The organism is Achromobacter sp. CSND-B12 (assembly GCF_052906545.1).
On sequence record NZ_JBREGJ010000001.1, the window covers coordinates 1,751,133 to 2,653,592 of the forward strand.

Consider the following 902,460-nt stretch of genomic DNA (forward strand, 5'->3'; position numbering starts at 1 on the left):
CGCGCCAGCGCGGCTACGCCAGCGTCAGCGGCCACCTGCTGCACGGCATCGACTCGGCCGCCCTGCCGGTGCTGGACGCGCAAGGCCAGCTGGCCGGCGCCATCACCGGGTTGGGACTGCACGGCGGCTTCGACCTGGCGCCGGACGGCGCGCCGCTGCGGGCGCTGATGGCGGCCGCGGCCGACTGCTCGCGCCGGCTCGGCTGGCGCGGCGGGCGCTAAGTCGCCGCGCCAGCCCCCGGCGCACCTTCCCCTGAAAATCGCTCGCTCCCGTCCTGCCGTCCTCGCTTGCGCGGGCGCCGCCGTCGCCGGCCGCCCCGCCCTTTTCGCCAGCCCCTTTACAATAGACAGTTGCCCAGAGCCGTGCCGACAGGTCCGGCTCGCTTTTTTGCCGCCGCCCCATCCGGCGGCCCGGCGGCCGGCCCAGGCCGCGCCCGCCCCTGATACCGATACCCGCGTGCAAGCCCTTACCGTTTCCGATTTCGACTACGAGCTGCCTCCCGAGCTCATCGCGCAGACACCCGCCGCCCAGCGCACGGGCAGCCGCCTGCTGCACCTGGACGGCGCCAGCCAGCTGCATGACCGCCAGTTCGCCGACCTGGAGGGGCTGTTGCGCCCCGGCGACCTGCTGGTGTTCAACGACACCCGCGTCATCAAGGCGCGCCTGGCCGGCCACAAGATCACCGGCGGCAAGGTCGAGGTGCTGGTCGAGCGCATCACCGACACCGACCGCGCGCTGGCGCACGTGCGCGCCAGCAAGTCGCCCGGCGCCGGCATGGTGCTGCGGCTGGCCGACGCCTTCGACGCCACGGTGCTGGGCCGCGAGGGCGAGCTGTTCGACATCCGCTTCCCCGGGCCGGTGCTGGAATTGCTGGACGCGCACGGCGCGACGCCGCTGCCGCCCTACATCACGCACGCCGCCGACGCCGGCGACGACGACCGCTACCAGACCGTCTACGCCCGCGAACCGGGCGCCGTGGCGGCGCCGACCGCCGGCCTGCACTTCGACCAGCCCACCCTGGACCGCCTGGCGGCGCAGGGCGTGGAGCGCGCCTTCGTCACGCTGCACGTGGGCGCCGGCACCTTCCAGCCGGTGCGCGTGGACAACCTGGCCGACCACGTCATGCACGCCGAATGGTTCACCGTGCCGCAGGCCACGGTGGACGCCATCGCCGCAACGCGCGCCCGCGGCGGCCGCGTGATCGCGGTCGGCACCACCAGCGTGCGCGCCCTGGAATCGGCCGCCGCCCAGACCGAGGGCCGCACCGCCCCCGGCCTGCCGCTGGCCGCCGCCCAAGGCGACACGCGCCTGTTCATCACCCCCGGCTACCAGTACCGCGTCATCGACGCCCTGGTCACCAACTTCCACCTGCCCCAGTCGACCCTGCTGATGCTGGTGTCGGCGCTGGCCGGCGTCGAGCCGATCCGCCGCGCCTACGCCCACGCCGTGGCCCAGCGCTACCGCTTCTTCAGCTACGGCGACGCCATGTTCATCGAATCCCCCGCCCCATGACCGGACTGAATTTCGAACTGCTTGCCACCGACGGCGGCGCCCGCCGCGGCCGCATCACGCTCAACCACGGCGTGGTGGAAACGCCCATCTTCATGCCCGTGGGCACCTATGGCAGCGTCAAGGCCATGATGCCGCACGAACTGAAGGACATCGGTTCGCAGATCGTGCTGGGCAACACCTTCCACCTTTGGCTGCGCCCGGGCACGGACATCATGGAAAAGCATGGCGGCCTGCACGGCTTCATGCAGTGGGACAAGCCGATCCTGACCGACTCGGGCGGCTTCCAGGTGTTCAGCCTGCAGGGCATGCGCAAGATCACCGAGGAAGGCGTGAAGTTCGCCTCGCCCATCGACGGCGCCCGCCTGTTCCTGACGCCCGAGGAATCGATGCGCATCCAGCGCTCGCTGAACTCGGACATCGTCATGGTGTTCGACGAGTGCACGCCCTACGAGATAGACGGCCGCCCCGCGACCATCGAGGAAGCGGCCCGCTCGATGCGCATGTCGCTGCGCTGGGCGCGCCGCTCGCGCGAGGAATTCGACCGGCTGCAGAACCCCAACGCGCTGTTCGGCATCGTGCAGGGCGGCATGTACGAATCGCTGCGCGACGAGTCCCTGGCCGGCCTGCAGGACATCGGTTTCCACGGCTACGCCATCGGCGGCCTGTCGGTGGGCGAGCCCAAGGAAGACATGATGCGCATCCTGGCGCACGTGACGCCCAAGCTGCCGGCCCAGGCGCCGCGCTACCTGATGGGCGTGGGCACGCCGGAAGACCTGGTCGAGGGCGTGAGCCGCGGCGTCGACATGTTCGACTGCGTCATGCCGACCCGCAACGCCCGCAACGGCTGGCTGTTCACCCGTTTCGGCGACGTCAAGATCCGCAACGCCAAGTACCGCGACGACACCCGCCCGCTGGACCCGAGCTGCGCCTGCCACACCTGCGCCAACTTCTCGCGCGCCTACCTGCATCACCTACAGCGCGCCAACGAGATCACCGGCGCGCGCCTGAACACGCTGCACAACCTGCATTTCTACCTGACCATCATGAAGGAAATGCGGGAGGCCATCGCCGAGGGCCGCTTCGACGCCTGGCGCGCGCAGTTCGCGGCCGACCGGGCGCGCGGGGTGGAGTAGCGGGGCGCTGTGCCGCTCGCGGTTCGCGCTCAGCGGCGCAACGAGAGAATCACTGCGGCGGCCATTGCTGCGCGGCATGCAAGATGCGCAGGATCCGCACGGCCAGCGCATCCGCCGCATACACGATGATGTAATTCGCGCGAACGACCATTTCGCGGGTACCGGCGATCCTTCCGGGGCGGTACAGCGCGGGACGGGCGGGCAGTTGCGCCGCCTTCGTTTCAATATCGTCTTTCAGACGCTGGGCAGCGTCTGGATTGTCATCTGATATGTAGTCGACTATGGCCAACAGGTCGGCCCGGGCGGCGGACGACCATTCAACTGCGGGCACGGCGCTTCCTGTCGATCAGCGCCTGGGCTTCATCCATGACCTGCTGGTGCGGCACCGCCGGCCCCGTATCGGCCAGGGCTTCCTGGACTTTGGCGCGGAACCACGCGTCGTGCGCCTGGGCATCGGTGGTCAACCCGGCGGGCAGGCCGCCCTCCTTGGCCACCCGCGTGAGCAGGATGCGCACGGCGTCGGAAATCGTCAGGCCGAATTCGGCCAGCTTTTCGGTGGCGTCGGCTTTGAGCTTGTCGTCCACGCGGACGTGGAGCATCGAGGTCTGGGGCATGGCGATTCCTGCAATAGTGTCGGGCCAGTGTATCTCAATTGAGATACTTTCCTGCCACCAACCGCGCATTTTGCGTCCACCCATACCGGGAGAACCCGAATAAGGACTTTTGTTTCGCGTTTCCGCCCTCATCACTGCGCACAGGACGACCCCCTACGCCAGAACGGCCGCCCCGCCGCCGGGCCGCCCCAAGGCGGGGCAGCCCCCTCGGGGGCAGCCAGCGCACCACGCGCGCGCGGCGTGGGGGCCCCTAAACCTCGCTACAATAGTCGGCTTGCCCTATCCATGGCTCGCGCGGGGATGGGCGCAGAACAAGATCGTCGACAGCACGATATAAACAAACCCAAACAGACCAAACGCAGGAGAATTACATGTCCGCTATCGATACCGCCAGCCTCGTCGTGGCCCAGGCCGCCGCCCCCGAAGGCAATGCGCTGATGGGCATGCTGCCCATCATCCTGATGTTCGTGATCCTCTATTTCCTGATGATCCGTCCCCAGATGAAGCGCCAGAAGGAACACCGCAACCTGATCGCCGCCCTGGCCAAGGGCGACGAAGTCGTCACCGCCGGCGGCATGCTGGGCAAGGTCACCAAGGTGAACGACAGCTACGTCACCGTCGAAGTCTCGGAACTGGCCGACAAGCCGGTCGAGATCATCATGCAGAAGTCGTCGGTGTCGACCGTTCTGCCCAAGGGAACCATCAAGGCCCTGTAAGCGTCCCATAGGAGCTCCGCCGCCGGGCCCCGGGGTCCGACGGCAGCCGCCCCGCCGCCCGTCGCGCCAGCCGCCCGGGCGGCCTTTTCTCCACTCTTACATGACGTAGCCGGCAATGAACCGCTATCCCCTCTGGAAGTACATTACGGTCCTGATTGCGGTCCTTATCGGCCTGCTGTATACGCTTCCCAATTTCTACGGCGAGTCGCCCGCCGTCCAGGTTTCCAGCGCCAAGGCCACCATCAAGGTGGATCCGGCCATGCTGAGCCGGGTCGAGCAGATCCTGACCGACGCCAAGATCCCCAATGAAGGGGTCTACTACGAACAGAACGGCACGCTCGGCACCGTGCGCGCCCGCTTCACCTCGACCGACCTGCAACTGCAGGCGCGCGACCTGATCGACAAATCCCTCAATACCGTCCAGGGCGACCCGCACTACACCGTGGCGCTGAACCTGCTGCCGGCCTCGCCCACCTGGATGCGCGCACTGGGCTGGTTCGCCCCCAAGCCCATGTACCTGGGCCTGGACCTGCGCGGCGGCGTGCACTTCCTGCTGCAAGTGGACATGCAGGGCGCCCTGACCGCCCGCTACGATTCGCTGGCCGCCGACGTGCGCTCGGTGCTGCGCGACCAGAAGGTCAACGTGGCCGGCGTCGAGCGCTCGGGCATGAGCGTGGCCGCCAGCTTCGCCAACGCGCAGGACCGCGACCGCGCCATCTCGACGCTGCGCAGCCGCCTGCCCGACCTGGAATTCACCGAAAGCGAAGAAAACGGCAAGCTGCTGCTGCTGGGCGCGCTGAACCCGGCCGCGGTCACCCGCGTGCAGGACTCGGCGCTCAAGCAGAACATCAACACGCTGCACAACCGGATCAACGAACTGGGCGTGGCCGAGCCGGTCATCCAGCAGCAGGGTTCGGACCGCATCGTGGTGCAGCTGCCCGGCGTGCAGGACGTGGCCAAGGCCAAGGAACTGCTGGGCCGCACCGCCACCCTCGAAATCCGCATGGTCGACGATTCGCCCGCCGCGCAGGCCGCGCTGCTGGGCGGCTCGGTGCCGTTCGGCCTGGAGCGCTACTCCGACCGCGACGGTCGCCCGATCCTGGTGCGCCGCCAGGTGGTCCTGACCGGTGAGAACCTGCAGGACGCCCAGCCCGGCCGCGATTCGCAGACCCAGCAGGCCGCCGTCCACCTGACGCTGGACTCCAAGGGCGCGCGCATCTTCCGCGACGTCACCCGCGACAACATCGGCAAGCGCATGGCCATCCTGCTGTTCGAGAACGGCAAGGGCGAAGTGGTCACGGCCCCGGTCATCCGCAGCGAAATCGCCGGCGGCCAGGTGCAGATCTCGGGCAGCATGAGCTCCGAGGAAGCCGCCGACACCGCCCTGCTGCTGCGCGCCGGCGCGCTGGCCGCGCCGATGTCGATCATCGAGGAACGCACCATCGGCCCGAGCCTGGGCGCCGACAACATCTCGAAGGGCTTCCATTCGACGCTGTACGGCTTCCTGGCCATCGCCGTCTTCATCATCATCTACTACCACCTGTTCGGCGTGTTCTCGACCGTCGGCCTGACCCTGAACGTGCTGCTGTTGCTGGCCCTGCTGTCGATGCTGCAGGCCACGCTGACGCTGCCGGGCATCGCGGCCATCGCGCTGACACTGGGCATGGCGATCGACTCGAACGTGCTGATCAACGAGCGGATACGCGAAGAACTGCGCAACGGGGCGTCGCCGCAACAGGCCATCCACCATGGCTTCGAGCGCGCCTGGGGCACGATTCTCGACTCCAACCTCACTACGCTGATTGTCGGCCTGGCCCTGCTGGCATTCGGTTCCGGCCCGATCCGCGGTTTCGCGGTGGTCCATTGCCTGGGCATCCTGACCTCGATGTTCTCGTCCGTCGTGGGCGTGCGCGCGCTGGCCAACCTCTGGTACGGCCGCAAGAAGAAGCTCACGTCGATCTCCATCGGCGAAGTCTGGAAGCCGAAGACCAACTGAACATGCTTGCGGGCGGCCATGCCGCCCGCCACCGAATAGCCAGGGCAAAACATGGAATTTTTCCGGATTCACCGCACCATCCCGTTCATGCGCCACGCGCTGGTGCTGAACATCATCAGCCTCGTCACCTTCGTGGCGGCGGTCTTCTTCATCCTCACGCGCGGCTTTCACCTGTCGATCGAATTCACCGGCGGCACGGTCATGGAAGTCAACTACGCCCAGACGGCGCAGCTTGAAAACGTGCGCGGCGTGGTCTCGAAGCTGGGCTACACCGACTTCCAGGTGCAGAACTTCGGCACCTCGCACGACGTCATGATCCGCCTGCCCCTGCAGGAAGGCCAGACGTCCGCCACCCAGAGCGAGACCGTCATGGCCGCGCTCAAGGCCGCCGACCAGGGCGTGGAACTGCGCCGCGTCGAATTCGTCGGTCCGCAGGTGGGCCAGGAACTGCTGCACAACGGCCTGATGGCGCTGCTGGTGGTGGTCATCGGCATCATGGTCTACCTGGGCTTCCGCTTCGAATGGAAGTTCGCCGTGGCCGGTGTGATCGCCAACCTGCACGACGTGGTCATCATCCTGGGCTTCTTCGCCTTCTTCCAGTGGGAATTCTCGCTGTCGGTGCTGGCCGGCGTGCTGGCGGTGCTGGGCTACTCGGTGAACGAATCCGTGGTCATCATGGACCGGATCCGCGAGAACTTCCGCAAGTACCGCAAGGCGGACGTGCAGGAAGTCATCAACAGCGCCATCACGCAGACCATCTCGCGCACCATCATCACCCACGGCTCGACCCAGATGATGGTGCTGGCGATGCTGTTCTTCGGCGGCCCCACCCTGCACTACTTCGCCATGGCCCTGACCATCGGCATCTGGTTCGGCATCTACTCGTCGGTGTTCGTCGCCGCCGCGCTGGCCATGTGGATGGGCGTCAAGCGCGAAGACCTGGTCAAGCCGGTCAAGAAGGAAGGCGAGGAAGGCGAAGTCGCCTGAGCCGCTTCCCGCCCCGCAAGACCCGCCCGATGTGGCGGGTTTTTTTATGGGCGGACGAGCCTGGCGCAGGGCCCTCGGTCACTACGAATAGCCGCCCGTCCTACATGCGGATACCTTTGCCAAAGCCGTCGCCACGGAGGTTGACAGTTATATCCGAACAGGTATATTCATGTTTATCGAACTCCCTCGCCCCCTGTATTGGGAAGGTTCCTCGAAAAAAGACTTCCAGACCTTCCCGCTGGCCGTTCAGAAACACTTGGGGATGAGTCTGTTCATCGTGCAGTCGGGCCGGCGACCGGCCGCGTCCAAACCATGGCACGGACTGGGGCCGGGCGTGTTTGAACTGGTCGACGATCATCGGGGCGATACGTTCCGCGCCGTCTACCTGATACGCATCGGCAACGGCGTGCATGTACTGCATGCATTCCAGAAGAAGTCCAAATCGGGCGTTTCCACGCCGCGGCCCGACATTGCCCTGATCACCCGGCGGCTCAAACAGGTTCAGGCCCGCTATGGGCCCCACAAGAGACAACCATGACGCGTACTACCGGCACCCTGAATGTTCTGCATGACCTCGGCTTTGACGACGCCGCCGATCTGACCACCCAGGCGCAGCTCGCCATCAAGCTCAACGATCTGATCGACCAGCGCCAGCTCACCCAGGCCCAGGTTGCCGCCCTGACCGGCATGACCCAGCCCAAGGTCTCCCAGATTCGCCGCTATCAATTACAGAACATCTCGCTGGAGCGGCTGATGCGAGCCCTGGTCGCGCTGGACCAGCACGTGGAGATACGGGTACGCAAGGCAAGGCAATCCGACACTGCCGGGATCAGCGTCGCGGCCTAGCACGAGCGGGAGGCAGCCCCGCACTGTACAGACGCTCCGCCCACTGGGTGTACGGGTACGGCTGCCGCCGTATTCGCTACCATAGGCCTCATGAAACTCGCTCTCGATCATCTCGTCGTCGCCGCCGCGGACCTGGACAGCGGCACTCGCCACGTGGCCGGCCTGCTGGGCATCGCCCCCACGGGCGGCGGCGCGCATCCGCGCATGGGCACCCACAACCGCGTGCTGGGCATGGCGGGCGGCGTGTACCTGGAAGTGATCGCCATCGACCCGGGCGCGCCCGCGCCGCAGCGGCCGCGCTGGTTTGGGCTGGATCAGGCGGCCATGCGGGCGCGCCTGGCCGAAGGGCCGTTCCTGGCGCATTGGGCGGCGCGAGTCGAGGCGCCCGCTGACCTGAGCGCATGGCAGGCGCGGCACCCCGATCGCATCGCGCCCGCCATCCCCATGACCCGCGGCGACCTGCGCTGGCGCCTTACCGTGCCCGACGACGGCAGCCTGCCGGCCTGGCGCGAAGCGGGCGCAACGGCCGGCGACGGCCTGCTGCCGACGCTGATCCAGTGGGATGTGGACGCCTATCCCGGCGTCAGCCTGCCGCCCCAACCGCTGGCCCTGGTGGCGCTGGCCGGCACCCACCCGCGCGCGGCGCTGCTGCGCCAGGGGCTGGCATGGCTGGGCGCCGAGCATCTCATCACGGTCGAACAGGCCGACGGCGCGCCGTGCCTGCGCGCCACCATCGAAACCCCGCAGGGCATCAAGACCCTGGTCTGATACGAACAACGGACACGGAGACATCCCCATGAGCGTCACCCTCAAGCGCTTCGACGACGCGCCCTATGAACGGCAGTGCGAGGCCACCGTCATCGCCGTCGGCGCCGACGGCGTCGAACTGGACCAGACCGTCTGCTACGCCCGCAGCGGCGGCCAGGCGGGCGACAGCGGCACGCTGACCCTGGCCGACGGCCGGGTGCTGGCGCTGACCGACACGGTCTACGCCGACGAGCGTCGCCGCATCGTGCACGTGCTGGCCGAAGGCGTGGCGCCGCCACCAGTGGGCGAACGCGTCACCGTGGCCATCGACTGGCCCCGGCGCCACCGGCTGATGCGGCTGCACACCTGCCTGCACCTGCTCGGCGCGCTGGTGCCCGCGCCGGTCACGGGATGCAGCATCTCGCCCGACTCGGCGCGCATCGACTTCGACCTGCCCGAGTCGACGCTGGACAAGGCCGACCTGACCGAGCGCCTGAACGCGCTGATCACGGCCGCCACCGACGTCACGGTCAACGCCATCACGCCCGAGGAGCTGGCGGCCCAGCCGGACCTGGTGCGCACCATCGGCGCGGCGCCTCCGGCCGGCACGGAACGCATCCGCATCATCGAGATTCCAGGCGTGGATCGCCAGCCCTGTGGCGGCACGCACGTGGCCAACACGGGCGAAATCGGCGCGGTGACCGTCACCAAGATCGAAAAGAAAAGCCGCACCAACCGCCGCGTGGTGGTGGCGTTCGCCTGAACCCTGCCGCCAATGAAAATGGCCGCCTGCATGGCGGCCATTTTCATTGAAGTCCGTCGGCGGCGCCTCGCGGCGCGCTCAGCCCTTCTTCCACCAGCGCCACGGCGCGCGCAGCGGCCACTGGTACTTGCTACAGAGCACCCGGGGCGCCAGCAAGTGCCCGACCGCGATGGCGATCGCGGCGGCGGTCAACACGTCGGACAGGTAGTGGTCCAGGTTGACCAGGCGGCTGGTCGCCACCAGCGCGGCCAGCGACAGGAAGGCCCAGCGCCAGCGCGGCGCCAGGATGCCCAGCACCACCGCCACGGCGAAGGCGGCATAGGTGTGGCTGGACGGAAAGGAATTGAACTGGTTGGCGCGCGAGAACGATTCGCCCAGCCCGTAGATGCCCTTCTCGAAGAACAGCTCGGGACGGGCCCGCGCCACCGAGCGCTTGAGCACCAGCACCACCAGCCCGCCGACCGCCATGGTCGACAGCATCAGCAGGCTGCCGCGCGCCATGCTGGCGTAGCTCATGCGCACCGGATTGCGCCAGCCGCGCGCCAGGCCGACCAGGCCGACGATGTAGAACGCCAGCGCCACGCCGATGTAGCGGCCGCTTTCGCCCATTTCACCGATCCACTCGAACGAGGTATTGACCCCGTCGCTGACCGATTGCCGGATCCAGATCGCCAGCGGCAGGTCGACCCACAGGGCGCAGACCGCGGCCACCAGCGCCACCCCGAGACCGGCCAGCAGCCAGGCGGAGGTCGACAGCGGATTGCGGAACTCGTCCGTCGCGGCGGCCGCGGCGCCGGGCGCGAGCGTGGCGGCCGGCGGAAGGGAGGGATTCGTCGTCATCGGACCGGTCGCGTAAAGATAATTGTTCTCGGAAAGGGAATCGGCGAGGGCCAGCTATCGTAACCCTGCATTGCGTCCGCATGAAGGAAATTTGCAGCAAGGGGTAAAATTCCGCTTTTCCCCTCTCCACTGCCCCCGGGATCTACACCCGTCACGGCGACCGACATGCAAGAAACTTCCCTCAAGCGCGTGCCCCACGCGCAAGACGGCGCCGCCGCCGTCCCGCCCGCCCCCGCCACCGGCGCCCCCCGCAAGCTGTACATCCGCACCTTTGGTTGCCAGATGAACGAGTACGACTCGGACAAGATGGCCGACGTGCTGCGCGGCGACCAGGGGCTGGAGCTGACCGACAACCCGGAAGACGCCGACGTCATCCTGTTCAACACCTGTTCGGTGCGCGAAAAGGCCCAGGAAAAGGTCTTTTCCGACCTGGGCCGCGTGCAGCACCTGAAAAAGACCAACCCGAACCTGGTGATCGGCGTGGGCGGCTGTGTCGCCAGCCAGGAAGGCGAGGCCATCGTCAAGCGCGCGCCCTACGTGGACGTGGTGTTCGGCCCGCAGACCCTGCACCGCCTGCCCGACCTGATCCAGCGCCGCCGCGCCGAGGGCCGCTCGCAGGTCGACATCAGCTTCCCGGAGATCGAGAAGTTCGACAACATGCCGCCGCCGCGGGTCGAGGGCGCCACCGCCTTCGTCTCGATCATGGAAGGCTGTAGCAAGTACTGCAGCTTCTGCGTCGTGCCGTACACGCGCGGCGAGGAAGTCTCGCGTCCGTTCGACGACGTGCTGGTCGAAGTGGCCGACCTGGCCGACCAGGGCGTCAAGGAAGTCACCCTGCTGGGCCAGAACGTCAACGCCTACCGCGGCCGCATGAGCGACAGCGGCGAAATCGCCGATTTCGCCATGCTGCTGGAATACGTGCACGAGATCCCCGGCATCGAACGCATCCGCTACACCACCTCGCACCCCAAGGAAATGACCCAGCGCATGGTGGACGCCTACGCCCGCCTGCCCAAGCTGGTGTCGTTCCTGCACCTGCCGGTGCAGGCCGGCAGCGACCGCGTGCTGGCGGCCATGAAGCGCGGCTACACCACGCTGGAGTTCAAGTCGGTGGTGCGCCGCCTGCGCGCCGCGCGTCCCGACCTGACGCTGTCGTCGGACTTCATCGTCGGCTTCCCCGGCGAAACCGAGGAAGACTTCGAAAAGACCATGAAGCTGATCGAGGACGTCGGTTTCGACACCTCGTTCTCGTTCGTCTACTCGCGCCGCCCCGGCACGCCGGCCGCCGACCTGCACGACGACACCCCGCAGGACGTCAAGCTACGCCGCCTGCAGCGCCTGCAGGCGCTGATCAACGAGCAGGCCGCCGCCATCGCCCGCAACATGATCGGCACCCGCCAGCGCCTGCTGGTCGAAGGCCCGTCGCGGCGCGATCCGAACGAGCTGATGGGCCGCACCGAGAACAACCGCATCGTCAATTTCGCCGCGCCCGCGCGGCTCATCGGACAGATGGTCGACGTCATCATCACCGAGGCGCACACCAACTCGTTGCGCGCCCGCGTGGCCGACGTCGACCGCGATCCCCAAGAGGCCGAATGACCACTTCCCGCCCCCGCGCCCGCCGCAGCATGCCCGTCGTCGTCACCCTGGACGGCGACAACACCCACCTGGCCAACCTGTGCGGCCCGCTGGACGAGAACCTGCGCCAGCTCGCCGACGGCATGGGCGTGAAGCTCTCGCGCCGCGGCAGCCGCGTCACCATCGAAGGCGACAAGGCCGAACTGGCCGGCCGCGTGCTGCGCCGTTTCCACGAGCAGGCGGTGCACCGCGCCCTGTCGGTCGACGACATCCAGCTGGGGCTGGTCGAGATCGGCGTCGGCCGCCAGGAAGAAAAGCTGCAGGACGCGCCGGCCCGCGAGGCCGATCCGCTGCCGTCGCTGGACGACGACAGCGACGCCATCGCCCTACGCACCAAGCGCAGCGACCTGCGGCCGCGCACGCCGCGCCAGCGCGACTACCTGAACAACATCCTCAAGCACGACATCACCTTCGGCGTGGGTCCGGCCGGCACCGGCAAGACCTGGCTGGCGGTGGCCTGCGCCATCGATGCGATGGAGCGCGACACGGTGCAGCGCCTGGTGCTGACGCGCCCGGCGGTCGAGGCCGGCGAGCGCCTGGGCTTCCTGCCCGGCGACCTGGCGCAGAAGGTCGACCCTTACCTGCGCCCGCTGTACGACGCCCTGTACGACCTGATGGGTTTCGAGAAGGTGCAGCGGCTGTTCGAGAAGCAGACCATCGAGATCGCCCCGCTGGCCTACATGCGCGGCCGCACGCTGAACCACGCCTTCGTCATCCTGGACGAGGCGCAGAACACCACGCCGGAGCAGATGAAGATGTTCCTGACGCGCATCGGCTTCGGCAGCAAGGCCGTCATCACCGGCGACCCGTCGCAGGTGGACCTGCCGCGCGGCCAGGAAAGCGGCCTGGCGCACGCGGTCAAGGTGCTGCACGACGTGCAGGGCATCGCCACCACCCGCTTCACCAGCCGCGACGTGGTGCGCCATCCGCTGGTGGCGCGCATCGTCGATGCCTATGACCGGGCCGCGGAAAATGACGCCTGAACTGTCCCTGTCCGTCCAGTACGGGGTCGAGGAACCCCGCCTGCCGCGCTGGCGCCTGCGCCGTTGGGCCGAGCGCGCGCTGGCCGCCGCGGCCGAGGATGGCCTGGTGGAATTCAGCGCCGCCGAGCTCAGCCTGCGCCTGGTGGGCGCGGCCGAGGGACGCCGCCTGAACCGCGACTTCCGCCAGCGCGACTACGCCACCAACGTGCTGACCTTCGAGTACGGCGTCGATCCGCTGGGCGTGGCGCGCGGCGACATCGTGATGTGCGTGCCGGTGCTGGTGCGCGAGGCCCGCGAGCAGCGCAAGGCGCTGCTGGACCACGCCGCCCACCTGACGCTGCACGGCGTGCTGCATTCGCTCGGCTACGACCACATCAAGGCGCGCGACGCCCGCCGCATGGAAGCGCTGGAAACCGCCACGCTGGCGCGCATGGGCATCGCCGATCCCTATCTTGCCGCCTGATTCACGGGCCTGGGGTCAACCCTGAGCAATCGACGCGAAATGGCGGCCAGCAAGGCGCAGATCGCGTCGGTTGGACCCATTTTCCGGGGTCGCGTTACAAATTGCGCGCCAGATTCGGTTATGCTGGCCCCTCCATAACTTGTCCTCCCGGACGATGTCTGACCCTTATCCTGCTCCCGAAGCGACTCCCTCTCGCTCATCCAAACCCGCCACCAAATCCCTTCTAGACCGCCTGCTTTCCCTCGTGCGCCGCGAGCCCGAGGACCGTGAAGGCATCAAGGCCATCCTGGAAGCCGCGCATGACCGCGACCTGCTGGACGCGGAGTCCTACAAGATGATCAAGGGCGCGCTGGCCGTGTCCGAAGGCACCGTCGGCGACATCATGGTGCCGCGCTCGCGCATGGACCTGCTCGACGTCACGCAGCCCATTCCCTACCTGGTGGCCACCGTGATCGAAACCGCCCATTCGCGGTTCCCGGTGTACGAGGGCGACCGCGACAACATCATCGGCATCCTGCTCGCCAAGGACCTGCTGCGCTGCATGCTGGAACCCGACATCGAGGTTCGCACGCTGGTGCGCCCGGCCGTGTTCATCCCCGAATCCAAGCGCCTGAACGTGCTGCTGCACGAGTTCCGCGCCAGCCGCAACCACCAGGCCATCGTCATCGACGAGCATGGCGGCATCTCCGGCCTGGTCACGATGGAAGACGTGCTGGAACAGATCGTCGGCGACATCGAAGACGAATTCGACGAAACCGAGGAAGACTCGATCTTCCCCGAAGGCGAGAACCAGTGGCGCGTCCTGGCCGCCACCGACATCTCGCACTTCAATGACGTGTTCGGCTGCCAGTTGCCCGACGACGAATACGACAGCGTCGGCGGCTGGATGGGCGGCCAGTTGGGCCGCATCCCGCGCCGCGGCGACAGCGCCGAATTCGACGGCCTGAAACTGGAAGTGGCGCGCGGCGACGCCCGCCGCGCCATCTGGCTGCGCGTCAAGCGCGTCGCGCCGTCCCGCGGCGTTCCGCCCGATACCGACGCATGAGCCGCGCCTCCCGCGGTCCGTTCCTGCTGGGCGCGGCCGGCCTGACGCTGGCCGGCGCCGTCCAGGCCCTCACCTTCGCCCCCGGTCCGCTGCCGGGCTGGGCGCTGGCCATCACCCAGGTGCTGGCGCTGGCGGTGGCCGCCCGCGTCACCCTGTACGCGCCCTCGGCCCGCCAGGCCTGGCTGCGCGGCTGGCTGTTCAGCTTCGCCACCTACGCGCTGGGGCTGTACTGGATCTTCATCAGCCTGCACCGCTACGGCGACCTGGCCGCGCCGCTGGCGGTGGCCGCGGTGCTGGCGCTGTCCGCCTTCCTGGCGCTGTTCCCGGCCACGGCCGGCGCGCTGGCGCGGCGCTACGTGCCGCTGACGGCCGACTCGGCGCCGGGCCGCGTGCTGTCCGGCACGCTGGCCTGGGGCGCGCTGTGGGCCGGCTTCGAATGGGTCCGCGCGGTGCTGCTGACCGGCTTTCCCTGGCTCAACATCGGCTACGCGCAGGTCGACAGCCCCATCGCCGGCTGGGCGCCGCTGCTGGGCGTGCATGGCATGGCGCTGGTGGCGGCCTTCGCCGCCGCCGCCATCGCCAGCCTGTGGCGCCCGGCGGGCGACCGGAAACAAGCGCGCGACGGCCGGCGGGCGCTGGCCGCCGGCGTGGCGCTGGCGCTGGCCGCCGCCGGCTGGCCGCTGTCGCGCATCGACTGGTCCACGCCCAGCGGCGATGCACTGAACGTGCGGCTGGTCCAGGGCAACATCGAACAATCGCAGAAGTTCGACCCGGCGCTGCTGGACCAGAGCCTGCGTCGCCACCTCGAACTGGCGGCCCTGCCGCCGGCCGCGGGCGTGCCGCCGCCACAGATGATCATCCTGCCGGAAACCGTGCTGCCGATCTTCCAGGACCAGCTCGATCCCCGCGTCTGGGACGTCTGGCGCCAGGTGGCGGCGCGGCAGAACGCCGTGATCGCCATGGGCGTGCCGATCCACGACGTGCGCAATGGCCGCGACCGCTACACCAACAGCGTCATGGGTTTCGACGGCCAGACGCCGCTGGAACAGCTGACCGGCGGCAGCACCGCCATGCGCTACGACAAGCGCCACCTGGTGCCTTGGGGCGAATACGTGCCGCCGGGCTTTCACTGGTTCGTCGACATGCTGAACATCCCGCTGGGCGATTTCGACCGCGGCCCCGAGCGCCAGACGCCGTTCGCGGTGGGCGGCCAGCACATCGCCTTCAACATCTGCTACGAAGACCTGTTCGGTCCCGACCTGCTGCCGGCGCTGCAACCGGGCGCCAATGGCGAACCGGGCGCGACCATCCTGGTCAACGTCAGCAACCTGGGCTGGTTCGGCGATACGTGGGCCCTGCGCCAGCATCTGCAGATCGGGCGCCTGCGCACGATCGAAACCGCGCGCCCCATGCTGACCTCCACCAACACCGGCATCACCGCGGCCATCGACGCCAAGGGCCGCGTGGCGGCGCAACTGGCGCCGCTGCAGCCGGGCGTGCTGCCGGTGTCGGTGCAGGGCATGACGGGCCTGACGCCCTACGCCCGCTTCGGCGACAAGTCGGCGCTGGCGCTGATCGGCCTGGCCCTCATCGCCGCCTTCGGCAGCCGCCGCGCGCGTCGTCCCTGAACCAGGAACGGGCCGGGTTCTGCCTGGCCCGGTTCCACTTCACAGGCCTTTGCAGGCCGCCCCCTTGCCGGCCACGCCTTTACCGGCCGTGCCTTTACCGGCCGTGCCTTTACCGGCCGCGCCTTTACTGCCAGCGCCTGTCCTGGCGCGCCCCTAGCGCAACAGATTGACCGGCAGCGCGCCGCTGTCGTCGAGCGGCCGCAATGGTCCCGCGCCCGCGCCCGTCAGCTCGATCGCGTCGGCGATGCGCGCCATGTCGTCGCTGTCCAGCTCCAGTTCGGCCGCGCCCAGCACGCCATCGACCTGGGCCGCGTTGCGCATGCCGACGATGGCGCCGGTGACGCCCGGCCACGCCAGCGTCCAGGCAATGGCCACCGCCGCCTGGGTGGTGCCGTGGCGTTCGGCGATGGGCTTGAGCGCTTCGGCCAGGGCCAGGTTGCGCGCCAGGTTGGGCGCCTGGAATTCGGCGTTGCGGGAACGCCAGTCATCCGCGCCCAGGGCCTGCGCCCGCGCGGCGGAAAAGGCGCCGCTGAGCAGGCCCGACTGCATCGGGCTGTAGACGATGACACCGGTGCCGTTCTGCGCGCACCACGGAATCAGGTCGTTGGCCGCCCCGCGCTGGATCGCCGAGAACGGCGGCTGCAGCGAGTCGACGTGGCCGAGCGTCTCGGCGTCCTGCAACTGCGCCAGGTTGTGGTTGGACAGGCCCACCGCGCGCACCTTGCCTTCCTGCTTCAGGTCGAGCAGTTCCTGCCAATAGGCTTCGAGCGGCGTGCCGTCGCCGGCCGGCCAGTGCATCTGGTAGAGGTCGATCCGTTCCACGCCCAGGCGTTGCAAGGAGCCTTCGATTTCACGGCGGATGCTGGCCGGCGCGCCATTGCGTCGCGGCGTGGCCCGCGGCTGGTCGGGGGACCAGGTCAGGCCGCACTTGGTGAAGACGTAGGGCCGGTCGCCGGGGCTCATCTGCGCCAGCGCCCGCCCGACCACTTCCTCGGCATGGCCCAGCCCGTAGACGGCGGCGGTGTCGATCCAGTTGATGCCGCGGTCCACCGCCAGGCGGATCGCGGCGATCGAATCGCCGTCGTCCTGCGGGCCCCAGCCGATGGCCCAGGCGTTGCCGCCCATGGCCCAGGCGCCCACGCCAATCCGCGTGATGAACATGTCGCTGCGCCCCAACTGGCGCGTCGGAAAGGAAGTCCGGGTGCTCATGCGAAAGAATTCTCCTGCCGGCAAGACATCATGGCGGGATACACATTGTGCGCGCCCGCGACCTTCCCCACGATAGCATTCGCGCAAACCCTTGATTTATCTCCGGCTTCCCGCGCATGCGTCCCCTTGAAAGCGACTTCCACGCAACTTTTTCATTTTTTGCATCGAACCGACTTGCACGCCGAATTTAGTTCGTGCATAATCTCGTTTCTTCGCCAACGGCACTAAACAAAACCGGCAACGAGATACGAAAAAACGAGCGTGAAAGCGTTCGGAAAAACGTAAAACGTGGCTGGAGTTGATTAGAAAAACGGGGGTATAGCTCAGCTGGGAGAGCGCTTGCATGGCATGCAAGAGGTCAGCGGTTCGATCCCGCTTACCTCCACCAGTCCAAAGCGAAGAGTAGTAAATAGTGCAGTAAAAATAGTGCAGTAGTAAAGCACGACGCAAGTCCAAGTCCCCTTCGTCTAGAGGCCTAGGACATCACCCTTTCACGGTGAGTACAGGGGTTCGAATCCCCTAGGGGACGCCAGTCTTACTGGCAGCAGTACAAGATGCAGTTGAAGTGACACAGTAGTTGAGTATGCCGCTGCGGAGCGGTAGTTCAGTTGGTTAGAATACCGGCCTGTCACGCCGGGGGTCGCGGGTTCGAGCCCCGTCCGCTCCGCCAAAAGCGCTCTACGCAGTGCCTTTCAAGAGCTCCGTCCTCGGGGCTTTTTGCATTTATAGGGTGTAAGCCTTGTTGTTTGCAGGTTGGAACGGCAGGGATTCTGGGGGGTATAGCTCAGCTGGGAGAGCGCTTGCATGGCATGCAAGAGGTCAGCGGTTCGATCCCGCTTACCTCCACCAGTAAAGCAGTAAGTAGTACAGTAGTTCGAGCAGTTGCAGTTTCCGGTCCCCTTCGTCTAGAGGCCTAGGACATCACCCTTTCACGGTGAGTACAGGGGTTCGAATCCCCTAGGGGACGCCAGTTCGCTGGCTCGCCGACCGGACCTGCAGGATCGTCCTGACAAGACGACATGCCAGAAGTGAAGTAAGCCGCTGCGGAGCGGTAGTTCAGTTGGTTAGAATACCGGCCTGTCACGCCGGGGGTCGCGGGTTCGAGCCCCGTCCGCTCCGCCAAGCACTTGCGTGCATCCCAGCAAGCCGCAAGATCCAGTTGTTCCGCAGGAGTCTTCCTGCACTGCGCCAGAAGGCGCCCGCCAAAAGCTCCGGATTCCGGGGCTTTTTTGCTTTGCGCGGCAGCAAGCGCCGTGCCGCCCCCTTCCCCCATCTCGTCCGTTTATCCTCTGGACATGGCGCGCCGCGCAACGCATCCTGTGCGCTTGTGCCAGCCAAGCCAAGAGGCCCACGTGACCCCCAGCAACGCCGCCCCGCACGCGCATCGCCAGCACCTGCAACGCATCATCGCAGGCTTGAACGAAGGCATCATCCTGCTCGAAGCCAATGGCGCCATCGCCTGGGCCAACGCCAGCGCGCTGGCGCTGCATGGCATCGATACATTGGAGGCGTTGGGCAACACCCCCGCCGGCTACCGCAAGCGCTATGCGCTGACCTACCGCAACCACCACCGCGTGCCGGCCCGGCAGTATCCGCTGGATCTGCTGGCCGCGGGCGCCGCCTTCGACGACCTGCTGCTGGACCTGACCCGCAAGGACGACCCCGACTTCCTGCGCAACATCCGCGCGCGCGGCCTGCTGCTCGAAGACGACGACGCCGACTACCGCGTGCTGATCCTGGACGACCAGACCGAGGCGTTCAACGCCGAACAGCGCTTCGAACGCACCTTCGCCGCCAATCCCGCGCCGGCACTGATCTGCCGGCTGTCCGACCTGCGCTACGTGAAAGTGAACCAGGGCTTCCTGGACATGACGGGGCTGCCGCGCGAGGCCGTGCTGGGCAAGTCGGCCTACGAACTCGACGTGCTGGACGGCGGCGAGGACAAGGACGACGCGGTGGCCAAGCTGAACGCCGGCCTGACCATCAGCCAGCGCGAAGGCGTGCTGCGGCTGGGCGACGGTGGCGCCAGGTTCGTCATCGTCGCCGGCCAGCCGATCGACATGCAGGGCGAGCCGTGCATGCTGTTCACCTTCATCGACCTGGAAAAGCGCAAGCGCGCGGAAGAGGCCCTGCAACACAGCGAGGAGCGCTTTTCCAAGGCCTTCCGGCTGGCGCCGGTGCCCATGGCGCTGTGCGAAGGCGAGTCGCTGCGCGCGCTGGACCTGAACGACGCCTTTGCCCAGGCCGTGGGCGTCTCGCCCGAGGATGCCGTCGGCCGCGAACTGACCGCGCTGGGCCTGCGTCCGTCCGAAGGCATGGCCGAGAGCCTGGCGCGCGGCGAGAGCGTGCGCAACCGCGAGGCCATGCTGGTCGCGGCCGATGGCGGCCAGCTCGACTGCCTGGCGTCCGCCGAACCGGTCATGATCGGCGGCGAGCGCCGCGTGCTGCTGGTGATGCAGGACATCAGCGAACGCAAGCGCAGCGAGACCGAACTGCTGGCCGCGATCGAGGCGGTGATGCAGGACACGTCATGGTTCAGCCGCGGCATCATCGAAAAGCTGGCGCAACTGCGCGCGCCGGCACCGGCGTCACGCGACGTGGCCGACCTGGCGCAACTGACGGCGCGCGAACGCGAGGTGTTGGGCCTGCTGTGCCAGGGGCACGACGACGACGGTATCGCGCGCCAACTGCGCCTGTCGCGCAATACCGTGCGCAACCACGTGGCCACCATCTACAGCAAGATCGGGGTACACCGCCGCAGCGCGGCGATCGTGTGGGCCCGCGACCGCGGCATCACCGGCCACGAAAAGCCGCGGACCCGGGGCAAAGCCGGCCAAGGCTGATGCCGGGCGCGTGGATTTACAAATTGAATCAAAATAATCCGGGGTTACGGCTGCGCGAAGATGGCGCCGCGTTAGATCCGCATCCCCTCTAAAAAACGCCATAACCACCGAAATCGCCTCCAACGTACCCGCAAAAACACGGACAGGCCCGAGATTGCGCAAACCCTGCGCAGCTTCTTACGATCCGCCGATCAAGCCGCCCCGCCAAGGCGCGCGGCGCGATCCCCGCAAGCCTTCCTGGAGTCCGTTGATGCAGACCGCCTACATTCCCGTTCCCAAGCTGTCCCGGCCGCAACCCGCGTCCGCCTGGAGCAGCGCCGCCGTGATGGAGCTCTACGACTTGCCGTTCATGGACTTGGTGTATCGCGCCCAGCAGACGCACCGCGCCCATTTCGATCCCAACGGCATCCAGCTGTCGAGCCTGCTGTCGATCAAGACCGGCGGCTGTCCCGAGGACTGCGGCTACTGCTCGCAGTCGTCGCGCTACGACACCGGCCTGGAAGCCGAAAAGCTGATGCCGCTGGACGAGGTGCTGGCGGCGGCGCGCGCCGCGCAGGCCGGCGGCGCGCAGCGCTTCTGCATGGGCGCGGCCTGGCGCAGCCCCAAGCCGCATCACCTGGAAGCCGTGGCCGAGATGGTCAGCGCGGTCAAGGCGCTGGGCTTGGAGACCTGCGTCACGCTGGGCATGCTGCGCGAGGGCCAGGCCGAACAGCTCAAGGACGCCGGCCTGGACTACTACAACCACAACCTGGACACTGCGCCCGAGTTCTACGGCAAGGTCGTCACCACCCGCACCTACCAGGACCGCCTGGACACCCTGGAACGGGTGCGCGGCGCCGGCATCAACGTCTGCTGCGGCGGCATCGTCGGCATGGGCGAATCGCGCCAGGAGCGCGCCGGCCTGATCGCGCAATTGGCCAACATGGAGCCCTACCCCGAATCGGTGCCGATCAACAACCTGATGCGGGTGGAGGGCACGCCACTGGCCGATGCCGAGCCGCTTGATCCGTTCGAGTTCGTGCGCACCATCGCGGTGGCCCGTATCACCATGCCGCGCGCCATGGTGCGCCTGTCGGCCGGGCGCGAAGCCATGGACGACGCCATGCAGGCGCTGTGCTTCATGGCGGGCGCCAATTCGATGTTCTACGGCGACGTGCTGCTGACCACCGGCAACCCGCGCATGGAGGCGGACCAGCGCCTGCTGCAACGCCTGGGCATGCGCATCGACGCCGGCCAGCACGCGCACCACCACGCGCGCCAGGATATCTCGGCGTGACGCTGGCGCCCGGCCTGTTCTACCTGCTGGCCAGCGTCGCCTGCAGCGTCGCCGTGGCGGCGATGCTGAAGCTGGCACGGCGCTGGCAGCTGGACGTGCGCCAGGCCATCATGGTGAACCACGCGGTCGCCGCCCTGCTCTGCTGGGTCGTGCTGCGGCCGGATCCGGCCGCGCTGCTGACGCCGCAGACGCCGTGGGCCGTGCTGCTGGCGCTGGGCCTGCTGCTGCCGAGCGGCTTCATGGCGATGGCGCTGGCGGTGCGCCATGCCGGCGTGGTGCGCAGCGACGCGGCCCAGCGGCTGTCCTTGTTCATTCCCCTGCTGGCGGCGTTCCTGCTGTTCGGCGAGCCGGTCAGCGGCCGCAAGCTGGGCGCCATCGCGCTGGCCTTCGCCGCGCTGTTCTGCCTGCTGCGCCGGCCCGCCGCCACGGACGCGGCGGCCCCGGGCGCAATGGACGCCGCGCACCGCCGCGCACTGTGGCTGTGGCCGCTGGCGGTGTGGGTCGCCTACGGCGTGGTGGATATCCTGTTCAAGCAGATGGCGCGCGCCGGCACCGCGTTCGCGGGCGGCCTGTTGCTGGCGTTCGCGCTGTCCAGCGCGCTGATGCTGGCCTACCTGCTGTGGCGCCGCGCACGCTGGGCGCCGCGCCACCTGGCGGCCGGCGTGGCGCTGGGCGCGGTGAATTTCGGCAACATCATCACCTACATCCGCGCGCACCAGGCGCTGCCGGAGCACCCCGCTCTGGTGTTCGCGTCCATGAACATGGGCGTGATCACGCTGGGCACGCTGGTCGGAACGCTGGTGTTCCGCGAGCCGCTGACGCGCCTGAATGGCGTCGGCCTGGCCCTGGCGCTGGCGGCCATCGTGCTGATGGCGCCCTGGTGAATCGCGGCGGCTGTCAGGTGCCGGTGCGGGCCTGGCGCTCAGGCTCGGCGGGTTCATCCCGCGGCGTCTCGGCCGCCCCGCGAGGCGGGTCCACGGCGCCCGCGCCTTCCACCGGCGGCGTGGCGGGCGCGGCGGCCGGATCGGGCTGCACCATTTCGATGCTGATATCGTTTTCGACGTCGACCCGCGGATCGAGCACGGCCGCGGCCGGCGAGCTCTGCAGGGTGTCCGGCATCGGCACGAAGTGGACCGGCGCCTCGTCGACCTGGTGCGCGCCGGTGACGCGCGTGGGCCGCACCTGCCAGACCAGGATCAGGGCGCAGGCCGAGATGAAGACGTAATACATGCTGTGGCCGGCCAGCGACATCAGCACGCCGGCGATCATCGGGCCGACACAGGCGCCCACGCCATAGGTCATGAGCAGCACGGCCGACAGGCTGACGCGGCGCTCGGATTCGACGTGGTCGTTGGCGAAGGCGGCGCCCAGGGGATACAGGGTGAACTGCAGGATGCCGAAGGCGCACGACAGCAGCACCAGCGCCCAGAACGGCAGCGTCAGCCAGCCCCACATGACGACCGGCAGCAATACCAGCAGCAATGCGTTGAAGCGGATCAGGCCGGCGCGGTTGATGCGATCGGACAGCCAGCCCATGGGCCATTGCGACAACAGCCCGGCGGTGACGGCGGCGGCCACGAAGAGGGCGGCCTGCGAGGTAGTCATGCCGTGCTTGGCGCCGTAGACGGCGGCCAAGCCGTAGAAGGCGCCCGACAGGTTGCCGGCGACGAACAGCACCGTCATGGACAGCGGCACGCGCCGCATGAAGAAGCGGATGTCGAGCGCGGCGGGCAGCGGCGTGGGCGGGTGCGAACGCGCCGTGACGGCGATCGGCACCAGGCACAGCACCAGGCACATGGCCACCAGGGTCAGCGGCCGCAGGTCGAGCGTGGCGTAGGCCGTCAGGGCCAGTTGCCCCAGCACGGTTCCCAGGCCGGACACCACCATGTAGACGGAGAACACGCGCCCGCGCTGATGGTTCTCGGTCTGTTCATTGAGCCAGCTTTCGATGACCATGAATTCGGTCACCATGACGATGCCGGAGATGACGCGGAACACGAGCCACAGCGGCATGGAATCGACCAGCGTCTGCGCCAGGATCATGCTGGTGGCGACGGCGGCACAGGCGACGAAGGCGCGGATGTGGCCAACGCGGATGATGAGTTTGTGGCCCAGCCGCGCGCCGCACACCAGGCCCAGGTAGTAACCGGCGATCAACGCGCCGATCCAGATCTCGCTGACGGACTGCGCGGTCAGCCTCAACCCCATGTAGGTGTTGAACAGGCCGGTGCCGATGAGCATCAGCAGGGTCGCGACATACAGCGACGAGAAAGAAGAGAGGGTTGCAAGCATGGCGTCTGGCTGCCCCTGCCGGGGGGAGCGACGCGGGCCGCCTGGGCGGCCCGCGCGTTGAGCGATGAAACAGTAACTACGCGGGGAATCAGACTTGCGACAGCAGGGTCGCGGCGTCGCTGACTTCGAACTTGCCGGGGCCTTCGACGTTCAGCTGCTTGACCACGCCGTCGACGATCAGGGCCGAGTAGCGCTGCGAGCGCACGCCCATGCCGCGCTGGATCAGGTCCAGCTCCAGGCCCAGGGCCTTGGTCCACAGGGCGGAACCGTCGGCCAGCATGCGGACCTTGCCGCCGGTCTTCTGTTCGCGGCCCCAGGCGCCCATGACGAAGGCGTCGTTGACGGACACGCACCAGATTTCATCCACGCCCTTGGCCTTGAGGGCCGCGGCCTGCTCGACGTAGCCCGGCAGGTGCTTGGCCGAGCAGGTCGGCGTGAAGGCGCCGGGCAGCGCGAACAGGGCGATGGTCTTGCCGCGGGTCAGGTCGGCGACCTGGAAGGCGTTGGGGCCGAGCGAGCAGCCTTCGCTTTCGGTTTCGATGAATTCGGTCAGGGTGCCATCGGGCACGCGGTCGCCGACTTTGATGCTCATGGGAGGATCTCCAGTGTTGGGGTGTTGCATTGGGGCGGACGTGCCCCACAGCCCTCATCATAGTTCGTGTCTGTTGCGCTTGCTGGCCCGGCGGACAGATCGGGAAAGAAACCCGCACAGTCTGAAACGACTCCACACGCGGGGCGGCGCGGGGATCATTGCCATAATGTGGGCGTGATCAATGCCCGGGCGCGATGGCCGCGCGCGGGCGCTTTGCGGAGATGAACCGATGCGCAAGATGTTGATCGGCCTGGCCTTTACGATGGCCGCGGCCGCCCCGGCCTGGGCCGCGCCCGACGCGGCAGAGCAGGCCCAGTTCGAATCGTTCGTGGTGGCGGCGGGCGCCTCCAACGGCGCGGCCCGTTCCTGCGGGGCGTCCGAACCCGACCTGGCGCAGCACCAGGCGACCTCGCGCAAGAACCTGGAGCGGTATGCCAAGGAATATGGGTTTTCGGCCGCGGGGTATGACGGGCTGTACCAGAAGGGGCTGGCGGATGGGACGCGGATGATGGAGGAGATGAAGCGGTCGGGCGTCGACGGGTGCCGGGGGGTGCTGGGGAGTTTTCAGAATGAGCGGGTGATTTCTTATGAGGATATGAAGGCGGCGTTGGCTGAGGTTAGTGATGGGTTGCCGGGGGAGAGTGCGGAGAAGTGAATTCTCTGCGGGTTTTTTTGCTGGCGGGGGATTGAGTTCTTGAGCCGCCCGGCGCGACGGCGGCAGGCGGGGGCGGGAGGAGTTTGCGGGGCCCGCCAAAAACCGGCCGCGCGGGCGGCCTTTTTTGGCTTACGCGGGGTCTTGCAGTCACGGATGACGCTGCGCGTGTGTGAGGGACATGAGCGTTTGGAAACGGAATCTGGAGTGTGGGGATTGACGTCCCACGGATAGCCGGAGGCCTCCCGTCAACGATCACACCGATCTTCCCGTCAACGACGTTGCAGCCACCTTCCCTCCTCTCCACCCGCGCGCAGCGCCAGCCCTTCGACGCACCGCCAAAGCGTATGCCGGGACCGGCTGCCCGCGCAGCCGGTCCCGGCGGGCAACGCAAGATCTCTCCCCTCACTCCGCCCGAGCGGCCTCACCTATGCAGATGTCGGTAGCCCCTGGCGTCGGCCGGGCAGGCGGGGCGCAACCTCGATGCGCCCGAGGGAATCCGAAGCCCAATAGTCGTCATTCACGACGCCCGTGACGAAGAAACTGTCTTCGTGGCTGCACCTGTGGCAAGGTGGAATGCCGCTCAGGTAAAGACCGACCTTCCAATGGTGCGTGTTTGCCCACGCCCGTACTGAAGCATGGCCCCGGGTGACGTCACCGACATTGGTGAGCACACGCTTAGCGCGTGCATCCCGTTTGAGAGAGTGAGTACAACGACGTACCCATGCCTGGCGGCATTCCGTTAGCGATGATGGAGCAAGCCATGTCACCTCGCAAGTCCGATGCAACCCTAAGCCTGGCCCATCCCGATGCCGCGGGCATCGACATCGGGTCGGCCAGCCACTTCGTCGCCGTGCCTCATGACCGCGACGACCAACCTGTCCGCGAGTTCAAGAGCTTTACGGCCGATTTGTATCGCCTAGCGCAATGGCTCAAGGACTGCGGCGTTACCGCCGTGGCCATGGAGTCCACCGGCGTTTACTGGATCCCGCTTTACGAGCTGCTCGATAGCCAGGGTTTCAACGTTTACCTGGTCAACGCCCGTCACGTGAAGAACGTCTCGGGCCGCAAGTCCGATGTCCTGGACTGCCAGTGGCTGCAACAGCTCATGAGCTATGGCCTGTTGGCCGGCGCCTTCCGTCCCTCTGACGAGATTTGCGTCTTGCGCGAGTTCTCGCGCCAGCGCGAGATGCTGCTTGCCTCGCAGGTGCGCCACGTGCAGCACATGCAGAAGGCACTTGCCCAGATGAACATTCAGCTCACGCAAGTGCTGTCCGACATCGTCGGGGTCACCGGTCAGGCCATCATCCGCGCCATCGTCGGCGGCGAGCGCGACCCGCATGCACTGGCCCGCCTGAAGAAGCGCCAGGTCAAAGCCAGCGAGGACGATATCGCTGCCGCGCTGCAAGGCAACTGGCGTCACGAGCACTTGTTCGCGCTGCGGCAAGCGCTGGCCCTGTACGACACCTATCAACAACTGCTCAACGATTGCGATCAGCACATCCAAGCCGAACTGCACAAACTGCACCGCCATGACGGCGATCCGGGCAAGTCGCAGCGCCGCTGGCCCAAAAAGGCCATGGCCTTCGATCTGCGCACGCATCTATTTGCCATGTGCGGCGTGGACCTGACCCGCATCAACGGCATCGACGAGATGACTGCCTTTACCGTCCTGGCCGAGGTCGGTCCGGACATGAACCGCTTCCCTTCGGCCAAGCACTTCGCTTCGTGGTTAGGCTTGTGCCCGGGCACACGCATCTCCGGAGGCAAGGTTCTGAACGGCGCCACCAAACGCTCACCCAACCGCGCCGCACAGGCCCTGCGTCTGGCGGCAATGGCGCTACGCCACAGCCAGTCCGCTTTGGGCGCCTACTACCGAAGGCTGTGCGCTCGCCTGGACAAGCGGCGCGCCATCACCGCAGCCGCGCACAAACTGGCTCGACTGATTTACACCCTACTGACCAAAGGGTCCGAATACGTGGACCAAGGTGAGCTGTACTACAAAGAACGCCACCGCCAACGCGTCCTGCATCACCTGACAAAACGTGCAGAGACCATGGGCTACAGCTTGGTTCCGTTAACCGCCTCAGGAGAAACCAACGAGGTATCAATGACTTAAGTGGAGTTTCTTGAGAGGCAGTCGCCGAAGGCGACAACGAAGATGACAACGGGGCAGTCCGGAGCGAAGGCTCCGGACCGCAATCGTGGGCGCGCTCCGCCTGCCCGGCCGACGCCAGGGGCGGCCTACGAAGAACGAGCTTCTCGCCTCAAGCCCCGAGCCCATTCTGCTTGAACCAGTCAAGCATCCTCTGCCAAGCCTGCTCCGCCTCGGCCTTGCGGTAACTCGGCCGGTAGTCGGCGTGGAAGGCGTGGGGGGCTTCGGGGTAAACGTCGATGCGGGAGGCCTTGGCGGCGGCGGGGCCTTTGGCGAGTTCGATGCGCATCTTGTCGACGTCGGTCTGGGGGATGCCGGCGTCCTTGCCGCCGTAGGCGCCGAGGACCGGGGCCTTGAGGTCGTTGACCAGGCTGAGGACGGATCGGGGCTTGAGTTCGGTGGGGTCGCCGGCCAGTTGGCCGTACCAGGCGGCGCCGGCCTTGAGCTTGGGGTTGTGGGCGGCATAGAGCCAGACCTGGCGGCCGCCCCAGCAGAAGCCCAGGATGCCGAGCTTATCGTCGCTGCCGCCGTTGGCGGCGGCCCAGGCGACGGTGGCGTCGAGATCGGCCTGCACCTGCTTGTCGGGCACTTTGCCGATGATCTCGGCCTGCAGCTTGGGAATCTCGGTGTACTTGGACGGGTCGCCCTGGCGCGCGAACAGTTCGGGCGCGATGGCCAGGTAGCCCAGGTGGGCCAGGCGGCGGCAGACGTCCTGGATGTATTCGTGCACGCCGAAGATCTCGGACACCACCAGCAGCGTGGGAAGATTCTTCTTGCCGGCCGGCGCGGCGCGGTAGGCGGGCATCTTGCCGTCGGCGACGGGAATGTCGACCTTGCCGGCGGTCAGGCCGTTGGCGTCGGTCTTGATGGCGGTCTGCGCGACGGCGGGGCCGGCGGCGAGCGAGAAGCCGGCGGCGACGGTGGTGGCGATGAAGCCGCGGCGGTCGAGCTTGAGGGGCGGCAGCAGGCTGTCGAAATGCGCGTCCTGGTCTTTCATCATGCATCTCCGGGCAAGGGACGGCCGCCGGACGCGGGCGCGTCCTGGCGAACCGCCGGGGTTCACTTCAGGGAGAAGTCCACGCGCGAGGGCAGGCCCTCGTCCTTGATGCCATCGGCGTCCAGTTGCGGGGCAACGATGAACACGCGATCCGCGAGTCCTTCCTGGGCTTGCAGCTTTTCGTATACCGCCTGCGCGCGCGCGTCGGCCAGTTGGCGCAACTGTTCCTCGCCGACCGGCGCCACGCTGCGCAGCATCTCCTCCATCTGCTCTGGCGGCACGGACTTGGCCATGCCGATGAAATTGCGCGGCTTGTCCTTGATGTCGGTATCGTCGTAGACCTCTTCCAGGTACTTGGCGCGTTCGGCGCCCGAGACCTCGACGCCCGCCGGGTTCGGCTTCTTGCCGCGCGGCGCGACGTCGCGGGCCTTGGCCAGGCGGATCTGGGCGTCGACCCAGGCCTGGCGCAGGCCGTCCAGGTCGGTCTTGGGATCGGCGCGGCCGCTCAGGTCCATCTTGAGCGCGGGGCGGTCGGCCAGGGCCTTGGTCAGCGTTTCGATACGCTGCAGCGTGTCTTCGGTGAGCGCGGCGCTGCCGGGCGCGAATTCCACGTACGACAGTTCCTCGCCGCCGCCGAAGGCGGACGCCAGCAGGCTGAACGGCGAGGTGACGGCCTTGACCACCAGGTTCAGCAGCACCCGCACGACGATGCCGCCGACCGAGAACTCGGGGTCGTCGAGCGAACCGGAGATCGGCAGGTTGATGTCGATGTTGCCGCGCGAGTCCTTCAGCAGGGCCACGGCCAGCAGCACCGGCAGCTTGGTGGCGTCGGGGCTGTTGGTCTTGTCGCCGAAGGTGAGCTGGTTCAGCACCACGTGGTTGGTGGCCAGCAACGCGCGGTCCTTGATCTTGTATTCCAGGTCGACCGATAGCTTGCCGCGCTTGATCGGGTAGCCGACGTACTTGGCCGAGTAGGTGTTGAAGCGCGGCAGGTCCACGCCCTTGGCCGACGCCTTCAGGTCGAGCGACAGGTACTTGGCGAACGGCTGCACCACGCCGCTGATCGACAGGGGCGCGGTGGTGTAGACGCGGCCGGTGACCTTGACCTTGGCGGGCTGCGGGTTGGTGGACGAGACCGCCGTGATGGAGCCGTCGATATTGGACAGCTCGGCCACATAGTTGGGCTTGACGAAGCGGTCGGTGAAGGTCATGCGGCCGCGCGTCAAGGTGACGCTGTTGAGCGAGATGTCGGGCATGCCGCCGCCCTTGGCCGCCGGCGCCGGCGGTTCGGCGCGCCGGCCGGGGGTCTGCGTATCCTGGGTGATGGAGCCGCCGGCCTGGCCGGGCGCCGCCACCAGGTCCATGACGTTCAGGCGGCCCTGGGCGTTCAGCAGGATGCGGCCGTAGAAGTCGTCGAGCGCGATGTCGCCCAGGCCGGCGGCGATCTTCTCGCCCGCCACGGCGACGTTCATGCCGGAGAACGCCAGGCGCTTCCAATTGAGGAAGTCGTCCTTGTTGACGCGGTCCTGCAGGTCGACGTCGGTGATCTCGACGCCGCCCTTCCAGCCAGCCTTCATCGGCGCGTTGCCGTTGGCCGCGGCGAAGTCGGCGTCGCCCTTGGCGCCCAGCGTGATGGCGCGCACGGTGGCGTTCAGGCTGGAGGCGAAATACGGCGCGAACGAGGCGACGTTCAGGCCGGACAGGTCGACCGACGTCTTGACGGTCAGCGGCTGCGGCGTGAAGGCGCCCTTCAGGTCGAGCTTGCCCCCGCCCTGGATGCCGGCCGCGGCCAGCGTGAAATTGCTGGCGCCCGGGCCCATGGCGAGGCGGTCGGCGGTAACGACCAGCTGCTGCAGCGCGATGTCGAGCGCCGGCTTCAGCGTTTCGTCGCGCGCCTTGAATTGGGCCAGCTCGGCGCGCACGCCGGTGGCGGATGCGTCGATGGCGCCGTTGTTGTCCAGCACGTGCACCTGCGCCGTCAGCCCGAGGCGGCCGTCCAGCAGCTGGATCGGCGACAGGCTGCGCACGGCCGGCGCGAACGGCGCCAGCGCGACGTTGCCCATGCGCAGCGCCAGTTCCAGCGACAGCGGCTGCAGCACCAGCGGGCCCTTGGCGCGGATCCAGCCGCCGTCGGTGCTGTTGTCCACGGTCAGCCAGAGATTGATGGGTTCGCCCTTGACCTGCGGCAGCGCCACGCCTTCGACGGTGACGCCCAGGCCGGTCAGGGTGTAGTCGAGCTTGCTGACGGCGTCGGTGACGTAGAGCTCGCCTTCGTGAATATTGAAGGCGTCCAGCGTGACCTTCCATTCGGCGGGCGCGGCGGGCTTGGGCGTGGATGCCGGGTTGCCGACGGCGGGCGCGGATGCCTGGCCGGCGGCCGGGGCGGTCGCGGGCTTGGCGGCTTGTGCGAGATTGGCCGTTGCCACGGCGGCGGGACTCGCGGCGGGCGCGCCCTTCTCCGCCGCTGGCTTGGCGGCGGAATCCGGGGCGGCCGGCTTGGCGGCGCCGGGCTTGGCGGGAGCACCGGCGTCCACGCTTGCCGTGGCGGCGGGCGCGCCGCCCGCGGGCGGCTTGGCGCCGGTGCCCGGCTTCGCGCCAGGCGTCGCGGCGGGCTTGGCCGCCGGCGCCGGGCCGCCCAGCTGCTTGAGCTTGTCGGCCACGTCCTGCCAGTTCAGGCGCTGGTTGCTGTAGCGCCGCGCGTAGACCTGCGGCGCCCACAGGCCGACGTCGCCCACATAGACCTGGCGCGCGATCGGTTCGATTTCAAGGCGGTTGATGGTCAGCGCGCTCCAGGCCGCCAGGCTTTCACCGGCGTTGTCGCGCAGGTCGAACTGGCGCAGGCCCAGGTCGCCGACCACGCGGATCTTGGGCGGCGCGTCCTTGGGTTGCTCGAACACGATCTGCAGGTTCGAGTCGAGCAGCGCGCGCTCGAGCTTGAACGGCAGCGGCATGGGCCAGACGTCGGCCCATTTTTCCAGTTGCAGCCCGGTGAAGGCGACCCGCAGCGTCGACGACGGCACCTTGTCGAAGGGCCGCGCCACGCCGGTCAGGTCGAACGGGCTGCCATTGATGCGCAGGTGCAGGCGCGGCTGCACGTCGATGTCGGTGGCGTAGCCGAAGGTGGAGATGAACGGCACGCCCACGGCCAGTTCGTCGATCACCTGCTTGCGGCCGGTGACCTTGTCGTCCAGGGTGACGACGCCGCCCTCGATCACCATGTTGTTCAGGGAAAAGCGCGGCAGGCCCTCATCGGGCTTGGGCGGCTCGTCGGGGTTGGCGGCCGTCATCTCGGCCACGCGCTGCTGCACGTCGGAGAAGTTGAAGCGGGTGACGTCCTCGCGCACGATCGACAGGGTGGGCGAACGCAAGGTGAAGCGGTCGACCACCGGCGCGAACCAGAACAGCGAGGTCCAGGCAGCGCTGACGTCGACCTCTGCGGCGGTGAGCAGCGGCGTCTGCGAGCCGGGCTGCGCCACCGCGAGATCGCGCGCGCGCACGGTCAGCGTGAAGGGATTGAAGGTGATCTTGCCGACGGCGACGTCGCGGCCCAGCATCTTTGCGACGTCCTGGGTCAGCACATTGTGCAGCACCTTGGGCACCTGCCAGGCGGCGATGCCACAGAGGATCAACGCCGTGGCCACGACGCCCAAGAGGATCTTGCCTAAGCGGCGGGTAAACCGGAACTTGGGCATCCGCAAGGGCATTGTGCGTCTCCTGGTACGAATCGAAGGCCATTATCGCGTCCTTCGAGCAAATTGGGGGGCTTTTTGCGCCGCGCCATCGCGGCCGCGCCGCCAAAAGCGCAAATGCCCCCGCAGGGGCACGAAAGCGCGCAAGCCGCGACCGGCGCGTACCCCGGGATGAAGCGGGCGGGCGCGGCGCCACGGCGACGGCGGCCGCGCTTATCTTTCCTCAAAGCGCGGCGGGCGGCGGCTCGTCTATCATAGGCGCATCAGCGGCCCGCCACGGCCTGCCGGGACCGCTCTTTTCAATCATTAACAATTCTCGATCCCGATTCCCATGTCCACCCCCGCCCCCACCTTGAGCCACCTGGATGAAGCCGGCCAGGTCCGCATGGTCGACGTCATCGGCAAGACCGACACCGAACGCGTCGCCATCGCCACCGCCAGCGTCCGCATGAACGCGGTGGCCTACGGCCTGCTGACGCAGCCCGGCCAGGGCAAGGGCGAAGTGCTCAACACCGCGCGCGTCGCAGCCATCCTGGCGGCCAAGCGCTGCGCCGAGCTCATCCCCCTGTGCCACAGCCTGCCGCTGTCGTTCGTCGGCATCGAATTCGCGCTGGACGACGCGGCGCACCGCATCGACATCCTGGCCACCTGCCGCACCAGCTACAAGACCGGCGTCGAAATGGAAGCCATGACCGCGTGCAGCGTCGCCGCGCTCACCATCTACGACATGTGCAAAGCGGCCGACAAAGGTATCGTGATCGAACAAGTTCGCCTGAAGTACAAGACGGGAGGTAAAAGCGGTGAATGGCGCAACGATTAATCTTCTGTACTTCGCCCGCGTGGCCGAACTGGTCGGCAAGCGCTCGGAGGTCTGGCCGGTCGACGGCGAGTCCACCGGCGCGCAGTTGCTGGCCGCGCTCGGCGAGCGCTATCCGCAGCTGGCCCCGGCCGGCCGCCTGAAGCTGGCCATCAACCAGACCCACGCCAAGCCGTCGGCGCCGATCCGCGCGGGCGACGAGGTGGCGGTGTTCGAACCCGTCACCGGAGGCTGAGCGTCATGGTCATCGTGCAGGAAGCCGACTTCGACGGCGCCGCGCTCACCGCCGCCCTGCGCGCCAGCGCCGGGCCGGGCGTGGGCGGCATCGTCACCTTCGTGGGCTACGTGCGCGACTACGCGCCGGACACGCCCACCGACACGCTTTACCTGGAACACTACCCCGGCATGTGCGAGCGCGAGCTCGAAGACATCGCCGCCACCGCCCGCGCGCGCTGGAACCTGGACGGCACCGTGATCGTGCACCGGGTTGGCGCCCTCGCCCGCAATGCCCAGATCGTGTTCGTGGCCGCGGCCAGCGCGCATCGCGGCGACGCCTTCCGCGGCTGCGAATTCATCATCGACGCGCTCAAGACCCGCGCGCCCTTCTGGAAGCGCGAGACCCTGGCGGGTGGCGACAGCTTCTGGGTGGAACAGCGCCAATCCGACCAGGACCGCACGCAGTCCTGGGACGCCGAACCCCCGCCCCCCAAGGAGACTCCATGAACGACGCCTCCCCCGTCTCGCTGGCCTGCGCCGTGCTGACGGTCAGCGACACCCGCAGCGCCGGTGACGACACCTCCGGCAACCTGCTGGCCAACAGCCTGGCCCAGGCCGGCCACCAATGCGTGCGGCGCGACATCGCCAAGGACAACATCTACCAGATCCGGCGCGTCATCAGCGACTGGATCGCCGATCCCGAAGTGCAGGTCATCCTGACCACCGGCGGCACCGGCTTCTCGCACGGCGACCAAGTGCCGCAGGCCATCCTGCCGCTGCTGGACCGCGAGATTCCCGGCTTCGGCGAACTGTTCCGCCAGATCTCCTACGAGGAAATCGGCAGCTCCACCATCCAGTCGCGCGCCTTTGCCGGCGAGGCCAACCAGACCCTGCTGTTCTGCCTGCCCGGTTCGAACAACGCCTGCGAGACCGCCTGGAACCGCATCATCCGCGAGCAGCTCGACAGCGGCCACCGCCCCTGCAATTTCGCCACGCACTTCCAACCCCGCGACCAAGAAGACCACTGATACCCATGCTGGATTTCGACCAAGCCCAGACCCTGCTGGCCAACGCGGCCGCCCCCCTCGCGCGCCGCGAACACGTCGGCCTGGACGAAGCGCCCGGACGCGTGCTGGCGGCCGACCTTGACGCCACGGTGGACATCCCGCCGGCCGACAACAGCGCCATGGACGGCTACGCGCTGCGCCTGGCCGACTGGCGGCCGGGCGCGCGCCTGCCGATCCAGCAGCGCTGCTATGCCGGCGACACGCCCGAGCCGCTCAAGCCCGGCCACGCCATCCGCCTGTTCACCGGCAGCCTGATCCCCGCAGGCGCCGACGTGGTGGTGATGCAGGAAGACACGCACGAGGCCGACGAGCAGGTCGAGATCACGCGCGAGCCGCGCCCCGGCCAGCACATTCGCCTGCGCGGCGAGGACACCCTGGCCGGCGCCCCGCTGCTGGCCGCCGGCACGCAGCTGCAGGCCGCCCACGTGGCGCTGCTGGCCTCTCAGGGCCTGGCCAGCGTGCCGGTGTTCGGCCGCCTGCGGGTCGGCATCCTGACCACCGGCGACGAACTGGTGGCCCCCGGCGGCGCGCGCGAACCGGCGCAGATCTACAACTCCAACGGCCCGATGCTGGCCGCGCTGGTGCGCGGGCTGGCGGCCGAACCGACCCACGTGCTGCATGCGCGCGACACCGAAGCCGACCTGCTGGCCGCGTTCAAGACGCTGCTGGCCGATTGCGACCTGGTGCTGAGCGTGGGCGGCGTGTCGGTCGGCGAGCGCGACCTTGTCAAGCCGGCGCTGGCCGCGCTGGGCGGCGAACTGTCGCTGTGGAAGGTGCGCATGAAGCCGGGCAAGCCGGTGGCGCTGGCCATGATCGGCGACAAGCCGGTGGTCAGCCTGCCGGGCAATCCGGTGTCGGCCTACGCGGTGTTCGCCATGCTGGTGACGCCGCTGGTGCGCCGCATGCAGGGCCGCGAAGAGTTGTTCCCGCCGGTCAGCCGGCTGCCGCTGCGCACCGAGCATCCGCGCCAGGACAGCCGCGAGGAATTCCTGCGGGTGCAGCGCCGCACGGCCGACGACGGCGGCGCCGAACTGGTGCCTTACGGCCACCAGGGTTCGGGGGTGATCAGTTCATTGCCGTGGTCGACCGGGCTGGCGCGCCTGCCCGCCGACGTGCGGGTGCAGGACCGCGACCGCGTGCCCTACTACGACCTGCGTCACTGGCTGGCGTAGCGCTCGGCCGCCGCCAGTTCCTCGGGCGTGTTCAGGTTCATGAACGCGCCGGGCGCGTCATCGAACGGCGCGCCCACCGCTCCCACGCGCGACTGCCACAGGCCGACCTTGCGTTCGCCGGCCGCGAGATAATCGCGCAGCGCTGGCAACAGCGAGGCGCGCAGCGCCATGCAGGCCGGATGGCGCTGGCCGCCGGCCACCGCATAGGCCAGCGGCGCCCCCGCCGTTTGCGCCGCCGCGATCAGGCGCTGGGCCAGGTCGGCCGGCAGGAACGGGGTGTCGCATGGCGTCACCACCAGCCACTCGCACGGTGAGGCGGCCACCAGGCCGGCGGCAAGGCCCGCCAGCGGCCCCTGCCAGGCGCCCAGCGCATCGGTATCGTCGGCCACCACCCGGCCATAGCGGGCGTAGCTGTCGGCATTGCGGTTGGCGCTGAGAATCAGCGGCCCGACCTGCGGGGCCAGGCGCCGCGCCACGTGCGCCACCAGCGGCTCGCCACCCAGCAGGACCAATCCCTTGTCGCTGCCCTGCATGCGCGAGCCCTGGCCGCCGGCCAGGATCAGGCCGGCCACCTGTTGCCGGTCGAAAACGGGCGCGGGGTCAACCACCGATGTAGCTCATCTCGACTTTGCGGGCCGGGTCGGCCATGTTGCGGCCGCGCTGTTCGGAGTAGTTATCGCCCCGGGCGGCCCAGATACCCGTGAGGATGGCGGCCAGTTCATCGTCGCTGGCGCCGTCGCGCAGGGGCGCGCGCAGGTCGTGGCCTTCGTGGCCGAACAGGCACAGGAACAGCTTGCCTTCCGGCGACAGGCGCGCGCGCGTACAGCCGCCGCAGAAGGCGTGGGTGACGCTGGAGATGACGCCGATCTCGCCACCGCCGTCGCGATAGCGCCAGCGTTCGGCGACGCGGCCCATGCCGTCGGTGGAGATCGGTTCCAGCGCATGGACCGCGCCGATGCGCGCCAGCACTTCCTCGCTGGACACCACTTCGGTCAGGTTCCAGCCGTTGGTGTTGCCCACGTCCATGTATTCGATGAAGCGCAGGATGTGGCCGCTGCCGCGAAAGCGCTCGGCCATCGGCAGGATCTGCGCGTCGTTCAGGCCGCGCCGCACCACCATGTTGACCTTGACGGGCGCCAGCCCGGCCGCGGCGGCGGCGTCGATGCCGCGCAGCACGTCGTCGGGGGTGAAGCCGCTGTCGCTCATGTCCTGGAACATGGACGCGTCCAGCGCGTCCAGGCTGACCGTGACGCGGTTAAGCCCCGCCTGCTTGAGCACGGCGGCCTTGCGTTCGAGCAGGCTGCCGTTGGTGGTGAGCGTCAGTTCCAGCGGCCGGCCGGCGGGCGTGCGCAGCCCGGACAGCAGGCCGACCAGGTTTTCCACATGCTTGCGCAGCAGCGGCTCGCCGCCGGTCAAGCGGATCTTCTCGACCCCCAGCCGGGTGAAGACGCCGGCCAGCCGCGCGATTTCCTCGAACGACAGCAGGTCGGAATGGCGCATGAAGACGTAGTTGGTATCGAATACCTCGCGCGGCATGCAGTAGGTGCAACGGAAATTGCAGCGGTCCGTGACCGAGATGCGCAGGTCGCGCAGCGGCCGCGCGCGCCGGTCGAGCGCGGGCTGGCCCGCGGGCGGCGGCGCCAGGGGCGCCGGACGCTCGGTGCGGTGGTCAGCCAGGAGGATCACTTTGCTCATGGGAACATCATAGCCCGGCGCACGCGGCGGCGCGCCTAGGAAAATGCCTCTTCAAGGGTCTGCAGGCGGCCGGTGTCGCGGGCGTCGTAGCCCACCAGCTGGCCGACGTACCCGACGTAGTCGGGGCTGCGCATGATGGACAGCAGGTCGCGCATGGCGGGCGTTTCCAGCGCGCTCTTGCGGATGGCGAAGAAATAACGCTCGCGCACCAGCGGAATGAAATCCAGGCCGAAGCGGCAGGCGGCGGTCTCCACGCCCACGCCGGTATCGGCCATGCCGCTGGCAATGTGGGCGGCGATCGCCATATGCGTGAATTCGTTGGTTTCGTAACCCTGCACTTCACTGATCGAGACGCCGGCGCGTTGCAGCATCAGGCCGATCAGGTAACGGGTGCTGGAGCCGATCTGGCGATTGACGAAGCGCACGTCCTGGCGCGCCAGGTCGGCGATGCCGTGGATCCGCTTGGGGTTGCCGCCCACGACGAACAGCCCGGTGTTGCGCACCGCCAGATGAATCAGCAGATACTCGTCGGCGTGCAGCCACTGTGCGTAGCGATCCATGATGGGCGCCTCGAAGTCGCCCAGCGGCACCTGGAAGCCCGCCAGGTCGCATTCGCCGCGCTCGAGCGAGGCCAGCGCCTCGATCGCGGTGCGGTAGCGCAGTTCCAGCCCCGGCTTGCGCCCGCCCATGTGTTCCATCAGCGATTCCACCGCGAAGCCGTGGCTGGCGTGCAGCCGCAGGTGCGGATCGTTTTCCGGCAAGAGCCGCGCCAGTTCCTCCTGCAGTTCCGAGGCCAGGCTGTCGAGCGTGGGCATCAACCGCGCCTCGATGCGGCGGTTGGCCCACAGCAGGCGCTGCGCGAACGGCGACAGCTGGGTGCCCTGGCGGCGGTTGGTGATCAGCAGCTGGGTGCCGAAGATGCCTTCGAAGCGGCGCAGCACGCCCCAGGCGTGCCGGTATGACAGATCACAGGCGCGACAGGCGCCGGCGATGTTGCCGGTGGCGTCGATGGCGGCCAGCAGCGCCAGCATGTCCTGCAGCGGCACGGGGGCGCCGTCGTCTCCACCCAAGGTCCATTGCGGCCGCAGGCCGATTCGGAACTTATATGTCATTTATTTCTTATTGAAGGCGATTAATTACCTGTTTAGAGTACATAAATAACGCGAGGCGCGGGAATTTTATATGTTTTTCTTTGCATATAAATCACCCTGACCTCCCATCACAACAGCCCCCCACCCTACGGGGCCCAGCACTACTGGAGGAGACCGCCATGCGCCAGCGCGAGGCAAAATCCGATCTGGCTTCCACCGGCGGCGCCCGTGGCGGCGCGTTGGCGCTGGACGCCGCCCAGGCGTCCGCCAGCCCGGCGGTGGCGGCCACCGCCCGCATCCTGGCTCGCCTGAAGGACCAGCCCGGCCCCCTGTTGCCGGTGCTGCACGCGGTGCAGCACGAACTGGGCTGTATTCCGGCCGAGGCGGTGCAGACCATCGCCGAGGCCCTGAACCTGTCGCGCGCCGAAGTCCATGGCGTCATCACCTTCTATCCCCACTTCCGCAGCGAACCCGCCGGGCGCCACACGCTGGAAGTGTGCCGCGCCGAGTCCTGCCAGGCGATGGGCGGCGAACAACTGGCCGCCCATGCGCGCCAGGCGTTGGGCTGTGATTTCCATGCCAGCACGCGCGACGGCGACTTCACGCTGGAGCCGGTGTACTGCCTGGGCCTGTGCGCCCAGTCGCCGGCGGTGATGCTGGACGGCCAGCCGCACGCCCGCGTCACGCCGGCCAAGCTCGACCGCCTGCTGCATCGCGCGCGGGAGGCCGGCCAATGAGCGCCCCCACCCTGATCTACGTGCCGCGCGACGCCGCGGCGCTGGCCATGGACGCCGACGCCGTGGCCGCCGCCATCGAACTGGCCGCCGACGAACGCGGCCTGGCCGTGCAGGTGGTGCGCAACGGCTCGCGCGGCCTGCTGTGGCTGGAACCGCTGGTGGAGATAAACACGCCCCAGGGCCGCCTGGCCTACGGGCCGGTGCAGCCCGAGGACGTGCCGGCACTGTTCGACGCCGGCTGGCTGACGGGCGGTGAACATCCGCTGGGCCTGGGCCTGACCGAGGAAATTCCTTATCTCAAGCAGCAGGAACGCCTGACCTTCGCCCGCGTCGGCGTGATCGATCCGCTGTCGCTGCAGGACTACGCCGCGCACGGCGGCCTGCAGGGCCTGAAGCGCGCGCTGGCCATGGAGCCCGCCGCCATCGTCGAAGAGATGGTCACGTCGGGCCTGCGCGGACGCGGCGGTGCGGCCTTTCCCACCGGCATCAAGTGGAAGACCGTGCTGGGGTCGCCGGCCGACCGCAAGTACATCGTCTGCAATGCCGACGAGGGCGATTCGGGCACCTTCGCCGACCGCCTGCTGATGGAAGGCGACCCCTACGTGCTGATCGAGGGCATGACCATCGCCGGCCTGGCGGTGGGCGCCACCTACGGCTACATCTACGTGCGTTCCGAATACCCGCACGCCATCGCCACGCTGGAGGCCGCCATCGAGCGGGCGCGCAGCGTCGGCTGGCTGGGCGACGACGTGCACGGCAGCGGCCGCCGCTTCGACCTGGAAGTGCGCAAGGGCGCCGGCGCCTATATCTGCGGCGAGGAAACCTCGCTGCTGGAGAGCATCGAGGGCAAGCGCGGCGTGGTGCGCGCCAAGCCGCCGCTGCCGGCGATCGCGGGCCTGTTCGGCAAGCCCACCGTGATCAACAACGTGATCTCGCTGGCCACCGTGCCGATCATCCTGGCCAAGGGCGCGGCCTATTACCGCGACTACGGCGTGGGCCGCTCGCACGGCACGCTGCCGTTCCAGCTGGCCGGCAACCTCAAGCAGGGCGGGCTGGTGGAAAAGGCCTTCGGCTTGAGCCTGCGCGACCTGCTCTACACCTTCGGCGGCGGCAGCGCCTCGGGCCGGCCGCTGCGCGCGGTGCAGGTCGGCGGCCCGCTGGGCGCCTACCTGCCGGAATCGCAGTGGGACGTGCCGCTGGACTACGAAGCCTATGTCCAGATCTCGGCCATGATCGGCCACGGCGGCCTGGTGGCGTTCGACGACAGCGTCGACATGGCGCGCATGGCGCGCTATGCGATGGAGTTCTGCGCCATCGAGTCCTGTGGCAAGTGCACGCCCTGTCGCATCGGCTCGACCCGTGGCGTGGAGACCATCGACAAGATCACCGCCGGCGGCCCGGGGCGCGAACAGCAGGTGCACCTGCTGCGCGACCTGTGCGACACCATGCTGGGCGGATCGCTGTGCGCCCTGGGGGGCATGGCGCCCTACCCGGTGCTGTCCGCGCTGAACCACTTCCCGCAGGACTTCGGCATCGAGTCCGCGCAGTCCGCCGCCCACCCCGCCTGAATCCGAGACCGCCATGCTAGAAACCGTCATCAAGCGCGACCGCGATCTGGGCACCCCGGCGCGGGTGTCCGAAAAGACCGTCACCCTGACCATCGACGGCCAGGAAATCACCGTGGCCGAAGGCACCTCGCTGATGCGCGCGGCCGCCGAGGCCGGCATCAACATCCCCAAGCTCTGCGCCACCGACAGCCTGGAGCCGTTCGGCTCGTGCCGCCTGTGCCTGGTGCAGATCGAGGGCCGCCGCGGCTATCCCGCCTCGTGCACCACGCCGGCCGAGAACGGCATGGTGGTGTTCACCGAAACGCCCAAGCTGCACGACCTGCGGCGCGGGGTGATGGAGCTGTACATCTCCGACCATCCGCTGGACTGCCTGACCTGTCCGGCCAACGGCGACTGCGAACTGCAGGACATGGCCGGCGTGGTGGGCCTGCGCAACGTGCGCTACGGCTATGACGGCGCCAACCACTTGAAGAGCGAGAAGGACGAGTCCAACCCGTACTTCACCTATGACGCCTCCAAGTGCATCGTCTGCAACCGCTGCGTGCGCGCCTGCGAGGAAACCCAGGGCACCTTCGCGCTGACCATCTCCGGCAAGGGCTTCGAGTCGCGCGTGTCGCCGGGGCAGGACCAGCCGTTCCTGGACAGCGAATGCGTGTCCTGCGGCGCCTGCGTGCAAGCCTGTCCGACCGCGACCCTGCAGGAAAAGACCGTCATCATGATGGGCCAGGCCGAGCACTCGGTGGTCACCACCTGCGCCTATTGCGGCGTGGGCTGCGGCTTCAAGGCCGAGATGAAGGGCCAGGAAGTGGTGCGCATGGTGCCGTGGAAGGACGGCCAGGCCAACCGCGGCCACTCGTGCGTCAAGGGCCGCTTCGCCTGGGGCTACGCCACCCACAAGGAACGCGTGCTCAAGCCGATGATCCGCAAGCGCATCACCGACTCCTGGCGCGAAGTGTCGTGGGAAGAGGCGATCGAGTACGCGGCTTCCGAATTCCGCCGCATCCAGGGCCAGTACGGCCGCGACGCGGTCGGCGGCATAACCTCGTCGCGCTGCACCAACGAGGAAACCTGGCTGGTGCAGAAGCTGGTGCGCGCCGCCTTCGGCACCAACAACGTCGACACCTGCGCCCGCGTGTGCCATTCGCCCACGGGCTACGGCCTGAAGCAGACGCTGGGCGAATCCGCCGGCACCCAGACCTTCGACTCGGTGATGCACACTGACGTGGTCATCGTCATGGGCGCCAACCCGTCCAGCGGCCATCCGGTGTTCGCCTCGCGCCTGAAGCGCCGCCTGCGCCAGGGCGCGCGGCTGATCGTGATCGACCCGCGCCGCATCGAGCTGGTGAGTTCGCCGCACATCAAGGCCGACTTCCACCTGCAGGTGCGGCCCGGCACCAACACCGCGCTGCTGTCATCGATGGCCCACGTCATCGCCACCGAAGGGTTGATCGACGAGGCCTACGTGGCCGAGCGCTGCGAGGCCAAGGCGTTCCAGGAATGGCGCGACTTCGTGTCGCTGCCCGAGAATTCGCCCGAAGCCATGGCCGAGATCACCGGCGTGCCGGCGCAGGCTGTGCGCGGCGCGGCGCGCCTGTTCGCCACCGGCGGCAACGGCTCGATCTACTACGGCCTGGGCGTGACCGAGCACAGCCAGGGATCGACCACCGTCATGGCCATCGCCAACCTGGCCATGGCCACCGGCAATGTCGGCCGCGAGGGCGTGGGCGTGAACCCGCTGCGCGGCCAGAACAACGTGCAGGGCTCCTGCGACATGGGTTCGTTCCCGCACGAGCTGCCGGGCTACCGCCATATTTCCGACAACGTGGCGCGGGCGCAGTTCGAGCAGGACTGGGGCGTGACGCTGCAACCCGAGCCGGGCCTGCGCATTCCCAACATGTTCGAGGCCGCGCTGGGCGGCACCTTCAAGGGCCTGTACTGCCAGGGCGAGGACATCGTGCAGTCCGACCCCAACACGCAGCACGTGGCGGCGTCGCTGGCGGCGATGGAGTGCATCGTGGTGCAGGACCTGTTCCTGAACGAGACCGCCAAGTACGCGCACGTGTTCCTGCCGGGTTCGTCGTTCCTGGAAAAGGACGGCACCTTCACCAACGCCGAGCGCCGCATCTCGCGCGTGCGCAAGGTGATGGAGCCGAAGAACGGCAAGGCCGACTGGGAAGTGACCGTGGCGCTGTCGAACGCGCTGGGCTATCCCATGAACTACCGCCACCCGCGCGAGATCATGGAAGAGATCGCCCGCCTGACGCCGACCTTCAGCGGCGTCAGCTACGAGAAGCTGGACAAGCTGGGCAGCCTGCAATGGCCGTGCAACGACGACGCGCCCGAGGGCACGCCGATCATGCACATCGACAGCTTCGTGCGCGGCAAGGGCAAGTTCATGATCACCAAGTACGTGCCGACCGACGAACGCAGCACGCGCCGCTTCCCGCTGCTGTTGACCACCGGCCGCATCCTGTCGCAATACAACGTGGGCGCGCAGACCCGCCGCACGCCCAACGTCATGTGGCACAGCGAGGACGTGCTGGAGATCCATCCGCAGGATGCCGAGGACCGTGGCGTCGCCGAAGGCGACTGGGTCGGCATCCAGAGCCGCTCGGGCGAGACGGTGCTGCGCGCGACCCTGACCGACCGGGTGCAGCCGGGCGTGGTATATACCACCTTCCACTTCCCCGAGTCCGGCGCCAACGTCGTCACCACCGACAGTTCCGACTGGGCCACCAACTGCCCCGAGTACAAGGTCACGGCCGTGCAGGTCACGCGCGTGTCCCAGCCATCGGAATGGCAGCGGCAATGGTCGCGCTTCGCGGACATCCAGCAGAAGCTGCTGCGCGAGCGCTCACGCGAAAGCGAAGCCACGCTGGCGGGGAAATAACCCCGACAGCCGGCCGGAGCCGCCATGGACCACAGCCCTTCCTCCCCCGCAGACCGCCCCGATTCCGTGGCGGCCCAGGTGACCCGCGTGCGGGCCGGCGCCATCGCGCCGCACGCCGAGGGCGACCGCCTGGCCGAGGAAACGCCAGTGGCGCTGGAGTTCAATGGCATCAGCCACGCCACCATGCTGGCCACGCCCGCCGACCTGGAGGACTTCGCCGTCGGTTTTTCGCTGTCGGAAGGCATCATCGACAGCGTGGCCGACGTGCGCGGCATCGACGTGCTGCCGCAATGCGACGGCATCGTGGTGCAGATCGAGATTTCCAGCGCCTGCGAGGCGCGCTTGAAATCGCGCCGCCGCGCCATGGCCGGACGCACCGGCTGCGGGCTGTGCGGCGTCGAGACGCTGCCCGAGGTGCTGCGGCCGGTGGCGCCGGTGCCCGCCGGCGCGCCGCTGCCGGTGGGCGCGGTGCTGCGGGCGATGCGCGACATGCGCGCGCGCCAGGCGCTGCATGACCTGACCGGGGCCACCCACGCCGCCGGCTGGGCCGACGCCAGCGGCGCCGTGGCCCTGGTGCGCGAGGACGTGGGCCGCCACAACGCGCTCGACAAGCTGGTCGGCGCGCTGGCGCGCCAGGCCCTGTCCGCCGCGCACGGCGTGGTGCTGGTGTCCAGCCGCGCCAGCTTCGAGATGGTGCAGAAGACCGCAGCGGCCGGCGTCGGCATCCTGGCGGCGGTATCGGCCCCGACCGCGTTGGCCGTGCGCCTGGCCGACAGCGCCGGCATCGCGCTGCTGGGCTTTTTGCGCGACGACGACGCGACCCTGTATTCCCACCCTGAACGCATCACTTCGCAGACCTGACACGCATGGAAATCGGCAACCTGATCCGCATGGCCAACCGCATCGGCCAATTCTTCGAAGCCATGCCGCTGCGGCCGGAAGCGGTGGAAGGCGTGGCCAACCACATCCACAAATTCTGGGAGCCCCGCATGCGCAACGAGCTGCTGGACTTCCTGGCGCGGCAGCCCGACGGCGATGCCGGCGAACACCAATTGCATCCGCTGGTGCTGGAGGCGGTGGCGCAGAACCGCGAACGCCTGACACCGCTGGCGCGCGTGTCCTGACCGACCGACGCGTCCGCACCGATCCGCGTGCCCACGACGGCGCGCGGGCGCAGCAAGCTTTACCGCAGCAAAGGGTTCAACAAGAGACGGCGGGACTGGATTTCTCCAGCCAACGCCGCTATAAAGCCGCACCCCGAGGAGACCTCATGGAAAGCACTGCAACACTCGACCTGCCCGGCGCCAAGCCGGGCTTCCTGGACAAAGAACGCACCATCGCCGGGCCGGGCTTCTCGCGCTGGCTGGTGCCCCCGGCCGCGCTGGCCATCCACCTTTGCATCGGCATGGCCTATGGCTTTTCGGTGTTCTGGCTGCCCCTGTCCAAGGCCATCGGCGGCGCCCAGCCGCTGCAATGCCCGGCCGACATGAGCCTGGTCGCCGAACTGTTCACCACCAGTTGCGACTGGCGCATCTCCACCATGGGGTGGATGTACACGCTGTTCTTCGTGCTGCTGGGCTGCTCGGCGGCCCTGTGGGGCGGCTGGCTGGAACGCGCCGGACCGCGCAAGGCCGGCGTGGTGTCGGCGCTGTGCTGGTGCGGCGGCCTGGTGATCTCGGCGGCCGGCGTCTACCTGCACCAGATGTGGATGCTGTGGCTGGGCTCGGGCGTCATCGGCGGCATCGGGCTTGGGCTGGGCTATATCTCGCCGGTCAGCACGCTGATCAAGTGGTTCCCGGACCGTCGCGGCATGGCGACGGGCATGGCCATCATGGGCTTCGGCGGCGGCGCCATGATCGGCGCGCCGCTGGCCGACGTGCTGATGCGCCACTTCGCCACGCCCGCCTCGCCGGGCGTGTGGCAGACCTTCCTGACCATGGCGCTGGTGTACTTCGTCTTCATGATGTCGGGCGCGCTCGGCTACCGCGTGCCGCCCACCGGCTGGAAGCCGCAAGGCTGGACCGCGCCCGCCAAGCACGCCAACAACGTCATGATCACCAAGGGCCACGTGCACGTGAAGCGGGTCTGGGGCGTGCCGCAGTTCTGGCTGGTGTGGCTGGTGCTGTGCCTGAACGTGACCGCCGGCATCGGCATCCTGGGCATGGCCTCGCCGCTGCTGCAGGAAGTGTTCGGCGGCGGTCTGATCAACAAGCCCGAGCTGGGCTACGGCCAGCTCGACAAGAGCCAGCTGGCCGCGATCGCCGCCATCGCCGCGGGCTTTACCGGCCTGCTCAGCCTGTTCAATATCGGCGGCCGCTTCTTCTGGGCCAGCCTGTCGGACAAGCTGGGCCGCAAGATGACCTACCTGATCTTCTTCGTACTGGGCTTCGCGCTGTACGCGGCGATTCCCTGGACCGCGCACATGGACGCGCTGGCGCTGTTCGTGGCGGCCTTCTGCGTCATCCTGTCGATGTATGGCGGCGGCTTCGCCACCGTGCCGGCCTACCTGGCGGACCTGTTCGGCACGCAGATGGTGGGCGCCATCCACGGCCGCCTGCTGACGGCGTGGTCGGCCGCGGGCATCTTCGGGCCGGTGCTGGTGAACTACATCCGCGAATACCAGCTGTCCATCGGCGTGCCGCGGGCGCAGGTGTATGACATCACCATGTACATCCTGGCCGGCATGCTGGTGCTGGGCTTCCTGTGCAACCTGGCGATCCGCCCGGTGAACCCCAAGTACTTCATGAGCGACGAGGAACTGGCGCGCGAAAAGGCCCTGGCGCATGAACGCGCGGCGGCGGCCGAGACCCACGGCGTGGGCGCCTCGACCTTCCGCACGCCGGCCGCGCTGGTGCTGTTCGCCTGGGCCTGCGTCGGCATCCCGCTGGCCTGGGGCATCTGGATCACGCTGCAGAAGGCCGTGGTGCTGTTCCACTGATACCGCCCCGAAGGGCGGCGCCAGGCGCCGTCCGCCGCCCCGAAGGCGCGAAGCTGCTACATTGGCAGCCCGCGCCTTGTTTTCTTTTCCCCCCTGGATTTCCCCGTTTCATGACCGTCCTGCCCCTGAAGCCCGCCTTGTCCGGAGCGTCCCGTTGACCCTGCCTGAACTGCATTGGACCGAGGGCGAAGCCCCGGACCAGACCCACCACACCGCCCGCTGGCGCTCGGAATCCGGCGCCACGCCGCCCAAGCGCGTGGTGCTGGCCGACGACCGCACCACTGCGGACGTGGCCTATCGCCTGGCGTGCGAAGGCGTGGGCCTGCTGTGGCGCGGCGACTTCCAGAATGCGCGCCAGTTGTTGCAGGCGATCACGCGCCGCGTCGACAAGCGCCCGCGCAAGCCGGTGGACACCATGCTGGAAGCCTTCAACCAGCATCGCCAGATCCAGTCGCAGCGCGCCCGCATCCTGGGCATGCTGCTGATTCCGTTCGACGCCGGCCACGGCATTTCGCTGCGCCGCGCGCCGGATGCGCGGCAGGCCTGCGAAGAAGCCCACGGCCCCGCCGACGAACCGTACGTGGCGTCGCTGCGCGAACTGCTGGGCCTGATCGGCGCCTTCGAATGGCGCAAGAAAGGCGTGGAGATTCCCGCGCTGGACAACCGCATCCACCCGCACTACGGCGTGTTTTCGCCGCTGCGCGGCGAGTACATCGACCTGGTGGCGCGCACCCCGATGCCGCGCGGCAGCGTGGCCTTCGATATCGGCACCGGCACCGGCGTGCTGGCGGCGGTGCTGGCGCGCCGCGGCGGCAAGCGCGTCATCGCCACCGACATGGACCCGCGGGCGCTGGCCTGCGCCCGCGAAAACGTCGAACGGCTGGGCCTGTCGAAACAGGTCGAGGTGGTGCAAGCCGACCTCTTTCCCGAAGGCCGGGTGTCGCTTGCCGTCTGCAACCCGCCGTGGCTGCCGGCCCGCCCCAGTTCGCCCGTCGAGCACGCCGTCTACGACCCCGACAGCCGCATGCTGCGGGGCTTCCTGAACGGACTGGCGGCGCACCTGACGCCCAGCGGCGAGGGCTGGCTGATCCTGTCGAACCTGGCCGAGCACCTGGGGCTGCGCACCCGCGAGCAATTGCTGGAGATGATCGAGCAGGCCGGCCTGCGCGTGCTGGAACGCATCGATACGCGGCCCACGCATGGCCGCGCCAGGGACCCCGGCGATCCGCTGTACGCGGCGCGTTCGAAGGAAGTGACGTCGCTGTGGCGTCTGGCCGCGGCCTGAGAGCGGTCAACCGGTCTCACGGTAAAAAAACGGCCTCACGGCCGTTTTTTCATGCCCGCCCCGCCGCGACGTTGACGCTAATGGCGATGATGAAGACGTTGAAGAAAAAGGCGATGACGCTGTGCACCAGCGCCGTGCGCCGCATCCGCCGGCTGACGATTTGCACGTCGGAAACCTGGAACGTCATGCCCAGCACCAGGGCGAAATAGGCGAAGTCCCAGTAGTCGGGATCTTCCTTGCCCGGAAAATCCAGGCCCTTGTGCATGGCATTGCGACGGCTGTAGTAGCCATGCGCGTAATGCAGCGCGAAGATCATGTTCAGGTAGAGCCACGACAGCACGATGCTGACGGCGGCCGCCACCAGGTCGGCCACGCCCTCGGCGCCGCCTGCCGCGCGCATTTCGGTCCACAGCGCCGCCATCACCAGGCAGGACAGCGCCACGCTGCTCCAGAGCACGGCGCTGCGGCCGACGTCGACCTGCTGCGCGCGTACCCGCATCATGTCCGGCGTGGCCCTGCCGAACGCGGCGCCGGTCAGCAGCAGGAACACCAGCGCTGCCACGTCGAACGCCAGCAGCCCGGCGCGGCTGGGCGTGAGGCCGACGCGCCACAGCGCGCCGGCCAGGATGGCGAACAGCGCGCCGCACAGCACCAGCCGCCGGTGCGCATGGAAGAACGGCAGCGGCGCGATCCCGGCGGGCGGCGATTCGATATCCGGATCCTTGACCGGCAGCGTCATGGCGGACTCCCAGCGTGGCAGGAGCCTAAACGCTAACCGATAGCGAGCAATCCGACCAGCGCCCCGCCGAACAGCAGCCATAGCGGGTGGATGCGCGAGGCGCTGCCCAGCAACGCGACCACGGCGGTGATGGCGCCCAGCAGCCAGGAATGCACCGAGGCCTCGGTGATCAGGGCGGCGCTGGCGGCCACCAGCCCCACCGTCATGGGGAAGATGCCGGCCTGGATCACGCCGCGCCAGGGCCGGTCCTTGAAGCGCTCCCACAGGCCCAGGGCGATGATGGTGATGAGGGACGACGGCCCGAACTTGGCCAGCGTGGTGACCAGCATGCCGGCCCAGCCGGCCACGTGCCAGCCGACCAGCGTGACCACCATCAGGTTGGGGCCGGGCGCCGCCTGGCCCAGGGCGAACAGCGCGGAGAAGTCGGCGGCCGTCATCCAGCCGTGCACCTCCACCACCTGGCGCTGCATTTCGGGCAGGATGGTGTTGCCGCCGCCGAAGGCCAGCACCGACAGCTGCGAAAAGATGATGGCCAGGGCGATCAGGGTCTGCATCATCGACGTTGCCTCCAGACCAGCAGGATGCTCAGCGGCGTCAGCACCGCCATGGTCGGCAGCAGCGGGATGCGCAGCACCGCGATGGCGATGAAACAGGCCGTGGCCACCAGGCCGGCCAGCCAATCGCGGCGCTTCAGGACCGGCATGCCGATCTTGACCGCCATCGAAATCAGCAGCCCCGCGGCGGCCGCGGCCAGCCCGGCGAACAGGTGCTGGATGTGCGGGTCGTTCTGGAAACGGTCGTAGACCATGCCCAGCAGCACCACGATGGCCGAAGGCGCCAGGATCAGGCCCATCAGCGCCGCGAAGGCGCCGCGCGGGCCGCGGAACTTCATGCCCAGCGCCACCGACAGGTTGATGATGTTGCCGCCCGGCAGGAACTGGCACAGCCCCAGCAGGTCGGTGAACTCGGCGCCGGACAGCCAGCGGTGCTTTTCGACCACCATGCGGCGCGCCAGGGGCAGCGCGCCGCCGAAGGCGGTCAGGCCGAGCATGAGGAATCCGTAGAACAGTTGCCCGCAAGTGGGCGGCGGCCGCGTGGCGGCGTCGGGGGAATCAGGTGCTGCTGCGTTCATTGTCGTGGAGGTCGCGGCGGGTCCGCAAGGCGCCGGGAGTGGAGAGACAGCACGCAGCCTACTCCCGCGCCAGGATAATGTCTAATATATGACTGGTTAAACACTCATATCCTATTCATATGGCATCCGTCGACCTGCGTCTGCTGCGCTATTTCCTGGCGGTGGCCGAGGAATCCCACCTGACCAAGGCCGCCGCCCGGCTCGGCATCCGCCAGCCCCCACTGAGCCAGCAGATCCGCGTGCTGGAACAGGAGCTGGGCGTCACGCTGTTCCACCGGCTGCCGCGCGGCATGGATCTGACCGAAAGCGGCCGCGCCCTGCTGGCCGACGCGCGCAGCATCCTGGCCCTGGTCGACCAGGCGGTCGATGGCGTGCGGCGCGTGTCGCTGGGAGAAAGCGGCAGGCTGACGGTGGGTTTCACCGGTTCGGCGGCCTTCCATCCCTTCGTGCCGTCGCTGATCCGCCGCTTTCGCGAGAACGCGCCGCAGGTGCGCCTGGTGCTGGAGGAAAGCAGCACCGGCGAACTGATGGAAGACGTGCGCGACGGCCGCGTCGACGTGGCCTTCATCCGCGGCGCCCATGGCGTCGACCGCGGCGTGGCGGTCGAGACCGTGCTGGAGGAAAGCATGCTGGCCGCCTTTCCGGCCGACCACCCCATGGTCAAGGGCCGCGCGCGCAAGCGCATCGCCCTGTCGGAACTGGCCGACGAATCGCTGATCCTGTATCGCCGCCACAACGGCCCGGGACTGTACGATGCCATCATTTCGGCGTGCCGCGCCGCGGGCTTCAGCCCCAGGGTGGCCCAGGAAGCGCCGCGCATGCTGTCCACCCTCAGCCTGGTGGCGGCCGGCCTGGGCGTGTCGCTGGTGCCGGCCTCGCTGCGCCGGGTCAATATCGAGGGCGTGGTGTACGTCAACGTCAGCGGCCCGGTGGCAATGCGCGCGCCGCTCACGCTGATCTGGCGCGACGCGCCGCTGACCGGCGCCATCCGCCGCCTGATCGAGGAAGTGCGGGCACACCGCGAAGCCGAGGACCCGGCGCGATAGCGCTACACTGGCCCCCCCCAGTCCCAGCCGCATCCCCATGCCCGCCCCCCATCCCATCGGCGTATACGACTCCGGCGTCGGCGGATTGAGCGTGCTGCGCGCCATCCGCGAGGCCCTGCCGCACGAGCACCTGCTGTACGTGGCCGACTCCGCCCACGTGCCCTACGGCGAGAAGACGCAGCAATACGTCCAGCAAAGGGCGCTGGCCATCGCCGACTACCTGGTGTCGCGCCGGGCCAAGGCCATGGTGGTGGCCTGCAACACCGCCACGGCCGCCGCCATCGCCGCCCTCCGCGCCCGCCATCCGGACCTGGCGATCATCGGCGTGGAACCAGCCATCAAGCCGGCCGCGCACCTGACGCGCAGCGGCGTGGTGGGCGTCTTCGCCACCACGGGCACGCTGGCCAGCCCCAAGTTCGCCGCTCTGGTGCAGCGCGAGGCGCCGGAGATCCGCATCCTGTTCCGCCCCTGCCCCGAATGGGTGCTGCAGGTGGAACGCGGTGAAATCCAAGGCGAGGCCGCCGCCCGCGTCGTGGCCGCCCCGGTGCATGAACTGCTGGCCCAGGGCGCCGATGCGCTGGTGCTGGGCTGCACCCATTTCCCGTTCCTGCATGACGCGATCCAGGCAGCGGCGGGCCCCGCCGTGCCATTGTTGGAAACCGGCGGGCCGGTGGCGCGGCGCCTGCGGCACCAGTTGCAGGAACGCGGACTGCTGGCGGGCGCGGACCCCGGCGCGGTGGAACTGGTAACCACCGGCGACGCCGCCGCGCTGGCCGGCCTGGCCGCGCAACTGCTCGGCCTGCCGGCGACCGCCACGCGGGTGCCGCCCGGGTGGTGCTGACGGGCCGATTCCGTTTCCTTTGATTGCGCGCATCCCGCCGGCCCCCGTCCGACGGAATAATTGCGTAAAGTGGAGTTGCCGCGGCGCCGCCATGACGGGGCGGCCGCGGGCTCGCGGACAACAAGGAGACGTCGATGAAACGCATTCTGATCCCGGTGGACGGCTCGCAGCATGCCGTCCACGCCGTGCGCGCCATGCTCGATGCGCGCAGCTATGACCCCGTCGAACGCGTGGAGCTGCTGACCGTGCAGATCCCGCTGCAGGCCGGCAAGATCGGCCGCGGCCTGTCGCAGGCCGATATCGACGCCTATCACCAGGAAGAAGGCGAGGCCGCGCTGCGCGACGCCAGCGCCTTGCTGGCGCAAGCCGGCGTGCCGTTCACCCCGCGCATCGAGACCGGCGCGGCGGCCGAGACCATCGCCCGCGTCGCCGCCGAGATCGACGCCGACGAAATCTACATGGGCACGCGCGGCATGGGCTCGGTGGCCGCGCTGTTCATGGGCTCGGTCGCCACCAAGGTCCTGCACCTGACGGAATTGCCCGTCACCCTGGTCAAGTAAGGAGCCGCCATGCTGAACATCCTCGTCCCCGTGGACGGTTCCGACAATGCCAACCGCGCCGTGCTGCACGCGCGCCAGCTGGCCCAGGGCGCGCCCGACGCGCGCATCCACCTGCTCAACATCCAGTCGCCGCCGCAGGGCCGCGCCGGCCTGTCGCGGCTGGTCACGCAGGACATGATCGACGAGTACTACGTGCGTGAGGGCCAGGAAGCCGCCGATGAAGCGCGCAAGCTGCTCGACGTCACCGGCACCGACTACACCAGCCATGTCGAATTCGGCAAACCGGCGATCGAGATCCACGCCTATGCGCAGGAACACCAGTGCGCGCGCATCGTCATGGGCACGCGCGGCCATGGCGCGCTGGCCGGCGTGCTGATCGGCTCGGTCGCCAACCAGGTGGTGCAACTGGCCGAGGTGCCGGTGACGCTGGTGCGCTGACCCCCGGCGCGGGCGCGAGGCGGCCGGCGCGGCAGGTCCGCTAGAGGCCGGTCGGCAACGCCGGCAAGGTCAGCGTCACGCGCAGCCCGCCCAGCGGCGATGGCCCCGCGCTGACCTCGCCACCATAGGTGCCGGCCAGGTCGCGCACGATGTCCAGGCCCAGGCCGGAACCAGGCCGTTGCTCGTCCATGCGCACGCCACGCTCGAAGATGCGTTCGCGCTCGTCTTCGGAGATGCCCGGGCCGTCGTCGTCGATCACGATGCTCAGGCGGTCTGGCGCGGTCGCCTGGGCGCCGATGCGGACGCGCCGCACGGCCCATTTGCAGGCGTTGTCGAGCAGGTTGCCGACCATTTCCTGCAGGTCCTGCTCCTCGCCGCGAAACTCGAGCCGGTCGGCGAATTCGTCCATCTCCAGTTGCAGTTCCCGTGCCGCATACAAGCGCTGCATGACGCGCAACAGCGCCTGTAGCGGCGCCCGCAGCGGCGTGCGTCCGCCCGCCGTGCCGGAGGCCGCCGCGGCGCGCGCGCGCGCCAGGTGGTGGTCGATCTGGCGCTGCGCCATCGCAACCTGTTCACGCACCAGGCGGGCGAAGGCGCCCTCTTCGCGCATCGCCGCGTTGCCCAGGATGGTCAACGGCGTCTTGACCGCATGCGCCAGGTTGCCGGCCTGGGTCCGCGCCCGTTGCACGATGTCGGCGTTGACCGCCAGGACGCGGTTGAAATCATCGACCAGCGGCTGGATCTCGCTGGGAAAACGGCCCTCGATGCGAACGCTGTTGCGGCCCTGCTGCGCGGCCAGCTGGCGCCGCAGCCGCCCCAGCGGCCGCAACCCAACCATCACCTGCACCACCGCTGCCGCCACCAATCCGGCGGCCAGCGCGCCCAGCGACAGCAACAGCATGTGGTCGAAGCGTTCGATGGGCTCGGCCAGCACCGCGCGATCGGCGGCCACCACCAGGCGCAGCGCGCCGGCGTCGCTGTCTTCGGGCTTGAGCAGGCGTGTCAGCGCGCTCAGGTCGTGGTTCTCGGGTCCGGCGATGTCATGGAAACCATCGGTGCGGTCAGTGGCGGGCAGGGCCAGTACCTGGTCCCATAACGAGCGCGAACGCGCCACGCCCGCGGCCACCACGCGGCCGGCGTCGTCGAGACGGTCGATCTGCCAGTACAGGCCGGACAGCGGCTGCTCCAGGCGCGGATCGCTCAAGGGAGAGGCCACGGTCGGTCGCCCGTCCGGCGCCACGCTGACCGCCGCCGTCAACTGATTCATGTGCAGCGCCAGTTCGGCCCGCAACTGTTCGGAAATGTGCTGGCGAAACAGGCTGCCCAGTCCCCATCCGGCCAGCACGATGATCGCCGCGATCCAGGCGAGCGTGCCGGCCAGCATGCGCCAACGCAGCGACCCCGGCGCGCGCGGCCCGGTCATGACGGACAGGCGAGCCGGTAACCCAGCCCGCGCACGGTCTCGATGGTGTCGGCCGGCAGCTTCTTGCGCAGGCGGCCGATGAACACGTCGATGGTGTTGGAGTCGCGGTCGTGGTCCTGGGCGTAGATGTGTTCGATCAGGTCACCGCGCGAGACCACCTCGCCGGCGTGCTGCATCAGCACCGCCAGCACCTTGAATTCGTGGCTGGTGAGGTTCAGCGGCTGGCCGTCGACAGTGGCGCGGGCCAGCCGCGTGTCGAGCATCAGCGGACCGCAGCGCCATTGCGCGCTGGCGTGGTTGCTGTGCCGCCGCAGCAAGGCGCGCACGCGCGCCAGCAGTTCTTCCATGTGGAAGGGCTTGGTGAGGTAGTCGTCGGCGCCGGCGTCGATGCCGGCGACCTTTTCGTGCCAGTTGGAACGCGCGGTCAGGATCAGGACCGGCATGCCGCGGCCGGCCGCGCGCCATTGCTTGAGCACCGTCAGGCCGTCCATCACCGGCAGGCCCAGGTCCAGCACCACCACGTCGTAGGTCTCGACCTCGCCCATGTAGTGCGCGTCGGCGCCGTCCGCGGCGGTGTCGACGGTATAACCCGCAAGCCGCAGGGCCTCGGCCAGCTGCGCGGCCAGGGTCGGTTCGTCTTCGACGACAAGTATGCGCATCAGTGTCGGTTCCGGAATTGGATGTCGCGCCCCTTCATGCCCAGCACGGTGCCGTCGCGCGCATCGATCTTCAGCTTGACCAGGCTGCCGCCGGGCTGCAGCAGGCGGATTTCGTAGAGAAAGATGCCGTCATCCTCCTCGAATTCCACCTTGACCACCTGGCCAGGGAAATCACGCTCGACGATATCCAGCACCGACCGCAACGGCAACACCTTGCCGGCCTGCAGGGCCTGGCGCGCCTGTTCATGGTCGCTTTCGTCGGCGCGGCCCGCGCCCGGCCCGAGGGCCAGCGCCAGGGCCAGCGCGGGGCCGGTCAGCCAGATTGCGATACGTAGGCGTGCGGTCATGGGAATTCCGTCGGGCGGTCGCGTTCCAGGGTAACCCGGCGCGCGGGGGAAAAACAGGGAGCACAAGCGCCTCATTTATAGCGGGCAGAACATGAACGGCGGGTGAACGAGGGCTTCAGAACGGGTTCATGCGCCCCGCCGAATAATGACGTCATGGCCGATCCACGGCCCTACCTCGACCTTCAGGAGAAAACCGCATGAACCCGATCCGCAAGACCCTGTCCGCCCTGGCCATCGGCGCCGCCGCCGTCGGCGGCACCGCCGCGCTGGCGCAGACCGCACCCCAGCCCGCTCCGGTGACCCCGGCGCCCGCCGCAACCGCGCCGGTCCAGGCCGCCCCCGCCGCGCAGATCCTGACCGTGCGCCAGGTCTATGACACGCTGACCGCCGCGGGCTATCGCAACATCACCGAGATCGAACTGGAGCATCACCGCGGCTACGACGTCAAGGCCGACAACCCGCAAGGCCAGCGCGTGAAGCTGCGGGTGGACGCGCAGACCGGCGCGGTGCTGCGCAGCCGTATCAAGGATTGAGGCCGACGCCATGAAAACCCGTACCGCCCTGGGACTGTTCCTGCTGGCGCTGACCGGCGCCTGGGCCATCGACGCCCTGGTGCTGCAACCGGCGGCCACGGCCGCCTGGCCCTGGGTGCTGCGCCAGCAGGCGCTGTACCTGACAGGTGTCTGGTCCATCGGCCTGATGTCGCTGATCATGCTGCTGGCCTTGCGCCCTGCCTGGCTGGAAGGTCCGCTGGGCGGCATGGACAAGATCTACCGGCTGCACAAATGGGCCGGCATCCTGGCCATCGGCGCCGGCGCCGCGCACTGGCTGGTCAAGCTGGCCAGCACGCCGCTGAAGGCGCTGGTCGGCGTCGAGGGCAGGCCGGCGCGCGACGCGGTGCTGGCCATGCTGGCGGATTCGCGCGGATTGGCCAAGGACCTGGGCGAATGGACGATCTACGCGCTGCTGGCCATGCTGGTCATCACGCTGTGGCGCCGCTTTCCGTACCACGCCTGGCGCATCGTCCACCGCGCCATGCCGCTGGCCTACCTGATACTGGTGTTCCATACCCTGGCGCTGGCGCCGGCCTATTACTGGACCGGGCCGACCGGCGCGCTGCTGCTGCCGTTGATGGCGGGCGGCGCCTGGGCCGCGCTACTGTCGCTGGCCGGCCGCATCGGCCGGGCCCGGCGCGTGGCGGGCCGGGTGACGGCGCTGACGCAACGGCCCGGCGACATCCTCGAAGTCACCTGTGAACTCGGTGCGCGCTGGCCCGGCCACGCCGCCGGCCAGTTCGCCTTCGTCACCTTCGACCGGCGCGAAGGCGCGCACCCGTTCACCATCGCCAGCGCGCCGCATCGCGGACGCCGCGACGTGACGTTCCAGATCAAGGCGCTGGGCGACTACACCCAGCGGCTGGCCGCCACGTTGCGCGAGGGCGCGCCCGTGATGGTGGAAGGCCCCTATGGCCGCTTCGAGCGTCCCGCCGCCGGCCCGCAGGTGTGGGTGGCGGGCGGCATCGGCGTCACGCCTTTCCTGGCCTGGCTGGAGGCCGCGCGCGACGCGTCCGGCCACACGCCGCCGGTCTGGCTGCACTATTGCGTGCGCGACGGCGCAACCGACCCGTTCGTGGACGTGCTGCGGCAACGCTGCGCCGCGCTGGACAACGTCACGCTCCAGGTACACAGCGCCGCCGCCGGCCAGCGCCTGGACGCCGCCGCGCTGGCGCAGGGCGAAGTGGCCGCCGGCCGCGTCGCCGATGTCTGGTACTGCGGCCCCGCCGGACTGGCGAACGCATTGCGCAAGGGCCTGCGGCGCCTGGGGCGCGGCAACGTCCACTGGCATCAGGAAGCCTTCGACATGCGCTAGCCCCCCACGCCGCCACCGGCCCCTCGCCCGGTGGCGGCGCGCAAGGCCGCGCCGCCCCGTCGTATGATGGAAGTTCGCCCATCCGCGCCTGGAGCCGCGCCATGCGAATTCGATACCTGTTGCCGGCGCTCGTCGCGGCCGCCAGCCTGGTGGCCGCTTGCGGCGAAGTCGCCCGCCTGCCGGTCGAGGCCGGCATGGGGCCGCGGCCCGAGTTGCCCGCCCCCAATACCACCCTCATTCCCACGGTCAACACGGCCAGGGCGGTGGGCTGGAGCGAGACCGGCCTGCCGACGCCGGCCAGCGGCCTGGCGGTCACCGCCTACGCCCGCGGCCTGGATCATCCGCGCTGGCTCTACGTGCTGCCCAATGGCGACGTGCTGGTGGCCGAGACCAACGCGCCGCCCAAGCCGCCCGAGATGTCCGGCGGCCTCAAGGACTGGGCCGCCGGCATCGTCATGAAGCGCGCCGGCGCGCGCACGCCCAGCGCCAACCGCGTCACCCTGCTGCGCGGCCTGACGCCCGATGGCGCGGCGCAGACGCGCAGCGTGTTCCTGGAAGGCCTGAATTCGCCCTTCGGCATGGCGCTGGTGGGCGACCAGCTGTATGTCGCCAACGCCGACGCGGTGCTGCGGTTTCCGTACCAGGCCGGCCAGACCCGCATCGACGCGCCCGGCGTCAAGGTGACCGACCTGCCCGCGGGGCGCAACCATCATTGGACCAAGAACCTCATCGCCAGCGCCGACGGCGCCAAACTGTATGCGACGGTCGGCTCGAACAGCAACGTCGCCGAGAACGGCATGGCGGAAGAGGAAGGCCGCGCCGCCATCTGGGAAATCGACGTCGCCAGCGGCGCCAAGCGCCTGTATGCCAGCGGCCTGCGCAACCCGGTGGGCATGGCCTGGGGCCCCGACGGCAAGACGCTGTGGACGGCGGTGAACGAACGCGACGAGCTGGGCAGCGACCTGGTGCCCGACTACATGACTTCGGTGCGCGACGGCGGTTTCTATGGCTGGCCATACAGCTACTTCGGCCAGCACGTCGACACCCGGGTGAAGCCGCCGCGCCCGGACCTGGTGGCGCAGGCGATCGTGCCGGATTACGCGCTGGGGCCGCACACCGCCTCGCTGGGGCTGGCCTGGTCCGGCGGCGCCACGCTGCCGGCGCCGTTCACCCACGGCATGTTCGTCGGCCAGCATGGTTCCTGGAACCGCGACCCGCGCAGCGGCTACAAGGTCATCTTCGTGCCATTCACCGGCAACCGCGCCGACGGCCAGGCGCGCGACGTGCTGACGGGATTCCTGGACGCGGACGGCCAGGCCCGCGGCCGGCCGGTGGGCGTGGCCGTGGATGGGCGCGGCGGCCTGCTGGTGGCCGACGACGTCGGCAACGTGATCTGGCGCGTAACCGCGCAGCCAGCGGCGCGTTGATGCGGCGCCCGCGCAATTCGCTGGCGTCCGATTGCGCTGCGTCAAACCGCCGGCGGGCAAGGCCGGCCCAAGAGGCGTAGACTGAGGTCGGATCACTTTGTCGCCCGCGGGATCCGGTGCAACGGCTCCGCGGCCCTTTTCCCCTCGACACCTGGAGGCATGAACATGCTGTTGAAGAATCTCTGCGCCGCGACCATCCTGGCCCTGGCCTCGGCGCCCGTGCTGGCGGCCGAATGCTCGGTCGACATCGCCGGCAATGACCAGATGCAGTTCGACAAGAAGGAAATCACGGTCAGCAAGAGCTGCAAGCAGTTCACCGTCAACCTCAAGCACCCCGGCAAGCTGGCCAAGAACGTCATGGGCCACAACTGGGTGCTGACCAAGCAGGCCGACATGCAGGGCGCCGTCAACGACGGCATGGCCGCCGGCCTGGACAACAACTACGTCAAGAAGGACGACGCCCGCGTCATCGCCCACACCAAGGTGATCGGCGGCGGCGAGACCGATTCGGTCACCTTCGACGTCAGCAAGCTGGCCGCCGGCCAGGACTATGCCTACTTCTGCTCGTTCCCCGGCCACTTCGCGCTGATGAAGGGCGTGCTCAAGCTGGTCGACTGATCGCCCCTGCCGGCCTCGCGGGATCTGCGCGGGGCCGCCGCGCCCGCCCCTACAATGGCCGTTTGCCAATACTCTTGGGGAACGACGCATGAGCACGGATAAAGTGGCAATCATCACCGCCGGCGGCAGCGGCATGGGCGCGGCCGCGGCGCGCAAACTGGCCGCCGACGGCTACCGCGTGGCGATCCTGTCCTCGTCCGGCAAGGGCGAGGCGCTGGCCGCCGAACTCGGCGGCCTGGGCGTGACCGGTTCGAACCGCTCGCCCGAGGACCTGGCGCGGCTGGTGGACGCGACCCTGCAGAAGTGGGGCCGCGTCGACGCCGTGGTCAACAGCGCCGGCCACGGTCCCAAGGGTCCGCTGCTGGAGATCAGCGACGACGACTGGCACCTGGGCATGGAGTTCTACCTGCTCAACGTGGTGCGCATCGCGCGCCTGGTGGCGCCGGTCATGAAGCGCCAGAAATCCGGCGCCATCGTCAACATCTCGACCTACGCCACCTTCGAACCGGAGGCGCTGTTCCCCACGTCCGGCGTGTTCCGCGCCGGCCTGGCCGCGTTCACCAAGGTGTTCGCGGACGAATACGCCGAACACAACGTGCGCATGAACAACGTGCTGCCCGGCTTCATCGACAGCCTGCCGGAAAAGGAAGACCGGCGCGCGCGCATCCCGATGGGCCGCTACGGCACCGCCGAGGAAGTGGCCGACCTGATCGCCTTCCTGGCCTCCGACGCTTCCTCGTACATCACCGGACAGAACATCCGCATCGACGGCGGCATCACCCGTTCGGTCTGATCCGCGGGGCCCGGCCGGCCCCCGCGCGGGCCGGCGCGCCGCGCGTGCGCGCCTCGTGCAAAAGGATTAGTCCCTCGTCCGAATGGCGGTCTTGAAGCCCCCCTGGCGCTTCGCTACCGTAGGCTTTCGCATTCGACCCCGGGGCTGCCTGCATGTCCGCGTCGCCGTTCGGAGCGGCGCCGCCCGCTTCCGCTGAAACCCGCCCGCCCACGCCTGGCCAGGCCTCGCGCTTCCTGGCCCAGGCCACCTTCGGCCCGACGCCGGCGCTGATCGACGCGGTGGTGCGCGACGGCTACGCCGCCTGGCTCGACGCGCAACTGGCGCTGCCGCCGTCGCAAAGCCATTTCGACTGGCTGCTGCAGCAAGGCAAGGACACCGAGGCCTACAAGGGCAACGGTATCAACGCGCCGCTCGAATCGACGCTGTGGCGCAAGTTCATCAGCGCCGAGGACCAGGTGCGCACCCGGGTGGCGTTCGCGCTGTCGGAGATCTTCGTGGTCGGGGTGGCGTCGATCACGGCCAACTGGCCGCTGTTCGGCGCCGCCGGCTTCATGGACCTGCTGGCCGAGCATGCCTTTGGCAGCTACCAGGACCTGCTCACCGCCGTCACCCGCAACCTGTCGATGGGCTGCATGCTGACCTATCGCGGCAACCGCAAGGAAGACCCGCGCACCGGCCGCCATCCCGACGAGAACTATGCGCGCGAAGTGATGCAGCTGTTCAGCATCGGCCTGGTCGAACTGAACCGCGACGGCACGCCCCGGCTGGTCAAGGGCGCCCCCGTGGAGACCTACGACAATGCCGACGTGCAGGGACTGGCCAAGGTCTTCACCGGCTGGGACCTGGATGGGCCGGAGACCGACGTGCAGTTCCACCGGCGGCCGATGGCGCTCAATCCGGCGCTGCATTCGCTGGCCGAAAAGCGCTTCCTGGGCGCGGTGATCCCGCCCGGCACCGACGGCCACCTGTCGCTCAAGCGCGCGATGGAAGTGATCAGCGCGCATCCGAACGTCGGGCCGTTCATCGGCACGCAACTGATCCAGCGGCTGGTCACCAGCAATCCCAGTCCGGCCTACGTCGAGCGGGTGGCGACGGTGTTCGACGACGACGGCCATGGCGCGCGCGGCAATCTCAAGGCCGTGGTGCGCGCCATCCTGCTGGACGACGAAGCGCGCCACCCCGACCTGTCGACGCCCGGCTGGGGCAAGGTGCGCGAGCCCATCCTGCGCTTTTCCGGCTGGGCGCGCGCCTTCGGCGCCACCTCCACCAACGGCGCCTGGGCCATGCCCGACACCACCGACAACACCATCCGGCTGGCGCAGAGCCCGATGCGCTCGGCCAGCGTGTTCAATTTCTTCCGGCCGCGCTACACGCCCCCCGTCACCGAGCTGGCGCGGCGCGGCCTGGTGGCGCCGGAACTGCAGATCACCGATGAAACCAGCATCGCCGGCTACCTGAACTTCGTGGCCATCTACGTTGATCGCGGCTGGGAAGACCTGCAGACGCCGTACACCGCCGAGATCGCCCTGGCCGCCGACGCCGACGCGCTGGTGGCGCGCATCGTGCTGCTGCTGGCGGGCGACGCCTTCAGCGCGGCGACGGCGCAGGCCATCGCGCAGGCGGTCGACACCTTGCCGCGCGCACGGCCGCGCGACCGCGTGCGCGCCGCCATCACGCTGGTGGCGGCCAGCCCCGAGTACCTGGTGCAGAAATGAAGGCCGACCGCCGCGAATTCCTGCTGCGCGCCTGCGCCCTGGGCGCCACGCACGCGGCCGCGCCGCTGGCGCTGAACCTGGCGGCGCTGGGCGCGGCGGCGGCGCAATCCGCGCCGCCCGGCGGCTACAAGGCGCTGGTGTGCGTGTTCCTGTACGGCGGCAACGATCCGTTCAACACGTTGGTGCCGTTCGACGCGGGCGCCCATCGCGCCTACGCCGCCGCGCGCACCGATATCGCGTTGCCGCGCCAGGCGCTGCAAGCCACCGCGCTACGCGGCGCCGCGCCCGCCGCCGACGGCGCGCAGTTCGCGCTCGCGCCATCGCTGGCGCCGCTGGCGCCGCTGTTCGAGCGCGGCGAGATGGCGGCGGTGCTGAACGTCGGCCCGCTGGTGGCGCCCACCAGCAAGGCGGACTACATCGGCGCGCGGGTGCCGCTGCCGCCCAAGCTGTTCTCGCACAACGACCAGCAGTCATACTGGCAGGCGCTGGCGCCGGAAGGCGCTTCCTCCGGCTGGGCCGGGCGGCTGACGGACCTGTACGCGGGCATCAACGCGCAGCGCAGCTTCACCGGCATCACCGCCGGCGGCAGCACCGTGTTGCTGGCCGGCCGCCATGTCGCGGGCTACCGGGTCGGCGTGAACGGCTCGACCCGCATCGAACTGCTGACACGCGACATGTACGGCTCCAGCGCCTGCACCGCCTTGCTGCGCCAGCTGATCACACAGCCGCGCGAGCACCTGATGGAACGGGAAATGTCGCGCATCGCGGCGCAGTCGATCGACGCCGACGCGCGGCTGCGGGCGGCCTTGTCTGGCGTGGCCGTGCCGGGCGATTTCGACTCGCCGCTGGCGCAGCAGTTGAAGATCGTGGCCCGCATCATCGCGGCGCGCCAGGCCCTTGGGGCGCGGCGCCAGGTATTCTTCGTGTCGCAGAACGGCTACGACAACCACACCGGCCTGAACGACACCCACCCGGCCCTGCTCAAGGAACTGGGCCAGGCGCTGGCCGCCTTCCAGACGGCGCTGGCAAACCTGGGCGTGGCGCGCCAGGTCACCACCTTCACCGCCTCGGAATTCGGCCGCACGTTGGGATCGAACGGCAACGGCTCGGACCATGGCTGGGGCGCGCATCATTTCGTGCTGGGCGGCGCCGTCAACGGCGGCCGCTACCACGGCACGCATCCGCAGATCGCGCCCGACGGCCCCGGGTTCGTGGACAACGGCCGGCTGCTGCCGACGCTGGCGGTGGAGCAGTTGGGCGCGGCGCTGGGTAGCTGGTTCGGCGCCAGCGCCGACGACCTGCGGCTGGTGTTTCCGAACCTGCGCCACTTCGACGCCTCGCCCTTGGCGCTATTTACAGCGCCGCGTGAATCGTCGACGCCAGCTTCTTCCACTTGACGGCTTCGTCGCGCACGAACGCGGCAAGCTCCGCCGGCGTGCTGGTGCGCACCTCGGCGCCCTGGTCGTCGATCTTGGCGGCCACGGCCGGATCGTTGAGCGCGCCATTGAGCGCGGTGTTCAACTTGGCGACCACCTGCGGATCGGCGTTGGCGGGCGCGAACACCGCGTACCACTGCGCCACGTCCACGCCCGGCACGCCAAGCTCGGCCAGCGTCGGCATGTCGGGCAGCACCTTGGCGCGGCGCGCGCCGGCCACGCCCAGCGCGCGGATCTTGCCCGACTTCAGGTGCGGATAGGCGCTGAACAGGCTGGGAAACATGACCTGGGTGACGCCGGCCAGCGTGTCCGTCATGGCGGGGGCCGAGCCCTTGTAGGGAATCTCCAGCATGGCCGCGCCGGTGGCGCGGTTGAACAGCTCGCCCGCCACCGCCGGCGCCGTGCCCGGGCCGGCGGAGGCGTAGCTCAGGCCGTCGGGATGGGCCTGGCCGTACTTGAGCAGGCCCGGCACGTCCTGCACGCCGATGCTGCTGGACACCACCATCAGCGTGGGCGAGTCGGCCACCATGCCGATGGCGGTGAAGTCGCGCACCGGATCGTAGTTGAGCTTCTGCAGCGCCGGGTTGATGCCGTGCGTGCCGATGTAGCCAAGCATCAGCGTGTAGCCGTCGGCCGGTTGGCGCGCCACGTAGTCGGCGGCGATGGCGCCCTGCGCGCCGGGCTTGTTGACCACGATGACGGTCTGGCCCAGCAGCTCGCCCATCTTCTGCCCGATCACGCGGGCCAGGGTGTCGTTGCCGCCGCCGGCGGCGGTGGGCACCACCATGGTGATGGCGCGCTCGGGGAATTCGGCCTGCGCGGCCGGGCTGCCCAGGACCAGGCAAAGCGCGGCGGCGCACAGGGTGCTGCGGGAGGGAAAAGCCATGTCATGTCTCCTGATGGTTCTATGGGCGGTCTCTGCGGACCGCTGTGTCTCGGGTCGGAGGCGGCTCGGGCCGCCACCTTCATGTTTCGGTGCCGGCGGCCGAGGGCGGCTTCCGGGTACGGCATTCTTGATCGCAGCCTATGCCGCCATGGCGGCAGGCGCCGACTCCGGTCGGCTGGCGCGTTCCTCGCGCGCCGGCACATAGCGCCCCGGCACGTACAGCAGGCCCTTCATGATCTTGCGCGCGGTGCGTACCAGGCCGGCGGCCCGCACCTCGCCGCTGGCGGCGTCCAGCCTGACGTCAATGTCCATGCCGCCCGACGGGTGCTCGATGCGCACGCCACGGTAGCCCGGGCGCGGCGCCGGCCCGCCGCAGTCGTGCGCCACGGTGCCCGCCATCAGGTAGGCGGCGGCCACGCCCACCGCGCCGGTGGCGGCATGGGCGCGATGGCAGGCGTGCGGCGTGAAGTAGCGCGAACGCAGCGACAGCGCGGCGGGATCGCTGCCGGGCGCCAGCAGCACCGGCTTGGGAATGACGCTGTTCGAGACGTCCCCCAGTCCCATGCGGCTGCCGGCCTCGCGGCGGATGCGCTCCAGGCGCGCCAGCAGGGCAGGGTTGGCGTCCAGTTCGGCCGGCGATTCGTCGCCACGCAGGCCGAAGTCGGCGGCGCGCAGCAGCACCATCGGCATGGCGGCGTCGATCAGCGTGGCGGCCACGCCGTCGACCACTTCCTGCCGCAGGCCGGTCGGGAACAGGCGGCCGGTGACCGCCCCCCAGGCGTCGAGGAAATTCAGGCGCACGGGCGCGGCGGCGCCCGGCACGCCGTCGATGCGCGCCTCGCCTTCATAGGTCAGGCGGCCGCCCGGCGTCTGCACCACGGCCTCGATCACGGCGCCCGTGTTGACGTTGTGCACCCGCACCGAGGTTTCGCCGTCGGCCGCGGCGATCAGGCCCTCGTCGATGGCGAAGGGCGCTGCGCCCGACAGCATGTTGCCGCAGTTGGGACGGGTGTCGACGCTGGCGCGGTCCACCGAGACCTGCGCGAACAGATAGTCGATATCGCAGTCGGGCCGGGTCGAGCGCGACACGATCGCGACCTTGCTGGTCAGCGAGTTGCCGCCGCCCAGGCCATCGACCTGCAGCGCGTGGGGCGACCCCATGGCCTGCAACAGCAGCCGGTCACGGTCGGCGGGATCGGCCGGCAGCCAGTCGCCAAGAAAAAAGGGGCCGCGGGAGGTGCCGCCGCGCATCAGTACGCAAGGGATGATCGTTTCCATGCGGTGCATTCTGCGACGGCGCGGCTATTATTTGAATTGCAACTTACGGATGGATTAATGCATGGCACGCATCAATTTCGATTTACAGGAATTGCAGGCCTTCGTGGCGGTGGCCGAGCGCGCCAGTTTCCGCGCCGCCGCCGAAGACCTGAACCTGTCGCAGCCCGCGCTGAGCCGCCGCATCGACAAGCTGGAGGACCTGCTGGGCGCGCGCCTGCTGGAACGCACCACGCGCCGCGTGGCGCTGACGCACGTCGGCCGCATCTTCCTGGAACGGGCGCGCGGCGCCATCGACGAACTGGAACGCGCGGTGCTCAGCATTGGCGACCTGGCGGCGCAGCGCGGCGGTCTGGTGACGGTGGCCTGCGTGCCGTCGGTGGCCTACTACTTCCTGCCCGCCATCATCCATGACTACGCCGAGCGCTTTCCGCGGATACGGGTCCGCATCATCGACGAGACCGCCCACACCGTGCTCAACAGCGTGGTGACGGGCCGCGCCGACTTCGGCATCAGCTTTTTCGGCACCCAGGAGCCGGACGTGGATTTCAAGGCGGTGCTGCGCGAGGACTTCGTGCTGGCGGTGCGGCGCGACCATCCGCTGGCCGCCCGCCGCAGCGTGTCGTGGGAGGAACTGTCGCAGGAACGCTTCATGACCGTGGCCAAGGAAAGCGGCAACCGCCTGCTGATCGACGACGCGCTGGCCAAGAGCGGCAAGCGCACCGTCAGCGCCTTCGAGGTCAGCCACGTCATGACGCTGCTGGGGCTGGTGGAAGCCGGGCTGGGCGTGGCGGCCGTGCCGCAGCTGGCGATGCCGCCGGCCGGCCACGCCACGCTGGCGGGCGTCAAGCTGGAGCATCCGCGCGTCACCCGCAGCCTGGGTTTGATCTCGCGCAGGGGCCGCCCCCTGGCGCCGGCGGCGCAACAGCTCTATAACCTTATCCACCAGGCCGGCAAAAGCGCCAAGCGTGGTCCCCCCAAGCAACCCTGAAGCCGCACCATGAGCCCCCATTCCCTGGCGTTGCAAGCCGCCACCGAAGACGACCTGCCTTTCCTGCTGGCGCTGCGCAAGGCAACCATGACCGAACACCTGGCGCGCGTTGATGCACCGCGGGACGATGCGCATCACCTGGCGCGCATCCGCTATCACTTCGACGACGCCCAGATCGTCTGGCTGCACGGCCGCCCGGCGGGCCTGTTCAAGACCTTCCGCGATCCGGCCGGCTGGCGCGTGGTGCAGATCCAGATCGACCCGGCCTTCCAGGGCCAGGGACTGGGCCGGCGCCTGCTGGCCGGCCTGCTGCGGCAGGCGGACGACGAAGGCGCCCCGGTCACCCTGTCCGTCCTGAAGGGCAACCCCGCCCGCCGGCTCTACGAGTCGCTGGGCTTCACCCCTGTCGAGGAGACCGCCCTGGAAATAGAAATGCGCTACGAACCCGCCCCGCCCGCCGGCGGCCACGCCTGACGGCGGCCGTCGCGAAGGGCCCGCGCGAGGCTCGGTTGGATCTTCATCCCCAGCCCTCCCGATTTTTTTGTCCGGTGGCGGAATATTCCCGTTCCGCCCCGCGTCTGTAGAGGGCAGTCCCCCAAACTCTTCCATCTACGAGGCACGACATGCGCACTCAACTCGCCGCAACCCTGGCCCTCTCCTGCGCCGCCCTGTTCTCGGCCGGCGCCCATGCCCAGGCCGTCAAGACCCAGGACGGCATCCTGGTCAACAGCGCCGGCATGACCCTCTACACCTTCGACAAGGATGCCGGCGGCAAGAGCGCCTGCAACGACCAGTGCGCCAAGATCTGGCCGCCCGTCACCGCCGCCGCCGACGCCAAGGCCTCGGGCGACCTGAGCATCATCACCCGCGACGACGGCTCCAAGCAGTGGGCCTACAAGGGCAAGCCGGTCTACCTGTATGCCAAGGACGCCAAGCCGGGCGACAAGACCGGCGACAACTTCAAGGACGTCTGGCACGTCATCAAGCCCTGATCCGGCCTGAGTCGTCCCTCCACGCCCGACCATGCGCGCCGACGACGAAGCCGCGATCCTGGCCTGCATCCCCAGCCTGCGGCGCTACGCCCGCGGGCTGACGGGCGACCCGCACCGGGCCGACGACCTGGTGCAGGACACGCTCGAACGGGCCTGGAGCCGCTACTCGCGCTGGCAGCGCCGCGGCGAGCTGCGGGCCTGGATGTTCGGCATCATGCATAACCATTTCATCGACGGCGTGCGCGCCAGCCACCGGCAGGCCGAACAGGCCGGCGCGGGCGACCTGCCCGACGTGCCGGTGCGCGCCACGCAGACCGACCACCTGGAGGTGCGCGACCTGGACCGCTGCCTGCAAGGCCTGCCGGCCGAGCAGCGCGAAGTATTGCTGCTGGTGTGCGTGGAAGACCTGTCGTACCAGGAAACCGCGCAGGTGCTGGGCGTGCCGATCGGCACGGTCATGTCGCGCCTGTCGCGCGCCCGCGAACGCCTGGGCGCCCTGATGCAGGGCCAGGAACCCGCCAGCCGGCTCCATCGCGTGAAATGACATGAACGACAAACGCCTCCACGCCATTCCCACCGCCGGCAACCCCATCACCGAAGCCGACCTGCACGCCTATGCCGACGGCCAGTTGCCGCCCGGCCGCCACGCCGAGGTCGACGCCTTCCTAGCGGCCCATCCGCAGGACCTGGCGCGCGTGCACGCCTGGCAGGCCCAGCGCCGCGCCCTGCACGCCCTGCTTGACCCGGTGCTGGACGAACCCCTGCCCCTGCGCCTGCCGCTCTCGCCCCCCGCGCGCCGCCTGCCCTGGCGCGCCGTCGCTGCCTGTGCCGCCATCGCCGTCATCAGCGCCAGCAGCGCCTGGATGGCGCGCGGCGCCATGGACGCCCGCCACCAGCAAACCGTATTGGCCACCGCCACACCCGACCGCGCCGCCGGCGGCTACGCCCAGCGCGCCGCCATCGCCCACGCCGTCTACGCCCCCGACATGGGCCGCCCCGTCGAAGTCAGCGGCGACAACGAAAAGGCCCTTGTCACCTGGCTCACCAAGCGCCTCGGCGCCCCCGTGCGCGCCCCGTCCCTTACCCATGCCGGCTACGACCTCGTCGGCGGCCGCCTCCTGCCCGGCGGCAGCGGCCCCGTCGCCCTCTTCATGTACGGCGCCCCCGACGGCCAACGCCTGACCCTCTACGTCACCCGCGAAGCCGCCGGCGGCCAGACCGCCTTCCAATTCACCCAGGAAGGCCCCGTCCGCGTCTTCTACTGGGTCGAAGGCCAATTCGGCTACGCCCTCTCCGGCGCCATCAGCCGCGACGAACTGCAACGCGTCTCCGAAGAAGTCTACAAACAGCTACAAGGCTGAGCCGGGCGCGGGCGCGCCCGGCGAGCGCCAATCCGCCCGCGGGCTTCAACAAAGCCCCTGCTCAGACACCCTCGTTCGAGAATCGGTTGCCCTCCCACAAGCGCGCCGCAAAGCGCGCCCCCCATCGCCGCCACTTCGCGCAGCGACCACCCCCCCGACGCCCCACCCGATGTATGCCAAACACGGCTGCCCGCGCAGCCGTTTTTGGCGGGCCCCGCAAACTCCTCCGCCCGACCCCGACGTTGAACAGAACGCCAAGAAAACCGCCCTCCCCCCAATCCGTCGCAGGAAGACAGACGAGCGGCGGGGCGAGGCTGGCGGGCGGGTGCGGGGCGTGTAGATGCGCCCGACGGAATCTGAAGGGAAGGCCGAAGGCCTGGACGAAGATGAGGAAGGGGCAGTCCGGAGCGAACGCTCCGGACCGCAATCGTAGCCCCGCACCTGCCCGCCAGCCTCGCCCCGCCGCGCCTTAAGAACCCTCCCGAGCCACATGCAACATATGCAACGTGATCTTCCTCACCTCAGCCTTGCTCATCTCAATATGCCCCCGCAACATCCTCCCCGCCGCCTCCCCCCGCCGCGCCAGCACCGCCCGCAAAATCGCCCCATGCTCCTCATACGTCGCATCCACCCGGAACTCCTTGGTGAAATCCAGCCGACGCACGATCCGGATCTTCTCCGTCACCTCCCGGTGAATCAGCGCCATCTCCGCATTCCCGGCAGCCGCCACCAGTGAGCAGTGAAACGCCTCGTCCAGCTGCGCCACCATCCGCCCATCCAGAATGCGTTGATCCGGCGGCACCAGCCACACATCCACCAGCGCCGCCAGCATCCCGCCATCGTCCATGCGCTCGCGCGCGCACAGCCGTTCGACCGCCGCCAGTTCCAGCACCACGCGCACGTCGTACAGCGCCTCGAAGCGCTCGAAATCGAACGGCCGCACCTGCCAGCCGCTGCGCGGACTGGGCAGCACGAACCCCTCGCGCTCCAGCCGCGCCAGCCCCAGCCGCACCGGCGTGCGGCTCACCCCCAGCCGCAACGCCAGCTCCGCCTCGGTGAAGCGGTCGCCCGGCAGCAGGCGGAAGTCGAACAGCTCGTCCTTGATGCGCTGGTAGACCTGCTCGGCCAACGACCCCGCCAGCGCCGGCGCCTGCCGCAACGCCGGTCCGACGCGCACCGAATCGCGCATGGTCAGGCCACCGGGCAAGTCGCGTCCTCGGCCAGCACGACCAGCGCATCGCCCGCGTTGACCGGCTTGCCCGGCACGCAGCGAATCGCGGCCACCGTGCCCGACACCGGCGCGATCACCGACAGCTCCATCTTCATCGCCTCGACCACCACCAGCGTGTCGCCAGCCGCCACGCTCTGGCCCACCTGCACGGGGATCTTCCAGACGTTGCCACACATATCGGCGCTGACCAGCCGTTCTCCGTCGCGCAGCGCGATCTCCAGTTCCGGCGCCGCCTCGGCCGGGGGCGTCGCCACGTCCTCGTGTTTCCACAGCGCGACTTCGGCATCGAACGCCGACCTCTGCCGCGCCTGGAAGGCGCCGATGCTGTCCGCCTGGTCGGCCAGGAAACGCTGGTGCGCGGCGAAATCGAATAGTTCCTCCTCGATGCGCACCGTGGCGCGGCCCTCGCGGAAATCCTCGCGCAGCACATCCAGCTCGGCCTCGCTCACCGGATAGAAGCGCACCTGGTCGAAAAAGCGCAGCAGCCAGGGCTTGCCGTCCTGGAACGCCGGGTTCTTCAGGAACTTGTTCCAGATCGGCAGCGTGCGGCCCACCAGTTGATAGCCGCCGGGCGAATCCATGCCGTAGATGCACATGTAGACGCCGCCGATGCCGACCGTGCCTTCGGCGGTGAAGGTGCGCGCCGGGTTGTACTTGGACGTCAGCAGGCGGTGGCGCGGATCGATCGGCACCGCGCACGGCGCGCCCAGGTAGACGTCGCCCAGGCCCATGATGAGATAACTCGCGTCGAACACGATGCGGCGCACGTCCTCGCGGCTGGCCAGGCCGTTGATGCGCTGGATGAAGTCGACATTGTTCGGCAGCCACGGCGCGCTGGCGCGCACCGTTTCCTGGTAGCGCTGCACCGCGCCCAGCGTGGCCGAATCCTCGAACGCCATCGGCAGATGGACCACGCGGGTCGGCACCTTCAGCGTCGCCACGTCGGCCAGCTGCGTTTCGATCTCCAGCAGCCGCGCGATCAGCGCCTGCTGCAGGATCACGCGGCTGTCGTAGCGGATCTGCAGCGAGCGCACGCCCGGCGACAGTTCTCGCACGCCCTCGATCGGCCGCGCCGCCAGCGCCTCCATCAGCAGGTGGATGCGCATGCGCAGCGCCAGTTCGAGCACGTTGTCGCCATACTCCAGCAGCAGGTAGCCATCGCCCGCCTGGCGGTACGACACCGACGGCCGGCTGCCCGTCGCCGGCAGCGCCGCGATGATGGTCTCCGAGGCCGTGGCGGGCGACGCCGACGGCGTGGTGGCCTGCGGCGCCACCGCCCGCAGCTGCTCGACGCTGCGGTCCTGCGCCGCTTCGCGCGCCACCGCCTCGGCGTAATCGATGCGCACGAAGCGGATGCGGTCGCCCGGCTTGACCTGCCCCACCTTCCACAACTCGGCGCGCGCGATCGTCACCGGGCAGACGAAACCGCCCAGGCTGGGACCGTCGCGCGTCAGGATCACCGGGCTGTCGCCGGTGAAGTTGATGCTGCCGATGGCGTACTCACAATCATGGATGTTGGATGGATGCAGGCCGGCCTCGCCGCCGTTCTCGCGCGCCCAGGTCGGCTTGGGGCCGGTCAGGCGCACGCCCAGGCGATTGGAGTTGTAGTGCACCTCCCAATCGGCGGCGAAGAAGGCCTCGATGGCTTCGGGGCGGAAGAAGTCCGGCGCGCCATGCGGGCCGTACAGCACGCCGATCTCCCAGGTGTTGCCATAGGCGGGGATCAGTTCTGCGGGCGCGGCCTGCGGCGCGCTCACGGGCGCCTGGGCGTTCGCGGCCGGCAGCTCGGGGCGCACCAGCGGCAGCATGTCGCCGACCCGCAGCGTGCGGCCGGCGTGTCCGCCGAACTGGCCCAGCGCGAAGGTCGAGCGGCTGCCCAGGTAGACCGGCACGTCCAGCCCGTTGCGCACCGCCAGGTACGTGCGGCAGCCGGACAGCGCGCGGCCCGTGGCCAGCACCTGGCCCGAGCGCACCGTGACGGGCTGCCACATCGGCACCGGCGCGCCATCGAGCGTGGCGGCGCATTCGGCGCCGGTGAGCGCGACGATGGCATCGCCATGAAAGCGCAGCGTCGGCCCGACCAGCGTGGCCTCGATGCCGGCTGCGTCGGGCGCGTTGCCGACGATGCGATTGGCCAGGCGGAAGGCGTAGTCGTCCATCGGCCCCGACGGCGGCACGCCGATATCCCAATAGCCGGTGCGGCCCGGGTAATCCTGCACGCTGGTGTAGGTGCCGGCTTCCAGCACCTCGATGGCCGCGGGCCGGTAAGTGAAGCCTTCGAGGAAGCGCGTCGACAACTGGCCGGCGCGGAAGCGCGCGTCGGCCACGATCTGGCGCAGGTAGTCCAGATTGGTGGCGATGCCGTGCAGGCGGGTGTGCGCCAGCGCATCGGCCAGCTTGTCGAGCGCGGCCTCGCGGGTGTCGGCGTGCACGATCAGCTTGGCCAGCATCGGATCGTAGAACGCCGGCACCTCGGTACCCGTCTCGACCCAGCCGTCCAGGCGCACGCCTTCGGGAAAATGCACTTCCGTCAGCACGCCGGGCGACGGCTGGAACTGGCGCAGCGGGTCTTCGGCGTACAGCCGCACCTCGATCGACGCGCCTTGCGGCGCGCGCGACATCGCGGCCAGGTCGAGCGGCTCGCCCGCCGCCACGCGCAGCATGCATTCGATCAGGTCCAGCCCGGTCACCGCCTCGGTCACCGGGTGCTCCACCTGCAGGCGGGTGTTGACCTCCAGGAAATAGAAGCTGTCGCGCGCCGGATCGTAGATGAATTCGACCGTGCCGGCCGAGCGGTAGGCCACCGACTCGCCCAGCTTGACCGCCGCGTCCAGCAGCGCCGCGCGGGTCGCGGCCGGCAGGTGCGGGGCGGGAGTTTCCTCGACCACCTTCTGGTTGCGCCGCTGCACCGAGCAATCGCGTTCGCCCAGCGCCAGCACGCGGCCGGCGCCGTCGCCGAAGATCTGCACCTCGACGTGGCGGGCGTTGTCCACGTAACGCTCGATGAAGGCGCCGCCGTCGCGGAAGAAATGCTCGCCCATGCGCTGCACGCTGTCGAACGCCACCGTCAGTTCGGCCTCGTTGTCGCAACGCGACAGGCCGATGCCGCCGCCGCCCGCGGTGCTCTTGAGCATCACCGGATAGCCGATGCGCTCGGCCTGCGTCAGCGCCTCGCCCAGGCTGGCCAGCAGGCCCGTGCCGGGGGTCATCGGCACGCCGGCTTCGGCCGCCAGTTCACGCGAGCGGTGCTTCAGGCCGAACTCGCGGATCTGCAGCGGCGTGGGACCGACGAAGGCGATGCCCGCGGCCTCGCAGGCTTCGGCGAACTCGGCGCTCTCCGACAGGAAGCCGTAGCCGGGGTAGATGGCCTGCGCGCCGTGCTCGCGCGCGGCCGCCAGCAGCAGGTCGGTGCGCAGATAGCTGTCGACGGCCTTCTCGCCGCCCAGCGCCACGGCCACGTCGGCCTCGCGCACATGGGCGGCATTGCGGTCGGGATCGGAATACACGGCAACGCTGCGGATGCCCAGGCGTTTGAGGGTACGGATGGCGCGGACGGCGATTTCGCCACGGTTGGCGATGAGGACGGTATCGAACACGGTTCGGCTCCCAGGGGCGATTGGATTTAGCGGGGGGTGGCGTTCAGGCTGGCGAGGTAGGCGCGCCAGCCGCCGAAGGCGGTGATGTCGCGCGCGCCCTCCAGGCCTCGCGGCTCGCAGATGAAGCCCTTGACCTGGCGGCCGTCATGCAGCGTCAAGGTGCCGATGCCCAGCGGCGCGGGGATCTCGGCCACGAAGGCGCCGAACGCCGCCAGCGGGATGTCCCACAGCTCCACCTCGATCGGCGCGCCGCTGTCGGACTTCACCAGCCCCGGCTTGGGCGGCGTGGTGTTGGCCAGCGCGTAGAGCCGGTAGTCGGCGGCGGTGCGGGTCTTTTCCACCAGCACCGCGCGGCGCGAGGTCAGCTGATGGTTCAGCGGCATACCGGTCAGGTGCGCGCCCACCACGGCCACGCGCAACAGCCCGGGGTCGGCGGCGGTCGGCCCCATGGGCGGCAGCGGCCGGCCCGTGGCGCCCAGCGGCAGTCCGCGCTGCGCCTGCCATTGGCGGCCGAAATGCGCCAACGCGCGGTCCTGCCAGGCCATGCCGATCAGCGTGATGCCGGCCGGCAGCCCGTCATCGCGCATGCCCGCGGGCAGCGCCAGCGCCGACAGGTCGGCGAGGTTGGCGAAGTTGGTATAGATGCCCAGTTGTGAATTGAGCCGCACCGGGTCGGCCTGCAACTGCGCGATGGTGTAGATCGACGGCGAGGTCGGCACCACCAGCGCGTCGAAGCCTTGCAGCGACTGGTGGATACTGCGCGTCAGCTCGGCGCGGCGGTACTCGGCCTTGAAGGCGTCGAGCGCGTCATAGTGGACCGCGCCTTCGACGATGCCGCGCACCACCGGATGGATGGCGTCGGGATTGTCGCGCCACAGCGGCTCGACCGCGGCGAAGCGCTCGGCCACCCACGGCCCCTGGTACAGCAGTGCCGCCAGTTCGGCATAAGGCGCGAAGTCGATGGCCTGGACCTCGGCGCCGCCGGCCTTGAGCGCCTGCACCGCGGCCTCGAACGCGGCGGCGGCCTGGGCGTCGCCGAAGAACTCCAGCCGGTCGGGCACCGCCAGCCGCGGCGCGGCGGGCCAGGGCGCGGCGGCGCCGGCCGGCTGCGCGCGCGAATAGGGATCGTGTTCGTCATAGCCGCCGGCGATGCCGGCCACGCGCTCGGCATCGTCCACCGTCAGCGCGAAGATCGACACGCAGTCCTGCGTGCGGCAGGCCGGCACCACGCCGGCGGTGCTGAGCCAGCCCTTGGTCGGCTTGAGGCCGACGATATTGTTGAACCCCGCCGGCACCCGGCCCGAGCCCGCGGTGTCGGTGCCCAGCGAAAACGCCGCCAGCCCGCGCGCCACCACCGAGGCGGACCCCGAGCTGGAGCCGCCGCTGATGTAGTCGGGATTGAAGCTGTTGGCCACCGCGCCGTGCGGCGAGCGGGTGCCGACCAGGCCCGTGGCGAACTGGTCGAGATTGGTCTTGCCGATCAGGATGGCGCCGGCCGCGCGCAGGCGCCGCACCACGGTGGCGTCCTCGTCCGGCGTGTAGGCGAACGCGGGGCAGGCGGCGGTGGTGGGCCAGCCCGCCGCGTCGATGTTGTCCTTGATGGCGAACGGCACGCCGTAGAGCGGCAGGCGGGAACGATCGCCGCCGGCCGCGGCCAGCAGCAGGCGCAGGTCGTCGAGCTGGCGCGCCAGCACCGGCGCGCTGGCGCGCGTGATCCAGGCGTTGTCGGCCGGGTCGTCCGGCGCGGCGGCCAGGGGCATCAACAGCGCTTCGGGCGTGGCCCCTTCCTGATAGGCCGACAGCCATTGCGCGATCGTCCAACCGAGCGGGCCCTGCTGCGTTGCTACGGCATTCATGCTGGAATCCTTTCTGGTATACAAGTACGGATTCCCAAGCAATACGCGTGCCATGTGCGCCGCGCCCGGCGTTTTCGCCCTGGACGCCGCGCGCCACGGCCTGGCCGCCTTCGCGGACAAGTCCGCGCGCGCACTCCCAGCGGGCAGCGGCCGCACCGGTTTTGTGCACGCGGCACCAGATTGAACCGCGGCGCGCCGCCCGTCCGCCGCCCCGCCTCCTCGCGCACACCCATTGCTCAATACAGCGCGCCGCCATCGCATCGCGGCTGGCACGGCTTTTGCTTTGACGTCCTGGTCACGTCCTTTCATCACCGGCGCCGCCGGCCTCTTCCCATCCAGGAGTCACCATGAAACGCAGACTAGCCCTCAAGCAATTGACCGCCGCGAGCCTATTGGCCATGTCCGGCTGGATGCCGCAGCTGTTCGCCGCCGAAGACACCATCAAGGTCGGCATCCTGCATTCGCTGTCGGGCACCATGGCCATCTCGGAAACGTCGCTCAAGGACGTGGCCCTGATGACCATCGACGAGATCAACGCCAACGGTGGCGTGATGGGCAAAAAGCTCGAAGCGGTGGTGGTCGACCCGGCCTCGAACTGGCCGCTGTTCGCCGAGAAATCGCGCCAGCTGCTGTCGCAGGACAAGGTGGCGGTGGTGTTCGGCTGCTGGACCTCGGTGTCGCGCAAGTCGGTGCTGCCGGTGTTCAAGGAACTGAACGGCCTGCTGTTCTACCCGGTGCAATACGAGGGCGAGGAACTGGAGAAGAACGTGTTCTACACCGGCGCCGCGCCCAACCAGCAGGCCATTCCCGCCGTGGAATACCTGATGAGCGAAGACGGCGGCGGCGCCAAGCGCTTCGTGCTGCTGGGCACCGACTATGTGTACCCGCGCACCACCAACAAGATCCTGCGCGCCTTCCTGCACTCCAAGGGCGTCAAGGACAGCGACATCGACGAGGTCTACACCCCGTTCGGCCATTCCGACTACCAGACTATCGTCGCCAACATCAAGAAGTTCGCCGCCGGCGGCAAGACCGCCGTCATCTCCACCATCAACGGCGACTCCAACGTGCCGTTCTACAAGGAACTGGGCAACGCCGGCCTGAAGGCCACCGACGTGCCGGTGGTGGCGTTCTCGGTGGGCGAGGAAGAACTGCGCGGCGTCGACACCAAGCCGCTGGTGGGCCACCTGGCCGCCTGGAACTACTTCGAGTCGATCAAGAACCCGGTCAACGAGGAGTTCATCAAGAAGTGGAAGGCCTACGCCAAGGCCAAGAACCTGCCCAACGCCAACACCGTGGTCACCAACGACCCGATGGAGGCCACCTACATCGGCATCCACATGTGGAAGCAGGCGGTCGAACAGGCCAAGACCACCGACGTCGACAAGGTGATCGCGGCCATGGGCGGCCAGAAGTTCAATTCGCCGAGCGGCTTCGCCATCGAAATGGACAAGACCAACCACCACCTGCACAAGCCGGTCTACATCGGCGAGATCAAGGCGGACGGCCAGTTCAACGTGGTCTGGAAAAGCAAGGGCCCGATCCGCGCGCAACCGTGGAGCCCGTACATCGCGGGCAACGAAAGCAAGCAAGGCCTCTAACCGGAACCGGAAGCGCAGCCATGCTGAATGCGGTCATCGCGAAATTCCTGCGTCATCTCCTGCTTGCATGGCTGCTGGCCACGCCGGCGCTGGCCGCCCACGCGGCCGCATCCGGCGTGGACCCGGCGCTGCTGGCGCCGCTGGCCGGCGACGACACCGACGCCCGCCTGCAGGCCATTGCCGCCCTGGGCCAGCAGCCCGGCCCGGGCGCGGCCGCCGTGTTGCAGGCGCTGGGCAATGACCAGCTGTATGCGCTGCCGGACGGCCGCGTGCTGATCGGCGACGGCAAGGGCCAGGCCACCGATCCGGCCACCGGCACGGCCCTGGCGCTGCCGCCCGAGGCCTCCTCCATCGGCATCAACAACCGCTTGCGGCGCGCGATCGAGGCGGCGCTGGCCGGTTCGCGGCTGTTCTCCGATAACCCGCAGGAACGGCTGGCCGCGGCCCGCCGCCTGCAACAGACCGGCGATCCGGCGCGCCTGCCGCTGCTGGAAAAGGCGCTGGCCGCCGAAAAAGACCCGGCCGTGCGCGCCGCGCTGGAGATCGCGCAGGCCAGCCTGGAACTCAAGAGCGCCGACCCCGCCGTGCGGCGCCACGCGGTCGATCTGCTCGGCCGCACCGACAACGCCGCCTTCCGGCCGACGCTGGCGGCGCTGACGCAACAGCAGGACGGCGTCTACGCCGAACCCGACGCCGGCGTGCGCGAGGCGGCCGCCAACGCGCTCAAGCGCATCGACCGCCACCTGGCCACCATCGAGTGGGCCGGCAACCTGTTCTACGGCCTCAGCCTGGGCAGCGTGCTGCTGCTGGCGGCGCTGGGGCTGGCCATCACTTTCGGCCTGATGGGCGTCATCAACATGGCGCACGGCGAGCTGCTGATGATCGGCGCCTACGTCACCTACCTGGTGCAGACGGCGTTCCGCGCCTGGCTGCCCGGCTGGCTCGACTGGTACGTGGCGGCGGCGCTGCCGCTGGCCTTCGTGGTCACCGCGCTGGTCGGCATGGCGCTGGAACGCACCGTGATCCGCTGGCTCTACGGCCGGCCGCTGGAAACCCTGCTGGCCACCTGGGGCATCAGCCTGATGCTGATGCAGGGCGTGCGCACCCTTTTCGGGGCGCAGAACGTGGAGGTGGGCAACCCCAGCTGGATGTCCGGCGGCGTCACCGTGCTGGGCGGCCTGGTGCTGACCTACAACCGGCTGGTCATCATCGGCTTCGCGCTGTTCGTGGTGTTCCTGGTGTGGGCGCTGCTGAACCACACCCGGCTCGGCCTGTTTGTGCGCGCCATCACGCAGAACCGGCGCATGGCCGATTGCGTCGGCGTGCCCACCGGCCGCGTCGACATGCTGGCGTTCGGGCTGGGCTCTGGCATTGCCGGGCTGGCCGGCGTGGCGCTGTCGCAGTTGGGCAACGTCGGCCCGGACCTGGGCCGCGGCTACATCGTCGATTCCTTCATGGTGGTGGTGCTGGGCGGCGTCGGCCAGTTGGCCGGCACCGTCATCGCCGCGCTCGGCCTGGGCGGCGTCAACAAATTCCTGGAGCCTTACGCGGGAGCGGTCATGGCCAAGATCACCATCCTGGTGCTCATCGTGCTTTTCGTGCAGAAGCGGCCGCAAGGCCTGTTCGCCCCGCGCGGCCGGAGCGTCGAATGAAGCAGACCGCGCTGACCGATTTCAACCTGCTGGCGCGCCGGCCCCTGTTCAATGGCCGCGCCTGGGCCGCGCTGGGCGCGGGCGTGCTGCTGCTGGCGCTGGTGCCGCTGCTGAACCTGGCGTTTCCCGCCGGCCATCCGCTGCACATCTCGGCCTACGCCGTGGCGCTGCTGGGCAAGTTCATGTGCTACGCCCTGGCGGCGCTGGCGCTGGACCTGGTGTGGGGCTACGCCGGCATCCTGTCGCTGGGCCATGGCCTGTTCTTCGCGCTGGGCGGCTACGCCCACGGCATGTACCTGATGCGCGCCATCGGCCAGGACGGGGTCTACCAGAGCCGGCTGCCGGACTTCATGGTGTTCCTGGACTGGAAGGATTACCCCTGGTACTGGGCCTTCACCGACCACTTCGCCTACGCCATGCTGCTGGTGGTGCTGGTTCCGGGCGTGCTGGCCTTCGTGTTCGGCTACTTCGCCTTCCGCTCGCGCATCAAGGGCGTGTATTTCTCCATCATCACGCAGGCGCTGACCTTCGCCGCCATGCTGCTGTTCTTCCGCAACGATACCGGCTTTGGCGGCAACAACGGCTTCACCGACTTCAAGCGCATCCTGGGCTTCGACATCACCGCGCCCGGTACCCGCGCCGCGCTGTACTGGATCACGCTGGCGGCGCTGGCCGGCGCGCTGGTGCTGGCGCGCGCCGTCACCCAGTCCAAGCTGGGCCGGGTGCTGACGGCGGTGCGCGACGCCGAGAGCCGGCTGCGCTTCATCGGCTACGACCCGCTCGGCTTCAAGCTGTTCGTGTGGACGCTGTCGGCGGTGCTGTGCGGCATCGCCGGGGCGCTGTACGTGCCGCAGGTCGGCATCATCAACCCCAGCGAGATGTCCACCGAGAACTCCATCGAGATGGTGATCTGGGTGGCCACCGGCGGCCGCGGCACGCTGATCGGCCCCATCATCGGCGCCGGCGCCGTGAACGGCCTGAAGACCTGGTTCACCAGCGTGCTGCCCGAATTCTGGCTGTATGCGCTGGGCCTGATCTTCGTGCTGGTGACCCTTTTCCTGCCCACCGGCATCGTCGGCCTGGCCCGGCGCCTGGCCGCCCGCTACCAGGAGCGACGCGCATGACCAGCACCCATACCGAAAGCGCCATGCTCGATGGCGGCCCCAGCGGCGACGCCGGCTACGGCCGCGTCAGCCCCAAGGGCCTGGACACCAGCCACGGCGCCATCCTGTACCTGGAGGGCATCACCGTCAGCTTCGACGGCTTCAAGGCGCTCAACGACCTGACTCTGGACATCGGCGTGGGCGAACTGCGCTGCATCATCGGCCCCAACGGCGCCGGCAAGACCACCATGATGGATGTCATCACCGGCAAGACGCGGCCCACCGCCGGCACCGCGTTCTTCGGCCAGAGCATCGATCTGACCACGCTGAGCGAGGCGCAGATCGCGCACGCCGGCATCGGCCGCAAGTTCCAGCGCCCCACCGTGTTCGAACAGCACACGGTGTTCGCGAACCTGGAATTGGCGATGAAGACCGACAAGCGCGTGCGGCCCACGCTGTTCGCGCGCCTGACCGGCGAGCAGGCCGACCGCATCGGCGAGACGCTCGACCTGATCCGGCTGCGGCCCGAGGCCTTCCGCCCCGCCGGCCTGCTGTCGCATGGCCAGAAGCAATGGCTGGAGATCGGCATGCTGCTGATGCAGGAACCGCAGTTGCTGCTGCTGGACGAGCCGGTGGCCGGCATGACCGATGCCGAGACCGAGCGCACCGGCGAACTGCTCAACGAGCTGCGCGGCCGCCATTCGCTGATGGTGGTCGAGCACGACATGGATTTCGTCAACCAGATCGCCGGCGACGGCAAGGTGACCGTGCTGCACGAGGGCTCGGTGCTGGCCGAGGGGCCGATGGCCAAGGTGCAGGCCGACCCGCGCGTGATCGAAGTCTACCTGGGGCGCTGACATGCTGAACGTGAACACCATCGACCAGTACTACGGCGGCAGCCATACCCTGCGCGGCGTGTCGCTGGCCGTGAACCAGGGCGAATGCCTGGCGCTGCTGGGCCGCAATGGCGTCGGCAAGACCACCCTGCTCAAGTGCGTGATGGGCGTGCTGCCGGTGGCGCGCGGCGCCATCGGTTTCGACGGCGCCGACGTCACCCGCCTGGCGCCGCACCAGCGCGCCGCGCGCGGCATGGCCTACGTGCCGCAGGGCCGCGACATCTTCGCCCGGCTCACGGTGGAAGAAAACATCCTGATGGGCATGGCGACCAAGCCGGCCGCGCGCGCGCGCCGCATCAAGGAGGAAGTGTTCGAGCTGTTCCCGGTGCTCAAGAGCATGCTGGCGCGGCGCGGCGGCGACCTGTCCGGCGGCCAGCAGCAACAGCTGGCGATCGCCCGCGCGCTGGTGGCCGAGCCCAAGCTGATCATCCTGGACGAACCCACCGAGGGCATCCAGCCGTCCATCATCAAGGACATCGGCCGCGTCATCCACATGCTGCGCCAGCGCGGCGACATCGCCATCCTGCTGTGCGAACAGTACTTCGACTTCGCCCGCGAGCTGGCCGACCGCTTCGTGGTGCTGTCGCGCGGCGAGGTGGTGGCCAGCGGCGACCGCGCCGCCATCGACGGAGAGGACGTGCGGCGCCATCTTTCCGTCTGAAAAGGCTTGGATATAATGCGCCGTCATGCACCTCGCCCACTTCCTGAACCGCGGCTACGCCTGGATCGCGCTGATCGCGATCCTGTGGGCGTCGCTGGTTCCGTCGCTGGCGCATGGCAATCACCTGCCCAATGCCAGCCGCCAGGTCAGCGTGGACTACTGCGCCCCCGAGGGCCGCTCATCCCTGACCATCGAGGTGCAAAGCGATGACGGGGCCGGCGACCACGCCGCCCACCACGGCGACAGCAACCACTGCCCGTTCTGCCGCAACCCCCAGGCCGACCTCGGCCTCCCTCCCGCTCCCCTGACCGTGCTGCCGGCGCCCGCCAGCGGCGGCGTCACCTACCCGGCGCTGTTCTACCGCGCCTCGCACCCCCTCCACGCCTGGCGCGCGGCCCAGCCGCGCGCCCCGCCCGCGGCCTGATCGGCCCGTCCGCCGTCCCCACCCGGGGCGGCGCACGCGCCGCTTCCGCCCGAGCATTCGTCGCCGCCGACCGGCGGCGATTCCCGCAGAACCCTCGTCCGCATCCCGGTGCCGCCTGCTAGCGCGGCGCCATCGCGGGCGCGCAGGCCGGCCCCGCCGGCGTGGACCATGAAAAGAACCTACGCAGTATCCCTGCTGGCCGGCGCCTGCGCCGCCAATCCGGCGCTCGCGCTGACGACCGAGCCCGCCATCGAGACGCTGGCGCCCACCGTGGTCGAAGGCGACAACGCCGAGGACCGCCCCAACGGCCCGATCAACCTGGAACGCATCGACGGCACCGGCAGCCGCCTTGGCCTGCGGATCAAGGACACGCCGGCCTCCGTCACCGTCATCTCGCGCCAGCAGATCGAGGCGCGCGGCGCCCTCAACACCCAGGACATCGCCCGCGGCATCCCGGGCGTGAACAACGCCTCGCCCCCCGGCATGGCCGGCGCCGTCAGCTATCGCGGCTTCAGCGGCGGGCAGGTGTCGCAGTTGTTCAACGGCATCTCGGTGCAGTACGACTCGGCGGCGGCGCGGCCGATCGACAGCTGGATCTACGACCGGGTCGAGGCCATCGGCGGCCCCTCGACCTTCCTGTTCGGCGCCGGCGCCGTCGGCGGCGCCATCAACTACGTCACCAAGCTGCCCGAACGCGACACCTTCTACGAAGGCCAGTTGCGCCTGGGTTCGTTCGACACGCGCCAGGCATCGGCCGGCATCAACCAGCAACTGGCCGGTTCGCCCGGCGGCCGCGGCCATTACCTGCGCATCGACGCCAACACCACCGCCAGCAACGGCTGGGTCGACGGTGAACGGTCGAACGCCACCCAGGTAGCGGCGTCGCTGCTGTCCGACCTGGGCGACGACGTCACCCAGACCTGGGCCTTCGAGTACCAGCGCGAGCGCGTCGACCGCCCCTACTGGGGCACGCCGCTGACGGTCGGCGCGAACGGCAAGGTGAGCGGCGAAGGCCACATCCGCGGCGGCACGCGTTTCAAGAACTACAACGTCGACGATGGCCTGTACGAGCAGTCGGTGCTGTGGGCCCGTTCGCTGACGGAATGGCGCGCCGCGCCGGGCGTGACGTTCAAGAACACGCTCTACTACTACCGCGCCGAGCGCGATTTCCGCAACCTGGAGACCTACCGCTACAACGCCGGCAACAGCCGCGTGCTGCGCTCAGCCGCGCTACTGCAGCGCCATGAGCAGAGCCTGGTCGGCAACCGCGTCGAGGGACTGATCGAATCGACGCTGGCCGGCCTGCCCACCAGTTGGTCATTCGGCGCCGACCTGAGCGTGAACAAGCAGACCCGCTATCCCACCAGCCTGCCGGCCACGGTGGACACGGTCGATCCGTATGATTTCCAGCCGGGCTATTTCTACGACATTCCCGGCATGACGCGCGGCCACAATCCGGATCGCGACAACCGCGTCCGCACCCTCGCGTTCACGCTGGAGAACCGCACCGAGGTGCTGCCCGGCGTGGCCATCGTGTCGGCGCTGCGCAAGGACTTCATCGACCTGGACCTGACCAACCGCCGCGCGGTCACGGCCGCCGCGCCGGCGTCGGCCTCGCGCAGCTATTCGCCCACCACCGGCCGGCTGGCGCTGAACTGGGCCATCACGCCGCAGGCGTCGCTGTACGCGCAATACGCCACGGCCGCCGATCCGCCGTCCGGCATCATGGCCACCTCCTCGTTCGCCGACGTGCTCAACAACGACAAGCTGACCACCGGAACGCAGAAGGAGGTCGGCGGCAAGTTCGAGTTCTGGGACGGCCGCGGCTCGGCCACCATCGCCGCCTACGAGATCAAGCGCAAGCACATCTCGGCGCCCGACGCCAACAACCCGGCGGTCAGCATCCCGGTGGGCCAGCAGTCGGCGCGCGGGCTGGAACTGGCCGGCGGCCTGCGGCTGACGCGCACCCTGTCGCTGCAGGCCAACGTGGCCTTCGTCGATCCCAAGTACGACGACTTCTCGGAAACCGTCGGCGGCGTGCGCGTCTCGCGCAACGGCAATGTGCCGACCAACACGCCGCGGCGCGTGGCCAACGCCTGGATCGACTACGCCTTCCTGCCGGACTGGAACGCCAGCCTGGCCGCGCGCTACGTCGGCCGCGCCTACGCCGATGCCGCCAATACCGTCTGGGCGCCGTCGTACACCGTGTTCGACGCGGCGCTGTCGCATCGCATCGACGGCCACTTCACCGTCACCGGCCGGGTCCGCAACCTGACCGACAAGGTGTACGCGGCCAACGTCACCGGCACGCCGATGTTCTACCTGGGCGCGCCGCGCTCGTTCGAACTGACGCTGCAGGCGCGATACTGAGAACGATCATGAGCGCAATCCCCTCTCCCCGCCGCCGGCCCGCGCCCGTGCCGTGGTCCACCCGCGCCAAGCGCTGGCTGTACCTCACGCACCGCTGGGCCGGCATCGTGCTGTGCCTGTTCTTCGCCATGTGGTTCATCTCGGGCGTGGTGATGATGTACGTGGGCTACCCCAAGCTCACCCCGCTCGAACGCATGACGCACGTCGCGCCGCTCGATCCGGCGCGCGTTGCCGCCACGCCGGCGCAGGCCTTGGCCGCCGCCGGCGCCAGCGACATGACGGGCCTGGGCCTGGCCGCGCTGCGCGGCGGCGCGCCGGTCTACCTGGTGCCGATGGGCCGCGGCCGCGCGCCCAAGGTGGTGGATGCCGCCAGCGGCGCGCTGCTGCCGCGCGCCGACGCCGCGGTCGCCAGCGCCAGCGCCATGGCCTGGTTCGACGGCAAGTACGCCGCGCACTACCAGGGCGAGGTGGACGAGGACGTCTACACCCATTCCGGCGCGCTCGACCCGCACCGGCCCCTGCACCGCATCGACATGGACGATCCGGCGCGCACGCGGCTGTACGTCTCGTCCGCCACCGGCGAGGTGGTGCTGGACGCCACCCGCCGCGAACGGCTGTGGAACTACGCGGGCGCCTGGATCCACTGGCTGTATCCGTTCCGCGGCAACGCCTTCGATCCGTGGTGGCACGACATCGTCGTCTGGCTGTCGGTGGCCGGCGTGGCCCTGGCGCTGACCGGCACGGTGGTCGGCATCCTGCGCTGGCGCTTCTCTCGCCCCTACGCCAGCGGCAGCCGTTCGCCCTACCGCGAGAACATGATGCGCTGGCATCACCTGGCGGGCCTGCTGTTCGCCGGCATCACCATCACCTGGATCTTCAGCGGATTGATGTCGATGAATCCGTGGAAGCTGTTCAGCAGCGGCGCGCCGCCCTTGGCGCAACAGGCCTACGCCGGCGGCCCCTATGCCGCCGACGCGCCGCAGGCGCCGCCCGCCGCGCTGATCCGCGCCCTGCCGGCGGCGCCGCGCGAACTGCGCTGGCAACGCGTGGACGGCCAGGACCTGGTGCTGGCCCGCAGCGGCCCGGGCGCGCCGCAGCTGCTGGCGGCCGCCGACGCCCGCCCCGTCACGCTCGACCCCGCCGCCCTGCGCGCCGCCGCCGCCCGCCTGGTGCCCGGCGCGGCCCTGGCCGACGTGCAGGTGCTGGACCGCTACGATTTTTATTACTACGGCCGCGACGAACACGCCATGCTCGGCCACATCGAGAAGCCGCTGCCGGCGTGGCGCCTGGTGTTTGACGACCCGCAGGCCAGCTGGGTCTACCTGGATCCGCGCACCGGCCAGGTGCTGGGCCGGCAGGACCGCGGCAACCGCGCCAGCCGCTGGTTGTTCGCCTTCCTGCACAGCTGGGACTGGACCGGCCTGCTGGCGCGCCGGCCGCTGTGGGACATCCTGCTGGTGTTCCTCAGCCTGGGCGGCGCGGCGCTGAGCCTGACCGGCGTGGTGATCGGCTGGCGCCGGCTGGGCCGCAAGCTGCGCGCCTGACGCCGCCATGGCCGCGGGGATGGGGCTGGAATGCACTATGCTCCCTCCTTGTCCCCGCAATACCGCAAGGAAAGCCCATGTCCGACGTCACCATCTACCACAACCCCAAGTGCGGCACTTCGCGCAACACGCTGGCCATGATCCGCAACGCCGGCATCGAACCGCAGGTCGTCCTGTACCTGGAGACGCCGCCTTCGCGTGCACAGCTCAAGGCGCTGTTCAAGCGCGCCGGCATCACCGTGCGCGACGCGCTGCGCGAGAAGGGCACGCCCTACGCCGAACTCGGCCTGGATGACACCACGCTGAGCGACGAGGCCCTGCTGGACGCCATCGAGGCCCACCCCATCCTGCTGAACCGCCCCTTCGTCAGCACGCCACTGGGCGCGCGCCTGTGCCGCCCGTCCGAACTGGTGCTGGACATCCTGCCCGCGCCGCAGCAAGGCGCCTTCACCAAGGAAGACGGCGAAGCGGTGATCGACGCGCAGGGCAAGCGCATCGCCAAGTGAGCGCGCCGCCGCAGGCCCCATCCCCAGTTTCAGGGATAGCCAAGCCGGCAGCCGGCCAGCAAAATGGCATGCGGGCGAATTTGCCCGCGGCTTCCCTGCCCGCCGCCATGACCGATCTGCCCCCCGCCCCCGCGCTTGTCCTGCCCGCCCCGGTCCTGGTGGTGGAAGACGAACCGCTGGTCTGCCGCCGGCTGGAACGGCTGCTGGGGCAATTGGGCTACCCGGCTGATGCGCTGCTGTTCGCGGCCTCGCTGGCCGAGGCGCGGCGCCGCGCCGCCGACGAATCGGTCGCGCTGGCGCTGGTCGACCTGGGCCTGCCCGACGGCAATGGCATCGACCTGATCGCCGAACTGCGCGCCGCCGATCCGGCGCTGGCGATCCTGGTCATCTCGGCCTGGAGCACCGAAGACGCCATCCTGGCCGCGCTGCGCGCCGGCGCCACCGGCTACGTGCTCAAGGAACGCGACGACCTGGAAGTGCTGCTGTCGCTGCGCAGCGTGCTGCGCGGCGGCGCGCCCATCGATCCGTTCGTCGCCCGCCGCATCATCGAGGAAATGCGTCCCGCGCCCTCCCTGCCCGCCACGGCCGACGCGGGCGAAACGCTCAGCCCGCGCGAAGGCCAGATCCTGCGCCTGGTGGCCGAGGGCCTGGGCAACCGCGAGATCGCCGAGCAACTGCACCTGTCGCGCTACACCGTCGAATGCCACATCAAGCACATCTACCGCAAGCTCGCCGTCTCCTCGCGCACCCGCGCGATCCACACGGCGCGCTCGCGCGGCTTGCTCGACTGACGTGGCTGGCGCTGCTGGCCTGGCTGGCGCTGCTGGCCGCGCCGGCCCTGGCCCAGAGTTTTCCCGCGGACTGCGTGGCGCAGGTGACCGGGGTGCGCGCGGCCCTGGCCGGCCCCGGCGGCGAACGCCCCGCGGACGGCGCCGCCTGGCGGTCGGTCGCGCTGCCGGACAACTGGGAAAGCCGCTGGCCCGGCCATACCGGTTTCGTCTGGTACCGCATCGACTGGCGCCATGGCTGCGGCGGCAAGCCGGCCAGCCAGGCCGCGCTGGCGGTCGAATCCATCGTCATGGCCGGCGAGATCTACCTGAACGACGACCTGCTGTGGCGCGACGCCAGCCAGGTCGAACCCCTGTCGCGCAGCTGGAACATGCCGCGCTACTGGCGCCTGCCCGAATCGTCGGTGCGCGACGGCGCCAACACCGTCTGGATACGCGTGGCCGGCGTGGCCGGCCAGACCCCTGGCCTCGGCCCGGTCCACCTGGGCGAGCCGCAAGCGCTGGCGCGCGAACACGACTTGCGCTGGTGGCGCAACCGCACGCTGTTCCTGGTCAACCTGGTGATCTCGGCCACCCTGGGCGCGCTGTTCTTCCTCCTGTGGGTCATGCAGCCGCGGCAGTCGAGCCACGGCTGGTACGCCCTGACCGCGCTGTTCTGGGTGCTGTTCTGCGCCAACGTGCTGGCGCTCAGCCCCTGGCCGTTCGGCACCACGCTGATGGCGGCGCGCGCCAATACGGTCGCGCTGACCCTGCACATCGCCTGCTTTTGCCTGTTCACCTGGCGCTTCGGCGGGCAATCCTGGCCGCGCCTGGAGAAAGCGCTATGGGTCGCCGTCGCCGCGATGCTGGCCGCCGCCATCGGCGTGCCCGATGCGGCCGTGGCGGCCATGCAGCGCACCATCGTGCTGACGGTGGCGGCGCTGTTCTTCCTGAACTGCCTGCAATGCACCGTCCACGCCGTGCGCAGCCGCGATCGCGAGCAGATGCTGCTTGCCGCCTGCCTGGTGATCTTCCTGGGCGCCGCCCTGCACGACCTGCTGCTGATCCTCAAGCTCATCGACGGCGGCCGTTCCTACATTCCCTACACCAGCATGGCGGTGCTGGTCGGCATGTCGGCCGTGCTGGGCCTGCGCCACGCGCGCGGCGTGCGGCGCATCGAGCGCTTCAACCAGGAACTGGAAATCTCGGTCGAACGCGCGCGCGCCGAACTGGCCACCACGCTGGCGCGCGAACATGAACTGGCGCTGGCCAACAGCCGGCTGCAGGACCGCCTGGAAATCGCCCGCGACCTGCACGACGGCCTGGGCGGCTCGCTGGTGCGCATGACGGCGGCGGTCGAACAGGCCGGCGAGCCGCTGCGGAACCGGCAGGTGCTGTCCATGCTGAACCTGCTGCGCAATGACCTGCGGCAGACCATCGACAACGGCGCCAGCGCCGACATGACGCCGCCCGCCACGCCGCGCGCCTGGATCGCGCCGCTGCGCCACCGCTACACCCAGCTGTTCGACGAACTGGACCTGGCGGTGCGCTGGGAGGTTCCGCAAGCCTGGAACGGCGCGCCCTCCGCGCTGCAGTGCCTGGCGCTGACGCGGCTGATCGAAGAGGCGCTGACCAATGTGGTCAAGCACAGCCGCGCCAAGCGCGTTGGCGTGGCGCTGCGCCAGCCCGCGCCCGGCGAACTGCTGCTGGAGATTGAGGACGACGGCGTCGGCTTCGACGTGGACGCCGTGCGCGCCGCCAATCTGAGCGTCGGCGTGCGCAGCATGGCCACCCGCATCGCCCGGGTCGGCGGCACGCTGGACATCACCTCGGCGCCAGGCCGCACGCGGCTGCTCGCCCGCCTGGCGCTGCCGCCAGCGACCGCGATTACCTGATTTCAGGGATACCCAAGGCCGCCCGGGGCCGATCTAATGCAGGGTTGCCCGGCGTGCCACGGAGCGCGCCGGCCCACTCCCCTGTAGATCGCCATGCCCACGCCTACGCCGCCGCGCCCACCGGATATCCCACCAGAGCGCCACCGCGCGCCAATGCTGCGGGACCTGGCCGGCCTCCACGCGGAACCCCTGGCGCGCGCCTTGCGGGAACATCTTGCCACGGGCGTGCCCGGCGGCGGCCACGCGTTCGACGCGGCGGCGGCCCTGTGGCGCGCGCGCGGTCGGCGCGCGTTCGCGGCCTGGCTCTGCGGCGTCGCGCTGGGCCTGCTGCGCGATACGGCCGGCGCCCTTGCCCCGGCCGGGTCCCTGCCCGCCCCCGCCCCTGCCGCGGCCACAGCCACAACCGGCATGGACACCCCCCGCGCGCCGCATCCCTGCCTGGCCGCCGCCCTGGCGCGCGCCGTGCCAGTGGAGTTGGCGCGACCGCTGCTGCGGCTGGCACGGTCCAGACTGGATGCGCCGGCCTGCATGCTCTTTCTGTGCAAGCCGGTGAATGCCACGGAAAACGACATTCGCATCCAGAAGTAAATCCGCGGATCCAGGCGCATTTTGCAAGGGAATTGACGGCAAACCCGACTACCATCGCGCCAGTCGAGAATATTTCATCAAAATGACGCGTCATGGATTTCGTGGAACCTATCAATCAGTCCCTGTTTCTCCTGATCAACGCCGATCCGGCCAGCCCGGCCTGGCACATCCAGGCGGCCCTGTTCGTCGCCAACCGGCTGATCCTGCTGGTGCCGGCCGCGCTCGCGGGGCTGTGGCTGTGGGGCGGCCAGGCCCAGCGTGACGTCGCGCTCAAGGCGCTGGCCGGCATCGGCGCCGCGCTCTGCATCAGCTACCTGTGCGGCGCGCTGTGGCCGCATGCGCGGCCGTTCGTGCTGGGGCTGGGCCACGCGTTCTTCGCGCACAAGGCCACCGCGTCCTTTCCCAGCAACCACACCATCATCATCGCCACGCTGGCGTTCACGCTGATCTTCGACCGCCGCTGGGCCGGCTGGGGTTATGCCTTACTGTTGCTGGCGGCCGTGGTCGGCCTGTCGCGCGTCTACCTGGGCGTGCACTTTCCGCTGGACATCGCCGGCGGCCTGCTGCTGGCGCCCGTGGCCGCCGGGCTGGCCGTGCCGGTCTGGCGCCGCGTCGGCGAGCCGCTGACGGCCGTGCTGCAGGCCATCTACCGCAAGCTGCTGGCGCTGCCCATCGCGCGCGGCTGGATCCGCGCCTGACCGCCACACCGCGCGCCGCGCGCGTCGACGCGACGCGGGCATTCCTTGCCGGTGCGGCCGCCTCAGGCGGCCCGCGCCACCGGCGCGCCCCGAGCGGCGCGCCAGCGGCCTTCGTGTTCCAGCAGCCAGCGCTTGCGATGCAGCCCGCCGCCGTAGCCGGTCAGCGACGCATTGGCGCCGATCACCCGGTGGCAGGGCACCACGATGCCGATGGGGTTGGCGCCGTTGGCCATGCCCACCGCGCGCACCGCCGAAGCCCGGCCGATGCGCGTGGCCAGGGCGCCATAGCTGACGGTCTCACCCGCCGCGATCTCGCGCAACGCCCGCCACACACTGCGCTGGAAATCGGTGCCGCCGGACGCCACCTTCACCCGGTCGATCGCATCCACCTCGCCCTCGAAATAGGCCTGCAGCTGGCGGCTCGCGGCCGAGGCGCGCGCGGCATCGCGCAACTGCACCGCGCCCTTGCCATACTGGCGCCGCAGCAAGGCATGCATGCGGGGTTCGTAGTCGTGCCAGTCGACCGCGCGCAGGCATTCCTGCGCGTCGGTCAGGACCAGCATCTGCCCGAGGGGCGTGGCGACGCGTTCGAATTGGAAAGTCTGGACAGGCATGGCGGGCTCCGGCTTCGGCGTTAACGCGTCCAATATAGGCCGGACGCGGCGTCGGCGCTGGCGGATTCCGGACCTCACAGCAAGCCGGACAACAGTGTCCGAAAACCGCTAGATCCAGGCCGCTTCCGGCGCTAGCATGGATCGCATGAACCTCGACCACGACGCCTGCTACAGCGCCATCCGCGTGCGCGACGCCCGTTACGACGGCCGCTTCTTCACCGCCGTCAAGACCACGCGCATCTATTGCCGCCCGGTCTGCCCGGCGCGCACGCCGCTGTCGCGCAATGTCATCTTCTACCCGACGGCGGCCGCCGCCCAGGAAGCGGGTTTCCATCCCTGCCTGCGCTGCCGGCCCGAAACCGCGCCCGCCGCCGGCCGCGGCCGCGACCTGCCCGACGGCGTCGCGCGCGCCCTCGGCCTGATCGAACTCGGCGCGCTCGACGACGCCGGCGTCGACGCCCTGGCCGCGCGCCTGGGCGTCGGTGAACGCCAGTTGCGGCGCCAGTTCCGCCAGCACCTGGGCGCTTCGCCCGTGGCCGTGGCGCAGACCCGGCGCGTGTTGCTGGCCAAGCAGCTGATCCACGAAACCCGCCTGCCCATGGCCGAGATCGCGTTTGCCGCCGGCTTCGGCAGCATCCGCCGCTTCAACGAGATCTTCCTGGCCCTGTTCGGCCGCGCCCCGGGCGAACTGCGGCGTTCCGGCAAGCCCGATGTCCCGGCCGGCCCGCAAGGCGAAATCAAGCTGCTGCTGCGCTACCGCCCGCCCTACGACTGGCCCGCCATGCTGGACTTCCTGCGCGTGCGCGCCATCCCCGGCATCGAACGGGTCACGGAGGACAGCTACACGCGCACCATCGGCCTGGACGGCGGCCAGGGCACCGTGCGGGTCGAACCCGGCCCGGGCAACGCGCTGCGAGCCACCGTCCGCTTCCCCCAGCTGCATGCCCTGCCCACCATCATCGCGCGCCTGCGCCGCGTCTTCGACCTGGCCAGCGACCCCGCCGCGCTCGCCGCGCAACTGGCCCACGACCCCGTCATGGCCGCCCTCACCGCCGCCCGTCCCGGCCTGCGCGTGCCCGGCGCCTGGGATGGCTTCGAACTCGCCCTGCGCGCCGTCCTCGGCCAGCAGATCACCGTCGGCGCCGCCATCAAGCTCGCCGGCAAACTCGTCGCCGCTTACGGCCAGCCCCTGGACCAGCCCGACGGCGACCTGACCCACCTGTTCCCGACGCCGGCCGCCGTCGCTCCCGCCGACCTCGCCCCGCTCGGCATGCCCCGCACGCGCGCCGCCACCCTCTCCGCCGTCGCCGCCGCGGCCCTGGCCGACCCCCGCCTGTTCGACACCGCCGACTGCCTCGACAACGCCGTCACCCGCCTGCGCGCCCTGCGCGGCGTCGGCGAATGGACCGCCCAATACATCGCCCTGCGCCAGCTACGCGAACCCGACGCCTTCCCCGCCTCCGACATCGGCCTGATCCGCGCCCTGGAAAGACTGGAAAACCGCGAATACACCCCCGCCCAGCTCCTGGCCCGCGCCGAAGCCTGGCGCCCCTGGCGCGCCTATGCGGCCCAGCACTTGTGGGCGGAATATTGAGGAAGTCGGATGGCGTTACGCAATTTGGGAAGACGCCAGCCCGTAATCAATGGCGTTCCACGGAGCCCGCAGAACGAGACCACGCCTATCCAGCAAAAAACACCTTCAGCGCGCCCCTCTCCACAAGCGCGCAGCGCACACCGTTCCGACGCAACAAATTGCGTATGCAAGAACCGGCCGCGCAGGGCGGCCGGTTCTTGCGGGCAACGCAAGCCTCTCCGCGCCCCCGTCCGACCTGACTGCGCCGCAAACCTAGACGCCGGTAGCCCGTTGCGCGGGGTGTCGGGGGGGTGGGCAACCTCGATGCGCCCGACGGAAACCGTAGGAAGCCGAAGGCGTACAAGGTTGAGGATGGGGCAGTCCGGAGCGAACGCTCCGGACCGCAATCGTGGGCGCCCGCCCCCCCGACACCCCGCGCGACGGGCGGCCTACGAACCCCACCCAGCCGCAAGCAAAACAGTCAGTCCCGAAAATTCTCGAACTGCAACGGCAAATCCACGTCAGTCTTCTTCAACAACGCAATCGCCGTCTGCAGATCATCCCGCTTCTTGCCGCTGATCCGCAGCTTGTCGCCGTTGATCTGGCTTTCGACCTTGAGCTTGGCGTTCTTGATCGCCGCGATCAGCTTCTTGGCCACCGGCTGCTCGATCCCCTGCTTCACCGTGATCTTCTGCCGCGCCCCGCCCAGGTTCTCCAGCGGATCCGCCACGTCCAGGCAGCGCACGTCGATCCCGCGCGCCGACAGCCGGCCGCGCAGGATGTCCAGCATCTGCTTGAGCTGGAACGCGCTCGACGCCACCTGCGTCACCACGAAGCCTTCCAGTTCGAACTTGGCATCCGTGCCCTTGAAATCGAAACGGGTGGCGAGCTCGCGGTTGGCCTGGTCGATGGCGTTGGTGAGTTCGTGTTTGTCGACTTCGGAGACGACGTCGAAAGTAGGCATGACACTGGGTCCTGTCGGTAGATGAAGAAAAGGCGGCCGCGGCCGCCGCGATTGCCCCATTTTACCGGGGCTCGCCCCCCTCAAGCCATCAGCACCAGCAACCGGTCCGGCTGCAACGGATGCGGCATCACCTGCGCCTGGATGCCGTACGCCAGATACAGGTTGGCTGGCGTCAGCACCTGCGCCGGCGTACCCTGCGCGATCGCCTGGCCGCCGCTCAGCAACAGCAGCCGGTCGCACCAGCGCGCCGCCAGGTTCATGTCGTGCAGGATCACCAGCACGCCGGTATTGCCTTCGTGCGCCAGTTGCGCCGCCCGTCGCATCAGGTCGGCCTGGTGCCTGGGATCGAGGCTGGCGGTCGGTTCGTCCAGCAGCAGGTAGCGGGCCTCGCCCGGGACGCGCGCCGCGCGGCATTGCACCAGCACCCGGGCGAATTGCACCCGCTGCTGCTCGCCGCCCGACAGCTGCGGATAGCGGCGGCCGTCCAGGTGGCTGACGTCGGCCCATTCCAGGGCCTGGCGCGCCAGGTCATCGACCTCGGCCGGCGACAGCTCCGGAAACGGATACGCGCCCATCGCCACCACCTCGCGCACGCCCAGGTCGAAGGTCAGCCCGGGCTTCTGCGGCAGCACCGCGCGCTTGCGCGCCTGCGCGCGCGGCGGCAGCGCGCGCAGCGGGCGGCCGTCCAGCGCCAGGCTGCCGCCATCGGCCTCCAGCTCGGCCGCCAATGCGCCCAGCAGAGTCGACTTGCCGGCGCCGTTGCTGCCCAGCAGGCCCACCACCTCGCCCGGACGGATCGCCAGCGAGACGCGGTCCAGGATGCGCTTGCCGTCGCGCGCCAGCGTCAGGTTCTCGGCGGCCAGCATCAACCGTGCCTCCGGCCGCGCGCCAGCAGCCACAGGAAGAAGGGACCGCCCACCAGCCCGGTCACCAGGCCGATCGGCAGTTCGGCCGGCACCACCACGATCCGCGCCAGCCAGTCCGCCAGCGTCATCACCAGCCCGCCGCCCAGCAGGCAGGCCGGCAGCAGCAGGCGGTGGTTGGCGCCCAGCGTCATGCGCGCCAGGTGCGGCACCACCAGGCCGACGAACACGATGGTGCCGCTGGCGGCCACCAGCGGCCCGACGATGAGGGTGCAGGCCAGCACCAGCCGGGCGCGCGCCTGCTTGAGCGAATAGCCCAGGTGCTGGGCCTCGCGCTCGCCCAGCAGCAGCGCGTTCATCACGCGCCATTGGCGCAGCAGCCAGCACGACAGCAGCAGCACCCATGGCCCCAGGAACGCCAGCAGCTTCCAGCTGGCGCCGGCCAGGCTGCCCATGTTCCAGAAGGTCAGGTCGCGCAGCTGCGCATCGGACGCCATGAACGTGAACAGCCCGATCAGGCTGAAGGCGATGGCCGTGATGGCCACCCCCGCCAGCAGCAGCCCGGCCACGCCCGGCACGCGCCGTCCCACCACATAGGCCGACAGCGTCGCGACCAGGCTGCCGATGAAGGCGCCCGGCGCGGTGTACCAGAAACCGCCGTGCGTCATGACGATGGCGATGACCGCGCCTAGCGAAGCGCCGGCGGAAATGCCGATCAGCCCCGGCTCGGCCAGCGGATTGCGGAACAGCGCCTGCAACGCCGCGCCGGAGATCGCCAGGCCCGCGCCCATCACCACCGCCAGCAATACCCGCGGCAGGCGGATGTCGATCAGCACATTGCGCCACAGCGCCTGTTCAGGCGTGGGCGCGCCCCACAACAGCGACGGCAGTTCACGCAGCGGGATCGGCACCGCGCCGCTGGCGCTGGCCGCCAGCACCGCCAGCACCAGCGCCGCGGCCAGCAGCGCCAGTGCCACCGGCGCCCTAGCGCGCCATGGCATGCGCCGCCTCCTGCTTGAGCTGGATCAGCGCCTGCGGCAGCCGTGGCCCCAGGCCGAGGATCAGCAGATCGTCCATGACGATGATGCGCTGTTTCGCCGCGGCTTGCGTCGCCGCGATGCCGGGCAGGCGCGCAAAGCCCTCCAGGCCGCCGCTGGCCTGCAGCGATTCACGCGTGACGATGATCAGGTCGGGCGCCAGCGCGCCGATGGCCTCGGGCGACAGCGGCTTGTAGCCCTGCTGTCCCGCCAGCACGTTGTCCAGGCCGGCCAGGCGCATGATTTCGGCCGCCGCGGTGCCGCGCCCCGCGCCCTGCGGCGCGCCGCTGCGGTTGATCAGCAGCAATGCCCGCGCGCGCGTTGCCGGCATGGCTTCGGCCTTGGCCAGTTCGCCTGTCACGTCCCGCACCATCTGTTCGCCGGCCGGCGCCACGTCGAGCGCGGCCGCCACGGCGCGGATGCGCGCCTTGAGCGAATCGACCGACGGCGCGTCCGGCACGCTCACCACCCGCACACCGACTTCGCCCAGGCGCTTGAGCGCGTCGGGCGGACCGGCCTGCTCCGACGCCAGCACCAGGTCTGGCTGGAGCGCCAGCACGCCTTCGACCGGCACGGCGCGGTAATAGCCGACCCGCCGCAGACGGGTCGCTGCCTCCGGATACAGGCTGGACTGGTCGTCGCCGACCAGCCGCTCGCCCTGCCCCAGGCCGTAAACGATTTCCGTCACGGTTCCGCCCAGGGTCACCACGCGCGCGGGCGGCGCCGCCTGCGCGGCCGCCACCAGCATCCATCCCGCCGCCACCGCCAGCCATTTCTTCATTGCATCATCCTCATGCGGCCAGCGGCACGCGGCACAGGCCCGACATCAATTCACGCCAACCCGTCAGTTCCGGCTTGCCCGGCTTGCGCTCGCCAAAGAACTGCGCGATCAGGTCGCCGCTGGACGAATACAGCTCCAGCGACGTCACCCAGCCATCGCTGGTGGGTTTGTTCACCACCCAGGCCGACGCGATGGCGCTGGTGTCCAGGTGCAGGTTGAAGGTCGGATCCAGCACGTTGAACCAGGGGCCGGTGCGGCGCAACTGGTGCACCGGGCCGGTGTGGATCTGGATCATGCCGCGGTTGCCCACGAAGCACATGATCGACAGGCCGCTGGCCGCCGCCGACTCCAGCATGCGTTCGACCGACTCCACCGGCACTGTCTGCGCCAGGTCCTCGCCGGCCGCGGCCAGCGCCGCCAGGCGCGACACCTTGAACTTGCGCAGCAGCGGGAAGAACTCGTGCGTGTCCTGCATGCCGAGCCAGGCCTGCCGCCACTGGGCGCTGTCCTCGACGCTCGGCGCGTCGGTGGCGGCGGCATAAGGCGCGGTGTCGGGCCAGCGCGAGGCGCCCGCGAACTTCGCCACCAGCGCGTCGTACGCGGCGGCATCGGTGGCCTCGGTGCGGTAGACCTTGTGCACCGCCACGCCCGCGCCGTCGAAGAACTGCAGGCTGTGGCGGCCGTCCTGCTCGACCGCCCAGGTGGAGGCCCAGCACGAGAAGAACACCCGCAGGTCGATGTCCGGCCCCAGCACCAGGCCGACCGGCCCGTCGGCCTGGATGTCGAGGTAGGCGCCATGGCGTTCGTGCACGCACCAGTCGTTGCGCGTCAGGGCCATCACCGGCCCCAGCGTGCCCAGTTCGCGGAAGATCTCCTGCGGCTGGCCATGCAGTTCGACTGCCTTGACACCGCCACAGCCGGCGGCGACCCATTCGGCCTCGGACACGCCGAGTTCCTGGGCCAGGTTGCGGGCGCGCAGGCCGGGCTGGGACGCCGCCAGCGCTTCGTTGCGGGCGCGCAGCTCGGCGGCGCGGGTGTCGAAATCGGGGTGCTTCACTTCGTTGCTCATTGCGGGCCCTCCGGCCGGAATGGAAAATCGGGACTGCCGCCGCTGACGCGCGGCGGCAGCGCGGGTCAGTATTGATACGTCAGTGAGACGCGCAGGCTGCGTCCCGGTTCGGTGTACCAGTCCACCGGCCGCGGCAGCGCCGTGGCGCCTGCGGTCGGCACGTTGATGGCTTCCCAGTACTTCTTGTCGAACAGGTTGAACACGCCGGCCTGCACCTGCAGGCCCTTCACCGAGGCCGGGCGCCAGTAGCCCATCAGGTCCACCACGCCATAGCCAGGCGCCTGGAAGTCACGGTTGGGCGCCTTGGCGGAAGCGTCCGGATACTCGACCTTGTTGCGACGCAGGGCCGTGGTCAGCATCGCGTCCACGCCCCATGCGTCGCGGCCATAGCCGACGCCCAGCACGGCCTTGAGCGGCGCCACCGAATTCAGGTACTGGCCGGTGCCCTCGTCCTTGCCCACGGCCCATGCCAGCGAGCCCCAGGTGCGCCAGCCCGGCGAGAATTTCCAGTGCGCGCTGGCCTCGGCGCCATAGATGCGCACCTTGGCGCGGTTGACGTTGCCGGTGATGCCCAGCGGATACTGCCCGGCCCAACCCGCCTGCCATTGCGGCGAACCGGCGTCCAGCGGCACGTTGCTGTCGATGAAGTTCCGGTAGCGGTTATCGAAGAACGATAACGCGCCCCCCAGCGAATCGGAACCCAGCTTGGCGCCCAGTTCCCAGCCCTTGCTGGTTTCCGGCTTCAGGTAGGGGTTGCCGACCCGCAGGTAGGTGCCCGGGCCGCCGTAGTTGGTGTAGAGCTGCGTCGCGCTGGGCGCCTTGAAGCCGTAGGCGTACTGCGCGTACAGGTTCAGTTCGTCCGCGGCCTTCCAGGTGGCCAGCAGCTTGGGCGAGAAGCGCCCGCCGCCATTGTCGGGCGGCAGCGCGCCGCCGTTGCGGTTGCTGGCGTAGCTTTCGGTGGACTTGGGCTTCTGCTCGTAATGGTCGTAGCGCAGCGCCGGCATGACCGTGTAGCGGCCGTCGGCGAAGCTGAATTCGTCGGAGGCCCACAAGGCCCACTGGCTGCCCTTGGACAGCGGCACGTCGGCCTGGTTGGTGTGCAGCATGTCGCAGGTGCGCGGACCCATCGGCGCGGGTGTGCCCGGTCGCACTACCGGGCAATTGTCGTAGCCGCTGGAATTCTGCTCGGTCTTGTTGCCGTACCATTCCCCGCCCACCGTCCAAAGCTGTGAAACGCTGTTGCCGGCCAGCCGCTTGGTCAGCTCGGCATTGGCGCCGAACATGGTCTGACGGATGGAGTTGTTGCGGCCATAGGCGCCACTGGGAAAACCGTAGCGGAATGGGTCGCCGGGAATGTTGCCCCGCGCGTCGCGGCTGCGCTGGCCATCCAGCGCGCTGTCGAGCTGCATGCGCTGCCAATACACCACCGCCGTGGCGCTGTCGATCCAGCCGCCCTCGCCCGGCGCCTTGTAGACATAGTCGAACGACACGCGCTCGCGCTCGGTTTCCTTTTTGGTGGTGTTCTCGCCGATCTGGTAGCTGGTGCCCGGGCCCTGCTCGAACATGCTGTCCTGGGTGGCGTTGCGCTTGAAGTACTCGCCGGTCAGGCCGAAACGATGTCCGCCATCCACGCGCTGTTGCAGCTTGAGCAGGAAACTGCGCTGGTCGTAGTCTTCGGGCGTCGGCTCGCTGCGGCGCGGGCCGTAGCCGCCGACGTCGCCACGGTTGTCGAGCGCGTGGCCGTTGCGCACGCCCGCCTGCACCAGCCAGAAGGTGTTGTCATGGATCTGCCCGGCCAGCGCGGCGTTGGCGCCCCAACTGCTGTCGGCGGTGTCGTAGTCGGTCTTGGCCAGCGCGCCGAAGGTCTTGCCGTCGGTCAGCAGGTCGGCCGGGCTGAGCGTGTACAGGTCGGCCAGTCCGGAAATGGCCCCCGAACCGCCCGAGCCGGCATCGGCGCCGCGCACGATATCCAGGCGCGACAGCGTATTGAAGTCCACCGCCTCCAGGCCGCCCTTGACGCCCCGGGCGCCGTCGTCGAGCCACGGCAGCCGGATGCCATCGACCCGCGTCAGCACGCGGTCCTGGTCGAGCCCGCGGATGTTGATGCTGTTGTTCTGGCGGTTGAAGGTCACGCCGGGTTCGGCGCGCTTGCCCAGGTCGCTCCAGTTCTTGATCTGCAGATCGTCCATGCGCTTGCGGTCGGTGCGCGTTTCCCATGCCGGCGCCGCCACCGCGCCTTCGCCCTGGACCGTGACCGGCGCGAGTTGCGCGACACCCGGCTGCGGCAAGGCCTGCAACACGAATACGCCGGGGCTGCGCTCGCGCGCGGCCAGGCCGCTGCCGGCCAGCAGGCGGGCAAAGCCGTCAGCCACGGTGTATTCCCCATTCAAGCCCGCGCCACGGCGCTGGCCCACCAGCGTCGCGTCGAACAGCACCGTGACGCCGGCATGGTCGGCAAAGCGCGCCAGGTTCTCGGCCAGCGGGCCGGCCGGGATGCGGTAGCTGCGCGCCTGCTGCGCCGGCGCGGCCTGCGCCTGCGCGGCGGCGGCCGGCCACAGCATGGCGGCCGGCGCGGCCAACGCGGTGGCAAGGCGCAACGCCAGGGTCAGGCGGGTCAGTCGGCATGGGGCCTCTCGGTTGATGGGATAGCCGCGCACGCGGCTGGCGGGGAAATGAGCCATGGTCGTCCTTTCGATCCAACGGGTATCGGCATTCGTGTGCCTCTACTGACCATGACCCTCGACATTCGCGGACCGGACAGCGTGTCCTCGGTTTTTTTGTAACAACGACGATTCACGCCTGTCCGGCGCGCGGCGCGATCGTCACCCAATACGCGCTGCGATAGCGCACCCGCACCGGCAGCGTCGACGGCAAGGCCGCCAGCACCGCGTCGGTGTCATGCAACTGGAACGCGCCCGAAAGCCGCAGGCCCGCCACTTCGGGGTCGCACCGCAGCAGGCCCGGCCGGTAGCGGCCCAGTTCAGCGGCGAACGCATCCAGGCGCCAGGCGTTGACGTGCAGCACGCCACGGGTCCAGTCGGCCGCATGCGGATCGGCCGGCTCGGGGCGCGCGGGCGCGTCATCGCGCAGCCATGCCTGCTCGCCGGCCGCCAACGGCACGACCACGCCGCCGCCCCGCAGGTTGACGCGCCCTTCCTGCACGCTCACGCGGCAGGCGGCGCCGTCCTGGCGCATGCAGAAGCGCGCCGCCCGCGCCTGCACCTCGCCCTGCCGGGCGCGCACCACGAACGGGCGCGGATGGGCGCCCGACTCTTCCACGGCGTGGACCGCGATCTCGCCGGCGCGCAGGCGCACCAACCGCAGGTCGGCGTCGTACAGCACGTCGACCGCGCTGGCGGTGTTCAGGCGCATGGAAGAGCCGTCGCTCAGCGCGACCCGGCGCTGCTCGCCCGTGGCGCTGCGGTAGTCGGCGCTCCACTCGAACGGGCTGGCGCGCCACGCGGCCCAGCCGGCGGGGCCGGCCACGATCAGCGCGGCCAGGGTCTTGAGGGCCGCGCGGCGGCCGGCCAGGTCGGGCCGGTTCAGCGCCGCCATGCCCAACGAGGACGGCACCAGGCCGAGACGCTGGTTGACGCGCTGCGCCCGTTGCCAGGCATGTTCGTGTTCGGCCTTGCTGGCGCGCCACTGCGCGCAGGCGCGCACGTCGGCCTCGGTGGCGCGCTCGGAACTCAGGCGCAACAGCCAGCGCGCCGCCTCGCGCGCCACCTTGCGGTCGACGGCGGGCAACTCGCCCGCGGCGCCCCACGGCGCGCTTACATCACCGCCATGATGCATTGTTCGTACCCCTTGGCGATGTAGCGGTGCACCGAGCGCAGCGACACGTTCAGCCGCGCGGCGATCTCGGCGTGGCCGAGGCCTTCTAGTTGCGCCATCAGGAAGGCCTGCCGCGCCGGAAGCGGCAGGCCCGCCAGCATCTCGTCGATTTCCTGCAGCGCCTCGAGGATCAGCAGACGCTGCTCGGGCGACGGCGCCAGCGCCTCGGGCAGCGTGGCCAGCGCGTCCAGGTAGGCCCGTTCGAGCGAGCGGCGCCGGTGCAGGTTCAACACCAGGCGCTTGGCGATGGTGGTCAGGTAGGCGCGGGGTTCGCGCAGCGCGTCCAGCTCGTGCCGGTGGCGCAGCACGCGCACGAAGGTGTCCTGCGCCAGGTCTGCGGCGTCGAACGAATCGCCCAGCTTGGCCCGCAGCCAGTTGTGCAGCCATCCGTGGTGCGCGCGGTAAAGCAGGTGGACGGCGTCGCCGCAGGCAAGCGCAAGGTTGGACACGGTGGGCTCCCGATCACACTTGATCACAAATAAAAATCAATCTCATTCTAAATGGAAAACCCTGACCCAGGTCAAGAACCCCGCCCGCGCAAGGGTGGCGATATGATGGGGACGGACTTGCCCGACCGGCCGCCCCGGCGCTGGCGCGACGTCCCTTCCCCCTCTTGCCCAAGGCCGACCCGATGCTCTACAGCGCGTTCAAACTGATCCACCTGCTGGCCGTCATTCTCTGGGTGGGCGGCATGCTGTTCGCCCACTGTTTCCTGCGGCCGGCGGCCGCGCAGCTGGAGCCGCCACAACGGCTGCGACTGATGCATGCGGTGCTCGGCCCGTTCCTGAATGCCGTGCTGGCCGCGATCGTGCTGATCCTGGCCACCGGCGCGGCGATGATCGGCCAGGAGGCGTCCCAGGCCGCGCAGACGGGCGGCGCCTTCTTCATGCCGCGCGGCTGGACGGTGATGACCGCCGGCGGATTGATCATGGCCGTGATCTACGCCTACATCCGCGCCGCGCTCTATCCCCGGCTGCGGGCGGCGGTGGCCGCCTCCGACTGGCCGCGCGGCGGCCAGGCGATGGCCGGCATCCGCCGCTGGGTCGGCGTCAACCTGGCGCTGGGACTGGCGATCATCGCGGCCGTTTTCCTGCTCTGACACCCCGCGGTCCGGTCCGGCCGCTTCGGTGGCGCGCAGCTATCGGCCAGACCACGGCGGCTATCGGATTTCTTTGGACTGGTGCAATACGCCGTACATCCGGCGTGGCCACACTGGCTCGGACTCTCGCGGGTCCCACATAAAAGGAAAATCCATGATCAAGCGCATCCTGCCCCTGGCCGCCCTCGGCCTGTCCTTCGCCACCCTCTCGGTCGCCCTGGCCGCCGCCCCCATCGACAACAGCGCGCTGGAACAGCCCGCGTTCCGCGATCACAAGGCCACCTATGGCGTGGTGTACCGCCTGCCCAAGGAAGTCAACGCCGTGCTCGACGCCAAGGTCAACGGCACGCTCAAGCAGGACCTGCTCGCGCTGGGCCTGAAGACCGAGGCGGAAACGCCCAACATCCCCCACGTCACGGTGGTCCACATCCACAGCGCCGACCCCGCCACGCCGCAGCGCATGCTGCGGGCGCTGCCCAAGCCGCCGGCGCCGCTGGCCGTCACGCTCAAGGGCTTCTACCCCACCGAGGCCGCCAAGGGCGCGGGCCATCCGTGGTGGCTGGACCTGGGCGTGGTCAAGAGCGGCGCGGGCTTCGAGGCCATGATGGCCTACAACACGGTGGCCACGGCCGCGCTGGCGCCGCTGCGCGATGGCCCGCTGCCGCGCGTGACCGGCCCGGTGTACGCCAAGATGGGCGAGGCCGGCCGCGACCAGGTCAAGACCATGGGCGTGAGCGGCGTCAACGTGATGAAGGACGGCAAGGAAGTGCGCGCCCACAATCCGCACACCACGCTGGTCTACAGCATGGCGCCGTACGACGCCCGCCTGGCCGACGCCATGAAGCAGGAATCCGACAAGTTCAACGCCGCGCTGCCCGACGGCATCGCCACCACCTTCAAGGACGTGTCCATCGTCGAGATCGGCTTTGCCGGCAACGTGCTGCGCGAGATCTACCGCGTCAGCCTGGAAGACGGCTCGGCCATCGACGTGGCCAGCGGCAAGCCGGTCAGCCGCTAGCTGGAAGCATCCGCGGCCAGGCGCTCGCGCAGCACGTCGCGCACCTGGCCGCGCAGCCACGCCTGCAACGGCGCGGCATGCTGACCGGTATGGCGGTGGCGCAAGGCCTGAGCAGGCGGTCGAAGGTGGTCTCGCGCCCGTGCATCGGCTCGAACGCAAACCACTTGATGATTGAGGGCCGCGGCTTCCGGCTGCTGCCATTCCGTGGCAGCATTACGGCGTCCCGCCCTTGCCCGCCTACATGTCCCGCACCGAACGCCTCCTGGACCTGCTGCAGACCCTGCGCTGCCACCGCCTGCCCGTCAGCGGCCACCGCCTGGCGGCCGACCTGGGCGTGAGCCTGCGCACCCTGTATCGCGACATCGCGACGTTGCAGGCGCAGGGCGCCGAGATCGAGGGCGAGCCGGGCATCGGCTACGTGCTGCGGCCCGGTTTCATGCTGCCGCCGCTGATGTTCAGCACCGAGGAGATCGAGGCCCTGGTGCTGGGCACCCGCTGGGTGGCCGGCCGTTCCGATCCGCGCCTGGGCCAGGCCGCCGCCAACGCGCTGGCCAAGATCAGCGCGGTGCTGCCGCGGGAACTGCGCGACGAACTCGACGCCATTCCGCTGCTGGTCGGTCCCAGCAGCTGGGCGGTGGTCGACCGGGTCGACCTGTCCCAGATCCGCCAGGCGATCCGCTGCGAACAGAAGATCGCCATCACCTACCGCGACGACAAGGGCGCCGACTCCGAGCGCGTCATCTGGCCGTTCGCCCTGGGTTTTTTCGACAGCGTGCGCATCGTGATGGCCTGGTGCGAACTGCGCCAGGACTTCCGCCATTTCCGCACCGATCGCATCGCCACGCTCGAACCCGGGCAGCGCTACCCGCGCCGCCGCCATGCCTTGCTCAAGGAGTGGCGCGCCATCAATGCGGCCGAGTGCGACCCCTGCTGATCCCTGGCATGCGCCGCGCGCCGGCGGGTGCGACATCGGCATGAAGACTGCTGACAAAATCTGACAGCATGGCTCTCTAAGATGGGCGCTCATTCAACCAGGAGCGCATCATGTCCGCCAAGAACTTCGTCATTTTCTACGTCGACAAGCCCGAGGCCAGCGCGGCGTTCTACAGCGCGCTGCTGAACCGCCCGCCCGTCGAAAGCTCGCCCACCTTCGCCCTGTTCGCGCTCGACTCCGGCCTGATGCTGGGCCTGTGGTCGCGCCACACCGTCGAGCCGGCCGCCGCCGGCCGCGGCGGCTGCACCGAACTGGCCTTCACCGTGCCCGACGCCGACGCGCTCAACCAGCGCCACCTCGACTGGAGCCTGCGCGGCCTGCCGATCCTGCAGGCCCCCACCAACATGGACTTCGGCCGCACCTTCGTCGCGCTCGACCCCGACGGCCACCGCCTGCGCGTGTTCGCCCCGGCGCCCGACACCACGCCCGCCCAGGAGGAACTGGTCACGATCCCAGCATTCCCAGGAGCCTGAACCACAGGTAGTCCACCGGCACCAGCGCCACGAACGACACCAGCGCGGTCAGCAGGCTCAGCGCCAGGCCGCTGCGCGCCGGCACCTGGCCCATGCCCATCGCCACCACGATGGGCGAAGCCTGGTACGGCATGATGACGGTGGCGTAGCCGGCCACCTGCGCCATCAGCACCGTCATCAACGAGAAGCCCGATGCCTGCGCCAGCGTCTCGGCCAGCGGCGTGTACAAGGCCGGCACGCCGTTGGCCGTAACCACGAAGTTCAGCGCGGCCGACAGCCCCACCAGCGAAAAGAAGCTTTGCATCGGCGCGTCGGGCGACAGCGGCAGCCAGGCCTGCAGGGCGCGGCCGATGATGCCGCCCAGGCCGCTGTCCGCCACCATCGCGGCCAGCCCCAGGATGCCCGCCACATAGATCGCGGTGCGAAAGTTCACTTCCTTGCCGAACTGCTCGCCGCTGACGAACCCCACCCCGGGCAACAGGCACAGGCAGGCCGCAGCCAGCCCGATCCAGGCCGGCGACACGCCATGCCATCCGTCGGTCACCCAGCCCAGCAGGGTCAACCCCAGCAACAGCACCAGGCGCTTTTCAGCCCTCGTCAGCGGCGGGGCCGGCGCGGCGGGCGGCGCCGCTTCCGGCGTGTCGCGGAACAGCCACGCAATACAGGCCACCAGCACCGCGCCTTTCAGGATTCCCAGCACCGGCGCATGCAGCCACAGGTATGGCAGGTAGCCCAGCTGCAAGCCGTAGCTGGATTCGATGCTGCCGGCCATCACCAGGTTGGGCACGTTGGCCGGCAGGATGGAGGTGGACAGCTGGAAGGTGCCAAAGCCCACCGCCAGCGCCAGCCCGATTCGCCCGCGCCGTCCCGCCGCCAGCCCGATCCGGTCGGCGTACGCCAGCACGATCGGCATCAGCAGCGCGATGCGGCCCATGTTCGACGGCATCACGAAAGCCAGCAGGTACGTCAGCGCGACCACGCCGGCCACCACCTTCGGATATGAACCCGACAGGCGCCGCGACAACGCGCCCGCCATGCGGTCGGCCAGGCCCGTGTACTTCAGCGCCAGCCCCAATACGTAGCCGCTCAGCACCAGCCAGAACGCCGCCGACGAGAACCCCGAAAACACCACATCGCGCGAGGCGGCCGCCAGGATCATCGCGGCGCTGAAGAACAGCAGCGCCGTCAGGTATTCGGGCAACCGTGAAAACGCCCACAACGCGATCGTGATCGCGGTGATCAGCGCGGGTAGAATCGGAAAACCGGAGGCGACCAGATGCATGAAAAAACCACCAAAAAAACACGAATCGGCGCAGTGTACGGACCCTGTCCGCCGCTGAAAATGCGCCATTCGCAGAGGCTGCCTGCGCGCCTCGCGTAGGCTCGCCGCCATGCGTTTCGACCTGACCGATCTGGCGCTTTTCCTGCACGTGGTGCAGGCCGGCAGCATCACCCACGGCGCCGCCCGCGCCAACCTGGCGCTGGCCGCCGCCAGCGCCCGCATCCGCAACCTTGAAGCCTCCCTCGGCACGCCGCTGCTGGAACGCCGCCGCCAGGGCGTCATCCCCACCCCGGCCGGCCTGAAGCTGGCCGCCCATGCCCGCATCATGCTTGCCCAGGCCGACCGCCTGCGCGACGACCTGGCCGATTTCTCCGGCGAATTCGGCGGCTCGGTGCGCCTGCTGTCCAACACCAACGCGCTGACCGCCTTCCTGCCCGAAGCGCTCGGCGGCTTCCTGGCGGCGCATCCGCGCATCAACGTCGAATTGCAGGAAATGCTGAGCGACGAGATCGTCGAATGCATCGCCGACGGCTCGGCCGATATCGGCATCGTCGCGGGCACGGTCGACACCGGCGCCCTGCAGACCCACGCCTACCACGCCGACCGCTTCGTGCTGATCGTGCCGGCCGGCCACGCGCTGGTGGACCGGGCCGAGGTCGCGTTCGGCGACGTGCTGGACGAAGACTTCGTCGGGCTCGACCGCAGCAGCGCGCTGCAACGCTTCCTGGCGCGGCAGGCACTGGTGGTCGGCAAGCCCATCAAGCTGCGGGTGCAGTTGCGCAGCTTCGACGCCATGTGCCGGCTGGTCGAGGCCGGCGTCGGCGTGGGCATCGTGCCCGAAACCACGGCCAACAGCATGCGCCAGTTGCTCAGGGTGACGCCGGTGGCGCTGTCCGACGCCTGGGCCGCGCGCGAGCTGCTGCTGTGCGTGCAGTCGCGCGATACCCTCAGCGCCCGCGCCCGCCGCCTGCTCGACCACCTGCTGGCGGACGCGGCGGCGGTCACGCCGCCGAATACAGATCCGTCATGAACTGCGTGGCCTTGATGCCGGTGCCGGTCAACAGCACCACGGTGCGCTCGGTCTCGCGAATCGCGCCACGCGCGCGCAGCATGTCCAGCGCCGCCGCCGCGGTGGCGCTGGTGGGCTCGGCGTAGAGCCCCATTGCCGCCAGCCTGCGCACGGCGGCAACGATGTCCGCCTCCGGCACCGCAACGGTCTGACCGCCGCTGGCGCGGATCGCCTGCAACACCTCGCGCAGCCGCACCGGCCGCTTGATCGCGGTGCCCTCGGCCACCGTCGGCAGCACCTCGCGCGGCACCGGCGTGTCGACCCCGGCATGGAAGCTGGCGTCCACCGGCGAGCAGTTCCGCGGCTGGGCCACGAACAGGCGCGGCAGGCGCTTGATCTGTCCGGCCGCCAGCAGCTCGGCAAAGCCAATGGCGCAGCCCAGCACGTTGCTGCCCGCGCCCGCCGGAATCACCACGTTGTCCGGCGCCTCGAAACCGAAGTCCTCCCACATCTCGTAGGCGATGGACTTGGTGCCCTGGAGGAAGAAAGGCTGCCAGTTGTGGCTGGCATAGAAGATCCGCTCGGCGGCCTCGATCGCGGCGGTCTCGGCGTTCTCGCGCGGCCCCTGCACCAGTTGCACGTCGGCGCCGAATGCGCGGATCTGCGCCACCTTGGCGGTCGAGGTATAGGCGGGCGCGAAGATGGTGACGTCCATGCCCGCCGCCGCGCCAAAGGCGGCGATGGCGGCGCCGCCGTTGCCCGAGCTGTCCTCGGCGATGGCGCGGATGCCGATCTGGTGCAGCCACGACAGCATCACCGCCGCGCCACGGTCCTTGAAGCTGCAGGTCGGGTTGAACCATTCCAGCTTGAAATGCGGCCGCAGGCCGCCCCAGGCGCGCTCGACCATCGGCGTGCCGCCCTCGCCCATCGACACCGGCCGCGCCACGGCGCCCGGCAGCGCGGCGCGGTAGCGCCACAGCGAACGCTCGCCCCGGTCGATGTCGTCACGCGAGATGCCCGGCAGCGGCGAGATCATCAAGGGGGTGCGCGCATCGGAACACCAGCGGGCCTCATCCAGCGCATGGCGCGCGCCGGTGACGGGATCGAAATAGTGGGGCTCAGACATGGCGATCAACCTGGAGAAAGTCGGGGATGGCCGCAGTCTAGGTCCGCCCGAGCGCTCCGCGTTGCAATATCATGTTGCGATAAATGCAATGGAGAACCGCCATGGAACGTGGCGCGCTATGGGAATACCAGGTGTTCTGCGCCGTCGCGGAACGCCAGAGCTTCGTGCTGGCGGCCCGCGCCCTGGGCGCGTCGCCCAGCGCGGTCACCCGCGCGGTGCAGGCGCTGGAACGCCAGGTCGGCGCGCAGCTCCTGCTGCGCAGCAAGAACAGCGTGGTGCTGACGCCGCAGGGCGAAAGCTACTTCCAGTCGGCGCGCGGCCTCCTGCGGCTGGAAAGCGAAGCGCGCGAGGCGCTGCGCGACACCCAGTCGGGCGATCAGGGCCGTCTGCGCTTCTCGGCGCCCGACCTGCTGGGCGTGACCCTGCTGCCGGCGGTGCTGCGGCGCTACGCGGCAGACTATCCCGGCGTCACGGTGGACATCAACTACACCGACAAGTGGGTCGACCCCATCGCGGAGGGCCTGGACTTCGCCATCCGCGGCGGCTTTCCGGCATCGAGCGAGCTGCTGGGCGCGCGCCTGTGGCCGTATGCGCGGCTGCTGTGCGCCAGCCCTGACTATGTGGCGTGCATGGGGCTGCCGCGCGAGCCCGAAGAACTGGCGCGGCACCGGCTCATCATGCACACCGGGCCGCGCGTGCTGAAGGACTGGCACCTGCGGCGCGACAAGCGCATCGTGCGCATGCATGCCGAGCCGGCGGTGCGGGTCAGCACCGGCAGCGGCCTGATGGCGCTGGCGCTGCAGGGTGTGGGCATCGCCAGATTGGCGGACTGGGCGGCGGCGCCGGAGATCGCCCGCGGCACGTTGGTGCGGGTATGCCCCGGCTACACCGCCACCTCGGCGCAGGGCGTGGCGCCGCAGATGCACGCCGTGTACGCCTCGCGCTCGCTGCCGGCGCGGGCCCGCGCCATGCTGGCGGCGATCCGCCAGTGCGCGGACGCGGGCGCCGTTTGAAACGCGCCGCCGGCAACACCGGGCGAGTCCGCCGGCGCAACCGCTAGGAGCGCTGCTGGCGCGCTTGCAGCACCACCGCCGCCGCGGTCTTGCGGAACAGCAGCAGGTACAGGGCCGCCAGCACCAACAGGAACGGCACGCCGAACACCAGCGTCATCTTGAACACGCCGGTGAAATAGGTCGTCACCAGGATCGCCAGCATCGCGCCCGCGCCCAGCAGCGTCAGCAGCGGGAAACCCGGCATGCGGAACGACAACGCCGCGCCGCCCTCGCGCGCCCAGCGGCGGCGGAAGAAGTAATGCGTGACGAAGATCATCATCCACGTGAACAGCGCGCCGAACATCGAGATCGCCATCATCAGCGTGAACGAGGTTTCCGGATACAACACGTTCAGCACGGTGGCGATGGCGATGCCGCTGGTCGACAGCAGCAGCGCATTCAGGGGCGTGCCGCTGCGCGTCAGCTTGCCCAGAGCCGCCGGCGCATGCCCCGCGCGCGACAGGCTGAACATCATGCGGGTGGTGATGTACAGCTGGCTGTTCATGGCCGACAGCGCCGCCACCAGCACGATGAAGTTGATGACGCCGGCCGCGTACGGCACCTTCACCGCTTCCATCACCGTCACGAACGGGCTGCCGCCCTTGCCGGCCTGGTCCCACGGCACGATGGCCAGGATCAGCGCCAGCGTCAGCAGGTAGAACACCACCAGCCGCACGATGGTGGCGCGGAACGCCTTCTTCACCGCGCGCTCGGGGTCCTCGGCCTCGCCCGCCGCCACCGCGATCATCTCCACGCTCAGGTAGCTGAAGATCGAGATGACCACCGCGATCCACATGCCCCACACGCCGTTGGGGAAGAAGCCGCCGTGCGCCGTGTACTGCGCCGTGCCGTACTGCGGATTGCCCCAGACCACATAGGCGCCCAGGATGATGAAGGCCACGATGGCGCTGATCTTGATGGTCGAGAACCAGTACTCGATGGTGCCGAAGGCCTTCACGCTCATGGCGTTGATGAAGATCAGCGCCGCCGAGAACAGGCAGACCCATTGCCAGCCGGGCACCGACGGGAACCAGAATTTCATGTACTCGGCCACCGCGGTGACCTCGGTGCCCACCGCCAGCACCACGCACGACCAGTACGCATAGCGCACCAGGAAGCCGGCCAGCGGGCCGATGTAGTGTTCGGCATAGGCGCCGAACGAACCCGACGTCGAATGCGCCACCGTCATCTCGGCCAGGCAGCCCATCAGCAGCAGCGTGATCAGCCCGCCGATGGCGTAGCTGATGATGACGCTGGGGCCGGCGAAGCCGATCGCGAACTTGCTGCCCAGGAACAGGCCGGTGCCGATGGCCCCGCCGATCGCGATCATGCTCATCTGGCCGGACGTCAGGCGGCGCTTGAGCCCCTGTTCGCGTTCGGCGATCCTGCCGAATCCTTGTTGTTGTGTCATTGTCTCCTCCGGTACTGCGCTCTCTTGCTGGATGTCGCTCGGGCCGGCAACCGGCCGCTCAGGTCACGGCCGAACGCTGCTTGAACTCGGGCTTGTCCCAGGCCTTGCTGTCGAGCACGTCTTTCAGGATCTCGACCGCGTCCCAGACGTCGGCGTAGCCGAAGTACAGCGGCGTCAGGCCGAAGCGCAGCACCTCGGGCTCGCGGTAGTCGCCGATCAGGCCGCGCGCGATCAGCGCCTGCATGACCTCGTAGCCGTTGGGATGGCGCAGGCTCACGTGGCTGCCGCGCTGGGCATGGTCGCGCGGCGTCACCAGCGTCAGCGGATGCCCGGCGCAGCGTTCCTCGACCAGGGCGATGAACAGGTCGCCCAGCGCCAGCGACTTCCTGCGCACCTCGGCCATGTCGGCCTCGCGCGCCACGTCCAGGCCGCATTCGACCATGGCCAGCGACACGATGGGCTGGGTGCCGCACAGGTAGCGGCGGATGCCGCCGGCCGGCTCGTAGGCGACCGTCATGTCGAACGGACGCTGGTGGCCCCACCAGCCCGACAGCGGCTGCCAGAAGTCGGGAATGTGGCGCGGCGCCACCCAGATGAAGGCCGGCGAGCCGGGGCCGCCGTTCAGGTACTTATAGGTGCAGCCCACGGCGTAGTCGGCGTCGGCGCCGTTCAGGTCCACCGGCACCGCGCCGGCGGCGTGCGCCAGGTCCCAGATGACCAGCGCGCCGCGCTCGTGCGCCTGGCGCGTGACCGCAGCCATGTCGTGCATCTGCCCGCTGCGGTAGTTGACGTGCGACAGCAGCACCACCGCCACGTCCTCGTCCAGCGCCCGCTCCAGCGGCAGCTCGTCGTCGATCAGGCGCATCTCGTAGCCCTGCTGCAGCAGGTCGATCATGCCCTGGATCATGTACAGGTCGGTGGGAAAGTTGTCGCGTTCGGACAGGATCACGCGGCGCTTGGGCTGGCGCTTCTGCTGGATGCGCAGGCTGGCCGCCAGGGCCTTGAAGATGTTCAGCGAGGTGGTGTCGGTGATGACCAGTTCGCCCGCCTTCGCGCCGAGCAGGCCGGCCAGCTTGTCCCCCAGCCGCGACGGCAGTTCGAACCAGCCGGCGGTGTTCCAGCTGCGGATCAGGCCAGTGCCCCATTCCTGGGTGATGACCTCGGCGGCGCGCGCGGCGGCGGCGCGCGGCATCACGCCCAGCGAGTTGCCATCCATATAGAGCACGCCGGGCGGCAGGTCGAAACGCGCCTTCAGCGGCGCAAGGGGGTCCTGCCGGTCGGCGGCGACGCAGGCTTCGCGGGTGTTCATTCACAGCTCCTTCGGGCAATATGCTGGCTACATACTATCAGCGCGACCAAGCCGAATACTTGCAAAACGAGGCGTGGCTTACCCTAGGATTTCGCATTAAATTGCGCTGTAGACCATTTTTTCGAATTGGATTGCACCATGCAATTGGACGCCATCGACCACCGCATTCTCTACCGCCTGCAGGAGAACAGCCAGCTCAGCAACCAGGATTTGGCCGAGCAGGTGGCCCTGTCGCCCTCGGCCTGCCTGCGGCGGGTGCGGGCGCTGGAGGAAGGCGGCTTCGTGCGCGGCTACCGCGCCGTGCTGGACGCCGAGCGGCTGGGGTTCGAGCTGGAAGCCATCGTGCACGTGTCCCTGGATCAGTCGCGGCCCGGCTGGCACGAGGAATTCCTGGCCGGCATCGCCCTGTATGACGAGATCACCGAGGCCAGCATCGTCACCGGCGCCTCCAACTACATCCTGACGGTGCGCACCCGCAACCTGGCGGCCTTCTCGCAGTTCGTGGAAGACAAGCTCAGCAAGATCGCGGGCGTGCGCGACCTGTGTTCGCATATCGTCATGCGGAAAGTGAAGAACCGCGGCGGCATGCTGCCGCTGGCGGCGTGGCGCTGACGGCCCCGCGTCAGGCGTGGCGCAGGAAGCCGAACACCGTGACGAAGTGGCAGGCCGATCCGCCCATGACGAACAGATGCCAGATGCCGTGGGCATGGCGCCAGCGCTTGTCGTTGGCGTAGAACACCGTGCCCACCGTGTAGAGCGCGGCCCCGGCCAGCAGCCAGGCCAGCCCGGCGCCCGACAGCGCGCCGGCGATGGGCGCCGCGCACATCACGCCCAGCCAGCCCATCGCCAGATAGAGCGGCAAGGCTGGCGCGGCCCCGCGCGCCCACCACAGTTCGCGGCCGATGCCGTACAGCGCCAGCAGCCAGATCGCCACCGCCATGGCGGCGCCCCAGCCCAGTTCCGGCGGCACGAACGCCAGCGGCGTGTAGGTGCCGGCGATCAGCAGGTAGATGGCGCAGTGGTCGGCCTTGGCCCACAGCGCCTTGCGGCGTCCGCGCGAGCAGTGATACAGCACCGATGACGCATAGACGGCGATCATGGATGCCGCGAACACCGCGCAGGCCACGATCTGGCGCCACTCCACTTTCAGTTCCGCGGCCCGCGCGATCAGGGCCCCGGATGCAGCCACCGCCAAGGCCAGGCCGGCCAGGTGCGTGGCTCCGTTCAAGCGCTCTCCTTCGTACATGCTGCCCCTCTCCCGCGCGCAGGCGTGACGCCGACGCTTTTCATCTTGCCCAAGCCATGTGACAGCTTGGGGTCAGCACGAATATGGGGTGGCAGCAAATGGCGTTCCTGCTTGCAAGCGCGCCATTTACCCGGAAGAAGGTGACGCTCAGGCGATGAAATCCACCGCCGCCGGATAGCCTTCCAGCGCGCGCGCCGCCAGGATGGCGCGCTGCACCGCGATCGCCATGGCCTCGGCCGCCATCACGCCGAGCAGCATCATGTTGGCGGGCTTGCCGGACGCGCCCGTGCCGAGGGCGAACACCGTATCGCCGTCGAGCATGGTGTGGATAGGATTGATGGTGCGGGCCAGGCCGTCGTGCGCGGTCTGCGCCATCTTCTGCGCCTGCGCCTTGGTCAACCTGGCATCGGTGGCCACCAGCCCGATGGTGGTGGCCGCGCCCTCGCGCATCGAGGTCGGCAGGTCGCCGGCCAGGATCGCCGCGCGCGTGTCCAGCAGCATCTTGCCGTCGGCGGTGCGGGCGCCGGCCAGCACGTGGCCGGTGGCCGGATCGACCACGTCGCCCACCGCATTGACCGCGACGATCGCGCCCACCGTGACGCCCGCCACGGTCAGCGAGGCGCTGCCCAGGCCGCCCTTCATGGCGCGCTTGGCGCCGTACAGCTTGCCGACCGTCGCCCCGGCGCCGGCGCCGACGTTGCCCTCCTGCGGCGGCTTGGCGCTGGCCGCCTTGCAGGCCTGGTAGCCGGCCGCGGCATCGGGCCGGATCGAGGCGTCGCCCACGCCCAGGTCGAACAGGATGGCGGCCGGCACGATCGGCACGTGCGCCACGCCCACGTCGAAACCGATCTTGCGTTCTTCCAGGTAGCGCATGACGCCGGTGGCCGCCTCCAGGCCGAAGGCGCTGCCGCCGGCCAGCATCACCGCATGCACTTTTTCCACCATGTTGACGGGGTTGAGCAGGTCGGTCTCGCGCGTGCCCGGCGCCGCGCCGCGCACGTCCACGCCGCCGGTGGCGCCCGCTTCGGCGATGATGACCGTGCAGCCGGTCGGCCGCCGCGTGTCGGTGTAGTGCCCGACCTTGATGCCGGCCACGTCGGTGATGCTGCCGCCGCCGGGCACCCGGCGCAGGCCGTTGGCGCCGTGCGCCGGCATGACACTTGCGGACGCAGCGACACCCGCCGCCGCCATCATGAAAGCCCGCCTGTTCCACTGTTGTTGCACGCCTGTCTCCATCTGGATACCGCCTGGATCAACCCCGGGCCGGGCGGCCCGTGGCGCGAATACCGCATATGACTTGCCGCTATATTTTTACTATTCCTTATGCTTTGTGGAAAAATAGGCGCGTTGTTAGAGTGCGGCTACACCGGAAGGCGGCGCGATCGGCGCGGGCCTTTCGCAGTGATCTCTCATCCGTGGAGCATTGCCATGAAACTCTTGCGCTCGTTGTTCATCGCCGGCCTGGTCCAGGTCGCCGCCCTGTCCGCCGCCCACGCCCAGTCGGGGCTGGACCAGATCAAGTCCGCCGGCGTGTTCAAGATCGGCACCGAAGGCACCTACGCTCCCTTCACCTTCCACGACGCCTCCGGCCAGCTTACCGGTTTTGACGTCGACATTGGGCGCGCCATCGCCCAGCGCCTGGGCGTCAAGGCCGAATTCGTCGAAGGCAAGTGGGACGGCCTGATCGCCGGGCTCGACGCCAAGCGCTACGACGCCGTCATCAACCAGGTCGGCATCACCGACGCGCGCCGCGCCAAGTACGACTTCTCCGATCCCTACATCTCGTCGGCCGCGGTGCTGATCGTGCGCGATGACAACACCACCATCAAGTCGTTCGCCGACCTGAAGGGCAGGAAGTCCGCCAACACGCTCACCAGCAACTTCGGCAAGCTGGCGCAGAGCCACGGCGCGGAAGTGGTTGCCGTGCAGGGCTTTAACGAAGCCATCGACCTGCTGACCTCGGGCCGCGTCGAGGCCACGGTCAACGACAACCTGTCGTTCCTGGACTTCAAGAAGCAGAAGCCCAACGCCAAGGTCAAGATCGCCGCCACCGACAAGGCCGCCGAGTTCAGCAACTCCGGCGTGCTGCTGCGCAAGAACAACCCCGAACTGGTGGCCGCCATCAACAAGGCGCTGGCCGACATCAAGGCCGACGGCACCTACAAGACCATCTCGGTCAAGTACTTCGGCACGGACCTGTCGGCGCAGCAATAAGCGGCCTCCTCGATGACGCTCCCCGCCTGGCTGCACAACGTCCTGCCCGACTGGATCCTGTCCCAGGTCGACACCCTCGCGGTGCCGGCCTGGGTGCAGTTGATGGCCGACTCGTTCTGGCCCTTGCTGCACGCCGGGCTGGTGTTCACCGTCCCGCTGACATTGATGTCGTTCGCGCTGGGGCTGGCGCTGGCCTTCGTGGTGGCGCTGATCCGGCTGTTCGGGCCGGCGCCGCTGGTGGCGCTGGTGCGCTTCTACGTCTGGCTGATCCGCGGCACGCCGCTGCTGGTGCAGCTGTTCGTGATCTTCTACGGCCTGCCCAGCATCGGCGTGGTGCTCGACCCGTTGCCGGCGGCGCTGATCGGCTTCACGCTGAACGTCGGCGCCTACAACTCCGAAGTGATCCGTGGCGCCATCGAGTCCATCTCCAAGGGCCAGTGGGAAGCCGCCTATTCATTGAGCATGACGCGCGGCCAGGCGCTGCGCCGCACCGTGCTGCCGCAGGCCGCGCGGGTGGCGGTGCCGCCGCTGTCCAATTCCTTCATCGCCCTGGTCAAGGACACCTCGCTGGCCGCCGTGCTGACCGTGCCCGAGATCTTCCAGGCGGCCCAGCGCATCGCCGCCGTCACGTACGAACCGCTGATCCTGTACACCGAGGCCGCGCTGATCTACCTGGTGTTCAGCTCGGTGCTGTCCGCCGCCCAGGTGCGCCTGGAACGGCGCTTCGGCCAGCACGCGGTGTTTTCCGAGAAGAACCGATGATCCGCCTGGAACAGATCGAGAAATCCTTCGGCGGCAACCTGGTGCTCAAGCAGGTCGACGTGGCCATCGCCGAAGGCAGCGTCACCGCGCTGATCGGCCCGTCCGGCAGCGGCAAGAGCACCCTGCTGCGCTGTGTCAACCTGCTGGAGGTGCCCGATCGCGGCACCCTCGAGATCGGCCCGGAACAGGTCCACTTCGAACCCGGCCTGAAGCTCTCGCGCGACCAGGTGCAGCGGGTGCGCATGCAGACCGGCATGGTGTTCCAGAACTTCCAGCTGTTCCCGCACCAGACCGTGATCGGCAACGTGATGGAAGGCCTGGTGACGGTGCAGAAATGGCCCGCCGACCGCGCCCGCGCGCGAGCCGAGGAACTGCTGCGCAAGGTCAACATGCTGGACAAGGCCGAGGCCTGGCCCGCCAATCTGTCGGGCGGCCAGCAGCAGCGCGTGGCGATCGCCCGCGCCCTGGCGCCCGCCCCCCGCGTATTGCTGTGCGACGAACCGACCTCGGCGCTCGACCCGGGCCTGGCGGCCGAAGTGGTGGACGTGCTGCGCCAGCTGGCCGCCGAGGGCATGACCATGCTGATGGCCACCCATGACCTGCGCCTGGCCGCCAGCGTTTCGCGCGAAGCAGTGTTCCTGCTCGACGGCAACGTGGTCGAAGCCGGCGCCTCGCGCGACCTGTTCACCCGACCGCGCGATCCGCGCACCGCGACGTTCATCTCGACCTTGACGCAGGACGCCGGCCAGATCGGTTGAGGCGGCGCCAGGCCGCCCGAAAACCGGGCAGCCCCTTGAGCGGCACCCCCGTCGAACGCGCGCGTCCGCTCCCCCACCAACACCGCCACAAAAAAATAGCCGCCCGGCCGCCCGGCCGCCCGAAGGCCGGGCAGCCCCCTCGGGGGGCAGCAAGCGCGCTACGCGCGCGCCGCGTGGGGGCCCTACTTCCCAGGCAGAGAACCGGCCGGGTCGACCGCCTGGCCGTCGTAGCGCAATTCGAAGTACAGTCCTACCTGCTTGCTGTCGCTATTGCCCATTTCGGCGATTTTCTGCCCCTGGCTCACCCGCTGGCCTTCCTTGACCAGCAGTTTGCTGTTGTGGGCGTAGATGCTGAGGAAGCTGGCGCTATGCTTGACGATCACCAGATGCCCGTAGCCACGCAGGCCGCTGCCGGAATAGGCGACGGTGCCGGCGGCCGCGGCCACCACCGGCGTGCCGGTGGTGTTGGAAATGACGATGCCGTTCGACCCCGAGCCATCGTAGCCGCGGGTCACCTTGCCCTGCGCCGGCCACACCAGCGAGATCGCCCCCGGCGGCGCGGTGCGCCGCTTGCCCATGCTGGAGGCGCCCGCGCGCGAGCCGCCCGAGGCCTTGGGCCGCGACTTGGACGGCGCGGAAGTGCTGGCCTGCCCCGCCGGCGGCACCACCCGAAGCATCTGCCCCACCTCGATTGCATTGGTGTTCGACAGGTTGTTCCAGCGTGCAAGGTTGGATACGCTGGTGCCCTGCTTGCGGGCGATCTGCGTCAGCGTGTCGCCCGACTGCACCCGGTAATAGCCGGGCTGGACCTTGGTCGTGGTGCCGCAGGCGGCCAGCAATGCCAGCAACGCGGCCAGCAGCGCCAGCCGGACGAAGCGGATGACATCGCGCAGGGGCGGACGCGCCCGGGCGAACCCGGAAACGGCAATGGAATCGGGGGCTGGCAGGGTCTGGGCGGGCAAGGAGAGCACTGAATCCTGGAACGGAGTGGGACACGACTGCGTCCAAGGGTACCAAGATTTTCGAACGGCGGTATGCCCCCGGCAACTTTCGCGGACGGTGCCGGGCCGTGTTGTATAACCCCGCTGATTGGCGCGAGCCCGCGCTCGCCATGGATCACCGCGTCTGCAAGGAACGATATGGCAACACCACGAGCGCCCCGAAGAAACCTGTACTGCCTGCTGTGGGCCATCCCCTACCTGCTGTGCGGGGTCTTCTCGCGCCTGCTGAACGATCCGGTCAGCCACGCGGTCTTCGTCTGGCTGCCGCCGGGCGTGGCGGTGGGCGCCTATCTGCTGACGCAGCGCCGCAATTGGCCGCTGCTCCTGGCCGCCTTCTTCTGCGCGCAACTGGTCTTGACCACCTTCACGCGTGGCCAGCCCGCCACCGCGCTGGTGTTCGCCATCGCCGCCAGCCTGTCCAGCCTGCTGGCGGCCTGGACGGTGCAGCGCCTGGCCCCGCGCGAGGGCGGACTCGGGCTGGTCGCCGCGCTGCTGGCCGGCGCGCTGGCGGGCGCGGGCCTGTCGGCGCTGCTGGGCGGCGGCTGGCTGTGGCTGACGCAGGAAGCGCATGGCTGGCTGCGGCTGCGCACCTGGGTCGCGGCCTACCTGGCCGGCATCCTGATCGTCGCGCCGGCCCTGACCGTGTGGGCCCATTTCCGCCCGCGCCGCTCGGGGGGGCCGCGCAAGCGCGACCTGGTGCTGGGCGCCATCGCCTACGTCGCGCTGATCGCCTCGACCTTCATGACCTTCGACGGCGACATGATCCAGAACCTGCCGTACGTGGTCACCTTCGAGCTGACCTACCTGCCGCTGGTATTCGCGGTGTTGACCGCGCTGGTGTGGGGTCCGCCGGGCGGCACCCTGGCTGTCATCACGCTGGCCCTGATGGCGCTGTACCAGAGCGCGCAGGGCGAAGGCCCGTTCGTGGAAGCCAACGACCATTGGCACGTGCTGCTGGCCACGCAGGTCTACCTGGTGGTCACCGCGCTGCTGATCCTGCTGGTCAACACCCTGCGCGCCGCCCGCGCGCAGGAACTCGAGAACGCCGAGCGCTGGCGCGGCCGCTTCGATCTGGCGCTGGCCGGCAGCCATCAGCTGATGTACCGCTACAACCCGTTCGACGGCTCGCTCGAACTGGCCGGCGACCTGCAGGGCGCCCTGGGCGTGCAGGCGGCCGCCATTTCCAACCTTGACGCGCTGCTGGCACTGGCCCACCCGGACGACCGCGCGCGCCTGACGCTGCACTGGGCCGCGCGCCGCGCCGGCGCCCACGACCGCACGCCGCTGCTGTTCCGCATGGCGCACGCCAGCGGCGGCTGGCGCGTGATCAGCGACCGCGGTTCGCCGCTGGAGGATTTCGACGGCAGCGTGGCCGTCGTCGCCGGCATGTGGCGCCTGGGCGAAATCGAGCAGGCAGATGTCCACTAGCACCGGAGCCCTGCTCATCCACGGCTTGGGCGGCACCCAGTACGACCTGGGGTCGCTGCACAAGATCCTCAAGCGCGCCGGCATCGAGACCCACTCGCTGACGCTGCCCGGGCACGGCACGGTTCCCGAGGACCTGCTGCCGGTGCGCGCCGAAGACTGGATCGACGCCGTCACCGCCAAGTACCGCGAGGTGGCCGAACGCCACGACACGCTGCACGTGGTCGGCATGTGCCTGGGCGCGCTGCTGGCGGTGGAGCTGTGCAAGCGCGTCGGGCACCGCAAGGGCAAGCTGGTCAGCCTGGCCGCGCCGGTCTTCATCGACGGCTGGAGCACGCCCTGGTATCGCGGCCTGCGCAAGCTGGTCTACCGCATCCCTGGCCTGGCCGCGCGCATGCGCGTCGAGGAAGAAGAACCCTACGGCATCAAGAACGAACTGGTGCGATCCATCGTCAAGGCCAAGTTCGAGCGCGGCGAGAATTTCCATTACCGCTGGGTGCCGCTGGCCTGTGTCCGCGAGGTGGACCGCCTGCGCCGCTTCGTGCAGCGCGGACTGAACGCCATCACCTGCCCCAGCCTGATCATCCATGCGCACGAGGACGAGCTGACCTCGGTGCGCTCGGCGCGATTCCTGAATGACGCCATTGCCGACAGCCGGATGGTGCTGCTGGACAACAGCTACCACATGATCTGCGTGGACAACGACCGCGACCGCGTCGCCGCCGACATCCTGCAATTCATGGACAAGCGCCCCGACACCGCGCGTCCGGGCCGCGCCGCCGCGATGACCGGCGACGAGGTCGAGCGCCTGCTCGCGCAGTACCGCGAGGCGTTGCTGTCGGGCGAATACGAAACGTTGTTCCCGCTGTTCGCCGACGACGTCGTGTGGCAGGAAGGCGGCGACAATCCCCTGAGCGGCGAATACCGTGGCCGTGGCGGCCTGATCGACCTGTTCTCGCGGGTGATGGACTATTCGCGCAACACCTTCACCGTCGACAGCGTGGGCCAGCCGGCCCTGGCCGGCCGCGCCATCGCGGTGCCGCTGACCTTCCAGGTGCGGGACGGCGCCACCACCGGCCGCGGCGCCGCCACCCATACCCTGCGCCTGCGCAACAACAGCATCGTCAAGGTAAGCGCGCAGGCCGCCGACCCGGCCGCCGACGACGCCCTGTGGCGACGGCTGGCCGTGGCCAGCGGACTGGAGCCCGAGGGCGACGCCATGGATCCGGCCACGCTGGCGATCGCGGCGCAGGACCTGGAAGACGCGTTCGAGGCCGCCGTGATCGAACTGCGCGCCCTGCCGCAAGCGCCCTCCACCAGCGTCGCCATCCGCCTGCACGCCTATGAACGGCAGGCCCGGCACGGCGACGCGCCCGCGCAGGATCCCGCCGACGCCACCGTGCGCGAGCAGATCGAGCTGGCCACCTGGCGCCTGCTTGCGGGCCTGCCCGCCGACCAGGCCCGGCGCCGCTACATCGCCCTGATCCGGCGCCTGGATCCCGATACCTGATCCTGGCCGGCAACAGGGCCTACAATCGGCGCATGCCCGCCTTGACCCGACCTCCACGAAGCCGTGGCGCCTTGCGCGTCCGCGGTGTGCTGTGGCTGGCGTTCCTGGCCTTGCTGCTGCGCGCGGTGGTGCCCGCGGGCTACATGCCCGACGCCCGCGCGCTGCACGACGGCCGGCTCGAGGTCACCTTCTGCTCGGCGGCAGGCGATATTTCCACGCTGCGGCTGGCGCTGTCCCCCGATGACAAGGGCGGCGCGGGTTCCGGCGCCCACTCCAACGCCGATACCGGGGCGCAATGCCCCTTCGGGCTGCTGGCGCACGTTGCGCCCGCTCCCGCCTCGCACACCTCGCCGCTGGCGTTGTCCAGCGGCCGGGCCGCGCCCCCCGCGCCGGCCCCGCTCGCGCTGCCCGCGCAGCCGGCCCAAGGGCCGCCCCTGGGCTCGCGCGCCCCGCCTCGCCTGGCCTGACTCCGCCTTTCCACGCGGCCCCGCCGCGCCTACGCGAACCGTCAAGCAACGAGGTTTTCATGCACTCCCCATCCCCGCGCGCCCTCCTGGGCGCGCCGCCCGCGCCCGACCGTCACCGGCGCCGGCTGCTGTCGGCCCTGGCCCTGCTGCCCCTGGCCGGCTGCGGCCCCGAAGCCCCCAAGATCAACGGCATGGACCTGTCCAGCATGCCCACCGGCGACTTCCAACTGAAGGACACCGAGGGTCGCCAACGCCAACTGGCCGACTATCGCGGCAAGACCGTGATGCTGTTCTTCGGCTTCACCCAGTGCCCGGACATCTGCCCGACCGCGCTGACCCGCGCGCTGGAAATAAAGAGCCTGCTCGGCGCCGACGCCGCCAAGCTGCAGGTGCTGTTCATCACCGTTGATCCGGAGCGCGACACGCCGGAAATCCTGCAGGCCTACATGCGGGCCTTCGACCCCGCGTTCGTCGGCCTGCGCGGCGACGCCGAACAGACCCGCGCCGCCGCGCAGTCGTTCAAGGTGTTCTACCAGAAGGTGCCGACCGGCTCGTCCTACACCATGGACCACACCGCGCTGACCTACATCATCGACGCCCAGGGCAAGTTGCGCCTGGCCCTGCGCCACCAGCAGAGCGCCGAGGAATGCGCGGCCGACCTGCGCACCGTGCTCTGACCCACCACACCAACCAAAGGAACTCCCGATGAAACCGACCGCTTTCAAGTCCCTGGCCGCCGCCTTCGCCCTGGGCGCCCTGGTGCTGGCCAGTCCTGGCGCCCTGGCGCAGGACGCCACGCTCAAGGTCGAGGACGCCTGGGTGCGCGCCACGGTGCCCAACCAGCACGCCACCGGCGTCTTCATGCGCCTGACCTCTCCGACCGCGGCCCGCCTGGTGGGCGTGGAATCCGCCGCCGCCAAGCACGCCGAAGTGCACGAAATGGCCATGCAGGACAACGTCATGAAGATGCGCCAGGTGCCCGCCATCGACCTGCCCGCCGGCAAGCCGGTGGAACTCAAGCCGGGCGGCTACCACGTCATGCTGATCGACCTGGCCAGGCAGATTTCCGTGGGCGACCCGGTGGCCCTGACGCTGCTGGTGCAGGACGCCGACGGCAAGCAACGGCGCGTGCCGGTGACGGCGCAGGCGCGCCCGCTGGCGGCGGCCGCCACGCCCGCCGCGGGCCACACGCACTGACGCCGCGGGCGGCCGCGCATCCGGGACGTGATAACAGGGACGTATCGCATCAAACGTCCGGTGCTGATTCCTCATACAATGCCAGCACACATCCGCCGCCGGCGGCCTCGCGGGGCCCGGCGGCAGCGCGGCGCCCCATGCCGCCCAGGATGCCAGCGTTCCGCGCAGCCGGGCGCCTGATCCGCCGGCGATGGACCGGCAACCCTGTGTCTGGATATGCCCGGTAGTTCCGCCTTTTCCTTCCTGCGTACCCTCTGCAGCCTGCGCTGGCTCGCCATCGCGGGCCAGGCGGCCACCATCCTGGTGGCCAGCGCCGTGCTCGGCCTGGCCCTGCCGCTGGAGCCGCTGTGGATCGGCGTGGGCGTGCTGATCGGCTTCAACGTCTACGCCAGCCTGCGCCTGCGCCACAGCCGCGACCTGTCCCACGCCACCGCCTTCGGCCATCTGCTGGTGGACATGGCGGTGCTGGCCTGGATGGTGGGCTGGAGCGGCGGCCTGAGCAATCCGTTCGGCATGATGTTCCTGATCCTCACGGCGCTGGCGGCGCTGGCGCTGCCGCGCAACTGGGCGCTGGCCGCCGCGCTGGCGGGCATCTCCGGCTATTTCGCCGCGGCCATCCTCGGCCAGCCCCTGCGCGGCGACGTCAACACCCACACCCTGCTGCTGTGGGGCCTGGGCGCCAACTTCCTGATTTCCGTGGTGGTGGTGCTGGTGTTCACCACCCGCCTGGCCGCCGACCTGCGGGCGCGTGAACGCGAACTGGCGCGCCTGCGCGAACGCTTCACGCGCAACGAGGGCATTGTCGCCCTGGCCACCCACGCGGCGGCCATGGCGCACGAACTGAACACCCCGCTGGCCACCATGACCCTGCTGGCCGACGAGATCGCCGCCGAGGTCAAGGAGCCCGAACTCAAGCAGGACGTCGCCACCCTCAGCCAGCTGCTGGCCCTGTGCCGGGAACGCATCCGCAATCTGGCTGTCCCAACCGCGGTGGACCTGGTTCGCGTGGTGGGGCAATGGCGCCTGATCCGGCCGACCATCGACCTGCAACGCTCGGGCACCCTGCCGGCCAGCCTGCGGGTCGATCCGGCCATCGCCCACCTGCTGCAGGCGCTGCTGAACAACGCGGCCGACGCCGGCGAAGCCGCCAGCGAGCCGCGCGTGGACCTGCACCTGGAATACGGCTACGGCGCCCTGCGTGGCGAAGTGCGCGACTACGGCCGTGGCTTCGACCCCGACCAGACGCTGCTGCCGGCCACCAGCCTGTTCAACAGCGGCAAACCGGGAGGGCTTGGCGTCGGCCTGGCCCTGTCGCACGCCACCGTCGAGCAGATGGGCGGCGAAATGACCATGACGGCCGCCGATGGCGGCGGCACCCGCATCCGTTTTTATTTACCCCTCGGTAGCCCCGGGACCTGATATGTTGAATCCCACCGACCTTGGCCTGCTGATCGACGACGACGAGCTCTACGTGCGCACTCTGCAGCGCAGCCTGTCGCGCCGCGGCCTCGAGACCCGAACCGCCACCGGCATCGCCGAAGCGCTGCGCGTGGCCGAAGAGATCCGCCCGGCCTTCGCGCTGGTCGACCTGCGCCTGGGCGAGGACTCGGGCCTGACCCTGATCCGTCCCCTTCGCGCCCTGCGCGCCGACATGCGCATCCTGCTGGTCACCGGCTACGCCAGCGTGGCCACCGCGGTCGAGGCCATCAAGCGCGGCGCCGACGACTACCTGCCCAAGCCCGCCACCGCCCCGATGATCCTGCGCACGCTGGGCCTGGTGAAACCGGAAACGGTTACGATCGAAAGCACCATGACGCCGTTGCACCGCCTAGAATGGGAACACATCCACCAGGCGCTGCACGAGACCGGCGGCAACGTGTCGGCCGCCGCCCGCCTGCTGGGGATGCACCGGCGCTCCCTGCAGCGCAAGTTGGCCAAAAAACCGGGGCCGGAACGCGAGGTGCTGGTCGACTGATTGGCGCGGATGCCACACATCGCAACAATCCCGTCTTGTGCAGGTGCGACATATCGTCGCACCCCCACCCTTCCAGCAAAGCCCGCCCCCGCCTGGGAAAACCCTTAACGGGAAGCCTTGAGGGCAAAAGCCCGCCAGGCAATGCGACCATTCGTCGCAGCCTTGACCCAAATCAAACCGATAGGATGGACGTTGCTGCCTAGCAGCACTCCAGTCTGCTGCTACGCAGCATTTCCCACCTTCCATCCAAGGCTGTACGTGAAACACCCCCTCCTTGCGACCCTTACGCGCATTTTTGGCGTCGGCGCGGTCATGCTGCTTGGCGGCTGCAACATGGAAATCCTCTCCCCCAAGGGAGACATTGGCGCTCAGGAAAAGACCCTGCTGTTCACGGCAACCGGTCTGATGCTCCTGGTGGTGATCCCGGTCATCATCATGATCCTGACGTTTGCCTGGAAATACCGCGCATCCAATACCAAGGCCGACTACCAGCCCAAGTGGGCCCACTCCACGGCGATCGAAGTCGTGGTCTGGACCGTGCCGTGTATCATCGTGGCGATCCTCGCCGTGATCACCTGGCGCTCCACGCACGCGCTCGATCCCTACAAGCCGCTCGTCTCCGAGCACAAGCCGGTCACCATCGAGGTGGTGTCGCTGGATTGGAAGTGGCTGTTCATCTACCCCGAGTACGACATCGCCACGGTCAACGAGATCGCCTTCCCGGTCGACGTCCCGGTCAATTTCCGGATCACCTCGGCCTCGGTCATGAACTCGTTCTTCATCCCCCAGCTGGGCAGCCAGATCTACTCGATGGCGGGCATGGAGACCAAGCTGCACCTGAACGCGCGCGAGCCCGGCACCTACGCCGGCATCTCGGCCAACTACAGCGGCGCCGGCTTCTCCGGCATGCGCTTCAAGGCCATCGCCACGTCGCAGGAAGGCTTCGACAACTGGGTCAAGGAAGCCAAGGCTTCCGGCACCGCGCTGACTCCGGCGGTGTACCAGGAACTGACCAAGCGCAGCGAACACAACCCGGTCGCCAAGTACGCCTCGGTGCCGCCGTCCATGTTCGACTACATCCTGGGCAGCACCATGTCCAAGATGGCCGGCGTCGATGACGCCACGTGCACCCCCACGTCGAATAATCTTGTCGCAGGATTGACTCAATAATGCTCGGGAAACTCACCCTCGAGGCCATTCCGTACCATGAACCCATCGTCATGGTCACGCTGGCCGCCGTGTGCCTGGGAGGCCTAGCGGTCTTCGGCGCCATCACCTACTTCCGCAAGTGGAAGTACCTCTGGACCGAATGGCTGACCTCGGTCGACCACAAGCGCATCGGCGTGATGTACATCATCGTCGCGCTGATCATGCTGCTGCGCGGCTTCGCCGACGCCATCATGATGCGTACCCAGTTGGCCGTCGCCTCGGCCGACTCCGCCGGCTTCCTGCCGCCCCACCACTACGACCAGATCTTCACCGCCCACGGCGTCATCATGATCTTCTTCATGGCGATGCCCTTCATCACCGGGCTGATGAACATCGTGGTGCCGCTGCAGATCGGCGCCCGCGACGTGGCCTACCCGTTCCTGAACTCGCTGAGCTTCTGGCTGTTCGGCGCCGGCGTCGCGCTCATGATGATCTCGCTGTTCGTCGGTGAATTCGCCGCGACCGGCTGGCTCGCCTATCCGCCGCTGTCCGGGCTCGACTACAGCCCAAGTGTCGGGGTGGACTACTACATCTGGGCGCTGCAGATCTCCGGGCTGGGAACAACACTCAGCGGCATCAACTTCATCGTGACCATCCTGCGCATGCGCGCGCCGGGCATGACCCTGATGAAGATGCCGATCTTCACCTGGACCTCGCTGGTCACCAACGTCCTGATCGTGGCCGCCTTCCCGGTGCTGGCCGCCACGCTGGCGCTGCTGACGATGGACCGCTACCTGGGCACGCACTTCTTCACGAACGACATGGGCGGCAACGTCATGATGTACGTGAACCTGATCTGGATCTGGGGCCACCCCGAGGTCTACATCCTGGTGCTGCCGGCCTTCGGCGTGTACTCCGAAGTGGTCGCCACGTTCGCCCGCAAGACCCTGTTCGGCTACAAGTCCATGGTCTACGCCACGGCCGCCATCGGCGTGCTGTCGTTCCTGGTCTGGCTGCACCACTTCTTCACCATGGGCGCGGGGGCCAACGTCAACGCGTTCTTCGGCATCGCCACGATGATCATCTCGATCCCGACGGGCGCGAAGATCTTCAACTGGCTGTTCACCATCTACCGCGGCCGCCTGCGCATCACCACGCCGGTGCTGTGGACGCTGGGCTTCATGCTGGTGTTCGTCATCGGCGGCATGACCGGCGTGATGCTGGCCATCCCCGGCGTGTCGTTCGTGCTGCACAACAGCCTGTTCCTGATCGCCCACTTCCACAACACCATCATCGGTGGCGTGGTGTTCGGGTGTATCGCCGGCATGACCTACTGGTTCCCCAAGGCCTTCGGCTTCAAGCTGAACGAACGCCTGGGCCGCTACTCGTTCTACTGCTGGTTCGTCGGCTTCTTCCTGGCCTTCATGCCCCTGTACATCCTGGGCTTCAAGGGCATGACGCGTCGCCTGAACCACTACGACAACCCCGAATGGCAGCCGTACCTGCTGGTCGCCCTGGCCGGCGCCGCGCTGATCATGCTGGGCATCTGGTTCCTGCTGCAGCAGGTGTTCGTGTCGGTGCGCCAGCGCAAGCAGAACCAGGACATTACCGGCGATCCCTGGGATGGCCGCACCCTGGAATGGTCGATCTCGTCGCCCGCGCCTTTCTACAACTTCGCCCATGTTCCTCACGTCGATGAACTGGACCAGTTCTGGGAAGACAAGCAGAACGGCAAGGCCTACAAGCGCCCGGCCAAGTACGAAGACATCCACATGCCGAAGAACACCGCCGCCGGCGTCTTCATCGGCGCGTTCGGCCTGGTCATGTGCTTTGCCCTGATCTGGCACATCTGGTGGCTGTCGATCGTCGGTTTCGTCGGCATGATCGGTTCGTTCATCGTCCGCGCCTATGACCGCGACGTCGACTACTGGGTCCCGGCCGCGGAAGTCGAACGCATCGAAAACGCCCACTTTGAAAAAATGCAGAAGGCCGCCTGAGCCATGATTCAAGCCGTAGCCACTCACCCCCACGCGGGTCACGACGATCACGCGCACCATGACGATGGATCCAAGACCGTTTTCGGTTTCTGGGTCTACCTCATGAGCGACTTGCTGATCTTTTCAGTGCTGTTCGCGACGTTCGCGGTGCTGGCCAACGCCACCGCGGGCGGCCCCACCGGCAAGGAACTGTTCGACCTGAAGTTCGTCCTGGTCGAAACCCTGTTGCTGCTGTTCTCGAGCTTCACCTTCGGCATGGCCAACCTGAACGTCCACGCCAACAACAAGAGCCGCGCGATCGGCTGGTTGATGGTCACGTTCCTGTTCGGCGCGGGCTTCATCGCGATGGAAGTCTATGAATTCCATCACCTGATCACCGAAGGCGCGGGCCCTGGCCGCAGCGCCTACCTGTCGGCGTTCTTCACGCTGATCGGCACGCACGGCCTGCACGTGACGTTCGGCCTGATCTGGATCGTCGTCATGATCGACATGATCCGCCGCCATGGCCTGGACTCGATCAACAAGCGTCGCCTGGCGTGCCTGAGCCTGTTCTGGCACTTCCTGGACATCGTCTGGATCTGCGTCTTCACCTTCGTCTATCTTCTGGGAGCCCTCTGATGTCGCACTCCGCTGCGGCCGCACACGGCCACGACGATCACGCCGCCGACCACGGCAGCCTGAAGTCCTACATCATCGGTTTCGTGCTCTCGCTCCTGCTCACCTTCGGCTCGTTCGGCCTGGTGATGAGCGGCGCGCTGTCCCACACCATCACCATCATCGGCGTGGTGGCGCTGTGCGTGCTCCAGCTGCTGGTGCAGCTGGTGTACTTCCTGCACATGGGCGCATCGAAATCGGCCCGCGACAACCTGGCCACGTTCGTCTTCACCGTGATGATCATCGCCATCATCGTCGGGGGTTCGGCCTGGGTGCTGTACAACATGAACGTCAACATGGGCCACGCCATGTAAGACCCGTCATTCGATGACGACAGACAGGCGCCGCGAGGCGCCTGTTTTTTTGGGCGGCCGTCGCGGCCCCGGACGGCCTGCGCGCGCCATGCCATTGCCACGGCTTTGCGGCCAGGACGCCCCCCGCTTTCTTTGGCATACTCGCGCCACCCGCAAACTCACCGGAGTTCCGCATGCCAGCCGTCGCCGCCCTCACGTCCCTCATCTTCGTCGTGCTGGGCCTGTGGCACGCCTACTGGGCCGCCGGCGGCCGCCTGGCGCACCGCGCGGCGCTGCCGATCCAGGACGGTGAACCGCTGTTCCGGCCATCATCGCAAGGGACGCTGGCCGTGGCCGCCGTGCTGATCGGCTGCGCCTGGCTCACGGCCGCCAACGCCGGCCTGGTGCCGGCGCCGGCGCTGCGCGCGCTGCCCTGGCTGGGCTTGCTGGTGGCGCTGGGCCTGCTGGCGCGCGCCATCGGCGACTTCCGCTACGTCGGTTTCTTCAAGCGCAAAGGCGAAGACCCCTTCGCCCGCCTCGACACCCGCGTCTATTCGCCGCTGTGCCTGCTGCTGGCGGCGGGCGTGGCCCTGGCAAGCTGGCCGGGCCTGGCCTGAGTCCGACGCCGCCCCACTCCCTTTTTGCCGCGCCGATCCCGCCCGTGGTCGATCCGCGGCGGGATTGACCCAGCGCAGGCAGGGTCATCCGGCATTCGTCATATATTCTGGCTTATAACGATTTCTTCGCCCCTTTCTCGCCAACCGCCATGGATGCCCTCCTCACCGCCCCTCCTGCCACCGGCGACATCGATGCCCTGGCCCGCGCCCTGCTGGACCACGCGTCGCCCGGCCATCCGGACGCCCGCTTCTTCGCCACCGTGATCGGCAAGAGCCTGGCGCACCATGACCTGGCCCGCACCGGCCTGTCGCCCGTCGAGCTGGCCGAGGTGCTGGCCAGCGTGTTTCCCGGCGCGCAGGACGGCACGGCCGCCGCGCTCGCCGACCTGCGGGCGCAATTGCTCGCCTACGCGGCGCGCGGCCTGGCCAGTCCGCAACCGGATTTCACGCGCCTGCTGCGCATGCTGCTCCAGGCTTGCGGCGGGCCGGCGCCCACCACCGCCTGGGTCACCAGCGTGCTGGCGCACGCCTGCCTGCGCCCGGACCATCTGTGGCGCGACCTCGGCCTGACCGGCCGCGAGGACGTCACCTCGCTGCTGACGCGCCACTACCCGGGCCTGGTGGCGCGCAACACCGCCAACCTGCGCTGGAAGAAGTTCCTGGCGTATTCCGCCTGTGAACACGCCGGCCTGCCTCTCGCCGCCGCGCCGGGCTGCGCCGCCTGCGAGGATCATGGCTTCTGCTACGGCTCGGCCAGGGCCGCCTGAGCCGGCCGGGCATGCAACCTCAATAACGGTACGTGACGCCCAACCCCATGCCCACGCTGCGCCCGGGCGCCGGCTCGTAGTAGCGGCCATTGCTTTCGTTGACGATGACGGACCCGGCATAACGCCGGTCGAACAGGTTGTCGACGCGGGCGTAGGCGCTCAGATCCCAGTCTCCCAGGCGCTTGACATAGCCCGCCGACAGCGCGGCCACCACATAGCCCGGCGCGGCCGCGTCGTTGGCGTCATCGGCATACAGGCGGCTCAGGTAGCGAGCCTCGATGCCCGCCTGCCAACCCTGTGGTGGCGCCCAGCCCAGCGCGGCGTAGGCCGATTGACGCGCGATGCCCGGAATTCGGTTGCCGGCGCGGATGCCGCCGGCGCCATCGTCGCGATAGCGCGCATCCAGCCAGGTGTAGGCCAGTTGCGCGCGCCCATGGCGGGCAAAGGCCGCCGACCAGCCCAACTCGACGCCATCGCGGCGCGTGCGCCCGGCGTTGCGGAAGGTGGCGCGACCGCCGGAGCTGCCCGCCGACACGATCTCGTCGTGCGTCGATACGCGAAACACCGCGGCGGTCAGTTGCCCGCCGGCAAGGTCGGTCTTCAGGCCCGCTTCGGCATTGTTGCCGAGCGCGGGCGCCAGCGCGAAGTTCAGGCCCGGCAGGCCGCCGGGCCGGTACGACAATTCATTGAACGTGGGGGTTTCGAAACCGCGGCCATAGGACACGTACAGACTGGTGCGCGCCTCGGGCTGGTAGCGTAGCGCGGCCACCGGCAATGCGCGGCGGTAGCGGGCATCGCCACTGTCGTCGCCGTTGCCCGGCGCGATGTAGTGGTCGCGCGAGCGGAACGCCACCGTGCTGTAGCGCAGGCCCGCATCCAGGGTCCAGCGCGGCGCCATGCGCCACGATGCCTGCAGGTAGGGATCGGCGTTATAGACGGTGTTGGTTTCGTCGCGCCGCAGCGCGCCTTGCACCCCGAGCTGGCGGTCGGCGCCGTCGCCGGTGTAGTTCTGGTAGCCCTTGCGTTGTTCGCGCAGTGTGTCGTACGAGAAGCCGCCGACCAGCGTCAAGGGCCGGTCCGCCGGCCCCAGTTCCGAGGTCCAGCGCAGGTCGGCGCCGCCATAGCGACGGCGCAGGTCGATCACGCCGCCCGCCTGGGTCGGCGCCGCCTGCGCCGCGGGCGGGATGGCCTGGAATTGCGTGGTGTCGCGCTGGCCGTAGTACAGCATCAGGCGCAGGGTGTTGGCGCCGTCGACGTGGCGCTCGTAGACCAGCCCGCCCTGGGTCTGGCGCACGGTCTTGCGGGTGTCGTATTGCGTGGCCAGCGCGGCGCTGCGCGGCGCGTCCTGGAATTGCGCGTAGGTCAGGCCGAGCGGATCCTGCGCCGTCAGGTCGACGCTGTTGGCCACGATCGTCAAGCGGCTCGCGTCGTCCAGCTGTACACCCAGCTTGGCGTTGCCCAGGTTCTTGCGCGCGGCGCTGTGGTCGCGGTAGCCGTCGGTGGTCATGCGCGACAGAGCGAGCACGTAGTCCATGTTGCCCGAGGCGCCGGAGGCCTTGGCGCCGTAGCGCCAGGTCCCGTCGCTGCCGGCCCAGCCCGACGCCCCGATCCCGGCGGGCACCGCGCCGTCTTCGGTATAGGCCAGGATCACGCCCCCCGAGGAATTGCCGTACAGCGCCGAGAACGGCCCGCGCAACACCTCCACCCGGTCGAGCGAGCCGATGTCGATGTTCGAGGTCTGGCCCTGTCCATCGGGCATGGTCGCCGGGATGCCATCCACGTACAGCCGCACCCCGCGCACGCCGAACGTGGAACGCGCGCCGAAGCCGCGGCTGGATAGCTGCAGGTCCTGCGCGTAGTTCTGGCGGTTCTGGACCTGCAGGCCCGGCACGCCGGCCAAGCCTTCGGACAGGTTGATCCCGGGCTGGCCGCGACGCATCGCCGCGCCTTCCACGATGTCGACCGAGGCCGGGGTTTCCCAGGGCGGCGCGCCAATCCGGGTGCCGGTCACCGCCACCGGGGCCAGCTGCTGCGGCGCCTGCGATTGGGCCAGCGCCGCCACCGCCGGCGCCATGCCCAGCAGGCCCTGCAGAAAGGGGCGGGCCAGGGCGCCGCGCCGGCGTCGTTGCTGCGCCAATCGAGTTCCCCGCTGAGTGACCATGCCCCCGAGCCTCGCACAGGATTGCGCGGATGTCGATACGGCCCGGACGCCGCGGCGAATGGGTTCTAATAGCGCCATGGAAAATCCGCAAGACATCGAACGCCGGCTGCTGGACCTGGAAGTCAAGGCCAGTTTCGCCGACGACCTGCTGGAACAGTTGAACCAGATCATCGTGCGCCAGCAACAACAGATCGACCGCCTGCAACGCGAGGTGGCCGAGCTGCGCCAACAGGCGCCCGAAGGCGCGGCGCCGTTCCGCAGCCTGCGCGACGAACTGCCGCCCCATTACTGAGCTGGGCGTCTCTCGCGCTGGCAATATGGCGACAGCTATCGTCGCCATAAATGGCGACTAACTACCAATAATCGCCATTTCTTTCCATTGGTGGAAAAATCTTTTACCGATACCAGGGTTTATCCGTAAGCCGTTTGCGCGCACTATGGAGCCATCGGGAAACAACAACGAACCACGACGGATAGGCCGCCGGATTCGCTCCCAGGCTTCTGAAATCGGAGATTCACCATGAAAAAGACCCTTGCTTCCGCCCTGCTGATGTCCCTGGCCGCCCTGAGCGCCGGTGCCTACGCCTCGCAGAACATCGAACCGAACAACGTGCCCTTCCAGGGCGTCTACGGCACCCCTTATGAAGGCCCGACCCGCGCCCAGGTGCAGGCCGAACTGGCCGCCGCCAAGGCCGCCGGCCAGGTTTCGAACGTCGAACCCAACGACGTGCCCTTCCAGGGCGTGTACGGCGCGCCCCAGTCTGGCGTGACACGCGCCCAGGTCGAAGCCGAACTGGCCAGCGCCAAGGCGGCCGGCCTGGTCTCGAACGTCGAACCGAATGACCTGCCGTTCTCGGGCGCCTACCATCGCGCCAACTGATCGGCCGACGATTTACCCCTCCCCTTGTTGTACCTTGGCCGCCCTTGCCGGGCGGCTTTTTTTGCGCCCGCACAACCCGGCGAGCATGCGACCGCGGCGGATCGAGACAAGAAACGGGCGCTTCGCGTACCATCGGACCTGACCATCAAAAGGCTGTCCGCGCAGCCGTGACAACAATGAGGGAGTCCGCAATGAAAACCATCCGTCTAATCGCTTTCGCGCTCGCCGCCGGCGTCACTGCCGGACCGGCCCTGGCGGCGCCCGCCGTCATGCTGAACAATGCCCTCATCACCCAGATTTCCAAGGCCGACAAGCCCGCCTTCCACCAGGCCGTCGCGGATGCGTTGAACAATGCCGCCGATGGCCAGAGCGTCAACTGGTCGAGCACGCCCAAGCGCAAGGCCGCGCCGATCACGGCCAAGATCACCCCGCTGCAGACCAGCAAGCTGTCCGGCGACCGCACCTGTCGCCTGCTGGAAGGAGATTTCGCCCGCACCAGCACCACCGAAACCTGGAAGTTCTGGTTTTGCAAGCAACCGGACGGCACCTGGAAGGCCAGCTCGAACTGAGCATCGCGGCCCTTGCATCGGCCAAAGAGAACGCCCGCTACATCCCAGGATGAAGCGGGCGTTTTGCCATCCGGCCGCGCCCCTGGGGCGGGCCGGCAGCCGCTTCAGCCTTCGACGCGGTTGGCGTCCAGCACCGTCATGGCCGTCATGTTGATGATGCGGCGCACGGTCGAACTGGAGGTCAGGATGTGCACCGGAGCATTCGCGCCCAGCAGGATCGGGCCGACCGCCACGTTGCCACCGGCCGCCGTCTTGAGCAGGTTGTAGGCGATGTTGCCGGCGTCCACGTTCGGGCACACCAGCAGGTTGGCCTCGCCCTTGAGCGTGGAGGACGGCAGGATGCGCAGGCGCAGCGCTTCATCGAGCGCGCAGTCGCCGTGCATTTCGCCGTCGATCTCCAGTTCCGGCTCGGCTTGGCGCACCAGTTCCAGCGCGCGGCGCATCTTGGCGCCCGAGGCCGAGCTGCCCGAACCGAAGTTCGAGCGCGACAGCAGCGCCACCTTCGGCGCCAGGAACATGCGCTGCATTTCCTTGGCCGCGGCGATGGTGAATTCGGCGATCTGCTCGGCCGTCGGTTCGTCGTTGACGTGCGTGTCCACCAGCACCACCGTGCGCTCGTTGAGCAGCAGGATGTTCATCGCGGCGTAGACGTTGGCGCCCGGCCGGCGGCCGATCACCTCGTCGACGAAGCGCAGGTGATCGTGATACGCGCCGACCGTGCCGCAGACCATGCCGTCGGCATCGCCCAGGTGCACCATCATCGCGCCGATCAGCGTCAGGCGGCGGCGCATTTCCACGCGCGCCATCTCCTTGGTGATGCCGCGGCGGCACATCAGTTCCCAATACGTGGTCCAGTACTGGTGGAAGCGTTCGTCGTATTCCGGGTTGGTGACTTCGACATCCTCGCCCAGGCGCAGGCGCAGGCCGAATTTCTCGATGCGCGACAGCAGCACGGCGGGACGGCCCACCAGGATCGGGCGCGCCAGCCCTTCGTCGACGATGACCTGCACGGCGCGCAGCACGCGTTCGTCCTCGCCTTCGGTGAAGACGATGCGCGATTTGCCGCCGCCCCGCACGATGCGCTTGGCCGCCGAGAACAGCGGCTTCATGAAGGCGCCGGAGTGGTACACGAACTGCTGCAATTGTTCTTCGTAGGCTTCCAGGTCGGCCAGCGGACGCGTGGCCACGCCGCCTTCCATGGCGGCCTTGGCCACCGCCGGCGCGATGCGCACGATCAGGCGCGGATCGAACGGCTTGGGAATCAGGTACTCGGGGCCGAACGAGATGTCGTAGGTGCCGTAGGCCGCGGCCACCACCTCGTTCTGCTCTTCCTCGGCCAGCTCGGCGATGGCATAGACCGCCGCCTTTTCCATTTCACGCGTGATCGTCGTGGCGCCCACATCCAGCGCGCCGCGGAAGATGTACGGGAAGCACAGCACGTTGTTGACCTGGTTCGGGTAGTCCGAACGGCCCGTTGCCATGACGACGTCGTCACGCACGCCGTGCGCCACTTCCGGCAGGATTTCCGGCGTCGGGTTGGCCAGCGCCAGAATCAGCGGGCGCGGGCCCATCTTGGCGACCATCTCGGGCTTGAGCACGCCGCCGGCCGACAGGCCCAGGAACACGTCCGCGCCCTCGATCACCTCGGCCAGCTTGCGGGCGTCGGTCTTCTGCGTGAAGCGCGCCTTGTCCGGGTCCATCAACACGGTGCGGCCTTCGTAGACCACGCCTTCGATGTCGGTGACCCAGATGTTTTCCAGCGGCAGGCCCAGGTCCACCATCAGGTCCAGGCAGGCCAGCGCGGCCGCGCCAGCGCCCGACGTCACCACCTTGACCTTGTCGATGTCCTTGCCCACGACCTTCAGGCCGTTGATGAAGGCGGCGGAAACGGTGATGGCGGTGCCATGCTGGTCGTCATGGAAGACGGGGATCTTCATGCGCTCGCGCAGCTTGCGCTCGACGGTGAAGCATTCCGGCGCCTTGATGTCTTCCAGGTTGATGCCGCCGAAGGTGGCTTCCAGGCCGGCGATGATCTCGACCAGCTTGTCCGGGTCGGTCTCGTTGATCTCGATGTCGAACACGTCCAGCCCGGCGAATTTCTTGAACAGCACCGCCTTGCCTTCCATCACCGGCTTGGAGGCCAGCGCACCGATATTGCCCAGGCCCAGCACCGCGGTGCCGTTGGAGATCACGCCCACCAGGTTGCCGCGGCCGGTGTAGCGGAACACATTGGCCGGGTCCGCCACGATTTCCTCACAGGCCGCCGCCACCCCGGGCGAGTACGCCAGGGCCAGGTCACGCTGGTTGACGAGCGGCTTGGAGGCCACGACGGAGATCTTTCCCGGGGTGGGAAACTCGTGGTAATCCAGAGCGGCCTGGCGGTCGGATTGCGAATTCATGGGGCGGCGCCTCCTAGTCTTGAACAGGGAAAATTCTAGGTCGGCGGGCATAAGGCGATCATTCAGATTTAATATTGTCACATCACCTTTTTCTTATGGCTTGTCTATGACGCCGTTTTCCCCGGACGAGGTTATCCGGAAACTGACCTCGCGGCTGAAGATGCGCCACCTCATGCTGCTGTTACAAATCGAGCAGCACGGCTCGCTCACCCGAGTGGCCGAGCACATGGCCACCAGCCAGCCGGCGGTGACCAATGCGCTGGCCGAACTGGAAAGCATGTTCGACGTGCCGCTGTTCGAACGCTCGGTGCGCGGCATGACGCCCACGCCGCTGGGCGCGGTGGTGCTGGCGCGCGCCCGCGCGCTGGTGCACGACCTGGGGCACCTGGTGCAGGAAATGGAAGCCGTGGCCGCCGGCCATGCCGCGCACCTGCACATCGGCGTGATCCCGTTCGTGTCGGGGCAATTGCTGTCGGCCGCCATCGCCCGCACCATGCCGCAAGGACGCGGCATCACCGCCACCATCCACGAGGGCCAAGGCCCGGCCTTGCTGCGCCAGTTGCGCGACCACACCCTGGACGTGGTGGTGGGCTGGGCGACTCCGTCGGTGGACCTGGGGCAGATCGACTTCGAAGTGCTCTACCACCAGCCGCCGCGCCTGATCGCCAGCCGGCGCCTGGCCGCGCGGCTGGGACGCACGCGGCTGGAGTGGAACATGCTGGCCGACCTGGACTGGATCCTGGGCACGCCGGACAGCCCGATCCGCGAACAGGTGGCCGACATCTTCCTGCGCGCCGGCCTGGCGCCGCCCACGCCGTCGGTGCAAAGCGATTCGTCCAAGCTGATCGGCGAAATGATCGTCGCCAGCGACCGCGCCGTGTCTATCCTGCCGGCCGACATCGCCGATGAACTGGTGCGTATCGCCGGCGCGGCGATCGTGCCGTATTCTTTCGACTGGACCCTGCCGCCGATTTCGCTGTTCACCCGCGCCGACGGCTTGCGCCGCAATGTCGACGCCCTGTTCGCGGCGGCCTTGCGCGAGGTCTTCAGCCGTAACGGACGGGCCTAACCGGCCCGCCAAGATACCGACACACAACGGAATCCGCCATGCACGCCAACCAATTCGTCATGCAGCGCAGCGCCCTGGCCGGCGTGCAGGCGGTGGCCGCGCGCAGCGCCCGGACGTTTGCGCGGCATACACACGAGCAGTTCGGCATCGGGGTGTTGCGGCTGGGAGGCCAGGCCTCGCACAGCGGCCGCGGCCAGGTCGAGGCCGGCCCGGGCCAGGTGATCACCGTGAACCCCGGCGAGGTGCACGACGGCGCGCCCATCGGCGGCGAACGCGCCTGGCAGATGCTGTACCTGGATCCGGCGGTGGTGGCCGAGGCGGTGGACGGCCTGCCGACCGGGGCCGGCTTCGAATTCGAGCATCCGGTGCTGGACGCGCCGGCGCTGGCGGCGGACCTGCTGGCGCTGTATGCGCAGGTCACCGCCGCCGCCGAGCCGCTGGCCTGCGACACGCTGCTGCTGCGAGTACTGGCGCGCGCCGGCCGCCAGGGCGCCCGCGAGCCCCAGCCCGGCGCTCCCGCCGCCATCCGCCACGCGCTAGGCCTGATCGATGACGCGCCCGCCGCCGCGCTGTCGCTGGCCGACTTGGCCCGGGCCTGCGGCCTGAGCCGCTTCCAGGTGCTGCGCGCCTTCCACCGCGCCACCGGCATGACGCCGCACGCCTACCAGGTGCAGCGCCGCCTGCTGCTGGCGCGCCACCTGCTGCGCCAGGGGATGGCGCTGGCCGACACCGCCGCGACCGCCGGCTTCTCCGACCAGAGCCACATGACGCGGCTGTTCTCGCGCGCCTATGGCCTGTCGCCCGGCCGCTACGCTTTGGCCGCTGCGCACTGAGGGCCTTGGCAAGCGCGACCGCGCTGCAATTTCGTTCAAGACCGCAAGCGCCGGCCGCGCCTACGCTGCGGCCTTGTCCCGACTCCGTCCCTCTCCATGAACCGAACCCAAGGGTATGCCTGCCTGGCCGCCGCCATGGCGCTGGTGGGCAGCACCGTCGTTGCCAGCAAGATCATTGCCGCCGGGCTGCCGCCCTTCACCGCCACTGCCATGCGCTTTGCGCTGGCGCTGCCCTGTTTCGCGCTGCTGGGCTGGCTGGCCGGCGCGCGCCTGCCGCGCCTGGACCGGCGCGACTGGCTGCTGCTGGCGGCGCAGGCCATCGCCGGCAGCGTCGGTTACACCACCCTGCTGATCGCCGGCCTGCGGCGCACGTCGGCGGTGGACGGCGGCGTCATCCTGGGCACCCTGCCGCTGGTGTCGGCCGCGGTCGCCATCGCGGTGCTGGGCGAGCGGCCGGGCAAAGCCACGCTGCTGGCCATCGCCACGGCGGCGGCCGGCGTCTGGTTGATGACGCACGGCGATGCGGCATCTGGCGCCGGCTCCTGGATCGGCAATGCGCTGGTGTTGGGCGCGGTGCTGTGCGAGGGCCTTTTCATCCTGCTGCAGAAGCGGTTGCGCGCGCCGGTGCCGCCACTGGCGCTGTCGACCTTGATGTGCGCCATCGGCCTGGCCGTGTGCCTGCCGGCCAGCCTGGCGGAAGCGCCCTGGACGCTGGCGCTTTCCGCCGAGGCGCTGCTGGCGGTAGCCTATTACGCGCTGGTGCCGACCGTGGCCGGCTTCGTGCTGTGGTACGCCGGCGCCGAGCGTGTCGCAGGGTCGGAAGCCGCCCTGTTCACCGCCATCGCGCCGGTATCGGCCGTCCTGCTGGCGGCGCTGCTGCTGGACGAATCCATGTCGGCGCGCCAGCTCGCGGGCATGGCCTGCGTGCTGGGCGCCGTACTCATCCTGGGCCGGACCCGCAAACCGGCCACCGTTGCGAGGTAATCCATGCTGTTCCGCCACGCGAGCGCCATCTGGCGCGATTATCCCCAACTGTCCGCCGGCGCCCTGCACGTGCGCGGCATTCATCGGCACGCCGGGGTCGGCGACCGGGCCGCACCGTTCCTGGAGCGCGCTCGCCTGCGGCTGGCAGGCGCCAGCGAATCCGACCTGCCGGAAATCCAGGCCTGGCGCCGCGCCTTTGCCAGCATGGGCATCAAGCCCACCCAGTACCGCTGCGCCTCGGAAGCGCTGCTGCGCCGCCTGCGCAAGGAAGGCTCGATGCCGCCGCTGCATCCGCTGATCGAACTGTGCAACGCGGTCTCCATGGCCTACGCCATCCCGGTCGCGGTGCTGGATGCGCAGCGCCTGGGATCGGCGCTGGAGGTGCGTTACGCCGACGGCACCGAGCGGTATCTCACGTTCGGCGGCGACACCGAGCATCCGGAACCAGGCGAAGTGACCTATGCCGACCCCGAAGGCCGCGCGCACGCCCGCCGCTGGACCAATCGCCAGAGCGGCCTGTCCGCGGTGCATGACGACACGCGCGAGGTGCTGATCGTGGCCGAGGCCCTGCATGACGGCGCGGCGCGCGACATCGCGCGGCTGACCGGGGAACTGCGCGCGGCGCTGGCCGAGGTGTGGCAGGCGCCGCTGCGCCATGCGGTGCTGGATGCGCGCGCGCCGGAATTCGAGGTGCGACGGGAATGAACCGGCCCGCGCCGGCGCCGCGTCAGCCGCGACTGAAGGCCAACGCGAAGTCGTCGGAAAAGATGTCGGCAAGGGATTGGCGCAAGGCGGCGGCGCGCTCCGCGCCATAGGCGGCTTCGAAGCGGCGCTGCGCGTCTTTCCACAGGCGCTTGGACTCGGCCAGTTTGTCGCGCCCGGCATCGGTCAATGCCACGCGCCGGCTGCGCCCGTCACGCTCGTCACGCGCCATGCGCACGTAGCCGTCGCGCTCCAGCGGCTTGAGATTGTGCGCCAACGCCGAGCGGTCCAGCACCATGGCGCGCGCCAGGTCGGTCATCGAGGGCGTGCCGGCGCGCGCGATATGAACCAGGATCGAATGCTGGGATACCTTCAGGCCGCAGGGCGCCAGCACCGTGTCGTACAGCTGCGAAACGCGCCGGGTGGCCTTGCGCAGGGCGGCACCGTTGCAGACCAGCGGGTCCTGGGGAATGGCGGAGGAATCGGCGTCGGACATAGCGGATACGGACGGCAAAAGGAAAGGCGCGCGGGAAAGGCGCACGCCAGCGGGCAGGTTCACCGGACGAACCGGGCGCGGCAAGTCCATAACGCTACTGCCGCGTGCCGTCCCAGTCCAGCCCGATGTTGACATATATTGGCATATGCACGTAAATTTTACGCACCCTTCCCTCCGGCCGCCAGATCATGTCCGCCACTTCCGCCGCCACGCCTCGCCCCGCCAACGCGCGCCTGCAGGCGATGCTGCACGCGCCGATCGCGCCCACGCTGGCCCGGCTGGCCTGGCCCAATATCCTGATGATGCTGGCGCAGTCCGCCACCGGCCTGATCGAAACCTGGTTCCTGGCGCGCCTGGGAACGCCGGTGCTGGCCGGCGTGGCGCTGGTGGTGCCGGTACTGATGCTGATGCAGAACATGTCCCAGGGCGCGATGGGCGGCGGCATTTCGGCGGCCGTCGCCCGTACCCTGGGCGCGGGACGGCAACGGGAGGCCGACCAGCTGGTGCTGCACGCGGTCGTCCTGAACGCCGCGCTCGGAATCGTATTCTGCGCGCTGCTACTGGCGTTCGGGCCGCAGTTGTACCGCGCCCTGGGCGCCGATGGCGCAACGCTGGACGCGGCGCTGGCCTACTCCAACGTCATCTTTGGCGGCATCGTGCTGATGTGGCTGATGAACGCCTTTGCCAGCGTCATCCGCGGCACCGGCAACATGCTGGTGCCGGGCGCGGTGATCTGCGGCGGCGCGGCGCTGCTGGTACCGCTGTCGCCCTGCCTGATCTTCGGCTGGGGACCGTTTCCGGCGCTGGGGGTGGCGGGAGGCGGCTGGGCATTGGTCACGTACTACGCGGCGGGCACCTTGGTGCTGGGCGGCTATTGCCTGAGCGGCCGCAATGCCGCGCGGCTGACGCGCAGCCGCCTGCACCTGAGCCTGATGCGCAGCATTCTGCGGGTGGGCGCGCTGGCCACGCTCAACCCCTTGCTCACCAACGGCTTGGTGGCATTGACGGTGGCGCTGGTCGGCGCCCACGCCGGCACCGCGGCGGTGGCCGGCTACGGCATCGCGGTACGGCTGGAATACCTGATGATTCCGCTGGCGTTCGGCCTGGGCGCGCCGATGGTGGCGATGGTCGGCGCCAACATCGGCGCCGGCCAGCCGGAACGGGCGCTGCGCATCGCGCTGACCGGCGGCGCCATGGCGTTCGCGCTGGCCGAGGTCATCGGCCTGGCGGCGGCGCTCTTTCCGGAAGCGTGGCTGCGCCTGTTCGGCGCGCAGGACCATATGCTGGCCGCGGGCGCCGCGTACCTGCGTATCGTGGGTCCGGTCTACGGCTTCTTCGCGCTGGGCTTTTCGATGTATTTCGCCTCGCAGGGCGCGGGACGCTTGAAGTGGCCGCTGTGGGCCGGCGTGCTGCGCCTGGCCATCGCAATCGGCCTGGGCGGCGCGGTGCTGCGCCTGACAGGGTCGCTCGCGGGGTTCTTCGCGGTCGCGGCGCTGGCCATGGCGGTGTACGGGCTGGTGATCCTGGCCGCCGTGGCATCGGGGTCGTGGTTCGAACGCGGCCATCTGCGCCGGCCTGGCGTGCTGTCCCAACGCTGAGCCGCGCAGGCTACGACCGCGGCGCGTCGCGCAGCGCGTAGGCGACCAGTTGCTGGGCGTAGGCCGGCAGTTCGCCGCGCACGCACAGCACCAGGTCGCGCCTGGCCCAGTCGTCCGCCAGCGCGAGGCGCCGCACGCCCGCCGCGCGGCCATGGCGCACGGCGGCGACGCGCGGCATGATGGCGATGCCCACGCCCTGGCCCACCAGGCGGCAGACCGCATCGAAACTGCGCAGGCGCACCCGGTACGACAGTACCTTGCCGCCGCGGCGCGCGTGGTGGGCGATGTGTTCCTGCAAGGCGCTGCCCTCGACCAGGCCGACGAATTCCTCGTCCGCGACGTCTGCCAGCAGCGCCGTCTCGCGGCCCGCCAGGCGATGGTCCGGCGGCACCACCAGCGCCAGCGGATCATGGCGAAAACGCGCCACCTGCAGGCCCTGCAGGTCGGTCGAATCGGCCAGCACGCCGATGTCGCAGGTGCCGGCGCGCAGGGCGTCGGCGATTTCGTAGCTGAGGCGCTCTTGCAGATCCACCGACACGCGCGGGTGATCCTTGAGGAAGTCGCCCAGCACGGCCGGCAGATATTCGCTGAGGGCGGTGGTGTTGCACAGCACCCGCACATGGCCCTTGAGCCCCTGCCCGTAATGATCCAGCTCGCCGCGCATCCGGTCCATCTGCGCCAGCACCAGGCGCGCGTGATGCGCCAGCGTGCGCCCCGCCGGCGTGGCCTGCACGCCGCGGTGCTCGCGCAGCAGCAGCGGCACGCCCAGCGTTTCCTCCATGCCGCGGATACGCTCGCTGGCCGACGCCAGCGTCATGTGCGAACGCCGCGCGCCGGCGGTGATGGAACCGGTTTCCTGCACATTGAGGAAGAGCCGCAGATCGGTAAGGTCGAAGCGCATGGCAAAAAGCGTAGCACGCCAGGCTCAGGCGCTTCCATAGGCTGCCTACGCCAGATCCCGATAGGGAGACGCCGCGCCACGGGCGCAGAATGGCGCCATCCATCATCGAAAACGGGGGTTTTCCAATGACACATGCCATCACCGGCCGCGCGGCCAGCGCCTGGTGCGCGGCGCTGCTCGCGGCGCTGGCGCTGCACTCCTCAGGCCGGGCCGAAGCCAACAATGCCCTGTCGGCCTATGCCACGCCGGTGCAGAAGTATGCGCTGGCGCTGGAGGCCCAGACCCAGGGCGACTACCCCGCCATGCTGGCCTGGTTGCGGGCGGCGGCGCGCGAAGGCCACGCACCGGCCCAGCGCATGCTCGGCATTGCATTGATCGGCGGTCCGGCCCTGTACGGCGCCGGGCAGCCCGCCGACCTCTGCGAAGGCCGCCAATGGCTGCTGCGCGCAGCCGGCCAGGGCGCGGGCGACGACGTCGCCTACGCCTTGTTCGGCCGGCCGCGCGACGCGCTGACCGCGCACTGCGAGGCCGCATGAGCGCCAACGACCTGCTGGGCGCGGGCACGCCCGCGTTGCTGGCCGCGACCGCCGCGGTATTCGTGCTGGCCGGCGTGGTCAAGGGCGTGGTCGGCCTGGGCCTGCCGACCATTTCCATGGCCATGCTGGCGCTGATCATGGCGCCCGCGCAGGCCGCCGCGCTGCTGATCGTGCCGTCGCTCATCACCAACCTGTGGCAGGCGCGGCCGTGGCCGACGTTGATGCGGCTATTTCGCCGCATCGCCACCCTGCAGGCGGGCGTCTGCGCCGGCACCCTGGCCGGCGCCGCATGGTTCGGCGCCCCCGCCGGCCATTGGGCCAGCGTGTGCCTGGGCGTCGCCCTGGTGGCGTATGCGGCCTGGGGGCTGTTCGGCACGCCGCCCGCGGTGCCTGCGCGGCACGAGGGCGCGCTGGGCGCCGTGGTGGGCACGATCACCGGCCTCATCACCGCGGCTACCGGCGTGTTCGTGATTCCCGCCGTGCCCTACCTGCAAGCGTTGAACCTGGACAAGGACGGCCTGATCCAGGCGATGGGCATCTCGTTCACAGTGTCCACCGTCGCCCTGGCGGCGGGCCTGTGGCTGAACGGCAGCTATACGCCAGGCGCCGCGGGCGCCTCGGTGTTGATGCTGTTGCCGGCCCTGGCCGGCATGGCCCTGGGCCAGTGGCTGCGCGGCCGGCTGTCGGCGCGCGCCTTCAAGCAGTGCTTCATGGTCAGCCTGGCGCTGCTGGGCGCCTACCAGGTGGCGCAGGGCCTGGCCGGGTAGGCGCCCTGGCCGGGCGTCAGGCGGCCAGGCGCCGTTCGTCGACGAAGCCGATCGACACGGACATCTCGCGCCAGCGCGCCAGCTCCTGCTGCACCGACTGGATCTTGCCGCGCGCCTGGTCGAAGGCGTCGCGCCCCAGGAACAGATGCAGCGGGGCGTACTGCGCCTGCGCCGCCTGGATCAAGGCGCGCGCCGCCTTGGACGGGTCGCCGGCGGCGGGATGCCCCAGGCCGGCGCCGGCCTCGGGATGCGCCCCCTCCGCCCGCGCCCGCATCGCGCCGGGGTAGACCAGCGACACGCGCACGCCGTGCGGCGCGGCTTCCAGGGCCAGCGTTTCGCTCAATCCGCTGACGGCGAACTTGGCGGCGCTGTAGGCGCCCCAGCCCGCGCTGCCGCCATCGAACCCCAGGATCGACGAGATGTTGAACACATGGCCGCCGCGCTGCGCCCGCAGCCGCGGCATCACCGCGCGCACCACGTTCAGCACGCCGAAGACATTGATGTCGAAGCTGTCGCGCAGCTCGGCGTCCGACAGGGTCTCCAGCGCGCCGGCCAGGCCATGGCCGGCGTTGTTGACCACCACGTCGATGCGGCCGAACGCTGCCACGGTGGTGTCCACCGCGCGGCGCACATTGCCCTCGTCGGCCAGGTTCACTTCCAGCGGCAGGAAGCGGCCTTCAAGCTTGGCGCCCACCGCGTCCATCAGCGCATCGACGTCGCGCGACGTGGCCGCGACCTTGTGGCCCTGGTCGAGCAGCATCCGGACCAGCGCCAGGCCCAGCCCGCCGGAGGCGCCCGTCACAAACCAGATTTTTTCGGTGCTCATGCGATCTCCCTCTGCTTGCGGCGGCCGGCAACACGCCGGCGGCCCGCTGGCGGCCACCGATTCACGCGGAATACATCGCCCCCAAGCGTGAGAGGAAGTGTAGGAATCGCGCATCGGGCCGAACAGGCTCGTTCTTGCGTGAAACCTGCCTATTTCTACGGGTTTGCCGGACGGGGCGGTCGCGGCGCCCCGTCCCCGGCGGCCGGGCCCGGATATCAGCCCAGCGCGCTGCGGTAGTGTTCGCTGTCAAAGCTCGGCGCGCTGTCGGCCGGCGCGGCATCGGCCGCCGGCACGACGGCGGGAGCGGCGGCATCGACGCCGAAAAGGGAGAGTTCAGCGGTGACCAATGCAAGCAGAAGATTCGCCATGATGATTCCTTTGAGTCAAATGCCCAGACCGGCGGCGGTTGCGCCGGTCTTATATAAGACATGGGGCTCATATTGCTGGGCGCGATGGCGCGCGTCCATTTGGTTTACTCAATCAGGGCGATTGAGGGAACGCAAGGCCGTGGCTCAGCCGGCGAAGCGGCGCCGCTGGCCGGTCTGCCGCACCGCCGCCACCAGCGCCCGCGCCACCGGCTCGGCCGAACGCGCGAAGGCATAGAAGCGCGCATTCGGCAGCGCCGGCATGCCTTCTTCGCGCGACAGCGCCCGCAGCCCGGGCCGCAGCTGGCTGCGCGCCACCGGGGCCACCGCGAAACCGGCCTGCGCGGCCGCCAGGCAACCGGCCATGCTGCCGCTTTCGAATGCCGGCGACCACGCCCGCCGCGCCTTGCCCAGCGCCGCGATCGCGGCTTCGCGGTAGACGCAGGGTTCGGGGAACACCGCCAGCGGCACGCGTTCGCCGGGAAGCCAGGCCTTGTCTTCGCCCCAGGCCCACACCAGTTCCTCTTCCCACAGCAGTTCGCCCTCGTCGCGCACGCGCGAGCACTGCTTGCCGAAGACCACGTCGAGCTTGCCGCGCGCCTGCTGGCGCAGCAGATCCGCCGTCACGCCCACCTTCAGCTCGATGGACGCCCCCGGATGCGCGCGATGGAATGCCTGCAATACCTCGGCGAGCCAGGCGCCGGCGAAGTCTTCCGAGGAACCGATGCGCAAGCGGCCCTTCAGGCCCGCGCCGCTCAGCCGGGCGCGGGCCTCGCGCTCGAGCTCGACGATGTTGCGCGCGTAGGCGTACAGCGTTTCACCGGCGGCGGTCAGTTCGAAACTGCGCGTGGTGCGTGCCAGCAGGACGGCCCCGGCGGCCGATTCAAGGCGCTTGATGTGGCCGCTGACCGCCGATGGCGTCAGCGCCAGCGCGTCCGCCGCCAGCGCGAAACCGCCGTGGTCCACGACCTCGAGAAAGGTGCGCAGCAGTGTCAGGTCCAGCACGGCGCCGGGGGAAGTCGGGAGGGTGTCCATGGAGCGGAATCAATACACGATTCTTTGATAATAAACCCGGATTATTCACCAATCATGATTACCCGTGCCGCTATCGTGGAACTCCCGACATCCCCGGACACGGCGCCATGCCCTCTTACTCCACGATCCACACTCCCCTGCTCGAAATCGCTTATCTCGAATGGAATCCCGCCGGCCGCCGCAGCGCGGTGCTGCTGCATGGTTGGCCCGACAGCCCGGCCGGCTGGGGCCCGGTAGCGCAACGCCTGGCCGCCGAAGGCTACCGGGTGCTGTGCCCGGCGCTGCGCGGGTTCGGCCCGACCCGCTTCCTGGACCCGGCCACGCCGCGCAGCGGCGAACTGGCGGCGCTGGGCCGCGACCTGCTGGACTTCATCGCCGCCCTGGGGTTGGAGCAACCGCTGCTGGTGGGCCACGACTGGGGCGCGCGTGCCGCCGCCAACGCCTGCGGCCTGGACGCGGGCGTCGCCGCGCGGCTGGTGCTGCTGTCGGTTGGCTACGGCACCAACGATCCCGCGCAGGCCCTGCCGCTGCCCCAGGCGCGCAGCTACTGGTACCACTGGTTCATGGCCACCCCGCGCGGCGCCGCCGCCGTGCGCGACGACGCGCGCGGCTTCACCCGCTACCTGTGGGACACCTGGTCGCCGCCTGGCTGGTACACCGAGCAGGAATTCGCCGAGGCCGCGCAGGCGTTCGACAACCCCGACTGGGCGGCGGTGGTGTTGCACTCCTATCGCCACCGCTGGGGCCTGGAAGCCGGCGACCCAGCCTATGCGCAGGATGGCGCGCGGCTCACGCCGGCGCCGCGGCTGGCCGTGCCGACCCTGGTGCTGCATGGCGGCGCCGACACCTGCAACCAACCCGCCACGTCCGAAGGCAAGGCGCATTACTTCAGCGGCCGCTACGAACGCCGGGTGCTCGATGGCGTGGGGCATTTCCCGCAGCGCGAGGCGCCGCAGGCGGTGGCCGCCGCCATCCTGAACTTCGTCGCCGCGCCGGCGTCGCCAGGCTGACGCGGCGAGCCGGCGCCGCGCAGGAAAACGGGGAATGGCGGATAATCCGCCTATTTCCCGCCCACGGGCGGCGGTTTCCCGCCGGCGCCCGCGCCTGGCAGCATTCGGAGTCAGCTATGTATCGCGGCATTGAAGCGATCGAACAATTCATGGTGTCCATCGGACTGACCTGGCAGCCCGGCCGCACCGAGAGCGCCGAACTGCGCGCCAGCTACCGCATCGGCAACACCCGGCCGCTGGGCATCGATCGCACGCTGGTGGAATTCCACTGCGATGCCAAGCGCCCCAAGGTCTGGGTGCCGGAATTCTCGCGCACCAGCTTCCACCAGTGGTTCGAAGTGCCGTTCCAGGAGTTCGAATTCACGCCGGGCGGCTCGATGCTGAAGATCAAGGCCGCCGCGCGCGGCAATGCCCCGCCCTACAGCGTGGGACTGAAGCCGCTTGCCTGAACGGCCTTGCCCGCCCGGCCGTCTCCGGGCCCTCCTAGAGCGCCTTGTACATGATGGTCGTGCCGTCCAGCCTGGACGGATCGCGCGCGTCGCGGGCGAATCCCGGAATCACCCCCACGGTGTGATAACCCAGCGAGGCGTAGAGCGGCTCGGCATTGTCGCCGGTCCGCGTATCCAGCGTGATCAGGCTGCGCCCGGCCGCCACGGCCGCGGCCTCCGCCGCCCGCATCAGCGCCCGCGCAATGCCCTGGCGCCGGAAATCGGGATGCACCATCAGCTTGCGGATCTCGGCGCGATGCGGCTGGTTCGGCGGCGTGTCGCAATCGAGCTGCACCGAACCGGCGATACGGCCGTCCTGCCACGCCACCAGCAAGGCCAGGCGGCCGGCCGCCAGCGGCGGCAGCACCTTGTCGCGCCAGAAGGCCTGCGCCTCGTCGATCGAATACGGCAGCACGAAACTGATGCTGGCGCCGTCCTGCACACAGGCATGCAAGAGCGCGCCCAGCTCGGGCAAGCGATCGCGCGCCTGGTCGGCGGACAGGGAGGTCAAGGCAGGCAGGCAGGGAGACATGGCGGACTCAGATGATGAACAGCAGGTAGCGGGCGCCGCTGTGCGGCGGGGTATCGAAGGCGCTGGCGCCGTAAAGCTGGTATCGCAGGCAATCGCCGCGCGCCAAAGTATGGGACTGGCCGTCGACGCGGACCGACAGTTCGCCTTCCAGCATGACCAGATGATGTTCAAGTCCGGCGCGCGGCGAATGCTCGTAGGCAATGTGGGTGGCCGCGGGGAGTTCGCAGGCCAGCACTTCGCCGGCCAGCTTCTGCGAGGGCGGCGAGACCGAGCGGCGCCGGAAGCCCGTGCCGCCATCGACCCACAGCGCCTGCGCCGCGCTCGGCACGAGCGGGGTGAAGTCGTCTTCGACCATGCGCATCAGGCGCGACATCGTCATGCCGTAGGCCCCGCACAGCTTGCCCAGCACGCTGGCGGTGGGACTGACCTCGGCATTTTCCAGGCGCGACAGCGTGGCGCGGCTGACGCCGGCGCGCCCGGCCAGTTCGTCCAGCGACCAGCCGCGTTCGACACGCAGCGTTTTCAGGCGATCGGCCAGGCGTTGGTCCAGGTCGGCTTCGGGAGCGAATGAATTTTCCATATTCGGGAATTTATCCCATATATGGAAATACATCAACGGTGCCCGCTGGCGGGCCACGCGAATGCGTTCCTGCCTGCGACGCAGCCGAGCCCTTCGACGGCCATGGCGACAATTCGGCACAATACGGCCCATGCCTACCCTCCGTTTCCTGTCCATGACCGCTCTGTGCCTTGGCATTCTCACCGGCTGCGGGCTGCCGCCCCGGGCGACGACCAACCCGACCCAGGCGCTGGCGCCGGACGTGGCGCGCGACACGCCGCTGGGCCGGGCCATTACGCCGCTGGCGGCCGAACACCCCGGCAAGTCCGGCATCCACGCGCTGGCCGACGCCCACGACGCGTTCGCCGCGCGCATGATGCTGGCGCGCACCGCGCAACGCAGCCTGGATGTGCAGTACTACATCTGGCACGACGACATGACCGGCACCATGCTGATGGAAGCCCTGCACGCGGCGGCCGACCGCGGCGTGCGGGTGCGCCTGCTGCTGGACGACAACGGCACCTCCGGACTGGACACGGTGCTGGCGGCCATGGACGCGCACCCGAACATCGAGGTGCGGCTGTACAACCCCTTCGCGGTACGCTGGCCCAAAGCCATCGGTTACCTGACCGACTTCCGCCGCCTGAACCGGCGCATGCACAACAAGTCCTTCACCGCCGACAACCAGGCCACCATCGTCGGCGGCCGCAACATCGGCGACGAGTATTTCGGCGCGGCCGAAGGCGTGCTGTTCTCCGACCTGGACGTGCTGGCCGTGGGCCCCGTGGTGCAGGACGTCTCAAGCGACTTCGACCGCTATTGGGCCAGCCAGTCGGCCTATCCCGTGGTCGGCCTGCTCAAGCCCGCCGGCCCTGACCAGCTCGCTGCGCTGGCCCGGCGGGCGGCCGCCGTCGAGCAGTCGCCCGCGGCGGCGGCCTACGCCGAAGCCATGCGCCAGCTGCCCTTCATCCAGCAGCTGTTGCGCGGCGAGCTGGCCCTGGAATGGGCCCCGACCCGCATGGTGAGCGACGATCCGCGCAAGACCCTCGGCACCGCGCCGGCCGACGCCATGCTGTCGCACCAGTTGCACGACATCATCGGCACGCCCGCCACCGACGTGGAATTGGTATCGCCCTACTTCGTGCCCACCGCCAGCGGCACCGCCGCCTTCGCGGCGATGGCGCGGCGCGGGGTCAAGGTGCGGGTCCTGACCAACGCGCTGGAGGCCACCGACGTGGCGGTGGTGCATTCCGGCTACGCCACGCGCCGCCGCGAGCTGCTGGCGGCCGGGGTCGAGCTGTTCGAGATGAAGCGGCAGGCGGGCGAGATCGGGCGCAACAAGAGCCTGGGACCGTTCGGCAGCTCCGGTTCCAGCCTGCACGCCAAGACCTTCGCGGTGGACGGGCGCGGCGTATTCGTCGGGTCGTTCAATTTCGATCCGCGCTCGGCCCGCCTGAACACCGAACTGGGCTTCGTCATCGACAGCCCGACCTTGGCGCGGCACATCGCCACGGCCTTCGACCAGGACATCCCGCGCAATGCCTATCGTGTCTGCCTGGACGACCAGGACCGGCTCTACTGGCTGGAGCAGCGCGAAGGCCGCACGATCCGGCACGACACCGAGCCCGGCACCACCGCCTGGCAGCGGTTCTCGGTCTGGTTCGTGTCGCTGCTGCCGATCGAGTCGCTGCTGTAGTCCGGCCGCAAGCGGCCGTCCAAGCCAACACGCAGGTTGCCGGACAGGCCACGACGCGGGCGGCGGAGCAAATTACGGAGTTCACGCCGGCCGCGCCGGCGGTAGACTGGATATCCACCGACTTCCCGCCCCGCTTTTCCCATGAGCAAGCTCGACACCCTGGACTGGACCCGCATCGCCGCCGACCTGGACGCGCGCGGCCACGCCGTGGTCGCCGGCCTGCTCACGCCCGCGCAATGCCAGGCGCTGGCGGCCGGCTACGACGACGAGCACCGCTACCGCAGCCGCATCGTCATGAGCCGCCACGGTTTCGGCCGCGGCGAGTACAAATACTTTGCCTATCCCTTGCCGCGCCTGCTGCACAATTTGCGCACCGCGCTGTATCCGCGGCTGGCGCCGATCGCCAACCGCTGGAACCGGCAGATGGGCATCGCGGTGCAATATCCGGCCGAGCATGCCGCCTTCCTGGCGCGTTGCCACCAGGCGGGCCAGCGCCGGCCCACGCCGCTGATTCTTCGGTACGGAGCCGGCGACTACAACTGCCTGCACCAGGACCTGTATGGCGAACATGTGTTCCCCTTGCAGGTCGCGGTGCTGCTGTCGCGGCCGGACGAAGACTTCACCGGCGGCGAATTCGTCATGACCGAAACCGACAGCGCCGGCCAACGCGCCGAGGTATTGCCGCTGCGCCAGGGCGATGCGCTGGTGTTCACCGTCAACCAGCGACCCGTGGCCGGCGCGCGCGGCTGGCGACGCGTGGCCATGCGCCACGGCGTCAGCGCCTTGCGCGGCGGCCGGCGCCACACGCTCGGCGTGATCTTCCACGACGCGACCTGACATGGGAACCAGCCTGAACCTGTTTGACGACGAAGAGATCGCGCAGACCGGCCTCGAGCGCATCGGCGCGCAGTCGATGGTGCTGCGCGGCTACGCGCTGCCGGCGGCGCGGGCGCTGCTGGCCGGCGTCGACACGGTGCGCCGCCAGGCGCCCTTTCGCCACATGGTCACCCCCGGCGGCCTGCCCATGTCGGTGGCGCTGACCAACTGCGGCCGCCATGGCTGGACCAGCGACGAACACGGTTACCGCTATACGCGCGAGGATCCGCTGTCGGGATTGCCCTGGCCCGCCATGCCCGAGGCCTTCGACACGCTGGCGCGCGCGGCCGCGCTGGCGGCGGGCTTTCCCGGCTTCGCGCCGGACGCCTGCCTGGTCAATCGCTATCAACCGGGATCGCGGCTGTCGCTGCACCAGGACAAGGACGAGCGCGACTACGGCGCCCCCATCGTCTCGGTGTCGCTCGGCATGCCGGCGGTGTTCCTGTTCGGCGGCCACGCGCGCGGCGATCGCGCCGTGCACGTGCCGCTGTTCCATGGCGACGTGGTGGTGTGGGGCGGCGTCGACCGGCTGCGCTATCACGGCGTGCTGCCGCTCAAGGACCGCCCCCATCCCACGCTGGGCAGCGTGCGGATCAACTTCACCATCCGCCAGGCTGGCTGAAGCGGCCCGCCTCAGGCGGCGCGCAGCGCCACCTTGGGAAAATCCACCGGCACGTCGAAGGCGACGTTGACGTAGTTGGTGAACAGGTTCAGCGCCACATGCGCCAGCAGTTCCACGATCTCGCCGTCGTCGAAGCCCGCCTGGCGCAAAGCGACGACGTCGGCATCATTGACCTGGCCGCGGCCGCGCACCAGCTTGAGCGCGAACGCCAGCGCCGCCGCGGTGCGCGGATCGTCGGCCTGTCCGGCCTGGGCGGCGGCCATCTGCTCGGCGCTGGCGCCGGCCTTGCGGCCGAGCGCGGTGTGCGCGGCCAGGCAATATTCGCAGCGGTTGCTGTCGGCTACCGCCACGGCGATCTTCTCGCCGAGCTGCGGCGACAGCGTGCCGCCGCCGAGCGCGCCGAAGGCGGCCCACATGCTGGCCAGGGCCGCGGGCGAATTGGCCACCGCGCGGAACATATTGGGGGTGGCGCCGAACGCCCCGTGGATCTGGCGCAGCAGATCCTGGCTGGCGGCCGGAGCGGTGGCGGTGTCGAGCAGGGGTACACGGGACATGATGGTTTCCTTTGAAAGTGGGAGGGCATCGCGGCGCTGACCGGAAGGGTCCGTCGCCTGGCATCCAGTATTCCCTTTGCGGCAGTATCATTGGATACCTTACGTCCATCAAACATACCCATTCGTCCAAGCACCATGCCGCAACCCGTCGACCGCCTGTCCGCCCTCCTGGAACAGTTCCGCGCCCGCGCGCGCCTGTTCCACAGCGGCCCGATGTGCGGGCTGACCCGCTTCCCGCCCGAGGACGGACGCGGATTCCTGCACGTGCTGCGGCGCGGCCGGATGGAGGTCCGCCATCCGGCGGGTCAGGACCTGCCGCGCCGCCTGGCGCTGGATGAACCGACCTTGCTGTTCTACCCCCGGCCCGTGCGGCACGACTTCCACAACCCGCCGCGCGACGGCAGCGACTTCACCTGCGCCACGCTGGATTTCGATGGCGGCGCGCGCAATCCGCTGGTGCGCGCGCTGCCGCCCCTGATCGCGCTGCCGCTGGCGCGGATCAACGGGCTGGAACAGTCATTGGCATTGCTGTTCGCCGAGACCGAATCGGTGCGTTGCGGCCAGCGCCTGCTGGCCGACAAGCTGTTTGAAGTCGTGCTGATCCAACTGTTGCGCTGGCTGGTCGACCACCCCGACGAGGCCGGCATCCAGGCCGGCCTGATGGCGGGCCTGGCCGATCCCCGGCTGGCGCGCGCGCTGGTCGCCATGCACCAGGCGCCGGGCGCGTCCTGGACCCTGGCCGCGCTGGCGCAGGAAGCCGGCATGTCGCGCAGCGCCTTCGCCGCCGCGTTCCGCGATGCGGTCGGCCAACCGCCCGCCGACTACCTGGCGGACTGGCGCCTGGCCCTGGCCCAGGCCCGGCTGCGCCAGGGCCGGCCAGTCAAGGTCATCGCCGCCGAGCTGGGCTACGCCAACGCCTCGGCGCTGTCGCGCGCCTTCAGCCGCAAGCTCGGCGCATCGCCGCGCGGCTGGCTCGACCAGCCCGCCGGCTAGCGCCGCCTGGCCCGCATGCGGGTTCCCCAGAACTGGCGGCTGGCGGCGAGCGGCCCTACTATCGAGCACCCTTTCCGCCCCTTGGGAATCCCATGCGCCCGCGCCTTGCCCTTGCCGTTCTGTGCCTGTCGGCCCTCCCGTCCGCCGGCGCCGCCGAACCGGCCGCCGGCGTCGAGAATTCGCTCGGCATGCCGTTCGTCACGGTGCCGGCGGGCCGCTTCCTGATGGGCAGCGACGAAGCGCCCGAGGCGCTGGCGCGCGACTATCCGCACTACCCTCGGGAGCGGTTCACGCAATTGTTCGACGAAGCGCCGGTGCATGCCGTGCGCATCACCCGGCCGTTCCAGCTGATGGCCACCGAGGTCACCGTGGGCCAGTTCCGCCGCTTCCTGGAAGCCTCCGGCTACGTGCCGGAATCCGAAGCGGACGGCACCGGCGGTTATGGCTACAACGCGGCCTATGATCCCGACGCGTCCGAGCGCGGCGATGCCTTCGAAGGCCGCGATCGCCGTTATTCGTGGCGCAATCCCGGCTTCCCCCAGACCGACGCCCATCCGGTGGTCAACGTCAGCTGGAACGACGCCGTCGCCATGGCGCGCTGGCTGAGCCAGCGCGAAGGCCGCGTCTACCGCCTGCCGACCGAGGCCGAATGGGAATACGCGGCGCGCGCCGGCGGCCGGGGCCGCTATCAGCATGGCGACGATCCGGCGGCCCTGCCGGAAGTGGCCAACACTTTCGACGCCGACGCCGCGCCGCTCTGGCCCAAGTGGCAGGCCTACGCGGTGGCGCGCAGCGACGGCCATCGCTACACCGCGCCAGTCGCCAGCTACGCGCCCAACGCCTTCGGGCTGTACGACATGCACGGCAACGCCTGGGAATGGGTGGCCGATTGGTACGGCGAGGACTACTACGCGCACTCGCCGCGCGACGACCCGCAAGGCCCCGCCAGCGGCAACGTGCGGGTGCGCCGCGGCGGCTCGTGGCACACCTGGCCGCTCTACACGCGCTCGGCCTACCGCAACTGGAATACTCCCGAAACGCGCTATCCGCTGGTCGGATTCCGGCTGCTGCGCGAAGTGGCGCCATGAAGACCGGTTAGCATAGCCGCAAGCCTAACTTTCAAAAGAGTCCGACATGCATTCGCTGGGCCGCCTCGTCCTGCTGGTCAACGATTACGACACCGCCATCGCCTTCTACCAGGACAAGCTGGGCATGGAGGTGTTCGTCGACATGGCGGTGGGGCCACAACGCTATGTGCACCTGCGCCTGCCCGAGCAACCCTCGGTGGGCGTCTGGCTGTTGCAGGCGCAGACCCAGGCCCAGCGCGACCGCGTCGGCGACCAGACCGGCGGCCAGCCGGTGGGGGTGTTCTACACCGACGACGTGGCGCGCGACCACGCCCGCTTCGCCGCGCGCGGCGTGCGCTTCACCCGAGAGCCCGTCGACGACACCGCGGCCGTCTATGCGCATTTCATCGACCTGTACGGCAACGAGTTCGTGCTGGTGCAGCTGAAGTAGTCCGCCCCCGCCATGGCCGCCCGCTCCGCTGCCGCCACCGCATCGCGCGACTGGATCGTGCGCCACGCGCCGGACGATCGGTTCGAGCGCATCGAAGCCTATTTCGGCGGCCGCGGCTATGGGCTGCACCGGCATGACACCTACGCCATCGGCTGTACGCTGGCGGGGGTGCAGAGCTTCCACTACCGCCGCGGCCTGCGGCACAGCCTGCCGGGCGGCGTGCTGGTGCTGCACCCCGACGAGGCCCACGACGGCCAGGCCGGCACCGAGGCCGGCTTCCACTACCGCATGGCGTATGTGCAGCCGGCGCTGATCCAGCGCATCCTGGGCGGCCGCCCGCTGCCCTTCGTGCGCGACGGCATTTCCAGCGATGCGCGGCTGCGCGCCGCCTGCGCCGCCCTGCTGGGCGACACCGACGCCATGGCGGACCCGTTGCGCGAGGACGACGCGATCTACGACCTGACGCAGGCGCTTTGCGCCGCGGCCGGCCAGGTTCCCGCCCGGCCCCGCCCCGACTACGCCGCCTGCGAACGCGCCCGCCAGTACATCCATGACGCGCGCGGCCAGGCGGTATCGCTGGACGACCTGGAACGCGCCGCCGGAATCGACCGCTGGAGCCTGTCGCGCGACTTCCGCGCGCTGTATGGCACCAGTCCGTATCGCTATGCCTTGCTGCGCCGCCTGGACCTGGCGCGCCGCCTGATCGCCGCGGGCCAGCCCCTGGCGCAGGCCGCGCTGGCCGCCGGCTTCACCGACCAGAGCCACATGACGCGCCGCCACGCCGAGGCCTTCGGCATGACGCCCGCGCACTGGCGCGGCACCCTGCGCCGCTGACGCGTTTCGCACAAACGTACAAGACCCCGGGCGCGCCGCTCCCTAAGCTGTGGTTTTCATTGCCGCACCGAGGACGTCGCCATGCCCGCCATCACCGCCATCAACCTGGCCCGCAAGTTGTCGCTGATCCAGGAACCCTGGATGCCCAAGGTCATCGCCGAGATGAACGACTACCAGTTCAAGCTGGTCAAGCTGCACGGCGAGTTCGTCTGGCATGCCCATGCCGACACCGACGAGACCTTCATCGTGCTGGCGGGCCAGCTGCGCATCGACCTGCGCGACGGCCACATCGACCTGGGCCCGGGCGAAATGGCCGTGGTCCCCCGGGGCGTGGAACACAAGCCCTGTGCGCCGCAAGAAGTGCATGCCATGCTGATCGAGCCGCGCGGGGTGCGCAACACCGGCGACCAGGGAGGCGAGCGCAGCGCGCCCAACGACGTCTGGATCTGAAGTCGATTCAGGGGCGCTCGGTCTCGATCACGCGCTTGTCGCCCTTGGCCGCGATGCGCGCCTCGACCCGCCGCAGCACCGCCAGCACGAACAGCGCCATCAGCGTGCTGGCCACCGCGGTGGCCTCGCGGCCCATGCCGGCGGCCACGCCGATGGCGGCCGTCATCCAGATGCTGGCCGACGTGGTCAGGCCACGGATCTCGCGTTCGTCGCTGAGCTTGATGATGGCGCCCGCGCCCAGGAAACCGATGCCCGCGATGACGCCCTGCAGCACGCGGCTCAGGTCGCCGACCTGCATGCCGTTCTGCAGCGGCACCAGCACGAAGATCGCCGCGCCCAGCGCCACCAGCATGTGGGTGCGCAGGCCGGCGGCCTTGCCGCTGCGCTCGCGCTCGTAGCCGAGCAGGCCGCCCAACAGCACCGCCATGCCCAGTCGCAGCACGATGCGGGTCGCCTCGCCGACGTCGGGGATGTCGGCGAATTCGCTGCGCAAGGTGCTCCAGATCTCCAGCCAGATATCCGCCATCGTCGTCTCCCCGTGGTGGTTGCGCCAGCATAGCAGGGCCGCGCTGGCGTGGCTGCGCCCATCTGGTTTACAACATCAGGCAGGTCCGCATCGAGACGGGCACGACGAGGAGCTTTGGATGGATCTACAACTGGTTGGCAAGCGCGTCCTGATCACGGGCGCGTCCAAGGGGATCGGCCTGGCCTGCGCCACCGCCTTCGCGCGCGAGGGCGCCGAGCCGATCCTGGCCGCGCGCGACGACGCCGCATTGCAGGCCGCCTCGCAGGCGATCCTGGCGCAGACCGGCCGCCAGCCGCGCACCGTGGCGGTGGACCTGGCGCAGCCGGGCGCCGCGGCCCGGGAGCTGGAGCGGACCGGCGCGATCGACATCCTGGTCAACAACGCCGGCGCGGTGCCCGGCGGGGCCCTGGACCAGGTGCAGGACGAACGCTGGCGCGCCGGCTGGGACCTGAAAGTGCACGGCTACATCGACCTGGCGCGGCACTACTATCCGCTGATGCGCGCCGCGGGCGCCGGCGTCATCGCCAACATCATCGGCATGGCAGGCTCGGCGCCGCGGGCCGACTACATCTGCGGCGCGGCCGCCAATGCCTCGCTGATCGCTTTCACCCGCGCCCTGGGCGGCGACGGGCCGCGCCACGGCGTGCGCGTGTTCGGCGTGAATCCGTCGCGCACCCGCACCGACCGGGTGCTGACCCTGGCCAGGCAACGCGCGCAGGCCCGCTGGGGCGATGAATCGCGCTGGCAGGAAACCCTGAACGACCTGCCCTTCGGCCACCTGATGGAGCCCGAGGAAGTCGCGGACATGGTGGTGTTCGGCGCGTCGCCGCGCGCCGGGTATCTCAGCGGCACGGTGATCGACCTGGACGGCGGCGAGCAGTACGCCGGCCGTTGACGGCGCGCGCGGCGCCTCAGCGCGCCGCGGCCCAGCCCGCCAGCAGGCCCGGCAGCTGCGCCATGTCGGTGAATACGTGCGTCACGCCGACGCCGCGCAGCGCTTCGGCGCTGCTGTGGCCGTTGGCATCGGGGCTGTAGCCGAACACCGTGGCGCCCGCCGCCACGCCGGCGGTGGCGCCGGTGACGGTGTCCTCGACCACGGCGCAACGCCGCGGATCGACGCCCAGCGCGCTGGCCGCGGCCAGGTAGACGTCGGGGTGCGGCTTGCTGCGCGGCATCTCGTGGCCGCTGAAGACCCGTTCGCCGAAACAGTCCGCGATGCCGACCTTGGCCAGCTGCAGCTCGACCTTGCGGCGGTCGGCGCCCGAGGCGACCGCGATGCGGCCCGCCAGCGTCCGGTGCAGGGCGCGCACCGCATCCGGCGCGCCCGGAATCTCGCGCAGTTCACGGTCGAGCGCGGCATTGCGCCGCTCGCGAAACTGTGCGAACCACTCCGGCGACAGCGCCACGCCGGTGCGGGCCTGGATCAAGGGCAGTTCGTCGCGCACCGCCTTGCCGGTGAAGATACGCGTGGCTTCTTCGAAGGTGATGGCCCAACCCAGCTCGTTGAGCATCTCGGTCAGGACGCGGGCGGTGATCGGTTCGGAATCGACCAGGACGCCGTCGCAATCGAACAACACGGCGTCAAAGGGAAAATCAGTCATTGCGGCTACGGGGAGGGTCGGGGAAGCCCTAGAGCATACTGCACCGCGCCAACCCGGCCGCCGCCGGGGCAGCAAGCAGCGGAGTGTGCCGCACCGCAGGCTTCGCTATGCTGTATCGCGGCCGGCCAAACCCGGGCCGCGCCCCCATTCAACCCGCAGCTTTCCCCTCATGACGCCACCGACCTCCCCTCCGAAGCGCGCGCGGCCGGCGCCCCGCCAGGCGACCGCCGCCGATGACGTCGCCGCCCTCTACGCGCGCGCGGCCCGGCACCTGGCCGCGCTGGATGCCGACTGGGCCGGCCATGTCGCCGCCATCGGCCCCTGTCGACACGCTTCGCGGCCGGCGCGCGATCCCTACGAGGCGCTGGTGCGCGCCATCGCCTACCAGCAGCTGCACGCCCGCGCCGGCGACGCGATTCTCGGCCGCCTGCTGGCGCTGTATCCCGGACAGGCCTTTCCCGCGCCGCGCGCATTGCTGGACACCGATCCGCAGGTCCAGCGCGCCTGCGGCTTCTCCGCGTCCAAGCTGGCCACCATCCGCGGCATCGCGCAGGCCGCGCTGGATGGCCTGATCCCGGCGCGCGACGAAGCGCTGGCGATGAGCGACGAAGCCCTGGTCGAACGCCTGGTGACGCTGCGCGGCGTGGGCCGCTGGACCGTCGAGATGCTGCTGATCTATACGCTGGAACGCATGGACATCCTGCCGGTGGACGACTTCGGCGTGCGCGAGGGCTACCGGCGCCTGAAGCGGCTGGACAAGGCGCCCTCGCCGGCGCAGATGCGGGCCATCGGCGAGGCCTTCAGCCCGTACCGCACGATCGCGGCCTGGTATCTGTGGCGCATGCCCGCCACTCCGTCGCCGGCGGCGCCATGAGCGCGCCCCTGTCGCTGCAGCGCTACGACTGGGGCCATATCCAGCGGCAGCTGGACGCGGAGGGCTGGGCGCTGCTGCCCGCGCTGTTCAGCGCCGCCCAGGCGGTTGCCATGGCGCGCGCCTTCGACGATGCGCAGGCCATGCCAAGCGGTGTGGACGGCGACACATGGCGCTCGCTGCGCCCGCCGCTGCCGTCGGGGTTGGACGCCCTGCAAGGCGCGCTGCGCGCCCGGCTGGCGCCGCTGGCGGATGCCTGGGCGCGGCGCTTGGGACGCGCCGCCCCCGCCGCCACGGCAATGGCACCGCCCTGCCTGAACAGATTGCGCCAGGACGGCTTTCTGCCCCTGCGCCACGCCGCGGATGACGCCGCGTTCCCGTTCGGCCTGATTGCGCTGCTGTCCGAGCCCGGCCAGGACTTCACCGGCGGTGAATTCGTCATGACGGAGCAACGCCCGCGCCAGCAGTCGCGTCCCATGGTCTTGCCGCTGCAACGGGGCGACGCCGCCGTGATCGCGGTGGCGCACCGCCCCGTCCATGGCGCCAACGGCGACTACCGCGCCACGCTGCGCCACGCCGTCAGTCGGGTGCGCAGCGGCGAACGGGTGGGCCTGTCGCTGCCGCTGGACGGCTTGTCAGCCCCGCCCTGACCGGCCCGGGTGATCCTGCCGCGCCGGGTTGCCGGCAGGGCTGGCTAGAAATCACATTGCATTTTTAAACGTCAATGTGCAAAACTAGCCGCCATGGAGACCCCCGACGACACCCCACCCCGCCGCACCGGCTTCACGCTGCACGGCGTCGCCTATACCCACATCGACATGGCGGGCCGGTACGGTCCGGATTTCCTGCGCCTGCCCGTGGTGCTGCGGCTGCTGCTGGAAAACGCCTTGCGTAACATGCGCGGCGCCGAGCGCGACGCGGCCGTGGCGGCCCTGTTCGCGTGGCTGGCGCGCGGCACCAGCGAGGCGGAGATCGCCTTCCAGCCCGGCCGCGTCCTGATGCACGACACCACCAGCACGCCCGCGCTGGTGGATATCGCCGCCATGCGCGACGCCCTAGACGAGGCCGGCATGGACCCGCGCGCGCTCAATCCGGTGCTGCCGGTGGACGTGTCGGTGGATCACTCGCTGGCGGTGCAGGCCTATGCGCAAGCGGATGCGGCCGCGCGCAACCTTGCGCTGGAACTGCGCCGCAACGCCGAGCGCTACCGCTTCCTGCGCTGGGCCTCGCAGGCGCTGTCCAACGTGCGCATCCATCCGCCCGGCACCGGCATCATGCACACCATCAACCTGGAGCAGTTGGCGACCGTGGTGTGCGAGCAGGACGGCATGCTGCACCCGGACATGATGATCGGCACCGACAGCCACACGCCGATGATCAACGGCATCGGCGTGCTGGGCTGGGGGGTGGGCGGGCTGGAGGCGCAGACGGTGATGTTCGGCATGCCGACCATGCTGCGCATTCCCGACGTGATCGGTGTGCGGCTGAGCGGCGCGCTGCCGGCCGGCATCACCGCCACCGACCTGGCGCTGACCGTGACCCAGCGCCTGCGCGCCATCGGCGTATCCGGCGAATTCGTGGAGTTCTTCGGTCCCGGCGTCGCCACCCTGTCGGCCGGCAGCCGCTGCGTGGTGGCCAACATGGCGCCGGAGTACGGCGCCACCACCGGCTATTTCCCCATCGACGGCAATACGCTCGACTACCTGCGCCAGACCGGCCGCGACGCGGCCCAGGTGGCGCGGGTCGGCGCCTACGCGGCCAGCGCGGGCCTGGCGCTGGATCCGGCGGCCACGCCGCGCTATACGCGCGTGGTCGAGATCGCGCTGGACCAGGTCGGCACCCGGGTGGCCGGCCCCACGCGGCCGCAGGACCTGCATCCCTACGAACATACCCGCGCCCTTCTCGCCGCCCAGGCATTCACGCCGGCGACGGCCTCGCCGCTGCCGCGCCACGCCATCGCCATCGCCGCCATCACCAGCTGTACCAACACCTCCGACCCGCGCCTGCTGGTCGCGGCCGGCCTGCTGGCGCGCAAGGCGCGCCGCGCCGGGCTCAAGGCGCCCGCCTGGGTCAAGACCTCGCTCGGCCCGGGCTCGCCCGCCGCCGCCGACTATCTGGCGCGCGCCGGCCTGCTCGATGACCTGGAGGCGGTCGGCTTCGGCATCGTCGGCTATGGCTGCACCACCTGCATCGGCAACTCTGGCCCCTTGCCGCCGCTGGTGCGCGAGGCCATGGCGGCCGGCGCCGTCCGGCCGGTGGCGGTGCTGTCCGGCAACCGCAATTTCACCGGCCGCATTCACCCGGACCTGGACCTGGGCTTCCTGATGTCGCCGCCCCTGGTCATTGCCTTCGCGCTGGCCGGCGACGCCGAGCGCGACCTGGCGCGCGAGCCGGTGCAGGTCGCACCCGATGGCCGCGCGGTGTTCCTGCGCGATCTCTGGCCCGACGACCACGAGATCGACGCGGCGCTGGCGCGCGGCGTGCGCGCCGACGATTTCCAGCGGGCGTTCCAGGCGGCCAGCGCCAATCCGGGCTGGCAGGCCCTGCGGTCGCCCGCCACGCCCTGTTTTCCCTGGGACCCGGCCTCGACCGCGCTGCGCCGGCCGCCCTTTGCCGCCGCCGGCCCGGCAAGCCAGCTGGGCCGCTACGCCGCGCACCCGTTGCTGGTGCTGGGCGACGACGTCACCACCGACCACCTCTCGCCCGCCAGCGCCATTCCACCCGACAGCCTGGTCGCCGACTTCCTGGTGGCCCAAGGCGATGACCGTGACGACCTGAACGTATTCGCCTCGCGCCGCGGCAATTGGCAGGTGATGATGCGCGCCGCGTTCTACAGCAAGAGCCTGGCCAACCTGCTATGTCCCGACGCCCCGGTCGGCCACACGGTGCATGCGCCCAGCGGCGCCATCGCACCGATCTGGGAGGCCGCCGAGCGCTATCGCCGCGACGGCGACGCGGTGGTGCTGGTGGCCGGGGAACGCTTCGGCACCGGCTCCTCGCGCGACTGGGCCGCCAAGGGCCAGCGGCTGCTCGGCATCCGCGCGGTGCTGGCGCTGAGCTTCGAACGCATCCATCGTTCCAACCTGATCGGCATGGGGATCCTGCCCCTGCGGCTGGCCGCGGACGCCGGGCCGCAAAGCCTGGCGTTGCGGCCCGGCGACCGCATCGAGATCGATTGCCCCGCGCACGAGCTGGCGCCGCGCCAGTCCATCACCGTGCGGCTGCTGCGCGCCAACGGCGCCACGCAATCGCTGCGCGCCACGGCAGCCGTGGAGACCCAGCTGGAACTGCGCTTGCTGCGGATGGGCGGCGTGATTCCGGCTATCCTGGCGGACACGCTCGGAGCCCGCGCTCGGACGCCGCAGCGCCGGGGCGAACCCCCTACGAATTCCCTCCATCCATGAGCGCGCAGACCCACACCGCCAACAAGATCCTGGCACTGATCCAGCAAGACCGCCTGAGCGCCGGCGCGCACCTGAGCGCGCAGAAACTGGCCGACCGCCTGCGCCTGTCGCGCTCGCCGGTGAACGACGCGCTCGTCCTGCTGGAACGGCATGGCATCGTGGCGCGCCAGCCCAACCGCGGCTATTTCCTGCAACTCGATCATGACGCGCTGGCGCACGCGCCGGCCGCGTTGGCCCCCGTCGCCGACGACATCGTCACGCAAAGCTATTTCCGCCTGGCCGACGAGCTGCTGCGCGGCGCGCTGCCGCTGCAATGCAGCGAGGCCCAGCTGCGGGCCCGCTATGGCCTGACGCAAGCCCAGGCCCAGGCCCTGCTGGCGCGCGTGGCGCAGGAAGGCTGGGCCGAGCGGCGCCCCGGCTACGGTTGGGAGTTCTCGTCGATGATGACCACGCCCGACAGCCTGTTGCAGTCGTACCGCCTGCGCCTGGCGCTGGAGCCGGCGGCGCTGCTCGAACCGACGTTCCGCCTGGACCCCGCCGTGCTGCAGCGCTGCCGCGCCGCCGAACGCCACCTGCTCGAAGGCGGCATCGACGGCGACAGCCCCGACCGCTTGCACGAGCGCGGCGTGCGCTTTCACGAGTCGCTGGTCGAAGCCTCCGGCAACCCGTTCTTCATCGAGACCATCAAGCGCGTCAACCGCGTGCGCCGGCTGCTGTCGTACCGCTCGATGCAGGATCGCAGCCGTTACCGCCAGCATTGCGACCAGCACCTGGAAATCCTCGACCTGCTCGAACGCGAACGCAACGAGGAAGCCTCCCGGGCGCTGGCGCATCACCTGCGCAGCACGCTCGACAACCTGGCCCGCATCCGCGGCATCCTGACGCCGTAGCGCGCGCCAGGCGCCGTCAGAAGTCCATCGAGGCCGATAGCATCAGCGTGCGCGGCACGCCTTGCGAGATGGTGCCGTAGGACGCCACGCCCGACCAATAGGCGCGGTTGAACACGTTGACGACATTGGCGCGCAAGGTCAGGTTGTTGCCGTGCATGCGCGTGACGTAGCGCGCCCCCAGGTCGAAGGTGGTCCAGGAGGGCACCGATTGGGTGTTGGCCTGGTTGACGTATTCCTTGCCCGTGTGGATCACGCCGCCGGTCAGGGTCAGCCCGGCGACCCAGGGCGTATCCCACTCCGCGCCCAGGTTGGCCGTCCAGCGCGGCACGCCCACCGGCCGGTTGCCGCGCGTGGCCGGGTTGCTGGTGCGCGTGAGCTCGGCATCCAGGAAGGTCACGCCGCCCAGCAGGCGCAGGCCGCGCAGCGGCTCGCCCGACAGGTTCAGTTCCAGGCCGCGGTTGCGCTGTTCGCTGTCCGCGGCATACACCGTGCCCGTCAACTGGCCGCTGGGCTTGGTGATCTCGAATGCGCTCAGGGTCAGCATGGCGCTGTCGAAGTCGACCTTGACGCCCACTTCCTTCTGCTTGGACTTGTACGGCTTGAACACCTGCCCGGCGTTGGACGCGGTGGCCGGCGCCACGTCGCCCTTGCTCAGGCCCTCGATGTAGTTGGCGTAGAACGAAACGTTGTGCCACGGCTTGAGCACCAGTCCGGCCAGCGGCGTGACGGCGCTTTCGTCGTAGCTGACCGTGCGCGCGCCGCTGACGGGATTGAAATTGCGCGACTCGACGCGCTGCTGGCGCGCTCCCAGCGTCAGCTGCACGCGTTCGTCCAGCACGCTCATGGTGTCGGCCAGCGCGAAGCCGGTCAGGTCCGAGGACGACACCTTGGGCACGCTGGCGGGCGCGGCGATGTCCTGCCGCGGCCGCGTCACTGGGTGATAGATGTTGGACGACAGCGGCGCGCCGTTCACGCTGGCCTGCGCGTTGCGGTCGCTGTACAGCGTGCCCATGAAAGTGACGGCATGGCTTACCGGGCCGGTATCCAGCCGGGCGCGCAGGCCGGCGTTGTAGGTGCTGCGGTCGACCTGGAACTTGAAATGGTTGGGCGTCACCACGGTGTCGCCAGCGGCGTTGACGATGGTGGGGGTCTGGTCGGACAGCCGGTCGATGGAGGTATCCGAACCGCCCGCGTCGGCGAACACGGTCAGGCGCTCGCTGACGTCATACTCCACCCGCAGCAGCGCGGACTGCCCGGAAGATTTCCACCAGCCCCAAGGCTGGGTCGCGTTGCGCCGGCCATCGGGCGCGTCCGGCGTGCGCAGTCCGGCGGCCACCAGGAATGGCCGCGTCGGCGCGTCCACCTTTTCCTCCTGCGTCAGCAGGTCCAGCGAGGCCCGCAGCTTTTCACCCTGGTAGTCCAGCGACAGCGCGCCGATGTCGGTGCGCGAATGCAGGTTGTCCAGCGGCGTGTCGCCCTGCCGGTGCAGGCCATTGACGCGCACGCCCCAGGCGCCATCATCGCCGAAGCGCCGGCTCATGTCGACGCGGCCGCCGAACTGCGAGGTGCCGGCGTAGTCGGCCGACACACGCGTCAGGTCTTGCGGCAAGGCACGCTTGGGCACCATGTTGATGACGCCGCCCACGCCGCTGTTGGGCGACATGCCATACAGCAGCGCGGCCGGGCCCTTGAGCACTTCGACGCGTTCGATGTAGTCGGTGAACACGTGGTAGTTGGGCGCCACGCCATAGACCCCGTCGAACGCGATCTCGCCCAGGTTGCCTTCGCCTATCGGGAAGCCGCGGATGTAGAACGAATCCGTCACCCCGCCGATCTGGCCGGTGAAGCGCACCGAGGAATCGACGTTGAGCGCATCGGCCAGCGTCACCGCCTGGCGATTGGCCAGCAGGTCGGCGGTATAGTTCGCGACGCTGAAAGGCGCGTCCATCACGTCGCGGTTGCCCAGCATGCCCAGCCGGCCGCCCCGCGCGACCTGGCCGCCGGCATAGCTGGCCGGCAGGGCCGAGGCGGGTGCGCCGACGCCGGCCACGACGATGTTCGGCAAGGTGGTGGTCTCGCCCGAGGACGGCAGCCTGCGCAGCGAGTAGGCGCCATCGCCCTGCTCGGCAAGGGCGAAGCCGGAACCGGCCAGCAGCCGCGCAAAGCCATCGCGCACGGTATAGACGCCGTTCAAGCCGTCGCTGTGGCGCCCGGCCAGCAAGGCCGGGTCGAACGACAGCGGCACGCCCGAAGCGGCGGCGAACTGCGCCAGCACGTCGCCCAGCGCCCCCGCGCCAATCGCATAGGAGTTGCCGCGCGCGGCGCTGGCGTCGTCGGCGGCGCGCGCGGCCGGCGCCGCGCTCGACAGCAGCAGGGCCAGGCCCAGCCCGAGCGCGCGCGCCGTGGCCAGCGCCGGGCGGGATTGGGGCCGCGCGCGGCGGGACGGAAGACGGGAATGGCGGACGGGCATGGAAGATCCTTCGTGGGCGGGCCTCGCGGCCTGGCCGCGACGATTCACCCGGTACACCGGACGAAGGCGGAAAAAGTGTCAGCGCGGCGGCGATTAATTTGTAACGACGGTCTCGCCGCCCGCCGGCCGCGCCGCCACGGTGACCCAATACGGCGTGACGCGCTGGATCCGCACCGGCAGCGTCTTCTCGAGCAGCCGCAGGCTGGCGTCGGTGTCAGCCAGGGGAAACGCGCCCGATACCCGCAACCCGGCCACCTCGGGATCGCAACGCAGAAAGCCGCGCCGGTAGCGCGCCAGTTCGTCCACCAGATCGGCCAGCCGCCAATTGCGCGCGGCCAGCATGCCGTGCTCCCACGAGACCTGCGCGGCGTCCGCGGCCTGGTCCGGCCCGATGGCGTCCGCGTCGAAGCGGGCCCGCTGCCCCGCGCGCAGCACCCGGCGCGCGCCGCCGGCAGCGCGGATTTCCACGGCGTCCTCGAACACCGCGACCTGGATGGCAGCGCCCTCGTCGCGCACCATGAAGCGCGTGCCCAGCGCTTGCACGCTGCCGAGCCCGGTCTGCACCAGGAACGGCCGCGGCGCCGGTGCCGGGTCCTTGCCGGTGGTCAGCAGGATCTCGCCCGCGCGCAGCCAGACCAGCCGTTGCCGCGCGCTGTACTGGATGTCCACCGCGGTGGCGGTGTTCAGCCACAGGCGCGTGCCGTCGGCGAGCAGCATCTGCCGCCGCTCGCCGATGGCCGTGCGGGCGTCGGCGCTCCATTCGCGCCAGGGCACCTCGCGCCAGGCCAGCCAGGCCGCCGGGCCCGCCAGCAGCAGGCCACCCGCGGTGCGCAGGACCTGCCGGCGCGCGGGCCGCTCGATCCGATCGAGCCGCCGCAGCGTATGCGCGCCCAACGCCGGCGGCACCTGGCCGAAACTGCGCAGCATGTCTTCGACCCGGCGCCAGGCGGCGGCATGCGCCGCGCTGCGATCACGCCAGCGCTCGAACGCCGCGCGATCCGCGACCGACAGGGTTTCGGACTGGAAGCGCACCAGCCAGCCGGCGGCCTCCTCGAGCAGGGCGGGGTCCGGCGTCGCGCTCATGCGGGACCCGCCTGGTAGGCGATGAGGCAGGCCGTCAGCGCCTTCTGCATGTGGCGCTTGACCGTGGCCAGCGATACGCGTTGCGCGCGCGCGATGTCGGCATACGCCATGCCGTCGAACTGCGACGACAGGAAGATCTCGCGGGTCTTGGCCGGCAGGGTGCGCAGGGTGGCATCGATCGCGTACAGGGTCTCCAGGATCAGCGCCCGCGCCTCGGGCGACGGCACCTCGCGCGCCGGCAGCTGCGCCGCAGCGGCTTGATAGGCGTCCTCCAGCGCGCGGCGGCGCCAGTGATCCACCACCAGCCCCTTGGCGATGTGCGTGAGGAGCGCGCGCGGCTCGTCGCCGCCGCCTGCCCTCACGCGCGCCGCCATCAGACGCAGGAACGTGTCGTGGGCGAGGTCGGCCGCATCGAAGGAATTGCCGAGCTTCTTGCGCAGCCAGGCCGACAGCCAGCCATGGTGCTCGCGGTAGATCTGCGTGACGGTGTCGGTGGGCAGGGTATCGGTCGAGGACACGGCGCAGCTCGCGAGCAATCTAAATGGGAATTGTTACTATTTTATCCCATTCGCGCTACGCTATGCCGCCGCGCGCTGCTCAATGCTAGAAAGTCGCCTTCAGGTTCAGGAACACGTTGCGCGGCTCGCCGTAGTACACCTGGTTGGCCACGCCGCCCAGGTAGTACTTCCTGTCGAACAGGTTGTTCACGTTCAACTGCGCCGACAGGTGCGCGCTGAAGTCGTAGCGCGCCATCAGGTTGAAGATCGCGTAGGCCTTCTGCTTGGCGATGACGCTGCCCTCGTCCAGCTCCACCTTGCTGTAGGTGCTGATCTGCCAGTTGGCGCCGCCGCCCAGCGTCAGCCTGTTCCAGGCCCCGGGCAGGCGATAGGTGGTGAACAGCGTGGCCGAGGCACGCGGCCGCTCGGTATTGACCGACACGCCGTGCGCGTCGCGGCTGGTGTAGTAGGTGCCACCCAGCGTGGTGTTCCAGCCCGGCGCCAGCTGGCCGGTCAGCTCCATTTCGATGCCGCGCGTGGTGACGCCGTCGGCGGTCCGGTAAGCGCCATCGGTCGATCCCGGCACCACATAGCCGGGATCCGGCACGGCGGTCTTGGTTTCCTTCACCTTGAACAAGGCCAGCGACGCGTTGAGCCGACCGTCCAGGTATTCTCCCTTGACGCCGATTTCGTAGTTCTGCCCTTCGACCGGATCGAGGTAGTTGCCGTTGCGGTCGCGGTAGTCCTGCGGCTGGAAGATGTCGGTGTAGCTGGCGTACGCGGAATAGGTACGGTCCAGGTCGACCACCACCCCGGCATACGGCAACAGGCGCGCATCACGCTGGTCGCGTGTGGGCGACCGCGACTTCCACGAGGCGTGGCGAGCGCCGGTGATGAGCGTCACGTCGTCGGTCAGCGACCAGCGCGCCGCGCCATACACGCCACGCTGGTGCGTGACGGTGTCGCGCAGCGTCGAGGCCCCCCAGGCCGGCTCGGGATAGGAACCGTCCCAATCGTAGAACGAGCCGGTGTCCGCCATCGATGCGGGCCGCGCGTAGCTGTAGAAGTCCTCGCTGTAGCGGCTGCGCGAAGCGCCCAGCACCAGTTCGTGACGCCGGCCCAGCAACTGGAACGGGCCCTTGACCTGCAGGTCCAGCGCGGTCTGCTGCGCATAGGAATTCCAGTACCCCGGGACACCGGTCCAGCCGGCGCCGCTGGCGCGATCGGGCTTGCCGCTGAACCACAGCAGCTTGGCGTCGTACTTGCTCTTGCGCTGCGACCAGGCGAGCCGCGCCTCCCAATCGTTGTCGAAACGGTGCGTCAGCGTCGCGAAGGCCGTGCGCTGCGTTGTGTGCCAATAGGTCCAGTCGGCCGCGCTGCTCTTGGAGCGGCGCCAATCGGTGGGCGTGCCATCGCTGAACACCACCGGCAGGCCGCCCCAGGTCGATCCGCGCGGCCGCTTGTCCTAGTAGTCCATGCCCACGCTCAGTTGCGTGGCGGACGTCAGATCGGCGTCGACCACACCGTAGAACACCTTCTTGTCGGCGCGATAGCGATCGATGTACGAATCGGACTTCTGGTACAGCGTCACCATGCGCGCGCGCACGGTGCCCGCCGCGTTCAGCGGCGTGGTCAGGTCCGCCGACCCGCGATACCGGTTCCAGGACCCCATGCCGGCGTTGACCTCGCCGGTGAATTCACGGCTGTTGGCGTGCTTGCGCACCAGGTTGATCGAAGCCGAGGGGTTGCCCGCGCCAGTCATCAGGCCGGTCGCGCCGCGCACCACCTCGATGCGGTCATAGATGATGGAATCGTTGTTGGACTCGCCATACATGGACAGGCCGATCGTGGTGGGCACGCCGTCGTACTGCAGGCTGTCGATGTAGAAACCGCGCGACCAGAAATCGGTGCGGTCGCTGTCTTCGGAAACCACCTGCACCCCGACCACGTTGCCCATCACCTCGTCCAGCGAACGCAGGTTCTGGTCCTCGATGCGCTGGCGCGTCACCACGGTGACCGACTGCGGCGTTTCGCGCAGCGACAACGACAATCCGGTTGCCGCCGCCGTGGCGGGCGTGGTGTACGAGCCGGTGCCTTCGGTCACGGCCGGGTCGCCCGCGCCCAACACCGTCACGGGCGCCAGGCTGGCCACTTCGCCTTCCCGGGTCAGGACGATGCTGTCGCCCTGCCAGCGATAGCCCACGCCCGAGCCCTGCAGCAGGCGCGCCAGCGATTGCTCCGGGCTGGCGGTCATGCGCAGGCCCGACGTGCGCAGGCCGGCCACCAGTTCAGGCGCATAGAACACGCGCTGGCGCGTCTGCGCGGCCCACTGCAACAGCGCCTCGTCCAGCGGCATGGCGGCAATGTCCACCGCCACCGCGGACGCCCGCGGCCCGGCGGCGCCGCAGACACCCGTCGCCAGGGCCAGCGACAGCATCAGGGAAGAAAGAACGATACGGGGCGTGGCGCGCGCGCGGCGCCTGGAGGAAGCATTCACGATCAGCGGCGGTTTCGGTTCAGGAACAGGAAGAAGGCCTTCTTGCGAAGGCAGGGCGCGGCGCGCCTTCATTCCTAGAACGATGCCGAGGCGAAAAAACCTGAATGCCGGGGACGATTATTTTGTAACGCCTAGCGCGCGCTCACGTCGATGGCCCCGGATGCCGAAGGCGTCAGCTTCACCGGCGCCACCGCCGGCAGCGCCTCGAGCAATGCTTCAGGCCGGTCCAGGCTGAACGAGGCCGATACCCGCAGGCGTCCCGCCCTGCTGTCGGCCAGCCGCAGCGGCGTGGCCAGGTAGCGATTCATCTCGCTCACCACTTCGGCCAGCGGCGCGTTCCTGAACACCACCCTGCCCGTCTGCCAGGCCAGCGCCGTCTCGACGTCGGCGGGCGCCGGAACACCGATGGCGCCGCTGCCCGGCACGCGGATGCCGTGGCCATCGCGCAATACCGCCAGCCCCAGGTTCCACCAATGGCCGCCGGTCACTTCCACCGTGCCGGAGCGCACCAGCACGGTGACCACGTCCTCGTCGCGCCGCACGTCGAACACCGTGCCGGTCACGCGCACGTCGCCGCTGCCGGCGCGCACGATGAAGGGCCGTTCCGCTTCCGGACTGACGCTGAAGAGGATTTCACCGCCTTGCAGTTCGACCTCGCGGCGACCGGCATAGAACTTGACCTCGGCCAGCGTGCTGCCGTTGATCTCGAGCACCGAGCCGTCGGGCAGGGTCACCTGCTTGCGTTCTCCGCGGTCGGCCCCCACCACGATGGTGTAGGTCGGCGCCTCGCCCGGCAGGCTCCACCAGGCGACCAGCGCCACCAGCGCCAGCACCGCGCAGGCTAAGGCGATGCGCAGCGGCGCGGCGATGCGCCGGCGGCCCGGGCGAGGCGGCACCGCGCCGCCCAGCAGGTCGCGCACGCGGTCGGGCGGCAGCTGCGCGGCGGCCTGTCCCAACTGCTGCATGCGGTCGAACTCGCGCGCCGCGTCCGGCTGCTCGCGCCGCCAGCGCGAGAATGCGCGCCGCTCGCGCCGCGTCATGTCGCCCGAATGCCAGCGCGCGAACCACCAGGCGGCGCTGGCGGGCTGGCGCGGGTCATCGGCATCGCGGGAAAAGGACTCGGTCATCGTCGGTGGCCGTCCACGCCGGAACGCGGACATGAAGTGAACAGGAACGGCGTCATGGATTGTGTTCGCGCAGGCGTTCCCGCACGTGTTGGATCGCTCGCATGACGTAGCGTTCAATCATATTCTTGGACAGCCCCATGCAGGTGGCCACCTCGGCCTGGGTCCAGCCTTCGATGCGGTTCAGGACGAAGGCCTGGCGGCACTTGGGCGGCAGTTCGGCCAGCACCCGCGCCAGGTCGTCGGCCAGCCGCGCGGCGCGAACCGGTGACTCGGGATCAGCTTGCACCGGCTGGTCGCGCTCGTCCAGTTCATCCAACGGCACGTGCTGCTCGCGATGCTGGCGGCGCCAGCGGTCGATCAGGCGGTGTCCGGCCACCTGGAACAGATAGCCGCGCGCCTTGGCCGCCACGCTGGCGTCGGCGTTGAGCAGGTGCTCGATCGCGTCGTGCGCGGCGTCCTCGGCGTCGTGCCGGTTGCCCGAGCGGCGGCTCCAGGCGCCGATCAGCTCGTCATAGCAGGCGAGCCATCCGGGACGGGACGAAGCGGGGCGGGACATGGATCGATCCGGTGGCGTAGTGTGGCAACGCTGCGGATTTTACAAATAATTCTCATTCCCGCAAGAATGCCTGGCGCTCCCGCTGTTGCCGGCGCCGAGCGATTGCCACTAGTAGTCCATCGGCACGTGGCTCTGCGCCGCGCGCAATTCCTGGATGTGGCGCTCGGCCTCCTGCCTTTCGGCGGCGGGTGGCAAGGCCCGCCAGCTCACCATATTGCCCGGCGTCTTGGCCGGCATCCAGCCCAGGACGCTGTACAGCGTGATCGCGGTGCCACCCGTGTCCAACCGCGTTTCGTAATAGCCCTGCCGTTCCGGCGTCTTGTCGCCGGGCACCCACTCCAACTGCGACATCGTGTCTCCCTCTGGGTCTAGCCTGTCATGAGGCCGCGGCGCCCGCCCAATCAGGGCTTGCGTCCGATCGTAGCGCGCCGCCGTCCTCCTGATATGCGCACGATGCGCCGGCTTTTCATTTCTTGACAGAGGGGAATCCCTAGGATTTTTTCCTCACACGATTGCTAAGCCGGGAACTCAGGCGCTAGGATGCGGCAAAGGATTCTTACAAACCCGGGACGGCCGCAGCGCCAGCTCCCGGGGCGGGCCCTCCTTCGGCAGCGGGCTTTTTTGGGCGATACCGGTATGTCGACATCAAGGTTCATGCGCTATCCGAAAGACCGGTTGGCGGCCCTGGCCAGCGCCAGCGCGCTACGCGCCATCCGCGAGGGACTGCTCTGGACGATGCCCTGCCTGCTGGTGTCCGCGCTGTTCCTGGTGCTGTCGGTGGTAGCCGGGCAGGCCGGCCTGCCCGCGGGCGTGGTCGAAAGCCTGGCCGCCGTGCACGCCAGGCTGAACGCGATCATGCCGTTGCTGGTGGGCACCTCGGTCGGCTACATGCTGTCGATCCGCCATCGCGTGCCCAACCTGCCGGCGGCGTTCCTGTGCCTTTCGTACGTGGTGATCGCCGAGGCACTGCTGGCGCCCCATCCCCACGCCGCCACCACCCTGATCCTGAGCCTCGCCATCCTGCTGCCGCTGGGCTGCGTGCCGCTGCTGGCGTGGCTGCACCGGCGCCACTGGACCCGCCTGGCGCCCGACGGCCTGATCGGCGAAAACGTGCGCGGCACTCTCAACATGGTGATACCGGGCGTGCTGACCGCCGCCGCCGTGGCGCTGGCGATCAGCGCCTTGCTGCGGACTCCCGGCGTCGCGCGGTTCGACATTCCGGTGGACCTGGCCTCGCTCGAAAGCCCCTTCACCATCGGGCCGGCGATCGCCGCGCTCAACTCGATCTTCTGGTTCTTCGGCATCCATGGCTACCATGCGATGTCGCCCGTCATCGACGTACTGGATCAGGCCACGGCGTTGAATGCCGCCAGCGCCGCGGCCGGCTACCAGGGCATGTACGCCTTGAACGGCAGCCTGCTCGGCGCCTTCACCTTCATCGGCGGCGCCGGCGCGACACTGTCGCTGGTGGCCGCCATCCTGCTGTTCTCGCGCAGCGAATCGCTGCGGCTGCTGGCGTTGGCGAGCATTCCCGTATCGCTGTTGAACGTCAACGAAATCCTGCTGTTCGGCCTGCCGCTGATCCTCAACCCGCGCCTGCTGCTGCCGTTCATCCTGGCGCCGGTGTGCAACGTCCTGATCGCGTTGACGGCGGTGCAGCTCGATTGGATGCCGCCAGCCACCGTCACGCTGCCGCTCACTTCGCCGGTGCTGCTCAACGCCTACCTCAGCGCCGGCGGGCACCTGGGCGGCGTGATCCTGCAGGTGGCGCTGATCGCGCTGGGCACCTGCATCTACGCGCCCTTCGTGGTGGCGCTGGAACGCCAGCGCAAGGCCGACGCCACCGTCTACTTCAAGTCGCTGGACACCACATTCCCGCGCCTGCAGGAGGAATCGCTGCTGTTCGCGCACGACCCGGTGGTCTCCACCTATGCCAACCGCGCGCGCCGCAGCGCCGAGATTTCCCGTATCCGCGCCATCAGCGAATACGACTTCTACCTCGAATACCAGCCGCAGGTGTCATTGCGTGATGGCCGCTGCACCGGTTGCGAGGCGCTGCTGCGCGCCACCGGCCCGGAAGGCATGCAGCAGGCGCCGCTCGAATTCCTGCGCTGGCTGGCGCAGGCGGACTTGATGCGCGAGGTGGATCTGTGGGTGGCCAAGCAGGCGGTGCTGCAATGCCACGCCTGGCGCAAGGCGGATTTCGCCCTGCCGCTGACCGTCAACGTCACGAGCGGCACGCTGACGTCGGAATCGTATCTGGACAAGCTCGTCAAAGTGCTGGAACAGGCCCGCGGGCAGGTGTCGGTGGAACTCACCGAGGACGCGCTGGTCGAGGACGCGCAGGCCCTGCACAAGGCGTTCGACCGGCTGCACGGCATCGGCTGCAGAATCTATATCGACGATTTCGGCACCGGCTATTCGGCGCTGAGCTACCTGCACCAGTTCGAAATCGACGCGGTCAAGATCGACCGCAGCTTCGTGCTGGCGCAGGGCAGCGAACGCGGCGCCCAAGTGATGAGCGGCCTGCTGCGCTTCTGCGAAGCGCTGGACCTGCAGATCATCGTCGAGGGCGTCGAAACGCCGGAACAGATCTCGGCGCTCGAATCGAGCGCCGAGATCATCGTGCAAGGCTGGTTCTACAGCAAGGCGCTGTCCGGCGACGACATGATGGAATTCGCGCGGCGGCGCCCTCCAGCCGCCGCGTCCCGCGGCAGCGCCGCCGTCACTTGATGCCGATGAACGGCAGCGCCGCGCCCGGCACCTGGGTCGCCGGCAGTACGCCGTCCCATTTCTCGACCGCGTTCAGGCTGACCAGGTTGGTATTGGCGGCCAGGGCCTCGGCCTTGGCGCGGATCGATGCGGCCTCGGCTTCGCCGCGCATGCGGATGCCGTCGGCCTCGGCGGTGAACTGCTGGCGGCGCGCGTCGGCCTCGGCCTTGGCCTTGACCACCTGGATCTCGGCGTTGATCATCGCCGTTTCCTTCTGCTGGCGCGTGGTCTCGATCTGCACCTGGGCCAGCATGCGCTGTTCGATCGAATGTTCGTAGGCCTGCGAGAAGCCGACTTCCTCGATCTGCACGCCCACCACCTGGACCGGCGCGCCTTCCATGGTCTTGAGCACGGCGTTGTTCACGTCCAGGCCCAGCTTCTGGCGTTCCTGGATGGCGCGCACGGCGGTGTACTGTCCGAACACGTTCTTGACCGCGTCCGGCGTCTTGCGTTCGAGCACGCGCATCTGCAGGTTGCTGATGGTGCCGTATTCGGAATACAGCTCGGCCACATGCTCGGGCGGCACGCGGTAGGTCACCGACACGCGCAGCGTGGCCGGTTGCTGGTCATAGCTGTAGGCTTCCAGCTTCTCGAACACGAAAGTGTGGTCGCGCACCGACACCGTCATCACGTTGTCGATGAAGGGCGTCTTGAAGTCCAGGCCCGGCTCGGACACGCGCACCAGTTTGCCGTTGCGCAGCACCACGCCGCGTTCGCCCTGGTCCACCTGGAACCAGGAACCGAACGCGAGGCACAGGATGAGCACGAACAACACGCCCGTGCCGATGGCCAGCTTCAGGCTGCGCGGCTTGACGGACTTGACGATCTGGAGGTCGGTCGGCTTCACTTGGAGTCCCTTTCTGATTTATTGCGTTTGCGGTCCGAGAGCACGGCGGCGATGCCGCGCGCGAGCAAATAGGCGACCACGGCCGCCCCCACCAAGATCAGGAAATATCGCACCTGGCATTCCCCCCGGAATAGAAGCGAGCGATTCTAGCCCGAGTCAGCGGCGTGAAAGGTTACGGTTGTTGCAATAAGAAAAACCACTTGCCAATGGAGATGGCGCGCGTTCCAGCGCTGCGGTACGCTGCATGGACCTCAACTTCGGGTCCCCATCATGCGCCGCTCGATCGCCATCTTCGTGACCGCCTTGGCCTGTACCACCATCCTGGCCCCCGCCTGGTCGGCGCCGCCTGAAAACCGCGGCAAGCCCGATCATGCCGGCAACGACAACGGCAAGGGCAATGGCAAGGGCAATGGCAACAGCGGCAAGAACAAGGGCAACGGCAAGGATGCCGACACCAACGTCAGCGTCACCTTGACCACCGCCGGCATCAGCATCTCGACCGCGCGCGGCTATGCGGTGCAGGCCGGCGCCACCGGCTATGGCTCCCTGCCGCCCGGCATCCGCAAGAACCTAGCGCGCGGCAAGCCGTTGCCCCCGGGGATCGCCAAAAAGATGGTGCCCGGCCCGATGCTGGCCCGGTTGCCGGTGCATCCCGGGTATGAATGGCGCGTGGCCGGCAACGACCTCATCCTGATCGCCATCGCCACCGGCATCGTCGCCGACGTGCTGGCGAACGTGTTCGACTGAAGCGCGCCGGCTGGCAGCCAGGCTAGTCGTAGCAGGCCAGGCCCAGCCGCGCCAGATCGTCCGGATAATCGAAGTAGGCTTCGTCCAGCTCATGCAGGCGAGCCTGCTCGGCCTCGGTCATGGCGCCGTAGATGTGGTTCAGCTGGATCATCTCGGGCGCGGCCTCGAAACGATCGACCAGGCCACGCATGTCCGCCAGGATGGCGCGCGTGCGCGCCGCGCCGATCTTGCCAAGCGCCAGCAGCGCCAGTTGGCAGGTCGGATCGCCCCAGTTGCACAGGAACTGCATGAAACCGCCATTGTTGATGTCGGCTTCCATGCGCCACAGCGCAACCAGTTCCTGCTCGCGCTGCGGCAGGCTGTCCAGCTTCCAGTCCACCGCCCGCAGCGCCGCCAGCGCACTCTCGTAATGCGCGTCCCACAACAGGTCGCGCACGTTCAGCATGCCCGCGGCCGAAGGCGCCAGCAGCGCGGGCCACACCACGCCATGGTCGTCGTCCACCAGTTGCCATTGCGCGCGCTCGGCCGGGCTGGCCTTCTCCAGCCGGATATGGCGCCGGATCGGCTCGCGCAACGTGCGGCCGTCGACCAGCGTCAGCAGGATGTGGGTCTCGGTCAGCGCCAGATGGCGGATGCGGTGGTCGGCGGACATGCGGTGTCTCGAAGCGTAAGCGAAAGGGATGGGGCGCGCTGAAAGATAGCGGATCGCGCCGCGGGCGTCGAGCCGAGGCGCGCTCGTTTATCGTTCCTAGCATCAGGCCGCACACTGTTACGCCCGCGCCAGGGCTATCTGCTACCGTAAAGCCTGCCCCGGGCCCGGCCCGCGCGCCGCGTCCGCCATGTCCTCACAGGGAGATCGACAATGCCGCGCCCCTCCGCGTCCACGCCCCTGATCGGCGTGATCCCGCCTTATGTCCTGGACCGCCTGGCGCAGCACGCCGATGCGCGCGTAAGCATGCCGGCCGTCAAGACGCTCATCATCGACCAGCAGCAGCGCGGGCTGCGTGAAATGGCCGTGCCACCGCCCCGCGCCCAGGTCGCGGCGCCGCGCCAGCCATCGGCCGCCGGCACACCGCGACGCGCGGTGCACGACGCGGCCAACACCACCACCCTGCCCGGCAAGCTGGTGCGCGCCGAAGGCGCGAAGGCCAGCGGCGACCCGGCGGTGGACGAAGCCTATGAGCACCTGGGCGCCACCTACAAGCTGTTCCACGACGTCTACCAGCGCGACTCGATCGATGGCGCCGGCCTGCCGCTGGTGGGCACCGTGCACTACGGCGAAGACTACGACAACGCCTTCTGGAACGGCACGCAGATGGTGTTCGGCGACGGCGACGGCGAGGTGTTCAACCGCTTCACCGTGGCGGTCGACATCATCGGCCACGAACTCACCCATGGCGTCATCGACAGCGAAGCGGCGCTGGCCTACCAGGGCCAGTCCGGCGCGCTCAACGAATCGCTGTGCGACGTGTTCGGCGCGCTGGTCAAGCAATACGCCCTGGGCCAGGACGCCAGCGACGCCGACTGGCTGGTGGGCCAGGGCCTGTTCCTGCCGAAAGTGCGGGCCCGCGCGCTGCGCTCGATGGCCGAGCCGGGCAGCGCCTATGACGATCCGGTGCTGGGCAAGGACCCGCAGCCGGCGCACATGAGCGGCTACGTCGATACGCCGCAGGACAATGGCGGTGTGCACATCAATTCGGGCATTCCGAACCGCGCCTTCTACCTGGCCGCGACCGCGCTGAAGGGACCGGCCTGGGAAGTGGCCGGCCGCATCTGGTACGACACCCTGCGCGACAAGCGGTTGCGCCACGACGCCGACTTCGTCACGTTCGCGCGCCTGACGCTGGACGTGGCGCGCGGCGCGCACGGCGACGCCGCGCACAAGGTCGTGGCCGGCGCCTGGGCGGCGGTGGGCATACAGCCATGATCGACCTGCCCCCGCTCGAATTCGCGCTGCGTGTCAGCCTGACGCGCGAAGGCGGCCTGGCCTACCTGCCCGGCCTGGCCCGCACCCGCAGCATCGACCTGACCGACTGCCCGCCCGGGCTGCGCCAGGAGGTCGGCGAAGCCTTGCGCCGCACCGCCCCGCTGGCCACGCCGGACTGCCCCGCGCAGGGCGGCGACCAGCGCTACTTCCATGTGGAACTGGTGTTCCGCGACCCGGCCAGCGGCGATACCGCCAGCCTCACGTTCGACGTGCCCGAGGCGCAGGCGCCCGACGTCTTGGTGCGCCTGTGGCGCACCAAGGCCGGCGGCTAGGACGACGCGCCAGCGCGCCCGGCATGCGCCGGCCTCACTCCGCCGCGCGTTGCGGCGCCTTGGCCGGGTGCGGCCTGAACTGGCCGATCTGGATCGCGCGGCCCGCCAGCAGGCCGCAGCCCGCCATCGCCAGGCACAATGCGGCGCACGGCCCGAGCGCCGCCGACCAACCACCCAGCCGGTCGTGCATGGCGCCGACCAGCGCGGGTCCGCTGGCGGCGAACAGGTAGCCCACGCACTGTGCCATGCCCGACAGCGCCGCCGCCTGCTGGGCATGGCTGGCGCGCAGGCCCACGAACATCAGGCCCAGAATGATGCCGCCGCCCGTGCCCAATCCGAGCAGCACGATCCAGAGCGTGGCCCAGCCCGGCGCCGCGATCAAACCAACGAACGCCGCCAGCGAGGACGCCGCCGAGCAGAACGCGGCGGCGCGCTGGTCCTTCATGCGTCGCACCACCGGCGCCAGGAACAGCGCCGGCCCGGCCGACATCAACTGCAGCAGGCCATGCAAAGAGCCGGCGCGCTCGGCTGAATAGCCCGCGTCGCGCAGGATCGCCGGCAGCCAGCTCACGCCGACGTAGAACACGAAGGAATTGATGCCCAGGTACAGCGTCACCTGCCAGGCCAGCGCCGAATGCCACAGCCGGCCGCCGTGCGGCGCGTGCGCGGTGGACGAAGCCGGCGGCGTATGGTTGGCCAGCTGCGGCAGCCACAGCAGCACGCCGGCCACGGGAATCACCAGGAGGCACAGCGCCGAGAAGCGCCAGCTGTCTCCCGCCAGGCTGGCCAGCGGCACAGCCAGGGCCGAGGCGGCGCCGGCCGCGATGCTCATGGTCAGGACATACGCCGAGGTCAGCCCCGCCACGCGCTGCGGAAAGTCGCGCTTGAGCAGGCTGGGCAGCAGCACGTTGCCGATGGCGATACCCGCGCCGATCACTGCCGTGCCCGTATACAGGGCCCAGGCCTGGCCCTGGCTGCGCAGCACGATGCCGCCGCCGATCAGCAGCAGCGCCGCGAACAGGGTGCGCTCCAGCCCGTAGCGGCGCGCCATGCCCGCCGACACCAGCGAGACGACGGCGAAGGCCAGCAGCGGCAGCGTGATCAGCATGCCGGCCCCGGTATTGGACAGGCCGAGCTGCTCGCGGATCAGGCCGACCAGCGGCGGCATGCCCGTGACCGGCGCGCGCAGCGCCATGGCAATGAAGAGGATGCCCACGATCAACAGGACGGGGCGCTGGGAAGCGGGGGAGGAAGCGGAAGGAGTCATGGCGCCAGCTTAGAGAAAGCCGGCCCTACTGAATTTCGAGATAATGACAAAATATCCTCAAATCCAGCCAAGCCCGCGCCGCGCCAATGTATCCGCCGCAAGCTCACAGCCCCTACTTCGATCCCGACACCCCCGCGCAATGGACGTACGCCATGCGCGTGGACGCGGCCCGCAACGAGCACGAATCGCCCACCCATCGCCATCGGATGGGGCAGCTGGTGCTGTCGCTGCAAGGCGGGGTGACGAGCTTCGTGCCGCAGGGCCTGTGGATGGTGCCGCCGCGCTGCGGCGTCTGGATCCCCGGCGGCGTGCCGCACAGCAACCGCGTCACCGACAACGGCCGGGTCTGCTTCCTGTTCGTGCCGGCGGACACGCCGGGCCTGCCGACGCAATGCTGCACGCTGGCGATCACACCGCTGGTGCGCGAAATGGTGGCACACCTGGCCGACCTGGCACCGGCCGACACCGCCCTGCCCGCCAACCGCCGTCTGGCTGGGGTGCTGGTCGAGCAGTTGGCGCTGATGCCCACGGAACAGCTGCACCTGCCCCTGTCCGACCACCCGCGCCTGCGCGAGATCGCCGCGGCGCTGCGCACCGATCCGGCCGACCGCAGCACGGTGGCCGAATGGGGCCGCCGCATGGCCATGAGCGAACGCACGCTGGCGCGCCTGGTGCAGCAGGAGGTCGGCATGAGCTTTGGCCGCTGGCGCCAGCAGATGCATATCGTGATGGCGCTGCAGCGGCTGTCGTCCGGCGTATCGGTGCAACGCACCGCCGAAGACCTGGGCTACGAATCGGTCAGCGCCTTCATCACCATGTTCCGCAAGACGCTCGGGCAGACGCCAGCGCGCTATTTCGCCGACAAAACGTAGGCTCCGTTTGCACGGGAACCCGCGGCACTCGCCTGGCGGCGCACCGCGTCAGTTGCGGGGGCCCGCCACCAGGAACAGGCGCGGAAAAGGCAGCAGCACGGTGCCATCGGCCAGCGCCGGATAGGCGCGCGCGATCTCATCGTGGTAACGCGCCAGGAAGGCCGCCTGCTCATCGGCATCCAGCTTGTTCAGGTAGGGCCGCAGCGCCGTGCCCTTGAACCATTCCACCACCGCCTGCGCATCCGCCAGCGGATGCATGTAGGTCGTGCGCCACACATCCAGGCGGCCGCAATGCGGCTTGAGCAGCTCGTAGTACCAGGCGGCGCTGTGGCGCGGCGGGTGCTTGACCCCGCCTATCTTGCCGGCCCAGGGGCCGTCGGCGGCGACCTGGCGCGCCAGCTTGTGGGCAGGCTCTTCCAGGTTGTCCGGCGTCTGCACCGCCAGGCTGCCGCCCGGCGCCAGCTTGCCCACCAGGCGCGGATAGAGGGTCGCGTGATCGGGCACCCACTGCAACGCGGCGTTGGCCAGGATCACGTCGTACCGGCGCGGCGGATTCCAGGTTTCGATGTCGGCCAGTTCGAACGCGATCGACGGCAGGCGCTTGCGCGCCGCCTGCACCATGTCGTCGGAACTGTCCATGCCGGTCACGTCGGCCTGCGGGTAGCGGGCGGCCAGCACCTCGGTGGAGTTGCCGGGGCCGCAGCCCAGATCCACCGCGTGGCCGACCTGTTCGTTCGGCAGGGCGGCAACCAGGTCGCGCACCGGGCGGGTGCGTTCGTTTTCAAAGGCGGAATACTGTTTGGCGGACCAGGTCATGGCGGCTCCTTGCGTGGGTCTGGGTACGTTCCGCACTCTACGCCGCGTCATTCCATATGACAAATATATATATGAATAATGATCCATATCTACAGAATATGCCGTAGCTCGGCGATGAAAAGAGCCCCCACGCCGCGCCTTCGGCTTCCCGCCCCCCCCGAGGGGGCTGTTTCACCTTGAGACGGCTCGGCGAAAAAAAAGGGCCCGCCATGGGCGGGCCCTCTGCTCTTGCCGGGCTTACTCGGTCTTCAGCTCAGGCTGCGATGCCCCCGAGCGGGTCTTCCACAGCGAGAACAACACCCCGCCGCCGATCAGGCCGAAGGTCACCGACAGCGACACCACGGCGGGAATCTTGCCGATGAAGCCGACCAGGAAGATCTTCGTGCCGATGAACACCAGTACCAGCGATAGCGCGTACTTCAGGTAGTGGAAGCGATGGATCATCGCCGCCAGCGCGAAGTACAGCGCGCGCAGGCCCAGGATCGCGAAGATGTTGCTGGTGTACACGATGAACGGGTCGGTGGTGATGGCGAAGATCGCCGGCACCGAGTCCACCGCGAACAACAGGTCCACGAACTCGATCAGCACCAGGGCCAGGAACAGCGGCGTGGCCCAGCGCACCGTCTTGCCCGTCGCGGTGTCCGGCTCGCGCACCCAGAAGGCGTTGCCGCGCAGTCCGTCCGTCACGCGCATGCGGCGCTTGAGGAACTTCAGGATCGGGTTGGTGGCGATGTCCGGCTCCTGGTCGGCGATCATCCACATCTTGATGCCGGTGAACACCAGGAACGCGCCGAACAGATACATCAACCAGCCGAAGTTGCTGACCAGCGCGGCGCCCAGGCCGATCATGATGGCGCGCAGCACGATCACCCCGAGGATGCCCCAGAACAGCACGCGGTGCTGGAACTGGCGCGGGATGGCGAAGAAACTGAAGATCAGCGCGATCACGAACACATTGTCCAGCGACAGCGATTTCTCGATCAGGAAGCCCGTGTAGTAGGCCATGCCGCTGGCCGGGCCCATCTGCCACCAGACCCAGCCGCCGAACAGCAGCGCGGCGGAAATGTAGCCGGCCGACAGCAGCAGGCTTTCGCGCACGCCGATCTCGCGGTCTTCCTTGTGCAGCACGCCCAGGTCGAAGACCAGCAGGGAGATGACGATGCCGATGAACAGCAGCCAGCTCCAGGCCGGCGTGCCGGCGAAGTCGGCTTGTAGAAATGAGAGCAAGGCTTCCATGATGTTCCCGCTTGTGTGTGAAGGCCCTCATGATCCGGATACCGGGCAAACGGAGAAATCAGCCTGAAAGTGAGTTATGGTTCGAAAAAACCGAAGTGAAACCATCATGCTCAATTACCGCCATCTGTACTACTTCTGGATGGTCGCCAAGGAAGGCGGCTTCTCGCGCGCCGCCGAGCGGCTCGACATGGCCATCCAGACCATCAGCGCCCAGGTGCGCGAGCTGGAAAAGAACCTGGGGCACCAGTTGCTGCGCCCGGCCGGGCGCGGCGTGGCCTTGACCGATGCCGGCCAAGCCGCCTTCGCCCGCGCCGAAGAGATCTTCCAGATCGGCCAGGAACTGCCCCAGGAGGTCCGCGCCGCCGCCACCAAGCCGGTGATACGGTTGTCGGTGGGCCTGTCGGACGGTATTTCCAAACTGGCCGCCCATGCCTTGCTGGGGCCGGTGCTCGACACCCCGGACCTGCGCCTGACCTGCCACGAGGGCGAGGTCGAGGAGCTGCTGGGCGAACTGGCGCGCCACCACCTGGACCTGGTGCTGGCCGGCCAGGGCGCGCCCGCCAACCCCAACCTGCGCCTGACCAGCGACCGCCTGGTGTCCTCGCCGGTGGACTGGTACGGCCCGGCGCGGCTGGTGCGCAAGGCCGATACGCTGGACTTTCCGCGCTGCCTGGAGCGCCTTCCCGTCCTGTTGCCCACCGGTCATTCGGTGTTGCGCCAGACGCTGGACCGCTGGTTCAATGAGCAGGGCGTGCGTCCCAACGTGGTCGGGGAATTCGAGGACAGCGCGCTCATGTCGGTATTCGCGGCGCGCGGGTTGGGCGTCTTTCCGCTCAGCCGCCTGGGCGGCGGCGACGTCGGCCTGCTGCGCGGCCTGCGGCCGCTGGCGCGCTGCGACAGCGTGCACGAGGAAATCCACGGCATCCGCAACCGCCGCGGGCAGCACCACCCCCTGGTGCAACGCATCCTGGCGCATGCCAAGACTTCGGTTTTTTCTTAATTATTGTCACAAAGACGCTGGTTTTTCAGAAGCTGTTTCCGCTCTATCGTGGCGTTTCTTTCCTGAATCACCGGAGTACCACCGCAATGAAGAAAATCATCTGGATCGCTTTCGCCGTGCTGGCGGCGCTATGGACCGGGCTGGTCGCCATCACGCTGCAACTGGCGGACTGGGTGCTGGCGACCATCGCCTCGACCCAGGTGCCGGGCGCCACGGCCATCGGCTCGGCGCAGTGGGAAGCGCCCGCCTGGGCCGCGCCCTGGGTCGACGCCGGCCTGATCCAGTCGCTGCAGTCCGGCCTGGTGTGGCTGGTGGACCTGCTGAACCAGATCCTGCCCGCCGCGGGCAGCCTTGGCACCTGGATCTCGGTGCTGGGCTGGCTGTTCTGGGGCTTCATCATGGCCGCGCTGCTCATCCTGGCGCTGATCCTGCACTGGCTGGCGGGCAAGCGCCCGCAGGGCGACGGCTCCGGCCGCCAAGTGGTGTAATAAGGCGGGCAACGCGGCATCCCGGCGCGCTGCCTCCTTACAGGAGCGTACCGTGCCGTCCCGATTCCTTCGCGCCGCCATCCTGCCCGCCGCCTTCGCGGCGCTGGCGCCCGCCCATGCGGGCACGGCGCCATATGGCATCGACGTCTGCACGTTGAGCGGCACCTCGGGCCAGTACAGCGTGCGGGTACGCAATACCGGCTCGGCGCCACTGGCGCGCGCCGACATCACCGGCGTGCGGCTGGACGCCGCGGGCCGGGCGCAGGGCGACATCGCGGTGAGCCTGACCGCCATCCCCCCCGGCAGATACGAAACCGCCATTCTGGCTCGCCACGGGGAATCGGCCGCGCTCGTCAGCATTGCCACCTACCGCGTCGTCGATGGCGTCGAAACCCGCCAACAGGAATTGTTCGCCGGCAAGGTCGCTCACGTATCGCCCGGCTCGGCGCTCCAGTACACGCTGGCGCCGCTCGCCGTGCGCGGCTGGACAGTGGCCTACGGTGGCGCCAACGCGCCCCGGCTGGAGCCGGGCAGCGCCGTGCTGCTGGCCTATCCCGCTCGCGGCGGCAAAACGGTCGACAGCCGGCCTGAGGCGGGCCGCAGCCCGACCGAAGTCACGCCGCTCAAGCCTTGCGTGGTGCCCCGCGGCCGATAGCGCCTCGGGCCAAGGCCGCGGCCCGTCGGCCGGGACGCGCCGGCGTCCAGGCGCGCGCCCCGCCCAGGGCCGAACCACACAGCAAGAAGCCTCGCCCCGGCATCAGGTGCCGTTCAGCAGATCGCGCTCGTTCAGCAGCGCATAGACGATCTCGGGTTTGTTGTCGAAGCCGCGGCGGATGGCGGCCGGAATCGACGAGCGCGTCTTGCGGCACAGGCCGGGCTGTTCATCGAGCTGGATGGCGATGCCGCGCGAGGTACGGACCTCGTTGTCGCTGGGAACGATGCGCACCACGATGCCCAGTTGCGCCCGCATGCGGCCCTGCATCGCGCGCAGGTCTTCCAGGCTGGTGATGTTCTCGAGCCGCGCCACCAGGCGCTTTTCCTCTTCCTTGGTGAGCCGCAGGATGCGCACGTCCGCCGCGGGGTCGGCCAACAGCCGATCGCGGTCGCACATACAGGCGCCCGGCGGGCATTCCTGGCGGATGGGGAACGGGAGATTCATGGGACGCGCATCGCAATGCTATCCGTCGATTCTACCCAGGAACGGGCCGCTGCCGCGATTGAATCGCCGGCGCGGTCGGGCATAATGCGCCGAGACGAAACCTCGGAGACGGTGCCTTGAAGACGATCCTGCTCGCGGCCTTGCTGATCGGCGTCAGCGCCAACGTGCACGCGCGCGATCATGCATACGCCATCAAATCCGGGCTGCGGGCGGTGGCGACCATCGAGGGCACGACCGAACAGCGCGTCAGCGTGCGCGTCGGCAAGGGCGCGGCGCAAGAGATCGCCCGCCTGGATGACGAAGCGGTCGACTATTTCGAAACCCCGGACATCGACCACGACGGCTATCGCGACCTGGCGATCGGCCAGAGCGGCGGTGGCGGCCAGGTCCATGCCCGCCTCTTCCTGTATCGTCCCCAGGAACGCCGTTTCCAGGAAATCCAGCATCCGGCGCCCGAGACCAGCCCCTGCCGCCGGTTCGTCAACCCGGTGTTCGACGCGCAGCGTGCCGCGTTCTCGGTCGGGTGCCGCTACGGCGCCGACAGCATGGGCACCGAGGAATACGTGTTGCGCGCCAAAGGAACGGCGCGGCCGGAACGCTGGACCACGCAGGCGCTGTTCGACCTGGAAGACAAGCCGTTCGAGCTGAGCTATGGCTTCAACGAAGACGGTACGGTTGCGCGCATCCAGATCGATGGCGAAGGCTCGCCGCTGGACGGTGACAGCCGGGTGCCCTTCGACCGGATCGACCTGTACGACGCGCCCGACGTGAAGGCGTTATCGACCCAAACCGCCAAGGCCGGTGATCGTCTCGACGTGGTCGCGCTGCGCCCGCAATGGCTGCAGGTGCGCTACCCGGCGGGCGGGGCGGACGCGCCCCTGAAGTGGGTGCGCTACGCGGACCTGAAAATCGACAAATATGCCTACGCGCCACAACAACGCATGCCCATGCGCGGACTGTCGTTGTCGGTGCGCGGCCACCTGGGCACGCAGCTCTACGAAGCCGGCGGCCGCTTCACGCTGCATGTGACGAACCTTGGCCCGGACGCCGCGACACTGGCGTCGCCGCGCATCTGGCTGCTGTTCACGGATGCGCAGGGGCGCCGCACCTTGCAGCCCTTGTACCCGCGCGCGCCGGTCACGCTGGCGCCGCCGTCCAATCCGGCCGACGCCACGCAGGCCTCCCCCGCCTATGCCGGCGACGCGCAGCGGCCCGTGCCATCCGCCGCCGCTGCGCGCCACGTTGCCGACTGGGCCGACGACCCGGTGGTCTGGCGTCCGGGCGAAGACGGCAAGCCGGCCTACCAGGTCAACGCCGGCAATGGCCGCTATGTGCCCTTCTTTCCGGACCTGGCGCCAGGCCGCTATCGCCTGGCCGTGGCGCTGACCGACCCGGGCTCGCTGGCGGAACCGGTCTATTCCAACCAGATCGAGGTCGACCTGCTGTTCCCCAAGCGGCCCTGAACGCCGATTCCGCATGAGCGCATTCCGCCCTTCCCGTTCACATCGCGGCGCGGCCGCGATCATCGCGCGCACGGCCATCGCGCTGGCCACCTGCGTGTTGGCGGCCGCGGCCGCGCTGGTAGCGGCCGGCCTGCTGGCCGACGATGCCGATGCCGACATCGCCGTGGTGCTGGGCAACACCGTCGCGGCCGACGGCAGCCCCTCGGCGCGCCTGGCGGCGCGGCTGGACCGGGCCTACGATTGCTATGCCGCCACCCGCTGCCGCGAGATCTTCGTCAGCGGCGGCATCGACCCGGCAGGCCGCGACGAGGCGGCGGCCATGCGCGCCTACCTGGAAGCACGCGGCGTTCCCGCCGACCGCATCGTCACCGACAGCGCCGGCGCAGACACCTGGGCCACCGCCCGCCACGCCAGCGCCTACATGCGGACCCGCGGCTACACCCGCGCCATGGCCGTCACGCAATACTTCCATGTGCCGCGCACCCGGCTGGCGCTGCATCGCCACGGCGTCGCCGAGGTCAGCGCGGGATACCCCCGCTACGCCGAAGCGCGCGACCTGTATTCGATCCTGCGCGAGCTGCCGGCCATCGCCTGGTACGCGGCGCGGCCGCTATAGTTCCCTTTCCCCTCATCCCCCGACGCTACCGTGCATATCTTCCACAACCCCGTCCACGGCAGACACGATGGCCGCCACGAAATGTTCCGCGGCAGGCTGGTGCCCTGTCACGAAACCCCGGCGCGTCTGGAGTACGTGCTGGACGCCCTGCGCCAGCGCGGCATCGGCACGCTGCAGACGCCGGCCGCGCCCGACCTGGACCTGATACGGCGCGTGCACAGCCCGCGCTACGTCGACTTCCTGCAAGGCGCCTGGGCCGACTGGGTCGCGCTGGACCCGGCCAACGCCGAGCTCGACATCCTGCCCTCGGTGTGGCCGGTGCGCGGTTTCCGCCACGACATCTCGCCCACCAACTTCGCCGCGCGCGTCGGCCTGTTCTCGTTCGACAGCGGCAGCCCGCTGACGGCGGGCACCTGGGAAGCCGCCGTCGCCGGCGCGGCCTGCGCCATCGACGCGGCGCGCGCGGTCTCCCGCGGCAACGGCTCCCGCGCCGCCATGGCGCTGACGCGCCCGCCCGGCCATCACGCCGGCGCCGACTTCTTCGGCGGCTATTGCTTCCTGAACAACGCGGCCCTGGCGGCGCAGGCGCTGCGCGATGCCGGCGCCGAGCGCGTCGCGGTGCTGGACATCGACTACCACCACGGCAACGGCACGCAGAGCATCTTCTACGAACGCGGCGACGTGCTGACCGTGTCGGTGCATGGCGATCCGACCACCGAATATCCCTTCTTCCTCGGCTATGCCGACGAATCCGGCCAGGGCGCGGGCCTGGGCGCCAACCTGAACCTGCCGCTGGCGGCGGGCACCGACTTCGCCGGCTGGACCGAAGCGCTCGAACGGGGCCTGGCCGCCATCGACCGCTTCAAGCCGGACGCGCTGGTGATCGCGCTGGGCGTGGACACCTACGAAGGCGACCCGATCTCGAAATTCAAGCTGCGCAGCGCCGACTATCTGCAAGTGGGCGCGCGGCTGGCCCGGCTGGGCCTGCCCGCGGTGTTCACCATGGAAGGCGGCTACGCGGTGGCCGAGGTCGGCGTCAACGTCGCCAACGTGCTGGAAGGCTACGCCGGCTGAGCGCCGGCCGCCATCCGCCGCCACACGGCCTCGACCGCGGCGCGCGCGTCGCTGCGGTCCTTGAACGCCAGGATCGATACCTCGATGTCCCAGGCGCGGTTGGCCAGCGGCGCGAGGTCGGCGGCCCCCAGGCGCCGCAGCGCGCTGTCCGCCAGCCAGGCCACGCCCAGGCCCTGCGCGGCCATATCGCCCAGCACGTCCGACATCTCGGCCTCGAACAGGCGCACCCCGTGCAGGGGCTCCGGCCCGCTCTCGATCGCCGCATCGATCAGGCGCGCGAAATAGACGCTGGGGGAATACATCAACAACGGCACCGGTCTGTCCATGGTGCCCGGCAGGTCCAGTCCCTCGCGCTCGACCAGGCCGCGCGCCGCGTACGGCCGGATCAGCTCGCGCCCCAGCGTCAGGCAGTCGTAGCGCGACAGGTCCAGCGGCAGCGGCTGCGCCACCTGGTGGAAACAGATCAGCAGGTCGGCCGCGCCCGAGGTGAAGGCCGATACCGTGTCGTGCACATTGCCGGTCTGCAGGCTGCAGCTGAGTTGCTGCCCCGCGCTCCAGTCGCGCCACCAGCGCGGCAGATGGGTCGTCGCCAGGGCATAGGACGTCGCCAGTCGCAACTGGTTGCGCGCCGGCACCGCGGCGATGCCCGCGCGCGCCTCGACCAGCTGGTTGACCAGTTCGATCGCCGCGACGCGGAAGCGCTCGCCCGCCTCGGTGAGCTGGGTCGGAAACGCCGAACGGTCGATCAGCCGCGCGCCCGCCCAGTTCTCCAGGCTCTGGATGCGGCGGCTGAACGCCGCCTGCGACAGATTGCGGGCCTCGGCCGCGCGCGTGAAATTGCGCAGCTCCGACAGGGTGATGAAGTCCTGCAGCCACCGGGTATCCATACCACTCCTTGCGCGATTCGCATGGGCCATGCACGCCATGCATGGCGGCGCATGCGTACTTCGCATTGGACGTCCGCGCCGCGCCCCCGGACACTGTGTCCGCCGGTTCCGCATTGGAACCTGCCCGCATTGAAACCTGCCTTTTGCCGGAGTGTAAACATGGATCAAACCCTGCGTGCGGCGGCCCGCGAATACCTCATCCGCTACGGCGGCGACACTTTCCCGAACCTGTTCAAGTCGGCCAAGGGCACGGTGGTGCGCGACGACACCGGCCGCGAGATCCTGGACTTCACCTCGGGCCAGATGTGCGCCACCATCGGCCACAACCACCCGGCCATCGTCGACGCGGTGCGCCGCGCCGGAGAAACCGCCTTCCACTTTTTCAGCGGCATGATCCCGGAAGCCGTCGCGCAACTGGCCGCGACGATGGCGCGCGACTGGATGCCGGCTGGCATGACCAAGTCGATCTTCGTGAACACCGGTTCCGAGAGCAACGAAATCGCGCTGCGCATGGCCAAGATGCACAAGAGCGGCTTCGAGATCCTGGCGGTGGGCGGCTCGTGGCATGGCGTCACCAGCGGCGCCGGCTCGGTCTCTTACGCCAGCGACCGCAAGGGCTACGGCGTGCCGCCGGCCGGCGTGTTCGTCATGCCCGAGCCGAACTCGTATCGCCCCTACATCGCCGGCCTGGACGCCGAGCAGTCGGCGCTGGCCTGCCTGGAGATCGGCCTGAAGATGTTCGACATGGCCTCGGCCGGCCGGCCCGCGGCCATCATCGTCGAACCGGTCATCAGCGCCGGCGGCGTGCTGGTGCCGCCCAAGTCCTACATGCAGGCGCTGCGCCGTGCCGCCGACGCGCGCGGCATGCTGCTGATCTTCGACGAGGCGCAGACCGCCTTCGGCCGCCTCGGCTGCCGCACCGGCTCGGAACACTTCGGCGTCACGCCCGACATCATCAGCGTCTCCAAGACCCTGGGCGGCGGCCTGCCGCTGGCAGCCACCATCACCACGCCCGCTATCGAACAGGACGTGCACGAGAAAGGCTTCACCTTCTACACCAGCCACGTCTCGGACCCGCTGCCCGCCACCGTCGGCCTGGCCGTGCTGGAAACCTTGCAACGCGAACAACTGCTCGAACGCGCCCGCCGCCAGGGCGACTACCTGCGCCGCGGCCTGCTGGAACTGCAGCAGCGCCACGAAGCCATCGGCGACGTGCGCGGCCTGGGCCTGCTGCTGGGCGTGGAACTGGTGCAGGACCGCGACACGCGCGAGCCCTATCACGCGCTCGGCGCCCTGACCACGCAGCGCTGCTTCGAACTGGGACTGTCGATGAACATCCGCCGCCGCCCCGAACGCGGCTCGGTCTGGCGCATCGCGCCGCCGCTGACCGTCAGCAACGACGAGATCGACCGCGCCATCGCCATCCTCGACCAGGCCCTGACCGAAAGCCTGGACCAGATCGCCAAGCCCCGCGCGCTGAGCGCCTGAGCCGTCCCACCCTGGCGCCGGGCCGGGCCCGGCCGGAGAATGCAATGCCGATATTCCGAACCGCGGCCGGCGCCCTGGCGCTGGCCACCGTCACCGGCCTGGCCCACGCCGGCCCCACCCTCGATACCGTGAAGAAGCGCGGCTACGTGCAGTGCGGCGTGTCCACCGGCATCCAGGGCTTCTCCTCGCCGGACAGCAAGGGCAACTGGCAGGGACTGGACGTTGACATGTGCCGCGCCATCGCCGCCACCGTCTTCAACGACGCCAGCAAGTTCCGCCTGACGCCATTGACGACGCAGGCGCGCTTCACCGCGCTGCAATCGGGCGAGGTCGACGTGCTGACGCGCAACGTCACGCCGACGATGGCGCGCGACACCACGCTGGGGCTGATCAGCACCGGCGTGAACTACTACGACAGCCAGGGCGTGATGGTGTCCGCCAGGCTCGGCGTCAAGAAGCTCAAGGAACTGGACGGCGCCACCATCTGCGTGCAGCCCGGCACCGTCACCGAGCTCGACCTGGCCGACTGGTTCCGCGCCAACGGCCTGAAATTCAAGCCGGTGGTGATCGACAAGTACGACGAGATCGTGCGCGCCTTCTCGGCCGGCCGCTGCGACGCCTTCACCTCCGACAAATCGCAGCTGGCCGCCTCGCGCACCACGCTGGAGCACCCTGACAACTACGTGATCCTGGACGAGAATATCGCCAAGAGTCCGCTCGGGCCGATGGTGCGCCAGGGCGACGACAACTGGTTCAACGTGGTGCGCTGGACGCTCAACGCCATGCTGGAGGCGGAAGAATTCGGCGTGACCTCGGCCAACGTCGACAGCCAGCTCAAGAGCACCAACCCCAACGTGCAGCGCATCCTGGGCGTGACGCCGGGCATGGGCAAGAACCTGGGGGTGGATGACAAGTGGGCCTACAACATCGTCAAGCAGGTCGGCAATTATGGCGAGAGCTATGAACGCAACCTGGGCATGGCCAGCGCCATGAAGCTGCCGCGCGGCCTGAACGCGCAATGGCGCGACGGCGGCCAGATGTATGGTTGGCCGGTGCGCTGACGCGCGCAAGCCGCGCCGCGGGCCGGGGTCCGAACCCCGACCCGCGGCGTTTTTTTTCAGTCGCGCGTTTCCAGCGCCTTGTTGATCCGCAACGCCAGCAGCGTGCAGGCCGTACCGGACAGCAGATAGATACTGACCGCCACCAGCCCGAAACGCGCCGACAGCCCCAGCGCCACCAGCGGCGCGAAGGCCGCGCCCACCAGCCACGCCATGTCGGTGGTCAGCGCCGCCCCGGTATAGCGGAAACGCTTGCTGAAGTTGGCCGTCACCGTGCCGGACGCCTGGCCGTACGACAGCCCCAGCAGCGCGAAGCCGATCAGGATGAACGCATCCTGCGCCTTGGGGCTGCCGCCCAGCAGCCACGGCGTGAACAACGCGAACACGCCGATCAGCGCGGCCAGCAGGCCGAGCGTGGTGCGCCGGCCGATGCGGTCGGCGATCCAGCCCGAAGCGATGGTGCCCAGAATGCCCAATCCCGCGCCGATGATCTGCACGATCAGCACGTCAGGAATCTGCTGCGTCGCGCTGACCGCGATCCACGATAGCGGAAACACCGTCACCAGATGGAACAGCGCATAGCTGGCCAGCGCCGCGAACGCGCCCAGGAACAGGTTGTAGCCCTGCTCGCGCACCATCTGCCCGGTGCTGATGGGCTCCAGCTCCCCTTCTTCCATCAACTGGGTGTATTCCTCCGTCACCACCAGCCGCAGCCGCGCGAACAGGGCCACCACGTTGATGGCGAAGGCCACGAAGAACGGATAGCGCCACCCCCACTCGATGAAGTCGGTCTCGGTCAGCGTCACGTGCAGGAACAGGAACAAGGCGCTGGCGATCATGAAGCCGATGGGCGCGCCCAGCTGTCCCAGCATCGCGTACCAGCCGCGCCGCTTGGGCGGGGCATTCAGCGCCAGCAGCGACGGCAGGCCGTCCCAGGAGCCGCCAAACGCCAGCCCCTGCAGGCAGCGGAACACCGCCAGCAGCACGATGGCGTGCGCGCCGATGGCTTCATAGCCCGGCAGGAACGCCATCCCCACCGTGGCGGTGCCGAGCAGGAACAGCGCAATGGTGAGCTTGGTGCCCCGCCCCCAGCGCCGCTGGATCGCCATCGATACCGCGGTGCCGATGGGACGCGCGATGAACGCGAACGAGAAGATCACGAAGGCCCACAGCGTGCCTTCCAGTTGCGGCTCGAAGGGAAAGAACACGCGCGGAAACACCAGCACGCAGGCAATGCCGAAGACGAAGAAGTCGAAGTACTCGGAAGCGCGGCCGATCACGACGCCCACCGCGATCTCGCCGGGCGCCACCTTGGCGTGACTGCCCGTTGCGCCTGCCGCGCCCGGGCTCGGCAAAGGAGACGCGTGCCCAGGGTACTGCGTGGTGGTCGCCATGTGAGTGCTCGCTGAAAGGAGGTTTGAAAAACGCCTTGTCTACGCTTTTTTGCAACACACTCGTACGCACATGCATCCGGGACCCGCGGGCCGCGGCGCCATGGCGGCAGGCCCTGCCCCGCACACCTTCGCGTGCGTACTTTTGCTCTTTTTACCCTAGATTTTTCGCGGCTTCCAGCGTAGTGTTGCGTTTAACTCCCACGGTTACGTTTCGGGGTATGGCCATGCCGTCTTTCCCAAGGCTCCGCGGATTGTTGCTGTTCGCCGCCCTGCCGTTGCTCTCCGGATGCAATGCGGTATTGCTCTCGCCATCCGGTGACATCGCGCTGCAGCAGCGCAACCTGATCATCATCTCCACCGGCCTGATGCTGCTGATCATCGTGCCGGTGATCTTCCTGACTTTCCTGTTCGCGTGGCGCTATCGCGCCAGCAACCGCGACGCGCACTACGACCCCGACTGGAACCACTCCACCATGCTGGAGCTGCTGATCTGGGCGGCGCCGCTGCTGATCATCATCGCGCTGGGCGCGCTCACCTGGGTCAGCACCCACCAGCTAGATCCCTACCGGCCGCTGGCGCGCCTGTCCGAAGGCCGCGAGGTTCCTCCCGGCACCAAGCCGCTGGTGGTCGAAGTGGTGGCGCTGGACTGGAAGTGGCTGTTCCTCTATCCCGAACAGGGGGTGGCGGCGGTCAACGAAATGGCCGCGCCGGTCGACCGCCCGATCCAGTTCAAGATCACCTCATCCACGGTGATGAACTCCTTCTTCATCCCGGCGCTGGCCGGCCAGATCTATGCCATGCCGGGCATGCAGACCACGCTGCACGCGGTCATCAACCACCCAGGCGAATACGAGGGCCTGTCGGCCAACTACAGCGGCGCGGGCTTTTCCGGCATGCGCTTTCGCTTCCACGGCCTGGACCAGCAGGGCTTTGACAAGTGGATCGCCGATGCCCGCGCCTCCGGCGCCACGCTCGGCCGCGACACCTACCTGAAACTGGAACAGCCCAGCGAACGCAACCCGGTGCAGCGCTACGCCAGCGTCGCGCCCGGCCTGTTCGACGCCATCGTCAACCGCTGCGTCGAGCCGAACCGCATGTGCATGAAGGACGCCATGGCGATCGACGCCGGCGGCGGCATGGGCATTCCCGGCGCACGCAACATCGCCAGCCTGGACGAGGCCACGCGCGAACGCCTGGGCCTGGCCGATGCGCCGCCGCGCAAGTATGTCGGCGCCATGTGCACGTCAGCGGCGGAACTGGCGCTGTAGCGGCCGCGCCGCCGCCACGGCGCATCGCGTGAAATCAAGGTATTCCCCCTGGAAACCGAGCCCTGGAAACCGAGATGACTGATCAACCAGACCTCACCAAGCTGATCTTCGGTCGCCTGACCTGGGACGCCATTCCCTTCCACGAGCCGATCCTGCTGGCCACCTTCGCCATGGTGGCGATCGGCGGCATCGCGCTGCTGGGCGCCATCACCTATTACCGCAAGTGGGGCTACCTGTGGCGCGAGTGGTTCACCAGCATCGACCACAAGAAGATCGGCATCATGTACATGATCCTGGGGCTGGTGATGCTGCTGCGCGGCTTCGCCGACGCCATCATGATGCGCCTGCAGCAGGCCGTGGCCTTCGGCGATTCCACCGGCTACCTGCCGCCGCACCACTACGACCAGATCTTCACCGCGCACGGCGTCATCATGATCTTCTTCGTGGCCATGCCGCTGGTCACGGGGCTGATGAACTACGTGGTGCCGCTGCAGATCGGCGCGCGCGACGTGGCCTTTCCGTTCCTGAACAACTTCAGCTTCTGGATGACCACCGGCGGCGTGGTGCTGGTGATGATGTCGCTGTTCGTGGGCGAATTCGCCCGCACGGGCTGGCTGGCGTATCCCCCGTTATCGGGCATCGCGCACAGTCCGGACGTGGGGGTCGACTACTACATATGGGCCTTGCAGATAGCGGGGGTCGGCACATTGCTGTCAGGCGTGAACCTGCTGGTCACCATCGTCAAGATGCGCGCGCCCGGCATGTCGCTGATGCGCATGCCGATCTTCACCTGGACCGCGCTGTGCACCAACGTGCTGATCGTGGCGGCGTTCCCGGTGCTGACCGCGGTGCTGGCGCTGCTGTCGATGGACCGCTACGTCGGCACCAACTTCTTCACGGCCGACTTCGGCGGCAACGCCATGATGTACGTAAACCTGATCTGGATCTGGGGTCACCCCGAGGTCTACATCCTGATCCTGCCGGCCTTCGGCATCTTCTCGGAGGTGGTCGCCACCTTCTGCCGCAAGCGCCTGTTCGGCTACGCATCGATGGTGTACGCCACGGTGGTGATCACGGTGCTGTCGTACCTGGTATGGCTGCACCACTTCTTCACCATGGGGTCCGGGGCCAGCGTGAACTCGTTCTTCGGGATCACCACGATGATCATCTCGATCCCGACCGGCGCCAAGATCTTCAACTGGCTGTTCACCATGTACCGCGGCCGCATCCGCTTCGAGGTGCCGATGCTGTGGACGCTGGGCTTCATGGTCACCTTCGTGATCGGCGGCATGACGGGCGTGCTGCTGGCGGTGCCGCCGGCCGACTTCGCGCTGCACAACAGCCTGTTCCTGATCGCCCACTTCCACAACGTCATCATCGGCGGCGTGCTGTTCGGGCTGATGGCCGGCATCACCTACTGGTTCCCCAAGGCCTTCGGCTACAAGCTCGATCCGTTCTGGGGCAAGTGCTCGTTCTGGTTCTGGCTGGTGGGCTTCTACTTCGCCTTCATGCCGCTGTACGTGCTGGGCCTGATGGGCGTGACGCGCCGCGTCAACCACTTCGAGGACATGTCGCTGCAGATCTGGTTCCAGGTGGCCGCGTTCGGCGCCTTCCTGATCGCCATCGGCATCGCCTGCTTCCTGATCCAGCTGGTGGTGAGCTACCGCCGCCGCGATTCGCTGCGCGACTTCAGCGGTGATCCATGGGACGGCCGCACGCTGGAATGGTCGACGTCATCGCCGCCGCCCAACTACAACTTCGCCTTCACGCCGCGCATCCATGACCAGGATGCCTGGTGGCAGATGAAGCAGCACGGCTACCAGCGCCCGCAGGCCGGCTTCATCCCCATCCACATGCCCAAGAACACCTGGGCCGGCATCGTGCTGGCGGCGATCAGCGTGGTGATGGGCTTCGCGCTGATCTGGCACATGTGGCCGCTGGCGGTGCTGTCGTTCGCCGCGCTGATCATCGTGTCCATCGTCCACACCTTCAACTACAAGCGCGAGTACTACGTGCCGGCCGACGAGGTCGTGCGCACGGAGGACGCCCGCACCCACCTGTTGGCGAAACATGTCTGATACCCTGGCCCCCACCCTGCCCGGCGGCAGCGCGCCGCCCGCCGAGCCCGTGTTCCACGTGGCCGGCGAACACCATCCGAAGAACGGCACGCTGCTGGGCTTCTGGGTGTACCTGATGAGCGACTGCCTCATCTTCGCCTGCCTGTTCGCCACCTACGGCGTGCTGGGGCGCAACTACGCCGCCGGCCCGTCCGGCGCCGACCTGTTCGACCTGCCGCTGGTGGCGGTCAACACCTCGCTGCTGCTGCTGTCGTCCATCACCTATGGCTTCGCCATGCTGGAGATGCGGCGCAACCGGGTCGGCGCCACGCAGGGCTGGCTGGCGGTCACCGGCGTGCTGGGGCTGGGCTTCCTGTCGCTGGAACTGTATGAGTTCGCGCACCTGATCCACATCGGCGCCGGGCCGCAGCGCAGCGCCTTCCTGTCGTCTTTCTTCACCCTGGTGGGCACGCACGGGCTGCACGTCACGTTCGGCATCGTCTGGCTGGTGACGATGATGGTGCAGGTGCGCATGCACGGCCTGATCCCCGAGAACCGCCGCCGGCTGATGTGCCTGTCGATGTTCTGGCACTTCCTGGACCTGATCTGGGTCGGCGTGTTCACCTTTGTCTACCTGATGGGAGTGCTGCCATGAACGCGCATGCCGACCATGCCGGCCACGGCCACGATCACGGCCATCACGACGATGACGACGGCGCCGCCCATGGCACCCTGAAAAGCTACGTCACCGGCTTCGTGCTGGCGGCCATCCTGACCGCGATCCCGTTCTGGCTGGTGATGGACCGGGTGTTCGCCAGCTCGCGCACCACGGCGCTGGTGATCCTGGCGTTCGCGGTGGTGCAGATCGTGGTGCACATCATCTACTTCCTGCACATGGATACCAAGTCCGAAAGCGGCTGGAACATGTTGGCGTTAATATTCACGCTGGTGCTGGTCGTGATCACGCTCAGCGGATCCATCTGGATCATGTACCACTTGAACTCCAACATGATGCCCATGTCGGTCCACGACATGCGGAATATGCCCTGACGTGATGGCGGCAACAAAAGACTCTACGCATTCCGGCGACACCCCCCGCAATCCCCGCAGCGCAACCACCCTGGTCATCCTGGGCATGGTTGCGGTCGTGCTGTTCGCGGGGCTCTGCGCCCTCGGTACCTGGCAGGTGCACCGCCTGGCCTGGAAGCAGAACCTGATCGCGCAGGTGGAACAGCGGGCCCACGCCCCGGCCACCCCCGCTCCCGCGCGCGCCGACTGGCCCGGGCTGACCGCGGACAATGCCGAATACCGCCGCGTGTCCGCCAGCGGCGCCTACCAATACGACAAGCAGACGCTGGTCCAGGCCGCCACCGAACTGGGCAGCGGCTACTGGGTCATGACGCCGCTGCAACTGGCCGATGGCGGCGGCACGGTGCTGATCAACCGCGGCTTCGTGCTGCCCGAATGGCGCAAGCGCCAGGCCGGCGGCCAGGCCGAGGCCGACGCCGGCCCGGTCAAGGTCGATGGCCTGCTGCGCATGGGCGAACCCGGCAACGGATTCCTGCGCAACAACGATCCGGCCGCCAACCTCTGGTATTCGCGCGACCTGCCGGCCATCGCCAGCGCGCGCGGCCTGGGCGAAGTGGCGCCCTACTTCATCGATGCCGACGCCGCGCCGGGCGCGGGCCGCGATCCGACCCAGGCGCCGGTGGGCGGCCTGACGACGCTGACCTTCCCCAACAACCACCTGGTCTACGCCATCACCTGGTACGCCCTGGCCGCCATGATCGTCCTCGGCGCCGGCATCGTGGCGCGCGAAGAACGGCGGCTGCGCGCGCGCCAGTGATCCATGCCCGATCCGGCGCGCATGCCGGATCGGACCAGGGCCTGGCGGTGAATACCCGACCGCCGCCACCCGCCTGAGCGGGCGTATCCCGGCCGTGGTCTCGCGGCCGCCAGCCCGTCAACGGCGCGCCTCCCGCCACGTTTCTAAAGCGCAGCGCCGCCCGGCCCACTTCTCGAGCGCGGCGCCTCTCGCTTCGGCAGCCCGCTACTTACCTCTCACGTCCGCGCGTCGGCTGTCGGCCAGTCGCCGCGCCGATTGCCCACGCATTGCCCCACGCTCGCCGCGCGCTTTCCCGGCTGGCAGGTCATCGCGCGTCCGGCACTAACCGTTGTGGCGAACTCGTCTCAGATCGGTCTTAGAACACCTCAGGATAGCCGGCACTTGGCCGAACTTACCCGAGAATGGGCCCATGCAATCAAGGCAGGCATTCCCGGGGAGTTCGCTCCCCTGCCCGTCGATGGTTCTTCCCCATTGCCTACCCGAGGAACTCTCACAATGAAAAAAAAGCTGCTCGCGGCCGCGGTGTTGACGGCCCTGGCCAGTGTCGCCCAGGCGGCGACGTCCGTAACGCTCTACGGCCTGATCGACACCGGCATTGGCTACAACAGGATCACGGGCGACGCAAACGGCGCTGACTACTCTGGCAGCCGCATCGGCATGATCAATGGCGTGCAGGCGGGCTCGCGGTGGGGCCTGCGCGGCACCGAGGATCTGGGCGACGGCCTGCGCGCCGTGTTCCGCCTGGAAAATGGCTTCAACTCGGCCGACGGCAGCCGCCTGCAACAAGGCCGGATGTTCGGTCGCCAGGCCACCATCGGCCTCGCCGACGACGCCTGGGGTTCCGTGGATTTCGGCCGCCAGACGTCCGTCGGCTCCCTCCTTCTCGCAGACATCAACCCGTTCCGCACCACTTTCACGCAGGCCAGCATCGGCACGACCTTCAGCGCCGCCAACACCATGCGCTGGGACAACATGGTCCTGTACCACAGCCCCTGGACGGACGGCTTCCAGTTCGCCGTGGGCTACTCCTTCAATGTCGACGGCACCGACAAGGAGCAGAGCGGTTTCCGCACCGCCGACAACGCCCGCGGCATCACCGCCGGCCTGCGCTATGCGAATGGCCCGCTGAACATCGTGCTCACCTTCGACCAACTCAATGGCTCCAATCTGGCCAGCGTAGACGCCTTTGGCGATCCGGTCGATCACAACGCCACGCCGCGCCAGTACGCCGTGGGCATGTCCTACGACCTGGAAGTGGTCAAGCTGGCTGCGGCCTATGGGCGCACCACCGATGGCTGGTTCGTCGGCCAGGATCTGCCGGCGGGCGTGCGCGGCAAGCAAGCCGCCGGCGCCACGCGGCGCAGTGAAAAGCTGTTCGGCACCAATCGCTACGAGGAAGGCTTCAGGGCCAACTCCTACATGCTGGGCGCCACCGTCCCGCTTGGCGGCGGCAGCGTGTTCGGCGCGTGGCAACACGCCTCGGCCTCCAGCGACGCCCTGACCGGCGATGACGCCAACATGGATATCTGGAGCCTGGGCTACACCTACGACCTGTCCAAGCGCACCAACCTGTATGTCTACGGCTCGTATGGCAAGAACTATGCGTTCATCGAAGGCCTCAAGAGCACGGCGGGCGGCGTCGGTATCCAACACCGGTTCTAGCAGGCTCGCCCCAGGAAATAGAAGTCCCGACCCCTTTCGGAGTCGACGCATCGCGGGGACCCGTGCCCACGGCGCGACTCCCTTTCTTCCCTCTTCCCTTCAGGAATCTTCCACATGAAAAAGACATTGCTCGCAGCCGCCATGCTGGCCACTTTCGCCGGCGTCGCCCAGGCGGAAACGTCAGTCACGCTCTACGGCATCATTGATACCGGTATCGGCTACAACAAGGTTTCCGGCACGGTACCTGTCATCGACCAGGCGACCGGCAAAACCCAGGCCGTCGATGTCAGCGGCAGCAGGATCGGCATGATCAACGGCGTGCAGGCCGGTTCGCGCTGGGGTCTGAAAGGCTCCGAAGACCTGGGCGATGGCCTGCGCGCCATGTTCACGGTCGAAAGCGGCTTCGATTCGGGCGACGGCACGCAGCAGCAGAACCGCCTGTTCAATCGCCAGGCCACCGTCGGCCTGGCCAACGACGCCTGGGGCTCGGTGGAGTTCGGCCGGCAGACCACCGTCGGCGGCACCTTCCTGGCTGAAATCGATCCGTTCTACACCAGCTTCACGCAGGCCAACATCGGCACGAGCTTCAGCGCGGCCAACACCATGCGCTGGGACAACATGATCATGTACCGCAGCCCCTGGACCGACGGCTTCCAGTTCGCGCTGGGGTATTCCTTCAATGTCGACACCACCGACAAGAACCAGAGCGGCTTCCGCACCGCCGACAACGCCCGCGGCATCACCGCCGGCCTGCGCTATGTGAATGGTCCGCTGAACGTGTCGCTGACCTACGACCAGATCAACAGTTCGAATCAGGCCCGCGTGCTCGACGCCGATGGCGAGCAGCTCGTCAGCGGCGGCAAGCCGGTCGAATTCGACCACGACGCCACGCCGCGCCAATACGCCGTAGCGGCCTCGTACGACCTGGAAGTCGTGAAGCTGGCTGCCGCCTACGGCCGCACCACCGACGGCTGGTTCGTCAGCCAGGACCTGCCAAACGTCAAGCTGGGCAGCTACCACTACGCCAACGGCTTCAAGGCCAATTCCTACATGCTGGGCGCCACCATTCCCCTGGGCGGCGCCAGTAACTTGTTCGGCTCGTGGCAGCACGTCTCGCCGTCCAACGCCCTGCTGACCGGCGACGATGCCAGGATGAACATCTGGAGCGTGGGCTACACCTACGACCTGTCCAAGCGCACCAGCCTGTACGCCTATGGCTCGTACGGCAAGAACTACGCATTCATCGACGGCCTCAAGAGCACCGCAGGCGGCGTCGGCGTGCGTCACCTGTTCTGATCCGTTCCCCGCGCCGGCCAGGCCGGCGCGGCAACTTGTCCGCGCCCAGGGCGCATCCGCGCAGTTTCATGCGGATGCGCCCTTTCTCCATCCGCACTCGGGGTTAACCCCGTTGCGCCGCCGAAAATAACCAGAAATTCGTGATTTTTGCCAGAAAATAGGACTTTTTGACCTACAATAGCGGCCGGGAACACCGCTGGGCGTCATGCTCAGCGTGCTGTTCCCTTTCTTTTTGTCTCTTCCTTTCCCTTCACTACAGGAGTCCCACGGATGAAAAAGACGCTGCTCGCAGCCGCAATGTTGACCACTTTTGCAGGCGTCGCTCAGGCAGAAACGTCAGTCACTCTCTATGGTGTCATCGACACCGGCATTGGCTACAACAAGATCAAGGGCAATGGCTATGACGGCAGCAAGCTCGGCATGATCAACGGCATCCAGGCCGGCTCCCGCTGGGGCCTGCGCGGATCCGAAGACCTGGGCGATGGCCTGCGCGCCGTGTTCACGCTGGAAAGCGGTTTCGATTCGGGCAACGGCACCCGCGGCCAGAGCGGCCGCCTGTTCGGCCGCCAGGCCACCATCGGACTGGCCAACGACGCCTGGGGCACGATCGAATTCGGCCGCCAGGCCACCGTCGGCTCGAACTACCTGGCCGACATCGATCCCTTCTACACCAGCTACACCCAATCGAACCTGGGCCTGGGTTTCAGCGCGGCCAACACCATGCGCTGGGACAACATGGTGATGTACCGCAGCCCCTCGATGAGCGGCTTCCAGTTCGCCGCGGGCTATTCGTTCAACGTCGACGATACCAACAACGACGAAACCCATTTCCGCACCAACGACAATTCGCGTGGCATCACCGCCGGCCTGCGCTACGTGGAAGGGCCGGTCAACGTCACGCTGACCTACGACCAGCTCAATGGCTCGAACCGCGCGTCGATCGACCATGACGCCACGCCGCGCCAGTACGCGGTGGGCCTGTCGTACGACCTGGAAGTGGTGAAGCTGGCGGCCGCCTATGGACGCACCACCGACGGCTGGTTCGTCGGCCAGGACCTGCCGGCCGGCACGCCGTTCAGCGACGAGTTCGGCACCAACCGCTACGTCGACGGCTTCAAGGCCAACGCCTACATGCTGGGCGCGACGATGCCGGTGGGCGGGGCCAGCAGCCTGTTCGCGTCGTGGCAGCACGTGTCGCCGTCCAACGATCGCCTGACCGGCGGCGACGCCAACATGAACGTCTGGAGCGTGGGCTACACCTACGACCTGTCCAAGCGCACCAACCTGTACGCCTATGGTTCGTACGGCAAGGACTACGCGTTCATCGATGGCCTCAAGAGCACCGCGGCCGGCGTCGGCATCCGCCACGTATTCTAAGGCGGGGGATCGCGCCGGCGCAGCCGGCGCCCCGGCGGCTCGCCGTAGGCGCGCCGGTACATGGCGATGAAGGCGCTGTCGCTGGCATAGCCCACGGCATGCGCCACCTCGGTCACCGAGGCGCCTTCGGCCAGCCGGGCCCGCGCCATCAACAGGCGGCATTGCGCGCGCCAGCGGGTGAACGACAGGCCGGTTTCGGCCAGGAACACCCGCGCCAGCGTGCGGCCGCTGGCCCCCACCCGCCGGCCCCATTCGTCGATCGACAGCGGGCAGGCCGGATTCTCCAGCAATTCACGCGCGATGGGCGCCAGCCGCCGGTCGCGCGGCATCGGCAGATGCAGCGGCGCCGTCGGCGCCGCCGCCAGCTCGTCCAGCAACGCGCCCACCAGGCGCTGGCGCGGCGCATCCAGGGCCGCGTCTGACGGCCATTGCGTCACGCGCACGATCAGCTCGCGCAAGAGCGGATTGACGTCCAGGATCGCCGGCTCTCGCGGCAGGTTCGGGTAGGCGCGCACATCGAAATACAGGCTGCGATAGGCGAAGCTGCCCTGCATGGCCGTGCGATGCACGCAACCGGCCGGCAGCCAGGCAGCCTGCAGCGGCGCCAGCTGCCCGACCCGGTCGGCCAGGTACAGCGTCACCCCGCCTTCGGCTTGATAGAGCAATTGGGTGCGCTGGTGCGCGTGCCAGTCCGAGGCGTGCTCGCGCGTATCGATCGCCATGCCCACGATGGGGCAGGCGACAAGATCGGGATCCTCGACGGCGGGAAGCGTATAGATGGGCATGTCCGATTGGCGATGTTTTATGGCGTGATGTCGTGATTTTGCGCGGCGTGGCGCGCCTACGCTAGCGTCTTTTTGCTTGACGGCGACACCATGTCTTCCCCCTCCTCCTCATCCGGCGCGCGCGCGTTGCCCCCGCCCTGGCTCGTCATCGCGCTGCTGGCGCTGCCGCAGGTCGCCGAGACCATACTCGCGCCCGCGCTGCCTGACCTGGCGCGCCACTGGCGCCTGGATGCCGCGGCCACGCAGCCGGTCATGGGCATCTTCTTTGTCGGCTTTGCCGCCGGGGTGCTGCTGTGGGGCCATCTGGCCGACACCCGCGGGCGCCGCCCGGCGATGCTGACCGGCCTTGCCCTGGGGCTGGCGGGCACCTTGTGCGCGCTGGCCGCGCCGGCCTATCCCTGGCTGCTGGCCGGCCGTTTCCTGCAGGCGCTGGGGCTGGCGGCGTGTTCGGTGGTGACGCAGACCGTGCTGCGCGATTGCCTGGACGGCCCACGGCTGACCCATTACTTCGTCACGCTGGGCACGGTGCTGGCGTGGTCGCCGGCAGTCGGGCCGCTGACGGGCCAGGCGCTGGCCGACGGACACGGCTACGGCGGCGTGCTGGCCGCGATCGCGGTGGTGGTGGCGCTGCTGCTGGGATCGGTCGCCTGGCGCTGGCGCGAAACCCGGCCGGCGCCGACCGGCGCCGTGCCGCTGGCCGCGCTGGCGCGCCGGATGCTGGCCGACGGCGCGTTGCGCCTGGCCGTGCAGCGGGTGGCGGGACTGAACCTGCTGGTGTTTTCGTTCTACGCGGCGGGACCGTTCATGACGGGGTCGCTGCCCGGCCTGGGCTTTGGCTGGGTGGGCCTGGGCGTGGCGCTGGCTGGCAGCCTGGGCGCGGCCTGCAACCGCCGCCTGCCCGCGGCGGCGGGCGCCGCGATCCGGGTGCGCTATGGCCTGCGCTGCGTCGCGCTGGGCGCGGCGGCGCAGGCGCTGGCCATGGCGTGGCGGCCGCAGCCCGGCTGGCTGTGGGCCGCCGCGGCCTTGCCGGTGTTCATCGGCTACGGCCTGGCGATACCCAATCTGCTCGGACCGGCGCTGCGTCGCTATGGCCATTGCCTGGGCCGCGCCGGCGCATTGTTCGGCCTGGCCTACTACAGCCTGCTGGGACTGGGATTGGCGGCCACGTCGTGGCTGCCGTTCGATACGCCGCTGCCGTTGAGCGCGGCCTGGCTGGCCGTCGCATTGTGGCTGTTGGCGGCGCGTGAACGTGATTAGCGCGGCCAGGCGGCCGGCCACCGCTTGCCGGCCAACCTTTACCGCGTCTGCGGGCGCCGGCGGCCCTTGCGCGCCGGCGGCGTCTCGATCGCCAGCCCCTCGGCGCGCCAGTCGGGAAAACCGGCATCCAGCCGCCGCGCGCGCAGGCCATGGGCGCGCAGCGCGGTGACGGCATCGGACGACAGCACGCAGAAGGGGCCGCGGCAATAGGCCACGATCTCATGGTCGGCCGGCAGCTCTTCGAGCCGCTTGAGCAGTTCGTCCGCGGGAATGTTGATGGCGCCGGGCAGGTGCCCCTGCGCGAATTCGTCGGCGGGCCGCACGTCGAGCAGCGTCATGCTGCCTTCGCCCAGGCGGTTCAGCAGTTCGTCGCGCGATATGGCTTCGAGTCCGTCGCGCCGGTCCTGGCTGTCGGCCACCAGGCGCCGCATCTCGCCGCGATTGTGCTGCGCCACCGCGTCCAAGGCGTTGAGCAGGCCGGCGATCGGCGCGGAGCCAAGCCGGTAGTACACGTGCTTGCCCTCGCGCCGCGTGACGACGAAGCCGGCGCGGCGCAACTGTTGCAGGTGCTGCGAGGCATTGGCCACCGACAGTCCCGACAATTCGGCCAGCCGCTCGACCGGCCGCTCGCCCTGCGCGATATGCTCCAGCAGGATCAGGCGATGGGCGTTGCCCAGGGTGCGGGCGAGTTCGGCCAATTCGGCGGCAAGGGGGGGCTGGACGGAAGGCGCGGTCATTGGCGGCGATCTTAGCATTGCGCCTGCACCCGTCTGCTCCTTGGACGCCTCCCCGGCATGTCCGCGGCGTGACGATGCAATGAACGCGAAACACGGCGCTGTCATCATTGGATACTTCTCGGACCAATCCTCCAAATCCATGTCCCGCATGCCTGCTTCCGACCTGCCCCGTCCGTTCACCGCTCGCTGGCGCCCCGCGCTGCGGATCCTGGCCCTGGCCACGCTGCCGCTGCTGCTGGCCGCCTGCAACGGCGGCGGCGACGACGATGACGACGACACCAGCCCCCCGGTGGCGCAGAATCCGGCGCCGCCGGCGGACACGCGCAACCAGGCCTACCTGGCGGCCAAGGCCGGCGACGTGATCCAGGTGCGCATCGAGGAACTGCGGCCGACGCAGGCCGCGATCGGCTACGACCAGATCTACTACAAGCTGGGCCGCTGGCAAGGCGACTTCAATCGCGCCACCTGGGCGGCCGACCCGGTCAAGCAACTGGACTACCTGAACCGCACGGTCGGCAAGAAGTTCAGCGACTATTGCGAGGACATGGGCGCCACCACCTCCCAGGCCTTCACATCGATTGCGCAATTGCGGGCGGCGCGCCTGGACCAGCCGGCCACCTTCAGCTGCACCGCCGCCATGGGCGCCGATCCCGCCAACCTGAAGACCGTGGTGGTCGGCTGGGACGGCAATCTGTACCTGACCGACGGCCACCACACCTTCTCGTCGCTGCGCGAGATCGCCGATGGCGGGCCCAAGCTGCCGGTGTGGGTCAAGGTCGATGCCAACTACAGCGGCGTCGGCAGCGCCGCGGCGTTCTGGCAACGCATGGTCGACGAACGCAAGGCCTGGCTGCGCGACGGCCAGAACCAGCCCATCACGGTGGACCAGTTGCCGACGCGGCTGGGCATCGCCAACGCGCAGGAAGCCGGCGGCATGCAGGAAGACCGCTACCGCTCGCTGGTGTACTTCACCCGCGACATCGCCTACAGCAACGGCAACCTGCCGGAGTTCGCGGAATTCCTGTGGGGCGACTGGCTGCGCCGGCAGGTGGCCGGCGGCCAGTTGCCGGGCCTGGACCAGTACGCCATGATGGCGCCGTCCACGCCCGCGCAGATCCTGACCGTGAGCACGCTGAATGCGTCGCTGGCCTCCACCGGCGCCAACGACGGCTACGCCGCCGCGGTGCGCAACGCCGCGCTGAAGATGAGCGCGCTGGCCGACAACGACATCGTGTTCCAGGACCGCACGGCCGCCAGCCTGGGCCGCATCCAGCTGGTGGCGGGCGCCCCCAGCGGCTCGCCCACCAAGAAGGCGCGCGATACGCTCGAAGAACTGCCGCGCAACGACGTCAAGGCCGACGCGTCGCCGGAAGGCTCGCCGCGCGGCGCCGGCAAGCTGTGGTTCGCGGTCAACTACCGCGCCTGCGGCAAGCCCGCCGCCGGCACCTGCTGGGGCTGGTAGGCGCGGGGCCGCCTCAGCGGTCGACCTGCATGGCCGGCCGCGCCTGCACCTTGCCCAGCCAGGCCTGCACCTTGGGGTGGGCCGCGATCGGCGCCCCCAGCATCGCGCTGTAGCCGATCACCGACCCCACCACCAGGTCGGCCAGCGAATACTCGGCGCCCAGCATCCACGGCTGGCGCGCCAGGTGGCCCTCCAGCACCGCCAGCAGCGAATCCAGGTCTGCCAGCGCCCGCTCCGCCTGGCGCGGATCGCGTTGGCCTTCATCGCCATGGCCGAGGTGGAACAGGCGCCACAGCACCGCGCCATACGACACATAGGACCACGCGCACCAGGACATGGCGGCCAGCCGTTGCGGCGTGCCCGCGGCGGGCCACAGGCCGCGCTCGACGCCCCAGTGCTCGCCCAGCCACAGCTGGATCGCCAGCGCCTCGAACAGCGGCGCGCCGTCCACGGTCAGCGTCGGCACCTTGCCGTTCGGATTGATCGCCAGGAACTCGGGCCGGCGCTGTTCGCCGGCGCGGATGTCGACCTTCACGCGTTCGTGCGGGACTTGCAGCTCGGCCAGGGCGGCGGCGATCGGGGAGGCGCTGGACTGGGGGTGCCAATAGAAGACGATGGACATGAAGAACTCCGGTTTTCAGGGATTCCCGCCGCGGCCCCATGGCCGCTGGCGATGGCGTGAACTGTAGAATCCATTGCGGACAGTTTCCGCCCTCGATTCGTTTTATCGTCACTGCCATGCTCGCTTCCAGCAATCGACTCCTGCGCCTGCTTTCCCTGCTGCAGACCCGCCGCCACTGGGCCGGCGGCGAACTGGCGCAGACGCTGGAGATCCACCCCCGCACATTGCGGCGCGACATCGACAGGCTGCGCGAGCTGGGCTACCCGATCCAGGCCAGCAGCGGCGTGGCGGGCGGCTATGCGTTTCGCGCGGGCAACGCCCTGCCGCCCTTGCTGCTGGATGACGACGAGGCGCTGACGGTGGCGATCACGCTGCGCACCGCGGCCACCGGTTCGGTGGGTGGCGCCGAGGAAGCGGCGCTGCGCGCGCTGGTGAAACTGGAACAGGTCATGCCTGCCAGGCTGCGCCACAAGGTGGATGCGCTGCGCACGGCGCTGGTGCCGGTGCCGCGCGCCGGTCCGCTGATCGATGCCAGCCAGCTGGCCGCCCTGGCTGCCGCCTGCCGCGACCAGCTGCGCGTGCATTTCGACTATACCGACGGCCGTGGACAGGCCACCAGCCGCCAGGTCGAGCCGCAGGGGCTGGCCCATACGGGCTATCGCTGGTATCTGGTGGCGTGGGATCCGGCGCGCGCGGACTGGCGCACCTTCCGGCTCGATCGTATCGCGGGCGCAGTGACGCCGGGCGCGCATTTTGCGCCACGCCCGCCGCCCGATGGCGGCGACCTGCGCGCCTACGTGGCGCGATCGGTGGGGCAGGCCGCCAACGGCGAAGAGGCGCGCATCGTCCTTCATGCCACGCGCGCGGCGATGACCGCGCGCATTCCGGCAGCCGTCGGCGAGATCGACGCCCTGGACGACGATCGCTGCCTGCTACGCTGCTCGGGCCAGTCGCTGGATGCGCTGGCGTACTGGCTGATGGCCTTGGAAGTGGAGTTCGATGTGCTGGCGCCCGCCGCGCTGGCGTTGCGCCTGCGCACCGCGGCAGAGCGCGTCGCGCGCATGCTGCAACGGCGGGAGACCGCGCCGGGCAGCCTGCCGGACGGCCCTGCCGGCGGCTGACGGCCCGGGCCGGGCGCGCTCAGCCGGCGTGCTCGACCTGCCTGGCCTGTTCGGCCTTGGCCAATTGCTGCAGGACCAACGATACCTTTTCCGCGACCTTGAGCTTGTCGGCCGCGGACATGGCGTCGTATTCCGCCTTGGAAATGCCGAGCGATGCCAGCGCGGCGTAGAACATCTTTTCCTGCAGCGACATGGAAGCGTAGTCCATGAACTCGCGCTCGGCGGCCGACGCGACCGGCGCCGCTCCCTTGACGCCACCGGCCAGGGCCGAAGCGCCGCGTTGCTGCGCGTCGGTGAACGCCGCGCGGAACGCATCGCCGCTGGCGGCATCAGACGTACGGAAGCCGGCCCGGTTGGCGGCGTTACTGGCATTCACGGCGATCATGGGGAAACCTTTATGCGGGTCATCTCGATGGTCCGCAAGTTACCCCGTCCAACGGCCGGCCGAAGCGCCGGACTGAGGGCCGATCCGGTTGCTTATCCGTAGATTGCGGCCCGTGCGCGCCGGCTGCCGTTCGAGTATCTTGTGACTCCCACGCACATACCGGAGCGCGCGCCGCCATGAGTCTCGACCCGAACCCCACTTCCCTCCCTTCCGCCTCCGTCGCCCCGCCCGCCGACGTGTTCCTGCAATTCCTGGTGAACCTGGTGAACAACGGCGGCCAGCTCAAGAGCATCGGCGTCACGTTGCAGATGGGCGGCATGCTGGTGTCGGGTTCGATCGTGTCGGGCGCGGAGTATTTCGACCGCTTCGCCGAAACCTTCTCCGACTCGCTCTCCGACATGGACACACAGGCGCGCCAATCGGTGCGCACGTCGCTGGCGGAACTGGGCGACGTGTTCCGCCTGCCGCAGCCGGCCGAGCCCCTGCCCAACTACATCCACCTGGTGGATGCGCTGTTCTTCACCGCCGACGGCACGCCGATCGCCGGCCAGCCCACGCTCTGGCGTGGCCGCAGCAGCGCGGTGGACGGTTTCATCCTGGGCCGCCTGCAGTCCGAATAAGCCGTGCCAACCGGGGCCGGCGTGGGCCGAAGACGCCGCCGCGCCCCGCCGGGCTGCCGGTCAGCGCTCGGTCCAGCTGGGCCGGGCGGTGCAGGCATGGAAGCTTCGCCAGGCATCGCCGTCGGCCTGCAACCAGACGTCCAGGCATTGCGCGCTGATCGGCGCCGACAGGACCGTGCCGCGGAACAGCAGGCCGGGCCGCGGCCGCAGCCAGACGAAATCGTGCATGTCTTCGATGTCGTCGATCGTCACCTGCAGCTTGGCGGCCGTCGCGCATTCCATGAGGGAGTCGAAGCGGCGCTGCTGCGCGCGGTCGGCGCCCAGGCCGCGAGGAATGCGCAGTGTCAGGCCGGTCACGCGCATGACACCGCTGGCCACCGGCTTGCCGCCGCAACTGGCCGGCAGCAGCCGCGCGCGCAGGCTGGCGCGGAATTCGGTGTGGCAGGCCAGCACGTGCGCCTGCGGCAGCAGACGCCGGAACAGCGGCACGCTGAAGGTCAGGCGCCGGGTGGCCAGTTGCAGCGGCGTGTTGCCGGCCGCCGGGCCAAGGCAGATATGATCGCGCGACACGCTGATATCGAGATCGGCGCACAGCCGCCGCGCCACGTCTGTGCCGTCCGGCACGGTCAACGCGTGTTCGAAGGACAGGTCGAGCGGGGCGGGAAGCCCGGCCGCGAAGGCCACGGCGGCCCGCAGCCGGGCCCGCTGCGCCATGAGGCCCGGGCTGCCGCTGCGCAACGGCGTGATGCTGTCCGCGACGGCGTACTCGTGCACCTGGCCCTGCGCCGTGAACACGGGCTGGAACCGCAGGAACAGGGATTCCTCGCGTGGCGGCCAACGGCGAGCGGCATCACGCATGGCGCGGCCTGGCCGCAGATGCCGGCCAGGAACGGCGCGCGGGGGGAAACATCATGGAACCTCGTGTGAGCGCGGTGGCGCCGGGATTCCGGCCGCGGCGCGGCGGGCGGAAGACAGAATCTGGTACGAGGACGATGTTGCCAAAGGCACAGCGGCGATTGAACAAGAAAATTCTCAATCGCGGCGCGCGCGCGCCGCGGGAGCGGCGGGGACGCGGTTGGCCCCGGCGATCGCCTCACGCCCGAGCGAACGGATCAAGCGACAATGGCTGTCCCCAATTTTTGAGATTCTTCTTATGGTCCGAATCCGCAAACGTCGATACGATTCCGTCTTACGCCCTGGCTTCGAAACATTTTGGTTCAAGTCCGGATCCTGGTGCAGAATAATCCGTATGCCGTCCCGGCCAACCTGACTGCGCCTCGCATGCAAAGACTCCGCATCGTCATCGCCGATGACCATCCGCTCGTGCTGATGGGCATGACCGACCTGCTGAACAAGGACCTGAGCTTCGACGTCGTGGCGACGCTGGCCAGCCCCACCGCGCTGGTGGAGCACATGAAGCGCGATCTGCCGCAAGTCGTCATCACCGATTACTCGATGCCGGGCGACGAGATCTACGGCGACGGCATCCGCCTGGTCAAGTACCTGATCCGCCACTTTCCCGGCGCCCGCATCGTCGTGCTGACCATGGTGTCCAATCCCATGATCATTTCGGCGCTGTATGACGCCGGCGTCGAGGCCGTGGTGTTCAAGCGCGACGACCTGAGCGAGATCGTTACCGCGCTGCACGCGCTGCAGCTGGGGCGCAAATACTATCCACCCGGCTTCCAGCGCGAGGGTTCCCTGGCCGCGCGCCACAAGTTCGTCGGCGAGCGCATCAACAGCCTGTCGCCCAAGGAATTCGAGGTGCTGCGGCATTTCATCCGCGGCGAATCGATGATGCAGGTGGCCGACAGCCTCAAGCGCAGCGTCAAGACCGTCAGCGGCCAGAAGATCTCCGCCATGCGCAAGCTGAACGTGCAGACCGACCAGGAACTGGTCGCCTTCTGTGTCGAAAGCGGCATGTTCCAATAAGGGTTCGACCAACCCGATTGAGTAGATGGGCATGATGCAGCAATCCATGGACGTCGTCAGCGGCCTGGCGGTGGACCGCCAGGCCATGCAGGCGATGATCGACCAGGCGCAGGATAGGCCGCTGGCCTTCGAGGATTGCGATTTCGAGCAAGCCGACTTTTCCCGGCTTGACCTGCGCGGCGCCCGTTTCACCGCCTGCGCCATCGCCGGCGCCTCATTCCAGGGCGCCACGCTGGCCGACACCGTCTGGCGGCGCTGCCGTGGCGGGCACGCCGTCTTCGCCTCGGCCGATGCCAGCGACGCGATCTTCGAGCATTGCGACCTGAACAACGCCAGCTGGCGCCGCGCGCGGCTGGCGGCGGCCCGCTACACCGGCTGCAAGCTCACGGGCGCCGACTTCGACGGCATCGCCTGCCTGGGCTGGACGCTGGAGGACTGCCTGCTGGTGGGCGCGCTGGTGCGCGGCATCTCGTTTCGCAAGAGCGAATTGCGGCAGCTGGACTTTTCCGATGCCGACCTGACCGGCAGCGACCTGCGCGATACGGTGTTCCACGGCGGCAGCCTGCGCCATGCCACCCTCAAGAACGTGCGCTTCGAAGGCGCCGACCTGCGCGAGGCCGACCTGGGCGGCATCGACCTGTCGGCGGCCGCCAGGCTGGCCGGAGCGGTGATCTCCAAGACCCAGGCGGCGGCACTGCTGGCGGAACTGCGCATCACCGTCATCTGACGCCGGCTCCCTGCGCATGCGCCAGGCGGGGGCTGGCCGCCGCGCCTGCCTCCCGCTACACTGCCGCCGACAGGCCGGGCCATCGGCGCCGGTCCGCGACCAGGGAACCGCCATGCTCGAGACAGACAGCATCCAAGCGCGCAGGTCAGCCGGGCAACAGGCCCGGGAGCACGTCAAGCGTTCGTCGCACGCGGCCATCGGCAACGTCGACCGCGATCCGGTCAGGTTGTTGCGCGGCAACAGCCATGGCCGCGTCAAGGCCCTGATCCCGCTGCGCTACGGGCGCATGGCGGCCTCCCCCTTCACCTTCTTTCGCGGCGCCGCCATCCTGCAGGCGCACGACCTGGCGGGCACGCCGCATACCGGCATCTCGATTCCGCTTTGCGGCGATGCGCACCTGCTCAATTTCGGCGGCTTCGCCACGCCCGAACGGCAACTGCTGTTCGACCTGAACGACTTCGACGAGACCGCCCCCGGCCCATGGGAATGGGACATCAAGCGCCTGGCGGCCAGCCTGGCGGTGGCGGCGACGCACATGGGCTATGGCCGCGGCGATAGCGCCGACATCGTCATGGCGGCTGCGGCCGAGTACCAGTCGCGGATGAACGAATACGCGCAGAACAGCACGCTGGACGTCTGGTACGACGGCCTCACCTTCGAACGCATGCTGCAGGACGCCACGACGCCCGCCGGCCGCCGGCTGATCGCCAAGGCAATGGAGAAGGCCGCCGGCCGCACCAACGAAAGCATGCTGCGCAAGATGGCGTACCAGGACAATGGCCTGTGGCGCATCCGCGACGCGCCGCCGGCGATGTTCCATCCGTCCGGCCCCGTCACCCTGCTGGGCAAGGACGAGCATTGGCCCGACACCGCCACCTGGAAGAAGAAGATGGCCAAGTGCTTCGGCGGCTATCTCGACAGCCTGACGCCGGACCGGCGCGAACTGCTCAAGCATTTCGCGCTGCAGGACGTGGTGTTCAAGGTGGTGGGCGTGGGCAGCGTCGGCACCGTGTGCCTGGTCGCCTTGATGGTCGACAGCTGGGGCAATCCGCTGTTCCTGCAGGCCAAGGAAGCGCGCGAGTCCGTGATCGCGCGTTATGCCCGCGACAAGGCGCCGGCACATGGCGGTTTCCGCGTGGTGGCGGGACAGCGCCTGTTGCAGGCGGCCAGCGACATCTTCCTGGGCTGGTCGACCGGCCCGCGCGGCAAGCATTATTACTTCCGCCAGCTGCGCGACATGAAGGTGTCGGCCGACGTCGAGAGCTTCAACCTGAAGATCCTGACCGGCTACGCCCGGCTGTGCGGCCGGGCGCTGGCGCGCGCCCATGCCAAGGCCAGCGGGCATGCGGTGGAACTGGCCGCGTACATGGGGCGCGCCAGCGCCTTTCCGCAAGCGCTGGTGACCTACGCGCAGGACTATGCGCGGCAGAACGAAAAGGACTACCGCCACTTCCGCGACGCCTGCCGCGCGGGCAGGCTGCCCATGCGCACCGACGAGGACATGGCGGCGGACTTCCGCGTCTGAGCGCGCCCCTGCGTCAGGCGCCGGACACGCCCATGGCCGGATCGCTTACCGTGTGCGCGCCGGTCTCGACGCGACCGGCGAAGCGACGATAGAACGCCGGGTCGCTGGAGCAGGTGACGGCAAAGTCGTACCACTGGCCGCTGGCCGCCAGCGTCCAGTGGCGGGAGGCCTTGCCGCCGCCCGCCACCTCCAGCGCCACCGGCGCGTCCTGGCGGTAGGCCTGCGGCGTGACGGTGAAGGTGCAGGCCTGGGCGCCGGTGTTGAGGAACTCGGCATAGACCTCGCCATTGGCGATGTCGTAACAGACCCTGATCTCGGGCAGCGAGCCGCTGTCGGCGATGCGGTTGGTGTCGCCCTTGAAGTGGCGGTGATAGCCGTTGGGGCCCAACACCCACAGGTCGTACATGCCCAGGTTGTCCTGCAGCGCGTTCCAGGTGTCGGACAGCGTCTTGCCGGCCTCGACCATGTAGCGGCGCGGCAGCCGGTCCAGGTGATAGCGGTCGTAGACGTGGAACACCGCGCCCTGCGTGCCGCCGTTGGCGAACAGCAGTTCCACCGTGCCGGCCGCGGCGCAGCGCGCGCTGGTGTGCAGTTCGTACGGCAGGGCCCGCGACGGGCGCGTGCCGCTGGCCTGCAACGGCAGCTGCATGTCGGTGGGCAGCGGCATCTGCGGCAGGGCTTCCTGCGCGGTGCGCAACTGATCGGCCGCGGCGCGCGTGGCGCGCCCGGCCAGCGTGGGCAGCGCCTCGGTGTTGGGCGTCTTGAAGTTGAAGGCGCTGGTCAGGTCGCCGCAGACCGCGCGGCGGAACGGGCTGATGTTGGGCTCGGCCACGCCGAAGCGCGCTTCCAGGAAACGCAGCACCGAGGTGTGGTCGAACACCTGCGAGTTGACCCAGCCGCCGCGGCTCCACGGCGAGATCACGTACATCGGCACGCGCGGGCCGGGCCCATAGACGCGGCCGTCCTTGGCCGCCGGCTGGGTGGTGCTGCCGGCGGGCGAGGCGTGCGTGAAGTACTCGAACGTCATGTCGGCGTCGGCCAGCGTGGTCTTGCCGGCCAGGCCGCCGCCGGCATCGCGCGACGGCGCGGACGGCGACGGCACGTGGTCGAAGTAGCCATCGTTCTCGTCGAAGTTCACCAGCAGCACCGTCTTGCTCCAGACCTCGGGCACGGCGGTCAGCGCGTCCAGCACTTCCTGCAGGAACCAGGCGCCCTGCACCGGACTCGACGGGCCGGGATGTTCGCAGTAGATCGAGGGCGCGTTCATCCAGCACACTTGCGGCAGCCTGCCTTCGCGGATATCGCGCTTGAAGGCGTCCAGGTAGTTTTCGGGCGCCGTGCCCGGCAGCGTGTTGGCGATGCCCTTGTAGAGCGGATTGGCGGCGTTGTCGGTGGCGGGGTCGTAGGCCTTGTACGGCAACGCCTGGCCGGTGTTGGCGTAGGGCACGCCGGGCTCGCCGCCGCTGGAGACCGGATAGCCGGAATTCACGTTGGCCTGGCGGAAGGCGCGGAACGCGCCCAGCATGTTGTCGCCCCATTCGTCGGGCATGTTCTGGTACGAGATCCAGCTGACGCCAGCCTGTTCCAGCCGCTCGGCATAGGTCATCCAGGTGTAGCCGGTGTTGACGTTGGCGGGCAGGCCGTCGATCCAGTCCCATTCGTTGTTGACGAAAGCGGTGTTGGTGGGCACCGCGCCGTTGGTGCCGGTCAGGTGGAACGCGCGGTTGGCGTCGGTGCCGGTGTGCATGGAACAGTGATGGGCGTCGCACAGGGTGAAGGCATTGGCGAGCGCGAACTGGAACGGGATCTCGCGTTCCTTGAAGTAGCCCATCGAGATGTCGTTCTTGTGCGTGGGCCATTGCGCCATGCGGCCGCCGTCCCAGGCGCGTTGGCTGTCGTCCCAGCTGTGCGGCGTGCCGGCGGCGCGCTGCGCGTTGTGGCTGGTGCCATCGATGTGGAACGGCGTCAGCACGGCGCCATTGGCGCGCTGCTGCTGCCAGACCTTGCGGCCATTGGCGAGCGGAATCGGAAAGCGGTCGCCGAAGCCGCGCACGCCCTTGAGCGTGCCGAAGTAATGGTCGAACGAGCGATTCTCCTGCATCAGGATGATCACATGCTCGACATCCTTGATGGTGCCGGTGGCGTTGTTGGCGGGGATGGCCAGGGCGCGGCGGATGCTGGGCGGAAAGGCGGCGAGCGCGGCGGCGGCAAAGCCCGCGCCGGCGGCGGTCTGGAGGAAATTGCGGCGGGAAGTCATCGTTGTACTCGGAATCGGTGGGGTCGGCGCAACCGCCGCTTACGGCGCGCAACGCAGTTGCGGCGCGGGCTTGGGTTGTTCGGTGGCCGGCGGCGGCGCGGGATCATCCGAGGAATCGTCGTCGCCGCCACAGGCGACGAGCGTGGCGGCGGCGAGCAGGACCGCGGCAAGGGTTCTTGCGAGACTCGTGGAGGGCATGGGGAGGTTCTTGGGAAAGAGGAGGACCGACCTTGCCGCGAAGCATCGGCAAGACCCCAGCGAGTCTAGAAATGCGAAGTGACAGCGCCGTGAAAGCTGGCGCGTCAATGCCGGCCGCGGCGCGTGCGCGCGGCCTCAGTATGTGTCCAGATGCGTCAGCGCGAGGTCAGCGCGCCGCGCGGCTGAAGCGCTGTTCGACCACCACGCCGCCCCATTGCGTGCCCTCGGCTTCCTGCGTCAGCACGAAGCCCGCCGACTCATAGAGATGGCGCGCGGCGTCCAGGCCCTTGAAGGTCCACAGATACGTTTCGTCAATATCGAGCTTGTCGACGAAGGCCATGGCGCGCGCCAGCAAGGCCCGCCCCACGCCCATGCCGCGCAGCGACTCGTCGACGATGAACCAGCGCAGGTGCGCGCTGCGCGCCGCGAGATCGCTGTCGATGGCGATGGAGGCCAGCGTGCGGTTGCCGTCGGTGTAGCGCCACAGGTTCTTGCCGGGCGCGGGCAGGCTTTCGGCGAAGGCCGCCAGCCCCGTGGCCACCAGGCGCTCGAACACCACGCCAAAGCCGGCGGCCTGGGCGTAGTAGCGCGCGTGCAGCGCGGCCACGTCGCCGATACAGCCCGACGCGTAGCCTTCCTGGATCTGCGACTCGATCGCGTCGCTGGCCTGGGCGGCGCGGGTGTTGGGGTTCTCGCGCGACAGGGCGTCGGCATATAAGGAAAGGTAGCGCACCAGGATTTCCTGGTCGGGCGGCGCCAGCTGGCGCAGCGCTCGCGAGACCTGCTCGGTGGCGAACTGGTCGATGCGGTTGCGCAGGTCCAGGCCGGCGGGCGTGAGCGACAGGCGCGAGGCGCGCGCGTCGCCGCTGTCGCTCTCGCGCGCCACCAGGCCGGCCGCTTCCAGCTTGGCCACCTGGCGGCTGGTGTTGGACTTGTCCAGCCGCAGCACCAGCGCCAGGTCGCGCGCCTGGATGCCGGGCTGCAGGCCGATTTCGATGATGGCGTGCACTGCCGAGGGCGCCAGGTCGCTGCCGGCCAGCGACGGCCGCATGAAACCCAGTTCGCGCACCAGCTTGCGCGAGAATTCCCGCAGGTCGCGGATGGTCTGTTCCCGGGATCGGGTGGGAAAATCGATAAGATCCATGATGACGCGTCCTGAAGTTGCGGGTCGCAACCAATTTACTTGCGAATCGCAACCAAAACAAGCCCCCGGCCCATGAAAATTCAATTGCTGTCCGACCTGCACCTGGAATCCGACCCCGGCTTCGTCGCCCACCCCATCCCGGGCGCGGACCTGCTGGTGCTGGCTGGCGACATCGGTTCGTACCAGCAGCGTTCGCGGCTGACCACGGACGACTTCGGCCTGGGCCGCTATGCGCCGCGCAATGGCTGGCCCACGCCCGTGGTCTACGTGCCCGGCAACCATGAATACGACAACCTCGATTTCGACGAGACCCATGAGCGCCTGCAGACGCTGTGCCAACAACTGGAAATCCAGTGGCTGGAACGCGAAACGCGGGTCATCGATGGCGTGCGCCTGGTGGGCACCACGCTGTGGACCGATTTCGACGCGCTGGCCGCGCCCGGCGACACCTTGACGCAGGTGCTGGCCAAGCGCGGCAAGGCCTTCCGGGCCGCCGATTTCTACCTGGAGAAGGCGCAGATGCGGCGCCATGGCGCGCCCTTCATGGCCGAGCAGATGCGCGAACAGGGCCTGGCCTGCCAGGCCTGGCTGGAACAGGCGCTGCGCACGCCCTTCGACGGCCCGACGCTGGCCATCACCCACTTCGCGCCCAGCCTGGCCAGCGCCGATCCGCGCTACGGCGTCACGCCGGGCACGGCCGGCTTCTGCAATGCGCTGGACGGCCTGCTGCCGCTGGCGGACGTCTGGATGCACGGCCACCTGCACTGTCCGCTGGACTACGTGAAGGACGGCTGCCGCGTGGTGGCCAATCCGCTGGGCTACGCCAGGAAGGGCGAACAGGACGGCTTCCTGCCCGACGCGCTGTGGGAGGTGCCGACGGCGTAGCCGCGCAGCGCGCCTTCCCGCCTTTCAACCCGGAGCCTCGTCCAGCTCGGCCAGCACCTGCCGCGCGACGTCGTCGAGCGAGCGCCGCCGGTCCATCGCCACGCGCTGCAATCGGTCGTGCGCGGCCTGCTCGCTCAGGCCGTGGCGGCTGACCAGCAACCACTTGGCGCGCTCGACCCGGCGCCGTTCCTCCAGCGCGCCGCGGGCCAGCGCCAGCGCATCGTCCGACTGCCGCAGCCGCTGCGCCTGTTCCCGCATCAGGTCGAGGATGGACCGTTCCATGGCCTCGCCCACGCCATCCTGCGGCGGCACGTCGAGAATGCGGCCCTGCAACTGGAACAGCATGGCGGGCGCCGCGTCGCTGGCGTGGTCGGCGAAACGGCTGAGCAGCAGCCGGTGGTTGTCGAGCTCGGCGCGAGTCTCGACGATGCGGCGATGGCATTGCAGGGTCAGGGCCTCGGCCAGCAGACTCTCGACCGCGCGCATGGCGTCGATGCGTTCGGTGCAAAGGCCGAACCACAGCTCGGCCAGGCCGGCGTCGACGCGCTCGGTCTCGGAGGTGCGCAGCGCCATGTCGCGCAAGCGCAGCACCGGGCCGCCGCCCTGCTCCAGCCGCTCCCACGCCGCCAGCGCATCCGCGCCGGCGTACTGCGCGAAACTGTCGAAGCAGCGCTTCTGCAGGTCCGCCAGTTCCAGCAGGCGGGCCTTTTGCGATTCGGTGAAGTAGCCGGCGGTGTAGCCCATGACGCCATAGGCGCGCTCCTGGCCGCACAGCTCCTTGCCCTGCATGAAATTGAGCAGCGCCACCAACAGGCGCGTGACGCCCGCGTCCAGCGACGAATCGGCGGCTTCGAACACCAGCGCGAACAGGCTGCCGATGAGCCGCGTGAAGACCGCGCCAGCGTCTTGCGCCGCCACGCGGCGGTCGCGGATGGCGCGGCGCGTGCGCGGCAGTTCGTCCAGGCGGTACAGCGCGTACGCGATGCAGTTGAGCAGGCGCGCCTTGCCGGCGCTGCGGGTGGCATCCGGCTCCAGCCGGTCGAGGAAGCGGCGCACTTCTTCCTCGACCGCGCAGGCGTCGGAACTGAGGCCCGCCAGCGTCTGGCGCAGCGCGTCCTGGCCGCCGCACAGATACAGGTTGGACGAACCCCGTTCCTTCTGCAGCACGTGCACCAGCTTGCTGACCAGGGTGGCCAGTTCGCAGGTGGCCGCCAGGGCCTCGAGCCCGTGCAGCTCGCTGCGGCGGGCCGCCAGCAGGAAGCGCAGGGTCGAGGGCATGGCGTGTTCGGACATGGCGGGCATCCTCACTGCGCGGCGGGCGGCCGGACTTCCACGACGTCGCCATTGAAACGCACAGGCCAGGCCCTCAGCGATTGTTCGGGGTATTCGACACAGGCGCCGTCGCGCAGCCGGAAGTGCTGCTTGTACAGCGGCGAGGCCACCACCAGTTCGCCGGCCAGGTGGCCGACGATGCCGCGGCCGATGACGTTGGCGCCCGATTTCGGGTCGCGGTTGTCGAGGGCGTAGAGCGTTTCGCCGGCAACGGCGGGCAGATAGAACAGGGCCACCTGGCGGCCGTCCACCAGCGCCACCACGCCGGAATCGGCGACCAGGTCGCGGCGGGTGCAGGCGGGGCGCCAAGACGCGGCGTCGGGCGTGGCGTCACGTGCGGTCTCCGGGCGCAGGGCAATCACGGCATTCGAACGCATCAGGCAAGCTCCTCGGCGATGGGAATCACGCGCGCGGCCGGCGCCGGGCGCGGCTGGCCGCGCTCCTGCACGAAGCGGATATCCGGATCCGCCGCGGCGTCGTTGACGAAGGTGCGGAAACGCTTGAGCTTTTCCGGGTCGGACAGGGCGTTGGCCCATTCGCATTCATAGCGGTCCACCACCAGCTGCATCTGCGCCTCCAGTTCGGCGCCCAGCCCCAGGCTGTCGTCGATGACCACGGCCTTCAGGTAATCCAGGCCGCCTTCCAGCGACTCGCGCCAGACCGAGGTGCGCTGCAGCTTGTCGGCGGTGCGGATGTAGAACATCAGCAGGCGGTCGATGTAGCGGATCAGGGTGGCGTCATCCAGGTCCTGGGCGAACAGTTCGGCGTGGCGCGGCCGCATGCCGCCGTTGCCGCACACGTACAGGTTCCAGCCGTTCTCGGTGGCGATGACGCCGATGTCCTTGCTTTGCGCCTCGGCGCATTCGCGGGTGCAGCCGGAGACCGCGAACTTGAGCTTGTGCGGGGCGCGCAGGCCCTTGTAGCGGTCTTCGATGCGCAGCGCCATGGCGACGCTGTCCTGCACGCCGTAGCGGCACCAGGTGCTGCCGACGCAGGACTTCACGGTGCGGGTGGACTTGCCGTAGGCGTGGCCGGTCTCGAAGCCGGCGGCGATCAGTTCGGCCCATATGTCCGGCAGCTCGTGCAGCTGCGCGCCGAACAGGTCGATGCGCTGGCCGCCGGTGATCTTGGTGTAGAGCTTGTACTTCTTGGCCACCGCGCCGATCGCGATCAGGCCGTCGGGCGTGACCTCGCCGCCCGGGATGCGCGGCACCACCGAATAGGTGCCGTTCTTCTGCATGTTGGCCATGAAGGTGTCGTTGGTGTCCTGCAGCGGCACCAGGTGAGGATCCTGGATCGGGCGATTCCAGCACGAGGCCAGGATCGACGCCACGGTCGGCTTGCACAGGTCGCAGCCGACGTGGCCGCGGCCGTGGCGCGCCAGCAGTTCCTCGAACGATTCGATGCCCTGCACCCGCACGATGGCGTAGAGCTCCTGGCGGGTGTAGGCGAAGTGCTCGCACAGGCTCTTGTCCACCGCGACGCCGCGGCTCGCCAGTTCGTGTTCCACCACCTGCTTGAGCAGGGCCGCGCAGCCGCCGCAGCCGGTGGCGGCCTTGGTGCAGGCCTTGACGCCGGCGACGTCGGCGCAGCCGCCGTCCAGCGCGTCACAGATGGCGGCCTTGCTGACGTTGTGGCACGAACAGATGGTGGCGCTGGCCGGCAGCGCGCCGGCGCCCAGTACGGGCGCGCCCTGGCCAACGGGCAGGATCAGGCTGGCCGGATCGGCTGGCGGCGCGATGCCGTTCTGCGCGTATTGCAGCAGGGTGTCGTAGTAGCTGTTGTCGCCCACCAGCACCGCGCCCAGCACGCGCTTGCCGTCGGCCGACACCACCAGGCGGCGGTACGAGGCGCCGGCCTCGTCGATGTAGCGGTAGCTGCGCGCGCCCGGCGTGGCGCCGTGGGCGTCGCCGATCGAGCCCACGTCCACGCCCAGCAGCTTGAGCTTGGTCGACATGTCGGCGCCGGCGAACGGCGCGCCGGCCTCGCCGCAGAGGTCGGCGGCGACCACGCGCGCCATCTGGTAACCGGGCGCGACCAGGCCGAAGATGGCGCCGTCGAACGCGGCGCATTCGCCGATGGCGTAGATCGACGCATCGCTGCTGCGGCAGTGGCCGTCGACCGCGACGCCGCCGCGCTCGGCCACCGTCAGGCCCGCCTGGCGCGCCAGGCCGTCGCGCGGGCGGATGCCGGCCGAGAACACGATCAGGTCGGTCTCCAGCGGCGCGCCTTCGGCGAAGCGCATGCGGTAGCGGTATTGCGTGCCTTGCTTGATTTCCTGCGTCGCACGCGACAGGTGCACACCCACGCCCAGCGCCTCGATGCGCGCCTTGAGCGCGGCGCCGCCGGCCTCGTCCAGCTGCACCGGCATCAGGCGCGGCGCGAACTCGACCACGTGCGCCTCCAGCCCGAGCGACTTGAGCGCGTTGGCGGCCTCCAGGCCCAGCAGGCCGCCGCCCACCACCACGCCCCGCCGGGCGCCATCGGCCGCCGCGCGGATCTGGTCCAGGTCATCGAGCGTGCGGTACACCAGGCGCGACGCGCCCTCGGCGCCGGCGATCGGCGGCACGAAGGGATAGGAGCCGGTGGCCAGCACCAGCTTGTCGTAGCCATGGCTGCCGTCGGCCGTCACCACCAGGCGCGCGTGGCGGTCAATGCGCAGCACCGGCGCGCCCAGCCACAGCGACAGGCCGGGCCGTTCATAGAACGCGGCATCGCTCATGGCCATCGACTCGGCGTCGCGCCCGCCCATGTACTCGGACAGGTGCACGCGATCGTAGGCGCGCCGGCTCTCTTCGCCGAACACCAGGATGCGGTAGCGCGCCAGCGCGCCGCGCTCGATCAGTTGCTCGACGCAGTGATGGCCGACCATGCCGTTGCCGATGACGATCAGGGTCTGCATGGAAGTCGTGGAGGTCGCTGTGCTCATGGGTCTATCCAGGCTGGGCCGTTCGGGTTTCAAAAGACAAACGGCGCCCGGGACTGTTGGGTCCGGGCGCCGTTGCCTGCAATGCTTGCGTTGTCTGGCCGGACACGGGCCCGGTATGGCGATCAAAGCAATAAGCGTGCCATCCCGTTGACGCCTGCGCGGCGCGGCGCCCCCGCACCCGCCGCGCACCCAAACGGTTCCGCGCCGCACCAATCCGGTGCGGCCGCGCACCACCGCGCACGCCGCCTGTCCCCGCGCCCCGCTGCCCGCCCGTGGCAAGCGATTGGCATGGAACTTGCATCGGCAGGACATCGACCCGGCCACGCCGGGAACCAGGGCAATGGCGCCCTGCCCGCCCGGCCCGCTGGCCGCGCAGGCAGGGCGCCTTCTTTTTTGGAGCCGAGCATGAGCGGCACGCCGCGCACCGTGGACACCGTCTGCCCCTACTGTGGCGTGGGCTGCGGCATGACCCTGCATGTGGAACGGGAGCAGGTGGTGAAGATCACCGGCAACCGCGACCATCCCAGCAACTTCGGCCGCCTCTGCACCAAGGGGTCCTCGGCCCACATCGCCCTGCGCCAGTCGGGACGGCTGGAACACGCCTACGTGCGCGCCCGCCGCGGGCAGGACCTGGCGCCGCGGCCGATGGCGGACACCCTGCGCGACACCGCCACGCGCTTGCGCGCCATCATCGATGCGCATGGCCCGGACGCGGTGTCGCTGTACGTGTCGGGGCAGATGTCGGTCGAGGCCCAATACCTGGCCAACAAACTGGCCAAGGGCTTCATCGGCACCAACAACATTGAATCGAATTCGAGGCTGTGCATGGCCAGCGCCGCCAGCGGCTACAAGCTGTCGCTGGGCGCCGACGGACCGCCCGGCTCGTACCAGGACATCGACCGCGCCGACCTGTTCCTGGTGATCGGGGCCAACATGGCCGATTGCCATCCGATCCTGTACCTGCGCATGATGGAGCGGGTCAAGGCCGGCGCGCGCCTGATCGTGGTCGACCCGCGCCGCACCACCACCGCCGAGAAGGCGCACCTGCACCTGGCGATCCGGCCGGGCACCGACCTGGCGCTGCTCAACGGCCTGCTGCACCTGCTGCACCAGGCCGGCAAGACCGACGCAGCCTTCATCGCCGCCCACACCGACGGCTGGGAGGCGATGCCGGACTTCCTGCGCGACTACGCGCCCGAGCGGGTCGAGGCGCTGACCGGCATTCCCGCCGCGCAACTGCGCCAGGCCGCCGAATGGATCGGCGCGGCGCCCGAATGGATGAGCTGCTGGACCATGGGGCTGAACCAGAGCACCCACGGCACCTGGAACACCAACGCGCTGTGCAACCTGCACCTGGCCACCGGCCGCATCTGCCGGCCCGGCAGCGGCCCGTTCTCGCTGACCGGCCAACCCAACGCCATGGGCGGGCGCGAGATGGGCTACATGGGTCCCGGCCTGCCGGGCCAGCGCAGCGTGCTGTCGGCCGCCGACCGCGCCTTTGTCGAGGCGCGCTGGGGCGTGCCGGCCGGCACGCTGCATACGCGGCTCGGGCAAGGCACCATCGACCTGTTCCAGCGCATGGCCGCGGGCGAGGTCAAGGCCTGCTGGATCATCTGCACCAACCCGGTGGCCAGCGTGGCCAACCGCGCCAATGTGGTGGCGGGGCTGCGGGCGGCGGAACTGGTGATCGCGCAGGACGCCTACCTGGACACCGAGACCAACCGCTACGCCGACATCCTGCTGCCGGGCGCGCTGTGGGCCGAGGCCGAGGGCGTGATGGTCAATTCCGAACGCACCCTGACGCTGATGCCACAGGCCGTGCCACCGCCCGGGGACGCGCTGCCCGACTGGCGCATCATCGTCGGCGTGGCCTGCGAGATGGGCTACGGCCACGCGTTCCAGTACGCCAGCGCGGCCGAGGTGTTCGACGAAATCGCCGCCTTCGCCAACCCCGCCACCGGCTACGACCTGCGCGGCGCCAGCCATGCGCGGCTGCGCGAGACGCCGCTGCAATGGCCCTGCGCGCGCGCCGACGGGCCGGACCGCAACCCGATCCGCTATCTCAATGACAGCGTCAGCCAGCCATCGCTCCTGGCGGACGACGGCGCCCGCCCGCGCCTGGTGTTCGCCACCGCCAACGGCCGCGCGCGGTTCCATGCGCGGCCGCACGTGGATCCGGCCGAGCTGCCCGACGCCGACTATCCCATGGTGCTCAACACGGGGCGGCTGCAGCATCAATGGCATACGCTGACCAAGACCGGCAAGGTGCCGATGCTGAACAAGCTCAATCCCGCGCCATTCGTGGAGATTCACCCGGACGACGCGGCAACGCTGGGCATCGGCGCTGGCGACGGCGTCGAGATCCGCTCGCGCCGCGGCCGCGCGGTGCTGCCCGCCGTGGTCACCGACCGGGTGCGGCCGGGCAACTGCTTCGCGTCCATGCACTGGAACGACGTGTATGGCGATGAACTCTGCATCAACGCCGTCACCAGCGATGCCGTCGACCCGGTGTCGCAGCAGCCGGAGCTGAAGTTCTGCGCGGTGGCGCTGTGCCGCGTACAGGCGCCTGTGGCCGTCGGCCCCCGGTCTGCCGATACGGCCTCGCTGCCCGTCGCCGCGTTGGCTGGCGCGGCCGCGCCGGCCGAGGCCATGGCCGCCGTGCTGGGCCTGGCTGGCGGCGAGCCACCCGCGCTGGATGCGCGCCAGCGCCATTACCTGTCGGGCTTTCTTGGCGGATTGCGGCAGGCCGGCGGCGCGTCCGGCATACCCGAGCTGCCCGTCCGTGCGCCTTTCGACGACGCCACCCGCCTATGGTTGAACGGCCTGCTGCATGGCTTGTACAGCCGCGCGCCATTGCCGTCGGCGCCGGCAATCACGGCGGCGGCCGGGACGGAAGAAAGCGCCGTCCGCATCATCGGCCCGCGCCCGCGCGTGACGCTGCTGTGGGCCTCGCAGACCGGCAATGCGGAATCGCTGGTTGAACGCAGCGCCAGCGCGCTGGCCGCGGCCGGCTTCGAGTTGCGCACCGCATGCATGGCCGACTATGCGATCGACGCCCTGGCTCGCACGCAGTACCTGCTGCTGATCACCAGCACCTTCGGCGACGGCGACGCGCCGGACAACGGCCAGGGCCTGTGGCGCGCCCTGTCGGCCGCCGATGCGCCGCGGCTGGCGCCGATGCGCTATGCGGTGCTGGCGCTGGGCGACAGCAACTATGACGCCTTCTGCGGCCACGGCCGCCGGCTCGACCAGCGGCTGGGGCAACTGGGCGCGCAGCCATTGCTTGCGCGGGTCGATTGCGATACGGACTACGAGGCGCCGGCCGACGCCTGGCTGGAAAATGCCATCGCCGCCATCCATGCGGCCGAGGCGGAACAACATGATCCGGCCACCGGCCTGATGCCGGACGACATCGCGGCGGCGCTGGCGGCGGACGCCCCGTCCACCGTGGCGGTCCGCGTCGCGCCGCCCGCGCCGCTCGCCCCGCCCGCCGGCACGCGCCCCGCGCCGCCCTCCCGGACGCGTCCGGCCCCCGCACGCCTGATCGGCAACCAGCGGCTGAACGCCTGCGGCGACAAGGACACGCGCGCGCTGGCGCTGGACATCGCCGGCACGGGACTGGACTACGAGGCCGGCGACGCCCTCGGCGTATGGCCGGTGAACTGTCCCGAACTGGTGGAAGAACTGCTGGCGCAGGCCGGGCTGTCAGGCGATACCGTGGCCAGCGTGCCGGGCGCGGGCGACATGCCGCTGGCCCGGGCGCTGTCCGCCCATTACGAAATCGCGCGACCGGCACCGGCCGCGCTGGCGTTGATCGCCGAGCACAGCCGCGATCCCGGCCTGCGGCAATTGCTGGCAGAGGAGCGCCGCACCGACCTGCGCCAATGGCTGTGGGGCAAGCAACTGGCCGACGTGCTGCACGCGTTTCCGGTGACGCTGCCGGCGCAGGCGTGGCTGGGCGCGCTCAAGCGCTTGCAGCCGCGCCTGTACTCCATCGCCTCCAGCGCCAAGGCGCATCCTGGCGAAGTCCACCTGACCGTGTCCGCCGTGCGCTACGACAACGGCAGACGGCAACGCAAGGGCGTCTCGTCGACCTTCCTGGCCGACCGCGCCGGCGAGGCCGACGTGCCGGTCTTCGTGCAGGAAGCCAGCCATTTCCGTCCGCCGCGCCAGGGCGACACGCCGATGATCATGGTGGGACCCGGCACCGGCGTGGCGCCGTTCCGCGCCTTCCTGCAGGAACGGCGGGCGCGCGGCGACCGCGGCCGCAACTGGCTGTTCTTCGGCGAGCGGCACGCGGCCAGCGATTTCTACTATCGCGACGAACTGCAGGCGCTGCGCGACGACGGCCTGCTGACGCGGCTGGACCTGGCGTTCTCACGCGACCAGACCGCCAAGGTCTACGTGCAGGACCGCATGCGCGAGCATGGCGCGCAGCTATGGGCGTGGCTGCAGGAGGGCGCGCATTTCTATGTCTGCGGCGATGCCGCGCAAATGGCCCGCGACGTGGACGCCACGCTCAGGCAGTTGGTGGCGCAACACGGCGGCATGGACGCCGACGCCGCCGCGGCCTACGTGGCGCGCATGACGGCGGACAAGCGTTATGTGCGCGACGTGTATTGAAAAGGGCACGGCCGTGCCCCCTGGGTGACCGGCTCGCGCCCCCTTTCGCGCCTGCCCGCGTTGGGCGGGATCAGGGCGCCGGGTTCGGGTGGCGCACGTGGATCTGGTCGACGGCCTGCAGCACGTCGGCCGGCAGTTCAACATCGACGCTGTCGATATTCTCCTTCAATTGCTGCAGATTGGTCGCGCCGATCAGGTTGCTGGTGACGAACGGACGCTGATTGATCCAGGCCAGCGCCAGGTGCGTCGGCGAAATGCCGTGCTGGCGCGCCAGCTCCACGTATTCGCGGGTGGCGGCCTCGGCCTGCGGGTTGCTGTAGCGGGTGAAGCGCGTGTACAGCGTCAGGCGGGCGTTGGCCGGACGCGCGCCGTCCAGGTACTTGCCGCAGAGCATGCCCATGGCCAGCGGCGAATAGGCCAGCAGGCCCACGCCTTCGTGGTGGGTGAATTCGGACAGGCCGATCTCGTAGACGCGGTTGAGCAGGCTGTAGGCGTTCTGGATCGAGGCGATGCGCGGCAGGCCGAGATTGTCGGAGGCCTTGAGGAATTGCGATACGCCCCACGGCGTTTCGTTGGAGACGCCCACGTGGCGCACCTTGCCGGCGCTGACGAAGTCCTGCAGCACCGACAGGGTTTCCTCGATCGGCACGGTGTGCTCGTCCTTGACCCACGGATACGAGAGCTGGCCGAAGGTGGCGGTGGTGCGGTCGGGCCAGTGCAGCTGGTACAGGTCCAGGTAGTCGGTCTGCAGGCGCTTGAGGCTGGCGTCCAGCGCCTCGGTCAGGTTCTTGCGGTCCAGGAAGGTCTTGCCGTCGCGGATGTGGCCGGGACGCTTGGGATCGCGCACCGGGCCGGCCACTTTGCTGGCCAGCACGATGTCCTGGCGGCGCTTGCTGCGCGCCAGCCAGGTGCCGATGTAGGTTTCGGTCAGGCCCTGGGTTTCGGGCTTGGGCGGCACCGGGTACATTTCGGCCACGTCGACCAGGTTGACGCCGCGCTCCAGCGCGTAGTCCAGCTGCTGGTGGGCCTCGGCCTCGGTGTTCTGCTCGCCCCAGGTCATGGTGCCCAGGCCGATCAGGCTGACGTCCAGGTCGGTACGGCCGAGTTTGCGGTATTTCAAGTTCTGCTCCGTGCGGAATCTCTGAAGGGAGCGATCACCTTACCGCAACTCGGTTGGCGTTTTGCTGACGGCGTTACGCCCTTGGCCCACCCTGTGGACGCCGCCCGCGCCGCCCCCGCGTCAGGCGATGGCCTGGCGCACCCAGGCGATCACGTCGTCATGGACCGGCGCCCAGCCCAGCTCGCGGCGCGCCTTGCCCGCCCGCACCCGGCTGTTGGAACCGAGCGCGTAGGCGCCCAGGTCCTTGCCCCAGTAGGCCACCGCCTGCGCCGGATCCCAGGCCTGGGCCGGCCCCAACCCCAGCGCCTGGCCGATGGCGCCGACCAGGTCGACGAAGGCCGCCTCGCCGTTCTCGACGAAATAGAAACTGCCGGCCGGCGCCTTGTCCAGAGCCAGCCGGTACAGCGCCGCTACGTCGGCGACGTGCACGTTGGACCAGCGGTTCAGGCCGCGGCCGACGTGCCGCGCGATGCCGCTTGCGCGGGCCTGCGCCACCAGCGGCGGAATCTGCACGCTTTCGGCGCGCGGCCCCTCGGTCGAACCGTAGATCAGGCTGTGGCACAGCACCACGCTGCGCACGCCGGGCGCGCTGGCCAGGATCAGGTCGTTGATGGCGATGCGCGCGGCCTTGCCCGGCACCGGCGCCACCGGCGTGGTTTCGTCGAACACCGCGTCGGACGGCTCGCCCAACGCGTCGTCGGCGACCAGGCTGCTGCCGCTGGTGTGGATGAACGCCTTGCCGCTGCCGGCCAGCGCGCCCAGCAGGGCCTCGACGGCGCCACGGTGGTCGCTGTCGGCCGCGTTGATGACGGCGTCGGCGGCGCGCGCCTCGGCCGCCAGCAGCGCCGCGTCGTCCAATGTGCCCAGCACCGGTTCGATGCCGAAACCGCGCAGCTCGGCGGCGCGCTCGGGGTTGCGGATCAGGCCGCGGACCTCATGGCCGGCCTTGACCATCGAGGTAGCGACCGCGCCGCCGATGAATCCGCTGGCGCCGGTGATGAATAGCTTCATGGTGCTTGCTCCTTGTGTTGATAGGCCGCGAGAGGCTCAGGCGGCCGTGGTTTCCGCTTGCGAGGCCGGCACGCCGCCATGGAACTGCGGCAGCACGTGCTCGGCGATCTCGTGCAGCGTGTCGGCCAGCGGCCGCTGGTTGCGCCGCAGGTGCAGGCCGATGTGCTGCACACCCGCGGCGCGCAGCGCATGAAGTTCCCGCGCCAGCGCGTGGCGGCCCGCCTGCGCGCCGAAGCGAAAGCGCCGCAGCGGCGCGTCCGGGTCCTCGGCCAGGTCCAGGTGGATGAAACTGGCATAGGGCTTGTCGCCGGCCACCTGGCGCCAGGCGGCGCTGCGCCGCGCATGGTCGTCGGGCGCGCCGGGATAGGCCAGGCAGGCATCCATGTGCGCACCGATCCAGGCCGGCGTCTGCTGCGCCAGGCCCGCCACCAGCAGCGGCGGCGCCGGCGCCCGCGGCAGCACGTCCAGGCCATCGGGCAGGCTGCCGCGCGCGCCTTGGCGCAGCAGCGCCACCTGTTCGCGGAAAGCGGCGCCGCGATTGGGAAAATCGCGGCCGAACAGCGGATACTCCACCGGCCGGTCGCCACTGGCCACGCCCAGCAGCAGGCGGTTGCCGCTCAGCCGCTGCACGCTGGCGGCGGACTTGAGCGTCAGCAGCGGCTCGCGCAGCGGCAGCACCACCGCGGCGGTGCCCAGCAGGATGTCGCGCGTGACGCCCGCCAGGTAACCCAGGTAGGTGAAGATCTCGAACACCTGGCCGGCGTCGCCGAAGGCCGGGTCGTACAGCGGCACGTCGCGCACCCAAAGGGCGCGAAAGCCGAGCCGGTCGGCCAGCACGGCCAGGTCGGCGTGGCGTTGCAGGTCGGGCTCGCCGGGCAGGCGGCCGGCCTGGCGCCGCGCCTGCTCGCCGGCGGCGGTCCAGTCGTTGTCCAGGGGCGCTTCCAGGCCGATGCTGAAGCCGCCCGCGGTCAGGCTCGAAAGCGCGTTGTCCATGGCGCGCCTCAGTCCCAGGCCGCGGCCAGGCCGTTGGGCCTGACTTCGCGGCCATTGCGTTCCAGCGCGGCGATCTGCGCCATGTCGGCGTCGGTCAGGCGCAGGTCGCGGGCCAGCAGGTTGCTCGCCAGGTTCTCGCGCTTGGTGGACGACGGGATCACGGCGAAGCCGCGCTGCAGCGCCCAGGCCAGCGCCACCTGCGCCGGCGTGGCGTTGTGGCGCCGCGCGATCTGGCCAATCACGGGGTCCTTGAGCACCTTGCCGTAGGCCAGCGTCATGTACGACGTGACGTGGATGCCCTGTTCGTTCAGGAAGTCCACCAGCTTGCGGTTCTGCAGATACGGGCTGAGCTCGATCTGGTTGGTGGCGATCGCTTCCTTGCCGACGGCGGCGATGGCTTCGCGGGTCTCGGCGATGGGGAAGTTGGAAATGCCGATCTGGCGCGTCAGGCCCTGCTCGCGGGCGTCCATCAGGCCGGCCATCATCTCGGCGATGGCCACGCCGTTGCCGGGCGCGGGCCAGTGGATCAGGGTCAGGTCGACGTAGTCGGTGCGCAGCTTGGCCAGGCTGTCCTTCAGGCTGGGCACCAGCTTGGCGCGGCCATAGTTCGGCACCCAGATCTTGGTGGTCACGAACAGGTCGGCGCGGGCGACGCCGCTGGCCTCGATGGCCTGGCCCACTTCGGCTTCGTTTTCATAGATCTGGGCGGTGTCGACGGCGCGGTAGCCGACGTCCAGCGCGTTGCGCACGGAATCGATGACGACCTGGCCCTGCAGGCGGAAAGTGCCGACGCCAAAAGACGGGATGCTCATGTAAAACTCCTGGGTAAGTGTTGGAATGCATCCAGTGTGCCCGCTCGATCCTTGCGGAATAAGCCCGGTATTGGCGAAATACTTTTGATATAACGTCAAATATGAAGACGACACTCGACGAAATGCAGGTCTTTATCGCCATCGTGGACTGCGGTTCGATCACCGCCGCCGCCGATGCGCTGCAGCAGACCATTTCCGCCACCAGCCGCACCATGACGCGGCTGGAGGAAAAGCTGCAGACCACGCTGATGCGCCGCACCACCCGGCGGCTGGAGCTGACCGAGGAAGGCAGCGCCTACCTGGAGCAGGCCCGCAAGATCATCGCCGCGGTCGAAGAGACCGAGGAACAGATGCGCGCGCGCCGCAACCAGCCGGCCGGCCGCCTGCGGGTCGACGCCGCCTCGCCCTTCATGCTGCACGTCATCGTTCCGCTAGTGCCGGGCTACCGCCAGCGCTATCCCAAGGTCGAGCTGGAGCTGAACAGCAACGAGGGCAACATCGACCTGCTGGAGCGCCGTACCGACCTGGCGCTGCGCATCGGCAGCCTGAAGGATTCGTCGCTGCACGCGGTGCCCATCGGCCGCAGCCGCGTGCGGGTGCTGGCCAGCCCCGGCTACCTGGCGGCGCATGGCACGCCCAAGCGGGTAGCCGATCTGCGCGAGCACACGCTGCTGGGGTTCTCGCAACTGGAATCGCTGAACGAATGGCCGCTGGAGGACGCCGACGGCCAGCCGCTGCACATCCAGCCGTCGATCCGCTCGTTCAGCGGCGAGACGCTGCGGCAACTGGCGCTGAACGACGCCGGCATCGTCTGCCTTTCCGACTTCATGACGCGCGCCGACCGCCAGTCCGGCGCGCTGCGCCAGCTGTTCCCGCGCCAGACGCTGGACGTGCGCCAGCCGGTCAATGCGGTCTATTACCGCAATACCGCGATCTCCTCGCGCATCAAGTCCTTCATCGACTACCTGGTCGAATCGCTGGGGCCTCGCGGCTTCGACGAATGAACGCGGCGCGCGCGGCTCCGGCGGCGCCTGGCGGCGGCCGCTCCGGCATAATGGCCGCCTGAACCGCAACATCACGCAATACCCATGAAAAGCAGCTCCAAGGGCGGACTCGTCTATTCCACCGACGGCGGCCGCATGTGCCCCCAATGCCGGCGCCCGCTCGCCGACTGCCAATGCCAGGCGGCGTCCCGCCCGGTTCCGGCGCCGGGCGGCGCGCGCGTGTCGCGCGAAACCAAGGGCCGCGGCGGCAAGGCCGTGACCGTCGTCAAGGGCCTGCCGCTGGACGACGACGCGCTGGCGGCGCTGGGCAAGCAGTTGCGCACCGCCTGCGGCTCCGGCGGCACCGTCAAGGACGGCGTCATCGAGGTGCAGGGCGATCACTGCGACCGCATCCTGGCCGCGCTCGAAAAACTCGGCCATCGCGCCAAGCGCGCCGGAGGTTGACCACCATGATCCTGGACCCCGCCATCGTCGACAGCTGGCACGCCCACGTCTACTTCAACGCCGATAGCCGCGACGCGGCCTGGGCGCTGCGCGCACAGGCGCTGGACGCATTCGGCGACAGCATCCAGATGGGCCGCTTCCACGAGCGCCCGGTCGGCCCGCATCCACAATGGAGCTACCAGCTCGCCTTCGCGCCGGCCGCGCTGCCGCGCGTGCTCACCTGGCTGGCGCTGAACCATGGCCTGCTGGACGTGTTCCTGCATCCGAACACCGGCGAATCGCTGCGCGATCACCGCGACTGCGCGCTGTGGATCGGCCACAGCCACACGCTGAACCTGGCGGCGCTCGGCGGTTGATCCCCGCCCCAGCCTTGCGCGGCGCGCCGGCCGCGCCCTCTTCCGATAGACGACACCCGACATGAACCTGCATTACCGCCCAGCCCATCCCGACGACGCCGCTGCCTGCATCGACCTGCGCGGCCGCACCCGCGAGAACGCCTTCTCGGCCGAGGACCTGCGCGCCCTGGGCATCACCGTCGAAAGCTGGCGCGACGGCATCCGCGACGGCGCGCTGCCGGGCGTGGTGGCGCTGGCCGACGGCGTGATGGCGGGTTATTGCTTCGGCGATCGCGACAGCGGCGAGATCCTGGTGCTGGCCCTGCTGCCGGCCTACGAGGGCCGCGGCATCGGCCGCGAACTGCTCGGGCAGGTCATGCGAACGCTGCGGGCGCTGGGCCATGAAAGGTTGTTCCTGAGCTGCGCGGCCGATCCGGGCGTGCGCTCGCATGGCTTCTACCGGCGGCTGGGCTGGGCGCCCACGGGCGAGATCGACGCGGCCGGCGACGAAGTGCTCGCCTACCGGTTCGCCTAGCGTCCGCCCCCGCGCATGCCGCCGACCGGCGCGCCTTCGCTCCCCGGCCTGGCCTACGCGAAACGCGCCATCAGGAAATCGATGAACGCCCGTGTGCGCGCCGACAGGTCGCGCTTGCTGGGGTAGTACACGAACAGGTCGGCCGAAGGCAGGATGAACTCGGGCAGCACCACGCGCAAGCGCCCGCTTTCCAGGTACTTGGCCAGGTCCCACTCCGAGCGCACCAGGATGCCATGGCCGTCCAGCGCCCAGTTCAGCACGATGTCGCCATCGTTGCTGGACAGCGCGCCGTGCACCTTCACGGTCTCGGCGCGGCCGTCGCGCGTGAAGCGCCAGACGCCGTAGGCGTCCTCGTTCTGCCGGTGGATGATGCATTGGTGGTCGGCCAGGTCGCGCAGGCTGGCCGGCGTGCCGTGGCGCGCCAGGTAGCGCGGCGCCGCGCACAGGAAGCGCCGGTTCGACAGGACGCGGCGCGCCACCAGGCGCTGGTCGGGCAAGGCACCGAAGCGGATGCCCAGGTCCACGCCGCTTTCCACCAGGTCGATCGGCCGGTCGGTCACGTCCAGCTGCACCTCGACCTGCGGATGATGCAGGGCGAACTCCGACACGATGGGCGCGATCGCCGTGCGGCCGAAGCCGAGCGTCGCATTGATGCGCAACAGGCCCTTGGGCACCGAGCCGCTGGACGACACCACCTCTTCCATTTCGCGCACGTCGGCCAGGATGCGCGTGGCGTAATGCAGGTAGGTTTCGCCTTCGGGCGTCAGGCTGATGCTGCGGGTGGTGCGGTTCACCAGCCGCACGCCCAGCCGCGCCTCCAGTTGCGCCAGGCGCTTGGTGGCCGCCGGCGGCGTCAGGTCGAGCTGGCGCGCCACCGTCGACAGGTTGCGGTGGCGCGCCAGCAGCACGAAGAACTCCAGGGAAGATGCCAGATCGTGGTTCACGGCGGGGAACGCCTCATCGGGACGAGGCCGGCGACGGGCAACGAGCGCCGGAATCTTTAACTTTCAGTTAATAAAGTAGTGCCTGATAGCGAATCATAATGCGCCTTCAAGCCAATAATCTACGGTTTTTCCCATCCGCCGCACGGCCAGGAGACACCATGAAAATCGTCGAAATCCGCGAGAAGACCGTCCCGATCAGTTCCCCGATCCGCAACGCCTACATCGACTTCAGCAAGATGACGCTGAGCCTGGTGGCGGTGGTGACCGACGTGGTGCGCGACGGCCGGCGCGTGATCGGCTACGGCTTCAATTCCAACGGCCGCTATGGCCAGGGCACGCTGATGCGCGAACGCTTCATCCCGCGCGTGCTGGAGGCCGACCCCGCCAGCCTGCTCGACGACAGCGGCGACAACCTCGATCCGCACCGCATCTGGAACGCGATGTACGTCAACGAGAAGCCCGGCGGCCATGGCGAACGCTCGGTCGCCATCGGCACCATCGACATGGCGGTGTGGGACGCGGTCGCCAAGATCGCCGGCAAGCCGCTGTTCCAGTTGCTGGCCGAGCGCTACGGCAACGGCCGCCCCGACCGCCGCGTGTTCGTCTATGCGGCGGGCGGCTACTACTACCCGGGCCAGGACCTGGGCAAGCTCAAGGACGAGATGCGCGGCTACGTCGACCGCGGCTATACCGTGGTCAAGAAGAAGATCGGCGGCGCCTCGCTGGACGAAGACCTGCGCCGCATCGACGCCATCCTGGGCGTGCTGGGCGACGGCAGGAAACTGGCGGTCGACGCCAACGGCCGCTTCGACCTGGACACCGCGATCCGCTACGCCAAGGCGCTGTCGCAGTACGACCTGTTCTGGTACGAGGAAGCCGGCGACCCGCTCGACTTCGAACTGCAGGCCACGCTGCGCAACTACTACGACAAGCCGATGGCCACCGGCGAGAACCTGTTTTCGATGCAGGACGCGCGCAACCTGATCCGCTACGGCGGCATGCGGCCGGACCGCGACTGGCTGCAATTCGACTGCGCCCTGAGTTATGGCCTGGTGGAATACCTGCGCACGCTGGACATGCTGCGCCAGCACGGCTGGTCGGCCAGCCGCTGCATTCCGCACGGCGGCCACCAGATGTCGCTGAACATCGCCGCCGGCCTGGGGCTGGGCGGCAATGAATCCTATCCGGACCTGTTCCAGCCCTACGGCGGCTTCCCCGACGGCGTGCGGGTCGACAACGGCCACGTCACCCTGCCCGAACTGCCCGGCATCGGCTTCGAGGGCAAGGCGGACCTGATCGCCGAGATGCGCAAGCTGGCGGAGTAAGGGGCCGGTAGCGAGCGAGACGCCACGCGCCCCGGCGCGGCTCAGGCGACGGCGGCGTCGCCCTCGTCCAGCGGCGCTCGCAGATAGCGCCCCGGCGTCGTGCCGAAGGCGCGCTTGAACATGGCGATGAAATTGCCGGGCGTGGCGTAGCCCAGCGCGTCGGCCACCTGCGCCACCGGCTGGCCCGCGCTCAGGCGTTCCAGCGCGTGGATCAGCCGCAGTTGCTGGCGCCACTGCGCGAAGCCTAATCCCGTTTCCTCGCGGAAAAGGCGCTGCGCGGTGCGCGGCGCCAGCCCAGCCCGCGCGGCCAGTGCTTCCAGCGGCCGGTTGTCGGCCGGGTCGTCCGCCAGGACTTGCGCAAGCCGAGCCAGCCGGCGGTCGCGCGGCCATGGCAGGTGCAGGCGCTCGCGCGGCGCCGCCTCGATCTCGTCCAGCAACACCGCCGCGAAGCGCGCGCGCGCCGGGTCCAGCGCCAGCTTGTCCGGCCAATCGGCCGCGCGCAGCACCATGGCGCGCAACACCCCATCCGCCCCCAGCACACAGGGCGACGTCGGCAGGGCCGCGGCGGCCCGCGGATGCACCAGCGCCACCCAGCCGCTGGCCGCGCCCACCACGCTGACCCGATGCCGCAGCCCCGGCGGGATCCAGCCCGCGCGCTGCGGCGGCAGCAACCATGAGCCGGCCTCGGTGCGCACCCGCATCGCGCCGCTATCCACCCCGAACAACTGTCCGCGGGCATGCGCGTGCCAATCGTATTCGCGCGAGCCCAGGCGGAATTCGCTGCCTGGCGCGTCGGCGCCATGGAACACGCACACGGCCGGGCCGTCGAGCAATTCGCTGTAGTCGGGCGCGGGGGCTGCGGTCTGGCGGGTTCGCATGATTTGTTGGCGCGCCGGCATTACCGGCGGGGACGCGCTTGCGCGCAAGCTGTATGGGTGCCGGCAACGCCGGCCTGCTTCGAGGACATTATGCAGAATCTCCACGTTTCCATCATCGGCGCCGGCCTGGGCGGCCTGTGCCTGGCGCAGGGGCTGGCGCGCGCCGGCATCGACTTCGACGTCTACGAGCGCGACGCGCGCACCGACAGCCGGGTGCAGGGCTACCGCCTGCGCATCGACGCCAGCGGCCAGGCGGCTCTGGCGCACTGCCTGCCGCCGGACCTTTACGCCCTGTTCCAGCACAGTTGCTCGACCCACGACCGCCCGGGCGCCATGCTCGACGCGCAACTGCGGCCGCTGCCGCAACGCGCCTCCGCCACCTGGCGCCTGGACGACGCCGACGCCCCGCCCGACCGCTCGGCGCACCGGCAGACGCTGCGCGAGATCCTGCTGGCCGGCCTGGACGGGCGCGTGCATTTCGGCCACGGCTGCGTGGGCATGGATGACGGCGGCCCGCGCCTGGAAGGCATCCGCGCGCGGCCCGGCACGCTGGTGGTGGCCGCCGACGGCGTGCATTCGGCGCTGCGGCGCCAGCATCTGCCGCAAGCGGCGCCCGAGGACAGCGGCACGGTGACGATCTTCGGCATGGCGCCGGCCGGCAGCCTCGTGCCCGATGGCCTGCCGCCGGACCTGCGCGACGGCGCCGGCGTGGTGTTCGGCGCCGGCTACGCGCTGGTGCTGGACGCCATGAAACTGGCGGCGCTGCCGGCGCTGGCGCAACGCCTCGCGCCGGCTTGCGCGCTGACGGCGGTGCCCGGCTACCAGTACTGGGCGATCATCGGCGAGCGCAGCGCGGTGCTGGGCGCGGACGACGCCGCGATCAGCGCGAACCGGCAGGACGACACGACGACGGGCGTCCTCTGGCAACAGGCCGCGCAGCGCCTGCTGGCGCCGGTGCATCCCGCGCTGGCCGCCATGGTGGCCGCCAGCGACCCGCGCGGCATCGCGCTCAAGACCGTCTACCAGGCGCCGCCCCTGCCGCAATGGACGCAAGCCGGGCTGACTTTCCTGGGCGACGCGGTGCATGCGATGAGCCCGGCGGGCGGCCTGGGCGCCAACACCGCCCTGGCCGATGCGCAATCGCTGGCGACGCGGCTGGCGCAGGTGTGCAAAGGCCTGCCGCTGGGGCAGGCCTTGCGGGACTATGAAGCGGATCTGCGGTGGCGCGGCGACCGGGCCGTCCAACAATCGGCCGAGGCCGCCGCCCGCATCACCGGCAGGGGCCGGCGCCAACCGCGATAGCGATCGCGGCGCGTGGCGACAGGCGTCGCCACATCGGGCAAAGCGGTCAGGCGGGCAGCGCGATCCGCTCGGGCGCGGCAACCCGCAAGTTTTCCCGCAACTTGAACAGGGCCACCGTGCCGGCCAGCGCGCCGGCCTGATCGCTCAACATGGCGGACGCCGCCGCCGACTGTTCCACCAGCGCGGCGTTCTGCTGGGTGGCCTGATCCATGTCGGAAACGCTGCGGTCGATCTGGCTGATGCCCACGCTCTGCTCGGCCATGGCCCCGTGGATTTCGCTGACCAGCTTCTGCACGCGCGACACGCCTTCGACGATCTCCTGCATCGTTGAGCCGGCCGCCTGCACCCGCTCGGTGCCGCTCTTGACGTTCTGTACCGAAGCCTGGATCAGCGCGCGGATCTCCTGCGCCGAGGCGGCGCTGCGCTGCGCCAACGTGCGGACTTCGCCGGCCACCACGGCAAAGCCGCGGCCCTGCTCACCGGCGCGCGCCGCTTCCACCGCCGCGTTCAGCGCCAGGATGTTGGTCTGGAACGCAATGCCGTCGATGACGCTGATGATCTCGGTGATGCGCTCGGACGACTGCGCGATGGCGCCCATGGTGGTGACGGCATCGGTCACCACCTGGCCGCCGCGCTCGGCCGCCAGGCTGGCCTCGGTCGCCAGGCGCGTGGCGTGCTCGGCGGCCTCCTCGGTCTGGCGCACGCTGGAAGTCAATTCGGTCAGCGCCGACGAGGTTTCCTGCAACGAGCCGGCCGATACCTCGGTGCGCTGCGAGAGGTCGCGGTTGCCCATCTCGATCTCGCGCGTGGCCGAGGTCATCGAATGCACGCCGTTGCGCACGTCGAGCATCACGTGGCTGATCTTGTCGACAAAGGCGTTGAATGAAGCGGAGATCTGCGCCACTTCGTCATGGCCCACCACGGCCAGCCGGTGCGTCATGTCGCCTTCGCCCGAGCCGATGGTGTCCATCGCATCGCGCACCGCGGACAGGCGCTTGAAGGCGCGCGACGTCACCACGCTGGCCAGCACGACGGCAACCAGCGTCAGCACCACCATCGAGATCAGGGTGGCGTTGAACACCTGCGCCAGGCCCGCGGTGGCCTCGGCCTCGTCCAGCGCGATCACCAGGAACCAATCGGTGCCGGGGATGCGGCGCGCCTTGAGCAGCTTGGGCGCGTCGTTCAGGCTCAACGCCAGCGGCGCGGCGCCGTCGCGCGCCATGTCGGCCAGCACGGCCGGCGTGAGGCCGGCCGCCACGTCGGTCGACGGCTTGAGCGCCAGCTTGTCATCGACGTGCGAAATCACCTGGCCATCGGTCGCCAGCACGAACGCGGTGCTGGACGGCGTCGGCCGGATGACCTTGATGACGTCCTTGATACCGTCCAGCGCCACCGCGCCGCTGATGGCGCCGGTGGTCTGGCCGTTGCGCACGATCGGCGCGGTGAAGGCCACGTAGGGCTTGCCGGTGCCCGAATCGCCGTATGGCTTGGTCACGGCCAGCTTGCCGGCGGCCACCGCGCTCTTGTACCAGGGACGCGCGGTCGGATCATAGTCGGGCGGCGTCTGCGCGGTGGAGAAGTAGGTCTTGTCGCTCCAGCCGATACTGGTGATGGGAAAGCCGTTGGTTTCGCCCATCAGTCTGGTCAGGCCGCGCGGATCGCCCTTTTCGACCACGGCGGCGGTGGCGGTCACGGCCTGGGCCTTGTCGGCGGACCAGCGTTCGATGGCGCTGGCGTTGCCGGCGGCGATGGCGTCCAGGTCCGCGGAGATGGTCGCCATCATGTTGTCGCGCACGATCTGATAGATCGCGATGCCCGAGAGCACCAGCGCGCCGATGACGGTGAAACAGGTGATCAACAGGATCCTGTTGCGCAACGAGGTGATTTTCATGCTTGTCTTCTTACTGCAACTGCCCGTGCCGGAGGGCACGGGTATCCAGGTACGCGATAAAAGGTCCGCGCCACCCAGGCTTACGGCAAGGCGGCAAGGGACTTTAGGCCCGGCGCGCGTCGAACCCTGCGCGTACGCAAACGACATGGCGAGACAATCCCGGCAGGGCATAATGGGCGGCAAGACCGCGATGCGCGGCGTGGGATGCGTCGACGGGCCGGGCCGCCTTGGAACCGGTTTGGTCACGCCAGTGATACGCAGGGAGCTTTCGTTGGACCCGATACTCGCCGAACTGTCGGCGTCGCTGCAGGCCGCCAAGTCGGTCGAACAGTTGACCCGCCCCCTCCTGGACGTGCTCGGCGCCGTGACCGGGCTGGAATCCACCTACCTCACGTCGATCGACCCGCAGGCCGACCGGCAGCAGGTACGCTACGCGCGCAATGCCGGCACGTTACAGATTCCGAAAGGCCTGTCGGTGCCGTGGTCGGACACGCTGTGCAAGCGCGCGCTGGACGAGGGCCGCATGGCCACCAGCGACGTCGGCGCCTGCTGGCCCGACTCCGAGGCGGCGCGCCAGCTCGGCATCCAGACCTACGTCAGCGCGCCCATCCGCACCGACGACGGCCTGCTGCTGGGCACCCTGTGCGGCGCCAGCGCCAGCCAGCGGCCGATCGCGCCACAGGCCGAATCGATCCTGCGGCTTTTCTCCAATGTGATCGCCAGCTTCCTGGAACGCGAGCAGCTCGTCGCCCAACTGCGCGATGCCAACGCCAGGCTGCTGGCATTTGCGCTGACCGATCCGCTCACCGGCCTGCCCAACCGCCGCGCCCTGTACGAAGAACTGGACCGGCTGCGCGGCCGCGCCCTGCGCGAAGGCGGCAGCGTGCTGGTGGGCGTGGTCGACCTGGACGGCTTCAAGGGCATCAACGACACCCACGGCCACCAGCAGGGCGACGTCTTCCTGCAGGAAATCGCGCGACGCCTGGCAATGACGCTGCGCGCCTCCGACATGGTGGGCCGGCTGGGCGGCGACGAATTCGTGCTGATCGGCCCCGGCCCGGCCCTGGCGCGCGGCGACGCGGCGCCGGGGCACGAGGCGCAACGCGGCGACGCCGAGGAAGCCGCCCGCTCGCTGGAAGATCGCGCCGCCGCCGCCACCGTCGGCCGCTACCAGCTCGGCGAGGTCACCCTTCCGTATGAGGGCGCCAGCGTCGGCGTGGTGGCGCTGGACCCGCGCGGCCTGTCGGCCGAGGAAGCCGTGCGCCTGGCCGATGCCCGCATGTACGACATCAAGCGCGCCCGCAAGGCCGCCCGCACCATCCACTGAGCCGGACGGCCCGGGCGCAAATTCATCGGGGGCTTGCACAACACATAAGTGTTTGCTAATGTGTTGCCATGATGGAAAACGACATCTTCAAGGCCCTGGCCGACCCCACCCGCCGCGCGATCTTCGACAAGCTCGCCGCGGGCGCCATGAACGCCAGCGCGCTGCGCGCGGGCCTGGACATCAGCCAGCCCGCGGTCTCGCAACACCTGGCGGTGCTGCGCCAGGCGCGCCTGGTGCGCGAGGAACGCCAGGGGCGCTTCGTCAACTACCAGGTCGATCCGGACGGCCTGGCGCTGCTCGCCGGCTGGATGTCCAAGTACCGCGCCTACTGGCCGGCGCGCGTCGACGCCCTGAAGACACTGCTCAAGGAAATGGACCAATGACCCCCGCGGATCCCACCCGGCAGGACACGGCGCTGGTGCTCGATTACGAGCTGGACGCGCCCCCCGAGAAAGTCTGGCGCGCCATCAGCATCCCGGCGCTGCGCGAGCAATGGCTGCCGGACGGCGCGCTGGCCGACACCGAGCCGCTGGCCGCCACCCCGGGCGTCGAGGTCCGCTACCGCATGCGCGAGACGCTGCCGCCCTGCCTGGCCAGCGTGGTGACGTTCCAGCTCAGTCCCACCGCCGATGGCGGCACCCGCCTCACCATCGTCCACACCCCTGATGACGCCCGCCTGACGCAACCGGCGCCGCAGGCGGCCAACGATTCCTGGTCCGGCTTCAAGCTCGCCGCCTGACGCCCCCTTCCCTTTTCACGCAAGACAGGAGTTCGCTCATGAGCGAAACGATGCAGCTCGTCCCGATGGTGGTGGAACAGTCCGGCCGCGGGGAACGTTCGTTCGATATCTACTCGCGCCTGCTGCGCGAACGCATCATCTTCCTGAGCGGCGAAGTCAACGACGCCGTCTCGGCCCTGGTGTGCGCGCAGCTGCTGTTCCTGGAAGCCGAGAACCCCGGCAAGCCGATACACATGTACATCAACTCGCCCGGCGGCGTGATCACCAGCGGCCTGGCCATGTACGACACCATGCAGTTCATCAAATCGCCGGTGCACACGCTGTGCATGGGCACGGCGCGATCGATGGGTTCGTTCCTGCTGATGGCGGGCGAGCCCGGCAAGCGCGCCGCGCTGGCCAACGCCAGCCTGCACGTGCACCAGCCGCTGGGCGGCTTCCAGGGACAGGCCTCGGACATGCTGATCCACGCCGAGGAAATGCAGCGCACCAAGCAGCGCATCATCCGCCTGTATGCCGAACATTGCGGCCGCAGCTATGAGGACGTCGAGCGCAGCCTCGACCGCGACCGCTACATGACCGCCGAGGAAGCGGTCGAATGGGGCCTGATCGACCACGTCATGGATGCGCGCTCGGCCGGCTTCTGACGCGCCGACGCGCAAGGACGCCGCCGCGCCCGGGCGGCATGTGCCCCCGGCGTCCGCGCCCCGCTACGCGCTGGCCGCGACGCGCTGGTGGTGCGCCCGCAGCACGGCATTGGCCAGCGCCCCCAGGGCTAGCAGCACGGCCGTGCCCAGGAACACGGCCGGCATGCCGAAATGCCCGCCGATGAATCCGCCGAGCAGGGGACCCGCTACCTGGCCCGCGTACTGCGCCGAGATCGACATGCCGAGCACGTTGCCGCCGACGCCGTCTGGCACATTGTGGCGGATCACGCTGGTCACGCACGGCAGCAGCCCGCCCAGCGCCAAACCCATCAGGAAGCGCAGCGCCACCAGCTGCCAGCCGGCGGTGACGAAGGCCTGCGGCACCAGCAGCAACGCCGCCACCGCCAGCGCGCCGATGATCACGGTCCAGTGGCCGACCCGGTCGGCCAACCGGCCCAACCGCGACGCCGACAGGATGGCGCCCAGCGCCGCCGCCGACATCACCACGCCCGACACCAGCGTGACGCGGGCCGGGTCGTCCACCAGCTGGCCCACGTACACCGTGATGATCGGTTCGATCGACATGGTGGCGAACATCAGCAGCATGCCCGTCGCCAGCATCGCGGCCACCGGCCGCTTGTCGGGAATCTGGGCCCAGCCGCCGCGCCGCTTGCCTTCCTGCCTGGCGGGCTTGGCCGGGCGCGGCATCTCCTTGATCAGGAACACCGTCGCCAGGAAGGCCAGGAAGATCACGCCGCCGGCCAGAAGGAAGGTGGCGCGGATGCCGATCAACGGCGGCAGCCCGCCGCCGATCAGCGGGCCCACCAGGTTGCCCGCCATGATGCCCGCCGACAGCACGCCCAGCGCCCAGCCCGAGCGCGCCTTGGGCGCCTGCATCGCCACCAGGATGGTCGAACCCGACGCGTAGCCGCCGGCCAGGCCCACCAGCAGCCGCAACAGCACCAGCTGCCACACGCTCTGCACCATGCCGGTCAGCGACATACAGATCGCCATGCCAAACGACGCGCGCACCAGCATCAGCTTGCGCCCGTAGCGGTCGCCCAGCCGGCCCCACAGGGGCGCGACCAGCGCCGCGGCGAAGAAGGTGGCGCCATAGGCCACGCCCGACCACTGCACGATGGCGGCGTGACCCTGCACGCCCAGTTCCTCCACGTACAGCGGCAGGAACGGCAGCAGCAGCGTCATCGCCACGATGGTGCTGAACGAACCGGCGAAACAGACGGCCAGGTTGCGCCGCCAATGGATGTTCCCGGCCGACGCGGCCGCATCGGCGTCGGCGCGTTCCGGGGAGGTGGACGATGTCATGGAAAAAAGCCTCGGGGTGTCGGGCGCGAAGTCGGTGAACGGGGATTGTTGCCAGCCTCGCTCCACGCAGCAAGGCCAGCCGCGATACCGGTATTGCCGCTACCCCCCAAGCCGGCGCGGCGCGACCGGGCCGCGCCTATTGCGCAGCGCCGCGCAGCCAGGCCTTGGGCGTGGCGCCGCGATGCGCCTTGAAGGCCTTGATGAAGTGGCTGAGGCTGGAAAACCCGATGCTGTATGCGGTTTCGGTAACCGAGCAGCCGCGCCGCAACAGGCCGGCGGCCGCGTCCATCCTGGCTTGCAGCAGGCAGCCATGCACCGATTGCCCGTAGAGCGACATGAAGCCCGCCTGCAACCGTTTTTCGCTCAGCCCCACGGCCTGCGCCAGCTGGCGCACGCTGCCGCAATCGGCGTATTCGTGCTGGATGCGGCGATGGGCCTCGGCCAGCCGCCTGCGGTCCGCGGGCGGCGGCTGGTCGGCCGCGCCGCGGCCGGCCAGGTGCGCCAGGGTCAGGGCCAGCGCCTCCTGGGCCTTGCCCTGCAGATACAGCGCGGCGACCTCGCCACGATCCTGGCTCCAGGCCAGGATCTCGCCGGCCACGCGCGCCAGGCCGGGCCACAGCGGCAGCGTCGCCAGTTGGGCGTCGCGCGCCGGCACGCTGCCATCGGCCGCGAACGCGGCGGACGGCACCTGGCGCAAGGTGCGCCACCACAGGGCGCGCATGGCTTCGCTAGAAAAACGGATATCGACCACGCGGATGTCGCGCCGGCCCTTGAATTCGTCCCAGCCCGGCACCGGTTCGACCGTGCCGTGCAGGATGACGCTGCCCGGCTGGATGCGCAGGGCCGTGCCGCCCTCGAAGCCCAGGCCGAACTGGCCTTGCAGCACGATCGCCACGCCCACGCTGGACTCGGCCGCGCCGCTGGCGGCCCAGTCCGATTCGGGCCGGCCGTCCAGGCAGCCGATCGAGATGCCGCCCGGCAGTTCGTGCTGGGAGCGGATCCTGAGCCAGTCCGGCGGCAGCAGGCGCAGCAGGTCCTGCACGCTGAGCGGCGCGCCGCGGTCCGGGGCAAGACGGGGCTGAGAGGCCATTTTGTTCCAATTCCGCAATTTCCGGCGCGGATTCGCTAGCGCGGCCGCCGCCAGGCCTGGATGATAACAATTTTCATCCTCATCCAGTCTTTCATGACACCTACGCCAGACCCCGTCCGCCGCCCGAACGAGACCGCCGCCCTGTTCGTCTTCAATACCCTGTGCCTGACCGCCATCATGGCCTTCATGCCCGTGATCGGCCCGGTGGTGCGCGGCCTGCGGCTGGCCGAATGGCATGGCGGGCTGGTGGTCACCGTGGCCGGCGTGCTGTGGATGCTGATGGCGCGCTACTGGGGCGGCCGCAGCGACCGCGTCGGCCGCCGCCGCGTGCTGCTGCGCGCCGCCGCCGGCTACATCGTCAGCTACCTGCTGCTGGCCATCGGCCTGGACCTGATGCTGCGCGAGCCGCCGCCGGCATGGCTGGCGCTGTTGGCGCTGATGGCGCTGCGCGCCCTGCTCGGCGCCTTCTACGCCGCCATGCCCACCGTCAGCGCCGCGCGCATCGCCGACATCACCGCGCCGGAGCAGCGCGGCGCCATGATGGCCAGGCTGGGCGCGGCCAACGGCCTGGGCATGGTGCTGGGGCCCGCCATCGGCGGCCTGCTGGTCAAGGACAGCCTGACGCTGCCGCTCTACATCGCCGCCGTGCTGCCCTTGCTGGGCACGCTGTGGCTGGCCGCGAAACTGCCGTCCGACGCCGCGCACGAACCGCGCGTCACGCCGCCGCTCAAGCTGAGCGACCGGCGCCTGCGCCTGCCGCTGGCCGCCATGCTGCTGGCCATGAGCGCGGTCATCACCGCGCAGATGATCGTCGGCTTCTATGCCATGGACGCGCTGCGCCAGGAGCCCGGCCCCGCGGCACGGACGGCCGGATGGGCCATGACCACCGTCGGCATCATGCTGATCCTGGTGCAGGTGGGACTGGCCAAGGCGCGGCGCATGAACGCGGCTCGCTGCCTGGCGGGCGGCGCCCTGCTGTCCGGCGTCGGCTTCCTGCTGGTGCCGGTGCTGGGCGGCGCCGGAGGGCTGGTGGCGTGCTATGCCATCATGGCCGCCGGCATGGGGCTGGTGTTCCCGTCGATCCAGACCCTGGCGGCCAACGCCGTCACGGCCGACGAACAAGGCATCGCCGCCGGCTCGGTGATCGCCGTGCAGGGCATGGCGATGGTGGTGGCGCCGCTGGTATGCACGTTGCTGTACGGCGTGCGCCCATGGATGCCCTACGTGGTCGCCGCCAGCCTGTTGCTGCTGGTGGCGCTGGCGGCGGCGGTCCAGCCGCGCCAACCGCTGTCGGCCCGGACGATGCCGTAGGCGGCGCATCGCGGTCCCTCCGGCGGCGCCCCCAATCAGGGTTCCCTCATGGGATATTCCAACTGCAGCGCCACGAAGCCGGCGGTGGCGCGTCCGTAGCGCGCGCTCATGCCACGCAGAATCCCGTCCAGCAACGGCGTGGGAGTCGGCGCCAGCGTGTTGTCCATGGGCAGCGACGGCATGTCCGCTGACGACACCTGGTCGGGCAGATAGGCCAGGCCGCTGGCCAGCCTTACGGGGCCCGGCTCGGAGGCCACCCCGACCACCGAGGTCCTGTAGCTGCGGGCATAGGCATCGGCAGTCAGGGCCAGCCGCAGATCGTCCGTACCCGCTGTCAGCCGCGCCTGCAGCGTCTCGTGCCGCCAGAAGGCCGTTGCATTGCGCGCCGCGGTGTAGATATGGCGCGGCCCGAGCTGAAAGTCCTGGCCCGGATGGGCATCGTCCCAGTGCGCCTGGCCCAGTTCGAGCGCCACCGTTTGCGCGCGCGGCCGGCCGGCCAGGGTCTCGACCAGCGCCAACGACACGGGAATCGAAGCACTGACGCCCGTGGTGGTCACCACCCCGCCGTCCGCGATGTAGCGGCGATCCTGGCGCCAGCGCACCGCCGGAAAGTCGCGCGCCAGCGTCGAGCGCGAATACCAATGCGAGACCGCCTGACGGCCGTCCAGCAAGCCGGCCCGCGCCAGTACCCACACCCCGTCGCAAATGCCGATGACAACGGCGCCCTTGCCGGCCTGCGCGCGCACCCAGGCCGACAGCCGCGGATCCGCGTCTTCGTGCACGGCCGGCACGATCACGTAGTCGGCGCCGTCCGGGTAATGCGCGTCGAACGCGGCGATGTCGGCATCCGGCTGTGCCCGCAGGGCGGGAAAGAACCGTATTGGTCCGGGATCCAGGGCCAGCGCCCAGACCTCCGCGGCGCCCGAGCGCTTGAGCACCGCGTAGGGCACCACGAAGTCGGTCAGCTCGGTGTTGGCGTTATGGCCGATCACCGCGACACGCGGCAGGCGGCCCGCCGCGGCAGGCCGCGCAGCGGTCAGTGGCCCGGCCTGCCCGCGCGGTGATGGCGGCGCGGGCACCCCGCCAGGATCGCGCCACACCGACCAGGCCGCGGCGACGGCCACGGTCGTTAACACGCATACCAGACCCGCTCGCCACCATCCGACCGCCATGAACCACCCTTTTCCGCAACGAGGCCACGCCCCAATTCCGACAGCCTAGCGATAGCGTACGCTCGGCAGCAATGACAGAATTCGGTCATTTTCTGCCATCCGGCCGCGTTAAGATGCCGGCATTGCCACTTTGCCTTCCCCATGCCGCGACACTCCGCCGCCGGCAGGCCCCGCCTGGTCGCCATCGTCGTCTATCCCACGGTGCAGCACCTGGACGTGGCCGGCCCCGCCGACGTCTTCTCCATGGCCAGCGCGCTGGGCCTGGACGCACGGTATCGCGTCGCCCTCCTGTCGGCCCGGGGCGGACCGGTCACGCTGTCCAATGGCCTGACGCTGCAGACCGAGGCAGTGGCTGGCATCGACCCGGCCACGGTCGATACATTGATCATCGCCGGCGGCGAGCGCGAAGGGCTGATGCAGGCCGCCGTTGACGAAACCCTGCGCGCGTGGGTCGGCCAGGCCGGCACGCGGACGCGGCGCCTGGCTTCGGTGTGCACCGGCGCCTTCCTGCTGGCCCATTGGGGCATGCTGGCCGGCCGGCGCGTGGCAACGCATTGGGCTTCGGCGCAATTGCTGGCGCGCCACTTCCATGGCTTGCAGGTGGAGCCGGAGGCGCTCTACGTTCAGGACGACCGATTCTGGACCTCGGGCGGCGTCACTGCCGGCATCGACATGTGCCTGGCCATGGTCGAACAGGACGCGGGCCGCTGGCTGGCGGCGCGAGTGGCAAGGCAGCTGAACCTGGCGCTGCGGCGCAGCGGCAACCAGGTGCAATACTCGACGATCCTCGAGGGGCAGGCCGGCGCCTACGGCGAACTGGTCGATTGGCTGCGCGACCATCTGGCCGAAGCCATCGATGTCGAACGCATGGCATCACTGGCCGGCCAGGCGCCACGCACCTTCCATCGCGGCTTCACGCGCGACACCGGCTATACGCCACGGGCTTTTCTCGAGGCGCTACGGCTCGAAGCGGTGCGCGCGGGGCTGGACGCGGGCCAGCCGCTCAAGCGCCTGGCGCGGGCTGCCGGGTTTCGGTCGGAAACGCAGCTGGCCAAGGCGTTCCAACGCCGCTACGGCCTCAGCCCGTCGCAGTATCGGGGCGGTGTGGCCCCCGTCATTCCGTGATGTGGATGTTGGCCTGGTCGATGATGACCTGGTAGCGCTTCATCTCGGCATCGATGAACCTGGCGAACGCCGCCGAGTTCTTCACCGACGGCTCGAAGCCCAGCCCGTTCAGTTGTTCGACGATCTTCGGGCTGGCCATCACCTTGGCCGACACCGCCTCCAGCTTGCGCAGCACCGGTTCAGGCAGGTTGGCCGGCCCCCACACGCCGTACCAGGAATAGAACTCGAAGTTCTTCTGGCCCTGCTCCTTCATGGTGGCAAGGTCCGGCAGCAGGGGGCTGCGGTCGGCGCCGGTCAGCGCCACCGCCTTGAGCTTGCCGGCGCGCACCATCGGCAGCGACGACAGCATCGGGTCGATCAGCCCCTGCACCTGGCCGCCGACCAGGTCCGACAGCGCCGGGCCGCCGCCGCGATACAGCACGATGGGAATCTGCTCCAGGCCGTTTTCATGCAGGAACGAGGCCGCGGCCAGGTGGCCGGCCGAGCCGAAACCGGTGGTGGCGAAGGAATACTTCTGCGGCTCGGCCTTGAGCAGCTTGACCAGGTCCTGCACGTTGTCGGCCGGCACCTTGGGGTTGACGCTGAAGATCAGCGCGCCCTGCGCCAGTTCGCTGATGGGCGTGAAATCCTTGACCGAATCGAACTTGATGGTCTTTTTGTACAGCAGCGGATTGATCGCGTGGATGGACGCATTCAGGTACAGCGTGTAGCCATCGGGCGCCGCGCGCGCCACATAGGCGGCGCCGATCATGCCCGAGGCACCGGCGCGGTTTTCCACCACCACCGACTGGCCCAGTTCCTTGCCCAGTTGCTCGGCGTACAGGCGCGCCACGCCGTCGACGGAACCGCCCGGCGGATGCGGCACCACCAGCGTGATGGGGCGCTGCGGATAGCTGTCGGCGGCCAGCGCGGCGGCGGTGGTAGTGAGGCCCAACGCCAGCAGGGCGGCGCTGAACAGCCGCTTGAGCGGCGCGGGGCGGGACGGGCAATGGAACATGGTGGGGTCTCTCTTGGCGATGACGCATCCGTTTCGGGCGCGCAGGGGCCGCCCACGCCACCGGCCGCGACGCTCGCGGCCGGTGGCGTGGGTCGTCAAAAATGAATCCGGCGGCTATCGCCGCCGGAACAGGGGAATCAGGCCGCCTTGAGCTGCGCGGAGCTGAAGCCGTACTTGGTGTCCAGCCCCAGCTCGCGCACGATGCGCAGGCCCTTGGCCAGGGCGTCGCCCTCCAGGCCGCGCAGCGGACGGCGCAGGTCGCCGACCGGCAGGCCCACCGCCTTCATCAGCGACTTGATCGCCACCGGGTTGATGGCGGAGTACGAGTAATGCAGCATCGGCAGCAGGCCCAGGTAGCCTTCGCGGAAGCTGACCGACACGTCCGGCGTGTCCCAGGGACGCGAAATCTCGGCCATCTCGGCCGGCGCGATGTTGCCGGTCATGTTGGCGGTGCCGTGGCCGCCCAGGCTCATGGTGGGCACCACCAGCCCCAGGTTGGGCGAGTCGCAGCACATCACCGACACGTCGGGACGGCCGCGCAGCACCTGCGCCACCTGGCCCACGCGCGTGGTCGATTCTTTGTGCACCACGTAGTTCGGGTGCTTGAAGATGCGCAGCAGCTGGTCCCAGTGCAGGTCGCTCTTGACCCGGGGCGGGTTGTTGTAGATGCCCAGCGGCAGGTCGGTGGCGTCGGCCACTTCGAGGAAATAGGCTTCGGTGTCGGCTTCGGAGGCGCAGATATAGGCCGGCGCGGCCAGGATCGCGCCGTCGGCGCCGTTGGCGCGCGCGAACTTCAGGTAGTCGATGGTGGTATCGGTGTTGTTGCCGGTGCAGCCGTAGAACAGCTTCATCCTGCCGGTCTTCATCTTGGCCGTCTCGACGATCACCTGGCGCCGCTCTTCGGGCGACAGCAGCGAGACTTCACCGGTGGAGCCCATGATCAGCACGGCGGCGGTGCCGTTGTCTTCCTGGAACTTCAACAGGCTGCGGAAGGCGCTGAAATCGACGCTGCCGTCGCGATTGAACGGCGTGACGATGGCGACGAAGGACCCCTGGATTTTCATTTTGCTCATGACCTGCTCCACATGCGGATGGACTGCTCAATCAAAAAAGCCAGGCTGGCGCGCGGTGGTTGGCGCCTGCACCTGACCATTCCCCTTGCTGCTTATGCAGTATAGGAAGAGCGGCCCCGAAAATTTTTCTATTTTCCACACTTTCAGGACGCCCGAAAGACAAAGATTTTCTAAGGCAATGCGGTTAAGTTATGAGGATTTCCATAACAATACGCTTTTCACGGCAGCGCCCGCATGACCGAAGCGATCTCCCGTTATCCGTCCCTCTCCCATTGGGGCGCCTATACTGCGCTGGTGCGCGACGGCCGCGTCGTGGGCTGCGAGCCGTTCGCGCACGACCAGGCCCCGTCCCCGCTTATCCACGCGATGCCCGACATGGTGCATTCGTCGCTGCGCATCGCCCGCCCCGCCGTGCGCGCCAGCTGGCTCAGGCACCGCGGCGCGCCCGAATTGCGCGGCGTGGATGGCTATGTGGAGGTCGATTGGGACACCGCCCTGGCGCTGGTGCACGACGAACTGCAACGGGTGCGCGCGCAGCATGGCCCCACCGCCATCTTCGGCGGCTCGTACGGCTGGTCGTCGGCCGGCCGCCTGCACCATGCGCGCACGCTGACGCACCGTTTCCTGTACGCCGGCGGCGGCTGCGTCGACCAGTCGGGCAACTACAGCTGGGGCGCGGCGCAGTTCCTGCTGCCGCACATCATCGGCACCTACGCGCCCGTGACCGGCCGCATCACCGACTGGAACAGCGTGGTCGGGCACACGCGGCTGCTGATCGCGTTCGGCGGCATCCCGCTGCGCAACACGCAGATCGCCTCGGGTGGCGCGGGCGACCACAGCGCGCCCGGCTGGCTGGCGCGGGCACGGCAAGCCGGCATGCGCGCGGTCGTGGTCAGCCCCACGCGCGCCGACGCGCCCGAGGCGCTGGCGGCCGAATGGATCCCGATACGGCCGAACACCGACGCGGCGATGATGCTGGGCATGGCCCACACCCTGCTGGCCGAGGGCCGCCACGACCGCGACTTCCTGGCCCGCTGCTGCAACGGCTTCGAGCAGTATGCGGACTACCTGCTGGGCCGCGCCGACGGCCAGCCCAAGAACGCGCAATGGGCCGAACGCATCTGCGGCGTGCCCGCCGCCACCATCCGCGCGCTGGCGCTGGAAGCGGCCGGCACCCGCACGCTGCTGTCCTGCTCATGGTCGCTGCAGCGCGGCCATCGCGGCGAACAACCCTATTGGGGCAGCGTGGCGCTGGCCGCCCTGCTGGGCCAGATCGGCCTGCCCGGCGGCGGTTTCGCCTTCGGCCACGGCTCGATGAACGGCGCCGGCAATCCGCGCCCCGACCTGCCCGCGCCGGAGATGCGCGCGGGGCGCAATCCGGCTGGCGTGTCGATCCCGGTGGCGCGCCTGACCGACATGCTGCTGCAGCCGGGCGAGCCGTACGAGTTCAACGGCAGGACCGGCATCTATCCGGACATCCGCCTGGTCTACTGGGCCGGCGGCAACCCGTTCCACCACCACCAGGACCTGAACCGCCTGGCGCGGGCCTGGACGCGGCCCGAGACCATCATCGTGCACGAACCCTGGTGGACGCCGACGGCGCGGCGCGCCGACATCGTGCTGCCGGCCACCACCACGCTCGAACGCAACGACATCGGCGGCTCGTCGCGCGACCGCTACCTGCTCGCGATGCGGCAGGCGCTGGCGCCGGTGGGCCACAGCCGCAACGACTTCGACATCTACCGCGAACTGGCCGCGCGCGGCGGTTTCGAGCGGGCCTTCACCGAAGGCCGCGACGAGATGGCCTGGATCCGCCACATCTACGAACAGATGCGGCCGGCCTGGGAAGCCGCGCAACTGACGCTGCCGGCCTTCGATGAATTCTGGGAGCGCGGCCACGTGGCGCTGCCGCCGCCCACGCGCGACTTCGTGCTGTTCGAGCAGTTCCGCGAGGATCCCGCCGCGCATCCGCTCAAGACCCGCTCCGGCCGTCTCGAACTGCACAGCGCGGCGATCGCCGAGTTCGGCTATGACGACTGCCCGCCGCATCCGGCCTGGCTGCCGCCGGTGGAATGGCTGGGCGCCGAACGCGCGGCGCGCTGGCCGCTGCACCTGGTCACTTGCCAGCCCGCCGACCGGCTGCACTCGCAACTGGACCCGGCGCAGGCCACCCGCGCCCACAAGGTCGCCGGCCGCGAGGCGGTGCTGCTGCATCCCGACGACGCCGCCGCACGCGGCATCGCGCAGGGCGATGTGGTGCGCATCTTCAATGACCGCGGCGCCTGCCTCGGCGGCGCGCAACTCAGCGCCGACCTGCTGCGCGGCGTGGTGGTGATGCCCACCGGCGCCTGGTTCGATCCACAGGACGATGCGCTGGAGCGTCATGGCAATCCCAACGTGCTGACGGTGGACGTGGGCACGTCGCGGCTCGCGCAGGGCCCGAGCGCGCTGTCGGCCTTGGTGCAGGTGGAACGCTGGCACGGTGAGGCGCCGGCGGTGCGGGCCTTCGAGCCGCCAGCGCTGCAACCCGAGACCTCGGGCGCGCCACGCTGACCGCGCAATAGCGCTCCCGGCAAAGTGCGGCGCGCCGGTTACCGCCACCGCCCCGCTAGCCCGCCCGCAGGAATGCCAGCACCGCGTCGTCCTGTCCCCGGATGAAATGCCGCTCACTCGGCAACAGCGTCACCTGCGCGCTCGGCGCCAGGCGGCGCAACCGTTCGCAGGTATCTTGCGAATCAAGCATCACATCGCGCCCGCCCACCGCCACGTACAGCGGCTGCGCCAACTGACGCAACGCCTCATCGTCAAAGACCGGAATGGCGCCGAAGCGCGAGCGGAAACCGCGATTGATGGCGTGCATCAACGCAAACTGAGCCCGATCGGCAGGCGCCGGATCAGCCGCCAGCGGCCCGATGATGCGGCGGCGCACCAGCGCGCGGCCCGCGGGTCCCAGCAGCAGCAATGGCAGGACCCACGGCAGGATGTGCTTCTGCCGGCCGATGCCGGACGGGCACAACAGCGCCAGCCGCTCGACCCGCGCCGGCCGCCGCACGGCGAAGTCCAGCGCCAGCCACGCGCCCAGCGAAATGCCGAAGCACGCCGCGCGCGCCACGCCCAGTCCGTCGAGCACGGCCTCCAGCCAGGCCGCGTGCGCATCGCTCGCCAGCGGCAGCCGCGCCGGCGCGCTCGGGCCTGCCTCGCCGATCAGGTCGATCGCATAAATGCGGAAATGCGGCGCCCAGGCCGCGGCCTGCCGCTGCCAACTGGCGGCCGTGCTCTGCGCGCCATGCAGCAGCACCAGGGGCGGGGCGTCCTCGCGGCCGCACACCAGCACATGGGTGTCGCCGGCCGGCGTCGGCACCGTCACTCGCCGCACATCGGCCGGCCAATGGGCCAGCGCGGCGGCATAGGCCTGGCGCACGGCTTCGGCGTGGCGCTCGGACTTGAAGACCAGGCTCATGCCGGCGCGTCGCCGCGATGACGCAGGTGGATCAGCGGATAGGCCCGTCCCTGGCCATCACGCTCCGAACGCCCGGTGCGCTCGAAGCCCAGCCGTTCATAGAAGCCGATCGCCTGCGCGTTCTGCTCGTTGACGTCGGTGCTCAGGCCGGGATGGCGCCGCAGCGCGTCCTCGACCAGGGCACGCCCGACGCCCGTGCCGCGCGCGTCGGGGTCGACGAACAGCGCTTCCATGTGGCTGCCGTCGAGCAGCATGAAGGCCAGCGCGCGGTCGTTCGCATCCACCGCCAGATCGAGCGTGGCGGCGGGCAGGAAGCCCAGCACCTCGGCCTCGATATCGTGGCGGTCCTGCGGCGAGAGGAAATCGTGGGTGACATCGACGGCGCGGCGCCAGATGTCGACGACGCGTTCGCCGTCGGCGGGGGTGGAGGTTCTCAGGGTGATCATGGTGCTACGGAAAAAAGAAGAAAGGCTGGCGGCCGTCAGCCGGCGTCCGTGCGCCGCTCGATGGCGCGGATCACCGCCACCATGTCGGACGCGCCCAGGCCCTGGGCCTCGGTCTCGCCGTACAGCGCATGGCTGGCGTCCAGCAGCGGCGAAGCGATGCCGGCGCCGCGCGCGGCCTCGGCCACCAGGCGGCTGTTCTTGAGCACGTCGGTGATCGCCGCCTGCACGGAGAAGTCCTGCGTCACCAGCTTGCCCAGCTTGACGCGCGACACGTCGCTGGCCATCGGTCCGGCGTTCAGCACCTCGGCAAACAGGGCCAGGTCGATGCCGTGACGCTCGGCGAAATGCACCGACTCGGTCAGGCCCGTGACCATGGTGATCAGGAACAGGTTGACCGACAGCTTCATGACCAGTGCGGACGGCACCGCGCCACAGACGAAGCTGTCGCGGCACAGCGGCCGCACCAGTTCGCGCACGGCGGCGACGTCGTCGTCATGGCCGGCCAGCATCACCACCAGTTGCCCGGCTTCGGCCGGCTTGCGCGAGCCCGACACCGGCGCCTCGACGTAGCGCCCGCCGGCCGCCTCGATGTCCGCGCCCAACTGACGCGAATAATCGGCCGAGGTGGTGCCCATGTTGACGATCACGTGGTCGCGCACACGCGCGGCGAAGTCGTCCGTGCCGCGCGCCAGCACCGTGTCGATGGCCGCGTCGTTGGCCAGCATCAGGATGACGGTGCGGCATTGCGCGTAGACCTGGCTGGCGCTGTCGGCCACGCGCGCGCCCGCGGCGCGCAGCGCGTCATAGCCGCCGGGGGAACGGCTCCAGACCACCAGCGGCGTGCCGGCCCGGGCCAGGTTGAGCGCCATCGGCGTGCCCATGACGCCCAGGCCGATGAATCCGATATCCATGCCTGTTTCCGCTTTGGTTGTGTTCATTGTCCCTATTATTCCACCGATTGTTGCCGCCGCTCGCGGACAACGGTCCCGGCGCGCGTCGGCCGAGCGGATGTCAAGCCAGCACAGCGGGATTGATCACATGGATCGGCTTGCCGGCGGCGTAGGCGACGATCTGATCGAAAACGTCCGAAAACTGGGTCTCGTATTCGTCCTCGGTGACGTAGCCGATATGCGGCGTGCAGATCGCGTTGGGCAGTTGCAGCAGCGGGTCCTTCGGATCGCGCAGCGGTTCGGTTTCGAACACGTCCACCGCCGCCATGCCGGGGCGGCCCGCGCGCAGCGCCTGCGCCAGCGCGCCCGGCTCGATCAGGCCGGCGCGGCTGGTATTCACCAACAGCGCCGATGGCTTCATGCGCGCCAGATCGGCCGCCGTGACGATGCCGCGCGTATCCGGCACCAGCCGCATGTGCAGCGAGAGCACGTCGCAGGCCTTGAAGAACGCCTGCTTGTCCGGCGCCACATCCCAGCCGTCGTCGTGCGCCCGTTGGCGTGACGCCTCGCGCGCCCACACCAGCACCCGCATGCCGAACGCCGCGCCATAGCGCGCCACTTCGGCGCCGATCCGGCCATAACCGTAGATACCGAGAGTGCGGCCGCGCAGGGTACGGCCCATGCCGGTCTGCCAGACGCCGTTCTTGAGCGCCTCAACTTGCTGCGGGATCCGCCGCATGCCGGCCAGCACCAGTCCCCAGGTCAGTTCGGCGGCGGCGTACGACGGCGTGCCGGCATGCTGGTTGGAAGACAGGATGACACCGTGCGCGGTGCAGGCGTCGACATCGATATGGGGGTAGACGCTGCGCTGGCTGATCAGCCGCAGCTTGGGCAGGCGCGCGATCAGCGGGGCGCGGATCTGGGTGCGTTCGCGGATCAGCACCAGCGCCTCGGTGTCGCGCAGGCGCTCGGCCAGCGCGTCCACGTCCTGCACATGGTCGTTCCAGACCGTGACGGCATGGCCGTCGAGTTTGCGGAAACAGGGCAAGCCCCGCAGCGTGTCGAAATAGTCGTCCAGAATCGTGATGTTCATGGTCTGTCTCCTGCCAGGATGCGGGCATTGTGAGCGCCGCCTTGCCGACCGTAAAATGATATTAATTAGTCAATTGATGCGTTTTTCTCATGAAAATCGACGTGCTCGGCGTGCAGGCCTTCGTGGCGATCGCGGATCACAAGAGCTTTCGCCGCGCCGCCGGCGAGCTCAGCATCACCCAGACCGCGTTGAGCCGCCGGCTGCAGAACCTGGAATCGTTCCTGGGCGTGCGGCTGGTGGAACGCACCACCCGCTCGGTGGCGCTGACGCCGCCGGGCGACAGCTTCCTGCCGCAGGCGCGGCGCCTGCTGGCCGACCTGGCCGCGGCGCTTACCGAGATCCGGGAAACCGGCAAGGCCCAGCGCGGCGACGTGACGCTGGCGTGTGTGCCGACCATCGGCGTGCACTACCTGCCGCACATCCTGCAGCGCTACAGCGCCGAGCATCCGCAGAACCGCGTCAAGGTGCTGGACCACTCTTCCGGCGCCGTGGCGCAGGCGGTGCTCACGCGCGAGGCCGAGTTCGGCATCAACATCGCCGAGACCCACGCCCCCACCCTGCGGAGCATCCCGCTGCTGCAGGACGACTTCGTTCTGATCTGCCGCGAGGACCATCCGCTGGCGCGCCGCCGCACGCTGCCCTGGGAAAAACTGGAGGGCCACCGGCTGATCTTTCCCGGCGCCAGCAGCAACAACCGGCCGCTGCTCGATCACGCGCTGGCCGAGCTGGCGCCGCGGCTGACGGCCTTCTATGAAGTGCAGCGCAGTTCGACCGCCGTCGGACTGGTGGCGGCCGGCGCCGGCATCGCCGTGGCGCCGCGGCTGGCCTGGCAGGCCGGTTCGTATCCGGGGCTGCGCGTGGTGTCGCTGCACACGCCGGTGGTGAGACGCACCTTTTCGCTCATCAGCCGCAAGGGCGCGCACCTGTCGCCGGCCGCCCAGGCCTTGCACGACCTGATCCTGCGGCACCGCGCGCAGGGGCCGCGCTGACGCGCTGCCCGACGCGGAACTTTCGCACCACCTTATACAATTGGTGACGCTTTGCCGGAGGAATCGGGCCACAATGCGCCGGCGCTTTTCCCGACCGCTTTTCCCGACCCATTAGGAACCACGATGAACAAAGCCCTTGCGGCGCTGCTCTGCGCCGTCCTGCCCGCCGCCGCGTCCGCGGTGCAGCCCGATGTCGAGCCCCTGACGCTCAACCCGCAGAACCAGCTTTACTGCAACAAGCAGGCCGACTGGTGCGTGGGGATCAAGGTCGACGGCGGCTTCGAGGATAACGGCCCGTTCGCCACCAGCCGCACCCTGCGCGCCGACTACCGCTTCTGGGACCTGCCCGACATCCCGAACTTCACGCGCTTCACGGTCTGGCCGCACCTCATCCGCCTGAGCGAGGAACGCGCGCTGGTCGGCGTGATCGGCCCCAACGAGCCGGACTACAAGGAAGAGATCCAGTTTCCCGGCGGCAGCTTCTCGCGCCGCGACCTGTACCTTTTCATGGTGGACCTGGGCGACAAGTCCTCGGCCCTGGCCCACCTGCTGCCCTACTCCGCCAAGGCCGGCATCCGCGCCTGCGCCAACGAGGCCGACGAGAAACGCCGCGAAGGCAACTGCATGGACTATTACCGCTATGACGCCACGGTGAAGGCCCTGCCCAGCCAGCAGCCGTACCCGGACCTGCAGGTCACCACCCAGGCCACGCGCAGCCCGGCCGACGCCAGCCGCTACGCCGATTCGAGCAAGCGGCCCGCGCCGACGGCCGCGCAACTGCAACCGCAGGCCGACAAGCAGTGCAGCTACACGGTGACCTACAAGTGGAAGGAAGACGGCTCGGTCTACCAGCCGGCCACGCCGGTGCCGGACTGCGCCGAGTTCCTGGAACCGCAGCCCGGGAAGAAATAACGCACGGGCCTTGGCCACCCTGGCCGCGCCCGCTCCGCCGCACCGGCGGGACGCGGCGGACCGCTGGGGTCGTCAGTCGGCGTAGCCCGGATTGCGCCGGTCCAGCCGGCGCAACAGGCCCGGCCAGGCCAGCGCGGCCTTGTGGGCGCGGTCGGCCGGGGATTCCACCGCGGCGCGCGCCAGCACCTCGGACGGGATGAAGGTCAGTTCGCCGCCCCCGGCCTGCGCCCGCACCTGCACCATGCAGGCCGCTTCCAGCCGGTGCATGGCCTGGAATGCCTCGGCCATGCTCTGTCCCACCGTCAACAGGCCATGGTTGCGCAGGATCAGGTACTGGCTGGCGCCCAGGTCGCGCACCAGGCGCGGCTGTTCCTCGGGGTTGAGCGCCAGGCCTTCGTAGTCGTGATATGCCAGCGAACGCAGCACGATGAACGCGAACTGCGACAGCGGCAGCAGGCCGTCCTTCTGCGCCGACACCGCCACTCCGTTGATGGAATGCGTGTGCAGGACGCACATGGCGTCCTTGCGGGCCGCGTGGATACAGCTGTGGATGGTGAAGCCCGCCGGATTGATGTCGTATGCCGAGTCCATCACCTTGCGCCCGTCCAGGTCGATCTTGACCAGGCTGGACGCGGTGATCTCGTCAAACATCATGCCGTAGGGGTTGATGAGGAAATGCTCGGTGCCGGGCACCTTGGCGGTGATGTGGGTGAAGATCAGGTCATCCCAACCGAACAGCGCCACCAGCCGGTAGAGCGCCGCCAGATCCTTGCGCACCTGCCATTCCGTTTCGCCGACCTGCTCGCGCACGCGGGCGGCCAGCGTTCCTGCCGTATCCATGTCTCGTCTCCCTTTTTTGATGTCTGCCCTCGCCGCGAGGCGCGGGCTCCGTCGCGCACTGTATTCGGTTTACACGCCCTCGGCGGCGCCCGCGCGGCAAGCGTCCGCTGCATGCAACACCGCGGCGCGACTGCGCAGCCGCCGGACCTTCCCGCTGAAAAACCCGATTACAATTCAGTGGAAATTCAGGAAAGCCGGCAGCGCGGACCGGCCCCTGCCGCCCGGGATGACGAGACAAAATGAATGACGCCATAAGGATTTTTGTCGGCTGCGACCCCAACGACTGCGACCTGGAGCAGATGATGGTGCTGGACTACAGCGCCCGCAAACATGCTTCGCGGCCGGTCGAGATCACCTGGATGCGCCTGTCGCGCGATCCTGCCAGCCCGTGGTACTGCGACCCGGCGCGCGGCCTGGGCTGGCGCACCGAAAAATGGGCCACGCCATTCTCCGCGCTGCGCTGGGCGGTACCGGCCGCGGCCGGTTTCCAGGGCCGCGCCTTCTATATGGATGCGGACATGCTGGTGCTGTGCGACCTGGCAGAGATCTGGGACATGCCGCTGGCCGAGGGAGCGATCGTCGCAGCCCGCCGCGAAGGCGATGGAGAGGGCTGGCGTTCATGCATGGCATTATGGGACTGCGAGCGCGCCCGCGCCCATCTGCCGCCACTCGACGCGCTGCGCGCGATGCGTCGCGCCAACCACGACATGACGCACTATTTCGCCAGCCGGCCGCACCTGGTCCAGTACCTCGACCCACGCTACAACAGCATCGACGGCGACGGCCTGGCGCGCGACGATATCCGCATCCTGCATTACTCCGACATGGGCACGCAGTTCTCGCACCGTTACGCCATGCCGCGCCTGCGCGCGGAAGGTCGCCGCCACTGGTTCGACGGCGAAGTGGTGGCGCATGCGCGCATCGACCTGACCGAGTTGTTCGACCGCTACTACCAGGAAGCGTTGGCCGCCGGCCATCGGCTCGACGACTACCGTAGCGCGTCCCCTTTTGGCGACGTGGTCAAGGCCTCGCAGAAGCACTACACCGGCAACCGGCCGCGGCCGCCGCGGCGCTCCTGGTGGCAGCGGCTCTGGGCAAACGTGCAGAGCGGATGAACCGGTCCCCGCGCATCATGCCGTTGTCCCCCGACCGCCTGGTCTCGTACTTCTGGAGCGGCGATGCCCTGCGCAGCCGCGGCGTCAGCGACGTGGTGCGCAGCGCCACGCTCACCCTGCCCGCGCCGCCCGACCGCCTGCTGGCGGACTGGGCGCGCGACATCGCATCGCGCCTGGAACTCGGCCCCGGCGACGTCGAACAGATGGCGCTGGCGCGCACCATCGCGCGCTGGCCCGGTTACACCGCCTGCGTGCAGGCCATGCGCGACTGGACCGGCGCGCTAGGCCTGGGCGACGCGCTGGCCGAAAGCGATATCGCCTTGATGGCCTGCCGCGGCGCGCGCTACCACCACGACGGCGACCAGTATGGCGGCGCGGCCTTCTGCAATCTGTTCCTGAGCGAGGACAAGGGACTGGACCTGCTGTTCGCCAACAGCGGCCAGCGCATCGCGTTGACGCGCGGCACCGCGGTGCTGTTCGACACCTGCCAGCCTCATGGCGTGGTGCCGCGGGGTTCCAGCATGTTCGACGAGGCCGACTTCCCGGAGAGCCGCGACTTGTCGCAGGTGTTCCTGACGTGGGAGTTGCCCATCGAGGGTCCCGGCGTGGCCGGCGCGCTGGGCATCGCTTTCGATATCGATTCCGCGGGCGCCGCGCGGCTGGACGATGAGCAGGTGCGGCGTGGCCGCGCGCGCCAGCAGGTGCGGCCAGACCTCGGCCGCTGGATCGACGCCGGCTGACGCCGCTGCCGCGCCGGGTCCGGCCGGCAGGTCCGCGCAAGCGGATATGCCGGCCGCCGGCCGCGGCAAGCGCCCCTTACCAGTAGACGTCCTGGTTGTAGTACTTGTGCACGTCGCGCGCCCAGGTCTCGTCGGCCATGCTCGGCCAGTTGTCCTTGTCGAAGCCCGGCGCGTCCTTGAGGGTTTCCTTGTCGACATTGAGTACGAAGCACTTGCGGTCGGTGTCCAGCGTCAGCGCCGCCCACGGAATGGCGAACAGTTTTTCCCCCATTCCCAGCACGCCGCCGCGCGCCAGCACCGCATAGGCCACGCGCCCGCGCGGCACATCGAGCATGATCGCCTTGATGTCGCCCAGGCTTTCGCCGGCGGCGTTGTAGACGTCATTTCCTTCCAGGGTACTGGCGGCCATCACTTCGGGGCCGGGACCCAGCGCCTTGGACTTCGGACCACCGACGATATTCGATTGCTGTTCCATCGCGTTTCTCCCGCGGGCGTACCCGCTGCATATCTTGGAATCGAGGATTGCGCCGCATCAGCGGCGGCGCGCTTCCGACATCAGGCAGGCGCCAGCCAGCGCGCCCACCAGCACGGCGCCGGCGATGCTCTTCCAGGCGTTCTCGTGCACATAGCCATCGGTCGCGGCCGAGACTTCCCGGGCGCGCCGCCATGCATGCTTCTCCCACCCGCGCGCCTCGGCGCGCGCGGCGTCGAGTTGCTGCTTGAGACGATCGCGCGCCGCTTCGATCTCCGTGCCGCCGTAGCTGGCAGTGCTGCGCAGCAGGCTTTCGGTTCCCGCAATCAGGTCGCGCAACGTCCCGTTGCCGTTGTGTGTAGCCATGACACCTCCTTGAAAAAAAGTCCGCGCCAACCTCACCGCGAGCCCGGACTCCGGTCCTACAGCAAGTGGCGTGCCGCCGGGCCAGCCGGCACGGCGGCACGGCGGCACGCCACCGGCCAGGTCAGCTCGCCCACCATTGCTTGATGGTGGCGCGCAGCGCGGCCGTGCCCGCCGCCCCGGTTTCCTTGCGCAAGGCCGTCATGTAGGCGCCGAATTGCTTCATCGACACATGCGGCGGCAACGGCGGCATTTCCGGATCGGTCACCACTTCCAGCACCGCCGGGCGCCCCGCCGCCAGGGCGCGATCCCACGCCGGCCCCACCTCGTCGGGCGACGTAACCCGGATGCCTTCCAGGCCCAGCATGCGGCCGTAGTCGGCGTAGGAAAATTCCGGCAGCCACTGCGACGCGGCAAAGCGCGGATCGCCACCCATGACGCGCTGCTCCCACGTCACCAGGTTCAGGTCGCCGTTGTTGAGCACCAGCACCACGAGCGTCGGGTCGCTCCAGTCCTTCCAGCGGTGGGCGATGGTGATGAGTTCGTTGATGCCGAGCATCTGCATCGCGCCATCGCCCACCAGCGCGATCACCGGACGCCCGGGATAGGCGAGCTTGGCGGCCACCGCGTAGGGCACGCCGCAGCCCATGCTTGCCAGGCCGCCCGAGACCGACGCCATCATGCCTTCGTCCAACTGGACGTCGCGCGCATACCAGTTGGCGGCCGAGCCCGAGTCGCAGGTGATGATGCTGTGCGGCGGCAGTCGACTGGACAGCTCCAGGAACGGGCGTTGCGGATTGACGGGCTTGGCTTCGACCATGGCACGCGCCGTGACGGTCTCGCGCCAGCGGCGCACGCTTTTCTCTATGCGCTCGCGCCAGGAATTCGACGATTTGGGCTCCAGCCGCGGCAACAAGGCTTCGAGCGTCAGCCGGGCATCGCCCACCAGCCCCACCTCGACGGGATAGCGCAAGCTCAGCTGGCGGCCGTCCACGTCGATCTGCACGGCGCGGGCCTGGCCTTCCTTGGGCAGGAATTCGGCATAGGGGAAGGAAGTGCCCACCATCAGCAAGGTGTCGCATTCGTTCATCATTTCCCAGCTCGGCTGGGTGCCCAGCAGACCGATGGCGCCCGTCACGTACGGCAGCGCGTCCGGCAACACCGCCTTGCCCAGCAGCGCCTTGGCCACGCCCGCCCCCAGGCGCTCGGCCACCGCGCGCACCTCGGCGCCGGCGGACAAGGCGCCGGCCCCCACCAGAATCGCCACCCGCTCGCCGCGGTTGAGCAGGTCGGCCGCATTGGCCAGGGCGGCCTCGGGCGGCACCGCCGCATGCGACGTGACGCCGATGCCGGTGTGCACGGTGCCATGCTCGCGCGGCGGCACGGGCACGGCCTCCAGGTCCTGCACATCGTTCGGGAAGATCAGGCAGACGACGCTGCGCCGCTCCAACGCGATACGCATGGCGCGGTCGACCATGTGCCGCGCCTGCAGGGGCGAGGTCACCATGTGCACAAACTCGTGCGCCACGTCCTTGAACAGGTTCACGAGGTCGACCTCCTGCTGGTAGTCGCCGCCCAGGGCGCTGCGCGCCTGCTGGCCGACGATGGCCACCACGGGTTGATGGTCCATCTTGGCGTCGTACAGGCCATTGAGCAGGTGGATGGCGCCCGGGCCGGACGTCGCCATGCAGACGCCGACCTGCCCGGTGAACTTGGCATGGGCGCAGGCCATGAAAGCGGCGCCCTCTTCGTGCCGGGCCTGCACGAATTCCAGTGTGTCGTTGCGGCCGAAGGCGCCGATCAGCCCGTTGATGCCGTCGCCGGGATAACCAAACACGCGTTGCACGCCCCACTGGCCGAGGCGGTCCAGCACGAAGTCGGATACGGTTTGCACGTCGTTGCTCCTTCTGTCTGCGTAGGCGGATCACTCCTCGCGCAATTGGCGTGCCCGGGACGAACACCCGGTGGCGCTGGCGCGCCGTGAGCGCCCTTTACAACGGCCGGCAACAACGACACGGGCGCCTTGCGGCGCCCGGAAAACGAGAACGATGGGAATTGCGCGGGTCGCGTCAGCGCGCCCGCACGGCGGCGGGCGCGCAAGCCGCCAGACCGACTCATTCAGCCGCGCAGCGCCGCCTCGATGCCGGCGACGTCGATCTTGCCCATCTGCATCATGGCCTCGAAGGCGCGCTTGGCGGCGGCGCGATCGGGCGACACCAGCGCCTCGGTCAGCACCCGCGGCGTGATCTGCCACGACAGGCCCCATTTATCCTGGCACCAGCCGCAGACGTTCTCCGCGCCGCCGTTGCCGACGATCGCGTTCCACAGGCGGTCGGTCTCGGCCTGGTCGTCGGTGGCGATCTGGAACGAGAAGGCGTGGTTGTGGGGGGTGCCGGGGCCGCCGTTCAGGCCGAGACAGGGAATGCCGGCGACGGTGAACTCCACCGTCAGGACATCGCCTTCCTTGCCCGACGGATAATCGCCGGGCGCGTGCATAACGCGGCCCACCGCGCTGTCGGGAAAGGTCTGCGCATAGAAACGCGCCGCCTCCAGCGCGTCGCGGTCGTACCAGAGGCAAACCGTATTCTTGCTGACCATCTTCGCTCTCCTGAGATGAAAAACGGAAACACGCGAACGCGCCGCAAGGCCCGGTGGACGCGCGCCAGGGATGCTGCCGGTCGAGCATAGCGCCGGCAACGGTCCGCGTGCGTTACCAAGCGTAGAAGCATGCCGGCCGATCGCCAGTCGGTGGTGGCGGGCGATGGCGGCCCCTACACCGACACGCCGCCGGGCAAGGCCCCGCTGACACTGCGCGCCTGGTAGCTGCATGTGGACGGCGGCGGCGAACTGGAACGTCTTTCAACGACCCAAAGGCCTACAACCGTACCGCCAGCCGGCCGACGGCACGCGGGAACGCGGCGTCTGTCTACCCCTTCCTGGTGTTCGAGGACGGCCCGCGCGTGCTACTCGGCCTGCATGGCGAACGGGTGCCGGCAGACACGGTCGAAGGCGACGGCCTGCCATCCTGGGACCCGAAGGTGCAGACGGTATTGCTCAAGGGACTCAGCAATGCGGGGCCAGGTAGTCCTGGACGCCGGGCAGATCACGCCGTTCCACCAGGCCTTGCGCGAGACCCCGGGGCGGGTATTCCTGTATGTGCACGAGATGACCCGCTTCCTGCCCGTGACGGCGCTGGATGTGCAGGCCTGGAAGCGCTGCATCGCTCCGGCCCGGCGCGACGCCGGCGCCTGCGATTGAGCCCGCGGGCCGCCGCGCTCACGGCACGGTCTGGGTCTCCACCGTCACATGCGACAAGCCCGCGATATGCGCCAGCTTGCCCTTGTAGAAAGCGCTGTCGCGCGGATGCGGCGTGACCAGAGACACGATCGCCGCGTAGTGGCCGGGCCCGACCTGCCATACGTGCAGGTCGGCGATCTGGCCATCGCCGGCGTCCAGCGCCCGCTCGATGTCGTGGCGCAGCCGGGCGCTTTGCGGCGTGGCGTCGAGCAGCACGGTGCCCGAGTCGCGGATCAGGCCCCATGACCAACGCGCGATGACCAGCGCGCCGACCACGCCCATCGCCGCGTCGGCCCATAGCCAGCCATAGCTGCGGCCCGCCAGCAGCGCCACGATGGCCAGCACCGAAGTCAGCGCATCGGCCAGCACGTGGATGTAGGCGGACCGCAGGTTGTTGTCGCGGACCTGCGGATGGCCATGGCCCGCGGCGGGCGCGTGGTCATGGTCATGGTCATGGTCATGGTCATGGTCGTGATCGTGATCGTGGCGGTGCGCGCGGCCGTGGTGGTGGTCGTGCCCCGCGTGACCGTGCGCATGCCCGCCATGGCCATGCGCGTGGCCATGGTCATCCTTCAGCAGCCAGGCCGACACCAGGTTGACCAGCAGGCCAACGACCGCGATGGCGATGGCCTGGTCGAAGCGGATGGGCACCGGGTCGATCAGGCGCATCAGGCTTTCCCAGCCGATGATCAGGGCGATCAGCGCCAGTACGACCGCGCTGGCGAATCCCGCCAGTTCGCCCAGCTTGCCGGTGCCGAAGGTGAAGCGCGGGTTGCGGGCCTGGCGGCGCGCGTAGCCGTAGGCGAGCGCGGTGATGAGCATGGCGCCGGCGTGCGTGGACATGTGCCAGCCGTCGGCCACCAGCGCCATTGACCCATAGACGTTGCCGGCAATGATCTCGACGGCCATCATGCTGGCGGTCAAGGCGATGACCCACCACACCCGGCGCTCGTTGCGCCGGTGGTCTTGGCCCAGGAAGACGTGGTCATGGGACGGGGAAGTATTCATGGGATTGTTCCTGCTGCTCGCGGGGCCTGTGACCGGCGGCCCGTGCCGGCGGACCGCTATTTCATGTAGGCCCGGATAACGTCCATCATTTCCCGCGCCGCCTCGACCCGCTCGGCCTGCGATGGCGCGTGCACCACATGCTCGTCCAGATGGCCCTGCATGACCTCGGCGGTCAGGCCACTGAGCGCGCCGCGCGCGGATGCCAGCTGGCGCAGCACCTCGCCGCAAGCCGCCTCGGCCTCCAGCGCCCGTTCCAGCCCTTCGAGCTGGCCGCGGATGCGCCGCACGCGGGCGATGAGTTTTTCCTTCTGGCGGATGGTGTGGGCCATGATCGGGGGGATGGAATATATAGTGTAGGGGACTATATTATAAAGACCGCGACAAAGGGAGGATATCCCTGCCGCCGTCCCAAAAAAGCGGACGAAGGCTAGCCGTCCGGGCATCAGCGCCGGCGCTAGCCTCAAGCGCGGCATGCGTGGCCGCCGGACATGGAATGGGCCGTCTATCCGATTCAGGCCGAGATGACCGGATTCGGGTAGAAACAACAATAAAAATCATTATCATCCATGTATCCACGGCATCCGATCCCGGATTGCGGCCCGCGCCGCCGCTCCAGGCACTTCCGAGATCCGCCTACTCATCCCTCCGGAGAAGCTTCCCCGTGCCATCGCGCCGTACCTGGGCCTTGCTGGCCAGTCTCTACAGTACCCAGTTCCTGGGGCTGATGTTCTTCGTCATCGCCATGGTGGCCATCCTGCGCGAAGGCGGGGCCAGCCTGGACACCATCGGCCTGGTCTACCTGATGGGCATGGCCTGGCCGCTGAAGGCGCTGTACGCGCCCTGGATCGACCGCCACGCGACTGGCCTGCGCGGCCATTACCGCGGCTGGCTGCTGGCGACCCAGGCCGGGTTGGTGCTGTGCCTGGCCCTGATCGGCCTGCTCGACCTGCGCGCCGACTTCACGACGATCTACCTGCTGTGCTGGGCGACCGCGCTGTTCTCGGGCGCGCAGGACGTGGCGCTCGACGGCCTGGCCTGCCGCGTGCTGACCCGCCCCGCTGATCGCGGTTTCGGCAACGGTCTGCAGATCGCCGGCGGCCTGATCGGCAACCTGGTGGGCGGCGGCATGATGCTGATGCTCTATCCACGGTTGGGCTGGCGCGGCTGCTGCCTGTTGCTGGCGGCGCTCACGGCAGTGTCATGGCTGCAGCTGCTGGGCTATCGTGAACCGCAATGGCCGCGCAACGCCGGCCCCGCCAGCCACGCGCGCCTGCTGGCCTTCTGGCGAGGGCCGCAACGCAAGCACTGGCTGTTGGTGCTGTTGCTCTATCCCGCCTCCGCATCGCTCGGCTACGCAGTCATCATGCCATCGCTGCTCGATACCGGATGGTCGCTCGCCGACATCGGCCTGGTGCTCAACGTCGTGGGCGCCACCGCCGGCCTGCTCGTGGCGCTGGCCTACGGCCGCCTGTTGAAGCGCTGGTCGCGGCGTGGCGCCACGCTCGCGGCGGCGCTGTTGCAGGCCGTGGGCATTGGCGGCCTGGCGCTGCCCGCCATGGCCTGGGGCTCGCACACCGCCGCGGGCGTGGCGGTAGTGCTGTACTACATGCTGTACACGCCGGCCGCCACGGTGCTGTGCACGCTCATCATGGATCAGTCGTCGCCGCACAGTCCCGCCACCGACTACACGCTGCAAATGAGCGTGAGTCACTTCTTCGCGATGCTGCTGACCTCGGCCGGCACCATGCTGGCCGGCCGCATCGGCTACGGCGGCGTGGTCGGCGCGGCGGTCGTGCTGGCGGTATGCGGCCTATTGGCCGCCGCGCGCTGGGTTCCCCGGGAGGCAACATGAACAAGTCCTGGGAAATCATGCGGCCGGTGCGCGGCCGGATCCGCGTGTCCATGGGGCTGGCCGTGGCCGGCGTGCTGTGCAGCCTGACGAGCCTGGCCTGCCTGGCGCTGGCCATGCGCGAGTTGCTGCTGTCCCCGGACACCTATCCCTGGCCCGCGTTCCTGGGCGCGCTGGCGTGCACCCTGCTGGCCTGCTTCCTGCGGCTGCAGGCCTTCAACCAGTCGCACTACGCCGCCTTCCGCCTGGAAGTGATCCTGCGCAACGACCTGGTGCGGCACCTGGCGCGGCTTTCCTTCGGCGAATTGCAGGCGCTGGGCAGCGGCCCGCTGGCCAAGGTGGTGCAGAACGACGTGCAGGCGCTGCACGTTTTCGTGGCCGACAGCACGCCGCTGTTCGCCCGCGCCTACGCCATGCCGCTGTTCAGCGCGGCGCTGCTGTTCGCGCTGGACTGGCGCATGACACTGGCCGCCGCGGGCGTGCTGGCGGTAGGCGTGGCGGTCCTGTCGCTGGCGATGCGCGGCCGCGGAGCCATGACGCGGCGCTACCACCAGGCGCGCGAACAGGTCAGCGCCGCGGTGATCGAATACGTGCAGGCCATGCCCGTGGTGCGCACCTTCGATACCGGCCAGAGCACCTTCGGACGCTACCACCGCGCCCTGGAGCGCTACCTGGCGATGCTGACCGACTGGTATCGCGGCGCCAGCTTCAGTTCCCGCTTCGCGATTGCCGCGCTCGGGCCGCTGCCGACCCTTGCGGTGCTGCTGTGGCTGGGCGCCTGGTGGACGGCGCAGGGCCAGCTCGGCTTTCCAATCTGGCTGGCCTTGCTGCTGTTCGGCATGGGCATGGCCGAAGCCATGTTCCCGATGATGTCGCTGGCGCACATGATCGACCAGGCCAAGCTGAGCGTGGCGCGCATCCAGCAGGTGCTGGCGATCGCGCCGCTGCCGCCGGCCCGCGCGCCGCAGCGGCGGCCGGCCGACGCCAGCGTGTGCTTCGAGGATGTGCGCTTCGGCTATGGTGGCCATACCGCGCTGGACAACCTGAGTTTCACCGCGCATGCCGGCCAGGTGACGGCGCTGGTCGGCCGTTCAGGCGCCGGCAAGAGCACCGTGGCGCGGTTGATCGCCCGCTTCTGGGACATCGATGCCGGGCGCCTGCTGGTGGGCGGCGTCGACGTGCGCGACCTGGAACGCGAGACCCTATTCGAGCATGTCGCCTTCGTGTTCCAGGACAACTTCCTGTTCTCCGGCAGCGTGGCCGAGAACATCGCCATGGGCCGCCCCGATGCCCGCCCCGCCGAGATCGAGGCCGCCGCCCGGGCGGCGCAGGCGCACGACTTCATCCTCGCGCTGCCCGACAGCTACGCCACCGTGCTGCGCGAAGGCGGCAAGGACCTGTCCGGCGGCCAGCGCCAGCGCCTGACGATCGCCCGCGCCGTGCTAATGGACCGCCCAATCCTGGTGCTGGACGAAGCCACCGCCGCCACCGATCCCGAAAACGAACGCGCGGTCGGCGCCGCGCTGGCCGCGCTGATGCGCGGCCGCACCGTCATCATGGTCGCGCACCGGCTCGCCAGCATCCGCCACGCCGACCAGATCCTGGTGCTGGACCGTGGCCGGCTCGCCGAATCCGGCACGCACGACACCCTGCTCGCGGCGGGCGGCCTCTATGCCCAGCTCTGGAACAACCATCAACGCGCCCGCCGCTGGACCTTGGGCGAGCAACCCTCATGACGACACCTCCCGCTCCCTGGCGCGACACCTATCGCCGCCTTCTCCGCAGCGCAGGCAGCCAGGCCGGCCGCCTGCGCGCCAGCCTGTGCCTGTTGCTGGCCGCCGCCGTGTGCCAGGGCCTGTCGCTGGCCTGCATCGTGCCCCTGTTCGTCCACCTGACCCGCGGCGATCCCTGGCGCGCCGCGCTGGGCTGGCTGGCGGGCTTCACCTTGCTGGCAGCCGCCGCCATCATCCTGCGCTGGCGCGCGCAGGGCTTCGACTATCGCGGCCACATGGCGCGCGCCACGCACGAGCTGCGCGTGCTGCTGGGCGAGCAACTGCGGCGCATGCCGCTGGAGGCGCTGCAGGCCCACCGCACCGGCGGCATCGCCGCCAAGCTGCTGGGCGGCGTCGACGAGCAGATGAACTACGCGCTGACGGTGATCAACCTGATCCTGGGCGCCGCGGTTACGCCGGCCACGACCGCGCTGGCGCTGCTGGCCTGGGACTGGCGACTGGGCATGGCGCTGATGCTGGTGTTTCCCGTGATCGTGCCGCTCTACCGCTGGCGCCGGCCGGCGCTGGATCGCGGGCATGCGGCCACGGGCCGCGCCAATGAAGCCTTGAACGCGGAACTGCTCGAGTACATGCAAGGGCTGCCCGTGTGCCTGGCGACGGGCCGAGCCGGCGCCGCCAATGAACGCCTGCGCGCCGGGTTCGAGCAGGTGGAACGATTGCAGCGCGAGCATCACCGGCGCGGCGCCAAGCCGTCGTTGATGGTGGCCGCCATCGTCGAATCCGGGATGCTGGCAATCCTGGGCTGCGGCATGCTGTGGGTCACCCAGGGGAGCCTGGCTCCCGCGGCTCTCGGCGCGGTACTGGTGCTGGTGGCGCGCTTTGCCGAGCCGCTGGCGACCTTCGTGAACTTCACCACGATCCTGGCGCTGATCGAGGCCGCCCTGGCCCGCATCGAAGACGTACGGGCGGTGGCGCCGCTGCCGCAATGGCCGTCAGAGGGCGGCCCTGGCGCACCGGCGCGCATCCGTATCAACGGTCTCGAATTCCGCTACGCCGGCGGCAGTGCGCCAGCCCTGCGCGATATCGATCTGGATCTGCCGGCGCGAGGCCTGACCGCGCTGGTGGGCCCTTCGGGCTCCGGCAAGACCACGCTGACGCGCCTGCTGATGCGGCACGCCGATCCGCAACGCGGCGCGGTCCGCATCGGCGGCGTGGACATCCGCAGCCTGCCAGCCGCCGACCTGAACCGCCTGATCTCGACCGTGTTCCAGGATGTGCACCTGTTCGACGACACCGTGCTCGGCAACATCGGCATGGCAAGGCCCGATGCCAGCGAGGCTGACATCCACGCCGCCGCCCGCGCCGCCCATTGCCTGGACTTCATCGAGCGCCTGCCGCAAGGCTGGCAGACCCGCCTGGGCGAGGCTGGCGGCAAGCTGTCGGGCGGCGAACGCCAGCGCCTGTCGATCGCGCGCGCCATCCTCAAGAACGCGCCGATCGTGATCCTGGACGAGCCCACCGCCGCGCTCGACACCGAGAGCGAACTGGCGGTGCAGGCGGCCATCGATAGCCTGGTCGCGGACCGCAGCGTCATCGTGATCGCCCACCGCCTGTCGACCATCGTCGCGGCGGATCGCATCCTGGTGTTCGAGGATGGTCGCATCACGCAGCGCGGCACGCACGCGCAACTGCTGGCCGTCCCTGGCCGCTATCGCCAGATGTGGCTGGCGCAACAGGGCTGAGGCACACCTCGCCCGCCGCGCGCGGCCACCTGTCCATGAAACCGCGGCGTTCGACACACAGCGCCGCTCAAGGTGGAAGCCCTCACCGCAGGCGCCCCGCCACGGGGATCGGCGTGCCAGCCACGCAGGCGACGATCAACCCGCCTTCACCGCCATCCACGATGTGACCGCCAGTGAAGTCCGAAAAGGCCGGCAGGACCGTGAGGCCCGTACGCAGCCAGAACGCCGGCCAACTGCGCGGCACTCCCGGCACCGACGTCTTCGGATGCATGTGCCCCGCGATGACGTGCTGGCCGTTCGCTCCCGCCCGCGGGATGTGACTGAACAGGAAGGGACCATCCACGCAGGCATCACCGAGCTGTCGCACTTCCAGGACTCCGCCGTCCAGCGCGCGGTCGTGATTGCCCGCCAGCACGGCGACGTCCAGCCCGGCATGCTGGCGCCGCCATTCCAGCCACGCGTCGCGCCAGGCCGCCTGCGCGGCGGGTCCGTGCAACAGGTCGCCCACGATCCACAGTTCGCGGGCGGCCGTGCGCGCAACCAGGGCGGCCAGCCGGTCCAGGTCGCCGCGCGTGGCGCCACTGGGCACCGCGATGCCCGCGCGCCGGAAGACATGGCTTTTCCCCAGGTGCAGGTCGGCAATGATCAAGCGCCCCCGGGCGGGCCAGAACATCGCCCGCGCCCCCGACAGCACCATGGCCTCGCCCGCCAGCACGATGTCCAGCTCGTCGTCAGGCGATGCGTTCATAGCGCTTCTCCAGTTGCGCCGCGGCGCGCCTGACGCGCGCTTGCCAGGTCTCGGTGCTCAATTGCCCGCGCATGCTCTCCGTCCAGAGCGGAAACGACAGCGGCGTCAGCGCCCGCGGTTCGCGCAACAGCAGCTCGCGCCGCTGGCAGTCGTGCAACGCCGCCAGCAGGCGCGGCGCTTCCAGCTGCAGCTCGAACACTTCGCGCTCCGCTTGGGCCAACAGCAGATGGTCCGGGTCGTAGCGGCGCAGGACGTCGTACAGCAGGCCGCTCGATGCCTGCACCTGGCGCAGCGAACGCGCCGCCTGGCCGGGGAGCGACGGGGTCAGCAGGCCCGCCACGCGCGCGATCTCGCGAAACTGCCGGCGCGCCATTTCGCCCAGGTTCACGCCGTCGCGCAGGTCATCGGCCATGTTGTCGGGGCTGAGCAGCTGGCGCAGCAAGGCGTCGTCCAGCGCGGCCGGCTCGGCCAGCGTCAGCATCAGCCCGTAGTCGTTGACCGTATAGGAAATCGTGTTGGCCTGCCGTCGGCCCCAGCGCAGCGCGATCATTGCCGCGATGCCTTCATGCACGGCGCGGCCGGCGAACGGGAACAGGAACAGATGCATGCCGCGGCGCGAACCGATCCGCTCGGCCACCAGCCGGCCGCGATCCGGCAGCGCGCTGGCCTGCGCCTGGATCCGCAGCAGCGGTTCGACCGCGCGCATCTCCGGATGCGGACCGGGATGCGAATACAGGCTTTCCACCTCGCTGGCCAGTTGCGTCGACAGGGGCATGCGCCCGCCCTGCCAGGTCGCGACCGGGCCATCGCCGCCCTTGGCGCGCCGCACGTAGGCGACCATGCCCTCCAGCCGCACCAGTTCCAGCGTGCGCCCGGCGAACTGGAACCGGTCGCCACGCCGCAGGCGGGCCAGGAAACCTTCTTCCACCGATCCCAGGCTGCCCCCGCGCAAATACTTCACGGCCACCGCGCCGTCGGCGGTGATGGTGCCGATGGACAGCCGATGGCGGAACGCGACGCGCCGGTCGCGCACACGGTAACGTCCATCGTCATCGCGCACGACGCGTTGGTAATCCGGATACTTCGCCAGCGCGCGGCCGCCCTGCACGATGAAGTCCAGCACGGCCCGCCACGTCGCGCCATCGAGCGCGGCGTAGGCGTGGGTGCCGCGGACTTCCCGGTACAGCTCGTCCGCCTCGAAGCCACCACCCAGCGCCAGCGTGACGGCATGCTGGGCCAGCACGTCCAGGCTGCCGACTGGTGGCGGCCTGGACTCGATCTCGCCGCGCGCGATCGCCTGGCGGGCGGCGGCATACTCGATCAGCTCGAGCGCCTGTGCCGGCACGCAGACCACGTTGCCCGATTCCCCCGGGCGGTGGCGGGCGCGTCCGGCGCGTTGCAGGAGGCGCGCCACACCCTTGGGGCTGCCGATCTGCAAGACCTGGTCCACGGCCGGAAAATCCACGCCCAGGTCCAGGCTGGATGTGGCCACCACGCAGCGCACCGTGCCGTCGCGCAAGCCCTGTTCCACGGCGGCGCGCAGCTTCGGGTCCAGCGATCCATGATGCAGCGCCAGTGTGGCGGGGGCCTCGGGCCAGATGGATTCCAGGGCGCGATGCCACAGCTCGGCCTGGGCGCGGGTATTGGTGAACAGGAGCGTCGCGCGCACGTCGAAGAGGCGCTTGAACACCCGCTCCAGCTGCGACAGGCCCAGGTGCCCGGCCCATGGCAGGGCGCGGCTGCGCTCGGGCAGCAGCGTCGATATCTGCATCCGCCGCGGCCGCGCGCCCGCCACCAGGGCGCTGCCCGGCGCGTGCGGCAGCAACACGGCGCGGGCCTCTTCCAGGTTGCCGAGCGTGGCGGACAGGCCCCAGGTCCGCACACCGGGCGACAGGCGCCGCAGGCGCGCCAGGCATAGCTGCAGCAGCACGCCACGCTTGTTGCCCAGCAATTCGTGCCATTCGTCCACCACGATGCAGCGCAGGGCGCGAAAGCGCGACGACGCGTCGGCGTAGGAAAGCAGCAGGGCCAGGGATTCGGGCGTGATCACCAGCGCCTGCGCCTTGCCCTGCCGCGCCAGGCGCTTGTCGCGGGCGCTGGCATCGCCCGTGCGCAGCGCCACCGTCCACGCCAGGCCCATGTCGGCCGCCGTCTGCGTCAGCGCGCGGGTGGTGTCGGCGGCGAGCGCCCGCAACGGCGTGACCCACAGCACCCGCGGCCCTTCACCCGGGGCCATGGGCGCGTCACCGGCCAGGGCCTCCAGCAGCGGGCCGCCGAATGCCGCCAGGGTCTTGCCGCTACCCGTGGGCGTGTGCAGCAGGCCCGATTCGCCATCCAGATAGCGCCGCCACGTCTCGCGCTGAAACGGGGCGGGCTTCCAGCCGCGGGCCGCGAACCATGCCGCCAGCGGCGCATCCCGGCCACGGCGCATGGCGCTCATCGCGCCAGCGCCTTGAGCGTGTCGAGCTGGTCGGCCTGGTCGGCGCGCTTGTCATGCCGCCAGCGCAGGATGCGCGGAAAACGCACCGCCACGCCCGACTTGTGGCGCTTGGACAGGTTGACGCCCTCGAAACCCAGCTCGAACACCTGTACCGGATCAACCGAGCGCACCGGGCCGAAACGCTCGCGCGTGTGGGCGCGCAGCCAACGGTCCAGTTCCAGGATCTCCTTGTCGTCCAGGCCCGAATAGGCCTTGGCGACGGGCACCAGCGCATCGCCATCCCAAAGGCCGAAGGTGTAGTCGGTGTAGAGCGTGCTGCGGCGGCCGTGGCCGGACTGCGCATACAGCAGCACCGCGTCGATGGTGAGCGGATCGATCTTCCACTTCCACCAGTCGCCGCGTCGCCTGCCGCTCTGGTACGGCGCGGCGCCGCGCTTGAGCATGAAGCCCTCGACGCCGCGTTCGCGCGATTGCGCGCGCAGCAGGCGGGCCTCGTCCCAGCTTTCGGGCGCGACGATCGGCGACAGCCGCAGGCGCGGGTCCGGATGCCGGCGCAGCAACGCTTCCAGCCGCGCGCGCCGTTCGGTCTGCGGCAGCTCGCGCAGATCGGCTCCGTCCAGCTCCAGCAAATCGTAGGCCAGCAGGCGCACCGGCGCCTCGGCCAGCCACTTGGGCCCGGGCCTGAGACGCTGGATGCGGGTCTGCAAGGCCGAAAACGGCATGGGACCGGCTGTGTCGTCCTGCCAGGCCAGCAGCTCCCCGTCCATGACGCAGTCCACATCCAGCGCCGCGGCGGCGGCCTCGACCTCCGGAAACCGGCCGTCCAGCCGCTCCTCGCCGCGCGACCACAATGCCACCTCGCCGCGCCGCCGTATCAATTGCGCGCGGATGCCGTCCCACTTCCATTCGAGCAGCCAGTCGCCAATCGGTCCCAGCAGCGCCGGATCGCCCTCCAGCGGCGAGGCCAGAAAGAAGGGGTAAGGCTGCTGGCGGTCGCCGGGCAATTCCTCGGCGCTCAGCAAGTCACGCAGGAAGGCGGGGCTGGGCGACCACGCGCCCAGCATGCGCTGCGCGATGCGCGCGATGGGCACGCCCGACATCTCCGCCAGCGCCTGCTGCACCATCCGCTGCGATACGCCGACGCGCAGGGCGCCGGTCAGCAGTTTGTTGAAGACCAGGCGTTCCGCATAGGGCAGGCCCATCCATGCGGCCACGATGACCTCGCGGCGCTCGCCCTCGTCGCGATTGGCCACGGGCAACAGGATCTCTTCGATCCAATCGGCCAGGCCGCGTTCGGGCGCGGCGGTGGCGGGGTCGGGAACCAGCAGCGCCAACGTCTCGGCCAGGTCTCCGACCTGGTCATAGCAGGCATCCACCAGCCAGGGCGCGGTGTCGGACGCGCTCGCGACCCAGGCGCGCAGTTCGCCAACCGCCGCGATCTTCCTGCGCGCGCTGGTGATCTTGCCGCCGGCCAGCAGATACAACGCCCATGCCGCGTCGCGGGGCGGCGCATCACGGAAGTACGCCACCAGCGCCGCGCGCTTGTCCAAGGTGGCGGTACTGCGGTCCAGCTCCTGATACAACGCCGCGAATCGCTTCATGCCTGCGTCCGTTCTCCTGCCGATCCAAAAAAGCGCCTGTCCCGCGGCCTGCCAGCATGACCGGCCAACACGGATGGGCACGGCTACTAGTCGTCTTCGCCGTACTGCGTGGCCAGCGTCTCGGCGGCGATGCCTGATTCGTTCAGGGTGCGCACCAGCGCGTCGGTGTCGCCGTGCGTGGCGATGACGCGCCGCGCACCGGTCTGACGGACGGTGCGCAGCAGATCGGGCCAGTCCGCATGGTCCGACACGACGAAGCCACGGTCCATGTTGCGCCGGCGCCGGTTGCCGCGCAGCCGCATCCAGCCCGATGCAAAGCCATGCTGGGCCTTGCGAAACCGCCGCAGCCACGCACTGCCGGCGGCCGAGGGCGGCGCCAGGACCAGCTCGCCAGCAAATCCCGTGCCCGCGGCCGCTGGCGCCCCTTCCGCGTCGATGACCAGGCGCGTATCGGCCATTGCCACGCCCGCGCCGCGATAGACGTCCACGCCCGCGGCGATCGCGCCATGCAGGTAGACGGGGCGGTCGATGAAAGGCATCAGCTCGGCCAGCACGCGCTGCGCCTTGCCCAGCGCATAGCAGTAGAGAATGGCGGCCTCGCCGCGCGCCGCGCAGTGGTCGCGCCACTGCACGATGTCGCGCGCCACGTCGGCGGCGCTGGGCCAGCGGTATATCGGCAGGCCGAAGGTCGCTTCCGTGATGAAGGTGTCGCAAGGCACCACCTCGAACGGCGTACAGGTGGGGTCCGGCTGGCGCTTGTAGTCGCCCGACACGACCCACACCTGGCCATCGACTTCGACGCGCACCTGCGCGGATCCCAGCACGTGGCCCGCGGGGTGCAGCGAGACGCGCGCGCGGCCCAGCGTGAAGGGCTCGCCGTACGCATGGACGCGATAGTCCTGGTCCCCCAGCCGCCACCGCAGGATCGGCAGGCCCTCGACGCTGGTGTGATAGCGGCCCATGCCTGCGCGGGCATGGTCGCCATGGCCGTGCGTGAGGACCGCGACATCCACGGGGCGCCAGGGATCGATGTAGAACCCGCCCGCGGCGCAATACAAGCCTTCCGGACGCAATTGGACGATGTCGGCCATGACTGTCTCCCGATCTGGCGGGCGCGGCTCGCGCGGGGTGCGCGAGCCGCGGCGCTGCATCTGTCGGTTATACCGCGAACGCGGCGCCGCCGACGCTACATCCTGTACTGCACCGTCAGCAGGTAATTGCGCGGCGCGCCGTAGTAATTGTGGTCGTAGCTGATGGAGCTGTAGTACTTCTTGTCGGTCAGGTTGCCCAGGTTCAACGCGAACGACAGACGTTCGTCCACGCGGTAGCCCAGGCGCGCGTCCAGCACGGTGTAGCCACCCTGCTCGCGGCCGTAATAGCCGAAGCCTGACGATTTGCTCTGGGTGGTCAGGCCGGCGCCCACCGAATAGCGGCTCCATTCCCCCGGCAGGCGATAGTTGGCCCACAGGCGCGCCAAATGGCGCGGGATCCCCGTGTTGGCCGAGATGTCGTAACCCACCGCCGGCACATCGGCGCTCCGGTGACGCGTCTGCGTATAGGTGTATGAGGCGGACAGCTGCAATCCAGGCAGCACCTCGCCATTGATCTCGGCCTCGAAACCCTGGCTGCGCACCTGCGCCGTGGGGCGGTAGCAGGTGCCGCCGCACTGGGCGTTGGCCACGGCCTGCGGGACGTCGGTATCCTCGAAGGCGACGTTCTTCTGCTCGGTGCGGAACAACGCAAGACCCACATCGACCCGGCCGTCCAGCAACTCACCCTTCAGGCCCAGCTCATAGTTGCGGCCTGTCACCGGCGCAAGGAATTCTCCGGAAACGCCGCGTTGGCTCTGCGGGCGGAAGATGTCGGCGTAGTTGGCATACGCCGACCATTGGTCGTCGAGCGTGACCACGGCCCCCACGAAGGGGGTGAACTCCGCGGACTCCTCGGCCGTGGTCTCGCTGTAGCCCCAGACCCCATTGGAAATGTAGGTCTGCTTGTACCAGGAGTAGCGGCCGCCCAGCACCAGCAGCAGCGGATCGGCCAGTTGGTAGCGCGCGCTGGCGTACAAGCCCTTTTTGTCGGAACGATAGCCATCGTCCATGCGGTTGGCCGCGATGATTTCGTCGCTGTTCAGGGCGGGCGCGGTGAATCGTTGATACGGGCTGCGGTTCAGGGTTTCGACGTTGCGCAGCCAACCCCAGGTGTCGTTGCTGCGCAGGTGCGAAAAGTTGGCCCCCACCGTCAGGCCGAGCTTGCGGCCGAACAGCGTGGTATCCCCCGTCAGATAGGTGTCGCCGCCCAGGTTCCTGGACTCCATGTCGAACGCATAGGCGTCGCCACGGTAGGTATTGGGCGGTCCCAACCGTCCCGTGCGCAGCAGGTACTTGATGTCGTTGGCCTCTTGCACGCGCACCAGGGCGGCCTTGAATTTCCAGCCATTGGCGAAACGGTGGGTCAGGTCGGCGAACCAGGTGTCCTGCGTTTTCGAGGCATGGTTCCACGGCGCGCTCAGGTTGGTGGAACGCGCATAGTCGGGCATGGACCCGTCGGCATAGTTGGGCAGGCCCGACCAGTCGATCACGCCATAGGGCTTCTCGCGGCTGTAGCCGATGCCGACGGTGGTGGCGGCGCCCAGGTCGATGTCCAGCGCGCCGTAGAAGGTGCGGTCATGGGAGTTGATATAGTCGCGGAACGAACCGGCGGTGTCGTAGTTCACCACCACGCGGCCGCGCACGCTCTTGCTGTCATTGAGCGCGCCGCCCAGGTCGGCCTGCGCGCCGTACTGGTCCCACGAGCCGGCCTTGCCGGTGAAGACGAACTGGCGCTGCGGCGTCGGCCGCTTGCGGACCATGTTCACCGAGCCCGACGGGTCGCCGGCTCCTTCGAAAAGCCCTTGCGGACCGCGCATGATTTCCACGCGGTCATAGAGAGCCGCATCGGAATTGAAGGCCGAACCGCGCGCGTAGAGCTGCCGTTCCAGCGGCACGCCGTCGAACTGGTAGCTCTGGATGAAGAATCCGCGCGAATAAAACTGCCCGCCCGGCTCGTTCGCCACCATCGACACGCCTGGCGCGTGATTGAGCGCGTCGCGGATATCGGTAATGTTCTGGTCGTCCATGCGCTGGCGGGTAATCACCGAGACCGCCTGCGGGATCTCGCGCAACGACTGGTCGCCCTTGGCGATCGTCACCACGTTCGAAGCGTACGAACCGGTGCCTTCGGTGGTGGCGATGCCCAGACCCGGCACGGTGACCGGCGCCAGGGTTGCAACCTCGGCGCTGGTAGCCGCGCGCAGCCGGTATTGGCCCTGGGTATCCCTGACCGCTTCCACGCCGGTTCCCGCCAACGCCGCCATGAGCGCGGCCTGTGAATCGTAGGTGCCTTGCACCCCGGGGCTGTGGCGCCCTTGCACCAGGCCGGGCGGGCTGGCAAGCAGCACGCCGGATTCGGCCGCATAGCGCGCCAGTACGGCATCGAGCGGGCCGGCCGGGATGTCGTAGCGGCGCGCCGCGCCGTCCGTCACCGCGCCGGCCTCCTGGGCGATGGCGACCGGCAATCCGCCCGCCATCGCCACCAGCGCCCCGGCGCAGGCCAGTTGTGCCAGGCTGCGCGCGAGCGGCGCGCGGCGGGCCGCATCGGGGCGGCGCGCCGGCTCGGTGAAGTGACGGGGCCGGAGGGTTCGGATGGACATGCGGGCTTCCTCAAATGGGCGATTGGGGGATGGTCCGAAGACCTTTCACCCGCTTCATCGAACGAGCCACCCAAAACAGGAACCGCTTTTGCAAAAAAAATGCGCCACCGCCGCCACGCCCTGCCGGCGCCCCGTCAACGGGGGGTGACGCGGGTCCACCACGGCAGGGGATGGCTGACGCGGATGGGCATGACCGAAGCCAGCATGGTCAGTACCCGTTCGGGTTCGGTCATCGGGTAGCTGCCGAACACCGGCAGGTCCGCCACTTCCGGCGACACGCTGAGCAGGCCGGCGCGATAGCGTCCGAGTTCGCGCAAGACCTCGCCCAGGGGCGCATTGCGGGCAATGTACAAGCCCCGCGTCGAGCCTTCGCTGGCCGGGTCCACCGGCTCGATCGGCGACAGTCCCGTCGCCGTCAGGCGCGCCTGCCAACCGGCGGGAATGACCACGCCGGCGCCATCGGCCCCATGCGCCTGGACGGCGCCGTCGTAGACCGCGATACGCGTGATGCCGGCGTCCAGCCTGACGGTGAAGCGCGTGCCGAGCGCGCGCAGCCGGCCTTGCGGCGTATCCACCACGAACGGCCGTTGCTGCCCGCCGGCCGTGCTGACCAGGATTTCGCCCGCGACCAGCCGCAGGCGCCTCAGCGCCGGGCCGAAGTCCGTGTCGAAGGCGCTTGCCGTTCCCAGCCAGACCCGTGTGCGATCGGCCAGCAAGACCTCCCGGACTTCGCCGGTGGCAGTGCGATGGTCGGCCATGCGGGCCAGGACCAGGCCGGCCAGCGGCGAGTAGCGCCAGGCCACCCCGCTCGTCAGGCCGGCGCCGGCCATCAGCGCCAGACCGAGGACAACACGGCGCCGGGTTGCATTGGCGGTGGCGGCACGATAGGCGCCGACCGCGCCATGGGGATCGGGCGCCGTCTGGATGGGCCGGAACAATTGGCCGATGCGCTCGACCTGGGCCCAGGCCGCGCGATGCGCCTCGGCGCTATCACACCAGCGCCGCCACGCCTCGCGGTCGGTGGCGGTGGCCTCTTCCGATTGCAGCAGCGCGAACCACTGCGCGGCCTGCTCCAGGACCGCGTGCTCCCCGTGCCCCCGTTGCGGCGGCATGCCCATCGTCGTCAAAGCGTCTTCAGGCAATGCAGCATGGCCTGCGCGATGTACTTGCGCACCATGCGGGTGCTGACGCCCAGCTCCGCCGCCACTTCCGTTTCGCTCATGCCGCAACCGGAGGCCATGACGAAGGCGTGAGCCGCCTTCACGGGCAGGCTGCGCAACAGGCGGTCGATCTCTTGCAGCGCCTCCAGCACGATCGCCTGATGTTCGGCCGACGGCGCCAGCGCCTCGGGCTGGGCGGTGAGCGTGTCGAGCCAGGCCTGTTCGATACGCCGGCGGCGCCACAGGTCGACACACAGGCCGCCGGCCATGGTGCGCAGGTAGACGCGCGCTTCAGGCAGGCTGCCGAAGCGGCGCGGCGTGGTCAGGAGCCGCACGAACGCGTCCTGCGCCAGGTCGGCCGCGTCGGCGGCATTGCCGAGCCGACGGCGCAGCCAGGCCTGGAGCCAGGAATGATGGTCGCCGTAAAGGGTTTCCACGCTGGGCGGGATCGCGTAGTCGGAGGTATCCAAGGCAGGAGGCCGCCAGCCTGGCAACGGCATGACGGCGGCAATAGAACTTAATGGTAACGATTATTATTATCTAATTTTCCCGACCTGGATAGCGGCCGCGCCGCCATCAAGCCCCGCCGGGCCCCGTCGCTGCCGCCGGCGCGCCAGCGAAACCAGCAGTTGTTCCAACGCCGCAAAATCCACCGGCTTGACCAGGTGATGGTCGAACCCGGCCTCGTGGGAATGGCGCCGATCCTCGTCCTGGCCCCACCCCGTCATGGCGATCAGCACGACGCCCTGGCCCGACGACGCCGAGCGTACCCGTCGCGCCACCTCGTGGCCGTCCATTCCCGGCATGCCGATGTCCACCAGCATCACGGCCGGCGCGAACTCGTCCAGCATGGCCAGCGCCTGCCGGCCGTCGCGCGCAACCCCAACCTGCGCGCCGAACGCCTGGAGCACCATGGCGGTCGTGTCCGCGGAATCGGTGTTGTCGTCCACCACCAGGATACGACCAAGTTTCTGCCTGGGCGCGGCCTGGCCGCCTTGCGGCGCCACTTGGCGCGGCGACGCGGCCTGCACCGGCAGGCGCACGACGATCTCGCAGCCCGTTCCGGGTCCCTGGCTCGCCGCCCTCACGCTGCCTCCGTGCAACGCCACCAGGCGCGCCACGAGCGTGAGCCCCACGCCCAGGCCGCCCGACCCGCGCCGGCCATCGACCTGCACGAAAGGCTCGAAGACGCGTGTCAGCATATCCACCGGAATGCCGCGTCCGTTGTCTCGCACCGAAAGGACGAATTCTCCCGCCCCATCCGGGGCGCCCTTCAGGACGATATGGCCGCCCCGGTCGGTATATTTGGCCGCGTTGTTGAGCAGGTTGGAGACCACTTGCGTCAGTCGCACCGCATCGGCCTGCATCATCACCGGTTGTTCCGGCAGGGTCGCGCACACGGTGTGTCCGGCCGCCTCGATCGGTCCGCGGCTTGCCTCCAGCGCGTTGCGCAGCAGCTCCACCAGGTCCACCGGCGCCTTGCGCAGCAGGATTTTGCCGCTGTTGATGCGGGCGATGTCCAGCAGGTCATCCACCAGCCGCGCGATGTGGCTGACCTGGCGCGCGAGCATCTCATGGACGCGCACCGTGCCGGCGGCGTCCACCTCCGAATGCCGCAACAGGTGCAGCCCATTGTGCAGCGGCGCCAGCGGGTTGCGCAGTTCATGCGCCAGCATGGCCAGGAACTCGTCCTTGCGTTCGTTGGCGTCGCGCAATGCCGCCTGGGTTTCTTGGCGCAACATCGCCAACCGCAAATGCGCGCCAACCCGCGCCTGCAATTCGGCGGGCGAGAATGGCTTGACCAGATAATCGTCGGCGCCCGCATCAAGGCCTTCGACGCGCGCTTCCTGCCCGGCGCGCGCCGACAGCAGGATCACCGGCACGGTCCGCGTCCGCGCATCGCCGCGCAGGGCCTGCAGCAAGGTCAGCCCGTCCATGCCCGGCATCATGATGTCGGTGATCACCAGGTCGGGCGGATCCTGCCGCGCGCTGCGCAGGGCTGTCGCGCCATCGGCGGCAATGCGCACATCGTAATCAGCGGCGAGCAGGCTGCGCAGGTACTCGCGCAGATCGGCATTGTCGTCAGCGCAGAGGATCCGCGGGCGATTGGCGATGCCCGCGGATGCAAGCACCGGCGATGCGTTGGCCAGCCAGCGCGACGCTTCCTGGCGGGCCTGCATCGTGGCATTGCTCGCGACGGGTTCGTGGGCGACCTTGCCATCGGCCGCGCTCGCCTGTTTCTTGGGCAGCGTGACCGTGAACACGCTGCCCACGCCCGGCTCGCTATCGACGCTGATGGCGCCGCCCAACAGCTTGACCAATTCACGCACCAGCGCCAGCCCGATACCCGAGCCTTCGTGGCTGCGGGCCGCCGGACTTTGGCCCCGGTGAAAGCGCTGGAAGATATTGGCCAGGTCCGAGCGGGCGATGCCGACACCGGTATCCCGCACGGACAGGACCACCTCATCGCCGCTGTCGCGCAAGGCCACGTCGATCGATCCCCGCAAGGTGTACTTGAACGCGTTGGACAACAGGTTCAGCACGATTCTTTCGTACCAGTCGCGATCGATGAGCACGGTGGGCACCGCGTCGCACTGTACCGACAAGGCCAGCCCCGCGCTCTCCATCGCCGATCGGAACGCGCTGGCGTGCTCCTGGGTGGCGCGGGCCAGGTCGGTGGGCTGCAGCCGCGCCACCATGCCGCCCCCTTCGATACGCGAAAAATCCAGCAGCGAGTTCACCAGCTTCTGCAGGCGCAGCGCATTGCGCAACAGCAGTTCCAGCGTCTCGCGTTCCAGGCCTGCCGACGGCTGCGCCAGCGCCTGTTGCAGCGGTCCGAGAATCAGCGTGAGCGGCGTCCGGAACTCGTGGCTGACGTTGGAAAAAAAAATGGTCTTGGCGCGATCCAGCTCCGCCAGAACTTCGGCGCGCCGAGCCTCCTGCTCATAGGCGACGGCGCTGGCGATGGCGCTGGCCGAATGCTGGGCGACCAGGTCGAGGAAGTCGCGGTAGGCGCTATCCAGCGGCCGCCGCGCACTGACGCCCAGCACCATGACGCCCGAGACCGAGCCGTCAGCGGTCCAGCGCAACGGCAGGATGCGCGCCCATGCGGCCAGATCGGGCCAGGGCCCGCCTGGCAATGCCAGCCCCAACGACGCCAGCGCCACGGTCTGCGGTTCGCCATTGCCGGCGACGGCAGCCAGGGGCCAGTGGGCTGCCGGGCGCGACTGCGCATTCACGCCAGTCGCGGCAAGCAGTTCGAAGTCCGGGTCGCCGCATCGATAGATCAGGCAGAACGGCACGTCGCGCGGGTTGCGCGCCAGCACATCGCAGATACGCCCCGCCGTGGCGGCCGGCCCGGCGGCCGGCACCGGCTGCGCGCCGAGCTCGCGCAAGGTTTCCAGACGCCGTGCGCTGACGATCTTCTCGGTGGTCTCGGTGCAGGGGCAGAAAACGCCCTGGACGGTGACGCCGTCCGCCGCCAGGATCGGGCCGTAGGTGAAGGTGACGTAGACTTCTTCGCGCGGCAGGTGGCGGTCGAAATAGTATTCCTCGTCGTAGGACCAGGTAGCCTGGCCGCTGCGATAGACACCCGCAAGCATCGGGCCGATTTCGGGCCAGATCTCGCTCCAGCATTCCTGCCCGGGCCGGCCAAGCGCCGCCGGATGCTTGTGGGCGCCCAGGAACGGAACATAGGCATCGTTGTACAGGACGCTGAAATCCTCGCCCCACCAGAGCAGGATGGGAAAGCGGGAACTCAGGCACAGGCTCAATGCCGTGCGCAGATTCTGCGGCCACAGGGCGGGCGGCCCGATCGAAGTCGAGTCCCAATCCAGTTGCCGCAGATGCCGCGCGACCTCGCCCTGATCTGGCAGGAATTTCAAACTCGGGTCGAGTTGCAAGGGTTCTCCTGTAGGAAAGAGCCGCCTGATCCGGCGACCGCCAGGCTTGGCCGGATGCTTCGATGGTATCGCAGGGCTATTCGCAAAAGACAGGAAGTGGTGAGTAGCGGTAACTGTCCTTGGCCGATGGCAAAGTAGAATGGCCTCGTCCTTCCACCGGCCGGCTCTCATGACCCATCCCCCCGAACCCTATCTGCCGCGGCGCTTCGAACCACTGGGCAATTGGAATCTGGCCGGCCACATCCTCAAGGCCTACGCCATTCATCACGATGCGCGCCATCCGGCGCCCTTGCTGGATGCCGCGCTCGCCGCCGCGGCGCGCGCGGCCGCGGGCGTGGCGCTGGCCGAACACGCGCAGGACGCCCGCAGCCATGGCCTGGGCTTCTGCATGGTGCATGTGGGCCAGGAAGCCGTATGGCTGCTGGTGGACTGGTGGATCACGGGCGGCATCGCCTGCCAGCGCATGCTGTCGGCGCCGCTCGCGCGTCCCGGCCACTACGCGCCGGTGCAGGCGCCAGCGCTGGCCTGCGTCTGGGAACTGGTGGTTACCGCGCACGAGCGCGACGCCTGGGTACGGCATATGCTGAATCCGGCGCCGGACCCCGGGGCGTATCTCGCGGACGTCCTGCCCGCCGGCGCGTACTGAACCAGGCGCGGCCGCGTCAGCGCGGCCCGAACACCTCGGCCAGCTTGCCGGCCTGCGGCATGCCGTTGTACTTCTTGAGCGCGCCGCTGTCGTCGCGCACGACGATGCCTGGCGTGCCGCGAAAGCCCAGCGACACCATCAGCGCCTGGTTGTCGTCGAGGATCTTGCCGATGTTGTCGGGCACGCTCTTGGCAGGCGTGATGCCGCCCTTGTCGAACTTGTGTTCGTTCTCGATCAACGCGGCAGACGGATCGGCGGCGCCCAGGATGGCGGCGGCCTTGGCGGGACTGTCCTGCCGGATCACGCCCACCAGCACATGCCGCAATTGCACCTTGCCGGAATCCACCCACGGACGCGCGGCTTCCCAGAACTTGTGGCAATAGGGGCAATTGGCATCGCTGAAGGTGTAGATGATGCGCGGCGCGTCCTTCCGGCCGTCGAGCACCCACGTCGATTTTTCCAGCTGCGCCCAGGCCTGGTCGCCCATCGGCTTGCTGACCAGGGCCTCGATCCTGGCATCGTCAAGCGGCTTGCCCTGGGCATCCAGGCGCGCGCCGACGATGGCGTTGCCATCGGGGGTGACATAGATCGCCACGGGCTGGTCGCCAGCCACGCCGGCGAAGGCGCGCAGGTTGCCGTCGACCTTGAATTCCTGCACCACGCGCAGGCCGCGCGTCTCCAGCGCCTTGAGCACGGCGGGCCGATCCTGGGCCTGGCTGCCGGCGGCGGCAAGCATGGCGGCCAGGGCGAAAAGGATGCGGCTGGGCGCATGCGGACGAATCATGGGGACTCCTGTTGCTGAAATCGGGGGATGGGCGGCCGCGCGAAAGGCTATCCGGGCCGCCGCGCGCCAGCGACGCTGGCCGCCAATGCGGCCAGCGCCAACGCCAAGGGAATCAATGATACCCACAGCACTGTCATCCAGTCATACAAGGCCGGCCTGCTGCAGCGTCTCCATGAATGCCGACTCGATCGGAGCGAACTCTAGCGGCACGCCAGACTCCCCAGTTCCTGTTCCGCGACAGATTCAACACCGTTATGCCAGGGGCCGGGCGGCAATCCATGACAATTGCAACAAAATCCCCCCAGGCCCGGGCCGGACCGCGATGCCGTCACCGCCCCCGGATATAGCCGTCGCGCGTCTGTGGCAGCTTCATCCCCAGGATCGATGACGCCACCTGGGTGCGCAGGATCTGCGCGGTGCCGCCCGCGATGGTGAACATGCGCGCGTCGCGCACGTGGCGTTCCAGCGGCAGGTCGCGCCCGTAGCCGGACGAGCCATGCAGCTGCAAGGCGTCGTTGGTGACGCGTTGCGCGGTCTCGGCCGCCACGATCTTGGCCTGCGCGGCCAGCGAGATGTCCGGAAAACCGAAAGTCTCCGGCGTGCCGCTGTTGGCCGCGGCGTGCAGCATGTGCCGCGCGCAGTTGAGCTGGATGGCCATGTCCGAGATCATCCACTGCAAGCCCTGGAATTCGGCAATGGGGCGGCCGAACTGGTGGCGTTGCTTCACGTATGCCACTGCCTCTTCGAAAGCGCCCTGCGCAATGCCCAGCGCCACGGTGCCGGCGCCGACGCGCTGCGCGTTGTATGCCTGCATCAACCCCGCGAACCCGCGCTTGAGTCCTTCGGGCGGCACGACCAGCATGGACCTGGGCACCTTCAGGTCGGTGAAGCGCAGATAGGTCTCCGGGATGCCCCTGACCCCCATGGCATACGACCGCTGCGTGACCGCCAGCCCGTCCTGGAGGGCGGGATCGTCCTTGATGTGGATGAACGCGCCGATGCCCTGATCGACCCCGTCTTCGATGACGCGGGCGAATATCAGGTGCAGGCGCGAAACGCCGCCGCCGGTGATCCAGTACTTCTCGCCGTTGATGAGATAGTCGTCGCCATGCCGCACGGCCCGCGTCGCCATCTCGCTGGCGGCGCTGCCCGCCTGCGGCTCCGAGATGCAGATGGCCGGCTTGTCGCCCGCCAGCACGCAGGCCGCGGCCCGCTGCTTCTGTTCATGCGTGCCGTACCGCATGATGGCGCCGATCGCGCCCATGTTGGCCTCGACCGTGATCCGGCCCATGGTCGCGCACGCCTTCGCCATTTCCTCGACCACGATGATCGTGTCCTGGTGGCCGAGCCCCTGGCCGCCGTATTCGCGGGGGATGGTCATCCCCATGAACCCCTGGTCGCACAGCTGGCGCACGTTGTCCCACGGATACTGCTCGCTCTGGTCGGTGTGCGCCGCGGTCGGCTTGAACGCCTGCTGGGCCAGCTCCCGGGCGCGCTGCCGCAGCGCCGCTTGTTCCTTCGAAAGTACCACCATAATTTCTCCTGATTGCCGCTGAAAAAAAGCGCAGCGCGCGCCGCTCAGCCCACTTTGATGTTGGCGTTGCGCGCGACTTGCGCCCAACGCGCGACCTCGGCCCGGGTCAACTGCGCCAGCTCGGCGGGCGTGCCGCCGCCGGCGTCCGCGCCCAGCTCCCGCCATCGCCGCGCGAACGGCACGTCGGCAAAGGCGCCGTTGATGGCCCGGTTCAGCGACGCGACCGTATCCGCGGGAGTGCCCGGCGGCGCATAGATGCCGTACCAGCTGGTCGCGTCGTAGTTCTCGGCGCCGCTCTCCGCGGCGGTGGGGACATCGGGAAGGCTGGCCGACCTGTCCTTGGACGTAACCGCGATGGCGCGGACGCTGCCGGCCCGGATGTGCTGGATGGCCGACGGCATGGTCTCGAACATCATGTGCACGTTGCCGGCGATGATGTCGACGATGGCCGGCGCCGAGCCGCGATACGGCACATGCATCATCCGGGTGCCGGTCACGCTCTTGAAGTACTCCGCCATCAGGTGCTGCATGGTGCCGGCGCCCGGGGTGGCGTAGCTGTACTTCTCCGGGTCCGCCTTCAGCAGCCTGACCAGTTCCGCCACATTGCCGGCCGGCAGGTCCTTGTTGACGATGAGCGCGTGATTGACCCGTCCCAGGAAACCGACCGGGGACATCTCGCGGATGTCGTAGCCCAGCTTCGGATAGACCGACTGCGCGATCGCATGGTGCACCGCCCCGAAGAGAATGGTGTAGCCGTCCGGCCTGGCCTTGGCGACCGCGTCCGCGCCCAGGGTCCCGCCCGCGCCGCCACGGTTCTCGACGATCACCGATTGGCCCAATCCGGCGCGCAGCGGCTCGGCCAGCTGCCGCGAAAGAATGTCCACGGTGCCGCCCGGCGCATACGGCGCGACCAGCCGTATCGTCTGCGAGGGGTATCCGCTGGCGGCCAGCGCCCTGCCGAACGGGGCGGCCGCGGCAAGCAACAACAACTGTCTCCTGTCCATGTCTGTCTCCTCTGGTGGATCGGCCCTCGGATCGGAGCCTGATTGCTTCTGCTTCGGATACCGGCCCGCGGCCGCGGGCGCTATGCCCGCGCGCCGCCGCCCCAATCGCGCAGGATCTCGTCGACGTGCTCGTTCAGGCGCGGCGGCGCACGCCGGTACGACACCGGCGTGCGCGACAGCTTCAAGGGATTGGCCAGCAGGCTCACCGCGCCATCGCGCGCCCAGTCGCAGGGCATGCGCAGATGGGCGCCGCGTTCCTGCACATGCGGATCCTCGAACACCTCGCGCAGATCGTTGACCGGTCCGCACGGCACGTTAACGGCCTCCAGCGATTGCAGCCAGTATTGGCGCGGGCGGGTGCGCAGCGCCGCCTGCACGGCTTCACAAACGGCCTCTCGGTGCCGGACCCGCGCGACGTTGGTGCCGTAGCGCTCGTCCCGCGCCACCGCTTCGATGCCGGCGACCTCGCAGAAGCGCCGGAATTGCCCATCGTTGCCGACCGCCAGGATCATCGGCCCGTCGGCCGTCTCGAACACCTGGTACGGCACGATGTTCGGATGGCCGTTGGCCAGCCGCTTCGGGACCTCTGCACTGGCGAGGTAATTGGTGCCCGCGTTCACCAGCCAGGCGATCTGGCTGTCCAGCAGCGAAATGTCGATCTGCTGCCCTTCTCCGGTCGCGTCGCGATGGCGCAACGCCGCCAGGATGCCGACCGCCGCGTACATGCCCGTCATGACGTCGGCGATGCCGACGCCCACCTTCATCGGCGTGCCGTCGGTCTCGCCGGTCAGGCTCATGATGCCGCCCATGCCCTGGATCAGGAAGTCATAGCCTGCGCGCCGGGCGTAGGGGCCGGTCTGGCCGAAGCCGGTGACCGAGCAATACACCAGGCCGGGATAGCGCTGGCGCAGGCTGGGATAGTCCAGTCCATGCCTGGCCAATCCGCCGACCTTGTAGTTTTCCACCAGCACATCGGCCCGGGCCAGCAGGCGGTGCAGCAGCGCGCGCCCGTCCTCGGTGGCCATGTCGATGGCGATCGAGCGCTTGTTGCGATTGGCGCTGAGGTAGTAGGCGCTCTCGTCCGTGTCGCGGCCATCCTTGCCGACAACGTAGGGCGGCCCCCATTTGCGCGTATCATCGCCCTCCCCGGGCTTCTCCACCTTGACCACGTCCGCGCCCAGATCGCCCAGCAGTTGGGTGGCGCTGGGACCGGCCAGAATGCGCGAAAGGTCAAGAATGCGCACGCCGTCGAGCGCGCCGGGGATCATCGACTGCATGCCTGTCTCCACGATTGATGTCGAGGCAGTCTAGAATTCGGCCCCTTCACCTTCAATTGAGATTTTTTTCAAGAACGCCCCGCGCGAATTGACGTTGCCAACGCCACCACGACGCACTACGCTTGCATCGTCCCGACTACGCTTGCATCGTCCCGATTCGCCGCCACCGCCTCCTCACCTTCGAAGCACAAATGAAAAATACGTTGATGGCCACGCACCTGCGCCTGGTCGGCATGGCGGCGCTCTGGGGCGCGTCGTGGTCCTGGGGCAAGGTCGTTGCGCAGGCGATGGCCCCGCTGGCCGCGGCCAGCCTGCGGTTCCTGTTCGCCAGCGTGGTGCTGGTGCTGTGGATGCATCGCGCGTCCACGCTGCGCGACCTGAAGAAACTGACGCGCAACCAGTGGCTCGGCCTGGCCGCCGCGGCCATGGCGGGCGTATTCGGCTACTCGACCTTCTTCATGCTGAGCCTGCAGCTGGTGCCGGCCGGCAAGGCCGCCATCGTGGTGACGCTCAATCCCGGCGCCACGCTGCTGCTGGCGGCCATCCTGTTCAGGGAGCACCTGAACCCGGCGATCCTGGCGGGCATGGTCCTGTCGGCCATCGGCGCCTACATCGCGATCAGCGGCAACGGACCGAGCGCCGCCCTGCCCGGCTCGGTCGGCATCGGCGAGCTGTTGCTGCTGGGCTGCGTGGCCTGCTGGGTCGCGTACACGCTGATCGGCCGGCTGGTGCTCAAGGGCGTGGACGCATTGACCACCACCACGGTCACCACCGTGATCGGCGCCTTGCTGCTCCTGCTGGCCAGCATCGGATTCGAAGGCACCGCGGCCTGGGGCGCGCTGCGCGGCGCGCCGGCGGATGCCTGGGTCAGCCTGCTGGCCCTGGCCTTCGGCGCCACGGCCGTCGCCTATGCCTGGTACTTCGAGGGCGTCAAAGCGCTGGGCGCCGGCGCGGCTTCGGGCTACATCACGCTGGTGCCCGTGTTCGGCGTGCTGTTCTCCAGCCTGTGGCTGGACGAACCCACCAGCAAGAGCCTGTTCCTCGGCGCCGCCCTGGCCATTTCCGGCATGGCGCTCATGCATGTCGGCCGGCGCCGGGCGGAACTGCGCGGCCAGCGCCTGGCCCGCGCAGCGCGGGAAGGCGCGCCGGGCGGCAAACCCTGAATTCCGTCCGCCGGTGTCATTGCGCCAGCAGGCGCGCCAGGACCCCTTCACACAACGCCAGCTGCTCCACCGCAATGAACTCGTCCGCGGTGTGGGCCTGGGCGATATCGCCCGGCCCGCACACCACCGTCGGGATGCCCGCGGCCTGATACAGGCCCGCTTCGGTGGTGAACGCCACGTGGCCGCCCTTGCCCGCCCCCGCCTGGAACAGGCGCGCGACGATGCCGTCCTCGTCGCGCCGGGATACCAGCGCCGGCACCGCGGTGCGGCGGAAGACGTCGACCCGCGAGGCCTCGACCTTGTCGCGCATGCATCGCTGTAGTTCGGCCGCGCGCGCGTGGATCGGCGCCAGCACGGCATCGGGATCGACGCCGGGAAGAAAACGCAGGTCGAAGTCGAATTCGGCGCTTTCCGGGATGACGTTGGCCGCCTGCCCCGCGTGCACGCGGCAGACCGCCATGGTGGAGAACGGCACGTAGAAATCCTCGTCCACCTCCCGCTGCGCCAGCTGCCCGGCCTGCTCCGTGATTTCCGCCACCAGGGCGCAGGCCACTTGCGCCGCGTTCACGCCCAGGCCGCTCAGGGACGAATGCGCCGCGCGGCCAAGCACCCGGCACCGCAGCGCGTGCCGCCCCTTGTGGGCGCGCACCACCGCCATTCCGGTCGGCTCGCCCACCACGCAGGCCTCGGGCCGGATGCCGAGTCCGCGCAGATCCTCCAGCAGACTGCGCACGCCGATGCAGCCGATCTCCTCATCGAAGGTGAAGGCCACATGCACGGGCCGCTTCAAGGCCTTCAGGTCGAGCCGCGCCAGCACCGACAGCACGCAGGCGAGAAATCCCTTCATGTCGCATACGCCACGGCCGTAGACCCGGTCGCCTTCGCGCGACAGCTCGAACGGCGCGCGCGACCATTCCTGGCCGGCCACCGGCACGACGTCGGTATGCCCGGACAGCAGGATGCCGCCGACATCGCCGCCGTGGCTGGCATACAAGTTGGCGCGCCGCCCATCCGGACTGTAGGTGTAGCGGATGCGGAACCCCAGCCCGCGCAAGGCCTCCTCGACCATCCCCAGCAACGGCAGGTTCGATGCCGTGCCCGACACCGTCTCGCATGCCACCAGCCGCTCCAGCCACGACAGGGCCGCGTGCAGGCCATCAGGAAGAGAGGATGCCATCACGCCTCCAGGGAAATGTTGGCGCGTTTCGCCACCGACCGCCATTTTTCAAGTTCGACGCCGATCTGCCTGGAGAATTCCTCCGGCGCATTGGCGCGCGGCACGGCGCCCAATTCCACGATCCGGGCGGCGACCTCCGGCCGTTTCAATGCCGCCATGACCGCTTCCTGCAAGGCCGCCACCAAAGCGGGGGGCATGCCCGCCGGACCGACCAGGCCGAACCACGCGGGATCGTTGAGCGCCGGGATGCCGGCCTCGGCAAATGTCGGCACGTCGGGCAGTTGCGCGACACGCCCCGGCCAGGCGACCGCCAGCGCGCGCAAGCGTCCGCCCTGCACGTGCGGCAGCGAGGCCGGCAGGTTATCGCACAGCACGTCGACGTGGCCGGCGATCGCGTCCTGCAAGGCCGGCCCCGCGCCGCGGTACGGCACGTGCCGCAGGCGCGCGCCGGTCGTCTGCGCCAGGAGTTCGCCCATCATGTGCCCAAGCGAGCCAACGCCCGGCGATCCGAACATCAGCTCGCCGTCCTTGCGCCTGGCCAGCGCGACGAACTCCACCAGATTGGCGGCAGGCAGTCGCGGATTGATCGACACGATGTTGGGGACGTCGGCCAGATTGGAGATGGGGGAAAAATCGCGCAGGGGCTGGTAGCCGGGCCTGGCCGAGACGGCGGGCTGGATCGCATGCGTACTGACCGTGGCCACTCCCAGCGTCAGCCCGTCCGGCGCCGCGCGCGATACATGCAGGGCGCCCACCGCGCCGCCGGCGCCCGGCCTGTTTTCGACAATGACGCTCTGCCCGAGGCGCTCCGCCAGCGCCCCCGCGATGAGGCGCGGGATCAGGTCCGCCGAGCCCCCCGGCGCGAAAGGCACGACGATACGGATGACGCGGTCCTGGGCCTGGACCCGCGACGCGGCGGCCAGCGACAACGCGCAAGCCTGGATGAAATGACGGCGCTTCATGTGTTTTCCCCTTCCGGTTATGAAAAAGCCCCTCTTGCAGGGGCTTGGTCGTCGAAACAGCGGTCAGATGCGGCCGTCGTAGGCCTTTCTCGGGATGCGGCACGAGATCAATGCAAAGCGATCCGACGCCAGCGACTCGCGGATCGCGGCGGCAAGTTCGGCGCGGCTGCCGACCTCGAATCCCAGGCCGCCCATGGCGCGCGCCACGCCGGCGAAATCGGTGCCCGCGAAATCCACGCCCAGGTTGGGCAGGCCGTTGGCGCGCTGCTTGATCTCGATCAGCGACAGGGATTCGTCGGCAAAGACGAAGACGATCACCGGCGCCCGCGCGTCGCGGGCCGTCGCCAGTTCGCCCAGCGTCATTTCCAGGCACGCGTCGCCGGTGAACACAGCCACCGGCCGTTCGGGCTCGGCCAGCTTGGCGCCGATGCCCAGCGGCAGCGAGCAGCCCATGGTGCACAGCGCCGAGGACTGCATCAGGGTCCGCGGTTCATGGCATTGCCACACTTGCGACAACAGGATGCGATGCGCGCCGCTGTCGACCGAGGCCACGGTGTTCGCGGGCAGCAACGCCCGCGCCACATCGACGATCGCGGCCGGCCCCCATTCCTCGTCGGCGCGGTAGATGGCGGCGATGGCGCGCTTGATATCGGCGACGGCGCCTTCGGTCCACTGCGACTGCCCCGCCAGCCCGGCGCCCAGCGCGGCCAGGCTGTGCCTGATATCGCCGACGAACGAGATCGCCGACTGGTGCATGTAATGGGTGTTGCGGGTCGCGGACACCTCGATCACCCGCGCGTCGTCGGCCCAGACATTGCGCCATCCCACGCGCATCTCGATCGGGTCGTAGCCCGCCAGCAGGACCACGTCGGCCTCGCGGACGAGCGGCAGCACGACCTGGTCTGCCAATGGCGACAGCCCCATGCCGCCGATCACCATGTCGCTGCGCTCGTCCACGATGCCCTTGCCCTTGTAGGTCGTGATCAGCGGAATCCTCAACTCCCGCACCAGCGCCTCGACCTGCGCCTGCGCGTGATGATGCAGGGCCTCGACCCCGGCGATGATCACGGGCCGCCTGGCCGCCGCCAGCCAGGCGCGGGCTTGCTGGAAGCGCTCCGTATCGGCCGGCGCCACCGGCGCCGGCGGCACGCGCCGCGCGCCCCTGGCGGGCACGACTTCCTGCAGGGCCACCGAAATCGGCACATCCACGTGCACCGGCCCCGGCGGGTCGTCCATGGCGATGGCGAGCGCCTTGTCGATGATGGCCTGCGCGGCGCCGGCGGACATGCGCAGCGATGCCTTGGTGATCGGCCGCATCAATGCCGCGTGGTCGAACACCTGATGCGTATAGGTAGCGGCCTCGTCCTCGTCGACGCAGCCGGTGATGAACAACATCGGCACCCGGTCCTGCAGCGCGTTGGCGACCACGTTGACGGCGTTGGCGACGCCCGGCCCCAGCGTCGCGATCAGCACGCCGGGCGCGCCGGACCGATGAAACGCGCCTTCGGCCATGAAGCCGCCGGAGTTCTCGTGCTTGACCAGCGTGAACTTCACGCCGGCTTCGTCCAGGCCGCGCATGACCGACAGCACCTCCCCTCCCGGGATGCCGAACGCGTGCCGGCACCCCGCCTCATAAAGACGCTGGCCGATGATCTGGGAAACGGTAGACATGGATGATCCAGAAAAAAGCGGGACGCGGTTCCGGGGCCGATGCGGTCGGCTCGTCGCGCCCCTTGTTGCAGGAATGCCGACCGGCCGCGCCGATCGGGCAAGGCGTTCAGGTCAGGTTGCCCAAGGCATACGCCATGCGTTCGGCGGCGATGCGCAGGTTCTCGTCCGAGGTCGCGTACGACAGCCGCAGGAAGCCCGGCATGCCGAAGCCGGAGCCGGGCACCACCGCGACGCCGGCTCGGAGCAGATAGGCAGCCAGGGCCACGTCGTCGGCGATGCGTTCGCCGCCAGGCGCCTGGCGGCCAAGACAGGCCCGCACGTCGGGAAACAGGTAGAACGCGCCTTCGGGCCGCGGCGTATGGAGCCCGGCGATCCCGGAAAGCGCGTCATGCAGGAAGTCGCGGCGGCGCTGAAAGGCCTGGCAACGCCGCCGCACTTCGTCCTGCGGCCCTTCCAGCGCGGCCACCGCCGCGGCCTGGGAGATGGATGAGGTGTGTGAATTGATCTGCATCTGCAGCTTGGTCATCGCCTCGATCAGGTGCCGCGGCCCGCAGGCGTAGCCCAGGCGCCATCCCGTCATGGCATAGGCTTTCGACACGCCGTTGACGGTCAGGATGCGATCCGCGAGATCCGGCGCCACCTGCGCCAGGGTGTGGAAGGCACGCCCGTCGTACAGGATGTGCTCGTAGATATCGTCGACCAGGATGAAGAAATCCCGGTGGGGACTTTGGCGGATGACCTGGGCGAATTCGGCCAGTTGGGCGCGGTCGTAGGCGGTGCCGCTGGGATTGCTGGGCGAATTCAGGACCAGCCATTTGGTCCGGGGGCCGATCGCCGCCGCCAGATCGGCCGCTGACAGCGCATAACCGCGCTGCGGCGACGTCATGATCGGGCGCAACACGCCGCCATTCATGGCGACGATATCGCTGTAGGAGGCCCAGTAAGGCGCCGGCATGATGACCTCATCGCCCGGGTTCAGGGTCGCCAGGAACGCCTGGTAGATGACCTGTTTTCCGCCACAGCCCACGCTGATCTCGGCGATGGAGCAGTCGATGCCGTTGTCGCGCCTGAACTTGGCGACGATGGCCTCGCGCAGCCGCGTGCTGCCGTTGATGGGGGTGTAGCGGGTTTCACCATCGCGGATGGCGCGGATCGCCGCCTCGCCGATGTGCTGCGGCGTGGGGAAATCCGGCTCGCCGAGCGTCATGTCGATGACGCTGTGGCCTTGCTGGATGGCCTGGCGGGTTCGTTCCGCCATGACCTGGATGGGGGAAAGGCGCAGAGCGGAGATGATGGGAGCGAACATGGGCGGAATCCCTGACGAGTTGGAATCAGTCTAGAATTCACATGATTCAATCTCAATTGAATTTGGATTCAATATGATTTCGCCCCTCGGGCCCGACGTCCCCACCCTGCGCCAGCTGGAACTGCTGTTGTCCCTGGCCAGCGCCGACGGCATCGCCAGTGCCGGCGCCAAGATCGGCATGACGCCCTCGGCCACCAGCCACGCCCTGCGCGCGCTGGAGTCGACCCTGGGCGTGCTGCTGATCGACCGCAATGCGCCGCAGCTCGAACTGACCCATGCGGGCGAGCAGATCCTGCCGCACGTGCGCGACGTGTTCGCGGCCCTGCAACTGATCCAGGCCACGGCCAACGCCAGCGTCGGCCTGAAAAGCGGGATGCTGAAGATCGGCTCGTTCGGCCTGAGCTCGTCGCTGCGGCTGTTGCCGCCGCTGTTGCAGCAGTTTCGCAAGCTGTATCCGGGCATCGACCTGAGGGTCTTCGAAAAGGCCGACGCGGACATCGTGCAGGACCTGATAGAGCGGCGCCTTGAAATCGGCGTCGTCACGCTGCCCAAGCCGCAGTTCGACACCGTGACGATCGCCAACGACGAACTGGTGGCCGTGGTGCCGGCGCGGCACGAGCTGGCCAGCCTGGATACGATCGAAGTCGGGCGGCTGGCGCAGTTCCCCTTCATCCTCACGCATGCGGGTTCACAGGGGCTGGTGGCCAGGATGTTCAGCCGGGCCGACGTTTCGCTCAAAGTGACCCACGAGCTGTCGCAGATGCTCTCCATCCTCGACTTCGTCGCGCGCGGCGAAGGCATTTCGGTGGTGGCGTCGCTGGCCCTGCCGGCCAGGTACGACGGCGTGGTCTACAAGGCGATCGCGCCCCTCACTTCCCGCAGGGTCGGGTTGGCCTGTCTCAACGAAAGCCGGCTGTCGCCCGCGGCCGCGGCGTTCTGGAAACTGGCCAAATCGCGCAGCCGGAAAAAACACGCGCCAACCGCGTGAGCCGCCGTCACATCACCGGAAACGTCATGCCGGGCGCGGCCTCGCGCACCATGGTCCAGAATGCGTGGGCGGCCGGGGAAAGCCGCCGTTCGTTCAGACAGGCCAGTCCGATCCGCCTTTTGACCGCGGGGCCGATCTTCCGATAAACCAGGCCGTCGTAGCGCTCGGGCAACACCAGCGACGCCAGCACGGAAATGCCCTGGCCTCTCCTGACGAACTCCAGGATCGACATGATCTGCGAGAGGTCGTGAGCGATGCGCGGCGTGATGCCGGCGCGCTCGAACATGCGCGTGATCACCGGCTGCGAGCCGGCGCGCGTCATGATGAGCGGATACGCGGCCAGGTCCTTGACGCCGATCACGCTCAGCCTGGCCAGCGGATGCCCCTGCGGCAGCACGACCATGAGTTCGTCGGACACCAGGGGCAGCGTATCGAAGTCGGGTTTGGGCAGCGCCACCACGCCGATCTCGATGCGGCGCTCGATCAGGGCGCGCTCCATTTCCGGATCGGGCTTTTCGGTGACGAAGACGTCGACGCCCGGATAGCGCGCCTTGAACATCTCCAGCAACTGCGGAAGGATATTCAACGACGAACTCGCGCCCAGCGATCCCAGCGTCAGCATCCCGGCGCGCAGCCCCGCGCTGGCGCTGACCGTGGCCCGCACCACCTGCAGGGACGCGAACACGTCGCGCACGTGCGGCAGGATCTGTTGCGCCGCGTAGGTCAGCTGGACGCCGGTGACATTGCGGTCGATCAACGGCGCGCCCAGCGTCAGTTCCAGCGTCTTGAGCGCATGGCTTGTCGCCGACGGCGTCATCCCCAGGCGCGCGCCGGCGCTGGCGATGTTGTCCGAGGACGCCAGCGCGATGAACAGTTCCAATTGCTTCAACGACAGGGATTTGGCGGCCTTGTCTGTCATTGTCGACGGTCCCCTTGCATCGAGAACGGCCGCCGGAAGACGAGCCGCTTGAAATGTCGAGTGAGTATATACATCGGCCCCCTGCCCGGCGCGGGCCTTCAATGCGCGATCCGGAAATGGCATCATGGCGGACCGCGCCGGCATTTCGCCATTCGCCGCGGCCCTGAACCGGAGCCGGCATGACGCAGTTGCACGAACGATTCCTGGAAGCGCCTGTCCGGCGCCGCGGCACGGTGAAACGCGCGGACGTCGCAGGCCTGTCCGGCGACATGACGCCGCCGCGCCGGGAATCATCGCGGCCGCAAGGCCAAGAGGCTGCCTGATGGCGACGGCGCAATCCGCGACGCTGCAACCCTGCGTGCATGATGGCATTCCCGCCCGGGAAACCTGGCTGGATTGCGCGTCGGCCGACGGCGGCCGGCTGCGCCTGGTGTTGCTGGCGGAAGAAACTCGGGCCACCGCCACGCTGCTGGCATCGGCCCGCGCCATCGCGCAAGCGCTGCCGGCGCGCCTGGACGCCGCGTTGCGCTTCCTGTGGCAGGCCGGCCGCGAAGCCGGCGATCCCGACGATGCGCCCGCCGCCTTCATGGCAGGCTTTGCGCCGTCCGACCTGGTGATGGCGGCCGATGGCGGCTACGTCCTGCATCTCGCGCCGCGCGACGCGGCCTGGTTCATGCCGGGCTACTGGCCGTCGCTGCGATTTTCGGCCGACCACGCCCCCGCGGGATGGACCTGCGAATCCTGACCTGTCCATCTCGAAGCGCGATCGCGCTTTGAGATGCCCGCCTCAGGCCCCGGCTTGTCGCGAACGGCGGGCGCGGACGCGGACCGCCGGGTCGCTCGCACCGGCGTCGTCCGTCGCGCTGCGCAACGTGGCGGCCCGGCCCACCGGTCCCACCGCGGCCGGCGCGGCGCCGGCCGCGGTCATCGGTGGTGGTGGCAGAAGCAACGGCAAGCCCGCCGCGACACGATGCGCCTGCAACGGCAGCAGGCCCTGGACGGTGCCAAGGTCATTGGCCGCGTCGGCGCGCGCGCGCAACACCGCCTGTTCCTCGCGCACAGCCTGGTCGTTCGCGATGCCCCGCGCCAGCAGGCGGGCCTGCGCGTCGTGGAACGCCTGGATCGCATCGCGCAGGCAATGGGCAGTGTATTGATCGCCCAGCCGGTCAAGGGACACGCCGACGGCCGGCCTGCCGGCGCCCGCGCCGCGTTGCGGCGATGCCGCCGTTGCCGCGGCCTGCGAACGCCCCGCCTGCGCGAGCGCCAACGCCGCGGCCTGCGTGCGCGCGAAGCCCGCCCGCTCGGTCCGAGCCTGTGCCCGCAGGCGTTCGGCACGGTAGGGATCGCGGACATCGTCGATCCGGACCGAGCCCATGGGATCAATGGCTTTGGCGCTCATGCCGATGCCCTTCGGATGGCGGGCTCGCGCCGGCGCTGCGCGCGGATCCAGAGCATCTGCGCCACCACGCCCACCACGAACAGCGCCAGCCACGTCGCCAACGCGCCACGCACCAAGGGCGATTGCGGCCCATCGGCAAGCGGATGCGAGAGCGGCAGCCGCGTCAACGTTTCGGCAATGCCGGGAATCCACATCAGGAAAAAACTGAACGAGAACCCAAGCTGGGACAGATAGGGCCGCGCCCGCACGCGCGGCGGCAGGCGCGATGCCAGCAAGGCGCCCGCGATCGACAGCAGCGCCAGGATGCCCAGCGCATGGCCGGCATTGAAGCCGCCGGTGCTGGACAATCCGAAGGCGGTGAACACGGCCACCAGCAATCCACCCAGGTAGACCTTGCCGACGACTGTCGCGCTGTCGATTCCGCGATAACGCGCGAAGCTGTACAGGCCCGCGATGGCGGGCACGAGACTGATGAGGGTATGGACAGCCCCCAGCGGGGAAATGGGATGAGGCATGGATGCAGTCTCCAGGAAAAACAACCAACTAGTTGGTAGGTTTAATGGTTCAAAAAAATGCACGCCGGCCGGCGCGCATCGTGGGAATCGTCAGGCAGGCGCGGTCAGTTGGCGGACGGCCGCGCGCGTAATCGAGGCGAACGCGTCGGGGTCGCCGACGGCCCGCGCGGTCAGCATGGCGCCGTGGACGGTGGACATGAACGCCTGCGCTTCGGCCTGGACGCCATCACGAAGACGGAAATGGCCCGTGGCCACGCCCTTTTCCAGCACCGACGCCAGCCAGCCGCTCAACTCGCCGAAATACGCGCGTACCTCGTCGGCGACTTCCGGGGGAATCATCGGCAATTCGGCAGCCAGCATCGCGCAGATGCACATGGGCAGCGAGCCCTCGCGGATGCACTGGGCCCAATACTCGGTATAGGCGGTAAGCCGCGCCAGCGGATCCTCGACGTGCCGATCGAGCCCGGCCAGGCCTTCACGCGCCTGCGCGCGGTGCCGCGCCACGACCGCCAGCACCAGCTCCGCCTTGGTCGGAAAATGGTGATGGATACTGGCCTTGCCGATATGCACCCGCTCGGATACGTCGGCATAGCTGAATCCGTGGTATCCACCGGCGGCAAGCAGCAGCTTGGTCTGCTCGACGATCTCGATGGCCCGGGGGGAAAGCTCCAGATTCATGGGAATTCACTGTGGTTACTGGCGGGGGCAAGATGCCCTGGCGCCCGAGCCGCATCGGACGGATCCGGACGGCTGCATACGGCAACCAATCTACTAGTTGGTTGGTTGACTGTCAAGCATGCCGCTTCAGCCCGCGACCAGCTCGGCCAGCGGCGCGTCCGCCGCCGGCCGCGCCAACGCCTGCAGGTGTTGCCACAACCGCTCGGCCTGCTCCGCCAGGATGGCCTCCCCGCGCAGCAATCGCAGGCGCAGCGGCACCTCGAACGCCGCGCCACCCGCGCGTACCAGCTTGCGGGCGTCCAGGTCGCCGCGCACCAGCGACAGCGGCAGCCATGCCACGCCCAGTCCCGACAACGCCATGAGCCGCAAGCCGTCGGTAAGGCTGGCGTTGTGGCTCTGTTGCAGGTCCAGGTCCAGCCCGTCCAGCAAGGGGCGCAATGACCAGCCCAGATGGCATTCGTCCGCATAGCCCAGGAACGAAATGGCCTGGCCGTCGGCCCGCGCCAGGTCGTAAAGCGGCCGGCCCGCCGCATTGGGCGCGCTGACCGGCACCAGGCGTTCGCCGCCCAGTCCCAGCCAGCGCAGTCCGCCGCCCTCGGCGGACAGGCCGACGCGTCGCGCCACCGCCCCGCCGGCGTCGAACAGGGCCACGGCATAGTCGGCAGCGCCTTCGTCGAGCAGGGCAAGGCACTCCGGCAGGTTGTCGGACTCGACACTGAATTTGGCGTCCCGAAAATCGCTGTGCAGGCGGGGAATCCAGTCGGGGAAGAACACCGCCGACATGATGTGGGGCGCGCAAAAGCGGATCCGCTGCTGGCGGTCACGCGCGTCGGTGCGGACCGACTTGCGCAAGCCTTCCAGCGCATAGACCACCTCGGTCGCCACCGCCTGCAAGCGCAGGCCCGCGTCGGTCGGTTCCAACGCCGCCTTGCGACGGTCGAACAGCGGCACGCCGAGCCACTGCTCCAGGCCCTGGATGCGGCGGCTCAAGCCGGACACCGAAACGTGGCAGCGTTCGGACGCCCGGCTGAAGCTCCTGAGCTGGCACAGGACCAGAAAATCCTTGAGCGCGACGAGGTCGATCATGTTTGCGCATTCCTCAAAGAGAATCACCTCGAAAGTGTACTTCCGTCCTTTATTTCCAGGGACGTCTTTTCCGGCGAGTGATTTGCGGATTTCGCAAACCAGCACGGCGATTCGGCAACCGTTGCGGGCCTCGGCGCCACTACGATGGGGCATCCGCCTTCTTTCCGGGATCCGTCCATGCCGCAAGCCTCCGTCCCCCGCCCGCCCGGCGTCCTCGCCCCCGTGTTGACGCCGTTCGACGCCGATCTGCTGCCGGATCCACGGCGCTTCGCGCGCCTCTGCCTGTGGCTGGCGCGGCAGGACTGCGGCCTGGCGATGTTCGGCACCAACTCGGAAGGCAATTCGCTGTCGGTGGACGAACGCCTCGACCTGCTGGACGCCGCGGTCAAGGCCGGCGTCCCCGCCGCGCGCATGTTGCCCGGCACCGGCAGCTGCGCGCTACCCGACGCGGTCAGGCTGAGCCGCGCCGCGGTGGCGCACGGCTGCGCCGGCGTGCTGGCCCTGCCGCCGTTCTACTACAAGACGATCACCGACGATGGCCTGTTCGCCTTCTTCAGCGAACTCATCGAGCGCGTCGGCGACGCGCGCCTGCGCGTCTACCTGTATCACATCCCGCCCGTGGCGCACGTCGGCTTCTCGCACGCGCTGGTGGAACGGCTGCTCACGCGTTATCCCGTCGTCGTCGCGGGCATGAAGGACACCGGCGGCGACTGGGCCTACACCACGCGGACCCTTGAACAATTCTCCGCCGAGGGCTTCGGCGTCTACGCCGGCACCGAAACCCTGTTGCTCGAAACACTGCGCCTGGGCGGCGCGGGCTGCATCTCCGCCACCGCCAACGTCAACCCCGGCCCCATCGTGCAACTGTGGCGGTCGTGGCGCGACGCCGACGCCCAGGCGCGCCAGGACGCGCTCAATGCGCTGCGCGGCGCGTTCTCGGCCTATCCGCTGATCGCCGCCATGAAAGCCGCCATCGCGCAGGCCACCGGCGACGCCGGCTGGAACCGCCTGCGCCCGCCGCTGACGCCCCTGGACGAGCGCCAACGGCAAGCATTGGGCGACGCCTTGCAGGGCCTGTCGTTCACCATCGACGCGCTCTGATCCCCGGGCGCCGCCACGACGGCGAGCCCACCACAACAGCGCATCCCACGCAGGATGCGCGACCCAAGGAGACATCATGACCCTCATCCCCACCCGCCTGCGGCAGGCGTTGCCGCGCTTGCTGGCCGCTGCGCTGCTGCTGGGCGCGGCGTCGGCGCGGCCGGCCCACGCCGACGCGTCCGCGTATCCGTCGCGGCCCATCACCATCGTGATCCAGTATCCGGCAGGCGGTCCATCCGACATCCTGGCGCGCATCCTCGCGCCGCGCCTGCAAGCGCGGCTGGGCCAGCCCGTCATCATCGAAGCCCGTGTCGGCGCCGGTGGCAACATCGGCACCGACGTGGTGGCCAAGGCGCAGCCCGACGGCCACACGCTGCTGCTGTCCTCCAGCGGCCCGCTGGCCATCAGTCCGTGGCTCTACCCCAGGCTGCCCTACGATCCGCTGCGCGACCTGGCTCCCGTCATTGAAGTCGCGGCGGTGCCGCTGGTCCTGCTGGTCAACCAGTCGAATCCGGCGCGCGACGCGCAGGCGCTGCTGGCCGAACTGAAGGCCAGCCCCGGCCGCTACACCTATGGTTCTTCCGGCAACGGCACGCCCCAACACCTGTCTTCCGCGCTGTTGGAATCAACCACGGGTGCGCGCGCCGTGCATGTTCCCTACAAGGGCCAGGCGCCGATGGCCATCGACCTGATGGGTGGCCAGATCGACTTCGCCATCGACAGCATGGTCTCGGCCATGCCCAACCTGACCAGCGGCCGCCTGCGCCCCCTGGCCGTCACCAGCAAGCAGCGCTCCGCGCTGCTGCCCGACGTTCCCACCCTGGACGAAGCCGGCGTGCCGGACTACGAGTCGCTGGCCTGGTACGGCCTGATGGCGCCCGCGGCGACGCCGGCGCCGGTCATCTCGCGGCTCAACCAGACCTTGCGCGACATCATGGACCAGCCCGAGGTGCGCGAGCAGATCGCACGGCTCGGCAGCCCGGCCGTGCAAGGAACGCCCGAACAGTTCGGCGCCTTCATCCGCGCCGAGCACCGGAAATGGGGCGACATCGTCCGGCGCACCGGCGCCTCCCTTGATTGACTCCCCTGCACCGCCAGCCCGTCACGCCATGAAAATCGTCCATGCCTGCGAAAAGACCATCCCGATCGAATGCGACCTGCGCAACGCGCGGGTGGACTTCAGCGAGATGACGGCCACCGTCGTCGCCGTCGCCACCGATCAGTTCCGCGACGGTCGGCGCGTGGTGGGCTACGCCTTCAACTCCTTTGGCCGCTATGCCTGCGGCGGTCCGCTGCGCGAGCGCTTCATCCCTCGCCTGCTGGCCGCGCCGCCGTCCGACCTGCTGGATCCGGATACGCAGCGGCTCGATCCGCCCCGCGTCGCGACCGCGCTGCTGCGCCGCGAAAAAGCCGGCGCGCACGCGGAACGCTCGATGGCGGTGGGCACGCTGGAACTGGCGCTCTGGGACGCCGCCGCCAAACTGGAAGGCCGGCCGCTGTACCAGGTCCTGGCCAGCCGCTACGGCGTTGCCGGCGCCGGGCGGCCGCGCGCCATTGCCTGCTACGCGGGCGGCGGTTTCTACAAACCGACCGACGACCGCGCCCGGCTGCGCGACGAGATCCAGGGGTATCTCGACGCCGGCTATCGCGATGTCAAGATCAAGGCCGGCGGCCTGCCGCTGGCGCAGGACCTGGCGCGCATCGAGTCCGCGCTGGCGCTGCTGCATGACGGCAGCCGCCTGGCGCTGGACGCCAGTTGCGCTTTCGACCGCGACAGCGCCCTGGCATATGCGCGGGCCGTGGCGCCGTACGGCTTGCGCTGGCTGGAAGAACCCTGCGACCCGGCCGATTTCGACACCTACCGCGCCGTCAGCGAACAGTATCCCGGCATGCTCGCCGGCGGCGAGAACCTGTATTCCAAGGAAGAGGCGGAGAACTTCCTGCGCTATGGCCCGGCGCCGCACCGGGTGGTGCTGCAACCCGATCCGCCGCTGGCCTACGGCATTGGCGAATTCCACCGCATGGTGCGGCTGGCCGGGCGCCACGGCGTGCCGGCGGCCCACATCATGCCGCATGGCGGCAACCTGATGTCGCTGCACGTCGCGGCCGGCTTGGGGTTGGGCGGCGCGGAATCCTATCCCGGCCTGTTCGGCGCGTTCGGCGGCTTCGGCCGCGAAGTCGCGATCGCGGACGGCCATGCCTCGTTGCCCGCCGCGCCCGGCATCGGCTTCGAGGAACAGCCCGAGCTCTATCGCATTTTCGCCGCCTTGCCGGCCAACCCTTGATGAGGTCGAGCGTCCATGCCCTCCCCCCACACCATTTTCATCGCCGCTGACTTCGTGCTCGATCCGGCCCTGGACTCGGCGGCCGAGCGGTTGCGCGAGCAGGGCCATACCGTGGTGCGCGGCCCGCGCGCCGTGCCCGGCCGCAAGACCGTGCTGCCGCCGGAACGCCTGGGCGAACTCGTAGGCGCCGCCGACGTCATCGTCGCGACTTCGCGCGTCGTGATCGACGACGCCGTGCTGGACGCGGCGCCGCGGCTGCGCGGCGTCGTGTTCCCCTCCATCGGCACCGAATCGCTGGACCTGGCCGACGCCGGCCGGCGCGGCCTGATGGTGGCCAACGGCGCCACGCCAGAGAATTTCCAGAGCATGGCGGAAGCCACCATCATGCTGATGCTGAACCTGAGCTACGACCTGCGCGGCACCGAGGACCTGCTGCGCCGCAATGCGCCCCGCCCGGCCGCGCCGCGGGCGCGGATGCTGCAAGGCAAGACCATCGGCCTGGTGGGCTTCGGCCGCATCGCGCGCGCCGTGGCCGACAGGCTGCGCGGCTGGAACGTCGAGATCCTGGCCTGCAGCCCGCGCCTGGATCCGGCGCAGGTCCCGGCCGGCGTGCGAGCGGTCGCGCTCGATACCTTGCTGCGGGCCAGCGACATCGTCAGCCTGCACACCACGCTCACCCCGGGCAGCCGCCACCTGATCGGGCCGGCCGAATTGCGGCGCATGAAGCCCGGCGCCTTCCTCCTGAACACCGCGCGCGGCGCCTGTGTCGACGAGGCCGCCGTCCACCAGGCCCTGCGCGACGGCCTCATCGCCGGCGCTGCGCTGGACGCGTTCGAGGTGGAGCCGCTGCCGCCGGACAGCCCGCTGCGGCAACTGGACAACGCCATCCTGACCCCGCACATGGCCGGGCACACCCAGGAGCTGTATGCCTCGTTCGCGCCGGCCTGCGTGCGCAATGTGGAGGCGATACTCGCCGGTGAACTGCCGCCCCATGCATGCAATCCCTCGGCGGCGCCGGCCTGGCGCGAGCGGCTGGCCGGGCTCGATGGCGCGCATGGCGGCGGCTTGGCGCACGCGCGGAATGCCGCGCCGCCTTTCAGAAAATGAAACGCATGCCCGCGCCGTAGGCGCGCACGTCAGCGCCCGCGCCGGCGGGCGGCACGCCGCCCAGCGTCAGCGCGGACGCTGCCGTGTTGTTCAACAGGCCATAGGACAGGTAAAACGAGATCTTGGGCGACACCGGATAGACGTAACTCGCGCCGATCACGGTGGCGCGGGCGCGGCCGTCCGGTTGCTGCAGCACTGCGCGCTGGACGTTGACCGCGAGAACACCGCGCGCAAACCGGATCACTCCGCCCGCCCAAACCGTGCCGCCATCGTGCCCCGGCTCGGGGTGCCAAGCCCGGAAATATCCGCCAGCCAGGGTCACGTTGCCCATGGGATACCGCCCTCCCACCAACAGATCGTGACGGGTGCCGGCCGCCCCGGTGAAGAACGGCGGCGTCCCTGCCACGCGCGGCAGGCGCAACTGCTGGTAGGCCGTGGTCAGCACGGCCCCGCCGCGGGCGTAGTAGGCGACCGAGGCTCCCCACATGCGATTGGCATCGGCCGGCCGTCGGTCCGGACCGCCCCAGCCTTGCGAGCCAAAGCTGCCCATCAGGCGCAGTTGCAGGCCGTCCGATGTGACAGGCGTAGCGTAGAACAGCGCATTGCTGGCGCGGCCGAAGCGCTCGGAGCCGGTGCCCGACAATTGCACGATCTGCTGCATGTTGCCGTAACCCGCCAGCTTCAGCGGGTCGACTTCCACCATCGACCAGTACAGCGGCGTGTAGTCACGCCCCAGGCTCAAGCTGCCATGACGGCTCTCAACGCCGACGTAGGCGCGCCGGTTGAAACCGCCCGCTATCGGTTGCCCACGCGGCTCGGCCGCCGTGGCGCTGGCGGGATCGCCGTAGTACGTGGCAGCCTGGCCATTGCCCAGGTTGAAATCGGTCTCCAGCTGGAACACCGCGCGCAGGCCTTCGCCAAGCTCCTCCGATCCTTGCAACCCGACCAGCGAGCCGCTGAGTATGCCGGACCGCATCGCCACCGAGCTGGCGCCGTGCCGCGCGCCATTGTCGATGTATGCCAGGCCAGCGTCCACGATGCCATACACCGTCACCGCCGCCTGCGCGCGGCACGCTCCCATGGCGCACAGCAGCGCGCAGGCGGCCAGCTTCCAGGCCGGAATGCCCATCGTCTTCCCCTCGATCCGCCCGCGGGCGGCGGCCGGCTCAGCCCATGGGCTGGCCTTGCTCGTTGAACCGCTCGCGCAGCACGTGCTTGAGCACCTTGCCCGTCACGCCCATCGGCAGCCGCTCGACGCAGACGACGTCATCGGGAATCCACCACTTGGCGATGCGCCCTTCGTACAAGGCCAACAAGGCATCGCGCGACAGGTTCATGCCGGCGCGCGGCACAACCACCAACAGCGGCCGCTCGCCCCATTTGGGATGCGGCACCGCGACGCATGCCGCCTCGGCCACCGCGGGGTGGGACATCGCGATATTTTCCAGTTCGATGGAGCTGATCCATTCGCCGCCCGATTTGATGACGTCCTTGCTGCGATCGCGTATCCGCAGCCGGCCGTCGACATCGATGGACGCGATGTCGCCGGTGGCGAACCAACCGGGATGAGCTTGCGATTCGCCGCCCCGGTAATAGCCGTCGGCAACCCATGGCCCGCGTGCCAGCAAATCGCCGCGCGCCTGGCCGTCCCACGGGAGCTCGACGCCTTGAGCATCGATGATCTTCAACTCGATGCCGAACACCGGATTGCCCTGGCTTTCCAGGATGGCGTCCCGGGCCGCTTGCGGCAGCGCCAGCTCAGCCGCCCGCAGCGTGCAACTGGTGCCCAATGGCGACAGTTCCGTCATGCCCCAGGCGTGCACCACGTCGATACCGTGCCGTTCGCGCAATGCCCGCATCAATGCCGGCGGGCATGCCGCGCCGCCGACCACCGTGCGGCGGAAGGCGCTGAACGCCAACCCGTTCTGCTCGACGTAGTCCAGCAGGCCCAGCCACACCGTCGGCACGCCAGCCGCCGAGGTCACGCCTTCGGCTTCGAACAAGGCGTGCAGCGAGGCGCCATCGAGCGCGGGGCCGGGCAGCACCAGCTTTGCCCCGGTCAACGGCGCCGCATATGGCAGCCCCCAGGCGTTGACATGAAACATCGGCACCACCGGCAGCACGGTTTCGCGCGCCGACAGATTCAGCGCGTCCGGCAGCGCCGCGGCGTAGGCGTGCAGGACGGTGGAGCGCTGCGTATAGAGCACGCCCTTGGGCGGGCCTGTGGTGCCGGAGGTGTAGCAAAGGCCGCTGGCCGTGTTCTCATCGAGCTCGGGCCAGTCGTAGGCCTCGCCGGCGGCCGCCAGCAAGTCCTCGTAGCACGACAGGCCGGCCAAGGGCGCGGCAGCGGGCATCTGCTCGCGCCCGCACAGCATCACATAGCCCCGCACGCCCGGACAGCGCGGCGCCACCCGGCTCACCAGGTCCAGCAGGTCCAGGTCGAAGAACACGTATTGATCTTCGGCATGGTTCAGCAGATAGGCGATCTGCTCCGGATGCAGGCGCGGATTGACGGTATGGATGACGGCGCCCGATCCGGACACGGCGTAGTAAAGCTCCAGATGGCGGTAGCCGTTCCAGGCCAGCGTGGCGACGCGCTGGCCCGGCTCGACTCCCAGTCCGGCCAACGCATTGGCCAATCGGCGGCATCGCCGGTGGCAGTCGCGATAGGTATAGCGGTGGATATCGCCTTCCACGCGGCGCGATACGATTTCAGTGCTGCCGAAGCATTGGTCGGCGTGCCGCAGGAGGCTGGAAATCAACAAGGGGCGGTTCATCATCTGGCCCGGCGGGGGATTCGGTTGCATCGACGACATGGCTCCATCCAGGATTTGAGGGAAAAACGAAACACGCGCCATCGGCCAGGCACGGCCAACCCCGCGCCGGCGCGCGGGGCGGCGGCGAAGGCGGCGGATATACGGAGATTGGGCGGCCTGCTGCGCGCGACGCCGCCGGGCGCTGGCTAGCGAGCGGCGGCAGGCTCGGGACGCAACTGCCCGAACGGCACGCGCGACAGGTCCAGCAACAGCTGCGTGGCGGCCACGGTTTCACGTTGCATGCGCGCGTAGTCGACCTTGTCGGCCGTGGTCACGCCGTAATTGAGCAGGTAGTTGGGGCCGGAGATGTAGTTGATGGTTGGTATCCGGCCGCGCCCCCAGAAGTACTGCCCTTCTCCTGGCCAGACAGCGTTGTTCGGGCCGCCATCTCCCTTGGGGTTGAGCGGTGGCATGATGAAGGCCGGCCCCGCGTCCGCCTGGCGCACCATCGCTTCGGCAGCGTCCACCAGCGCCGGGATTGGCGGCATGAATACGCCGACAGGTTCGAATTTTCCGGTTGGCGCCAGCTTGCCGGTTGCGTCCGGCAGCCACTCCTTCGCCCCCAGGTGCTCGATGGTCACGACGGCGGCAATGCGCGAGGCCAGCGCGTCGCCCTGATGGCGCGCCAGAAAATCCTGCACCCCGGCGCCACCCGCGAAATGTCCGCTGGACAGCATGATCATCACGCCGCGCGGCAGGGAGCTGCGCGGCAGGCGCGACAGGTAGCCTGCCATATCGACGATGGCATTGGGGCCATTGTCCTCGATGCCGTTGGTGCCGTCCGTGTGGCTGTTGATCACGATCCACTCATCCGTCGCCCCCGGAATGACGCCGATCAGGTTGCGCGTGCGCACTTGCTCCACCTGCGCGTCCAGCGTCAGCCGCAGCGCGGCGCCCTTGGCCGCCAGCGCTTTCAGGCGGCGTCCCGCGTCACGGTCCACGTACAAGGCCGGCACGGCGCGCAACTCCCGGTCGTAGGGCGCATACAGTCCCTCGGCGGTCTGCGCCGGCGCGTCGATGATGGCGATGGCGCCCACGGCGCCCGCCGCCTGCAGTTTTTCCTGCAGCGCGGTCAACACCTCCAGGACCTGGTAGGGCCGCGCATACGGCGCGCCTGGCGGCAACGAACCGGCCGGGTCGTAGGCGCGCAGCGCCAACCGATGGAAGAAATCGCCGGTAAGCGTGGCGCGCGGCAGGTCGAACAGCACGATCTTGCCAGCGACACGCTGGTCCGGCGCCGCGCCCGGCGGCAGGTACACCAGCCCCGCCTCCCGACCTTGCGCGCCGGTTCTGCCCGAATAAGGCACGTAGCCCGCGACGGCGATCCGCTCGCCGTCCGCGGCCTGCAAGGCCCAGTACCGGGCCGACCAGCGCGCCAGCGGTAGCGATTCGAAGCGCAGGTCACGCACGCCCGCCGCCAGCAGCCGCTCGTGCAACTGGTCGACGTAGCGCTCGTGCGCGGGCGAGCCGGTGTCGCGTAGCCCCATGGCGTCCAGTTCCTCCTGCCAGCGGCGCACCTGCTCGCGCGGCAGGAATTCGCGTCCGTCCACCTTCATAGCGGCTTGCGCCGGCAAGGCCTGCGGGCCGCGAGCCTGCGGCCCGGACGCGCAAGCCGCCAGCAAGACGCATCCCACCGCGCCACACACGCCGCGCAGGTTCCTCCACTTGCTCATGCTTGTCTCCTTCGGTGATCTTGTGCCAGTTCTACCGATACTGAATGCGATTGTGCGGCAGCGCCGCGCCTGGCGGCAGACCACCGACGGGGGGTATGGCTCCCCCAAAGCGGGGTATCTGGCCGCGATCGCCGGCCGGGCCTCACGGCCCCGGCGCGATCAGGCCCGCCTTGATGGCGCAGGCCACCGCCTCGGCGCGTCGCCTGGCGCCCAGCCTCGACATGATCTTCTTGACGCTGTCCTTGACCGTGTGGGGACTGCGGTGGACGATGCCGGCGATCTCCGCATTGGACCGCCCCTGCGCCAGCAGGCCCAGGATCTTCAGGTCCGAGGCGCTCAGCCCATGCTTTTCGGCGGCCAGACGGCTGAGCATGCATTGCGCCTCGCGCAGCTTGTCATCCCCCGCCTCGCCGGCCTCAGGCGCCCCGTGCACCAGTTCGGCGATGCGCGCGTACATGGCCATCGCAATGCGCGTGCGCTCCTCCAACAGGGTCACGCGCTGCGACTTCTCGGTTACCAGCGACTGCAGCGCCTTGAGCTCGTTGATGTCACGGGCGATGCCCTGGCGCCCGACCACTTGCCCGCCCCGCATCAGCGGGCCGGCGCGCACCTCGAGATGGACGATACGGCCGTCGCGATGGCGCGCCTCGACTTCGAAGAACGGCGTGCGGTCCTGTCCCAGGACGCCCTGGCGGTAGTGGCGCGAGGCGATCTGCGCCGAGTTCTCGGTCAGCACCTCGGTGAACGGCAGGCCCATCAACGCCCTGGCGCGAAATCCCAGCACGCGCTCGGCGGCCTGGTTCAGGTAGGTGAACCGGCCTTCCAGATCGAGCGTGTAGATCAGGTCGCCGGCGGCCTCGATCAAGGCCTCGAAATCCGGCGCTTGCGGTGCGCGAGCGGGCTGGCGGACAGGGTTCATGGGCGACGCCTCCTGGAAAGGGTTGCAGGCAAGCGGCCAGCCTAGGGGGTGTTCGCGTGAAAAGCAACTTCGCGCCGGCCGGCGGCCAGGCGCGGCCCGTCCGCGCGTAGCGGCGTCCTCAGCGCAGCGGCATCGCCACCGGGCGCAACGGCGCCGCATCGCCGCCACGGATCTTCAGCGGGCCGCCAATGAAAGCGAACTCATAGACCTTGTCGCGCGACAGTTCGTCCAGCGCCGCCAGTTCGATGATGGGCACGCCTTGCTGCGCCAGCAGGTAGGTATGCAGCGGCACGTAGTCATCGGCGACTTCCGACGGGAAGGTCTCGAAGCTGAGGTTGTCCGCGCCCAGGATCATGGCGCCGCCTTCTTCCACCAGATAGCGGGCCGCGTCCAGCCCCATGCCCGGCGGCTTGGCCATGTAGGCGGCCGGGTCGTCGTACAGCTTCATGCGGCCGGTGCGGATCAGCACGATGTCGCCCTGCTGCAGCTCGGTCTTCTGCCGCGCCAGCGCCGCCTTCAGGTCCTGGCGGGTGATGCGATACGAATCCGGCAGCATGTCCACGCCCTTCAGCGCGGCCACGTCGATCAGCACCCCGCGCGCCACCAGCGGCGGGAATTTCTCGATGCCGGTGCGCTTCCAGCCGCGGTCGCCCAGGTGTTCGTCGGCGCGAAATCCGTTCCAGATCCTGCCGTGGATGCCGAAGTGGTTCAGCGCGTCGATGTGCGTGCCGGTGTGGCTGTACATCGAGAACGCGGTGCCGGTGTAGCTGCGCAGCGCGTTCATGTCCTTGCCCACGCCCATCGGATCATCGACTTCGGTGCCGCGCGGCGTGTGCGTCATCCAGAACTGGTAATGGGGATCGCCAGCATCCTGCCAGCTCGGCATGCCCACGTAGTATTCCGTGGCCAGGTCATAGACCTTGTCGCCGGCCACACGCGACATGACGGCGGCGCGCGAGGCGGGCGTGATGAGGTTGAGGCGGCCGATCTCGTCGTCCGGCCCCCATGGGCTGATGCCGACCTCCTGCCCGGAGGCGGGCGCGCGCGCCGGCGCGCCATGCGCAAAAGCGTTGAAACCGATGGCAGCGCCCAGCGCCACGGCGAGCAGTCTGGAAGTATTGCGGATGTTCATGATGCACCTTATGGGTGAAATCCCGTCCGGCGGACAGGAAGAATGGAAAATGGGGGATGAGCCGGCCTGACGGCGAGGCGCGGGCCTAGGCGCGCGCCGGCATCAGCGCCAGCAGGCGATCGCGCAGATCGGCCAGCGGCAGGGTCTGCAAGCGGGCCTGGTGCGGTCCCGCGACCAGCGTCGGAATGGAGTCAATGCCCAGCCGCGCGGCGGCCGCGCGGTCTTCCCGCACGCGCCGCCGCGCTTCTTCGCCTTGCATCACGCGGGCAAATTCGGGGCGGTCGAATCCCAGCGCCGCCGCGATGTCCAGCAGGACCGCGGTATCGCCGACGTTGCGATGCTCGCTCAGGTGCGCGCGCTGGATGGCGTCGAACAGGTCCCAATGGCCCGCCTCGCCGGCCAGCAGGTGAGCGGCCTGGCAGGCCAGCGCGCCGGCCAGGCCGCTGGGATAGTCGAAGGTCTCGCCGCGCATGCCCTCGATGTCGATACGCGGCGTGTCATCATGGCGGGCGCAGGCCTCCCAATGGCCCAGGATCACGCGCTTGGCGCGTTCCATCGAGCCGAACACACGGCGCATCTGTTCAGGCGATTCCTGCAGCACGAAGCTGCGCTGGCGCACCGTGACGCCGAGTTCGGCCGCCACCTGGCGCAGGCGCGGCGACATCACGTAGCACCAGCCGCAGACCACGTCATGGAAGAAATCCACGGTCAGCGGCGTGGCGGGCGCGGCGGCTTCGGCGGATGCGGAGGCTGAAGTGGCGAAAGGCGAAGTCGAAAACATGTTGGCGTCCATCTCGTTTCAATGGACGCCAGCTTACGGACGGGCAGGCCCGGGAGTAAGGCGCTCGCCGGCAGGACTTTATTCGCTGGCCGTCAAGAATCGCCGCGCATGGCGGCGGGCAGGTGCTCGGCCAGGAAGTCGACGAACGCCTTGACCTTGGGTTGCAGGTGGCGGCTGGTCGGGTAGACGGCGTAGACTTGGCGCGGCGAGCCGGGCAGCTCGGGCAGCACCCGCGCCAGCCTGCCGGCCGCCAGGGCGGGCCCGGCCAGGAACGACGGCAAGGCGCCGATCCCCAGCCCCGCCTCGAGCAGGTCGCGCAGCATCAGGCTGTTGTTGACCTGGATCAGCGCGGGGCCGGCCAGCGGATCGGCCGGCTGGCCAGCGTCTTCCTCGGGAACCGGACCGGGGCTGTCGGCCAGGCTATAGCTGAGGATGTCATGCCCGCGCAACGCCTCGACGCTGTCCGGAAGGCCGCGGCGCTCCAGGTACGAGGGCGCCGCGCACAGCACCTGCGTCAGCGACGCCAGGCGACGCGCGATCAGGGAGGAATCATCCAGTTGCGCCCGCAGCCGGATCGACACGTCGAAGCCCTGCCCCACCGCATCGACCAGCCGGTCCTCCATGGCCAGATCGAGCCGCAGCTCGGGGTACTGGCGCAGGAAGCGCGCCAGCAACGGCGACAGCACGCTCAGCGCAAAGGACACCGGCGCGTTCACGCGCAGCCGTCCCGAAACGCGGCCGGACTGGCGCTTGACGGACTTCTCCAGCGCATCCAGCGCATCGAGCAGCCGGCAGCATTCGGCGTAATAGGCGGCGCCGGTGTCGGTCAGGCTCATCTTGCGGGTGGTGCGCTGGATCAGCACCGCTCCCAGGTGGGCTTCGAGGGCGCGCAGCTGCTTGCTCAGACCAGCTGACGACATGTCCAGGTCCTCGGCCGCCTTGGCGAGGCTGCCCAGTTCCACGATGCGCCGGAAGGCGCGCATATAGTTGAAGGTGTCCATGGCGGGAACGGATGCGGGGAAACCCCGCGATTCTGCAGCGATCCGCCGCATTCGCCAAACCATATCGCCCGCGAGGGGACAAGGGGAGCAAGGGCTATCGGCGCTGGGCGTGGCCGTCCGGGCGGGCCGACGACACGTCGCGACCGCGCCATGGCGGCATAATCGAGGCACGTTCCCTGCCACGACAAGGAGGCTCAGGCATGTCCATCATCCGTTCCTGGCGCAAGTTCCTGGCGGCCGCCCTGCTGGCGGTCGCGGAGAGTGGCGCGGCCAGCGCAGGCGAGACCGGCGCCGAGCTGCTGCGCGCCGCCGGCGCCGGCGACCTTGCGCGCGTCCAGGCGCTGCTGGCCCGGGGCGCGCCGCTTGAAGCGCGCGACGCCGACGGCAATACGCCCCTTCTGCGGGCAACGCTGGCCAACCAGGAAGCCGTCGCCACGGCGCTCATGGCTGCGGGCGCCGACGTCAACGCCAAGAACCGCATGCAGGACAGCCCCTACCTGTACGCCGGCGCGCGCGGCCACAACGGCATCCTGGCCGAGACGCTGCGCCATGGCGCCGACCTGCGCAGCACCAATCGGTATGGCGGTACCGCCCTGATCCCGGCGTGCGAGCGCGGCCTGGTCGACACGGTGCGCATGCTGCTGCGCGCCGGCGTCGATCCCAACCATGTCAACCGGCTCGGCTGGACCGGCCTGCTGGAAGCCATCATCCTGAGCGATGGCGGCCCCGCCCACCAGGCGGTCGTCAGGCTGCTGCTCGACAATGGCGCCGACGTGAACCTGCCGGACGGCGACGGCCGCAGCCCGTTGTGGCATGCGCGCCAGCGCGGCCAGGAAGCCATCGCGACGATGCTGCAGGCCGCCGGCGCGCGCTAGGGGCGGCGCCCGGCGTCGACGCGCGCCGGCGCAGCGGCGACCCGCCGGCGCCGCGCGTGCCGCGCAAGCGCCGCCATGACTTGCTAAGATGCCCGCAACCGGCAATTCCATATCCCAGCCTTCCGGAGCAAAGCCTCTTGACGCGGATACGCACGACCCTGCTCTCCCTTGCCGCGCAGGCGCTGTTTTTCGCCTGCCTGGTCTCGCCCACCCTGGCCGCGCCGCCCACGCTGGCGCAATGCAACGGCATCAAGGACCTGGCCTTCGTCGCCCACCTGGATGACGACCTGCTGTTCATGAACCCGGACATCGCGTCCAACATCGCGGCCGGCGGCTGCGTGCGCGTCGTCTACCTGACGGCCAGCGACGCCGGCGAAGGCGACACCTACATGCTGGGCCGCGAGCGCGGCGTGCGCGCCGCCTACGCCTACATGGCGCGCCAGCCCGACCTCTGGAAGGAAAGCGCCGGCCACGCGGGACAACGGCAGATAGCCCGCTTCACCCTGAGCGGCAACCCGCGTGTGCAACTGTGGCATCTGCGCCTGAAGGACCCATGGCTGGGCAAGGGCTGGGGCAGCCTCACCCCGCTGAGCCGCACCGAATCGGAACCCGGGCAGATGGTGGACACGCTCGGGCCCTACCCCGAGGTCTACTCGCGCGAGCAACTGGTCGACACCCTGGCCGAACTGATCCGCCAGTACCAGCCGACCACCGTGCGCCACCTGGACGACACCATCACGGTGCCCTACACGCAACTGTGCTGGCGCTGCGCCGGACACGGGCATCCCGACCATATCGCCAGCGCGCGGCTGGTGCGCGCGGCCATGCTGCGCGCACCCGGCAACTATGCCGAGACCGGCTATATCGACTACCCCAGCCAGGAACGCGCCAGCAACCTCGCCGAAAACGAGATCGCCAGCAAATCGGTGATCTTCCAGCACTACGCCTGGAACGACTACCACTATTGCGCCGGCCCCACCGGCTGCAAGGAACCCGCCGGCCCCGCCGCCGCCTGGGTGCAGCGCGCCTACTACGTCTCGCGCCAGGACATGCCGCCGCAGATCTACCCCGATGGCCGCGACGGCTTGGTGGTGTACGCCGCCGGCGAAACCAATGCCGCCGTCAATCGCTGGGATTCCGGCCAGCGCCGCTGGCAGAGCCTGGGCGGACGCACCGGCGGTCCGCTGGTCACCTTCGGCCACGCCGACGGCACCGCCGGGTTGATGGCGCGCGATCCGCTGGGCGGCGTGTGGGCCAACAAACAGCGCCACGACGGCACCTGGCAGGGCTGGCAGGCGCTGGCCGGGATCCGCGTCAGCCAGATCCCGGCGGTGGCGCCGCGCGGCGAAGCCGCCGCCGTGGCGCTCGGCTACGACGGCCTGCTGCACTGGATCGCGCCGTCCGGCATCGACGGCAGCTGGGGCCACTGGCAAAGCCTGCCGCCGCTGGACGGCGCCACCGGCGCCCCCGCGGTCGTGCGCGGCGACGACGGCCGCTACATCGTGTTTGCGTCGGCGGGCGGCGGCCAGTTGTTCTACACGCGCCAATTGCCGGCCGCCAAGGGCCAGCGCCCCGATTGGCAGCCCTGGCGCCGCGTGGCCGCGCCGGAGGCCGCCGGCGGGCTGGCCGCGATCCGCAACCACGAACACCGGGTCGAACTCTATTTCCGCCAACGCGCCAACAATCACCTGACGCGGCTGGAGGAAGCCGGCGACACCACCGACATGGAAATGGACTGGAGCGCGCCCGTCGACCTGGGCGTGCCCTACATCGGCCGCCCCGCCGTCGATGCCGACGCGCAGGGCAACGTGGTACTGGCGATCCTCGAACGCGCGGACGGGCCGCTCTGGCTGGTCGAGCACGGCAAGCCCGCCAGGCTGCAGGCCGAAGCCGCCTCGCCACCGGCGATCCATCTCATCAATGACACGCTATATGTAGTGGCTCGCATGGCAGGCGGCCCCCAGCGCTACCAGGTGCTGTCGCGCCGCGACGGCCTGTGGGCGGCCAACCTGACGCTGGACGGCATGCCGTCCAATGGCGGCGGGCCCTTCGCCACCCTGGCCGCGCGGCCCGCCGACCTGCCCAAGCTGGGCGCCAACGACAGCCACAACGCCGTCGTGATACGGCCCTCCTCCACCGAGCCAGGCACCTTGGCGCAGGAGCCCATGCCCAACCAGGCCTCGCGCACCGCCACGCCCACGCACGTGCAATGAGCGGCAGTGGATCCGTGCGCGACCGCGATGGCCGCGATGGCCGCGCGCAGGCGGCCGCGCCGATAAACTGGGCTATGCTTGCGACGCCGAAGGCGCAGGCCGAAGGCGCATCCAATCCGGAGAGCTTCACCCCATGATCCGTCATCTGGCCCTTGCCACGTCACTGGCCGCGTTGCTCGCCTCCGGCGCCGCCCAGGCGGCCCGCGACGCCTGCCCGCAGGCCGCGGACATCGTGCGCGCGGCCTACCCGCGGGCCCCGAGCGCCGACAACGAAGGCAACATCCGCCTGGGACAGGACAACATCGTCCTGCGGATCGCCGATGCCGACTACGGCGAACCCTTTGCCGTGACGTGCAAGACATGGCCCGCCAAACCCGACCTGCTGCTGGCGGCCATTCCCCTGATGCAGGACACGCCGAATCAGGACGATGGACACCAGGGCGACCTGCGCATCCTGGTGCTGGACCGCGCCACCCTGAAGATCCGCCACGACCTCCGGTTGGAAGGGGTGATGTCGGACGATGCCGTACGCCTGTCCGAGGTGTCCATCGACACCGCCCGCTACGACGTGACCGCCGGCCGCCGCGCCTTCGGCCTGCGGATTTCCCGCGTCGGCGCCTCGCGCGCCAACCCCTTCGGCGAAACCAGCCTGCGCCTGTTCGACATCGGCCCCAAGGGCCTGGCGATGGTGCTGGACGGCCTGATCGTGCACCGCTCCGGCGGCGAATGGGACACCAACTGCGCAGGCAAGTTCTCCAGCCGCGCCGTCACCCTGTCCATGGCCGACACGGTCACCCACGAATACCGCGACATCATCACGAGCGAATCGTACGAGTCGAGCCGCGCGGCCGTGGTGCGCGGCGATTGCGAGGAAAAGGTCGTCGACAAAGGCAAGACGCCCCGCACGCTGAAGTTCGACGGCCAGCGCTATCAGATTCCGGAACGATTGCGGTCGCTGGATCGGGACGGCGCGGGATAAGGCGCGACAACCGCGGCATGGGATTGGCCCAAGAGCGCAACGCCATGCTGGGCGCAACTGTCGAATGCCTTCATTGCGCTGCCTGGCGGAATCCCGCGCCAGGCTGATGCCAAGGGTTTTGCCATGATGTATGATTCGCTTCCATTCTTGCGAATGCGAATTAGAGTCGTTTGCAAAATCTAGACGGAGAGGCCCCAGCGCCGCGGGCTTGAACAGGAATGAAGGCTGACGGATACGGTGCGGCACCGTCCATGGACGTGATCTACGGCGATCACCACGAATGGCTCCAAGGGTGGCTGCGACGCCGCCTGGGCAACGCGGCCGACGCCGCCGACCTGGCCCATGACGCCTTCCTTCGCCTGCTCAGCAAGCCGGCCTCGCAAGGATTCAAGAGCTTTCCAGAGGCACGGGGCTATTTGCGCGCCATGGCCAATGGCCTGTGCGCGGACTTCTGGCGCCGCCGCGAGGTCGAACAAGCCTGGCTGGACACACTGGCCACGCGCCCTGAATCGTTCGAACCGTCGCCCGAGCAACGCGCGTTGGTCATCGAAACGCTGATGGAAATCGGCACGATGCTGAGCCGCTTGCCGCACAAGGCCGCCACCGCCTTCATCCTGGCGCAGGTGGACGGCGTGCCCTACCGCGACATCGCCCGGGACCTCGGCGTGTCGGAACGCATGGTCCAGAAATACATCGCCCAGGGCATGCTGCAATGCGCCTTGATCGATGCCGGGCTGGGCAGATAGGAGCATGGCGCCGCCCTTGCCAAATCCGCCTCCCGGCAATGGGGCCGCGCCCTCGCCGGGCCGCTTGCAGGCGGCCGATTTCGACAGCCTGCAACAGGCCGCCGACTGGTTTGCCCTGTTGCGCGCGGATCGCGTCACCGAGCAGGACAGGAAGGCGTGGCAGGCCTGGCTGCGCGAGCGAACCGAGCACGCCACGGCATGGCATCACGTCGAGGCCGTCAGCCGGCGGTTCGAGCCGCTGCGCGTGGGTGGAGGCGAAGCGGCGCTGGCGGGCGCCGCCGCGGCTCGCAAAGGCGTGCTCAAACGGCGTCGACTGCTGGGCGGCGGCGCCATCGTGCTGGGCACGAGCTTGTTGGGCTGGCAGGGGTGGCGGCATACGCCGCTGCGCGATCAGGCACTGGCGCTAGCCGCCGACCACGCCACCGGCACGGGAGAACGGCGCGACCTGCTGCTGACAGACGGATCCAGAATCTGGCTCAACGCCAGAAGCGCAATGGATGTGGATTACCGCGACGCCGCCCGCCGCTTGACGCTGCTGGCCGGGGAGATCCTGATCGATACGGCGCCCGACCCTGCGCGGCGGCCGTTCTATGTCGAATCCCGTTTTGGACGCATGCAGGCCTTGGGCACGCGTTTCAGCGTGCGCCTGGCGCAAGACCAGGTTCAACTGGACGTCTATGACGGCGAAGTGGCGGTGCGCAACCGTGCCGGCGCGACGGTGAACGTCATGGCAGGCGGCCAAGCCCGCTTCAATGCCGAACGGATCCTGTCCACCGAGCGCGCCGACCCCGCCCGCCAAGCGTGGAGCCGGGGCGTCGTGCTGGCCGACAACCTCCCCTTGAAAACGCTCGTCAATGAGCTGGGACGTTACCGCAAAGGCTATCTGGGCGTGGCGCCGGAAGTCGCCGACATGCTCGTCATGGGCGTATTCCCCGCCGACGACCCCGACCGCGCGCTGGACTTGCTGGAACGCAATCTGCCCGTGCGCGTGCAACGGCCACTGCCATGGTGGACATCGATCGTCGCGCGCTGACAAGAAATTTTTTCCGAGAACCAGTTCGGGTTTTTGAATCTCATCCGATTTACGGAATGAGAGAAGATCAGGCCTACCCGCCGACGGTTTCCCTCTCGCTGCTCACCACCACGCCTTGAGGGACTTTCATCTCATGTTTCGCCGTACCCGCCTGCGCGCCGACCGCGCGCCCGCCACCGCCCCGCGTTTTGCCATCCGGCCCTTCGCGCTTACCCTGCACCTGGCCGTTGCCGGCCTGACCGGCGGCGCGGCGGCGTGGGCGCCGACGGCGCAAGCCCAGGCCAACGACACACGCGACTATGCCATCCCGGCCGGCCCCTTGACCGCCGCCCTCAACCAGCTGGCCGCGGACGCCGGCGTGTTCCTGACCGCGCCGGGCACGCTCACGCAAGGCAAGGCCACGGCTGGCCTGCAGGGCCGCTACACGGTGCAGGCAGCCTTCCAGGCGCTGCTCATCGGGTCCGGGCTGCGGGCTGTCCGGCAAAGCGACAACGCGTACACCCTGCGCGCCGAGAGCGCTGATGCGAACGCAGCCGCAGTCCTGGAACCGGTCGCCGTGTTCGGCAGCTTCGACGCGCCCGTCAGCGAAGGCACGGGCAGCTACACGGTGCCCGTCAGCAAAACCGCGACGAAGATGAACCTGTCGATCAGGGAAACGCCGCAATCGATCAGCGTCATCACCCGGCAGCAGATCGAGGATCAGCAGCTCAACAGCATGACCGACGTGCTGCACCAGACCCCGGGCATCACCATGTCGCAGGATGGCGGCGAACGCTTCAACATCTATTCGCGCGGCAGCGCCATGGATACCTATCAACTGGACGGCGTGACCACCACGCAGGTGAACCAGTCACGCACCATGCCGAGCACCTTGCTCGACATGGCGTTGTATGACCGCGTGGAAGTGGTGCGCGGCGCCACCGGCCTGATGACGGGAGCCGGCAGCCCCAGCGGCACCGTCAACCTGATCCGCAAGCGCCCCACGCACGAGTTCCAGGCCTACGCGCAGGTGGGAGCAGGCTCTTGGGATCTTTATCGCGCTGAAGCCGATATCTCCGGCCCTCTGAGCAGCAACGGAACGCTGCGGGGCCGGATGGTGGTCGCCAAGCAGGACAACCACACGTTCATGGACGCCTACACGCAGGACAAGGACGTGTTGTACGGCGTGGTCGAAGCCGACCTGACGGACACCACGCTGCTGCGGTTCGGCATCGACCACCAACGCTACAAGGCGACGGGCGCGCCAGGTGTGCCCTTGCTCTACACCAACGGCCAGCGGACGGACTTCACGCGCTCGACCAGCTCGGGCGCGCGCTGGATGTACGACGAATTCAAGACCACCAACTACACGCTGAACTTCGAGCAGGCATTGGCGCATGACTGGCAATTCAAGGTCGCCGCCAACCACATGGACGTGGAACGCTCCAACCTGAACGGCTCGTATCGGGTGGGTTCGGGCCGCTCGTTCCTGGACCAGGCCACGGGCCGCGCGGGCATGTTGGCCTACCGGGCTGGCGCGACGCAAACCCAGACCGGCGTGGACGTGACGATCCAGGGCCCGTTCGATCTGGGCGGTCGGACGCATGATTTCATTGCGGGCTTCAATTTCCAGCACTACGAGAACAAGCACAAAGGCTGGGACGTAGGCGTGTCCACGGTCGATTTCAGCACCTGGGGCAACAACATGGCGCGGCCGGGCAACACCGGAACCGTGGGCGAGATCTTCAATGTGAAGTCACGCCAGAATGGCAGCTATGCGGCGCTGCGTCTGAACCCGGTCAATGACGTGCACCTGATCCTGGGCGCCCGACGGTCCGACTACCACTACGACTATTACTATGAAAGCCCGGCCGACAGCTTCCTGCAGACCTACACCATGCGCGCGCGCGGCGAAATCACCCCTTACGCGGGCATTGTCTACGACCTGACGCCCGAGCAATCGGTCTATGCCAGCTACACCGACATCTTCCAGCCGCAATCGTCCCAGGATCGCAATGGCAACGTGCTCGACCCCATCGTGGGCAAGAACTACGAGATGGGCTGGAAAGGGGAATTCCTGAACCGTCGCCTGAACACCAGCGTGGCGATCTACCGGTCCCAGAAAGACAACGTCGCCGAACTGGACGCGGGCTACACGGTGCCGGGCACGGACAACGCGGCTTACCGCGCGGCCAAAGGCGCGAGAACCACCGGCATCGACCTGGAGGTGGCCGGCGAAATCCTGCCGGGTTGGAACATGCATGCGGGATTCAGCCATGCCAAAACCCAAGACGCGCAAGGCGCGCAGTTGCTGACCCAGCAGCCGGTCGACACGCTGCGCCTGTGGACCACGTACCGGCTGGGCGGGGCGTGGAACAAGCTGACGGTGGGCGGCGGCGTCGACTGGACGTCGAAGACCTCGTTGTACTTCAGCCGTTATGACAGCACGGTCAAGCAGGACGCGTACACGGTGGTCAACCTGATGGCACGCTACCAGTTCAACAAGAAGCTGGCCGCGACGTTGAACATCAACAACCTGTTCGACAAGGCCTACTACCAGGGCATCGGTGGCAGTTATGGACATTACGGTTCGCCACGATTCGCCGGCGTGACGCTGCGCTACGATTTTTGAGAGGGCATGAGGCCGACAGGCATCCGTGTAGCTTGCGTCCAGATACCGCTACAGAACGATGCCTGTCAGCAAGCGAGTCGGAAATGCGTTGCAGAGGTACTCCACGAAGGCGGTGACCTTGGTGCTGACCAGCCGACGGGAATTGTGAAGCACCCAGAGTTCGATGGGTCGATCCAGCATGCGGCCCCAGACGACGAGGTCACGCCTGGCCATGGCGGCCTCGATCAACGACCTGGGGAGCAATGCCGCGCCCGCTCCCGCCACTACGGCATCACGCATCGCCAGCACTGACGACATTCGAATACGCACGTCCGGCATGACGCTGTTCAGCGTATCGCCATCCTGATAGCGCCACTCTCCCCCATCGTATCTGGTCGCGTACACGACCGCGGGCACGGACGCGGCCTCCCCTTCGGGCACGGCGGCGGGGCGCTTGAGCGCGGGTGAGGCGACGAGCAGCATTTCGTCCCGGGCAAAGCAACGTCCGACCAGCGTTGCGTCGGGACTCGGATTGATCCGGATGACGGCGTCGTAGCCGTCCTCCACCAAATCGATGTTGCGGTCTTCGGCGATGATCTCCAGCCTGACCTGCGGATAGGCCTTCGCGAAGCCGGCCGCCAGACGCCCCAGCAACGTGGACGAGAACAGCACGGGAGCGCTGACGCGCAACCGGCCTCGCGGTGTGGCCCGGCCGGCGACAGCGAGTTCCGTCGCCTCCACGATTTCGCCAAGCGGACCCTGGATACGTTCCAACAAGGCCTGCCCTTCGTCCGTCAAGCGAAGCGAGCGTGAACCTCGCTCAAGCAGCCGTATCCCCAGGCTTTGCTCCAGGTCCATGATGCGCCTGGACAAGGTGGCCTTGGGCCGGCCGCTCGCGCGGCTGGCTTTTCCGAAACCACCTTGCGACGCAACAAGATGGAAGTCGGCCAGTGTGGACAGGTCCATAATTTGATCCATATTTGAGACGATCCGTCTAAATAATATAGTCTTCATCTCGTTTTTGAAACGTTCTACTGTGTGTCCGCACGCTTCCGGCGCCATTTCCGGACCTACACAGGAGAACCGCATGACCACGCTTTGGGATCCGATCCGCATCGGACGCATGAATCTTCCGCATCGCCTGGCGATGTCCCCGCTCACCCGCAGCCGCGCGATGCCCGACGGCACGCCGAGCGAATTCGCCGCCGAGTACTACTCGCAACGCGCCTCGCTGGGGCTGCTGATCTCGGAAGGCACGCAGCCGTCCGAGGATGGCCAGGGATTTCTCAATTCGCCGGGCCTGCATTCCGACGCCCATGTTGCGGGTTGGCGTGAAATCGCTGACGCAGTGCATGCGCAAGGGGGCCACCTATTCATCCAGATCATGCATGCGGGACGCATGTCGCATCCGGACAATACGCCGCATCACCGCCCGGCGGTGGCCCCATCGGCGATCGCGCCCGACGCGCAAATCTACACCCCCACGGGCTTGAAACAGGTTCCCCGGCCGCGGGCGCTGTCCCAGGCGGAAATCCAAGACACGGTCGCCGACTTCCGCCTGGCCGCGGCCCGCGCGATTGAAGCAGGCGCGGATGGCGTGGAGATCCACGCCGCCAATGGATATCTGATCCAGCAATTCCTTTCCCCCAACGCGAATACCCGCGAGGACATCTACGGCGGCTCGATCGCCAATCGCATGCGCTTTGCGCTGGAAGTCGCCACGGCGGTCGCGCAAGAGATCGGGGCCGACCGCACGGGCATCCGCCTTTCGCCAGGATCCCGTCTGGGCGGCATCGACGAAGGATCGAACCATGACGAGCTGTATCGCGCGTTGGTGGCCGAGCTTGCGAAGCTGGGCCTGGCATACCTTCATATCGCCCATAACGGCGATGAGCCGCTCTTGCAGGCCATCCGGGCGTTGTGGCCAGGCGCCCTGCTGGTCAACCGCGTAAACCGGCCGCTGGAACTGATCGGGCAGGACATTGAGTCGGGCCTGGCCGACGTGTCGCCGGTGGGCCGTTGGGCTCTCGCGAATCCGGATCTGGTGCATCGCTTACGCGCCGGACACGCGTTGAACGAAGCCGATCCGCAGACCTTCTACGGCGGCGGCGCGCGCGGCTATACGGACTACCCGCGGTTGCAGGATCAAGCGCAGGTCCCGGGCTGATTTCCTCCCTCCACCAGACCGATCATCGGAAACTCCCATGGCTCGATTCTTCTTCATCGCACTCTCGGTCCTGACCGCCTGCGCCTGCGCGGGCGCCGCTCACGCTGAGCCTTCACCGACGTCGACGGCGCCGGCAGCGCAACGGCAGACGCCCGCAACCGGGAAATCGGGCGAACAGGTTCTTCAAGAACTTATCGCGGCGCGCAAGGCGGGCGAAATGTGGCGAGGCAACGCCGCGCCCTCGGCCATCGATCCCCTCACACCTCGACGCGCACCGACAGACGCACCGGCACCCGCTCAAATCGCGCCGGCGTCCACCCAAAACGCATCGGCACGCGCTCGATGATTTTCCATATTTCTCATTCAAATTGATTTCAAGGAAGGAACCGACATGCCTCAAACCATCAACCGCAGGACTTTCCTGCAGGGCGCCGCGGCCGCGGGAATCGCGTTGTCCACGCCCATCGCCGCTCGAGCGGGCGGGAAGGCCCAAGCCTCGCCTGCCGGGGATCTCGCCCCGACGCCGATCTGGCCTGGCGGTATCGAGAAGCCGCTGATGCCCTATACCCCGGCCCTCAAGGCGGCGGGCTGGCTCTTCATCGCAGGCCAGTTGGCCAGCGATTTCGAGACTGGCGTGGCGCCGCAGGCCATCAGCAATGGCCCCGATGCCGAGCAGCTGGCGTTGCAAACGCGCTTCGTCATGAGCAATGTGGCGAAGACGGTAGCCGCCGCCGGACTGGACTTTGGCCGGGACACGGCGCGCCTGTGGCAGTGGCTCACCTCGCCTTATCCGACGGCTGAAGAACTCGCCAAGGGCAACAACTGGCCTCGCATTCCGACCGCGGCGCTCTTTAGCGAACGGGCCGGCTTTCTACAGTCGCCCGGCCCCATCTCGACGTCCATGGGGGTCAAAGCGCTGATGGTCAAGGACACCCGGCTCGAAGTCGACCTTATCTGCATAGACGATGGCTCGAGCAACGAAGGTTTTGAGTCGCCCGCGCCGGCTCCCGCCCAGGCAGCCGTGATCCGCCGCGGGGACTGGGTCTTTCTGTCGAGCGAAACCTGGCAGCGCACCGCAGTCAGCGGCGGGACGGAACAGCAAGCCGATCAGATCCTGAGCCACTTCGCCAAGCTGGCGGAAAAGGCCGGCGCATCGCTGCGGCGCACCGTCAAGGCCGAGATCCATATCGGCCATCCGTCCGAATATGCAGGGATGGAAGCCGCATGGAAGCGTTGGTTTCCCAAGAATCCGCCCGCCCGCGTGGTCATGCCAAACATGGGCCTGACCGGCGGCAAGGGGCGCCGCATCGAAATCGCGTTGACCCTGCTTGCCGACAACAGCCGCAAGACGATCGACATTGTGCACACCGACAAAGCCCCCCAGCCCTTCAGCCACGAGCCCCAGGCGGTCAAGGCCGGCAACCTGTTGTTCCTGAGCCAACAGATGGCGTTCGATTCGACGGGCAAGCTGGCAGCCGGCATGAGCCGTCATCCCAACTTCCCATACTACGGCCAACCGTCGCGGCAGCAGATGGCCTACATGCTCAAGAACGTGGGCGAGATTTGCCTGGCCGCCGGTTCATCGCTGGAAAACGTAGTGAAGCGAGTCTGCTTCCACGACGACGGCCAGAACTTCGCGGAAGCGATGAGCGAATGGTCTGACCATTTCCCAGGTCTCAAGCCGGCATCAACCACGCTGGTGACGGGCGGGCCATTGGTGATCGCCGGCGCCCACACGCTCCTGGACATTACGGCATACGTGCCCTGACGCCCCCGTCATTTTCAGGAACCCTGCGATGCCCGGTCTTCCGCTACTGACGGCGCACGACTTCGCTACGAACCACCTTTCCTGGGACGACCTGAGGATAGTCAAGGCGCTCAGCGATTCGGGAAGCCGGACGAGCGCAGCCGATGCCCTGGGTTGGAATGTCTCCACCTTGTCGCGGCGGATCGCGCGTCTGGAACGAACCCTCGGGATCAAGATCTTTACGCACCGGCGCACGGGCTATACGTTGACGCAGGCAGGGCAAGCACTGCGAGCGCTGGGCGATCGCATCGAGCTGGACATCGTCAGCGTTGCCCGGCAGATTGGATCGTCCAGCCACGAACCCGTTGGTAGTCTGCGCATAACCACCAGTGATTCCCTGCTTCTGCACTTCCTGACGCCTATCGTTGCCGCATTCAGAACACGTCATGCCGCAATACAGATTGAAATTCTGGTCGGCAACGACTCCTTGAATCTGGCGCGCGGCGAATCGGATGTCGCCCTGCGGGCTACGAAGACGCCGCCCGATACACTCGTCGGGCGGCGTCTGGCGACGATTGCGTGGGCGCCGTATGGCCGCCGGGCAGACTTTCCTCACAAAACGCCGTCAAACGAGCGCCTCTACGATCAAGTCTGGGTATCCTACGCCGGCCGCCTATCCGGTCTGCGGGCGGTGGCGTACGTCGACATGCGCGTCGCGCCACAGAGCATCCTGTATCGCGCGGATTCCGTGGCGGCAGTGCACACCGCCATCTCGGCCGGCATGGGGATGGGATTCCTTCCCTGCATGCTGGGGGACGCAACGCCCGGGTTGGTTCGTATGGGTCCGACCGAGCCGGAGCTCGACGATGAACTTTGGCTGCTCACCCATCCGGACATCCGGATGTCGCCTCCCGTACAGCGCTTCATGCACTTTTGCTCGGAAGCCGTGCGCGGACAGAAGTCCCTCATCGAGGGCCACCGGCCCGCGTCCATTGCCTGAACACAACCACCCGCGGCGTTACGCTTCGGCGCCGCGGCCAAGAATGGCTTTGCAGGAAATCTCGATGAGCTGTGCGGACATGGCAAGCCGCGCCACGCCAATCAAATTACTCGCGCACTGTGGCCGTTGGGTTCCGTAGGCGTCTTTGCGCACCTTGCCGGCCGCGGCGAACGCGGCGTCAACGTCCAGTACGTACAGGGTTTCCTCGACCACGTTATCGAGCGTCGCGCCGAATTGCGCGAGCACCTTGGAAATGTTGTCGTATGTCCTGCGCATTTGCGCTTCCATGTCCGAGAAATCTCTCGGGCGGCCATGGCTGTCCAACTCGGCAGGCGCCACGAGATTACCCGTGTCGTCATGGCTGAGTTGGCCGGACACGTATATTTCACGGCCGACCCGGATCGCCTGCGCATAGCCGTAGGCGCTTTCCCAGGGCACGTTCAAATAAGCGGCCTGCTTGCCGATGGGATACGCGGTCGTGTTCATGTGTGATCCTTTGCCGGCGCCGCAGCGAGGGGCGCCGCTTGCACCTGTGTGGGAGAGAACCCACAGGCTAGCAAGCATCCCCGGCGCTCAGGGCGCAATTTTGCGCGTTGGATGACGCAGAATTGCACTGCCTGTGGAGCGAGCGGCCTTACGCCAGCAGCGCCGCCGCGGCGCGGCCCGCCATCATGTCTTCGAACAGGGCCGCCAGGCTCGGGGCGACCTCGCGGGTGTCCTCGAATTCCGGCTCGATGCCGTGCACGATGCGGCCCGAGTCGCCCTCTATCGCCAGGAATTCGTATTCACCGGCAACGCTCATGTAGATCAGCGTGTGCCGCTGCCAGAAGTCCAGGACCGCCTGCCGGCCGGCCTCGTCCAGCGCGGCCTCCAGGCTGATGTCGCGCAGCGCGTGCCAGGCAAAGGCGCTGTCCGCCGTGCCGTCATGGTCGGCCGCGCTCAGGAACCAGCGTGTCTGGTCCGCGTTGTGCAATTCGGTGAACGTCGCCAGGCCAGGTCGGGCGCGCGATGAGGCGGCGCTACGCGGCCAGGGCTGCGAGTTCGCGGGCCTCGCCAGCCGCGAAGACCGCCGCATCAACGCGCGGCCGCCGCGTGGGGACGGGCGCCAGGCGGCGCACGGCCGCCAGCACATCCTGCGGCTCGGCGGGCTTGCGCATCAGGGTGGCGCGCCCTTCACAGGCCGCGGCGATCTCGGATTCCGGGCGGCCGCTCAGCACCAGCACCGGCGTGTCGCACAGGTAGGCATTCTCGCGCATGGCGGTCAGCAGGGCCCCGCCGTCCATGCCGGGCATGGAGAAGTCCGTGATGACCAGATCCGGCTGCACTTCGAGCATTTGCCGCAGCGCGGTCAAGCCGTCCGTGTGCGTCGTGACGTCATAGCCTTCGCCACTCAGGAATTCACTCATCAGGGCGACCAGCACGGCCTGGTCGTCGACCAAAAGGATTTTCGTCATGGTTGTCGGTGCCACGCATTCAAGACGCCGGCGGGCAAAACAGAGGGGAGAGGTCGAATCCTAGGACATGCGGGCCCTTCATGTGCTAAGTATTTGTATCCGGGCGCAACGAGTGCCCCATACCCTGTATAGTCCACCGGTCTGTCCCCCGAACTTTAAACCGTTCTCATGCCGAATTCGCAACAATCCGCCAGCCGCCACACCCTTCCGCGCACCTTGATGGCCGGTTTCGTGACGGCGGCGCTGGCCACCCTGGTCATCGCCTTCGTCAACGTGCGCTCGGCCGAGACCCGGACGGAGGCGGTCAGGGCCATGGACCGCGCCACCGAGACCGTGCGCCAACTGAGCCTGTTCAACTCGGCGCTCAAGGATGCCGAGATCGGCCAGCGCGGCTACCTGCTGACGGGCGACCCGGCATACCTGCAGCCGTACCTGCGCTCGGTGCCGTTGATCGAACAGCGCCTGGCGCTGGTCAAGGAAGCGGCCACCGCGGACTCGGCGCAGCGCCGCATCGTCAACGACATCGCGGGCATCACCCAGCAGAAGCTGACGGAACTGCGCGAGACCATCGAAATGCGCAAGGCCGGCGACGTGGAAGGCGCAATGGCCGTGGTGCGCACCGATGCCGGCAAGGAAGCGATGGACCGGTTGCGCGACCTGGTCGCCGATCTGTACACGCGCCAGCTGGGCCAGGTCGAGGAGCAACGCGAAACCTGGGCCGCGGCCTCGACCACCTCGACCTATTACTCATGGGGCGGGTCGATGCTGCTTCTGGCGCTGATCCTGGCGTCGGCCGCGGTGACCATCCGTGAGTACCGCGCCAAGGCGCGCCAGGCCTGGGTCACGACCGGCCTCTCGGGCCTGAGCCTGCGCTTGCGGGGCGATCATCGCCTGGACGAAATCGGCAAGCGCGCGCTGGACTACCTGGCGGACTACCTGCACGCCAGCGTCGGCGCCGGCTACGTCGTCAACCACGGCGGCGACGAGCTGGAACTCTTCGGCGGCTACGCCCTGCCGGCCGAGCGCCTGGCGCAGAAGATCCCCGCCGCGCAAGGGCTGGTCGGGCAGGCGGCCAGTTCGCGCAAGCTGCTGCACCTGCGCGATGTACCGCCCGACCACCTCCCGGTCTCGTCGGCCACGGGCACGTCCAATCCGGCCGAACTGATCCTCGCGCCCGCCATACAGAACGATCGTGTCTATGCCGTGATCGAACTGGGCTTCACCCACGCCGTGGGCCAGAGCGAGCGCAGCCTGCTCGAGGGCGCCTCCGAGATGCTGGCCTCGGCGATCCGCGCCGGCCTGGACCGCACGCGGCTGGAGGCGCTGCTGGCGGAAACCCAGCGCCAGTCGGAAGAACTGCAGACCCAGCAGGAAGAATTGCGCGTCAGCAATGAAGAGCTGGAACAGCAGAGCCGCATCCTGCAGGAATCGCAGGCGCGCATGGAGGTGCAGCAGACCGAGCTCAAGCAGGCCAACGTCAGCCTGGAACTGCAGACCGAGCAATTGTTGCGGGTGCAGGGCGCGCTGACCGACAAGGCGCGGCTGCTGACGCAGGCCAGCCAGTACAAGAGCGAGTTCCTGGCCAACATGAGCCACGAACTGCGCACCCCGTTGAATTCGACGCTGATCCTGTCCAAGCTGCTGTCCGAAAACAAGCCGGGCAACCTGAGCGCCGACCAGGTCAAGTATGCACAGACCATCTACGAAGCGGGCAGCGACCTGCTGGCGCTGATCAACGACATTCTGGACCTGGCCAAGATCGAGGCCGGCCAGGCCACCGTGGAGGTCGAGGCCGTGGCCATCGCGCCGGCGCTCGAGCGGCTGCTGGATCCGCTGCGCCCGATCGCGCAGGACAAGCGCCTGACCCTGGAACTGGACATCGCCGCCGACGTGCCGGCGTCTTTGCATACCGACCCGCAGCGGCTGGGCCAGGTGCTGAAGAACCTGCTGTCGAACGCCCTCAAGTTCACCGAGCGAGGCAGCGTTGCGCTCACGGTGTCGCGCGCGCCGCGCAACATGCTGTCGTTCGCCGTGCAGGACACCGGCATCGGCGTGCCGGCCGACCAGCAGGAACTGATCTTCGAGGCCTTCCGCCAGGCCGATGGCAGCAGCCATCGCAAGCATGGCGGCACCGGTCTGGGGCTGTCGATCTCGCGCGACCTGGCCAAGCTGCTGGGTGGATCCCTGTCGCTGGTCAGCACGCCGGGGCAAGGCAGCGTGTTCACGCTGCTGCTGCCGATGCGCCTGGAGGCCACGCCTGCGGCGCCCGTCCCCAGCCTGCCCGCGCCGATCCCGACGCCGCCCGCCATTCCCGCCTGGGCGGTGCCCGCCGCCGCGCCTGCGGCCGAGCCGGTCCAGCCAGACCCGGAACCGGCCGGCGAGGCCGGCCGCACCATCCTGGTCATCGAGGACGATGAACGCTTCGCCGGCATTCTCGGCGACCTGGCGCACGAAATGGGCTTCGGCTGCCTGGCCGCGCACACCGCGACCGACGGCCTGGCGCTGGCGGCACAGCGCCGGCCCGACGCCATCGTGCTCGACATCAACCTGCCCGACTTCTCGGGCCTGGGCGTGCTGGACCAGCTCAAGCGCAACCCCCACACGCGCCACATCCCGGTGCACATCGTGTCGGTGGCCGACTACGCCCAGGAGGCCATGGGCCGCGGCGCGATCGGCTACGCGCTCAAGCCCGTCAAGCGCGAGGAACTGACCCAGGCGCTGCTGCGCCTGGAAGCCAAGTTCACCCAGAACGTGCGGCGCGTGCTGGTGGTGGAGGACGACGACCGCCAGCGCGAAAGCGTGCGGGAGCTTCTGGCGCGCGACGATGTGGAGATCGTGCCGGCCGCGACCGCCGGCGCCGCCCTGGAGCTGCTGCGCGAAACCACCTTCGATTGCGTGGTCATGGACCTGAACCTGCCAGACATCAGCGGCTACGAATTGCTGCGCGAGATGGCCGAGCAGGAGAGCGTGTCGTTCCCGCCCGTGATCGTGTACACGGGCCGGGCGCTGTCGCGCGACGAGGAGCAGCAACTGCGCCGCTTCTCCAAGTCCATCATCATCAAGGACGCGCGCTCGCCCGAACGCCTGCTCGACGAGGTGACGCTGTTCCTGCACCAGGTCGAGGCCGACCTGCCGCCGCAGCAGCGCCAGATGCTGGAGCTGGCCCGCAGCCGCGACAGCGCGCTCGAAGGCCGCACGGTGCTGGTGGTCGAGGACGATGTGCGCAACGTGTTCGCGCTGTCGAGCATCCTGGAGCCGACCGGCCTGCGGGTGGAGATCGCGCGCAACGGCCGCGAGGCCCTCGAGGCGCTGGACCGCGTCGGCGTGGACGGCCACCCGGTGATCGACCTGGTGCTGATGGACATCATGATGCCCGAGATGGACGGCTACACCGCCATGCGCGAGATCCGCGCGCGGCCGGAGTGGCGCCGCCTGCCGATCATCGCGCTGACCGCCAAGGCCATGAAGGACGACCAGGAGAAATGCCTGGCCGCCGGCGCCAACGACTACATCGCCAAGCCGCTGGACGTGGAACGGCTGTTGTCGCTGGTGCGCGTCTGGATGCGCAAGTAACGCGGCCCCGCGATCATGCCCCAGTCCCCACCGAACAAGGCGCAGACCGACGATATCGAGCAGCGGCTGCTGCTCGACGCGATCTATCACCAGTACCACTACGATTTCCGCGAGTATGCCCAGGCCTCGCTCAAGCGGCGCCTGCGCAGCGCCTTGTCGCACTTCGGCTGCAAGACCCTGTCGCAGTTGCAGGACCGCGTGCTGCACGAGCCGCCGGTGTTCACCAGCCTGCTGCAATTCCTGACCGTCCAGGTCAGCGACATGTTCCGCGACCCCAGCTATTTCCTGGCGCTGCGCCGCGAAGTGGTGCCCATCCTGCGCACCTACCCCTCGATCAAGGTGTGGGTGGCCGGCTGCAGCACCGGCGAGGAGGTCTATTCGCTCGCCATCCTGCTGCATGAGGAAGGCCTGCTGGACCGCGCCCTGATCTACGCGACCGACATCAATCCGCATGCGCTGCGCTCGGCCGAACAGGGCGTCTTCGACCTGGACCGGGTGGCCGCCTTCACCAGCAACCATGCCCAGTCCGGCGGCCGCAGCTCGCTGTCCGATTACTACACCGCGCGCTACGGGCGCGTGGTGTTCGATAAGCAGTTGCGCGAGCACATGGTGTTCTCGGACCACAGCCTGGCGACCGACAGCGTGTTCGCGGAGGTGCACCTGGTCTCGTGCCGCAACGTGCTTATCTATTTCGAGCGCGACCTGCAGAACCGCGCATTGCGCCTGTTCCATGACGCGCTGGTGCATCGCGGCTTCATGGGCCTGGGCTCGCGCGAATCGGTGCGCTTTTCCGCCCAGGCCGACGGCTTCGATGATTTCGTGCTCGAAGACCGCATCTACCGCAAGAAGGCCGGCCTGTGACCGCCCCAACACCGGATCGCGGCGACGCGGCGGGCGCCTGGGACGCCATCGTCATCGGCGGCTCGTCGGGCGCCATCGAGGTCCTGAACCTGCTGATGCCCGCCCTGCCGGCCGGCCTGCGCGCGGCGGTGATCGTGCTGCTGCACCTGCCGCGCGACCGCCGCAGCCTCTTGGTCGACATCTTCCGCGACCGCTGCGCGCTGCCGCTGTGCGAGGCAGAGGACCAGCAGCCCATCCAGCCGGGGCACGTCTATTTCGCGCCCCCCGACTACCACCTGCTGGTCGACCGTGGACCGCGCCTGGCGCTGTCGATCGGCCCGTTGGTGCATTTCTCGCGGCCTTCAATCGACGTGCTGTTCCAGTCCGCCGCCGACGGCTATGGCGAACGGTTGCTGGGGGTGCTGCTGTCGGGCGCCAACGAAGACGGCGCCGCCGGCCTGGCCGCCATCCACGCAGCAGGCGGCCGCGCCGTGGTCCAGGCGCCGGACACCGCCGCGATGCGCGCCATGCCCGACGCCGCCCTGGCGCGCATCGATGCCCCCGAGGTCCTGGCGCCCGCCGCCATCGCGGCGCTGCTGTCGCAGTTGCCCGCGCAGCCGCGGCCCTGCCCCCCCACTTCCACCACACCATGATATTGACATCTGCCAAACCCTCGGATGACCGCATCAAGTGCCTGCTGGTCGACGACGTGCCCGAAAACCTGGTCGCGCTGGAAGCGCTGCTGGCGAGCGACCGGGTCGAAGTGCTGAAAGCGCAATCCGGCCCGCAGGCGCTGGAACTGCTGCTGAATCATCCCGACGTGGCGCTGGCGCTGCTCGATGTGCAGATGCCCGACATGAACGGCTTCGAGCTGGCCGAGCTGATCCGCGGCAGCGAGCGCACCCGCCACATTCCGCTGATCTTCATCACCGCCGGCTCGCGCGAACAGAATTGGCAGTTCCGCGGCTACGAGAGCGGCGCGGTGGACTTTCTGTACAAGCCGGTCGACCCTTACATGCTGCGCAGCAAGGCGAACGTGTTCTTCGAGTTGCACGAGCGCCGGCGCGCGCTGGCGCAGCAACTGGAGGCGCGCACCGAGGCGTTGCGGGTCAACGACATGTTCATGGCCGTGCTCAGCCATGACCTGCGCACGCCATTGCAGGCGGTCATCATGGGCGCCTCGATGCTGGCGCGCCAGGGCGGCGACGCGCGCGTGGTCAGCGTGGCGCAACGGATGCTCCAGAGCAGCGAGCGCATGAAGCACCTGATCGAAGACCTGCTCGACGTGACGCGCATCCGCCAGGCCGGCGGACTGGCGCTGGCGCCGGCGCGCATCGGCATGGACACGCTGGTCCACCGCACCCTGGATGAATTGCGCGCCGGCTTCGCCGACCGCCAGATCGAAGCCGAATGCCACGGCGACCCGGTCGGCGAATGGGACGGCGAGCGCATCGCCCAGGTGCTGGCCAATCTGCTCGGCAACGCCTTGCACCACGGCGCCCGCGACGTGCCGGTGCGGGTCGAGGTGGATGGTTCCGTTGCCGACCGGGTCGTGGTCACGGTCAGCAACGGCGGCAGCATTCCCGCGGAACTGCTGCCGCAACTGTTCAACCCGTTCCGCAGCGGCGCGCGGCCGGCCGGGGGCCATCGCGGCCTGGGGCTGGGACTGTTCATCGCGCAACAGGTGGCGCAATCTCACGGCGGCCGCATCAGCGCCGAATCGCGCGACGGCATCACCCGCTTCCGCGTGGCGCTGCCACGGCAGGCGTCGACCGCCTCGACCTGACGATATCGATCCGCGTCAGAACGGCCCGCCAAGGGCCGGGCCGCGCAACGAGGCCGGAGTTTTCGGTAGTATGTCGGATGGTGCCGCGGCGCGTCCCGCCGTGGCGCCCATTCCGCGCATTCTGCGGCCGCACCCCATGTGACCCCGGATACCCGTCATGCCCGACCCAGTACGTCTGAAGGCCCTGATACAAGACTGCGCGCGCGGCCAGGAATCCGCGCTGGCCGAACTCTATCGTCAAACGTCCCCGCATCTGTTTGCCCTTGCCGTCCGTATATTGCGACGAAGCGACTGGGCCGAAGAAGTCCTCCAGGACAGCTTCATCAATATCTGGCGCAACGCCGCCCGCTATTCTTCGGAACAGAGCCAAGTCATCACCTGGATGACCCGCATCGTGCGCAACCGCTGTATCGACCTGCTGCGCCGGCCCGACCTGGAGCGCCCGGACGCCGACGGCGAGCTGACGCTGGCCTGGGCGGATGACGCGCCCGGCCCCTTCGAGCGCCTGCAGTCCGACCAGGATGCCCGGCGCCTGGCCGACTGCCTCAAGCAGCTGGAAGGCCAGCAGCGCACGGCCATCGCGCTGTCCTTTTTCGACGACCTGAGCCACGGCGAGATCGCCCGCCGCCTGCAGGCTCCGCTGGGCACGATCAAGAGCTGGGTGCGGCGCGGCATGGAACGGCTCAAGAGGTGCCTGTCATGAACTACCGCGATCCGCAATTGCGCGCCCGGCTGGCGGCCGACTATGTCTCGGGCGCCATGCGCGGCGGCGCCCGCCGCCGCTTCGAGGGCCTGATGGCCGCCGACGCCAATCTGCGCCGGCAGGTGCGGGGCTGGGAAGACGACATCTACCCCCTGCTCTGGTCGCTGCCCGGCAGGACGCCCCCGCGCCGCGTCTGGCGCGCGATCCAATCCCGCCTGCACCCGGGCGCGGCGCCCTGGTGGCGCGGCCTGGCGTTCTGGCGCATTGCCAGCGGCGCGCTGGCCGCCTTGCTGGTGGCCGGCGTCGTCATCTATCCCATGCAGGTGGACCGCGCCGCCCGGGCGCAACTGATGGCCGTGCTGCAAAGCCCAGAGGCGCAAGCCATGCTGGTGGTGCGCGCCGACGAAGCCGGCGGCCTGCACATCCACGCGCTGCAGAACCTGGCGACGCGCGCCGGCGGCAAGTCCCTGGAACTCTGGGCCATTCCGCCCGGGCAGGCGCCGCAGTCGATCGGGCTAGTGTCGCCCGAAGGCCTGACGGCGCTGCGCCGCGCCCAGGGCCTGGCCGGCGTCCAGCAACTGGCCATCACGCTGGAGCCGCCGGGCGGCTCGCCCACCGGCGCGCCCACCGGGCCGGTCATCATGAGCGGCGACGTGCTGAAGATCTGAGCCGCATCCAACGCGGGCCCGTGCCCGTATAGAGGGGTGTCCCCGTTGCGGAGCACCCCATGTCTTCCTGGATCGGCCCGGGCCAGCGCGGCCTGCTCGAGATACTGCTGCTGGCCAGCCTGGCGCTAGGCCTGCTGGCCGCCTGCTCGCCCCTGACCCTGCTCAACGGCGCCGTGCCCGACGGCGCCAGCCGCGCCACGTCCGGGCTGGCCTATGGCCCGCTGCCGCGCCAGCGCCTGGACATCCATGCGCCGCTGGACGCCGCCGGCGCGCCGGTGGTGGTGTTCTTCTACGGCGGCAGCTGGCGCAGCGGCGAACGCGCCGACTATCGCTTCGCGGGCGACGCGCTGGCCTCGCGCGGCATCATTGCCGTCATCGCCGACTACCGCCTCTATCCCGAGGCAACCTACCCGACGTTCCTGCAGGACGCGGCGCTGGCGGTGGCGTGGACGCAACGGCATATCGATGCCTATGGCGGCGACCCGGGCCGGGTGTTCGTGGCCGGCCACAGCGCCGGCGGCTACATCGCCGCCATGTTGGCCCTGGATCCGCGCTGGCTGCGCGATGCCGGCTCCGCGCCGGGCTCGCTGGCCGGCTGGATCGGCCTGGCGGGCCCCTACGACTTCCTGCCGATCGTCGCGCGTGACGTGCGGCCGGTGTTCCGGTTTCCCGATACGCCGGCCGACTCGCAACCGATCCGCCACGTCAGCGCCGCCGCCCCGCCGGGCCTGCTGCTGACCGGCAGCGCCGACACCGCGGTGGACCCGCGGCGCAACAGCGCCGGCCTGGCGCGCGCCCTGCGCGCCGCTGGCGCCTGCGCGCGCCTGGTCGAGTATCCCGACCTCGGCCACAAACTGCTGGTGGGCGCGCTGGCGCGGCCCTTGCGCTGGCGCGCGCCGGTGCTGGACGACATGGCCGCGTTCGTGACCCGTCCCTGCTCCGCCCCGGGAGAATGACATGCGCCCATCGCTGCTGCTCGCCCTGATCCTGCCGCTGACGCCGCTTGGCGCCCAGGCGGCCAACGAACACTACCTGGGCTACGCCTATGCTCAGCGCGGCGGCGCCGAGCGCTACCGCGAGGAGCACTGGGTCGTCAGGGACGGCGCGCGGCAGACCCGGCTGGTGCTGTATCGCTGTCCGGACGGCGCCGCCTTCGCCCGCAAATGGGTGCGCGGCGGCGTGGATGATCCCGCGCCCGATTTCGCCCTGCTGGACCAGCGCGACGGCTACCGCGAAGGCGTCAGCAGCCGCGGCGGCGTGCGCCACGCCTACGTGCAGGCGCGCGCCAGCGCGACCACGCGCAGCCAGGCGCTGCCGCAGGCCGAAGACCCGGTGATCGACGCCGGCTTCGACGCCTGGCTGCGCGCGCACTGGGACTCACCCGACCGCCCCTTGCAGTTCCTGGTGCCCAGCCGGTTGGCTCTGATGCCGCTGGAAGTCCAGGCGCGCGACGTGCCCGAACGGCGCGAGCGCGTATTCCGGCTGCGGCTGGATGCCTGGTACGGTTTCGCCGCGCCGCCGCTGCGCGTGACCTACGACCGCGACAGCCGGCGCCTGCGCCGCTTCGAAGGCCCCAGCAACCTGCGCGACGGCAACGGCGGCACGCAGACCGTGCGCATCGAATTCCCCGCCGACGCCGAACTGGCCCCGCCCACCCAGCAGGACATGGACGCCGCGGCGGCCACGCCGTTGACGGGACGGTGCGACTAAGGGTTTCCACCTACGCATCCGTCCGCCCGCCCCGCCCGTATATCCCCGCAAGCCTCGAACAGGACACGATGATGCGCCCTGAACCCTCTCACTGGACCACTTCGATACGCCGCTGGGTCGATACCCAGGCGGCGGGCGCGCCCGCCGGCCCGCCCGACCGCATCGACTGGACCCGCGCCCTGCCCTTCGCGCTGCTGCACGTTGGCTGCCTGGGCGTCGCATGGACCGGCGTCTCGCCGGCGGCGGTGGCCGTGGCGGTGGCGCTCTACGCCGTGCGCATGTTCGCCCTGACCGGCTTCTACCACCGCTATTTCTCGCACCGCACCTTCCGCACCTCGCGCGCCATGCAGCTGGTGTTCGCCATTCTCGGCGCTTCGTGCGCCCAGCGCGGCCCGTTATGGTGGGCGGCGCACCACCGCCACCATCACCGCCACGCCGACGACGAACAGGATCTGCACTCGCCGGCCCGCCACGGTTTCTGGTGGAGCCACATGGGCTGGTTCCTGACGCCGCGCGCCTTCGCCACCGACCTGGCGCGCGTGCCGGATCTGCGCCGCTACCGCGAACTACGCTGGCTGGACCGCTTCGACGCCGCCGTGCCCATCGCGCTGGCGCTGCTGTGCTATGCCCTGGGCGCCGCGCTCGAGCGCCTGGCGCCCGGCCTGGGCACCAGCGGGCCGCAGATGCTGGTGTGGGGCTTCTTCATCTCGACGGTGGCGCTGTTCCATGCGACCGTCACCATCAATTCACTGGCGCACCGCTACGGCAGGCGCCGCTACGACACCGCCGACGATAGCCGCAACAACGCCTGGCTGGCGCTTTTGACCTTCGGCGAAGGCTGGCACAACAACCACCACTTCTATCCCGGTTCGGCGCGCCAGGGCTTTCGCGCCCGGGAAATCGACCTCACCTGGTACGGCCTGCGCCTGCTGGCGACCACCGGCCTGATCTGGGACCTGAAACCCGTGCCGGCCTGGGTGCTGGCGCGCGCCAAGGAATGACCATGCGCATCGCCATCATCGGTTCGGGCATCGCGGGACTGGTCTGCGCCTGGAAGCTGGGCCAGGCCCATGACGTGACCCTGTACGAGGCCAACGACTACCTGGGCGGCCACACGCACACCCACGATGTCGAGCAGGACGGCCGCCGCTATGCGGTGGACAGCGGCTTCATCGTGCACAACCCTCTCAACTATCCGCACTTCACGGCGATGCTGGAGGAGCTGAGCGTGCGCTCGCAGCCCACCACCATGAGCTTCTCGGTGCACCAGGAGGCCGGCCGCCTGGAATACAACGCGACCTCGCTCGACACCCTGTTCTGCCAGCGCCGCAACCTGCTGTCGCCGCGCTTTCTGGGCATGGTGCGCGACCTGTTGCGCTTCTACCGCGAAGCCCCGGCCCTGCTGGCCGGCGACGAGCCCGGCCCGACGCTGGGCGAGTACCTGGCGCGGCACCGCTACGGCCAGGCATTCCAGGCCGACCACCTGATCCCGATGGCGTCGGCGCTGTGGTCATCGCCCGCCGCGCGCATCCTCGAATTCCCGGCGCGTTATCTGGTGCAGTTCATGGCCAACCACCAGATGCTGCAAGTCGATGCGCGCCCCCAATGGCGCGTGGTGCAGGGCGGGTCCAGCAGCTACATCCGCGCCCTGCGCGAACGCTGGAACGTGCGGGTGCGACTGAACTGCCCGGTGTACCAGGTCACGCGCCAGGCGGACGGCGTCACGCTGGCCTCGTGCGAGGGTCGGCCGCGCTACGACCAGGTGGTGTTCGCCTGCCACAGCGACCAGGCCCTGAAGCTGCTGGCCGCGCCCAGCGCGGCCGAGCGCGAGGTGCTGGGCGCGATCACGTATCAGCACAATGACGTCGTGCTGCACACGGACGCGCGCCTGCTGCCACGCCACCCCAAGGCCTGGGCGGCGTGGAATGCCTATGTGCCGGCCGACCCGTCGGCGCCGTGCTCGGTCAGCTACTGCATGAACCTCTTGCAAGGCCTGCAATCGCGCCGCCCCTTCATCGTCACGCTCAATCGCAGCGAAGCCATCGATCCGACGCAGGTGCTGGCCCGCATGCGCTACCACCATCCGGTTTACACCCTCGCGTCCGTGGCCGCCCAGGCGCGCCGCGACGAGATCTCGGGCCACCACCGCTGCTGGTACGCGGGCGCCTATTGGGGCTGGGGCTTTCACGAGGACGGCGTGGCCAGCGCGCTGGACGTGGTCCGGGGCATCCAGTCGCAGGCCGCGGCCTTATCCGCGGTGGCGGCATGAACGGCCACAGCGCCCTCTACGAAGGCCGCGTGACGCACAGGCGCCACGTGCCGCACGCGCATGGTTTCAGCTACCGCATGGCGCAGCTGTACCTGGACCTGGACGAAATCGACCAGGTGTTCCAGCGCCGCTGGCTGTGGTCGGTGGACCGGCCCAACCTGGCCGAATGGCGCCGCAGCGATTATCTGGATGGCGAGGCGGGGCAGCCGCTGGCGCAGGCGGTGCGGGCCAGGCTGCGAGCGCGCCTGGGCGAGGCGCCCGCCGGGCCGATCCGACTGCTGGCCCATCCGCGCTACGCCGGCTATGTCTTCAACCCGGTCAGCTTCTACTACTGCTACGAAGCCGACGGCGTGACCCTGGCCGCGATCCTGGCGGAGATCACGAACACCCCATGGAAACAACGGCATTGCGTCGTCCTGCCGGTCGCGCAGGCCGAGCGCCGTGGCGACGCCATGGCCTGGCGCTTCGACAAACGCTTTCACGTCTCCCCCTTCATGCCCATGGACTGCATCTATGACTGGCGCTTCAACGCCCCGGGCGAGGATCTGCGGGTGCACATGCGCGTCAACCGCCAGGGCCAGCCGCAATTCGATGCCAACCTGCGCCTGCAGCGCCGCGAACTCGACGGCGCTGCGCTGGCGCGCCTGCTGTGGCGCTTCCCTTTGATGACCCTGCAGGTCATCGGCGGCATCCACTGGCAGGCCCTGCGCCTCTGGCTCAAACGCAACCCGATCCACGACCATCCCCGCACGCCCAACGGAGAACCACAATGAAAGCCATGACGCCGTCCGAACATGCCGCCATCGCGGGGACCCGTCCGCCCGGGGCGCTGGAGCGCCTGTTGCGCAGACGCCTGTTCGCCCGTCTCTCAACGCTCACCAGCGGACGGCTGGCCATCGAGGACAGCCTGGGCAGCGTCACGCTGGGCGACGGCGAGCCGGTGGTGCGCCTGACCATCCGCGACATGGCCTTCTACCGCCTGGTGGCCACCCAGGGCAGCGTCGGCGCGGGCGAAGCGTACGGCGACGGCCTGTGGACCTGCGACGATCTGGTCGCCCTGGTGCGCCTGCTGGTGCGCAATCGCGACACGCTGGACGGCATGGAATCGGGGCTGGCGCGCGTGGCCGGCTGGGCCCTCAAGCGCTGGCATGCCGGCAACCGCAACACCCACGAAGGCAGCCGCCGCAACATCGCCGCCCACTACGACCTGGGCAACGATTTCTTCTCGCTGTTCCTGTCGCCGGACCTGATGTACTCGTCGGCGCTCTGGGCCGGCGCCGACGACACGCTGGAAGATGCCTCGCGGCGCAAGCTGGACACCATCTGCCGCAAGCTGGAACTCGGCCCGGGCGACCGTGTCGTCGAAATCGGCAGCGGCTGGGGCGGATTCGCCATCCACGCCGCGCGCCACTACGGCTGCCACGTCACCACCGCCACCATCTCGCGCGAACAGCACGCGCTGGCGCTGACGCGGGTGCGCGCGGCGGGCCTGGACGATCGCGTCAGTGTGGTGCTGCAGGACTACCGTGACCTGCAGGGCCGCTACGACAAGCTGGTGTCGATCGAGATGATCGAGGCCATCGGCGCCCAGTACCTCGAGACCTATTTCGCCAAGGTCGCCGACCTGCTCGCGCCGCACGGGCGTGCGTTGATCCAGGCCATCACCATCGAGGACCATCGCTACCAGCAGGCGCTGGGCGAAGTGGATTTCATCAAGCGCCATATCTTTCCAGGCAGCTTCATCCCGTCGGTCGAGGCGATGCTGCGGGCCAAGACCCGCGCCTGCGACCTCGCCCTCGTGCACCTGGAGGATTTCGGCCTGTCGTACGCCCGCACCCTGCAAGCCTGGCGCCACCGCTTCCTGGCGCGCCTGCCCGAGGCGCGGGAACAGGGCTTCGACAGCCGCTTCTGCCGCCTGTGGGAGTTCTACCTGGCCTACTGCGAAGGGGGCTTTCGCGAACGCTCGATCGGCGTCTCGCACCTGTTGCTGACCCCTCCCGGCGCCCGCGGCGACGGCGAGCGCTGGGTCCAGGCGGGCGTGTGATGCGCTTCTGGGCCAACCTGCTCGGCTACCAGCTTGTCTGGTTCAGCGCCGTCATCGGCGCGGGCCGCGGCCTGGCGTGGCCGGGCGTGGTCTCGGCCCTGGTCTTCATTGCCGCGCAACTGGCCTGCTCGGCCGAGTGGCGCGCCGACCTGAAGCTGGCCGCCGCCTCGTTGCTGTGCGGTTGCCTGCTCGACGGCGCGCTGTCCGCGCTGGGCTGGGCGGTCTACGCCGCCGATGCCTGGCCCGCGCCACGCTGGATCCTGGCGCTGTGGGCGGCCTTCGCGCTGACGCTGAACCATTCACTGGCCTACCTGCGGCCGCGCCGCTGGCTGGCCTTTGCTTTCGGCGCTATCGGCGGGCCGCTCGCCTACTGGGGCGCCGCGCGCGGCTGGCAGGCGGTGCAGTTCGATGCGCCCGCCTGGCGCGCGACCGCGGCGCTGGCGCTGGGATGGGGGCTGATCCTGCCGGCGCTGACGCGCCGGGCACACCGCTGGACGCGGGAGGCCGCATGAATCCCCTGTCGCAATGGCTGATCATCGCCGCCGTCATGGTCATCGCCATGACGTTGGCCTGGAGCTGGCAGCGCCGCCACGCCAACGCGGGCATCGTCGACGTGGTCTGGGCCGCGGGCCTGGGCGCCAGCGCCTTGCTGATCGCCGCCACCGGCCAAGGCGACTGGGCGCCCAGGGCCAGCCTGGCCGCGATGGCCGGCGTCTGGTCGCTGCGACTGGCCTGGCACCTGTGGCGCAGGGTCCGGCATGGCGAGGATGGACGCTACCGCGCGCTGCGCGAATACTGGGCGGGCCATCAAGGCAAGATCTTCGGCCTGTTCATGTTCCAGGCCGGCCTGGTGATGCTGTTCAGCCTGCCCTTCCTGGCCGTGGGTATGAGTCCCGCGCGCGGCCTGCCCGTCGCGCTGGGCCTGGCGATCTGGCTGGCGGCGCTGGCCGGTGAAGTCATCGCCGACCGCCAGCTCGACCGCTTTCGCGACGATCCGGCCCATCGCGGCCGGACCTGCCGCGACGGCCTGTGGCGCTATTCACGGCATCCCAACTATTTCTTCGAATGGTGCCATTGGTTCGGCTACGTCGCGCTGGCCTGGGGCTCGCCCCTGACCTGGCTGGCGTGGCTGGGCCCCGCGCTGATGTACGTCTTCCTGCGCTGGATCAGCGGCATTCCCTTCACCGAGCAGCAGGCCCTGCGCACTCGCGGCGACGACTACCGCGAGTATCAGCGCCGCACCTCGGCCTTCTTCCCGTGGTTCCCCAAATCCTGATGAGGCACGCCATGACGACCGCCAGCCTGAACGACCTTCCGCTCGCCACCGACCGCCCCGCGCCCGGCCTGCTCGGCCTGGCCGAACGCGGCCTGGTGCCCGACGCACTGCTGCGCCTGGGCATCCGGCGCCTGTGCGCCGAACGCCTGACGGCCGAGTACGCCGGCGGCATCGAGGCCTGGACCGCGCGCGACCAGGCCCTGATCGCGCGCCTGCGCACCAGCCCGGTGGCCATCCACACCGACGCCGCCAACGCGCAGCACTACGAGCTGCCCACCGCGTTCTTCCAGCTCTGCCTGGGCGCCCGCATGAAATATTCCGGCTGCCTGTACCCGACCGGCGCCGAAACGCTGGACCAGGCCGAAGCCGCCATGCTGCGCCTGTATGGCGAGCGCGCCGAGCTGGCCGACGGCCAGGACATCCTGGAGCTGGGGTGCGGCTGGGGTTCGCTGACCCTGTGGATGGCCGAACAGTTTCCCAACGCCCGCATCACCGCCGTATCCAACTCGGCTACCCAGCGCCAGCATATCGAGGCGCGCTGCCGCGAAAGCGGCTGGGAGCATGTGCGGGTCATCACCCGCGACGTCAACGCGCTGTCGTTGCCCGGCTCCGCCTACGACCGCTGCGTCTCGGTGGAAATGTTCGAGCACATGCGCAACTACCAGGACCTGCTGGCGCGCATCGGCCAATGGCTGCGGCCCGGCGGCAAGCTGTTCGTGCACATCTTCGCGCACCGCGAGCGCGCCTATCCGTTCGAGACCGAAGGCGCCGGCAACTGGATGGGACGCCACTTTTTCACCGGCGGCATCATGCCGGCGGCCGACACGCTGCTGCATTTCCAGCGCGACCTGCAACTGCAGGAAAAGTGGTTTCTCGATGGCACGCACTACGCGCGCACGGCCAACCACTGGCTGGCCAACCAGGACGCCCGCGCCGCGCAGGCCCGGGCGGTGCTGGAACAGGCCTATGGCCCGCAGCTGGCGCCGCTGTGGCATCAGCGCTGGCGCATGTTCTGGATGGCCTGCGCCGAATTGTTCGGCTACGACCACGGCCAGCAATGGGGCGTCGCCCACTACCGGTTCACGCGTCCCTGAGGAGACCGCCATGTTGCGCGCCCTGTGTGTTGCCGCGATGGGCCTGCTGGCGGGCTGCGCCGGGCCCGCGCCCATGCCGCCCGTGGCCCATGTCGATCTGCCGCGTTTCATGGGCGACTGGTATGTCATCGCGCACATCCCCAGTTGGCCCGAACGCAACGCCTACGATGCCGTCGAGAGCTACCGGCCGCTGCCGGACGGCCGGATCCAGACCGACTTCCGTTACCGCAAAGGCAGTTTCGACGCCGAGGTCAGCACCATGCACCCGGTGGCCACGGTGCGGCCGGACACCGGCAACGCGGTCTGGGGCATGCAGTTCATCTGGCCGATCCAGGCGGAATACGTCATCGCCTACCTGGACGACGCCTATCAGACCACCATCATCGGCCGCTCCAAGCGCGATTACGTGTGGATCATGGCACGCACGCCATGCCTGAGCGATGACGCCTACGCTCACCTGGCAGACCGCGTCGCCGCGCTGGGCTACACGGAGTCCCTGCGCAAGGTGCCACAGCGTTGCCAATGATTGTTGTCGGCTCCGCGAAGCCGCCGCGAGGCCGTGGCGGCTAGCCCACCCCTCGCTCCAGCTCGCCAGGATCGAGGAAGAACTGCCGGTTCCCTTCCAGCTGCCTGACCATGAAATCCACGAACGTCCGCACCCGCAGCGGCTGTTCGGGGCGGCGACCGTAGTACAGATAGATGCCTTCGAGATCGACCGCGTGCAGCAGCAGCAGCAGCAGCCGTGGCGCGCTGACCGCCACTCCCCTCAGGCGATCTGGCTGGGGGCAACCCGTTCAGGCCACCAGATTTCGGGCTGGCAATTCAGCGCGGGCCTGGCGAACAGGTAGCCTTGGAAGCGTTTCAAGCCGGCCGCCTCCAGCCAGCACCATTCCTCGATCCGTTCCACCCCCTCGGCCACGGGCATGATGCCCATGGCCGTGCACGCCTCGAGAATCGCGCGCACAATCGCCTGCCAAGGGCCGTCCGAATGGATATTCTGGATGAGCTTGCGGTCGATCTTGAGCTTGTCGGGCTGGAATTCCGCCAGCAGGGACAGGCCGGCAAAGCCCGCGCCAAAATCGTCGATCGCCACCCCGATCCCGGCTCTGCGCAAACGTTCGATGGCAGCGCCGAAATCGCCCTGGTTGGCGACGGCCTCCTGCTCGGTAACCTCGACGATCACCTGTTGGGGCGACAGGCCGCATGCGGCGATCTGGCCAAGCAGATGCTCCACCGCCGCGGGATCGGCAACCAACGACATGGGCAACAGGTTCACCGACAGCTTGACGTCTTCCAGGCGCAGGCGACGCGCCAATCGGAACGCGGATGCTTTGGACTCCAGGTCCATCCGGTAGCGCTGGATGGGAGGGACGGTGGAGAACAACTGTTCGGGCGACCCGCCGGTTCCGCTGCGGATCAGGAACTCGAAGGAAGTGACCGTTCGAAGCATGGGCTCCACAATCGGCTGCAAGGCAAACTGGTACGCCTGCTCCGCCAGCAAGCCCTGCCCGGGCGCGGCCTCGCCCTCTGTCACGAATCGCCAGTTCCGCGCCCATTCCCCTTCAACGATATGGCTTGTGCCACGCGCAAGCGCATACCACGAGAGAATCTTGATGACCCGGTCGTCGCTGGCCGCCAACCTGGCTTTCCGCTTCATTTTCTCGAGGATCAGCGCTGCCACGCGCTTGGAGTCGAGCTCACGCAGATCGACCATCGCCATCTGGTCGCCCTCGAAGCGACGAAATGGCCCCTGGTCGCGCAGGAGATGCACGACATTCGCGTGCCGCGCGTCCCGCTGGATGGCATCGAACAGCACCGCCAATTCCTGGGCGCCCCCTTCCAGCAGTTGAACAAAGTGGACCCCATCAAAAAGCAGTATCCCCGTCACGTTCAACGACGCATTGCGCGCTCTGGCTTTTCCGACGAGAACGCCGAGCGCATCGGCATCCAAGGGTTCACAGACTCGGCTGCGGTAGATCAATGTCGATAGCATGGCGTACTCTCCCGCCCCTGGGACCAGCCTGTTCAATATCAAGAGTGTACGTCGGGGACTCGTTTTGCCCTGCCGGATCGGACGCCGTACCCCATATATGGGCGTCAGCCCATATCTACCTCATTCAGCTTCGCACAGACTTCTTGTCGGCCAGGTCGCTCGTAGTTGTCCGTCAGATCCAACAGCACCATGCCGTTCAACGGGCGCAAATCCTGATGGGCAAGCGCATGCTGAACATCTGGCCCTCGTAGCAGTTCTTCAGGTCGTTCGGCCGGCGGTGGTCGATCAGCAGGTCCAGGAGCCGCGGGCGCTTATCATCAACCGCCATAGCATTGCGCGTAAGTAAAGTCGACCAGGCGCTTGTCCGAGGCATCCTGGGGCGTGGACGGCTCTACTTGGAAATGACCGAACATATCGTCGTTGCAGACCCTCACGTCCTTGCGCTGCGTACCCTCCTGCAATATGCAGGAACCGCCAAAACTGTGATTACCTCCGGCGACGCCAACCGGCAGATCAATCAGCCGGCTACAACCGATGATTCGGCCGTTTTGCTTCTGCTGCTCCAGCGATTGGTTGAACGATTCCACGCGGGAGTTGGGATCACGAATCGGCACAACATTGACGCATTCGCCACTAGAGGTTTGGTTGCCCGGCAGCTTGCAATCCGAGTACACCTTGCCATTGGCAATATGTTTCTCATTACGCGCCAGCAGGGCGATGCGGCTTGTGTATGCTTGCCGCAGGCAGACGCTGTCTTGACAAATGCCACGCGCGTATTTGATCCAGTTGCGCTGTTCTTCAGCCAACGCTTTCTTGCCATAGGCATCGGTTGCGGCTAGTGCTGCCTTATAGGCCCCCTGCAATTTGCCATCCAGCGCGGAGGTCTCGGCATCGCTACAGATCAACTTTTCCGTCGTGCTCGCGGCCTTGTTGCAATCAAAACTGGCGGCTTGGGCGTAGGTCCCCAGCATTGCGAGGCCCAACGTAAAGAGAAGCTTCATCGCAGGTGTATACCGTGTCTTCAGTACGTAAGCGGGTGCGCGTCTTGAATGCGGCTGGGTCATGATCCTATCTTCTCAAGTTGTATGTCGATGATGTATTGCGTACAGCACAACACATGCTAGCAAGTCTCTCTCTCGTCCACGTGCCGACTGTTAAAGTCCATTCAAGATAAAACCCTGGATCTATAAGAATCAATAACTTAGGCAGCATTTCACCACTCAAGTTGCCACAGCCGAACCATTAAGAATGGAGTTTTTCCCTTAGATGTCCACTTAAGATGAAAAACACCATTTCTACATCCAAACATGTAGGGATCGCAGAGAACCCGCGAGTGCTGGCTTCCCACCAGAACGCCTCGGCCAAGGCGCTGCGCCAAGCTGTGTCTTCCGGCCAGAGAATGACCAAGCGCAAAGCATCTTCAGGGCCAGTCGTAGCGTAACAGCAGACCACTCAAACGCCGGAGCGCGCTACACCCTGCCGCTCAAGGTCACTTCCATCGGGTCTCCTCTCTTATGGTAAAGGCTTGCAAACGATGATGTCCGGGCGGCCCGGCTGCGGTATAAACAAGGCCCTGTCGATTGCCCACAGAGGAACGACTTGTCGAACGCACGCGGAGCGCTTTCATTCTTCAACGCAACGGCTGGCACCATCCGGCGCCATGGCCGCGCGATGCTGGCGGCCGCGCCGTGGTCGCTGGCGGTGTTCCTATTATCGCTGCCGTTCGCCATTCTGGCCGCGTCGCTGTACTGGCTTAAGGGCGGCCTGTTCCTTCTGTTCGCACTGGTCAACCTGATTGCATTCTCGCGCATGACGTACGCCTGGCACCGGGTCATCGCGCGCGCGGACGATACGCGGATCGATGCCGGCGGCAGTACAGCGCAAGCCTGGCACCTGGTGATGCTGGGCCTGCTGGCGGTGGTCGTGACGACGCTGGCGCGCGCCACCGGCGACCTGCCCTACGTGTTGTTCGCGCTGATGAACGGCCCGGACTCGGGCCTGTTCTTCGCGGCGCTGGTGCCCGTGGTGCTGGTGCTCTGGCTGCCGATCCTGTACGGGTTGGCGCTGCTGGCGCCCGCCCTGCCGCGCGCCGCCGTGACCGGCGCAACCGGCTTGCGCGGCGTGCGTGCCGCCATGCCCTACCCGCGCTGGCCGCTGATGCTGGCCCTGGGCATCCTGGTGAGCGCGGGCGGCCTGGCCCACAGCGCGCTGTACGAGTACCTGGGCTACGCCCTGGACGGCGTACCGTATTGGATCGTGGCCTATCTGACGCTCTTCATCATGTTGACGTTCGTCGTCGGCGCCATGGTCTCGGTGGCCTACCGGGACGGCGCGCCGGCGCGTCCCGCGTCCGACAGCGACAACGACGGCGAGAGCGACAGCATCAAGGATGCAGCGACAGCGCCTTGACCGCCTTGTCCACCGCCTTTTTCGGACCGCGCAGGGCGATGCCGGCCGGGTCCAGGTCGTCGGCCGGCTGGGCGCGGAACACCGCGCTGTTGGCCTCGTCGTGGCCGGTTGCGAACATGGCATAGACGAACGGCGCCAGCTGTCGAAGTTCATTGAAGGTGGAAAGCCGACACTTTTTAAAACAAGGACTTAGTGAGGCTTGGTTCATTCACTCTGGTTGCTATGGTTCATTGAACATGGCGTTTTTGCCTGAAAGTTCATTGCAATTGTCTCCTCGCGCCATCGCACCGGGATCGAAAGTCGATCCTTCAGATCAGCGCCAGATCAACGGTCTCATCCCGGGCAAGGGGTGAAGCACTCTCAAGAAGATAGTCGAGCATCAGTGGAAGGAGTTGTTCAACAAAATCGGTGGAAAGAGGTCAGCCGGCTCGAGGTGCTCTCCGTCCAGACTACGACCAACTTCAGTGAACCAAATCTCAAGTTGAACGAAATTCGACAGCCGTGGCCACCATTCCCCGTAAACTGCGGAGCGGTGATCGTCGTGCGAATAGAAGAGTCAAACTACGAGCTGAAAGGACCCCATGACCCAGCTTACCCTCGAAGCCATTGCCGCGTTGGAGCGCGGCGACCTGGTCGAAGCCATCAAGATCACGCGTGACCACACCGGCATGGACCTGAAGTTGTCCAAGGAAGCGGTCGAACGGTACGCCAATAGCAGCGAGCAAGAGCGCGCTGCGGGCGCCGTCGGCAGCGCAAGCCGCAGCACGACCGAAGCCGGGACCATCCAAGGTAACCGGCCCGCCGTACCGGCCGCAGCCCTGGACGCCTTGGCACGCGGCCATAAGGTGGAAGCCGTACGTCTCACGCGCGACGCCACGGGCCTGGGGTTGGCCGACGCTCTCAAGCTCGTCGACGCACAGTTGAACCCTGCCGCCGCAAACGACGTCCCCCTGTCATCGAACAGACTGGGCGACCCGATGGCCGAACCCGGCCGGGTGCCGCGCGGCGGCTTCAAATGGCTGCCCATCGCCATCGTCCTGCTGCTGTTCGCGCTGGCGTGGATCGCGCTCGGCAAAGGCTTCTGACACATGATCGTTCCTGAGTACTGGGCCGAAGGTCGCATCCAGCAGCAGGTGGCCGGCAAGCAATACACCGTGCGCCGCTACGGCTGGTCCAACGACAGCGCGATGGCCGCACAGGCGCATGCCGACCAGCGCACGCGCGAGGCTTTCGACCGCATCGTCAAGGGCGAACCGCTGCAGCGTCGCGAACGCAAGGTGGCGTATAACGGCGCCGACGGCATGCCGATCCGCGAGGAAATCCTGGAACGCCATGGCGACAACATCATCACCCGCAACAGCTACGGGGCGCGCTGCCTGAACACGCCCAACGTGATGTTCGTCGATGTCGACTTCGAAGAACGGCGCGGCAACGCGCGCGGGCTGACGGTGATCGGCGCGGCGTTTCTGATGGCCTTCGCGGTTGGCTACACCACGTACTCGGCGATGGCGGGCCTGGCCACGCTCATGCTGGTGACGGCGTTCGGCTTCTGGCGCGCACGCGCCGAGGGGCTGCGCCTGACCGAGGACAAAAGCGATCCGCTGACGGGCCTGCGGGAGCGCCTGGATCAGTTCATCCAGCAACGACCCGACTGGCACCTGCGGCTGTACCGCACGCCCTCGGGCGCACGCATTCTGGTGATGCACGACGTGTTCGCCCCCACGGATGGCGGCGTGTCCGAAGCTTTCGAGGCGCTGGGCGCCGACCCGGTCTATGCGCGCATGTGCCGTAACCAGAATTGTTTTCGTGCGCGCTTGAGCGCCAAGCCATGGCGCGCGGACATCGACGAACACCTGCCGCGCCCGAGCGTCTGGCCGGTGCCGTTTGAGAAGCAGGCCGCACGCAACGCCTGGGTGGCGCGCTACGAAAAGGCCACGCAAGGTTTTGCCGCCTGCCAATACCTGGGCAGCGTGGGCAATACGCTGAACGTGCATCCAGCTGCGCTGGCCGTGCAGGACCTGCACGACGACCGCACCCGCGCGCACAGCGGGCTTGCGCTGGCCTGACCGTTAGATCGGCTTCACCGCCCCGCTGCCGGAAAAATGCCCGTCGATTTTCTAGACAAAGGTGGCGAACGAAGAGCGCGCCCGCGACGTGGTCGACGGTGTGGAAAGCGATGGAATGCTGCATTGCTGGATCTCCGGTGCCGGGCGGGATTGCCCGGCATAGCGCAAGAAACATCAAGTCGCCGCAGGATGCCTTCTACGGCGACTACGCCGCGTAGTTCACGGAGAATTCCAACTTCAACGACGCGAGCAGCAGCGTTTCCACTCGTTCTGAACTCGAGAACTCACTTGTGCTGGAAACCAAAGCTCTCGCTTGTGCAGTCCCACGGACATGACCTCAGCACCTGAACAAGGCAGCAGGCCGCAGCGCTCTTGGTTCCACACCATTGTTACTTTTCAAATTGAGCAACCAACTTTCCATGTTCGGCGAACTTCTGCAGCAGACTCTTGCTCCTCGGACCCTTCAGCTCAACCCGCCAAAAAAAGGGACGCACCATAAGGAGCATGGCCGCCCGCCCCATATGTAACAGCCACCGCTCTCCCCCTTGAACCCCGGAACATCATCCCTATAATTAGCACTCGACTCCGGTGAGTGCTAACAGTCCTCCCGGGCCCAACCGATCATTCACTTTCTTCTTTAGTAACAGGAGTTCCTCATGGCCTTGCGTCCCCTGGGCGATCGCGTGATCGTCAAACGCCTCGAAAACGAGCGCAAGACTGCGTCGGGCATCGTCATCCCCGACAGCGCCGCTGAAAAGCCCGACCAGGGTGAAGTCGTGGCCGTCGGCCCCGGCAAGAAGACCGAAGACGGCAAGATCCTGCCGGTCGACCTGAAGGCTGGCGACAAGGTTCTGTTCGGCAAGTACGCCGGCCAGGCCGTCAAGGTCGATGGCGAAGAGCTGCTCGTCATCCGCGAGGACGAAATCCTCGCCGTGGTCCAGTAAACCCTGCCTCAAACGAATTTTCGAAGGAAGCTAACAAATGGCTGCCAAGCAAGTACTGTTCGGTGACGACGCCCGCGTGCGCATCGTCCGTGGCGTGAATGTCCTCGCCAACGCCGTCAAGACCACCCTGGGCCCCAAGGGTCGCAACGTCGTGCTGGAGCGCTCGTTCGGCGCCCCGACCGTGACCAAGGACGGCGTCTCCGTCGCCAAGGAAATCGAACTGAAGGACAAGTTCGAGAACATCGGCGCCCAGCTGGTCAAGGACGTCGCCTCCAAGACCTCCGACAACGCCGGTGACGGCACCACCACCGCCACCGTGCTGGCCCAGGCCATCGTTCAGGAAGGCCTGAAGTACGTTGCCGCCGGTTTCAACCCGATCGACCTGAAGCGCGGCATCGACAAGGCCGTCGCCGCCGCCGTCGCCGAACTGAAGAAGCAATCCAAGCCGGTCACGACCAGCAAGGAAATCGCCCAGGTCGGCTCGATCTCGGCCAACAGCGATTCCTCGATCGGCCAGATCATCGCTGACGCGATGGACAAGGTCGGCAAGGAAGGCGTCATCACCGTCGAAGACGGCAAGTCGCTGGAAAACGAGCTGGACGTCGTCGAAGGCATGCAATTCGACCGCGGCTACCTGTCGCCCTACTTCATCAACAGCCCGGAAAAGCAAGTCGCCGCGCTGGAAGATCCGTTCGTCCTGATCTTCGACAAGAAGATCAGCAACATCCGTGACCTGCTGCCGGTGCTGGAACAAGTCGCCAAGTCGAGCCGTCCGCTGCTGATCATCGCCGAAGACGTCGAGGGCGAAGCCCTGGCGACCCTGGTGGTCAACAACATCCGTGGCATCCTGAAGACCACCGCCGTCAAGGCGCCTGGCTTCGGCGACCGCCGCAAGGCCATGCTGGAAGACATCGCCATCCTGACGGGCGGCACGGTGATCTCCGAAGAAACCGGCATGTCGCTGGAAAAGGCCACCCTGGCCGAGCTGGGTCAAGCCAAGCGCATCGAAGTGGGCAAGGAAAACACCACGATCATCGACGGCGCTGGCGACAGCAAGTCGATCGAAGCGCGCGTCAAGCAGATCCGCATCCAGATCGAAGAAGCCACTTCCGACTACGACCGTGAAAAGCTGCAAGAACGCGTGGCCAAGCTGGCCGGCGGCGTTGCCGTGATTCGCGTTGGCGCTGCCACCGAAGTCGAAATGAAGGAAAAGAAGGCTCGCGTCGAAGACGCCCTGCACGCCACGCGCGCTGCGGTGGAAGAAGGCGTTGTGGCCGGCGGCGGCGTGGCCCTGCTGCGTGCCAAGCAAGCCATCACCGACCTGAAGGGCGACACGCCTGATCAGAACGCCGGCATCAAGCTGATCCTGCGTGCCGTCGAAGAGCCGCTGCGCACCATCGTCACCAACGCCGGCGAAGAAGCCAGCGTCGTGGTCAACACCGTGCTGCAAGGCAAGGGCAACTACGGCTACAACGCCGCGACCGGCGAGTACACCGACCTGGTCGAGCAAGGCGTGCTGGATCCCACCAAGGTGACCCGCACCGCCCTGCAGAACGCCGCCTCCGTCGCCAGCCTGCTGCTGACCGCCGAAGCCGCCGTTGTGGAACTGGCCGAAGACAAGCCCGCTGCCCCGGCCATGCCCGGCGGCATGGGCGGCATGGGCGGCATGGACTTCTAAGTCCCGCTTCCCTTGCATGGCCTCCCCGGCTTCGGCCGGGGCACGCAGTACCCCGAAAGACCCCCGGACCTTCGCCCCGGGGGTTTTTCTTTTTGCGGACCTGGCCGTCGCGCCAAGCCCCGGAACGTTTGCCAACAAGTTCATGGTTTCGCGCCGGCGCATGCGTCCCTACAATGAAGGCTTCCCAGCCCGAGCCCAGACCCATGCGCCTACCCAACAGCCTGCGTGTCCTGCGTCCGTCGGAGATCGGCGGGCTGCTGATGGATTCCGCCAACCAGTGGTCGACCCACCGCGCCTCCAGCAAGGGCGCGGCGCTGGCGTTGTACATGGTGTTTTCGCTGGCGCCCATGCTGATCCTGGTCATCGCCGTGGCCGGCGCCTTCTTCGGCGAGGACGCGGTGCGCTCGGAGCTGTTCTCGTCGCTGCGCGACCTGACCGGCGAGCGCGGCGCCGAGGTGATCCAGACGGTGCTGGCCAGCGCCCATGAATCCGGCGGCGGCTGGATCGCGGCGCTGATCTCGATCTTCGTGCTGATCTTCAGCGCCACCACGGCCTTCGCCGAACTGAAGGCCAGCCTCGATGACCTGTGGGAAGTGTCCGGCAACCAGAAGGGCGGAATCCACGGCATGGTCCGCAGCCGGGTGCTGTCGTTCGGCCTGGTGCTGGTGCTGGCGTTGTTCCTGTTGATTTCGCTGACCGTGAACGCGGCGCTGGGGGCCGCGCGCAAGTACTACGGCGACCTGTGGGCCGCGTCGGCGGTGGCCACGGTGGCCGACTGGCTTTCCAGCCTGTTTTCGTTTTCGGTGGTGGTGGCGCTGTTCGCGGTGATCTTCAAGCTGCTGCCGAGCGCGCGGATTTCGTGGCGCGACGTGATTCCCGGCGCCATCGTCACGGCGGCGCTGTTCCTGGTGGGCAAGTGGGGGATCGGCGTGTACCTGAGCCGGGGCGCGGCGGTGTCGGCCTACGGCGCGGCCGGGTCGCTGATCGCGCTGCTGCTGTGGATCTATTATTCGGCGCAGATCTTCTTTTTCGGCGCGGTGTTCACGCGGCAGTTCGCGCTGCGCTTCGGGCGCGAGGCCAAGGGCAAGGACGCGACGGCGGCATCCGCCCCGACGTCTGCGGCAGGGCCTCCGCCTTCGGACGCGCCCTGAGACCGCATCCGGCCATTTCACGGCCTCACGGCCTGCCTTGCGCCGGCAAGCCTGGAAGCGGCGGCGCACGGTAGCCCACTACGCCGCGGGCGACTCCAACCCCGCCATCAGGCGCAGGCATCGCAGGAACACCGGCCGCAGTTCCTCCGGAATCGGCGCCAGCACCTGGGCCTCCACCTCGGCATCACGCGGCAACACCCGCGCCAGCAGCGCCATGCCCTCGTCGGAGATCTCCAGCGCGTAGGCGCGGCCATCCTCGGCCGAGCGCGTGCGCCGCACATAGCCCTTGGCGGTCATGCGGGCGATCATCTCGGCGAAGGAATTGCGGTCCAGCGCGATCAGTTCGGCGATGCGGTTCTGGGTCGCGCCCGGGTTCTGGTAGACCGTGATCAGCAGGGCCTTCTGGCGTGGCGTCAAGTCCTCGTCGGGAAAGGCCTGCGCGAACAGCGCCTCGGCGCGGAAGTGGGCGCGGCGCAGCAGGTGCGAGGCCACCTGGGTCAGGTCGAATTCCCGCAAGGCGCGGGGCGGGGCCGGACGAGAGGTCGAACGGGAAACGGTCATGGGGCATTCCATGGAAAGGGCCTGGCGATTGTAGGCCGCAGCGGTCATTACCCGGCGGGTCCGGCACGGCGGCTGGCCGGCTTCCGGGCGGCCCCTGGCGCCGACGCCGCCATCCTGGGCAAAACCCTGCATTGACTTCGCTCCAGGCGCTGCCTAATATCACCACAATAGTACGTATACGTATTTTATCGCCGACCCCAGGCGAGATCCTTCCCGGAATCCCGATCATGACGATCCGCCAGTTGCGCAACTATATCGACGGCCGCTTCGAAGACGGCGCGTCCACCTTCGACAAACACAGCCCGGTGGATCACGCGCTGATCGCCCAGGCCCATGAAGCCAGCCGCGAGCAGGTCGACCGCGCCGTCGCCGCCGCGCACCGCGCCCTGCCGGCGTGGGCCGCGCTGCCGGTGGGCCAGCGCACCGACCACCTGCTGGCGCTGGCCGACGGCATCGACCGCCGCTTCGACGATTTCCTGCAGGCCGAGATCGGCGATACCGGCAAGCCGGTCTCCTGGGCCAGCCAGATCGACATTCCGCGCGGCGCCGCCAATTTCCGCGCCTTCGCCGAACTGGCGCGCACGCTGGACATGGAAAGCTACATGACCGACACGCCCGACGGCCGGCAGGCGCTGAACTATGCCTACCGCAAGCCGCTGGGCGTGGTTGGCGTGATCTCGCCGTGGAACCTGCCGCTGCTGCTGCTGACCTGGAAAGTGGCGCCGGCGCTGGCCTTCGGCAACACCGTCATCATGAAGCCGTCGGAAGTCACGCCCTCCACCGCCACGCTGCTGGCCGAGGTCGCGCACGAGACCGGGCTGCCGCCCGGCGTGCTGAACCTGACCCACGGCTTCGGGCCCGGGTCCGCGGGCGAATTCATCACCACGCATCCGGACATCGACGGCATCACTTTCACCGGCGAGTCGGCCACCGGCGCGGCCATCATGCGCGCCGTGGCGCCGGGCGTGAAACCGGTGTCATTCGAGCTGGGCGGCAAGAACGCGGCGCTGGTGTTCGCCGATGCCGATTTCGAGGCGGCGGTCGACGGCACCGCGCGCTCGGTGTTCGCCAACTGCGGCCAGGTCTGCCTGTGCACCGAACGCGTGTACGTGCAGCGCCCGATCTACGAACGCTTCGTCGCCGCGCTGGCCGAGCGCGCGCGGGCGCTGCGCATCGGCTGGCCCAACGACGCGGACACCGGCATGGGGCCGCTGGTGTCGCGCGAGCACCGCGACAAGGTGCTGTCGTACTTTGCGCTGGCGCGCGAGGAAGGCGCCACGGTGGTCACCGGCGGCGGCGTGCCGGTGTTCGGCGATGCGCGCGACGCCGGCGCCTATGTGCAGCCGACCATCTGGACCGGCCTGCCCGAGAGCGCGCGCTGCATCAAGGAAGAAGTGTTCGGTCCGGTCTGCCACGTGGCGCCGTTCGACACCGAGGAGGAGGCCATCCGCCTGGCCAACGACACCCGCTACGGCCTGGCCGCCGCCGTCTGGACCCAGGACCTGACCCGCGGCCACCGCGTCGCGCAGGCCATGAAGGTCGGCCTGGCGTGGGTCAATTGCTGGTTCCTGCGCGACCTGCGCACGCCGTTCGGCGGCAGCGGCCTGTCGGGCATCGGCCGCGAAGGCGGCCGCCATTCGCTGCATTTCTATACCGAGCCCACCAACGTCTGCATCAAGCTGTGATGCACAACGCCTCCAAGGACACGCCATGACCCAATCTTCCACCCGCGCCAGCGTCGTCGCCGGCAAGGCCACCCCGCGCGGCAAGTATCCCCACATCAAGCGGGCCGGCGACTTCCTGTTCGTCTCCGGCACCAGCTCGCGCCTGCCGGACAACCGCATCGCCGGCGCCGAGGTCGACGCGATGGGCACCGCCACGCTCGACATCCGCGTGCAGACGCGCGCGGTGATCGAGAACATCCGCGACATCCTGGCCAGCGCCGGCGCCGGCCTGGCGGACGTGGTCGAGATCAGTACTTTCCTGGTCAACATGAACGACTTCGGTGGCTACAATCAGGTCTACGGCGAGTTCTTCGACGCCGATGGACCGGCACGCACCACCGTGGCGGTGCATCAGTTGCCGCACCCGCAATTGCTGATTGAGATCAAGGCGGTGGCGTACAAGCCGCAGGCGCGCTGAGCGGCGCGCGCGGCCATGGCGCCCGACCGCCTTGCGGCTTTTCCTTCGGAACAGGATCGCCGCCCCGGCCGCCGCGCCGGGACGGCCGCGCGCATGTCGAACTTCCGCATCACGCCCAACGCGCTCAGCCACAAACTCAAGCTGCACCAGCTGCAGATCTTCGAGCGCGTGCTGGCGCGCCGCTCGCTGTCGCGCGCCGCCAGCGAAATGCACCTGACCCAGCCCACCGTCACCAAGGCCATCCACGACCTGGAGGCCTTCTTCGGCGCGACGCTGTTCGAGCGCTCCAACCGCGGCGTCACGCCGACCGAGCTGGCGCTGGTGCTGGGCCGCCGCGTGCACGCCATGATGGCCGAGATCCGCTACATGGCCGACGACATCGACGCGGTGCTGGGCGGCGCCAGCGGCCACGTGGTGGTGGGCACGCTGATCGCGGCCTCGGCCAAGCTGCTGCCCGAGGCCATCGCGCGGCTGATGACGGAGCACCCCGGCATCCAGGTCACCGTGCGCGAGGGCCCATCGGCGCAGTTGCTGCCGGCGCTGGCCACGGGCGACGTCGACATCGTGGTGGGCCGGCTGCCGGGCGCCGACATGGCATCGATCTCGGGCGTGGCCGTCGATCACCACCAGCTGTACCGCGAAGACCTGTGCCTGGTGGCCGGCGCGCGCCATCCGCTCGCGGGCGCCGCGCGCGTGACGCTGGCCGAGCTGGCCGACCACATCTGGATCCTGCCCGCGCCGACCTCGCCGCTGCGCGCCTCGATCGAGCGCAGCTTCTTCGATGCCGGCGTGCGGCTGCCCACACGCCACGTCGAGTCGCTGTCGCTGCTGACCAATATCGGCATCCTGATGCACAGCGACGCGCTGGCGCTGATGCCCTACGACGCCGCGGCCCAGTTCCTGGCCATGGGCGTGCTGACACGCCTGCCCACCGACGCCTTCGGCGCGTTCGGCGACGTCGGCTATTCCATCCGCGCCGACCGGCCGCTGACGCCCGCCTGCCTGCGGCTGGTCGACTACCTGAAACAGATCACCGCGCAGCGCCCCGCCAGCGCCTGAGCGCCGGCCACCGCATCCGGGATATCCCGTTCAGGGAAACCCCGCGATAGATACCCCGCATATCCAACCGCGCAATTTCTATTGTGCCGCGCGCCCCTCCCCCGCCTAGACTTGCCTTCAGCGAAGTCCGCACGAGCCTTTCGGAGACCGTCATGCCCGCCTATGGCCCGCCCCTGAATTTCCAGCGCTGGATCCAGGACCACGCCCACCTGCTGCAACCGCCGGTGGGCAACCAGCAGATCTGGCAGGACGCCGATTTCATCGTCACCGTGGTCGGCGGCCCCAACCTGCGCACCGATTACCACGACGATCCGCTGGAAGAGTTCTTCTACCAGGTGCGCGGCAACGCCTGGCTGTCGCTGTGGATCGACGGCAAGCCCGAACGGGTCGACCTGAAGGAAGGCGACATCTTCCTGTTGCCGCCGCATGTGCGCCATTCGCCGCAACGCCCCGAGACCGGCAGCGCCTGTCTGGTGATCGAGCGCCAGCGCCCGCAGGGGCTGCTGGACGGCTTCGAATGGTATTGCCCGCATTGCGGCCACCTGGTGCACCGCGTCGAGGTGCAGCTCAAAAGCATCGTGACCGACCTGCCGCCGCTGTTCCAGGCCTTCTATGCCAGCGAGGAAAAGCGCACCTGCCCCGGCTGCGGCGCGCTCCACCCCGGCAAGGCGCAAGCCTCCGCCGCGCAGCCGTCGCCCGCCTGACGCCCCCCAACCCGCCGCAACTTTCTTTCCATGACCTTGAAAATCGATATGCACGCGCACTTCTTCCCGCCCATCACGCGGCAGGAAGCGGCGGCGCTGGACCCGGTGGACGCGCCCTGGCTGCGGCGCGACGGCGATGGCTCGACCGGCCAGATCATGGCCGGCGACCGCCCCTTCCGCCCGGTCGACGCCACGTTGTGGGACCCGGCCTTGCGCGTCGAACAGATGGACCGCCACGGCGTCGACCTGCAGATCCTGTGCGCCACGCCGGTGATGTTCGGCTACACCTATCCCGCGCAGGCCGCGGCCGACTGGGCCGCGCGCATGAACGACCTGGCGCTGGAGCACTGCGCCTTCGCGCCCGGCCGCCTCAAGGCGCTGGCGCAGGTGCCGCTGCAGGACCTGGAGCTGGCCTGCCGCGAGGCCTCGCGCGCCCGCGCCGCCGGCCACCTGGGCGTGCAGATCGGCAACCACGTCGGCCCGCGCGACCTGGATGACGACACACTGGTACGGTTCCTGGTGCATTGCGCCGACGACGGCATCCCGGTGCTGGTGCACCCCTGGGACATGATGACCGACGGCCGCATGAAGCGCTGGATGCTGCCGTGGCTGGTCGCCATGCCCGCCGAAACCCAGCTGGGCATCCTGTCGCTGATCCTGTCCGGCGCGTTCGAGCGCATCCCCCGCAGCCTGAAGCTGTGCTTCGCCCACGGCGGCGGCAGCTTCGCCTTCCTGCTGGGACGCGTGGACAACGCCTGGCGCCACCGCGACATCGTGCGCCAGGACTGTCCGCAACTGCCCTCGTCGTACACCGACCGCTTCTACGTCGACAGCGCCGTGTTCGATCCGCGCTCGCTGCGGCTGTTGATCGACGTGATGGGCGAGGACCGCGTGCTGCTGGGCTCCGATTATCCGTACCCGCTGGGCGAACAGGAGGTCGGCCGGCTGGTGTCGAATTCCGACCTGTTGCCCGCGGTGCAGCACAAGATCCTGGCGGCCAACACGCAGACGTTCTTCGGGCTGGATCGCTGAGCCGCCCGCCAACCATGACCGTGACACACGGCAACGCAAGGGGATTCACCATGAAACGCATCCATCTGCTGGCCGCCGCGGCGGCCGTGGCCCTGGCTCCCGGGGCCGCCGCCTGGGCCGACGTCAAGATCGGCCTGCTGACCACGTTGACCGGCCCCGGCTCGGTGCTGGGGCAGGACCAGCTCGACGGCTTCATGCTGGCCGTGGAACAGGGCGGCGGCAAGCTGGGCGGCGTGCCGGTGCAGGTCATCAAGGAAGACGACCAGTTCAAGCCCGAGATCGGCGTGCAGGCCGCGCGCAAGCTGGTGCAGAGCGACAAGGTGCCGATCATCACCGGCATCGTGTATTCGAACGTGATGCTGGCGGTGGCGCGGCCGGTGACGGGCGCCGGCGTGTTCCTGGTGGGCTCGAACGCCGGCCCCACCAACCTGGCGGGCAAGGACTGTTCGCCGTTCTTTTTCTCGACCTCGTGGAACAACACCCAGCGCCACGAAGGCAGCGGCGAGATGGCCAACCAGATGGGCTTCAGGAAGGTCTACCTGCTGGCGCCCAACTACCAGGCCGGCAAGGACGCCATGGCCGGCTTCAAGCGCTTCTTCAAGGGCGAGGTGGTCAACGAGGTCTTCACCCAGGTCAACCAGCCGGACTACTCGGTCGAACTGGCGGCGCTGGCCGATGCCAGGCCCGATGCCGCCTATGTGTTCTTTCCCGGCGGCATGGGCGTGAACTTCATCAAGCAGTACCGGCAGGCCGGCTTGTTCGACAAGATCCCGCTGCTGTCGGTCGACACCATCGACGGCGCCACCCTGCCCGCGCTGCAGAAGGATGCGCTGGGCGCGGTCACCAACGTGCCGTATTCGCCGGACCTGGACAACGCCGCCAACAAGGCCTTCGCCGCCGCCTTCCGCCAGAAGTACGGCCGCGAGCCGTCCAGCTACGCGGCCCAGTCGTGGGACGCGGCGCAACTGATCGGCTCGGCGCTCAAGCGCACCGGCGGCAAGACCGACGACAAGGAAGCCTTGCGCAAGGCGCTGGAAGCCGCCGACTTCGCATCGGTGCGCGGCGAGTTCCGCTACCAACCCAACCATTTCCCGGTGGCCGGCTTCTTCCGCGCCGACGTGGCGGCGGGCGCGGACGGCAAGGTCGGTTTCGTCAACAAGGGTCCGATCTTCGCCGACCTGTCCAAGGTCTCCGACCAGTACGCCGCGCAGTGCGCCATGAAATGACGCCGGCCTGCCGGGCAAGAACGAGGTAAGGCGCCATGTCCGCGACATTGCTGCTGGTGCAGGCCCTGAACGGCCTGCAACTGGGTATCCTGCTTTTCCTGCTGGCCGCCGGGCTGACGCTGGTGTTCGGCATCATGAACTTCATCAACCTGGCGCACGGCTCGCTGTACATGATGGGCGCCTTCATCGCGGCCACCGTGTTCCGCCACAGCGGCTCGTTCCTGCTGGCGGCCGCCGCGGTGGTGGCGGGCATGGCGCTGCTGGGCCTGCTGCTGGACCGCATCGCGCTGGCGCGGCTGTATCCGCGCGAGCACCTGGACCAGGTGCTCGCCACCTTCGGTTTCATCCTGTTCTTCAACGAGCTGACTCGCATCATCTGGGGCCCTGCGCCCATCAGCATGGGCCTGCCGTCGTGGCTGTCGGGCACCATCGACCTGCTGGGCGTCACCTACCCGCTGTACCGCTTTCTCATCATCGTGGCGGGGCTGGCGGTGGCGGCGGGCTGCTACGCGCTGATCCACCGCACGCGGCTGGGCATGCTGATACGCGCCGGCTCCACCGACCGCATGATGGTGGGCGCGCTGGGCGTGAACATCGCGCGCCTGAACACGCTGCTGTTCGTGCTGGGCGCGGTGCTGGCCGGCGTGGCCGGGTTGATGGCCGGGCCGATCCTGTCGGCGCAGACCGGCATGGGCGAACCGATCCTGATCCTGACGCTGGTGGTCATCGTCATCGGCGGCATCGGCTCGGTGCGCGGCGCCTTCCTGGCGGCGCTGATGGTGGGGCTGGTGGACACGCTGGGCCGGGCGCTGCTGCCCGCCCTGCTGCGCGCCGCGCTGCCGCCGGCCGCCGCCAACGCGGCCGGGCCGGCGATCGCCTCGATGCTGATCTACATCGTCATGGCGCTGGTGCTGGCGCTGCGGCCGCAGGGCCTGTTTCCCGTGCGGCACGGCTAGCGCCCAAGGAGGCCAACACATGCTTCGACTCTCTCCCCGCGCGTTCGCCGCCGGCGCGCTGTTGCTGCTCCTGGCGCTGGTGCCGCTGTATGCGCAATGGCAGGGCGAACCCTTCCTGCTGGCGCTATTCGGCCGCGTGCTGGTGTACGGCATCGCCGCGCTGGCGCTGAACCTGCTGCTGGGCTACGGCGGCATGGTCAGCTTCGGCCACGCGCTGTACCTGGGCCTGGGGGCCTATGCGGTCGGCGTGCTGAACCACTACGGCATCGAGAACGGCTGGCTGCACCTGCTGGCCGCATTGGGCGCCTGCGCGGCGGTCGGCCTGGTGAGCGGCTACGTGGTGATGCGCACGTCCGGCATCGCCTTCATCATGATCACGCTGGCGTTCGCGCAGATGTTCTATTTCCTGGCCACCGGGCTGGAAGGTTTCGGCGGCGACGACGGCATGTCCCTGTTCGCCGGCAGCGACTTCGGCCTGTTCCGGCTGGATACGCCGCTGGCGCTGTACTACACCGCGTTCGGCGTGCTGCTGCTGGCGCTGGCCGCGCTGCGCCGCCTGGTGCAGGCGCCGTTCGGCATGGTCCTGCGCGGCTGCCAGGCCAACGAGCGGCGCATGCGCGCGCTGGGGTTCGCCACGCTGCGCTATCGCCTGGCGGCCTACGTGCTGTCGGCGATGGTATGCGGCGTGGCGGGCGTGCTGCTGGCCAACCTGACGCTGTACGTATCGCCTTCGTACCTGGCCTGGACCACCTCCGGCGAACTGATCGTGATGGTGGCGCTGGGCGGACTGGGCACGGTGGTCGGCCCGGTCGCCGGGGCGCTGGCATTCCTGCTGCTGGAGGAAGGGCTGAAGCTGCTGACCGACCATTGGATGCTGGTAATGGGCCTGCTGATCGTAGGCGTGGTGCTGGTGTCGCGCCGCGGCCTGTATGGCGGCCTGTCGGACAAGCCGTTGCGCCTGGGCGCCGCGCGCGCCCTGCCCCATCCCACCGGAGAACCGCGATGAGCGCGCTGCGCGTCGAACACCTGGTCAAGCGCTACGGCGGCCTGACCGTCACCGACGACCTGTCGCTGGACGTACGGCCGGGCGAGCTGCATGCCGTGATCGGCCCCAACGGCGCCGGCAAGACCACGCTGATCGGCCAGTTGAGCGGCGAGCTGCGGCCCGACGGCGGCCGCGTGCTGCTCGACGGCGAGGACGTGACGCGCCTGCCGGTCGAGCGGCGCGTGCGCCGCGGGCTGGCGCGCTCTTACCAGATCACCTCGGTGTTCAAGCCGTTCACCGCCCTGGAGAACGTGGCCATGGCGGTGCAGGCGCGGCGCGGCCACAGCTTCCGCTTCTGGCGGCCGGTGCTGTCGACCCCGGCGCTGCGCGATCCGGCGCGCGAGGCGCTGGCGCAGGCCGGGCTCGACGGCCGCGCCGACACACCCGCCGCCGCCCTGGCGCATGGCGAGCTGCGGCAACTGGAGCTGGCCATGGTGCTGGCCTGCCAGCCCACCCTGCTGCTGCTGGACGAACCCATGGCCGGCATGAGCCAGCACGAATCCGAGGCCATGACGCGCCTGCTGCAACGGCTGCGCGGGCACTACACCATCCTGCTGGTGGAGCACGACATGCAGGCGGTGTTCGCACTGTCCGACCGCATCACGGTGCTGGTGTACGGCCGCGCCCTGGCCTGCGGCGATGCCGACCAGATCCGCAACGATCCGCAGGTGCGCGAATGCTATCTGGGCAGCGAACGCGGCCACGCCGGCCGCCGCGCGCAGGGAGCGCCGGCATGAGCGCGCTGCTGTCGCTGCGCGGCGTGACCGCGCACTACGGCGCCAGCCAGGCGCTCTTCGGCATCGACCTGGATATCGCCGCGGGCGAGTTCGTGACGCTGCTGGGCCGCAACGGCATGGGCAAGTCGACCACGGTCAAGGCCATCATGGGCCTGAACCGCGCCAGCCGCGGCGCCATCACGTTCGGCGGACGCGACGTCGCCGCCCTGCCGGCCTACAAGGTGGCGCAATGCGGCATCGGCCTGGTGCCCGAGGGCCGGCACGTGTTCCCCAACCTGTCGGTGCGCGAGAACCTGGTGGCCACCGCGCACAATCGCCAGGGTCTGGCGCAGCCCTGGACGCTGGAACGCGTCTACGCGCTGTTCCCGCGGCTGGCCGAACGCGCGCGCCACCTGGGCAGCCACCTGTCGGGCGGCGAGCAGCAGATGCTGGCCATCGGCCGCGCGCTGCTGACGAATCCGCGCCTGCTGATCCTGGACGAGGCCACCGAGGGGCTGGCGCCGGTGGTGCGCGAAGAGATCTGGCAGGCGCTGGAAAGCCTCAAGCGCACCGGGCTGGCGGTACTGTGCATCGACAAGAACCTGGAGCCGCTGCTGGCCACGGCCGATCGCCACGCCATCATCGAGAAAGGCCGGGTGGCCTGGAGCGGCACGTCCCAGGCCTTCATCGACGACGAAGCGCGCCTGCTGCAATACCTGGGCGTGTAGCGCGGCGGCCGGGGCCGTCGCGCCGCCGGCTCACATGCCGACGCCGGCCGCTTCCCGCGAGCGTGGCGCGGCCTCGGCGCCAGCGCCCGCGGCCATCTCCGCCGCTAGCGCGGCATCGGCCGGACCGGAAGGCGCGGGGTCGCGCGCCACCCCGCTTCCAGCGCATGCAGCGCCCCGTGTTCGCGCAGGATTTCCAGCTGCGCGGCTAGCGCGTTGACGAACACGGGCTTGTCGCCCAGGTCGCCGAACACCGGCCGATAGCCCGCCAGCACCAGGGCGCGGCGATACGCGGCCTGCTTGGGCGCAGCCGCCCGCGCCGCCACATCGGCGCGCGCCAGCAGCCTGGACAACGGCGCGGCCAGCGGATCTTCGATGGGATAGCGCGCGCCGTGCTCGTCTTCGCCGCGCAGGTAGTGCAGCCAGGCCGCCACGGCGAGCGCCAGCCTGCGGATGTCGTCACCGCCGCGCAGGCGGTCGCGGATCGTGGCCAGCAGGCGGGGCGGCAGCTTCTGCGATCCGTCCATCGCCACCTGCCGGGTCGGATGCGGCAGCGCCGCGTTGTCGACCCGAGCCAGGAATCGCTGCCGATAACCTTCCAGGCCGGCATCCGGGATGCCCTTGAGCGTCGGCGCGATCTCGTGGCGCATCAGGTCGTCGACGAAGCCACGCAGCGCCGGCACCGCCGCGGCCTCCCGCATCGTGGCCGCGCCCAGCAACGTGCCCAGGTAGGCCAGCACCGAGTGCGGGCCGTTGACCATGCGCAGCTTCAGGCGCTCGTAGGGCGCGGCGTTGGCCACGAAGGTCGCGCCCGCCGCCTCCCAGGCCGGACGCCCGGCCGCGAATCTATCCTCGACCACCCAGTTCATGTAGGGCTCGCCGATCACCGGCCAGGCGTCCTCCACGCCCAGCCGCTGCGCGATGCGCGCGCGGTCGTCGTCGCGCGTGGCCGGCACGATGCGGTCCACCATGGAATTGGGGAAGGTGCAGTGCGTGTCGATCCAGCTGGTCAGGGCCACGTCCAGCCGCAGCGCGAAGGCCAGCACCAGGCTGCGCAAAGTGTCGCCGTTGGCCTGCAGGTTGTCGCAGGACAGCAGCGTCACGGGGGGCAGGCCGCGCTCGCGGCGCAGCGCCAGGCCGTGCACCAGCAGGCCGATGGCGCTGCGCGGACGGATCGGATTGTCCAGATCGTGCAGGATGTCCGGATCGTCCCAGCGCAGGTGGCCGGTGGCCGGGTCGTGGCAATAGCCCTTCTCGGTGATGGTCAGGCTGACGATGCGCGTCTGCGGATAGGCGATGCGTTCGAGCACCGCGTGGGGGTCTTCCTCGGCGACCATCACGCGCTGCACCGCGCCGACCACGCGCAGTTGCTCGCGCGCCGCGCCATCCGGGCCGCTGTCACGCAGCGCCAGGGTGTAGAGGCCGTCCTGCGGCGCCAGCGCGTCGCGCGTGGCGGGGCTGCGCAGCGACACGCCGAGAATGCCCCAGGTCAGGTCCTGGCTGGCGGCCATGGCCAGGTCCGTGGCCAGCGCCTGGTGCGCGCGGTGAAAGGCGCCCAGCCCCAGATGCACGATGCCCGGCGTCAGTCGGCTGCGGTCATAGGCGGGTTTCTCCACGTCCGCAGGCAGGCGTGGCAAGGACTCCGTATTCAAGCGTTCGAGCATGGATCGCAATGTCTCATGGCGCCGTCATGCATCTGCCCCGAGACAGGCGGAAAGGCGCGTTGGTAGGGAATTGCACACGGCGGGCGGGCTCGAAGCCGACGCCGCGATGCCGCGCGTCGCCAGGGTATCGCATGGTCGTGACGAAGGCAAAAAGTAACGTAGTATTACCAGTAAAAACCCACGGATCCTTGACCCGCCTCATGCCGAATCACGCCGGCAACCCATATCTGTTAAAAAGCCGCCACACCCGGCCTTATTACGCTTCCCATGTCGACCAATCCGCACCACTCGCCCTACAAAAGCACCGGCGGCCTGCGCCGCATCCTGAATGCGCTGCGCTACTCGCTGCAGGGCCTGCAGGCCGCCATCAAGTACGAGGCCGCCTTCCGCCAGGAACTGGCGCTGGCCGTGCTGCTGATCCCGGCCGCGTTCTTTTTGGGACGCACCACCGTCGAGGTGTTCTTCCTGATCGGCACCGTGGTGCTGGTGCTGGCGGTGGAACTGCTGAATTCGGCGGTCGAAGCGCTGGCCGACGCCTTGTCTGTCGACACCCATCCCCTGCTGGGACGGGCCAAGGACCTGGGCAGCGCGGCCGTCATGCTGCTGTTGCTGTTCACCGTGGCCGTCTGGGTGGGCGTGGCGGTGAGCCGGTTCGTGATGCACTGAATTCCGGCGCCGGCTTGCCCGCCCCGGGGTCCGCGCCTCTATACTGGGAGCCATGATGCCCAACTCGACGCCAGCCCCTTCGGAACGCATCGTCATCGTCGGCGGGGGTGCCGGCGGCCTCGAACTGGCGGCCAAGCTCGGCCGCATCCACGGCCGCCAGCACATCACCCTGGTCGACAGCCGGCCGTTCCACATCTGGAAGCCGTCGCTGCACGAAGCGGCGGCCGGCACACTGGACATCCACCAGGAAGGCCTGTCCTACCTGATGCTGGCGTACCTGAACGGCTTTTCCTTCGCCCAGGGCCGGTTGATCGGTGTCGACCGCGAACGCCGGCTGATCAGCGTCGACGCCGTGGCCAACGCGCAAGGCCAGGAAGTGCTGCCGCGCCGCGAACTGGCCTACGACACGCTGGTGCTGGCGCTGGGCAGCACCTCCAATTTCTTCAATACCCCGGGCGCGGCCGAACACGCCGTCACGCTGGACACCACCGAGAACGCCGAGCAGTTCCGCCTGACCATGCTCAAGGCCATGGCGCTGGTCGACCAGGCCAAGGTGCGCGATCCGTCGGCGCGGCTGGACCTGGTGATCGTCGGCGGCGGCGCCACCGGCGTCGAGCTGGCGGTCGAACTGACCGAAGCCAGCCACGTCGTCAGCGCCTACGGCCTGCCGAATTTCCGCGCCGAGCGCGACCTGGCGATCACGCTGGTCGAGGGCGCGCCGCGCATCCTGTCGGCGCTGCCCGAGAAGATCTCCGCCGCCGCCACCGCGCGGCTCACCGAACTCGGCATCCGCGTCGAAACCGCGTGCCGGGTCTCGGAAGTCACCGCCGATTCCGTCAAGACCGCCGACGGCCGCGAATTCCCGGCGCGGCTGTGCATGTGGGCGGCCGGCATCAAGGGCCCGGCCCTGCTGGCCGAACTGGACCTGCCGCTGAACAAGCTGGGCCAGGTCGAGGTCAATGAACGGCTCGAAACCGCCGACCCGCACATCCTGGCGCTGGGCGACTGCTGCGCCGCGCCCTGGCGCGACGGCCGCACCGTGCCGGCGCGCGCCCAGGCCGCGCACCAACAGGCCGACTACCTGTGCAAGAAGCTCACCGCGCGCCTGCGCCGCGCGGCCGAACCCACCGCTCCCTACGTCTACGAAGACCACGGCTCGCTGGTCTCGCTGGGCCAGGACGCCGGCGTCGGCAGCCTGATGGGCAAGCTGGCCGGACGGGGACTGTTCGTAAGCGGTACACTGGCGCGCCTGATGTACATGAGCCTGCACCTGATGCACCACAAAGCGGTGCTGGGCATCTCACGCACCGCCTCCCTGGCCCTGGCGCGCCTGCTCATGCGGCGCACGCGCCCCCGGGTCAAACTGCACTGAACTCCCCATGAATTTCCTCCAAAGACTCGAACACGCCTGGACCACCAGCAACTCGCTCCTGCAAGTCGGGCTCGACCCCGACCCGCAACGCTTCCCGCGTGAACTGCAGGGCAAGCCGGACGCGATCTTCCAGTTCTGCCGCGACATCGTCGATGCCACCGCGCCCTACGCCTGCAGCTTCAAGCCGCAGATCGCCTACTTCGCCGCGCACCGCGCCGAAGACCAGCTCGAAGCGCTGTGCCAGCACATCCGCGACCAGCACCCCGACCTGCCCATCGTGCTGGACGCCAAGCGCGGCGACATCGGCTCCACCGCCGAGAACTACGCCCGCGAAGCCTACGAGCGCTACCAGGCGCACGCGCTGACGGTCAGCCCGTACATGGGCCTGGACTCGGTCGAGCCCTACCTGGCCTGGCGCGACCGCGGCGTGATCGTGCTGTGCCGCACCTCCAACCCCGGCGGGTCGGACCTGCAGTTCCTCAAGATGGACAACGGCGAGCCCCTGTACCTGCACGTGGCGGGGCTGGTGGCCGACAAGTGGAATGCCAACGGCCAATGCGGCCTGGTGGTGGGCGCGACCTTCCCGAACGAGCTGGCCGCGGTGCGCCAGCGCATCGGCGACGCGGTGCCGCTGCTGGTGCCCGGCATCGGCGCCCAGGGCGGCGACATCACCGCCACCGTCAATGCCGGCGCCAACGCCGCGCGCAGCGGCATGATGATCAACTCGTCGCGCGCCATCATCTACGCCAGCGGCGGCGATGACTGGCGCCAGGCCGCGGGCGAGGCCGCGCGCGGCCTGCGCGACGCGATCAACGCGGTGCGCTGAGCGCCGCTCGCGGGGCCAGGCGGCTCCCGCGGTATCCCTGGACCGCGCCATTGCGCGCGCGGTCCTCCTCAACGCCGGTTGACCGGCGCCCCCAGCAGTTCCAGCACCCCGCGCAGCGCGAATTCAACCGCCTGCTGGCGCACCTGCGCGCGATCGCCGCCGAAGACATGGGTGACGGCGCGGCTGCTGATGCCGTCGCCGACCCGCTGCGCGAAGCCGAAGCACACCATGCCCACCGGCTTGCCCGGCGTGGCGCCGCCCGGGCCGGCGATGCCGGTGGTGGACACCGCCACCTGCGCTGCCGGCGATGCCAGCAGCACACCGTTGGCCATTTCCAGCGCCACCGGCTCGCTGACCGCGCCGAAGTGATGCAGCGCATCCGGCGACACGTCCAGCTCGGCGACCTTGGCGTCGTTGCTGTAGGTGATGAAGCCGCGATCGAACCACTCGCTGGAACCGGCCACCGCCGTCACGGCGCCGGCCAGCAGGCCGCCGGTGCAGGACTCGGCGGTGCCCAGCACCAGGCCCTGGCGCCGCAGCGTGTCGCCCAGCCGCTCGGCCAGTCCATAAGCGGTGGCCTGCGCCAATTGTTCGGCCGACAGATTGGACCGGCCGCTTTCGTGTTGCTGGTTCATCCCAAGACTCCTGTGCGCACGACCAGCGCCATGATCAGCAAGGCGTATCCGGCCGCGACGATATCGTCCCACATTACCCCGAAACCGCCCTTCAGGCGGGCATCGAAGAACTTGATGGGCGGCGGCTTGACGATGTCGAACGTGCGGAACAGCACGAACGCCAGCGCCTGCGACAACCAGCCGGCCGGCGTCAGCCACAGCACCAGCCAGAACGCCACCATCTCGTCCCACACCATTCCGACATGATCGGGTTGCTGGAGTTCGCGGCCGACACGGTCGCAGGCCCAGCAGCCATACAGGAAGGCCAGCGCCAGGAAGATGCCGATGGCCAGATCGGACGCGGCCGGCGCGGCCGCGACCCAGATCAGCCAGGCCAGCAACGTGCCCCAGGTGCCCGAGGCGGGCCGGATCAGGCCGCTGCCCAGGCCGAAGGCGATCAGCCGGCCCGGATCGCGGCAGACCCAGGACAGCGAGGGATAGACGGCCCGCGAGCGTTCGCGCATGGAGGGAGAGCGGGGAGAGAAGGACGACATGGATGCGGGCCCGTCAATGGCAGGGAAAATGGCAACGGAAATGGCGGTCTTGTCGGGCGCTGCCCGTGGCAGCGATTGTGCCAGGGTTTGGCGGCGCGCCTGGCAAGGCAGGCGCCCCCTCAAGCCGCGGGGAAATGGTCGAAGCCGGCGGGCAGCCGGGCCAGCGCTTGCCCGCCGGCATCCAGCACCGCCAGCCCCGGCCGGGCCGAAACGCTGCCCACCCGGGTCACGCGCGCGCCCGCCGCCTGCGCGGCGGCCAGCACGGCGTCGCGGCGGGCGGCCGGCGCGGTAAAGCAAAGCTGGTAGACGTCGCCGCCGCCCAGCACGGCGCGGCGCGCCAGGTCGGCGGGCATGCCGGCCAGCGCGGCGGCCACGGGCATGCGGTCTTCGTGCAGCACCGCGCCCACCCGGCTGGCCGTAAGGATATGGCCCAGGTCCTGCAGCAAACCGTCGGAAATATCGATGGCGGCGTGCGCGATGCCCCGCAACGCCAGCCCCAGCGCCACCTGCGGTTCGGGCCATTCCAGCGCGCCGCGGGTCGCGGCCAGCCGCGCCGCGTCGGCCGGGTACTGCCCGTCGAGCAGGCGATAGGCCACATCGGCCGCGCCCAGTTCGCCGGACACCCAGATGTCGTCGTCCGCCCGCGCGCCATCGCGGCGCAACGCGGCGCCGGCCGGCACGGCGCCGAACACGGTCACGCTGATGGCCAGGTCATGGGCGCTGCGGGTGGTGTCGCCGCCGATCAACGGGCAGCCATGGGCCGCCGCCAGCGCATGGAACCCGTCGGCAAAGGCCGCCAGCCACGGCTCGTCCAGCCGCGGCAACGCCAGCCCCAGCACGCAACCGATGGGCCGCGCGCCCATGGCGGCCAGGTCCGACAGGTTCACCGCCAGGGCCTTGTGCCCCAGCGCCTTCGGATCGACATCGGGAAAGAAATGCCGGCCTTCCAGCAGCAGATCGGTGCTGGTGGCCACCTGTTCGCCGGGCGGCACCGGAAACAACGCGCAGTCATCCCCCACGCCCAGCAGGCCCGCCGGGGCGGAGCGCGTGAAATAGCGCGCGATCAGATCGAATTCGGACGCCACGACAACTCCGCAGTCCGGCACTTCAGCCGGTATTGACTCCCAGGCAGGAGCGACGCTCCAAGGGAAGAATCGCTCCAAAGGAGCGGAAAACTCCGCTCCAAAAGGAGAAAGCCCGCCGCAAAAAACGGCCCTCCCAAGACCCGGGCCGCGCGGATCCGGCTCCGCCGGTCCGCAGCGGCGCCCCCCTGGGGGGGAAGCGCGCAGCGCTTCGGGGGGGGTATCTACTTCTTCATTTCGTGCGAGCGCACGTCCGCCGCCAGCTTGTCGAGCACACCATTGACGAACTTGAAGCCATCCGTGCCGCCGAACGACTTGGCCAGTTCCACGGCCTCGTTGATGGCGACCTTGTACGGCACTTCGACATGATGGATCAGTTCGAAGCTGCCGATCAGCAGGATGCCGTGCTCGACCGGCGACAGCTCGGCCAGCGGGCGGTCGACGTAGGGCGTGAAACGCTCGCGCAGCGCGGGCGCTTCGCGCAGGACGCCATGCAGCAAGGTCTTGAACCACTGCGCGTCGGCCTCGGAGAATTCCTCGGTGTCGCGCAGGTGGGCATCGATCTCGCCGGCGTCCTGCGTGCCTTCGCCGCCGCGCAGCAGCCACGCGTACACGCCCTGCAGCGCGAATTCGCGCGCACGGCGGCGCGCGCTGCGGGCATTGGCGCGGGCTTGCGCCGCGCTATCAGCGCTGGTCGTCGTCTTCTTCGTCGTCAAAATCTTCGTCCTCGTCTTCGTCGTCTTCGTCTTCTTCCTCGGGCTCCAGGGCCGCCACCAGGTTGGCCATTTCGACGGCCACCTGGGCGCAGTCGCGGCCCTTGCCGGCGGCGCGGGCCTGTGCCTGCTCGTCGGTGTCCACGGTCAGCACGCCGTTGGCGACCGGGATGCCGGTCTCGAGGGAGATGCGGGTGATGGCAGTGGCCATTTCATTGCTGACCACTTCAAAGTGATAGGTCTCGCCGCGGATGACCGCGCCCAGCGCGATGAGGGCGTCGAACTCGAAGGTCTCGGCCATGTGCGACAGGGCCACGCCCAGTTCCAGGGCGCCCGGCACGGTGGCGACCATCACGTCGCGCTCGTCCACGCCGAGTTCGGCCAGTTCCTTCAGGCACGCTTCGAGTTCGGCCTGGCCGATCTCTTCATTGAAACGGGCGCGAACGATGCCGATGTGCAGCCCTTCGCCGTTCAGGTCGGGGGTGAGGATGTAAGGGTTCATGTGTCGGCCTTCAGTGTGTTGCGGGAGAGTTCGGAGGGTCGCAATCGTAACCCGTAATGGTGAGCGAGAAGCCCGCCATGCTGGGCATCTTGCGCGGCCGGGCCAGCAGCTTCATCTGGCCCACGTTCAGGTCACGCAGAATCTGGGCGCCGATGCCGTAGGTGCGCAGGCCGAAACGGTCGGCGTTGGCGGGGTTGGCATTGGCCTTGGGGTCGTTCCAGCCGGCGATCTGGGCGAACAGGTGTTCGGTGGAGGACTGACAGTTCATCAGCACCAGCACGCCGGCCGGCGCCTGCGAAATGGCCTGCAGCGCCTGCGCCACGCCCCAGCTGTGCGGGCTGGCGCCGGTATCCAGCACGTCCAGCACCGAGGCCGGCTCATGCACGCGCACCAGGGTCTCGACCTCTGGCGCCACGGTACCATGCACCAGCGCCAGGTGGGCCGAGCCGGTGGCGGCGTCTTCGTAGGCCACGGCCTCGAAGGTGCCCCAGGCGGTCTGCATGCTGCGCTTGCCGACGCGCTTGACGATGGATTCGTGCTCGCTGCGGTATTGGATCAGGTCGGCGATGGTGCCGATTTTCAGGTTGTGCTCGCGGGCGAACTCGACCAGGTCGGGCAGGCGCGCCATGGTGCCGTCCGGCTTGAGGATTTCGCAGATCACCGCGGCCGGGGTCAGGCCGGCCATGGCGGTCAGGTCACAGCCGGCCTCGGTGTGGCCGGCGCGCACCAGCACGCCGCCGGGCACGGCGCGCACCGGAAAGATATGGCCGGGCTGGACCAGGTCGGACGGCTTGGCGTCGCGCGCCACCGCCACCTGGATGGTGCGGGCGCGGTCGGCGGCCGAAATGCCGGTCTCGACGCCTTCGGCGGCCTCGATCGACTGGGTGAAATTGGTGCCGTATCGCGTGCCGTTGCGGGCCGCCATCAGCGGCAGGTCCAGCTGGCGGCAGCGTTCTTCGGTCAGGGTCAGGCACACCAGGCCGCGGCCGTGGGTCACCATGAAGTTGATGGCCTCGGGCGTGACGAATTCGGCGGCCATGACGAGGTCGCCTTCATTTTCGCGGTCTTCTTCGTCAACCAGGATGACGATGCGGCCGGCGCGCAGCTCGGCGATGATCTCGGCGACCGAGGCAATATCGAAGGATTCCGGCTCAGAGCCGGGCAATGGGGACAACTGGACGGACATGGCAGGCACGCAAACCAGGCGGGAAAGCCCGGATTTTACCGCCCCCGGCGCCATATCCCCTACCGGCCCGCGCCGCCCCCGCCCAAACAGGGCCATCCGGTTAAACTTTCGGCCGGAGAACACCCCATAAAACCAAGGAAAAACGCCATGCAAGCCCTTGCGGCCATGCCTTTGACCGTCGCGGCGGGGATCCGCGTCGTGCTCACCGACATCGACGACACCCTGACCACCGAAGGCCGGCTGCCCGCCGACGCCTACGCCGCCCTGGAACGCCTGGAACAGGCCGGCATCCAGGTGGTGCCAATCACCGGCCGCCCGGCCGGCTGGTGCGACCACATCGCCCGCATGTGGCCGGTGCGCGCGGTGGTCGGCGAGAACGGCGCGTTCTACTACGCTTACGACCGCCAGGCGCGCCGCATGGTCACGCACTACTGGACCGACGCGGCCACGCGCCAGGCCAGCCGCAAAAAGCTGGACGCGATCCGCGACCGGGTGCTGGCCGAGGTGCACGGCGCCGCCGTGGCCAGCGACCAGGACTACCGCGTGGCCGACCTGGCCATCGACTTCTGCGAAGACGTGCCGCCCCTGCCCGAGGCCGATATCGGTCGCATCGTGCGCATCTTCGAGGATGCCGGCGCCCAGGCCAAGGTCAGCTCGATCCACGTCAACGGCTGGTTCGGCGACTACGACAAGCTGACCATGACGCGCACCCTGTTCCAGCGCGAATTCGGCATCGACGTGGCCGGCGTGCTCGACAGCACGCTGTTCATCGGCGACTCGCCCAACGACGAGCCCATGTTCGCCTACTTCCCGGTCTCGGTCGGCGTGGCCAACATCCAGTCGCAGTTGCACCGCCTGACGCACCGCCCCGCCTACGTGGCCGCGTTCCATGGCGGCGCCGGCTTCACCGAGATGGCCGACCGACTGCTGGCCGCCCGCGCCGTCACCGCCTGAGGCACGCACCGTGGTCACCGCCAAACCCTCCGCCCCCGCCGCCAACGACGGCCGCCGCAGCATCCAGTCCATCGAAGTGGGCGTGCCGCTGCTGGCCGCCCTGGTCGACGCCGCCAAGCCGCTGACCCTGCGCGATCTGGCCGCCGGCGCCGGCATGACCTCGGCCAAGGCCCACCCCTACCTGGTCAGCTTCATCCGGGTCGGCCTGGTGCAGCAGGACAGCATCACCGGCCAGTACGAGCTGGGGCCGTTCGCGCTGCAGATGGGCCTGGTCAGCCTGCAGCGGCTGGATCCGGTGCGCATCGCCATGCCCGAGATCGCCAAACTGCAATCCGAGATCGGCCACACGCTGGGCATCGCGGTGCTGGGCTCGCACGGCCCCACCATGATCCACATGACCGAGGCCAGCTATCCGGTGCACGTGAACATGCGCAAGGGCACCGTGATGTCGATGCTGCACACCGCCACCGGCCTGGTGTTCGCGGCCTGGCTGCCGCCCAAGGTCAGCGAGCACTACATCGCCCGCGAGGAAGGCGATACGGCGGTGATCTCCAGCGTGTCGCCGCCGCGCAAGGTCAGCCGCGCCAACATCGAGGCGCAACTGGCGGACATCCGCGTGCACGGCATGGCGCGCGCCCTGGGCAACCCGCTGCCGGGCGTCGACGCCCTGTCGGTGCCCGTGTTCGACAACACCGGCAACATCGTGCTGGCGCTGACCAGCCTGGGCCCCACCGGCCTGTTCGACGTGTCCTGGGACGGCGCCATCGCCCGTCCGTTGCTAGCCTGCGCGCACGAGATCTCGCGCAAGCTGGGCTACCGCGCCTGACCTTCCCTCCTCCCGCCTGACCCGCAAGCCGCGCGACGGATCCGCCGATCCACTCGCGCGGCCGTCGCGCCGTTCGCGCATAAACGAACCCAAAGCGAACAAAACGAACAAAACTCGAAAAGAAACACAGGGACTTTCCCGAGTGTGCCCCTGGCGCTTGTATGTTTGAATTCAGTTACCAGTCATATTCAGACCTATAAGAGGAGACATACGATGCGCGCATTGCGTCACCTGCAAGCGGCCTCGCTGGCCGCGCTCGTGTTCGGAACGTTCGGAGCGTCCGCCGCCCACGCCGCCGACGCCTGCCCCAACCGGGGCGACCTGGACCAGAACTACTGCGACGCCAACAAGGACCTGGTGGCCGACACGCCCACCGATCCGGCCAAGCTCAAGACGCCGTCGACGCTGGTGTTCACCTACACCCCGGTAGAAGACCCCGCGGTGTATGAAGACATCTTCAAGCCGTTCACCAAGCACCTGTCCGAATGCACCGGCAAGCGCGTGGTGTTCTACCAGGTGCAGAGCAACGCCGCCGAAATCGAGGCCATGCGCTCGGGCCGCCTGCATGTGGGCGGCTTCTCCACCGGCCCCACCGCCTTCGCCGTGAACATCGCCGGCGCGGTGCCGTTCGCCGTCAAGGGCTACGCCGACGGCTTCCAGGGCTACAACCTGATCGTCATCGTCAAGAAAGACAGCCCGTACCAGAAGCTCACCGACCTCAAGGGCAAGAAGCTGGCGCACACCGCGCCGTCGTCGAACTCCGGCCACATGGCGCCCGTGGCGCTGTTCCCCAAGGAAGGCCTGACGCCCGACAAGGACTACAAGGTGGTGTTCTCGGGCAAGCACGACCAGTCCGTCATGGGCGTGAACTCGGGTGACTACGACGCCGCCGCCGTGGCCTCGGACGTGTTCAAGCGCATGATCGAGCGCGGCCAGGTCAAGGAAGCCGATTTCCGCGTCATCTACAAGAGCGAGAAATTCCCCACCTCGTCGTTCGCCTACGCGCACGACCTGGAGCCGAAGTTCCGCGACCAGATGCTCAAGTGCTTCTACGACTACCGCTTCCCGGCCGAGATGTCCAAGGCCTTCGACGGCGCCGACCGCTTCTACCCGGTGACCTACCAGAAGGACTGGGCCATCGTGCGCCAGGTCGCCGAATCCGGCGGCGAGAGCTTCAACCGCGCCGCCTACGACCGCGAATCCGCCAAGAGCAAGAAGTAATCAGCATGACGACGTCGCTACGCATTTCCGGCCTGGTCAAGGAATACCGGGCCGGCCGGCCGGTACTGAACGGCATCGACCTGCAGATCGCGGGACGCGGCCTGACGGCCATCATCGGCCCGTCGGGCACCGGCAAGAGCACGCTCCTGCGCTGCATCAACCGGCTGATCGAGCCGACCCGCGGCGAGATCGTGCTCGAAGCCGGCGACGGCGCGGTCGACCTGGCCCGGGTGCGTGGCGCGTCGCTGCGGCGCGCGCGCCGGCGCATCGGCATGGTGTTCCAGGAATACAACCTGGTCGAACGCCTGACCGTAATGGAAAACCTGCTGACCGGACGGCTGGGCTACACCGGCGCCTTCAAGGCCTGGACCCGCCGCTTCGAGGCCGACGACATCGAGCACGCCTACCAGCTGCTCGATACCGTCGGCCTGGCGGGCTTCGCCGACCAGCGCGCCGACGCCCTGTCGGGCGGCCAGCGCCAGCGCGTGGGCATCGCCCGCGCGCTGATGCAGCGTCCGCAGTTGCTGCTGGCCGATGAGCCGACCTCGTCGCTCGACCCCAAGACCTCGGTCGAGATCATGGAGCTGCTGGCGGCGCAGGGCGACGCCAGCGGCATCCCCGTCATCGTCAACATCCACGACGTGGAGCTGGCGCGACGCTACGCCGGCCGCATCGTCGGCATGTCCGGCGGACACGTGGTCTATGACGGCAACGGCCAAGGCCTGGACGCCGCCATGCTCAAGACCATCTACGGAGGCGAGTCTTGGCTGGCGTAATGACTCCGCGTTCGTCCCACCCGCGTCCCTTCGCGCTGTCCGGCCGCGCCAAGGCCGGCGTGCTGCTGCTGGTGCTGTACACCGTGTATGCGGCCGCGCAACTGGACTTCAGTTGGGCCCGCTTCGAAAGCGGCATGGGCCACGCCTCGACCTTCCTGGCGCGCATGTTCCCGCCCAATTTCGAGAAGCCCGCCACGCTGTGGAAGGGCATCGCCGAAAGCCTGGAGATCGCCGTGCTGGCCTCGGTGCTGGGCATCCTGTTCGCGCTGCCCGTGGGCCTCCTGGGCGCCCGCAATCTGATGCCGGCGTGGGTCTCGTGGCCCGCCCGCTCGATCGTGGCGCTGTGCCGCGCGCTGCATCCGGTGATCGTCGCCATCCTGTTCGTCAAGGCCGTGGGCTTTGGCGCGCTGGCCGGCATCCTGGCGTTGACGGTGGCCTCGATCGGCTTCATCGGCAAGCTGTTCACCGAGGCCATCGAGGAAATCTCGCTCAAGCAGGTCGAAGCGGTGCGCGCCACCGGCGCCTCGTTCGCCAACGTGCTGGCCTTTGGCGTGCTGCCGCAGGTGTTCGCGCGCTTCATCGGCTTTGCCACCTACCAGTTCGACTCGAACCTGCGCAACTCCACCATGGTCGGCATCGTCGGCGCCGGCGGCGTGGGCGGCACGCTGTTCTCGGCCTTCCAGCGCTTTGACTACGACTTCGTCAGCGCCATCCTGCTGACGCTCATCGCCATCATCATGCTGGGCGAGATCCTGGCGGGCTTCGTGCGCGCCGTGTTCCTGGACAACCTGGGCTTTGACCGCATCCTGCAAGGCCGCTTCGCCGGCGCGCGCGGCATCGGATCGAGCGCATCGAAGGCGGCCTACCAGGCCGCGCGCAAGGCGGAGGCGGACCAATGAACACGCACGCCCCCACCTTGCCCGCCAACCACGCGCCGCGCGTCTGGCACCGCTACAGCCTGGGCCAGCGGCTGCTGCGCTTCGCTCTCTACCTGCTGCTGGTCGCCGCCATCGTGCAGGCCATCCGCGGCGTCGAAGTGATTCCGGAGTTCCTGTACGACGCGCCCGAGCAGATGGCCGACCTGTTCCAGCGCATGTGGCCGGTGGACTGGGCCCACTATCGCGGCGGCGTGCACGACGCGCTGATCGAGACCCTGCACATCGCCACGCTCGGCACCATCCTGTCGGTGATCATGGCGGTGCCGGTGGGCCTGCTGGCGGCCAACAACCTCACGCCCAGCAAGAGCATCAACATGCTCGCGCGCCTGATCCTGGTGTCAAGCCGCTCGGTCAATTCGCTGGTGTGGGCGCTGCTGTTCATCGCCATCTTCGGCCCCGGCGCGCTGGCCGGCACGCTGGCCATCGCGTTCCGTTCCATCGGCTTCGTCGGCAAGCTGGTGGGCGAAGCGATCGAGGAAGCGCAGCGCGGCCCGACCGAAGCCGTCACCGCCACCGGCGCCAGCAAGGCCTCGGTGATCTGGTACGCCTACTGGCCGCAGATCCGTCCGGCGTTCTGGTCCATCGTGCTGCTGCGCTGGGACATCAACGTGCGCGAATCGGCGGTGCTCGGCCTGGTCGGCGCCGGCGGCATCGGCATGGCGCTGGACACCGCCCTCAACCTGTTCCAGTGGGACCGCGTGGCGCTGGTGCTGGTCGCCATCTTCGTGGTGGTGGTGCTGGCCGAAATCCTCATCACCCAGGCGCGCAAACGCATTCTCTGAAGCATTGCGCGCGCACGCCAAGAACGTTCCTTTGCGCCGCCCGGCAACGGGCGGTTTTTTTTGCCCGCGTGGGAACGCCGCAAGGGCGCGGGCCAGAGGCGACGGGTGAGAGGCGACGGGTGAGAGGCGGCCGGCACGCCGCGACCCGCCCGCGCGACAAGCGTCAGAAGCGGATCGCGAGATTGGCCCGCACGCCATGGGCCCGCGCCGCGCCGGCAAGCTGCCCCTGGTAGGCCAGGCCAAGGACGGTCCTGGGCGTGACCCGCAGATCCAGGCCCGCCTCGATCACCGCGCTGTCACGGGCGATAGCCACGCCCGCCACCGTGAACGCGTCGCCGGCCGAGAAGGCCTGCGTCGCCACCGGCTTGATGTCGCCCAGCGCGTGGCGCCAGCCGAGCGAACCGCGCGCCATGGCCTGCGCGCGACCCAGTTCGAAACCGGACGCGGCCCGCAGGCCCAGCGTGGTGAAGGTGGTCTCGGTGGCCTGGCCGCTGGCGTGCAGCGCGGCGGCGCCGCCGCTTTCTCGATAGCCGTCGGTGCGCAGGTTGACATAGGCCAGGTTGGCGAACGGTTCGAGCGCCACGGCCGCCGTCTCGATGCGGTACCCCAGGTCGATGAAGGCCTGCGCGGTGCGGCCGTCGTAGCCGGCCTTGAGGCGGTCGGCGAAGCCGGGCATGGCGACCGAGCGGCGCGTGGCGATGTCGTGCCAGCTGTAGGCCAGGCCGCCACGCAGGCCCAGCGCGCCCCATTGGCCGCCGCCGTAGGCGCCCAGGTGGTAGTTGTCGCTGTGCCCGGACGAGGCGCGATCGTTGGCGTCGAAATCGCTGCGGCTGTAGCCGGCCATCAGGCCGAGCCGCCAGGCGTCGGCAACCGGCGCGTCGACACCCATCAGGAAGCCGCCGGTTGAACTCTTGACGCCAGCGGCATTGCCGTCGCCATCGATCCGGCTCCAGTTGCCCATGCCCTCGATCCAGCTGGCGGGCCCGCCCAGGCTGGCCGGCGCCAGCGGCGCGGCGCCGCCGAGCGCGGCCAGCAACGGCGCGGATCGCGCGCCGGCCGCGCCCGCCGCCGCGCGCAGGCGGTCGCTCATGGCGTCGCGCAAATAGCGGCTGTCCTGCAGCAGCACGGTCTTGGCCGAGGCGTGCATCTCGCCGGACAACTGATCGAAGCCGGCTTGCAACGCGCCCACATCGTCCGGCAGGCGCACGATGGCGTCATAGAGCCCGTGTCCGCCGGCCAGGCCGATGCTGTCGATGGCCTTGGCCGTGGCGCGCTGGTTGCGCGTCGCGCCCTTTGACGCCATGCGGGTCTCGTTGCGCGACAGGTTCAGCGACACGCGGCCCGCGCCGTAGTCATACGCCAGGCTGGGCGTGAGGAAAGCGAAGTCGGACGACACGTTATCGAAGCGGCCGGACAGCGCGCCGTCCACCTCCATGATCGTGTAGCTGGCGCGCAGGCCATAGTTGCCGTTGGCGCCGATGTGCACCACCGAACCGCCATTGAGCGTGGCGTTGCCGGTGACGTGGACGCGGTCCGCGCCGCTGCCCGCGGGGTCGGCCTCGACCAGGTAGCGCCCGCCCGGCTGCACCATCAGGTCGCCATCGATGGTGAGCATGCCGATCGAATTGCCGGGCGACAGCGCGCCCCCGGCGGCCACGGTAATGGTCGACCCGGCGCCCGCGCCGAGGGTGCCATTGCCCCCCAGCACGCCGCCATCGGCCACCGTGAACGAACCGCCCAGCCGGCCGTTGACCGCCACCCGGCCGTCGTTGACGAGCGTGCGCCCGGTGAAGCCGGAACTGTCGCCCTTCAGGTCGAGGACGCCCTCGCCGGCCTTGATCAGGTCGCCGCTGCCCGCCAACAGACCGGTCAGGCCCAGCGTGGTGTTGGGGGCCACGTCAAAACCGCCCGACTGCGTCACGGTGATGGCGCGCGCCGTGTCGAACGATGCCGTGGTCGCCAGCATGCCCCCGCCCTCGAGCGCCAGGCCGCCGGCGGCCGCGCCGAGGTTGGCGTCGCGCTCGACCTCCAGCGTGCCGCCCGTGATGCGCGTGCCGCCGCTGTAGGTGTTGGCGCCGCCCAGCGCCAGCGTGCCGGCGCCGGCCTTGGTCAGCGTCCTGCCGTTCCAGCCGCTCGCCGCGTTGGCGGCCTGGTCGGCCAGCGCCGCGCCGACCGTGAAGCGATCCGAGGCGTTGGCCAGCGTGAACGTGCCGTGCGCCAGACTGTTGCCGGCGGTCCAGGTCAGGCCATAGCGGGCCAGGTACTGGCGGTTGTCCGGCGACTTGCGCGTATTGACGCTCAGGTAGTCCACCGCACCGGCGGCGCCGCCGGCGCTGATCCGGGCGAAGTCGCCGCTGATGCCGTTGGTGGTGTCGATCAGCAGGACCTCCGCCGGACTGGTGCTGTAGATGCCGCCCAGCCGGAAGCTCACATCGGCCCCGAGCGTCACCGTGTCGGCGCGCAGCGCCGCGCCGCGCGTACCGGCCGTGAGATCCAGAATGGTGTGGTCGGCCATGCCGACGTTGCCCGCCACCCCCAGCGAGGCGGTCCCCTGCACCGCCAGCGTGCTGCCCGTGCCCGACACCCGCAGGTCGCCGGCCAGGCGGTTGGCGGCGCCGGTCGTCGCATCGCCATACTGCAGCGTCCCGCCCGTCACTTCGGCCGCGCCCCCCAGCTGGTTCAGCACCACCAGCCTGCCGCCCGACACCGTGGTCTTGCCCAGGAACGCGCCATTGTCGCCTGTCAGGCGGGTGGTGCCGGCGATCTGGTTCAGGCCGTGGGAGCCATTGCCCACGCTGACGAGCCGCGTCGCGAATGCGTAGGCCGTGTCGCTATGATTGAAATTCACGGTGGCGTTGCCGGCGCCGAACAGGATATCGCCGGCGTTGAGCGTGCCCGCGCCCACGGCCGCCTGCCCCACCGGCGCGCCAATGTTGATCGTGCCGGAGGTCCGGTAGAACAGGAGCGAATCCTTCGCCAGCGAGACGCTCCCCGCGTTGCTGGCGCCGACGTTGACAACCCCGCCTTGCGCGATCGTCAGGCTGCCCGCGCCCGTCCCCACGCCGAATCCCAGCGTCATTGCGCCGCTGTTGTTCCAGGTGGAACCGGCGCCGCGGACGATGACATTGCCGCTGCCGCTCATGCTGCCCACGAAACTGTCGACGTTCGAGACGGTACCTGCCCCCTCGACCATCAGCGTGCCCTGGCCCTCGACATCGCCCACCCTGAGCTCGCGGGCGTTGGCCCAGGTCGAGCCGCGCCCCGACACCAGGACGGTGCCATTGCCGTTCTGGAGACGGCCGATGACGCCATCGACGCTGCTCACGTAGCCCCCCGCCAGGATCGTTACCGCGCCGCGCCCGCCTTCCGACCCCACCAGCAGGGCCGCGCGATTGACCCAGCGCGACCCGGCATCGGAAATCGCCACGCTCGCCGTGTCGTTGCGCTGGGCGTCGACCGTGGCGAACTGGTTCGAGACCGTGCCGCTGTTGAAGATGCTCAGCTCGCCCGGCCCGCCACCGCCGACGAACAGGTTATCCGTCAGGGCCCAGGTCGAACCGGGATTGAACACGCTGACCCGGGCCGTGGCGCCCGGAACCACGCCGGCATCGATCCGCCCCTGCGCGGTGCCCAGGATGTTGAGGACCACAAGGGATCCGCCCGAGACCGTCGTGTTGCCGGCGAAGCGCGAATTGTCGCCCTGCAATTGCGTGGAGCCCGCGTAGTGATTGAGCTCGTGCCGGCCCGCGCCCAAGCTGTTCAGCGCGGGCGTGAAGATCACGGGCCCGACCGAATTGAAGTTGAGCGCGCCGGCGCCGGCGCCAAAACGGATCTCCGACGCATCCACCCAGCCGGCGGTATCGGTGGCCACGCTGCCGGGCGCGGAGCCGATGTTGATGACGCCGGCAGCGCCGGGGTTGCGGCCCAGCTCGACCCGCCCCAGGCCATTCGTACCCACCGAGACCGCACCGGAGTTGGCCAACGTCAGCGTGCCGTTGCCGCTGGCGCCGATGACCAGGCTGCCATTCATGACCCAGGACGCGCCCAGGCCCGAGACCTTCGCCGTCCCCACCCCGCCCGTCGTCAGCCCCAGCCAGCCGCTGGCGCTGCGCACGGGCGTGCCCGGGGGGTCGATCTGCAACGAACCGGACGCGGTATCGCCGACGACGAGGTCATTGGCATCGCCCCAGTTCACCACAGGCGTCACGTCACCCGTCACCGCCGCGCCGGCCAACGCCTGTGACACCGGCGTGCCGCAGGCCGCCGTCAATGCGGCCGCCAGCGCCAAGCGCCTTGCCCGGCCCTTGCCCCGCCCGCGGGCATGCTCGCTGGCGACCTGCCACTGGCCCGTGCCCCGGTTCAGGACGATGCGATAGGTGCGATTCATGGGGCCTCTCTTTTCTCTTGTCATGGCCCGGCGCCGGCGATGCCGGGGCGGGCGCGTATGGGTATCGAGGCCCCGCGCAAAGCGTCCGGCCCGCCAATTACAATTAGAAAAGTTCGGCGCGCCGCTGCATATCACTGAAACTGGGTAATTGAGCGGACGCAATCAAAGCGGAAAATGTCCGTCGACCCGGTGGCGGGCGATTGTTGATGCACCGCAACCGCGTCTATGCTCCATGCGAGCGTTTGTGAAATAAATATGACCGGTCATCAAACCACCCTCCCCGTTTGATTAAGATCTCGGCTTTTGCCGTTGGACACCCGCCGCCATGTCGGAACAGGAATTGAAACTGCACGTGCCCACGGCTTCGCGCCAGGCCGTGCTGCGAGAGATCAAGCAACGCGAGGCGACCCGCATCCGCCTGCATGCGATGTACTTCGACACGCCCGAGCGCGAACTGGCGCGGGCACGCATCGCCATCCGCCTGCGCCAGGAAGGCCGCGACTGGGTGCAGACCCTGAAGATGCCCGGCATCAACGCCATCACCCGCATCGAACTGAACCACCCGCGCCCGGGCCCCGTGCTCGACCTGTCGGTCTATGCCGGCACCGAGGTCGAAGCGGCGCTTGCCGCCATCAAGGGTGAACTCGGCCTGCGCTATGAGACCGACGTGCAGCGCATGCTGCGCAAGGTGCGCACGCGCTACGGCACCGTCGAACTGGCCTACGACACCGGCATCCTGCGCGCTGGCGCGCTGGAACTGCCGATCTCCGAACTTGAATTCGAACTGGTCTCGGGCCGCCCCGCCGCCATCTTCGCGGTCGCGCGCGGCTGGCAGCAGCGCCACAACCTGGTGCTGGACCCCCGCAGCAAGTCCGAGCGCGGCGACGCGCTGGCGCAATTGGCGCAACGCCTGGCCGACGTCGACGCCGTCCCGGGCGATGACCTCGACAGCCGCCGCGCCCAGGCCATCGCCCTGTTCTGGGCCCCGCGCGGCGCCGCGTCCGTCAAGCTGCGCGAGGACATGACGGCGGCGCAGGCCATGGGCCGCATCGCCGCCGAATGCCTCGACCAGATCGCCCGCAACGCGGCCGTGCTGGCCGAAGTCGACACCGAAGGCGTGTACCGCGCCGGCAATTCCGAGCACGTGCACCAGTTGCGCGTCGGCATCCGCCGCCTGCGCTCGGCCTGGAAGTTGTTCGACGGCTGGATCGGGCCAGTCCCCGACGCCATCATGCAGGGCGTGCGCGCCCACTTCGCCGCCTTCGGCGCCAACCGCGACCAGGACGTGCTGAACGAAACCGTGGCGCCCGCGCTGATGCGCGCCGGCATGCCGGTCATCCCGATGGAAGCCGCGCCGCCCGAACAGGACGCTCGCGCCATCGCCGGTGGCAAGGCCTTCCAGGCCTGGCTGCTGGAACTGCTGAAATGGAGCCTGGACGTGCCGCCCGCGCTGCCCGCCAGCGACGGCCAGCCCATCGCCAACGGCGTGCCCAGCGACGCGGCGCCCGAACCCGCCATTCGCCTGGAAGGCGGCATCGCCGGCCCCAGCGTCAAGCCCACCATCATCCCCATGCTGGCGCCCGAGCCCGATCCGCAGCAACTGCACAAGCAGTTGGCGCGGCGCCTGCATCGCTGGCACAGCAAGGTGGCCGACCAGGGCACCCAGTTCGCCACGCTCGACATCCCCACGCGCCACGAACTGCGCAAGCGCGGTAAGCGCCTGCGCTACAGCCTGGCCTTCGCCGAATCGCTGCTGCCCCCGAGCAAGCTGCGCGGCTACCGCAAGCTGCTGTCGCGGGTGCAGGACATCCTGGGCGAGATCAACGACCTGGCCGTCGCCAAGGACTACTACGAGTCGTGTACGGCCACGCATCCGCAGGCCTGGTTCGCGCTGGGCTGGATCAGTGCGCGCCTGGAGGAACTGGCGGTGGACGCGCAACGCGCCTTCGACGACCTGGCAGGCAGCAAGCCGTTCTGGAAATAAGGCGGCGCAGTCCCTCGCGGACCGCATTTGCACCCGCCACAAACACCGCGCCCCACGCCTGCGATGCAGCAGACGTGGGGCGCGGTATTTTCAGCGCCGGGCGCGAGGCCCGTGCGGGTATCAGCGGGAGGAATCAGTCGGCCAGCAAGGCTCCGGCGAATTCGTCGGCCACGAACGGCTGCAGGTCTTCGAGGCTTTCGCCCACGCCGATCCAGTACACCGGGATCGGCCGCACGCCCTGGCTGCCCGCAGCCACCGCCGCCAGCGTGCCGCCCTTGGCGGTGCCGTCCAGCTTGGTCACGACCAGGCCCGTCAGGTTGATGGCCGCGTCGAACGCGCGGATCTGCGCCAATGCGTTCTGGCCGGTATTGCCGTCCACCACCAGCAGCACCTCGTGCGGCGCGGCCGGATCGGCCTTGCCGATGACGCGGCGGATCTTCTTCAGTTCTTCCATCAGGTGCAACTGGGTCGGCAGGCGGCCGGCCGTGTCCACCATCACCACGCCCATGCCGCGCGCGCGGCCGGCGTTGACCGAGTCGAACGCCACCGCCGCCGGGTCGCCGCCATCCTGCGAGATCACGGTGACGTTGTTGCGGCTGCCCCATTCGATCAGTTGCTCGCGCGCGGCGGCGCGGAACGTGTCGCCCGCGGCCAGCAGCACGCTGGCGCCCTGGCGCTGGAAGGTGTGCGCCAGCTTGCCGATCGACGTGGTCTTGCCCGCGCCGTTGACGCCCGCGATCATCACCACCAGCGGCTGCGCGCGCTTCAGGTCGAAGGCGCGCTCCAGCGGACGCAGGTGGTCGGCCAGCAGCTGGCGCAGCGCGGCCTTGACCTTGGCCGGGTCCTCGATGCGTTCTTTCTTGACCCGCGCGCGCAGCGCGGTCAGCAGCTTCTCGGTGGCTTCCAGGCCGGCATCGGCCATAATGAGCGCCGATTCGAGTTCCTCGAACAGGTTCTCGTCGACCTTGACGCCGACGAAAATGCCGCCAATGCTCTGGCCGGTGCGCGACAGGCCCTGCTTGAGCCGCGACAGCCAGGACGCCTTCTTGGGCGCGGCTTCCGGTTCGGGCGCGGCGGGCGCCGGCACAATGGCGGCGGGAGCCGGGGCGACGACCGGCGCCGACGGCGTTGCGGCGGGCTGCGAAACCGCCGGCGCGGGAGCCACTGGCTGCTGCGGCACGGGCGCCGCGGCGACCTGCGCGGAAGCGACAGTCGGCGCGCCAACGGCGGGCGCAGCGGCGCTGGGCGTCGCGGGGGCAGCAGGCGCGGACACGGGCGCCGACGCCTGCGGCTGCGGCACCACGGCCGGCGACGGTTGCGGCACGCTGGCCGACGCCGGCGCGGGCACCTCGGCGGACGGCACCGGCAGGGTCACCTCGGGCGTCGCGACGGGCGCGAATTCGCGCGCCGGAACGGCGGGTTCGACGGGCTGGGCGGGGACCTCGGCCTCGGCTTGCGGCGCGATCCCGGCGTCCACCTGCTCCGGCGGCGGCGCGGGCTGGGCCGGCGCGGCGGGCGGAGGGGATTTTTTCTTGAAGAAGCGGCTAAACATGGGTAACAAGTATATTCGTATCGTCGGGGGCCAATACCGGCGCACCCCTATCGTCGTGCCCGACGTGGAGACGCTCCGCCCGACGCCCGACCGGGTGCGGGAAACGCTGTTCAACTGGCTCAACCACCTGTGGGGCGGCGAATTCGCCGACAAGCAGGTGCTGGATCTGTTCGCCGGCAGCGGCGCCCTGGGCTTCGAGGCGGCCTCGCGCGGCGTGGCGCATGTGCAGATGGTCGAGCGGGACAAGACCGCCGCGTCCGCGCTGCGGACACTGCGCGACAAGCTCAAAGCCGACATGATACGCATCCACGTGGGCGATGCGATGCAGGTCGCCGAAAGAATGGATGCGTCCCGATTTGACCTCATCCTGCTCGATCCGCCCTTCGGACAGGGCTGGCTGCCGCGCCTGTGGCCGATCCTGCCCGGCATCCTGGCCGAGGGCGGACTGGTCTACGTCGAGGCCGAAAGCCCCATCGAGGCCCCCGAAGGATTCGAGATCCTGCGCCAGGACAAGGCCGGGGCGGTCCACTACCATCTGCTGGAATTTGCTGCATTGCGCAAATAGATCAATAATCCGAGCTTCGGAGGATGGTGTACACCACTAATAACGGTACGGAGCTCGCATGATCATCGCTGTTTACCCCGGCACTTTCGACCCGCTGACCAGAGGCCACGAAGACCTGGTCCGCCGCGCCGCCACGCTTTTCGACAAAGTCGTGGTCGGCATCGCGCACAGCCGCAACAAGAAGCCCTTCTTCAGCATCGACGAGCGCGTGGACATCGCGCGCGAAGTGCTGGGGCACTATCCCAACGTGGAAGTGCAGAGCTTCGGCGGCCTGCTCAAGGACTTCGTGCGCGACCAGGGCGGGCGCGTGATCGTGCGCGGCCTGCGCGCCGTGTCCGACTTCGAATACGAATTCCAGATGGCCGGCATGAACCGCCACCTGCTGCCCGACGTCGAGACCCTGTTCATGACGCCGTCGGATCAATACCAGTTCATCTCCGGCACCATCGTGCGCGAAATCGCCCAGCTGGGCGGCGACGTCAGCAAGTTCGTGTTTCCCTCGGTGGAACGCTGGCTGCAGGAAAAGGCCAAGGAACGCCGCGAGCAATCCTGGCCGGGCTGAGCGTCCCGCTCTCCGCCTCACCGAACCCTCCCGGAGGGCGCCTTGCGCGCCCTCCCTGCATTTTGGCTATCCGCATCCGGCGGGGCCATGGGCAGGTCGGCGCCAGGGGCTTGCCCGGGCCGGCGCGGGCCCGGCAGTACAATTGCAGTATCCCTGCCGGATTCCGTTGCCCCTCCATCATGGCCCTGACCATCACCGAAGAATGCATCAATTGCGACGTTTGCGAGCCCCAGTGCCCGAACGACGCGATTTCCATGGGCGAGGACTATTACGTCATCGACCCTGACCGCTGCACCGAATGCGTCGGCCACCACGACGAGCCGCAATGCAAGGTGGTCTGTCCGGTCGAATGCATCGAACTGCATCCGCAATGGAAAGAAGGCCAGGAACAATTGATGGCCAAGTACCGCCGCCTGACCGGTGCCGCATGAGCGACACCGTCCAGCCCGGCTTCGACACCCCCTCCACCCGCCCCAACGCCCGCCGCGACCTGTCCGCTTCCGCCATCGCGGCGGGGCTGGTCGCCGTGCTGGTCAGCTTCGGCGGCACCGCGGTGCTGATGGTGCAGGCCGGCCATGCCGCCGGCCTGGACGCCGCCCGCATCGGTTCCTGGATCGGTTCGCTCAGCCTGGTGCTGGGCCTGGGCGGCGCGGCCTACAGCCTGCGCACCGGCCTGCCCATCGTCATGGCCTGGTCCACCCCCGGCGCCGCGCTGCTGGTCACCGCGCTGGCCGGCGTGCCTTTTCCCGAAGCCATCGGCGCCTTCGTACTGGCCGCCGCGCTGACGCTGGCCTGCGGCCTGTTCGGCTGGATCGACCCCATCCTGCGCCGCATTCCCGGCGAGGTGGCCGCCGCCATGCTGGCCGGCGTGCTGCTCAACTTCGGCATGGGCATCTTCACCAACGTCGGCAAGCAGCCGGCGCTGGTGCTGGCCATGTGTGCCGCCTACCTGGTGTGCCGGCGCTGGGCGCCGCGCTACGCGGTGCTGGTGGTGATGGCGGTGGCGGTGGCCATGGCCGCCGGCCTGGGCCTGATCCAGGTCGACCAGCTCGATTGGCACCTGACCGAATTCGTCTGGACCACGCCCGTCTTCAGCATGCAGGCCGCGGTCAGCCTGGGCGTGCCGCTGTTCGTGGTGGCGATGGCCTCGCAGAACCTGCCCGGCCTGGCCATCCTGCAAGCCGCCGGCTACCGCCCGCCGGCCTCGCGGCTGGTGGCCGCCACCGGCTTGCTCGGCCTGCTGGCGGCTCCGTTCGGCGCCCACAGCGTCACGCTGGGCGCGATCAGCGCGGCCATCTGCACCGGTCCCGAAGCGCATGCCGAGCCATCCAAACGCTACATCGCGGCGGCCACCTACGGCGTGAGCTATTTCGCGCTGAGCATCGTGGCCGGCGCCGTCGCGGTGTTCTTCCAGGCGCTGCCCGCCGCGCTGCTGGCAGCCTTGGCCGGGCTGGCGCTGCTGGGCACCATCATGGGCGGCATGGCCGCCGCCATGGCCAATCCGCAGCGGCGCGAAGCCGCGCTCATCACGCTGCTGGCGACGGCCTCGGGCTTCAGTTTCTGGGGTATCGGTTCGGCCTTCTGGGGCCTGGTGGCAGGCCTGCTGGCCCACACCGTGTTCGAATACCGGCGCAAGCCGGCGGCCTGATGCGGCGTTCGTCCCGCGTTGACCGCGGGCGCGTCGAGCGGCCGGGCGCGGCCCGCCGCCAGGCTCAGTCCGGCCAGACGGACACGGGCGTGTCCGGATGCACCTTCATGATGCGGCACGGCACCTGCACGAAATTCGAGATCCACGCCGCGGCCAGTTCGCCTTCGTCGATCACGTCGATGATCTGCTCACCGACCTTCATGCTGTAGCGCACGCTGTCGTCGTCCTCGATCACGTCCAGCGGAATATCCATGCGCAGCATGCCCGGCGCGCGCAGCACCAGGTAGCCCAGGCGCAGTTCCACCGTCACGTCGGCCAGCCGCGGGCACAGCTCGCGGTTGAGCCATTGGCCCGAATCATTGGCGACCAGCCATTGGCGATGATAGGGCGCGGCCTCGGCCTGCGACGTCTCGCCACATTGGGCAATGGGTTGGAAAGTGGCGCCGCTCATTTGCCCAGCAGGCCCTTGAGCGCCTTGTCCACCGCCGCGCCGCCCTTGCCCTTGCCGGTCACGGCTTCGCGCAGCTTGTTTTCCAGGCTGCGCTTGAGGATGCCGGCGACGGCGTCCTTCCACAGCAGCGTGTAGGCAGGCTTGTCGAACGGCCCCTTGACGTGCACCGGGATGGTCACGTCCTTCAGGTCGATCAGTTCCTTGCCTTCCGGGTCGGCAGCCGGATTGACGACACGGGCGCGCGCCACCAGGTCCAGTTCGTTCTTGACGAAGTCGATGGTGGCCGGCTCGCCCTGCGTCACGCGCAGCAGCGGCGACACCACGTTCAACCGCTTCACGTTGGCCACACCCTTGGCGAATGCGAGATCGGCGTCCATTTCGGAGAAAGCGGTCTGCTTGCTGGTATCGGCCGCCACGGTCGCATCCTGCGATTCCGGCTTGAGCGCGGCCCTCAACTCGCGCAGGGTCTGCGTCAGGTTGATGCCCTTGACCGCGCCATCGCGCAGGCGCAGCTGCAGCGTGCCGCCCAGGCCGCTCTTCATTGCGTAGGCGTTGGCGCCGGCGGTCTTCAGGTCCAGCGCCAGGCTGCCCGTGCCGCTCAACACGTTCTGCTGCGCCAGGTCCATCAACAGCGGCTCGATGGCGATGCCAGCCAGCGACATCTTGGTGGCGAGCTGATTGCCTTGCGCCGCATCCACCGACAACGCGCCGGCGAGCTTGCCACCATACAGGCCGGCGGTCAGGCTGGAAATGTCGAGCTTGCCGCGATCCAGCTTGACGGCGGCGGCGACGTCGTCGGCCTTCAGGCCGCGCACCACCAGCTTGCCGACCTTGACCGTGCCGTTCACGCTCGGGCCGACCAGCGCCGACAGGTTGATCGAATCGTCCGCGGGCGCGGCCGGCGCCGGCTGGGCCGGCTTGGTCTCGTCCTTCTTGCCTTCGGCCGGCGGCTTGGCGGGCGCGGCGGCGGCGGTGGCCGGCGGCACCAGCTTGTCCAGGTCCAGCGTGTCCACGGCCAGCGCGAAATTGACCTGCGGCGCGTCGCTCAGCTTGGCGATGTCGGCGGTCAGGTCGAACTTGCCGCCTTCCAGCACGGCGTTGATCTTGCTGTTGGCAGTGTCCTTGAGCAGATCGACATTGAGGCTGCCGATCACCGGGATCTGCAGGCTGCCCTTGGGCAGGCCCGGATCGGTGATATTGACGTCGCCGCGCAAGCCGGACAGGCCGCCCTTGCGTTGCAGCAGGTTCAGCGACAGCGGCGAAGCGAAATTCAGCTTGACGACGCGCTCGCCTTTCTTGGAGGTGCTGTCGAGCTTGGCTTCCTTGATATCCAGCTCGGTGGCGTTGCCGCTGATGCCGTTCAGGCCAAAACTGGCGTCCAGGCCGCTGATGCGCACGCGGCCGGTCAAGGCCTCGCCCGTCGCCTGCGTCGGCGAGATGTTGAGCGCCGGGGCATCGACCGCGAATTCAAACGGGCCGTCGGCCACGCCGCCCTTGGCACGCACCGCCAGCTTCTCGATCTGCAACTGGCTCTTGTGGGGATCGATCGACAGCTTGGGCATGGCCACGCTGGCTTCGACATTCGTGGCGGGCGCGGCCGGATCGGTGACATCGCCCTGGAACACGACTTCCAGGCCGGCCACGTCCAGCGCCGACTTCTGGCCGTTGAACGCCAGGTTGCCGCGCACCGCCAGGCTCTTGGCCTGCGCGCCCGGCAACTTGCCGTCCATGCGCAGGTCCAGCTTCTGGGCCGCATAGCGCTTGGCCGAAGGATCGAGCGTCAGCAACGCCTGGCCATTCAGATTGGCGTCCATGCGGGGGTTGCCGCCTTCGACGCGGGCCGTCAGCCGCACGTCGAACGGCTGGTTGAAGGTGACCCGGCCCGTATTGGCGTTGATCTTGGTCACCGCCACCGCCATGCCCGACATCTGGTCCTGCAGCTGGACTTCGCCGTCCTTCAGGTCCAGGCCGGCGATGTCGATCTGCATGTTGTTGCGCGACGGCGGCAAGGTGCCGCTGGTCAGGGCCTGCGCGGCGGTCTGCGCCGCGCCCGCGAGCGCTTCGGCGGGATTGGCCGGCGTGGCCACCACCGGCGCGGCGCCGCCCACCAGGTTGCTGAAATTGAACTGGCCGTCCTTGTCGCGCACGACCCGCGCCTTGAAGCCGCTGATGGCGACGTGATCCACCACGAAGCTGTTCGACAGCAGCGGCCACACCGCCACCGCCAGGCGCGTGCTCTCGATGGAAGCGAACGTTTCGGTGCTATTGGCTTCGGACAGCGACACGCCCTGCACCGACAGGCCGATGCGCGGGAACAGCGACAACTCGATTTCGCCGTCGATCGTGAGCGTGCGGTGATAGCGTTCCTGGACCAGCTCTTCGAGCTTGTACTTGTACGCGTTGGGGTCGAACGTCAGCAAAAAGATGGCCAGGCCAACGACGGCCACGACAACCAACACCACCAGGCCTATCAGAATGCGCTTGAACCACGTTTTCATTGCCGCCCCGTCGGTACCTCGACTGGTAATCCTTGAATGCCATCCGCCGCGCCGGGCGCGGGAATGGTGCTTTGCCGCCGCGCCGCGCGCGTGGCTTCCTGATATGTCCGTCTTCGATCGCGTGCCGCCGCGTGCGCCAAGCCGGGGGCCGGGGCGCCAAGCGGGGAGGAACTGCCATGGAAAGACCTGCTGAAGACGCCGGCATGACCAGCGTGCACATACCGCTATCGTAACAAATCGGGCCAGCCTGCGCGTCCGCCCCGAAACTGACGGTTTTCTGTCTTCGGGATTGTAGGGCTAGAATTATTGATCCATCAATCATTGATCGATCCAACAATGCCCGCCCCCGCTCCCAGCACGCCCTATTCACCTGGCCAAGTGCTTCCCTTCCGGCAGACCCTGCTCGCCATGCTGGGCATGTGCTTCGTCATGATGATGGTGGCCATCGACCAGACCGTGGTGGGCACCGCGCTGCCCACCATCGTGGCCGAACTCAAGGGCTTCGAGCTGTACGCGTGGGTGGCCACGTCCTACCTGCTGACCTCGGTCATCACCGTGCCGATCTTCGGCCGCCTGGGCGACTACTACGGCCGCAAGCCCTTCGTGGTGGCGGCGATCGTGCTGTTCACGCTGGCCTCGGTGCTGTGCGGCGCGGCCGACAGCATGTTCACGCTGGTGCTGGCGCGGGCGCTGCAGGGCGTGGGCGGCGGCATGCTGGTGGGCACGGCGTTTGCCTCCATTCCCGACCTGTTCCCCGATCCGCACGTGCGGCTGCGCTGGCAGGTCATGCTCAGTTCGGCCTTCGGCATCGCCAATGCGGTGGGCCCGACGCTCGGCGGCGCGCTGACCGAGCACTACGGCTGGCGCTCTGTGTTCTACGTCAACCTGCCCATCGGCATCCTGGGCCTCTGGTTCGTGGCGCGCTACCTGCCGCACCTGCGCAACCATACTTCCGGCAAGGTGCGCCTGGATTGGCAAGGGGCGCTGCTGATCGCCGCCGCGCTCGGCAGCCTGCAACTGCTGGTGGAACTGCTGCCCAAGGAAGGCCTGAGCGCCACCATCGTGCTGCTGGCCGCCGGCAGCATCGCCGCCTTCGGCCTGCTGTTCTGGTGGGAGCGGCGCTGCCCGCACCCGCTGCTGCCGTTCGACATGTTCCGCAACCGCGGCCTGGCGATGCTGTTCATACTGGCGCTGCTGGTGGGCGTGACCATGTATTCGCTGCTGTTCTACGCGCCGCTGCTGCTGCAGGGCGGCTTCGGCCTGTCGCCGCAGGATGCCGGGCTGCTGATCACCCCAATGGTGGTCTTCATCACCGTGGGCAGCATCATCAACGGCCGCATCATCACCCGCATCCGCAACCCCAACCGCATGCTGTACGCGGGCTTCATCCTGATGGCGCTGTCCTGTCTGGGCATCGTCACCACCCACAACTACACCGCGCACGGCCTGATCGCCGCCTACATGCTCATGGCAGGGCTGGGCATGGGCTTCATCATGCCCAACCTGACCGTGTTCGCGCAGCAGACCGCCGGCCGCAGCCACCTGGGCATCGCCACCGCGCTGCTGCAATCGCTGCGCATGATCGGCGGCATGCTGGGCACGGCCGTGGTCGGCACCATGGTCAACCACAGCTATTTCAGCGGCGTCGAATCGACGCTGCGCGGCGCCTCGGCGCGCTGGCTGCCGCAGCTGGACGACCCGCAGATGCTGGTCAACCCCGAGGCCCAGACACAGTTCCTGGCACAATTGGCGCATCAAGGCCAGGATGGAACGTCGCTGATCGAGATCGCGCGGGTGGCGCTGGTCGGCGCCATCCACGAGGGGCAGCTCATCGCCCTGGCGGTCGCGGTGCTGGCGCTGTGGTGCGTGCGGCGCGTCCCCCTGGTGCAATTGGCGCGCCCCGCAAAAACGGAGCCCGCCGCCGTCGGAGAGTAGCTTTTGCCCAAACAACAACAGGGCCTGCAGGTCATCCAGCACATGGGCCAGACCTACCGGGTCATGCAAAGCGCCTTCAGCGGCATGGTCGGCCACGCGCTGCCGCGCTGGCGCATCCTGCTGGCGCTGCATGAATGCGGCCAATGCTCGCAGAAGCACCTGGCCGAACGTTGCCGCCTCGACCCCGCTTCGCTCACCCGCCAGTTGCAGGCGATGCAGAAGCTCGGCTGGATCGCGCGCGCCGTCGATCCCGACGACAACCGCCTGACCAACGCCCGCCTCACGCCGGCCGGCCAGGCCGTGGTCGACGAAGCCCTGCCCAAGCGGGCGGCATTTTTCGAGGAATCGCTAAAGGGGCTGTCGGCTTCGGATATCGACACGCTGAACCGCGTGCTCAACGTGCTGGAAGCCAACTTCCTGCGCGCGGCAGGCGGCAACAAGGGCGAATGACCGCGCGCGGGGCGCCCATGGCGGCGCTTCAACACCGCGGCCGAGCGCCTGCGCACCCGACAGCGTCGGGCTGGACCGCGTCTGCGATGAATTGCGCCGGTCCCGCCATCGATGAGCCGCCGATCGCCCCCTTCAGGGCTTTCCGCCCTCTCCAACGGTTGCCCCCGATTCAGGCGTTTCGTTGAGCGCCCGACGCGCCAACGCGGCCCCAGCGTCCGCCCTCCACATTTGACATCCGGAAAAGTTATTGAATAACATTCAATTAATCTATTGAATGTTATTTTGTTTTCCCGGAACCCGCACATGCCGCCCGACCTATTTCTTCGCGCCGTGCTGATCGGCGCCGGCGCCACGCTCGTCATGGACCTGTGGGCGCTGCTGCTCAAGCGCCTGTTCGGCCTGCCGTCGCTGGATTACGCCCTGGTCGGCCGCTGGCTCGGGCATCTGCCACGCGGGCGCCTGACCCACCCCGGCATCGCCCGCTCGGCGCCCGTAACCGGCGAATGCGCCATCGGCTGGATCGCCCACTACGCCATCGGCATCCTGTTCGCGCTCCTGCTGCTGGCCATCTGGGGCCCGGCCTGGGCCGCGCGACCGACGCTGCTGCCTGCACTGACCGTCGGCATCGCCACGGTCGCCGCGCCCTTCCTGATCCTGCAACCCGGCATGGGCGCCGGCATCGCGGCGTCCAGGACCCCGAAACCCGGCGTGGCACGGCTGCGCAGCCTGATGGCGCATGCGTCGTTCGGCGTGGGGTTGTATCTGGCGGGATGGGCCGTGGCAAAGGCGCTGGAGGCCTGAAGCGGCGCACGCCTCCCGGTCGGCCCGGACAGCCTTGCCGCGCGCGCGTTTTGCCAATTCCGCCAAGGGCTTTTAAAGTAACGGCCTGGATCACATTCATCGAGGTATTCGTCCCATGCGCCATTGATGCCGCCGTCGCAATGACGGCCAGTCTCCACCCGCCCCCGTTCGCAGGGGGAGTTCCTGGCATCCCTGGAAGCATCACGCATGACGACTCCCTATCTCACGCTGGAAAGCGTGTCGTACCTGCTGCCTGACGGCAGCCCGCTTTTTTCCGGACTCGACGAAACCTTCGACCGGCGCCCCACCGGCCTGGTCGGACGCAATGGCGTCGGCAAGACCGTGCTCGCGCGCATCCTGGCGGGACAGTTGCCGCCGTCGAGCGGACGCTGCCTGCGATCAGGCAGCGTCTTCTACCTGGCCCAACAGGTTTCCCCGCCCGCTGGCGCCACCGTCGCCAGCCTGGCCGGCCTGCAAGCCACGCTGGACGCGCTGGCGCGCATCGAGGCCGGCAGCAGCGCGCCGGAAGACTTCGAGCGCGTCGGCGACCGCTGGGACATCCGCCAACGCCTGCAACATGCGCTGGAACGCGACGGCCTGGGCCATCTCGACGCCGCGACGCCGGCCAGCCGCCTCAGCGGCGGTGAAGCCATGCGCGTCGCGCTGGCCAGCGCCATGCTGTCCGAAGCCGAATTCCTCATCCTGGACGAACCCACCAACCACCTGGACCGCCGCAACCGCGAGGCACTGATCGAACAGCTGCGGCATTGGCCGCGCGGCTTGCTGGTCATCAGCCACGATCGGCAACTGCTCGACACCCTGGCGCGCATCGTGGAGTTGTCATCGCTGGGCCTGCGCGGCTACGGCGGCAACTACAGTGCCTATGCCGCAAGCAAAGAGCATGAACGCGCCAACGCGCTGGAACGGCTGGAACACCGCAAGCTCGAACGCCGGCGCGAGGAGCAGGCGATGCAGGCCCAGCGCGAGCGGCAGGAGCGCCGCCAGGCGCGCGGCCAGCGACACGGCAAGCAGGCCAACCAGGCCAGGATCCTGCTCGACCGGCAAAAGGGCCGCAGCGAGGATTCGGCCGGCAGGCTGAGGCAGCAACACGCAGTCGCCCACGAACGCTTGGCACAGGCCGTGCGCGAGGCCGCGGAGCAAGTCGAACAGGACGCCGCAATCTCGCTGCATGCGCTGCCCGTCGCGCAAGCGGCGCAGCGGCGCGTGGCGCAACTGGACGCCGTCACGCTGCCTTTCATCGTGGCGCCCACCCGCCATGTCAGCCTTCAGCTGGGCGGACAGCAACGCGTCGCGGTGACCGGCCCCAACGGCTGCGGCAAATCGACCCTGCTCAAGGTGCTGGCGGGCCAACTCGCGCCCTTGTCGGGCGAGAGGAAGGCGGCGCCCGAAAGCGTCTACCTCGACCAGCGGCTGGCCGGCCTGGCACCGGAGCGGCCCGTGCTCGAACAGCTGCAGGCCGCCAACCCCAACCTGGCCGAAGACGAACTGCGCACGCGCCTGGCCCACCTCGGCCTGGATGCACGCAAAATCCTGGCGCCCAGCGGCTCGCTCAGTGGCGGCGAACGCCTGAAGGCGGCGCTGGCTTGCGCGCTCTACGCCGATCCGCCGCCGCGCCTGTTGCTGCTGGACGAACCGGGCAATCACCTCGACCTGCCCTCCATGCTTGCCCTGGAAAGCATGCTGCGCGGCTATCCGGGCGCGCTGGTCGTGGTGTCGCACGACGAGGCGTTCCTGGACAACCTGGCGCTCACGGACAGGTTGCGGGCCACGCAAGGGGGTTGGCTGCTGGAACCGTGGTGAGCCCACACGATAACGATGCGTCGGCATGGCGATGAGGCCCCGCACTCCTCGCCATTGCCCCGCCCGCTCCCGTTCGCGCGGCTTCGCCATGCCCCTTAAACAAGTCTTCTTTTGCTGGCCCTGTGCGCGTTATGCGATCCATCCCGGCCGATATCCGGCATATTCCCTGGCAGCCATTCTCAATAAATAAAAATGCAAATCAATGGCGCTTTTTTTTCCAATATGAACAGGGATGGATTGTCATGCACCACCACTCGTCGGGCTCGTCCGCACTGCTTGGCCTGATCACGCTTGCCCTGGCGTCCACTGCCGCCCCGGTCCAGGCGCGGCAGCCGGATGCAGCCGGCAACACGTCGTCCGCACCGACCACGCTGCCGGCCATTGAAGTGAGCGGGCAAGCCGACGAGCCCACCGAGGCGACACGCTCCTACACTGTGCCCTCGACCCGCGCCTCGACCGGCCTGACACTGAGTCCGAAGGAGACGCCCCAGTCCGTGTCGGTGGTGACCCGCCAACAGATGGACGACCAGGGCATGCAGTCCATCGGCGATGTCCTGGGCAGCACCACGGGCATCACTTTCGTCGAGTTGGACAACGGCGGGCGCACGACCTACCGGGCCCGCGGATTCAACATCACCAACTACAAGGTCGATGGCCTGTCGATCATCGGCGGGTCCTCGTTCAACGGCGGCGGCAGCGGCGCGATCAACATGGATCTCTACGACCGCGTCAGCATCGTGCGCGGCGCGAACGGATTGTTGGGCGGCACCGGCGATCCCTCCGCCACCGTCGACCTGGTGCGCAAGCGCCCTGGCCGCGCGCTCGGCGCGAGCCTGACCGTGCGCACCGGAAGCTGGAACAAGAAGAATGCCGTCGGCGACATCAACATACCGCTGGCGGCGGACGGCCGTATCCGCTCGCGCCTGGTATTCAGCGGCGAGAACTCCGACGGGTTCCGCGACCACTCGAGCATCGAACGGCAGGGGTTCCTGGCCAGCTTCGCCATGGATGTGACGGACCGCACGCAGGTCGGCCTGGGCTTCCAGTACGAGCACAGCATCTTCCACGGCGCCTCCTGGGGCGCCAATGTGCCCGCCTGGTTCGCGGACGGATCGCCGACCCATTTCCGCCGCAGCCTCAACCTGGCGGCGGACTGGAGCAAGACCGACATGGAAGCGCAGACGCTGTTCGCCTCGCTCGACCATCGTTTCGACAACGACTGGAAGCTGCGCGCCGACTATGCTCACACCTCGCGCGCGGACCTGAACAACAAGGGCGCGGTCAAGGTCAACAATGGCAAGGTCCGCTGGCCCCACTGGAAGCAGGACGGCAGCGGCGCCTACCTCAATGCCATCCATTCGGAGACGGAAGGCGAAACCGACGCGTTCTCGCTGGATCTGTCGGGGCCCTTGGAACTGCTCGGACGCCGGCATGAACTGCTCGTCGGCCTGAACGGCTCGCGCATGGACGAACCATCCTGGACCTTCAACAGCGGCAACTGCAGCATCGACGGCATCGCCGGCTTCAAGGGCCGCTGCCAATACCGCACCGAGTTGCCCGTCGCGGATTGGCGCGCCTGGCGCGGCGACGAATACGGCAACATCCGCGCGTTCCGCACCGATGCCCGCCGCGTCACCCGGACAACACTCTATGGCGGCTACGTCGCGGGACGCTTCGAGCTCGCCGACGACCTGACCCTCATCACCGGGCTGCGCCGCAGCGTCTACCAGATCCACAGCGACAACTACAACGCGGCGGGCGTCCGCGGCGCGCGCACCGGCGAAAACGCCGCTCACGCCTGGACGCCCTACTACGGCCTGGTCTATGGGTTGACGCCGACCTACTCGGTCTACGCCAGCTACACTGATGTCTTCACGCCGCAGACCAACAAGAACGAAAGCGGCGACACCCTCAAGCCCATCACGGGCGCCAGCTACGAGACCGGCATCAAGGGCGAATGGTTCAACGGCGCGCTCAATGCCGCCGTGTCGGCATTCCGCAGCCAGCAGAAGAACGTCGCCCTGAAAGACGGCGACAGGTTGACGCCCGATGGCGACCAGGCCTACCAGCCCGGCACCGGCGTCACCGTCAAGGGCCTCGACGCCGAGATCGCCGGCGCCGTGACGGCCGCATGGAACGTCTATCTGGGCTACACCTACCTGGACGTCGGCAACAAGGACACCGCCGAGCGTCCCGACCCGCGCCATCTGCTGCGGCTGAACACCACCTACCGGCTGCAGGGAATGCTGCGGGGGCTGACCATCGGCGGCGGCCTGACCTGGCAAGGCAAGACGGTGTCCGAGCCCTACCCCGGCCGGCCGGACGGCCGCGGCGGCTTCGACGACTCGCCGATTCCCCTGAAGGGCTATGCGCTGTTCAACGCGATGGCGCGCTACGACATCAACCGCCACCTGTCGGCCATGCTGAACGTCAGCAACCTGTTCGACAAGACGTACTACCGGCAGTATGGGTTCTACAACGGCTTGATCTATGGCGAGCCGCGGCGGGTGACGTTGAGCTTGCAGGCGAGGTTCTAAATGGAAAGGGCAGGCCCTTGATGCCAAGGGCCTGCCCTTTCCATGAAGCGCGACCTGACGCGCTTGAATACGATCAGACGTTGAACAAGAAGTTCATCACATCGCCATCCTGCACGATGTATTCCTTGCCTTCGGCCCGCATCTTGCCCGCCTCCTTCGCCCCCTGCTCGCCCTTGTAGGTGATGAAGTCTTCGTAAGCGATGGTCTGCGCGCGGATGAAGCCGCGTTCGAAGTCGGTGTGGATGACGCCCGCGGCCTGGGGCGCGGTGGCGCCGATCGGCACGGTCCAGGCGCGCACTTCCTTCACGCCGGCGGTGAAGTAGGTCTGCAGGCCCAGCAGCTTGAAGGCGGCGCGGATCAGGCGGTTCAGGCCCGGTTCTTCCATGCCCATGTCCGACAGGAAGGCCTGGCGGTCGGCGTCGTCCAGGTCGACGATTTCCGATTCGATGGCGGCGCAGATGGCGACCACCGGCGCGTTGCGGGCGGCGGCGAATTCGGTCAGGCGGTCCAGCAGCGGATTGTTGGTGAAGCCGTCGTCGGCCACGTTGCCCACGTACATCGCGCGCTTGGCGGTGATGAAGCAGAGCTGGGCGATGTCGGCCTTTTCCTCGGTGGATAGGTCGAGCGCGCGGATCGGCTTGGCTTCGTTCAGCTGGGCCACGCACTTTTCCAGCACGGCGACGATGCGCTGCGATTCCTTGTCGCCGGAACGGGCGGTCTTCTGGTGGCGCTGCAGGGCCTTTTCGGCGGTCTGCAGGTCGGCCAGCGCCAGCTCGGTTTCGATGACTTCGATGTCGGCGATCGGGTCGACCTTGCCGGCCACGTGGATCACGTTGGGATCTTCGAAGCAGCGCACCACGTTGACGATGGCGTCGGTTTCGCGGATGTGCGAGAGGAACTGGTTGCCCAGGCCTTCACCCTTGCTGGCGCCCGCCACCAGGCCGGCGATGTCGACGAATTCGACCGTGGCCGACAGGATGCGCTCGGGCTTGACGATCTCGGCCAGCTTCTGCAGACGCGGATCCGGCACCTCGACCACGCCGACGTTCGGCTCGATGGTGCAGAACGGATAGTTCTCGGCGGCGATGCCGGCGCGGGTCAGAGCGTTGAAGAGTGTCGATTTGCCAACGTTGGGCAGGCCGACGATGCCGCATTGCAGAGCCATGGGAATCCTGTGTAAGTACGGTATTGATCGTTAACGTTCTAGTTTACCCCGCCGGGCGGGGCGCCATCATGACCGCGCCCGGGGGGACGGCCGGCTCAACTCGCCGCCGTGGGGGCCCAGCGCATCACGGCCCAGATCAGCAAAATGGGGCCGGCGTTGAACATGGCGTGCAGCGCGATGGCCGCGCCGATGCCGCGGCGGATGCGGATCCAGCCCAGCACCAGGCCGGTGACCCATTGCGGCAGCACCAGCAGCGGCAGCAGCCAGTACGGCGTGTGGTTGAAGACGAAGTTGGTCAGGTGCACGGCGGCGAAGGTCAGCGCCACCAGGTGGAACACCCAGCCGAAGTGCTTCAGGTAATGGCGCCGCCAGGCGGTGTTCCAGCCCTTGAGCGGCTCGGGGCACGGCCGCAGCGACCAGCAGGCCAGCAGCACGAAGGCGGCCAGCAGCAGGCCGGTCCAGATGCGCGGGCCGTACAGCACCACCGGCAGCAGCGCCGGGCACAGCCACAGCGCCTGCCTGGGACGCCGCAGGCCATAGCGGAACAGCATTTCCTCGACCAGCGGGGCCCAGATCACCGCCGTCAGCCAGGGGATGTTGGCCGGGTCCAGCCGATGCGTGACGCCGCCGACGCCGGCCGCGGCGACCGCCACCGGCCCCAGGGCGAACAGGTTGATCAGCCACAGCACCGCGGCCCAGGCCAGCAGGCGCCCCGGGCCGACGCCCGGCCACCAGTCCGACACCCAGCCGATCGCCGGCGTGCGGCCGGGCAGACGCCGCAACGGACGCGGCCGGCGCACGAAGCGCCAGAAGTCGGCCAGCTCGCTGCGGAAGCGCAGCTTGCGCGGTTCGGCGAAAGCCGGAGCGCCGTCCATCAGGCGTCGTTGCCGCTGTGCAGCTGGCGGGTGGCCAGCGCGAAGTCGCCCGCCAGCATGGCCGGGACCACGGCGCGGCAGCGGTCGATGACCGCCTCGATTTCCTTTTGTTCTTCGCGGCGCGGCGGGTGCAGCACGAAGTCCGCCACCTGCTGCGCCAGGCCGAGCGTGCGCGGATGGCCGATGCCGATGCGCAGGCGCCAGAAGTTCGGGCTGCCGAGCGCGGCCTGGATGTCCTTCAGGCCATTGTGGCCGGCATGGCCGCCGCCCTGCTTGAGTTTCACCTGGCCCGGCATCAGGTCGAGTTCGTCGTGCAGCACCAGCACCTGCTCCGGCGTCAGCTTGTAAAAGCGCGCCAGCGCCCCAACCGCCTGGCCGGAACGGTTCATGTAGGTGTTGGGCTTGAGCAGCAGGACGTTGTCGGCCCCCAGGCGGGATTTGGCCACCATGCCGAAGAACGACTTCTCCAGCGCGAACGAGGCGCGCAGGTCGTCCGCCAGGTGGTCGGCGAGCCAGAAGCCCGCGTTGTGGCGGGTGGTTTCGTAGTCGGGACCGGGGTTACCCAATCCCACGATGAGGCGTATGGGAATAGACATGATGGGGGGTGTTTAAACCAAAAAACCCTGCGCATGCAAATGCACACGCAGGGTTTCGGGCGCAAGCCGCGGGAAAGCCGAAGCTTTCCGGCAAGACTTAGGCGGCGGGAGCAGCCGGAGCGGCGTCGGCGTCGTCGGCGGCAGCGCCACCCTTGACGACAGCAGCGGCCAGCAGCGGGTTCTCTTCACCACCGTGCGGGACGTAGGTCACGCCCATCGGCAGCTTGATGTCGGCCAGGTGGATCGAAGCGCCGGCCAGGATGTCGGCCAGGTTGACTTCGATGAACTGGGGCAGCGCCGACGGCAGGCACGTGATTTCCAGTTCGGTGGCGACGTGGCTGATGATCGCGCCGCTCAGCTTGACGGCCGGCGAGACTTCAGCGTTCACGAAGTGCAGCGGCACCTTGGTGCGCAGCGCCTGGTTGGCGTCGACGCGCTGGAAGTCCACGTGCAGGACTTGCGGCTTGTAGGCGTGCCATTGAACCGAACGCAGCAGGACCTGTTCGTCCTTGGCGCCTTCGAGCTGCATTTGCAGGATCGAAGCGTGGAATTCTTCCTTGCGCAGGGCGTGGTAGATCTCGTTGTGGTCGAGTTCGATGTTCAACGGGGCAGCCGAACCACCATAAACAATGGCGGGAACGCGGCCCGCGCGGCGCAGGCGGCGGCTCGCACTCGAACCCTGGACGCTACGCGCAGTGGCAGTAAATTTCATGGAAAACTCCAAAAACAAAAAATGGCGAAGCGGACTTCACCGGTTAAAGACACGGCGCACAACAGGTGCGCCGTGTTGCTTGCGCCTTGCCGCGACCAGCAAGACACAAAAAACGGGGAGGCTGGCGTCAGTCGACGAACAGCGAGCTGACCGATTCCGCGTTCGAGATACGCAGGATGGTCTCGCCCAGCAGCGCGGCGCACGACAGCTGGCGGATCTTGCCGCTGGCCTGGCCTTGCTCGGAGAGCGGAATGGTGTCGGTGACGACCAGTTCGTCCAGTTCCGACGCCTCGATGCGGTCGATGGCGCCACCCGACAGCACGGGGTGCGTGCAATAGGCGTAGACGGCGCCGGCGCCGCGGTCCTTCAGGGCCTGGGCCGCCTTGCACAGCGTGCCGGCGGTGTCGACCATGTCGTCCATGATGATGCAGGTGCGGCCGTCGACTTCACCGATGATGTTCATCACTTCCGACACGTTGGCGCGCGGACGACGCTTGTCGATGATGGCCAGGTCGGCTTCGAGCTGCTTGGCCAGCGCGCGGGCGCGCACCACGCCGCCGATGTCCGGGGACACGACGACCAGGTTCGAGAAATTGCGGCGCCAGATGTCGCCCAGCAAAATCGGACCGGCGTAGATGTTGTCCACGGGAATGTCGAAGAAGCCCTGGATCTGGTCGGCGTGCAGGTCCATCGTCAGGACGCGGTCGACGCCAGCCACTTGCAGCATGTTGGCCACCACCTTGGCCGAGATCGCGACGCGCGCCGAGCGCGGGCGGCGGTCCTGGCGGGCATAGCCGAAATAGGGAATCGCGGCGGTGATGCGGCCGGCCGAGGCGCGGCGCAGGGCATCGACCATCACCATGATTTCCATCAGGTTGTCATTGGTAGGCGCACAGGTGGGCTGCAGGACGAAAACGTCCTTGCCGCGCACGTTCTCGTTGATCTCGACCATCACCTCGCCGTCCGAGAAGCGACCGACGGTCATCTTGCCCAGGGACATGTCGAGGTGGTTGACTACGTCCACGGCCAGCCGAGTGTTGGCCGTGCCCGTGAAGATCATGAAGCTATCGTTTGCCATGATGGATGATGCGATGGTCGTTTCGAGACACTAACGAGGTGATGCGAGAACCTGCTGAAACCGGAAAATAAAAAAGCTGCTGAACCCGGGCCAGTGTCTTACAGGCGTGTTCAACAGCTTTGTTATGTATTCGGTTGGCTGGGGAGGAAGGATTCGAACCTTCGCATGCCGGAATCAAAATCCGGTGCCTTAACCAGCTTGGCGACTCCCCAACTATCTTGCAATCCAATTCCGCAACGGATGTTCAGTCAACCCAGGACATGCCCGCACTAACCGGAACCGTGGATGCGTTGTGCTGTCTGTGTCATCTGCGTTTTTGCAGTTTGCTTCAACAGCGCCGCGCATTGTAGCGGTAATTTCCGTTTTCGCCAAAACGGCCTCCGACAGTTCGGAAAACTCGGCGTATAGACACGCGCCAGATCCCGACATGCGAACTTGGGTTCCCGTGTTTTTCAACACGCCCTGCTCTGCAAGCCACCGCGATGCCCTGAGAACCTCAGGATAAAGTCGGTAGACCACCGGCTCCAAATCATTTTTCCCGAAGGAAAATGTAGGCGAAGCAAGAAAGTCCGCTATTGTGATGTAAGAAGAATCCCTTGTCAAATCGGGTGCGGAAAAAATTCCAACGGTCGGCACGCTCGCGTCCGGCTGCGCCACCAGATAGGCCCGCGCCGGCAGGTCCAGCGCGGTCAGTTTCTCGCCCACGCCCTCGGCAAAAGCGGACTGGCCGAACACGAACACCGGCACGTCGGCGCCCAGCGGCAGGGCCAGCGCCATCAGTTCTCGCCGCGACAGCCCGGTGCCCCACAAGCGGTTCAACGCGATCAGCACGGTGGCCGCGTCGCTCGAACCGCCACCCAGGCCGCCGCCCTGCGGAATGCGCTTTTCCAGCGCGATCTGCGCGCCCTGGCGCGTGCCAGTGGCCTGTTGCAGGGCGCGGGCGGCGCGCAAGGTCAGGTCGTCCTCTTCGGACACGCCCGCCAATTCCGTGGCGCGGCTGATGACGCCATCGGCGCGCGCCTCGAAGTGCAGCGTGTCGCACAGGTCGATGAAGCGAAAGGCCGTCTGCAGCAGGTGGTAGCCGTCGGGACGGCGGCCCACCACATGCAGGAACAGGTTCACCTTGGCGGGCGCGGGTACGTCGTAGAGGGTCACGGCGGATCGGAAAAAAAGACGGATGCGTCGATTTTAGCGACCCGCCCGGGGTGGCGAGCGCCGGGACGCCATGACAGGGCCGCTGGCGTCCCGGGGGACCGGCGGGAGACCGATCCTATCGTCCGCAAGGAACGGCGCAACGGGAATAGGCCCCGGCTTGCCCGGACCTGGACCCCGCCCTCGGACGCGGATCAGGCGATCTGCGGCGCGACGCGGCCGGCCAGGCGTTCGGCCGGGGCCTCGATCACCTGCCCTTCCGGCAGCTTGAACACCGCCACGGCGCCCGCCAGCTGGCGCGCCTGCTCTTCGAGCGCGCCGGCCGCGGCGGCGGCCTGCTCCACCAGCGCCGCGTTCTGCTGGGTCACGCCGTCCATCTGCGTCACGGCGCGGTTGACCTGGTCGATGCCGGTGGCCTGTTCCTCCGACGCGGCCGAGATCTCGCCCATCAGGCTGGTCACGCGCTGCACCGAATCGACGATCTCGCGCATGGTGGCGCCGGCGGTTTCCACTTGCTCGGAACCGACGCCGACCTTCTGCGCCGAATCCTCGATGAGCTGCTTGATTTCCTTGGCGGCGGCGGCGCTGCGCTGGGCCAGCGTGCGCACCTCGCTGGCGACCACGGCAAAGCCCTTGCCCTGCTCGCCGGCGCGCGCGGCCTCGACCGCGGCATTGAGCGCCAGGATGTTGGTCTGGAACGCGATGCCGTCGATCACGCCGACGATGTCGGAAATACGCGACGAGCTGCCCTGGATGGCGCGCATGGTCTCGACCACGCTGGAGACGGCCTCGCCGCCGCGTTGCGCCACGGCGGCCGAGGCGGCCACCATGCGGTTGGCTTCGCGCGCGGTGTCGGCGTTCTGCTTCACCGTGGTCGCCAGCTCTTCCATGCTGGCGGCGGTTTCCTCCAGCGAGGCGGCCTGTTCTTCGGTGCGGCTGGACAGGTCGGCATTGCCGGACGAGATCTCGCGCGCGCCGACGTTGATCTCATCGACGCCGCGGCGCACCGTGGACACCGTGCGCACCAGGCTGTCCTGCATCGCGCGCAGGGCGCCCAGCAGCGCGCCGATCTCGTTGCGGCCGCGATCGGCCACGCGGCGCGTCAGGTCGCCCTCGGCAATGCGGCGGAAGATCTCGCCGGCTTCCAGCAGCGGCCGCACGATCATGCGGCGGATCAGCATGTGCGCGCCCACCGCCATCAACAGGCCCAGCACCAGGATGCCGGCCAGCAGCGAACTGAAGATGGTGTGGAACAGCGAGATCTCGTCCATCACCTCCTGCCCGGTGGTCTCGGCGCGACGCATGAAGGCGTCGCGCTCGGACACCAGCAGCTCCTGCACCTGCTGCGTGCCCTGCTTGAAGTAGGCGTCCATGTCACCGGCCTCGAGCACCTTGCCGACGTTCTGCAGGTTGTTGCTGAGATTGCCGTAAGCCTCGATCAGGTCCTTGGACTCGGCTTTCTCCTGCGCCGACAAACCGCCGGCAAAGCCCTGGAAGGCCCGGTCGCCCGCGGCAATGCGCTGGCGCGCCAGGCGCAGTGCGGTGGTGTCGCTGGCGTTGCCCTGCGCCACCCGGGTGGCATAACGGCTCAGGTCGGTGCGCGCCGCCACCAGGGACAACGCGGCCGTGTTCACGGCGTTGACCTGCTGCGAGGAAAGGCGATAGAGCTGGCCGACGTCCTGGTTGGTCTGCCGCAGGGCGACGAAACCCATGCCGCCCACCAGCAGCTGGAAAGTGAAAAACACCGCGATGATCCCCAAGAGCATCGTCGCGATCCGCGTATTCCTGAACATTGGCATTCTCCGTAAAAAAGCGGCGGCGCGATCCGCGGCCACCGGCCTTGCATGCCGCGCGCGGGGGTCGTGCGCGCGGGTGTGGGAAGAATTATTCAGGTTAAACAGAATCTATCAATCAGTAACAAAGTCGATTTTGCAACGCTGATTTGCTGATTGAAGCGGGGCGGACGTGCTACAGCCAGACGACACAACGGCCCCGCAGGGCCGTCGAGGAAGTCACGAAGCGGTAGCAATCAGGGCTGATTGACAACCAGGCGCACCATGATGCGGCGCCCCGGCTCCTGGCGCTCCAGCACCAGCATCTGCGGGCCGAGCGTGTCGTAGCGCGAGAGCCGCGCGCGCCAGCCGCCCTGCTCGAAGGCCACGGGGCGGCCCAGGTCGTCGCTGGACACATCGGTGGCCTCGGGCTGGCCCGGCAGCTTGCCGCGCAGCCAGTCGCGCATGCCGGATACCGGCATGCTGCTGCCCAGGGCGTCTTCGGCCAGGGCATCGGGGTTGTCGGCCACCAGGCGGGTGCCGTCGGCCTTGGTCAGGCTGGCCGCGCCGGGCTGGCCTTCGACCCGGGCTTCGGTCGAGCCGAGCGGATTGGTCAGGTCGAGCACGTAGCGGCGGCCATCGTCCGACCAGGAAAAGCCGCCTTGCACGGCGCTTTGCTTGCCGTTTTCCTCGTTGACCGTGATGGCGAAGCGTCCGATGCGCGAGAACGCGTCGGGCGAGGCGCCTTCAATGGGCTTGGGCGTGGTGGTGCAGGCCGCCAGCACGAACGCCAGCATGGCCAGCAGCGCCCAGCGCATCCATTCCAATCCGAGGCCGCGCGACGCTGCCGTCACAGGCTGACTCCCAGGCGCTTGATGACGTCAAGAACGGTCCTGTTCTTGGGATCCTTCTGCACCGCGGCGCGCAACAACTCGACCGCCTGGTCGCGTTTGCCCTGGGTCCAGAGCACTTCGGCCAGGTGGGCCGCGATGTCGGCCTCGGGCCGCACGCTGTAGGCGCGCCGCAGGTAGTCGGCGGCGGCGATCTGGTCGCCCATGCGGAATTTGACCCAGCCCATGCTGTCCAGGATGAACGGATCGTTGGGCGAGAGCTCCAGCGCCTGCGTAATCAGGTCCAGGGCTTCAGGCAGGCGCTGGTTGTGATCGGCAAGCGTGTAGCCCAGCGCGTTGTAGGCGTGGGCATGCTCGGGATCCAGCGCGATGACCTGGCGCAGCATGCGCTCGAGGTCGGCCAGGCGGTCCTGGCGCTCGTACAGCATGGCCAGTTCGTACTTGATCTCGACGGTATCGGGCAGCGCCTGGTCGGCCGCCTCCAGCACCGACACGGCCTGGCCGACGCGGTCGGCGTCGCGCAGGATCTGCGCCTTGGTCAGCACGCCCAGCGTGCGCTCTTCCTCGTCCTGGGGCGCGGCGGCATCGACCATCTTGATGGCGTCATCGATGCGGCCGGACTTGGCGCGCAGGGCGGCCTGGCGCATGCGCGCCGAGAAGCGCAGCGACGGGTCGTCGATGCGGCCGAGTTCGGCGATGGCTTCGTCGTACTGGCCCTGGTCTTCGGCGATGCGCGACAGCAGCACGTGGGCATCGGCCGCGGCGGCGCCGGCGTCGGTGGCGCCCGGCACGATGGCGCGCTGGCGCTGGTTCTGCACGTCCAGGTACTGCTGCAGCAGGGTCTTGGCCTGCGGCAGTTGGCCGGCCTTGTAGGCCAGTTGGGCCTGCATGAAGAGCAGGTCGAAGTCTTCCGGCGAGCGCCGCGACATGGCCTGCAGTTCGGCGAGGGCGCCGTTGTAGTCGCCGGCATCGGCCATCTGGCCGGCCAGCATCAGGCGCACCTTGCGGGCGTTGGGATTGCGGGCGATATAGGCCTGGGCCTCGGCCTGCGCACGCTGCGGATCGACCTTGGCGCCGTACTCCAGCACGCGCTGGGCGGCGGGCTCGGACCTGGGATCGGCGGCCAGGGCGGCGCGAGCCTCCTGGGCGGCGCGCGGGTAGTCGCCGGCGGCCGAGGCTACGTCGGCCAGCGCCAGATGGGCGGCGGGCAGCTTGCGCACGCTGTCGCTCAGGGATTCGTCGAGGATGCGCAGCGCCAGGCGGCGGTCGTTCAGGCGGCTCAGCACCGCCAGAGCCTGGCCGATGGCGGCCGGCTTGTCGCGCGAGGCCTCGATGCGGTTGCGCAGCGCCTGCGACAGGCCCTTGGTCTGGCCGTTGGCCGCGGCCAGCGCCAGTTCGGTGGAGCTGGCTTCAAGATCGTTCGGCGACAGGCGGGCCCAGACACGGGCCGCGTCCAGCGCGCCGGGCAGGTTGCCGCCGGCCAGCTGGAATTCCAGGCCGCGGCGCGCCAGGCGGGGATCGCCGGTGTCGCGCGCCAGGCCGACCATGGTGTTGGCGGCGGTGCCGTACATGCCGCGCTGGGCGGCGATTTCCGAGGCCAGCACGCGGTAGAAGATGTCAGCGGTCAGCGACACGTAGGGCAGCTGGCCGGGACGCAGGCGGATCACCTCGGTTTCAGGCTGGCGGTTCTGGGGCGCCATGCGGGGGCCGGTCGCATCCCGCGTCCGGCTGTCGGCGGCCTGGGCTTGAGGGGCCAGGGTGGAGGCCAACGCAAGCGCCAGCGCGGCAATCCCGATATTCATTTGTTTGAAAGACGACTTCACGCGGCCCGTCCGGTTGGTGGCACAATCTTCGTACACGCAATTGATGATCTTACACTGGCTCATGCCGGAACTGCCTGAAGTTGAAACCACGCGTCGCGGAATCGACGCCGTCATCACCGGCCGCCCGCTCACGCGGCTGGTCGTCCATGAGTCCCGGATGCGCTGGCCCATCCCGGCCGAACTGCCCGCCCTGGTTGGCGGCCACACGGTGCGCGAATGCGGCCGCCGCGGCAAGTACCTGCTGCTGCGCTTCGACCACGGCACCCAGATCGTGCACCTGGGCATGTCCGGTTCGCTGCGCAGCGTGGCGCCCGGTGAATTCCTGCGCAAGCACGACCACGTCGAATGGATCTTCGACCAGGCGGTGCTGCGCCTGCACGACCCGCGCCGCTTCGGCGCGGTGTTGTGGCATCCCGATGCGGACGGACCGGTCGAAAACCACCCCCTGCTAGCCAGGCTCGGCATCGAGCCGTTCGACCCGCGCTTCGACGGCGCCTGGCTGCACCATCACTTCAAGAACCACGGCGCCGCGATCAAGCAAGTGCTGCTGGCCGGCATGGCGGTGGTGGGCGTGGGCAATATCTATGCCTCCGAAAGCCTGTTCCGCGCGCGCATCAATCCCAAGACCCCGGCCAACAAGCTGTCGCGCGCCCGCTGCGACCGCCTGGCGGACATGGTGCGCGCCACCCTGGCCGACGCCCTGACCTCCGGCGGCAGCACCCTGCGCGACTACGTCGGCGCCACCGGCGAGCCGGGCGCCTATTTCGAGATCCACGCCGCGGTCTATGAACGCGCCGGCCAGCCATGCCGGGTCTGCGGCACGCCGATCAAGCGCATCGTCCAGGGCCAGCGGGCCACCTACTACTGCCCGAAGTGCCAGAAGACCTGAGCGTCCCCGCCTGACTTCTGTCCAAGTCCCTGGGGCCTCCTCCGGTCCGAAAGGTTCCCGTCCGGGCCGCCCTGCGCGGCCCGGATGCATTTGGGCAGTCCCGGAAACCCAAGGGAAATCCCTGCCAAAAAGGGCCAATTCGTTTATAGCAAACGTATTGCACAACCACTAACGCCACGCTATAGTCCGTCCACACACCCTATTCCTATAAAAGTGGAAGGAGCCTCCATGAGCAAGCAATTCGCTTCGCACGCCGACCTGAGCGACAAGGTCGTGTCGTTCGAAAAGCTGTCCGACAACGCCTACGCCTACACCGCCGAAGGCGATCCCAACACCGGCGTGATCATCGGCGACGAGGCCGTCATGGTGGTCGACACCCAGGCCACGCCGGTCATGGCGCAGGACGTCATCCGCCGCATCCGCGAAGTCACCGACAAGCCGATCAAGTACATCCTGCTGTCGCACTACCACGCGGTGCGCGTGTTCGGCGCCTCGGCCTACAACGCCCAGGAAATCCTGGCCAGCCGCGACACCTACGACCTGATCGCCGAACGCGGCGAGCAGGACAAGGCCAGCGAGATCGGCCGTTTCCCGCGCCTGTTCCGCAACGCCGAATCGATTCCCCCCGGCCTGGTCTGGCCCACCATGACGTTCAAGGGCGAGATGACCGTCAACCTGGGCAACCTCGAGGTCAAGCTGCTGCAGGTCGGCCGCGGCCACACCAAGGGCGACACCATCGCCTGGCTGCCCGAGCAGAAGATCCTGTTCGCCGGCGACTTGGTCGAATACCAGTCCACCCCCTACTGCGGCGACGCCTACTTCCGCGACTGGCCCAGCACGCTGGACGCGCTGTGGGGCTTCGAGGCCGAAAAGATGGTGCCCGGCCGCGGCCCGGCGCTGAAGAACGCCACCGAAGTGCGCCAGGGCCTGGCCGGCACGCGCGCCTTCCTGACCGACCTGTACGGCGCGGTCAACCGCGGCGTGGCCGAGGGCAAGGACCTGAAGACGATCTACCGCGAGGTCTACGACTTCATGAAGCCGCGCTACAGCGACTGGGTCATCTTCGATCACTGCATGCCGTTCGACGTGTCGCGCGCCTATGACGAAGCCACCGGCCACGTCCATCCGCGCATCTGGACCGACAAGCGCGACCTGGAAATGTGGGCCCAGCTGGAGGGCTGATCCCGCGCGGCCGGCGCGCCGGCCGCTGTTCCACAGATCGAAACGGCTGCACGCAATTCGCCACCGAAGTCGGCCGGCGACGCGCGCAGCCGCGCATAAAAACAAAATGACCCACACAGGAGACAACCGTGGGAGACATCGACTTTCAGGCGATGGAGTTCGCCTATGAAAAACACGCCGACCAGGCCGCCGCGACGCAGGCGCGCCACCCGGTGGTGGTGGTGGGCGCAGGCCCGGTCGGCCTGACCACGGCGTTGGACCTGGCACGCCAGGGCGTGCGGGTGGTGGTGCTGGACGACGACTACCGCCTGTCCACCGGCTCGCGCGCCATCTGCTTTTCCAAGCGCACCCTGGAAATCTGGGACCGCCTCGGCGTCGGCCAGCGCATGGTCGACAAGGGCGTGTCGTGGAACGTGGGCAAGGTGTTCTTTCGCGACCAGGAAGTGTGGCGCTTCGACTTGCTGCCCGAGCCCGGCCACCGCCGCCCCGCCTTCATCAACCTGCAGCAGTACTACGCCGAAGGCTACCTGTACGAGCAGGCGCGCCAGGAACCGAACATCGACCTGCGCTGGAAGAACAAGGTGGTGGGCCTGGAGCAGGCCGGCGACGGCGTGGTGCTGTCGATCGACACGCCCGAAGGCGGCTACGCGCTGCGCGCCGATTGGCTGGTGGCCTGTGACGGCGCGCGCTCGCCGGTGCGCAAGCTGATTGGCCAGGAAAGCCATGGCCGCATCTTCCGCGACCGCTTCCTCATCGCCGACGTCAAGATGAAGGCCGACTTCCCGGCCGAGCGCTGGTTCTGGTTCGACCCGCCCTTCCACCCGAATCAATCGGTGCTGCTGCACATGCAGCCCGACAATGTCTGGCGCATCGACTTCCAGCTGGGCTGGAACGCCGACCCGGTCGAGGCCGTCAAGCCCGAGAACGTGCTGCCGCGCATCCGCGCCCTGCTCGGCCCGGACGCGCAATTCGACCTGGAATGGGTCAGCGTGTACACCTTCGCCTGCGAACGCATGGACAAGTTCCGCCACGGCCGCGTGGTGTTCGCCGGCGACTCGGCGCACCGCGTCTCGCCGTTCGGCGCGCGCGGCGCCAACAGCGGCGTGCAGGACGCCGAGAACCTGGCCTGGAAACTGCGCCTGGTGCTGGCCGGCCACGCGCCCGAATCGCTGATCGACAGCTACGCCGCCGAGCGCGAGCACGCCGCCGACGAGAACATCCTGAATTCGTCCCGCGCCACCGATTTCATCACGCCCAAGAGCGACATCAGCCGCAGCTTCCGCAACGCGGTGCTGAACCTGGCCCGTACCCATGCGTTCGCGCGCACGCTGGTCAACAGCGGTCGCCTGTCGCTGCCGGCCACCTACGCCGATTCGCCGCTGAACACGCCGGATACCGACGCCTTCTCCGGCCGCATGCGGCCCGGCGCGGTGGCGCTGGATGCGCCGGTGCAGGGTCCGGGCGATTCACCGTGGTGGCTGTCGCAACTGGACGCCGGTTTCGCGCTGGCCTATTTCTGCGGCGATGCCCCGCCCGACGCGCAGACGCTGCAGGCCCTGCGGGCGCTGCGACTTGCGGCGGTGCCGGTCAAGCCCGTGCTGGTCGCGGGTCCGGGTTGCGATACCGCGGGCTGGCCGTCCGACCTGGCGGCGGTGGTCGACACCGAAGGCCTGCTGGCCCAGCGCTATGACGCGCTGGCGGGCACCGCCTACCTGATCCGTCCCGACCAGCACATCGCCGCGCGCTGGCGCGCCTTCCAGCCCGACGCGGTGGCGTCGGCCGTCAACCGCGCCATCGGCCGCGCCTGAAGAACCCGGAGGCCTTTTCCATGCTGAACACCGAAACCAACCTGGCCGCGCCGGACGACTTCTACGAAGCGCTGATCGACGCCCATCGCGACCTGAGCAACGAGCAGAGCCAGGAAATGAACGCGGCGCTGATCCTGCTGCTGGCCAACCACCTGGGCGACATGGCGGTACTGCGCGAGGCGCTGGCGCAAGCCCGCGCGTCGGTCACGCCGGCGTCGAACCCACCGCAAACGCATTGACGATCAGGGCGCGCAACCACTGGTTGCCGCCATCGCGATCGTAGCGGCGCTGCCAGTACATATTGGTCTGCAGCGCCGGCACCTTCACCGGCGGCGTCATGTAGCGCAGGCCGAATGGCTGCGCGGCGCTCGCCGCCAGCTTTTCGGGCACGGTCGCCAGCAGGTCGGTGGCGCTGACGATGTACGGAACCGCCGAAAAATGCGGCACGCTGAAGTGCTCGGCGAGCGGCACGCCGGCCCGTTCCATGGACTGGTTGACCTGCCCGTAGGGCGCCGCGCGCGACACGATCAGGTGACGCTCGGCGCGAAACGCCTTCAATCCCATGCCGGGGTGGGCCGTGGGATGCGCCTGGCGAAAGAGCGTGGCGTACCCCTGCCGGAACAACATGCGCTGCAAGGTGCCCGCCCCCATCTCGTCGAAGGCGCCGATGGCCAGGTCGACGCGGCCCGCTTCCATTTCCCGCGGCAGATCGGGGCCCTGCACCCGCACCGAGTCGATGCGCACCTGTGGCGCCACCTGCACGCACACTTCCATCAGCCGCGGCATGAAGTGGATCTCGCCGACGTCGGTCATGGCCACGCGAAAGCGCCGCGTGCTGGTGGCGGCATCGAACGCCTCCTGGTCCTGCAAGGCCTGCGACAACAGGGCCAGCGCCTCGCTCACCGGGCCGGACAGGCGCTGCGCGCGCGGCGTGGGCAACATGCCCTGCGCGGTGCGCACGAACAGCTCGTCGCCAAACGCCAGCCGCAGCCGGCGCAGGGCGTTGCTGACCGCTGGCTGCGACAGCTCCAGGCGCCGCGCCACGGCGGACAGGTTGCGGTCCTCCAGCAGGTGCTGGAACAGGATCAGCAGGTTCAGGTCGACGTCGCGCAAGTCCGCCATCAGGCACCCCTACTATTCACGAAATTTATAGTTGGTATTTTTGCATTCCCGTAGCCATAGCGGGGGATTTTTCCGACAATGGCATATCGGCACCGGAAATCCGCTCCGGCGCGCCAGGACCAAGACCGCGCGGCCACGCATCGCGCGCCACCCCAGGAGGATTCCATGGAACTGCACTACCAGACCGGCTTCGGCAACGACTGTGCCACCGAAGCCCTGCCCGGCGCCCTGCCGGTGGGCCGCAATTCGCCCCAGCAATGCCCCTATGGCCTGTACGCCGAGCAGTTGTCCGGCACCGCCTTCACCGCGCCGCGCAGCGAGAACCGCCGCTCCTGGCTCTACCGCATCCGCCCGGGCGCGCAGCACAAGCCGTTCGAGCCGTTTGCCGGCGTCAAGGGCTGGGAAAGCGCGTTCGGCCACGGCCCGGTCACGCCCAACCAGCTGCGCTGGAGCCCCCTGCCCATCCCCACCGTGCCCACCGACTTCATCGAAGGCGTGAAGACCTGGGGCGGCAACGGCGGCCCCGATGAGCAAAGCGGCGTCGGCATCCACCTGTATGCCGCCAACCGCTCGATGCAGGGCCGCTATTTCTACAACGCCGACGGCGAGCTGCTGCTGGTGCCGCAGCAGGGCCGCCTGCGCCTGGCCACCGAACTGGGCCTGATCGACCTGGAGCCGCTGGAGATCGCCGTGATCCCGCGCGGCGTGCGCTTCAGCGTGCAACTGCTGGACGACAGCGCGCGCGGCTATATGCTGGAGAACTTCGGCGCCGCGCTGCGCCTGCCCGAACTGGGCCCGATCGGCTCGAACTGCCTGGCCAATGCCCGCGACTTCAAGACGCCGGTGGCCTGGTATGAGGATGTGGAAGGCGACTTCGAACTGATCGCCAAGTTCACCGGCGGCTTCTGGCGCGCCGCGATCGGCCATTCGCCACTGGACGTGGTGGCCTGGCACGGCACGCACGCGCCGTACAAGTACGACCTGCGCCACTTCAACACCATCGGCTCAATCAGCTACGACCATCCGGACCCGTCGATCTTCACGGTGCTGACCGCGCCGTCCGACACCCCGGGCACCGCCAACATGGACTTCGCCATCTTCCCGCCGCGCATCCTTGCGATGGAGAACACCTTCCGTCCGCCCTGGTTCCACCGCAACGTCGCCAGCGAATTCATGGGCCTGATCCAGGGCGTGTACGACGCCAAGGCCGATGGTTTCGCCCCGGGCGGCGCGAGCCTGCACAACTGCATGAGCGGCCATGGCCCCGACGCCGAGACCTTCGAGAAGGCCTCGCGCGCCGACACCAGCACCGCGCACTACATCCGCGACACCATGGCCTTCATGTTCGAAACGCGGCGCGTGATCCGCCCGACGGCGCAGGCGCTGGCCTCGGTAGAATTGCAGGGCGACTATTACCGGTGCTGGCAGGGCCTGCAGAAGCATTTCGATCCCGCCAAGGCGTGACCGTTTTCTCTCCCGTCACGCCCGCCCACGGCGATGCGCGCAAGCGCATCGCCGTTTGGCTTTGGATTTTTCCGGCGCCCGCCGCGCCCTTACAAACACATTGAACGAGACACTCCCCATGACCACCGCCATCAACGAAACCCACGACCCGTCCCTCAAGAGCTGGGTCGCCAGCGCCAACACCGGCACCTCTGACTTCCCGGTGCAGAACCTGCCCTACGCCGCGTTCCGCCGCAAGGGCTCGCAGGAATCGTTCCGCCCCGGCGTGGCCATCGGCGACCAGATCGTCGACCTGGCCGCGCTGGCCGCCGCCAAGCCCTTCGAAGGCGCGGCCGCCGAGGCGCTGGCCGCCTGCCAGGGCGATAGCCTGAACGCGCTGATGGCCCTGGGCCATGCCCACTGGAGCGCACTGCGCCTGGCGCTCTCGCGCGCGCTGCGTGAAGGCGCCGCGCTGCGCGCCACGGTCGAGCCGCTGCTGGTGGCCCAGGCCGACGCCGAATACACCACGCCCGCCCGCATCGGCGACTACACCGACTTCTACATCTCGGTGCACCACGCCACCGCCATCGGCAAGCAGTTCCGACCCGACAACCCCCTGCTGCCGAACTACAAGTGGGTGCCTATCGGCTACCACGGCCGCGCCTCCAGCATCGGCGTGGACCAGAAGTTCCCGCGTCCGGTCGGCCAGACCCGCCCCGCCAACGAAGGCGAGACGCCGCAGTTCGGCCCGTGCGCGCGGCTGGACTACGAACTTGAACTGGGCATCTTCGTCGGCACCGGCAACGCCCAGGGCGAACGCATCAAGCTGGCGGACGCCGATGCGCACGTGTTCGGCCTGTGCATCCTGAACGACTGGTCGGCGCGCGACATCCAGGCCTGGGAATACCAGCCGCTGGGCCCGTTCCTGTCCAAGAATTTCGCCTCGACCATCTCGCCGTGGATCGTCACCATGGAAGCGCTGGAGCCGTTCCGCACGCAGTGGAACCGCGGGCCGTCCGAGCCGCAGCCGCTGCCGTACCTGGCCTCCGACGCCAACCGTGCCAAGGGTGCCTACGACGTGCAGATGGAAGTGCTGCTGACCACCGCACAATCGCGCGCCGGCAAGCAGGCGCCGGCCCGCCTGTCGCGCAGCAATTTCCGCGATGCCTACTGGAACGTGGCGCAGCTGATCACGCACCACACGGTGAACGGCTGCAATCTGCAACCGGGCGACATGCTCGGCACCGGCACGCTGTCGGGCCCGCAACCGTCGGAAGCCGGTTCGCTGCTGGAACTGAACCACGGCGGCAAGCAACCGATCGAGCTGCCCTGGGGCGAGAAGCGCACCTTCCTGCAGGATGGCGACCAGGTCATCATCCGCGCCGAATGCGTCAAGGCGGGCTATCCGCGCATCGGTTTCGGCGAATGCTCGGGCACGGTGCTCCCGGCGCGGGTCTGAACGACGTCTGTCAGGATCGGGGCGTGGCGGCCGCATCGGTCGTCAACGCCTCGATCTCGTCATCCTTGGCCTGCCACTGCCGGCCCAGCCAGTGGTGGAATTCGGTGCGGAAGGCCTTGTCGCGGCTGTAGTCGCCTTCGCAGAAGGCCGGCGGCACCGGCACCTGGCGCATGCGCACCCGCACCGAGCCCATGCGGCCGCAGGCCATGTCCCAGAAGCTGGGCACACCCGCCGGATAGGCGATGGTGACATCGATCATCGAACGAAAACGCGTGCCCATCGCGTTCAGCGACACCGCCAGCCCGCCCGCCTTGGGCTTGAGCAGGTGACGATACGGGGCTCCCTGCGCGTCGCGCTTGGCCGGCGAGAAGCGCGTGCCCTCGGCAAACACCATCACGCTGGTCGGCACCAGCGAGAATTTCTGGCAGGCGCGGCGCGCGGTTTCCTGGTCCTGGCGCCCCAGGGCGGGATTGCGGCGAAGGTCGGCCTTGCCGTGGCGCTTCATGAAGGGAAAATCCAGCGCCCACCACGCCAGCCCGATCACCGGCACGTAGATGAGCTGCTGCTTGAGGAAGAACTTCAGCAGCGGGATGCGGCGGTTCAACGCGCCCTGCAACACGAAGATGTCGACCCAGGACTGGTGGTTGCAGTTGACCAGGTACCAGTCCGCGTAGCGCAGGCCAGTATTGCCGCGCACATCCCAGGGCGCGCGCTGGATGCGCGTGAACCAGGCGGTGTTGACGCTGATCCAGGCCGTGGCGATGCCGTTGAGGACGGGATCGATGCGGCGCCTGGCCGCCGCGAACGGCAGCGCCAGTTTGAGCAGCGCCATGGGAAACAGCAGCAGGCACCAGAACAGCGTGCTGGCGCCGATCAGGAGCGTGCTGAACACGCCGGTCAGCCAGGCCAGGCGGCCGCGCGGCACGGGCCAACCGCGCCAGCGCGCGGCCGGGGCGGACGCGGGCGCGTCGCTTGCGTCAGCGACAGGGGGCCGGATCGGGCCGGCCAGCGGATCGGGAAAAGTCATGAACGCGAGTGTGCGAGGACTGCCCGGGGGCCGGTTTGAGCGGGATCAAACCGGCCCCAGGCCCGGACGGGGTGAAGTCAAGGCAGGCGGTATTTTTCTTCGCGATAGACCCAGCTGGCCCACAGCGCGTGCGCCAGCGCTTCCCTGGTCAGGGCGTCATCCGCGGGTTCGACCGGATCGTAGGTCTCGTCCTGCCCGACCGGCGCGGCGCGGTAGCGGAATTCGCGCGGCGCCTTGGACGGCTCCAGCACCAGCAGCTTGTCGCCCTGCAGGTAGCCGAAGTTGTCGGCGTACTGCATCAGCGCGCGATTGGGATCGCGCTGCGTCAGGTCCGCGCCCAGCATCGGGTTGACGTTATCCAGCCCGATCAGCGACAGCAGCGTGGGCGCCATGTCGATCTGGCTGACGATGCGCTCGTCCTGGCGCGGCGCGATGCCCGCGCCCAGGATCAGGGCCGGGATCTGGAAGTGCCGCACCGGCACCGGGATCGAGCCGTAGACGCGGGAATCGTGGTCCGCGATCACCAGGAACACGGTGTTGTCCCAGTACGGCGCCTTGCGCGCCTTGTCGAAGAACTGGCCCAGCGCCCAGTCGGCGTAGCGCACCGTGTTGTCGACGCTGGCCGGCTCGCCCACCGGCTGGATGCGGCCCGCCGGGTACTCCCACGGCGAATGGTTGCTGACCGAAAACGCCAGCGTGAACACCGGCTTGTCACCGTCGGCGCGCAGCAGGCGGTCGACCTGGGTGAACATGTCCTCGTCGGACGCGCCCCACGAGCCTTCGAACACCGGGTTCTCGAACTTCGGGCGATCGACGATCTCGTCAAAGCCATTGCCCAGGAAGAAGGCGCGCATGTTGTCGAAGTGGGACTCGCCGCCATAGACGAAGCGCGAATGGTAGCCATGCTTGCCCAGCACCTGCGCCAGGGTGAAGAAGCCCGTCTGCGAGCGCGGCAGCTTGACCACGGCGTCGGCCACGCTGGGCAGGAAGCCCGCGGTGACCGCCTCGATGCCGCGCACCGAGCGCGTGCCGGTGGCGTAGGCGCGATGGAACATCCAGCCTTCCTTGCCGAGGCGGTCGATGTTGGGCGTCAAGTCCTTGCCGCCCAGGCTGCCGACATATTGCGCGCCCAGGCTTTCCTGCAGGATGATCACCAGGTTGAGCGGCTTGTCGCGGCGCACCGTGGCCTTCTGCTCGTGCAGGCTTGGGTAGCGCGGATCCAGCGGCGCCCCCATCAGGCCGGCCTTGTCGCGCACGATGGCGTTCATCTCGTCCACCGGCATCTTCGGATACATCGCGGCCGACGAGCGTTCGTCGCGCATGCGATAGGCGGCATCGAACACGCTGTAGAGCGAGTTCAGGGCCAGCGAATTGACCATCGCGTCCGAGCTGAACGCGACCTTGGCCGGATTGATGGGGCGATGCTCCAGCGTGCCGCGCGCGCCCAGCACCACCAGCGCCAGGATCGCCAGCGACGCCAGCGGCCGCTTCCACCACGCCAGGAAGGGATCGCGCACGCGCACCGGGAACAGCTTGACCGCCAGCCAGGCCGCCACCAGCAGCACCACCAGCGCGGTGAACAGCACGCCCTTGTAGCCCTGCCACAGCATCGAGCCGACTTCCTTCGGATTGAGCAGGTAGATGAAATACAGGCGGTTCGGGCGCGTGTCGTATTCGGCGATGAACTGCGGCGTGGAGACTTCCAGCAGCACGTACAGCATCCACCAGACGCGGAACCACCAGGCGGTGACGCGCGCCGCCCACGGGCGGTGCCCCAGCCACGGCGAGAACACCGCCGGCAGCGCGATCACCATGGACAGCAGGCAGACGTCGATGCGCAGGCCGCCCAGCAGCACCGGCCACAGGCCGCCGGCCGCCTGGACCCGGTCCCACATCCACCAGGACAGGCCAAGGCGGCTGAGCGTCAGCAGCGCCAGCACGGCCAGGATGAAGCGCAGTGTCAGCCGGCGCATGCGGCGGCCCTCCGACTACCAACGAAACCCCGCGCCGTTGCCGCGCCACGCTTACCGAGCCAAACCATGCCTTGCCATCCGGTGATTGAAAACGGCCAAGATTAACGCGGATCGACGCGCCGCAGCGCCGCCGGGTGGAGTCGCGATGTCGAATACGAGGCCGATGACAACCCTATCATGTCGTACGACATCTCATTTCTTCAGCATCCGGCGTGGCGGCCGCGCGGGCCTATTGCACCCGGCGCAGGCGCTCGCGGCTGTTGCTCAGGTGGGTGCGCATCGCGGCGCGGGCGCCTTCGGCATCCTGGCGCATGATGGCGCTGTAGATGTCTTCGTGCTCCAGGTTGACGCGCGACAGGTAGGCGGCACGGTCCTCGTGCGCAAACTTGGCCGAATTGATGCGGGTGCGGGGGATGATGGCCGAACCCAGGTGCGACATGAGATCGGCGAAATAACGGTTGTCGGTGGCCTGCGACACCAGCAGGTGGAACTGGAAATCCGGCGTGATGGTGTCGCCGCCGCTGTCCAGCGCGGCCTTGAAGGCGTCCAGCGCGCGACGCATCTCGGCCAGTTGGACCTCGCTGCGACGCACGGCGGCCAGGCCGGCGGCCTCGCTTTCCAGGCAGATGCGCAGTTCCAGCAGCACCAGCACATCGCGCACCGTGGCGATGTCGGCCGGGTCGACGCGAAAATCGCCGCCACCGCTGGGTTCGAGCGCGTAGGTGCCCACGCCATGATGGGTTTCGACCAAGCCCGAGGCCTGCAGCCGCGACAGCGCTTCGCGCACCACGGTGCGGCTGACGCCGAACTGCCGCATGATCTCGGATTCGGTGGGCAGCTTGTCGCCGGGGCGGATGTCGCCGCCGCGGATGCGTTCGGAAATGTTTTCCACCAGGCCTTGCGCCAGGTTCCGTGGACGACGCTGCGGCAGCACGGGGGTATCGACAGGAGCGTTCATCAGGGATTATCCGGAAGCGGTTGCGTGGCGCTTGACTGCAAAAATTCGTGCTTATTATACTTTGGACAAGTTGTACGATAACGTACCAGGCAAGTCCACCCCAACGAGCGTTGCGCCATGAGCCTAGCTGTCGACCGCATGCCTGCCTCCCCCCGTTGTCATCGCTTATTGTTGACCGGCGCCGCCGGCAACCTGGGCCGGGTACTGCGACCGCGCCTGAAGGCCTGCGCCGACGTGCTGCGGGTTTCCGACGTCGCGGCCATGGCGCCCGCCGCCCCCGGCGAGGAAGTCGTGCCCTGCGACCTGGCCGACCCCGCCGCCGTCTCCGAGCTGGTGCGCGGCGCCGACGCCATTGTGCACCTGGGCGGCGTTTCCGTGGAGCGTTCTTTCGAGGAAATCCTGCCGGCCAATATCCAGGGGGTCTACCACGTCTACGAAGCCGCCCGCGTCCATGGCGTGCGGCGCGTGGTGTTCGCCAGCTCCAACCACGTCATCGGCTTCTATGAACAGGGCACGCGGCTGGACGCCGACGCGCCGTTGCGGCCCGATGGCTACTACGGCCTGAGCAAGGCCTACGGCGAGAACCTGTCGCGCTTCTACTACGACCGCTACGGCATCGAGACGGTCTGCCTGCGCATCGGCTCGTCGTTTCCCGAGCCCAAGGATCGCCGCATGATGGTCACCTGGCTCAGCTACGACGACCTGACCGACCTGGTGGTGCGATCGCTGTTCACGCCGAACGTCGGTCACCTGATCGCCTATGGCGCCTCGGCCAACCGCGACAGCTGGTGGGACAACCATCGCGCCGCCGCGCTGGGTTTCGCGCCCAAGGATTCCTCCGAAGCCTTTCGCGCGCAGGTCGAGGCGCAAGCGCCCCTGCCCGCCGACGATCCCGCCGGACGCTTCCAGGGCGGCGCCTTCGTCAAGGCCGGCCCCTTCCCCTTTCCCCCGCGCTGATTTCGTCCCCGGCCCATCATGGCGACCCACGCTGAACGCATCGGAACCCTGCTCTGCGGCGTGGGCGAAAGCCCCGTGTGGCGCGCCGCCGACCAGGCGTTCCACTGGACCGACATCCCCGGCCGCGCGCTCTGGCGCTGGACGCCCGCGAGCGGCCGGCTCGATCACTGGACGTTGCCGCAGATGGCCGGCTGCATCGCCCCGCGCGGGGACGGCTGGCTGCTGGCGATGGAGGACGGCCTGTATGAATGCGGGCCGCTGGTGGCCGGCCAGGCCTGCCAGCCGCGGCCGCTGGCCCCGGTGCGCCACGGCGCACCCGGCATGCGCTTCAACGACGGCCGCTGCGACCGCCAGGGCCGCTTCCTGGCCGGCACCATGGTCATGGACATGGGCCTGGCGCGCAACGCCGGCAAGCTCTACCGGCACGGTCCCGGCGAGGCACTGGAGGCCATCGTCGACGACCTGATCGTGCCCAACGGCCTGGCCTTCAGTCCGGACGGCAAGACCATGTACCTGTCCGACTCGCACCCGTCGCGGCAGGTGGTCTGGGCCTTCGACTACGACATCGACGGCGGCCCGCTCCGCAACCGCCGCGTCTTCATCCCGAGACTGCCGGCCGGCCGGCCCGATGGCGCCGCGGTCGACGCCGACGGCTGCTACTGGATCTGCGGCAACGAGGCCGGCCGCATCTACCGCTACACGCCGGACGGCCGCCTTGACCGCAGCCTGGAGGTGCCGGCCGCCCGCGTCGCCATGTGCGCGTTCGGCGGCCCCGACCTGGACCTGCTGCTGGTCACTTCGATCCGCCCCGCCGATGCCGCCCCCGATTCCATCGCCGGCGCCGTCTTCATCCTGCGCCCCGGCGCGCGGGGCCTGGAGGAAGCCGCAAGCGCCGGTTAGCACCCGACCGTGGCGCCCCAAGCGCCCACGCACGAGTAGTGAGCAGGTCCGTACACATCGAAGAGCTTCGGGGCCGCAACGGCCCTCAACGAAACGCCGTACTCCCGACCGGAGGTAGACATGTTGCGCCCGACCCTGACCCGCGCCATCCTGGCCGCGGCCGCCTTGCTGACGCTGATTCCCGCCACCCATGCCGCCGAGCTGCGCTCGGCGGACATCCATCCCGACGATTACCCCACCGTGCAGGCCGTGCGCCAGTTCGGCGAGCTGGTCAAGCAGCGCACCAACGGCCGCATCACCGTCAAGGTGTATGCGGGCGGCGCGCTCGGCAACGAAGACGACTCGATCGAACAGGTGAAGCTGGGCGCGCTGGCCATGGCGCGCGTCTCCAGCGCGGCCATGCACAACATCTGCCAGACCACGCGCGTGCCATCGCTGCCGTTCCTGTTCCGTTCCAAGGAGCATCTGCACAAGGTGCTGGACAGCGAGATCGGCGAACGGATCCTGAAGTCCTGCGAGTCGGCCGGCTTCGTCGGCCTGGCCTGGTACGACAGCGGCTCGCGCTCGATGTACACGCGCAACAAGCCGATCAAGACACTGGCCGACGCCAAGGGCATGAAGATCCGGGTGCAGCAGTCGGACCTGTCGGTGGCGATGGTGGAAGCCATGGGCGGCAACGCCACGCCGATGCCGATGGGCGAGGTCTACACCTCGCTCAAGACCGGACTGGTGGACGCGGCCGAGAACAACTACCCCAGCTACGAAAGCGCGCATCACTACGAGGTCGCCAAGTACTACGCGCTGACCGAGCACACCATGACGCCGGAAATACTGATCTTTTCCAAGCGCCAATGGGACAAGCTGTCGGCCGAGGACCAGAAGGTCCTGCGCGAGGCCGCGCGCGAGTCGGTGCCGTACATGCGCAAGCTGTGGGACGAGCGCGAGCAGAAGTCGCGCGCCGTGGTCGAGAAGGCCGGCTCGCAGATCGTCGAGGTGGACAAGGCCTCGTTCCAGGCGGCGATGAAACCGGTGTACGACCGCTTCGTCACCACGCCCGACATGAAAGACCTGGTCGCCAAGATCCAGGCCGTCCAATAAGGAATTCACATGTTGGCTACCTCCACCAATGACCCGGATGTCGCGGCGGGGGGCCGGGCGCATGCCCTGGCTGCCCCGCTGGACGCCTACACCCGGGGCTGCGCCCGGCTGGCGCGGCTGTGCATGTGGACCAGCGTGTTCGGCCTGGTCTGCCTGATCGTCGCGGTATCGCTGCAGATCTTCGGCCGCCATGTGTTGAACAGCACCCCCACCTGGGCCGAGAGCCTGGCGCTGCTGCTGGTGCTGTACGTCACCATGCTCGGCGCCGCCGTCGGCGTGCGCGATGCCGGCCACATCGGCTTCGAATCGCTGGTCGACGCCTTGCCGGTGGCCGGCCAGCGGCGCCTGAAGATCTTCATCCACCTGCTGGTGCTGCTGTTCGGCGCGCTGATGGCGTGGAACTGCGCCCTGCTGGCCGAATCCGTGTGGGCCTACAAGATTCCCAACCTGGGTATTTCCAACGGCTGGAAGTACGTGCCCGCGGCCCTGTCCGGCGTGCTGATCGCGCTGTTCTCGGTCGAGCACGTCATCGCCCTGTTGCGCAACCAAAAGGTGGTACCGGCATGGCGCTGACCCTACTCTCCTTCACCTTCATGGGTTTCCTGGTGATCGGCGTGCCGGTGGCGTTCGCCATCGGGCTGTCGTCGATCACCGCGATCATGTACGAGGACTTGCCGCTGGCGGTGGCCTTCCAGCAGATGACCTCGGGCATGAACGCGTTTTCGTTCCTGGCCATCCCGTTCTTCATCTTCACCGGCGAGCTGATGCTGTACGGCGGCATCGCCGACCGCATCGTGGCGTTCGCCAAATCGCTGGTGGGCCACGTGCGCGGCGGCCTGGGCATGTCCAACGTGGTGGCCTGCACGCTGTTCGGCGGCGTGTCCGGATCGCCGGTGGCGGACGTCTCGGCGATGGGTTCGGTGATGATCCCGATGATGAAGCGCGAGGGCTACCACGCCGACTACGCGGTCAACGTCACCACCCACGCGGCGCTGGTGGGCGCGCTGATGCCGACCAGCCACAACATCATCATCTACACCCTGGCGGCGGGCGGCAAGGTGTCGATCGCGGCGCTGATCGCGGCCGGCGTGGTGCCGGCGCTGATCCTGACGCTGTGCAACCTGGCCGCGGCGTATTTCGTGGCGCGCAGCCGCGGCTATCCGGCCGGCACCTTCCCCGGCTGGCACATCGTGGCGCGTTCGCTGGTGGCCGCCCTGCCGGGGCTGTTCGTGGTGGTGCTGATCATCGTCGGCATCCTGAGCGGGGTCTTCACGGCCACGGAATCGGCCGCGGTGGCCGTGCTGTACGCGCTGGCGCTGACGATCTTCGTCTACCGCTCGCTGACCTGGGACCAGTTCGTGCGCGCCGCCAGCAAGGCGGTCAAGACGACCGGCGTGGTGCTGCTGCTGATCGGTATTTCGGCCACCTTCGGCTATCTGATCAGTTTCTACGGCGTGGCCGAGAAGACCGGCGCGCTGATGGCCTCGATCTCCACCAGCCCGTGGGCGATCTTCCTGATGGTCAACATCATCCTGTTCGTGCTGGGCACTTTCCTGGACATGGCGGCGACCATCCTGATCTGCACGCCCATCTTCCTGCCGATCTGCATGCAGTACGGCATGGGGCCGGTGCAGTTCGGCATGGTGATGCTGCTGAACTGCGCGCTGGGCCTGAACACGCCGCCGGTGGGCACCACCCAGTTCGTGGGCTGCGCCATCGGCGGAGTCTCGGTCGGCACGGTGATGCGGACCATCTGGCCGTTCTACGGCGCGTTGCTGGCCGCGCTGGCGCTGGTCACCTACGTGCCGGCGTTCTCGCTATGGCTGCCAGGCCTGCTGCTCAATTGAGCAATCGATACGGAGGCGGGGCGACCGCCCGTCCCGTGCAGCACCGGCCAAAAGAACAGCGCGGCCAGCAGCCACATCAGGGCGGCCGACCACAGCGTCTGGCTGAGGAAGTGCGCGCCCTGCAGGATGCGCACGGCTGAAAACGCCAGCCCGGCGGCGATGCCCGCCGCCAGCCCCCACCAGCGCCAACCCGGCCGCCCGACGGCCCAGCCGGCGAAATACAGGGCCAGCAGCGAATAGCCGGCGCCGGCATGGCCGCTGGGCAGCGCGCCGCCGGCCTTGCCACGATCCCAGGTCCACCACGACTGCGGATAGGGGGTGTAGCCGCCCAGCGTGTCCAGGTCGTAGGGCCGCGGCAGCGTGGTGTAGTGCTTGAGCTGGGTGATGGCCAGCTGCCCCGCCATACAGGTCAATGCCAACGCCAGCGCCGGCCCGCGCAGGGAGCGCCAGGCGGGAATGCGATAGCTGGCCGCCGCGACGGCAATGGCCCCCAGCCCGATGCCGATCGGCAGGGCCAGCACCATGCGGTGGCCGATCAGTTCCAGCCAGCGGTTGGTGTGCAACGGGAAATCGTCCAACGCCGGGTTGAACAGGGCGCGCGCGATGGCCAGGTCCCACCCCGACGCATTGGCCCACCAGGCCAGGCACGCCAGGAACAACGTCACGCCCAGCACGTGCGTGGCCAGGTAGGCGGCGGGCGTCGGCCGGGTGGCCGCGGGAGGGGACAGGGACGACATGTGGGACGCGATGGAGGGCGCTCGGCCGAAGCGGACAGCTTAGGCGGCCGATAGTCGAAAATTCGTCAAATTCCGCCCACCGGGGGGAGCCTCGCCCCCGGCGTTGCGCCCCGACTACGCCGTCGCGTCCGCCGCGTTCAGGCGCAGGCTGAAGCGCGTGCCCCGTTGGGGGCCTTCGCGGGAAGAATCCACGGTCAAGGTCCAGCCCTGCATGTCGCAGACCCGCTTGGCGATGGCCAGCCCCAGGCCACGCGCGGTTTCGTCCCGGCCCGCGGCGGCCGAATCCCGCAGCCGCCCGCTGTAGTAGCGGCGGAACAGGAAGGGCAGGTCGCCGGCGTCGATGCCCTTGCCATCGTCGCCCAGCTGCAACACGCCATCCTCGCCCAGGCTGGCGGTCAGCGTGGCGGGCGCGGCATGTTCGATGGCGTTGCGCACCAGGTTGCGCAGCACCGTCAGCAAGGCATAACGGTCCAGAACGCGGATGTGCTCGGGCGGGATGCGGTTGTCGAAACGCAGCTGGGCCACGCCGGCCTGGGATTCGTAGCCGCGCCAGGCGTCCTGCATGCAGTCGGCCAGGTCGACCGGCTCCGGCGGACGCATCTGGTCGCGAGCCATGGCGCGCGCGCTTTCAAGACAGACGATGACGTCGTCGACGTTGTCCATGACCCGTGTCAGCCGCTGGCGCTGGTCCGCGGTCAGGTCCTGGGTCAGCAGCATGAGCTCGCTGTCGGAGCGGATCGCCGCCAGCGGGGTGCGGACTTCGTGGCTGAGGTTGCCGGCGAACTCGCGTTCGCGCGCGATCGAGCGGTCGACCTGGTTCTGCACCCGGTTGAAGGCCTCGATCAGCCGGCCGGCCTCGTCGTCGCGCGTCACCGCCAGGTCGGGCGAGCCGGGCGCCCAGGTCGAGAGCCGGTCGGTCAGGTCCAGCAAGGGGCCCACCGCCACCGCCGCCACGCGCCGCGACAGGGCATACGCGCCCACCACGCAGATCGCCCCCACGCCCAGCACGATCAACCCGAAATCGTGCACCCGTTCCTCATTGTCGGTGGCGTCGTACAGCAGGTAGACCTTGCCCGTGCCGGTCTCGGCCACCATCACGTGCCAGGTATAGGCTCCGGGCTCGATCAGGTGCAGGCCGTTGTCCAGGCCGCGTATCTCCTCGGGCATGCCGGCCGGGGCCTCGCCGTCGGCGCTGAGCCAGGCGCGCATGGAACCGCCCAGTTCACGGGCGCCGTGGCGCGGCAGGAACTGGTCGCTGGTGCGCGCGTGCTGCACCAGGCGGTCCATTTCGGTATTGAGGATGTCGTTGACCAGGTCGTCCTCCATCTGGTCGAACGTCAGGTAGGCGAGCAACGCCAGCGCCGTCACGAACAAGGCCACGGTGCCGGTCAGCGCCCACACCACGCGTTGCGTGAGGGTGCCGCCCCCCGCGAAGCGGCTCATGCGGCGCTCCCGTCGGCGACCAGGCGCCAGCCGGTGCCATGCAGGGTTTCGATGCCGTCGAAGCCGGCGTCGGCCAGCGCGCGACGCAGCAGGTGCACCTGGCTGCGCAGCGCGTCGGAAGACGGCGGTTCGCTGCCCCACAACTGCGATTCTAGTTCCTCGCGCGAGACCACCCGCCCCGGGTCGCGCAGCAGCGCTTCCAGGATGAGGGTCGCCTTGCGCGTCAGGTGGACAGGCTTGCCGCCGATCGACGCCGTGCGGCTGCGGGTGTCGTAGGCCAGGTCGCCGAAAACACGCACCGTGTCCACGGTCGACCCCTTGGCGCGCTGGATCAGTGCGAGCAGGCGGGCCTCGACTTCCAGCAAGGCGAACGGCTTGGTCAGGTAGTCGTCGGCGCCGTGCGAGAAACCGGCCAGCTTGTCTTCCAGGCTGTCGCGCGCGGTCAACACCAGCACCGGCACCGGCAGACGCCTGTCGGCGCGCAGCGCGTGCAGCACCGCATGGCCGTCCATGCCAGGCAGGCCGATGTCCAGGATCACGGCGTCGAAACGCTGTTCCTCCAGGCGCTGCAGGCCGGCGGGGCCGCTATAGGCCACGTCCGGCAGGAATCCGCGGGCTTCCAGGAAGGTGTACAGGTTGCCGGCGATGATGTGATCGTCCTCGACGATCAGGATCCGCTGATTCGCGCCCGCCGCGGGACTGGCTGCCATATTCGCATTCCCATCGAAAGAAAGGTTGAACGCTCCGATCAGGCCTGCAGCACCTTGCCCGGGTTCATCAGGCCGTGCGGATCCAGCGCGCGCTTGATCCGCCGCATCAGGGCCAGTTCGACCGCGCTCTTGTAGCGCGGCAGTTCGTCGCGCTTGAGCTGGCCCACGCCGTGCTCGGCGCTGATGGAACCGGCGTGCGCATGCACGCTGTCATGCACCACGCCGTAGATGTCGCTTTGCAGCGCCAGCAATTCGGTCTCGGTCTGGCCGGGCGCGTTGGCCACGTTGTAGTGCAGGTTGCCATCGCCCAGGTGGCCGAAGATCACGTGGCGCACGCCGGGGAAACGCGCCTGCAGCAGCGCATTGGTGTGGTGCACGAAGCCGGCGATGGCGGAAATCGGGATCGACACGTCGTGCTTGACCGACTTGCCCAGCTCGGCCTCGGCCAGCGGGATGCTTTCGCGCAGGTGCCACAAGGCCTTGCTCTGCGCGACGTTGGCGGCGATGGCCGCGTCGTTCACCAGGCCGGCCTCGATCGCCTCGCCCAGCACCGTCTCGAAGCGTTCGCGCGCATGCGTTTCGCTTTCGCTGTCCGACAGTTCCAGCAACGCGAACCAGGGCGAGGCGGCGGAGTCGCCTTCGAACGGCAGGCGCTGCTGCGGGAACAGCCGCACCACGGCCTGCAGGCAATGGCCGCTCATCAATTCGAAGCCGGTCAGCGCGGCGCCGAAGCCGGCGCGGGCGCGCGACAGCAGCTCGACCGCGTTGTCTATGCTGTCCAGCGTCAGCAACGCGGTGCAGGAGGCCACCGGCCGCGGGAAAAGCTTGAGCGTGGCGGCGGTGATGACGCCCAGCGTGCCCTCGCTGCCGATATAGAGGTCGCGCAGATCGTAGCCGGTGTTGTCCTTGCGCAGGCCGCGCAGGCCGTTCCAGATCTCGCCCTCGGCGGTGACAACCTCGAGCCCCAGGGCCAGGTCGCGCGTGTTGCCGTAGCGCAGCACCTGGGTGCCGCCGGCGTTGGTGGCGAGGTTGCCGCCGATGGTGCAGCTGCCTTCGGCGGCAAGGCTGAGGGGGAACAGCCGGCCGGCGTCGGCCGCGGCCTGTTGCACCGCCTGCAGGATGCAGCCCGCTTCCACCGTGATGGTGTCGTTGTCGGTATCGAGCGCGCGGACGCGGTTCAGGCGGGCGGTCGACAGCACCACCGCGCTGCCCGAGCCATCCGGCGTGGCGCCGCCACAGAGGCCGGTATTGCCGCCCTGCGGCACCACCGGCACGCCATGGCCCGCGCACAGCTTGATGGCATCGGCCACCTCCTGCGTCGAACCGGGACGGATCACCGCCAACGCCACGCCGCGATAGCGGCGGCGCCAGTCCAGCGCGAACGGCTCGGCATCGGCGCCGGTCAGCACATGGGACTCGCCCAGGAGGGATTGCAATTCGCTCAGCAAGGTCATAGGCGCCGCACGGTGGGGCGCGCCGGGCCGCGCCCGGGCGCTGTTCAAGGGAGGTGCGGACTATTGTAGAGGCAGCTCGGCCGCGCCGGTTGCGCTAGCGTGCTGTCCAACAGCACACTAGCCCACGGCCTGGTCCAGGCGCGTGCCGGTCAGGCCGGCGCAGTAGGCGCGCGAGGCGATGCGGTTCATCAGGAACGCGCGATCGACGCCGGCCGGACCCGGCATTTCGGACAGGGCGCGATAGGCACGCCGCAAGGCTTCGCCGCGGGTGGCGCCGCAGACCAGCAGGTGCGTGCAAGGCATATGGCGGTCGGCGCAACCGTCGATGCGCACCTCCAGCGCGTGCGCCGCGACCGGTTCGAAGTCGGCCACCGCGGCGCCCGAACGCGGCCGCGATTCCGCAAGGATCACGCGGAACACCCCGGTGCGATCGTCCAGCGAAAAGGCCACCGTACCCATGCCCTGCCAGGCGCGATCCCGCGCCACGCTGGCCGCGATCGCGCGCAGGGCGCTCTCGACCGAGGCCGGCAGATGCGGAGCCGGACATTCGGCGATCAGCACGCGGGCATCGCGCCAGACACAGCGCTCCCAGGCCCGGCCGGTCGCCAGCTCGCCCTCGGGGGAGATGAATACGTGAATGTCGAGCCGGCGTTCCCGCCCGGCCGCCGGGCCGGCGAAGTCCGTGGGCGGCCTGCGCCTGGCGCCGCCCGATGACGTGACTGTGGATACTTTGGCTCTCATGGGCCCCTCCGGTCTTTCTGCTTGCCTGACTAGCGTATCACCTTCGGATGGCGAGCAAGTTCCATACCAGCGGGATGCCCCTGCTGACGCCGGCTTCGGGCCCCATGCCAACGCACCGCCACGGCGCGGCGCACCAGGCTGGGGCGGGCGCGACGCAAGCCCCTGGACGCCCTACGCCACTGGCGGGATGATGCATCCGGCGCCGATAGGGGATAATCCCATTTTGCGCCCCATTTTGGCCGGCTCGTCCGCCGCCGGGGCATGCCAGCGCAACCCGTCACCCAAGGAGCCGTCGTGGCCGACAACTCGCAATTCCCCGCCGCCGTCTTCAAGGCCTATGATATCCGCGGCACCGTCCCCGACCTGATCGACGCCCGCTTTGCGCGAGCCCTGGGCGCGGCGCTGGCCGCGACCGCGCGCGAACAGGGCGTGCAGACGCTGGTGGTGGGCCGTGATGGCCGTCTCAGCAGCGAAATGCTGTCGCAGGCGCTGCAGGAAGGCATGCTGGAAGGCGGCGTCGACACTGTCGATATCGGACAGGTTCCCACGCCCCTGGTGTATTTCGCCGCGCACACGCTGCAGACCGGCTCCGGCGTCGCCATCACGGGCAGCCACAATCCGCCCAAGTACAACGGCTTCAAGATGATGATGGACGGACGCGCGCTGTATGGCGAAGACGTGCAGGCCCTGGCGCGCCGCATGAACGGCGGCACCGACGCGCCCGCGCCGCGCCCCGGGGTGCGGCGCGAACTGGACCTGGTGGCGGCCTACATCACGCGGATCGCATCCGGGGTGAAACTGGCCCGGCCCATGAAGATCGCGGTCGACTGCGGCAACGGCGTGGCGGGTGCGATCGCGCCGCAATTGTTCCGCGCCCTGGGTTGCGAGGTCACGGAGCTGTTCTGCGAGGTCGATGGCACCTTCCCCAACCACCATCCCGATCCGGCCGAACCCAAGAACCTGCAGGACCTGATCCATTGCCTGGCCACCACCGACTGCGAACTGGGCCTGGCCTTCGACGGCGATGGCGACCGCCTCGGCGTGGTGACCAAATCCGGCCAGATCATCTGGCCCGACCGCCAGCTGGTGCTGTTCGCCCGCGATGTGCTCGAGCGCAACCCCGGCGCCACCATCATCTACGACGTCAAGTGCAGCCGCCACGTCGGCCTGTCGGTCGAAGCCGCGGGCGGCGAGCCGCTGATGTGGAAGACCGGCCACTCGCTGGTCAAGGCCAAGCTGGCCGAAACCGGCGCGCCGCTGGCCGGCGAGATGAGCGGCCACATCTTCTTCAAGGAGCGCTGGTACGGCTTTGACGACGGCCTGTACACCGGCGCCCGCCTGCTGGAAATCGTATCGCGCTTCAGCGATGCCGGCGCGCCCTTGGAGGCCCTGCCGCAGGACGTGTCCACGCCCGAGTTGAAGCTTGAAATGGAGGAAGGCCAGCCCTTCACGCTGGTGCAGGCGCTGCAGGAGCAGGGCCAGTTTCCCGGCGCCACGCGCGTGGTCACCATCGACGGCGTGCGCGCCGAGTATCCCGACGGCTTCGGCCTGGCGCGGCCGTCCAACACCACGCCAGTCGTGGTGCTGCGCTTCGAAGCGCAGACCGCCGAGGCATTGGCCCGCATCCAGGGCGATTTCCGGCGGGAATTCGCTAAACTCGCTCCCCACGCTAGCCTGCCCTTCTAGATCGCCTATGTCCCTGTCCAACAGCCCAGCCTGGCGCGGGTTTGCCGTCGCGGCAAAAGCCACCAGCCTTGACGGCAGCAAACTGCGCCTGATCGACGCCCCAGGCTTACGCCTGGACCTGAGCGCGCAAGCGCACTCTCCGGCCTTGCAAGACGCCGCGAAAGCCCTGTTGGAGCAGCAGGACTTCGAAGCGGCCCGGGCTCGCCTGTTTGATGGCGGCGATGCCAACTGGACGGAACGCCGTCCAGCCTGGCATACGGCCCTGCGGGCCACGCATCCTCCGGCCATGGTTGCGTCGCTCGTGAACGCCGAACGGGAGCGCGTACGCCAGTTCGTACGGGACGCCGATCTTGCCCAGCGCTACAGCTGCGTTCTGCATCTGGGCATCGGCGGCAGCGATTGGGGCCCTCGCCTGGTCATGCGGGCGCTGCGCTACGGCCTGGCCAAACGCGAAGTGCGCTTCGCCTCGAATGTCGACTCGCACTCCATTGCCGACGCCATGAGCCGGCTGGATCCACACAACACGCTGGTCATCGTCGCCTCCAAGTCCTTCACCACCACCGAGCCGCTGGCGAATGCCGAAGTCGCCATGAACTGGCTGCGCGAGGCCGGCGTGGCCGACCCGATCAAGCAGGTGGTGGCGATAACCGCCAATGTCGAGGCCGCGCTCAACCTGGGGATTTCACCCGACCATATCTTCCAGATCTGGGACTGGGTCGGCGGCCGTTATTCGCTCTGGTCCGCCATCGGCCTGCCGGTGGCGCTGGCGCTGGGCAATGACACCTTCGACCAGTTGCTGGCCGGCGCCGCCGCCATGGACGAGCATTTCCGCCAGGCGCCGATGGCCGAGAACGCGCCGCTGCAACTGGCGTTGGCGGGCGTCGTCAACCGCAGTGTGCTGGGCTTCGACTCGCTGGTCATCTCGCCCTACGATTCACGGCTTTACCACATCGTGCCCTGGGCCCAGCAGCTCGAAATGGAATCGCTCGGCAAGGTGGCGACTGCCGACGGCAGCCCGGTGGGCGTGCCGACAGGCCCTGCCGTCTGGGGCATGTCGGGCACCGATTGCCAACACACCTTTTTCCAATGGCTGCACCAGGACACCGCCGGCGCCCCTGTCGACTTCATCCTGTGCGAACAGCCCGACCACGCCTATGCGCGTCATCACGAACTGTTGATCGCCAATTGCCTGGCGCAGCGCGCGGCGCTGTTGCGCGGCAAGTCGTTCGACGAAGCGCTGGCCGAAACGTCACAGGTCGAATCCGATCCGGCCCGCGCGCGCCTGCTGGCGCAGCACAAAGTCCACCCGGGCGGGCGGCCGTCCTCGCTGATCGTGCTGCCGCGCCTGGAGGCCTACACACTGGGCGCGCTGCTGGCGTTGTACGAACACAAGGTCTTTACCCAGGGCGTTATCTGGGGCATCAACCCGTTCGACCAGTGGGGCGTGGAATTCGGCAAGGCCCTGGCCAAGAACATCATCCACGAATTGGACGCGCCCGCCCAGCAGGCCGCTCCCCAGGACCCTTCCACGCGTTTCTGGATCGACGCCATCGCGCGGCGCCACTGAATTCACGCCCCCATCGGGGCCGCTATGGACAGGACGCCATGACGGGCGAATAATGGCCCGTCGTCCTTCCCCGAAGCGCCCCATGCCTACGCCTGTTCGCAGCATCTCACGGATCCTGGCCGCCTGCGCGCTATGCGCGGCTGCCACCACGCAGGCGCAACCTTCCTCCGGCATGGTCGCCGCCGCCAATCCGCTGGCGGCCGCCGCGGGGCTCGACGCCCTCAAGCGCGGCGGCAGCGTGGTGGACGCGGCCATCGCGGTACAGATGGTATTGACCGTGGTCGAGCCGCAATCGTCCGGATTGGGCGGCGGCACGCTGATGCTGGTGTGGGACCAGGACGACGGCACCTTGTCCGCCCTGGACGGGCTGGCCGCGGCGCCGGCGCGCACCACCGCCAGCCTGCGCACCGACGTCGACGGCGCCACCCTGCCGCTCAAGGACGTGGCACGCCTGGGCCGCCCGGTCGGCGTACCCGGCACCGTTCGCGTCATGGCGCTGGCGCACCAGCGCCACGGAAAACTGCCGTGGGCCAGCCTGTTCCAGGCCGGCATCCACAGCGCCGAAGACGGCTTTCCGATGTCGCCCTACCTGCACGACAGCCTGCAGCGGCTGCCGCAACTGGCCGAGAACCCCGCGATCCGCAATGTGTTCTATGACGCCCGCGGGCAGGTGCTGCCGGTCGGCGCAACGGTCCGCAATCCGCTGCTGGCGGACGCGCTGCGCAAGGTCGCCGCCGATCCGGATGCAATCAACCATGGCGTGCTCACCGCCGATGTCCTGGCCGCCATCGGCGCGGGCAAGTATCCCAGCCTGATCCAGGCCGCCGACCTGGCGGCCTACCGCCCGGTCGAACGCACGCCGATCTGCGGCCCCTTCCTGTCCTGGAAGGTCTGCACCTTTCCGCCCCCCAGCTTCGGCGGTGTATCGGTGCTGCAGCAACTGGGCATGCTGGCCGCCCACCGCATCGACACACTGGCTCCCGGCTCCGCCGCCGCCGACCACCTGTTGATCGATACCGCGCGCATCGCCCGCGCCGACCGCCTGGCCTATATCGGCGACCCGGCACAGGTCAAGGCGCCGGTGCGCCAGCTGATCGCGCCCGGCTACGTGCGCGAACGCGCCGCCCTGCTATCCGGCAAGGCGGTCACGGGCCCGCGCCCGGGGGTGTTCGCCGGCGTGCCGGCGCCGGCCGGCGCCGACGCGCCGGGCACCACCGAAACCAGCCAGGTCGCTATCGTCGACGCGCGCGGCAATGCGTTGTCGATGACCACCACCATCAACCTGAACTTCGGTTCATGGCTGATGCCGCACGGCTTCTTCCTGAACAACGCCCTGACCAATTTCTCGTCGACCCACGGCAAGGGCGCGCCCAACGCCATGGCGCCGAACAAGCGGCCAGTGACGTCGATGGCACCCACCATGGTGTTCGATGGCGATGGCAGGCTGGCGCTGGTGACCGGATCGGCCGGCGGCGGCTACATCGTCGACTACATCGCCCAGGCCGTGGTCGGCATCCTGGCCTGGGGGCTGCGCCCCGCCGACGCGCTGGCGCTGCCGCACGTCGCCGGCAACAGCGGCCGCAGCCAGGTGGAAAAGGGCCGAGTGGCGACCGATACCATCGCGCGATTGGCCGCCCGCGGCCACAAGCTCGAGCAGGTCGACATGAAAAGCGGCGCCGCCGCGATACGCGTGACGCCGCAAGGCCTCGATGGCGCCGCCGATCCGCGCCGCGACGGCGCGGCCTTGGGCCATTGAGCCGGACTCAGGCGCTCAGCGTGTCATACAGGTCCACGTGGATACGGGCCACGCGCTCGATATTGAATTCGCGTTCGGCCAGCGCCCTGCCCGCCGCCCCCATGGCCTGGCGCTGCGTCGCATCGCCGGCCAACCGCGCGATGGCGTCGGCCAGCGCCTGCGGGTCGCGCACCGGCACCAGCAACCCGGTCTTGCCGGGGTCAATGGCATCGCGGCAGCCTGGCACGTCGGTCGTGACCACGGCCCGGCCGCAGGCAGCCGCTTCGATCAGCGATTTGGGCAACCCTTCGCGATAGGAAGGCAGCACCGCGATGTGCGAGTCCGCGTACAGTTGCGGCACGTCGGCGCGTTCGCCCAGCGCCTGGACGCATCCTTCGCGCTGCCAGGCTTCGACCTCGGCCGGCGTGGCGGAAGCCGGATTGCCGGCATCCACGCCGCCCACCAGCCGCATCGTCACCGGCACGCCACGCGCGCGCAATAGGCGCGCGGCCTGCACGAATTCCTGCACGCCCTTGTCGCGCAACAAGCGCGCCACCATCGTCACCACCACGGGTGGCGCCGGCGGTTCCGGCAGCGCCCGGCACAAGTCCAGATCGACGCCGGCCCCCCGGATGAGCACCACCTGCTCATCGCGCACCGCGCCCAATGACTTGAGCAGATCGCGATCGGCGCCATTCTGGAAGATCACCCGGCTATTGCGATGGCCCAGCGCCAGGCGGTACAACCGCGCCACCACGGCGCGCACCAGGCGCATCTTCAACGAGTTCGACAGGAACACGAAGCCCAGCCCTGAAATCGCGGCCACCATGGCCGGCACACGCGCCAGCCGCGCGGCGATGCCGCCATACAGCACCGGCTTGATGGTCACCAGATGCACAACCTGTGGCCGCAAGCGCCGGAACAGTCGCAGCAGCGCCAGCAAAGTGCCCAGTTCCTGCAACGGATGCTTGCCGCTGCGCGTCATCGGAATGGCGTGATGGGTCATGCCCAGCGCCTGGATGTCGGCGACCGCGGGGCCATCCATCGTCGCCACGTGCACGTCGTATCCGGCGCGCTGCGCGGCCAGCGCCACGGGCACCCGATGCGACATGAAGAACGCCGGGTTGTTGACCACGAACAGCAATCGACGGGCCGCGCTCATGCCGGGTCTCCGGAAAGGCGGCGCCACACCGCGGTATAGCTTTGCACCATGCGTCCCAGGTCGAAGTTCTCCAGCACCCGGGCACGGCCCGCCTCGCCGGCGCGGCCCTGGCCGCGCGACGCCACGTCGCGCAGCGCGGTCTCGATGCCGCGCGCCAATGCCTCGGGCTGTTCGGGGGGCACCACCACACCGGTGTCTCCGATGATATAGGCGGCGTCGCCCACGTCGGTCGCCACGCAATAGACGCCGCAAGCCATGGCCTCGGCAACGACGTTGGGGAATCCTTCGGCGCAGCTCGACAGCACGTGCAGGTCCAGGCCATTCATCACGGCGGGCACCTCATCGCTGGGACCGGCCAGCACCAGGCGTTCCCGCAGGCCGAGCTTGTCGACCAGCACCATCAGCTCCGGGTTGTCGGCCGTCATGCCGCGCCCCACCAGCACGCAGCGCAGCCCCGCGTCGCGTCCATCGCGCACCAGCGCGGCCACGGCGCGCAACAGATTGCCATGGTCCTTCAAGGGATCCCAGCGCGCCACGCAGCCGATCACCGGCACATCGCCGTCCAGGCCCCATTGGGCGCGCACGCGCGCGCGCGCGGCCGCGTCGGGCGCATAGCGCGACAAGTCGTAGCCGTTCGGAATCACCACCATGCGGTCGCGGCGATAGCCCTTCGCGGCATGGCGCTCCGCCGCGTCCTGCGCCGCGCACACGATCGCGCCGGGCAGCACGCCCGACAACAGCGCGCAGGCGCGCAGCACCATGCGGGCGGAGCGGCTGCTGCGCTCGAGGTGGGCGCCGGAATTGCGGATGCCCCAGGCGACGGCGCGCACGCCCGCCAGGCGGGCCGCCAGGCCGCCGATCAGGTCGGCGTGGTACATCCAGGTCTGCACCGCGCAAGGCCTGGCGCCGGCGATCAGGCGACGCAGGCCCATGAAGCCCCGCAGCGTGATGCGGCCGCGCGGCATGCCGAGCGTATGCACGGTGATGCCGGCGGCGCGCAGCCGCTCGCCATAGATGCCGTCGTCGGTCAGCGACACCACGATGTGCTCGACGTCCTGTCCGGGGAAGGTGGCCAGCCGCCACAGCACGGATTCGGCGCCGCCCTGGCCCAGGCCGGTGATCACGTGCACGACGCGCAATGCGGCGGCGCTCATCGCCCTTCCCTCACGGCCTCGAACAACTGGTCCCATTCCGCCAGCACGCTGGCCAGCGCATAGCGCTGGCGCACCGCGTCGGCGCCGCGCTCGCCCAGTTGCCGGCGCAATCCCGCATCGCCCAGCAGGCGGCGCAGCGCCTCGCGCAACGCATCGCGATTGCCGGCGGGCACCAGCAAGGCGTCCTGGCCATCGCGCGTCATCTCGCGCGGACCGCTGGGGCAGTCGAAGGCGGCGCAAGGCAGGCCCAGCGCCATCGCCTCCAGGAGCACGTTGGGAAAACCTTCCACCAGCGAACTGAGCACGAAGGCCTGGCCCTGAGCCAGTTCTTCCCAGGGCGCTTCGGTGCGGCCCGGCAGGCTGACCCGCTCGCGCAGCCCCAGGCGCTCGACCTGGCGTTCCAGCGCGCCGCGCTCGGGGCCTTCGCCCCAGATGCGCAGGTTCCAATCCGGGAACTCGGGCGCCAGCTGCGCGAACACATCGATCAACAGATCGAACTGCTTGTCCGTCACCAGCCGTCCCATCGCCAGCAAGGTGCGCGGCCCGGCGTCTTCACGCTGGACGACGCGCGGCGCGTCCAACAACGGCGCGGGCAGCGGATTGGGAATGACCGCCAGGCGCTTGATGCCCGGCACCTGCCGCGAGAACGGGCCGGCCGTATCGGCCGCCTGCACCGTCACCATGTCGGCGCGTGGATACAGCAGGCGGCGCAGCCTGCGCCAGACCGTGCCCGTGGTGGTCTCGGCCACCGGGTTGGTGCGCTCGCAGACGATCAAAGGGGCGCGCAGGCCGCGGGTGGCCAGAATGGCGGCCACGTTGACGTTGGTCAGGAACGACACCACCACGTCGGGCGCGGTATCGCGGATATGCCTGCGCAGGGCCAGCAAGCGCTTGAACGCGGCCATCGGCCCCGACACGCGCGTGCCCGCCAGGTCCGCCAGCCAGTCCAATTTGACCTTGTCCGACAGCGGGTAGAAGCAGGTGCCCTTGGACGAATAGGTCGGCGTCAGGGTGACGTCGTCGCCGCGTTCGGCCCACGCGTTGACCAGCGTGGCGGCCACGCGCTCGGCGCCCCCGGCATGCATGGAACTGACCAGCATCAGTATCTTCATTCGTCAGCGACTCCCAACCGTTCCTCCCTGTTTAGCGTCCGCGCGATAGCGGTCCAGCCAGGCCTGCATCATCAGCACCCCCCACAGGTGGCTGTCCCAATTGCGATGTCCGGACACGTGCTCGCGCCACTTGCGCAGGATGGGCTCGGGCTCGAACCAGCCTTCCTGGCGCAGGCGCGCCGGGTCCAGCAGCGCTTCGGCCCAGTCGCGCAGCGGTCCGCGCAGCCAGGCCGCCAGCGGCACCGCAAAGCCGCGCTTGGGCCGGTCCACCAGCGCCTGCGGCACATGGCGGTACAGCACATGCCGCAACAGCCACTTGCCGGTGGCGCCGCGCACCTTGTAGTGGTGCGGCAGGCTCCAGGCGAATTCATAGACGCGGTGATCGATCAACGGCACGCGGGTTTCCAGGCTCACCGCCATGGCGGCGCGATCGACCTTGACCAGGATGTCGTCCGGCAGGTAGGTCACGGTATCGAGCTTCATCATGGACTCGAAGGTGGACCCGCGCATCGCCTGCGCGAATTCGGACACCGGCTCCACGCCGCCCTTGACCACCCGGGCCGGATCCGACCAGTACGACACGAACAGGCGGTAGAAATCGCCGCGCGAGTCGGCGCGCAGCAGCTCGCCCAGCTTGCCGACCTTGCCGCGCCAGGCGCCGCGTCCCGGCAGATGGGTCGAGGCGCTGAGCAGCGCGCCGGCCGGCGTGCGCAGCAGCGACGGAATGCGTTCGCACTTTTGCCACCAGTTGTTGACGCGGAAATAGCGCGAATAGCCGCCGAAGAGCTCATCGCCGCCGTCGCCCGACAAGGCCACCGTGACATGCTGGCGCGCCATGCGCGTCACCAGCGAGGTCGGGATCTGCGACGAATCGGCGAACGGCTCGTCGTACATGTCGGCCAGTCCGGGCACGACCGCCAGCGCATCTTCCGCTGTGACATAAAGCTCGGTATGGTCGGTGCCCAGGTGCGTCGCAACCGCCTTGGCGTGCTGCGCCTCGTCGTAGCCCTTTTCATGGAAGCCGATGGCGAAGGTGCGCACCGGTTGCGAACTCTGGGCCTGCATCAGCGAGACGATGGTGGACGAATCGATGCCGCCCGACAGGAAGGCGCCCAGGGCCACGTCCGACAGCATCTGGCCGCCCACGGCCTTGGACAGCACGCCTTCCAACGCATCGGTCGCCTGCGCGTCCGAGTCGAACGACAGCAACGATTGCGCCGCGGTATCGGCCGCTTCCCGCGCCGACCAGTACACGCGGGGCTCGGGCATGCGGCGGCTGCGGGTGTCATCGGCGGTGAACTCGATCCAGGCGCCCGGGGGCAGCTTGGCGATGCCTTCGTAGATGGATTGCGGCGCCGGAATGTAGTTGTGCCGCATGAACGACGCCAACGCGTTGCGGTTCAGGTTGCGACCGAATCCGGGAATCGGCGTCAGCCCCTTGAGTTCCGATGCGAACACCAGCTCGGCGCCCGAATAACCGTAGTACAGCGGTTTTTCGCCCATGCGGTCGCGCGCCAGCACCAGTTTGCGCGAGGCGCGGTCCCACAGGGCGATGGCGAACATGCCGACCGCCGCTTGCAGCGTGGCTTCGATGCCCAGCGCGGTGAAGCCGGCCAGCAGCGTCTCGGTATCGGAGTGGCCGCGCCAGGACGGCGCCAGGCCCGATGCCTCGAGCTGCTGGCGCATGTCCATGTGGTTGTAGATCTCGCCGTTGAACACCATGACGTAGCGGCCGCAGGCCGACACCATCGGCTGGTGGCCGGCCTCGGTCAGGTCCTGGATCGCCAGGCGCACATGCGCCAGCGCCAGTTCGGCGCCGGCATCTTCCCAGAAGCCATTGCTGTCCGGCCCGCGGTGGCGGATGCGACGGCAGCTTTCCGCCAGCACTTGCGCCTTATTGCCCAGGGGGCCCCAAATTCCGACAATTCCACACATGATTTCAGGTTCTCGTGGTCACCGCAGCAACGGTGTAGCGCGCGGCCTAGCGGCCCGATCCGCGCACACCGTCAAAAAGTTCTTCCCATAGGCCCAGCACCCGCCCGGCGGAAAAGCGCTCGCGCACCGCCGTGGCCGCCTCGGCCATGCGCAGGCGGGCGGCCTCGTCGCCCATCACCGCGCCCAGCTCGCGGCACAGCGCGTCGACATCGCCGTTAGGCCGCACCAGCACGCCGTCCACCCCTTCGCGCACGATTTCGCGCGGCCCGGTATCGCAATCGAATGCCACCGCGGCCAGCCCGCTGGCCATCGATTCCAGCAGCGTATTGGACAGCCCCTCGAAGCGCGACGTCAGCACGTACAGGTCGGCGCTCTGGTACCAATCACCCACGTTGCCCGCGCGCCCCGGCAGGCTGACCCGGTCCTGCAGGCCGGCCTCTCGCACCTGCGCCTGCAGCGCGCGGCGTTCGCCGCCCTCGCCCAGGATAACCAGATCCCAGTCCGGATGCGACGGGGCCAGCCGGGCATATGCCTGCAGCAGCAGGTCGAAGCCCTTGTCCGCGTGCAGCCGCCCCACCGCCAGCAGGCGCCTGCGACCATCGTTCGAAGCCGGCGCCAGCACGGGTTCGCCCTTGGGCAGCGGCCAATGCACCGGGTTGGGGATCACCGCCAGCCGCGATCCCGGCACATGCTGTTCGATCCATTGCGCGGTGCCGCGGGTCAGGGCCACCACGCGCGCGGCGCGCGGATAGGTCAGGCGGCGCAAGCGCTGCCAGAAGCCCGACAAGGTCTGCGACGGCGGATGGGTATGTTCCGTGGCGACGACGCGGCACGCCAGGCCGGTGGACGCCAGCACCGACAGCACGGACGCCGTGGTCATCATGCCCAGCACGATATCGGGCCGGAACGCCTTGATCACGCGCCGTAGCGCGCGCACCCGCTGCACATTGCTCCAGATGCCGCGCAGCCCGCCGCCCTCGCCCGCGGTATGCAGCACCTCGCGCCGCACCTTGGGGTGCAGCGTGTAGACATCGCCGTCGGCGCTGGCCTGCGTCACCACCATGACCTCGCGCCCCATGCCGGCCCAATGCGCGCTCAGGTCGGCGGCGACCCGTTCGGCGCCGCCGCCGTGCAGCGAATGGATGAACAGCAGCACGCGCAACGGGCGGCCGGAGTCGGAAACGGCGGGCATTCAGTCGGCCTCTTTGGGTTCGGCGCGGCGCAGGGCCACCACCAGGTAGCAGGCATAGGACAACACGTACATCAGGCTGGTGGCCAGCATGATGCCGGCGGCGCCCATCCTGGGCGCCAGGACGGTGTTGAGCGCCGCCTTCAGCGCAAAATTCCCGACCGCGATGGCGGCCATGATGCGATAGCGGTTCTGGCTGGCCAGCAGCTGCACCAGGATCAGCACGCCGAAATAGAACGGCAACTGCAACAGGCCCCAGCGCAGCACGTGCGCCACGGCCTCGGTGTTCTCGGCGGTGAAGGCGCCGCGCTGGAACAGCACCGACACGCCCCACGGCGCCAGCACCCAGCCCACTGCCACCGCGGCGGCGCCCGCCGCCACCATCAGCACCGACCATTTCAGCGCCATGCCGCGCGCGCGCGCCGTGTCGCCGCGTGCCTGCACGTCGGCCAGCACCGGCAGCGCCGCGCGGCCCACCGACACCGCGCCGATGCCCAGCAACAGCGACAGCAGTCGGCTGGCGTAGCCCAGCGTGGCGTTGGCATTGGCGCCCAGGTTGGCGGCGGCGTATTGGTCCAGCGGGCCGACGAAGCTCATGGCCACCTGGCCGATCAGCATCACGCCGGCGGCGCTCATCAGTTCGGGCCAGTGCGGCGATTGCAGGGTCAGCCTGGGCGCGCCCCAGAAACCGCCGTCGGCGCGCGCCGCCAGCCAGGCCAGCCAAACGGTCTGGATCGCGTAGCCGACCAGCGTGCCCCACAGCAGCGGCCCGACGCTCTCGGCGCTGGCGGCCAGCATCACCCATGCCAGGGTCGCCACGGCCGGCACGCTGTCCAGCAGGGTATTGACGTGACGCTCGTGCGAGCGCAGCCGCGCGGCGCTGATGCCGGCGACGAGCAGCAATGCCGCCACCGGCGCGAAGGCCAGCAGCAGTTCGCCGGTCATCTCGCCGACGCGCGCCGACAGGCCTTGCCCCAGCGCGCCAAGCACGTGGGGCCAGGCGAACCAGGTCAGCGCGGCCAGCGCAACGCCCGCCGCCGCCACCCAGCCCTGCAACTCACGGATGAACTGCTCGCGTTCGGCGTCCTCGGCGCGGCGCAGCCGCACCAGCACCGGAATCAGCACCACCGACAGCACGCCCACGATGGTGACCGGCAGCCAGGTGGCCATGGTCATCGTGAACTGGTAGGCGTCGACGGCGTCGCTGACGCCGTAGCGGTACGCCACCGCCATCTCCTTGATGGCGCCGGCGGCCTTGCCCAGCAGCAGGAACACCGCCACCCGGAACGCGCCTTTGAAGATGCGCTGGTGGTCCGGGTGGATGCTGCCGAGTTTGCGGATAAGTGCTTTCAAATCAACGCAGGAATTGCGTGTACCAGGGCATCGCCACTTCCAGGCCCTGCAGCACCGTGTGCGTGGGCTGGTAGCCCAGCAGGCGGCCGGCCTTGCTGACGTCCGCCTGCGAATGGCGCACGTCGCCGGCGCGGAAGTCGGCGTAGACCGGCTTCTTGGCATAAGCCACGCCCTGGTTGCCCAGCGCCTTCACGAGGAATTCGAACAGCTGGTTCAGGGTGCTGCGGCCGCTGACCGCCACGTTGTACACCTGGTTGCGGCCCTCGGCCGGCGCCATGGCGGCCAGGATGTTGGCCTGCACCGCGTTGTCGACGAAGCAGAAATCGCGGCTGGTCTCGCCATCGCCGTTGATGGTGACGTCCTGCCCCTTGATCATCGCCGCGGTCCACTTCGGGATCACCGCCGCATAGGCGCCGTCCGGATCCTGGCGCTTGCCGAACACGTTGAAATAGCGCAGGCCGACGGTCTCGAAGCCATAGGAGCGCGCGAACACGCTGGCGTACAGCTCATTGACGTACTTGGTGACGGCATAGGGCGACAGCGGATTGCCGATGTTCTCCTCGACCTTGGGCAAGGCCGGGTGGTCACCGTAGGTCGAGCTGGAAGCCGCGTAGACGAACGACTTGACCTCGGCGTCGCGCGCGGCGACCAGCATGTTCAGGAAGCCGCCGATATTCACCTCATTGGTGGTGATCGGATCTTTCAGCGAACGCGGCACCGAACCCAACGCCGCTTGGTGCAGGACGAAGTCCACGCCCTGCGTGGCACGGCGGCAGGCTTCCAGATCGCGGATATCGCCCTCTATGAAAGAGAAACGCGCCCACTGCTCGGCCGTGACCGAGCCGCGAACTTCGTCCAGGTTGCGTTGGTGGCCCGTGGCGAAGTTGTCCAGGCCGGTGACGGTCTGGTCCAGCTTCAGCAGGGTCTCCACCAGGTTGGAACCGATGAAGCCGGCGCAGCCGGTAACCAGCCACTTGCGCGGCGCGGCCGTCAGTTCCCGCGAAACAGTCTCGAAACGTGTGGTCATGCGACGTCCTCCTTACAGGCGCAGATCGGATTCGGCGGGCGACAACACGTACTTCAGGTCATAAAGAATGTGTTCCGGCTTGCCCAGCTTGCGGATGCCCTCGGCGCCCATGTCCTTGAACTGATGGTGCGCCACGGCCAGGATCACGGCGTCGTACTTGCCCTGTTCGAGCTTGGCGACCGGCGTGATGCCGTATTCATGCACCGCCTCTTCGGCTTCCACCCACGGGTCGTACACGTCCACATCGACGTTGTAGTCGCCCAATTCCTTGACGATGTCGACGATGCGGGTGTTGCGCAGGTCGGGGCAGTTTTCCTTGAACGCCAGGCCCATCACCAGCACGCGCGCGCCCTGCACGTGGATGCGGCGCTTGGTCATGGCCTTGACCAGTTGCGACACCACGTAGCCGCCCATCGAATCGTTCAGGCGGCGGCCCGCCAGGATGATCTCGGGGTGGTAGCCGATCGACTGCGCCTTGTGCGTCAGGTAGTACGGATCGACGCCGATGCAGTGCCCGCCCACCAGGCCCGGGCGGAACGGCAGGAAGTTCCACTTGGTGCCGGCGGCCTGCAGCACCGCTTCGGTGTCGATGCCCATCTTGTTGAAGATCAGCGCCAGTTCGTTGATCAGGGCGATGTTGACGTCGCGCTGGGTGTTCTCGATCACCTTGGCCGCTTCGGCCACGCGGATGCTGGAGGCCTTGTGGGTGCCGGCGGTGATGATCTGCTTGTAGAGCTGGTCGACCAGTTCGGCCACTTCCGGCGTCGAACCCGAGGTGACCTTCCTGATGGTGCTGACGCGGTGTTCCTTGTCGCCCGGGTTGATGCGCTCGGGGCTGTAGCCAGCATAGAAGTCAACGTTGAACTTCAGGCCCGACACGCGCTCCAGCACGGGCACGCAGTCTTCCTCGGTGGCGCCGGGGTAGACGGTCGATTCGTAGATGACGATGTCGCCGCGCTTGAGCACCGCGCCGATGGTCTCGCTGGCCTTGACCAGCGGCGTCAGGTCGGGCTGCTTGTATTCATCGATCGGCGTCGGCACGGTGACGATGAAGACGTTGGCCTGGCCCAGCTCGGCGCGGTCGGCGGTATAGGTCAGTTGCTTGGCTTCGGCCAGTTCGGCGTCGCTGACTTCCAGCGTGTGATCGTGTCCGGCCTTCAGCGCCTCAATGCGGCGCGTGTTGATGTCGAAGCCAATGACCGAGCGCTTCTTGCCGAATTCCACCGCCAGCGGCAGGCCGACATAGCCCAGGCCGACGACTGCGAGTTTCACATCCTGAATACGCAACATAACTCTCCCTTCACCGTAAGACGATTACGGCATTCAAAAATGGTCGGGGTGATGGATAACCGAGCCCCCGGCGGCGATCACCGGGGCGCCCAAAACCTAGTCTGCCCGCAGCACGGATGGCAGCAACAGCCATCCCGGACGGCGCCAGGAGACCAGCCGCGCATACAGCCAGATGTAGACGCTGGCGAACACCACCAGGCTGGCGCTGAGCACCCAGGCGTTGTCCCACCAGATGGTGGCCGGCACCAGGCCGATCAGGGCCAGCACCCACATGTAGGGCGACGCCAGGGCGTTGCACAACGCCGGCACCGCGTGGCGACGGCCGCGGCTGAAGGTGACGCGCACCAGGCGGCGAAAGACCAGTTGGTGCAGGTGCAGGGCGTCCGGCTGGTCCACCGGCACCCCGCGCTTGAAGCGGCGGCGCCAGATGGAAAAGCCGGTTTCGAATACGGGGTAGAACAACACCGCCAACGCGTAGAACGGCGACACCGACGGATTGCGCACGACCAGCAGCACGGCCAGTTCAGCCAGCATGAAACCGAGGAAATACGCGCCCCCATCGCCCAGGAAAACGCGCCCGAACGGGAAATTCCAGACCAGGAAGCCGAGCGTCGCCGACGCCAGCGCCGCCGCGACCATGAAGATCGGCACATCGCCCACCTGCAGCGCCACCAGGCTGATGGACACCGCCATCAGCGTGGCGATCATGCCGGCCAGACCGTTCATGCCGTCGACGATGTTCAGGGCATGGGTACAGCCGCCCACGGCGAACATGGTGAAAATCAGGGAAACGGGCCAATACGACAGGACGTAGTCCACGGGCGCCATGCCGACCCGGCTGACGCCGCCCAGCAGCCACCAGGCGATCGCGGCCGACGCGAAGGCCGCCAGCAGGCGCTTGCTCGCGCCGATATCCTTGGTGATGTCTTCGAGCAGGCCCGCCACGAATACAGGCAACGCCGACACGAACAAGGCCGGCCACAGCCAGGTCAGGGTCATGTTGTCGGGGCCGAGCACCAGCAGGCCCATCAGCGTGCCCGCCAGCACGGCCAGTCCGCCCACGCGGGGCGTGGCGCGAGAGTGATTCGCTTGCGGTTTGTTCAGATCGCTGTCGCCGGTGAAGGCGCCATGCCAGCGCTCCGACGCCACGATGAGTCCTCCCACCATGAACGCGACCACGCAAATGTACAGCCAGGTCACTGGGTCACCTCGGGTTGGTCTATCGAGACAGGCCCGCCATTATCAATGGCAGGTGTAACGCCCATATATGGGAGGGATAAGGAAGTGCAATTCACCGGGACAGAACGTAACGTCCGCGCTCCGGACCCGTGCACAAGCCGAACCCCGCTATGACGGGGCCGGCCAGCAACGCGACCGCAGACGCGCGGAAAGACCGAATTCATGAATCGATTGTAGAGCTTTCCGCCCCGACACACGCGAAATATCCAAGGGGAAACACGGAGACGATGGCGAAGCGATTTCCGCGGGTTACGGCCACCCGCCGGCGGGATCACGCGCCGACGCCTCGAACAAAAAGGGACAGTTCAAATGCGCTCAAAAAAAAGCCCGAGATCGTGAGATCTCGGGCTAAATCCACCAAAGGAGGAGGGTGGAGGAGACAACCGTGGCATGTTGGGAGCGTTTCGCTCGCTGCGCTGTCGGGGTTTGGCACCGCGCCGACTGCGTTTCAACATCCGATGAGATGCATAGTATCGGTTTTTTTTGTGCGTTGCAAGAATTTTTTTAGAGCAGTCGCGTTGTCCGATGTTGCGTTGCATTTTTGCCGCAACGTCGCGCCTCCCTCCCCGGAAAGCCGCACCCAGCAATGCGTTGCAAAAATGGAGGGTTATTGCCGAACGGGTTAACCCCTTGCGGAATTACCCTAGCCACGATCGGGTTATCCCGCCCTATGATTTGCACCGGAAAGGTGCATGCGGCACCAATATGCGGCAAATATTGCGCACTGCAACATTCTGATGCCGTGCCTTGCCGGCGCTGCGCGGGCAGTCCTAGATCCGGTACGCGGTGGTGGTCATGACCTTGGACATGGCGCGCATGGCGGCCTTGACCGGCCAAGGCAGCGGCACGCCGCCGGCAGCCTCGGCGCTGGCGCGATGCTGGGCCTCGTCGTCCTTCATCTTCTGCACGATCTGGCGGGAACGGGCGTCCTGCTCCGGCAGCGTCCGCAAATGCCCTTCCAGGTGCGCCTCGACCTGCTTTTCGGTTTCGGCCATGAAGCCCAGGTTGCGCGGCGCGCCCGCATAGCCGGCCAACAAGCCCAGCGCGAACGAGCCGGCGTACCAGACCGGGTTCAGCAGGCTTGGGCGGCTGCCCAGTTCGGTCAGGCGCTGGTTGCACCAGACAAGGTGGTCGACTTCCTCACCGGCGGCCTCCAGCAACAAGTTGCGCGGCCCCGGCTCGCGGCAGACCGCGGCCTGCCCGCGATACAGGGCCTGGGCGCAGACCTCGCCCACGTGGTTCACCCGCATCAAGCCCGCCGCGTGACGCTTTTCCTGCGCCGACAGGGTATCCGGCGCCTCCTCGGCGGTGGCTGGGTTGGGGCGACCGGCGCTGGCGCTGCCGGACAACACCCGCAGGGCCCGGTCGGCTTCGGCCAGCAGGGCATCCAGCGGGCTGGCGCGGCGCAGGAAGGCAGCGGGACCGGATCGAGACAGCGTGAGGGACATAGACGACTCCTGAATGGGGCACACACCCCTCATCCGGGGTGGGACTCTCGTGCCTGGAATTGTACGCAACGGGTATCATCAGCCATTGACTGCGCTCAAGCACAAGGACCTGACAAATGGAATGCACGATCGACTGGGGCGGCCCCAACGGCATGCTCTTTACCGCCAGCACCGGCAGCGGCCACGTGGCCGTGATGGACGGCGCCGTGGACGGCGGCGGCCACAATCTGGCGCCGCGTCCGATGGAAATGCTGCTGGCCGGCACCGGCGGCTGCACCGCCTATGACGTCGTGCTGATCCTCAAGCGTGGCCGCCACGCCGTGACCGGCTGCAGCGTCAAGCTGCAGGCCGACCGCGCCGATGTCGACCCCAAGGTGTTCACGCGCATCCACTTTGCCTTCACGGTCACCGGCCGCGACCTGCCGCGCGCCGCGGTCGAGCGCGCGGTGCAGTTGTCGCACGAAAAATACTGCTCGGCATCCGCGATGCTCGAAAAAACCGCCGAATTGACGTTTTCGGTGGACATCGTCGACACCCGGGACGCCGCCGCTGCCTAGCGCGCCCCGGCCGACACGCCGCCATTTCAGCCTTTTCTGATTCTGTACCCATGAAACAATACCTGGACCTCGTTCAATCCATCCTGGACACCGGCGCGTGGCAGGAAAACCGGACAGGCATACGCACGCTGAGCATGCCGGGCGCCTCGCTGCGCTTCGACCTGCAGCAGGGCTTTCCGGCCGTGACCACCAAGAAGCTGGCCTTCAAGTCCGCCATCGGCGAAATGGTCGGCTTCCTGCGTGGCGTGCGCAGCGCCGCCGAGTTCCGCGAACTGGGTTGCAAGGTCTGGGACCAGAACGCCAACGAAAACGCCCAGTGGCTGGCCAACCCCTACCGCGAAGGCCCGGACGACCTGGGCCCGGTCTATGGGGTGCAATGGCGCCAGTGGCCGGCCTACAAGCTGCTGGACGCCGATCGCGACGGCCAGATCGCCGACGCCCTGGGCCGCGGCTACACCAAGGTCGCGGACCTGCAGGAAGGCGGCGCGTCCAAGGTGCTGCTGTACAAGGCGGTCGACCAGTTGCGCCAGTGCCTGGACACCATCCACGAACGGCCGGGCGACCGCCGCATCCTGTTCCATGGCTGGAATTGGGCGCAGATCGAGGAAATGGCGCTGCCGCCCTGCCACCTGCTCTATCAGTTCCTGCCGAACGCGACCACCCGCGAAATCTCGCTGTGCCTGTATATCCGCTCGAATGACGTCGGGCTGGGCACGCCGTTCAACCTTACCGAGGGCGCGGCCCTGTTGCACCTGGTGGGTCGACTGACCGGCTACACGCCGCGCTGGTTCACGTATTTCATCGGCGATGCCCATATCTACGAAAACCACCTGCCGATGCTGCGCGAGCAACTGACGCGCACGCCGCTGGAAGCCCCGCGCCTGGTGCTGTCCGACCGCATCCCCGATTTCGCCCAGACCGGCCGTTACGAGCCGGAATGGCTCGAGAAGGTCGAGCCCGGCGATTTTTCGCTGGCCGGATACACGCACCACGCGCCATTGACGGCGCCGATGGCCGTCTAGAACCCACCGCCGGCATTTCGCGGGTCGCGTGCGGCCGCCATCCGGCGCCGGGCGCGCCCCCGTCCGGCGCAAGTGAAGATTGGTGAGCTTCTGGAAGCCCGTTTTCGGTATAACCCATCCCTTAGCCCCGGACGCGCGTCCAGCAAGCCGTGCGCGCCGTTGCTTCCGAACGGCCCATGCCGCGCCGTGCCTGGCCCTCGCCGCGTAACCGGGCAGTCCGTCCGGTCCGCCGCCCGCCTGCAGTGCCGCGCCGCCCCCCCATCCAGACAAGAGAGTACGTGAATCGCCAGCATCGACAGCAGGATTCCCTTGCGGCCCAGTTGCAACTGTTGACTACTAATTGATTTGAATTGAGGCCGGCGCGGCGGCTGTATGCGCTCAGGACAGGACCCCAAAAATGCTCGTTGGAACATATAACCCTTCGCTCGTCCTCGTATCCCTAGGGGTCGCCATCCTGGCGTCGTATACGGCGCTGGGCATGGCCAACCGCGTGCGGGCGGCGAGCGGGCTGCCGGCGGCGCGCTATTGGCTGGGCGGCGGCGCGCTGGCGATGGGCATCGGCATCTGGTCCATGCACTTCGTCGGCATGCTGGCGTTCAACCTGCCCATTCCCATGGGCTACGACCTGCCGCTGACCGTGCTGTCGCTGGCCATCGCCATCGGCTGCTCCGCCTTCGCGTTGTGGATCGTCTGCAAGGACGACCTGCCCTGGGCCCGCCTGCTCAGCGGCGCCCTGCTGATGGGCGCGGGGATCGCCGCCATGCACTATATCGGCATGGCCGCCATGCGCATGATGCCGGGCATCGTCTACGACCCCGCCTGGTTCGCCCTGTCCATCGCCATCGCGGTGGCGGCCTCGGGCGCGGCGCTCTGGATCACCTACCGCCTACGCCACGACGGGCCGCGGGTGGCGCTGTCGCGGCCGCTGGCGGCCGTGGTCATGGGGCTGGCGATCGTCGGCATGCACTACACCGGCATGGAAGCCGCGGGCTTTCCGGACGGCAGCATCTGCATGGCGGCGGACGCCGGCATTTCGGCCGGCTGGCTCGCCATCGCGGTCACCGCCGTCACCCTCAGCGTGCTGGCCATCGCCCTGGTGGTGGCGGTGCTGGACAACCGCCTCGAAGCCCGCACCTCGGCGTTGGCCTCGTCGCTGGCCGAGGCCAACGAGGAACTGGTGCAGCTGGCGCTGCACGACACGCTGACCAAGCTGCCCAACCGCATCCTGCTGGAAGACCGGCTGGAACAGGCCATCGAAAGCGCCAGCCGCCGCAAGGGCTATTTCGCAGTGCTGTTCTTCGACCTGGACGGATTCAAGGCGGTCAACGACGCCTACGGCCACCATACCGGCGACGCCCTGCTGATCGACCTGGCCCAGCGCATCCGCCAGACCCTGCGCACCCAGGACACGGTGGCGCGCCTGGGCGGCGACGAATTCATCGTGCTCAGCGAAGTGGTGGAACCTACCGACGCCGCCAATGTGGCCGACCGCCTGATCGAAGCCATCGCGCGGCCGGTGATGGTGTACGGCCACGAGGTGCTGGTGACCTCCAGCGTCGGCATCGCCATCTACCCGAATGACGGCGAGGACACCCATGCGCTGCTGACCAACGCGGACGCCGCGATGTACCACGCCAAGCGCCTGGGCGGCACCGGCTACAGCTTCTTCGAGCCGTCGATGAACGCCGACGCGCATGAACAGATCGAGCTGCTGCACGACCTGCGCCTGGCGCAGGAACGCGACCAGTTCGTGCTGCACTACCAGCCCAAATACGAGGCGCCGGCCGGCCCCATCATGGGCGCTGAGGCCTTGCTGCGCTGGAACCACCCGACCCGCGGCCTGGTGGGTCCGGACCAGTTCATCCCCACGGCGGAAAAGACCGGGCTGATCCTGTCGATCGGCGAATGGGTCATCAATGAAGCCTGCCGCCAGATGCGCGAATGGATCAACGCCGGGCAGGGCCACTGGACCATCGCGGTCAACATTTCCGCGCTGCAGTTCGCCCACGCCAGCCTGGTCGAGACCGTGCGCACCGCGCTGGCGCGGCACGATGTGCCACCATCCTGCCTGACGCTGGAAGTGACCGAATCGACCGCCATGCGCGACGCCGAAGCCAGCCTGACCGTGCTCAAGCGCCTGTCGGGACTGGGCGTGACCATTTCGATCGACGACTTCGGCACCGGCTACTCCAGCCTGCTGTACCTCAAGCGACTTCCCGCGACCGAACTGAAAATCGACCGGGGTTTCGTCAACCAGCTGGAAAACGACAACGAGGACGCTGCCATCGTTTCGGCCATCGTGGCGCTGGCGCAGCAGTTGAATCTACGCATCGTCGCCGAGGGGGTGGAGACCGCGGCCCAGCAGAAGTTCCTGACCGGGCTGGGGTGCGATTCACTGCAGGGCTTCCTGCTGGGCAAGCCGATGCCGGCCGACGAATTCCTGGAACACGCCGCGGGCTGAATCCAGGCCAGCCGACCCGCGCGGCCGGGCGAATCCCCGCCCCGCGTGCCAAATTTGCTACGCTTGGAATCTTCCCGCCGGCGCCGCCGGCCGCCTCCTTGCGTACCTGTCCGAATGCCCGCCAGCCTGACCCTGATCGTCGCCTATTCCACCAATCGCGCCATCGGCCGCGACAACGCCCTGCCCTGGAAACTGCCGGGCGACCTGGCGCACTTCAAGCGCAGCACCTTGGGCCATCCGATCATCATGGGCCGCAAGACCTGGGATTCGCTCGGCCGCCCCCTGCCCGGCCGCGCCAATATCGTCGTCAGCCGCAACCCGGCCTTCGAGGCCGCCGGCGCCACCGTGGTGCCGACACTGGAGGCCGCCATCGCCGCCTGCGGCGACAGCGCCGAGGCCTTCGTCATCGGCGGCGCGCAGATCTACACGCAGGCCCTGGCGCTGGCCAGCCGCGTCCTTGCCACCGAGGTCCATGCCGAGGTCGAGGGCGACGCCTTCTTCCCCCTGCTGCCCGGCTTCCAGTGGCGCGAAACCGCGCGCGCGGCGCAGCCCGAGGAAAACGGCTACCGCTACGATTTCGTGACGTACGAACGCGCCTGAGCCGCCCCGCCCGGGCGTGGTGGCTGCCATCGCGGTGCCAACGCCGCGCCGCCCCCCCGGGACAGCAGGCTAGGCCGCGCCCTCATTGCGCATGAAGCGCCACAGCGCCGGCGCTTCCGAGTACGCCACGTTGAAGCGCACCCAGGGCGTATCAGCCTCGTCCGCCTCAAAGTACGACCCCGGCGCCAGCCAGATGCCGTCCTTCAATGCCAGGCCGGCCAGGCCGTTGGCGCCCCGCTCACGCCACTGCCCGGCCACCTTGGCCCACAGGAACAGCCCGGCACGGGGCTGCGCGTAGATCTCGAAACCGTGTTGCGCCATCAATTCGGCCACCGTGGCGTGCGCCTGCGCCAGCCGCTCGCGGGTGCGCTCGATGTGCGCCCGGTAGCGTCCTTCGCGGATGACCTGGTGGACGATACGCTCCATGATTTCCGGCGAGGTCAGGCCCACTGCCATCTTGGTGCGGGCGATGTCGCGCGCCAGGTCGCGGTGCGCGACCACGTAGCCGACCCGCACCGACGGGCTGATGACCTTGGAATACCCGCCCAGGTAGACCACCCGCCGGCCGCCATCGAGCGCCGCCAGCATGGGCGTGACGCCCGGCGCCAGTTCACGCGAAATGTCGTCCTCCACCACCCACAGCCCATGGCGCTCGGCCAGTTGCAGGATGCGGAAGGCGTTGGCCATGCTGATGCTCGCGCCAGACGGATTCTGCAAGGCGGTGTTGACGAACAGCGCGCGCGGCCGGTGCTGCGACGCGGCCTGCTCCAGCGCCTCGCAGTCCAGGCCGTCCAGCGTGCGCGCCACGGGCACCACGCGCAGTCCGGCCAGGCGCAGCATCTGCAGCAGATTGGCGTAGGCGGGTTGCTCGACCAGCACGGTGTCGCCGGGCCGCAGCAGCGTGCGGATCACCATGTCCAGGCCGTGCGTCACGCCCTGGGTCAGCAGCACCTGCGACACTTCGACTTCCATGCCCTGGGCGCTGAGCGTGGCGGCGATGGTCTCGCGCAGCGGCGCATAGCCATAGGGATGGCCGTAGTTGGCGATGCGCATGGCCGGCACCCGGCCCATATGGCGCAGCGCCATGTGCAACCCTTCCTCGTTGAGCCACTCGCCCGGCAGCCAGCCGCAGCCCGACTTGATGGGGATGGAATGGTCCGCGAAGATATCCGACAGCAGCCAGGCCGCGTTCAGCCGCGGCGGCTCCCAGGATTGCGGCGCGCCCCGGCGCGGCGGCGCGTCGGGCGCGGCCACCCGATAGCCGGCGCCCGGGCGCGCCGCCAGCCAGCCCAGTGATACCAGGCGGTTGTAGGCGCTGGCCACGGTGAAGGTGCTTACCTGGTACTGGCGCGCGAAGTCGCGCACCGAAGGTAGGGACATACCCGGACGCAGCGACTGGGCTTCGATGGCGCGCAGCACGGCCGCCACCACCTGGTCCACCAGGGTCGGCGCCTGGCCACGGGCCCGCACGGGCTGGAAATCGATCACGGCGCTACGCTATCTGTACAGTTGCCATGCCTGCAACTATACAGTTAGCCCGGTTTGCGCGGATTGTATATTTTCATTCGCGGCCGGACGTACCAGAATCAATCGCATCCCGCCGGCCGCCCGCCCGAAACGCGCGCAGGCTCCGGCACTTGTCCTTCCCCCTGGAGCCGCCATGAACGCCCCCGCCGAGTTGCCCGACCTGTCCCATCTCTGGATGCCTTTCACCGCCAACAAGCAGTTCAAGGCGCATCCCCGCATGCTGGCGTCGGCCAAGGGCATGTACTACACCTCAGTCGACGGCCGCCAGGTGCTGGACGGCACCGCCGGCCTGTGGTGCGTCAACGCCGGCCACGGCCGCCAGGAGATCGTCGAGGCGATCTCGCGCCAGGCCGGCACCATGGATTACGCCCCCGGCTTCCAGCTGGGCCACCCGCTGGCCTTCGAGGCCGCCACGGCCGTCGCCAGCTTCATGCCGCAGGGCCTGGACCGCGTGTTCTTCACCAACTCCGGTTCCGAATCGGTCGACACCGCCCTGAAGATCGCCCTGGCCTATCACCGCGCCCGCGGCGAAGGCCAGCGCACCCGCCTGATCGGCCGCGAGCGCGGCTACCACGGCGTGGGCTTCGGCGGCATCTCGGTCGGCGGCATCTCGACCAACCGCAAGACCTTCTCCGGCGCGCTGCTGCCCGCCGTCGACCACCTGCCCCACACCCACAACCTGGAGCAGAACGCCTATTCCAAGGGCCAGCCGGCCTGGGGCGCGCAGCTGGCCGACGAACTCGAACGCATCATCGCGCTGCACGATGCCTCGACCATCGCCGCCGTCATCGTCGAACCGATGGCCGGTTCCACCGGCGTGCTGATCCCGCCCAAGGGCTACCTGGAAAAGCTGCGCGAGATCACGTCCAAACACGGCATCCTGCTGATCTTCGACGAAGTCATCACCGCCTACGGCCGCCTCGGCGCGGCCACCGCGTCGGAATTCTTCGGCGTGACGCCGGACCTGATCGCGATGGCCAAGGGCGTCAGCAACGCCGCCGTGCCCGCGGGCGCGGTCGCGGTGCGCCGCGAGGTGCATGACGCCATCGTCAACGGCCCGGCCGGCGGCATCGAGTTCTTCCACGGCTACACCTATTCGGCCCACCCGCTGGCGGCCGCCGCCATCCTGGCGACGCTGGACATCTACCGCCGCGAAGACCTGTTCGGCCGCGCCCGCAAGCTGTCCGGCGCCTTCGAGCAGGCCGCCCACAGCCTGAAGGGCGCGCCGCACGTCATCGACGTGCGCAACCTGGGCCTGGTGGCCGGCGTCGAACTGGCGCCGCGCGCCGGCGCGCCGGGCGCGCGCGCCGCCGAAGTGTTCCAGAAGTGCTTCGACAGCGGCCTGATGGTGCGCTACACCGGCGACATCATCGCCGTCTCGCCGCCGCTGATCATCGACGAGGCCCAGATCGGCCAGATCTTCGAGCAGATCGGCAAGGTGCTCAAGGAAGTCGCGTAACCCCCCGGCGCGGCGCAGGCGCCGCGCATCGCACACAACGGCGGGCGGCCCCGGGCCGCCCTCCGGCGTTTTCAAAGAACCCCGCTCCGAGTTTTCCCATGAAGAAGAACCTCTCGCACTACATCAACGGCCAGCCCTACGATGGCCGCAGCAACCGCTACGCCGACGGTTTCAACCCGGCCACCGGCGAGATCATCACCTCCGTGCCGCTGGCCTCCACCGATGAGGTGGCACTGGCCGTGGCCGCCGCCAAGGCCGCCTTTCCGGCCTGGTCGGAAACCCCCGCGCTCAAGCGCGCCCGCGTGCTGTTCAACTTCAAGGCGCTGCTGGACAAGCACCAGGACGAACTGGCCGAGCTGATCACGCGCGAGCACGGCAAGGTGTTCTCGGACGCCAAGGGCGAAGTGATGCGCGGCATCGAGATCGTCGAATTCGCCTGCGGCATTCCTCATCTGTTCAAGGGCCAGTATTCCGACCAGATCGGCGGCGGCATCGACAACTGGAGCATGCGCCAGGCGCTGGGCGTGGTGGCCGGCATCACGCCGTTCAACTTCCCGATGATGGTGCCGTGCTGGATGTTCCCGGTGGCCATCGCCTGCGGCAACACCTTCGTGCTCAAGCCGTCCGAACGCGATCCCTCGGCCTCGCTGCGCCTGGCCGAGCTGCTGACCGAAGCCGGTCTGCCGCCGGGCGTGTTCAACGTGGTGCACGGCGACAAGCAGGCCGTGGACGCGCTGATCGCGCACCCCGACGTCGAGGCCCTGTCTTTCGTCGGCTCGACCCCGATCGCCGAATACATCTACGCCGAAGGCACGCGCCGCGGCAAACGCGTGCAGGCCCTGGGCGGCGCCAAGAACCACCTGGTGGTGATGCCCGACGCCGACCTCGACCAGGTCACCGACGCGCTGATGGGCGCGGCCTACGGCTCGGCCGGCGAACGCTGCATGGCGATCTCGGTGGCCGTGGCGGTGGGCGACGTGGCCGACAAGGTCATCGAACGCCTGGTCCCGCGCGTCAAGGCGCTGGTGGTCAAGGACGGCATGCAGGGCGACGCCGAAATGGGCCCGCTGGTCACGGCGCAGCACCGCAACAAGGTCATCGGCTACATCGAGGACGGCGTCGCCGCCGGCGCGGAGCTGGTGGTCGACGGCCGCGGCCTGAAGGTGCCGGGCGCCGAAAAGGGCTTCTTTCTGGGCGGCACGCTGTTCGACAAGGTCAAGCCCACGATGAACATCTATCGCGAAGAGATCTTCGGACCAGTGCTGTGCGTGGTACGCGTGCCCGACTTCGCCGCCGCGGTCGAGCTGATCAACGCCCATGAATTCGGCAACGGCGTGGCCTGCTTCACGTCCGATGGCGGTGTGGCGCGTGCCTTCGCCCGCCAGATCAAGGTGGGCATGGTCGGCATCAACGTGCCGATCCCGGTGCCGATGGCCTGGCATTCGTTCGGCGGCTGGAAGCGTTCGCTGTTCGGCGACCACCATGCCTACGGCGAAGAAGGCATCCGCTTCTACTCGCGCTACAAGAGCGTGATGCAGCGCTGGCCGGACAGCATCGCCAAGGGCGCGGAATTCACCATGCCGGTGGCCAAGTGACCATGTAGACGCGTTCACCGCCCCGAGCCGCCAGACGGCCGGGGTTTTGCCGAAAGACACACAACAAGGGGAATCCTGATGCGCATCGGGATCGGCGGCTTTCAGCATGAAACCAATACCTTCGCGCCTTCGCGCGCGGCCTGGGAAGACTTCGCCGACAAGGGCGGCGGCTGGCCCAAGCTGGTCAGCGGCCCGGCGATGTTCCAGGCCGTGGCCGGTGCCAACATTCCGGTGGCCGGCTTCATCGAGGCCATGCAACAGCACACGCTGCTGCCGGCCACGTGGGCCGCGGCCAGCCCGTCCGGACCGGTCACCGAGGATGCCTTCGAACGCATCAGCGCCCTGATCCTGCAGGGCCTGCAAGCGGCCCTGCCGCTGGACGGCGTGTACCTGGACCTGCACGGCGCCATGGTCACCGAGCACCTGGACGACGGCGAAGGCGAACTGCTCAAGCGCGTGCGCGCGCTGGTCGGCCCTGACGTGCCGGTGGTGGCCAGCCTGGACCTGCACGCCAACATGACAGCGGCGATGGTGCGCCACGCCGACGCGCTGGTCTGCTACCGCACCTATCCGCACATCGACATGGCCGAGACCGGCCAGCGCGCCGCCGCGCTGCTGGCGCGGCGCCTGGCCGGCGCGCCCCGTCCCTGCGTGGCGCTGCGACAGTTGCCCTACCTGATTCCGCTGTGCTGGCAATCGACCGACATCGAGCCGGCGCGCAGCCTGTACCAGATGGTGGGCGACATCGAGGCGCGCGGCGCCCAGAGCGTGTCGCTGGCCACCGGTTTTCCGGCGGCGGATTTTCCCGATTGCCTGCCCGCGGTATGGGCCTACGGCGCCACCCAGGCCGAGGCCGACGCGGCCGCCGACACGCTGGCGCGCGCGGTGCTCGATGCCGAACGGGATTTCGGCGGTACCCTGTATTCACCCGATGACGCGGTCACGACCGCCATGCGGCTGGCGCGCGAGGCCAACGCGCCGGTGGTCATCGCCGACGCGCAGGACAACCCCGGCGCCGGCGGCAGTTCCGACACCACGGGCCTGCTGCGCGCCCTGATCCGCCACCAGGCGCGCGATGCCGCCATCGGATTGATCGTCGATCCGGAAGCGGCGCTGGCCGCGCACCGCGCCGGCGTGGGTAAATCGGTCCGCATTGCATTGGGTGGACATTCGGGTATTCCCGACGACGAACCGCTGGACGCCGAGTTCATCGTGGAGAAAACTTCGGATGGGCGCTTCGATACGCATGGCGCGTTCTACCGCGGCTTCCATATGGACCTGGGCCCCAGCGCCTGCCTGCGCACCGGCGGCGTGCGCATCGTGGTGGCGTCCAACAAGGTGCAGATGGCCGACCAGGAGATGTTCCGCTTCGCCGGCATCGAGCCGCGCCGCGCGGCGATCCTGGCGGTGAAAAGCTCGGCGCATTTCCGTGCCGACTTCACCCCCATCGCCCACGCCATCCTGGTTTGCGCCGCGCCGGGATCGATGCTGATGGATGCGGCAAAACAACCATGGACACGGTTGCGTCCCGGTATCAGAATGGCGCCTTGCGGCCCGGTCTTTGCCGGCGCCGCAACCGACTGACCCTCGCACGCCGCGCCCGGGGCGCGGCGCGTCAACGACGTAGCGGCAATCCGCGCCGCTCACTACGCATAGAAGGGGAATTTCATGCTCAAGTTCGTCCGCGCGGCCGCGTTCGCCGGCGCCACCCTGCTGATGGCCCATGGCGCCTACGCAGACACCGTCATCAAGGCGGTGATGCATTCGCCGCTGCGCCTGACCGATCCGCACGCCACCACCGCGTACATCACTACGTGGCACGGCTACATGATCTACGACACCTTGCTGGCCACCGACGCCGACAACAAGATCCAGCCGCAGATGCTGGAAAAGTGGGAGGTCTCGGCCGACGGCAAGACCTACACCATGACGCTGCGCCCGGGCCAGAAATGGCATGACGGCAAGCCCGTCACGGCCGAGGACTGCGTCGCGTCGATCAAGCGCTGGGCCGCGGGCGACGGCATGGGCCGCACGCTGCTGAAATTCACCGACAAGATCGAAGTCATCGACGACAACAGCTTCCGCATCGTCATGAAGGAACCCACGGACCTGGCGCTGCGCGCCCTGTCCAAGCCCACCGGCACCGCGCCGTTCATGATGCCCAAGCGCATCGCCGAGCTGCCCATCGGCCAGCCGATCACCGACATGACCGGCTCGGGTCCGTTCAAGGTCATCGAGTTCAAGCCGGGCGTGAAGACCGTCTACGCCAAGAACGCCGACTACGTGCCGCGCAAGGAACCCGCCAGCGGCCTGGCCGGCGGCAAGGTGGTGAACGTGGACAAGGTGCAATGGGATGTGATGCCCGACGCCCTGACCACCGCCAACGCCCTGCTGGGCGGCGAAATCGACTTCGTCGAGCAGTTCCCCTATGACCTGCTGCCGATGATCGAAGGCAACAAGGACCTGAAGGAAGAGTCGCTCAGCCCGGTCGGCTACTTCACGATGTACCGCTTCAACTTCAAGTACCCGCCCTTCAACAACAAGAAGATCCGCCAGGCCGCGATGTACGCCATCGGCCAGGAAGACGTGATGAAGGCGCTGGTGGGCAATCCCAAGTACTGGAAGACCTGCGCCTCGCTGTGGGGCTGCGGCACGCCGCTGGAATCGGACATCGGCAAGGACGTGGTGGTGCCCTCGAACATCGAGAAGGCCAAGGCCCTGCTGAAGGAAGCCGGCTATGACAACACCCCGATCCTGGTGATGCACGCCACCGACGTCGGCACGCTGTCGGCCCAGCCGGTGGTGATGGCCCAGGCGCTGCGCAAGGCCGGCTTCAACGTCAACCTGGCCGCGATGGACTGGCAGAGCGTGGCGACCCGCCGCGCCTCCAAGGCGGCGCCGGCCGAAGGCGGCTGGAACATCCACAACACCAACTGGTACGCCACCGACGTGATGGACCCGGTGCGCTCGGCCCCGGCCGCGGCCAACGGCGACAACGCCTGGTTCGGCTGGCCCGACTTCCCCCAGGTCGAGGAACTGCGCACCAAGTTCGCGCTGACCTCCGATCCGGCCGAGCAGAAGAAGATCGCCGATGAATTGCAGCGCATCGGCATCGACGAGGGCCTGTACGTGCCGCTGGGCCAGATGTCGGTGCCCACCGTGTACACCGCCAAGCTCTCGGGCCTGGTGCATGCGCCAGTGTTCGCGTTCTGGAATGTGAAAAAAGCCCCTTGACGGGCAAGTAGTTCAGGGGGAAATACATGCTGGCATTCGTCTCACGCCGGCTCCTCGCGACCATCCCCGTTCTGGTGATGGTCGCGGTGGTGGTCTTTGCGATATTGCGTTTGAGCCCGGGTGATCCGGCCATCATCATGGCCGGCGACGGCGCCACGCCCGAGCGGATCGAACAGATCCGCCAGACGATGGGCCTGGACCAGCCGATGGCCAGGCAGTTCTTCATCTGGGGCGGCAAGCTGCTTCAGGGAGACCTCGGCACCTCGCTGATGTCCGGCGTGCCCGTGACCCAGCTCATCGGCCAGCGCCTCGAACCGTCGTTGAGCCTGGCGCTGTTGACGCTGGTCTTCACGCTGATCGTGGCGATCCCGCTGGGCGTGCTGGCGGCCTGGCGCCAGGGCCGGCTGCTGGACCGCGCGGTCATGGGCTTTTCGGTGCTGGGCTTCTCGGTGCCGGTGTTCGTCACCGGCTACCTGCTGATCTGGGCCTTCGCCATCAAGCTGGGCTGGTTCAACGTGCAGGGCTACACGCCGCTGGCCAATGGCTTCTGGCTGTTCCTGCATCGGCTGATCCTGCCGTCGCTGGCGCTGTCCACCGTGTACATCGCCCTGATCGCGCGCATCACGCGCACCAGCGTCATCGAGGTGATGGGCGAGGACTTCATCCGCACCGCGCGCTCCAAGGGGCTGACCGAGACCGGCGTGCTGCTGGGCCACGCGTTGCGCAATGCCGCGGTACCCATCGCCACGGTGGTGGGCCTGGGCATCGCGCTGCTGATCAGCGGCGTGGTGGTGACCGAATCGGTGTTCAACATCCCCGGTCTGGGCCGGCTGGTGGTCGAAGCCGTGCTGGCGCGCGACTACCCCGTGATCCAGGGCCTGACGCTGTTCTTCGCCTTCGTCTACGTGTTCATCAATCTGGTTGTCGATTGCGCCTACACGGTGTTCGACCCCCGTATCCGATACTGAGGCCACGCCATGCAAACGCCAACCGACGCCGCTGCGCAAGCGGCCGCCGATCTTCCCGGCGGCGGCACGCCCCACGTCACCGCCTGGCGCCAGATCCGCCAGGGCCTCAAAAGCTGGCCGGTGATGCTGGCCCTGGTGGTGCTGCTCATCATTGTCGCCATCGCCCTGTTCGCCCCGCTGCTGGGCACGGTCGACCCGACGTCCATCAATCCCGGCGCGCGCCTGAAGCAGCCGTTCACCGATTACCTGTTCGGCACCGACGCCTTCGGCCGCGACGTCTGGTCGCGCGTGGCCTACGGCGCGCGCGTCTCGCTGATCGCGGGGCTGGGCGCGGCGGTCATCAGCGTCACCATCGGGCTGGTGGTCGGCGTCATCGCCGGCTGGTTCCGCTCGCTCGACGGCATCATCATGCGCACCATGGACGCCATCATGGCGATCCCCGGCATCCTGTTGGCGATCGCGCTGGTGTCGGTCACCGGGGCCAGCCTGATGACGGTGCTGGTGGCCATCACCATCCCCGAGATTCCACGGGTGGTGCGGCTGGTGCGCGGACAGATCCTGACGGTGCGCGGCGAGCCCTACGTCGAAGCGGCGCTGGCGCTGGGCACGCCGCTGCCGCTGCTGCTGTGGCGCCACATGGTGCCCAGCACCATCGCGCCGCTGACCGTGCAGGGCACGTATGTGTTCGCTTCGGCCATGCTGACCGAGGCCATCCTCAGCTTCCTGGGCGCGGGCATCCCGCCCGAGATCGCCTCCTGGGGCAACATCATGTCCGAAGGCCGCATGTACTTCCGCATGCTGCCCGGCCTGATCCTGTTCCCGGGGCTGTTCCTGTCGCTGACCGTGCTCAGCGTGAACATCCTGGGCGACGCGCTGCGCGACGCCCTCGATCCGAAAATGGTGCGCAGGATCTGATGCCGATGACCTACTCTCCCACTCCCCCCGCGGGCGATACCTCGTCCGCCGTGCTGGCGATCCGCAACCTGTCGGTGGAGGTCGGCGGCGCCGGCAACCGCGTGGTGCGCAACCTGAGCCTGGACGTGCACGCCGGCGAAACCGTGTGCGTGGTCGGCGAGTCCGGCTCGGGCAAGTCGGTCACATCGCTGGCCGTCATGGGCCTGTTGCCGGCCGGCGTGCTGCGCATCAGCGCGGGCTCGATCCGCGTCGAAGGCGAGGACGTGGCCAACGCCACGCCGCGGCGCCTGCGCGAACTGCGCGCCACCCGCATGGCCATGGTGTTCCAGGAACCCATGACGGCGCTGAACCCCGTGCACACCGTCGGCAAGCAGGTCGACGAAGTGCTGCGGCTGCATCGCCGCATGTCGGCCGCCGAACGCCGCGCCAAGGTGCTGGACATGTTCCGCTCGGTGCACCTGCCCGACGTCGAGCGCATCTACGATGCCTATCCGCACCAGCTCTCGGGCGGCCAGCGCCAGCGCATCGTGATCGCCATGGCGCTGATCTTGGAGCCCAAGCTGCTGATCGCCGACGAGCCGACCACGGCGCTGGACGTCACCACGCAGAAGCAGATCCTGCTGCTGATCAAGGAACTGCAGGTCAAGCACCGGACCGCCGTGCTGTTCATCACGCACGACTTCGGCGTGGTGGCCGAGATCGCCGACCGCATCGTGGTGATGAACCGCGGCGACCTGATCGAAAGCGGCACCCGCGACGAGATCCTGGCCGAACCCAAGCAGTCGTACACGCGGCGCCTGGTGTCGTCGGTGCCCAGCCTGGTGCCGTTGCACCGCGAAGCGCCCGCGGGCGTGCCGGTGCTGCACGTCAAGGGCCTGGGGCGCACCTACGGCGGCAAGCGCTCGCTGTTCTCGCGCAGCGCGCCGCGCAACGTGATCGCGGCGGCAGACGTCAACCTGACGCTGCGCAAGGGCGAAATCCTCGGCATCGTGGGCGAGTCCGGCTCGGGCAAGTCGACCGTGGCGCGCTGCATCGTGCGCCTGATCGAACCCACCGCCGGCCACATGATGATGGGCGGCGAAGACCTCAGCACGCTGTCCGGCGCGGCCCTGCGCCCGGTGCGGCGCCGCATCCAGATCGTGTTCCAGGATCCTTACCGCTCGCTCAACCCGCGCCGCACCGTGGGCGAGTCCATCATCGAAGGCCTGCTCAACTTCGGCGTGCCGCGCGAGCAGGCGCTGCAACGCGCCGGCGAGACGCTGTCGGTGGTCGGACTGAGCCCCGACGCCATGCGGCGCTACCCGCACCAGTTTTCCGGCGGCCAGCGCCAGCGCATCTGCATCGCCCGCGCGCTGGTGATGGACCCCGAGATCCTGGTGGCCGACGAAGCCGTGTCGGCGCTGGACGTGTCGGTGCAGGCGCAGGTGCTGGAACTGCTCGAGCAGGTGCGCGAACGCACCGGCGTGGGCGTGCTGTTCATCACGCATGACCTGCGCGTGGCCGCGCAGATCTGCGACACCATCATGGTCATGCAGCGCGGCAAGGTCGTCGAGACCGGCGCCGCCCAGGCCGTGCTGACCGATCCCCGCCACGAGTACACCCGCGCCCTGATCGACGCGGCGCCCGGGCGCGACTGGGACTTCCGCAATTTCCGGCCCGTGGCGGCCGGGCTGGCGGCCCCCGCCGCCTGAGGCGTCCCAATCAACCCAGGCATCCCACGCAATCGGAATCCGCCATGTCGCAACCGCATGAACTCTCGGCCCAGGAGCTGCTGGCCGCCTATCGCAACAAGACCCTGTCGCCGGTCGAGGCGACCCGCTCGGTGCTCGACCACATCGCGCGCTGGGAACCGCACATCCACGCCACCTATGCGCTCGATCCCGACCAGGCGCTGGCGCAGGCGCGCGCCTCCGAGGCGCGCTGGATGAAAGGCGAGCCGCAGGCTTGCGGCGGCTACTCGCTGGACGGCGTGCCCGCCACCATCAAGGAAAACATCGCCACCCGCGGCGTGCCGGTGCCGCTGGGCACGGCCGCCACCGACTTGACGCCGGCCGCGGCCGACGCGCCGCCGGCGGCGCGCATGCGGGAGGCCGGCGCGGTGGTGCTGGGCAAGACCACCATGCCCGACTACGGCATGCTGTCCTCGGGGCTGTCGAGCTTCCATGCGCTGACGCGCAACCCCTGGGACCTGAGCAAAAACCCGGGCGGCTCCAGCGCCGGCGCCGGAGCGGCGGCGGCGGCGGGCTACGGCCCGCTGCACATCGGCACCGACATCGGCGGCTCGGTGCGCCTGCCGGCCGCCTGGTGCGGCATCGCCACGCTCAAGCCCAGCCTGGGCCGCATCCCCATCGACCCGCCCTTCATGGGCCGCTGCGCCGGCCCCATGACGCGTGACATCACTGACGCCGCGCTGATGATGGGCGTGCTGTCGCAACCCGACGCGCGCGATCACATGAGCCTGCCGTTCCAGGACTTCGACTGGCTCAACCTGGATATCGACGTGCGCGGCCTGCGCATCGGCCTGCAGCTGGACGCCGGCTGCGGCCTGCCGCTGGACCCGGAGATCCGCGCCGCCGTCGAAGCCGCGGCCCGACTGTTCGAGTCGGCCGGCGCCATCGTCACGCCGCTCAAGCCGTGGATGACGCCGGAGATGCTGGACGGCGTCGACCGCTTCTGGCGCACCCGCTCGGCCATCGACCTGGGGGCCCTGCCGCAAGCGCGCCGCGACAAGATCCTGCCGTTCATCCGCGCCTGGGCCGAAAGCGGCGGCGGCCAATCCGGCGAGGCCGTGTTCCGCAGCTACTACGAAACCCTGAACGTGCGCGCCAAGACCGTGGCCGCCACCGCCCCCTTCGACTACGTGCTGTCGCCGGTGGCGCCGGTGGTGGCCTACAACGCCGAGTGGGCCGCGCCCACCAACGAGGTCGCCACGACCATGCACCACATCGGCTACACCCTGCCCTACAACATGAGCGAGCAGCCGGCCGCCTCGGTCAATTGCGGTTATACCCGGGCGGGCCTGCCGATCGGCCTGCAGATCGCCGGCGCGCGCTTCGATGACCTTGGCGTGCTGCGCGTGGCCCGCGCCTGGGAACGCATGCGCCCGGCCCAGCAGCCGTGGCCGCAACCGCCACGGGCCGCCTAGCGCGCGCTGACCAGTCCGGCACCTTTTCCCTTTGGCAACCACAGGAATTTCCATGCGTTGGCTTCTGGCAATGATCAAGCACGAGACGAACACCTTCTCGCCCGTGCCAACCCCGCTCGCGCGCTTTTTCCGCGGCAATCCTGAAATCCTGGCCGGCGACCGCGCCATCCGCGCCTACGAGAACACCGACAGCGGCCTGGGCGGCTACATCGAGGTGGCGCGCCGCGTCGGCGCCGAGATCGTGGTGCCGGTGGCCGCCGAATCCTGGCCCAGCGGCCCGGCCAGCGCCGAGACCCACGAGCTGCTGTGCAAGCGGGTGCTGGACGAGGTCCGCAAGGGCGGCTACGACGCCATCCTGCTGGACCTGCACGGCGCCATGGTGGCCGAGGGCGTGGAAGACGCCGAGGGCGACCTGCTGCGCCGCCTGCGCGAGATCGATCCCAAGACGCCGGTGGCGGTGACGCTGGACATGCACGCCAACATCTACGCCGACATCGTCGACAACGCCACCGTCATCAGCGGCTTCCATACCTATCCGCACGTGGACATCCGCGAGGCCGGCGTGCGCGCGGCCAACGTCATCGTGCGCACGCTCAAGGGCGAGATCAAGCCCGTGATGACCTGGGGCGGCAAGCCCATGCTGCCGCACGTCATGTGCCAGGGCACCCACGCCGATCCCAACAAATCGCTGCAGGAGCGCTGCCGCCAGCTGGAGGCCGATGGCGTTCTGGCGGCCTCGGTGTTCGTGGGTTTCCCCCACGCCGACATCCGCGAGGCGGGCCTTAGCGCCGTGGTCTGTACGGACGCCAACCTGGCCCAGGCGGAGCAATACCGCGACGAGCTGCTGGAGCGCGCCTGGAACGACCGGGCGAAATGGGTGTTCCATTCCGAGCCGCTGGCGCCCACCATTGCCCGGGCCAAGGCCATCGAGCACGGGCCTGTGGTGCTGCTGGACCACTACGACAACACCGGCTCCGGCGGCACCATGGACACGACGGCGGTGCTGGCCGAGGTGCTGCGCCAGGAACTGGACAACGTGGTGTTCTACGCCATCTGCGATCCCCAGGCGGCGCGCGAGGCCGCCACGGCGGGCGTGGGCAGCACCGTCACCCTGCCCCTGGGCGGCAAGGTGGACATGCCCGCCATCAAGCGGACCGGCGAACCGCTGACCGTGACGGGCCGCGTCAAGCTGGTGTTCGACGGCGTCTACCTGAACCGCGGCCCCATGTACCGTGGCGTGCGCAACGACACCGGCCTGACGGTGGTGATCGATACCGGACGGGTCGAGATCGTGGTGGTGTCGCGGCACCAGGAACCCTTCGACATCAATTGCCTGCTGTCGGCCGGCATCGATCCGCAGCAAAAGCGCTATGTGGTGCTCAAGAGCCGGGTCCACTGGCGCGCCGGCTTCTCCGAAATGGCCACCGAGATCATCGAGTGCACCGGCGTGGGCGTCACCACCTCCGACTACGGCCAGCTCGACTTCAAGCACGTGCGCCGGCCGATCTACCCGCTCGATCCCCTGTAAAACACGCGTTGTCGACAATATGGCCGGCGCCCGAGGGCGCTGGCTTTCATTTTGAAATCTTCGGTAACGGCGCGCACTGCAACTGGCTACCCCGCCTCGGTATACTCGCCGCGGGTCCTGACAGGCCGATGAATATGTCCCATTGCCCGCGCCGCTCGACGGCGCCGCGCCGCAGGGACAAGACTCGACAATCAACGACAAAGCAAAACATGAAAAAGAGCGTAGCGATCACCTTAGCCGTGGTCATAGTGGGAGCGGGAAGCTGGGTGGGTGCTACCTGGTACACCGGCAAGCGCATCGAGGAAGGCGCGCAGCGCCGCCTGGCCGAGGCCAACGAGAAGCTGGCCAAGATCACGCCTTTGTTCGGCCTGCGCATCGACCAGATCAAATACGAGCGCGGCCTGTTCTCGACGCAGGCGCGCTACGGCGTGTCGTTCGTCAAGAGCGACAAGAGCCTGAGCGACATGCCGGACGGCATGTTGGAATTCGATGCCCAAATCGAGCACGGCCCGTTCCCCAAGAGCGCGCTGGCGCGCGGCGCCATCGCGCCCAAGCTGGCTTTCGTCCACACCGAAATGGCCAAGACGGACAACGTCAAGCCGGTGTTCGAGCTGACCAAGGACGTCTCGCCCCTGGTCACCGATGCCATGGTCAGCTTTGGCGGCAGCACGGCATCGACCGCCCGCATCGCGCCGGTGAAGGTGACGCATGAAGGCAATTCGGTCGATTTCAGCGGCATGGAAATCACCGGCACGTTCGACCGCGGCCTGGCCGCCATCACCGCCAATGCCAAGACCGACACCCTGGCGGTGGACGGCACCAAGGGTAGCGATCCGATCAAGATGGCGATGTCCGGCCTGACCATGGACGTCGACAGCCGCATGGGCAAGTTCGGCCTGTCGGTCGGCGACTCGGGCATCAAGATCAAGCGCATCGAAGTCATCAAGCCGGACGCCGACGCCAAAGTGATCCTCGACAACTTCAGCTATACCGTCAAGCTGGCCGAGGACGACAAGAACATCAACATCCAGGCCGCGTATCAGACCGGCGACATCAACGTCAACGACGTGCCGCTGGGCAACGGCCAGGCCGTCATCAAGCTGGCCCGGCTGGACGGCGCCGCGGTCAAGCAGTTGTCCGACACCTACAACCAGCTGATGCGCCAATACATGGCCGATGCCCACGACGAGGGCCTGAACGACGAACAGTTCCAGGTGCTGCTGGATAACGCCGGCAAGCTGCTGGCCGGCAATCCGTCGTTCAGCATCGACCCGATCAGCTGGAAGACCGCCAAGGGCGAAAGCAAGCTGAACGTCACGCTGGACCTGGCCAATCCTCCTAACGTCAAGGACCTGACGCCGCAGGAAATCGTGGTCAAGGCCATCAAGCAGATCGACGCCACGCTGGTGATCTCCAAGCCGATGGTGCAGGACCTGATGGTGCAGTACGCCATCAAGAAGGACGGCATGCCCGCCGACAAGGCCGAAGCCGAGGCCGCCGACAACATCCGCAGCATGTCCGGCATGGCCGAGATGTTCAACGTCGGCAAGAACGACGGCGACAACATCGTCGGCAAGTTCCACTTCGCCGACGGCATGGGCGACCTGAACGGCAAGAAGATTCCCGCCGACGAACTGTTCTCGGGCCTGCTGGGCGCGGCTGGCATGGACGAGGACACGATGGACGATGAAGACGAAGCCGAGCCGGCCGTCGGCGCCACCGCCATGGACGACGACATGGCCGCCACCAGCAATGCCGACGTGGTCAACGAGTTCGACGTCGACATGGTCGTCGGCATGCTGGACGACATGGGCTACACCACACGCAAGACCGACGGCGACGAAGGCCCGGTCCTGATCCTGGATGCCAGCAACACCGGCGCCACCGACCTGCGCCTGGAATTCCTGTGCAACGACTTCTCCGAGAAGTGCTACGACCTGGTCGCCACCGCCACCTACGCCGGCAAGAAGCCGGCCACGCTCAAGGCCATCAACGCCTGGAACCAGCAATACCGCTGGACCCGCGCCTACCTGGACGACAAGAACCAGGCCGTGCTGCAGATGGACATGAACGCCGAAGGCGGCATCGGCAAGAAGAACCTGCAGATCCTGCTGAACACCTACTTCAGCATCACCGAGGAATTCGCCACCGCGATGTCGGCGGCGCCGGCCAGGAAGTAAGACGGCCGCGCAAAAGCAAAACCCCCATCGTGCGATGGGGGTTTTTTTTGCCTGTCGCCAGGCAAGCCTCGATGACCCGCCCCAAGGGGCGGGCCGTCACGCGGCCTCAGGCGTAGGCTTCGACCGGCAGGCAGGCGCACACCAGGTTGCGGTCGCCATAGGCGTTGTCCACGCGCGCCACCGGCGGCCAGTACTTGGCCTCGCGCAGCGAAGCCACCGGGTAGGCGGCCTGCTGGCGCGGGTAGTCGTGCAGCCATTCCTCGGCCAGCAGCATCTGGGCGGTGTGCGGCGCGTTCTTCAGGACGTTGTCCTCGCGGTCGCGTTCGCCGCGCTCGACCTGGGCGATTTCCTCGCGGATCGAGATCATCGCCTCGATGAAGCGGTCCAGCTCGGCCACGCCTTCGGATTCGGTCGGCTCGACCATCAGCGTGCCGGCCACCGGGAAGCTCATGGTGGGGGCATGGAAGCCGTAGTCCATCAGGCGCTTGGCGATGTCCTCGGCGCTGATGCCGCTGGTTTCCTTGAGCGGACGCACGTCCAGGATGCACTCGTGCGCCACGCGGCCGTTGCGGCCCGCGTACAGCACCGGGTAGTGGTCGCGCAGGCGGGTGGCGATGTAGTTGGCGTTCAGGATCGCGACTTCGGTGGCGCGGCGCAGGCCGTCGGCGCCCATCAGCGCGATGTACACGAACGGGATCGGCAGGATGCCGGCCGAGCCGAACGGCGCGGCCGAGACCGGGCCAACCTTGGCTTCGCCGGGCAGCTTGCCCTGCTCGTTGACCACGCCCGGCAGGTACGGCGCCAGGTGCGCGCGCACCGCGACCGGACCGACGCCCGGGCCGCCGCCGCCGTGCGGGATGCAGAAGGTCTTGTGCAGGTTCAGGTGCGACACGTCCGAGCCGAACTTGCCCGGCTTGGCCACGCCGACCATGGCGTTCATGTTGGCGCCGTCCAGGTACACCTGGCCGCCGGCCTGGTGCACCAGGTCGCAGATCTCGGTCACGGCTTCCTCGAACACGCCGTGCGTGGACGGGTAAGTGATCATCAGCGCGGCCAGCTTGTCGCCGACCTGTTCGATCTTGGCGCGCAGGTCGCCCAGGTCGACGTTGCCGTTGGCGTCGGAGGCCACCACCACCACGTCCATGCCGGCCAGTTGCGCCGACGCGGGGTTGGTGCCGTGGGCCGACGACGGGATCAGGCAGACGTTGCGCTGGTGCTGGCCGTTGGCCTGGTGGTAGCCGCGGATCGCCAGCAGGCCGGCGTATTCGCCCTGCGCGCCCGAGTTGGGCTGCAGGCTGATGTTGTCGTAGCCGGTGATCTCGCACAGCGCGGCCGACAGGCGCGTGATCAGCTCGTCATAGCCCTTGCTCTGCGAGGCGGGCGCGAACGGATGCACCAGCGCGAACTCGGGCCAGGTGATGGGGATCATCTCGGCCGTGGCGTTCAGCTTCATGGTGCAGGAGCCCAGCGGGATCATGGTGCGGTCCAGCGCCAGGTCCTTGTCGGCGAGCTTGCGCAGGTAGCGCAGCATGTCGGTTTCCGACTGCACGCTGGAGAACACCGGGTGCTTGAGGATGGCGCTTTCACGCGCCACCGCGGCGGGGATGCCGCCGGCCGCCTTGGCGTCCAGCGCGTCGATGTCCAGTTCGACGTCGTCGCGTTCCAGGCCGGCGGCGAACACGTTCACCAGCGCCTGCAGGTCGGCGGCGGTGACGGTCTCGTCCAGCGACACGGCCAGGCGGGCGCCGTCGACGCGGCGCAGGTTGATGTGCTCGCACTCGGCGGCCGTGATGATGGCGGGCGTGGCCGGGCCGGTTTCCAGCAGCAGCGTGTCGAAGAAGGTGTCGTTGGCGACCTTGATGCCCAGCTTGCCGAGTTCGGCGCGCAGGATGGCGGTGTAGCGCTGCACGCGCTCGGCGATGCGGCGGATGCCGGCCGGGCCGTGCCAGACGGCGTACATGCCGGCCATGACGGCCAGCAGCACCTGCGCGGTGCAGATGTTCGAGGTGGCCTTCTCGCGACGGATGTGCTGTTCGCGCGTCTGCAGCGCCAGGCGCATCGCCGGGTTGCCCTGGGCGTCCTTGGACACACCGACCAGGCGGCCGGCCATGTTGCGCTTGAAGGCGTCCTTGCAAGCCATGAAGCCGGCGTGCGGGCCACCGAAACCGAAAGGCACGCCGAAGCGCTGGGCCGAACCGATGGCGATGTCCGCGCCCCACTCGCCCGGCGCGGCCAGCAGCGCCAGCGCCAGCAGGTCGGTGGCCACGGCCACCACCGCGCCTTGCGCGTGGGCGGTTTCGGCCAGCTTGCGGTAATCAGCCACCGAACCGGTGCTGTGCGGGTACTGCAGCAGCACGCCGAAGCATTCCGGCAGGCCTTCGGCCTCGTCGCCGACGGCGATCTCGATGTCCAGGCCCTCGGCGCGCGTGCGCACGACTTCGATGGTCTGCGGATGCACGTGGCGCGAGATGAAGAACACCGGGCTTTGCGACTTGGCGCTGCGGCGCGCCAGCGTCATGGCTTCGGCGGCGGCGGTGCTTTCATCGAGCAGCGAGGCGTTGGAGATGTCCAGCCCGGTCAGGTCGGCGACCATGGTCTGGTAGTTCAGCAGGGCCTCCAGGCGGCCCTGCGAGATCTCGGGCTGGTACGGCGTGTAGGCCGTGTACCAGGCGGGATTCTCGAGAATGTTGCGCAACACCACGTTGGGCGTCTGCGTGCCGTAGTAACCCTGGCCGATGTAGTTGCGAAAGACCTTGTTGCGGCCGGCGATCTGCTTCAACTCGGCCAGCACGTCGGCTTCGCTGCGCGACGGCGGCAGCGCCAGCGGCGCCTGGCTGCGGATCTTGGGCGGCACGACTTCTTCGATCAGGGCGTCCAGGCTGGGGCTGCCGATGGCGGCGAGCATGGCGGCCTGGTCGGCGTCGGAGGGGCCGATGTGGCGGGGGATGAAGTCGGTGTGGGTGTCTAGGGCGCGCGACATGGGGGATCTCGAGATGGCGGTGTCGTCGGGAGGGACGGACGGTGATGCATGGACGGGCGGCGGCGCCAGCGCCGCGCCCGCCCTGACGGGCTTAGCCGTTGGCCACGGCTTCGTAGCCGGCGGCGTCCAGCAGCTTGTCGGCATCGGCGGCGTTGACCGGCTTGATCTTGAAGATCCAGGCGGTGAAGGCCGATTCGTTGATCAGGTTGGGGTTGCTTTCCAGCTCGTCGTTGAACGCGACGATTTCGCCGGCCACGGGCGCGTAGATGTCGGAGGCGGCCTTGACCGACTCGACCACGCCGGCGGTCTCGCCCGCGTTCAGCTTGGCGCCGACCTTGACGTCGCCGACGAAGACCAGGTCACCCAGCTGGTCCTGGGCGGTATCGGTGATGCCGACGACGAACACGTCGCCTTCGGCTTTGACCCATTCATGGGACTCGGTGTACTTGCGATCGGTGGGCAGACTCATGAGGACTCCTGGGGGATTCGGATAAGGAAATGGTGTTGCGCGCCTCGCGCCGGCGGCCGCGCCCCCGCAGGGCCGGCCACCGGCGCGAAGCTTCGAGTTTACGAGTGTTCGACGGCTTTGCCGTTACGGACAAACGGCAGCTTGCAGACCAGGGCGGGCACCCACTTGCCGCGGATGTCGACCTCGACCGTGTCGCCCGCGGCCACGCCTTGCGGCAGGCGGGCAAAGCCGATCGACACGCCCAGCGTCGGCGACATGGTGCCGCTGGTGAGCTCGCCCACGCCGTGCGCGGTGCGCACCGCCATGTGGGCGCGCATCACGCCGCGTTCCTGCAGCTTCAGGCCGACGAAGGCGGCGGGCGTGGCGAACTGCTCCAGCGCGTCGCGGCCGATGAAGCGGCGCTCGGGGTTCTTCAGGGACACCGTCCAGGTCAGCGCGGCTTCGCCGGGCTGGGTCAGTTCGTCCATGTCCTGGCCATACAGGTTCATGCCGGCTTCCAGGCGCAGCGTGTCGCGCGCGCCCAGGCCCGCCGGGCGCACGCCCTGGGCCGCCAGGTCGCGCCACAGTTGCACCGCCTCGGCGGCGGGCAGCACGATTTCAAAGCCGTCTTCGCCGGTGTAGCCGGTGCGCGCCACCAGCGTGTCGTCACCGACGCGCGCGGCCACGAACGAGGTCAGCGGCTCGCTGGCAGCCTGCCAGGCCGGGCGCGCGGCCCAGACCTTGGCCCGGGCGTTGGGGCCCTGCACGGCGATCATGGCCAGGTCGCGGCGCGGCGTGATGGTGACGTCGAACTTGCCGGCCTGCTTGACGCGCTGCATCCAGGCCATGTCCTTGTCGGCGGTGCCGGCGTTGACCACCACGCGCCATTCGTCGAGCGCGAAGAAGTACACGATCAGGTCGTCGATGACGCCGCCCTGCGGGTTCAGCATGCAGGTGTAGAGCGCCTTGCCCGGTACGGTCAGCTTGGCGACGTCGTTGGCCACCAGGCGTTGCAGGAGGGCGTAGGCGTCGGGGCCGGTGACGTCGGCGTTGAGCATGTGCGAAACGTCGAACATGCCGGCGTCCTGGCGCACCGCGTGGTGCTCTTCCAGTTGCGAGCCGTAGGCCAGGGGCATATCCCAGCCGCCGAAATCGACCATGCGGGCGCCGGAGGCGATATGTTCTTCGGCCAGCGGGGTGCGTTTGAGGGTTGCGGACATGCGCGGGTACTCCGGAGCGGCAGCGGTGCCAGGGTTACGGAATGCCGCTGGCGGACAGACGGAAAACGCCCGCGCAACGGCTGAATCTTCCGCCCCTCTGTCCTTTTGCCTGAGAGTTGCCCCGCGTGGCGGGTTTGCACCTTCGGCGCCTGGGCTGCTCGCTATGTCCCTGATTGGGCAGCGGCGCCAGGTCTCTCCAGAGTGCTGCTTTGCCGAGTCCGCGCGGTGAAAACCGGGACAGGGCAAGCATGCGCGGTATGGGATACCTGAGCGATTCCGGGCGAATTGCGCCTTCGGCGGCAGCCGCGAACGGCCGCTCTCTCCCGCAACATGCGTGACAGCGCCGAAAGCATACCGCGAAACGCGGTTCCGTTGTTGATCCGCGATCGCCGCCCGGGCGCCGCTTCAGCCCAGCGCCGTGTCCAGCAGCATCATCAGCACGAAGCCCAGCATCAGCCCGCAGGTGGCGTAGACCTCGTGCCCCTTGCGGTGCGATTCGGGGATGATTTCGTGGCTGATCACGAACAACATGGCGCCGGCGGCAAAGCCCAGGCCCCACGGCAGCAGCGCCGCCGACCAGCCCACCACGGCCGCGCCCAGCACCGCGCCCACCGGCTCGACCAGGCCCGACAGCATGCCCAGCGCCACCGCGAACGCGCGCTTGTAGCCCGCGGCGATCAACGCCACGGCCACCACCAGGCCCTCGGGGATGTCCTGGATGGCGATGCCGGTGGCCAGCGCCGTGCCGCGCACCGGATCGTTGCCGGCATAACCGACGCCGATGGCCAGGCCTTCGGGCAGGTTGTGCAGGGTGATGGCGAAGACGAACAGCCAGGTTCGGCGCAGCCGGTGGGCCTCGATGCCTTCGCGACCCTTGATGAAATGCTCATGGGGCAGCAACCGGTCCATCAGCAACAGCGCCGCCGCCCCCAGCAGGATGGCGGCGCCCACCGTCAGGCCGGCGCCCCACGGCCCCGCGCCCTGCGCCTCGGCCGCCGCGATGCCCGGCGCCACCAGCGAGAAGGCGCTGGCGGCCAGCATCACGCCGGCGCCGAAGCCGAACATGCTGTCCTGCATCTTCTGCGGGATGGTGCGCGCGAACAGGATCGGCAGCGTGCCCGCCGCGGTGGCGCCCGCGGCGACCATGCCGCCCAGCAGGGCGTCGGCCACGTGCGGCGCGTGGTCGTTGAAATAGACCCACATCTGGTGCAGGCCCAGGCAGGCGACCAGCACCGCCAGCGTCCAGACACTGACGCTGGTGGCCGCGGGCCGGATGCGATGACGGCTGAAGGTATTCATGGACCGCTGCCCCCGCGCAATGCCGGCTCAGCCCACGGCGGCGGCGTAGCGGCGCGCCACCTCGGGCCAATCGATCACATTGTAGAAGGCGCCGATGTATTCCGGGCGGCGGTTCTGGTACTTGAGATAGTAGGCGTGTTCCCACACGTCCAGGCCCAGGATCGGCGTGTTGCCCTGCATCAGCGGGCTGTCCTGGTTGGCGCTGCTTTCCACCGCCAGCTTGCCGGCGGGCGTCACGCTGAGCCAGGCCCAGCCGCTGCCGAAGCGCGTCAGCGCCGCCTTGGTGAAGGCTTCGCGGAAGGCGGCGTGTCCGCCCAGTTCGGTGTCGATGGCGCGGGCCAGCGCGCCGTCGGGCTCGCCCCCGCCCCGTGGCGACATGACCGACCAGAACAGGCTGTGGTTGGCGTGGCCGCCGCCGTTGTTGCGCACCGCGCCACGGACGGCTTCGGGAAGTTGGTCGATGCGCGCCACCAGGGCCTCGACCGGCTCGTCGGTGGCGATGCCGGCGCCTTCGAGCGCGGCGTTCAGGTTGTTGACGTAGGTCTGGTGGTGCTTGCTGTGATGGATTTCCATCGTCAGCGCGTCGATGTGCGGTTCGAGCGCGTCATAGGCGTAAGGCAGGGGCGGCAAGGTATAGGCCAAGGCGGTCTCCATCAGGCGGCGCCACCGGATGCGGCACGGCCGAATTTATGAAATACAAATGATAGGTATTTTTATTTGATATCACAACGACAACGTTGCAATGCCCGTCATGCAGTCAGGCTATGGGCCGGGCAGGCCTTGGCGGGCAGCACGAAGCGTGCCCGCGCCCGACGGACGGGAAAAGCGTTGGATCAAGCGCCAGGAACGCCTAGAGCGCCTTGCCGCAGGCCACGCCCGAGGCCCAGGCCCACTGGAAGTTGTAGCCGCCCAGCCAGCCGGTGACGTCCACGGTCTCGCCGATGAAGTACAGGCCGGGCGTGGTGCGGGCCTGCATCGATTTCTGGTCCAGGCCGCGCGTATCGACGCCGCCGCGCATGACCTCGGCCTTCTTGTAGCCGGCGGTGCCGCTGGGCACCAGGGTCCACTGGTGGATGTCCTGCGCCAGCGCGCGCAGGGTCTTGTCCGGCGCATCGGCCAGGCGCAGCGCCGCCAGGCCCGGCTTGCCGGCCTGCTCCGCCAGTTGCAGCCAGCGGTCGGCCAGGCGCTTGGGCCACAGGCCGGCCAGCACCGTATGCATTTGCTGCCGGTTGCCGGACTTGGCCGCCAGCAGTTCGGCCGCCAGGTCGCGCCCCGGCGCCAGGTCGATGACGATGGTCTCGCCCGGCTTCCAGTAGCTGGATATCTGCAGGATCGCCGGGCCCGACAGGCCCCGATGGGTGAACAGCAGGTCTTCGAGAAACTCGCCGCGCGCCTTGCCCTGCCCCGTCGCCAGGTTGACCTCCAGCGCCACGCCGGACAGTTCGGCCAGCGGCTGCCAGTGCGCCGCGTCGAAGGTCAGCGGCACCAGCGCCGGCCGCGGCTCGACCACCTTCAGGCCGAACTGGCGCGCCAGCTTCAGGCCGAAGTCGGTGGCGCCCAACTGCGGGATCGCCATGCCGCCCGTGGCCACCACCAGCTTGGCCGCGCGGATCGCGCCCTGGCTGGTGCGCAGCTCGAAGCCCGCCTCGCCATGGGCCACCTCGGCCACCTGGCAGCCCATGCGCCACTGCACGCCGCCGGCATCGCATTCGGCGCGCAGCATCTCGATGATGGATTCGCTGGAATCGTCGCAGAACAGCTGGCCGCGATGCTTCTCGTGCCAGGCGATGCGGTGGCGCTTGAGCAGCGCCAGGAAGTCCTGCGGGGTGTAGCCCGACAACGCCGAGCGGCAAAAATGCGGGTTGTCGGAGAGGAAATTGGCGGGTCCCGCGCCGATGTTGGTGAAGTTGCAACGGCCGCCGCCCGAGATACGGATCTTCTCGGCCAGGCGCTCGGCGTGGTCCACCAGCACCACGCGCAAGCCGCGCTGGCCGGCGACCGCGGCACACATCATGCCGGCGGCGCCGGCACCGAGGACGGCGACATCGAACATCGGGACTCCGGACCTGATCAGTCTTCGATCAGGCAATCAACGTAGTAGCGCTTCTCGCCGTCCGGCCCCACTTCGTCGGCCAGGCCGTGGATGTAGGTTTCGAAGCCGGGGAAGCGTTCGTTGAACTCGCGCGCGAACTGCAGGTACTGGACGATGGTGCGGTTGAAGCGCTCGCCCGGAATCAGCAGCGGGATGCCCGGAGGATACGGCGTCAGCAGCACGCCGGTGACGCGGCCTTCGAGCTGGTCGATGTCGACACGCTCGACCTCGCGGTGCGCCATGCGGGCGAAGGCGTCGGACGGCTTGAGCGCCGGCACCATGTCGCTCAGGTACATCTCGGTGGTCAGGCGGGCCACGTCGCGCTCGCGGTAGGCTTCGTGGATCTGCTGGCACAGGTCGCGCAGGCCCATGCGCTCGTAGCGGCGATGGTCGCGGCAGAATTCCGGCAGGATGCGCCACAGCGGCTGGTTGCGGTCGTAGTCGTCCTTGAACTGCTGCAGCGCGGTCAGCAGCGTGTTCCAGCGGCCCTTGGTGATGCCGATGGTGAACAGGATGAAGAACGAATACAGGCCGGTCTTCTCGACCACCACGCCGTGCTCGGTCAGGTACTTGGAGACCAGCGCGGCGGGAATGCCGGTTTCGCCGAAGCTGCCCGACATGTCCAGCCCCGGCGTGATGACCGTGGCCTTGATCGGGTCCAGCATGTTGAAGCCTTCGGCCAGGTCGCCGAAGCCGTGCCAGTGGTCGTTCGACTCCAGGATCCACTCGTCGCGGTTGCCGATGCCTTCGGACACCAGGCGGTTCGGCCCCCAGACCTTGAACCACCAGTCGTTCTTGCCGAACTCGGATTCCACCTTGCGCATGGCGCGGCGGAAATCCATGGCTTCGCGGATGCTTTCCTCGACCAGCGCGGTGCCGCCCGGCGGCTCCATCATGGCCGCGGCCACGTCGCACGACGCGATGATCGCGTACTGCGGCGAGGTCGACGTATGCATCAGGTAGGCTTCGTTGAAGACGTTGCGGTCCAGTTTGCGGGTCTCGGATTCCTGCACGATGATCTGCGAGGCCTGCGAGATGCCGGCCAGCAGCTTGTGCGTGGAGTGCGTGGCGAACACCATCGCGTCCTTGCTGCGCGGACGGTCCTGGCCGATCGCGTGCATGTCCTGGTAGAACTCGTGGAACGACGCGTGCGGCAGCCAGGCTTCGTCAAAGTGCAGCGTGTCGACGTAGCTGCCCAGTTCCTTCTTGATCATCTCGACGTTGTAGATCACGCCGTCGTAGGTGCTCTGCGTCAGCGTCAGGATGCGCGGGTTCTTGTTCACGGCTTCGCGCGCGAACGGGTTGGCCTCGATCTTCTTGCGGATGCTGTCCGGGTGGAACTCTTCCAGCGGGATCGGGCCGATGATGCCCAGGTGGTTGCGCGTCGGGCGCAGGAACACCGGGATCGCGCCCGTCATGGTGATGGCGTGCAGGATCGACTTGTGGCAGTTGCGGTCCACCACCACCACGTCGCCGGCGGCGACGTTGGCGTGCCACACCACCTTGTTCGAGGTCGAGGTGCCGTTGGTCACGAAGTAGCAGTGGTCGGCGTGGAAGATGCGCGCCGCGTTCAGCTCGGACTCGGCCACCGGGCCGGTGTGGTCCAGCAGCTGGCCCAGTTCGTCGACGGCGTTGCAGACATCGGCGCGCAGCATGTTCTCGCCGAAGAACTGGTGGAACATCTGGCCCACCGGGCTCTTCAGGAACGCCACGCCGCCCGAGTGACCCGGGCAGTGCCAGGAATAGGAGCCATCCTGGGCGTACTTGACCAGCTCGCGGAAGAACGGCGGCGGCAGGCTGTCCACATAGCTGCGCGCTTCGCGGATGATGTGGCGCGCCACGAATTCGGGGGTGTCCTCGAACATGTGGATGAAGCCGTGCAGCTCGCGCAGGATGTCGTTCGGAATGTGTTCCGAGGTGCGCGTCTCGCCGTACAGGTAGATGGGGATGTCGGCGTTGCGGAAACGCAGTTCGCCGATGAAGGTGCGCAGGTTCTTGATGGCGCTGGCCACGTCCTCGGGCGAATCTACGTCGAACTCTTCATCGTCGATCGACAGGATGAACGCGCTGGCACGGCTCTGCTGCTGGGCGAACGAACTCAGGTCGCCGTAACTGGTCACCCCGATCACCTCGACGCCCTCGGCCTCGATCGCCGCGGACAGGGCGCGGATACCCAGACCGGACGCGTTCTCGGAACGGTAGTCCTCGTCGATGATGAAGATGGGGAAGCGGAATTTCATGCAGGCGCTCCTGGGGGCAAGGCGAATCGGACCGGGTTGGCGGACGCGAGTGTACTTCTAGTGAAAAACCGTCTGATGACAGGCGGGCGCGAGGTTCCCGCCGGCGGCGGGAATGGCGGAATTGTAGGGCCGTTTTCCCCCAGGCCCTATGGTTTTCCCGAGGACGGCGCCAAAGGGCCGCGCCGGGCGCCGGCGAAGGCGCCGCGCGGCCCCCTGCCGACGCCATCCCGGTGCGCCCGCGCGGCTCGCCTCGGCTAGCGGATGGTGGTGGCCGCGCCGGCGTCCAACGCTGCCAGGAAGCGGTCGAAGTAAGGTGGAATGGCTTCGGCGGCGCCATAGCGGATGCGCCGCTCGACCTTGGCGATGGCGCCGAAGCAGACTTCGGTCTCGGGCGAGCCGCAGACCAGCACCACCGGGTCCTCGTCATCGCAGACCTCGTACAGGCCGCCATGGGCGCGCCGGGCCACTTCGTAAAGGTAGGCGGCGGCGCCGACGGTCTGCATGGGGGTCAGGGGCAAGGTGCCCAGGTGCGCGGCTTCGAGCGCGGCTTCGAGCGCGTGGACGCTCGACAGGGAGTAGTCGAGTCCGGCCCCGTCCGGGCCGGCTGCCTGGACGAAATCCTGCGCGGCGTGGGCCACGCGCGCCACGAACTCTTGCTGGACTTCGTCGCGCTTGGCGTCCTGGTTTATCTTGAGGAAACCGAACATCATTGGCTCCTTTGAAAACCGCAAGCGGCGTTGACCCCATTATAGGCAGCGACCCTGCCTATACTGGCCGAATGCGGCCCGACCGTTCCCTATTCCCAACACTTGCCTCGCCCCCGATGCCGTCCTCCGCCCCGCTTGTCCGACGTCTCACCCCTTCCGACGCCCCGGCGCTGCGCCAATTGCGCCTGGACGCCCTGCGCGAAACCCCGGAAGCATTCGGATCGAGTTACGAAGAGGAACATACGCTGACACTGGATGATTTCCAGGCCTGGATCGCGCCCGCGGACGACAGCGCCATGTTCGGCGTTTTCGCCGAAGGCGCGCTGGCGGGCATTATCGGCGTGGCCAGGCAGCGGCGCCTGAAGGTGCGTCACAAGGCGCATATCTGGAGCGTCTACGTGGCGCCGGCCTGGCGCGGCCTGGGGCTGGCGCGGCAGCTGATGCAGGCCGCCCTCGGACATGCCGGCACCATGCGCGGCGTGCGCACGGTGCAGTTGAGCGTCACCGCCAACAACGCCGCGGCCTGCCAGTTGTACGCCAGCCTCGGCTTCGAGACCTACGGCCACGAGCGCGAGGCCCTGTGCGTGAACGGCGTGCTGTACGACGAAGTGCTGATGGCGCTACCGCTGGACCGCGCGCAGGCCGGCCCCAGCCGGCCTTACCCGCCCGCCCGGCGCCGCGAACCGTAGGCCCACACCTGGTTGCGGCCGCCATCCTTGGCCTTGTAGAGCGCCTGGTCGGCCGCCTTGATGACCGCGTCCGGCGCGCGCAAGGTCTCGCCGCGCTCGGCCACGCCAATGCTCACCGTCACCCGCAACGGGCGCGCATTGCGGCCGCCACGCGCGCCACGCCGGCGCAAGCCGATCTGGTCGGCCTTGGGACGCGCCGGCTTGTCGCGCAAGCGCATCTGGTAGGCCTCGATGGCGCGCCGCACGGTCTCCAGGTGCGGCATGGCCTCGACCGCGGTCTTGCCCGGGAACACCAGCGTGAATTCCTCGCCGCCGTAGCGATAGGCGTAGCCGCCGCCCGGCACCCGGCGCAGCTGCGCCGCCACCATGCGCAGCACCTGGTCGCCCACGTCATGGCCATGGGTGTCGTTGAAGGCCTTGAAATGATCCACGTCGGCCATCGCCAGCGTGTAGACGCGGCCCATGCGCTGCAGGCGCTCATTGAGCGCGCGGCGCCCGGGCAGGCCCGTCAGCTCGTCGCGGAAGGCCATGTGATAACCCTCGTGCGCCAGCGAGATCGACAGCGATGTCAATGCAGCGGCGGCCATCACGGCCAGCTCGATCTCGTGCTGGGTCCCCCGCGGCAACGCCCAGGCCATGCAGACGAAACCTAGCCATTGGCCGGCCTGCTGCGGACGGCCATAGCGCAGCAGCAGCAGGGTCAGGGTCAGCCCGGTCAGCAACAGCGCCGCCAGCGCCTCGAACGGCAGGCCCAGCCGCGCCAGCGCGCCCTGTACCGCCAGGGCGCCGAACAGCTGCGCCATGCCCTCCTTGCCGGCCAGCGCGATGGCGGCCGCGCCCAGGGCCATCAGGCCGACGCGCGCCGCCAGGTCGCGCAACATGCCGGCGCGCTCGGGCCACAACGCGTTGATGGTGTAGGCCAGCGACCACCACACCAGCGCCGGCGCCAACGCCCACGGCGCCTGGCTGGCCAGCGTGGGCCAGGCGGCGGCTGGCGCCAGCACCGCCAGCATCAGCGCCAGCGTCTGCGAACGCTGGTACATCAGGCAGATCGCCGCCCCGATCAGCGCCATCACCCAGGGCACGAAAGGCACCACCAGCGTCAAGGCCGGCGGCCAGTCCCGCCAAAGCAGCAAGCCCGCGGCCGCGATCACCGGCAGCGCAGGATAGAACAACAGGGGCAGCCAGGGGATGTGGGGGTAACGCACGGGTAGGGCCTTGCTCACGCTTGCTGAAATGACGTCGCCAAATCGGCAAACACATATGTCATTTTACGGTCGCGGGCGCGGGTTCTTTAGCGCGTTAGCGAGGCCGTCGCGGGGTGCGCGCCGTGCTATGTTGAGCGCTCGGATACCCTGGAAAAACCTCATGCGCATCCTGGTCAATATCGACGTGCCCGATCTCGAGGCGGCCATCGATTTCTATAGCCGCGCCTTCGGGCTGGCGCTGCACCGCCGGCTGGGCGCGACCGGCGCCGAGATGCTGGGCGCCCCGGCGCCCATCTACCTGCTGCAGAAGGCCGCCGGCACGCCGGCCGCGGGCGCCGTGCGCCAGCCGCGCGACTACGCCCGCCACTGGACGCCGGTACACCTGGACGTGGTGGTCGACGACGTGGATGACGCGGTGGCGCGGGCGGTGGCCGCGGGTGCGCGGCTCGAAGATCCGGCGGTTTCGCATGACTGGGGCCGGATCGCCCACCTGAGCGATCCATTCGGCCATGGCATCTGCATCATGCAGTTCCTGGGGCGGGGCTACGATGCCCTGGCGGCGGGCGCGCTACGCGACGCGCCCGTGGGCGAAGCCGATTTCGACGCCCTGCTGGCGATCCGCATCGAGGCCATGCGCGACAGCCTGGAACGCCTGGGCCGCTTCGACCCCGAGCGGGCCCGGGCGCGGTTGCGCGCAACGTTCCGTCCCGACCATACCTGGTTCATCGAACGCGACGGCGCGCGCATCGGCTTCTATGCCCTGCGCCCCGACGGCGACGGCCTGCGGCTGGATCATCTGTATGTGGTGCCCGCGGCGCAAGGGCTGGGGGTGGGCGGCCAGGTGCTGGGCCGCCTGTTGCGCGACGCCGACCTTCGGGGCCTGCCTGTGCGCGTGGGCGCGCTGCGCGGCAGCGACTCGAACCGCTTCTACCGCCGCCACGGCTTCGAGCCGGTGGCGGAAAGCGAGTGGGACATCGACTACCTGCGCCCGGCGCCGGCGCGCCAGGCCTAGGGCCTGTTCAGGCTAAAAGGAGCCTCGCGCAGGCCCTGGCGCATCAGGTGCGCGGCAGCGTCACGCCGCGCTGACCCTGGTACTTGCCGCCGCGGTCGGCGTACGACGTCTCGCAGATCTCGTCGCTTTCCAGGAACAGCATCTGGGCGCAGCCTTCGCCGGCGTAGATCTTGGCCGGCAACGGCGTGGTGTTCGAGAATTCCAGCGTGACGTGGCCTTCCCATTCGGGTTCGAGCGGCGTCACATTGACGATGATGCCGCAGCGCGCGTAGGTGCTCTTGCCCAGGCAGATGGTAAGGACGCTGCGCGGGATGCGGAAGTATTCGACCGTGCGGGCCAGCGCGAACGAGTTGGGCGGGATGATGCAGACGTCGCCCTTGAAATCCACGAACGAGCCTTCGTCGAAGTTCTTGGGATCGACGATGGTGGAATTGATGTTGGTGAAGATCTTGAATTCGTCGGCGCAGCGCACGTCGTAGCCGTAGCTGCTGGTGCCGTAGCTGACGATGCGCCCGCCATTGGCCGTGCGGACCTGACCCGCTTCGAAGGGTTCGATCATGCCGGCTTCGGCCTGGCGGCGGATCCAGCGGTCGCTTTTGATGCTCATGATGGCAAGGTGCTTGGGGGAATGGAATGGGCGTCATTTTATCCCGAGCGCGCCGTTCCGTCCCCGAACGGGGACGGAACGGTCACGGGCCTCAATCGCCGAAGAATGTCCGGTACACCAGCGCAATGCCGTTGACCGAGCCGCCCTTCAGATCCAGCGACAGGCCGCGCGCCAGCCGGTAACTGGCCCGGCCGACGGTGTCGCTGCCAGCCAGCGCCTGCTCGACGCTGAGCGTGATGCCGTTGGCGAACGACTTGCTGGCCACCAGGAATTGCGTCGCCAGCTGGCTGTCGCTGTCGCGGTTGACGTCGCCGGCCACGGTGCGGTCCGGCAGGATGCTGCCCGAGCTGCCCAGGTTGCCGGTGCGCACGCTGACGTCGTCCAGCCCGAACTGCTTGTAGAACGGCTCGCCGCCCCCCAGCAGGGCCGTGCCCACCGACAGCAGCAGCGCGGCGTCGCTGCCGCTTTCGTCGGGGCCGCGCCCCAGCAGCAGCCACGACAGCTTCTCGACGTCGCTGACGTCCGGGTACGACACCAGGTCGATGCGCGGGCGCTGCGCGGTCCCCACCACCTTGACGCCGGCCTCGACCTGCTCGCCGGTACGCAGGGCCTCGATGTCCAGCAACGGATTGTCCAGGCGCCCCTGGAAAGTCAGCGTGCCGCGCCGCAGGCGCAGCTTCTGGCCATAGGCCTCGATGCCGCCGCCGCGCGTGCGCAGCGCGCCGACGCCGGTCAGGCGGCCGTCGTTCAGCAGGATCTGGATCGACCCCAGCAGGCCGGCATCCAGCCCCATGCCCGTGATGTAGAAGCGCGGCCCCATGTCGAACTTCAGGTTCATGCTGGTCTGCAGCGGCGTCGACACGGCGCCGGGGTCGTCGCCCGCGCGCCGCACCTTGACGTCGTCGTCCAGCGACGGCACGCCCTGCAGGATCTCCAGGCTGAACCAGCCGGCGTCCGCCTTCAGGTCGCCGACGATGTCGATGCGCGGCATCGCCGCGTTCAGGTCGATGGTGCCGGAGACCATGGCGTAGCGGTCCGAGCGCTGCAGCGCCGGAAAGCGGTACAGCGTCAGGCGCACGTTGCCGCCGCCGTCGATCAGGTTCCATTGCCCCTTGGCCTCGGCATAGCCGCCCTTGGCCTCGGGGTTGGTGGTGATCCATTCCTTGGTGCGCCATTCGGCCGGCATCACGCGCAGCGAGGCCGGGAAACGCAGGCTGTCGAGTACCAGCTTGTCGCCGTCCAGCCGCGCCGCCAGCGTGCCCTCGATCAGCCGCACGCCGTCGTCGATGCGCACCACGCGCAGCTTGTCGCCACGGATCGCGCCGCTGGCGCTCCACTTGCCGGCAAGCGTGCCCTGGGCCTCGAGATTGGCCTTGACCTGGCCGCCGATTTCCATGGAGTCGCCGACGAACAGGCCGACCCACGCCAGGTCGGCGATATCGGCGTCCAGCCTGGCCCGGATCGGCTGGCGCGGATCCAGCGCCATGCCGCCCTTGGCGTCGACCGCCAGCACCGCCGTGCCGTTGCCGGCGATCTTGCCCATCTTGTCCGTGGCCAGGTCCAGCCTGGCGTCCAGGCGGCTGGCGTTAGGGCCAGTGGGCGTGGCGGTCAGGTCCAGCACCAGCGCCTTCACGCCCAGCGGCACCGGCGGGTCGCCCGGGATCAGCAGATCGCCGTCGCGGCGCGCGATGCGGGCGCGCCCGGCCAGGCGGCCGTCGAATTTCAGGTCCCACGAGGCGTCCAGCGCAATGCGGCGCTGGCTTTCGGCCACGGTGGCATTGACGCGCTTGGGGCCCTGTTTCATCTTCGCCGCGGCCTCGGGATCGACGGCGGCGATGACCTGGCGCGCCATGGCGGCGGTGATGACCAGGTTGTCGGCCTGGCCGGCGGTTTCCCAGCGCTTGGCGTCGCCGCGCGAACCCTTGTGCGCGATCGCCAGTTTTTCCTTGCCCGGCAGGGCCACGCCCAGCACCGTCTGGCCCACCTGCCACTGCCATTGCGGCGCCACCGCCGCCGGCAGGTACGACAGCGTCACCGGCCGGTCGGCCGAGACGGTAAAGCCCGCGCTACCGGCCGTCAGGCGCGAGACCGTGCCGCGCCAGCCGGTCAGGGCCGCATCGGCCTCGCCAGCGGGGCCTTTGCCCCAGCCCCCGGCGAACGTGATGGCGGCCTCGGCGCGCGACTGCCCCAATACGCCGGGACGCGGCTTGGGCGGGTTGTAGCCGGCGCTGATCTCGCCGCGATGCGACGCCACGGTGCCGCCGAGCTTGCCCTTCACGTCCGCGCCGCCCGGCACGCCGGGCCAGAACGCGTCCAGTTGCGGCGCCTGCGCGTCCAGCGTCAAGGCGCCGTCGGCGCCGCCGATTTCACCCTGCGCCCGCACCCGGTTGGGTCCGAGTTTCAGGTCCACATCCAGGCCATGGATACGCAGGCCGGCCAGCAGCTCGGCGGTCGCGGCGTTGACCGCGGCGGCGGCATCGGCGCCCGCGCCGGCCGGCGGAGTGCTGGCGGGCGCGGCGACCTCGACCTGGGCCTTGACCATGCCGGCGAGCGCTTGCTTGTTCCAGCGCGTGCCGTCCTCGAAACGCAGGTCGATGGCGGCCTGGCGCAAGCGGCTCAGGTTCTCGAATTCGGCGCTCAGCTGTGCATTGGCGCTGAGCACCGCCGGCGGAACCGCGTCGCCCAGCCACGGCGACAGGTTCAGGCGCTGCGCCCCCAGGCTGCCGACAATGCGATCGCGGCCCGGTTGCCCATCCACCGCCTGCAGGTCCAGGCGGGCCGACAGCGTCGACTTGTCCGGCAGGCGCGCATCGGCCCGCGCGCTGCGCAGCACCAGCGGCGTGCGTGGCGCCAGGTCGGCCATCACGTCCAGCGCCAGGCCGGCGCCGGTGCCGTCCAGCTTGGCCTGGATGCCCTCCATCGAGCCGGCCGCGTCCGCGCGCAACACCACCTGGCAGGCGGGCGCAGGCGGGCCGACGAACGCGCCGGCGTCCTTGGACTGGACAGGCTCCGCCGACGCCTTGGCGCCAGCGGCCGACGCCTTGGCGGCACCGGCCTTGGACTTGCCCGCGCCCGCTCGGGATTTGGCCGTCTCCGGCGCCTTGGATGCCTCCGCCTGCGCCTGCGCGAGCGGCGCGAACTTGCCGCTCAACTGGTCGGCCTGGCACAGCGGCGAATCCGGCCCCGAGCCGCGCGCGATCACATCCAGCCGCGCGCTGAACGGCCAGGGGTCCGCCAAGGCCTGCAGCTCAGCCTGCCCGCTCACCTGCGCCTGTCCAACTTCATGGCCTACGCGCAGATTGGCGATGCGCAGTTGCGCGCCCTGCCTGCCGGCGGCAAAGGTGGCGCTCAGGTCGCCGAGTTCGACCGGCAGCGGCTCGCCATCCTGCAACAGGTGGAATTCGCCCAGCGCCAGCCGGTCGACGGCGATCGCCACCGGCAGGGAGGGCAATGCGAAAGGTTCGTCGTCGCTGGCGTCGGCAGGCGTTTCCCCGCCCGTGGCCAGCGCGACCTCGACGCTGCCGGCGGCAAGCTCGCGCACGTGCAACAGGCGGTCACCCAGCGCGCGCCAGCGCACCGTCAGCCGCAGGTCGCTGATGCCGATGCGGGTTCCGCCGACGTCGAGATCCAGCCGCCCCACTTCCAGCCCCCGCAGGATCGACCCGCGCACGTCCAGCGCCTGACCGTCCAGTTGCTGGGCAGCGGTGGTCAGCAGCAGCCGCGTGCCGGTCTGCGAGGCCAGCAGCCAGAATACGAAGCTGCAGGCCAGCACCGCCAGCATCGCCAGCCCCGGCAGCCACCACACCAGGAGGCGCCGCAGGAATCTGCGCAGCCCGGTCAAAATGCGATCCCCAGCGAGAAGTGCAGACGCAGGTCACGCTCGCGTTGACCGTAGGCCACGTCCAGGAACAGCGGGCCGGCCGGCGTGCGCACCCGCGCGCCCACGCCATAGCCCACCGCCATCGACATGTCGCCGAAGGATTGGGCGGCATCGCCGGCATCGACGAACACACCCATGCCCCAGCGCTCATTGAAGTAATGGTCGTATTCGATGCTGCCGACCACCAGCGTGGGCGCCCCCACGGTGGCCTTGTCGCGCTTGAGGCCGATGCTCTGGTACTTGTAGCCGCGGATCGAACGCGCGCCGCCGGTGCGGAAGCCGAAGTCGTCCGGAACCTGCACATTGCCATTGGCCCAGACGCGCCCGACCTCGCCACGCACCGTCAGCACGTCCAGCTTGCCGATCGGCCACCATTTCTGCGCGCGGAAGCGGGCCCGGGTATAGGGCTCGCCGGTGTCCAGCGTCACGCCCACGCCACCGCCCAGCGCGATCAGGTTGCCTTCGCGCGGGTCGTATTTGTTGTCCACGTCGCGCCGCAGCCATTCGCCGGTGGCGGTCAGCGTGGGCAGCGAATATTCGTCGCCGCCATCGATCTTGACATCGTCGTGCGCCAGCAGCAGGCCCCAGCGGGTCTCGTAGGTCACGCGGCTGTCGCCGGCGCCCTTGCGCTCCTGGCTGCGGGTGGCGCCCAGGGCATAGCGGGTCACGTCCAGGCCCTGGATATCGGAATGCTGGGCCAACACGCCAATGGAATCCTTGTAGCCGCGCTCGGTCGGCGGCAACAGGAAGTCGGTGTAGACGCGCTGCTGCAGCCGGTCGACGCTGAACCCCGATTCCATGGTCACGGGCTGGCCGAACACCACGTTCTGGCGGTAGAGCGACTCCAGCCGCACGCCGGCTTCGTCGTCGACGCCGATCGAGGCTGAAAAACGCTTGGGTGGCGCCTCCACCACCCGCACTTGCACAGGCAGCGTCACTTCGCCATCGGAATCGTATTTGGGTGGCGGCGGCGCGACGGCGCCCGACACCACCGGATCGCCGGCCGGCGCGGATTCGGCGGCCTTGGCCGCGCCCGGCGCGCGGGCCCGGTCCGAAACCGGCTCTGCAGGCTGCTGCGCGCTGCCAGGCTGGCGCAGCGCCACGAAGGCGCCGCGGAAAAACGCCGTGGACTGCAGATCCTGCTGCCATTCATCCAGGCGGTTCTGGTCGTAGGCCGCTCCCGGCGAATAGCGCACATAACGGGTGATGAGCTTGGGCGGCACGCGCTCCAGGCCCTCGGTGCTGAGTTCGCCCATGCGCACCTGCGGCCCGCTGTCGATGGTGACGCGCAGCGCCGCCGCGGCGCTGTCGGCCTGCACCTCGGCTTCGGACGCCGTCATGCGCGCCAGCATGAAATCGCGCTCCGACACCTGGTCCAGCAGCGAGGACTTGGCCTTGTTCCAGTCGGCGTTGATGAAAGGCTGGCCCGGCTTGAGCAGCCAGTCCTCGCGCAGCTTCTGCACGCGCTGCGCGTATTCCGGCCGCGTGATGCGGCCGGTGAAGGTCAGGTCGACCGAAGACACCGTGGTGCGCTTGCCCGGCACGATGCCGATATCCCAGGTTTCGCCGCCGATGTCGGTGCCGGCTTCGAGCGTGACGGTGGGCGAGAAGTAGCCCTGGGTGGCCAGCGCGGCCAGCGTGGCGTCGCGGGCGCGCCGTCGCAGGCGGTTGATTTCGCCGCCGTCCTGGTCTTCAGCCAGGCGCGCGATGGCGCCCACCGCCTCGGTGATCGCCTGCAGCGCGGCCGGCGGCACGCCGCCCGGGTCCACGATGATTTCCGGGCGCTTGGCCGCAGCCTCGCCCGCCACTACGCAAAGTCCAGCCAGAAAGGCCCGGGCCGCCCACCGCATGCGTCAGGTCGGCTGCTGCACGACGATGGACGGGAATTTCCCGGCCATGTCTCGGGGAAGCGCGGCAACGCCGGCCGCCAGCTTCCTGGCGATGCCGCGATACAGTCCGGCCGCCTCGCTGCCGGGGTCAGCCACCACGGTCGGCGTGCCGGCGTCGGTCTGTTCGCGGATCGCCAGCGTCAGCGGCAGGCTGCCCAGCCAGGACGTGCCGTACTGCGCGGCCATGCGCTGGCCGCCGCCTTCGCCGAAGATGTGCTCGGCGTGGCCGCATTGCGAGCAGATGTGGATGGCCATGTTCTCGACCACGCCAAGGATCGGCACCTCGACCTTCTGGAACATGCGCAGGCCCTTGCGCGCGTCGAGCAGCGCCACGTCCTGTGGCGTGGTGACGATGACGGCGCCCACCACCGGCACTTTCTGGGCCAGCGTCAGCGCCACGTCGCCGGTGCCCGGCGGCATGTCGACGATCAGATAGTCCAGGTCGCGCCAGTTGGTCTGGCGCAGCAGCTGTTCGAGCGCCTGCGTGACCATCGGGCCGCGCCAGATCGCGGGCGAATCGGCATCGATCAGGAAGCCGATGGAGTTGGCCTGCAGGCCATGGCCGGTCAGGGGCTCCATGCTCTTGTTGTCCAGGCTCTCGGGACGGCCCGAGACGCCCAGCATGGTCGGCACGCTGGGACCGTAGATGTCGGCGTCCAGCAGGCCGACCTTGGCGCCCTCGGCGGCCAGCGCCAGCGCCAGGTTCACGGCCGTGGTGCTCTTGCCCACGCCGCCCTTGCCGGAGGCGACCGCAATAATGTTGCGTACATTGGGCAGCGGCTTGAGCCCCTTCTGCACCGCGTGCGCGGCCACTTTCCAGGAAACGTTCACCTGCGCGCCAGGCGCGCCGGCGCCGGCCAGCGCGGCCACGGCGATCTCGCGCACCTGGTCGCGCACGGCGTCGGCGGGATAGCCGAGTTCCAGCGCCACGGTGACGCGGCCGCCGTCGATTTGAATGTCACGATCTTTTACAGAAACGCCCAGGTCCAGGCCGGTGTTGGGGTCTTGCGCGCCGCGCAGCGCGGCGCGGATGTGTTCTATCGTTATACTCATGTCACTATGGTTCCGTAGGCAGCGCGGCGTCTGCGGGCCGCCATCCCCTAAAGGATAGCGGATACACGGGAACCTTTCGCTGCGTTTTGCATCCGACCTACATGACCAATACTCTTATCCGCTTCTTTCGTGCCGTGTTGTTCGCCGCCCTGGCCTTGATCGGCATGGCGATGGCGCTGGTCTTCATGCTGTCCACGGCAATCGCCGTGGCGATCCTGTACGTGGTCGCCAAGGTGCGCGGCAAGCCTTTCGGCGTGCGCGCCTACTGGAGCCAGCGCCAGGGCGCCCGTCCCAGCCCCTTCCAGTCCGCCAACGCCCCGTTCGCCACGCAGCCGCGCGGCGACGTGATCGACGTCGAGGCCCGCGAGGTCCGCTGAACACGGCAACACCGGCGCCCGCCGCGCCCTGCGGCGGCCGTGCTGCGGCCGGCCCGCCGGCCTAGCGCTATCCAACCCGCCAGACGCGTCCCGCGCGACCGGCGGGTTGCGTCGTTTCAGGGGGCCGTCCCCGACCGCGCCGGGCGCATGCCCGCCATTGCCCTAAAATGGCCGGCCAACCCATTTTTCCCTTCAACCTCGACCGACAACCATGTCTCGCACTCTCTTTGTCACCACTGCGCTGCCCTACGCCAACGGATCCTTCCACATCGGCCACATCATGGAGTACATCCAGGCCGACATCTGGGTTCGTTCGATGCGAATGGCGGGCCACACGGTGCACTTCGTAGGTGCCGACGACGCGCACGGCGCGCCGATCATGCTCAAGGCCGAGAAAGAAGGCATCACGCCGCAGGCGCTGGTGGCCCGCTACGCCGCCGAGCGTCCGCAGTACCTGAACGGCTTCCACATCCGTTTCGACCACTGGCACACCACCGACTCGCCCGAGAACGTGGCGCTGTCGCAGGACATCTATCGCGCGCTCAAGGCGCAGGACCTGATCGAGACCCGCTCGATCGAGCAGTTCTACGACCCGGTCAAGGGCATGTTCCTGGCCGACCGCTACATCAAGGGCGAATGCCCCAAGTGCCACGCCAAGGACCAGTACGGCGATTCCTGCGAAGTCTGCGGCGCGGTCTACGCCCCGACCGACCTGATCAACCCGTATTCGGCCCTGACCGGCGCCACGCCGGTGCTGAAATCGTCGGACCACTTCTTCTTCAAGCTGTCGGATCCCCGCTGCGTCGAATTCCTGCAGCAATGGACCACCGGCAGCAACGCCAATGGCGGCAAGCACCTGCAGCCTGAAATGCTGGCCAAGACCCGCGAGTGGCTGGGCGCCGAGGACGGCGAGGCCAAGCTCGGCGACTGGGACATCTCGCGCGACGCGCCCTACTTCGGCATCGAGATCCCGGACGCGCCGGGCAAGTACTTCTACGTCTGGCTGGACGCGCCGGTGGGCTACCTGGCCTCGCTGAAATCGTACTGCGCGGTCAAGGGCCTGGACTTCGACGCCCTGCTCGACCCGGCCGGCAGCACCGAGCAGGTCCACTTCATCGGCAAGGACATCGTCTATTTCCACGCGCTGTTCTGGCCCGCGATGCTGAAGTTCGCCGGCCGCAAGACGCCGGACGCGGTCAACGTGCACGGCTTCATCACCGTCAGCGGCGAAAAGATGTCCAAGAGCCGCGGCACCGGCATCTCGCCGCTGCGCTACCTGGAACTCGGCATGAACGCCGAATGGATGCGCTACTACATCGCCGCCAAGCTGAACGCCCGGGTCGAGGACATGGACTTCAACCCCGAGGACTTCATCGCCCGCGTCAACAGCGACCTGGTCGGCAAGTACGTCAACATCGCCAGCCGCGCCGCCAGCTTCATCACCAAGCACTTTGACGGCGCCCTGGCCTATTCGGGCGACACCGCCGCGCTGGCGGCCGAATACGCCGCGCAGGCCGAGTCGATCCGCGCCGCCTTCGAGGCGCGCGAGTACAACCGCGCCATCCGCGAGATCATGGCCTACGCCGACCGCATCAACCAGGCGTTCGACACGGCCCAGCCGTGGGTGCTGGCCAAGGGCATCGCCACCGCCGACGAGGCGCAAAAGGCCGCGCTGCAGGACATCTGCTCGCGTTCGCTGGCCGGCTTCAAGGCCCTGTCGGTGATGCTGGCGCCGGTGCTGCCGGCCCTGGCCGAACGCGTCGCGCGCGAACTGTTCGCCGCCGAGGCCGACTTCACCTGGGCCGACGCCGCCGTGCTGCCGCAGCGCGTGGCGCCGTTCAAGCACCTGATGCAGCGCGTCGAGCCGCAGATGCTGGAAGACCTGTTCGAGCCGCCCGCCGCCCCCGCCGTGATCCCCGGCGGCGAGCCGCTGGCCGAGACCATCTCGATCGACGACTTCGCCCGCGTCGACCTGCGCATCGCGCAGATCGTCAACTGCGAGCACGTCGAAGGCTCGACCAAGCTGCTGCGCCTGACGCTGGACGTGGGCGAAGGCCGCCACCGCAACGTCTTCTCCGGCATCAAGTCGGCCTACCAGCCCGAAGACCTGATCGGCAAGCTGACCGTCATGGTCGCCAACCTGGCGCCGCGCAAGATGAAGTTCGGCGTCTCCGAAGGCATGGTGCTGGCCGCCAGCCACGCCGACGAGACGGTGGACGCCGGCATCTACGTACTGGAGCCGTTCCCCGGCGCCAAGCCCGGCATGCGCGTGCGCTGATCCGCACTCCCGAGCCATGAAAAAAGCCCGCAATCTGCGGGCTTTTTTTCAGGCGGCGGCGCGCCGGTCCTCGCGGGACGGGATCAATCCTTGCTCGGCGCCAGCGCCGGGTCGAGCGAGATACGCTCGTCGAACACGAAGCACTTGCCGTCGAACCCCGGACCGCCGGTTTCCTCAAAGTACTTGAGGATGCCGCCGTCGAGCTGGTAGACGTTGTCGATGCCGGCCTCGTTCATGTAGATCGCGGCCTTCTCGCAACGGATGCCGCCGGTGCAGAAGCTGACCACGGTCTTGCCTTGCAGTTCGTCGCGGTGCGCCTGCACCGCCGCGGGGAATTGCGTGAAACGGTCGATGCGCCAGTCGATGGCGTCGCGGAAGGTGCCTTCGTCCACTTCAAAGGCGTTGCGCGTGTCCAGCATGACCACGGGGCGGCCGCTGTCGTCGGCGCCCTGTTCCAGCCAGCGCGCCAGCGTCTTGGCGTCCACGCCCGGCGCGCGGCCGGCCTCGGGCCGGATCGTCGGGTGATTCATGCGGATGATTTCGCGCTTGATCTTCACCAGCAGCTTGCGGAACGGCACCTGCGCACTGTGGCTGAACTTCACCTCCAGGTCGGCGAACCGGGCATCGCCGCGCAGGTCGCGCAGAAAGCCGTCGATAGCGCCGGCCTGGCCCGCCAGGAACAGGTTGATGCCTTCCTCGGCCAGCAGGATGGTGCCCTTCAGGCCGGCCGCGCCAGCCACGGCCAGCAGCCGGGCGCGCAGCTCGGGCAGCGCGTCCAGCGAAACGAATTTGTAGGCGGCGATATTGACGACGGAAGACATGGCAAAGCGGGGCGTTGAGCGGCGAAGGGCGTAATAGTAATCGCTGGACCGCGGCGCCCGCTTGCCACGGATCAAGCGCGGCCCGCCGAACCGCCTCAGCGGCGCACGATTTCCTGTTCCACCACCGTATCCAGCACCCAGCGCAGGCCCGAGGCGTCGGCAGGCGGGTTGGGGTCCCTGACCTCGACCACTCGCAGGCGGTAGCGGATGCCAGGCTGGAAATTGAAGCCGGTGATGTCGCCATACCAGAGCTGCCAGGGCTGCGTCGGCGTATCGCGCACCTGATAGCACATGGCGCGGCCGGCGCCGGCGTTGCACGGCACGCGCTCGGCGTTGACGTAGACCAGCTTGGTCGCGCCCACCTGGCCGCCGGCGACGGGATCGAGGCGACGGCCGAAATCCAGCGTGTCGCCGTTGCTCAGCGCCCACGTCATGCGTCGCGGATTGCTGGTGTTGTCGAAGGACGTGGCGGTGATGCGCGTCAGGCCGGCCAGGAATTCCTGTTCGAGCTTCATGTTCACCGGCGCGCAGGCCTTCATCGTCGCCACCGGGTTGGACTGGATGATCAACTGGCCGTTGGCCACCGTGTAAGGCGCGCTGTAGGTGTTGCAGCCGGCGAAGCCGGTCGCGCGGGTAGCGCCCTGGTCATGGATGAAGCCGATGGTCACAGGCACCGAATTGGATGACGGATGCGGGATCTCGCGCAACGCGCCGCCGGGGCGGGTCCAACGCGCCAGGTCCCAGTTGGTCTGCGCCAGCACGTCCGAAGCGGCGGCCGGCTGGAAGCGCGGGTCGCGCCCGTCCGCGGTGCGCGGCGGCGCCGCGCAGGCCGCCAGCGTCAAACCAAGCGCGCACGGCGCGATCCAGCGCCAGGCAGAGGACAAGGACATGGAAATCTCCCGCAAGAAACAAGGACCGCCCGCCGCGGCACGCTTGCCGGCGGTTTCGGGCAGCGCCCATTGTAGGCGCGCCCCGCCTTGCGGCCGGATGCCGCAAAACATACTGAAACACCTGGCCGGCGCGCGCGTTCAGGGAGTGGGCGGATCCTGGCGGCGCTCGAACTCCAGCACGTCGCCGCCGCGCAGGTTGAACGTCAGATGGCGCGGCGCGCCGCCGCTGTCCAGCGTGAACGTGTCGATGACGGTCAAGCCGCGCAGATAGTCGGCTTCCAGCGCGGCGCGCTCGGCCGGCACGCACGCCATGCGAGTGGCGGCGGGCGCGTCGATGGCCAGTTTGCCGCCCTGCAGCTTATAGCTGCCCTGGTAGCGGTTGCAGCCCGAGAAACCCTCGGCGCGGTACTGCTTGCCCTGTGCCAGGAAGGTCAGGCGGATCGGCTCGCCATTGTCGCCATGCGGAATATCGCGCAAGGCCCCGCCCGCGCGTGTCCAGCGCACCAGTTCCCAGCTGGTCTGGGCCAGCGAGTCCGCGCTGCTGGCCGCGTTGGCGGCGGCGGCGCCCTCGGCGCGCGCGCCGCCGGTGGACCCGGCGCAGCCAGCCAACGCCACGGCCAGCACCCCGACGCCCAGCACCCGGCAACGCGAAGACAGGAAGGTAAACATCGACAGCACTCCTGAAAAGACACAACCTCGACTGTAACCGCCATGAGGCCAGCACGTCCCGTGCCTCCGCCCGACAGCCGAAGCCTAAAGCTGCACCCGCTCATCGCGCGCGCTACATCGCGCGCAGGGGGCCTGCATCGAATGCCGCATGGCGGGGCGCCGTCGCCACGCGCAGAATCGACTGACACTTCCCGACAGGCCGGGCGCGGATCGGCGCCCGGCCGCGGCAGCCATAACAACAATTTCCGGAGACACGGCGATGGGCATGTTGAGAACCTTGCTGGCGCTGTCCGTCGTGCTCGACCACCTGGGCGGCGGCGCCACCGACTGGCTGGTGGGCGGGCGCCTTGCCGTACAGCTTTTCTACGTGATCTCGGGCTTCCTGATTTCCTATGTGCTGACCGCCACCGACCACTATCGGGGCGCGCCGGGCAGGTTCTATGCCAATCGCGCCTTGCGCCTGTATCCCGTCTATCTGGCCGTGGCCGCGCTGACGCTGCTGGCGTACCTTGCAGGCGGTGGCGAGGCGTTCTGGCGCGTCTACGAAGACCTGCCGCTGTCCGCCGAACTGTTCCTGGCGGTGTCGAACCTGGTGATCCTGGGCCAGGACTGGCTCATGTTCTTCGGTATCGAACAGGGTGGCCTGGCCTTTACCGGCAGTTTTGCCCACAGCGAAGTGCCGCTGTACCAGGGATTGCTGGTGCCGCAGGCGTGGACGCTGGGCGTGGAAATGAGTTTCTACCTGGTCGCGCCTTTCGTGCTGCACTCGCCGCGCCGCTTGCTGGTGCTGCTGGTGGCCTCGCTGGCGCTGCGCGCGGCGCTGATCGCCAGCGGCATCGGCCTGGGCGATCCCTGGACCTACCGTTTCTTCCCGACCGAATTGGCGTTGTTCCTGCTGGGTTCGCTATCTCACCAGGTGCTGCTGCCACGCTGGCAGGCCTGGAGCCGGCGCGTTGCGCGGCTGCCGGAACTGGGCACGGCGTTGCTGTTGCTGTATGCGCTGGCCCATTTTTCCATTGGCCTCCCGCCCACCTTGCGCGATGGCATCGCGGTGTTGCTGTTCGCTGCGCTGCTGCCGCTGGCCTTCCTGTTCCAGTCACGGCACCGGCTCGACAAGGCGATCGGCGAACTGAGCTATCCGATCTACATCTGCCACGCGCTGGTCATCCTGTTCTTCGGCTGGCTGCTCGACGGCACCCAGGCGCGGCAGCCGGCGATGTTCATGGCGCTGGTGGTGGCCGGCTGCATCGGCTTGGCCGCGTTGCTCAACAGTCTCATCGCCGAGCCGGTGGAACGCCTGCGGCGGCGTCTGCGCGTGGACGCGCCGCTCGCAGGCGTGGGATCGGCGCCGCGCACCGTCAACCCGACCGGCGTGGCGCGCGGCGCGGCGCCTCTGGACAGGGCGCCCGTCCGGCACGCCGCGTCCGCCGGCGGCACGGTAGGGACTATTCGCCGCGCGCCTTGATGTAGGCGGCCAGCACCTGCTCGATCTGGCGCTTTTCCTGCAGGCTCAGGCGCGCATAGGTGGCGTACGACACCGTTTCGAACGGCCAGGGCGGCTGTTCAGGCGCGTCACCGGCGCCGGCGACGGACGTGGCATGGCCAGGATTGAGCATCGGCCCTTCGCCGGTGCTGAGCCACATGGGATTGACCCGCAGCGCGCGGGTCAGCTTGATGAGTGCATCGCTGGAAGGCTGCAGGCGCTGGCCGCTTTCGTAATTGCCGATAGCGCTTTGCGACAGGTTGCTCGCGACCGCCAAGTCCTTTTGTGTCCATCCCTGAAGCATTCTTGCGTTGCGCAGACGATGGCTAAACGTGTCCAATCGATCAACCTGAGACATTAATATGAATTTATTTATTTGATTAAAACATCTCAATACTGCCGCCAAATAAACGGATTGCACCCCAATTCCGTGGCTAATCCGTAAATCGCGGCGCCCTCCTCCCGGCCCCGTGCGGGCCCCTGCCCCGCCACCGCGAACCTGACCCGCGGCGATGCAAAAAACCCCTTTCTATCATCGGCTTGCAGTCGGCACGGCGCCATCCCGACGATACCTGCCGCGCGCGGACGCGCGACGTTGGCGCGGGGTTAACGCCGGCCCGAGTTTATGGTTTTTCGGCGTGTGAAAATAGAAAATAATGTATCGGTAATACTTAATATCTTCAGGTCTCAACCACGCAAAACAAACAGCGTTCCAAGCGCCACGCGGAAATATGCCTCGCGTCAATTGTTACCACCAGAAACTACAGAAACGTATCTTCACAAAAAAACACGCCCGTGTTTAAATGAAACACGGGCGTGACTTCCATGCGGAATCGGATCATCGGCGGCCTGGGCGCAACGCGCTCGAGCCAGGCGCCGCCCCGGACCCCGACCGCGGCCTCAACCTGCCGCGGCCCACACGCTGGGCACCAGCCCAGACCTTCGCCCGCCACCAGACAACACCGCCAGATGCCGCCACATCATGGCGCAGCAAAGGGAGAGGGGCATGACACGCAACGCAGGCGCGGACGGGCATCCATGAACAACACACTGGATGTCATTTTTCTGGCCCAGGACGACGCCAGGCACGGCCGGCTGGTCCAAGCGCTGTCCCATCTCGGATTCAGCGTCCGTCGCTGCCACGACCTGGCCGACGTCTACGACCGCTATTCCCGCCGCGCCTGCCCGCTGATCATCCTGGAAGCGCCGCTGCCCGATATCCACAACGCCGCCGTACGGTTGCGCGCCATCGACCGCAGCCTGGGCATCGTCGCCATCGCGCCCTTCGGCGCCGAGGAAAACCGCATTCGCACCTTGCTCTGTGGCGCCGACGCGTGCCTGCCGCCGGAGGTCACCGGCCTGGAGCTGGCGGCGGTGCTGCAGGCGCTGGTGCGCCGCGCGGTGGGCCTGGACCTGTCCGAACCGGTGGCCGAGCCGCCCCCCGACGACCCCCTGCAGGAAACCTGGCGCCTGGCCAACAAGGGCTGGACCCTCATCAGTCCCGCCGGGCGTACCCTCGGGCTGACCACGGGCGAGCGTGATTTCCTGACCCGCCTGGTGAAGGCGCCCGACCGCAAGGTCAGCCGCGACGCGTTCTATCCCGACGGCGCCGAAGACGCCGACGGCGCCATCACGCGGCGCCGCTTCGTAGACGTCATGATCAGCCGGCTGCGGCGCAAGGCGACAGCCAATCACATGACCTTGCCGATCCGCGCGGTGCATGGCTGGGGCTATATGTTCGCGGCGGATATCGCGCTGGAACTGGATCCGCGGGAAGGAGGAGAGGAGAGTCGTCCGGACGGACAGGAGGCCTGGCGCCGCGACACCGCGGATGCGGGCGCGCCATCTTACTGATACGCTGGCGCCAGGAGCCTGGCGATGGGCGAAAAAAACGCGGCGCTGCCCCGAAGGTAAGACGCCGCGCTAAAACAACACGTGAGCCTGGAGTCATCAGCCGGCACTGATGCCTTCTACCTAGATCACGCGATTCCAACATTCGTGCCTCATACTACTCACGCACGGACTGGCCGTGAGCCCGGTTGGGGTCTCTAGTCCCCACCCAAGCTGCAGCGTGATAACGCCCGGGGATTTCGTCCGCCCTGGCAGCTGGCGGGCTTGTCGCCCGTATCAGCGGCGTTCCTCTCGGATAGCCGCGTGATGAAGGCAGTTTAGGACGTCGGGCGCAATTCAAGTAATTCTTTGTTGATAGCCTTCTATACATATTGGATATAGCAAGCCCCCGGCGGGCGCCTATAGAATGCAGGCAAAGGATGCCCCTGCCATGCCCAATCCCCTGACCGGCCTCGCGCGCCGCCTGCGCCGTGTGATCTCCCTTGTGCCGCCCAACTGGTGTCTCGCCATCCTGGTGGCCCTGGACGGGTATGCCTTCATGCATCCGGTGCTGCGCGAAGTGCGGACGCGCGAGTATTCGTTCTGGCTGGCGCTGGACAACTGGCGGGACGTGATGCAGGTGGTCGGCCTGCTGGAGATCCCGCGGCTGGTGCTGGGGGTGGGGCTGCAGATCATCGCCCTTGGCCTGATCCTGAAGGCGCGCATCGCCTGGGCCTTCTCGCTGGTGCTGCTGATCGGCATCGGCACCTTCGCCATCCTGGGCGACAGCGGCCGCGCCGGACTCGGCATCTATACGCTGGTGCTGGTGGTGGCGCTGGTCGCCTATTGGCGCCGCTTCGATCGCGCCAGCGTCACTGCCGGCTCGCTGTTCGCGCTGGTCAGCATGGTGTCGCTGCTGATCTATGCGGTGTTCGGCACGCTGTACCTGGGCGAGGAATTCAATCCGCCCATCAAGGACGCGGCGACCGCCCTGTACTTTTCCATCGTCTCGATGTCGACGGTGGGCTATGGCGACATCACGCCGCACAGCAACGCGGCGCGGCTGTTCACCGCGTCGATTATCATTCTCGGCATCACCGTCTTCGCCACCTCCATCAGCGCGATCGCCGGCCCGGTGATCGGCGGCAACCTGAAACGGCTGGTCAAGGGCCGGTTTTCCACCGCCATGAGAAAAAACCACATCATCATTGCCGGCGCCACGCCCCTGGCCATGAGCGTCTACGACGGCCTGCGGCGCCGCGGCGACGAGGTCACGGTCATCGTGCCTGCCGGCGCACCGCAGGAGTATCCGGCCGCCACCGACCTGATCGAAGGCGATGCCTCCAGCGTCGAGGTGCTGCGCAGCGCGGGCGTGACCCGCGCGCGCTATGTGCTGGCGCTGCGCGAGGACGACGCCGAGAACGCCTTCATCGTGCTGGCCGCCAAGGAAGCCGCCGGAGAACAGGGCGCCAGGACGGTGGCCCTGGTCAACACCAGCAAGCACCTGGAAAAAATCCGGCGAGTGCAGCCCGACCTGGTGTTCTCGGTGCAATTGCTCGGCGCCGAACTGCTGACGCGCGCCATCAACGGCGAGCCGCTGGACAGCCAATCGATCACCGACCTCTTCTTCGCCAAGGCGGCGCCACAACGCTAGCCGCAACGATAGACATTGCCGGACAGCGTGGTGGCGCGGGCCTGCTGTTCACGACGCTGGCTTCGGCTTGCGCCTGTGGCGGGGAGGCACTGGAACGCGCCCGCCGCGACGCAAATGCCGCGCCCGGACGTCCCGGACCGCGCGCTGCTCAACTCCGCGCCGCCGGCACCGGTGGCTCGGCCGCTTTGTCGGCATACCAGCGCACGAAGTCGGCCGACCGCATGGGCCGCGCGAACAGGTAGCCCTGGATGAATGCCACGCCGCGCTCGGTCAGGTAAGTGAATTGTCCAGGGGTTTCCACTCCCTCGGCCACGACCGCCAGGCCCAGGCGGTGCGATAGCGTGATGATCACGTCCAGCACCGGCGCTTCCTCACCGTTGTCCTGGATGGCCTGCACGAAGCCCTTGTCGATCTTGAGATAGTCGACCGGGAACATCTGCAGGTACGACAGCGAACAATGTCCCGTGCCGAAATCGTCGATCGCGACGAAAACGCCCTGCGCGCGCAGCGCGTCGATATTGCGGCGGGCCTGGCCATTGTCGGAGATCAGGCTGCGTTCGGTGATTTCCAGCACCATCAAGGACGGCCGGATCGCGCCGCGAAAGGCCTGGATGTCCGCGACCAGCGCGGGACTCGACAGATGTTCGGGCGCCACGTTCACGGCGATATGGAAATCGGGCGGCGTGTTCCAGGCCTGCATGTCGCGCTGGATCAGCTTGAGCAAGTGTTGCGTGAGCGGCACGATCATGTTTTCGGCCTCGGCCGCCGCGATGAAGATGTCGGGCCGCACCGGCCCCACGCCCGGCCGGGTCCAGCGCATCAAGGCCTCGGCGCCTTCGCAGCGACCGGTGGCCTTGCCGTAGACCGGCTGGTATTCGACGTGCAGCTCATCGGCGTCCATGGCGCGGCGCAATTGCTCCTTGAACGACTGCCGGTTCACTTGCAGGCGGTAGGCGCCGAAGGCCAGCAACGCCCCGCACAGCATCGCCACGGGCAGATAGGTGACCAGCAGCTGCTGCCAGGCGCGCACCACGGTTTCGGACGGCGCCATCACCCTGATGACCAGGTCGCCGCGGCCGGCAACCGCCTCGGTCGACTCAAACAGGCTCTCGGCCGCCGCCGTGCCCCAGGCATCGTTGCGGATGGGCGCGCCCCGGCCCAGCGTCACTTCGAGCTGGTAGGCCCCCAGCGACGACACCGCGTTGAGCAGGTCCTGCACGTAGCGGCCGTCGACCACCACCACGCCGCCGCGGCCGTCCTCGCCCGCCATGCCCAGCAGCAAGGCCGGGCGGTCGGGCGCCAGGGGCGTGCCGGACACGCTGACGAACCACTGCGTCGGCGGCGTGCCGACCGGCCAGCGGTGGAACGCGCCAGTCTCGTAGTCCACCTCGCCCAAGGCCGACGAGCAATAGATGTGCTCGCGCTTGACCAGCAACAACGAGCGGAAATACGGATTGAGCGTGCCCCAGCGGTACAGGTCGGGACGCGCCGTCTGGCAGGACTGCGCGGACAGGGCCGTGACCCGCGGCAGGATGTCGAGGGCGCGAGCCATGATCTGGCCGGTCTGCACTCGCACGATCCGGCCCGCCGTGGCGGCTTCGGCGCGCTCGGTGCTCAGCGCGTGCAGCCAGGTCCAGCCGATGCAACCGAGCACCGGCAGCACCAGGGCCAGTGCCACCGGGAAATAGCGCCAGGACGGCACGCGGACCGTCATTCCTGAGGTGGGCACATCTTCCTCGCAGCGTCAGTCATGGGGGTGTCGCAAGGATACAGGGAGGCGCGGCCCCGCGTGCGCGGGCACGCCGCAATGGTCCGGATCGACGTTTTTCCCATATACTGAATGATACTTATTCCTATCGATTAGTACGTCCCATGGGAAAGCCGTCCGCCTTCTCCGCTCTCGCTTCCCTGTACGTGGGCTATCGTCCCTGGCTGGTGGACCGGCTGCGCTTCCGGCTACGCAACCACGCCGACGCCGAGGACCTCGCCTCAGAGACCTTCCTGCAGGTGGCGACGGGCCGCGACCCGGCCCAGATCGCCGAGCCCAAGGCCTATCTGTCCACCATCGCGCGGCGCCTGCTGTTCCATTTCTGGCGGCGGCGCGAACTGGAGCAGGCCTATCTGCAATGGCTGGCGCTGCATGCCGGCGACAGCGCGCCTTCCCCGGAATCACAGGCCCTGGCCATGGAGCTACTGTTGCGCGTGGACACCCTGCTGGCCGGCCTGCCGCAGGCCGTGCGCGCGGTGTTCCTGTACAGCCAGCTGGATGGCCTGGGCTACGCCGAAATCGGCCAGCGCATGGGCCTGTCGGTGCGCACGGTGCAACGCCATTTCGCCCTGGCGCTGGAACGCTGCCTGAAGGCGCAGCGCGAGGACCGCGCATGACGCCCGACATCGATCGCCAGGCGGTGCAATGGATGGTGCGGCTCTGTTCGGGCTCCGCCACCGCGGACGACCAGTCCCGCTTCAGGCAATGGTGCGAAGCGGCGCCGGCCCATGCGCGGGCTTGGCAGGCGCTGCAGACCAGCGTCGGCGCGCCGCTGCAGGCATTGCGGGCCGCCGGCATGCCGTGCGCCGACGGCTCGCCGCTGCGCGATCTGCTGGCGCGCGGCCCCTCCCGACGCCAGTTCCTCGGCAAGACCCTGGCGCTGGCCGGGGTGGGCGTCGGCAGCGCGTGGCTCGGCCGCCATCTGTGGCTGGCGCGCGCGGACGTCAGCACCGGCACGGCGCAACGCCTGTCGATCGCGCTGGAAGACGGCAGCCGGCTGGACCTGGACGCGCGCACCGCGGTGCGGCTGGAATTCACGGATGCCATGCGGCGGGTGCGCCTGCTGCACGGCGCGCTGGTCGCGGCCGTCACCCCGGATACCCGGCGGCCGTTCGGCGTCACGACCGAGGATGGCACCGCCTGGACCCATGGCGCCGAATACATGGTGCGCAAGGGAACCGGGCACAGTCTGGCGGCTGTGCTGCTACGCGAAGCCCGCATCGACAGCCGCTCGGGCCAGCAAATGGACCTGGGACAGGGACGGGCGGCACGCTATGGCGCGGACGGCATCCAGGCCCTGGAGGCGGAGTCGGCCACCGCCCTGGCCGCCTGGCGCCAGGGACGGCTCGACGTGCTGGACGCGCCGCTGGCCGTCGTGGCGGATGCGCTGCGCCCCTACATGCCCGGCGCGCTGCATCTGTCCGAGCGCGCCGCCGCGCTGCGGGTCCAGGGGGTATTCCCGCTCGACCATCCCGACCAGGCCTGGGCCGCGCTCGCCGCCACCCTGCCGCTCACCGTCACGCGTTACGGGGGCTGGCTGACCTGGGTGGACGCGGCCTGACACGACAGCCGCCACACAACATCTGCTTACACATTGCTTGTCCGGTTTTCCGGCGTGGCGACACCTCCGGGTGAATTACCCCCCTTTTCCCTCCCCGGAGACCCACCGCCATGCCCCGCCCGTCCCGCGCCAGCCTGCTCTTCCTGGCCGCGCTGATTGCCCCCGTCGCCGTCGCCCAACCCGCGCGCCTCGCCTACGACCTGCCCGCCGCATCGCTGGCCGTCACCCTGAACCGCATCGCAATCCAGAACAACCGCGTCCTGTCGGTGGACCCCACCATGACGCGCGGCCTGGAGGCGCCCGCGCTGCGCGGCAGCTACACACTGGACGAGGCGCTCAGACAAGCGACGGCCGGTTCCGGACTCGAAGCGGTGGCACTGCCGGGCGGCGCGCTCACACTCAGGCGCAACACGCAGTCGGTGCCCACGCTGGCGCCGATCGATGTCACCGGCAACAGCGAAAGCGCCTGGGGACCGGTACAGGGTTACCTGGCGCGCCGCAGCGCCACCGCGACCAAGACCGACACGCCCATCATCGAGACGCCACAGTCGATCTCGGTGATCACGGCGGACCGCTACAACACGCTGGGCGCCACCAACATCAAGGACGCCCTGGCCTACACGCCTGGCGTATCCACCACGACCTATGGCTCGGACTCGCGCTACGACTGGGTCTCGCTGCGCGGCTTCGACGCCTACACGCCGGGCTTCTATCTCGACGGGCTACCGCTGCGCAATAACGGCAACTGGGGCATCTGGCAGACCGAGAACTATGGCGCCGAGCGCATCGAACTGCTGCGCGGACCGGCCTCGGTGCTGTTCGGGCAGACCGGTCCTGGCGGCCTGATCAACGTGGTCAGCAAGCGTCCGCAGGAAGAGCCGCAGCACGAACTGCAGGCACAGGTGGGCGACCACCAGCGCCGCCGCATCGCCGCGGACTTCACCGGGCCGGTGGATGAAGACGGCAAGTGGCTGTACCGCTTCGTCGGCATGGGCCTGGATGCCGAGTTGCCGACCCATGGCATCGACAATGACCGGCTGTACCTGGCGCCGTCGCTGACCTGGCGGCCGTCGGCGGACACCACGCTGACGTTGCTGACGCAATACGCCACCAAGCGAGGCGGCACGTACACGCGGGCCCGACCGGCCGAAGGGTCGCTGGTGCCGACGCCGGCAGGCACGCGCATCCCGACCTCGCTGTTCGTCGGCGAGCCCGGCTACGACCATTTCAACCAGACCCAGTGGATGGCGGGCTACGAGCTGGAACACCGCGTCAGCGACGCGCTGACGCTGCGCCAGAACCTGCGCTACGGCCATCTCGACCTCGATTACTCCGCGGTGCAGGCCAACGGCTACGCCAGTGTCAACGACGACGTCACCGATCCCGCCAACTACCAGGTACTGCGGCGTTCGGTGTTCGGCAGCCGCGAACACATCGCAAGCTTCAACGTCGACAATCAGGCCCAGACCGATGTGCGGCTGGGCGACTGGCACCATCGCATCCTGGTGGGCGTGGACTACCAACGTCACCGCATCGACCAGGTCAGCTTCAGCGGGGGCTCGGCGCCGCCCCTGAGCATCCACGACCCGCAATACCGCCAGGGCCCGATCACGCGCGCCACGCCCTGGATGGATGCCGATCTGACGCTGACGCAGACGGGGCTGTACGTGCAGGACCAGATCAAGTGGAACGAGCGCTGGGTCGCCACGCTGGGCGGGCGCTACGACAGCGCCGACAACACGGTGCGCGACCGCCAGGACGGCAGCACCACCCGCATCAGCAGCCACAAGTTCACCAGCCGCGCCGGCCTGGTCTATGTGGATCCGACCGGCTGGGCGCCCTACGTCAGCTACGGCGAGTCGTTCGTACCCACCGCCACCGTGGACTCGTCGCAACGCACACCGTTCAAGCCCGAGACCAGTCGCCAGTACGAGGTCGGCCTGCGCTACCAACCGCCCGGCACCCAGGACAGCTATAGCGTGGCGGCGTTCGATTTACGGCGTCGCAACTACATCACCTACGACGCGGACTCCATTCCCAGGCAGACCGGAGAGGTCACGGTGCGCGGCGTGGAGTTCGAGGCCACGCTACAACCGATCCCGCGCATGAACGTGATTGCCTCGTATTCGTGGACGCCCAAGGCGGCCATCACGGCCAGCAGCAATCCGGACGAGGTCGGCAAGCAGGCCACCGCCGTGCCGTTGAACCGCGCGTCGCTGTGGGTCGATTACCGCTTCGACTCGCACATCAAAGTCGGCGCGGGCGCGCGCTTCACCGGCGCCAACTATGGCGATGGCAGCATCGCCCCCAAGCAAGTGCCCTCGTTCGTGCTGTTCGACGCCATGATCGGCTACGACATCGGTCGCTGGAGCTTGGCGCTGAACGCGCGCAACCTGACCAACAAGACGTACATCGCCAACTGCGGCTACGGCAATTGCTATTACGGCGATCCGCGCACGGTCGTCGCCACCGCCGGTTATCGCTGGTGACGGCTACAGCAGGTCGCAGATCAGCGCCACGTGCGCTTCGCGCCGCTGCGGCAGGTTCAGGCGCTCGTCCGGGCCCAGCAGGATCGCCATGAAGATGGCGTGGACCACCGGCGACAGCAGCAGCCAGGGATGCCGCAGCGCGGCGCCATCGCCGCACAGGCCGCGCGCGCGGGCCAGCTCCAGCAGTTGGGCGATGTCGGCCTGGTGCGCGTCGGCGGTCTGTTCGCGCCAGCGCCGCGCCAGGTGCGGCACCCGCAGGCTTTCGGCCAGCAGCAGGCGCATGGCGCTGATCATGGCGGGATTGGCCAGGCTGGCATAGAGATGGTTGACGAGGCGTTCGGCCAGGTGGCGCGGCGTGGCCGAGCCCTCTACCAGGGCGCGGGCGTCGAGCCGCGGTGGGCAAAGGTAGCGCGCCAGCAGCGCCTCGAAGACTTCCTCCTTGCTGGCGAAATGCGCGTACAGGCCGCCTTTGGACAGACCGGCGCGCAAGGCGATGTCATCCATCCGGGCGCCGGTGTAGCCGGCGGCCGAGAACTCCTGCAGCGCGGCATCGAGGATCTGCCCGACGCGCACGGTAGGAGGGAGACGCTGACGTTGCGAACTCATCACTCCTGCTCCCATTGCGGATTGGCGGGCAGCGCCGCCGCCCGCCAACAGCACCATTAAAAACCGACCAGTCAGTCGCTAACTTGATTCTGATCAAGGATTGATCACCTCCGCGGCGGCACAATGCTTTCAAGACGTTTGAGTCGGATTGGTCCGACACCGAGCCACAAGCCCGGATGCGCGACGATCCGGCCTCGCGAGCGGCATTCCCGCCGCCCGCGCGCCCTGGAGCCATCATGCCGAAACGGAACCCGCCAGCCCCTCCGCAGACCGCGCTGCGCGCGGGCCGGTTCGATGACGACGCCTGGTGCCAATGGCCCTATGCCCTGTGGAGCCAAGGCTTCCAGCAGGCCCAGCGCAACTGGGACGCCTGCGTCCGCGCCCTGCCGCTGGCGGATCGCCACCAGCGCGACCTGGCCGCGTTCATGGTGCGCCAATGGCTGGAGTGGTGGGCCCCGGACAACAACCCATGCGCCAATCCGCTGGTGCTGCGCCAGACCTTGCGGGAAGGCGGCGCCAATCTGTTGCGCGGCGCGCAGGCCGCCTGGGAAGACGGGCTGCGCCAGCTGGGCGGCCTGCCGCCGGCCGGCGCCGAACAGTTCCGTCCCGGCCACGAGGTGGCGGTCACGCCCGGCAAGGTCGTGCTGCGCAATCCGCTGGCCGAACTGATCCAGTACCGGCCCGCGACCCGCCAGGTGCGGCCCGAGCCGATCTTCATCGTGCCGGCCTGGATCATGAAGTACTACGTGCTGGATCTGTCGCCGCACAACTCGCTGATCCGCTATCTCGTCGGCCAGGGCTATACGGTGTTCTGCGTGTCGTGGAAAAACCCCACGGCCGCCGACCGCGACCTGGGGCTGGACGATTACCTGCGCCTGGGTGTGCGCGAGCCGTTGCAAGCGATCGCGGCGATCGTGCCCGGCGCGGCGGTGCACGCGGCGGGATACTGCCTGGGCGGCACGCTGCTGGCCATGGCCGCCAGCGCCATGGCGCGCGACGGCGACTCGCGGCTGGCCAGCCTGAGCCTGCTGGCGGCGCAAACCGACTTCAGCGAGCCCGGCGAGCTGGGCCTGTTCATCGACGCGTTCCAGGTCGCCCTGATGGAGGCCGAGATGGCGGCGCTGGGCTATTTCCCGGCGCGGCAGATGAGCGGCGCGTTCCAGTTGCTGCGCGCGCAGCAGCTGGTGTGGTCGCGCATGACCTCGGAATACCTGCTGGGCCAGCGCCGCCCCATGAACGACCTGCAGGCCTGGAACGCCGACGCCACCCGCATGCCGGCGCGCATGCACGGCCAATACCTGCGCCACCTGTACCTGGACAACGACCTGGCCACCGGCCGCTACGCCGTGGACGGCCGCCCGGTGCGGCTGCAGGACCTGCGCCTGCCGACCTTCTGTGTCGGCACCGAGACCGATCATGTGGCGCCATGGCGTTCGGTCTACAAGCTGCACGAACTGTCGCCGGCCGCGCTGACCTTCGTGCTGACCAGCGGCGGTCACAACGCCGGCATCGTCAGCGAACCGGGCCATCCGCGGCGGCGCTTTCGCAGCCTGCTGCGCGCGGCGGGTCAGCCGGCGCTGGCCCCGGACGCCTGGCTGGCGGCGGCCACGCCGCACGACGGTTCCTGGTGGCCGCACTGGCGCGCCTGGCTGGACGGGCTGTCCGGCAAGCCGGCCAGCCCCCCCGCGATGGGCGCCGCGCGCAAGGGCTACCCCGCGCTGGGCGACGCGCCCGGCACCTATGTGATGGAGCAATGAGCATGACCCGCCGTCCCCTTGCGCGATGGCGCGCCGCCCGGCTGGCGCCGGCCGCCCTGGCCGTACTGCTGGCGCAAGGCTGCGTGTCGATGGCGCCGCAATACGTCCGGCCCACGGCGCCAGTGGCGGCCGTCTATCCCGGCCAGGCCGCCGCGCCCGACGCCTCGCTGCCAAGCGCGGCGCGGGTCGACTGGCGCGGCTACTTCACCGATCCCGTGCTGCAAGGCCTGATCGGCGACGCCCTGGCGCACAACCGCGACCTGCGCACGGCGCTGTTGCGGGTCGAGGAAGCGCGGGCCCTCTACGGCATCCAGCGCGCCGACCAGTTCCCCACGATCGGCGCGCAGGCGGACGGCAGCCGCGGCCGCACGCCCGGCGACCTGAACCTCACCGGCCAGCCGCAGGTGGCCAGCCAGTACCAGGTCGGCGTGGGCATGGCGGCCTGGGAACTGGACTTCTGGGGCCGCGTGCGCAGCCTCAAGGACGCCGCGCTGGAGAACTACCTGGCCTCGGACGCCGCCGCCGAAGCCGCCACGCTGAGCCTGATCGCGCAAGTGGCCGACAGCTACCTGACGCTGCGCGAACTGGATGAGCGGCTGGCGCTGACGCGCGCAACCATCGCCTCGCGCGAGGAGTCGCTGCGCATCTTCCGCCGGCGCTATGAGGTGGGCTCGATCTCGAAGCTGGACCTGACCCAGGTCGAGACGCTCTGGCAACAGGCGCGCGCGCTTGGCGCCGACCTGGAACAGGCCCGCGCCACGCAGGCCCATGCGCTGGAACTGCTGACCGGCCAGCCGCTGGCGCAGCCGCTGCCGCGCGCCGGCCTGGACGACGACAGCGTCATGCGCGACCTGCCGGCCGGGCTGCCGTCGGACCTGCTGACCAATCGGCCCGACATCGTCGCCGCCGAACACCAGCTGCGTGCCGCCAACGCCAACATCGGCGCGGCGCGCGCCGCCTTCTTTCCGCGCATCACGCTGACGGGCGCGTTCGGCAGCGCCAGCGCCGAACTGGACGGCCTGTTCGGCGGCGGCAGCCGCGCCTGGAATTTCGCGCCCAGCATCAACCTGCCGATCTTCGACGCGGGACGCCGCGGCGCCAACCTCGACCTGGCCGAGGTGCGGCGCGACCAGGCCGTGGCCAGCTATGAGCGCGCCATCCAGGGCGCCTTCAAGGATGTCGCGGACGCCCTGTCGGCGCGCCGCTGGCTGGCCGAACAAGTGCAGGTATTGCGCGCCACCGTGGACGCGCAAAGCGAACGCGCGCGGCTGGCCAAGCTGCGCTACGACCACGGCGCCTCGCCCTATCTGGAGGTACTGGACGCGCAACGCGACCTCTTGGCCGCCCAGCAGACGCTGGTGCAGACCCGCCGCGCGCTGCTGTCGGCCCGTGTCGGCCTGTACGCCGCGCTGGGCGGGGGCACGCAGGCGCGCGCCGCGCCGCCCGCCCCACCCGGAGCCCAGCCCGCCCGCGCCGCTCCCGCGCCGCTCAACACAGGATCCGCATCATGAAGCTGTCCACCCGAAAACTGATTCCCCTGCTCGCGATCGTGGCCGTGGCGGCCGCCGGCTACTACGGCTGGCGCATGCTGTCCGACACCGGCCCGGGCGCGGGCTTCGTCAGCGGCAACGGCCGCATCGAAGCCACCGAGGTCGACGTCGCCACCAAGCTGGCCGGGCGGGTGCAGGACGTGCTGGTGGCCGAAGGCGATTTCGTCAGCGCCGGCCAGCCGCTGGCCCGCATGCAGATCGACACGCTGCAGGCGCAGCGCGAGGAAGCCCGCGCCCAGCACCAGCAGGCCGTCAACAATGCCGCCAGCGCCGGCGCGCAGGTGGCGCAACGCGAAAGCGACAAGCTGGCCGCCGAGGCCGTGGTGGTGCAGCGCGAAAGCGAGCTGGACGCGGCGCGCCGCCGCCTGGCGCGTTCCGAGACGCTGTCGCGCGAAGGCGCCTCGTCGATCCAGGAGCTGGACGACGACCGCGCCCGGGTGCGCAGCGCGCAGGCCGCCGTCAACGCCGGGCGCGCCCAGGTCAAGGCGGCACAGGCCGCCATCGACGCCGCCAAGGCCGCCCAGGTTGGCGCCCAGTCCGCGGTCAACGCCGCGCTGGCCACCATCGCCCGCATCGAGGCCGACATCGCCGACAGCGAACTGCGCGCCCCGCGCGACGGCCGCGTGCAGTACCGCGTGGCGCAGGCCGGCGAAGTGCTGGGCGCGGGCGGCAAGGTGCTGAACATGGTCGACCTGGCCGATGTCTACATGACCTTCTTCCTGCCGGAGCAGGCGGCCGGCCGCGTCGCCCTGGGCCAGGACGTGCGCATCGTGCTGGACGCGGCGCCGCAGTATGTGATTCCGGCCAAGGTGTCGTTCGTGGCCAGCACCGCGCAATTCACGCCCAAGACCGTCGAGACGGCCACCGAGCGCCAGAAGCTGATGTTCCGCGTCAAGGCGCAGATCGCGCCCGAGCTGCTGCGCCAGCATCTGCGCCAGGTCAAGACCGGCCTGCCGGGCGTGGCCTGGCTGAAGCTGGACGCCGACGCGCAATGGCCCGCCAACCTTGAAGTCAAGGTGCCGTGATGACCGCGACCACGACGGCCTCCCCCGCCCCGGTGGTCAAGCTGTCGGGGGTGTCGCTGCGCTACGGCAGGACGCTGGCGCTGGATGGCATCACGCTCGACATTGCCGCCGGCCGCATGATCGGCCTGATCGGGCCGGACGGCGTGGGCAAGTCCAGCCTGCTGGCGCTGATCGCCGGATCGCGCGCGGTGCAGGAGGGCACGGTCGAGGTGCTGGGCGGCGACATGGCCAGCAAGCGCCACCGTGACGACGTCTGCCCGCGCATCGCCTACATGCCGCAGGGCCTGGGCAAGAATCTCTACCCCACCCTGTCGGTGGAAGAGAACCTGCAATTCTTCGGCCGCCTGTTCGGCCATGGCGAGGCCGAGCGCCGCCGCCGCATCGACAGCCTGACCCGCAGCACCGGCATGGCATCGTTCCTGTCGCGCCCGGCGGGCAAGCTGTCCGGCGGCATGAAGCAGAAGCTGGGCCTGTGCTGCGCGCTGATCCACGATCCCGACCTGCTGATCCTGGACGAGCCCACCACCGGCGTCGACCCGCTGGCGCGGGCGCAGTTCTGGGACCTGATCAACCAGATCCGGCGCGAGCGCCCGGGCATGAGCGTGATCGTCGCCACCGCCTACATGGACGAGGCCCAGCGTTTCGACTGGCTCATCGCCATGGACGAAGGCCGCGTGCTGGCTACCGGCACCCCTGACGAACTGCGCCAGCGCACCGGCACCGGCTCGCTGGAAGCCGCCTTCATCGCGCTGCTGCCCGAGGAAAAGCGGCGCGGCCACCAACCCGTCGAGATCACGCCGCTGGCGCTGGACGAAGACGCCACCATCGCCATCGAGGCGCGCGACCTGACCATGCGCTTCGGCGACTTCGTCGCGGTGGACCATGTCAATTTCCGCATCCGCAAGGGCGAGATCTTCGGCTTTCTCGGATCCAACGGCTGCGGCAAGTCGACCACCATGAAGATGCTGACGGGCCTGCTGCCGGCCAGCGAAGGCAAGGCCTGGCTGTTCGGCGCCGAAGTCGACCCGCGCAACATCGACACGCGCCGCCGCGTCGGCTACATGTCGCAGGCGTTTTCGCTCTATGGCGAACTGACCGTGCGGCAGAACCTGGTGCTGCACGCGCGGCTGTTCCATGTGCCCGAGGCCGACATCCCCGGCCGCGTCGCCGAGATGGCGGCGCGCTTCGGCCTGGGCGATGCGCTGGAGGAACTGCCCGAGAACCTGCCGATGGGCGTGCGCCAGCGCCTGTCGCTGGCGGTGGCCATGGTGCACAAGCCCGAACTGCTGATCCTGGATGAGCCGACCTCGGGCGTGGACCCGGTGGCGCGCGACAACTTCTGGCGCCTGCTGATCGCGCTGGCGCGGCAGGACCAGGTCACCATCTTCATCTCGACGCACTTCATGAACGAGGCGCAGCGCTGCGACCGCATGTCGCTGATGCACGCGGGCAAGGTGCTGGTGAGCGCCTCGCCCGACGAGATCACCCGGATGCGCGGCGCCAAGACGCTGGAGGAAGCCTTCATCGCCTACCTGGTCGATGCGGGCGCGGGCACGGCACCCGACGCGGCGCGGGATGTTGAGCAGGCGCCTGTCGCGCAGCCGCCGGTAGCCGCGCACGAGCCGCGCGCCTTCAGCATGCAGCGCATGTTCAGCTACATGTGGCGCGAGGCGCTGGAGCTGCGCCGCGACCCAGTGCGCGCCACCCTGGCGCTGGCCGGTTCGCTGCTGCTGATGTTCGTGATGGGCTTTGGCATCAGCCTGGACGTGGAAGACCTGCGCTACGCGGTCATGGACCGCGACCAGACCACGCTGAGCCAGAACTACAGCCTGAACCTGGCGGGCTCGCGCTACTTCATCGAGCAGCCGCCGATCAGCAGCTACCAGGACATGGACGCGCGCATGCGCAGCGGCGAGCTGTCGCTGGCGATCGAGATTCCGCAGGGGTTCGCGCGCGACGCCGAGCGCGGCCGCAACGCGCAGGTCGGCGTCTGGATCGACGGCGCCATGCCGCAGCGCGCCGAGACCATCCGCGGCTACGTGCTCGGCATGCACCAGGGCTGGCTGCAGCAGCAGGCGCGCGAACGGCTGGGCGCCGCCGCCACGCAGGCGGTCGGCATCGAGACGCGCTTTCGCTACAACCCCGACGTGCGCAGCCTGCCGGCCATGGTGCCGGCCGTGATCCCGCTGTTGCTGCTGATGATGCCGGCCATGCTGACCGCGCTGGCGGTGGTGCGCGAGAAGGAGCTGGGCTCGATCATCAATCTGTACGTCACGCCGGTGACGCGGCTGGAATTCCTGCTGGGCAAGCAGGCGCCCTATGTGGCGCTGGCGATGCTGAACTTCCTGTTGATGACGCTGCTGGCGGTGACGCTGTTCGGCGTGCCGATCACCGGCAGCTTCACCACGCTGCTGGCGGCCGCGCTGATCTACAACGTGGTGGCCACCGCCATCGGCCTGCTGGCCTCGACCTTCACCCGCAGCCAGATCGCGGCGCTGTTCTTCACCATGATCGGCACGCTGGTGCCGGCGGTGCAGTTCGCCGGCCTGCTCAATCCGGTGTCCTCGCTGGAAGGCGCCGGCAAGCTGATCGGCCAGGTCTACCCCGCCACCCACATGCTCACGATCAGCCGCGGCGTGTTCAGCAAGGCGCTGGATTTCTCCAACCTGCAGGGTTCGTTCTGGCCGCTGCTGATCGCCATTCCGGTGATCCTGGGCGCCTCGGCGCTGCTTCTGAAAAAGCAGGAGACCTGAACCATGCCGCGACATGCCGCCAATATCTTCCGCCTGGGCGTCAAGGAACTGTGGAGCCTGGCGCGCGACCCGATGATGCTGGTGCTGATCTTCGTGTCGTTCACGCTGATGATCTACACGGCCGCGACCGCCGTGCCCGAGTCGCTGCACAACGCGGCCATCGCGGTGGTGGACGAGGACGTCTCGCCGCTGTCCGCCCGCATCACCTCGGCGTTCTACCCGCCGCACTTCACCCGGCCGGCGATGGTCACGTCGGCCGAGGCCGACGCCGGCATGGACGCCGGACGCTACACCTTCGTGGTCAACGTGCCGCCGAACTTCCAGCGCGACGTGCTGGCCGGCAGGCCGGCCGAGATCCAGCTGAACGTGGACGCCACCCGCATGAGCCAGGCGTTCACCGGCAGCAGCTACATCCAGCAGATCATCACCGACGAGATCAACGAATTCGTCAAACGCTACCGCAAGCCGACCGAGCTGCCGGTGGACCTGGCGGTGCGCATGCGCTTCAACCCCAACCTGACGCAGGCCTGGTTCGGCAGCCTGATGGAGATCATCAACAACGTCACGATGCTGTCCATCATCCTGACGGGCGCGGCGCTGATCCGCGAGCGCGAGCACGGCACCATCGAGCACCTGCTGGTCATGCCTGTAACACCGACCGAGATCATGCTGGCGAAAGTCTGGTCCATGGGGCTGGTGGTCCTGGTGTCGGCTGGGCTATCGTTGACATTCGTCGTGCGTGGCCTGCTGCACGTGCCGGTCGAGGGATCGGTGGCGTTGTTCCTGGCCGGGGTGGCGCTGCACCTGTTCGCGACCACCTCCATGGGCATCTTCATGGCCACCCTGGCGCGCAGCATGCCGCAGTTCGGCATGCTGCTGGTCCTGGTGCTGCTGCCGCTGCAGATGCTGTCCGGCGGCACCACGCCGCGCGAAAGCATGCCGGACTTCGTGCAGAACATCATGCTGGCCGCCCCCACCACCCATTTCGTGGAACTCGGCCAGGCGATTCTCTTTCGCGGCGCCGGCCTGGGCGTCGTATGGCAACCGTTCCTGGCGCTGGCGCTGATCGGCAGCGTCCTGTTCGCCTTCTCGTTGACCCGTTTCCGCAAGACCCTCAGCCAGATGGCGTGAGGCCTGTGCATTCGTTGCCCCTTACCACTCTCTTAAAAGGACGCATCATGAAGAAGACCACCGGGAAGACCACCGCTTCCACGCCCCAGGACCTCGCCGGCGCCAACGCCGCCTACTGCCAGCGCCTGGCTGAACTGGCGCGTGAAAGCCAGCAGCGCTGGCTGCAGCTGGGCCAGCGCCTGGCCAGCGACGGCACCGGCCAGTACCTGTCGACGCTGGCGCCGCTCAAGCTCGACGGCAACTGGCAGAACATCGCCCCCGCGCTGGGCGAGGTCACGCGCAAGCAATGGCAGTGCCAACTCGAAGCCAGCCAGGCCATCACCCATGCCGCGCTGGAAGACCAGGCGGCGCTGGCCGCCGGCGTCAGCGAGGCCGTCAGCGGCTGGCTGCGCAACGCCTCGGCGGCGGCCAGCGGCGGCCTGGCCGATTCGCCGCTGACGCGCATGTGGTCGTCGTATTGCGACCAGATGACCTCGGCCTGCTCGGCCATGCGCGAAGCGAGCCAGTTCGGAGCGCGCCATGGCGACTAAACGCACCGCGCTCGTCACCGGCGGCACCGGCTGCCTGGGGCGCGCCATTGCCCGGGCGCTGCTCGATGCCGGCCATGATGTCATCGTCACCTGCCATGCCAGCGAAGCGGCCACGCGCCAGTGGCTCGACCAGGAGGCGGCCGCCGGCCGCCGCTACGACATGGTCAAGGTCGACGTGGCCGACTACGACGCCTGCCAGGCGCTGGCGCGGCGCCTGGCCGACGACGGCCGCCAGATCGACATCCTGGTCAACAATGCCGGCATCACGCGCGACGCCAGCCTGCGCAAGATGAGCTACGAGAACTGGAACGACGTGCTGCGCAGCAACCTCGATTCGATATTCAACATGACGCAGCCCCTGTGCGGGCCGATGGCCGACCGCGGCTGGGGACGCATCGTCAACATCTCGTCGGTGAATGGCTCCAAGGGCGCCTTCGGGCAGACCAACTACGCCGCGTCCAAGGCCGGCATCCACGGCTTCACCAAATCGCTGGCGCTGGAACTGGCCAGGAAAGGCGTCACGGTCAACACGGTGTCGCCGGGCTACCTGGCCACGCGCATGGTCGAGGCCGTGCCGGAAGACGTGCTCAAGGAGAAGATCCTGCCGCAGATTCCGCTGGGCCGGCTGGGCCAGCCCGACGAAATCGCCGCGCTGGTGGCGTTCATCTGCAGCGATGCGGCGGCGTTCATGACGGGAAGCAATGTCGCCATGAACGGCGGACAGCACATGTATTGACGCGGATCGCGCGCTGCGGCGCCGCCGGCGGTTCAGGCCGCCGGCGGCGCCAGTTCCTCGACCAGGAAGTCCACCAGCGCCCGCACTTTCGCCACCATGTGGCGCCGCGACGGATACACCACGTACACGTCCGTCTCCACCGGCGTCCAATCCGTCAGCACCTGGCGCAAGGCGCCGATCTCCAGGTCGGCCTGCACGTAGACCCGCGGCACCAGGCTCACGCCCAGGCCGGCGCGCAACGCGTCGCGCACCGCCAGGCTGGAATTGACCTTGTAGCGCCCGCGCACCTGCACGCGTTCGACCTGGCCGGCGCGCTGGAAGGTCCATTCGTCGGCATGCCCCGACAGGGTGAAGCGCACGCATTCCAGGCGCCGCAGGTCGGCGGGCGCCTGTGGCTCGCCATGTTGGCGCAGGTAGGCCGGCGCGCCGCACAGCACATGCTCCAGCGTCATCAGCTTGCGCGCCACCAGGCTGGATTCCTCCAGCCTGTCGCTGCCGCGGATGGCCACGTCGAAGCCTTCCCGGATCAGGTCGATGCGGCGATCCTCCAGGTGCAGGTCCAGCGACAGGCGCGGATGGCGCGCCAGGAATCGCGGCATGGCGGTCGCCAGCAGCGTCAGGCTCAGCGACATGGGCGCGCTGACTCGCAGCGTGCCAGTGGGTTCCTGCTGCAGCGGCCCCATCGACATGTCGGCATCGTGCAGGTCATCGAGGATGCGCGCGACCTGCTCGTAGTACTGCCGCCCCGCCTCGGTCAGGCTCATGCGGCGGGTGGTGCGGTTCAGCAGGCGCACCGCCACGTGCGCCTCCAGTTCGGCGATGTTCTTGCTGACGGCGGCGGGCGACAGTCCAAGCTGGCGCGAGGCCGCGGCGAAGCCGCCTTGCTCGACCACCTGGCGAAAGACCTTGAGCGCGGTGAGGTGGTCCATGGACGGGCCCGTTTATTGTTTACCAGCAGTGAATGATGTCGCCATCAGAATGGATATTATCGTATCGGCGCTAATCAATTAGCCTGTCGGTTTCGAAGTCGTCGGCCGGCCATCGTGGCGACCGACGGCCACCAGGAACCCGCAATGAGCCGCAGCACCGACCTGCTTCTGACTGCCACCGCCCCCGCCATCTGGGGCAGCACCTACGTCGTCACCACTCTGATGCTGCCGCAGGGCTATCCCCTGACCGTGGCGATGCTGCGCGCCCTGCCGGCCGGCCTCCTGCTGCTGCTGGCGGTACGCCAGATCCCGCACGGCATCTGGTGGCTGCGCAGCGCGATCCTGGGCGCGCTGAACTTCTCCATCTTCTGGGCGCTGCTGTTCGTGGCCGCCTACCGCCTGCCGGGCGGCGTGGCGGCGACGCTGGGCGCGATCCAGCCGCTCATCGTGATCCTGCTGGCGCGCGCCCTGCTGGGTACGCCCGTGCGCGGCCTGGCGGTGCTGGCGGCGCTGGCCGGCATCGGCGGCGTGGCGCTGCTGGTGCTGGGCCCCAAGGCGGCGCTGGATCCGGTGGGCGTGGCCGCAGGCCTGGCCAGCGCCGCGTCGATGGCGCTGGGCACCGTGCTGAGCCGCCGCTGGCAGCCGCCGGTGTCGGCGCTGGCCTTCACCTCCTGGCAATTGACCGCCGGCGGCGCGCTGCTCCTGCCCGTCGCCTTGCTGGCCGAGCCGGCGCTGCCGCCGGTGACCACGCTGAATGTGTTGGGCATTGCCTATCTGGGGCTCATCGGCGCGGCGCTGACCTACGTGATCTGGTTCCGCGGGCTGGCGCGGCTGGAGCCCGCGGTGGTGTCGTCGCTCGGATTCCTGAGCCCGGTGTCGGCCGTTCTGCTGGGCTGGGCCTTGCTCGACCAGCGCCTGAGCGCGGCGCAAATGGCGGGGATGGTGATCGTGGTGGGCAGCGTGTGGCTGAGCCAGCGGGTGCAGCGGCGGGCGCTGGCAACGCCCTGACCATACGCTCAACGCCTGCCAGCCTCACAATCGACATAGTGGTATCCATCGATAACAAACGCGCGAAATCCCGTGACGGGGCGCCCCGCGCCGTAGCATGATCGTGGCTCCTCTACTTCGGGAGATCCACCATGGGCAGCACACCGACCATCATTCTGGCGCATGGATTCTGGGGCGGCGCCGCCCACTGGAGCCGGGTCATCCTGGCCCTGGCCAAACTGGGACACAAGGATCTGCACGCGGTGGAACTGCCGCTCACCTCGCTGGCCGACGACGCCGAACGCACCCGCAAGATGGTTGCGCAACAGGCTGGCCCGGTGCTGCTGGTGGGCCACTCCTACGGCGGCGCGGTCATCTCCGAAGCGGGCAACCAGCCCAACGTGACCGGGCTGGTCTACATTGCCGCGTTCGCGCCCGATGCCGGCGAAAGCCCTGGCGGCATCACCGAACAGCATCCGCCCGTCGCGGCACCCAACCTGGCGCCCGACAGCGATGGCTATCTATGGCTGCGCGCCGATAAATTCCACGAGAGCTTCTGCCAGGACCTGGATGCCGACGACGCGCTGGTCATGGCGGTGACGCAGAAGGCGCCGCTGGCCAGCACCTTTGCCGACCAGGTCAGCGACCCCGCCTGGCGCCACAAGCCGTCGTGGTATCAGTTGTCCACCGAGGACCGCATGATCGCCCCGGCGAACCAGGAAAGGATGTCGGCCCGGATGCAGCCGCGCAAGGTGCTGAAGCTGGACGCCAGCCACGCGTCGCTGGCCTCCCGTGCACAGGAGGTCGCGGCGCTGATCGACAAGGCCGCGCGCGCCTGAACCCGGCCGGGGCCGGCATCCCCCCTTGCCCCGCCATGACGGCAGGATCAGGCAGCACAGCGCTTTCGCTGTGCTGCTTTTTTTGTAACGACGGGATCTGGCCCTTTTCCTGCGAAGAGCCAGTTTTCCCTATGGCGAGAGGCATGCCGCTTGCGGAAGGCCGGCAAACTGATCCGCTTTTTCCTGACGTTTCTGAATCTGTACTGCGCAGCGCCACCGGCCTATCTTGGCGCTACAGGCATCGGCCTGTCCGCGCGCGCCGCCCGGTGGCGGCAGGATCGCGCGGGCCTTGAAGTCAGGAATCACCCGCCATGGATAGCGACGCGCTACTGCTTGCCCGAATACAGTTCGGATTCACCATTTCCTTTCACATCATCTTTCCGGCCATCACCATCGGCCTGGCCAGCTACCTGGCCGTGCTCGAAGGCTGCTGGCTGCGCACCCGCAACACCGTCTACCGCGACCTCTACCACTTCTGGACCAAGATCTTCGCCGTCAATTTCGGCATGGGCGTGGTATCCGGCCTGGTGATGGCGTACCAGTTCGGCACCAACTGGAGCTTCTTCTCCGATTTCGCCGGCAGTGTCACCGGACCCCTGCTGGCCTACGAAGTGCTGACCGCATTCTTTCTTGAAGCGGGCTTTCTCGGCGTGATGCTGTTCGGCTGGTCGCGCGTGGGCCCGGGGCTGCACTTCTTCTCGACCATCATGGTGGCGCTGGGCACGCTGGTATCGGCCACCTGGATCCTGGCGTCCAACAGCTGGATGCAGACTCCCGCGGGCTACGAGATCCTGGACGGCCGGGTGGTGCCGACCGACTGGCTGGCGGTGATCTTCAACCCCTCGTTCCCCTACCGCCTGGCGCACATGGGCATCGCCGCGTTCCTGGCCACCGCGCTGATGGTGGGCGCGTCCGGCGCCTGGCACCTGCTGCGCGGCGACCGCAGCCCGGCGGTGAAAAAGATGTTCGCGATGGCGATGGCCATGCTGGCGATCTCGGCGCCGCTGCAGGCGGTGGTGGGCGATTTCCACGGCCTGAACACGCTCAAGCACCAGCCCGCCAAGATCGCCGCGATCGAAGGCCATTGGGAAAACGAGCCGGGCGCGGGCGTGCCGTTGACGCTGTTCGGCATCCCCGACATGGAACGCGAAGAGACCCGCTACGCGCTCAACGTGCCGCGCCTGGGCAGCCTGATCCTCACGCACAGCTGGGACGGCCAGTTCCCCGGACTGAAGTCGTATCCGCCCGAGGATCGGCCCAACGCCACCGTGGTGTTCTGGTCGTTCCGCGTGATGGCGGGGCTGGGCATGCTGATGATCCTGCTGGCCGGCTGGGCGCTGTGGGCGCGCTGGCGCGGCCGCCTGTACCAGTCGCGCGCGCTGCAACGCTTCGCGCTGTGGATGGGGCCCTCCGGCCTGGTGGCGATCCTGGCCGGCTGGTACGTGACCGAGATCGGCCGCCAGCCATGGATCGTCTACGGCGTGATGCGCACGGCCGACGCCGCCACCCGCCACGGCCTGGGCGAATTGACGCTGACGCTGGCGCTGTTCGTGGTGGTGTACCTGTTCGTGTTCGGCGCGGGCGTGTCGTACATGCTGCGCCTGATCCGCATGGGCCCGACCCCGGCGCCCGGCCATGCGCCGCTGTCCGGCGGCCCGGGCGAACCGCGCCAGCCGTCGCGGCCGCTGTCGGCCGCCTCCACCTCGGCGGACGCCCCGTCCGCGCAACCTGGATTCAAAGGAGCCTGACACCATGGGCATCGACCTTGCACTGATATGGGCCGTCATCATCCTGTTCGGCGTGATGATGTACGTGGTGATGGACGGCTTCGACCTGGGCATCGGCATCCTCTTTCCGCTGGTCGGCGACGCCGAGGAACGCGACGCCATGGTCAACACCGTGGCGCCCGTGTGGGACGGCAACGAGACCTGGCTGGTGCTGGGCGGCGCGGGGCTGCTGGCCGCGTTTCCGCTGGCCTACTCGGTGATCCTGAGCGCACTGCACCTGCCGCTGGTGTTCATGCTGCTGGGGCTGATCTTCCGCGGCGTGGCCTTCGAGTTCCGCTTCAAGGCCGACCCGCGCCACCGCCCGCTGTGGGACCGCGCCTTCGTGCTGGGCTCGCTCTGCGCCACCTTCTTCCAGGGCGTGACGCTGGGCGCCTACATCGAAGGCATCCCGGTGGTCGAGCGCGCCTACCAGGGCGGACCGTGGGACTGGATCAGCCCGTTCTCGCTGTTCACCGGCGCGGGCCTGGTGGTGGCGTATGCGCTGCTGGGCTGCACCTGGCTCATCATGAAGACCGAAGGCCGCCTGCATCGCCACATGTGCGCGCTGGCGCGGCCGCTGACGCTGGCGCTGTTGGCCGTGATCGCCGCGATCAGCGTGTGGACGCCGCTGGCGCAGCCGCATATCGCGCAGCGCTGGTTCAGCCTGCCCAACATGTTCTGGTTCCTGCCGGTGCCGCTGCTGGTGGCGGCCGCCGGTATCGACCTGATGCGGCGCGTGCGCGGCAAGCCGGACGCCGGGCCGTTCGTGCTGGCGCTGTGCCTGGTGTTCCTGGGCTACAGCGGCCTGGGCATCAGCATCTGGCCCGCCGTGATTCCGCCGGACGTGTCGATCTGGACCGCGGCCGCGCCGCCGCAGAGCCTGGGCTTCGCGCTGGTCGGCGCGCTCGCCATCATTCCGATTATCCTGATGTACACCGCCTGGTCCTACTACGTGTTCCGCGGCAAGGTGCGCACCGGCGAGGCGTTTCACTGATGGCCGCGCCGAGCTCCCTGCCCTCCTGGCGCAGCCGGCTGCTGTGGCTGCTGTTGATCTGGGCCGGCGGCGTGGCGTCGCTGGGCCTGGCCGCCGGCGCGTTGCGGCTGGTGATGCGCGCCCTCGGCATGTCAACCTGAAACGCCGTCTTCTCCGGATCCCCTCATGAAACGCTACGAACGGCTGACCGAAGAGATCACCGCCTCGATCCTGTCAGGGCTGCTGCAGGCGGGCGACCGCCTGCCCTCGGTGCGCCAGACCAGCGCCAGCCGCGGCGTCAGTCCGTCGACGGTGTTCAAGGCCTACTACCTGCTGGAAGCGCGTGGGCTGATCCGCGCGCGCGACCGTTCCGGCTACTACGTGCTGCGCGCCTCGCAGGCCAGCCTGCCCGAGCCCGAAGATCTGTCCAGCGCCGCCGCCGGCCGCCATCCGGTGGACGTCAGCGACAACGTGCTGCAGGTGCTCAACGCCACCCTGCGGCGCGACATGCTGCCGTTCGGTTCGGCGTTTCCCAGCCCGTCGCTGCTGCCGTACGGCAGGCTGGCGAAATTCATGGCCGCCACCGTGCAGCAGCTGGACCCCTGGGGTTCCATCGACGACCTCAGCCCTGGCGACGCCGCCCTGCGCCGCGCCATCGCCCTGCGCTACCTGGCCGACGGCCTGACGGTGCCGGTGGACGACATCATCATCACCAACGGCGCGCTCGATGCGCTCAACCTGTGCCTGAGCGCGGTCACGCGGCCCGGCGACGCCGTGATCGTGGAATCGCCCACCTTCTACGCCGCCTTGCAGTCGCTCGAACGCAACCAGCTGCACGCGATCGAAGTGGCGACGCATCCGCGCGAGGGTATCGACCTGCAGGCGCTGGAGCGGGCCATCCAGCAACACCAGCCGCGCGCCTGCTGGCTGATGACGACCTTCCAGAACCCGCTGGGCAGCCTGATGCCCGAGGCCAAGAAAGAAGCCTTGGTCGAGCTGCTGACGCGCTATGGCGTCGCGCTGATCGAGGACGACGTGTACGGCGAACTGTACTTCGGCGCCAATCGGCCGCGGCCCGCCAAGGCCTTCGATCGCGAGGGCGTGGTGATGCACTGCTCGTCCTTCTCGAAGACGCTGGCGCCAGGCTACCGGGTCGGCTGGGTCGCGGCCGGACGCTACACCCGCGCCATCATGCGCAACAAGCTCACCACCAGCCTGGCCACCGCCGCGCCGACGCAGGCGGCGATTGCCGCCTACCTGTCGCAGGGCGGCTACGACCGCCACCTGCGCCAGTTCCGCCAGACGCTGGCCTTGCAGCAGGGCGAGATGCTGCAGGCGGTGGCGCGCTACTTCCCCAAGGGCACGCGCGCCACGCGGCCGCTCGGCGGCTACTTCACCTGGGTCGAGCTGCCCGCGCGCATCGACACCCTGCGACTGCATCGCGCGGCGCTCGACCACGGCATCAGCATCGCGCCCGGGCCGCTGTTCTCGTCCTCCGGCGCGTTCGGCAACTATCTGCGGCTGAACTGCGGACATCCCTGGAGCGACGCGATGGAACAGGGCATGGCGACGCTGGGCAAGCTGATGACGACATGAAATCCGCAATATTGATACAGATGGAAACCCCGCCCCGCCGGACATCGCCTTAGAGTGCCAAGCCTTCAAATTCCAGAACGGTGCCGCGTCGCGGCCGGTTTCCATGACGGCTTCATTTCCCCGTATTCTGCCGCGCTACGCGCTGGGTTGCTACCTGGGCGCGGCGGCGCTGCTGTATCTGTTCTCCGCGCAATTGCTGGCGGCCATTGACATCTGGCTGCTGCCGCGCCGCCTGCTGGTCGAGATGCTGCGCTATCGCGCCATGTGGCTGGTCTTCTTCCTGACCTTGCCGACCGTGGGCTACCTGCTGTGGCGGGGTTCGGACCTGGTCGCGTGGTGGCGCGCGCCCGCCGCGCTGACGCTGGACGAGCGGGCGCTGCGCCTGGGCCCCCTGGCGGTACCCTATGCCGACATCGCCTCGATGCGCCATCGCCACAATCGCGACCATCTGCTGCTCACGCTGGCCGACGGCCGACGCCTGCGGCTGCGCCTGGCCATATGGGACGACGCCGATGCGCTGCTGGACCTGCTGGAGGCGCGCGTAGGCGGCAATCTCGAAGCCGATGCCAGGCGCCGCATCGATGCCGGCGCCACCGTCGCCTTCGGCGCCGTGGGCATGAACGCCGCCGGCCTGGTGCACAAGGGGCGGCAGATCCCGTGGGCAAGCATCGACACCATCCGCACCCAATCCGATAGCGAAGGCATGGAAACCGACGAGACGCTGATCGTCGTCGCGCGCGGCAAGACCCACCGGATCGACCGCTCCGGCATCGACAACGAGCCGGTGCTGTTGGCCTGCCTGCGGCACTACCTGCCTGCCTGACTCCGAAATCCCGCCCGCGTGGCGGCCCCCTCATCCTTTGCACGCAACCCGAACATGGAAATCTACAGCTCCGCCTCGCACCAAGCCCAGACCCTGACCGATCGCCCCGTGTACTACTCCCGCAACCGCCTCATCGCCGGCGCCGTCATCTGGACGGTGGCCGCGGTGGCGTTCGGCGTGCTGGCCGCGCGTGCCCGCGCAAACATCGGCGGGATGGCGTTCTTCGCCGCCATCGCCGCCATCGGCGTCTGGCTGGTGATCCGCTGCCTGCTGCGCGCCTTCGGCCCCGCCAAGCCCGTCATTACCTTCACCCGCGACGGCCTGCGGCTGACGGACGGCGCGGTGATTCCCTGGCAGGCGGTCAACGAGAACACCTACGTCAACCAGACCTACGTCGGCATTCCGATCGGCCGCCAGATCCAGCTGAAGACCTCGCTGCCGGACCGCAAGCGCGTGCTGATCCCGGCCATGGCGCTGGAGATCGGCGGCGACGAATACCTGGCCCTGTGCGACGCCTACCAGGCGGGTTGAACGGCCATCGCCGATGCGCGGCGCGCATCGGCAACGCACTCAGTTCGCGGTGGCGCCAGAGTCCTTCACGGCCCGCGCCCAGGCCGCGATCTCCCTGTCGATGAACGCGCCGAAGGCGCCCGTGTGCAGGGTCGATGCCTGGGCCCCTTCCTCCATCAGGCGCTGCTTGACCTCCGGCGCCGCCAAGGCCCCGCCCAAGGCTTCATTCAACCGCGCCACCACCGCGTCCGGCGTCCCGGCCGGCGCCACCACCCCATGCCACGACAGGGCCTGGAAGCCCGCCAGGCCCGACTCCGCCATCGTGGGAATGTCGGGCAAGGCGGGTGAACGCTGCGGCGAGGTCACCGCCAGCGCGCGCAAGGTGCCGGCCTTGACGTGCGGCAGCACGCCCGGAATGGTGGTGAACATGAAGTCGATCTGGCCGCCGATCAGGTCGGTGATGGCAGGGCTGCCCCCCTTGTACGGCACGTGCGTGAACTGCAAGGCCGCCGCCCGCTTGAACATCTCGCCGGCCAGGTGGCCGGGCGTGCCCGCCCCCGCGGAACCCATGTTGATGCGATCGCCCTGCGTCTTGATGTAGGCGATCAGCTCCGGCACGCTGGCCGCCTTCACGTTGGGGCCGACCACCAGCACATTGGGCACGGTCGCCAGCAACGTGACCGGCTTGAAATCCCTGACCGCGTCATACGAAATGCGCGAGTACAGCGACGGGTTGATGCCATGGGTGCTGGCGGTCGCCAGCAGCAGCATGTAGCCGTCGGGCGCGGCCGAAGCCACCTGCTTGGCGGCGATGGTGCCGTTGGCGCCGCCCTTGTTGTCGATCACGATGGTCTGGCCGAGCGACCTGGCGGCTTCGGCCGCCACCGTGCGCGCCAGGATGTCGGAAGTGCCGCCGGCCGAATGCGGCACGACTAGCGTGATGGGCTTGGCGGGAAAGGTCTGCGCCTGCGCGGCCGGCAGGGCCGGCAGCAGACAGGCGGCGGCGAATGCCGCGCGGGCAAGGCGATGAGGGAACATGCAAGTCTCCTGAAGGATATTGGAATCGCGGCGCCTTCGAGGGCGCCGTCATGCGCGCATACCGCCACGGGACCGCGGCGGCGGCGCGGCTCAGTCGGCGCCCAACTTCAGCTTGTCGGGCTGGCGCCTCTCGATCGCCCACTTCAGCAACGCGGCCGAGCGATAGATACCGTGTGCGAACTTGCCATAGGGCAAGGTCAGGAACAGCGCCATCACCACGCCCAGGTGTACCGCCAGCAGCAGGGCCATGGCGCCGGTGTCGCGGCCGGCCAGCAGCGCCAGGCCGGTGGCGCTGGTCAGCAGCAGCAAGGCGATGAAGCCGCGGTCCATCGGTTTTTGCGCCGCGTCGCCCTGCAGCGGATGGCGCCGCAGGTTCAACCACAGCAGGCCCGCCGGCCCGATCAGCAGGCCGATGCCGCCCGCCGTGCCCAGCAGCACCGGCGCGCTCCAGAACGGATATGGCGCTTGTTCGCCCAGCAGGTAGTGGTAGAGCGTGGCCACGCAGGTGGCGGCAAAGCACAGCATGAAGCCGTAGAACGTGAAGTGGTGAAAGCGCCTGCGCCACAGCGTGAAGGCATCGTCGGCGTTGTTGCAGCCCTTGCCATGGCCGCCATCCAGGTAGCGCAGGCGCAGCGCGTCGTGCGCGGCCTCGGCCACGGCCGCGCCGCTGGCCGTGCCCGGGCTGACGTCGCGCCAGAAGCGCGCCGCGCCGATGGCCAGGGCCATCATGGCGAAGCCGAACACCGCGCCGAACATCAGCGCCAGCGTGTTGTGGGGGAACACCGCGTAGAAATTGCCGGCCATCGGCGCGTGCAACAGCCCACCCGCCTGCATCACCGTCAACGCCAGGAACAGCGCCAGCCCCGCGGCCGTGGCCAGCGACAGCGCCAGCCCGTTGCGCTGGTACAGTTTGCCCAGCGCCGCTGGAAACGCGTACTCGGTATAAGTCTGCAATCGCACCTTGGCCATGGCCTGCGGCACGTTCACCGCGAACTCGTGCGGCGGCGCGTACTGGCAGGCGTGCAGGCAGGCGCCGCAGTTGTGGCACAGGTTGGCCAGGTAGTTCAGGTCAGCCTTGCCAAACTCCAGGCGCCGGGTCATGGCCGGAAAGACGGCGCAGAAGCCTTCGCAGTAGCGACAGGCGTTGCAGATCTGCATGACGCGCGCCACTTCGGTTTCCTGCGGACTGAGCGCGGCCGCGCCGCGTCCATGCCAGCGCACCGGCCGTTCATCCATGGCCGGCGCAGTCCGCGCTAACGATTGAGCCTCGCGGGCCAGGGTTTCAAGCTGCCGCATGCTGTGCTCCGTTGCGGTGGGTGCCGGGGGTACGATGCATGCGCTGCGCGGCTGCCGCGGCGCGGGTGCCGGCGATGCGGCCGAAGGCGGTGCCGATGGACATGCCCACCCCCGCCGTGTAGCCCTTGCCCAGCACGTTGCCGGCCATCATCTCGCCGGCCACGAACAGGTTGTCGCTAGGCACGCCGTTGAAACGAACGGCGGCGGTATCGTCCACCTTCAGCCCCAGGTAGGTGAAGGTAATGCCCGGCCGCAGCGCGTAACCGTAGAACGGCGCGGTGTCGATGGGCCGGGCCCAGTGGGTCTTGGCGGGCGCCAGGCCCTCGGTGCGGCAGTCGTCCAGCGTCGTGTGGTCGAAGGTGCCGGTTCTACAGGCCTGGTTGTATTCGCGGATGGTGTGCTCGAGCGCCACCGGGTCCAGTCCCAGCCGCCGCCCCAGTTCCGCCACGGAATCTGCGGTAACGCCGGGGAACACCGGCGGCATGAAACGGCCCACAGCCTTGGCGTCGATGATGGAGTAGGCGATCTGCCCGGGCTGCATGGCCGTCAGGCGACCCCAGATGGCGTAGCGCTTGGGCCAGAAGTCCTCGCCCTCGTCGTAGAAGCGTTGCGCGTCGCGGTTGACCACCACGCCCAGCGAGACGCAGTCGATGCGGGTGCAGATGCCGCCGTCGTACAGCGGCGCGCGCGCGTCGATGGCCACGCAGTGCGACTGCGACGGATCGCCGATGCGGTCGGCGCCGGCGTCCAGCATGAACTTGAGCAGCACGCCCTGGTTGTAGCGGGTGCCGCGGATGAGGAAGTTGTCGGCCGGCCATTCGCCGCGCTCGTTGCGGCCCCAGGCCTCGCGCAGCCATTCGCGGTTGGACTCGAAGCCGCCGGCCGCCAGCACACAGGCGCGCGCCTCGATGCGCTCGGCGCCGATGCGGGCGGCCTTGAAGCGGCCGTTCTCCAGTTCCAGCGCGTCCACCGGCGCGTCGTAGCGGATGTCCACGCCCAGGGCCTCGGCGCTGCGGTAATAGGCATTGACCAACGCCTTGCCGCCGCCCATGAAGAAGGCGTTGGTGCGGGCCACGTGCAGCGCGCCCGACAGCGGCGGCTGGAAATTGACGCCATGGCGCCGCATCCAGTCGCGACAGGTGGCGGACTCGCGGATCACCAGCCGCGCCAGTTTCTCGTCGGTCTGGCCGCCGGTGACCTTGAGCAGGTCCTGCCAGTATTCCTCTTCCGGATAGGCGTCCACCAGCACGTCCTGCGGCGCGTCGTGCATGCAGCGCAGGTTGCGTGTGTGCTGCGAATTGCCGCCGCGCCATGCGCGCGGCGCGGCCTCCAGCAGCAACACGCTGGCGCCCGCCTCGCGCGCCATCAAGGCCGCGCACAGCGCCGCATTGCCTCCGCCTATCACCAATACATCGACCATGTCATCGTTCCCGGATCAAGGAACGGACTGTAGGCCGGCGCCGCGCGCCGCGATATCAGCGCGCCGTCAACGGGTATTCATGATTCGTGAAGAGCGGTATGCCGGCTGCGCGCGGCATTGCTCACGGGCGGCAAGCGACGCCCGTTCACGACTCATGCAGCGCGGTAACGGCCCATTTGCCGTCTCGCGCCAACCTGCGCGAGACGTCGGCCAGCACCAGGCGCGCAGCCAGCGCCGCCGGCGACAGTTCGTCGTCCGACAGGCTGGCCAGCAGATTGGGCCGGAACAGGTCGGCCTCGTCGATCCGCGCCATCGCCAACTGGCCCGGCGCGATGCGCGCGGTGGCCGAGCTGGGCTGGATGGTGGCGGCGTAACCCAGCTGCACCACGTCCATCAGCAGCGCCAGGCCATCGACCTCGGCCACCACCCGGGGCACGTGGCCCGCCTGCTGGAACGCCAGGTTGACCGAGGCGCGCAGCCCGTGGCGGCCGCCGGGCAGCACCAGCGGCAGGCCGGCGATCTCGTCCAGGCGTGTGGTGGGGCCGGCGGGCAGTCCCGGCATGTCGCGCCGGGCGCATAGAAAGAGGGGTTCGTCCAGCAGCGGCGTAACGCTCCAGCGGCGCGCCGCCTCGGCATGGAACACGATGGCCAGGTCGAGCTGGCGGCCGTTGAGCATGTCGGCCAGGTGGCCCGACAATGCCTCCACCAGATGCAGGCGGATATCGGGATAGCGCTGGTTCATGGCCTGCACGAACGGCGCGCCCAGGATGGCCGCGGTGGTGGATGGCAGGCCGACGCTGACGTGGCCGGCCAGGCGCGCCTGCTGCGCGGCCTGGATCGCGTCGTCGGCATGGCGCAGCGCCAACTGGGCCTGGCGGAAGAACGCCAGCCCGGCGTCGGTGGGCACCACGCCGCTGGCGCTGCGTTGCAGCAGCCGCGTGGCCAGTTCGCCTTCGAGCCGGCTGATCTGCTGGCTGAGCGCGGACGTCACCATGCCCAGCGACATGGCCGCGCGGCCGATGCTGCCGGCTTCGACGACGCGAACGAAATAACGAAGCTGGCGCAGTTCCATGGGGGGCCGGGGACGATCACGAGGGAAGACCCGCCGATTGTAGGGCGTGGAGCGCGCCATCGCCCGGCCCGGATCCGGGCCGCCCCGGACGGGACAGGCCCGCGCGTCCGGCCTGGTTGCTCAATAGCGCGCGTCCTTGGGCTTTTTGCCGTCCGGCCAGTCCTTGTCCTTGGGCGGGAAATCCGGCCGCGGCATGTGCGTGAAGTACTCGGCCACGTCCACCGCGTCCTGGTCCGACAGCACCTTGCCCTCGCCCCAGTTGCCATGGGTGTTCACGCCCATCGGCATGCTGTTGCGGATGAAGGCGGCTGCCTTGTAGGTGCGCGCCAGGCCGGCGCCGATATTGAATGATTCGTCGCCCCACAACGGCGGGAACACGATATTGCCGGCGCGGTCGCGCTTGCCTTCGCCGTTGGCGCCGTGGCAGGCGGCGCACTGCGCGGCATACAGGCCCTTGCCCCGCTCCGGGTTGGGAACCAGCTTGGTGTCGATGGGCCAGGCGTTCTTGATCTGCACCTGCGCCCCATGCGGCACATCCTGGGCCAGCCACTTCATGTAGGCCAGCATCGCCAGCATTTCCGGCGATTCCTTGTCCAGCGGCTTGCCGTTCATCGAGCGTTGGAAACAGCCGTTGATGCGGTCCGCCAGCGACACGACCCGGCCCGAGCGCGGATTGAACTGCGGGAACGAGTTGACCGAGTTGATGTACGGCGCGCCCAGCGGCTTCTTGCCCTGCTGCACATGGCAGCTGCTGCAATTGAGGCTGGCGCCCGTGTTGTTCGGCAACAGGCGGCGGGTTTCGTTGAGCAGGCGCTGGCCGTAGCGGATCTGTTCGGCGTTGGGTTCCTTGTCGATCGAGGTGTCGGACGGGATGGTGTAGTCGGGCAGCCGCTTGCCGTCCTTGTCGAGCACCGCGAAGGTCTTGGCCTCGCCGGCCGGCGCCGGCGGCGCCGCCAGCGCGGCCATGCCGCCCCCGGCCATCAGCGCCACCGTGGCGGCGATTTTGTACAGCTTATTCATGCTTGCCTCCCGACACGATGTTCGGCTTCTTGCTGGCCAGGAAACCACGGATATGCGCGACCTCATCGCTGGCGATCGGCGGCGCCTGGTTGGTCCAGGCCGTGCGGATGAAGTTGATGACGTCGGTGATGTCCTGGTCGCTCAGGTGGTTGAAGCGCGGCATGGCGAAAGCCATGGAATCGCGGTCGCTTTCGGGCATCTTGCCGCCTTCCAGCGTGATCTGGATGATGGACTGGGGGTTCTGCGCGAAGATCGCCGAGTTGCCCGCCAGCGCCGGGAAGATGCGCGGCATGCCCTGGCCGTCGGCGCGATGGCAGATGACGCAATGCTCCATGTAGATCACCGCGCCGCGCGAGTCGTAGCGGCCAGCCAGCAGGGACGCCGTGGTGTTGTCCGCCTTGGCGGGGAACACCGGCGCCTTGCCCGGCACCGGCGGCAGTTGCTTCAGGTAGGCGGCGATGCTGGCCAGGTCGTCGTCGGTGAAATAACGCGTGCTGTGCTCGACCACGTCGGCCATGGCGCCGAACACCGCGACCCTGTCGGTGCGGCCGGTCTTCAGGAACAGGGCGATGTCGTCCGCGCTCCAGGAGGCCAGGCCGCGGGCTTCGCCGCGCAGGCTCTTGGCGCGCCAGCCGTCGATCACGGCGCCGGAAAGGAAGGCGTCGCCGTCCGCCATGGACAGCGCCTTTTCCTGGTAGGCCAGGCCGCGCGGCGTGTGGCAGGCGCCGCAATGGCCCGGACCTTCCACCAGGTACGCGCCGCGCCGGACCTGCTCGTCCGCGCCCGCCGGCGCGGCGAAGTCGCGCTTGCCGGCGAACACCAGCTGCCACCAGGCCATGGGCCAGCGCATGTTCAACGGCCACGGAATGGTGGAGTCGGCGCTAGGCTTGTCCACGGGCTCGACTTGCGACATGAAATACGCGTAGAGCGCCTGGATGTCCGCGTCGGGCATGATGGCGTACGACGGGTACGGCATGGCGGGGTACAGCGTCGCACCGTCCTTGCGAATGCCGTATTGCACCGCGTTCTTGAAGTCGGCGTAGCTGTAGGCGCCGATGCCGGTGCGCTTGTCGGGCGTGATGTTGGACGAATAGATGGTGCCCACCGGCGTCTGCATCGCCAGGCCGCCCGAGAAGGGTTTGTCGCCTGGCGCGCTGTGACAGGCGACACAGTCGGCGGTGCGCGCGATATAGGCGCCGGCTTCGGCCAGCCGGCGGTCCTGTGGATCGACGACGACGGTGCTGTCCGTCTTGCGGATGGCGGTCAACAGGTGGGCGCCGCCGATACCGCCGCCCAGGCCCGCCAGCGCCAGCAGCGCCACCGCCTTGATCCCGAAGTGCTTCATTCCATCCCTCCGTTGCTGCCGGCCAGCGCGCACGTCGGGGTGTTCGTACTGCGTGGTCCAGCTTATGGAGGCAGCTTACGCTTTTTGGTAATAAGCATATGACCGAAAAGAATGAAAGTATCGGCGTTGTTTGATGCGGCGCAAACCGGCCCGATCCCTCAGACTAATTAACGGGGGAACGATCTCCTGAATGCGCGGATCGGGCCGCTCCGGCGGGCCGCGATGAGCCGCCGGACCGGCACCAATTGGGGGCCGTCAGGCCGGGATCGTCAGGCCCTTCACCACGGCGGGACGCGCCACGAAGGTTTCCAGCACCCGGGCCACGTTCCTGAACTGCGGAAAGTCGACCAGGTCGCCCGCGCCGTAGAAGCCGATAAGGTTGCGCACCCACGGCAGGATGGCGATATCGGCAATGGTGTATTGCTCGCCCATGACCCAGTCGCGCCCATCCAGGCGCTTGTCCAGCACGCCCAGCAGGCGCTTGGATTCGGCCACGTAGCGGTCGCGCGGGCGCTTGTCCTCGTAGTCCTTGCCGGCGAACTTGTGGAAAAAGCCCAGCTGGCCGAACATCGGGCCGATGCCGCCCATCTGGAACATCACCCACTGCAGCGTTTCGAAGCGGCCAGCGGTGTCGGCGGGGATGAGCTGGCCGGTCTTGCTGGCCAGGTAGACCAGGATGGCGCCGGACTCGAACAGCGCCAGCGGCTTGCCGTCCGGGCCGTTGGGATCGAGGATCGCGGGAATCTTGTTGTTCGGGCTGAGCGACAGGAACTCCGGGGTGAACTGGTCCTGCGAATCGAAACTGACCCGGTGCGGCTCATAGGGCAGGCCCAGCTCTTCCAGCAGGATCGACACCTTGACGCCGTTGGGCGTGGGCAGCGAATACAGCTGGATGCGGTCGGGATGCCGGGCGGGCCATTTCCGGGTGATGGCGAACGAGTCTAGGGAGGACATGCGGGGGGCTCCTGGAGATCCGGTGGCGGTAAGGGATGACGATTGTGACAGGCGCGGCGCCTGGCTGGCGCCCCGCGCGCGTCGGGCAAATGTAGCGCAAATCGCCCGCCGCAAAGCGCCTCCAGGCCACCGCGCGGGCGGTGGCGGCGCAACGCACTGTTCCACGGGAAAAACCGCGCGCACGCCCGGGGGCATTTCCGCCGGGCGCGAGCCGATTTCCGCTGACCGCCGCTCAGCGCGCCGTATCGGCGCGCGCCCAGGCCGACTCGCCGCCACGCGCCTGGCGCAGAAAGGCCGTGGCGGTGATGACATCGGTATCATTGCGCCGGTCTTCGGCCATGTAAGGCACCTGTTTGCGGAAATCCCGCCACAGGCTGGCGGTGCCCTGGCCCAGCGCGGCGGCCGGCCCCTGTGGATAGCGCAGGTCGACCGCCTGGGCGCCGTGCATCAGTTCAACCGCCAGCAGCCGCGTCAGCGCGACGATCTGGCCCCTCACACGCAGCCCGGTCAGCGACGCGTTGGTGCCGACGTCCTCGATGTTGCCGGCCTGCGGCTGCACATCGGTCACGACCGGTCCGGCCAGGGCGCGCACGTCCGCCGCCAGCGAGGACACCGTCTTCTGGATCGGGCCATAGCCGATGGCGCCATTGCCCGGGCTGAGAAAGCGCGGCAGCCGCGTGAAGCCCGGGTCCGTCAGGCGCAGGGTGCGTTGCGCCGACAACTGAGCCACCTGCGACAGGGCGACGGCGGTGCCTTGCAGCGGCAGCACCCAGGCGCTGGGGTCGAAACCCGCGCTGGGCATCACCGCCCCGCGCACCGGTCCGTCGGTCACGTAGTACTGCGTTTCGTAGTCCGATGCGTCGGCCGCTGGCGCGGCGTCCAGCACCACGGTGGGATTGTCATCCGAACTGTTGATCTGCAATTGCAATTGGCGATCCAGCAACGCCAACAGGTCGCGCGCCGCGCCATGCACCTGGCTCACGGTGCGAAAGCTCAGCGGATCCTGCAGCGGCCGCTGCGCATCGCGCCGCCACAGCGCGCTGCCACGCAGCAGGCCCAGCATGCGTTCGGCGGTCTGGCGCTGGCCGGCGTAGGGCCGTTGCGCCTGGGCCGGCGGCAACAACGGCGCCAGGTTGCCGTCCAGGCCTTCCAGCGACAAGGCCGCCACGGCGTCGGCCTGCGCCAGCAGCGCGCGCGCATCGTGCGCGGCCAGCACCGCCAGCGCGGCGCCGTAGGCGTTGGAGCTGACCATCGCCAGCGCGTCCTTGCCGAACGGGCGCACCGGCGCCAGGCCGGCCTCGCGCAAGGCCTGCGCGGCACTCATGCGCTGGCCGCCACGCGAGGCTTCGCCCTCGCCCATCATCACCAGGCCGATCTGCGGCAGGATGGTGATGTCGGCCTGGCCGACCGAGCCCTCGCCCAGCATCACCGGCGTCACGTCGCGGTTCAGGAAGGCGGCGTATTGCTCAAGCACGGCCGGCTGCATGCCCGAACCGCCGAACAGCGCGGTGTTCAGGCGGATCAGCATGGCGGCGCGGGTCACGTCGCGCGGCGCCTCGGCGCCATAGGCCGCGCTGTGCGAATGCAGCAGGTTGCGGTTGAACTGTTCGGACAGGCGCCGCACCTCGGGCGAGATCTCGCCGCCCTGGAAGATGGTCTGGTCCTTGTTCAGGCCAACGCCCCGGTTCAGGCCATAGACCGGCTTGTCCAGGCGCGCGTAGGCCAGCAGCAGGTCGTAGGCGCGCACCGCGCGCTGGGCAGCGGCCGGCGCGATGGCGACGGCGCAATCCTGCCGCGCCACCGCCAGCACCTGCGCCGCGGTCAGCGATTTGCCGTCCAGCGTCACGCTGCAATCGGCTGCCGCCTGCGCGGCCGCGCCCAGCAGCAGCGACGCCAGCAGCGCCATCCGGCCGCACGCGCGCGCCGCGCGTCGGTGGGTATCAACACGCAAAGACTTCATCTCGCCTCCGACGATGCTTAGGGTTGCTTCAGGGGAATACGCATCAAATCCTGGCCCAGCACCACCGGCCCCTTGAAGGTCTCGCGGGCATGCAGCCAATGCTCGGCCGGCGCGTCGCCGGGCACCAGGTGCGACAGCACCAGCTTGCGCACACCGGCCCGCGTGGCTGCCTCGCCCGCCTGCTGCGGCGTGGTGTGCGCCTCCAGCAGCTGCCGCGCCAGCGCCTGCTGGCGCGCATCCCATGGCTTGGGGCCGACGATGTGGTCGACCCAGGCGGGATCGATCGCCTCGTGCACCAGGATGTCGGCGCCGCGCGCCAGCTTGACCAGGTTGGGACTGAGCGCGGTGTCGCCGGAGAACACCACCGATCCCGACGCGGTGTCGAAGCGGTAGGCGAAGTTGGGATACACCAGCCCGTGCGGCACCAGGATAGCGCTGACCGTCACGCGTTCGTCGCGCCAGACCTCGAAGGGCTCCATCGGCGGCGCGGGATCGGCGTTCGGGTCTTTCACCACCCCGGCCGGCACGACGATGTCGTGGGCCTGGAAGAAACCGCGCACATCGGGCACGCCCTCGCTGCGCACGCGGATGTTCAGGTCGGCGGCCATGCCCGCCACCACCGAGTCCACCAGGTCCACGGTGCCCGCGCCCGGGTTCTCGGCATGGATCACCGGATCGCCCGCCAGGCCCGGCGCCAGCGGCGGCAAAGCGCCGCGGCGGCCCGGCCCGTAGATCTGCAACGACGCCTTGGCGCGGCGGCGCGCGCTGGGGTCGTACATCAGCAGGCTGGCCAGGTCGATGATGTGATCGGTGTGCAGGTGCGTGAGGAACACGGCCTGCTCGGCGCCGGGCTTGATGCCGGCGCCGCGCAATTGCCGGTAGGCGCCCGAGCCCAGGTCGACCAGGTAGGCCTTGCCGTCCACCACCAGCGCCGATGAGATGCCGTGGGGCGCGTCGTTGCCGTACCAGGTCGGGCCGCCGGCCACGCCCAGCAGCACCAGTTCGGCGCCATCAGCCGCGTGCGCGGCGGGCGCGGCCAGCAGCGCCGCCACGCCCAGCGCAGCGGCGGCGCGGCCGAGCCAGCGGCGCAGGCCGCCGGCGGCCAACCGGCGCGCCGGCAAGCTTGCTGGCCCCACATTCGCGAACCGCATGTGGGCCTCAGACATGGTTCTTCTGCGGCAGCACGGTCAACGCCACCAGCGCCACCACGCAGGCGCCCATCACGTACAGCGCCGGCGCGAAGGCCACGCCGGTGGTGTAGGTGATCCAGGTCAGGATGGCCGGCGCGAAGCCGCCCAGCACCGTCACCGCGGTGTTGTAGGCCAGGGACATGCCGGACGAGCGCACCGCCGTCGGGAACACCTCCGACAGCGCCGACGGCGCGGTGCCGACGTACAGCGCCACCAGCAGGCAGAACGACGACTGCACCACGATCAGCGCGAACTGGGTGTGGTTGGCCTGCAGCCACATCATCAGCGGATACACCGCGATCAGCAGCAACAGCGCCGAGGCCCGCAACACGGTGCGGCGGCCATAGCGGTCGGACAGGGTGCCCGAGAAGAAGCAGCCGCCGATCAGGAACAGGTTGCCGATCAACGCGCCCAGGAAGGCCTGCGAGCTGGTGAAGCCCATGCTCTTTTGCACGTAGATCGGCATGAAGATGATCAGCGCGTACGGGCCGATGGCCCACAGCACCGACATGCACAGGCCGGTGAACAGCTCGCGCGGATAGTCGCGCAGCACGCTCAAGAGCGGCGCCTTGACGGGCTTGCCGCTGGCGGCCTGGCGCTGCTGCTCTTCGCGGAAATGCGGCGTCTCGTCGAGCGTGCGGCGCATCCACAGGCCCACCGGCGCGATCGACAGGCCGACGATGAACGGAATGCGCCAGCCCCACTCGCCCACCTGGTCTTCGGTCAGCAGCGTGGTCACCAGCGTGGCGACCAGCGCGCCCAGCAGGTTGGAGATGCCCATGCTGGCCTGCAGCCACGACGCATACTGGCCGCGCTTGCCGGCCGGCGCATGCTCGACCAGGAAGGCGGTGGCGCCGCCCACTTCGCCTCCGGCCGAGAACCCCTGCAGCATGCGGCCGCAGACGATCAGCAGGGGCGCGCCCACGCCGATGGCGGCGTACGGCGGCGCGATGGCGATCAGCAGCGTGCCCAGCGCCATCAGCATGATGGTCAGCGTCAGCGCGGCCTTGCGGCCGGCGCGGTCGCCGTACGCCCCCAGCATCAGCGCGCCCAGGGGCCGCACCACGAAGCCCAGCCCGAAGGCCAGGAACGAGGCCATCAACTGCACCGTCGGATCTTCGTTGTGGAAGAAGTTCTGCCCGATGTACACCGCGAACAGCGCGTAGACCGAAAAGTCGTACCACTCCAGGGCGTTGCCGATGGAAGCGGCGATGACCGCCTTCTTGGCGCCCTTGTGCTCGTCGGCGCCCGCGTGGGCGGCATTGCCCCCCACCATCCCCGCGCCCGGGTTGATTGCGATGTTTTTCATTGACGTTCCCGTTGATTCGCCCCGTATCCGGGGCTGTTATGTATTGCCTTTCAAACCTGCGTCGCCGTCGTGTCGATACGGTCGATACCCTTCCTGCCCACTTCGTCCAGCGCCTCTTCGTAGCCGGCGTCGGCATAGCGCAGCACGCCGCTGGCGGTGTCGTTGGTCAGCGACAGCGACAGGCGCTGCGCCGCCGCGTCGGTGCCATCGGCCACCACCGTCACGCCGGCGCTGGTCATATAGCCGCTGTAGCCGCCGCCGCCCGAGTGGATCGCCACCAGGTCGGCGCTGGACGAACAGTTGATCATCGCGTTCAGCAGCGGCCAGTCGGCGATGGCGTCGGAGCCGTCGCGCATGTTCTCGGTCATGATGTTCGGATGCGCCATGGCGCCGGCGTCCAGGTGGTCGCGGGTGAAGGCCACCGGCGCGGCCAGGATGCCTGCGCGCACCATGCGGTTCACTTCCAGCGCCAGCTCGGTGCGCTCGCCATGGCCGAGCCAGGCGATGCGCGCGGGCAGGCCCTCGAACGGCACCGACTCGCGCGCCAGCCGGATCCAGTTGGACACGATCAGGTTGTCGGGGAAGCGCCGCAGCAGGAAATCGTCGATCTTGCGGATGTCATCGGGATCGTTGGACAGCGCGATCCAGCGGAACGGGCCGATGGCGCGCGCGAACAGCGGGCGCAGGAAGGCCTCGGTGAACACCGGGATCTCGAAGGCGCGCTCGACGCCGCCCTGCTTCGCATGGGTGCGGATCAGGTTGCCGTTGTCGAACACCACCGCGCCGCGATCCTTGAAGCCCAGCATCGCGGTGACGTGGCGCACGATCGAGCGGCGGCTGGCGTCCATCAGGCCGGCCATGTCGTCGCGGCGCATGCGCGCCACCTGCTCCAGCGTGTGGCCGGCCGGCACGTAGCCGTAGACCAGGTCATGCGCCGAGGTCTGGTCGGTGACGATGTCGGGCACGATGCCGCGCGCCAGGATCTCGGGATACACGTCGGCGGCATTGCCGAGCAGGCCCACCGACAGCGGACGGCGCGCCGCCTGCGCGTCGCGGATCAGCGCCAGCGCCTCGTCCAGCGAGTCGGCACGGCGCTCCAGGAAGCCGGCCTTGATGCGTTTCTCGATGCGTTCCGGATCGATCTCGACCGTCAGGATGGCGGCGTTGGCCATGCGGCCCGCCAGCGGCTGGGCGCCTCCCATGCCGCCCATGCCCGCCGTCAGGATGAAGCGGCCGCGCAGGTCGTTGTCGAAATGGCGCTCGGCGATGCGCGAGAAGATCTCGTAGGTGCCCTGGATCACACCTTGCGAGCCGATGTACTGCCAATCGCCGGCGGTCAGGCCGCCCCAGCAGATCAGGTTGTCGTCCTGCATACGGTAGAAGTTCTCGGCATGCGCCCACTGCCCCACCATATTGCAGTTGGCCATGATCACGATCGGCGCCTGCGGATGGGTGCGCAGCACGCCGATGGGCTTGCCGGACTGCACGATCAGGGTCTGGTCCTCTTCCAGCGTCGTCAGCGCTCGCACGATGGCGTCGTGCGACGGCCAGTCGCGCGCGGCGCGGCCCAGCGCCGCGTACACCACCAGGTTGGCGGGATCCTCGCCCACCGCCAGCACGTTCTCCAGGAGGCGCAGCAGCGCTTCCTGGCGCCAGCCCTTGCAACGCAGCGTGGCGCCGCCCGGCACCTTGAATTCACGTTTCATCGCTGCCCCCTCAACGATCCAACGCGCGACCCAGCGCGTAGCCGGTGAAATCCATGCCCAGCGCCTTCTCGACGATGGGGTAGACCGACGCGTCGGTGACGCTGGAGGACAGCGGGATGTGCTGCTTGGACACGTGCAGGATCGACACCTGCAGGCCCTCGCGCAGCTTGCCGGCGCTGACCGGATTGCCGTCGGCATCCAGCGTGGTGATGACGTCCGGATAGCAGGCGATGCGCTCGCCCTGCCCGTCGGTCACGGCCATGTGCTCGTTCATGACGTGGATGACGCGCTTGCCCGCGCCCTCGCCGATCTCGACCGTGCCGATGTCGAAGGCTTCCTCGGTGTACTTGAGGGTGTTGCGCACCACCTTGCCGGAACCGATGATCTCGCCCTGCGTGGCCTTGCAGATGGCGTCGATCACGGCGCTGCCGCCCTTGGGCTGCGCCGCCAGGATGGCTTCGCCCAGCGCCAGCGCGCGGCTGATGCCGCCCAGCGCGGCGTGGCGCCGCACGTACGAGGCGCGGATCGGGTTGCGGCAGCTGGCGATGAAGCCGCCGGCCATGTCGGCGGCCTTGCGCAACACCGGCGACACCTTGCCAGTGGCGCCGTGCACGGTCAGTTCCATATAGGCGTTGTTGGCGCGGTTGCCGCCCACGGCGCACTGGATCATCGGCTCGGGGCTGCCGGCCAGGCCCAGCGAACCCATGTCGCCGGTGGGATGGGCGCGGATGTCGCCCACCGCGTCCACCACCTTGGTGCCCAGCACCGCCGACGGCAGCCAGCCGTTGAGCGTGCTGGACATGCCGTTCTGGCCGATGATGAGGCCATACAGGCGCTCGCCCAGCGCGTCCTGCAAGCGCTCGGCCGCCTTGACGTAGTCGATGCCCAGCATCTGCCAGTCGGTCAGGCCGCCCGGCGCGCCGATGGCGGCGGCGGTGGCGATCCAGGCGTCATCGGGCACTTCGTCCATCGACACCAACTCGGGCCGGCCGATGGTCACGGCCAGCGATCCCAGTTCGCGGCCATGCTCGGCCCAGCCGCCCCCGCCACAGGCAAACACCGAACCGCCCCTGACCGCGGCTTCGACATCCTGCATCGTCAAGATTCTTCCCATTGCTGCGCCCTTCCTTTCCCGATTGCGTTTAGCGGCTCCAGCGGCGTTTTGCGCTGGATGGACGAGGGCATCATAGGAACCAATCCTGTTAATGTCGTATTACCTTTTATGCCTTGTTCATAACATTGGGTTAATAGCGGGGCGCGCCCCGAGGGAGCGGCCGGCCGGGCGCAAACGGCACCTAGGGATATCCCCAGGCGCCCGCCGGCGCAAAGCTCAGAGGGAAACGGGCTGGTCGAGCGCCAGCAGCACGTCGATGAAGGCCTGCGCCAAGCGCGACAACGGCTGCAATTGCAGGTGGAACACATTGACCGGCGCGCTGACGGTATCGGCGATCGGCACGGTCACCACCTGCGACCAGATCGGGCCGGCCACGGTGATCTCGTCCACCAGCGCCACCCCGGCGCCGGCCTGCACCAGGGCGCAGGCCACGTGCGCCTGCTGCACCTCGATGCGCGGCTCGGGCTGCGCGTCCTCGGCGCCGAACAGCTTGTGCACCAGCATGCCGAAGGGAATGTCGGCGCTATAGCCGATCAACGGCTCGCGCGCCAGTTCGGCGGCGGTCACCTGGCGGCGCGCGGCCAGCGGATGGCCGGCCGGCAGCACCGCCACGATGCGGTTCTCGTACAGCGGCCGGGTCGCCAGGCTGGGATGATTCACCGGCATGTAGGCCACGCCCAGCTCCACCTGCTGGGTCAGCAGCGACTGCTCCATCACCGCCGGGATCAGCGTCTGCAACACGATGCGGATTTCCGGATGCAGTTGGCGAAAGCGGGCGATGGCGCGCGGCAGCAGCGACTGGCCCAGGCTCGGGCTACAGGACAGGCGCAACTGGCCCTCGCGGTTCTCGGCCAGGTTGTCGGCCACCTCGTTGACGCGCTGCACGTTCTGGTAGAGCGCGGTCACTTCGACGAACAGCCGCCGCGCCTCGGGCGTGGGGTACAGCCGCCCCTTGATGCGCTCGAACAGCATCAGGCCCAGGCGCTGCTCGGTGTAGGCGATGAGCCGGCTGACGGCCGGTTGCGACACGAACAGCAACTTGGAAGCGCCACTGATCGAGCCGCTCAACATGATGGCGCGGAAGACCTCGATCTGGCGCAGATTCAATTTCATATGCTTAACCTGATGTTAATTCCCATGCACATATAAGCATAAGACGTTTTGAATCGCGCTTACTACACTGCCCTTCAGTTCTTCATTGGATGGAAGGGGTCATGAGCGATTTCGATTGGGTGGTGCGCGGCAATATCGTCGATCCGCACGGCATCGTGGAAAACGGCTGGCTGGCCGTGCGGGACGGCAGGATCGCCGCGCGCGGCGCCGGCGCGCCCCCCGCGGCGCGCGACAGCGTCGACGCCAGCGGGCAGTGGATCATCCCCGGCGTGGTCGACGGCCAGGTGCACTCCGGCAGCCAGGCCAACCAGGAAGGGCTGGGCTGGGCCTCGCGCGCCGCCGCCGCCGGCGGCGTCACGGTCATGGTCGACATGCCCTACGACGATCCCGAACCGGTCGCCTCGCGCCCGCACCTGGACGCCAAGATCGCCGAGGTCGAGCGCGACTGCCACGTCGACGTGGCGCTGTTCGGCACCCTGAACAAGGAACACGGCCTGGCGGCCGCCGCCGGCCTGATCGAAGGCGGCGTCTGTGCCTTCAAGTTCTCGACCTTCGAAGCCACCCCCGGCCGCTTCCCGCGTATCGAGGAAGACGACCTGTACGAGGCTTTCCGCCTGATCGCGCCGTCCGGCCTGGTGTGCGGCGTGCACAACCAGATGCAGGAGATGACGCGCAAGAACATCGCCCGCCTGATCGAGGCCGACGACACCGGCTGGGACGCCTTCATGCGCGCCCATACGCCCCTGATCGAGAACCTGGCCACCGCGCTGATCTACGAGATCGGCGCCGAAACTGGCGCCCGCGCCCACGCGGTGCACGTGTCGACCTCGCGCGGCTTCGAGATCTGCAACATGTACCGCCGTAACGGCCACCGCGCCAGCATCGAGACCTGCGTGCAGTACCTGATGCTGAACCACGAGGAACACACGCGCCGCTTCGGCGCCAAGACCAAGCACTACCCGCCGATCCGCCCCAAGGCCGAGGTCGACCTGCTGTGGACCCACATCGCCAACGACGAATGCACCTTCGTGTCATCGGATCACGTCAGCTGGGGCCTGGAGCGCAAACAGAACCCCAACGTCTTCAAGAACTCGTCCGGCGGCCCGGGCCTGGAAACGCTGCTGCCAGCCTTCTGGACCGGTTGCGAGGAACACGGCATCTCGCCGTCGATGGTGGTACGCCAACTGTGCGACAACCCCGCGCGCCACTTCCTGCTGGACGACCGCAAGGGCACGCTGGACGTCGGCAAGGACGCCGACATCGTCGTCCTGACGCCGGAGCGCCATGCCTACGATCCGTCCACCAGCCTGTCGGCGGTGCAATGGAGTTCGTTCGAGGGCCGCGAGTTCACCGTGCGCGTGGCCGGCACCTGGTGCCGCGGCCAGCAGGTCTACGACGGCCGCCGCATCGTCAACAACCAGGGCGACGGCCGCTTCCTGCGTCCGCGCAAGGCGTGAAATGGCTATGTCCTTGCCCCCATTGAACGCCGAGCGCCTCTGGCAGCGTGTCGAGACCCTGTCACGCTACACCCTGCCCGACCAGCCCTGGACCCGCCGCGCCTTTTCGCCGCTGTTCCTCGAGGCACGCGACTGGCTGCGCGGTGAATTCGAGGCCGCGGGTTTGACCACCCGCCTGGACGCCGGCGGCAACCTCATCGGCGCCCGCGCCGGCCGCAACGCGCAATGCCAGCCCATCGCCACCGGCTCGCACTGCGACACCGTCATGAGCGGCGGCCGCTTTGACGGCATCATCGGCGTGCTGGCCGGCATCGAGGTCGCCCACACCATGCGGGAACACGGCATCGAACTGGAGCATCCCTTCGAGGTCATCGACTTCCTGTCGGAAGAACCCAGCGACTACGGCATCTCCTGCGTCGGCAGCCGCGCCCTGAGCGGCCTGTTGAGCGCCGACATGCTGGCCGCGCGCAACGCCGACGGCGAGACGCTGGCGCAGGGCATCGCCCGCATCGGCGGCGATCCGACCGCGCTGACCCAGCCCCTGCGCGGCCCGGACGGCACCGCCGCCTTCGTCGAACTGCACATCGAGCAAGGCCCGGTGCTGGAAAGCCGCCAGTTTCCCATCGGCGTGGTCACCAACATCGTCGGCATCCGCCGCGTGCTGATCACGGTCGAAGGCCAGCCCGATCACGCCGGCACCACGCCCATGGACATCCGCCGCGACGCCCTGGTGGGCGCGGCCCGCATCATCGACGCCGCCAGCCGCCAGGCCAGCGCCGCCAGCGGCAAGCCGCACTACGTGGTCGCCACCGTCGGCAAGCTCGCCATGACGCCCAACGCCGCCAACGCCGTGCCCGGCCGCGTCGAGCTGACGCTGGAAATGCGCAGCGACAGCAACGCCGTGCTGGACGCTTTCCCCGAAACGCTAATGGCTGGCGTGGCCGCCGACCTGAAGGCGCTGCGCCTGACCGCCGGCTTCGTGCAACTGAGCCGGGCCCAGCCCACCGACTGCACGCCGCTGGTGATGGACGCGGTGCAGGCCGCCGCCGACCAGCTCGGCTACGCCAGCATGCGCCTGCCCAGCGGCGCCGGCCACGACGCCGTCTACATGGCGCCCACCGGCCCCATCGGCATGATCTTCATCCCCTGCCTGAACGGGCGCAGCCACTGCCCCGAGGAGTGGATCGAGCCGGCGCAGCTGCTGGACGGCACCCGCGTGCTGTACCAGACCGTGCTGGAACTGGATCGCAGGCTGCGCGGCTAGAGCCGCGATCCGGCCGTCCGGCGCAGGACGCCGCGCACAACCGCGGCGGCCAGCGCCAGCGGCAGCGCGATATCCCACTGGTCCAGGAACAACTCGAAGGTCGCCTCCCCGCGCGCCCAGGTGTTGCCGAACACTTGGGGGTTCGGCGGCCCAAGATAGATGGCAAGCAGCGCCGCCACGGCGACGAGCGCGGCGCGCCCCGGCGCCGACAGCCTGGCCCGCCACAACCGCTCGGCCAGCGCCAGGGCCGCCGTCGCGACCAGCCCGGCGAACATCGCATCGAGGAAGAAATCGGCGCGCTCGTACATATAGGGCGCCTGGGGAATTTCCAGCCCATAGCTGCCCGTGCGCAGCTTGGCGGTCAGGCAGGCGCCGAACAAGGACGCCGTGGCGAAGAACAGCAGGAAATCGCGCAGGCGCGACAGCAATCTGGGCATGGGAAAGGTCGGGAAGCGGCGGGCAGCCCGCAGCATGCCACAAAGCCGCCTCGCGTCGCCCGCGCATACGGCGGCCGGGGCGCGGTCCCCGGCATGCCGCCCCCGAGCCGCAAGAACCACGCCCCGCCGCGCCGGGCGTAAACTGGCAACAGCACCATACGCTGCACGCGGCCGCCGAGGGGCAGCCGCCGGAGATGACCATGCATGCCACCACCACACGCGCACTTGCCTTGCTGGCCGCCCTGCTGATCCTGGGTGGCTGTTCCTCGCTGGGTCCCGGCGGCCCGCCGCACCCGGGCGCCGCCAATCCCTACAGCAGCGGCGGCTTCCATGATGCCGGCCCCAACTATCCGGACACCGGTCCCTGAAACAGGCCGGATCGCCTCGCACGCGCCATCCGCCGGCCCGCGCGGGGTACTGTTGACTGTCGATGCCCGCGCTAGGCGCTCCGGGCCGCGTCCAACGCGGCCCGCGGCTCATTGGCCAGCCGGAACCAGCGCTGCACCCGCTGCCAGTGCGCCTCGCCATAGAGCCGGCGAAATTCTCCTTTCAGATCAACAGCCACGCCAACAGCCAGGCCGTCACCACCGAGGTCGCGGCCTGGCGGGCCGCCAGGGTCCAGGCGTGGCGGGCGCCGAGTTCACGGCCCACCGTCCACAGCGTCACCAGGCACGCCGAGCAGGTCGATGCCAGCCACACGAGCACGAACACCTGCGCCGCATCCAGTTGCGCCAGCAAGGCGCCCTGCCCCTGGTTCAACGCCAGCAGGCCGTCCTTGCGCAACACCGAGAACACCACCCCGGCCGCCGCCTGCGCCGGCAGGCCCAGCGCCGCCATCGGTTCGCGCAGCGATGCCGCCAGCGCCTGCAACGCACCCGCGCCATCCAGCAGCGAGGCCACCAGGCAGATCAGCAGGAACACCGGCATCGCCTGCTTCAGGAACTGCGCCAGCACCGCCCGCAGGCGCCAGGCCACGCCGCGCCAGGACGGCCATTGCAGATACGCCACGCCCGCCAGCGGCGCGGCGTCCTCGGCGCGCAACGCGCCGTGCCAGAGCCGCGTGTGCACGGCGCCCACCACGAACAGCAACAGCAGGTACGGCGCGAACAGCCCCATGCGCCCCGCCGCGCCGAACACCGACAGCGTCGCGCCGATCTGGTAGCTGCAGGCCGAGCCGAACGCGATCAGGCTGACGCAGGCGCGTCGCGTGCAGATCGAGCAGCTCCGGCTCTGGAACGTCGCCACCACGTTGCAGCCGAAACCCGACAGCACCGGCACCAGGTCGCGCCCGCTCAGGCCGATGTGCCGCAGCGCCGGATCCAGCGCCGCCGTCATGCGGTCCTTGATGCCGCTTTCTTCGGTCAGTGCCATCGCCAGGCCGATCAGCGCCACCACCGGAAAGGCCCAGATGAATGAATACAAGCCCAGGCTGACGACGCCATAGCCGCCCAGCAGCAATGTCCGCAACGCGGGCGGCGCGCCTGCCAGTGCATGGTCCAGGGGCTCGATGAGGGCCGCGTCGGCCCATGGCTGCAGGAAATCCGACAGGCCATAGGCCAGGTAGACCGGCAGCGCGAAACTGAGCAGCAAGGCCAGCAGCGCGCACCAGGGTCCCAGCAGCGCGTGCTCGAAGGGCGTGCGCTGCGGCCGGCGCGCGGGTCCCGGCCGCCACAGCATTGGCCGGGCCGGCAACTCGGGCAGGGCCACCGCGCCCGCCAGGGCGGTGCGCACCGCCGCCAATTCGCGCGCCGCCGGCGCGCGCGCGTTGATGATCGCCACCGGCACGCCCAGGATCGCGCCGCAGCGCGCCGCCAGAGCGGGCGCGTCATCGCACTTGTCGGCGAAGGTCAGCACTACGCAGATCCGCCGCGCGCCGTGCAGCGCGGCCAGCACCTCGCGCATCAGATCGGGCGCATCGGTGGCGCGCATGACCACCGCCACCACCGCCGTCGGCGCCATGCGCGCCATGGCCAGCCGGGTCGCGGCGCTGTCGCCGCGCAACCGCACGCCGGGCGTATCCACCAGGCGCATCGGCGCCCCATGCAGCGCCGCCTCGCGACAAGCCACGGTGGAGCCGGCCACGTTGCTCTCGTCGCCCACGGCCTGGCCGGTCAGGCTGCGGAACAGGGCCGACTTGCCGGCGTTCTCCAGCCCGGCCAACACCACCGTGGCGCCAGCCGGTTCAGCGGGGCCCGAGCGCATTGCACACATCCGCGGCGGTCGCGCAGGCGCTCAACATTCGCAGGCCTCGTCGCAGCAATCGGCGTTGCCGAACGGGCCCCAGGCGCCGCCCGCCGCCGGCTCAGGCGGCGGCAGCCCCAGATGCTGCGCGATGGTGCGCGCCACGCCGTCGAAGCGTTGGCGGAACTTGTAGATGAAGCAATAGATGCGCTGTTCCTGGCGCACTTGCGGCCCTGCCAGGAACAGGCCCGGCATCAGCGTCGATTCGTCGTGTTCCGTCAAGATGGGCCGACCGTCGGGCGTCCAATCGAACGCGTCGCGGATCACCTGCGCGCCGCCGCCGCGCAGAAAGCCGGTGCCCAGGATGGGCGGCTGCGCGGTCGTGAAGGTCCGCCCATCTTCCGCCCGCACCGTGAACCCGGCGTCCCGCCGCCGCGCCTCGACCACATTGACGCCGAAGGCGATTTCCAGCCGGCCGCTGTCCAGCGCCTGGTACAGGCGCTGGCGGCTGTAGGGCGACAGCGACAAGCTGGGGTCGTGCGGACTGGCCGGGTCCCAGGTCGATTTGCGCGCCAGCAGCTGTACCCGCGCACCGCCCGCGACCAGGTTCACCGCCGCGTCCACCCCGCTCTCGTAGCCGCCGACCACCAGGTATTCGTCGGCATCGAAGGCGGACCAGCTGTCCACCTCGGCGTAGTGCACGCAGTCGGCCGCGCCGGCGAAGGGCCGCAGGTCGGGGTACTGGTATTCGCCGGTGGCCCAGACCACCGCGCGCGCCAGCGCCACGCCCTTGGAAGTTTGCAGCCGGAATTCGCCGCGCGCGCCGCGCGTCAGCGCCGACACCTCGCAGCCCGGCGCCAGCGGCAGATCATGCGCCTGCGCCACCCGGGCCAGGTATTGCGCGTAGCGGGGCCCGTCCAGGTGCTCCATGCCCGCCGACAGCGCCGGCGAACTGGTTTCCGTGATGGCATTCAAGTCCGCCAGGCCGAACGGGTTGCTGTAGAACGAGGGCGTGATGAAACGCGTTTCCTGCGGCCAGGACAGGAACGAGGCGCCCACCTGGTGGCGGTCGATCACCGCCAGCCGCCGCACGCCATGCCGGCGTAATGCCACGGCCATGCCGACGCCGGCCGGCCCGGCGCCGACCACCGCGACTTCGAGGACTTTCGACGACACGATGCGCGGCTACTTGTGCTTGGCCCCGCCCTGGCGCGCCTTGAAGCGCGGATTGGATTTGCAGATCACGTAGATGCGCCCGCGGCGCTTGACCACCTGGCAGTCGCGATGGCGGGTCTTGGCGTCTTTGAGAGAGGAAAGGACTTTCATGCGGAAGGCTCCGGCAAGGGGATGGAACGAGGGGCGATGGCCATCGAGGGCCGCCGGCGATATTGAATGATATGTAATAACATTACAGTTGTCACGCCAGTCGCGCCAAGGACGCTTGCGCCCATCTCGGACCAAGGGTAAATTGTTGACAATCAATCGCCATACGGCGTTGCTTATCGGGTTTTCACCCAAAAAACCATCCGATTGTTGACACAATGAGCAAAGTGCTGACGCTGCCGAGCTCCGCGCACGACGACAGCGAGACCCTGGCGGAACAGATTTTCCGCAAGATCCAGTCCGCCATCGTCAAGGGCGAGATCGCCCCCGGCAGCAAGATTTCCGAACCGGAACTGGCGCGCATCCACGGCGTCAGCCGCGGCCCGCTGCGCGAGGCGCTGCACCGGCTCGAGGGCCAGCGATTGCTGGTGCGCGTGCCGCACGCCGGCGCCCGCGTGGTCTCGCTCAGCCCGCAGGAACTGGCCGAACTCTACGAAATCCGCGAATCGCTCGAAGGCATGGCCTGCCGCCTGGCGGCCGAACGCATGGCGCCGGCGGAAGTCGAGGAAGTGCGCCAGGTGCTGCACGCCCACGAAAAAGACGAAGCCTTCCAGGCCGGCATCGGCTATTACCAGCAGGAAGGCGACTACGATTTCCACTACCGTATCGTCAAAGGCAGCGGCAACCAGATGCTGTTCCGCATGCTGTGCGACGAGCTCTACCAGCTGGCGCGGATGTACCGTATCCAGTACTCGACCACCCCCAACCGCCCGCGGCAGTCGTATGCCGAGCATCACCGCATTCTGGACGCCATCGCCGACCGCGATGGCGAACTGGCTGAACTCCTGATGCGCCGCCACATCCGCGCATCCCGTCTCAACATTGAAAAACAGATCGCTCAGGGCAACCTGAAGCGCACCGAGGCATGAACAAATCCTATCGCAAGCCCCTGCAAGGCACCCGCCTGGACTATTTCGACGCGCGCGCCGCCGTGGACGCCATCGCCCCCGGCGCCTACGACCGCCTGCCCTATACCTCGCGCGTGCACGCCGAGAACCTGGTGCGCCGCTGCGATCCGGTGCTGCTGACCGACGCGCTCAAGCAGTTGATCGAACGCCGCCGCGACCTGGACTTTCCGTGGTATCCGGCGCGCGTGGTCTGTCATGACATCCTCGGCCAGACCGCGCTGGTCGACCTGGCCGGCCTGCGCGACGCCATCGCCGACAAGGGCGGCGACCCCGCCAAGGTCAACCCCGTGGTGCCGGTGCAGCTGATCGTCGACCACTCGCTGGCGGTGGAATACGGCGGCAACGATCCCGACGCCTTCGCCAAGAACCGCGCGGTGGAAGACCGCCGCAACGAAGACCGCTTCCACTTCATCGACTGGACCAAGCAGGCCTTCCGCAACATCGAAGTGGTGCCCCCGGGCAACGGCATCATGCACCAGATCAACCTGGAGCGGATGTCGCCGGTGATCTACACGCAGGACGGCGTGGCCTTCCCCGACACGCTGGTCGGCACCGACAGCCACACCCCGCACGTGGACGCGCTCGGCGTGATCGCCATCGGCGTGGGCGGCCTGGAAGCCGAGAACGTGATGCTGGGCCGCGCCTCGTGGATGCGCCTGCCCGACATCGTCGGCGTCGAACTGACCGGCCGCGCCGGCCCCGGCATCACCGCCACCGACGTGGTGCTGACGCTGACCGAATTCCTGCGCAAGGAAAAAGTCGTGGGCGCCTACCTGGAGTTCCACGGCGAAGGCGCCGCCAGCCTGACGCTGGGCGACCGCGCCACCATCTCCAACATGGCGCCCGAGTACGGCGCCACCGCCGCGATGTTCGCCATCGATCAACAGACCATCGACTACCTGCGCCTGACCGGCCGCGAGGACGAGCAGATCGCGCTGGTGGAAAACTACGCCAAAACCGCCGGTCTGTGGGCAGACAGCCTCAAGACCGCCGAATACGAGCGCGTGCTGCGCTTTGACCTGTCGACCGTGGTGCGCACCCTGGCCGGCCCGTCCAATCCGCACCGCCGCCTGCCGGTGGCCGACCTGGCCGAGCGCGGTATCGCCGGCACGGTCGAGAACCAGCCCGGCCTGATGCCCGACGGCGCCGTCATCATCGCCGCCATCACCAGCTGCACCAACACCAGCAACCCGCGCAACGTCATCGCCGCCGGCCTGCTGGCGCGCAACGCCAACCGCGCCGGCCTGACGCGCAAGCCGTGGGTCAAGAGTTCGCTGGCGCCCGGCTCCAAGGCCGTGGCCCTGTACCTGGACGAAGCCGGCCTGACCGCCGACCTGGAAAAGCTCGGCTTCGGCGTCGTGGCATTTGCCTGTACCACGTGCAACGGCATGTCGGGCGCGCTCGACCCCGTGATCCAGCAGGAGATCATCGACCGCGACCTGTACGCCACCGCCGTGCTGTCCGGCAACCGCAACTTCGACGGCCGCATCCATCCCTACGCCAAGCAGGCCTTCCTGGCCTCGCCGCCGCTGGTGGTGGCCTATGCCATCGCCGGCACCATCCGCTTCGACATCGAGCGCGACGTGCTTGGCACCGACGCCAGCGGCCGCGAGATCCGCCTGAAGGACATCTGGCCCAGCGACGAAGAGATCGACGCCATGGTCAAGGCCGCCGTCAAGCCGGAACAGTTCCGCAAGGTCTACGCGCCCATGTTCGGCCTGCGCAACGAGCGCGACGCCGCGGTCGAGCCGCTGTACGCCTGGCGCCCGCAGAGCACCTACATCCGCCGCCCGCCGTACTGGGAAGGCGCGCTGGCCGGCGAGCGCACGCTGCGCGGCATGCGGCCGCTGGCCGTGCTGGGCGACAACATCACCACCGACCACCTGTCGCCGTCCAACGCCATCCTGATGGACAGCGCCGCCGGCGAATACCTGCACAAGATGGGCCTGCCGGAAGAGGACTTCAACTCCTACGCCACCCACCGCGGCGACCACCTGACCGCGCAGCGCGCCACCTTCGCCAATCCCAAGCTGTTCAACGAGATGGTCAGGAACGCCGACGGCACGGTCAAGCAGGGCTCGCTGGCCCGCGTCGAACCGGAAGGCAAGGAGATGCGCATGTGGGAAGCCATCGAGACCTACATGGACCGCAAGCAGCCGCTGATCATCGTGGCCGGCGCCGACTACGGCCAGGGCTCGTCGCGCGACTGGGCCGCCAAGGGCGTGCGCCTGGCCGGCGTCGAGGCCATTGCCGCCGAAGGTTTCGAGCGCATCCACCGCACCAACCTGATCGGCATGGGCGTGCTGCCGCTGGAATTCAAGCCCGGCGTCAACCGCAAGACGCTGGCCCTGGACGGCACCGAGACCTACGACGTGGTGGGCGAACGCAAACCGCGCGCCGACCTGACGCTGGTGATCCACCGCCGCAACGGCGAGACCCTGGAAGTGCCGATGACCTGTCGCCTGGACACCGCGGAAGAAGTGTCGATCTACGAGGCCGGCGGCGTGCTGCAACGCTTCGCGCAGGACTTCCTGGAAGCCGAATCGGCCGCCGGTTCGGCCAAGAAGGCCAGCTGACACCCCACCGCATGGCGGGCGCCGCGGCGCCCGCCTTTCCCACCCAAGACATCAGGACTGCCCCATGGCCCATGCCCCCCAGATCAAGATTCCCGCCACCTACATGCGCGGCGGCACCAGCAAAGGCGTGTTCTTCAAGCTCGACGACCTGCCTGAATCCGCCCGCGTGCCGGGCCCGGCCCGCGACGCGCTGCTGATGCGCGTGATCGGCAGCCCCGACCCCTACTGCAAGCAGATCGACGGCATGGGCGCGGCCACCTCCAGCACCAGCAAGACCGTCATCATCGGCAAGAGCAGCCGCCCCGAACATGACGTCGACTACCTGTTCGGCCAGGTCTCGATCGACCAGGCCTTCGTCGACTGGAGCGGCAACTGCGGCAACCTGTCGGCCGCCGTCGGCCCCTTCGCCATCAGCAACGGCCTGGTGGACCCGGACCGCATCCCGCGCAACGGCATCGCCGTGGTGCGCATCTGGCAGGCCAACATCCAGAAGACCATCATCGCCCACGTGCCCATCACCGACGGCGCGGTACAGGAGACCGGCGACTTCGAGCTGGACGGCGTGACCTTCCCGGCCGCCGAGCTGCAACTGGAATTCATGAACCCGGCCGAGGAAGGCGACGGCGGCTCGATGTTCCCCACCGGCAACCTGGTGGACGACCTGGAAGTGCCCGGCATCGGCACCTTCAAGGCCACCATGATCAACTCCGGCATCCCCACCATCTTCCTGGACGCCGAGGCGCTGGGCTACACCGGCACCGAGTTGCAGGACGACATCAACGGCGACGCCGCCGCGCTGGCGCGCTTCGAGACCATCCGCGCCCACGGCGCGCTGCGCATGGGCCTGATCCAGAAACTGGAAGAAGCCGCCGCGCGCCAGCACACGCCCAAGGTGGCCTTCGTGGCCCGTCCCAAGGCCTACACGTCCTCCAGCGGCAAGCAGATCGGCGCCGGCGACATCGACGTGCTGGTGCGCGCCCTGTCCATGGGCAAGCTGCACCACGCCATGATGGGCACCGCTTCGGTCGCCATCGCCACCGCCGCGGCCGTGCCCGGCACGCTGGTCAACCTGGCGGCCGGCGGCGGCCAGCGCGACCAGGTCAACTTCGGCCACCCCTCGGGCACGCTGCGCGTCGGCGCCCAGGCCCAGCTGATCGACGGCGAATGGACGGTCACCAAGGCCATCATGAGCCGCAGCGCGCGCGTGCTGATGGAAGGCCGGGTGCACGTGCCGCCCACCGGGTTCTGAGGCCGGGGCCGCGCCGCCGCCCGGGCAAGCCCCCGGCGGTGGCGCGCCATTTCAGCCGATGCCGGGCGCTTGGATATCGATGTTGATAATGGTTACTATTAACGTCTGATCTACCCGCCCCTGCCCGGCCATGACCCAAAGCAGTCCCCATGCGTCTTTCGAGGATCTCTACGCGCAGCACCAGTCGTGGCTGCGCGACTGGCTGCGCCGCAAGACCGGCTGCCCCTACGACGCCGCCGACCTGACCCACGACACCTACATGAAGGTGCTGTTGCGCAACGAAGACGCGCGCGACTTGCGCGAGCCGCGCGCCTACCTCGTCACCATCGCGCATGGCTTGCTGGTCAATCTGTTCCGTCGGCGCGACATCGAGCGCGCCTATCTCGATTGCCTCGCGGCCCGCGAGGAAACCTCCTGGCCCTCGCCTGAACGCCGGGCGCTGGCGCTGGAAGCGCTGGTACGAATCGATCGGCTGCTCGATGGCCTCCCGCCCAAGGCGCGGCGCGCGTTCCTGCTGCTGCAACTCGAAGGCCTGAAGCACGGCGAGATCGCCGAACGCCTGCAGGTATCGGTCAGCTCCGTGCGGCAATACCTGGCGCTCGCCATGCGCCATTGCCTGGCGTCGTGCTGAACCGTCGCGCGGCCGCCGGCCTGCCCGATGCCGTCCTCCAGGCCGCCAGCGTCTGGTTCGTGCGCCTGGGCGCGGAAGACGCCGGCGCGGACGATCGGCGGCAATGGCAGGAATGGCTGCGGTCCGATCCCCTGCACCAACAGGCCTGGGAACGGGTCGAAGCCCTGGGGCGGGAATTCGGCCACATCGAACCGCGCGCCGGCCTGACGGCCCTGGACAGGCCGCGCTCAGCGGGCCGGCGCAAGCTGCTCAAGACCTTGTCGCTGGCATTCGTGGCGGGCGGCGGGGCCCTGGCCGCCCAGGAGCTGCCGTGGGATGCCTGGGGCGCCGACGCGCGCACCGCCACCGGCGAACGGCGGCGGCTGGAGCTGGCCGATGGCAGCATCCTCACCATGAACACCGACAGCGCCGTGGACCTGGCATTCGACGGCGCAAAGCGCGAACTGATCCTGCGGCGTGGCGAAATCCACATCGAGACGCGCCCGGATCCGCTGCGTCCTGCCCGGCCCTTCCTCGTCAGCACGCCCGTCGGCCGAGCCACCGCGCTTGGCACCCGGTTCGACGTCAACCTGATGGGCGATCACGCCCAGGTCGCGGTCGAACAGGGCGCGGTGCGCCTGGAACCTCGCCTCGCGACCCATGCCTCGGTCGTCGTGCCGGCGGGCATGGCAGCCACTTTCGACGCCGGTTCGGCGACTGCGCCCACGGCCTTCCCGCCACAGCAACAGGGATGGGTCGACGGCATGCTGTATGCGAACGGCATGCGGCTGGACGCGTTGGTGGCGGCGCTGGCGCGCTATCGACCCGGCCGCCTGGCCTGCGACCCGGCGGTCGGGTCCCTGCGCATCTCCGGCGCCTATCCGGTGGACGATACCGACCGCGCGCTGGCCGCGATTGAACGCGTGCTGCCGGTTCGCGCCGACCGCCTCACCCGCTATTGGGTCACGGTGAGGGCGCGCTGACACCGACGGGATTGTCACTTTTCCGATCTCGATTGGCATACAGGTGAAGCCTCATTTCTCTTCACCGGAAATCCATCGACATGCACGCTCCCACACGGCGCCCCCTCGCCCCTCGACAAGACGGTCCACGCCTGGCCGGCCTGGCGCTCGCCCTGCTGTCCGCCCTGGCTGGAACCATGCTCTGCCCGGCCGCCGCCCTGGCCCAACCCGCCCTCCAGGCCGACAGCCGCGCCGTCGACATCCCGGCCGGTCCGCTAGGACCGGCCTTGGCCGCCTATGCCCAGCGCATGCGGGTACTGCTGTCGTTCCGTCCCGCCCAGACCGACGGCCTGTCGACGCCCGGCCTGAGCGGCAGCTACGCCGTCGAGGAAGGCTTCGCCCGCCTGCTGTCCGGCACCGCCCTGCGCGTGCGGCGCCTGCCCGACGACAGCTACGCGTTGGAGGCGGCCGCCGCCGAGGGCATCAGCCAACTCGCCGCTGTCACCGTACTGGGCGCGGGCGCCACCACCGAAGGCACCGGCGCCTACACCGCCGACTGGATGCGCTCGGCCAACGGCCTGGTGCTGGCGCAGCGCGACACGCCCCAATCGACCAGTATCGTCACGCGCCAGCAGCTCGACGATCAGGCCATGGGCAGCGTGCGGGACGTGATGGAGAACGCCACCGGCATGAACGTCCAGCAAAGCGAGACAGACCGGCTAAGCTACTACTCGCGCGGTTTTCAGATGGACACCATGCAGTTCGACGGCGTGGTCAAGCCGCTGGACGGCACCTACCAGTTCGGCGAAGGCAATCTGGACCCCGTCATCTACGACCACGTCGAGATCATCCGCGGCGCCACCGGATTGATGAGCGGCACCGGCAACCCGGGCGGTTCAGTGAACTTCATCCGCAAGCGGCCCACGCGCGAATTCCAGGGCAGCCTGCGAGCCATGGGCGGCAACTACGACACCTATCGCGGTGAAATCGACCTGTCGTCGCCCCTGACCGCGTCCGGCGCGATCCGCGCGCGCATCGTCGGAGCCAAGGAAAGACGCGGCGACACACTGGATTTCTACAGCAAGAAGCGCGACGTGGCCTATGGCATCGTCGAGGCGGATCTCGCGCCGGCCACCACCCTCAGCGCCGGCGCCTCGACGCAGCGCTCGCGTCCCAAGGGCGTGATGTGGGGCGGCCTGCCGATCTTCGACACCAACGGCGATCAGGTCGACTGGAAGAAGGGCCAGACGGTCGGCGCCAAATGGACCACCTGGGACACCGACTCGACCGAGTACTTCGCCCAGCTGGAGCACGGCTTCGCCAACGGCTGGAACGGCCGGCTGTCGTACTCGCGACTGGACAACGACTTCGACGCGTCGCTGCTTTTCGCGGCCGACTTCCCGGTGGACGCGGACACCGGCTACCTCTCGGGCACGCCGACGCTGCGCAAATACCGTGGCCGCAGCAAGCAGGACGTCTATGGCGGATCGTTGACCGGCGACTTCGGCCTGCTCGGCGCGACGCACGAATTCAACCTGGGCTTTTCGCATTCCAGGACGCGCAGCCGGACCAAGGGCTGGAACTCTTCAGACCAGGCCACCTACCCGGTCCCCAACATCCATGACTGGCATGGCGACTGGCCCGAACCGGTCTGGGACCTGGCGGTATCCGACCAGCAATTGCGCACCACCCAGACCGGCATCTTCGGCACCGCCCGCTTCAATCTCGGCAGTCGCCTGCACCTGCTGACCGGCGCGCGCTGGACGCGCTGGGAAGCCGATGAATACCGCTGGAACCAGTGGTCGCCCGATTCCGCCCCCATCACGCTGTCGCAATCGCAGCGCTACTCCGAGATAACGCCCTACCTGGGCGTCACCTACGACCTCGACGACACCTACACGGCCTATGTGAGCTACACCAACATCTTCCAGCCGCAGATGTACAAGACGCGGGACTGGAACATGACCGGTCCGGCGTATGGCCACAATTACGAAGCCGGCATCAAGGCTTCGTATCTGGAGGGCCGCCTGAATGGCTCGTTCGCCGTGTTCCAGACCAACCAGAAGGACGTGGCCGAATACGCCGGCTTCGACGCCGCCCGCAATGAGTCCTGGTACGAGATGCTGGACGGCACGCGCACCCGCGGATTCGAATTGGAACTGGCCGGCGAGGTATCGCCCGGCTGGAACCTGTTCCTGGGTTACACCTACCGGGTATCCAAGGACAACGCCGGCAGGAAGGTCCAGACCACGCAGCCCGAACAGATGCTCAAGGCCAGCACCACGTACCGCCTGCCCGGCGCGCTGCGCGATCTGGTCATCGGCGGCGGCATGCGCTGGCAGAGCCGCACGCGCGCCGTGGGCTATTACGGTGAACAATCCGCCGCCGTGGAGCAACAGCCCTATGCGCTGTTCGACCTGATGGCCCAGTACGATCTCGGCAGGCAGACCCAGCTGCAGCTGAACGTTCGCAACCTCGCGGACAAGCGCTACTACCGCGCCATGGGCTTCTACAACTCGGTCTACTACGGCGAAGGCCGCACCACCCTGGTCACCCTGACGCACCGGTTCTGACTCCGACATCCTGGCATGGGCCGCGGTATCCTCGGCCGCAGCCCATGCCCTGATCGACGGAGCCGCACATGCCACGCCCGCGACGCTTACTGGCCCTTGTCTTTCGGCGCGCTGGCCACCAGCGCGTCGAAGTCCTTGTCCAGGCTGGCCAGGGAATCGGCGATGTGGGCCCGGCGTTCCTTGATCCACTTGTCCTGCGAGGCCAGCCGTTCGCGCGCCTCCTTGATCATGCGTTCCATTTCCGCCGGCTGCGGCCCGCCGCTGGTGGCGCGGTTCTTGACAATGGCGACCGGGTCCAGCGTCGACCGGAACTCGGCCTCGCTCATCGGCAGCTCGTTCGGATACTTCGACCCCTTCATCGCCTCGGCGTAGATGCGGCGCGCCTGCTCGTACGGGAAGTCCAGCGGCTTGATGTTGTTGGTCTTGGCGTAACTCACCACCTCGGAAGCGAAGTGGTGCCCGTCACGGAACGGCAGCTTGTACTTGCGCATCAGCACGTCGGCCAGTTCCTGCGAGGCGGTCCAGTCGCTGTTCAGTTCCTCCAGCGCGCGATCGGGGCTGATCACCATGGCCTTGAGCACGCGGTCCCAGCGCTTGAGCGCCGCGATGCCGGCATCGACCATCGCCGAGTTCTGCTTGACGTCCTTGGGGTCGCTCATGCCGGGCGTGATGTTGTGCGTCTGGATCACCGGCCCCATCGCCAGCGTCACCGCCGTCGACGCGTCGCTGCGCGTGTCGTTGAGCAAACCGGGATTGCGCTTTTGCGGCATGGCGCTGGACACATAGGTGTTGCCGCCGCCCTCTTCCAGCAGGATCCACGAGCGCGACTGGGCGTACTGCGTCATCACGTCCTCGACGAAGTTGCCGGTGCGCAGCGCGATGCTGGTGACGATGGACGCCACTTCCACCGGCTGGTCCATCGACGAGATCTGCGAGGCGTCGTAGGCGTTGTCCACCAGCGCCGTGAAGCCCAGGTACTGCGCCATGCGCTTGCGGTCCAGCGGCCAGCTGGTGCCGTTGAGCACGGTGGTGCCCATGGGCGAACGGTCGATGCGCGCGTAGGCTTCGCGGATGCGCTGGGCGTCGCGCGCCAGGCCGGCGGCCTGCCCCAGCAGGTAGTGGCCGTAGCTGTTCGGCTGGGCCGCCACGCCATTGGTATAGTTGGGCACGATGGTGGCGCTGTGCTTGGCGGCCAGCTCCACCAGCGTGGTCGACGTGGCATTGAGCTGGTCCGCCAGATCCAGCAGCTTGTCGCGCAGGATGGCGCTGCGATAGGTGGCGTGCATGTCCTGGCTGGAGCGGCCGGCGTGCAACAGCGTCACGTCCTCGCCCGCCGCCTTGATCAGCAACGGCTCGAAGGTGATGACGCTGGCCGGCCGCTTGGCGCCGGGCTGGTTGCCGTCATTGATCACCTTGGCCACGCCCGCCGCCAGCCGCGGCGCCATGGACTTGTCGAGCAGGCCCTGCTCGGTATTGATCACGGCCGTGGCCTTGTTGATCTCGCCGAGCCAGAAGAAGGGATCGCGCGGCGGCTTGGCGGCGGCGGATGCCTGCTGGCCCCAGGCGGCCTGGGCGCCAAGGGACAAAACGAAGGCGGCGCCCAGCGCGGGCAGGAAATGTCTCATGGTGTTCTCGTTATGAGTTATCAGGGAGGGGAAAACAAACCCCTGTATCAAACACCATTTCCACGCGCCATGTGCCACAAAATGCAAGCCGGCGCGCGACAGGCCGGGCGCGGCGGCCGCCGTCTCCGGGTTGACCCGGATGCCCTGGCGGCAAGCTGAACGCTATGCCGCCGATGCCGCCGCCCAGCGCAACACGAAACGCGCGCCGCCCAGCGGACTGTCCGCCACGCAGATGCTGCCGTGGTGGCCGGCCGCGACACGCTGCACGATCGCCAGGCCCAGCCCCGCCCCGCCCGTGCCGCGGTCGCGGCTCTCATCGAGCCGGATGAAGGGCTCGAAGATCCGCTCGCGGTCGGCCACCGGGATGCCCGGCCCGTCGTCGTCGACGATCAGTTCGAAATGCCCGGTCGGACTGTGCGTCAGCGCGATGTCGATGCGGCCGTGGGCGTAGCGCACAGCGTTCTGCACCAGGTTCAGCAAGGCCCGGCTCATGTAGCGCGGATGCAGGCAGACGTGCGGTGGATGGCCATCGGCCACCCGGCACTCCACGTTGCGCGCCTGCGCCTGGTGCGCGACCTGGGCCAGCGCCTCGCCCAGCCAATCGCGCGTGTCGACCGTTTCCAGCCGCACGGTCTCTTCGGTGGGGCGTTCCAGCCGCGCGTACACCAGCAGTTCCGCCACCATGCTTTCCAGTTCGGAGATGTCCGCGCGCATGTCGCGCAACACGTGTTGATGCGCCGGCGGCAGGCCGCCACGGCCCAGCATGTCCACCTCGAACGAAAGCCGCGCCAGCGGCGTGCGCAGTTCGTGCGATACCGCGTTCGTCAGGCTGCGCTGGTTCTCGATCAAGGCGGCGATACGCTCGGCCATCTGGTTGAAGCTCTCGCCGACATGGCGGATGCCGGCGATGCGCGACAACCTCACGCGCTGGCTCAGTTCCCCCTGGCCCATGCGCAGCGCGGCATTGCGCAGCGCATCCATGTCGCGCCACATGGGCAGTGCCCACAGCCCCAGCAGGCCGACCGCCACCACCACGCCCAGGCAGAGCCACACGGACAAGGCGACCACGGTGTCGAACACGTTGGGCAGCCGCAATTCCAGCCATTGCGCGGGCTCGCCCGGCAACGGCACCAGGTGCGTATCGAAATCGTCCCGCATCACGACGCCAAAGGCCTGCCGTTGCTCGCGCTCGTCCTCGGTCAGGTGGACCTGCTCCGCGGGCAGCACCCGCAGCGCGATGCCGTAATGCGGCTGCACCTGCTCGCGCAGCAGGGTGTCGCGCTCCGCCGGCGGCACCGCGTCCAGCCGCTCATGCAACTCGTGGAACTGCCCGCGCAGCGACTGGAAGGCGACCTCTTGCACCATCGGCTTGAGCAGCGTCCCCAGTCCCTTGTCCACGAACAGATAGGCCAGTCCGAGACTGACCAGGACCACGATGACGACGCGAACGAGGAATTTGAGCATCAATAGCTTTGGGACCGGCGGCCCGCGGCCCGGCGCGGCGGGTACGCCTACGGAGCGAGCGGAGGGACAGCGCAAGGGAAGAAGCCGGGGCGACATGGCGCGACCGGCGCGACGTCCGGGCGCCGCGGCCGGCGCGCGATGCCTCGGATCATAGGGAAAGAGCCGGCGTCCGTTCCGCCGGTTTTTGTGTGGGTTTTGTGAAAAACGGTGAAAGCGCGCGCCTGCCGTGCCCCGAGGCCGGGATCAGGCGTTGACGCGCGCCCCGCAGCCGGCCGGCGCCTTGATCAGGAATTCCTTAAGGCTGGCCACGTTGCTCTTCTTGAAGATGCGGTTCTTGTAGGTCACCACCGTGGTCGGCGACAGGCCCAGTTCGCGGCCCACTTCCTTGGCGGTGCGCCCCTGGCGCAGCAGGTCCGCCACCTGGACCTCGCGTTCGGACAGGCCCTCCGACCAGATCGGCGCCGGCGCGGCCTCGCGCCGGCACAGCTGGTGATGGCGCCGCGCCAGCGCAATCAGCAGCGGGGCGCGTCCGCGCATCACATCGGTCACGCCCGGCGGATGCGAGCGCGAAAAATACAGGTTGATGTAGCTGGCGCCTTCGCTGCGCGCGCCGATCAGCGAGATCTTGCTGGCGAAGCCGGGCCGCTCGAACAGCAGTTCCCGGTACTCGGCATCCAGGATGCGCTCGGGCGCCGCGGCCTGGATGATCAGGTCCGGATGATGCTCGGGCCGACAGGCCAGGTCGCGCAGCAGCGCGTAGTTGGGATCGCGGCGGTAGAACTGGTCGTCGACATAGACCGTGGTGGTCCACTCGATCAGCGACTGGTTCAAGAGGCTGGCGGCCGACGAATACTGCACCGAGCCGTCGTGCCCGTAGAAGACGTGCGACACGTGGTCGGCGGCCACAGTTTCGCGCAGCGCCATCAGCAGCGCCGCGTGGAACATCGGTCCGCCCAGGTCCATGACGGCGGACGCCGCCCACTGGTCCGTCCCCCCGTCCACGGCCAAGGGTTTGCTTGTCTCATCCATGGTTGTCGTCCCCCGTTCGGGCGTGTTTTTCCCGATTCTAAGGGCTTCCCGGCGATCCCGGTGTCCTCTCTCGTGAGGACATGACGCGCTCCGCCCGCGCTCCTAGAGTGGTGCCTGTGACATGCCTCGCAGAACCCTTGGAGCACTAGGGAAAACGATGACAGAGCTTCCCCTCTACCCCTACCTCAGGCCGGACGAGATGGATCGTCCGCGCGCTGCCCCCCACCCCGTCGCGATCGTAGGCGCCGGGCTGACCGGCCTGACGCTGGCGCTGGATCTGGCGCGGCGCGGCATTCCCGTGGTGGTGCTGGACGACGACAATACCGTCGGCGTGCGCGGCCTGGCCTCGCGCGGCATGGTCTGGGCGCAACGCACGCTGGACATCTTCGACCGCCTCGGCATGGCCGGCGCCGTGGTCGACAAGGGCGTGCGCTGGAACGTCGGCCGCGTGCTGTGCCGCGACATGGCGGTGGCCTCGTTCACGCTGCAGGACCAGCCCGACATGCGCCACAACGGTTTCGTCAACCTGCAGCAGTATTACCTGGAAGCCTTCCTGGTCGAGGCGCTGCGGCGTGAACCGCTGGCCGACCTGCGCTGGCTCAACCAGGTGGTCGGGATCGAACCCTGTGCCGACGGCCCGGCCACGCTGCGCGTGCGCACGCCGGACGGCGCCTACGCCACCCGCGCCCAATGGGTGGTGGCCTGCGACGGCGCCAACAGCGCGGTGCGCGGCCTGCTGGGCCTGCGTCCGCGAGTCTACGACCGCACCGAGGACCGCTGGATCATCATCGACATCGTGCTGCGCGGCACCGCCTGGCCCGAGGAACGCTGGACCTGGCTCGACGCCCGCAGCAATCACGGCCGCGCGGTCTGGCGCCACAAGATGGCCGACGACACCTGGCGCCTGGACTTCCAGTTGCGCCCGGACGAAGACCCCGAAGCCGCCGCCACCGAGGCCGCCATGCGCCAGCGCGTCTGGGACCTGCTGGGCGAACGGGTCGACTTCGACATCGCCTGGCACGGCGTCTGGGCCTACCGCCATGAATGCCTAGACCGCCTGCGGCACGGCCGAGTGCTGTTCGCCGGCGACTCGGCCCACCTGGTGGCGCCGTTCGGCGCGCGCGGCGGCAATGGCGGCATCCAGGACGCCGACAACCTGGGCTGGAAACTGGCGCTGCTGCTGCAGGGCCGCGCCGACGCCGGGGTGCTCGACAGCTACGACGCCGAGCGCAAGCACGCCGCCATGGAGAACATCCGCCAGGCCCGCCGCTCTTCGCGCTTCGTCTATCCCGGCGCCGCCCGCTCGGCCGCGCTGTGGCGCGACGCCATCATCGCGCTGGCGCCGCGCCACACGCTGGCGGCGCGCATGATCAACACCGGCCGGCTCTGCATGCCGGCGGTCTATCCCGCATCGGCCTGGGTGCGCGGCGACCACGCCCACGCCGGCCGCGCCCTGCCCAACGTGCTGCTGCGGCAGGACGACGGCCTGTCCCTGCACGCGCTGCTCGGGACCTGGTTCACCGTGCTGGTATTCGCCGACGCGTTGCCCCCGGACGTGCGCGACGATGCGCTGCTGCGCTGGGTCGCGGTGGGCCCGCTGTGCGATGCGCGCGGGCGCGACGCCGTGGCGCACCAGCTCGGCCAATCGATGGACGGCAGCGCCTGGCTGCTGCGGCCGGACCAGCACGTCATGGCCGCGGGCGGGCCGCAGGCCCTGGCGCCCGCCACGCTCGCGGCCTGGGTCAGCGACGCGCTGCGACCGGCTGGCGCCGATGGCATCGATTCCCAACCCGAGGCCGCCGGCCTCCCGCACGCAAACGGAGACGCGCGCCATGCCGCAATCCCAGCAACAGCTTGACGACCTGCTCGAACGCCTGATCGCGCTGACCGACCAGTGCGACGCCGCCGACCAGCGCGACAGCCTGGCGCGGCTGTCGCTGCTGCTGATCGAAGCGGTGGACGACGCGGCCCGCGTCCGGGCCGCCGTCGACGAAGTCCTCGCGGCGCGCGGCGAACCCGCCCCCCTGCACATCCCCTGACCCACGGAGACCGCGCCATGACGCAGCTTACCGATTCCCCCACCCCCGCGGCCGCCTGCCCGTCCATCCAGGGCCTGCACCATTTCGCCTGGCGTTGCCGCGATGCCGAGGAAACCCGCCGCTTCTACGAAGACATCCTGGGCCTGCCGCTGGTGCACGTGGTCAAGGAAGAACGGGTGCCGTCCACCGGTGAACACTGCCCCTTCGTGCACCTGTTCTTCGAATTCGCCGACCACTCGCACATTGCCTTCTTCGACCTGGGCGACAACGCGCTGAGCCAGCCCGATCCCGGCACGCCGCGCTGGGTCAACCACTTCGCCATGGAAATCCGCGGCGAGGCCGAACTGGAGCGCATGCGCCAGCGCCTGCTGGCGCATGGCGTGGAGGTGGTCGGCCCGACCGACCATCACTTCATCCGCTCGATCTATTTCTTCGACCCCAACGGCATCCGGCTGGAACTGACGGCGCGCCTGCCCGTGGCCGACTACGTGGCGCGCAAGCGCCGCAGCGCCCACGAGGAACTGGCCGCCTGGAACCGCGACAAGGCCGCCGGCCTCAAGCCCGGCGCCACCGGCACCACCAGCCATGCGCGCCACCATGGCGGCGCGGACTGACCCCGAATCCCTTCATTCATCCAGACAAGGAACACGATGAGCAAGCCTTTCGCATCCCAGGCCGACGTGGCGGACAAGAAGACCTCCTTCGAGCGCCTGTCCGAAAACGCCTACGCCTACATCGCCGACGGCGACCCCAACTCCGGCGTCATCATCGGCGACGATAGCGTCATGGTGGTCGACGCCACCGCCACGCCGGCCATGGCGCGGAACCTGATCCGCGCCATCCGCGGCGTCACCGACAAGCCCATCCGCCACGTCGCGCTGACGCACTACCACGCCGTGCGCGTGCTGGGCGCGTCGGCCTTCGCCGCCGAAGGCGCCGTCAACACCTACGCCAGCCGCGGCACCTACGAGCTGATCGCCGAACGCGGCCAGGCCGACATGGATTCCGAGATCGGCCGCTTCCCGCGCCTGTTCCAGTCCGCCGAGACCATTCCCGGGCTGACCTGGCCCACCACCGTGTTCGAGCGCGAGCTGACCCTGTTCATGGGCAAGCTGGAGGTGCGCATGATGCATCTGGGCGCTGGCCACACGCGTGGCGACTCCATCGTCTGGATTCCCTCGCAAGGCATCTGTTTCGCCGGCGACCTGGTCGAATTCAACGCCGGCGTCTACACCGGCGACGCCTACCTGTCGGACTGGCCGGCCACGCTCGACCGGTTGCAGGCCCTGGCGCCGAAACAGATGGTGCCCGGCCGCGGCCCCGCGCTCACCAGCGCCGGCGCCTGCCGCGAGGCCATCGGCTACACCCGCCGCTGGGTCGAGACGCTGTACGGCTGCGCCCGCCAGGGCGTGAGCGAAGGCAAGGGCCTCAAGCAGGTCTACGAAGACACCCGCCGCGTGATGGACCCCGAGTTCGGCCACGTCGTGATCTACGAACACGCCATTCCCTTCGACATCTCGCGTGCCTTCGACGAAGCCAGCGGCATCACCGACCCGCGCGTCTGGACCGCCCAGCGCGACCGCGAGATGTGGGCCGAACTGACCGCCTGATCCCCTTTCGATATCGCGCGCCGCGTGTCTCGGCGCGCCTGACCACGGAATTGCCACCCATGAAACTCGCCACCCTGAACAACGGCAGCCGCGACGGCCAGCTGGTCGTCGTCAACCGTGACCTGACCCGCATGCGGGCGGTGCCGCACATTGCCGCCACCTTGCAGCAGGCGCTCGATGACTGGGCCCGCTGCGCGCCCTTGCTGCAAGCGGAATACGACGACCTGCGCGCCAGCGACGGCCAGCCGTTCGATCCGGCACGCTGCGCCGCGCCCCTGCCGCGCGCCTACCAATGGCTGGACGCGTCGGCCTATCTCAATCACGTCGACCTGACCCGCCGCGCCCGTGGCGGAGAAATGCCGCCGTCGTTTCTCACCGATCCCGTGATGTACCAGGGTGCCTCGGATGACTTCATGGGCGCGCGCGACCCCATCACCGCCACCAGTGAAGACCTGGGCGTCGACCTGGAGGCCGAGATCGTGGTGATCACCGACGACGTACCGCAAGGCGTGGACCCCGCTACCGCCCTGGAACACGTGGTGCTGCTGGGCCTGGTGAACGACGTCACCCTGCGCAACGTGGTGCTGCCTGAACTGGCCAAGGGCTTCGGCTTTCTGCAGGGCAAGCCGGCCTCGGCGCTGTCGCCGGTCTTCGTCACGCCCGATGAGCTTGCGCCCTACTGGCGCGACGGCAAGCTGCACCGCGCGATGCAAGTGTGGCTCAACGACCGGTTGATCGGCCAGCCCCAGGCCGGCGAGGAAATGCAATTCCACTTCGGTGAACTCATCGCCCACGCCGCGCGCACGCGCCGGCTGGGTGCCGGCACGATCCTGGGCAGCGGCACCATTTCCAACGCCAGCGACGCGGTCGGCGTGTGCTGCCTGGTCGAAGCGCGGGTGCGCGAACAGCTGCGCGACGGCCAGATGCGCACGCCCTTCCTCAAGCACGGCGACCGCGTCCGCATCGCCATGCGCGACGAGGCCGGCAACAGCCTGTTCGGCGACATCGACCAGCAGGTGCGGATTCCCGGCACCCGCCCGCTGCCCGCCGCCCGGCCGGCGCCGCAAGCCGCCACGGCCTGAAGGGGACTGCGCCATGGCCGAGACACCCTCCCTCACACTGCACAGCTATTGGCGCAGCTCCGCGGCCTACCGCGTGCGCATCGCGCTGGCGCTCAAGGGCCTGCCCTATCGCCAGGTGCCCTGGCAGATGGCCCAGGGCGAACACCTGCAGCCGGCCTACCGCGCGCTGGCGCCGTTCGGCCTGGTGCCGATGCTGGAGATCGACGGGCTGCGCCTGCAGCAGTCGCTCGCCATCATCGAGTACCTGGACGCCCGCCATCCCGCACCCGCGCTGCTGCCGGCCGACCCGGCCAGTCGCGCCCAGGCGCGGGCGCTGGCGCTGCTGGTGGCCTGCGAGGTGCATCCGCTGAACAACCTGCGCGCGCTCAAGCGCCTGCGCGCCCAATTCGGCGCCGACGACGACCAGGTACACGACTGGTACCGCCACTGGTGCGAAGAGGGTTTCCGCGCCTTCGAGGCCGCCCTGCCCGCCAGGCGCGGCCACTATGCCCTGGGCGATGCGCCGACGCTGGCGGAATGCTGCCTGGTGCCGCAGGTCTACAACGCCTTGCGCTACGGCGTCGACCTGGCGCCATTCACCCAGGTGCGCGCCATCGTCGAGGCTTGCGCCGCGTTGCCCGCCTTCGACGCCGCCCGTCCCGAGAACCAGCCCGATGCGCCACGGCCGGCGCAAGCCGCCGCCTGACGCGACGGCCGGAGCGGGTCTTCATCCGCTCCGGCCAACCCTCGAACAAAAACACAGCGGCACGGTCCGCGCCCCCCACAGGAGACACGCATGCAGACAGATTTCCCCGGACAGGGCGGCGTCGCGCCCGCGTCCGCCGGCGAACGCCGGCCATCCGCGGCGCTGGTCAGCGCCGAAGACCGCAAGGTGCTCGCCGCCACGCTGGTCGGCTCGGCCATCGAGTGGTACGACTACTTCATCTACGTGCAGGCCGCGGGCCTGGTGCTGGGCACGCTGTTCTTCGCCCCCTTCGTGCAGGACAATCCCGAACTGTCGCTGATCCTGTCGTTCGCCACCGTGGGCGTGGCTTTCCTGTTCCGCCCGCTGGGCGCCATCGTCTGCGGCCACCTTGGCGACCGCTATGGCCGCAAGCGCGTGCTGGCCGCCACCCTGATCCTCATGGGCGTATCCACCGCCCTGATCGGCGTGCTGCCGACCTACGCCCAGATCGGGCTGTGGGCGCCAGTGATGCTGGTGGGCTTGCGCGTGCTGCAAGGCTTCTCGGCCGGCGGCGAGTGGGGTGGCGCGGCGCTCATGGCGGTCGAGCACGCGCCGACAGACCGGCGCTCGCTGTTCGGCGCCTTTCCGCAGATCGGCGTGCCGCTGGGCATGATCGTCGCCACGGGCGCGCTGTGGTGCATCACCACCCTGGTCGGCGCGGAGAACTTCATGGCCTGGGGCTGGCGCATCTCCTTCCTGCTGTCGATCGCGCTGATCATCGTCGGCGTCTTCATCCGCCGCGCGGTCGAGGAATCGCCGGTATTCCTGCGCATGCAATCGCGCCGCAGCCACTCCTCGGCGCCGCTGGGCGCGCTGCTGCGCAAGCACCCGCGCCAGATCGCGCTGACCACGCTGATCTTCGTGGGCAACAGCACCGCCGGCTACCTGCTGGTGGGCTTCTTCATCAGCTACGGCAGCCGCGCCCTGCGCATGCCGCCGCAACAGGTGCTGATGATCTGCACCCTGGCCGCCGCCTGCTGGCTCGGCACCACGCTGCTGGGCGGCTGGCTCGGCGACCGCATCGGCCGCGTGCGCACCTTCCAGCTCGGCTACCTGCTGCTGGCGCTGTGGGCCATTCCGATGTGGACCTTCATCGAGTCGGGCGATCCGCTGCAATTCGCCCTGGCGCTGGCCGCGCTGTCGTTGCCGCTGGGCCTGACCTACGGCCCGCAGGCCGCGCTCTACGCCGAGATGTTCCCCGCCGACGTGCGCTATTCCGGCGTGTCGGCCGGCTATGCGCTGGGTTCTATCCTGGGCGGCGCCTTCGCCGCCATGATCGCGCAGTCCATCATCTCCGCCACCGGCCAGTCGTGGCTGGTGGGCGTGTACGTCGTCGTCATGGCCGCGGTCTCGTTCATCGCCGTCACGCTGGTCAAGGACCGGCCCGGCGTCACCCTGCACGCCGAATGACACCCGCCGTCCGGATCCGCGCGGATTCCGGACGGCGCTCCTCCCGCGCAATCGTCCCCGCCCATGACCCGCATCCGACAGCAAGACCTGATCGACTCCATCACCGGCGCGCTGCAGTACATCAGTCATTACCACTCGCCCGACTACATCGTGCACCTGGCCCGCGCCCATGAACGCGAAACCAGTGCCCCGGCGCGCGACGCCATGGCGCAGATCCTGGCCAGTTCGCGCCTGGCCGCCATAGGCCGGCGCCCCATCTGCCAGGACACCGGCATCGTCAACGTCTTCCTCAAGGTCGGCATGGACGTGCAATGGGCGGACTTCACCGGCAGCCTGGAAGACGCGGTCAACGCCGCTGTGCGGCGCGCCTGGCTGGACCCGGACAATCCGCTGCGCGCCTCGGTCATCGCCGACCCGCTGTTCGCGCGCGCCAACACCCGCGACAACACGCCGGCCGTCACCAGCGTCGAGATCGCGCCGGGCGGCCGTCTTGAAATCACCGTCGCGGCCAAGGGCGGCGGCTCGGAAAACAAGGCGCGCCTGGCCATGCTGAACCCCGGCGATAGCGTGGTGGACTGGGTGCTGGCGCAAGTGCCGGCCATGGGCGCCGGCTGGTGTCCGCCCGGCATGCTGGGCATCGGCGTCGGCGGGACCGCCGAAAAGGCCGTGCTGCTGGCCAAGCAAAGCCTGATGCAGCCGCTGGACATGCACACGTTGCAGGCACGCGCCGCCAGCGGCGCAGCGCTTGCCCCTGAAGAGGCGCTGCGCCTGGAGCTGTACGAGCGCATCAACGCGCTGGGCATCGGCGCGCAGGGCCTGGGCGGCCTGACGACGGTGCTGGACGTGAAACTCAAGACCTACCCGACCCACGCCGCCGCCAAGCCGGTCGCGCTGATCCCCAACTGCGCCGCCACCCGCCACGTCCGTTTCGTGCTGGACGGCAGCGGGCCGGCGCACCTGGAACCGCCCTCGCTCGACCTGTGGCCCGACCTGGGTCCGGCGGCGCAGGCCGCCACGGCCCGGCGCGTCGACCTGGACACGCTCACCCGCGACGAGGTCGCCCGCTGGCGCGCCGGCGAGACCCTGCTGCTGAACGGCCGCATGCTCACCGGCCGCGACGCCGCCCACCAGCGCATCCGCGAGCTGCTGGCGCGGGGCCAGCCGCTGCCGGCGGATTTCCGCGGCCGCGTGATCTACTACGTCGGGCCGGTGGATGCCGTGCGCGACGAGGCCGTCGGCCCGGCGGGCCCCACCACCGCCACCCGCATGGACGGCTACACGGACATGATGCTGGAACACACCGGCCTCATCGCCATGGTCGGCAAGGCCGAACGCGGCCCCGACGCGGTCGCCGCGATCCAGCGCCATCGCGCCGCCTACCTGATCGCCGTGGGCGGCGCGGCCTACCTGGTGTCCAAGGCGATCCGCCGTGCCCGCGTGGTCGCGTTCGAGGATCTCGGCATGGAGGCGATCTACGAATTCGACGTGGTCGACATGCCGGTGACGGTGGCGGTGGACGCGGACGGCGGCAACCTGCACGTATCGGGGCCCGCGCAATGGCGCCGCGATATCGGCACGCCGATCCGCATCGAGGCGCCCGGACTCAGTGTCCGGGCATAGCCGGCGTGCCCCGCCGCCTCTTCGCTACCCCAGGTATTCGACGTTGCCGCACACCGAGATGCTCTGGCCGCTGATCATCGCGCCCTCGTCCGAACACAGGAACGCCACCTGGTTGGCGATGTCCTCGGGCTGGGTCATCTTGCGCAGCGACACCTTTTCCACCAACTGCGCGCGCATGGCGTCGTTGCTGACGCCGCCGGCCGCCGCGCGCGCGGCGATGATGCGCTCGACCCGGTCGCCCGCCACCACGCCCGGCAGCACCGAATTGACGCGGATGCCGGACGGTCCCAGTTCCATCGCCCAGGTCTGCGTCAGCCCCGCCAATCCGAATTTGCTGGCGCTGTAGGGGCTGCGCAGCGAAAAGCCCAGCCGGCCCGCGACCGACGAGATGTTGATGATGGCCCCGCCGCCCGCCTCGCGCAGCAGCGGCACCGCGCTGCGCGCGCACAGGAACGTGCCGGTCAGGTTGACGTCCAGCGTGGCCTGCCACGCCGCCAGGTCCGTGTCTTCGAGCCGGCTGGTGGGGCCCGAGACGCCGGCATTGTTCACCAGCGCATCCAGTTTGCCCCAGCGTTCGGCCAACTCCGCGAACATGGCCAGCACCTGGGCTTCGTCGGCCACGTCCGTGACGCTGCCGCTCAAGCCGGCGTGCGCCTGCACGGCGGCCTGCACCGCTTCCGCGGCCACATCGCAGATGTGCACTTGCGCGCCAGCGGCCAGGAACTTGCGCGCGATGGCCAGGCCGATGCCCCCCGCGCCGGCGGTGATCAGGACCCGCTTGCCCTTCAACGATTCAATCATCAGGCTACATCCTTGGAAAAATGCCGCGCCGCTCTCACAGCGCGAATTCCGGCCGCACCCCGCTGCGCAGCGGCAACCCCATGATCTCGCGCGCCTCGGCGGGCGTCGCGGGCTCCATGTCCAGCTCGCGGATGATGCGCACGATGCGCTCGGTCAGCTGCACATTGGTCGCCAGCTCGCCGTGGCGGTAATACAGGTTGTCTTCCAGGCCCACCCGGGCGTGGCCGCCCAGCAGCAGCGCGCTGATGTTGGCCTCCAGTTGCGACGGCCCGATGCCGCTGACGCAGAAGATGCTGTTCCTGGGCAGCAGGTCCACCATCATCTGCAGGTGGCGCGGCGAGAACGGCATCGCGTTCTGGAAGTTGCGGTGCACATTCATCACCAGATTGATGAAATGCGGCTCTTCATCCAGTCCTTCGTTGATCAGCGTGGTCGCGTCCTGCAGGATGTGGGTCGGGCTGAACACCTCCCACTCCGGCTTGATGCCGCGCGCCTTCATGCCCGCCGCCAGCTCGCGGGCTCGCGTCAAGGGCGTGTTCATCAGGTATTCGCGGTCGCCGAAGGCCAGATTGAGCGTGGTGGCATCCAGCGTGCACATCTCGGCGCCGGCGTCCATGCCCTTGAGCCGCTCCTCCCACAGGATCTCCCAGGTGCCCGGCGTGGTTTCCTTGACCATGTCGCCGTGCACGCCGCCGCCCGTGGAATTGTTCAGCACGATGTCGCAGCGCTCGCGGATGCGCTGGTTCATGTCGCGGTAGATGGCCGCGTCGCAGGTGGCCTGGTCGTCGGGGCGGCGCGCGTGCAGCGCGACCACGCTGGCCCCGGCGTTGTAGCAGCGGTAGACGTCCTCGGCGATCTCGGCCGGCTGGGTCGGCAGATGCGGGTTCTGGCTCTTGAACGCCATGCCCCCGGTGGGGGCAATGGTCACGATCACTTTGCGTTTTGCCATGGCGGTTCTCTTATTTCCAAAGGGCGCAGCGGGTCTCGGCCTTGGTGGTGAAGGCCTCGTTGCCATCGATGGTCTGGACCACCTTGAAGTAGTCCCAGGGCGCCTTCGATTCCTCCGGCGTCTTGACCTGCAGCAGGTACATGTCATGCACCACGCGGCCGTCCGGGCGCACCACGCCGTTCTTGATGTACACGTCGTCGAGCTTGTTCTCGCGCAGATACGCCAGCACCTTGTCGGCGTCGTCCGTGCCGGTGGCCTTGACCGCGCGCAGGTACTGGATGGCCGCCGAATAGTCGGCCGCCTGCAGCGACGACGGCATGGCGTTGCGGCGCTCGTAGAACTTCCGCGCCCAGGCCCGCGTCTCGTCCGACGCGTTCCAGTACCAGCTGTCGGTCAGGTACATGCCCTTGGCCGTCTCCAGGCCCATGGCGTGGATATCGTTGATGAACATGATCATGCCGGCCAGCCGCATCGTCTTGGTCAGGCCGAACTCGTTGGCCGCCTTGATCGCGTTGGTGGCGTCCGCGCCGGCATTGGCCAGCGCCAGGATCTCGGCCTTGCTAGCCTGCGCCTGCAGCAGGAACGACGAGAAATCGCTGGTCGACAGCGGATGCTTGACCGACCCGACCACCTTGCCGCCGCCCGCCTCCACCACCTTGGTGGTATCGGCCTGCAGCGCATGGCCAAAGGCATAGTCCGCCGTCAGGATGTACCAGCTCTTGCCGCCCGCCTTCACCACCGCCGCGCCCGTGCCGCGCGCCTGCGCCACGGTGTCGTAGGCATAGTTCAGCGTGTACGGCGTGCACTGCTCGTTGGTCAGGGCCGGCGCGCCCGCGCCCACCACGATGATCGGCTTCTTCTTGTCCGCGGCCACCTTGGACATCGCCAGCGCCGTGCTGGAATTGGTGCCGCCGATCAGCATGTCCAGGCCACGCTGGTCGAACCACTCGCGCGCCTTGGCCGACGCGATGTCCGCCTTGTTCTGGTGGTCCGCCGTCAACAGTTCGATCTTCTTGCCGTTGATCTCGCCGCCCATCTCCTCGATGGCCATCTTGATGGCTTCGGCCCCGCCAGGGCCGTCCGGCCCCGAATAGACGCCGGACATGTCGGTGATGAAGCCGATCCGGATCACGTCGTCGGACACCTGCGCCTGGGCCGCGCCCGCGTGCAGCAGGGCGCCGGCGATGGCGCCGGCCAGGACAGCGCGCGAAAACCTGCGCGGCATTGACAACATACCTGTCTCCTCTTATGGTTTTTTGGCTCTGGGGCCCCGAATATTCTCGGACCGGCCCCAAATGCGAACAGTCATCATGTTGACAAAGCGTCCTAGGGTTTACCTGGGCGCCCTCACCACGGCGGAACGGGGACAACCATGCGCGCAGCAGCGGCCGGAACCGGCCATGAACCTGCCAGCCCGAAGCGGCGACCCAAGCAAGACCCGGTCGACCGGATGCTGGCCGTCGTACCCTGGTACAACGGCCTGCCGCAGCTCGAACGCGAGGTGGTGCGGGCCGAACTGCGGGTGGTGTCATTGCAGGCGGGCGAACGCCTGTTCCGCGAGGGTTCGAAGTCCCTGGGCTGGTACGGCGTGGTGGACGGCCTGGTGAAATGGTCGTCGCGCGGCTCGGACGGCAAATCGCTGTCGCTGGCCGGCTTCAGCACCGGCAGCTGGTTCGGCGAGGCCACCATGATCCGCCGCGAGCCGTTCGAATACGAAGTGGTGGCGCTGCGGCCGAGCCAGGTCGCGATCCTGCCGCGCGACACCTGCGAACGCCTGTGGAACAACAATATCGAGTTCACCAAGGCGCTGATGATGCACCTGGCGCAGCGCGTCAACTGGCTGATGGCCAGCTACACGGGCAACGTGCTGCTGGACGTCGACACCACCGTCGCCCGCGCCGTCGCCGCGCAGCTGAACGCCGAGCAGCATTCCGGCACCAATGGCCGCCTCAAGATCTCGCAGGAAGAGATCGCCAGCCTGTGCGGCGTGTCGCGCCAGCGCTGCAACACCGCCCTGACCCGGCTGGCGCGGGAAGGCATACTGCAGACCCACTATGGCGGGATGACGATCCTGGACCGGGAGGGGCTGTACCGTTGCGCGAAACTGAACCGCGAGCCGGCGGATCATCCGGCGGACATGCCGGGGTAGGCCCCGGCGCATATCGCGCAGCGTAGCCGGCGCGCCCGCCCGCGCGGCGGAGTCAGGCGGTCGCGCCCCGTGACCGGCGCAACCGCACCACCCGCTCCGCGCCCACCGCCCTGGCCCGCAACTGGCCGCAGCCGCCATCCACATCCTGCCCGGCGCTGTTGCGCACCTTCGTCAGGACGCCGCGGCGGTGCAGGATACGGACGATCTCGCGGATGCGTTCGGTCTCGGGACGCTGGTAGTCGTCGCCTTCCAGGCTGTTGAAGGGAATGACGTTGAGCACGCCGAATTTGCCCTTGAGCAGGCGCGGGATGGCGTCGAGTTCGTCATCGCCGTCATTGACGCCCTTGAGCAGCGTCCATTGGTACTGAATCGGGTAGCCCGTGTCACGGGCGTATCGCTCGCCCATTTCCACCAAATCTTGCGGCGCGATCTTCGGCGCGCGCGGCAACAGATGTTCGCGCAGCTCGGCCCGGGTCGTATGCAGCGACAGCGCCAGCGCGGGCTTGACGGGTTGCCGCGGCAGCGCCTCGAACACGCGCGGATCCCCCACGGTGGAGAACACCAGGTTCTTGTGGCCGATATTGCCTTCGGTGCCGAGCACATTGATGGCTTCGAGCACGTTGTCCAGGTTGTGCGCCGGCTCGCCCATGCCCATGAAAACGACCTTCTTGACCGCGCGCTGCCGCCGCGCCAGCACCACCTGCGCCAGGATCTCCATGCTGGCGACCTGGCGGATCAGGCCGCTCTTGCCGGTCATGCAGAATCGACAGCCGACCGCGCAGCCGACCTGGGTGGAAACACAGAGCCCGTCGCGCGGCAGCAGCACGCTTTCCACCATCTGCCCGTCGGCCAGGTCGACCAGCAGGCGCGAGCCGTCGTGCCCGGCATGTTCGGAGCGGACGCGCGCCAGGCCGTCCAGCTCCGCGGACAGGGCGGGCAGCGCCTCGCGCAGCGCCAGCGGCAGATAGTTGTCGAAGCGCCGCCGCCACGTGTCGCTGTCGAACGCCTGACCGGTCAGCCAGGCGCGCATGACCCGGCCGCGATGGGCCGGTTGGGCGCCCAGGGCGGCGAGACGTTGGTCGAAATCGGAATAGCGCATGGGGAGCGGATTTTACCGCGCCCGGCCAGAAGCAACGGCAGGCGGTCGGGCAAGGACCATGGCCTTGCCGGCATCGCGGGAATCGGAGCGTTCCAAAAGTTGCGTCCGACCTAGACAGGCACGCCGCGCGCCCGCAGCAGGTCATCTATGCGCGCGGCATCCGGCCGGCCGGCGGCGTTCTGTTCCCGGATGCTCGCTTCGCGCCGCAGGTGCAGGGTTACCCGCTCTGCCAGGCCATGCAGCACCTTGCGAGGGACGGCAATCGCGCCATCCGTGTCGCCGATCACAAGATCCCCGGGGACGATGTCTATGCCGCCGCACACCACCGGCACGTTGATTTCGCCCGGCCCCTGCTTTTCCGGCCCTTGCGGCGTATGACCGCGCGCATAGACAGGGACCTTGCCGTCAGCCCACTCATCAAGATCGCGGATAGCGCCGTCCACCACAAACCCGCCCAGCCCCTTCGCCAGCGCCGTGGCGCGCATCAGTCCCCCCACCAGCGCGCGGGACAGGTAGCCTGCCCCATCGACGACGATGACGTCGCCCGCGCGCGCCATCAGCAATGCCTTGTGGATCATGAGGTTGTCGCCGGGACGCACGCGAACGGTCAGGGCGGGACCGCACAGCTTCGCCCCCGCAGCGCCGTGGAAAGGCCGCAGGCCAATACAGGCAACCTGCAGGCCGGCGCAGTCCGCCACCACCGCGGCCGGTGCGGCCCGGAATAAGTCGACGCAACGGTCGGGCAGGGCATCGGCACAGGGATTGATCAGGTAGCCCGTCGGCCAGGATGTGCGCGGAGAATCTTGTGACATTCGATATTCCAGAAGAAGAATGCGCCGCGCCGGCGGCGCGCAGGAGACCGCGTGGAAATTATGGCGATGCGCGCAGGCGACGTAAACGTTGCTTCGACGAATCAACCTAGACGCCGCGCGCCGCCGCGCTCATGATGAGCCGGCGTTGCATCCAACCAGAACGATCCCGCCGCGCGGGAATGGGGAGAACCACCATGGCCGTGAGCCACCATATCAAGACCATCCTGGCATGCGCCCTGGCCTTGCCAATCCCGCCTGCCGACGCTTCGCCCGCGTCCGCGCCGGACCCGGGCGAATTGTCGATCGCCGAAATGCTCCAGGCGCAAGCCGCGGGCCGCATCCGTTGCGCAGACGTCGCGCGCAATGCGCTGGCAACGATCAGGCAGCGGGACCCGCAACTCAAGGCGTTCATCTCGGTCAACCCGGACCTGCTCGCGGACGCGCAGAAGCTGGATGCGCTTCGGCGCGCGGGCACGGTGTTGCCGTTGCATTGCATACCGATAGCGGTCAAAGACAACCTCGACGCAAAAGGCATGGCCACGACAGGGGGCTCCGTTCTATTGCATGGCAATGTGGCGGGCGAAGACGCGGACGCGCTGAGCCGGTTGCGCGACGCGGGCGCGCTGTTCATAGGCAAAACGAACCTTGACGAGCTCGCCGTGGCCGGCAGCACCATCAGTTCGCTGGGCGGCCAGACGCTCAATGCCTACGATCCCACGCGATTTGCCGCCGGCTCCAGCGGCGGCTCGGCGGTGGCCGTGGCCACCGGCATGAGCCTGTGCGCGCTGGGCACCGAAACCGTCAATTCACTGCGCAACGCCGCCAGTTCCGCTGGCGTGGTGGCGCTGCGCAGCACGGCCGGGCTGGTCAGCCGGCGCGGCGCCATCGCGCAGTCCTCGACCATGGACGTGGTCGGCCCAATCTGCCGGTCGGTGGACGACGCCGCGCGGGTGCTTGCCGTCATGGTAGATCCGCGGCCTGCCGGCGCCGAGGCGGCGCGCGCGGCAACGGCTCTGCGGGCGGGCCCGCCGGCGCGCGCGTCCCTGGCCGGCAAGCGTTTCGGCGTGCTGGCGAACCTGTTCGGCAAAGGTCCCGAACACGAGCCGGTGAATGCGATCATACGCACGGCGCTGGACGCCCTGCGCGCGCAAGGAGCGCAAATCGTCGAGATTGACGACGCGGAATTCGATTCCGACTTGGGCAGCAAGCGGCTCAACGTGGCCAACTATGAGTTCGGCCCATTGTTCGAGGCGTTCCTGGCGCGCCTGCCCACGGGCGCCGGGCCGGCCTCGCTGCGCGCATATGTGGCCGCGGGCCGGTATCCCGCCGGGATGAGCAAGTTCCTGCAGCAGTCCGTGGCCTGGCAGGACCCTCTTGCCATGCCGGAGTACCGCGAGGCACTGCGCTACGGCGACACACTACGCCGCAAGATGTTGGACTTGATGGACACCCAGGCGCTGGACGCCATGGTCTACCCGGCACAGAAGCGCCCCCCCTTGGCCGTGGGCGATGCCCCCAGGCCGGAACGCAACGGCATATTCGCATCGGCCCTGGGATTCCCGGCGATCGACCTGCCGGCCGGCTTCACGCCACCCGACGCTGGCGCGCCAGTCGGATTGCCGGTCGGACTGGACATGCTGGCCAGGCCCGGCGACGACGTGCGCCTGTTGGGGCTGGCGCTGGCCGTCGAGCAGACCTTGCAGGCCCGCCGCAAACCACCGACCGCGGATCGGCGTTGACGGCGCTGCGCGCCCTTTCCCGGGCCAACGGCACCTAGTCCGGCACGTAGCGCGCCCGGGGCCGGATGAGCAGCGGCGAACTGTACTGCTCCAGGGCGTGCGCGTTCCAACCGACGATTCTGCTGACCACGAAAATGCGCTCGCACGCGTCCGTCGGCAGGCGCAGCAGATGCGTGACCGCGGCCAAGGCAAAATCGTTCTTGGGCAGCAGGCCCTGACTGGAGTGGGCAGCATGGAGCAGTCCGTCGATGCGCGCCATATCGCGGCCGGACGCGATGCCCCGGAGGTCATCGAGAAGGGCCGTCGCGCGCGGGTCGCCCTTGGGATAGAGCGGATGGTTGAAGCCCGGCAACGCCTGGCCTGTCGCCACGTGGGCGGCCACCAACGCGGCTGCTTCCTCGCCGCGCAATGTCGCGCCAGTCAAGGCCATCACCGCCGAAAAGTTCGCGTGTTTGACGCCGCTGGCCGCACAACAACCCGCAAGGGTGGCGGCATAGGGCGATGCCATGGTCGAGGCGACGCAGCGCAACGCGAAGCTGGACGGATTCAGCTCGTGGTCGGCGTGCAGCACGAGCGCGCGTCGGATGATGTCGGCCGCGCCGGCCGGCACGCCCCAGGCGCGCGCCATGGCCTCGTGTATCGCAGCGCCATGCAGCTCATCGCCAACCGCGAGGATCGCGCCGGCGCGCAGGATGCGGCTGGCGTGCCTAAGCTGCTCGTCGCGGCTCAGCGCCTCGCGCACGTGCAGCCGATCCATGTTCGTGAGCAGCCATTGATGAAAGCGCGGCAGAAAGCGCTCGCCGCCCGCGCCGGCGTCCTCCGCCACATCCGCGCGGCCCGTCTCGGGCAGGCTATCCACGTCCCAAAGCAAGGCCGCCGTCTGCTCGAGCGTGGCGGTCGCGCTGAAAGCGATGGCGTCCTGGCCGCGAAACCACGGTCTGCCGGCCTTGATGGCGCAGACCTGGCTGTCCATCACTGGCAATCCGAAACTGAGCGAAGCCCGCGCGGCGCTGCCCGCGCTGCGGCCGCGATCGCGCTTGCGCGCGTATTCCTCGACCTCCGCCCTGTTGTACTGGCTGTTGCCCGTGACGGGATCGATTACGCGGCCGATGCGGCCACGGCTGACGTAGGAGTAGAGCGTGCGCAGGGATATCCCGAGCAACTTCGCCGCCTCATCGGATCCGATCAGCGGAATCCGCTTTTTTTCGCGGGATATGTGGCTTTCCATGCATTGATTCGGCGAATCTACGTTGACCCGAATAGTGTGGCCGATAAGATCGTCGAACACAACACAGCGAGGCTTCGTGCCTCGGTCCCATCAATGCGATCACGGCGGAGGAGCCCACGGCATGCGCAGCCATTCAATCATCCTGGAAACTCGAAAAACAGGCGCGGCCGCCCGCGTCGCGGACGTAAGCCTGCACGTGGCCGGCGTCGCGCCGCGGTCGAACTGGAGCTTCCTGAAGCTCATCATGGACGACGGTCGCCATGGCTGGGGCGAGCTGACGTTGCGCGCCCATGAGGGTGCGATGAGTGCCATCCTGGCACGCTTGATGCCGTCTATCCGCAACCTGACGCTGGACGAACTCGCCACGCTTTGCAAAGCCTACCCCGGCATGCCCGCAGGGCGCGCGGGCAATGCGGTTATCAGTGCGCTGGATCAGGCCAGCCTCGACCTCGCCGGCCAGTATCTGGACCTGCCAATCTGCGATCTGTGGGGCCGAGCCGATCGCACGCCGCTGCGGTCCTACGCGACCGTCAATCGCAGTGTCAGGGAACGCACGCCGGCGGGTTTTGCCCAAGCCTGCAAGGCCGCCGTCGGCGCAGGCTTCCAGGGCATCAAGATCATGCCGTTCGATGCGGTGACGCCGCGGACGGCATCGTCCGCCGAGGGCGTGGCGGAGGCCGCGCGCGCCGTGCAACGCATCCTGGCGGTGCGCGACGCGATCGGGCCGGACCTGCCGCTGATGGTCGACTGCCACTGGCGCCTCGATGGCGACGCCGCCAGGCGCTTCATCGATGATTTGTCCGACGCCCGCCTGCATTGGCTCGAATGTCCCGTACCGGAGTCCCCCGAATGGCACGACAGCATCCGCGCGTTGCGCAGGCATGCGAACCATGCCGGCATGCGACTGGCCGGCGCCGAGAACATCATCGGCGTGGCCGGCGCATTGCCTTTCGTGGCGCAAGGGCTGTACGACGTCATCATGCCGGATATCAAGTACTGCGGCGGCTATGGCGAATTCGCCCGCATCGCCGCCTTGGCGGCCGGTCACGATATCGCCGTCTCGCCGCATAACCCTTCGGGCCCGGTGGCCCATGCGCACACCGTGCATGTGTGCGCGGCGCTCGGCATCACCGAGGCGGTCGAACAGCAGTTCGCCGAGTCGCCGTTGTTCGAGACCGGTGTGCGCGGCAACGCGTCCGTGCTGCGCGACGGCCATTTCCGCGCGAGCGCCGAACCCGGCCTGGGGATCGTCGTCGACGAGGCCATCCTGGACGGCCACCCGCCCGGCGACGTCGCGCTGTCGCTGTTCGACCCCAGCTTCGCTTGACGCACCGGACAGGGTGCAGGAGACACACATGAACGAACGACGCAAATTCCTCACAACAACGATGGTCCTGGCGGCTGGCGCTGCGCTACGGCCAGCCTGGGCGGCTGCGGGATACCCCGAGCGGCCGATACGGTTGGTCGTGCCCTATGCGCCAGGAGGCGGCTCCGACGTGCTGGCGCGCGTGGTGGCGCGCGGCCTGACGGACAGGCTGGGCGTCAGTGTGGTGGTGGAAAATCGCGGCGGCGCAGGCGGCGCCATGGGACTGGAGGCGGTGGTACGCTCGCAACCCGACGGCTACACCCTGGTCCTGCTGTCCACCTCGCACGCCACCAACGGCGCGGTAATGCGGCTGAACTATGACGTTGTCAAGGACACCAGCGCCGTGGGGATGATCGCGTCCGGTCCCTGGTTGCTCGTAGCAGGAAAGGAAACCGGCTTCACCCGCCTGGCGGATCTGCTGCGCGCGGCGAAAGAAAAACCCGGCAGTCTGAACTACGCCAGCTCGGGCACCGGATCGTCGACGCATCTGGCCACCGAGCTGTTCGCCCGCAGAGCCGGAATTTCGGTCTCCCACGTGCCATACCGTAGCACCGGTCTGGCCTTGACCGATCTGCTGGCCGGTCGGGTTCAGTTCATGTTGGCGAGCACGGCGTCGGTGACCCCCTATGTCCGCGATGGGCGGTTGGCGGCCTTGTGCGTATCAACCGAGAACCGCAGCAGCCTGTTGCCCGATATCCCGACAGCGCCGGAGGCCGGCGTTCCAGGATTCTCCGCGACCTTGTGGCATGGCCTCTCGGCGCCAGCGGGAACCCCGGACGCGGTGGTCAGCCTGCTCAACGCACGCTTGTCCGAGGCGTTGCAAGCGCCCGCGCTGCGGGAACAGTTCGCCAGGGAAGGGCTGGAACCCAAATCCTCCACGCCCCAGGCGTTCGCCGGGCTGGTAGCCAGCGAAGTCGAGATGTGGCGAGAGGCTGTCAAGACAGCGGGTATAAAGCCGGAATGACGGCCTTGGCGCCGAGTCTGCCGTCCAGCCCTACCCCGCAATGGCCTGGGCCAGTTGCTGAATGGACAGCGGCGCGCAGCCCTCGGCGTCATTGCTGACCGTCACGTAGGCCGGCTGGCCCGCGCCCGTAATGCCGCGGATCGTGCGCGCCAGCGCCGCGCGCGTGGGAAGATCCTCGCTGAGCAGGGCATTGAACGGATCATGCTTCTTCTGCGCGTCGGCATAACCGTATGCGCCGAACACGCGGTTCAGGTTCCAGCGGCAGACCAGCGGCCCCGGCCAGAGCGCGCGCAGCATCGGCAGTTGCGCGTCGATCGGTGGCATCTTGCCATGCAGCCCCAGGCAGAACGTGGCCCCATGCGCCTTGAGCGTGTCGACCAGCGCCTGACCCAGCAGTTCCGGGTCGCGCACTTCCACGGCGACGATCACGGCATCATGCGCGGACAATGCCTCCCGCACGGCGGCCAGCATGCGCCCCAGTTTTTCGAACAGCGATGCCGAGCGGCTCAACATGCCCAGAGGCAACGGACTCAGTTGGAACACCAGCACACCGAGCTTGGCCCCCAGGCCTTCGAGCGCCGGGCGCACGAATTCCTGGACAGCCACCGACGGGTCGAGGAAAAGCGGATTGGCCTGCCGCGTCCTGCCTGCTTCGCCACGCACCTGGGCATCGGTAACGCTGGCGGGGCATTTGACGACGAAACGGAAATCCTCATCGACCTGCCCCGCATAAGCGGCGTACTGGCTCGCCGTCAACGGCTGCCAGAACGTGCGGTCCACGCAAACGGTGCGCAGAAGCGGATGCCGATGATAGGCGCCCAGGCCATGCCTGGACAGCGTGCTCGAATCGTATTCGCCGTCCCAGACCAGTCCTTCCCAGCCGGGGTACGACCAGGTGGAGACGCCAAAGCGCAACTGCGCCGGCAACTGCCCCGCGAGCGCGCTCCATTCCTGCCCCGCAGGCGCGGGCAGCACCCTGGCCATGCTCCGGAGGGCGGAAAGGTCGGGATTGGCACGAGACGCGGCCTGATCCGGCGTGTTGGCCGGCGGCACGGGCAGCGCATCGCCGAAAAGATCGTCTTGCATACTTGTGGTTCTGGCACGGGGATGGGCTATAGGGTACTTGAATCGCGCCGGCTCACTCGTTCACCGTCGACGCCCACACGCCGGGCTCCCGCCCCGCCCAAGGCAGGCTGCGCTCCAACTGGCCGGCCACCTGGAACAGCACATCCTCGTGGCCGGCCGGCGCAACGAACTGCATGCCAATCGGCAGGCCGGTCGCGGCGTCCTGGAACAACGGCACCGACATGGCCGGCAATCCGGCGGCGTTGAACACCGGGGTGAACGGCGAATTGCCGAAGACGCAGTCGGTCCACTGGTGGCCGTCCATCGTGTCGGCGCCGGCGGCATAGGTCCCCAACGCCGGAGCCAGTTCAGGCAGCGTGGGGGTCAGCAGCAGGTCGTAGCGCGAGAAGAACGCCGCCACGCTGCGGGTCACGGCATTGCGCAGATCGAGGGCATGGACCATCTCGATGGCGCCGATCCCGCGCCCCGTCCGATAGACCGCGAGCGTCTGCGGCTCCAGGGTTGCCAGGTCGGGCCGGCGCCCCATGGCGCCCGCGATGCCGTCGATCCATGCGGCGATATTGGCGGACCACAGCACCGAGCTGGCATGCACGAACGCCTCCCAACTGACGCCCAGCGGCGCCTCGGCCTCTTCGACCTCGTGGCCTAGCGAGGCACACAGCCGCACCGCCTCGGCCAGGCGCTCCAGGACGCACGCCTGGGTACGCCTGCCTCCCCACGCCTGCGGCATGACGCCGATGCGCAGCTTGCCCGGCTCGATGCCGACTTGCGCCAGGTAACGGCCAGCCGGCGGCGCAATCGCATACGGCTCGCCATCCGCCGCGCCGTGCACCGCGTCCAGCAGCGCGGCGCTGTCACGCACCGAACGGCTGACGCCAAGCTGGGCCGCCAGGCCGTTGATGGCCTCTTCCAGCGCGAGCCCATTGGAGACGCGGCCGCGCGTCGGCTTGAGCCCGAACACGCCGCAAGCCGCCGAGGGAATGCGGATCGAGCCGGCCGCGTCGGTGGCATGGGCCAACGGCACGATGCCGGCGGCAACCGCCGCCGCGGCGCCGCCGCTCGACCCGCCGGAGCCGTGGGCCACATTCCAGGGGTTGCGCGTCGGGCCGCACAGCGTGGATTCGGTCGTGCCGCTCCAGGCGAACTCGGGCGTGGCGGTGCGCCCCAGGGTCACCAGCCCGGCCTCGCGAAAGCGCCGCATCAGCAGCGAATCGGCCGCCGCCGTGAAGCCTTGCGCCAGCCGGCTGCCGAACTCGTTTTTCCTGCCGGCCATCGCGACGCCCACATCCTTGATCAGGAAAGGGACCCCCGCGAGGGGCGAATTTCTTTCCCGCGCGGGGGCAACGTCGGCCAGGTCCGGCGACCAGCTTTCGATCACCGCGTTGATCCGCGGGTTGAGCTGCGCGCACGCTTGCAGCGCCGCGTCGGCGAGCTCACGTGGACTCACCTCGCCATGCGCGACGAGGCTGCCCAGCCCGATCGCGTCGTACTGCACGTACTCCGAGAGCTTCATTACGGTTTCCTATCGACCAGGGGTGGCATAGAATCGCCACTGAGTGATACTGATCAGTATCAACGGAACCCGAATGATGATACCGACCAGTATCATCGTCAAGCACCCATGAAAAGAAAACAGAGCGACAACCAGAACGAGGCCACTCCCGCGCCGCGCGAACGCCTGCTCGCGGCGGCCGGCGAGCTGTTCTACAACGATGGCATCCGGGCGACCGGCGTCGATGCCATCGCCGGCCGAGGCAACACGACGAAGATGGCGATCTACCGCCATTTCCAATCAAAGGATGTGCTGGTGACCGAATGGCTGCGCCAGGTGATCGACGACTACTGGCGCGCGCTCGATGCCATCGAGGCCGCGCATCCGGACGATCCCCGCGCGCAGATCCTTGGATGGGTCGCCTATTTTTCGGACGAAGCGCGAACCTGGTCGCACCGCGGCTGCGCGTTCATCAACTCGATCGCGGAGCTGCCCGACCCGGAACATCCCGGCCGCAAACTGATCGAGGAACACAAGGCGCGGCAATGGCGGCGGCTGGCCAGCCTGTGCGAGCGGGCGGGCCTGGCGTCGCCTGAAGACGCGGCGAGCGAACTCACGTTCCTGTTCGAGGGCGCGCAGGTGTCCGCGCAGAACCGCTCAATCCGCGACGCCGACCGGCAGTTGCGGCGGATCGTCGATGCCGTCATCGCACGGCAGGCTACGGTTGGTCGTCGGTGAATGGAGCGGGTGAAGGGAACAAAATTTCACTTTATGAATGAGTTTCAGCAGACGCTGAAATCCCATTAAGAATGAAATCTTGACCACGGTTTTCAATAAATATGGTACTTTCAGCGAATGATGAAAGAGGATCATCCAATGAAAGAAGCGGAGGCCCGGGCTGGTGAGGCGCTGCGGTGGGTCCTTGAAAAGATCCCGATCCTTCAGATAGAAGGCATCGAAGCCGTATCCGGTGATTGGGAGCCGGACTTGACCGCTCGGCTGCTCGTCAACGGCCAACGGCACCTGCTTATCTGCGAATACAAATCGAACGGGCAACCGCGGTACGCCCGGTCCGCGTTGCTGGAACTGCGGAACTACGTTGCGGAGCGAGCTCCCGAGGCAACGCCTGTCTTCATCGCTCCCTACATCTCGCCCGCGGTGAGGCGGTTGTGCGAAGAGAAGGACGTCAGCTATCTCGACCTGGAGGGCAACGCCCGGATCGCTTTTGGCGGCGTATTCATCGAGCGCATGGTGGCGGACAAACCGGTGGCCGAACAACGCGAACTCAAATCGCTGTTCAGGCCAAAATCGGCTCAGGTTCTGCGCGTCATGCTACGCGAACCCGACCGTGCATGGCGCGTCACCGAGTTGTCGGAAATTTCCGGCGTCAGCCTGGGGCACGTCAGTAATGTACGCACCGGCTTGATTAATCGGGAATGGGCACGCGCCTCGAACGATGGCCTCATCCTCTCGGAACCCGATGCACTGCTGGACGCATGGCGAGACAGCTACACCGCACCGTCAGGTGAACATCTGCGGTTCTACACACCCCTGCATGGCAGCATGTTCGAAAACGCGGCCCGTACCGCGCTGCGCGCTGACGACGGTCCTGGACGTGCTGCTTTCGCATCGTTCTCGGCAGCGCAGTGGCTTTCGCCCTACGGTCGTACCGGCACACAATACTTCTTCGCCGACGAGGATGGCCTACGCAAGCTTCAGTCGGCGCTGGAGCTCGCGCCTGCCGCAAAGGGCGAGAACGTGGTCATCATCGTGCCGAAGGACATGGGATTGCTTACCGACACCGTTGAACCTGCGCCGGGCGCAGTCTGCACGAGTCTGGTTCAAACCTACCTCGACCTCTCCATTGCCGGCGAACGCGGCGCCGAGGCCGCCGACCACCTGCGCAAGGAAGAGCTTTCATGGCCCAAATGAAGCCATCTCAGGAGCCACAATCGGCCGCCGAATATGACGACCGCACGACCGCGGCCGTGAAATCCGTGCTGATCGAAATCGGTCAGATACTTGGCAGCTTCAAAGGCAAGTTTGCCATCATCGGCGGGGCAGTACCCTGGTTGCTATTGGCCAACGAGGACATGCCCCACGTCGGCACGCTCGATGTGGACGTTGGTCTGGATGCAGAAACGCTCGGCGACGGTGAGTACGCAACCTTGATCGGTGCGCTTCAGAGCCACGGATACACCCAGCGCGACGGGCTTCGGCGCTTCCAGCTGGTTCGCCAGGTTCCCGCGCGAGATGACGGGGAGGCGATCGACATCGTGATCGATTTCTTGATGCCGCGCGACGCGGAGATCGTCAAGAACACCCCTCCCCTGATCAGCGACTTTGCCGTACAACGGGCCGACGGCGCTGACTTGGCGATGCGGTTCTATCGGCTGGTGGCGGTGGAGGGCTCAATGCCGGACGGAGGGACCAACCGCGTAGAGATCGCGGTGTGCTCCATCCCTGCCCTATTGGCCATGAAAGGTCATGCGCTGGCGGGCCGCTACAAGCAGAAGGATGCCTACGATATCTACTACTGCGTGCGGAACTACCTTGGTGGCATCGAAGCGCTGGCGCAAGAATGTCTCCCTCTACTGGAACACGCAAGCGGCGAGCGCGGGTTTCGACACATCGCCGACAAGTTCGATGCCTTCGAGGGATACGGCCCCACCTGCGTGAGGCGCTTCGTCGAAGACACGCATGCGCTGGGAGACCGCACACCCGAACAATGGCAGCAGGATGCATTCGGGCAGATCGATGCGCTGCTGCGCGCGATGGCGCTGCGAACTTGAGTCATGACCGCAGGGGCCAGGCACGAACCTCGCGGCCTGCCGGAGCCTCCGATCACTGCACTGAAAGACGCTGCCTTACCAGGAACTCAAACGGTAATTCAGGTTGGAGCATCATGCGAGAGAGAGGCAGCTCACGCGGATCTGGACGTCAGTAGCCGTCCTGGCATTCTTTGGAATGGAGCGGGCGATGGGAACATCACGCCGCACTCAAATCGTTGATTGATAATGGGTTTATTCCGTTGGCGCTACGGAATCAGGCCAGATTATGTACCAGCCCCGCCCTCTTGGGCAAAGGCCGGCTCGAAGTCCAGCATGTCGGTGCCGCGCATGCCCAATCCCCGGGCCAATGCACGCCAGCCCGCCACGGCCTGAGCCACTTCGCTCCAGATCGCCTGCGCCTGCGCAGCATCCAGCCTGAAGTACGCCGCGGCGGCCATCAGCATGTCCCGGCTATCGATGACGCCAGTGTCCTCGGTCAGCCAGGTCTTGCTCTCGCGACGGTCGCCCGGCATCGGGTTCAGGTCGAAGGCCGGCGACAGGCGCCAGCCGCGCTGGCGTGCGTCGTACAGGAAGCCGGTGTTGCGCAGGTGATCGTCGGTGTTGCAGATCAGGAAGTTGAAGACCAGCCGGCGCCACAACTCATGGATGTCGGCGATCGGATCGGCGCCCGACTGAAGCAGCACATCCACCAGTTCGGTGTAGGCATGCGTCGCATCGCGACCATCGGACTGGAGCATCGTCGCGGCCGACACGTAGGGGATGCGGCCGCCATCGTCGGTGCGATCGAAACGCCGGATGACGGCGACCGCCGTGCCGCCGATCACTTCCACGCGCGCCGGTGCCGCGCGGATGCCGGCCTTGGCCGCCAGTTGCATGGCCAGCACTTCGCCCCGGATCACGTCGCGCCGATCCGCCTGGCTGGGAAACTTGCCGACCGCCAGGCGTCCATCGGTGTCCCGCACCGTGGACTTCGGCCTGGCACCACCCAGCGACGTGCCTTGCCCCAGCAGGTAGCGCAGGTCCTGCGCGCTTTCCGTTCCGTCTTCCAGGGCGCGGGCCGCGTGCAGCACCTTGTCCAGTTCCACCAGGGGCGGTACGTGCCGATTCGCTCTGCCGGCACGCAGGTAGGCGCCGGCTTGCGGATCGAACAGGCGCAGCGCGCCGACGCGCGCCTCGTCGTCCACCCACATCACGAAGTCCACCGGGTCCAGTGCAGGCGTATCGCGGTCTTCCTGCCGCAGCTTCGCATGGGCGCGCCGGATCACGCGCTCTCCCCAGGCGTCGGGCGCGGTGTCCTCCAGCGCGAGGAAGAACACCTGACGGGGATGCTGCACGCCGGCCACCGGCTGGAGATCGGGCGACAGCGTGAAGAAACGGGCATCCCGAAGCCAGCCTTCGTCGTAGCTGAACGCGCTGCGCCGGCCGCTGCCAAGATGCAGGCGCCCCACGACCAAGCCACTCGCCCCCAGGTGGACTTCGAGGTCGCCGCGCCTGGATGGCTTACTCGTTGCCATCAGAAGCCCTCCAGGTCATCGGCAGGCGCGGGCGCATCGTCTTTGTCAACGACGGGGGCTGCCTGCCGCTTCCTGCCGGCAGAGGTGCGTACCCGCTGCGGCAATTGCTCCCGTACCAGTTCGATGCCGAGCGCATCCTTCTCCAGGGTCATCGCGCTTGATAGGTCATCGAGCCGGCCCAGCACGTGCAGCGCGCGCAGGAAGGTGTGCAGCGCGGTGCCGGGATAGCCATCTTCCATGCGCCTGACGGTGCTCAGGGACGTGCCGATGCGCTGCGCAAGGTCTTCCTGGCTCAGGCGCCGCATGCGCCGCGCCGCCGAGATGTCCTGCCCCAGGCGGCGCAGCGCACGCGCGACAGGCTGCGGCATCGCCACCTGCGCACCAGAGCGCTTTTGCTCGGAAGAAGACATCTTTTAGGGCCTCAAATATGAGCGTATTTTTCAAATAAGCATCCATATTTGAATTCATATTCGACGACAGGTCAACCAATGCGCTGGCTACATGAAGCGAGCCGATGGCTCTCCCGTCAGGCGAAGGGTTTCCAGCCACAGCGCCTCGGCCAGGTCCGGGTCTGCGGCATAGGGGCGAACGCCGAACCGGCCCTCGGCTTCGACCGGAGCGATGTCGCTGTCCTCGCAGTACACCCCGCCGATCCCTTCCAGTTCCGGCGCCGTGGCGCACCAGACCATGGTCGCCGCGCCCTGGGCGAAGTTCTTCTTGTCGTTGGCCGGGTCGATCAGGGGCGTGCCATCCGGGTTCAACGCACCGTAGGCTTCCAGTTCCTCGCGGCTGGCATGGCGGGCCAGGTTTCCGAGGATCGAACCTGGATGCACCGAGTAGGCGCGGATGCCGTGCTCCCTGCCTCGCGCATCCAGCGCCACCGCGAAGAGAGCATTGGCGGTCTTCGATTGGGCATAGGCCGCGATCTTGTCGTAGGGCCGGCGGGTGAAATCCAGATCGGTCAGGTCGAATCCGGGCAACAAATGCCCACGCGAGGACAGCACCACCACCCGTGCCGTGCCGGCCGCCTTGAGCACCGGCCAGAGTGCGGCCGTCAGGCGGAAATGTCCCAGGTGGTTGGTGGCGAACTGTCCTTCGCGCCCTTCGGCATCGCGGAACAACGGCGTCGCCATGATGCCGGCGCTGAGAACCAGCAGGTGCAGCGATCGGCCGCTGGCGAGGAAGCCCTCGGCGAAGGCACGGATCGAGGCGGGGTCGGTCAGTTCCATCCCGGCCACTTCGACCCGGGCGAGCCCGGCCAGCGCCCGGCGCGCAGCGTCCACGTTGCGCGCCGGAACGATGACACGGGCACCGAGGCCCGAGAACACACGAGCGGACTCCAGCCCAAGGCCGGACGCACCGCCAGTGACCACCACGGTCTTGCCGGATAGGTCGATGCCGCGGGCGACTTCTTCGGCGGTAGTGAAGGGTGTGAAAGGGGTGCCGAGCGGCTTTTGCATCGGGTTCATCGTTCATCTCCTGATCTTGACGGAGAGATGATTACCCGCGCCGGCCGGATCATCTATGCTTTAAATTCTCATATTCTGTTCAGATCATCCTATGCCCCTGCCTGATGAGCCACTTTCGCAACTGCTGACCCTGACCGGGGTACAGGCGGCCGTCTCGACGGGGCTCCGGGCGCGGGGGCTGTGGGCACTGCGGGTCGCCCCGCTGCCGACGCTCAAATGCAACGTGATCCGCCGGGGCGAATGCGGGCTGGAGGTGGCCGGTCAGCGCTGGGCACTGAAGACCGGCGACTGCTTTCTGGTCGCGCCAGGCAGACCGTTCACGCTGGGTACTGATCTCGACCGGCTGGCGCAACCGGCGCAGGACGTCTTCGCCGGTTGCGAGAACACCCTGATCGCGCAGTTCGACGCGGGACCCGGACCGGAATTCCTGTGCCTCGGCGGGCGCATGGATTTGCCACCGGCCGCCGCGCTGCTGATCGATGCCCTGCAATCGGTAACGGTGATTCCCGGCGACAGCCCAGTGGCGCGGAGGATCGGCTGGCTGCTCGACCGGCTGGAGGAAGAGTGCCGCACGCAGGCGCCGGGATCGGCGGCCATGGCGACTCACATCATGCAGATCGTATTCATCGAGTTGATCCGGGCCTTGCCGGCAACCGCTGCTCGCGGGTGGTTGGCAGCACTGGCCGATCCGCGTATCGGGCCGGCACTTCGCGCCATTCACCGTGAGCCGGACAGAGCCTGGCGGCTGCAGGATCTGGCGGAGGTCAGCCATCTGTCGCGATCGCAGTTCTCGGCCCGGTTTCGGCAGACGGTGGGGCAGGCACCGATGGACTATCTGCTCCATTGGCGGATGGCGCTCGCGCGCCAGGCCTTGTCACGCCCCGGGGCCACGGTCGAGTCGGTGGCGGATGAACTGGGCTATGCCTCACCAAGCGCCTTCGGCGTGGCCTTCCGCCGCGTCACCGGCACCACCCCGCGACGAGTAGCGCGCGAGGTGACGCGCCAGCCGCGCCGGACGACCTGCAGCGACACAACCTGATCGGCCTGAACTACGCGCGCGCTGCCAGCGACGGCCAGGCCCTGCGCCGCCTAGCCGTGGCCGGGCTGGGGCTGGCGCGGCTGGCCACATTCCAGGCGCGCGAAGACATCGCCGCTGAGCGGCGGCTGCCAGTGCTGGAGGACTGGAGTCCCGGCGGCACCGTGGAGGTGCATGCCGTATTCATGGGCCAAAGGCGACTACCCGCCCCTGCGGGGGCGTGCCTTCCTAGACTTTCTGGTGCCGCGCGTGCGGTTCTAGCGCAAAAGCAACATGCCTGACGCGACCGCCAGCACGGTCCAAGTCGCCATCATGGCCGGCGCCCTGAGCGCGTACTGCTGAAGCGAGCCCTCGGGCGCCGTCATCCCGAAGGGATGGACGAGCCGGGCGGCGAGCAGCGCGATCAGCAGCGCATGCACCGTCCAGCGCTCGGCCCCGAGCACTTCGTTGAGGCCCACGAGCAGCAGCGCCAGCGGCACATACTCGGCGAAGTTCGCCTGGATCCTGATCCGGCGTCGCAGCGACTCGTGTCCGCCGTCCCCGTGGTGCGCCTTGAATTGCGCCCTTCCAATGGATACCCAGATGGAAAGAACGAGAAAGAGAATGCCGAACCAACCGGCATAGCAAGCAGTCAGAGTGGGCGGGTTCATGTGGGCTCCTGGGTGTCAGGCCGGGGGCGGCGCAGGGATGAAAAATGGCGCTCCCGTCTCGACCGGCGTCTTCAGCCGCGACAGCACTTCGGGCCAGCCGCCGCGCACGGCCTGGCTGGTGGCGGTGGCGCCGCCGAAATCGTCGTGGGTGAGCACGAGCTTGCAGGCGTCGTCACCCGCGGGAAGGATATCCCAGGTCACGCGCGAGGGTCTGTCCGCCGCCACATCGTCCGACCAGCGGGCGCTGAAGCTGTGCACCAGCCGCGGGGGGATCGATCATGCTTTCTCGATCTGGAGGCAGACCTCTCGCGTCTTGCCCGAAACCTCGCCGCACTCCGTCGAGGCGGCATCGCCACACCTGTTTCCGCCCACACTGCGTCTGCTGATAGACCGTCGCTGTCTTGCACGCCGGTAACGCCCAGGCTCGAACGCAAGAAGACCGAATCCGTCTTTCGCCGCGATGGCGTCTGTAGCAAAACCTCGTTATCGAGCCATCCTGCCATGTGCAGTCAACCGCTTGAAGCATACCGCCACGCAGAGGCTCGGTGCTGGTGGACAAGCGCCATAGCGACAGGCGGCTGCTCTGGTGAACATCCGTCATCCTGGCCTTTCCCACAAGCCAAGCCGCCACCGTCTCGCGCCGTGAAGGCGCGTCCCGGCAGCGATTCCAATCAACGAGGGAAGCAGATGTCCTGAATCCGGTTACCAGGGAGCAGCCATGAGAAAGTCATTTTCTTCCGGCGCCCACGCCAAGGTCTTCTACCGTCCAATCGAGGCGGCCATCCAGTGGGCAGGGCTGTCGCGTTTCGAGCGTCGCATCCTCGATGTCGCCAAGGGGATGAACCGCTTACCGGAGCACCCCGAACTGGCACGCTGGCCACAGCTTCGCCTGAACGCGGAACGGATCCACGACGCACTGGTGCATCTCGACCTTCCCTACGGCAAGGACGGCATCACGAGCAACGACCCCGCCTTGCTCGATGACCCCAGCCTCACGATCCGACATGTCGATCTGAAGGCCTGGATGATCCGCTTCTATCCCGACCAGCGACCGGCCTTCCTGTTCGATGCCTTCGAGCGTCACCTGCATCCGGCCGTCAGTGTCGATGCTGTGCAGGCACTGGTCATGGATCGCGAGGCATTGAAGCTCCAGCTTGCCGACAGGGTGCAAGCCTGGGATGCGCTCTATGCCCAGTTCCAGACGCTCAGCCAGGAGCACCAGGCACGTACGGAGCGCGAGAAGCGTTCCGGGGTGCCGGGCGCCCGCAGTGAGTCCACCTACCTGAACATCGTTGGCGGTCTTTTGACCCTGCTGCTGGGCAAGTCGCCCAATGGCGTTCCCTATTCGTCCTTCGAGACGCTGGAATCGGTCATCAGTGCGCTGGTTGCCCATTACGGCGACAAGTCCGGGATCAGCGAGCGAACGCTGTGGGCGAAGTTTTCGGCAGCCAGGCGTCATCTCGCCACCCAGGACCGCTGACTGCAAGTGCAGACGGCGTGTCTGCACTTGCGGTGACCGCGCAGGGACCGCGCTATTGAATACGGGGCACGTCCATCACCGCCGCTACACAGCGCCAAGGAGTGTCCCTCGTGACTGCCCAGACCATCGCCACCGCGACGCCGAACGAACACCGCATCCTGCGCCGCGCGGAAGTCGAGGCCAAGACCGGCTTCAAGCGCGCCCACATCTACAACCTGATCAAGGAGGGCAAGTTTCCCAAGCCCCTGCGCCTCGGGGTACGCGCCATCGGCTGGGATTCGGTGGAGATCGATCAGTGGATCACCGATCGACTCAGGGAACGGGCGTGAGCCCGTGCTCCCTCGAAGTCCCTTCCACGAGGAGTCGTGCCATGCAGGTGGTATCCATCATCTCGACCAAGGGTGGCGTCGGCAAGACGACCACCGCAGCGAACCTGGGCGGCTTCATCGCCGATGCAGGGCTACGCGTGCTGCTGCTGGACCTGGACGTGCAGCCCACCTTGTCGAGCTACTTCACGCTCGGCACGCATGCGCCTGCCGGTATCTACGAGATGCTGGCCTTCAACGAGCAGCGTATCGAACAATTGGCTTCGCAGACCGCTGTGGCAGGTCTCGACCTGGTGGTGTCGAACGACCACCGCGGCGAACTGAACACACTGCTGCTGCATGCACCCGACGGGCGCCTGCGCCTGCGTCACCTGCTTCCCTCGCTGGCGTCGCACTACGACCTGCTGCTGATCGATACCCAGGGAGCGCGCAGTGTGCTGCTGGAGATGGCGGTACTGGCCTCCAGCCTGGCGCTGTCGCCGGTGACACCGGAAATCCTGGCGGCGCGTGAGCTGAGGCGCGGCACGCTGCAACTGATCGAGGACATCGCTCCGTATCGGCACCTCGGCATCGAGCCGCCACCGCTGCGCTTGCTCATCAACCGTGTGCATCCGGTTTCGTCGAACGCCCGACTGATCCAGCAGGCCCTGCGACAAGTCTTCCAGGCGCACGCTGGCATACAGGTCCTGAACACCGACGTCCCGGCCATCGAGGCCTACCCACGTGCCGCAACACGAGGACTGCCGGTGCATCGCGTCGAGTACCGGCAGCCGGTGGGCCGCACTGCACCTGCGGCGTTGGAGACGATGCGTGCGCTGGCTGGCGAGTTGTTCCCGGCATGGCGGGAGCGCTTCGCGTGCGTTACCGGCAAAGGTCACGCAGGGGGAACCAGTCATGGCCAACGCGCATGAACTGGCCCGCGGCCATGCGCGGCTGCGCGCGCTGATCGAGTTCGCGCTGGGCGAAGGCTGGCACGTGAAACGCACGCGCGGCGGGCACCTGATGTTCACCAAGCCCGGCTGCGCCGCGATCTACACCAGTTCGACCGCGAGCGATCATCGCGCCAGCCGCAACGCTCGCGCGCAGCTTCGCCGCGCCGCTCGACAAGCACCGGCGGCATCTCGGGAGAGCAGCGATGGCTGATCCGACGCCGCAGGACATGGCCGCCAAGCTGCTGGCCACCGGCTTCGAACGCAGCGGTCCTTCGGCCGCTGCCCTGACCGACCCCATCGCCGATACGCCGATGGTGGTGACGCTGGACGAGTTGCGTCCCTATGAACATGACCCACGCGTGACGCGCAACCCGGCCTACGAGGAAATCAAGGCCTCGATCCGCGAGCGCGGGCTGGACGCACCGCCCGCGATCACCCGCCGGCCGGGCGAGGCGCACTACATCATCAGGAACGGTGGCAATACGCGGCTCGCCATCCTGCGCGAACTGTGGAGCGAAACCAAGGAAGACCGCTTCTTCCGGATCGCGTGCCTGTTCCGCCCGTGGCCGGCGCGCGGCGAAATCGTGGCGTTGACCGGGCACCTGGCCGAGAACGAACTGCGCGGTGGGCTGACCTTCATCGAGCGCGCCCTGGGCATCGAGAAGGCGCGCGAGTTCTACGAGCAAGAAAGCGGCCAGGCGCTGTCGCAAAGCGAACTCGCACGGCGGCTGACGGCCGACGGCTATCCGGTGCCGCAGTCGCACATCAGCCGCATGAACGATGCGGTGCGCTACCTGCTGCCGGCGATACCGAACCTGCTCTACGGCGGCCTGGGACGACATCAGGTGGAACGGATCGCGGTACTGCGCAAGGCGTGCGAGCGCACCTGGGAGCGGCGTGCGCTGGGCCGCACGGTGGCCGTGGACTTCGCCACGCTGTTTCAGGATGTGCTGACGCGGTTCGACACGCAGCCGGATGACTTCTCGCCGCAGCGGGTGCAGGACGAGTTGGTGGGCCAGATGGCCGAACTGCTGGAGGCGGACTACGACACGCTGGCGCTGGAGATCGACGACAGCGAAAGCCGCCAGCGTGCGCTGACCAGCGAACCGGCGGCGCTGACGCCTCCGGCAGCGCCTGTCGTGCCTGCTGCTACTTCCGCACCGGTCTCCGAGCCTCAGCGGCCACCCGCCTCGTCTGTGCCGCGCGACACCACGCCGGTCGCGCCTTCGGCGCCAGCAGCAACACCGCCTGCATCGCCCGAAGCGCCGGAGGACCAGCACGGACCACGCGACGAGCGCCTGCAAGGGCACATCGTGACACCGGCACCGACCACCGAGCGCCTGCAGTCCATCCAGCGGATGGTCGCGGACCAGCTCGGCGACAAGTTGCCCGACTTCGAGGCCGATGCGCTGCGTGCGATCCCCGTGCAGGTCGGCGGGCTCTATCCCATCTCGGACGTCTGGTACATCGAGCCGGGGCTGGACGCGCCGGATCGCCTGCGCGTGCACATTGCGCAGTTTGCGCGCGAGATCGCCGAGGAAGCGGCGGTCAGCGACCACATCGAGGCCAGCGTCGGCGGCATCGGCTTTGTCTGCGTGGCGCCGGCCGTGGGCCAGGCAAAGGCGCTGCCTGCGTTCGCGCGGGCGGTGCTGACCCTGCTGCATGTGCTGAGTGCGGCTCCGCCCTCCGCGAACGGATTGGACCGCGCGCGGCTGGCCGACGAGTTGGCGGCGCTGCTGCATGGCCACGGCGGCTCGGCCACACGCCTGAGCGATGCTGCGCTGGTGAAGCTGTTCCGTCTGCTGCGCCTGGCGCGCCGGCTGCTGGATCTGGAAGCCGGCGTAGCGAGCCAGGATTCCTGAGCGCAGGAGGCTCCCGCATGTCGGCACCGCACCCACTCAACCAGGCCGTGATCGCCCAGGCCCTGCATGACCTGCGCAACGGCCAGTTGCGCCGCTGCAAGGCCATGGGCTTCGGCGAGGAGGAACTGGATGCGCTGAAGCACCCCGAACTCGTGAGCATGCTGGTGAATGCCACGGTGTCGTGGTGTTCGGTGTCGGTGAACCGGGAAGTGTTGAAGCGGCTGCTAAGCCAGGTGCACGACGTGGAGCGGGAGATCGCCACGGTGGACCGCATGCTGCGCCTGGGGGCGAGCACGGAGATGGTCAGCAAGTTCTACGGCCTCACGCATCAGGAAGTGGCGCTGCGCCGCGACATCCTCGGGCTGCCCAAGCGCAAGGGCCGGCATCCGGTGCTCGACGAGACGCAGGACGTGGCCTTGTGGGAGCGCTGGAAGGCCGGCGTCGCCGAGCGCCATATCGCCCTGACCGACGACATGGCGATGCTGGCGCTGACCATGGATCTGGCCGAGGCCATGACCCTGCCCATGTCGGTGATCTGGTCGGCGATACGGAACTGGATCGACCAGGGGCTGGTGTAGCCATGACGACGGCCGGCGCACCACGGCGCGAAGGCCCCGTTGCGCTGTCGGCGTTGTTCGACGAGGCGCTGCGGCACCTTGAGCCGAAGGAACCGGCGCAGGGCACGGCGCCGAGCCAGGACGGCTTTCTCTACAGCGGCAACCGCCATGAGAGCGTGCCGCGCAGACTGTTCCTCGACCGGCGCCTGACGCCGCTGGAGCGCAACGCCTGGCAGGTGTTCCGCCTGCAGCTCAGCGACGACGGCGTGACAGCCTTTCCCACCTACGACCAATTGCGCCCCTACCTGGCCTCGATGCCCTGCGCGGCGCAGGCATCGCACGAGACCGTGGCGCGCGCCCTGACGCTGCTGCGGCTGACGCGCTGGCTGAGCCTGGTGCGACGGCGGCGCGACCCGAAGACCGGCCGCATCCAAGGCAACCTCTATGTGCTGCACGACGAACCGCTGTCGCCCTTCGAGGCGATGCAGCTCGATGCCGACTACCTCGGCCTGGTCAGCCAGGCGCTGACCCATGCCGCCAAGGCGGTACAGATCGTGGGCATGAACACACTCAAGGAGATTGCCGAAGACCCGCTGCTCAGCGGCCGCACGCTGCCGACCCGATTGCAGGTGCTGGCGCAGCGCATGGCGCTGCATGGCTGGACGACGCCAGGTTATCCACAGGAGGGTGCGGACCACGAATCCGAAGAAGGCCAGGAAGCCCTGCTTCGGAATGGCACGCGCCCGTCTTCGGAATCCGAAGCGGGGCTGGAACCCGCGCAGGACGGCCATCTTCGGATTCCGAAGGAGGACCGTACAGTACGTATGAATCGTATAAATAAAGAAGTACGTACAGTACCGCGCGCGAGGGCCTTGCAGAACCTGCGGCTACCCGAGCGCTTCCTGCGCTTGAAGGACGAGCAACAGGCCGGTGCGCTGGTGGCGCTGCAACAGGTGGACGAGGCCCAGCGGCAGGCCGTGCTCGACGAATGGGAGGCACGCTGCCGCAACAGCGCTGTGCGCAACCCGGCCGGCTATCTGTTCGGCATCGTGCAGAAGGCGATCCGTGGGGAGTTCAAGGCCTGGGCGGGCGACAGCGCCACGGTGCCGCCTGCTTCCCGTCCACCCGCGCCGGCACCGGCGCCATCGGCACCGCCGGTATCCCCCGAAGTGGCGCGCGCCCACCTGGCGCGGCTGCGGGCGGCCCTGCGCGACCCGTGACCGGCCGAGCTATCCCCAGGGGATAGCTGGGACAGGGAGCCTTCCGGCGGGCAATCCGGCCACTCCCTTGTCAAGGTCTCAATTGAGATACAAAATAGGGCTAATGCATAACAGGAGAAGCAACGATGGCCGCACAGACTTCGATGCTGCACATCCGTGTGGACGACAAGCTCAAGGCCGATGCTGCCGAGAAGCTCGCCGGGGTCGGCCTCACCGTTTCGGACGCCGTACGCATCCTGCTGACCCGTGTGGTCAAGGAAGGCGCGCTGCCGGCTGGCCTCACGGCCGATCCGGAGGCCTACGATGCCTGGTTCCGGGCGAAGGTCCAGGAGGCGCTGGCCGACACACGGCCGCCGGTGCCGCACCAGCAGGTCATGGACGAGGCGCAGGCCCTGATCGACAGGAAGCGGCGTGCGCGTACTTGAGTGGCGCGAAGCTGCCCGCGCCGACCTGCTGGCGATTGTTGACTACATCTCGGACGACAACCCCGATGCCGCGCAGCGGTTGAAGGACGACATCGAGGCCAAGGCCGCGAAGCTGCCGGAGCGCCCGAAGCTCTACCGGCCTGGCCGCGTGGCCGGCACGCGGGAAATGGTCGTGCGCTCGAACTACGTGGTGGTCTACATGGAAGACGCTCGCGCGGTGTCCATCCTGCGCGTGTTGCACGCCGCGCAGCAGTGGCCGCCGGCACGGGAGTGAAGGCGGTTTTCCTCACAGGAGATTTGCCATGAATGCCAAGGAGCCTGAAGCAGCCAAACTCAAGGCGCTACAGGAAGCAGCCTGCATGGGCTGGGCCGACATCGCCGCCGGCTGCCATGCCGATGTCGCCGACGACCAGTTCGAAGGTTTCATTGCACAGTTGGAACAGCAGGCGGCGCCTGGCGTCGCCACCCGCCGCGAGGCTATCCCCAGGGGATAGCTGGGACAGGGAGCTTTCCGGCGAACAAACCGGGCGGGCCTTGGATACGGTTTCTTGACTGACGGCCTTCCGACCGGTGCCGATGCTGGCGACTCCGTTCCCCTACGCGAGTCGCCCACATGGCAAACGAACCCCTGCAACTGAATCTCGGATCGCTGCGCAGCGCGATGTCGCTGACGCTGCACACGCACCACGCCTCGCGCATCTGGCATGGCCGAGTGCCAGCGGAAGGACGCCCCGGCATCATCGGTCTCAACGGCTTCATCAGCGCGATGAACAAGATGAAGCGGGGTTCGGAGCAGGACGACCCCTACAGCGACTGGTGGATGCTCAGGGTCGAGGACAAGCTGGCCGATACCAAGACCCGCCTGCAGGCGCTGCGCGAGCAGGTGGACCAGGCGCTGGCCGACGTGCCGCCGGCACTGTCGCTGGGCGAGAACATGAACGTGCAGCCGGTGAAGCTGCCGCTGTTCGTCAACGCGCAGCTCGGCTTCATGGCGGTGTACTTGCTGGCTGACTACGATGACTTGGCACGCAAACTCATCCTGGCGCACCACACGGCGCTGATCGACCGCAGCACCCTGGAGCGCTGGCTCAATGATGGTGCGCACGCGCTGCGCAGCCTGTTCTCGCTGGCCCAGCAGTACCGCTACTCGGGGACGACACGCGACGACTTCGCGGCGAAGAACGCCGCGGCGAGAGCAGCATTGGAGAAGTTCGGCGAGCTGCCGCAGGACGTGTTGGAAGGCACGCGCCGCTCGCGCTTCGCGCCACCGATCGCGCGGCGGACAACCAAGCCCGGCACGCCGTCTGCTGCGCCTGCCATCGAGCCCGATGCGCCGGTTCCCACGGACGGCGCAGCCGATGGTGCAGCGGGCGACAAGGGGACTGGCGCATGACCGCATCGCCCCCCATCCGCCACTCCACGCGCTTCGTGGCGCTGGAACAGACGGACTTCCAGCGGCTGGAACACGCAGGCTACCTAAAAGGCCTTTTACAGCCTTTTAAGGGTAAGGGGAGTCTGGAGACCTGGGCCAGCCAGTGCGCAGCGCTGCGCGACGACGTGATTGGCCTGGCGCAGCGGCGCGTGCTGCCCCAGGCGCGCGCCTACCCCTTCAGCCTGCTCGACGTGCAGCTGGCCCAGCAAGCCACTGGCGCAGGGACGACCTTCCTGCGCTGGCGCAACCTGGACCGTTCCTCCATGGGCGTGGCGTTGTGGGAGGCCCTGCTGGCCAACCCCGCGACGCCGGCCTCGCTGATCGACGAGCTGTACGCGATGGAACTGCAGCGCATCGTGCTGAACATGCAGATCAGCCTGACCCACAGCATCGCTCGCCAAGCCCTGGAATGCGCCAACAAGGCCGCGCAGGCCGAAGCGGCTTACCTGCGGCGTGTCCACGGGCATACCGCCTCCGTTCCACCCACCACCAAGGAGTCACCATGAGCACGCAATTCGTCGGCGAGGGCAACATCGGTTCTGCGCCGGACTACCGCGAATTTCCGAACGGCAACGACGAGCCGCGCCGGCTGCTTCGCCTGAACGTCTACTTCGACAACCCGATCCCGAAGAAGGACGGCGAGTACGAAGATCGCGGCGGCTTCTGGGCGCCCGTGGAGCTGTGGCACCGCGACGCCGAGCACTGGAAGACGCTGTACCAGAAAGGCATGCGGGTGCTGGTCGAGGGCCGCACCGTGCGCGACGAATGGGAGGACGCCGACGAGAACGAGCGCGTAACGTTCAAGGTCGAGGCGCGGCGCGTGGGCATCCTGCCGTACCGCATCGAGTCGGTGGCGCTCAGCGCCAAGCCTGCCGGCGGACAGTAATTCGCCCATCGCCGTTCCCCCGAGGGCGGCTGTAGCAACCGTCATACGCCCGCGATGCACCAGCGAGCTATCCCCAGGGGATAGCTCCAAGGTCGTCCACGGAGTTCCAGCCGCCCTCCCGAAACAATGCTCTTGCTGCGCCAGCTCCTGCGGTCTATGCGTACGGCTGCTGCAACGGACCGCCTGCCGATCAAAAAAGCGGTGTCTGCATCAATCGGCTTCCTTGCTGCCGGCATCTCCTGGCCCCGCCAAGCTGACGCCCATCAGATGAACCCCACATTTCCAAGGAGGCTTCATGCGCGTGTTCCTGTGCGAGAAGCCGTCCCAGGGCAAGGACATCGCCCGTGTGCTGGGCGCCAGCCAACGCGGCAACGGCTGCTACAGCGGCGCCGGCGTCGTCGTGACCTGGTGCATCGGTCATCTGGTGGAGACGGTTCCACCCGAAGGCTACGGCGAGCAATACAAGCGCTGGGCCATCGAGCAACTGCCCATTCTTCCTGAGCGTTGGCGTGTCGAGCCCAAGGCGGCGACCGCAGCGCAATTCAAGGTCGTTCAGCAACTCGTCGCCAAGGCGGGCGAGCTGGTGATTGCGACCGACGCCGACCGCGAGGGCGAGATGATCGCCCGCGAGATCATCGACCTGTGCGGCTACCGCGGGCCGATTCAGCGCCTGTGGCTGTCGGCGCTCAACGATGCGTCGATCCGCAAGGCGCTGGGTGCGCTCAAGCCGTCCGCCGAGACGCTGCCGCTGTATTTCTCCGCACTCGCCCGATCGCGCGCCGACTGGCTGATCGGGATGAACCTGAGCCGCCTGTTCACCCTGCTGGGGCGCCAGGCCGGCTATACCGGCGTGCTGTCGGTGGGCCGCGTGCAGACGCCGACGCTGAAGTTGGTCGTCGATCGTGATCGCGAGATCGCGCGCTTCGTCTGCGTACCGTTCTGGGCCATCGAGGTTGCGCTTTCGCATGCAGGCCAGTCCTTCGTCGCTAGCTGGACGCCGCCGCAAGGCAGCGGCGACGATGCGGGCCGCTGCCTGCAACAGCCGGTGGCTCAGCAGGCCGCCGAGCGACTGCGCAAGGCCGGCTCCGCCCAAGTGCTGTCGGTCGAAACCGAGCGCGTGCGCGAAGGCCCGCCGCTGCCGTTCGACCTCGGTACCTTGCAGGAAGTCTGTTCCAAGCAGTTGGGCCTCGACGTGCAGGAGACGCTGGACATTGCCCAGGCGCTATACGAGACGCACAAGGCGACGACGTATCCGCGCTCGGATTCGGGCTACCTGCCCGAGAGCATGCTGGCCGAGGTGCCGGCCGTGCTCGACAGCCTGGTCAAGACCGATCCCAGCCTGCGGCCGCTGATCGACCGCCTGGACCGCCAGCAGCGTTCGCGAGCCTGGAACGACGGCAAGGTCACGGCACATCACGGCATCATCCCCACGCTGGAGCCGGCCAATCTCTCGGCGATGACCGACAAGGAGTTGGCCGTCTACCGGCTGATCCGTGCCCACTACCTCGCGCAGTTCCTGCCGCATCACGAGTTCGACCGGACGGTGGCGCAGCTCACGTGCGGCGGGCAGTCGCTGGTGGCGGTGGGCAAGCAGATCGCGGTGGCCGGATGGCGCCAGGTGCTGGCGGCGCCGGCCCTTGACGACACGGACCGGGACGATGCGCAGCAAAGCCAAGTGTTGCCGCCGTTGAAGACTGGCGATGCCTGTCAAGTCGGTCAGGTCGAGCTGAAGGCATTGAAGACGCTGCCGCCCAAGCCCTACACGCAGGGCGAGCTGGTCAAGGCCATGAAGGGCGTCGCCAAGCTCGTGACCGACCCGCGCCTGAAGCAGAAGCTGAAGGACACCACGGGCATCGGCACCGAGGCGACGCGCGCCAACATCATCAGCGGGCTGCTGGCCCGCGGCTATCTCTTGAAGAAAGGCCGCGCCATCCGTGCATCGGATGCGGCCTTCACGTTGATCGACGCCGTGCCGGCGGCCATCGCCGACCCGGGGACCACGGCGGTGTGGGAGCAGGCACTGGACATGATCGAGGCCGGCCAGATGACGCTGGACACCTTCATCGCCAAGCAATCGAGCTGGGTCGCCCGGCTCGTGCAGCAGTACCGCGGCGCCACGCTGGACCTCAAGCTGCCGCCCGCGCCGGACTGCCCGCAGTGCGGCGCCCCGATGCGCCAGCGTAGCGGCAAGAGCGGCGCGTTCTGGTCGTGCAGCCGCTACCCGGACTGCAAAGGTACGCAGCCGGTCGAAGATGCCCCGGCAGGCAAGCGCGGCGCATCCGGTCGCACCTCCAGGACACCGCGCCGGCGCCCCAAGGCGAACTGACGCCCACGTCTCCCGCTGCCACGCCGGATCTTCCCGACGGCGGGGCAAACCTCCCGCGCCCCGCGGGACTCCCCAGCGCGCGTTCCCTTCTGCAACGGTGTGCGCGTCCTGCACAGGCCTCACGGCTGGCAGGGCGAGAAGGTCATTGCTCCGTCGAATCGCGCGCAACGCGGTTCCTTTGATCCAGGTTGTTCCGTACATCCGCGAGCGGTCTCCTGACGCCTTGGCCCGCAAGGCTGCGAGGTGCCAGGAGACCGCTTGCGGTCGACGGTATTCGGTGCCGGTGCCCGCCGGCGGAACAACGGGTTCCCTTTGTGTGCGGATGCACGCCAGAGGATGCCGGCTCCAGCCACGAAACGGGCCGGGTGAGATTGCTGACGCAGCGAATGGCTTTGACGACGGCCTGGCCTGCTTGCAGCCCACAGGTGGATTGATTCTTCTCCAGCCGAAGCCCTACGGGGCTTCGGCGCCTTTGTCGTGGGCGGAAGGATCGTGCACTGCTGCTGCCGGCAGTGCTCGGGCCAAACCGGACGGCGCGCGGTTCCGTTTGATCGGCGACGGTGCGCCGCCGCGCTTCCATCCTTTCCGCATGTGTCGCTGACGGTCGTCAGCACCATGCCCTGGCAGCTCCGGTCTTCAAGGCTGCAACGCGCCTCGCCGCGTTGATCGATCCAGTCCGCCTCGCACCGACCACCGCGGACGCGCGTCGCCACGACGCGTGGTGCTTTCGATGTTCAACCTTTCGGGAGGTCTCCGCTCCCGACGGGGCGTGGTGCTCCCGGTCTTCAACCACCAGGAGGAACCACATGTCTCTCGCGTTCGCAACAGCCCCTTTGAGTGCTGAACAGGCCCGCGCCGAATCCATCGGCTACCAGGCCCTGGCCTACGTCGGCAAGCGCCTGCCCCTGCAGGTGCTGTGCAGCGCAGCCGGCCACTACATCGGCACCGCCGATGCGGATGGTCCCGTCTCGCGCGAGTCGGCCAGCTTCTTCCGCTCGCACCACGCTGCCGAGCACGCCCTGCAAACGGGCCGCTGGCAGCAGCGCCTCCACCCGTGAATCCAATCACCAGGAGCCCCCGTCATGAACCGTGCTCTGCCTCAAGAGGTACTTGATCAGATCAAGCTGGAAAAACAGCACTTCGCCGCCGCGCCCCAAGCCTTCTTCGAGGCGTGGAAGCGCGGCGTGAACATCGCCGGTGCCGAATGGTTCGGCGACGGCACACGCGAAGGTCTGCAGCGTGCCACCACCAAGTGGGACCTGCGGCCCAACATGCTGATGCTCAACGACGCACTGGGTGTGCTGAGCAGCGGTCAACGGATGTTCCTGTCCGCGATGGTGAGCTTCTACAACGCCCGCGAGGGCGGCGCGATGCTCAAGCGTTGCGGCTTCGAGGGGCTGTCCGACCTCGGCGGCCTCGACCTGGAGCGGCGCAAGGTCCTCGCCGACCTCACGCTGCACTACAACGGCTGGTGAGCCGCGCCTGGCAACCCACCGTCCTTTCATCCCACCCGACGAGGGACATGCGTCCCCGTTCGGGGCCATGTCCCTCCTTCTTTTCGCAGGAGCGGCCATGTCCCAAATCACCATCTTCCACTGACCTGCACCGCCCGCCACCAGGGCGGCCCGACGCCGCGGCCGGCTGACCGGTTGCCACTTCATCCACCCGCTGGGGTTTAAGGCAACGCTGATCAAGTAATCGAAACGGGCAGCGATCCGGATCATGAGGTTCTTGGATCGGTGATCAGCCGTCCTTCCATGCCCGTTTCCGGGTGCGACGCGGTTCCGACCGCGTTGATCACACCAGTTCGCACCGGCATCCATGCGCGAACGGCCATCGGTTCTCGATGGCGATGCCACCAAGCTGTTCCATCAACCCACGCGGGGGTTCCACACCTTCCCCGCCTTGGGTCGGGTGTGTCTCCGCCTCATTGTTCCCAGGAGATTCACCATGACCACTTCCACCGAAAAGTCCTACTTCGATCTGCACATCACCGGCCTCGGGTACCTCAATCGCATCCGCGAAGTGAAGCCCAAGAAAGGCGATGCGTTCCTGGCCTGCGACATCGCAGCCCTGAACGGTCCCAGCGATGACGTCTCGTATGTGCGTTTCGACACGCGCGTATCGGGATCGGAAGCGCAGCACCTGGTGCGCCGCTGCATTCAGGCGGTCGACGCCGAGAAGAAGGTGATGATCGGCTTCCGCCTGGGCGACCTGTGGACCGACACCTTTACCTACTCCAAGGGCAAGCGTGCCGGCGAGCAGGGGGTGAGCCTCAAGGCCCGCCTGCTGTTCGTCAGTTGGATCAAGGTCGACGGCAAGCTCGTCTACAAGTCCGAACCCAAGCCGACCGAGACCGACGAGCGGGAGCCGGAAGTCCCTGTGACGTCCGACGCGCCCGCTGCGCAGCAAGCCTCGGCACCGGAGCCTTCCGAGCCCGTTACCGATGCTGCCAAAGACGCAGCCGATGCGCCCGCACTGGCCGTTGCCGAGTCGTTCTGATCCGCAAGGCCCCATCCCCGGGGCCTTGTCTTCTCTTCGTCAGCAGGAGACCTTCATGATCACCATCCCCGGCCAACTGGCCATCAAGACCATCCACGGCAGGAACGGCGACTTCAACGTCGGCCGCCTGGCGACCTCGATCGGCGAGTTCGTCGTGAAGAACGCCGAACTCGATCAGTACCGCGAGGGCAAGTACGACGGTGATTTCGTCATCGTCGAGATTCGCCCCTCCACGTACAACGCCAACGGCCGCATGGTCATCGAGATCCGCGCCCATCTGGGCGGGATGACGCTGTCCAACATCGACGCCCTGAGCCGCGACGAAGCCCGCCGGCTGAGTCCGCAGGAAGTCGATCCGATCGACGAGGAAGCGCAGACGCCCGCGCCGGCATCGCCCCCGGCCAAGCCGAAGGCGAAGCCGCGCAGTCCGCGCGATCCCCTGATCGATACCACGCCGTTCGGCAGCGAACCGGCCCCCGTGTCCGCTGCGGCCTCGGCCGAGGCAGACGACGCGGCGCTGTTCGGTGCCTTGTGGCCTCTGGGCGAGACCGTGAAGCTCGATGCGACCGTGGATCGTCGTGTGCTGCGTCAGCAGCGCGACCGTCTCGACAAGCTGGGCTACGAGTTCGCTCCGTTGTCCCAGGACTGGCACCTCAAGGCTGCCTGATCCATCCGCCGCCTTGCGCGGCATTCCGCCACCCGCCGGGGCTCTCCCCCGACGGGGATGGCTCCGGCCTTTTCTTCAAGGAGACCCTCATGGGCTGGACCTTCGTTCGTCAGACGCGCGATCAGTTGATCCGCGAGTTGCTCGCTCCGCAGGCGTCCGAACGCGCTTGCTGCGAAGTCATCGACCACACACTGGACGGCGACGTCCTGTGGACCGTGGTTCGCGTCACCGCCAGGCAGGCGGGCGTCATGGGCCTCGCGGCCGGTGAGTCCGTCTGCTACATCGGCTGCCATCTGCTGGAAAGCTCGGGCGGCGATTGGGGCTACAAGTCCCTCGACGAGTCCGTGCATCCGTACTACTACTCGTGCCCGCTGCGCTATCTCGACATGGCGCCGGTGCAAAGCCCCGAGTGGCGCGAGCGGGTCCACCGCTTCCACGCTGGGCGCGCTGCCTAGCGGAACGTATCTTCCTTCACCCAACCGGGGCAAGCACGGCCCCGCGGGCTGTGGTTGCTCCTTCTTTTCCAAGAGGACATCACCATGCCTGCACCTTCTTCCGCGAAGCCGCTGTACCGCATCGACGAATGCCCCGACCTCATGGCCGACGGTTGCGTCGGTGACGAGCAGGGCAATCTGGTCTTTCTCTCGATCTGGGCGCGCGACACCGCCGTTCAGGAGTTCCTCGCCCGCCTGACCCTCGGCCGGGACGAACAGGGGCTGGACCAGTTCCACGTCATCACCGAGCAGGGCGCATCCATCCCGGTCTTCGTCGGCAACGTCGAGAACCTGGAAAAGCGCATCACCCGTGCCTATCGGCGAACGCTGTTCGGTTCGCTGACAAATCTGTGGCTGTTCGATCGTCGCTGCGTGAAGCCAGACAAGGCCAACGCCAGCGCGCTGGCGCTTCTGCCCAGGGATTCCGCTCACCGGCTCGACCGGCTGTGGACGCTGGTGCAGGAGACCTGCCCGCTGCCACTGCTCGACCACTGGCGCGACACCGTGCTGGCGCTGTTGCAGACACGGCGAATGCTGACCGGTCTTCCCTTGGCCCTCGGGCCGCTGGGAGGCCATCGGCTGGCCCTCGATGTCCCGGCGCTGACGAAGGCGTTGGGCGAGCTGATCCGCAACGGCACCCTCGGCGCCACGCAGTACGAACTGGCCGCGAACGCACCGCTTCGGCGTGTGGCGTGAGCCATCCCCACGGGCATGCGCGCCGCGCGTGCCCGCCTTCCTTCATCCATCACCAGGAGAAATCCATGGCACTCATGTTTCCGCGCCTGGCGCGCAACTTCATTCGTAACGGCTACTTCCCCACCGACGAGCCGACGCTGGAGCGGGCCTTGTCCGCGCTGGCGCCGTCTCCCGGCGCCATGTCCATCCTCGATCCCTGCGCCGGCGAAGGCGTGGCGATCGCTGAAGCCGCCCACGCCCTCGGGCGCGAGCAGGTCCAGGCCTTCGCCGTCGAGTACGACGCCGAGCGTGCCCGCCACGCACGGAAACTGGTCGATCGCTGCATCCACGGTGACCTGATGGACACGCTGATCTCGCGCCAGTCCTTCGGGCTGCTGTGGCTGAACCCGCCGTATGGCGACCTGAGCAAGGACGTGAACGGCAACATCGGCTATCAGGGTCAGGGCCGTGCGCGGCTGGAAAAGCTGTTCTACCAGCGTGCGCTGCCGCTGCTGCAGTACGGCGGCGTGTTGATCTTCATCGTGCCGTCCTACGTGCTTGACGCCGAGCTGGTCGGATGGCTGACGCGCCACTTCGCCGACCTGCGTATCTACCGTGCGGTGGAAACGCAGTTCAAGCAGGTGGTGATCTTCGGTCGCAGGATTCGTCAGCGCGACCAGGCATCGGAATCGGCCAAGGCCGTGCGCGGTCTGCTGCTGCAGATCGGACAGGGTGACGCCGAAGCCGAGGAGCTGCCGCTCGAATGGCCGTTCCTGCCGTACACCGTCCCTGCCAGCCCGGCCGAGCCGGAGCACTTCTATCGCGTGACGATGGAGCCCGAGCAGTTCGCCGATGAAGTCGGCCGGCTGCAAGGACTCTGGCCGGCGCTCGATACGCACCTGGGCGCCGCGCAGCAATCGCTGCGTCCGCCCGCGCGGGCCTTGTCGCACTGGCATCTCGCCCTGGCCTTGGCCGCAGGTGCGATCTCCGGCGTAGTGAAGTCCAAGAGCGGGCGCGTGCTCGTCGTCAAAGGTGATACCCACAAGGAGAAGACCCTCCAGACGGAATACACCGAACGCGACGACGGCTCCGTGGCCGAGACGCGCATCCTCACCGACAAGTTCGTGCCGGTCATCCGCGCATGGGACTTGACGCTGGGCTCACCCACGTGGGGCGAAGTGCTGACCATCCGCTGATCGCTGTTCCCTGACGGTTCGCCGTCGCTTTCATCCACCCACCGGGGTCACGTTGCCCCGATGGGGTGCCGTGGCCCCTTCTTCCAGAAGGAGATACCACCATGGCACTCGCAGTCCTCAACATCGCCTCACAAGCACGCTTTTCGCCCGGGCAGGTGGTCATGACCGCCGGCGTCGACGAGCTGGTCCGACAGGGCCGGCTCAACCCCACGCCGTACCTGCGCCGCCATCTTCATGGCGACTGGGGCGACCTGGACGACAGCGATCGGCGGCAGAACGACGCCGCGCTGAAGTCCGGCGAGGATCGTCTGTTCTCGTCCTACCAGGTCACGCGCGACCTGAAGCTCTGGATCATCACCGAATGGGATCGCAGCGTCACCACGCTGCTGTTGCCCAGCGAATACTGATCCGCATCCAGCGGCACCTACACGTTTCTTTGCCGCGTCTTTCTTCCCACCCAGGGGCATGTCACCGCCCCGTGTGGGAGGTGCATGCCCCATTGCTTTGGAGCATCACCATGTCCCTCGATCTCGAAACCGTTCCCGTAACCGCTGTGCAGGGCGACCTGCTCGAAGCGGCATCTTCTCCTCTCACACTCAGCCTGCAGGATTTCGTATCGGAGTTCGGCGACGAGTTGCTCGATTCGCTGAACCGCGCCAATCCTCCGGTCTACACCGGTCAGGTGCGGGTGCATCGGCAAATGATCCTCGCCGCACTCAAGCGCAAGCTGTTCCCGGCGCAAGCCGATGTGGTCCATGCCGTCACCGAGCTACTGGTCGACCGCGGCGAACGCGCCGCGATCGTCAATGGCGAGATGGGTTGCGGCAAGACGACCGTCGGCATCGCCACGGCCGCCGTGCTCAACGCCGAAGGCTACCGCCGCACCCTGGTGCTCTCGCCACCCCACCTGGTCTACAAGTGGCGGCGCGAGATCCAGGAGACGGTGGCCGGTGCCAAGGTCTGGGTGCTCAACGGCCCGGACACGCTGGTCAAGCTGCTGAAACTGCGCGAGCAGTTGGGCGTGCCGGCCCAGGGCCAGGAGTTCTTCGTCCTGGGCCGCGTGCGGATGCGGATGGGGTTCCACTGGAAACCTGTCTTCGTTCGGCGGCGCACCCCTCACGGCGACGTGGGGGCCTGCCCGGATTGCGGGCATGTCGTCACCGACCTCGACGGCGAGCCGATCAACCCGGTCGAGCTGGAAGCCGAGGAGTCCCGCCGCAAGTGCAGCCACTGCCGTGCACCGCTGTGGACGCTGATCCGACCGAGGGGCTTGTCCGCGAGCGACCAGTCCTCGACCGTGCTCAAGGCACTGAAGCGTATTCCAACCATCGGCGAAGTCACCGCGCAGAAGCTGATGCAGAAGTTCGGTGACGCCTTCCTCGCGTCGATGCTCGGGGACAACATCCACGAGTTCATCAACCTGATGGACGACCGCGGCGAACTGGTCTTCTCGGATCGGCAAGCCCACCGGATGGAACGCGCGATGGCCAACATGGAGTTTGGCTTCGGCGAGGGCGGCTACCAGCCGTCCGAGTTCATCAAGAGGCAGCTTCCCCAGGGCACGTTCGACCTGCTCATCGCCGACGAGGCACACGAGTACAAGAACGGCGGCTCCGCACAGGGCCAGGCCATGGGGGTGTTGGCGGCCAAGGCGCGCAAGACGCTGCTGCTCACCGGCACGCTGATGGGCGGCTACGGCGACGACCTGTTCCACCTGCTGTTCCGAGCCCTGCCGGGGCGGATGATCGAAGACGGCTACCGGCCGACGAAGAGCGGCAGCATGACGTCGGCCGCGATGGCGTTCATGCGCGATCACGGTGTCTTGAAGGACATCTACTCCGAGAGCACCGGCACGGCGCACAAGACGGCCAAGGGCACCAAGGTATCGGTACGCACGGTCAAGGCGCCGGGTTTCGGTCCCAAGGGCGTGCTGCGTTGCGTCCTGCCGTTCACCGTCTTCCTCAAGCTGAAGGACATCGGTGGCAACGTGCTGCCGCCCTACGACGAGGAGTTCCGCGAAGTCGCGATGGACACGGCGCAAGCCGCGGCCTATCGCGATCTGGCGGGTCGGCTGACCCAGGAGCTGAAGCAGGCCCTGGCGAAGCGCGACACGACGCTGCTCGGTGTGGTCCTCAACGTGCTGCTGGCCTGGCCGGACTGCTGCTTCCGGTCGGAAACGGTGGTGCATCCGCGCACGCGCAACACCTTGGCGTTCGTACCGGCTCAGTTCAACGAACTGGAGGTGATGCCCAAGGAACGCGAGCTGATCGAGATCTGCCGGCAGGAGAAGGCGGAAGGTCGCAAGACCCTGGTCTATTCGGTCTACACCGGCACGCGCGACACCACGTCGCGCTTGAAGGTGCTGCTGGAGCAGGAAGGCTTCAAGGTGGCGGTACTGCGCGCGAGCGTGGATGCCTCCCGCCGCGAGGACTGGATCGCCGAGCAGTTGGACCGTGGCATCGACGTGCTCATCACCAATCCCGAACTGGTGAAAACCGGCCTGGACCTGCTGGACTTCCCGACCATCGTGTTCCTCCAGAGCGGGTACAACGTGTATTCGCTGCAGCAGGCCGCCCGGCGCTCCTGGCGCATTGGCCAGAAGCAGCCGGTGCGCGTGATCTACCTCGGCTACGCCAACTCCTCGCAGATGACCTGCCTGGGGTTGATGGCCCGGAAGATCATGGTGTCGCAAAGCACGTCGGGCGACGTGCCGGAGTCCGGGCTCGATGTCCTGAACCAGGACGGTGATTCCGTCGAGGTGGCATTGGCACGACAGCTCGTGGCGGCATGATCCATGCCTTGCATGCCGGCGGCCTTATGGTCGCCGGCATTTTTCCTGGCAAATCGGGAGCCGACGGATTCGCTTTGTTTGCTGCGGCAGAGGGCCGGCGCGGCGATGGTGATGGCTCGTTGTTCAGGACACCGATCCATGCGCCCATCCCGCCAGCCCTTCCGTATCGCCGGACGCAGCCATCTGATCCGTTTGCCCGGCTTGCTCCTGGCCGCCATGGCCAGCGGCTGCGCGATGACGAACGCCGTGCCACCGACGCCCGCATCCGAAGCCATCGACATCGCGCCCGAAGCCGTGCCGGATTTCGTGCCGGTGACGCGGTATGGCCGCTACACCCTGGTTGAACTCGCGCCGACGGCGGCCCAGCACGACGTGTTGCTGCAAGTGGTGGATGTGGATATCCCCGGCACGCTGGGCGCCACCGTCGGGGATGCCCTCCGGCACCTCGTCCTGCGTTCCGGCTACCGACTGTGCGACGAACAGTCCGCCGATCTGCTGGCCTTGCCGTTGCCGGCGGCTCACTACCGGCTCGGCCCGCTCCTGCTGCGCGACGCGCTCTTGACCCTGGCCGGTCCCGCCTGGGATCTGCAGGTCGACGACGGTGAGCGGAAGGTGTGCTTCATCCGCAGACTCAGGGAGGCTCGTACGCAGCACGAGCCCAAGCCACCGGAAATCAACCGTTCGGCTGAGCCCGCTCCGCTGATCCAGGAGGTTGCGCCATGACCATCCGGGACTCGGCGACGGGCCAGCGCACGACGCTGCTGCGGGTCGCGGCCGCAACCTGGTTGTTGCTCGTCAGCGCGGTGGTGCTGGTGGATCACATGGCCTTGTCCGGGCTGGCTGAACAGACCCAGGCCTTCGCGCCCACCGCGCAGGTGTCTCTGCTCGAATCCCGAGTGGATGGCCTCTCGCATCGGATCGAACAACGCCATACTGAGCCCGCCGCCTTGCCGCAGGCGCGCTACGAGCAGGACACCGCGGCGTTGGACCAACGGCTGGCGGCGATCGAGCTGGCGCAGGCCCACTACGCCGCCACCGATGCGCTGCACGCATTGGAAAACCGCGTCACGCGACTGGAAGCCCGCCCGGTCTCGCGCCAGCCAAAACTGCCCGCACCACGGCCGTCCCAACCTGTGACGGCCCAACCCAAGCCTGTTGAGCCTTCATTCCGCCTGATCGGAGTGGAACTGCGTGCGGGAGAGCATTTCGTGTCGGTGATGCCTGTCGGTGGCACCGGGCTGGCCGATGTCCGCCTGCTGCGCGCCGGCGAGTCGGAGGCCGGCTGGCGGCTGGACGGCATCGAGCGCGATGGCGCCGTCTTCCAGCAGGGTGACGAGATCCGCCGGCTGCCCATCCCGCCCCGATAGGGAGGCCCATGCCGATGGTCCCGCGCTACTTGATCCCGCCATTGATGGCCGTGTTGCTGGCCGCTCCCGCCATGCAGGTGGCACTTGCCCAGCCCACCGGTGCAACCACCGCGGCCAGGACGGCGCCGAGCCGTGAAGCGCCTGCGGCCATCGCTCGCAGCGACGAACAGCGGGCGCAGGACTGGGGGCTGCGCACGGACGAATGGACGCGCTACCGCGAGTTGATGCAGGGGCCACTGGGTGTCTACTCGCCCAGCCTCGACCCGCTCACGGTCCTCGGCATCGAAGCACGTTCCGACGAGGAGCGCCGCCGCTACGCGGAACTGCAGGTTCGGGCCGAAGCCCGGCGGGTCGAGAAGACGCTGGCCTACCAGCGTGCCTACGACGCCGCCTGGCAACGGATCGCGCCGGGCATGGCGCGGGTCAACCTGCCCGGTGCCAAGCCGACCGGCGCGGGCACCGCCATCGCATCAGGCGCCGACCGAATCGCCGTCTTCGTGAAGGACGGCTGTACCGCCTGCGACCAGGCCGTGCAGCGGCTGCAGGCGTCGGGCGTCGAGTTCGATGTCTATGTCGTCGGCAGTCGCGCCGACGACGCGCGCATCCGTGAATGGGCACGCCGGGCCCGTATCGACCCGGCGAAGGTGCACGCCCGGCACATCACCCTCAACCACGACGGTGGCCGCTGGCTGTCCCTCGGCCTGCAGGGCGAACTGCCCGCCGTCGTGCGCCAGGTCGGCGGCCAATGGCAGCGACAGTAGGCCTCGCGCGTCTCGCGCTCCTGCTGCTGGCTTGCTGGCCACTCGGCCAGGCGAAGGCCGGGGAGGTTCCGCCGCCGGCCTACCAGTTCGCGGCACAGCGTGCGGGCATTCCGGCGGCGGTGTTGTACGCGGTGGCCTTGCAGGAGAGTGGCACCCGGTACCACGGCCGCCTCGTGCCCTGGCCCTGGACGCTCAACGTGGCCGGGGCATCGCATCGGTTCGCCACCCGCACCGAGGCCTGCGCCGGCCTGCACCAGGCATTGCGCGACGTGCCGCGCACCCGCATCGACGCCGGCCTGGGCCAGATCAACCTGGGCTACCAGCGTCACCGCTACGACCACCCCTGCGAACTGCTCGATCCCTATCGGAACCTGGCGCTGGCCGCGCAGATCCTGCGCGAGCAGCACGCGCCTGGCCAGGACTGGCTGATCACGATCGGCCGCTACCACCGTCCCGCTGGTGGCGCACCCGCTGCGCGCTACCGCCAAAGCGTTGGACGCCACCTGGCCCGCGTTCTGGGCGAGCCAGCGCGGGGCGCGGATACCCGGAGAACCCTGCCATGAAGCCTCGAATCTTCCGTCCGGCTGTGCCGTGGCTGATCGGCTTGCTGCCGCTCGTGTCCGTGCCAGCCGCTTTCGCACAATCGCCGCCCTTGATCGTCGTCGAGGATCACGGCGGTGCCTCCGCGCTGCCTTATTACCAGGCCCTGGACCTGCAACCGCGCACCGGAAGCAGGCCATCTCCCAGGATCGAGATGCCACGCCTGCCCGAAGGGCCTTCTGGCGAGGCGGCCATGCTGCCGGTGCGTTCTGCCCATTTGGCCCCTGGCGATGTGGCTCCCCGGGCGATCCAGGCGCCTGGGCTCACTCCGATGTTCCTGGTTGGTGATGACCAGCGCTCCCATGCCTGGCTGCGCCAGCGTGCCCCGGCGCTGCGCGAGCTCGGGGCCGTGGGGTTGGTGGTCCAGGTCGAGTCACCACGGGCACTTGCGTCACTGCGTGCCCTGGCGCCCGGGCTGATGCTGGCGCCGGCGTCCGGGGACGAACTGGCCAGGCGCCTGGGGCTGCGCCACTACCCGGTGCTGGTGACCGCCACCGGCATCGAACAGTGAGGAATGCCCGATGGCCCAGCCGCACGCCGTCGAAGTCCTGCTGCGGCCAGCGGTGGAGCTATACACCGTTGCCGTATGCGCAGGCGCCGCGGTGGTGTGCGTGGTGGCACCGTGGTCGCTCGCGTTGAATCCGGTACTCGGCCTCGGCAGCGCGCTGGCCTTCCTGGCCTTCGGCGCGATTCGCCTGCGCGACGCCTGGGCCATCCTGCGCTACCGCCGCCACATCCGTCGTCTGCCACGCTACGTGATGACGAGCCGTGACGTGCCAGTGAGCCAGTACCGCCTGTTCGTTGGGCGTGGCTTCCGCTGGGAGCAACGACACACCCATCGGCTGACGCAGACCTACAAGCCCGAGTTCCGGCGCTACGCCGAACCGACGACGTTCTACCGCCTGGCGCGCCGCCTGGAGGAGCGGCTGGAGTTCGCGCCGCCGCCGCTGCCTAGGCTGGCGCGGGCATTGGCCTGGGATAGCCCGCTCAATCCGGTCCGGCCGCTGCCGCCCGTGGGTGGCATGCCGCGCCTGCATGGCATCGAGCCGCACGAGACCGACGTCACCCTGCCGCTGGGCGAGCGTGTGGGCCACACCCTGGTGCTCGGTACCACGCGCGTGGGCAAGACGCGCCTGGCCGAACTGTTCATCACGCAGGACATCCGCCGCAAGGTCCATGGCGAGCACGAGGTGGTCATCGTCTTCGATCCCAAGGGCGATGCCGATCTGCTCAAGCGCATGTATGTCGAGGCCAGGCGAGCCGGACGCGAGGGCGAAATGTACGTGTTCCACCTGGGCTGGCCCGACATCTCGGCACGCTACAACGCCGTGGGCCGGTTCGGGCGCATCTCGGAGGTCGCCACGCGCGTTGCGGGGCAGCTTTCCGGCGAGGGCAACAGCGCCGCGTTCCGCGAGTTCGCCTGGCGCTTCGTCAACATCATCGCGCGCGCCCTGGTGGAACTGGGGCAGCGGCCAGACTACCTGCTGATCCAGCGGCACGTCGTCAACATCGACGCGCTGTTCATCGAGTACGCCCAGCACTTCTTCGCCCGAACCGAGCCCAAGGCCTGGGAGGTGATCGTCCAACTCGAAGGACGACTCAACGACAAGACCATCCCGCGCCACATGGTCGGGCGAGAGAAGCGGGTGGTGGCACTGGAGCAGTACCTGTCGCAGACGCGAACCTATGACGCCGTGCTCGACGGCCTGCGCTCCGCGGTGCGCTACGACCGCACCTACTTCGACAAGATCGTCGCTTCGCTGTTGCCGCTGCTGGAGAAGCTCACCACCGGCAAGATCGCGCAACTGCTCGCGCCGAACTATTCCGACCTGTGCGACCCGCGCCCGATCTTCGACTGGATGCAGATCATCAGGAAGCGGGCCGTGGTCTATGTGGGGCTGGATGCGCTGTCCGACGCCGAAGTGGCGGCGGCCGTCGGCAACAGCATGTTCAGCGACCTGGTGTCGGTGGCGGGGCACATCTACAAGCACGGCATTGACGATGGCCTGCCAGGTGCATCGGCCAATGCCAAGGTCGCCATCAACGTTCATGCGGACGAGTTCAACGAACTGATGGGCGATGAGTTCATCCCGCTCATCAACAAGGGTGGCGGTGCGGGCATGCAGGTCACGGCCTATACGCAGACGCTCTCGGACATCGAGGCGCGCATCGGCAATCGCGCCAAGGCCGGCCAGGTCATCGGCAACTTCAACAACCTGTTCATGCTGCGGGTGCGGGAGACCGCCACCGCCGAACTGCTGACACGACAACTGCCGAAGGTGGAGGTCTACACCACCACCCTGGTCAGCGGCGCCACCGACAGTTCCGACATCCACGGCCAGACCGACTTCACTAGCAACGCGCAGGACCGCATCAGCACGTCGAGCGTGCCGCTCATCGAGCCTGCGCACGTGGTCGGCCTGCCCAAGGGGCAGTGCTTCGCCCTCATCGAAGGCGGCAACCTGTGGAAGGTCCGCATGCCGTTGCCGGCGCCCGATCCGGACGAAGCCATGCCCCGGGACCTGCAACAACTGGCCGGCTACATGCGCCAGCACTACGCCGAGGCGGGCGAATGGTGGGAGGGCAACGGGCAGCCCCCGTTGCATGACGACGACGCGTTGCCAGCAAATCTGGCCGAGGAAGTGCAAGAAGGCACGCCGGATGAAGAGGCCCCATCGTGAAAGAGCCCGCCGCGACCGCTGAGCGACAGCAGGCACGCCAACGAGGCCTGGTCGCCAGCGTGGTCACGCTGCCGTGGCGCCTGTTCGGCGTACTGGTCGCCTCGCTGCTGCTGTCCATCGTCATCGAATGCGTCGGCATGCACCTGTTCTGGCCAGACCAGGGCTGGCGCCACGCGCAGGGCATGCTCGACTACGAACTGAACCAGCTCTCCACCCATTTCACCCGGAGCGCCGTCGTGCAGGAGCCGGGACGCACCGCGCGCTGGCTGGTGGAGGGCACCTACGAGTGGGTTTTCGTGAAGACGGGCTTGTTGGACTGGATGCGCGACGCCTCGGCGCAGACTAGCGCCGGCAGCCATCGCCCGACCAAGGATTTCCGCTATTACATCGGCTTGGTCTACGTGAGCGTGGAGAGCTACCTGATCGCGGCGGCCTACACGACGCTGGTCTTCCTCGTGCGGCTGCTGGTGCTGTGCCTGACCCTGCCGCTGTTCCTGATGGCCGCCTTCGTCGGCCTCGTGGACGGCCTAGTGCGCCGGGACATCCGCCGCTTCGGCGCGGGACGCGAATCGGGGTTCATCTATCACCGTGCCAGAGCCAGCCTGATCCCGCTGGCCGTGCTGCCGTGGGTGACTTACCTGGCGCTGCCGGTCAGCGTGAACCCGCTGCTGATCCTGCTGCCCAGCGCCGCGTTGCTCGGCGTGGCGGTGTGCATTGCGGCGGCGACGTTCAAGAAGTACCTGTAAGAACGCGCGAATGGCGTATAGGAGTAACCTCCTTGCGGTCGTGGCCGTGATCGCTTTTCAGCGGCGCCTGCTTCGCCCCGGCCATGGCAGTTCTCCCGTCAGTTCAGCCAAGCCTCCATCGTCTTCGACACGTGCGCCGAAGCGGTTCACCTCAACCTCCGGCAAATCGTCGCTGTCGAACCATAGCAAGGAGATGGTGGTATCGGTGCGCTGGTAATGTCTTGAAAGTTCCCAGAGGTCAAGGCCCTTTTCCCAGTTGTCGAACCAGACGTCCTGTGAAACTTCCCCCGTATCAGTGGAGCTATTCCCTGAAGAGCGGATTCGGTGAGCCACGGAGCCTGCTGGAATGACCGACCTGGGAGGTATCCAGGCCCCAGCTTGCCGCAAGGCCGTTGAGCGTGCGGCATACCGCACCGCACCGCGCTCCATGGTGACGAATGCGCACGGCATGTCACTAAGACTGGCAAACCTTGACGCCGCTGCAGGGAATGATGTGCCGAACAAGTCGGCCATGTGTTGGATGAGATCCAGGGAGGGCTCTTCCTTGGGAACAGCGGAGAGCCATTGCTGATAGGGCATCAGCAGTTCAGCGGCAAACGTGTCGCAGGCGATCTCGTTCGGATGTCGCTTTGCATAGGACCATGACGGCACCTCGTCGTGACTTGATTCCAAGCCGAGCACGATATGAGCTATTTCGTGGCAGACAGTGAAGCGCTGGCGCTCTTCGGTTTCCAGCGAATTCACCGTGATGATGTGCTTCCCGTTCGGCTTGGTAACGGTATAGCCGGACTCCCCATCGCTAAGCTCATCCTTCTTGACCTTGGCGTTAGCCGCGGTCACATACGGGGACAGGTCTTCTCGGATGTTCGAAACATCGACTCTCGCGACAAACGCGCGCGCTCTCTGCCTGACATCCGCCTCGTCCATGTTCAGTCGTCCTCGTCGTCGTCGAAGGCCTTCTTGATTCGGGCGATGAGCGTCGCGGGATCAGGCCTTGCATTTCCCCGATGCCTGACCCCAGCCGCGGCCGAAAAAACATCGATGCTGATCGAGGGATCTTGTAGCACGAATTCAACAAGGCTTGGATCAGCATCTGCGTGGTCAACCAGCCACATCACGAGTGCGGCATCTCTTTCCCCCGGCTTGAGAACCTTCAATAGCTTCTCAACCAAGTCTTGGGATGGGTTTGTCTTCTCGCCTGTTTCGAGACGGTGGACATAAGCATGATCAACTGACGATAGCTGGCCGATCTCACGCAGGGAAAGGGTTCTGCGTTCGCGTAGCGTCTTGAGGGCGACGCCTAGGCCTGTTTGCGGCATGAGTTCTGATCCTTGCGGTTGCGGGAAGAAGGGCCAAGCCCTCTGTTGCCCCTCCACATCCGGCTGATGTTCAAAGGCGCACACCGCACGCCCAGTTGCACCGGCGCACGCGCTCTGATACATTGTTGTCCAGCCAGACAACAGATGTAGGCTTTACGCCTGCTCCAGGTCGGATTGGCTCGGCCTTCCTGTTGTCTGCGTGAGCAACGAATTGTGCTACAGCGGGCGGCCGTTGACAACCTAGCCGAGCGGCTGGGACTTCGATAGTTCCACTGTAGGAGAGTCATCATGGCAGGCAAGAATCAGCATGTTGTTCCTCATCAGGACGGTTGGGCCGTGAAGGGAGCCGGCAATCAGCGGGCGACCTCCGTGCACGACACGCAGCAACAGGCCATTGACGCAGCGAGGGATATCGCACGCAACCAGCAATCCGAACTCGTCATCCATCGTCCGGATGGCCGTATCCGTGACAAGGACAGCCACGGCAACGACTCCTTCCCGCCGAAGGGCTGAAGTGCCATGACGGGCATCCCTACCTACCATGTGCTCGCCCTGTCAGGGGGCGGTTATCGCGGCCTGTACACCGCCACGGTTCTCGCCGAACTCGAAACCGTGCTGGGCCGTCCGATCGCTTCGCACTTTGATCTGATTTGCGGCACATCGGCAGGAGGGATGCTGGCTTTGGGGCTGGCTGCGGAAATTCCGGCCTACGAACTCAAGGCACTGTTTGAAGAACAGGGCAGCCGCATCTTTGGCTGCCGCAGCCTGCCGCGGCGGCTTCTGGGATTCTGGCTGACTGCAAAGCATGACTCAGCGGGATTGAAAGAGGTACTGACCGAGCGCTTCCAAGGGACCACGATAGGTGACCTGAAGCATCGTGTTCTTGTGCCGGCAGTCAACTACTCGACGGGACGCGGGCAGTTCTTCAAGACACCGCACCATCCGTCCTTTGAGCTGGATCACCGCATGAAGGTCGTTGATGTGGCGTTGGCGACAGCCGCCGCGCCCGTCTACTTTCCTCTGGCGCGCAACGACCGCGGTGTCTTCGCGGATGGGGGGCTGGTGGGCAACGCCCCGGGCCTGTTCGGGTTGCACGAAGTCAAGACGTTCCTGGCGCCGAAGCAGGATGCGCTGGTTCGGGTCCTCGCCATCGGCACGATGACCATCGGTGCGACCGTTCGTGGCGGCGCCAGCCTCGACCGCGGATTCGGCAAGTGGCGCGGGGGACTCTTCGATCTCGTGATCTCCGCCCAGGAGTCGTCGGTGGACTACATGCTGCGGCAGGCGTTGGGCAACAACTACTTCCAGATCGACGACAAGGCGACGCCGGATCAAAGCAAGGACGTGAAGGCGCTGGATCGGGTTTCCATTGGCGCCACGAATACGCTCAAGGATCGCGGCAACCACGCGGCGCAGCGTGCGCTCGGCGATCCTCTTTTCCAACCATTTCGAGCGCACCAGGCCGGCGCTCCCATCTTCTATCACGGCCCCAACAAGAATGTTCCGGAGGCCGCATGCTGAACTTGAGCCCACTCTTCTTCACCACCCTTGATGACGAATCCTGCATGCACGACGAGCTGGATCTGACGCCTGGGCAGCGCGCCTGGATCGCCAGCGCACGCACTGACGTCAGGGACTGCCTGCGCACAGGCATCCCCCGCGTGCTTAGGGCAAACGGATACACGGAAGACGTGCCGCAGCCGCGCTTCTTCACGCAAGGGTCGTGGGCATACAAGACGCTGAACGCCCCGGCACAACACCCTCAGCAGGCGGATGTCGATGATGGCTGCTATCTGCCAATGAGTTTCGTCTCGCAGACGAAGCGTCCCAGCACTGCGGCGACGGTGTTCTTTGCCGCTGCGGAAGAAGCATTGAAGCCGCTGGTCGAGGAAAGGCGGTGGAAGCTTGTCACCGACAAGCCGACCTGCATCCGCATCGTCATTGCTGCGTATGCTCACATTGATATTCCTCTGTACGCCATTCCCGACGAGGAATTTGTCACGCTCGCAAAGGCTTCGATGGAGCGATATGGCTACGACTCGCTGACGGAAGCGGTGAACATGGCAGAGCGCGATGCCTGGACCGCGCTGCCGGCTGACAAGGTTCTCCTGGCCCATCGTGAATGCAACTGGATGTCCTCTGACCCGAGGCCCGTGAAGGAATGGTTCCTGGGCGAAGTGGAAGCCAAGGGGGAGCAGTTCCGCCGCGTGGTTCGTTACTTGAAGGCGTTCCGCGATTGGAAGTGGTCCAGCGGAGGACCTGCCTCGATCCTGTTGATGGCCGCCGCGGCCCCGCTCTTTGAGAAACGCGATAGGCGCGACGACCTCGCTCTGCTGGATGTCGTCGCGGCACTGCCAGCCCGGTTGCGTGGGGGAGTGAACAACCCCGTGGAAGAGTCCGAATCGCTCACGGAGCGACTTGGCCAAGCGGGTGTCGAAGATGCGGCCAAAGCATTCGAAGAGTTTGAGAAGGTGCTTCGCGGAGCAACCGGCGCCGGCAGTCCTTCACAGGCCTGCATCTGGATGCGAGGCGAATTCGGCCCGCGTTTTCCGAACGAGCCGGATCGGGTCAAGGTGGTGTCCGTTGCCGCCACCATTGCCGCGGCTCCCGCTACTGCTGGTCCTAGCGAACTCATCGGACGAACGAAAGCTGGATGAGCAGCGCCGCAGCGGTCGCAGACGTGATCGAGGCCTTCAAGCAGCGAGGCTTCGCGTTTGTTGGCAAGACGGATGACGGCTGGTTCAGGCTGCACGGGCGGTTGACCTCGCCCCAAGCGGACAAGGGTTGTCCGTGCGAAGTCCAGCTCGACCCCACGTTCTTCGACTTGCCTCGCATCCGGCTGCTGGAAATCCCTCCTGAGCTGCCCGCAGCGGTTCCTCATCTTGGCGCAGATGGCGGGCTTTGCTATCTCGCCAAGGGCACCGTCGTTCTGGACATCTACGATCCTGTCGGACAGTCGCTGGCGTGCCTGCAACGCGCGGCCGTCGTGTTCGGGCAGATCATGCAGGGGGAGATGATCGAAGACCTCGCGGAAGAGTTCTTCGCCTATTGGCACGGCTGGCATTGTTTCGTGGACATGCAAGGCGAGGATCTAGGGCGACAGAACTGCATCGTCGCGCATGCCAATGGGTGCCCCTTGTGGTTCATCACCGACAACGAAGATCGAACAACTGAAAAGCTGAAGTCGCTCGGCTACCAGGTCACCGATAGAACGGTGCTGACTTACCGAGTAAAGACCGGTGCTCAACCGCGCCCTCTGACTAGCAATTGGCCTCCTGAAACAGTCGGGGATATCCTGGCGTGGCAGAGCACTCTTGATCCCCGGTGCCGGCGCAAGATTCACGAGCGTATCAAGGAGGGGGAGAGGAAGAAGGCCAACGGAGTTCTGATCGTCATCGAGTCTCCGCTGATGACCTATGGCTTTGCGGTTCTCTACGACCGCCAAAGTCTTGTCCAAAAGAGCAAGCTCATAGATCGCAGGGATTCGAGCTATGGGTTGAAGGTGATGCCCATTTCGGTGGTCAGAATTGACGATCGGTACCTTGCCCAGCGGAACATGCCGAACTCAAAGACGCTTGCAGGGAAGAACATCGCCGTCGTTGGATGCGGCACGATTGGTGGCTATCTGTCGGACATGCTTGTCAAGGCTGGGGCGGGGATATGTGGCGGAAAACTCACATTGGTGGATTTCGATTGCCTTCTCCCGCAAAACATCGGGCGCCATCGCCTCGGATTCCCGGACCTGCTGTCGAACAAGGCCGAGGCGATGGCGAAGGAACTCAAGCGCTTGGCGCCAGGCGCCGAGATTCGCGCGCTGCCCGTGGATGTCAGGCATGCCCAACTGGGAGAGCTGGACCTGCTCATAGATGCCACCGGGGAAGAATCTCTCGGGCATTGGCTGTGCGGCCACTATCCGCCTCCGACGCCCATGCTTTCGGTCTGGATCGAGGGGCCGGGAACGGCTGTCCGTGCGCTCCTGAGGACGAAAGCATCTGATGCGTGCTATCGATGTCTTTGGCATAGCAACAGAAGAGGCGAGTTCCGTTCTATCACTGATCCTCTTCCTGCCATTCTGGCGGGGCATGGATGCGAAGGCTTGTACGTGCCATTCCCCGCTTCGGTGTCGGTGCACGCTGCCAGCCTGGGCGCTGAGATGACCCTCGATTGGGTCAACGGCGTTTATACCCCCGCGTTACGAACCAGGTTGATCGACCGCGCCCAGCAGCTTGCCACACCCGATTGCGATCCGCCGCGGGATCGGGAGTGCCCATTATGCAATTCATGAGTTCTTGGGCGGCCGACGACAACAGAACGCTGCTGCATTTTTCGAAGTCCACGCTGGAGACCTTCCGCCAGCATGTCCAGGCCAGTGATTCTGACTGCGAAGCTGGCGGGCTGCTACTCGGTTCGGTCCATGGAACTCACATGCTCATTGAGCATGCAACGGTTCCCACGGCATGGGACAAACGGTTTCGCTACCTGTTCGAGAGAATGCCATTCGGCCACGAAGCCATTGCACTGGCTCGATGGACGGCGAGCCAGGGAACCATCCGCTATTTGGGCGAATGGCACACCCATCCGGAAGACAACCCCAACCCGTCGGGCCTCGATAGATCGGAGTGGAACCGTCTGTCGGCCAAGCGTCGGGATAAGCGACCAACGCTCGCTGTCATTGTTGGCCGAAATGCCCTGTATATTGAGTTGGTGCCAAGCTCAGGCCAAGGATCAGTATTCTCCCCTGTGGAATAGCGGCACACAAACCAATGTCGTCGCAGCGTGCCGCCTTCGTCGGGCTGGTGGACGGCCTGGTGCGCCGGGACATCCGCCGCTTCGGCGCGGGCCGCGAGTCGGGGTTCATCTATCACCGCGCTAGGGCCAGCCTGATCCCGCTGGCCGTACTGCCGTGGGTGACTTACCTAGCACTGCCGGTCAGCGTGAACCCGCTGCTGATCCTGCTGCCCAGCGTCGCATTGCTCTGCGTGGCGGTGTGCATTGCGGCGGCGACATTCAAGAAGTGTCTCTAACCGATCACTGGACTGGCGCTACACACTACGAGCTTCATCGAACCCCGGGTCATGGCGACGTAGAGGTTCTGCGCACTCATGCCCTCGATATTTAGCAGCACCGCGACTTCGGCTTCCAGCCCCTTGAGCAACAGCGTGCTGCCGACGGCGCGCTTTGGTAGCGGGCGCCCCAACAGCCGGTTCTCTTCCCGCACGCGCCGGGCCGCTTCTGTTAGAGGGACGGCCCCCGACGAGGCTTCTCGGAGCGCCTTGAGCACCCCGTAGAGGATGGCCGGCCGATGCACACGCACGTTCGGCAGTGCCCGCAGCTCCGACAACAGCGCGGCGGCCGCAGCGAGAGAGGGCGCGCGCCCGAACGCCAGTGCGCGGCTTTCTGCCTCGTTCGGAGGATTCCTTGCAGTTCCCTTTGCCAACGACTCCAGGCGCCGCGTCAACTCCGCCACGCCCACATTGGTCATGACGCTCTGCGCCAGCGCCAGTAACTGCGCGAGGGCATTCGGTGCCCCCGCATCAAAGTTGCTGGCGAAGGCGATGAGGTCTTGCAGATCGACGGCCTCGACCGTCGAAGCGCCCGGCGTCTGGCTCGCAAAGTTCTGCTGTGCTGCTCGGTTGCGGCTATCGGCGATGATGAGCACGCGCCCGTCAGCGGTTGGCGATGCCGTCCTCGCAGCGGCTAGGCGCTGGGCATGGTCGTTGGGTGGTACGGCCTGCATCCAGGTCACATGCTCCGGTGGCCCACTACGCAGATCCACCGACTGCCCCACCGCCAACAACCGGCGGGCCTCCAGCAACCATTGTCCCAGCGCTTCCGCGCCGGCGTTGCGCCATCGCCAGGGCGTTGCCAGTTCCCCGACGACAGGAAAATGCGCGCACACGTGCTGGTTCCAGTCGGCCAGCGCATTGCCCCGGAACCCGAAGATCGCCTGCATGGGGTCGCCCAGCACGCAGGTCGGCAAGATCAACGAGAGGAAATAGACGATGTAGTGCTGGGGCACCGAACAATCCTGGTACTCATCCACGATCAGATGCGCATACGAGGCTTTCAGCACCTCATTGACGTGCCCGGCTTGCAGCAGCTTCCAGGCGGCGTCGCGGATTGCCGGGTAGTCCCGCGCAGGTGCTGCCAGCCGCAGAATCTCCGGATCGTGGGCGCTGCGGCCGGGAAAGGTCGAGATGAGCCGGATGGCCCAGCCATCGATCGTGCTCAATCGATAGGCGCTGGCTGGCACACCGGCGCGGTCCAGCCGGCCACGCAGGGCCGCGACCCCGGCGTTCGTGTGTGTCAGCACGAGGATGGGCTTGTTGCCCCGATGACCGGAAAGCGCGTGGGCAATCAACTGTGTTTTGCCGCAGCCGGCCGGTGCGGTGACGGTTCCGCGTTCGATTGCACGAAGGTCGATTTCAACGTGGTCCATCAGCGGCCCACCCGAATACCTGGTCCATCAGAGCACGGAAGCCCTGATCGCAAAGATGCAGGTCCGGTGCAACGATGGTCCTCGCCACGTCCTCCATCCACGATATTTGCTTGAACCAGCCAGCCTTTCGGATGCGCGCCGCCTGACCAAGAATGGCCCTGCGTTCGGCCGACAGGTGGCCGGTGTTCTGGATCTCGTCCCAGACCTGCTGGAACGTGAGCATGTTGTTCGAGACGGTGCGCAGGTGTTCGACGATCAGGTCGCCATGCAATTCGTTGGCGTAGCCGATCAGCCTCTGGCAGGCAACCGGCGTGAGACTGCCGAACAGCTCGTCCTCCAGCGCCCGGCCCGCGCGGTAGGCGACGACGGTGCCACCGTTCTCGACAAAAGCCTGCTCGACCGCAGATGTGGGCTTCTTGTCGTCGTCGCGCAGCACCATTACCTGGTAGCCCAGAGACTGAAACGCTGCGGCCCGGGCATACGGTCGATCCGGCTCCCCGCCACCGCAGTCGACGAGGGCCACGCCCAATGCAGCCAGTGACGCATTCCCCTGGTCAAGCCTGTACAAGTCCAGGCCGCGCAGCAGGCCGATCTCGCTGGCTCCCTCGCACACGACCACGGAGCCAGCCAGGAAGGCCTCGGGGTAGAGGCGGATCGTGCTCTGGATGTCATTGTCGGCGCCGACCAGGCGAGCCTCGTGGCCGAGGGGGCCGCGGCGCAGCACGAAGAGCTGGCCGCCCGACAGTTCTCTCAGTGCCACGGGTGAGTGGGTGGTGAGAAACACCTGCAGCGGAGCAGCGGCCTCCTTGGCACCGAGGGAGCCCAGGAACCGCGCGATGCGGTGGGGCTCCAGCCCGTACTCCAGTTCGTCCGAGAGCACGATTGACGCCTGACCAGCCGCCTTGCGCTGCAGGCCGGCGACAAGCAGACGCGTGGAACCGACGCCCAGGCTGCGAAGCGGGATGCCGCTTTCGTTGTGCAGGGAGATGGTGCCGCCGCCGAACGACACCGAATGCGAATCCAGCAGCGCCTTGGCCTTGGCGCCGATGTTGACGCCCAGCTCCTGAGCAGTGGTGGTGACGATCCCCAGCGCTTCTCCCAACTGTTGTTCGGCCTGGTCTCCGAAGGCACTGCGCGCATCCCTTGCGGCCTTGACGAGGGCGGCCGAAGCGTCGGCTCGCTCCTCCGAGATGCGGTTCAGTACGGAGCCGCGCTGCCATCCGAGGTTGAAGTCCGCCAGGGCACCGATACGAGTGGGCGCCAGGGCGACGCGATCCTTCCATGCGAGTGTCTTGACGATGCCTTGCTGTGCGGCGCGGTCGGAGACAAGGGTCCACAAGGGCTCTAGGTCACTGGCGACCGTCAGGTTCAGGCAGAGCACAACCTCCGCGCCGGCCGAGGGTTCGTCTTCGACGACGCCAGTGTTGGCGTGGTATCCGCGCAGGAATGCACCGAAGCCCTCCAGCGTCCTCATGCTGTCATCAAGGTCGCCGAGCGTCAGCGTGATGCTGATTGGGGTCGTGATGTCTAGGCCGAAGAAGTCCGCATCCGAGAACTGGAAATTTCGCCTGGCCCCCAGGCATAGGTCGATCGCGTCCAGTACGGTGGACTTGCCGCTGTCGCCCGGCCCGATCAGGCAGTTGATGCCAGGCGTCGGGCACCAAGCCAGCAACTGGATGCCGCGGAAGTTGGCGATCTCGATTTTTCTGATTCTTGCCATGTGCTGTCTCTTCCGTGGTCTGCGTCTCGTGACGGCCTCACGAAGACTTTGTGCCGAAGTGCTTGGCGAAATAGTCGATCATCTCTGCCGCCTGCGTGCCTTGCCGAAATTCTTTCTGCTCAGTGAAGTCGATCGAAGGCACCAAGTGGATGAACTGATCATCCGCATACAGCGACATCACGGCCTGCGGCTCCAGCAACGGCGGGCGCAGGCCCGTCAGTCCGTTGGCGGCCTCGATGGCAGCGCCGATCATGACGTCGGCGACTTGCACCGCTGAACTGGCCTTCGAGTCGACCTGACTGACGGAGGACAGCTTGAGGGGGAACTTGATGCTCGCGATCTGGGTCTGCCTGAACTCGACCTCGTGCTGGTGGTCGATATAGCGCTGAAGCAGGTCGTGATAGGTAAGCAGGTTCTTCGACTGGTCATGTTCGACCCGATACGCTCCATCAGCCATCAGTTCCATCCGGCTGATCAGGGCCTGCAATACTACGATCGCCGCATCGGTCGTGACGCCAGTGGTGGCGATGGCAGACAGACATTCTGGTGATGCCTGCACCAGCGGCCCCAGAGCCTCGGGCAACTCGCGCCAATTGAGGCGACTGGCCGCCAACACAAGCTCACGCAGGGCACCCTCGGTTTTCTCCTTGACTGCGCGCTGGAAAGTGACCAGCAAGGCGTCGAATGCCTCCTTGCCGAGCAAGGTTGGACCGGCGGTGTAGAGCAGCGAAGCCAGCGAGTAGTTCTGGCCATCCTCATAGAAGTCCAGTCCGCGCTCGTAGTAGAAGGGTTCGACGGCGTAATCCAGGGCGAATTCAACTTTGATTCGCAACACAATTGATGAATTCCTTGACGAAGACGTCGAGGGGCGTCTTGAATCCTAGTGTCTTGCGTGGTCGCGTGTTGAGCCGTTGCTCGACCCAGCGCAATTGTTCATCGGTGATGGCCGCGAAGTCCATGCCTCGTGGAAGGTACTGTCGGGTCAGTCCGTTGGCGTTCTCGTTGCTGCCACGCTGCCAGGCCGAGTACGGATCGGCGAAGTAGACATCTGCCTGCAGGGAGGCAGCGATGGCCTGGTGTTCGGCGAACTCCTTGCCGTTGTCGGCGGTCAGCGTATGCACACCATCGCGTACGCGGCCCAACCTGCCGACGATGGCGCGCATCACGTTCTCGGCCGTGCGATCGGCCGACTTGGCCAGCAGGTGGAGCCGGGAGCGTCGTTCGGTCATGGTCACCACAACCGTCTTGCCGCTCGAGGCGTGCATCGAGTCGATCTCCCAGTCGCCCAGGCGGGAGCGCTGTTCGACCACTGCAGGGCGTTCACGCCAACTGCGGCGGTGCCGAAGCTGGCCCCGGCCATCGCGCATCCCGCGCCTGCGGCGCTGGCGCCGACAGCGGCGCAAGGTCTTGAACAGGGTGCCCCCGCGCCGCTGTTCTGCGTAGATGTGCTGATAGATCCACTCGTGGCTCGCCAGTCCGGTGGCGCCTGCCACCTGCTCCGGGCTCCAGTCTTCGCGAAGGCACGCTTCGATCCGCGCGATGTGCTCCGGGCCGATGCGTTTGCGACGGCTGGCCTGTGAACGGCGATGGTCACTGATCCGCTGTGCCTGGGCAGGGTCGTAACACCGACCAGGGCTGTTGCGCCGCAACTCGCGGCTGATCGTGCTGGGCGCACGATCCAGGGCAAACGCGATCCCGCGAAGGGAACAGCCGGCTTCATGCAAGGCGTGGATGCGATATCGTTCGTGCTGGTTCAGGCGGCCATTGGCCATGGGCAACTCCACTTGGCGGTGAAGCTGCTCAGGTCAGGTCGCCTGGGCCTCTTCACAACCTTGGGTGTTGCGATCGAGAGTTGAATCCGCCCAGGAACATCAACAGCAGCAGGAAGCGCTTGTCGCAAATGTAGGTCACACACTTGTGTCGGGACAGCACGGCGCGCTGCAGGTCTAGGAGTGGCTGTCGGTAGCTGGGGCGGCGCGCGAGTGACCGGTACTTGAGTTCGGGTGCCTGCAGTTTGGGGAAATGCTCTCGGATCAGGCGTGCGGCTTCGTCATCGCTGATCGCGATGGCCGTGGCGCCTTGAAAGCGCTGTTCCGGGTTCAGCAGATCGAAACCTGTGTAGCCGCTCTCGTCGATCCGGAAGCACTCCATTTTTAGTTCTCCTGTGAGATGGTGCTAACGGAGATCGAATAGGCCAGCCAAGTGGACCATCCTGCGCTACAGGCGTCCCTGCACCACTGCTGATGCTGCTCGCGCTGGCAGCAAACATCACTGTGGGTCGCTTCACGCAGGATTAGGGACTCTTCAATCCTTCGGTCAGGGATCACTCACAACCACGCCTTCCAGCCGCCCCTTGTCGAGAATATCCAGCAGCACCACGCTCTGTTTCTCTGTCGGAAGCTTGGAGGGAATCTGCATGGCCACCCTGAGCACGCCGTCTTCCTTCGGCGTGAGCAGATCTTTCTCAAGCAGCGACTGATGGATGCGAGCCCATTCCGCAGCGGGAACAGCCAGCACTTTTCGCTGCGCCTCGATGCCGTTGTCGATCCTCTGCGTCTGCTTCGCAGTCTTCACGATCGCTGCCTGATCATCCTGCGGAACAAGTCGATCGTAGAACTCGGGCGGGAGGAGATTGGCAATGGCGTCGGTACGAGCCTGTATCCTCGTCCAGCACGCCTCCTTCTTGCACCACTCGGAAATGTTGGAAATGCCTTGCGGTGGTCTGATGATGTCGTCGTTCACGACCCCCGACACGACAGCGATGGCACTTTCGAGCACTGGGTCGACCTTCTGTGCATTCCAGATGCCCAGAAAGTCGATGCTCTCCTTCCTGCGCTTCGTGATGTCACCGAGTACCGCCAGCGTGTAGGCCACGATGTTTGCTCGGTACCCGCCGTTGTACCAGGGCTGCGCAGAAACGATGCGCTCCGTGGCGCGGAAGATCAGACCACGTGCGACAGCCCTCTTGAAATAGAACTCGTTGAACGCGTCGGATGATTTCTCCCACTCGCTGCCGATTCGGGCGGCGTAGCGCGCAAAGTTCTTCTGGGAGCCAAGATTCACCCACCTGGGGTGGTCATCCCAGACATTCTCGAACTTCGCGAGGTCCGTCTTCGTGAACATCTGTGGCTTGGGATGCTCCGCCTTGAAGCGACGCTGCTCCGCGGGTGTGAGCTTCGACTGTGCATCGGCATACTGGCCGCGTGCGCGCTCATAGAACCACCTCGTCTCGCGCGGGGCGCCCTTCTGCGCGGGTGCCCAGATCCGTCGGGAAAACCCTTCCATCCGCACATGGAACGGATGGTTCGAGAAGAAGTCGGCGGCATTCACCCGATTCTGGGTGTTCGCATACTCCGATATCCTTGGAACGACCGTTTCGCTCTGCAGGCTGTCGATGACGGACAGCTTCATCTGAACGAATATCCGGGAAAGGTCCGCCTTGTCCCGCTTCCGCGTATGGAACAGGGATGCAGTGGTCTGCCCGCCATTGACGATTTGAAGATCGACAATCCTTGTGATCGCCAGACCGGAATCCGTTGCCTCGGTTTCGACACTCTGCGCAGTGGCCGTGATCCCATTGTTGTAGGCAAAGAACATTCCCGGCTCATTCAGGATCGTTGCCCGTATGCCCTGGTTCACATTGCCACGAGCCTGCAGGAATGTCCGGACGTTCTGCTCCAGCAGGCGCGCTCCGAAACTTCCGTACAGGGTCGCCAGCACATCTGCTGGCATGACCATGAGGTAGGACTGATAGGCATCGGTTGTCAAGTGAGCGGGAAGGCAGGCGATGCCTTGGCCAAACATCTGCTCGAAGTCGAGATCGAGTGGTTCCTTGTGGCTGCGTGAACTTCGCTGACGATGAAGACGCGAAATATCCCATACGTGATAACTCGTGGGAACGCCAGCAACTTCTCCATCCGGAAGGCTCTGCACTGCCCCGCTGAGCGTGCGCTCGGAGAACAGAACAAGGTTGAGCGAGCCGATGGCACCTCTGCGATCGGCAATCTGTCTGGCAAGGCCGTATTCCGGCGATGTGACTTCCAGATCGTCCGCCAGATTCCTGTCGATACTTTTTTCGAAGAAGTTGGCAACACGCTTGAATGCCGCATCCACATCCGTCCTGGTCAGGGATGCCAGTTCGTTGCGGGACTCAAAGTCTGCGATGAAGAGGTGCAGGACTCCCTCATCATTGAACCAGTAACCGTCCACGCGCACGCCACGATGCGCCCGGAAATGACAAAGTTCGAAGCCTTCCGTGAAGCCTGTTTCGACAAGCTCTGCAGCGATGGTTTCCATGAACTCGTCGAGCTGAAACCTGCCATTGGCCTCGGCTCCCGCCAGCAGTTCCTGCCGGAAGTCGTGGAAGAACTCTTCGCCGGTTTGCTCCATCACTCTCCTCCGAAGACAGCGGCCCCGTCGCACTCGTATTGAGCAATCGTTTCCAGTCTGATGTCGTAGGCTACCTTGGCAATCCCCGTCGGCAATTGCGATCGCATGAGACGCGGAAAATCATCGACGACCCGATAGCTGCGCACGTCGCTGACGACAAAACGCGGCTCATCGTAGTCAGGGAGCGGCGCGTAGCCGTGTGCAACCAGCTTCCGGTCAAAGGCCTCGATAGCCTCTGCCTTGTCGAGCCGCGCCTGGACGGCGGCGACAAGCTCGTTGAGCGAGCGGGCACCTGCCGCGTCAGCCAGGTTGCTCAGCCGGTACACGCGCAGGAACAGTGCGTCGTTCAGCGATTCGAGCTGGTCTTCCGACGAAATGCGGATGCTGCTTCGCTCGGCGCCCGAGAGGGATTTGACCTCGACAGCCGTGTTGCCGAAGATGAAATCCTGATGTGACCGTTCCGGACCAAGCCAAGCTTCGACGACGGCGTTGCTCGGCATTTCCCGATCGATCAGTTCCGTCAAGAAGACGATTTCGGCGAAGAGGCCTCGAACATCCTCTGCGGACAGATGCTGACTTCGACCCGAGAGGAAAGTCTTCCAACGACGGATGTGCGCCAGCGAGACTGCCAGAGAGCTGGCCGAATCGGTGGCGTGCTCCAGCGCGAATGCCAGGGTACGGCACAGTCCCTCGAAAAGATCGCGATCAACCTGTCTTTCAAGAGCGAGGACCAGGTGTTGCTGCCCCTGATCTCCGGCACGAAGATCGACATCGACGCCGTTCACCGTGACCGCGTTCTTCCGGTACTGGGCTGTGTGGTCGCCGTGCAGCTCCACAATGAACAGGCAGGCACCACTGACATCACGTCCCCAGAAGCAGGGCACGGCCGTTTTCGCCGCAACCTGGCGGACATTGAAGTCCGTGCCAGGAACGGCAATTTCATCCCATGGCGAGGTTTCAGGCATCGTAGTCTTCCTCCTCGTCAGGATCGTCCACATAGCCCTGCATCTGCTGGAGCCAGACCTTGTTGACGACGACATTGATGGTTGTCGAGTAGTCCCCGTATGGGAAGCTCATGCCAAAGGCAGCGATCGGCCCCATCACGGCATCGCCCTTGGGCTCCAGACTGTGAATCATGAGGAGGGGCCTGTCCCTCACCATCCGGTAATGTGTGTCGGATACCGCCCCCGAGCCGTCGTCGTCGCCTGCGACCATTCTCGCCTCAGCGCGTTGCTCGTCGCTGAGCCCGAGCTTCTCGTCACCACGCGAAGCAACCCTGTCCTTGTTCAGGCGCCACGCAGTGCCATTCGGCTGATTCTTCCCGACGACACGCACCTGATTCCTCAAGGTGTATGGGCGTTCGCCGCCCGACCCACCCGGGGGAGAAATCAGCAGGACATCAGCAAGCGGACGCTTCGTCGCGATCCGTTCGAGATAGCTCACCACGTCTGATTTCTGTCCCGCAAAGGTCGAATGGCATTCGAATCTAGTGAGAAAATCGTCGATCACCTCGACGGGCACGTCTCTGAAGATGACGCCTTTCTCGGTGAACTCCTCCGGCCGTCCGCCGAATCCATTTCGCCAGTGATCGGCGATCAGCTCAAAGTTCTTGGCATTCACATCGGGGTCTGTGGAGACAATGTAGCTTTCACGCAGTCGCCCGCTGAAACTCTGTTCGACGGTGACTTCCTGACCAGCCCGCATCTTGTTCGCGGCCGTGATCAGCAGGCTGTCCGGATGCGAGCGGACGTAAAGCCCAAAGTCCTTTGGGCTGAGGCGATCACGTCGCATGCGCTTGACCTGCTGCACAAGTTCTTCGGCGGCATCAGCGATGTGGGAATACCAGTTGATCGAATCGCGAGAGAGGTGGACTCGGCAGAGGTCCTCGAATCCCGGTCGGTAACCGAACCAGCGCCCCATCTGCATGAGGGTGTCGTACATCTTCGTGTTGCGGTACATGTAGCTGACGGTCAGTCCCTCGATGGTCAAACCTCGCGACAGGCTCAGGCCACCGACCGCGACCGCCGTCAGCCCGATGCCTTCCTTCTCGTACCGGGTGTAGTCGAGCACTTCGTCACTCTTGCTGTTGATGACGTAGAGATGAAGGTGCTCGAAGACACCGACGAGGGCTGCCTTCACTTCCTCCCAGGTCACCCCGACATCGGCATACTCGGCGAGGAAGGCATCCTTCAGGCCTTGCATGTACATGTTCCTTGAAGAAACATCTTCCGGCATCGCGTAGTTTGCGAGAACCGCTTCCCTGATCTTCTTTTCCCTGAGGCTCAGGAAATCGCGCACAGCCTTCTGCACCGGCACGAAGCGCGACACATTGACCATCATCGAGCAATGCTTGCTGGCCTGTCCGCGCAGGTTTCGAATGGCGCGTGCAATGATGAATTCGTCGAATGCGCGATAGAGGCTCGGGGGCAGCTCATGGACAGGGGCGTCGCGCTTGTGCGAGTAGGGAATGAAATCCTCGCAATCGTCGATCGGGCTGACGATCGATTCGCTGGTCGCCTCATTTAGGAAGACCTTCTCCGCCCCGAAATAGGTTGTGGGCGCATCCAGGCAATAGATGAAGTCGCGAGGGAAAAGCTCTTCCCGCACGTCATCGCCATAGGCATCCGGATTGATGAAGATGTTGGCGAACGGGGTTGCCGTATATCCGACGTAGCAGGACTTCGCGAACAGCCCCAGGATGCGGCGAATCATCGCATTCGTCCGGGTCGGGTCCAGGTCTTCCTTGTTCGTGTTGATCGATGCGTTGTCGGCCTCGTCATCGATCAGCAGCATCGGCACATCGGAAATGCGGTCTTCCCCTTCGGCGTTCAGTGCCTTCAGCCATTTGTGCAACGCAGTGAGCGTCGTGACGTTCTTCTTGATGATCAGGATGATCGGCTTGCTGAAGTCGTTGATCTTCCAGCCACTCTTGGCGGCTGTATTCTTGTTGAAGTCCTCGTTGATGTTGGTGAGCGTTGCCGGATGCGGATATCCCGGAGCGAGACCGACACCGATGTTGCGGCGATCCTCGGGATCACTCGACCGACCGATGAAGGCCTCGTCGATTCGCTGCTGTGTCTGCCTGCGCAGGTTGTTGTGAATGCCTGCGATGACGACGATGAACTTGTAGCCCGCATCGGCTGCACGTGCTATCAGACCCGTGTAGTTGGCCGTCTTCCCTGACTGCACATGGCCGATGACCAAGCCACGGCGGTTCCAGCTCGTGCCTTCGCTCAGTGGATCCTGAAGGTGGCCAAGAATGCGGGTGGTCACATCGCTCAGCGACTGAACCATCTGTGGAGGCCAGCCCTCGTTGCGAAGAAATTCCTCGTATGCACCGGCATAGGTCCAGGTGACGTCCTCGCGCTTGTGAACCCATTGATCGTCATGCTTCGCACTGACATCGACCAATGAAATGCCTGCTCCCATGCGGGTCACAACCGATTCCATGGCTTCGGTGACAATGTTGCGGAGGTCTCCCGCATAGCCGAAGATTGAAGCAATCTGCCTTGCCTTTTCCTCCACCTGATCGCGCGTCGGCGTTTCTGCCATGTTGGCAAGGCCCGAGATGAGCGCGTTGGCGATGTTTCGTTCTGCCGTGATGGCTGTAATGCTCATGCAAAGGCCTCATTGATGAATTTTTCGACCAGATCCATCTGGCCATCGAAGAGATGCGTGGAGCGCACGATCTGAAGAAAGACCTTCGCATCGCCCGGCCCGTCGCCATACAGCACCTGGCGCAGGCTTCTCAGGCGATCCATGGTCTGGCTTTCATCCACCGATCGTTGATTGATCTCGCGCGGGTGGGTCGAGTAGTCGGAATAGATCATCTCGACCGGCAATGAGGCAGCAACCGAATCAAGCAGCGTGCGCATCAGGTCTGCGTCCTCTGGCGAGAGTCTTTCTGCCAGTGAGACGATGATCGGGTGCTGGTCGTTGATCGCGAACCGGATGCCATCATGATCGGCATAGCGCTCCCAGAACGGTGCCTGGGTTTCCTGAAACAGCTTCTGTCCGCGTCCCCGATGTACCGTCACGCTACGGTTGGTGATCTTGGCGATGATCTGGCGCAGGCGCTCACGCACCGCATGTGGGGGGCGCGCGCGCGACTTCTTGATGTCGATTGTCCAGGCTTCGTCCAGACTGTTGGGGAAGTCGATCTGCACCCGCGCCAGCTTGGTGGCCTCACCCTTGGGCACCAGCCGGAACCAGTCTCCCCACGCCATCAGACGCCCATTCCGATAGACATAGCCTCCCTGGTTGGAGATGAAGTCACTGCGATCTTGGTAGTAGTCGTACTCGGACGCGGAAAGACGGCTATGGTGTGGCAGCACATAGGGCTGCAGGCGCACTTCCGCATCGCCGATGCGGACAATTTCCTCCGGAAGAACCTGAGTGGCCGGATTCTTTCTGCAGAAAGGATCGAATGCGGCAATGGGGTGACCGTTGATGGCAAGCGTGACTCTGGGATGCCCCTTGACCTCGCCCGAAAGGAAGCGATGGAAGACGAGGGCGAGATGTCGCCCCACCACCTCAAGCTTCTCGTTCACGATTTCCTGCCGCCGATCCCCGACTTCGTCTTCGAGCATGCGATCGAGTTCTCGCCAGAGGACTGCGGTGCCGTGCCTTCCGAGGCGATCGACATAGGGCAGCGCCTGGATGTCGGCCTCATCAAGGATGCTCAGGATCCAGTCGTCTGCCGCATCGATGCGATCCAGGTTCCACTCGGCACCACAGATGGAAGCATCACCTGTACTGACCACTGTCAGGGAGCGGCACTGCGAGAACGACGCCGTCTTCAGTCCAAGACCAAAGCGCCCGAGATCCCTTGGCGAACGGTGTCGTCTGGGGCTATCGGTTCCATGACGCATTGCCGCCAGCAACTCTTCCTCCGTCATTCCCTTGCCGTTGTCGAGAATGACGACCAGAGGAAGCTCGCCGGACACATCGCAGATGATGTCGATCCTGTCTGCCCCGGCAGAAATGCTGTTGTCGATCAGATCCGCGATGGCCGTTTCGAGGGAGTACCCGAGATCCCTCATCGATGCCGAGAGGCAGGCTGCGCTTGGTGGATGTCTATGTTCCCTTGCCATCAGGATGCCCCCTCGTGATCTCTAGTGAATCGACTTCTGCTAATCTTTCAGCGTCTGCATCCCCTCTGTCCGATTGACTGACAGCGGTGTGAAGCAGCGGTTGCTGAAAATATCCAAGCTGGATGTCCCCAAGGTCATGCGCGTCCCGACCACCCCTCAGCGCAGCCGCATGATGTCGAGCATTCGCGGAAAGGATACCTGGCCGGAGCGAACCCTTCGATCGCTTCTTTTCGCCAGAGGATTTCGCTATCGACTTCATGTCAGAAAGCTGCCCGGCTCCCCGGATCTTGTGTTCCCAAGGCACAGAGCGGTGGTGTTCGTCCATGGCTGCTTCTGGCATCGGCACGAAGGCTGCCGCTATACCACTACCCCTCGAACCAACGAAGAGTTCTGGCAACGGAAGTTCCTGGGCAATGTTGACCGTGACAGGCGACACGTGGAGACGCTTCGGTCTCTTGGCTGGCGCGTGGCCACCGTGTGGGAGTGCGCGCTGAAGCAGTCGGTCGAGGACACTGCGCGATTGGTTGAGGAGTGGCTGCATGGCGACGAGGAAGCCTTGGTGATCGGTCAGTCGGCCTCGGCAAGCAGCGGAACCTGAGCCTGCTCGGGAGCGTTGCGCCTCGGGTTTTCCATCGGCTTGCTGTTCGCTCGGTCACTGACCTGCCTGCGCCTCTTCCTGTTCATTTCGTTCAAAAGACTCCGCACGATCTTGGCCAACTTGTGCGCCAGCAGCGGAGGAACAGCATTCCCGACCTGCGTGTATTGCTCCGTGCGATTGCCTGCGAAGAAATAGTTGTCCGGGAATGTCTGCAGGCGCGCGGCTTCCCTGACGGTGAGGCTTCTGCATTGCGAAGGGTCGTAATGAATGTAGTAATGCCCATCCTTGGCAATGTGCGCCACCACCGTTGTTGCCGGCTCGTTTTTGCACTGCACGCGAAACCGATCCTTGAATGGGATGGCCTCGAACTCACTGCCGAATTGCACATTGAAGTGATCCGGCAGCAGCTTGGGCGGAAAGACATCCAGCCGAGGGGAATAACCCTGCGAATGAGCAAAGGTCGCCGCAAAAAGGTATCTGGCCAGATCGGAGGCCATGTGCGCACGTGCCTCGTGCTGGCAGATACCACCAAGGCTTCGATCATGCAGCCACTGCTGCAGTTCGGTTGGTTTCTTGGGCCTTCTGTATTCCTTCTGTATGAAGGCACCTCCGGTGCTGACACTGGTGGCTGAAGCGGCAAAGGCCCGCATCGATTCGACCATGGCGGACTCGTTCTCGGCTCTCCATCCCTTGACGTAGGCAGGTGCCGCCTGAACCGCCTTGCGCCAAGCCTCCAGAGAATCCCCTCTGGACAGTCGGCTCCGAATTCGTGGCAGGTCATCAATGGTCTGCCTGACAGTCACAGGCTTTGATACAGGTTCCAGCAATTGATGCTGTGGCACGCCCTGTCCCTTTCGAACTCCAAGCAGGATGACTCGATGCCTGCTTTGGGGTATGCCATAGCGTTCGGAATGAATCAGGTAGTCCGCAGGCTCCAGAGAAGCGCTGTTTCCCTTCTTCGTGAAGGAGCGAATTTCATACTCCAGTCCATCCGCGGGAGAAGAGAGATCCGCAATGATCTTCTCGAACATCGGATTTCCGGAGTGCTTGGACGACAGCAATCCCTTGACGTTCTCCATCACGAAGATGGTGGGCTTGTGAACCTGGATGATCCGCAGGTACTCCTTGTAGAGAAAGTGCTTCTCGTCCTTGTGGAAATCCTTGTCGTTGGCGCGCCGTGACCGTCCGGCAAGGGAATACGCTTGGCAGGGCGGACCGCCGATGAGTACCCAGGTCTCCTGCCCATTCAGTGCAGACCGGATTTCATCGTCGATGCTGGCTTCGTCGGACTTGCCAAGTTCGAGACATCTTGCTTCCTTGGCGGCATGCTCGAAGGCGCTGGCCACGGCAGGAATCCGACGGAACGAAGCTTCGTCGAGCTCACCCCGTACGTAGCTGTAGTAATGCCTGACATCCTTGGTACCGCGCAGGCGCCTGAACGCCGCTCGCAGCATCAGTGTTCGATGCGCAACCTCAGTCTTCTCGATGGATAGACCGATCTCGAAGAATGGCTGCCGCTTGTGTCCCTTGAGAGAGGCAAAGCCCTCTCCCAGCCCGCCGGGACCAGCAAAGAGGTCGATTATTGGAATCGGCATTTCTCGTTTTCCTGCTGTTCGTCATTGAGCGCATATTTGACTGTGCCGATTTCTTTGGCATTCATTCGTAACCCATCCCCAGTTCCTGAGCCTGACGGCTCAGTTCGTCCATGGCCTGCGCACTGGCCTGTTCCCTCGCGTCCTTGAACTGCAGCAGATCGGCCAGGCGAACACGCCGGTGCTTGCCTGTGCGAAGAAATGGCAGCTCACCATCCTCCAGAAGCTTCACCAGATGAGGTCTGGACACATTGAGGAGATCAGCCGCTTCCTGGGTAGTCAATTCGGCGTTTACCGACACCACCCTGATGGCGTCACCCCTAGCGAGTCCGTTGAGAACTTCTTCCACGAGGCGCAGCGTCGAGACAGGCAATTCCATCTCATGTGCCCGGTCTGCTTCATCGTAAAGCCGGATACGCCTGGTTTTGCGCTTGCCAGAAAGACAGGATGCGAGAGCCCGCTGACCTTGGGCCGCCAATTGAACCTCCTGCTCGTCAGGCAGCTTCATGCGGGCGTGCGCTGAGGTGTTCATGTGATATCTCGGTCAGTTGAAGTGCACGGCACAGCATTCTAGAACGAAACAAACGAAAACGAAACAAACGAAAACGCCAGCCATGATGCCCGTCGCTGACGTGGGCTCGCGGTCGCAGTTGGCCGGCTTCCGCTTCGGCGCACGAATCCGGAAGCTGACTGGTTCACATTGATTGAGGTACCAGAGACTGCCTCACCGCAACATCGTGTCATTCGCTTCATGGGGATTGGCATGGCACTTCCGATCGACAGTTGCACGCATTGGACAGGCCTTTGGGTGGCGATACTGTTGATCGCACCTTCGACCTACCAATCGGCGGCCGCAGCAGACGATGGCATCGAACGCGAGCAGCTTGCGGCCTTGGTTCGCCAGATCGACCTGATCGATCGCCTCGCCGAGCACGCCGCCCATACCGCTCCGCAGGAGCGCGCCCGCTACCACTTCGACCATGCCCGCCTGCGCGAGGACCTCCAGCGCGTTCGGGCGGGCATCCAGGACTACTTGACGCCGCCGCGCGCCCAGCCGCGTGATCCGGTCGAGCTGTCCGGTGACTACCGCCAGTCCAGCCCGCGCTCCGGCCAGGAGGCACCCCGATGAACGCCGCCCAGGTCAGTGCCTTCCAGGCCAATGGCGGCTTCGCCCCCGCTGCCGTGGCCACGGTGGTGCTCGGCCTGGTGTTCGCCGTCCTGCTCCTGTGGGGCGTGTGGGCGATGCGTACCGCCTACACCGGGTGGGCCGAGCAGCGCCTGTCCCAGCGTCAGTTCCTGGGTGTCGTCGTGCGCTTCGTCGCGATGTACCTGGTGCTGACCTATTTCCTCCTGTCCTGACCACCACGAAAGGCCCGACCACCATGAAGACCCATCCGATTCCACATCGCGCTGTCACCACTTTCCTCGCGCCGCTGGCGCTGATGGGCTTGCCATTGGCGGCCCGGGCGCAGGGCCTGCCGACCATCGAGGACCCCTCGCGCGGCCAGGGAAGCGGCATCATGCAGACGCTGCAGAACTACGGCTACGACATCGTGCTGCTGATCGCGCTCCTCGTGGTCGCCTCGATGTTCGTCGGCGTGTGCTACCACGCCTATACGCGCTACTCGGAAATCCATACCGGTCGCGCCACCTGGGGCCAGTTCGGTCTCACCGTGGCCGTGGGTGCGATCCTGCTGGTGGTCGGCATCTGGCTGCTGACCAAGGCCACCGGCGTGCTCTGAGCGGCGATGGCTGCCTTGAACGATATCGCGCGCGACGGGCTGGTCACCTTCCTGCCGCACAGGCTGAACCGGCAGCCCGTGGTGGTGAGGGGCCTGACTGCCGACGAACTCTGGATCTGCGCCGGCCTGTCCGCGGTGGCGGGGTTCATCGCCGGCGTGCCGCTGGCCTGGGCCACGCACAGCGTCGCCATGGTGCCGACCCTGATCGTGGCCGGCGTGGCGGCTGGCGTGTTCGGTGGTGGCGGCTTCCTGCGCAGGCAGAAGCGCGGCCGCCCGGACACCTGGCTGTACCGGCAACTGCAGTGGCGCCTCGCGCTGCGCCATCCGCTGGCAGCGTCCTGGCTCGGTGGGCACCGTCTCATCACGCGTTCGGGGTACTGGACCACCCGGCGCTCACGCGGAGCAGCCGCCTCATGAGCCGTTTCAGGAACGAAGTCCATCACCTGCAGGCCCATGTGCGCACGCTGCGCCTGGGCGCCGGTGCGTTGTTCGTGGTGGCGCTGCTGCTCGGTTTCGGCTGGTGGAGTGCGCCGAGGCAACTGACGATCCACGTGCCCCCCGATCTGCGCTCGGGCAGCACCCGCGCCTGGTGGGATGTGCCGCCCGAGAATGTCTATGCGTTCGCCTTCTACGTCTGGCAGCAGGTCCAGCGCTGGCCGACGGATGGTGAGCAGGACTACCCGCGCAACCTCCACGCGCTGTCGGCCTATTTCACACCGTCCTGCCAGGCCTTCCTGCGCCAGGACTACGAGCACCGGCGCAGCAGCGGCGAACTGCGGCAGCGGGTGCGCGGCATCTACGAGATTCCGGGGCGCGGCTTTGGCGACAACCCCACGATGCGGGTGAAGACGGTTTCCAGCCGCGACTGGATCGTCACGCTGGACGTCAGCGCGGACGAGTACTACGGCGCCGAGCAGGTCAAGCGGGCCCTGGTGCGCTATCCGCTGAAAGTGGTGCGGTTGGACGTCGACCCCCAGCACAATCCCTTCGGCCTTGCGCTGGACTGCTATGACGGCGCGCCGCAGCGCATCGAGGCACCGTCGCCGGCAGCGCCACCATCCGGCACGCCCAACGGTGGCCTTTCGCAGGGAGGCAACCCATGAAACACCACGTCTTCACCATCGTGGCGAGCCTGGCCCTTGGCTTCGGCCTGGTGCCGGACAGCCATGCCATCGAGATCCTGCGCTGGCAGCGGCTGCCGCTGGCCGTCCCGCTGGTCGTCGGCCAGGAGCGCGTGGTCTTCATCGACCGCAACGTGCGTGTCGGCCTGCCCCCAAGCCTGGGCGAGCGGCTGCGCGTGCAGAGCGCGGGCGGCGCGATCTACCTGCGCGCCAGCGAGGCCATCGCGCCGACGCGGCTGCAACTGCAGGACGTGGAATCCGGCGCCATCGTGCTGGTCGACATCGCAGCCACGGACGCCGGGGAAGGCGAGCAGCCGCTGGAGCCTGTACGCATCGTCCTGCAGGACGCCGCCGAGGAAGCCAGCGAAGACACAGCCGCCGGTCCAGTCCAGGCAGCGCATACCGCGAAGCGTCGGCAAACGCCGATAACCGTTGTCCTGACGCGCTACGCGGCGCAGAACCTTTACGCACCGCTGCGCACCGTCGAGCCCGTGGCCGGCGTCGGGCGCGTGCCGCTGCGGCGCCCGCTCGCGCTGGACACACTGCTGCCAACGCTGCCGCTCAAGGCGCGGGCACTGGCGGCCTGGCGACTCGAAGACCAGTGGGTCACCGCCGTGCGCCTGACCAACACCTCGCCTCACCGTATCGATCTCGACCCAAGGGCGCTGCAAGGCGACTTCGTGGCCGCGACCTTCCAGCATCCCGACCTGGGGCCTGCGGGCGCTTCGACCGACACCACGGTGGCCTACCTGGTCACCCGCGGCCGTGGCCTGGCCGAGTCCCTGATGCCGGTGCTCGGCCCCATCGATGCCGGCACGAACCTGCCGCCGGCCGCCGCTGCGGGGAGGACGTCCGATGAGGAGTAATCCCCTGTTGAAGTGGCTGCTGATTCCGATGGCATTGTTGCTGGTGTTCGTCGGTGCCAGGTTGTTCTCAGGCAGTGACGCCGCACCTGGCAAGCAGGATGTCCCGGGGCAGCTCACTCCCGAGGAAATGAAGGCGCTCGGCATCGCGGGCGACACCCCGCGCGATACCGTCGCCACCCTGGTCGCGCAGGTCAAGCAGCTCCGCACCGAGCTGCAGACCGCGCTGAGCGACAACCGCCAGCACAAGGCGGAGAACGAGCGCCTGCGTACCCGCGAGGGTGCGATCGACCAGCGCATCCAGAACGCCCTCGACAGCGAACGCCGCCGCCTGGAACAGGAGCGAACCCAGGCCGCCAGCGACCGGCAGCAGACGCAAGGGCTGGTGCAGGACTTGCAGCGCCGCCTGGACGGGCTGTCCGGCAAGGGCGATGTCGCCGACCTACCGATCGGCCTTGGACTGGACGGGCATGACGGCGGACCGCTCAAGGATGGCGGCATGCGCTGGATCGAACCGGCTGACGCCCGGCCCGATCCGAAGGGCGGTTCGAGCAGCCTGCGCTTGCCCGCCTTTCCCTCCAGCTTCGGCCCGGCCTCGCCGGAACTGTTGGCCGCGGCGGAGACCGTCAGCGACAGGACGGCTCAGGCCGTTGGCGGCACCACCCAGGCGGTCTATACGGTGCCCGCCAATGCCACGCTGATGGGCTCGGTCGCCATGACCGCGCTGATCGGTCGCATTCCCATCGACGGCACCGTCAACGACCCGTTTCCCTTCAAGGTGCTGATCGGGGCCGACAACCTGGCGGCCAACGGCATCGAGATTCCCGACGTGGCCGGTGCGGTGGTCAGCGGCACGGCCTCGGGCGACTGGACGCTTTCGTGCGTGCGTGGGCAGGTCCGCTCCGTCACCTTCGTGTTCAGCGACGGCACCATCCGCACGGTGCCGGAGGACGACGGCAAGCGCAGTCGAAGCCAGAACAGCACCAGCCTGCTGGACGGCCTGGGCTGGATCAGCGATCCCTACGGTATCCCGTGCGTCTCGGGCGAGCGGCGCAGCAATGCCCAGCAGTACCTGGGATCGCAGGCGTTGATCACCGCGGCCGGCGCGGGCGCCGCCTCGCTCATCAAGTCCGACAACGGCGGCGTGGCCGTGGTCGCCAGCAACAACGGTTCGCTGGGCACGGTCGGCATTTCGGGCAACGAGGCCATGGGCCGCATCCTGGCCGGTGGCGTGCGTGACATGGCCGACTGGGTCAACAAGCTCTACGGCCAGGCCTTCGCCGCGGTCTACGTGCAGCCCGGCGCCAGGGTGGCCGTGCACCTGGAGCAGCCGATCGCCATCGACCACGACGCCAAGGGGCGCCGGGTGAACCACCTCATGGGAGAAGCACATGCGTCGGACCTGGATTAACCGCCCCCTTGTCCTGCTCGCCGCCGCCGTTCTCGCGGGTTGTGCCACCAGCTCGGAAAAGCTGCTGCCCCGGGGCGAGCACACCATGCTGGACATCTGGCAGCACGAGACTGGCGGCCATAGCGGCGACCAGGCCGGCCGCCTGCTGCTCGACGCACGCCAGGACCTGCGCCGTCCGCTGACCGACGCTGACACCCTCGCGGCGCCCGCCCGGAACGCGGCCTACACCCGCACGGCAGCGAACGAGGTCCAGCGACAGTTCCATCGACTGCCAAACCCCGATCTGGTGATGTATGTCTTTCCGCACCTGGCCGGCACCGACCCGGTACCGGTGCCCGGCTACAGCACCGTCTTCCCGCTCTACCAGCGCGTGCAGTACGCGATGCCGGGCGAGCGGCTGGAGGACTACTGATGGGCTGGCGACTGCCGTGGCCGCGTCGTCCGGCCCCCAGGCCAGTCCAGACCGACATCGAGCCGGACGCCTGGACGCGGCATGTAGCCCGCCTTGCCGCGCACGGCATCGAGTCACCAGGCGCCGCCCTTGGGTCGAATCATCGGCGCCCTGCGACGCAGGCCGACCACGCGGCGCTCTACGACGTGGCGCCGTCCTTCGCCGACCTGCTGCCCTGGGTCGAGTACCTGCCGGCCACGCAGTGCATGCTGCTCGAAGATGGCCAATCGGTGGCGGCGTTCTTCGAGTTGCAGCCGGTCGGTACCGAAGGGCGCGAGACCGCCTGGCTGTGGCAGGCCCGCGATGCCCTGGAGAATGCGCTGCAGGACTCCTTCGACGAGTTGGACGAGAACCCCTGGGTGGTGCAGCTCTACGCGCAGGACGAAGCCGATTGGGACCACTACCTGCGCACGCTGGGGGCATACCTGCATCCACGCGCGCAGGGCAGCGCGTTCAGCGAGTTCTACCTGCGCTTCTTCGGTCATCACCTGCGCGCGATCGCCAAGCCGGGCGGCCTGTTCGAGGACACCACGGTCACGCGCCTGCCATGGCGCGGCCAGACCCGGCGCGTGCGCATGGTGGTTTATCGGCGCACCCCGGACGCCGCATCGGCCCGGCGGGGGCAATCGCCCGAGCAGGCCCTGGCGACGATTTGCGACCGCCTGGTCGGCGGCCTGGCGAATGCCGGCGTCCAGGTCCGGCGCCTTGGCGCGGCGGACATCCACGACTGGCTGCTGCGTTGGTTCAATCCGAACCCCGGCGCGCTGGGCAGCACGGCCGAGGACCGGGAACGCTTCTACGCGCTCGCCCGCTACCCGGAGGAACAGGAAGAGGGTGAGATCGAGCTGGCCAGCGGCGACTTCGCGCAACGCCTGTTCTTCGCCCAGCCGCGCTCGGATGTCGCCCGCGGCCTGTGGTTCTTCGACGGCATGCCGCACCGGGTCATCGTCATGGACCGCCTGCGCTCGCCGCCCGCGACCGGACACGTGACCGGCGAGACGCGCAAGGGCGGCGATGCGATGAACGCGCTGTTCGACCAGATGCCCGAGGACACGGTGATGTGCCTGACCCTGGTCGCCACGCCGCAGGACGTGCTGGAGGCGCACCTCAACCACCTGGCCCGCAAGGCGGTTGGCGAGACGCTCGCCAGCGAACAGGCGCGCCAGGACGTGCAACAGGCCCGCGGCCTCATCGGCAGCGCGCACAAGCTGTACCGGGGCACGCTGGCGTTCTACCTGCGCGGCCGCGACATGGCGCAGCTCGACGCCCGCGGCCTGCAACTGGTCAATGTCATGCTCAATGCGGGCTTGCAGCCGGTGCGCGAAGAGGACGAGGTGGCGCCGCTCAACACCTACCTGCGCTGGCTGCCCTGCCTGTTCGACCCGGCGGCGGACAAGCGGCAGTGGTACACGCAACTGATGTTCGCACAGCACGCGGCCAACCTGGCGCCGGTGTGGGGGCGCAGCCAGGGCACCGGCCATCCGGGCATCACCTTCTTCAACCGGGGCGGCGGCACGATCACCTTCGATCCACTGAACCGGCTCGACCGGCAGATGAACGCCCACCTGTTCCTCTTCGGCCCGACCGGCTCCGGCAAGAGCGCCACGCTGAACAACATCCTCAACCAGGTCACGGCCATCTACCGGCCCAGGCTCTTCATCGTCGAGGCCGGCAACAGCTTCGGCCTGTTCGGGGACTTCGCCGCGCGGCTGGGCCTGAGCGTGCATCGCGTGAAGCTGGCGCCCGGTGCAGGCGTCAGCCTGGCGCCATTCGCCGATGCCTGGCGCCTGGTGGATACACCGGGCCAGGTGCAGACGCTGGACGCCGACGCCCTGGACGAGGACGGCGACACCCATCCAGCCGACGACGGGGATGACCAGCGCGATGTGCTGGGCGAACTCGAAATCACCGCCCGGCTGATGATCACCGGCGGCGAGGACAAGGAGGAAGCGCGCATGACGCGCGCCGACCGCAGCCTGATTCGCCAGTGCATCCTGGACGCCGCCCAGCGCTGCGTGGCACAGGCGCGCACGGTGCTCACCCGCGACGTGCGCGACGCGCTGCGCGAACGCGCCCGCGACGCCAACCTGCCGGATGCCCGGCGCGCGCGGCTGCTGGAGATGGCCGATGCGATGGACATGCTCTGCCAGGGCGCGGACGGCGAGATGTTCGACCGTCCGGGCACGCCCTGGCCCGAGGCGGACATCACCATCGTGGATCTGGCCACCTTCGCGCGCGAGGGCTACAACGCGCAGCTCTCCATCGCCTACATCTCGCTGATCAACACGGTGAACAACATCGCCGAGCGCGACCAGTTCCTGGGCCGGCCGATCATCAACGTCACCGACGAGGGCCACATCATCACCAGGAACCCGCTGCTCGCGCCCTACGTGGTCAAGATCACCAAGATGTGGCGCAAGCTCGGTGCGTGGTACTGGCTGGCGACGCAGAACATCGACGACCTGCCCAAGGCCGCCGAGCCCATGCTCAACATGATCGAGTGGTGGATCTGCCTGTCGATGCCGCCCGACGAGGTGGAGAAGATCGCCCGGTTCCGCGAACTTTCGCCCGCGCAGAAGGCGCTGATGCTGTCCGCGCGCAAGGAGGCGGGCAAGTTCAGCGAGGGCGTCATCCTGTCCAAGTCGATGGAAGTGCTGTTCCGCGCCGTGCCGCCCAGCCTCTACCTGGCCCTTGCGCAGACCGAACCGGAAGAGAAGGCCGAGCGCTACCAGCTCATGCGCCAGTACGGCATCGGCGAACTGGACGCCGCCTTCAAGGTGGCCGAAAAAATCGACCAGGCGCGTGGCATCGCATCGCCGCCGCTGTCTCTGCCGAAATGACCGGAGCGCGTCATGTCCTCGAAGCGAACCACCTTGCCGAGCCGGTCCCAGGCCCTTCGCAAGCGCGCCGGGCGCCTCCCGCGGCCGTCCTGGGTGGTCGCCGGCATCCTTGTGGCCGGCCTGCTGGGCTGGCTCCTGTACCGCATGCCAGGTGCGCCGACACCGCGCACGGGGCCCGAGGTCGCGCAGGCGCATCCGGCCGGCCCACCCTGGCGCCACGGCCCAGCCGATGCGCGCTTCACGCTGACGCTGTACGCCGACCTGGAGTGTCCCTTCTGCAAGGCCTACTACCCGACCCTGATGGCCTGGATCGAGGCCCATCCAGAGGCCAGCCTGCGGTGGCATCACCTGCCGCTGGCGATGCACGATCCCGAGGCGAGCCAACTGGCCCGCGTGGCCGAGTGCGCAGGTGAGGCCCAAGGCCACGAGGCGTTCTTCGATGCCATCGCATGGCTCTACCAAAACACCCGAGGCGATGGCCAGGGGCTGCCCACCGATCATGCCTGGCCAGGCATGACGACCGCCATCCAGGCATGCCTGGACAGCGACCGACCCGCAGCCATCGTTCGCGCGCAGGCCGACGAGGCCCTGCGCAGCGGCATCAACGCCACGCCCACCGTGCGGCTGGAAGACAGCCTCACGGGAAGATCACTGCTGCTGCATGGGTTGGTCGAGGGCGATGCGCTGCTGTCGGCGCTGGACCTGGTCGCCAGCGATGCGTCGGGTGCTCCAGGGCCCAACCATGCCGCCGATGCGGCACTCAGCGGAGACACCCGCACTCCGCGATGACGACCATCCGGTGATTTCGTCCCCCCGCACCCGAGTTCGCGGCCTGTCCGGCTCTTGCCATTGGTCCACGCGAGAAGGTCGCTTGGCGAGGGTGTGGCCGATCGCCAACAGCCGATTCGCGCTGCTGGCACCTCACTTGACCTCAAGTTAATCTGAGGTTTAACCCTGACGCTGGCAGATCGAGACCTCACAACCGTTGCGGGAGACGGCCGCCCCCAGATCGGCCATCCGGCTTCTGGAAGGCTGCCGCCTTCCAGTGAGGCAATCCCAAGACGTGCCATCATGGCCATCGGGGCCATCGCCACCTAAGCACCCGCCGACGGCGGCACGCTGGCGGTGATCACCAGCGCGGTCCTCTACGCCGTTGTCAATGCTCCCAGCGTCGCCGTCTGGGCCGCCTTCGGCACGACGCCGCGCCGCTGGCTCACGGACCGACGCCACCTGCGCATCTTCAACATCGCAATGGCCGTGCTGCTCGTGATGTCCCTGTATCCGCTGCGGGCGGTACATTCACAGGCTTGGTCAGCGCACCCATCATGGCCTCTATCCATGCTCCGCATTGGGGTTGCCACAACATGAAGACAAACGAACAAGCTTGCCGTCTTGTCCGGGCCCTCGTCCTACTCCCTCGCACCTACCTACGCCTTTTCGGAATCAGGCATCGTGGTTTCTCGCAATCGTTCGACGAAGCTCCGCAACTGCACCGAGTCTTCGGCATCCCGGCGCAACAGGTAGGTCGTCAACGGGGGGACTTCACCGGCCAACGGACGCGAGACGACATCCGGGTGCCGCCACAGGGACAGATGCGTGCGGGTGGTGATCCCGAGGCCGTAGCCCGCCGCCACCAGCGCCATCAGCAGGTCATGGGACGCCACCCTTTCGGCAATCCTGACCTCGCATTCCGCGGCACGCAACAGCCTGTCGAGTTGCCGGCTGCATCCTGCGCACGCGTTCGGGTCACACAGCACCAGTGGATGGGAAAGCAGCTCCATCAGGGAAAGCTCGGGATGGATCAAGGCGGGATGCCGCGCCGGCACCGCGACGACCAGAGGCTCGCTCCACGCCGGCGTGGCCAGCAATCCTTCCCCCGGATGCTCCGCCTTCGCGAACCCTGCGTCGTAGTCGCCCTCTCTCAGGCCTTTCAACTGCTGTGCGAGTGTCACTTCGAAGAGGCTAATCTCGACCTCGGGCGACTCTTCGCGGCAGCGAGCCAGCAGGTTGCTCAAGTGCGATGGCGAGATGCCGTCGGACAGCGCGATTCTCAGGAGCCCGCGGTATCCGGTCGCGGCGGCCCTTGCGCCGGCACGGGCCTGCTCGACCGCTGCCAGCACGCGCCGTGCCTCCTCGAGGAAGACTTGTCCAGCCCAGGTGAGCCGGGTGCCATGGCTGTTACGCTCGAAGAGCCGGACGCCCAGGTCATCCTCCAATTGGCGGATGGATCGCGACAGAGGCGACTGTTCGATGTGAAGTCGCTCCGCAGCACGGGTAAAGTTGAGTTCCTCCGCCACGGCGATGAAATACCGGATATGGCGCATCAGCATCGTTGCGCTCCGGAATCTCGCCCCGCGTCCTGCTGGCCCGTGCCGGCAGACAGGTTCGCCACGTCCGGGGACATGAAGGACTCTCCGCTATCGTGCTAGACCGGCTTCACAAATGCCAACACAGCTATGGTTAGCATCGCAATCACGATGCCGAGGTCAGCACCGGGAATTCTTCTTATAGCTGCTCCAGTTCGGATGCAATGACGTATTCGTCCGGAACGGAACCCATGCAAAGCCGAGAGCGCGACGACGAAAACCAGCTTGACCAGCAACCATCGTGATGACAGCCATCCTGCGCTGAGCGCCAGTGATAACCCGAAGATCCAGGTCAACAACAATGCAGGCGTGGTGACAAGGAGATCAAAGCGCTGCAATGCAGCCAGCATCCCTGCTTGTTCTTCCGGTGGGGACTGCGAAATGGCATTTACTATCCTTTCTTGCGCAAGCAAGCCGCCTACCAGAAACACCACCGCTGTCACGTGCGTCGCCACCAAATAGGGATAGAGCGCCGCAATCATCATCAGGCCTGTCCGATATCGTTGAATATTCTCGCCCGTTCACGTAGCCACCGGATATTGAGATAGCCGCCGAATGGCAGGAACGCAACTGCGAACAATCGAAGCATTTCACGTTTATGCCAGCCGCCGCCGGCTACAGTTTGTAAGGCAGTCCATAGGTACGCTAAGAATGCGATCCCATGTATTGGTCCAAGTAGCTTCGAGCCATACGGCCAATCCCCGAAATGCCGGAGAGGTGCCGCAACGAACACTAGCAGGATCAGAGTTGTCGCCTCGACGATCGACGCCTTCTCCAGGCGCCTCAGTTGTTTGGATTCAATACTTCTGTGATCGAGTGAGTTCTTTTCTGCCTGTGCGCTTGTGGTCATGACTCATCCGCTGGGTGGCTCAATATGTCAGGGCAATCCAGGCGCCTGATGGATGCAGGCATGCCTCGACCTTGCTCAATGGTTATGTCTTCAGCGACTTTCCTCTCGCCGGAAGCACAAGTATGTCGACATGTCGGAAGTTCGCCAATTGGCTAGAATGCCATCTATCGAAGGATTCTTGCCAATCAAGGGAGCGAGTTCTGTGAAGCAAAGTACAGCACACAGGGTAGCCATCCTGGCGTTTGATGGCGTTGTGCCGTTTGACCTGGCGATGGCCTGCGAGATGTTCGGGCGCGTGCCCCTCCCGCCGGGGAAGATCCCATACGAGGTTCTCGTATGCGCCCAGTCGAATCGTATTCGAACAAAGTTGTTCGACATGCGTATCCGCTGGGGCTTGAGCCATGCCGTGAATGCCCAGACTGTCATCATTCCGGGGCTCGACGATGTCCTTTCCCCTATCTCCAACACCCTGCTGGAAGCCATCCGAGCAGCGGAAAAGAATGGTGCGAGGATCGCATCGTTGTGCAGTGGCGCCTTCATCCTGGCACGCACGGGGCTGCTAGATGGCTTGCGTGCCACCACCCACTGGCGTGGTGTACAACTTCTGGCAGATCTCTTCCCACAGGTCACAGTCGACCCCAATGTTCTTTTCGTGGACAACGGTCGGATACTCACCTCGGCAGGCGCGTGCGCCGGAATGGATCTGTGCCTACACATGATTCGACAAGACTGCGGCAATGCCGTTGCAGCAGACACAGCGCGATGTGCCGTCATGCCTCTTGCACGAGATGGCGGGCAGGCGCAGTTCATCGCCTACGATCCCCCTGGCGCACCTTCCAATCTCAGCCCATTGCTGCAATGGATCGAAGAACGGCTAGATCAAGATTTAACCCTGAAGGACATGGCTGGGCAGGCTGCGATGAGCAGCCGCACCTTGAGTCGACGATTTCAGGAACAACTGAACACTAGCCCTCTCCAGTGGCTTCTAAGAGCGCGTGTCAGGCGTGCGCAGACTTTGCTAGAAACGACAAACCTACCCATTGAGCACATCGCTAGTGCAGTGGGCTTTGGAAGCCCCACCTCCCTGCGGGAACATTTCGGTCGGATCGTGGGAGTCAGCCCAACGGCCTATCGAAAATCCTTTAGTCTTGTGCGCTGAACTGCCTGGACGATTTCTCGCTTGAACTCCGCACTGACGCACTGAACTTCCTTCGCTTCGACATGAACACTCCTCAGGGCCTTCATCGGCCTTCTTGTAAGTGTCCGTGATATCGGGGGTGAACCCGACCAGACGCGTCTTCGGACACGTCGAGCAGTTGGCCGATTACTCGGAAAGCGGCAGCCAACCGCAGGAACTTGGGCGGTCGCGCTATCGCCAGCTCATCAAGCCGCCTTGCTGTGTCCCCTATCGCTTCGATGGGTACGCAGTCCGGTGAAAATGGTCAGCGCGGCCACCAGCAGTACCATCGCCGCGGCTAGAAACACGCCACGCGCCCCGCTCGCGTCGAACACTGCGCCGCCCGCTGCCGCACCCACCGTGATCGACAGCTGAATTGTCGCTACCAGCAGGCCGCCGCCGCTCTCGGCCTCGTCCGGCACGGTGAGTGTGATCCAGGTGGACCAGGCCACCGGCACCGCGCCGAAGGCCATGCCCCACAGCGCCACCAGCAGTCCGTCCGCCAGCGGCGCCCGGCCCAGGGCGACGAAGGCCAGCCCCATCAGCCCCATCGCCAGTGGCATCAGCAGCAGGGCCAACCGTAGGTTCCGCTGCAACAGTGCGCCGGCCAGCGAGGTGCCCGCGAAGTTGGCCACGCCGAAGCCGAGTAGGATGACCGACAGCCCGTTCACGCCCACGCCGGCCACGTGCTCGAGGAACGGCCGCAGGTAGGTGAAGAAGGCGAAATGGCCGACGAACACCAGCAGCACCGCCACCATGCCGCGCGCCATTTGCGGCCGCCGCATCACTTCCAGCAGCGTGCCTAGGCTGGCCGAGCCGCTGGGAGCCATCCTGGGCAGGGCGCGCCACTGCCAGGCCAGGGCCAGCACGCCGATCGCCGCGGTCATCAGGAACACGTTGCGCCATCCCACGGCGCCGCCCAGGTAGCTTCCCAGCGGCGCCGCCGCGATGGTGGCCAAGGAGACGCCGCTGAAGACGATCGACAGCGCCCGCGGCACGTCCCGCTCCGGCACCAGGCGCATCGCCGTGGCCGCTGCCATGGTCCAGAAGCCGCCCAGGGCGATGCCCAGCAGCCCCCGTCCCAGCGGGACGGCGCTGAGGCCGGGCGCGAAGGCGACCAGCAGGTTCGAGCCGATCAACATCACCGAGAAGACCAGCAGTACCCAGCGCCGGTCGATGCCGCGGGTCGCCGCCGCGATCACCAGGCTGGCGGCCAGGGCCAGCGCCGCGGTGGTGGTGACGGCCTGACCGGCCATGCCCTCGGTCACGCCGAGACTGGCGGCCATTGGAGTCAGCAGGCTGGCCGGCAGGAACTCCGCCGTGACCAAGCCGAACACGCCCAGGGCCAGGGCGAACACGGCGCCCCAGGCCGCCTCCTGCGGGGACGCAGGCGTTGCGTGGCCTGGCTGCGCGGGATGGCTGGACTCGATCATGTCGTCGTTCTCTGCAATGGGAGGTCCGCGCCGCGGCGACGGAACGTTCCAGAATGAGGGGATGCTGCTTCGCAAAAAGTCTGGTCGGGCCGACGGGCCGCCACAGCCCCGGCGCAGGTGGCCGGACCGTGGAGCGACTCCCCTGGCTGCATGCCGATAGTCTCGACCCTCACACCAATGTGAGAGTCAAGCGGGTGAAACGACGTATCCATGCCCCATGAACCGAGCGAGCCCCACGCGCTCCTCTCCATCGGCGAACTGGCGTGCTGCGGCGACGCCAGCGTGCGCTTGATCCGCCACTACGACGAGCACAGCCTGTTGAGCTCCGCGCGTGCCGGCAACGGTTACCGCATGTTCCTCGGGGCCACGGTGTCGCAGGCGCGTGCGCCGGAATGGATCTGTGCCTACACATGATTCGGCAAGACTGCGATCAACGGCCTGTACAAGGCCGAGGTCATCCACCGGTGGTCCTGGCGGAACCTGCAGGACGTCGAGTTGGCCACCCTGGAGGGGTGGACTGGTTCAACCACAAGCGGTTGCTGGGGCGATCGGCGACAGCCCACCGGCCGAGGGCCGAAGCGAACTACTATCAACAGACCCGTGAGCTCGCTATGGCGGCGTGACTTACACCAACGAGTCTCCGGGATTCCCGGGGCGGTTCACACTGATGTCGATCGACTATCGAGGATGGGGTGTACTTCAACAGCCTGTTAGGCCTCTTCTACCAGCATCTGGCGCAGCCGTGCGCGTCGCTGTTCAAGGTCTGCGATCTGCCGCTCTATTGAAGCGAGCCGTCGGCGTTGCACTTCACTCGTTTCAGGACACGCCGCAGCTCCTTCGATCATGCGCATGCAATCGGGAAATCCGCGGATTTCCGCCAAGCTGAAGCCTGTGGCGATCAACCTCTGGATCTGACGGACCTGAGTGACGGCGACTGGGAGAAACATCCGATAGCCGTTTTCCGCGCGTACGGAAGCTAGCAGTCCGTTGTCGTCGTAGTGCCGAATCGAGCGCCGGCTTGCCCCTGTCTTGTGGGCGAGCTCGCCAATGGTCATGGGGCTTTGAGGCTTGGACATGGACCCACTATACCATTTCCCCGCTTGACACTCACATCAATGTGAGGCTTGAGACTAGGCGTGTTCTAGGAACCTAGGAGTACGTGTCTATGTCTTTGTCGAAACTTCGTGGTGCATTCGGCGCACTGATAGCAACATTCGCGCTACTGGCCGCCGCGCCGGCTACGTTCGCCGCAACCCGGAATTACACCGTCACTGCCCCCGATGGAGTGGTGCTGGCCGTCCAGGAAGCTGGTGATCCCGAGGGTTCTCCCATCATTTTCATCCATGGCCTGCTGGGCAGCCGGCTGAACTGGAGTAAGCAATTACAGGACCCTCGACTCCAGCATTATCGATTGATCACTTACGACCTGCGTGGGCACGGCATGTCGGGCAAACCGGCCGAGGCCAGTTCCTACACCGACGGGCGCCGCTGGGCCGATGACATAGCCGCGATCATCGAATCGACACACGCGCGCAAGCCGGTGCTCGTGGGATGGTCGCTGGGCGGTGCCGTGATATCGAACTACCTGGCAGTCTATGGCGACAAAGCCATCGCCGGTGCCGTCTATGTCGGCGGAGTGATCGAGCTGAAGCCCGACCAGATCGTGGCGCACCCTGAAGTCTATCGCGACATGATCGCTTCGGACTTGCAAACCCATCTGGACGGCGAGCGCGCTTTCCTGCGGCTGTGCTTCCGCCGCCAGCCCGACGCGGCCACGTTCTCCTTGCTGCTGGCCAACGCAGCGCTGGCATCGTGGGACATGCAACGTGCCGTGCAGTCGATGACGGTCGAGGCAGCCAAAGGATTGAGCAAGGCCGAGGTTCCGCTCCTGCTGATCTACGGCGCCCAGGATGCGCTCGTGAAGGCCAAGCCCAGCATCGCCAGGGCAACGAGCCTCAACCCACAGATCCGCAGCGAGCTGTATGCCGATTCGGGGCACGCGCCGTTCCTCGAAGAACCGGAGCGCTTCAACCGGGACCTGTCGGATTTTGTTCGCATGGCTCTTTCACGCTAGCGATCCATACCGTACGGAGTTGATGATGTCGGGCATCGACGGCACTGCATCGTGGAACTCATTTGCTGGATTCTCAGGGTTACACATCGAGGCGGGCGGCGTGGCGTTCCGCGGCGTCACTGGCGGCTCCGGAGGACCGCCCGTGCTGCTGCTGCACGGCTACCCACAAACCCATCTTGCATGGCGTCATGTCGCGCCACGGCTGGCACAGTCGTTTACGGTCGTGGCACCAGACCTGCCCGGCTACGGTAGCAGTCGGCCCGACTCGGATCGGCCGCGCTGGACCAAGCGTCGCGTGGCCGACGCCCTGATTGCCTTGATGGCCAAGCTCGGATACCGCCGGTTTGCCGTTGTGGGACACGACCGGGGGGCACGCGCCGGATACCGCCTCGCGCTCGATTATCCAGGCCAGGTGACGCACTTCGCCTCGCTGGCCGTGATTCCGACCCTGGATGCATGGGATCTGGTAGACGAACGATTTGGACGCGCCAATTTCCATTGGTTCTTTCTGGCCCAGCCATTCGGGCTCCCGGAAAAGCTACTGTCCGCCGACCCGCAGGCATTCATCGATGCTGCGCTGGCCCGTATGGCGGGCGGGCTGGACAATGTCGAGCCGTTCGCTCTCGATGCCTATCGGCGTGCGTTCCAAGATCCCGATGTTCGGCACGCCATCTGCGAGGACTATCGGGCAGCAGCGCAGGAGGACCGCGCCTGCGATGCGGCCGACCGTGCCGTAGGCAGGAAGCTGTCCTGCCCCGTGCTTGTGCTTTGGCCACAAGGGTGGGAAGGCCCGTCCCCCATCGACATCTGGTGCCGATGGGCCAACAACGTCCAAGGCGTACCCATCCGGGGCGGCCACCTTCAACCAGAGGAGTCGCCAGAAGATGTATTGGCAGCGCTGCTTCCGTTTCTTATGGGCACAGGGGCTTGCGGCATACCGATCGCAGACTCGTCAGCCTAAAAGGCCGTTGAAAAAGTCCTGAGTGATGAACCCTTGCCAAAACTCGGCCTCACAGAATGGCCTACAAGCGATTTTTCTTGAGTGGGCAAGGGGTAAGGCACCCTCAAAATTACCATTTCTTGACCCTGTCTCGACTTATTCAACGGCCTGCTAAGAATTCGACTAACTTGCACGCGACTGCCTCCGGCTGTTATTCCGGCAAGAATTGACTGCGGTGGACGTAGTTGCGCCCATGAGCAGCATCCGCTCCAGCCAATGGGACGACGCCCTGCATGGCACTCAACAGCCCTCCGTTGGAACGGCTCGATCACACTCACCAGCAGCTTCCACGGCACAACTTCCTGCATACGCCCCAGAAACGCTTCCCATCGGGTCACGCGCTTCCTGCCTGCAAACTCGGCCGATGCGAAACTCAACTACCCGTGGGCTTCGAGCCCCTTGAGTATCCGTCATTTCATGCGTCAGAAGGGCCTCGCCGCAATCAGCTGTTCACGCAGCCACTGATGCCCTAAATCTTCGTCAAAGCGCGGATGCCAACCGACCTGCAGCAGGAACGGATCAAATGCGAATGGGAGGTCGAAGCGGTCGATCATGTGATCAAAGCGGTGTAGGAAGCGCTCAGGCAGTGTCGCCAGGCAGTTCGTGCGCTCAAGTATCGGTGGCACCGCTGTGTAGTACTGCACGGATACCGTGGTGTGTCGATAATGCCCCAGCTCTGCAAGAAAATCATCGATCCCACTGTGATAACTGCCATTGGTAGACACCAGCACATGCTCATAAGCGCAGTATTGCTCCAGCGTCATTGCAGCCGTGCCGCGAGGATGCCCCTTGCGTTGGGCCACCTGAAACCTGTCGTCGACCAGATCATGGGTGCGCAAACCAGGGGGCATGAAGGCTCGGGTGCCGATCACCAGATCGATGCGTCCGCGAGCTGTGAGATCCAGGACCTCATCCCGGGGTATCTGGAGCATGGCCAATCGAAGGCCCACATACGACTGCTTCCGAATGCGCTCGATGAGATCCAGTCCAATCGTCATCGCGGCATTGTCATTGATGGCGATCGTGAAATCGCGCTTGGCCGTGCCGGGATCGAAAGCGTAGGGCGCCTCGACAAGATCCTCAAGCCGTGTCAGCAACTCATGCAGGGGTGATTTCAGCTGCGCTGCGCGTGGCGTCAACCGCATACCTCGGCCGCGCTCGGCCGGCACCAGCAAAGGATCATCAAGCACCTGCCGCAAGCGAGCCAGTTGGGCTGAGAGTGCAGGCTGGCTGATGGCTAAGCGTCGTGCTGCACGAGTGACGTTGGCCTCTTCAAGCAGAACATCCAACGACACCAGTAGACCCATGTCGCGCTTCTTCATAACTTGAATCTATTGCTGGCTACTATCGAATATCGATTTTACAGATCCATCCCTGGCGCTGTCCAATCTCGCTGTACACCCCGCTACAGGAGAATAGTCATGCATACCTACGAAACAAAACTTGCTTTGGCCAAGCAGTTCCATGCCGCACTGAGCCGCCGCGACTGGCAGGCGATCCGTAAGCTTCTTACCGACGATGCCACCTGGGTTCTGCCCGGAGACAATCAGATCTCTGGTCCAGCGGTCGGTGCGGAAGCAGTCGTTGCCAGAGCTGAGCTAATTGCCAGCTTCGGCCTGAATTTCGAGCTCAAGCACATTCTGGTAAGCCGGGATAATGTCGCGCTCTCGCTGCATAACACTGCACGCCGGAATGACCTCGTACTGGACGAGCATCTGGCTACGGTCTGCACCTTGCGCGATGGCAAGATCGCTGCTATCGAGACCTACCTGTCCGACCTGCCGGGCATGAATGCCTTTTTTGCCAGGGACTGAAGGTTCGAGGTCAAGGCGACGCCCTCGGTCGAGAGTGGAGCTTGGCCGAGCTTGCCGATGCCCATGCCGTCATGGCCCGATCGGCGAACTCGGCCCGCCATTGCTATCGCGCCGAGTCAGGCCTGCGCTACCGGCTCCTAGGAAACCATCATGGCGTCGACTTGGTCACGTCAGCGCAGTTCACTTGCGCTACAGCCATGACGCCTATATGATTCGTATACGTTTCATATACAACTAGACACATGGGTATCGTGAACATCGACGACGATCTGCATGACCAACTGCGCAAGGCCAGCGCAGTATCGTGCCGGTCGATCAACGCACAGGCAGCCTTCTGGATCAGGATCGGCATGCTGTGCGAAATGAATCCAACGCAAAGCTTCAACGATATCGTTGCCCGTGAACTGCGGGCCGCGGGCGTTGTGGCACAACCCATCAAGATGGGGGCGGCATGACCAAGCGGCCAGAAGAAATTGCGCTGATGGCAGAGTCAGGCCAGCTTTTGGCGCAGGTGTTCAGCCATCTTGATCGGCTGAACCTGATCGGCATGTCCACGATGCAGGTCAACGATCTGGTCGATGACCTCATCGTTCATGAACTCAACGCACGTCCGGCCAGCAAAGGGCAATACGGTTACGCCTACGCGCTAAACGCCTCCCGCAACCATGTGGTCTGCCACGGCGTTCCTTCCGCCGAGGACGTCCTGCAAAACGGAGACATCGTCAATTTCGACATCACGCTGGAAAAGAACGGCTACATAGCCGATTCCAGCAAGACCTATCTGGTGGGCGAGGTGTCGCAGCCGGCGCGGCGGCTCGTGCAAGTAGCTTATGAGGCGATGTGGAAAGGCATCCAGGCCGTCCACCCGGGCGCTACGCTCGGTGACGTGGGCCACGCCATCGAGCGGCATGCCCGCAGGAATGGCTATTCAATCGTTAGGGAATACTGCGGGCACGGCATCGGCCGGGAGATGCACGAGCCGCCGCAGGTGTTGCATTGGGGCAAGCCGCGAACGGGGCTAGTACTGCGCGAAGGCATGGTTTTCACCATAGAGCCGATGGTGAACCAAGGACGACGTGCCATTCGAACTGAGGACGACGGCTGGACGGTCGTCACGCGCGACGGGCAACTGTCGGCTCAGTTCGAGCATACCGTTGCCGTCACCGAGAGCGGCGTGCGTGTCTTGACACTGCGCCCGGGCGAAAAAGCGTTGCACTGATCCAGTGTGGTAGCGATACGGACTTTCGCTCAGGACCTGACTTTGCCTTCGGGTAAGAACACGCCGTTGCCGGCGTGCTCTCGGTGCGTGTCAAGGTAGTTGTCGCCTGATCTCATGCAGCTAATCGGTTACTTGTCATGCTGTCGGCTTTGCCTCGGCGCGCCCGCATCGCGGTCGGGATTGAGGGTGACGGCGCCAACGCGGCTCCAGTTGCGGGTCGGTCCGGTCCTGCGCTGCGGATGACGCTGGCGGGCAAGCTCGTATACCCATCTGCGTGCCTGCAACTGGACCTCATCCTGGCCGGCATGGCGAACGGCCGGGGCCATGAAGCGCAGCCCGCTGTGCAGGTGCTCGTGGTTGTACCAGTGCACGAACTGCGCCGCCCACGTCCGTGCAACGCCCTTCGGGGGGCGAGCTTTTCGCCGCGTATTAGCTGCGAGGCGCTTCGATTGCGCACCGCCGCGATGTCCGCTTCACCCCTTCCCTGGCAGTGAACGGCAGAAATTCTCAATCAATGGAGTCAATGCATCCGGTGTTTCTAACATAGGCAAATGCCCTGCATCTGGTACTACGGTCATGACGGCTTGCGATACGCGGGGAAGTAATTCTTTCCTCAGTACCTCGGGCGAATCCACGCGATCCCGCTCGCCTGCAATAACAAGCGTAGGTACGTCGATGGCACCTACCTGTCCAGTGATGTCTTCCAAGCTGGTCGCTCTGGGCCAAGCTAGCTTGGCCGCTGGCGCGCCACGCAAGCTGTCCGCGATCACTTGTTCGCGATCCTCCGCTGACAGTGGGAGGGCCGTCAGCACGTTGTCGATAGTCGCCTCCACTGTTTCGCGATTTGCGTAGGCTCCTGCCATCATTTCGCGTGCCTCTTTCGGCAAGATCATTGGCGATGGCGGTGAAGGAGCGACGAGAACCAGCCCGACCAGTCCGACAGGCCGCCGCGACGCCATAAGCTGAGCAACCTTGCCTCCCATAGAGTGACCGATCAGAACGTAGCGCTTCGGGTGCAGCGCTGCGATCACGCCCTCCGCATCGGCTGCAAGGTCTGCCAGCCCGTAGCCCATCGAAGGCGCGTCGGATTGACCCCAGCCGCGATGATCGAGAGCAAGCGTATGGAAGTTTGGCGCCAGCCTGGAGCAGACATGCTTCCAAGTGCGAGACGAGCCGCCCCAGTAATGCAGAAAAACGAGTGACGGATCGCCTTGCCCTTGTTCCTCGACATGGATCTCTATACCGTTCGATTCGACCTTCATTGGAACATCCTTTTGCTAAAGCCCACCGGGGATCGGCTGGCTACAGTGCTAGGCTAGACCCATTCCGTTCGGCCGATAATTGGCCTAGATTTATTACCACCTGATAATCAGGATATCGAATGAGGTGGTATGGATAGATTGCTCAGCATGGCGGTGTTCGTCTCCGCAGTCGAAGAAGGCAGCTTGGTAAGCGCCGCTCGACGGTTTGGCCTGTCACCCTCGATGGCGGGCAAGCACGTTTCCGCGATCGAGGGACAGTTGAAAGTTCGGTTGCTTCAACGCAGTACGCGCAAGTTGACGCTAACAGATGTAGGGCGGTCCTACTACACGCGATGCAAGCGCTTACTGGAAGAGTACGAGGACGCGAATCGCGAAGCCCAGGACGCGCAACAGAGTGTGCGTGGAATGTTGCGCGTGGCTGCGCCGACAACCTTTGGGGCACTGCATCTTGGTCGCGTTGTATCGAATTATCTGGCTGAATACCCCGATGTCTCGATCGAGACCACGCTGAGCGATCGCTATGTCGATCTACTGGCAGATGGCATCGACATTGCTATCCGCATCGGCCGTCTGCAAGACTCCGATCTCGTTGCTCGGCGGCTCGCCTCGTGTCGCATGATGTTCTGCGCAGCGCCATCCTTTTTGGCACGACATGGCGAGCCGAAAACCGTCGAACAGCTCCGCCAGGCACCTCGGCTCGCTTTCTCCCAGGCGGTTTCAGCCGGAGACTGGAGCGTCACGGATGCTAACGGCCAGACCCATCACATTGATGGTGCGATCCGGCTCGCTGCAAATAACATGCAGATGCTGCTAGCGGCAGCGCTGACAGGGGCGGGGGTGGTCTACGGCCCCAGCTTCGTGTTCGAGCAGTCCATCGCCAGCGGTGCGCTTCGTGTCCTGCTGGCCGACCACAAAACAACTGATTTGGCGATTCATGCCATCTATCCGAGCAAGCGGCATGTGTCGTTGAAAGTTCGCCGCTTCATCGAGCATCTGAGCATGAGCTTCGGCGACACGCAGCCATGGGATCTCATGCATAGGAGCACTACGGCTTGAGGTTGCCCCTGAGCCCTGGAATGCATAGCCCCAGCCCTGAGAATGCCGGGCGTTGGACGCGCCCCAAACGTAGCGTGGCGGTTGCCTTGCTCAAACAGCAGTCGAGCGCTTGTCTTCGTGGTGCGTCCGCTGGCCTCGCCTCTAGGCCGGCAGAAGCCCGGTTGCCCTGTAGCTCGTGATCAACGTATCGAAAAGACTTAAGTCGGAACGCCCACGTGCCATCAGCTGCGCTCCTGTGATTGCAGCATAGATGGCCTGCGCGCGTTCTTTCGCGATGTTCGGATTGACAATCCCGGCGCTCGCCAAAACCTTAGCCAGCCATGTGATATGCACATCAGAGAATGTTCGAACTTCTTGCCTCACATTCTCGGGAAGGTCATCGTATTCAGCCGTCATGAAACTGCACAGGCAGATGCGGTTGTCGTTCTCCAGCGCCTTCCTGAACATATTGGGATATCTGCGCAAGCAATCTGTGGGGTCCGGAAGCCGATTCAACAATTCTTCCAATTGCGTCGACGAATTTTCCCAGTATCGCCTGGCAACTGCAGCAGCGAGAGCCGCCTTGCTCGGGAAATGATGGTAAAGACTTGCAGGTTTGACACCGACTTCTTCGGCCAAGCGGCGAACGCTCAAGCCACCGTAACCGTGCGCCTGGGCGATTCGTGTTGCAATGGACAAGATCTTGTCACTGGAGTTCGTGTTTCTCTGACTCTCCACGGCTGTCGCCCTCGACTTGTGTAATGACGCTCCACTGCGGTATCTTGTCTTGCGACCGTCTGGTTACGAGTACGTCGAACGGCCTACCTGCGAGCAAATGCGGGTTGGCTCTTTACGCTGGGGCGCATTTTCATCCTTTCGTACCATGCCAAGAGCGCCGTGCATTCGGCGGGTACCGCCAAGTCGACGATATCAGCGAATATCAGTCCGGCGATGACCGTAATGTCGGCCATGGAGAACGCGTCGCCGGCAATATAAGCTCGCTTGCGAAGCACATCGTCGAAATAATGCATGCCTCGCAAGGCCTTGTCGCGCTGCCTGAGTCCCCATTCCCTGTTCTGGTATTGCTCCACCAGTGGCCCCAAACCCGGCGTTCCATGGTGGAAGTAAACACTGATGGCGTCAAGCAGCTCCAGTTCGGCGCGCTTGCTCATCATGTGAATCATTCCCCTCTCGAACGCTGTGGAGCCCGTCAAAACCGGACCGCCGACAAGCGCATCGAGATACTCCGTGATGGCGGTGCACTCGGCAATGCACGTTCCATCCGCAAGCTCAAGCACCGGAACCGTTCCGGAGTAGTTTTTATCCGAGATGAACCTGGGATCCTTGTGCTCCCCCTTGCGGAGATCAACCATCACGAACTCCACGCGTGACTGGAGGTTTTTTTCTGCTAGGGCGATCCGGACACGCGTCGGGTAAGGGCCCCGAGGGAAGTCGTAGATCTTCAGCGGAAATCCCGCCTCACCATCGACTGGTCCTGCAACCGCACTCATTCGAGAACTCTCCATGTGGTGAATTCGTATCGGTCAACAACCGATAACGATCCGAGAATACCTAACGACCGTTAGTTAGAATGCTATTCCGTAGCAATGGCGATGTCAACTGCATCGCCGTCGCACCTGCCGGTCAAGCCATGTGATCGTTTGCGCTCCCCAGCGACACCTCATTCGCCTCCGACCGCTGGGTTGCATTCATGCGTGACCAAGCGCGCCGGGATGAGGTTCGTCAACGAGATTGTGCGCATCACAAATGAAGCACTGAAGTCCGCTGCCGCGGCTGTTGCTGGACTCTGGCGGCGCAACCTCGGCGAGGGCTCAAGCGCGATCTCGCCCAGCGCAGTCTGCTGCCGGGGATGGTGGAATCGGCGTTGTTGATGGGGCATTGCAACAGTGCCGATGTGTGATCCGCCTGGCATCGGCCTCTCGAGTGCGTGATCGCCTTTGGCGTCACGATGACTCCTCCCATGGAAATGCTTATTGCTGCCTTTTGATGGCGTTTCAACTCGTCGCCAAGTATTTTGCCGTGAAGTCAAGAAACGCGCGCACTTTGGCGGACGACACCTCGCTGCGTTCCAGGTAGGTCGCGTAGATGTCGGCGTTGGGTAGCTTCCAATCCCCCAGCAATGGAATCAGTTCGCCCCGGGCCAGGTAGGGTGCGATTTCCCATGCTGAGCGGATGGCGATGCCATGGCCGTCCAGCGTCCAGCGCAGCACGGCGTTGCCATCGTTGCTCGATAGCACATTGTCGACTTTGACCGTCTCGGTGGACTTTCCGCGGCGGAAATGCCAAGCGCCGTAGGCCGCATCGTTTTCCCGAACGATCAAGCAGGCGTGACGCACCAAGTCGTGCGGAACGTTCGGCTTACCGTTCTGGGCAACATAGGCCGGCGAAGCGCATAAAAGACGGTGATTGCGCAGCAACAACCTTGCATTGATCCGGGTGCTGGGGGGATCGCCGAAGCGGATGCCGATGTCATAACCGTGTTCGCGCAGGTTCAAGGGCTGGTCGGTCAATTGCAGTTGCACCCGTATGGCGGGATAGCGGGCAACGAACGCCGAAATGGCCGGTGCCACCCGCGCACGACCGAAACCGTATGAGGCATTGACACGGAGCAGTCCGGCCGGTTCGGCATGGCCGCGGATCAGCACTTGCTCAAGTTCCTGCAATTCCCCGAGCAGGCGTGATCCCTCGGCCAGGTAGCGTTCGCCCTCCGGCGTGAGTGTCAGGCGTCGTGTCGTGCGATGGGTCAGGCGCACGCCGAGCCGCTTTTCCAAATGCGCCAGGCGCTTGCTGACCGCTGGCGGGGTGACGCCAAGTTCGCGCGCGGCCGCAGCCAAGCTGCGATGGCGCGCCACTAGGGTGAAAAGGCGGATGTCGGAGAACTCGGACATGATGCTCCAATTCGTTCTTATAAGTTATGAATTGAATAAATATAATTCAATAACGCCGTTCTGATGCAGGAATAGAATGGCCGTCGGAACATGGAGGCAAGGGATGTTCGAAGGCTTTTCCGACGTATCCGCCACGGTCGATGGCATCAAGATTCATGCGTTGATGGCCGGCACCGGGCCGGCGCTGCTTCTGCTGCATGGACACCCTCAGACACACGCGATCTGGCACAAGGTGGCTCCGACGCTGGCGCGGCAATTCACGGTTGTCGTTGCGGACCTGCGCGGCTATGGCGACAGCGGGAAGCCGCCAGGCGAGCCAGACCACGCCAACTATGCCAAGCGTCGGATGGCCTTGGACCAAGTGCGATTAATGCAGGCGCTGGGCCTGCCGACGTTCGCGGTGATCGGTCATGACCGGGGTGGTCGGGTCGCGGCGCGGATGGCGCTGGATCATCCAGATGTGGTATCCCGCCTGGTCACGCTGGATGTGGCACCCACGCTGGCGATGTACCAGCAGACCTCATTCGAATTCGCGCACGCCTACTGGCACTGGTTCTTCCTCGTGCGACCGTCGCCTTTCCCAGAGACGTTGATCCGGGCCGACCCGGATCTCTACCTGAAGCAGACCATGGGAGCCCGCAGTGCCGGCCTGAAGCCTTTCGCGCCGGAGGCCTATGCTGCCTATCTGCGTTGCCTGTCCGATCCGGCAACCGCACATGGCATCTGCGAGGACTACCGTGCCTCGGTAGGTATCGACCTCGAACACGATCAGGCCGATCTTGCCGCGGGCAAGCAGATCCAATGTCCCTTCCTGGCATTGTGGGGACGCGATGGCGTGATCGAACGGTGCTTCGACCCTCTGGCCGAGTGGCGCCGCTGGAATCCCGGCGTAAAGGGTATGGCGCTGCCCTGCGGCCACTACATCCCGGAGGAAGCACCCGAGGTGTTGCTCGATCACGTCCTCGCCTTCCTGCCTTCATGAATGTCCTCGAGCCTGCCCATGCCAGCGACGACGCTTTACCGAAAACTGGTCGATTCGCACACCGTCGAACGCCTCGATGTCGACAACGTGCTGCTATATGTCGACCTGCACATCATGAACGAATACACCAGCCCACAAGCTTTTGCAGGACTGGCGCAACGTGGATTGCGGGTGCGGCGCCCACACCAGCAAATGGGCGTGGTCGATCACGTCATCCCCACGCGCCCGGTGCCGATCGCGGCGCGTACGATCGACATCGCCCCCGCCGCACGGCAAGCGGCGAACTTTGCCGCCAACTGCGCTGAGCAGGGGATCGAGCTGTTCGACGTGCGTGATCCGATGCAAGGAATCGAGCATGTCGTCGCGCCGGAACTTGGCCTGATCCGTCCCGGCATGGTCGTGTTATGCGGCGACAGCCATACCACGACCTACGGTGCCCTCGGGGCACTCGGGTTCGGGATCGGCACGTCGGAAGTGGAGCATGTGCTTGCCACGCAGACTCTGGTGTACCGCGTGGCCAAGGACATGCGAATCCAAGTCGATGGTCGACTGCCTCTGGGGACGACGTCCAAGGACCTGATCTTGCACATCATCGCCAAGATCGGAGCACAAGGCGCGCGTGGCTATGCGGTCGAGTATGTCGGCGAAGCTATCGCCGCACTGTCCGCCGAGGCGCGCATGACCTTGTGCAACATGACCGTGGAAGCCGGTGCCCGCGCGGCGCTGATCGCGCCTGACGCGATCACATCCGACTACGTGTCCGAGCGGATCTGCGATATGGACGACGCTGCGCTGGCGGCCGCGCACACGGCATGGAAGCAACTCCGCACGGACGCATCGGCGCGTTTCGATGCCGAGCATCGATTCGATGCTTCCGAGGTCGCTCCCTATGTCACCTGGGGTACCAGTCCCGACCAGGCGGTGCCGGTAGACGGCACCGTGCCGCCGTTGAGCGATGCCGCGGGTGACATCGAGAGGGCGACTTGGCACAAGGCACTGGATTACATCGGCTTGGCGCCCGGCACGCCGATCGAAGGTATTCCGATCGACCGCGTGTTCATCGGTTCGTGTACCAACGCCCGCATCGAGGACCTGCGCGAGGCAGCTCGGGTGGTGCGGGGGCGCAAGGTTGCCCCGGGCGTGCGGGCGATGGTGGTGCCTGGCTCCGGGCTGGTCCGTGACCAGGCCGAACGCGAAGGGACCGCGCAGGTGCTGGTCGAGGCGGGATTCGAATGGCGGCAACCGGGCTGTTCGATGTGCCTGGCGATGAACGACGACGTACTCGCGCCGGGCGAGCGGTGCGCCTCCACGACCAATCGCAACTTCGAGGGCCGTCAGGGCCGGGGCAGCCGCACGCATCTGATGAGTCCGGCCATGGCCGCCGCTGCCGCGATTGCCGGACGCATCGTGGACATTCGCAAGGAGTTCCGCGCATGAGCGAAACGCACCGTATCGCAGGCATAGCGGCACCATTGCCAATCGGCAACCTGGACACCGACCAGATCATGCCCAAGCAGTTCCTGCTGGGGATCGACAAGAGCGGACTGGCAGACGGACTGCTACATGACCTGCGTTTCGACGCCGAAGGGCGGCTTCGCCCGGACTTCGTGCTCAACCGTCCGGAATATCGCGGCGCGCGCATTCTGTTGGGCGGGGCGAACTTCGGTTGTGGTTCGAGCCGTGAGCATGCGGTGTGGGGATTGCAGCAGGCCGGATTCGATGCGGTCGTCGCGCCAAGTTACGGAGAGATCTTCTATTTCAATGCGATGAACAATCGCTTGCTGCTTGTCACCTTGCCGCCGGAGCAGGTCCAAGTGTTAATGGACAGCGTGGCGCATGGCCAGGACAAGCGCTTGACCATCGACTTGGGGAAGCAAATCGTTTCCACGCCGCAGGGCGATGAATATCCCTTCGATTTGCAACCCAGGCAGAAGCGGATGCTGGTCGATGGCTTGGACATGATCGGCATGACCTTGCGCGATGCAGCGGACATCGACCGGTTCGAAGCTGTGCATTGGCAGGTATCTCCTTGGTGCAGGATCGATCTTACCCAGGTGCGGGAAAGATGAAACGGTACGCCTCCCAGACCGCACGAGCGGCCGCCAGCTCAACGTTCCGCGCACATTGGAAGTGACATTCCTCTTCAGCAGCGATGACGACTCGCCCAAACCTCCGGTGAATTGCTATATTAGGAAACGATCAATTCCATATAATGGCCAGCATGGTTGTCCAATTTTCCTCATCTCTTCCACGCAGCAGGGGCCGTCCCCGCGAATTCAACGCCGACAAGGTGCTTGACCAAGCGATCCGCGTCTTCAGTGAGCGCGGCTATGCCGGTGCGTCGATCACCGACCTGACCCGCGCCATGCGACTGGCCCAGGGCAGCCTCTACAAAGCGTTCAAGGACAAGCAATCGCTTTTCCTGGCGGCGTTGGATCGTTACCGCACCCAGCGAACGCAAAATCTGCGCCAGACCATCAACAACGGCGGCACAGGCCTAGAGCGCCTGCACGCCGCACTGACCTTCTATGCCGAGTCCGCACACGGCACCACAGGACGGCAAGGCTGTCTGGTCGTCGCTAGTACGGTGGAGCTTTCGACGTTAGACAAGTCCGTGGCCGATCACGTCGCCGCTGCGCTGGCCCGCAATGAGGCCATGCTGGCCGACCTGATCCGCCAGGGGCAGGCGGACGGCTCGATCAAGATCCATGTCGACGCCGAAGCCACGGCGCGGATGCTGCTGTGCCTGACGCAAGGCATGCGAGTGGTCGGCAAGACCGGGCGCAGCCGTGCACAGATGCAGGCCGTCGTGACGATCGCGCTCAAGGCGCTAGCCTGATATTTTTTTCCTAATTTAGGAAGCGTTTGTTTCCAATTAAATCAGAGAGAAACTTCATGAAGTTCGCTTTTCGAAAGCCTCGCGCACGGCGAGATCCATCTGTACGGGACAGCGTTATCGCGCAGCCCCGCGCGCCGGGTCAGACAGGCATGACGGGGGAAGATCACGCCCCAACTGCACCAGCAAGGCTGACGCTGCTGCTGGCGGTGGCCTGCGGCCTGGCCGCCGCCAATCTGTACTACGTGCAGCCGCTGGCCGGCCCGATCGCCATGGCGCTGGGACTGTCGCCGCAGGCAGCCGGCCTGAGCGTGACGCTGACCCAGCTTGGCTACGGGCTAGGCCTGCTGTTGCTCGTGCCGCTCGGCGACCTGATCGAGAACCGCCGGCTGACGCTTGGTCTGCTGGGGCTGGCGGCGATGGCGCTGCTGGGTGCTGGGCTGGCGCGCCAGCCGTTGCCGTTCCTAGCGGCGGCGCTGGGCATCGGCCTGGACACTGTAGCTGTGCAGGTGCTGGTGCCCTATGCTGCGCATCTGGCGCCCGAAGCGTCGCGCGGCCGGGCAGTGGGCAACGTGATGAGCGGGCTGATGCTCGGCATCATGCTGGCGAGGCCGGTCGCCAGCTTCATCGCTGATCTGGCCTCGTGGCATGCTATGTTCCTGCTGGCGGCAGCCGCCATGCTGGTGCTGATCGTAGTGTTGGCCCGCACGCTGCCGGCTCGTCAGCCCGGCCTCGGCCTGCACTACAGTGGCCTGCTCGCTTCCATGGGACATCTTCTGCGCGATACCCCGGTGTTGCGCCGCCGCGCGCTCTACCATGCCGCGCTGTTCGCGGCGTTCAGCGTGTTCTGGACAACGGTGCCGCTGCTGCTAGCCGGCCCGGCGTTCGGGCTGTCGCAAAGCGGCATCGCGCTGTTCTCTTTGGCAGGGGCCGCGGGCGCGGTCGCCACGCCACTGGCCGGGCGCATTGCCGACCTGGGTCACAGCCACAGGGCCTCCGCGCTGGCAATGGGTATGGTGGCGCTGGCGTTCCCCTTGACGCACCTGGCGCAACCCGGTTCCGGCTGGGCGCTGGGCCTGCTCGTGCTAGCCGCAATCGTGCTGGATTTTGGTGTCGCGGCCAATTTGACGCTGGGCCAGCGCGCTATCTTCATGCTGGGCGCGAACATGCGTGGTCGACTCAATGGCCTCTATATGGCGGCATTCTTCCTGGGTGGCTCGCTCGGCTCGGCGTTTGGCGCATGGGCCTATGCCCACGGTGGCTGGACGTGGACCTCCGGTTTGGGGGCCGCACTGCCGGTGGCAGCCCTGGCATATTGGACGACGGAGAAACGCCTGGGGCGATTCCAACAAGTCACAACCAACGAGGCATGTCGATAACGACGATTGCATGGGACGACTTCATGACGATGACATTGCGCGTGGGTCGCAATCATCAAGGCTAAGGCATTGCCGAAGCACTCAAGCCGGACTACAAACTGCTGATTGATTTCGGAAGAAGTCGGGCTGATCACATCGGAGTGCCTAGGGATCCTCTGAACAAGACTCCGACTTGAACAATGCGACTGAGCTTGTGCTGGCATTTGGATCATGGATGCCCATCCACTTGCCTCCACTGGCCCTTTCAAGCCGGAATCGCCTGGAAATTCCCTCGCTTGCCGTTCTTCGGCACGGCACGCCCCGCGAGCCGGCTGACCTGGCCGGTCACGAATGCGTGGGCCTTTCGGCATGGCCGACGGCATTCAGCCGGCAATGGCGTTTCGTACGCGATGGCACCGAGCACGCGGTGTCAGCCAACTTGGCGGCTGGCCGGCTGGTACGCGTGCTCGAGGGCTATGCGTTGCCGGCCCGCCCCATGCACTTGTTGTACGCGGCTGACCGCCGCATGACGCCCAAGCTGCGCGCCTTTGTGGATTGGATGCTGCGCGCTCTTGGGCCGGATGCGCCGGCGTTTAGTGCGTAACGGCAGCGACCTCAAGCTGGGCAGGTTCCATCAGCGCGAAGGCCGACCGCATTTCGCGCGCTTCCTCGCCGGGGCTGCGGCCGAACAGGCGCTTGAACTCGCGGTTGAACTGCGAAGGGCTTTCGTAGCCCACGCGCGCGGCCGCGCCGGCGGCGGTGACGCGGTCGCGGATCATCATCAGCCGCGCCTGGTGCAGCCGTACCGACTTGATGTACTGGATCGGCGAGGTCGCGGCCACGGCCTTGAAGTGTGCATGGAAGGCCTGCACGCTCAGGCCGGCTTCGTCGGCCAGAGTCGCCACGTCCAGCGGCTGGGCGTAGTCGTGGTGAATGCGCCGCAGCACCCGCGCGATGCGCTCGAAGCTGCCCTGGCTGGCCAGCGCCGCGCGTATGGCGCCGCCTTGTTCGCCGATCAGCACGCGGAAGCACAGCTCGCGCACGATGCCCGGCCCCAGCACCCGCGCCTGCAATGGCGAGCACAGCGCCCGCAGTAGGCGCAGGGTGGTGTCGGCCAGGGCCTCGTCCAGCGGCGTGGAAACGATGCCGGCCGGCGCGGGGGCAGACGCGGCGCGGCCGGTTTGCTGGTCGACCTCCACGATCAGATCAGCCACGGCGGTCTTGTCCAGGCGCACGGATACGGCCAGCAAGGGCTCCTCCGGGCTGGCGTCGGTCTCGGTCGAGAACGGCAGCGGCACCGACAGCACCAGATAGTGCTGCGGGTCGTAGTGATAGACCTTGTCGGCCAGATAGCCGCGCTTGTGGCCCTGGCAGACGATGACGATGCTCGGCTCGTACAGCACGGGCGTGCGTCCCAGCGGGCGATCGGCGCGCATCAGGCGCACGCCGTCGAGCAGCGAGCGGGTGTGGCCTTCGTGCGGGGCCAGTTGCAGGATCAATTCGGCCATTTCCGCCTGTCGTGACAGGTCGGGTTGTGGGTCGGGCATGGCTTCACCATCATGGAACAATGAAATGGCTATATTTCTACCCCATCTACCGTAGTTATTGTCGATCATGAATAGGATAAGGCAATGATGCAAGAGATATCGACCTAGTTCGTCCAGGCGGTCCTGCCTACGATTTCACCTTGTTTGCAATGCCTTGGCTTGCCTCCGCGCCAGCCAAGAAAGCACAAGGAGAAATCATGCTATCCACGACACCGGACACTACTAAGGTCATCGTGCTCACTGGCGCCAGCAGCGGCATCGGCGAGGCCACGGCCCGCCATTTGGCACGGCAAGGACACCACCTCTACATCGGAGCGCGGCGCCTGGACCGGATCACCGCCTTGCAGGACGAACTGCGCGCCGAGGGCGGCCATGTCGAGGCGGTGCAGTTGGACGTCACGCGCCTCGAAGATCTGCAAGCCATCGTCGCCAAAGCACATGCCGCGCATGGCCGCGTCGATGTGCTGATCAACAACGCCGGCGTCATGCCGTTATCGCCACTGGCCGCGCTGAAGATCGAGGAGTGGAACCGCACGCTGGACGTCAACGTGCGCGGCGTGCTGCACGGCATTGCCGCCGTGCTGCCGATCATGCAGGCGCAAGGCCATGGGCACATCGTCAACATCGCCTCGGTCGGCGCGCATCAGGTGTGGCCGTCTTCTGCGGTCTATTGCGCCAGCAAGTTCGCAGTGCGCGCCATCTCCGATGGGCTGCGCCAGGAGACCGATGCCATCAGGGTGACGCTGGTCAGCCCCGGCGTGGTCGAGTCCGAACTGGCCGATCACATCACCGATCCAGCCGCGCGCGAGGCCATGGTTGCGTTCCGCCGCATCGCCTTGCCACCGCAGGCCGTAGCGCAGGCCATTGCGTATGCCATCGCGCAGCCCGATGGCGTGGACGTGAGCGAGCTCATCGTGCGTCCCACGGCCAGTCCGTATTGATCCTGACAGCCATTCATTCGCAAGGAGTTTTTATGTCCGAAGCCAGTATTTCCTCACCTATCCTGCCGTTCGCCGAGCGAGTAGCCATCGTCACTGGCGCGGCCAGCGGCATCGGCTTGGCAACTGTCGAATTGCTGCATCGCCAGGGCGCGCGCATCGTCGCGGTGGGCCGTGGCGATAACGTCCATGCCTTAGCGCGTGAGGGTGTGGTGCCCATCGTGGCCGACGTGGCGCAGGAAGCCAGCGCTGAACTGGCCGTGCAGACAGCCGTTGAGCGATTCGGTCGCCTTGACATCCTGGTCAACAACGCCGGCATCATCATCAATCGCCCGGTCGCCGAGATGAGCCTGGCGGAATGGAACCAGGTGCTGTCGGTCAATGCCACCGGTGCCTTCCTGTTCTCCCGCGCCGCCATGCGTCCGATGATGGCCGCCGGCTCCGGCGCCATCGTCAACATTGGCTCCTACGCCTGCTACCAGAGCTTTCCCGGCATTGCCGCCTATGCCGCGTCCAAGGGCGCGTTGGCGCAATTGACCCGCACGCTGGCGCTGGAGGCCATTGCCCACGGTATCCGCGTCAACGCGGTCGGTTCAGGCGATGCCGTCACCAACATCACCAACGCCATTCAGCCCGATGGCCAGGCCTATCTGGCCGAACACGGACGCAAGGCCCCCATCGGCCGCGCCGCGCGTCCCGAGGAAATCGCGCAAGTCGCCGCCTTCCTGGCTTCGGATCAGGCCAGCTACATCGTCGGCGCGGTGGTCATGGCCGACGGCGGCATGAGCGTGGCCATCCAGTAACCCAACCCATATTTCAACCTCACAGGAGTTTTCATCCATGCAACAACAAGCAAACCCTTCCAAAGTCTGGTTCATCACGGGTTCCGCGCGCGGCATTGGCCTGTCGCTAGCACGTCAGGTGCTGGCGCAGGGCGATGCGGTGGCCGCCACCTCGCGCACGCTGGCCAGCCTGCAACAGGCGTTCGGAAACAACCGCGAGCGGCTGCTGCCGCTGGAAGTGGATCTGGTCGATGAAGCCAGTGTTCAAGCCGCCATCGACAAGACCGTTGCCACCTTCGGCCGCATCGACTGCGTGGTCAACAACGCCGGCTACGGGCAGCAAGGCACCATCGAGGCACTGAGCGATGCCGAACTGCGCCTCAATTTCGATGTCAACGTGTTCGCGCCGTTGCATGTGCTGCGCCACGCGCTGCCGCACTTGCGCGCCCAGCGCAGGGGGCATGTGTTCAACGTGGCCTCCATCGTCGGCTTCCAGGGCGGGTATGCGGGCTGGGGCAGCTACGTGGCCAGCAAGTTTGCGCTGGCCGGGCTGACCGAGACGCTGGCCGCCGAGCTGGCCGAACTGAACATCAAGGCCACGGTGGTCTATCCCGGCCCGGTGCGCACTGGTTTCCTGTCCAAGGACACACTGGTGGTGGCCAAGCGTTCGATCGCTGACTACACCGAGGCGCAGGCCTCGCTGAATTTGCACTTGAACGGTCTGGACGGCAAGCAGGCCGGCGACCCGGAGAAAGTGGCCACGCTGATTCTGCAAGCCGCCGCGGTGGCCGAGCCGCCCGTGCATCTGTTCGCGGGCAAGATCGCCAACACGCTGGCCGAGCAGAAGATGCAGGCGGTGCGCAAGGACCTGGACGCATGGCGTGGCGCATCCGATGCCACGGATTTCGCGGAGTAAATTCGCACGAGGGCGGGCATGTGGCTAGGTGCTGCGTGCCGCTGCGGTGCATCAGGAGATCACACCATGCTCAATGAATTGCCAGCAGAAAAAGCCTATCGCGTCCTCGAATCCGGTCCCATCGTGCTCGTGTCCACGCGCGGTGCCGATGGTCGCGCCAACCTGATGACGATGGGGTTCCACATGATGATGCAGCACGATCCACCCTTGGTCGGCGCCATCATCGGGCCGTGGGACTACAGCCATCGTGCACTGTCGGACACGGGCGAATGCGTGCTGGCGGTTCCGACGGTGGATCTGGCCGAGACGGTGGTGGACATCGGCAACTGCTCGGGCGATGCGCTCGACAAGTTCGCCCATTTCGGCCTGACGCCCGCATCCGCGCAAACCGTGGAGGCACCGCTGGTGCGCGAATGCTGGGCCAACCTGGAGTGCCGCGTCGCCGATGATGGCTGGGCACGCCGCTACAACCTGTGGGTGCTGGAGGTCCAACGCGTCTGGATTGATACGGCACGCAAGGAAACGCGGTTGATCCACCACCAGGGCGATGGCCGCTTCAGCGTCGATGGCGACACGCTCGACTTGGGCGAGCGCATGGTGAGGTGGCGGTACCTGATGGACTGATACGGGCCGGCAGCGAAGGTGAGGTCGTGCGTACTGCGGCGAACGTGGCCGACGTGACCCAAGCGGGCAAACAGCTGCATGGCAAGGAGAAGGTGGTCTATGCCGATGCCGGCTATACGGGTGCGGACAAGTGCGAGGAGCAGAAGGACAAGCGGGTTCAGTGGCACATAGCCGAGCGTCGGAGCCGGATCAGGGCGTTGCCCGATGGCGAGTTGAAGGACGTGAGCGAGTTCATCGAGCACCTGATTGCCAAGGTGCGATCAAAGGTGGAGCATCCGTTCCGTGTGGTGAAGCGTCAGTTCGGTTACACGAAGGTGCGCTACCGGGGGCTGGCGAAGAATGCCGGGCAGTTGAACGTGCTGTTCGCGCTGTCGAACCTGTGGATGGCGCGCAAGCGATTGTTGGTGATGATGGGGAAGGTGTATCCGAGGCGTGGCAAGCATGGGAATTTTCAGGCGACTCTGGTCTGAAAACGGCTTTGAAGGCCGATCATGTCTGCGTCGGCATCCGACGTGAACAGAGTGGGCCACGGGGCTGGATCGGCCCATACCCATCCACTGCACACAGTCAGCTCATGGCACGCGCGTAGGTCCGGATCAGCGAGTCGGGGCAGACAAGGAAGGTGAAAACGGGGCGGCGCGGTCTCCGGTTTGTTTGTCGTGTCGAAGCCGGATTTCGGTTCGACTGCCACCGGATTGGCTTCCCTCCGGTGTTGTCCCATGGACTCTCGCGCTGTTCCTCATGCCGCTCGCGCTCGTCCAGCATGGCTTGCTACGGCCATCGCCATTCTGGCGTTGGCCACTCGCGCCGCCGCTTCGGAAGTCTGGGTCGTTACCGACTCGCATCATCCGGTCCTTGGCCAGGCTGACCGACACCTCATCCTGGACGCGGCCGCGGCGCTCGAAGCGGAGTTGGCCGACAACCTGCCCACCGATCCTGAGCGCGCCAGCGCCATCGTCCAGCAACGCCTGAAATTGGGCGGTACAGACCTGCAGCGAAGGATCGGCACCGCCTACCAGGGTATTGCCGATGCCTGGAGCCTTGGCGTCACCAAGATTCCCGCCATCGTGGTGGATCGCCGATACGTGGTCTATGGCGAGACGGACGTGGCCCGTGCGGTAGCCCGCATCGACCAATACCGGAGGACGCAGCCATGACGAGGCGTCCGTTCGCGCCATCCCGGCGCCAGCGGTTGGCCATCGCAGCGCTGCTGCTGGGGTGTTCCGCATCGTCCTTTGCACTGAACACCGCCACCATCGTGGCCTCCACCCTGTCGCCGGATTGCCTGGAATACCGCGTCACCGGCATCTGCTATTGGCTCTATTGCACCTGGACGGGATGCACCGTACGCACCTCGGTCAAGGTGCGCCACTACATCCCGGATGCCGTGGTGTCGAGCTACTCGAACACCGGCGAGAACCCTTGGGTCGAGGTGCGGGCGATGAGCCTGCCCAACCCGACCGCGAAGGCCGGTGGCGACGGCACCACCAACGAGGATCACGAGAACAACCTGGCGAAGTTCAAGAACGCCGACGTCATCGGCCATCCCGGTGGCCATGTGTTCAGCCAGTTCGCCAGCGCCTTCGGCTACACCTGCGAGGGCGCCGGCACCGCCTTCATGCCCTATCTGCTGAGCACGCTCGACACGCTGGCATGGCGCTACAACATCCCCGAGGCGCTGTATCCGGAAGCACTGATTCCCGGGCGGCGTGAGATCGGCACGCGCACGGGCCTGAATCTCTGGGGCAACGTCTATCCGCGCGGCGGCTTCCTGCACCAGGTGGATGACCACAAGGCCGCGGCCGTGGTTGCCCAGCGCGCGGGTGACATCGTGACGCGCCGCAACCAGATTCACGTGTACCAGCCCTTGCTCGCCAGTTCGCGCGATGGCTACTGGCCGGCCGCCGCCCTGATGGAAACCGATGCCGCCACGGGCAAGTGGCAGGAGCTGACCCCCACACTGTCCAGCAGTTGCGCGGTATTCCCCCACGGCAATGCCAAGGCCCAGGCCCGGCAAGGCGACTACGCCTGGGCATTGTGGCGTCCCTATAGCTGCTGCCAGCGCCGCGGCCAGGTGTTCCTCGGCAGCGTCGATTTCCTGTGAGGCCCGATGCCATGACGACTCCACCGCCGAGCGCCCGTCGATCTCTTTGCGTCGCATTGGCCGTTGCAGCAATGTGCTGCTCCGGCGCCGGGGCGCAGACCAGCGTCAACGAGTACGGCGTCCAGCATCAGGGCAGCGTGATCGGCGACGACGTGCTCTACAGCATTGGGGGCGGCCGCGCGGTATCCATGAGCGGTGCGGCCAACATGCACTCCATCGGTGTTGGCGTCGGCTGGAACAGCAACCTGATCTGTGGCGACATGAGCATCACCACCACGCTGCAGAACCAGTTGAACGGCATCACCAACGGCTTCCAGGCCATCATGTCCTCGGTGATCCAGAACGCCACCGCTGCCGTGGCGTCGCTGCCCGCGCTGATCATCCAGCGCGCCGATCCAGGGCTGTATAACCTGCTGACCAATGGGGTGCTGCAAGCCAGGCTGGATTTCGATCGCAGCAAGCTGACCTGCCGTGCCATCGCCAACCGCATGGCCGACATGGCGGGTGGGCAGCTCGGCTGGGACCAACTCGCCGAAGGCATGGCGCTGAAGCAGGCCGTCGCGAGCACCGATGCGGTCTCGGCCATCGACGACGCCGAGGCGAACCGTGGCAACAATGGCGTACCGTGGGTCGGCGGAGACAACGCCGGCGGCGCGGGCCAACGTCCAGTGCGCGTGGTCGGCGACGTGACCCGCGCCGGCTACAACCTGCTCAACGGCCGTGGCGTCGGCGATGCCAGTTCTATCCCGCAAGCGAGTTGCGGCGGCAACCTGGCCTGCCAGACCTGGAGTTCGCCCGATGCCGCCGCGGCCTGGGCCGTTCGCGTGCTGGGCGAGCAGGAACAGCGCACCTGCGATGCATGCACCAAGACCGTCACCACGCCGGGCGTTGGCCTGACCCCGCTGATCCAGGAGGAATACGAGGACAAGCTGCAGGCCCTGCAGGAACTGGTCGCCGGCAGCCGTCCAACCACGGCGCAGAACCTGCAGGCTGCGAGCAGAGCGTCGCTGCCCATCACTCGTGGGGTGATCGAGGCGCTGCGCGACGAGACGGACCAGGACATCCTGGCTCGGCGCCTGGCCTCGGAGGTTGCGCTGGCCAGCGTGCTGGAGAAGGCGCTGCTGCTGCAACGCACGCTGCTGACCGGGCGCAAGGAGCCCAACGTGGCCGCCAACGAACTGGCCCAGAAGGCCGTCACCCACGAAAGCGACATCCTCGATCGCGAGATTCACAACCTGAAGGCAGAGCTGGAGCTGCGCCGCGAACTGGCCAGCAACTCGCCGATGGCGATCATCCAGCGCCACAGCACCCGCGCCGCCGGTGCGCGTGGCATCTACGAGGGCGACCCGGTACGCAATCGGGTCGATGAATTGCAGCGGCCGCCGTCCGGCGGAAGCCATCCATGAGTGCCGCAGGGCGGTGCCCGCGCTGGCTGTCCAGCCGGCGTGCCATCCGGGTACTGGTGTGGGCGGTGTCGCTGCTGATCGCCGCAATCGCCGTCAATGTGGTCGGCATCCGCATCGCGGGCAGCATCGAGGGCTGGCAGCGCTGGATGGCGGCGCAATCCGGGGCCTTCCTGGTCTGGCGGTTGTTGCTCTACGCCATCACTGCCTGGGGTTGGCTCTGGATGCGCCGTCGCCTGCGCACGCGGGAACCGGAGCGCGCTGCCGGGCAGCGACTGCTGCGCGCGGAGGTTGCGGCCATCGTCGCCGTGATCGTGCTGGAAGCCGGCCTGCTGATGCAGGCACGGTAGCGCGGGGTCGCCATGACGCTGTTCACCACCGACTACCTGGAGTACTACCTGACGCTGGTGTCCTGGGTGGTCCACAACGGCATCTGGTCGGTGCTGGTCGCCAGCGGCATGTTCGCCGTCCCGTTCCTGGCGATCATCATCCAGGAATGGCTGAAGGCCCGCGCGGAAGGCGCGGACGAGGGCAACAAGGGGGTGCTGTCCTCGGCTCGCATCGAGAACCGCGTCTTCGTCGCCATCGTGGTGATCATGTTCGCGGGCATCCCCTTCATCGACGTCGATTTCAACACCATCAAGTACGACCGTTCGCGTTCGACCCAATGCCAAGTAAATGTGCCAGAGCCGACCGATACGGGCTGGTCGCAATCGTTCAGCACGATCAACAACCAGTCGGCCAAGGTGCCGGTGTGGTGGTTCGCCATGCACGCGATCTCGCGCGCGATCACCGGCGCCTCGGTCGCGGCCATTCCCTGCGGCACCGACCTGCGGCAGATCCGCATGGACATCGACGCGACCCGCATCGACGACCCGGTACTGGCCCAGGAGATCAGCGACTTCACCCGAGACTGCTACGGCCCCGCCCGCGCCAAGCTGTTCATGACCCGGCCCAGCCTGAGCGAGGAGCAGATGCACGACGTCACCTGGATCGGCTCCAGCTACTTCGTCGGCACCGCCGGCTTCTACGACAGCTACCGCTCCAGGACACCGCGCGATGCCTGGCCGTTCGACGCCACGCGCGACGCTGGGCTGGCCCAGGTGCCCGGCGGGGGCGGCTACCCGACCTGCCGGCAGTGGTGGTCCGACGGCGGCCACGGCCTGCGGGCACGACTGCTGGCCCAGGTCGATCCCAACCTGCTGACGCGACTGGCCGGCTGGGCGGGCTTCCTGAGCCAGGCCGAGGTCAACGACTCGGTGATCCGCGCTATCGCAAGCCCTCGCCAGCAGAAGCTCAACCAGGGGGCGGTCTACACGGACTACGGTGGCCAGATCGACATGACGCTGCCCAACATCGTCACTCGTGCCGCCAGCGACGTGGGGCTGACCGTCGGCTCACTGGGCTATTTCCCGGCGATGGACGTGGTGCGGCAGGCGCTGCCGATGGTGCTGTCCCTGCTCAAGATGGCGCTGGTCATCTGCATCCCGTTGGTGCTGCTGATCGGCACCTATGACCTCAAGACCGTGGTCACGGTGAGCGTGGTGCAGTTCGCGCTGTTCTTCACCGACTTCTGGTTTCAGCTCGCCCGCTGGATCGACTCGACGATCCTCGATGCGCTCTACGGCTGGGGGTGGGGCTGGAACCGGCCGCACACGAACTTCGATCCGCTGGTGGGCCTCAACAACACCTTCGGAGACATGCTGCTGAACTTCGTGATGGCCACGATGTTCTTGATCTTGCCCACGTTCTGGGTGGCGGCATTGGCCTGGGCTGGTATCCGTGCAGGCAACGTGCTTCAAGGATTGAGTACTGGCACGCGGGATGCCGGACAAGCCGGTGGCAGAGGCGGCGGCTTGATGATCGGTGCGGCCAAGCAGAAATAGCTCCACCCGGCGGTTCAATCGTCTTCGAATCGTGGATCTGGGTCATCGCTGTAGTTGATGGGGTCGTAGGCAAGGCTTTCGCGATGATCCAGCTCTTCAGCCTTGCGTCCGAGGAAATCATCGTCACCTTGCGGCGCTTGCTCCGCCATCCTGGCTGCCACAGCGAGAGCGACCAGCAACAGCGCCGCCCAGACCTTGACGTACAGCAACACCCCAAGGGTCGCCAGCTTGACCACCCAGATCAGCACCGTTGCACCGCCTGCCGGCAGTCCCTGTGCCATCAGCCACCGATGCGCCCGACGCTCCGCGCGCAGGCAACCGCCCCATACACCGCCCAGCCAGCGGCCGAGTCGCGCTGCGGTGGTCATGCGTGCGGTGTGCTTCATGGTTGGCTACCTCATGGTCGTTCCACGGTCGTTGGGCTAGGCGGTGCCGTTCTCCTTCATGCCTGCCGCGCCGCGAATGCTTCGGCGGTCATGATCAAGCCGGGAAAGTCCTCTCGCATGGCGAGAATGTCCGCATCGCCTGTGATCAACGCATCCGCCTTGCCGACATGCGCGAGCACCAGGAACACCTGGTCCTTCTCGTCGCGGCAGGCCGGCAGGTCGGGCCATGGCATCGGCAGTTCCACCACATCGGCGTAGGGCAGGAAGTCCGCCAGCAACTCCTGCTGTTCCAAGGTCGACAGCTTGAACTTGGGAAAGGCCAGGACGCGCAGGAATTCACTGGCCGTCTCCCGGCAGACCAGCGGCTGCAACTGCTGTTGCTGCCAGGCATGGCGTATCCAGGCCAGGCGTCCTGCATTGAAGACCAGCGCCGACAGCACGATGTTGGTGTCGAGCACGACCCTGCGCATCAGCGCCGCGCCCAGGCCACGGCATCCTCGACGTCCTGCTCGGTGATCCCGAGTTGCTCCAGCTTCTCGCGCACGGCCTGGGCCTTCTGGACCCGCACGGGGGTCAGGACGATCCGACCGCCCTCGACGGTCACGTCGAAGTACTCCGCCGCATCCACGCCGGACACGGCCGCCTTGGGCAGCGTGATCTGGTTTTTCGAAGTGAGCTTGGCAAGCATGGGAAGCCTCCGTAAGTTTCAAAGGAAATCTTACTTCCTTACTTCATTCCCGACAAGCATGCCTCCGGGCGCATGGATTTCAGGACCTGCCGTGCTTTCAGCGCCGGTTGAAACTGCCTGATCCGGTGAAAACACAGTGCTTGTTCCGTCCGATCCTGGAGCGCACGGGCTCCGCATTGATTGCGGCACACGAAGCCAACTGCCCCTATACCAAAGGGCTTGTCGAAGGCCAAAGGGCTGGGGAAGGGGCAAGGGAATGGCCTCAACGGGAAAGGCCCTACCCGAAAAGGCCAAAAGGCTCCTCCGGCCAGCCCATCACCAGGATGTCGCCATGCTTTCGCTGTTCCAGCGCAAATGGGTGCCGCTGGCCAACGCCGCGGCGCCGCCTCCCGTCGAGCCTGCCAAAGGGTTGACCCGGCCGCAGTCGGCCACATCGCTGCTGGCGGAGCCGCGCCGGCAGCGATTGCTGGAACACATCTGGCAGCGCACCTCGCTGTCGCGTCGGCAGTTCCGCTCGCTGTACCTGGCGCCACTGGAGCGCTACGCCGAGCTGGTCCAGCAGTTCCCGGCCTCGGAGGCGCATCACCATGCCTGGCCGGGCGGCATGCTGGACCACGGCCTGGAGATCGTGGCCTACGCGCTCAAGCTGAGGCAGTCCCACTTGCTTCCGGCCGGCGCCTCGCCCGAGGCCCAGGCCGCGCAAGCCGAGGCCTGGACCGCCGGCACCGCCTACGCCGCGCTGCTGCACGACATTGGCAAGATCGCGGTCGACCTGCACGTCGAGCAGGCCGATGGCCTGGTCTGGCACCCCTGGCACGGGCCGCTGCGGCAGCCGTACCGCTTTCGTTACCGGACGGATCGCGAGTACCGGCTGCATGGCGCCGCCACTGGGCTGCTCTACACCCGTGTGCTCGATGCCGGCATCCTCGACTGGCTGAGCGACTACCACGATCTATGGTCGGCGCTGCTCTACGTCCTGGCGGGCCAGTACGAGCATGCCGGCACGCTGGGCGAGCTGGTCGTCAAGGCCGACCAGGCATCGGTGGCCCTGGCGCTCGGCGGTGATCCGGCCAGGGCCATGGCGGCGCCGAAGCATGCGCTGCAGCGCAAGCTGCTGGATGGCCTGCGCTACCTGCTGCGCGAGGAGTTCAAGCTGAACCAGCCCGGCGGCCCGTCGGATGGATGGCTGACCCAGGACGCACTCTGGCTCGTCAGCAAGACGGTCAGCGACAAGCTGCGCGCGCACCTCCTGTCGCAGGGCATCGAAGGCATCCCATCGAACAATACCGCCGTCTTCACGGTGCTCCAGGACCATGGCATCGCGCAGCCCGCCCCGAATGGGAAGGCGATCTGGCGGGCGACCGTCACGAGCGGCACCGGCTGGTCGCACAGCTTTACCTTCCTGCGCCTGTCGCCGGCCTTGATCTGGGAGTCGGGCGAGCGTCCCGCACCGTTCGCCGGCACGGTCACGACGGAAGAGCCCCTCCCTGGCGATGAGGCAGCGCCGGGCTCCGACGGCATCCCGGCCACCTCACCGCCCCCTGGGGTGGCGGATTCCCCGGCCGGGCTCGCGGACCCGGTCTCCGATCTGCTGTCGATGCTCGATGCGTCCGACGCAGCCACCGCCGGTGCATCGTCCGCCAGCGCGGAACCGCCGTCACCATCCGCCGGAGCAACTGTGACAGTGACCCATTCGGCGCTGACCGGTCCTGCCACGATGCCGGCTCCCGCGAAGGCCACGCCGTCCGGGGAAGCCTTCATCGCCTGGCTCAGGCAAGGCATCGAGTCGCGCAAGCTCATCATCAACGATGCGAAGGCACTGGTGCATACCGTCGATGGCACGGCGTACCTGGTCAGCCCCGGCGTCTTCCAGCGCTACGTGCAGGAACATCCGGAGATCCAGGCGCTGGCCCGACAGGACGATCTGCACGACTGGCAATGGGTGCAAAAGCGCTTCGAGAAGCTGGGGCTGCACCGCAAACAGGACAGCGGCCTGAACATCTGGACCTGCGATGTCACAGGACCGCGCAAGTCGCGGCGGTTGCACGGCTATCTGTTGGCGGCGCCTTCGGCATTGTTCGCGGAAGTCCCGCCGGACAACCCCTACCTGTCCCTGGCGCGCGGCTAGGAGTCTCCTCGCCACACACGGGCAGCGCACCTGCCGACCCTATGTCTTGCATCGTCGATACCCCCTCATGCTCGATGGGCGGCCCAACCCTTGAAGGTGAACGCGCAATAGAAAAGGTCGATGTGCGTGAATCCAGCCTCGCGGAGCAGATCGACATCCTGCGCGGGCGAAAGCACGGGCAGCCGTTCCTTGATCGCCGCGATGCTGCCTTCGGCTTGACGCACGGGTACGCCGGAAGTAGCCGCGAACGCCGCATTGCGCGAGAGCCATCTGTCCCGACCGGGATCTTCGCTGGGATAACTGTGATGCGCGACGACAAGGGGCGCACCGGGCTTGAGTCGCAGGTGCATTTGCTGCAGCGTCTTCAGGCGCTCGGCTGGCGGCAGGAAATGCAGTGTCAGCAGGCAGGTCGCGCCATCGAACGGCCCCTTGGGGGCGCTGTCGATATAGCCTTCGTGCAAGCGCACGTGAGACGCCATCGGGCCCAGGATCGTGCGGGCGAGTTCGAGCATCTCTGCGGAGGGATCGACGCCGTCGAACTGCCAGCCGGGCTGCATTTCGGCGAAGGCCTTCAGTTCCAGCCCGCCGCCGGCGCCGAGCACCAGGATGCGCGCTTGCGAAGGCGCGCGTTCGGCCAGTAGCACGCCCGCCATCCGGTGCAGGTCGCACAGGCCCGGCACGATCCTCGCGGTTCTTTCCGCATAGCCCGATACAGCCGCCGGGTCGGAGAACGACGTCATAGAGCGCGGCTTTCCGCTTGCGCTGGCTCGATCGTCTCGGGCCAAAGCAGTGATCGGTGAATGTGAAATCCCGTCATGGCCCCGTTGCCCACGGCCAGCGACACCGAATGAGGAAACCGTGCCGCGTCGCCGCAGGCAAAGACCCCAGGCACCGAGGTCTTGCTCTCGGCATCCGTGCGGATCTGGATGCCCATGGGCGTTTCTTCCAGTGCACAACCGATTGTCTCGGCCAAAGGGCTGGAGGGGGCGGTTCGCGTTACAACAAACAGGCCCGCAAAGCTCAGTCGCCTCCCATCCACCATCGTCACGTCGGCATGTCCCTCGATCCTGTCGATGCGGGCCTCGTCGATGACCACGCCTCGGCGTTCCAAAGTGGACCTGATTTCCTCGTTGAGTTCCAATGCACCGTTGACGAGCAAGGTGACATCCCCCCAATCCGTCAGCAGCTCAGCCTGATGGATGGACATCGGGCTGGCACCGACGATGCCGATGCGTCCCTGTCCAAGTTCATAGCCATGGCAGTACGGGCAGTGAAAAACCGTCTTCCCCCAGCGTTGCGCGAGTCCGTCGATGGCTGAAAGCTGGTCGGTCACCCCCGTCGCCAATAGAATGCGTCGCCCCAGGTGCGACTCGCCATCGGCCGTCGTGACGGTGAATTCGTCCGCCTGCCCGGCGACCGCTTCCACCCGACCTTCAAGCCAGGTCAGCGTTGGATAGGCCTCGAGCTGGCGGCGTGCGTTTGCAGCGATTTCACCTGGCGGCACACCATCCTGGCCGAGAAATCCGTGTGAATGGCTGGCGAAGCGGTTGCGCCGCTGGCCCGCATCGATCACCAGCACTGACCTGCGTGCGCGCACCAGTTGCAGGGTCGCGGCCATGCCTGAGTAGCTTCCGCCGACGACGATCACGTCGTGATTCATGATTTATTCCTTGAGTGTCGTAAGGCCGCATGCCGGCGTGCGAAGTCAGAGGCCAGATCGGCAAGGGTGATTTCCGAAAACCGCGTGAGCAGCAGCGCCTCGGCTTCGGCAAACGTGCCTTCGAGTGCCGCATTGACCGTCTGCTCGACCAGACACTCCGGTGTCTCGTTGCGGTTGCCGATGGCAAACGTCGCCGGCTCTCCCAGGGCTTCGTGCAACTGACGCAGGGTGACGCTGCCAAGGTCGGCGTGGATACGCCATCCTCCTGCGTGGCCTCGTTCGGAGGTGACGATTCCCGCTTGCCGCAGGTATCCCATCGTGCGTCGAACGACGACCGGGTTGGTTCCCAGGCACAGCGCCAAGGTTTCCGAGGTAACGGGTCCATCCTGCTCGGCCATGTGCAGCAGCGCATGCAGGACAGACGAGAGGCGGCTGTCTCTTTTCATGAAACAAATGATGTTACGAAAAAGGCCGCGTGTCAAATGCGAGGTGGCAATGAACACCTGGCAAGTCACAGCCTTGACGTACAAGAACGTTGTTGACACCTCACCGCCACGACGGCATGGCTATTCGGTGCCGCTCTCTTCCTCGGACAGTTGCGCCTCGGTCGCGGCCATCAGCGTCGCGGCCGAGCACCCCAGCCCCTTCGCGATCCGCAGGATCAACACCAGCGTGGGCATGTGCTCGCCGCGCTCGATCTTGCCCATGTGCGACCGGGCGATGCCCGCCTGTTCCGCGAGCACCTCCTGCGCCAGCCCCTGCGCGGACCGGGCCTCGCGCACGGCAACGCCGAAAGCGCGCGCTGGCTCGCTTTCATAGGTTCTTGTCCCTGCGGGTCTCCCGCGTTGCACCGATCGCTTCTGCATCAACAGAAGCGTCACGCGCAAAGCGAATCTAAACCACATTAAACTTATCTCATCGACCGGTCGCGCCCGGTTTTTCCCAGTGTCGGCGTTGTGCAGGTGACACGATGATCGCTCCCGATCCCTTGAACATTGCCCTGTCGGACTGCCTGGCCTATCCCCGGTTGTCGGTGCCGATGGCGGAACATCGCCGGCGCCATCCGGACCACCCCATTCGCCTTCATGAAGAACGCCTGGTGGATCTGCATCGAGGACTGCTCGCGGGGGCCTTCGAGGCAGGCCTCTGCCAGTCGCCCGCAGCACCGGAAGGCATCGATGTGCGCCCCGTCTGGCGCGACACGCTGGCATTGGCCGTGTCGGCCCATCACCCCTTGCTGGCCTTCGCGTCAGTGTCCCTGGAGCAGGCGGCCGACCACCCTTGGATCGCCCTGGATGGGCGCGGCTGTGTGGGCTACTGCGGGCAGATCGACTCACTGCTGACGGCGGCCGGCGTCGTTCCCTCGGCCGTCACGACGGCCACATCGTTCGGGTTGATGATGACCTTGGTGGCCGCCGGCTACGGCGTCTGCCTCGCACCCGCCGCCCGCATCGAGGGTCATCGTTCCCTTGGCGTTGTCCAGCGTCCCTTGCAAGAGGGCGCGCTGACGCTCACCACGTACTTCCTGAGCCGTCGTAGTACGGACAGCACCCACCTGGAGCCGTTTTTCCAAGCGCTCCAGGCAAGCGCCTGACCGAACCTCGGCGCGACCCTGGCTTGATCAATCTCCGGCCGTCGCTTCGGCGGCATCGGCAGCGACGGCTTCGCGCACCAGCCGCTGCACGCTTTGCCGGACCGGCTCAGGGAACTCGGTCGTCACGACTGGCTCGCTCGCCTGCGTGCACTGTGCGGCCACCAGCCGCGCGGCAAGGTGCAGGTTCGTTGGGTTGACGGCTTCGATGGCCGGCCGTGTCCCGAGCGCCTCGTACGAGCGCAGGAGTGCGTGGTAGATGTCCCAGGTGTCGATGCCCCGTGGCAGTTGCTTCAGCACGGACTGGACCAGCCTGCGCTTGAGCGGATCGAGCTGCCAGTCCGGCACGCGCTGCCCGCGATGCCCCATGTGGATCGACAGCAGGTTGCCGGCCTGGATCTCGTAGGTGATCCAGCGGCGCGACTTGCCCGCGAGCCTGGCGTAGTCCGCCACTGAGAGGTTGTGCGGCGCCTCGAAGGTCTCCAGCACTTGCTGGCGTTCGCGCTGCACCTCCGACAGGCGCGGCCGTGCGTACTCGGGCATGCGCACGGCCGACAACCGCTGCACCGATGCCGGCGCTTCGGGTTGGCCGGGCGCCGGCGCGGTCACGATCAGTTGCGGCGCGGAGAGGTCGACCACCGGCGGCTGCGCGGCCGCCTGGCCGGCGATGGTCGGCAGGCCCTGGAGCGTGATGGTCAGATGCCGGCTGGCAACCTCGACCTGGTTCTGCTCGAACAGGTCCAGGCGATCGGCCCAGTCCTGCATCATGACGCGGCGCTGCTCGACGTATTCGGCATGGTTGTAGGTCGCGCTGATCCTGTCCGGGTCGGCATGCGAGAGCTGGGCGTCCACCCATTTCTTCGGGTACCCGAGTTCGTTCAGCGCCGTCGAGATCGTGGCACGGATGCCGTGGCCGGTCAGCTGGTCCTCGTAGCCCATGCGCTTGAGCGCCCCGTTAAACGTGTTCTCGCTGACGGGATGCTTGAGGCACCAGTCGCCCGGGATCAGGTAGACCTGGGCCGGCTTGAAGTTGTCGAGCAGGTGGCGAACGATCTCCTGCGCCTGCACCGACAGCGGCACGATGTAGGGCGGGATGTCGATGAGACGCTTGCGCTTCTTCCTGGTGAGCAGCTTGCGCTGCTTGAGCCTGGCCACCGGGATGATCCACAGGCCCCGGTCGAGGTCGAACTGATCGGGCGTGGCGAAGCGCAACTCGCCAGTGCGCACACCGGTGAGCATCAACAGCCGCAAGCCCAACTGCGTGTTCAGGCGCCCGCGGTACTTGCGCAGTGTCTGCAGCATGACTGGCAGCTCGTGCATGCGCAGGAACGGGTTGTGTTCGACCGGCGGCAATGGCAGCGCGACCACTTCCAGGTCCCTGGACGGGTTATCGCCCATGTTGGGAATCGCCACCGTGGCGTAGGTGAACAACTGGGTGAACCAGGTCCTCAGCTTCTCGGCCACCGACAGCGAGCCGCGCTTTTCCACCTTGCCGATGATGTCCAGCAGGTGTGCGCGGGTGATCTCGTAGATGGTCAGGTGCCGCAGCGAGGGGAACACATCTTTCTTGAAGACGCGCCCGATCTGTTCCAGGCTGGTCTGCCTTCCTTCCTCCAGCGAGAGCCGGCGATGGGCCAGCCATTGCTCGTAGACGGCCATGAAGGTGTGCTCGCCGGCCAGGACGATCGCGTGCCGCCTGCGCTTGCGTTCGCTGTGCGGATTGACGCCCTTGGCGAGCAGCGAGCGGGCTTCATCGCGAAGCGCACGGGCGTCCTTCAGCGAGAGCGCTGGATAGTTGCCAAGGGTGATGCGCTCTCGCTTGCCAAACCACGAATAGCGGAAGTGCCAAGCCTTGGTGCCGATGGCGGAAACGTAGAGATAGAGGCCGTCGAAGTCGGCCAGCGCGTATGGCTTGCCGGTGCACTTGGCCTGCCGGGCCATAAGGTCTGAAAGCATGATCCCAACTCCATGAAAGCGAGTTGAGTGCCATGTTTCCCATCGGGCTCCGGCTCCTCCAGCAACAATGCGGCAAGGGAAGTTCGCGCATTGTTTGGGCCACTTTTTGTACCAGTTTTGACCGGCTGTCAGTGGATTTCGCTGGACGTCACTGGATCGAAGATTCTTAAAAAATCGAACCGTGACAATGACTTGCAACACTCCATGGACGTCCTTGGAACGCCCTGGAAAGTCGAAGTGGAGCGGGTGAAGGGAATCGAACCCTCGTATGAAGCTTGGGAAGCTGCCGTTCTACCATTGAACTACACCCGCTCGGGTGTCGTGCCCCGGCACAAGACCGGGGCAGAGGCCAAGATTATAGCCTGGGTTTTTCCGCCCCAGGCCGTCCCTCTCAATTCGCCGTGATGCCCGCCGCCTTCACCACCTTGCCCCAGCGGTCCAGCTCGGCCTGGGTGTAGTCGCCCAGCGCCTTCGGCCCCATGAATTCCGCCTCGGCGCCCTGCTCGGCCGCCTTCTGGCGGAAGGCGTCGGTCTGCATGATCTTCTGGATTTCACCGGCGATCTTGTCCACCACCGGCGCGGGCGTGTCCTTGGGCGCGTACATGGCGAACCAGGACGAGACGATCAGGCCGGGATAACCGGCCTCGGCGGCGGTGGGCACGTCCGGCAGCGACGCCAGGCGCGTGTTGCCGGTGACGGCCAGCGCGCGCAGCTTGCCGGCGGCGATCTGGCCCAGCAGCGGCGGCGGCGTGGTGATGGTCATGTCGACGGCGCCACCCAGCAGGTCGTTCAGCGCGGGGCCTGTGCCCTTGTACGGGATGTGGGTGATCTGCGTGCCCGCCATCTGGTTGAGCAGTTCGGTGGCGACCTGCTGCAACGAACCATTGCCGGACGATGCGTAGTTGAGCTTGCCCGGGTTGGCCTTGGCGTACGCGACCAGGTCTTTCAGCGACTTGATCGGCAGGTCCGGCCGCACCACCACCACCTGGGGCGCGGACAGCACATTGGCCACCGGCGCGAAGTCCTTGATCGGATCCCAGCCGGAGGTCGGCGTGACGTGCGGGGTGATGACCTGGAAGCCGGAATACTGCAGCAGCAACGTATAGCCGTCGGGCTTGGCGCGGGCAACCGCCTGGGCGGCGATGCCACCGGAAGCGCCCGGCTTGTTCTCGACGACCACGCTCTGTCCCAGCGCGGCGCCCAGGGGCTGGGCGATGAGGCGGGCGGCGATGTCGGTGGTGCCGCCGGGCGCGGCGGACACGATCAGCGTCACGGGACGATTGGGAAAATCCGCCTGCGCGTGGGCGGCGCCCGCGGCGGCCAGGCCCAGCGCGATGGCGCAGGCGCGTAGAACGGGAATGGATCGAAATGCGGTCATGCGATTGTCTCCTTGCTGTTTTTGTATGAAGCGCCCCCAGGCGCGTGGTGTGAAGCAAAAACCTATGCGGCGCCGCCGGCCGGCCCGAACCGCTCCGCCAGCCACGCGGGCGGCGGATGCGCGGCCAGGCGCGGCCCGGCGCGCAACAGCGCCATGGGCAGGTCGCGGCCGACCAGCCCCGGCAGTCCGCGCAGGATGGCGAGCAGCGCTTGGAGCGACACGCCCGTGCGCACGCCCATGCACTCGAACATGTGGACCAGTTCCTCGGTGTTGACGTTGCCGCTGGCGCCGGGCGCGTACGGACAGCCACCCAGGCCGCCCGCGGCCGCGTCGAAGCGGGTGATGCCGGCCTGCCAGGCGGTGACGGCGTTGGCCAGGGCCATGCCGCGCGTATTGTGCAGGTGAACGGTGAGCGCGGTGCCCGGCAAGCGCTGCGCGGCCTGCGCGCACAGCTCGCCGACCTGGCTGGGGTAGGCCATGCCGGTGGTGTCGCACAGCGTAATGCCGCGGGCGCCGGCGTCGACCAGGCGGGCGGCCAGGTCCAGCACCTGCCCCGCCGGCACGTCGCCATCGAACGGGCAGCCGAACGCGGTCGACAGCGAGACGTTGCAAGGCGCGCCGGCGCGTCCGGCGGCCGCCAGCACCTGGCTGAGTTCGTCGAACGATTGCTGGCGGGTCATGCGCAGGTTGGCGCGGTTGTGCGTCTCGCTGCACGACATGACCAGGTTCATCTCGTCGACGCCCGCTTCCAGCGCCCGCTCCAGGCCGCGGATGTTCGGCACCAGCGCGGTGTAGATCACGCCGGGCCGGCGGCGGATGCCCTGTATCACGGCGCCAGCGTCGGCCAGGGCCGGAATCGCCTTGGGCGAGGTGAAGCTGGTGACCTCGATGCGGGCGAAGCCGCAATCGGACAACGCGTCGATGAAGGCGATCTTGTCTTCGGTGGGCACCATGCGCGCTTCGATCTGCAAGCCGTCGCGCGGGCCGACCTCGTTGATTTCCAGGACGGGGGAACCGGTGTTCATGAGCGCATCCTCGATGCCGGATTAAGGGGAATGGCGCGGTTCATGCGATCACGCCGCGCGCCCGCAGCGCCTCGCGCTGTTCCGGGCTCAGGCCCGCCGCCGCCAGCACCGCGTCGGTGTGCTCGCCCAGCGTCGGCGCGCGCTCGCGCACCGAGCCGGGGTTGGCCGACAGGCACGGAAACACCGCCGGCATGTCCACCGCGATGCCGCTGGCGGCCTCCAGGCGGGTAATGGCGCCGCGCGCCTGGTAATGCGGATCATGGGCGATGTCGGCCACCGAATAGATGCGGCCCGACGGCACGTCGGCTTCGCGCATGGCCTGCAGCACCTCGTCTATGCAGCGTTCGCCGGTCCAGGCGCCGATGGCCAGGTCGATCTCGGCGACGCGGCGCGCGCGGCCGTCGTTGTGCGCCAGGTCGGGATCGCGGCCCAGGTCGTCGCGGCCGATGCGCGCCATCAGGCGGGTGTAGATGGCATCGCCATTGCCCGCGATCAGCACATAGCCGTCACGGCACGGATAAGCGTTGGACGGCGCGATGCCGGGCAGCGATGCGCCGGCCGGTTCGCGCACGGCGCCGAACACCGAATACTCGGGCAGCAGGCTTTCGCTGAGGTTGAACAGGCTTTCGTACAGCGCCGCGTCGATCACCTGGCCCTGACCGCCACGGGCATCGCGCTGGTACAGCGCCAGCAGCACGCCCAGCGCGCCGTGCAGGCCGGCGACGGTGTCGCCCAGCGACAGGCCGGCGCGCACCGGCGCGCGGCCGGGTTCGCCATTCAGGTAGCGCAGGCCGGCCATGGCTTCGCCAATCGCGGCAAAGCCCGGCTCGCGCGCCTTCGGACCGGTCTGGCCGTAGCCCGAAATGCGCAGCATGATCAGGCGCGGGTTCAACGCGTGCAGGGTCTCCCACGACAGGCCCCACTTCTCCAGCGTGCCGGGGCGGAAATTCTCGATCAGCACATCGGCCTCGGCCGCCAGCTGGCGCACGATGTCCTGGCCTTCGGGCTGGCGCAGGTCGACGCACACGGACTGCTTGTTGCGCGACTGGGCCTCCCACCACACCGAGGTGCCCTCGTGCAACAGGCGCCATTTGCGCAGCGGATCGCCCTGCCCCGGCGGTTCGATCTTGACGACCTGCGCGCCGAAGTCCGCCAGCGTCTTGGCGGCGAACGGTCCCGCGATGAGTTGTCCCAGTTCCAGCACGCGTATGCCGGCGAGTATCTGCCCTGCCATGTCGCCTCCCGGGCGCATCCAACCGATGATGGCGGAGTGTGCGCCATCGTCCGCGGGGGCGGAATGGACGATTCGGGAAGGGGGCATTCCCGGATCGAGAAAGCCCTAGGGCCTGTGCGAGGCTCCTTTTAGTGTGAACAGGCCCTAGGCCGTGCCCGGGTCCTGCGCGCCGCGCAGGTGCGCCAGCAGCAGCCGCGCCGCCACCGGCAGCGCATCGGCGTCGCGCACGCCCAGCAGCAGCCAGCGGCGCGCCCAATCGTCGGCCAGCGGAATCAGCCGGATGGGCATGGAGCGCGCATGCGGCTCGGCCGCCAGGCGCGGCAGGATGCCGACTCCGCGCGTGGCGGCCACCATGCGGCAGATGGCGTCGAAGCTGCGCACCTGGATGCGCAGCCGCATGTCGCGGCCCAGCCGGCCGCTCTCGTCGGCCAGGCGGGTGGCCAGCGAGGTGGCGGGCGGCAGGCCGACGTAATCGTAGGCCAGGGTATCGGCGAACGCCACGCTGGCCTGGCGCGCCAGCGGATGGCGCTGCGGCACGATCAGCACCAGCTCGTCGAGCCGGTACGGCACGGTGGCCAGGCCCGCCGCCGGCGTGCGGTCGGCGAACACGCCGATGTCGGCGCGGTTCTCCAGCACGGCAGTGACGATGTCGCTGCTGTTCTGCTCTTCCAGGTCGATGCGCACCGCGGGATGCGCTTCCATGAAGGACGCCAGGTCTTCCGGCAGGAACTGCGTCAGCGACGAGGTATTGGCGGCGATGCGCACCTGCCCGCGCACTCCGCGGGCATAGTCCGATAGCGTGCCGGCCATCTGCTCGACTTCCTGCAGCACCCGCAGGGCATGCACCAGGCAGGCCTGGCCGGCCTCGGTCAGCTCGACGCCGGCCGCATTGCGGTACAGCAGCTGGGTATCCAGCGCCGCCTCCAGGTCCGAGATCCGCTTGCTGGCCGCGCCCACCGCCAGGTGCGACTGGCGCGCGCCGGCCGAGATGCTGCCCTGGCGGGCCACCGAGACGAAAAGCGAGAGCGTGACGAGGTCGATGCGGGCGATATTCATGGCGGACGGACGGCGCCAGGCGGGCGCCGCGGCTGCACTATAGCGCGGCCCGCCCCCGTCACCGCCCCCCAGGGCGGTCGCGGGCAATAAGTCCCTATTTAATCCACAAGGCGGACTGCAGCCCGGCGGGGCTGCCACTACAATCCCGCCTATGACAACGAACAGCTTTGGGAATCCTCCCGTGAACACCCCCGCAACACCCGGCAACCCCGACGCGCCCGCGCCGGTTTCCCCCCAGACCGAAGCCGCGCTGGCCAGCGCCGCGCACGCCCCCAACAGCCCGGGCGCCACCCACATCCGCAGCTTCGTCCACCGCCGCGGCCACATCACCCAGGGCCAGCAGGCCGCGCTCGAACAGTTGCTGGGCAAGTGGTCGATTCCCTACGCCGCCCGGCGCCTGGATCCGGCCGCCGCCTTCGGCCGCGAAGCGCCGACGGTGCTGGAAATCGGCTTCGGCATGGGCGAGACCACTGAAAAAATCGCGCTGGCGCGCCCGGGCGACAACTTCCTGGGCGTGGAAGTGTTCAACGCCGGCGTCGGCTCGCTGCTGCGCCGCATCGAGGATTCCAGCATCCCCAACCTGCGCATCATCCAGCACGACGCGGTCGAGGTCGTGCGCGACATGATCGCGCCGGACTCGCTGGCCGGCGTCCATATCTACTTTCCCGACCCCTGGCCCAAGAAGCGCCACCACAAGCGCCGCCTGGTGCAGCCGCCGTTCATCGCGCTGCTGGCCAGCCGCATCGCGCCGGGCGGCTACATCCATTGCGCCACCGACTGGGAAGACTACGCGGTGCAGATGCTGGACGTGCTGGGCAACGAACCGCAACTGAAAAACACGGTGGACGGCTACGCCCCGCGCCCCGACTACCGTCCCCTCACCAAATTCGAGAACCGTGGCCTGCGTCTGGGCCACGGCGTCTGGGACCTGATCTTCAAGCGAGTGGCCTGATGCTCTACCCCGCGATCGAACCCTACCGCCACGGCATCCTGGATACCGGCGACGGCCACCAGGTCTATTGGGAGCTCTGCGGCAATCCGCAGGGCAAGCCCGCCGTATTCCTGCACGGCGGCCCCGGCAGCGGCTGCTCGCCGGTGCATCGCCAACTGTTCGACCCGCAGCGCTACAACGTGCTGCTGTTCGACCAGCGCGGTTGCGGCCGTTCGACGCCACACGCAAGCCTGGACAACAACACCACCTGGCACCTGGTGGCCGACATCGAACGCCTGCGCACCGAAATCATGGGCGCCGACAAATGGCTGGTGTTCGGCGGTTCCTGGGGCTCGACGCTGGCGCTGGCCTACGCCGAAACGCACCCGCAGCACGTCAGCGAACTGGTGGTGCGCGGCATTTTCACGCTGCGCCGCGCCGAAGTGCAGTGGTTCTACCAGGAAGGCGCGTCCTGGCTGTTCCCCGACCGCTGGGAAGAGTACCTGGCGCCCATCCCCGAAGCCGAGCGCGGCGACCTGGTGGCGGCCTATCACAAGCGCCTGACGGGCGACGACCCGGCCGAGCAATTGCGCGCCGCCAAGGCCTGGAGCAAATGGGAAGACAGCACCATCACGCTGCTGCCCAGTCCGCGCCACCAGCAAAGCCACGCCGCCGACCGCGCCGCGCTGGCCTTCGCCCGCATCGAGAACCACTATTTCACGCACGCCGGCTTCATGGAAGAAGGCCAGCTGATCCGCGACGCCCATAAGCTGCGCGGCATCCCCGGCACCATCGTGCAGGGCCGCTACGATGTATGCACGCCCGCGCGCAGCGCCTGGGACCTGCATCGCGCCTGGCCCGAGGCCGAATTCCACATCGTGCCCGACGCGGGCCACGCCTTCGACGAACCCGGCACGCTGGCGCGCCTGATCGCCGCCACCGACGCCTACGCCAAACGCTGAGGAGACCGACATGCACATCACCCTGAACGGCGACGCCCGCGAATTCCCGCTCGACACCACGGTGAACGAATTGCTCGAAACGCTGGGCTATGCCGGCAAGCGCGTCGCGGTGGAACGCAACGGCGAAATCGTGCCCAAGAGCCAGCACGCGCAAACCGCACTGTCCGATGGCGACCAGGTCGAGATCGTGGTCGCGGTGGGCGGAGGCTGAGGCAATCGCGCCAACTCCTGCGAAAGATCGAATATCGCAAAAAGGGCTGCAGTAATGCAGCCCTTTTTTGCTGCAGCAATGCAGCCCTTTTTTCCTCAATCTGACGGAGGGCTAGCAACCTGTTACACGTTAACCCCTCGTCTGGCGGCAACGGCGCGAGTCATAATCGTCGTTGCTGGCGTTGTCGTCGTCAGGTTGTCGTGTTGTTGTTCTAACGTTGCACAATGCCCTGCGGGGCAGAGGAGGCATCATGAACACCGCCGTCATCATCAACCTCATCATCCAGCTTGTCGCCGGCGCGGCCGGTGGCAACGGCCTGGGAAAAATGCTTCAGCAATTCAACCTGGGGCCCCTGGGCAACACCATCGCCGGCGCGATCGGCGGCCTGGCCGGAGGTTCCTGGCTGGCGCCGATGATCACCGCCGGCGCCGGCGCCGTCGCGGCGGGCAACAGCGGACTGGATCTTTCCGCGATTGCCAGCAGCGTGGTCGGCGGCGGCGTGGGCGGCGCGGTACTGACGCTCATCGCCGGCATCGTGCGCAAGATGTTCGTGGGCCGCGCGCCCTGACATGCATCGCTCTTTTTCTCACCGCAACATAGATAAAGGAAACACGATGGGTCTGCTCAATTTCATCAAGGACGTTGGAGAAAAACTCTTCGGTGCCAGCGAGGCCAAGGCGGCGACGCCGGATGAACTGAAGAAAGAGCTCGACAAGCACGGCCTGAACGCCGATGGCCTGCAGATCTCGGTGGACGGCGACAAGGTCACCGTCACGGGCGAGGCCGCCAACACCGAAGCCGCCGAGAAGATCGCGCTGGCGCTGGGCAACACCGTCGGCGTGGCCGCTGTGGACAACCAGTTGAAGGTCAAGCAGGCCGCGCCGGAAGCCAAGATGTACACGGTGCAAAAGGGCGACAACCTGTGGAAGATCGCCGAGGCGCAATACGGCAAGGGCCAGGGCGCCAAGAACACCCTGATCTTCGAGGCCAACAAGCCGATGCTGACCAGCCCCGACAAGATCTATCCGGGCCAGGTGCTGCGCATCCCGCCCCTGTCTTAAACCATGCGAACCGGCCCTCGCGGGCCAGTATCGCGGCGCAGAACCCCCTGCCTGCCGCGATGATTTGGCCAGGCGCAATGCCTGGCCATTTTTTTGGCGGAGATCCCGGAGCACGGGCCGGCGGCCATCGACAGGCCCACGAGACGGGTCCGGCCGTGCCGCCCCCTTGCCGCGCCGCTCAGCCCTTCATGAAGCGGCCCATGCCCTTCATGCCGCCCATGGCGCGCATCATCTTGGCCATGCCGCCCTTCTTCATCTGCTTCATCATGCCCTGCATCTGCTCGAACTGGGCCAGCAGGCGGTTGACCTCCTGCACCGGCACGCCCGAACCCGCCGCGATGCGGCGCTTGCGCGAAGCCTTGATGAGTTCCGGCTTGGCGCGCTCGGCCGCCGTCATGGAATTGAGGATGCCCTCGGTGCGGCGCAACTGCTTTTCCGCCTGGCCGCCCTGCAACTGGCCGGCGGCCTGCTGGAACTGGGCCGGCAGCTTTTCCAGCAGCGAGCCCATGTCGCCCAGCTTCTTGACCTGGCCGAGCTGGTCGCGGAAGTCGTTCAGGTCGAATTTGTTGCCCGACTTGATCTTGGCCGCCAGCTTCTGGGCCTCGGCGATGTCGATGTTCTTCTGGGCCTGCTCGACCAGCGAGACGATGTCGCCCATGCCCAGCACGCGCTGCGCCATGCGCTCGGGATAGAACGGCTCCAGGCCGTCGAGCTTTTCCGATACGCCGACGAACTTGAGCGGCTTGCCGGTGACATGGCGCACCGACAGGGCCGCGCCGCCGCGGGCATCGCCATCCAGCTTGGTCAGCACCACGCCGGTCAGCGGCAGCGCCTCGGCGAAGGCGCGGGCGGTGTTGACCGCGTCCTGGCCCTGCATGGCGTCGACCACGAACAGCGTTTCGACCGGCTTGACCAGGTCATGCAGCGCGCGGATCTCGCGCATCATGGCCTCGTCGATGCCCAGGCGGCCCGCCGTGTCCAGGATCAACACGTCGTAATGATGGCGGCGGGCATGGTCGACCGCGTTGCGGGCGATGTCCTCGGGTTTCTGGCTGGGGTCGCTCGGCAGGAAATCGACGCCGACCTGCGCCGCCACGCTCTTCAGCTGGTCGATGGCGGCCGGGCGGTAGACGTCGGCGGACACCACCAGCACCTTCTTCTTGCCGGTCTTGCGGCCGTGCTGGGTGTGCTGGCCTTCGCTCAGCCAGCGGGCCAGCTTGCCGGTGGTGGTGGTCTTGCCCGCGCCTTGCAGGCCGGCCATCAGGATGACGGCGGGCGGCTGCACCGCCAGCGACAGTTCGCCGGAATCGGCGCCCAGGTCGCCGCCCATGAGGGCGGTCAGTTCCTTGTGGACCACGCCCACCAGGGCCTGGCCGGGACTGAGGCTGCCGGCGACTTCTTCGCCCAGCGCCTTTTCCTTGACCCGGGCGACGAAGTCGCGCACCACGGGCAGCGACACGTCGGCTTCCAGCAGGGCCATGCGCACTTCGCGCAGCATTTCCTGGGTGTTGGCCTCGGTCAGGCGGGCTTCGCCGCGCAGCGTCTTGACGACGCGCGACAGGCGTTGAGTTAGGTTATCGAGCATGAGAGGCGTTTCCGCTTAAACTAGTTGATTGAACGGTGGCCGCAGGCGCGGATTGCGCACTGTCGGGCGGCATGCGCCCCCAGGCCCCATCCAGACAACGGTTTCTATGTCACTAGGCATTGTATTTCACACAGCGGCCGCCCTGGCGTACGCCGTGCTGGGGGGATCCCTCTGGATCCGCCTGGCGGGCGCCGGGGAAGTCGAACAAACGGGCAAGATCGCCCGTCTGTGCCTGCTGGGAGCCCTGGTTCTCCATGGAATCGGGCTGCAACAATCCATGCTGGGGGCCCCGCACCTGTTCATCGGGTGGGCCCTGGCCCTGTCGGCCGCCATCTGGCTGGGCATGGTCGTCTTCTGGCTCGAAAGCCTGCTGGTGCGCATCGACGGCCTGCAATTGCTGCTGCTGCCGGCCGCCACCCTGGCCAGCGGCCTGGCCGCGCTGTTCCCCCAGGGGCAGTTCGTGCCCCACGCCGACAACGCCTGGCTGCGCGCGCACCTGCTGATCGCCCTGGCCGCCTACGGCCTGATCACCATCGCCGCCCTGCACGCCATGATGATGGCGCTGCTCGACCGCCACCTGCACCGTCCCCTGGACGCCCCCGCCGAGCGCAGCATCATCGGCCGCGTGCTGGACTCGCAGCCGCCGCTGCTGGTGCAGGAACAGCTGCTGTTCCGCATCATCTGGATCGGCTTCGTGGTGCTGACCCTGGCCGTCGGCTCGGGCTCCATCGCCTCCATGAAGCTCACCGGCCAGATCCTGCCGTTCGACCACAAGACCGTCTTCACCCTGCTGTCGTGGTTCACCTTCGGCGTGCTGCTGGCCGGGCGCCACATCTGGGGCTGGCGCGGCCGCGTCGCCCTGCGCTGGACCCTGACCGGGTTCGGTTTCCTGATCCTGGCCTACACCGGTAGCCGGTTCGTGCTGGAAGTCATTCTGCATCGAGGCTGACGTGGGCAAGCTGCTGTTCTGGATCGTCATCGTCATCGGCGTGCTGTTCGTGGCGCGCATCGCCGGCCGCATGGCCGCGGCCCGCCAGGCCCCTCCGGCCGACGCCAAGCCCCGCGGCACGGCCAACCCGCCCGCCGCCGGCGCCCCCGAGGCCATGGTGCGCTGCGCCCACTGCGGCATCCACCTGCCACGCTCCGAAGCCCTGCTGCAAGGCGGCCGGACCTGGTGCAGCCAGGAACACGCCCGGCTGGGGCCGGCGGCCAAATAAAGGCTGGCCTGAACGGCTGGCCGGTCCGGATTCGCCGGCCAGCCAGCCCGCCATTCCGCCAGCCAGCCCAGCCCGCTAGCTAGCCAGCCAGGAGAGGCTCGCCCATCACCGGACGCACGACGGCACCGCCCCCGGTGGGCCCCGCCCTCATTCGCTCCCTTTTTACACGCACGGCATAATGCATGTTGGATACCAACCTGCTTTCCTCCCATGCCCCTGCTTCTGGATCGACATGGCTGGCTGGCGCCGGCCCCGGGCGTTTCCCGACTGCCCTCCCCCAATTGCGACGCGCGTCCCCACGGCGCCCAGGTGTCGCTGCTGGTGCTGCACAACATCAGCCTGCCGCCCGGCCAATTCGGCGGCCCCGAGGTCGCCGGCCTGTTCCTGAACACGCTGGACTACGGCTCGCACCCCTGGCTGGAACGCCTGCGCGGCCTGAGGGTGTCGGCCCATTTCTTCGTCCGCCGCGACGGCCGCATCGTGCAGTTCGTCTCCACCGATGCGCGCGCCTGGCATGCCGGGGTGTCGCGCTTCGCTGGCCGCGAGCGCTGCAACGACTTCTCCATCGGCATCGAGCTGGAAGGCACCGATACCCTGCCCTACACTGACGAGCAATATCTGGCGCTGCGCCGGCTGACGCCGGTGCTGCGCGCGCGTTACCCCCTGGCGGCCGCCTGGGGCCATGAACACATCGCCCCCGGCCGCAAGACCGACCCGGGGCCCGCTTTCAACTGGACGCGCTTCGGGCGCGACAGCGGCTTTGCGCGGCGGCAATTGCCGCCCGCCTGACCTTACAAGGACCGGTTATGTTGAAGATCTGGGGACGGCTGACGTCCGTCAATGTGCAGAAGGTGATGCTGGCCGTGCGCGAACTGGCGCTGCCGCACACCTTCATCGAGGCCGGCGGCCCGTTCGGCGTGGTCGACACGCCCGAGTACGCCAAGATCAACCCCAACCGCACCGTGCCCGCCATCGACGACGGCGGCTTCGTGCTGTGGGAATCGAATGCCATCGTGCGCTACCTGGCCGCGCGCTACGGCGCCGGCACCCTCTGGCCCGAGGACGTCTGCCTGCGCGCCGACGCCGACCGCTGGATGGACTGGCAGACCACCGAATGGCAAGGCGCCATGGTCCCGGCCTTCCTGGGCCTGATCCGCACCCCCGAAGCCAAGCGCGATCACGCCGCCATCGACCTGTCGGTCAAGCGCAGCAACGCCCGCGCGCAGATTCTGGACCAGGCGCTGCAAGGCCGCGAGTTCATCGCCGGCCGCCACCTGACCATCGGCGACATCGCCCTGGTGTGTTCCGCGCACCGCTGGCTGGGACTGCCGATCGAACGGCCGGACACGCCGGCGCTGTCGGCGTGGTACCGCCGCGTGATGATGCGGCCGGCGACGCAGGGGGTGTTGACGTTGCCGTTGGAATAGCAGCCCCGGCAGGCGAAGGCATGCAACTGCACGCCTTCAGCCCCACGGCATTCGGGGCGCATTTTGATTTAGCCGAAGAAGAAATTATCGCTGTCGAGATAGGGATAATTACTGCCGATCACGCCGGCCATCATGTATCCGTATCCGTTCGGCGTGGAAGGATCGGCGTAGTTCGTATATTCGATGAAGAAGTCCGCGATCCCATCGCCGGTTCTGTCTCCCTCCAGGCTTACGGTGGACGCCCGCCACCAACCGCTTTCGTCATCATGAGTGACGGGCCAATCCAGTCCGTGATGGTCCTCGGTCACATACCGGAGCTCTCCGGCATGCCCGGTGAACTTTCCTGTGCCGATAAACCGCATGGCCTGATGTCCCTCGGTATTCAGGTCGCCATCCAGGTTTGAAAAATCGAGCACGTCCGGCTCGATCCGCAGCCCCCCATATCCCCCAAGATAGGCCGGTTGGTAGTGCTTGAGATTGAAATCGCGCGCTTCGCGAGCCGTGGTCAACCCATGGATGAACTTCGTCGTGATTTCCCCGGAGTCCGGATCGGCGAAATCACCATCGTTGAACACGATGCGATTGCCGCCGCCATGCACGACGAAGGTATCGTTGCCACCACGGCCGGTGAACGTCATTCCCCCAAGCACGTCGCCGACCAGGATATCGTCGTAATCGCTGCCAATGACATAGTCGATATTGCGATATTCTCCCTGGCACCACTCGCCGCACGAACCGGATTTCAACTCCACAAATGCGTACCCGTACCCTCGAAGTTTACCCAGGGCGCTTTCATGGGTGAGGAAATGACTATTGACGTCATAGTCCTTGAGCCCAAAGGCGCTGGCCCGATCCGCAATCCACTTGTCCATGCGATCGTTGCCACTCACAACAATGTCGACGCCCCACTCGTTCAAGGAAAAATCCAGGACGTTGTATCCATCCGGATTGCCCACAACCTTGTTGGACCAGTCAAAGTCACTTCCCGGCATGAACCAGTTGATTGCATTGCCGCCGACCATTTCACTGGGAGTATTGTCACCGATGAGCACATAGGATTTTCCATCCTGAGCGGTGAAGGACTTTACGCCGCTGTCCGCCGCCAGGTCGGCATAAAAAACAACTTCAGGTGGTGGTCGCATGCTCGGGCCGTCGGCTGGGCGCTCGGCATCCGCAGCGCCACCAATCGGATGATCCCTCCCGATTTCCGCCAGAATTTCGGGAAGGATGGCGACCGCTTCCGGATAGTCCGCGGGATGTGTCGCAATTTCCCGCATCGCCAGGTAGATTTGGTAGTCGGAGAATCTGGCACCGTCATTGGCGGCGGCGACATCCGCAGCAGTCGGGCCACTGTCAACGTTCGAAAGCGTAGCGTGGGAGGGCTGCTGGTCAGGCAATGACTCCGTCGGCATACCTCCCGTATGAAGAGGGATATGCGTTCCTTCATTGACGAGCACGTCTTGGATGAATTTCGCCGCCGCCCCCTTGAGGTCGATGAGATCCGGCAGGGATGAAGCGATAGCAACGATAGCCATGCCGGCTACAACCGTTGGCATGCCTGCGCCAACCATGAGCACAGTGCCCATTCCCGCGATCGCACCCGCTATTGCAGCACCTCCCCACACAGACGCCACTTCGGAGCCGATCGCAACCTTGGGAGGCGTGCCTGAAGCAATATCCTTCTGGATGACGTTCCAGCTGAAAATTCCTTGCATGAACTTCTCATGCGTTTGCGCCATCACGTTCAAATACTTGAAGGCTTGTTTGTCCAGACGGGTTTCCAACAAGTCGCGAACGTATCCCAGGAATTTTCCTGTTTCCGGAATGAGCTTATTGACCAACGGTTCCACCATCCCGCGCGTAGTCTGCGGATCGTGGTAATACCTCGATTCCTCGCTGTAGTGCGAAAAGTAATACGCTTCCTTTTGGTTGATAATCTGCGCGATGTACCACGCGGGAACGATCCGTGGTGTCGAGAAGTAAGACCAGCCGATGCCGTCCCACAGCCCAGACCCTAATCCACCGCCCCAACTCGGGAGCTCCGGCGGCCAAGTGCCATAAACGGTGACGGGGGCAAGCGTAGGCGTAGGCATGATGCGGCTCCTGATCACGGATCATCAATAGCCGCCCGCAGGCACGCGGGCGACCGTCTATAGACATAAACGGTTGAGCCGCGATTTACAGTAAAAAAAAGCCGCAATTCAGACCAGTTCTCAGACACTGGCCCGCGTCCCGCTATCCGGAGCATGTCGCCGCAATCGCGGGGCCCCCATCTGACGCGCTACTCCACCCAGGGCGTGCTCGCCCAGATCTTCCGCAGCCGCCCATCATCCTGCTTCAGGCGTTCCTGCCACTGCGGCCCATCCTGGTAGTCCATCTCGGTGAACTGCTGCTTCATCTGCGCCTGGAACTCCGGATTGGCGGCCACCTTGGCCAGCGCCTGGCGCAGCTTCTCGGCGACATCCGCCGGCAAGCCCTTGGGCGCGACAATGCCGCGCTCGGAGGCGAACACCAGGTTCACACCCAGCTCCTTGAAGGTCGGCACGTCCGGCCCCAGCGGCGAGCGCGTCTCGCTGGCCTGGGCCAGCACGCGCATGTTCTTGCCGTGGTAGGGCATGACTTCGCCCAGGTTCAGGCCGCCGATCACGGTGTGCCCGCCCAGCACCGAGCTGCGCAGCGGCCCCGCGCCGTTGTAGGGCACGTGGTTGAGCCTGGTGCCCGTCAGGTTCTGGAACAGCACCAGCGCCAGGTGATCATCGGTGCCCACGCCGGTCGAGCCATAGCTGATCGAACCCGGCTTCTCGCGCGCCGCCTTGATCAAGGCATCCAGCGTCTGGTACGGACTGTCGGCGGCGACGCTGAAGGCGCTGGGATCGCGCACCAGGTTGGCCAGGTAGGTGAAGTCGGCCGTGGTGAAGCCGGCCTTGCGTTCGATCGGCAGCGACACCAGCCCGGGCATGTTGGTCATGGCCAGCGTGTAGCCATCGGGCTTGGCGCGCGCCACGTACGACAGCGCGATGGCGCTGGACGCGCCCGGCTTGTTCTGCACCACGATGGTGGTGCCCAGCTCCTTTTCCAGGAACACCGCCAGCGAACGCGCCGTCAGGTCGGTGCCGCCGCCGGGCGCGAAACCCACCACCAGTTCGATGGGATGGTCGGGCCAGGCCCAGGCCGGCCATGCGGCGCACAGCGCGGCCACGGACAGCGCGGCGCGAGCGGCCGCCTTGCGTGAAAAGAACATGGTTGTCTCCTGTTTGGGTAGTGCTGTTGTTATGCGTTGTGACTGGCCGGAAATGCCGGCCGGTCACGCGGGACGGCTGCGACGGCCGCCCCGGGTCAAACTGTTCCCTAACCGACCTTCCCCCCTTCCTGCGCCTCGCGCCACGCCAGCAGGCGCGTCACGCCTTCGGCCATGCCCACTTGCGGCTGCCAGCCGATCTGTTGTCCCGCCAGATCGTGCGGGATATGGAAAGCGCCGCCCGAGGTCAGGCGCACGGTGCCCGGAGGGTCCGGCCGGATCTCCGGTTCCAGGTCGCTCTTGCAGTAGTCGAGCACCAGCCGCACCAGTTCACCGGTGGTGATGGGCGCCGGGCCGGACACGTTCACCGCGACATCGGTCGCGTCGCTCTGGAACGCGGCGACGTTGGCGCGCGCCACGTCCGAGACGTGCACGAAGTGCTTGGTGTCGGTGCCGTCGCCGGGCAGCACGGGACGCTCGCCCTGGCGCACGCGGTCATAGGTCTCCATGATGTACAGCGAATTCGCGGCGCGGTAGTGCTGGCGCTCGCCATACACGGTGGAATAGCGCAACACCACATAGTCCAGCCCGGCCTTCTGGTAGTACTGGCGGCACAGCTGCTCGCCCATGATCTTGGAGGCGCCATACAGGATCGCCGCGGGCGGCGCGCCGACGGAATGGAACGGACCGTTCTCGACCAGCGCGCCGGCGATGCCGCTGCCGTAGCCGTAGACCGCGTTGGACGAAGCGAAAACGAACTTCTTCACCTTGTTGGCGCGGCAGGCTTCCAGCATGTTCTGCGCGCCGCGGATGTTCACGTCCACCGCCTGCCACGGCGTCTGCGCGAAGCCCAGCGTCATGTAGGCAGCCAGGTGCAGCACGCCATCCACGCCCTCGGTCGCGGCCAGCAGGTCGGGCAGGCGCATCAGGTCGCCGCGCACCACTTTCACGCGCGGATTGCCTTGCAGGTGGGCGATGGCCTCGGGCGTGCCAAAGGCGAAGTTGTCCAGCAGGATCACCTCGCGCACGCCGGCGGCCAGCAGCGCGTCGGCGGTGTGCGAGCCCACCAGGCTGGCGGCGCCGGCGATCAGGATGCGGGCATCGGCCAGCGGCAGCGCCGCGCTTTTCTTGTCTGTCGTCATGTGATTCACAGTCCCATCGGTTGATTGTGCATGCCCCAGTACAGGCTCTTGACCTGGCTGTAGAGGCGCAGGCCGTGCAGACCTTTCTCGCGGCCGATGCCGCTGGCCTTGAAGCCGCCGAACGGCGTGGCGATATGCGATTGCTTGTAGGTGTTGATCCAGACCGAGCCCGCCTCGATCTCGCGCGCCACGCGCCAGGCGCGGGCGTAGTCGCCGGTCCACATGCCGGCGGCCAGGCCGAAGGGCGTGTCGTTGGCCTGCTCGATCACGTCCTCCTCGTCCTCGAACGGCAGCGCCACCAGCACCGGCCCGAAGATCTCCTCCTGGCAGACGCGCGCGCCATTGCCAAGGCCGTCTATCACCGTGGGCAGGTAGAACCAGCCATTGGCCAGCTCGGCGCGATCCGGCGCGGCGCCGCCGACCAGCACTCGGCCGCCTTCGGCGCGGCCGATATCGACATAGCCGGCGACCTTGTCGCGATGCGCGCGCGACACCAGCGGCCCCATCTGCGTGGCCGGATCATCGGGCAGGCCCACCCGCACCTGGCGCGTGCGTTGCACCAGCGCTTCCATGAAGCGGCCATAGATGGACTTCTGCACGAACAGGCGCGAACCGGCCACGCAGCTCTGCCCGGCCGAGCCGAAGATGCCCGACACCACGCCGGCCACGGCGCGGTCCAGGTCGGCATCATCGAACACAATGTGCGGCGACTTGCCGCCCAGCTCCAGGCCCACGGGAATCAGGCGCTGGCCGGCGATGCCGCCGATGGCGCGGCCCGTTTCGGTGCCGCCGGTGAACGACACCATGCGCACGCCGGGATGCTTGACCAGCGCGGCGCCGACGTCTTCGCCGTGGCCCGGCAGCACCGTCAGCAGCCCTTCGGGCAGGCCGGCCTCGGCGCAGATGCGCGCCAGTTCCAGCGCCAGCTGCGGCGTCTCCTCGGACGGCTTGAGCAGCACCGCGTTGCCCGCGGCCAACGCCGGCGCGGCCTTCTGCGCCTCGTTCATGATGGGCGAGTTCCACGGCGTGATGGCCGCGATCACGCCGAACGGCTCGGCCAGCGCCATCGAGAAGTACTCACCGCGCGGCGAGGTCATCTCGTTCTGCCAGGTCTCGCAGACGGCGGCGTAGTAGCGGAAATGCCCGGCCGCGCTGTCGACCATATTCAGGCATTCCTTCCAGGGCTTGCCGCTGTCGATCATCTGCAGCCGCGCCAGCGGCTCGCGCTCGGCGGCCAGGCGGCGGCCGATTTCGTACAGCGTGGCGGCGCGCTGGTCGGGACGCAACTTGCGCCACGGCTGGCGCTGGAACGCGTCCCAGGCGATGGCCACGGCCGTATCCACGTCACGCGGCAAGGCGCGCGTGACGCGTCCGGCAATACTGCCGTCGGCGGGATTGATGGAGGTGATGACGGCGTCGCCGTCTTGGCTGTGGCGCCAGTCGGCGCCCAGCCGGAAGGGCTTGTGGCTCGATGCGTGCATAAGGGTCGGGCAATCCAGGGGACTTCGGTAGACGCATCATCGGCCCGTCGACTATTAGGCACAATTCGATATTTTTCTTATATTCTTAGTCCATGGCTATGAATATCAAGTACCGGCCGCTCAAGGCCTTCCTGCTGGCGGTGGATACCGGTTCGTTCACCCACGCCGCCAGCCAGCTGGGCGTGACGCAGCCGTCCTTCACCGCGCTGATCCAGGACCTGGAGGACGTGCTGGGCCTGCGCCTGTTCGAGCGCACCACTCGCAGCATCAGCCTGACCTCAGCCGGGCAGGACTTCTATGCCCGCGCGCAGCGCCCCATCGCCGACCTGGAAGAAGCCTATCGCAGCCTGGCGGACCTGGCGGCGGTGCGGCGCGGCAACGTGACGCTGGGCGCCCTGCCCTCGACCGCGCTGGCGCTGCTGCCGGTGGCGGTCGGCGCGCTGCGTCAACTGCATCCGGCACTGAAAGTGCGGGTGGTCGAGGCCCACAACGACGAGCTGGTGGCCATGCTGCGCACCAACCAGATCGAGTTCGCCGTCGGCGCGCTGGCCGAGCCGGCGCCGGACCTGTCGTTCACGCCGCTGGCCGAGGATTGCTTTTGCGCCATCTACCCCGAAGGCCACCGCCTGGACAGAAAACGCGGCCCGCTGCATTGGCGCGACGTGCTGCGCTACGACCTGATCCTGCTGTCGCAAGGCTCCAATGCGCGCCAGCAGTTCGACCGCGCGGTGCGCGAGGAAACCGGCGCGCCGGCCACCGCCTTGCGCTACGACGTCACCAACATGGGCACCGCAGCCGGCATGGTGCGCCAGGGCCTGGGAGTAAGCGTTTTGCCGCGCCTGGCATTGCCGGAACTGAACCTGGCCGGCCTGCGCGCCGCGCCGCTGTGCGACGCCTCGGCCCGCCGCGCCATCGGCCTGCTGCACCGGCGCGACCGCTCGCTGTCGCCGGCCGCGCAGGCGCTGGCGGCGCAATTGGCGACGGCCATGGACGAGATCGTTCGACGGCTGCTGCCGCTGCCGCCGGTGAAGTGATCCGACGACGCGCTCCATTCGTCGACGGTCGAACGCGCATCCGCATGCCGGTGCACCCCGCCACGAACAGCGGCCCTGGCCAAACGCCAGAGCGGTCTTGCACCGAACGCGCCCCCCGACTGCCGGCTCAGCCCGCCACGAACAACGCGCCAATGCGCGCCACATCGTCGTCGCTCAACACCCCGGCTTGCCACCTCAGCGTCAGCCACGCCAGCAGGTTGTCGTAACGCGCCCGGTCCAGGTCGCGCAGTGCCTCGAAGCGCTGGCGTTCGGCGTCCAGCACGTCCAGATTGGTGCGCTCGCCGCCGAGCACGCTGCGCCGTGTGGCGCGCACGCGCTGCGCGGCCGCCTCGGCCGCCTGCCGGTAAGCGGTGATACGCTCGCGGCTGCTGGCGAACGTGTGGAATTGCCGCGCCAGGTCATCGAGCAACGCCCATGTGGTGGCGTCGAGCTTGTGCTGCGCTTCCTCCGCTTCAGCCAATGCCTGGCCGCTGGCCGCCGAGGTGCGCCCGCCGGAATACAGCGGAATGCTGACCTCGATGCCCACAGAACCGGAGTCATAGCGCTGCCCGATCTGGTTCTCGCCGTTGGAATTGGTCAGCTGCTTGCGCGCCACCAGCCGCGCCGTGGGCAGGTGCCCCGCGCGGGTGGCCTGGTAGCGCTGGCGGCTGGCTTCAAGCAGGTGGCGCTGGGCCAGCAATTCCGGATTGCTCGCCAGCGCCAGTTGTCGCCACGCGGACAAATCGCGTCCCTCCACCGCCAGCGCGGCCAGGGCTGATTCCTGCAAGGGCGCAAGCAAATTGTCGGCCAGCCCCGGCCCGACAATCGCCCTTAGCGCATTGCGCGCGTCGCGCAGCCGGTCCCGCGCCTCGATCTCCTGCGCCTGCACCACGTGCGCACGCGCCTCGATCTCCAGTTGATCCGTGCGCGTGCCCTGCCCCGCCGCGACAAAGCGCGCGCTGCGGCGCGCGTCCTCTTGCAACGAGCGCTCCTGCGACTGCGTCAATGCCAGGGCTTGCTGCGCGTACAGCACGGCGGTGTACGCCTGCAACAGGCGCACGGCAAGCGCCTGGCGCGCGCGCTTCAGCGTCAAGCCGCCCGCTTCGGCACGCTCGCGCCCGGCGCGGTACTGCGCAAACGCCGCCGCGTCGAACAGCGGCTGGCTCAGCGTGAACCCCGAGGCATAGCTGGCGTAGCGCGAGCGCTGCTCCAGCGCGCCCCAGCGCGTCTGCTGCCGCGACGTCGTATCGTTGCGGGCACGGCTGTAGTGATAGCTCAAGTTCGGCAACAGGCCGCTGCGTCCCAATGCCGCCTCCTCGGCGTCGGCCCGTTCGCGCGCACGCGCCGCCTGCCACGTGGGATCGGACGCCAGCGCCATCGTGTACGCCTGCTGAAAATCCAGCGCCTGCGCCGCCCCCGATCCAGGCATGAACACCGCCACCATCAACATCCATGCCGCCGCGACCCTGCCCTGCCAGCGCTTCATGCGTCACCCCACGCCAGCCGCGCGCGATCGAGCAGGGGCTTGAACAGATAATTCAGCAGCGAACGCTCGCCCGTGCGCACGAACACCTCCACCGGCATGCCGGCGCGCAACGGCGCATCGCCGACGCGCCGCAGCTGGCCCGGCGCCACGTCGGCGCGCAGGCGATAGTAAGGGCGGCCGTTGCGGTCATCCTCGAACCGGTCCGCCGACACCAGCGTCACGGTTCCCTCCAGCCGCGGCGTGCGGCTGGCATCGAAAGCGGTGAACATCAGCTCGACCGGCAGGCCCGCGCGCACCTTGTCGATGGACTCCACCGGCAACCGCCCCTCGACCACCAGCGGCACGTCCTCGGGCACGATCTCCATCAGGCGCGAGCCGGGCTGCACCACGCCCCCGACCGTGTGCGTGGCCAGCGCCACGACGGTACCGCTGACCGGGGCGCGGATCTCGCTGTGCGCCAGGTCGAATTCGGCCGTCGCCAGTTTCTGCGTCAACTGCTCGCGCTGCACGCGGGTTTCCGCCAGATCGGTGCGCACCTCGCGCTGAAACGCGTCGCGACGCTGCTGGCCGCGCAGCGCCAGTTCCGCGATCTGCTGGCGTGTCTGTCCCAGGGCGCCCAGGTCGGAGGCCATGTCGCCGTCCAGTTGCGCGAGGCTGCGCTCCAGTTCCAGCACGCGGTTGCGCGGCACGTAGCCTTCGCGCACCAGGTCGCGCAGGTTGCCCAGCTGTTCCCGCAGCAGGGCGCGCTGCGTGCGCTTGTGCGCCAACGTCGATTCCAGGCCGCCGGCCAGGGCCCGGCTGCCGGCCAGCGTCGCGTCGATGCCAGCCAGCTCGCCCGCCAGCGCCGCCCGCCGGCTGGCGAACAGTTGGCGCTCCATCGCGTAGGCGGCCGCCGCTTCGGCGTTCGCTTGGGCATCGGGCGCCGCAAGATCATCCCGCCCATCGCGCTCGGCCAGCAGGCGCGCTTCGCGGGCCATGACCGCCGCCTGCTGCGCGCGCAGGCTTTGAGCCTCGCCACGCACCCGGGTGTCGTCCAGCCGCACCAGCGCCTGGCCGGCCCGGACCGAGTCGCCTTCAGCCACCAGCAAGGCGCTCACCACGCCGCCCTCGATGCTGTCCACCGCCTGCCGCTCGCCGGTCACGACGACGATGCCGGGCATCGCCACGCCGTTGTCCAGCGGCGCCCACGCCGCCCACGCCAGGAAGCCGCCAAAGCCCAGCGCCAGCACCCACCAGCCGAAGCGGGCCGACCAGCCGCCGTTCTCGTCTGCGCCCGCTACCGGCTCGGCCTTGTCCAGTTCGGGCCGCAGCACCACCACACGATTGCCGGCGCGTCCCGTCATGCCTTGCCTCCGAAGATCAGCCCTGAAAACGCGCCGCCGGCCAGGGGATACACCTGCGCCACCGCCCCGCCAGGGCGTGCCTGCGCCGGTGGAGCTGTCCCGCCGGAAGCCGCCGCGCCCGCCGTGCTGGCCGTCGCCGCCGGGCGGTTGCCCGCCGCGGAGGTCGACGCCGAGGGTGATGCCATCGTCCCTGACGCGCGCTCAGGCGGCGGCCGCAGCACCTCATGGGTCGCGCCGAAGCGCTGCGCCTGACCATCGCGCAACAACAGCAAGTGTGTCGTCGCCGCCAACACCTTGGGCCGGTGCGTCACCAGCACCACCGTCGCGCCTGCCTCCCGCAGCCGGCCCAACGCATCGAGCAAGGCCTGCTCGCCCGCGTCGTCCAGGCTGGCGTTGGGTTCGTCCAGCACCACCAGGCGCGGCGTCCCGTACAGCGCCCGCGCCAAGGCGATGCGCTGGCGCTGCCCGCCCGACAATCCCTGGCCACCGGTACCGATAGGCGTGTCGTAGCCACGCGGCAAGGCCAGGATCATGTCGTGCGCGCCGGCCATGCGGGCAGCGTCGATCACGCGTTGGGCCAATACTTCGCCATCGCTGTCCGGGGCGGGAAAGCGCGCGATGTTCTCGGCCACCGTCCCGGAAAACAGTTCCACGTCCTGCGGCACATACCCCAGCCACTCCCCCAGCCGCCCTCGCTCCCATTGCCGCAGGTCGGCGCCATCCAGGCGTGCCGTGCCCAGGCGGGCCGGCCAGACACCCGCCACCAATCTGGCCAGGGTCGACTTGCCCGCGCCCGAGGGGCCAACCACCCCCAGCACCTGCCCTGGCTCCAGCGAAAGCGACACGTTCACCAGCGTCGGCTGCGCCGCGCCCGGCGGCGTCACCGTCACGCCCTCCAGCCGCAGCGCGCCCTTTGGTTCGGGCAGCGTCAGGCCCGCGGCTGGCGCCGGATACGTCGCCAGCAAATCCTGCAAGCGTCGCCATGCCAGCCGCGTGCCGGCCCATTGCCGCCAGGCGCCGATCACCTGATCGATCGGACTGAGCACGCGCCCCATCAGGATGGAACCCGCGATCATCATGCCGGCGCTGACATGGCTCTGCAGCACCAGCCACGCGCCCAGGCCCAGCACCAGCGATTGCAGGGCCATCCGCACCGTCTTCGACACGCTCGCGATCACCGCCGAGCGCTGGCTGGCCATGCCCTGGCGCCGCACATAGCCCACATGCAGCCGCTGCCAGCGCGCGCGCAATCGATCCAGCATGCCCATGGCCTGGATGGCCTCGGCATTGCGCAATTGCCCGTCCGCCTCCACGCCGGCCCGCACCGACAACGCGCCCGCCTCGGCCAACAGCTTGCGCGACACCTGCTCGTTGAGCCACGCTAGCGCCACCAGGATGATGGTCCCCGCCAACGCCAGCGTGCCCATCCAGGGATGGAACAGGAACATCACCAACAGGAACAGCGGAAACCACGGCGCGTCGAAGAACGCGAACACGGCGCTGCCGGTCAGGAACTGACGCACGGTGTTCAGGTCGTTGACCGCCTGCCCCGCATTGGCGGGCACGCCCGCCAGGCCGCGCTGGAACGCCGCTTCGTGCACGCGCCCGGCCAGCGCCGCGTCAAAGCGCGCGCCGATCTGAACGATGACGGCGCTGCGCGCGTAATCCAGCGCGCCCATCAGCGCGAGCAAACCGACGATCATCAGGCTCAGCATGACCAGCGTGAAGACGTTGCCGGACGCCAGCACGCGGTCATAGACCTGCAGCATGTAGAGCGACGGCGCCAGCATCAACAGGTTGGCGGCGACGCTGAAGGCCGCCACGCTGACCCAGCCGGTGCGAAAGCGCGCCAGGAGCGATTTGATCTCCAGGGCGCCCACGTCCTGTGCCGCAACTGTACGCGTCTGGTTTTGCTGCATTGGTTTTCCTAGCCCGGATGACTGCCGGGACACGCAGAATGAAGAAACAAAAAGACGGTCGCGGCAGGGGATAGGCCCGCCGCGACCGTGACCCACGCGCCCGAGAAAGCGCGGGGAAACTTGCCGGTGGGTTACGCTGCCAGGGCCAGATCGGTCTCGGTGGCGAGGTTGTGGCCGACTAGGTCGGCGATGGACATGCTGATGTCCATGTCGTTCTGCGCCAGAGCGCCGAACAGACCGCCATGGGACATGACACCGGCCTTGGCATCGTCCAAGCCATCGACATGGCCGTTCATCAGTCCCCATACGATGTCGTGCACATCGTTGGCCCGTCCGTCCGAAACATCACCATAGATGGGCAGGTCGAACGTAAGCGTGATGAGCGGATCGACTGCATGCCCGGCCTGATCCACCCCACCGCTCAAGGTAATGGAGTCCAGTTCGCCCCAGACCGTGTGCGGCGTCGCGCCTTCGACCTTGGGCCCGCTGTACGGCGGGAAGTAGTAGTTCAGTTCACCCGAGGCAACGAAGGCATAGTGGGCAACATTTTTGCTGGCGTAGCCGTAGTCGGTGCCGCTGAAGGGGCCGCCACCGAAAAAGCCTCCATAGTTCTTGCCGGCGGTGTGTTCACCGGCAACGCCATCGTTCTCGAAGACCATCAACATGGATTCCAACGAATCCTCCATCGAGATGCCTTGAGGAAGGTGACTTTGGTCGATAAAACTGATCGATACAGACATTTCCATACTCCATTAACTACAGATTCAGCCGGGTTACCCCGGCGCCCTTGACGTCCCGCCAAGCGGGGCGCCAATCATGCGAATCACTCGCATGTTCTTTCGAGGGGCCGCCATACACCGGCCCCTCAATACTTGACTTAAAAGCGCACCTCCATGCCCACCGTGACGGTGCGGCCAGGAGCGAACGTACGCGCCAGCGCGTCGGAATAGCCTTCCACGTACATACGATTGGTGATGTTCTCGACCGCCGCCATCAACTTGACGTTGTCGTTGGCCTGATAACTGGCATACCAGTCCCAGGTGGTGTACTTGAACCAGACTTGCGCGCCGCCGGTGTCGCGGTTGTACCAACCCTCGCCGCTGTAGTTGAAGCGCACTCCGGTATCCAGCTTGCGCTCCAGCAGGCGCGCGCCAATCAACACCATGCCTTTATCGACCGGCTTGGCGATGGCGCTGTTGAAAACAAAATTGCCGCATGAGGTCCAGGCATCGGCCCAGGTCCGCCAGGATTCATACCCTGCCGCAAGCGCTTCGTCGTGCGACTTCGGATAGCTGCCGTCCGACTTAGGCACGTCATACCGGTTTGGACCCGAGCCCAGCGGATATACGTTTTCGCAGAACTTGTTCGGTCCCCCGAGGTAATGCGTATAGCTCGCGGCGCCATAGACAAGACCGGCGTCATAGCGCCCTTCCAATTCGAGACCGCGGAACCGGGTACGAGTGAGGTTGTTGGTAAAGAAGGTCGTACCCAGCCGCGGGAAATAGTCACCCGGGCTGGTCTCGCTTCCCGGCAGCAGACCCATCATGGAAGAAAACAGATAGTTATCCGCCCGCGTGTCGAAATAGCCGGCCTTGAACGACAAATCGTCGCCCTGCACCACGACGTCCTTGAAGATGGTGTTGACGCCCACTTCCCAGGTTTGGGCGGTCTCAGGTTTCAGGAAGGGATTGGGTACGATCGTTTCGAAGCCTTCCGTGGGATGACCTCCGGCCATCATCAGTTCATTGATGGCTGGCGGACGCCACGACTTGCCCCAACTGCCATACAACTCCAGCCAGCGGACGGGGCGGATGGCGGCGGACAGCGACGGCAGCATCTTGCCGCCGCTGCGTTCGACGTCGTACTCGTACGTGGTGGGCTGATCGTCCCACCAAACGTCTATAAATTGGTCCTCAAACTTTCTGCGCGAGAGGTTAATGGGTTTCCGAGTCGGTACTTTGCTGTACATGATCTCGCCCGTGTCCGGGTCACGCCTAAGGGGGTATATAAATCGGCCTGGCTTCTTTGGGTCTGGCACACGGTCGTGCAGAGCTTTGTAGTAGCTATAAGCAGGATTGGAATCCCACCATGCTTTCAAGGCTGCCAGATCACCACTTCTCGCTATGCGGCAGCCTTCCCCATAAACCTCAGCCTTGTCCACCTCACCAGGGAGATTGTGCGTATAGCTGCAAAGGTTTTTTTCGGCCGTCCTCAACGAAGTTTGGTGATACGGCGCGGTTCCAGGCATATGTGTCTTGCCTTTGACCCAGTAGCGCTCATAGCGCAAACCCGCTGAGACCGTATAGAAATCGTCTTCCAGCTTCAACTCGGCGAAGATGCTTCCCATGTTGCGGCGTCCTCTCGGGTTGAGAGAGTCCTTACCATTCGCGCCAAAAGGCCGGACTCCACGCCCCTGGTTATTCCAGCGTTGGCTCGAAGTTGCACGATCAGAGAAATACTCGATACCGTAGTGGGCACTGAGCAGCGAGTTCGTACCCAGCAGGAAGCGCGAGGTATTGTCCACCTGCACGCCATGGGTCCGGGTGCGCAAACGGGTTTCCTTACCGACGCCGTAGTGGCTGCAAATGTCCGTCGTGTAGTCGGAGACGTACCCCCCATTATCGGTTTCACATTTGCCGGTGCCGTCGGACTTCCAGTGCTCGAAATGAATGGCCTCTCGAATCGCCACAGGATCGGTTATCCAAGAGCCTCCTCCTGGAGTTAAGACTTTCGGATAATTCGGTTCCGTGTAGTTGCTGACACGGGTATCGACGGCATAGAGCTTCACGTTCAAGTCTAGCCACGGGTTGTCCGCCGGCTTGAGCTTGTAGTCCAGCGCGAAGCTGTCGGATTGCGCCTTGGACACTCCCAGCTTTCGCCAGGGGGAGCCGCTTTTATCTGGACTCGCCAGTACGGATTCCGCAGTGTATGAATAGTTCACCCGTGTGCCGACATAACTCAATTGCAGGGACGATGCATCATTCAACTTCCACCGCACCTTGAACAGGCTGGAATCCTGCTCCTGAGCGGCGAATTTCACATCGTTGAATTCCACCTTGCTGCGCCCGCCGTCGCTGTCACGCACCACTTCCTTGTTCCAGTCGGATTGCCCGCCCCGCAACCCAAACCGATAATCGCCTATCGACCGCCGCGACACCGCCGCCAGCACTTCCAGGTTCTCACCCGCGCGCGCCGCGCCCGCCGCGCTGCCGATGAAATTGGTACCGTTGCCCTGATATCCCAACCCGGACGTGCCGCGCAGCTTCAGCCCGATATCCCTGCCATCGCGCAGCACATCCCCAAAATCCAGCGTCCGAAAATCCACGCTCCCCGCCATCGCGCCGGTGCCATGCACCCCGCGCACCACGCCCCGCTCTACCTGCACCTCGGACAGCAATTCCGAATCGACATACATCTCTCCATTGCGCTGCATGTGCCCGTTCTGCACGAAGTCCTGGCGCATGCCGTCGATCATCATGTTGACGCGGCCGAAGTCCTGCATGCCGCGGATGTTGATCGACAGACCGGGGTTCTGGCGGTTGACGGCGCTGGCGACGCCGGGGGTGTCCTGGATGAGTTCGGCGGCGTGGCGGACCGGAACGCGGTCCATTTCTTCACGCGTGACGATGCTGACGGCGCGGGGCGCTTGATAGACGCGCTCGTTGACGGTGTTGCCTTGAACCACCACTGGTTTGAGCGAGTACACCTGGGAACGACCGTCCGGGCCGTTATCGACCAATTGAAAGCTCAGGCGTCCGCTGCCTTCTGAAATCCGATAGCCGATGGGGCTGTTGCCGAGAAGATGCTTGAGCCCGGCGATGAGGCTGTAGGTACCCTGGGTGGCGACGCTGGTGTACGAGGAAAGATCGACATCGCCCACGTAGAGATCGACGCCGGCCTGCCGGGCGAACGCCAGCACCGCTTGCATCATTGGCTGGGCCGAGATGTCGAAGGCGCGCGTCTGGCGGATGGCTTCCTGCTGACGGTCGGGCTGTCCCGATGCCACCGGTTGCGGTTGAGCCCACACCGAGGCAGCGTGTGGCATCGCGAGCATCCCCGCGCACATCATTCGCCGGGCCAACCTCGCCTTCATCAATCTTCTCTTCACTTTCGTCTCTGGTTTCAGCCGATGCAAACGCGCATCATTACCATTAACGTTTGAGAATCGAACTACAGTAAAAAAAGTTCGGAAAAGACAGTTGTCAGAGGGAGAGCGGCGCGAAGGCGTCCTGACTTGGTCTTACTCAGGGCCGTGCATCCGAGCCAAGCGTATCTCGCGGCGGCCGGTGATTTACCCGGCCAGTTTTTCCGCCGCGGCTTGCAGCCCGCCGAGAATGCTGTCCGCGAGCGCTTCGGGAAATCCGGTTGGAATCAGTTCGCTGACGGTGCGTATCACCTGCTCGGTCCGGGCGACCAGGTCGTCGATCACGAAACGCGCGTCGCGCCCGTCCGGCGTGACGACGCCATGCTCGGTGCCCAGCGCCAGCCAGTGTCTGCGTTGAATGTCCTGCATCTTCCAGTGCGGATTCCTGGTGCGCACGGCCATGGCCATTCTTGCCTTGAACGGCGACAGCTGATTCGCGCGCGCTCCCATGACCGGGTAGGCGGACAGCACATCGTAGAGCGGCGCAAGCTCGTAGGCGCCGCCGGGGCGCAGGAAGATGCTGAAGTTCTTGGCGTGCCCATCCGTGGCGCGCAGCATCCAGAAGATAACCTGTGCCTGAAAGAAGATCCGCCGATCACGGTCAGGGTCCAGGGACGTGGACAGCAGCCTCATGATGAGCCCCATGCCCGGCCCGCCATCCGCCTCGTATTTCAGATGCGGCGGTGTGCCCGTCGCCTGGCACATGTCTTCCTGCGGCAGCCGCAGCAGCCAAGGTTGCCCCGTCGACCGACGGGCCCAGCGCCGGTCGAAGCGCTCGACGGCCAGCACTTTCATGTCCTCGAACAACAGCGGTTGCGTGCGGGCCACCGGCAGGCCGTAGGCGCGCAGGATCTCCGAGCATAACCATTCGTTCTCGACTGACTCGCTCATGTCATACTGAAGATTGCCGACCCGGCCCAAGGGCATTTTGAGGATGTGCGAGGTCGGGGTCGCGCCATGTGGCAGGCACCATCGGCCATCGAACCACAGCAAAGCCGTCTTCTCCTGGGCGCCCGCGATGGAAATGCGGAAGTCGTCGGTATCGGCGGCGCCGGCGCCGCCGAAGGGCGTCGGCGCAAGGGTGTTGCGCAGTACCTGCGCCACTTCGGCCTCGCTCAGCGGCGTCGCGTTCAGCACGCGCGCGTCCTGGGGCGGCGTGGCATCAGGCAACACCTGCAATGCGCCCGCGCAATCACGGCCCACTTCGGCAAGCAACGTGAACGCATCGGTTGCAGTCGCATGGAATCGCCGCGCGACACGCTCGCGGATTTGCCGGCTGTCGGGCAACAGGTTCTCGAAGTAGGTGCGAACCGCAACCCCCCGATGCGGCGGGTTGCCGGGAGTGAAGGGAAGCGACAGCGATAGCGGCCTGCCTTGATCGGCGCTGACCCAGGCGTCGGCGTATTGCAGGATGTCGCCAGCGCGGGGCTGCACACTCCAGGTGCCGACCATGACGCCGTTCATCCAGAGGTGCAGGGACTGTGTGTGCGAGCGACGCCCCATGGCTCACCAGTCCTGATCGGACACCTGCCGGCTTGCCAGCGGTTCCTCGGGTTCGCGCAACACCAGTTCCACGCCCAGGATGCTCAGCAATTGCAGGAGCCGATCCGCACCGACCTTTTCCGCGTTGCGCTCCAAGGCGGAAAGCGTCTGTTGCGTGATACCCAGCCGCAAAGCCGCGGCGGCCTGGGTCAGCCCAGCCTTTTTTCGGAATGCCTGAAGCAATGCCGGCAACTGCTCCGCGGTGCGTACGGTGTAGTCGGCCATACACGTCTCACGCTGTTTTTCAGGTTTACAAAGCATAGGCTGTAAACGGTTCATACGCAATATAGGCTGTATTTCAGATATACAAATCATGATTTGTTTTTTGGATTTACAGCATATGATTTGTATTCGGAAATTCAGTACAGCACCGTCACCCCTGGCAACCGCAGCTGCGCAAGCCGCATCTCGCCACATAGCGTGGCCAATGCGCCGTCGAGGTTATCCAGGTGGAACAGCGCATTGACCGGCCTGCGCGCCGCGGCGCGGTTCGCCAGGATCAACAGGCCCGGCCGGAAATTGCCGATGCGCTGCAGGACCTGCCCCAGGGATTCGCCTTCGAAGACGAGATAGCCGTCGGCCCAGGCCGCCCCGCGCGCGGGTGCGACGGCGCTACGCTCGATGCCATGGGCGCGGCTGAAAGTGGCGCTGTCGCCCGCCGCCAGCACCGCGAGCGCATCGCCCGAGGCGGGCGGACGATCCAGCGCCACCTCGACACGATGCTGCAACACGCCGATCCAGCCATGCCCGGCATCGCGGCGACGCACGGCATAGCGCGTGCCCAGCGCGGTCATGCTGCCGCCGGCGGTCGCCACCACGAAGCTGCGCGGTTCGTCCGCGCCCGTGGGCGCAGGCGCAAACACCGCTTCGCCGCGCAGCAGCCGTACGCGGCGCGTCGTGGCATCGTATTCCACGTCGAGCGCGCTGTTGCTGCCCAACAGCACATGGCTGCCATCCGGGAGATCGAAGGAGCGGATTTCGCCGACCGCGCTGCGGTAGTCGGCCAACCAGGGCGCCACGGCATCCGGAGCACCGGCCGCGCCGGCGACCACCAACGCCACACCGGCCATCACGACCGCGCGGCGCCACGGCGCCATGGGTTCCGACCGCCACCACGACGCAGCACAGGCACGCCAATGCGAGCGGCGCGGCCGGGGCACCGGCTGCGCGAACAACGGCAGGCCGCGGCACTCCCCCGCCAATGCCCAGACCCTCTCGGCATCGGCCAGGGCCGGGCCGTGGCGCGCGTCGCGCGCCAGCCAGCGGTCCAGCCGGCGTTGCTCGGCCGGCGCAAGCGCGCCGGCGGCCAGGCGCAACGCCCACTGGCTGGCCTGCCGGCGCAGGCGTCGTTCGCGGCCGGGGCGGCTCAAGGAGTACATGATGGGATCTTCATAAACAAGATAAACGGCCCAGCCACGAAATACAGTAAAAAAAGTCGCGGATGCGGGCGTTCAAGGGTCGTCTCCCAAGCGTTCGCGCATCAGGTCCAACGCCATCGCCAGGTGCTTCTGCACCGAGCTGGGAGAGATATCCAGGTAGCGGGCGGCCTCCGCGTGGCTCAGGCCCTCGACGCGGCAAAGCTGGAATATTTGCCGCGTGCGCACGGGCAGTTCCGCCAGGGTGGCGGCCAGCCGCGCCAGTTGCCGGCGGACGTGCACGTGTACGTCGGGCGCGGTGCGCAGGTCGCGCATATTTTCCAGGAGGTCGTCCGACACAGCATCGGTGTGGGACTGGTGATGATTGCGGCGATGGTCGATCAGCAGGCGGTTGGCGATGGCGTACAGATAGGCCAGCACGTTGTCGGACGGCAGCTCGTCTTCCTGCGCGACGATGCGGGCGAAGCATTCCTGCACCAGGTCGGCGCTGAGCTCGGCTTCGCCAGTCTTTAGGAACAGGTAACGGCGCAGCCGCTCGGCATGGGCGGCATACAGGCGCTCGACATCAGGTTGGGGCGCCACTTGCTCGTCGCCGGGGATCTACTCACTCGTGATGAGCGTCATTGATGATTGAGCAAGAGACTAGCACCGATAAGGCGCCCTGCCGGTGGCGACGGCATATGGATTGGTCGGAGATTTGACCGGGGCTGGCATTGCCGGCGGACGCCGCGCGCCGCTTGCCAGCGGTCGCCCATTGTTGGGCAGCGTGCTGCGCTACGTGGCGGCGTCGCGCGGCTTGGCGGGCGCGCCCTGCACCTTCCATCCCAGTTCCGCCGAGATGCGCGCCGCCGCCTCCTTGACCACGTCGACCATGTCGCGCATGCGCTCCAGCGACATGTACGGCACCGTGCTGGACACGCTGATCGCGGCGACGATGCCGCTGGAGGCATCGCGCACCGGCGCCGCCACGCAGCGGATCGACGGCTCGTTGTCCTCCAGGTCGAAGGCATAGCCGTTGGCGGCGTAGTCGCGCATGCGGTCGCGGAAGGCCTCCCAGGTCTGGCGGCCGCCGGGCGCGCGCGACGACACCGGCGCGCCGACGCGATGCAGCGCCTTCCATTGCGGTTCGTCGGCATCCAGCAGAAGCGCCTTGCCGACGCCGGTGGCGGCCAAGGGCATGCGGTGGCCGACGCGCGAACGCATCTCCAGGCCCTTCTTGCCGGGGATCTTTTCCAGATACAGCACTTCGTCGTTGTCGCGCACCGCCAGGTGGATGGTGTCGCCGGTGTCGGCCGCGAGGCTGTCGAGATACGGCCGCGCCAGCGTCGCCATGGGGAAGGCTTCGCGCGCCTGGAAACCGAGTTCGATCAGCTTCGGCCCCAGCACGTAGCCGACGCCAGGCAGCGAGCGCAGGTAGCGTTCCTGCACCAGGCAGCTGGCGAGCCGGTGCGTGGTGCTGCGCGCCACGCCGATGTGGGCGCAGATGTCCTTGAGGTCGCGCGCGCCCGCCGCAACGGCCTGGATCACACCCAGTCCGCGCATCAGGGTCTGCGTGCCGGCGGGCGCCGCCGCGTCGGGATCGTAGGCGGGAGAGACGGTCGAAGAATCGGGCATGGACAAGGCTGGCGCGGGGAGTTGGAAGGGGTAGCGGGAATCGAAGCTTATTCCCTATATATGGGATTTAATTCTATATTTTGAGATTTTTCAAGCGCTGATCTAGAATTTTTCCCAGCCCGACTGACGCCGCTCCGGCGCCATCGCGGGCTTGACGACAACAAGGCCGGCCAGGTCCTACAAGCCCGCGAATGACGCGCCCTTTGCGCGCCCTCGCCCGCAGCGCGCCGCCGCCCCGAGACGAGACAGATTCTGATGACAACCGGATCGCCTGCCCGCGCGGCCCTCATAGCGCTGGACTGGGGCACCTCTTCGTTGCGCGCCTATCGCCTGGATGGCGCCGGCCGCACGCTCGATACCCGCCACCTGCCGTGGGGCATCATGCGCCTGCCGCAACCGTTGCAGGACGGCGCCGCCACCCCGAGCGGCCAATCGGGTTTCGAACTGGCGTTCGAGCAGGCCTGCGGCGACTGGCTGCGGGCCGAACCGCAGCTGCCGGTGATCGCCTGCGGCATGGTCGGCAGCGCGCAGGGCTGGCAAGAAGCCGCCTACCTCGACGTGCCGGTCGACCTGGCACGCATCGGCACCCTGCTGACGCGCGTCGAGCGCAACGGCGCCACGCCGGTGCACATCGTCCCCGGCCTGATCCAGCGTCACGGCCTGCCCAACGTGATGCGCGGCGAAGAAACGCAGGTCTTCGGCGTGCTGTTCGACCAGGCCGGCGACCCCGCCGACAGCGTGCTGATCGGCCTGCCCGGCACCCATTCGAAATGGGTCAACGCGCGCCGCGGCCAGGTCACCCACTTCGATACCTTCATGACCGGCGAGGTCTATGCCGCGCTGCGCGGCCACACCATCCTGGGCCGCACCATGGTCGAGGCGCCGGCGTCCGACATGGCGGCCTTCGAGCGCGGCCTGAAAGTGGCCGGCGTGCCGGCCGGCCGCGCCGGCGTGCTGTCGACCATCTTCAGCACCCGCGCGCTGGGGCTGACCGGCGAGCTGGCCGGCGTGTCGCAGGCCGACTACCTGTCGGGCCTGCTGATCGGCCACGAAATTTCCGCGCTGGCCGACATGCTGCGCCTGCAGGGCGACCAGCCACGCATCGTGCTGTGCGGCGACGATGCGCTGTGCCAGCGCTACATCCTGGCGTTGCGGCACTACGGCCTGGGTACGCCGCAACTGGCGCAGCACGCCACCGAGCGCGGCCTGTGGCATCTGGCCGTCAGCGCCGGGCTGGTGCCCGCCGCGCCTTCTTCCGAGACCACACCATGACCCATACCGGACTGCAAACCGCCATGGCCCATTGCGGCCTGATCGCCATCCTGCGTGGCATCACGCCCGCCGAGGCCGTGCCCATCGGGCGCGCGCTGTACGACGCGGGCTTTCGCCTGATCGAAGTGCCGCTGAATTCGCCCGAACCGCTGGCCAGCATCCGCGCCATGCGCGACGCGCTGCCGGCGGACTGCCTGGTGGGCGCCGGCACGGTGCTGGATCCCGATGACGTGGCCCGCATCAAGGACGCAGGCGGCGAGCTGATCGTCATGCCGCACAGCGACCTGGCCGTGGTGCGCGCGGCCAAGGCCGCCGGCCTGGCCTCGTGCCCCGGCGTGGCCACGCCGACCGAAGCCTTCGCCGCGCTAGCGGCCGGCGCCGACGTGCTCAAGATGTTCCCCGCCGAACAGCTCGGCCCGGCCGTGCTCAAGGCCTGGCGCGCGGTGATGCGTCCGCCGATCGCGCTGGTGCCGGTGGGCGGCATCACGCCCGACAACCTTTCCACCTACGCCCAGGCGGGCGCCAGCGGCTTCGGCCTGGGCTCCGCCTTGTACAAACCCGGCCTGTCGGCCAACGAAGTCGGCCAGAACGCGCGCGCTTTCATCGCCGCCTGGCAACGCGCCTATCCCGCCCAGGAGACCCAAGCATGAAGATCACCAAGCTCACTACCTACATCGTGCCGCCGCGGTGGTGCTTCCTGAAGATAGAGACCGACGCCGGCATCGTCGGCTGGGGTGAACCGGTAGTGGAAGGCCGCGCCCACTCGGTGGCCGCCGCTGTCGAGGAACTGTCGGACTACCTGATCGGCAAGGACCCGCGCAACATCGAGGACCACTGGACCGTGCTGTACCGCGGCGGCTTCTACCGCGGCGGCGCCATCCACATGAGCGCGCTGGCCGGCATCGACCAGGCGCTGTGGGACATCAAGGGCAAGGACCTGGGCGTGCCGGTGTCGCAACTGCTGGGCGGCAACGTGCGTGACCGCATCCGCGTGTACTCGTGGATCGGCGGTGACCGTCCGGCCGATACTGCCGCGGCCGCCAAGGGCGCGGTCGAGCGCGGCTTCACCGCCGTCAAGATGAACGGCACCGAGGAACTGCAGTACATCGATTCGTTCGACAAGGTCGAGAAGTGCCTGGAGAACGTGGCCGCCGTGCGCGATGCGGTCGGCCCCAACGTCGGCATCGGCGTGGACTTCCACGGCCGCGTGCACAAGCCGATGGCCAAGGTGCTGATGAAGGAGCTGGACCCGTTCAAGCTGATGTTCATCGAAGAGCCAGTGCTGAGCGAACACTACGAGGCGCTGAAGGAACTGGCGCCGCTGACGTCCACGCCGATCGCGCTGGGCGAGCGCCTGTTCTCGCGCTGGGACTTCAAGCGCGTGCTGGCCGACGGCTACGTCGACATCATCCAGCCGGACCCGTCGCATGCCGGCGGCATCACCGAAACGCGCAAGATCGCCTCCATGGCCGAGGCCTACGACGTGGCGCTGGCGCTGCACTGCCCGCTGGGCCCGATCGCGCTGGCCACCTGCCTGCAGATCGACGCCGGTTGCTACAACGCCTTCATCCAGGAACAGAGCCTGGGCATCCACTACAACGCCGCCAACGACCTGCTGGACTACGTCAGCAACCGCGAAGTGTTCGCCTACGAGAACGGCATGGTCGCGATTCCGCAGGGCCCCGGCCTGGGCATCGAGGTCAACGAGGAATACGTGAAAGAACGCGCGGCGGTCGGCCACCGCTGGCGCAACCCGATCTGGCGCCACGCCGACGGCAGCTTCGCCGAGTGGTAAGCCGGTAGAAAAAAGCGAAAGAGGAGACCCCCTTGACCACCGTCACCCACCCGGGCCTGCAAAGCGCCCAGCGGCCGACGCGCAGCCGCTATCTCATCATGGTGATGCTGTTCATCACCGTCGTCATCAACTACCTGGACCGCAGCAACCTGTCCATCGCCGCGCCCGCGCTCAAGGACGAGTTCGGCCTGGACACGGTGCACGAAGGGCTGATCCTGTCGGCGTTCGGCTGGACCTACGCCGCCATGCAGATCCCCGGCGGCTGGCTGGTGGACCGCGTGTCGCCGCGCGTGCTGTACGCGGCCGCGCTGATCCTGTGGTCGGCGGCGACGTTCTTCATGGGCTTTGCCGGCAGCTTCGTGATCCTGTTCGTGCTACGCCTGGCGGTGGGCGCGCTGGAAGCGCCCGCCTATCCGATCAACAACCGCGTCGTCACGACCTGGTTCCCGGAAAAGGAACGCGCCACCGCCATCGGCTTCTACACCTCGGGCCAGTTCGTCGGCCTGGCGTTCCTGACGCCGGTGCTGGCCTGGCTGCAACATCATTACGGCTGGCACATGGTGTTCGTCAGCACCGGCCTGCTGGGCATCGTCTGGGGCATGCTGTGGTACCTGATCTACCGTGAACCGCGCCAGTTCAGGGGCGCCAACGCGGCCGAGATCGAGCTGATCCAGAAAGGCGGCGGCGTCGTGGACCTGGACAAGCGTGTCAGTGAAGACGCCCCCACGGCGCGCCCGCAAGACGGGCTTCCTGCCCCCCAAGGGGGCGCCTTTCGCCTTGGGGCGGCCCGGCGGCGAAAGAAGGCGCCGTTCAACTGGAACGACCTCGGCCTGGTGATGAGCCAGCGCAAGCTGTGGGGCGTGTACCTGGGCCAGTTCTGCCTGACCTCGACGCTGTGGTTCTTCCTGACGTGGTTCCCCACCTATCTGGTGAAGTACCGCGGCATGGACTTCATCAAGTCGGGCTTCCTGGCGTCGGTGCCGTTCCTGGCGGCGTTCATCGGCGTGCTGTGCTCGGGCGTGCTGTCGGACTTCCTGGTCCGCCGCGGCGCCACCGTGGGCCTGGCGCGCAAGCTGCCCATCATCCTGGGCCTGCTGATCTCGACGTCGATGATCGGCGCCAACTTCACCGACTCTACGCCCTGGGTGATCTTCTTCCTGGCGGTGGCCTTTTTCGGCAATGGCCTGGCGTCGATCACGTGGTCGCTGGTGTCGGCGCTGGCGCCGGTGCGGCTGCTGGGGCTGACCGGCGGGGTGTTCAATTTCGTGGGCAACCTGTCGTCGATCTGCACGCCGATCGTGATCGGCTTCCTGGTTTCGAAGGACAGTTTCGCGCCGGCCATCGTGTACGTGTCGTCGCTGGCGCTGCTGGGCGCGCTGTCGTACATCCTGCTGGTGGGCAAGGTGGAGCGGATCGAGGCCTGATCCGCACGCACCGCCGCAGCCAATGCGAAGGGCGCCCACGTGGGCGCCCTTCTGCTTTGGGTTGTCGTTTTTGCCGGAGTTCCGCGCGAGGATGGCGATATAATCACGTTATGTTATATCATATCTAACGATAGTCATTCCCACTGGAGTCCGGAAGGCCTGCCCAGGCGTCATCCGCGCTCCACCCCCCTCCCCTTGATTTCCCGGCATCTTCGGACGAAGAAGGACTTGCAGTGCTCGAAGCCATCGGCCTGACCAAACGCTACGGCGACCAGATCGCGCTCCACCCGCTGGATTTGCGCATCGAGCCGGGCGAGATCTATTGCCTGCTGGGCGCCAATGGCGCCGGCAAGACCACCACCATCAACCTGTTCCTGAACTTCATCGCCCCCGACGGCGGCCAGGCGCTGATCCATGGGCTGGACGTGACGCGTGAACCGCTCGCCAGCAAGCGCCACGTGGCCTACATCCCCGAACAGGTGAACCTGTACGGCACCCTGAGCGGGCTGGAAAACCTGCGCTACTTCGCCGCGCTGGCGCTGGGCGAGGCGCCGCCGCGCGCCAGGCTGCTGGAACTGCTGGCGGAAGTCGGGCTGGACCCGGCCGCGGCCGACAAGCGCGTGGCCGCCTATTCCAAGGGCATGCGGCAAAAGGTGTGGATTGCCGTGGCCCTGGCCAAGGACGCGCGCGCGCTGCTGCTGGACGAGCCCACCTCGGGGCTGGACCCGTCGGCCGCCGCCGAGTTCACCCGCCTGCTGCAACGCGCCGCCGAACGCGGCGTGGCCATCCTGGCCACCACCCACGACCTGTTCCATGCGCGTCAGACCGCCACCCGCGTCGGCATCATGAAACGCGGCCGGCTGGTCGAAAACCTCGACGCCCGGCAGATCGGCGACGTCGATCTGCAGGCCTTGTACCTGGCGCACATGAGGACCGAGGCATGATCCTCCTGATCGCCCTCAAGGACCTGCGCGAACGCCTGCGCGACGGCCGGCTCTACTGGGCCGGCGGCATCGTCGCGGTGCTGCTGATGACGGCGCTGGCCGTGGGCTATCTGCATCAGCAGGAGGCCCGCGCCGAACAGGCCGCGGCCCAGAACACCGATTACAGCGACTGGCTCAAGCAGGGCGCGCGCCATCCGCACGATGCCGCCCACCAGGGCATGCACGTCTTCAAGCCCGACACCACGCTGGCGCTGCTCGATCCCGGCATCAATCCGTATATCGGCAGCACCGTGTGGCTGCAGGCGCACCGCCAGAGCGAGGTGAAATTCCGCCCGGCGCAGGACGCCACCGGCCTGCAGCGCTTCGGCGATCTGTCGGCCGCCTGGATCCTGCAGGCGCTGGGGCCGCTGCTGGTGATCGTGCTGGGCTTCAACGCCTTCTCGGGCGAACGCGAACAGGGCATCCTGCGCCAGACGCTGAGCCTGGGCGTGGCGCCTTGGCGCCTGCTGTGGGGCAAGGCCACGGCGCTGGCGCTGAGCCTGGGCCTGCTGCTGGTGCCGGCCGCGCTGGCCGCCATCGTGGCGGTGTGGCTGGCGGGCGGCCGGGCCGATGCGCTGTGGCGCTTCGGCGTGCTGGCCGGCGGCTACGCGGTGTACCTGGCCGCGTTCATCTTCGTCACGCTGGGGGTGTCGGCCGCCGCCCGCTCCTCGCGCGTGGCCATCACGGTGCTGCTGGCGCTGTGGATCGCCAATACGGTGATCGCCCCGCGCGTCATGGCCGAGCTGTCGCGCGGACTCTATCCCAGCCCCACGCGCCTCGAATTCAACCAGGCCTTGCAGGATGACCTGAAGGCCACGTCGGACCGCGTCTGGATGCAGGCCTTCGGCACGACGGAGCGCTGGAGCCGCGACGTACCGCTGAACCAATGGGGTCTGGCGCTCAAGCTCGACGACCAGTCCAGCTACGCGGTCTACGACCGCCATTTCGGCCACCTGTGGGACACCTGGGAACGACAGCAGGCCGTGCAGGAATCGGCCGGCTGGCTGATGCCGCTGCTGGCGGTGCGCGCCCTGTCCGCCGCCATGGCCGGCACCGACTTTGCGCACCACCGCGATTTCACCACCGCCGCCGAACAACAGCGCCGCGTGATCCAGGACATCGTCAGCGCCGACCTGGTGGCGCACGCCGACACGCTGGAACACCAGCATTTCTCGTACCAGGCCAATCCGTCGCTGTGGGCGCGCGTGCCGCCCTTCCGCTACCAGCCGCCCGCGGCCGGCTGGGCATTGCACCAGGCGCGCCTGAGCCTGTTGATGCTGGCCGCCGCGCTGCTGCTGAGCGTGGCCTTCGCCTGGCGCGCCGTGGCCCGCCAGACCGCCCTGTAGGAGACTTCCGGTGCACGATACGCAATTTCGCCGCTTCGGGATGGTCCTGCGGCACGAACTCCGCCTGCTGACGCGCGAGCGCGCGCTGTGGCTGTGCGGCCTGCTGTTCCTGCTGCTGGTGGGCTACGCGGTCTTCAACGGCCTGCTGCAGACGTCGCAGCGAGACGAGGCCCAGGCCGCGCTGGCGCGCGCCGATGCGCACAACCGCGCCAGCCAGCTGGCGCAGCTGCAGCGCATCATGGACGGCAGCGAGGCCCCGACGCCGTTCGGCAACCCCGCCAGCCCCGCCAACATGGGCGGCGGCCTGGGCGCGCACTACGCCATCATGCCGAGCGTGCCGCTGGCGCCGGTGGCGCTGGGCCAGACCGACCTGTTCCCGTCGCAATTCAAGGTGACCTACGACAGCAAGGTCAACTTCATCCACAACAACGACATCGAGAACCCCTGGCACCTGCTCAGCGGGCATTTCGACCTGGCGTTCGTGGTGGTCTACCTGCTGCCGCTGCTGATCTTCGCGCTCGGGCACAACCTGCTGTCCGGCGAAAAGGAAGACGGCACGCTGCGCTTGCTGCTGTCGCAACCGCTGTCGCTGCTGACCCTGATCAGCGGCAAGGTGGTCCTGCGCGCGGCGGTGCTGTTGGGCGCCGCGGTGCTGCTGCCGGTGGCCGCCCTGCTGATCGCCCGCCCCCAGGCGTTGCAGGCGGCCAGCGCCACGCTGTGGTGGGCGCTGCTGGTCGGCGCCTACGCGCTGTTCTGGTTCGCAGCAGTGGTCGCGGTCAACGCCTTTGGCAAGTCTTCCGCCGCCAACGCCATGATCCTGATGGTCAGCTGGGTGCTGCTGGTCCTGGTGGTGCCGGTGCTGCTCAATCTGGTAGCCGCCTACGCCAGTCCGGCGCCGTCGCGCGCCGAACTGGCCACCCGCACCCGCGTGGCCACGGCGCTGGCCATGCGCGACCACGCCGCCCTTCTGTCGACCGACTACGAGCACATGGACAAGCCCGACGCCCTGATTCCACGCGATGGCCGCCTGGAAATCACCGGCCGTCCGCTGGGCCACGCCCGCGTCGAGCGCCAGGTGGATGCGGCAATGCAACCAGAGCTGGATCGCTTCGACGCGCAGATGGCGCGCCAGCAGGCGCTGGTGGCGCGCTACAGCGTGCTGTCGCCAGCGGCGGTCGCCTTTGAAGGCATCACCGCGCTGGCCGGCACCGGCCAACGCCGCCACGCGCATTTCATGCGGCAGATCGACGCCTACCACCGCGCCTGGAAGGACTTCTTCCTACCCCGCATCGAAGCCAGCCGCGCCATCACGCCAGCGGACTTCGCCGCCATGCCGGTATTCCAGTGGCGGGAAGAGGATCCCGCCGCCGTCCGCGCCCGGGCCGCGCGCGCGCTGCTGCAACTGCTGGTGCCCGCGGCGCTGCTGCTGGCCCTGGCCGGCTGGCGCCTGCGCCGCTATCGCGTGGTCTAGAGACAGGTTTTTCACCCCCCATCGAGTTTCGGGAAAGCGTCATGAGAAGAGTCGTATCCACCGCCGCCCTCGCGGCATGCACCGCCGTGCCCAATGTCCAGGCCCAGGAGGCCCAGGCGCGCGAGGCCGAACTGCCCAGCATCCGCGTGGAAGCCGCCAGCGACGCGGACAGCCTGCACCTGGACAGCCGCAGCAGCAGCGCCTCGCGGCTGGGCCTGACATTGCGCGAGACGCCGGCATCGGTCGAGATCGTGTCGCAACAGGCCATGCGCGAGCGCGGCGCCAGCACCCTCAGCGAAGCCCTGCGCGGCGCCACCGGTCTGGCCGGCGGCGGCCCGCCGTCCTCGCCCACCACGCTGTCCTCGCGCGGCTTCACCGACATCCTGTACCTGTACGATGGCCTGCGCATGTCGGGCGCGGGCTCGACCAACCGGGTCGAAGACACCTGGAACTACGAACGCATCGAGGTGCTGAAAGGCCCGGCGTCGGTGCTGCAGGGCGACAGCGCCATCGGCGGCATCGTCAACTTCCAGACCAAGCGCCCCGATCGCGACACCCCGTCGCGCGAAGCGATGTTCTCTTACGGCAGCTACGGCAGCACCCGCACCGGTATCGGCCTGGGCGACAACTTCGGCGAGACCGGCGCCTACCGCATCGACTACAGCCACAACGACAGCCGCGTCGGCACCATCGACCGCAACAGCAACAAGCTCGACCACCTGACCACAGGCATCGCCTTCGACGTCGCTCCCGCCACCCGGCTGGACCTGTCGTTCGACTATTCGCGCGACACCGGCCACGCCTACTGGGGCACGCCGCTGATCCCGCGCAGCCTGGCCAAGGCCCCCACCGGCGTAGTCAGCACGCCCGATGGCCGCGTGCTGGACCGCGCCCTGGCGCGCAAGAACTACAACGTGCTGGACGACCGCAACGAGGCCGAATCCTATTGGCTGCGGGCGCGCGTCACGCACCGCTTGACGCCGTCGTGGACGCTGCGCAATGAACTCGCGATGAACAAGGTCGACCGCCTGTGGAAGAACTCGGAATCGGCCACCTTCAGCGCCCCCGCGTCGATCGACCGCGACCAGACCATCATCACGCACCACCAACGCTATTTCATCGACCGCTTCGACGCCAGCCATGACGGCACCATCGCCGGCCTGTCGAACAAGTTCGTGATCGGCGGCGAACTCAGCAAGACCACGCTGGACAGCGAGCGGCGCTTCTCCAACCGCTCCGCCGCCACCGCGGACGCGCTGCGCGTCTCGCTGTGGAATCCGGACGTGGGCTACTTCAACGATGACCCGGCGCTGATGAGCGGCCCCGGCAACCGCACCGATTTCACCACCGACGTGCGCGGCGCCGCGCTGTTCCTGGAAGACTCGCTCAAGCTGACCGAGCGCTGGACGGTGGTGGGCGGCTACCGCTACGACCGCATCCGCGTCGACCGCGGCGTCACCGACCTGAATGCCGGCACCCGCAGCGCCTTCGGCACGCGCTACAGCGCCAATTCCATGCGCCTGGGCACGGTATACGACGTAACGCCGTCGTCGTCGGTCTACGCGCAGTACACCAATGCCACCATCCCGGTGGGCTCGCTGTTCCTGCTGTCGCAGTCCAATGCCTCGTTCCCGCTGGCCAAGGGCGAACAATGGGAAGCCGGCTTCAAGCAGAGCCTGGGCGACGTGGAATGGACCGCGGCGATCTACCACATCAAGCTGGAGAACGTGCTGACGCGCGACGCCAACGACCCGCGCGTGACGGTCAACAATGGCCGCCAATCCTCGCGCGGGGTGGAATTGTCGGCCGACTGGCGCATCACGCCACAGCTGACGCTGTCGGGCAACATCGCCGCGCTGAACGCGCGCTTCGATTCGCTGACCGAGGCCGACGGCACCTCCCGCGTGGGCAACACCCCGCCCAACGTGCCCGAGCGCGTCGCCAACCTGTACGCCACCTACCGCTTGAAGGACGTGCCGATGAACTTCTTCGTGGGCCTGAACCACACCGGCAAGATCTACACCGACAACGCCAACCAGGTCCGCATCAACAGCCACACCACGGTGGATGCGGCGGTCAGCTACCGCATCCGGCCGGCGCTGATCACTTTCCGCGTGCGCAACCTGACCGACAAGCTCTACGCCTACTACGGCGGCCGCGCCACCAGCCAGGTGCTGCTGGCGCCGGGGCGCACGTACGAACTGGGCGCGACGTTCGAGTTCTGACGTTCAGCAGCCTTGCACCGCCAGCTTGCGCTGGCGCTGGTTGGCAGCGCGTTGCCACAGCACCAGCCCCAGGCCGGCCGCGGCGATCACCGCGCCGGCCACCGGCACCGCGGCGTAGCCCAGCCCGGCCGAGATCACGCCGCCACCGGCCGCCGCGCCCACCGCGTTGCCCAGGTTGAAGGCGCCCACGTTGACCGACGACGCCAGGCCGGGCGCGTCGGTCGCGGCGCGCATCACCCGCATCTGCAGCGGCGGCACCACGGCGAACGTGCCGAAACCGAAGATCAAGAGACCGATCGCGGCGCCCACCGGGGTCTGCGCCAGCCAGGGGAAAGCCAGCAGGTCGGCGATCACCAGCACCAGGAAGGCGATCAGACTGCCATCGAGCGAACGGTCGGCGAAGCGACCGCCCGCGGTATTGCCTATGGTGAAGCCCAGGCCGATCAGCACCAGCATCGCCGTCACGAAATTGGGTGATGCGCCGGTCAGTTCCGCCAGGGTCGGCGCCACGTAGGTGTACAGCGTGAACATCGCGCCCGCGCCCAGCACCGTGGTCAACAGCGCCACCAGCACCACCGGGGTCTTGAGCACCGCCAGTTCATGACGGATATCCGGACGCCGGCCGGCCTCGCCGGCGGGCAGCGCGAACCACAGCGACAGCATCGCCACCAGGCCCAGGACCGACGTGGCGGCAAACGACATGCGCCAGCCGATCACCTGGCCCAGCCAGGTCGCGGCCGGCACGCCGCCGACGTTGGCGATGGTCAGCCCCAGGAACATGGTCGCCACCGCGCTGGCCTGCTTGTGGCGCGGCACCACGCTGGCGGCCACCAGCGAGCCCAGGCCGAAGAAGGCGCCGTGGTTCAGGCTGGTCACCAGGCGCGCCAGCAGCAGCGTGGTGTAGTTGGGCGACAGCGCCGACAGCAGGTTGCCAAGCGTGAAGATCGCCATCAGCACGATCAGCGCCTTGCGGCGCGACCAGCGCGACAGCGCCAGGGTCATCAGCGGCGCGCCGAGCATCACGCCGATGGCGTAGGCGCTGATCAGCATGCCGGCGCTGGGGATGGACACCCCCACGCCGTCGGCGATCACGGGCAGCAGGCCCATGGGAGAGAATTCGGTGACGCCGATGCCGAAGGCACCGACGGCCAATGCCAGCAATGGCAGGCCGGCTTTCACCGGCGGGGTTTCATGGGTAGACATACGGGTTCCTTGGTTGGGTGCGCCGACCAGGGAATCCAGAAGCGTCGCGGCGAAGGCCGGAGCGTGGGGCGGGTCTGATCGGAAGACAGGCGGCCAGTATGACGGGTATACCCTTACGGAAAAAGCGACTAAACGGGGAAAGACTTTTGACCTGGAGTCATGAATGACGTGGGGGGGGGGTTCGAGAGAGGAACGCGCTCGGCCCGTCAACGCCACACGTTTTATGCGCGCGGATTGCACAAGAAAAATTCCCGCTCGGTAATCTTTTCGACGGAAATCGCGTTGTTCATCAAGAAATTACCGAGCGGGAATATGCGTCGAGGACAACAGGGACCGGTTGCACGATTCCATCCCCAACGAGGTAGTCCGGCCCCAACCGCCACTCGCCAATGAAAAAGGGCGCCCTCACGGGCGCCCTTTTCCTGCCTTCGTACCGCCGCGCTTACTTCAGCAGCAACGCGTTCAGCCGCTTCACAAACGCCGCCGGGTCGGCGATCTGCGCGCCTTCGGCCAGCAGGGCCTGGTCGAGCAGCAGGCGGGCCCATTGGTCGAACTCGCCGTCTTCGGCGGCGCGGATGCGGGCCAGCAGCGGGTGTTCCGGGTTGATTTCCAGCACCGGCTTGACGTTGGGCGCTTCCTGGCCGGCCGCCTTCAGCATGCGCAGCAGGTGCGGGCTGAGTTCGTTCTGGCCCACCACCACGCACGCCGGCGAATCCACCAGGCGCAGCGTCACGCGCACTTCCTTGACCTGGTCTTCCAGGGTCTTTTGCAGGCGCTCGACGAGCGGCTTGAAGTCCTCGGCCACTTCGGCCTGGTGCTTCTTTTCTTCCTCATCGGCCAGCTCGGCCAGGTCCAGGCCGCCCTTGGCCACCGACACTAGCGACTTGCCGTCGAATTCGCGCAGGTACGACAGCATCCATTCGTCGACGCGGTCGGACAGCAGCAGCACCTCGATGCCCTTCTTGCGGAAGATCTCCAGGTGCGGGCTGTTGCTGGCGGCGGCGAAAGTGTCGGCCGTGACGTAGTAGATCTTGTCCTGGCCTTCCTTCATGCGGCCCACGTAGTCGGCGAACGACACGGTCTGGGCCTGGTCGCCGGTGTGGGTCGAGGCAAAGCGCATCAGCTTGGCGATGCGTTCCAGGTTGGCGTGGTCTTCGCCCGCGCCTTCCTTGAGCACCTGGCCGAATTCCGACCAGAACGTGGCGTAGTCTTCCGGCTTGTTTTCGGCCAGGTCTTCCAGCAGCGACAGGATGCGCTTGGCCGAGCCTTCGCGGATGGCGCGCACGTCGCGGCTTTCCTGCAGGATCTCGCGCGACACGTTCAGCGGCAGGTCGGCCGAGTCGATCACGCCGCGCACGAAGCGCAGGTACGACGGCAACAGCTGGTCGGCGTCGTCCATGATGAAGACGCGCTTGACGTACAGCTTGACGCCGCGGCGGCCGTCGCGGTCCCACAGGTCCATCGGCGCGTGCTTGGGCACGTACAGCAGTTGGGTGTATTCGCTGCGGCCTTCGACGCGGTTGTGGGTCCAGGCGAGCGGGTCGTCGTAGTCGTGCGACACCGTCTTGTAGAACTCGCGGTACTGTTCCTCGGTCACATCCGCCTTGTTGCGGGCCCACAGCGCGTTGGCCTGGTTGACCGTTTCGAGTTCGTCTTTCTTGACCTGCTCGCCCTTTTCCGAATCCCACTCTTCCTTGGCCATGCGGATCGGCAGCGAGATGTGGTCGGAATAGCGGCGCAGGATCTCGCGCAGCTTCCAGCCGTTGAGCAGCTCGTCTTCGTCGGCGCGCAGGTGCAGCGTGACGTCGGTGCCGCGCGTGGCCTTGTCGGCGGCGGCGATGGTGAATTCACCCTGGCCGTCGGACTCCCAGCGGATCGCGTCGGCGGCGCCGGCGCGGCGGCTGACCACCGTGACCTTGTCGGCCACGATGAACGAGGAATAGAAGCCCACGCCGAACTGGCCGATCAGCTGCGCGTCCTTCTGCTTGTCGCCGGTCAGCTGCGAGAAGAACTCGCGCGTGCCGGAACGGGCGATGGTGCCCAGGTTGGCCACGGCCTCTTCGCGCGACAGGCCGATGCCGTTGTCGGAAATCGTGATGGTGCGCGCGTCCTTGTCGTAGCTGACGGTGATGGCCAGCTCGCCATCGCCTTCCAGCAGCGCCGGATTATCGATGGCCTCGAAGCGCAGCTTGTCGCAGGCGTCGGATGCGTTCGACACCAGCTCGCGCAGGAAGATTTCCTTGTTGCTGTACAGCGAATGGATCATCAGGTGCAGCAGCTGCTTCACCTCGGCCTGGAATCCCAGGGTTTCGGACGTGGCGGTTTGGCTCATCGTTGTATGAAAAGTCGGAAAATTAGGGACAAAAGAAAGCCGGATGGCGGGGCGCGCAGCCCAGGCGGTTTCCGGGAAACCCTGTTGTGATGGGGGCCATCCGAAATATTTCAAGACCGGGAAATCGCCGGCCCGCCCCAGCCCTGCCGGCGAACACGAAAAAAGGGGAACCGAACGGGCAAGGATGCGCCGCCCGGCACATCAGAACAGGGAGAGCAAGCCGCGGCGATAACGCGTCTTTGCCTCCAGCACCTCGTCGAACGCGGGCACGGCCAGCGTGCCGCCGTGGACCAGCTTGCGGATGTCATCCGCCTTGATCTGCCGGGTCTGCTGCGACCGCAACAGGAAATCCGCCGCCTTGTGGTCCAGGATGCGGTAGATCGGGCTGTAGATCAGCTGGGTGGCGCCCAACTCGTCGAGATAATAGAGCGCATCGCCGTGGCGCCAGACCGAACCGAAGCCGTGATAGACATCGCCGAGCTTGGTCCACTGGCCCGTCGGCGCGTCCTTCATGCGCAGGACCAGCGTGGAACGGGACATCAGGCCGCCCCCGCTGCGCGAGCGGCTCCACACCTCCTTGCTCTTGAGAAACAGCAGCTGCCTGCCGTCCCAGAACACGTACGGCGACAGCGCCGTGAAGCCGCCCGCCGCGAACGGATCGTCGCCGGCGCGCTCCACCTGGCGCTTCTCGCTGTCATAGAAGTAGATGCCGTCCTTGCTGGCGAACAGGGCGTGGTGCACGTGCCGTCCCGGCTCGTTCAGCAGCAGGTACGGCGCATGCGCCGCGTCGAACGCCAGCGCGCCCAGGTACACCATGCCATCGCGCCGGTCATAGAGATAGGGCTGGCGGTGCAGGTTGCCCACCATGAAGGTATAGAGCGCCGGATCATCCGACAGCGGCAATGGCGTTTCCCGGTAATACACCCGGCTGCCATCGGCGAAGAAGTCGTTGCCCGGCCGCGTTTCACCGCCCTGGATCGCCGCGATACGGCGCAGCCGCGACGGGTCCGCCCGCGGCATTTCGCGGCCCTCGTAGAACACGCGCGCGCCGTCGGTGGCCAGTTGGCGGTCGAGCAAAGGGCGATACGGCTGGGCGCTGGCCGGCAGGGCCAGGAACGGGTACAGGTAAGTCTGCGGCTTGTCGCCCTTGCCGGCGCGATACAGGATCTTCTGCCAGACCTCGTCCAGCCCGCCGAGGTCGCGGTTGAGTTCGGAAGCAAAGTCGCAGAAATAGGTGATGGCGCCGTCGCTGAAATAGCTGTTGCCCAGGTAGCGCGTCAATCCGGGCCGCATCCCAGGCAGCACGCGGTTGCCGCAATACACGTGGCGGCTGTCGCGCGCCGCCTGCCGGCCGTCGTAGCGACCGGTGTCGAACGTCTGCAGGCCGGCCGGGTCGGCCTCGGGCATCCGGTAATAGCCATTGCTGGGCACGGCCGCATAGACCTCGCCCTGGTAGCGCTTGTAGATACTGCTGCCGTAGGACTCGCCACGATCGATGGCGGCGAAATTGTCGCCGTCGTCGATCAACCAGAACAGCAGGCACAGCGGCAGGATGGCGATCAACAGGACCAGGCCGATCACGATCCCTCTGGTGCGCTTTTGCATCGATTCCCGGGCCGGCGGCCCCTGGTTGGCGGACAGGAATTCTATCAAGCCTCCTGGCGGCCCCGCGGCGGTCGCGGTGCGCCCGGGGGTCTTCCCCGCTAAAATCCCGCACTTTCCTCCCCTACCCCCGCCCTGGCCGACCCTGCCGCCATGCAACCCGCCTCCCTGACCCAACCCGCCTCCCACGGCGCGTCCGACGACGCCGAACCCCGCCACGACCTGGTCTATGGCCCGGACGACCGTCCCGCCGCCCCCGTCGCCTTCGTCGCCGCCCTGCAGCACCTGCTGGCCATCCTGGTCCCCATCGTCACCCCCGGTCTGCTGATCTGCCAGGCCCTGGACGTCAGCAGCCGCGACACCACCCTGATCGTGTCGATGTCGCTGGTCATCTCCGGCATCGCCACCTACGTGCAGTGCAAGCGCTTCGGCCCGCTGGGCGCGGGGCTGCTGATCGTGCAAGGCACCAGCTTCAACTTCGTCGGCCCGCTGATCGCCGGCGGCTCGGTCATGGTCAAGCAGGGCACGCCGGTCGAAACCGTCATGGCCGCGATCTTCGGGGTCGTCATCGCCGGTTCCTTCGTCGAGATGGGCATCAGCCGCATCCTGCCTTTCGTCAAGCGCCTGATCACCCCGCTGGTCACCGGCATCGTCGTGCTGCTGATCGGCCTGACGCTGATCAAGGTCGGCCTCATCAGCATGGGCGGCGGCTACAGCGCCATGGCCAAAGGCACCTTCGCCAGCGCCGAGAACCTGACGCTGTCGGGCCTGGTGCTGGGCACCATCATCCTGCTGAACCGGGTGCCGGTGGTGTGGATCCGCAGCACCGCACTGGTGCTGGCGCTGGCCGTCGGCTACATCGCCGCCGCCTACATGGGCCGCCTGGACTTCACCGGCGCGCGCGAAGCCGCCCTGTTCCAGGTGCCCATGCCGCTGCACTTCGGCCTGGGCTTCTCGTGGTCGCTGTTCGTGCCGATGCTGATCATCTACCTGGTCACCTCGCTCGAAGCCATCGGCGACGTCACCGCCACCAGCAAGGTGTCCAAGCAGCCGGTCGAAGGCCCGCTGTGGATGCAGCGCATCAAGGGCGGCGTACTGGTCAACGGCGCCAACTCGCTGCTGGCCGGCGTCTTCAACACCTTCCCCAGCTCGGTCTTCGCCCAGAACAACGGCGTCATCCAGCTGACCGGCATCGCCAGCCGCCACGTCGGCGTGTGGATCGCCGGCATGCTGGTCCTGCTGGGCCTGTTCCCCGCCGTCGCCGGCGTGCTGCAGGCCGTGCCCGAACCCGTGCTGGGCGGCGCCGCCATGGTCATGTTCGGCGCCGTGGCCGCCTCGGGCATCAACATCCTGGCCGGCATCCACCTGGACCGCCGCGCCCTGTTGATCATCGCCGTGTCGCTGGCGCTGGGCCTGGGCGTGTCGCAAGTGCCCGAGATCCTGTCGCACCTGCCGCACGCCGTGAAAAACGTGCTGGAATCGGGTGTGGCCACCGGCGGCATCTGCGCGCTGGTGATGAACTGGTTCCTGCCGGAAAAGAAGTGATCTGGCGGCCCGGCGCCCATTGCGCCGGGCCCTTGCCTGACAATTTCCGCCAGACCGCATATAATCGCGGTCTTCGCTTTACCCGCGACCGTCACCTGGACGGCTCCGCGACCAGCCTGCCCGGGTGGTGAAATTGGTAGACGCAGGGGACTCAAAATCCCCCGCCGCAAGGCGTGCCGGTTCGATTCCGGCCCCGGGCACCATCGGAACATCAACAGACGTCAACTGACGTCTATTTTTTTGCCTGAAACCCAGTATTCATGCGGTTTAGCGGGCATTCATAGTCCATCTAAGTCAACTGAGGTCTACCCACATCAAGCGTTTGGTGTTGGTACAAATGTTGGTATATGCTGGTACAAGATCACCACAGACGGATGTACCAACAGGCATGGCCTTAAACGACACCCAGATACGTGCAGCCAAACCAGCTGACAAACAATACAAGCTCACCGATGGCGAGGGCATGTACCTTCTGGTGCATCCGAACGGCTCCAAGTATTGGCGGTTGAGCTACCGCTTCGGTGGCAAGCAGAAAACCTTGGCCCTGGGGGTGTACCCAACGACCTCCCTGTCCGCCGCGCGCGGCAAGCGCATGGACGCCAAAACCCTTCTTGCTGAGGGAGTGGACCCTAGCGAACAGAAGAAGCAGGATCGTTACGAGCAAAACAACGGCACCACCTTTGAGGCTGTGGCTCGCGCATGGCATAACAACAACAAGAAATGGTCAGAGGCGCATCGATCCCGAGTTCTGCAAAGTCTGACGGCAGATATCTTCCCGTCCATCGGTGCAACTGACGTCAAGGATCTCAAAGCGCGAGACCTGCTCGTGCCCCTTCGGGCAGTAGTTGATTCCGGCCGCCTGGAGGTGGCGTCTCGTCTCCAGCAACGCGTCACTTCCGTCATGCGGTTTGCGGTGCAAAGCGGGCTGATCGACTACAACCCTGCGCAAGACATTGCTGGAGCGGTTCCCACCAACAAGGTGATACACCGCCCTGCCTTGCCGTTTGAGCGGCTTCCAGAGCTTTTGGAGCGCATCAGCAACTACAAGGGCAGAATGCTTACCACGCTCGCTGTCGAGCTCTCCTTGCGAATTTTCATTCGCTCGAGTGAGATGCGTTTCGGCCGCTGGAGCGAAATCGACTTTGAGCGTGCCATCTGGACCATCCCTGCCGAACGGGAGCCACTCGAAGGGATGAAGTTCTCTCATCGCGGTGCCAAGATGCGTACCCCTCATATCGTGCCTTTGAGCAAACAAGCGTTAACGATAATACGACGTATTTATAGCTGGTCGGGCGACAAAGAGCTGATCTTTACCAGCGACAACAATTCCAAAACAGCCATGAGCGAGAACACTATCAACAAGGCACTTCGGACCATGGGCTATGAAACCAAGGCCGAGGTGTGTGGCCATGGCTTCCGAACCATGGCGTGTAGCGCTCTGATTGAGTCCGGCTTGTGGTCGAGAGATGCAGTTGAACGGCAAATGAGTCACCAGGAACGGAACTCCGTCCGGGCAGCATACATTCATAAGGCAGAGCACTTGGAGGAAAGACGGCTGATGATGCAGTGGTGGGCGGATTTTCTCGATGCGAACAGGGAAAAGGCGGTTAGTCCGTATGAGTTTTCTCGAAGGGAGAATCCAGGACGTACATAGGATGCAGGCGGTGGCGAGTTCGAATCCCGCCACCTCAAGGCCCTCGGACTTGTTCCGAGGATGCGCCTTCAATCCGGCTGGCAGACAGTGCGAATAGCACACCGGCTGCTTTGAGGCCAAGATAGCGTCTCGTGCCGTGATGTCGCCAACATGGGATAGGTCAATGAGCATGCCGACGCGATTCCTTTCGGCTAGGTGAATGCTGTACTCGCGGCGCCAACCAGACCAAGCGATGTTGGTACCAGGCTGCATGTATCGTGCCGTCAGCGGAAACCGCGATTGACGGTCCTTGATGCTGGCAGGAGTCGGTTACCCAGTCGTCGACCGAGATTCGTTGTGGCTTGCCCGGGAGACCAGATTTGGTAAAGGGCAGGATGACATGATCTCGCACCGATCCCGGGAAAATAGTCCGGAATCCCAGGATCGGAGAAGCGTCATGTGCATGGGTGACGGCGATGCGGCAGCACTCGCAGCTTGTGTCCGACGCGATGGCCGAAGGCGAAAATGTCTGCCCTCCATTCTCGGACCAGGCATACGCAATCGAAACACCAGGCGGTTTTTCGGACCGCTCAGGCGTTTGTCCTGCCAAGCCGTCATGATTTTTCCAGACGGCGCAGGTCCAGAACGGGTAGCCGTTGGCTCACGCTCGCGGGCTCGAATAGGTGCCCAATGTGGTTGAGCTGTAATAGTTCATGCGGCCGATGTAACGGACCTGCGTCGCGAGCATGAGCTTGCTGGTATCGAAGACCGCCACGGGGATGGAAAAAGCCAGCGAAGCGGCGTTGCAGAGGTCGATCAACGGATGCAACGCAGGCAACTGCCCCTCTTTCCGGTAGCGCCGCAGCAGTGCTTCGGACGCGCGGTGATACTGCGTCGGCTTCAGCCCCATCTCCGAAAACGCACGCCGCCACGCCTGTATCTCCGGAAACTCCCCTTCGCTGGCGCTCAACAACCGGCTGTCGGCGATGCCCGTGAGCCTGGAGATCGCCGCGCTGACATCCGCCGTTGGATTCACACCCTCGACAAGCAAGACAGTAGACCGAAGGTGCGGAAAGCGGGTTTGAACGTCGCGGGCATAGCTGAACTGGAATGACGTGTCTTGGGGCTCGATGAGGTGTCCGAATACTATGTCTCTGGAGGATTCGCCCGTCTTGAACGAAATTGCGACTCAGCATAGCGTACGGACCCATACGCTTACCTTGGTGCGCTAAGACACGACTGGAACACGAGGAGCCTTATGAAGCACCCCGAAGATGCCCCCCCGCCTTTCAGGCCGCCTGGAACGATCACGACATGCAGGCCCTCGGCGCGCTGTTCCAGGAGGACGCCACCTTCGTGAACCGGTTTGGACACTATGTGCGGGGCGTGGATGAGATCGTCAAGTTGCACGCGCCCATCCACGCAACGATCTATAGCGATTCCACGCTGGACAACGAATTGATCGATAAGGTCCAGCTCGCCGACGGCGTGGCACTCATCCACTTTTGGAGCCGCCTTCAGGCCGGCGAGGCACATCCGGCGGGCCGGCATGCCGTGGACACGCTGATTCTGGCGGTGCTGACGCGCCAGGCCGGCGGCTGGCGGATCAAAGCGCTTGAGAACGTCACCTTGACGAATCCCCGCACGGGCGAAACCGTGCTGCGGGACCGCCAGGGTTCCTGAACGCTACGGGCTGCATCAATAGAACTTGGGTCGCAGCCCCTCGTGCAGCCGCGCCTACGGCAGGTTGGCAGGTCGGCGGTGGAACCACGGCCGGGCCGCCTCGAGCTGGCCAGCCAGGCTGAACAGGAGAGCCTCGTCACCCTGCGCGGCGGCAAACTGCACGCCGATCGGCAGGCCCGCGCTGTTCCAGTTCAGCGGAATGGACATCGCCGGCTGGCCGCTGGCATTGAAGTACGGAAGGAAGGCGGTGTACTTCAACGTTGCGCTGCGATGCGCGACATATTCCTTGTCGGCCGCGTACACGCCCAGCTCGACAGGAGGGGCCGTCAACGTTGGCGTCAACAGAACGTCATACTGGCGCATGAGGCGGCCCAGATGCCGGCCGGTGCTGTGCATCAGCGAGACCGCCTCGAAATACTCCACCGCGCTATGGCGACGGGCAAAGTCGACGGCCGTGAAAATGGACGGTTCCAGGTCGTCTTCGGTAGCCTTGCGGCCCAGCGCCTGTTCTCGCGCCTGGACGGCTGACGCCGTGCCGGAAGCCACGATGAGGCGCATGGCGTGGCCAAAGCGCTCGTAATCGATGGCCGCCGGAAAGTCGATCGGCTCAACAATGTGCCCCAGCGACGCGCACAGCGCGGCGACATCTTCCGCCGCCGCGACGCAATCCGGATGCGTGGTCTCGCCGGAAGGTGAACGGGTGACAAGGCCGATCCGCAATTGGCGCGGAGTCTCGCCCACCGCTTTCAGATAAGAGCCGGCGAAAAGCGGCGCCGTGTACGGGGTGCCGTCATCCGCACCTTGGCTGAAATCCAACGCGGCAGCGCTATCGCGGACCGAGCGAGACACGACATGGTCTCCAGCCAGGCCGCCCCAGCCCTCGCCGCCATTGGGGCCCGTGGGCGTGCGCATACGCGAGGGCTTGAAGCCAAACAGGCCGCAGGCCGACGCGGGGATGCGCAAGGAGCCGCCGCCGTCGCCGCCGTGCGCCACAGGGACGATACCGGCGGCCACAGACGCCGCCGCTCCTCCGCTGGAACCGCCGCTGGAGCGCGAGACGTCCCACGGATTGCGGGTCGGTCCGCCATAGACAAGCGCCTCCGTCGTGCAGTTGACGGCGAACTCGGGCGTGGTCGTAGTGCCAAAAATGGCAAGCCCGGCGCGGCGATAGCGCGTGACCAGTTCGGAATCCTCGGAGGACACAATCCCCTTGAAGAATCGCGAGCCATTGCCCAAGGGCATGCCGGCAGCGGTGGCGCCAATGTCTTTCAGCAGGAACGGAACACCATAGAACGGTCCGCTACGCGACGCCTGTTCGATGCTCTTTCTGCCGATATCTTCGTCGTAGTAGGCAACGCAATTGAAGACCGGATTCCGGGTTTTGATGCGTGCAATAGCTTCCTGCAGCAGCTCTGTCGGCGAAGTTTCACCGCGCCGAACCGCCGAGGCCAGGTCCAGGCCGTCACAGTTTTCGTATGTATTCATAGCGTGAATGGGTTAGTCAGGGGCACAAAAAGGCCGCCATGAAGGCGGCCGGGTAATGGCCGGCAAGGGCCGGAAAACGACTGATTCAGACTGTGCTTACTTGGCCGTGATGATCTGGCCACGCTCGAACTTTGCCAGCAGGACCTTGCCGTCGTTCTGATTGGCCGCATCCCACTGGATCGGTCCCAGGAGGGTTTCGAAGCCGTTCAGCATCGGCAGGCCCTTCTGGATATCGGCCGAACCGTTGCCGCCGCCACGGCGGGCTGCCTCCACAATGGCCTGGACGGCGGCGTAAGCCGCAGCGTCAAAGGCGCTGGCATTGACGCCGTACTTTTCCTTGAACGCCTTTTCAAACGGCGCGTGGCGCGGATCGGCGCCTTCAGCCCAGTTGGTGGGAAACACCACGCCCTCGGCGGCCGCGCCAGCCAACTCGGCGAACTTGGGCACGCCCTGCCCCATGTTGACGATCAGTTGCGCATTAATGCCCAGTTCCTTGACCTGGCGAGCGATGATCGAGCCCTCGGTGTAGTAGCCGTGAACCAGCAGAACTTCCGGATCCTGCTTGCGGATGTTGCTCAGCTGCGCCTTGAAGTCCGTTTCGCCACGGTTGTACTCCTCGTAGGCAACGACTTCGCCGCCCAACGAACGGATGAAGTCAGCGGAACTCTTGGTGGGGGGTTTGCCGTAGTCGGAGTTCTCGGCCAGGAAGGCGAAGCGGCGCTTGCCGCCGTCCTTGAAGAAGTGCTCGACAGCTTTGACGTCAAGCTGGTTATCCGTCACGTTGACGCGCCAGACATAGTGATAGCCCTGTTTGGTAATGGTGGGCGAACCCGCCACGCCGACCACCAGCGGCACCTTGGTCTTCTCGTTCTCACGCGAGAAGGCGATGGTCACTAGGCTGGCCGACGAACCGGCGATGACATTGACCTTGCGTTGCGTGATGAGCTTCTTGGCCGAGTTAATGCCGACCGTCGGATCGCTCTTGTCATCCTCGGCGAAGATCTCGATCGGTTTTCCATTCACCCCCCCGTCGGCATTGATCATATCCACGGCAAGGCGGGTGCCCTTGAAATGGGCTTCGCCGTAGGCCGCGCCCGGACCGGTGATGGACTCAATGAAGCCAAGCCGCAGCGGAGTATCGGCGGCCACGGCGCTGCCGGCCAAGGCCAGCGCGGCCAAGGCGCCCAGGCATTTTTTAGCGTACTGATTAACTTGCATGTCTTCCTCTCGTTTGAATGAAATTGTTTATTGATTTATCAGTCGTCGATGCCGAGATAGGCTTTGCGCACGGTGTCGCTGGCGAGCAGGGCTTCGGAGCTGTCCGCGCCCACGATGCGGCCCGTCTCCATGAGGTAGCCGCGCTGCGCCGTCTGAAGCGCCAGCGTGACGTTTTGCTCAACCAGGAAAATGGTGGTTCCGGCCCGATGGATTTCCTTGAGCTTCTCCATCAACTCAGCCACGACGAGTGGGGCCAGGCCCAGCGACGGTTCGTCCAGCAATAGCAGGCGCGGCCGGCTCATCAGCGCGCGGCCGATCGCCACCATCTGCTGCTCGCCGCCGCTCATCGTGCCCGCGCGTTGGCTCCAGCGTTCCTTCAGACGCGGGAACTGCTCGACAATCCGCTCCAGGTCGGCTTCTATCTCGCCCTTGGCGGCATTGCGAATCTGCGCGCCGATAGCCAAGTTCTCTGCCACCGTGAACTCAGGGAAGATCCGCCGGCCTTCAGGCACGATGCTGATGCCGCTGCGGATAATGCTCTCGGTGGATGCCCCGGTAATGGCGCGCCCGTCGAATTCGATGCTGCCCTGGCTTGGACGGTTCAGCCCAAGAATGGCCTTGAGCATCGTGCTCTTGCCCGCGCCATTGGCGCCGATGAGCGTAACGAACTCACCCTTGCCGATTTCCAGGGAGCAGCCTTTCAGAGCTTCGATGCGGCCGTAGCGGGCACTGATGTTGTTCAGCTTGAGCATTATTTTTTCGCTCCTTCGCCCAGGTAGGCTGCAATCACTTGCTTGTCTTGCTGGACCGCCTCGGGCGTATCGTCCGCGATCTTGGTGCCATAGTTGAGTACGACGATATGGCTGCACAGCTCCATCACCAGCCGGATATCGTGCTCGATCAGCACAACCGTATAGCCTTTGCCGTGCAGTTTTCGCACCAGCGTCTTAAGCGCAAGCCGCTCCTGCAGATTGAGGCCGGCGGCCGGTTCGTCCAGCAGGATGATCTTGGGATCTGTGGCCAGTGCGCGGGCGATGTCGAGCTGTCGCTGCTCGCCGTAAGGCAGGCTGCCCGCCAGCTCGTCGGCTTTGTCGGCCAGACCGACATCATCAAGCAACTCAATCGCGCGGGCGCGAGCGGCGGCGCGCTCACGCCGTTCGCCCGGCGTGCGCAGAATTGACGCGAACACGCCAGCCCGCGTGCGCGCCTGGCGGCCGATCATCACGTTCTCCACCAACGTAAGATCGGGGAACACCATGACGTGCTGAAACGTTCGCGCCACGCCCAGGCGATTGATCTGATGCAGCGTGAGACGGCTGATCTCCGTATCCTGGAAATGCACGGAGCCGCTGGTCGGCGTATAGATGCCGCTGACGACGTTGAAGAGCGACGTTTTGCCCGCACCGTTAGGCCCGATCAGGCCCGTGACGATGCCGGGACGGATAGCGAACGACACATCGTTCAGCGCGCGCACGCCGCCGAAGGCCAGGCTGACATTCCTGATGTCTAACATGTTATTTCCCCTCTCGTGCGGACAGGCGATGCACCAGGGAAATCAGCCCCTTTGGCATAAACAGAATCACAAGGGCCAGCGTCAGGCCGTAGATCAGAACGTTGTACTCGCCGAACTCCTGCGTGTACTCCTCCATGATCGTGAGGGAGAACGCGCCCAACAGTGCTCCCGGCAGGCTGCCGATACCGCCGACGAAGGCCATGATCAGGAACAGGATGGAAACGTGCGTCCCCAGACGCTCCGGGTCAACGAATCCGTCGTAGTGCACGAGCAGCGTGCCGGCAAATGCGGCGAACATGACGCTGATGGTGAAGGACAGGACCTTGTAGCGAAACACCGGTATGCCCAGAGATTGCGCGGCCAGTTCGTTGTTGGCGATGGCCTGCAGGGCATCGCCAGTGCGGGACGCCACAACGCGATGCAGGATGAGCAGGCCCAGCCCGACGACGGCCAGCACGTAGTAGTAATAGCCCAGGCCGCCATCCAGTTCGACGCCGAAAAAGTTGGCCGGCGGCACCGCCGTCAGGCCTGACGGGCCGCCGGTGATGCCGGCGTTCTTGATCAGGGTCTGAATGATGATGGCCACGGCAATGCTGGCCAAGGCCAGATAGTGTCCGCTGGTACGCAGCACGACAAGGCCCACGAGCGCGCCGACCAGGCCGGTGGCGGCGGTGGCGCCCAGCGCTGCCACGATATAGGGCACACCGGCCTTGGCCAGCATGCCGGACAGGTAGGCAGCCAGCCCAAAATAGGCAGCGTGGCCCAGCGAGATCTGTCCGGTGCAGCCAACGAACAAGGTCAGGCCCATGACGACGATGGCGTAGGTGGCCGCGCGGATAGAAAGATGGGTGACGAAAGGATCGTCCAGCAGCGCGGGAACCGCCAGCAGGAGGACGACGGCGATGCCGATGAGATATTTGCGATTCATGTTCGGCCTTCCGTCAGACTTTCTTCACAACTTTCTTGCCCAGAATGCCGTTGGGCTTGAGCAGGATGATCAGCAGCAGAATCGAGAAGGACACCATGTCCTTGTAGGCGGAGCTCAGTGCCAGCGTGCCGAACTGCTCGATGATGCCCAGGGCATAGCCGCCAAACACGGCGCCCGAAATCAGCCCCAGCCCACCCAGCAGCGCCGCGGTAAAGCCCTTGAGCATGATGAGGTTGCCCATATCGAAACTCAGCACCGCGACCGGCGCGTAGACGATGCCCGCGACGGTACCCAGCAACGCGCTCAGCGCGTAAATGAAGCAATTCACCCGCGACACGTTGATGCCCATCATGCGGGCCGCAGTCTGGTCTTGGGCAACCGCACGCGCCGACAGCCCGATCTTGGTCTTGGTCAAGAGCCAATAAAGCACCGCCATCATGACCAGGCTGACGCCGATGATGAGCAGGTACTGCATGCCGATCTGCACGCCGCCGATCTCGATGACCCGCTCGCTGAAGGGCGGGAAGCGGTAGGCCGACGCGCCGAATATCAACTGCGCCGCGCTGCGCAGCAGAATGAAGAGCGCCACCGTCATCATGAACAGGGTGAGCGGGCTGGCGTTTTCAATGCGGCGCAGGAAAACGCGTTCCAGGACGGCGCCGAGCAGCAGGCCCGAAGCCATGGCGCAGGGCAAAGCCAGCCAGATGGGCAAGGCCAGATCCACATGGAATACATAGCCCATGAAGGCGCCCGCCATGAAGATTTCGCCCTGGGCAAAATTGATCAAATCCATGCCTCGATAGACCAGGGTTATGCCCAGGGCTATGAGTACGTATGTGCTGCCAACGGATAAACCGTAGAGCAGCTGCTGCAAGAAGGCCGACATCGGGCTTTGTCTCCGGAAAGAACGCGGTGGATGCCTGCGCGAGGCATGTGCCGCTTTATGTTCTGGTTCTAAGGCCCGCCAGATTATTCAGACTTCCTATAAAAATAAAATGCTATATTTTTTGGTCAGCTATAGATTTTTTGCATATGTTTGGGGGGTACGGTATGGAGTTGCGGCATTTGCGACATTTTGTGGTCACGGCCGAACAGGAGAGCATTGCGTCGGCAGCTCGCATCCTGTGCATGGTGCAACCCGCACTGACCCGTTCTATCCAGACCCTGGAAGAAAGCGTGGGCGCGCAGTTATTCGTGCGCCACGCCCGTGGCGTCAAACTCACTGCCGCGGGGCGGCAGTGCTACCAGGATGCGACGCGCCTGCTTCAGGAAGCAGCGCAAATGCGCAACAATGCCGTGCGGGCCAGCGAAGGCGCGCTCGGCAACCTGCATCTGGCCATCAGCCCGCAACACGCCTGGCTGCCGCTTATATGCCGGATGCTTGGCCAGTTCCGCGATGAGCATCCCCTGGTCACGCTGATGCTGGACATGCTGCAATCCGGCGGACAGCTGGACGGGATTCTCCGAGGAGACCTGGACGCGGGCTTCATGTTCATGCGCCCGCGGCGCAATCCGTCGCTTGCTGGCCTACTCGTGCACGAAGAGCATCTGGTGCTGGCTGTGCCCGAGAACTCCCCCTACGCAAAATCGCCCCCCAAGCGTCTGTCCGAGCTGTCGGGCGAACCCTACATCGGCACGCCCAAGGCGTCCTCATTGCATTTCAACGATTTCGTCGAAGATGAGTATCGACGCCTCAACTTCCAGCCCAGGATCGTTCAGATGGGCAGCAATTTTCTGGTCATGCTAGGACTCGTAGCGGCAGGTATGGGGATTGCGGTCGTGCCGGGCGTGAGCCGCTTCATGCATCCACGCGGCATTGTTTTTCACGAAGTGCCCGATCTGGATTCGCGGCTGGAGCTCGAACTGGTATGGCGCAGCAACGACGACTCACCGGTGCTTGCCCGCTTTCTGGATGTGGCCCGGCGTACCTGCGCGGAGGACGGAGTCGGGGAGCGGGACTGGGCCCGTCATAGGGAAGGCGCAACGACGAGCGCCTGAACGACAAAAAGCCTTGGCTCGAATTAGGCATAAGGAATGTCTCACAGCCCAAGCCATTCGACTGCTCGGGTGTAGCGATCCATATTTTTTCAAACATATATCACCTTGATGAGAGCAGGTAATTGCCTGCTCCATATGCCGTCCTCCCCCTCATCAAGGAATCTCCCATGCCTGCCCCCTTCAACGCATCCCACCATCGTGGCGTGTACGGCGCTCAACGGTCGTCTCGTACAGTCGTCTGCCCCAAATGCGGCTCCCCTAACATCGAAACAAAGAATCATGCCAAACGTATCGGCGGTGCCATCGGCACGTGTGCGGGCGTGATGAGTGCTTTATCTGGTGCAGCCAAAGGCGCCAGTGCCGGCGCGGTCATGGCCTTTCGCGCTACCGCGCCAGCCATGCCTGTAGCCAGCGTCACCGCCGCCGTGCTAGGCGCGTTGGTAGGCGGTGCAATGGGTTGCGCCACCGGTGCAGCCCTGGGGCAAGTCGTTGACGAAACGATACTAGACAACCACCTGTGCCTTCGTTGCGACCATTCCTTTCAAACCCCGTAACGTTTTCTACTGGAGAACCGTCATGGCTCACCACATCGAACAAATGGCCTACGTCGGCCAAACGCCCTGGCATGGCCTGGGCAATCAACTCACTGCGAACCAACCCCTTGAAGTTTGGCAACAACAAGCCGGAATGGACTGGAACATCAAGGAATCACCCGTACAGTTCATGGACTCGGTTGACGAGAACCAAAGCCGCATCATCACCTTCCCCCAGAGCAAAGTTTTGTACCGGTCCGACACTCAAGCCCCCTTGTCGGTCGTCAGCCAGCGCTATCAGGTCGTGCAACCCCGTGAAATTCTGGAGTTTTATCGCGACCTGACCGAAGTATCGGGTTTCCAGTTGGAAACTGCTGGCGTCCTGAAGGGCGGCAAAAAGATCTGGGCATTGGCCCGCACTGGGCATTCAGCCACGATCCAGGCAAATGATGTCACCAACGCCTATGTGCTGCTGGCCACCGCCTGCGATGGCACCTTGGCAACGACCGCGCAGTTCACCGCCGTACGGGTCGTCTGCAACAACACCCTTGCCGTGGCCATTGACGACAGCCGGGGCGCGGTGAAAGTGCCACACAGCACCACCTTCGATGCAGAGGCTGTCAAACGCCAGTTGGGTATCTCTGTGTCCAGCTGGGACACATTCATGTACCGCATGAAAATGCTCAGTGAACGTGCGGTGAAGCACACGGAGGCGGAAGCCTTCTTCCGGCAACTGTTTTCCGATCCGCGCCTGGACGCTTCCATTCAGCCTAATGAACGGGCCATGTCCAAAGCCCTGGACATCTACAACGGTCGTGGCCGGGGTGCAGAGCTGGGTTCATCGAAGGGAACGGCGCTTGGGCTACTCAATTCCGTGACCGAGTTCGTTGACCATGAACGACGCGCACGCAATACCGATTACCGGCTGGACTCAGCTTGGTTCGGGCAGGGGGCAGCCCTCAAGCAAAAGGCCCTGGATCGCACTCTGGCGATGCTGGCATGAAACACACCCTTTTCACCATCACGGCATAAGGCCCGGCAGCTTAATTGCGCCGGGCCTTATGCCTTTTATGGAGTTCAATTATGAATACCGTAGCTCAAGTCCGACCCCAAACTCACCGTCCCGCCCTGCGCTTAGTCAAGACCAACACCCTGTCCCGCGACGAGTGGTTGGAAGTTCGCAAGCATGGCATTGGCAGTTCCGACGCCGCCGCCGCTGTTGGCCTGAACCCCTACAAGAGCCAGTTACAGCTCTGGATGGAGAAAACAGGCCGGGATGCCGACTTGCCCAAGCCTGATCCGCATGACACCACGGCTCCCGTCTATTGGGGCACGCTACTGGAACCCATCGTCGCCGCGTCTTACACCCAACAGACCGGTCGCCGGGTGCGCAAGGTCAACGCTGTGTTGCAACATCCTGAGCGGCCCTGGATGCTCGCCAACATTGACCGTGAAGTGATCGGTGCTAGCGATGTGCAGATTCTCGAATGCAAGACCGCCGGGGAGTTCGGTGCACGGCTCTGGAGGGACGGCGTGCCAGAGTACGTTCAACTGCAAGTGCAGCATCAGTTGGCTGTAGCCGGGAAGCAGGCAGCGGATGTCGCCGTATTGTTGTGCGGCCAGCAATTGCAAGTCCACCGGATTCACCGCGATGATGCACTGATTGCCAAACTCATGCCGCTCCAAGAGCGATTTTGGCGCTACGTGACAGCCGACACACCACCGCCCGTGGATGGCTCCGATTCTGCTGCAACAGCGTTGCAGTACCTGTATCCACGCGATAACGGCGACCGCCTGGATTTCAGCCAGGACATCCAGATGTCGGCGCTCTTTACCGACTTGCAAGACGCCCGCTTTCAGGCCGAGAAATACAAGGATCTGGAAGAGCAGTTCAAGCAGAAAATCCAGCAGGCCATGGGTAACGCCAGCCACGCCACCTTTGAAACCGGTTCTGTCGTCTGGAAGCGCAGCAAGGACGGCAGCGTACTGGATACCAAGCGTTTGCTCTCCGAGCATCCAGAACTGGCCGCCCAATACAACCTGACTCGTCCTGGTAGCCGGCGCTTTCTCGTGCAGACATGAGGCTTCGGCAGCGAAGCAGTCCACACCCACCCTTCTCCGTCAATCCAAACCTGCCGTCCTTCGGGGCGGCTTTTTGTTGTGAAGGAATCCCCATGCGATACCACAAGCTCAAAGCAAGCTCGGATCCCGGTAGCTACATCATGGAAACACCCGTCGTCACTGAGGACGACATCCTGACGATGGCCAAACAGCTCTCTCGTAACCGCCTAAGCCGAGGCCGGGCATTGACCTCCCCCCTGGCCGTAAAAGACCATCTTTGCACCCTGTTGCGCGATTACGAGCATGAAGTCTTTGCCGTCCTGCTGCTGGATTCAAACCTCAGGATCATTCGTTTTCATGAACTGTTTCACGGAACTGTCAGCTCTGCCACTGTCTATCCACGCGAGGTTGTAAAGCTCGCCTTGAGGCACAACGCCGCCGCGCTCATCCTGACCCATAACCACCCCTCCGGCGACCCAACGCCCAGCCTCGCAGACATCAGCCTGACCAAAACGTTGCGGGAAGCCCTAGCCCTGGTCGATGTAAAGGTTCTGGATCATATCGTCGTCGCTACACACGGCAGCGCCTCATTGGCTGAACGGGGCGAAATATAGATGGCCACAGACTTCACCTCCTTATTCCATCGCTTTTTCCTATACGCCCGTTGATTGTTCAGCGGGCTTTTCTTCTTTGGAGTCCATCATGATTAAAGGTCTATCCATCACGCCGCCCGTCCTGGGCCGTATTTCCATTGGCCGCGTTATCGAACGCAACGGCAAGCGGCTACCCGAAAAGGACGATCAGTTCACCATTACCAGCCAAGTACAGACCAAGGAAGGCTGGGTGATTCACCCGCTGGACGAGGTGCTGCGCAAAAACAGCCCCAACGGGAAACTGCGATCCATTCCGGTGACGCTGCTTTTTAATGACCCTGATTTAAACCTGCGGGCTAAATACTCCCTCTTCGACCGTAGCAACGGGCGCCCTTTGTGTGTAGGGAACGGGGAAACCTGCCGGCGTGTGACAAGCGCCGGGATACAAACCCTGCCATGCCCCTCCACCGATAGCTGTGAAATGGCCAAAGGCGGTGCCTGCAAGCCCTATGGACGCCTGAACGTCAAACTTGGCGATGACGATGAACTTGGCACTTTCATTTTCCGTACGACGGGCTACAACAGCATCCGCACCCTCGCGGCTCGCCTGCATTATTTCAAGGCCATCTCTGGCGACATGCTGGCCAGCCTACCCCTGGAACTGCGACTTCGTGGAAAAAGCACCACACAGTCACGCGGCGCGCCGATCTACTACGCCGATCTGACTACACGAGAAGGAATGACGCTGGACGAAGCGCTGACCCAGGCCCAACAAACCTACGCTCGACGCCAAGCCCTAGCCTTCAACCAGCAGGCGCTGGATACCGTGGCCCGCGAAGGCTTCGGCAATGGCGCATTTGAAGACAATCCCGATGACGCACTGGATGTGATCGAGGAATTCTTTCCAGACCGTCCAGGCGAAGCGGTCCGATCAACGGAAAAGCCGTCATTGAACGCGAAGCTGGACAAGATTGCGGCAAGCGCAGAGGGAGCACCGGCCTGATGCGTAGGTTGTCACCAGCATTTCTGATGTTTGGACGACAAGGAGAATTACCGTGATTAAGAACCTGTTTGCCACCGTAGGCTTTGCCGTGATTGCCCATTACGGCTATCGACATTACCTGCGTTATCGACGGCTCAAAACCGAGAACGCGCTTTTACGTCAGCGCTGGAAAGAATGTGCGGACACGAAACCAAGTTGAGGTCGACTGAGAATGGCCAATGCCTCGGAAGGGCTGTCTGGCTCATGCTGCTCTAGAGTCCTGGATACGTTCCTGTATCCAGGCTTCCAGCTCGCTCTTCAGCCATCGGGAACTGCGCCCAAACTTCACGGGCCGAGGGAACTTTCCTTCCTGAATCAGCTTGTAAAACCACTTGTCGGTCAACCCGGTGTACTGAGTCATGAAGGTCATATCGACAAACTGATCTTCGATCAGCGTGAAAGGTACAGCATTCGGAACGGCAGAACGGGCGCTGGTGGCGACGGTTGTGATCATGTTGCTCTCCTGTCTTATTGAAAGGCAGAAGTCGATGTCGATCGAAGTCAACCGGCATCTCTTCCACAACATGTCCCATCTGAGTAAAAAAACTACAAACTGCTTCCTATCGACCGTTCACCATCCCCATAGCGCTTGGTAATGTTCTTTGCCAGATAATCTGCACGTTCCAGCACCACCTGAATCTGTTGATTGATTTCCGGGCTGTTTCTATCCAGATAACAAGTTTTCCCAAAGTGAACCAAGGACATAAAATCGGGATGGGTCAGTCGAGTTGCGCTACACCACGCCTGTTTAATCATGGCTCCCAGGTTCCCGCTCATTGCCTGATAGTCACCCAACGAGTGATAAACATCCTTGTTAACGAAAAGCAGAAGGTGATAGTGCTTTCTTCCGTTTCCATCACCATACTCACGCACCCAGACATAGTTCAATACGCAGGATAAGCTCCTGTGCCAAGCCCTCTCTTTTCTTTGTAGGTCAGCAGCGATCTTGGCTTTTAGTGATTCGAAGAATCGGGTGATCACTCGTGAGTCCGATTCAGCCTGACATTCCAACAAAGGGAAACGTAAATCACATCGAATAATCATAATCCTTGGATGAGCCCCCAAAGCCTTAAGATTTGCATTGAAGATGATTGCTTGATATTCAGGGTTATAACGATTCGACTGCATGGTCATTACCTATGGTTTTTATCTCATAGGTAATTCTTGCTCTATATTTTTTTATCCTAAGCACCAACCATTGCAGCATATGAACTGGGGATATCTGATAGCGTCAACCTCTTCTACTTCTATTACTAAACCAACAACACTCCCGTTGAAAACAGGTGCAGAACTTCCAGCGAATGGCAGCCGCATGACTTACGAACAGGCGTCTTGAACGGCAAATATTGCTCTGACGTTATCTGGCAATAATTGCCTGCTCCCTTTTGAACAATCATGCTGCGTATTCGACCGACCCCACATCAAGTACGATTCTTTGACGAAACCTGGCAACGCATGCTGCGCAGCATAGAAAGGGTGCCCCGGATCGTGCCTGAGGAGATGTGACCGAAGGGCATAGACTAGGCTGGCCTTGTGTGCACCCCCATTGCAGACTAAGATGGTGCTCTCGACTCCTATTGAATCTCTACGTGTTTCATAGAGCACTCCAAGCAATATTTCCACATAGTACTGATATAGTTCCAGCATAGTACCTATGTAGTTATGTGATAGTTCATAGGTAGTAAGGAGCTAGTTCTTCATCCTCATTGATAGTTAATTTCTACTTAATTAACAACATCATTAGCTATGGCACTTAACTACCATAAAGACAGATTGCAGGCGCTATTTCCACATTGGCACCTGGGAGATCGCGAGATCAACTGGCTATGGCTCAATTTCCAAGCGCAAGGAGCAACACCCTATTTAGGTAACTTTCGTGCACGCACTATGCGCGATGGAATGGCTGATTACATTAACCAAGCTGGCCTAGCCGCCGCGATTGATAACCAGAAAAGTTACGCCCTCCTTCCTGAGCATGTCTTCGACTGGATTGGAAAAAATGGACGTCAACCTGCATGGTTGCTGCGACAGGTCGAACGCATATATCAGGGGGTACCGGTATATCCGGTTGATTTAACGCCAAGGGAACGGTTGATCGCGTTGTTCGACCTTTGGAATACAGATAAGTCAAACAAGCAATTCAAGCTGAACGAACTGAAAGCCGCTTGGGTTCAGCAGCAACGTTATGACAAACTGCTTTCCTGGTACGCTAGCGCGGGAAAAGAAAAGCAGAAGTGCCAAATCACTTGGCAGTGGTACCAAGATCACCATCAGCTCCTTGCAGTACATGCCACGGAATTCTCTGAAATGGAGAATATCCTGGGGTTTCTTGACGGCACCAACTTCAGCCAAGAAGAGAAGCTTCACCACCTGGAACAAATCAAGAAGAAATTCAAAGCTCAGCAAACCCAAGCCAATCGCCAAGGGAAGAAGCAAACAAACATCTCTCTGTCAGAAGATGCGCGCCGTCAGCTCGATGATTTGGCCCGGCAACAACAACGGACCAAAACTGAAATAATTGAACTATTGATCCGAAATGCCCACGAGCACGACATCCCACACTAGGGCAATCGCAACTGTTGGTACATTTGTTGGTACAATTTTCAATTCAGATTTAAATATTGTTTAATATCAATAAGTTGTTGATACATTCGATTCCGGCCCCGGCACCAGATTGCAAAAGCCGCAACTGCCATGCAGCGCGGCTTTTTGTTTGGGTCGGTGGCGCTATGCGTGCGCCGCGTCCTTGCCCTTGGAAACGGCCGTCAGCGATACTCCCAGCGCGTCCATCACCCGGCGCAACGTCAGGTAGCTCGGGTTGGCTCCCGGCGCGAGCACGCGGTAAAGGTTCGTGCGCGCCAAACCGGTCTCCTTGGCAATGGCTCCGATACCTCGCGCGCGGGCCACATCGCCCAAGGCCTGGAGGAAGGCATCCGGATCGGGATCGGCCGCGGCATCGGCGAGATAATGCGCAATGGCCTCTTCATCGGACAGGTAGTTCACCGGGTCGAAATCACGCAGCTGAATCATTTGAGTGCCTTCCCTTTCAGTTCGCTCCACAGGCGTTTCGCGGTGACGATGTCACGCGCCTGGGACGCCTTGTCGCCGCCACACAGCAGTACATACACCACTAGTCCCTGGCGACGGTAATAGACCCGATAGCCTGTACCGACGTCGATCCGCATTTCACTGATGCCGTCGCCCACGGGCGCGACATCGCCGAAATTCCCGACCATCGCCCTGGCCAGCCTGCGCACGATGTGCGCCTTTGCACGCGCGTCCCGCAACTCCGTGATCCATCTTGAAAAAACGTCGGTTTCGCGGAACCTCAGCATCTCACCATTGTCGCTCAAAAGGGATAAAAACCAAACCAGCCGCGGCTGAAAAACATGCGGGAGCCTTCGAAGTAGGAAAGGACATGGTCACGCGCACGGCCATTGAAAGAGTAAGCTCCCCAACACGCACGGAGACCTCAACATGGACATTACGAGCACACTTTCGGCCGGGTTTCAGCACCTGAAGGGCGTGCCCTGACCATTGACTGCCGCCCTTCTTGATCCCGCGCTCCACGGAGCTAATCAGAAGAATTCACCTGATCCGACCGTACGATCATCGACATAATCGTCTGGCTCAGCCAGGGGTCGACATCCGTCGCGACACGCTTGCGCCTGGGCGCGTTGCCTACACGGAGGATCCCACCTTGCAGACCGCCTTCAAACTCGTTGCCGTGAGCAGCATCGCCCTCGCCCTGGCGGCGTGCGGCAGCGCCAAGGACGCCAACAAGAGCAACTTCAGCGAAGCCATCCAGGCCTACCTGGATACGCAGAACGGCATCTGCGCCAACCTCCCCGCGCGGGAACTGCCCTTCAGGCTGGAAAACCAGGACATGCTGGGCCAGGGCCGCAAAGCCCGCGCGGACGCGCTTGCCGATGCCGGCCTGCTCAGCAAGCACGATACGGAACTCAAGGCGCTGTTCGGCGGCACCGTGCCCGGCACCGAATACGAGGTCACCGAATTGGGCAGGAGGTACCTTGGCGAGCGGCACAAGTTTGCCTTCTGCACGGGCTCGTACACCGTGGTCGACGTGGACAACTTCACGGAGCCCAGCGACATGATGGGCATGAAGGTCTCGCAGGTGAACTTCCACTACAAGGCGAAAGACACGGCCGACTGGATCAAGAACGACAAAGTGCAAGCCGCCTACACGAACGTGGCGGAAGAAGCGAAGGGCGACATCCGTGGCCACGCGGGGCTGGTGCTGACCAACGACGGCTGGCTGCACGAGCGCCTGTTCAAGCGCTGAAGCGCAAGAGGGCCGCCCGCGTCGGAAAGGCCGCCCCTTACGCCACTTACCCCCTCACGCCAGGCGCACTCTCAATGCCGCCCCCAGCGCCCCTCGTAGTACACCCAATGTCCATGCCGCTGGCGCCACTCCGGCCCGTGATACACGTAGCCAGGCCGGGCCGGCATCCACACGCCACCAATCCAGGCGTGGTGGCCGCCGACCCATTCCCAATGCCCCGGCGCCCACACGTAGCCCACGCGTGGCGGGGGCAGCACTTCCACGCGCGGCGGCGGCGGCGGCGGCGCCACATCGATACTGATGGCCACGCCGGCCCGCGCCACACCCGGGACGCTCAACGCTCCCAGGGACAGGACCACCGCGGCGCCCGCGGCCATCGCGGCTTTGGCAAGATGCTTCATGATGCATTTCCCTCGCAGTCGCGCCCGCCGATGCGGACGCGGTAAGGCGAGTGTGCGCGCAGGAAATTATCGAAAGGGTTACGCGCCGGGGGCAGACGGTTTCAGTGGATTTCGCGCGGTGAGACGCGCCAAGGGACCTGCGGCCCACCCATCTGGCCCCGGTAAATTCCGCCCCGTGGATTTAAGGGGAATTCCCCGATTCTCCGCCCCGGGTCCGGCCGATACCATTCGCCGAATTTCCGCCGACCGGCGGACACGGATCAATAAGTTGCGCCCCCGCGCGGAGACACCATGAAAGCACTGACTACCGTCGCGGCAGGCGCCGCGCTCCTTCTCTCGTCGTGGGGCGCCAGCGCGGGCGTGACGTTCGAGAGCGTCAAGAACAAGGGCTTCGTGCAGTGCGGCGTGTCCACGGGCGTGGCCGGCTTCTCGGTCAACGACAGCAAGGGCGGCTGGATGGGCCTGGACGTGGACCTGTGCCGCGCGCTGGCCGTGACCATGTTCGGCGATGCCTCCAAGGCCAAGATCATGGCGGTCAGCGCGGTGCAGCGCTTCACCGCCCTGCAGTCCGGCGAAGTCGACGTCCTGCCGCGCAACACCACGCTGTCTCTGACGCGCGACACCACCCTGGGCCTGATCGGCGTGGGCGTGAACTACTACGACAGCCAGGGCATCATGGTGAACAAGTCGCTCAACGTGAAAAGCGCCAAGGAGCTGGACGGCGCCACGGTCTGCGTGCAGCCCGGCACGACCACGGAATTGAACCTGTCGGACTGGTTCCGCTCGCAGAACATCGCCTTCAAGCCCGTGGTGGTCGAGCGCCTGGACGAGATCATCCGCGCCTTCGCGGTGGGCCGCTGCGATGCCTTCACCGGTGACAAATCGCAACTGGCCGCGGCCCGCACCAACCTGGAGAATCCCGAGAAGTACGACATCCTGCCGGAGAACTTCTCCAAGGAACCGCTCGGCCCCATGGTGCGCCAGGGCGACGAGCAGTGGTTCAACGTGGTGCGCTGGACCATGTTCGCGATGCTCGAGGCCGAGGAATACGGCGTCACCTCGAAGAACGTGGACGAGATGCTCAAGAGCACCAACCCCAATGTGCAGCGCCTGCTGGGCGTGACCCCGGGCATGGGCAAGAACCTGGGCGTGGATGACAAGTGGGCCTACAACGTCATCAAGCAGATCGGCAATTACGGCGAGAGCTTCGAGAAGAACCTCGGGGCCACCAGCCCGATGAAGCTGTCGCGGGGATTGAATGCGTCGTATCGGAATGGCGGGCTGATGTATGGGTGGCCGGTGCGGTAAGACGGCCATCCAGCAGGACCAACGGGCGCGCGATGCGCCCGTTTTCTTGTGCGCCTTGCTGCCATCCATTCCAAGATGTAAGCGCGGTCCCGCCAGGCACCGGCCGCGTTCCCAACCCCGTTTATGATGGAGCGGTATCGAGTCCGCCCAAATGCGGTACTCTCCCCTCCCCGATCATTCCCCAGCAAGGAGCCACCACATGGCACAAGCCTCCGCCCGTCACATCCTGGTTTCGACCGAAGCCAAGGCCAACGAACTGAAGACCGCCATCGAGAACGGCGCCGACTTCGCGCAACTGGCCAAGGAAAACTCCAGCTGCCCGTCCAGCCGCGACGGCGGCAACCTGGGCACGTTCGGCCCGGGCCAGATGGTCAAGGAATTCGATACCGTGGTGTTCAGCGCCCCGGTTGGTGAAGTCCAGGGGCCGGTGAAGACCCAATTCGGCTATCACCTGGTCGAAGTCACCAGCCGCAAGGACTGATTCCGCCACGTCAAGTTGCGAGGCCGCCGCCGGACACGTCCGGCGGCGGCTTTTTTATTGCCCGCGACCGACGCGGGGAGCATCCGGCTGCACGCCGTCCCCCCGGCCGCAATGCGTAGGGCCTCCGCCCAGGCTGATGACGTCGTTCCAGTTGCTCTGGAACGGTAGTCCCAATCGGACATGCCATGAGCCGGGAAGAAGCAGCAGCGGACCGTGCGCTGCGCCGCAGCACCGGATTTCCTATCAATTGATAATTTCTGTTCAGGTGACAGCCCTGCGGGGGTACGACAGAATGGCCTGCACCCGGAGGAGACAACCGGGGCCCCAAAAACCGCGAGGTGCCAGGCCCATGAAGCCGTCCCGAAACAAAGTCATCATCACCTGCGCCATCACCGGCTCGGTCCACACGCCGTCGATGTCGCCCCACCTTCCCGTCACCCCGGACCAGATCGCCCGGGCGGCGATCGAAGCCGCCCAGGCGGGCGCGGCCATCGTGCATCTGCATGCGCGCCAGCCCGACACCGGGCAACCTACCCAGGACCCTGCGCTATATGCCCAGTTCCTGCCGCGCATCAAGGAAGCGTCGGACGTGGTGATCAACATCACCACGGGCGGATCGCCGATCCTGCCGCTGGCGGACCGCATGGCGCCGGCGCTGCGCTTCAAGCCGGAGGTGGCTTCGCTGAACATGGGGTCGATGAATTTCGGGATGTACGAGCTGCTGGAACGCTTCAAGGCATTCGAGCACGCCTGGGAACGCCCCTATCTCGAAGGCAGCAACGACCTGATCTTCAAGAACACCTTCAAGGATATCGAGCACATCCTGGCATCCTGCGGCGACAACGGCACGCGCTTCGAGATCGAATGCTATGACATCGGCCATCTCTACACCGCCGCGCATTTCGTGGATCGCAAGCTGCTCAAGCCGCCCTTCCTGATCCAGTCGGTCTTTGGCATTCGTGGCGGCATCGGCACGCACCCAGAAGACGTGATGATGATGAAGCGCACGGCCGACCGGCTGTTCGGCGCCGACTACATCTGGTCGGTGCTGGCCGCCGGGCGCAAGCAGACGCCGCTGGCAACGATGGCGGCGACGATGGGCGGCAACGTGCGCGTGGGCCTGGAGGATTCGCTGTGGGACGGGCCGGGCGAACTGGCGCGGTCCAACGCCGACCAGGTGCGGCGCATCCGCCGCATCCTGGAAGACCTGTCGCTGCAGGTCGCCACGCCGGACGAGGCGCGCGCGACCCTGCAACTGAAGGGCGGGCACGACGTCGCCTTCTGAGCGGCGGCGGGGCGTCCATATCAACAAGATCCGCGGGATCGAGGAGACACACATGAAAAAAACACTGTGCGCGGCCGCGCTGGCCGCCGCGCTGGGATGGACGGGCGCGGCGCAGGCCGATGATGGCGTGATCCGCATCGGCTTCATCACCGATATGTCGGGCCTGTCGGCCGACGCCGACGGCCCGGGCGGCGCCGAGGCCATCAAGATGGCGGTGGCGGACCTGGGCGGCGTGGTGGCGGGCAAGAAGATCGAGGTTCTGGTGGCCGACCACCAGAACCGCGCCGACATCGCTTCGTCGCGGGCCCGCGAATGGCTCGACCAGAAAGGCGTGAACATGCTGATCGCCGGCGCGAATTCGGCGGCGGCGCTGGCCATGGCCAAGGTGGCCGAGGAAAAGAAGACGCCGTTCTTCGTGGTCAGCGCCGGCGCCTCGGAGCTGACCAATTCCCAATGCACCCCGTACACCGTGCACTATGCCTATGACACGGTGTCCCTGGCCCGGGGCACGGCCCGCGCCATGCTCAAGGAAGGCAACAAGGACTGGTTCTTCCTGACGGTGGACCACGCTTTCGGCCAGGCGCTGGAGCGCAACGCCTCGGCGGTGGTGCAGGCCGACGGCGGCCAGGTCAAGGGGCGCGTGCGCCACCCGCTGAACACCGCGGATTTCTCCTCGTTCATCCTGCAGGCGCAGGCCTCTGGCGCGTCGGTGCTGGGCCTGGCCAATTCTGCCAGCGACACGAGCAACGCGGTCAAGGCCGCGGCCGAATTCGGGTTGACGCCGAAGATGAAGATCGCCGGCCTGCTGGTGCTGATCACCGACATCCATGCGCTTGGCCTGCCGGCGGCGCAGGGCATGTACCTGACCACCGCCTGGTACTGGGACCAGGACGACGCCTCGCGGCAATGGGCCGCGCGCTTCGAGGAGAAGATGAAGAAGAAGCCGTCGATGCTGCAGGCGGGCGACTACTCGGCCGCCACGACCTACCTGAAGGCGGTGGCCGCCACCGGCAGCACCGACGGCGACACGGTGATGAAGTGGCTCAAGGCCAATCCGGTGAACGACTTCTTCGTCAAGGATGGCAGGATCCGCGCCGACGGCCTGATGGTGCACGACATGTTCCTGATGCAGGTGAAAACCCCGGCGGAATCGAAGGGGCCTTGGGACTACTACAAGCTGGTGGCGCGCGCGCCGGGCGACCAGATCTACACCTCGCCGGCGGAATCGACCTGCCGATTGATGAAGCCCTGATCCCGCGCCCCACTCCCGCAAGGAATCCGCATGACCACTAAGAACCCCATTCCCGGCGATATCGCCGCCCTGCCCGTCGACCTGACCGGCCAGCGCGTGATCGTGACGGCGGGCGCGGCCGGCATCGGCGCGGCCATCGCCGGCGCCTTCGCCGCGCGTGGTGCCCAGGTCCATATCTGCGATGTGGACGAACGCGCGCTGGCGGCCTGCCCGCATCCCTGGTCGCGCGCCGACGTCAGCCAGCGCGACCAGATCGACCGCTACATGCAGGAAGCCTTGGCGCGGCTGGGCGGGCTGGACGTGCTGGTGAACAACGCCGGCATCGCCGGGCCGACCGCCGGTATCGCCGACATTGCGCCGCAGGAGCTGGACGCGACGCTGGACATCAACCTGGCATCGCAATTCCATACCGTGCGCCACGCGCTGCCGGCCTTGCGCCAGGCCGGCGGCGGCAGCATCATCAATATCAGCTCGGTGGCCGGCCGCATGGGCGTGCCGATGCGCACGCCCTACGCGGCCACGAAATGGGGCGTGGTGGGATTGACGCGATCGCTGGCTGTGGAACTGGGTGGCTACGGCATCCGGGTCAACGCGCTGCTGCCCGGACTGGTGGCGGGGCCGCGGATCGACCGGGTGATCGAGGCGCGCGCCCGCAACATGGGCGTGACGGTGGCCGAGGAAACCCGGCTGGAACTGGCCGGTGTCAGCCTGGGGCAGTTCGTGCGGGCGGCCGACATCGCCAACATGGCGCTGTTCCTGGCCAGCCCGTTCGGCGCGATGGTCAGCGGCCAGGCCATCAGCATCGATGGCGACCTGCAGTCGCTGCCCTGGCAGCCGCCGGCGGATTGACACGCGACCGCCGGCGACTCATGCGAGCAGCTGGATGGTCTGCGCATAAACGCCGTGCCGACGATCCTCGGCCGCTGCGCGCAACGCGTCCAGCAGGCGTTCCGCCAGATCCTGGCTGGCGGATTCCTTGCGCGTGATCAGCACGAAATCGAACCACTGGCGCGACGCCAGCGGCAGCGCCACCAGTTCGGGATAGGCCGGCACGATGTCGGCGGCCGACAAGGCGTTGACCATGCTGATGCCGCGCACCGCCCTGACGGTGCCCGGCAGCAGCGACATGTGGGCCTGCATGCCCGAACGCAGTTGCAGCGACTCGGCGATATCGCCTTGCGGCATGACGTAGTCGGACCACAGCGGCTGCACGTAGCTGTCGGGCCGGATGTCGCCGACCGCGACCGCCTCCTGGCGCGCCAGGGGATGGTCGCGATGGACGATGGCCATGACTTCGGTGCGCAGGAATGGCAGGAAGGCAAGGCGGGCGCTATCGCGCGACACGGCGCCAAGGCCGAAATCGGCGCGCATGGTCTCCACGGCGCTGATGATCTGCACCGAGGATTCCAGGTCGATCGAAAAGGGCCGGGTGCCGTTGGCATCGAGGTAGCGCCGCACCGCATCGGGCGCGTACGCCAGCGCCAGCGCCGGCGATGCCGCGATCCGCAGGTTGCGGCCACCGAATTGCTCGATACTGTGCAATGCCTCGTCGATGCGGACCAGTTCGTCCAGGACGTGCTTGGCCTCGCTGTAGAGATACTGCCCGGCTTCGGTCGGGCGCAGAGTCTTGTGGGACCGGTCGAACAGCTGCACGCCGGTGGCCTGTTCCAGGCGCGAGATCGCGTGGCTGACGGCCGGCTGCGTCAGGTGCATGGCCTGCGCGGCCTGGCGGGTGGATCCGGTCATGACCACCGTGTAGAAAATGCGCAGGTCGTGGATATTGAAGTTGCGCTTCATGCGGCGTCGCGGCTCCCCCGATTGGATATGGCCGGCGCGGCCCTGCTCGCGCCGGTTCCTGATTCTAGGTCGAGTCGGCGTCAAAAGCAGGCAGAGCGGATGGGAACCGCGTCCGACATGGGGACGGCCGCCCGCCGCTTCTCACACCTGGTCCTCCGAGTAGATCCCCGCCGAGATGGTGGCGCTGCCGACGAACAGCTCGCCGTACAGCACCGGCACCGGATTGCCCTGCGCGGTGGTGTTGACCGGACCATTGAAGTTGTAGGACGCGCCATTGTTCGGGCCGTCCTTGACGCTCAGGGCGCGCTGCTGCGGCGTCAGCAACTGGACCACGCCGCCCAGGGTCATGGCCACCCCCATGGTCATCAGCGACGTGCTGGCGCCCGCCCAAAGCGCCACGTTGACGCCGGGGATGAAGGACGCCACGATCATCGCCACGCCCACCACCACCTGCATCAGGCCGCCCCGCTTGGCGCCGGTGGGCATGGGCGCGATGCGGATGTCCTCGTTGCCGGCGGGACGGCCGAGCTCCGCTTCGGCCAGGTTGCGGCGGCCGATGAAGCAGGCATAGCGCACGCCCCGGGATTCGCTGTCGAGCAGGCGGGTTTCAAAGCCGGGCAGCAGCGCGCACAGGGCGCGCACCGCTTCCGCGGTGCTGGAGACGGCCAGCCGATGCAGCCGGCCGAATTCCGCGCCCAGCCTGCCATAGAGGCGGATGGTTGTCAGGGATTGGGTCATGTCGGATTCCTCGCGAGGTCCGCGCCGCCCCCGGCATCGACGCTGGCGGGTTTGGGGTAGCGTTGTTTGACGCCCTGGCATTGCGCCACCCATTGCGCCACCGGCTCGGGCAAGGCCTGCCCCGAGGATTGCAGGTGCGCGGCGAACTTCATGATCGCGTCGAGCTGGTCGCCGATGGCGGGATAGGCGCGCGCGCGCAGCGGCGCGTAGGGTTCATAGTGGCGGATTTTCAAGGTCGAACTCCATGTCCAGATAGGGCCAGGCCCGCACTACGATGCGGTACTTCCCGGGTTGATCGAATTCCAGCTCGATATTCGCTTCGTCGCAGGGGTATTCCTTGCGATTGATGGCGATCAGGCTGGGGACCGGAAGACCGGAGAGCCGCGCCCCCCGCAGGACTGCCTCGCCGCGTGGACGGGGCGTGACTTGGCCATTGCGCACATAATGGCTTTGGCCATCGACGGCGCCATCGACGTATCCCGATGCGCCATTCGCGGCGACCATATCCCCCAGCTGATCGGCCTGCTGCAAAGACAGCACGCTGAATACACGCCCATCGGCGTCATAAAGAGAGTAGACATTCATCGCAATAGTCCCATGAGAGCTATGTTGCCCGACGCGTTCCCATAGCCGTCGACCGGCCGCGGGAAAGTGATCGTCAAGCTATAAGTTCCTGGCGACAGGAAGTCGCTGAGCCAGATCTGGCCGGTACCGCTGAAACCGAAGTTGGATGTCATCGTTCCCACCACGTTGGACGTCCCCGCCCAGTTCCCATCTCCGGTACCGAAGACATGGTTTTGGAGCATCATCAGGCGTGCCGCCACATTCAGATAGATGGACACCGTGGCCGTGTTGGTTCCGGAATAGCGGCCCCACTGTAGATTGAAGGTGGCCGAGTTGTTGATGACAACCGCACCGCTGGCAATTCGCAAGGTGTCTACCTGTGCCAGGCCAATATGAGCAGTCTTGATGTACGCGGAGTCGAAGTTCGCCAGTTTCGCGAACAGCGAGGCGCTTTCGATGCGGTCCGCGTTCATGAATCCGGCATTGATCTTGCCCGCATCCAGGCTGCGGATCATCGCGTTGGTGATGCGCCCGGTGCCGATCACCGCGTCATTGATGAAGGTCTGTCCGTTCTCGATGACGAACGGCGTGGTGGTCGCGCCGTTGGCCAGGTTCAGCAGGGCCAGCCGGTCCGCCAGGAAGTACACCGAGGTCTGCACCTGGCCGTCGGGCTGGGTGTAGGCGCCCAGCGACATGCCGGCGGCGTAGACCTTGTTGTCCTGCGTGACCTGGGCTTTTACGCTCCAGGTTGCCTTGAGCTTGCCGTCCAGCCCGACCAGCGCCGTGCGCGCCTGCTCGACACCCGCGGCGGCGCCGTTGGCGGTCGCCAGCACGGTGTCGACGCGCGAGGACAACGCCCCGTCCGCGTCGGCCCGCTTGGCCTCCTCGGCGGTGATGGCCGCGCGCGTTTCGTCCAGGCCGGTCGTCAGGCCGTCGATGGTGCCGACGAGATCCTTGGCCAGTTCGTCGCGGCTGATCTTGCCGTTCAGGTACTCCAGGATCTCGCTGGCTTCCCAGCTGGATTCGCCCATCACGCCCTGGTCGGCCGGATACCAGGCGCCGATCTCGCCGTTCAGCGCGACGATGCGGCCCCAGAAGTAGAAGCGCTTGCCGGCCGACAGGCCCATCAGCGTATGCGCGCTTTGCGGGAAGGCGAAGTCGCCCAGCTTGATGGCGCTGGCGCGGTCGTTGGAGGCGCTGTACCAGATCTCGGTGCGCTGCGCGGTGAAGCGGCCTTCCGGGAAGGCCCAGCGCAGCTCGATGCCGAACACCAGGGATTTGGCGGCCAGCAGGGCCAGCGCGGGCGGCGGCGCGATATCGCCCTCCAGCGTCGTTTCGGTCGAATTGACCCACACCGACGAGATGTCCGACACGTTGATGGCACGCACCCGAGCCACATAGGCGCCGGCCCGGATATCCGGCAGTTCCAGCGTCAATGCGCCCGTGCGGCCCGCCTCGACCCAGTCGGAATTGTCGCGCCGCCATTGCACCTGGTAGGCCACGGCCGAGGGCACCGCATCCCAGCTGATGATGCCCACATGGCGCGCGATGCCCTGGTCGATCACCGAGCGCGACGCCAGGCGGATGTTGCCCGGCGCCGGTTGCACCGAGGGCGGCACCACCGTGATCGGCTTGGGATCCAGCCGGGTGCCGAAGTCCACGTTGTCGAACTTGCCGGGTTCGTGCTGGACCGCCGAGATCTCGGCCACCAGCCCTTCCTTGCGCTTGACGCTCAGCACGCGGAAGGTCTGCGCCGACAGGGCTTCGGATTCCAGGGTCCAGACGCATTCGGCCTCCGGGGCCTGCGAGAACGGCGTGGTCACCGTGATGTGCAGCACGGTGCCGGGCAGGCCGACCAGGTCGGCCGTCAGCTCGGTGGAATCCACCGTGAAGGCGACGTTGTCCACCGTCAGGCCGGTGCCCACCGCGGCCGCCACCACGCGCGTTTCCGACAGGCCATTGGGCAGGTTGACGGTCAGGCGGTCGCCCGGGCGCACGCCCAGCTCCGCGTCCACCGTGACCTTGCTGACGGTGCCTTCGCGGATGCGGCCGCCGATGCGCCGTCCCGCCAGATGCTGATCCGCCACGCGGATGACGCTGCCGGGGCGCACGCGGCAGGCGTCCAGGCCCACCGAGAACGTGACCGAACGCGTTTCCAGGTTGGACGTCAGCAGCATCCACTTGCCGATCCGGTGCGCCTGGCCCCGCGAGGTGCAGCCAAAGCCGGTCACCTCGACCTGCTGGATGCCGTAGCGCGCGATGCCTTCACGGTTTTCGACGTACTCGACCTTTTGACGGCCCATTTCGGACATATCGCTCCAGGAGACCAAGGCCACGGTGTAGCGCGTGGTCAATGCCGAGCCGGCGTAGCTGAACCTGCCATCGACCACGTTGGCCGACGAGAAGGTGTAGACCGGATCGCCCGGCATGTCGGCGGACGCGAACACCGCGGCATTGGCCCAATAGGCCATGCCGCGGAAGATGGAAGCGAAGTCCTGCACCACGCGATAGGCATCGGCCGCCTGCTGCAGGTAGACGTTGCAGGTGAAGCGCGGTTCCTTGCCGCCGAAACCATCGTCGACCATCTCGTCGCAATAGCGGCCGATCTGGTACAGGCCCCACTTGTCCAGCCAGCCCGCCGGCACGCGGGTTCCCAGGCCATAGCGGTCGTTGCTGACCAGGTCGTAGAAGATCCAGGCGGGGTTGTTGGTCCAGGCCAGCTTGAAGGTGCCGTCCCATACGCCGTCGTAGCTGCGCAGATCCGGGTGATAGTTGGACGGCACGCGGATGATGCGGCCGCGCACGTGGTAAGCCCGGGTGGGAATGCTCTGGAACTGCGAAGCGTCGATCTTGATGCCCACCAGCGCGGACATCGGATAGCGCAGCTTGGCATCGATGATCTCGGTGACCGTATCCACCACGGTGCGGTCGGAGATGGTATTGCTGTTGGCATTGGGCGTGATCCGGCGCACGCGCAGGGTCCAGCCCTGGCGCGCGCGCGGCAGGTCGATGCGATGCGAGCGGGTGTAGCGCTGCGTGGTCTTGCCGTCGAAGGCGGTCGACAGCACCACCTGGTAGCCGGCGCCATCGGTGTTCAGCTCGATCACGTACTCGACGCGGTAGCCGTTGATGTCGCCATTCTTGGTGTCGGCGCGGCTCAGTCCTTCCACGGCCAGCGTCACGCGCACCGCCGACGCCTGCAGATTGGTGAACAGGCGCGTCCACGGCTGGCTCGACTTGAGCTCGGCATTGATGCCGATGGTGCTTTCCGAGGCGGGAAAACCGGGCAGCGGATCCTGCAACTGCGTGCCGGTGCGAAAGTCGATCGACGCGCCGCTGAAGTTCAACGAGCCGTCCTCGTTGGCCACGGGCGTGCCGTTCAGGTAGACGTCGCGCAGCGCGTTGTCCATGCCGTGCACCGGGCCGTAGATCTCGCCTTCGCCCAGCAGGTCGATGACGCGCGCATAGGCGGTGCTGTGCAGGCTGTCGGGAGATTCCACCGGCGTGCGTCCCCCGCCGCCGCCCTTGCCCTTGTGGCCGACCAGCGCCGGATTCCCGGCGTGGCGCCCGCCCCCCAAAGCAAAGGCGCCCGCGGGCGCCTTGTTCCTGTTGCGATGTCGTTGTTTCATACGTGGTCTTCCGAATAGATGCCTGCGGAGATCGTGGCGCTGCCGACGAACATTTCCCCGTACAGCAAAGGCACGGGGTTTCCCTGCGCAGTGGTGTTCACGGGTCCGTTGAAGTTATAGGACGCGCCGTTGTCGGGCCGGTCCTTGGCGCTGAGCAGCCGCTGCTGGGGCGACAGCATCTGGGCCACGCCGCTCAGCATCATGGACAATCCCATGGTGGCCGTGGCCTGCACCATCCCCCCGGCCTGGAACGCGGCCGCCACGCCACCGCTGTAGATCGCCGCGGCGGCGATCAGCACCGCGCCCAGCATGGTCTGGAACAGCCCGCCGTTCTTGGCGCCCGCCAGCATCGGCGCGATGCGGATGACGTCGGCGCCCACCGGGTGCCGCAACTCGTCTTGCGACAGATTGCGGCGACCGGCAAAGCAGGCGAAGCGCACCCCGCGTCGTTCACTGGCCAGCAAGGCCGGCTCGAAGCCCGGCAACAGGGCGCACAACGCCCGCACCGCCTCGGCCGGGCTGGCCACGGCCAGGCGGTGTTCGCGGCCAAAACGCTTGCCCAGCCAGCCATACAGGCGGACCAGGCGTACCTTGTCGTTCATGTCCTTTCTCCATAACGCAGCACCAGGCGGGTGGCTTCGCGCCAGAAGCCGCCGTACACGACCCGTTCGGAGTCACGTCCATACAGGTGATGCAACATTGCGTCGGGCAGCGGGAACAGGTCCGGCGCCTCGCGCAGCGGCTCCGGGCCGATGAAGACGCCGGCGTGATTGGCGCGGTCCGACCGCACCTGCATCACCACAACGTCGCCCGGCGCCATGGTTTCGTGCGGCGCCAGGGGCCGGAATCCCGCCTCGGCGTAGTGATCCATGTACAGATCGCCCGCATGGCCAGGCTGCCACCAGCCGTCTTCGCGGGCGAAATCCGGCAGCCGGATCCCGCGTTCACGCGCATACCAGTCGCGCACCAGCGAATAGCAATCGAGCACGCCATGCGCGAACTGGCGGCCCAGCAGCGGCGCCTGGAAGCCTTCTGGCGTGAAGCCGCGGATCTCTCCCGCCTTGACCTTTCCATCCAGGTCCTTCTCCACCGCCACGATGTACCAGGGCAGGCCGGACGCCTCACAGGCCACCCGGTCGGCCTCGCTGGGCACGGCGGGCGCGTCCGGATGCGAATGCACCACCGCCACGATCCGGCCGCTTTCCTCGGCCGCCGCGTAGTCCTGCGCCGACATGACGAAGTGCTCTTCGCTGGCGGCCGTATTGCGGCACGGCACATACCATTCACGGCGGCCGGCCTTGAGCACCAGGCCGCAGCATTCCTGCGGATACGTCGCCACGCCATGGTCGCGGATGGCTTGCATCGTGCGCTTGAGCATGCCTATCCCCTTACCAGGTCGGCGGACGGGAAGCCGCCGAAGTTGATGACTTCGTACTCGCCGAAGCGCTTCTTGCAGTCGGACATCAACCCCGAGCAGCGGTCCAGCGTGGGATCGGTGACCGGCTTGCCGTCCAGGTCGAACATGCGGCTGCCGGTATAGCCGCAATAGGGGCCGCGATAGCCGCCCTTGCGCAGCCACGAACACACGCCGGCGATGATCGGGCGGTCGGGCAGCTTCTGGCCGTTGAAGTCCAGGGCGCTGGAGAGCGAGAACTCCACCACCTGCGCGGTCTCCACGGTCTTCTGCTGCACGATCCAGACTTCGGGCGGCAGTTCTTCCTGGGGATCGGCAGTGGGGTTGCCTTCGGCAAAGTTCACCGCGTCCAGGTATTTGCCCAGCGTGCGGCGCACGACCACGCGCGCGCCCACCAGGTCATCCAGGTGGATGCAGAGGGCGGAGATGACGCCCACCACCGGCTTGCCCTTTTTGTCCAGGCCGATGTTGCCCACCCGCAACGTGGGCGAAGGCTGCTGGCCCTCGCCCACCTGTTCGAAACCTTCGGCGCGAATGGCCCACGGCTCGTATTGCTGTCCCTGCCACCAGATCGGCCCCACCTGGGTGTAGCCATGAAACCGCAAGACCTGGCCGCCAACCTCCGTCGCGTCCAGCTCGAACAGTTCGACCAAGGTGCCGACTTCAAGCTTTTGAACGTCAGAATAGATACCCATCGTTATTTTCCTTCGGTCTGTCGCGGCGAATCGGCGGCGCCGGAGTCACCTTTCGGGTGCTCGATCCGGCTTGCCAGTTCCTCGATCCGCCGATTCATTTCCTGCATGGCGCAGACCATGCGCGCGACCAGTTTCGAACTGTCGACGCCCTGCAGCTTCATGCGGGGCGCGCCGCCATGGACGTCGGACATCACGGCATCCTTCTCGCCGGAGACCGCCAGCGGCGCCACCTCCTGCAGTTCGTGTGCAATGAAGCCGTCATGGTCGCTGTCGTCCATCACCATCTTGAACGTGCGTGGCCGCATCTTGAGCACCGAACGCAACGCCCAGGCGCCGTCCATGTCCTCGATGTCGTACTTGACCCGGTAGTCCGAGGTGGTGTTGTAGGAGGTGGCCGCAGGCGATGTCTGGACCGTGCCCACCAATCCGCCCGCCGCGTTGGTGAATACGATTGCCGACGTGTGATCGATTTGCGGGCTGTACAGCGTGCCGAAGCGGCTTCCGCCGCCTTCGAAGTTGATCGCCTGGCGCACCAGGTAGTTGCGGTTGTATTCCGCCCCGAGCACCCAGGTCGCCGCGGTATTGACCCGCCCGCAGTCATAGCCCGCGACCTCGAAGATCAACGGCTGGTAGGTGCCGCTGCCGGTCCTGCCGCTGGTGACATACGCGCCCGACGGAAAGCACTGCAAGGCCAGCACACTGGCATTCGCGCCATTGTCCTGCCATACGTTCAGGCGGCCACCAGCCGCCGCCGTGCCGGGCACCACATTCAGGTTGGCGGTGCCGCTAAGGCTCTGGAACGCACCGCCGGCATTGGGGCCGAACCCCGTGGCCCCGCGAACTTTCCAGCTCGTGGAATCGAACGTCAAGTCCTGCGCGATATTCGCGTCGAACCGTGCATAGGCGGTGCCGTTCCAGCGGTACCAGCCCGCACCATCCACATGGATGTCACCGCAATCGGCGGTAGGCATCTGCACCGCATTGCTCCAGCTTCCCGCGACCCGCCACGGCTGCCAGCTGCCGGCCGTGGCGTTGCCATGGCGAACGTAGCGGCGCGGCTTCTGGCCCGAGAAAAGCACGGACACCTCCTGGCACACGCTACCCGCCGCCAGCCAGTACACATTCATGTACCCCGCATTCACGGCGGCGCTCGGCGGCCAATTCGCCCCCGACATCGGCGTCGCATTGCTCCAGGTGTAGAAAGTGTTGTCGGCGACTAGGGTATTGGCGTCGGTCGCGGCGCCCAGGTAGACGTGCGTCACGGCCTGGTCGGCGCGGGCCAGTTCGAACCAGGCGCCCCAGGTTGCGACACCCGCGCTCAGGAAGCGATTGCGAATGAACTTGCGCGGATTGGCCAGCGTGTAGGTGGTGTACTCCTGGTACACCGCATTGTTGCTGCCGGTGCCGAACTTCACCGAGAGCAGCCCGGCCAACGGCGTGGGATAGTTCGCCCCGGCCGCCGCGGCCGCATTCGTATTCTGGCTGTAGTCGCCCGGCGTGACGCAAGTATTGAGATCCTCCGCGGCGCCCAGCTGCCTGGCGTTGACGCCCGGCACCTGCGCCTGCGGAATCTTGCCGCTAGCGTCCAGCGTGGCAACACCGCCCGGCGAGCCCAGCTGCGCGGAGTCCACGCTGGCCACCCACGGCGACCAGGAGCCACCGATCAGGGACCGGTTGTAGACCTTGTTGCCGTTGCCGGCGTAGTAGACCTGGCACACGCCGGAGGTCATGGCGGGCCCGCCCTGAGGCGACCCCGACATCACCAGCAGGTAGCCGGACTGCGACACCGGGAAATTGGTCCCTCCCGCGGCGATCGCCGATGTGCCAACCATCCACAAGCCGCGCTGGGTGTAGCTATCCAGGTCCTGCTCCGTCGCCAGCGCGCCCGCATAAGAAACCACCGTGGTGGTGTCGGCCAGTTCCTTCCAGGCCGACCAAGTGGTCGCCGACACCCGCACGCGCCAGAAGCGTTGCATCGCGGTCATGACATTGGTGCGCGTCGTGTAGACCTGCACGATGGGCGTGCCTGTCGCTGTGACCTCCAGGAATCCCACGTTGGCCACCGGATAGTTGGCGCCGGCCGCGGCCCCTGCGATCGTCGCCTGGTAGAACGATCCCGGCGTGACGCAATCGTTCAGGTCGTGCGCCGACGTCGGCAGCACTGCCGAGTAGGCCACGGGAATCTGCGCGGCCGGCACCTTGCCGCTAGCGTCCAGCGTGGCAAGGCCATTGGCGGCACCCTTTTGCGACAGCGCCGTGAGTTCCTGCCACGCTGCCCAGGTGCCGCCGTAGAACGAGCGCCAGAATCGCCGTGAATACGCGCCCGAACGGTACTGCGTGAATTCCTGATACACGAACAGTCCGTCCGGAGAGGCGGCCACTTCCAGCAGGCCGGCATTCGCCAAGGGATAGTTGCTGCCGGATTGTGCGTTGGCGTTGGTCGCCTGGTGGTATCGCCCCGGCCTGGTGAGCGTGTTCAGGTCCACGCCGGCCCCGATCGGCGACGCGTTCCCAACACTGTCCAGCCCGGCCTGGGTGGCCGCGAAATTCGCATTCACCTTCTGCATGGCCACGCGCAAGGGATCGCCGGTCTTGTCGTTGTCGGTCTTGCCGACCTGAATGGTTTGCATGTTCGCCATGATGCTCAAGACCTGAAGACTTGTTGGAAGGTGACCGCCAGCGAGTACATCTCGCCGCCCAGCGCGGTCAGGTCGTACTCCGTCGCGGTGTAGAAACCCGGTTCGCCCAGCGGCGGCTGCCACTGGAATCCGCGATGCCCCTCGTGGCGGTCCAGGAAGGTCACGATAGGGCCGATCTGCGCCGCCGACCCCGAGAACTGCAAGGGCCACGACGCCACCTTGTTGTTGATACCGTCCGCGGCGCGCTGGCTGTAGCCGTCGCCAAATTGCGCGGTCAAGATACGGAACTTGGTCCGGCCCTGTGGATTGATGCGAGGCGACCAGTTGAAGACTTCGATTGCCATGCTCATGCCCCCGCTAAACGGTTGTTGTTGGCTTGCCATGCCAGGCCGCCCTGGCGATACGATTGCGACATGCGGCGATCGACCAGTTGCGTGACGTATTCGCCGATCTGCTGGCCGAACTGCTGCCAGCCGCCCTCCCCGGATTCGCTGGAGGCACTGACGTTGCCGTCCTGCACGTAGACGTTGACGGCAACGCCTCCCGCGACAGGGTTGGTATCGCCGCCAACGTTCGGGAAGGCCGCGCGAATGCCGAGCGAACCGTCGGCGCCGCGATGCAGCGGCATGATGGCCTCGGGGCCGGCTTCGCCCATGACGCCCATGGGGAAGGCGACGGGACTCGTGACCATGCCGTTGGTGAAGGCGTTGCCCTTGGCGCTGGGGAAGAATGACAGCGCCGTTCCGCCGGAGACGAAGCTGCTGCCAACGGAAATCCCCCCGCCGCCGCTGAACAGGTCTGAGAGGAACGATCCGGCTTTCCCGATCCATCCCCCCACGCCGCCCTTACCCTCCATGAAGCTATTGCCCAGCAGCGTTTCCATCAATTTGGCGGACGCCGCCGAGGTCACCATCTTTGCCACGTTGTTCAGGAACGACAGGCCCAACTTGTCGAACTTGTCCGCGACAAAGTCGTACATCTTCGTGCCCAGGATGTCCTGGATCTTGCTTGCGCCATTACGCGCCGATTCGAGCAGCTTGTCGTTCACGTCCAGCATGAAATCGCCGTCCCGCTTCACCAGACCGAGACTGCGTCTTGCCGTGTCGTACTTGTCCTGGCTCAGCGTGCCGTCGTTCAATGCCTGATCGAGCGCCTCCTGCTTTTGACGCTTTTCTTCGTTGGCGGCCGCGTCGGGATTCGCCAGGCTCTGGATATACGCGCTCATCTTCATCTGCGCGCGCAACTTGTCCAACCGCGACGCGCCAGCCAACAGGCTGACCTTGTCGTCATCGCTCTCGCCCGAGAATCTGCCGATCTCGGTTTCCACCCGCATTCGTCCGACTTCCGAGTCCACGCCCAGCAGCGCGCCGGTCTTGCGCATGTCCGCCAGCGTCTGCTCGACGGCTTCCGACCGGATAGCGCGGGCGTTGCGATCCAGCGCCTGCGTCGCCTTGGCCTTTTCAGCCGTTCCCAACCTGGTGACGGCAGTGTCCTTGACGCCCGCCGTCGCGGTCTTCGCGAGTTCGCTGCCGCGCGCCTTCAGCGCCGTGCAATTCCGGTTGAGTTCGGTGGTCTGCTGCTTCAACGCCGCGGTTTCCGCGGCGATCTGCGCCGCGGTCTGTATGGTTGTCATGGTCCTTTACCTCTCATAGATCCGCCTCCGGCCCGCTTGCGCGGGCCGGACACGTCGTCAAGACCCCTTCCCGGCCTTCGACAGCAGGAACGCCTTCAACGCGTCCGCCCCCGCCTCGGCGGGAGGTTCCTCGTCGTGCGCGCCCCAACGCACCAGCATGTCCGTGGCGCGCACCTTGGCGCCGGCGGCCTGCGCCACCGTGGCGGCGAGGCTGGCGGCAAGCAGGTCGGCCCGCTCGTCTCCCAGGGGAGAGGTGCGGTCCAGTTCGCGCCACAAGGACAATTCATGGGTGTCGATGCTGTCCATCAACTCGCCCAGCGTGCGTCCCAGCCGAAGAGCCAGGACCATCAGGAAACGGAGGTCTGGCGTTTCCTGGAGGGCTTTTTTGCGCGCTCCTGCGCACCCTCCCCGAGGTTGCCCAGCTCGATTGCCCTGGCCACCAGCGTGGCGTGGGCCGGCCCGTAGGCCGCCGCCACCATGTCGACGTCGTCATCGCTGAAGACGCGCCGCGGGCCATGCTCGGTCTGCTCGAACAGCGTACGCACCAGCAGGCTGGCCGAGGCGCGGGTGTAGTCCACGCCCGGCGCGTCCAGCTTGGCGCGCACGGTCTCGTTGTCCTCGCCCGGCACCACGCCCGCGGCCGCCCAGATGGCGCGGATGTGAAACAGGTGATCGCCGGCGCTGGGCGCGCGCACGATGACGCGCGCGTCCTGCCATTGCGGCACGCTGAGGGTTTCATGCGCGAAGCCGGCCAGCGGATCGGCCGCCAGGCCGCGCACGCCCGCCGCGCGAGCCGGGGAATTGATCGACGTGTCCGTCATGGCGCTCAGCCCCCGTTGGCGGGTGCGTCGGTCATCTTGACGGCGCCGGTCACGCGCACGTTGAACGTGGCGGACACGACGTTGTCCAGCTGGCCTTGCCATTGGTATTGCGTCACCAGGCCGAGGAACTCGAACTTGGCGCCGTCGGCGAAGGTCACGCGGAAGGCGCGGGTCTTCTTGTCGCTGCGCGCGGCCACCAGCGCTTTCTGCGCCGGGTCGCCGGCCTTCCAGTTGCCGGCCATGCTGAAGGTGCCGCTGTCGTCCAGGCCCAGGGCGTATTCCTTGGCGGTCGACTTGAGCACGGTGACGTCGATCTCGGTGGTCTGGCCGCCCTGGAAGTTCGGGTCCTTGATGGTGATGGCCAGATCGGCATAAGCCAGGCCAGCCGCGCCCAGGTCCTCGGTGGCCGTGGTCGACACTTCCAGTTGCGTGCCCTGGGTTTGAACGAATTGCGAAACGGTAGTACCTGCCATTGCAGACTCCAAAAAAAAGCCCGCCAATGGCGGGCAATTGCGGACGCCCGGCAAACCGGGACGGCCACGAAAAAGCCCCGCGGCGAATGCCGCGGGGCTGGATCGGTCTGTCGGGAACGGCATGGCGAACCACGCGGCATGCGTGTTGCGCGATGCCCGTTCCGACGGCTCTCATAAAAAAACCCGCTGGCGCCTTTGGGCGTTCAGCGGGTCTGGCTGGTTCGGGCGCAACTTGCCCCGACGAATCAATTATGCGGAAGCACCGCGCGCGCCGCAAGGTTTGGCGCGATCCGCGTGTCGCACTTGCGGCGCCGTCACCAGCGCGCGGCGGCGCAGCGCGGGCAGCAATGCGGCCTTGGCCTCCTGGTAGGCGGCGTGCTGCTGTTCGGGCGTCAGCCGCGGGTTGCTGAAGACGCGCGCGCCGGCCGCCTTGTTGCCGGCATGCACGCCGATCGCCGAGCGCTGCTGCCACGGCAGCTCGTCAATACACAATTCGGTCTGCTCGCCGCGCGTGGCGGCCAGGCGCGCGTCGACATCCTCGTCGTCATAGGCTTCGTCGGACGTCATGCCGCGCGCGAACGCCGCCACCCTGCCCACGCCCAGGTGCGGCCGATAGCCGCGGCTCCAGTGATACCACTCCATGATCAGCGCTTCGACCTGATCCGATTCCTCTCGTGTCATGTTCTGCCCCTTCTGGTGCTGGCCGCGCGCGCCCTCCTGGCGGCTGGCGGCCGCCGCTGCCGGCCGCGCGGAAAGCGAGCGCGCGATGGCCGCGCCCGCCTGCGATGCCGCGGCGATCCAGTCTTGCGGCGCCCGCAGCGCCATGTTTCCTGCCTGATTCATTTGCCGCTCCTTGGCGTTGGGTTCGATGGTGGCGCCCGTCGTCAACACGAGGGGCCGGATGGGTGCCGTGGCGGCACCGCGACGTTGGACGGGCGATGCCGCCGTCCGGATGGGTTGCCGGGAGAAGCGATCAAGTAGCGATACGCTACCCACGCTTCCGTCTGATAACAACACACGTTTTAGGTGATCCATGAGTAGAATTCTACAAATGTATAATCGTCATTTCAACACTTGTTGTTGCACAATTTTCCACAACTGTTTAGCGTCCTATCATGGCTCTCGGAAAACAAATCAGGCACTATCGCGCCGCGCTCGGCCTCACCCTCGAACAACTCGAAGCGCGCACCGGTGTGGGCGTGGGCACCATCGCCGCCCTTGAAGGGCGCGACAGCGAACGCTCCAAGTACGCCTCGCGCCTGGCGGCGGGGCTGGGGCTGACGCTGGAACAACTGCTGGACGAATCCGCGCAATATCCGCCGGACGTCGTGCTGGCCGATACCGGCGGGGCGTCGCGCGCGGACGACGGCGCGGCTGGCGACCTGCGCATTCCGCGCTTCGACACGGGCGGCGCCATGGGCGCGGGGGTGGAACTGCGCGACCAGCCTGGCGTGATCCAGAGCCTGCGCGTCAGCCAGGAATGGCTACACAAGAACCTGCGGCACTACACCGCCGCCGCCAACCTGTGCGTGGTGACCGGTTTTGGCGACAGCATGCGGCCCATGTACAACCCCGGCGATCCCCTGCTGGTGGACCTGGGCGTGGTCAAGGCCGACGTGGATGGCGTGTTCTTCTTTCGCGTCGGCAACGAAGGCTTCATCAAGCGCCTGCAACGCATTCCCAGCGCCCGCGGCCTGCTGATCCGCGCGAAATCCGAGAACACCAAATACGATGCCTGGGACATCACCGAAGACATGGACCTGCAGATTTTCGGGCGCGTGCTGAAGGTCTGGCGCAGCGAGGATCTGTGACGCGCCGCCCGCACGTGCGGCCCGCGAGCCGCGCAGCGGCGCGGCCTATGCCCTATGAACCGGCGCGCTGCACCTGCGGCGTTTGCCAGCTGCCGTCCAGCAACCCTGGCTTGGGCCAGTAGTAGCGCAAGGCCAGCATGAAGGGGCCGGCCGGCGCCGGCAACCAGTTGGCCTGGCCGCCCTTGGCCGGCGCCTGATGCTGGATGCGCAGCGTCAGTCCGCCATCGCGATCGCGCTTGAGCGCGGGCAACATCGTCGAATCGATCACGTAGCGCTGGATGGGGTTGGCCACGACCGATTGCCCCGGCAGCCGGTAAAGCGTGACCGACCAGAAGGCGTTGACCGGCGGCAGGGCGCGCGGCGCGAACCGCAGCGTGTAGGCCTGGGCGCCATCCAGCGGCAGGCCCGCCATGTCGGTGGCCAGCACCGTCGACAGCGATTCTTCGCGGCTGTCGGTGCCCAGGCCGACCTGGGCGCCCGTGGCGCGCGCCAGGTAGTCATTGCGCAATGTCCGGCGATCGCCGAACAAGGTATCGGTCCGGCCGGCCAGCGCCACGCGATGCTTGTCGATGTCGTTCTGGCCGTCATGCATGCCCTCCTGCATGACCTGCCGCAGGCGCGGCGGCATGGCGTCGGTCACCGCTTGCGCGTCCGGGCGGATGCGCAGGCTGTCCAGGCGCTTGCGCAAGGTCTTTTCGCTGTGCGCCACCGGCGCGAATTGCAGCAGGAAGCCCAGCTGGTTGTAGAACTCGAGCGAACTGCGCATCTGCGTGGGCGGCTCGGGCTTGATCCACTGCACCGCCGCGGGCGCCGGTGGCGCGGCCTTCTTCAGGTACGCGGACAGCGGCTGGATCCGGTAGCCGGCCTGGATGCGCTTGACGTTGGCGATGTCCGACTGCGCGAATCGCTGGGTGCGGCCGCTGACGCTGACCAGGTCGGTCTCGGCCCGGATCACCTGGGCGAATCCCTTCGGCGGGGCGCCCTTCCAGCGCGGGCCGGCCACCAGGAACCGACCGCCGCCGTTGCCGGTGGCACGACTGCCGATGTAGGCAAAGTTGTAGCCATACAGGTCCGTCAGCTGCAACGCGAAATAGCGCCTGGACTCCATCGGCGGCACGCTGATGACGACCGGTTCGGCCCGCAGGTCGAGCACGGCCGAGGACGCGGGCGCATCGACATTGGGCGCGGCGGTCGCGTTGTCGTCGGGCGTGACGGCCGGCGCGGCGTGGCTGAAGGTATTGAACGGGCCTTTGTATTGCGCGCCGCCCTGGTCGATGTTGGTGGAATAGATGGCCTGGTAGCGGGCCACCATGGGGTAGCCGTACAGGTAGGCTTCCTTGGCGATGCGACGCGCTTCGGGCGCCGACACGCCATCGATGCCGACGAATTGCGATCCCGTGGCCGCATCCGGCGAGGTGAAGCTGCAGCCGCTCACGCTGGCGGCCAGCGCCAATGCGGCAAGGCCACGGACATAAGGGGAAGATCCGGCGCCGACGGGGCGTATGCGCATTCCATGCTCCAACAGGGGGAGGCGTTGGCAACGCCCGAATGGCGGCAGCGTCGCGGACAGGACAAACAGGCGCTGAAATTCTGGCACATTTCGCAACCGTAGTGAAACCGCGGAACGATGACAGCGTCGCCCCCAGGCCCGCGCCACGGTCCGGCCCGCCTTGGCGAGCGGGCGCACCGCGCGGAAGTCAGTCCTGCGAATGCGGGACGTCCAGCCGGCAAGCGGGGATCGCCGCGATCGCGCTTTCACTGGCGGCGGCGTCGGTCGTCAGGTGCTGGATCAGGTCCAGCGTGGTCGAGCGGCGGGTCAGCATCAGGCAGGTGACCTGCGCGTCCGTCACGCGCGTGGCATGCCAACAGCCGGGCCGCATGCAGACGCCCTGCCCCGGCTCCACGCGAAACGCCGCCAGCGTGGCCAGATCCGGCGTGCCGTCGGCCGCGCTGCGCGCCACCACCTGGATGATGGCGCCGGTCAGGGGCACGATGGCCTGCTGCGTCAGCAGGTGTTTTTCGAGGCTGGCCACGTCGGCCGAAGCGCTGCGGTAGTTCACCCACAACACTTGCGCATCGCCACCAGCGCCCGTGTTGAACACATGTTCCTGCCAGAAGTCGGTGGCGTCGTTGCTGAACAGCGGCACGCCGTTGCCCAGGGGCATGGGCTTGCCCAACATCCAGCCGTAGGCGCTGAAGGCATCGGCGGTCAGATCGTGCACGGGCACTGCTGCGACGCGGGTCATGTCGGGTCCTTGCTGGAGCGGGAGGAAGCGGCGCGTCGGGGGAATTCGGCGTCGTAGTCGAAGTCGCCGCGCGCGATGGCGGCGAGGATGGCGTTGCGCCGCTCGGCGGCGCGCTTGAGGTTGGCGGCGGTGGGCTTGACGCGGATGCGTTCCACGCAGTGCCGGCCCTGGTAGAAGAAGCCGATCTCGATGGACGATTCGGATGCCGGCCGTACGCCGTCAAAGCCTGTGCTCATGCCGACATTGCGCCGGATGCGACCCGACGCCCCCTGGGAAAGTCCCGGATTATCGCAGCTTTTTTCGCCCCCGGACGCCGCGCGCCGCCGACACGGCCGCAACGCTGTTATAACGCGCGTATCGCCCCACCCACTGGAGACGCTCCATGCCGACCGACCTGTCTTCGCATTACGTTTTCCTGGATGCCGCCGGCAACGCCGCCACGGTGGCCGGCGGCGACGCGTTCTGGTCGCTGCCGCGCGACGAACTGCAACGCTATGGGGATGGCTGGCTGGTGTCGGAATACGCCTGCCCCGCGGACTGGTCGCAATGGGAAATGCATCCCCAGGCCGACGAGATCGTGCGCCTGATGTCCGGCAGCGCCGAACTGCAGCTGGAGTGGCCGACCGGCATCCAGGCGGTTCACCTGCGGGCGGGCGACGCCTACGTGATACCCAAGGGCGCCTGGCACACGCTCAAGGTGACGGAGTCCTGTCGCATACTGCACATCACCATGGGCGCGGGCACGCAGCATCGGCCGTTGTAGCCACGCCCGCCCTTTGCGGGATCGCGCCGGGCGCCGGCTCGCATCGCGCCCTGGCTCAGCCGGCCGCCACGGCGGCCCCGACGCGCGGCAACTGGCGATCATCGATGGGCCAATGCAGCGCCGCCGACAGGACGCCCAGCGCCATCGCCCCTACCCAGATCAGGTCATAGGAATGGGTGGCCTCGTACACCAGCCCGCCCAGCCAGACGCCGAGAAACGACCCCACCTGGTGGCCGAAGAAGACGAAGCCGAACAGCGTCGTGATGTAGCGCACGCCGAAGACCTGCGCGATCAGGCCGTTGGTGAGCGGCACGGTGCCCAGCCAGACGAAGCCCATGACAGCCGCGAACACGTAGACCGAGCCAGCCGACAACGGCAACAGGAAGAACAGCGCCATGGCGGCGGTGCGCAGCAGATAGATGCCCGCCAGCAGGTATTTACGGCGGTGATGCACGCCCAGGATGCCGCAGACGTAGGTGCCGGCGACATTGGCGAGCGCGATGATGGCCAGCGCGGCGACGGCATCCGCCGCCCGCATGCCTTTGTCCATCAGGTACGCCGGCAGGTGCGTGCCGATGAACGCCAGCTGGAAGCCACAGGCCAGGAAGCCCAGGTTCAGCAGCCAGAAGCCCGGCTGGGCAAACGCCTGCCGGATCGCGGCGCCCAGCGGCTGGTCATCCGGCGCCGCGCCGCCGCCCGGGGCCTGGCGCGCCGTTTCCTTCAGCGGCCATGCCAGTGGCACGACCACGGCCAGCACCACCGCGAAGATCAGCAGCGCATCGACCCAGCCGCGGCTGCCGATCAACCACTGCGCCGCGGGCACCATGGTGAACTGCCCCAGTCCGCCGACCGCGCCCGCCACGCCCAGCGCCCAGCCGCGGCGCTCGGGCGGCACCAGGCGGCTGAGGGCGCCGTAGATCACCGCGAATGCCGTGCCCGACAAAGCGATGCCGATACAGACGCCGGCGCTCAGCATGAAGGCGGTGACCGTGCCGGCATGCGCCATCCCGGCAAGCCCCAGGGCATAGCATGCGAGTCCTCCCAGTATCACCTTGGCCGAGCCATGGCGGTCGGCGATCATGCCGGTGAACGGCTGCACCACGCCCCACGTCAGGTTCTGCACCGCCATGGCCATGGCGAAGGTCTCGCGCGACCAGCCTCGCTCCATGGTGACCGGCAGCAGGAACAGGCCCTGCACGTGCCGCACACCCAGCGCCAGCCCCATGACGACGCCGCCGGCCAATACCATGAGCCACAGATTGCGCGACGCGCGGGAACGATCGGACGGCGAAACGGCGACGGACATGGCGAACCCCTGGCGTGAAGGCGGATCCCGCGCGGGCGGGCGGTTGACGCTATTACAGGGGCGGCGCGGCCGCCGTTCAACTGATTAATTTTCGCCGGCTGCATGCGCCGGGGGAATGCCAGCCGGCAGCCACAGCGAGAAGACCGACCCCTTGCCGGGCGTCGACCGCAGCGTGATTTCGCCATGCAGCAGGCCTGCCAGGCGGCGCACGATGGCCAGCCCCAGTCCCAGGCCCTGCCCGGCAGGCGGCGAGGCTGGCGCGCCGGCGCCGCGGGTGAACTCGGTGAAAACGGCTTCCTGCAACTCGGGGGCGATCCCCACGCCGGTGTCCCAGACCTGGATCAGTACGCCGCCGCGCCGTCGGCGGGCCGACAGCAGCACGCCCCCCTTGGGCGTGTACGACAGGGCATTGGTGAGCAGGTTGTCGAGGATGCGGCGCAGCAAGGCCGGATCGGTGTCCAGGGCCAGGGAGGTGGGCGCGACCGACAGCCGCAAGCCGCGCGCGCGGGCCAGCGATGCGAAATCCAGGCGGATGTCGTCGAACAGCTGATCGAGATCGACGGTGCGCCCCTCGATCCGCAACAGATGCGCATCCATGCGCGAAACGTCCAGCAATCCATCCAGCAGGCGGTTCAGGCTGTCGAGCACGGTCTGCTGGCGCCGCGCGACGTGCAGCGCGTCCTGCGCCGTGACGTTGCCGCTCTCGGCGCGGCTGGCCAGGATGTCGGTGAACATGCCCAGCGCATGCACCGGCTGGCGCAAGTCGTGACCGGCGGCGGCCAGGAAGCGGGTCTTGGCGCGGTCGGCCGCGGCCACGCGGTCGCGTTCGAGCTCCAGGCTCCGGACCAGCGCCGTGTTTTCGAAGCGCAGCGCCACGGTGGTCTTGAGACTGCGATAGGTGACCGCGCTGAAATACAGGTTCACCAGCAACAGGCAGACGCCGAAGGCGGCATACACCAGGTGCAGGCCATCGGCCGCCGCCACGCAGGCCAGGATGAAGGGCGCCACCATGCCCAATGCCGAGCCGGCGTAGGCGGGCGGATAGGCCGACAAGGACGGCACCGCGCCGCTGCACATGCCGGCCAGCATCACACAGCCGAAGGCCAGCATCATGTCCTGCCCCGACAGCACGGCGACCAGCCCCGCCAGGCCCCATAACAGGCCCGACGTCCAGGAAAGCAGGCAGAAACCCCGGATCCATGGCCGCAGCGGACCGGGCCCGCGCCGCAGGAAACGATGGCAGACCAGGACCCGCGCCAGGGTCAGCGCGTACACGACGGCGATCCACGACGCCAGCAGCCAATCCGGGGCGGCGTTGCGCATGACGTAGACGACAGGCAGCGCCACGGCGAAATTGGCGAACAGCACGCCATAAGATTGCTTGTACAGCAGCGTGGCCAGCTCGGTCGCGACGGCATCGGCAACCGGCGCGGGCGAGGGAGGACCCGCGGGAGGCGCGGCGGACCCCGGCGGGCGGGGCGGAGAGAGCGCGGCGGGGGCGGTCATGCGCCTGGATCGGTCCCTATAATGATGCATCATTCTGACACAAGCTTCGGCGCCCCATCCGCCCCATGACCCTGCCCTTCCCGCCCCCCCTGTTACGCGTCCTGCTGGCCGACGACCACGGCATCGTGCGCGAGGGCCTGAAGATGGTGCTGCAACAGGCTCCCGCCATGATCGGCTCGATCGACGAGGCGGCCACGGGCGAGCAGGTGCTGGCATTGCTGGCGGCGCATGGCGCCGACGTGCTGGTGCTGGACCTGGGCATGCCAGGGGTGGCCGGTTCCGGCTGGGTGCGCGCGCTGCGTGATCGGCATCCGGCGCTGCACATCATGGTGCTCACCGCCAATACCGACGCGCGCAGCCGCCAGGCGATCCTGGAGGCCGGCGCGGACGCCTACCTGGCCAAGACCGGCAGTTCGCATGAGCTGATGGCCGCGATCCAGCGGCTGCACCAGGATCCCGCGGACCGGCCGGTGCGCGCCCGGCCGAACCACACGCCCGCGCCGGCCGACACCCTGACGCGGCGCGAACAACAGGTGCTGGCGCTGGCGGCGCAAGGCGCCACCGCCGCGCAGATCGGCGCGGCGCTGCACATCAGCCCGCTGACCGCGCGCAAGCATCGCGAAAACCTCATGCGCAAGCTGTCGCTGCACAGCACCGCCGAACTGGTGGCCTACGCGGTCCGCCTGGGCTTGCCCAGCGCCTGACCCGCACAGCGCGCTCGCGCCGCCTGCCCGCCGCCTCCACGCCCCTGCCGACGCCGAAAAAATACGGCACGCGCCGTATTTGCTACCGAATCTTCCAAACGTAGACTGGTTTTGCAGCATTTCGCCTTCTCCTTCCGCAAGGGGCCATGGGGGATCGCGGGGGCTGCACAGAACTCCCCGACGCCTCTTCGTGCGCGGGCCGCCCGGGCTCCGCGCGGGATGGGTGCGCGCCCGCGCCAGGCGCCGGCCATGCCGGCGCACCGAGCATCCCGTCCATGAACAGCCGCACCGTCACCATGCACCCTGCTCCCCATTCCGTTCCCGTCGCCCCTGCCTGTGCGGACCCGGTCAGCCAACTGGTGCGGGAGGAATCGGAACGCCTGCGTCGCTTCGTGCAACGCCACGTGGGCAATGGTTCCGATGCCGATGAAATCACGCAGCAGGCCTTCGTGGAAATGTCATCCTGCTACGACCGCTTTCGCGGCGACAGCAAGGCGTCGACCTGGCTGTTCGGCATTGCCCGCAACCTGATCCGCAACCATCTGGCGCGCGCGCCTGATCGGCGCTACGCCTTCGTTGGCGAGGACGAACTGGTCGAGGAACACGATCCGCGGACAGACCCGCAAGCCTGCGTCGAGCTGCGGCAGACCCTCGGCATCCTGGACCGGTCGCTGGCCGCCATGCCGGCAGCCCTGAGCGAACTGCTGATCATGATCTGCGCCGATGAACTGTCATACGAAGAAGCCGCGGCGCAATTGAATCTGCCGGTCGGCACCGTGCGCAGCCGCCTGTCCCGGGCGCGCGCCCTGCTGCGCTCGCGCATGCGCCAGCAGGGGGCGTGGCTGGACGCGTAAGCAGACACGTAAGCACACACGGACGCCTTGTTAACGGTTCGTGCTTAATAGTTACATTTGCCGGTTTTTTGAGTGCTACTGCTGGTTACAGTGCTGCCTTCGTTCCTCTTCTGGCAGGCATTCCGACCATGCGGCACGTCCGGCTTCGCTTCTTCCGTCCTGTAACGTCCGCGCGCCTTCGCGCACAACACGCGCGCGCATCATGACGCGCGCGTTCGCCCTGCGGCCATTGGCGTTGGCCACGCTGCTGGCCAGCTTCGGCCCCCTGCCCGCCACGGCCGAATCGATCGCGGACTGGCAGCAGGATTGCGTCGGCCGCACGTACGCCATCAACCCCGACGTCAGCTGCAACCGGCCCTATGCCGAAGGGCTGGCCGCGGTGCTGACAGGCAAGGCCAGCGACCAGGCCGGGACCTGGGGCTACATCGACAAGCAAGGCCGCATGGTCATCACGCCGGCGTTCCAGGAAGCCGAGTCGTTCCAGAACGGCCTGGCCGCGGTGCAGCGCGATGGCCTGTGGGGCTATATCGATGCGCGCGGCAACTGGGTCATCAAGCCGCGCTTCACGCGGGCGTCCGGTTTCAACGCCGAAGGCACCGCGCTGGTCGAGGCGGAAGAACGCGACGTGTTGATCAACCGCCAGGGGCAAGTGCTCAAGACCTTCGAACTGGGCACCCGCTCGTGGGGCTTCGAGCCCGGCCAGAAACTCGCGGCGATGGAAATGCCGCAGCCGCCGCAGTTGTTCAACACCGCGACCGGACACGCCCTGACGCTGCCCGCCGACGTGATGACGCTGGCGCGGCCGGAATCGGGCTACCTGCCGGCGCAGCAGCGCAGTCTGCGCTACGGCGGCTGGTGGGGCCTGCTGGATGCCAATGGCCGCTGGGCCATCGCGCCCGATGTGCTGCGCTCGCAACAGGCGCCGCTGCGCGATGGCGACACGCTGGCCGTGTACCGCCGGGACGAGTGGGAATTCGTGCGCCCCGACGGTTCGCCGCTGACCGCCACCCGTTACGAAACCGTGCAGCGGGTCGTGCCGGGTTTGTGGCTGACCAAACCCCGGGGCAAGGCGCCCTTTGCCTTGCTGGACGCCGCCCTGAAGCCGCTCTACACCTTCACGCGCGACTACCTGAGCGTGGAGGAAGCCGATGGCTGGAAAGTGCTCGCCGATATCGACGCGGTGGTGCTGATAAACCCGGCGGGCAAGCACCAGGTGGTCCCGGCGGTTTTTGGCGATGTCAATGTCAACAACGGCCTGGCCTGGCTTCATGGCCAGGCGCCGTTCGATGCATCCGCGCGCGACGCGGCCGGGCCGACGAGCGAGGCCGATGCGGCGACCGAGGCTGATGCCGCAACCCAGGCCGATGCTGCGACCGCGGCCACTGCCGCGGCCGAGGCCGATGCCGCGATCGAAACCGCGGCCGCCGACACGGTGACCGCCCCGGCCAACATCGGCGTGGCCCAGGATCCGGCCCAGGTCGAAGCCGCCGCGCAGGCGGGGGCCGACGCCGCCGCCGCGGGTGCCGAAGCCGCCGCCGCGGCCGCGGACGCCGCCACCAGCGCGGACGCCGGCGGCAGGGATCCCGAAAGAACGCTGGTGCAGATCTACCGGCCCGACGGCACGCCGCTGCTGGATGCAGACACGGTAAAGCAGCTGCGGCAATACCAGGTCATGCCCTTCACCGCCAAGCCTGTCGGCGGCAGGTCCCGCAGCGCGCGGCAGGACGGCGATGGACTGCCGCTGGCCCTGCTGCGCCCGAAGGACTATACGCAGCCGAACGGCATCCTGACGCGCGCCGGCAAGATCGTTACCAATCCGGATTGGGACGACATGAACACCTATGGAGCCGTCGCGCCGCTGGTGGTACAGACCCGCGAACGCCGGTTCGGCACCATCGACGCCGAAGGCAACTGGGTCATGGAACCCCGTTACGCCGGCATTGGCGGCTTCAAGGGCGCCTATGCCTGGGCCCGCACGCCCGACATGACGCGGGGCAACGCGATCCTTATCGATACCCGCGGTACGGTGCAGAAGCTGCCGGCGCAGGTCGCGGCCAACGGCGAGAAGCTCGACGGCGATCTGCTCTACTACTACACGCTGGATGAACGGCGCCAGCGCCGCTGGGGCCTGTGGAACATCCGCGGCGCCAGCGTGGCCGTCAAGCCGTCGCTGGACCGCATCGACGATTTCGAGGACGACTGGGCCAAGGCGCAGGAAAACGATCGCTGGGGCGTCATCGACCGCCAAGGCAAATGGATCGTGCCCGCCACCTATTCCGGCAGCTACGACCTCGAATACCTGGGCAACGGCCACCTGCTGGCGCGCGAACCGAAAAGCGAGGAAGCCTCCGAGTACGGCGACAACTACCGCCTGATCAACCTGCGCACCGGCAAGCGCAGCGTGGTGCTGCACGACAAGCCGCAGGATCTCAAGCAGGGCCGTTACCTGGCGCAAGGCAAGGACGGCGCCACGCTGCTGTTCGACGCGCAAGGCGGCATGACCCGCCTGTTCGAAGGCAAACCCGATCGCCAGGAACAATATGGCGACTGGATCTATGTGCAATACCGCGCCAGCAACGGCGCGATCGATGCGCGCGGCAATCTCAAGGTTTCCGCCGGCACTGGCGAGTTCAACCCGTTCTTCGTCCAACCCGAAGGCCTGGCCCGCGTCTACGACGGCCAGCGCTACCGCGTGATGAACGAGAACGGCAAGGCGCTGCTGGAAAAGCTTGGCGACGGCACGCCGCTGGCGTCGATGAAGCGCGTGGTGTTCCGCGACCGCAAGAACTCGCAAAGCGTCATGACCGATCTGCAGGGCCGCGAGATCACGCGCTTCAAGGGGGAATTCACGATCGAGGAGCGCACCGCCAGCGAAGGCGTGGTGACCTACCGCGGCGACGGCGACCGCTATGGGTTCGTCAACGCCGATGGCAAGCGTATCGTCGGGCCGTACTTCAACCGTCTGGGCCCCCTGCGCGACGGGCTGGCCCTGGCCAGGCGCGACCAGCGCAGCGGCCAGTTGCTGGGCTATATCGATCTGACGGGCCGCTACGTGATCGCGCCTGAATTCGGCTGGGCCGACGACTTCCACGAAGGCCGCGCGCTGGTGCGGCGCGAAGGCCTGCTGGAGTTCATCGACAAGCGCGGCGCCACCACGGCGCTGTTCAGCGTCATGTGCGGCGAGGTCATCGTGATGGATGGGCAGGGCAAGCTGACCTGGCCACGCGAAAAGCTCACCTGCCCCGACGCCGCCGAAATGGAATACGCGCCCGCCCCCGAATCCGCCAAAGCAGAACAATCATGACCTCACGCGCGTTTCATGCCACCCGCATCGCCTGCGCCGTCGCCGCGCTCGGCGTTTCCCTGTCCGCCCAGGCGCAGTATCGATATGGCCAGGCCAACTGCGTCGACAGCCTGATGGATGCGGCCGCGGTCTACCGCGACCAGGACCAATACGGCCCCACCGGCTGCATCGGCACGCTGTCGGACGATCGCGCCGCCGTGCTGCTGCCATCCGCCCTGGAGCCGATCGACCGGGTCCCCATGGACCAATCCCTGCGCCGGCACGCCTGGGGTTTCGTCGATGGCAACGGCAGGCTGGCCATCAAGCCACAGTTCGAACGCGTGGGCGACTTCCACCACGGCCTGGCGGCGGTGCGCTGGCAAGGCAAGTGGGGGTACGTCGACGCCAAGGGCCGGATGGCGGTGCCGCCGCGCTACGACGCCGCCTTCAGTTTCGTCGAGAATGGGTTGGCGCTGGTGATGCGCGACGGCCAGTACCAACTGATCGATCGCAGCGGCGCGGCAGTCGGCGACGCGATCGATCCCAGCGTCGAAAGCGCGTGGTTGCACGAAGGGTCGCCAGCCAGGCTATCGGTCAGCTACCGCGAAGAATACCGCTCGCCCGATGGCGAACGGCGCTACGCCCGGGACGGCATCCGCATCCTGTCCCACTATGGCAAGGATCTGTTCATCGCGATCGACAACCACGGGATGTATGGCCTGCTCGACGCCAACTGGAACTGGCGCGTGGCGCCGAGTTTCAGCGACATCTCGCAACGCAAGGGCGACGCCGTGGCGCTGGCTATCGGCGAGGAGGAAGTCGTGCTGATCGACGCCGGCGGCGCACTGATCGGCGAAGGCCGGGGCTATCAGCGCATGACGCGCGTGGGCAACGCCTTCTGGAGCGCGCAGTTGCCGCGCAAGGGTTACGCCTTGCTGGATGCCTCGGGCAAGACACTGACGACGCTGACCCCGGAGGAAGCGCAGGCGTCGACGCTCCATGACGATACGCTGCTCTATCTGTCGGGCGACACGCTCAAGGCGTTCGTTCCCGGCCGTGCCGAGCCGGTAACGCTGGGCGCCGGCCTCCAGCCCGTGCAGGAGGAAGGCGGCTACCTGCTGTTGCACGATGCGGCCGGCCAGGTCGCCGGCTTGCTGACGCCCAAAGGCGTCTGGCTGCAGGGCGACAGCGCGCCGCCCTGGCTGGCGAAAGCCAGCCGGCTGACGCTGCGCCAGGGCAAGCTGTGGCTGTCGGACAAGGACGGCCAACTGCTCAACGCACTCGATGCCGACGGCCGCATGGTGCTGCAGCCCGAAGCGCTGCAAGCGGCGCAAGGCTCGCAATTGCAGGACATGCCGCTGGATGTGCCGGGCGGACCGCTCGGCCTGCTGGGCCAGGGCTATTGCCACTGCAACGACGGCGGCGCGGGCCTGCTGCTGGCCGATGGCGGCGTCGCCACCGACAAGGCCTGGAACGAGGTCGTGTCGCTCGATGGCGAGCGCGATGGCTACGCCTCCGACGACGACAACGCCGAAAAGCTCAGCGCCGACCAATTGCGTTTCGCCGCGCACACCAACGAGGGCGTGCTGTTGCTCGATGGCAGCGGCAAACCGATGGACTTGCCCATGCAGCAATACATCGGCGCCTTCCGGCAGGGCTATGCGCTGGTCTACGCCAAGGGCGTGACGCAGCTGATCGACCGCGCCGGCAAACGCTACGCGTTGCCGGATTATTTCGAGGCCGAAGTGGTCGCGCCCGGCCTGGTGCGCTACTTGAAGACCGCCGCCGAAGGCGATCCCTGGGGCCTGTACGATTTCCACGCCGGCAAGGAGGTGTCGGCCCCGGTGTTCCAGTTCATCGGCGGCTTCCGCGACGGCCAGGCGGCCGCCTCGCTCGGCCCCGGCAAGGTGGGCGTGATCGACCTCCAGGGCAAATGGGTCGTGCCGCCGCGCCACCACGACGTCAAGCGCGTCAGCGACAAACTGTGGCTGGTGCAGCAGCCCGGCCCGCAGGAGAACGAGTATCGTCGCCCCACCTCGCTGGTCAATCGCGACGGGCGCGCCCTGACGCCCTTCGAGCCGGGATTGGAGGCCTCGCGCGAAGCCAACGGCACGTTCCTGGCCTATAACGACAAGCAGCGCTGGGTGATCTCGCCCGACGCCTCCGATGCGCTCGATCTGCAGGACGCCAGCTACACCGCGATGGGCGACTGGCTCGCGGTCCGCCGCGCCGACCGGCACGGCTACGTGGACGGCCAGGGCCGCTGGCAGTTCGCGCCCGGCCCGGTGGCCGGCACGGCGTTCCAGGGCGCGCCGGCGCGGGCGCTGCTCAGCAGCGACGATGGCGCGCGCCTGATCGACACGCAAGGCAAGACCGTCGCCAGCCTGCCGGCCGGTGAATGGTACTGGCCCGCCGGCACGGACTGGCTGGTGCGGCGCCACGAACGACAGGGCATGCCGGCCACCTCCTATGTCGACACGGCCGGCAAGGTCCGCCTGACACTGGCCGGCAACGCCACGGCATTCTCGGAAGGCCAGGCGGTGGTCGCGCAGCCCAATGGCGGCATGCGCGCGGTCGACGAGAAGGGCGTGGCGAACGGGCCGACATTCGACTACCTGGGCGCCCGGCACGACGGCCTTTCGATCGCGCTGGTCGGCGATCAATATGGCTATGCGGACGGACAGGGCCGCATGGCGATCGCGCCGGCCTACCTGTGGGCTTCCGACTACACGAACCAGCGCGCCGTGGTGTCGACCCGAGAGCAGTCGATGATCCTGGACGCAAGCGGCGCCGTGCGGGCCCGTGTCGGCATGGAATGCGGCGTGCGCACGCTCTACGGGAGCTACGGCCAGCGGCTGTGGCCGTTGTCGCTGCCAAAGGGCTGCCGTCGGTGAGGAAATGCGCGTGAGCGCGGCGCGGGCGCCGCGCTCACGCCCCGCTATTGCGTGTCGAGGGCCAGGTAGCGGCGCGTCTGCACGATTTCCTCGCGCTCCTTGAAACTGGTCAACCGATCGGCCAGCGCGCTGCTGTCGCCGCTTGCGCGGATCGCCGCCAAGGTGGCCTGCATGGCGTGGATCGCCGCGCGCTGCAGGTCCGACGGGATAATGGCCAGGCGATATCCCATCGCCGCCAGGTCGGGCAGCGGCACCAGGGGCGTCTTGCCGCCATAGAACATGTTGATCAGCTTCAGGCCCGGCAGCCGGTCCGCGATGGCGCGGATCTGCTCCAGCGTTTCCGGCGCCTCGACGAACACCATGTCGGCGCCCGCCTTCACATAGCGTTCGGCGCGCGCGATGGCGGCATCGAAGCCTTCCACCGCGATGGCGTCGGTGCGGGCGATCACCAGCGTGTCGGCATCCGCCAGCGTCTGGCGCGCGATGTGCACCTTGCGGCACATTTCCTCTGCGTCCACCAGGCTCTTGTCATCCAGGTGGCCGCAACGCTTGGGAAACGACTGGTCCTCGATATGGAAGGCGGCGACGCCGGCGCGCTCCATGACGCGCACGGTGCGCTCGACGTTGGCCGACCCGCCGAAGCCGGTGTCGGCGTCGGCCACCACCGGCAGGCCGCTGGCGTCGACGATCTTCTCGACCCGGTCCATGACCTCGGTGAAGCTCAGCAGCCCGATGTCGGGATAGCCGGCCGCGCGGGCGATGGCGCCGCCGCTGGCGTACACCGCATTGAAGCCGGCGGCCACCACCAGGCGGGCCGACATGCCGTCGTAGGCGCCGGGCGCCACCACGATGTCCTGGGCGAGATGCTGGCGCAAACGCGCGCCGGGAGTAAGGGTCGTAGCCATGGGCATTCCTTGAAAACGGGATATCGATGCCGCATCATCGTCCCACGGAACTAGAATGTCCAATATATGGAAAATCTATAACCAGTACTTTTTGGATACCGATATGGAACTGCGCCACCTGCGCTATTTCGTCGCCACGGCCGAGGCCCAGCACTTCACCCGCGCGGCCGAGCAGCTTGGCATGGCGCAGCCGCCGCTGTCGCAGCAGATCCGGCAACTGGAAGAGGAAGTCGGCACGCCGTTGTTCGACCGGCGCGGGCGCGGCGTCAGCCTGAACGACGCCGGCCGCGCCTTCCTGGCGTGCGCGCAGGACATCCTGCAACGCGCGCACGACGCGGTGCAGACAGCGCAGCGCGCCGCGCGCGGCGAAGTCGGCGAGCTGTCGCTGGGGTTCACCGAATCGGCCTCGTTCCATCCGGTCGTGACCGAATTGATCCGCCTGTACCGGCAGCAATATCCCGACGTGGAAATGACCTTGTCGCAGGACGACAGCGAAACGCTGGTGGCGCGGCTGCGCGACGGCTTGATCGACGCGGCGTTCGTGCGGCCGCCATTCGCGATGGATGGCGGGTTGCGCTTCACGCAACTGACGGAGGAAGCGTTGATGGTGGCGCTGCCGCTGGGCCACGCGCTGGCGCGGCGCAAGCGCCTGGCGCCGGCCGACCTGGCGCAGGAACGCTTCATCCAGTATTCGCGCAAGTCCGGCTATGGCCTGAGCGCCGACATCATGGCGGCGTGCCGCCGCCACGGGGTGAACCCGCTGCCGGGCCAACGCGCGCCGCAACTGTCATCGGCGGTGAACCTGGTGGCGGCCGGCATGGGGGTGGCGGTCGTGCCGGCCTCGCTGCGCCACCTGCGGCCGGACGGGGTGGTCTATCGCCCCTTCGCGCTGGACTGGCCGCGCGCGGTGCTGGGGCTGGTGGTGCGCGACGACGCGCCCGGCGGGCGCGTGGCCAATCTGCTGGCGTTGGCGCGGGCATAGCCGCGCCGGCCCGATGCCGCGCAACAACGGGACATGATGCGCGATACCGTAGCGCCCGGGCACGGCGGCCTGGACGCGGCGGCCTCAGTCTTCGTGCGACTCGTGCACCGCGATGGCGCCGCGCTTCCAGTAGCTGGCGGCGCGGATGCGGCTCTTGTCGACGCCGTGCTGCGCCACCATGATCTCGCGCACCGCCTTGGCCACGGCCGACTCCGCCGCGATCCAGGTGTAGCCCTCGCCAGGCGGCAACGCCAACTCGCGCGCCGCCTCCAGCAACAACGTGCTGTAGCCGGCCACGGTGCCGTCGCGATGCAGCCAGCGCACCGAGGCGCGGGCCTGGGTCGGCAAGGGGATCTCGTTGGCGGCGCCCGGCACTTCGATCAGCACCAGCGCCTGCGCCGTGGCGGGCAGCTCCTCCAGGCGGCGGGCGATGGCCGGCACCGCGGTTTCGTCGCCGATCAGCACGTGCCAGTCAAAGCCCTTGGGCACCACGAACGAACCGCGCGGGCCGCCGATACCCAGGCGCTGGCCGACTTGCGCCTGTTCGGCCCAGCTCGAGGCCGGGCCGTCGCCGTGCAGCACGAAATCGATGTCCAGTTCCTCGCGCTCGGCGTCGAAACGGCGCGGGGTGTAGTCGCGCGCGGCCGGGCGCGGCGCGCCTTCGGGGAACTTGATGCCATCGGGTCCGACCTCGGGCAACGCCAGCGGTTGCGAGGGGTCGGCGGGAAAGAACAGTTTCACGTGGTCGTCGAAGGAGGCGGACACAAAGTCGCGCAGGTCTTCGCCGCGGAACGTGACGCGGGCCAGCAGGCCGGCGATGCGTTCCACGCGGGCCACGGTCAGCACGCGCATCTTGAGCGGATGGCGCACGCGTTCGACGGTCAGGTCGGTCTGGGTCATGGAATCTCCAATGGGGCGGGCGGGATCAGGCAGGGTCCTTGCCCGTGATTTCCTCGGTGGCGCGCCGCAGGATGGCGGCGATACGGCGCTGCTCGGCCGGCGACGCGTCGGTGCGTTGCAGCAGCGCATGGCGGATCGCCTGGCGCGCATGCACGAATTCGTCGATCCAGCCGGCGGCGTCCTCGTCGCCGGCGGCCGCGCGCGGTTCGCCGCTCCAGGCCTGGCGCATCCAGTCCATCTTGCGAGCGACGTGCTTGAGCTTGTTGAACATCACCGACAGGCGTTCGCGATTGGCTTGCAGGTGCGCGCGGCCGGCATCGGCCAGGTGGTAGCGCTTCTTGCTGCCTTCCTGCTCGACGGTGGCGTAGCCCAGCTCTTCGAGGTAGGTCAGCGCGGGGTAGACCATGCCGGGGCTGGGCGTGTAGAAGCCGTTGGACATGGCGCCCAGCGCCTTGATCAGCTCGTAGCCATGGCTGGGGTTCTGCTCCAGCAGGCCGAGCAGCATCAACTGCAGGTCGTCAGCGGTGACCTTGCGGCCGCGCGCGAAGTGGCGGCCATCGCCGCCGAAGCTGTCGTCGGCGTCGCCCCCCCGGCCGCCCCATGGGCCGCCGAACCAGCCGCCGCCCCCGCCGCCGGCATGGCGTCCGTGGCGGCCGCGGCCGCCCTCGTGCCAGTCGCCGGTGGCGTAGCGGGCGCCACGACCGTGACCGTGTTCGCGTTCGCCCGGGTGGCCGTGGCGTTCATGATGATCGTAGCGCTCGGCGCGCTCGTGGAATTCTTGGTGGCCGTGGTGGTGCCCGTGATGGCCACGGCCTCCGGAATGGGCGTCGCGCAACTCGTGGCGCGCGCCGCGGGCAAAGGCGGTCAGGAAGTGGAAATGGCGCATGGGAGGCCTCGCTGGTGTCTGACGTGTTACTTACGATGTATCTTACGATATAAATCGTACGATACACAGACACGATTCAGGCCGTCAAGCGTCTTTTGATCCGACGGCTATCCGCGCGCCTCGCCCAGCACCCCGGCGGCGATGCCGCCCACGATCAATGCCATCCCCAGCAGCAGCGACAGGCCCAGCGCCTCGCGCAACAGCGCCGCCGAGCACAGCAGGCCCACCACCGGCACGCCCAGCAGGCCGAGCGCGGTCAGGCCCGCGGGCAATGACCGGTTCACGTTCACGGCCGCCCAATACGCCACGGCAATGCCGAACACGCCGCCATAGCCCAGCAGCCAGGCCAGCCCCGGACTCCAGATCACGCGCGGCGCGCCCTCGGTCGCCCAGGCCAGGGCGGTCAGCACCACCGATGCCAGCAACGCCTGCCAGAAGGCCAGCTCGAACGGCGGCGTGACCCAGCGATGCGCGCGCACGTAGACGATGTTGGCGGCCCAGCACAGCGCCGCCAGCAGCACCAGGCCATTGCCGAACACGGCATCGTGATCGCGCCAGTCGAACGCCAGCGGGTTGAAGATGACGACCAGCCCCAGCAGGCCGAGCGCCAGTCCCAGCTGCCGTCCGCGGCCGATCGGTTCGCCCAGGAACAGTCGCGCCGCCGGGATGACCCATAGCGGCGTGGTGTAGGCCAGCACCACCGAGCGGCCGGCCGGCACGTATTGCAGGCCCAGGCTGACCAGCGCGGCGAAGGCGCCCATGTGCAGCAGGCCCACGCTCAGGATCACGGCGATGTCGGCCCTGACCGGCCAGGCAACGCGCCGCAGCACCAGGCCCAGCGCCAGCAGCGCGGCAGTGCCGACAACGCTGCGTGCCGCCACCGCCCAGACCGGCGTCATGTATTGCAGCAGCAGCTTGCTGACGACCCAGGTGAAGCCCCAGGCCAGCACCACCACCACGAGCAGCGACAGGGCCTTGCGGCGGGACAGGATTTCAGCGGGCATGGCGGACGTGGCGAATGGAAAGCGGACCGCCCCGACTATAGAAGTGCGCCTCGCCCCCGCCCTAGAGCCACGCCACGTCTATTGCCTGGAGCCACGCGCGGCCGCGCGCGGCTTGCGGGCCAGCCAGCGCGCAAAGGCCGCGGCCTGCGGTTCATCGGGCGCGGGCGCGTAGACCACCAGGCGCAGATGGCGGCTTTCATCGACCGACAGGGTGGAATGCTCGAATGCCACTTCGCCCAACGCCGGCAGGCGCAGGCTGCGCACGCCCATGCAGGCGCCATGCACGTCGTGCTCGCGCCACCAGGCCTTGAAATCGGGCGCCACGCGTTCGAGTTCATCGACCAACTCGGTGATGTCCGGCGCGCCCGAGGCCGAAGCGAAATCGCGGCGGAAGGTGGACAGCATCGCCGGCGCCTGCGCCGCCCAATCGACGAACAGTTCGCGCATCGCCGGATCCACGAACAGCATCCACAACAGATTGCGCCGTCCCGCCGGCTGCGCGCCGAAACCGAACACGCGTTCGGCGGCGGCGTTCCACACCACCACGTCCCAACGCAGGTTGAGGATATAAGCCGGGCGGGTGGGCAGGTCGTCCATCAGGCGGCGCACCTGGGGCGGCACGGTGCACCAGGTGCGTCCCGGCTCCGCCGGCGGGCGCTGGTGCGCCAGCAGGTACAGGTGGCGCCGTTCGGCCGCGTCCAGTTTCAGCACCCGCGCCAGGTTTTCCAGGAAGGTGGCCGACACGCTGATGTTGCGGCCCTGCTCGAACCAGGTGTACCAGGCCAGGCCGACGCCAGCCAGCGCCGCCACTTCCTCGCGCCGCAGGCCGGGCGTGCGGCGGCGGCCGCCAGCAGGCAGCCCCACGGCGGCGGGACTCAGGCGTTCGCGGCGCAGCCGCAGGAATTCGGCCAGGTCGGCCCGGGTGCGGTCCAGCCGCTGCGCGCCCGGCCCGGGGGCGTCGGCCCGCGCTGCCGGCGCGGTGGCCGGGGCGCTGTCATGCAAGGCGGAACGGGGCATAGGCTATTGCCTTCAGTAATAGCATAAACAGCTAAATTGTATGAGGCTCGAACAGGCCACAGAATAGCGCCGATCCCACTCTCGCGGCCTGCTCATGTCTTGCGTCACCCTCCCCTCGCCCTGCCCCGACACGCCCGCCCGGCCCGCCACACCCGGCCCCCTTGGCCTGGCGGTGCTGCTGTCCGGCGGCTTCATCACGATCTTCGACCTGTTCGTGGTCAACGTCGCGATACCCAGCATGCAGACCACGCTGTCGGCCAGCTTCGCGCAGATCAATTTCATCATCGTCGCGTACGAGCTGGCCTACGGCGTGCTGTTGATCGCCGGCAGCCGGCTGGGCGACCGCCATGGGCGCCGCCGCCTGTTCATGCTGGGCATGGCCGGCTTCGCGCTGGCCTCGGCGCTGTGCGGACTGGCGCCCGACGCCAATACGCTGATCGGCGCGCGCGTGCTGCAGGGCGTGGCCGCGGCCATGCTGTTCCCGCAGGTCTACGCGCTGATCCGCGTCAGCTACGACGGCCACGCGCGACGCCGCGCCTTCGGCCTGCTCGGCATGACATTGGGGTTGGCGGCCATCGCCGGCCAGGTGCTGGGCGGCTGGATCGTGCATGCCGACCTGTTCGGCCTGGCATGGCGCGCGATCTTCCTGGTGAACGTGCCGGTCGGCATGCTCGCGTGGCGGCTGGCCCGCCATATTCCTGAGTCGCGCGACGCCGCGGGCGCGCCGATGGACTGGGGCGGCGCGGCGCTGGTCGGAGCGGGGCTTGGCCTGCTGCTGTTGGCGCTGGTCGAAGGGCCTGCGCGCCACTGGCCGGCCTGGACCCTGGCCTGCGGCGGGGCGGCGATCGCGTTGCTGGCGCTGTTCGTGTGGACGCAGCGCCGCGCTGGCGCCGCCGGCCGCGCGCCGCTGGTCGACATGGCGCTGCTGGCGCAGCCGCGTTTCGCCGCGGGCTGCCTGCTGGTGACGCTGGTGTTCTCCACCGCCAGCGCCCTGTTCCTGTGCTACGCCCTGCTGTTGCAGACCGGCCTGGGCGTGGACGCGCTGACGGCGGGCACGGTGTTCGCGCCAGCCAGCGTCGGCTTCGTGGCCGGCTCGATGGCGGCGCCGCGGCTGGTGGCGCGCTTCGGCACGCGCGCCATCATGCTGGCCGCATTGCTGTACGGCGGCGCCACGGCCGCCCTGATGCTGCAGGTCGGGTCGGCCGGCGCCGCGCTCGCGCCGTGGTCGCTGGTGCCGGCGCTGGTCTGGTTGGGCGCGGCGCAAGGCGCGGTCAATACGCCGCTGGTCAATCTCGCGCTGGGCCTGGTGCAGGACCGCCACGCGGGCATGGCCGCGGGCGTGGTGGCCACGTTGCAACAGGTGGGCGCGGCGCTGGGCGTGTCCGCCGCCGGCATGCTGTTCAGCGGCGCGCTTGATGCGTACGCCGATGCCGCGGACGGCGAGCGCTATGCGCGCGCGTTCGCCAGCGCCATGCAATTCAACGTGACGGCAATCGCCACGTCGGTATTGCTGCTGTGGTGGCTGGGGCGGCGGCGTTGACCCGGCACCGCACACTAGCCCGCCGACAATTCGCGCGCGCGTTGCGCGGCCTTCAGCGCCGCCTCGGTAATGGCGGGCGCCACGCCCGCCTCGCGCAGATGCGTCAGCGCGGCGTAAGTGGTGCCGCCCTTGGAGGTCACCCGTTCCTGCAGCTCGATCAACGCCGCGTCGTCGCCCGCCGCCAGTTCCGCGGCGCCGCGAAACGCCGCCACCGACAGGCGGCGCGCATCGACCGCGCCGAAGCCGAGCTCCCGCGCCGCTTGTTCCAGCGCCGCCATGAAATGGAACACGTAGCCCGGGCCGCTGCCGGTCACGGCGGTGACGGCGTCAATCATGGCCTCGGTATCGACCCAGACGCATTCGCCCACCGCGGCGAACAGCGCATCCACCTGCGCGCGTTGCGCCGCGCCGCAACTGGCGGTGGCGTACAGACCCGTCATGCCCAGCCCGACCTTGGCCGGCGTGTTGGGCATTGCCCGCACGATGCGCGCATGGCCGCCCAGCCATTGCGACAGCGACGCGAGACTCACGCCCGCCGCGATGCTGACCACCGTGGCCGGCGCTGACAGATGCGCCCGCACTTGCCCGCAGGCGTCATGCAGCGCTTGGGGCTTGGTCGCCAGTACGCACAGCGCCGCGTCGGCGATCTCGGGGCCGGCGCTTGCCTGGCACGCCAGGCCGCGCGCCAGCAGGCTGGCGCGGGCAGGTTCAAAGGGTTCGACCACCAGGAAATCCGTCCGCTCGCGGCCCCGGGCCAACAATCCGTCGATGATGGCACTGGCCATGTTTCCGCCGCCGATGAAGACGATTCTTTCACGCATGATGTCTGGTTCCCTGTGTCAATCGAAAATGGCCCGGCGCCTGCGCACCGCCGCGGCGTCGAGCGCGCCGATGCGATTACGCCCGAGCAGCCGCAATGTGTTCTCCAGTTCGGTCCGCAGGATCGCCAGCACCTCGCCCGCGCCGCGCGGCCCCCGTCCCGCCAGCCCGTACAGCGGCGCGCGGCCCAGCAGCACCCCACGCGCGCCCAGCGCCACCGCCTTGGCGATATCGCTGCCGCGCCGCACCCCGCCATCCACCAGCACCTCGAGCGACTGCCCCAGTTCGGCCGCGACAGCCGGCAGGACTTCCAGCGGGCAGGGTGCGCATTCCAGCTGCCTGCCGCCATGGTTGGACAGCACGATGCCATCCACGCCGCTGGCCTGCGCCCTGCGCGCATCGGCCAGCGTCTGGATGCCCTTGATGACAAGGCGGCCGGGCCACTGGCGGCGCAGCCAATCGATGTCGTCCCAGGTCAGGGCCATATCCATCTGCCGGCTCAGGGCGGACGCCTGCTCGGTGATGTCCTCGCGCGCGTTGGAGCTTACAGCCAGGTTCTTCAGCTGCGGACCGCCGCCGCGCAACATGCGCCAGCACCAGCCCGGATGGACCGCGAGGTCGAGCAACAGGCGGCCGGAAGGACGCAGCGGCAGCTGGAAGCCGTTGCGCTTGTCGTGGTCGCGGTTGCCATGCACCGGCACGTCGACCGTCAGGAACAGCACCGTGTAGCCGCTGTGCCACGCCCGGTCCATCAGGTGTTCGGCGATGCGGCGGTCGCGTTGCACGTATAGCTGCAACCACAACTCGCCGGCGCTGGCCGCGCGCACGTCTTCCAGCAATGAGGTCGATGCGGTGGACAGCACGAACGGCAGGCCGGCTCGATGCGCGGCGCGCGCCAGGTGCACGTCCGCATCGGGCCAGAACAGCCCGTTCAGGCCCGTCGGCCCGACAATGGCGGGCATGGCCGCGGCCGCGCCCAGCACGGTGGTATCCAGATGGCAGTCGGTGACGTCCGCCAGCACTTGCGGCACGAATTCCAGCTCGCCAAAGGCGGCCACGTTATGGCGCAGCGAGATCCCGTCCTCGGCCCCTCCTTCCAGATAATCGAAGGCCAACCGGGGCAGCCGCCTGCGCGCCCGCGCCCGGTAATCCATCACGCTGGGCAGCATGTCTCTTCCTTGTTGGCTGGATTTCAATTAAATTACATAACAAGCACATCAATTGTATTTCGATTGTTTTAGAGCAAGCCATCCCGACCTTCCCGCTTAGGACATACCCTAAATTCAATTGATATACGATTATTCAAATCGAAAAGCAATTTAAGTAATCGTATGCTGTGTCTCAACGTGATCGGTTCTCGACCTTTCCGATCCCTACGGGACGACAGACATGACCATAGGTACCCCCCTGCTCGATGCGCTTATCCAGGCGCTGGGCGATAGCGCAGTCCTGCGCTCCGACGCCGACATGGCCGGCTACACCGAAGACTGGCGCGGCCGCTACAAAGGCGCGGCGCTGTGCGTGGCCCTGCCGGGGTCGACCCGGCAAGTCGCCGACATCGTGCGCCTGTGCAACGACTACGCCACCCCCGTATTGCCGCAAGGCGGCAACACCAGCCTGTGCGGCGGCGCGGTGCCGGACGAGGCCGGCCCGCCGCCCGTTATCGTCAACCTGTCGCGCCTGCGCCAGATCCGCCGCGTGGACCCGGCCAACAATTCGATGGAAGTCGAAGCCGGCTGCGTGCTGGCCTCGGTGCAGCAGGCCGCGGCGGAACAAGGCCGGCTGTATCCCATCAGCCTGGGCGCGGAAGGTTCGTGCCAGATCGGCGGCACCATCGCCACCAACGCGGGCGGCACCGGCGTGCTGCGCTACGGCAATACGCGCGACAACATCCTGGGCCTGGAGGTCGTGCTGCCCGACGGATCGATCTGGAACGGCCTGACCGCCTTGCGCAAGAACAATACCGGTTTCGACCTGAAGCACTTGTTCATCGGCGCCGAAGGCACCTTGGGCATCGTGACCGCGGCCGTGCTGAAGCTGCACCCCCTGCCCAATCGCCACGCCATCGCCTGGCTGGCGCCCACCGATCCGCAGGCCGCGCTCGACATCCTGGGCCTGTTCCAGCAGCAATGCGGCTCGCGCCTGTCCGCCTTCGAGATGATCGACAGCAATCAGCTGGACATCGTCATGACCCATGTGCCCGGCCGCAAGAATCCATTGCCCGGCGCGCACCCCTGGCATGTGCTGGTGGAGCTGTCGGACACAGGCAGCGGCGCGGAACTGCAGGAGGTCCTGCAACAGATCCTGGAACAGGCCTTCGAACTGGGATTGCTGCGAGATGCCGTGGTGGCCAGCAACGACAGCCAGCGCGCCGCGCTCTGGGAAGTGCGCCATAGCGTCTCGGAAGGCAACAAGAAGGCCGGCGTGGGCCTGACCACCGACAGCGCCGTGCCGGTCTCGAGCGTGCCGCGCTTCATCGCCGCCGCCACCGAGGCCGTGCGCCGCCTGGTGCCGGACCTGCCCATCCTGATCGTGGCCCACCTGGGCGACGGCAACGTGCACTTCATTCCCTTCTTCACGTTCGACGCCTGGAACGCGCTGCCCGAGCGCGACGCCATGGCGGCCGCCATTCGCCGCGCCGTCAACGACGTGGCCGATGCGCTGGGGGGCACCTTCAGCGCCGAGCATGGCGTGGGCCGCACGTCGCTGGCCGAAATGGCGCACTACAAGTCACCGGTCGAACTGGCCATGATGCGCACGCTGAAAGCCAGCTTCGACCCCGCCGCCCTCTTCAATCCCGGTCGCTTGCTGCCCTGAAGCCGCCCTTCCCGTCCGTCGTCCCGCTGGAGCCCTTCCATGAAATCCACCTCCTACAACGCCTCGCGCCGCAGCGCGCTCAAGACCGCCGCCGCCGGCGTCGCCGCCCTGGCCATGCCGATGATCTGGACGCCGTCGCGCGCGGCTTCCAAGCGCATCGTCGTGCGCGACGACGGCGGCATCTACAGCAAGGCCTATGGCGCGGTGTTCTACAAGCCGTTCACGGACGCCACCGGCATCCAGGTGGTGGGCGTGCAGGCCAACGCCGAGCCCACCGCGCAGATCCGCAGCATGGTGGACACCGGCAACTACACCTGGGACATGGCCAAGATCAGCCAGCCCGCCATCCTGATGCTCACCGAAGGCGGCAAGGTCTACCTGGAAAAGCACGGCCTGGAATCCGACCCGGTCGTGGCCACCATTCCCAAGCAATACATGTCGCCCTATGGCGTGGGCAACAACGTCTACACCACCGTGCTGGCCTACCGCACCGACGCCTTCAAGGGCCGCCGCGCCCCCGCGTCGTGGGCGGACTTCTGGGACGTCAAGAACATCCCCGGCCGGCGCGGCCTGCGCAAGCACCCGTTCGACACCATCGAGGAAGCGCTGATGGCCGACGGCGTGCCGACCGACAAGGTCTATCCCTGCGACATCGACCGCGCCCTGGCCAGCCTGGACAAGATCAAGCCGTCCGTCGACGTGTGGTGGAACACCGGCGCGCAGGTCGAGCAGATGCTGGGCTCCGGCGAAGTCGACATGATCGCCACCTGGGTCTCGCGCGCCCAATCGGCCATCGCCAACGGCGCGCCCGTGCAGATCGTGTGGGACCAGAACATCTGGGGCTGCGACAACTGGTCGATCCTGAAGGGCACGCCCAACGCCGACGCCTGCCGTGAATTCATCAAGTTCGCCTCGGACCCCAAACGCCAGGCCGCGCTGGTCGAGTTCTTCGCCGCCGGCGTGACCCAACCCGCCGCGTTCGACCACATCAAGCCCGACGTGGCGCGCAATTGCCCGACCCACCCCGACAACATCAAGACCGGCCTGCACATCAACGCCGCCTACTGGCTGGACAAGCAGCGCGACGTGCTCGAGCGCTTCAACGGTTGGGTCTTGAAGTAATTCTCTGCATACGCTGAACGCCATGTCTTCTTCCAATCTGCAAATCTCGGGCCTGGGCAAACGCTATGGCGATTTCGTCGCCCTGGCGCCCACGCACCTGGATGTCGCCCGCGGCGAATTCCTGACCCTGCTGGGCCCGTCCGGGTCCGGCAAGACCACGCTGCTAAGCCTGATCGCGGGCCTGGCCCGGCCCGACGAGGGCCGCGTGCTGATCGACGGCAACGACGTCACCCACGGCGCGCCGTACGAGCGGGACATCGGCATGGTGTTCCAGAACTATGCGCTGTTCCCGCACATGACCATCCTGGAGAACATCGCCTTTCCCCTGAAGATGCGCAAGGTGTCGGCGGCCGAGGCGAAACGGCGCGCGCAGGAAGCGCTGGACATGGTGCGGCTGCCGCAGGTCGGCGCGCGCCTGCCGCGCGAACTGTCCGGCGGCCAGCAGCAACGCATCGCGCTGGCGCGCTGCATGGTCTACCGCCCCGCGATCATCCTGATGGACGAGCCCCTGGGCGCGCTGGACAAGAAGCTGCGCGACCAGATGCAGCTGGAGATCAAGCGCATCCACCGCGAACTGGGCACCACCATCGTCTACGTGACGCATGACCAGGAAGAGGCCATGACCATGTCCGACCGCATCTGCCTGATGAACGGCGGCGCGATCGAGCAACTGGGCACGCCCGCCGATCTGTACTTCCGCCCGCGCACCCTGTTCGTGGCGGACTTCCTGGGCGAATCCAACCTGCTGCAGGGCGAGGTCACGGCCGTCGACGGCGCCACGCTGACCGTCAGGCTGGCGCACCAGGGCGTCAGCGGCCAGGCACTTTCCAATGGCGCCACGGTCAAGGTCGGCCAGAAGGTCACGCTGATGCTGCGTCCCCAGAATCTGCAGGCCGGCCCCGCCGAGGCCCATGGCCGGGCCCTGACCGGCAAGCTGCTCGACGTGATGGTGACCGGCAGCCTGACCAAGCTCTATCTCGATTCGGGCGCGCCCGACAGCGCCCCGCTCGTGGTCGCCTACCCCACGCGCCGCCAGGCCGAGCAGTACGCCATCGGCCAGCCGCTGTCGGTGACCTGGCAGGCCGCCGACGCGGTCGCCATCGCGGAGTGACCGCATGAGCCCCCTTGCCCCTCCCCGCAAACGCATGAGCCAGGGCCGCCGCCATTTCCTCATGGCCGCGCCGCTGGCGATCCTGCTGCTGGTGCTGCTGATCTATCCGGTCGGCCAGTTGCTGCTGCTGAGCTTCTACGGCGACCGGGGTTTCTCGCTGACGCAATACCACCGGTTGTTCGAGTCGTCGGTATATGTCAACGTGCTGCTCATCACGCTGAAGATCTCGCTCTGGACGACCTTCTTTGCCGTGGTGGCCGGCTACCCGGTCGCCTACCTGATCTCGAGCCTGTCGGCCCGGCGCAAGACGTCGCTGCTGTTCTGGGTGTTGCTGTCGTTCTGGACCAGCTTCCTGGTGCGCACCTTCGCGTGGGTCGTGCTGCTGGGCCGCAACGGCGTGGTCAACCAGATGCTGCAGGCGCTGGGCATCCTGGATGCGCCGGCCAACCTGCTCTACAACTTCGGCAGCGTGCTGGTCGGCATGGTGCATGCGCTGATGCCGCTGGCGGTGCTGACGATGCTGTCGGTCATGGAGAACATCGACCGCAACCTGCCGCGCGCCGCCTCCACCCTGGGCGCGCGCCCGGGCACCGCGTTCTGGAAGATCTACTTCCCGCTGTCCATGCCCGGCGTGGCCGCCGCGGCCATCATGGTGTTCGTCACCGCCATCGGCTTTTTCATCACCCCGGCGCTGCTGGGCGGCCGCAAGGAGACGATGATCACCCAGATCATCATCGACCAGGTGCAGCAGACCATGAACTGGGAATTCGCCGGCGCGGTGTCGGTGCTGCTGCTGGTGGTGGTGCTGGCCGTGTTCGCACTGTACGACCGCATACTGGGCCTGTCGACCATGACCGGCGCCGGCGCGTCGCGCCCCCGCGCCTCGGCCAAGCCCGGCCTGGCGCGCCGCGCGGGCGAGGCCCTGCTGGACCTGCTGGCCGCGCTGTCCGACCGCCTGTTCTCGCTGCTGCCCACGCGCCTGCGCCGTTCGGTGTCAGGCACCGGCCAATCGCGCACCCTGTGGTGGATCGTGCTGGCGGTGCTGGCCTTCCTGTCCGCGCCCGCCTTCCTGATGATCCCGCTGTCGTTCGATTCGGGGTCCGGCCTGACCTGGCCGCCCAAGGGCTTTTCGTTGCAATGGTACGAGCAGATGTTCACGTCGCCGGTGTGGATGCAGGCCATCACGCGCTCGCTGATCGTGGGCGTTGGCACCGGCCTGCTGGCCATGCTGATCGGCACGCCGGCCGCCTTCCTGCTGGTGCGCGCCGACATGCGCGGCAAGTCCGCCATGCTGGCCTTCGTGCTGTCGCCCATCGTGGTGCCGCGCATGATCATCGCGGTGGGCATGTTCTATTTCTTCGCCCGCGTCGGCCTGGTCGGGTCGACCGTCGGCCTGATCCTGGCGCACACGGTGGTGGCGGTGCCGTACGTGGTGATCACCATGATGGCGGTGCTGCGCAACTACGACACACGCCTGGATCTGGCGGCGCAAAGCCTGGGCGCGGGGCCCTGGTCGACGCTGCGCTTCGTGACCTTCCCGATCCTTGGCGCGGGGCTGATGTCATCGTTCCTGTTCGCTTTCGCGACTTCGTTCGACGAGCTGACGATCGCGCTGTTCGCCTCGGGCGGGCTGAACGCCACCCTGCCCAAGCAGTTCTGGGACGAAGTGACGCTGCAGATCTCCCCGGTGATCGCCGCCGTGTCCACCTGCCTGTTTATCTTCATCGCCGCGCTGATCTGGCTCGCCGACCGGCTGCGCCGCCGCAGCCTGGCGGGCTGAGGCGCGGCGCCGTTTCCCTTCCATCAGGATTTTTCCATGTTGAATGCAAGCCAACTGCGCGGCGTGTTTCCCGCGATTCCCACCCCGGTCAATGCCGACGACACCATCAACGTCCCGGCGGCCCAGGCGCTGATCGCTTACCTGCTCAAGCAGGGCATCGACGGCATCGTGCCGCTCGGCGGCACCGGTGAGTACGGAGCCTTGGCGCGGGCCGAACGCATCCGCATGTGCAAGCTGACGGTGGACGCCGTGGCCAAGCGCGTGCCGGTGATTCCCGGCGTGCTGGACCCGGGCTTTCACGACGCCCTGCAGGCCGGCCGCGAATTCGCCGACGCGGGCGCCGACGCGCTGATGGTGCTGACACCCTACTACACGACCCCGACCCAGGCCGGCATCCGCGAGTACTTCCTGCGCTACGCCGACGCATCGCCGCTGCCGGTGATGATCTACGAGATCCCGTACCGCACCCGCATCGCGATCGCGCCCGAAGTGCTGCACGAACTGTCGCGCCACCCGAACATCATCGGCATGAAGGCCTGCAACACGGACATGTACCACTTCCTGCGCACGGTGGCCGGCGTGGACGAATCGTTCGCCGTGTTCAGCGGCGAGGACACGCTGCTGCCGGTTCACCTGGCCGCCGGCGCCCAAGGCGGGATCGTGGTGACGGCGAGCCTGCTGCCCAAGGCCTGGCGCAAGGTCTATGACCTGGCCGCCGAAGGCCGCACGCGCGACGCCATGCTGCTGCACCGTCGCCTGATCCCCCTGATGAACCTTGCGTTCGCCGAGACCAATCCCGGACCGATGAAGTCCGTGATGGACCTGATCGGCGTCGATGCGCCGGAAGTGCTGGATCCCCTGGTGCAGCCCGGGGCCGACCTGCAGGCGTCCTTGCGGTCGGTGGTCAAGCCCTTGCTGGCGGAGTTCGAGGGCGTTTGAGACAGGCGATTCGGGAAGGATTGGGCACGATCGATCGACCGCGCCCGGCCTTTACCTCGAATACGCCGAGAACTTGGACTTGGAGATGGACGTCGCCGCCACCTGCACGTGCTGCGCCAACTCCGCCTCGACCCGGGCAACGGTCCATCGCGTCGTCGGCACGGAAATGTTGATCGCCGCCACCGCCAATCCCCGATGATCGATCACCGGCGCCGCCACCGAAATATCTCCCAGCACCGTTTCGTTCACGATGATCGCGTAGCCCTTCTCGGCCACGCGCTGCGCGCGTTCGAGCAGCTTGTCGGGATTGACTTCCGTGTAGGGCGTGATCGGCTCCAGGCGGGTCTGCGCCAGGATTTCACGGCGCTGCTCATCCGACAGGCGTGACAGGATCGCCGTGCCCGACGCGGTGAAATACGCCGGCAGGCGGCTGCCCACGGCGATGTCCACATTGACCAGGTGATGCCCTGGGAAGCGGGCCACGAACACGATCTCGTGCCCGTCCAGTTCTTGCAGGTTGGTGGTTTCGCCCAGCGTGCGGCTGATGTCCAGCAGATAGGGCGACGCCTTGTCGATCAACTCATTGGCGCGCACGTAGTTGTACGAGAACTGCAGCACCTTCGGCGTCAGTCCGTAATTGCGCGTGTCCGGAATGCGGCGCAGATAGCCCAGCGTTTCCAGCGTGTAGACCAGGCGTTGCGTCGCGCTGCGGTCCAGGCCCGAGGCACGCGCAATGTCGGCCAGCGTCATGTGGCGTTTCGGGCCGTCGAAGGCGTGCAGCACCTGGAAGGCTTTTTCGGTCGAGCCTACAAAGAGCGAAGACCGGGTCTCGGTCGCCGCCTGCGTCTTGTCCGTATCGTCGGGCTTGTTTTTGGGCACGGGAGCAGCCTATTTGAAAGAAGGAGCGCGCGCGAATCGGAAGCGCGGGCCGTCTTGCCGGCGGCAATCGCGCGTATCGCACGCGATTTAATTGTAATTCAATTATTAATAGCAGATCCCAATTACCACATAGCGCGGCACGCGCGATCGCGCTGCCCTCAACCGTGCGTCGGCGGACCGGCCTTCACGCTGCCGCGAGCGCCGTCATGCGGCCAACGGCACGCCCGGCTGGCTGGCCGAGCGCGTGCCCGGCACCGGATGACAGGACTGCGGATGGTAGGTGTGCACCAGTGACAGCTTGACGCGGTCGCTGCGGTTGCCCTGCGCCGCGTGCAGCGTGCGGCAATGGAAGAACACCAGGTCGCCGGCGCGCAGCTCGGGACAGACGGCGCGCGCGATCCATGCGGCGTTCTCGGGCGAGTCATCGCGGAAGAATTTCTGCTCGTCGAACTGCGCCGGCTTGAACGCCGCCGCGTGCGAACCGGGAATGAACGACAGGCCGCCGTTGTCCCAGTTCTCGTCGCCCAACGCCAGCCAACAGGACATCAGGTCGGTATCGGAAAACGACCAATAGCGGATGTCCTGGTGCCAGCCGGTCAGGCTGCCATAGGCGGGATGCTTGGTCATCACGCAGTTGTGGTGCACCGTGGACAGCACCGGCGTCTCGCCGAAATAGCGCGCCAGCGATTGGCCGATGCGCGCGTTGGTGGCCCATTGCGCGAACAAGGGATCGCGCCCATAGGCGCTGAGCAGGCGCCGCACCGTCAGGCCGCCTTCGGCGTTGCGCGACTCGGGCGCGCCGGGATAGCGCAGGTCCGCCTCGTATTCGATGGGCGCCACGTGCTCGCGCAGATGGCGCTCGGCCAGCGCGCGCAGCGCCGCCACCTCGGCCGGGTCGGCGAACTGGCGCGCGACCACGAAACCCTGCTCGCGCAGGACCGCTAACTCATCTTCTTGCAACGACGCGGACATGATGAACCTGCCAACCCCTCAGACCCCGCGGCGTAAGCTGCAAAGCGTCTGCGCACAGGGCAGGCGCGTGCCGGGCGAGGCGCCGGCGAGCGCGGGGAGAGCTAGATTACACCTAAATACGCGGACCGGCCGCTGGCGTCTGGTCGGGCGGGGCCGCGGCCCCGAGGCGGGCGGTGTCACGCTCGGCTTCCTCGTGGTGCACCCACTCGCGCCACACGGCCACCAGCAGCGCCATCAGCACCGGGCCGACGAACAGCCCGACGATGCCCATGGTCTTCACGCCCCCCACCAGGCCGAAGAAGGTCGGCAGGAACGGCAGCTTGACCGGCCCGCCCACCAGGCGCGGACGCAGCGTCTTGTCGACGATGAACAGTTCGACGCTGCCCCACACCATCAACGCGATGCCCGCCACCACATGGCCGGAACCGACCAGGTACAGCGACACCAGCGTGAACGACAGCGGCGCGCCGCCGGGAATCAACGCCATGAAGCCGGTGACCACGCCCAGCAGCACCGGCGACGGCACGCCGGCGACCCAGTAGGCGATGCCCAGCACCACGCCCTCGCCCAATGCGATCAGGCCCATGCCGGTGACGGTGGAATTGATGGTGGCCGGCACCACGCGCGAAAAACGCTGCCAGCGCGCCGGCAGGATGCGTTCGCCCAGCACGTCCAGTTGCGCCACCATGCGCATGCCGTCCTTGTAGACGAAGAACAGCGTGATCAGCATGAACAGCACCGTCAGCAGCAACTGGAACACGTTGCCGGTGGCGGCCAGCACCATGCGGTAGATATTGCCCAGGTGTTCGCCGCTGACGGCCTCGACCAGCGCGCCCAGCGCATGCGGCTGGCCGATATAGGCCTGCCAGTATTCGGAGAGCCGGTCGCCCACCACGGGCATCGAGGTGATCCAGTTGGGGACCGCGACGCCATGGCGATTGGCGGCGATGGCCCAGGCGAAGAAGGTGCTGGCCTCCTTGATGGCGTACGACAGCGCCAGCGACAGCGGCACGATCAGCACCACGATCACCACCAGCAGGGCCAGCGACGCCGCCAGCGCGGTGCGGCCGCCGCAGCGCGCGACCAGCCGCTGGTACAGGGGCCAGCTGGCCAGGCCGATGATCAGCGCGGCCAGCGCCGGCACCAGGAAGCCGCTGAGGAAATACACCCCCGCCAACAAAACGAGCAGCAAAAGCCAACGGGCGATCAGGTAAGCGGGGAGTACAGGCTGCATAGAGCGGATCGACAGTGAATGCGTTGAGGCTTTGACTGTCGGACTATACAGACGTTTCGGGAAATACGAGGGACGCAAGCCCTGTATTTACTACGGGGTTTCCCGGTGTTCCGGGATTTTGCCGGCAAATTGCGGGCGTGGCGGACCCGCGGGCCCGCCACCTCGGACACGGCCTGCCTTACAGCGCGTATTCGGCGGCCTCTTCGCGCGCGGTACGGCGGCGCGGCATGGGGTCGTTGGCAGCGGCCACGCCGGCCACGGCCATCTGCTTGGCCTGGCTGATCTGGCGCTGCTGGAACACGCCGCAGCTGGCGGCGGCCGGATCGGTCTCGTCGCGGCCGCTGAGCAGCGGGCAGCTGGCGAACAGTTCCGCCGCCCAGTCGGCGAAGGCGCGCACCTTGGGCGACAGCTGGCGGCTTTGCGGATACAGCACCGAGATCGCGGTGGCGCTGGGCTTCCATTGCGGCAGCACCTCGATCAGCTCGCCCGACTGCAGGTAGGGCAGCGCCATGTAGCGCGGCGTCTGGATCAGGCCGAAACCCTTCAGCCCGCAATCCAGGTAGGCGCCGGCCTCGTTCACCGCCACGGTGCCGCGCATGTCCACTTCCTGGTGCTTGCCGTCGATCTTGAAGTCCCAGGCGCAGTTGCGGCCGGTGCGGCTGGAGAAATAATGCACGGCGTGGTGGTTGCGCAGTTCCTCGATGGTCTGCGGCATGCCATGGCGCGCGACGTAGGTCGGCGAGGCGCAGGTCACGGTCTGCAGGGTGCCGATGCGGCGCGCCACCAGGCTGGAATCTTCCAGGTCGCCAGCGCGGATGACGCAGTCGACCGCCTCCTGCACCATATCGACGGGACGGTCGCCCATGCCCAGCACCAGCTCGACATCGGGGTACTTGTCGTGGAAATCACACAATGAGGGAATCAGGATCAGCCGGCCGATACAGGTCGGCACATCGATGCGCAGCCGGCCCTTCAGGCGCAGCGCCGCTTCCTGGAAACAGGCCTCGGTTTCCTCGACGTCGGCCAGGATGCGCACGCAGTGCTGGTAGTAGCCGGCGCCGTCGGGCGTCAGGCCGATGCGGCGCGTGGTGCGGTTGAGCAGGCGCACGCCCAGCAGGCGTTCGAGATTCTGGATGATGGTGGTGACGGTGGTGCGCGGAAGCGAGAGGCTGTCGGCCGCCCGGGTGAAACTATTGGCGTCCACGACGCGCACAAACACCTGCATAGCCTGAAAACGGTCCATGGCGACGGTGTCCTTTAAGGGCAATTTGGTCGGGGTGTACGGAGCATAACCCGAATTCGTCCGAGATTAGACAAATCTGTCGAACAGTGTTGCCGAGATAGACGTGTTTATCCACGCCGGCAAAACACTCAGAATGCAAAGCATCTTGAAGTGCCCGTGCCGCCCGGCGCCATCCCAGGGCCTGTCAATCCTCAGATTCCGATCCCGGTATAACCCGTCCCCCAAAAAGGCGGGTTCCACCAGGGAAACGTAACCGCGTTGCATGTTGCACCGCAATATGACATCGGTGTTTCAGGACTGACAGACCCGCCGCGATGCCCGCCCCGCCGCCAACCCGCCCCCGTCGCGGTCACGGCAAGCGCGCTTCACCCCGACATCACCCATCAAGGAACATCATGGTTTCGCGTAATCGTATTGCTGTGCTCGTCGTCTTCGCGGCCGTCATCGCGGCCGGCGGGGGCTATGCCCTGTTTCGCGCCCCCGCGGGCGCCAACGCGGCCCAGGCGCAAGGCGCGCCCGCCGCGCCCCCTGTCGAGGTGGCCGAAGTGGTCAGCAAGACCATCGTCGACTGGCAGCGCTACTCCGGCCGGCTGGAAGCCATCGACCGCGTGGACATCCGTCCGCTGGTGTCCGGCACCCTGACCGCCGTGCACTTCCAGGACGGCAGCATCGTCAAGAAGGGCGACGTGCTGTTCACCATCGACCCGCGCCCCTACGCGGCCGAGGTGGACCGCGCCGCCGCCGCCCTGACCGCCGCCAAGGCCCGCGCCTCGTACACGGCCACCGAACTGGCCCGCGGCCAGCGCCTGCTGGCCGACAACGCCATCGCCCGCCGCGACTTCGAGGAAAAGCAGAACGCCGCGCGTGAAGCCGCGGCCAATCTGCAGGGCGCGCAGGCCGCGCTGGACTATGCCAAGCTCAACCTGGGCTACACCCGCATCGAAGCGCCGGTCGCCGGCCGCGTGTCGCGCGCGGAAGTCACGGTGGGCAACGTGGTCGCCGCCGGCGCCGCCTCGGTGCCGCTGACCACGCTGGTGTCGGTCTCCAAGATGTACGCCTCGTTCGACGTCGACGAGCAGACCTTCCTGAAGTACGTGAACCCCGCCCGCAACGGCAAGGCCGGCTCGGTGCCGGTCGAACTGGGCCTGGCCAACGAGGATGGCTACTCGCGCACCGGCTTCGTGCAATCGGTGGACAACCGCCTGGACGCCACGTCCGGCACCATCCGCGTGCGCGCCGAGTTCGACAACGCCGACGGCACCCTGCTGCCCGGCCTGTACGCCCGCATCCGCCTGGGCGGCAGCGAGCCGCGCAGCGCCGTGCTGATCGACGAGAAGGCCATCGGCACCGACCAGGACAAGCGCTACGTGCTGGTGCTGGACGACAAGAATCACGCCAACTACCGCCAGGTGAAGCTGGGCGCCAACCAGGAAGGCCTGCGGGTCGTGGACTCCGGCCTGGCCGCCGGCGAACGCATCGTGGTCAATGGCTTGCAGCGCGTGCGCCCTGGCGACGCCGTGAGCCCCACCGTGGTGCCCATGGTCGCGGCGCAACGCAACCCGGTCAAGACCGCGGCCGCCAACTAAGCCGCCGGTGAACCGCAAAGCAGAACGAGAACGTTCATGAATATCTCGAAATTCTTCATCGACCGGCCGATCTTCGCCGGGGTGTTGTCCGTGCTGGTGTTGCTGGGCGGCCTGCTGGCCATGTTCCAGCTGCCGATCTCGGAGTACCCGGAAGTGGTGCCGCCCTCGGTGGTGGTGCGCGCGCAGTACCCGGGCGCCAACCCCAAGGTCATCGCCGAAACCGTCGCCTCGCCGCTGGAGGAATCCATCAACGGCGTGGAAAACATGCTGTACATGCAATCGCAGGCCAACAGCGACGGCAACCTGACGCTGACGGTCAACTTCAAGCTGGGCGTGGACCCGGACAAGGCCCAGCAGCTGGTGCAGAACCGCGTGTCGCAGGCGTTGCCGCGCCTGCCGCCGGACGTGCAGCGGCTGGGCGTCACGACCACCAAGAGCTCGCCCACCCTGACGCTGGTGGTGCACCTGATCTCGCCCAACGACCGCTACGACATCACCTACCTGCGCAACTACGCGATCCTGAACATCAAGGACCGCCTGGCGCGCATCACCGGCGTGGGTGAAGTGACGGTGTGGGGCGCGGGCAACTACTCGATGCGCGTGTGGCTCGACCCGCAGAAGGTGGCGCAGCGCGGCATGACGGCCGCCGAAGTGGTCGCCGCCATCCGCGAGCAGAACGTGCAGGTCGCCGCCGGCGTGATCGGCGCGTCCCCGACCCTGGGCGACGTGCCGCTGCAGCTGAACGTGAATGCGCGCGGCCGCCTGCAGACCGAAGAGGAATTCCGCGACATCATCCTCAAGACCTCGCCCGATGGCGCCGTGACGCACCTGTCGGACGTGGCCCGCGTGGAACTGGATGCCCAGGAATACGGCCTGCGTTCGCTGCTGGACAACAAGCAGGCGGTGGGCATGGGCATCATGCAATCGCCGGGCGCCAACGCGCTGGACGTGTCCTCGCAGGTGCGCGCCGCCATGGCCGAGCTGGCCCAGGACTTCCCGCCGGGCGTGGAATACCGCATCGAATACGACCCGACCCAGTTCGTGCGCTCCAGTATCGAGGCCGTGGTGCACACGCTGCTGGAAGCCATCGCGCTGGTGGTGCTGGTGGTGATCCTGTTCCTGCAGACCTGGCGCGCGTCCATCATCCCGCTGCTGGCGGTGCCGGTGTCCATCGTGGGTACGTTCGGCCTGCTGCTGATGTTCGGCTATTCCATCAACGCCCTGTCGTTGTTCGGGATGGTGCTGGCCATCGGGATCGTGGTCGACGACGCGATCGTGGTGGTGGAGAACGTCGAGCGCAACATCGCCGCGGGCCTGAGCCCGCGTGACGCGACCTATCGCGCCATGCGCGAGGTGAGCGGCCCCATCATCGCCATCGCCCTGACGCTGTGCGCGGTGTTCGTGCCGCTGGCGTTCATGACCGGCCTGACCGGCCAGTTCTACAAGCAGTTCGCCATGACCATCGCCATCTCGACGGTGATCTCGGCGTTCAACTCGCTGACCCTGTCGCCGGCCCTGTCGGCCCTGCTGCTCAAGAGCCACCACGACAAGCCGGATTGGCTGACCCGGGGCATGAACCGCGTGTTCGGCCGCTTCTTCAACTGGTTCAACAACATGTTCGGCCGCGCCTCGGAAAGCTACGGCGTGGGCGTGTCCGGCGTGATCCGCCGCAAGGCCGGCGCCATGGGCGTCTATGCGGTGCTGGTGGCCGCCACCATCGGCGTGTCGTACCTGGTGCCGGGCGGCTTCGTGCCGGCGCAGGACAAGCAGTACCTGATCGGCTTCACCCAGCTGCCCAACGGCGCTTCGCTGGACCGCACTGACGCCGTGATCCGCCGCATGAGCGACATCGCCCTGAAGGAACCCGGCGTGCAGAGCGCCATCGCCTTCCCGGGCCTGTCCATCAACGGCTTCACCAACAGTTCCAGCGCCGGCATCGTGTTCGTGATGCTCAAACCCTTCGACGAGCGCAAGGGCGCCGCGCTGTCGGGCAACGCCATCGCGGCTTCGCTCAACCAGAAGTTCGCGGCCATCCAGGACTCGTTCATCGCCGTGTTCCCGCCCCCGCCCGTGATGGGCCTGGGCACGCTGGGCGGTTTCAAGTTCCAGATCGAGGACCGCGGCGCCGCCGGCTACGCCGAACTGGACAGGGCCAAGTCCGCGTTCCTGGCCAAGGCGCGCCAGGCGCCCGAGCTCGGCCCCGCGTTCTCCAGCTACGAGATCAACGTGCCGCAGCTGGACGTGGACCTGGACCGCGTCAAGGCCAAGCAGCTGGGCGTGCCGGTGACGGAAGTCTTCGACACCATGCAGATCTACCTGGGCTCGATGTACGTCAACGACTTCAACCGGTTCGGCCGCGTGTTCCAGGTGCGGGCGCAGGCGGACGCGCAGTACCGCGCGCATGCCGATGACATCCTGCAGCTCAAGACCCGCAATGCCGCCGGCGACATGGTGCCGCTGTCGTCGCTGGTGACCGTCAAGCAGACCTTCGGCCCCGAAATGGTGGTGCGCTACAACGGCTACACCGCCGCCGACATCAACGGCGGACCGGCGCCGGGCTACTCGTCCGACCAGGCCCAGGCCGCGGCCGAGCGCGTGGCCGCCGAAACCCTGCCGCGCGGCATGAAGCTGGAATGGACCGACCTGACCTACCAGCAGATCCTGGCGGGCAACGCCGGCCTGTGGGTGTTCCCGATCAGCGTGCTGCTGGTGTTCCTGGTGCTGGCCGCGTTGTACGAAAGCCTGACCCTGCCGCTGGCCGTGATCCTGATCGTGCCGATGAGCATCCTGGCCGCGCTGACCGGCGTGTATCTGACGGGCAATGACAACAACATCTTCACCCAGATCGGCCTGATGGTGCTGGTGGGGCTGTCGGCCAAGAACGCGATCCTGATCGTGGAATTCGCCCGCGAGCTCGAAATGAACGGCCGCACGCCGCTGGAAGCCGCGATCGAGGCCAGCCGCCTGCGCCTGCGTCCGATCCTGATGACGTCGATCGCCTTCATCATGGGTGTGGTGCCGCTGGTGCTGTCGTCCGGCGCCGGTTCGGAAATGCGCCACGCCATGGGTGTCGCGGTGTTCTTCGGCATGCTCGGCGTGACCCTGTTCGGCCTGTTCCTGACGCCGGTGTTCTACGTGCTGCTGCGTTCGATGGGCGGCAAGAAATTGCACTCGGCCGCGCCGCACGAGGCGCCGGTGTGCATGCCGCACATCGACCCGAACGCGCCGCCCGCCACGCAGCACAACGCCTGATCCGGCCTGGAAAAAAATAGCCAGCGCGCCCCGTCCCGCACGGCGGGGCGCGCGCCCAAGAGAATCGTCATGAAGACCAATAGACTGATCCGCGGTTCCGCCCTGCTTGCCGTCCTGCTCGTGCTGGCCGGCTGCGCGGTGGGCCCGACCTACGAACGGCCCGCGGCCGCCACGCCGGCGGCCTACAAGGAAGCCGCGCTGCCCGCCGCCGAAGCCGGCACCTGGAAACCGGCGCAGCCGTCCGAGGAAGCGCTGCGCGGCGAATGGTGGAAAGTGTTCGGCGACGAAGGCCTGAACCAGCTGCAGGAAGAGGCGCACAAAGCCAACCAGAACCTGCAGGCCGCCGCCGCCCGCCTGACCCAGGCGCGCGCGCTGCAACGCGAGGCCCGCGCCGGTTTCTTCCCCAGCCTGGACGCCGCCTTCGGCCCCAATCGCCAGCGCCCCTCGGCCGTATCGCAAGGCCTGCCCGACGGCACGTCGACGCGGCCGGTGACCACCTGGCGCGCGCAAGGCACGGTGTCGTACGAGGCCGACCTGTTCGGCCGCGTCGCCTCCACCGCCGACGCCGCCACCGCCGACGCGCAGCAGAGCGAAGCGCTGTACCGCTCGGTGCTGCTGGCGCTGCAGGCCGACGTCGCCACCACCTATTTCCTGGTGCGCGAACAGGATGCCGAAGCCGCGCTGTACCGCCAGACGGTGCAACTGCGCACCGAGACCCTGCAGCTGATCCAGCGCCGCTACGACGCGGGCGACATCAGCGAGCTGGACCTGGCGCGCGCCAAGGCCGAACTGGCCTCGGCGCAATCCGAGGCGCTGGGCATCGACCGCCGCCGCGCCGCCGGCGAACACGCGCTGGCCGTGCTGCTGGGCCGCGCGCCGTCGGAATTCTCGATGCCGCCCAAGCCGATCGAAAAGGTGGCGCTGTCGATTCCGGCCGGCCTGCCGTCGACGCTGCTGGAACGCCGTCCCGACATCGCCGCCGCCGAACGCGCCATGGCCGCCGCCAACGCCCGCGTGGGCGCCGCCAAGTCGGCGTTCTTCCCGCGCCTGGACATCACGGGCGCCTTCGGCTACGAATCGTCGGAACTGGGCAACCTGTTCCAATGGTCGAGCCGCACGTTCCTGCTGGGTCCGCTGGTCGGCGCCGCGCTGTCGATGCCGATCTTCGACGGCGGCCGCCGCCAGGCCGGCCTGGACCGCGCCCGCGCGGTCTACGAGGAAGACGTGGCGGTCTACCGCCAGACGGTGCTGAACGCGTTCCGCGAAGTCGAGGACAACCTGGCCAACCTGCGCATCCTGTCCGACCAGACGCGCGCACAGGACGCCGCGGTGGAAGCCTCGGCCCGCGCCGCGAAGCTGTCGCACACGCAATACCGCGAAGGCTCGATCAGCTATCTGGACGTGATCGAAGCTGATCGCAGTGTGCTGCTGCAGCAACGGGTGGCGGTGCAGTTGAGCGGTGAGCAGGCGCGGTCTGCGGTGGATCTGATTCGGGCGATCGGCGGCGGATGGGGGAATCCGGTGCCTGGGGCGGAGGCTGTGGCGGCTAATCGTTAGTTGTTCATTGCTCGAGCATTGCGTTAGCTGCTGTTGGCGATGATGAGTCGGTCTTCGTAGGTCGCCCCTCGGGCGGGCGGACCCGATGGCGGGCGCCCACGATTGCGGTCCGGAGCGTTCGCTCCGGACTTCCCCATCCTCATCCTCGTCCTCGCCTTCGGCGACTCCTTCGGATTCCGTCGGGCGCATCGAGGTTGCCCGCCATCGGGTCCGCCCGCCCGAGGGGCTGCGAGCGTCTAGGCTTGTCGCGCTGTTAGACCTGTGTGCGGGGAAGGGAATCTACAGGGCTGCCCATCGCGGCCGCGCGGGCGGCCACGATGGGCGTCTGTGCATTTGAGCGTGCTGCGGGTGCGCTGCGCGCTGGCGGTGGGCGGTTTTCTAATGGTTCCGCACGTCAGGGGGGGAGGGCGGTGGTGGTCGGCGCGGCATCAGACATGTTGCGCGGGACGACCTCTCGCGCCGACCACAAACAGGCGTGGTGCCAGAAGACTTTCAATAGCAAACATTCCGCCGCGCCCACACGCGAGAGCGCCATCACCCCGACGCAAGACGCAGCGCAAGCCGCAAAAGGCCGCCCGCGCGGCCGGCTTGCGGCGGGCCCCGCAAGACCCTCCCTCCATCCCCGATGTGCGCCAAAACGCCAAGCACACCACCCGTCCCAACGCCCGAGGCTAAGCCTCATCGCGAGCGCGTGGCGGGGTCGGTGGGGGATGGCGGGGCGTGTAGATGCGCCCGGCGGAAACCGTAGGGAGCCGAAGGCGTACGAGGTTGAGCCCGGGGCTGTCCGGAGCGAACGCTCCGGACAGCAATCGTAGCCCCGCCATCCCCCACCGACCCCGACACGCGCGCCTCAAGAACCCACAGCCCCTCGCGACACCTAACAACCCCTACAATCTCCGCCATGTCGCCCATCCGCCTCTTCTACGCCCTCTGGCCCGACACCCCCCTGGCCAACACGCTGTCCACCTGGGCCACTCAAGCCCAACCGCACAGCCGCGGCCGCGCCATGCGCACGGAAACCCTGCACATGACGCTGGCCTTCCTGGGCTCCGTGGAAAAGGAAATCGCCGACGAACTCATCGACGCCACCCCCTGCCACCGCCTGCAGCCCGGCACTGTCGTCCTCGACCGCTACGGCGTCTTCGCCCGCCCACGCATCCTCTGGGCCGGCCCCGCGCAGACTCCGGATTCGCTCCAGGCCAGCCATGACGGCCTGTGGCTGTGGCTGTCAGCCTTCGGCTTCGTGCCGCCCGCCCAGCCGTTCCGCCCCCACGTCACGCTGCTGCGCAACATCGAGCGCAACGACCCACCCGCCGACGCCCCCCCGCCCCTGACCTGGCACTACGACCGCATGGTGCTGGTGGCATCCGAATCCACCGACGGCGGCAGCCGCTACCGCGTCGTCGCCCGCTCGAAACCGCAACCGGGCTGAGGCCACTCGCCGGCGCTCTGGCACAATCGAGCGCGTCGCAACGACTTAGGATCTTTATGATCATCCTGCTCGACCAAGACGGCGTGCTGGCCGACTTCGAACACGCCTTCATCGATGCCTGGCGCGCGCGCCATCCCGACATCGCGCCGGTGGCGTTCGAGGACCGCAAATCCTTCTATATCCGCGAAGACTACGCGCCCGAGCTGCGCGGCATGGCCGAGGCCATCTACACCGCGCCCGGGTTCATCCGCAACCTGCCGCCGGTGCCGGGGGCGCTGGAGGCCGTGAAGGAACTGCTGGCGCTGGGCATGGACGTGCGCATCTGCACCTCGCCCCTGTCGCAGTTCGAGAACTGCGTCGCCGAGAAATACCTGTGGGTCGAGAAACACCTGGGCCGCGAGGCCACCAACCGGCTGATCCTGACCAAGGACAAGACCCTGGTGCACGGCAACCTGCTGATCGACGACAAGCCCCTGATCCAGGGCGCGGTCAAGCCGCGCTGGAAGCACGTCCTGTTCGACGCGCCCTACAACCGCGGCGTCGCCGACCGCCCCCGGATCACCTGGAGCAACTGGCGCAACGTGCTGGCCGGCGAGCTGTATACGGCCGACGAATGACGCCTGGATGACATCCTGACGGCCGGGTGGCCGGCCCTGTTCAGCGGCCGGGGTTGAGGCTATTCTGTGGTGCTGTATCCCCACACCCTGGAGGAGCCTGCACCATGAATCTGCACCGCCTGCTCAAGCAGCGAGAAGCCGACCACAAGCCCTTGCGCGTAGCGCTGCTGGGCGCCGGAAAGTTCGGCGCGATGTTCATGAGCCAGGCCCCGCGCACGCCCGGCATGCGGCTGGTGGCCGTGGCCGATCTGACCCCGGATCGCGCCCGCGCCGCGCTCACCCGGGTCGGCTGGCCGGCCACGGCGCTCAACGCCGCCAGCACCGGCGACGCCCTCAAGCAAGGCAAGGTCTATTTCACCGACGATCCCCACGCGGTCATCGCCAGTCCGGACGTCGACATCGTCATCGACGCCACCGGCCAGGCGGCCGCCGGCATTGGCCACGTGCTGGCCTGCTGCGAGCACGGCAAGCACATCATCATGGTCAACGTCGAGGCCGACGCGCTGGCGGGACCCTTGCTGGCGCGGCGCGCGCGCGAAGCCGGCATCGTCTATTCGCTGGCCTATGGCGACCAGCCGGCGCTGATCTGCGAAATGGTGGACTGGGCCCGCGCCAGCGGCTTCGAGGTGATGGCGGCCGGCAAGGGCACCAAGTACCTGCCCGAATTCCATACTTCCACGCCCGACACCGTCTGGCCCTACTACGGCTTCACCGCCGAGATGGTGGCGGCCGGCGACTTCAACGCGCAGATGTTCAACAGCTTCCTGGACGGCACCAAGAGCGCCATCGAGATGGCCGCGGTCTCCAACGCCACCGGGCTGCTGCCCTCGCCCTCGGGCCTGCACTTTCCGCCCTGCGGCGTGGACGACCTGGCGCGCGTGCTGCGGCCGCGCGAGGATGGCGGCATCCTGCATCATCGCGGCCAGGTGGAAGTGATCTCGTCGCTCGAACGCGACGGCCGGCCGGTGTTCCGCGACCTGCGCTGGGGCGTGTACGTGACGCTGGCGGCCGACAGCGACTACGTGCGTCGCTGCTTCAAGGAATACGGCCTGGTCACCGATCCCAGCGGCAACTACACCGCCATGTACAAGCCGTATCACCTGATCGGGCTGGAACTGGGCATCAGCGTGGCCAGCGTCGGCTTGCGGCGCGAGCCTACCGGCGCGCCGGCCGGCTGGCATGGCGATGTAGTGGCCACGGCCAAGCGCGACCTGCAGGCCGGGCAGTTGCTGGACGGCGAAGGCGGCTACACCGTGTATGGCCGGCTGATGCCGGCGCGCGATTCGGTCGACGAGGGCTACCTGCCGCTGGGCCTGTCGCACCAGGTCAAGCTCAAGCACGCGGTGCGGCAGTCGCAGGCGATCCGCTGGAGCGACGTGGAATACGACGATCGTTCGGCCGCCGTGCAGTTCCGCCGCGAAATGGAACAGACCTTCGCCTGAACGCGGCGCCTCGCCATGCCGCCCCCGGCCCCGCGTGAATCGGGGCGGGCCGGCGACCGTCAGACCGGCGGCGAACGTTCCGCCTGGAACAGCCGCAGGCGGTCGGCGGCATTGCGCAGGTGCTGCTCGGCGGCCTTGCCGGCGGCATCGGAATCCCCGCCCTCGATGGCCGCGAAGATCGCCTGGTGTTCGCTCTGCACCGCCGCCATGCGCTCGGCGTACATGCGCGCCGTGTTGTTGCGCGCGCTGCGGATGACGCGCCGCACATTCGCTTCCAGATAGTCGTTCAGCGCCACCAGGTGCGGATTGTGCGTGGCCTGCACGATGGCCTGGTGGAACTGGTAGTCCTCTTCGTCGCCCAGCTTGTCGTTGATGAGCGCGTACTCCATGCCCACCAGCGCCTGGCGCATCTTCTTCAGGTCGGGTTCGGTGCGGCGTTGCGCCGCGTAGCGCGCGGCGGTCACTTCGATCGACAGCATCAGCTCCAGGATGTGTTCCAGGTCCTGGTTGTCGCCCGGCGTGGGCGCGGCGATGCGGAAGGCGTTGCGCTGGAAGTTCGGATCGACGAACACGCCGCTGCCTTGCTGCGAGGTGATCAAGCCTTCGGATTTCAGGCGCGCCAGCGCCTCGCGCACCACGGCGCGGCTGACCGAGTAGATCTCGGTCAATTGCTTCTCGGTGGGCAGGCGGTCGCCGGGCGCCAGCGTGCCCTGGCGGATCTGCTCGGCCAGCGCGTCGGCCACGCCCGCCGAAAGCGAATGCCTGGGCGCGGCGCGCTGCGGGTCGGAGTCCTGTGCTTGAGTGGGCTGCATGTGGAATCGTTAAAACGTGAAGGCGGCTCGCGGCGGGGAAGCCCCTGGGGCGCGCCGGCCCGTGGTTATAGGAATTCTCGACGTTTCACTGCGGCGGCGCCCTTGAAAATTATAGGATTTTGCCGGAATCAAGGGCGCGGCCGCTTCAGACTTTACGCGATATAGATGCCGCCGTTCACCTGCATCACCTCGCCCGTCACGAAACCGGCCAGCGGCGAGCACAGGAAAGCAATCGCGCCGGCGATTTCCTCGGCCGTGCCGAAGCGCCGCAACGGCGTGCTTTCCAGCAACTGCGCGCCCTTCTGGCCGATCAGGTCGTGCGTCATGGAGGTGGCGATGATCCCGGGCGCCACCGCGTTCACGCGGATCTGCGGCGCCAGCTCCAGCGCCAGGCTGCGGGTGAAGCTCTGCACCGCGCCCTTGGAGGCCGAATAGGCCGCGTGCGCGTAGCTGCCGCGCTGCGCCGCCAGCGACGTCAGCAGCACGATCGAGCCGTTCTGGCGCAGGTGACGCTGGGCCGCGCGGCACACGTAGAAGGTGCCGTCCAGGTTCACGCCCATCAGCTTCTTCCAGGCCTCGTCGCTGGTGTCCTTGACCAGTTGCTCCGGGTAGATGCCGGCGCAATGCACCAGGTGGTCGAGGCCGCCGAAGTGGTGCGCGGCGCGTTCCAGCACGCGGTCGCAATCGTGCGAGGCGGCCACGTCCAGCGCGTGCACGAACACCCGCTGGCCGCTGGCGTCCAGCTCGGCGGCCACCTCGTCCAGGCGCGCCTTGTCGATGTCGGTGAGCACCAGCCGGGCGCCATGGGCGGCCATCAGCCGCGCGGTCGCCAGACCGATGCCATTGCCCGCGCCGGTGATGGCCACTACCTGTCCTTCGAACGAAATCATGCTGTCTCCAAAGCGCTTTTTCGACGGCAAGCGCCCGCTCCCGGGGTGCCGCCGACGGTTCGATTGAACCGCCAAATGCATCGCTTGACACGGGAAAAACGCTTGCCCTATGATTTATCGGACAACTTAATAAAGTTGCCTGACAACTTGTGTTGAAAGCGTAAAGCAACTGGCGATTTCAGGCAAGCAGGTCGGAAAAACACGGCCAACGGCCGCATGACAGGCAGGGGACAACCAGGTGGAAATCACCGGCAGCACAACCGTATTCGCGATCGCGGCCGACCCGATCGCGCACGTCAAGACGCCCCAGCGGCTCAACGCCCTGCTGCGCGAACGCGGCATCGACGCCGTCATGGTGCCGTTCCACGTGGCCGCCGCCGGCCTGCCCGGCCTGTTCGCGGGCCTGCGCGGCCTGGCCAACCTGGGCGGGCTGGTGGTCACCGTGCCCCACAAGGAAAGCGCCGCCACGCTGTGCGACGCCCTCACCCCCGCCGCCGAACTGATCGGCGCCGTCAATGCGGTGCGGCTGCGCGACGGCTGCCTGACCGGCGGCAACTTCGACGGCCTGGGCTTCGTCGCCGGCCTGCGCGGCCAGGGCCATGAGCCTGCCGGCCGCCACGTCTACCTGGCGGGCCTGGGCGGCGCCGGCAAGGCCATCGCCTGCGCCATTGCCGAGGCCGGCCCGGCCAGCCTGCGCCTGTACAACCGTTCGCCCGGCAAGGCCGAGGCGTTCGCCGCGCGCCTGGCGCGCCACTATCCCGGCCTGGCCATCGGTGTGGCCGGCCCGCGTCCCGAAACCTGTGACATCGCCATCAACGCGACCACCCTCGGCCTGGACGACAACGATCCCCTGCCCTTCCAGCTGGACGCCCTGGCGCCCGGCGCGGTGGTGGCCGACGCCGTCATGAGCCGCGTCGACACGCCGCTGCTGCGCGCCGCGGCCGCGCGCGGCTGCCGCACCCATCCCGGCCTCTACATGCTGGAAGGACAACTCACCGAAATTGCCCGCTTCCTGGGCATAGAAAAGCCGCAGCAGGAACTGCTGAACGCGCTTGCTTGATTCACGGACCTACCACTCCCGTTCCACGGAGGAGACACGCATGAAATTGGCTTTCACCACCGGCCTGCTGTGCCTGGCCGGCATCGCCGCATCGGCCCAGGCCGCGCCCGTCAAGATCGGCCTGATCGAAACGCTGTCCGGCCCGCAGGCCTCGACCGGCCTGATGTTCCGCGCCGCGGTCAAGTACCAGCTGGACCGCATCAACGCCGCCGGCGGCTGGAACGGCCAGCCGCTGGAACTGGTCGAGTTCGACAACCAGGGCGGCCCCGTGGGCGCCTCCGACCGTTTCCGCGCCGCCGCCGCCGAAGGCGTGCAGATCCTGGTGCAGGGTTCGTCGTCGGCCATCTCCGGCCAGCTCACCGAGGACGTGCGCAAGCACAACCTGCGCAACCCGGGCAAGGAAGTCGTGTTCCTGAACGTGGGCGGCGAAGCGCTGGAACTGACCGGCCAGAAGTGCCACTTCTACCACTTCCGCTTCACCACCAACGCCGACCTGCGCGTCAAGGCGCTGGCCTCGGTCATGTCGGCCGACGGCACGCTGGGCAAGCGCGTCTACGCCATCAACCAGAACTACTCCTGGGGCCAGGACATGGAAGGCGCCACCGAGCGCTTCGCCAAGCAGTACGGCTACGAGGTGGTCGGCAAGACGCTACACGAAGTCAACAAGATCCAGGACTTCGCGCCCTACGTGGCCCGCATCCGCTCGGCCAATCCCGACACCGTCATCACCGGCAACTGGTCCAACGACCTGCTGTTGCTGATGAAGGCCACGCAGTCGGCCGGCCTGAAGGTGCGCTTTGCCACCGTGTTCCTGGACCAGGTCGGCAACCTCGCCAACGCCGGCGACGTGGCGCTGGGCCATTACATCGCCCATCCCTACAACATCGAGGCCGCGGGCGAGGAAGGCGCCAAGTTCGCCGAGGACTACAAGGCCAAGACCGGCCACTACCCCAGCTACACCGAGCCGCAGACCGTCATCGGCATCACCTTCCTGGGCGAGGCGCTCAAGACGGTCAAGCCCAAGGACGGCAAGCTGTCGGTGCCGGACCTGGCGCGCGCGCTGGAGAAGGTCACCTACACCTCGCCGCTGGGCACCTACACCATGCGCGCCGAAGACCACCAGGTGCAGCTGCCGATGGTGGTGTCCAAGGTGGGCAAGAACGCCAAGTACAAGGCCGACGGCACCGACATGGGCTTCGAGCCGGTCAAGGTGCTGTCCGCCGCGGACGTGTCCGCGCCGGTGCAGGCCACTTGCAAGATGGTTCGCCCGGACTGATGACGCGATGGCCGCGGACGGCATGCCGTCCGCGGCCACTCGCCGATAAAGCGCTCGCCGGCGCGGGGCCGGGACACAACAGAGCGTGATGGATCGCCAGGCGCCCGGCGCCTGCGCGCAAGGATTTTGGAGCGGACATGGAATACTTTACCGTCTCGCTGTTGAACGGCGTGATTTACGGCCTGCTGCTATTCATGGTGTCGGCAGGCCTGACACTGATCTTCGGAATGATGGGCGTGCTCAACTTCGCGCACGCCTCGTTCTACATGATAGGCGCGTACGCCGCCTATACCCTGACGCCCGTCACCGGGTTCTGGACCGCGCTGGTGCTGGCCACCGTCATCGCCGGCGTGCTCGGCATGGGCGTGGAGCGCTTCTTCCTGCGCCGCGTGCACAAGTTCGGCCACGCGCAGGAGCTGCTGGTGACCTTCGGCCTGGCGTTCATCGTCGCCGAGCTCATCAAGCTGTTCTACGGCGACTTCCCGGTCGACTACCGCGTGCCGCAGTTCCTGAACTTCGCGGCCTTCCGCGTGTTCGACGCCGACTATCCGTTCTACCGCCTGCTGATGGGCGGCGTGTCGCTGGCGATGTTCGCGGTGATCTACCTGCTGCTGTCGCGCACCCGCGTCGGCATCGTGGTGCGCTCGGCCATCTACCGGCCGCGCATGGCCGAGGCGCTGGGCCACAACGTGCCGCTGGTGTTCATGAGCGTGTTCGGCGTGGGCGCGGCGATGGCCGGCCTGGCGGGCGCGGTCGCGGGCGCGTTCTACACCACCAATCCGAACATGGCGCTGGAACTGGGCGTGCTGGTGTTCGTGGTGGTGGTCGTGGGCGGCCTGGGCTCGCTTGAAGGCGCCATGATCGCCTCGCTGCTGATCGGGCTGATCAGCTCGTTCTCGGTCGGCATCGACGCCAGCCTGGCGACCCTGTTCGGCCTGTTCGGCGCCGGCGAGTGGGCCGAAAGCGTGGGCGGCCTGATGACGGTGAAGATCTCCAGCCTGGCCGCGACGCTGCCGTTCCTGCTGATGTTGGTGGTGCTGCTGGTCAAGCCCTCGGGCCTGAAAGGAGAACAGGCATGAGCCAGAACTCGTCTCGCCGGGCCACCGCCGGCCTGCTGCTGATCGTCTGCGTGGCCGCGCTGTGCGCGCTGCCGTGGCTGCTGCCCGCCGGCCAGCTGGTCGCGGCGGTGCAGATGCTGATCGCGGCGCTGTTCGCCTGCGCCTTCAACCTGCTGGCCGGCCAGGGCGGCATGCTGTCCTTCGGCCACGCGGCCTACTTCGGCGTCGGCACCTTCGCCACCATCCACGCCATGAACGCGCTGGGCGGCGCGGGCCTGTTGCCGACGCCGCTGATGCCGCTGGCGGGCGGCGTGGCCGGCTTGCTGTTCGGCCTGGTCGCGGGCTGGTTCGCCACCATGCGCGCCGGCGTGTACTTTTCGATGATCACGCTGGCGCTGGCCGAACTGCTGCATGCGCTGGCGCCGCACCTGAAAGGCGTGTTCGGCGGGGAAGCCGGGCTGTCCGCCATGCGCATGCCGGCCTGGGGCTTCACCTTCGGCTCGGACGTCGAGGTGTACTTCCTGGTGCTGGCCTGGGTGCTGGTGTCGCTGGCCGCGCTGTATGGCCTGACCCGCACGCCGCTGGGCCGCCTGACGCTGGGCCTGCGCGAAAACGCCAACCGCCTGCGCTACCTGGGCTACCGGCCGCACACGCTCAAGACCATGGTGTTCGCGTTGTCGGCCATGTTCGCCGGCATCGCCGGCGGCCTGCAAGCGCTGAACATCGAGGCCGGCAACTACGTGCTGTTCGAGGTCAAGCTGTCGACCGACGCGGTGCTGTTCGCCTACATCGGCGGCGTCAACGCCTTCCTGGGACCGGTGCTGGGCGCGTCGATCCTGACCTTCCTGTCGCAGACGCTGGCCGACATCACCCGTTCCTGGCTGCTGTACCAGGGCATCCTGTTCGTGCTGGTGATGCTGTTCGTGCCGGACGGCCTGGTCGGCCTGGTGCAGCGCGCCGCCAGGTCGCTGCGCCAGCGCGGGCTGGCCGACTGGCTGCCGCGCGCCGCGGTGTCCGTCGCCGGCGGCCTGCTGCTGACCGGCGCCACGGTGTTCACGGTGGAAATGCTGCAACGCATGTTCGCGCGCGACTACCGCTCGCTGCTGGCGATGAACCCCGATGCCGGCTGGCCCGCCATTTCCCTGTTCGGCCACGACTGGGCGCCGCTGGCGCTGTCGACCTGGCTGCTGCCGCTGGCGCTGTTCGCAGGCGGCCTCCTGGCCTGCCGCTGGGCGCTGGCCCTGTGGCGCGGCGAGGCCGAGGCCGCGCCCGTGCTGGAGACCGCAAAATGAGCCACGAGATCCTGACCCTGACCGACGTGCGCAAGTCCTTCGGCGACGCGCAGATCATCCGCGGCGTCAACCTGCAGGTGCGGGCCGGCGAACGCCACGCCGTCATCGGCCCCAACGGCGCCGGCAAGTCCACGCTGTTCCACCTGATGTCCGGCTCGTTCGCGCCGACCTCGGGCGACATCAGCCTGCGCTCGCGACCCATCGGCGGCCTGCCGCCCGAGCGCATCAACCGCCTCGGCCTGGCGCGTTCGTTCCAGATCACCAACGTGTTCCCGCGCCTGTCGGTGCGCGAAAACCTGCGGCTGGCGGTGCTGCGCATGCACGGCCTGGTCTACAACTTCTGGCGCCCCATCGCGCGCCACCGCGCCGTCAACGAGAACGTCGACCAGCTGCTGGAGAAAGTGCGCCTGGCCGCCAAGCAGCACACCGCGGCGGGCGACCTGAACTACTCCGAGCAGCGTTCGCTGGAAATCGGCATGACGCTGGCCTCGCGGCCCAAAGTGATCCTGCTGGACGAGCCGATGGCCGGCATGTCTCAGCACGAGGTCGACTACACCGTCGAACTCATCAAGGACGTAACGCGCGACTGCACCCTGCTGATCGTGGAGCACGACATGCAGGTGGTGTTCTCGCTGGCCGACCGCATCAGCGTGCTGGTGTACGGCGAGATCCTGGCCACCGGCACGCCCGCCGAGATCCGCGGCGACGCCCGCGTGCGCGAAGCCTACCTGGGAGAGGAAACGGTATGAGCATGCAATCCCCCCTGCTGGCCCTGCAAGGCGTGCACGCGCACTACGGCAAGAGCCACATCCTGCACGGCATCGACCTGACGGTGGGCCGCGGCGAAGTGGTCAGCCTGCTGGGCCGCAACGGCGCCGGCCGCTCCACCACCATGAAGAGCATCATGGGGCTGGTGGACGTGACGGGCGGCCGCATTGCCATCGAAGGCCGCGACATCACCAACAAGCGCCCCTTCGAGATCGCTCGCGCCGGCCTGGGTTTCGTGCCGGAAGAACGCGAGGTGTTCGCCAACCTGACGGTGGACGAGAACCTGCGCATGGGCGAACAGCCCGTCCGGCCCGACGCGCCGGCCTGGACCATCGAGCAAATGTTCGGCTACTTCCCGCGCCTGAAGGAACGCCGCAATACCCGCGCCGGCAACCTGTCCGGCGGCGAACAGCAGATGCTGACCATGTGCCGTTCGCTCCTGGGCAATCCCAAGGTCATGCTGATCGACGAACCCACCGAGGGCCTGGCGCCCAAGATCGTGGAAGTGATCGCCGACGTGATCCGCGACATCCACCAGCGCGGCGTGTCGGTGGTGCTGGTCGAGCAGAAGCTGACCATCGCGCTGAAGGTCTCCACGCGGGTGAGCGTGATGGGCCATGGCCGCATCGTTTTCGAAGGACCGCCCGCGCAGCTGCATGAGCGCCAGGACGTGGTCCAGGAATGGCTGGCGGTCTGACCGCCGTAACGCATCTGTAGAGGCAAGCACTTGGACAATACCCCTGAAGTACGCCACGCCGACCTGCGCGGCAAGAACGTGGTGATCACCGGCGGCGCCAAAGGCATCGGCTACGCCACGGCCGAGGCGTTCGTGCGCCAGGGCGCGCGGGTGGCGCTGCTGGACATGGACCCGGTCGCGCTGGATGCGGCCGTGGCCGGGCTGCGCGCGGCCGGCGGCGAAGCGCTGGCCGCGCAGGCCTCGGTCACCGACGCCGACGCGGTCGAGCGCGCCTTCGCCCAGGTCGAACAGGCCTGGAGCGGCATCGACGTGCTGGTCAACAACGCCGGCATCTCGGCCAACAAGCCGTCGCTGGACGTCACGCCCGAGGAATGGCGCCGCGCGGTCGACATCAACCTGACCGGCGTGTTCCTGTGCGCCCAGGCCGCCGGCCGCCGCATGGTGCCCAAGGGCGAGGGCTGCATCATCAACCTGGCCTCCATGTATGGCGTGGTGGCGGCGCCCGACCGCGCCGCCTACTGCGCCACCAAGGGCGCGGTGGTACTGCTGACCGAGACCCTGGCGGTGGAATGGGGCCCGGCGGGCGTGCGCGTGAACGCGCTGGCGCCCGGCTACGTCGAGACCGACCTGGTGCGCGACCTGGCCGCGCGCGGCCGCCTCGACCCCGAACGCCTCAAGCAGCGCACGCCGCTGCGGCGCCTGGCGCAACCGGCCGAAATGGCCGACCTGGCGGTGTTTCTGGCGTCCAGCCAGGCCGCCTACATCACCGGACACACCCTGGTGGCCGATGGCGGCTGGAGCCGCTACAGCTACCTCTGACGCATCGACGCTTACCTACATTCTGGAGATTCACTCATGGCCACCTACCAACCGCTTGGTTCCCAGGCGCCCTGGCGGCAACTGACGGTCGAGGCCTCGGACTGGCAACAGGCCGACCCCGCGCTGCTGGCCACCATGCTGACGCAGCTGCACTGGATCCGCGCCTTTGAGGAAGCGGTGCTGGACCTGGCCGCCGAAGGCCTGGTGCATGGCCCCGCCCACTCGTCGGTGGGCCAGGAAGGCGGCGCCGTCGGCTCGGTGCTGGCGCTGGGCGCCGGCGACCAGATCAACGGCTCGCACCGCGGCCATCACCAGTTCCTGGCCAAGGCGCTGCAACACGTCGCGCCGCTGGGCCTGGATCCGCGCAACCCGCTCACGCCCGCCATCGACGAAGTGCTGCACAAGACCCTGGCCGAGATCATGGGCCTGGCGCAAGGCTACTGCCGCGGCCGTGGCGGCAGCATGCACCTGCGCTGGCTGGAAGCCGGCGCGCTCGGCACCAATGCCATCGTCGGCGGCGGCGTGCCGCTGGCCGCCGGCGCGGCCTGGGCCCACCACCACGCCGGCACCGACCGCGTGGCCGTGACCTACTTCGGCGACGGCGCCGTCAACATCGGCTCGGTGCTCGAGACGATGAACCTGACCGCCGCGTGGAAGACGCCGCTGTGCTTCTTCATCGAGAACAACCGCTACGCCGTGTCCACCACGGTCGAGGAATCGACCGCCGAGCCGCGCCTGTCGGCCCGTGGCCAGGCCTTCAACATCCCGGCCTGGCAGGTCGACGGCATGGACCCGCTGGCCGTGCACCTGGCCATGTCGGAAGCCGTGGCGCACATGCGCGCCGGCAACGGCCCCACCATCATCGAGGTGGACGTCTACCGCTTCTTCCACCAGAACGGCCCGTTCCCCGGCAGCGCCTTCGGCTACCGCAGCAAGGAAGAAGAGGCGCAATGGCGCCGCCGCGATCCGCTCGACAAGATCGCCAGCGAGATGATCGGCCGTCAACTGATCACCCAGGCCGAGGTCGACGCCCTGCGCCAGCGCTGCAAGGACGTGATGAAAGACGTGTCGGGCCGGCTGACCGAGGCCACCGACGGCGGCAAGCGCCGCGTGCGCGCCGACCTGTGGCCGCGCCCCGACTTCCGCGACGTGGGCCTGCGCAGCGACGGCTCGGAACTGGCCGGCCTGCGCTACCAGGACGCCGCCGACCATGCCGGCGCCCGCGTCGAGCGCAAGTTCGTGGACGCGGTGGCCGACGTGCTCGACCGCCGCATGGAAACCGACCCCGGCGTGGTGGTGCTGGGCGAGGACGTGCACCGCCTGAAGGGCGGCACCAACGGCGCCACCCGCGGCCTGAAGGACAAGTACCCCGACCGCGTGCTGGGCACGCCGATTTCCGAGAACGCCTTCGCCGGCCTGGGCGGCGGACTGGCCATGGACGGCCGCTACAAGCCGGTGGTGGAATTCATGTACCCCGACTTCATGTGGGTCGCGGCCGACCAGATCTTCAACCAGATCGGCAAGGCCCGCCACATGTTCGGCGGCGACATCGACGTGCCTTTCGTGCTGCGCACCAAGGTGGCGATGGGCACGGGCTACGGCTCGCAGCACTCGATGGACCCGGCCGGCGTCTTCGCCACAGCCCCGGGCTGGCGCATCGTCGCGCCGTCCACGCCGTATGAATACATCGGCCTGATGAACACCGCGCTGGCCTCCAAGGACCCGGTGCTGGTGATCGAGCACGTCGACCTGTACGCCTCGTCGGGCGAGGTTCCCGACGGCGACCTGGACTACGCCATCCCGTTCGGCAAGGCGCGCGTGCGCCGCGCCGGTTCCAAGGTCACGGTGCTGACCTACCTGTCGATGGTCAGCCGCGCCCTCAAGGCGGCGGAGGAAACCGGCGTGGATGCGGAGGTGATCGACCTGCGCACGCTGGACCGCGCCAACCTCGACTGGGACACCATCGGCGCCAGCATCCAGAAGACCAACAACGTGCTGATCGTCGAACAGGGCGCGCGCGGCACCTCGTACGGCGCCATGCTGGCCGACGAGATCCAGCGCCGCTACTTCGACTGGCTCGACCAGCCGGTCAAGCGCGTCACGGGCGGCGAGGCCTCGCCCAGCATCTCCAAGGTGCTGGAGCGCGCGGCCTTCGCCGACACGGAAGAAGTCATCGCCGGCCTGAACGACGTGCTGGCCGACCTGGGAGAACGCGCATGAACGCCGCCTTGCGCATGAGCGTGCCGATGGAAGTCGGCATTTGCTGCGCCGACCTGGACGCGCAACTGGCGTTCTACACCGACATAGTCGGCCTGACGCTGGTGAACCGCGTCAGCGTGCCGGCCGACAAGGCCCGCGCCACCGGCCTGACGCAGCATGGCTACGACGTGGCGCGCCTGCAGACCTCGTACGGCGAGCGCATCAAGCTGCTGCAGCCGGCCGTGGCGCCGGAGCCCGCGGTGCGCGGCGCCGCCATCCTGGACCGCCAGGGCAGCACCTACCTGACCTTCATCGTGCATGACCTGGCCGGCACCGTCGAGCGCCTGCGGGCGCGCGGCGTGGTCTTCGACAGCGATCCGGCGCCGATGGAAGTGCGGCCCGGCACCTGGCTGGCCTTCTTCCGCGACCCCGAAGGCAATGTGCTGGAACTGGTCGAATACGACGACCCGGCGGCCTATCGGCCCGACCTGGCCGTGCGCGCAGAATAGGACGAACTACACGTGGCACACCTTATCAAGCTCCCCTCCGTCGCGGCCGATGCCGACGCCGGCACGCTGCACCAATGGCTCAAGCAGGAAGGCGACACGGTCGCCGTGGGCGAGGCGCTGGCGGAAATCGAAACCGAGAAGGCAATCGTCGAGATCAACGCCGAACACGCGGGCGTCCTGGGCCGCATCGTGGTGCAGGCCGGGCCGGCGTCGGTGCCGATCAACACCGTGATCGGCGTGCTGCTGGCGCCGGGCGAAGACGCCGCCGCGATCGATCAGGCGCTGGCGGAACACGGCGCGCAGGCAGCAAAGCCCGCCGCGCCCGTTGCCGCCGCGCAGCCGGCAGCGACGCCTGCGGCCACCGCCAATGCGGCACCGATCGCCGCGCCGGCGCCCGCCGCACGCGACGCCGCTTCCGACGCCCCCACTCCCGGCACGCGCCGCTTCGCCAGCCCGCTGGCGCGCCGCCTGGCCGCGCAATGGCACGTCAACCTGCTCGACGTGCAGGGCACCGGCCCGCGCGGCCGCATCGTGCGCCGCGACGTCGAGGCCGCGCGCGACCGCTCGCCCGTTGCCGCAACGCCGTCCGCCAATCGCGCCGCCGCGAGCCGCGTGCCGCATTCCGGCATGCGCCGCGCCATCGCCCGCCGCCTGACCGAAAGCAAGCAGCAGGTGCCGCACTTCTACCTGACGGTGGACTGCCGCATGGACGCGCTGCTGGCCCTGCGCGCCCAGGCCAACCAGGGCGGCGCGGTCAAGCTGTCGGTCAATGACTTCATCGTGCGCGCCGCCGCCCTGGCGCTGCGCGAGGTGCCCGAGGTCAACGCCAGCTGGCACGAGGACGCCATCGAATTCCACGCCGGCGCCGACATCAGCGTGGCCGTGGCCACCGACGGCGGCCTGGTCACGCCCATCGTGCGCTACGCCGACGTCAAGCCGCTGTCCGCCATCGCCGCCGAGATCGTCGAACTGGCCGGCCGCGCCAAGGTCAATCGTCTGAAGCCCGAGGAATTCACCGGCGGCTCGCTGACGGTCAGCAACCTGGGCATGTACGGCATCAAACAGTTCGCCGCCATCATCAACCCGCCGCAGGCGGCGATCCTGGCGGTGGGCGCGGCCGAGCGCCGCCCGGTGGTGGACGACAACGGCGACCTGAAGGCCGCCACCGTCATGACCGTGACGCTGTCGGCCGACCACCGCGTGGTGGACGGCGCCGTCGGCGCGCGCTGGCTGGCCGCCTTCCGCGCGCTGATCGAAGCCCCCGTGCGCATCCTGCTGTGAGCCCCGCCATGACCAAGACTTCGTTTGACCTGGTGGTGGTGGGCGGCGGCCCCGGCGGCTACGTGGCCGCCATCCGCGCGGCGCAACTGGGCCTGTCCACCGCGCTGGTGGAACGCGCCGAACTCGGCGGCATCTGCCTGAACTGGGGCTGCATCCCGACCAAGGCGCTGCTGCACAGCGCCACCGTGCTGCGCGCCTGCCGCGAGGCCGACCAGTACGGCGTGACCGGCGCCGGCGCGGCCCAACCCGACCTGGCCGCGATGGTGGCGCGCTCGCGCAAGGTCGCCGGCCGCCTGGGCCAGGGCGTGACGCACCTGATGAAGAAGAACGGCGTCACGGTCTTTGCCGCCAGCGCCAAACTGGCCGGCAGCGGCCGCGTCGCGCTCGACAACGGCGCCACGCTGTCGGCCCGCCACATCATCCTGGCCACCGGCGCGCGGGCGCGCGAGCTGCCGGCGCTGCCGGTGGGCGAACGGATCTGGACTTACCGCCAGGCGCTGACGCCGCCGGCGCTGCCCAAGTCGCTGCTGGTGGTGGGCGCTGGCGCGATCGGCGCCGAGTTCGCCAGCTTCTACCGCGCGGTCGGCGCGGAGGTGACGCTGATCGACATGACGGCCGAGATCCTGCCGCAAGAAGACGCCGAGATCTCCGCGCTGGCGCGCAAGGCCTTCGAAAAGCAGGGCATCCGCGTGCTGACGCAGTGCGCGGTCAAGTCTTCCAGCCCGACGGCCACCGGCGTCAAGGCCGTGCTGGAGCAACAGGGCAAGCAGATCGAACTGGAGGTCGAGCGCGTCATCGTCGCGGCCGGCATTGTCGGCAACGTCGAGAACCTGGGCCTGGAGCAGACCCGCGTGAAAGTGGAGAAGACCCACATCGTCACCGACGGCCTGTGCCGCACCGCCGAACCGGGCGTCTACGCCATCGGCGACGTGGCCGGCGCGCCGTGGCTGGCGCACAAGGCCAGCCACGAGGCGGTGCTGTGCGTGGAAGCCATCGCCGGCCTGCCGGTGCACGCGCTCGATCCGCTGCGCATTCCCGCGTGCACGTATTCGCATCCGCAGGTCGCCAGCATCGGCATGACCGAGGCCCGCGCCCGCGAGCACGCCAAGGCGACGGACGGCGAGATCCGCGTCGGCAGATTCACCTTCGTCGGCAACGGCAAGGCGATTGCCATGGGCGAAGACCAGGGGTTGGTGAAGACGGTGTTCGATGCCGGCACCGGCGAGCTGCTGGGCGCGCACATCATCCACCCGGAGGCGTCAGAGCTGATCGCCGGCTACGGCGTGGCGGCGGCGCTGGAAGCCACCGAGGAAGACCTGATGCACACCGTGTTCGCGCATCCGACGCTGTCGGAAACGCTGCACGAATCGGTGCTGGCGGCTTTCGGCCGGGCGCTGCACGGCTAAAGCGCGTTGCAGCGCTCAGGGGTTTGGCGCGGACCGTCATCGGTCGCGCCAGGCCCCTGCCCTCACAACCGGCTGGCGAAGAAATCCAGGAAGCACGCAATACGCCGCGACAGCTGCGTATTGCGGTAGTACACCGCGTGCATCGGCTGCAGGTAGTCGGTGTGCAGGTCTTCCATGATGCGCACCAGCCGCCCTTCGCGCAGGTCGTCGCGCGACACGAAGTCCGACAGGCAGGCGATGCCCACGCCGCGCAGCGCCAGGTGCCGCTGGGTCTCGCCGCTGGAAGTGGCCAGCGTGGGCGTGGCCAGGTAGGTGGAGCCGCCCGCGTGGCGCAGCGGCCAGACGTTCAGGCTTTCGGGCTGGGTGAAGCCCAGCAGTTCGTGGCTGGCAAGGTCCTCGACGGTGCGCGGCACGCCGCGCCGCGCGAGGTATTCCGGACTCGCCATCAGCCAGCGCGGGCGCGGCCGCATGGGCCGCGCATGCAGCGTGGAATCATTCAACGGCCCCATGCGCAGGGCCACGTCGGTGCGGTGCTCGATCAGGTCGACGATGCGATCGTTGCTGGTCAGCTCCAGCGAGATCGCCGGATACTCCCGACGGAAGTCCGCCACGTGCGGCACCACGCAATGCAGCATCACCGGCACCGAGGCATCGACGCGCAGGCGGCCGGCCGGCTGCTGGTTGACGATGCGCATGCATTCCTCGGCTTCTTCCAGCGACTGCACGATCTGGCGCGCCTTCTGCAGGAAATGCGCGCCTTCGGCCGTGAGTTCCATGCGCCGGGTGGTGCGGTTCAGCAACGTCACGCCCAGGTCCTCTTCCAGGCGCGACAGGCCGCGGCTGACGCCGGACGCGGTCTGGCCGAGCATCTCGGCGGCGGCGCTCATCGAGCCGGCGTCGACCACGCCCAGGAACAACCGCAGGGCCTCGGAATTGAGCGCCATTTTTGACTCCGGATCACGAGTAGCGGAATTTTATAGCGCCTGGACGCCCCGATTGCGCGGTGGCCGGGCCGACGGCAGGGTTATCTGGCTCTGCGACCACAAAAGAAAAAGCGACGCACGCGGCGCCGCTTTTTCCATGGGATCGACCGCCGGCCGATCAACGCTTCTGCTTGAGCTGCGACAGATCGCGCACCGCGCCACGGTCGGCCGAGGTGGCCAGCGCCGCGTAGGCCTGCAGGGCCTGCGACACCACGCGTTCGCGATCCACCGGCAGCCAGCCGCCATCCTCGCGCGCATTCATCGCGGCGCGGCGGCGGGCCAGTTCCTCGTCGGACACGGCCAGGTGCATCTTGCGGTTGGGAATGTCGATCTCGATGGTGTCGCCGTCTTCCACCAGGCCGATGGTGCCGCCCTCGGCCGCTTCGGGCGAGGCGTGGCCGATCACCAGGCCCGACGAGCCGCCCGAGAAGCGGCCATCGGTGAACAGCGCGCAGGTCTTGCCCAGGCCCTTGGACTTCAGGTACGACGTGGGGTACAGCATTTCCTGCATGCCGGGGCCGCCCTTGGGGCCTTCGTAGCGGATCACCACCACGTCGCCCGGCGCGACCTTGTCGCCCAGGATGCCTTCGACGGCGTCGTCCTGGCTTTCGAACACGCGCGCGCGGCCGGTGAAGACCCACTGCGATTCATCCACGCCGGCGGTCTTGACGATGCAGCCCTTCTCGGCCAGGTTGCCGTACAGCACGGCCAGGCCGCCGTCCTTGGAGTAGGCGTTTTCCTTGCTACGGATGCAACCGGTCTTGCGGTCGGTGTCCAGTGTCAGGAAGGTGGCGTCCTGGCTGAAGGCCACGGTGGTGGGGATGCCGCCGGGCGCGGCGCGATAGAACTTCTGCGCCGCTTCGCCGGCGCCGCCGGCCACGTCCCATTGCGCGATGGCGTTGCCCAGCGTGCCGCTGTGCACGTTGCCGCAGGACAAGTCGAGCAGATCGGCGCGCGCCAGTTCACCCAGGATGCCCAGGATGCCACCGGCGCGGTGCACGTCTTCGATGTGGTACTTGTCGGTGGCCGGGGCGGCCTTGCACAGGCACGGCACCTTGCGCGAAATGCGGTCGATGTCGGCCATGGTGAAGTCGACGCCGGCTTCCTGCGCCGCGGCCAGCAGGTGCAGCACGGTGTTGGTGGAACCGCCCATGGCCACGTCCAGCGCCATGGCGTTCTGGAACGCGCTCTTGGTGGCGATGCTGCGCGGCAGGACCGATTCGTCTTCCTCGACGTAGTAGCGGCGGCACAGGTCCACCACCAGGCGGCCGGCCTGCTCGAACAGCCCCTTACGCCAGGCGTGCGTGGCGACGATGGTGCCGTTGCCCGGCAGCGCCAGGCCGATGGCCTCGGTCAGGCAGTTCATCGAGTTGGCGGTGAACATGCCGGAACAGGAGCCGCAGGTCGGACACGCGCTGCGTTCGACTTCGGCCACGTCGGCGTCCGACACGTTGGGATCGGCGGCCTTGATCATGGCGTCGATCAGGTCGATCTTGGCGATCACCTTGCCGTCGGTCGGCGACTTGACCTTGCCGGCTTCCATCGGGCCGCCGGACACGAACACCACCGGGATGTTCAGGCGCATCGCGGCCATCAGCATCCCCGGGGTGATCTTGTCGCAGTTCGAGATGCAGACCATGGCGTCGGCGCAGTGCGCGTTGACCATGTATTCGACCGAGTCGGCGATCAGTTCGCGCGAAGGCAGCGAATACAGCATGCCGCCGTGGCCCATGGCGATGCCGTCATCGACGGCGATGGTGTTGAATTCCTTGGCGACGCCGCCGGCGGCCTCGATTTCCTTGGCGACCAGCGCGCCCAGGTCGCGCAGGTGCACGTGGCCCGGCACGAACTGCGTGAACGAGTTGACCACCGCGATGATCGGCTTGCCGAAGTCTCCGTCCTTCATGCCGGTGGCGCGCCACAGGGCGCGGGCGCCGGCCATGTTGCGGCCGTGGGTCGAGGTGCGGGAACGGTAGTGCGGCATGATCTTGTCTCAGGCGATTAGCGTGGGCGGCAAAACGGTAAATAATACGCTGGTTCCGGCGCACAGCGGCCGCGGACCGCCTCCGAGGCCGCCCCGAGACCGCGCGGCGGCCATCAGGCGGACGCCGCGCCGCGCGCGGCGAAGGCGCTGGGCGGCTCGCCCAGGGCTTTGCGGAACATGGCCGCGAAGGCGCTGGGGCTTTCATAGCCCAGGTCCAGGGCCACATCCAATACCCGCTCGCCGCGCGCCAGCCGCTCCATCGCCGCCAGCAGGCGCGCCTGCTGGCGCCAGCGGCCGAAGGTCATGCCGGTATGCCGCAGGAACAGGCGGTGCACCGTCTTGGGATCCACCCCCAATTCGCGCGCCCAGTCGGCCGCGCCCGCCTGCCGCTCGGGGTGGCGCACGATGGCGCGACAGATGCGCGCCAGGCGCGGCTCGGACGGCTGCGGCAGGTGCAGCGGCAGCACCGGCTCCTGTTTCAATTCGTCCAGCAGCAGCAGCATCAGCCGGCCGTCGCGGGTGCCCGGCTTCCAGTCCAGCGGCACCTCCGCGGCCGCCACCATCAGCTCGCGCAACAACGGCGAGATCGACAGCACGCAGCATTCGGTGGGCAGGTGCGAGGCCGCCCCCGGCTCGACGAACACGGTGCGCATGCGCGGCTCGCCGCTCATGCGGATGGCATGGGATACCCAGGCCGGCACCCACACGCCGCGCGTGGGCGGCACCACCCAGATGCCGGCGTCGGTATCCACCACCATCACGCCCGAGATCGCATACACCAGCTGCGAACGGCGGTGACGGTGGCGGCCCACGCGATGCCCGTCCTCGTAGTCCACGGCCAGCGCGGCCACCGGGCGCAGCGAGGATTCGTATGGGAACAGGTCCAGATCGGCAGGCTTGCGCGAGCCGGCCAGGCGCGACGGCGGTTTGGGTTTGTCCATTTCTCGACGATTCATGTCCAGCTGGCGGTAGACGGTCTTTTCCAGTGTACCTATCCTGCCGGCATCCCCGTTCGATTTCATTGCTGCCCGCGCCCCGATCATGCGTCCCGCCCCCCGTTCCACCGCCGCCTGCGCCACCTTGTGCGGCAGGCGCGCGCACGTGGCCGGCAAATCGGACGCCTTCACCTCGACGCGCGCCATCCCGGACGCCCGCCCCGCTTGCGCCTGCGCGCCAGCCCTTCCGGCCGCCCGCCCCTTCGACACTCCTGTCGCGCACGCCGCCGCGTCGACGCTACGACTAGCGCGCGGTTGCCGGGCCTTGCGCCCCGTGGCCGCCCGGCAGCCACGGCCCCTCTGAAGGGTCCGTTCGCCACCTCCCTTGCCCGCCCGCCGCCGCAGACCGGCGGCCACAGACGCCGCGCGCCGCGCGGCCGGAGGTTTCCATGCTCGACCACCCCCAACACAAGTACCGCCCCGTCCAGCCCTTTTCGCGCGACTACGCCGAACGCCAGTGGCCCACGCGCCGTCCGAGCGCACCGCCGATCTGGATGAGCACCGACATGCGCGACGGCAACCAGGCGCTGATAGAGCCCATGGACGCGGCCCGCAAGCTGCGCTTTTTCGAGCAATTGGTGGCGGTGGGCCTGAAAGAGATCGAAGTGGCGTTTCCCTCGGCGTCCGACACGGATTTCAATTTCGTGCGCAAGCTGATCGAGGAAAGCCGCATCCCCAGCGACGTCACCATCGAGGTCCTGACCCAGTCGCGGCCCGACCTGATCGCGCGCACCTTCGAATCGCTGCGCGGCGCGCCGCGCGCCATCGTGCACCTGTACAACCCGATAGCGCCGCAATGGCGCCGCATCGTGTTCGGCATGAGCCGCGCCGAGATCAAGGAGATCGCGCTGGCCGGCACCCGCCAGATCCGCGCGCTGGCCGACGCGCATCCAGAGACGGAGTGGATCTACGAATACTCGCCCGAGACCTTCAGCCTGGCCGAGCTGGATTTCGCGCTCGAGGTCTGCGATGCGGTCAGCGCCATCTGGCGACCGACGCCGGCCCGCAAGATGATCATCAACCTGCCGTCGACGGTGGAGTGTACGACCGCCAACGTGTACGCGGACCAGATCGAATGGATGCACCGCCGCCTGGCGCGGCGCGACAGCATCGTGCTGAGCGTGCATCCGCACAACGACCGCGGCACCGCCGTGGCCTCGGCGGAACTGGCGGTGCTGGCGGGCGCCGACCGCGTCGAAGGCTGCCTCTTCGGCAACGGCGAACGCACCGGCAACGTCGATCTGGTGACGTTGGCGCTGAACCTGGACCGGCAGGGCATCGCCAGCGGCCTGGACTTTTCCGACATGGCCGCCGTGCGCGACTGCGTGCAGGCGTGCAACCAATTGCCGGTGGACGTGTTCCACCCCTACGCGTTCACGTCCGCAGCGCCAGCAATGCCTCCTGCAGGTGCCGCAGCCCGCGGCTGAGCGGCTTGTCGCGGCGCACCACCACCGCCAGGGTGCGCGCCAGGCGCGGCGCCAGCGAACGCAGCGCCAGGCTGCCGCGCTGGCCCGCGCCGCTCACCGCCATCCTGGGCAGCACCGCGCAGGCCAGGCCGGCGGCCACGATTTCCTTCATGGCCTCGGTGCTGCCCAGCTCCATGACCGGCTTGACCGCCACTCCGGCCTCTTCGAACCAGTCGTCCACCAGGCGGCGGGTGCGCGCGCCCGGCTCGAACAGCACCAGCGGCAATGCCGCCAACGCCTGCGGCGTCACCGCGTCGGGAATCGCCAGCGGCCCCCGCGCGGGGAAGATGGCCACGAACTCGTCTTCAAGCACCGGCGTGGCCTCGATCATGCGCCCCGGCGCGGGCAGGGTCACCAGGCCGATGTCCAGCGTGTTGTTCTCCAGCCCGCGCAGCATGTCGGCGGTATTGCCGGTGCTGGCCACCACGTCCAGCGCCGGAAAACGGCGCCGCAGATCGGCCAGCAGCGGCGGCAGCAGGTAGGTGCAGGCGGTGGCGCCGGTGCCCAGCCGCACGCGGCCCGTCACCTGTGAAGCATGCGCGGTCATGGCCTGCTCGGCCTGCGCCAGCGCCGCGTCGATGGCGCGGATGTGGGTCAGCAGTTCCAGTCCGGCGGCGGTGGGACCGGCGCGCCGGCCGACCCGCTCGACCAGCTTCAGGCCGAAGCGGCGCTCGAGCTGGCGCACCTGCAGGCTGACCGCGGGTTGGGTGATGCCGCCGCGTTCGGCGGCGGCCGAAAAACTGCCCAGTTCGATCACCTGCGCAAACGTGCGCAGGGCGTCCAGATTGAGGCCGCGCATGGGTCCGCCCGTCATCCAAAGTTTTGCTTATGTAAACCATAACAGACCAAAGCTTTATTTATGCATGGGGCTGCGCCACACTGGCGGCTGCTTTCCATCGATCCCCCACCGCCGAAAACACCGCCATGCCGCCCTCCGCCGCTCCCATCCTGATCCGCGACAGCGTCGACGCCGACCTGCCCGCGATCAAATCCATCTACGCGCATCACGTGCAGCACGGCACCGCGTCGTTCGAACTGGACCCGCCGTCGATCCAGGAAATGCGCCAGCGGCGCGCCGCCGTGCTGGAAAAGGACATGCCCTACCTGGTGGCCGAAATCGACGGCGAAGTCGTGGGCTATGCCTACGTGACCCCCTATCGTCCGCGTCCCGCCTACCGCCACACCGTCGAGGATTCGGTCTACGTCAAGGCCGGCCGCGCCGGCCAGGGCATCGGCGGCAGGTTGCTGGCGACGCTGGTCGAACGCTGCACCGCGGCCGGCTGGCGGCAGATGCTGGCGGTGGTGGGCGACAGCCGCAACGCCGCCTCGCTCGCGGTGCATGCGCGCCAGGGCTTCCATCCGGTCGGCACGCTGCGCTCGGTGGGTCACAAGCATGGCGAATGGCGCGACACCGTGCTGATGCAGCGCGCGCTTGGCGAAGGCGACGGCACGCCGCCGCAACGCCCGTGATCGCCGCCCGCGCGGTGGTCTGCCTGGGCCTGACCCAACTGGTCGGCTGGGGCGTGACGTTCTACCTGATCGGCGCGCTTGGACCGGACATGGCCGCCGACCTGGGCTGGAACCCCGCCACCATCTATGGCGGCTTCTCCTGTGCCATCGTCGTCATGGCGCTGGTTTCGCCGCTGGCTGGCCGGGCGGTGGACCGCTGGGGCGGCCACCGCATCATGCCGACCGGCGCCGTCGTGGCCGCGGCCGGCTGCATCCTGCTGGCCGCCGCGCACGGCCCGGTAGCGTACTTCGCCGCCTGGACGCTGTTGGGCCTGGGCATGCGGCTGTGCCTGTATGACGCCGCCTTCGCTTCGCTGGCGCGCGCCGCGGGTCCCGCCGCGCGCCGGCCGATGTCGCAGATCACCCTGTTCGGCGGACTCGCCTCGACGGTGATGTGGCCGGTGGGCCATGCGCTGTCGGATTGGCTGGGCTGGCGCGGCGCGGTGCTGGCGTACGCCGCGCTGGCGCTGGCGACGCTGCCGTTGTACCTGGCGCTGCCGCGCACGCGCTACGCCGCTCCGGCGCAGGCATCCGGCCAGGGCGGAGCCGGCCTGGCGCGCAATGCCCGCGAGCGTCGCCTGGCTGGCACGCTGTATGCCACGATCGCCATGCTGACCAACTTCCTGGCGGCCGGCAACGCCGCCCACCTGATCCCCCTGCTGTCCGGCCTTGGCCTGGCCAAGGCCCTGGCCGTCAACGTCGCCGCGCTATGGGGCATTGGCCAGTTCGCCTCGCGGCTGGCCGATGTCGCGCTGGGATCTCGCCTGCATCCGCTGACCCTGACCCTGGCGGTGGCCGCCCTGCTGCCGCTAGGCTTCATGCTGGCGCTGTTCTCCGGCGGCCATCTCGCCGCCCTGGCCGCCTATGCCTCGCTGTACGGTGCCTGCAACGGCCTGCTGACCATCACGCGCGGCACGCTGCCGCTGGCACTGTTCGACTTCCGCAGTTACGGCGCGGTGACCGGCGCCCTGCTGATGCCCAGCTTCCTGCTGACGGCCGCCGCGCCGGTGGCGTACGCGTACGTCGTGCAACGGCATGGGGCGCATGCCGCGATGGGCATGTCCGCCGGCCTGGCCGGCGCCATCCTGGCCGCCGCATTGGCGCTGCGGTGGCGCTTCATTGCCCGGGCACGGGGCTGAACGGCGCGCCGCCGTCGCGGACCGCCGTGGCGGGCGCACCGCGGTCGCGCGCCCAGGCCACGTCGTCACGGCGCTGGCATTGCGCGTTCAACGCGGTGGCCAGTTCGTCGGCGGTGCCGGGCCTGAAGAACAGGAAGCCCTGCAACAGGTCGCAGCCGGCTTCCCGCGCGGCCCGGCAATGCGCCTCGGTTTCTACCCCTTCGGCCACGGTGACGATATCCAGATCCCGCGCCAGCTGGCAGATCGAGGCCAGCACTTTCTGCGCATCGGCCTGCCGCGCCGCGCTCCAGACGATGGACTTGTCGAGTTTCAAGCCCGCCAGCGGCAGCGTCGACAGCCATTCGAGGTTGTTGTAGCCCTTGCCGAAATCGTCCAGCCACACCTGGATGCCGCGGCTGGTGAACTCCTCCAGCATGCAACGGATGTCCGCGCTGGCCGCGTGCAAGGCCGCCTCTTCGGTAAGTTCGATGCGGATATCGCGCGGCGCCAGTCCACACACGGCGATATCGCGCAGGATCACGCCGACGACGTCACGGCGGGCAAAGCTCTGGGGCGAGATATTGATATTGACCGCCGGTCCGCAGCCGCGCGCAGCCTGCCGCCAGCGCGCCTGGTCGCTCGCAATGGTGCGAATGCCCCAGCTGATCAGGGCTTGCGCGACCTCGGGCGCCCCGGCCTCGCGCAACAGGCCGTCGATGCCCAGCGTTTCGCCGCCGGCCGCCCGCCACCGCAACAGCGCCTCGGCGCCCACGATCTCCAGGTCCGAAGCGGCGACGATGGGCTGGTAGTGGAATTGCAGCCGGTCCCCTTGGATCGCGGCCAGCAACGGCGAGACGGGCCCACCCTCTTTCCGGGGCGCCGCCGGTTCGCGGCCGTCGCCGGCGGCGCTATCCTGCGCCAACGCGGCGGAGAACGAATACCCCTTGCCGCGCAAGCTGCGGATCGGAATGCTCAGCCCGGCGGCCGCGCCCTTGCGCTTGAGGCGGCTGATGACCAGGTCCAGCGCGCGGCCGTTGCCGGGGATATCCAGGCTGGCGACCGCGAAATCGGCGCGGCGGATGAGCCGTTCGGCATGCGCGTGCATGCCTTTGAGCACCGCGCGCTCCATGGGCGTGAGGCTGACGCCCGGCCCCGCGGGCGAGACCAGCGTCCATTCGTTGTCGCACAGCCGCCAGCTTTTTTCGGCCGCGGCGGGATCGGGCGGCGCGTCCGGCCGCCGCGGCGCGACCGCCGCGGGCGGTTGGCACAGGGTCAGTTTGCGTTGCGCCGACTGGATCGCGGCCGCCACTTCGCTATAGCTGATGTTGGCGCCATAGCAGCTGTCGGCGCCGGCCAGCAGCGCATTGATCCGCACCGCCGGGCTTTCGATGTGGCGGATGGCGATGATCGTGGAATGGGCGAAGCGCGCGCGCAACTGGCCGATGGTGATGTCCAGATCTCGCGGCAGGCACAGGTGCACCTGGATTTCGCCGGCCTGGCACGCCGGCGCCGGTTCCTGGAGCGATACGGGATTCAGGACGAAACCGATCTGCTCGAGCGAATCGGAGATGCCCTGCTTGGCGAATTCGTTGTCGAAAATAAGGATAATGCGCGACCGATTCATGATGATTGAGCCCTGAGTGAAACCGCTTTCCATCGAACGGTATTGAAATGTTTGTTTGCATCTCCATACCGGGAACAGGGTCGCAAAAAAAGGGCGCTCAATCGTTCACGTCACTGCGCAAAGTCGAAAATAATTGAATTCCATTCACTTTTAAATGAATGGAATTCAATATATCGAAATAAAAATCACTGATCGGCGAAACGTAGCGACACGCGCCTGGCTACCGTCCGCGCGAGTTCTGACGCCATTGCGGCGCAGGTCGGCAATGCGCCGCGGCCTGTCGCCGGCGCAATGTGAATCCAGGGGTTATCGGTGGAGGGACGGGCGGACGCCTCAGGCCCCGCCCTGCGCCTGCCATTTGTCCCAGCCGGCTCGGCGCAGCTTGCAGGCCGGGCATTCGCCGCAGCCATAGCCCCAGGCATGGCGCGCGCCGCGCTCGCCCAGGTAACAGGTGTGGCTTTCCTCGACGATGGTCTCGACCAGCGCGTCGCCGCCCAGGCTCCTGGCCAACGCCCAGGTTTCCGATTTGTCGATCCACATCAGCGGCGTCTCGATGGTGACGCGGCTGCCCAGGCCCAACCCCAGCGCCACCTGTTGCGCCTTGATGGTGTCGTCGCGGCAATCGGGATAGCCCGAAAAATCGGTTTCGCACATGCCGCCCACCAGCACGTCCAGCTGACGCCGGTAGCCCAGCGCGGCCGCCAGCGTCAGGAACAGCAGGTTGCGGCCGGGCACGAAGGTGTTGGGCAGGCCATTGGCCTGCATCTCGATGGCGCGGTCGCTGGTCATGGCGGTGTCGCCCACCTGGCCCAGCACCTTCAGGTCCAGCAGATGGTCTTCGCCCAGTCGCGGCGCCCATTGCGGAAAACGCGCGCGGATGTCGCGCAGCACATTCAGGCGCGCATCCAGCTCGATGCGGTGGCGCTGGCCGTAATCGAACGCCACGGTTTCCACATGGGCATAGCGGTCCAGCGCCCAGGCCAGGCAGGTGGTGGAATCCTGTCCGCCCGAAAACAGCACGAGCGCGCGACGTTGGTGATTCAGCATAAAAGGGGGTTTCTGCAAAGACTAAGGGATAGGCCAGACTTTACCGCAGCTGGCCGTCTTCCCCGTAAGGAAGCCTGCGTAAAATCGGTGCCGTTCTCGTTTACGGTTTACCCGCAGTGCGCATCACCTGACCCTTCCCCTTTTCCAGCAGCCCGACGGATCTCCCGCCCGATGAATGCCAGCCGCCCGCAGTCCGATTCAGCAGAACCCTTGCGTCACGATATCCGGCTGTTAGGCCGATTGCTCGGCGAAGTCATCGCCGAATGCGAAGGCAAACGCGTCTTCGACACCATCGAGACCCTGCGCCGCACCGCCGTCAAATTCCGCCGCGAAGGCAATGCCGCCGACGGCAAGCTGCTGGAACAGCGCGTCAAGCACCTGCAGGGCAGCGACCCCAACTCGGTGGCGCGCGCCTTCAGCTATTTCCTGCACCTGTCCAACATCGCCGAGGACCGCGACCAGAACCGCAGCCAGCGCGCCCGCGCGCTGGCGGGCGACGCGCCGGCCCGCGGCAGCCTGCACGATGCCGTGCAGACCCTGGGCCGCCAGGGCGTGACGCCCGCGCGCATCCGCCGCCTGCTGGCCGAGGCCTGCGTCATGCCGGTGCTGACCGCCCACCCCACCGAGGTGCAGCGCAAGAGCACGCTGGACGTGCATCGCGAGATCGCCGCGGCATTGACCCAGCGCGACCAACCCCTGACTCCCGAGGAACTGGCCGAGCTCGACGCCGCGCTGCTCGGCCGCGTGGCCACGCTGTGGCAGACGCGCATGCTGCGCTACACCCGCCTGACGGTGGCCGACGAAATCGAGAACGCGCTGTCGTACTACCGCAGCACCTTCCTGCAGGTCATCCCGCGCGTCTACGGCGACCTGTCCAAGCTGCTCAACCGCGACGCCAAGCCCTTCGGCGCCCCGCCCGCGCCGCTGGAGCCGTTCCTGCGCATGGGCAGCTGGATCGGCGGCGACCGCGACGGCAACCCCAACGTCGACGCCGACACGCTGGAGCGGGCCCTGCTGCGCCAGGCCACGGTGCTGTTCGAGCACTATCTGCAGGAAGTCCACGCGCTGGGCGCCGAACTGTCCATCACCACGCTGCTGATCGCGGTCGACCCGGCGCTGCTGGCGCTGGCCGAACACAGCGGCGACGACTCGCCGCATCGCAGCGACGAGCCCTACCGCCGCGCGCTGGTCGGCGTCTATGCGCGCCTGGCCGCCACCGCGCTGCGCCTGACCGGCCAGAACCTGGCCCGCCGCAGCACCGTCGCGGCGCAACCCTACGACACGCCGCAGGAATTGTCGGCCGACCTGGCCATCATCGCCGCGTCGCTGGCCGCGCATCATGGCGCGCCCATCGGCCGGCTGCGGCTGGCCGGCTTGCAGCAGGCGGTCGAAGTGTTCGGTTTCCACCTCGCCACGGTCGACCTGCGCCAGAGTTCCGACGTGCACGAGCGCGCGCTGGCCGAATTGTTCAGCCGCGCCGGCGTCACGCACGCGGGCCAGCCGCTGGACTATCTGGCGCTGGACGAGGACGCGCGCGTGGCCCTGCTGCGCGCCGAACTGGCGCAGGCGCGGCCGCTGGCCTCGCCCTGGATCGCCTACAGCGAGGACACCACGCGCGAACTCGCGGTGCTGCGCGCCGCCGCCGCCGGCCGCCAGCGCTATGGCAGGCAGGCCGTGCGCCAGACCATCGTCTCGCACACCGAAACCCTCAGCGACCTGCTGGAAGTGATGGTGCTGCAGAAGGAAGCGGGCCTGATCGCGCCCGCCGGCCAGGACATCCCGCCGGAAGACGGCCTGATGGTGGTGCCGTTGTTCGAGACCATTCCCGACTTGCAGCGCGGCGCCGACATCATGGCCGCCTGGCTCGACCTGCCCGAGATCCGCGAGCGCGTGAAGCGCGCCCAGAACGGCGCCCAGGAAGTCATGCTGGGTTATTCCGACAGCAACAAGGACGGCGGTTTCCTCACCTCCAACTGGTCGCTGTACCAGGCCGAGCGCGCGCTGGTGGACGTCTTCTCCAGCCGCCACGTGCGCCTGCGCCTGTTCCATGGACGCGGCGGCTCGGTGGGCCGCGGCGGCGGCTCCAGCTTCGACGCCATCCTGGCGCAGCCGCCGGGCACGGTGGCCGGCCAGATCCGCCTGACCGAACAGGGCGAGGTCATCCAGAGCAAGTACAAGGACGCCGAGGTCGGCCGCTGGCACCTGGAGCTGCTGGTCGCCGCCACGCTCGAATCCAGCCTGGCGCCGCGCGCCGAGGCCACCAGCGCGGAAGACGCGCACATGGCGCAGCACGGCCCGGCCATGTCGTTCATGTCCGAGACCGCGCAGCGCAGCTACCGCGGCCTGGTGTATGACACGCCGCGCTTTGCCGAGTACTTCTTCGCCGCCACGCCCATCGCCGAGATCGCCGGCCTGAACATCGGCTCGCGCCCGGCCTCGCGCAAGAAGGGCCAGCGCATCGAAGACCTGCGCGCCATCCCCTGGGGGTTTTCCTGGGCCCAATGCCGCCTGATGCTGACCGGCTGGTACGGCATGGGCTCGGCCATCGAGGCCTATCTGGAGACCGGCGCGCCGGGGGCGCCGCGCTCGCAGCGCGGCCGCCTGGCCCAGTTGCGCGAAATGGCGCGCGACTGGCCCGCCTTCCGCACCCTGCTGTCCAACATGGAGATGGTGCTGGCCAAGTCCGACCTGGCCATCGCCGCGCGCTATGCGCAGTTGGTGCCGCAGCGCGCGCTGCGCGAGAAGATCTTCGGCATGATCAGCGCCGAACACGCCCGCACCCTGGCCATGCTCAAGCTGCTGACGCGGCGCGAGCTGCTGGCCGACAACCCCGCGCTGCAGGCCTCGCTGCGCGAGCGCTTCGCCTACATCGACCCGCTCAACTACCTGCAGGTCGACCTGATCCGCCGCCACCGCGCGGCGCAGAAGTCGCCCGCCGCCGAGGCCGACGAACGCGTGCAACGCGCCATCCACCTGACCATCAACGGCATCGCCGCCGGGTTGCGCAATTCGGGCTGAGGCGAAAGACCAACGCCGCGCCGGGGCCCCGCGCTCCGGCGCCTTCTTTGCCCCCATCCCCTCGAATCGGCCCTCCGTGCGGAACGCGACGACCCCGGCAGGCGGCCTGGTGGCGCCCCGCACTGTCCACCTGCCGAACACCGCAAAAAGGCCATTTGTCCACCCCCGGCAACTTTTAGTACTATCTTTTCCAGAAATTCTATATACGCACAAATGTTCGTATATAGAACAAAACGATTTTTCTGGCCCGCGCACAGGAAGACACCGACGGAAGAGACAGATCGCAGTTCCCTGGTTCCGCCTGTGCCGCCCGCCGCGCGCGCCGTGTAAGGCAAGCGAACCCTCATGGATACTCCCCTGCAGAATCTGGCCGTCATCGGCGCCGGCGCCATGGGCAGCGGCATCGCCGCGCTCTTCGCCTCGAAGGGATTGGACGTGGTCCTGGTCGATCCGATGGACGGCGCCCTGGATCGCGCCCGCGCCGTCATCGAACGCCAGTTGAACGTCTACGCGCCCGGCCAGGTCGACGCCGTGATGCAACGCATCCGCATGGCGCCCGGCCTGGACGCGGCCGCCAGCTGCGACCTGGTGATCGAGGCGGTGCCCGAGAACCTGGAGCTCAAGCGCGGCCTGTTCGCGCAGCTCGATGCGCTGTGCAAGCCCGAAGCCATCTTCGCCACCAACACCTCGGGCCTGTCGATCAACGCCATCGCCAGTGCTGTCGCGCGCCGCGACCGCTTTGTCGGCACGCACTTCTTCACCCCCGCCGACGTCATCCCGCTGGTCGAAGTGGTGCGCAACGACGCCACCTCGGAAGACACCGTGGCGCGCGTCATGGCGACGCTGCGCCTGGGCGGCAAACGCCCGGTGCTGGTGCGCCAGGACATCCCCGGCTTCATCGCCAACCGCATCCAGCACGCCCTGGCGCGCGAAGCCATCTCGCTGCTGGAAAAGGGCGTGGCCAGCGCCGAGGACATCGACGAAGTGGTCAAGTGGAGCCTGGGCATCCGCCTGGCGCTGTCCGGTCCGCTGGAGCAGCGCGACATGAACGGCATCGACGTCCACTACGCCATCGCCAGCTATCTCTACAAAGACCTGGAAAACCGCACCGAGCCGTCCGAGCTGCTCAAGAGCAAGGTCGAGAACGGCCAGCTCGGCGCCAAGAGCGGCCAGGGTTTCTACACCTGGAGCGCCGAACGCCGCGAACGGGTGCTGCGCGAGAAAAGCGCGGCGCTGGGCGAGCTGGCCGCGTGGCTCAACGCCAAGGCCGGCGATTCCTGACGCGGCAAGCGCAACACCGAAACCCTACACCATAAGGCGCGCGGCGATCCCTCCGACGCGCCAGTGGGCCACGAGCCCAACCACACAAAGAAACCGACCGTCCCACCCACCACGCGCCCCTGACCGGCGCGCGGCGGCGCAAGACACAAGAGCAATACGCCTTACCGGAGTTCGTAGGAGGCACCATGAATAAATTGGCATCTTTTTTCACTGAGCTGATGCGCAAGTATCTGCCCGATCCCTTTGTCTTCGCGATCGCGCTGACCTTGCTCACCGTGCTGCTGGCCATGGGCATCGAAGGCCAGGGCATCGGCGACGTGACCCGCGCCTGGGGCAAGGGCTTCTGGAGCCTGCTGGCCTTCACCACCCAGATGGCCGTGATCCTGGCCATGGGCTACGTGCTGGCCACCGCGCCGCTGACCGACCGCCTGCTCAACCGCATCGTCAGCCACGTGCACAAGCCGCACACCGCCATCATCGTCGCCACGCTGGTGGGCGGCATCGGCAGCTACCTGAACTGGGGCTTCGGCCTGGTCATCGGCGGCATCGTCGCCAAGAAGCTGGCGCTCAAGGTCAAGGGCGTGCACTACCCGCTGATCATCGCCGCGGCCTACAGCGGTTTCACCATGTACGGCCTGGGCCTGTCGGCCAGCATCCCGGTGCTGGTGGCCACCCCCGGCCACCCCACCGCCAAGCAGATGGGCATCATCCCGCTGACGGAAACCATCTTCTCGGTGCCGATGCTGATCACCAGCCTGGTGATCATCGTGACGCTGCCGCTGCTGAACGCCTGGCTGCATCCGAAGAAGGGCGAGAAGATCGTCGAAGTGGACCCGGCCATCGACCGCGACGCCAACGCGTCCAATGCGGCCGAAGACATGCTGGAGAAAGGCACCCTCGCCTCCAAGCTGAACAACAGCCGCATCCTCAGCCTGCTGATCGGCGCGCTGGGCGTGGCCTACGTCGCCTTCCACTTCATCGATGGCGGCTCGCTCGACCTGAACCTGATCAACTTCATCATCCTGTTCCTGGGCATCATCCTGCTGGGCACGCCGGCCGCCTACGTGGCCAAGCTGACCGAAGGCATCAAGACGATCTCCGGGATCATCCTGCAGTACCCGTTCTACGCCGGCATCATGGCCATCATGGCCGCCTCGGGCCTGGTGACCACGATCTCCAAGGTGTTCGTCGACGTCGCCACGCCGGCCACGCTGCCGTTCTGGGGCCTGATCAGCTCGTTCGTCATCAACTTCTTCGCGCCCTCGGCCGGCGGCCACTGGGTCATCCAGGGTCCGTTCATGATCGACGCCGCCCGCGAAATCGGCAGCGCGCTCAACCAGACGACCATGGCCGTGATGCTGGGCAACGCCTGGAACGACCTGGTGCAGCCCTTCTGGATCCTGCCGGCGCTGGCGCTGTCCAAGCTCAAGCTGCGCGACGTGATGGGCTATACGGTCATCATGATGTTGTGGGTCGGCGTGATCCACATCACCGCCGTGCTGGCGTGGGGCTATTTGACCCATTAAGAGGGCCCCCCCCTACGCGCTGCGCGCGCCCCCCAAGGGGGCGACACCTGCAGACCGGCAAAGCCGGATCTGGCGGTGTCCCCGCTGGGGGAAATGCAATGTTGAGGGGCGGGGTTCCTCGGAACGCCGCCAGTGAGAACTGAATTGGGAGCTGAGATGAGCAAACCTACCGCGTATCTGGTGACCGGCGGCAGCGCCGGGATCGGCGCCGCCATCGTCCGCATGCTGCTGGATGCCGGGCACAAGGTGGTCAACATCGACTACCGCCTGCCCGAGCATCCGCCGACGGGGCTGGTGTCGTACCAGGCCGACCTGACCGACGAAGCGCGCACCAAGGAAGTGGCCGCCGAAGTGACCGCGGCCTACGACATCGTCGGCCTGGTCAACAACGCCGGCGCCACGCGCCCCGGCACCGCCGACACGGCCACCCTGGCCGACCTGGACTACGTGGTCAACCTGCATCTGCGCACCGCGCTGATCCTGGTGCAGGCCGCGCTGCCGGCGATGCGCGCGGCCGGCTTCGGCCGCATCGTCAACATGTCGTCGCGCGCCGCGCTGGGCAAGCCGGACCGCGTGGTCTATTCGGCCACCAAGGCCGGGCTGGTCGGCCTGACGCGCACGCTGGCGATGGAACTGGGCGGCGACGGCATCACCGTCAACGCCATCGGCCCCGGCCCCATCGCCACGGACCTGTTCACCAAGAGCAACCCCGCCGGCGCGCCGCAGACCGAGCGCATCATCAACAGCATCGTGGTCAAGCGCCTGGGCACGCCCGAGGACGTGGCGCGCGCCGCCATGTTCTTCCTGTCGCCCGACAACGGCTTCGTCACCGGCCAGATGCTGTACGTCTGCGGCGGCACGACGCTGGGCGTCGCCCCGATCTGAGGCCGGCCGCCATGTCCGCCCGCCTGCCCGACTCCGCCCGCCCGCGCTGCCTAGCGGCGCAGCAGCGCGTGGTTGATCTGGTCGGCGGCGTGGCGCAGCGGCGGCAGGAAGGTCGCCAGCATTTCCTCGCGCGAGAAGCGGTTGGCATGGCCGCTGACGTTCATCGCGGCGATCACGCGGCCGCTGCGGTCGACGATCGGCACCGCGACGGATTGCAGGCCCGGCTCCAGTTCCTGCGCCACGCAGGCGTAGCCGTCGGCGCGCACGCCGGCCAGGATGGCCTTGAGCGCGCCGATGTCGGTCACGGTGTCCTTGGTATAGGCCTGGATCTGGCTCATGGCCAGCACCCGGTCCAGTTCGGCCGCGGGCAGGCCCGCCAGCAGCACGCGGCCCATCGACGTCACCCAGGCCGGCAGGCGGCTGCCCACCGCCAGGTTGATGGTCATGACCTTGTGCGTCGACAGACGCAGGATGTAGACGATGTCGGCGCCTTCCAGCACCGACACCGAGCACGACTCGCGCGTCTGCTCGGCCACTTCTTCCATGTAGGGCAGCGCCAGGTTCCACAACGGCGTGCCCGACAGGTAGGCGTAGCCCAGTTCGAGGATGCGCGGGGTCAGCGCGAACTTGCGGTCCTCGACCGTGACGTAGCCCAGGTGCTCCAGCGTCAGCAGGATGCGGCGCGCGCCGGCGCGGGTCAGGCCGGTCACGGCCGCGACCTCGGACAGCGTCATCTGGGAACGATCCGGGCCGAACGCCCGGATCACGGACAGGCCGCGCGCAAAAGATTGAACGTAGCTGTCGCTGGGTTGCTGGGTTGCTTGCTCGGCCATCCGTCTACCGCGAGAAAAAACGTTGCCGTTGCCGGCAACCCTGAAACGGGGAGGATCGCACCGCGCCGGCTTGCCTTGACGGTCGACCATCCCCATGAAACGATGTTCTTCAGAAGAACGAAAGTTCTAATTAAGAACAAATTATGACACGCCACCTATGAGCGAACACCATGATTTCTAAGCTTGTTGCAAGCGCGGCGGCCGCCCTCGCCGACGTCCCCGACGGCGCCACCGTCATGATCGGCGGCTTCGGCACCGCCGGCCAGCCCATGGAACTGATCGACGCCCTGCTCGAGCAAGGCGCCAAGGACCTGGTCATCATCAACAACAACGCCGGCAACGGCACCACCGGCCTGGCCGCCCTGCTGGGCGCCAACCGCGTGCGCAAGATCATCTGCTCGTTCCCGCGCCAGGTGGACTCGCAGATCTTCGACGGCCTGTACCGAAGCGGCAAGATCGAACTCGAACTGGTGCCCCAGGGCAACCTGGCCGAGCGCATCCGCGCCGCCGGCGCCGGCATCGGCGCGTTCTTCTCGCCCACCGGCTACGGCACCCCGCTGGCCGACGGCAAGGAAACCCGCGAAATCAACGGCCGCCAATACGTGCTGGAATATCCGCTGCACGCCGACTACGCCCTCATCAAGGCCGAGCGCGGCGACCGCTGGGGCAACCTGGTGTACCGCAAGACCGCGCGCAACTTCGGCCCCATCATGGCCAGCGCCGCGCGCGTGGCCGTGGCCCAGGTGCGCGAAGTCGTGGAACTGGGCGCCCTCGACCCGGAAACCGTCGTCACCCCCGGCATCTTCGTGCAGCGCGTCGTGCAGATAGACGCCGCCCAGGCCGCCAAGGAGCAGCAATGAGCACCAAACTGACCCGCGACCAGATCGCCGCCCGCGTCGCCCAGGACATCCCTGAAGGCGCCTACGTCAACCTCGGCATCGGCCTGCCCACGCTGGTGGCCAACCACCTGCCGGCCGACCGCGAGGTCATCCTGCACACCGAGAACGGCATGCTGGGCATGGGCCCCGCGCCGGCCAAGGGCGAGGAAGACTACGACCTCATCAACGCCGGCAAGCAGCCCGTCACCGAACTGCCCGGCTGCTCGTTCTTCCATCACGCCGACTCGTTCGCGATGATGCGCGGCGGCCACCTGGACATCTGCGTGCTGGGCGCCTTCCAGGTGTCGCAGCACGGCGACCTGGCCAACTGGCACACCGGCGCGCCCGACGCCATCCCCGCCGTGGGCGGCGCGATGGACCTGGCCATCGGCGCCAAGGACGTCTTCGTCATGATGGAACTGCAGACCCGCGAAGGCCAGAGCAAGCTGGTCGACGCCTGCACCTATCCGCTGACCGGCGTGCGCTGCGTGTCGCGCGTGTACACCGACGTGGCCGTGTTCGACATCCGCGCCGACGGCGTCACGGTGATCGACATGTTCGGCGAAACCACGGCCGACGAGCTGCTGCGCCTGACCGGCCTGCCGCTGAAGTTTTCCAACTGATCAATCCCCGCGCCCCGGCAACGCCGGGGCCGATTTCCTGGAGACACTCATCATGTTGTTCATGGTTCAAATGCAGGTCAATCTGCCCGTCGACATGCCGGCCGCCCAGGCCGACAAGCTCAAGGCCGACGAAAAGGCCCTGGCGCAGCAGCTGCAACGCGACGGCAAGTGGAAGAGCCTGTGGCGCGTCGTCGGCCGCTACGCCAACGTCAGCATCTTCGACGTGCAGGACAACGACGAACTGCACGCGCTGCTGTCGTCGCTGCCGCTGTTCCCGTACATGGACATCCAGGTGACGGCGCTGGCGCGCCATCCCTCGGCCATCTGATCGGAGCCGCCCATGCCCTACATCATCGAAACCTTCGACAAGCCCGACCACCAGGCCGTGCGCCAGCAGCATCGCGCCGCGCACCTCGAATACCTGGACGCCAACAAGCACCTGCTGCTGGCCTGCGGCGCCAAGCTGCAGGATGACGGCAAGGACCTGGGCGGCGGCCTGTACATCGTCGACCTGGACACGCGCGAGGCCGCGCAGCAGTTCATCGACGCCGATCCCTTCGCCCAGGCGCAGCTGTTCCAGCGCGTGACCATCACGCGCTGGCGCAAGGCCTACGTCGACGGCACCTGCCACCTGTAATCGCCACGCGGCCGCCTCCGGGTGGCCGCGCTTTCATTCCCCGAGGATTTTCCGCATGTCTTACGCCGATCTCAGCCAGGCACGGCTGTTCTACGTCATCGATGGCCCCGCCGACGCGCCGGTGCTGGTGCTCTCCAATTCGCTGGGCACCAACGCCGACATGTGGGCACGCCAGGTTCCCGCGCTGAGCAAGCACTTCCGCGTGCTGCGCTACGACACCCGCGGCCACGGCAAATCCTCGATCCCCGACGGCGAATACAGCTTCGCGCAGCTGGGCAACGACGTCGCCGAACTGCTGGCGCACCTGAACATCGAACGCGCCCATTTCTGCGGCCTGTCGATGGGCGGCCCCACCGGCCTGTGGCTGGCGCTGAACCGTCCCGAACTGATCGGCAAGCTGATCCTGTGCAACACCGCCGCGCGCATCGGCTCGGCCGAAGGCTGGAGCGCCCGCATCGCCGCCGTGGCCGAACAGACGCTGGAAAAGATGGCTCCGACCCTGGTCGAGCGCTGGCTCACCGACGGCTACCGCGCCGCCGAGCCGGGCCTGTCGCAGGTGCTGGTCGACATGCTGCGCCGCACCCCCGACGCCGGCTACTCGGGCAACTGCGCCGCGCTGCGCGACGCCGATTTCCGCGAACAGGTGTCGGCCATCACGGCGCCGACGCTGGTCATCAGCAGCACCCACGACCTGGCCGCCACGCCCGCGCAGGGCCAGGAACTGGCCGCCGCCATCAACGGCGCGCGCTACCTCGAACTGAACACCTCCCATATCTCCAACTGGGAACAACCGGAAGCCTTCACCCGCGCGGTGGTCGACTTCCTCACGGAGTAAACCATGCAGCGCTGGACCCATCGGCCCGAAGGCTCCAACTGGGGCGACTTCGGACCCGACGACCAACTCGGCCGCCTCAATCTCATCACCGAAGAACAGGTTCTGAAAGGCGCGCGTGAAATCCGCGCCGGCAAAACCTTCTGCCTGTCGCTGCCGCTGGACCTGCCCGGCGGCAACGTGCTCAACCCGCGGCGCCATCCGCCGCAACTGAGCCCGACGCGCCTGGCCGACACGCCCTACCTGAACTTCCCGCTGCGCAACGTCAACCCGGACGCGGTCGACGTGCTGAGCGACGACCAGGTGCTGCTGTCGATGCAGTACTCGACGCAATGGGACGCGCTGGCGCACGTCGGCGCGCTGTTCGACGCCGATGGCGACGGCCAGCCCGAGCTGCGCTACTACAACGGCTTCCAGGCCGGCGTCGACGTCATCGGCCCGGCCGATGGCGACCACACCGGCTGCGGCTGCAACAGCGGCGGCCCCTCGGCCGCGCCGAAGCTGGGCGTCGAGAACCTGGCGCAGAAAGGCATGCAGGGCCGCGGCGTGCTGCTGGACCTGGCGCGCCACTACGGCCCCGGCCGCACCCTGGTCGGCCACGCCGAGATCATGCACGTACTGAAGACCGACGGCATCGAGATCGAGCCCGGCGACATGCTGGTGCTGCGCACCGGCTACGCCGAAGCCGTGGTCGCCATGGCCGGCAAGCCCGACGCCGAGGTGCTGCACACCTACGGCGCCGCGCTCGACGGCACCGACGCCGCGCTGCTGCAGTGGATCACCGACAGCGGCATCGCCGCCATCTGCGCCGACAACTATGCTGTGGAAGCCTATCCCGCGCGCGAGAAAACCGGCCCGCGCGCCATGCTGCCGCTGCATCACCACTGCCTGTTCAAGCTGGGCCTGCCGCTGGCCGAGCTGTGGTACCTGAAGGATCTGGCCGACTGGCTGCACGCCAACGGCCGCCACCGCTTCATGCTGACCGCCCCGCCGCTGCGCCTGCCGCACGCGATCGGCTCGCCGGTCACGCCGATCGCCACGGTGTAGGTAGCGCCTGCGGTTGCGCCGGGCGTGGCGGGAATGCGCGCCTGGCAGGTACGATCTTCAACGGCATCGTCGCCATCAGGGCTCGCCGCAACGGGCGACGGCCGACTTGGAGCACGCAGAAAAAAGCGCCGGTCCGTTCAACGGCCGGCGCTTTTCACCTGCGCGGAATCAACGCCGCGTTCAGCCCTTCAGGCAAGTGCTCATGAAGGTCTTGCGCTTGTCGCCGGTCAGCTTCTGCTCGCCGGCCTTGGCGTTGCAGTCCTTCATCTTCTGCTGCTGCGGCGTCAGCTGCTTGGCGGGCGGCGGCGCCTCGCCCTTCAGGCAGGCGCTCATGTAGGTCTTGCGATCATCGCCCTTCTTGCCCTCGGCCGACTTGTTGCAATCGGCCATGCGCTGCTGCTGCGCGGTTGGCGTCTTGGCGGGCGTGGCGGCAGGCGCCGGGGTCTTGGCGGGTGCGGGCGTGGCGGCTGGCGTCTGGGCATGGACGGCGCCCAGGAAACAGGCGGACAACACGATGGCCGAAGCCAATTGGCTAGTACGGGAAAGCATGAGTTCCTCCCTTGAGCGCCCGCCGGCGCCATCCTGGCGCACACCCGGGCCGCAAGATCCGCCGGCCAAGTTGCCGGCGTGGTCATCATCGGACAAAGCCGCATGCTCCGCAAGCGCTGAAAGGACAACAAATGCTAACGCCGCCGCGATCGTTCAGCTTGCGGAAAGGCGCGGAAATACCCGCAAGTCGGAGACATTCCGATGCACTTGTGGCATCCACAGATGAATCTGCGGCCATCCCCTGCAACCTGTTACCCATTCATCCCTTTGGCCCGTTGTGCGCCCGGCGCGAAAGGTGTGAGATAGGCGCATGACCCCGACACGCGGCCCCAGAGTCCGCGGCTGGGACGCCCGGCAACCGGGTCACAGGAGACCGCCATGAAAACCGTCCTCGCCTCCCTCGCATTGCTGGCCGGCCTGACCGGTGCCGCCCATGCCCAAAACCTGTACGGCGTCACGCTGGGCAATATCCAGGCGATCCGCGACGCCAACGACAACGTCTCCACCATCACGGGTTCCCTGGCCAACCAATCGGCCCGCGCCGTCAACTACGTCATGCTCACTTTCGTGCTCTACGACGAACAGGGCCGCGAAATCGGCCGCGTGCGCGACGACGACATCGGCCCCCTGGCGCCGGGCCAGATCAAGATGATCCGCGCCATCACGCCGCTGCAATTCGCCAAGGTCGCCGCCCTGGACATCCGGGCCAGGTGAATGGTTGGCCCCCACGCTGCGCGCTGCGCGCTTGCTGCCCCCCGAGGGGGCTGTCCGGCCTTCGGGCGGCCGGACGGCTTTTCTTGCGCGACGGCCGCGCGTTTCCCACGCTGCGCTCACTTGCCTGACGGATTGCTCCGGCAAAAAACCCTTGTCTGGATAGGGTTTAGTCAAGCCGGCGCAAGTCCAATTGTGGGAAAATTCCGCAGCCGACTCGACAAAAGGGGCTTCCACACGAAGCCCCTTGTTGCGTCCGCCGGCACGCCGGCATGCCCGGCCCAGTTATCAAGGAAGTGAAAAGATCATGTTTCCCAAAAGACTCACCGAAGGCTATCAGTCCTTTCTCGCCGGCCGCTTCCACTCGGAACGCAGCCGCTACGAAAAACTGGCCGAAACTGGGCAAAGCCCGGAAATCCTGATCATCGGCTGTTGCGACTCGCGCGTCTCGCCCGAAGCCATCTTCGACGCCGGCCCCGGCGAAATGTTCGTCGTGCGCAACGTCGCCAACCTGGTCCCGCCCTGTGACCCCGACTCCGAATCCTCGTACCACGGCACCAGCGCCGCCATCGAATTCGCCGTCAACGGCCTGAACGTCAAGCACATCGTCGTCCTCGGCCACGCCTCCTGCGGCGGCATCCGCGCCTTCTTCGACGACGCCAAGCCCCTGACCAAGGGCGACTTCATCGGCAAGTGGATGTCCCAGATCGCCCCCGTCGCCGACGAACTCGGCCCCGGCGGCGACGACCGCGCCGCCAACCTCAAGCGCCTGGAACTCGCCGTCATCGGCCACAGCCTGAACAACCTGATGACCTTCCCCTCCATCCGCCGCCGCGTCGAAAAGGGCGACCTGGAGCTGCACGGCACCTACTTCGGCGTCGCCACCGGCGTCCTGTTCCTGCGCGACCCCGCCACCGGCGAATTCAGCCCCTGCCTGGAAACCGGCCTGCCCGGCTGACCGCTCCACAAACGCGGCGGCTCGGCCGCCGCGCGCATGTCGCCACGGGCAAATAGCGCAGGCGCATCCACGCCATGCAAACGCGGCCAGCACGCCAGACCGTCACAGCGTAGCCGCAACCCAGCGCCATCACCAGCGCGCAGCGTCATCCCGCCGACGCAACACACCCAAACGCCAAAGAAGGCCGCCCGCGCGGCCGCCTTTGGCGACCCCGCAAGACCTTCCCCTCCCCCCGATCGCTGGCAAAAAAACGCCAAGCAAACAACTCGCCCCCCCTGGCCCCCGTTAAGTCTCATCATGAGCGGGTGCCGGGGCAGGCGGGGGATGGCGGGGCGTGTAGATGCGCCCGAGGGAAACCGTAGGGAGCCGAAGGCGTACGAGGTTGACGCAGGGGCAGTCCGGAGCGAACGCTCCGGACCGCAATCGTAGCCCCGCCATCCCCCGCCTGCCCCGGCGCCCGCGGCTAAAGAACCCAACAACCGCCGCCAACAACGCCAGCAACCCCCTCAAACCCGATACGCCTGCGCCAACCTCTCATAATTATTCTTAAGAATGATCCCCGCATAGTAGACATGCTCCCGCATCAGATCCTCAGCCCGCGCCCCATCCCGCGCAATGATGGCGTTGACGATCCGATGATGATCATCGTGCGACCGCAGAATGATCCCATGGTCCTCCCACAGGATGATCCGATCCGACGCATACGGAATCGCCTGCGCCTGCGTCGCGAACCGCTTCACCCACGGATTGCCCGCCGCCTCCAGGATCCCGTTGTGCAAGGTGATGTTGACCTGCTGGTAAGGCAGATGGTCCTCCGCCAGCAACACCCCCTTGCCGAGAATGCGGTCGCCTTCGTCCAGGCAATTCTTCAGCACCGCCACCGCGTCGTTCGACAGCCCGCGCAGCGCCGCCTGCCGACAGGCCAATCCTTCGAGCGCCGCCCGCACCTCGTAAGCCGCCACGATCTCGGCCAGGTCATACGCCCGCACCGTATAGCCGCGCTTGGGCAGGTGCTCCAGCAGCCCCTCGTTGCCCAGCGTCGCCAGGGCCGCCCGCACCGGCGTGCGCGACACCCCCAGCTTCTCGGCCAGCGGAATTTCCTCCAGGCGGGCGCCCGGGCTGAACTTGCCATGCAGCACCCAGTCCCGCAGCGTATCGGTCACGTGTTGAGATAGCGTATCCATGCCCGCATTGTATACATGAAGAATACATGCGACAGCGCCCCATACCATCACGCTAGGGCTTTCCCCAATGAGAACCATCAAGTTTCATGCGCAGCTACGGGAAACCCCCTATACCTGCCTCCCCTTCATGTATACATAATCGCCAAAAATTCAGATCAGCGGACGCCGTTTCCAAGGCGGACGAATCCGCGCAACAGGAGGCAGCATGTCCAATGTATCCACGCCGGCCGCAGGCCCGGCTCCGCGGCTCGCGCTCGTCACCGGCGGTGGCGGCGGCATCGGCGCCACCATCTGCCAGGAGCTGGCCCGCGCCGGCTACCGCGTGGTGGTGTCGGACGTGGATGCCCAGCGCGCCCGCCGCGTGGCCGACGAACTCGGCGCGCCCCACAGCGCCCATGCCTTCGACGTCAGCGATGAAAGCGCCGTCGAAACGGCGTTCGACCAGATCGAGCAGGCCCACGGCCCCATCGCCGTGCTGGTCAGCGCCGCCGGCCTGCTGCTGTTCCAGCCCAACGGCGAACGGCCGCTCATCAAGGACACCACGCTCGACATCTGGGAACGCAGCTTCGCCGTCAACGCGCGCGGCGTGTTCCTGTGCGGCCGCGCCTACCTGCGCCGGCGCGAAGCCGCGCCGCTCAAGCATGGCCGCATCGTCACCTTCACGTCGGTCGCCGCGCAACTGGGCGGCTATCGCTCCAGCGCCTCGTACATCGCCGCCAAGTCGGCCGTGCTGGGCCTGACCAAGGCCATGGCGCGCGAATCCGCGCACCTGGGCATCACCGTCAACGGCATCGCGCCGGGGCTGATCGACACCGACATGCTGCGCAGCACCGTCACCAGCAGCGGCGCGCTCGCGGCGGCCGCCCAGGCGATTCCGCTGGGCCGCATCGGCACGGTGGACGATGTCGCCGCCGCGGTGCGTTTCCTGGCCTCGGAAGAAGCGGGCTACATCACCGGCAGCGTCATCGACGTCAACGGCGGCTACCGCATGCAGTGAACCCTGTGCAATGAACCCAATCCGGCGGCTTCGCCGCCAAGCAGCAACGCGCCATCGATAAAGGCGCGCACTCAAAAAACGGGAGACAAACCATGAAGCACCTCCGCCGCCACGCGGCCGCCGCGCTATGCGCCCTCGCCCTGGGCGCTTCCGCCCAGGCCCAGCAGGAACCCGGCATCACCGACAAGACCATCAGGATCGGCCTGTTCGCGCCCCTGTCGGGCAGCGGCATGGCCTATGGCTTTGACGTGCTGAACGCCGCCAAGATGTGGTACGCCAAGGTCAACAAGGAAGGCGGCATCAACGGCCGCCAGATCGAGCTGGTGATCGAGGACGACCGCTGCAACGCCAACGACCTGGTGGCGGCGGTCAAGAAGCTGACGGAGCAGGACAAGGTGTTCCTGCTGAACGGCGGCTCGTGCTCGGCCGCCGTGGTGGCCGCGCGCGAATACGTCGAGCGCGAGAAGGTGCCGCTGGTCATGCTCAACGCCTCGGGCGACGGCGCGCTGTATCCGCCGTCCAAGTACATCTACGGCGCGTTCTCGATCTCGCAGCACGCCGTGGGCGGCTCGATGGTGCAGTTCGCCGCCGAGCATCTCAAGGCCAAGAAGATCGGCTACATCAACCATGACGATGCCTACGGCGGCTGGAACCTGGAAGCCGCCCAGGCCCAGTCCAAGCAGCTGGGCGGCCTGAACCTGCAGGTGCAATCGGTCAATCCCAACATCACCGACGTGACCGCGCCGATGCTCAAGATCCGCGCCGGCAATCCCGACGTGCTGCTGCTGACGACGTATGCTCGGCCCGCCGCGCTGATCATCAAGAAGGCGCAGGAACTGGGCTGGAACAAGCCCATCGTGCTGGCCGTCAACGGCACCGCCGACCTGAAGCAGCTGGTGGAGAACGTCGGCAACAAGGACGCCTTCAAGAACGTCTACATCCAGGAAGTGCTGAGCGACATGCCCGGCGGGCCCAAGCTGACCTGGGTCTACGACATGTACAAGCAGGCCTATCCGGACCTGGCCGCCAAGCCCGGCCATCCGCAGACCTACATGCCCTACGGCCTGCCGCCCGCCATGGCGGTGGTCAATGCGCTCAAGGCCGCCGGCCCGCAGCCCACCCGCGAGAAGGTGCTGGCCGCGCTGGAGACCATGAAGTTCGATTCCGGCGTCATGGCCGGCCCGATCGAATTCGGCCCGAACGACCGCGCCGCGCAGGAATCGGCCATCTACATCAAGTTCGACGGCACCAACATGTCGCTCGTGCCGGGCGCCTTCAAGAGCGTCTGGCAGTACCAGCCGTAACCGCCGCCACAGGCCAGGTCCGCGCCGCGGCACAGCGCCGCGCGGACCGCCGGAGACCATCATGAGCTTTGCCGATATCTGGTTGTTCCTGCAGCAGGGGGTGCTGTCGGGACTGGTGACGGGCAGCGTGTATGCGCTGCTGGCGGTCGCCGTTGTCATCATTTTCAAGACCACGGATGTGCCCAATTTCGCCCAGGGCGAGATCTTCATGGTCGGGGGCTACGTCGCCCTGTTCCTGACCCTGGTGATGGGCTGGCCCTACCTGGCGGTCATCCCGGTGACGCTGGCCGTGGTGGCCGTGGTCTCCGGCCTGTTCCAGCGCGTCGTCATGGAGCGCGTCATCGCCTCCAGGGGCGTGGGCGTGCAGATGGTGATCGCCACGCTGGGCCTGGCCTACGCCCTTAAAGGGCTGGTGCGCCAGACCGGACTGGGCGACACGCCGCGCTCGCTGCCGCCGCTGGCCCCCACCGACGCCATCCTCATCGGCGATGCCGTGCTGACACAGCTGGACCTGGTGATCTTCGCCGTGGCCGTGGGCGTGATGCTGCTGCTGTACGTGATGTTCACCTACACCCGCGTGGGCAAGGCCATGCGCGCCGTCGGCATGAACCCCAAGGCCGCGCGCCTGGTGGGCGTGAACCTGACGCGCATCCGCATGATGGTGTGGGCGCTGTCCGGGCTGATCTCGGCCGTGGCCGCGCTGCTCATCACGCCCAAGATCCTGATCACGCCGGACATCGGCCACATCGCCATCCTGGCCTACGCGGCCGCCATCGTCGGCGGCATCACCAGCCTGCCCGGGGCGGTGGTCGGCGGCTTCGTGATCGGCGTGGCCGAGAACCTGGTGGGCCTGTTCATTTCGACCAACGCCATCGTGGTGGCGCCCTTCGTCGCCATCATGGTGGTGCTGCTGCTGCGTCCGCAAGGCCTGCTGGGCGGCAAACTGCAGGTGAAAAAAGTATGAAATCCAAGACCGACCGCGCCCTGCTGGCGCTGATGGCCGTGGCGCTGGCGGCCCTGCCGTTCGTCGCCAGCGGCTATGTGATCTACGTCGTCAACCTGCTGATGGTGTTCGTGGTGCTGGCCCTGGGCCTGCACATCGTCATCGGCGAGACCGGGCAGTTCGCCCTGTCGCACGCCGCGTTCTACGGCGTCGGCATCTACACCGCCGGGCTGATCAACAACCTGTGGCATCCGCCCTTCTTCGTCTCGATCCTGGCGGGCGGGCTGTTGGCGGCCGTGCTCGGCTACCTGATCGGCGCGCTGGCGCTGCGCATGCGCGACATCTACCTGGCGCTATCCACGTTCGCCTTTGGCGAGGCGATGCAGTGGGTGTTCCTGAACTGGCAGTCGGTGACCAACGGCTCGAACGGCTTCCGCATTTCGCCGGCCACGCTGTTCGGCTATGAACTGGTGTCCGACATCAAGGCCTATCCCTTCGTGGTGGCGATCGCCGCGCTGCTGCTGTGGGTCACCGTGGCGCTGTCGCGCTCGCAGCTGGGCTCGGCCTTTCGCGCCGTGCGCGAGAGCGACGTGGCGGCGCAGGCCATGGGCGTGAACGTCAACGCCATCAAGCGCACCGCCTTCACGCTGTCGGCGGCCTACGCCGGCATCGCCGGCGGCATGTACACCACCTTCGCCTCGTTCATCCATCCGGAGAGCCTGGGTTTCCAGACCACCATCCTGATCCTCACCATGGTGGTGGTGGGCGGCATCGGCTCGGTGCGCGGCGCCATCGCCGGCGCCATCGGCTTCGGCCTGATCTCGGAGCTGCTGCGCCAGGCGCTGTCGTTCCAGGAAATCATCTATGGCGTGATCCTGATGGGCTTCATGATGTTCGCGCCAAAGGGCCTGTTCGCCGGCCGCGAGGCGCGCCGCCGCGCGCCGCCGCCAGCCGCGCCGCTGCCCGCGCGCCGGGACGCCCAGGGCGCCACCGCCAAACCCACGCAAAGGAGCGCCGCATGAGCGCCCAACCCTACCTCGACGTCCAGGGCCTGACGGTGAAATTCGGCGGCCTGACCGCCATCAACGGCCTGTCGATGCAGGTCGAACGCGGCCGTATCCACGCGCTGATCGGCCCCAACGGCGCCGGCAAGTCCACCACCTTCAATTGCGTCTCGCGCTACTACCGGCCGACGCAGGGCCGCATCGTCTTCGACGGCATCGACGTCACGAAAAAGAAGCCGCACGAAATGGCGGCGCTGGGCGTGGCCCGCACCTTCCAGAACCTGGAGTTGTTCAGCGCACTGAGCGTGCGCGAGAACGCGCTGCTGGGCACCTATGCGCACGGCGCCAGCACGGCCGCGCGCCTGCTGCGCCCGGCCACCGCCGAGGCGCGCGAACGCGTCGAGCACCTGCTGGAACGCGTCGGCCTGGCCGACTTCCTCGACACGCCCGCGTGCAGCCTGGACTTCGGCCGCCAGAAGATGCTGGAACTGGCGCGCGCGCTGGCCATCTCGCCCAAGCTGCTATTGCTGGACGAGCCCGCCGCCGGCCTGCGCAATCGCGAAATCGAGACGCTCGACCGCATCCTCACCGAGCTGTGCGAACGCGACGGCATCACGGTGCTGCTGGTCGAGCACGTGATGCAGCTGGTGATGTCGATCTCGGATCGCATCACCGTCATGTCGTTCGGCGAGAAGATCGCCGAAGGCACGCCCGCGGAGGTGCGCAGCAACCCCCGCGTCATCGAAGCCTATCTGGGCAAGGGAGCCGCCGGTGGCTGAGAACCTGCTTGAAGTCGAATCGGTCAGCGCCGCCTACGGCAATATCCGCGCCCTGCAGGACGTGTCGCTGAAAGTGCCGCAGGGCGCCATCGTCGCGCTGCTGGGTGCCAACGGCGCCGGCAAGTCCACCACGCTCAACGTGATCTCGCGGCTGGTGACGCCCACCGCGGGCAGCGTGCGCTTTGCGGGCGAGGCCATCCATCGCCAGCCGGCCGACGCCATCGTCAGCCGCGGCATCGTGCAGGTGCCGGAGGGCCGCGAGATCTTCCGCGAAATGAGCGTGCGCGAGAACCTGGAGATGGGCGCCTACTTGCGCCAGGACCGCCAGGCGGTCAAGGCCGACCTGGACATGGTCTGCGATACCTTCCCGCGGCTGCGCGAGCGCTTCGAGCAGAAGGCCGCCACGCTGTCGGGCGGCGAACAGCAGATGCTGGCCACCGGCCGCGCCATGATGGCGCGCCCGCGCATGATCCTGCTGGACGAACCGTCCATGGGCCTGTCGCCGCTGGTGGTGGAACAGATCTTCGACATCGTGCTGCGCCTGAACCGCGAACAGGGCATCACCATCCTGCTGGTGGAACAGAACGTGAAGCTGGCGCTGTCGGTGTCCAGCTATGCCTACATCCTGGAGAACGGCGAGATCGCGCTGGAAGGCGCATCGGCCGCGCTGGCCAGCGACGAAGGCGTGCAGCGCGCCTACCTGGGCGGCTAGGAGCGAACCATGACCCTGATGATGCAAGACAAGCGGGTCCTCGTCACCGGCGCCGGGCGCGGCCTGGGCGCCACCATCGCGCAGGGCTTCGCGCGCGAAGGCGCCACCGTGATCGTGGCCGACCTCGATCCCGCCCTGGCCCGCGCCAGCGCCCAGGCCATCTCGGCCGCCGGCGGCCGCGCCATCGACGCAGCGCTGGACGTGACCGACGCCGAGGCGGTGCGCGCCTTCGCCGCCGAATGCGAAGCGCGCCACGGCGCCATCGACGTGCTGGTCAACAACGCCGGCATCTCGGCGCGCGCGCCGTTCGACGATCCACAGACCCCGCAGATCTGGGAACGCGTGATGAACGTGAACCTGCAGGGCACCTTCAACGTCACCCACGCCTTCGTCGAACAGCTCAAGGCCCGCCGCGGCGCCATCGTCAACCTGTGCTCGATCGTGGCCTATGGCTGCGGCATTTCGACCGCCGGCTACGTGGTATCCAAGGGCGGCGTGCGCTCCTTCACCGAAGTGCTGGCGCGCGACCTGGCGCCGCACGGGGTGCGCGTCAACGCCGTCGCCCCCGGCCTGATGGAAACCGAGATGACCGCCGGCCAGCGCGCCCAGGCCCACGGCACCGACTGGTACATGCGGCGCGCGCCGATGGCGCGGGCCGGACGCGCCGACGAGATCGTCGGCCCCGTGCTGTTCCTGGCCTCGGCCATGGCCAGCTACGTCAATGGCGTGGTGCTGCCGGTGGACGGCGGCTACCTGGCCGTATAGGAATCGATATGGAACCCCTCAACTCCCTCGGCACCGCGCTGGTCACCGGCGGCGCCAGCGGCATGGGCCTGGCGATCGTCGAGCGGCTGGCGCGCGACGGCTTTCGGGTCGTCATGGCCGACCGCAACGCGGCCCTGGCCGACAAGGAAACCCAGGCGCTGCGCGCGCAGGGCCTGGATGTGGACTACCGCGTGGTCGACCTGGCCGACGAACACGCCACCCGGGCCCTGGTGCGCGAACTGGCGCCGCTGGCGGCGCTGGTCAACAACGCCGGCCTGTTCGATGAGCGCAAGTTCTTCGACGTCACCAGCGATGATTACCGGCGCATGTACGACGTCAACCTGCTGGCCGTCGCCACCCTGACGCAGGAAGCCGCGCGCGACATGGCCGCCGGCGGCAAGATCGTCAACATCGCCTCGCGCGCCTACCTGGGCGCGCGCAACCATCCGCACTACGTGGCCTCGAAGGCCGCGCTGGTGGGCTACACCCGCGCCTCGGCCATGGAACTGGCGCCACGCGGCATCCTGGTGAACGCCATCGCCCCCGGGCTGATCGACACCCCGCTGCTGCGCAATCTGAGCCCCGAACGCCTGGCGGCGCAGTTGGCGCTGCAGCCCACGGGCCGCGCCGGCCAGCCGCGAGACGTGGCCAACGCGGTGTCGTTCCTGGCCTCGCCGCAAATGGACTTCATCACCGGCCAGGTGATTTTCGTGGACGGCGGCAAATCGCTGGGCGGGTCGGGAGCATAGGCAGCATGGACAGCATCAAGTGGGACAAGGAAGTCGACGCGCTCGTGGTCGGCTCGGGCGCGGGCGGCATGAGCGCCGCGCTGACCGCCAGCGTGGCGGGCCTGGACGTATTGCTCATCGAGAAGACCGACCGCATCGGCGGCTCGACCGCCATTTCCGGCGGCGCGTTATGGATACCGCTGAACGCGCAGACCGAGGCCGCCGGCCATCCGGACAGTTTCGACAAGGTCTGGACCTATCTGCAGGAAACCGTCGGCGCGGCGGCCCCCGACGAGATGAAGCGCGCCTATCTGGACGCCGGCCCGCGCATGATGGATGACCTGGTCGCGCGCGGCTTCCTGCAGGTGGCCGCGCGCACCGCCTCGCCCGACTATTACCCCGACCTGCCCGGCGCCGCCATGGGCGGCCGCTCGCTCGATCCGGTGGAATTCGACGGCCGCAAGCTGGGCCGCCATTTCAAGACGCTGCGCGATCCGTTGAAGGAGTTCACGGTGCTGGGCGGCATGATGGTCAGCATCACCGACGTGCGCCACCTGCTGCGCGCCACCCGCGCGTTCGCCTCGTGGCGCCACGCCATGAAACTGGTGCTGCGCTATGGCGCCGACCGCCTGCGCGGCTACCATCGCGGCACCCGCCTGCTGCTGGGCAACGCGCTGGCCGCGCAGCTGTTCCACGCCATGCTGGCGCGCAAGGTCCCCTACTGGCTGGACACGCCGGCGCTGGCGCTGCTGCGCGATGCCGACGGCGCGGTGCTGGGCGCCACCGTCGAACATGAAGGCCGGCGCATCAACATCCGCGCCCGCCGTGGCGTGGTCATGGCCACGGGCGGCTTTCCGTGGGATTCGACGCGCCGCCGCCAGACCTATCCGCATCCCACCGACGACTGGTCGATGGCGCCGCGCGACAATACCGGCGACGGCATCCGCCTGGCCGAGGACGCCGGCGCGGCGCTGGGCCAGGGGCATTCCAGCCCCGCCTTCTGGGCGCCGGTGTCGATCCTGGAACAACCTGGGGGCAAGCGCCTGCACTATCCCCACCTGGTGTGGGACCGCGCCAAGCCCGGCCTCATCGCCGTCAACGGCGCCGGCCGCCGCTTCGTCAACGAATCGACTTCGTACCACGCCTTCGTGCAGGCCATGTACCGCAGCCACGAGCAGGTGCCGACGATGCCGGCCTTCCTGCTGTGCGACCAGCGCTTCATCGATACCTGGGGCCTGGGCCTGGCGCTGCCCGGCGGACGGCCGCGCCAACATCTCATCGATGCCGGCTACCTGCTGCAAGGCGCAACGCTGGAGGCGCTGGCGCAGAAACTGGGCGTGCCGCCCGATGCGCTGCACGCGACCGTCGCGCGCTACAACGAATACGCGGCGCAAGGCCTGGACCCCGACTTCGGCAAGGGGAGCACCGCCTACAACCGCTACTTGGGCGATCCCGAGCACCAGCCCAACCCCTGCCTGGCGCCGCTCGGCGCCGGCCCCTACTACGCGGTCAAGGTCTATGCCGGCGACATCGGCACCGCCCGCGGCATCGCCGCCAATGGCAACGCGCAGGCGCTGGACGCCGCCGGCCAGCCGATTCCCGGCCTCTACGTGGCCGGCAACGACATGCATTCGGTCATGGGCGGCGCCTACCCGGCGCCCGGCATCACGCTCGGACCCGCCCTGACTTTCGGCTGGGTCGCTGGACAACACCTGGCCCGTGCCCAACACTGACGCACCACCACCGACAAGGACTCCCATGAAGATCTACTTCTCGCCCGCCTCGCCCTTCGTGCGCAAATGCATGGTCATCGCCCACGAACTGGGCCTGGCCGACCGCATCGAGAAACTGCCCAGCGCCGCCGGCCCCGTGGCCCGCGACCAGAACATCATCCCCGACAATCCGCTGGGCCAGGTGCCGACGCTGATCACCGACGACGGCCAGCGCCTGTTCGACAGCCGCGTCATCTGCGAATACCTGAACGACCTGGGCAAGGGCGCGCTGTTCCCCACTGGCGCCACCCGCTGGGCCGCGCTGGCCGAACAATCCCTGGGCGACGGCATGCTGGGCGCCGCGCTGCTGGCGCGCTACGAAACCGTGCTGCGCCCCGAGCCGCTGCGCTGGGACGGTTGGTACGAAGGCCAGATGGGCAAGGTGCGCGACGGCCTGGCGTTGCTCGAGAAGACCGCCGCCCGCCTGGAAGGCCGCCTGGACATCGGCACCATCACCGTCGGCTGCGCCCTGGGCTACCTGGACTTCCGCTATCCCGATTTCGACTGGCGCGCCGGCCATCCCGCCGTCGCCGCCTGGTTCAAGGCGTTCAACCAGCGCCCCTCGATGCAGGCCACGCTGCCGCACGCCTGACCCGCTCCGGTTTGGGTGGCCGCCAAGCCTGGAGAACCCGCCGGGCTCCCGGCGCAACGGCCGCCCGGTACGGCGCGCCCTCTTGGGCCCGCCGCTCGCCCCTGGCTTTTGCCAGGGGCTTTTTTTTCTTACAGATCGACATACCGCCCCGCGCGGGACCGTCTATATTGAACTTCCAAGGTCCCCGCCGGACCAACTGGTAGACCCACAGACCAGGGAGCCCACGCATGAACGTGACCGCCGTCTCCCCCATCGCCCGCGTCGCCCCGCCGTATGCCGCTCGCATCCCGCTGCTGGACGACACACGCCCCGTCTGGGAAGCCGAATGGGCCGCCCGCAACGCCGCCACGCGCCAGGCGCAACGCAGCGCGCAGGCGCAGGCCGCCTGGCAGGCCCAGCGCATCGCCCGCGCTGCCCCGCCACAGGCCGACGACGCCGATACCAGCCGCGTCGTCGCCAACACCCCATCCAAAGCGGTCGCCCTCGCGGCCGCCGCGCCTGCTGCCATCAATGTCGACCAGCTGCGCGACCTGTACGCCGATGCCCGCCTGCGCCGCGCCATCGATGAATTCTCGGCGCGCCCCGACCCGGTGGCGCTGCGCGCCGACAGCGCCAACGACCTTGGCACCATCGAGGGCCTGACGCCGCTGCAACCCTACCGCGTGGCCATGGGCAATCCGCAGGTGCAGGAACTGCAGACCGCCGTGGCCTTGAAGGCCGCCGGCCTCGGCATTCCCAAGGTCGAGAACATCGGCCCGACCGAGAACGTGACCGACCAAGCCCGCTACCGGCCCAACGCGCGCACCTGATTGAGCCGCGCAGGCGCAATCCGCGCCTGGCCCCCCGCTCGCGACACGAAGGTTTGGGTATAAACGCCTCGGATAACGCTCACGTGCACCGCTGCGCCGATCCAGGCAAGAAAAAAGCCGCCCACACGGGCGGCTTGTCACTTGGCGGACGGCGACGTCCGATCAGTGGAAGAACTCGGCGATCATCGTTGCGCCCAGGAAGGTGCCGGCGTTGGCCGCCAGCGACACCACCACGATCTTCCAGCCCAGCTTGCGGAAGGCCGGCAGGTCCTTCAGGATCGACAGGCCGGCCATCGCCAGGATCACCGTGGTGAACGGCAGGAAGTTGACCTTGTTGACCGCGGCAATAATCTGGTCCGAGTACGGCACCGCGCCGGGGCAACCCACGGTCATGGCGATCAGCGACAGCACCGCCACGGCGGGCAGCTTGGGCACCACGCGCAGCAGCAGGTCGGCGATCACGACCAGCAGGATGATGATCAGCATGCCGGGCAGCGCGTCCAGGATCGGCACCTTGTAGCCGAACTGGTTGCCGACCAGGGCGAACAGGCCGCACACGGCATAGGCCGTCAGGCGATCGCCGAAGCCCATCTTCACGGCGTGCGACGGCGCGTCGGTCGCGGCCGTGGTGTCGGCGGCGGTTTCGGCCTTGGCGCGCGAGAAGCGGCCCAGCACCGGCTCCAGCTTGCCGTACAGGAAGATGGTCGTCGGCAGCGAGATGAACAGCGTGAAGTACACGCCCACCACCGTGGTCAGCAGGTTGGCGGCGGCGGCCAGCGCGGCCACCTGGTGCGCCACTTCCGGCGTCTGCTGCGAGGCGATAGCGCCCACGCCCGCGGCCATCATGCTGCCCGAGCCCACGCCGGCGCCCATGGCGAGCGAGCGCGGATCGAAGATGTTCAGGCTGGTGATGAAGCCGGCCATCAGCGCCACGAACAGCGCGCCGATCACGGTGCCGGTGATGTACTCGGCCATCACGCCGCGGCCTTCGGGCGAATTCATGCCGTAGCGCTCGCCGATGATCGCCAGGCTGGGCTCGCGGCCCACCGAGAAGGTCGCGCCAATGGCTTCGCGCTTGATGCCCAGCAGCAGCGCCAGCGGCAGGCCGATGGCCATGGTGCCGAAAAAGTGGCCGAATTCCTGGAACACCAGGGCCCAGCCGGCCTCGCGCACCTGCGGCAGCGAACCGCCGACCATCAGGCCCAGCTTGGCCAGGAACGGCAGCAGCGCGTATTGCAGGTAGCCGCTGATGCGGGTCTGCATGGCGGTGTCGATACCCGCGTTGGCCGGCAGGCGCTGGCCGAAGGCGGCCACGACCGCGCCGATGAAGATGGCCCAGAGCATGGGCTGCAGAACGATCTTGCCCGGGCCCACCGCGAAGGTGACGCTGCCGATCGCTTCGGACACGAGCACCACCAGCAAGATGGCGACAAGCATGCGGATGCGGCTCGATAGCGACATGGCGGGCATGGCCAGGCTGGCGCTGGCATGAGACATCGGATTCCCCTGAGTACGTGAGTAGGTATGGCGCGGCCCGATCGGCATGTCCGTGGCGGGCCAGCCCCGCTGAACGGCTGGCGCGGGACGGCGTGCACGGGGCGGTCCGTAGGGACGGCTCGCGATGCGAGCGGGCGGCAGCGGCGATTTTCGCCCGGGGGCCGGCGCGCCAACCATGACAGCGCCTGGGCTAATGTGTTGCGTAAAATGCAACGGATGCCCCTGGGCAGGGAATTTTTTGCAAGAACCGGCAATATATAAGGGTAAACCCTCGATATGTTGCAGACCGAACCGATGCCTTTGCGCCACGGAGCCGCCCCATGGACGAAAAACTCGACGCCCGCCGCACCCATTACTTCATGCAGGTCATGAGCCGCGGTTCGGTGCGCGGCGCCGCCGAAGTGCTGAACATGGACCCGTCCGCCGTCAGCCGCGCCATCGCGGCGCTGGAGCGCGACTGCGGCATGGCGCTGTTCGAACGGCGCGGCCGCGGCGTGGTGCCGACCGACGCCGGCCACATCCTGGCGCGCTACGTGAAGCGCCAGCAGAACATCCAGGAGAGCTTCTTCTCGGAGATCGACAGCCTGCGCAAGGCGGAGCGCGGCCACATCGACCTGGTGCTGGGCGAAGGCTTCGTCGAACTGATGTTCGACCGCGTGCTGCCCGGCTACTGGCGCAATCATCCGGAAGTCACGCTGGACATCGACGTGGCCCGCACCTCGGAAATCGTGCAGCGCATCGTCGATGACCAGGCCTACATCGGCCTGGTGTTCCAGCCGCCCAACGATGCCCGGCTGCGCACGCACTATTCGCGCCCCGAGCCGATCCGCGCCATCGTGCGCCAGGAGCATCCGCTGACGCGCCTGCAGCGCCCGCTGCTGCTGACCGACCTGGTCGACTACCCTGGCGCCGCGATGCAGGAAGGCTTCGGCGTGCGCCAGCACATCCAGGCCGCCGAGATCAGCGAGCAGGTGCGGCTGCGCAACGTGCTGACCACCTCGTCGTTCAAGGCGCTTTGGCAATTCGCCGCCACTGGCATCGGCTACGCCCTGACGCCGCCCATCGCCGTCACCGCCGACATGGCCGCGCTGCGCCTGGCCAGCCTGCCGCTGGCCAACCCCATTCTCAACCAGGGCAGCCTGCACGTGCTCAGCCGCGCCGGCCGCCACATCTCGCCGGCGGCGCGCGAACTGCTGGACCACATCGTGCGCGGCATCGGCACGCCCGCCGACGCCATCTGATACGGTCGCCTGGCGCGAATCTGCATCTGCCCCGCCCGCGCCGGGGCGGCTACAGTGGCCGCATCCCCTGTCAGGAGACCTTTCCGATGCTCAGCTTCCTGCGCACGGTCAAATCCGTGCTGTGGGGCTTTTTCGGCGTGCGCCGCGGCCGCGGCTACGACGCCGACATCGCCCACAACAAGCCCGCCCCGCTGATCCTCACCGGCCTGTTGATGGCCGCCTGCCTCGTCGTGATCCTGGTGCTGGTGGCGCGCTGGGCGGTCAACGCCGCGCTGTAGGCCGCCGCGCGATTGGCAACGACGCCATGGCGTCAATGGGCGGATCGCGTGCCCGCGTAGCCGCGAGCCAGCACGCTAGGGCAGCGCCAGCGCCGACATTTCCGTCAGCAACTGCCCGAACGCCCGCACCGCCGGCGCCTGCTGTTCCGCCTGGCGCGAAATCAGCCTGAATTCGGCATGGGTCAACGGCGGCAGGCCGTAGCGGCCGTCGATCACATCCATGCCGGGCCGCACGTCTTCCTGCGGCAGCGCCGTCACCGCCAGCCCCGCCAGCACGGCCGCGCGCAGGCCCTCCTGGCTGGGCGAGGTGAAAGCCACGCGCCATTCCAGGCCGGCCGCCTGTAGCGCGTCCACGCCGACCAGGCGATGCACGCAGGGCGACGGCGCGAAGGCCAGCGGTATGGGCTCGTCACCCGAAAAGTCGAACGCATGCGCGGCCGCCCACACGAAGCGCGTGCGCCGCAGCATCGCGCCGCGCTCGGGTTCGCTGGGCAGCGCCATCACCACCGCCAGATCCAGCATATCCGCCTCGACCTGGGTACGCAGGTCCAGGTAGCTGCCGACCACCACGTCCAGGCGCACCGCCGGAAAGGCGCGCGCGAACCGCGCCAGCAGCAATGGCAGGCGTTCGCCCATGAAATTCTCGGGCACGCCCAGGCGCACCGCCCCCGCCACCGATGACCGCTGGAAACGCCGCGCCAGCGCGTCCTGGGCCCGCAGCACCTGCTCGGCGTAGCGCAGGAAGTCCTCGCCGTCCTCGGTCAGCGCCAGGCTGCGGGTGGTGCGGACCAGCAGCGCGGTGCCGGCCTGCGCTTCCAGGCGCCGGATCTGGTGGCTGACGGCCGACTGGCTCAGGTGCAGCCGTTCGGCGGCGCGGGTGAATCCGCCGGCTTCCTTGACCGCGACGTAGGTGCGCAACAAGGCGGTATCGAAGTCCATGGCGTCAACTCATGATGAATATTGATGAATCCGACGAAATTAAATCATTTCCATCATTTTTAACACGCTCCCAGAATGAGGTCCCGCGGCGGATTCCCGCCGCCGACCTCTCGTGAGAACCCCGATGCCGCTTTCGATAGCGCAGAAAAATAGCTTCACGCTGGCCGCCGTCTGCCTGGCCGCCCTGATGTTCGGCCTGGAGATTTCCAGCGTGCCGGTGATCCTGCCCACACTGGAACAGGCGCTGCGCAGCGGCTTCCAGGAACTGCAATGGATCATGAACGCCTACACCATCGCCTGCACCACGGTGCTGATGGCAGCGGGCACGCTGGCCGACCGCTACGGCCGCAAGCGCCTGCTGCTGGCCAGCCTGGCGGTGTTCGGCCTGACCTCGCTGGTCTGCGGCTGGGCGCAGGACACCGGCGTGCTGATTGCCGGCCGCGCCCTGCAGGGCCTGTCCGGCGGCGCCATGTTGATCTGCCAGGTGGCGGTGCTGTCGCACCGCTTCCAGGAGGGCGCCGCGCGTGGCCGGGCCTTTGGCGCCTGGGGCATCGCCTTCGGCGTCGGCCTGGGATTCGGCCCGGTCATCGGCTCGGCCATCGTCGCGCTATCGAGCTGGCAATGGGTGTTCCTGGCGCATGGCCCGCTGGCGCTGGTCGCGCTGGGGCTGACGTGGAAGGGCGTGGACGAATCGCGCGATCCGCGCCAGCGCAAGCTGGACGTGGCCGGCATCGTCTCGCTGTCGCTGGCGGTGTTCGGCCTGGCCTGGTTCATTACCCAGGGTCCCGCGGCTGGCTTCACCAGCGCGCCGACCCTCGCCAGCCTGGGCGCGGCCATCCTGGCGCTGGTCGTCTTCGTGATCGCCGAACGCCGCTGCGCCGACCCGATGTTCGACTTCGCGGTGTTCCGCATCCGCCGCTTCTCCGGCGCGCTGCTGGCGTCGGCCGCGATGAACTTCAGCTTCTGGCCCTTCATGATCTACCTGCCACTGTATTTCCAGAACGGCCTGGGCTACGGCGGCCTGGGCACTGGCCTGTCGCTGCTGGCCTACACCCTGCCGACGCTGGTGGCGCCGCCGCTGGGCGAGAAACTGGCGCTGCGCTACCGCCCCGACACGGTGATCCCGGCCGGCCTGTTCGCCATCTGCCTGGGCTTCGCGCTGATGAAATGGGGCAGCGGCGTCGCGCACGCCAGCTGGCTGACGATGCTGCCCGGCTGCCTGCTGGCCGGCACCGGCCTGGGCCTGATCAATACGCCCGTCACCAACACCACCACGGGCGCGGTGCCCGGCGACCGCGCCGGCATGGCCTCGGGCATCGACATCAGCGTGCGCATGATCAGCCTGTCGATCAATATCGCCTTGATGGGGTTCCTGCTGGTCGAAAGCGTGCTGTCTTCCTTGCGCCGCCATTGGCCCCAGGCGCCCGCCGATGCCACGCTGCGCGCCATGGCCGAGGCCCTGTCGGCGGGCAACCTGGGCGATGGCGCCGGGCTCGCGATCCCCGCGGACGTGGCCCGGACCGCGCTGACGCAGGGGTTCGGCGACGTGATGCTGTACGGCGCGGCAGCCGTCGGCCTGCTGGCGCTGGCCAGCCTGGCTACCTTCCGGGGTGCCCGGCCGCGTCACCGGGCGGTCGCCGGGTCCGGCGGCTGAACGCCGCCACGCGGGTGTCTGCCGCAGGCATACGCTTATTACCAGAATGACTTAGACGGTCGAAGCGGCTGCCTGTTACGGTTATGAATCCCCCAGTCCCCGCCTACGGCGGGCCACGCTTGCGGGGACCAGACCGAGAAGACCTCAAGGGCAGTAGACATGTACGTGTATGACCCCGTCGACCAGCAGCTCGTCGAGCAGCGCGTGGCGCAGTTCGCCGACCAGACGCGCCGCTTCCTCGATGGCCAGCTCACCGAAGATGAATTCCGCGTCCTGCGCCTGCAGAACGGCCTGTATATCCAGCGCCACGCGCCGATGCTGCGGGTGGCCATTCCCTACGGCATCCTGGCCTCGCGGCAGCTGCGCACCCTGGCGCACATCGCGCGCAAGTGGGACCGGGGCTACGGCCACTTCAGCACGCGCCAGAACATCCAGTTCAACTGGCCCAAGCTGGAAGACGTGCCGGACATCCTGGCCGAACTGGCCACGGTGCAGATGCACGCCATCCAGACCAGCGGCAACTGTATCCGCAACACCACCACCGACCACTTCGCCGGCGTCGCGCCGGACGAGCTGATCGACCCGCTGGTGTGGTGCGAGATCATCCGCCAGTGGTCCACGCTGCACCCCGAATTCGCGTTCCTGCCGCGCAAGTTCAAGATCGCGGTCAGCGGCGCGGTGCTGGACCGCGCGGCGGTCGGCGTGCACGACATCGGCCTGCAGGCGGTCGAGCGCGACGGCAAGCTCGGTTTCCGCGTCTGGGTCGGCGGCGGCATGGGCCGCACGCCCATCGTCGGCAAGCTGATCAACCCGTTCGTCGAATGGCAGGACCTGCTGACCTATCTGCAGGCCGCGCTGCGGGTCTACAACCTGCATGGCCGCCGCGACAACAAGTACAAGGCGCGCATCAAGATCCTGGTGAAGGACCTGACGCCGGAAGTCTATGCGCAGCAGGTGGACGAACAGTGGCAGCTGATCAAGGGCGGCCCCGACACCATCACGCAGGAATTCGTCGACACCATCGCCGCGCGCTTCATCTGGCCGCAATACGATCCGGCCGCGGCCAATGACACCGACAACACGGCGGCGCTGGCCGCCGCCGACAAGCGCTTCGCGCGCTGGGTCCGCACCAACGTGCACGCCCACAAGACGCCGGGCTACGCCGCCGTCACCGTCTCGCTCAAGGCCACCGGCGTGCCGCCGGGCGACATCACCGCCGACCAGATGGACGCGGTGGCCGCGCTGGCCGATGAATACGGCTTCGGCGAACTGCGCGTGTCGCACGAGCAGAACCTGATCCTGGCCGACGTGCGCCGCGCGCGCCTGCACGAGCTGTGGGGCAAGCTCGAAGCGCTGAACCTGGCCACGCCCAACGTCGGCCTGCTGACCAACATCATCGCCTGTCCGGGCGGGGATTTCTGCGCGCTCGCCAATGCCGTGTCGATCCCCGTGGCCGAGGCCATCCAGCGCCAGTTCGACAACCTCGACTACCTGTTCGAGATCGGCGAGCTGGACCTGAACATCTCCGGCTGCATCAACTCCTGCGGCCACCACCACGTCGGCCACATCGGCATCCTAGGTGTCGATAAGGCCGGCGAAGAGTGGTACCAGGTCACCATCGGCGGCCGCCAGAACGGCGCCGCCAAGCCCCTGCCCGACATCGAATCGACGAAGGGCGGCGGCGCCGCCATCGGCCGCATCATCGGGCCGTCGTTCGCCCGCGACCAGGTGCCGGGCGTGGTCGACCGCCTGATCCGCACCTACCTTGGCCTGCGCGACAGCGAGGAGGAACGCTTCATCGACGTGGTGGACCGCGTCGGCATCGATCCCTTCAAGCAGGACGTGTATTCCGATCCGGCCTTCGCCAAGCCCCAAGCCCAGGAGGCCGCCCATGTCTGAGCCCTACGCCCACGACGCGCCCGGCCCGCACCTGATCCGCAACGGGCAACTCGAAAGCGACGCGGCCCGCCCCTTCGTGCCCGATCCCGAGGTGGCGGCCGACGGCCAGGTGCCGACCGACGAGCCCGGCTGGATCGTGCCGCTGGCCACCTGGAAGGCCTCGCGCGCCACGCTGCGCCGGCATCGCCATCCGGTCGCGGTCCTGCTGGGACCCGACGCCGATCTGCGCGACCTGCTGGAACCCGATGGCACGCTCGACCCCGCCGGCATCGCCTTCATCGCGGTGGATTTCCCGGTCTATACCGATGGCCGCGGTTATTCGCTGGCGCAACTGCTGCGCACCCGCTATCAATGGACCGGCGAACTGCGCGCGGTCGGCGACGTGATGATCGACACCATCCACTACCAGGCGCGCGTCGGATTCGACAGCTTCCTGGTCAAGCCGGGCCACGACCCGCGCAAGGCGCTGGACGCGTTCAAGACCTTCACGGTGCACTACCAGAAGACCTACCGCGCGCCCGCGCCGGCGCAGGCCTGACACGCGCAGCCGGCCTCGATGCCATCGAGGCCGGACCGAACCCTTATCGTTCAATCCGCCTCGTCGACCACGCCGGGCAAGCTCCAGCGCTGGCGCCTGACCTCGTCCTGCCCCAACTGCGTGCGGATCAACTCGGCAATGGCGCGCTGGCGCGGCGCCTGCATGCGGTCGATCAGGCTCGAGACGCTGACCGCCAGCCGCGGATAGCCGCCCGCGTCGCACAACGCCACCCCTACCCCCAGCACGCCCGGCACGGCCGCATTGCCCACCACCGCCCAGCCCCGGTCGCGCGTGTTCTCGGCCAGCCGCCGCATCTGCGCCACCGTCATGCCGCCGTAGGCGCGCAGGGCCTGCTCGTTCTGCGCGATCACCTCGTCGGCCTCGGCCGGCGGCAAGGCGCCCAGCAGCGCCAGGCCGGCCGCGCCCACGCCCAGCGGCTGGCGATGGCCGATGGTCACCGCCAGCACCTGCACCGGATAGTTGCCGACCTCGCGATGCAGGCATAGCGAATCGCCGCCGGCGCGGCAGATCAGGAATGCCGAATCGCCGCTGACGTCGCTGATCTGCCGCAGCACCGGCCGCAGGCCGCGCACCGCTTCGGCGTGCGGATCGCCGGCCATCATCACGCCCAGTTCCGCCATGCGCCAGTGCGGCGCATCCGGCTCGCGCAGCGCGTAGCCCTCCTGCGCCAGCACATCCAGGTAGCGGTACACGGTGGAGCGCTGCATGCCGGCGGCGCGCGCAATATCGGCCACGTGCATGCCGGCCGCGCCCGCCTGGCGCAGCACGCCCAGCACCCGCAGCCCACGCCGCAACACCCGCGGGCCGCCGTCGTCGTTTTCCGGTTTGTTCATTTTTTGGACACCTTGCGTTGATGAGGCGCCTATCAAAGCCCAATATGAAGTCGGGCAGGCAAAGATCTGTCCAGATATTAGACAAACAGGACGGAGACAACCATGCAGACATTCAGCAGGCGGCTGGCCGCCAGCGTCGCGGCCCTGGCGGGCGCCATTGCATTCAGCGCGCCGAGCCAGGCTGCCAAACCCTATCCCGAACGCCCGGTGACCCTGGTGGTCGGTTACGCCGCGGGCGGCGCCACCGACATCGTGGCGCGCCTGGTCGCCAAGGCCCTGAACGAGGAACTCGGCCAGACCATCGTGGTGGAGAACAAGACCGGCGCCAACAGCAACATCGGCGCCGAAATCGTCGCGCGCGCCGCGCCCGACGGCTATACGCTCTACGTCGGCTCGATCGCCAACACCATCAACCGCACGCTGTACAGCAAGCTGAACTACGACTTCGTCAAGGACTTCGAGCCGATCGGCCTGCTGGCGACCATCCCCAACATCCTGGTGGTCAACCCCAAGCTGCCGGTCAAGACGGTGCCGGAATACCTGGCCTACGCCAAGGCCCACCCCGGCAAGCTGACCTGCGCCTCGTCGGGCAGCGGCTCGTCCATCCACCTGTCCTGCGAACTGTTCAAGATGCAGACCGGCACCGACATCCTGCACGTGCCCTATCGCGGCAGTGGTCCGGCGGTGGCCGACCTGCTGGGCGGCCAGGTCGATTCCATGTTCGACAACCTGCCCTCGTCGTTGCCGCACGTGCAGGCCGGCAAGCTGCGCGCCATCGGCGTCACCTCGCCGCGGCGGCTTCCGGCCGTGCCCGAAGTGCCGACGCTGGCCGAGTCCGGCCTGCCCGGCTTCGACGTCGAATCCTGGTTCGGCCTGATGGCGCCGGCTGGCACGCCGCAACCCGTCATCGAGCGCCTGAACCAGGCCTTGAACAAGGCGCTGGCCGATCCCGCGCTGGTGGCGTCCTACAAACAATCGGGCTTCTACGCGCCGCAGCAACCCAACACGCCCGAGACCTTCGGCAAGAAGATCGCCAGCGAAATCGACAAATGGGGCGAAGTGGTCAAGCGCGCCGACATCAAAGCCAACTGAGGAGCACCAGGGTGTACCCGATAGATTTCTTTTTTCGCGCCGCCGAGCAGTATCCGGACCGCGTGGCGCTGGACGCGCCCGAGGGCCAGGTGACGTATGCGCGGCTGGCCACGGACGTGCGCGCGCTGGCCGCCGCGTTGCAGGACCTGGACCCGGCGCCACAGACCCGCATCGCCCTGTGCGCGGGCAACACCAGCCGGCATATCCTGGCGCTGCTGGCGGTGCTGGCCAGCGGCAAGGTCTGGGTGCCACTGAACATCCGCAGCACCGCGCGCGAGATCGGGCGCATCCTGGATGCCACCGAGCCGTCCATCGTCATGGTCGACGGTGCCGGCGACGCGCTGGTGGCGGCGGGCGCGCCGCACCGCGTCAGCCTGTCGGCGGACGCCGCGGGCGTTGCCTTCGAGACCCTGCTGCAACGCGGCGCCGGGCGCGAACCGCTGTGCCACGCGTTGCCGCGCGAGGCCACCCAGGCAATCAAGTTCACCGGCGGCACCACCGGCCTGCCCAAGGGCGTGATGCAGCCCTATCACGCCTGGAACGCCGCCATCATCAACCAGATCCACAGTTGGGGCCTGACGCACGAGGACCGCTACGTGGTCTCCGCTCCGGTGACGCATGGCACCGGCACCTACCTCTTGCCGGTGCTGGCGCGCGGCGGCGCGCACGTGCTGCTCGACAGCGCCACCCCGGCCTCGATCACCGCCGCCTTCCGCGAACGCGGCGGCACGCTCAGCTTCATGCCGCCGACGCTGATCTACATGATCATGGCGCAGCCGGGCGTGTCGCGCGCCGATTTCCCGAGACTGCGCAACCTGATCTACGGCGGCGCGCCCATGCCGCCCGAAAAAATCGAACGCGCCCGCGCCTTCTTCGGCCCGGTGCTGGGCACCACCTACGGCCAGACCGAGGCGCCGCAGATCGTCACGGTGCTGCGTCCGGCCGACCTGGAATCGCCCGACAACCGCGCCTCGGTCGGCCGCGTCACCTGGCTGTCCGACGTCGCCATCATGGACCCGGCCGGCGCGCTGCTGCCGCGCGGCGCCATCGGCGAAGTGGTGGTGCGCGGCGACCTGGTGATGTCGGGCTACTGGCGTCTGCCCGAGAAGACCGCCGAGACCATCGTCGACGGCTGGCTGCACACGGGCGACACCGGCCTGATCGATGAACGCGGCTACCTGTTCCTGAAGGACCGCCTGCGCGACGTCATCATCAGCGGCGGCTTCAATGTGTATCCCGTGGATGTCGAGAACGCGCTGTCGTCGCATCCGGCCGTCTACGAATGCTCGGTGTTCGGCCTGCCCGACGACAAATGGGGCGAGGCCGTGCACGCCGCGGTGCAACTGCATCCCGGCGTCGCGGCCGACGCCGATGCGCTCAAGGCCCACGTGCGCGCCCTGCTCGGCCCGGTCGCCACGCCCAAGCAGATCCACCTCCACGCCAGCCTGCCGCGCTCGCCCGTCGGCAAGGTGCTCAAGAACGCCGTGCGCGACGCGGCCCTCAAGGAGTCTTCATGAACACGCCCGAAACCCGCCTCTGCGCCCATCACCTCACCGGCATGTCGTACCGCGACGTCGACCTGGTGGAAGACCTGATCGGCAAGAAGACCTTCACCGAAGTCATGATCATGCAGATCCTGGGCCGCGAGGCGCGGCCGGTGGACATGCGCATCGTCGACGCGGTGCTGGTGACTCTGATGGAGCATGGCCTCACGCCCAGCGCCATCGCCACCCGCCTGATCTACATGAGCGCGCCCGAAAACCTGCAGGGCGCGGTGGCATCCGGCCTGATGGCGGTCGGCAGCCAGTTCGTCGGCACCATGGAGAACTGCTCGCGCCTGCTGGACCGCATCCGCCAGGCCGCCGACGGCCGCGCCGAGGCGCTGGCGATCGCGCAGGAATTCCGCGCCAGCCGCCAGCCGCTGCCGGGCTTCGGCCATCACCTGCACAAGCCCGACGACCCGCGCTCGATCAAGCTGCTGGCGCTGGCCGAGGCCGAGCCGGACCTGCCCGGCGATTCGCTCAAGGCGCTGCGCCTGCTGGCGGCGGCGATCGACGAGACCTACGGCAAGCACATCACCATCAACGCCACTGGCGCCGTCGCCGCGCTGCTCAGCGAGATCGGCGTGCCCACCGCGCTGATGCGCGGCTTTGCGGTCATCTCGCGCGCCGCCGGCCTGGTGTCGCACGTGGCCGAGGAACAGCAGAGCCCGAGCGGCCGCTTTATCTGGGAAACCATCGACCACGCCATTCCCTACGTCGGCAAGGGCAAGTCGCACCAGCGCGACGGAGAACCGTCGTGATCCCGCCCGCGCCCGGCGCGCGGCTGGCGGGCAAGATCGCGCTGGTGGCCGGCGCCGGATCTTCGGCCGCCGGCTGGAGCATCGGCAAGGCCAGTTGCGTGACGCTGGCGCGCCAGGGCGCGGCCATCATCGCGCTGGACGCCGACCGGGCGGCGGCCGAGGACGCGGCCCATGAAGTCGAGCGAGCCGGCGGCCAGGCGCTGCCGGTGCAGGCCGACGTGGCCGACGCCGACGCCATGCGGGCCGCGGTGGACGCGGCACTGGCCCACTACGGCCGCATCGACGTGCTGCAGGCCAACGCCGGCATCGGCAAGGTCGGCGGCCCGGAAGACATCGACCTGGCCGACTGGGACCGCATCCAGCGCGTCAACGTCACCGGCCTGCTGATCGCCACGCGCCTGCTGGCGCCCGTGATGCGGGCACAGGGCAGCGGCGCCATCGTCACCGTATCGTCGATCGCCGGCATCCGCTACACCGGTTATCCCCACCTGGCCTACAGCGTCAGCAAGGCCGCCGTGATCCATTTCGCGCGCATGGCGGCGCAGCAGTATGCGGCCGACGGCATTCGCGTCAATACCGTGATCCCGGGCCTGATCGATACGCCGCGTGTTGCCAGGAACGTGGCCGGCATGTTCGCCAAGGACGACCTGGAGGCGGCGCGCAAGGCGCGCGACCGGCAGGTGCCGATGGGCCGCATGGGCACGCCCTGGGAAGTGGCGAACGCGGTGGCGTTCCTGGCGTCGGATGAAGCCTCGTACATCACCGGCACGGAACTGCTGGTGGACGGGGGCCTGACGGGCAAATACGCTTAGGGCAAACCGCAAGGAAGAACGTAGCGGCGCAGCCCGGGCGCGTATCCGGACCGCGTGACGCGGAGGACGCAACCAGGCCGCCCCGCGCCCTCGTCGTCAGGGCAGCACCGGAAAACGCGTGGCGATCTCGTCGCCCGTGAACCGCGCCACCCAGCCCGCCGGGTCATTGAACAACCGGATGCAGGTGAACGCGGGCGCCGAGCCCATGTCGAACCAGTGTGGCAGGCCGGCCGGCACCGAGATCAGGTCGTCCTGCTCGCACAGCACCGCGTAGACGCGGCCGGCGGCATGCAGCGTGAACAGGCCGCTGCCGGCAACGAAGAAGCGCACCTCGTCATCGGCGTGCGTGTGCTCGGCCAGGAATTTGCGGCGCAAGGCCTCGCGCTCGGGATGCGCCGGGTCCAGGCTGACCACGTCGACGCTGCGATAGCCGCGCTCGGCCACCAGCCGGTCGATCTCGGGACGATACGCCGCCAGCACCTCGGCCTGCGGCGCGCCGGGGGCCACCGGCGCCTGCGCGCGCCAGCGTTCGAAGGTCACGCCGATGGCGGCCAGCTCGCGCCGGATCTCGCCGACCTCATCGATGCGCCGGCCGGCGGCGGGATCGTCCTGCGGATAGATCGTCAGCGTCGACATCGCTTACCAGGAGGTGCTGTACGCGCCAGGGAACTTCTGCGCCACGAAGGCCTTCACCTCGTCGGACTGGTAGGCCTTGATGAAGCGCGCGATGCGCGGATCGTTCTTGTTGTCCTCGCGCGCGGCGATGACCACGGCGGCGAACGGCGCGTCCTTGCTTTCCAGCACCAGCGCATCCTTGGCGGGCGACAGGCCGGCGGGAATGGCATAGGCCGAATTCACCGCGGCGGCGTCCACGTCGGCCAGCGAGTGCGGCAGTTGCGCGGCCTCGATCTCGACGAACTTGAGCTTCCTGGGGTTGTCGACCACGTCGAACAGCGAAGCCGTCACGGTCACGCCGTCCTTCAGCTTGATCAATTTGGCGGCCTGCAGCACCAGCAGCGCGCGGGCGCCGTTGGTCGGGTCGTTGGGGATCGCCACCTTGGCGCCCGGCTGCAGCTCGTCCAGCGACTTCACGCGCTTGGAGTAGATGCCCATCTGCTGCACCACCGCCGTGGCCACCGGCACCAGCTTGTAGCCGCGCGCCTTGTTCTGCGATTCCAGGAAGGGCTTGTGCTGGTAGATGTTCAGGTCCAGTTCCTTGGCATCGAGCGCGGCGTTGGGCTGGATGAAATCGCTGAACTCGACCAGCTTGACCTTCAGGCCCTGCCTGGCCGCGACCTGCTGCACCACTTCGCCGATCTGGGCATGCGGGCCGACAGTCACGCCGACTTTCAATTCGGCGTCCTGCGCCATGGCCGGCGCGGCGGCGGCGAATCCGATCAGGGTGGCAAGGGCGGCCAGGGTGTGGCGTAGACGCATGGGAATCTCGGCAATCGAACAAGAAAGGGAAGCCCCGGATTCTAGTGAGCGTCCTTCAAAACCGGAAGCGATGAATTTTCATATTGATATGCGTATTTCCATATAAGCGCCGCGCCATGACAAGCACGCTTGCGCACGACACAATAGCGGCTGGATTCCCAACCCCTTGCCGTCATTGCCATGTCCACCCCCAACGAACTGCATCCCCACGCGCGCGCCCTGCTGGCCGACCACTATGCCGCCGTCGATGCCGACCTGCCCGCCCTGCTCGACCTGCTCTTTGCCCGCAGCGCCGGCGAAGACTGGCACAAGGCCGGCACCTTCAAGCACCACCTGCTGGGCGTCTACCGCACCCTGGCGCTGTGGGACCAGCCGCGCGAAGTGCGGCTGCTGGGCCTGTTCCACAGCGTGTATGGCAACGAGTACGTCGATCTCACCCTGTTCGACCGCGAGCGCGAACGCAGCACGCTGCGCGAAGTGCTGGGCGCCGAAGCCGAGGAATGGGTCAGCCTGTTCTGCGCCATGCCGCGCACCCGCTTCGTGCAGGCCATCCTGCAAGGCCAGGGCCAGGGGTCCGAGGGCCTGACGCTGGAAGGGGCCGACGGCCAGGTCTTCACCTTCACGCCGCGCCAGGTCGCCGCCTTCATCGTGGTGTCGGCCGCCGACATCGGCGAACAGTGGCATAGCTGGCAGGACGAGATCTTCGCCGGCTATCCGCAGCAGCAGCGCCGCGACCTCAAATCACACTGGGCCGCCTCGCTGTGGCCCGGCCCGCTGAAGCCGCCGTCGAACATCCTGTCGATGCTGTCGCACCTGCTGGCGCCGCTGTCGGCGCTGCCGGCCGATACCGGCATCCCCGTGCCGCCCGCGTTCGACCATTGCCGCGCCACGCTCAGCCCGCGCGACGAGGCCGCCGCCAGCGCGCTGTACTGGCAGGTCGTCACGCGCATGCATCCGCAGACCGAAATGGACACCGCGCGCCACATGCTGGAAGCCGCGGTGGCGCACAACCCGTGGGTCGCCGAGCCGCGCCTGCTGCTGGCGCAACTGGCGCTGACCGCCGGCGACTTCGAGGCCGCCGAAGGCCACGCCGCCGCCGGCCTGGCTGCCTTGCAGGCCTGGGGCACCGCCTGGGACAAGCGCATCGAGTGGGCCGGCTGGATGGCCTGGGCCCGCATCGAACTGCAGAACGCCCGCGCGCGCCGCTGGCCGGAGAACCTGGCGGCCCTGAACGGCCTGGGGCTGGTGGAGTGATCGCGGCGCGCTGAACCACGGCAACCACACGCAAGAAAAAACGAAAACGCCCCAGGAATCGGTAGATCCCCGGGGCGTTTGACCTTCACGGCCCATAGGCCGCGACGGCGCTTATTTCATGCCTTCCCAGTGCGGACCGGGCACATGGATGTCGAACAGCTCCAGCACCCGGGCCACGGTGTGGTCCACCATCTCTTCGATGCTGGCCGGCCGGTGATAGAACGCCGGCAGCGGCGGGAACACGATGCCGCCCATCTCGGTGACGGCGGTCATGTTGCGCAGGTGCGCCAGGTTGAAGGGCGTCTCGCGCACCATCATCACCAGGCGGCGGCGCTCCTTGAGCGTAACGTCGGCCGCGCGCGTGATGAGGTTGTCGGAAAGGCCATGGGCCACGGCCGCCAGCGTGCGCATCGAGCACGGCACGATGACCATGCCGGCCGTCTGGAACGCGCCGCTGGCGAGCGTGGCGCCCACATCGCGCACGCTGTGCACGTGGTCGGCCAGCGCGTAGACATCATGGCGGCTGACATCGAGTTCGTGCTTGATGTTCAGCACGCCCGAGGCCGACACCACCAGGTGCGTCTCGACGTCGTCCACGCCGCGCAGCGCCTGCAGCATGCGCACCGCGTACAGGGAGCCGGTGGCCCCCGTGATGCCGACGACCAGTCGCCGCATGGAATCAGGCCGTGGCGCCGGATTGCTCCAGCAGGGTCTTGAGCTCGCCCGACTCGTTCATCTCATTCATGATGTCCGAACCGCCGATGAATTCGCCGGCCACGTACAACTGCGGAATGGTGGGCCAGTTCGAGAATTCCTTGATGCCCTGGCGGACTTCGTCGTCCTCCAGCACATTCACGGTGACCAGCTTCTTGACGCCACAGCTCTTGAGGATCTGGATGGCCTTGCCGGAAAAGCCGCATTGCGGGAATTGGGCGGTGCCCTTCATGAACAGCACGACGGGGTGCTGGGTCACGGTTTCGCGGATGAATTCTTGAACGTCGCTCATGGTGGTCTCTTGGACAGGAGGCATAACGGAATACGCCAATTATAGGTACAGGCGGGATTTCGTCCCGGATACCCCGGGGCCGCCCCCGGGAATCGGCCGCTTGCGGCGCGGCTGCCGGTTACAAATCGCCGGCCCGGCGTCAGCCGCGCCCCGGCCAGCGCCCGCCGGAAATGCGCTCGATGCCGGCCAGGTCGCGCCGGCTGTGCACGTCCGTGAAACCCGCGGCAGCGAGCAGGCCGCGCACGGCCTCGGCCTGGTCCCAACCGTGCTCCATCCACAGCGCGCCGCCCGCCTTCAGGTGGCGATGGGCGCCCGCCACGATGCGGCGCAGGTCTTCCAGGCCGTCGGCGCCGTCGGTCAACGCGCCGCGCGGCTCGAAGCGCACGTCGCCCTGCCCCAGGTGCGGGTCGTCGCTGGCGACATAGGGCGGGTTGGACACGATCAGGTCGAAGCCCTCGCCGGCCGGCACCGCGTCGTACCAACAGCCTTCGACGAAGCGCACCGAGGCCGTCAGCTCCCAGGCATTGCCCGCGGCCACGGCCAGCGCGGCGGCGCTGACGTCGCTGGCCATCACGCGGGCATCACGGCGCGCCAGGGCGATCGAGATGGCGATGGCGCCGCTGCCCGTGCCCAGGTCCAGCACGGCGGGCGCGGACTGTCCGGCCACGCATTCCAGCGCCGTTTCCACCAGCACCTCGGTGTCGGGGCGCGGGATCAGCACGTCTGGCGTGACGCGGAACACGTGCCCCATGAACTCGCGCTGGCCCAGCAGATAGGCCATCGGCTCGCCGGCCAGGCGGCGCTGCGCCAGCGCCTCGTAGGCCGCAGCCGTTTCCGGCGCCAGCGGATCGGTGTCGTGCGCCAGCAGCCAGGCGCGCGGCTTGGCCAGCACGTGCTCGAGCAGCATGCGCACCTCGAGCCGGGGCAGGCGCGTGTCCAGCAACAGGCTCTTGATCTGGGTCGTCATGGTCGGAACGTTCTCGCCGAAGGGGCCGCCCAGCCGCTCAGATATCGTCGCCCAGCGCCGCCAACTGCTCGGCCTGGTGCTCGGCGATCAGCGCGCCGGTCAGCTCTTCCAGGTCGCCTTCCATGATCTGCTGCAGCTTGTACAGCGTCAGGTTGATGCGATGGTCGGTGACGCGGCCCTGCGGGAAGTTGTAGGTGCGGATGCGCTCGGAACGGTCGCCGGAGCCGATCAGGCTCTTGCGCTCGGCCGCTTCCTTGCTCTGGCGCTCGCGCGTTTCCTTGTCCTTCAGGCGCGCGGCCAGCACCTGCATGGCCTTGTCCTTGTTGCGGTGCTGCGAGCGGTCGTCCTGGCATTCCACCACCAGCCCCGTCGGCAAGTGCGTGATACGCACGGCCGAGTCGGTCTTGTTGATGTGCTGGCCGCCGGCGCCGCTGGCGCGGAAGGTGTCGATGCGCAGGTCGCTCGGGTTGATGACGATCTCCGACATCTCGTCGGCTTCGGCCATGATGGCCACCGTGCAGGCCGAGGTGTGGATGCGGCCCTGCGCCTCGGTGGCGGGCACGCGCTGCACGCGGTGCGCGCCGGACTCGAATTTCAGGCGGCCGTAGGCGCCGTCGCCCTCGATGCGCGCGATCACTTCCTTGTAGCCGCCCAGCTCCGACGGGCTTTCCGACATCAGCTCGACGCGCCAGCCGCGCTGTTCGGCGTAGCGCGTGTACATACGCAGCAGGTCGCCCGAGAACAGCGCGCTTTCGTCGCCGCCGGTGCCGGCGCGGATTTCCAGGAACACGCTGCGGCCGTCATTGGGGTCGCGCGGCAGCAGCAGCAATTGCAGCGCCGCCTCCAGCGATTCGAGCTTGACGCGGCCGCTCTTGATCTCGTCCTCGGCCATCGCCTTCAGCTCGGGATCGGCCAGCATCTCCTGCGCGGTCGCCAGGTCTTCCTCGCCGCGCACGAAGGCGGTGAACGCCTCGACCACCGGCTCCAGTTCGGCGCGCTCGCGCGACAGCTTGCGGAAGCGGTCCATGTCGGACGCGGTTTCCGGTTCGGCCAGCAGCGCGTCCACCTCGATAAGGCGGTGACACAGATGCTCCAGCCGGCTGCGCATGGAAGATTTCATGATGGGGATTCAGCAAGGGAAAACGGAAATGGCGGGCGCCCGCAACGAGCGCCCGCCGCAAGGCGGGGCGGAAGCAGCGCCGCTAACGGCGCGAGTCGCGGCCGGGGAACAGGCGCGGCATCCAGGCAAGCAGTTGCTTGCGGTCCTCGCCTTCGCTGCGGTTCAACGCCGCCAGCGGGCCATGCAGGTATTTCTGGGTCAGGCCGTGGGCCAGTTGCTCGAGCACGGCCTCCGGCGATTCGCCGCGCGCCAGCAGGCGGCGGGCGCGTTCGAGTTCGGCGGCGCTGACATCTTCGGCGGCCTGGTGCAGGTCGCGGATGACGGGCACCACTTCGCGCGATTGCATCCAGTGCATGAAGCCCTGGACGCGGGTTTCGATGATGGCCTCGGCCTGCACCACGGCGGCGCGGCGCGCGTCGGTGCCGGTCTGGACCAGGCGGCCCAGGTCATCGACGGAATACAGGTAGACGTCGTCCAGGCGGCCGACCTCGGGTTCGATGTCGCGCGGCACGGCCAGGTCGATCATCACCATGGGGCGGTGGCGGCGCAGGCGCGTGGCCCGTTCCACCATCCCCAAACCGAGGATGGGCAGGGAGCTGGCCGTACAGGAGACGACCACGTCGAATTCGGACAGGCGGTCGGTCAGGTCCGACAGCTTCATGGTGCTGGCCGAGAACCGGTTGGCCAGCAGCTCGGCGCGTTCGGCCGTGCGATTGGCCACCACCATGCTGCGCGGACGCTGCGCGGCGAAGTGGGTGGCGCACAGTTCGATCATTTCGCCCGCGCCGATGAACAGCGTGCGGGCCTGATCGAGGTTGCCGAACACGCGTTCGGCCAGGCGCACCGCGGCGGCGGCCATGGACACCGACTGCGCGCCGATGGCGGTCTGCGAGCGGACTTCCTTGGCCACCGAGAAGGTGCGCTGGAACATCTGGTGCAGCAGCGTGCCGAGCGAACCGGCCTCGCCGGCGGCGCGCACCGCGTCCTTCATCTGGCCGACGATCTGGGTTTCGCCCAGCACCATGGAATCGAGCCCGCTGGCCACGCGGAAGGCGTGGCGCACGGCGTCGTCCTGCTGGTGGCGGTACAGATGCGGGCGCAGCGTGCCGGCATCGAGGCGGTTGTGCTCGGCCAGCCACGCGGGCAGCTGGTCGGCCACGTGGCCATCGGCGGCGCAATAGATTTCGGTGCGGTTGCAGGTCGACAGGATGGCGGCTTCGCGCACCGATCCGCCGAACGCGGAACGCAGGCCTTCCAGCGCCGGCTTGACCAGATCGACGGGCATGGACACGCGTTCGCGAACCGAAACCGGCGCGGACGTGTGATTCAGACCGAAGGCTAGGACAGCTACCGACATGTAAAGGACAAGGCCGTGAGTATTAGAGCTGTGGTCCCCGCAAAGCCCATGCGGTGCAGCGTGCATGTAACAGCGGACCGGCCATGATTATACTCCCGCGGGTTATCCCCACGCCATTTGGGCCCCTGGCCGCGACCGTGTGTCGCACCCCATGCAACAGCCGTTTGCGATACCATGCGCCCCTGCCGCTTGCCGCGTTGGAAGGCGGCCCGAAAATTCTTCAAACTTTTTTCGGCGCGGCTGGCACAAGTCCAAAAAATTGTGTATAGTTGCGGACTTCGTTGGCCTGGTAGCTCAGTTGGTAGAGCAGCGGATTGAAAATCCGCGTGTCGGTGGTTCGATTCCGCCCCAGGCCACCAGAATTAAAAAGCCCGGCTCCTTGGAGCCGGGCTTTTGCATTGTGGCATTGGCGGGCGACGTTCAAGACCCCGGCAACGCCGCTCCCATCGCCGCGAACAATCCCCCGCACACCTTGTTGAAGCGCCGGCCAGCGCGCTCCAGCCAAGGCCGCACGCGATGCGCCAGGCGGGCCAGCACGTATTCCACCAGGAACTCGATGACCGCGAAGGTGGCGGCCATGATCACGAACTGCGTGAACAGGCTGCGCGCCGGATCGATGAACTGCGGCAGGAACGCGCCATAGAACAGCAGCGCCTTGGGGTTGGAAATCGCCGACAGGAACCCCTGGCTGAACATGCGCGTGCCGCGCAGCCGCGGCATGTCGGGCGCCGGGCGCAGTTGCACGCCGGGCGAGCGCCACAGCTGGATGCCGAGCCAGATCAGGTAGGCGCCGCCAGCCCATTTCAATACCGTCAGCGCCGGCCCCCAGGCCTTGAGCAGCGCGCTGATGCCCAGCATCGACAGGGCAATCAGGGCGATGAAGCCGACCGCGCCGCCGGCGATGGTGCACAGCGCCTTGCGATGGCCATGCAGCGCGCCGTGGGTCAGCGCCAGCAGGGTATTGGGACCGGGCGTGATCGACAGGCCGATCACGGCAACCAGATAGATGAGCCAGCTATGCAAGGCCATGGCGGGGATATGCGTAAAGGAGGGAGGCGGCCAGTCTAGCGCCGCCGGCTCGGGGCGCGCAATCGCCGGCCGGCACGTTATGCCTCGTCCGACGGCATCGTCGGCACCGCCAATCCGTATTTCACGCGATTCATCACCACCAGCGTCGAAAAGCGCTTCACATTGGGATCGCCCCAGAAGTGGCGCTGCGCGAACGCATCGTATTCCGCCATGTCGCGCACGGTCATGGTGACGACGAAATCCACTTCGCCCGTGACCGCCAGGCACTGCATGATCTCCGGCGCCTGGCGCATGGCGCGCTTGAAGGTGTCGAGCTTGTCGGCGCGCTCGCTTTCGAGCGACACCAGCACCACCATCATGATGTCGCGCCCCACCGCCGCCGGGTCCACCACCGAGACGTCGCCCAGCACCGCGCCGGACTCGCGCAGCCGCTTCATGCGGCGCAGGCACGATACCGGCGACAGGTTCACGCGCTCGGCCACCTCCTGGCTGGTGCGCTGGTTGTCTTCCTGCAGGCTCTGCAGGATCTGAAGGTCGAAATCGTCTAGTTCCATGGGGTCTCGGCGCCGCGGCGATCCAGGCCACGCGGGCCCGTAGGACGATTCTAAACGGGTGTGCGCCACGACCCGCCCCCAAATTCGACGGGAAACTTCATTTGCGCACCGCCGGCTGCAGGAATTAATCACCCGCCTTGCTTACACTGGGAACCCTCTGGCCGCACTCGCGGCCAGGCGCAGCCCGATTCCCATGCCGTCACTCCAGCTTTTCCTGCTTTTCCTGGCCGCCGACGCGGCGTTGAAACTCACCCCCGGCCCGGATATGGCGCTGACGCTGTCGCGCGGCATGACGCAGGGCTTCCGGCCTGCCTTCCACAGTGTGCTGGGGAACGTGGCGGCCGGATTCATCCAGGTGCCGGCCGTGGTGCTGGGGCTGGCCTCGGTGCTGCAGGCGTTTCCGACGCTGTTCCTGGCGATCAAGGCGGCCGGCGGCTTGTACCTGGGCTACCTGGGCATCAAGGCCATCCTGCGCTGCGCCCGCGACGCCGACATCACCCTGGCTGCGCGCCCCGGCGATGCGCGCGACGCTTTTTGGCAGGGCTTCATGACCAACCTGCTGAACCCGAAGGTGCTGCTGTTCATGATCGCCTTCCTGCCGCAGTTCACCACGCCGGACAACGGCCCGGTGTGGCTCCAGATGCTGGTGCTGGGCGTGACCATGAAGGCGTTGAGCCTGCCCTATGGCAGCTGTTTCGCCTACGGCGCGTCGCGCATCCGCGGCTGGGTCGGCCGCAACCCGTGGTTCCTGCGCATGCAGCAGGGATTGCTGGGCGCGATCATGCTGGCGCTGGCCCTTTACGTGCTCTACTCCACCGCCTCGACCCTCACCCCCTGATTTCTCGCGCAGACGCAGCACCATGACCGCCGCCACTCTCCCCTCCGGACGCGATGCCTCCGCTTCCACCCTGATGCCGACCTTGTCGCTGATCGGCGCCATGGCCTCGCTGTGCATCGGCACGTCGTTCGCCAAATCGCTGTTTCCCGAGGTGGGCGCGCAGGGCACGACGGCCTATCGCATCGTCATCGGCGCCATCATCCTGATCGCGTTCTGGCGCCCATGGCGCTTTCCGCTGACCGCTCGCAATGCCGCCAAGATCGCGCTATATGGCGTGACGCTGGCCTGCATGAACCTGCTGTTCTACATGGCGCTGCGGACCCTGCCGCTGGGCGTGGCCATCGCCATCGAGTTCACCGGCCCGCTGACGCTGGCGGTGGTGCTGTCGCGGCGCGCCATCGACTTCGTCTGGATCGCCTGCGCGCTGGCCGGGCTGGTGTTGCTGATCCCGACCGGCCAGTCGATGCATGACCTCGACCCCGTCGGTATCGCTTATGCGCTGGGCGCGGCAGTCTGCTGGGCGCTGTACATCATCTTCGGCAAGATGGCCGGCAACGTGCATGGCGGGCAGGCCACTTCCCTGGGATTGTTGGCGGCCACCATGGTGGCGCTGCCGGTGGGCGCGGCCCATGCCGGCATGGCGCTGCTGGACCCGAAGCTGATCCTGGCCGGCGTCGCGGTCGGCATCCTGTCGAGCGCCCTGCCCTATTCGCTGGAAATGGTGGCCCTGCGGCGCCTGCCGCAGAAGACCTTCGGCGTGCTGCTGAGCATGGAACCCGCCATGGGCGCGCTGGCCGGCGTCATCGTGCTGAACGAGCACCTGTCCGGCACGCAGTGGCTGGCGATCTGCGGCATCATCATCGCCTCGGCGGGCTGCGCCGCCACCGCGCGCCGCCAGAACCGCGCCGCCGCGGCCGGGTAGGCCGCGGGCCACGGCGGCGGCGCCCGCGGCGGGCGCGCCGCCACGCCGCGTCAATCCACCGAAATGTTCTTCTGCCGGATCACCGCGCCCCAGCTGTCGTACTGACGGCGCGCGTAGTCATAGAACTCGTTGGACGAACTGCCCATGGGCTCCATGCCTTGCAACTTGAGCTGCTTGACCACCTCGGGTGACTTCAACGCCGCCTGGATCGCGCCGCTGAGCTTGTCCACCACCTCGCGCGGCGTGCGCGCCGGGGCCACCACCCCTTGCCAGGCGGCGGCCTCCAGCGGCGGCCCGCCGCTCTCGCCGAAGGTCGGCACCTCGGGCAACTGCTCTGAACGCTCGTACGCCGGCACCGCGATGGCGCGCAGCTTGCCTGCCTCGATCAACGGCCGCGCCGCGGCCAGGTCCGCCATCATCAGCGGCACCACGCCCGCGGCCACGTCCTGCAAGGCCGGCGGCGTGCCCTTGTAGGGAATCGCGGTGGCCTTGGCGCCGAACATCGACAGGAACAGCTCCATCGCCAGATGGTGCGGGCTGCCCACGCCCAGCGACGCATAGCTGGCCGTCTTGTTGCGCGACAGGTAGTCCATCACGTCCGGCATGTTGTCCAGGTCGGAAGCCGGCGAGGCCACCAGCACGATAGGCAGCGCCACCAGGGTGGAGACCGGCGTCAGGTCCTTCCACGGGTCATAGGGCAGTTGCTTGTACAGCCACGGATTCAGGGCCAGCGTGCTCATGCCCGCGGTCATCACCGTATAGCCGTCGGGCGCGGCGCGCGCGGTTTCCTGGGCCGCCACGATGGTGGCGGCGCCGGGCCGGTTCTCCACCACCACCGGCTGGCCCAGTGTCTGGCTGACATGCTTGGCGACGATGCGGGTGGCCAGGTCGCTGCCGCCGCCAGCGCTGAAAGGCACCAGCCAGCGGATCGGATGGTCGGGAAAATCGCCGGCCCACGCGGGCATGGCGCTCGCCGCGAGCGCGGCGGCGGCCAGCGTCCCCAGCGCGCGGTGGATGAAACCTCTTCTGGACATGCGGTTGTCTCCTGGTGTTCTTTATTTAATTAACATATTAACTATATTTTCGGCAGGCGGCGAGCATGGCATGCGGGGCCGATCATGGGGACAGCATCATGGCGATACGCCGGTTGCCGCTCAAGCGCGGGCCGCGGCCAGCCAGCGCAGGCCGCCGGATGTGGCGGCCGCCGGGCGATACTCGCAGCCGATCCAGCCGGCATAGTCCAGTTCGCGCAGCACCGAGAAGATCCAGCCGTAGTCCAGCTCGCCACGGTCGGGCTCCTGGCGCAGCGGCACGCCGGCGATCTGCAGGTGCCCGACGCGTCCGGTGGGCAGGTACTGGCGCAATTTGGCGGTGACGTCGCCCTCGACGATCTGGCAGTGGTACAGGTCCATCTGCACCTTCAGGTTGGGCGCGTTGACGGCCTGCACCACCTGGTGGGCCTCGTCCTGCCGATTGAGGAAATAACCGGGAATGTCGCGCGTGTTGATGGGTTCGATCAGCAGCGTCACGCCGGCCGAACGCGCCTGGCGCGCGGCCCAGTCGAGGTTCTCGCGGTAGCAGTCCAGCATGGCGTCGCGCGCGACGCCATCCGGCGCCACGCCGGCCATCACGTGCACCTGCGAGCAGGCCAGCACAGTCGCATAGCCCAGCGCCTGCTCGATACCGGCGCGGAATTCGTCCTGGCGGTCCGGCAGCGCGGCCAGCCCGCGTTCGCCGCGCGCGCTCACGCCCGGCGGGGCATTGAACAGGACCTGCGACACGCCCGCGTCATCCATGCGCTCGCGCACGAAGGCGGCGGGCGCCTCGTAGGGAAACATGCATTCCACGCCCGCGAAACCGTCGGCCGCGGCGGCCGCATAGCGGTCCAGGAACGCATGTTCCGGGTACATCATCGACAGATTGGCGGCGAACTTCAGCATGGCGGACTCCGGGGCGGACGGCATGGCTGGAACTTAGCATATCCGCCCGCGGAATCCGGCTTCGCCGGCACGCCTCAATAGGTCATGCGCACGCCCAGCATCACGCTGCGGCCCGGCAGCGGCGCCACCGAGGAGATGAACGAAGCGTGGTTGTACGCCAGTTTGTTCAGCAGGTTGGTGCCGCGCAGATAGACTTCATAGCCGGTCGCGCCGTAGCGGCCGCGATACGCCACCACCGCGTTGACCAGGTTGTAGCCCGGCGTGCTGCTTTCGTAGGCGGCAATGTCCTTCTGCGAAAACACGCGGGCGTATTCGATGCCGCCCGACCATTGCTGCCACTTGACGTTGCCGCGCAGGCCGGCGCGCGCCGCCGGGATGCGCGGCAGGTTGCCGTCGCCGCCGGTCAGCTTGCCGCGCACATAGTCGCCGAACACCGCCGCCGAGAACACCGGCGTGAACTGGTGCCGCAGCTCGCCTTCCACGCCGGTGAATTCGGCGTCGCGCTGGGTGTACTCGATCAGGCGGAAGTCCTCGTAGCGGTCGAGCGTGTCGGCGTAGATGTAGTTCTTGACGCGGTTGTGGAACACGCTGGCCGAGAAAGTGGTGTCGCCGGCGTGCTTGCGCAGGGTCAGGTCGATGTTGTGCGAGGTCTCGCGGCCCAGGCCCGAGTTGCCCAGTTCGTAGGTGTTGGTGGCCAGGTGCACGCCATCGGCGTACAGCTCCTGCGCGCTCGGCAGGCGCTGCGAACGCGACAGCGACAGCGCCACGGAATACTGCGGCGCGAAGTCCCAGATGGCGGCGGCCGACAGCGAGGTGCCCGACAGGCTGCTGCGCGAGGCGCCGCCGGACGGCGCGATGCGCTGCCAGTCCTGGCGCGCGCCGACTTCGAAGCGCCAGTCGTTCAACTGGTATTCCTCCAGCACGAACAGGCCGTTCGAACGGGTCCGGCTGCGCGGCAGGAAGGCTTCCTCGCCATCGGCGCGGAAGTCGCTGTAGGCATTCTGCAGGCCGATCACCCCGCGCCAGCCGGCCACGGGCTTGTGCTGCAGTTCCACGCGCAGGTCGTAGCCCTTGTTCTTGAAGCGGGTGCCGACCTGGCCGCCCTCGATCTCGTCATGCTGGTAGTCGGTCAGTCCGCCACGCACGCGGATCTTCTCGAAGCCGGCGAAGGGATCCTGGTATTCGGCGCGCAGGTCCAGGCGGTTGCTGCGCAGCTTGACGTAAGGCACGCCGCCGTGTTCGTGATCGTGGTCATGGTCGTGGCCTTCCTCGCCTTCGTCGCCATGGTCGTGGTCGTGGCCACCGCAATGCAGATGGGTGCCGTGCGGATGGCAGCCTTCATACTCGTGGTTGTGGCCGGGCAGGCCGTACTTGCTTTCCAGGTGCGTGAACGCCAGGCCCACATAACCGCGCGGCGTGATCCACGACATGCCGACCGTGCCCTGGGAGGATTCGCTGTACGAACCCTCCAGCTTGCCGCCGGGCCAGTCCGGCACGTCGTAATCGCTGGTGCGCCGCTTCATGCCTTCCACCCGCACGGCGAACTGGCCCTCGCCGGCGGTGATGCCCACGGCGCCGGCGCGCTCCTTGGTGCCGGTGGCCCCGCGCAACTCGGCTTCCATTTCCACGCCCTTCTCCGGCACGGCGGTGGGGATCTTCTTGTCCACCACGTTCACCACGCCGCCGATCGCACCGCCGCCGTACAGCAGCGTGGCCGGGCCGCGCAGCACCTCGATGCGCTCGGCCAACAGCGGTTCCACCGTCACCGCGTGGTCTGGCGAGATGCCGGACGCGTCCATCACCTCGGAACCGTCGGACAGCACTTTCACGCGAGGCGCGGTCTGGCCGCGGATCACGGGGCGGCTGGCGCCGCCGCCGAAGGTGTCGCTGTTCACGCCCGGCTGGCTTTTCAGGGTTTCGCCCAGCGTGCCGGCGCGCCGCTCGACCAGCTCATCGCCTTCCAGCACGGAAGCCGGCAGCATGGTGCTGTTCAGGTCCAGCCCCAGCGGATTGGCCGACACGGTGATCGGCGCCAGCGTGCGGTTGCGCGACGGGTCGGCCTCGGTTTCGGCCTGCGCCACCGGCGCGGCCAGCATCAGCGAGCAAACCAGCGGCTTGAGCGCCCGCGCGCCCCGGCTCCTGCCCGCCCCGGCCGCGTTCCACCTGCCGCGCAACGCCTGCTTGTCCTGCGTATTGCCTTTCATCTTTACCCTCATTGATGTTATATCATTACAGAAAACTTAAGGATGATATAACATCTCAGAGACAAGACAAGCCGATTCCCGGGAATCGGCCCTGCCGGCAACACTCAGCCGGCCGCCAAGCCAAGCACCGCCTGCAGCACCGCCACGCGGCTCTGGCCCAGCACCGCTCCATGCCAGTCGGGCGCGTCGCAATAGAAGGCCTCCAGCGTCGTGCGCAGGATCTGGTCGCGCAACGTCGGCGCCGCGTCGGCATGCGCGCGCAGCCAGTTGCGGCCCCGCAGGGCATCGATCACCTGTTCGGAGGGTTGCGTGCCGTACTCCAGCGCCATCAGGGTGGGCACTGAATTCGGACAAGCCTGATAGATCAGACCCGCCAGGTGCCCGGTGATGTCCACCGAGGCCGACGTGCCCTGATAGGGCACGGCGATGTCGGTCCCCCACCAGCGGCGAGCGCGCTCCACCTCGGCATCGTCGCGGCGGCCAGCGTAGATCTTTTCGCCATGTCCGCGCGGCCCCAGCCCCGTATGCACATCGATCCAGCCGATCCGCGCAAAGCCGGCGGCATGTTCCTGGAGGATTCGGCGCAAGTTCAGCAGCGACGCGGCCGGGCGGTCGCCGCCATAGAACAGGCCGTCGGCGTGCGTGTACTGGCCGCGTGTCACGGCCTGCTTGAAGGCCGGCAGGCCATGCTCGCCGATATGGGCGGCGATCTGCGCGCGATTGGCGTCCGACGGCGGCCATTGCGCCGGCAGCAGCAGTTCATGGATCTGTCCGTAGCCGGGATTGGCGGGCAGCGGCTGGCCGTCGAACGGCTGGGCGTTGCGGTTCAGGTCGACATTGCCTTCGTCGGTGCGCGCGATCCACGAGAATCCATGCGGATTCACCGCATGCACCAGCAACAGCGCCACGCCGGCCTGGCGCGCGCGTTCGAGCATCTCGGCGTCGTCCAGCAGGGCCAGCTGGCAACCCGAGCCACAGAAGCCTTCCACGCCATGGGTGGCGGAGGTCATGATCAGCAACCGCTTGGCGTCGGCATCGCCGATCAGGGCGACGTCGGTGGCCAGGTCCTCGCCTTCGCGCCCCTTGGGCTCGATGGCATAGGACGCGAAGCGCGTGGCCAGCGGCCGGGCTGCGACGGTGAAGCGCTCGCGCGCCAAAGCATAGCTGCGGGAAAAGTAAGGGCTAGCGGATTGCATCAGGCCTCCTGGTTGTCGATATCGTCGCCGGTGCGGTCGCGGATCCAGAACAGCACCACCGTGGAAAGCGCCACCGCCACCATCAGGTACCAGGCAGGCGCCATGGGATTGCCGGTCACGTGCAGCAGCCAGGTCACGAAGAACTGCGCGAAACCGCCGAACACGGAAATCCCCAGGCCGTACACCACCGACATGCCGGTGGTGCGCACGGATTTGGGGAACAATTCGGGCAGCATGGTGATGCCCGGCGCCGACTGCATCGCCAGCAGCACCGATAGCAGCGCCACCACCAGCATCAGCCGCGCGCTGCTGGGCGCCGCCACCAGCCACTGGAAGCACGGCAGCAGCACCGCCACGGTCGTCACCCGCGACCAGAAGATCACGCGCTTGCGCCCCACCCGGTCGGCCAGCATGCCGACCAGCGGCGCGCACGCAAAACCGACCACGCCCACCACCACGCTGGCCGACAGGGTCGAGGTGGCAGGCAGGCCCAGCTCGCGGTGGGCGTACGACGGCATGTAGAAGCCGATGATCTGCGCGCACACCATGCCGCCGATCATCAGCAAGATGCCCTTGGCCACTTCGGTCTTGTGCTCGGCGAAGACGCGGCGCAGCGGCCGGTGGCCAGCGGCGCTCGGCCGGCGCGCCCCGGCCTCGTCGACATGCAGCGTCTCTTCCAGGTTGCGGCGGATGTAGGCGCCCACCGGCACCGTCAGGATGCCGATCA

838 protein-coding genes, 10 tRNA genes, 6 pseudogenes and 2 riboswitches (2 of these 856 running past the window's edge) are annotated in these 902,460 nt (G+C 67.8%); of the genes and pseudogenes, 495 read left to right on the forward strand and 359 right to left on the reverse strand.

The window, feature by feature from the left end:
* From ACUTAG_RS08145 to tgt, 3 genes are all read left to right on the forward strand, one after another.
* Positions 1-221: the final stretch of an IclR family transcriptional regulator gene (locus ACUTAG_RS08145; protein WP_054483102.1), read on the forward strand. 613 nt of this gene lie to the left of the window's left edge; the window shows 221 of its 834 coding nt (coding positions 614-834); its start codon lies beyond the left edge, outside the window; the stop codon is at positions 219-221.
* A gap of 235 nt (positions 222-456) precedes the next feature.
* A complete protein-coding gene (queA, locus tag ACUTAG_RS08150) occupies positions 457-1,512 on the forward strand; it encodes a tRNA preQ1(34) S-adenosylmethionine ribosyltransferase-isomerase QueA (protein WP_054442897.1) in 1,056 nt (351 codons plus the stop codon).
* Entirely contained in the window at positions 1,509-2,645 is a 1,137-nt protein-coding gene (gene tgt, locus ACUTAG_RS08155) for a tRNA guanosine(34) transglycosylase Tgt (protein WP_054439645.1), read from the forward strand. Before queA ends, tgt begins: the two co-directional genes overlap by 4 nt.
* A 49-nt stretch (positions 2,646-2,694) precedes the next feature.
* On the opposite strand, the gene ACUTAG_RS08160 is transcribed toward tgt, so the two are convergent.
* Together ACUTAG_RS08160 and relB (ACUTAG_RS08165) are read right to left on the reverse strand one after the other, a co-directional pair.
* Entirely contained in the window at positions 2,695-2,976 is a 282-nt protein-coding gene (locus ACUTAG_RS08160) for a type II toxin-antitoxin system RelE/ParE family toxin (protein WP_020926667.1), read from the reverse strand.
* The gene (gene relB, locus ACUTAG_RS08165) at positions 2,963-3,259 is read right to left on the reverse strand and encodes a type II toxin-antitoxin system RelB family antitoxin (RefSeq protein ID WP_020926666.1); all 297 of its coding nucleotides are present in this window, start codon (positions 3,257-3,259) and stop codon (positions 2,963-2,965) included. The genes ACUTAG_RS08160 and relB (ACUTAG_RS08165) overlap by 14 nt, the downstream gene beginning before the upstream one ends.
* Before the next feature lie 371 nt (positions 3,260-3,630).
* Between relB (ACUTAG_RS08165) and yajC the strand changes: the two genes are divergently transcribed.
* The 7 genes from yajC to ACUTAG_RS08200 all read left to right on the forward strand — a co-directional run bounded on the left by yajC (position 3,631) and on the right by ACUTAG_RS08200 (position 9,314).
* A complete protein-coding gene (yajC, locus tag ACUTAG_RS08170; protein WP_006386647.1) occupies positions 3,631-3,975 on the forward strand; it encodes a preprotein translocase subunit YajC in 345 nt (114 codons plus the stop codon).
* A 115-nt stretch (positions 3,976-4,090) separates the two neighbouring features.
* Complete coding sequence (gene secD, locus ACUTAG_RS08175) at positions 4,091-5,971, forward strand: protein translocase subunit SecD (protein ID WP_006386648.1); 1,881 nt, start codon at positions 4,091-4,093, stop codon at positions 5,969-5,971.
* Between the two features lie 51 nt (positions 5,972-6,022).
* Positions 6,023-6,958 carry a protein translocase subunit SecF gene (secF, locus tag ACUTAG_RS08180; protein WP_006386649.1) on the forward strand — a complete coding sequence of 312 codons (936 nt, stop codon included), beginning with the start codon at positions 6,023-6,025 and terminating at the stop codon, positions 6,956-6,958.
* Positions 6,959-7,127: 169 nt separating this feature from the next.
* Positions 7,128-7,496, forward strand: coding sequence for a type II toxin-antitoxin system RelE/ParE family toxin (locus ACUTAG_RS08185; protein WP_006386650.1), 369 nt, complete (start codon positions 7,128-7,130; stop codon positions 7,494-7,496).
* A complete protein-coding gene (locus tag ACUTAG_RS08190; RefSeq protein WP_058665128.1) occupies positions 7,493-7,804 on the forward strand; it encodes a helix-turn-helix domain-containing protein in 312 nt (103 codons plus the stop codon). Before ACUTAG_RS08185 ends, ACUTAG_RS08190 begins: the two co-directional genes overlap by 4 nt.
* Before the next feature lie 90 nt (positions 7,805-7,894).
* Complete coding sequence (locus tag ACUTAG_RS08195) at positions 7,895-8,572, forward strand: VOC family protein (RefSeq protein WP_446650088.1); 678 nt, start codon at positions 7,895-7,897, stop codon at positions 8,570-8,572.
* A 28-nt stretch (positions 8,573-8,600) separates the two neighbouring features.
* Positions 8,601-9,314 (forward strand): alanyl-tRNA editing protein, encoded by a 714-nt coding sequence (locus ACUTAG_RS08200; protein WP_054504745.1) that lies wholly within the window; start codon positions 8,601-8,603, stop codon positions 9,312-9,314.
* A gap of 78 nt (positions 9,315-9,392) precedes the next feature.
* Here the strand turns inward: ACUTAG_RS08200 and ACUTAG_RS08205 are convergent, their stop codons facing one another.
* Positions 9,393-10,154: a phosphatase PAP2 family protein gene (locus ACUTAG_RS08205; protein ID WP_148319250.1), complete on the reverse strand. Its 762-nt coding sequence runs from the start codon at positions 10,152-10,154 to the stop codon at positions 9,393-9,395.
* A 165-nt stretch (positions 10,155-10,319) separates the two neighbouring features.
* Between ACUTAG_RS08205 and miaB the strand changes: the two genes are divergently transcribed.
* The 5 genes from miaB (at position 10,320) to lnt (ending at position 15,911) form a co-directional block, all read left to right on the forward strand.
* Positions 10,320-11,753, forward strand: coding sequence for a tRNA (N6-isopentenyl adenosine(37)-C2)-methylthiotransferase MiaB (miaB, locus tag ACUTAG_RS08210; protein ID WP_024070179.1), 1,434 nt, complete (start codon positions 10,320-10,322; stop codon positions 11,751-11,753).
* The gene (locus tag ACUTAG_RS08215) at positions 11,750-12,775 is read left to right on the forward strand and encodes a PhoH family protein (protein ID WP_026385104.1); all 1,026 of its coding nucleotides are present in this window, start codon (positions 11,750-11,752) and stop codon (positions 12,773-12,775) included. Before miaB ends, ACUTAG_RS08215 begins: the two co-directional genes overlap by 4 nt.
* Complete coding sequence (ybeY, locus tag ACUTAG_RS08220) at positions 12,765-13,238, forward strand: rRNA maturation RNase YbeY (RefSeq protein ID WP_006386657.1); 474 nt, start codon at positions 12,765-12,767, stop codon at positions 13,236-13,238. Before ACUTAG_RS08215 ends, ybeY begins: the two co-directional genes overlap by 11 nt.
* Positions 13,239-13,392: 154 nt before the next feature.
* Positions 13,393-14,283 carry an HlyC/CorC family transporter gene (locus ACUTAG_RS08225; protein WP_026385103.1) on the forward strand — a complete coding sequence of 297 codons (891 nt, stop codon included), beginning with the start codon at positions 13,393-13,395 and terminating at the stop codon, positions 14,281-14,283.
* The gene (lnt, locus tag ACUTAG_RS08230; protein ID WP_054442895.1) at positions 14,280-15,911 is read left to right on the forward strand and encodes an apolipoprotein N-acyltransferase; all 1,632 of its coding nucleotides are present in this window, start codon (positions 14,280-14,282) and stop codon (positions 15,909-15,911) included. Before ACUTAG_RS08225 ends, lnt begins: the two co-directional genes overlap by 4 nt.
* Positions 15,912-16,064: 153 nt before the next feature.
* Here lnt and ACUTAG_RS08235 read toward each other — a convergent pair whose 3' ends face one another.
* A complete protein-coding gene (locus ACUTAG_RS08235) occupies positions 16,065-17,120 on the reverse strand; it encodes an aldo/keto reductase (RefSeq protein WP_006386660.1) in 1,056 nt (351 codons plus the stop codon).
* A gap of 312 nt (positions 17,121-17,432) precedes the next feature.
* Here ACUTAG_RS08235 and ACUTAG_RS08240 point away from each other — a divergent pair.
* From ACUTAG_RS08240 to ACUTAG_RS08280, 9 genes are all read left to right on the forward strand, one after another.
* Positions 17,433-17,508, forward strand: a tRNA-Ala gene (locus ACUTAG_RS08240).
* Positions 17,509-17,576: 68 nt separating this feature from the next.
* Positions 17,577-17,652, forward strand: a tRNA-Glu gene (locus tag ACUTAG_RS08245).
* A gap of 61 nt (positions 17,653-17,713) precedes the next feature.
* Positions 17,714-17,790: transfer RNA gene (locus ACUTAG_RS08250), tRNA-Asp, on the forward strand.
* 103 nt (positions 17,791-17,893) lie between these two features.
* Positions 17,894-17,969 (forward strand) — tRNA-Ala (locus ACUTAG_RS08255).
* 45 nt (positions 17,970-18,014) lie between these two features.
* Positions 18,015-18,090 (forward strand) — tRNA-Glu (locus ACUTAG_RS08260).
* Positions 18,091-18,165: 75 nt separating this feature from the next.
* Positions 18,166-18,242, forward strand: a tRNA-Asp gene (locus ACUTAG_RS08265).
* Between the two features lie 173 nt (positions 18,243-18,415).
* The gene (locus tag ACUTAG_RS08270) at positions 18,416-19,963 is read left to right on the forward strand and encodes a helix-turn-helix transcriptional regulator (RefSeq protein ID WP_148319252.1); all 1,548 of its coding nucleotides are present in this window, start codon (positions 18,416-18,418) and stop codon (positions 19,961-19,963) included.
* Between the two features lie 250 nt (positions 19,964-20,213).
* A complete protein-coding gene (gene bioB, locus ACUTAG_RS08275) occupies positions 20,214-21,239 on the forward strand; it encodes a biotin synthase BioB (protein WP_148319254.1) in 1,026 nt (341 codons plus the stop codon).
* A 2-nt stretch (positions 21,240-21,241) separates the two neighbouring features.
* A complete protein-coding gene (locus tag ACUTAG_RS08280; protein WP_035201399.1) occupies positions 21,242-22,123 on the forward strand; it encodes an EamA family transporter in 882 nt (293 codons plus the stop codon).
* A gap of 13 nt (positions 22,124-22,136) precedes the next feature.
* Here ACUTAG_RS08280 and ACUTAG_RS08285 read toward each other — a convergent pair whose 3' ends face one another.
* Both ACUTAG_RS08285 and ACUTAG_RS08290 read right to left on the reverse strand, forming a co-directional pair.
* On the reverse strand, positions 22,137-23,531 hold the full coding sequence (locus ACUTAG_RS08285) for an MFS transporter (RefSeq protein WP_148319256.1): 1,395 nt from the start codon (positions 23,529-23,531) through the stop codon (positions 22,137-22,139).
* 88 nt (positions 23,532-23,619) lie between these two features.
* Complete coding sequence (locus ACUTAG_RS08290) at positions 23,620-24,123, reverse strand: peroxiredoxin (RefSeq protein WP_006386665.1); 504 nt, start codon at positions 24,121-24,123, stop codon at positions 23,620-23,622.
* Between the two features lie 229 nt (positions 24,124-24,352).
* Between ACUTAG_RS08290 and ACUTAG_RS08295 the strand changes: the two genes are divergently transcribed.
* Both ACUTAG_RS08295 and ACUTAG_RS08300 read left to right on the forward strand, forming a co-directional pair.
* The gene (locus ACUTAG_RS08295) at positions 24,353-24,778 is read left to right on the forward strand and encodes a hypothetical protein (RefSeq protein ID WP_006386666.1); all 426 of its coding nucleotides are present in this window, start codon (positions 24,353-24,355) and stop codon (positions 24,776-24,778) included.
* A 760-nt stretch (positions 24,779-25,538) separates the two neighbouring features.
* Positions 25,539-26,894: an IS110 family transposase gene (locus ACUTAG_RS08300; protein ID WP_148316867.1), complete on the forward strand. Its 1,356-nt coding sequence runs from the start codon at positions 25,539-25,541 to the stop codon at positions 26,892-26,894.
* A gap of 148 nt (positions 26,895-27,042) precedes the next feature.
* Here the strand turns inward: ACUTAG_RS08300 and ACUTAG_RS08305 are convergent, their stop codons facing one another.
* Both ACUTAG_RS08305 and ACUTAG_RS08310 read right to left on the reverse strand, forming a co-directional pair.
* Entirely contained in the window at positions 27,043-27,927 is an 885-nt protein-coding gene (locus tag ACUTAG_RS08305) for a dienelactone hydrolase family protein (RefSeq protein WP_026385099.1), read from the reverse strand.
* A gap of 62 nt (positions 27,928-27,989) precedes the next feature.
* Entirely contained in the window at positions 27,990-31,631 is a 3,642-nt protein-coding gene (locus ACUTAG_RS08310; RefSeq protein WP_148316938.1) for a DUF748 domain-containing protein, read from the reverse strand.
* Positions 31,632-31,947: 316 nt separating this feature from the next.
* On the opposite strand from ACUTAG_RS08310, the gene moaC reads away from it, so the two are divergent.
* From moaC to ACUTAG_RS08335, 5 genes are read left to right on the forward strand one after another with little or no spacing between them, the layout of a single operon-like run.
* Complete coding sequence (gene moaC / locus ACUTAG_RS08315; protein ID WP_148316940.1) at positions 31,948-32,436, forward strand: cyclic pyranopterin monophosphate synthase MoaC; 489 nt, start codon at positions 31,948-31,950, stop codon at positions 32,434-32,436.
* Positions 32,417-32,668: a MoaD/ThiS family protein gene (locus tag ACUTAG_RS08320; protein WP_026384315.1), complete on the forward strand. Its 252-nt coding sequence runs from the start codon at positions 32,417-32,419 to the stop codon at positions 32,666-32,668. The genes moaC and ACUTAG_RS08320 overlap by 20 nt, the downstream gene beginning before the upstream one ends.
* A gap of 5 nt (positions 32,669-32,673) precedes the next feature.
* Positions 32,674-33,156 carry a molybdenum cofactor biosynthesis protein MoaE gene (locus tag ACUTAG_RS08325; protein WP_006386672.1) on the forward strand — a complete coding sequence of 161 codons (483 nt, stop codon included), beginning with the start codon at positions 32,674-32,676 and terminating at the stop codon, positions 33,154-33,156.
* Complete coding sequence (moaB, locus tag ACUTAG_RS08330; protein ID WP_148316942.1) at positions 33,153-33,677, forward strand: molybdenum cofactor biosynthesis protein B; 525 nt, start codon at positions 33,153-33,155, stop codon at positions 33,675-33,677. The genes ACUTAG_RS08325 and moaB overlap by 4 nt, the downstream gene beginning before the upstream one ends.
* A 5-nt stretch (positions 33,678-33,682) precedes the next feature.
* Complete coding sequence (locus ACUTAG_RS08335; RefSeq protein ID WP_148316944.1) at positions 33,683-34,888, forward strand: molybdopterin molybdotransferase MoeA; 1,206 nt, start codon at positions 33,683-33,685, stop codon at positions 34,886-34,888.
* On the opposite strand, the gene mobA is transcribed toward ACUTAG_RS08335, so the two are convergent.
* From mobA to ACUTAG_RS08350, 3 genes are read right to left on the reverse strand one after another with little or no spacing between them, the layout of a single operon-like run.
* Complete coding sequence (gene mobA / locus ACUTAG_RS08340; RefSeq protein ID WP_080684502.1) at positions 34,873-35,496, reverse strand: molybdenum cofactor guanylyltransferase MobA; 624 nt, start codon at positions 35,494-35,496, stop codon at positions 34,873-34,875. The two genes, ACUTAG_RS08335 and mobA, sit on opposite strands and share 16 nt — an antisense overlap.
* Positions 35,489-36,583: a GTP 3',8-cyclase MoaA gene (moaA, locus tag ACUTAG_RS08345; RefSeq protein ID WP_020926648.1), complete on the reverse strand. Its 1,095-nt coding sequence runs from the start codon at positions 36,581-36,583 to the stop codon at positions 35,489-35,491. Before moaA ends, mobA begins: the two co-directional genes overlap by 8 nt.
* A 35-nt stretch (positions 36,584-36,618) precedes the next feature.
* A complete protein-coding gene (locus ACUTAG_RS08350; protein WP_054447279.1) occupies positions 36,619-37,695 on the reverse strand; it encodes a helix-turn-helix transcriptional regulator in 1,077 nt (358 codons plus the stop codon).
* 158 nt (positions 37,696-37,853) lie between these two features.
* Between ACUTAG_RS08350 and ACUTAG_RS08355 the strand changes: the two genes are divergently transcribed.
* From ACUTAG_RS08355 to ACUTAG_RS08385, 7 genes are all read left to right on the forward strand, one after another.
* Complete coding sequence (locus ACUTAG_RS08355) at positions 37,854-38,411, forward strand: formate dehydrogenase subunit gamma (protein ID WP_006386680.1); 558 nt, start codon at positions 37,854-37,856, stop codon at positions 38,409-38,411.
* Entirely contained in the window at positions 38,408-39,979 is a 1,572-nt protein-coding gene (locus tag ACUTAG_RS08360; RefSeq protein ID WP_054447280.1) for a formate dehydrogenase beta subunit, read from the forward strand. The genes ACUTAG_RS08355 and ACUTAG_RS08360 overlap by 4 nt, the downstream gene beginning before the upstream one ends.
* Before the next feature lie 13 nt (positions 39,980-39,992).
* Positions 39,993-42,869: a formate dehydrogenase subunit alpha gene (gene fdhF, locus ACUTAG_RS08365; protein WP_026384322.1), complete on the forward strand. Its 2,877-nt coding sequence runs from the start codon at positions 39,993-39,995 to the stop codon at positions 42,867-42,869.
* A 24-nt stretch (positions 42,870-42,893) separates the two neighbouring features.
* A complete protein-coding gene (gene fdhD / locus ACUTAG_RS08370; protein ID WP_038504311.1) occupies positions 42,894-43,730 on the forward strand; it encodes a formate dehydrogenase accessory sulfurtransferase FdhD in 837 nt (278 codons plus the stop codon).
* Positions 43,731-43,735: 5 nt separating this feature from the next.
* Positions 43,736-43,993: a formate dehydrogenase subunit delta gene (locus ACUTAG_RS08375; RefSeq protein WP_006386685.1), complete on the forward strand. Its 258-nt coding sequence runs from the start codon at positions 43,736-43,738 to the stop codon at positions 43,991-43,993.
* A gap of 146 nt (positions 43,994-44,139) precedes the next feature.
* Complete coding sequence (locus tag ACUTAG_RS08380; RefSeq protein ID WP_148316946.1) at positions 44,140-45,807, forward strand: OFA family MFS transporter; 1,668 nt, start codon at positions 44,140-44,142, stop codon at positions 45,805-45,807.
* Positions 45,808-45,961: 154 nt separating this feature from the next.
* Positions 45,962-47,092, forward strand: a complete 1,131-nt coding sequence (locus tag ACUTAG_RS08385) for a methyltransferase (protein ID WP_148316948.1) — start codon at positions 45,962-45,964, stop codon at positions 47,090-47,092.
* 49 nt (positions 47,093-47,141) lie between these two features.
* Here the strand turns inward: ACUTAG_RS08385 and ACUTAG_RS08390 are convergent, their stop codons facing one another.
* From ACUTAG_RS08390 to ACUTAG_RS08400, 3 genes are read right to left on the reverse strand one after another with little or no spacing between them, the layout of a single operon-like run.
* Positions 47,142-47,831, reverse strand: a complete 690-nt coding sequence (locus ACUTAG_RS08390) for a DUF1345 domain-containing protein (protein ID WP_148316950.1) — start codon at positions 47,829-47,831, stop codon at positions 47,142-47,144.
* A 32-nt stretch (positions 47,832-47,863) separates the two neighbouring features.
* Positions 47,864-48,388, reverse strand: coding sequence for a chromate transporter (locus ACUTAG_RS08395; protein ID WP_006386689.1), 525 nt, complete (start codon positions 48,386-48,388; stop codon positions 47,864-47,866).
* Positions 48,385-48,963: a chromate transporter gene (locus ACUTAG_RS08400; protein WP_006386690.1), complete on the reverse strand. Its 579-nt coding sequence runs from the start codon at positions 48,961-48,963 to the stop codon at positions 48,385-48,387. Before ACUTAG_RS08400 ends, ACUTAG_RS08395 begins: the two co-directional genes overlap by 4 nt.
* A 119-nt stretch (positions 48,964-49,082) precedes the next feature.
* Between ACUTAG_RS08400 and ACUTAG_RS08405 the strand changes: the two genes are divergently transcribed.
* From ACUTAG_RS08405 to ACUTAG_RS08420, 4 genes are all read left to right on the forward strand, one after another.
* Positions 49,083-50,009 (forward strand): LysR substrate-binding domain-containing protein, encoded by a 927-nt coding sequence (locus ACUTAG_RS08405; RefSeq protein ID WP_148316952.1) that lies wholly within the window; start codon positions 49,083-49,085, stop codon positions 50,007-50,009.
* A 37-nt stretch (positions 50,010-50,046) separates the two neighbouring features.
* Positions 50,047-50,850, forward strand: coding sequence for a glutamate racemase (gene murI / locus ACUTAG_RS08410; RefSeq protein ID WP_148316954.1), 804 nt, complete (start codon positions 50,047-50,049; stop codon positions 50,848-50,850).
* Positions 50,851-50,984: 134 nt separating this feature from the next.
* Positions 50,985-51,410, forward strand: coding sequence for a universal stress protein (locus ACUTAG_RS08415; protein WP_020926638.1), 426 nt, complete (start codon positions 50,985-50,987; stop codon positions 51,408-51,410).
* A 9-nt stretch (positions 51,411-51,419) separates the two neighbouring features.
* Entirely contained in the window at positions 51,420-51,848 is a 429-nt protein-coding gene (locus ACUTAG_RS08420; protein WP_006384626.1) for a universal stress protein, read from the forward strand.
* 40 nt (positions 51,849-51,888) lie between these two features.
* Here the strand turns inward: ACUTAG_RS08420 and ACUTAG_RS08425 are convergent, their stop codons facing one another.
* The 3 genes from ACUTAG_RS08425 to ACUTAG_RS08435 are packed head-to-tail and all read right to left on the reverse strand — an operon-like array spanning position 51,889 to position 54,277.
* Positions 51,889-53,271: a sensor histidine kinase gene (locus ACUTAG_RS08425; RefSeq protein WP_148316956.1), complete on the reverse strand. Its 1,383-nt coding sequence runs from the start codon at positions 53,269-53,271 to the stop codon at positions 51,889-51,891.
* On the reverse strand, positions 53,268-53,930 hold the full coding sequence (locus ACUTAG_RS08430) for a response regulator transcription factor (protein ID WP_026384331.1): 663 nt from the start codon (positions 53,928-53,930) through the stop codon (positions 53,268-53,270). Before ACUTAG_RS08430 ends, ACUTAG_RS08425 begins: the two co-directional genes overlap by 4 nt.
* Positions 53,930-54,277: a PepSY domain-containing protein gene (locus ACUTAG_RS08435; RefSeq protein WP_020926635.1), complete on the reverse strand. Its 348-nt coding sequence runs from the start codon at positions 54,275-54,277 to the stop codon at positions 53,930-53,932. The genes ACUTAG_RS08430 and ACUTAG_RS08435 overlap by 1 nt, the downstream gene beginning before the upstream one ends.
* A 197-nt stretch (positions 54,278-54,474) precedes the next feature.
* On the opposite strand from ACUTAG_RS08435, the gene ACUTAG_RS08440 reads away from it, so the two are divergent.
* From ACUTAG_RS08440 to ACUTAG_RS08470, 7 genes are all read left to right on the forward strand, one after another.
* Entirely contained in the window at positions 54,475-54,810 is a 336-nt protein-coding gene (locus tag ACUTAG_RS08440) for a PepSY domain-containing protein (protein ID WP_026384332.1), read from the forward strand.
* Positions 54,811-54,820: 10 nt separating this feature from the next.
* The gene (locus tag ACUTAG_RS08445) at positions 54,821-56,146 is read left to right on the forward strand and encodes a ferredoxin reductase family protein (protein WP_049054952.1); all 1,326 of its coding nucleotides are present in this window, start codon (positions 54,821-54,823) and stop codon (positions 56,144-56,146) included.
* A 101-nt stretch (positions 56,147-56,247) separates the two neighbouring features.
* Complete coding sequence (locus ACUTAG_RS08450; RefSeq protein ID WP_148316958.1) at positions 56,248-57,573, forward strand: PQQ-dependent sugar dehydrogenase; 1,326 nt, start codon at positions 56,248-56,250, stop codon at positions 57,571-57,573.
* A gap of 165 nt (positions 57,574-57,738) precedes the next feature.
* Positions 57,739-58,191 carry an azurin gene (gene azu, locus ACUTAG_RS08455; RefSeq protein ID WP_006384410.1) on the forward strand — a complete coding sequence of 151 codons (453 nt, stop codon included), beginning with the start codon at positions 57,739-57,741 and terminating at the stop codon, positions 58,189-58,191.
* An 88-nt stretch (positions 58,192-58,279) separates the two neighbouring features.
* Positions 58,280-58,984 (forward strand): SDR family oxidoreductase, encoded by a 705-nt coding sequence (locus ACUTAG_RS08460; RefSeq protein WP_020926631.1) that lies wholly within the window; start codon positions 58,280-58,282, stop codon positions 58,982-58,984.
* A gap of 152 nt (positions 58,985-59,136) precedes the next feature.
* Entirely contained in the window at positions 59,137-60,699 is a 1,563-nt protein-coding gene (locus tag ACUTAG_RS08465; protein ID WP_148316959.1) for a DUF1800 domain-containing protein, read from the forward strand.
* Positions 60,696-62,096: a DUF1501 domain-containing protein gene (locus tag ACUTAG_RS08470; protein WP_148316961.1), complete on the forward strand. Its 1,401-nt coding sequence runs from the start codon at positions 60,696-60,698 to the stop codon at positions 62,094-62,096. Before ACUTAG_RS08465 ends, ACUTAG_RS08470 begins: the two co-directional genes overlap by 4 nt.
* Here the strand turns inward: ACUTAG_RS08470 and ACUTAG_RS08475 are convergent.
* Both ACUTAG_RS08475 and ACUTAG_RS08480 read right to left on the reverse strand, forming a co-directional pair.
* Positions 62,053-63,021, reverse strand: coding sequence for a Bug family tripartite tricarboxylate transporter substrate binding protein (locus ACUTAG_RS08475; RefSeq protein ID WP_020926628.1), 969 nt, complete (start codon positions 63,019-63,021; stop codon positions 62,053-62,055). The genes ACUTAG_RS08470 and ACUTAG_RS08475 overlap by 44 nt on opposite strands.
* 138 nt (positions 63,022-63,159) lie before the next feature.
* A complete protein-coding gene (locus ACUTAG_RS08480) occupies positions 63,160-64,299 on the reverse strand; it encodes a 4-oxalomesaconate tautomerase (protein ID WP_047993340.1) in 1,140 nt (379 codons plus the stop codon).
* Positions 64,300-64,360: 61 nt separating this feature from the next.
* Here ACUTAG_RS08480 and ACUTAG_RS08485 point away from each other — a divergent pair, with 61 nt between their 5' ends.
* The 5 genes from ACUTAG_RS08485 (at position 64,361) to ACUTAG_RS08505 (ending at position 67,640) form a co-directional block, all read left to right on the forward strand.
* Complete coding sequence (locus ACUTAG_RS08485; protein ID WP_020926626.1) at positions 64,361-65,287, forward strand: LysR family transcriptional regulator; 927 nt, start codon at positions 64,361-64,363, stop codon at positions 65,285-65,287.
* Positions 65,288-65,296: 9 nt separating this feature from the next.
* Entirely contained in the window at positions 65,297-65,761 is a 465-nt protein-coding gene (locus ACUTAG_RS08490; RefSeq protein WP_006384419.1) for a GNAT family N-acetyltransferase, read from the forward strand.
* A gap of 149 nt (positions 65,762-65,910) precedes the next feature.
* Entirely contained in the window at positions 65,911-66,279 is a 369-nt protein-coding gene (locus ACUTAG_RS08495; protein WP_006384420.1) for a COG4315 family predicted lipoprotein, read from the forward strand.
* A gap of 31 nt (positions 66,280-66,310) precedes the next feature.
* Positions 66,311-66,823, forward strand: a complete 513-nt coding sequence (locus tag ACUTAG_RS08500; protein WP_006384421.1) for an RNA polymerase sigma factor — start codon at positions 66,311-66,313, stop codon at positions 66,821-66,823.
* Position 66,824: 1 nt separating this feature from the next.
* On the forward strand, positions 66,825-67,640 hold the full coding sequence (locus ACUTAG_RS08505) for an anti-sigma factor family protein (protein ID WP_054439684.1): 816 nt from the start codon (positions 66,825-66,827) through the stop codon (positions 67,638-67,640).
* 469 nt (positions 67,641-68,109) lie between these two features.
* On the opposite strand, the gene ACUTAG_RS08510 is transcribed toward ACUTAG_RS08505, so the two are convergent.
* Genes ACUTAG_RS08510 through atzF form a run of 3 tightly spaced genes read right to left on the reverse strand, consistent with a single transcriptional unit; the run spans position 68,110 to position 74,323 of the window.
* Entirely contained in the window at positions 68,110-68,829 is a 720-nt protein-coding gene (locus tag ACUTAG_RS08510; protein ID WP_148316963.1) for a GntR family transcriptional regulator, read from the reverse strand.
* A 2-nt stretch (positions 68,830-68,831) separates the two neighbouring features.
* Positions 68,832-72,467, reverse strand: a complete 3,636-nt coding sequence (gene uca / locus ACUTAG_RS08515) for an urea carboxylase (RefSeq protein WP_148316965.1) — start codon at positions 72,465-72,467, stop codon at positions 68,832-68,834.
* 26 nt (positions 72,468-72,493) lie between these two features.
* The gene (atzF, locus tag ACUTAG_RS08520) at positions 72,494-74,323 is read right to left on the reverse strand and encodes an allophanate hydrolase (RefSeq protein WP_020926619.1); all 1,830 of its coding nucleotides are present in this window, start codon (positions 74,321-74,323) and stop codon (positions 72,494-72,496) included.
* Between the two features lie 347 nt (positions 74,324-74,670).
* Between atzF and urtA the strand changes: the two genes are divergently transcribed.
* The 13 genes from urtA to ACUTAG_RS08585 all read left to right on the forward strand — a co-directional run bounded on the left by urtA (position 74,671) and on the right by ACUTAG_RS08585 (position 89,028).
* Positions 74,671-75,924: an urea ABC transporter substrate-binding protein gene (gene urtA / locus ACUTAG_RS08525; RefSeq protein ID WP_006386133.1), complete on the forward strand. Its 1,254-nt coding sequence runs from the start codon at positions 74,671-74,673 to the stop codon at positions 75,922-75,924.
* 20 nt (positions 75,925-75,944) lie between these two features.
* Positions 75,945-77,576, forward strand: coding sequence for an urea ABC transporter permease subunit UrtB (gene urtB / locus ACUTAG_RS08530; protein ID WP_148316969.1), 1,632 nt, complete (start codon positions 75,945-75,947; stop codon positions 77,574-77,576).
* A complete protein-coding gene (urtC, locus tag ACUTAG_RS08535; protein ID WP_020926616.1) occupies positions 77,573-78,700 on the forward strand; it encodes an urea ABC transporter permease subunit UrtC in 1,128 nt (375 codons plus the stop codon). The genes urtB and urtC overlap by 4 nt, the downstream gene beginning before the upstream one ends.
* Positions 78,697-79,536 (forward strand): urea ABC transporter ATP-binding protein UrtD, encoded by an 840-nt coding sequence (urtD, locus tag ACUTAG_RS08540; RefSeq protein ID WP_148316971.1) that lies wholly within the window; start codon positions 78,697-78,699, stop codon positions 79,534-79,536. The genes urtC and urtD overlap by 4 nt, the downstream gene beginning before the upstream one ends.
* A gap of 1 nt (position 79,537) precedes the next feature.
* Positions 79,538-80,236 (forward strand): urea ABC transporter ATP-binding subunit UrtE, encoded by a 699-nt coding sequence (gene urtE / locus ACUTAG_RS08545; protein ID WP_020926614.1) that lies wholly within the window; start codon positions 79,538-79,540, stop codon positions 80,234-80,236.
* A gap of 25 nt (positions 80,237-80,261) precedes the next feature.
* Complete coding sequence (locus ACUTAG_RS08550; protein WP_020926613.1) at positions 80,262-80,660, forward strand: DUF2946 domain-containing protein; 399 nt, start codon at positions 80,262-80,264, stop codon at positions 80,658-80,660.
* Between the two features lie 168 nt (positions 80,661-80,828).
* Entirely contained in the window at positions 80,829-83,030 is a 2,202-nt protein-coding gene (locus ACUTAG_RS08555; protein WP_148316973.1) for a TonB-dependent receptor, read from the forward strand.
* A gap of 8 nt (positions 83,031-83,038) precedes the next feature.
* Positions 83,039-84,574: a PepSY domain-containing protein gene (locus ACUTAG_RS08560; RefSeq protein WP_020926611.1), complete on the forward strand. Its 1,536-nt coding sequence runs from the start codon at positions 83,039-83,041 to the stop codon at positions 84,572-84,574.
* 77 nt (positions 84,575-84,651) lie between these two features.
* Positions 84,652-85,080, forward strand: a complete 429-nt coding sequence (gene arsC, locus ACUTAG_RS08565; RefSeq protein WP_006386125.1) for an arsenate reductase (glutaredoxin) — start codon at positions 84,652-84,654, stop codon at positions 85,078-85,080.
* A gap of 107 nt (positions 85,081-85,187) precedes the next feature.
* Positions 85,188-85,871: a response regulator transcription factor gene (locus tag ACUTAG_RS08570; RefSeq protein WP_026382335.1), complete on the forward strand. Its 684-nt coding sequence runs from the start codon at positions 85,188-85,190 to the stop codon at positions 85,869-85,871.
* Positions 85,781-87,742, forward strand: coding sequence for a sensor histidine kinase (locus ACUTAG_RS08575; RefSeq protein ID WP_242610404.1), 1,962 nt, complete (start codon positions 85,781-85,783; stop codon positions 87,740-87,742). Before ACUTAG_RS08570 ends, ACUTAG_RS08575 begins: the two co-directional genes overlap by 91 nt.
* Positions 87,743-87,895: 153 nt before the next feature.
* A complete protein-coding gene (locus ACUTAG_RS08580; protein WP_054439701.1) occupies positions 87,896-88,330 on the forward strand; it encodes a hypothetical protein in 435 nt (144 codons plus the stop codon).
* 92 nt (positions 88,331-88,422) lie between these two features.
* Complete coding sequence (locus tag ACUTAG_RS08585; RefSeq protein WP_020926607.1) at positions 88,423-89,028, forward strand: phosphatase PAP2 family protein; 606 nt, start codon at positions 88,423-88,425, stop codon at positions 89,026-89,028.
* Between the two features lie 62 nt (positions 89,029-89,090).
* On the opposite strand, the gene ogt is transcribed toward ACUTAG_RS08585, so the two are convergent.
* The gene (gene ogt, locus ACUTAG_RS08590) at positions 89,091-89,642 is read right to left on the reverse strand and encodes a methylated-DNA--[protein]-cysteine S-methyltransferase (protein ID WP_173010454.1); all 552 of its coding nucleotides are present in this window, start codon (positions 89,640-89,642) and stop codon (positions 89,091-89,093) included.
* A gap of 145 nt (positions 89,643-89,787) precedes the next feature.
* Between ogt and ACUTAG_RS08595 the strand changes: the two genes are divergently transcribed.
* On the forward strand, positions 89,788-91,236 hold the full coding sequence (locus tag ACUTAG_RS08595; RefSeq protein ID WP_148317476.1) for an AlkA N-terminal domain-containing protein: 1,449 nt from the start codon (positions 89,788-89,790) through the stop codon (positions 91,234-91,236).
* Positions 91,237-91,696: 460 nt separating this feature from the next.
* Here ACUTAG_RS08595 and ACUTAG_RS08600 read toward each other — a convergent pair whose 3' ends face one another.
* The 8 genes from ACUTAG_RS08600 to ACUTAG_RS08635 form a co-directional block, all read right to left on the reverse strand.
* The gene (locus ACUTAG_RS08600; RefSeq protein ID WP_006386723.1) at positions 91,697-92,179 is read right to left on the reverse strand and encodes a YajQ family cyclic di-GMP-binding protein; all 483 of its coding nucleotides are present in this window, start codon (positions 92,177-92,179) and stop codon (positions 91,697-91,699) included.
* 80 nt (positions 92,180-92,259) lie between these two features.
* Positions 92,260-93,048, reverse strand: coding sequence for a heme ABC transporter ATP-binding protein (locus tag ACUTAG_RS08605; RefSeq protein ID WP_026384620.1), 789 nt, complete (start codon positions 93,046-93,048; stop codon positions 92,260-92,262).
* Positions 93,045-94,043, reverse strand: a complete 999-nt coding sequence (locus tag ACUTAG_RS08610) for a FecCD family ABC transporter permease (RefSeq protein ID WP_054439707.1) — start codon at positions 94,041-94,043, stop codon at positions 93,045-93,047. Before ACUTAG_RS08610 ends, ACUTAG_RS08605 begins: the two co-directional genes overlap by 4 nt.
* Positions 94,027-94,860 (reverse strand): heme/hemin ABC transporter substrate-binding protein, encoded by an 834-nt coding sequence (locus ACUTAG_RS08615; RefSeq protein WP_148316975.1) that lies wholly within the window; start codon positions 94,858-94,860, stop codon positions 94,027-94,029. The genes ACUTAG_RS08610 and ACUTAG_RS08615 overlap by 17 nt, the downstream gene beginning before the upstream one ends.
* A gap of 10 nt (positions 94,861-94,870) precedes the next feature.
* Positions 94,871-95,917 carry a hemin-degrading factor gene (locus tag ACUTAG_RS08620; protein ID WP_148317479.1) on the reverse strand — a complete coding sequence of 349 codons (1,047 nt, stop codon included), beginning with the start codon at positions 95,915-95,917 and terminating at the stop codon, positions 94,871-94,873.
* A 77-nt stretch (positions 95,918-95,994) separates the two neighbouring features.
* Positions 95,995-98,610, reverse strand: coding sequence for a TonB-dependent receptor (locus ACUTAG_RS08625; RefSeq protein ID WP_392388244.1), 2,616 nt, complete (start codon positions 98,608-98,610; stop codon positions 95,995-95,997).
* A gap of 112 nt (positions 98,611-98,722) precedes the next feature.
* Positions 98,723-99,724, reverse strand: a complete 1,002-nt coding sequence (locus ACUTAG_RS08630; protein ID WP_148316978.1) for a FecR domain-containing protein — start codon at positions 99,722-99,724, stop codon at positions 98,723-98,725.
* Positions 99,703-100,212: a sigma-70 family RNA polymerase sigma factor gene (locus tag ACUTAG_RS08635; RefSeq protein WP_148316980.1), complete on the reverse strand. Its 510-nt coding sequence runs from the start codon at positions 100,210-100,212 to the stop codon at positions 99,703-99,705. Before ACUTAG_RS08635 ends, ACUTAG_RS08630 begins: the two co-directional genes overlap by 22 nt.
* Positions 100,213-100,394: 182 nt before the next feature.
* Here ACUTAG_RS08635 and ACUTAG_RS08640 point away from each other — a divergent pair, with 182 nt between their 5' ends.
* From ACUTAG_RS08640 to ACUTAG_RS08655, 4 genes are all read left to right on the forward strand, one after another.
* Positions 100,395-100,862 carry a CopD family protein gene (locus ACUTAG_RS08640; protein ID WP_006386716.1) on the forward strand — a complete coding sequence of 156 codons (468 nt, stop codon included), beginning with the start codon at positions 100,395-100,397 and terminating at the stop codon, positions 100,860-100,862.
* A 154-nt stretch (positions 100,863-101,016) separates the two neighbouring features.
* Entirely contained in the window at positions 101,017-101,880 is an 864-nt protein-coding gene (locus tag ACUTAG_RS08645) for a hypothetical protein (protein WP_148316982.1), read from the forward strand.
* A 241-nt stretch (positions 101,881-102,121) separates the two neighbouring features.
* Positions 102,122-102,814, forward strand: coding sequence for a helix-turn-helix transcriptional regulator (locus ACUTAG_RS08650; RefSeq protein WP_148316984.1), 693 nt, complete (start codon positions 102,122-102,124; stop codon positions 102,812-102,814).
* A gap of 110 nt (positions 102,815-102,924) precedes the next feature.
* The gene (locus tag ACUTAG_RS08655) at positions 102,925-103,347 is read left to right on the forward strand and encodes a VOC family protein (RefSeq protein WP_148316986.1); all 423 of its coding nucleotides are present in this window, start codon (positions 102,925-102,927) and stop codon (positions 103,345-103,347) included.
* Here the strand turns inward: ACUTAG_RS08655 and ACUTAG_RS08660 are convergent.
* Positions 103,319-104,629: an SLC13 family permease gene (locus ACUTAG_RS08660; protein WP_148316988.1), complete on the reverse strand. Its 1,311-nt coding sequence runs from the start codon at positions 104,627-104,629 to the stop codon at positions 103,319-103,321. The genes ACUTAG_RS08655 and ACUTAG_RS08660 overlap by 29 nt on opposite strands.
* Positions 104,630-104,738: 109 nt before the next feature.
* On the opposite strand from ACUTAG_RS08660, the gene ACUTAG_RS08665 reads away from it, so the two are divergent.
* Positions 104,739-105,659 (forward strand): LysR substrate-binding domain-containing protein, encoded by a 921-nt coding sequence (locus ACUTAG_RS08665; protein WP_148316990.1) that lies wholly within the window; start codon positions 104,739-104,741, stop codon positions 105,657-105,659.
* On the opposite strand, the gene ACUTAG_RS08670 is transcribed toward ACUTAG_RS08665, so the two are convergent.
* Entirely contained in the window at positions 105,631-106,764 is a 1,134-nt protein-coding gene (locus ACUTAG_RS08670; RefSeq protein ID WP_148316992.1) for a threonine synthase, read from the reverse strand. The two genes, ACUTAG_RS08665 and ACUTAG_RS08670, sit on opposite strands and share 29 nt — an antisense overlap.
* Positions 106,765-106,865: 101 nt before the next feature.
* On the opposite strand from ACUTAG_RS08670, the gene ACUTAG_RS08675 reads away from it, so the two are divergent.
* The gene (locus ACUTAG_RS08675; RefSeq protein WP_049052969.1) at positions 106,866-107,777 is read left to right on the forward strand and encodes a LysR family transcriptional regulator; all 912 of its coding nucleotides are present in this window, start codon (positions 106,866-106,868) and stop codon (positions 107,775-107,777) included.
* A gap of 43 nt (positions 107,778-107,820) precedes the next feature.
* On the opposite strand, the gene ACUTAG_RS08680 is transcribed toward ACUTAG_RS08675, so the two are convergent.
* Both ACUTAG_RS08680 and kynU read right to left on the reverse strand, forming a co-directional pair.
* On the reverse strand, positions 107,821-109,227 hold the full coding sequence (locus tag ACUTAG_RS08680; RefSeq protein ID WP_006386708.1) for an amino acid permease: 1,407 nt from the start codon (positions 109,225-109,227) through the stop codon (positions 107,821-107,823).
* A gap of 58 nt (positions 109,228-109,285) precedes the next feature.
* Positions 109,286-110,536, reverse strand: a complete 1,251-nt coding sequence (kynU, locus tag ACUTAG_RS08685; RefSeq protein WP_148316994.1) for a kynureninase — start codon at positions 110,534-110,536, stop codon at positions 109,286-109,288.
* 138 nt (positions 110,537-110,674) lie between these two features.
* Between kynU and ACUTAG_RS08690 the strand changes: the two genes are divergently transcribed.
* Positions 110,675-111,148: an Lrp/AsnC family transcriptional regulator gene (locus ACUTAG_RS08690; RefSeq protein ID WP_006386706.1), complete on the forward strand. Its 474-nt coding sequence runs from the start codon at positions 110,675-110,677 to the stop codon at positions 111,146-111,148.
* 10 nt (positions 111,149-111,158) lie between these two features.
* Here ACUTAG_RS08690 and trhA read toward each other — a convergent pair whose 3' ends face one another.
* Positions 111,159-111,782 carry a PAQR family membrane homeostasis protein TrhA gene (trhA, locus tag ACUTAG_RS08695; RefSeq protein WP_006386705.1) on the reverse strand — a complete coding sequence of 208 codons (624 nt, stop codon included), beginning with the start codon at positions 111,780-111,782 and terminating at the stop codon, positions 111,159-111,161.
* Positions 111,783-111,929: 147 nt separating this feature from the next.
* Positions 111,930-113,018 (reverse strand): P1 family peptidase, encoded by a 1,089-nt coding sequence (locus tag ACUTAG_RS08700; RefSeq protein ID WP_187378270.1) that lies wholly within the window; start codon positions 113,016-113,018, stop codon positions 111,930-111,932.
* Positions 113,019-113,210: 192 nt separating this feature from the next.
* Here ACUTAG_RS08700 and ACUTAG_RS08705 point away from each other — a divergent pair, with 192 nt between their 5' ends.
* The 3 genes from ACUTAG_RS08705 (at position 113,211) to ACUTAG_RS08715 (ending at position 115,516) form a co-directional block, all read left to right on the forward strand.
* On the forward strand, positions 113,211-113,996 hold the full coding sequence (locus ACUTAG_RS08705; RefSeq protein ID WP_006386703.1) for an amino acid ABC transporter substrate-binding protein: 786 nt from the start codon (positions 113,211-113,213) through the stop codon (positions 113,994-113,996).
* Between the two features lie 81 nt (positions 113,997-114,077).
* Entirely contained in the window at positions 114,078-114,758 is a 681-nt protein-coding gene (locus ACUTAG_RS08710; RefSeq protein WP_053497823.1) for an amino acid ABC transporter permease, read from the forward strand.
* Positions 114,755-115,516, forward strand: coding sequence for an amino acid ABC transporter ATP-binding protein (locus ACUTAG_RS08715; protein WP_006386701.1), 762 nt, complete (start codon positions 114,755-114,757; stop codon positions 115,514-115,516). Before ACUTAG_RS08710 ends, ACUTAG_RS08715 begins: the two co-directional genes overlap by 4 nt.
* Positions 115,517-115,698: 182 nt before the next feature.
* Here the strand turns inward: ACUTAG_RS08715 and ACUTAG_RS08720 are convergent, their stop codons facing one another.
* Positions 115,699-116,409, reverse strand: coding sequence for a peptidoglycan DD-metalloendopeptidase family protein (locus ACUTAG_RS08720; protein ID WP_035182616.1), 711 nt, complete (start codon positions 116,407-116,409; stop codon positions 115,699-115,701).
* 246 nt (positions 116,410-116,655) lie between these two features.
* Between ACUTAG_RS08720 and ACUTAG_RS08725 the strand changes: the two genes are divergently transcribed.
* The 13 genes from ACUTAG_RS08725 (at position 116,656) to ACUTAG_RS08785 (ending at position 128,568) form a co-directional block, all read left to right on the forward strand.
* Complete coding sequence (locus ACUTAG_RS08725) at positions 116,656-117,945, forward strand: MASE1 domain-containing protein (RefSeq protein ID WP_148316996.1); 1,290 nt, start codon at positions 116,656-116,658, stop codon at positions 117,943-117,945.
* The gene (locus tag ACUTAG_RS08730; protein WP_006386697.1) at positions 117,935-119,452 is read left to right on the forward strand and encodes an acyl-CoA-binding protein; all 1,518 of its coding nucleotides are present in this window, start codon (positions 117,935-117,937) and stop codon (positions 119,450-119,452) included. Before ACUTAG_RS08725 ends, ACUTAG_RS08730 begins: the two co-directional genes overlap by 11 nt.
* Before the next feature lie 71 nt (positions 119,453-119,523).
* A complete protein-coding gene (locus ACUTAG_RS08735) occupies positions 119,524-119,919 on the forward strand; it encodes a DUF2946 family protein (protein WP_227740044.1) in 396 nt (131 codons plus the stop codon).
* A 59-nt stretch (positions 119,920-119,978) separates the two neighbouring features.
* On the forward strand, positions 119,979-120,596 hold the full coding sequence (locus ACUTAG_RS08740) for an SCO family protein (protein ID WP_006387450.1): 618 nt from the start codon (positions 119,979-119,981) through the stop codon (positions 120,594-120,596).
* Positions 120,597-120,624: 28 nt separating this feature from the next.
* Positions 120,625-121,116, forward strand: coding sequence for a copper chaperone PCu(A)C (locus tag ACUTAG_RS08745; protein WP_172999902.1), 492 nt, complete (start codon positions 120,625-120,627; stop codon positions 121,114-121,116).
* A gap of 216 nt (positions 121,117-121,332) precedes the next feature.
* Positions 121,333-122,535, forward strand: a complete 1,203-nt coding sequence (locus tag ACUTAG_RS08750) for an ATP-binding protein (protein ID WP_006387447.1) — start codon at positions 121,333-121,335, stop codon at positions 122,533-122,535.
* A gap of 1 nt (position 122,536) precedes the next feature.
* Complete coding sequence (locus ACUTAG_RS08755; RefSeq protein ID WP_372363313.1) at positions 122,537-123,091, forward strand: response regulator transcription factor; 555 nt, start codon at positions 122,537-122,539, stop codon at positions 123,089-123,091.
* Between the two features lie 258 nt (positions 123,092-123,349).
* A complete protein-coding gene (gene cyoA, locus ACUTAG_RS08760; protein WP_026384598.1) occupies positions 123,350-124,261 on the forward strand; it encodes a ubiquinol oxidase subunit II in 912 nt (303 codons plus the stop codon).
* Entirely contained in the window at positions 124,261-126,237 is a 1,977-nt protein-coding gene (gene cyoB / locus ACUTAG_RS08765; protein ID WP_020926575.1) for a cytochrome o ubiquinol oxidase subunit I, read from the forward strand. The genes cyoA (ACUTAG_RS08760) and cyoB (ACUTAG_RS08765) overlap by 1 nt, the downstream gene beginning before the upstream one ends.
* A 3-nt stretch (positions 126,238-126,240) precedes the next feature.
* Positions 126,241-126,855: a cytochrome o ubiquinol oxidase subunit III gene (gene cyoC / locus ACUTAG_RS08770; RefSeq protein ID WP_006387443.1), complete on the forward strand. Its 615-nt coding sequence runs from the start codon at positions 126,241-126,243 to the stop codon at positions 126,853-126,855.
* Positions 126,855-127,205: a cytochrome o ubiquinol oxidase subunit IV gene (gene cyoD / locus ACUTAG_RS08775; RefSeq protein ID WP_006387442.1), complete on the forward strand. Its 351-nt coding sequence runs from the start codon at positions 126,855-126,857 to the stop codon at positions 127,203-127,205. The genes cyoC (ACUTAG_RS08770) and cyoD (ACUTAG_RS08775) overlap by 1 nt, the downstream gene beginning before the upstream one ends.
* 173 nt (positions 127,206-127,378) lie before the next feature.
* Positions 127,379-127,801, forward strand: coding sequence for a DUF3995 domain-containing protein (locus ACUTAG_RS08780; protein WP_006387441.1), 423 nt, complete (start codon positions 127,379-127,381; stop codon positions 127,799-127,801).
* A gap of 149 nt (positions 127,802-127,950) precedes the next feature.
* Entirely contained in the window at positions 127,951-128,568 is a 618-nt protein-coding gene (locus ACUTAG_RS08785) for a nitrogen fixation protein NifQ (RefSeq protein WP_054445706.1), read from the forward strand.
* Positions 128,569-128,587: 19 nt separating this feature from the next.
* On the opposite strand, the gene ACUTAG_RS08790 is transcribed toward ACUTAG_RS08785, so the two are convergent.
* Positions 128,588-130,642 carry a TonB-dependent receptor gene (locus ACUTAG_RS08790; protein ID WP_187378284.1) on the reverse strand — a complete coding sequence of 685 codons (2,055 nt, stop codon included), beginning with the start codon at positions 130,640-130,642 and terminating at the stop codon, positions 128,588-128,590.
* Between the two features lie 163 nt (positions 130,643-130,805).
* Between ACUTAG_RS08790 and ACUTAG_RS08795 the strand changes: the two genes are divergently transcribed.
* The 3 genes from ACUTAG_RS08795 (at position 130,806) to ACUTAG_RS08805 (ending at position 132,178) form a co-directional block, all read left to right on the forward strand.
* On the forward strand, positions 130,806-131,021 hold the full coding sequence (locus ACUTAG_RS08795) for a SlyX family protein (RefSeq protein ID WP_006387438.1): 216 nt from the start codon (positions 130,806-130,808) through the stop codon (positions 131,019-131,021).
* A 228-nt stretch (positions 131,022-131,249) separates the two neighbouring features.
* Positions 131,250-131,609, forward strand: a complete 360-nt coding sequence (locus ACUTAG_RS08800) for a DUF4148 domain-containing protein (protein ID WP_006387437.1) — start codon at positions 131,250-131,252, stop codon at positions 131,607-131,609.
* A 191-nt stretch (positions 131,610-131,800) separates the two neighbouring features.
* Positions 131,801-132,178: a hypothetical protein gene (locus ACUTAG_RS08805; RefSeq protein WP_006387436.1), complete on the forward strand. Its 378-nt coding sequence runs from the start codon at positions 131,801-131,803 to the stop codon at positions 132,176-132,178.
* 104 nt (positions 132,179-132,282) lie between these two features.
* Here ACUTAG_RS08805 and ACUTAG_RS08810 read toward each other — a convergent pair whose 3' ends face one another.
* The gene (locus ACUTAG_RS08810) at positions 132,283-134,577 is read right to left on the reverse strand and encodes an NADP-dependent malic enzyme (protein WP_024070246.1); all 2,295 of its coding nucleotides are present in this window, start codon (positions 134,575-134,577) and stop codon (positions 132,283-132,285) included.
* Between the two features lie 106 nt (positions 134,578-134,683).
* On the opposite strand from ACUTAG_RS08810, the gene ACUTAG_RS08815 reads away from it, so the two are divergent.
* From ACUTAG_RS08815 to ACUTAG_RS08830, 4 genes are all read left to right on the forward strand, one after another.
* The gene (locus ACUTAG_RS08815) at positions 134,684-135,646 is read left to right on the forward strand and encodes a LysR substrate-binding domain-containing protein (RefSeq protein ID WP_006387434.1); all 963 of its coding nucleotides are present in this window, start codon (positions 134,684-134,686) and stop codon (positions 135,644-135,646) included.
* A gap of 38 nt (positions 135,647-135,684) precedes the next feature.
* The gene (locus tag ACUTAG_RS08820; RefSeq protein WP_054504740.1) at positions 135,685-136,479 is read left to right on the forward strand and encodes an AraC family transcriptional regulator; all 795 of its coding nucleotides are present in this window, start codon (positions 135,685-135,687) and stop codon (positions 136,477-136,479) included.
* Positions 136,480-136,575: 96 nt separating this feature from the next.
* Positions 136,576-137,463, forward strand: a complete 888-nt coding sequence (locus ACUTAG_RS08825) for a DMT family transporter (RefSeq protein ID WP_054445712.1) — start codon at positions 136,576-136,578, stop codon at positions 137,461-137,463.
* A 3-nt stretch (positions 137,464-137,466) separates the two neighbouring features.
* Positions 137,467-138,168 (forward strand): B3/B4 domain-containing protein, encoded by a 702-nt coding sequence (locus tag ACUTAG_RS08830; RefSeq protein ID WP_047991727.1) that lies wholly within the window; start codon positions 137,467-137,469, stop codon positions 138,166-138,168.
* A 22-nt stretch (positions 138,169-138,190) separates the two neighbouring features.
* Here ACUTAG_RS08830 and ACUTAG_RS08835 read toward each other — a convergent pair whose 3' ends face one another.
* Positions 138,191-138,661 (reverse strand): MarR family winged helix-turn-helix transcriptional regulator, encoded by a 471-nt coding sequence (locus ACUTAG_RS08835; RefSeq protein WP_006387429.1) that lies wholly within the window; start codon positions 138,659-138,661, stop codon positions 138,191-138,193.
* Positions 138,662-138,849: 188 nt separating this feature from the next.
* Between ACUTAG_RS08835 and ACUTAG_RS08840 the strand changes: the two genes are divergently transcribed.
* Positions 138,850-140,259: an MATE family efflux transporter gene (locus ACUTAG_RS08840; RefSeq protein ID WP_026384157.1), complete on the forward strand. Its 1,410-nt coding sequence runs from the start codon at positions 138,850-138,852 to the stop codon at positions 140,257-140,259.
* A 10-nt stretch (positions 140,260-140,269) separates the two neighbouring features.
* On the opposite strand, the gene ACUTAG_RS08845 is transcribed toward ACUTAG_RS08840, so the two are convergent.
* Entirely contained in the window at positions 140,270-141,160 is an 891-nt protein-coding gene (locus tag ACUTAG_RS08845; protein ID WP_006387427.1) for a LysR substrate-binding domain-containing protein, read from the reverse strand.
* A 125-nt stretch (positions 141,161-141,285) separates the two neighbouring features.
* Between ACUTAG_RS08845 and ACUTAG_RS08850 the strand changes: the two genes are divergently transcribed.
* Together ACUTAG_RS08850 and ACUTAG_RS08855 are read left to right on the forward strand one after the other, a co-directional pair.
* A complete protein-coding gene (locus ACUTAG_RS08850) occupies positions 141,286-141,696 on the forward strand; it encodes a hypothetical protein (RefSeq protein ID WP_024070251.1) in 411 nt (136 codons plus the stop codon).
* The gene (locus tag ACUTAG_RS08855; RefSeq protein WP_148316998.1) at positions 141,693-142,463 is read left to right on the forward strand and encodes a sulfite exporter TauE/SafE family protein; all 771 of its coding nucleotides are present in this window, start codon (positions 141,693-141,695) and stop codon (positions 142,461-142,463) included. Before ACUTAG_RS08850 ends, ACUTAG_RS08855 begins: the two co-directional genes overlap by 4 nt.
* Positions 142,464-142,479: 16 nt before the next feature.
* Here ACUTAG_RS08855 and ACUTAG_RS08860 read toward each other — a convergent pair whose 3' ends face one another.
* The 3 genes from ACUTAG_RS08860 to ACUTAG_RS08870 form a co-directional block, all read right to left on the reverse strand.
* Complete coding sequence (locus ACUTAG_RS08860; protein ID WP_020926565.1) at positions 142,480-143,289, reverse strand: SDR family oxidoreductase; 810 nt, start codon at positions 143,287-143,289, stop codon at positions 142,480-142,482.
* A 215-nt stretch (positions 143,290-143,504) separates the two neighbouring features.
* The gene (locus ACUTAG_RS08865) at positions 143,505-143,657 is read right to left on the reverse strand and encodes a hypothetical protein (protein WP_024070254.1); all 153 of its coding nucleotides are present in this window, start codon (positions 143,655-143,657) and stop codon (positions 143,505-143,507) included.
* 144 nt (positions 143,658-143,801) lie between these two features.
* Positions 143,802-144,689 carry a LysR family transcriptional regulator gene (locus ACUTAG_RS08870; protein ID WP_024070255.1) on the reverse strand — a complete coding sequence of 296 codons (888 nt, stop codon included), beginning with the start codon at positions 144,687-144,689 and terminating at the stop codon, positions 143,802-143,804.
* Positions 144,690-144,796: 107 nt separating this feature from the next.
* Here ACUTAG_RS08870 and ACUTAG_RS08875 point away from each other — a divergent pair, with 107 nt between their 5' ends.
* Positions 144,797-145,699: an alpha/beta fold hydrolase gene (locus tag ACUTAG_RS08875; RefSeq protein ID WP_148317000.1), complete on the forward strand. Its 903-nt coding sequence runs from the start codon at positions 144,797-144,799 to the stop codon at positions 145,697-145,699.
* A 116-nt stretch (positions 145,700-145,815) separates the two neighbouring features.
* Positions 145,816-146,148 carry a hypothetical protein gene (locus tag ACUTAG_RS08880; protein WP_148317002.1) on the forward strand — a complete coding sequence of 111 codons (333 nt, stop codon included), beginning with the start codon at positions 145,816-145,818 and terminating at the stop codon, positions 146,146-146,148.
* A 34-nt stretch (positions 146,149-146,182) separates the two neighbouring features.
* Here the strand turns inward: ACUTAG_RS08880 and ACUTAG_RS08885 are convergent, their stop codons facing one another.
* Both ACUTAG_RS08885 and ACUTAG_RS08890 read right to left on the reverse strand, forming a co-directional pair.
* Positions 146,183-146,719 (reverse strand): GNAT family N-acetyltransferase, encoded by a 537-nt coding sequence (locus ACUTAG_RS08885; protein WP_047991731.1) that lies wholly within the window; start codon positions 146,717-146,719, stop codon positions 146,183-146,185.
* 7 nt (positions 146,720-146,726) lie between these two features.
* Positions 146,727-147,299: a helix-turn-helix domain-containing protein gene (locus ACUTAG_RS08890; RefSeq protein WP_035183043.1), complete on the reverse strand. Its 573-nt coding sequence runs from the start codon at positions 147,297-147,299 to the stop codon at positions 146,727-146,729.
* 130 nt (positions 147,300-147,429) lie between these two features.
* Between ACUTAG_RS08890 and ACUTAG_RS08895 the strand changes: the two genes are divergently transcribed.
* The 3 genes from ACUTAG_RS08895 (at position 147,430) to alkB (ending at position 150,472) form a co-directional block, all read left to right on the forward strand.
* On the forward strand, positions 147,430-148,974 hold the full coding sequence (locus ACUTAG_RS08895) for a phospholipase D family protein (protein WP_054473072.1): 1,545 nt from the start codon (positions 147,430-147,432) through the stop codon (positions 148,972-148,974).
* Positions 148,975-149,115: 141 nt separating this feature from the next.
* Entirely contained in the window at positions 149,116-149,811 is a 696-nt protein-coding gene (locus tag ACUTAG_RS08900) for a 2OG-Fe(II) oxygenase (RefSeq protein ID WP_006387417.1), read from the forward strand.
* Between the two features lies 1 nt (position 149,812).
* Positions 149,813-150,472, forward strand: a complete 660-nt coding sequence (alkB, locus tag ACUTAG_RS08905) for a DNA oxidative demethylase AlkB (RefSeq protein WP_148317004.1) — start codon at positions 149,813-149,815, stop codon at positions 150,470-150,472.
* Between the two features lie 11 nt (positions 150,473-150,483).
* Here the strand turns inward: alkB and ACUTAG_RS08910 are convergent, their stop codons facing one another.
* Positions 150,484-151,026 (reverse strand): carboxymuconolactone decarboxylase family protein, encoded by a 543-nt coding sequence (locus ACUTAG_RS08910; RefSeq protein WP_006387415.1) that lies wholly within the window; start codon positions 151,024-151,026, stop codon positions 150,484-150,486.
* A 135-nt stretch (positions 151,027-151,161) separates the two neighbouring features.
* On the opposite strand from ACUTAG_RS08910, the gene ACUTAG_RS08915 reads away from it, so the two are divergent.
* The 5 genes from ACUTAG_RS08915 to ACUTAG_RS08935 all read left to right on the forward strand — a co-directional run bounded on the left by ACUTAG_RS08915 (position 151,162) and on the right by ACUTAG_RS08935 (position 154,821).
* On the forward strand, positions 151,162-152,019 hold the full coding sequence (locus ACUTAG_RS08915; RefSeq protein WP_047991735.1) for an AraC family transcriptional regulator: 858 nt from the start codon (positions 151,162-151,164) through the stop codon (positions 152,017-152,019).
* Between the two features lie 92 nt (positions 152,020-152,111).
* Entirely contained in the window at positions 152,112-153,107 is a 996-nt protein-coding gene (locus tag ACUTAG_RS08920; protein ID WP_020926555.1) for a formylglycine-generating enzyme family protein, read from the forward strand.
* A gap of 46 nt (positions 153,108-153,153) precedes the next feature.
* On the forward strand, positions 153,154-153,537 hold the full coding sequence (locus tag ACUTAG_RS08925; protein WP_006387410.1) for a VOC family protein: 384 nt from the start codon (positions 153,154-153,156) through the stop codon (positions 153,535-153,537).
* A 12-nt stretch (positions 153,538-153,549) separates the two neighbouring features.
* Positions 153,550-154,371, forward strand: coding sequence for an AraC family transcriptional regulator (locus tag ACUTAG_RS08930; protein ID WP_047991737.1), 822 nt, complete (start codon positions 153,550-153,552; stop codon positions 154,369-154,371).
* A gap of 81 nt (positions 154,372-154,452) precedes the next feature.
* Entirely contained in the window at positions 154,453-154,821 is a 369-nt protein-coding gene (locus tag ACUTAG_RS08935; RefSeq protein ID WP_006387407.1) for a cupin domain-containing protein, read from the forward strand.
* Between the two features lie 7 nt (positions 154,822-154,828).
* On the opposite strand, the gene ACUTAG_RS08940 is transcribed toward ACUTAG_RS08935, so the two are convergent.
* Complete coding sequence (locus ACUTAG_RS08940; RefSeq protein WP_006387406.1) at positions 154,829-155,347, reverse strand: MgtC/SapB family protein; 519 nt, start codon at positions 155,345-155,347, stop codon at positions 154,829-154,831.
* 118 nt (positions 155,348-155,465) lie between these two features.
* On the opposite strand from ACUTAG_RS08940, the gene ACUTAG_RS08945 reads away from it, so the two are divergent.
* The gene (locus tag ACUTAG_RS08945) at positions 155,466-156,242 is read left to right on the forward strand and encodes an SDR family oxidoreductase (protein WP_446650089.1); all 777 of its coding nucleotides are present in this window, start codon (positions 155,466-155,468) and stop codon (positions 156,240-156,242) included.
* 16 nt (positions 156,243-156,258) lie between these two features.
* On the opposite strand, the gene ACUTAG_RS08950 is transcribed toward ACUTAG_RS08945, so the two are convergent.
* Positions 156,259-156,948, reverse strand: a complete 690-nt coding sequence (locus ACUTAG_RS08950; RefSeq protein WP_024070265.1) for an HAD family hydrolase — start codon at positions 156,946-156,948, stop codon at positions 156,259-156,261.
* A gap of 169 nt (positions 156,949-157,117) precedes the next feature.
* Between ACUTAG_RS08950 and ACUTAG_RS08955 the strand changes: the two genes are divergently transcribed.
* The 4 genes from ACUTAG_RS08955 to ACUTAG_RS08970 all read left to right on the forward strand — a co-directional run bounded on the left by ACUTAG_RS08955 (position 157,118) and on the right by ACUTAG_RS08970 (position 162,113).
* Positions 157,118-157,822 carry a DNA-3-methyladenine glycosylase family protein gene (locus tag ACUTAG_RS08955; RefSeq protein WP_047991738.1) on the forward strand — a complete coding sequence of 235 codons (705 nt, stop codon included), beginning with the start codon at positions 157,118-157,120 and terminating at the stop codon, positions 157,820-157,822.
* On the forward strand, positions 157,819-158,469 hold the full coding sequence (locus ACUTAG_RS08960) for a 2OG-Fe(II) oxygenase (protein ID WP_148317008.1): 651 nt from the start codon (positions 157,819-157,821) through the stop codon (positions 158,467-158,469). Before ACUTAG_RS08955 ends, ACUTAG_RS08960 begins: the two co-directional genes overlap by 4 nt.
* Before the next feature lie 93 nt (positions 158,470-158,562).
* A complete protein-coding gene (gene acnA / locus ACUTAG_RS08965) occupies positions 158,563-161,223 on the forward strand; it encodes an aconitate hydratase AcnA (RefSeq protein WP_020926551.1) in 2,661 nt (886 codons plus the stop codon).
* Positions 161,220-162,113, forward strand: a complete 894-nt coding sequence (locus tag ACUTAG_RS08970) for a GntR family transcriptional regulator (RefSeq protein ID WP_148317010.1) — start codon at positions 161,220-161,222, stop codon at positions 162,111-162,113. The genes acnA and ACUTAG_RS08970 overlap by 4 nt, the downstream gene beginning before the upstream one ends.
* 16 nt (positions 162,114-162,129) lie before the next feature.
* On the opposite strand, the gene ACUTAG_RS08975 is transcribed toward ACUTAG_RS08970, so the two are convergent.
* The 7 genes and pseudogenes from ACUTAG_RS08975 to ACUTAG_RS09005 all read right to left on the reverse strand — a co-directional run bounded on the left by ACUTAG_RS08975 (position 162,130) and on the right by ACUTAG_RS09005 (position 170,694).
* On the reverse strand, positions 162,130-164,583 hold the full coding sequence (locus ACUTAG_RS08975) for a TonB-dependent receptor (protein ID WP_148317012.1): 2,454 nt from the start codon (positions 164,581-164,583) through the stop codon (positions 162,130-162,132).
* 93 nt (positions 164,584-164,676) lie between these two features.
* Positions 164,677-165,666: a FecR domain-containing protein gene (locus ACUTAG_RS08980; RefSeq protein WP_054473066.1), complete on the reverse strand. Its 990-nt coding sequence runs from the start codon at positions 165,664-165,666 to the stop codon at positions 164,677-164,679.
* On the reverse strand, positions 165,663-166,184 hold the full coding sequence (locus tag ACUTAG_RS08985) for a sigma-70 family RNA polymerase sigma factor (protein ID WP_047992092.1): 522 nt from the start codon (positions 166,182-166,184) through the stop codon (positions 165,663-165,665). Before ACUTAG_RS08985 ends, ACUTAG_RS08980 begins: the two co-directional genes overlap by 4 nt.
* An 85-nt stretch (positions 166,185-166,269) precedes the next feature.
* Positions 166,270-168,732 (reverse strand): annotated as a pseudogene (gene fhuE / locus ACUTAG_RS08990) (ferric-rhodotorulic acid/ferric-coprogen receptor FhuE).
* A 59-nt stretch (positions 168,733-168,791) separates the two neighbouring features.
* Positions 168,792-169,787, reverse strand: a complete 996-nt coding sequence (locus tag ACUTAG_RS08995; RefSeq protein ID WP_148317016.1) for a FecR family protein — start codon at positions 169,785-169,787, stop codon at positions 168,792-168,794.
* A 52-nt stretch (positions 169,788-169,839) separates the two neighbouring features.
* Complete coding sequence (locus ACUTAG_RS09000) at positions 169,840-170,343, reverse strand: RNA polymerase sigma factor (RefSeq protein WP_006387396.1); 504 nt, start codon at positions 170,341-170,343, stop codon at positions 169,840-169,842.
* Positions 170,344-170,451: 108 nt separating this feature from the next.
* Positions 170,452-170,694, reverse strand: a complete 243-nt coding sequence (locus tag ACUTAG_RS09005) for a hypothetical protein (protein WP_020926541.1) — start codon at positions 170,692-170,694, stop codon at positions 170,452-170,454.
* A 285-nt stretch (positions 170,695-170,979) separates the two neighbouring features.
* Here ACUTAG_RS09005 and ACUTAG_RS09010 point away from each other — a divergent pair, with 285 nt between their 5' ends.
* Positions 170,980-173,076, forward strand: coding sequence for an EAL domain-containing protein (locus ACUTAG_RS09010; RefSeq protein ID WP_148317018.1), 2,097 nt, complete (start codon positions 170,980-170,982; stop codon positions 173,074-173,076).
* Here ACUTAG_RS09010 and ACUTAG_RS09015 read toward each other — a convergent pair.
* Positions 173,069-173,962, reverse strand: a complete 894-nt coding sequence (locus ACUTAG_RS09015; protein ID WP_020926539.1) for a prohibitin family protein — start codon at positions 173,960-173,962, stop codon at positions 173,069-173,071. The two genes, ACUTAG_RS09010 and ACUTAG_RS09015, sit on opposite strands and share 8 nt — an antisense overlap.
* A gap of 270 nt (positions 173,963-174,232) precedes the next feature.
* Between ACUTAG_RS09015 and ACUTAG_RS09020 the strand changes: the two genes are divergently transcribed.
* Positions 174,233-174,709 carry an anti-virulence regulator CigR family protein gene (locus tag ACUTAG_RS09020; protein ID WP_058665809.1) on the forward strand — a complete coding sequence of 159 codons (477 nt, stop codon included), beginning with the start codon at positions 174,233-174,235 and terminating at the stop codon, positions 174,707-174,709.
* 22 nt (positions 174,710-174,731) lie between these two features.
* Here the strand turns inward: ACUTAG_RS09020 and ACUTAG_RS09025 are convergent, their stop codons facing one another.
* Entirely contained in the window at positions 174,732-175,361 is a 630-nt protein-coding gene (locus ACUTAG_RS09025; protein ID WP_148317021.1) for a DMP19 family protein, read from the reverse strand.
* A gap of 210 nt (positions 175,362-175,571) precedes the next feature.
* On the opposite strand from ACUTAG_RS09025, the gene ACUTAG_RS09030 reads away from it, so the two are divergent.
* Both ACUTAG_RS09030 and ACUTAG_RS09035 read left to right on the forward strand, forming a co-directional pair.
* A complete protein-coding gene (locus ACUTAG_RS09030; RefSeq protein ID WP_148317023.1) occupies positions 175,572-176,636 on the forward strand; it encodes a M4 family metallopeptidase in 1,065 nt (354 codons plus the stop codon).
* Entirely contained in the window at positions 176,633-176,968 is a 336-nt protein-coding gene (locus ACUTAG_RS09035; RefSeq protein ID WP_148317025.1) for a protealysin inhibitor emfourin, read from the forward strand. Before ACUTAG_RS09030 ends, ACUTAG_RS09035 begins: the two co-directional genes overlap by 4 nt.
* Before the next feature lie 34 nt (positions 176,969-177,002).
* Here the strand turns inward: ACUTAG_RS09035 and ACUTAG_RS09040 are convergent, their stop codons facing one another.
* Complete coding sequence (locus ACUTAG_RS09040; RefSeq protein WP_148317028.1) at positions 177,003-178,235, reverse strand: MFS transporter; 1,233 nt, start codon at positions 178,233-178,235, stop codon at positions 177,003-177,005.
* A gap of 86 nt (positions 178,236-178,321) precedes the next feature.
* Here ACUTAG_RS09040 and ACUTAG_RS09045 point away from each other — a divergent pair, with 86 nt between their 5' ends.
* Positions 178,322-179,107: an AraC family transcriptional regulator gene (locus tag ACUTAG_RS09045; protein WP_020926532.1), complete on the forward strand. Its 786-nt coding sequence runs from the start codon at positions 178,322-178,324 to the stop codon at positions 179,105-179,107.
* A 48-nt stretch (positions 179,108-179,155) separates the two neighbouring features.
* On the opposite strand, the gene tam is transcribed toward ACUTAG_RS09045, so the two are convergent.
* Together tam and ACUTAG_RS09055 are read right to left on the reverse strand one after the other, a co-directional pair.
* On the reverse strand, positions 179,156-179,923 hold the full coding sequence (gene tam / locus ACUTAG_RS09050) for a trans-aconitate 2-methyltransferase (RefSeq protein WP_047991749.1): 768 nt from the start codon (positions 179,921-179,923) through the stop codon (positions 179,156-179,158).
* Positions 179,924-180,160: 237 nt separating this feature from the next.
* A complete protein-coding gene (locus tag ACUTAG_RS09055) occupies positions 180,161-181,159 on the reverse strand; it encodes a TerC family protein (RefSeq protein ID WP_020926529.1) in 999 nt (332 codons plus the stop codon).
* Between the two features lie 106 nt (positions 181,160-181,265).
* On the opposite strand from ACUTAG_RS09055, the gene ACUTAG_RS09060 reads away from it, so the two are divergent.
* From ACUTAG_RS09060 to ACUTAG_RS09070, 3 genes are all read left to right on the forward strand, one after another.
* On the forward strand, positions 181,266-182,159 hold the full coding sequence (locus ACUTAG_RS09060) for a LysR family transcriptional regulator (RefSeq protein WP_006387383.1): 894 nt from the start codon (positions 181,266-181,268) through the stop codon (positions 182,157-182,159).
* An 86-nt stretch (positions 182,160-182,245) separates the two neighbouring features.
* Entirely contained in the window at positions 182,246-182,647 is a 402-nt protein-coding gene (locus ACUTAG_RS09065; protein ID WP_006387382.1) for a hypothetical protein, read from the forward strand.
* A 52-nt stretch (positions 182,648-182,699) separates the two neighbouring features.
* Positions 182,700-183,302, forward strand: a complete 603-nt coding sequence (locus ACUTAG_RS09070) for a hypothetical protein (protein ID WP_020926527.1) — start codon at positions 182,700-182,702, stop codon at positions 183,300-183,302.
* Positions 183,303-183,404: 102 nt separating this feature from the next.
* On the opposite strand, the gene ACUTAG_RS09075 is transcribed toward ACUTAG_RS09070, so the two are convergent.
* Positions 183,405-183,806 (reverse strand): hypothetical protein, encoded by a 402-nt coding sequence (locus ACUTAG_RS09075; protein ID WP_148317030.1) that lies wholly within the window; start codon positions 183,804-183,806, stop codon positions 183,405-183,407.
* 116 nt (positions 183,807-183,922) lie between these two features.
* On the opposite strand from ACUTAG_RS09075, the gene ACUTAG_RS09080 reads away from it, so the two are divergent.
* Genes ACUTAG_RS09080 through ACUTAG_RS09090 form a run of 3 tightly spaced genes read left to right on the forward strand, consistent with a single transcriptional unit; the run spans position 183,923 to position 186,959 of the window.
* Positions 183,923-185,269, forward strand: a complete 1,347-nt coding sequence (locus ACUTAG_RS09080; RefSeq protein WP_148317032.1) for a hypothetical protein — start codon at positions 183,923-183,925, stop codon at positions 185,267-185,269.
* A gap of 13 nt (positions 185,270-185,282) precedes the next feature.
* Complete coding sequence (locus ACUTAG_RS09085) at positions 185,283-185,885, forward strand: YdcF family protein (protein ID WP_148317034.1); 603 nt, start codon at positions 185,283-185,285, stop codon at positions 185,883-185,885.
* A 30-nt stretch (positions 185,886-185,915) separates the two neighbouring features.
* A complete protein-coding gene (locus ACUTAG_RS09090; protein WP_148317036.1) occupies positions 185,916-186,959 on the forward strand; it encodes a histone deacetylase family protein in 1,044 nt (347 codons plus the stop codon).
* Here ACUTAG_RS09090 and ACUTAG_RS09095 read toward each other — a convergent pair.
* Positions 186,947-187,846, reverse strand: a complete 900-nt coding sequence (locus ACUTAG_RS09095; protein ID WP_148317037.1) for a LysR family transcriptional regulator — start codon at positions 187,844-187,846, stop codon at positions 186,947-186,949. The genes ACUTAG_RS09090 and ACUTAG_RS09095 overlap by 13 nt on opposite strands.
* A gap of 159 nt (positions 187,847-188,005) precedes the next feature.
* Here ACUTAG_RS09095 and ACUTAG_RS09100 point away from each other — a divergent pair, with 159 nt between their 5' ends.
* Both ACUTAG_RS09100 and ACUTAG_RS09105 read left to right on the forward strand, forming a co-directional pair.
* Positions 188,006-189,334 (forward strand): aspartate aminotransferase family protein, encoded by a 1,329-nt coding sequence (locus ACUTAG_RS09100; protein WP_006387372.1) that lies wholly within the window; start codon positions 188,006-188,008, stop codon positions 189,332-189,334.
* Between the two features lie 44 nt (positions 189,335-189,378).
* On the forward strand, positions 189,379-190,395 hold the full coding sequence (locus ACUTAG_RS09105) for an amino acid ABC transporter substrate-binding protein (RefSeq protein ID WP_054507726.1): 1,017 nt from the start codon (positions 189,379-189,381) through the stop codon (positions 190,393-190,395).
* 56 nt (positions 190,396-190,451) lie between these two features.
* Here ACUTAG_RS09105 and ACUTAG_RS09110 read toward each other — a convergent pair whose 3' ends face one another.
* Positions 190,452-191,786 (reverse strand): MFS transporter, encoded by a 1,335-nt coding sequence (locus ACUTAG_RS09110; protein ID WP_148317039.1) that lies wholly within the window; start codon positions 191,784-191,786, stop codon positions 190,452-190,454.
* 224 nt (positions 191,787-192,010) lie between these two features.
* Here ACUTAG_RS09110 and cyoA (ACUTAG_RS09115) point away from each other — a divergent pair, with 224 nt between their 5' ends.
* The 8 genes from cyoA (ACUTAG_RS09115) (at position 192,011) to ACUTAG_RS09150 (ending at position 201,292) form a co-directional block, all read left to right on the forward strand.
* Complete coding sequence (gene cyoA, locus ACUTAG_RS09115; RefSeq protein WP_026384128.1) at positions 192,011-193,054, forward strand: ubiquinol oxidase subunit II; 1,044 nt, start codon at positions 192,011-192,013, stop codon at positions 193,052-193,054.
* 74 nt (positions 193,055-193,128) lie between these two features.
* A complete protein-coding gene (gene cyoB / locus ACUTAG_RS09120) occupies positions 193,129-195,132 on the forward strand; it encodes a cytochrome o ubiquinol oxidase subunit I (protein ID WP_148317041.1) in 2,004 nt (667 codons plus the stop codon).
* Positions 195,125-195,766, forward strand: coding sequence for a cytochrome o ubiquinol oxidase subunit III (cyoC, locus tag ACUTAG_RS09125; protein ID WP_026384126.1), 642 nt, complete (start codon positions 195,125-195,127; stop codon positions 195,764-195,766). Before cyoB (ACUTAG_RS09120) ends, cyoC (ACUTAG_RS09125) begins: the two co-directional genes overlap by 8 nt.
* Positions 195,763-196,161 (forward strand): cytochrome o ubiquinol oxidase subunit IV, encoded by a 399-nt coding sequence (gene cyoD / locus ACUTAG_RS09130; RefSeq protein ID WP_006387366.1) that lies wholly within the window; start codon positions 195,763-195,765, stop codon positions 196,159-196,161. The genes cyoC (ACUTAG_RS09125) and cyoD (ACUTAG_RS09130) overlap by 4 nt, the downstream gene beginning before the upstream one ends.
* Positions 196,162-196,165: 4 nt before the next feature.
* A complete protein-coding gene (locus tag ACUTAG_RS09135; RefSeq protein WP_148317043.1) occupies positions 196,166-196,957 on the forward strand; it encodes an SURF1 family protein in 792 nt (263 codons plus the stop codon).
* Between the two features lie 495 nt (positions 196,958-197,452).
* On the forward strand, positions 197,453-198,619 hold the full coding sequence (locus ACUTAG_RS09140) for a porin (RefSeq protein WP_148317045.1): 1,167 nt from the start codon (positions 197,453-197,455) through the stop codon (positions 198,617-198,619).
* A gap of 114 nt (positions 198,620-198,733) precedes the next feature.
* The gene (locus ACUTAG_RS09145) at positions 198,734-199,915 is read left to right on the forward strand and encodes a porin (protein WP_026384123.1); all 1,182 of its coding nucleotides are present in this window, start codon (positions 198,734-198,736) and stop codon (positions 199,913-199,915) included.
* Between the two features lie 270 nt (positions 199,916-200,185).
* Positions 200,186-201,292 carry a porin gene (locus tag ACUTAG_RS09150; protein ID WP_020926513.1) on the forward strand — a complete coding sequence of 369 codons (1,107 nt, stop codon included), beginning with the start codon at positions 200,186-200,188 and terminating at the stop codon, positions 201,290-201,292.
* On the opposite strand, the gene ACUTAG_RS09155 is transcribed toward ACUTAG_RS09150, so the two are convergent.
* On the reverse strand, positions 201,289-202,077 hold the full coding sequence (locus ACUTAG_RS09155; RefSeq protein WP_020926512.1) for an AraC family transcriptional regulator: 789 nt from the start codon (positions 202,075-202,077) through the stop codon (positions 201,289-201,291). The two genes, ACUTAG_RS09150 and ACUTAG_RS09155, sit on opposite strands and share 4 nt — an antisense overlap.
* A gap of 90 nt (positions 202,078-202,167) precedes the next feature.
* Here ACUTAG_RS09155 and ACUTAG_RS09160 point away from each other — a divergent pair, with 90 nt between their 5' ends.
* A complete protein-coding gene (locus ACUTAG_RS09160) occupies positions 202,168-203,334 on the forward strand; it encodes an MFS transporter (protein WP_148317047.1) in 1,167 nt (388 codons plus the stop codon).
* A 38-nt stretch (positions 203,335-203,372) separates the two neighbouring features.
* On the opposite strand, the gene ACUTAG_RS09165 is transcribed toward ACUTAG_RS09160, so the two are convergent.
* The gene (locus ACUTAG_RS09165; RefSeq protein ID WP_148317049.1) at positions 203,373-204,071 is read right to left on the reverse strand and encodes an ArsR/SmtB family transcription factor; all 699 of its coding nucleotides are present in this window, start codon (positions 204,069-204,071) and stop codon (positions 203,373-203,375) included.
* 139 nt (positions 204,072-204,210) lie between these two features.
* On the opposite strand from ACUTAG_RS09165, the gene ACUTAG_RS09170 reads away from it, so the two are divergent.
* The gene (locus ACUTAG_RS09170; RefSeq protein ID WP_081247783.1) at positions 204,211-205,533 is read left to right on the forward strand and encodes a ParB/Srx family N-terminal domain-containing protein; all 1,323 of its coding nucleotides are present in this window, start codon (positions 204,211-204,213) and stop codon (positions 205,531-205,533) included.
* A 13-nt stretch (positions 205,534-205,546) separates the two neighbouring features.
* Here the strand turns inward: ACUTAG_RS09170 and ACUTAG_RS09175 are convergent, their stop codons facing one another.
* Positions 205,547-206,155, reverse strand: a complete 609-nt coding sequence (locus ACUTAG_RS09175; protein WP_006387357.1) for a glutathione S-transferase family protein — start codon at positions 206,153-206,155, stop codon at positions 205,547-205,549.
* 116 nt (positions 206,156-206,271) lie between these two features.
* On the opposite strand from ACUTAG_RS09175, the gene ACUTAG_RS09180 reads away from it, so the two are divergent.
* The gene (locus ACUTAG_RS09180; RefSeq protein ID WP_054445758.1) at positions 206,272-207,276 is read left to right on the forward strand and encodes a helix-turn-helix transcriptional regulator; all 1,005 of its coding nucleotides are present in this window, start codon (positions 206,272-206,274) and stop codon (positions 207,274-207,276) included.
* A 19-nt stretch (positions 207,277-207,295) separates the two neighbouring features.
* Here ACUTAG_RS09180 and ACUTAG_RS09185 read toward each other — a convergent pair whose 3' ends face one another.
* Entirely contained in the window at positions 207,296-207,661 is a 366-nt protein-coding gene (locus ACUTAG_RS09185; protein ID WP_020926507.1) for a hypothetical protein, read from the reverse strand.
* 176 nt (positions 207,662-207,837) lie between these two features.
* Between ACUTAG_RS09185 and gvpU the strand changes: the two genes are divergently transcribed.
* Positions 207,838-208,281: a gas vesicle accessory protein GvpU gene (gvpU, locus tag ACUTAG_RS09190; protein ID WP_020926506.1), complete on the forward strand. Its 444-nt coding sequence runs from the start codon at positions 207,838-207,840 to the stop codon at positions 208,279-208,281.
* 60 nt (positions 208,282-208,341) lie between these two features.
* On the opposite strand, the gene ACUTAG_RS09195 is transcribed toward gvpU, so the two are convergent.
* A complete protein-coding gene (locus tag ACUTAG_RS09195) occupies positions 208,342-209,139 on the reverse strand; it encodes a hypothetical protein (protein ID WP_148317051.1) in 798 nt (265 codons plus the stop codon).
* A gap of 423 nt (positions 209,140-209,562) precedes the next feature.
* Here ACUTAG_RS09195 and ACUTAG_RS09200 point away from each other — a divergent pair, with 423 nt between their 5' ends.
* The 3 genes from ACUTAG_RS09200 to ACUTAG_RS09210 all read left to right on the forward strand — a co-directional run bounded on the left by ACUTAG_RS09200 (position 209,563) and on the right by ACUTAG_RS09210 (position 212,465).
* The gene (locus ACUTAG_RS09200) at positions 209,563-210,213 is read left to right on the forward strand and encodes a response regulator (protein WP_026384118.1); all 651 of its coding nucleotides are present in this window, start codon (positions 209,563-209,565) and stop codon (positions 210,211-210,213) included.
* Between the two features lie 25 nt (positions 210,214-210,238).
* The gene (locus ACUTAG_RS09205; RefSeq protein WP_392388245.1) at positions 210,239-210,940 is read left to right on the forward strand and encodes a pentapeptide repeat-containing protein; all 702 of its coding nucleotides are present in this window, start codon (positions 210,239-210,241) and stop codon (positions 210,938-210,940) included.
* 112 nt (positions 210,941-211,052) lie between these two features.
* Positions 211,053-212,465, forward strand: a complete 1,413-nt coding sequence (locus ACUTAG_RS09210) for a DUF2252 domain-containing protein (protein WP_020926502.1) — start codon at positions 211,053-211,055, stop codon at positions 212,463-212,465.
* A 13-nt stretch (positions 212,466-212,478) separates the two neighbouring features.
* On the opposite strand, the gene ACUTAG_RS09215 is transcribed toward ACUTAG_RS09210, so the two are convergent.
* From ACUTAG_RS09215 to ACUTAG_RS09225, 3 genes are all read right to left on the reverse strand, one after another.
* Positions 212,479-214,722, reverse strand: coding sequence for a phosphocholine-specific phospholipase C (locus ACUTAG_RS09215; RefSeq protein WP_446650090.1), 2,244 nt, complete (start codon positions 214,720-214,722; stop codon positions 212,479-212,481).
* Positions 214,723-214,761: 39 nt separating this feature from the next.
* Positions 214,762-214,920: a hypothetical protein gene (locus ACUTAG_RS09220; protein WP_020926500.1), complete on the reverse strand. Its 159-nt coding sequence runs from the start codon at positions 214,918-214,920 to the stop codon at positions 214,762-214,764.
* A gap of 166 nt (positions 214,921-215,086) precedes the next feature.
* A complete protein-coding gene (locus tag ACUTAG_RS09225) occupies positions 215,087-216,064 on the reverse strand; it encodes a GNAT family N-acetyltransferase (RefSeq protein WP_006387352.1) in 978 nt (325 codons plus the stop codon).
* Between the two features lie 72 nt (positions 216,065-216,136).
* Here ACUTAG_RS09225 and ACUTAG_RS09230 point away from each other — a divergent pair, with 72 nt between their 5' ends.
* A complete protein-coding gene (locus tag ACUTAG_RS09230; protein WP_006387351.1) occupies positions 216,137-216,949 on the forward strand; it encodes a metallophosphoesterase in 813 nt (270 codons plus the stop codon).
* 24 nt (positions 216,950-216,973) lie between these two features.
* Here ACUTAG_RS09230 and ACUTAG_RS09235 read toward each other — a convergent pair whose 3' ends face one another.
* From ACUTAG_RS09235 to nirB, 3 genes are read right to left on the reverse strand one after another with little or no spacing between them, the layout of a single operon-like run.
* A complete protein-coding gene (locus ACUTAG_RS09235; RefSeq protein ID WP_054445983.1) occupies positions 216,974-218,242 on the reverse strand; it encodes a nitrate- and nitrite sensing domain-containing protein in 1,269 nt (422 codons plus the stop codon).
* 11 nt (positions 218,243-218,253) lie between these two features.
* The gene (gene nirD, locus ACUTAG_RS09240; protein ID WP_006387349.1) at positions 218,254-218,658 is read right to left on the reverse strand and encodes a nitrite reductase small subunit NirD; all 405 of its coding nucleotides are present in this window, start codon (positions 218,656-218,658) and stop codon (positions 218,254-218,256) included.
* A complete protein-coding gene (nirB, locus tag ACUTAG_RS09245) occupies positions 218,658-221,210 on the reverse strand; it encodes a nitrite reductase large subunit NirB (protein WP_148317055.1) in 2,553 nt (850 codons plus the stop codon). Before nirB ends, nirD begins: the two co-directional genes overlap by 1 nt.
* A gap of 405 nt (positions 221,211-221,615) precedes the next feature.
* On the opposite strand from nirB, the gene ACUTAG_RS09250 reads away from it, so the two are divergent.
* Positions 221,616-225,833 (forward strand): bifunctional nitrate reductase/sulfite reductase flavoprotein subunit alpha, encoded by a 4,218-nt coding sequence (locus ACUTAG_RS09250; RefSeq protein WP_148317057.1) that lies wholly within the window; start codon positions 221,616-221,618, stop codon positions 225,831-225,833.
* Between the two features lie 70 nt (positions 225,834-225,903).
* On the opposite strand, the gene ACUTAG_RS09255 is transcribed toward ACUTAG_RS09250, so the two are convergent.
* The 4 genes from ACUTAG_RS09255 to dkgB form a co-directional block, all read right to left on the reverse strand.
* A complete protein-coding gene (locus ACUTAG_RS09255) occupies positions 225,904-226,953 on the reverse strand; it encodes an NADP(H)-dependent aldo-keto reductase (protein WP_446650091.1) in 1,050 nt (349 codons plus the stop codon).
* Positions 226,954-227,073: 120 nt separating this feature from the next.
* Positions 227,074-227,964, reverse strand: coding sequence for an NAD-dependent epimerase/dehydratase family protein (locus ACUTAG_RS09260; protein WP_238920023.1), 891 nt, complete (start codon positions 227,962-227,964; stop codon positions 227,074-227,076).
* 36 nt (positions 227,965-228,000) lie between these two features.
* Positions 228,001-228,957: a TIGR03571 family LLM class oxidoreductase gene (locus ACUTAG_RS09265; RefSeq protein WP_238920024.1), complete on the reverse strand. Its 957-nt coding sequence runs from the start codon at positions 228,955-228,957 to the stop codon at positions 228,001-228,003.
* A gap of 8 nt (positions 228,958-228,965) precedes the next feature.
* Positions 228,966-229,769, reverse strand: a complete 804-nt coding sequence (gene dkgB / locus ACUTAG_RS09270) for a 2,5-didehydrogluconate reductase DkgB (RefSeq protein WP_446650092.1) — start codon at positions 229,767-229,769, stop codon at positions 228,966-228,968.
* 101 nt (positions 229,770-229,870) lie between these two features.
* Here dkgB and ACUTAG_RS09275 point away from each other — a divergent pair, with 101 nt between their 5' ends.
* The 4 genes from ACUTAG_RS09275 (at position 229,871) to ACUTAG_RS09290 (ending at position 232,087) form a co-directional block, all read left to right on the forward strand.
* Positions 229,871-230,773 carry a LysR substrate-binding domain-containing protein gene (locus ACUTAG_RS09275; RefSeq protein WP_020926490.1) on the forward strand — a complete coding sequence of 301 codons (903 nt, stop codon included), beginning with the start codon at positions 229,871-229,873 and terminating at the stop codon, positions 230,771-230,773.
* 84 nt (positions 230,774-230,857) lie between these two features.
* On the forward strand, positions 230,858-231,217 hold the full coding sequence (locus ACUTAG_RS09280) for a translation initiation factor Sui1 (RefSeq protein WP_006387337.1): 360 nt from the start codon (positions 230,858-230,860) through the stop codon (positions 231,215-231,217).
* 5 nt (positions 231,218-231,222) lie between these two features.
* A complete protein-coding gene (locus ACUTAG_RS09285; RefSeq protein ID WP_054437910.1) occupies positions 231,223-231,573 on the forward strand; it encodes a DOPA 4,5-dioxygenase family protein in 351 nt (116 codons plus the stop codon).
* A 61-nt stretch (positions 231,574-231,634) separates the two neighbouring features.
* Entirely contained in the window at positions 231,635-232,087 is a 453-nt protein-coding gene (locus ACUTAG_RS09290; RefSeq protein ID WP_024070313.1) for a GNAT family N-acetyltransferase, read from the forward strand.
* 53 nt (positions 232,088-232,140) lie between these two features.
* On the opposite strand, the gene ACUTAG_RS09295 is transcribed toward ACUTAG_RS09290, so the two are convergent.
* Positions 232,141-233,031 carry a LysR family transcriptional regulator gene (locus ACUTAG_RS09295; protein WP_006387332.1) on the reverse strand — a complete coding sequence of 297 codons (891 nt, stop codon included), beginning with the start codon at positions 233,029-233,031 and terminating at the stop codon, positions 232,141-232,143.
* A 158-nt stretch (positions 233,032-233,189) separates the two neighbouring features.
* Between ACUTAG_RS09295 and ACUTAG_RS09300 the strand changes: the two genes are divergently transcribed.
* Positions 233,190-234,356, forward strand: coding sequence for a mandelate racemase/muconate lactonizing enzyme family protein (locus tag ACUTAG_RS09300; RefSeq protein WP_024070314.1), 1,167 nt, complete (start codon positions 233,190-233,192; stop codon positions 234,354-234,356).
* A gap of 41 nt (positions 234,357-234,397) precedes the next feature.
* On the opposite strand, the gene ACUTAG_RS09305 is transcribed toward ACUTAG_RS09300, so the two are convergent.
* Positions 234,398-235,234, reverse strand: a complete 837-nt coding sequence (locus ACUTAG_RS09305) for an AraC family transcriptional regulator (RefSeq protein ID WP_238920025.1) — start codon at positions 235,232-235,234, stop codon at positions 234,398-234,400.
* 90 nt (positions 235,235-235,324) lie between these two features.
* Here ACUTAG_RS09305 and ACUTAG_RS09310 point away from each other — a divergent pair, with 90 nt between their 5' ends.
* Positions 235,325-236,536 carry an FAD-dependent oxidoreductase gene (locus ACUTAG_RS09310; RefSeq protein ID WP_446650093.1) on the forward strand — a complete coding sequence of 404 codons (1,212 nt, stop codon included), beginning with the start codon at positions 235,325-235,327 and terminating at the stop codon, positions 236,534-236,536.
* 46 nt (positions 236,537-236,582) lie between these two features.
* Here the strand turns inward: ACUTAG_RS09310 and ACUTAG_RS09315 are convergent, their stop codons facing one another.
* A complete protein-coding gene (locus ACUTAG_RS09315) occupies positions 236,583-238,427 on the reverse strand; it encodes a methyl-accepting chemotaxis protein (RefSeq protein WP_047991782.1) in 1,845 nt (614 codons plus the stop codon).
* Positions 238,428-238,698: 271 nt separating this feature from the next.
* On the opposite strand from ACUTAG_RS09315, the gene ACUTAG_RS09320 reads away from it, so the two are divergent.
* From ACUTAG_RS09320 to ACUTAG_RS09335, 4 genes are all read left to right on the forward strand, one after another.
* The gene (locus ACUTAG_RS09320; RefSeq protein ID WP_446650094.1) at positions 238,699-239,754 is read left to right on the forward strand and encodes a sensor domain-containing diguanylate cyclase; all 1,056 of its coding nucleotides are present in this window, start codon (positions 238,699-238,701) and stop codon (positions 239,752-239,754) included.
* 68 nt (positions 239,755-239,822) lie between these two features.
* The gene (locus ACUTAG_RS09325; RefSeq protein ID WP_006384596.1) at positions 239,823-240,137 is read left to right on the forward strand and encodes an ArsR/SmtB family transcription factor; all 315 of its coding nucleotides are present in this window, start codon (positions 239,823-239,825) and stop codon (positions 240,135-240,137) included.
* A complete protein-coding gene (locus tag ACUTAG_RS09330; RefSeq protein ID WP_020926482.1) occupies positions 240,134-240,493 on the forward strand; it encodes an SRPBCC family protein in 360 nt (119 codons plus the stop codon). The genes ACUTAG_RS09325 and ACUTAG_RS09330 overlap by 4 nt, the downstream gene beginning before the upstream one ends.
* Before the next feature lie 38 nt (positions 240,494-240,531).
* Positions 240,532-241,137, forward strand: a complete 606-nt coding sequence (locus tag ACUTAG_RS09335; protein WP_006384598.1) for an ATP-dependent Clp protease proteolytic subunit — start codon at positions 240,532-240,534, stop codon at positions 241,135-241,137.
* A 63-nt stretch (positions 241,138-241,200) separates the two neighbouring features.
* Here the strand turns inward: ACUTAG_RS09335 and ACUTAG_RS09340 are convergent, their stop codons facing one another.
* Positions 241,201-242,463 (reverse strand): MFS transporter, encoded by a 1,263-nt coding sequence (locus ACUTAG_RS09340; protein WP_446650095.1) that lies wholly within the window; start codon positions 242,461-242,463, stop codon positions 241,201-241,203.
* 136 nt (positions 242,464-242,599) lie between these two features.
* Positions 242,600-243,553, reverse strand: coding sequence for a helix-turn-helix transcriptional regulator (locus ACUTAG_RS09345; protein ID WP_026384098.1), 954 nt, complete (start codon positions 243,551-243,553; stop codon positions 242,600-242,602).
* 93 nt (positions 243,554-243,646) lie between these two features.
* Between ACUTAG_RS09345 and ACUTAG_RS09350 the strand changes: the two genes are divergently transcribed.
* On the forward strand, positions 243,647-244,864 hold the full coding sequence (locus ACUTAG_RS09350) for an MFS transporter (RefSeq protein WP_446650096.1): 1,218 nt from the start codon (positions 243,647-243,649) through the stop codon (positions 244,862-244,864).
* Between the two features lie 35 nt (positions 244,865-244,899).
* Here ACUTAG_RS09350 and ACUTAG_RS09355 read toward each other — a convergent pair whose 3' ends face one another.
* Entirely contained in the window at positions 244,900-246,000 is a 1,101-nt protein-coding gene (locus tag ACUTAG_RS09355) for a DJ-1/PfpI family protein (protein ID WP_446650097.1), read from the reverse strand.
* A 177-nt stretch (positions 246,001-246,177) separates the two neighbouring features.
* On the opposite strand from ACUTAG_RS09355, the gene ACUTAG_RS09360 reads away from it, so the two are divergent.
* Positions 246,178-247,161, forward strand: a complete 984-nt coding sequence (locus tag ACUTAG_RS09360; RefSeq protein ID WP_446650098.1) for a GlxA family transcriptional regulator — start codon at positions 246,178-246,180, stop codon at positions 247,159-247,161.
* On the opposite strand, the gene ACUTAG_RS09365 is transcribed toward ACUTAG_RS09360, so the two are convergent.
* Positions 247,151-248,158, reverse strand: coding sequence for a Bug family tripartite tricarboxylate transporter substrate binding protein (locus ACUTAG_RS09365; protein WP_020926476.1), 1,008 nt, complete (start codon positions 248,156-248,158; stop codon positions 247,151-247,153). The two genes, ACUTAG_RS09360 and ACUTAG_RS09365, sit on opposite strands and share 11 nt — an antisense overlap.
* Before the next feature lie 137 nt (positions 248,159-248,295).
* Positions 248,296-249,231 (reverse strand): 4-hydroxy-tetrahydrodipicolinate synthase family protein, encoded by a 936-nt coding sequence (locus tag ACUTAG_RS09370; RefSeq protein WP_020926474.1) that lies wholly within the window; start codon positions 249,229-249,231, stop codon positions 248,296-248,298.
* Positions 249,232-249,465: 234 nt separating this feature from the next.
* Here ACUTAG_RS09370 and ACUTAG_RS09375 point away from each other — a divergent pair, with 234 nt between their 5' ends.
* Positions 249,466-251,784, forward strand: coding sequence for a molybdopterin-dependent oxidoreductase (locus ACUTAG_RS09375; protein WP_446650099.1), 2,319 nt, complete (start codon positions 249,466-249,468; stop codon positions 251,782-251,784).
* A gap of 55 nt (positions 251,785-251,839) precedes the next feature.
* Here the strand turns inward: ACUTAG_RS09375 and ACUTAG_RS09380 are convergent, their stop codons facing one another.
* The 4 genes from ACUTAG_RS09380 to ACUTAG_RS09395 all read right to left on the reverse strand — a co-directional run bounded on the left by ACUTAG_RS09380 (position 251,840) and on the right by ACUTAG_RS09395 (position 255,120).
* Entirely contained in the window at positions 251,840-252,691 is an 852-nt protein-coding gene (locus tag ACUTAG_RS09380) for an alpha/beta fold hydrolase (protein WP_020926472.1), read from the reverse strand.
* Positions 252,688-253,137 carry an acetyltransferase gene (locus tag ACUTAG_RS09385; RefSeq protein ID WP_446650100.1) on the reverse strand — a complete coding sequence of 150 codons (450 nt, stop codon included), beginning with the start codon at positions 253,135-253,137 and terminating at the stop codon, positions 252,688-252,690. Before ACUTAG_RS09385 ends, ACUTAG_RS09380 begins: the two co-directional genes overlap by 4 nt.
* Before the next feature lie 35 nt (positions 253,138-253,172).
* Positions 253,173-254,048 carry an NAD(P)-dependent oxidoreductase gene (locus ACUTAG_RS09390; RefSeq protein ID WP_026384092.1) on the reverse strand — a complete coding sequence of 292 codons (876 nt, stop codon included), beginning with the start codon at positions 254,046-254,048 and terminating at the stop codon, positions 253,173-253,175.
* Between the two features lie 100 nt (positions 254,049-254,148).
* Positions 254,149-255,120 carry a D-2-hydroxyacid dehydrogenase family protein gene (locus ACUTAG_RS09395; RefSeq protein WP_054513581.1) on the reverse strand — a complete coding sequence of 324 codons (972 nt, stop codon included), beginning with the start codon at positions 255,118-255,120 and terminating at the stop codon, positions 254,149-254,151.
* Between the two features lie 89 nt (positions 255,121-255,209).
* On the opposite strand from ACUTAG_RS09395, the gene ACUTAG_RS09400 reads away from it, so the two are divergent.
* Both ACUTAG_RS09400 and ACUTAG_RS09405 read left to right on the forward strand, forming a co-directional pair.
* Positions 255,210-256,109 carry a LysR family transcriptional regulator gene (locus tag ACUTAG_RS09400; protein WP_006386038.1) on the forward strand — a complete coding sequence of 300 codons (900 nt, stop codon included), beginning with the start codon at positions 255,210-255,212 and terminating at the stop codon, positions 256,107-256,109.
* A 123-nt stretch (positions 256,110-256,232) separates the two neighbouring features.
* Positions 256,233-257,021, forward strand: a complete 789-nt coding sequence (locus tag ACUTAG_RS09405; RefSeq protein ID WP_024070326.1) for a hypothetical protein — start codon at positions 256,233-256,235, stop codon at positions 257,019-257,021.
* 72 nt (positions 257,022-257,093) lie between these two features.
* On the opposite strand, the gene ACUTAG_RS09410 is transcribed toward ACUTAG_RS09405, so the two are convergent.
* Complete coding sequence (locus ACUTAG_RS09410) at positions 257,094-257,861, reverse strand: class II aldolase/adducin family protein (RefSeq protein ID WP_155865462.1); 768 nt, start codon at positions 257,859-257,861, stop codon at positions 257,094-257,096.
* Between the two features lie 239 nt (positions 257,862-258,100).
* Here ACUTAG_RS09410 and ACUTAG_RS09415 point away from each other — a divergent pair, with 239 nt between their 5' ends.
* Together ACUTAG_RS09415 and ACUTAG_RS09420 are read left to right on the forward strand one after the other, a co-directional pair.
* The gene (locus tag ACUTAG_RS09415; protein WP_047991795.1) at positions 258,101-258,976 is read left to right on the forward strand and encodes a glycosyl transferase; all 876 of its coding nucleotides are present in this window, start codon (positions 258,101-258,103) and stop codon (positions 258,974-258,976) included.
* Positions 258,973-259,716, forward strand: a complete 744-nt coding sequence (locus tag ACUTAG_RS09420; protein WP_026384088.1) for a hypothetical protein — start codon at positions 258,973-258,975, stop codon at positions 259,714-259,716. The genes ACUTAG_RS09415 and ACUTAG_RS09420 overlap by 4 nt, the downstream gene beginning before the upstream one ends.
* A gap of 76 nt (positions 259,717-259,792) precedes the next feature.
* Here the strand turns inward: ACUTAG_RS09420 and ACUTAG_RS09425 are convergent, their stop codons facing one another.
* The 4 genes from ACUTAG_RS09425 to ACUTAG_RS09440 all read right to left on the reverse strand — a co-directional run bounded on the left by ACUTAG_RS09425 (position 259,793) and on the right by ACUTAG_RS09440 (position 263,149).
* The gene (locus ACUTAG_RS09425; RefSeq protein WP_006386033.1) at positions 259,793-260,191 is read right to left on the reverse strand and encodes a PRC-barrel domain-containing protein; all 399 of its coding nucleotides are present in this window, start codon (positions 260,189-260,191) and stop codon (positions 259,793-259,795) included.
* 57 nt (positions 260,192-260,248) lie between these two features.
* Positions 260,249-260,554: a DUF883 family protein gene (locus ACUTAG_RS09430; RefSeq protein WP_006386032.1), complete on the reverse strand. Its 306-nt coding sequence runs from the start codon at positions 260,552-260,554 to the stop codon at positions 260,249-260,251.
* Between the two features lie 121 nt (positions 260,555-260,675).
* Positions 260,676-262,445, reverse strand: coding sequence for a thiamine pyrophosphate-requiring protein (locus ACUTAG_RS09435; protein ID WP_446650101.1), 1,770 nt, complete (start codon positions 262,443-262,445; stop codon positions 260,676-260,678).
* A gap of 224 nt (positions 262,446-262,669) precedes the next feature.
* Positions 262,670-263,149, reverse strand: coding sequence for a VOC family protein (locus ACUTAG_RS09440; protein ID WP_020926465.1), 480 nt, complete (start codon positions 263,147-263,149; stop codon positions 262,670-262,672).
* 471 nt (positions 263,150-263,620) lie between these two features.
* Between ACUTAG_RS09440 and ACUTAG_RS09445 the strand changes: the two genes are divergently transcribed.
* Entirely contained in the window at positions 263,621-263,809 is a 189-nt protein-coding gene (locus tag ACUTAG_RS09445; RefSeq protein WP_446650102.1) for a hypothetical protein, read from the forward strand.
* An 18-nt stretch (positions 263,810-263,827) separates the two neighbouring features.
* Here the strand turns inward: ACUTAG_RS09445 and dmeF are convergent, their stop codons facing one another.
* Both dmeF and ACUTAG_RS09455 read right to left on the reverse strand, forming a co-directional pair.
* A complete protein-coding gene (dmeF, locus tag ACUTAG_RS09450) occupies positions 263,828-264,856 on the reverse strand; it encodes a CDF family Co(II)/Ni(II) efflux transporter DmeF (RefSeq protein ID WP_446650103.1) in 1,029 nt (342 codons plus the stop codon).
* 56 nt (positions 264,857-264,912) lie between these two features.
* Positions 264,913-265,185 (reverse strand): metal/formaldehyde-sensitive transcriptional repressor, encoded by a 273-nt coding sequence (locus ACUTAG_RS09455; protein ID WP_006386026.1) that lies wholly within the window; start codon positions 265,183-265,185, stop codon positions 264,913-264,915.
* A gap of 332 nt (positions 265,186-265,517) precedes the next feature.
* Here ACUTAG_RS09455 and ACUTAG_RS09460 point away from each other — a divergent pair, with 332 nt between their 5' ends.
* The 3 genes from ACUTAG_RS09460 to ACUTAG_RS09470 are packed head-to-tail and all read left to right on the forward strand — an operon-like array spanning position 265,518 to position 270,180.
* Positions 265,518-266,708 carry an MFS transporter gene (locus ACUTAG_RS09460; RefSeq protein ID WP_026384084.1) on the forward strand — a complete coding sequence of 397 codons (1,191 nt, stop codon included), beginning with the start codon at positions 265,518-265,520 and terminating at the stop codon, positions 266,706-266,708.
* On the forward strand, positions 266,705-268,441 hold the full coding sequence (locus ACUTAG_RS09465) for an ABC transporter ATP-binding protein (protein WP_446650104.1): 1,737 nt from the start codon (positions 266,705-266,707) through the stop codon (positions 268,439-268,441). The genes ACUTAG_RS09460 and ACUTAG_RS09465 overlap by 4 nt, the downstream gene beginning before the upstream one ends.
* Positions 268,438-270,180 carry an ABC transporter ATP-binding protein gene (locus tag ACUTAG_RS09470; protein WP_446650105.1) on the forward strand — a complete coding sequence of 581 codons (1,743 nt, stop codon included), beginning with the start codon at positions 268,438-268,440 and terminating at the stop codon, positions 270,178-270,180. Before ACUTAG_RS09465 ends, ACUTAG_RS09470 begins: the two co-directional genes overlap by 4 nt.
* A gap of 82 nt (positions 270,181-270,262) precedes the next feature.
* Here ACUTAG_RS09470 and pdeM read toward each other — a convergent pair whose 3' ends face one another.
* The 8 genes from pdeM to ACUTAG_RS09510 form a co-directional block, all read right to left on the reverse strand.
* On the reverse strand, positions 270,263-270,928 hold the full coding sequence (gene pdeM, locus ACUTAG_RS09475; protein ID WP_026384081.1) for a ligase-associated DNA damage response endonuclease PdeM: 666 nt from the start codon (positions 270,926-270,928) through the stop codon (positions 270,263-270,265).
* Positions 270,912-273,368 carry a ligase-associated DNA damage response DEXH box helicase gene (locus ACUTAG_RS09480; RefSeq protein ID WP_269877457.1) on the reverse strand — a complete coding sequence of 819 codons (2,457 nt, stop codon included), beginning with the start codon at positions 273,366-273,368 and terminating at the stop codon, positions 270,912-270,914. Before ACUTAG_RS09480 ends, pdeM begins: the two co-directional genes overlap by 17 nt.
* Positions 273,365-274,969 (reverse strand): ATP-dependent DNA ligase, encoded by a 1,605-nt coding sequence (locus ACUTAG_RS09485; RefSeq protein ID WP_446650106.1) that lies wholly within the window; start codon positions 274,967-274,969, stop codon positions 273,365-273,367. The genes ACUTAG_RS09480 and ACUTAG_RS09485 overlap by 4 nt, the downstream gene beginning before the upstream one ends.
* A gap of 86 nt (positions 274,970-275,055) precedes the next feature.
* Positions 275,056-276,060 (reverse strand): ligase-associated DNA damage response exonuclease, encoded by a 1,005-nt coding sequence (locus tag ACUTAG_RS09490; RefSeq protein WP_024070339.1) that lies wholly within the window; start codon positions 276,058-276,060, stop codon positions 275,056-275,058.
* Positions 276,061-276,155: 95 nt separating this feature from the next.
* Positions 276,156-278,660 (reverse strand): TonB-dependent siderophore receptor, encoded by a 2,505-nt coding sequence (locus ACUTAG_RS09495; protein ID WP_446650107.1) that lies wholly within the window; start codon positions 278,658-278,660, stop codon positions 276,156-276,158.
* A 134-nt stretch (positions 278,661-278,794) separates the two neighbouring features.
* Positions 278,795-279,802: a FecR domain-containing protein gene (locus tag ACUTAG_RS09500; RefSeq protein ID WP_446650108.1), complete on the reverse strand. Its 1,008-nt coding sequence runs from the start codon at positions 279,800-279,802 to the stop codon at positions 278,795-278,797.
* Positions 279,784-280,290: a sigma-70 family RNA polymerase sigma factor gene (locus ACUTAG_RS09505; protein WP_020926453.1), complete on the reverse strand. Its 507-nt coding sequence runs from the start codon at positions 280,288-280,290 to the stop codon at positions 279,784-279,786. Before ACUTAG_RS09505 ends, ACUTAG_RS09500 begins: the two co-directional genes overlap by 19 nt.
* Positions 280,291-280,356: 66 nt before the next feature.
* Positions 280,357-283,722: an ATP-binding response regulator gene (locus ACUTAG_RS09510; RefSeq protein WP_446650109.1), complete on the reverse strand. Its 3,366-nt coding sequence runs from the start codon at positions 283,720-283,722 to the stop codon at positions 280,357-280,359.
* Positions 283,723-283,891: 169 nt separating this feature from the next.
* Between ACUTAG_RS09510 and ACUTAG_RS09515 the strand changes: the two genes are divergently transcribed.
* Entirely contained in the window at positions 283,892-284,368 is a 477-nt protein-coding gene (locus ACUTAG_RS09515) for a hypothetical protein (RefSeq protein WP_020926450.1), read from the forward strand.
* A 16-nt stretch (positions 284,369-284,384) separates the two neighbouring features.
* On the opposite strand, the gene dsbG is transcribed toward ACUTAG_RS09515, so the two are convergent.
* The 4 genes from dsbG to ACUTAG_RS09535 all read right to left on the reverse strand — a co-directional run bounded on the left by dsbG (position 284,385) and on the right by ACUTAG_RS09535 (position 288,967).
* Positions 284,385-285,152 carry a thiol:disulfide interchange protein DsbG gene (dsbG, locus tag ACUTAG_RS09520; protein WP_020926449.1) on the reverse strand — a complete coding sequence of 256 codons (768 nt, stop codon included), beginning with the start codon at positions 285,150-285,152 and terminating at the stop codon, positions 284,385-284,387.
* A 328-nt stretch (positions 285,153-285,480) separates the two neighbouring features.
* The gene (gene acdA / locus ACUTAG_RS09525; RefSeq protein WP_053498217.1) at positions 285,481-286,686 is read right to left on the reverse strand and encodes a 3-sulfinopropanoyl-CoA desulfinase; all 1,206 of its coding nucleotides are present in this window, start codon (positions 286,684-286,686) and stop codon (positions 285,481-285,483) included.
* Between the two features lie 44 nt (positions 286,687-286,730).
* Positions 286,731-287,690, reverse strand: coding sequence for a Bug family tripartite tricarboxylate transporter substrate binding protein (locus tag ACUTAG_RS09530; RefSeq protein ID WP_446650110.1), 960 nt, complete (start codon positions 287,688-287,690; stop codon positions 286,731-286,733).
* 80 nt (positions 287,691-287,770) lie between these two features.
* Positions 287,771-288,967 carry a CaiB/BaiF CoA transferase family protein gene (locus tag ACUTAG_RS09535; protein ID WP_024070347.1) on the reverse strand — a complete coding sequence of 399 codons (1,197 nt, stop codon included), beginning with the start codon at positions 288,965-288,967 and terminating at the stop codon, positions 287,771-287,773.
* A gap of 191 nt (positions 288,968-289,158) precedes the next feature.
* Between ACUTAG_RS09535 and ACUTAG_RS09540 the strand changes: the two genes are divergently transcribed.
* Positions 289,159-290,130, forward strand: coding sequence for a DMT family transporter (locus ACUTAG_RS09540; protein WP_446650111.1), 972 nt, complete (start codon positions 289,159-289,161; stop codon positions 290,128-290,130).
* A 16-nt stretch (positions 290,131-290,146) separates the two neighbouring features.
* Here ACUTAG_RS09540 and argE read toward each other — a convergent pair whose 3' ends face one another.
* The 4 genes from argE to ACUTAG_RS09560 form a co-directional block, all read right to left on the reverse strand.
* Positions 290,147-291,307, reverse strand: coding sequence for an acetylornithine deacetylase (gene argE, locus ACUTAG_RS09545; protein WP_241130829.1), 1,161 nt, complete (start codon positions 291,305-291,307; stop codon positions 290,147-290,149).
* Positions 291,307-292,269: a Bug family tripartite tricarboxylate transporter substrate binding protein gene (locus ACUTAG_RS09550; RefSeq protein WP_054473594.1), complete on the reverse strand. Its 963-nt coding sequence runs from the start codon at positions 292,267-292,269 to the stop codon at positions 291,307-291,309. The genes argE and ACUTAG_RS09550 overlap by 1 nt, the downstream gene beginning before the upstream one ends.
* 63 nt (positions 292,270-292,332) lie before the next feature.
* Entirely contained in the window at positions 292,333-293,940 is a 1,608-nt protein-coding gene (locus tag ACUTAG_RS09555; protein ID WP_054473595.1) for a thiamine pyrophosphate-binding protein, read from the reverse strand.
* 106 nt (positions 293,941-294,046) lie between these two features.
* On the reverse strand, positions 294,047-295,246 hold the full coding sequence (locus ACUTAG_RS09560) for a pyridoxal phosphate-dependent aminotransferase (RefSeq protein ID WP_054473597.1): 1,200 nt from the start codon (positions 295,244-295,246) through the stop codon (positions 294,047-294,049).
* A 73-nt stretch (positions 295,247-295,319) separates the two neighbouring features.
* Between ACUTAG_RS09560 and ACUTAG_RS09565 the strand changes: the two genes are divergently transcribed.
* The gene (locus ACUTAG_RS09565; protein ID WP_006386002.1) at positions 295,320-296,234 is read left to right on the forward strand and encodes a LysR family transcriptional regulator; all 915 of its coding nucleotides are present in this window, start codon (positions 295,320-295,322) and stop codon (positions 296,232-296,234) included.
* A gap of 7 nt (positions 296,235-296,241) precedes the next feature.
* Here the strand turns inward: ACUTAG_RS09565 and ACUTAG_RS09570 are convergent, their stop codons facing one another.
* Positions 296,242-297,153, reverse strand: a complete 912-nt coding sequence (locus ACUTAG_RS09570; protein ID WP_026384067.1) for a LysR family transcriptional regulator — start codon at positions 297,151-297,153, stop codon at positions 296,242-296,244.
* Between the two features lie 322 nt (positions 297,154-297,475).
* Here ACUTAG_RS09570 and ACUTAG_RS09575 point away from each other — a divergent pair, with 322 nt between their 5' ends.
* Positions 297,476-297,898 carry a hypothetical protein gene (locus ACUTAG_RS09575; protein WP_109421666.1) on the forward strand — a complete coding sequence of 141 codons (423 nt, stop codon included), beginning with the start codon at positions 297,476-297,478 and terminating at the stop codon, positions 297,896-297,898.
* Between the two features lie 42 nt (positions 297,899-297,940).
* Here ACUTAG_RS09575 and ACUTAG_RS09580 read toward each other — a convergent pair whose 3' ends face one another.
* The 4 genes from ACUTAG_RS09580 to ACUTAG_RS09595 all read right to left on the reverse strand — a co-directional run bounded on the left by ACUTAG_RS09580 (position 297,941) and on the right by ACUTAG_RS09595 (position 300,831).
* Positions 297,941-298,552, reverse strand: a complete 612-nt coding sequence (locus tag ACUTAG_RS09580; RefSeq protein ID WP_446650112.1) for a hypothetical protein — start codon at positions 298,550-298,552, stop codon at positions 297,941-297,943.
* A complete protein-coding gene (locus ACUTAG_RS09585) occupies positions 298,549-299,067 on the reverse strand; it encodes a hypothetical protein (protein WP_047991820.1) in 519 nt (172 codons plus the stop codon). Before ACUTAG_RS09585 ends, ACUTAG_RS09580 begins: the two co-directional genes overlap by 4 nt.
* Before the next feature lie 90 nt (positions 299,068-299,157).
* Positions 299,158-299,745, reverse strand: a complete 588-nt coding sequence (locus ACUTAG_RS09590) for a TetR/AcrR family transcriptional regulator (protein WP_054481845.1) — start codon at positions 299,743-299,745, stop codon at positions 299,158-299,160.
* 126 nt (positions 299,746-299,871) lie between these two features.
* The gene (locus ACUTAG_RS09595; protein ID WP_054481844.1) at positions 299,872-300,831 is read right to left on the reverse strand and encodes a LysR family transcriptional regulator; all 960 of its coding nucleotides are present in this window, start codon (positions 300,829-300,831) and stop codon (positions 299,872-299,874) included.
* Between the two features lie 177 nt (positions 300,832-301,008).
* Here ACUTAG_RS09595 and ACUTAG_RS09600 point away from each other — a divergent pair, with 177 nt between their 5' ends.
* From ACUTAG_RS09600 to ACUTAG_RS09615, 4 genes are all read left to right on the forward strand, one after another.
* Entirely contained in the window at positions 301,009-301,932 is a 924-nt protein-coding gene (locus ACUTAG_RS09600; protein WP_006385995.1) for a dihydrodipicolinate synthase family protein, read from the forward strand.
* Positions 301,933-302,008: 76 nt separating this feature from the next.
* Complete coding sequence (locus ACUTAG_RS09605) at positions 302,009-303,013, forward strand: Bug family tripartite tricarboxylate transporter substrate binding protein (protein WP_054481843.1); 1,005 nt, start codon at positions 302,009-302,011, stop codon at positions 303,011-303,013.
* A gap of 28 nt (positions 303,014-303,041) precedes the next feature.
* The gene (locus ACUTAG_RS09610) at positions 303,042-304,217 is read left to right on the forward strand and encodes an enolase C-terminal domain-like protein (RefSeq protein WP_054437683.1); all 1,176 of its coding nucleotides are present in this window, start codon (positions 303,042-303,044) and stop codon (positions 304,215-304,217) included.
* Between the two features lie 15 nt (positions 304,218-304,232).
* Positions 304,233-305,324: a 2-hydroxyacid dehydrogenase gene (locus tag ACUTAG_RS09615; protein ID WP_446650113.1), complete on the forward strand. Its 1,092-nt coding sequence runs from the start codon at positions 304,233-304,235 to the stop codon at positions 305,322-305,324.
* On the opposite strand, the gene ACUTAG_RS09620 is transcribed toward ACUTAG_RS09615, so the two are convergent.
* The 7 genes from ACUTAG_RS09620 to ACUTAG_RS09650 all read right to left on the reverse strand — a co-directional run bounded on the left by ACUTAG_RS09620 (position 305,314) and on the right by ACUTAG_RS09650 (position 313,646).
* A complete protein-coding gene (locus ACUTAG_RS09620; RefSeq protein ID WP_020926432.1) occupies positions 305,314-306,453 on the reverse strand; it encodes a porin in 1,140 nt (379 codons plus the stop codon). The genes ACUTAG_RS09615 and ACUTAG_RS09620 overlap by 11 nt on opposite strands.
* 37 nt (positions 306,454-306,490) lie before the next feature.
* A complete protein-coding gene (locus ACUTAG_RS09625; RefSeq protein ID WP_035182094.1) occupies positions 306,491-308,140 on the reverse strand; it encodes a 3-(methylthio)propionyl-CoA ligase in 1,650 nt (549 codons plus the stop codon).
* 146 nt (positions 308,141-308,286) lie between these two features.
* Complete coding sequence (locus tag ACUTAG_RS09630; protein ID WP_446650114.1) at positions 308,287-309,813, reverse strand: PA domain protein; 1,527 nt, start codon at positions 309,811-309,813, stop codon at positions 308,287-308,289.
* 142 nt (positions 309,814-309,955) lie between these two features.
* Positions 309,956-310,732, reverse strand: coding sequence for a PAS domain S-box protein (locus ACUTAG_RS09635; protein ID WP_047991825.1), 777 nt, complete (start codon positions 310,730-310,732; stop codon positions 309,956-309,958).
* 118 nt (positions 310,733-310,850) lie between these two features.
* Complete coding sequence (locus ACUTAG_RS09640) at positions 310,851-311,864, reverse strand: cyclase family protein (protein WP_446650115.1); 1,014 nt, start codon at positions 311,862-311,864, stop codon at positions 310,851-310,853.
* An 85-nt stretch (positions 311,865-311,949) separates the two neighbouring features.
* A complete protein-coding gene (locus ACUTAG_RS09645) occupies positions 311,950-312,657 on the reverse strand; it encodes a DsbA family oxidoreductase (protein WP_006385986.1) in 708 nt (235 codons plus the stop codon).
* A gap of 80 nt (positions 312,658-312,737) precedes the next feature.
* Positions 312,738-313,646, reverse strand: coding sequence for a LysR family transcriptional regulator (locus ACUTAG_RS09650; RefSeq protein WP_006385985.1), 909 nt, complete (start codon positions 313,644-313,646; stop codon positions 312,738-312,740).
* A 200-nt stretch (positions 313,647-313,846) separates the two neighbouring features.
* Here ACUTAG_RS09650 and ACUTAG_RS09655 point away from each other — a divergent pair, with 200 nt between their 5' ends.
* The 6 genes from ACUTAG_RS09655 (at position 313,847) to ACUTAG_RS09680 (ending at position 322,103) form a co-directional block, all read left to right on the forward strand.
* Positions 313,847-314,521 (forward strand): ankyrin repeat domain-containing protein, encoded by a 675-nt coding sequence (locus ACUTAG_RS09655; protein WP_082390992.1) that lies wholly within the window; start codon positions 313,847-313,849, stop codon positions 314,519-314,521.
* A gap of 137 nt (positions 314,522-314,658) precedes the next feature.
* Entirely contained in the window at positions 314,659-316,734 is a 2,076-nt protein-coding gene (locus tag ACUTAG_RS09660) for a PIG-L family deacetylase (RefSeq protein ID WP_446650116.1), read from the forward strand.
* Positions 316,735-316,867: 133 nt separating this feature from the next.
* Positions 316,868-317,713 (forward strand): hypothetical protein, encoded by an 846-nt coding sequence (locus tag ACUTAG_RS09665; RefSeq protein ID WP_446650117.1) that lies wholly within the window; start codon positions 316,868-316,870, stop codon positions 317,711-317,713.
* A 218-nt stretch (positions 317,714-317,931) separates the two neighbouring features.
* Positions 317,932-318,459, forward strand: coding sequence for a sigma-70 family RNA polymerase sigma factor (locus ACUTAG_RS09670; RefSeq protein WP_006385982.1), 528 nt, complete (start codon positions 317,932-317,934; stop codon positions 318,457-318,459).
* A 4-nt stretch (positions 318,460-318,463) separates the two neighbouring features.
* Positions 318,464-319,492 (forward strand): FecR domain-containing protein, encoded by a 1,029-nt coding sequence (locus ACUTAG_RS09675; protein ID WP_223821508.1) that lies wholly within the window; start codon positions 318,464-318,466, stop codon positions 319,490-319,492.
* 133 nt (positions 319,493-319,625) lie between these two features.
* Entirely contained in the window at positions 319,626-322,103 is a 2,478-nt protein-coding gene (locus ACUTAG_RS09680; RefSeq protein WP_446650118.1) for a TonB-dependent siderophore receptor, read from the forward strand.
* Positions 322,104-322,151: 48 nt separating this feature from the next.
* On the opposite strand, the gene ACUTAG_RS09685 is transcribed toward ACUTAG_RS09680, so the two are convergent.
* The gene (locus ACUTAG_RS09685) at positions 322,152-323,048 is read right to left on the reverse strand and encodes a LysR family transcriptional regulator (protein WP_054473611.1); all 897 of its coding nucleotides are present in this window, start codon (positions 323,046-323,048) and stop codon (positions 322,152-322,154) included.
* A 121-nt stretch (positions 323,049-323,169) separates the two neighbouring features.
* On the opposite strand from ACUTAG_RS09685, the gene ACUTAG_RS09690 reads away from it, so the two are divergent.
* The 4 genes from ACUTAG_RS09690 to ACUTAG_RS09705 are packed head-to-tail and all read left to right on the forward strand — an operon-like array spanning position 323,170 to position 326,996.
* Positions 323,170-324,249 (forward strand): alkene reductase, encoded by a 1,080-nt coding sequence (locus tag ACUTAG_RS09690; RefSeq protein ID WP_446650119.1) that lies wholly within the window; start codon positions 323,170-323,172, stop codon positions 324,247-324,249.
* Positions 324,250-324,286: 37 nt separating this feature from the next.
* Complete coding sequence (locus ACUTAG_RS09695; protein ID WP_109421700.1) at positions 324,287-324,595, forward strand: DUF4148 domain-containing protein; 309 nt, start codon at positions 324,287-324,289, stop codon at positions 324,593-324,595.
* Between the two features lie 45 nt (positions 324,596-324,640).
* On the forward strand, positions 324,641-326,017 hold the full coding sequence (locus ACUTAG_RS09700) for a RidA family protein (protein ID WP_054481837.1): 1,377 nt from the start codon (positions 324,641-324,643) through the stop codon (positions 326,015-326,017).
* A gap of 28 nt (positions 326,018-326,045) precedes the next feature.
* Positions 326,046-326,996: a LysR family transcriptional regulator gene (locus tag ACUTAG_RS09705; RefSeq protein WP_054445861.1), complete on the forward strand. Its 951-nt coding sequence runs from the start codon at positions 326,046-326,048 to the stop codon at positions 326,994-326,996.
* An 18-nt stretch (positions 326,997-327,014) separates the two neighbouring features.
* Here ACUTAG_RS09705 and ACUTAG_RS09710 read toward each other — a convergent pair whose 3' ends face one another.
* From ACUTAG_RS09710 to ACUTAG_RS09720, 3 genes are all read right to left on the reverse strand, one after another.
* Entirely contained in the window at positions 327,015-327,482 is a 468-nt protein-coding gene (locus ACUTAG_RS09710; RefSeq protein WP_054445862.1) for a RidA family protein, read from the reverse strand.
* Positions 327,483-327,630: 148 nt separating this feature from the next.
* Complete coding sequence (locus ACUTAG_RS09715; RefSeq protein WP_262352230.1) at positions 327,631-327,969, reverse strand: hypothetical protein; 339 nt, start codon at positions 327,967-327,969, stop codon at positions 327,631-327,633.
* 46 nt (positions 327,970-328,015) lie between these two features.
* The gene (locus ACUTAG_RS09720) at positions 328,016-328,450 is read right to left on the reverse strand and encodes a response regulator (RefSeq protein WP_223308610.1); all 435 of its coding nucleotides are present in this window, start codon (positions 328,448-328,450) and stop codon (positions 328,016-328,018) included.
* Between the two features lie 168 nt (positions 328,451-328,618).
* Between ACUTAG_RS09720 and ACUTAG_RS09725 the strand changes: the two genes are divergently transcribed.
* From ACUTAG_RS09725 to ACUTAG_RS09800, 16 genes are all read left to right on the forward strand, one after another.
* Positions 328,619-332,023 carry a response regulator gene (locus tag ACUTAG_RS09725; RefSeq protein ID WP_148317137.1) on the forward strand — a complete coding sequence of 1,135 codons (3,405 nt, stop codon included), beginning with the start codon at positions 328,619-328,621 and terminating at the stop codon, positions 332,021-332,023.
* A 15-nt stretch (positions 332,024-332,038) separates the two neighbouring features.
* Positions 332,039-332,884 (forward strand): CheR family methyltransferase, encoded by an 846-nt coding sequence (locus ACUTAG_RS09730; protein ID WP_020926417.1) that lies wholly within the window; start codon positions 332,039-332,041, stop codon positions 332,882-332,884.
* Positions 332,881-333,516 (forward strand): chemotaxis protein CheB, encoded by a 636-nt coding sequence (locus ACUTAG_RS09735; RefSeq protein WP_054445869.1) that lies wholly within the window; start codon positions 332,881-332,883, stop codon positions 333,514-333,516. Before ACUTAG_RS09730 ends, ACUTAG_RS09735 begins: the two co-directional genes overlap by 4 nt.
* Complete coding sequence (locus ACUTAG_RS09740; protein WP_054484794.1) at positions 333,513-334,649, forward strand: hybrid sensor histidine kinase/response regulator; 1,137 nt, start codon at positions 333,513-333,515, stop codon at positions 334,647-334,649. Before ACUTAG_RS09735 ends, ACUTAG_RS09740 begins: the two co-directional genes overlap by 4 nt.
* A gap of 157 nt (positions 334,650-334,806) precedes the next feature.
* On the forward strand, positions 334,807-335,352 hold the full coding sequence (locus ACUTAG_RS09745; RefSeq protein ID WP_446650120.1) for an RNA polymerase sigma factor: 546 nt from the start codon (positions 334,807-334,809) through the stop codon (positions 335,350-335,352).
* A complete protein-coding gene (locus ACUTAG_RS09750) occupies positions 335,349-336,020 on the forward strand; it encodes an anti-sigma factor (RefSeq protein ID WP_102964954.1) in 672 nt (223 codons plus the stop codon). Before ACUTAG_RS09745 ends, ACUTAG_RS09750 begins: the two co-directional genes overlap by 4 nt.
* A 59-nt stretch (positions 336,021-336,079) precedes the next feature.
* Positions 336,080-336,976, forward strand: coding sequence for an alpha/beta hydrolase (locus ACUTAG_RS09755; protein WP_080969326.1), 897 nt, complete (start codon positions 336,080-336,082; stop codon positions 336,974-336,976).
* Between the two features lies 1 nt (position 336,977).
* The gene (locus tag ACUTAG_RS09760; RefSeq protein ID WP_148317141.1) at positions 336,978-337,730 is read left to right on the forward strand and encodes a hypothetical protein; all 753 of its coding nucleotides are present in this window, start codon (positions 336,978-336,980) and stop codon (positions 337,728-337,730) included.
* A gap of 71 nt (positions 337,731-337,801) precedes the next feature.
* Entirely contained in the window at positions 337,802-338,731 is a 930-nt protein-coding gene (locus tag ACUTAG_RS09765) for an acyl-CoA desaturase (RefSeq protein ID WP_262352231.1), read from the forward strand.
* Between the two features lie 2 nt (positions 338,732-338,733).
* On the forward strand, positions 338,734-339,999 hold the full coding sequence (locus tag ACUTAG_RS09770; RefSeq protein ID WP_148317145.1) for an NAD(P)/FAD-dependent oxidoreductase: 1,266 nt from the start codon (positions 338,734-338,736) through the stop codon (positions 339,997-339,999).
* Positions 339,996-340,772: a DUF1365 domain-containing protein gene (locus tag ACUTAG_RS09775; RefSeq protein ID WP_148317147.1), complete on the forward strand. Its 777-nt coding sequence runs from the start codon at positions 339,996-339,998 to the stop codon at positions 340,770-340,772. Before ACUTAG_RS09770 ends, ACUTAG_RS09775 begins: the two co-directional genes overlap by 4 nt.
* A complete protein-coding gene (locus ACUTAG_RS09780; protein WP_148317149.1) occupies positions 340,769-342,043 on the forward strand; it encodes an SAM-dependent methyltransferase in 1,275 nt (424 codons plus the stop codon). The genes ACUTAG_RS09775 and ACUTAG_RS09780 overlap by 4 nt, the downstream gene beginning before the upstream one ends.
* The gene (locus tag ACUTAG_RS09785) at positions 342,043-342,555 is read left to right on the forward strand and encodes a DUF2878 domain-containing protein (RefSeq protein WP_148317492.1); all 513 of its coding nucleotides are present in this window, start codon (positions 342,043-342,045) and stop codon (positions 342,553-342,555) included. The genes ACUTAG_RS09780 and ACUTAG_RS09785 overlap by 1 nt, the downstream gene beginning before the upstream one ends.
* The gene (locus ACUTAG_RS09790) at positions 342,552-343,319 is read left to right on the forward strand and encodes a DUF1295 domain-containing protein (protein WP_148317151.1); all 768 of its coding nucleotides are present in this window, start codon (positions 342,552-342,554) and stop codon (positions 343,317-343,319) included. The genes ACUTAG_RS09785 and ACUTAG_RS09790 overlap by 4 nt, the downstream gene beginning before the upstream one ends.
* 11 nt (positions 343,320-343,330) lie before the next feature.
* Positions 343,331-344,413, forward strand: coding sequence for an SAM-dependent methyltransferase (locus tag ACUTAG_RS09795; protein WP_148317153.1), 1,083 nt, complete (start codon positions 343,331-343,333; stop codon positions 344,411-344,413).
* 10 nt (positions 344,414-344,423) lie between these two features.
* On the forward strand, positions 344,424-344,939 hold the full coding sequence (locus tag ACUTAG_RS09800) for a lipocalin family protein (protein WP_148317155.1): 516 nt from the start codon (positions 344,424-344,426) through the stop codon (positions 344,937-344,939).
* 40 nt (positions 344,940-344,979) lie between these two features.
* Here the strand turns inward: ACUTAG_RS09800 and ACUTAG_RS09805 are convergent, their stop codons facing one another.
* The 4 genes from ACUTAG_RS09805 to ACUTAG_RS09820 all read right to left on the reverse strand — a co-directional run bounded on the left by ACUTAG_RS09805 (position 344,980) and on the right by ACUTAG_RS09820 (position 347,470).
* On the reverse strand, positions 344,980-345,174 hold the full coding sequence (locus ACUTAG_RS09805; RefSeq protein ID WP_020926402.1) for a hypothetical protein: 195 nt from the start codon (positions 345,172-345,174) through the stop codon (positions 344,980-344,982).
* Positions 345,175-345,179: 5 nt separating this feature from the next.
* Positions 345,180-346,406: a diguanylate phosphodiesterase gene (locus ACUTAG_RS09810; protein WP_148317157.1), complete on the reverse strand. Its 1,227-nt coding sequence runs from the start codon at positions 346,404-346,406 to the stop codon at positions 345,180-345,182.
* A gap of 196 nt (positions 346,407-346,602) precedes the next feature.
* A complete protein-coding gene (locus tag ACUTAG_RS09815) occupies positions 346,603-346,734 on the reverse strand; it encodes a hypothetical protein (protein WP_020926400.1) in 132 nt (43 codons plus the stop codon).
* Entirely contained in the window at positions 346,724-347,470 is a 747-nt protein-coding gene (locus tag ACUTAG_RS09820) for a lysozyme inhibitor LprI family protein (protein WP_240683250.1), read from the reverse strand. The genes ACUTAG_RS09815 and ACUTAG_RS09820 overlap by 11 nt, the downstream gene beginning before the upstream one ends.
* Before the next feature lie 535 nt (positions 347,471-348,005).
* Between ACUTAG_RS09820 and ACUTAG_RS09825 the strand changes: the two genes are divergently transcribed.
* Entirely contained in the window at positions 348,006-348,815 is an 810-nt protein-coding gene (locus ACUTAG_RS09825; RefSeq protein ID WP_187378272.1) for a hypothetical protein, read from the forward strand.
* Here ACUTAG_RS09825 and ACUTAG_RS09830 read toward each other — a convergent pair.
* A pseudogene (locus ACUTAG_RS09830) lies at positions 348,790-348,954 on the reverse strand (DUF2000 family protein); the annotation flags it as partial. The gene ACUTAG_RS09825 and the pseudogene ACUTAG_RS09830 sit on opposite strands and share 26 nt — an antisense overlap.
* Positions 348,955-349,396: 442 nt before the next feature.
* Here ACUTAG_RS09830 and ACUTAG_RS09835 point away from each other — a divergent pair.
* The 5 genes from ACUTAG_RS09835 to ACUTAG_RS09855 all read left to right on the forward strand — a co-directional run bounded on the left by ACUTAG_RS09835 (position 349,397) and on the right by ACUTAG_RS09855 (position 354,654).
* Positions 349,397-349,900 (forward strand): hypothetical protein, encoded by a 504-nt coding sequence (locus ACUTAG_RS09835; protein WP_148317161.1) that lies wholly within the window; start codon positions 349,397-349,399, stop codon positions 349,898-349,900.
* Positions 349,901-349,903: 3 nt separating this feature from the next.
* The gene (locus tag ACUTAG_RS09840) at positions 349,904-350,881 is read left to right on the forward strand and encodes a hypothetical protein (RefSeq protein ID WP_054484792.1); all 978 of its coding nucleotides are present in this window, start codon (positions 349,904-349,906) and stop codon (positions 350,879-350,881) included.
* Between the two features lie 656 nt (positions 350,882-351,537).
* Positions 351,538-351,825: a co-chaperone GroES gene (groES, locus tag ACUTAG_RS09845; RefSeq protein WP_006385977.1), complete on the forward strand. Its 288-nt coding sequence runs from the start codon at positions 351,538-351,540 to the stop codon at positions 351,823-351,825.
* 37 nt (positions 351,826-351,862) lie between these two features.
* Positions 351,863-353,503, forward strand: a complete 1,641-nt coding sequence (groL, locus tag ACUTAG_RS09850; RefSeq protein ID WP_006385976.1) for a chaperonin GroEL — start codon at positions 351,863-351,865, stop codon at positions 353,501-353,503.
* Between the two features lie 203 nt (positions 353,504-353,706).
* Positions 353,707-354,654, forward strand: coding sequence for a YihY/virulence factor BrkB family protein (locus ACUTAG_RS09855; protein ID WP_047991848.1), 948 nt, complete (start codon positions 353,707-353,709; stop codon positions 354,652-354,654).
* A 78-nt stretch (positions 354,655-354,732) separates the two neighbouring features.
* Here the strand turns inward: ACUTAG_RS09855 and ACUTAG_RS09860 are convergent, their stop codons facing one another.
* The gene (locus ACUTAG_RS09860) at positions 354,733-355,215 is read right to left on the reverse strand and encodes a MarR family winged helix-turn-helix transcriptional regulator (protein WP_102949848.1); all 483 of its coding nucleotides are present in this window, start codon (positions 355,213-355,215) and stop codon (positions 354,733-354,735) included.
* A gap of 227 nt (positions 355,216-355,442) precedes the next feature.
* On the opposite strand from ACUTAG_RS09860, the gene ACUTAG_RS09865 reads away from it, so the two are divergent.
* The 11 genes and pseudogenes from ACUTAG_RS09865 (at position 355,443) to ACUTAG_RS09915 (ending at position 364,823) form a co-directional block, all read left to right on the forward strand.
* On the forward strand, positions 355,443-356,900 hold the full coding sequence (locus ACUTAG_RS09865; protein WP_446650121.1) for a 2-hydroxymuconic semialdehyde dehydrogenase: 1,458 nt from the start codon (positions 355,443-355,445) through the stop codon (positions 356,898-356,900).
* Between the two features lie 25 nt (positions 356,901-356,925).
* Positions 356,926-357,357 carry a RidA family protein gene (locus tag ACUTAG_RS09870; protein ID WP_047991850.1) on the forward strand — a complete coding sequence of 144 codons (432 nt, stop codon included), beginning with the start codon at positions 356,926-356,928 and terminating at the stop codon, positions 357,355-357,357.
* A 15-nt stretch (positions 357,358-357,372) separates the two neighbouring features.
* Complete coding sequence (locus tag ACUTAG_RS09875) at positions 357,373-358,416, forward strand: LysR substrate-binding domain-containing protein (RefSeq protein WP_446650122.1); 1,044 nt, start codon at positions 357,373-357,375, stop codon at positions 358,414-358,416.
* A gap of 152 nt (positions 358,417-358,568) precedes the next feature.
* On the forward strand, positions 358,569-359,120 hold the full coding sequence (locus ACUTAG_RS09880; RefSeq protein WP_020926369.1) for a 3-hydroxyanthranilate 3,4-dioxygenase: 552 nt from the start codon (positions 358,569-358,571) through the stop codon (positions 359,118-359,120).
* Between the two features lie 30 nt (positions 359,121-359,150).
* Complete coding sequence (locus tag ACUTAG_RS09885; RefSeq protein WP_006385969.1) at positions 359,151-360,152, forward strand: amidohydrolase family protein; 1,002 nt, start codon at positions 359,151-359,153, stop codon at positions 360,150-360,152.
* Positions 360,153-360,202: 50 nt separating this feature from the next.
* Positions 360,203-361,378, forward strand: coding sequence for an ABC transporter substrate-binding protein (locus ACUTAG_RS09890; protein ID WP_024070372.1), 1,176 nt, complete (start codon positions 360,203-360,205; stop codon positions 361,376-361,378).
* 35 nt (positions 361,379-361,413) lie between these two features.
* Entirely contained in the window at positions 361,414-362,334 is a 921-nt protein-coding gene (locus tag ACUTAG_RS09895; protein ID WP_049076096.1) for a branched-chain amino acid ABC transporter permease, read from the forward strand.
* A gap of 19 nt (positions 362,335-362,353) precedes the next feature.
* On the forward strand, positions 362,354-363,340 hold the full coding sequence (locus tag ACUTAG_RS09900; protein ID WP_006385966.1) for a branched-chain amino acid ABC transporter permease: 987 nt from the start codon (positions 362,354-362,356) through the stop codon (positions 363,338-363,340).
* A gap of 62 nt (positions 363,341-363,402) precedes the next feature.
* A pseudogene (locus ACUTAG_RS09905) lies at positions 363,403-363,849 on the forward strand (ABC transporter ATP-binding protein); the annotation flags it as partial.
* A gap of 99 nt (positions 363,850-363,948) precedes the next feature.
* On the forward strand, positions 363,949-364,116 hold the full coding sequence (locus ACUTAG_RS09910; protein ID WP_369817049.1) for an ABC transporter ATP-binding protein C-terminal domain-containing protein: 168 nt from the start codon (positions 363,949-363,951) through the stop codon (positions 364,114-364,116).
* Complete coding sequence (locus tag ACUTAG_RS09915) at positions 364,113-364,823, forward strand: ABC transporter ATP-binding protein (protein ID WP_020926363.1); 711 nt, start codon at positions 364,113-364,115, stop codon at positions 364,821-364,823. Before ACUTAG_RS09910 ends, ACUTAG_RS09915 begins: the two co-directional genes overlap by 4 nt.
* 104 nt (positions 364,824-364,927) lie before the next feature.
* Here ACUTAG_RS09915 and ACUTAG_RS09920 read toward each other — a convergent pair whose 3' ends face one another.
* Positions 364,928-366,484 carry a mannitol dehydrogenase family protein gene (locus ACUTAG_RS09920; protein WP_148317169.1) on the reverse strand — a complete coding sequence of 519 codons (1,557 nt, stop codon included), beginning with the start codon at positions 366,482-366,484 and terminating at the stop codon, positions 364,928-364,930.
* 267 nt (positions 366,485-366,751) lie between these two features.
* Between ACUTAG_RS09920 and ACUTAG_RS09925 the strand changes: the two genes are divergently transcribed.
* From ACUTAG_RS09925 to pyrF, 3 genes are read left to right on the forward strand one after another with little or no spacing between them, the layout of a single operon-like run.
* Entirely contained in the window at positions 366,752-367,150 is a 399-nt protein-coding gene (locus tag ACUTAG_RS09925; RefSeq protein WP_006385962.1) for a diacylglycerol kinase, read from the forward strand.
* A gap of 52 nt (positions 367,151-367,202) precedes the next feature.
* Positions 367,203-368,522 carry an NAD(P)/FAD-dependent oxidoreductase gene (locus ACUTAG_RS09930; protein WP_446650123.1) on the forward strand — a complete coding sequence of 440 codons (1,320 nt, stop codon included), beginning with the start codon at positions 367,203-367,205 and terminating at the stop codon, positions 368,520-368,522.
* Positions 368,523-368,529: 7 nt separating this feature from the next.
* Positions 368,530-369,348 (forward strand): orotidine-5'-phosphate decarboxylase, encoded by an 819-nt coding sequence (pyrF, locus tag ACUTAG_RS09935; RefSeq protein WP_006385960.1) that lies wholly within the window; start codon positions 368,530-368,532, stop codon positions 369,346-369,348.
* 68 nt (positions 369,349-369,416) lie between these two features.
* Here the strand turns inward: pyrF and ACUTAG_RS09940 are convergent, their stop codons facing one another.
* The 6 genes from ACUTAG_RS09940 to ribBA all read right to left on the reverse strand — a co-directional run bounded on the left by ACUTAG_RS09940 (position 369,417) and on the right by ribBA (position 373,999).
* Positions 369,417-369,983, reverse strand: coding sequence for a CinA family protein (locus tag ACUTAG_RS09940; protein ID WP_053498171.1), 567 nt, complete (start codon positions 369,981-369,983; stop codon positions 369,417-369,419).
* On the reverse strand, positions 369,980-370,486 hold the full coding sequence (locus ACUTAG_RS09945) for a phosphatidylglycerophosphatase A family protein (RefSeq protein ID WP_006385958.1): 507 nt from the start codon (positions 370,484-370,486) through the stop codon (positions 369,980-369,982). Before ACUTAG_RS09945 ends, ACUTAG_RS09940 begins: the two co-directional genes overlap by 4 nt.
* Positions 370,487-370,635: 149 nt before the next feature.
* On the reverse strand, positions 370,636-371,601 hold the full coding sequence (thiL, locus tag ACUTAG_RS09950; protein WP_446650124.1) for a thiamine-phosphate kinase: 966 nt from the start codon (positions 371,599-371,601) through the stop codon (positions 370,636-370,638).
* A 221-nt stretch (positions 371,602-371,822) separates the two neighbouring features.
* Positions 371,823-372,314, reverse strand: a complete 492-nt coding sequence (gene nusB, locus ACUTAG_RS09955) for a transcription antitermination factor NusB (protein ID WP_006385956.1) — start codon at positions 372,312-372,314, stop codon at positions 371,823-371,825.
* The gene (ribH, locus tag ACUTAG_RS09960) at positions 372,283-372,813 is read right to left on the reverse strand and encodes a 6,7-dimethyl-8-ribityllumazine synthase (protein ID WP_006391339.1); all 531 of its coding nucleotides are present in this window, start codon (positions 372,811-372,813) and stop codon (positions 372,283-372,285) included. Before ribH ends, nusB begins: the two co-directional genes overlap by 32 nt.
* Positions 372,814-372,823: 10 nt before the next feature.
* The gene (gene ribBA / locus ACUTAG_RS09965; protein WP_006385954.1) at positions 372,824-373,999 is read right to left on the reverse strand and encodes a bifunctional 3,4-dihydroxy-2-butanone-4-phosphate synthase/GTP cyclohydrolase II; all 1,176 of its coding nucleotides are present in this window, start codon (positions 373,997-373,999) and stop codon (positions 372,824-372,826) included.
* A 147-nt stretch (positions 374,000-374,146) separates the two neighbouring features.
* Here ribBA and ACUTAG_RS09970 point away from each other — a divergent pair, with 147 nt between their 5' ends.
* From ACUTAG_RS09970 to phnE (ACUTAG_RS09995), 6 genes are all read left to right on the forward strand, one after another.
* Positions 374,147-374,953, forward strand: a complete 807-nt coding sequence (locus ACUTAG_RS09970; RefSeq protein ID WP_058665735.1) for an HAD-IIB family hydrolase — start codon at positions 374,147-374,149, stop codon at positions 374,951-374,953.
* Between the two features lie 10 nt (positions 374,954-374,963).
* On the forward strand, positions 374,964-375,779 hold the full coding sequence (locus tag ACUTAG_RS09975; protein ID WP_058665734.1) for an IclR family transcriptional regulator: 816 nt from the start codon (positions 374,964-374,966) through the stop codon (positions 375,777-375,779).
* A gap of 213 nt (positions 375,780-375,992) precedes the next feature.
* Entirely contained in the window at positions 375,993-377,000 is a 1,008-nt protein-coding gene (gene phnD / locus ACUTAG_RS09980; protein ID WP_054500713.1) for a phosphate/phosphite/phosphonate ABC transporter substrate-binding protein, read from the forward strand.
* Between the two features lie 5 nt (positions 377,001-377,005).
* Positions 377,006-377,776, forward strand: coding sequence for a phosphonate ABC transporter ATP-binding protein (gene phnC / locus ACUTAG_RS09985; RefSeq protein ID WP_020926355.1), 771 nt, complete (start codon positions 377,006-377,008; stop codon positions 377,774-377,776).
* Positions 377,776-378,675: a phosphonate ABC transporter, permease protein PhnE gene (phnE, locus tag ACUTAG_RS09990; protein WP_026384726.1), complete on the forward strand. Its 900-nt coding sequence runs from the start codon at positions 377,776-377,778 to the stop codon at positions 378,673-378,675. Before phnC ends, phnE (ACUTAG_RS09990) begins: the two co-directional genes overlap by 1 nt.
* The gene (gene phnE, locus ACUTAG_RS09995) at positions 378,672-379,496 is read left to right on the forward strand and encodes a phosphonate ABC transporter, permease protein PhnE (protein ID WP_148317175.1); all 825 of its coding nucleotides are present in this window, start codon (positions 378,672-378,674) and stop codon (positions 379,494-379,496) included. The genes phnE (ACUTAG_RS09990) and phnE (ACUTAG_RS09995) overlap by 4 nt, the downstream gene beginning before the upstream one ends.
* 163 nt (positions 379,497-379,659) lie before the next feature.
* On the opposite strand, the gene ACUTAG_RS10000 is transcribed toward phnE (ACUTAG_RS09995), so the two are convergent.
* The gene (locus ACUTAG_RS10000; protein WP_446650125.1) at positions 379,660-383,883 is read right to left on the reverse strand and encodes an autotransporter domain-containing protein; all 4,224 of its coding nucleotides are present in this window, start codon (positions 383,881-383,883) and stop codon (positions 379,660-379,662) included.
* Positions 383,884-384,208: 325 nt separating this feature from the next.
* Here ACUTAG_RS10000 and ACUTAG_RS10005 point away from each other — a divergent pair, with 325 nt between their 5' ends.
* The gene (locus ACUTAG_RS10005; protein WP_446650126.1) at positions 384,209-385,867 is read left to right on the forward strand and encodes a CYTH and CHAD domain-containing protein; all 1,659 of its coding nucleotides are present in this window, start codon (positions 384,209-384,211) and stop codon (positions 385,865-385,867) included.
* Between the two features lie 133 nt (positions 385,868-386,000).
* Here the strand turns inward: ACUTAG_RS10005 and ftsY are convergent, their stop codons facing one another.
* Positions 386,001-387,140: a signal recognition particle-docking protein FtsY gene (ftsY, locus tag ACUTAG_RS10010; protein ID WP_421721690.1), complete on the reverse strand. Its 1,140-nt coding sequence runs from the start codon at positions 387,138-387,140 to the stop codon at positions 386,001-386,003.
* A gap of 277 nt (positions 387,141-387,417) precedes the next feature.
* Between ftsY and rsmD the strand changes: the two genes are divergently transcribed.
* The 4 genes from rsmD to ACUTAG_RS10030 all read left to right on the forward strand — a co-directional run bounded on the left by rsmD (position 387,418) and on the right by ACUTAG_RS10030 (position 390,194).
* Positions 387,418-387,984 (forward strand): 16S rRNA (guanine(966)-N(2))-methyltransferase RsmD, encoded by a 567-nt coding sequence (rsmD, locus tag ACUTAG_RS10015; RefSeq protein WP_241051617.1) that lies wholly within the window; start codon positions 387,418-387,420, stop codon positions 387,982-387,984.
* Between the two features lie 58 nt (positions 387,985-388,042).
* Entirely contained in the window at positions 388,043-388,546 is a 504-nt protein-coding gene (gene coaD / locus ACUTAG_RS10020; RefSeq protein WP_006385942.1) for a pantetheine-phosphate adenylyltransferase, read from the forward strand.
* 179 nt (positions 388,547-388,725) lie between these two features.
* Positions 388,726-388,977 carry a YfhL family 4Fe-4S dicluster ferredoxin gene (locus ACUTAG_RS10025; protein WP_006385941.1) on the forward strand — a complete coding sequence of 84 codons (252 nt, stop codon included), beginning with the start codon at positions 388,726-388,728 and terminating at the stop codon, positions 388,975-388,977.
* Positions 388,974-390,194 carry a benzoate/H(+) symporter BenE family transporter gene (locus ACUTAG_RS10030; protein WP_047991861.1) on the forward strand — a complete coding sequence of 407 codons (1,221 nt, stop codon included), beginning with the start codon at positions 388,974-388,976 and terminating at the stop codon, positions 390,192-390,194. The genes ACUTAG_RS10025 and ACUTAG_RS10030 overlap by 4 nt, the downstream gene beginning before the upstream one ends.
* A gap of 64 nt (positions 390,195-390,258) precedes the next feature.
* Here the strand turns inward: ACUTAG_RS10030 and ACUTAG_RS10035 are convergent, their stop codons facing one another.
* Together ACUTAG_RS10035 and ACUTAG_RS10040 are read right to left on the reverse strand one after the other, a co-directional pair.
* Positions 390,259-390,645, reverse strand: coding sequence for an MOSC N-terminal beta barrel domain-containing protein (locus ACUTAG_RS10035; protein WP_076413476.1), 387 nt, complete (start codon positions 390,643-390,645; stop codon positions 390,259-390,261).
* Positions 390,642-393,143 (reverse strand): AsmA family protein, encoded by a 2,502-nt coding sequence (locus ACUTAG_RS10040; RefSeq protein ID WP_054470776.1) that lies wholly within the window; start codon positions 393,141-393,143, stop codon positions 390,642-390,644. The genes ACUTAG_RS10035 and ACUTAG_RS10040 overlap by 4 nt, the downstream gene beginning before the upstream one ends.
* A gap of 336 nt (positions 393,144-393,479) precedes the next feature.
* Between ACUTAG_RS10040 and ACUTAG_RS10045 the strand changes: the two genes are divergently transcribed.
* The 5 genes from ACUTAG_RS10045 (at position 393,480) to ACUTAG_RS10065 (ending at position 400,687) form a co-directional block, all read left to right on the forward strand.
* On the forward strand, positions 393,480-395,078 hold the full coding sequence (locus ACUTAG_RS10045; protein ID WP_006385937.1) for an MDR family MFS transporter: 1,599 nt from the start codon (positions 393,480-393,482) through the stop codon (positions 395,076-395,078).
* A gap of 3 nt (positions 395,079-395,081) precedes the next feature.
* A complete protein-coding gene (locus tag ACUTAG_RS10050; protein ID WP_053074780.1) occupies positions 395,082-395,528 on the forward strand; it encodes a MarR family winged helix-turn-helix transcriptional regulator in 447 nt (148 codons plus the stop codon).
* 303 nt (positions 395,529-395,831) lie between these two features.
* Positions 395,832-396,329 (forward strand): DUF2938 domain-containing protein, encoded by a 498-nt coding sequence (locus tag ACUTAG_RS10055; RefSeq protein WP_148317181.1) that lies wholly within the window; start codon positions 395,832-395,834, stop codon positions 396,327-396,329.
* A gap of 207 nt (positions 396,330-396,536) precedes the next feature.
* Positions 396,537-398,150 (forward strand): ABC-F family ATP-binding cassette domain-containing protein, encoded by a 1,614-nt coding sequence (locus tag ACUTAG_RS10060; RefSeq protein ID WP_148317183.1) that lies wholly within the window; start codon positions 396,537-396,539, stop codon positions 398,148-398,150.
* Positions 398,151-398,392: 242 nt separating this feature from the next.
* On the forward strand, positions 398,393-400,687 hold the full coding sequence (locus ACUTAG_RS10065) for a TonB-dependent siderophore receptor (RefSeq protein WP_148317185.1): 2,295 nt from the start codon (positions 398,393-398,395) through the stop codon (positions 400,685-400,687).
* 73 nt (positions 400,688-400,760) lie between these two features.
* Here the strand turns inward: ACUTAG_RS10065 and ychF are convergent, their stop codons facing one another.
* From ychF to ACUTAG_RS10115, 10 genes are all read right to left on the reverse strand, one after another.
* Positions 400,761-401,852, reverse strand: coding sequence for a redox-regulated ATPase YchF (gene ychF / locus ACUTAG_RS10070; protein ID WP_006385927.1), 1,092 nt, complete (start codon positions 401,850-401,852; stop codon positions 400,761-400,763).
* Positions 401,853-401,947: 95 nt separating this feature from the next.
* Positions 401,948-402,727, reverse strand: coding sequence for a CPBP family glutamic-type intramembrane protease (locus ACUTAG_RS10075; RefSeq protein ID WP_446650127.1), 780 nt, complete (start codon positions 402,725-402,727; stop codon positions 401,948-401,950).
* Positions 402,727-403,323, reverse strand: a complete 597-nt coding sequence (gene pth / locus ACUTAG_RS10080) for an aminoacyl-tRNA hydrolase (protein WP_026384832.1) — start codon at positions 403,321-403,323, stop codon at positions 402,727-402,729. The genes ACUTAG_RS10075 and pth overlap by 1 nt, the downstream gene beginning before the upstream one ends.
* A gap of 97 nt (positions 403,324-403,420) precedes the next feature.
* On the reverse strand, positions 403,421-404,035 hold the full coding sequence (locus ACUTAG_RS10085; RefSeq protein WP_006385925.1) for a 50S ribosomal protein L25/general stress protein Ctc: 615 nt from the start codon (positions 404,033-404,035) through the stop codon (positions 403,421-403,423).
* Positions 404,036-404,162: 127 nt separating this feature from the next.
* A complete protein-coding gene (locus tag ACUTAG_RS10090) occupies positions 404,163-405,113 on the reverse strand; it encodes a ribose-phosphate pyrophosphokinase (protein WP_006227587.1) in 951 nt (316 codons plus the stop codon).
* Positions 405,114-405,248: 135 nt separating this feature from the next.
* Positions 405,249-405,325: transfer RNA gene (locus tag ACUTAG_RS10095), tRNA-Gln, on the reverse strand.
* A gap of 1 nt (position 405,326) precedes the next feature.
* The gene (gene ispE, locus ACUTAG_RS10100) at positions 405,327-406,268 is read right to left on the reverse strand and encodes a 4-(cytidine 5'-diphospho)-2-C-methyl-D-erythritol kinase (RefSeq protein WP_054484776.1); all 942 of its coding nucleotides are present in this window, start codon (positions 406,266-406,268) and stop codon (positions 405,327-405,329) included.
* A 191-nt stretch (positions 406,269-406,459) separates the two neighbouring features.
* Positions 406,460-408,058, reverse strand: coding sequence for a methyl-accepting chemotaxis protein (locus ACUTAG_RS10105; protein ID WP_054484775.1), 1,599 nt, complete (start codon positions 408,056-408,058; stop codon positions 406,460-406,462).
* 236 nt (positions 408,059-408,294) lie between these two features.
* Complete coding sequence (gene lolB, locus ACUTAG_RS10110) at positions 408,295-408,855, reverse strand: lipoprotein insertase outer membrane protein LolB (protein ID WP_054484774.1); 561 nt, start codon at positions 408,853-408,855, stop codon at positions 408,295-408,297.
* Positions 408,856-408,887: 32 nt separating this feature from the next.
* Entirely contained in the window at positions 408,888-410,774 is a 1,887-nt protein-coding gene (locus tag ACUTAG_RS10115; RefSeq protein WP_006385921.1) for a tetratricopeptide repeat protein, read from the reverse strand.
* Between ACUTAG_RS10115 and mutM the strand changes: the two genes are divergently transcribed.
* From mutM to ACUTAG_RS10135, 4 genes are all read left to right on the forward strand, one after another.
* Positions 410,773-411,600, forward strand: a complete 828-nt coding sequence (gene mutM, locus ACUTAG_RS10120) for a bifunctional DNA-formamidopyrimidine glycosylase/DNA-(apurinic or apyrimidinic site) lyase (protein WP_026384827.1) — start codon at positions 410,773-410,775, stop codon at positions 411,598-411,600. The genes ACUTAG_RS10115 and mutM overlap by 2 nt on opposite strands.
* Positions 411,601-411,828: 228 nt before the next feature.
* The gene (locus ACUTAG_RS10125; RefSeq protein ID WP_446650128.1) at positions 411,829-412,782 is read left to right on the forward strand and encodes an MBL fold metallo-hydrolase; all 954 of its coding nucleotides are present in this window, start codon (positions 411,829-411,831) and stop codon (positions 412,780-412,782) included.
* Positions 412,783-412,910: 128 nt separating this feature from the next.
* Positions 412,911-414,590, forward strand: coding sequence for an FAD-dependent oxidoreductase (locus ACUTAG_RS10130; protein ID WP_047991870.1), 1,680 nt, complete (start codon positions 412,911-412,913; stop codon positions 414,588-414,590).
* 20 nt (positions 414,591-414,610) lie between these two features.
* Positions 414,611-414,829 carry a DUF2783 domain-containing protein gene (locus tag ACUTAG_RS10135; protein ID WP_026384824.1) on the forward strand — a complete coding sequence of 73 codons (219 nt, stop codon included), beginning with the start codon at positions 414,611-414,613 and terminating at the stop codon, positions 414,827-414,829.
* Here ACUTAG_RS10135 and ACUTAG_RS10140 read toward each other — a convergent pair.
* Positions 414,795-415,712 (reverse strand): LysR family transcriptional regulator, encoded by a 918-nt coding sequence (locus ACUTAG_RS10140; protein ID WP_446650129.1) that lies wholly within the window; start codon positions 415,710-415,712, stop codon positions 414,795-414,797. The two genes, ACUTAG_RS10135 and ACUTAG_RS10140, sit on opposite strands and share 35 nt — an antisense overlap.
* A 165-nt stretch (positions 415,713-415,877) precedes the next feature.
* Here ACUTAG_RS10140 and hmgA point away from each other — a divergent pair, with 165 nt between their 5' ends.
* Together hmgA and fahA are read left to right on the forward strand one after the other, a co-directional pair.
* Positions 415,878-417,176, forward strand: coding sequence for a homogentisate 1,2-dioxygenase (gene hmgA, locus ACUTAG_RS10145; protein ID WP_446650130.1), 1,299 nt, complete (start codon positions 415,878-415,880; stop codon positions 417,174-417,176).
* A gap of 118 nt (positions 417,177-417,294) precedes the next feature.
* On the forward strand, positions 417,295-418,614 hold the full coding sequence (fahA, locus tag ACUTAG_RS10150; RefSeq protein ID WP_446650131.1) for a fumarylacetoacetase: 1,320 nt from the start codon (positions 417,295-417,297) through the stop codon (positions 418,612-418,614).
* 10 nt (positions 418,615-418,624) lie between these two features.
* On the opposite strand, the gene ACUTAG_RS10155 is transcribed toward fahA, so the two are convergent.
* The 3 genes from ACUTAG_RS10155 to ACUTAG_RS10165 form a co-directional block, all read right to left on the reverse strand.
* Complete coding sequence (locus ACUTAG_RS10155; protein ID WP_446650455.1) at positions 418,625-419,539, reverse strand: acyltransferase; 915 nt, start codon at positions 419,537-419,539, stop codon at positions 418,625-418,627.
* Positions 419,540-419,718: 179 nt separating this feature from the next.
* Positions 419,719-421,614 (reverse strand): LTA synthase family protein, encoded by a 1,896-nt coding sequence (locus tag ACUTAG_RS10160; protein WP_446650132.1) that lies wholly within the window; start codon positions 421,612-421,614, stop codon positions 419,719-419,721.
* 229 nt (positions 421,615-421,843) lie between these two features.
* Entirely contained in the window at positions 421,844-422,572 is a 729-nt protein-coding gene (locus ACUTAG_RS10165; RefSeq protein ID WP_020926317.1) for a FadR/GntR family transcriptional regulator, read from the reverse strand.
* A gap of 117 nt (positions 422,573-422,689) precedes the next feature.
* Between ACUTAG_RS10165 and ACUTAG_RS10170 the strand changes: the two genes are divergently transcribed.
* From ACUTAG_RS10170 to ACUTAG_RS10190, 5 genes are all read left to right on the forward strand, one after another.
* Positions 422,690-423,529, forward strand: coding sequence for an NAD-dependent epimerase/dehydratase family protein (locus ACUTAG_RS10170; RefSeq protein ID WP_148317193.1), 840 nt, complete (start codon positions 422,690-422,692; stop codon positions 423,527-423,529).
* An 18-nt stretch (positions 423,530-423,547) separates the two neighbouring features.
* Positions 423,548-424,429: an SMP-30/gluconolactonase/LRE family protein gene (locus ACUTAG_RS10175; protein WP_026384818.1), complete on the forward strand. Its 882-nt coding sequence runs from the start codon at positions 423,548-423,550 to the stop codon at positions 424,427-424,429.
* A gap of 120 nt (positions 424,430-424,549) precedes the next feature.
* The gene (locus ACUTAG_RS10180) at positions 424,550-425,527 is read left to right on the forward strand and encodes a TRAP transporter substrate-binding protein (RefSeq protein ID WP_006385908.1); all 978 of its coding nucleotides are present in this window, start codon (positions 424,550-424,552) and stop codon (positions 425,525-425,527) included.
* 9 nt (positions 425,528-425,536) lie between these two features.
* Entirely contained in the window at positions 425,537-426,100 is a 564-nt protein-coding gene (locus ACUTAG_RS10185; RefSeq protein ID WP_024070414.1) for a TRAP transporter small permease, read from the forward strand.
* The gene (locus ACUTAG_RS10190) at positions 426,091-427,374 is read left to right on the forward strand and encodes a TRAP transporter large permease (RefSeq protein WP_020926314.1); all 1,284 of its coding nucleotides are present in this window, start codon (positions 426,091-426,093) and stop codon (positions 427,372-427,374) included. The genes ACUTAG_RS10185 and ACUTAG_RS10190 overlap by 10 nt, the downstream gene beginning before the upstream one ends.
* On the opposite strand, the gene ACUTAG_RS10195 is transcribed toward ACUTAG_RS10190, so the two are convergent.
* The 5 genes from ACUTAG_RS10195 to ACUTAG_RS10215 all read right to left on the reverse strand — a co-directional run bounded on the left by ACUTAG_RS10195 (position 427,326) and on the right by ACUTAG_RS10215 (position 432,459).
* A complete protein-coding gene (locus ACUTAG_RS10195; protein WP_024070415.1) occupies positions 427,326-428,111 on the reverse strand; it encodes a phosphatase PAP2 family protein in 786 nt (261 codons plus the stop codon). The two genes, ACUTAG_RS10190 and ACUTAG_RS10195, sit on opposite strands and share 49 nt — an antisense overlap.
* A 114-nt stretch (positions 428,112-428,225) precedes the next feature.
* Positions 428,226-429,554, reverse strand: a complete 1,329-nt coding sequence (locus ACUTAG_RS10200; protein WP_024070416.1) for a sensor histidine kinase — start codon at positions 429,552-429,554, stop codon at positions 428,226-428,228.
* Entirely contained in the window at positions 429,551-430,264 is a 714-nt protein-coding gene (locus tag ACUTAG_RS10205) for a response regulator transcription factor (protein ID WP_006385903.1), read from the reverse strand. The genes ACUTAG_RS10200 and ACUTAG_RS10205 overlap by 4 nt, the downstream gene beginning before the upstream one ends.
* A gap of 38 nt (positions 430,265-430,302) precedes the next feature.
* The gene (locus tag ACUTAG_RS10210) at positions 430,303-431,718 is read right to left on the reverse strand and encodes an FAD-binding oxidoreductase (RefSeq protein WP_006385902.1); all 1,416 of its coding nucleotides are present in this window, start codon (positions 431,716-431,718) and stop codon (positions 430,303-430,305) included.
* Positions 431,719-431,835: 117 nt separating this feature from the next.
* Positions 431,836-432,459: a BPTD_3102 family carboxylase-like protein gene (locus tag ACUTAG_RS10215; protein WP_054437826.1), complete on the reverse strand. Its 624-nt coding sequence runs from the start codon at positions 432,457-432,459 to the stop codon at positions 431,836-431,838.
* Between the two features lie 261 nt (positions 432,460-432,720).
* Between ACUTAG_RS10215 and ACUTAG_RS10220 the strand changes: the two genes are divergently transcribed.
* The 3 genes from ACUTAG_RS10220 (at position 432,721) to ACUTAG_RS10230 (ending at position 437,468) form a co-directional block, all read left to right on the forward strand.
* Positions 432,721-434,145, forward strand: coding sequence for a phosphomannomutase/phosphoglucomutase (locus tag ACUTAG_RS10220; RefSeq protein WP_148317199.1), 1,425 nt, complete (start codon positions 432,721-432,723; stop codon positions 434,143-434,145).
* A 7-nt stretch (positions 434,146-434,152) separates the two neighbouring features.
* Entirely contained in the window at positions 434,153-435,712 is a 1,560-nt protein-coding gene (pgi, locus tag ACUTAG_RS10225) for a glucose-6-phosphate isomerase (RefSeq protein WP_054445936.1), read from the forward strand.
* An 82-nt stretch (positions 435,713-435,794) separates the two neighbouring features.
* Positions 435,795-437,468, forward strand: coding sequence for a gamma-glutamyltransferase family protein (locus ACUTAG_RS10230; RefSeq protein ID WP_242610361.1), 1,674 nt, complete (start codon positions 435,795-435,797; stop codon positions 437,466-437,468).
* 7 nt (positions 437,469-437,475) lie between these two features.
* Here ACUTAG_RS10230 and ACUTAG_RS10235 read toward each other — a convergent pair whose 3' ends face one another.
* The 10 genes from ACUTAG_RS10235 to coq7 all read right to left on the reverse strand — a co-directional run bounded on the left by ACUTAG_RS10235 (position 437,476) and on the right by coq7 (position 450,356).
* Positions 437,476-438,609, reverse strand: a complete 1,134-nt coding sequence (locus ACUTAG_RS10235; protein ID WP_054445938.1) for a glycosyltransferase family 4 protein — start codon at positions 438,607-438,609, stop codon at positions 437,476-437,478.
* Positions 438,606-439,763 carry a glycosyltransferase family 4 protein gene (locus ACUTAG_RS10240; protein WP_054445939.1) on the reverse strand — a complete coding sequence of 386 codons (1,158 nt, stop codon included), beginning with the start codon at positions 439,761-439,763 and terminating at the stop codon, positions 438,606-438,608. The genes ACUTAG_RS10235 and ACUTAG_RS10240 overlap by 4 nt, the downstream gene beginning before the upstream one ends.
* Positions 439,760-440,875: a glycosyltransferase family 4 protein gene (locus ACUTAG_RS10245; protein WP_006385895.1), complete on the reverse strand. Its 1,116-nt coding sequence runs from the start codon at positions 440,873-440,875 to the stop codon at positions 439,760-439,762. Before ACUTAG_RS10245 ends, ACUTAG_RS10240 begins: the two co-directional genes overlap by 4 nt.
* 3 nt (positions 440,876-440,878) lie before the next feature.
* On the reverse strand, positions 440,879-442,810 hold the full coding sequence (asnB, locus tag ACUTAG_RS10250) for an asparagine synthase (glutamine-hydrolyzing) (RefSeq protein ID WP_148317201.1): 1,932 nt from the start codon (positions 442,808-442,810) through the stop codon (positions 440,879-440,881).
* 46 nt (positions 442,811-442,856) lie between these two features.
* Positions 442,857-444,002 carry a glycosyltransferase family 4 protein gene (locus tag ACUTAG_RS10255; RefSeq protein ID WP_054445942.1) on the reverse strand — a complete coding sequence of 382 codons (1,146 nt, stop codon included), beginning with the start codon at positions 444,000-444,002 and terminating at the stop codon, positions 442,857-442,859.
* A complete protein-coding gene (gene murJ, locus ACUTAG_RS10260) occupies positions 444,003-445,352 on the reverse strand; it encodes a murein biosynthesis integral membrane protein MurJ (protein WP_026384811.1) in 1,350 nt (449 codons plus the stop codon).
* A gap of 1 nt (position 445,353) precedes the next feature.
* Positions 445,354-446,379: an SDR family oxidoreductase gene (locus ACUTAG_RS10265; RefSeq protein ID WP_054445943.1), complete on the reverse strand. Its 1,026-nt coding sequence runs from the start codon at positions 446,377-446,379 to the stop codon at positions 445,354-445,356.
* A gap of 12 nt (positions 446,380-446,391) precedes the next feature.
* Positions 446,392-447,669: a Vi polysaccharide biosynthesis UDP-N-acetylglucosamine C-6 dehydrogenase TviB gene (gene tviB / locus ACUTAG_RS10270; RefSeq protein ID WP_102964953.1), complete on the reverse strand. Its 1,278-nt coding sequence runs from the start codon at positions 447,667-447,669 to the stop codon at positions 446,392-446,394.
* 96 nt (positions 447,670-447,765) lie between these two features.
* Entirely contained in the window at positions 447,766-448,869 is a 1,104-nt protein-coding gene (locus ACUTAG_RS10275; protein ID WP_006385888.1) for an MraY family glycosyltransferase, read from the reverse strand.
* An 809-nt stretch (positions 448,870-449,678) separates the two neighbouring features.
* Positions 449,679-450,356, reverse strand: coding sequence for a 2-polyprenyl-3-methyl-6-methoxy-1,4-benzoquinone monooxygenase (gene coq7, locus ACUTAG_RS10280; RefSeq protein ID WP_187378275.1), 678 nt, complete (start codon positions 450,354-450,356; stop codon positions 449,679-449,681).
* 116 nt (positions 450,357-450,472) lie between these two features.
* Here coq7 and ACUTAG_RS10285 point away from each other — a divergent pair, with 116 nt between their 5' ends.
* The 4 genes from ACUTAG_RS10285 (at position 450,473) to ACUTAG_RS10300 (ending at position 454,996) form a co-directional block, all read left to right on the forward strand.
* Entirely contained in the window at positions 450,473-450,913 is a 441-nt protein-coding gene (locus tag ACUTAG_RS10285) for an OsmC family protein (protein ID WP_006385886.1), read from the forward strand.
* Positions 450,914-450,963: 50 nt separating this feature from the next.
* A complete protein-coding gene (locus ACUTAG_RS10290) occupies positions 450,964-451,935 on the forward strand; it encodes a thymidylate synthase (protein WP_020926295.1) in 972 nt (323 codons plus the stop codon).
* 397 nt (positions 451,936-452,332) lie between these two features.
* Positions 452,333-454,396, forward strand: a complete 2,064-nt coding sequence (locus ACUTAG_RS10295) for a putative bifunctional diguanylate cyclase/phosphodiesterase (RefSeq protein ID WP_020926294.1) — start codon at positions 452,333-452,335, stop codon at positions 454,394-454,396.
* A 114-nt stretch (positions 454,397-454,510) separates the two neighbouring features.
* Positions 454,511-454,996 (forward strand): dihydrofolate reductase, encoded by a 486-nt coding sequence (locus tag ACUTAG_RS10300; RefSeq protein ID WP_020926293.1) that lies wholly within the window; start codon positions 454,511-454,513, stop codon positions 454,994-454,996.
* A 69-nt stretch (positions 454,997-455,065) separates the two neighbouring features.
* On the opposite strand, the gene ACUTAG_RS10305 is transcribed toward ACUTAG_RS10300, so the two are convergent.
* Positions 455,066-456,484: an aminotransferase-like domain-containing protein gene (locus ACUTAG_RS10305; protein ID WP_054518365.1), complete on the reverse strand. Its 1,419-nt coding sequence runs from the start codon at positions 456,482-456,484 to the stop codon at positions 455,066-455,068.
* 172 nt (positions 456,485-456,656) lie between these two features.
* Here ACUTAG_RS10305 and ACUTAG_RS10310 point away from each other — a divergent pair, with 172 nt between their 5' ends.
* From ACUTAG_RS10310 to ACUTAG_RS10355, 10 genes are all read left to right on the forward strand, one after another.
* The gene (locus ACUTAG_RS10310) at positions 456,657-457,982 is read left to right on the forward strand and encodes an aspartate aminotransferase family protein (RefSeq protein ID WP_187378276.1); all 1,326 of its coding nucleotides are present in this window, start codon (positions 456,657-456,659) and stop codon (positions 457,980-457,982) included.
* A 98-nt stretch (positions 457,983-458,080) separates the two neighbouring features.
* Positions 458,081-459,577 (forward strand): CoA-acylating methylmalonate-semialdehyde dehydrogenase, encoded by a 1,497-nt coding sequence (locus ACUTAG_RS10315; RefSeq protein WP_026384808.1) that lies wholly within the window; start codon positions 458,081-458,083, stop codon positions 459,575-459,577.
* Positions 459,578-459,655: 78 nt separating this feature from the next.
* Positions 459,656-461,161 (forward strand): M81 family metallopeptidase, encoded by a 1,506-nt coding sequence (locus tag ACUTAG_RS10320; protein WP_026384807.1) that lies wholly within the window; start codon positions 459,656-459,658, stop codon positions 461,159-461,161.
* 84 nt (positions 461,162-461,245) lie between these two features.
* On the forward strand, positions 461,246-462,811 hold the full coding sequence (locus tag ACUTAG_RS10325) for an ABC transporter substrate-binding protein (RefSeq protein WP_026384806.1): 1,566 nt from the start codon (positions 461,246-461,248) through the stop codon (positions 462,809-462,811).
* A gap of 26 nt (positions 462,812-462,837) precedes the next feature.
* Positions 462,838-463,779: an ABC transporter permease gene (locus tag ACUTAG_RS10330; RefSeq protein WP_006385877.1), complete on the forward strand. Its 942-nt coding sequence runs from the start codon at positions 462,838-462,840 to the stop codon at positions 463,777-463,779.
* A gap of 9 nt (positions 463,780-463,788) precedes the next feature.
* Positions 463,789-464,694, forward strand: coding sequence for an ABC transporter permease (locus ACUTAG_RS10335; protein ID WP_006385876.1), 906 nt, complete (start codon positions 463,789-463,791; stop codon positions 464,692-464,694).
* A gap of 5 nt (positions 464,695-464,699) precedes the next feature.
* A complete protein-coding gene (locus tag ACUTAG_RS10340) occupies positions 464,700-466,385 on the forward strand; it encodes an ABC transporter ATP-binding protein (protein ID WP_006385875.1) in 1,686 nt (561 codons plus the stop codon).
* A gap of 44 nt (positions 466,386-466,429) precedes the next feature.
* Complete coding sequence (locus ACUTAG_RS10345) at positions 466,430-467,839, forward strand: amidase (protein ID WP_148317203.1); 1,410 nt, start codon at positions 466,430-466,432, stop codon at positions 467,837-467,839.
* Positions 467,840-467,891: 52 nt separating this feature from the next.
* On the forward strand, positions 467,892-469,367 hold the full coding sequence (locus ACUTAG_RS10350) for a M81 family metallopeptidase (RefSeq protein WP_148317205.1): 1,476 nt from the start codon (positions 467,892-467,894) through the stop codon (positions 469,365-469,367).
* Between the two features lie 209 nt (positions 469,368-469,576).
* Complete coding sequence (locus ACUTAG_RS10355) at positions 469,577-471,547, forward strand: DUF945 family protein (protein ID WP_047991895.1); 1,971 nt, start codon at positions 469,577-469,579, stop codon at positions 471,545-471,547.
* A 106-nt stretch (positions 471,548-471,653) separates the two neighbouring features.
* Here ACUTAG_RS10355 and gcvP read toward each other — a convergent pair whose 3' ends face one another.
* The 8 genes from gcvP to ACUTAG_RS10395 all read right to left on the reverse strand — a co-directional run bounded on the left by gcvP (position 471,654) and on the right by ACUTAG_RS10395 (position 482,533).
* Entirely contained in the window at positions 471,654-474,527 is a 2,874-nt protein-coding gene (gene gcvP / locus ACUTAG_RS10360) for an aminomethyl-transferring glycine dehydrogenase (protein ID WP_148317207.1), read from the reverse strand.
* Between the two features lie 91 nt (positions 474,528-474,618).
* Entirely contained in the window at positions 474,619-474,996 is a 378-nt protein-coding gene (gcvH, locus tag ACUTAG_RS10365) for a glycine cleavage system protein GcvH (protein ID WP_006385867.1), read from the reverse strand.
* Between the two features lie 98 nt (positions 474,997-475,094).
* Positions 475,095-476,195 (reverse strand): glycine cleavage system aminomethyltransferase GcvT, encoded by a 1,101-nt coding sequence (gcvT, locus tag ACUTAG_RS10370; RefSeq protein WP_148317209.1) that lies wholly within the window; start codon positions 476,193-476,195, stop codon positions 475,095-475,097.
* 87 nt (positions 476,196-476,282) lie between these two features.
* Positions 476,283-476,405, reverse strand: a riboswitch (glycine riboswitch).
* 33 nt (positions 476,406-476,438) lie between these two features.
* Positions 476,439-476,531: riboswitch (glycine riboswitch) on the reverse strand.
* A 69-nt stretch (positions 476,532-476,600) separates the two neighbouring features.
* A complete protein-coding gene (locus ACUTAG_RS10375) occupies positions 476,601-477,494 on the reverse strand; it encodes a ZIP family metal transporter (RefSeq protein ID WP_020926284.1) in 894 nt (297 codons plus the stop codon).
* Between the two features lie 27 nt (positions 477,495-477,521).
* Positions 477,522-478,136, reverse strand: a complete 615-nt coding sequence (locus ACUTAG_RS10380; RefSeq protein ID WP_006385863.1) for a superoxide dismutase — start codon at positions 478,134-478,136, stop codon at positions 477,522-477,524.
* Between the two features lie 208 nt (positions 478,137-478,344).
* The gene (locus ACUTAG_RS10385; protein ID WP_148317211.1) at positions 478,345-479,547 is read right to left on the reverse strand and encodes an NAD(P)/FAD-dependent oxidoreductase; all 1,203 of its coding nucleotides are present in this window, start codon (positions 479,545-479,547) and stop codon (positions 478,345-478,347) included.
* Between the two features lie 17 nt (positions 479,548-479,564).
* The gene (locus ACUTAG_RS10390; protein ID WP_006385861.1) at positions 479,565-481,826 is read right to left on the reverse strand and encodes an arginine/lysine/ornithine decarboxylase; all 2,262 of its coding nucleotides are present in this window, start codon (positions 481,824-481,826) and stop codon (positions 479,565-479,567) included.
* Between the two features lie 254 nt (positions 481,827-482,080).
* A complete protein-coding gene (locus ACUTAG_RS10395) occupies positions 482,081-482,533 on the reverse strand; it encodes a hypothetical protein (RefSeq protein ID WP_049053681.1) in 453 nt (150 codons plus the stop codon).
* Between the two features lie 116 nt (positions 482,534-482,649).
* Here ACUTAG_RS10395 and ACUTAG_RS10400 point away from each other — a divergent pair, with 116 nt between their 5' ends.
* A complete protein-coding gene (locus ACUTAG_RS10400) occupies positions 482,650-483,222 on the forward strand; it encodes a GNAT family N-acetyltransferase (RefSeq protein WP_051429218.1) in 573 nt (190 codons plus the stop codon).
* Here ACUTAG_RS10400 and ACUTAG_RS10405 read toward each other — a convergent pair.
* Positions 483,192-484,430, reverse strand: coding sequence for a GGDEF domain-containing protein (locus ACUTAG_RS10405; protein ID WP_054472632.1), 1,239 nt, complete (start codon positions 484,428-484,430; stop codon positions 483,192-483,194). The two genes, ACUTAG_RS10400 and ACUTAG_RS10405, sit on opposite strands and share 31 nt — an antisense overlap.
* Positions 484,431-484,590: 160 nt before the next feature.
* Between ACUTAG_RS10405 and ACUTAG_RS10410 the strand changes: the two genes are divergently transcribed.
* Positions 484,591-485,442, forward strand: a complete 852-nt coding sequence (locus ACUTAG_RS10410) for a VOC family protein (RefSeq protein ID WP_058665704.1) — start codon at positions 484,591-484,593, stop codon at positions 485,440-485,442.
* A 43-nt stretch (positions 485,443-485,485) separates the two neighbouring features.
* Here the strand turns inward: ACUTAG_RS10410 and dcd are convergent, their stop codons facing one another.
* The 4 genes from dcd to apbC all read right to left on the reverse strand — a co-directional run bounded on the left by dcd (position 485,486) and on the right by apbC (position 492,871).
* Complete coding sequence (dcd, locus tag ACUTAG_RS10415) at positions 485,486-486,049, reverse strand: dCTP deaminase (protein ID WP_006385856.1); 564 nt, start codon at positions 486,047-486,049, stop codon at positions 485,486-485,488.
* A 91-nt stretch (positions 486,050-486,140) separates the two neighbouring features.
* Positions 486,141-489,890: a translocation/assembly module TamB domain-containing protein gene (locus tag ACUTAG_RS10420; RefSeq protein ID WP_148317213.1), complete on the reverse strand. Its 3,750-nt coding sequence runs from the start codon at positions 489,888-489,890 to the stop codon at positions 486,141-486,143.
* Positions 489,887-491,779: an autotransporter assembly complex protein TamA gene (locus ACUTAG_RS10425; protein WP_026384793.1), complete on the reverse strand. Its 1,893-nt coding sequence runs from the start codon at positions 491,777-491,779 to the stop codon at positions 489,887-489,889. The genes ACUTAG_RS10420 and ACUTAG_RS10425 overlap by 4 nt, the downstream gene beginning before the upstream one ends.
* A gap of 3 nt (positions 491,780-491,782) precedes the next feature.
* Positions 491,783-492,871, reverse strand: a complete 1,089-nt coding sequence (gene apbC, locus ACUTAG_RS10430; RefSeq protein WP_058665702.1) for an iron-sulfur cluster carrier protein ApbC — start codon at positions 492,869-492,871, stop codon at positions 491,783-491,785.
* Between the two features lie 101 nt (positions 492,872-492,972).
* Here apbC and ACUTAG_RS10435 point away from each other — a divergent pair, with 101 nt between their 5' ends.
* Positions 492,973-493,248 (forward strand): hypothetical protein, encoded by a 276-nt coding sequence (locus ACUTAG_RS10435; protein WP_006385850.1) that lies wholly within the window; start codon positions 492,973-492,975, stop codon positions 493,246-493,248.
* Positions 493,249-493,459: 211 nt separating this feature from the next.
* Positions 493,460-495,526 carry a methionine--tRNA ligase gene (gene metG, locus ACUTAG_RS10440; protein ID WP_054448317.1) on the forward strand — a complete coding sequence of 689 codons (2,067 nt, stop codon included), beginning with the start codon at positions 493,460-493,462 and terminating at the stop codon, positions 495,524-495,526.
* Positions 495,527-495,609: 83 nt separating this feature from the next.
* Here metG and ACUTAG_RS10445 read toward each other — a convergent pair whose 3' ends face one another.
* The 3 genes from ACUTAG_RS10445 to ACUTAG_RS10455 all read right to left on the reverse strand — a co-directional run bounded on the left by ACUTAG_RS10445 (position 495,610) and on the right by ACUTAG_RS10455 (position 497,906).
* Positions 495,610-496,347, reverse strand: a complete 738-nt coding sequence (locus tag ACUTAG_RS10445; protein ID WP_024070442.1) for a sulfurtransferase — start codon at positions 496,345-496,347, stop codon at positions 495,610-495,612.
* A 95-nt stretch (positions 496,348-496,442) separates the two neighbouring features.
* Positions 496,443-497,237, reverse strand: coding sequence for an META and DUF4377 domain-containing protein (locus tag ACUTAG_RS10450; protein ID WP_006385847.1), 795 nt, complete (start codon positions 497,235-497,237; stop codon positions 496,443-496,445).
* A 138-nt stretch (positions 497,238-497,375) separates the two neighbouring features.
* Positions 497,376-497,906, reverse strand: coding sequence for an META domain-containing protein (locus ACUTAG_RS10455; RefSeq protein ID WP_020926270.1), 531 nt, complete (start codon positions 497,904-497,906; stop codon positions 497,376-497,378).
* Between the two features lie 265 nt (positions 497,907-498,171).
* On the opposite strand from ACUTAG_RS10455, the gene ACUTAG_RS10460 reads away from it, so the two are divergent.
* Positions 498,172-499,371 carry an acyltransferase family protein gene (locus ACUTAG_RS10460; protein ID WP_223203251.1) on the forward strand — a complete coding sequence of 400 codons (1,200 nt, stop codon included), beginning with the start codon at positions 498,172-498,174 and terminating at the stop codon, positions 499,369-499,371.
* Here the strand turns inward: ACUTAG_RS10460 and ACUTAG_RS10465 are convergent.
* The gene (locus ACUTAG_RS10465) at positions 499,352-499,747 is read right to left on the reverse strand and encodes a helix-turn-helix domain-containing protein (protein WP_080564226.1); all 396 of its coding nucleotides are present in this window, start codon (positions 499,745-499,747) and stop codon (positions 499,352-499,354) included. The two genes, ACUTAG_RS10460 and ACUTAG_RS10465, sit on opposite strands and share 20 nt — an antisense overlap.
* 680 nt (positions 499,748-500,427) lie before the next feature.
* Between ACUTAG_RS10465 and ACUTAG_RS10470 the strand changes: the two genes are divergently transcribed.
* Positions 500,428-501,243 (forward strand): winged helix-turn-helix domain-containing protein, encoded by an 816-nt coding sequence (locus ACUTAG_RS10470; protein WP_148317215.1) that lies wholly within the window; start codon positions 500,428-500,430, stop codon positions 501,241-501,243.
* Between the two features lie 439 nt (positions 501,244-501,682).
* Complete coding sequence (gene kch, locus ACUTAG_RS10475; protein WP_370445606.1) at positions 501,683-502,873, forward strand: voltage-gated potassium channel protein; 1,191 nt, start codon at positions 501,683-501,685, stop codon at positions 502,871-502,873.
* Positions 502,874-503,021: 148 nt separating this feature from the next.
* Here the strand turns inward: kch and ACUTAG_RS10480 are convergent, their stop codons facing one another.
* Positions 503,022-504,602 (reverse strand): EAL domain-containing protein, encoded by a 1,581-nt coding sequence (locus ACUTAG_RS10480; RefSeq protein ID WP_316242797.1) that lies wholly within the window; start codon positions 504,600-504,602, stop codon positions 503,022-503,024.
* Positions 504,603-504,745: 143 nt separating this feature from the next.
* Here ACUTAG_RS10480 and ACUTAG_RS10485 point away from each other — a divergent pair, with 143 nt between their 5' ends.
* The 3 genes from ACUTAG_RS10485 (at position 504,746) to ACUTAG_RS10495 (ending at position 508,691) form a co-directional block, all read left to right on the forward strand.
* Positions 504,746-505,258, forward strand: a complete 513-nt coding sequence (locus tag ACUTAG_RS10485; protein WP_148317217.1) for a sigma-70 family RNA polymerase sigma factor — start codon at positions 504,746-504,748, stop codon at positions 505,256-505,258.
* Positions 505,255-506,202 (forward strand): FecR family protein, encoded by a 948-nt coding sequence (locus ACUTAG_RS10490; protein ID WP_148317219.1) that lies wholly within the window; start codon positions 505,255-505,257, stop codon positions 506,200-506,202. The genes ACUTAG_RS10485 and ACUTAG_RS10490 overlap by 4 nt, the downstream gene beginning before the upstream one ends.
* Before the next feature lie 110 nt (positions 506,203-506,312).
* Entirely contained in the window at positions 506,313-508,691 is a 2,379-nt protein-coding gene (locus ACUTAG_RS10495) for a TonB-dependent siderophore receptor (protein WP_187378277.1), read from the forward strand.
* A 3-nt stretch (positions 508,692-508,694) separates the two neighbouring features.
* Here ACUTAG_RS10495 and ACUTAG_RS10500 read toward each other — a convergent pair whose 3' ends face one another.
* Entirely contained in the window at positions 508,695-509,297 is a 603-nt protein-coding gene (locus ACUTAG_RS10500; RefSeq protein ID WP_026384786.1) for a TetR/AcrR family transcriptional regulator, read from the reverse strand.
* 236 nt (positions 509,298-509,533) lie between these two features.
* Here ACUTAG_RS10500 and ACUTAG_RS10505 point away from each other — a divergent pair, with 236 nt between their 5' ends.
* Genes ACUTAG_RS10505 through phbB form a run of 7 tightly spaced genes read left to right on the forward strand, consistent with a single transcriptional unit; the run spans position 509,534 to position 518,779 of the window.
* Positions 509,534-511,054: a PHA/PHB synthase family protein gene (locus tag ACUTAG_RS10505; RefSeq protein WP_148317221.1), complete on the forward strand. Its 1,521-nt coding sequence runs from the start codon at positions 509,534-509,536 to the stop codon at positions 511,052-511,054.
* A 2-nt stretch (positions 511,055-511,056) separates the two neighbouring features.
* Positions 511,057-512,565, forward strand: a complete 1,509-nt coding sequence (locus ACUTAG_RS10510; protein ID WP_054499211.1) for an efflux transporter outer membrane subunit — start codon at positions 511,057-511,059, stop codon at positions 512,563-512,565.
* Complete coding sequence (locus ACUTAG_RS10515; RefSeq protein ID WP_006385833.1) at positions 512,562-513,629, forward strand: HlyD family secretion protein; 1,068 nt, start codon at positions 512,562-512,564, stop codon at positions 513,627-513,629. The genes ACUTAG_RS10510 and ACUTAG_RS10515 overlap by 4 nt, the downstream gene beginning before the upstream one ends.
* Entirely contained in the window at positions 513,629-516,382 is a 2,754-nt protein-coding gene (gene rbbA / locus ACUTAG_RS10520) for a ribosome-associated ATPase/putative transporter RbbA (protein ID WP_148317223.1), read from the forward strand. The genes ACUTAG_RS10515 and rbbA overlap by 1 nt, the downstream gene beginning before the upstream one ends.
* Before the next feature lie 3 nt (positions 516,383-516,385).
* Positions 516,386-517,513 carry an ABC transporter permease gene (locus ACUTAG_RS10525; protein WP_024070454.1) on the forward strand — a complete coding sequence of 376 codons (1,128 nt, stop codon included), beginning with the start codon at positions 516,386-516,388 and terminating at the stop codon, positions 517,511-517,513.
* Positions 517,514-517,560: 47 nt separating this feature from the next.
* Positions 517,561-518,043 (forward strand): hypothetical protein, encoded by a 483-nt coding sequence (locus tag ACUTAG_RS10530; protein ID WP_006385830.1) that lies wholly within the window; start codon positions 517,561-517,563, stop codon positions 518,041-518,043.
* Positions 518,033-518,779 carry an acetoacetyl-CoA reductase gene (gene phbB, locus ACUTAG_RS10535; RefSeq protein WP_054517162.1) on the forward strand — a complete coding sequence of 249 codons (747 nt, stop codon included), beginning with the start codon at positions 518,033-518,035 and terminating at the stop codon, positions 518,777-518,779. The genes ACUTAG_RS10530 and phbB overlap by 11 nt, the downstream gene beginning before the upstream one ends.
* A gap of 32 nt (positions 518,780-518,811) precedes the next feature.
* Here phbB and ACUTAG_RS10540 read toward each other — a convergent pair whose 3' ends face one another.
* A complete protein-coding gene (locus ACUTAG_RS10540) occupies positions 518,812-519,708 on the reverse strand; it encodes a LysR family transcriptional regulator (RefSeq protein WP_020926253.1) in 897 nt (298 codons plus the stop codon).
* Between the two features lie 144 nt (positions 519,709-519,852).
* Between ACUTAG_RS10540 and ACUTAG_RS10545 the strand changes: the two genes are divergently transcribed.
* The 8 genes from ACUTAG_RS10545 (at position 519,853) to ACUTAG_RS10580 (ending at position 527,223) form a co-directional block, all read left to right on the forward strand.
* Positions 519,853-520,716 (forward strand): EamA family transporter, encoded by an 864-nt coding sequence (locus tag ACUTAG_RS10545; protein ID WP_020926252.1) that lies wholly within the window; start codon positions 519,853-519,855, stop codon positions 520,714-520,716.
* Between the two features lie 131 nt (positions 520,717-520,847).
* Positions 520,848-521,534, forward strand: coding sequence for an alpha/beta hydrolase (locus ACUTAG_RS10550; protein ID WP_148317225.1), 687 nt, complete (start codon positions 520,848-520,850; stop codon positions 521,532-521,534).
* A gap of 311 nt (positions 521,535-521,845) precedes the next feature.
* Entirely contained in the window at positions 521,846-523,282 is a 1,437-nt protein-coding gene (locus ACUTAG_RS10555; protein ID WP_054437871.1) for a cytochrome ubiquinol oxidase subunit I, read from the forward strand.
* Between the two features lie 4 nt (positions 523,283-523,286).
* Positions 523,287-524,294: a cytochrome d ubiquinol oxidase subunit II gene (gene cydB, locus ACUTAG_RS10560; RefSeq protein WP_026384779.1), complete on the forward strand. Its 1,008-nt coding sequence runs from the start codon at positions 523,287-523,289 to the stop codon at positions 524,292-524,294.
* A complete protein-coding gene (locus ACUTAG_RS10565) occupies positions 524,294-524,434 on the forward strand; it encodes a DUF2474 family protein (protein ID WP_020926249.1) in 141 nt (46 codons plus the stop codon). Before cydB ends, ACUTAG_RS10565 begins: the two co-directional genes overlap by 1 nt.
* Before the next feature lie 25 nt (positions 524,435-524,459).
* The gene (locus ACUTAG_RS10570) at positions 524,460-525,869 is read left to right on the forward strand and encodes an aminotransferase-like domain-containing protein (protein ID WP_148317227.1); all 1,410 of its coding nucleotides are present in this window, start codon (positions 524,460-524,462) and stop codon (positions 525,867-525,869) included.
* Between the two features lie 103 nt (positions 525,870-525,972).
* Positions 525,973-526,692 carry a hypothetical protein gene (locus ACUTAG_RS10575; RefSeq protein WP_047991917.1) on the forward strand — a complete coding sequence of 240 codons (720 nt, stop codon included), beginning with the start codon at positions 525,973-525,975 and terminating at the stop codon, positions 526,690-526,692.
* A 54-nt stretch (positions 526,693-526,746) separates the two neighbouring features.
* Positions 526,747-527,223, forward strand: coding sequence for a hypothetical protein (locus tag ACUTAG_RS10580; RefSeq protein WP_107316099.1), 477 nt, complete (start codon positions 526,747-526,749; stop codon positions 527,221-527,223).
* 39 nt (positions 527,224-527,262) lie between these two features.
* Here the strand turns inward: ACUTAG_RS10580 and ACUTAG_RS10585 are convergent, their stop codons facing one another.
* The 13 genes from ACUTAG_RS10585 to ACUTAG_RS10645 form a co-directional block, all read right to left on the reverse strand.
* The gene (locus tag ACUTAG_RS10585; RefSeq protein WP_107316098.1) at positions 527,263-528,240 is read right to left on the reverse strand and encodes a Bug family tripartite tricarboxylate transporter substrate binding protein; all 978 of its coding nucleotides are present in this window, start codon (positions 528,238-528,240) and stop codon (positions 527,263-527,265) included.
* 90 nt (positions 528,241-528,330) lie between these two features.
* A complete protein-coding gene (gene tcuB / locus ACUTAG_RS10590) occupies positions 528,331-529,536 on the reverse strand; it encodes a tricarballylate utilization 4Fe-4S protein TcuB (protein ID WP_107316097.1) in 1,206 nt (401 codons plus the stop codon).
* Entirely contained in the window at positions 529,523-530,956 is a 1,434-nt protein-coding gene (gene tcuA, locus ACUTAG_RS10595) for an FAD-dependent tricarballylate dehydrogenase TcuA (RefSeq protein ID WP_026384773.1), read from the reverse strand. Before tcuA ends, tcuB begins: the two co-directional genes overlap by 14 nt.
* 145 nt (positions 530,957-531,101) lie before the next feature.
* Entirely contained in the window at positions 531,102-532,028 is a 927-nt protein-coding gene (locus ACUTAG_RS10600; protein WP_006385811.1) for a LysR family transcriptional regulator, read from the reverse strand.
* Positions 532,029-532,148: 120 nt separating this feature from the next.
* Positions 532,149-533,048: a c-type cytochrome gene (locus tag ACUTAG_RS10605; protein ID WP_026384772.1), complete on the reverse strand. Its 900-nt coding sequence runs from the start codon at positions 533,046-533,048 to the stop codon at positions 532,149-532,151.
* Positions 533,041-534,393: a c-type cytochrome gene (locus ACUTAG_RS10610; RefSeq protein ID WP_047991922.1), complete on the reverse strand. Its 1,353-nt coding sequence runs from the start codon at positions 534,391-534,393 to the stop codon at positions 533,041-533,043. Before ACUTAG_RS10610 ends, ACUTAG_RS10605 begins: the two co-directional genes overlap by 8 nt.
* A gap of 255 nt (positions 534,394-534,648) precedes the next feature.
* Positions 534,649-535,347 (reverse strand): glutathione S-transferase N-terminal domain-containing protein, encoded by a 699-nt coding sequence (locus tag ACUTAG_RS10615; protein WP_054484748.1) that lies wholly within the window; start codon positions 535,345-535,347, stop codon positions 534,649-534,651.
* 232 nt (positions 535,348-535,579) lie between these two features.
* Positions 535,580-537,253: an HAL/PAL/TAL family ammonia-lyase gene (locus tag ACUTAG_RS10620; RefSeq protein ID WP_148317502.1), complete on the reverse strand. Its 1,674-nt coding sequence runs from the start codon at positions 537,251-537,253 to the stop codon at positions 535,580-535,582.
* Between the two features lie 71 nt (positions 537,254-537,324).
* Positions 537,325-538,458, reverse strand: a complete 1,134-nt coding sequence (locus ACUTAG_RS10625) for an MBL fold metallo-hydrolase (protein WP_233436986.1) — start codon at positions 538,456-538,458, stop codon at positions 537,325-537,327.
* Between the two features lie 7 nt (positions 538,459-538,465).
* Positions 538,466-539,806 carry an MFS transporter gene (locus ACUTAG_RS10630; RefSeq protein ID WP_006385805.1) on the reverse strand — a complete coding sequence of 447 codons (1,341 nt, stop codon included), beginning with the start codon at positions 539,804-539,806 and terminating at the stop codon, positions 538,466-538,468.
* Between the two features lie 50 nt (positions 539,807-539,856).
* Entirely contained in the window at positions 539,857-541,512 is a 1,656-nt protein-coding gene (locus tag ACUTAG_RS10635; protein ID WP_054448331.1) for a urocanate hydratase, read from the reverse strand.
* Positions 541,513-541,522: 10 nt separating this feature from the next.
* Positions 541,523-542,626 (reverse strand): DUF917 domain-containing protein, encoded by a 1,104-nt coding sequence (locus tag ACUTAG_RS10640; RefSeq protein WP_148317230.1) that lies wholly within the window; start codon positions 542,624-542,626, stop codon positions 541,523-541,525.
* A gap of 216 nt (positions 542,627-542,842) precedes the next feature.
* Positions 542,843-543,739: a LysR family transcriptional regulator gene (locus ACUTAG_RS10645; RefSeq protein WP_006385802.1), complete on the reverse strand. Its 897-nt coding sequence runs from the start codon at positions 543,737-543,739 to the stop codon at positions 542,843-542,845.
* Positions 543,740-543,840: 101 nt separating this feature from the next.
* Here ACUTAG_RS10645 and ACUTAG_RS10650 point away from each other — a divergent pair, with 101 nt between their 5' ends.
* Both ACUTAG_RS10650 and ACUTAG_RS10655 read left to right on the forward strand, forming a co-directional pair.
* Positions 543,841-545,196 carry a dihydroorotase gene (locus ACUTAG_RS10650; protein ID WP_148317232.1) on the forward strand — a complete coding sequence of 452 codons (1,356 nt, stop codon included), beginning with the start codon at positions 543,841-543,843 and terminating at the stop codon, positions 545,194-545,196.
* Between the two features lies 1 nt (position 545,197).
* Entirely contained in the window at positions 545,198-546,460 is a 1,263-nt protein-coding gene (locus ACUTAG_RS10655; RefSeq protein ID WP_148317234.1) for a Zn-dependent hydrolase, read from the forward strand.
* Here ACUTAG_RS10655 and ACUTAG_RS10660 read toward each other — a convergent pair.
* Positions 546,457-546,897, reverse strand: a complete 441-nt coding sequence (locus tag ACUTAG_RS10660) for a hypothetical protein (protein WP_047992111.1) — start codon at positions 546,895-546,897, stop codon at positions 546,457-546,459. The two genes, ACUTAG_RS10655 and ACUTAG_RS10660, sit on opposite strands and share 4 nt — an antisense overlap.
* 200 nt (positions 546,898-547,097) lie before the next feature.
* Between ACUTAG_RS10660 and ACUTAG_RS10665 the strand changes: the two genes are divergently transcribed.
* On the forward strand, positions 547,098-547,265 hold the full coding sequence (locus ACUTAG_RS10665; protein WP_006385798.1) for a hypothetical protein: 168 nt from the start codon (positions 547,098-547,100) through the stop codon (positions 547,263-547,265).
* Between the two features lie 181 nt (positions 547,266-547,446).
* Here the strand turns inward: ACUTAG_RS10665 and ACUTAG_RS10670 are convergent, their stop codons facing one another.
* Genes ACUTAG_RS10670 through ykgO form a run of 3 tightly spaced genes read right to left on the reverse strand, consistent with a single transcriptional unit; the run spans position 547,447 to position 550,404 of the window.
* On the reverse strand, positions 547,447-549,099 hold the full coding sequence (locus ACUTAG_RS10670; RefSeq protein ID WP_187378278.1) for a nucleoside recognition domain-containing protein: 1,653 nt from the start codon (positions 549,097-549,099) through the stop codon (positions 547,447-547,449).
* 30 nt (positions 549,100-549,129) lie between these two features.
* Positions 549,130-550,254 (reverse strand): NAD(P)/FAD-dependent oxidoreductase, encoded by a 1,125-nt coding sequence (locus ACUTAG_RS10675; RefSeq protein ID WP_223308546.1) that lies wholly within the window; start codon positions 550,252-550,254, stop codon positions 549,130-549,132.
* A 9-nt stretch (positions 550,255-550,263) separates the two neighbouring features.
* On the reverse strand, positions 550,264-550,404 hold the full coding sequence (ykgO, locus tag ACUTAG_RS10680) for a type B 50S ribosomal protein L36 (RefSeq protein ID WP_006385796.1): 141 nt from the start codon (positions 550,402-550,404) through the stop codon (positions 550,264-550,266).
* 215 nt (positions 550,405-550,619) lie between these two features.
* Here ykgO and ACUTAG_RS10685 point away from each other — a divergent pair, with 215 nt between their 5' ends.
* From ACUTAG_RS10685 to ACUTAG_RS10710, 6 genes are all read left to right on the forward strand, one after another.
* The gene (locus ACUTAG_RS10685; RefSeq protein WP_049054780.1) at positions 550,620-551,330 is read left to right on the forward strand and encodes a GntR family transcriptional regulator; all 711 of its coding nucleotides are present in this window, start codon (positions 550,620-550,622) and stop codon (positions 551,328-551,330) included.
* The gene (gene acnD, locus ACUTAG_RS10690; RefSeq protein ID WP_006385794.1) at positions 551,327-553,945 is read left to right on the forward strand and encodes a Fe/S-dependent 2-methylisocitrate dehydratase AcnD; all 2,619 of its coding nucleotides are present in this window, start codon (positions 551,327-551,329) and stop codon (positions 553,943-553,945) included. The genes ACUTAG_RS10685 and acnD overlap by 4 nt, the downstream gene beginning before the upstream one ends.
* A gap of 64 nt (positions 553,946-554,009) precedes the next feature.
* Positions 554,010-555,194 carry a 2-methylaconitate cis-trans isomerase PrpF gene (gene prpF / locus ACUTAG_RS10695; RefSeq protein WP_446650133.1) on the forward strand — a complete coding sequence of 395 codons (1,185 nt, stop codon included), beginning with the start codon at positions 554,010-554,012 and terminating at the stop codon, positions 555,192-555,194.
* 130 nt (positions 555,195-555,324) lie between these two features.
* A complete protein-coding gene (locus ACUTAG_RS10700; RefSeq protein WP_006385792.1) occupies positions 555,325-555,825 on the forward strand; it encodes a sigma-70 family RNA polymerase sigma factor in 501 nt (166 codons plus the stop codon).
* Positions 555,819-556,787, forward strand: a complete 969-nt coding sequence (locus ACUTAG_RS10705; protein WP_049056952.1) for a FecR domain-containing protein — start codon at positions 555,819-555,821, stop codon at positions 556,785-556,787. Before ACUTAG_RS10700 ends, ACUTAG_RS10705 begins: the two co-directional genes overlap by 7 nt.
* 80 nt (positions 556,788-556,867) lie before the next feature.
* A complete protein-coding gene (locus tag ACUTAG_RS10710; protein WP_446650134.1) occupies positions 556,868-559,339 on the forward strand; it encodes a TonB-dependent siderophore receptor in 2,472 nt (823 codons plus the stop codon).
* A gap of 86 nt (positions 559,340-559,425) precedes the next feature.
* Here the strand turns inward: ACUTAG_RS10710 and ACUTAG_RS10715 are convergent, their stop codons facing one another.
* The 3 genes from ACUTAG_RS10715 to ACUTAG_RS10725 form a co-directional block, all read right to left on the reverse strand.
* Entirely contained in the window at positions 559,426-560,964 is a 1,539-nt protein-coding gene (locus ACUTAG_RS10715; RefSeq protein WP_446650135.1) for an argininosuccinate lyase, read from the reverse strand.
* A gap of 162 nt (positions 560,965-561,126) precedes the next feature.
* Positions 561,127-562,428: an ATP-binding protein gene (locus tag ACUTAG_RS10720; RefSeq protein ID WP_148317243.1), complete on the reverse strand. Its 1,302-nt coding sequence runs from the start codon at positions 562,426-562,428 to the stop codon at positions 561,127-561,129.
* Between the two features lie 243 nt (positions 562,429-562,671).
* Positions 562,672-563,457, reverse strand: a complete 786-nt coding sequence (locus ACUTAG_RS10725) for a helix-turn-helix transcriptional regulator (RefSeq protein ID WP_240294263.1) — start codon at positions 563,455-563,457, stop codon at positions 562,672-562,674.
* A gap of 157 nt (positions 563,458-563,614) precedes the next feature.
* On the opposite strand from ACUTAG_RS10725, the gene ACUTAG_RS10730 reads away from it, so the two are divergent.
* From ACUTAG_RS10730 to ACUTAG_RS10765, 8 genes are all read left to right on the forward strand, one after another.
* Positions 563,615-565,315, forward strand: a complete 1,701-nt coding sequence (locus tag ACUTAG_RS10730) for an FAD-dependent oxidoreductase (protein ID WP_148317245.1) — start codon at positions 563,615-563,617, stop codon at positions 565,313-565,315.
* Positions 565,290-565,496, forward strand: a complete 207-nt coding sequence (locus tag ACUTAG_RS10735) for a hypothetical protein (RefSeq protein ID WP_006385785.1) — start codon at positions 565,290-565,292, stop codon at positions 565,494-565,496. Before ACUTAG_RS10730 ends, ACUTAG_RS10735 begins: the two co-directional genes overlap by 26 nt.
* Positions 565,497-565,513: 17 nt before the next feature.
* A complete protein-coding gene (locus tag ACUTAG_RS10740) occupies positions 565,514-566,110 on the forward strand; it encodes a VOC family protein (protein WP_020926227.1) in 597 nt (198 codons plus the stop codon).
* Between the two features lie 36 nt (positions 566,111-566,146).
* A complete protein-coding gene (locus ACUTAG_RS10745) occupies positions 566,147-567,106 on the forward strand; it encodes an MBL fold metallo-hydrolase (protein WP_148317247.1) in 960 nt (319 codons plus the stop codon).
* Positions 567,107-567,165: 59 nt separating this feature from the next.
* Positions 567,166-568,188 carry a fumarylacetoacetate hydrolase family protein gene (locus ACUTAG_RS10750; protein WP_020926226.1) on the forward strand — a complete coding sequence of 341 codons (1,023 nt, stop codon included), beginning with the start codon at positions 567,166-567,168 and terminating at the stop codon, positions 568,186-568,188.
* Between the two features lie 13 nt (positions 568,189-568,201).
* The gene (maiA, locus tag ACUTAG_RS10755; protein ID WP_148317249.1) at positions 568,202-568,873 is read left to right on the forward strand and encodes a maleylacetoacetate isomerase; all 672 of its coding nucleotides are present in this window, start codon (positions 568,202-568,204) and stop codon (positions 568,871-568,873) included.
* Between the two features lie 90 nt (positions 568,874-568,963).
* Positions 568,964-570,322, forward strand: coding sequence for an MFS transporter (locus tag ACUTAG_RS10760; RefSeq protein ID WP_187378279.1), 1,359 nt, complete (start codon positions 568,964-568,966; stop codon positions 570,320-570,322).
* A gap of 63 nt (positions 570,323-570,385) precedes the next feature.
* A complete protein-coding gene (locus ACUTAG_RS10765) occupies positions 570,386-571,942 on the forward strand; it encodes a fumarate hydratase (RefSeq protein WP_148317251.1) in 1,557 nt (518 codons plus the stop codon).
* 24 nt (positions 571,943-571,966) lie between these two features.
* Here the strand turns inward: ACUTAG_RS10765 and ACUTAG_RS10770 are convergent, their stop codons facing one another.
* From ACUTAG_RS10770 to ACUTAG_RS10780, 3 genes are read right to left on the reverse strand one after another with little or no spacing between them, the layout of a single operon-like run.
* A complete protein-coding gene (locus ACUTAG_RS10770; RefSeq protein WP_020926223.1) occupies positions 571,967-572,743 on the reverse strand; it encodes an SDR family oxidoreductase in 777 nt (258 codons plus the stop codon).
* A gap of 34 nt (positions 572,744-572,777) precedes the next feature.
* Positions 572,778-573,692, reverse strand: coding sequence for a 3-keto-5-aminohexanoate cleavage protein (locus tag ACUTAG_RS10775; protein ID WP_024070480.1), 915 nt, complete (start codon positions 573,690-573,692; stop codon positions 572,778-572,780).
* Between the two features lie 10 nt (positions 573,693-573,702).
* On the reverse strand, positions 573,703-574,926 hold the full coding sequence (locus ACUTAG_RS10780) for an ABC transporter substrate-binding protein (protein WP_109441985.1): 1,224 nt from the start codon (positions 574,924-574,926) through the stop codon (positions 573,703-573,705).
* A 138-nt stretch (positions 574,927-575,064) separates the two neighbouring features.
* Between ACUTAG_RS10780 and ACUTAG_RS10785 the strand changes: the two genes are divergently transcribed.
* Positions 575,065-575,841: a Crp/Fnr family transcriptional regulator gene (locus ACUTAG_RS10785; protein ID WP_236260859.1), complete on the forward strand. Its 777-nt coding sequence runs from the start codon at positions 575,065-575,067 to the stop codon at positions 575,839-575,841.
* Between the two features lie 52 nt (positions 575,842-575,893).
* On the opposite strand, the gene ACUTAG_RS10790 is transcribed toward ACUTAG_RS10785, so the two are convergent.
* Positions 575,894-576,940 carry an RNA methyltransferase gene (locus ACUTAG_RS10790; RefSeq protein WP_026383958.1) on the reverse strand — a complete coding sequence of 349 codons (1,047 nt, stop codon included), beginning with the start codon at positions 576,938-576,940 and terminating at the stop codon, positions 575,894-575,896.
* A gap of 110 nt (positions 576,941-577,050) precedes the next feature.
* Positions 577,051-577,752, reverse strand: a complete 702-nt coding sequence (locus ACUTAG_RS10795) for an RraA family protein (protein ID WP_026383957.1) — start codon at positions 577,750-577,752, stop codon at positions 577,051-577,053.
* A gap of 194 nt (positions 577,753-577,946) precedes the next feature.
* Between ACUTAG_RS10795 and ACUTAG_RS10800 the strand changes: the two genes are divergently transcribed.
* A complete protein-coding gene (locus tag ACUTAG_RS10800) occupies positions 577,947-579,491 on the forward strand; it encodes an amidase (protein ID WP_006385772.1) in 1,545 nt (514 codons plus the stop codon).
* A gap of 34 nt (positions 579,492-579,525) precedes the next feature.
* On the opposite strand, the gene ACUTAG_RS10805 is transcribed toward ACUTAG_RS10800, so the two are convergent.
* Complete coding sequence (locus tag ACUTAG_RS10805; protein ID WP_148317255.1) at positions 579,526-580,779, reverse strand: citrate synthase family protein; 1,254 nt, start codon at positions 580,777-580,779, stop codon at positions 579,526-579,528.
* Positions 580,780-580,840: 61 nt separating this feature from the next.
* Between ACUTAG_RS10805 and ACUTAG_RS10810 the strand changes: the two genes are divergently transcribed.
* Both ACUTAG_RS10810 and ACUTAG_RS10815 read left to right on the forward strand, forming a co-directional pair.
* Positions 580,841-582,046: a mandelate racemase/muconate lactonizing enzyme family protein gene (locus ACUTAG_RS10810; RefSeq protein ID WP_054516382.1), complete on the forward strand. Its 1,206-nt coding sequence runs from the start codon at positions 580,841-580,843 to the stop codon at positions 582,044-582,046.
* A gap of 28 nt (positions 582,047-582,074) precedes the next feature.
* Positions 582,075-583,049: a tripartite tricarboxylate transporter substrate binding protein gene (locus tag ACUTAG_RS10815; protein ID WP_049054090.1), complete on the forward strand. Its 975-nt coding sequence runs from the start codon at positions 582,075-582,077 to the stop codon at positions 583,047-583,049.
* A 30-nt stretch (positions 583,050-583,079) separates the two neighbouring features.
* On the opposite strand, the gene ACUTAG_RS10820 is transcribed toward ACUTAG_RS10815, so the two are convergent.
* Positions 583,080-584,135, reverse strand: a complete 1,056-nt coding sequence (locus ACUTAG_RS10820; RefSeq protein ID WP_076467079.1) for a DUF72 domain-containing protein — start codon at positions 584,133-584,135, stop codon at positions 583,080-583,082.
* A 52-nt stretch (positions 584,136-584,187) separates the two neighbouring features.
* On the reverse strand, positions 584,188-585,648 hold the full coding sequence (locus ACUTAG_RS10825) for an amidase (protein WP_148317257.1): 1,461 nt from the start codon (positions 585,646-585,648) through the stop codon (positions 584,188-584,190).
* Positions 585,649-585,756: 108 nt separating this feature from the next.
* Between ACUTAG_RS10825 and ACUTAG_RS10830 the strand changes: the two genes are divergently transcribed.
* The 3 genes from ACUTAG_RS10830 to ACUTAG_RS10840 all read left to right on the forward strand — a co-directional run bounded on the left by ACUTAG_RS10830 (position 585,757) and on the right by ACUTAG_RS10840 (position 588,419).
* The gene (locus ACUTAG_RS10830) at positions 585,757-586,365 is read left to right on the forward strand and encodes a TetR/AcrR family transcriptional regulator (RefSeq protein ID WP_053497083.1); all 609 of its coding nucleotides are present in this window, start codon (positions 585,757-585,759) and stop codon (positions 586,363-586,365) included.
* Positions 586,366-586,503: 138 nt separating this feature from the next.
* Positions 586,504-587,559, forward strand: coding sequence for a hypothetical protein (locus ACUTAG_RS10835; RefSeq protein WP_392388246.1), 1,056 nt, complete (start codon positions 586,504-586,506; stop codon positions 587,557-587,559).
* Positions 587,547-588,419, forward strand: coding sequence for a nucleotidyl transferase AbiEii/AbiGii toxin family protein (locus tag ACUTAG_RS10840; RefSeq protein WP_187378280.1), 873 nt, complete (start codon positions 587,547-587,549; stop codon positions 588,417-588,419). The genes ACUTAG_RS10835 and ACUTAG_RS10840 overlap by 13 nt, the downstream gene beginning before the upstream one ends.
* A 263-nt stretch (positions 588,420-588,682) precedes the next feature.
* On the opposite strand, the gene ACUTAG_RS10845 is transcribed toward ACUTAG_RS10840, so the two are convergent.
* From ACUTAG_RS10845 to ACUTAG_RS10855, 3 genes are all read right to left on the reverse strand, one after another.
* On the reverse strand, positions 588,683-589,933 hold the full coding sequence (locus tag ACUTAG_RS10845; protein ID WP_446650136.1) for a type II toxin-antitoxin system HipA family toxin: 1,251 nt from the start codon (positions 589,931-589,933) through the stop codon (positions 588,683-588,685).
* On the reverse strand, positions 589,933-590,343 hold the full coding sequence (locus tag ACUTAG_RS10850; protein ID WP_446650137.1) for a helix-turn-helix domain-containing protein: 411 nt from the start codon (positions 590,341-590,343) through the stop codon (positions 589,933-589,935). The genes ACUTAG_RS10845 and ACUTAG_RS10850 overlap by 1 nt, the downstream gene beginning before the upstream one ends.
* An 87-nt stretch (positions 590,344-590,430) precedes the next feature.
* Positions 590,431-591,402 carry an SDR family NAD(P)-dependent oxidoreductase gene (locus tag ACUTAG_RS10855; protein ID WP_446650138.1) on the reverse strand — a complete coding sequence of 324 codons (972 nt, stop codon included), beginning with the start codon at positions 591,400-591,402 and terminating at the stop codon, positions 590,431-590,433.
* 91 nt (positions 591,403-591,493) lie between these two features.
* On the opposite strand from ACUTAG_RS10855, the gene ACUTAG_RS10860 reads away from it, so the two are divergent.
* Entirely contained in the window at positions 591,494-592,441 is a 948-nt protein-coding gene (locus tag ACUTAG_RS10860; RefSeq protein WP_446650139.1) for an AraC family transcriptional regulator, read from the forward strand.
* 254 nt (positions 592,442-592,695) lie between these two features.
* On the opposite strand, the gene ACUTAG_RS10865 is transcribed toward ACUTAG_RS10860, so the two are convergent.
* Both ACUTAG_RS10865 and ACUTAG_RS10870 read right to left on the reverse strand, forming a co-directional pair.
* Positions 592,696-593,088, reverse strand: coding sequence for an MAPEG family protein (locus tag ACUTAG_RS10865; RefSeq protein WP_068636803.1), 393 nt, complete (start codon positions 593,086-593,088; stop codon positions 592,696-592,698).
* A 15-nt stretch (positions 593,089-593,103) separates the two neighbouring features.
* Entirely contained in the window at positions 593,104-593,346 is a 243-nt protein-coding gene (locus ACUTAG_RS10870; RefSeq protein WP_068636804.1) for an SRPBCC domain-containing protein, read from the reverse strand.
* Between the two features lie 460 nt (positions 593,347-593,806).
* On the opposite strand from ACUTAG_RS10870, the gene ACUTAG_RS10875 reads away from it, so the two are divergent.
* From ACUTAG_RS10875 to ACUTAG_RS11020, 30 genes are all read left to right on the forward strand, one after another.
* Entirely contained in the window at positions 593,807-594,568 is a 762-nt protein-coding gene (locus tag ACUTAG_RS10875) for a hypothetical protein (protein ID WP_446650140.1), read from the forward strand.
* 110 nt (positions 594,569-594,678) lie between these two features.
* Positions 594,679-594,897: an AlpA family transcriptional regulator gene (locus ACUTAG_RS10880; RefSeq protein WP_009461157.1), complete on the forward strand. Its 219-nt coding sequence runs from the start codon at positions 594,679-594,681 to the stop codon at positions 594,895-594,897.
* A 41-nt stretch (positions 594,898-594,938) separates the two neighbouring features.
* Positions 594,939-595,805 (forward strand): ParA family protein, encoded by an 867-nt coding sequence (locus ACUTAG_RS10885; protein WP_446650141.1) that lies wholly within the window; start codon positions 594,939-594,941, stop codon positions 595,803-595,805.
* Positions 595,789-596,037 (forward strand): hypothetical protein, encoded by a 249-nt coding sequence (locus ACUTAG_RS10890; protein WP_434028694.1) that lies wholly within the window; start codon positions 595,789-595,791, stop codon positions 596,035-596,037. The genes ACUTAG_RS10885 and ACUTAG_RS10890 overlap by 17 nt, the downstream gene beginning before the upstream one ends.
* Positions 596,030-597,688 carry a ParB family protein gene (locus ACUTAG_RS10895; protein WP_446650142.1) on the forward strand — a complete coding sequence of 553 codons (1,659 nt, stop codon included), beginning with the start codon at positions 596,030-596,032 and terminating at the stop codon, positions 597,686-597,688. The genes ACUTAG_RS10890 and ACUTAG_RS10895 overlap by 8 nt, the downstream gene beginning before the upstream one ends.
* Positions 597,689-597,705: 17 nt before the next feature.
* Positions 597,706-598,266, forward strand: a complete 561-nt coding sequence (locus ACUTAG_RS10900; RefSeq protein WP_446650143.1) for a DUF2857 domain-containing protein — start codon at positions 597,706-597,708, stop codon at positions 598,264-598,266.
* A gap of 2 nt (positions 598,267-598,268) precedes the next feature.
* Positions 598,269-599,465, forward strand: coding sequence for an STY4528 family pathogenicity island replication protein (locus ACUTAG_RS10905; protein ID WP_446650144.1), 1,197 nt, complete (start codon positions 598,269-598,271; stop codon positions 599,463-599,465).
* Between the two features lie 125 nt (positions 599,466-599,590).
* Positions 599,591-599,890: a type II toxin-antitoxin system RelB family antitoxin gene (relB, locus tag ACUTAG_RS10910; protein WP_009618210.1), complete on the forward strand. Its 300-nt coding sequence runs from the start codon at positions 599,591-599,593 to the stop codon at positions 599,888-599,890.
* Positions 599,877-600,164, forward strand: coding sequence for a type II toxin-antitoxin system RelE/ParE family toxin (locus tag ACUTAG_RS10915; protein ID WP_019372855.1), 288 nt, complete (start codon positions 599,877-599,879; stop codon positions 600,162-600,164). Before relB (ACUTAG_RS10910) ends, ACUTAG_RS10915 begins: the two co-directional genes overlap by 14 nt.
* Positions 600,165-600,192: 28 nt before the next feature.
* The gene (locus tag ACUTAG_RS10920) at positions 600,193-600,384 is read left to right on the forward strand and encodes a hypothetical protein (protein WP_446650145.1); all 192 of its coding nucleotides are present in this window, start codon (positions 600,193-600,195) and stop codon (positions 600,382-600,384) included.
* Positions 600,385-600,503: 119 nt separating this feature from the next.
* Complete coding sequence (locus ACUTAG_RS10925) at positions 600,504-601,283, forward strand: PFL_4669 family integrating conjugative element protein (RefSeq protein ID WP_142096562.1); 780 nt, start codon at positions 600,504-600,506, stop codon at positions 601,281-601,283.
* Positions 601,280-601,828 carry a DUF3158 family protein gene (locus ACUTAG_RS10930; protein WP_142096565.1) on the forward strand — a complete coding sequence of 183 codons (549 nt, stop codon included), beginning with the start codon at positions 601,280-601,282 and terminating at the stop codon, positions 601,826-601,828. The genes ACUTAG_RS10925 and ACUTAG_RS10930 overlap by 4 nt, the downstream gene beginning before the upstream one ends.
* Positions 601,825-602,208 carry a single-stranded DNA-binding protein gene (locus tag ACUTAG_RS10935; protein WP_446650146.1) on the forward strand — a complete coding sequence of 128 codons (384 nt, stop codon included), beginning with the start codon at positions 601,825-601,827 and terminating at the stop codon, positions 602,206-602,208. Before ACUTAG_RS10930 ends, ACUTAG_RS10935 begins: the two co-directional genes overlap by 4 nt.
* A gap of 295 nt (positions 602,209-602,503) precedes the next feature.
* Entirely contained in the window at positions 602,504-604,534 is a 2,031-nt protein-coding gene (locus tag ACUTAG_RS10940) for a DNA topoisomerase III (RefSeq protein WP_142096568.1), read from the forward strand.
* A gap of 806 nt (positions 604,535-605,340) precedes the next feature.
* Positions 605,341-605,592, forward strand: a complete 252-nt coding sequence (locus tag ACUTAG_RS10945) for a hypothetical protein (RefSeq protein ID WP_142096571.1) — start codon at positions 605,341-605,343, stop codon at positions 605,590-605,592.
* Positions 605,593-605,616: 24 nt separating this feature from the next.
* Positions 605,617-606,009: a hypothetical protein gene (locus ACUTAG_RS10950; protein ID WP_150554689.1), complete on the forward strand. Its 393-nt coding sequence runs from the start codon at positions 605,617-605,619 to the stop codon at positions 606,007-606,009.
* A 475-nt stretch (positions 606,010-606,484) separates the two neighbouring features.
* Positions 606,485-607,036, forward strand: coding sequence for an STY4534 family ICE replication protein (locus tag ACUTAG_RS10955; RefSeq protein WP_446650147.1), 552 nt, complete (start codon positions 606,485-606,487; stop codon positions 607,034-607,036).
* Between the two features lie 55 nt (positions 607,037-607,091).
* Complete coding sequence (locus ACUTAG_RS10960; RefSeq protein ID WP_142096573.1) at positions 607,092-607,703, forward strand: DUF3275 family protein; 612 nt, start codon at positions 607,092-607,094, stop codon at positions 607,701-607,703.
* 89 nt (positions 607,704-607,792) lie between these two features.
* The gene (locus tag ACUTAG_RS10965) at positions 607,793-608,158 is read left to right on the forward strand and encodes a hypothetical protein (protein ID WP_446650148.1); all 366 of its coding nucleotides are present in this window, start codon (positions 607,793-607,795) and stop codon (positions 608,156-608,158) included.
* An 84-nt stretch (positions 608,159-608,242) separates the two neighbouring features.
* Positions 608,243-608,893 (forward strand): hypothetical protein, encoded by a 651-nt coding sequence (locus ACUTAG_RS10970; protein WP_446650149.1) that lies wholly within the window; start codon positions 608,243-608,245, stop codon positions 608,891-608,893.
* A 65-nt stretch (positions 608,894-608,958) separates the two neighbouring features.
* Positions 608,959-610,068, forward strand: a complete 1,110-nt coding sequence (locus ACUTAG_RS10975; protein WP_121493392.1) for a DUF6094 domain-containing protein — start codon at positions 608,959-608,961, stop codon at positions 610,066-610,068.
* 101 nt (positions 610,069-610,169) lie between these two features.
* Positions 610,170-610,475 carry a hypothetical protein gene (locus tag ACUTAG_RS10980; protein ID WP_121493391.1) on the forward strand — a complete coding sequence of 102 codons (306 nt, stop codon included), beginning with the start codon at positions 610,170-610,172 and terminating at the stop codon, positions 610,473-610,475.
* Positions 610,476-610,585: 110 nt separating this feature from the next.
* A complete protein-coding gene (locus ACUTAG_RS10985; protein ID WP_162949436.1) occupies positions 610,586-612,859 on the forward strand; it encodes a helicase-related protein in 2,274 nt (757 codons plus the stop codon).
* Between the two features lie 138 nt (positions 612,860-612,997).
* Positions 612,998-613,582: a PFGI-1 class ICE element type IV pilus protein PilL2 gene (pilL2, locus tag ACUTAG_RS10990; RefSeq protein WP_446650150.1), complete on the forward strand. Its 585-nt coding sequence runs from the start codon at positions 612,998-613,000 to the stop codon at positions 613,580-613,582.
* Positions 613,579-614,226, forward strand: coding sequence for a hypothetical protein (locus ACUTAG_RS10995; protein WP_446650151.1), 648 nt, complete (start codon positions 613,579-613,581; stop codon positions 614,224-614,226). Before pilL2 ends, ACUTAG_RS10995 begins: the two co-directional genes overlap by 4 nt.
* 14 nt (positions 614,227-614,240) lie before the next feature.
* The gene (locus ACUTAG_RS11000) at positions 614,241-614,987 is read left to right on the forward strand and encodes a TIGR03759 family integrating conjugative element protein (protein WP_121493408.1); all 747 of its coding nucleotides are present in this window, start codon (positions 614,241-614,243) and stop codon (positions 614,985-614,987) included.
* The gene (locus tag ACUTAG_RS11005) at positions 614,972-615,550 is read left to right on the forward strand and encodes a lytic transglycosylase domain-containing protein (RefSeq protein WP_446650152.1); all 579 of its coding nucleotides are present in this window, start codon (positions 614,972-614,974) and stop codon (positions 615,548-615,550) included. Before ACUTAG_RS11000 ends, ACUTAG_RS11005 begins: the two co-directional genes overlap by 16 nt.
* Positions 615,547-616,098, forward strand: a complete 552-nt coding sequence (locus ACUTAG_RS11010; protein ID WP_446650153.1) for an integrating conjugative element protein — start codon at positions 615,547-615,549, stop codon at positions 616,096-616,098. The genes ACUTAG_RS11005 and ACUTAG_RS11010 overlap by 4 nt, the downstream gene beginning before the upstream one ends.
* A 10-nt stretch (positions 616,099-616,108) precedes the next feature.
* A complete protein-coding gene (traD, locus tag ACUTAG_RS11015; RefSeq protein WP_446650154.1) occupies positions 616,109-618,268 on the forward strand; it encodes a type IV conjugative transfer system coupling protein TraD in 2,160 nt (719 codons plus the stop codon).
* Positions 618,265-619,014, forward strand: coding sequence for a TIGR03747 family integrating conjugative element membrane protein (locus ACUTAG_RS11020; RefSeq protein ID WP_124086369.1), 750 nt, complete (start codon positions 618,265-618,267; stop codon positions 619,012-619,014). The genes traD and ACUTAG_RS11020 overlap by 4 nt, the downstream gene beginning before the upstream one ends.
* A gap of 57 nt (positions 619,015-619,071) precedes the next feature.
* On the opposite strand, the gene ACUTAG_RS11025 is transcribed toward ACUTAG_RS11020, so the two are convergent.
* Both ACUTAG_RS11025 and ACUTAG_RS11030 read right to left on the reverse strand, forming a co-directional pair.
* The gene (locus ACUTAG_RS11025) at positions 619,072-619,941 is read right to left on the reverse strand and encodes an ImmA/IrrE family metallo-endopeptidase (protein ID WP_124086371.1); all 870 of its coding nucleotides are present in this window, start codon (positions 619,939-619,941) and stop codon (positions 619,072-619,074) included.
* A 2-nt stretch (positions 619,942-619,943) separates the two neighbouring features.
* Positions 619,944-620,333 carry a helix-turn-helix domain-containing protein gene (locus ACUTAG_RS11030; RefSeq protein ID WP_017462926.1) on the reverse strand — a complete coding sequence of 130 codons (390 nt, stop codon included), beginning with the start codon at positions 620,331-620,333 and terminating at the stop codon, positions 619,944-619,946.
* 288 nt (positions 620,334-620,621) lie between these two features.
* On the opposite strand from ACUTAG_RS11030, the gene ACUTAG_RS11035 reads away from it, so the two are divergent.
* The 6 genes and pseudogenes from ACUTAG_RS11035 to ACUTAG_RS11060 form a co-directional block, all read left to right on the forward strand.
* The gene (locus ACUTAG_RS11035) at positions 620,622-620,846 is read left to right on the forward strand and encodes a DUF2188 domain-containing protein (protein WP_023093135.1); all 225 of its coding nucleotides are present in this window, start codon (positions 620,622-620,624) and stop codon (positions 620,844-620,846) included.
* A 6-nt stretch (positions 620,847-620,852) separates the two neighbouring features.
* Positions 620,853-621,854: a CBASS cGAMP-activated phospholipase gene (locus ACUTAG_RS11040; RefSeq protein ID WP_017462924.1), complete on the forward strand. Its 1,002-nt coding sequence runs from the start codon at positions 620,853-620,855 to the stop codon at positions 621,852-621,854.
* Positions 621,848-622,990 (forward strand): CBASS cGAMP synthase, encoded by a 1,143-nt coding sequence (locus tag ACUTAG_RS11045; protein WP_017462923.1) that lies wholly within the window; start codon positions 621,848-621,850, stop codon positions 622,988-622,990. Before ACUTAG_RS11040 ends, ACUTAG_RS11045 begins: the two co-directional genes overlap by 7 nt.
* Positions 622,987-624,618: a ThiF family adenylyltransferase gene (locus tag ACUTAG_RS11050; RefSeq protein ID WP_446650155.1), complete on the forward strand. Its 1,632-nt coding sequence runs from the start codon at positions 622,987-622,989 to the stop codon at positions 624,616-624,618. The genes ACUTAG_RS11045 and ACUTAG_RS11050 overlap by 4 nt, the downstream gene beginning before the upstream one ends.
* Positions 624,606-625,082 (forward strand): Mov34/MPN/PAD-1 family protein, encoded by a 477-nt coding sequence (locus tag ACUTAG_RS11055; protein WP_446650156.1) that lies wholly within the window; start codon positions 624,606-624,608, stop codon positions 625,080-625,082. The genes ACUTAG_RS11050 and ACUTAG_RS11055 overlap by 13 nt, the downstream gene beginning before the upstream one ends.
* A 29-nt stretch (positions 625,083-625,111) precedes the next feature.
* Positions 625,112-625,357, forward strand: a pseudogene (locus tag ACUTAG_RS11060) (DUF4400 domain-containing protein); the annotation flags it as partial.
* Here the strand turns inward: ACUTAG_RS11060 and ACUTAG_RS11065 are convergent.
* The 9 genes from ACUTAG_RS11065 to ACUTAG_RS11105 form a co-directional block, all read right to left on the reverse strand.
* Positions 625,354-626,772, reverse strand: a complete 1,419-nt coding sequence (locus ACUTAG_RS11065) for a UvrD-helicase domain-containing protein (RefSeq protein WP_279818484.1) — start codon at positions 626,770-626,772, stop codon at positions 625,354-625,356. The pseudogene ACUTAG_RS11060 and the gene ACUTAG_RS11065 sit on opposite strands and share 4 nt — an antisense overlap.
* Entirely contained in the window at positions 626,759-628,492 is a 1,734-nt protein-coding gene (locus ACUTAG_RS11070) for an ATP-dependent nuclease (RefSeq protein ID WP_446650157.1), read from the reverse strand. The genes ACUTAG_RS11065 and ACUTAG_RS11070 overlap by 14 nt, the downstream gene beginning before the upstream one ends.
* 37 nt (positions 628,493-628,529) lie before the next feature.
* Complete coding sequence (locus tag ACUTAG_RS11075; RefSeq protein ID WP_446650158.1) at positions 628,530-629,327, reverse strand: hypothetical protein; 798 nt, start codon at positions 629,325-629,327, stop codon at positions 628,530-628,532.
* Positions 629,308-630,264 (reverse strand): IS30 family transposase, encoded by a 957-nt coding sequence (locus ACUTAG_RS11080; protein ID WP_446650159.1) that lies wholly within the window; start codon positions 630,262-630,264, stop codon positions 629,308-629,310. The genes ACUTAG_RS11075 and ACUTAG_RS11080 overlap by 20 nt, the downstream gene beginning before the upstream one ends.
* A 52-nt stretch (positions 630,265-630,316) precedes the next feature.
* On the reverse strand, positions 630,317-630,643 hold the full coding sequence (locus tag ACUTAG_RS11085) for a hypothetical protein (protein WP_446650160.1): 327 nt from the start codon (positions 630,641-630,643) through the stop codon (positions 630,317-630,319).
* 165 nt (positions 630,644-630,808) lie between these two features.
* Positions 630,809-632,881: an AIPR family protein gene (locus ACUTAG_RS11090; RefSeq protein WP_446650161.1), complete on the reverse strand. Its 2,073-nt coding sequence runs from the start codon at positions 632,879-632,881 to the stop codon at positions 630,809-630,811.
* The gene (locus ACUTAG_RS11095) at positions 632,881-633,846 is read right to left on the reverse strand and encodes a PD-(D/E)XK motif protein (protein WP_025513270.1); all 966 of its coding nucleotides are present in this window, start codon (positions 633,844-633,846) and stop codon (positions 632,881-632,883) included. Before ACUTAG_RS11095 ends, ACUTAG_RS11090 begins: the two co-directional genes overlap by 1 nt.
* A complete protein-coding gene (locus ACUTAG_RS11100) occupies positions 633,839-636,499 on the reverse strand; it encodes a Z1 domain-containing protein (protein WP_121493373.1) in 2,661 nt (886 codons plus the stop codon). Before ACUTAG_RS11100 ends, ACUTAG_RS11095 begins: the two co-directional genes overlap by 8 nt.
* The gene (locus tag ACUTAG_RS11105) at positions 636,496-637,923 is read right to left on the reverse strand and encodes an ATP-binding protein (protein ID WP_238550479.1); all 1,428 of its coding nucleotides are present in this window, start codon (positions 637,921-637,923) and stop codon (positions 636,496-636,498) included. Before ACUTAG_RS11105 ends, ACUTAG_RS11100 begins: the two co-directional genes overlap by 4 nt.
* A gap of 139 nt (positions 637,924-638,062) precedes the next feature.
* On the opposite strand from ACUTAG_RS11105, the gene ACUTAG_RS11110 reads away from it, so the two are divergent.
* Positions 638,063-638,572: a very short patch repair endonuclease gene (locus ACUTAG_RS11110; protein ID WP_430930023.1), complete on the forward strand. Its 510-nt coding sequence runs from the start codon at positions 638,063-638,065 to the stop codon at positions 638,570-638,572.
* Here the strand turns inward: ACUTAG_RS11110 and ACUTAG_RS11115 are convergent.
* Both ACUTAG_RS11115 and ACUTAG_RS11120 read right to left on the reverse strand, forming a co-directional pair.
* Positions 638,542-640,167, reverse strand: a complete 1,626-nt coding sequence (locus ACUTAG_RS11115) for a DNA cytosine methyltransferase (protein WP_025513273.1) — start codon at positions 640,165-640,167, stop codon at positions 638,542-638,544. The genes ACUTAG_RS11110 and ACUTAG_RS11115 overlap by 31 nt on opposite strands.
* A gap of 61 nt (positions 640,168-640,228) precedes the next feature.
* On the reverse strand, positions 640,229-640,696 hold the full coding sequence (locus tag ACUTAG_RS11120) for a helix-turn-helix domain-containing protein (protein WP_025513274.1): 468 nt from the start codon (positions 640,694-640,696) through the stop codon (positions 640,229-640,231).
* Positions 640,697-640,927: 231 nt separating this feature from the next.
* Between ACUTAG_RS11120 and ACUTAG_RS11125 the strand changes: the two genes are divergently transcribed.
* The 10 genes from ACUTAG_RS11125 (at position 640,928) to ACUTAG_RS11170 (ending at position 649,381) form a co-directional block, all read left to right on the forward strand.
* Entirely contained in the window at positions 640,928-641,293 is a 366-nt protein-coding gene (locus ACUTAG_RS11125; RefSeq protein ID WP_446650162.1) for an integrative conjugative element protein, RAQPRD family, read from the forward strand.
* The gene (locus tag ACUTAG_RS11130; protein ID WP_009463356.1) at positions 641,290-641,523 is read left to right on the forward strand and encodes a TIGR03758 family integrating conjugative element protein; all 234 of its coding nucleotides are present in this window, start codon (positions 641,290-641,292) and stop codon (positions 641,521-641,523) included. The genes ACUTAG_RS11125 and ACUTAG_RS11130 overlap by 4 nt, the downstream gene beginning before the upstream one ends.
* Positions 641,524-641,606: 83 nt before the next feature.
* Positions 641,607-641,906: a TIGR03745 family integrating conjugative element membrane protein gene (locus tag ACUTAG_RS11135; protein ID WP_437340646.1), complete on the forward strand. Its 300-nt coding sequence runs from the start codon at positions 641,607-641,609 to the stop codon at positions 641,904-641,906.
* Between the two features lie 6 nt (positions 641,907-641,912).
* Entirely contained in the window at positions 641,913-642,323 is a 411-nt protein-coding gene (locus ACUTAG_RS11140) for a TIGR03750 family conjugal transfer protein (protein ID WP_009463352.1), read from the forward strand.
* Positions 642,320-643,009, forward strand: a complete 690-nt coding sequence (locus ACUTAG_RS11145; protein WP_168334292.1) for a PFL_4703 family integrating conjugative element protein — start codon at positions 642,320-642,322, stop codon at positions 643,007-643,009. Before ACUTAG_RS11140 ends, ACUTAG_RS11145 begins: the two co-directional genes overlap by 4 nt.
* The gene (locus ACUTAG_RS11150; RefSeq protein WP_168334293.1) at positions 643,006-643,893 is read left to right on the forward strand and encodes a TIGR03749 family integrating conjugative element protein; all 888 of its coding nucleotides are present in this window, start codon (positions 643,006-643,008) and stop codon (positions 643,891-643,893) included. Before ACUTAG_RS11145 ends, ACUTAG_RS11150 begins: the two co-directional genes overlap by 4 nt.
* Entirely contained in the window at positions 643,883-645,301 is a 1,419-nt protein-coding gene (locus ACUTAG_RS11155; protein WP_446650163.1) for a TIGR03752 family integrating conjugative element protein, read from the forward strand. The genes ACUTAG_RS11150 and ACUTAG_RS11155 overlap by 11 nt, the downstream gene beginning before the upstream one ends.
* The gene (locus ACUTAG_RS11160) at positions 645,282-645,713 is read left to right on the forward strand and encodes a TIGR03751 family conjugal transfer lipoprotein (RefSeq protein ID WP_446650164.1); all 432 of its coding nucleotides are present in this window, start codon (positions 645,282-645,284) and stop codon (positions 645,711-645,713) included. The genes ACUTAG_RS11155 and ACUTAG_RS11160 overlap by 20 nt, the downstream gene beginning before the upstream one ends.
* Complete coding sequence (locus tag ACUTAG_RS11165) at positions 645,713-648,592, forward strand: conjugative transfer ATPase (protein WP_446650165.1); 2,880 nt, start codon at positions 645,713-645,715, stop codon at positions 648,590-648,592. The genes ACUTAG_RS11160 and ACUTAG_RS11165 overlap by 1 nt, the downstream gene beginning before the upstream one ends.
* 12 nt (positions 648,593-648,604) lie before the next feature.
* On the forward strand, positions 648,605-649,381 hold the full coding sequence (locus ACUTAG_RS11170; RefSeq protein WP_446650166.1) for a DsbA family protein: 777 nt from the start codon (positions 648,605-648,607) through the stop codon (positions 649,379-649,381).
* Positions 649,382-650,019: 638 nt separating this feature from the next.
* Here the strand turns inward: ACUTAG_RS11170 and ACUTAG_RS11175 are convergent.
* The 3 genes from ACUTAG_RS11175 to ACUTAG_RS11185 all read right to left on the reverse strand — a co-directional run bounded on the left by ACUTAG_RS11175 (position 650,020) and on the right by ACUTAG_RS11185 (position 651,808).
* On the reverse strand, positions 650,020-650,922 hold the full coding sequence (locus ACUTAG_RS11175; RefSeq protein WP_009618141.1) for a LysR family transcriptional regulator: 903 nt from the start codon (positions 650,920-650,922) through the stop codon (positions 650,020-650,022).
* A 95-nt stretch (positions 650,923-651,017) separates the two neighbouring features.
* The gene (locus ACUTAG_RS11180) at positions 651,018-651,443 is read right to left on the reverse strand and encodes a CopD family protein (protein ID WP_201267685.1); all 426 of its coding nucleotides are present in this window, start codon (positions 651,441-651,443) and stop codon (positions 651,018-651,020) included.
* Positions 651,443-651,808, reverse strand: coding sequence for a DUF3817 domain-containing protein (locus ACUTAG_RS11185; protein WP_121493612.1), 366 nt, complete (start codon positions 651,806-651,808; stop codon positions 651,443-651,445). Before ACUTAG_RS11185 ends, ACUTAG_RS11180 begins: the two co-directional genes overlap by 1 nt.
* 202 nt (positions 651,809-652,010) lie before the next feature.
* On the opposite strand from ACUTAG_RS11185, the gene ACUTAG_RS11190 reads away from it, so the two are divergent.
* The gene (locus ACUTAG_RS11190) at positions 652,011-652,967 is read left to right on the forward strand and encodes a GlxA family transcriptional regulator (protein ID WP_121493613.1); all 957 of its coding nucleotides are present in this window, start codon (positions 652,011-652,013) and stop codon (positions 652,965-652,967) included.
* A gap of 224 nt (positions 652,968-653,191) precedes the next feature.
* Here ACUTAG_RS11190 and ACUTAG_RS11195 read toward each other — a convergent pair whose 3' ends face one another.
* Positions 653,192-654,418 (reverse strand): MFS transporter, encoded by a 1,227-nt coding sequence (locus tag ACUTAG_RS11195; RefSeq protein WP_446650167.1) that lies wholly within the window; start codon positions 654,416-654,418, stop codon positions 653,192-653,194.
* A gap of 210 nt (positions 654,419-654,628) precedes the next feature.
* Between ACUTAG_RS11195 and ACUTAG_RS11200 the strand changes: the two genes are divergently transcribed.
* Both ACUTAG_RS11200 and ACUTAG_RS11205 read left to right on the forward strand, forming a co-directional pair.
* Positions 654,629-654,832 (forward strand): MerR family DNA-binding transcriptional regulator, encoded by a 204-nt coding sequence (locus tag ACUTAG_RS11200; protein WP_121493615.1) that lies wholly within the window; start codon positions 654,629-654,631, stop codon positions 654,830-654,832.
* Positions 654,833-654,844: 12 nt separating this feature from the next.
* Positions 654,845-655,041: pseudogene (locus tag ACUTAG_RS11205) on the forward strand (IS3 family transposase); the annotation flags it as partial.
* A gap of 87 nt (positions 655,042-655,128) precedes the next feature.
* Here the strand turns inward: ACUTAG_RS11205 and ACUTAG_RS11210 are convergent.
* Positions 655,129-655,494 (reverse strand): MerR family transcriptional regulator, encoded by a 366-nt coding sequence (locus tag ACUTAG_RS11210; protein ID WP_012492788.1) that lies wholly within the window; start codon positions 655,492-655,494, stop codon positions 655,129-655,131.
* 89 nt (positions 655,495-655,583) lie between these two features.
* Between ACUTAG_RS11210 and ACUTAG_RS11215 the strand changes: the two genes are divergently transcribed.
* Together ACUTAG_RS11215 and ACUTAG_RS11220 are read left to right on the forward strand one after the other, a co-directional pair.
* Complete coding sequence (locus ACUTAG_RS11215) at positions 655,584-656,492, forward strand: alpha/beta fold hydrolase (RefSeq protein WP_121493616.1); 909 nt, start codon at positions 655,584-655,586, stop codon at positions 656,490-656,492.
* Between the two features lie 22 nt (positions 656,493-656,514).
* Entirely contained in the window at positions 656,515-657,453 is a 939-nt protein-coding gene (locus ACUTAG_RS11220; RefSeq protein WP_105775185.1) for an alpha/beta fold hydrolase, read from the forward strand.
* 461 nt (positions 657,454-657,914) lie between these two features.
* On the opposite strand, the gene ACUTAG_RS11225 is transcribed toward ACUTAG_RS11220, so the two are convergent.
* Entirely contained in the window at positions 657,915-658,814 is a 900-nt protein-coding gene (locus tag ACUTAG_RS11225) for a LysR family transcriptional regulator (RefSeq protein WP_240443191.1), read from the reverse strand.
* Between the two features lie 99 nt (positions 658,815-658,913).
* Here ACUTAG_RS11225 and ACUTAG_RS11230 point away from each other — a divergent pair, with 99 nt between their 5' ends.
* The 3 genes from ACUTAG_RS11230 (at position 658,914) to map (ending at position 660,525) form a co-directional block, all read left to right on the forward strand.
* A complete protein-coding gene (locus ACUTAG_RS11230; protein ID WP_009618132.1) occupies positions 658,914-659,306 on the forward strand; it encodes a nuclear transport factor 2 family protein in 393 nt (130 codons plus the stop codon).
* A 242-nt stretch (positions 659,307-659,548) separates the two neighbouring features.
* The gene (locus ACUTAG_RS11235) at positions 659,549-659,761 is read left to right on the forward strand and encodes a ParD-like family protein (RefSeq protein ID WP_009618131.1); all 213 of its coding nucleotides are present in this window, start codon (positions 659,549-659,551) and stop codon (positions 659,759-659,761) included.
* A complete protein-coding gene (map, locus tag ACUTAG_RS11240) occupies positions 659,758-660,525 on the forward strand; it encodes a type I methionyl aminopeptidase (protein ID WP_009618130.1) in 768 nt (255 codons plus the stop codon). Before ACUTAG_RS11235 ends, map begins: the two co-directional genes overlap by 4 nt.
* Positions 660,526-660,653: 128 nt before the next feature.
* Here map and ACUTAG_RS11245 read toward each other — a convergent pair whose 3' ends face one another.
* On the reverse strand, positions 660,654-660,896 hold the full coding sequence (locus ACUTAG_RS11245; protein ID WP_446650168.1) for a hypothetical protein: 243 nt from the start codon (positions 660,894-660,896) through the stop codon (positions 660,654-660,656).
* A 102-nt stretch (positions 660,897-660,998) separates the two neighbouring features.
* Positions 660,999-661,787, reverse strand: a complete 789-nt coding sequence (locus ACUTAG_RS11250) for an alpha/beta fold hydrolase (protein WP_121493617.1) — start codon at positions 661,785-661,787, stop codon at positions 660,999-661,001.
* 129 nt (positions 661,788-661,916) lie between these two features.
* On the opposite strand from ACUTAG_RS11250, the gene ACUTAG_RS11255 reads away from it, so the two are divergent.
* Positions 661,917-662,843: a LysR family transcriptional regulator gene (locus ACUTAG_RS11255; RefSeq protein ID WP_009618128.1), complete on the forward strand. Its 927-nt coding sequence runs from the start codon at positions 661,917-661,919 to the stop codon at positions 662,841-662,843.
* A 141-nt stretch (positions 662,844-662,984) separates the two neighbouring features.
* Here the strand turns inward: ACUTAG_RS11255 and ACUTAG_RS11260 are convergent, their stop codons facing one another.
* The 3 genes from ACUTAG_RS11260 to ACUTAG_RS11270 all read right to left on the reverse strand — a co-directional run bounded on the left by ACUTAG_RS11260 (position 662,985) and on the right by ACUTAG_RS11270 (position 665,731).
* Positions 662,985-663,560 (reverse strand): TetR/AcrR family transcriptional regulator, encoded by a 576-nt coding sequence (locus tag ACUTAG_RS11260; RefSeq protein WP_024128187.1) that lies wholly within the window; start codon positions 663,558-663,560, stop codon positions 662,985-662,987.
* Positions 663,561-663,643: 83 nt separating this feature from the next.
* The gene (locus ACUTAG_RS11265; protein WP_446650169.1) at positions 663,644-664,333 is read right to left on the reverse strand and encodes a glutathione S-transferase; all 690 of its coding nucleotides are present in this window, start codon (positions 664,331-664,333) and stop codon (positions 663,644-663,646) included.
* A 504-nt stretch (positions 664,334-664,837) separates the two neighbouring features.
* Positions 664,838-665,731: a LysR family transcriptional regulator gene (locus ACUTAG_RS11270; protein ID WP_088928724.1), complete on the reverse strand. Its 894-nt coding sequence runs from the start codon at positions 665,729-665,731 to the stop codon at positions 664,838-664,840.
* 103 nt (positions 665,732-665,834) lie between these two features.
* Here ACUTAG_RS11270 and ACUTAG_RS11275 point away from each other — a divergent pair, with 103 nt between their 5' ends.
* The 6 genes from ACUTAG_RS11275 (at position 665,835) to ACUTAG_RS11300 (ending at position 671,511) form a co-directional block, all read left to right on the forward strand.
* The gene (locus tag ACUTAG_RS11275) at positions 665,835-666,713 is read left to right on the forward strand and encodes an alpha/beta fold hydrolase (RefSeq protein ID WP_062737774.1); all 879 of its coding nucleotides are present in this window, start codon (positions 665,835-665,837) and stop codon (positions 666,711-666,713) included.
* 18 nt (positions 666,714-666,731) lie between these two features.
* Entirely contained in the window at positions 666,732-668,150 is a 1,419-nt protein-coding gene (gene leuC / locus ACUTAG_RS11280) for a 3-isopropylmalate dehydratase large subunit (protein WP_048939763.1), read from the forward strand.
* Positions 668,147-668,782 (forward strand): 3-isopropylmalate dehydratase small subunit, encoded by a 636-nt coding sequence (gene leuD, locus ACUTAG_RS11285; protein WP_105775520.1) that lies wholly within the window; start codon positions 668,147-668,149, stop codon positions 668,780-668,782. Before leuC ends, leuD begins: the two co-directional genes overlap by 4 nt.
* Positions 668,783-668,925: 143 nt before the next feature.
* A complete protein-coding gene (locus tag ACUTAG_RS11290; RefSeq protein WP_105775521.1) occupies positions 668,926-669,552 on the forward strand; it encodes a TetR/AcrR family transcriptional regulator in 627 nt (208 codons plus the stop codon).
* A gap of 149 nt (positions 669,553-669,701) precedes the next feature.
* Positions 669,702-670,928, forward strand: a complete 1,227-nt coding sequence (locus ACUTAG_RS11295) for an MFS transporter (protein WP_446650170.1) — start codon at positions 669,702-669,704, stop codon at positions 670,926-670,928.
* A gap of 214 nt (positions 670,929-671,142) precedes the next feature.
* The gene (locus ACUTAG_RS11300) at positions 671,143-671,511 is read left to right on the forward strand and encodes a LysR substrate-binding domain-containing protein (protein WP_121493697.1); all 369 of its coding nucleotides are present in this window, start codon (positions 671,143-671,145) and stop codon (positions 671,509-671,511) included.
* On the opposite strand, the gene ACUTAG_RS11305 is transcribed toward ACUTAG_RS11300, so the two are convergent.
* The gene (locus ACUTAG_RS11305; protein ID WP_254210594.1) at positions 671,501-672,454 is read right to left on the reverse strand and encodes an AraC family transcriptional regulator; all 954 of its coding nucleotides are present in this window, start codon (positions 672,452-672,454) and stop codon (positions 671,501-671,503) included. The genes ACUTAG_RS11300 and ACUTAG_RS11305 overlap by 11 nt on opposite strands.
* 197 nt (positions 672,455-672,651) lie before the next feature.
* Here ACUTAG_RS11305 and ACUTAG_RS11310 point away from each other — a divergent pair, with 197 nt between their 5' ends.
* The 10 genes from ACUTAG_RS11310 (at position 672,652) to ACUTAG_RS11355 (ending at position 681,107) form a co-directional block, all read left to right on the forward strand.
* Positions 672,652-673,395, forward strand: coding sequence for an SDR family oxidoreductase (locus tag ACUTAG_RS11310; protein ID WP_121493696.1), 744 nt, complete (start codon positions 672,652-672,654; stop codon positions 673,393-673,395).
* 32 nt (positions 673,396-673,427) lie between these two features.
* On the forward strand, positions 673,428-674,195 hold the full coding sequence (locus ACUTAG_RS11315; RefSeq protein WP_121493695.1) for an SDR family NAD(P)-dependent oxidoreductase: 768 nt from the start codon (positions 673,428-673,430) through the stop codon (positions 674,193-674,195).
* Positions 674,196-674,232: 37 nt separating this feature from the next.
* Positions 674,233-675,090, forward strand: coding sequence for an SDR family oxidoreductase (locus tag ACUTAG_RS11320; RefSeq protein ID WP_446650171.1), 858 nt, complete (start codon positions 674,233-674,235; stop codon positions 675,088-675,090).
* Between the two features lie 66 nt (positions 675,091-675,156).
* Positions 675,157-675,714, forward strand: coding sequence for a flavin reductase family protein (locus tag ACUTAG_RS11325; RefSeq protein ID WP_142096624.1), 558 nt, complete (start codon positions 675,157-675,159; stop codon positions 675,712-675,714).
* Positions 675,715-675,740: 26 nt separating this feature from the next.
* Positions 675,741-676,184: a transposase gene (locus tag ACUTAG_RS11330; RefSeq protein ID WP_162949381.1), complete on the forward strand. Its 444-nt coding sequence runs from the start codon at positions 675,741-675,743 to the stop codon at positions 676,182-676,184.
* A 249-nt stretch (positions 676,185-676,433) separates the two neighbouring features.
* A complete protein-coding gene (locus tag ACUTAG_RS11335; RefSeq protein ID WP_446650172.1) occupies positions 676,434-676,871 on the forward strand; it encodes a TIGR03757 family integrating conjugative element protein in 438 nt (145 codons plus the stop codon).
* A complete protein-coding gene (locus tag ACUTAG_RS11340) occupies positions 676,868-677,818 on the forward strand; it encodes a TIGR03756 family integrating conjugative element protein (RefSeq protein WP_043223426.1) in 951 nt (316 codons plus the stop codon). Before ACUTAG_RS11335 ends, ACUTAG_RS11340 begins: the two co-directional genes overlap by 4 nt.
* Positions 677,819-677,829: 11 nt before the next feature.
* Positions 677,830-679,224: an integrating conjugative element protein gene (locus ACUTAG_RS11345; RefSeq protein WP_446650173.1), complete on the forward strand. Its 1,395-nt coding sequence runs from the start codon at positions 677,830-677,832 to the stop codon at positions 679,222-679,224.
* Complete coding sequence (locus ACUTAG_RS11350) at positions 679,221-679,571, forward strand: hypothetical protein (RefSeq protein ID WP_032958314.1); 351 nt, start codon at positions 679,221-679,223, stop codon at positions 679,569-679,571. Before ACUTAG_RS11345 ends, ACUTAG_RS11350 begins: the two co-directional genes overlap by 4 nt.
* A 12-nt stretch (positions 679,572-679,583) precedes the next feature.
* Positions 679,584-681,107: a conjugal transfer protein TraG N-terminal domain-containing protein gene (locus tag ACUTAG_RS11355; RefSeq protein WP_121493191.1), complete on the forward strand. Its 1,524-nt coding sequence runs from the start codon at positions 679,584-679,586 to the stop codon at positions 681,105-681,107.
* 14 nt (positions 681,108-681,121) lie between these two features.
* Here the strand turns inward: ACUTAG_RS11355 and ACUTAG_RS11360 are convergent, their stop codons facing one another.
* From ACUTAG_RS11360 to ACUTAG_RS11370, 3 genes are read right to left on the reverse strand one after another with little or no spacing between them, the layout of a single operon-like run.
* Positions 681,122-681,493, reverse strand: coding sequence for a DUF3742 family protein (locus tag ACUTAG_RS11360; protein ID WP_121493192.1), 372 nt, complete (start codon positions 681,491-681,493; stop codon positions 681,122-681,124).
* 56 nt (positions 681,494-681,549) lie between these two features.
* The gene (locus tag ACUTAG_RS11365) at positions 681,550-681,963 is read right to left on the reverse strand and encodes a putative toxin-antitoxin system toxin component, PIN family (protein ID WP_121493193.1); all 414 of its coding nucleotides are present in this window, start codon (positions 681,961-681,963) and stop codon (positions 681,550-681,552) included.
* On the reverse strand, positions 681,963-682,181 hold the full coding sequence (locus ACUTAG_RS11370; protein ID WP_006489017.1) for an AbrB/MazE/SpoVT family DNA-binding domain-containing protein: 219 nt from the start codon (positions 682,179-682,181) through the stop codon (positions 681,963-681,965). Before ACUTAG_RS11370 ends, ACUTAG_RS11365 begins: the two co-directional genes overlap by 1 nt.
* A 331-nt stretch (positions 682,182-682,512) precedes the next feature.
* Here ACUTAG_RS11370 and mobH point away from each other — a divergent pair, with 331 nt between their 5' ends.
* The gene (gene mobH, locus ACUTAG_RS11375) at positions 682,513-684,309 is read left to right on the forward strand and encodes a MobH family relaxase (RefSeq protein WP_446650174.1); all 1,797 of its coding nucleotides are present in this window, start codon (positions 682,513-682,515) and stop codon (positions 684,307-684,309) included.
* Between the two features lie 65 nt (positions 684,310-684,374).
* Here mobH and ACUTAG_RS11380 read toward each other — a convergent pair whose 3' ends face one another.
* The 4 genes from ACUTAG_RS11380 to ACUTAG_RS11395 all read right to left on the reverse strand — a co-directional run bounded on the left by ACUTAG_RS11380 (position 684,375) and on the right by ACUTAG_RS11395 (position 686,835).
* A complete protein-coding gene (locus ACUTAG_RS11380) occupies positions 684,375-685,049 on the reverse strand; it encodes a class I SAM-dependent methyltransferase (RefSeq protein WP_446650175.1) in 675 nt (224 codons plus the stop codon).
* Positions 685,046-685,969, reverse strand: coding sequence for an NAD(P)/FAD-dependent oxidoreductase (locus tag ACUTAG_RS11385; RefSeq protein ID WP_446650176.1), 924 nt, complete (start codon positions 685,967-685,969; stop codon positions 685,046-685,048). The genes ACUTAG_RS11380 and ACUTAG_RS11385 overlap by 4 nt, the downstream gene beginning before the upstream one ends.
* Positions 685,966-686,415: an Rrf2 family transcriptional regulator gene (locus ACUTAG_RS11390; protein ID WP_032972743.1), complete on the reverse strand. Its 450-nt coding sequence runs from the start codon at positions 686,413-686,415 to the stop codon at positions 685,966-685,968. Before ACUTAG_RS11390 ends, ACUTAG_RS11385 begins: the two co-directional genes overlap by 4 nt.
* 120 nt (positions 686,416-686,535) lie before the next feature.
* Positions 686,536-686,835: a helix-turn-helix domain-containing protein gene (locus ACUTAG_RS11395; RefSeq protein ID WP_027350562.1), complete on the reverse strand. Its 300-nt coding sequence runs from the start codon at positions 686,833-686,835 to the stop codon at positions 686,536-686,538.
* Positions 686,836-686,939: 104 nt separating this feature from the next.
* Between ACUTAG_RS11395 and ACUTAG_RS11400 the strand changes: the two genes are divergently transcribed.
* Complete coding sequence (locus ACUTAG_RS11400; protein WP_032972513.1) at positions 686,940-687,563, forward strand: LysR family substrate-binding domain-containing protein; 624 nt, start codon at positions 686,940-686,942, stop codon at positions 687,561-687,563.
* Positions 687,564-687,590: 27 nt separating this feature from the next.
* Here ACUTAG_RS11400 and ACUTAG_RS11405 read toward each other — a convergent pair whose 3' ends face one another.
* From ACUTAG_RS11405 to ACUTAG_RS11430, 6 genes are all read right to left on the reverse strand, one after another.
* On the reverse strand, positions 687,591-689,516 hold the full coding sequence (locus tag ACUTAG_RS11405) for a tyrosine-type recombinase/integrase (RefSeq protein ID WP_446650177.1): 1,926 nt from the start codon (positions 689,514-689,516) through the stop codon (positions 687,591-687,593).
* A 238-nt stretch (positions 689,517-689,754) separates the two neighbouring features.
* Positions 689,755-689,828, reverse strand: a tRNA-Gly gene (locus ACUTAG_RS11410).
* A 79-nt stretch (positions 689,829-689,907) separates the two neighbouring features.
* On the reverse strand, positions 689,908-690,894 hold the full coding sequence (locus ACUTAG_RS11415; RefSeq protein ID WP_006385763.1) for a Bug family tripartite tricarboxylate transporter substrate binding protein: 987 nt from the start codon (positions 690,892-690,894) through the stop codon (positions 689,908-689,910).
* A 62-nt stretch (positions 690,895-690,956) separates the two neighbouring features.
* Positions 690,957-691,919 carry a hydroxymethylglutaryl-CoA lyase gene (locus ACUTAG_RS11420; protein ID WP_148317261.1) on the reverse strand — a complete coding sequence of 321 codons (963 nt, stop codon included), beginning with the start codon at positions 691,917-691,919 and terminating at the stop codon, positions 690,957-690,959.
* A 40-nt stretch (positions 691,920-691,959) separates the two neighbouring features.
* Positions 691,960-693,153, reverse strand: coding sequence for a CaiB/BaiF CoA transferase family protein (locus ACUTAG_RS11425; protein ID WP_148317263.1), 1,194 nt, complete (start codon positions 693,151-693,153; stop codon positions 691,960-691,962).
* Positions 693,154-693,297: 144 nt separating this feature from the next.
* On the reverse strand, positions 693,298-694,209 hold the full coding sequence (locus tag ACUTAG_RS11430; RefSeq protein ID WP_024070492.1) for a LysR family transcriptional regulator: 912 nt from the start codon (positions 694,207-694,209) through the stop codon (positions 693,298-693,300).
* 181 nt (positions 694,210-694,390) lie between these two features.
* Here ACUTAG_RS11430 and trmB point away from each other — a divergent pair, with 181 nt between their 5' ends.
* The 5 genes from trmB (at position 694,391) to lysM (ending at position 697,374) form a co-directional block, all read left to right on the forward strand.
* Complete coding sequence (gene trmB / locus ACUTAG_RS11435; RefSeq protein WP_006385759.1) at positions 694,391-695,161, forward strand: tRNA (guanosine(46)-N7)-methyltransferase TrmB; 771 nt, start codon at positions 694,391-694,393, stop codon at positions 695,159-695,161.
* Positions 695,161-696,102 carry a prolyl aminopeptidase gene (gene pip / locus ACUTAG_RS11440; RefSeq protein WP_006385758.1) on the forward strand — a complete coding sequence of 314 codons (942 nt, stop codon included), beginning with the start codon at positions 695,161-695,163 and terminating at the stop codon, positions 696,100-696,102. Before trmB ends, pip begins: the two co-directional genes overlap by 1 nt.
* 10 nt (positions 696,103-696,112) lie before the next feature.
* Positions 696,113-696,313 (forward strand): sulfur carrier protein ThiS, encoded by a 201-nt coding sequence (gene thiS, locus ACUTAG_RS11445; RefSeq protein WP_006385757.1) that lies wholly within the window; start codon positions 696,113-696,115, stop codon positions 696,311-696,313.
* Positions 696,314-696,563: 250 nt separating this feature from the next.
* Positions 696,564-696,881 (forward strand): hypothetical protein, encoded by a 318-nt coding sequence (locus ACUTAG_RS11450; protein WP_054497341.1) that lies wholly within the window; start codon positions 696,564-696,566, stop codon positions 696,879-696,881.
* A gap of 46 nt (positions 696,882-696,927) precedes the next feature.
* Positions 696,928-697,374, forward strand: coding sequence for a peptidoglycan-binding protein LysM (gene lysM, locus ACUTAG_RS11455; RefSeq protein WP_006385755.1), 447 nt, complete (start codon positions 696,928-696,930; stop codon positions 697,372-697,374).
* Positions 697,375-697,552: 178 nt separating this feature from the next.
* Here lysM and ffh read toward each other — a convergent pair whose 3' ends face one another.
* Positions 697,553-698,959, reverse strand: coding sequence for a signal recognition particle protein (gene ffh / locus ACUTAG_RS11460; protein WP_020926210.1), 1,407 nt, complete (start codon positions 698,957-698,959; stop codon positions 697,553-697,555).
* A gap of 106 nt (positions 698,960-699,065) precedes the next feature.
* Between ffh and ACUTAG_RS11465 the strand changes: the two genes are divergently transcribed.
* The 4 genes from ACUTAG_RS11465 to ACUTAG_RS11480 all read left to right on the forward strand — a co-directional run bounded on the left by ACUTAG_RS11465 (position 699,066) and on the right by ACUTAG_RS11480 (position 701,603).
* Positions 699,066-699,908, forward strand: coding sequence for a cytochrome C assembly family protein (locus tag ACUTAG_RS11465; protein WP_006385753.1), 843 nt, complete (start codon positions 699,066-699,068; stop codon positions 699,906-699,908).
* 1 nt (position 699,909) lies between these two features.
* Positions 699,910-700,176, forward strand: coding sequence for a PP0621 family protein (locus tag ACUTAG_RS11470; RefSeq protein ID WP_054439198.1), 267 nt, complete (start codon positions 699,910-699,912; stop codon positions 700,174-700,176).
* 210 nt (positions 700,177-700,386) lie between these two features.
* A complete protein-coding gene (ampD, locus tag ACUTAG_RS11475) occupies positions 700,387-700,965 on the forward strand; it encodes a 1,6-anhydro-N-acetylmuramyl-L-alanine amidase AmpD (protein WP_054513676.1) in 579 nt (192 codons plus the stop codon).
* A gap of 17 nt (positions 700,966-700,982) precedes the next feature.
* A complete protein-coding gene (locus ACUTAG_RS11480) occupies positions 700,983-701,603 on the forward strand; it encodes a glutathione S-transferase family protein (protein WP_024070498.1) in 621 nt (206 codons plus the stop codon).
* 68 nt (positions 701,604-701,671) lie between these two features.
* On the opposite strand, the gene ACUTAG_RS11485 is transcribed toward ACUTAG_RS11480, so the two are convergent.
* The 4 genes from ACUTAG_RS11485 to ACUTAG_RS11500 form a co-directional block, all read right to left on the reverse strand.
* Complete coding sequence (locus tag ACUTAG_RS11485) at positions 701,672-703,696, reverse strand: hypothetical protein (RefSeq protein WP_446650178.1); 2,025 nt, start codon at positions 703,694-703,696, stop codon at positions 701,672-701,674.
* 188 nt (positions 703,697-703,884) lie between these two features.
* Positions 703,885-704,844, reverse strand: a complete 960-nt coding sequence (locus ACUTAG_RS11490; protein WP_054472593.1) for a tripartite tricarboxylate transporter substrate binding protein — start codon at positions 704,842-704,844, stop codon at positions 703,885-703,887.
* Between the two features lie 107 nt (positions 704,845-704,951).
* Positions 704,952-705,983 carry an NAD-dependent epimerase/dehydratase family protein gene (locus tag ACUTAG_RS11495; protein WP_049055069.1) on the reverse strand — a complete coding sequence of 344 codons (1,032 nt, stop codon included), beginning with the start codon at positions 705,981-705,983 and terminating at the stop codon, positions 704,952-704,954.
* A gap of 5 nt (positions 705,984-705,988) precedes the next feature.
* Positions 705,989-707,464, reverse strand: coding sequence for an aldehyde dehydrogenase (locus ACUTAG_RS11500; RefSeq protein WP_049055068.1), 1,476 nt, complete (start codon positions 707,462-707,464; stop codon positions 705,989-705,991).
* Between the two features lie 92 nt (positions 707,465-707,556).
* On the opposite strand from ACUTAG_RS11500, the gene ACUTAG_RS11505 reads away from it, so the two are divergent.
* Complete coding sequence (locus ACUTAG_RS11505) at positions 707,557-708,498, forward strand: LysR family transcriptional regulator (protein ID WP_035182028.1); 942 nt, start codon at positions 707,557-707,559, stop codon at positions 708,496-708,498.
* A 127-nt stretch (positions 708,499-708,625) separates the two neighbouring features.
* Here ACUTAG_RS11505 and ACUTAG_RS11510 read toward each other — a convergent pair whose 3' ends face one another.
* From ACUTAG_RS11510 to ACUTAG_RS11555, 10 genes are all read right to left on the reverse strand, one after another.
* Positions 708,626-709,984, reverse strand: coding sequence for a TolC family outer membrane protein (locus ACUTAG_RS11510; protein WP_446650179.1), 1,359 nt, complete (start codon positions 709,982-709,984; stop codon positions 708,626-708,628).
* On the reverse strand, positions 709,981-711,327 hold the full coding sequence (locus ACUTAG_RS11515; protein WP_446650180.1) for an HlyD family type I secretion periplasmic adaptor subunit: 1,347 nt from the start codon (positions 711,325-711,327) through the stop codon (positions 709,981-709,983). The genes ACUTAG_RS11510 and ACUTAG_RS11515 overlap by 4 nt, the downstream gene beginning before the upstream one ends.
* Positions 711,324-713,246, reverse strand: coding sequence for a type I secretion system permease/ATPase (locus ACUTAG_RS11520; protein WP_241122933.1), 1,923 nt, complete (start codon positions 713,244-713,246; stop codon positions 711,324-711,326). Before ACUTAG_RS11520 ends, ACUTAG_RS11515 begins: the two co-directional genes overlap by 4 nt.
* 131 nt (positions 713,247-713,377) lie before the next feature.
* A complete protein-coding gene (locus ACUTAG_RS11525) occupies positions 713,378-713,986 on the reverse strand; it encodes a heme acquisition protein HasA (protein WP_446650181.1) in 609 nt (202 codons plus the stop codon).
* A gap of 137 nt (positions 713,987-714,123) precedes the next feature.
* Positions 714,124-717,339, reverse strand: coding sequence for a TonB-dependent hemoglobin/transferrin/lactoferrin family receptor (locus ACUTAG_RS11530; RefSeq protein WP_262352232.1), 3,216 nt, complete (start codon positions 717,337-717,339; stop codon positions 714,124-714,126).
* A 198-nt stretch (positions 717,340-717,537) separates the two neighbouring features.
* Positions 717,538-718,893: a type II toxin-antitoxin system HipA family toxin gene (locus tag ACUTAG_RS11535; protein WP_148317281.1), complete on the reverse strand. Its 1,356-nt coding sequence runs from the start codon at positions 718,891-718,893 to the stop codon at positions 717,538-717,540.
* Between the two features lie 3 nt (positions 718,894-718,896).
* Positions 718,897-719,157 (reverse strand): helix-turn-helix domain-containing protein, encoded by a 261-nt coding sequence (locus ACUTAG_RS11540; protein ID WP_006385738.1) that lies wholly within the window; start codon positions 719,155-719,157, stop codon positions 718,897-718,899.
* 134 nt (positions 719,158-719,291) lie between these two features.
* On the reverse strand, positions 719,292-720,311 hold the full coding sequence (locus ACUTAG_RS11545) for a FecR family protein (RefSeq protein ID WP_148317283.1): 1,020 nt from the start codon (positions 720,309-720,311) through the stop codon (positions 719,292-719,294).
* A gap of 72 nt (positions 720,312-720,383) precedes the next feature.
* Positions 720,384-720,890, reverse strand: coding sequence for an RNA polymerase sigma factor (locus tag ACUTAG_RS11550; RefSeq protein ID WP_006385736.1), 507 nt, complete (start codon positions 720,888-720,890; stop codon positions 720,384-720,386).
* Positions 720,891-721,082: 192 nt separating this feature from the next.
* On the reverse strand, positions 721,083-721,922 hold the full coding sequence (locus tag ACUTAG_RS11555) for an IclR family transcriptional regulator (RefSeq protein WP_035200462.1): 840 nt from the start codon (positions 721,920-721,922) through the stop codon (positions 721,083-721,085).
* Between the two features lie 255 nt (positions 721,923-722,177).
* Between ACUTAG_RS11555 and ACUTAG_RS11560 the strand changes: the two genes are divergently transcribed.
* From ACUTAG_RS11560 to ACUTAG_RS11595, 8 genes are all read left to right on the forward strand, one after another.
* Positions 722,178-723,194: a 2-dehydro-3-deoxygalactonokinase gene (locus ACUTAG_RS11560; protein WP_006385734.1), complete on the forward strand. Its 1,017-nt coding sequence runs from the start codon at positions 722,178-722,180 to the stop codon at positions 723,192-723,194.
* Positions 723,191-723,844: a 2-dehydro-3-deoxy-6-phosphogalactonate aldolase gene (locus ACUTAG_RS11565; protein ID WP_024070515.1), complete on the forward strand. Its 654-nt coding sequence runs from the start codon at positions 723,191-723,193 to the stop codon at positions 723,842-723,844. Before ACUTAG_RS11560 ends, ACUTAG_RS11565 begins: the two co-directional genes overlap by 4 nt.
* Complete coding sequence (gene dgoD, locus ACUTAG_RS11570; protein WP_060720668.1) at positions 723,841-724,989, forward strand: galactonate dehydratase; 1,149 nt, start codon at positions 723,841-723,843, stop codon at positions 724,987-724,989. The genes ACUTAG_RS11565 and dgoD overlap by 4 nt, the downstream gene beginning before the upstream one ends.
* A gap of 32 nt (positions 724,990-725,021) precedes the next feature.
* Entirely contained in the window at positions 725,022-726,413 is a 1,392-nt protein-coding gene (locus ACUTAG_RS11575; protein WP_148317285.1) for an MFS transporter, read from the forward strand.
* Positions 726,414-726,646: 233 nt separating this feature from the next.
* A complete protein-coding gene (locus ACUTAG_RS11580) occupies positions 726,647-727,357 on the forward strand; it encodes an ABC transporter ATP-binding protein (RefSeq protein WP_006385730.1) in 711 nt (236 codons plus the stop codon).
* Positions 727,354-728,742 carry an ABC transporter permease subunit gene (locus tag ACUTAG_RS11585; protein ID WP_020926189.1) on the forward strand — a complete coding sequence of 463 codons (1,389 nt, stop codon included), beginning with the start codon at positions 727,354-727,356 and terminating at the stop codon, positions 728,740-728,742. Before ACUTAG_RS11580 ends, ACUTAG_RS11585 begins: the two co-directional genes overlap by 4 nt.
* Positions 728,743-728,752: 10 nt before the next feature.
* A complete protein-coding gene (locus tag ACUTAG_RS11590; protein ID WP_006385728.1) occupies positions 728,753-730,213 on the forward strand; it encodes an ABC transporter permease subunit in 1,461 nt (486 codons plus the stop codon).
* A 41-nt stretch (positions 730,214-730,254) separates the two neighbouring features.
* Complete coding sequence (locus ACUTAG_RS11595) at positions 730,255-732,438, forward strand: TonB-dependent receptor (RefSeq protein ID WP_148317287.1); 2,184 nt, start codon at positions 730,255-730,257, stop codon at positions 732,436-732,438.
* Between the two features lie 3 nt (positions 732,439-732,441).
* Here ACUTAG_RS11595 and ACUTAG_RS11600 read toward each other — a convergent pair whose 3' ends face one another.
* From ACUTAG_RS11600 to ACUTAG_RS11610, 3 genes are all read right to left on the reverse strand, one after another.
* Positions 732,442-733,641: an MFS transporter gene (locus ACUTAG_RS11600; RefSeq protein WP_006385726.1), complete on the reverse strand. Its 1,200-nt coding sequence runs from the start codon at positions 733,639-733,641 to the stop codon at positions 732,442-732,444.
* Positions 733,642-734,083: 442 nt separating this feature from the next.
* Entirely contained in the window at positions 734,084-735,973 is a 1,890-nt protein-coding gene (gene htpG, locus ACUTAG_RS11605; protein ID WP_053499565.1) for a molecular chaperone HtpG, read from the reverse strand.
* 201 nt (positions 735,974-736,174) lie between these two features.
* Complete coding sequence (locus tag ACUTAG_RS11610; protein WP_148317289.1) at positions 736,175-737,578, reverse strand: DKNYY domain-containing protein; 1,404 nt, start codon at positions 737,576-737,578, stop codon at positions 736,175-736,177.
* A gap of 150 nt (positions 737,579-737,728) precedes the next feature.
* Between ACUTAG_RS11610 and ACUTAG_RS11615 the strand changes: the two genes are divergently transcribed.
* The 3 genes from ACUTAG_RS11615 (at position 737,729) to ACUTAG_RS11625 (ending at position 740,774) form a co-directional block, all read left to right on the forward strand.
* A complete protein-coding gene (locus ACUTAG_RS11615) occupies positions 737,729-739,120 on the forward strand; it encodes a nucleobase:cation symporter-2 family protein (RefSeq protein WP_024070521.1) in 1,392 nt (463 codons plus the stop codon).
* A gap of 118 nt (positions 739,121-739,238) precedes the next feature.
* Positions 739,239-739,323, forward strand: a tRNA-Leu gene (locus tag ACUTAG_RS11620).
* Between the two features lie 185 nt (positions 739,324-739,508).
* On the forward strand, positions 739,509-740,774 hold the full coding sequence (locus tag ACUTAG_RS11625; RefSeq protein ID WP_446650182.1) for a tyrosine-type recombinase/integrase: 1,266 nt from the start codon (positions 739,509-739,511) through the stop codon (positions 740,772-740,774).
* Between the two features lie 42 nt (positions 740,775-740,816).
* Here the strand turns inward: ACUTAG_RS11625 and ACUTAG_RS11630 are convergent.
* Positions 740,817-740,969, reverse strand: a pseudogene (locus ACUTAG_RS11630) (membrane dipeptidase); the annotation flags it as partial.
* A 445-nt stretch (positions 740,970-741,414) separates the two neighbouring features.
* A complete protein-coding gene (locus ACUTAG_RS11635) occupies positions 741,415-741,804 on the reverse strand; it encodes a phenylalanine--tRNA ligase beta subunit-related protein (protein WP_446650183.1) in 390 nt (129 codons plus the stop codon).
* 263 nt (positions 741,805-742,067) lie between these two features.
* On the opposite strand from ACUTAG_RS11635, the gene ACUTAG_RS11640 reads away from it, so the two are divergent.
* Positions 742,068-742,436, forward strand: coding sequence for an SgcJ/EcaC family oxidoreductase (locus ACUTAG_RS11640; RefSeq protein ID WP_446650184.1), 369 nt, complete (start codon positions 742,068-742,070; stop codon positions 742,434-742,436).
* Positions 742,437-742,490: 54 nt separating this feature from the next.
* Here ACUTAG_RS11640 and ACUTAG_RS11645 read toward each other — a convergent pair whose 3' ends face one another.
* The 6 genes from ACUTAG_RS11645 to ACUTAG_RS11670 all read right to left on the reverse strand — a co-directional run bounded on the left by ACUTAG_RS11645 (position 742,491) and on the right by ACUTAG_RS11670 (position 748,466).
* Positions 742,491-743,921: an amidase gene (locus ACUTAG_RS11645; RefSeq protein WP_446650185.1), complete on the reverse strand. Its 1,431-nt coding sequence runs from the start codon at positions 743,919-743,921 to the stop codon at positions 742,491-742,493.
* A gap of 96 nt (positions 743,922-744,017) precedes the next feature.
* On the reverse strand, positions 744,018-745,139 hold the full coding sequence (locus tag ACUTAG_RS11650) for an ABC transporter substrate-binding protein (protein ID WP_446650186.1): 1,122 nt from the start codon (positions 745,137-745,139) through the stop codon (positions 744,018-744,020).
* 38 nt (positions 745,140-745,177) lie between these two features.
* A complete protein-coding gene (locus tag ACUTAG_RS11655) occupies positions 745,178-745,891 on the reverse strand; it encodes an ABC transporter ATP-binding protein (protein ID WP_446650187.1) in 714 nt (237 codons plus the stop codon).
* Entirely contained in the window at positions 745,891-746,652 is a 762-nt protein-coding gene (locus ACUTAG_RS11660) for an ABC transporter ATP-binding protein (RefSeq protein ID WP_446650188.1), read from the reverse strand. The genes ACUTAG_RS11655 and ACUTAG_RS11660 overlap by 1 nt, the downstream gene beginning before the upstream one ends.
* A 1-nt stretch (position 746,653) precedes the next feature.
* Positions 746,654-747,580: a branched-chain amino acid ABC transporter permease gene (locus ACUTAG_RS11665; protein WP_446650189.1), complete on the reverse strand. Its 927-nt coding sequence runs from the start codon at positions 747,578-747,580 to the stop codon at positions 746,654-746,656.
* Between the two features lie 13 nt (positions 747,581-747,593).
* Positions 747,594-748,466 carry a branched-chain amino acid ABC transporter permease gene (locus tag ACUTAG_RS11670; protein ID WP_446650190.1) on the reverse strand — a complete coding sequence of 291 codons (873 nt, stop codon included), beginning with the start codon at positions 748,464-748,466 and terminating at the stop codon, positions 747,594-747,596.
* A gap of 164 nt (positions 748,467-748,630) precedes the next feature.
* Between ACUTAG_RS11670 and ACUTAG_RS11675 the strand changes: the two genes are divergently transcribed.
* The 7 genes from ACUTAG_RS11675 (at position 748,631) to ACUTAG_RS11705 (ending at position 753,967) form a co-directional block, all read left to right on the forward strand.
* Positions 748,631-749,578 (forward strand): LysR family transcriptional regulator, encoded by a 948-nt coding sequence (locus ACUTAG_RS11675; protein WP_446650191.1) that lies wholly within the window; start codon positions 748,631-748,633, stop codon positions 749,576-749,578.
* 167 nt (positions 749,579-749,745) lie between these two features.
* A complete protein-coding gene (locus ACUTAG_RS11680) occupies positions 749,746-750,132 on the forward strand; it encodes a hypothetical protein (RefSeq protein ID WP_446650192.1) in 387 nt (128 codons plus the stop codon).
* 22 nt (positions 750,133-750,154) lie between these two features.
* The gene (locus ACUTAG_RS11685) at positions 750,155-751,114 is read left to right on the forward strand and encodes a DUF932 domain-containing protein (RefSeq protein ID WP_446650193.1); all 960 of its coding nucleotides are present in this window, start codon (positions 750,155-750,157) and stop codon (positions 751,112-751,114) included.
* Between the two features lie 80 nt (positions 751,115-751,194).
* Positions 751,195-752,193, forward strand: a complete 999-nt coding sequence (locus tag ACUTAG_RS11690; RefSeq protein WP_446650194.1) for a YqaJ viral recombinase family nuclease — start codon at positions 751,195-751,197, stop codon at positions 752,191-752,193.
* 92 nt (positions 752,194-752,285) lie between these two features.
* Positions 752,286-752,786: a JAB domain-containing protein gene (locus ACUTAG_RS11695; RefSeq protein WP_446650195.1), complete on the forward strand. Its 501-nt coding sequence runs from the start codon at positions 752,286-752,288 to the stop codon at positions 752,784-752,786.
* Positions 752,787-752,874: 88 nt separating this feature from the next.
* Positions 752,875-753,768, forward strand: coding sequence for a recombination directionality factor (locus ACUTAG_RS11700; protein WP_446650196.1), 894 nt, complete (start codon positions 752,875-752,877; stop codon positions 753,766-753,768).
* 52 nt (positions 753,769-753,820) lie between these two features.
* Positions 753,821-753,967: a hypothetical protein gene (locus ACUTAG_RS11705; protein WP_446650197.1), complete on the forward strand. Its 147-nt coding sequence runs from the start codon at positions 753,821-753,823 to the stop codon at positions 753,965-753,967.
* A 42-nt stretch (positions 753,968-754,009) separates the two neighbouring features.
* Here ACUTAG_RS11705 and ACUTAG_RS11710 read toward each other — a convergent pair whose 3' ends face one another.
* Together ACUTAG_RS11710 and ACUTAG_RS11715 are read right to left on the reverse strand one after the other, a co-directional pair.
* Positions 754,010-754,261, reverse strand: a complete 252-nt coding sequence (locus ACUTAG_RS11710) for a helix-turn-helix transcriptional regulator (RefSeq protein ID WP_446650198.1) — start codon at positions 754,259-754,261, stop codon at positions 754,010-754,012.
* A 92-nt stretch (positions 754,262-754,353) separates the two neighbouring features.
* Complete coding sequence (locus tag ACUTAG_RS11715) at positions 754,354-754,935, reverse strand: inovirus Gp2 family protein (RefSeq protein WP_446650199.1); 582 nt, start codon at positions 754,933-754,935, stop codon at positions 754,354-754,356.
* Between ACUTAG_RS11715 and ACUTAG_RS11720 the strand changes: the two genes are divergently transcribed.
* Both ACUTAG_RS11720 and ACUTAG_RS11725 read left to right on the forward strand, forming a co-directional pair.
* Positions 754,934-755,143, forward strand: a complete 210-nt coding sequence (locus ACUTAG_RS11720) for a hypothetical protein (protein WP_446650200.1) — start codon at positions 754,934-754,936, stop codon at positions 755,141-755,143. The genes ACUTAG_RS11715 and ACUTAG_RS11720 overlap by 2 nt on opposite strands.
* Before the next feature lie 410 nt (positions 755,144-755,553).
* Positions 755,554-756,372 carry a ribbon-helix-helix domain-containing protein gene (locus ACUTAG_RS11725; protein ID WP_446650201.1) on the forward strand — a complete coding sequence of 273 codons (819 nt, stop codon included), beginning with the start codon at positions 755,554-755,556 and terminating at the stop codon, positions 756,370-756,372.
* A gap of 162 nt (positions 756,373-756,534) precedes the next feature.
* Here ACUTAG_RS11725 and ACUTAG_RS11730 read toward each other — a convergent pair whose 3' ends face one another.
* Positions 756,535-756,837, reverse strand: coding sequence for an addiction module antidote protein (locus ACUTAG_RS11730; RefSeq protein WP_026382508.1), 303 nt, complete (start codon positions 756,835-756,837; stop codon positions 756,535-756,537).
* Entirely contained in the window at positions 756,834-757,160 is a 327-nt protein-coding gene (locus tag ACUTAG_RS11735) for a type II toxin-antitoxin system RelE/ParE family toxin (protein ID WP_316242798.1), read from the reverse strand. The genes ACUTAG_RS11730 and ACUTAG_RS11735 overlap by 4 nt, the downstream gene beginning before the upstream one ends.
* Positions 757,161-757,507: 347 nt before the next feature.
* Between ACUTAG_RS11735 and ACUTAG_RS11740 the strand changes: the two genes are divergently transcribed.
* Positions 757,508-758,110, forward strand: coding sequence for a hypothetical protein (locus ACUTAG_RS11740; protein ID WP_148317291.1), 603 nt, complete (start codon positions 757,508-757,510; stop codon positions 758,108-758,110).
* A gap of 71 nt (positions 758,111-758,181) precedes the next feature.
* Here ACUTAG_RS11740 and ACUTAG_RS11745 read toward each other — a convergent pair whose 3' ends face one another.
* The gene (locus ACUTAG_RS11745; protein ID WP_148317293.1) at positions 758,182-758,511 is read right to left on the reverse strand and encodes a YXWGXW repeat-containing protein; all 330 of its coding nucleotides are present in this window, start codon (positions 758,509-758,511) and stop codon (positions 758,182-758,184) included.
* Positions 758,512-758,802: 291 nt separating this feature from the next.
* Here ACUTAG_RS11745 and ACUTAG_RS11750 point away from each other — a divergent pair, with 291 nt between their 5' ends.
* From ACUTAG_RS11750 to ACUTAG_RS11770, 5 genes are all read left to right on the forward strand, one after another.
* On the forward strand, positions 758,803-759,819 hold the full coding sequence (locus tag ACUTAG_RS11750) for an amino acid ABC transporter substrate-binding protein (RefSeq protein ID WP_006385707.1): 1,017 nt from the start codon (positions 758,803-758,805) through the stop codon (positions 759,817-759,819).
* 199 nt (positions 759,820-760,018) lie between these two features.
* Entirely contained in the window at positions 760,019-760,300 is a 282-nt protein-coding gene (locus ACUTAG_RS11755) for a peptidylprolyl isomerase (protein ID WP_006385706.1), read from the forward strand.
* Positions 760,301-760,649: 349 nt separating this feature from the next.
* Positions 760,650-761,585: a 3-keto-5-aminohexanoate cleavage protein gene (locus ACUTAG_RS11760; RefSeq protein ID WP_148317295.1), complete on the forward strand. Its 936-nt coding sequence runs from the start codon at positions 760,650-760,652 to the stop codon at positions 761,583-761,585.
* Between the two features lie 52 nt (positions 761,586-761,637).
* Positions 761,638-762,837, forward strand: coding sequence for an ABC transporter substrate-binding protein (locus ACUTAG_RS11765; RefSeq protein ID WP_148317297.1), 1,200 nt, complete (start codon positions 761,638-761,640; stop codon positions 762,835-762,837).
* 30 nt (positions 762,838-762,867) lie between these two features.
* On the forward strand, positions 762,868-763,686 hold the full coding sequence (locus tag ACUTAG_RS11770) for an SDR family oxidoreductase (protein WP_006385703.1): 819 nt from the start codon (positions 762,868-762,870) through the stop codon (positions 763,684-763,686).
* Between the two features lie 18 nt (positions 763,687-763,704).
* Here the strand turns inward: ACUTAG_RS11770 and ACUTAG_RS11775 are convergent, their stop codons facing one another.
* From ACUTAG_RS11775 to ACUTAG_RS11845, 15 genes are all read right to left on the reverse strand, one after another.
* A complete protein-coding gene (locus tag ACUTAG_RS11775; protein ID WP_148317299.1) occupies positions 763,705-764,634 on the reverse strand; it encodes a LysR family transcriptional regulator in 930 nt (309 codons plus the stop codon).
* Positions 764,635-764,775: 141 nt separating this feature from the next.
* On the reverse strand, positions 764,776-765,372 hold the full coding sequence (locus ACUTAG_RS11780) for a tail assembly protein (protein ID WP_006385701.1): 597 nt from the start codon (positions 765,370-765,372) through the stop codon (positions 764,776-764,778).
* Positions 765,369-765,605: a hypothetical protein gene (locus ACUTAG_RS11785; protein ID WP_024070527.1), complete on the reverse strand. Its 237-nt coding sequence runs from the start codon at positions 765,603-765,605 to the stop codon at positions 765,369-765,371. The genes ACUTAG_RS11780 and ACUTAG_RS11785 overlap by 4 nt, the downstream gene beginning before the upstream one ends.
* Positions 765,586-765,957, reverse strand: coding sequence for a hypothetical protein (locus ACUTAG_RS11790; RefSeq protein ID WP_047991973.1), 372 nt, complete (start codon positions 765,955-765,957; stop codon positions 765,586-765,588). Before ACUTAG_RS11790 ends, ACUTAG_RS11785 begins: the two co-directional genes overlap by 20 nt.
* Positions 765,954-769,565: a host specificity protein J gene (locus ACUTAG_RS11795; protein ID WP_262352233.1), complete on the reverse strand. Its 3,612-nt coding sequence runs from the start codon at positions 769,563-769,565 to the stop codon at positions 765,954-765,956. The genes ACUTAG_RS11790 and ACUTAG_RS11795 overlap by 4 nt, the downstream gene beginning before the upstream one ends.
* Complete coding sequence (locus tag ACUTAG_RS11800) at positions 769,562-770,167, reverse strand: tail assembly protein (RefSeq protein WP_006385697.1); 606 nt, start codon at positions 770,165-770,167, stop codon at positions 769,562-769,564. Before ACUTAG_RS11800 ends, ACUTAG_RS11795 begins: the two co-directional genes overlap by 4 nt.
* Positions 770,164-770,943: a C40 family peptidase gene (locus ACUTAG_RS11805; protein WP_006385696.1), complete on the reverse strand. Its 780-nt coding sequence runs from the start codon at positions 770,941-770,943 to the stop codon at positions 770,164-770,166. Before ACUTAG_RS11805 ends, ACUTAG_RS11800 begins: the two co-directional genes overlap by 4 nt.
* A gap of 2 nt (positions 770,944-770,945) precedes the next feature.
* A complete protein-coding gene (locus ACUTAG_RS11810) occupies positions 770,946-771,674 on the reverse strand; it encodes a phage minor tail protein L (protein WP_446650202.1) in 729 nt (242 codons plus the stop codon).
* Positions 771,675-771,676: 2 nt separating this feature from the next.
* Entirely contained in the window at positions 771,677-774,313 is a 2,637-nt protein-coding gene (locus ACUTAG_RS11815) for a pyocin knob domain-containing S74 family peptidase (protein ID WP_427200251.1), read from the reverse strand.
* 5 nt (positions 774,314-774,318) lie between these two features.
* On the reverse strand, positions 774,319-774,657 hold the full coding sequence (locus tag ACUTAG_RS11820; RefSeq protein WP_054472578.1) for a phage tail protein: 339 nt from the start codon (positions 774,655-774,657) through the stop codon (positions 774,319-774,321).
* Positions 774,658-774,659: 2 nt separating this feature from the next.
* Complete coding sequence (locus tag ACUTAG_RS11825) at positions 774,660-775,946, reverse strand: phage tail tape measure protein (RefSeq protein ID WP_054486042.1); 1,287 nt, start codon at positions 775,944-775,946, stop codon at positions 774,660-774,662.
* Positions 775,947-776,003: 57 nt separating this feature from the next.
* A complete protein-coding gene (locus ACUTAG_RS11830; RefSeq protein ID WP_006385691.1) occupies positions 776,004-776,294 on the reverse strand; it encodes a phage tail assembly protein T in 291 nt (96 codons plus the stop codon).
* Positions 776,294-776,767: a phage tail assembly chaperone gene (locus ACUTAG_RS11835; RefSeq protein ID WP_006385690.1), complete on the reverse strand. Its 474-nt coding sequence runs from the start codon at positions 776,765-776,767 to the stop codon at positions 776,294-776,296. Before ACUTAG_RS11835 ends, ACUTAG_RS11830 begins: the two co-directional genes overlap by 1 nt.
* 5 nt (positions 776,768-776,772) lie before the next feature.
* Positions 776,773-777,240, reverse strand: coding sequence for a phage tail tube protein (locus ACUTAG_RS11840; RefSeq protein WP_006385689.1), 468 nt, complete (start codon positions 777,238-777,240; stop codon positions 776,773-776,775).
* A 249-nt stretch (positions 777,241-777,489) separates the two neighbouring features.
* Complete coding sequence (locus ACUTAG_RS11845; RefSeq protein WP_020926155.1) at positions 777,490-778,083, reverse strand: hypothetical protein; 594 nt, start codon at positions 778,081-778,083, stop codon at positions 777,490-777,492.
* A 272-nt stretch (positions 778,084-778,355) separates the two neighbouring features.
* On the opposite strand from ACUTAG_RS11845, the gene ACUTAG_RS11850 reads away from it, so the two are divergent.
* Positions 778,356-779,051: an XRE family transcriptional regulator gene (locus ACUTAG_RS11850; protein WP_053497387.1), complete on the forward strand. Its 696-nt coding sequence runs from the start codon at positions 778,356-778,358 to the stop codon at positions 779,049-779,051.
* A gap of 52 nt (positions 779,052-779,103) precedes the next feature.
* On the opposite strand, the gene ACUTAG_RS11855 is transcribed toward ACUTAG_RS11850, so the two are convergent.
* The 3 genes from ACUTAG_RS11855 to ACUTAG_RS11865 form a co-directional block, all read right to left on the reverse strand.
* Positions 779,104-780,561: a DUF1254 domain-containing protein gene (locus tag ACUTAG_RS11855; RefSeq protein WP_054470655.1), complete on the reverse strand. Its 1,458-nt coding sequence runs from the start codon at positions 780,559-780,561 to the stop codon at positions 779,104-779,106.
* A 187-nt stretch (positions 780,562-780,748) separates the two neighbouring features.
* Positions 780,749-781,297 carry an ureidoglycolate lyase gene (locus ACUTAG_RS11860; protein WP_148317305.1) on the reverse strand — a complete coding sequence of 183 codons (549 nt, stop codon included), beginning with the start codon at positions 781,295-781,297 and terminating at the stop codon, positions 780,749-780,751.
* Positions 781,294-781,533, reverse strand: coding sequence for an Arm DNA-binding domain-containing protein (locus tag ACUTAG_RS11865; protein ID WP_006385684.1), 240 nt, complete (start codon positions 781,531-781,533; stop codon positions 781,294-781,296). Before ACUTAG_RS11865 ends, ACUTAG_RS11860 begins: the two co-directional genes overlap by 4 nt.
* A 146-nt stretch (positions 781,534-781,679) precedes the next feature.
* Between ACUTAG_RS11865 and ACUTAG_RS11870 the strand changes: the two genes are divergently transcribed.
* Positions 781,680-782,060, forward strand: a complete 381-nt coding sequence (locus ACUTAG_RS11870) for a cupin domain-containing protein (RefSeq protein WP_054486043.1) — start codon at positions 781,680-781,682, stop codon at positions 782,058-782,060.
* Between the two features lie 55 nt (positions 782,061-782,115).
* On the opposite strand, the gene ACUTAG_RS11875 is transcribed toward ACUTAG_RS11870, so the two are convergent.
* On the reverse strand, positions 782,116-783,366 hold the full coding sequence (locus tag ACUTAG_RS11875; RefSeq protein WP_054486044.1) for an MFS transporter: 1,251 nt from the start codon (positions 783,364-783,366) through the stop codon (positions 782,116-782,118).
* 84 nt (positions 783,367-783,450) lie between these two features.
* Positions 783,451-784,872: a sensor histidine kinase gene (locus ACUTAG_RS11880; protein ID WP_060720657.1), complete on the reverse strand. Its 1,422-nt coding sequence runs from the start codon at positions 784,870-784,872 to the stop codon at positions 783,451-783,453.
* A 65-nt stretch (positions 784,873-784,937) separates the two neighbouring features.
* Between ACUTAG_RS11880 and ACUTAG_RS11885 the strand changes: the two genes are divergently transcribed.
* From ACUTAG_RS11885 to ACUTAG_RS11900, 4 genes are all read left to right on the forward strand, one after another.
* A complete protein-coding gene (locus ACUTAG_RS11885; RefSeq protein ID WP_020926150.1) occupies positions 784,938-785,576 on the forward strand; it encodes a response regulator in 639 nt (212 codons plus the stop codon).
* Between the two features lie 275 nt (positions 785,577-785,851).
* Complete coding sequence (locus ACUTAG_RS11890; RefSeq protein ID WP_020926149.1) at positions 785,852-786,430, forward strand: RNA polymerase sigma factor; 579 nt, start codon at positions 785,852-785,854, stop codon at positions 786,428-786,430.
* 202 nt (positions 786,431-786,632) lie between these two features.
* Complete coding sequence (locus ACUTAG_RS11895) at positions 786,633-789,734, forward strand: WG repeat-containing protein (RefSeq protein WP_148317307.1); 3,102 nt, start codon at positions 786,633-786,635, stop codon at positions 789,732-789,734.
* Positions 789,731-792,607 (forward strand): WG repeat-containing protein, encoded by a 2,877-nt coding sequence (locus ACUTAG_RS11900; RefSeq protein ID WP_148317309.1) that lies wholly within the window; start codon positions 789,731-789,733, stop codon positions 792,605-792,607. Before ACUTAG_RS11895 ends, ACUTAG_RS11900 begins: the two co-directional genes overlap by 4 nt.
* A gap of 44 nt (positions 792,608-792,651) precedes the next feature.
* Here ACUTAG_RS11900 and ACUTAG_RS11905 read toward each other — a convergent pair whose 3' ends face one another.
* Positions 792,652-793,512 carry an isocitrate lyase/PEP mutase family protein gene (locus ACUTAG_RS11905; protein ID WP_148317311.1) on the reverse strand — a complete coding sequence of 287 codons (861 nt, stop codon included), beginning with the start codon at positions 793,510-793,512 and terminating at the stop codon, positions 792,652-792,654.
* Positions 793,513-793,615: 103 nt separating this feature from the next.
* On the opposite strand from ACUTAG_RS11905, the gene ACUTAG_RS11910 reads away from it, so the two are divergent.
* On the forward strand, positions 793,616-794,494 hold the full coding sequence (locus tag ACUTAG_RS11910; RefSeq protein WP_035199499.1) for a LysR family transcriptional regulator: 879 nt from the start codon (positions 793,616-793,618) through the stop codon (positions 794,492-794,494).
* A gap of 84 nt (positions 794,495-794,578) precedes the next feature.
* Here ACUTAG_RS11910 and ACUTAG_RS11915 read toward each other — a convergent pair whose 3' ends face one another.
* From ACUTAG_RS11915 to ACUTAG_RS11930, 4 genes are all read right to left on the reverse strand, one after another.
* On the reverse strand, positions 794,579-795,394 hold the full coding sequence (locus ACUTAG_RS11915) for a siderophore-interacting protein (RefSeq protein ID WP_148317313.1): 816 nt from the start codon (positions 795,392-795,394) through the stop codon (positions 794,579-794,581).
* Positions 795,395-795,419: 25 nt separating this feature from the next.
* Complete coding sequence (locus tag ACUTAG_RS11920) at positions 795,420-796,280, reverse strand: PadR family transcriptional regulator (protein ID WP_038504483.1); 861 nt, start codon at positions 796,278-796,280, stop codon at positions 795,420-795,422.
* Between the two features lie 107 nt (positions 796,281-796,387).
* Positions 796,388-797,284, reverse strand: coding sequence for a DMT family transporter (locus tag ACUTAG_RS11925; protein ID WP_020926142.1), 897 nt, complete (start codon positions 797,282-797,284; stop codon positions 796,388-796,390).
* Positions 797,285-797,362: 78 nt separating this feature from the next.
* Positions 797,363-798,301, reverse strand: a complete 939-nt coding sequence (locus tag ACUTAG_RS11930; RefSeq protein WP_262352234.1) for a helix-turn-helix transcriptional regulator — start codon at positions 798,299-798,301, stop codon at positions 797,363-797,365.
* A 94-nt stretch (positions 798,302-798,395) separates the two neighbouring features.
* Here ACUTAG_RS11930 and ACUTAG_RS11935 point away from each other — a divergent pair, with 94 nt between their 5' ends.
* Positions 798,396-799,841, forward strand: a complete 1,446-nt coding sequence (locus ACUTAG_RS11935; protein ID WP_148317315.1) for an MFS transporter — start codon at positions 798,396-798,398, stop codon at positions 799,839-799,841.
* A gap of 14 nt (positions 799,842-799,855) precedes the next feature.
* On the opposite strand, the gene proC is transcribed toward ACUTAG_RS11935, so the two are convergent.
* Together proC and ACUTAG_RS11945 are read right to left on the reverse strand one after the other, a co-directional pair.
* A complete protein-coding gene (proC, locus tag ACUTAG_RS11940) occupies positions 799,856-800,662 on the reverse strand; it encodes a pyrroline-5-carboxylate reductase (protein WP_148317317.1) in 807 nt (268 codons plus the stop codon).
* Between the two features lie 18 nt (positions 800,663-800,680).
* The gene (locus ACUTAG_RS11945) at positions 800,681-801,829 is read right to left on the reverse strand and encodes an alpha-hydroxy acid oxidase (protein ID WP_148317318.1); all 1,149 of its coding nucleotides are present in this window, start codon (positions 801,827-801,829) and stop codon (positions 800,681-800,683) included.
* Positions 801,830-802,049: 220 nt separating this feature from the next.
* On the opposite strand from ACUTAG_RS11945, the gene ACUTAG_RS11950 reads away from it, so the two are divergent.
* From ACUTAG_RS11950 to dapA, 5 genes are read left to right on the forward strand one after another with little or no spacing between them, the layout of a single operon-like run.
* On the forward strand, positions 802,050-803,477 hold the full coding sequence (locus tag ACUTAG_RS11950; protein WP_047991990.1) for an FAD-binding oxidoreductase: 1,428 nt from the start codon (positions 802,050-802,052) through the stop codon (positions 803,475-803,477).
* A 39-nt stretch (positions 803,478-803,516) separates the two neighbouring features.
* A complete protein-coding gene (locus ACUTAG_RS11955) occupies positions 803,517-804,599 on the forward strand; it encodes an ABC transporter substrate-binding protein (RefSeq protein ID WP_047991991.1) in 1,083 nt (360 codons plus the stop codon).
* Positions 804,600-804,621: 22 nt separating this feature from the next.
* Positions 804,622-805,710 carry an ABC transporter ATP-binding protein gene (locus tag ACUTAG_RS11960; RefSeq protein WP_148317320.1) on the forward strand — a complete coding sequence of 363 codons (1,089 nt, stop codon included), beginning with the start codon at positions 804,622-804,624 and terminating at the stop codon, positions 805,708-805,710.
* 4 nt (positions 805,711-805,714) lie between these two features.
* Positions 805,715-807,490 carry an ABC transporter permease subunit gene (locus tag ACUTAG_RS11965; RefSeq protein WP_148317322.1) on the forward strand — a complete coding sequence of 592 codons (1,776 nt, stop codon included), beginning with the start codon at positions 805,715-805,717 and terminating at the stop codon, positions 807,488-807,490.
* 36 nt (positions 807,491-807,526) lie between these two features.
* A complete protein-coding gene (dapA, locus tag ACUTAG_RS11970) occupies positions 807,527-808,429 on the forward strand; it encodes a 4-hydroxy-tetrahydrodipicolinate synthase (protein ID WP_020926133.1) in 903 nt (300 codons plus the stop codon).
* 51 nt (positions 808,430-808,480) lie between these two features.
* On the opposite strand, the gene ACUTAG_RS11975 is transcribed toward dapA, so the two are convergent.
* The 4 genes from ACUTAG_RS11975 to ACUTAG_RS11990 all read right to left on the reverse strand — a co-directional run bounded on the left by ACUTAG_RS11975 (position 808,481) and on the right by ACUTAG_RS11990 (position 812,757).
* Positions 808,481-809,308 carry an IclR family transcriptional regulator gene (locus ACUTAG_RS11975; protein ID WP_148317324.1) on the reverse strand — a complete coding sequence of 276 codons (828 nt, stop codon included), beginning with the start codon at positions 809,306-809,308 and terminating at the stop codon, positions 808,481-808,483.
* A gap of 204 nt (positions 809,309-809,512) precedes the next feature.
* Positions 809,513-810,280 (reverse strand): phytanoyl-CoA dioxygenase family protein, encoded by a 768-nt coding sequence (locus tag ACUTAG_RS11980; protein ID WP_020926132.1) that lies wholly within the window; start codon positions 810,278-810,280, stop codon positions 809,513-809,515.
* A 112-nt stretch (positions 810,281-810,392) separates the two neighbouring features.
* The gene (locus tag ACUTAG_RS11985; RefSeq protein WP_148317325.1) at positions 810,393-811,514 is read right to left on the reverse strand and encodes an AI-2E family transporter; all 1,122 of its coding nucleotides are present in this window, start codon (positions 811,512-811,514) and stop codon (positions 810,393-810,395) included.
* 178 nt (positions 811,515-811,692) lie between these two features.
* Positions 811,693-812,757: a LysR family transcriptional regulator gene (locus ACUTAG_RS11990; protein ID WP_020926131.1), complete on the reverse strand. Its 1,065-nt coding sequence runs from the start codon at positions 812,755-812,757 to the stop codon at positions 811,693-811,695.
* A 395-nt stretch (positions 812,758-813,152) separates the two neighbouring features.
* Here ACUTAG_RS11990 and ACUTAG_RS11995 point away from each other — a divergent pair, with 395 nt between their 5' ends.
* From ACUTAG_RS11995 to ACUTAG_RS12020, 6 genes are all read left to right on the forward strand, one after another.
* Positions 813,153-814,343 carry an efflux RND transporter periplasmic adaptor subunit gene (locus tag ACUTAG_RS11995; RefSeq protein WP_082402534.1) on the forward strand — a complete coding sequence of 397 codons (1,191 nt, stop codon included), beginning with the start codon at positions 813,153-813,155 and terminating at the stop codon, positions 814,341-814,343.
* A 36-nt stretch (positions 814,344-814,379) separates the two neighbouring features.
* The gene (locus ACUTAG_RS12000) at positions 814,380-817,595 is read left to right on the forward strand and encodes an efflux RND transporter permease subunit (protein ID WP_148317327.1); all 3,216 of its coding nucleotides are present in this window, start codon (positions 814,380-814,382) and stop codon (positions 817,593-817,595) included.
* 69 nt (positions 817,596-817,664) lie between these two features.
* A complete protein-coding gene (locus ACUTAG_RS12005) occupies positions 817,665-819,152 on the forward strand; it encodes an efflux transporter outer membrane subunit (RefSeq protein WP_054518123.1) in 1,488 nt (495 codons plus the stop codon).
* Positions 819,153-820,053: 901 nt separating this feature from the next.
* On the forward strand, positions 820,054-820,584 hold the full coding sequence (gene thpR / locus ACUTAG_RS12010; protein ID WP_148317329.1) for an RNA 2',3'-cyclic phosphodiesterase: 531 nt from the start codon (positions 820,054-820,056) through the stop codon (positions 820,582-820,584).
* Positions 820,585-820,640: 56 nt separating this feature from the next.
* Complete coding sequence (locus ACUTAG_RS12015) at positions 820,641-821,201, forward strand: 5'-3'-deoxyribonucleotidase (RefSeq protein WP_006386234.1); 561 nt, start codon at positions 820,641-820,643, stop codon at positions 821,199-821,201.
* A gap of 104 nt (positions 821,202-821,305) precedes the next feature.
* Positions 821,306-822,643, forward strand: a complete 1,338-nt coding sequence (locus tag ACUTAG_RS12020) for an NAD(P)H-dependent oxidoreductase (RefSeq protein ID WP_006386233.1) — start codon at positions 821,306-821,308, stop codon at positions 822,641-822,643.
* Between the two features lie 59 nt (positions 822,644-822,702).
* Here the strand turns inward: ACUTAG_RS12020 and ACUTAG_RS12025 are convergent, their stop codons facing one another.
* Positions 822,703-823,455 (reverse strand): FadR/GntR family transcriptional regulator, encoded by a 753-nt coding sequence (locus ACUTAG_RS12025; protein WP_006386232.1) that lies wholly within the window; start codon positions 823,453-823,455, stop codon positions 822,703-822,705.
* A gap of 152 nt (positions 823,456-823,607) precedes the next feature.
* Complete coding sequence (locus ACUTAG_RS12030; protein WP_006386231.1) at positions 823,608-824,345, reverse strand: SDR family NAD(P)-dependent oxidoreductase; 738 nt, start codon at positions 824,343-824,345, stop codon at positions 823,608-823,610.
* A gap of 238 nt (positions 824,346-824,583) precedes the next feature.
* Here ACUTAG_RS12030 and ACUTAG_RS12035 point away from each other — a divergent pair, with 238 nt between their 5' ends.
* From ACUTAG_RS12035 to lpdA, 11 genes are all read left to right on the forward strand, one after another.
* Positions 824,584-825,405, forward strand: coding sequence for a shikimate dehydrogenase family protein (locus tag ACUTAG_RS12035; protein ID WP_148317331.1), 822 nt, complete (start codon positions 824,584-824,586; stop codon positions 825,403-825,405).
* 40 nt (positions 825,406-825,445) lie between these two features.
* Positions 825,446-826,681: a branched-chain amino acid ABC transporter substrate-binding protein gene (locus tag ACUTAG_RS12040; RefSeq protein WP_020926123.1), complete on the forward strand. Its 1,236-nt coding sequence runs from the start codon at positions 825,446-825,448 to the stop codon at positions 826,679-826,681.
* A gap of 137 nt (positions 826,682-826,818) precedes the next feature.
* Entirely contained in the window at positions 826,819-827,760 is a 942-nt protein-coding gene (locus ACUTAG_RS12045) for a branched-chain amino acid ABC transporter permease (protein ID WP_006386228.1), read from the forward strand.
* Positions 827,757-829,031 (forward strand): branched-chain amino acid ABC transporter permease, encoded by a 1,275-nt coding sequence (locus ACUTAG_RS12050; RefSeq protein WP_054515752.1) that lies wholly within the window; start codon positions 827,757-827,759, stop codon positions 829,029-829,031. Before ACUTAG_RS12045 ends, ACUTAG_RS12050 begins: the two co-directional genes overlap by 4 nt.
* Positions 829,028-829,780, forward strand: a complete 753-nt coding sequence (locus tag ACUTAG_RS12055) for an ABC transporter ATP-binding protein (RefSeq protein WP_024070561.1) — start codon at positions 829,028-829,030, stop codon at positions 829,778-829,780. Before ACUTAG_RS12050 ends, ACUTAG_RS12055 begins: the two co-directional genes overlap by 4 nt.
* Positions 829,777-830,496: an ABC transporter ATP-binding protein gene (locus tag ACUTAG_RS12060; RefSeq protein WP_006386225.1), complete on the forward strand. Its 720-nt coding sequence runs from the start codon at positions 829,777-829,779 to the stop codon at positions 830,494-830,496. The genes ACUTAG_RS12055 and ACUTAG_RS12060 overlap by 4 nt, the downstream gene beginning before the upstream one ends.
* 30 nt (positions 830,497-830,526) lie before the next feature.
* The gene (locus ACUTAG_RS12065; RefSeq protein ID WP_024070562.1) at positions 830,527-831,315 is read left to right on the forward strand and encodes an SDR family NAD(P)-dependent oxidoreductase; all 789 of its coding nucleotides are present in this window, start codon (positions 830,527-830,529) and stop codon (positions 831,313-831,315) included.
* 36 nt (positions 831,316-831,351) lie between these two features.
* Entirely contained in the window at positions 831,352-833,535 is a 2,184-nt protein-coding gene (locus tag ACUTAG_RS12070; protein WP_020926119.1) for an alpha-ketoacid dehydrogenase subunit alpha/beta, read from the forward strand.
* Positions 833,532-834,023, forward strand: a complete 492-nt coding sequence (locus ACUTAG_RS12075) for a VOC family protein (RefSeq protein WP_006386222.1) — start codon at positions 833,532-833,534, stop codon at positions 834,021-834,023. Before ACUTAG_RS12070 ends, ACUTAG_RS12075 begins: the two co-directional genes overlap by 4 nt.
* Positions 834,024-834,035: 12 nt before the next feature.
* On the forward strand, positions 834,036-835,304 hold the full coding sequence (locus ACUTAG_RS12080) for a pyruvate dehydrogenase complex dihydrolipoamide acetyltransferase (RefSeq protein ID WP_148317333.1): 1,269 nt from the start codon (positions 834,036-834,038) through the stop codon (positions 835,302-835,304).
* An 8-nt stretch (positions 835,305-835,312) separates the two neighbouring features.
* Positions 835,313-836,710, forward strand: coding sequence for a dihydrolipoyl dehydrogenase (gene lpdA, locus ACUTAG_RS12085; protein WP_148317335.1), 1,398 nt, complete (start codon positions 835,313-835,315; stop codon positions 836,708-836,710).
* Positions 836,711-836,772: 62 nt separating this feature from the next.
* Here lpdA and ACUTAG_RS12090 read toward each other — a convergent pair whose 3' ends face one another.
* From ACUTAG_RS12090 to ACUTAG_RS12100, 3 genes are all read right to left on the reverse strand, one after another.
* A complete protein-coding gene (locus tag ACUTAG_RS12090; RefSeq protein ID WP_024070565.1) occupies positions 836,773-837,654 on the reverse strand; it encodes a LysR family transcriptional regulator in 882 nt (293 codons plus the stop codon).
* A gap of 157 nt (positions 837,655-837,811) precedes the next feature.
* Complete coding sequence (gene ilvD / locus ACUTAG_RS12095; RefSeq protein WP_049053011.1) at positions 837,812-839,677, reverse strand: dihydroxy-acid dehydratase; 1,866 nt, start codon at positions 839,675-839,677, stop codon at positions 837,812-837,814.
* Between the two features lie 113 nt (positions 839,678-839,790).
* Positions 839,791-840,618 carry an AraC family transcriptional regulator gene (locus tag ACUTAG_RS12100; RefSeq protein WP_049053022.1) on the reverse strand — a complete coding sequence of 276 codons (828 nt, stop codon included), beginning with the start codon at positions 840,616-840,618 and terminating at the stop codon, positions 839,791-839,793.
* Between the two features lie 443 nt (positions 840,619-841,061).
* On the opposite strand from ACUTAG_RS12100, the gene ACUTAG_RS12105 reads away from it, so the two are divergent.
* Complete coding sequence (locus ACUTAG_RS12105) at positions 841,062-842,099, forward strand: 2-isopropylmalate synthase (RefSeq protein ID WP_024070568.1); 1,038 nt, start codon at positions 841,062-841,064, stop codon at positions 842,097-842,099.
* Here ACUTAG_RS12105 and ACUTAG_RS12110 read toward each other — a convergent pair.
* A complete protein-coding gene (locus tag ACUTAG_RS12110; protein WP_026382245.1) occupies positions 842,047-842,937 on the reverse strand; it encodes a LysR family transcriptional regulator in 891 nt (296 codons plus the stop codon). The two genes, ACUTAG_RS12105 and ACUTAG_RS12110, sit on opposite strands and share 53 nt — an antisense overlap.
* A 125-nt stretch (positions 842,938-843,062) precedes the next feature.
* On the opposite strand from ACUTAG_RS12110, the gene ACUTAG_RS12115 reads away from it, so the two are divergent.
* Positions 843,063-843,608 carry a GNAT family N-acetyltransferase gene (locus ACUTAG_RS12115; RefSeq protein ID WP_006390053.1) on the forward strand — a complete coding sequence of 182 codons (546 nt, stop codon included), beginning with the start codon at positions 843,063-843,065 and terminating at the stop codon, positions 843,606-843,608.
* Complete coding sequence (locus ACUTAG_RS12120; RefSeq protein ID WP_020926108.1) at positions 843,605-844,786, forward strand: MFS transporter; 1,182 nt, start codon at positions 843,605-843,607, stop codon at positions 844,784-844,786. Before ACUTAG_RS12115 ends, ACUTAG_RS12120 begins: the two co-directional genes overlap by 4 nt.
* Here the strand turns inward: ACUTAG_RS12120 and ACUTAG_RS12125 are convergent.
* Together ACUTAG_RS12125 and queC are read right to left on the reverse strand one after the other, a co-directional pair.
* Complete coding sequence (locus tag ACUTAG_RS12125) at positions 844,764-846,389, reverse strand: EAL domain-containing protein (protein WP_020926107.1); 1,626 nt, start codon at positions 846,387-846,389, stop codon at positions 844,764-844,766. The genes ACUTAG_RS12120 and ACUTAG_RS12125 overlap by 23 nt on opposite strands.
* 333 nt (positions 846,390-846,722) lie before the next feature.
* Positions 846,723-847,436 (reverse strand): 7-cyano-7-deazaguanine synthase QueC, encoded by a 714-nt coding sequence (queC, locus tag ACUTAG_RS12130; RefSeq protein ID WP_006390049.1) that lies wholly within the window; start codon positions 847,434-847,436, stop codon positions 846,723-846,725.
* Positions 847,437-847,607: 171 nt separating this feature from the next.
* On the opposite strand from queC, the gene ppc reads away from it, so the two are divergent.
* The 4 genes from ppc to ACUTAG_RS12150 all read left to right on the forward strand — a co-directional run bounded on the left by ppc (position 847,608) and on the right by ACUTAG_RS12150 (position 854,146).
* The gene (ppc, locus tag ACUTAG_RS12135) at positions 847,608-850,454 is read left to right on the forward strand and encodes a phosphoenolpyruvate carboxylase (protein WP_024070573.1); all 2,847 of its coding nucleotides are present in this window, start codon (positions 847,608-847,610) and stop codon (positions 850,452-850,454) included.
* A 345-nt stretch (positions 850,455-850,799) separates the two neighbouring features.
* The gene (locus tag ACUTAG_RS12140; protein WP_148317342.1) at positions 850,800-851,735 is read left to right on the forward strand and encodes a 3-hydroxyacyl-CoA dehydrogenase family protein; all 936 of its coding nucleotides are present in this window, start codon (positions 850,800-850,802) and stop codon (positions 851,733-851,735) included.
* Between the two features lie 185 nt (positions 851,736-851,920).
* Positions 851,921-853,261 carry a short-chain fatty acid transporter gene (locus ACUTAG_RS12145; RefSeq protein ID WP_006390043.1) on the forward strand — a complete coding sequence of 447 codons (1,341 nt, stop codon included), beginning with the start codon at positions 851,921-851,923 and terminating at the stop codon, positions 853,259-853,261.
* 156 nt (positions 853,262-853,417) lie between these two features.
* The gene (locus tag ACUTAG_RS12150; protein WP_006390042.1) at positions 853,418-854,146 is read left to right on the forward strand and encodes an SDR family NAD(P)-dependent oxidoreductase; all 729 of its coding nucleotides are present in this window, start codon (positions 853,418-853,420) and stop codon (positions 854,144-854,146) included.
* Between the two features lie 50 nt (positions 854,147-854,196).
* On the opposite strand, the gene ACUTAG_RS12155 is transcribed toward ACUTAG_RS12150, so the two are convergent.
* Positions 854,197-854,979 carry an IclR family transcriptional regulator gene (locus tag ACUTAG_RS12155; protein ID WP_020926101.1) on the reverse strand — a complete coding sequence of 261 codons (783 nt, stop codon included), beginning with the start codon at positions 854,977-854,979 and terminating at the stop codon, positions 854,197-854,199.
* Positions 854,980-855,149: 170 nt separating this feature from the next.
* Here ACUTAG_RS12155 and ACUTAG_RS12160 point away from each other — a divergent pair, with 170 nt between their 5' ends.
* Genes ACUTAG_RS12160 through ACUTAG_RS12185 form a run of 6 tightly spaced genes read left to right on the forward strand, consistent with a single transcriptional unit; the run spans position 855,150 to position 858,996 of the window.
* On the forward strand, positions 855,150-855,839 hold the full coding sequence (locus ACUTAG_RS12160; protein WP_024070578.1) for a 3-oxoacid CoA-transferase subunit A: 690 nt from the start codon (positions 855,150-855,152) through the stop codon (positions 855,837-855,839).
* The gene (locus tag ACUTAG_RS12165; protein WP_020926099.1) at positions 855,836-856,480 is read left to right on the forward strand and encodes a 3-oxoacid CoA-transferase subunit B; all 645 of its coding nucleotides are present in this window, start codon (positions 855,836-855,838) and stop codon (positions 856,478-856,480) included. Before ACUTAG_RS12160 ends, ACUTAG_RS12165 begins: the two co-directional genes overlap by 4 nt.
* A 52-nt stretch (positions 856,481-856,532) precedes the next feature.
* Positions 856,533-856,808: a muconolactone Delta-isomerase gene (gene catC, locus ACUTAG_RS12170; RefSeq protein ID WP_020926098.1), complete on the forward strand. Its 276-nt coding sequence runs from the start codon at positions 856,533-856,535 to the stop codon at positions 856,806-856,808.
* A gap of 12 nt (positions 856,809-856,820) precedes the next feature.
* The gene (locus tag ACUTAG_RS12175) at positions 856,821-857,117 is read left to right on the forward strand and encodes a YciI family protein (RefSeq protein ID WP_024070579.1); all 297 of its coding nucleotides are present in this window, start codon (positions 856,821-856,823) and stop codon (positions 857,115-857,117) included.
* Positions 857,118-857,172: 55 nt separating this feature from the next.
* Positions 857,173-857,952 carry a 3-oxoadipate enol-lactonase gene (pcaD, locus tag ACUTAG_RS12180; RefSeq protein ID WP_006390033.1) on the forward strand — a complete coding sequence of 260 codons (780 nt, stop codon included), beginning with the start codon at positions 857,173-857,175 and terminating at the stop codon, positions 857,950-857,952.
* A gap of 3 nt (positions 857,953-857,955) precedes the next feature.
* Positions 857,956-858,996 carry a cyclase family protein gene (locus tag ACUTAG_RS12185; RefSeq protein WP_446650203.1) on the forward strand — a complete coding sequence of 347 codons (1,041 nt, stop codon included), beginning with the start codon at positions 857,956-857,958 and terminating at the stop codon, positions 858,994-858,996.
* 180 nt (positions 858,997-859,176) lie between these two features.
* Here ACUTAG_RS12185 and ACUTAG_RS12190 read toward each other — a convergent pair whose 3' ends face one another.
* On the reverse strand, positions 859,177-859,545 hold the full coding sequence (locus ACUTAG_RS12190) for a PsiF family protein (protein ID WP_024070582.1): 369 nt from the start codon (positions 859,543-859,545) through the stop codon (positions 859,177-859,179).
* A gap of 378 nt (positions 859,546-859,923) precedes the next feature.
* Here ACUTAG_RS12190 and ACUTAG_RS12195 point away from each other — a divergent pair, with 378 nt between their 5' ends.
* Positions 859,924-860,259: an FxLYD domain-containing protein gene (locus ACUTAG_RS12195; RefSeq protein WP_148317346.1), complete on the forward strand. Its 336-nt coding sequence runs from the start codon at positions 859,924-859,926 to the stop codon at positions 860,257-860,259.
* Between the two features lie 304 nt (positions 860,260-860,563).
* A complete protein-coding gene (locus ACUTAG_RS12200) occupies positions 860,564-861,214 on the forward strand; it encodes a carbonic anhydrase (RefSeq protein ID WP_006390028.1) in 651 nt (216 codons plus the stop codon).
* Positions 861,215-861,720: 506 nt separating this feature from the next.
* On the opposite strand, the gene ACUTAG_RS12205 is transcribed toward ACUTAG_RS12200, so the two are convergent.
* Entirely contained in the window at positions 861,721-862,377 is a 657-nt protein-coding gene (locus ACUTAG_RS12205; RefSeq protein WP_230846684.1) for a GntR family transcriptional regulator, read from the reverse strand.
* A gap of 226 nt (positions 862,378-862,603) precedes the next feature.
* Here ACUTAG_RS12205 and ACUTAG_RS12210 point away from each other — a divergent pair, with 226 nt between their 5' ends.
* The 11 genes from ACUTAG_RS12210 (at position 862,604) to ACUTAG_RS12260 (ending at position 872,803) form a co-directional block, all read left to right on the forward strand.
* Positions 862,604-863,395 carry an SDR family NAD(P)-dependent oxidoreductase gene (locus ACUTAG_RS12210; protein ID WP_006390026.1) on the forward strand — a complete coding sequence of 264 codons (792 nt, stop codon included), beginning with the start codon at positions 862,604-862,606 and terminating at the stop codon, positions 863,393-863,395.
* A 92-nt stretch (positions 863,396-863,487) separates the two neighbouring features.
* The gene (locus ACUTAG_RS12215) at positions 863,488-864,699 is read left to right on the forward strand and encodes an ABC transporter substrate-binding protein (RefSeq protein ID WP_024070586.1); all 1,212 of its coding nucleotides are present in this window, start codon (positions 863,488-863,490) and stop codon (positions 864,697-864,699) included.
* A 61-nt stretch (positions 864,700-864,760) separates the two neighbouring features.
* Positions 864,761-865,663, forward strand: a complete 903-nt coding sequence (locus ACUTAG_RS12220) for a branched-chain amino acid ABC transporter permease (RefSeq protein ID WP_006390024.1) — start codon at positions 864,761-864,763, stop codon at positions 865,661-865,663.
* On the forward strand, positions 865,660-866,664 hold the full coding sequence (locus ACUTAG_RS12225) for a branched-chain amino acid ABC transporter permease (RefSeq protein WP_038504514.1): 1,005 nt from the start codon (positions 865,660-865,662) through the stop codon (positions 866,662-866,664). The genes ACUTAG_RS12220 and ACUTAG_RS12225 overlap by 4 nt, the downstream gene beginning before the upstream one ends.
* Positions 866,661-867,425, forward strand: a complete 765-nt coding sequence (locus tag ACUTAG_RS12230; RefSeq protein WP_049054129.1) for an ABC transporter ATP-binding protein — start codon at positions 866,661-866,663, stop codon at positions 867,423-867,425. Before ACUTAG_RS12225 ends, ACUTAG_RS12230 begins: the two co-directional genes overlap by 4 nt.
* Complete coding sequence (locus ACUTAG_RS12235; RefSeq protein ID WP_024070589.1) at positions 867,418-868,137, forward strand: ABC transporter ATP-binding protein; 720 nt, start codon at positions 867,418-867,420, stop codon at positions 868,135-868,137. Before ACUTAG_RS12230 ends, ACUTAG_RS12235 begins: the two co-directional genes overlap by 8 nt.
* Positions 868,138-868,146: 9 nt before the next feature.
* Positions 868,147-868,902: an SDR family NAD(P)-dependent oxidoreductase gene (locus ACUTAG_RS12240; protein WP_148317349.1), complete on the forward strand. Its 756-nt coding sequence runs from the start codon at positions 868,147-868,149 to the stop codon at positions 868,900-868,902.
* Between the two features lie 8 nt (positions 868,903-868,910).
* A complete protein-coding gene (locus ACUTAG_RS12245) occupies positions 868,911-869,651 on the forward strand; it encodes an SDR family NAD(P)-dependent oxidoreductase (RefSeq protein WP_024070590.1) in 741 nt (246 codons plus the stop codon).
* A gap of 5 nt (positions 869,652-869,656) precedes the next feature.
* Positions 869,657-871,363 carry an FAD-dependent oxidoreductase gene (locus ACUTAG_RS12250; RefSeq protein ID WP_148317351.1) on the forward strand — a complete coding sequence of 569 codons (1,707 nt, stop codon included), beginning with the start codon at positions 869,657-869,659 and terminating at the stop codon, positions 871,361-871,363.
* Positions 871,364-871,388: 25 nt separating this feature from the next.
* Positions 871,389-871,994 (forward strand): glutathione S-transferase, encoded by a 606-nt coding sequence (locus ACUTAG_RS12255; RefSeq protein WP_006390017.1) that lies wholly within the window; start codon positions 871,389-871,391, stop codon positions 871,992-871,994.
* A gap of 227 nt (positions 871,995-872,221) precedes the next feature.
* Complete coding sequence (locus ACUTAG_RS12260) at positions 872,222-872,803, forward strand: hypothetical protein (RefSeq protein WP_070780714.1); 582 nt, start codon at positions 872,222-872,224, stop codon at positions 872,801-872,803.
* A 162-nt stretch (positions 872,804-872,965) separates the two neighbouring features.
* On the opposite strand, the gene ACUTAG_RS12265 is transcribed toward ACUTAG_RS12260, so the two are convergent.
* Positions 872,966-874,300, reverse strand: a complete 1,335-nt coding sequence (locus ACUTAG_RS12265; protein WP_020926070.1) for a DUF3100 domain-containing protein — start codon at positions 874,298-874,300, stop codon at positions 872,966-872,968.
* A gap of 320 nt (positions 874,301-874,620) precedes the next feature.
* Between ACUTAG_RS12265 and ACUTAG_RS12270 the strand changes: the two genes are divergently transcribed.
* Both ACUTAG_RS12270 and ACUTAG_RS12275 read left to right on the forward strand, forming a co-directional pair.
* Complete coding sequence (locus ACUTAG_RS12270) at positions 874,621-875,541, forward strand: LysR family transcriptional regulator (protein ID WP_053499701.1); 921 nt, start codon at positions 874,621-874,623, stop codon at positions 875,539-875,541.
* A gap of 86 nt (positions 875,542-875,627) precedes the next feature.
* Positions 875,628-875,819 (forward strand): DUF2970 domain-containing protein, encoded by a 192-nt coding sequence (locus tag ACUTAG_RS12275; RefSeq protein WP_006390012.1) that lies wholly within the window; start codon positions 875,628-875,630, stop codon positions 875,817-875,819.
* Between the two features lie 75 nt (positions 875,820-875,894).
* Here the strand turns inward: ACUTAG_RS12275 and ACUTAG_RS12280 are convergent, their stop codons facing one another.
* Complete coding sequence (locus ACUTAG_RS12280) at positions 875,895-876,758, reverse strand: LysR substrate-binding domain-containing protein (protein ID WP_024070594.1); 864 nt, start codon at positions 876,756-876,758, stop codon at positions 875,895-875,897.
* Between the two features lie 124 nt (positions 876,759-876,882).
* Between ACUTAG_RS12280 and ACUTAG_RS12285 the strand changes: the two genes are divergently transcribed.
* From ACUTAG_RS12285 to ACUTAG_RS12295, 3 genes are all read left to right on the forward strand, one after another.
* Positions 876,883-878,412, forward strand: a complete 1,530-nt coding sequence (locus ACUTAG_RS12285; protein WP_148317353.1) for an MFS transporter — start codon at positions 876,883-876,885, stop codon at positions 878,410-878,412.
* 159 nt (positions 878,413-878,571) lie between these two features.
* Complete coding sequence (locus ACUTAG_RS12290; RefSeq protein ID WP_148317355.1) at positions 878,572-880,311, forward strand: nitrite/sulfite reductase; 1,740 nt, start codon at positions 878,572-878,574, stop codon at positions 880,309-880,311.
* A complete protein-coding gene (locus ACUTAG_RS12295; RefSeq protein WP_054443571.1) occupies positions 880,304-880,849 on the forward strand; it encodes a DUF934 domain-containing protein in 546 nt (181 codons plus the stop codon). Before ACUTAG_RS12290 ends, ACUTAG_RS12295 begins: the two co-directional genes overlap by 8 nt.
* Before the next feature lie 50 nt (positions 880,850-880,899).
* On the opposite strand, the gene ACUTAG_RS12300 is transcribed toward ACUTAG_RS12295, so the two are convergent.
* Positions 880,900-881,703, reverse strand: coding sequence for an IclR family transcriptional regulator (locus tag ACUTAG_RS12300; protein WP_054443572.1), 804 nt, complete (start codon positions 881,701-881,703; stop codon positions 880,900-880,902).
* Positions 881,704-881,805: 102 nt separating this feature from the next.
* Between ACUTAG_RS12300 and ACUTAG_RS12305 the strand changes: the two genes are divergently transcribed.
* Genes ACUTAG_RS12305 through ACUTAG_RS12320 form a run of 4 tightly spaced genes read left to right on the forward strand, consistent with a single transcriptional unit; the run spans position 881,806 to position 885,909 of the window.
* Positions 881,806-882,795, forward strand: a complete 990-nt coding sequence (locus tag ACUTAG_RS12305; RefSeq protein WP_047992038.1) for a Bug family tripartite tricarboxylate transporter substrate binding protein — start codon at positions 881,806-881,808, stop codon at positions 882,793-882,795.
* A gap of 11 nt (positions 882,796-882,806) precedes the next feature.
* Complete coding sequence (locus tag ACUTAG_RS12310; RefSeq protein WP_148317357.1) at positions 882,807-884,312, forward strand: class I adenylate-forming enzyme family protein; 1,506 nt, start codon at positions 882,807-882,809, stop codon at positions 884,310-884,312.
* Positions 884,309-885,097 (forward strand): citryl-CoA lyase, encoded by a 789-nt coding sequence (locus tag ACUTAG_RS12315; protein ID WP_006390004.1) that lies wholly within the window; start codon positions 884,309-884,311, stop codon positions 885,095-885,097. The genes ACUTAG_RS12310 and ACUTAG_RS12315 overlap by 4 nt, the downstream gene beginning before the upstream one ends.
* Positions 885,094-885,909 (forward strand): SDR family NAD(P)-dependent oxidoreductase, encoded by an 816-nt coding sequence (locus tag ACUTAG_RS12320; RefSeq protein ID WP_148317359.1) that lies wholly within the window; start codon positions 885,094-885,096, stop codon positions 885,907-885,909. The genes ACUTAG_RS12315 and ACUTAG_RS12320 overlap by 4 nt, the downstream gene beginning before the upstream one ends.
* A gap of 96 nt (positions 885,910-886,005) precedes the next feature.
* On the opposite strand, the gene ACUTAG_RS12325 is transcribed toward ACUTAG_RS12320, so the two are convergent.
* Both ACUTAG_RS12325 and ACUTAG_RS12330 read right to left on the reverse strand, forming a co-directional pair.
* The gene (locus ACUTAG_RS12325; protein WP_024070601.1) at positions 886,006-886,545 is read right to left on the reverse strand and encodes a 1,2-dihydroxy-3-keto-5-methylthiopentene dioxygenase; all 540 of its coding nucleotides are present in this window, start codon (positions 886,543-886,545) and stop codon (positions 886,006-886,008) included.
* 3 nt (positions 886,546-886,548) lie between these two features.
* On the reverse strand, positions 886,549-887,346 hold the full coding sequence (locus tag ACUTAG_RS12330; RefSeq protein ID WP_054485472.1) for a MetQ/NlpA family ABC transporter substrate-binding protein: 798 nt from the start codon (positions 887,344-887,346) through the stop codon (positions 886,549-886,551).
* A 180-nt stretch (positions 887,347-887,526) separates the two neighbouring features.
* On the opposite strand from ACUTAG_RS12330, the gene ACUTAG_RS12335 reads away from it, so the two are divergent.
* Entirely contained in the window at positions 887,527-888,600 is a 1,074-nt protein-coding gene (locus tag ACUTAG_RS12335) for a DUF6817 domain-containing protein (RefSeq protein ID WP_446650204.1), read from the forward strand.
* A 111-nt stretch (positions 888,601-888,711) separates the two neighbouring features.
* Here the strand turns inward: ACUTAG_RS12335 and ACUTAG_RS12340 are convergent, their stop codons facing one another.
* The 5 genes from ACUTAG_RS12340 to hemA all read right to left on the reverse strand — a co-directional run bounded on the left by ACUTAG_RS12340 (position 888,712) and on the right by hemA (position 893,050).
* Complete coding sequence (locus tag ACUTAG_RS12340; RefSeq protein WP_020926056.1) at positions 888,712-889,275, reverse strand: UbiX family flavin prenyltransferase; 564 nt, start codon at positions 889,273-889,275, stop codon at positions 888,712-888,714.
* A 4-nt stretch (positions 889,276-889,279) separates the two neighbouring features.
* Positions 889,280-889,606: a Grx4 family monothiol glutaredoxin gene (grxD, locus tag ACUTAG_RS12345; RefSeq protein WP_020926055.1), complete on the reverse strand. Its 327-nt coding sequence runs from the start codon at positions 889,604-889,606 to the stop codon at positions 889,280-889,282.
* A 139-nt stretch (positions 889,607-889,745) separates the two neighbouring features.
* A complete protein-coding gene (gene prmC / locus ACUTAG_RS12350; protein ID WP_446650205.1) occupies positions 889,746-890,573 on the reverse strand; it encodes a peptide chain release factor N(5)-glutamine methyltransferase in 828 nt (275 codons plus the stop codon).
* Between the two features lie 37 nt (positions 890,574-890,610).
* Positions 890,611-891,693 (reverse strand): peptide chain release factor 1, encoded by a 1,083-nt coding sequence (gene prfA, locus ACUTAG_RS12355; protein ID WP_006389996.1) that lies wholly within the window; start codon positions 891,691-891,693, stop codon positions 890,611-890,613.
* 82 nt (positions 891,694-891,775) lie between these two features.
* Positions 891,776-893,050, reverse strand: coding sequence for a glutamyl-tRNA reductase (gene hemA / locus ACUTAG_RS12360; RefSeq protein WP_006391699.1), 1,275 nt, complete (start codon positions 893,048-893,050; stop codon positions 891,776-891,778).
* A gap of 283 nt (positions 893,051-893,333) precedes the next feature.
* Here hemA and ACUTAG_RS12365 point away from each other — a divergent pair.
* A tRNA-Phe gene (locus ACUTAG_RS12365) sits at positions 893,334-893,409 on the forward strand.
* A 61-nt stretch (positions 893,410-893,470) separates the two neighbouring features.
* Here ACUTAG_RS12365 and ACUTAG_RS12370 read toward each other — a convergent pair.
* Both ACUTAG_RS12370 and ACUTAG_RS12375 read right to left on the reverse strand, forming a co-directional pair.
* Positions 893,471-894,079, reverse strand: a complete 609-nt coding sequence (locus tag ACUTAG_RS12370; RefSeq protein ID WP_047992044.1) for a LysE family translocator — start codon at positions 894,077-894,079, stop codon at positions 893,471-893,473.
* A 77-nt stretch (positions 894,080-894,156) separates the two neighbouring features.
* Complete coding sequence (locus tag ACUTAG_RS12375) at positions 894,157-894,633, reverse strand: Lrp/AsnC family transcriptional regulator (protein WP_020926049.1); 477 nt, start codon at positions 894,631-894,633, stop codon at positions 894,157-894,159.
* Between the two features lie 193 nt (positions 894,634-894,826).
* On the opposite strand from ACUTAG_RS12375, the gene ACUTAG_RS12380 reads away from it, so the two are divergent.
* Positions 894,827-895,471 carry a LysE family translocator gene (locus tag ACUTAG_RS12380; protein WP_082388565.1) on the forward strand — a complete coding sequence of 215 codons (645 nt, stop codon included), beginning with the start codon at positions 894,827-894,829 and terminating at the stop codon, positions 895,469-895,471.
* A gap of 22 nt (positions 895,472-895,493) precedes the next feature.
* Positions 895,494-896,393, forward strand: coding sequence for an EamA family transporter (locus tag ACUTAG_RS12385; RefSeq protein WP_006389986.1), 900 nt, complete (start codon positions 895,494-895,496; stop codon positions 896,391-896,393).
* A 50-nt stretch (positions 896,394-896,443) separates the two neighbouring features.
* Here the strand turns inward: ACUTAG_RS12385 and ACUTAG_RS12390 are convergent, their stop codons facing one another.
* The 5 genes from ACUTAG_RS12390 to ACUTAG_RS12410 form a co-directional block, all read right to left on the reverse strand.
* Entirely contained in the window at positions 896,444-897,427 is a 984-nt protein-coding gene (locus tag ACUTAG_RS12390) for a Bug family tripartite tricarboxylate transporter substrate binding protein (protein WP_038504522.1), read from the reverse strand.
* 120 nt (positions 897,428-897,547) lie between these two features.
* Positions 897,548-898,333, reverse strand: coding sequence for a 2-oxo-tetronate isomerase (gene otnI / locus ACUTAG_RS12395; RefSeq protein WP_148317361.1), 786 nt, complete (start codon positions 898,331-898,333; stop codon positions 897,548-897,550).
* A 74-nt stretch (positions 898,334-898,407) separates the two neighbouring features.
* Positions 898,408-900,429 (reverse strand): TonB-dependent receptor domain-containing protein, encoded by a 2,022-nt coding sequence (locus tag ACUTAG_RS12400; RefSeq protein WP_227740236.1) that lies wholly within the window; start codon positions 900,427-900,429, stop codon positions 898,408-898,410.
* A gap of 212 nt (positions 900,430-900,641) precedes the next feature.
* Entirely contained in the window at positions 900,642-901,733 is a 1,092-nt protein-coding gene (locus tag ACUTAG_RS12405; RefSeq protein WP_148317365.1) for a M14 family metallopeptidase, read from the reverse strand.
* Positions 901,733-902,460, reverse strand: partial view of an MFS transporter gene (locus tag ACUTAG_RS12410; protein WP_070540533.1) — the 3' portion only. The gene runs 604 nt beyond the window's last position; only the last 728 of its 1,332 coding nucleotides appear in the window; its start codon lies off the right edge, out of view; it ends in the stop codon at positions 901,733-901,735. Before ACUTAG_RS12410 ends, ACUTAG_RS12405 begins: the two co-directional genes overlap by 1 nt.

Bases quoted from the DNA above. Each gene is read 5' to 3' on its own strand.
- ACUTAG_RS11730 (WP_026382508.1), bottom strand. From the start codon at position 756,837: ATGATTCAGCTGCGTGATTTCGACCCGGTGAACTACCTGTCCGATGAA.
- ACUTAG_RS08750 (WP_006387447.1), top strand. From the start codon at position 121,333: ATGCCCGGTAGTTCCGCCTTTTCCTTCCTGCGTACCCTCTGCAGCCTG.
- ACUTAG_RS10745 (WP_148317247.1), top strand. From the start codon at position 566,147: ATGAGCAAGCCTTTCGCATCCCAGGCCGACGTGGCGGACAAGAAGACC.
- ACUTAG_RS09260 (WP_238920023.1), bottom strand. From the start codon at position 227,964: ATGAAGCTATTCATCACCGGCGCCAGCGGATTCATCGGCGGCGCGGTC.
- ACUTAG_RS08785 (WP_054445706.1), top strand. From the start codon at position 127,951: ATGGATGCCCTCCTCACCGCCCCTCCTGCCACCGGCGACATCGATGCC.
- ACUTAG_RS09375 (WP_446650099.1), top strand. From the start codon at position 249,466: ATGACCGAAGCGATCTCCCGTTATCCGTCCCTCTCCCATTGGGGCGCC.
- ACUTAG_RS10985 (WP_162949436.1), top strand. From the start codon at position 610,586: ATGTCCCTCGATCTCGAAACCGTTCCCGTAACCGCTGTGCAGGGCGAC.
- ACUTAG_RS10455 (WP_020926270.1), bottom strand. From the start codon at position 497,906: ATGTTTACCTTCCTGTCTTCGCGTTGCCGGGTGCTGGGCGTCGGGGTG.
- nirB (WP_148317055.1), bottom strand. From the start codon at position 221,210: ATGAGCACAGCGACCTCCACGACTTCCATGCAGACCCTGATCGTCATC.
- ACUTAG_RS09755 (WP_080969326.1), top strand. From the start codon at position 336,080: ATGTCTTCCTGGATCGGCCCGGGCCAGCGCGGCCTGCTCGAGATACTG.
- ACUTAG_RS09040 (WP_148317028.1), bottom strand. From the start codon at position 178,235: ATGACTCCTTCCGCTTCCTCCCCCGCTTCCCAGCGCCCCGTCCTGTTG.
- ACUTAG_RS11070 (WP_446650157.1), bottom strand. From the start codon at position 628,492: ATGGCAAGAATCAGAAAAATCGAGATCGCCAACTTCCGCGGCATCCAG.
- ACUTAG_RS09065 (WP_006387382.1), top strand. From the start codon at position 182,246: ATGAAGAAAATCATCTGGATCGCTTTCGCCGTGCTGGCGGCGCTATGG.
- ACUTAG_RS11935 (WP_148317315.1), top strand. From the start codon at position 798,396: ATGTCTTGCGTCACCCTCCCCTCGCCCTGCCCCGACACGCCCGCCCGG.
- ACUTAG_RS09760 (WP_148317141.1), top strand. From the start codon at position 336,978: ATGCGCCCATCGCTGCTGCTCGCCCTGATCCTGCCGCTGACGCCGCTT.
- urtD (WP_148316971.1), top strand. From the start codon at position 78,697: ATGACCAGCACCCATACCGAAAGCGCCATGCTCGATGGCGGCCCCAGC.
- ACUTAG_RS09060 (WP_006387383.1), top strand. From the start codon at position 181,266: ATGCTCAATTACCGCCATCTGTACTACTTCTGGATGGTCGCCAAGGAA.
- ACUTAG_RS11585 (WP_020926189.1), top strand. From the start codon at position 727,354: ATGATCCTCCTGATCGCCCTCAAGGACCTGCGCGAACGCCTGCGCGAC.
- ACUTAG_RS08490 (WP_006384419.1), top strand. From the start codon at position 65,297: ATGAGCCCCCATTCCCTGGCGTTGCAAGCCGCCACCGAAGACGACCTG.
- ACUTAG_RS09285 (WP_054437910.1), top strand. From the start codon at position 231,223: ATGATCCTGGACCCCGCCATCGTCGACAGCTGGCACGCCCACGTCTAC.
- ACUTAG_RS11535 (WP_148317281.1), bottom strand. From the start codon at position 718,893: ATGGGGCGTCGCTCGCACACACAGTCCCTGCACCTCTGGATGAACGGC.
- ACUTAG_RS10630 (WP_006385805.1), bottom strand. From the start codon at position 539,806: ATGAAAAACATCGCAATCAACCCGGGCGCGGGGATGGTGGGGGGCAAT.
- dkgB (WP_446650092.1), bottom strand. From the start codon at position 229,769: ATGAGCATCCCGTCTTTTGGCGTCGGCACTTTCCGCCTGCAGGGCCAG.
- atzF (WP_020926619.1), bottom strand. From the start codon at position 74,323: ATGAATGCCGTAGCAACGCAGCAGGGCCCGCTCGGTTGGACGATCGCG.
- ychF (WP_006385927.1), bottom strand. From the start codon at position 401,852: ATGGCTCTGCAATGCGGCATCGTCGGCCTGCCCAACGTTGGCAAATCG.
- ACUTAG_RS08665 (WP_148316990.1), top strand. From the start codon at position 104,739: ATGCGTTTCGACCTGACCGATCTGGCGCTTTTCCTGCACGTGGTGCAG.
- ACUTAG_RS09670 (WP_006385982.1), top strand. From the start codon at position 317,932: ATGAAGGCTGACGGATACGGTGCGGCACCGTCCATGGACGTGATCTAC.
- ACUTAG_RS11865 (WP_006385684.1), bottom strand. From the start codon at position 781,533: ATGAGCACAGGCTTTGACGGCGTACGGCCGGCATCCGAATCGTCCATC.
- ACUTAG_RS08415 (WP_020926638.1), top strand. From the start codon at position 50,985: ATGAAACGCATTCTGATCCCGGTGGACGGCTCGCAGCATGCCGTCCAC.
- ACUTAG_RS10445 (WP_024070442.1), bottom strand. From the start codon at position 496,347: ATGTCTTCCGTCGTCAATATCGCCGCCTACAAATTCGTTTCGCTGGAC.
- ACUTAG_RS08650 (WP_148316984.1), top strand. From the start codon at position 102,122: ATGTCCCGCACCGAACGCCTCCTGGACCTGCTGCAGACCCTGCGCTGC.
- dcd (WP_006385856.1), bottom strand. From the start codon at position 486,049: ATGAGCATCAAAAGCGACCGCTGGATCCGCCGCCAGGCCGAAGCCGGC.
- ACUTAG_RS08855 (WP_148316998.1), top strand. From the start codon at position 141,693: ATGAGCGCCAACGACCTGCTGGGCGCGGGCACGCCCGCGTTGCTGGCC.
- ACUTAG_RS10075 (WP_446650127.1), bottom strand. From the start codon at position 402,727: ATGGACGGCGCTCCGGCTTTCGCCGAACCGCGCAAGCTGCGCTTCCGC.
- ACUTAG_RS10485 (WP_148317217.1), top strand. From the start codon at position 504,746: ATGGGAAAGCCGTCCGCCTTCTCCGCTCTCGCTTCCCTGTACGTGGGC.
- ACUTAG_RS09185 (WP_020926507.1), bottom strand. From the start codon at position 207,661: ATGATCGCCGTGAATGCCAGTAACGCCGCCAACCGGGCCGGCTTCCGT.
- cyoB (WP_020926575.1), top strand. From the start codon at position 124,261: ATGCTCGGGAAACTCACCCTCGAGGCCATTCCGTACCATGAACCCATC.
- ACUTAG_RS08475 (WP_020926628.1), bottom strand. From the start codon at position 63,021: ATGGCTTTTCCCTCCCGCAGCACCCTGTGCGCCGCCGCGCTTTGCCTG.
- pcaD (WP_006390033.1), top strand. From the start codon at position 857,173: ATGTCTTACGCCGATCTCAGCCAGGCACGGCTGTTCTACGTCATCGAT.
- ACUTAG_RS10605 (WP_026384772.1), bottom strand. From the start codon at position 533,048: ATGAATAAGCTGTACAAAATCGCCGCCACGGTGGCGCTGATGGCCGGG.
- prmC (WP_446650205.1), bottom strand. From the start codon at position 890,573: ATGACGACCCAGATCAAGAGCCTGTTGCTGGACACGCGCCTGCCCCGG.
- ogt (WP_173010454.1), bottom strand. From the start codon at position 89,642: ATGCCTGTCCAGACTTTCCAATTCGAACGCGTCGCCACGCCCCTCGGG.
- ffh (WP_020926210.1), bottom strand. From the start codon at position 698,959: ATGCTCGATAACCTAACTCAACGCCTGTCGCGCGTCGTCAAGACGCTG.
- thiS (WP_006385757.1), top strand. From the start codon at position 696,113: ATGCACATCACCCTGAACGGCGACGCCCGCGAATTCCCGCTCGACACC.
- tcuA (WP_026384773.1), bottom strand. From the start codon at position 530,956: ATGGTCGATGTATTGGTGATAGGCGGAGGCAATGCGGCGCTGTGCGCG.
- ACUTAG_RS12220 (WP_006390024.1), top strand. From the start codon at position 864,761: ATGAGCTTTGCCGATATCTGGTTGTTCCTGCAGCAGGGGGTGCTGTCG.
- ACUTAG_RS11715 (WP_446650199.1), bottom strand. From the start codon at position 754,935: ATGCAGTCGAATCGTTATAACCCTGAATATCAAGCAATCATCTTCAAT.
- ACUTAG_RS09620 (WP_020926432.1), bottom strand. From the start codon at position 306,453: ATGGGCATTCCGGCCTGGAAGCTGGCCGCCTGCGCGCTGCTGTGCGCC.
- ACUTAG_RS11520 (WP_241122933.1), bottom strand. From the start codon at position 713,246: ATGCAGCAAAACCAGACGCGTACAGTTGCGGCACAGGACGTGGGCGCC.
- ACUTAG_RS12200 (WP_006390028.1), top strand. From the start codon at position 860,564: ATGTTTCCCAAAAGACTCACCGAAGGCTATCAGTCCTTTCTCGCCGGC.
- ACUTAG_RS11835 (WP_006385690.1), bottom strand. From the start codon at position 776,767: ATGACGGACACGTCGATCAATTCCCCGGCTCGCGCGGCGGGCGTGCGC.
- ACUTAG_RS09560 (WP_054473597.1), bottom strand. From the start codon at position 295,246: ATGTTCGCTCCCATCATCTCCGCTCTGCGCCTTTCCCCCATCCAGGTC.
- ACUTAG_RS10965 (WP_446650148.1), top strand. From the start codon at position 607,793: ATGGGCTGGACCTTCGTTCGTCAGACGCGCGATCAGTTGATCCGCGAG.
- ACUTAG_RS09030 (WP_148317023.1), top strand. From the start codon at position 175,572: ATGCCGCGCCCCTCCGCGTCCACGCCCCTGATCGGCGTGATCCCGCCT.
- ACUTAG_RS08465 (WP_148316959.1), top strand. From the start codon at position 59,137: ATGTCCGCGTCGCCGTTCGGAGCGGCGCCGCCCGCTTCCGCTGAAACC.
- ACUTAG_RS11530 (WP_262352232.1), bottom strand. From the start codon at position 717,339: ATGAAGGCGAGGTTGGCCCGGCGAATGATGTGCGCGGGGATGCTCGCG.
- ACUTAG_RS12125 (WP_020926107.1), bottom strand. From the start codon at position 846,389: ATGAATCGGTCGCGCATTATCCTTATTTTCGACAACGAATTCGCCAAG.
- ACUTAG_RS11025 (WP_124086371.1), bottom strand. From the start codon at position 619,941: ATGGACGAGGCGGATGTCAGGCAGAGAGCGCGCGCGTTTGTCGCGAGA.
- lnt (WP_054442895.1), top strand. From the start codon at position 14,280: ATGAGCCGCGCCTCCCGCGGTCCGTTCCTGCTGGGCGCGGCCGGCCTG.
- apbC (WP_058665702.1), bottom strand. From the start codon at position 492,871: ATGAGTATAACGATAGAACACATCCGCGCCGCGCTGCGCGGCGCGCAA.
- ribBA (WP_006385954.1), bottom strand. From the start codon at position 373,999: ATGTCCGTCCAGTTGTCCCCATTGCCCGGCTCTGAGCCGGAATCCTTC.
- ACUTAG_RS11555 (WP_035200462.1), bottom strand. From the start codon at position 721,922: ATGCCCGATTCTTCGACCGTCTCTCCCGCCTACGATCCCGACGCGGCG.
- ACUTAG_RS08755 (WP_372363313.1), top strand. From the start codon at position 122,537: ATGTTGAATCCCACCGACCTTGGCCTGCTGATCGACGACGACGAGCTC.
- ACUTAG_RS09585 (WP_047991820.1), bottom strand. From the start codon at position 299,067: ATGCCTCATCCCATTTCCCCGCTGGGGGCTGTCCATACCCTCATCAGT.
- ACUTAG_RS08480 (WP_047993340.1), bottom strand. From the start codon at position 64,299: ATGGAAACGATCATCCCTTGCGTACTGATGCGCGGCGGCACCTCCCGC.
- ACUTAG_RS10640 (WP_148317230.1), bottom strand. From the start codon at position 542,626: ATGGGAAGAATCTTGACGATGCAGGATGTCGAAGCCGCGGTCAGGGGC.
- ACUTAG_RS10290 (WP_020926295.1), top strand. From the start codon at position 450,964: ATGAAACAATACCTGGACCTCGTTCAATCCATCCTGGACACCGGCGCG.
- ACUTAG_RS08195 (WP_446650088.1), top strand. From the start codon at position 7,895: ATGAAACTCGCTCTCGATCATCTCGTCGTCGCCGCCGCGGACCTGGAC.
- phnC (WP_020926355.1), top strand. From the start codon at position 377,006: ATGACGACGTCGCTACGCATTTCCGGCCTGGTCAAGGAATACCGGGCC.
- ACUTAG_RS09915 (WP_020926363.1), top strand. From the start codon at position 364,113: ATGAGCGCGCTGCTGTCGCTGCGCGGCGTGACCGCGCACTACGGCGCC.
- ACUTAG_RS10825 (WP_148317257.1), bottom strand. From the start codon at position 585,648: ATGAAGCTCTCGGAGTACGTGCAGTACGACGCGATCGGGCTGGGCAGC.
- cyoC (WP_026384126.1), top strand. From the start codon at position 195,125: ATGTCTGATACCCTGGCCCCCACCCTGCCCGGCGGCAGCGCGCCGCCC.
- ACUTAG_RS09650 (WP_006385985.1), bottom strand. From the start codon at position 313,646: ATGGACACCTTCAACTATATGCGCGCCTTCCGGCGCATCGTGGAACTG.
- rbbA (WP_148317223.1), top strand. From the start codon at position 513,629: ATGACCGCGACCACGACGGCCTCCCCCGCCCCGGTGGTCAAGCTGTCG.
- ACUTAG_RS08975 (WP_148317012.1), bottom strand. From the start codon at position 164,583: ATGCCCGTCCGCCATTCCCGTCTTCCGTCCCGCCGCGCGCGGCCCCAA.
- queC (WP_006390049.1), bottom strand. From the start codon at position 847,436: ATGCTGAATCACCAACGTCGCGCGCTCGTGCTGTTTTCGGGCGGACAG.
- ACUTAG_RS11640 (WP_446650184.1), top strand. From the start codon at position 742,068: ATGCAGGCCCTCGGCGCGCTGTTCCAGGAGGACGCCACCTTCGTGAAC.
- ACUTAG_RS08495 (WP_006384420.1), top strand. From the start codon at position 65,911: ATGCGCACTCAACTCGCCGCAACCCTGGCCCTCTCCTGCGCCGCCCTG.
- lysM (WP_006385755.1), top strand. From the start codon at position 696,928: ATGGGTCTGCTCAATTTCATCAAGGACGTTGGAGAAAAACTCTTCGGT.
- mutM (WP_026384827.1), top strand. From the start codon at position 410,773: ATGCCGGAACTGCCTGAAGTTGAAACCACGCGTCGCGGAATCGACGCC.
- ACUTAG_RS09250 (WP_148317057.1), top strand. From the start codon at position 221,616: ATGAGCGGCACGCCGCGCACCGTGGACACCGTCTGCCCCTACTGTGGC.
- ACUTAG_RS08790 (WP_187378284.1), bottom strand. From the start codon at position 130,642: ATGGCGCCGGCGGTGGCGGCGCTGGCCCAATCGCAGGCGCCGCAGCAG.
- ACUTAG_RS10885 (WP_446650141.1), top strand. From the start codon at position 594,939: ATGCAGGTGGTATCCATCATCTCGACCAAGGGTGGCGTCGGCAAGACG.
- cyoD (WP_006387442.1), top strand. From the start codon at position 126,855: ATGTCGCACTCCGCTGCGGCCGCACACGGCCACGACGATCACGCCGCC.
- ACUTAG_RS11845 (WP_020926155.1), bottom strand. From the start codon at position 778,083: ATGAATCAGGCAGGAAACATGGCGCTGCGGGCGCCGCAAGACTGGATC.
- ACUTAG_RS12190 (WP_024070582.1), bottom strand. From the start codon at position 859,545: ATGCTTTCCCGTACTAGCCAATTGGCTTCGGCCATCGTGTTGTCCGCC.
- ACUTAG_RS09630 (WP_446650114.1), bottom strand. From the start codon at position 309,813: ATGAGCAAGTGGAGGAACCTGCGCGGCGTGTGTGGCGCGGTGGGATGC.
- ACUTAG_RS08780 (WP_006387441.1), top strand. From the start codon at position 127,379: ATGCCAGCCGTCGCCGCCCTCACGTCCCTCATCTTCGTCGTGCTGGGC.
- ACUTAG_RS08795 (WP_006387438.1), top strand. From the start codon at position 130,806: ATGGAAAATCCGCAAGACATCGAACGCCGGCTGCTGGACCTGGAAGTC.
- ACUTAG_RS10345 (WP_148317203.1), top strand. From the start codon at position 466,430: ATGTCGCAACCGCATGAACTCTCGGCCCAGGAGCTGCTGGCCGCCTAT.
- ACUTAG_RS09215 (WP_446650090.1), bottom strand. From the start codon at position 214,722: ATGACTTCCCGCCGCAATTTCCTCCAGACCGCCGCCGGCGCGGGCTTT.
- ACUTAG_RS11870 (WP_054486043.1), top strand. From the start codon at position 781,680: ATGCCGACCGACCTGTCTTCGCATTACGTTTTCCTGGATGCCGCCGGC.
- moaB (WP_148316942.1), top strand. From the start codon at position 33,153: ATGAACGACGCCTCCCCCGTCTCGCTGGCCTGCGCCGTGCTGACGGTC.
- ACUTAG_RS08945 (WP_446650089.1), top strand. From the start codon at position 155,466: ATGGATCTACAACTGGTTGGCAAGCGCGTCCTGATCACGGGCGCGTCC.
- ACUTAG_RS09150 (WP_020926513.1), top strand. From the start codon at position 200,186: ATGAAAAAGACGCTGCTCGCAGCCGCAATGTTGACCACTTTTGCAGGC.
- ACUTAG_RS11095 (WP_025513270.1), bottom strand. From the start codon at position 633,846: ATGCCTGAAACCTCGCCATGGGATGAAATTGCCGTTCCTGGCACGGAC.
- ACUTAG_RS11300 (WP_121493697.1), top strand. From the start codon at position 671,143: ATGCCCATCCACTTGCCTCCACTGGCCCTTTCAAGCCGGAATCGCCTG.
- ACUTAG_RS11305 (WP_254210594.1), bottom strand. From the start codon at position 672,454: ATGCCCGACCCACAACCCGACCTGTCACGACAGGCGGAAATGGCCGAA.
- ACUTAG_RS09300 (WP_024070314.1), top strand. From the start codon at position 233,190: ATGAAAATCGTCGAAATCCGCGAGAAGACCGTCCCGATCAGTTCCCCG.
- ACUTAG_RS11510 (WP_446650179.1), bottom strand. From the start codon at position 709,984: ATGAAGCGCTGGCAGGGCAGGGTCGCGGCGGCATGGATGTTGATGGTG.
- ACUTAG_RS09890 (WP_024070372.1), top strand. From the start codon at position 360,203: ATGAAACGCATCCATCTGCTGGCCGCCGCGGCGGCCGTGGCCCTGGCT.
- ACUTAG_RS10830 (WP_053497083.1), top strand. From the start codon at position 585,757: ATGAAAAGAAAACAGAGCGACAACCAGAACGAGGCCACTCCCGCGCCG.
- ACUTAG_RS11565 (WP_024070515.1), top strand. From the start codon at position 723,191: ATGACCCATACCGGACTGCAAACCGCCATGGCCCATTGCGGCCTGATC.
- ACUTAG_RS10085 (WP_006385925.1), bottom strand. From the start codon at position 404,035: ATGAAATTTACTGCCACTGCGCGTAGCGTCCAGGGTTCGAGTGCGAGC.
- ACUTAG_RS10955 (WP_446650147.1), top strand. From the start codon at position 606,485: ATGACCACTTCCACCGAAAAGTCCTACTTCGATCTGCACATCACCGGC.
- tgt (WP_054439645.1), top strand. From the start codon at position 1,509: ATGACCGGACTGAATTTCGAACTGCTTGCCACCGACGGCGGCGCCCGC.
- ACUTAG_RS11325 (WP_142096624.1), top strand. From the start codon at position 675,157: ATGCTCAATGAATTGCCAGCAGAAAAAGCCTATCGCGTCCTCGAATCC.
- ACUTAG_RS09530 (WP_446650110.1), bottom strand. From the start codon at position 287,690: ATGGACAGGAGACAGTTGTTGTTGCTTGCCGCGGCCGCCCCGTTCGGC.
- ACUTAG_RS10740 (WP_020926227.1), top strand. From the start codon at position 565,514: ATGACGCAGCTTACCGATTCCCCCACCCCCGCGGCCGCCTGCCCGTCC.
- ACUTAG_RS09035 (WP_148317025.1), top strand. From the start codon at position 176,633: ATGATCGACCTGCCCCCGCTCGAATTCGCGCTGCGTGTCAGCCTGACG.
- ACUTAG_RS10065 (WP_148317185.1), top strand. From the start codon at position 398,393: ATGCACCACCACTCGTCGGGCTCGTCCGCACTGCTTGGCCTGATCACG.
- ACUTAG_RS09785 (WP_148317492.1), top strand. From the start codon at position 342,043: ATGCGCTTCTGGGCCAACCTGCTCGGCTACCAGCTTGTCTGGTTCAGC.
- ACUTAG_RS11615 (WP_024070521.1), top strand. From the start codon at position 737,729: ATGCAACCCGCCTCCCTGACCCAACCCGCCTCCCACGGCGCGTCCGAC.
- urtA (WP_006386133.1), top strand. From the start codon at position 74,671: ATGAAACGCAGACTAGCCCTCAAGCAATTGACCGCCGCGAGCCTATTG.
- ACUTAG_RS09010 (WP_148317018.1), top strand. From the start codon at position 170,980: ATGTCGACATCAAGGTTCATGCGCTATCCGAAAGACCGGTTGGCGGCC.
- ACUTAG_RS10180 (WP_006385908.1), top strand. From the start codon at position 424,550: ATGTTGCGCCCGACCCTGACCCGCGCCATCCTGGCCGCGGCCGCCTTG.
- ACUTAG_RS11720 (WP_446650200.1), top strand. From the start codon at position 754,934: ATGGTCATTACCTATGGTTTTTATCTCATAGGTAATTCTTGCTCTATA.
- ACUTAG_RS10655 (WP_148317234.1), top strand. From the start codon at position 545,198: ATGGCTATGTCCTTGCCCCCATTGAACGCCGAGCGCCTCTGGCAGCGT.
- ACUTAG_RS09020 (WP_058665809.1), top strand. From the start codon at position 174,233: ATGCGCCGCTCGATCGCCATCTTCGTGACCGCCTTGGCCTGTACCACC.
- ACUTAG_RS08555 (WP_148316973.1), top strand. From the start codon at position 80,829: ATGAAAAGAACCTACGCAGTATCCCTGCTGGCCGGCGCCTGCGCCGCC.
- hemA (WP_006391699.1), bottom strand. From the start codon at position 893,050: ATGTCGGTAGCTGTCCTAGCCTTCGGTCTGAATCACACGTCCGCGCCG.
- ACUTAG_RS12245 (WP_024070590.1), top strand. From the start codon at position 868,911: ATGGAACCCCTCAACTCCCTCGGCACCGCGCTGGTCACCGGCGGCGCC.
- ACUTAG_RS09700 (WP_054481837.1), top strand. From the start codon at position 324,641: ATGCCTCAAACCATCAACCGCAGGACTTTCCTGCAGGGCGCCGCGGCC.
- ACUTAG_RS11500 (WP_049055068.1), bottom strand. From the start codon at position 707,464: ATGCACGCATCGAGCCACAAGCCCTTCCGGCTGGGCGCCGACTGGCGC.
- prpF (WP_446650133.1), top strand. From the start codon at position 554,010: ATGGCCCATGCCCCCCAGATCAAGATTCCCGCCACCTACATGCGCGGC.
- ACUTAG_RS10435 (WP_006385850.1), top strand. From the start codon at position 492,973: ATGACCAATACTCTTATCCGCTTCTTTCGTGCCGTGTTGTTCGCCGCC.
- ACUTAG_RS12375 (WP_020926049.1), bottom strand. From the start codon at position 894,633: ATGGAACTAGACGATTTCGACCTTCAGATCCTGCAGAGCCTGCAGGAA.
- ACUTAG_RS10510 (WP_054499211.1), top strand. From the start codon at position 511,057: ATGACCCGCCGTCCCCTTGCGCGATGGCGCGCCGCCCGGCTGGCGCCG.
- ACUTAG_RS10660 (WP_047992111.1), bottom strand. From the start codon at position 546,897: ATGCCCAGATTGCTGTCGCGCCTGCGCGATTTCCTGCTGTTCTTCGCC.
- ACUTAG_RS09280 (WP_006387337.1), top strand. From the start codon at position 230,858: ATGAAAAGCAGCTCCAAGGGCGGACTCGTCTATTCCACCGACGGCGGC.
- ACUTAG_RS11685 (WP_446650193.1), top strand. From the start codon at position 750,155: ATGGCTCACCACATCGAACAAATGGCCTACGTCGGCCAAACGCCCTGG.
- ACUTAG_RS11760 (WP_148317295.1), top strand. From the start codon at position 760,650: ATGAAGCCGTCCCGAAACAAAGTCATCATCACCTGCGCCATCACCGGC.
- ACUTAG_RS09895 (WP_049076096.1), top strand. From the start codon at position 361,414: ATGTCCGCGACATTGCTGCTGGTGCAGGCCCTGAACGGCCTGCAACTG.
- ACUTAG_RS09685 (WP_054473611.1), bottom strand. From the start codon at position 323,048: ATGGACCTGTCCACACTGGCCGACTTCCATCTTGTTGCGTCGCAAGGT.
- ACUTAG_RS11670 (WP_446650190.1), bottom strand. From the start codon at position 748,466: ATGTCGGCCTTCTTGCAGCAGCTGCTCTACGGTTTATCCGTTGGCAGC.
- ACUTAG_RS10945 (WP_142096571.1), top strand. From the start codon at position 605,341: ATGTCTCTCGCGTTCGCAACAGCCCCTTTGAGTGCTGAACAGGCCCGC.
- ACUTAG_RS08350 (WP_054447279.1), bottom strand. From the start codon at position 37,695: ATGACATATAAGTTCCGAATCGGCCTGCGGCCGCAATGGACCTTGGGT.
- ACUTAG_RS10925 (WP_142096562.1), top strand. From the start codon at position 600,504: ATGGCAAACGAACCCCTGCAACTGAATCTCGGATCGCTGCGCAGCGCG.
- ACUTAG_RS12145 (WP_006390043.1), top strand. From the start codon at position 851,921: ATGAATAAATTGGCATCTTTTTTCACTGAGCTGATGCGCAAGTATCTG.
- ACUTAG_RS09800 (WP_148317155.1), top strand. From the start codon at position 344,424: ATGTTGCGCGCCCTGTGTGTTGCCGCGATGGGCCTGCTGGCGGGCTGC.
- ACUTAG_RS10220 (WP_148317199.1), top strand. From the start codon at position 432,721: ATGCCAGCGCAACCCGTCACCCAAGGAGCCGTCGTGGCCGACAACTCG.
- ACUTAG_RS11050 (WP_446650155.1), top strand. From the start codon at position 622,987: ATGAGCAGCGCCGCAGCGGTCGCAGACGTGATCGAGGCCTTCAAGCAG.
- ACUTAG_RS10425 (WP_026384793.1), bottom strand. From the start codon at position 491,779: ATGCGGTGGGCGGCCCGGGCCTTTCTGGCTGGACTTTGCGTAGTGGCG.
- ACUTAG_RS12160 (WP_024070578.1), top strand. From the start codon at position 855,150: ATGATTTCTAAGCTTGTTGCAAGCGCGGCGGCCGCCCTCGCCGACGTC.
- ACUTAG_RS09540 (WP_446650111.1), top strand. From the start codon at position 289,159: ATGAAAAATACGTTGATGGCCACGCACCTGCGCCTGGTCGGCATGGCG.
- ACUTAG_RS11540 (WP_006385738.1), bottom strand. From the start codon at position 719,157: ATGGCCGACTACACCGTACGCACCGCGGAGCAGTTGCCGGCATTGCTT.
- ACUTAG_RS11660 (WP_446650188.1), bottom strand. From the start codon at position 746,652: ATGTTAGACATCAGGAATGTCAGCCTGGCCTTCGGCGGCGTGCGCGCG.
- relB (WP_009618210.1), top strand. From the start codon at position 599,591: ATGGCCGCACAGACTTCGATGCTGCACATCCGTGTGGACGACAAGCTC.
- ACUTAG_RS08835 (WP_006387429.1), bottom strand. From the start codon at position 138,661: ATGTCCGACGCCGATTCCTCCGCCATTCCCCAGGACCCGCTGGTCTGC.
- ACUTAG_RS09880 (WP_020926369.1), top strand. From the start codon at position 358,569: ATGCCCGCCTATGGCCCGCCCCTGAATTTCCAGCGCTGGATCCAGGAC.
- ACUTAG_RS12210 (WP_006390026.1), top strand. From the start codon at position 862,604: ATGTCCAATGTATCCACGCCGGCCGCAGGCCCGGCTCCGCGGCTCGCG.
- ACUTAG_RS08800 (WP_006387437.1), top strand. From the start codon at position 131,250: ATGAAAAAGACCCTTGCTTCCGCCCTGCTGATGTCCCTGGCCGCCCTG.
- ACUTAG_RS10785 (WP_236260859.1), top strand. From the start codon at position 575,065: ATGCGCGCAGCAGCGGCCGGAACCGGCCATGAACCTGCCAGCCCGAAG.
- ACUTAG_RS11350 (WP_032958314.1), top strand. From the start codon at position 679,221: ATGAGTGCCGCAGGGCGGTGCCCGCGCTGGCTGTCCAGCCGGCGTGCC.
- ACUTAG_RS10170 (WP_148317193.1), top strand. From the start codon at position 422,690: ATGAGCCTAGCTGTCGACCGCATGCCTGCCTCCCCCCGTTGTCATCGC.
- ACUTAG_RS11780 (WP_006385701.1), bottom strand. From the start codon at position 765,372: ATGACCCAATCCCTGACAACCATCCGCCTCTATGGCAGGCTGGGCGCG.
- ACUTAG_RS12400 (WP_227740236.1), bottom strand. From the start codon at position 900,429: ATGCTGGCCGCGCCGGTGGCGCAGGCCGAAACCGAGGCCGACCCGTCG.
- miaB (WP_024070179.1), top strand. From the start codon at position 10,320: ATGCAAGAAACTTCCCTCAAGCGCGTGCCCCACGCGCAAGACGGCGCC.
- ACUTAG_RS10975 (WP_121493392.1), top strand. From the start codon at position 608,959: ATGGCACTCATGTTTCCGCGCCTGGCGCGCAACTTCATTCGTAACGGC.
- ACUTAG_RS10005 (WP_446650126.1), top strand. From the start codon at position 384,209: ATGTCGGAACAGGAATTGAAACTGCACGTGCCCACGGCTTCGCGCCAG.
- ACUTAG_RS11850 (WP_053497387.1), top strand. From the start codon at position 778,356: ATGGCTCTCGGAAAACAAATCAGGCACTATCGCGCCGCGCTCGGCCTC.
- ACUTAG_RS10285 (WP_006385886.1), top strand. From the start codon at position 450,473: ATGGAATGCACGATCGACTGGGGCGGCCCCAACGGCATGCTCTTTACC.
- ACUTAG_RS10335 (WP_006385876.1), top strand. From the start codon at position 463,789: ATGCAAACGCCAACCGACGCCGCTGCGCAAGCGGCCGCCGATCTTCCC.
- ACUTAG_RS10025 (WP_006385941.1), top strand. From the start codon at position 388,726: ATGGCCCTGACCATCACCGAAGAATGCATCAATTGCGACGTTTGCGAG.
- catC (WP_020926098.1), top strand. From the start codon at position 856,533: ATGTTGTTCATGGTTCAAATGCAGGTCAATCTGCCCGTCGACATGCCG.
- ppc (WP_024070573.1), top strand. From the start codon at position 847,608: ATGAATGCCAGCCGCCCGCAGTCCGATTCAGCAGAACCCTTGCGTCAC.
- ACUTAG_RS10515 (WP_006385833.1), top strand. From the start codon at position 512,562: ATGAAGCTGTCCACCCGAAAACTGATTCCCCTGCTCGCGATCGTGGCC.
- ACUTAG_RS08680 (WP_006386708.1), bottom strand. From the start codon at position 109,227: ATGACACAACAACAAGGATTCGGCAGGATCGCCGAACGCGAACAGGGG.
- ACUTAG_RS08890 (WP_035183043.1), bottom strand. From the start codon at position 147,299: ATGGAAAATTCATTCGCTCCCGAAGCCGACCTGGACCAACGCCTGGCC.
- ACUTAG_RS11220 (WP_105775185.1), top strand. From the start codon at position 656,515: ATGATGTCGGGCATCGACGGCACTGCATCGTGGAACTCATTTGCTGGA.
- ACUTAG_RS11665 (WP_446650189.1), bottom strand. From the start codon at position 747,580: ATGAATCGCAAATATCTCATCGGCATCGCCGTCGTCCTCCTGCTGGCG.
- ACUTAG_RS10035 (WP_076413476.1), bottom strand. From the start codon at position 390,645: ATGAGCGGCGCCACTTTCCAACCCATTGCCCAATGTGGCGAGACGTCG.
- ACUTAG_RS10315 (WP_026384808.1), top strand. From the start codon at position 458,081: ATGAAGAAGAACCTCTCGCACTACATCAACGGCCAGCCCTACGATGGC.
- ACUTAG_RS09180 (WP_054445758.1), top strand. From the start codon at position 206,272: ATGCTCGCTTCCAGCAATCGACTCCTGCGCCTGCTTTCCCTGCTGCAG.
- ACUTAG_RS10505 (WP_148317221.1), top strand. From the start codon at position 509,534: ATGCCGAAACGGAACCCGCCAGCCCCTCCGCAGACCGCGCTGCGCGCG.
- ACUTAG_RS09330 (WP_020926482.1), top strand. From the start codon at position 240,134: ATGACCCCCGCGGATCCCACCCGGCAGGACACGGCGCTGGTGCTCGAT.
- ACUTAG_RS11775 (WP_148317299.1), bottom strand. From the start codon at position 764,634: ATGAAGCGCAACTTCAATATCCACGACCTGCGCATTTTCTACACGGTG.
- ACUTAG_RS09865 (WP_446650121.1), top strand. From the start codon at position 355,443: ATGACGATCCGCCAGTTGCGCAACTATATCGACGGCCGCTTCGAAGAC.
- ACUTAG_RS10930 (WP_142096565.1), top strand. From the start codon at position 601,280: ATGACCGCATCGCCCCCCATCCGCCACTCCACGCGCTTCGTGGCGCTG.
- ybeY (WP_006386657.1), top strand. From the start codon at position 12,765: ATGACGCCTGAACTGTCCCTGTCCGTCCAGTACGGGGTCGAGGAACCC.
- ACUTAG_RS09480 (WP_269877457.1), bottom strand. From the start codon at position 273,368: ATGAGCGCCATGCGCCGTGGCCGGGATGCGCCGCTGGCGGCATGGTTC.
- ACUTAG_RS08845 (WP_006387427.1), bottom strand. From the start codon at position 141,160: ATGCGCTTCGACCTTACCGATCTGCGGCTCTTCCTCAATGTGCAGGAA.
- ACUTAG_RS08575 (WP_242610404.1), top strand. From the start codon at position 85,781: ATGCCACATCAAGCACATCTACCGCAAGCTCGCCGTCTCCTCGCGCAC.
- ACUTAG_RS10310 (WP_187378276.1), top strand. From the start codon at position 456,657: ATGAACGCCCCCGCCGAGTTGCCCGACCTGTCCCATCTCTGGATGCCT.
- ACUTAG_RS11545 (WP_148317283.1), bottom strand. From the start codon at position 720,311: ATGTACTCCTTGAGCCGCCCCGGCCGCGAACGACGCCTGCGCCGGCAG.
- ACUTAG_RS12290 (WP_148317355.1), top strand. From the start codon at position 878,572: ATGTACGTGTATGACCCCGTCGACCAGCAGCTCGTCGAGCAGCGCGTG.
- leuC (WP_048939763.1), top strand. From the start codon at position 666,732: ATGCCAGCGACGACGCTTTACCGAAAACTGGTCGATTCGCACACCGTC.
- ACUTAG_RS11955 (WP_047991991.1), top strand. From the start codon at position 803,517: ATGAAATCCACCTCCTACAACGCCTCGCGCCGCAGCGCGCTCAAGACC.
- ACUTAG_RS09350 (WP_446650096.1), top strand. From the start codon at position 243,647: ATGACACCTACGCCAGACCCCGTCCGCCGCCCGAACGAGACCGCCGCC.
- ACUTAG_RS08430 (WP_026384331.1), bottom strand. From the start codon at position 53,930: ATGCGCATACTTGTCGTCGAAGACGAACCGACCCTGGCCGCGCAGCTG.
- ACUTAG_RS09410 (WP_155865462.1), bottom strand. From the start codon at position 257,861: ATGGATACGGCAGGAACGCTGGCCGCCCGCGTGCGCGAGCAGGTCGGC.
- ACUTAG_RS08305 (WP_026385099.1), bottom strand. From the start codon at position 27,927: ATGAAAGACCAGGACGCGCATTTCGACAGCCTGCTGCCGCCCCTCAAG.
- ACUTAG_RS08505 (WP_054439684.1), top strand. From the start codon at position 66,825: ATGAACGACAAACGCCTCCACGCCATTCCCACCGCCGGCAACCCCATC.
- ACUTAG_RS09140 (WP_148317045.1), top strand. From the start codon at position 197,453: ATGAAAAAAAAGCTGCTCGCGGCCGCGGTGTTGACGGCCCTGGCCAGT.
- ACUTAG_RS10040 (WP_054470776.1), bottom strand. From the start codon at position 393,143: ATGAAAACGTGGTTCAAGCGCATTCTGATAGGCCTGGTGGTGTTGGTT.
- ACUTAG_RS08435 (WP_020926635.1), bottom strand. From the start codon at position 54,277: ATGACCGCACGCCTACGTATCGCAATCTGGCTGACCGGCCCCGCGCTG.
- trhA (WP_006386705.1), bottom strand. From the start codon at position 111,782: ATGTACGAAGGAGAGCGCTTGAACGGAGCCACGCACCTGGCCGGCCTG.
- ACUTAG_RS11450 (WP_054497341.1), top strand. From the start codon at position 696,564: ATGAACACCGCCGTCATCATCAACCTCATCATCCAGCTTGTCGCCGGC.
- ACUTAG_RS08715 (WP_006386701.1), top strand. From the start codon at position 114,755: ATGATCCGCCTGGAACAGATCGAGAAATCCTTCGGCGGCAACCTGGTG.
- ACUTAG_RS11145 (WP_168334292.1), top strand. From the start codon at position 642,320: ATGAGCCGTTTCAGGAACGAAGTCCATCACCTGCAGGCCCATGTGCGC.
- ACUTAG_RS11345 (WP_446650173.1), top strand. From the start codon at position 677,830: ATGACGACTCCACCGCCGAGCGCCCGTCGATCTCTTTGCGTCGCATTG.
- ACUTAG_RS10395 (WP_049053681.1), bottom strand. From the start codon at position 482,533: ATGTTCGGTTTCCTCAAGATAAACCAGGACGCCAAGCGCGACGAAGTC.
- cyoC (WP_006387443.1), top strand. From the start codon at position 126,241: ATGATTCAAGCCGTAGCCACTCACCCCCACGCGGGTCACGACGATCAC.
- ACUTAG_RS09750 (WP_102964954.1), top strand. From the start codon at position 335,349: ATGAACTACCGCGATCCGCAATTGCGCGCCCGGCTGGCGGCCGACTAT.
- ACUTAG_RS08445 (WP_049054952.1), top strand. From the start codon at position 54,821: ATGAAAACCCGTACCGCCCTGGGACTGTTCCTGCTGGCGCTGACCGGC.
- phnD (WP_054500713.1), top strand. From the start codon at position 375,993: ATGCGCGCATTGCGTCACCTGCAAGCGGCCTCGCTGGCCGCGCTCGTG.
- ACUTAG_RS09340 (WP_446650095.1), bottom strand. From the start codon at position 242,463: ATGACATCGTCCACCTCCCCGGAACGCGCCGACGCCGATGCGGCCGCG.
- ACUTAG_RS11315 (WP_121493695.1), top strand. From the start codon at position 673,428: ATGTCCGAAGCCAGTATTTCCTCACCTATCCTGCCGTTCGCCGAGCGA.
- ACUTAG_RS12250 (WP_148317351.1), top strand. From the start codon at position 869,657: ATGGACAGCATCAAGTGGGACAAGGAAGTCGACGCGCTCGTGGTCGGC.
- ACUTAG_RS10200 (WP_024070416.1), bottom strand. From the start codon at position 429,554: ATGAGCCGCTTCGCGGGGGGCGGCACCCTCACGCAACGCGTGGTGTGG.
- ACUTAG_RS10980 (WP_121493391.1), top strand. From the start codon at position 610,170: ATGGCACTCGCAGTCCTCAACATCGCCTCACAAGCACGCTTTTCGCCC.
- ACUTAG_RS10240 (WP_054445939.1), bottom strand. From the start codon at position 439,763: ATGAGCGCCGCCGCATTGCGCGTCGTGCACGTGATCACCGGCCTGGGC.
- ACUTAG_RS10235 (WP_054445938.1), bottom strand. From the start codon at position 438,609: ATGAGCGCGGCCCGTCGATTGCTGTTCGTGGTCAACAACCCGGCGTTC.
- ACUTAG_RS11000 (WP_121493408.1), top strand. From the start codon at position 614,241: ATGGTCCCGCGCTACTTGATCCCGCCATTGATGGCCGTGTTGCTGGCC.
- ACUTAG_RS09665 (WP_446650117.1), top strand. From the start codon at position 316,868: ATGATCCGTCATCTGGCCCTTGCCACGTCACTGGCCGCGTTGCTCGCC.
- ACUTAG_RS10960 (WP_142096573.1), top strand. From the start codon at position 607,092: ATGATCACCATCCCCGGCCAACTGGCCATCAAGACCATCCACGGCAGG.
- ACUTAG_RS08935 (WP_006387407.1), top strand. From the start codon at position 154,453: ATGCCCGCCATCACCGCCATCAACCTGGCCCGCAAGTTGTCGCTGATC.
- ampD (WP_054513676.1), top strand. From the start codon at position 700,387: ATGCCCCTGCTTCTGGATCGACATGGCTGGCTGGCGCCGGCCCCGGGC.
- ACUTAG_RS11950 (WP_047991990.1), top strand. From the start codon at position 802,050: ATGACCATAGGTACCCCCCTGCTCGATGCGCTTATCCAGGCGCTGGGC.
- ACUTAG_RS10460 (WP_223203251.1), top strand. From the start codon at position 498,172: ATGTTGAGAACCTTGCTGGCGCTGTCCGTCGTGCTCGACCACCTGGGC.
- ACUTAG_RS10470 (WP_148317215.1), top strand. From the start codon at position 500,428: ATGAACAACACACTGGATGTCATTTTTCTGGCCCAGGACGACGCCAGG.
- ACUTAG_RS11155 (WP_446650163.1), top strand. From the start codon at position 643,883: ATGAGGAGTAATCCCCTGTTGAAGTGGCTGCTGATTCCGATGGCATTG.
- ACUTAG_RS08300 (WP_148316867.1), top strand. From the start codon at position 25,539: ATGTCACCTCGCAAGTCCGATGCAACCCTAAGCCTGGCCCATCCCGAT.
- ACUTAG_RS09420 (WP_026384088.1), top strand. From the start codon at position 258,973: ATGAACCGGTCCCCGCGCATCATGCCGTTGTCCCCCGACCGCCTGGTC.
- relB (WP_020926666.1), bottom strand. From the start codon at position 3,259: ATGCCCCAGACCTCGATGCTCCACGTCCGCGTGGACGACAAGCTCAAA.
- ACUTAG_RS08640 (WP_006386716.1), top strand. From the start codon at position 100,395: ATGCTCTACAGCGCGTTCAAACTGATCCACCTGCTGGCCGTCATTCTC.
- ACUTAG_RS09605 (WP_054481843.1), top strand. From the start codon at position 302,009: ATGACCCTCATCCCCACCCGCCTGCGGCAGGCGTTGCCGCGCTTGCTG.
- ACUTAG_RS12335 (WP_446650204.1), top strand. From the start codon at position 887,527: ATGTCCACCCCCAACGAACTGCATCCCCACGCGCGCGCCCTGCTGGCC.
- ACUTAG_RS12050 (WP_054515752.1), top strand. From the start codon at position 827,757: ATGAGCCAGAACTCGTCTCGCCGGGCCACCGCCGGCCTGCTGCTGATC.
- ACUTAG_RS08595 (WP_148317476.1), top strand. From the start codon at position 89,788: ATGAACCTCGACCACGACGCCTGCTACAGCGCCATCCGCGTGCGCGAC.
- ACUTAG_RS10650 (WP_148317232.1), top strand. From the start codon at position 543,841: ATGAGCGATTTCGATTGGGTGGTGCGCGGCAATATCGTCGATCCGCAC.
- ACUTAG_RS11945 (WP_148317318.1), bottom strand. From the start codon at position 801,829: ATGCTGCCCAGCGTGATGGATTACCGGGCGCGGGCGCGCAGGCGGCTG.
- ACUTAG_RS09390 (WP_026384092.1), bottom strand. From the start codon at position 254,048: ATGGATATCGGATTCATCGGCCTGGGCGTCATGGGCACGCCGATGGCG.
- ACUTAG_RS08375 (WP_006386685.1), top strand. From the start codon at position 43,736: ATGGAAATCGGCAACCTGATCCGCATGGCCAACCGCATCGGCCAATTC.
- argE (WP_241130829.1), bottom strand. From the start codon at position 291,307: ATGGCATCCTCTCTTCCTGATGGCCTGCACGCGGCCCTGTCGTGGCTG.
- ACUTAG_RS12195 (WP_148317346.1), top strand. From the start codon at position 859,924: ATGAAAACCGTCCTCGCCTCCCTCGCATTGCTGGCCGGCCTGACCGGT.
- ACUTAG_RS08885 (WP_047991731.1), bottom strand. From the start codon at position 146,719: ATGTCTCCCTGCCTGCCTGCCTTGACCTCCCTGTCCGCCGACCAGGCG.
- ykgO (WP_006385796.1), bottom strand. From the start codon at position 550,404: ATGAAAGTCCTTTCCTCTCTCAAAGACGCCAAGACCCGCCATCGCGAC.
- ACUTAG_RS12215 (WP_024070586.1), top strand. From the start codon at position 863,488: ATGAAGCACCTCCGCCGCCACGCGGCCGCCGCGCTATGCGCCCTCGCC.
- ACUTAG_RS11805 (WP_006385696.1), bottom strand. From the start codon at position 770,943: ATGCTCAAGCGCACGATGCAAGCCATCCGCGACCATGGCGTGGCGACG.
- ACUTAG_RS09360 (WP_446650098.1), top strand. From the start codon at position 246,178: ATGCCGCGACACTCCGCCGCCGGCAGGCCCCGCCTGGTCGCCATCGTC.
- moaA (WP_020926648.1), bottom strand. From the start codon at position 36,583: ATGAGCAAAGTGATCCTCCTGGCTGACCACCGCACCGAGCGTCCGGCG.
- ACUTAG_RS11295 (WP_446650170.1), top strand. From the start codon at position 669,702: ATGACGGGGGAAGATCACGCCCCAACTGCACCAGCAAGGCTGACGCTG.
- ACUTAG_RS09710 (WP_054445862.1), bottom strand. From the start codon at position 327,482: ATGAACACGACCGCGTATCCCATCGGCAAGCAGGCCGCTTATTTGAAC.
- ACUTAG_RS09445 (WP_446650102.1), top strand. From the start codon at position 263,621: ATGCGGGGCCAGGTAGTCCTGGACGCCGGGCAGATCACGCCGTTCCAC.
- ACUTAG_RS11055 (WP_446650156.1), top strand. From the start codon at position 624,606: ATGCAATTCATGAGTTCTTGGGCGGCCGACGACAACAGAACGCTGCTG.
- ACUTAG_RS08920 (WP_020926555.1), top strand. From the start codon at position 152,112: ATGCGCCCGCGCCTTGCCCTTGCCGTTCTGTGCCTGTCGGCCCTCCCG.
- gcvP (WP_148317207.1), bottom strand. From the start codon at position 474,527: ATGTCGCGCGCCCTAGACACCCACACCGACTTCATCCCCCGCCACATC.
- fdhF (WP_026384322.1), top strand. From the start codon at position 39,993: ATGCTAGAAACCGTCATCAAGCGCGACCGCGATCTGGGCACCCCGGCG.
- ACUTAG_RS11290 (WP_105775521.1), top strand. From the start codon at position 668,926: ATGGCCAGCATGGTTGTCCAATTTTCCTCATCTCTTCCACGCAGCAGG.
- ACUTAG_RS09470 (WP_446650105.1), top strand. From the start codon at position 268,438: ATGACGACACCTCCCGCTCCCTGGCGCGACACCTATCGCCGCCTTCTC.
- ACUTAG_RS09920 (WP_148317169.1), bottom strand. From the start codon at position 366,484: ATGCTCGAACGCTTGAATACGGAGTCCTTGCCACGCCTGCCTGCGGAC.
- ACUTAG_RS12100 (WP_049053022.1), bottom strand. From the start codon at position 840,618: ATGGACAAACCCAAACCGCCGTCGCGCCTGGCCGGCTCGCGCAAGCCT.
- ACUTAG_RS10615 (WP_054484748.1), bottom strand. From the start codon at position 535,347: ATGTCCTCCCTAGACTCGTTCGCCATCACCCGGAAATGGCCCGCCCGG.
- ACUTAG_RS10800 (WP_006385772.1), top strand. From the start codon at position 577,947: ATGGCCGTGAGCCACCATATCAAGACCATCCTGGCATGCGCCCTGGCC.
- ACUTAG_RS12260 (WP_070780714.1), top strand. From the start codon at position 872,222: ATGAACGTGACCGCCGTCTCCCCCATCGCCCGCGTCGCCCCGCCGTAT.
- ACUTAG_RS10400 (WP_051429218.1), top strand. From the start codon at position 482,650: ATGCCGTCCTCCGCCCCGCTTGTCCGACGTCTCACCCCTTCCGACGCC.
- ACUTAG_RS08900 (WP_006387417.1), top strand. From the start codon at position 149,116: ATGAGCAAGCTCGACACCCTGGACTGGACCCGCATCGCCGCCGACCTG.
- ACUTAG_RS09775 (WP_148317147.1), top strand. From the start codon at position 339,996: ATGAACGGCCACAGCGCCCTCTACGAAGGCCGCGTGACGCACAGGCGC.
- ACUTAG_RS09815 (WP_020926400.1), bottom strand. From the start codon at position 346,734: ATGGCGGTTGATGATAAGCGCCCGCGGCTCCTGGACCTGCTGATCGAC.
- ACUTAG_RS09325 (WP_006384596.1), top strand. From the start codon at position 239,823: ATGATGGAAAACGACATCTTCAAGGCCCTGGCCGACCCCACCCGCCGC.
- ACUTAG_RS11770 (WP_006385703.1), top strand. From the start codon at position 762,868: ATGACCACTAAGAACCCCATTCCCGGCGATATCGCCGCCCTGCCCGTC.
- ACUTAG_RS09600 (WP_006385995.1), top strand. From the start codon at position 301,009: ATGCCGCAAGCCTCCGTCCCCCGCCCGCCCGGCGTCCTCGCCCCCGTG.
- ACUTAG_RS11995 (WP_082402534.1), top strand. From the start codon at position 813,153: ATGGTTTCGCGTAATCGTATTGCTGTGCTCGTCGTCTTCGCGGCCGTC.
- nirD (WP_006387349.1), bottom strand. From the start codon at position 218,658: ATGCGTTCGAATGCCGTGATTGCCCTGCGCCCGGAGACCGCACGTGAC.
- ACUTAG_RS09945 (WP_006385958.1), bottom strand. From the start codon at position 370,486: ATGCGCGAACGCTCGCGGGCCGTCTATCCCTCGCTGTCCTGGGTCTGC.
- ACUTAG_RS11855 (WP_054470655.1), bottom strand. From the start codon at position 780,561: ATGCGCATACGCCCCGTCGGCGCCGGATCTTCCCCTTATGTCCGTGGC.
- groL (WP_006385976.1), top strand. From the start codon at position 351,863: ATGGCTGCCAAGCAAGTACTGTTCGGTGACGACGCCCGCGTGCGCATC.
- ACUTAG_RS09075 (WP_148317030.1), bottom strand. From the start codon at position 183,806: ATGAATCTCCCGTTCCCCATCCGCCAGGAATGCCCGCCGGGCGCCTGT.
- ACUTAG_RS11420 (WP_148317261.1), bottom strand. From the start codon at position 691,919: ATGAACACCGGTTCCCCCGTCCTGGAAATCAACGAGGTCGGCCCGCGC.
- ACUTAG_RS12025 (WP_006386232.1), bottom strand. From the start codon at position 823,455: ATGCAGCCCACTCAAGCACAGGACTCCGACCCGCAGCGCGCCGCGCCC.
- ACUTAG_RS10540 (WP_020926253.1), bottom strand. From the start codon at position 519,708: ATGGACCACCTCACCGCGCTCAAGGTCTTTCGCCAGGTGGTCGAGCAA.
- ACUTAG_RS10325 (WP_026384806.1), top strand. From the start codon at position 461,246: ATGCTCAAGTTCGTCCGCGCGGCCGCGTTCGCCGGCGCCACCCTGCTG.
- ACUTAG_RS10090 (WP_006227587.1), bottom strand. From the start codon at position 405,113: ATGGCAAACGATAGCTTCATGATCTTCACGGGCACGGCCAACACTCGG.
- ACUTAG_RS09675 (WP_223821508.1), top strand. From the start codon at position 318,464: ATGGCGCCGCCCTTGCCAAATCCGCCTCCCGGCAATGGGGCCGCGCCC.
- ACUTAG_RS11880 (WP_060720657.1), bottom strand. From the start codon at position 784,872: ATGACCGCCCCCGCCGCGCTCTCTCCGCCCCGCCCGCCGGGGTCCGCC.
- ACUTAG_RS11040 (WP_017462924.1), top strand. From the start codon at position 620,853: ATGACGGGCATCCCTACCTACCATGTGCTCGCCCTGTCAGGGGGCGGT.
- ACUTAG_RS10135 (WP_026384824.1), top strand. From the start codon at position 414,611: ATGCTGAACACCGAAACCAACCTGGCCGCGCCGGACGACTTCTACGAA.
- ACUTAG_RS08925 (WP_006387410.1), top strand. From the start codon at position 153,154: ATGCATTCGCTGGGCCGCCTCGTCCTGCTGGTCAACGATTACGACACC.
- ACUTAG_RS11610 (WP_148317289.1), bottom strand. From the start codon at position 737,578: ATGCAAAAGCGCACCAGAGGGATCGTGATCGGCCTGGTCCTGTTGATC.
- ACUTAG_RS08425 (WP_148316956.1), bottom strand. From the start codon at position 53,271: ATGACCGGGCCGCGCGCGCCGGGGTCGCTGCGTTGGCGCATGCTGGCC.
- ACUTAG_RS11180 (WP_201267685.1), bottom strand. From the start codon at position 651,443: ATGATGATTGCGGCGCTCTATCCCTATTTGGTGGCGACGCACGTGACA.
- ACUTAG_RS11490 (WP_054472593.1), bottom strand. From the start codon at position 704,844: ATGTTCTTTTCACGCAAGGCGGCCGCTCGCGCCGCGCTGTCCGTGGCC.
- ACUTAG_RS11485 (WP_446650178.1), bottom strand. From the start codon at position 703,696: ATGCCTACGCCTACGCTTGCCCCCGTCACCGTTTATGGCACTTGGCCG.
- lpdA (WP_148317335.1), top strand. From the start codon at position 835,313: ATGACCAAGACTTCGTTTGACCTGGTGGTGGTGGGCGGCGGCCCCGGC.
- ACUTAG_RS09970 (WP_058665735.1), top strand. From the start codon at position 374,147: ATGCAAGCCCTTGCGGCCATGCCTTTGACCGTCGCGGCGGGGATCCGC.
- ACUTAG_RS11185 (WP_121493612.1), bottom strand. From the start codon at position 651,808: ATGACCACAAGCGCACAGGCAGAAAAGAACTCACTCGATCACAGAAGT.
- ACUTAG_RS10215 (WP_054437826.1), bottom strand. From the start codon at position 432,459: ATGAGAGCCAAAGTATCCACAGTCACGTCATCGGGCGGCGCCAGGCGC.
- ACUTAG_RS08625 (WP_392388244.1), bottom strand. From the start codon at position 98,610: ATGGCTCATTTCCCCGCCAGCCGCGTGCGCGGCTATCCCATCAACCGA.
- murI (WP_148316954.1), top strand. From the start codon at position 50,047: ATGCCCGCCCCCCATCCCATCGGCGTATACGACTCCGGCGTCGGCGGA.
- ACUTAG_RS09490 (WP_024070339.1), bottom strand. From the start codon at position 276,060: ATGGCCGACATCGTCCAATTGCGTCCGGAAGGCTTGTATTGCGCCGCG.
- ACUTAG_RS08205 (WP_148319250.1), bottom strand. From the start codon at position 10,154: ATGACGACGAATCCCTCCCTTCCGCCGGCCGCCACGCTCGCGCCCGGC.
- ACUTAG_RS09160 (WP_148317047.1), top strand. From the start codon at position 202,168: ATGTCTTCCCCCTCCTCCTCATCCGGCGCGCGCGCGTTGCCCCCGCCC.
- ACUTAG_RS11195 (WP_446650167.1), bottom strand. From the start codon at position 654,418: ATGATCGAGTCCAGCCATCCCGCGCAGCCAGGCCACGCAACGCCTGCG.
- ACUTAG_RS09745 (WP_446650120.1), top strand. From the start codon at position 334,807: ATGCCCGACCCAGTACGTCTGAAGGCCCTGATACAAGACTGCGCGCGC.
- ACUTAG_RS11105 (WP_238550479.1), bottom strand. From the start codon at position 637,923: ATGAGGGATCTCGGGTACTCCCTCGAAACGGCCATCGCGGATCTGATC.
- ACUTAG_RS08360 (WP_054447280.1), top strand. From the start codon at position 38,408: ATGAGCGCCCCCACCCTGATCTACGTGCCGCGCGACGCCGCGGCGCTG.
- ACUTAG_RS10770 (WP_020926223.1), bottom strand. From the start codon at position 572,743: ATGATTGAATCGTTGAAGGGCAAGCGGGTCCTGATCACCGCCGGCGCG.
- mobH (WP_446650174.1), top strand. From the start codon at position 682,513: ATGCTTTCGCTGTTCCAGCGCAAATGGGTGCCGCTGGCCAACGCCGCG.
- ACUTAG_RS11365 (WP_121493193.1), bottom strand. From the start codon at position 681,963: ATGCGCAGGGTCGTGCTCGACACCAACATCGTGCTGTCGGCGCTGGTC.
- ACUTAG_RS08225 (WP_026385103.1), top strand. From the start codon at position 13,393: ATGTCTGACCCTTATCCTGCTCCCGAAGCGACTCCCTCTCGCTCATCC.
- ACUTAG_RS10500 (WP_026384786.1), bottom strand. From the start codon at position 509,297: ATGAGTTCGCAACGTCAGCGTCTCCCTCCTACCGTGCGCGTCGGGCAG.
- ACUTAG_RS11045 (WP_017462923.1), top strand. From the start codon at position 621,848: ATGCTGAACTTGAGCCCACTCTTCTTCACCACCCTTGATGACGAATCC.
- ACUTAG_RS11525 (WP_446650181.1), bottom strand. From the start codon at position 713,986: ATGTCTGTATCGATCAGTTTTATCGACCAAAGTCACCTTCCTCAAGGC.
- ACUTAG_RS10390 (WP_006385861.1), bottom strand. From the start codon at position 481,826: ATGAAATTCCGCTTCCCCATCTTCATCATCGACGAGGACTACCGTTCC.
- ACUTAG_RS08585 (WP_020926607.1), top strand. From the start codon at position 88,423: ATGGATTTCGTGGAACCTATCAATCAGTCCCTGTTTCTCCTGATCAAC.
- ACUTAG_RS09110 (WP_148317039.1), bottom strand. From the start codon at position 191,786: ATGGCGACCACCACGCAGTACCCTGGGCACGCGTCTCCTTTGCCGAGC.
- ACUTAG_RS09645 (WP_006385986.1), bottom strand. From the start codon at position 312,657: ATGGACGCCAACATGTTTTCGACTTCGCCTTTCGCCACTTCAGCCTCC.
- ACUTAG_RS09575 (WP_109421666.1), top strand. From the start codon at position 297,476: ATGGCGACGGCGCAATCCGCGACGCTGCAACCCTGCGTGCATGATGGC.
- ACUTAG_RS10670 (WP_187378278.1), bottom strand. From the start codon at position 549,099: ATGCGCTCGGGCCCCGCTGAACCGGCTGGCGCCACGGTGGTGTTGGCC.
- ACUTAG_RS11225 (WP_240443191.1), bottom strand. From the start codon at position 658,814: ATGAAGAAGCGCGACATGGGTCTACTGGTGTCGTTGGATGTTCTGCTT.
- ACUTAG_RS08860 (WP_020926565.1), bottom strand. From the start codon at position 143,289: ATGAGCACCGAAAAAATCTGGTTTGTGACGGGCGCCTCCGGCGGGCTG.
- ACUTAG_RS11725 (WP_446650201.1), top strand. From the start codon at position 755,554: ATGGCACTTAACTACCATAAAGACAGATTGCAGGCGCTATTTCCACAT.
- ACUTAG_RS10320 (WP_026384807.1), top strand. From the start codon at position 459,656: ATGCGCATCGGGATCGGCGGCTTTCAGCATGAAACCAATACCTTCGCG.
- ACUTAG_RS12015 (WP_006386234.1), top strand. From the start codon at position 820,641: ATGATCATCCTGCTCGACCAAGACGGCGTGCTGGCCGACTTCGAACAC.
- ACUTAG_RS08440 (WP_026384332.1), top strand. From the start codon at position 54,475: ATGAACCCGATCCGCAAGACCCTGTCCGCCCTGGCCATCGGCGCCGCC.
- ACUTAG_RS10625 (WP_233436986.1), bottom strand. From the start codon at position 538,458: ATGCGGTTCGCGAATGTGGGGCCAGCAAGCTTGCCGGCGCGCCGGTTG.
- ACUTAG_RS09225 (WP_006387352.1), bottom strand. From the start codon at position 216,064: ATGGATCTTATCGATTTTCCCACCCGATCCCGGGAACAGACCATCCGC.
- ACUTAG_RS10685 (WP_049054780.1), top strand. From the start codon at position 550,620: ATGAGCAAAGTGCTGACGCTGCCGAGCTCCGCGCACGACGACAGCGAG.
- ACUTAG_RS12295 (WP_054443571.1), top strand. From the start codon at position 880,304: ATGTCTGAGCCCTACGCCCACGACGCGCCCGGCCCGCACCTGATCCGC.
- ACUTAG_RS10030 (WP_047991861.1), top strand. From the start codon at position 388,974: ATGAGCGACACCGTCCAGCCCGGCTTCGACACCCCCTCCACCCGCCCC.
- ACUTAG_RS12285 (WP_148317353.1), top strand. From the start codon at position 876,883: ATGCCGCTTTCGATAGCGCAGAAAAATAGCTTCACGCTGGCCGCCGTC.
- ACUTAG_RS09195 (WP_148317051.1), bottom strand. From the start codon at position 209,139: ATGCGTGATGCCGCTCGCCGTTGGCCGCCACGCGAGGAATCCCTGTTC.
- ACUTAG_RS12280 (WP_024070594.1), bottom strand. From the start codon at position 876,758: ATGGACTTCGATACCGCCTTGTTGCGCACCTACGTCGCGGTCAAGGAA.
- ACUTAG_RS11200 (WP_121493615.1), top strand. From the start codon at position 654,629: ATGCCCCATGAACCGAGCGAGCCCCACGCGCTCCTCTCCATCGGCGAA.
- ACUTAG_RS10645 (WP_006385802.1), bottom strand. From the start codon at position 543,739: ATGAAATTGAATCTGCGCCAGATCGAGGTCTTCCGCGCCATCATGTTG.
- ACUTAG_RS10840 (WP_187378280.1), top strand. From the start codon at position 587,547: ATGGCCCAAATGAAGCCATCTCAGGAGCCACAATCGGCCGCCGAATAT.
- phbB (WP_054517162.1), top strand. From the start codon at position 518,033: ATGGCGACTAAACGCACCGCGCTCGTCACCGGCGGCACCGGCTGCCTG.
- ACUTAG_RS08995 (WP_148317016.1), bottom strand. From the start codon at position 169,787: ATGACCGAGTCCTTTTCCCGCGATGCCGATGACCCGCGCCAGCCCGCC.
- ACUTAG_RS12275 (WP_006390012.1), top strand. From the start codon at position 875,628: ATGCTCAGCTTCCTGCGCACGGTCAAATCCGTGCTGTGGGGCTTTTTC.
- maiA (WP_148317249.1), top strand. From the start codon at position 568,202: ATGGCCGAGACACCCTCCCTCACACTGCACAGCTATTGGCGCAGCTCC.
- ACUTAG_RS11085 (WP_446650160.1), bottom strand. From the start codon at position 630,643: ATGGAGTGCTTCCGGATCGACGAGAGCGGCTACACAGGTTTCGATCTG.
- acnD (WP_006385794.1), top strand. From the start codon at position 551,327: ATGAACAAATCCTATCGCAAGCCCCTGCAAGGCACCCGCCTGGACTAT.
- ACUTAG_RS09465 (WP_446650104.1), top strand. From the start codon at position 266,705: ATGAACAAGTCCTGGGAAATCATGCGGCCGGTGCGCGGCCGGATCCGC.
- ACUTAG_RS10890 (WP_434028694.1), top strand. From the start codon at position 595,789: ATGGCCAACGCGCATGAACTGGCCCGCGGCCATGCGCGGCTGCGCGCG.
- ACUTAG_RS11035 (WP_023093135.1), top strand. From the start codon at position 620,622: ATGGCAGGCAAGAATCAGCATGTTGTTCCTCATCAGGACGGTTGGGCC.
- ACUTAG_RS10575 (WP_047991917.1), top strand. From the start codon at position 525,973: ATGACGGCTTCATTTCCCCGTATTCTGCCGCGCTACGCGCTGGGTTGC.
- ACUTAG_RS11910 (WP_035199499.1), top strand. From the start codon at position 793,616: ATGGAACTGCGCCACCTGCGCTATTTCGTCGCCACGGCCGAGGCCCAG.
- azu (WP_006384410.1), top strand. From the start codon at position 57,739: ATGCTGTTGAAGAATCTCTGCGCCGCGACCATCCTGGCCCTGGCCTCG.
- ACUTAG_RS12140 (WP_148317342.1), top strand. From the start codon at position 850,800: ATGGATACTCCCCTGCAGAATCTGGCCGTCATCGGCGCCGGCGCCATG.
- ACUTAG_RS09005 (WP_020926541.1), bottom strand. From the start codon at position 170,694: ATGTCGCAGTTGGAGTGGGTGCCCGGCGACAAGACGCCGGAACGGCAG.
- ACUTAG_RS08840 (WP_026384157.1), top strand. From the start codon at position 138,850: ATGTCCGCCACTTCCGCCGCCACGCCTCGCCCCGCCAACGCGCGCCTG.
- ACUTAG_RS09440 (WP_020926465.1), bottom strand. From the start codon at position 263,149: ATGGTCAGCAAGAATACGGTTTGCCTCTGGTACGACCGCGACGCGCTG.
- ACUTAG_RS10495 (WP_187378277.1), top strand. From the start codon at position 506,313: ATGCCCCGCCCGTCCCGCGCCAGCCTGCTCTTCCTGGCCGCGCTGATT.
- kynU (WP_148316994.1), bottom strand. From the start codon at position 110,536: ATGAACACCCGCGAAGCCTGCGTCGCCGCCGACCGGCAGGACCCCCTT.
- secF (WP_006386649.1), top strand. From the start codon at position 6,023: ATGGAATTTTTCCGGATTCACCGCACCATCCCGTTCATGCGCCACGCG.
- ACUTAG_RS12300 (WP_054443572.1), bottom strand. From the start codon at position 881,703: ATGAACAAACCGGAAAACGACGACGGCGGCCCGCGGGTGTTGCGGCGT.
- ACUTAG_RS08930 (WP_047991737.1), top strand. From the start codon at position 153,550: ATGGCCGCCCGCTCCGCTGCCGCCACCGCATCGCGCGACTGGATCGTG.
- ACUTAG_RS10140 (WP_446650129.1), bottom strand. From the start codon at position 415,712: ATGGCGGACTTGCGCGACGTCGACCTGAACCTGCTGATCCTGTTCCAG.
- pyrF (WP_006385960.1), top strand. From the start codon at position 368,530: ATGAATTTCCTCCAAAGACTCGAACACGCCTGGACCACCAGCAACTCG.
- ACUTAG_RS10850 (WP_446650137.1), bottom strand. From the start codon at position 590,343: ATGTCTTCTTCCGAGCAAAAGCGCTCTGGTGCGCAGGTGGCGATGCCG.
- ACUTAG_RS09275 (WP_020926490.1), top strand. From the start codon at position 229,871: ATGAAGACGACACTCGACGAAATGCAGGTCTTTATCGCCATCGTGGAC.
- ACUTAG_RS10465 (WP_080564226.1), bottom strand. From the start codon at position 499,747: ATGTCTCAGGTTGATCGATTGGACACGTTTAGCCATCGTCTGCGCAAC.
- ACUTAG_RS12385 (WP_006389986.1), top strand. From the start codon at position 895,494: ATGACCGCCGCCACTCTCCCCTCCGGACGCGATGCCTCCGCTTCCACC.
- ACUTAG_RS11885 (WP_020926150.1), top strand. From the start codon at position 784,938: ATGACCCTGCCCTTCCCGCCCCCCCTGTTACGCGTCCTGCTGGCCGAC.
- ACUTAG_RS11515 (WP_446650180.1), bottom strand. From the start codon at position 711,327: ATGACGGGACGCGCCGGCAATCGTGTGGTGGTGCTGCGGCCCGAACTG.
- ACUTAG_RS08285 (WP_148319256.1), bottom strand. From the start codon at position 23,531: ATGCTTGCAACCCTCTCTTCTTTCTCGTCGCTGTATGTCGCGACCCTG.
- ACUTAG_RS11230 (WP_009618132.1), top strand. From the start codon at position 658,914: ATGCATACCTACGAAACAAAACTTGCTTTGGCCAAGCAGTTCCATGCC.
- ACUTAG_RS11655 (WP_446650187.1), bottom strand. From the start codon at position 745,891: ATGCTCAAGCTGAACAACATCAGTGCCCGCTACGGCCGCATCGAAGCT.
- ACUTAG_RS11150 (WP_168334293.1), top strand. From the start codon at position 643,006: ATGAAACACCACGTCTTCACCATCGTGGCGAGCCTGGCCCTTGGCTTC.
- ACUTAG_RS08830 (WP_047991727.1), top strand. From the start codon at position 137,467: ATGCTGTTCCGCCACGCGAGCGCCATCTGGCGCGATTATCCCCAACTG.
- ACUTAG_RS12090 (WP_024070565.1), bottom strand. From the start codon at position 837,654: ATGGCGCTCAATTCCGAGGCCCTGCGGTTGTTCCTGGGCGTGGTCGAC.
- ACUTAG_RS08865 (WP_024070254.1), bottom strand. From the start codon at position 143,657: ATGGCGAATCTTCTGCTTGCATTGGTCACCGCTGAACTCTCCCTTTTC.
- ACUTAG_RS08960 (WP_148317008.1), top strand. From the start codon at position 157,819: ATGAGCGCGCCCCTGTCGCTGCAGCGCTACGACTGGGGCCATATCCAG.
- dapA (WP_020926133.1), top strand. From the start codon at position 807,527: ATGTTGAATGCAAGCCAACTGCGCGGCGTGTTTCCCGCGATTCCCACC.
- ACUTAG_RS09085 (WP_148317034.1), top strand. From the start codon at position 185,283: ATGAGCGCATTCCGCCCTTCCCGTTCACATCGCGGCGCGGCCGCGATC.
- ACUTAG_RS10715 (WP_446650135.1), bottom strand. From the start codon at position 560,964: ATGAGACATTTCCTGCCCGCGCTGGGCGCCGCCTTCGTTTTGTCCCTT.
- ACUTAG_RS11090 (WP_446650161.1), bottom strand. From the start codon at position 632,881: ATGGAGCAAACCGGCGAAGAGTTCTTCCACGACTTCCGGCAGGAACTG.
- ACUTAG_RS12390 (WP_038504522.1), bottom strand. From the start codon at position 897,427: ATGTCCAGAAGAGGTTTCATCCACCGCGCGCTGGGGACGCTGGCCGCC.
- acnA (WP_020926551.1), top strand. From the start codon at position 158,563: ATGGAGACCCCCGACGACACCCCACCCCGCCGCACCGGCTTCACGCTG.
- dsbG (WP_020926449.1), bottom strand. From the start codon at position 285,152: ATGATTCGTCCGCATGCGCCCAGCCGCATCCTTTTCGCCCTGGCCGCC.
- ACUTAG_RS09385 (WP_446650100.1), bottom strand. From the start codon at position 253,137: ATGATCACCCTGAGAACCTCCACCCCCGCCGACGGCGAACGCGTCGTC.
- ACUTAG_RS12370 (WP_047992044.1), bottom strand. From the start codon at position 894,079: ATGGCCTTGCATAGCTGGCTCATCTATCTGGTTGCCGTGATCGGCCTG.
- ACUTAG_RS09200 (WP_026384118.1), top strand. From the start codon at position 209,563: ATGCAAAGACTCCGCATCGTCATCGCCGATGACCATCCGCTCGTGCTG.
- ACUTAG_RS10700 (WP_006385792.1), top strand. From the start codon at position 555,325: ATGACCCAAAGCAGTCCCCATGCGTCTTTCGAGGATCTCTACGCGCAG.
- ACUTAG_RS10195 (WP_024070415.1), bottom strand. From the start codon at position 428,111: ATGTCGTCCCTGTCCCCTCCCGCGGCCACCCGGCCGACGCCCGCCGCC.
- ACUTAG_RS08355 (WP_006386680.1), top strand. From the start codon at position 37,854: ATGCGCCAGCGCGAGGCAAAATCCGATCTGGCTTCCACCGGCGGCGCC.
- ACUTAG_RS08615 (WP_148316975.1), bottom strand. From the start codon at position 94,860: ATGAAGAAATGGCTGGCGGTGGCGGCGGGATGGATGCTGGTGGCGGCC.
- ACUTAG_RS08270 (WP_148319252.1), top strand. From the start codon at position 18,416: ATGGCGCGCCGCGCAACGCATCCTGTGCGCTTGTGCCAGCCAAGCCAA.
- ACUTAG_RS11625 (WP_446650182.1), top strand. From the start codon at position 739,509: ATGGCCTTAAACGACACCCAGATACGTGCAGCCAAACCAGCTGACAAA.
- ACUTAG_RS11080 (WP_446650159.1), bottom strand. From the start codon at position 630,264: ATGGCCAATGGCCGCCTGAACCAGCACGAACGATATCGCATCCACGCC.
- ACUTAG_RS08915 (WP_047991735.1), top strand. From the start codon at position 151,162: ATGCCGCAACCCGTCGACCGCCTGTCCGCCCTCCTGGAACAGTTCCGC.
- ACUTAG_RS09145 (WP_026384123.1), top strand. From the start codon at position 198,734: ATGAAAAAGACATTGCTCGCAGCCGCCATGCTGGCCACTTTCGCCGGC.
- ACUTAG_RS11250 (WP_121493617.1), bottom strand. From the start codon at position 661,787: ATGAAGGTCGAATCGAACGGTATAGAGATCCATGTCGAGGAACAAGGG.
- ACUTAG_RS10935 (WP_446650146.1), top strand. From the start codon at position 601,825: ATGAGCACGCAATTCGTCGGCGAGGGCAACATCGGTTCTGCGCCGGAC.
- ACUTAG_RS08600 (WP_006386723.1), bottom strand. From the start codon at position 92,179: ATGCCTACTTTCGACGTCGTCTCCGAAGTCGACAAACACGAACTCACC.
- ACUTAG_RS12325 (WP_024070601.1), bottom strand. From the start codon at position 886,545: ATGTCGACGCTGACGATCTATCCGCAGGACGATCCCGCCGCCGGCCGG.
- ACUTAG_RS11160 (WP_446650164.1), top strand. From the start codon at position 645,282: ATGCGTCGGACCTGGATTAACCGCCCCCTTGTCCTGCTCGCCGCCGCC.
- ACUTAG_RS09610 (WP_054437683.1), top strand. From the start codon at position 303,042: ATGAAAATCGTCCATGCCTGCGAAAAGACCATCCCGATCGAATGCGAC.
- ACUTAG_RS12075 (WP_006386222.1), top strand. From the start codon at position 833,532: ATGAACGCCGCCTTGCGCATGAGCGTGCCGATGGAAGTCGGCATTTGC.
- ACUTAG_RS10000 (WP_446650125.1), bottom strand. From the start codon at position 383,883: ATGAATCGCACCTATCGCATCGTCCTGAACCGGGGCACGGGCCAGTGG.
- ACUTAG_RS12030 (WP_006386231.1), bottom strand. From the start codon at position 824,345: ATGATTTCGTTCGAAGGACAGGTAGTGGCCATCACCGGCGCGGGCAAT.
- ACUTAG_RS10775 (WP_024070480.1), bottom strand. From the start codon at position 573,692: ATGGCAAAACGCAAAGTGATCGTGACCATTGCCCCCACCGGGGGCATG.
- ACUTAG_RS10780 (WP_109441985.1), bottom strand. From the start codon at position 574,926: ATGTTGTCAATGCCGCGCAGGTTTTCGCGCGCTGTCCTGGCCGGCGCC.
- cyoD (WP_006387366.1), top strand. From the start codon at position 195,763: ATGAACGCGCATGCCGACCATGCCGGCCACGGCCACGATCACGGCCAT.
- ACUTAG_RS09105 (WP_054507726.1), top strand. From the start codon at position 189,379: ATGCCGATATTCCGAACCGCGGCCGGCGCCCTGGCGCTGGCCACCGTC.
- ACUTAG_RS10720 (WP_148317243.1), bottom strand. From the start codon at position 562,428: ATGCTCAAATTCCTCGTTCGCGTCGTCATCGTGGTCCTGGTCAGTCTC.
- ACUTAG_RS12020 (WP_006386233.1), top strand. From the start codon at position 821,306: ATGAATCTGCACCGCCTGCTCAAGCAGCGAGAAGCCGACCACAAGCCC.
- ACUTAG_RS09235 (WP_054445983.1), bottom strand. From the start codon at position 218,242: ATGTCCGAACACGCCATGCCCTCGACCCTGCGCTTCCTGCTGGCGGCC.
- ACUTAG_RS11980 (WP_020926132.1), bottom strand. From the start codon at position 810,280: ATGTCCGCGTCGTTGCAAGAAGATGAGTTAGCGGTCCTGCGCGAGCAG.
- ACUTAG_RS09220 (WP_020926500.1), bottom strand. From the start codon at position 214,920: ATGCCCTCCACGAGTCTCGCAAGAACCCTTGCCGCGGTCCTGCTCGCC.
- ACUTAG_RS09045 (WP_020926532.1), top strand. From the start codon at position 178,322: ATGTATCCGCCGCAAGCTCACAGCCCCTACTTCGATCCCGACACCCCC.
- ACUTAG_RS11370 (WP_006489017.1), bottom strand. From the start codon at position 682,181: ATGCTTGCCAAGCTCACTTCGAAAAACCAGATCACGCTGCCCAAGGCG.
- prfA (WP_006389996.1), bottom strand. From the start codon at position 891,693: ATGAAATCTTCCATGCGCAGCCGGCTGGAGCATCTGTGTCACCGCCTT.
- ACUTAG_RS08870 (WP_024070255.1), bottom strand. From the start codon at position 144,689: ATGGACACCCTCCCGACTTCCCCCGGCGCCGTGCTGGACCTGACACTG.
- ACUTAG_RS11355 (WP_121493191.1), top strand. From the start codon at position 679,584: ATGACGCTGTTCACCACCGACTACCTGGAGTACTACCTGACGCTGGTG.
- ACUTAG_RS09925 (WP_006385962.1), top strand. From the start codon at position 366,752: ATGTCGACCAATCCGCACCACTCGCCCTACAAAAGCACCGGCGGCCTG.
- urtB (WP_148316969.1), top strand. From the start codon at position 75,945: ATGCTGAATGCGGTCATCGCGAAATTCCTGCGTCATCTCCTGCTTGCA.
- ACUTAG_RS09840 (WP_054484792.1), top strand. From the start codon at position 349,904: ATGATCGTTCCTGAGTACTGGGCCGAAGGTCGCATCCAGCAGCAGGTG.
- ACUTAG_RS12380 (WP_082388565.1), top strand. From the start codon at position 894,827: ATGCCGTCACTCCAGCTTTTCCTGCTTTTCCTGGCCGCCGACGCGGCG.
- ACUTAG_RS12330 (WP_054485472.1), bottom strand. From the start codon at position 887,346: ATGCGTCTACGCCACACCCTGGCCGCCCTTGCCACCCTGATCGGATTC.
- ACUTAG_RS09780 (WP_148317149.1), top strand. From the start codon at position 340,769: ATGAAAGCCATGACGCCGTCCGAACATGCCGCCATCGCGGGGACCCGT.
- ACUTAG_RS08550 (WP_020926613.1), top strand. From the start codon at position 80,262: ATGCACCTCGCCCACTTCCTGAACCGCGGCTACGCCTGGATCGCGCTG.
- ACUTAG_RS11745 (WP_148317293.1), bottom strand. From the start codon at position 758,511: ATGAAGCATCTTGCCAAAGCCGCGATGGCCGCGGGCGCCGCGGTGGTC.
- ACUTAG_RS09885 (WP_006385969.1), top strand. From the start codon at position 359,151: ATGACCTTGAAAATCGATATGCACGCGCACTTCTTCCCGCCCATCACG.
- ACUTAG_RS11895 (WP_148317307.1), top strand. From the start codon at position 786,633: ATGACGCGCGCGTTCGCCCTGCGGCCATTGGCGTTGGCCACGCTGCTG.
- ACUTAG_RS10355 (WP_047991895.1), top strand. From the start codon at position 469,577: ATGAAAAAGAGCGTAGCGATCACCTTAGCCGTGGTCATAGTGGGAGCG.
- ACUTAG_RS11900 (WP_148317309.1), top strand. From the start codon at position 789,731: ATGACCTCACGCGCGTTTCATGCCACCCGCATCGCCTGCGCCGTCGCC.
- ACUTAG_RS09425 (WP_006386033.1), bottom strand. From the start codon at position 260,191: ATGGAACAGCAATCGAATATCGTCGGTGGTCCGAAGTCCAAGGCGCTG.
- ACUTAG_RS08825 (WP_054445712.1), top strand. From the start codon at position 136,576: ATGAACCGAACCCAAGGGTATGCCTGCCTGGCCGCCGCCATGGCGCTG.
- ACUTAG_RS08910 (WP_006387415.1), bottom strand. From the start codon at position 151,026: ATGTCCCGTGTACCCCTGCTCGACACCGCCACCGCTCCGGCCGCCAGC.
- ACUTAG_RS08895 (WP_054473072.1), top strand. From the start codon at position 147,430: ATGCCTACCCTCCGTTTCCTGTCCATGACCGCTCTGTGCCTTGGCATT.
- ACUTAG_RS11960 (WP_148317320.1), top strand. From the start codon at position 804,622: ATGTCTTCTTCCAATCTGCAAATCTCGGGCCTGGGCAAACGCTATGGC.
- ACUTAG_RS11115 (WP_025513273.1), bottom strand. From the start codon at position 640,167: ATGCCGATTCCAATAATCGACCTCTTTGCTGGTCCCGGCGGGCTGGGA.
- ACUTAG_RS11425 (WP_148317263.1), bottom strand. From the start codon at position 693,153: ATGGCAGGGCAGATACTCGCCGGCATACGCGTGCTGGAACTGGGACAA.
- ACUTAG_RS11170 (WP_446650166.1), top strand. From the start codon at position 648,605: ATGTCCTCGAAGCGAACCACCTTGCCGAGCCGGTCCCAGGCCCTTCGC.
- ACUTAG_RS11360 (WP_121493192.1), bottom strand. From the start codon at position 681,493: ATGAAGCACACCGCACGCATGACCACCGCAGCGCGACTCGGCCGCTGG.
- ACUTAG_RS10795 (WP_026383957.1), bottom strand. From the start codon at position 577,752: ATGTCACAAGATTCTCCGCGCACATCCTGGCCGACGGGCTACCTGATC.
- ACUTAG_RS11930 (WP_262352234.1), bottom strand. From the start codon at position 798,301: ATGCCCCGTTCCGCCTTGCATGACAGCGCCCCGGCCACCGCGCCGGCA.
- ACUTAG_RS08460 (WP_020926631.1), top strand. From the start codon at position 58,280: ATGAGCACGGATAAAGTGGCAATCATCACCGCCGGCGGCAGCGGCATG.
- ACUTAG_RS11400 (WP_032972513.1), top strand. From the start codon at position 686,940: ATGATCGCTCCCGATCCCTTGAACATTGCCCTGTCGGACTGCCTGGCC.
- ACUTAG_RS10665 (WP_006385798.1), top strand. From the start codon at position 547,098: ATGCATGCCACCACCACACGCGCACTTGCCTTGCTGGCCGCCCTGCTG.
- gcvH (WP_006385867.1), bottom strand. From the start codon at position 474,996: ATGAGTCTGCCCACCGATCGCAAGTACACCGAGTCCCATGAATGGGTC.
- ACUTAG_RS12070 (WP_020926119.1), top strand. From the start codon at position 831,352: ATGGCCACCTACCAACCGCTTGGTTCCCAGGCGCCCTGGCGGCAACTG.
- ACUTAG_RS11600 (WP_006385726.1), bottom strand. From the start codon at position 733,641: ATGTCTACCCATGAAACCCCGCCGGTGAAAGCCGGCCTGCCATTGCTG.
- ACUTAG_RS09720 (WP_223308610.1), bottom strand. From the start codon at position 328,450: ATGACGAAAATCCTTTTGGTCGACGACCAGGCCGTGCTGGTCGCCCTG.
- ACUTAG_RS09655 (WP_082390992.1), top strand. From the start codon at position 313,847: ATGTCCATCATCCGTTCCTGGCGCAAGTTCCTGGCGGCCGCCCTGCTG.
- ACUTAG_RS12155 (WP_020926101.1), bottom strand. From the start codon at position 854,979: ATGGCCGAGCAAGCAACCCAGCAACCCAGCGACAGCTACGTTCAATCT.
- ACUTAG_RS09770 (WP_148317145.1), top strand. From the start codon at position 338,734: ATGCGCATCGCCATCATCGGTTCGGGCATCGCGGGACTGGTCTGCGCC.
- ACUTAG_RS09635 (WP_047991825.1), bottom strand. From the start codon at position 310,732: ATGAACCCTGTCCGCCAGCCCGCTCGCGCACCGCAAGCGCCGGATTTC.
- ACUTAG_RS08670 (WP_148316992.1), bottom strand. From the start codon at position 106,764: ATGTCTGAGCCCCACTATTTCGATCCCGTCACCGGCGCGCGCCATGCG.
- ACUTAG_RS12405 (WP_148317365.1), bottom strand. From the start codon at position 901,733: ATGCAATCCGCTAGCCCTTACTTTTCCCGCAGCTATGCTTTGGCGCGC.
- ACUTAG_RS10545 (WP_020926252.1), top strand. From the start codon at position 519,853: ATGAGCCGCAGCACCGACCTGCTTCTGACTGCCACCGCCCCCGCCATC.
- grxD (WP_020926055.1), bottom strand. From the start codon at position 889,606: ATGAGCGACGTTCAAGAATTCATCCGCGAAACCGTGACCCAGCACCCC.
- ACUTAG_RS11130 (WP_009463356.1), top strand. From the start codon at position 641,290: ATGAACGCCGCCCAGGTCAGTGCCTTCCAGGCCAATGGCGGCTTCGCC.
- ACUTAG_RS08700 (WP_187378270.1), bottom strand. From the start codon at position 113,018: ATGGAGACAGGCGTGCAACAACAGTGGAACAGGCGGGCTTTCATGATG.
- ACUTAG_RS10820 (WP_076467079.1), bottom strand. From the start codon at position 584,135: ATGCAAGACGATCTTTTCGGCGATGCGCTGCCCGTGCCGCCGGCCAAC.
- cyoA (WP_026384128.1), top strand. From the start codon at position 192,011: ATGCCGTCTTTCCCAAGGCTCCGCGGATTGTTGCTGTTCGCCGCCCTG.
- ACUTAG_RS08950 (WP_024070265.1), bottom strand. From the start codon at position 156,948: ATGACTGATTTTCCCTTTGACGCCGTGTTGTTCGATTGCGACGGCGTC.
- ACUTAG_RS12230 (WP_049054129.1), top strand. From the start codon at position 866,661: ATGAGCGCCCAACCCTACCTCGACGTCCAGGGCCTGACGGTGAAATTC.
- ACUTAG_RS08290 (WP_006386665.1), bottom strand. From the start codon at position 24,123: ATGAGCATCAAAGTCGGCGACCGCGTGCCCGATGGCACCCTGACCGAA.
- ACUTAG_RS09380 (WP_020926472.1), bottom strand. From the start codon at position 252,691: ATGAGCCTGGTCTTCAAGTCCGAGCGCCACGCCGAAGCCGTGCGCCAG.
- ACUTAG_RS11965 (WP_148317322.1), top strand. From the start codon at position 805,715: ATGAGCCCCCTTGCCCCTCCCCGCAAACGCATGAGCCAGGGCCGCCGC.
- ACUTAG_RS09095 (WP_148317037.1), bottom strand. From the start codon at position 187,846: ATGGATACCCGGTGGCTGCAGGACTTCATCACCCTGTCGGAGCTGCGC.
- ACUTAG_RS08880 (WP_148317002.1), top strand. From the start codon at position 145,816: ATGTATCGCGGCATTGAAGCGATCGAACAATTCATGGTGTCCATCGGA.
- ACUTAG_RS10410 (WP_058665704.1), top strand. From the start codon at position 484,591: ATGCGCATCCTGGTCAATATCGACGTGCCCGATCTCGAGGCGGCCATC.
- ACUTAG_RS11340 (WP_043223426.1), top strand. From the start codon at position 676,868: ATGACGAGGCGTCCGTTCGCGCCATCCCGGCGCCAGCGGTTGGCCATC.
- ACUTAG_RS09580 (WP_446650112.1), bottom strand. From the start codon at position 298,552: ATGAGCGCCAAAGCCATTGATCCCATGGGCTCGGTCCGGATCGACGAT.
- ACUTAG_RS11690 (WP_446650194.1), top strand. From the start codon at position 751,195: ATGAATACCGTAGCTCAAGTCCGACCCCAAACTCACCGTCCCGCCCTG.
- ACUTAG_RS11395 (WP_027350562.1), bottom strand. From the start codon at position 686,835: ATGCAGAAGCGATCGGTGCAACGCGGGAGACCCGCAGGGACAAGAACC.
- hmgA (WP_446650130.1), top strand. From the start codon at position 415,878: ATGGAACTGCACTACCAGACCGGCTTCGGCAACGACTGTGCCACCGAA.
- ACUTAG_RS09930 (WP_446650123.1), top strand. From the start codon at position 367,203: ATGATGCCCAACTCGACGCCAGCCCCTTCGGAACGCATCGTCATCGTC.
- arsC (WP_006386125.1), top strand. From the start codon at position 84,652: ATGTCCGACGTCACCATCTACCACAACCCCAAGTGCGGCACTTCGCGC.
- ACUTAG_RS09455 (WP_006386026.1), bottom strand. From the start codon at position 265,185: ATGGCCCACACCATCCGCCAGAAGGAAAAACTCATCGCCCGCGTGCGG.
- ACUTAG_RS09025 (WP_148317021.1), bottom strand. From the start codon at position 175,361: ATGTCCGCCGACCACCGCATCCGCCATCTGGCGCTGACCGAGACCCAC.
- thpR (WP_148317329.1), top strand. From the start codon at position 820,054: ATGTCGCCCATCCGCCTCTTCTACGCCCTCTGGCCCGACACCCCCCTG.
- ACUTAG_RS09210 (WP_020926502.1), top strand. From the start codon at position 211,053: ATGCTCGAGACAGACAGCATCCAAGCGCGCAGGTCAGCCGGGCAACAG.
- ACUTAG_RS08485 (WP_020926626.1), top strand. From the start codon at position 64,361: ATGGCACGCATCAATTTCGATTTACAGGAATTGCAGGCCTTCGTGGCG.
- fdhD (WP_038504311.1), top strand. From the start codon at position 42,894: ATGGACCACAGCCCTTCCTCCCCCGCAGACCGCCCCGATTCCGTGGCG.
- ACUTAG_RS11275 (WP_062737774.1), top strand. From the start codon at position 665,835: ATGTTCGAAGGCTTTTCCGACGTATCCGCCACGGTCGATGGCATCAAG.
- ACUTAG_RS11750 (WP_006385707.1), top strand. From the start codon at position 758,803: ATGAAAGCACTGACTACCGTCGCGGCAGGCGCCGCGCTCCTTCTCTCG.
- ACUTAG_RS11645 (WP_446650185.1), bottom strand. From the start codon at position 743,921: ATGAATACATACGAAAACTGTGACGGCCTGGACCTGGCCTCGGCGGTT.
- ACUTAG_RS11165 (WP_446650165.1), top strand. From the start codon at position 645,713: ATGGGCTGGCGACTGCCGTGGCCGCGTCGTCCGGCCCCCAGGCCAGTC.
- ACUTAG_RS09565 (WP_006386002.1), top strand. From the start codon at position 295,320: ATGATTTCGCCCCTCGGGCCCGACGTCCCCACCCTGCGCCAGCTGGAA.
- ACUTAG_RS10450 (WP_006385847.1), bottom strand. From the start codon at position 497,237: ATGTCCTTGTCCTCTGCCTGGCGCTGGATCGCGCCGTGCGCGCTTGGT.
- ACUTAG_RS11560 (WP_006385734.1), top strand. From the start codon at position 722,178: ATGACAACCGGATCGCCTGCCCGCGCGGCCCTCATAGCGCTGGACTGG.
- ACUTAG_RS11265 (WP_446650169.1), bottom strand. From the start codon at position 664,333: ATGAGTGCGGTTGCAGGACCAGTCGATGGTGAGGCGGGATTTCCGCTG.
- ACUTAG_RS10045 (WP_006385937.1), top strand. From the start codon at position 393,480: ATGCCCGCCCCCGCTCCCAGCACGCCCTATTCACCTGGCCAAGTGCTT.
- ACUTAG_RS08970 (WP_148317010.1), top strand. From the start codon at position 161,220: ATGAGCGCGCAGACCCACACCGCCAACAAGATCCTGGCACTGATCCAG.
- ACUTAG_RS09910 (WP_369817049.1), top strand. From the start codon at position 363,949: ATGCAGGCGGTGTTCGCACTGTCCGACCGCATCACGGTGCTGGTGTAC.
- ACUTAG_RS12040 (WP_020926123.1), top strand. From the start codon at position 825,446: ATGAAATTGGCTTTCACCACCGGCCTGCTGTGCCTGGCCGGCATCGCC.
- alkB (WP_148317004.1), top strand. From the start codon at position 149,813: ATGGGAACCAGCCTGAACCTGTTTGACGACGAAGAGATCGCGCAGACC.
- ACUTAG_RS08655 (WP_148316986.1), top strand. From the start codon at position 102,925: ATGTCCGCCAAGAACTTCGTCATTTTCTACGTCGACAAGCCCGAGGCC.
- ACUTAG_RS08215 (WP_026385104.1), top strand. From the start codon at position 11,750: ATGACCACTTCCCGCCCCCGCGCCCGCCGCAGCATGCCCGTCGTCGTC.
- ACUTAG_RS08310 (WP_148316938.1), bottom strand. From the start codon at position 31,631: ATGCCCTTGCGGATGCCCAAGTTCCGGTTTACCCGCCGCTTAGGCAAG.
- ACUTAG_RS10295 (WP_020926294.1), top strand. From the start codon at position 452,333: ATGCTCGTTGGAACATATAACCCTTCGCTCGTCCTCGTATCCCTAGGG.
- ACUTAG_RS12270 (WP_053499701.1), top strand. From the start codon at position 874,621: ATGGACGAAAAACTCGACGCCCGCCGCACCCATTACTTCATGCAGGTC.
- gvpU (WP_020926506.1), top strand. From the start codon at position 207,838: ATGAGTCTCGACCCGAACCCCACTTCCCTCCCTTCCGCCTCCGTCGCC.
- otnI (WP_148317361.1), bottom strand. From the start codon at position 898,333: ATGCTGAAGTTCGCCGCCAATCTGTCGATGATGTACCCGGAACATGCG.
- urtC (WP_020926616.1), top strand. From the start codon at position 77,573: ATGAAGCAGACCGCGCTGACCGATTTCAACCTGCTGGCGCGCCGGCCC.
- ACUTAG_RS08335 (WP_148316944.1), top strand. From the start codon at position 33,683: ATGCTGGATTTCGACCAAGCCCAGACCCTGCTGGCCAACGCGGCCGCC.
- ACUTAG_RS09740 (WP_054484794.1), top strand. From the start codon at position 333,513: ATGATATTGACATCTGCCAAACCCTCGGATGACCGCATCAAGTGCCTG.
- ACUTAG_RS10815 (WP_049054090.1), top strand. From the start codon at position 582,075: ATGAACGAACGACGCAAATTCCTCACAACAACGATGGTCCTGGCGGCT.
- ACUTAG_RS11005 (WP_446650152.1), top strand. From the start codon at position 614,972: ATGGCAGCGACAGTAGGCCTCGCGCGTCTCGCGCTCCTGCTGCTGGCT.
- ACUTAG_RS10115 (WP_006385921.1), bottom strand. From the start codon at position 410,774: ATGAGCCAGTGTAAGATCATCAATTGCGTGTACGAAGATTGTGCCACC.
- ACUTAG_RS10570 (WP_148317227.1), top strand. From the start codon at position 524,460: ATGAAACGCTACGAACGGCTGACCGAAGAGATCACCGCCTCGATCCTG.
- proC (WP_148317317.1), bottom strand. From the start codon at position 800,662: ATGCGTGAAAGAATCGTCTTCATCGGCGGCGGAAACATGGCCAGTGCC.
- ACUTAG_RS11140 (WP_009463352.1), top strand. From the start codon at position 641,913: ATGGCTGCCTTGAACGATATCGCGCGCGACGGGCTGGTCACCTTCCTG.
- ACUTAG_RS12305 (WP_047992038.1), top strand. From the start codon at position 881,806: ATGCAGACATTCAGCAGGCGGCTGGCCGCCAGCGTCGCGGCCCTGGCG.
- groES (WP_006385977.1), top strand. From the start codon at position 351,538: ATGGCCTTGCGTCCCCTGGGCGATCGCGTGATCGTCAAACGCCTCGAA.
- ACUTAG_RS08820 (WP_054504740.1), top strand. From the start codon at position 135,685: ATGCACGCCAACCAATTCGTCATGCAGCGCAGCGCCCTGGCCGGCGTG.
- ACUTAG_RS09765 (WP_262352231.1), top strand. From the start codon at position 337,802: ATGCGCCCTGAACCCTCTCACTGGACCACTTCGATACGCCGCTGGGTC.
- dgoD (WP_060720668.1), top strand. From the start codon at position 723,841: ATGAAGATCACCAAGCTCACTACCTACATCGTGCCGCCGCGGTGGTGC.
- ACUTAG_RS10900 (WP_446650143.1), top strand. From the start codon at position 597,706: ATGTCGGCACCGCACCCACTCAACCAGGCCGTGATCGCCCAGGCCCTG.
- ACUTAG_RS11890 (WP_020926149.1), top strand. From the start codon at position 785,852: ATGAACAGCCGCACCGTCACCATGCACCCTGCTCCCCATTCCGTTCCC.
- ACUTAG_RS10760 (WP_187378279.1), top strand. From the start codon at position 568,964: ATGCAGACAGATTTCCCCGGACAGGGCGGCGTCGCGCCCGCGTCCGCC.
- ACUTAG_RS11840 (WP_006385689.1), bottom strand. From the start codon at position 777,240: ATGGCAGGTACTACCGTTTCGCAATTCGTTCAAACCCAGGGCACGCAA.
- ACUTAG_RS11810 (WP_446650202.1), bottom strand. From the start codon at position 771,674: ATGGGTATCTATTCTGACGTTCAAAAGCTTGAAGTCGGCACCTTGGTC.
- htpG (WP_053499565.1), bottom strand. From the start codon at position 735,973: ATGAGCCAAACCGCCACGTCCGAAACCCTGGGATTCCAGGCCGAGGTG.
- ACUTAG_RS09730 (WP_020926417.1), top strand. From the start codon at position 332,039: ATGCCCCAGTCCCCACCGAACAAGGCGCAGACCGACGATATCGAGCAG.
- ACUTAG_RS10185 (WP_024070414.1), top strand. From the start codon at position 425,537: ATGTTGGCTACCTCCACCAATGACCCGGATGTCGCGGCGGGGGGCCGG.
- ACUTAG_RS11215 (WP_121493616.1), top strand. From the start codon at position 655,584: ATGTCTTTGTCGAAACTTCGTGGTGCATTCGGCGCACTGATAGCAACA.
- secD (WP_006386648.1), top strand. From the start codon at position 4,091: ATGAACCGCTATCCCCTCTGGAAGTACATTACGGTCCTGATTGCGGTC.
- ACUTAG_RS12055 (WP_024070561.1), top strand. From the start codon at position 829,028: ATGAGCCACGAGATCCTGACCCTGACCGACGTGCGCAAGTCCTTCGGC.
- tviB (WP_102964953.1), bottom strand. From the start codon at position 447,669: ATGTTGCGTATTCAGGATGTGAAACTCGCAGTCGTCGGCCTGGGCTAT.
- ACUTAG_RS08815 (WP_006387434.1), top strand. From the start codon at position 134,684: ATGACGCCGTTTTCCCCGGACGAGGTTATCCGGAAACTGACCTCGCGG.
- tcuB (WP_107316097.1), bottom strand. From the start codon at position 529,536: ATGCGGCAGCTTGAAACCCTGGCCCGCGAGGCTCAATCGTTAGCGCGG.
- ACUTAG_RS10330 (WP_006385877.1), top strand. From the start codon at position 462,838: ATGCTGGCATTCGTCTCACGCCGGCTCCTCGCGACCATCCCCGTTCTG.
- ACUTAG_RS11335 (WP_446650172.1), top strand. From the start codon at position 676,434: ATGGACTCTCGCGCTGTTCCTCATGCCGCTCGCGCTCGTCCAGCATGG.
- ACUTAG_RS08405 (WP_148316952.1), top strand. From the start codon at position 49,083: ATGGCATCCGTCGACCTGCGTCTGCTGCGCTATTTCCTGGCGGTGGCC.
- ACUTAG_RS08400 (WP_006386690.1), bottom strand. From the start codon at position 48,963: ATGAACGCAGCAGCACCTGATTCCCCCGACGCCGCCACGCGGCCGCCG.
- ACUTAG_RS10490 (WP_148317219.1), top strand. From the start codon at position 505,255: ATGACGCCCGACATCGATCGCCAGGCGGTGCAATGGATGGTGCGGCTC.
- ACUTAG_RS09790 (WP_148317151.1), top strand. From the start codon at position 342,552: ATGAATCCCCTGTCGCAATGGCTGATCATCGCCGCCGTCATGGTCATC.
- ACUTAG_RS10385 (WP_148317211.1), bottom strand. From the start codon at position 479,547: ATGTTCGATGTCGCCGTCCTCGGTGCCGGCGCCGCCGGCATGATGTGT.
- ACUTAG_RS09415 (WP_047991795.1), top strand. From the start codon at position 258,101: ATGAATGACGCCATAAGGATTTTTGTCGGCTGCGACCCCAACGACTGC.
- ACUTAG_RS10610 (WP_047991922.1), bottom strand. From the start codon at position 534,393: ATGAAGCACTTCGGGATCAAGGCGGTGGCGCTGCTGGCGCTGGCGGGC.
- ACUTAG_RS10635 (WP_054448331.1), bottom strand. From the start codon at position 541,512: ATGAAACGTGAATTCAAGGTGCCGGGCGGCGCCACGCTGCGTTGCAAG.
- ACUTAG_RS11210 (WP_012492788.1), bottom strand. From the start codon at position 655,494: ATGTCCAAGCCTCAAAGCCCCATGACCATTGGCGAGCTCGCCCACAAG.
- ACUTAG_RS11790 (WP_047991973.1), bottom strand. From the start codon at position 765,957: ATGAATGTCTACTCTCTTTATGACGCCGATGGGCGTGTATTCAGCGTG.
- ACUTAG_RS08325 (WP_006386672.1), top strand. From the start codon at position 32,674: ATGGTCATCGTGCAGGAAGCCGACTTCGACGGCGCCGCGCTCACCGCC.
- ACUTAG_RS11815 (WP_427200251.1), bottom strand. From the start codon at position 774,313: ATGGCGAACATGCAAACCATTCAGGTCGGCAAGACCGACAACGACAAG.
- cydB (WP_026384779.1), top strand. From the start codon at position 523,287: ATGGGCATCGACCTTGCACTGATATGGGCCGTCATCATCCTGTTCGGC.
- ACUTAG_RS09175 (WP_006387357.1), bottom strand. From the start codon at position 206,155: ATGTCCATCGTCTTCTATTGGCACCCCCAGTCCAGCGCCTCCCCGATC.
- ilvD (WP_049053011.1), bottom strand. From the start codon at position 839,677: ATGCCGCACTACCGTTCCCGCACCTCGACCCACGGCCGCAACATGGCC.
- ACUTAG_RS09395 (WP_054513581.1), bottom strand. From the start codon at position 255,120: ATGAACATCACGATTCTGGACGACTATTTCGACACGCTGCGGGGCTTG.
- ACUTAG_RS09695 (WP_109421700.1), top strand. From the start codon at position 324,287: ATGGCTCGATTCTTCTTCATCGCACTCTCGGTCCTGACCGCCTGCGCC.
- ACUTAG_RS09100 (WP_006387372.1), top strand. From the start codon at position 188,006: ATGGATCAAACCCTGCGTGCGGCGGCCCGCGAATACCTCATCCGCTAC.
- ACUTAG_RS12240 (WP_148317349.1), top strand. From the start codon at position 868,147: ATGACCCTGATGATGCAAGACAAGCGGGTCCTCGTCACCGGCGCCGGG.
- ACUTAG_RS08560 (WP_020926611.1), top strand. From the start codon at position 83,039: ATGAGCGCAATCCCCTCTCCCCGCCGCCGGCCCGCGCCCGTGCCGTGG.
- ACUTAG_RS10855 (WP_446650138.1), bottom strand. From the start codon at position 591,402: ATGAACCCGATGCAAAAGCCGCTCGGCACCCCTTTCACACCCTTCACT.
- ACUTAG_RS10550 (WP_148317225.1), top strand. From the start codon at position 520,848: ATGGGCAGCACACCGACCATCATTCTGGCGCATGGATTCTGGGGCGGC.
- ACUTAG_RS09820 (WP_240683250.1), bottom strand. From the start codon at position 347,470: ATGACCCAGCCGCATTCAAGACGCGCACCCGCTTACGTACTGAAGACA.
- ACUTAG_RS09205 (WP_392388245.1), top strand. From the start codon at position 210,239: ATGGGCATGATGCAGCAATCCATGGACGTCGTCAGCGGCCTGGCGGTG.
- ACUTAG_RS10245 (WP_006385895.1), bottom strand. From the start codon at position 440,875: ATGAAGATACTGATGCTGGTCAGTTCCATGCATGCCGGGGGCGCCGAG.
- ACUTAG_RS09315 (WP_047991782.1), bottom strand. From the start codon at position 238,427: ATGAAAATCACCTCGTTGCGCAACAGGATCCTGTTGATCACCTGTTTC.
- ACUTAG_RS10750 (WP_020926226.1), top strand. From the start codon at position 567,166: ATGAAACTCGCCACCCTGAACAACGGCAGCCGCGACGGCCAGCTGGTC.
- ACUTAG_RS09550 (WP_054473594.1), bottom strand. From the start codon at position 292,269: ATGAAGCGCCGTCATTTCATCCAGGCTTGCGCGTTGTCGCTGGCCGCC.
- ACUTAG_RS10845 (WP_446650136.1), bottom strand. From the start codon at position 589,933: ATGGCAACGAGTAAGCCATCCAGGCGCGGCGACCTCGAAGTCCACCTG.
- ACUTAG_RS11175 (WP_009618141.1), bottom strand. From the start codon at position 650,922: ATGCTGATGCGCCATATCCGGTATTTCATCGCCGTGGCGGAGGAACTC.
- ACUTAG_RS11385 (WP_446650176.1), bottom strand. From the start codon at position 685,969: ATGAATCACGACGTGATCGTCGTCGGCGGAAGCTACTCAGGCATGGCC.
- ACUTAG_RS10860 (WP_446650139.1), top strand. From the start codon at position 591,494: ATGCCCCTGCCTGATGAGCCACTTTCGCAACTGCTGACCCTGACCGGG.
- ACUTAG_RS10160 (WP_446650132.1), bottom strand. From the start codon at position 421,614: ATGCGCCGGCTGACACTGCGCTTCATCCTGGCCGTGCTGGCGCTGCTG.
- ACUTAG_RS11390 (WP_032972743.1), bottom strand. From the start codon at position 686,415: ATGAAAAGAGACAGCCGCCTCTCGTCTGTCCTGCATGCGCTGCTGCAC.
- ACUTAG_RS10340 (WP_006385875.1), top strand. From the start codon at position 464,700: ATGACCTACTCTCCCACTCCCCCCGCGGGCGATACCTCGTCCGCCGTG.
- ACUTAG_RS11415 (WP_006385763.1), bottom strand. From the start codon at position 690,894: ATGACCGCATTTCGATCCATTCCCGTTCTACGCGCCTGCGCCATCGCG.
- ACUTAG_RS10835 (WP_392388246.1), top strand. From the start codon at position 586,504: ATGAAAGAAGCGGAGGCCCGGGCTGGTGAGGCGCTGCGGTGGGTCCTT.
- ACUTAG_RS08675 (WP_049052969.1), top strand. From the start codon at position 106,866: ATGGAACGTGGCGCGCTATGGGAATACCAGGTGTTCTGCGCCGTCGCG.
- ACUTAG_RS09690 (WP_446650119.1), top strand. From the start codon at position 323,170: ATGACCACGCTTTGGGATCCGATCCGCATCGGACGCATGAATCTTCCG.
- ACUTAG_RS08810 (WP_024070246.1), bottom strand. From the start codon at position 134,577: ATGAATTCGCAATCCGACCGCCAGGCCGCTCTGGATTACCACGAGTTT.
- ACUTAG_RS11480 (WP_024070498.1), top strand. From the start codon at position 700,983: ATGTTGAAGATCTGGGGACGGCTGACGTCCGTCAATGTGCAGAAGGTG.
- ACUTAG_RS10940 (WP_142096568.1), top strand. From the start codon at position 602,504: ATGCGCGTGTTCCTGTGCGAGAAGCCGTCCCAGGGCAAGGACATCGCC.
- ACUTAG_RS12265 (WP_020926070.1), bottom strand. From the start codon at position 874,300: ATGTCTCATGCCAGCGCCAGCCTGGCCATGCCCGCCATGTCGCTATCG.
- ACUTAG_RS11875 (WP_054486044.1), bottom strand. From the start codon at position 783,366: ATGTCCGTCGCCGTTTCGCCGTCCGATCGTTCCCGCGCGTCGCGCAAT.
- ACUTAG_RS10530 (WP_006385830.1), top strand. From the start codon at position 517,561: ATGAAGAAGACCACCGGGAAGACCACCGCTTCCACGCCCCAGGACCTC.
- ACUTAG_RS08500 (WP_006384421.1), top strand. From the start codon at position 66,311: ATGCGCGCCGACGACGAAGCCGCGATCCTGGCCTGCATCCCCAGCCTG.
- ACUTAG_RS10300 (WP_020926293.1), top strand. From the start codon at position 454,511: ATGCCCGCCAGCCTGACCCTGATCGTCGCCTATTCCACCAATCGCGCC.
- ACUTAG_RS08185 (WP_006386650.1), top strand. From the start codon at position 7,128: ATGTTTATCGAACTCCCTCGCCCCCTGTATTGGGAAGGTTCCTCGAAA.
- ACUTAG_RS11860 (WP_148317305.1), bottom strand. From the start codon at position 781,297: ATGACCCGCGTCGCAGCAGTGCCCGTGCACGATCTGACCGCCGATGCC.
- ACUTAG_RS11755 (WP_006385706.1), top strand. From the start codon at position 760,019: ATGGCACAAGCCTCCGCCCGTCACATCCTGGTTTCGACCGAAGCCAAG.
- ACUTAG_RS11320 (WP_446650171.1), top strand. From the start codon at position 674,233: ATGCAACAACAAGCAAACCCTTCCAAAGTCTGGTTCATCACGGGTTCC.
- ACUTAG_RS11495 (WP_049055069.1), bottom strand. From the start codon at position 705,983: ATGACGACAGACAAGAAAAGCGCGGCGCTGCCGCTGGCCGATGCCCGC.
- ACUTAG_RS08850 (WP_024070251.1), top strand. From the start codon at position 141,286: ATGACACATGCCATCACCGGCCGCGCGGCCAGCGCCTGGTGCGCGGCG.
- ACUTAG_RS10525 (WP_024070454.1), top strand. From the start codon at position 516,386: ATGCCGCGACATGCCGCCAATATCTTCCGCCTGGGCGTCAAGGAACTG.
- ACUTAG_RS11990 (WP_020926131.1), bottom strand. From the start codon at position 812,757: ATGGACCGTTTTCAGGCTATGCAGGTGTTTGTGCGCGTCGTGGACGCC.
- pth (WP_026384832.1), bottom strand. From the start codon at position 403,323: ATGTCTATTCCCATACGCCTCATCGTGGGATTGGGTAACCCCGGTCCC.
- acdA (WP_053498217.1), bottom strand. From the start codon at position 286,686: ATGGTGGTACTTTCGAAGGAACAAGCGGCGCTGCGGCAGCGCGCCCGG.
- ACUTAG_RS11985 (WP_148317325.1), bottom strand. From the start codon at position 811,514: ATGCAGCCTGTACTCCCCGCTTACCTGATCGCCCGTTGGCTTTTGCTG.
- bioB (WP_148319254.1), top strand. From the start codon at position 20,214: ATGCAGACCGCCTACATTCCCGTTCCCAAGCTGTCCCGGCCGCAACCC.
- ACUTAG_RS12110 (WP_026382245.1), bottom strand. From the start codon at position 842,937: ATGCGCGGCCTCAATCTGGACGCCCTGCGCACGTTTGCGCAGGTGATC.
- metG (WP_054448317.1), top strand. From the start codon at position 493,460: ATGTCTCGCACTCTCTTTGTCACCACTGCGCTGCCCTACGCCAACGGA.
- ACUTAG_RS09165 (WP_148317049.1), bottom strand. From the start codon at position 204,071: ATGACCGCGCCTTCCGTCCAGCCCCCCCTTGCCGCCGAATTGGCCGAA.
- ACUTAG_RS09725 (WP_148317137.1), top strand. From the start codon at position 328,619: ATGCCGAATTCGCAACAATCCGCCAGCCGCCACACCCTTCCGCGCACC.
- ACUTAG_RS11700 (WP_446650196.1), top strand. From the start codon at position 752,875: ATGATTAAAGGTCTATCCATCACGCCGCCCGTCCTGGGCCGTATTTCC.
- ACUTAG_RS10920 (WP_446650145.1), top strand. From the start codon at position 600,193: ATGAATGCCAAGGAGCCTGAAGCAGCCAAACTCAAGGCGCTACAGGAA.
- ACUTAG_RS08580 (WP_054439701.1), top strand. From the start codon at position 87,896: ATGCTGCGGGACCTGGCCGGCCTCCACGCGGAACCCCTGGCGCGCGCC.
- ACUTAG_RS11680 (WP_446650192.1), top strand. From the start codon at position 749,746: ATGCCTGCCCCCTTCAACGCATCCCACCATCGTGGCGTGTACGGCGCT.
- ACUTAG_RS09870 (WP_047991850.1), top strand. From the start codon at position 356,926: ATGACCCAATCTTCCACCCGCGCCAGCGTCGTCGCCGGCAAGGCCACC.
- ACUTAG_RS09595 (WP_054481844.1), bottom strand. From the start codon at position 300,831: ATGATCGACCTCGTCGCGCTCAAGGATTTTCTGGTCCTGTGCCAGCTC.
- asnB (WP_148317201.1), bottom strand. From the start codon at position 442,810: ATGTGTGGAATTGTCGGAATTTGGGGCCCCCTGGGCAATAAGGCGCAA.
- ACUTAG_RS12045 (WP_006386228.1), top strand. From the start codon at position 826,819: ATGGAATACTTTACCGTCTCGCTGTTGAACGGCGTGATTTACGGCCTG.
- ACUTAG_RS08690 (WP_006386706.1), top strand. From the start codon at position 110,675: ATGCAATTGGACGCCATCGACCACCGCATTCTCTACCGCCTGCAGGAG.
- urtE (WP_020926614.1), top strand. From the start codon at position 79,538: ATGCTGAACGTGAACACCATCGACCAGTACTACGGCGGCAGCCATACC.
- ACUTAG_RS09405 (WP_024070326.1), top strand. From the start codon at position 256,233: ATGAACAAAGCCCTTGCGGCGCTGCTCTGCGCCGTCCTGCCCGCCGCC.
- ACUTAG_RS09515 (WP_020926450.1), top strand. From the start codon at position 283,892: ATGACCCATCCCCCCGAACCCTATCTGCCGCGGCGCTTCGAACCACTG.
- map (WP_009618130.1), top strand. From the start codon at position 659,758: ATGACCAAGCGGCCAGAAGAAATTGCGCTGATGGCAGAGTCAGGCCAG.
- pip (WP_006385758.1), top strand. From the start codon at position 695,161: ATGCTCTACCCCGCGATCGAACCCTACCGCCACGGCATCCTGGATACC.
- yajC (WP_006386647.1), top strand. From the start codon at position 3,631: ATGTCCGCTATCGATACCGCCAGCCTCGTCGTGGCCCAGGCCGCCGCC.
- ACUTAG_RS10600 (WP_006385811.1), bottom strand. From the start codon at position 532,028: ATGGAACTGCGCCAGCTTCGTTATTTCGTTCGCGTCGTCGAAGCCGGC.
- ACUTAG_RS12175 (WP_024070579.1), top strand. From the start codon at position 856,821: ATGCCCTACATCATCGAAACCTTCGACAAGCCCGACCACCAGGCCGTG.
- ACUTAG_RS09555 (WP_054473595.1), bottom strand. From the start codon at position 293,940: ATGTCTACCGTTTCCCAGATCATCGGCCAGCGTCTTTATGAGGCGGGG.
- ACUTAG_RS09335 (WP_006384598.1), top strand. From the start codon at position 240,532: ATGAGCGAAACGATGCAGCTCGTCCCGATGGTGGTGGAACAGTCCGGC.
- ACUTAG_RS10580 (WP_107316099.1), top strand. From the start codon at position 526,747: ATGGAAATCTACAGCTCCGCCTCGCACCAAGCCCAGACCCTGACCGAT.
- ACUTAG_RS11650 (WP_446650186.1), bottom strand. From the start codon at position 745,139: ATGCAAGTTAATCAGTACGCTAAAAAATGCCTGGGCGCCTTGGCCGCG.
- ACUTAG_RS10055 (WP_148317181.1), top strand. From the start codon at position 395,832: ATGCCGCCCGACCTATTTCTTCGCGCCGTGCTGATCGGCGCCGGCGCC.
- fahA (WP_446650131.1), top strand. From the start codon at position 417,295: ATGACCACCGCCATCAACGAAACCCACGACCCGTCCCTCAAGAGCTGG.
- ACUTAG_RS08980 (WP_054473066.1), bottom strand. From the start codon at position 165,666: ATGAGCGCGACGCCGGACCCCGCCCTGCTCGAGGAGGCCGCCGGCTGG.
- ACUTAG_RS11465 (WP_006385753.1), top strand. From the start codon at position 699,066: ATGTCACTAGGCATTGTATTTCACACAGCGGCCGCCCTGGCGTACGCC.
- ACUTAG_RS08190 (WP_058665128.1), top strand. From the start codon at position 7,493: ATGACGCGTACTACCGGCACCCTGAATGTTCTGCATGACCTCGGCTTT.
- ACUTAG_RS10730 (WP_148317245.1), top strand. From the start codon at position 563,615: ATGACAGAGCTTCCCCTCTACCCCTACCTCAGGCCGGACGAGATGGAT.
- ACUTAG_RS09940 (WP_053498171.1), bottom strand. From the start codon at position 369,983: ATGAACCAGCAACACGAAAGCGGCCGGTCCAATCTGTCGGCCGAACAA.
- ACUTAG_RS12340 (WP_020926056.1), bottom strand. From the start codon at position 889,275: ATGCGGCGACTGGTCGTCGGCATCACGGGGGCCACCGGCTCCCTGTAC.
- ACUTAG_RS09155 (WP_020926512.1), bottom strand. From the start codon at position 202,077: ATGCCCATCTATACGCTTCCCGCCGTCGAGGATCCCGATCTTGTCGCC.
- ACUTAG_RS12000 (WP_148317327.1), top strand. From the start codon at position 814,380: ATGAATATCTCGAAATTCTTCATCGACCGGCCGATCTTCGCCGGGGTG.
- ACUTAG_RS08630 (WP_148316978.1), bottom strand. From the start codon at position 99,724: ATGCATCATGGCGGTGATGTAAGCGCGCCGTGGGGCGCCGCGGGCGAG.
- ACUTAG_RS08740 (WP_006387450.1), top strand. From the start codon at position 119,979: ATGCACTCCCCATCCCCGCGCGCCCTCCTGGGCGCGCCGCCCGCGCCC.
- ACUTAG_RS11820 (WP_054472578.1), bottom strand. From the start codon at position 774,657: ATGGCAATCGAAGTCTTCAACTGGTCGCCTCGCATCAATCCACAGGGC.
- ACUTAG_RS09230 (WP_006387351.1), top strand. From the start codon at position 216,137: ATGAAAATTCAATTGCTGTCCGACCTGCACCTGGAATCCGACCCCGGC.
- ACUTAG_RS09860 (WP_102949848.1), bottom strand. From the start codon at position 355,215: ATGACCGTTTCCCGTTCGACCTCTCGTCCGGCCCCGCCCCGCGCCTTG.
- dmeF (WP_446650103.1), bottom strand. From the start codon at position 264,856: ATGAATACTTCCCCGTCCCATGACCACGTCTTCCTGGGCCAAGACCAC.
- ACUTAG_RS11100 (WP_121493373.1), bottom strand. From the start codon at position 636,499: ATGAGCATTACAGCCATCACGGCAGAACGAAACATCGCCAACGCGCTC.
- ACUTAG_RS12255 (WP_006390017.1), top strand. From the start codon at position 871,389: ATGAAGATCTACTTCTCGCCCGCCTCGCCCTTCGTGCGCAAATGCATG.
- phnE (WP_026384726.1), top strand. From the start codon at position 377,776: ATGACTCCGCGTTCGTCCCACCCGCGTCCCTTCGCGCTGTCCGGCCGC.
- ACUTAG_RS11915 (WP_148317313.1), bottom strand. From the start codon at position 795,394: ATGACCCAGACCGACCTGACCGTCGAACGCGTGCGCCATCCGCTCAAG.
- ACUTAG_RS10190 (WP_020926314.1), top strand. From the start codon at position 426,091: ATGGCGCTGACCCTACTCTCCTTCACCTTCATGGGTTTCCTGGTGATC.
- cyoB (WP_148317041.1), top strand. From the start codon at position 193,129: ATGACTGATCAACCAGACCTCACCAAGCTGATCTTCGGTCGCCTGACC.
- ACUTAG_RS10555 (WP_054437871.1), top strand. From the start codon at position 521,846: ATGGATAGCGACGCGCTACTGCTTGCCCGAATACAGTTCGGATTCACC.
- ACUTAG_RS08295 (WP_006386666.1), top strand. From the start codon at position 24,353: ATGCGCAAGATGTTGATCGGCCTGGCCTTTACGATGGCCGCGGCCGCC.
- ACUTAG_RS11920 (WP_038504483.1), bottom strand. From the start codon at position 796,280: ATGCGCCATTTCCACTTCCTGACCGCCTTTGCCCGCGGCGCGCGCCAC.
- ACUTAG_RS08200 (WP_054504745.1), top strand. From the start codon at position 8,601: ATGAGCGTCACCCTCAAGCGCTTCGACGACGCGCCCTATGAACGGCAG.
- ACUTAG_RS09000 (WP_006387396.1), bottom strand. From the start codon at position 170,343: ATGTCCCGCCCCGCTTCGTCCCGTCCCGGATGGCTCGCCTGCTATGAC.
- ACUTAG_RS11405 (WP_446650177.1), bottom strand. From the start codon at position 689,516: ATGCTTTCAGACCTTATGGCCCGGCAGGCCAAGTGCACCGGCAAGCCA.
- leuD (WP_105775520.1), top strand. From the start codon at position 668,147: ATGAGCGAAACGCACCGTATCGCAGGCATAGCGGCACCATTGCCAATC.
- ACUTAG_RS10265 (WP_054445943.1), bottom strand. From the start codon at position 446,379: ATGACCACACGTTTCGAGACTGTTTCGCGGGAACTGACGGCCGCGCCG.
- ACUTAG_RS12115 (WP_006390053.1), top strand. From the start codon at position 843,063: ATGCCGCCCTCCGCCGCTCCCATCCTGATCCGCGACAGCGTCGACGCC.
- ACUTAG_RS09795 (WP_148317153.1), top strand. From the start codon at position 343,331: ATGACGACCGCCAGCCTGAACGACCTTCCGCTCGCCACCGACCGCCCC.
- ACUTAG_RS10790 (WP_026383958.1), bottom strand. From the start codon at position 576,940: ATGCGCTATTCCGATTTCGACCAACGTCTCGCCGCCCTGGGCGCCCAA.
- ACUTAG_RS09875 (WP_446650122.1), top strand. From the start codon at position 357,373: ATGGCGCCCGACCGCCTTGCGGCTTTTCCTTCGGAACAGGATCGCCGC.
- ACUTAG_RS10970 (WP_446650149.1), top strand. From the start codon at position 608,243: ATGCCTGCACCTTCTTCCGCGAAGCCGCTGTACCGCATCGACGAATGC.
- ACUTAG_RS12005 (WP_054518123.1), top strand. From the start codon at position 817,665: ATGAAGACCAATAGACTGATCCGCGGTTCCGCCCTGCTTGCCGTCCTG.
- moaC (WP_148316940.1), top strand. From the start codon at position 31,948: ATGTCCACCCCCGCCCCCACCTTGAGCCACCTGGATGAAGCCGGCCAG.
- ACUTAG_RS09170 (WP_081247783.1), top strand. From the start codon at position 204,211: ATGTCCCGCATGCCTGCTTCCGACCTGCCCCGTCCGTTCACCGCTCGC.
- ACUTAG_RS09680 (WP_446650118.1), top strand. From the start codon at position 319,626: ATGTTTCGCCGTACCCGCCTGCGCGCCGACCGCGCGCCCGCCACCGCC.
- ACUTAG_RS08805 (WP_006387436.1), top strand. From the start codon at position 131,801: ATGAAAACCATCCGTCTAATCGCTTTCGCGCTCGCCGCCGGCGTCACT.
- ACUTAG_RS10865 (WP_068636803.1), bottom strand. From the start codon at position 593,088: ATGAACCCGCCCACTCTGACTGCTTGCTATGCCGGTTGGTTCGGCATT.
- ACUTAG_RS10565 (WP_020926249.1), top strand. From the start codon at position 524,294: ATGGCCGCGCCGAGCTCCCTGCCCTCCTGGCGCAGCCGGCTGCTGTGG.
- ACUTAG_RS11255 (WP_009618128.1), top strand. From the start codon at position 661,917: ATGGATAGATTGCTCAGCATGGCGGTGTTCGTCTCCGCAGTCGAAGAA.
- ACUTAG_RS11905 (WP_148317311.1), bottom strand. From the start codon at position 793,512: ATGGCTACGACCCTTACTCCCGGCGCGCGTTTGCGCCAGCATCTCGCC.
- ACUTAG_RS12060 (WP_006386225.1), top strand. From the start codon at position 829,777: ATGAGCATGCAATCCCCCCTGCTGGCCCTGCAAGGCGTGCACGCGCAC.
- ACUTAG_RS09705 (WP_054445861.1), top strand. From the start codon at position 326,046: ATGCCCGGTCTTCCGCTACTGACGGCGCACGACTTCGCTACGAACCAC.
- ACUTAG_RS09310 (WP_446650093.1), top strand. From the start codon at position 235,325: ATGCAGAATCTCCACGTTTCCATCATCGGCGCCGGCCTGGGCGGCCTG.
- ACUTAG_RS11010 (WP_446650153.1), top strand. From the start codon at position 615,547: ATGAAGCCTCGAATCTTCCGTCCGGCTGTGCCGTGGCTGATCGGCTTG.
- ACUTAG_RS09485 (WP_446650106.1), bottom strand. From the start codon at position 274,969: ATGAAGCGATTCGCGGCGTTGTATCAGGAGCTGGACCGCAGTACCGCC.
- ACUTAG_RS10205 (WP_006385903.1), bottom strand. From the start codon at position 430,264: ATGGCAGCCAGTCCCGCGGCGGGCGCGAATCAGCGGATCCTGATCGTC.
- ACUTAG_RS11270 (WP_088928724.1), bottom strand. From the start codon at position 665,731: ATGTCCGAGTTCTCCGACATCCGCCTTTTCACCCTAGTGGCGCGCCAT.
- rsmD (WP_241051617.1), top strand. From the start codon at position 387,418: ATGGGTAACAAGTATATTCGTATCGTCGGGGGCCAATACCGGCGCACC.
- ACUTAG_RS10175 (WP_026384818.1), top strand. From the start codon at position 423,548: ATGGCGACCCACGCTGAACGCATCGGAACCCTGCTCTGCGGCGTGGGC.
- ACUTAG_RS10735 (WP_006385785.1), top strand. From the start codon at position 565,290: ATGCCGCAATCCCAGCAACAGCTTGACGACCTGCTCGAACGCCTGATC.
- ACUTAG_RS09810 (WP_148317157.1), bottom strand. From the start codon at position 346,406: ATGCTATCGACATTGATCTACCGCAGCCGAGTCTGTGAACCCTTGGAT.
- ACUTAG_RS10230 (WP_242610361.1), top strand. From the start codon at position 435,795: ATGCCTACGCCTGTTCGCAGCATCTCACGGATCCTGGCCGCCTGCGCG.
- ACUTAG_RS08705 (WP_006386703.1), top strand. From the start codon at position 113,211: ATGAAACTCTTGCGCTCGTTGTTCATCGCCGGCCTGGTCCAGGTCGCC.
- ACUTAG_RS11030 (WP_017462926.1), bottom strand. From the start codon at position 620,333: ATGCCGCAAACAGGCCTAGGCGTCGCCCTCAAGACGCTACGCGAACGC.
- ACUTAG_RS09900 (WP_006385966.1), top strand. From the start codon at position 362,354: ATGCTTCGACTCTCTCCCCGCGCGTTCGCCGCCGGCGCGCTGTTGCTG.
- ACUTAG_RS08570 (WP_026382335.1), top strand. From the start codon at position 85,188: ATGACCGATCTGCCCCCCGCCCCCGCGCTTGTCCTGCCCGCCCCGGTC.
- ACUTAG_RS10060 (WP_148317183.1), top strand. From the start codon at position 396,537: ATGACGACTCCCTATCTCACGCTGGAAAGCGTGTCGTACCTGCTGCCT.
- ACUTAG_RS09430 (WP_006386032.1), bottom strand. From the start codon at position 260,554: ATGGCTACACACAACGGCAACGGGACGTTGCGCGACCTGATTGCGGGA.
- traD (WP_446650154.1), top strand. From the start codon at position 616,109: ATGGCCCAGCCGCACGCCGTCGAAGTCCTGCTGCGGCCAGCGGTGGAG.
- lolB (WP_054484774.1), bottom strand. From the start codon at position 408,855: ATGCGCTGGGCGCTGCTGGCCATGCTGGCGTTCGTGCTGGCGGCCTGC.
- ACUTAG_RS09615 (WP_446650113.1), top strand. From the start codon at position 304,233: ATGCCCTCCCCCCACACCATTTTCATCGCCGCTGACTTCGTGCTCGAT.
- ACUTAG_RS10350 (WP_148317205.1), top strand. From the start codon at position 467,892: ATGCGTTGGCTTCTGGCAATGATCAAGCACGAGACGAACACCTTCTCG.
- ACUTAG_RS11065 (WP_279818484.1), bottom strand. From the start codon at position 626,772: ATGGACCACGTTGAAATCGACCTTCGTGCAATCGAACGCGGAACCGTC.
- ACUTAG_RS09835 (WP_148317161.1), top strand. From the start codon at position 349,397: ATGACCCAGCTTACCCTCGAAGCCATTGCCGCGTTGGAGCGCGGCGAC.
- ACUTAG_RS11800 (WP_006385697.1), bottom strand. From the start codon at position 770,167: ATGAACGACAAGGTACGCCTGGTCCGCCTGTATGGCTGGCTGGGCAAG.
- ACUTAG_RS08955 (WP_047991738.1), top strand. From the start codon at position 157,118: ATGACGCCACCGACCTCCCCTCCGAAGCGCGCGCGGCCGGCGCCCCGC.
- ACUTAG_RS09290 (WP_024070313.1), top strand. From the start codon at position 231,635: ATGAACCTGCATTACCGCCCAGCCCATCCCGACGACGCCGCTGCCTGC.
- ACUTAG_RS10255 (WP_054445942.1), bottom strand. From the start codon at position 444,002: ATGCCCGCCGTTTCCGACTCCGGCCGCCCGTTGCGCGTGCTGCTGTTC.
- ACUTAG_RS10810 (WP_054516382.1), top strand. From the start codon at position 580,841: ATGCGCAGCCATTCAATCATCCTGGAAACTCGAAAAACAGGCGCGGCC.
- pilL2 (WP_446650150.1), top strand. From the start codon at position 612,998: ATGCGCCCATCCCGCCAGCCCTTCCGTATCGCCGGACGCAGCCATCTG.
- phnE (WP_148317175.1), top strand. From the start codon at position 378,672: ATGAACACGCACGCCCCCACCTTGCCCGCCAACCACGCGCCGCGCGTC.
- ACUTAG_RS09590 (WP_054481845.1), bottom strand. From the start codon at position 299,745: ATGAATCTGGAGCTTTCCCCCCGGGCCATCGAGATCGTCGAGCAGACC.
- ACUTAG_RS11505 (WP_035182028.1), top strand. From the start codon at position 707,557: ATGGCTATGAATATCAAGTACCGGCCGCTCAAGGCCTTCCTGCTGGCG.
- ACUTAG_RS10725 (WP_240294263.1), bottom strand. From the start codon at position 563,457: ATGGATGAGACAAGCAAACCCTTGGCCGTGGACGGGGGGACGGACCAG.
- ACUTAG_RS09495 (WP_446650107.1), bottom strand. From the start codon at position 278,660: ATGTCCATCCGAACCCTCCGGCCCCGTCACTTCACCGAGCCGGCGCGC.
- ACUTAG_RS08730 (WP_006386697.1), top strand. From the start codon at position 117,935: ATGTCCACTAGCACCGGAGCCCTGCTCATCCACGGCTTGGGCGGCACC.
- ACUTAG_RS11675 (WP_446650191.1), top strand. From the start codon at position 748,631: ATGGAGTTGCGGCATTTGCGACATTTTGTGGTCACGGCCGAACAGGAG.
- ACUTAG_RS09365 (WP_020926476.1), bottom strand. From the start codon at position 248,158: ATGTTCCATTGCCCGTCCCGCCCCGCGCCGCTCAAGCGGCTGTTCAGC.
- ACUTAG_RS08745 (WP_172999902.1), top strand. From the start codon at position 120,625: ATGAAACCGACCGCTTTCAAGTCCCTGGCCGCCGCCTTCGCCCTGGGC.
- ACUTAG_RS10585 (WP_107316098.1), bottom strand. From the start codon at position 528,240: ATGTTCCCTCATCGCCTTGCCCGCGCGGCATTCGCCGCCGCCTGTCTG.
- ACUTAG_RS11765 (WP_148317297.1), top strand. From the start codon at position 761,638: ATGAAAAAAACACTGTGCGCGGCCGCGCTGGCCGCCGCGCTGGGATGG.
- ACUTAG_RS11310 (WP_121493696.1), top strand. From the start codon at position 672,652: ATGCTATCCACGACACCGGACACTACTAAGGTCATCGTGCTCACTGGC.
- ACUTAG_RS12315 (WP_006390004.1), top strand. From the start codon at position 884,309: ATGAACACGCCCGAAACCCGCCTCTGCGCCCATCACCTCACCGGCATG.
- ACUTAG_RS10710 (WP_446650134.1), top strand. From the start codon at position 556,868: ATGCACGCTCCCACACGGCGCCCCCTCGCCCCTCGACAAGACGGTCCA.
- ACUTAG_RS11795 (WP_262352233.1), bottom strand. From the start codon at position 769,565: ATGAAACAACGACATCGCAACAGGAACAAGGCGCCCGCGGGCGCCTTT.
- pdeM (WP_026384081.1), bottom strand. From the start codon at position 270,928: ATGAACGCATCGCCTGACGACGAGCTGGACATCGTGCTGGCGGGCGAG.
- gcvT (WP_148317209.1), bottom strand. From the start codon at position 476,195: ATGTCCGCAACCCTCAAACGCACCCCGCTGGCCGAAGAACATATCGCC.
- ACUTAG_RS09400 (WP_006386038.1), top strand. From the start codon at position 255,210: ATGAAAATCGACGTGCTCGGCGTGCAGGCCTTCGTGGCGATCGCGGAT.
- ACUTAG_RS09370 (WP_020926474.1), bottom strand. From the start codon at position 249,231: ATGAGCAAAATGAAAATCCAGGGGTCCTTCGTCGCCATCGTCACGCCG.
- ACUTAG_RS09535 (WP_024070347.1), bottom strand. From the start codon at position 288,967: ATGCAGTCGATGATCCCCGGCGCGCTCGACGGCGTGCGCATTCTTGAC.
- ACUTAG_RS08645 (WP_148316982.1), top strand. From the start codon at position 101,017: ATGATCAAGCGCATCCTGCCCCTGGCCGCCCTCGGCCTGTCCTTCGCC.
- ACUTAG_RS11120 (WP_025513274.1), bottom strand. From the start codon at position 640,696: ATGAACACCTCAGCGCACGCCCGCATGAAGCTGCCTGACGAGCAGGAG.
- ACUTAG_RS10875 (WP_446650140.1), top strand. From the start codon at position 593,807: ATGAGAAAGTCATTTTCTTCCGGCGCCCACGCCAAGGTCTTCTACCGT.
- tam (WP_047991749.1), bottom strand. From the start codon at position 179,923: ATGACCTGGTCCGCCAAACAGTATTCCGCCTTTGAAAACGAACGCACC.
- ACUTAG_RS08610 (WP_054439707.1), bottom strand. From the start codon at position 94,043: ATGCCATGGCGCGCTAGGGCGCCGGTGGCACTGGCGCTGCTGGCCGCG.
- ACUTAG_RS10165 (WP_020926317.1), bottom strand. From the start codon at position 422,572: ATGAACGCTCCTGTCGATACCCCCGTGCTGCCGCAGCGTCGTCCACGG.
- ACUTAG_RS10995 (WP_446650151.1), top strand. From the start codon at position 613,579: ATGACCATCCGGGACTCGGCGACGGGCCAGCGCACGACGCTGCTGCGG.
- coaD (WP_006385942.1), top strand. From the start codon at position 388,043: ATGATCATCGCTGTTTACCCCGGCACTTTCGACCCGCTGACCAGAGGC.
- ACUTAG_RS08725 (WP_148316996.1), top strand. From the start codon at position 116,656: ATGGCAACACCACGAGCGCCCCGAAGAAACCTGTACTGCCTGCTGTGG.
- ACUTAG_RS12225 (WP_038504514.1), top strand. From the start codon at position 865,660: ATGAAATCCAAGACCGACCGCGCCCTGCTGGCGCTGATGGCCGTGGCG.
- ACUTAG_RS09265 (WP_238920024.1), bottom strand. From the start codon at position 228,957: ATGGACAACGCGCTTTCGAGCCTGACCGCGGGCGGCTTCAGCATCGGC.
- ACUTAG_RS09135 (WP_148317043.1), top strand. From the start codon at position 196,166: ATGGCGGCAACAAAAGACTCTACGCATTCCGGCGACACCCCCCGCAAT.
- ACUTAG_RS10905 (WP_446650144.1), top strand. From the start codon at position 598,269: ATGACGACGGCCGGCGCACCACGGCGCGAAGGCCCCGTTGCGCTGTCG.
- ACUTAG_RS08510 (WP_148316963.1), bottom strand. From the start codon at position 68,829: ATGCGCGATTCGGTGCGCGTCGGACCGGCGTTGCGGCAGGCGCCGGCG.
- ACUTAG_RS11125 (WP_446650162.1), top strand. From the start codon at position 640,928: ATGGCACTTCCGATCGACAGTTGCACGCATTGGACAGGCCTTTGGGTG.
- ACUTAG_RS10950 (WP_150554689.1), top strand. From the start codon at position 605,617: ATGAACCGTGCTCTGCCTCAAGAGGTACTTGATCAGATCAAGCTGGAA.
- ACUTAG_RS08470 (WP_148316961.1), top strand. From the start codon at position 60,696: ATGAAGGCCGACCGCCGCGAATTCCTGCTGCGCGCCTGCGCCCTGGGC.
- ACUTAG_RS09640 (WP_446650115.1), bottom strand. From the start codon at position 311,864: ATGAACATCCGCAATACTTCCAGACTGCTCGCCGTGGCGCTGGGCGCT.
- ACUTAG_RS09345 (WP_026384098.1), bottom strand. From the start codon at position 243,553: ATGGCCTCTCAGCCCCGTCTTGCCCCGGACCGCGGCGCGCCGCTCAGC.
- ACUTAG_RS11135 (WP_437340646.1), top strand. From the start codon at position 641,607: ATGGGCTTGCCATTGGCGGCCCGGGCGCAGGGCCTGCCGACCATCGAG.
- ACUTAG_RS09305 (WP_238920025.1), bottom strand. From the start codon at position 235,234: ATGCGAACCCGCCAGACCGCAGCCCCCGCGCCCGACTACAGCGAATTG.
- ACUTAG_RS09855 (WP_047991848.1), top strand. From the start codon at position 353,707: ATGCGCCTACCCAACAGCCTGCGTGTCCTGCGTCCGTCGGAGATCGGC.
- ACUTAG_RS10210 (WP_006385902.1), bottom strand. From the start codon at position 431,718: ATGACCTTGCTGAGCGAATTGCAATCCCTCCTGGGCGAGTCCCATGTG.
- ACUTAG_RS12150 (WP_006390042.1), top strand. From the start codon at position 853,418: ATGAGCAAACCTACCGCGTATCTGGTGACCGGCGGCAGCGCCGGGATC.
- coq7 (WP_187378275.1), bottom strand. From the start codon at position 450,356: ATGTCCCTCACGCTGTCTCGATCCGGTCCCGCTGCCTTCCTGCGCCGC.
- ACUTAG_RS12105 (WP_024070568.1), top strand. From the start codon at position 841,062: ATGCTCGACCACCCCCAACACAAGTACCGCCCCGTCCAGCCCTTTTCG.
- ACUTAG_RS11710 (WP_446650198.1), bottom strand. From the start codon at position 754,261: ATGATCACAACCGTCGCCACCAGCGCCCGTTCTGCCGTTCCGAATGCT.
- ACUTAG_RS08235 (WP_006386660.1), bottom strand. From the start codon at position 17,120: ATGAGCACCCGGACTTCCTTTCCGACGCGCCAGTTGGGGCGCAGCGAC.
- ACUTAG_RS09625 (WP_035182094.1), bottom strand. From the start codon at position 308,140: ATGTCGTCGATGCAACCGAATCCCCCGCCGGGCCAGATGATGAACCGC.
- ACUTAG_RS08395 (WP_006386689.1), bottom strand. From the start codon at position 48,388: ATGATGCAGACCCTGATCGCCCTGGCCATCATCTTTTCGCAGCTGTCG.
- ACUTAG_RS10375 (WP_020926284.1), bottom strand. From the start codon at position 477,494: ATGAATACCTTCAGCCGTCATCGCATCCGGCCCGCGGCCACCAGCGTC.
- ACUTAG_RS08450 (WP_148316958.1), top strand. From the start codon at position 56,248: ATGCGAATTCGATACCTGTTGCCGGCGCTCGTCGCGGCCGCCAGCCTG.
- ACUTAG_RS11830 (WP_006385691.1), bottom strand. From the start codon at position 776,294: ATGGTCCTGGCTCTTCGGCTGGGACGCACGCTGGGCGAGTTGATGGAC.
- ACUTAG_RS10765 (WP_148317251.1), top strand. From the start codon at position 570,386: ATGACCCGCATCCGACAGCAAGACCTGATCGACTCCATCACCGGCGCG.
- ACUTAG_RS12185 (WP_446650203.1), top strand. From the start codon at position 857,956: ATGCAGCGCTGGACCCATCGGCCCGAAGGCTCCAACTGGGGCGACTTC.
- ACUTAG_RS10895 (WP_446650142.1), top strand. From the start codon at position 596,030: ATGGCTGATCCGACGCCGCAGGACATGGCCGCCAAGCTGCTGGCCACC.
- ribH (WP_006391339.1), bottom strand. From the start codon at position 372,813: ATGAACCCTTACATCCTCACCCCCGACCTGAACGGCGAAGGGCTGCAC.
- ACUTAG_RS08875 (WP_148317000.1), top strand. From the start codon at position 144,797: ATGCCCTCTTACTCCACGATCCACACTCCCCTGCTCGAAATCGCTTAT.
- ACUTAG_RS08420 (WP_006384626.1), top strand. From the start codon at position 51,420: ATGCTGAACATCCTCGTCCCCGTGGACGGTTCCGACAATGCCAACCGC.
- ACUTAG_RS11235 (WP_009618131.1), top strand. From the start codon at position 659,549: ATGGGTATCGTGAACATCGACGACGATCTGCATGACCAACTGCGCAAG.
- ACUTAG_RS09570 (WP_026384067.1), bottom strand. From the start codon at position 297,153: ATGACAGACAAGGCCGCCAAATCCCTGTCGTTGAAGCAATTGGAACTG.
- ACUTAG_RS11825 (WP_054486042.1), bottom strand. From the start codon at position 775,946: ATGACAACCATACAGACCGCGGCGCAGATCGCCGCGGAAACCGCGGCG.
- ACUTAG_RS11430 (WP_024070492.1), bottom strand. From the start codon at position 694,209: ATGAATATCGCCCGCATCGACCTCGTCACGCTCTCGCTTTTCGTCTCG.
- ACUTAG_RS08390 (WP_148316950.1), bottom strand. From the start codon at position 47,831: ATGACGCTGCCGGTCAAGGATCCGGATATCGAATCGCCGCCCGCCGGG.
- ACUTAG_RS08660 (WP_148316988.1), bottom strand. From the start codon at position 104,629: ATGCATCTGGTCGCCTCCGGTTTTCCGATTCTACCCGCGCTGATCACC.
- ACUTAG_RS10620 (WP_148317502.1), bottom strand. From the start codon at position 537,253: ATGGCGCTGCTGGCGTCGCTGCTGCTGGGCGCGGCCGCGCAGGCGGCA.
- ACUTAG_RS10125 (WP_446650128.1), top strand. From the start codon at position 411,829: ATGAGCAAGCAATTCGCTTCGCACGCCGACCTGAGCGACAAGGTCGTG.
- ACUTAG_RS10105 (WP_054484775.1), bottom strand. From the start codon at position 408,058: ATGTTCAGGAATACGCGGATCGCGACGATGCTCTTGGGGATCATCGCG.
- ACUTAG_RS11925 (WP_020926142.1), bottom strand. From the start codon at position 797,284: ATGCCCGCTGAAATCCTGTCCCGCCGCAAGGCCCTGTCGCTGCTCGTG.
- pgi (WP_054445936.1), top strand. From the start codon at position 434,153: ATGTCCCTGTCCAACAGCCCAGCCTGGCGCGGGTTTGCCGTCGCGGCA.
- ACUTAG_RS11380 (WP_446650175.1), bottom strand. From the start codon at position 685,049: ATGACGTCGTTCTCCGACCCGGCGGCTGTATCGGGCTATGCGGAAAGA.
- ACUTAG_RS11595 (WP_148317287.1), top strand. From the start codon at position 730,255: ATGAGAAGAGTCGTATCCACCGCCGCCCTCGCGGCATGCACCGCCGTG.
- ACUTAG_RS09055 (WP_020926529.1), bottom strand. From the start codon at position 181,159: ATGGAAGCCTTGCTCTCATTTCTACAAGCCGACTTCGCCGGCACGCCG.
- ACUTAG_RS11695 (WP_446650195.1), top strand. From the start codon at position 752,286: ATGCGATACCACAAGCTCAAAGCAAGCTCGGATCCCGGTAGCTACATC.
- ACUTAG_RS08940 (WP_006387406.1), bottom strand. From the start codon at position 155,347: ATGGCGGATATCTGGCTGGAGATCTGGAGCACCTTGCGCAGCGAATTC.
- ACUTAG_RS08380 (WP_148316946.1), top strand. From the start codon at position 44,140: ATGGAAAGCACTGCAACACTCGACCTGCCCGGCGCCAAGCCGGGCTTC.
- ACUTAG_RS12165 (WP_020926099.1), top strand. From the start codon at position 855,836: ATGAGCACCAAACTGACCCGCGACCAGATCGCCGCCCGCGTCGCCCAG.